840 protein-coding genes, 20 tRNA genes, 1 other RNA gene, 5 pseudogenes, 1 riboswitch and 1 other annotated feature (2 of these 868 cut by a window edge) are annotated in these 922,746 nt (G+C 52.3%); of the genes and pseudogenes, 441 read left to right on the top strand and 425 right to left on the bottom strand.

Annotation, left to right across the window (positions count from 1 at the left end; translation table 11 throughout):
- The 13 genes from proB to HV243_RS19600 form a co-directional block, all read left to right on the top strand.
- A protein-coding gene (proB, locus tag HV243_RS19660; protein ID WP_003031373.1) for a glutamate 5-kinase crosses the window boundary here: on the top strand, window positions 1-772 show its 3' portion. Its footprint begins 332 nt before the window's first position; the window shows 772 of its 1,104 coding nt (coding positions 333-1,104); the start codon falls outside the window, past its left edge; the stop codon is at window positions 770-772.
- Between the two features lie 11 nt (window positions 773-783).
- Window positions 784-2,037, top strand: coding sequence for a glutamate-5-semialdehyde dehydrogenase (gene proA, locus HV243_RS19655; protein WP_016151868.1), 1,254 nt, complete (start codon window positions 784-786; stop codon window positions 2,035-2,037).
- A gap of 280 nt (window positions 2,038-2,317) precedes the next feature.
- A complete protein-coding gene (locus HV243_RS19650; RefSeq protein WP_047498426.1) occupies window positions 2,318-3,037 on the top strand; it encodes a Crp/Fnr family transcriptional regulator in 720 nt (239 codons plus the stop codon).
- 595 nt (window positions 3,038-3,632) lie between these two features.
- The gene (locus HV243_RS19645; RefSeq protein WP_046276283.1) at window positions 3,633-4,220 is read left to right on the top strand and encodes a common pilus major fimbrillin subunit EcpA; all 588 of its coding nucleotides are present in this window, start codon (window positions 3,633-3,635) and stop codon (window positions 4,218-4,220) included.
- A 53-nt stretch (window positions 4,221-4,273) separates the two neighbouring features.
- Window positions 4,274-4,951 (top strand): hypothetical protein, encoded by a 678-nt coding sequence (locus tag HV243_RS19640; protein ID WP_046276284.1) that lies wholly within the window; start codon window positions 4,274-4,276, stop codon window positions 4,949-4,951.
- Between the two features lie 47 nt (window positions 4,952-4,998).
- Window positions 4,999-7,491, top strand: a complete 2,493-nt coding sequence (locus tag HV243_RS19635) for a CS1-pili formation C-terminal domain-containing protein (RefSeq protein ID WP_053389445.1) — start codon at window positions 4,999-5,001, stop codon at window positions 7,489-7,491.
- Window positions 7,492-7,495: 4 nt separating this feature from the next.
- Window positions 7,496-9,112, top strand: a complete 1,617-nt coding sequence (locus HV243_RS19630; protein ID WP_053389439.1) for a hypothetical protein — start codon at window positions 7,496-7,498, stop codon at window positions 9,110-9,112.
- On the top strand, window positions 9,109-9,804 hold the full coding sequence (locus HV243_RS19625; protein WP_047417050.1) for a fimbria/pilus periplasmic chaperone: 696 nt from the start codon (window positions 9,109-9,111) through the stop codon (window positions 9,802-9,804). The genes HV243_RS19630 and HV243_RS19625 overlap by 4 nt, the downstream gene beginning before the upstream one ends.
- A 144-nt stretch (window positions 9,805-9,948) precedes the next feature.
- Window positions 9,949-10,680 carry a winged helix-turn-helix domain-containing protein gene (locus HV243_RS19620; RefSeq protein WP_019076099.1) on the top strand — a complete coding sequence of 244 codons (732 nt, stop codon included), beginning with the start codon at window positions 9,949-9,951 and terminating at the stop codon, window positions 10,678-10,680.
- The gene (locus HV243_RS19615) at window positions 10,655-11,128 is read left to right on the top strand and encodes a hypothetical protein (protein ID WP_046276288.1); all 474 of its coding nucleotides are present in this window, start codon (window positions 10,655-10,657) and stop codon (window positions 11,126-11,128) included. The genes HV243_RS19620 and HV243_RS19615 overlap by 26 nt, the downstream gene beginning before the upstream one ends.
- Before the next feature lie 342 nt (window positions 11,129-11,470).
- Window positions 11,471-12,919: an EAL domain-containing protein gene (locus HV243_RS19610; protein ID WP_046276289.1), complete on the top strand. Its 1,449-nt coding sequence runs from the start codon at window positions 11,471-11,473 to the stop codon at window positions 12,917-12,919.
- A 193-nt stretch (window positions 12,920-13,112) separates the two neighbouring features.
- Window positions 13,113-13,577 (top strand): isoprenylcysteine carboxylmethyltransferase family protein, encoded by a 465-nt coding sequence (locus HV243_RS19605; protein ID WP_047417042.1) that lies wholly within the window; start codon window positions 13,113-13,115, stop codon window positions 13,575-13,577.
- 165 nt (window positions 13,578-13,742) lie between these two features.
- Window positions 13,743-13,818: transfer RNA gene (locus HV243_RS19600), tRNA-Thr, on the top strand.
- Between the two features lie 251 nt (window positions 13,819-14,069).
- On the opposite strand, the gene cbdX is transcribed toward HV243_RS19600, so the two are convergent.
- The 13 genes from cbdX to puuD all read right to left on the bottom strand — a co-directional run bounded on the left by cbdX (window position 14,070) and on the right by puuD (window position 26,931).
- Window positions 14,070-14,159, bottom strand: a complete 90-nt coding sequence (cbdX, locus tag HV243_RS19595; RefSeq protein WP_016151902.1) for a cytochrome bd-II oxidase subunit CbdX — start codon at window positions 14,157-14,159, stop codon at window positions 14,070-14,072.
- A gap of 13 nt (window positions 14,160-14,172) precedes the next feature.
- Window positions 14,173-15,309: a cytochrome d ubiquinol oxidase subunit II gene (gene appB, locus HV243_RS19590; protein ID WP_053389440.1), complete on the bottom strand. Its 1,137-nt coding sequence runs from the start codon at window positions 15,307-15,309 to the stop codon at window positions 14,173-14,175.
- An 11-nt stretch (window positions 15,310-15,320) separates the two neighbouring features.
- Window positions 15,321-16,865: a cytochrome bd-II oxidase subunit 1 gene (gene appC, locus HV243_RS19585; RefSeq protein WP_053389441.1), complete on the bottom strand. Its 1,545-nt coding sequence runs from the start codon at window positions 16,863-16,865 to the stop codon at window positions 15,321-15,323.
- Between the two features lie 89 nt (window positions 16,866-16,954).
- Window positions 16,955-17,812, bottom strand: a complete 858-nt coding sequence (locus HV243_RS19580) for a hydrogenase expression/formation protein (protein ID WP_053389442.1) — start codon at window positions 17,810-17,812, stop codon at window positions 16,955-16,957.
- Window positions 17,805-18,212 carry a hydrogenase-1 operon protein HyaE gene (gene hyaE / locus HV243_RS19575; RefSeq protein ID WP_053389443.1) on the bottom strand — a complete coding sequence of 136 codons (408 nt, stop codon included), beginning with the start codon at window positions 18,210-18,212 and terminating at the stop codon, window positions 17,805-17,807. The genes HV243_RS19580 and hyaE overlap by 8 nt, the downstream gene beginning before the upstream one ends.
- A gap of 5 nt (window positions 18,213-18,217) precedes the next feature.
- The gene (gene hyaD / locus HV243_RS19570) at window positions 18,218-18,799 is read right to left on the bottom strand and encodes a hydrogenase 1 maturation protease (protein ID WP_046276295.1); all 582 of its coding nucleotides are present in this window, start codon (window positions 18,797-18,799) and stop codon (window positions 18,218-18,220) included.
- On the bottom strand, window positions 18,796-19,530 hold the full coding sequence (gene hyaC / locus HV243_RS19565) for a Ni/Fe-hydrogenase b-type cytochrome subunit (RefSeq protein ID WP_049042196.1): 735 nt from the start codon (window positions 19,528-19,530) through the stop codon (window positions 18,796-18,798). Before hyaC ends, hyaD begins: the two co-directional genes overlap by 4 nt.
- An 18-nt stretch (window positions 19,531-19,548) precedes the next feature.
- Window positions 19,549-21,342: a Ni/Fe-hydrogenase large subunit gene (hyaB, locus tag HV243_RS19560; RefSeq protein WP_016155782.1), complete on the bottom strand. Its 1,794-nt coding sequence runs from the start codon at window positions 21,340-21,342 to the stop codon at window positions 19,549-19,551.
- Window positions 21,339-22,466, bottom strand: coding sequence for a hydrogenase 1 small subunit (gene hyaA / locus HV243_RS19555; protein ID WP_046276297.1), 1,128 nt, complete (start codon window positions 22,464-22,466; stop codon window positions 21,339-21,341). Before hyaA ends, hyaB begins: the two co-directional genes overlap by 4 nt.
- Window positions 22,467-22,674: 208 nt before the next feature.
- Entirely contained in the window at window positions 22,675-23,955 is a 1,281-nt protein-coding gene (locus HV243_RS19550; protein ID WP_016155784.1) for an FAD-binding oxidoreductase, read from the bottom strand.
- A 2-nt stretch (window positions 23,956-23,957) separates the two neighbouring features.
- Window positions 23,958-25,445 (bottom strand): aldehyde dehydrogenase PuuC, encoded by a 1,488-nt coding sequence (gene puuC / locus HV243_RS19545; RefSeq protein WP_016151912.1) that lies wholly within the window; start codon window positions 25,443-25,445, stop codon window positions 23,958-23,960.
- 138 nt (window positions 25,446-25,583) lie between these two features.
- Window positions 25,584-26,141 carry an HTH-type transcriptional regulator PuuR gene (puuR, locus tag HV243_RS19540; protein WP_016151913.1) on the bottom strand — a complete coding sequence of 186 codons (558 nt, stop codon included), beginning with the start codon at window positions 26,139-26,141 and terminating at the stop codon, window positions 25,584-25,586.
- A 25-nt stretch (window positions 26,142-26,166) separates the two neighbouring features.
- Complete coding sequence (gene puuD, locus HV243_RS19535) at window positions 26,167-26,931, bottom strand: gamma-glutamyl-gamma-aminobutyrate hydrolase (protein ID WP_016151914.1); 765 nt, start codon at window positions 26,929-26,931, stop codon at window positions 26,167-26,169.
- 211 nt (window positions 26,932-27,142) lie between these two features.
- On the opposite strand from puuD, the gene HV243_RS19530 reads away from it, so the two are divergent.
- The 3 genes from HV243_RS19530 to HV243_RS19520 all read left to right on the top strand — a co-directional run bounded on the left by HV243_RS19530 (window position 27,143) and on the right by HV243_RS19520 (window position 31,066).
- Window positions 27,143-28,561 carry a glutamine synthetase family protein gene (locus HV243_RS19530; RefSeq protein ID WP_046276299.1) on the top strand — a complete coding sequence of 473 codons (1,419 nt, stop codon included), beginning with the start codon at window positions 27,143-27,145 and terminating at the stop codon, window positions 28,559-28,561.
- Between the two features lie 387 nt (window positions 28,562-28,948).
- A complete protein-coding gene (locus HV243_RS19525; RefSeq protein WP_016151916.1) occupies window positions 28,949-30,337 on the top strand; it encodes an APC family permease in 1,389 nt (462 codons plus the stop codon).
- Between the two features lie 165 nt (window positions 30,338-30,502).
- Entirely contained in the window at window positions 30,503-31,066 is a 564-nt protein-coding gene (locus HV243_RS19520) for a DJ-1/PfpI family protein (RefSeq protein ID WP_016151930.1), read from the top strand.
- Between the two features lie 49 nt (window positions 31,067-31,115).
- Here HV243_RS19520 and HV243_RS19515 read toward each other — a convergent pair whose 3' ends face one another.
- Together HV243_RS19515 and HV243_RS19510 are read right to left on the bottom strand one after the other, a co-directional pair.
- Entirely contained in the window at window positions 31,116-31,862 is a 747-nt protein-coding gene (locus HV243_RS19515) for a class I SAM-dependent methyltransferase (RefSeq protein WP_053389444.1), read from the bottom strand.
- 13 nt (window positions 31,863-31,875) lie between these two features.
- Window positions 31,876-32,133: a YjhX family toxin gene (locus tag HV243_RS19510; protein WP_016151932.1), complete on the bottom strand. Its 258-nt coding sequence runs from the start codon at window positions 32,131-32,133 to the stop codon at window positions 31,876-31,878.
- Window positions 32,134-33,450: 1,317 nt separating this feature from the next.
- Between HV243_RS19510 and pepT (HV243_RS19505) the strand changes: the two genes are divergently transcribed.
- From pepT (HV243_RS19505) to foxA, 7 genes are all read left to right on the top strand, one after another.
- Window positions 33,451-34,707 carry a peptidase T gene (gene pepT, locus HV243_RS19505; protein ID WP_016155790.1) on the top strand — a complete coding sequence of 419 codons (1,257 nt, stop codon included), beginning with the start codon at window positions 33,451-33,453 and terminating at the stop codon, window positions 34,705-34,707.
- Complete coding sequence (dcuC, locus tag HV243_RS19500; RefSeq protein WP_016151934.1) at window positions 34,704-36,065, top strand: C4-dicarboxylate transporter DcuC; 1,362 nt, start codon at window positions 34,704-34,706, stop codon at window positions 36,063-36,065. The genes pepT (HV243_RS19505) and dcuC (HV243_RS19500) overlap by 4 nt, the downstream gene beginning before the upstream one ends.
- 527 nt (window positions 36,066-36,592) lie before the next feature.
- Window positions 36,593-37,228, top strand: a complete 636-nt coding sequence (locus tag HV243_RS19495) for a DUF2913 family protein (protein ID WP_046275632.1) — start codon at window positions 36,593-36,595, stop codon at window positions 37,226-37,228.
- A gap of 91 nt (window positions 37,229-37,319) precedes the next feature.
- Window positions 37,320-37,559: a hypothetical protein gene (locus HV243_RS19490; protein ID WP_016151936.1), complete on the top strand. Its 240-nt coding sequence runs from the start codon at window positions 37,320-37,322 to the stop codon at window positions 37,557-37,559.
- A 208-nt stretch (window positions 37,560-37,767) separates the two neighbouring features.
- Window positions 37,768-39,348: a methyl-accepting chemotaxis protein gene (locus tag HV243_RS19485; RefSeq protein ID WP_046275630.1), complete on the top strand. Its 1,581-nt coding sequence runs from the start codon at window positions 37,768-37,770 to the stop codon at window positions 39,346-39,348.
- A 279-nt stretch (window positions 39,349-39,627) separates the two neighbouring features.
- Window positions 39,628-40,611, top strand: a complete 984-nt coding sequence (locus tag HV243_RS19480) for a helix-turn-helix transcriptional regulator (RefSeq protein WP_032931274.1) — start codon at window positions 39,628-39,630, stop codon at window positions 40,609-40,611.
- 121 nt (window positions 40,612-40,732) lie between these two features.
- A complete protein-coding gene (gene foxA, locus HV243_RS19475; protein ID WP_088583119.1) occupies window positions 40,733-42,841 on the top strand; it encodes a ferrioxamine B receptor FoxA in 2,109 nt (702 codons plus the stop codon).
- Window positions 42,842-42,947: 106 nt separating this feature from the next.
- On the opposite strand, the gene HV243_RS19470 is transcribed toward foxA, so the two are convergent.
- From HV243_RS19470 to HV243_RS19455, 4 genes are all read right to left on the bottom strand, one after another.
- Complete coding sequence (locus tag HV243_RS19470; RefSeq protein WP_223307927.1) at window positions 42,948-43,457, bottom strand: hypothetical protein; 510 nt, start codon at window positions 43,455-43,457, stop codon at window positions 42,948-42,950.
- Between the two features lie 183 nt (window positions 43,458-43,640).
- Window positions 43,641-44,735, bottom strand: a complete 1,095-nt coding sequence (locus HV243_RS19465) for a 4Fe-4S binding protein (RefSeq protein WP_101700636.1) — start codon at window positions 44,733-44,735, stop codon at window positions 43,641-43,643.
- A 219-nt stretch (window positions 44,736-44,954) separates the two neighbouring features.
- The gene (locus HV243_RS19460) at window positions 44,955-46,343 is read right to left on the bottom strand and encodes a diguanylate cyclase (protein WP_053390014.1); all 1,389 of its coding nucleotides are present in this window, start codon (window positions 46,341-46,343) and stop codon (window positions 44,955-44,957) included.
- Between the two features lie 79 nt (window positions 46,344-46,422).
- The gene (locus tag HV243_RS19455) at window positions 46,423-47,055 is read right to left on the bottom strand and encodes a LysE family transporter (protein ID WP_053390015.1); all 633 of its coding nucleotides are present in this window, start codon (window positions 47,053-47,055) and stop codon (window positions 46,423-46,425) included.
- 273 nt (window positions 47,056-47,328) lie between these two features.
- Between HV243_RS19455 and yahO the strand changes: the two genes are divergently transcribed.
- The gene (gene yahO, locus HV243_RS19450; protein WP_016151944.1) at window positions 47,329-47,604 is read left to right on the top strand and encodes a DUF1471 family periplasmic protein YahO; all 276 of its coding nucleotides are present in this window, start codon (window positions 47,329-47,331) and stop codon (window positions 47,602-47,604) included.
- Between the two features lie 32 nt (window positions 47,605-47,636).
- On the opposite strand, the gene prpR is transcribed toward yahO, so the two are convergent.
- A complete protein-coding gene (prpR, locus tag HV243_RS19445; RefSeq protein WP_046275626.1) occupies window positions 47,637-49,247 on the bottom strand; it encodes a propionate catabolism operon regulatory protein PrpR in 1,611 nt (536 codons plus the stop codon).
- Window positions 49,248-49,498: 251 nt separating this feature from the next.
- Here prpR and prpB point away from each other — a divergent pair, with 251 nt between their 5' ends.
- The 4 genes from prpB (at window position 49,499) to prpE (ending at window position 55,046) form a co-directional block, all read left to right on the top strand.
- The gene (prpB, locus tag HV243_RS19440) at window positions 49,499-50,380 is read left to right on the top strand and encodes a methylisocitrate lyase (protein ID WP_016151946.1); all 882 of its coding nucleotides are present in this window, start codon (window positions 49,499-49,501) and stop codon (window positions 50,378-50,380) included.
- Between the two features lie 80 nt (window positions 50,381-50,460).
- Complete coding sequence (gene prpC, locus HV243_RS19435) at window positions 50,461-51,630, top strand: 2-methylcitrate synthase (RefSeq protein WP_047497899.1); 1,170 nt, start codon at window positions 50,461-50,463, stop codon at window positions 51,628-51,630.
- A gap of 38 nt (window positions 51,631-51,668) precedes the next feature.
- Window positions 51,669-53,120: a bifunctional 2-methylcitrate dehydratase/aconitate hydratase gene (locus HV243_RS19430; RefSeq protein ID WP_016155798.1), complete on the top strand. Its 1,452-nt coding sequence runs from the start codon at window positions 51,669-51,671 to the stop codon at window positions 53,118-53,120.
- Window positions 53,121-53,159: 39 nt separating this feature from the next.
- Entirely contained in the window at window positions 53,160-55,046 is a 1,887-nt protein-coding gene (gene prpE, locus HV243_RS19425) for a propionate--CoA ligase (protein ID WP_016155799.1), read from the top strand.
- 44 nt (window positions 55,047-55,090) lie between these two features.
- On the opposite strand, the gene HV243_RS19420 is transcribed toward prpE, so the two are convergent.
- From HV243_RS19420 to HV243_RS19405, 4 genes are all read right to left on the bottom strand, one after another.
- Window positions 55,091-55,363, bottom strand: a complete 273-nt coding sequence (locus tag HV243_RS19420; protein ID WP_016151950.1) for a YceK/YidQ family lipoprotein — start codon at window positions 55,361-55,363, stop codon at window positions 55,091-55,093.
- A gap of 155 nt (window positions 55,364-55,518) precedes the next feature.
- A complete protein-coding gene (locus HV243_RS19415) occupies window positions 55,519-56,772 on the bottom strand; it encodes an MFS transporter (protein ID WP_053390016.1) in 1,254 nt (417 codons plus the stop codon).
- A gap of 52 nt (window positions 56,773-56,824) precedes the next feature.
- On the bottom strand, window positions 56,825-59,908 hold the full coding sequence (locus HV243_RS19410; protein WP_053390017.1) for a beta-galactosidase: 3,084 nt from the start codon (window positions 59,906-59,908) through the stop codon (window positions 56,825-56,827).
- A 121-nt stretch (window positions 59,909-60,029) separates the two neighbouring features.
- Window positions 60,030-61,112, bottom strand: a complete 1,083-nt coding sequence (locus HV243_RS19405; RefSeq protein ID WP_016151953.1) for a LacI family DNA-binding transcriptional regulator — start codon at window positions 61,110-61,112, stop codon at window positions 60,030-60,032.
- A gap of 164 nt (window positions 61,113-61,276) precedes the next feature.
- On the opposite strand from HV243_RS19405, the gene HV243_RS19400 reads away from it, so the two are divergent.
- The 3 genes from HV243_RS19400 (at window position 61,277) to HV243_RS19390 (ending at window position 63,125) form a co-directional block, all read left to right on the top strand.
- Window positions 61,277-61,885, top strand: a complete 609-nt coding sequence (locus tag HV243_RS19400; protein WP_053390018.1) for a class I SAM-dependent methyltransferase — start codon at window positions 61,277-61,279, stop codon at window positions 61,883-61,885.
- A 431-nt stretch (window positions 61,886-62,316) separates the two neighbouring features.
- Window positions 62,317-62,562, top strand: coding sequence for a YmjA family protein (locus tag HV243_RS19395; protein WP_053390019.1), 246 nt, complete (start codon window positions 62,317-62,319; stop codon window positions 62,560-62,562).
- Between the two features lie 86 nt (window positions 62,563-62,648).
- Complete coding sequence (locus HV243_RS19390; protein ID WP_016151966.1) at window positions 62,649-63,125, top strand: cold shock domain-containing protein; 477 nt, start codon at window positions 62,649-62,651, stop codon at window positions 63,123-63,125.
- 127 nt (window positions 63,126-63,252) lie between these two features.
- On the opposite strand, the gene HV243_RS19385 is transcribed toward HV243_RS19390, so the two are convergent.
- Both HV243_RS19385 and HV243_RS19380 read right to left on the bottom strand, forming a co-directional pair.
- Window positions 63,253-63,561: a putative quinol monooxygenase gene (locus HV243_RS19385; protein WP_046275619.1), complete on the bottom strand. Its 309-nt coding sequence runs from the start codon at window positions 63,559-63,561 to the stop codon at window positions 63,253-63,255.
- A 135-nt stretch (window positions 63,562-63,696) separates the two neighbouring features.
- Complete coding sequence (locus tag HV243_RS19380; protein ID WP_046275638.1) at window positions 63,697-64,509, bottom strand: DNA-binding transcriptional regulator; 813 nt, start codon at window positions 64,507-64,509, stop codon at window positions 63,697-63,699.
- A gap of 193 nt (window positions 64,510-64,702) precedes the next feature.
- Here HV243_RS19380 and HV243_RS19375 point away from each other — a divergent pair, with 193 nt between their 5' ends.
- The 9 genes from HV243_RS19375 (at window position 64,703) to mmuM (ending at window position 74,870) form a co-directional block, all read left to right on the top strand.
- Complete coding sequence (locus HV243_RS19375; RefSeq protein WP_016151971.1) at window positions 64,703-66,367, top strand: bifunctional 3-(3-hydroxy-phenyl)propionate/3-hydroxycinnamic acid hydroxylase; 1,665 nt, start codon at window positions 64,703-64,705, stop codon at window positions 66,365-66,367.
- Window position 66,368: 1 nt separating this feature from the next.
- Window positions 66,369-67,313 carry a 2,3-dihydroxyphenylpropionate/2,3-dihydroxicinnamic acid 1,2-dioxygenase gene (gene mhpB, locus HV243_RS19370; RefSeq protein WP_046275617.1) on the top strand — a complete coding sequence of 315 codons (945 nt, stop codon included), beginning with the start codon at window positions 66,369-66,371 and terminating at the stop codon, window positions 67,311-67,313.
- Between the two features lie 28 nt (window positions 67,314-67,341).
- Window positions 67,342-68,208 (top strand): 2-hydroxy-6-oxonona-2,4-dienedioate hydrolase, encoded by an 867-nt coding sequence (gene mhpC / locus HV243_RS19365; protein WP_016151973.1) that lies wholly within the window; start codon window positions 67,342-67,344, stop codon window positions 68,206-68,208.
- A 9-nt stretch (window positions 68,209-68,217) separates the two neighbouring features.
- Window positions 68,218-69,027: a 2-keto-4-pentenoate hydratase gene (gene mhpD / locus HV243_RS19360; RefSeq protein WP_016155814.1), complete on the top strand. Its 810-nt coding sequence runs from the start codon at window positions 68,218-68,220 to the stop codon at window positions 69,025-69,027.
- Window positions 69,024-69,974 (top strand): acetaldehyde dehydrogenase, encoded by a 951-nt coding sequence (mhpF, locus tag HV243_RS19355; protein ID WP_016151975.1) that lies wholly within the window; start codon window positions 69,024-69,026, stop codon window positions 69,972-69,974. The genes mhpD and mhpF overlap by 4 nt, the downstream gene beginning before the upstream one ends.
- On the top strand, window positions 69,971-70,984 hold the full coding sequence (gene mhpE / locus HV243_RS19350) for a 4-hydroxy-2-oxovalerate aldolase (protein ID WP_016151976.1): 1,014 nt from the start codon (window positions 69,971-69,973) through the stop codon (window positions 70,982-70,984). Before mhpF ends, mhpE begins: the two co-directional genes overlap by 4 nt.
- Window positions 70,985-71,052: 68 nt before the next feature.
- Window positions 71,053-72,264 (top strand): 3-(3-hydroxy-phenyl)propionate transporter MhpT, encoded by a 1,212-nt coding sequence (gene mhpT / locus HV243_RS19345; RefSeq protein ID WP_181603867.1) that lies wholly within the window; start codon window positions 71,053-71,055, stop codon window positions 72,262-72,264.
- 274 nt (window positions 72,265-72,538) lie between these two features.
- Complete coding sequence (gene mmuP / locus HV243_RS19340; protein WP_053389836.1) at window positions 72,539-73,942, top strand: S-methylmethionine permease; 1,404 nt, start codon at window positions 72,539-72,541, stop codon at window positions 73,940-73,942.
- On the top strand, window positions 73,929-74,870 hold the full coding sequence (gene mmuM, locus HV243_RS19335) for a homocysteine S-methyltransferase (protein WP_053389835.1): 942 nt from the start codon (window positions 73,929-73,931) through the stop codon (window positions 74,868-74,870). Before mmuP ends, mmuM begins: the two co-directional genes overlap by 14 nt.
- Before the next feature lie 70 nt (window positions 74,871-74,940).
- On the opposite strand, the gene fbpC is transcribed toward mmuM, so the two are convergent.
- The 11 genes from fbpC to hemB form a co-directional block, all read right to left on the bottom strand.
- Window positions 74,941-75,987, bottom strand: a complete 1,047-nt coding sequence (gene fbpC / locus HV243_RS19330) for a ferric ABC transporter ATP-binding protein (protein ID WP_053389834.1) — start codon at window positions 75,985-75,987, stop codon at window positions 74,941-74,943.
- Between the two features lie 11 nt (window positions 75,988-75,998).
- Window positions 75,999-78,077: an iron ABC transporter permease gene (locus HV243_RS19325; RefSeq protein WP_053389833.1), complete on the bottom strand. Its 2,079-nt coding sequence runs from the start codon at window positions 78,075-78,077 to the stop codon at window positions 75,999-76,001.
- A 69-nt stretch (window positions 78,078-78,146) separates the two neighbouring features.
- Window positions 78,147-79,178 carry an ABC transporter substrate-binding protein gene (locus tag HV243_RS19320; protein ID WP_016151983.1) on the bottom strand — a complete coding sequence of 344 codons (1,032 nt, stop codon included), beginning with the start codon at window positions 79,176-79,178 and terminating at the stop codon, window positions 78,147-78,149.
- On the bottom strand, window positions 79,175-80,479 hold the full coding sequence (gene uhpC / locus HV243_RS19315) for an MFS transporter family glucose-6-phosphate receptor UhpC (protein ID WP_053389832.1): 1,305 nt from the start codon (window positions 80,477-80,479) through the stop codon (window positions 79,175-79,177). The genes HV243_RS19320 and uhpC overlap by 4 nt, the downstream gene beginning before the upstream one ends.
- A gap of 85 nt (window positions 80,480-80,564) precedes the next feature.
- Window positions 80,565-82,106: an MASE1 domain-containing protein gene (locus HV243_RS19310; RefSeq protein ID WP_053389831.1), complete on the bottom strand. Its 1,542-nt coding sequence runs from the start codon at window positions 82,104-82,106 to the stop codon at window positions 80,565-80,567.
- The gene (locus HV243_RS19305) at window positions 82,106-82,735 is read right to left on the bottom strand and encodes a response regulator transcription factor (RefSeq protein ID WP_029139427.1); all 630 of its coding nucleotides are present in this window, start codon (window positions 82,733-82,735) and stop codon (window positions 82,106-82,108) included. Before HV243_RS19305 ends, HV243_RS19310 begins: the two co-directional genes overlap by 1 nt.
- 229 nt (window positions 82,736-82,964) lie before the next feature.
- Window positions 82,965-83,747 (bottom strand): YaiO family outer membrane beta-barrel protein, encoded by a 783-nt coding sequence (locus HV243_RS19300; protein WP_047357664.1) that lies wholly within the window; start codon window positions 83,745-83,747, stop codon window positions 82,965-82,967.
- Window positions 83,744-84,373 carry an acetyltransferase gene (locus tag HV243_RS19295; RefSeq protein ID WP_047357665.1) on the bottom strand — a complete coding sequence of 210 codons (630 nt, stop codon included), beginning with the start codon at window positions 84,371-84,373 and terminating at the stop codon, window positions 83,744-83,746. Before HV243_RS19295 ends, HV243_RS19300 begins: the two co-directional genes overlap by 4 nt.
- A complete protein-coding gene (locus HV243_RS19290) occupies window positions 84,312-85,508 on the bottom strand; it encodes a glycosyltransferase family 2 protein (RefSeq protein ID WP_047357666.1) in 1,197 nt (398 codons plus the stop codon). Before HV243_RS19290 ends, HV243_RS19295 begins: the two co-directional genes overlap by 62 nt.
- Before the next feature lie 4 nt (window positions 85,509-85,512).
- Complete coding sequence (locus HV243_RS19285; protein WP_047357667.1) at window positions 85,513-86,154, bottom strand: PIG-L deacetylase family protein; 642 nt, start codon at window positions 86,152-86,154, stop codon at window positions 85,513-85,515.
- A gap of 518 nt (window positions 86,155-86,672) precedes the next feature.
- Window positions 86,673-87,647 carry a porphobilinogen synthase gene (gene hemB, locus HV243_RS19280; RefSeq protein ID WP_016151991.1) on the bottom strand — a complete coding sequence of 325 codons (975 nt, stop codon included), beginning with the start codon at window positions 87,645-87,647 and terminating at the stop codon, window positions 86,673-86,675.
- A 510-nt stretch (window positions 87,648-88,157) separates the two neighbouring features.
- Between hemB and ehaB the strand changes: the two genes are divergently transcribed.
- Entirely contained in the window at window positions 88,158-91,082 is a 2,925-nt protein-coding gene (gene ehaB, locus HV243_RS19275) for an autotransporter adhesin EhaB (RefSeq protein ID WP_047357669.1), read from the top strand.
- Window positions 91,083-91,172: 90 nt separating this feature from the next.
- Window positions 91,173-91,796, top strand: coding sequence for a hydrogen peroxide resistance inhibitor IprA (iprA, locus tag HV243_RS19270; RefSeq protein WP_047357670.1), 624 nt, complete (start codon window positions 91,173-91,175; stop codon window positions 91,794-91,796).
- A 1-nt stretch (window position 91,797) separates the two neighbouring features.
- On the opposite strand, the gene ampH is transcribed toward iprA, so the two are convergent.
- The gene (gene ampH, locus HV243_RS19265) at window positions 91,798-92,955 is read right to left on the bottom strand and encodes a D-alanyl-D-alanine-carboxypeptidase/endopeptidase AmpH (RefSeq protein ID WP_047357671.1); all 1,158 of its coding nucleotides are present in this window, start codon (window positions 92,953-92,955) and stop codon (window positions 91,798-91,800) included.
- A 383-nt stretch (window positions 92,956-93,338) separates the two neighbouring features.
- Here ampH and sbmA point away from each other — a divergent pair, with 383 nt between their 5' ends.
- Window positions 93,339-94,559, top strand: a complete 1,221-nt coding sequence (gene sbmA, locus HV243_RS19260) for a peptide antibiotic transporter SbmA (protein ID WP_016155831.1) — start codon at window positions 93,339-93,341, stop codon at window positions 94,557-94,559.
- Between the two features lie 16 nt (window positions 94,560-94,575).
- Window positions 94,576-95,679 carry a DUF1615 domain-containing protein gene (locus tag HV243_RS19255; protein WP_047416936.1) on the top strand — a complete coding sequence of 368 codons (1,104 nt, stop codon included), beginning with the start codon at window positions 94,576-94,578 and terminating at the stop codon, window positions 95,677-95,679.
- Here HV243_RS19255 and HV243_RS19250 read toward each other — a convergent pair.
- Window positions 95,664-95,987, bottom strand: coding sequence for a DUF2755 family protein (locus HV243_RS19250; RefSeq protein WP_016151998.1), 324 nt, complete (start codon window positions 95,985-95,987; stop codon window positions 95,664-95,666). The genes HV243_RS19255 and HV243_RS19250 overlap by 16 nt on opposite strands.
- Window positions 95,988-96,251: 264 nt before the next feature.
- Between HV243_RS19250 and HV243_RS19245 the strand changes: the two genes are divergently transcribed.
- Entirely contained in the window at window positions 96,252-96,473 is a 222-nt protein-coding gene (locus HV243_RS19245; protein WP_016151999.1) for a DUF2754 domain-containing protein, read from the top strand.
- A 25-nt stretch (window positions 96,474-96,498) separates the two neighbouring features.
- Here HV243_RS19245 and ddlA read toward each other — a convergent pair whose 3' ends face one another.
- Complete coding sequence (gene ddlA, locus HV243_RS19240) at window positions 96,499-97,593, bottom strand: D-alanine--D-alanine ligase (RefSeq protein ID WP_047416933.1); 1,095 nt, start codon at window positions 97,591-97,593, stop codon at window positions 96,499-96,501.
- A gap of 302 nt (window positions 97,594-97,895) precedes the next feature.
- Between ddlA and HV243_RS19235 the strand changes: the two genes are divergently transcribed.
- The 5 genes from HV243_RS19235 (at window position 97,896) to adrA (ending at window position 102,728) form a co-directional block, all read left to right on the top strand.
- On the top strand, window positions 97,896-99,092 hold the full coding sequence (locus HV243_RS19235; protein WP_053388999.1) for a multidrug efflux MFS transporter: 1,197 nt from the start codon (window positions 97,896-97,898) through the stop codon (window positions 99,090-99,092).
- A gap of 249 nt (window positions 99,093-99,341) precedes the next feature.
- Window positions 99,342-99,584: a sigma-S stabilization anti-adapter protein IraP gene (locus HV243_RS19230; RefSeq protein WP_016152002.1), complete on the top strand. Its 243-nt coding sequence runs from the start codon at window positions 99,342-99,344 to the stop codon at window positions 99,582-99,584.
- A gap of 104 nt (window positions 99,585-99,688) precedes the next feature.
- The gene (gene phoA / locus HV243_RS19225) at window positions 99,689-101,104 is read left to right on the top strand and encodes an alkaline phosphatase (protein ID WP_047357675.1); all 1,416 of its coding nucleotides are present in this window, start codon (window positions 99,689-99,691) and stop codon (window positions 101,102-101,104) included.
- A gap of 96 nt (window positions 101,105-101,200) precedes the next feature.
- Window positions 101,201-101,521, top strand: coding sequence for a phosphate starvation-inducible protein PsiF (gene psiF, locus HV243_RS19220; RefSeq protein WP_003830956.1), 321 nt, complete (start codon window positions 101,201-101,203; stop codon window positions 101,519-101,521).
- A 91-nt stretch (window positions 101,522-101,612) separates the two neighbouring features.
- Window positions 101,613-102,728 (top strand): diguanylate cyclase AdrA, encoded by a 1,116-nt coding sequence (gene adrA / locus HV243_RS19215; protein WP_100250048.1) that lies wholly within the window; start codon window positions 101,613-101,615, stop codon window positions 102,726-102,728.
- A 17-nt stretch (window positions 102,729-102,745) separates the two neighbouring features.
- Here adrA and proC read toward each other — a convergent pair whose 3' ends face one another.
- Window positions 102,746-103,555 carry a pyrroline-5-carboxylate reductase gene (proC, locus tag HV243_RS19210; RefSeq protein WP_016152005.1) on the bottom strand — a complete coding sequence of 270 codons (810 nt, stop codon included), beginning with the start codon at window positions 103,553-103,555 and terminating at the stop codon, window positions 102,746-102,748.
- A gap of 148 nt (window positions 103,556-103,703) precedes the next feature.
- Between proC and HV243_RS19205 the strand changes: the two genes are divergently transcribed.
- The 5 genes from HV243_RS19205 (at window position 103,704) to ppnP (ending at window position 106,389) form a co-directional block, all read left to right on the top strand.
- Window positions 103,704-104,159, top strand: a complete 456-nt coding sequence (locus HV243_RS19205) for a YaiI/YqxD family protein (RefSeq protein ID WP_181603866.1) — start codon at window positions 103,704-103,706, stop codon at window positions 104,157-104,159.
- Between the two features lie 185 nt (window positions 104,160-104,344).
- Window positions 104,345-104,890 (top strand): shikimate kinase AroL, encoded by a 546-nt coding sequence (gene aroL, locus HV243_RS19200; RefSeq protein WP_016155838.1) that lies wholly within the window; start codon window positions 104,345-104,347, stop codon window positions 104,888-104,890.
- A 26-nt stretch (window positions 104,891-104,916) separates the two neighbouring features.
- On the top strand, window positions 104,917-105,108 hold the full coding sequence (gene yaiA / locus HV243_RS19195; protein WP_016155839.1) for a protein YaiA: 192 nt from the start codon (window positions 104,917-104,919) through the stop codon (window positions 105,106-105,108).
- A 247-nt stretch (window positions 105,109-105,355) separates the two neighbouring features.
- Window positions 105,356-106,033 carry an AroM family protein gene (locus tag HV243_RS19190; RefSeq protein ID WP_016155840.1) on the top strand — a complete coding sequence of 226 codons (678 nt, stop codon included), beginning with the start codon at window positions 105,356-105,358 and terminating at the stop codon, window positions 106,031-106,033.
- Window positions 106,034-106,104: 71 nt separating this feature from the next.
- Window positions 106,105-106,389 carry a pyrimidine/purine nucleoside phosphorylase gene (gene ppnP / locus HV243_RS19185; RefSeq protein WP_016152010.1) on the top strand — a complete coding sequence of 95 codons (285 nt, stop codon included), beginning with the start codon at window positions 106,105-106,107 and terminating at the stop codon, window positions 106,387-106,389.
- Between the two features lie 50 nt (window positions 106,390-106,439).
- On the opposite strand, the gene rdgC is transcribed toward ppnP, so the two are convergent.
- Window positions 106,440-107,351, bottom strand: coding sequence for a recombination-associated protein RdgC (gene rdgC, locus HV243_RS19180; protein WP_003021479.1), 912 nt, complete (start codon window positions 107,349-107,351; stop codon window positions 106,440-106,442).
- A 91-nt stretch (window positions 107,352-107,442) separates the two neighbouring features.
- Here rdgC and mak point away from each other — a divergent pair, with 91 nt between their 5' ends.
- Complete coding sequence (gene mak / locus HV243_RS19175) at window positions 107,443-108,351, top strand: fructokinase (RefSeq protein WP_016155842.1); 909 nt, start codon at window positions 107,443-107,445, stop codon at window positions 108,349-108,351.
- Window positions 108,352-108,378: 27 nt separating this feature from the next.
- On the opposite strand, the gene araJ is transcribed toward mak, so the two are convergent.
- The 3 genes from araJ to sbcD form a co-directional block, all read right to left on the bottom strand.
- A complete protein-coding gene (gene araJ / locus HV243_RS19170) occupies window positions 108,379-109,551 on the bottom strand; it encodes an MFS transporter AraJ (protein ID WP_053388997.1) in 1,173 nt (390 codons plus the stop codon).
- Window positions 109,552-109,738: 187 nt separating this feature from the next.
- Window positions 109,739-112,885 (bottom strand): exonuclease subunit SbcC, encoded by a 3,147-nt coding sequence (gene sbcC / locus HV243_RS19165; protein WP_053388996.1) that lies wholly within the window; start codon window positions 112,883-112,885, stop codon window positions 109,739-109,741.
- A complete protein-coding gene (gene sbcD / locus HV243_RS19160; protein ID WP_053388995.1) occupies window positions 112,882-114,084 on the bottom strand; it encodes an exonuclease subunit SbcD in 1,203 nt (400 codons plus the stop codon). Before sbcD ends, sbcC begins: the two co-directional genes overlap by 4 nt.
- A gap of 190 nt (window positions 114,085-114,274) precedes the next feature.
- Between sbcD and phoB the strand changes: the two genes are divergently transcribed.
- The 5 genes from phoB (at window position 114,275) to malZ (ending at window position 121,445) form a co-directional block, all read left to right on the top strand.
- Complete coding sequence (gene phoB / locus HV243_RS19155) at window positions 114,275-114,964, top strand: phosphate response regulator transcription factor PhoB (RefSeq protein WP_003021496.1); 690 nt, start codon at window positions 114,275-114,277, stop codon at window positions 114,962-114,964.
- A gap of 50 nt (window positions 114,965-115,014) precedes the next feature.
- Window positions 115,015-116,310, top strand: coding sequence for a phosphate regulon sensor histidine kinase PhoR (gene phoR, locus HV243_RS19150; protein ID WP_047357682.1), 1,296 nt, complete (start codon window positions 115,015-115,017; stop codon window positions 116,308-116,310).
- A 405-nt stretch (window positions 116,311-116,715) separates the two neighbouring features.
- Complete coding sequence (gene brnQ, locus HV243_RS19145; RefSeq protein ID WP_016152017.1) at window positions 116,716-118,035, top strand: branched-chain amino acid transporter carrier protein BrnQ; 1,320 nt, start codon at window positions 116,716-116,718, stop codon at window positions 118,033-118,035.
- Window positions 118,036-118,115: 80 nt separating this feature from the next.
- Window positions 118,116-119,489, top strand: a complete 1,374-nt coding sequence (gene proY / locus HV243_RS19140; RefSeq protein ID WP_016152018.1) for a proline-specific permease ProY — start codon at window positions 118,116-118,118, stop codon at window positions 119,487-119,489.
- Between the two features lie 138 nt (window positions 119,490-119,627).
- Window positions 119,628-121,445: a maltodextrin glucosidase gene (malZ, locus tag HV243_RS19135; RefSeq protein WP_053388994.1), complete on the top strand. Its 1,818-nt coding sequence runs from the start codon at window positions 119,628-119,630 to the stop codon at window positions 121,443-121,445.
- On the opposite strand, the gene HV243_RS19130 is transcribed toward malZ, so the two are convergent.
- Window positions 121,439-122,341, bottom strand: coding sequence for a LysR family transcriptional regulator (locus HV243_RS19130; protein ID WP_053388993.1), 903 nt, complete (start codon window positions 122,339-122,341; stop codon window positions 121,439-121,441). The genes malZ and HV243_RS19130 overlap by 7 nt on opposite strands.
- Window positions 122,342-122,614: 273 nt before the next feature.
- Between HV243_RS19130 and HV243_RS19125 the strand changes: the two genes are divergently transcribed.
- The 5 genes from HV243_RS19125 to HV243_RS19105 all read left to right on the top strand — a co-directional run bounded on the left by HV243_RS19125 (window position 122,615) and on the right by HV243_RS19105 (window position 130,036).
- On the top strand, window positions 122,615-123,256 hold the full coding sequence (locus HV243_RS19125) for a hydrolase (RefSeq protein WP_047416914.1): 642 nt from the start codon (window positions 122,615-122,617) through the stop codon (window positions 123,254-123,256).
- A gap of 174 nt (window positions 123,257-123,430) precedes the next feature.
- On the top strand, window positions 123,431-123,976 hold the full coding sequence (locus HV243_RS19120; protein WP_016152022.1) for an antibiotic biosynthesis monooxygenase: 546 nt from the start codon (window positions 123,431-123,433) through the stop codon (window positions 123,974-123,976).
- Between the two features lie 21 nt (window positions 123,977-123,997).
- A complete protein-coding gene (locus tag HV243_RS19115; RefSeq protein ID WP_053388992.1) occupies window positions 123,998-125,866 on the top strand; it encodes an amidohydrolase in 1,869 nt (622 codons plus the stop codon).
- A 136-nt stretch (window positions 125,867-126,002) separates the two neighbouring features.
- Window positions 126,003-128,645, top strand: coding sequence for a DUF2339 domain-containing protein (locus tag HV243_RS19110; protein WP_053388991.1), 2,643 nt, complete (start codon window positions 126,003-126,005; stop codon window positions 128,643-128,645).
- Window positions 128,642-130,036, top strand: coding sequence for a DUF3999 domain-containing protein (locus tag HV243_RS19105; RefSeq protein WP_053388990.1), 1,395 nt, complete (start codon window positions 128,642-128,644; stop codon window positions 130,034-130,036). Before HV243_RS19110 ends, HV243_RS19105 begins: the two co-directional genes overlap by 4 nt.
- Window positions 130,037-130,084: 48 nt before the next feature.
- Here the strand turns inward: HV243_RS19105 and HV243_RS19100 are convergent, their stop codons facing one another.
- Together HV243_RS19100 and acpH are read right to left on the bottom strand one after the other, a co-directional pair.
- Entirely contained in the window at window positions 130,085-130,687 is a 603-nt protein-coding gene (locus tag HV243_RS19100; RefSeq protein WP_003021524.1) for a peroxiredoxin, read from the bottom strand.
- A 168-nt stretch (window positions 130,688-130,855) separates the two neighbouring features.
- Window positions 130,856-131,437: an ACP phosphodiesterase gene (gene acpH, locus HV243_RS19095; RefSeq protein ID WP_181603865.1), complete on the bottom strand. Its 582-nt coding sequence runs from the start codon at window positions 131,435-131,437 to the stop codon at window positions 130,856-130,858.
- A gap of 217 nt (window positions 131,438-131,654) precedes the next feature.
- Here acpH and queA point away from each other — a divergent pair, with 217 nt between their 5' ends.
- From queA to HV243_RS19060, 7 genes are all read left to right on the top strand, one after another.
- Window positions 131,655-132,725 carry a tRNA preQ1(34) S-adenosylmethionine ribosyltransferase-isomerase QueA gene (queA, locus tag HV243_RS19090; protein WP_003021529.1) on the top strand — a complete coding sequence of 357 codons (1,071 nt, stop codon included), beginning with the start codon at window positions 131,655-131,657 and terminating at the stop codon, window positions 132,723-132,725.
- A gap of 55 nt (window positions 132,726-132,780) precedes the next feature.
- Window positions 132,781-133,908, top strand: a complete 1,128-nt coding sequence (gene tgt, locus HV243_RS19085) for a tRNA guanosine(34) transglycosylase Tgt (RefSeq protein WP_003021535.1) — start codon at window positions 132,781-132,783, stop codon at window positions 133,906-133,908.
- A 22-nt stretch (window positions 133,909-133,930) separates the two neighbouring features.
- Window positions 133,931-134,263: a preprotein translocase subunit YajC gene (gene yajC / locus HV243_RS19080; RefSeq protein ID WP_003021544.1), complete on the top strand. Its 333-nt coding sequence runs from the start codon at window positions 133,931-133,933 to the stop codon at window positions 134,261-134,263.
- A gap of 27 nt (window positions 134,264-134,290) precedes the next feature.
- The gene (gene secD / locus HV243_RS19075; RefSeq protein WP_003021547.1) at window positions 134,291-136,138 is read left to right on the top strand and encodes a protein translocase subunit SecD; all 1,848 of its coding nucleotides are present in this window, start codon (window positions 134,291-134,293) and stop codon (window positions 136,136-136,138) included.
- 10 nt (window positions 136,139-136,148) lie between these two features.
- A complete protein-coding gene (gene secF / locus HV243_RS19070) occupies window positions 136,149-137,120 on the top strand; it encodes a protein translocase subunit SecF (protein WP_003021550.1) in 972 nt (323 codons plus the stop codon).
- Between the two features lie 169 nt (window positions 137,121-137,289).
- On the top strand, window positions 137,290-137,655 hold the full coding sequence (locus tag HV243_RS19065) for a VOC family protein (protein WP_016152028.1): 366 nt from the start codon (window positions 137,290-137,292) through the stop codon (window positions 137,653-137,655).
- Window positions 137,656-137,678: 23 nt separating this feature from the next.
- Window positions 137,679-138,371 (top strand): YafY family protein, encoded by a 693-nt coding sequence (locus tag HV243_RS19060; RefSeq protein ID WP_053388989.1) that lies wholly within the window; start codon window positions 137,679-137,681, stop codon window positions 138,369-138,371.
- Between the two features lie 45 nt (window positions 138,372-138,416).
- Here HV243_RS19060 and HV243_RS19055 read toward each other — a convergent pair whose 3' ends face one another.
- Both HV243_RS19055 and HV243_RS19050 read right to left on the bottom strand, forming a co-directional pair.
- Window positions 138,417-139,280, bottom strand: a complete 864-nt coding sequence (locus tag HV243_RS19055) for a nucleoside-specific channel-forming protein Tsx (protein WP_003021561.1) — start codon at window positions 139,278-139,280, stop codon at window positions 138,417-138,419.
- A gap of 298 nt (window positions 139,281-139,578) precedes the next feature.
- On the bottom strand, window positions 139,579-140,118 hold the full coding sequence (locus tag HV243_RS19050) for a DUF3251 domain-containing protein (RefSeq protein WP_046276106.1): 540 nt from the start codon (window positions 140,116-140,118) through the stop codon (window positions 139,579-139,581).
- Window positions 140,119-140,271: 153 nt separating this feature from the next.
- Here HV243_RS19050 and nrdR point away from each other — a divergent pair, with 153 nt between their 5' ends.
- The 6 genes from nrdR (at window position 140,272) to pgpA (ending at window position 144,375) form a co-directional block, all read left to right on the top strand.
- Window positions 140,272-140,721 (top strand): transcriptional regulator NrdR, encoded by a 450-nt coding sequence (nrdR, locus tag HV243_RS19045; protein ID WP_016152032.1) that lies wholly within the window; start codon window positions 140,272-140,274, stop codon window positions 140,719-140,721.
- A 3-nt stretch (window positions 140,722-140,724) separates the two neighbouring features.
- Window positions 140,725-141,828, top strand: a complete 1,104-nt coding sequence (ribD, locus tag HV243_RS19040) for a bifunctional diaminohydroxyphosphoribosylaminopyrimidine deaminase/5-amino-6-(5-phosphoribosylamino)uracil reductase RibD (RefSeq protein WP_016152033.1) — start codon at window positions 140,725-140,727, stop codon at window positions 141,826-141,828.
- Window positions 141,829-141,914: 86 nt separating this feature from the next.
- Entirely contained in the window at window positions 141,915-142,385 is a 471-nt protein-coding gene (gene ribE, locus HV243_RS19035) for a 6,7-dimethyl-8-ribityllumazine synthase (RefSeq protein ID WP_016152034.1), read from the top strand.
- 19 nt (window positions 142,386-142,404) lie between these two features.
- The gene (gene nusB / locus HV243_RS19030) at window positions 142,405-142,824 is read left to right on the top strand and encodes a transcription antitermination factor NusB (RefSeq protein WP_000801129.1); all 420 of its coding nucleotides are present in this window, start codon (window positions 142,405-142,407) and stop codon (window positions 142,822-142,824) included.
- Between the two features lie 77 nt (window positions 142,825-142,901).
- Window positions 142,902-143,879: a thiamine-phosphate kinase gene (gene thiL / locus HV243_RS19025; protein WP_053388988.1), complete on the top strand. Its 978-nt coding sequence runs from the start codon at window positions 142,902-142,904 to the stop codon at window positions 143,877-143,879.
- A complete protein-coding gene (gene pgpA, locus HV243_RS19020) occupies window positions 143,857-144,375 on the top strand; it encodes a phosphatidylglycerophosphatase A (protein ID WP_016152036.1) in 519 nt (172 codons plus the stop codon). Before thiL ends, pgpA begins: the two co-directional genes overlap by 23 nt.
- A gap of 100 nt (window positions 144,376-144,475) precedes the next feature.
- Here the strand turns inward: pgpA and yajO are convergent, their stop codons facing one another.
- Genes yajO through xseB form a run of 4 tightly spaced genes read right to left on the bottom strand, consistent with a single transcriptional unit; the run spans window position 144,476 to window position 148,536 of the window.
- Window positions 144,476-145,450 carry a 1-deoxyxylulose-5-phosphate synthase YajO gene (gene yajO / locus HV243_RS19015; RefSeq protein WP_053388987.1) on the bottom strand — a complete coding sequence of 325 codons (975 nt, stop codon included), beginning with the start codon at window positions 145,448-145,450 and terminating at the stop codon, window positions 144,476-144,478.
- Between the two features lie 56 nt (window positions 145,451-145,506).
- A complete protein-coding gene (dxs, locus tag HV243_RS19010) occupies window positions 145,507-147,369 on the bottom strand; it encodes a 1-deoxy-D-xylulose-5-phosphate synthase (RefSeq protein ID WP_049281998.1) in 1,863 nt (620 codons plus the stop codon).
- Window positions 147,370-147,393: 24 nt separating this feature from the next.
- A complete protein-coding gene (gene ispA, locus HV243_RS19005; RefSeq protein ID WP_016152039.1) occupies window positions 147,394-148,293 on the bottom strand; it encodes a (2E,6E)-farnesyl diphosphate synthase in 900 nt (299 codons plus the stop codon).
- Window positions 148,294-148,536, bottom strand: a complete 243-nt coding sequence (gene xseB / locus HV243_RS19000) for an exodeoxyribonuclease VII small subunit (RefSeq protein ID WP_016152040.1) — start codon at window positions 148,534-148,536, stop codon at window positions 148,294-148,296.
- Window positions 148,537-148,744: 208 nt separating this feature from the next.
- Between xseB and thiI the strand changes: the two genes are divergently transcribed.
- Entirely contained in the window at window positions 148,745-150,193 is a 1,449-nt protein-coding gene (gene thiI / locus HV243_RS18995) for a tRNA uracil 4-sulfurtransferase ThiI (protein ID WP_005125147.1), read from the top strand.
- A 99-nt stretch (window positions 150,194-150,292) separates the two neighbouring features.
- Here the strand turns inward: thiI and HV243_RS18990 are convergent, their stop codons facing one another.
- The 3 genes from HV243_RS18990 to panE are packed head-to-tail and all read right to left on the bottom strand — an operon-like array spanning window position 150,293 to window position 152,868.
- On the bottom strand, window positions 150,293-151,372 hold the full coding sequence (locus HV243_RS18990; RefSeq protein ID WP_053388986.1) for a hypothetical protein: 1,080 nt from the start codon (window positions 151,370-151,372) through the stop codon (window positions 150,293-150,295).
- Between the two features lie 31 nt (window positions 151,373-151,403).
- Window positions 151,404-151,994, bottom strand: a complete 591-nt coding sequence (yajL, locus tag HV243_RS18985; RefSeq protein ID WP_016152043.1) for a protein deglycase YajL — start codon at window positions 151,992-151,994, stop codon at window positions 151,404-151,406.
- Window positions 151,957-152,868 (bottom strand): 2-dehydropantoate 2-reductase, encoded by a 912-nt coding sequence (panE, locus tag HV243_RS18980; protein ID WP_016155860.1) that lies wholly within the window; start codon window positions 152,866-152,868, stop codon window positions 151,957-151,959. The genes yajL and panE overlap by 38 nt, the downstream gene beginning before the upstream one ends.
- Window positions 152,869-153,042: 174 nt before the next feature.
- On the opposite strand from panE, the gene HV243_RS18975 reads away from it, so the two are divergent.
- Complete coding sequence (locus HV243_RS18975) at window positions 153,043-153,534, top strand: YajQ family cyclic di-GMP-binding protein (RefSeq protein WP_003831002.1); 492 nt, start codon at window positions 153,043-153,045, stop codon at window positions 153,532-153,534.
- Between the two features lie 94 nt (window positions 153,535-153,628).
- Here the strand turns inward: HV243_RS18975 and HV243_RS18970 are convergent, their stop codons facing one another.
- Window positions 153,629-154,993, bottom strand: coding sequence for an MFS transporter (locus HV243_RS18970; protein WP_016152045.1), 1,365 nt, complete (start codon window positions 154,991-154,993; stop codon window positions 153,629-153,631).
- A gap of 182 nt (window positions 154,994-155,175) precedes the next feature.
- Here HV243_RS18970 and tssD point away from each other — a divergent pair, with 182 nt between their 5' ends.
- From tssD to HV243_RS18955, 3 genes are read left to right on the top strand one after another with little or no spacing between them, the layout of a single operon-like run.
- On the top strand, window positions 155,176-155,658 hold the full coding sequence (gene tssD / locus HV243_RS18965) for a type VI secretion system tube protein TssD (protein WP_047416886.1): 483 nt from the start codon (window positions 155,176-155,178) through the stop codon (window positions 155,656-155,658).
- A gap of 11 nt (window positions 155,659-155,669) precedes the next feature.
- Window positions 155,670-156,119, top strand: a complete 450-nt coding sequence (locus HV243_RS18960) for an STM2901 family protein (RefSeq protein WP_047357696.1) — start codon at window positions 155,670-155,672, stop codon at window positions 156,117-156,119.
- Complete coding sequence (locus HV243_RS18955; RefSeq protein ID WP_047357697.1) at window positions 156,119-156,448, top strand: DUF1493 family protein; 330 nt, start codon at window positions 156,119-156,121, stop codon at window positions 156,446-156,448. Before HV243_RS18960 ends, HV243_RS18955 begins: the two co-directional genes overlap by 1 nt.
- 59 nt (window positions 156,449-156,507) lie before the next feature.
- On the opposite strand, the gene cyoE is transcribed toward HV243_RS18955, so the two are convergent.
- The 7 genes from cyoE to HV243_RS18920 form a co-directional block, all read right to left on the bottom strand.
- Entirely contained in the window at window positions 156,508-157,398 is an 891-nt protein-coding gene (gene cyoE, locus HV243_RS18950) for a heme o synthase (RefSeq protein WP_003831005.1), read from the bottom strand.
- A gap of 11 nt (window positions 157,399-157,409) precedes the next feature.
- A complete protein-coding gene (locus HV243_RS18945; RefSeq protein WP_003831006.1) occupies window positions 157,410-157,739 on the bottom strand; it encodes a cytochrome o ubiquinol oxidase subunit IV in 330 nt (109 codons plus the stop codon).
- Entirely contained in the window at window positions 157,739-158,353 is a 615-nt protein-coding gene (locus HV243_RS18940) for a cytochrome o ubiquinol oxidase subunit III (RefSeq protein WP_003831007.1), read from the bottom strand. The genes HV243_RS18945 and HV243_RS18940 overlap by 1 nt, the downstream gene beginning before the upstream one ends.
- On the bottom strand, window positions 158,343-160,334 hold the full coding sequence (gene cyoB, locus HV243_RS18935) for a cytochrome o ubiquinol oxidase subunit I (protein WP_003831008.1): 1,992 nt from the start codon (window positions 160,332-160,334) through the stop codon (window positions 158,343-158,345). The genes HV243_RS18940 and cyoB overlap by 11 nt, the downstream gene beginning before the upstream one ends.
- A gap of 19 nt (window positions 160,335-160,353) precedes the next feature.
- Entirely contained in the window at window positions 160,354-161,301 is a 948-nt protein-coding gene (gene cyoA, locus HV243_RS18930) for a cytochrome o ubiquinol oxidase subunit II (protein ID WP_003847580.1), read from the bottom strand.
- Window positions 161,302-161,760: 459 nt separating this feature from the next.
- Window positions 161,761-163,236, bottom strand: coding sequence for a muropeptide MFS transporter AmpG (gene ampG / locus HV243_RS18925; RefSeq protein WP_032946977.1), 1,476 nt, complete (start codon window positions 163,234-163,236; stop codon window positions 161,761-161,763).
- A 44-nt stretch (window positions 163,237-163,280) separates the two neighbouring features.
- Entirely contained in the window at window positions 163,281-163,859 is a 579-nt protein-coding gene (locus HV243_RS18920) for a lipoprotein (protein WP_016152050.1), read from the bottom strand.
- A 306-nt stretch (window positions 163,860-164,165) separates the two neighbouring features.
- Here HV243_RS18920 and bolA point away from each other — a divergent pair, with 306 nt between their 5' ends.
- The 9 genes from bolA to fadM all read left to right on the top strand — a co-directional run bounded on the left by bolA (window position 164,166) and on the right by fadM (window position 174,585).
- Window positions 164,166-164,483 (top strand): transcriptional regulator BolA, encoded by a 318-nt coding sequence (gene bolA / locus HV243_RS18915; RefSeq protein WP_016152051.1) that lies wholly within the window; start codon window positions 164,166-164,168, stop codon window positions 164,481-164,483.
- Between the two features lie 344 nt (window positions 164,484-164,827).
- Window positions 164,828-166,126: a trigger factor gene (gene tig, locus HV243_RS18910; RefSeq protein WP_003021622.1), complete on the top strand. Its 1,299-nt coding sequence runs from the start codon at window positions 164,828-164,830 to the stop codon at window positions 166,124-166,126.
- 247 nt (window positions 166,127-166,373) lie between these two features.
- The gene (gene clpP / locus HV243_RS18905) at window positions 166,374-166,997 is read left to right on the top strand and encodes an ATP-dependent Clp endopeptidase proteolytic subunit ClpP (protein ID WP_003021624.1); all 624 of its coding nucleotides are present in this window, start codon (window positions 166,374-166,376) and stop codon (window positions 166,995-166,997) included.
- A gap of 126 nt (window positions 166,998-167,123) precedes the next feature.
- Entirely contained in the window at window positions 167,124-168,398 is a 1,275-nt protein-coding gene (gene clpX, locus HV243_RS18900) for an ATP-dependent protease ATP-binding subunit ClpX (RefSeq protein WP_003831013.1), read from the top strand.
- Window positions 168,399-168,582: 184 nt separating this feature from the next.
- Window positions 168,583-170,937 carry an endopeptidase La gene (gene lon, locus HV243_RS18895; RefSeq protein ID WP_016152052.1) on the top strand — a complete coding sequence of 785 codons (2,355 nt, stop codon included), beginning with the start codon at window positions 168,583-168,585 and terminating at the stop codon, window positions 170,935-170,937.
- A 208-nt stretch (window positions 170,938-171,145) separates the two neighbouring features.
- Window positions 171,146-171,418, top strand: coding sequence for a nucleoid-associated protein HU-beta (gene hupB, locus HV243_RS18890; RefSeq protein WP_003021629.1), 273 nt, complete (start codon window positions 171,146-171,148; stop codon window positions 171,416-171,418).
- Window positions 171,419-171,685: 267 nt separating this feature from the next.
- Entirely contained in the window at window positions 171,686-173,560 is a 1,875-nt protein-coding gene (gene ppiD, locus HV243_RS18885; protein ID WP_053388985.1) for a peptidylprolyl isomerase, read from the top strand.
- A gap of 146 nt (window positions 173,561-173,706) precedes the next feature.
- Window positions 173,707-174,081, top strand: coding sequence for a helix-hairpin-helix domain-containing protein (locus HV243_RS18880; protein ID WP_053388984.1), 375 nt, complete (start codon window positions 173,707-173,709; stop codon window positions 174,079-174,081).
- Window positions 174,082-174,186: 105 nt separating this feature from the next.
- Window positions 174,187-174,585: a long-chain acyl-CoA thioesterase FadM gene (gene fadM / locus HV243_RS18875; protein WP_016152055.1), complete on the top strand. Its 399-nt coding sequence runs from the start codon at window positions 174,187-174,189 to the stop codon at window positions 174,583-174,585.
- 107 nt (window positions 174,586-174,692) lie between these two features.
- Here the strand turns inward: fadM and queC are convergent, their stop codons facing one another.
- Both queC and HV243_RS18865 read right to left on the bottom strand, forming a co-directional pair.
- Complete coding sequence (queC, locus tag HV243_RS18870) at window positions 174,693-175,388, bottom strand: 7-cyano-7-deazaguanine synthase QueC (RefSeq protein WP_003021638.1); 696 nt, start codon at window positions 175,386-175,388, stop codon at window positions 174,693-174,695.
- A gap of 64 nt (window positions 175,389-175,452) precedes the next feature.
- Window positions 175,453-177,153, bottom strand: a complete 1,701-nt coding sequence (locus tag HV243_RS18865; protein WP_016152056.1) for an SgrR family transcriptional regulator — start codon at window positions 177,151-177,153, stop codon at window positions 175,453-175,455.
- A gap of 217 nt (window positions 177,154-177,370) precedes the next feature.
- Between HV243_RS18865 and cof the strand changes: the two genes are divergently transcribed.
- Window positions 177,371-178,189 carry an HMP-PP phosphatase gene (gene cof, locus HV243_RS18860; RefSeq protein WP_053388983.1) on the top strand — a complete coding sequence of 273 codons (819 nt, stop codon included), beginning with the start codon at window positions 177,371-177,373 and terminating at the stop codon, window positions 178,187-178,189.
- A gap of 49 nt (window positions 178,190-178,238) precedes the next feature.
- Here the strand turns inward: cof and HV243_RS18855 are convergent, their stop codons facing one another.
- Entirely contained in the window at window positions 178,239-179,294 is a 1,056-nt protein-coding gene (locus tag HV243_RS18855) for a PLP-dependent cysteine synthase family protein (RefSeq protein ID WP_094168793.1), read from the bottom strand.
- Window positions 179,295-179,410: 116 nt separating this feature from the next.
- On the opposite strand from HV243_RS18855, the gene decR reads away from it, so the two are divergent.
- From decR to amtB, 5 genes are all read left to right on the top strand, one after another.
- Window positions 179,411-179,869 (top strand): DNA-binding transcriptional regulator DecR, encoded by a 459-nt coding sequence (gene decR, locus HV243_RS18850; protein ID WP_016152059.1) that lies wholly within the window; start codon window positions 179,411-179,413, stop codon window positions 179,867-179,869.
- Window positions 179,870-179,913: 44 nt separating this feature from the next.
- On the top strand, window positions 179,914-181,686 hold the full coding sequence (locus tag HV243_RS18845; RefSeq protein WP_053388982.1) for a SmdA family multidrug ABC transporter permease/ATP-binding protein: 1,773 nt from the start codon (window positions 179,914-179,916) through the stop codon (window positions 181,684-181,686).
- Complete coding sequence (locus HV243_RS18840) at window positions 181,679-183,457, top strand: SmdB family multidrug efflux ABC transporter permease/ATP-binding protein (RefSeq protein WP_053388981.1); 1,779 nt, start codon at window positions 181,679-181,681, stop codon at window positions 183,455-183,457. Before HV243_RS18845 ends, HV243_RS18840 begins: the two co-directional genes overlap by 8 nt.
- Before the next feature lie 256 nt (window positions 183,458-183,713).
- On the top strand, window positions 183,714-184,052 hold the full coding sequence (gene glnK, locus HV243_RS18835) for a P-II family nitrogen regulator (RefSeq protein WP_003021657.1): 339 nt from the start codon (window positions 183,714-183,716) through the stop codon (window positions 184,050-184,052).
- Between the two features lie 31 nt (window positions 184,053-184,083).
- A complete protein-coding gene (amtB, locus tag HV243_RS18830; protein WP_053388980.1) occupies window positions 184,084-185,370 on the top strand; it encodes an ammonium transporter AmtB in 1,287 nt (428 codons plus the stop codon).
- Window positions 185,371-185,419: 49 nt separating this feature from the next.
- Here the strand turns inward: amtB and tesB are convergent, their stop codons facing one another.
- Entirely contained in the window at window positions 185,420-186,280 is an 861-nt protein-coding gene (tesB, locus tag HV243_RS18825) for an acyl-CoA thioesterase II (protein WP_016152062.1), read from the bottom strand.
- Window positions 186,281-186,492: 212 nt separating this feature from the next.
- Here tesB and HV243_RS18820 point away from each other — a divergent pair, with 212 nt between their 5' ends.
- Entirely contained in the window at window positions 186,493-187,062 is a 570-nt protein-coding gene (locus HV243_RS18820) for a YbaY family lipoprotein (protein ID WP_016152063.1), read from the top strand.
- A gap of 31 nt (window positions 187,063-187,093) precedes the next feature.
- On the opposite strand, the pseudogene HV243_RS18815 reads toward HV243_RS18820, so the two are convergent.
- Window positions 187,094-187,417 (bottom strand): annotated as a pseudogene (locus HV243_RS18815) (MGMT family protein); the annotation flags it as partial.
- A gap of 150 nt (window positions 187,418-187,567) precedes the next feature.
- On the opposite strand from HV243_RS18815, the gene ffs reads away from it, so the two are divergent.
- From ffs to HV243_RS18800, 3 genes are all read left to right on the top strand, one after another.
- An RNA gene (gene ffs, locus HV243_RS18810) (signal recognition particle sRNA small type) lies at window positions 187,568-187,664 on the top strand.
- A 197-nt stretch (window positions 187,665-187,861) separates the two neighbouring features.
- Window positions 187,862-188,113, top strand: a complete 252-nt coding sequence (locus HV243_RS18805) for a hypothetical protein (RefSeq protein ID WP_016152065.1) — start codon at window positions 187,862-187,864, stop codon at window positions 188,111-188,113.
- Window positions 188,110-188,328 carry a hypothetical protein gene (locus HV243_RS18800; protein ID WP_016152066.1) on the top strand — a complete coding sequence of 73 codons (219 nt, stop codon included), beginning with the start codon at window positions 188,110-188,112 and terminating at the stop codon, window positions 188,326-188,328. The genes HV243_RS18805 and HV243_RS18800 overlap by 4 nt, the downstream gene beginning before the upstream one ends.
- Window positions 188,329-188,387: 59 nt before the next feature.
- Here the strand turns inward: HV243_RS18800 and HV243_RS18795 are convergent, their stop codons facing one another.
- Window positions 188,388-189,815: a PLP-dependent aminotransferase family protein gene (locus HV243_RS18795; protein ID WP_029139437.1), complete on the bottom strand. Its 1,428-nt coding sequence runs from the start codon at window positions 189,813-189,815 to the stop codon at window positions 188,388-188,390.
- A gap of 87 nt (window positions 189,816-189,902) precedes the next feature.
- On the opposite strand from HV243_RS18795, the gene HV243_RS18790 reads away from it, so the two are divergent.
- Window positions 189,903-190,532 carry a membrane protein gene (locus tag HV243_RS18790; RefSeq protein WP_049270150.1) on the top strand — a complete coding sequence of 210 codons (630 nt, stop codon included), beginning with the start codon at window positions 189,903-189,905 and terminating at the stop codon, window positions 190,530-190,532.
- A 64-nt stretch (window positions 190,533-190,596) separates the two neighbouring features.
- The gene (locus HV243_RS18785) at window positions 190,597-190,950 is read left to right on the top strand and encodes a DUF1428 family protein (RefSeq protein ID WP_003831033.1); all 354 of its coding nucleotides are present in this window, start codon (window positions 190,597-190,599) and stop codon (window positions 190,948-190,950) included.
- Between the two features lie 51 nt (window positions 190,951-191,001).
- On the opposite strand, the gene HV243_RS18780 is transcribed toward HV243_RS18785, so the two are convergent.
- Window positions 191,002-192,555, bottom strand: coding sequence for an EAL domain-containing protein (locus HV243_RS18780; protein WP_053388979.1), 1,554 nt, complete (start codon window positions 192,553-192,555; stop codon window positions 191,002-191,004).
- 188 nt (window positions 192,556-192,743) lie between these two features.
- Here HV243_RS18780 and HV243_RS18775 point away from each other — a divergent pair, with 188 nt between their 5' ends.
- A complete protein-coding gene (locus HV243_RS18775; RefSeq protein ID WP_016152070.1) occupies window positions 192,744-193,004 on the top strand; it encodes a type B 50S ribosomal protein L31 in 261 nt (86 codons plus the stop codon).
- 1 nt (window position 193,005) lies between these two features.
- The gene (ykgO, locus tag HV243_RS18770; RefSeq protein ID WP_005125190.1) at window positions 193,006-193,146 is read left to right on the top strand and encodes a type B 50S ribosomal protein L36; all 141 of its coding nucleotides are present in this window, start codon (window positions 193,006-193,008) and stop codon (window positions 193,144-193,146) included.
- 78 nt (window positions 193,147-193,224) lie between these two features.
- Here ykgO and HV243_RS18765 read toward each other — a convergent pair whose 3' ends face one another.
- From HV243_RS18765 to acrA, 6 genes are all read right to left on the bottom strand, one after another.
- Window positions 193,225-193,695, bottom strand: coding sequence for a YlaC family protein (locus HV243_RS18765; protein ID WP_016152071.1), 471 nt, complete (start codon window positions 193,693-193,695; stop codon window positions 193,225-193,227).
- Between the two features lie 116 nt (window positions 193,696-193,811).
- Window positions 193,812-194,363: a maltose O-acetyltransferase gene (gene maa, locus HV243_RS18760; protein WP_016152072.1), complete on the bottom strand. Its 552-nt coding sequence runs from the start codon at window positions 194,361-194,363 to the stop codon at window positions 193,812-193,814.
- Window positions 194,364-194,543: 180 nt separating this feature from the next.
- The gene (locus tag HV243_RS18755; protein ID WP_002892050.1) at window positions 194,544-194,762 is read right to left on the bottom strand and encodes an HHA domain-containing protein; all 219 of its coding nucleotides are present in this window, start codon (window positions 194,760-194,762) and stop codon (window positions 194,544-194,546) included.
- A gap of 27 nt (window positions 194,763-194,789) precedes the next feature.
- Window positions 194,790-195,164, bottom strand: a complete 375-nt coding sequence (gene tomB, locus HV243_RS18750) for an Hha toxicity modulator TomB (protein WP_019076175.1) — start codon at window positions 195,162-195,164, stop codon at window positions 194,790-194,792.
- Window positions 195,165-195,651: 487 nt separating this feature from the next.
- On the bottom strand, window positions 195,652-198,801 hold the full coding sequence (gene acrB, locus HV243_RS18745) for an efflux RND transporter permease AcrB (RefSeq protein ID WP_016152073.1): 3,150 nt from the start codon (window positions 198,799-198,801) through the stop codon (window positions 195,652-195,654).
- A gap of 22 nt (window positions 198,802-198,823) precedes the next feature.
- Entirely contained in the window at window positions 198,824-200,017 is a 1,194-nt protein-coding gene (gene acrA, locus HV243_RS18740) for a multidrug efflux RND transporter periplasmic adaptor subunit AcrA (protein WP_053389373.1), read from the bottom strand.
- Between the two features lie 141 nt (window positions 200,018-200,158).
- On the opposite strand from acrA, the gene acrR reads away from it, so the two are divergent.
- Complete coding sequence (gene acrR, locus HV243_RS18735; protein ID WP_016152075.1) at window positions 200,159-200,809, top strand: multidrug efflux transporter transcriptional repressor AcrR; 651 nt, start codon at window positions 200,159-200,161, stop codon at window positions 200,807-200,809.
- Window positions 200,810-200,936: 127 nt separating this feature from the next.
- Complete coding sequence (gene mscK, locus HV243_RS18730) at window positions 200,937-204,302, top strand: mechanosensitive channel MscK (RefSeq protein WP_053389374.1); 3,366 nt, start codon at window positions 200,937-200,939, stop codon at window positions 204,300-204,302.
- A 74-nt stretch (window positions 204,303-204,376) separates the two neighbouring features.
- Here the strand turns inward: mscK and rsmS are convergent, their stop codons facing one another.
- Together rsmS and priC are read right to left on the bottom strand one after the other, a co-directional pair.
- Window positions 204,377-204,538 carry a pleiotropic regulatory protein RsmS gene (gene rsmS, locus HV243_RS18725; RefSeq protein WP_019076177.1) on the bottom strand — a complete coding sequence of 54 codons (162 nt, stop codon included), beginning with the start codon at window positions 204,536-204,538 and terminating at the stop codon, window positions 204,377-204,379.
- Window positions 204,539-204,552: 14 nt separating this feature from the next.
- On the bottom strand, window positions 204,553-205,080 hold the full coding sequence (gene priC / locus HV243_RS18720) for a primosomal replication protein N'' (protein ID WP_016152078.1): 528 nt from the start codon (window positions 205,078-205,080) through the stop codon (window positions 204,553-204,555).
- Window positions 205,081-205,149: 69 nt separating this feature from the next.
- On the opposite strand from priC, the gene HV243_RS18715 reads away from it, so the two are divergent.
- The 8 genes from HV243_RS18715 to hemH all read left to right on the top strand — a co-directional run bounded on the left by HV243_RS18715 (window position 205,150) and on the right by hemH (window position 213,317).
- Entirely contained in the window at window positions 205,150-205,527 is a 378-nt protein-coding gene (locus HV243_RS18715) for a DUF454 family protein (protein ID WP_029139439.1), read from the top strand.
- Window positions 205,528-205,720: 193 nt separating this feature from the next.
- Window positions 205,721-206,272: an adenine phosphoribosyltransferase gene (gene apt / locus HV243_RS18710; RefSeq protein WP_006685676.1), complete on the top strand. Its 552-nt coding sequence runs from the start codon at window positions 205,721-205,723 to the stop codon at window positions 206,270-206,272.
- A gap of 118 nt (window positions 206,273-206,390) precedes the next feature.
- On the top strand, window positions 206,391-208,319 hold the full coding sequence (gene dnaX, locus HV243_RS18705) for a DNA polymerase III subunit gamma/tau (protein ID WP_016152081.1): 1,929 nt from the start codon (window positions 206,391-206,393) through the stop codon (window positions 208,317-208,319).
- Window positions 207,652-207,716, top strand: a sequence feature (DnaX frameshifting element). Its footprint overlaps the gene before it by 65 nt.
- Before the next feature lie 58 nt (window positions 208,320-208,377).
- Window positions 208,378-208,707 (top strand): YbaB/EbfC family nucleoid-associated protein, encoded by a 330-nt coding sequence (locus HV243_RS18700; protein WP_003021764.1) that lies wholly within the window; start codon window positions 208,378-208,380, stop codon window positions 208,705-208,707.
- Complete coding sequence (gene recR, locus HV243_RS18695; RefSeq protein WP_016152082.1) at window positions 208,707-209,312, top strand: recombination mediator RecR; 606 nt, start codon at window positions 208,707-208,709, stop codon at window positions 209,310-209,312. Before HV243_RS18700 ends, recR begins: the two co-directional genes overlap by 1 nt.
- A gap of 110 nt (window positions 209,313-209,422) precedes the next feature.
- The gene (gene htpG, locus HV243_RS18690) at window positions 209,423-211,297 is read left to right on the top strand and encodes a molecular chaperone HtpG (protein WP_181603864.1); all 1,875 of its coding nucleotides are present in this window, start codon (window positions 209,423-209,425) and stop codon (window positions 211,295-211,297) included.
- Between the two features lie 232 nt (window positions 211,298-211,529).
- A complete protein-coding gene (adk, locus tag HV243_RS18685; RefSeq protein WP_003021773.1) occupies window positions 211,530-212,174 on the top strand; it encodes an adenylate kinase in 645 nt (214 codons plus the stop codon).
- A gap of 180 nt (window positions 212,175-212,354) precedes the next feature.
- Window positions 212,355-213,317, top strand: coding sequence for a ferrochelatase (gene hemH / locus HV243_RS18680; protein ID WP_016152084.1), 963 nt, complete (start codon window positions 212,355-212,357; stop codon window positions 213,315-213,317).
- Here hemH and aes read toward each other — a convergent pair.
- Window positions 213,314-214,273, bottom strand: coding sequence for an acetyl esterase (aes, locus tag HV243_RS18675; protein ID WP_053389375.1), 960 nt, complete (start codon window positions 214,271-214,273; stop codon window positions 213,314-213,316). The genes hemH and aes overlap by 4 nt on opposite strands.
- 152 nt (window positions 214,274-214,425) lie before the next feature.
- On the opposite strand from aes, the gene gsk reads away from it, so the two are divergent.
- The gene (gene gsk, locus HV243_RS18670) at window positions 214,426-215,730 is read left to right on the top strand and encodes an inosine/guanosine kinase (RefSeq protein WP_016152086.1); all 1,305 of its coding nucleotides are present in this window, start codon (window positions 214,426-214,428) and stop codon (window positions 215,728-215,730) included.
- Window positions 215,731-215,775: 45 nt separating this feature from the next.
- On the opposite strand, the gene ybaL is transcribed toward gsk, so the two are convergent.
- Both ybaL and fsr read right to left on the bottom strand, forming a co-directional pair.
- Window positions 215,776-217,455 (bottom strand): YbaL family putative K(+) efflux transporter, encoded by a 1,680-nt coding sequence (gene ybaL / locus HV243_RS18665; RefSeq protein ID WP_016152087.1) that lies wholly within the window; start codon window positions 217,453-217,455, stop codon window positions 215,776-215,778.
- Window positions 217,456-217,679: 224 nt separating this feature from the next.
- The gene (fsr, locus tag HV243_RS18660; protein ID WP_016155879.1) at window positions 217,680-218,900 is read right to left on the bottom strand and encodes a fosmidomycin MFS transporter; all 1,221 of its coding nucleotides are present in this window, start codon (window positions 218,898-218,900) and stop codon (window positions 217,680-217,682) included.
- Between the two features lie 297 nt (window positions 218,901-219,197).
- Between fsr and ushA the strand changes: the two genes are divergently transcribed.
- A complete protein-coding gene (gene ushA, locus HV243_RS18655; RefSeq protein ID WP_016155880.1) occupies window positions 219,198-220,850 on the top strand; it encodes a bifunctional UDP-sugar hydrolase/5'-nucleotidase UshA in 1,653 nt (550 codons plus the stop codon).
- 181 nt (window positions 220,851-221,031) lie between these two features.
- Here the strand turns inward: ushA and ybaK are convergent, their stop codons facing one another.
- From ybaK to HV243_RS18605, 10 genes are all read right to left on the bottom strand, one after another.
- On the bottom strand, window positions 221,032-221,511 hold the full coding sequence (gene ybaK, locus HV243_RS18650; protein WP_016152092.1) for a Cys-tRNA(Pro)/Cys-tRNA(Cys) deacylase YbaK: 480 nt from the start codon (window positions 221,509-221,511) through the stop codon (window positions 221,032-221,034).
- A gap of 200 nt (window positions 221,512-221,711) precedes the next feature.
- On the bottom strand, window positions 221,712-222,506 hold the full coding sequence (locus HV243_RS18645; protein WP_047358021.1) for a TraB/GumN family protein: 795 nt from the start codon (window positions 222,504-222,506) through the stop codon (window positions 221,712-221,714).
- A 202-nt stretch (window positions 222,507-222,708) separates the two neighbouring features.
- Window positions 222,709-225,210, bottom strand: a complete 2,502-nt coding sequence (gene copA / locus HV243_RS18640; RefSeq protein WP_053389376.1) for a copper-exporting P-type ATPase CopA — start codon at window positions 225,208-225,210, stop codon at window positions 222,709-222,711.
- 146 nt (window positions 225,211-225,356) lie between these two features.
- Window positions 225,357-226,127 carry a heme ABC transporter ATP-binding protein gene (locus HV243_RS18635; RefSeq protein WP_053389377.1) on the bottom strand — a complete coding sequence of 257 codons (771 nt, stop codon included), beginning with the start codon at window positions 226,125-226,127 and terminating at the stop codon, window positions 225,357-225,359.
- Window positions 226,124-227,116, bottom strand: coding sequence for an iron ABC transporter permease (locus HV243_RS18630; protein WP_046276104.1), 993 nt, complete (start codon window positions 227,114-227,116; stop codon window positions 226,124-226,126). Before HV243_RS18630 ends, HV243_RS18635 begins: the two co-directional genes overlap by 4 nt.
- Window positions 227,117-227,167: 51 nt before the next feature.
- A complete protein-coding gene (gene chuY, locus HV243_RS18625) occupies window positions 227,168-227,791 on the bottom strand; it encodes an anaerobilin reductase (protein WP_046276074.1) in 624 nt (207 codons plus the stop codon).
- Window positions 227,791-228,285, bottom strand: coding sequence for a heme utilization cystosolic carrier protein HutX (gene hutX, locus HV243_RS18620; RefSeq protein WP_016155886.1), 495 nt, complete (start codon window positions 228,283-228,285; stop codon window positions 227,791-227,793). The genes chuY and hutX overlap by 1 nt, the downstream gene beginning before the upstream one ends.
- A 3-nt stretch (window positions 228,286-228,288) precedes the next feature.
- Window positions 228,289-229,635, bottom strand: a complete 1,347-nt coding sequence (hutW, locus tag HV243_RS18615) for a heme anaerobic degradation radical SAM methyltransferase ChuW/HutW (RefSeq protein WP_053389378.1) — start codon at window positions 229,633-229,635, stop codon at window positions 228,289-228,291.
- Window positions 229,636-229,653: 18 nt separating this feature from the next.
- On the bottom strand, window positions 229,654-230,478 hold the full coding sequence (locus tag HV243_RS18610) for an ABC transporter substrate-binding protein (protein WP_016152100.1): 825 nt from the start codon (window positions 230,476-230,478) through the stop codon (window positions 229,654-229,656).
- 2 nt (window positions 230,479-230,480) lie between these two features.
- The gene (locus HV243_RS18605; protein ID WP_016152101.1) at window positions 230,481-232,625 is read right to left on the bottom strand and encodes a TonB-dependent receptor; all 2,145 of its coding nucleotides are present in this window, start codon (window positions 232,623-232,625) and stop codon (window positions 230,481-230,483) included.
- A gap of 290 nt (window positions 232,626-232,915) precedes the next feature.
- Here HV243_RS18605 and cueR point away from each other — a divergent pair, with 290 nt between their 5' ends.
- The gene (gene cueR / locus HV243_RS18600; protein WP_029139441.1) at window positions 232,916-233,326 is read left to right on the top strand and encodes a Cu(I)-responsive transcriptional regulator; all 411 of its coding nucleotides are present in this window, start codon (window positions 232,916-232,918) and stop codon (window positions 233,324-233,326) included.
- Here cueR and HV243_RS18595 read toward each other — a convergent pair.
- The 4 genes from HV243_RS18595 to HV243_RS18580 are packed head-to-tail and all read right to left on the bottom strand — an operon-like array spanning window position 233,323 to window position 237,545.
- The gene (locus HV243_RS18595; RefSeq protein WP_053389379.1) at window positions 233,323-234,039 is read right to left on the bottom strand and encodes a DUF3142 domain-containing protein; all 717 of its coding nucleotides are present in this window, start codon (window positions 234,037-234,039) and stop codon (window positions 233,323-233,325) included. The genes cueR and HV243_RS18595 overlap by 4 nt on opposite strands.
- Entirely contained in the window at window positions 234,009-236,153 is a 2,145-nt protein-coding gene (locus tag HV243_RS18590) for a hypothetical protein (protein ID WP_053389380.1), read from the bottom strand. The genes HV243_RS18595 and HV243_RS18590 overlap by 31 nt, the downstream gene beginning before the upstream one ends.
- A 19-nt stretch (window positions 236,154-236,172) precedes the next feature.
- Window positions 236,173-236,631, bottom strand: coding sequence for an NfeD family protein (locus HV243_RS18585; RefSeq protein WP_053389381.1), 459 nt, complete (start codon window positions 236,629-236,631; stop codon window positions 236,173-236,175).
- The gene (locus HV243_RS18580) at window positions 236,628-237,545 is read right to left on the bottom strand and encodes an SPFH domain-containing protein (RefSeq protein WP_016152106.1); all 918 of its coding nucleotides are present in this window, start codon (window positions 237,543-237,545) and stop codon (window positions 236,628-236,630) included. Before HV243_RS18580 ends, HV243_RS18585 begins: the two co-directional genes overlap by 4 nt.
- Window positions 237,546-237,679: 134 nt before the next feature.
- Here HV243_RS18580 and fetA point away from each other — a divergent pair, with 134 nt between their 5' ends.
- Window positions 237,680-238,357, top strand: a complete 678-nt coding sequence (gene fetA / locus HV243_RS18575) for an iron ABC transporter ATP-binding protein FetA (RefSeq protein ID WP_053389382.1) — start codon at window positions 237,680-237,682, stop codon at window positions 238,355-238,357.
- Window positions 238,344-239,123 carry an iron export ABC transporter permease subunit FetB gene (fetB, locus tag HV243_RS18570; protein ID WP_047358028.1) on the top strand — a complete coding sequence of 260 codons (780 nt, stop codon included), beginning with the start codon at window positions 238,344-238,346 and terminating at the stop codon, window positions 239,121-239,123. The genes fetA and fetB overlap by 14 nt, the downstream gene beginning before the upstream one ends.
- A 78-nt stretch (window positions 239,124-239,201) precedes the next feature.
- Here the strand turns inward: fetB and HV243_RS18565 are convergent, their stop codons facing one another.
- The 3 genes from HV243_RS18565 to tesA are packed head-to-tail and all read right to left on the bottom strand — an operon-like array spanning window position 239,202 to window position 241,540.
- Window positions 239,202-240,056 carry a co-chaperone YbbN gene (locus tag HV243_RS18565; RefSeq protein WP_016152110.1) on the bottom strand — a complete coding sequence of 285 codons (855 nt, stop codon included), beginning with the start codon at window positions 240,054-240,056 and terminating at the stop codon, window positions 239,202-239,204.
- Window positions 240,057-240,114: 58 nt separating this feature from the next.
- The gene (locus HV243_RS18560; protein ID WP_019076196.1) at window positions 240,115-240,885 is read right to left on the bottom strand and encodes an SDR family oxidoreductase; all 771 of its coding nucleotides are present in this window, start codon (window positions 240,883-240,885) and stop codon (window positions 240,115-240,117) included.
- A gap of 28 nt (window positions 240,886-240,913) precedes the next feature.
- The gene (gene tesA / locus HV243_RS18555; protein ID WP_085951033.1) at window positions 240,914-241,540 is read right to left on the bottom strand and encodes a multifunctional acyl-CoA thioesterase I/protease I/lysophospholipase L1; all 627 of its coding nucleotides are present in this window, start codon (window positions 241,538-241,540) and stop codon (window positions 240,914-240,916) included.
- On the opposite strand from tesA, the gene ybbA reads away from it, so the two are divergent.
- From ybbA to HV243_RS18525, 6 genes are all read left to right on the top strand, one after another.
- The gene (gene ybbA, locus HV243_RS18550) at window positions 241,508-242,194 is read left to right on the top strand and encodes a putative ABC transporter ATP-binding protein YbbA (RefSeq protein ID WP_016152113.1); all 687 of its coding nucleotides are present in this window, start codon (window positions 241,508-241,510) and stop codon (window positions 242,192-242,194) included. The genes tesA and ybbA overlap by 33 nt on opposite strands.
- Window positions 242,191-244,605: a putative ABC transporter permease subunit YbbP gene (ybbP, locus tag HV243_RS18545; RefSeq protein ID WP_016152114.1), complete on the top strand. Its 2,415-nt coding sequence runs from the start codon at window positions 242,191-242,193 to the stop codon at window positions 244,603-244,605. Before ybbA ends, ybbP begins: the two co-directional genes overlap by 4 nt.
- 186 nt (window positions 244,606-244,791) lie before the next feature.
- Window positions 244,792-245,925, top strand: a complete 1,134-nt coding sequence (locus HV243_RS18540) for a porin (protein ID WP_053389383.1) — start codon at window positions 244,792-244,794, stop codon at window positions 245,923-245,925.
- Between the two features lie 245 nt (window positions 245,926-246,170).
- Window positions 246,171-247,001, top strand: a complete 831-nt coding sequence (locus HV243_RS18535; protein WP_016152116.1) for a MetQ/NlpA family ABC transporter substrate-binding protein — start codon at window positions 246,171-246,173, stop codon at window positions 246,999-247,001.
- A gap of 62 nt (window positions 247,002-247,063) precedes the next feature.
- On the top strand, window positions 247,064-248,080 hold the full coding sequence (gene sfbB, locus HV243_RS18530; RefSeq protein WP_181603863.1) for a virulence-associated ABC transporter ATP-binding protein SfbB: 1,017 nt from the start codon (window positions 247,064-247,066) through the stop codon (window positions 248,078-248,080).
- Entirely contained in the window at window positions 248,073-248,732 is a 660-nt protein-coding gene (locus HV243_RS18525; RefSeq protein ID WP_003831085.1) for a methionine ABC transporter permease, read from the top strand. Before sfbB ends, HV243_RS18525 begins: the two co-directional genes overlap by 8 nt.
- On the opposite strand, the gene mnmH is transcribed toward HV243_RS18525, so the two are convergent.
- From mnmH to ppiB, 5 genes are all read right to left on the bottom strand, one after another.
- Window positions 248,733-249,818, bottom strand: coding sequence for a tRNA 2-selenouridine(34) synthase MnmH (mnmH, locus tag HV243_RS18520; RefSeq protein ID WP_016152118.1), 1,086 nt, complete (start codon window positions 249,816-249,818; stop codon window positions 248,733-248,735).
- A gap of 97 nt (window positions 249,819-249,915) precedes the next feature.
- Window positions 249,916-250,983 (bottom strand): 5-(carboxyamino)imidazole ribonucleotide synthase, encoded by a 1,068-nt coding sequence (gene purK, locus HV243_RS18515; protein ID WP_047358033.1) that lies wholly within the window; start codon window positions 250,981-250,983, stop codon window positions 249,916-249,918.
- A complete protein-coding gene (gene purE, locus HV243_RS18510) occupies window positions 250,980-251,489 on the bottom strand; it encodes a 5-(carboxyamino)imidazole ribonucleotide mutase (protein WP_053389384.1) in 510 nt (169 codons plus the stop codon). The genes purK and purE overlap by 4 nt, the downstream gene beginning before the upstream one ends.
- Before the next feature lie 173 nt (window positions 251,490-251,662).
- Window positions 251,663-252,385, bottom strand: coding sequence for a UDP-2,3-diacylglucosamine diphosphatase (gene lpxH, locus HV243_RS18505; protein ID WP_053389385.1), 723 nt, complete (start codon window positions 252,383-252,385; stop codon window positions 251,663-251,665).
- A gap of 2 nt (window positions 252,386-252,387) precedes the next feature.
- Window positions 252,388-252,882: a peptidylprolyl isomerase B gene (gene ppiB / locus HV243_RS18500; protein WP_003021875.1), complete on the bottom strand. Its 495-nt coding sequence runs from the start codon at window positions 252,880-252,882 to the stop codon at window positions 252,388-252,390.
- 173 nt (window positions 252,883-253,055) lie between these two features.
- Between ppiB and cysS the strand changes: the two genes are divergently transcribed.
- Window positions 253,056-254,441: a cysteine--tRNA ligase gene (gene cysS, locus HV243_RS18495; protein WP_006685638.1), complete on the top strand. Its 1,386-nt coding sequence runs from the start codon at window positions 253,056-253,058 to the stop codon at window positions 254,439-254,441.
- A 90-nt stretch (window positions 254,442-254,531) separates the two neighbouring features.
- Here the strand turns inward: cysS and HV243_RS18490 are convergent, their stop codons facing one another.
- From HV243_RS18490 to folD, 3 genes are all read right to left on the bottom strand, one after another.
- Complete coding sequence (locus HV243_RS18490; protein WP_046276061.1) at window positions 254,532-255,056, bottom strand: metal-dependent hydrolase; 525 nt, start codon at window positions 255,054-255,056, stop codon at window positions 254,532-254,534.
- 123 nt (window positions 255,057-255,179) lie between these two features.
- Complete coding sequence (ybcJ, locus tag HV243_RS18485; protein WP_016152124.1) at window positions 255,180-255,392, bottom strand: ribosome-associated protein YbcJ; 213 nt, start codon at window positions 255,390-255,392, stop codon at window positions 255,180-255,182.
- 1 nt (window position 255,393) lies between these two features.
- Window positions 255,394-256,260, bottom strand: a complete 867-nt coding sequence (gene folD, locus HV243_RS18480) for a bifunctional methylenetetrahydrofolate dehydrogenase/methenyltetrahydrofolate cyclohydrolase FolD (RefSeq protein WP_003021887.1) — start codon at window positions 256,258-256,260, stop codon at window positions 255,394-255,396.
- A 575-nt stretch (window positions 256,261-256,835) separates the two neighbouring features.
- Between folD and fimA the strand changes: the two genes are divergently transcribed.
- The 6 genes from fimA (at window position 256,836) to sfmF (ending at window position 262,905) form a co-directional block, all read left to right on the top strand.
- A complete protein-coding gene (gene fimA, locus HV243_RS18475; RefSeq protein WP_032946983.1) occupies window positions 256,836-257,390 on the top strand; it encodes a type 1 fimbrial major subunit FimA in 555 nt (184 codons plus the stop codon).
- Between the two features lie 77 nt (window positions 257,391-257,467).
- Window positions 257,468-258,001 carry a type 1 fimbrial protein subunit FimI gene (gene fimI / locus HV243_RS18470; protein ID WP_019076203.1) on the top strand — a complete coding sequence of 178 codons (534 nt, stop codon included), beginning with the start codon at window positions 257,468-257,470 and terminating at the stop codon, window positions 257,999-258,001.
- Window positions 258,002-258,042: 41 nt separating this feature from the next.
- Window positions 258,043-258,735: a type 1 fimbria chaperone FimC gene (gene fimC, locus HV243_RS18465; protein ID WP_065554225.1), complete on the top strand. Its 693-nt coding sequence runs from the start codon at window positions 258,043-258,045 to the stop codon at window positions 258,733-258,735.
- Window positions 258,736-258,742: 7 nt separating this feature from the next.
- On the top strand, window positions 258,743-261,364 hold the full coding sequence (locus HV243_RS18460) for a fimbrial biogenesis usher protein (RefSeq protein ID WP_053389937.1): 2,622 nt from the start codon (window positions 258,743-258,745) through the stop codon (window positions 261,362-261,364).
- Window positions 261,365-261,413: 49 nt separating this feature from the next.
- Window positions 261,414-262,376 (top strand): type 1 fimbria D-mannose specific adhesin FimH, encoded by a 963-nt coding sequence (fimH, locus tag HV243_RS18455; RefSeq protein ID WP_230675908.1) that lies wholly within the window; start codon window positions 261,414-261,416, stop codon window positions 262,374-262,376.
- Window positions 262,369-262,905, top strand: a complete 537-nt coding sequence (sfmF, locus tag HV243_RS18450; RefSeq protein ID WP_046276058.1) for a fimbria assembly protein — start codon at window positions 262,369-262,371, stop codon at window positions 262,903-262,905. Before fimH ends, sfmF begins: the two co-directional genes overlap by 8 nt.
- Window positions 262,906-262,954: 49 nt before the next feature.
- Here sfmF and fimZ read toward each other — a convergent pair whose 3' ends face one another.
- The 3 genes from fimZ to fimW form a co-directional block, all read right to left on the bottom strand.
- Window positions 262,955-263,587 (bottom strand): fimbria biosynthesis transcriptional regulator FimZ, encoded by a 633-nt coding sequence (fimZ, locus tag HV243_RS18445; protein ID WP_016152131.1) that lies wholly within the window; start codon window positions 263,585-263,587, stop codon window positions 262,955-262,957.
- A gap of 587 nt (window positions 263,588-264,174) precedes the next feature.
- The gene (locus tag HV243_RS18440; protein WP_053389936.1) at window positions 264,175-264,897 is read right to left on the bottom strand and encodes a hypothetical protein; all 723 of its coding nucleotides are present in this window, start codon (window positions 264,895-264,897) and stop codon (window positions 264,175-264,177) included.
- Window positions 264,898-265,282: 385 nt separating this feature from the next.
- Window positions 265,283-265,876, bottom strand: a complete 594-nt coding sequence (gene fimW / locus HV243_RS18435) for a fimbria biosynthesis transcriptional regulator FimW (RefSeq protein WP_016155913.1) — start codon at window positions 265,874-265,876, stop codon at window positions 265,283-265,285.
- A 36-nt stretch (window positions 265,877-265,912) separates the two neighbouring features.
- On the opposite strand from fimW, the gene HV243_RS18430 reads away from it, so the two are divergent.
- Both HV243_RS18430 and HV243_RS18425 read left to right on the top strand, forming a co-directional pair.
- Window positions 265,913-266,092 (top strand): hypothetical protein, encoded by a 180-nt coding sequence (locus tag HV243_RS18430; protein ID WP_016152134.1) that lies wholly within the window; start codon window positions 265,913-265,915, stop codon window positions 266,090-266,092.
- Window positions 266,093-266,131: 39 nt separating this feature from the next.
- Window positions 266,132-266,208: transfer RNA gene (locus HV243_RS18425), tRNA-Arg, on the top strand.
- Window positions 266,209-266,216: 8 nt separating this feature from the next.
- Here HV243_RS18425 and torS read toward each other — a convergent pair.
- Window positions 266,217-269,003, bottom strand: a complete 2,787-nt coding sequence (gene torS, locus HV243_RS18420; RefSeq protein WP_181603862.1) for a TMAO reductase system sensor histidine kinase/response regulator TorS — start codon at window positions 269,001-269,003, stop codon at window positions 266,217-266,219.
- An 82-nt stretch (window positions 269,004-269,085) separates the two neighbouring features.
- Here torS and torT point away from each other — a divergent pair, with 82 nt between their 5' ends.
- Complete coding sequence (gene torT, locus HV243_RS18415; RefSeq protein ID WP_047501845.1) at window positions 269,086-270,117, top strand: TMAO reductase system periplasmic protein TorT; 1,032 nt, start codon at window positions 269,086-269,088, stop codon at window positions 270,115-270,117.
- Here torT and torR read toward each other — a convergent pair.
- Window positions 270,090-270,782, bottom strand: a complete 693-nt coding sequence (gene torR / locus HV243_RS18410) for a two-component system response regulator TorR (RefSeq protein WP_016152137.1) — start codon at window positions 270,780-270,782, stop codon at window positions 270,090-270,092. The genes torT and torR overlap by 28 nt on opposite strands.
- 131 nt (window positions 270,783-270,913) lie before the next feature.
- On the opposite strand from torR, the gene torC reads away from it, so the two are divergent.
- Genes torC through torD form a run of 3 tightly spaced genes read left to right on the top strand, consistent with a single transcriptional unit; the run spans window position 270,914 to window position 275,233 of the window.
- On the top strand, window positions 270,914-272,092 hold the full coding sequence (torC, locus tag HV243_RS18405; protein WP_053389935.1) for a pentaheme c-type cytochrome TorC: 1,179 nt from the start codon (window positions 270,914-270,916) through the stop codon (window positions 272,090-272,092).
- Window positions 272,082-274,622 carry a trimethylamine-N-oxide reductase TorA gene (gene torA / locus HV243_RS18400; RefSeq protein ID WP_131351901.1) on the top strand — a complete coding sequence of 847 codons (2,541 nt, stop codon included), beginning with the start codon at window positions 272,082-272,084 and terminating at the stop codon, window positions 274,620-274,622. The genes torC and torA overlap by 11 nt, the downstream gene beginning before the upstream one ends.
- The gene (torD, locus tag HV243_RS18395) at window positions 274,619-275,233 is read left to right on the top strand and encodes a molecular chaperone TorD (RefSeq protein ID WP_016152140.1); all 615 of its coding nucleotides are present in this window, start codon (window positions 274,619-274,621) and stop codon (window positions 275,231-275,233) included. Before torA ends, torD begins: the two co-directional genes overlap by 4 nt.
- 240 nt (window positions 275,234-275,473) lie before the next feature.
- Here torD and uspF read toward each other — a convergent pair whose 3' ends face one another.
- Window positions 275,474-275,902, bottom strand: coding sequence for a universal stress protein UspF (gene uspF, locus HV243_RS18390; protein ID WP_003021923.1), 429 nt, complete (start codon window positions 275,900-275,902; stop codon window positions 275,474-275,476).
- A gap of 528 nt (window positions 275,903-276,430) precedes the next feature.
- Here uspF and HV243_RS18385 point away from each other — a divergent pair.
- Window positions 276,431-277,525: a NapC/NirT family cytochrome c gene (locus tag HV243_RS18385; RefSeq protein ID WP_016155916.1), complete on the top strand. Its 1,095-nt coding sequence runs from the start codon at window positions 276,431-276,433 to the stop codon at window positions 277,523-277,525.
- A 20-nt stretch (window positions 277,526-277,545) separates the two neighbouring features.
- Window positions 277,546-279,990 carry a trimethylamine-N-oxide reductase 2 gene (locus tag HV243_RS18380; RefSeq protein WP_047501839.1) on the top strand — a complete coding sequence of 815 codons (2,445 nt, stop codon included), beginning with the start codon at window positions 277,546-277,548 and terminating at the stop codon, window positions 279,988-279,990.
- 69 nt (window positions 279,991-280,059) lie between these two features.
- Here HV243_RS18380 and HV243_RS18375 read toward each other — a convergent pair whose 3' ends face one another.
- The 6 genes from HV243_RS18375 to cusR all read right to left on the bottom strand — a co-directional run bounded on the left by HV243_RS18375 (window position 280,060) and on the right by cusR (window position 284,783).
- Window positions 280,060-280,863, bottom strand: coding sequence for an MBL fold metallo-hydrolase (locus tag HV243_RS18375; RefSeq protein WP_053389932.1), 804 nt, complete (start codon window positions 280,861-280,863; stop codon window positions 280,060-280,062).
- Between the two features lie 80 nt (window positions 280,864-280,943).
- A complete protein-coding gene (locus HV243_RS18370; RefSeq protein WP_016155920.1) occupies window positions 280,944-281,195 on the bottom strand; it encodes a membrane lipoprotein lipid attachment site-containing protein in 252 nt (83 codons plus the stop codon).
- 14 nt (window positions 281,196-281,209) lie between these two features.
- Complete coding sequence (locus HV243_RS18365) at window positions 281,210-281,716, bottom strand: hypothetical protein (protein WP_053389938.1); 507 nt, start codon at window positions 281,714-281,716, stop codon at window positions 281,210-281,212.
- Window positions 281,717-282,085: 369 nt separating this feature from the next.
- The gene (locus HV243_RS18360; RefSeq protein WP_095715167.1) at window positions 282,086-282,412 is read right to left on the bottom strand and encodes a copper-binding protein; all 327 of its coding nucleotides are present in this window, start codon (window positions 282,410-282,412) and stop codon (window positions 282,086-282,088) included.
- A gap of 246 nt (window positions 282,413-282,658) precedes the next feature.
- Window positions 282,659-284,110 carry a Cu(+)/Ag(+) sensor histidine kinase gene (locus tag HV243_RS18355; RefSeq protein ID WP_016155923.1) on the bottom strand — a complete coding sequence of 484 codons (1,452 nt, stop codon included), beginning with the start codon at window positions 284,108-284,110 and terminating at the stop codon, window positions 282,659-282,661.
- Window positions 284,100-284,783 carry a copper response regulator transcription factor CusR gene (gene cusR / locus HV243_RS18350; protein ID WP_016152149.1) on the bottom strand — a complete coding sequence of 228 codons (684 nt, stop codon included), beginning with the start codon at window positions 284,781-284,783 and terminating at the stop codon, window positions 284,100-284,102. The genes HV243_RS18355 and cusR overlap by 11 nt, the downstream gene beginning before the upstream one ends.
- A gap of 195 nt (window positions 284,784-284,978) precedes the next feature.
- Here cusR and HV243_RS18345 point away from each other — a divergent pair, with 195 nt between their 5' ends.
- The 4 genes from HV243_RS18345 to HV243_RS18330 all read left to right on the top strand — a co-directional run bounded on the left by HV243_RS18345 (window position 284,979) and on the right by HV243_RS18330 (window position 291,265).
- Window positions 284,979-286,361: an efflux transporter outer membrane subunit gene (locus tag HV243_RS18345; RefSeq protein ID WP_016155924.1), complete on the top strand. Its 1,383-nt coding sequence runs from the start codon at window positions 284,979-284,981 to the stop codon at window positions 286,359-286,361.
- 32 nt (window positions 286,362-286,393) lie between these two features.
- Entirely contained in the window at window positions 286,394-286,741 is a 348-nt protein-coding gene (gene cusF, locus HV243_RS18340; RefSeq protein ID WP_047415064.1) for a cation efflux system protein CusF, read from the top strand.
- Between the two features lie 76 nt (window positions 286,742-286,817).
- Window positions 286,818-288,110, top strand: a complete 1,293-nt coding sequence (locus HV243_RS18335; protein ID WP_047415066.1) for an efflux RND transporter periplasmic adaptor subunit — start codon at window positions 286,818-286,820, stop codon at window positions 288,108-288,110.
- A gap of 11 nt (window positions 288,111-288,121) precedes the next feature.
- Window positions 288,122-291,265, top strand: coding sequence for a CusA/CzcA family heavy metal efflux RND transporter (locus HV243_RS18330; RefSeq protein WP_016152153.1), 3,144 nt, complete (start codon window positions 288,122-288,124; stop codon window positions 291,263-291,265).
- Between the two features lie 51 nt (window positions 291,266-291,316).
- Here HV243_RS18330 and rclR read toward each other — a convergent pair whose 3' ends face one another.
- Window positions 291,317-292,171, bottom strand: a complete 855-nt coding sequence (rclR, locus tag HV243_RS18325) for a reactive chlorine-specific transcriptional regulator RclR (protein ID WP_049282483.1) — start codon at window positions 292,169-292,171, stop codon at window positions 291,317-291,319.
- A 235-nt stretch (window positions 292,172-292,406) separates the two neighbouring features.
- Between rclR and rclA the strand changes: the two genes are divergently transcribed.
- The 6 genes from rclA (at window position 292,407) to HV243_RS18295 (ending at window position 297,452) form a co-directional block, all read left to right on the top strand.
- Complete coding sequence (rclA, locus tag HV243_RS18320) at window positions 292,407-293,732, top strand: reactive chlorine resistance oxidoreductase RclA (RefSeq protein WP_181603861.1); 1,326 nt, start codon at window positions 292,407-292,409, stop codon at window positions 293,730-293,732.
- 164 nt (window positions 293,733-293,896) lie between these two features.
- Window positions 293,897-294,133 carry a reactive chlorine resistance periplasmic protein RclB gene (gene rclB / locus HV243_RS18315; protein ID WP_029139445.1) on the top strand — a complete coding sequence of 79 codons (237 nt, stop codon included), beginning with the start codon at window positions 293,897-293,899 and terminating at the stop codon, window positions 294,131-294,133.
- A gap of 11 nt (window positions 294,134-294,144) precedes the next feature.
- Window positions 294,145-294,705: a reactive chlorine resistance membrane protein RclC gene (gene rclC / locus HV243_RS18310; RefSeq protein WP_016152157.1), complete on the top strand. Its 561-nt coding sequence runs from the start codon at window positions 294,145-294,147 to the stop codon at window positions 294,703-294,705.
- 579 nt (window positions 294,706-295,284) lie between these two features.
- A complete protein-coding gene (locus HV243_RS18305; RefSeq protein WP_181603860.1) occupies window positions 295,285-295,971 on the top strand; it encodes a pilus assembly protein PilZ in 687 nt (228 codons plus the stop codon).
- A 24-nt stretch (window positions 295,972-295,995) separates the two neighbouring features.
- Window positions 295,996-296,583: a helix-turn-helix transcriptional regulator gene (locus tag HV243_RS18300; RefSeq protein ID WP_046275132.1), complete on the top strand. Its 588-nt coding sequence runs from the start codon at window positions 295,996-295,998 to the stop codon at window positions 296,581-296,583.
- Window positions 296,584-296,684: 101 nt separating this feature from the next.
- Window positions 296,685-297,452 carry an EAL domain-containing protein gene (locus HV243_RS18295; RefSeq protein WP_049271336.1) on the top strand — a complete coding sequence of 256 codons (768 nt, stop codon included), beginning with the start codon at window positions 296,685-296,687 and terminating at the stop codon, window positions 297,450-297,452.
- Between the two features lie 189 nt (window positions 297,453-297,641).
- Here HV243_RS18295 and HV243_RS18290 read toward each other — a convergent pair whose 3' ends face one another.
- The 3 genes from HV243_RS18290 to HV243_RS18280 form a co-directional block, all read right to left on the bottom strand.
- Window positions 297,642-306,974, bottom strand: a complete 9,333-nt coding sequence (locus HV243_RS18290) for an autotransporter outer membrane beta-barrel domain-containing protein (RefSeq protein ID WP_053389447.1) — start codon at window positions 306,972-306,974, stop codon at window positions 297,642-297,644.
- A gap of 196 nt (window positions 306,975-307,170) precedes the next feature.
- Window positions 307,171-307,749 (bottom strand): LuxR C-terminal-related transcriptional regulator, encoded by a 579-nt coding sequence (locus tag HV243_RS18285; RefSeq protein WP_053389448.1) that lies wholly within the window; start codon window positions 307,747-307,749, stop codon window positions 307,171-307,173.
- 618 nt (window positions 307,750-308,367) lie between these two features.
- Window positions 308,368-309,543: a DNA repair protein gene (locus HV243_RS18280; protein ID WP_053389449.1), complete on the bottom strand. Its 1,176-nt coding sequence runs from the start codon at window positions 309,541-309,543 to the stop codon at window positions 308,368-308,370.
- A gap of 246 nt (window positions 309,544-309,789) precedes the next feature.
- Between HV243_RS18280 and pheP the strand changes: the two genes are divergently transcribed.
- The 5 genes from pheP to HV243_RS18255 all read left to right on the top strand — a co-directional run bounded on the left by pheP (window position 309,790) and on the right by HV243_RS18255 (window position 315,841).
- A complete protein-coding gene (gene pheP / locus HV243_RS18275) occupies window positions 309,790-311,184 on the top strand; it encodes a phenylalanine transporter (RefSeq protein ID WP_047415083.1) in 1,395 nt (464 codons plus the stop codon).
- A 165-nt stretch (window positions 311,185-311,349) separates the two neighbouring features.
- Entirely contained in the window at window positions 311,350-312,591 is a 1,242-nt protein-coding gene (locus tag HV243_RS18270; RefSeq protein WP_053389450.1) for an MFS transporter, read from the top strand.
- Window positions 312,592-312,606: 15 nt separating this feature from the next.
- Window positions 312,607-313,635: a sugar phosphate isomerase/epimerase family protein gene (locus HV243_RS18265; protein ID WP_053389451.1), complete on the top strand. Its 1,029-nt coding sequence runs from the start codon at window positions 312,607-312,609 to the stop codon at window positions 313,633-313,635.
- Window positions 313,632-314,783 (top strand): Gfo/Idh/MocA family oxidoreductase, encoded by a 1,152-nt coding sequence (locus HV243_RS18260; RefSeq protein ID WP_053389452.1) that lies wholly within the window; start codon window positions 313,632-313,634, stop codon window positions 314,781-314,783. The genes HV243_RS18265 and HV243_RS18260 overlap by 4 nt, the downstream gene beginning before the upstream one ends.
- Window positions 314,784-314,860: 77 nt before the next feature.
- Window positions 314,861-315,841: a LacI family DNA-binding transcriptional regulator gene (locus tag HV243_RS18255; RefSeq protein ID WP_016152169.1), complete on the top strand. Its 981-nt coding sequence runs from the start codon at window positions 314,861-314,863 to the stop codon at window positions 315,839-315,841.
- Between the two features lie 3 nt (window positions 315,842-315,844).
- Here HV243_RS18255 and HV243_RS18250 read toward each other — a convergent pair whose 3' ends face one another.
- The 4 genes from HV243_RS18250 to HV243_RS18235 all read right to left on the bottom strand — a co-directional run bounded on the left by HV243_RS18250 (window position 315,845) and on the right by HV243_RS18235 (window position 318,876).
- Entirely contained in the window at window positions 315,845-317,089 is a 1,245-nt protein-coding gene (locus HV243_RS18250; RefSeq protein ID WP_016152170.1) for a mechanosensitive ion channel family protein, read from the bottom strand.
- 64 nt (window positions 317,090-317,153) lie between these two features.
- A complete protein-coding gene (gene nfsB, locus HV243_RS18245) occupies window positions 317,154-317,807 on the bottom strand; it encodes an oxygen-insensitive NAD(P)H nitroreductase (RefSeq protein WP_016152171.1) in 654 nt (217 codons plus the stop codon).
- 119 nt (window positions 317,808-317,926) lie between these two features.
- Window positions 317,927-318,295 (bottom strand): MmcQ/YjbR family DNA-binding protein, encoded by a 369-nt coding sequence (locus tag HV243_RS18240; protein ID WP_016152172.1) that lies wholly within the window; start codon window positions 318,293-318,295, stop codon window positions 317,927-317,929.
- Window positions 318,295-318,876, bottom strand: coding sequence for a TetR/AcrR family transcriptional regulator (locus HV243_RS18235; protein ID WP_053389453.1), 582 nt, complete (start codon window positions 318,874-318,876; stop codon window positions 318,295-318,297). Before HV243_RS18235 ends, HV243_RS18240 begins: the two co-directional genes overlap by 1 nt.
- 189 nt (window positions 318,877-319,065) lie before the next feature.
- Here HV243_RS18235 and HV243_RS18230 point away from each other — a divergent pair, with 189 nt between their 5' ends.
- Both HV243_RS18230 and HV243_RS18225 read left to right on the top strand, forming a co-directional pair.
- Window positions 319,066-320,178: an MBL fold metallo-hydrolase gene (locus tag HV243_RS18230; RefSeq protein ID WP_016152174.1), complete on the top strand. Its 1,113-nt coding sequence runs from the start codon at window positions 319,066-319,068 to the stop codon at window positions 320,176-320,178.
- A gap of 17 nt (window positions 320,179-320,195) precedes the next feature.
- Window positions 320,196-320,537 (top strand): RamA family antibiotic efflux transcriptional regulator, encoded by a 342-nt coding sequence (locus tag HV243_RS18225; RefSeq protein ID WP_003021996.1) that lies wholly within the window; start codon window positions 320,196-320,198, stop codon window positions 320,535-320,537.
- Between the two features lie 21 nt (window positions 320,538-320,558).
- Here HV243_RS18225 and HV243_RS18220 read toward each other — a convergent pair whose 3' ends face one another.
- Both HV243_RS18220 and HV243_RS18215 read right to left on the bottom strand, forming a co-directional pair.
- The gene (locus tag HV243_RS18220) at window positions 320,559-320,807 is read right to left on the bottom strand and encodes a DUF1158 domain-containing protein (RefSeq protein WP_016152175.1); all 249 of its coding nucleotides are present in this window, start codon (window positions 320,805-320,807) and stop codon (window positions 320,559-320,561) included.
- A gap of 66 nt (window positions 320,808-320,873) precedes the next feature.
- Complete coding sequence (locus HV243_RS18215) at window positions 320,874-321,992, bottom strand: YbdK family carboxylate-amine ligase (protein ID WP_053389454.1); 1,119 nt, start codon at window positions 321,990-321,992, stop codon at window positions 320,874-320,876.
- Between the two features lie 169 nt (window positions 321,993-322,161).
- Between HV243_RS18215 and HV243_RS18210 the strand changes: the two genes are divergently transcribed.
- A complete protein-coding gene (locus tag HV243_RS18210; RefSeq protein ID WP_016152177.1) occupies window positions 322,162-322,866 on the top strand; it encodes a GNAT family protein in 705 nt (234 codons plus the stop codon).
- A 75-nt stretch (window positions 322,867-322,941) separates the two neighbouring features.
- On the opposite strand, the gene HV243_RS18205 is transcribed toward HV243_RS18210, so the two are convergent.
- The 4 genes from HV243_RS18205 to HV243_RS18190 are packed head-to-tail and all read right to left on the bottom strand — an operon-like array spanning window position 322,942 to window position 327,706.
- On the bottom strand, window positions 322,942-324,450 hold the full coding sequence (locus HV243_RS18205; protein WP_053389455.1) for an FGGY-family carbohydrate kinase: 1,509 nt from the start codon (window positions 324,448-324,450) through the stop codon (window positions 322,942-322,944).
- 32 nt (window positions 324,451-324,482) lie between these two features.
- Window positions 324,483-325,901 (bottom strand): L-fucose/L-arabinose isomerase family protein, encoded by a 1,419-nt coding sequence (locus HV243_RS18200; RefSeq protein ID WP_047358063.1) that lies wholly within the window; start codon window positions 325,899-325,901, stop codon window positions 324,483-324,485.
- A gap of 34 nt (window positions 325,902-325,935) precedes the next feature.
- On the bottom strand, window positions 325,936-326,883 hold the full coding sequence (locus HV243_RS18195) for a transketolase C-terminal domain-containing protein (RefSeq protein WP_053389456.1): 948 nt from the start codon (window positions 326,881-326,883) through the stop codon (window positions 325,936-325,938).
- Window positions 326,876-327,706, bottom strand: a complete 831-nt coding sequence (locus tag HV243_RS18190) for a transketolase (RefSeq protein ID WP_016152181.1) — start codon at window positions 327,704-327,706, stop codon at window positions 326,876-326,878. Before HV243_RS18190 ends, HV243_RS18195 begins: the two co-directional genes overlap by 8 nt.
- A gap of 316 nt (window positions 327,707-328,022) precedes the next feature.
- On the opposite strand from HV243_RS18190, the gene HV243_RS18185 reads away from it, so the two are divergent.
- Window positions 328,023-328,973, top strand: coding sequence for a sugar-binding transcriptional regulator (locus HV243_RS18185; RefSeq protein ID WP_047358065.1), 951 nt, complete (start codon window positions 328,023-328,025; stop codon window positions 328,971-328,973).
- An 82-nt stretch (window positions 328,974-329,055) separates the two neighbouring features.
- On the opposite strand, the gene HV243_RS18180 is transcribed toward HV243_RS18185, so the two are convergent.
- From HV243_RS18180 to HV243_RS18155, 6 genes are all read right to left on the bottom strand, one after another.
- The gene (locus HV243_RS18180; protein ID WP_016152183.1) at window positions 329,056-330,144 is read right to left on the bottom strand and encodes an ABC transporter permease; all 1,089 of its coding nucleotides are present in this window, start codon (window positions 330,142-330,144) and stop codon (window positions 329,056-329,058) included.
- 1 nt (window position 330,145) lies between these two features.
- Entirely contained in the window at window positions 330,146-331,672 is a 1,527-nt protein-coding gene (locus HV243_RS18175; RefSeq protein WP_170973930.1) for a sugar ABC transporter ATP-binding protein, read from the bottom strand.
- Entirely contained in the window at window positions 331,672-332,280 is a 609-nt protein-coding gene (locus HV243_RS18170) for a DUF2291 family protein (protein WP_016152185.1), read from the bottom strand. Before HV243_RS18170 ends, HV243_RS18175 begins: the two co-directional genes overlap by 1 nt.
- 11 nt (window positions 332,281-332,291) lie before the next feature.
- Window positions 332,292-333,233 (bottom strand): D-ribose ABC transporter substrate-binding protein, encoded by a 942-nt coding sequence (locus tag HV243_RS18165; protein WP_016152186.1) that lies wholly within the window; start codon window positions 333,231-333,233, stop codon window positions 332,292-332,294.
- Between the two features lie 117 nt (window positions 333,234-333,350).
- Complete coding sequence (gene entD / locus HV243_RS18160; protein WP_047415103.1) at window positions 333,351-334,013, bottom strand: enterobactin synthase subunit EntD; 663 nt, start codon at window positions 334,011-334,013, stop codon at window positions 333,351-333,353.
- A gap of 50 nt (window positions 334,014-334,063) precedes the next feature.
- Complete coding sequence (locus tag HV243_RS18155; RefSeq protein ID WP_016155941.1) at window positions 334,064-336,337, bottom strand: TonB-dependent siderophore receptor; 2,274 nt, start codon at window positions 336,335-336,337, stop codon at window positions 334,064-334,066.
- Between the two features lie 253 nt (window positions 336,338-336,590).
- On the opposite strand from HV243_RS18155, the gene fes reads away from it, so the two are divergent.
- The 4 genes from fes (at window position 336,591) to wzz(fepE) (ending at window position 343,306) form a co-directional block, all read left to right on the top strand.
- Window positions 336,591-337,808, top strand: a complete 1,218-nt coding sequence (gene fes, locus HV243_RS18150) for an enterochelin esterase (protein WP_016152189.1) — start codon at window positions 336,591-336,593, stop codon at window positions 337,806-337,808.
- A gap of 30 nt (window positions 337,809-337,838) precedes the next feature.
- Window positions 337,839-338,057 (top strand): MbtH family protein, encoded by a 219-nt coding sequence (locus tag HV243_RS18145; RefSeq protein WP_053388568.1) that lies wholly within the window; start codon window positions 337,839-337,841, stop codon window positions 338,055-338,057.
- Window positions 338,054-341,944: an enterobactin non-ribosomal peptide synthetase EntF gene (gene entF, locus HV243_RS18140; protein ID WP_053388569.1), complete on the top strand. Its 3,891-nt coding sequence runs from the start codon at window positions 338,054-338,056 to the stop codon at window positions 341,942-341,944. The genes HV243_RS18145 and entF overlap by 4 nt, the downstream gene beginning before the upstream one ends.
- A gap of 228 nt (window positions 341,945-342,172) precedes the next feature.
- Complete coding sequence (gene wzz(fepE) / locus HV243_RS18135) at window positions 342,173-343,306, top strand: LPS O-antigen length regulator Wzz(fepE) (protein WP_046275117.1); 1,134 nt, start codon at window positions 342,173-342,175, stop codon at window positions 343,304-343,306.
- Window positions 343,307-343,352: 46 nt separating this feature from the next.
- On the opposite strand, the gene fepC is transcribed toward wzz(fepE), so the two are convergent.
- Genes fepC through fepD form a run of 3 tightly spaced genes read right to left on the bottom strand, consistent with a single transcriptional unit; the run spans window position 343,353 to window position 346,143 of the window.
- Window positions 343,353-344,150, bottom strand: coding sequence for an iron-enterobactin ABC transporter ATP-binding protein (gene fepC, locus HV243_RS18130; RefSeq protein ID WP_046275116.1), 798 nt, complete (start codon window positions 344,148-344,150; stop codon window positions 343,353-343,355).
- Complete coding sequence (fepG, locus tag HV243_RS18125; protein ID WP_016152193.1) at window positions 344,147-345,139, bottom strand: iron-enterobactin ABC transporter permease; 993 nt, start codon at window positions 345,137-345,139, stop codon at window positions 344,147-344,149. The genes fepC and fepG overlap by 4 nt, the downstream gene beginning before the upstream one ends.
- On the bottom strand, window positions 345,136-346,143 hold the full coding sequence (gene fepD, locus HV243_RS18120; RefSeq protein WP_016152194.1) for a Fe(3+)-siderophore ABC transporter permease: 1,008 nt from the start codon (window positions 346,141-346,143) through the stop codon (window positions 345,136-345,138). The genes fepG and fepD overlap by 4 nt, the downstream gene beginning before the upstream one ends.
- A gap of 109 nt (window positions 346,144-346,252) precedes the next feature.
- Here fepD and entS point away from each other — a divergent pair, with 109 nt between their 5' ends.
- Window positions 346,253-347,491, top strand: coding sequence for an enterobactin transporter EntS (gene entS / locus HV243_RS18115; protein ID WP_016152195.1), 1,239 nt, complete (start codon window positions 346,253-346,255; stop codon window positions 347,489-347,491).
- A gap of 58 nt (window positions 347,492-347,549) precedes the next feature.
- On the opposite strand, the gene fepB is transcribed toward entS, so the two are convergent.
- Window positions 347,550-348,506 (bottom strand): Fe2+-enterobactin ABC transporter substrate-binding protein, encoded by a 957-nt coding sequence (fepB, locus tag HV243_RS18110; RefSeq protein WP_149330245.1) that lies wholly within the window; start codon window positions 348,504-348,506, stop codon window positions 347,550-347,552.
- A 187-nt stretch (window positions 348,507-348,693) separates the two neighbouring features.
- On the opposite strand from fepB, the gene entC reads away from it, so the two are divergent.
- The 7 genes from entC to HV243_RS18075 all read left to right on the top strand — a co-directional run bounded on the left by entC (window position 348,694) and on the right by HV243_RS18075 (window position 356,106).
- A complete protein-coding gene (gene entC / locus HV243_RS18105) occupies window positions 348,694-349,869 on the top strand; it encodes an isochorismate synthase EntC (protein ID WP_016152197.1) in 1,176 nt (391 codons plus the stop codon).
- Window positions 349,870-349,902: 33 nt separating this feature from the next.
- Window positions 349,903-351,513 (top strand): (2,3-dihydroxybenzoyl)adenylate synthase EntE, encoded by a 1,611-nt coding sequence (gene entE / locus HV243_RS18100; RefSeq protein ID WP_016155946.1) that lies wholly within the window; start codon window positions 349,903-349,905, stop codon window positions 351,511-351,513.
- Between the two features lie 13 nt (window positions 351,514-351,526).
- Window positions 351,527-352,384, top strand: coding sequence for an isochorismatase (locus HV243_RS18095; protein ID WP_016152199.1), 858 nt, complete (start codon window positions 351,527-351,529; stop codon window positions 352,382-352,384).
- Window positions 352,384-353,139 (top strand): 2,3-dihydro-2,3-dihydroxybenzoate dehydrogenase EntA, encoded by a 756-nt coding sequence (entA, locus tag HV243_RS18090; RefSeq protein ID WP_016155947.1) that lies wholly within the window; start codon window positions 352,384-352,386, stop codon window positions 353,137-353,139. Before HV243_RS18095 ends, entA begins: the two co-directional genes overlap by 1 nt.
- A 2-nt stretch (window positions 353,140-353,141) precedes the next feature.
- Window positions 353,142-353,555 (top strand): proofreading thioesterase EntH, encoded by a 414-nt coding sequence (gene entH, locus HV243_RS18085; RefSeq protein ID WP_029139447.1) that lies wholly within the window; start codon window positions 353,142-353,144, stop codon window positions 353,553-353,555.
- Between the two features lie 184 nt (window positions 353,556-353,739).
- Entirely contained in the window at window positions 353,740-355,845 is a 2,106-nt protein-coding gene (gene cstA / locus HV243_RS18080) for a pyruvate/proton symporter CstA (RefSeq protein ID WP_053388571.1), read from the top strand.
- Window positions 355,846-355,908: 63 nt separating this feature from the next.
- Window positions 355,909-356,106, top strand: a complete 198-nt coding sequence (locus HV243_RS18075) for a YbdD/YjiX family protein (protein WP_019076244.1) — start codon at window positions 355,909-355,911, stop codon at window positions 356,104-356,106.
- 103 nt (window positions 356,107-356,209) lie between these two features.
- Here HV243_RS18075 and HV243_RS18070 read toward each other — a convergent pair whose 3' ends face one another.
- Entirely contained in the window at window positions 356,210-357,298 is a 1,089-nt protein-coding gene (locus tag HV243_RS18070; RefSeq protein WP_016155948.1) for an oxidoreductase, read from the bottom strand.
- Between the two features lie 132 nt (window positions 357,299-357,430).
- Here HV243_RS18070 and HV243_RS18065 point away from each other — a divergent pair, with 132 nt between their 5' ends.
- On the top strand, window positions 357,431-358,591 hold the full coding sequence (locus HV243_RS18065) for a pyridoxal phosphate-dependent aminotransferase (RefSeq protein WP_046275110.1): 1,161 nt from the start codon (window positions 357,431-357,433) through the stop codon (window positions 358,589-358,591).
- Here the strand turns inward: HV243_RS18065 and HV243_RS18060 are convergent, their stop codons facing one another.
- From HV243_RS18060 to dsbG, 4 genes are all read right to left on the bottom strand, one after another.
- Window positions 358,592-359,209: a ParB/RepB/Spo0J family partition protein gene (locus HV243_RS18060; RefSeq protein WP_046275109.1), complete on the bottom strand. Its 618-nt coding sequence runs from the start codon at window positions 359,207-359,209 to the stop codon at window positions 358,592-358,594.
- A complete protein-coding gene (locus HV243_RS18055) occupies window positions 359,194-360,417 on the bottom strand; it encodes a phosphoadenosine phosphosulfate reductase (RefSeq protein ID WP_046275108.1) in 1,224 nt (407 codons plus the stop codon). The genes HV243_RS18060 and HV243_RS18055 overlap by 16 nt, the downstream gene beginning before the upstream one ends.
- 149 nt (window positions 360,418-360,566) lie before the next feature.
- Window positions 360,567-361,487 (bottom strand): LysR family transcriptional regulator, encoded by a 921-nt coding sequence (locus HV243_RS18050; protein WP_053388572.1) that lies wholly within the window; start codon window positions 361,485-361,487, stop codon window positions 360,567-360,569.
- A gap of 205 nt (window positions 361,488-361,692) precedes the next feature.
- Window positions 361,693-362,439, bottom strand: a complete 747-nt coding sequence (gene dsbG / locus HV243_RS18045; RefSeq protein ID WP_053388573.1) for a thiol:disulfide interchange protein DsbG — start codon at window positions 362,437-362,439, stop codon at window positions 361,693-361,695.
- A gap of 374 nt (window positions 362,440-362,813) precedes the next feature.
- Between dsbG and ahpC the strand changes: the two genes are divergently transcribed.
- The 6 genes from ahpC to HV243_RS18015 all read left to right on the top strand — a co-directional run bounded on the left by ahpC (window position 362,814) and on the right by HV243_RS18015 (window position 369,470).
- Window positions 362,814-363,377 carry an alkyl hydroperoxide reductase subunit C gene (gene ahpC / locus HV243_RS18040; RefSeq protein WP_004859485.1) on the top strand — a complete coding sequence of 188 codons (564 nt, stop codon included), beginning with the start codon at window positions 362,814-362,816 and terminating at the stop codon, window positions 363,375-363,377.
- A gap of 155 nt (window positions 363,378-363,532) precedes the next feature.
- Window positions 363,533-365,098, top strand: a complete 1,566-nt coding sequence (gene ahpF, locus HV243_RS18035; RefSeq protein WP_016152210.1) for an alkyl hydroperoxide reductase subunit F — start codon at window positions 363,533-363,535, stop codon at window positions 365,096-365,098.
- A 223-nt stretch (window positions 365,099-365,321) separates the two neighbouring features.
- The gene (locus HV243_RS18030) at window positions 365,322-365,876 is read left to right on the top strand and encodes a molecular chaperone TorD family protein (RefSeq protein WP_053388574.1); all 555 of its coding nucleotides are present in this window, start codon (window positions 365,322-365,324) and stop codon (window positions 365,874-365,876) included.
- A complete protein-coding gene (locus HV243_RS18025) occupies window positions 365,873-368,149 on the top strand; it encodes a molybdopterin-dependent oxidoreductase (RefSeq protein WP_053388575.1) in 2,277 nt (758 codons plus the stop codon). Before HV243_RS18030 ends, HV243_RS18025 begins: the two co-directional genes overlap by 4 nt.
- Entirely contained in the window at window positions 368,146-368,703 is a 558-nt protein-coding gene (locus HV243_RS18020) for a 4Fe-4S dicluster domain-containing protein (RefSeq protein WP_049269768.1), read from the top strand. The genes HV243_RS18025 and HV243_RS18020 overlap by 4 nt, the downstream gene beginning before the upstream one ends.
- A complete protein-coding gene (locus tag HV243_RS18015; RefSeq protein ID WP_053388576.1) occupies window positions 368,703-369,470 on the top strand; it encodes a DmsC/YnfH family molybdoenzyme membrane anchor subunit in 768 nt (255 codons plus the stop codon). Before HV243_RS18020 ends, HV243_RS18015 begins: the two co-directional genes overlap by 1 nt.
- 69 nt (window positions 369,471-369,539) lie before the next feature.
- On the opposite strand, the gene uspG is transcribed toward HV243_RS18015, so the two are convergent.
- Both uspG and rnk read right to left on the bottom strand, forming a co-directional pair.
- Window positions 369,540-369,968, bottom strand: a complete 429-nt coding sequence (gene uspG, locus HV243_RS18010) for a universal stress protein UspG (RefSeq protein WP_016152215.1) — start codon at window positions 369,966-369,968, stop codon at window positions 369,540-369,542.
- 187 nt (window positions 369,969-370,155) lie between these two features.
- On the bottom strand, window positions 370,156-370,566 hold the full coding sequence (gene rnk, locus HV243_RS18005; protein WP_005120853.1) for a nucleoside diphosphate kinase regulator: 411 nt from the start codon (window positions 370,564-370,566) through the stop codon (window positions 370,156-370,158).
- A 275-nt stretch (window positions 370,567-370,841) separates the two neighbouring features.
- On the opposite strand from rnk, the gene HV243_RS18000 reads away from it, so the two are divergent.
- A complete protein-coding gene (locus HV243_RS18000) occupies window positions 370,842-371,672 on the top strand; it encodes an alpha/beta hydrolase (protein ID WP_053388577.1) in 831 nt (276 codons plus the stop codon).
- Window positions 371,673-371,768: 96 nt separating this feature from the next.
- On the top strand, window positions 371,769-372,392 hold the full coding sequence (locus tag HV243_RS17995) for a flavin reductase family protein (protein ID WP_047359504.1): 624 nt from the start codon (window positions 371,769-371,771) through the stop codon (window positions 372,390-372,392).
- Window positions 372,393-372,433: 41 nt separating this feature from the next.
- Here HV243_RS17995 and rna read toward each other — a convergent pair whose 3' ends face one another.
- From rna to citC, 8 genes are all read right to left on the bottom strand, one after another.
- Complete coding sequence (gene rna / locus HV243_RS17990) at window positions 372,434-373,240, bottom strand: ribonuclease I (RefSeq protein WP_053388578.1); 807 nt, start codon at window positions 373,238-373,240, stop codon at window positions 372,434-372,436.
- A gap of 110 nt (window positions 373,241-373,350) precedes the next feature.
- On the bottom strand, window positions 373,351-374,814 hold the full coding sequence (gene citT, locus HV243_RS17985) for a citrate/succinate antiporter CitT (RefSeq protein ID WP_016152219.1): 1,464 nt from the start codon (window positions 374,812-374,814) through the stop codon (window positions 373,351-373,353).
- A gap of 25 nt (window positions 374,815-374,839) precedes the next feature.
- Window positions 374,840-375,745, bottom strand: coding sequence for a triphosphoribosyl-dephospho-CoA synthase CitG (citG, locus tag HV243_RS17980; protein WP_047359502.1), 906 nt, complete (start codon window positions 375,743-375,745; stop codon window positions 374,840-374,842).
- Window positions 375,714-376,268, bottom strand: coding sequence for a citrate lyase holo-[acyl-carrier protein] synthase (gene citX / locus HV243_RS17975; RefSeq protein WP_053388579.1), 555 nt, complete (start codon window positions 376,266-376,268; stop codon window positions 375,714-375,716). Before citX ends, citG begins: the two co-directional genes overlap by 32 nt.
- A 3-nt stretch (window positions 376,269-376,271) precedes the next feature.
- Window positions 376,272-377,804 carry a citrate lyase subunit alpha gene (citF, locus tag HV243_RS17970; protein ID WP_053388580.1) on the bottom strand — a complete coding sequence of 511 codons (1,533 nt, stop codon included), beginning with the start codon at window positions 377,802-377,804 and terminating at the stop codon, window positions 376,272-376,274.
- A 9-nt stretch (window positions 377,805-377,813) separates the two neighbouring features.
- Window positions 377,814-378,722, bottom strand: a complete 909-nt coding sequence (locus HV243_RS17965; protein ID WP_053388581.1) for an aldolase/citrate lyase family protein — start codon at window positions 378,720-378,722, stop codon at window positions 377,814-377,816.
- Window positions 378,719-379,015, bottom strand: coding sequence for a citrate lyase acyl carrier protein (gene citD, locus HV243_RS17960; protein WP_003831276.1), 297 nt, complete (start codon window positions 379,013-379,015; stop codon window positions 378,719-378,721). The genes HV243_RS17965 and citD overlap by 4 nt, the downstream gene beginning before the upstream one ends.
- Complete coding sequence (citC, locus tag HV243_RS17955) at window positions 379,012-380,088, bottom strand: [citrate (pro-3S)-lyase] ligase (protein WP_016152224.1); 1,077 nt, start codon at window positions 380,086-380,088, stop codon at window positions 379,012-379,014. The genes citD and citC overlap by 4 nt, the downstream gene beginning before the upstream one ends.
- Window positions 380,089-380,477: 389 nt before the next feature.
- On the opposite strand from citC, the gene dpiB reads away from it, so the two are divergent.
- Complete coding sequence (dpiB, locus tag HV243_RS17950; protein WP_046274583.1) at window positions 380,478-382,139, top strand: sensor histidine kinase DpiB; 1,662 nt, start codon at window positions 380,478-380,480, stop codon at window positions 382,137-382,139.
- On the top strand, window positions 382,108-382,788 hold the full coding sequence (dpiA, locus tag HV243_RS17945) for a two-component response regulator DpiA (RefSeq protein ID WP_016152226.1): 681 nt from the start codon (window positions 382,108-382,110) through the stop codon (window positions 382,786-382,788). Before dpiB ends, dpiA begins: the two co-directional genes overlap by 32 nt.
- Window positions 382,789-382,937: 149 nt before the next feature.
- On the opposite strand, the gene dcuC (HV243_RS17940) is transcribed toward dpiA, so the two are convergent.
- A complete protein-coding gene (dcuC, locus tag HV243_RS17940; RefSeq protein ID WP_016152227.1) occupies window positions 382,938-384,320 on the bottom strand; it encodes an anaerobic C4-dicarboxylate transporter DcuC in 1,383 nt (460 codons plus the stop codon).
- Window positions 384,321-384,771: 451 nt separating this feature from the next.
- On the opposite strand from dcuC (HV243_RS17940), the gene pagP reads away from it, so the two are divergent.
- Window positions 384,772-385,335: a lipid IV(A) palmitoyltransferase PagP gene (pagP, locus tag HV243_RS17935; RefSeq protein ID WP_016155963.1), complete on the top strand. Its 564-nt coding sequence runs from the start codon at window positions 384,772-384,774 to the stop codon at window positions 385,333-385,335.
- Between the two features lie 189 nt (window positions 385,336-385,524).
- Entirely contained in the window at window positions 385,525-385,734 is a 210-nt protein-coding gene (gene cspE, locus HV243_RS17930; protein ID WP_000034825.1) for a transcription antiterminator/RNA stability regulator CspE, read from the top strand.
- 51 nt (window positions 385,735-385,785) lie between these two features.
- Here the strand turns inward: cspE and crcB are convergent, their stop codons facing one another.
- On the bottom strand, window positions 385,786-386,169 hold the full coding sequence (gene crcB / locus HV243_RS17925; protein WP_003831281.1) for a fluoride efflux transporter CrcB: 384 nt from the start codon (window positions 386,167-386,169) through the stop codon (window positions 385,786-385,788).
- A 90-nt stretch (window positions 386,170-386,259) separates the two neighbouring features.
- On the opposite strand from crcB, the gene HV243_RS17920 reads away from it, so the two are divergent.
- Window positions 386,260-387,048, top strand: a complete 789-nt coding sequence (locus HV243_RS17920) for a deaminated glutathione amidase (protein ID WP_053388582.1) — start codon at window positions 386,260-386,262, stop codon at window positions 387,046-387,048.
- Window positions 387,049-387,176: 128 nt separating this feature from the next.
- Entirely contained in the window at window positions 387,177-387,380 is a 204-nt protein-coding gene (gene tatE, locus HV243_RS17915; protein WP_016152230.1) for a twin-arginine translocase subunit TatE, read from the top strand.
- Window positions 387,381-387,457: 77 nt separating this feature from the next.
- Here the strand turns inward: tatE and lipA are convergent, their stop codons facing one another.
- The 10 genes from lipA to HV243_RS17865 form a co-directional block, all read right to left on the bottom strand.
- Entirely contained in the window at window positions 387,458-388,423 is a 966-nt protein-coding gene (gene lipA, locus HV243_RS17910) for a lipoyl synthase (RefSeq protein ID WP_003022702.1), read from the bottom strand.
- Between the two features lie 206 nt (window positions 388,424-388,629).
- The gene (gene lipB, locus HV243_RS17905) at window positions 388,630-389,271 is read right to left on the bottom strand and encodes a lipoyl(octanoyl) transferase LipB (RefSeq protein WP_016155965.1); all 642 of its coding nucleotides are present in this window, start codon (window positions 389,269-389,271) and stop codon (window positions 388,630-388,632) included.
- A 96-nt stretch (window positions 389,272-389,367) separates the two neighbouring features.
- The gene (gene ybeD / locus HV243_RS17900) at window positions 389,368-389,631 is read right to left on the bottom strand and encodes a DUF493 family protein YbeD (protein ID WP_003022706.1); all 264 of its coding nucleotides are present in this window, start codon (window positions 389,629-389,631) and stop codon (window positions 389,368-389,370) included.
- A gap of 106 nt (window positions 389,632-389,737) precedes the next feature.
- On the bottom strand, window positions 389,738-390,949 hold the full coding sequence (gene dacA, locus HV243_RS17895) for a D-alanyl-D-alanine carboxypeptidase DacA (protein WP_003022711.1): 1,212 nt from the start codon (window positions 390,947-390,949) through the stop codon (window positions 389,738-389,740).
- 142 nt (window positions 390,950-391,091) lie between these two features.
- On the bottom strand, window positions 391,092-392,201 hold the full coding sequence (gene rlpA, locus HV243_RS17890) for an endolytic peptidoglycan transglycosylase RlpA (RefSeq protein ID WP_053388584.1): 1,110 nt from the start codon (window positions 392,199-392,201) through the stop codon (window positions 391,092-391,094).
- Between the two features lie 10 nt (window positions 392,202-392,211).
- Complete coding sequence (gene mrdB / locus HV243_RS17885) at window positions 392,212-393,324, bottom strand: peptidoglycan glycosyltransferase MrdB (protein WP_006685529.1); 1,113 nt, start codon at window positions 393,322-393,324, stop codon at window positions 392,212-392,214.
- A 2-nt stretch (window positions 393,325-393,326) separates the two neighbouring features.
- Window positions 393,327-395,228, bottom strand: coding sequence for a peptidoglycan DD-transpeptidase MrdA (mrdA, locus tag HV243_RS17880; RefSeq protein WP_016152233.1), 1,902 nt, complete (start codon window positions 395,226-395,228; stop codon window positions 393,327-393,329).
- Window positions 395,229-395,258: 30 nt separating this feature from the next.
- Window positions 395,259-395,726, bottom strand: a complete 468-nt coding sequence (rlmH, locus tag HV243_RS17875; RefSeq protein WP_003022725.1) for a 23S rRNA (pseudouridine(1915)-N(3))-methyltransferase RlmH — start codon at window positions 395,724-395,726, stop codon at window positions 395,259-395,261.
- Between the two features lie 3 nt (window positions 395,727-395,729).
- Window positions 395,730-396,047, bottom strand: a complete 318-nt coding sequence (gene rsfS / locus HV243_RS17870) for a ribosome silencing factor (protein WP_003022728.1) — start codon at window positions 396,045-396,047, stop codon at window positions 395,730-395,732.
- 254 nt (window positions 396,048-396,301) lie between these two features.
- On the bottom strand, window positions 396,302-396,913 hold the full coding sequence (locus HV243_RS17865) for an adenosylcobalamin/alpha-ribazole phosphatase (RefSeq protein ID WP_053388585.1): 612 nt from the start codon (window positions 396,911-396,913) through the stop codon (window positions 396,302-396,304).
- Window positions 396,914-397,009: 96 nt separating this feature from the next.
- Here HV243_RS17865 and cobD point away from each other — a divergent pair, with 96 nt between their 5' ends.
- Complete coding sequence (cobD, locus tag HV243_RS17860) at window positions 397,010-398,104, top strand: threonine-phosphate decarboxylase CobD (RefSeq protein WP_053388586.1); 1,095 nt, start codon at window positions 397,010-397,012, stop codon at window positions 398,102-398,104.
- Here the strand turns inward: cobD and nadD are convergent.
- From nadD to leuS, 4 genes are read right to left on the bottom strand one after another with little or no spacing between them, the layout of a single operon-like run.
- A complete protein-coding gene (gene nadD / locus HV243_RS17855; protein ID WP_087121840.1) occupies window positions 398,079-398,720 on the bottom strand; it encodes a nicotinate-nucleotide adenylyltransferase in 642 nt (213 codons plus the stop codon). The two genes, cobD and nadD, sit on opposite strands and share 26 nt — an antisense overlap.
- 1 nt (window position 398,721) lies before the next feature.
- Window positions 398,722-399,753, bottom strand: a complete 1,032-nt coding sequence (holA, locus tag HV243_RS17850; RefSeq protein ID WP_046274591.1) for a DNA polymerase III subunit delta — start codon at window positions 399,751-399,753, stop codon at window positions 398,722-398,724.
- A complete protein-coding gene (gene lptE, locus HV243_RS17845; RefSeq protein ID WP_053388587.1) occupies window positions 399,753-400,346 on the bottom strand; it encodes an LPS assembly lipoprotein LptE in 594 nt (197 codons plus the stop codon). The genes holA and lptE overlap by 1 nt, the downstream gene beginning before the upstream one ends.
- Window positions 400,347-400,360: 14 nt before the next feature.
- Window positions 400,361-402,943 carry a leucine--tRNA ligase gene (gene leuS, locus HV243_RS17840; protein ID WP_100250034.1) on the bottom strand — a complete coding sequence of 861 codons (2,583 nt, stop codon included), beginning with the start codon at window positions 402,941-402,943 and terminating at the stop codon, window positions 400,361-400,363.
- Between the two features lie 235 nt (window positions 402,944-403,178).
- Between leuS and HV243_RS17835 the strand changes: the two genes are divergently transcribed.
- Window positions 403,179-403,661, top strand: a complete 483-nt coding sequence (locus HV243_RS17835; RefSeq protein ID WP_003022748.1) for a zinc ribbon-containing protein — start codon at window positions 403,179-403,181, stop codon at window positions 403,659-403,661.
- A gap of 45 nt (window positions 403,662-403,706) precedes the next feature.
- Here the strand turns inward: HV243_RS17835 and rihA are convergent, their stop codons facing one another.
- The 10 genes from rihA to miaB all read right to left on the bottom strand — a co-directional run bounded on the left by rihA (window position 403,707) and on the right by miaB (window position 414,189).
- On the bottom strand, window positions 403,707-404,642 hold the full coding sequence (gene rihA, locus HV243_RS17830) for a pyrimidine-specific ribonucleoside hydrolase RihA (RefSeq protein ID WP_149330246.1): 936 nt from the start codon (window positions 404,640-404,642) through the stop codon (window positions 403,707-403,709).
- Between the two features lie 116 nt (window positions 404,643-404,758).
- Window positions 404,759-405,484 carry a glutamate/aspartate ABC transporter ATP-binding protein GltL gene (gene gltL / locus HV243_RS17825; RefSeq protein ID WP_003022754.1) on the bottom strand — a complete coding sequence of 242 codons (726 nt, stop codon included), beginning with the start codon at window positions 405,482-405,484 and terminating at the stop codon, window positions 404,759-404,761.
- Window positions 405,484-406,158, bottom strand: a complete 675-nt coding sequence (gene gltK / locus HV243_RS17820) for a glutamate/aspartate ABC transporter permease GltK (RefSeq protein ID WP_003022757.1) — start codon at window positions 406,156-406,158, stop codon at window positions 405,484-405,486. The genes gltL and gltK overlap by 1 nt, the downstream gene beginning before the upstream one ends.
- A complete protein-coding gene (gene gltJ, locus HV243_RS17815; RefSeq protein ID WP_053388590.1) occupies window positions 406,158-406,898 on the bottom strand; it encodes a glutamate/aspartate ABC transporter permease GltJ in 741 nt (246 codons plus the stop codon). Before gltJ ends, gltK begins: the two co-directional genes overlap by 1 nt.
- Before the next feature lie 288 nt (window positions 406,899-407,186).
- A complete protein-coding gene (gene gltI, locus HV243_RS17810) occupies window positions 407,187-408,095 on the bottom strand; it encodes a glutamate/aspartate ABC transporter substrate-binding protein GltI (protein ID WP_016152242.1) in 909 nt (302 codons plus the stop codon).
- A 357-nt stretch (window positions 408,096-408,452) separates the two neighbouring features.
- A complete protein-coding gene (gene lnt, locus HV243_RS17805) occupies window positions 408,453-409,991 on the bottom strand; it encodes an apolipoprotein N-acyltransferase (protein WP_053388591.1) in 1,539 nt (512 codons plus the stop codon).
- 24 nt (window positions 409,992-410,015) lie between these two features.
- Entirely contained in the window at window positions 410,016-410,894 is an 879-nt protein-coding gene (corC, locus tag HV243_RS17800; protein WP_005121418.1) for a CNNM family magnesium/cobalt transport protein CorC, read from the bottom strand.
- A gap of 162 nt (window positions 410,895-411,056) precedes the next feature.
- The gene (ybeY, locus tag HV243_RS17795; protein WP_003835559.1) at window positions 411,057-411,524 is read right to left on the bottom strand and encodes an rRNA maturation RNase YbeY; all 468 of its coding nucleotides are present in this window, start codon (window positions 411,522-411,524) and stop codon (window positions 411,057-411,059) included.
- Entirely contained in the window at window positions 411,521-412,567 is a 1,047-nt protein-coding gene (locus HV243_RS17790) for a PhoH family protein (protein ID WP_019076268.1), read from the bottom strand. The genes ybeY and HV243_RS17790 overlap by 4 nt, the downstream gene beginning before the upstream one ends.
- A gap of 191 nt (window positions 412,568-412,758) precedes the next feature.
- Complete coding sequence (miaB, locus tag HV243_RS17785) at window positions 412,759-414,189, bottom strand: tRNA (N6-isopentenyl adenosine(37)-C2)-methylthiotransferase MiaB (protein WP_016152245.1); 1,431 nt, start codon at window positions 414,187-414,189, stop codon at window positions 412,759-412,761.
- 145 nt (window positions 414,190-414,334) lie between these two features.
- Between miaB and ubiF the strand changes: the two genes are divergently transcribed.
- Complete coding sequence (ubiF, locus tag HV243_RS17780) at window positions 414,335-415,510, top strand: 3-demethoxyubiquinol 3-hydroxylase (protein WP_053388592.1); 1,176 nt, start codon at window positions 414,335-414,337, stop codon at window positions 415,508-415,510.
- A gap of 103 nt (window positions 415,511-415,613) precedes the next feature.
- Here the strand turns inward: ubiF and HV243_RS17775 are convergent.
- The 12 genes from HV243_RS17775 to nagB form a co-directional block, all read right to left on the bottom strand.
- Window positions 415,614-415,688 (bottom strand) — tRNA-Gln (locus HV243_RS17775).
- A 36-nt stretch (window positions 415,689-415,724) separates the two neighbouring features.
- Window positions 415,725-415,799 (bottom strand) — tRNA-Gln (locus HV243_RS17770).
- Window positions 415,800-415,842: 43 nt separating this feature from the next.
- Window positions 415,843-415,919: transfer RNA gene (locus HV243_RS17765), tRNA-Met, on the bottom strand.
- A 21-nt stretch (window positions 415,920-415,940) separates the two neighbouring features.
- Window positions 415,941-416,015 (bottom strand) — tRNA-Gln (locus HV243_RS17760).
- 37 nt (window positions 416,016-416,052) lie between these two features.
- Window positions 416,053-416,127 (bottom strand) — tRNA-Gln (locus HV243_RS17755).
- Between the two features lie 23 nt (window positions 416,128-416,150).
- Window positions 416,151-416,235: transfer RNA gene (locus HV243_RS17750), tRNA-Leu, on the bottom strand.
- Between the two features lie 9 nt (window positions 416,236-416,244).
- Window positions 416,245-416,321 (bottom strand) — tRNA-Met (locus HV243_RS17745).
- Between the two features lie 223 nt (window positions 416,322-416,544).
- Window positions 416,545-418,209: an asparagine synthase B gene (gene asnB, locus HV243_RS17740; protein ID WP_053388593.1), complete on the bottom strand. Its 1,665-nt coding sequence runs from the start codon at window positions 418,207-418,209 to the stop codon at window positions 416,545-416,547.
- A 252-nt stretch (window positions 418,210-418,461) separates the two neighbouring features.
- On the bottom strand, window positions 418,462-419,214 hold the full coding sequence (nagD, locus tag HV243_RS17735; RefSeq protein WP_005121413.1) for a ribonucleotide monophosphatase NagD: 753 nt from the start codon (window positions 419,212-419,214) through the stop codon (window positions 418,462-418,464).
- Between the two features lie 155 nt (window positions 419,215-419,369).
- Window positions 419,370-420,590 carry an N-acetylglucosamine repressor gene (locus HV243_RS17730; protein WP_016152247.1) on the bottom strand — a complete coding sequence of 407 codons (1,221 nt, stop codon included), beginning with the start codon at window positions 420,588-420,590 and terminating at the stop codon, window positions 419,370-419,372.
- Window positions 420,591-420,598: 8 nt separating this feature from the next.
- Entirely contained in the window at window positions 420,599-421,747 is a 1,149-nt protein-coding gene (nagA, locus tag HV243_RS17725) for an N-acetylglucosamine-6-phosphate deacetylase (RefSeq protein WP_053388594.1), read from the bottom strand.
- 60 nt (window positions 421,748-421,807) lie between these two features.
- Window positions 421,808-422,608, bottom strand: a complete 801-nt coding sequence (gene nagB / locus HV243_RS17720) for a glucosamine-6-phosphate deaminase (RefSeq protein ID WP_003022803.1) — start codon at window positions 422,606-422,608, stop codon at window positions 421,808-421,810.
- 342 nt (window positions 422,609-422,950) lie between these two features.
- On the opposite strand from nagB, the gene nagE reads away from it, so the two are divergent.
- Window positions 422,951-424,900, top strand: coding sequence for a PTS N-acetyl glucosamine transporter subunit IIABC (gene nagE / locus HV243_RS17715; RefSeq protein ID WP_053388595.1), 1,950 nt, complete (start codon window positions 422,951-422,953; stop codon window positions 424,898-424,900).
- Between the two features lie 187 nt (window positions 424,901-425,087).
- A complete protein-coding gene (gene glnS, locus HV243_RS17710; protein WP_016152250.1) occupies window positions 425,088-426,755 on the top strand; it encodes a glutamine--tRNA ligase in 1,668 nt (555 codons plus the stop codon).
- 58 nt (window positions 426,756-426,813) lie between these two features.
- Here glnS and HV243_RS17705 read toward each other — a convergent pair whose 3' ends face one another.
- The 3 genes from HV243_RS17705 to HV243_RS17695 are packed head-to-tail and all read right to left on the bottom strand — an operon-like array spanning window position 426,814 to window position 431,275.
- Window positions 426,814-428,097, bottom strand: a complete 1,284-nt coding sequence (locus HV243_RS17705; RefSeq protein WP_053388596.1) for an ABC transporter substrate-binding protein — start codon at window positions 428,095-428,097, stop codon at window positions 426,814-426,816.
- A 33-nt stretch (window positions 428,098-428,130) separates the two neighbouring features.
- On the bottom strand, window positions 428,131-430,239 hold the full coding sequence (locus HV243_RS17700) for an ADP-ribosylglycohydrolase family protein (protein WP_053388597.1): 2,109 nt from the start codon (window positions 430,237-430,239) through the stop codon (window positions 428,131-428,133).
- 34 nt (window positions 430,240-430,273) lie between these two features.
- Window positions 430,274-431,275 carry a LacI family DNA-binding transcriptional regulator gene (locus HV243_RS17695; protein WP_053388598.1) on the bottom strand — a complete coding sequence of 334 codons (1,002 nt, stop codon included), beginning with the start codon at window positions 431,273-431,275 and terminating at the stop codon, window positions 430,274-430,276.
- Window positions 431,276-431,911: 636 nt separating this feature from the next.
- On the opposite strand from HV243_RS17695, the gene chiP reads away from it, so the two are divergent.
- Both chiP and chiQ read left to right on the top strand, forming a co-directional pair.
- Entirely contained in the window at window positions 431,912-433,318 is a 1,407-nt protein-coding gene (gene chiP / locus HV243_RS17690; RefSeq protein ID WP_016152254.1) for a chitoporin, read from the top strand.
- A gap of 49 nt (window positions 433,319-433,367) precedes the next feature.
- Window positions 433,368-433,700, top strand: coding sequence for a ChiQ/YbfN family lipoprotein (gene chiQ / locus HV243_RS17685; protein ID WP_016155980.1), 333 nt, complete (start codon window positions 433,368-433,370; stop codon window positions 433,698-433,700).
- Window positions 433,701-433,751: 51 nt separating this feature from the next.
- Here chiQ and HV243_RS17680 read toward each other — a convergent pair whose 3' ends face one another.
- From HV243_RS17680 to ybfF, 9 genes are all read right to left on the bottom strand, one after another.
- Window positions 433,752-435,047: an MFS transporter gene (locus HV243_RS17680; RefSeq protein WP_016152256.1), complete on the bottom strand. Its 1,296-nt coding sequence runs from the start codon at window positions 435,045-435,047 to the stop codon at window positions 433,752-433,754.
- 53 nt (window positions 435,048-435,100) lie between these two features.
- A complete protein-coding gene (gene tcuB, locus HV243_RS17675) occupies window positions 435,101-436,240 on the bottom strand; it encodes a tricarballylate utilization 4Fe-4S protein TcuB (RefSeq protein WP_053388599.1) in 1,140 nt (379 codons plus the stop codon).
- Window positions 436,227-437,630: an FAD-dependent tricarballylate dehydrogenase TcuA gene (gene tcuA / locus HV243_RS17670; protein ID WP_016152258.1), complete on the bottom strand. Its 1,404-nt coding sequence runs from the start codon at window positions 437,628-437,630 to the stop codon at window positions 436,227-436,229. The genes tcuB and tcuA overlap by 14 nt, the downstream gene beginning before the upstream one ends.
- Window positions 437,631-437,727: 97 nt before the next feature.
- Window positions 437,728-438,654, bottom strand: coding sequence for a tricarballylate utilization LysR family transcriptional regulator TcuR (tcuR, locus tag HV243_RS17665; protein WP_016155984.1), 927 nt, complete (start codon window positions 438,652-438,654; stop codon window positions 437,728-437,730).
- A 128-nt stretch (window positions 438,655-438,782) separates the two neighbouring features.
- A complete protein-coding gene (gene fur / locus HV243_RS17660) occupies window positions 438,783-439,229 on the bottom strand; it encodes a ferric iron uptake transcriptional regulator (RefSeq protein WP_003022836.1) in 447 nt (148 codons plus the stop codon).
- Window positions 439,222-439,308, bottom strand: a complete 87-nt coding sequence (locus tag HV243_RS17655; RefSeq protein WP_049259739.1) for a ryhB-regulated fur leader peptide — start codon at window positions 439,306-439,308, stop codon at window positions 439,222-439,224. The genes fur and HV243_RS17655 overlap by 8 nt, the downstream gene beginning before the upstream one ends.
- Before the next feature lie 210 nt (window positions 439,309-439,518).
- Entirely contained in the window at window positions 439,519-440,049 is a 531-nt protein-coding gene (gene fldA, locus HV243_RS17650; RefSeq protein WP_003022839.1) for a flavodoxin FldA, read from the bottom strand.
- A gap of 155 nt (window positions 440,050-440,204) precedes the next feature.
- A complete protein-coding gene (gene ybfE, locus HV243_RS17645) occupies window positions 440,205-440,492 on the bottom strand; it encodes a LexA regulated protein (protein WP_003022842.1) in 288 nt (95 codons plus the stop codon).
- A 128-nt stretch (window positions 440,493-440,620) separates the two neighbouring features.
- On the bottom strand, window positions 440,621-441,394 hold the full coding sequence (gene ybfF, locus HV243_RS17640; protein ID WP_032947058.1) for an esterase: 774 nt from the start codon (window positions 441,392-441,394) through the stop codon (window positions 440,621-440,623).
- Between the two features lie 194 nt (window positions 441,395-441,588).
- Between ybfF and seqA the strand changes: the two genes are divergently transcribed.
- A complete protein-coding gene (gene seqA, locus HV243_RS17635) occupies window positions 441,589-442,131 on the top strand; it encodes a replication initiation negative regulator SeqA (protein WP_016152261.1) in 543 nt (180 codons plus the stop codon).
- 24 nt (window positions 442,132-442,155) lie between these two features.
- The gene (pgm, locus tag HV243_RS17630; RefSeq protein ID WP_053388600.1) at window positions 442,156-443,796 is read left to right on the top strand and encodes a phosphoglucomutase (alpha-D-glucose-1,6-bisphosphate-dependent); all 1,641 of its coding nucleotides are present in this window, start codon (window positions 442,156-442,158) and stop codon (window positions 443,794-443,796) included.
- Window positions 443,797-443,867: 71 nt separating this feature from the next.
- Here the strand turns inward: pgm and potE are convergent, their stop codons facing one another.
- The 9 genes from potE to kdpF all read right to left on the bottom strand — a co-directional run bounded on the left by potE (window position 443,868) and on the right by kdpF (window position 455,803).
- On the bottom strand, window positions 443,868-445,187 hold the full coding sequence (potE, locus tag HV243_RS17625) for a putrescine-ornithine antiporter (protein WP_016155987.1): 1,320 nt from the start codon (window positions 445,185-445,187) through the stop codon (window positions 443,868-443,870).
- Window positions 445,184-447,382 carry an ornithine decarboxylase SpeF gene (speF, locus tag HV243_RS17620; protein WP_053388601.1) on the bottom strand — a complete coding sequence of 733 codons (2,199 nt, stop codon included), beginning with the start codon at window positions 447,380-447,382 and terminating at the stop codon, window positions 445,184-445,186. The genes potE and speF overlap by 4 nt, the downstream gene beginning before the upstream one ends.
- A 256-nt stretch (window positions 447,383-447,638) precedes the next feature.
- Window positions 447,639-447,743 carry a leader peptide SpeFL gene (speFL, locus tag HV243_RS17615; protein WP_114149115.1) on the bottom strand — a complete coding sequence of 35 codons (105 nt, stop codon included), beginning with the start codon at window positions 447,741-447,743 and terminating at the stop codon, window positions 447,639-447,641.
- A 278-nt stretch (window positions 447,744-448,021) separates the two neighbouring features.
- On the bottom strand, window positions 448,022-448,699 hold the full coding sequence (gene kdpE / locus HV243_RS17610; RefSeq protein WP_016152265.1) for a two-component system response regulator KdpE: 678 nt from the start codon (window positions 448,697-448,699) through the stop codon (window positions 448,022-448,024).
- Complete coding sequence (kdpD, locus tag HV243_RS17605) at window positions 448,696-451,380, bottom strand: two-component system sensor histidine kinase KdpD (RefSeq protein ID WP_047359485.1); 2,685 nt, start codon at window positions 451,378-451,380, stop codon at window positions 448,696-448,698. Before kdpD ends, kdpE begins: the two co-directional genes overlap by 4 nt.
- A 10-nt stretch (window positions 451,381-451,390) precedes the next feature.
- Window positions 451,391-451,957: a potassium-transporting ATPase subunit KdpC gene (gene kdpC / locus HV243_RS17600; RefSeq protein ID WP_047359484.1), complete on the bottom strand. Its 567-nt coding sequence runs from the start codon at window positions 451,955-451,957 to the stop codon at window positions 451,391-451,393.
- A gap of 8 nt (window positions 451,958-451,965) precedes the next feature.
- Window positions 451,966-454,014: a potassium-transporting ATPase subunit KdpB gene (gene kdpB / locus HV243_RS17595; protein WP_181603859.1), complete on the bottom strand. Its 2,049-nt coding sequence runs from the start codon at window positions 454,012-454,014 to the stop codon at window positions 451,966-451,968.
- Between the two features lie 20 nt (window positions 454,015-454,034).
- The gene (gene kdpA / locus HV243_RS17590) at window positions 454,035-455,714 is read right to left on the bottom strand and encodes a potassium-transporting ATPase subunit KdpA (RefSeq protein ID WP_046274707.1); all 1,680 of its coding nucleotides are present in this window, start codon (window positions 455,712-455,714) and stop codon (window positions 454,035-454,037) included.
- The gene (gene kdpF / locus HV243_RS17585) at window positions 455,714-455,803 is read right to left on the bottom strand and encodes a K(+)-transporting ATPase subunit F (protein WP_001670793.1); all 90 of its coding nucleotides are present in this window, start codon (window positions 455,801-455,803) and stop codon (window positions 455,714-455,716) included. Before kdpF ends, kdpA begins: the two co-directional genes overlap by 1 nt.
- Window positions 455,804-456,111: 308 nt before the next feature.
- Between kdpF and HV243_RS17580 the strand changes: the two genes are divergently transcribed.
- The 3 genes from HV243_RS17580 to HV243_RS17570 all read left to right on the top strand — a co-directional run bounded on the left by HV243_RS17580 (window position 456,112) and on the right by HV243_RS17570 (window position 458,937).
- Window positions 456,112-456,318, top strand: a complete 207-nt coding sequence (locus HV243_RS17580; protein WP_003022870.1) for a YbfA family protein — start codon at window positions 456,112-456,114, stop codon at window positions 456,316-456,318.
- A 124-nt stretch (window positions 456,319-456,442) separates the two neighbouring features.
- On the top strand, window positions 456,443-457,861 hold the full coding sequence (phrB, locus tag HV243_RS17575) for a deoxyribodipyrimidine photo-lyase (protein ID WP_053388602.1): 1,419 nt from the start codon (window positions 456,443-456,445) through the stop codon (window positions 457,859-457,861).
- A 161-nt stretch (window positions 457,862-458,022) separates the two neighbouring features.
- Window positions 458,023-458,937 carry an Rpn family recombination-promoting nuclease/putative transposase gene (locus tag HV243_RS17570; RefSeq protein ID WP_053388603.1) on the top strand — a complete coding sequence of 305 codons (915 nt, stop codon included), beginning with the start codon at window positions 458,023-458,025 and terminating at the stop codon, window positions 458,935-458,937.
- A 49-nt stretch (window positions 458,938-458,986) separates the two neighbouring features.
- On the opposite strand, the gene dtpD is transcribed toward HV243_RS17570, so the two are convergent.
- Window positions 458,987-460,468, bottom strand: coding sequence for a dipeptide permease DtpD (gene dtpD / locus HV243_RS17565; RefSeq protein WP_016152272.1), 1,482 nt, complete (start codon window positions 460,466-460,468; stop codon window positions 458,987-458,989).
- A 289-nt stretch (window positions 460,469-460,757) separates the two neighbouring features.
- Between dtpD and ybgI the strand changes: the two genes are divergently transcribed.
- The 8 genes from ybgI to nei are packed head-to-tail and all read left to right on the top strand — an operon-like array spanning window position 460,758 to window position 467,053.
- Complete coding sequence (gene ybgI, locus HV243_RS17560; protein ID WP_016152273.1) at window positions 460,758-461,501, top strand: radiation resistance protein YbgI; 744 nt, start codon at window positions 460,758-460,760, stop codon at window positions 461,499-461,501.
- 15 nt (window positions 461,502-461,516) lie between these two features.
- Window positions 461,517-462,173, top strand: coding sequence for a 5-oxoprolinase subunit PxpB (pxpB, locus tag HV243_RS17555; protein ID WP_053388604.1), 657 nt, complete (start codon window positions 461,517-461,519; stop codon window positions 462,171-462,173).
- Entirely contained in the window at window positions 462,167-463,099 is a 933-nt protein-coding gene (gene pxpC / locus HV243_RS17550) for a 5-oxoprolinase subunit PxpC (RefSeq protein WP_047497731.1), read from the top strand. The genes pxpB and pxpC overlap by 7 nt, the downstream gene beginning before the upstream one ends.
- A complete protein-coding gene (gene pxpA, locus HV243_RS17545) occupies window positions 463,089-463,823 on the top strand; it encodes a 5-oxoprolinase subunit PxpA (RefSeq protein WP_053388605.1) in 735 nt (244 codons plus the stop codon). The genes pxpC and pxpA overlap by 11 nt, the downstream gene beginning before the upstream one ends.
- A 55-nt stretch (window positions 463,824-463,878) precedes the next feature.
- On the top strand, window positions 463,879-464,601 hold the full coding sequence (locus tag HV243_RS17540; protein ID WP_003831395.1) for a DUF969 domain-containing protein: 723 nt from the start codon (window positions 463,879-463,881) through the stop codon (window positions 464,599-464,601).
- The gene (locus HV243_RS17535; RefSeq protein WP_016152277.1) at window positions 464,598-465,593 is read left to right on the top strand and encodes a DUF979 domain-containing protein; all 996 of its coding nucleotides are present in this window, start codon (window positions 464,598-464,600) and stop codon (window positions 465,591-465,593) included. Before HV243_RS17540 ends, HV243_RS17535 begins: the two co-directional genes overlap by 4 nt.
- A 9-nt stretch (window positions 465,594-465,602) precedes the next feature.
- The gene (pcp, locus tag HV243_RS17530; protein WP_019076289.1) at window positions 465,603-466,247 is read left to right on the top strand and encodes a pyroglutamyl-peptidase I; all 645 of its coding nucleotides are present in this window, start codon (window positions 465,603-465,605) and stop codon (window positions 466,245-466,247) included.
- Between the two features lie 14 nt (window positions 466,248-466,261).
- Window positions 466,262-467,053: an endonuclease VIII gene (gene nei / locus HV243_RS17525; RefSeq protein ID WP_053388606.1), complete on the top strand. Its 792-nt coding sequence runs from the start codon at window positions 466,262-466,264 to the stop codon at window positions 467,051-467,053.
- On the opposite strand, the gene HV243_RS17520 is transcribed toward nei, so the two are convergent.
- Both HV243_RS17520 and HV243_RS17515 read right to left on the bottom strand, forming a co-directional pair.
- Complete coding sequence (locus tag HV243_RS17520) at window positions 467,050-468,096, bottom strand: AbrB family transcriptional regulator (RefSeq protein ID WP_049042908.1); 1,047 nt, start codon at window positions 468,094-468,096, stop codon at window positions 467,050-467,052. The two genes, nei and HV243_RS17520, sit on opposite strands and share 4 nt — an antisense overlap.
- A 173-nt stretch (window positions 468,097-468,269) precedes the next feature.
- A complete protein-coding gene (locus tag HV243_RS17515; protein WP_053388607.1) occupies window positions 468,270-469,553 on the bottom strand; it encodes a citrate synthase in 1,284 nt (427 codons plus the stop codon).
- A gap of 697 nt (window positions 469,554-470,250) precedes the next feature.
- Here HV243_RS17515 and sdhC point away from each other — a divergent pair.
- The 8 genes from sdhC to sucD all read left to right on the top strand — a co-directional run bounded on the left by sdhC (window position 470,251) and on the right by sucD (window position 479,895).
- Window positions 470,251-470,655, top strand: a complete 405-nt coding sequence (gene sdhC / locus HV243_RS17510; RefSeq protein WP_016152282.1) for a succinate dehydrogenase cytochrome b556 subunit — start codon at window positions 470,251-470,253, stop codon at window positions 470,653-470,655.
- Window positions 470,649-470,996, top strand: coding sequence for a succinate dehydrogenase membrane anchor subunit (sdhD, locus tag HV243_RS17505; protein WP_005122550.1), 348 nt, complete (start codon window positions 470,649-470,651; stop codon window positions 470,994-470,996). Before sdhC ends, sdhD begins: the two co-directional genes overlap by 7 nt.
- Complete coding sequence (gene sdhA / locus HV243_RS17500; protein ID WP_003022919.1) at window positions 470,996-472,762, top strand: succinate dehydrogenase flavoprotein subunit; 1,767 nt, start codon at window positions 470,996-470,998, stop codon at window positions 472,760-472,762. Before sdhD ends, sdhA begins: the two co-directional genes overlap by 1 nt.
- Before the next feature lie 15 nt (window positions 472,763-472,777).
- The gene (gene sdhB / locus HV243_RS17495; protein WP_003022921.1) at window positions 472,778-473,494 is read left to right on the top strand and encodes a succinate dehydrogenase iron-sulfur subunit SdhB; all 717 of its coding nucleotides are present in this window, start codon (window positions 472,778-472,780) and stop codon (window positions 473,492-473,494) included.
- A 235-nt stretch (window positions 473,495-473,729) separates the two neighbouring features.
- Window positions 473,730-476,531 (top strand): 2-oxoglutarate dehydrogenase E1 component, encoded by a 2,802-nt coding sequence (gene sucA / locus HV243_RS17490; protein WP_016152283.1) that lies wholly within the window; start codon window positions 473,730-473,732, stop codon window positions 476,529-476,531.
- Window positions 476,532-476,545: 14 nt separating this feature from the next.
- Window positions 476,546-477,769 carry a 2-oxoglutarate dehydrogenase complex dihydrolipoyllysine-residue succinyltransferase gene (gene odhB, locus HV243_RS17485; protein ID WP_016156001.1) on the top strand — a complete coding sequence of 408 codons (1,224 nt, stop codon included), beginning with the start codon at window positions 476,546-476,548 and terminating at the stop codon, window positions 477,767-477,769.
- A 90-nt stretch (window positions 477,770-477,859) separates the two neighbouring features.
- The gene (gene sucC / locus HV243_RS17480; protein WP_003022927.1) at window positions 477,860-479,026 is read left to right on the top strand and encodes an ADP-forming succinate--CoA ligase subunit beta; all 1,167 of its coding nucleotides are present in this window, start codon (window positions 477,860-477,862) and stop codon (window positions 479,024-479,026) included.
- Window positions 479,026-479,895 (top strand): succinate--CoA ligase subunit alpha, encoded by an 870-nt coding sequence (gene sucD, locus HV243_RS17475; protein WP_003022929.1) that lies wholly within the window; start codon window positions 479,026-479,028, stop codon window positions 479,893-479,895. Before sucC ends, sucD begins: the two co-directional genes overlap by 1 nt.
- Before the next feature lie 94 nt (window positions 479,896-479,989).
- On the opposite strand, the gene HV243_RS17470 is transcribed toward sucD, so the two are convergent.
- Genes HV243_RS17470 through otnK form a run of 8 tightly spaced genes read right to left on the bottom strand, consistent with a single transcriptional unit; the run spans window position 479,990 to window position 486,744 of the window.
- Window positions 479,990-480,643 (bottom strand): aspartate/glutamate racemase family protein, encoded by a 654-nt coding sequence (locus HV243_RS17470; RefSeq protein ID WP_053388608.1) that lies wholly within the window; start codon window positions 480,641-480,643, stop codon window positions 479,990-479,992.
- Window positions 480,640-481,059 carry a heme-binding protein gene (locus HV243_RS17465; RefSeq protein WP_016152289.1) on the bottom strand — a complete coding sequence of 140 codons (420 nt, stop codon included), beginning with the start codon at window positions 481,057-481,059 and terminating at the stop codon, window positions 480,640-480,642. Before HV243_RS17465 ends, HV243_RS17470 begins: the two co-directional genes overlap by 4 nt.
- A 5-nt stretch (window positions 481,060-481,064) precedes the next feature.
- Window positions 481,065-482,411 carry a bile acid:sodium symporter family protein gene (locus tag HV243_RS17460; RefSeq protein ID WP_053388609.1) on the bottom strand — a complete coding sequence of 449 codons (1,347 nt, stop codon included), beginning with the start codon at window positions 482,409-482,411 and terminating at the stop codon, window positions 481,065-481,067.
- A gap of 21 nt (window positions 482,412-482,432) precedes the next feature.
- The gene (locus HV243_RS17455; protein WP_149330249.1) at window positions 482,433-483,245 is read right to left on the bottom strand and encodes a 3-keto-5-aminohexanoate cleavage protein; all 813 of its coding nucleotides are present in this window, start codon (window positions 483,243-483,245) and stop codon (window positions 482,433-482,435) included.
- A gap of 28 nt (window positions 483,246-483,273) precedes the next feature.
- Window positions 483,274-484,050 carry a TIM barrel protein gene (locus tag HV243_RS17450; RefSeq protein WP_053389805.1) on the bottom strand — a complete coding sequence of 259 codons (777 nt, stop codon included), beginning with the start codon at window positions 484,048-484,050 and terminating at the stop codon, window positions 483,274-483,276.
- Window positions 484,031-484,837: a DeoR/GlpR family DNA-binding transcription regulator gene (locus HV243_RS17445; RefSeq protein WP_046274719.1), complete on the bottom strand. Its 807-nt coding sequence runs from the start codon at window positions 484,835-484,837 to the stop codon at window positions 484,031-484,033. Before HV243_RS17445 ends, HV243_RS17450 begins: the two co-directional genes overlap by 20 nt.
- A 9-nt stretch (window positions 484,838-484,846) precedes the next feature.
- A complete protein-coding gene (locus HV243_RS17440) occupies window positions 484,847-485,491 on the bottom strand; it encodes an aldolase (RefSeq protein WP_053389804.1) in 645 nt (214 codons plus the stop codon).
- Window positions 485,488-486,744 (bottom strand): 3-oxo-tetronate kinase, encoded by a 1,257-nt coding sequence (otnK, locus tag HV243_RS17435; protein WP_053389803.1) that lies wholly within the window; start codon window positions 486,742-486,744, stop codon window positions 485,488-485,490. The genes HV243_RS17440 and otnK overlap by 4 nt, the downstream gene beginning before the upstream one ends.
- Window positions 486,745-487,115: 371 nt before the next feature.
- On the opposite strand from otnK, the gene HV243_RS17430 reads away from it, so the two are divergent.
- Window positions 487,116-488,009 carry a PocR ligand-binding domain-containing protein gene (locus HV243_RS17430; protein ID WP_053389806.1) on the top strand — a complete coding sequence of 298 codons (894 nt, stop codon included), beginning with the start codon at window positions 487,116-487,118 and terminating at the stop codon, window positions 488,007-488,009.
- Here HV243_RS17430 and cobA read toward each other — a convergent pair.
- Window positions 487,988-488,776 carry a uroporphyrinogen-III C-methyltransferase gene (cobA, locus tag HV243_RS17425; protein ID WP_053389802.1) on the bottom strand — a complete coding sequence of 263 codons (789 nt, stop codon included), beginning with the start codon at window positions 488,774-488,776 and terminating at the stop codon, window positions 487,988-487,990. The two genes, HV243_RS17430 and cobA, sit on opposite strands and share 22 nt — an antisense overlap.
- Window positions 488,777-489,181: 405 nt before the next feature.
- Between cobA and HV243_RS17420 the strand changes: the two genes are divergently transcribed.
- A complete protein-coding gene (locus tag HV243_RS17420; RefSeq protein ID WP_016152298.1) occupies window positions 489,182-490,084 on the top strand; it encodes a LysR substrate-binding domain-containing protein in 903 nt (300 codons plus the stop codon).
- Window positions 490,085-490,166: 82 nt separating this feature from the next.
- Here the strand turns inward: HV243_RS17420 and cobO are convergent, their stop codons facing one another.
- The 10 genes from cobO to glmS form a co-directional block, all read right to left on the bottom strand.
- A complete protein-coding gene (gene cobO / locus HV243_RS17415) occupies window positions 490,167-490,769 on the bottom strand; it encodes a cob(I)yrinic acid a,c-diamide adenosyltransferase (protein WP_046274722.1) in 603 nt (200 codons plus the stop codon).
- Between the two features lie 9 nt (window positions 490,770-490,778).
- On the bottom strand, window positions 490,779-492,431 hold the full coding sequence (locus tag HV243_RS17410) for a class I fumarate hydratase (RefSeq protein WP_016152300.1): 1,653 nt from the start codon (window positions 492,429-492,431) through the stop codon (window positions 490,779-490,781).
- Between the two features lie 58 nt (window positions 492,432-492,489).
- Entirely contained in the window at window positions 492,490-493,491 is a 1,002-nt protein-coding gene (gene glsA, locus HV243_RS17405) for a glutaminase A (protein ID WP_047359470.1), read from the bottom strand.
- A gap of 125 nt (window positions 493,492-493,616) precedes the next feature.
- On the bottom strand, window positions 493,617-494,921 hold the full coding sequence (locus tag HV243_RS17400; protein ID WP_016152302.1) for a dicarboxylate/amino acid:cation symporter: 1,305 nt from the start codon (window positions 494,919-494,921) through the stop codon (window positions 493,617-493,619).
- Window positions 494,922-495,089: 168 nt separating this feature from the next.
- On the bottom strand, window positions 495,090-495,407 hold the full coding sequence (locus HV243_RS17395) for a DUF4387 domain-containing protein (protein ID WP_016152303.1): 318 nt from the start codon (window positions 495,405-495,407) through the stop codon (window positions 495,090-495,092).
- Complete coding sequence (locus HV243_RS17390) at window positions 495,404-496,774, bottom strand: acyclic terpene utilization AtuA family protein (protein ID WP_016156013.1); 1,371 nt, start codon at window positions 496,772-496,774, stop codon at window positions 495,404-495,406. The genes HV243_RS17395 and HV243_RS17390 overlap by 4 nt, the downstream gene beginning before the upstream one ends.
- A 3-nt stretch (window positions 496,775-496,777) precedes the next feature.
- On the bottom strand, window positions 496,778-498,019 hold the full coding sequence (locus HV243_RS17385; RefSeq protein ID WP_016152305.1) for a methylaspartate ammonia-lyase: 1,242 nt from the start codon (window positions 498,017-498,019) through the stop codon (window positions 496,778-496,780).
- Window positions 498,019-499,464, bottom strand: a complete 1,446-nt coding sequence (locus HV243_RS17380; RefSeq protein ID WP_016156014.1) for a methylaspartate mutase subunit E — start codon at window positions 499,462-499,464, stop codon at window positions 498,019-498,021. Before HV243_RS17380 ends, HV243_RS17385 begins: the two co-directional genes overlap by 1 nt.
- An 18-nt stretch (window positions 499,465-499,482) precedes the next feature.
- Window positions 499,483-500,871, bottom strand: a complete 1,389-nt coding sequence (gene glmL, locus HV243_RS17375; RefSeq protein WP_016156015.1) for a methylaspartate mutase accessory protein GlmL — start codon at window positions 500,869-500,871, stop codon at window positions 499,483-499,485.
- Entirely contained in the window at window positions 500,871-501,320 is a 450-nt protein-coding gene (gene glmS, locus HV243_RS17370; RefSeq protein ID WP_016152308.1) for a methylaspartate mutase subunit S, read from the bottom strand. Before glmS ends, glmL begins: the two co-directional genes overlap by 1 nt.
- 1,216 nt (window positions 501,321-502,536) lie before the next feature.
- Here glmS and cydA point away from each other — a divergent pair.
- The 18 genes from cydA (at window position 502,537) to pnuC (ending at window position 514,342) form a co-directional block, all read left to right on the top strand.
- Window positions 502,537-504,105: a cytochrome ubiquinol oxidase subunit I gene (gene cydA, locus HV243_RS17365; RefSeq protein ID WP_016152309.1), complete on the top strand. Its 1,569-nt coding sequence runs from the start codon at window positions 502,537-502,539 to the stop codon at window positions 504,103-504,105.
- Between the two features lie 15 nt (window positions 504,106-504,120).
- On the top strand, window positions 504,121-505,260 hold the full coding sequence (gene cydB / locus HV243_RS17360) for a cytochrome d ubiquinol oxidase subunit II (RefSeq protein ID WP_047359469.1): 1,140 nt from the start codon (window positions 504,121-504,123) through the stop codon (window positions 505,258-505,260).
- 14 nt (window positions 505,261-505,274) lie between these two features.
- Complete coding sequence (gene cydX / locus HV243_RS17355) at window positions 505,275-505,388, top strand: cytochrome bd-I oxidase subunit CydX (protein ID WP_003022970.1); 114 nt, start codon at window positions 505,275-505,277, stop codon at window positions 505,386-505,388.
- On the top strand, window positions 505,388-505,681 hold the full coding sequence (ybgE, locus tag HV243_RS17350) for a cyd operon protein YbgE (protein WP_016152311.1): 294 nt from the start codon (window positions 505,388-505,390) through the stop codon (window positions 505,679-505,681). Before cydX ends, ybgE begins: the two co-directional genes overlap by 1 nt.
- 330 nt (window positions 505,682-506,011) lie before the next feature.
- The gene (ybgC, locus tag HV243_RS17345; protein WP_003831439.1) at window positions 506,012-506,416 is read left to right on the top strand and encodes a tol-pal system-associated acyl-CoA thioesterase; all 405 of its coding nucleotides are present in this window, start codon (window positions 506,012-506,014) and stop codon (window positions 506,414-506,416) included.
- Window positions 506,413-507,105 carry a Tol-Pal system protein TolQ gene (tolQ, locus tag HV243_RS17340; protein ID WP_016152312.1) on the top strand — a complete coding sequence of 231 codons (693 nt, stop codon included), beginning with the start codon at window positions 506,413-506,415 and terminating at the stop codon, window positions 507,103-507,105. Before ybgC ends, tolQ begins: the two co-directional genes overlap by 4 nt.
- A 3-nt stretch (window positions 507,106-507,108) precedes the next feature.
- On the top strand, window positions 507,109-507,537 hold the full coding sequence (gene tolR / locus HV243_RS17335; RefSeq protein ID WP_003022978.1) for a colicin uptake protein TolR: 429 nt from the start codon (window positions 507,109-507,111) through the stop codon (window positions 507,535-507,537).
- A gap of 64 nt (window positions 507,538-507,601) precedes the next feature.
- Window positions 507,602-508,858 carry a cell envelope integrity protein TolA gene (gene tolA, locus HV243_RS17330; protein WP_016152313.1) on the top strand — a complete coding sequence of 419 codons (1,257 nt, stop codon included), beginning with the start codon at window positions 507,602-507,604 and terminating at the stop codon, window positions 508,856-508,858.
- Between the two features lie 127 nt (window positions 508,859-508,985).
- Window positions 508,986-510,278 (top strand): Tol-Pal system beta propeller repeat protein TolB, encoded by a 1,293-nt coding sequence (gene tolB, locus HV243_RS17325; protein ID WP_003022981.1) that lies wholly within the window; start codon window positions 508,986-508,988, stop codon window positions 510,276-510,278.
- A gap of 34 nt (window positions 510,279-510,312) precedes the next feature.
- Entirely contained in the window at window positions 510,313-510,831 is a 519-nt protein-coding gene (pal, locus tag HV243_RS17320) for a peptidoglycan-associated lipoprotein Pal (RefSeq protein WP_003022983.1), read from the top strand.
- A gap of 9 nt (window positions 510,832-510,840) precedes the next feature.
- Window positions 510,841-511,629 (top strand): cell division protein CpoB, encoded by a 789-nt coding sequence (gene cpoB / locus HV243_RS17315; protein WP_047415200.1) that lies wholly within the window; start codon window positions 510,841-510,843, stop codon window positions 511,627-511,629.
- Between the two features lie 165 nt (window positions 511,630-511,794).
- Window positions 511,795-511,870: transfer RNA gene (locus HV243_RS17310), tRNA-Lys, on the top strand.
- 26 nt (window positions 511,871-511,896) lie between these two features.
- Window positions 511,897-511,972: transfer RNA gene (locus HV243_RS17305), tRNA-Val, on the top strand.
- Window positions 511,973-511,975: 3 nt separating this feature from the next.
- A tRNA-Lys gene (locus HV243_RS17300) sits at window positions 511,976-512,051 on the top strand.
- 47 nt (window positions 512,052-512,098) lie between these two features.
- Window positions 512,099-512,174, top strand: a tRNA-Lys gene (locus tag HV243_RS17295).
- A gap of 32 nt (window positions 512,175-512,206) precedes the next feature.
- Window positions 512,207-512,282, top strand: a tRNA-Lys gene (locus HV243_RS17290).
- A gap of 269 nt (window positions 512,283-512,551) precedes the next feature.
- Complete coding sequence (gene nadA / locus HV243_RS17285) at window positions 512,552-513,595, top strand: quinolinate synthase NadA (RefSeq protein WP_053389683.1); 1,044 nt, start codon at window positions 512,552-512,554, stop codon at window positions 513,593-513,595.
- Window positions 513,596-513,622: 27 nt separating this feature from the next.
- The gene (gene pnuC, locus HV243_RS17280) at window positions 513,623-514,342 is read left to right on the top strand and encodes a nicotinamide riboside transporter PnuC (protein WP_016152316.1); all 720 of its coding nucleotides are present in this window, start codon (window positions 513,623-513,625) and stop codon (window positions 514,340-514,342) included.
- On the opposite strand, the gene zitB is transcribed toward pnuC, so the two are convergent.
- A complete protein-coding gene (zitB, locus tag HV243_RS17275; RefSeq protein ID WP_019076308.1) occupies window positions 514,339-515,280 on the bottom strand; it encodes a CDF family zinc transporter ZitB in 942 nt (313 codons plus the stop codon). The genes pnuC and zitB overlap by 4 nt on opposite strands.
- 113 nt (window positions 515,281-515,393) lie before the next feature.
- Window positions 515,394-515,768, bottom strand: coding sequence for a YbgS-like family protein (locus tag HV243_RS17270; RefSeq protein ID WP_016152318.1), 375 nt, complete (start codon window positions 515,766-515,768; stop codon window positions 515,394-515,396).
- Window positions 515,769-516,085: 317 nt separating this feature from the next.
- Here HV243_RS17270 and aroG point away from each other — a divergent pair, with 317 nt between their 5' ends.
- Complete coding sequence (gene aroG / locus HV243_RS17265; RefSeq protein ID WP_016152319.1) at window positions 516,086-517,138, top strand: 3-deoxy-7-phosphoheptulonate synthase AroG; 1,053 nt, start codon at window positions 516,086-516,088, stop codon at window positions 517,136-517,138.
- Between the two features lie 155 nt (window positions 517,139-517,293).
- Here the strand turns inward: aroG and gpmA are convergent, their stop codons facing one another.
- From gpmA to modE, 7 genes are all read right to left on the bottom strand, one after another.
- Window positions 517,294-518,046, bottom strand: coding sequence for a 2,3-diphosphoglycerate-dependent phosphoglycerate mutase (gene gpmA / locus HV243_RS17260; RefSeq protein WP_003022999.1), 753 nt, complete (start codon window positions 518,044-518,046; stop codon window positions 517,294-517,296).
- Between the two features lie 232 nt (window positions 518,047-518,278).
- Window positions 518,279-519,319 (bottom strand): galactose-1-epimerase, encoded by a 1,041-nt coding sequence (gene galM / locus HV243_RS17255; RefSeq protein ID WP_053389684.1) that lies wholly within the window; start codon window positions 519,317-519,319, stop codon window positions 518,279-518,281.
- Window positions 519,313-520,461 carry a galactokinase gene (galK, locus tag HV243_RS17250; protein ID WP_047359465.1) on the bottom strand — a complete coding sequence of 383 codons (1,149 nt, stop codon included), beginning with the start codon at window positions 520,459-520,461 and terminating at the stop codon, window positions 519,313-519,315. The genes galM and galK overlap by 7 nt, the downstream gene beginning before the upstream one ends.
- Before the next feature lie 3 nt (window positions 520,462-520,464).
- Window positions 520,465-521,511: a galactose-1-phosphate uridylyltransferase gene (gene galT, locus HV243_RS17245; RefSeq protein WP_053389685.1), complete on the bottom strand. Its 1,047-nt coding sequence runs from the start codon at window positions 521,509-521,511 to the stop codon at window positions 520,465-520,467.
- Window positions 521,512-521,520: 9 nt separating this feature from the next.
- Window positions 521,521-522,537: a UDP-glucose 4-epimerase GalE gene (galE, locus tag HV243_RS17240; RefSeq protein ID WP_016152323.1), complete on the bottom strand. Its 1,017-nt coding sequence runs from the start codon at window positions 522,535-522,537 to the stop codon at window positions 521,521-521,523.
- A gap of 217 nt (window positions 522,538-522,754) precedes the next feature.
- Window positions 522,755-524,227: a molybdate ABC transporter ATP-binding protein ModF gene (gene modF, locus HV243_RS17235; protein ID WP_049042046.1), complete on the bottom strand. Its 1,473-nt coding sequence runs from the start codon at window positions 524,225-524,227 to the stop codon at window positions 522,755-522,757.
- Between the two features lie 67 nt (window positions 524,228-524,294).
- On the bottom strand, window positions 524,295-525,083 hold the full coding sequence (gene modE / locus HV243_RS17230; RefSeq protein WP_016152325.1) for a molybdenum-dependent transcriptional regulator: 789 nt from the start codon (window positions 525,081-525,083) through the stop codon (window positions 524,295-524,297).
- Window positions 525,084-525,213: 130 nt separating this feature from the next.
- Here modE and HV243_RS17225 point away from each other — a divergent pair, with 130 nt between their 5' ends.
- From HV243_RS17225 to modC, 4 genes are all read left to right on the top strand, one after another.
- Entirely contained in the window at window positions 525,214-525,363 is a 150-nt protein-coding gene (locus HV243_RS17225) for an AcrZ family multidrug efflux pump-associated protein (protein WP_003023026.1), read from the top strand.
- 201 nt (window positions 525,364-525,564) lie between these two features.
- Window positions 525,565-526,338 (top strand): molybdate ABC transporter substrate-binding protein, encoded by a 774-nt coding sequence (gene modA, locus HV243_RS17220; protein WP_016152326.1) that lies wholly within the window; start codon window positions 525,565-525,567, stop codon window positions 526,336-526,338.
- Window positions 526,338-527,027, top strand: coding sequence for a molybdate ABC transporter permease subunit (modB, locus tag HV243_RS17215; protein WP_016152327.1), 690 nt, complete (start codon window positions 526,338-526,340; stop codon window positions 527,025-527,027). The genes modA and modB overlap by 1 nt, the downstream gene beginning before the upstream one ends.
- Before the next feature lie 2 nt (window positions 527,028-527,029).
- Window positions 527,030-528,088, top strand: coding sequence for a molybdenum ABC transporter ATP-binding protein ModC (gene modC / locus HV243_RS17210; protein ID WP_016152328.1), 1,059 nt, complete (start codon window positions 527,030-527,032; stop codon window positions 528,086-528,088).
- On the opposite strand, the gene HV243_RS17205 is transcribed toward modC, so the two are convergent.
- Window positions 528,089-528,907 (bottom strand): pyridoxal phosphatase, encoded by an 819-nt coding sequence (locus HV243_RS17205; RefSeq protein ID WP_016152329.1) that lies wholly within the window; start codon window positions 528,905-528,907, stop codon window positions 528,089-528,091.
- Between the two features lie 165 nt (window positions 528,908-529,072).
- Here HV243_RS17205 and pgl point away from each other — a divergent pair, with 165 nt between their 5' ends.
- Window positions 529,073-530,068 (top strand): 6-phosphogluconolactonase, encoded by a 996-nt coding sequence (pgl, locus tag HV243_RS17200; RefSeq protein ID WP_049042052.1) that lies wholly within the window; start codon window positions 529,073-529,075, stop codon window positions 530,066-530,068.
- 115 nt (window positions 530,069-530,183) lie between these two features.
- Here the strand turns inward: pgl and HV243_RS17195 are convergent, their stop codons facing one another.
- From HV243_RS17195 to HV243_RS17135, 13 genes are all read right to left on the bottom strand, one after another.
- The gene (locus HV243_RS17195) at window positions 530,184-531,581 is read right to left on the bottom strand and encodes a hypothetical protein (protein ID WP_047359461.1); all 1,398 of its coding nucleotides are present in this window, start codon (window positions 531,579-531,581) and stop codon (window positions 530,184-530,186) included.
- Window positions 531,582-531,595: 14 nt separating this feature from the next.
- Complete coding sequence (locus tag HV243_RS17190) at window positions 531,596-532,372, bottom strand: M23 family metallopeptidase (RefSeq protein WP_242672062.1); 777 nt, start codon at window positions 532,370-532,372, stop codon at window positions 531,596-531,598.
- A gap of 12 nt (window positions 532,373-532,384) precedes the next feature.
- Entirely contained in the window at window positions 532,385-533,182 is a 798-nt protein-coding gene (locus HV243_RS17185) for an A24 family peptidase (RefSeq protein WP_080859027.1), read from the bottom strand.
- 12 nt (window positions 533,183-533,194) lie between these two features.
- The gene (locus tag HV243_RS17180; protein WP_053389686.1) at window positions 533,195-534,232 is read right to left on the bottom strand and encodes a type II secretion system F family protein; all 1,038 of its coding nucleotides are present in this window, start codon (window positions 534,230-534,232) and stop codon (window positions 533,195-533,197) included.
- On the bottom strand, window positions 534,216-535,598 hold the full coding sequence (locus HV243_RS17175) for an ATPase, T2SS/T4P/T4SS family (RefSeq protein ID WP_115191215.1): 1,383 nt from the start codon (window positions 535,596-535,598) through the stop codon (window positions 534,216-534,218). Before HV243_RS17175 ends, HV243_RS17180 begins: the two co-directional genes overlap by 17 nt.
- 143 nt (window positions 535,599-535,741) lie before the next feature.
- A complete protein-coding gene (locus HV243_RS17170; RefSeq protein WP_053389688.1) occupies window positions 535,742-536,278 on the bottom strand; it encodes a hypothetical protein in 537 nt (178 codons plus the stop codon).
- Window positions 536,260-537,117 carry a hypothetical protein gene (locus tag HV243_RS17165; protein ID WP_053389689.1) on the bottom strand — a complete coding sequence of 286 codons (858 nt, stop codon included), beginning with the start codon at window positions 537,115-537,117 and terminating at the stop codon, window positions 536,260-536,262. The genes HV243_RS17170 and HV243_RS17165 overlap by 19 nt, the downstream gene beginning before the upstream one ends.
- Window positions 537,118-537,121: 4 nt before the next feature.
- Window positions 537,122-537,667, bottom strand: a complete 546-nt coding sequence (locus tag HV243_RS17160) for a hypothetical protein (RefSeq protein ID WP_053389690.1) — start codon at window positions 537,665-537,667, stop codon at window positions 537,122-537,124.
- Window positions 537,668-537,674: 7 nt separating this feature from the next.
- A complete protein-coding gene (locus HV243_RS17155; protein ID WP_053389691.1) occupies window positions 537,675-539,117 on the bottom strand; it encodes a type II and III secretion system protein in 1,443 nt (480 codons plus the stop codon).
- Window positions 539,118-539,137: 20 nt separating this feature from the next.
- Entirely contained in the window at window positions 539,138-539,593 is a 456-nt protein-coding gene (locus tag HV243_RS17150; protein ID WP_047359454.1) for a TcpQ domain-containing protein, read from the bottom strand.
- A 16-nt stretch (window positions 539,594-539,609) separates the two neighbouring features.
- Entirely contained in the window at window positions 539,610-541,787 is a 2,178-nt protein-coding gene (locus HV243_RS17145) for a type II secretion system protein (protein WP_131351989.1), read from the bottom strand.
- A gap of 84 nt (window positions 541,788-541,871) precedes the next feature.
- Complete coding sequence (locus tag HV243_RS17140; RefSeq protein ID WP_046274623.1) at window positions 541,872-542,576, bottom strand: type IV pilus major pilin; 705 nt, start codon at window positions 542,574-542,576, stop codon at window positions 541,872-541,874.
- 548 nt (window positions 542,577-543,124) lie between these two features.
- Window positions 543,125-544,408, bottom strand: a complete 1,284-nt coding sequence (locus tag HV243_RS17135) for a putative acyl-CoA thioester hydrolase (RefSeq protein WP_181603858.1) — start codon at window positions 544,406-544,408, stop codon at window positions 543,125-543,127.
- Window positions 544,409-544,630: 222 nt separating this feature from the next.
- On the opposite strand from HV243_RS17135, the gene hutI reads away from it, so the two are divergent.
- The 5 genes from hutI (at window position 544,631) to hutH (ending at window position 550,932) form a co-directional block, all read left to right on the top strand.
- Window positions 544,631-545,854, top strand: a complete 1,224-nt coding sequence (hutI, locus tag HV243_RS17130; RefSeq protein ID WP_049269855.1) for an imidazolonepropionase — start codon at window positions 544,631-544,633, stop codon at window positions 545,852-545,854.
- Window positions 545,851-546,792 (top strand): formimidoylglutamase, encoded by a 942-nt coding sequence (gene hutG, locus HV243_RS17125; RefSeq protein ID WP_053388789.1) that lies wholly within the window; start codon window positions 545,851-545,853, stop codon window positions 546,790-546,792. Before hutI ends, hutG begins: the two co-directional genes overlap by 4 nt.
- 87 nt (window positions 546,793-546,879) lie before the next feature.
- Window positions 546,880-547,599, top strand: a complete 720-nt coding sequence (locus HV243_RS17120) for a histidine utilization repressor (RefSeq protein WP_053388790.1) — start codon at window positions 546,880-546,882, stop codon at window positions 547,597-547,599.
- Between the two features lie 125 nt (window positions 547,600-547,724).
- Window positions 547,725-549,410, top strand: a complete 1,686-nt coding sequence (gene hutU, locus HV243_RS17115; RefSeq protein WP_049043080.1) for a urocanate hydratase — start codon at window positions 547,725-547,727, stop codon at window positions 549,408-549,410.
- Between the two features lies 1 nt (window position 549,411).
- Window positions 549,412-550,932 (top strand): histidine ammonia-lyase, encoded by a 1,521-nt coding sequence (gene hutH, locus HV243_RS17110; protein WP_181603857.1) that lies wholly within the window; start codon window positions 549,412-549,414, stop codon window positions 550,930-550,932.
- Window positions 550,933-550,988: 56 nt separating this feature from the next.
- On the opposite strand, the gene HV243_RS17105 is transcribed toward hutH, so the two are convergent.
- From HV243_RS17105 to bioA, 6 genes and pseudogenes are all read right to left on the bottom strand, one after another.
- Entirely contained in the window at window positions 550,989-551,465 is a 477-nt protein-coding gene (locus HV243_RS17105) for a kinase inhibitor (RefSeq protein ID WP_046274628.1), read from the bottom strand.
- Window positions 551,466-551,564: 99 nt separating this feature from the next.
- Window positions 551,565-551,726 (bottom strand): annotated as a pseudogene (locus tag HV243_RS25610) (phage tail protein); the annotation flags it as partial.
- Window positions 551,686-551,946 carry a hypothetical protein gene (locus tag HV243_RS17100; protein ID WP_047359449.1) on the bottom strand — a complete coding sequence of 87 codons (261 nt, stop codon included), beginning with the start codon at window positions 551,944-551,946 and terminating at the stop codon, window positions 551,686-551,688. The pseudogene HV243_RS25610 and the gene HV243_RS17100, both read right to left, overlap by 41 nt.
- 171 nt (window positions 551,947-552,117) lie before the next feature.
- A complete protein-coding gene (locus HV243_RS17095) occupies window positions 552,118-552,552 on the bottom strand; it encodes a hypothetical protein (RefSeq protein ID WP_053388791.1) in 435 nt (144 codons plus the stop codon).
- Window positions 552,553-552,706: 154 nt separating this feature from the next.
- On the bottom strand, window positions 552,707-552,862 hold the full coding sequence (locus tag HV243_RS17090; protein ID WP_165500027.1) for a hypothetical protein: 156 nt from the start codon (window positions 552,860-552,862) through the stop codon (window positions 552,707-552,709).
- Between the two features lie 48 nt (window positions 552,863-552,910).
- Complete coding sequence (gene bioA / locus HV243_RS17085) at window positions 552,911-554,200, bottom strand: adenosylmethionine--8-amino-7-oxononanoate transaminase (RefSeq protein WP_053388792.1); 1,290 nt, start codon at window positions 554,198-554,200, stop codon at window positions 552,911-552,913.
- Between the two features lie 76 nt (window positions 554,201-554,276).
- Between bioA and bioB the strand changes: the two genes are divergently transcribed.
- The 4 genes from bioB to bioD are packed head-to-tail and all read left to right on the top strand — an operon-like array spanning window position 554,277 to window position 557,901.
- Window positions 554,277-555,317, top strand: a complete 1,041-nt coding sequence (bioB, locus tag HV243_RS17080) for a biotin synthase BioB (protein ID WP_029139462.1) — start codon at window positions 554,277-554,279, stop codon at window positions 555,315-555,317.
- On the top strand, window positions 555,314-556,471 hold the full coding sequence (gene bioF / locus HV243_RS17075) for an 8-amino-7-oxononanoate synthase (protein ID WP_053388793.1): 1,158 nt from the start codon (window positions 555,314-555,316) through the stop codon (window positions 556,469-556,471). Before bioB ends, bioF begins: the two co-directional genes overlap by 4 nt.
- Window positions 556,455-557,210 carry a malonyl-ACP O-methyltransferase BioC gene (gene bioC, locus HV243_RS17070; protein WP_016156049.1) on the top strand — a complete coding sequence of 252 codons (756 nt, stop codon included), beginning with the start codon at window positions 556,455-556,457 and terminating at the stop codon, window positions 557,208-557,210. The genes bioF and bioC overlap by 17 nt, the downstream gene beginning before the upstream one ends.
- Window positions 557,203-557,901, top strand: coding sequence for a dethiobiotin synthase (bioD, locus tag HV243_RS17065; protein WP_047359447.1), 699 nt, complete (start codon window positions 557,203-557,205; stop codon window positions 557,899-557,901). Before bioC ends, bioD begins: the two co-directional genes overlap by 8 nt.
- On the opposite strand, the gene HV243_RS17060 is transcribed toward bioD, so the two are convergent.
- Window positions 557,867-558,589: an ATP-binding cassette domain-containing protein gene (locus HV243_RS17060; protein ID WP_047359446.1), complete on the bottom strand. Its 723-nt coding sequence runs from the start codon at window positions 558,587-558,589 to the stop codon at window positions 557,867-557,869. The two genes, bioD and HV243_RS17060, sit on opposite strands and share 35 nt — an antisense overlap.
- A 770-nt stretch (window positions 558,590-559,359) precedes the next feature.
- Here HV243_RS17060 and uvrB point away from each other — a divergent pair.
- Window positions 559,360-561,381 (top strand): excinuclease ABC subunit UvrB, encoded by a 2,022-nt coding sequence (uvrB, locus tag HV243_RS17055; protein ID WP_016152344.1) that lies wholly within the window; start codon window positions 559,360-559,362, stop codon window positions 561,379-561,381.
- A 94-nt stretch (window positions 561,382-561,475) separates the two neighbouring features.
- Here the strand turns inward: uvrB and yvcK are convergent, their stop codons facing one another.
- Window positions 561,476-562,384, bottom strand: a complete 909-nt coding sequence (yvcK, locus tag HV243_RS17050; protein ID WP_016156054.1) for a uridine diphosphate-N-acetylglucosamine-binding protein YvcK — start codon at window positions 562,382-562,384, stop codon at window positions 561,476-561,478.
- Window positions 562,385-562,776: 392 nt separating this feature from the next.
- Window positions 562,777-562,922: riboswitch (molybdenum cofactor riboswitch) on the top strand.
- Between yvcK and moaA the strand changes: the two genes are divergently transcribed.
- The 6 genes from moaA to HV243_RS17020 all read left to right on the top strand — a co-directional run bounded on the left by moaA (window position 562,910) and on the right by HV243_RS17020 (window position 566,357).
- Entirely contained in the window at window positions 562,910-563,899 is a 990-nt protein-coding gene (gene moaA, locus HV243_RS17045; RefSeq protein WP_016152346.1) for a GTP 3',8-cyclase MoaA, read from the top strand. Its footprint overlaps the riboswitch before it by 13 nt.
- Before the next feature lie 19 nt (window positions 563,900-563,918).
- Window positions 563,919-564,431, top strand: coding sequence for a molybdenum cofactor biosynthesis protein B (gene moaB, locus HV243_RS17040; protein ID WP_016152347.1), 513 nt, complete (start codon window positions 563,919-563,921; stop codon window positions 564,429-564,431).
- 2 nt (window positions 564,432-564,433) lie between these two features.
- Entirely contained in the window at window positions 564,434-564,919 is a 486-nt protein-coding gene (gene moaC / locus HV243_RS17035; RefSeq protein WP_003035188.1) for a cyclic pyranopterin monophosphate synthase MoaC, read from the top strand.
- Window positions 564,912-565,157: a molybdopterin synthase sulfur carrier subunit gene (moaD, locus tag HV243_RS17030; RefSeq protein WP_016152348.1), complete on the top strand. Its 246-nt coding sequence runs from the start codon at window positions 564,912-564,914 to the stop codon at window positions 565,155-565,157. Before moaC ends, moaD begins: the two co-directional genes overlap by 8 nt.
- A 1-nt stretch (window position 565,158) precedes the next feature.
- Window positions 565,159-565,611, top strand: a complete 453-nt coding sequence (gene moaE, locus HV243_RS17025) for a molybdopterin synthase catalytic subunit MoaE (protein ID WP_016152349.1) — start codon at window positions 565,159-565,161, stop codon at window positions 565,609-565,611.
- A gap of 41 nt (window positions 565,612-565,652) precedes the next feature.
- Window positions 565,653-566,357: a Bax inhibitor-1/YccA family protein gene (locus HV243_RS17020; RefSeq protein WP_003831536.1), complete on the top strand. Its 705-nt coding sequence runs from the start codon at window positions 565,653-565,655 to the stop codon at window positions 566,355-566,357.
- A 39-nt stretch (window positions 566,358-566,396) separates the two neighbouring features.
- On the opposite strand, the gene HV243_RS17015 is transcribed toward HV243_RS17020, so the two are convergent.
- The 3 genes from HV243_RS17015 to HV243_RS17005 are packed head-to-tail and all read right to left on the bottom strand — an operon-like array spanning window position 566,397 to window position 569,358.
- On the bottom strand, window positions 566,397-567,359 hold the full coding sequence (locus HV243_RS17015; protein WP_016152350.1) for a YbhN family protein: 963 nt from the start codon (window positions 567,357-567,359) through the stop codon (window positions 566,397-566,399).
- Window positions 567,359-568,600 carry a cardiolipin synthase ClsB gene (gene clsB, locus HV243_RS17010; protein ID WP_053388795.1) on the bottom strand — a complete coding sequence of 414 codons (1,242 nt, stop codon included), beginning with the start codon at window positions 568,598-568,600 and terminating at the stop codon, window positions 567,359-567,361. Before clsB ends, HV243_RS17015 begins: the two co-directional genes overlap by 1 nt.
- Window positions 568,597-569,358, bottom strand: a complete 762-nt coding sequence (locus tag HV243_RS17005) for an endonuclease/exonuclease/phosphatase family protein (protein ID WP_053388796.1) — start codon at window positions 569,356-569,358, stop codon at window positions 568,597-568,599. Before HV243_RS17005 ends, clsB begins: the two co-directional genes overlap by 4 nt.
- Before the next feature lie 131 nt (window positions 569,359-569,489).
- On the opposite strand from HV243_RS17005, the gene HV243_RS17000 reads away from it, so the two are divergent.
- Window positions 569,490-569,900, top strand: coding sequence for a YbhQ family protein (locus HV243_RS17000; RefSeq protein ID WP_016152353.1), 411 nt, complete (start codon window positions 569,490-569,492; stop codon window positions 569,898-569,900).
- Here the strand turns inward: HV243_RS17000 and HV243_RS16995 are convergent.
- The 5 genes from HV243_RS16995 to cecR are packed head-to-tail and all read right to left on the bottom strand — an operon-like array spanning window position 569,862 to window position 575,503.
- On the bottom strand, window positions 569,862-570,968 hold the full coding sequence (locus HV243_RS16995) for an ABC transporter permease (RefSeq protein ID WP_016152354.1): 1,107 nt from the start codon (window positions 570,966-570,968) through the stop codon (window positions 569,862-569,864). The two genes, HV243_RS17000 and HV243_RS16995, sit on opposite strands and share 39 nt — an antisense overlap.
- Before the next feature lie 10 nt (window positions 570,969-570,978).
- Window positions 570,979-572,112, bottom strand: coding sequence for an ABC transporter permease (locus HV243_RS16990; protein WP_016156059.1), 1,134 nt, complete (start codon window positions 572,110-572,112; stop codon window positions 570,979-570,981).
- The gene (locus HV243_RS16985) at window positions 572,105-573,841 is read right to left on the bottom strand and encodes an ATP-binding cassette domain-containing protein (RefSeq protein WP_053388797.1); all 1,737 of its coding nucleotides are present in this window, start codon (window positions 573,839-573,841) and stop codon (window positions 572,105-572,107) included. The genes HV243_RS16990 and HV243_RS16985 overlap by 8 nt, the downstream gene beginning before the upstream one ends.
- Window positions 573,834-574,829 carry a secretion protein HlyD gene (hlyD, locus tag HV243_RS16980; RefSeq protein ID WP_053388798.1) on the bottom strand — a complete coding sequence of 332 codons (996 nt, stop codon included), beginning with the start codon at window positions 574,827-574,829 and terminating at the stop codon, window positions 573,834-573,836. Before hlyD ends, HV243_RS16985 begins: the two co-directional genes overlap by 8 nt.
- Entirely contained in the window at window positions 574,826-575,503 is a 678-nt protein-coding gene (gene cecR, locus HV243_RS16975) for a transcriptional regulator CecR (RefSeq protein ID WP_016152358.1), read from the bottom strand. The genes hlyD and cecR overlap by 4 nt, the downstream gene beginning before the upstream one ends.
- A 221-nt stretch (window positions 575,504-575,724) precedes the next feature.
- Between cecR and rhlE the strand changes: the two genes are divergently transcribed.
- The 4 genes from rhlE to HV243_RS16955 all read left to right on the top strand — a co-directional run bounded on the left by rhlE (window position 575,725) and on the right by HV243_RS16955 (window position 581,560).
- A complete protein-coding gene (gene rhlE, locus HV243_RS16970; protein ID WP_016152359.1) occupies window positions 575,725-577,068 on the top strand; it encodes an ATP-dependent RNA helicase RhlE in 1,344 nt (447 codons plus the stop codon).
- Window positions 577,069-577,164: 96 nt separating this feature from the next.
- Complete coding sequence (dinG, locus tag HV243_RS16965) at window positions 577,165-579,315, top strand: ATP-dependent DNA helicase DinG (protein WP_046274637.1); 2,151 nt, start codon at window positions 577,165-577,167, stop codon at window positions 579,313-579,315.
- Window positions 579,316-579,344: 29 nt separating this feature from the next.
- Window positions 579,345-580,313 (top strand): DNA-binding protein YbiB, encoded by a 969-nt coding sequence (gene ybiB, locus HV243_RS16960; protein ID WP_046274638.1) that lies wholly within the window; start codon window positions 579,345-579,347, stop codon window positions 580,311-580,313.
- Window positions 580,314-580,474: 161 nt separating this feature from the next.
- Window positions 580,475-581,560 carry a malate/lactate/ureidoglycolate dehydrogenase gene (locus HV243_RS16955; RefSeq protein ID WP_046274639.1) on the top strand — a complete coding sequence of 362 codons (1,086 nt, stop codon included), beginning with the start codon at window positions 580,475-580,477 and terminating at the stop codon, window positions 581,558-581,560.
- 97 nt (window positions 581,561-581,657) lie between these two features.
- Here HV243_RS16955 and ybiJ read toward each other — a convergent pair whose 3' ends face one another.
- The 5 genes from ybiJ to mcbA form a co-directional block, all read right to left on the bottom strand.
- The gene (gene ybiJ, locus HV243_RS16950; RefSeq protein WP_016152363.1) at window positions 581,658-581,918 is read right to left on the bottom strand and encodes a DUF1471 family protein YbiJ; all 261 of its coding nucleotides are present in this window, start codon (window positions 581,916-581,918) and stop codon (window positions 581,658-581,660) included.
- 300 nt (window positions 581,919-582,218) lie between these two features.
- Window positions 582,219-582,485 (bottom strand): DksA/TraR family C4-type zinc finger protein, encoded by a 267-nt coding sequence (locus HV243_RS16945; RefSeq protein WP_053388799.1) that lies wholly within the window; start codon window positions 582,483-582,485, stop codon window positions 582,219-582,221.
- A gap of 75 nt (window positions 582,486-582,560) precedes the next feature.
- Entirely contained in the window at window positions 582,561-583,238 is a 678-nt protein-coding gene (gene ybiX, locus HV243_RS16940; protein WP_053388800.1) for a PKHD-type hydroxylase YbiX, read from the bottom strand.
- Window positions 583,239-583,281: 43 nt separating this feature from the next.
- Complete coding sequence (locus HV243_RS16935; RefSeq protein ID WP_046274670.1) at window positions 583,282-585,567, bottom strand: catecholate siderophore receptor Fiu; 2,286 nt, start codon at window positions 585,565-585,567, stop codon at window positions 583,282-583,284.
- Window positions 585,568-585,860: 293 nt separating this feature from the next.
- Window positions 585,861-586,121: a DUF1471 family periplasmic protein McbA gene (gene mcbA, locus HV243_RS16930; protein ID WP_016152367.1), complete on the bottom strand. Its 261-nt coding sequence runs from the start codon at window positions 586,119-586,121 to the stop codon at window positions 585,861-585,863.
- Between the two features lie 210 nt (window positions 586,122-586,331).
- Between mcbA and rlmF the strand changes: the two genes are divergently transcribed.
- Window positions 586,332-587,258 (top strand): 23S rRNA (adenine(1618)-N(6))-methyltransferase RlmF, encoded by a 927-nt coding sequence (gene rlmF / locus HV243_RS16925; RefSeq protein ID WP_016152368.1) that lies wholly within the window; start codon window positions 586,332-586,334, stop codon window positions 587,256-587,258.
- Here rlmF and ybiO read toward each other — a convergent pair.
- The 6 genes from ybiO to rhtA all read right to left on the bottom strand — a co-directional run bounded on the left by ybiO (window position 587,255) and on the right by rhtA (window position 593,903).
- Window positions 587,255-589,492, bottom strand: coding sequence for a mechanosensitive channel protein (gene ybiO, locus HV243_RS16920; protein WP_053388801.1), 2,238 nt, complete (start codon window positions 589,490-589,492; stop codon window positions 587,255-587,257). The genes rlmF and ybiO overlap by 4 nt on opposite strands.
- Window positions 589,493-589,610: 118 nt before the next feature.
- On the bottom strand, window positions 589,611-590,333 hold the full coding sequence (gene glnQ / locus HV243_RS16915; protein ID WP_003035246.1) for a glutamine ABC transporter ATP-binding protein GlnQ: 723 nt from the start codon (window positions 590,331-590,333) through the stop codon (window positions 589,611-589,613).
- Window positions 590,330-590,989 (bottom strand): glutamine ABC transporter permease GlnP, encoded by a 660-nt coding sequence (gene glnP / locus HV243_RS16910; RefSeq protein WP_003035248.1) that lies wholly within the window; start codon window positions 590,987-590,989, stop codon window positions 590,330-590,332. Before glnP ends, glnQ begins: the two co-directional genes overlap by 4 nt.
- Before the next feature lie 107 nt (window positions 590,990-591,096).
- Window positions 591,097-591,843: a glutamine ABC transporter substrate-binding protein GlnH gene (glnH, locus tag HV243_RS16905; protein WP_016152370.1), complete on the bottom strand. Its 747-nt coding sequence runs from the start codon at window positions 591,841-591,843 to the stop codon at window positions 591,097-591,099.
- Window positions 591,844-592,208: 365 nt separating this feature from the next.
- Complete coding sequence (gene dps, locus HV243_RS16900; protein WP_006685362.1) at window positions 592,209-592,712, bottom strand: DNA starvation/stationary phase protection protein Dps; 504 nt, start codon at window positions 592,710-592,712, stop codon at window positions 592,209-592,211.
- A 303-nt stretch (window positions 592,713-593,015) separates the two neighbouring features.
- Window positions 593,016-593,903: a threonine/homoserine exporter RhtA gene (gene rhtA / locus HV243_RS16895; protein WP_016156069.1), complete on the bottom strand. Its 888-nt coding sequence runs from the start codon at window positions 593,901-593,903 to the stop codon at window positions 593,016-593,018.
- A 411-nt stretch (window positions 593,904-594,314) separates the two neighbouring features.
- On the opposite strand from rhtA, the gene ompX reads away from it, so the two are divergent.
- On the top strand, window positions 594,315-594,830 hold the full coding sequence (ompX, locus tag HV243_RS16890) for an outer membrane protein OmpX (protein WP_016152372.1): 516 nt from the start codon (window positions 594,315-594,317) through the stop codon (window positions 594,828-594,830).
- Between the two features lie 63 nt (window positions 594,831-594,893).
- Here the strand turns inward: ompX and HV243_RS16885 are convergent, their stop codons facing one another.
- Entirely contained in the window at window positions 594,894-596,480 is a 1,587-nt protein-coding gene (locus HV243_RS16885) for a phosphoethanolamine transferase (RefSeq protein ID WP_047359432.1), read from the bottom strand.
- 276 nt (window positions 596,481-596,756) lie between these two features.
- On the bottom strand, window positions 596,757-596,885 hold the full coding sequence (gene mntS / locus HV243_RS16880) for a manganase accumulation protein MntS (protein ID WP_016152374.1): 129 nt from the start codon (window positions 596,883-596,885) through the stop codon (window positions 596,757-596,759).
- Window positions 596,886-597,071: 186 nt separating this feature from the next.
- On the opposite strand from mntS, the gene mntR reads away from it, so the two are divergent.
- Window positions 597,072-597,545 (top strand): manganese-binding transcriptional regulator MntR, encoded by a 474-nt coding sequence (mntR, locus tag HV243_RS16875; protein WP_003831586.1) that lies wholly within the window; start codon window positions 597,072-597,074, stop codon window positions 597,543-597,545.
- Window positions 597,542-598,651 carry an anion transporter gene (locus tag HV243_RS16870; protein ID WP_053388802.1) on the top strand — a complete coding sequence of 370 codons (1,110 nt, stop codon included), beginning with the start codon at window positions 597,542-597,544 and terminating at the stop codon, window positions 598,649-598,651. The genes mntR and HV243_RS16870 overlap by 4 nt, the downstream gene beginning before the upstream one ends.
- A gap of 80 nt (window positions 598,652-598,731) precedes the next feature.
- On the opposite strand, the gene ldtB is transcribed toward HV243_RS16870, so the two are convergent.
- Window positions 598,732-599,652: a L,D-transpeptidase gene (gene ldtB, locus HV243_RS16865; RefSeq protein ID WP_003035268.1), complete on the bottom strand. Its 921-nt coding sequence runs from the start codon at window positions 599,650-599,652 to the stop codon at window positions 598,732-598,734.
- 678 nt (window positions 599,653-600,330) lie between these two features.
- On the opposite strand from ldtB, the gene HV243_RS16860 reads away from it, so the two are divergent.
- Both HV243_RS16860 and HV243_RS16855 read left to right on the top strand, forming a co-directional pair.
- The gene (locus HV243_RS16860) at window positions 600,331-601,053 is read left to right on the top strand and encodes an inovirus-type Gp2 protein (protein WP_048214616.1); all 723 of its coding nucleotides are present in this window, start codon (window positions 600,331-600,333) and stop codon (window positions 601,051-601,053) included.
- A gap of 447 nt (window positions 601,054-601,500) precedes the next feature.
- Window positions 601,501-602,052: a hypothetical protein gene (locus HV243_RS16855; RefSeq protein ID WP_053071023.1), complete on the top strand. Its 552-nt coding sequence runs from the start codon at window positions 601,501-601,503 to the stop codon at window positions 602,050-602,052.
- A gap of 227 nt (window positions 602,053-602,279) precedes the next feature.
- On the opposite strand, the gene HV243_RS16850 is transcribed toward HV243_RS16855, so the two are convergent.
- Complete coding sequence (locus HV243_RS16850; RefSeq protein WP_048214615.1) at window positions 602,280-602,894, bottom strand: recombinase family protein; 615 nt, start codon at window positions 602,892-602,894, stop codon at window positions 602,280-602,282.
- A gap of 556 nt (window positions 602,895-603,450) precedes the next feature.
- On the opposite strand from HV243_RS16850, the gene HV243_RS16845 reads away from it, so the two are divergent.
- From HV243_RS16845 to HV243_RS16830, 4 genes are all read left to right on the top strand, one after another.
- Window positions 603,451-604,401, top strand: coding sequence for a cation diffusion facilitator family transporter (locus tag HV243_RS16845; protein ID WP_048214614.1), 951 nt, complete (start codon window positions 603,451-603,453; stop codon window positions 604,399-604,401).
- Between the two features lie 115 nt (window positions 604,402-604,516).
- Window positions 604,517-604,891, top strand: coding sequence for a cytochrome b562 (locus HV243_RS16840; protein ID WP_048214613.1), 375 nt, complete (start codon window positions 604,517-604,519; stop codon window positions 604,889-604,891).
- A gap of 438 nt (window positions 604,892-605,329) precedes the next feature.
- A complete protein-coding gene (locus HV243_RS16835) occupies window positions 605,330-605,911 on the top strand; it encodes a cytochrome b/b6 domain-containing protein (RefSeq protein ID WP_048214612.1) in 582 nt (193 codons plus the stop codon).
- 135 nt (window positions 605,912-606,046) lie between these two features.
- Window positions 606,047-606,736, top strand: a complete 690-nt coding sequence (locus HV243_RS16830; protein ID WP_032936649.1) for a VIT family protein — start codon at window positions 606,047-606,049, stop codon at window positions 606,734-606,736.
- Window positions 606,737-606,880: 144 nt separating this feature from the next.
- Here HV243_RS16830 and HV243_RS16825 read toward each other — a convergent pair whose 3' ends face one another.
- From HV243_RS16825 to HV243_RS16810, 4 genes are all read right to left on the bottom strand, one after another.
- Window positions 606,881-607,477 (bottom strand): hypothetical protein, encoded by a 597-nt coding sequence (locus HV243_RS16825; protein WP_048214611.1) that lies wholly within the window; start codon window positions 607,475-607,477, stop codon window positions 606,881-606,883.
- Complete coding sequence (locus HV243_RS16820; protein ID WP_048214610.1) at window positions 607,461-607,829, bottom strand: hypothetical protein; 369 nt, start codon at window positions 607,827-607,829, stop codon at window positions 607,461-607,463. Before HV243_RS16820 ends, HV243_RS16825 begins: the two co-directional genes overlap by 17 nt.
- Window positions 607,819-608,664 carry a lysozyme inhibitor LprI family protein gene (locus HV243_RS16815; protein ID WP_048214609.1) on the bottom strand — a complete coding sequence of 282 codons (846 nt, stop codon included), beginning with the start codon at window positions 608,662-608,664 and terminating at the stop codon, window positions 607,819-607,821. Before HV243_RS16815 ends, HV243_RS16820 begins: the two co-directional genes overlap by 11 nt.
- Before the next feature lie 513 nt (window positions 608,665-609,177).
- Window positions 609,178-610,665 carry a recombinase family protein gene (locus tag HV243_RS16810; protein WP_048214608.1) on the bottom strand — a complete coding sequence of 496 codons (1,488 nt, stop codon included), beginning with the start codon at window positions 610,663-610,665 and terminating at the stop codon, window positions 609,178-609,180.
- A gap of 34 nt (window positions 610,666-610,699) precedes the next feature.
- Between HV243_RS16810 and HV243_RS16805 the strand changes: the two genes are divergently transcribed.
- Window positions 610,700-612,292 (top strand): ABC-F family ATPase, encoded by a 1,593-nt coding sequence (locus HV243_RS16805; RefSeq protein WP_094168566.1) that lies wholly within the window; start codon window positions 610,700-610,702, stop codon window positions 612,290-612,292.
- 143 nt (window positions 612,293-612,435) lie between these two features.
- Here the strand turns inward: HV243_RS16805 and HV243_RS16800 are convergent, their stop codons facing one another.
- From HV243_RS16800 to HV243_RS16785, 4 genes are all read right to left on the bottom strand, one after another.
- Window positions 612,436-613,698: a DUF1479 domain-containing protein gene (locus tag HV243_RS16800; protein ID WP_053388803.1), complete on the bottom strand. Its 1,263-nt coding sequence runs from the start codon at window positions 613,696-613,698 to the stop codon at window positions 612,436-612,438.
- A 153-nt stretch (window positions 613,699-613,851) separates the two neighbouring features.
- Complete coding sequence (locus tag HV243_RS16795; RefSeq protein ID WP_053388804.1) at window positions 613,852-614,667, bottom strand: Cof-type HAD-IIB family hydrolase; 816 nt, start codon at window positions 614,665-614,667, stop codon at window positions 613,852-613,854.
- Window positions 614,668-614,788: 121 nt separating this feature from the next.
- The gene (locus HV243_RS16790) at window positions 614,789-617,221 is read right to left on the bottom strand and encodes a glycyl radical protein (RefSeq protein WP_053388805.1); all 2,433 of its coding nucleotides are present in this window, start codon (window positions 617,219-617,221) and stop codon (window positions 614,789-614,791) included.
- A 5-nt stretch (window positions 617,222-617,226) separates the two neighbouring features.
- Entirely contained in the window at window positions 617,227-618,126 is a 900-nt protein-coding gene (locus HV243_RS16785) for a glycyl-radical enzyme activating protein (protein WP_131352015.1), read from the bottom strand.
- Window positions 618,127-618,258: 132 nt separating this feature from the next.
- Here HV243_RS16785 and fsa point away from each other — a divergent pair, with 132 nt between their 5' ends.
- Window positions 618,259-618,921 carry a fructose-6-phosphate aldolase gene (gene fsa, locus HV243_RS16780; RefSeq protein WP_019076360.1) on the top strand — a complete coding sequence of 221 codons (663 nt, stop codon included), beginning with the start codon at window positions 618,259-618,261 and terminating at the stop codon, window positions 618,919-618,921.
- Between the two features lie 119 nt (window positions 618,922-619,040).
- Here the strand turns inward: fsa and moeB are convergent, their stop codons facing one another.
- Both moeB and moeA read right to left on the bottom strand, forming a co-directional pair.
- On the bottom strand, window positions 619,041-619,790 hold the full coding sequence (gene moeB, locus HV243_RS16775) for a molybdopterin-synthase adenylyltransferase MoeB (RefSeq protein WP_016156078.1): 750 nt from the start codon (window positions 619,788-619,790) through the stop codon (window positions 619,041-619,043).
- Window positions 619,790-621,025 carry a molybdopterin molybdotransferase MoeA gene (moeA, locus tag HV243_RS16770; protein WP_019076362.1) on the bottom strand — a complete coding sequence of 412 codons (1,236 nt, stop codon included), beginning with the start codon at window positions 621,023-621,025 and terminating at the stop codon, window positions 619,790-619,792. The genes moeB and moeA overlap by 1 nt, the downstream gene beginning before the upstream one ends.
- 176 nt (window positions 621,026-621,201) lie before the next feature.
- Between moeA and HV243_RS16765 the strand changes: the two genes are divergently transcribed.
- From HV243_RS16765 to gsiD, 6 genes are all read left to right on the top strand, one after another.
- Complete coding sequence (locus HV243_RS16765) at window positions 621,202-621,990, top strand: aminoglycoside adenylyltransferase family protein (RefSeq protein ID WP_109017298.1); 789 nt, start codon at window positions 621,202-621,204, stop codon at window positions 621,988-621,990.
- A 192-nt stretch (window positions 621,991-622,182) separates the two neighbouring features.
- Window positions 622,183-623,148, top strand: coding sequence for a beta-aspartyl-peptidase (iaaA, locus tag HV243_RS16760; protein ID WP_016156081.1), 966 nt, complete (start codon window positions 622,183-622,185; stop codon window positions 623,146-623,148).
- A complete protein-coding gene (gene gsiA / locus HV243_RS16755) occupies window positions 623,135-625,006 on the top strand; it encodes a glutathione ABC transporter ATP-binding protein GsiA (protein WP_047415279.1) in 1,872 nt (623 codons plus the stop codon). Before iaaA ends, gsiA begins: the two co-directional genes overlap by 14 nt.
- Window positions 625,007-625,034: 28 nt before the next feature.
- Complete coding sequence (gene gsiB / locus HV243_RS16750) at window positions 625,035-626,573, top strand: glutathione ABC transporter substrate-binding protein GsiB (RefSeq protein ID WP_046274653.1); 1,539 nt, start codon at window positions 625,035-625,037, stop codon at window positions 626,571-626,573.
- Between the two features lie 46 nt (window positions 626,574-626,619).
- Window positions 626,620-627,540 carry a glutathione ABC transporter permease GsiC gene (gsiC, locus tag HV243_RS16745; RefSeq protein WP_016152391.1) on the top strand — a complete coding sequence of 307 codons (921 nt, stop codon included), beginning with the start codon at window positions 626,620-626,622 and terminating at the stop codon, window positions 627,538-627,540.
- 2 nt (window positions 627,541-627,542) lie between these two features.
- Window positions 627,543-628,454 (top strand): glutathione ABC transporter permease GsiD, encoded by a 912-nt coding sequence (gsiD, locus tag HV243_RS16740; protein WP_053388808.1) that lies wholly within the window; start codon window positions 627,543-627,545, stop codon window positions 628,452-628,454.
- 57 nt (window positions 628,455-628,511) lie between these two features.
- Here the strand turns inward: gsiD and rimO are convergent, their stop codons facing one another.
- Complete coding sequence (gene rimO, locus HV243_RS16735) at window positions 628,512-629,837, bottom strand: 30S ribosomal protein S12 methylthiotransferase RimO (protein WP_016152393.1); 1,326 nt, start codon at window positions 629,835-629,837, stop codon at window positions 628,512-628,514.
- Between the two features lie 230 nt (window positions 629,838-630,067).
- Here rimO and bssR point away from each other — a divergent pair, with 230 nt between their 5' ends.
- Both bssR and HV243_RS16725 read left to right on the top strand, forming a co-directional pair.
- Window positions 630,068-630,451 (top strand): biofilm formation regulator BssR, encoded by a 384-nt coding sequence (bssR, locus tag HV243_RS16730; protein ID WP_047359409.1) that lies wholly within the window; start codon window positions 630,068-630,070, stop codon window positions 630,449-630,451.
- A 102-nt stretch (window positions 630,452-630,553) separates the two neighbouring features.
- Entirely contained in the window at window positions 630,554-631,651 is a 1,098-nt protein-coding gene (locus tag HV243_RS16725; protein ID WP_047415284.1) for a PQQ-dependent sugar dehydrogenase, read from the top strand.
- 5 nt (window positions 631,652-631,656) lie between these two features.
- On the opposite strand, the gene HV243_RS16720 is transcribed toward HV243_RS16725, so the two are convergent.
- The gene (locus tag HV243_RS16720) at window positions 631,657-632,283 is read right to left on the bottom strand and encodes a glutathione S-transferase family protein (RefSeq protein WP_016152396.1); all 627 of its coding nucleotides are present in this window, start codon (window positions 632,281-632,283) and stop codon (window positions 631,657-631,659) included.
- 328 nt (window positions 632,284-632,611) lie between these two features.
- Here HV243_RS16720 and dacC point away from each other — a divergent pair, with 328 nt between their 5' ends.
- Window positions 632,612-633,814 carry a serine-type D-Ala-D-Ala carboxypeptidase gene (dacC, locus tag HV243_RS16715; protein WP_016156089.1) on the top strand — a complete coding sequence of 401 codons (1,203 nt, stop codon included), beginning with the start codon at window positions 632,612-632,614 and terminating at the stop codon, window positions 633,812-633,814.
- A 45-nt stretch (window positions 633,815-633,859) separates the two neighbouring features.
- Here the strand turns inward: dacC and deoR are convergent, their stop codons facing one another.
- Window positions 633,860-634,618, bottom strand: a complete 759-nt coding sequence (gene deoR / locus HV243_RS16710) for a DNA-binding transcriptional repressor DeoR (protein WP_053388810.1) — start codon at window positions 634,616-634,618, stop codon at window positions 633,860-633,862.
- A gap of 64 nt (window positions 634,619-634,682) precedes the next feature.
- Entirely contained in the window at window positions 634,683-635,291 is a 609-nt protein-coding gene (gene ybjG, locus HV243_RS16705) for an undecaprenyl-diphosphate phosphatase (RefSeq protein ID WP_016156091.1), read from the bottom strand.
- Window positions 635,292-635,588: 297 nt separating this feature from the next.
- On the opposite strand from ybjG, the gene HV243_RS16700 reads away from it, so the two are divergent.
- Window positions 635,589-636,821: an MFS transporter gene (locus HV243_RS16700; RefSeq protein WP_047501216.1), complete on the top strand. Its 1,233-nt coding sequence runs from the start codon at window positions 635,589-635,591 to the stop codon at window positions 636,819-636,821.
- Between the two features lie 28 nt (window positions 636,822-636,849).
- On the opposite strand, the gene HV243_RS16695 is transcribed toward HV243_RS16700, so the two are convergent.
- From HV243_RS16695 to HV243_RS16685, 3 genes are all read right to left on the bottom strand, one after another.
- Window positions 636,850-637,131, bottom strand: coding sequence for a hypothetical protein (locus tag HV243_RS16695; protein WP_019076373.1), 282 nt, complete (start codon window positions 637,129-637,131; stop codon window positions 636,850-636,852).
- A 106-nt stretch (window positions 637,132-637,237) separates the two neighbouring features.
- A complete protein-coding gene (locus HV243_RS16690; RefSeq protein WP_016156094.1) occupies window positions 637,238-638,053 on the bottom strand; it encodes a Cof-type HAD-IIB family hydrolase in 816 nt (271 codons plus the stop codon).
- Window positions 638,053-639,261: an MFS transporter gene (locus tag HV243_RS16685; RefSeq protein WP_029139467.1), complete on the bottom strand. Its 1,209-nt coding sequence runs from the start codon at window positions 639,259-639,261 to the stop codon at window positions 638,053-638,055. The genes HV243_RS16690 and HV243_RS16685 overlap by 1 nt, the downstream gene beginning before the upstream one ends.
- Window positions 639,262-639,346: 85 nt before the next feature.
- Here HV243_RS16685 and HV243_RS16680 point away from each other — a divergent pair, with 85 nt between their 5' ends.
- Entirely contained in the window at window positions 639,347-639,907 is a 561-nt protein-coding gene (locus HV243_RS16680; RefSeq protein WP_053388811.1) for a TetR/AcrR family transcriptional regulator, read from the top strand.
- On the opposite strand, the gene HV243_RS16675 is transcribed toward HV243_RS16680, so the two are convergent.
- Both HV243_RS16675 and HV243_RS16670 read right to left on the bottom strand, forming a co-directional pair.
- A complete protein-coding gene (locus HV243_RS16675; protein ID WP_053388812.1) occupies window positions 639,894-640,691 on the bottom strand; it encodes an SDR family oxidoreductase in 798 nt (265 codons plus the stop codon). The two genes, HV243_RS16680 and HV243_RS16675, sit on opposite strands and share 14 nt — an antisense overlap.
- A 269-nt stretch (window positions 640,692-640,960) precedes the next feature.
- Window positions 640,961-642,646 carry an aspartate:alanine antiporter gene (locus HV243_RS16670; RefSeq protein WP_016152406.1) on the bottom strand — a complete coding sequence of 562 codons (1,686 nt, stop codon included), beginning with the start codon at window positions 642,644-642,646 and terminating at the stop codon, window positions 640,961-640,963.
- Between the two features lie 269 nt (window positions 642,647-642,915).
- Here HV243_RS16670 and HV243_RS16665 point away from each other — a divergent pair, with 269 nt between their 5' ends.
- The gene (locus tag HV243_RS16665; protein ID WP_016152407.1) at window positions 642,916-643,296 is read left to right on the top strand and encodes an inner membrane protein YbjM; all 381 of its coding nucleotides are present in this window, start codon (window positions 642,916-642,918) and stop codon (window positions 643,294-643,296) included.
- Between the two features lie 34 nt (window positions 643,297-643,330).
- On the opposite strand, the gene HV243_RS16660 is transcribed toward HV243_RS16665, so the two are convergent.
- The gene (locus HV243_RS16660; protein WP_016152408.1) at window positions 643,331-643,594 is read right to left on the bottom strand and encodes a GrxA family glutaredoxin; all 264 of its coding nucleotides are present in this window, start codon (window positions 643,592-643,594) and stop codon (window positions 643,331-643,333) included.
- A gap of 172 nt (window positions 643,595-643,766) precedes the next feature.
- Between HV243_RS16660 and HV243_RS16655 the strand changes: the two genes are divergently transcribed.
- The 10 genes from HV243_RS16655 to rlmC all read left to right on the top strand — a co-directional run bounded on the left by HV243_RS16655 (window position 643,767) and on the right by rlmC (window position 652,632).
- Window positions 643,767-644,057 carry a YbjC family protein gene (locus tag HV243_RS16655; RefSeq protein WP_019076379.1) on the top strand — a complete coding sequence of 97 codons (291 nt, stop codon included), beginning with the start codon at window positions 643,767-643,769 and terminating at the stop codon, window positions 644,055-644,057.
- Window positions 644,041-644,763, top strand: coding sequence for a nitroreductase NfsA (nfsA, locus tag HV243_RS16650; RefSeq protein WP_053388813.1), 723 nt, complete (start codon window positions 644,041-644,043; stop codon window positions 644,761-644,763). Before HV243_RS16655 ends, nfsA begins: the two co-directional genes overlap by 17 nt.
- Window positions 644,764-644,822: 59 nt before the next feature.
- Window positions 644,823-645,725: a 30S ribosomal protein S6--L-glutamate ligase gene (rimK, locus tag HV243_RS16645; RefSeq protein ID WP_016152412.1), complete on the top strand. Its 903-nt coding sequence runs from the start codon at window positions 644,823-644,825 to the stop codon at window positions 645,723-645,725.
- Between the two features lie 90 nt (window positions 645,726-645,815).
- Complete coding sequence (locus tag HV243_RS16640) at window positions 645,816-646,292, top strand: YbjN domain-containing protein (RefSeq protein ID WP_016152413.1); 477 nt, start codon at window positions 645,816-645,818, stop codon at window positions 646,290-646,292.
- A 433-nt stretch (window positions 646,293-646,725) separates the two neighbouring features.
- Window positions 646,726-647,838 (top strand): spermidine/putrescine ABC transporter substrate-binding protein PotF, encoded by a 1,113-nt coding sequence (gene potF, locus HV243_RS16635; protein ID WP_016152414.1) that lies wholly within the window; start codon window positions 646,726-646,728, stop codon window positions 647,836-647,838.
- 138 nt (window positions 647,839-647,976) lie between these two features.
- Window positions 647,977-649,110: a putrescine ABC transporter ATP-binding subunit PotG gene (potG, locus tag HV243_RS16630; protein WP_016152415.1), complete on the top strand. Its 1,134-nt coding sequence runs from the start codon at window positions 647,977-647,979 to the stop codon at window positions 649,108-649,110.
- Window positions 649,111-649,119: 9 nt separating this feature from the next.
- Complete coding sequence (gene potH, locus HV243_RS16625) at window positions 649,120-650,073, top strand: putrescine ABC transporter permease PotH (protein WP_016152416.1); 954 nt, start codon at window positions 649,120-649,122, stop codon at window positions 650,071-650,073.
- The gene (gene potI, locus HV243_RS16620; protein ID WP_016152417.1) at window positions 650,070-650,915 is read left to right on the top strand and encodes a putrescine ABC transporter permease PotI; all 846 of its coding nucleotides are present in this window, start codon (window positions 650,070-650,072) and stop codon (window positions 650,913-650,915) included. Before potH ends, potI begins: the two co-directional genes overlap by 4 nt.
- Before the next feature lie 59 nt (window positions 650,916-650,974).
- Window positions 650,975-651,463 (top strand): YbjO family protein, encoded by a 489-nt coding sequence (locus HV243_RS16615; RefSeq protein ID WP_016152418.1) that lies wholly within the window; start codon window positions 650,975-650,977, stop codon window positions 651,461-651,463.
- 41 nt (window positions 651,464-651,504) lie between these two features.
- Entirely contained in the window at window positions 651,505-652,632 is a 1,128-nt protein-coding gene (gene rlmC, locus HV243_RS16610; RefSeq protein ID WP_016156100.1) for a 23S rRNA (uracil(747)-C(5))-methyltransferase RlmC, read from the top strand.
- 141 nt (window positions 652,633-652,773) lie between these two features.
- Here the strand turns inward: rlmC and HV243_RS16605 are convergent.
- From HV243_RS16605 to HV243_RS16595, 3 genes are all read right to left on the bottom strand, one after another.
- Window positions 652,774-652,861: transfer RNA gene (locus HV243_RS16605), tRNA-Ser, on the bottom strand.
- Window positions 652,862-653,010: 149 nt separating this feature from the next.
- Window positions 653,011-653,688 carry an isochorismatase family protein gene (locus HV243_RS16600; RefSeq protein WP_016156101.1) on the bottom strand — a complete coding sequence of 226 codons (678 nt, stop codon included), beginning with the start codon at window positions 653,686-653,688 and terminating at the stop codon, window positions 653,011-653,013.
- A 16-nt stretch (window positions 653,689-653,704) separates the two neighbouring features.
- A complete protein-coding gene (locus HV243_RS16595; RefSeq protein WP_053388977.1) occupies window positions 653,705-654,565 on the bottom strand; it encodes a pirin family protein in 861 nt (286 codons plus the stop codon).
- Window positions 654,566-654,673: 108 nt separating this feature from the next.
- Between HV243_RS16595 and HV243_RS16590 the strand changes: the two genes are divergently transcribed.
- Window positions 654,674-655,585, top strand: coding sequence for a LysR family transcriptional regulator (locus HV243_RS16590; protein WP_016152423.1), 912 nt, complete (start codon window positions 654,674-654,676; stop codon window positions 655,583-655,585).
- 79 nt (window positions 655,586-655,664) lie between these two features.
- On the opposite strand, the gene infA is transcribed toward HV243_RS16590, so the two are convergent.
- The 6 genes and pseudogenes from infA to trxB form a co-directional block, all read right to left on the bottom strand.
- Window positions 655,665-655,883: a translation initiation factor IF-1 gene (infA, locus tag HV243_RS16585; RefSeq protein ID WP_002211347.1), complete on the bottom strand. Its 219-nt coding sequence runs from the start codon at window positions 655,881-655,883 to the stop codon at window positions 655,665-655,667.
- Window positions 655,811-656,168, bottom strand: a pseudogene (locus HV243_RS16580) (hypothetical protein). Before HV243_RS16580 ends, infA begins: the two are co-directional and overlap by 73 nt.
- Window positions 656,169-656,873 (bottom strand): leucyl/phenylalanyl-tRNA--protein transferase, encoded by a 705-nt coding sequence (gene aat / locus HV243_RS16575; RefSeq protein WP_016152424.1) that lies wholly within the window; start codon window positions 656,871-656,873, stop codon window positions 656,169-656,171. It abuts the pseudogene before it with no gap.
- A gap of 44 nt (window positions 656,874-656,917) precedes the next feature.
- Window positions 656,918-658,639 (bottom strand): cysteine/glutathione ABC transporter ATP-binding protein/permease CydC, encoded by a 1,722-nt coding sequence (gene cydC, locus HV243_RS16570; protein ID WP_053388976.1) that lies wholly within the window; start codon window positions 658,637-658,639, stop codon window positions 656,918-656,920.
- The gene (gene cydD / locus HV243_RS16565) at window positions 658,640-660,406 is read right to left on the bottom strand and encodes a cysteine/glutathione ABC transporter permease/ATP-binding protein CydD (protein ID WP_137381060.1); all 1,767 of its coding nucleotides are present in this window, start codon (window positions 660,404-660,406) and stop codon (window positions 658,640-658,642) included.
- A 114-nt stretch (window positions 660,407-660,520) separates the two neighbouring features.
- Entirely contained in the window at window positions 660,521-661,489 is a 969-nt protein-coding gene (gene trxB, locus HV243_RS16560) for a thioredoxin-disulfide reductase (RefSeq protein ID WP_053388974.1), read from the bottom strand.
- Between the two features lie 547 nt (window positions 661,490-662,036).
- Between trxB and lrp the strand changes: the two genes are divergently transcribed.
- From lrp to HV243_RS16520, 8 genes are all read left to right on the top strand, one after another.
- Window positions 662,037-662,531: a leucine-responsive transcriptional regulator Lrp gene (gene lrp / locus HV243_RS16555; protein ID WP_002439523.1), complete on the top strand. Its 495-nt coding sequence runs from the start codon at window positions 662,037-662,039 to the stop codon at window positions 662,529-662,531.
- Window positions 662,532-662,665: 134 nt separating this feature from the next.
- Window positions 662,666-666,571: a DNA translocase FtsK gene (gene ftsK / locus HV243_RS16550; RefSeq protein ID WP_053388973.1), complete on the top strand. Its 3,906-nt coding sequence runs from the start codon at window positions 662,666-662,668 to the stop codon at window positions 666,569-666,571.
- Window positions 666,572-666,682: 111 nt separating this feature from the next.
- Window positions 666,683-667,294 carry an outer membrane lipoprotein chaperone LolA gene (gene lolA / locus HV243_RS16545; RefSeq protein WP_003831898.1) on the top strand — a complete coding sequence of 204 codons (612 nt, stop codon included), beginning with the start codon at window positions 666,683-666,685 and terminating at the stop codon, window positions 667,292-667,294.
- Between the two features lie 10 nt (window positions 667,295-667,304).
- Window positions 667,305-668,648, top strand: coding sequence for a replication-associated recombination protein RarA (rarA, locus tag HV243_RS16540; protein WP_016152429.1), 1,344 nt, complete (start codon window positions 667,305-667,307; stop codon window positions 668,646-668,648).
- 92 nt (window positions 668,649-668,740) lie between these two features.
- Complete coding sequence (gene serS, locus HV243_RS16535; protein WP_003831902.1) at window positions 668,741-670,033, top strand: serine--tRNA ligase; 1,293 nt, start codon at window positions 668,741-668,743, stop codon at window positions 670,031-670,033.
- A 236-nt stretch (window positions 670,034-670,269) separates the two neighbouring features.
- Complete coding sequence (dmsA, locus tag HV243_RS16530; protein ID WP_053388972.1) at window positions 670,270-672,714, top strand: dimethylsulfoxide reductase subunit A; 2,445 nt, start codon at window positions 670,270-670,272, stop codon at window positions 672,712-672,714.
- 10 nt (window positions 672,715-672,724) lie between these two features.
- Window positions 672,725-673,342: a DMSO/selenate family reductase complex B subunit gene (locus HV243_RS16525; protein WP_003035741.1), complete on the top strand. Its 618-nt coding sequence runs from the start codon at window positions 672,725-672,727 to the stop codon at window positions 673,340-673,342.
- A gap of 1 nt (window position 673,343) precedes the next feature.
- Entirely contained in the window at window positions 673,344-674,207 is an 864-nt protein-coding gene (locus HV243_RS16520; protein WP_046274694.1) for a dimethyl sulfoxide reductase anchor subunit family protein, read from the top strand.
- 30 nt (window positions 674,208-674,237) lie between these two features.
- Here the strand turns inward: HV243_RS16520 and ycaC are convergent, their stop codons facing one another.
- Window positions 674,238-674,864, bottom strand: a complete 627-nt coding sequence (gene ycaC, locus HV243_RS16515; RefSeq protein WP_016152433.1) for an isochorismate family cysteine hydrolase YcaC — start codon at window positions 674,862-674,864, stop codon at window positions 674,238-674,240.
- Window positions 674,865-675,248: 384 nt separating this feature from the next.
- Here ycaC and HV243_RS16510 point away from each other — a divergent pair, with 384 nt between their 5' ends.
- Window positions 675,249-676,397 (top strand): MFS transporter, encoded by a 1,149-nt coding sequence (locus HV243_RS16510; RefSeq protein WP_016152434.1) that lies wholly within the window; start codon window positions 675,249-675,251, stop codon window positions 676,395-676,397.
- A gap of 44 nt (window positions 676,398-676,441) precedes the next feature.
- Here the strand turns inward: HV243_RS16510 and HV243_RS16505 are convergent, their stop codons facing one another.
- Genes HV243_RS16505 through HV243_RS16485 form a run of 5 tightly spaced genes read right to left on the bottom strand, consistent with a single transcriptional unit; the run spans window position 676,442 to window position 680,250 of the window.
- Complete coding sequence (locus HV243_RS16505) at window positions 676,442-676,918, bottom strand: PTS sugar transporter subunit IIA (RefSeq protein ID WP_046274696.1); 477 nt, start codon at window positions 676,916-676,918, stop codon at window positions 676,442-676,444.
- A gap of 53 nt (window positions 676,919-676,971) precedes the next feature.
- Window positions 676,972-677,883 (bottom strand): transketolase C-terminal domain-containing protein, encoded by a 912-nt coding sequence (locus HV243_RS16500; protein WP_181603856.1) that lies wholly within the window; start codon window positions 677,881-677,883, stop codon window positions 676,972-676,974.
- Entirely contained in the window at window positions 677,883-678,680 is a 798-nt protein-coding gene (locus tag HV243_RS16495) for a transketolase (protein ID WP_016156111.1), read from the bottom strand. The genes HV243_RS16500 and HV243_RS16495 overlap by 1 nt, the downstream gene beginning before the upstream one ends.
- A 12-nt stretch (window positions 678,681-678,692) precedes the next feature.
- A complete protein-coding gene (locus HV243_RS16490; protein ID WP_053388971.1) occupies window positions 678,693-679,958 on the bottom strand; it encodes a PTS ascorbate transporter subunit IIC in 1,266 nt (421 codons plus the stop codon).
- Between the two features lie 16 nt (window positions 679,959-679,974).
- Window positions 679,975-680,250 (bottom strand): PTS sugar transporter subunit IIB, encoded by a 276-nt coding sequence (locus tag HV243_RS16485; RefSeq protein ID WP_016152439.1) that lies wholly within the window; start codon window positions 680,248-680,250, stop codon window positions 679,975-679,977.
- Between the two features lie 121 nt (window positions 680,251-680,371).
- Between HV243_RS16485 and HV243_RS16480 the strand changes: the two genes are divergently transcribed.
- Window positions 680,372-681,220, top strand: coding sequence for a MurR/RpiR family transcriptional regulator (locus HV243_RS16480; protein ID WP_016156113.1), 849 nt, complete (start codon window positions 680,372-680,374; stop codon window positions 681,218-681,220).
- A 57-nt stretch (window positions 681,221-681,277) separates the two neighbouring features.
- On the opposite strand, the gene pflA is transcribed toward HV243_RS16480, so the two are convergent.
- The 4 genes from pflA to ycaO form a co-directional block, all read right to left on the bottom strand.
- Window positions 681,278-682,018, bottom strand: coding sequence for a pyruvate formate lyase 1-activating protein (pflA, locus tag HV243_RS16475; protein WP_003035751.1), 741 nt, complete (start codon window positions 682,016-682,018; stop codon window positions 681,278-681,280).
- A 185-nt stretch (window positions 682,019-682,203) separates the two neighbouring features.
- Window positions 682,204-684,486 (bottom strand): formate C-acetyltransferase, encoded by a 2,283-nt coding sequence (gene pflB, locus HV243_RS16470; RefSeq protein ID WP_016152441.1) that lies wholly within the window; start codon window positions 684,484-684,486, stop codon window positions 682,204-682,206.
- Window positions 684,487-684,545: 59 nt separating this feature from the next.
- The gene (gene focA, locus HV243_RS16465) at window positions 684,546-685,403 is read right to left on the bottom strand and encodes a formate transporter FocA (RefSeq protein ID WP_003831909.1); all 858 of its coding nucleotides are present in this window, start codon (window positions 685,401-685,403) and stop codon (window positions 684,546-684,548) included.
- 404 nt (window positions 685,404-685,807) lie between these two features.
- A complete protein-coding gene (ycaO, locus tag HV243_RS16460) occupies window positions 685,808-687,568 on the bottom strand; it encodes a 30S ribosomal protein S12 methylthiotransferase accessory factor YcaO (RefSeq protein WP_047414124.1) in 1,761 nt (586 codons plus the stop codon).
- Window positions 687,569-687,704: 136 nt separating this feature from the next.
- Here ycaO and HV243_RS16455 point away from each other — a divergent pair, with 136 nt between their 5' ends.
- From HV243_RS16455 to HV243_RS16395, 13 genes are all read left to right on the top strand, one after another.
- On the top strand, window positions 687,705-688,397 hold the full coding sequence (locus HV243_RS16455; protein ID WP_016156114.1) for a DUF421 domain-containing protein: 693 nt from the start codon (window positions 687,705-687,707) through the stop codon (window positions 688,395-688,397).
- Between the two features lie 212 nt (window positions 688,398-688,609).
- Complete coding sequence (serC, locus tag HV243_RS16450) at window positions 688,610-689,698, top strand: 3-phosphoserine/phosphohydroxythreonine transaminase (protein WP_053388970.1); 1,089 nt, start codon at window positions 688,610-688,612, stop codon at window positions 689,696-689,698.
- A 68-nt stretch (window positions 689,699-689,766) separates the two neighbouring features.
- Window positions 689,767-691,050 carry a 3-phosphoshikimate 1-carboxyvinyltransferase gene (gene aroA, locus HV243_RS16445; RefSeq protein ID WP_046275667.1) on the top strand — a complete coding sequence of 428 codons (1,284 nt, stop codon included), beginning with the start codon at window positions 689,767-689,769 and terminating at the stop codon, window positions 691,048-691,050.
- 233 nt (window positions 691,051-691,283) lie between these two features.
- The gene (cmk, locus tag HV243_RS16440; protein ID WP_016152447.1) at window positions 691,284-691,967 is read left to right on the top strand and encodes a (d)CMP kinase; all 684 of its coding nucleotides are present in this window, start codon (window positions 691,284-691,286) and stop codon (window positions 691,965-691,967) included.
- Between the two features lie 113 nt (window positions 691,968-692,080).
- Window positions 692,081-693,754 carry a 30S ribosomal protein S1 gene (gene rpsA / locus HV243_RS16435; protein ID WP_003035776.1) on the top strand — a complete coding sequence of 558 codons (1,674 nt, stop codon included), beginning with the start codon at window positions 692,081-692,083 and terminating at the stop codon, window positions 693,752-693,754.
- A gap of 160 nt (window positions 693,755-693,914) precedes the next feature.
- A complete protein-coding gene (gene ihfB / locus HV243_RS16430) occupies window positions 693,915-694,199 on the top strand; it encodes an integration host factor subunit beta (RefSeq protein WP_003035780.1) in 285 nt (94 codons plus the stop codon).
- A gap of 206 nt (window positions 694,200-694,405) precedes the next feature.
- Window positions 694,406-696,670 (top strand): ComEC family protein, encoded by a 2,265-nt coding sequence (locus HV243_RS16425; protein ID WP_053388969.1) that lies wholly within the window; start codon window positions 694,406-694,408, stop codon window positions 696,668-696,670.
- Between the two features lie 36 nt (window positions 696,671-696,706).
- Entirely contained in the window at window positions 696,707-698,455 is a 1,749-nt protein-coding gene (gene msbA / locus HV243_RS16420; RefSeq protein ID WP_046275669.1) for a lipid A ABC transporter ATP-binding protein/permease MsbA, read from the top strand.
- Complete coding sequence (gene lpxK, locus HV243_RS16415; protein WP_016152450.1) at window positions 698,452-699,429, top strand: tetraacyldisaccharide 4'-kinase; 978 nt, start codon at window positions 698,452-698,454, stop codon at window positions 699,427-699,429. The genes msbA and lpxK overlap by 4 nt, the downstream gene beginning before the upstream one ends.
- A gap of 41 nt (window positions 699,430-699,470) precedes the next feature.
- Entirely contained in the window at window positions 699,471-700,703 is a 1,233-nt protein-coding gene (locus tag HV243_RS16410; protein WP_016152451.1) for a winged helix-turn-helix domain-containing protein, read from the top strand.
- Window positions 700,704-700,754: 51 nt separating this feature from the next.
- Window positions 700,755-700,937 carry a protein YcaR gene (gene ycaR / locus HV243_RS16405; RefSeq protein ID WP_003035793.1) on the top strand — a complete coding sequence of 61 codons (183 nt, stop codon included), beginning with the start codon at window positions 700,755-700,757 and terminating at the stop codon, window positions 700,935-700,937.
- Window positions 700,934-701,680, top strand: a complete 747-nt coding sequence (gene kdsB, locus HV243_RS16400; protein WP_016152452.1) for a 3-deoxy-manno-octulosonate cytidylyltransferase — start codon at window positions 700,934-700,936, stop codon at window positions 701,678-701,680. Before ycaR ends, kdsB begins: the two co-directional genes overlap by 4 nt.
- A gap of 162 nt (window positions 701,681-701,842) precedes the next feature.
- On the top strand, window positions 701,843-702,736 hold the full coding sequence (locus HV243_RS16395; RefSeq protein ID WP_016156120.1) for a YcbJ family phosphotransferase: 894 nt from the start codon (window positions 701,843-701,845) through the stop codon (window positions 702,734-702,736).
- A gap of 35 nt (window positions 702,737-702,771) precedes the next feature.
- On the opposite strand, the gene elyC is transcribed toward HV243_RS16395, so the two are convergent.
- Window positions 702,772-703,536 carry an envelope biogenesis factor ElyC gene (gene elyC, locus HV243_RS16390; protein ID WP_019076401.1) on the bottom strand — a complete coding sequence of 255 codons (765 nt, stop codon included), beginning with the start codon at window positions 703,534-703,536 and terminating at the stop codon, window positions 702,772-702,774.
- Between the two features lie 135 nt (window positions 703,537-703,671).
- On the opposite strand from elyC, the gene cmoM reads away from it, so the two are divergent.
- From cmoM to HV243_RS16355, 7 genes are all read left to right on the top strand, one after another.
- A complete protein-coding gene (gene cmoM / locus HV243_RS16385) occupies window positions 703,672-704,475 on the top strand; it encodes a tRNA uridine 5-oxyacetic acid(34) methyltransferase CmoM (protein ID WP_053388968.1) in 804 nt (267 codons plus the stop codon).
- Entirely contained in the window at window positions 704,468-705,790 is a 1,323-nt protein-coding gene (mukF, locus tag HV243_RS16380) for a chromosome partition protein MukF (protein WP_016156123.1), read from the top strand. Before cmoM ends, mukF begins: the two co-directional genes overlap by 8 nt.
- Window positions 705,771-706,475 carry a chromosome partition protein MukE gene (gene mukE, locus HV243_RS16375; RefSeq protein ID WP_016152457.1) on the top strand — a complete coding sequence of 235 codons (705 nt, stop codon included), beginning with the start codon at window positions 705,771-705,773 and terminating at the stop codon, window positions 706,473-706,475. Before mukF ends, mukE begins: the two co-directional genes overlap by 20 nt.
- Entirely contained in the window at window positions 706,475-710,935 is a 4,461-nt protein-coding gene (mukB, locus tag HV243_RS16370) for a chromosome partition protein MukB (protein WP_131352054.1), read from the top strand. The genes mukE and mukB overlap by 1 nt, the downstream gene beginning before the upstream one ends.
- Window positions 710,936-711,191: 256 nt before the next feature.
- A complete protein-coding gene (gene ldtD, locus HV243_RS16365) occupies window positions 711,192-712,943 on the top strand; it encodes a L,D-transpeptidase (RefSeq protein ID WP_046275674.1) in 1,752 nt (583 codons plus the stop codon).
- Window positions 712,944-713,120: 177 nt separating this feature from the next.
- On the top strand, window positions 713,121-713,669 hold the full coding sequence (locus HV243_RS16360) for a YcbK family protein (RefSeq protein ID WP_016152461.1): 549 nt from the start codon (window positions 713,121-713,123) through the stop codon (window positions 713,667-713,669).
- A 28-nt stretch (window positions 713,670-713,697) separates the two neighbouring features.
- Window positions 713,698-714,345: an MBL fold metallo-hydrolase gene (locus HV243_RS16355; protein ID WP_003035823.1), complete on the top strand. Its 648-nt coding sequence runs from the start codon at window positions 713,698-713,700 to the stop codon at window positions 714,343-714,345.
- A 54-nt stretch (window positions 714,346-714,399) separates the two neighbouring features.
- Here the strand turns inward: HV243_RS16355 and aspC are convergent, their stop codons facing one another.
- The 4 genes from aspC to pncB all read right to left on the bottom strand — a co-directional run bounded on the left by aspC (window position 714,400) and on the right by pncB (window position 720,219).
- Entirely contained in the window at window positions 714,400-715,590 is a 1,191-nt protein-coding gene (aspC, locus tag HV243_RS16350) for an aspartate transaminase (RefSeq protein ID WP_053388966.1), read from the bottom strand.
- A gap of 183 nt (window positions 715,591-715,773) precedes the next feature.
- Window positions 715,774-716,850: a porin OmpF gene (gene ompF, locus HV243_RS16345; RefSeq protein WP_019076404.1), complete on the bottom strand. Its 1,077-nt coding sequence runs from the start codon at window positions 716,848-716,850 to the stop codon at window positions 715,774-715,776.
- 600 nt (window positions 716,851-717,450) lie between these two features.
- Window positions 717,451-718,851, bottom strand: coding sequence for an asparagine--tRNA ligase (gene asnS / locus HV243_RS16340; RefSeq protein WP_016152464.1), 1,401 nt, complete (start codon window positions 718,849-718,851; stop codon window positions 717,451-717,453).
- A gap of 165 nt (window positions 718,852-719,016) precedes the next feature.
- Window positions 719,017-720,219 (bottom strand): nicotinate phosphoribosyltransferase, encoded by a 1,203-nt coding sequence (pncB, locus tag HV243_RS16335; RefSeq protein ID WP_053388965.1) that lies wholly within the window; start codon window positions 720,217-720,219, stop codon window positions 719,017-719,019.
- 265 nt (window positions 720,220-720,484) lie between these two features.
- Between pncB and pepN the strand changes: the two genes are divergently transcribed.
- Complete coding sequence (gene pepN, locus HV243_RS16330) at window positions 720,485-723,097, top strand: aminopeptidase N (RefSeq protein WP_019076406.1); 2,613 nt, start codon at window positions 720,485-720,487, stop codon at window positions 723,095-723,097.
- A 103-nt stretch (window positions 723,098-723,200) separates the two neighbouring features.
- Here the strand turns inward: pepN and ssuB are convergent, their stop codons facing one another.
- Genes ssuB through ssuE form a run of 5 tightly spaced genes read right to left on the bottom strand, consistent with a single transcriptional unit; the run spans window position 723,201 to window position 727,452 of the window.
- Window positions 723,201-723,968: an aliphatic sulfonates ABC transporter ATP-binding protein gene (ssuB, locus tag HV243_RS16325; RefSeq protein ID WP_016152467.1), complete on the bottom strand. Its 768-nt coding sequence runs from the start codon at window positions 723,966-723,968 to the stop codon at window positions 723,201-723,203.
- On the bottom strand, window positions 723,965-724,756 hold the full coding sequence (gene ssuC, locus HV243_RS16320; RefSeq protein WP_016156130.1) for an aliphatic sulfonate ABC transporter permease SsuC: 792 nt from the start codon (window positions 724,754-724,756) through the stop codon (window positions 723,965-723,967). Before ssuC ends, ssuB begins: the two co-directional genes overlap by 4 nt.
- An 11-nt stretch (window positions 724,757-724,767) precedes the next feature.
- On the bottom strand, window positions 724,768-725,913 hold the full coding sequence (gene ssuD / locus HV243_RS16315; protein ID WP_053388964.1) for an FMNH2-dependent alkanesulfonate monooxygenase: 1,146 nt from the start codon (window positions 725,911-725,913) through the stop codon (window positions 724,768-724,770).
- Window positions 725,910-726,884, bottom strand: coding sequence for a sulfonate ABC transporter substrate-binding protein (locus HV243_RS16310; protein ID WP_016156132.1), 975 nt, complete (start codon window positions 726,882-726,884; stop codon window positions 725,910-725,912). Before HV243_RS16310 ends, ssuD begins: the two co-directional genes overlap by 4 nt.
- Window positions 726,877-727,452 carry an NADPH-dependent FMN reductase gene (gene ssuE / locus HV243_RS16305; RefSeq protein ID WP_053388963.1) on the bottom strand — a complete coding sequence of 192 codons (576 nt, stop codon included), beginning with the start codon at window positions 727,450-727,452 and terminating at the stop codon, window positions 726,877-726,879. The genes HV243_RS16310 and ssuE overlap by 8 nt, the downstream gene beginning before the upstream one ends.
- A 242-nt stretch (window positions 727,453-727,694) precedes the next feature.
- Here ssuE and pyrD point away from each other — a divergent pair, with 242 nt between their 5' ends.
- Together pyrD and zapC are read left to right on the top strand one after the other, a co-directional pair.
- Window positions 727,695-728,705 carry a quinone-dependent dihydroorotate dehydrogenase gene (gene pyrD / locus HV243_RS16300; protein ID WP_016152472.1) on the top strand — a complete coding sequence of 337 codons (1,011 nt, stop codon included), beginning with the start codon at window positions 727,695-727,697 and terminating at the stop codon, window positions 728,703-728,705.
- Window positions 728,706-728,870: 165 nt separating this feature from the next.
- Window positions 728,871-729,413, top strand: a complete 543-nt coding sequence (zapC, locus tag HV243_RS16295; RefSeq protein WP_016152473.1) for a cell division protein ZapC — start codon at window positions 728,871-728,873, stop codon at window positions 729,411-729,413.
- On the opposite strand, the gene HV243_RS16290 is transcribed toward zapC, so the two are convergent.
- Window positions 729,410-730,516 carry a YcbX family protein gene (locus HV243_RS16290; protein ID WP_047414151.1) on the bottom strand — a complete coding sequence of 369 codons (1,107 nt, stop codon included), beginning with the start codon at window positions 730,514-730,516 and terminating at the stop codon, window positions 729,410-729,412. The two genes, zapC and HV243_RS16290, sit on opposite strands and share 4 nt — an antisense overlap.
- A gap of 98 nt (window positions 730,517-730,614) precedes the next feature.
- Here HV243_RS16290 and rlmKL point away from each other — a divergent pair, with 98 nt between their 5' ends.
- From rlmKL to rmf, 6 genes are all read left to right on the top strand, one after another.
- Window positions 730,615-732,723, top strand: coding sequence for a bifunctional 23S rRNA (guanine(2069)-N(7))-methyltransferase RlmK/23S rRNA (guanine(2445)-N(2))-methyltransferase RlmL (gene rlmKL, locus HV243_RS16285; RefSeq protein WP_016152475.1), 2,109 nt, complete (start codon window positions 730,615-730,617; stop codon window positions 732,721-732,723).
- A gap of 12 nt (window positions 732,724-732,735) precedes the next feature.
- On the top strand, window positions 732,736-734,643 hold the full coding sequence (locus HV243_RS16280; RefSeq protein ID WP_016152476.1) for an ABC transporter ATP-binding protein: 1,908 nt from the start codon (window positions 732,736-732,738) through the stop codon (window positions 734,641-734,643).
- A 15-nt stretch (window positions 734,644-734,658) separates the two neighbouring features.
- On the top strand, window positions 734,659-735,906 hold the full coding sequence (pqiA, locus tag HV243_RS16275) for a membrane integrity-associated transporter subunit PqiA (RefSeq protein ID WP_016152477.1): 1,248 nt from the start codon (window positions 734,659-734,661) through the stop codon (window positions 735,904-735,906).
- Window positions 735,907-735,910: 4 nt separating this feature from the next.
- The gene (gene pqiB / locus HV243_RS16270; RefSeq protein ID WP_003836843.1) at window positions 735,911-737,551 is read left to right on the top strand and encodes an intermembrane transport protein PqiB; all 1,641 of its coding nucleotides are present in this window, start codon (window positions 735,911-735,913) and stop codon (window positions 737,549-737,551) included.
- Window positions 737,548-738,111 (top strand): membrane integrity-associated transporter subunit PqiC, encoded by a 564-nt coding sequence (gene pqiC, locus HV243_RS16265; protein ID WP_016152478.1) that lies wholly within the window; start codon window positions 737,548-737,550, stop codon window positions 738,109-738,111. Before pqiB ends, pqiC begins: the two co-directional genes overlap by 4 nt.
- Before the next feature lie 258 nt (window positions 738,112-738,369).
- On the top strand, window positions 738,370-738,537 hold the full coding sequence (gene rmf / locus HV243_RS16260) for a ribosome modulation factor (RefSeq protein WP_003035871.1): 168 nt from the start codon (window positions 738,370-738,372) through the stop codon (window positions 738,535-738,537).
- Window positions 738,538-738,644: 107 nt separating this feature from the next.
- On the opposite strand, the gene fabA is transcribed toward rmf, so the two are convergent.
- Complete coding sequence (gene fabA / locus HV243_RS16255; RefSeq protein WP_003035875.1) at window positions 738,645-739,163, bottom strand: bifunctional 3-hydroxydecanoyl-ACP dehydratase/trans-2-decenoyl-ACP isomerase; 519 nt, start codon at window positions 739,161-739,163, stop codon at window positions 738,645-738,647.
- A 68-nt stretch (window positions 739,164-739,231) separates the two neighbouring features.
- The gene (locus tag HV243_RS16250; protein WP_016156136.1) at window positions 739,232-740,992 is read right to left on the bottom strand and encodes a Lon protease family protein; all 1,761 of its coding nucleotides are present in this window, start codon (window positions 740,990-740,992) and stop codon (window positions 739,232-739,234) included.
- A gap of 185 nt (window positions 740,993-741,177) precedes the next feature.
- Between HV243_RS16250 and matP the strand changes: the two genes are divergently transcribed.
- The gene (gene matP / locus HV243_RS16245; protein WP_016152480.1) at window positions 741,178-741,630 is read left to right on the top strand and encodes a macrodomain Ter protein MatP; all 453 of its coding nucleotides are present in this window, start codon (window positions 741,178-741,180) and stop codon (window positions 741,628-741,630) included.
- 97 nt (window positions 741,631-741,727) lie between these two features.
- On the opposite strand, the gene ompA is transcribed toward matP, so the two are convergent.
- Together ompA and sulA are read right to left on the bottom strand one after the other, a co-directional pair.
- Window positions 741,728-742,786, bottom strand: a complete 1,059-nt coding sequence (ompA, locus tag HV243_RS16240; RefSeq protein ID WP_046275731.1) for a porin OmpA — start codon at window positions 742,784-742,786, stop codon at window positions 741,728-741,730.
- A 357-nt stretch (window positions 742,787-743,143) separates the two neighbouring features.
- On the bottom strand, window positions 743,144-743,653 hold the full coding sequence (gene sulA / locus HV243_RS16235; protein ID WP_046275730.1) for an SOS-induced cell division inhibitor SulA: 510 nt from the start codon (window positions 743,651-743,653) through the stop codon (window positions 743,144-743,146).
- A gap of 216 nt (window positions 743,654-743,869) precedes the next feature.
- On the opposite strand from sulA, the gene HV243_RS16230 reads away from it, so the two are divergent.
- Complete coding sequence (locus HV243_RS16230; protein WP_181603855.1) at window positions 743,870-744,484, top strand: TfoX/Sxy family DNA transformation protein; 615 nt, start codon at window positions 743,870-743,872, stop codon at window positions 744,482-744,484.
- On the opposite strand, the gene yccS is transcribed toward HV243_RS16230, so the two are convergent.
- Together yccS and HV243_RS16220 are read right to left on the bottom strand one after the other, a co-directional pair.
- A complete protein-coding gene (yccS, locus tag HV243_RS16225; RefSeq protein WP_016152484.1) occupies window positions 744,462-746,615 on the bottom strand; it encodes a YccS family putative transporter in 2,154 nt (717 codons plus the stop codon). The genes HV243_RS16230 and yccS overlap by 23 nt on opposite strands.
- Window positions 746,616-746,633: 18 nt before the next feature.
- Entirely contained in the window at window positions 746,634-747,080 is a 447-nt protein-coding gene (locus tag HV243_RS16220) for a YccF domain-containing protein (protein ID WP_016152485.1), read from the bottom strand.
- Window positions 747,081-747,205: 125 nt separating this feature from the next.
- On the opposite strand from HV243_RS16220, the gene helD reads away from it, so the two are divergent.
- Complete coding sequence (gene helD / locus HV243_RS16215; protein WP_019076416.1) at window positions 747,206-749,260, top strand: DNA helicase IV; 2,055 nt, start codon at window positions 747,206-747,208, stop codon at window positions 749,258-749,260.
- A 32-nt stretch (window positions 749,261-749,292) separates the two neighbouring features.
- Here helD and mgsA read toward each other — a convergent pair whose 3' ends face one another.
- Both mgsA and HV243_RS16205 read right to left on the bottom strand, forming a co-directional pair.
- Complete coding sequence (gene mgsA, locus HV243_RS16210; RefSeq protein WP_016152487.1) at window positions 749,293-749,751, bottom strand: methylglyoxal synthase; 459 nt, start codon at window positions 749,749-749,751, stop codon at window positions 749,293-749,295.
- 93 nt (window positions 749,752-749,844) lie between these two features.
- Window positions 749,845-750,507, bottom strand: a complete 663-nt coding sequence (locus HV243_RS16205) for a DUF2057 family protein (RefSeq protein ID WP_019076417.1) — start codon at window positions 750,505-750,507, stop codon at window positions 749,845-749,847.
- A gap of 171 nt (window positions 750,508-750,678) precedes the next feature.
- Between HV243_RS16205 and HV243_RS16200 the strand changes: the two genes are divergently transcribed.
- On the top strand, window positions 750,679-751,092 hold the full coding sequence (locus tag HV243_RS16200) for a CoA-binding protein (protein WP_016152489.1): 414 nt from the start codon (window positions 750,679-750,681) through the stop codon (window positions 751,090-751,092).
- Window positions 751,093-751,159: 67 nt separating this feature from the next.
- Here the strand turns inward: HV243_RS16200 and hspQ are convergent, their stop codons facing one another.
- A complete protein-coding gene (hspQ, locus tag HV243_RS16195; protein ID WP_016152490.1) occupies window positions 751,160-751,477 on the bottom strand; it encodes a heat shock protein HspQ in 318 nt (105 codons plus the stop codon).
- A 57-nt stretch (window positions 751,478-751,534) separates the two neighbouring features.
- Window positions 751,535-752,746 carry a 23S rRNA (cytosine(1962)-C(5))-methyltransferase RlmI gene (gene rlmI / locus HV243_RS16190; RefSeq protein WP_053388962.1) on the bottom strand — a complete coding sequence of 404 codons (1,212 nt, stop codon included), beginning with the start codon at window positions 752,744-752,746 and terminating at the stop codon, window positions 751,535-751,537.
- Window positions 752,747-752,859: 113 nt separating this feature from the next.
- Between rlmI and HV243_RS25605 the strand changes: the two are divergent.
- Together HV243_RS25605 and yccX are read left to right on the top strand one after the other, a co-directional pair.
- Window positions 752,860-753,042, top strand: a pseudogene (locus tag HV243_RS25605) (hypothetical protein); the annotation flags it as partial.
- Window positions 753,041-753,322, top strand: a complete 282-nt coding sequence (gene yccX, locus HV243_RS16185) for an acylphosphatase (protein ID WP_016152492.1) — start codon at window positions 753,041-753,043, stop codon at window positions 753,320-753,322. The pseudogene HV243_RS25605 and the gene yccX, both read left to right, overlap by 2 nt.
- On the opposite strand, the gene tusE is transcribed toward yccX, so the two are convergent.
- The 6 genes from tusE to HV243_RS16155 all read right to left on the bottom strand — a co-directional run bounded on the left by tusE (window position 753,319) and on the right by HV243_RS16155 (window position 759,553).
- Complete coding sequence (gene tusE / locus HV243_RS16180; RefSeq protein ID WP_016152493.1) at window positions 753,319-753,648, bottom strand: sulfurtransferase TusE; 330 nt, start codon at window positions 753,646-753,648, stop codon at window positions 753,319-753,321. The two genes, yccX and tusE, sit on opposite strands and share 4 nt — an antisense overlap.
- Before the next feature lie 69 nt (window positions 753,649-753,717).
- Window positions 753,718-754,269 (bottom strand): LuxR C-terminal-related transcriptional regulator, encoded by a 552-nt coding sequence (locus HV243_RS16175; protein WP_016156140.1) that lies wholly within the window; start codon window positions 754,267-754,269, stop codon window positions 753,718-753,720.
- 10 nt (window positions 754,270-754,279) lie between these two features.
- A complete protein-coding gene (locus HV243_RS16170) occupies window positions 754,280-755,437 on the bottom strand; it encodes a CfaE/CblD family pilus tip adhesin (protein WP_053388961.1) in 1,158 nt (385 codons plus the stop codon).
- A 1-nt stretch (window position 755,438) separates the two neighbouring features.
- Complete coding sequence (locus HV243_RS16165; protein ID WP_053388960.1) at window positions 755,439-758,156, bottom strand: TcfC E-set like domain-containing protein; 2,718 nt, start codon at window positions 758,154-758,156, stop codon at window positions 755,439-755,441.
- A 72-nt stretch (window positions 758,157-758,228) separates the two neighbouring features.
- Complete coding sequence (locus tag HV243_RS16160) at window positions 758,229-758,735, bottom strand: CS1 type fimbrial major subunit (RefSeq protein ID WP_016152497.1); 507 nt, start codon at window positions 758,733-758,735, stop codon at window positions 758,229-758,231.
- A gap of 74 nt (window positions 758,736-758,809) precedes the next feature.
- Window positions 758,810-759,553, bottom strand: coding sequence for a fimbrial protein (locus HV243_RS16155; RefSeq protein WP_047359363.1), 744 nt, complete (start codon window positions 759,551-759,553; stop codon window positions 758,810-758,812).
- 308 nt (window positions 759,554-759,861) lie between these two features.
- Here HV243_RS16155 and HV243_RS16150 point away from each other — a divergent pair, with 308 nt between their 5' ends.
- Both HV243_RS16150 and HV243_RS16145 read left to right on the top strand, forming a co-directional pair.
- Window positions 759,862-760,617, top strand: coding sequence for a winged helix-turn-helix domain-containing protein (locus tag HV243_RS16150; protein ID WP_049042089.1), 756 nt, complete (start codon window positions 759,862-759,864; stop codon window positions 760,615-760,617).
- Window positions 760,614-761,090 carry a hypothetical protein gene (locus HV243_RS16145; protein ID WP_019076424.1) on the top strand — a complete coding sequence of 159 codons (477 nt, stop codon included), beginning with the start codon at window positions 760,614-760,616 and terminating at the stop codon, window positions 761,088-761,090. Before HV243_RS16150 ends, HV243_RS16145 begins: the two co-directional genes overlap by 4 nt.
- A 56-nt stretch (window positions 761,091-761,146) precedes the next feature.
- On the opposite strand, the gene yccA is transcribed toward HV243_RS16145, so the two are convergent.
- Window positions 761,147-761,806, bottom strand: coding sequence for an FtsH protease modulator YccA (gene yccA / locus HV243_RS16140; RefSeq protein WP_016152501.1), 660 nt, complete (start codon window positions 761,804-761,806; stop codon window positions 761,147-761,149).
- Window positions 761,807-762,076: 270 nt separating this feature from the next.
- On the opposite strand from yccA, the gene HV243_RS16135 reads away from it, so the two are divergent.
- Together HV243_RS16135 and HV243_RS16130 are read left to right on the top strand one after the other, a co-directional pair.
- Entirely contained in the window at window positions 762,077-763,705 is a 1,629-nt protein-coding gene (locus HV243_RS16135; protein WP_053389928.1) for an ABC transporter substrate-binding protein, read from the top strand.
- 142 nt (window positions 763,706-763,847) lie between these two features.
- Window positions 763,848-763,935: transfer RNA gene (locus tag HV243_RS16130), tRNA-Ser, on the top strand.
- A gap of 246 nt (window positions 763,936-764,181) precedes the next feature.
- Here HV243_RS16130 and HV243_RS16125 read toward each other — a convergent pair.
- Genes HV243_RS16125 through HV243_RS16115 form a run of 3 tightly spaced genes read right to left on the bottom strand, consistent with a single transcriptional unit; the run spans window position 764,182 to window position 766,908 of the window.
- A complete protein-coding gene (locus HV243_RS16125) occupies window positions 764,182-765,624 on the bottom strand; it encodes a glucosyltransferase domain-containing protein (RefSeq protein WP_053389927.1) in 1,443 nt (480 codons plus the stop codon).
- Between the two features lies 1 nt (window position 765,625).
- Window positions 765,626-766,549 (bottom strand): glycosyltransferase family 2 protein, encoded by a 924-nt coding sequence (locus tag HV243_RS16120; RefSeq protein WP_046274452.1) that lies wholly within the window; start codon window positions 766,547-766,549, stop codon window positions 765,626-765,628.
- On the bottom strand, window positions 766,546-766,908 hold the full coding sequence (locus tag HV243_RS16115) for a GtrA family protein (RefSeq protein WP_046274453.1): 363 nt from the start codon (window positions 766,906-766,908) through the stop codon (window positions 766,546-766,548). The genes HV243_RS16120 and HV243_RS16115 overlap by 4 nt, the downstream gene beginning before the upstream one ends.
- A 271-nt stretch (window positions 766,909-767,179) precedes the next feature.
- On the opposite strand from HV243_RS16115, the gene deoD reads away from it, so the two are divergent.
- From deoD to HV243_RS16100, 3 genes are all read left to right on the top strand, one after another.
- Window positions 767,180-767,887, top strand: coding sequence for a purine-nucleoside phosphorylase (gene deoD, locus HV243_RS16110; RefSeq protein ID WP_053389926.1), 708 nt, complete (start codon window positions 767,180-767,182; stop codon window positions 767,885-767,887).
- A 38-nt stretch (window positions 767,888-767,925) separates the two neighbouring features.
- Window positions 767,926-769,080 (top strand): MFS transporter TsgA, encoded by a 1,155-nt coding sequence (gene tsgA / locus HV243_RS16105; RefSeq protein WP_016156155.1) that lies wholly within the window; start codon window positions 767,926-767,928, stop codon window positions 769,078-769,080.
- 95 nt (window positions 769,081-769,175) lie between these two features.
- Window positions 769,176-770,012, top strand: a complete 837-nt coding sequence (locus tag HV243_RS16100) for an outer membrane protein OmpK (RefSeq protein WP_081000496.1) — start codon at window positions 769,176-769,178, stop codon at window positions 770,010-770,012.
- A 47-nt stretch (window positions 770,013-770,059) separates the two neighbouring features.
- Here HV243_RS16100 and HV243_RS16095 read toward each other — a convergent pair whose 3' ends face one another.
- The 4 genes from HV243_RS16095 to dsbA all read right to left on the bottom strand — a co-directional run bounded on the left by HV243_RS16095 (window position 770,060) and on the right by dsbA (window position 772,911).
- Window positions 770,060-770,746 (bottom strand): Crp/Fnr family transcriptional regulator, encoded by a 687-nt coding sequence (locus tag HV243_RS16095; protein ID WP_016152569.1) that lies wholly within the window; start codon window positions 770,744-770,746, stop codon window positions 770,060-770,062.
- Between the two features lie 121 nt (window positions 770,747-770,867).
- Window positions 770,868-771,161, bottom strand: a complete 294-nt coding sequence (gene cbpM, locus HV243_RS16090) for a chaperone modulator CbpM (protein WP_047359356.1) — start codon at window positions 771,159-771,161, stop codon at window positions 770,868-770,870.
- A complete protein-coding gene (cbpA, locus tag HV243_RS16085) occupies window positions 771,161-772,081 on the bottom strand; it encodes a curved DNA-binding protein (RefSeq protein WP_016152571.1) in 921 nt (306 codons plus the stop codon). The genes cbpM and cbpA overlap by 1 nt, the downstream gene beginning before the upstream one ends.
- 206 nt (window positions 772,082-772,287) lie before the next feature.
- Window positions 772,288-772,911: a thiol:disulfide interchange protein DsbA gene (gene dsbA / locus HV243_RS16080; RefSeq protein ID WP_053389929.1), complete on the bottom strand. Its 624-nt coding sequence runs from the start codon at window positions 772,909-772,911 to the stop codon at window positions 772,288-772,290.
- A 397-nt stretch (window positions 772,912-773,308) separates the two neighbouring features.
- Between dsbA and HV243_RS16075 the strand changes: the two genes are divergently transcribed.
- From HV243_RS16075 to agp, 8 genes are all read left to right on the top strand, one after another.
- Window positions 773,309-773,713 carry a VOC family protein gene (locus tag HV243_RS16075; protein ID WP_016152573.1) on the top strand — a complete coding sequence of 135 codons (405 nt, stop codon included), beginning with the start codon at window positions 773,309-773,311 and terminating at the stop codon, window positions 773,711-773,713.
- Window positions 773,714-773,783: 70 nt separating this feature from the next.
- Window positions 773,784-774,146, top strand: a complete 363-nt coding sequence (locus tag HV243_RS16070; protein ID WP_016152574.1) for a hypothetical protein — start codon at window positions 773,784-773,786, stop codon at window positions 774,144-774,146.
- 48 nt (window positions 774,147-774,194) lie between these two features.
- Window positions 774,195-776,075 carry a protein-disulfide reductase DsbD domain-containing protein gene (locus HV243_RS16065; RefSeq protein ID WP_053389925.1) on the top strand — a complete coding sequence of 627 codons (1,881 nt, stop codon included), beginning with the start codon at window positions 774,195-774,197 and terminating at the stop codon, window positions 776,073-776,075.
- Complete coding sequence (locus HV243_RS16060) at window positions 776,072-776,695, top strand: DsbA family protein (protein WP_046274457.1); 624 nt, start codon at window positions 776,072-776,074, stop codon at window positions 776,693-776,695. The genes HV243_RS16065 and HV243_RS16060 overlap by 4 nt, the downstream gene beginning before the upstream one ends.
- A complete protein-coding gene (locus HV243_RS16055) occupies window positions 776,685-777,191 on the top strand; it encodes a protein disulfide oxidoreductase (protein WP_016152577.1) in 507 nt (168 codons plus the stop codon). The genes HV243_RS16060 and HV243_RS16055 overlap by 11 nt, the downstream gene beginning before the upstream one ends.
- A gap of 133 nt (window positions 777,192-777,324) precedes the next feature.
- Complete coding sequence (locus tag HV243_RS16050; protein WP_053389924.1) at window positions 777,325-778,080, top strand: sulfite exporter TauE/SafE family protein; 756 nt, start codon at window positions 777,325-777,327, stop codon at window positions 778,078-778,080.
- A 69-nt stretch (window positions 778,081-778,149) separates the two neighbouring features.
- Complete coding sequence (locus HV243_RS16045) at window positions 778,150-778,857, top strand: winged helix-turn-helix domain-containing protein (RefSeq protein WP_016152579.1); 708 nt, start codon at window positions 778,150-778,152, stop codon at window positions 778,855-778,857.
- Window positions 778,858-778,944: 87 nt separating this feature from the next.
- Window positions 778,945-780,186: a bifunctional glucose-1-phosphatase/inositol phosphatase gene (gene agp / locus HV243_RS16040; protein WP_016156163.1), complete on the top strand. Its 1,242-nt coding sequence runs from the start codon at window positions 778,945-778,947 to the stop codon at window positions 780,184-780,186.
- A gap of 38 nt (window positions 780,187-780,224) precedes the next feature.
- Here agp and HV243_RS16035 read toward each other — a convergent pair whose 3' ends face one another.
- Together HV243_RS16035 and wrbA are read right to left on the bottom strand one after the other, a co-directional pair.
- Window positions 780,225-780,452 carry a YccJ family protein gene (locus HV243_RS16035; RefSeq protein WP_016152581.1) on the bottom strand — a complete coding sequence of 76 codons (228 nt, stop codon included), beginning with the start codon at window positions 780,450-780,452 and terminating at the stop codon, window positions 780,225-780,227.
- A gap of 20 nt (window positions 780,453-780,472) precedes the next feature.
- Entirely contained in the window at window positions 780,473-781,069 is a 597-nt protein-coding gene (gene wrbA, locus HV243_RS16030; RefSeq protein WP_003832057.1) for an NAD(P)H:quinone oxidoreductase, read from the bottom strand.
- A gap of 386 nt (window positions 781,070-781,455) precedes the next feature.
- Between wrbA and HV243_RS16025 the strand changes: the two genes are divergently transcribed.
- The 3 genes from HV243_RS16025 to rutR all read left to right on the top strand — a co-directional run bounded on the left by HV243_RS16025 (window position 781,456) and on the right by rutR (window position 783,406).
- The gene (locus tag HV243_RS16025; protein WP_003036022.1) at window positions 781,456-781,629 is read left to right on the top strand and encodes a general stress protein; all 174 of its coding nucleotides are present in this window, start codon (window positions 781,456-781,458) and stop codon (window positions 781,627-781,629) included.
- A gap of 165 nt (window positions 781,630-781,794) precedes the next feature.
- A complete protein-coding gene (locus tag HV243_RS16020; RefSeq protein WP_016156164.1) occupies window positions 781,795-782,709 on the top strand; it encodes a DMT family transporter in 915 nt (304 codons plus the stop codon).
- A 58-nt stretch (window positions 782,710-782,767) separates the two neighbouring features.
- Window positions 782,768-783,406, top strand: coding sequence for an HTH-type transcriptional regulator RutR (rutR, locus tag HV243_RS16015; protein WP_053389923.1), 639 nt, complete (start codon window positions 782,768-782,770; stop codon window positions 783,404-783,406).
- On the opposite strand, the gene HV243_RS16010 is transcribed toward rutR, so the two are convergent.
- Window positions 783,403-783,798 (bottom strand): lysozyme inhibitor LprI family protein, encoded by a 396-nt coding sequence (locus HV243_RS16010; protein WP_053389922.1) that lies wholly within the window; start codon window positions 783,796-783,798, stop codon window positions 783,403-783,405. The genes rutR and HV243_RS16010 overlap by 4 nt on opposite strands.
- Before the next feature lie 775 nt (window positions 783,799-784,573).
- On the bottom strand, window positions 784,574-788,536 hold the full coding sequence (putA, locus tag HV243_RS16005) for a trifunctional transcriptional regulator/proline dehydrogenase/L-glutamate gamma-semialdehyde dehydrogenase (RefSeq protein WP_016152585.1): 3,963 nt from the start codon (window positions 788,534-788,536) through the stop codon (window positions 784,574-784,576).
- 422 nt (window positions 788,537-788,958) lie between these two features.
- Between putA and putP the strand changes: the two genes are divergently transcribed.
- The 6 genes from putP to phoH all read left to right on the top strand — a co-directional run bounded on the left by putP (window position 788,959) and on the right by phoH (window position 795,299).
- Window positions 788,959-790,467, top strand: a complete 1,509-nt coding sequence (gene putP / locus HV243_RS16000) for a sodium/proline symporter PutP (RefSeq protein ID WP_016152586.1) — start codon at window positions 788,959-788,961, stop codon at window positions 790,465-790,467.
- 213 nt (window positions 790,468-790,680) lie between these two features.
- Window positions 790,681-791,514: an iron uptake transporter permease EfeU gene (efeU, locus tag HV243_RS15995; RefSeq protein WP_053390116.1), complete on the top strand. Its 834-nt coding sequence runs from the start codon at window positions 790,681-790,683 to the stop codon at window positions 791,512-791,514.
- A gap of 58 nt (window positions 791,515-791,572) precedes the next feature.
- Complete coding sequence (efeO, locus tag HV243_RS15990; protein ID WP_053390117.1) at window positions 791,573-792,700, top strand: iron uptake system protein EfeO; 1,128 nt, start codon at window positions 791,573-791,575, stop codon at window positions 792,698-792,700.
- 5 nt (window positions 792,701-792,705) lie between these two features.
- The gene (gene efeB / locus HV243_RS15985; protein ID WP_053390118.1) at window positions 792,706-793,989 is read left to right on the top strand and encodes an iron uptake transporter deferrochelatase/peroxidase subunit; all 1,284 of its coding nucleotides are present in this window, start codon (window positions 792,706-792,708) and stop codon (window positions 793,987-793,989) included.
- A gap of 246 nt (window positions 793,990-794,235) precedes the next feature.
- A complete protein-coding gene (locus tag HV243_RS15980; protein ID WP_181541568.1) occupies window positions 794,236-794,532 on the top strand; it encodes a hypothetical protein in 297 nt (98 codons plus the stop codon).
- Window positions 794,511-795,299, top strand: a complete 789-nt coding sequence (gene phoH, locus HV243_RS15975; RefSeq protein ID WP_181603854.1) for a phosphate starvation-inducible protein PhoH — start codon at window positions 794,511-794,513, stop codon at window positions 795,297-795,299. The genes HV243_RS15980 and phoH overlap by 22 nt, the downstream gene beginning before the upstream one ends.
- A gap of 57 nt (window positions 795,300-795,356) precedes the next feature.
- Here the strand turns inward: phoH and HV243_RS15970 are convergent, their stop codons facing one another.
- A complete protein-coding gene (locus tag HV243_RS15970; protein WP_053390119.1) occupies window positions 795,357-795,725 on the bottom strand; it encodes a hypothetical protein in 369 nt (122 codons plus the stop codon).
- A 370-nt stretch (window positions 795,726-796,095) separates the two neighbouring features.
- Window positions 796,096-796,183, bottom strand: a tRNA-Ser gene (locus HV243_RS15965).
- Between the two features lie 235 nt (window positions 796,184-796,418).
- Here HV243_RS15965 and ghrA point away from each other — a divergent pair.
- The 4 genes from ghrA (at window position 796,419) to HV243_RS15945 (ending at window position 799,343) form a co-directional block, all read left to right on the top strand.
- Window positions 796,419-797,357, top strand: a complete 939-nt coding sequence (ghrA, locus tag HV243_RS15960) for a glyoxylate/hydroxypyruvate reductase GhrA (RefSeq protein ID WP_016152594.1) — start codon at window positions 796,419-796,421, stop codon at window positions 797,355-797,357.
- Between the two features lie 86 nt (window positions 797,358-797,443).
- A complete protein-coding gene (locus tag HV243_RS15955) occupies window positions 797,444-798,181 on the top strand; it encodes a phosphatase (protein WP_016156173.1) in 738 nt (245 codons plus the stop codon).
- Window positions 798,182-798,204: 23 nt separating this feature from the next.
- On the top strand, window positions 798,205-798,759 hold the full coding sequence (locus tag HV243_RS15950; protein ID WP_016152596.1) for a molecular chaperone: 555 nt from the start codon (window positions 798,205-798,207) through the stop codon (window positions 798,757-798,759).
- Between the two features lie 101 nt (window positions 798,760-798,860).
- The gene (locus HV243_RS15945) at window positions 798,861-799,343 is read left to right on the top strand and encodes a DUF1097 domain-containing protein (protein WP_016156175.1); all 483 of its coding nucleotides are present in this window, start codon (window positions 798,861-798,863) and stop codon (window positions 799,341-799,343) included.
- A 47-nt stretch (window positions 799,344-799,390) separates the two neighbouring features.
- Here the strand turns inward: HV243_RS15945 and csgG are convergent, their stop codons facing one another.
- The 4 genes from csgG to csgD are packed head-to-tail and all read right to left on the bottom strand — an operon-like array spanning window position 799,391 to window position 801,736.
- Window positions 799,391-800,224, bottom strand: a complete 834-nt coding sequence (gene csgG / locus HV243_RS15940) for a curli production assembly/transport protein CsgG (RefSeq protein WP_016152598.1) — start codon at window positions 800,222-800,224, stop codon at window positions 799,391-799,393.
- 25 nt (window positions 800,225-800,249) lie between these two features.
- Complete coding sequence (gene csgF, locus HV243_RS15935) at window positions 800,250-800,663, bottom strand: curli production assembly/transport protein CsgF (RefSeq protein ID WP_016152599.1); 414 nt, start codon at window positions 800,661-800,663, stop codon at window positions 800,250-800,252.
- 25 nt (window positions 800,664-800,688) lie between these two features.
- Complete coding sequence (gene csgE / locus HV243_RS15930; RefSeq protein WP_016152600.1) at window positions 800,689-801,081, bottom strand: curli production assembly/transport protein CsgE; 393 nt, start codon at window positions 801,079-801,081, stop codon at window positions 800,689-800,691.
- Window positions 801,082-801,085: 4 nt separating this feature from the next.
- A complete protein-coding gene (gene csgD, locus HV243_RS15925; RefSeq protein ID WP_003036091.1) occupies window positions 801,086-801,736 on the bottom strand; it encodes a biofilm master transcriptional regulator CsgD in 651 nt (216 codons plus the stop codon).
- Window positions 801,737-802,495: 759 nt separating this feature from the next.
- Here csgD and csgB point away from each other — a divergent pair.
- The 6 genes from csgB to HV243_RS15895 all read left to right on the top strand — a co-directional run bounded on the left by csgB (window position 802,496) and on the right by HV243_RS15895 (window position 806,374).
- Window positions 802,496-802,951, top strand: coding sequence for a curli minor subunit CsgB (csgB, locus tag HV243_RS15920; protein WP_019076446.1), 456 nt, complete (start codon window positions 802,496-802,498; stop codon window positions 802,949-802,951).
- A 40-nt stretch (window positions 802,952-802,991) separates the two neighbouring features.
- Entirely contained in the window at window positions 802,992-803,441 is a 450-nt protein-coding gene (gene csgA, locus HV243_RS15915; RefSeq protein ID WP_006685125.1) for a curli major subunit CsgA, read from the top strand.
- 62 nt (window positions 803,442-803,503) lie between these two features.
- Window positions 803,504-803,836, top strand: a complete 333-nt coding sequence (csgC, locus tag HV243_RS15910; protein ID WP_046274771.1) for a curli assembly chaperone CsgC — start codon at window positions 803,504-803,506, stop codon at window positions 803,834-803,836.
- Between the two features lie 151 nt (window positions 803,837-803,987).
- Window positions 803,988-804,308 carry a type 1 fimbrial protein gene (locus HV243_RS15905; RefSeq protein WP_016152603.1) on the top strand — a complete coding sequence of 107 codons (321 nt, stop codon included), beginning with the start codon at window positions 803,988-803,990 and terminating at the stop codon, window positions 804,306-804,308.
- A gap of 100 nt (window positions 804,309-804,408) precedes the next feature.
- Complete coding sequence (gene ymdB, locus HV243_RS15900; RefSeq protein ID WP_053388814.1) at window positions 804,409-804,951, top strand: O-acetyl-ADP-ribose deacetylase; 543 nt, start codon at window positions 804,409-804,411, stop codon at window positions 804,949-804,951.
- Window positions 804,935-806,374: a phospholipase D family protein gene (locus HV243_RS15895; protein WP_275943331.1), complete on the top strand. Its 1,440-nt coding sequence runs from the start codon at window positions 804,935-804,937 to the stop codon at window positions 806,372-806,374. Before ymdB ends, HV243_RS15895 begins: the two co-directional genes overlap by 17 nt.
- Before the next feature lie 24 nt (window positions 806,375-806,398).
- Here HV243_RS15895 and mdoC read toward each other — a convergent pair whose 3' ends face one another.
- A complete protein-coding gene (gene mdoC / locus HV243_RS15890) occupies window positions 806,399-807,559 on the bottom strand; it encodes a glucans biosynthesis protein MdoC (protein WP_016152606.1) in 1,161 nt (386 codons plus the stop codon).
- Between the two features lie 271 nt (window positions 807,560-807,830).
- Here mdoC and mdoG point away from each other — a divergent pair, with 271 nt between their 5' ends.
- The 3 genes from mdoG (at window position 807,831) to HV243_RS15875 (ending at window position 812,190) form a co-directional block, all read left to right on the top strand.
- Window positions 807,831-809,366 carry a glucans biosynthesis protein MdoG gene (gene mdoG / locus HV243_RS15885; RefSeq protein WP_085951042.1) on the top strand — a complete coding sequence of 512 codons (1,536 nt, stop codon included), beginning with the start codon at window positions 807,831-807,833 and terminating at the stop codon, window positions 809,364-809,366.
- Window positions 809,359-811,887 (top strand): glucans biosynthesis glucosyltransferase MdoH, encoded by a 2,529-nt coding sequence (gene mdoH, locus HV243_RS15880; protein WP_019076449.1) that lies wholly within the window; start codon window positions 809,359-809,361, stop codon window positions 811,885-811,887. Before mdoG ends, mdoH begins: the two co-directional genes overlap by 8 nt.
- A 75-nt stretch (window positions 811,888-811,962) precedes the next feature.
- Window positions 811,963-812,190: a YceK/YidQ family lipoprotein gene (locus HV243_RS15875; RefSeq protein WP_016152609.1), complete on the top strand. Its 228-nt coding sequence runs from the start codon at window positions 811,963-811,965 to the stop codon at window positions 812,188-812,190.
- A 1-nt stretch (window position 812,191) separates the two neighbouring features.
- Here the strand turns inward: HV243_RS15875 and HV243_RS15870 are convergent, their stop codons facing one another.
- From HV243_RS15870 to HV243_RS15860, 3 genes are all read right to left on the bottom strand, one after another.
- Complete coding sequence (locus tag HV243_RS15870) at window positions 812,192-812,569, bottom strand: MysB family protein (RefSeq protein WP_016152610.1); 378 nt, start codon at window positions 812,567-812,569, stop codon at window positions 812,192-812,194.
- Between the two features lie 81 nt (window positions 812,570-812,650).
- Window positions 812,651-813,871 (bottom strand): multidrug efflux MFS transporter MdtG, encoded by a 1,221-nt coding sequence (gene mdtG, locus HV243_RS15865; protein ID WP_019076457.1) that lies wholly within the window; start codon window positions 813,869-813,871, stop codon window positions 812,651-812,653.
- 155 nt (window positions 813,872-814,026) lie between these two features.
- Window positions 814,027-814,947 carry a Kdo(2)-lipid IV(A) acyltransferase gene (locus tag HV243_RS15860; protein WP_053388816.1) on the bottom strand — a complete coding sequence of 307 codons (921 nt, stop codon included), beginning with the start codon at window positions 814,945-814,947 and terminating at the stop codon, window positions 814,027-814,029.
- Window positions 814,948-815,167: 220 nt separating this feature from the next.
- Between HV243_RS15860 and HV243_RS15855 the strand changes: the two genes are divergently transcribed.
- On the top strand, window positions 815,168-816,220 hold the full coding sequence (locus tag HV243_RS15855) for a rhodanese-related sulfurtransferase (protein ID WP_016152613.1): 1,053 nt from the start codon (window positions 815,168-815,170) through the stop codon (window positions 816,218-816,220).
- Window positions 816,221-816,266: 46 nt separating this feature from the next.
- Here HV243_RS15855 and HV243_RS15850 read toward each other — a convergent pair whose 3' ends face one another.
- The 9 genes from HV243_RS15850 to mdtH form a co-directional block, all read right to left on the bottom strand.
- Complete coding sequence (locus HV243_RS15850; RefSeq protein WP_003832130.1) at window positions 816,267-816,842, bottom strand: YceI family protein; 576 nt, start codon at window positions 816,840-816,842, stop codon at window positions 816,267-816,269.
- 1 nt (window position 816,843) lies between these two features.
- Window positions 816,844-817,410 carry a cytochrome b gene (locus tag HV243_RS15845; protein WP_016152615.1) on the bottom strand — a complete coding sequence of 189 codons (567 nt, stop codon included), beginning with the start codon at window positions 817,408-817,410 and terminating at the stop codon, window positions 816,844-816,846.
- A gap of 262 nt (window positions 817,411-817,672) precedes the next feature.
- Complete coding sequence (locus tag HV243_RS15840) at window positions 817,673-817,786, bottom strand: YceO family protein (protein ID WP_003036148.1); 114 nt, start codon at window positions 817,784-817,786, stop codon at window positions 817,673-817,675.
- A gap of 52 nt (window positions 817,787-817,838) precedes the next feature.
- The gene (solA, locus tag HV243_RS15835; RefSeq protein WP_053388817.1) at window positions 817,839-818,957 is read right to left on the bottom strand and encodes an N-methyl-L-tryptophan oxidase; all 1,119 of its coding nucleotides are present in this window, start codon (window positions 818,955-818,957) and stop codon (window positions 817,839-817,841) included.
- Between the two features lie 114 nt (window positions 818,958-819,071).
- The gene (bssS, locus tag HV243_RS15830; RefSeq protein ID WP_003036154.1) at window positions 819,072-819,326 is read right to left on the bottom strand and encodes a biofilm formation regulator BssS; all 255 of its coding nucleotides are present in this window, start codon (window positions 819,324-819,326) and stop codon (window positions 819,072-819,074) included.
- A gap of 339 nt (window positions 819,327-819,665) precedes the next feature.
- Complete coding sequence (gene dinI / locus HV243_RS15825) at window positions 819,666-819,911, bottom strand: DNA damage-inducible protein I (protein ID WP_003036157.1); 246 nt, start codon at window positions 819,909-819,911, stop codon at window positions 819,666-819,668.
- Between the two features lie 65 nt (window positions 819,912-819,976).
- Window positions 819,977-821,023, bottom strand: a complete 1,047-nt coding sequence (gene pyrC / locus HV243_RS15820) for a dihydroorotase (RefSeq protein ID WP_047359338.1) — start codon at window positions 821,021-821,023, stop codon at window positions 819,977-819,979.
- A 105-nt stretch (window positions 821,024-821,128) separates the two neighbouring features.
- Window positions 821,129-821,689, bottom strand: coding sequence for a lipoprotein (locus HV243_RS15815; protein WP_016152618.1), 561 nt, complete (start codon window positions 821,687-821,689; stop codon window positions 821,129-821,131).
- Window positions 821,690-821,803: 114 nt separating this feature from the next.
- Window positions 821,804-823,012 (bottom strand): multidrug efflux MFS transporter MdtH, encoded by a 1,209-nt coding sequence (gene mdtH, locus HV243_RS15810; RefSeq protein ID WP_016156184.1) that lies wholly within the window; start codon window positions 823,010-823,012, stop codon window positions 821,804-821,806.
- 259 nt (window positions 823,013-823,271) lie between these two features.
- Here mdtH and rimJ point away from each other — a divergent pair, with 259 nt between their 5' ends.
- The 4 genes from rimJ to murJ all read left to right on the top strand — a co-directional run bounded on the left by rimJ (window position 823,272) and on the right by murJ (window position 827,222).
- The gene (gene rimJ, locus HV243_RS15805) at window positions 823,272-823,856 is read left to right on the top strand and encodes a ribosomal protein S5-alanine N-acetyltransferase (RefSeq protein ID WP_006685101.1); all 585 of its coding nucleotides are present in this window, start codon (window positions 823,272-823,274) and stop codon (window positions 823,854-823,856) included.
- 34 nt (window positions 823,857-823,890) lie between these two features.
- Window positions 823,891-824,538 carry a YceH family protein gene (locus HV243_RS15800; protein ID WP_046274762.1) on the top strand — a complete coding sequence of 216 codons (648 nt, stop codon included), beginning with the start codon at window positions 823,891-823,893 and terminating at the stop codon, window positions 824,536-824,538.
- Between the two features lies 1 nt (window position 824,539).
- The gene (locus HV243_RS15795) at window positions 824,540-825,463 is read left to right on the top strand and encodes a Gfo/Idh/MocA family oxidoreductase (protein WP_046274761.1); all 924 of its coding nucleotides are present in this window, start codon (window positions 824,540-824,542) and stop codon (window positions 825,461-825,463) included.
- 223 nt (window positions 825,464-825,686) lie between these two features.
- A complete protein-coding gene (gene murJ, locus HV243_RS15790; RefSeq protein ID WP_016152622.1) occupies window positions 825,687-827,222 on the top strand; it encodes a murein biosynthesis integral membrane protein MurJ in 1,536 nt (511 codons plus the stop codon).
- 85 nt (window positions 827,223-827,307) lie between these two features.
- On the opposite strand, the gene flgN is transcribed toward murJ, so the two are convergent.
- The 3 genes from flgN to flgA all read right to left on the bottom strand — a co-directional run bounded on the left by flgN (window position 827,308) and on the right by flgA (window position 828,780).
- Complete coding sequence (gene flgN, locus HV243_RS15785) at window positions 827,308-827,730, bottom strand: flagella biosynthesis chaperone FlgN (protein WP_016152623.1); 423 nt, start codon at window positions 827,728-827,730, stop codon at window positions 827,308-827,310.
- A gap of 3 nt (window positions 827,731-827,733) precedes the next feature.
- On the bottom strand, window positions 827,734-828,027 hold the full coding sequence (flgM, locus tag HV243_RS15780; protein WP_016152624.1) for a flagellar biosynthesis anti-sigma factor FlgM: 294 nt from the start codon (window positions 828,025-828,027) through the stop codon (window positions 827,734-827,736).
- Between the two features lie 93 nt (window positions 828,028-828,120).
- Window positions 828,121-828,780 carry a flagellar basal body P-ring formation chaperone FlgA gene (flgA, locus tag HV243_RS15775; RefSeq protein ID WP_016156187.1) on the bottom strand — a complete coding sequence of 220 codons (660 nt, stop codon included), beginning with the start codon at window positions 828,778-828,780 and terminating at the stop codon, window positions 828,121-828,123.
- A gap of 157 nt (window positions 828,781-828,937) precedes the next feature.
- Here flgA and flgB point away from each other — a divergent pair, with 157 nt between their 5' ends.
- From flgB to flgL, 11 genes are all read left to right on the top strand, one after another.
- Entirely contained in the window at window positions 828,938-829,354 is a 417-nt protein-coding gene (gene flgB, locus HV243_RS15770; protein ID WP_016152626.1) for a flagellar basal body rod protein FlgB, read from the top strand.
- 3 nt (window positions 829,355-829,357) lie between these two features.
- A complete protein-coding gene (gene flgC / locus HV243_RS15765) occupies window positions 829,358-829,762 on the top strand; it encodes a flagellar basal body rod protein FlgC (protein ID WP_006685091.1) in 405 nt (134 codons plus the stop codon).
- A gap of 12 nt (window positions 829,763-829,774) precedes the next feature.
- Window positions 829,775-830,473, top strand: coding sequence for a flagellar hook assembly protein FlgD (flgD, locus tag HV243_RS15760; RefSeq protein WP_016152627.1), 699 nt, complete (start codon window positions 829,775-829,777; stop codon window positions 830,471-830,473).
- A 26-nt stretch (window positions 830,474-830,499) separates the two neighbouring features.
- Entirely contained in the window at window positions 830,500-831,792 is a 1,293-nt protein-coding gene (gene flgE / locus HV243_RS15755) for a flagellar hook protein FlgE (RefSeq protein ID WP_046274760.1), read from the top strand.
- Window positions 831,793-831,812: 20 nt separating this feature from the next.
- Window positions 831,813-832,568: a flagellar basal body rod protein FlgF gene (locus tag HV243_RS15750; protein ID WP_016156188.1), complete on the top strand. Its 756-nt coding sequence runs from the start codon at window positions 831,813-831,815 to the stop codon at window positions 832,566-832,568.
- A 13-nt stretch (window positions 832,569-832,581) separates the two neighbouring features.
- Window positions 832,582-833,364 carry a flagellar basal-body rod protein FlgG gene (gene flgG / locus HV243_RS15745; protein WP_003036202.1) on the top strand — a complete coding sequence of 261 codons (783 nt, stop codon included), beginning with the start codon at window positions 832,582-832,584 and terminating at the stop codon, window positions 833,362-833,364.
- A gap of 57 nt (window positions 833,365-833,421) precedes the next feature.
- Window positions 833,422-834,120 carry a flagellar basal body L-ring protein FlgH gene (locus tag HV243_RS15740; RefSeq protein ID WP_046274759.1) on the top strand — a complete coding sequence of 233 codons (699 nt, stop codon included), beginning with the start codon at window positions 833,422-833,424 and terminating at the stop codon, window positions 834,118-834,120.
- Window positions 834,121-834,153: 33 nt separating this feature from the next.
- A complete protein-coding gene (locus HV243_RS15735; RefSeq protein ID WP_019076467.1) occupies window positions 834,154-835,230 on the top strand; it encodes a flagellar basal body P-ring protein FlgI in 1,077 nt (358 codons plus the stop codon).
- Window positions 835,230-836,180: a flagellar assembly peptidoglycan hydrolase FlgJ gene (flgJ, locus tag HV243_RS15730; RefSeq protein WP_053388818.1), complete on the top strand. Its 951-nt coding sequence runs from the start codon at window positions 835,230-835,232 to the stop codon at window positions 836,178-836,180. Before HV243_RS15735 ends, flgJ begins: the two co-directional genes overlap by 1 nt.
- Window positions 836,181-836,244: 64 nt before the next feature.
- Window positions 836,245-837,903 carry a flagellar hook-associated protein FlgK gene (flgK, locus tag HV243_RS15725; protein WP_016152633.1) on the top strand — a complete coding sequence of 553 codons (1,659 nt, stop codon included), beginning with the start codon at window positions 836,245-836,247 and terminating at the stop codon, window positions 837,901-837,903.
- Window positions 837,904-837,917: 14 nt separating this feature from the next.
- Window positions 837,918-838,871, top strand: a complete 954-nt coding sequence (gene flgL / locus HV243_RS15720) for a flagellar hook-associated protein FlgL (RefSeq protein ID WP_016152634.1) — start codon at window positions 837,918-837,920, stop codon at window positions 838,869-838,871.
- A 241-nt stretch (window positions 838,872-839,112) separates the two neighbouring features.
- On the opposite strand, the gene rne is transcribed toward flgL, so the two are convergent.
- The gene (gene rne / locus HV243_RS15715) at window positions 839,113-842,361 is read right to left on the bottom strand and encodes a ribonuclease E (RefSeq protein WP_053388819.1); all 3,249 of its coding nucleotides are present in this window, start codon (window positions 842,359-842,361) and stop codon (window positions 839,113-839,115) included.
- Window positions 842,362-843,059: 698 nt separating this feature from the next.
- On the opposite strand from rne, the gene rluC reads away from it, so the two are divergent.
- On the top strand, window positions 843,060-844,013 hold the full coding sequence (rluC, locus tag HV243_RS15710; RefSeq protein WP_049259723.1) for a 23S rRNA pseudouridine(955/2504/2580) synthase RluC: 954 nt from the start codon (window positions 843,060-843,062) through the stop codon (window positions 844,011-844,013).
- A 91-nt stretch (window positions 844,014-844,104) separates the two neighbouring features.
- Here rluC and HV243_RS15705 read toward each other — a convergent pair whose 3' ends face one another.
- Window positions 844,105-844,689, bottom strand: coding sequence for a nucleoside triphosphate pyrophosphatase (locus tag HV243_RS15705; protein ID WP_049269915.1), 585 nt, complete (start codon window positions 844,687-844,689; stop codon window positions 844,105-844,107).
- Between the two features lie 197 nt (window positions 844,690-844,886).
- Here HV243_RS15705 and yceD point away from each other — a divergent pair, with 197 nt between their 5' ends.
- The 8 genes from yceD to fabF all read left to right on the top strand — a co-directional run bounded on the left by yceD (window position 844,887) and on the right by fabF (window position 851,242).
- Window positions 844,887-845,408 carry a 23S rRNA accumulation protein YceD gene (gene yceD / locus HV243_RS15700; protein ID WP_003036239.1) on the top strand — a complete coding sequence of 174 codons (522 nt, stop codon included), beginning with the start codon at window positions 844,887-844,889 and terminating at the stop codon, window positions 845,406-845,408.
- A gap of 16 nt (window positions 845,409-845,424) precedes the next feature.
- Complete coding sequence (gene rpmF, locus HV243_RS15695) at window positions 845,425-845,598, top strand: 50S ribosomal protein L32 (protein ID WP_003036242.1); 174 nt, start codon at window positions 845,425-845,427, stop codon at window positions 845,596-845,598.
- A gap of 122 nt (window positions 845,599-845,720) precedes the next feature.
- Entirely contained in the window at window positions 845,721-846,800 is a 1,080-nt protein-coding gene (gene plsX / locus HV243_RS15690) for a phosphate acyltransferase PlsX (RefSeq protein WP_072161016.1), read from the top strand.
- 77 nt (window positions 846,801-846,877) lie between these two features.
- A complete protein-coding gene (fabH, locus tag HV243_RS15685; RefSeq protein WP_181603853.1) occupies window positions 846,878-847,831 on the top strand; it encodes a beta-ketoacyl-ACP synthase III in 954 nt (317 codons plus the stop codon).
- Between the two features lie 15 nt (window positions 847,832-847,846).
- Window positions 847,847-848,776, top strand: coding sequence for an ACP S-malonyltransferase (gene fabD, locus HV243_RS15680; RefSeq protein ID WP_046274754.1), 930 nt, complete (start codon window positions 847,847-847,849; stop codon window positions 848,774-848,776).
- Window positions 848,777-848,788: 12 nt separating this feature from the next.
- Window positions 848,789-849,523, top strand: coding sequence for a 3-oxoacyl-ACP reductase FabG (gene fabG / locus HV243_RS15675; RefSeq protein WP_016152641.1), 735 nt, complete (start codon window positions 848,789-848,791; stop codon window positions 849,521-849,523).
- Window positions 849,524-849,678: 155 nt separating this feature from the next.
- Entirely contained in the window at window positions 849,679-849,915 is a 237-nt protein-coding gene (gene acpP / locus HV243_RS15670; RefSeq protein ID WP_000103754.1) for an acyl carrier protein, read from the top strand.
- Window positions 849,916-850,000: 85 nt separating this feature from the next.
- On the top strand, window positions 850,001-851,242 hold the full coding sequence (fabF, locus tag HV243_RS15665) for a beta-ketoacyl-ACP synthase II (protein WP_016152642.1): 1,242 nt from the start codon (window positions 850,001-850,003) through the stop codon (window positions 851,240-851,242).
- A 56-nt stretch (window positions 851,243-851,298) separates the two neighbouring features.
- Here the strand turns inward: fabF and HV243_RS15660 are convergent, their stop codons facing one another.
- The 6 genes from HV243_RS15660 to HV243_RS15635 form a co-directional block, all read right to left on the bottom strand.
- Entirely contained in the window at window positions 851,299-851,820 is a 522-nt protein-coding gene (locus tag HV243_RS15660; RefSeq protein WP_047359332.1) for a fimbrial protein, read from the bottom strand.
- A gap of 14 nt (window positions 851,821-851,834) precedes the next feature.
- On the bottom strand, window positions 851,835-852,365 hold the full coding sequence (locus tag HV243_RS15655; RefSeq protein ID WP_047359331.1) for a fimbrial protein: 531 nt from the start codon (window positions 852,363-852,365) through the stop codon (window positions 851,835-851,837).
- Between the two features lie 11 nt (window positions 852,366-852,376).
- On the bottom strand, window positions 852,377-853,384 hold the full coding sequence (locus HV243_RS15650; RefSeq protein ID WP_053388821.1) for a fimbrial protein: 1,008 nt from the start codon (window positions 853,382-853,384) through the stop codon (window positions 852,377-852,379).
- Window positions 853,385-853,397: 13 nt separating this feature from the next.
- A complete protein-coding gene (locus HV243_RS15645) occupies window positions 853,398-855,971 on the bottom strand; it encodes a fimbria/pilus outer membrane usher protein (protein ID WP_115190700.1) in 2,574 nt (857 codons plus the stop codon).
- Window positions 855,972-856,011: 40 nt separating this feature from the next.
- Window positions 856,012-856,683, bottom strand: a complete 672-nt coding sequence (locus HV243_RS15640) for a fimbria/pilus periplasmic chaperone (protein ID WP_046274796.1) — start codon at window positions 856,681-856,683, stop codon at window positions 856,012-856,014.
- 77 nt (window positions 856,684-856,760) lie between these two features.
- Entirely contained in the window at window positions 856,761-857,303 is a 543-nt protein-coding gene (locus HV243_RS15635) for a fimbrial protein (protein WP_046274795.1), read from the bottom strand.
- Window positions 857,304-857,647: 344 nt separating this feature from the next.
- Between HV243_RS15635 and pabC the strand changes: the two genes are divergently transcribed.
- The 6 genes from pabC to ptsG all read left to right on the top strand — a co-directional run bounded on the left by pabC (window position 857,648) and on the right by ptsG (window position 863,648).
- Complete coding sequence (pabC, locus tag HV243_RS15630) at window positions 857,648-858,457, top strand: aminodeoxychorismate lyase (RefSeq protein ID WP_046274794.1); 810 nt, start codon at window positions 857,648-857,650, stop codon at window positions 858,455-858,457.
- 1 nt (window position 858,458) lies between these two features.
- Window positions 858,459-859,481 carry a cell division protein YceG gene (gene yceG, locus HV243_RS15625; protein WP_046274793.1) on the top strand — a complete coding sequence of 341 codons (1,023 nt, stop codon included), beginning with the start codon at window positions 858,459-858,461 and terminating at the stop codon, window positions 859,479-859,481.
- The gene (gene tmk / locus HV243_RS15620; protein ID WP_016156195.1) at window positions 859,471-860,112 is read left to right on the top strand and encodes a dTMP kinase; all 642 of its coding nucleotides are present in this window, start codon (window positions 859,471-859,473) and stop codon (window positions 860,110-860,112) included. The genes yceG and tmk overlap by 11 nt, the downstream gene beginning before the upstream one ends.
- Window positions 860,109-861,113: a DNA polymerase III subunit delta' gene (gene holB, locus HV243_RS15615; protein WP_053389897.1), complete on the top strand. Its 1,005-nt coding sequence runs from the start codon at window positions 860,109-860,111 to the stop codon at window positions 861,111-861,113. Before tmk ends, holB begins: the two co-directional genes overlap by 4 nt.
- Before the next feature lie 10 nt (window positions 861,114-861,123).
- Window positions 861,124-861,921 (top strand): metal-dependent hydrolase, encoded by a 798-nt coding sequence (locus tag HV243_RS15610; RefSeq protein WP_016156196.1) that lies wholly within the window; start codon window positions 861,124-861,126, stop codon window positions 861,919-861,921.
- Window positions 861,922-862,214: 293 nt separating this feature from the next.
- Complete coding sequence (gene ptsG, locus HV243_RS15605; protein ID WP_016152655.1) at window positions 862,215-863,648, top strand: PTS glucose transporter subunit IIBC; 1,434 nt, start codon at window positions 862,215-862,217, stop codon at window positions 863,646-863,648.
- A gap of 55 nt (window positions 863,649-863,703) precedes the next feature.
- On the opposite strand, the gene HV243_RS15600 is transcribed toward ptsG, so the two are convergent.
- The 5 genes from HV243_RS15600 to HV243_RS15580 all read right to left on the bottom strand — a co-directional run bounded on the left by HV243_RS15600 (window position 863,704) and on the right by HV243_RS15580 (window position 868,941).
- Window positions 863,704-865,482, bottom strand: a complete 1,779-nt coding sequence (locus HV243_RS15600) for an aminopeptidase P family protein (protein ID WP_053389898.1) — start codon at window positions 865,480-865,482, stop codon at window positions 863,704-863,706.
- 14 nt (window positions 865,483-865,496) lie between these two features.
- Window positions 865,497-866,951, bottom strand: coding sequence for an AMP nucleosidase (locus HV243_RS15595; protein WP_016152657.1), 1,455 nt, complete (start codon window positions 866,949-866,951; stop codon window positions 865,497-865,499).
- 118 nt (window positions 866,952-867,069) lie between these two features.
- Entirely contained in the window at window positions 867,070-868,386 is a 1,317-nt protein-coding gene (shiA, locus tag HV243_RS15590) for a shikimate transporter (protein ID WP_053389899.1), read from the bottom strand.
- A gap of 213 nt (window positions 868,387-868,599) precedes the next feature.
- Window positions 868,600-868,675, bottom strand: a tRNA-Asn gene (locus HV243_RS15585).
- 113 nt (window positions 868,676-868,788) lie between these two features.
- On the bottom strand, window positions 868,789-868,941 hold the full coding sequence (locus HV243_RS15580) for a hypothetical protein (RefSeq protein ID WP_165500029.1): 153 nt from the start codon (window positions 868,939-868,941) through the stop codon (window positions 868,789-868,791).
- Between the two features lie 60 nt (window positions 868,942-869,001).
- On the opposite strand from HV243_RS15580, the gene nac reads away from it, so the two are divergent.
- Complete coding sequence (gene nac / locus HV243_RS15575; RefSeq protein ID WP_016156200.1) at window positions 869,002-869,919, top strand: nitrogen assimilation transcriptional regulator NAC; 918 nt, start codon at window positions 869,002-869,004, stop codon at window positions 869,917-869,919.
- Window positions 869,920-870,020: 101 nt separating this feature from the next.
- Window positions 870,021-870,971 (top strand): HTH-type transcriptional regulator Cbl, encoded by a 951-nt coding sequence (gene cbl, locus HV243_RS15570; protein ID WP_016152661.1) that lies wholly within the window; start codon window positions 870,021-870,023, stop codon window positions 870,969-870,971.
- A 42-nt stretch (window positions 870,972-871,013) separates the two neighbouring features.
- On the opposite strand, the gene HV243_RS15565 is transcribed toward cbl, so the two are convergent.
- Together HV243_RS15565 and HV243_RS15560 are read right to left on the bottom strand one after the other, a co-directional pair.
- Window positions 871,014-871,089 (bottom strand) — tRNA-Asn (locus HV243_RS15565).
- Between the two features lie 99 nt (window positions 871,090-871,188).
- Entirely contained in the window at window positions 871,189-872,676 is a 1,488-nt protein-coding gene (locus HV243_RS15560; RefSeq protein WP_049040618.1) for an EmmdR/YeeO family multidrug/toxin efflux MATE transporter, read from the bottom strand.
- A 160-nt stretch (window positions 872,677-872,836) separates the two neighbouring features.
- Here HV243_RS15560 and HV243_RS15555 point away from each other — a divergent pair.
- A tRNA-Asn gene (locus HV243_RS15555) sits at window positions 872,837-872,912 on the top strand.
- 97 nt (window positions 872,913-873,009) lie between these two features.
- On the opposite strand, the gene fhuE is transcribed toward HV243_RS15555, so the two are convergent.
- Window positions 873,010-875,196 (bottom strand): ferric-rhodotorulic acid/ferric-coprogen receptor FhuE, encoded by a 2,187-nt coding sequence (gene fhuE, locus HV243_RS15550; protein WP_053390189.1) that lies wholly within the window; start codon window positions 875,194-875,196, stop codon window positions 873,010-873,012.
- A gap of 348 nt (window positions 875,197-875,544) precedes the next feature.
- Between fhuE and hinT the strand changes: the two genes are divergently transcribed.
- The 9 genes from hinT to HV243_RS15505 all read left to right on the top strand — a co-directional run bounded on the left by hinT (window position 875,545) and on the right by HV243_RS15505 (window position 882,301).
- Complete coding sequence (gene hinT / locus HV243_RS15545) at window positions 875,545-875,904, top strand: purine nucleoside phosphoramidase (RefSeq protein WP_016156204.1); 360 nt, start codon at window positions 875,545-875,547, stop codon at window positions 875,902-875,904.
- A 2-nt stretch (window positions 875,905-875,906) separates the two neighbouring features.
- Window positions 875,907-876,281, top strand: a complete 375-nt coding sequence (locus HV243_RS15540) for a YcfL family protein (protein WP_019076489.1) — start codon at window positions 875,907-875,909, stop codon at window positions 876,279-876,281.
- A 13-nt stretch (window positions 876,282-876,294) separates the two neighbouring features.
- Window positions 876,295-876,936 carry a penicillin-binding protein activator LpoB gene (gene lpoB / locus HV243_RS15535; RefSeq protein ID WP_016152673.1) on the top strand — a complete coding sequence of 214 codons (642 nt, stop codon included), beginning with the start codon at window positions 876,295-876,297 and terminating at the stop codon, window positions 876,934-876,936.
- Window positions 876,917-877,741 (top strand): thiamine kinase, encoded by an 825-nt coding sequence (gene thiK / locus HV243_RS15530; protein WP_053390188.1) that lies wholly within the window; start codon window positions 876,917-876,919, stop codon window positions 877,739-877,741. Before lpoB ends, thiK begins: the two co-directional genes overlap by 20 nt.
- Before the next feature lie 10 nt (window positions 877,742-877,751).
- Complete coding sequence (gene nagZ, locus HV243_RS15525; RefSeq protein WP_046274787.1) at window positions 877,752-878,777, top strand: beta-N-acetylhexosaminidase; 1,026 nt, start codon at window positions 877,752-877,754, stop codon at window positions 878,775-878,777.
- Window positions 878,778-878,798: 21 nt separating this feature from the next.
- The gene (ycfP, locus tag HV243_RS15520) at window positions 878,799-879,341 is read left to right on the top strand and encodes an alpha/beta hydrolase YcfP (RefSeq protein ID WP_003030817.1); all 543 of its coding nucleotides are present in this window, start codon (window positions 878,799-878,801) and stop codon (window positions 879,339-879,341) included.
- 191 nt (window positions 879,342-879,532) lie between these two features.
- Window positions 879,533-879,991: an IS200/IS605 family transposase gene (tnpA, locus tag HV243_RS15515; RefSeq protein WP_181603852.1), complete on the top strand. Its 459-nt coding sequence runs from the start codon at window positions 879,533-879,535 to the stop codon at window positions 879,989-879,991.
- 298 nt (window positions 879,992-880,289) lie between these two features.
- Window positions 880,290-881,594, top strand: coding sequence for an NADH-quinone dehydrogenase (gene ndh, locus HV243_RS15510; RefSeq protein WP_046274786.1), 1,305 nt, complete (start codon window positions 880,290-880,292; stop codon window positions 881,592-881,594).
- A gap of 167 nt (window positions 881,595-881,761) precedes the next feature.
- A complete protein-coding gene (locus HV243_RS15505) occupies window positions 881,762-882,301 on the top strand; it encodes a glycine zipper 2TM domain-containing protein (protein WP_053389558.1) in 540 nt (179 codons plus the stop codon).
- A 57-nt stretch (window positions 882,302-882,358) separates the two neighbouring features.
- On the opposite strand, the gene HV243_RS15500 is transcribed toward HV243_RS15505, so the two are convergent.
- Window positions 882,359-884,539 (bottom strand): TonB-dependent siderophore receptor, encoded by a 2,181-nt coding sequence (locus tag HV243_RS15500; RefSeq protein ID WP_019076496.1) that lies wholly within the window; start codon window positions 884,537-884,539, stop codon window positions 882,359-882,361.
- Window positions 884,540-884,794: 255 nt separating this feature from the next.
- Complete coding sequence (comR, locus tag HV243_RS15495; RefSeq protein WP_016156207.1) at window positions 884,795-885,430, bottom strand: TetR family copper-responsive transcriptional repressor ComR; 636 nt, start codon at window positions 885,428-885,430, stop codon at window positions 884,795-884,797.
- 243 nt (window positions 885,431-885,673) lie between these two features.
- On the opposite strand from comR, the gene bhsA reads away from it, so the two are divergent.
- A complete protein-coding gene (gene bhsA / locus HV243_RS15490; RefSeq protein ID WP_053389559.1) occupies window positions 885,674-885,931 on the top strand; it encodes a multiple stress resistance protein BhsA in 258 nt (85 codons plus the stop codon).
- Window positions 885,932-886,014: 83 nt separating this feature from the next.
- Here bhsA and HV243_RS15485 read toward each other — a convergent pair whose 3' ends face one another.
- From HV243_RS15485 to HV243_RS15475, 3 genes are all read right to left on the bottom strand, one after another.
- Complete coding sequence (locus HV243_RS15485; RefSeq protein ID WP_016156209.1) at window positions 886,015-886,980, bottom strand: L,D-transpeptidase family protein; 966 nt, start codon at window positions 886,978-886,980, stop codon at window positions 886,015-886,017.
- A 148-nt stretch (window positions 886,981-887,128) separates the two neighbouring features.
- Entirely contained in the window at window positions 887,129-890,575 is a 3,447-nt protein-coding gene (gene mfd / locus HV243_RS15480; RefSeq protein ID WP_053389560.1) for a transcription-repair coupling factor, read from the bottom strand.
- Between the two features lie 118 nt (window positions 890,576-890,693).
- Window positions 890,694-891,758: an acyltransferase family protein gene (locus HV243_RS15475; protein WP_053389561.1), complete on the bottom strand. Its 1,065-nt coding sequence runs from the start codon at window positions 891,756-891,758 to the stop codon at window positions 890,694-890,696.
- Window positions 891,759-892,019: 261 nt separating this feature from the next.
- On the opposite strand from HV243_RS15475, the gene lolC reads away from it, so the two are divergent.
- The 5 genes from lolC to cobB all read left to right on the top strand — a co-directional run bounded on the left by lolC (window position 892,020) and on the right by cobB (window position 897,047).
- The gene (gene lolC, locus HV243_RS15470) at window positions 892,020-893,219 is read left to right on the top strand and encodes a lipoprotein-releasing ABC transporter permease subunit LolC (protein ID WP_003030806.1); all 1,200 of its coding nucleotides are present in this window, start codon (window positions 892,020-892,022) and stop codon (window positions 893,217-893,219) included.
- Window positions 893,212-893,913 carry a lipoprotein-releasing ABC transporter ATP-binding protein LolD gene (lolD, locus tag HV243_RS15465; protein ID WP_053389562.1) on the top strand — a complete coding sequence of 234 codons (702 nt, stop codon included), beginning with the start codon at window positions 893,212-893,214 and terminating at the stop codon, window positions 893,911-893,913. The genes lolC and lolD overlap by 8 nt, the downstream gene beginning before the upstream one ends.
- Complete coding sequence (lolE, locus tag HV243_RS15460) at window positions 893,913-895,157, top strand: lipoprotein-releasing ABC transporter permease subunit LolE (RefSeq protein ID WP_053389563.1); 1,245 nt, start codon at window positions 893,913-893,915, stop codon at window positions 895,155-895,157. The genes lolD and lolE overlap by 1 nt, the downstream gene beginning before the upstream one ends.
- 141 nt (window positions 895,158-895,298) lie before the next feature.
- Window positions 895,299-896,210 carry an N-acetylglucosamine kinase gene (nagK, locus tag HV243_RS15455; RefSeq protein ID WP_053389564.1) on the top strand — a complete coding sequence of 304 codons (912 nt, stop codon included), beginning with the start codon at window positions 895,299-895,301 and terminating at the stop codon, window positions 896,208-896,210.
- 15 nt (window positions 896,211-896,225) lie between these two features.
- Window positions 896,226-897,047, top strand: coding sequence for a Sir2 family NAD+-dependent deacetylase (cobB, locus tag HV243_RS15450; protein WP_016152685.1), 822 nt, complete (start codon window positions 896,226-896,228; stop codon window positions 897,045-897,047).
- Between the two features lie 51 nt (window positions 897,048-897,098).
- Here cobB and potD read toward each other — a convergent pair whose 3' ends face one another.
- Together potD and potC are read right to left on the bottom strand one after the other, a co-directional pair.
- Window positions 897,099-898,145 carry a spermidine/putrescine ABC transporter substrate-binding protein PotD gene (gene potD / locus HV243_RS15445; RefSeq protein ID WP_046274797.1) on the bottom strand — a complete coding sequence of 349 codons (1,047 nt, stop codon included), beginning with the start codon at window positions 898,143-898,145 and terminating at the stop codon, window positions 897,099-897,101.
- A 27-nt stretch (window positions 898,146-898,172) separates the two neighbouring features.
- On the bottom strand, window positions 898,173-898,952 hold the full coding sequence (gene potC / locus HV243_RS15440) for a spermidine/putrescine ABC transporter permease PotC (RefSeq protein ID WP_003030794.1): 780 nt from the start codon (window positions 898,950-898,952) through the stop codon (window positions 898,173-898,175).
- A 238-nt stretch (window positions 898,953-899,190) separates the two neighbouring features.
- Between potC and HV243_RS15435 the strand changes: the two are divergent.
- Window positions 899,191-899,298, top strand: a pseudogene (locus tag HV243_RS15435) (antitermination protein); the annotation flags it as partial.
- A 139-nt stretch (window positions 899,299-899,437) separates the two neighbouring features.
- Here the strand turns inward: HV243_RS15435 and HV243_RS15430 are convergent.
- Entirely contained in the window at window positions 899,438-899,650 is a 213-nt protein-coding gene (locus HV243_RS15430; protein ID WP_016152687.1) for a KTSC domain-containing protein, read from the bottom strand.
- Window positions 899,651-900,202: 552 nt separating this feature from the next.
- On the opposite strand from HV243_RS15430, the gene HV243_RS15425 reads away from it, so the two are divergent.
- From HV243_RS15425 to HV243_RS15415, 3 genes are all read left to right on the top strand, one after another.
- Entirely contained in the window at window positions 900,203-900,415 is a 213-nt protein-coding gene (locus tag HV243_RS15425; RefSeq protein WP_005127641.1) for a cold-shock protein, read from the top strand.
- Window positions 900,416-900,843: 428 nt separating this feature from the next.
- Window positions 900,844-901,032 carry a cold-shock protein gene (locus HV243_RS15420; RefSeq protein ID WP_071600303.1) on the top strand — a complete coding sequence of 63 codons (189 nt, stop codon included), beginning with the start codon at window positions 900,844-900,846 and terminating at the stop codon, window positions 901,030-901,032.
- 342 nt (window positions 901,033-901,374) lie between these two features.
- A complete protein-coding gene (locus HV243_RS15415) occupies window positions 901,375-901,545 on the top strand; it encodes a hypothetical protein (protein ID WP_223949811.1) in 171 nt (56 codons plus the stop codon).
- Between the two features lie 203 nt (window positions 901,546-901,748).
- On the opposite strand, the gene HV243_RS15410 is transcribed toward HV243_RS15415, so the two are convergent.
- Window positions 901,749-902,834: an FUSC family protein gene (locus HV243_RS15410; protein ID WP_046274781.1), complete on the bottom strand. Its 1,086-nt coding sequence runs from the start codon at window positions 902,832-902,834 to the stop codon at window positions 901,749-901,751.
- Between the two features lie 1,340 nt (window positions 902,835-904,174).
- Here HV243_RS15410 and cspG point away from each other — a divergent pair.
- The 6 genes from cspG to HV243_RS15385 all read left to right on the top strand — a co-directional run bounded on the left by cspG (window position 904,175) and on the right by HV243_RS15385 (window position 914,870).
- A complete protein-coding gene (cspG, locus tag HV243_RS15405) occupies window positions 904,175-904,387 on the top strand; it encodes a cold shock protein CspG (protein ID WP_016152690.1) in 213 nt (70 codons plus the stop codon).
- A 10-nt stretch (window positions 904,388-904,397) separates the two neighbouring features.
- Window positions 904,398-904,586 carry a cold-shock protein gene (locus HV243_RS15400; protein ID WP_100250067.1) on the top strand — a complete coding sequence of 63 codons (189 nt, stop codon included), beginning with the start codon at window positions 904,398-904,400 and terminating at the stop codon, window positions 904,584-904,586.
- A 73-nt stretch (window positions 904,587-904,659) separates the two neighbouring features.
- Window positions 904,660-904,890, top strand: coding sequence for a hypothetical protein (locus HV243_RS15395; protein WP_019076503.1), 231 nt, complete (start codon window positions 904,660-904,662; stop codon window positions 904,888-904,890).
- A 206-nt stretch (window positions 904,891-905,096) separates the two neighbouring features.
- A complete protein-coding gene (locus HV243_RS15390; RefSeq protein WP_016152691.1) occupies window positions 905,097-905,270 on the top strand; it encodes an addiction module toxin, GnsA/GnsB family in 174 nt (57 codons plus the stop codon).
- A gap of 696 nt (window positions 905,271-905,966) precedes the next feature.
- A complete protein-coding gene (locus tag HV243_RS25405) occupies window positions 905,967-906,131 on the top strand; it encodes a YnfU family zinc-binding protein (RefSeq protein WP_175299807.1) in 165 nt (54 codons plus the stop codon).
- A gap of 156 nt (window positions 906,132-906,287) precedes the next feature.
- Window positions 906,288-914,870, top strand: a complete 8,583-nt coding sequence (locus HV243_RS15385) for a glucoamylase family protein (protein WP_053389566.1) — start codon at window positions 906,288-906,290, stop codon at window positions 914,868-914,870.
- Between the two features lie 19 nt (window positions 914,871-914,889).
- Here the strand turns inward: HV243_RS15385 and HV243_RS15380 are convergent, their stop codons facing one another.
- From HV243_RS15380 to potA, 3 genes are all read right to left on the bottom strand, one after another.
- Window positions 914,890-915,123, bottom strand: a complete 234-nt coding sequence (locus HV243_RS15380; RefSeq protein WP_029139493.1) for a hypothetical protein — start codon at window positions 915,121-915,123, stop codon at window positions 914,890-914,892.
- An 832-nt stretch (window positions 915,124-915,955) separates the two neighbouring features.
- Entirely contained in the window at window positions 915,956-916,819 is an 864-nt protein-coding gene (gene potB, locus HV243_RS15375; RefSeq protein ID WP_016150058.1) for a spermidine/putrescine ABC transporter permease PotB, read from the bottom strand.
- Window positions 916,803-917,939, bottom strand: coding sequence for a spermidine/putrescine ABC transporter ATP-binding protein PotA (gene potA, locus HV243_RS15370; protein ID WP_016152695.1), 1,137 nt, complete (start codon window positions 917,937-917,939; stop codon window positions 916,803-916,805). Before potA ends, potB begins: the two co-directional genes overlap by 17 nt.
- A gap of 250 nt (window positions 917,940-918,189) precedes the next feature.
- On the opposite strand from potA, the gene pepT (HV243_RS15365) reads away from it, so the two are divergent.
- Complete coding sequence (pepT, locus tag HV243_RS15365; protein WP_016152696.1) at window positions 918,190-919,416, top strand: peptidase T; 1,227 nt, start codon at window positions 918,190-918,192, stop codon at window positions 919,414-919,416.
- 104 nt (window positions 919,417-919,520) lie between these two features.
- Here the strand turns inward: pepT (HV243_RS15365) and roxA are convergent, their stop codons facing one another.
- From roxA to phoP, 3 genes are all read right to left on the bottom strand, one after another.
- Window positions 919,521-920,642, bottom strand: a complete 1,122-nt coding sequence (gene roxA, locus HV243_RS15360; protein WP_016152697.1) for a [50S ribosomal protein L16]-arginine 3-hydroxylase — start codon at window positions 920,640-920,642, stop codon at window positions 919,521-919,523.
- A 92-nt stretch (window positions 920,643-920,734) separates the two neighbouring features.
- A complete protein-coding gene (gene phoQ, locus HV243_RS15355) occupies window positions 920,735-922,198 on the bottom strand; it encodes a two-component system sensor histidine kinase PhoQ (protein ID WP_047359313.1) in 1,464 nt (487 codons plus the stop codon).
- Window positions 922,195-922,746, bottom strand: partial view of a two-component system response regulator PhoP gene (gene phoP, locus HV243_RS15350; protein WP_047359312.1) — the 3' portion only. 123 nt of this gene lie beyond the right edge of the window; the window shows 552 of its 675 coding nt (coding positions 124-675); its start codon lies off the right edge, out of view; it ends in the stop codon at window positions 922,195-922,197. Before phoP ends, phoQ begins: the two co-directional genes overlap by 4 nt.

Genomic DNA, 922,746 nt, shown 5'->3' with positions numbered 1-922,746 from the left:
AGAGCGCTTCCTTAACGCCCGCGATACGCTACGCGCGCTGCTGGATAACAACATCGTTCCTGTCATTAATGAGAATGACGCCGTAGCGACCGCCGAAATTAAAGTCGGTGATAACGACAACCTTTCAGCGCTGGCGGCGATTCTGGCCGGGGCCGATAAGCTGCTGCTGCTGACCGATCAGCAAGGGCTGTTTACCGCCGATCCGCGCACCAACCCGCAGGCTGAGCTGATCAAAGACGTTCACGGTATTGATGATGCGCTGCGCGCCATTGCCGGTGATAGCGTCTCGGGTCTGGGAACCGGTGGTATGGGGACTAAACTGCAGGCCGCTGATGTTGCATGCCGTGCCGGGATTGACACCATTATTGCTGCAGGCAGCAAGCCGGGCGTAATTGGCGACGTGATGGAAGGCGTTTCCGTTGGGACGCGTTTTCATGCACAGGCCTCTCCGCTGGAGAACCGTAAACGCTGGATCTTCGGCGCACCGCCTGCCGGGGAAATTACCGTTGATGAGGGGGCGACCGCAGCGATTTTGGAGCGTGGCAGTTCATTACTGCCAAAAGGCATTAAAAGCGTGACAGGCAACTTCTCTCGTGGTGAAGTGATCCGCATCTGCAATCTCGAAGGGCGCGATATTGCCCACGGCGTTACCCGCTATAACAGCGATGCGCTGCGCCGTATTGCCGGACATCACTCACAACAGATCGACACCATCCTGGGCTACGAATACGGTCCGGTTGCTGTCCATCGCGACGACATGATTACCCGTTAAGGAACAGGCATATGCTGGAACAAATGGGCATTGCTGCCAAAGCTGCGTCATACAAGCTGGCGCTGCTCTCCAGTCGCGAAAAAAACCGCGTACTGGAAACGATAGCTGATGAGCTGGAAGCGCAAACGGAAAGCATCCTCAGCGCGAACGTACAAGATGTTGAGCAAGCGCGAGCCAACGGCCTGAGCGAAGCAATGCTCGACCGCCTGGCGCTGACTCCGGCGCGTCTGAAAGCGATTGCCGACGATGTGCGTCAGGTATGTAATCTCGCCGACCCGGTCGGGCAGGTGATTGACGGCGGTCTGCTGGATAGCGGCCTGCGTCTCGAACGTCGTCGCGTTCCGCTGGGCGTGATTGGCGTGATTTATGAAGCGCGTCCAAATGTCACCGTTGACGTGGCTTCCCTGTGCCTGAAAACCGGTAATGCGGCGATCCTGCGCGGTGGGAAAGAGACGTACCGAACGAATGCGGCAACCGTGGCGGTTATCCAAAAGGCGCTGGAAGCCTGTGGTTTACCCGCTGCAGCCGTGCAGTCGATAGATAACCCGGACCGAGCGCTGGTCGCTGAAATGCTGCGTATGGATAAGTACATTGATATGCTGATCCCTCGCGGTGGCGCGGGTCTGCATAAGCTGTGCCGTGAGCAGTCGACTATCCCGGTCATCACCGGCGGCATTGGGGTTTGTCATATTTATGTTGATGATAGCGCGGAGATCGACCCGGCGCTGAAGATTATCGTCAACGCCAAAACCCAGCGACCGAGCACCTGTAACACCGTAGAAACCCTGCTGGTGCATCAGGATATCGCTGCGCGTTTTCTGCCTGCGCTGAGCCAGCAGATGGCACAAAGCGGCGTCACGCTGCATGCCGACGACACCGCGCTGGCCACATTGCAGGCAGGGCCCGCTAACGTGGTTGCGGTGAAAGCCGAAGAGTATGACGACGAGTTTCTGTCGTTGGATCTGAACGTGAAAATCGTTACCGATCTGGACGATGCTATCACCCACATTCGCGAGCATGGGACCCAGCATTCCGATGCCATCCTGACGCGCACCCTGCGTAACGCCGATCGTTTCGTGAATGAAGTGGACTCTTCTGCCGTGTACGTTAACGCCTCTACTCGTTTTACCGATGGCGGCCAGTTCGGACTGGGGGCGGAAGTGGCTGTGAGTACGCAAAAACTGCACGCGCGTGGCCCAATGGGTCTGGAAGCACTGACCACCTATAAGTGGGTTGGCTTCGGTGACGACACGATTCGTGCGTAATTGAAAACGGGCGATGCCATAATAGGTCTATGATTTTCAGGTCTGTTAAGGCATTGCCCGGTTAATTCTACCCTTTACCCCGCTACCGTATTTGTTTTCTATCCTGCGTTTTATCATCATCCGCATCAGTCTGGTTTTTAGCCATGCGCTCCCCGGCGTTGAAAGACGACGTATCACAGAATTTTCCCTGCCAGCATGAATTTTCTGGGTCTGCGGCTCATGTATTGTTCCTATGGTCCAATCTATTAGAATCAGTCTCATTTTTATGAGGAGTAGTTGCGTGAAATCGGATATTCACAAACATAGCATTCCTGTTGTGCCACTCGGCAACCCGTTTCCCCCCCGCCATTGTTCACTGTGTCCAAAGGGAGCGGCGATTGATCGTGATAATCAATACCGATTAATAGACAAAAGAAGGAAGTTTAAAGCGGGGGAGATACTCGCCCGGCAGGATGGAGCCGCGGACATGCTTTTTGTTATTCACGAGGGGTACTGCACGTCCAGCGTGGAATGTGGTGATAACGATTTTATCAGTCGCTTTTATGTTCCGGGAGATATCATGGCGCTGGATGCCGTTGAGGGGGGTAAGTATCTGACAACGATCAAGGCTGCAACGGCTGCGGAGGTATGTCATATCGATATTGCGCGGTTGTTCAAGGCAGCAGAAAAGGAGCCGTCGGTTGCAGCGGCAGTCATCAAGTTTCTCTGCAGGGACAATGGATTCATTGTTGAAAAACTACGGCGTTATGCCAATAAACATGCTGAGGCCAGAATCGCTGCTTTCCTCGTGGAGTTTTACGAAATGCATTTACGTATTGGCAGGCCTGAAACGACGCTTCGCTTGCCATTCTCGCGGGAGGAAATTGCCAGTTATCTCGATCTTAAAATTGAAACCGTTAGCCGCTCATTAAAATCCCTCGAACATCAAAAGTTGATTAGCTTACATCGGGTCCGTACGGTAACAATTAATAGTTATTTGGGGTTAAAAGGTTTCAGCTAACCCTATCTTTGCCGTGCGTTATTTATCTCTTGATATTCCAGGAATATTCATTTTATATGGAAAATTCCTGGTTTTATTTATGTGGAATAATTATCAATTCGAATGATAATCCTACAGGTCAGCGCTATTTTTATAAGAATATTCCCTCTTAAATAAATATTTCATGAGAATTTTCTTGTGAAGTTAAAAAATTAGCATAATTGCAACAAATAATAAGCATTACAGAGAGAGTATGTGGATGTTAATTATCTTTATGTTTTTTAAGGGTTTTACTCCTGGGCTATTTGTATGATCTTTTTGATATTTATCAAAAACATAAAAAAGATGAATTGTTTGGTTTTTATTGTTCGCGTGGATAATAATTCTAAAAATGTACGTATTTTAAGTGATTATATCTTAGGAAACTTCTTAGATAATGTTTTTTATAGGAAAATTCTTAGTTTTTTGTAATTTTTACGTTTCAGGGTTTGTTGAGATGTTACTTAATCCAAATGATAATTTTTTGGCGCGGCAATTCTGGCTCGCAATTAATGGAACCGCTGGAGTGACTTAATAATAAGACTCGGTGGTGAGTTTGTTCTTAGGAGAAGATAAAATGAAAAAAATATTATTAGTAACATCTCTGGCTTCTGTATTTGTTGCAGCAAATGCAATGGCAGATGTTACTGCTTCTGCAACAGCCTCGTGGGACGCGACGGCAACGAAAGATACCACCAGCATGTTGGTTGTCACCCCGCTGAACTCTTTAACTTTCCAGTATGCTGAAGGGCTGAATGCCTTCAACTCTCAGGACGGTGCTTTTGATGTGACGATTCAGGGTCAGGAGACGGCAACTGATTTTGAGCTGACTGCTCAGATTATTAGTAACACTCTGATCAACGCCAGTGGTGATGCTTCTACCCTGAACGTAGGGGTGGCATGGAATGGCACTGCGCTGACTAATTCATCAGATACTGTCCTTGTTAACTCCAGCTCCACTTCTGGTCTTGAAAGCTTGATGGCTGATGGCGCTTATAACGGTGCCGATCGTGTCAGCGATCAATCCAACTTCAAATTCACCATCGCGTCAGCGACTTCTGATGGTAGTCAGACAGTAGCAGATTACTCTGCACTGCCAGACGGCTATTGGACTGGCGATGTAAAAGTACAGTTCAATGCAACCTGGACGACTCCGTCTGCCTAAGTAATAAAAAATTCGGGAGAATTTGTTCTCCCGAATTTATCAGGAATGGTGTCATGAAAAAATATTTACCGGCAGCGATGTTGGTAGGGTTAGTAGCATCTTTTCCCGGATGGGCAATTAATGTTGGTGAAATCACATCGATCATGACTTCTGCTGAGAGTTCATTATCGAAAGAAATTATCAATACGACAGATGCGGCGCGTTATGTCAGTGTTTCGGTAAAACAATTGTCATCACCTTTGGCGGGGGGAATCGAAATAAAGCCCGTTAATTCCGGAGAATTACTCTCTACACCTGCCAATCTTATTCTTCCTGGCCAGGCGAAGGATGTATTTCGTTTCTTTTATAAAGGACCTGCAGATGATGTCGAGCGTTATTATCGTCTGCAATGGATAGATGAGCCGGTCACCGAGAGCGCGGAAACCCGGGCGAATAAAATGGCTGTTGCAACAGCGTCGGCTGAAATTGGCACTATCCTGGTAGTCGCGCCGCGCAAGGAGCGTTTTGAATATAGCCGAAATGGCGATGTTATTACTAATACCGGCAATGTATCGTTTCGTGTGATCGCCTATGGGGCTTGTAAAGATAAGGCTCGCGATCGGGGACGAGGCTGTCGCGAACGTTATTACATTATGCCGGGTACAAAAATAAAATTACAGTTTACCGACATTAGTAATAGCCGTTCACGCATCGGTATCTGGCACGGTAAGCAGTTTATTACAGTGAAGTGATGGTCAATAGCAGGGATAAATAAAATTACCGGAATGTAAGGATGCAGATGACAACAACAAATATTGTCGGCGGTAGCATTTGTCTTTTTCTTGCGCTGACACCAGGATTTTCACATGCAGCCCCAGTAAAAGTGGGTAATTATGTTATCCCCAGCGCTTTCGCCCGTTCACTGGAGCAGGGAATGACGGTGCCGGTATATATTCGTTACAACGAGACTGATGAGAAAAGTCAGCAAAAAGTTGCCGATGCGGTGATTTCCCTTGTTGATGGCAATATTACGGTTAAAGCCCTGGCTCTTGCTGAATTGCCCAATAATGCCGTGTTATCTGGAAAAACCCGCGCGTTGGTGGAAAAAATTCGTGATGTGAAGTTTCACGATAACACCAACATCGAGCTATCGAATGATGCACGTCTGCAACTCAACGTCTCTTCATTTCACCTGGAGATGATTGTCAGCAAAGATGCGTTAACTGAAGCGATTGTCGCACGCAGCAGCCTGCTTGGACCTTCCAGCGTGGAGACTCTCTCTAACGTCCTGAACTATAACTTTGGCACCTACTACAACGATTATCATAACGGCAGCAGTACCCGCAGCTATCTGACGATGGACAATACAACATCGCTGCGTGAACACCATGTCAACATTAACGGTTCGTTTTACGGCATAGGCGACAGCAACAGCACCAGTAAACTCTATCGCGCGATGTATGAGCGTGATTATGACGGATATCGACTGGCGCTCGGGATGCTCGACACCTGGAATGTCCAGTCTATTGCCAGCCTGAATGCGCTGAATGGTGGGAAAATTTACGGCGTAAGCTACGGAAACAAAGGAAGTACGGTTGTTGAGAATACCTCGCTTTCGCTCACGCCAATTACCGTATTTTTGCCAGCCGCTGGCGAGGTTCATGTATTTCGTGACGGGCGTTTGCTCAGCGTACAGAACTTTAATATGGGCAGTTATGAAATTGATACCAGTCGTTTCCCGTATGGTGTTTATGATGTCACGGTAGATATCGTGGTCAATGGCCGGACAATTAATAGTCGTATCAGTCGGGTTAATAAAATCTTTGCCCGCCAACAGGCTGCCGGAATTGATCAGCTCTCATGGCAACTGTTTGGTGGCTCACTGGATTATGACCGTGTGAGTTATAAGCGAAACCACTATCAGGATTTAGGCAATGAGCAGACCTGGATTGCCGGCGGTGCCGCATCGGTGACACTGGCGATATTGTCGGGGCTGGGCCTGAAATCTACGCTCTACGGTTTTGGCAACAATACGGTTAATGAAACGGATGTCACACTCAATGTGAATGAATACGTAAGCATTGGCAATCAGACGCTGGTAGCGAACGATTCGTCATGGCGAAACATCAGTAATATCAATCTCAATATCCCCGAGGGATATGGTTCCCTTTGGGCATCTCGTGAAGACAGTAAAATTGGCGACCGTCTGCCCATGCAGGAGCGTGACAATTATTCCATTGGTGGCACTCTTAACCTCGGAAAGTTTATTCCTCATGGCGGCTCGCTTACCGTGAGTCAGACGGAGAATCGCTACTCGGGAAATAAATACCGTAACCTGGACTACAGCACGAACCTTTATTCAGGCAAGTATGCCACGGTTGGGTTGCGCGCAGGTATTCAGCGTTATTACTACAACAACCGGAATGACGATGGGCGACAGGAACGTTATGTCAGCCTGGATTTATCGTTGCCGTTGGCGTCCTGGATGAGCATGGGCGTCTCCCGGGATCGCTATGGCAGCACTCAGGGTAATCTCAGCGCGCGCAAGCAGTATGCTGAAGGCCCCATTAAATCGGTCGGATTGTCGGCTTCGACACGCCTGAGTGGTGAGCAGTATTACGACAATAATTACTCGGTAAACGGCAATCTGAGTTATGACACGAAATATAACGCCGGCACCGTATCGGTAACGCGTTCTGCGGACAACTCCACCAATATGAACTTCTCTTCTCAAGGTTCCCTGGCGTGGGCAGGAAAAGATTTCGGTCTGAGTAAAGAGAGGCAAAGGTCAGGCATTATTGTGAAAACCGATTTGACCGGCGAAGGGAAACTGGCTGCGAAGATTAATAACCGAAATTATCTTCTCAGCGGTAAATCAAATTTCATTGCACTGCCGCCTTATGCTCAGTACAAGCTGGAGATCCTCAATGATAAAAACTCTGAAGACAGCTTTGATATTATTTCAGGGCGCAAACAGGAACTGACGCTATATCCGGGTAACGTGGGTGTTATCAACCCTGAAGTGAAAAGTATGGTCACCGTATTCGGGCGTATTCGTTATCCCGATGGGCAGTTGGCTGCAAACACCGATATTCATAATCACATCGGTAAAACGCGTACGGATGAAAAAGGGGAGTTTGCTATCGATATCGATAAGAAATATCCGGTCATCACGTTAATTTCAGCCAATGGCAGCCTATGCGAAGCCGATCTCGATTTGGAAAAAGCACGCGGCGCAGCGTGGGTTGGTGATGTGAAATGTGCCACGCAAACCACGATGGCGCAGAGGTAATAAAATGAAAGTATTAATTAAAGTAGCTACTGTAATCTGTGCCGTGGGGAGTTTCACGCCTGCGCCTGCTTTGGCTTTGAATGCAGTATCTTCCGGCTCAGTCAGTAATAACTATTTGTTTATTGAAAATGCCATTGATAGTGAATACTTTATCACCCCCTCCGCACTCGACCCTCGTTTCAGCGGTTCAAACACGTGGATAAAATACGGTACCTCTCAGGTAAGTCTCGGGTATTTAGGTTTTGTCATCTGGACTGCGCCAGGAAATTATTATCAGGACATGTGGATTGATAATTCCCCGATTAACGGGCCTTTTCGGGGGATCCGTTGTTATAGCGGCAGCCAGTGTCCATCAACTGGGTTTATTGCCGGGCAAGGCACTGATAAAAACGGTTTTTATCATGCGCAGGTGGGATCTGTCGCAGGTGTTATTGGTGGTGCCTACGGATTCGCTTCCCTGACGGATACTGCCTATGAGTACTTTCGCAATGTGCCTACCGGTAGCAGCGAAACCTATGTGTTCAACCGTTGTTATACTTCCGTGGATTATGATTATTCTTCCGGGCAACGTTGCAAAGATCAATCGAAAGGATTATGGAATTACGTCAATTATACGTTAACCAAACGTGGTCATCTGTCACTGGTATCGACTAATGCATTTCAGGAGCTTTGGGTTGCCAGCGACGGTACGCCGAGCATCACCAAAGACACTGGTTATTGCGAGCTTGGCGTGGTTAACGGCGAAGACGGCGTGATTTGCAAAATGGTAAATTATAACCTGCAACAAACCGCCAATCTGACCGCCTCTCTGACGTTTCGCGCTTATGTCGACACGGCGATGCTTGGTTTTACGCCTGGACCGGCCACCGTGAAATACTCCGGGAATGGTTCAAACTGGTATAACTATGGTACTTCAACTGCTTATTACAACGTTTTCACGACCTCTGGAGAGTACATATATATTTTTCTGTCAAAAGTATTCCTGAAAAAACTCGTCGATTCAGGAATCAGCATTACTAACACTCAACCGTTTACCTTCGGTTTTTATAATGGCTTAACACCTGAGTCAGGGCACTACCAGTTTACGCCTTCGCTACAGATCAATATTGTGCCGAAGGAGTATGGGATCAGTATCGTCTCTTCAGACAACACCGCTTCTGCGAGCGGCAGTGGCACGATTGGCGACGCCGCTCCTATAGAAATAGATTACACCGTGACAGTCTCCGGTCCTCGTCAGGCTGATAGCATTACCGCGCAAGTTATTGGAGAAAGTACGACGATAAACAGTGTGCCTTACTGTCTGTTTACCTCCCCTCAAGGCGGGCTGTCAGTCCCAATCCCCGCCTTTCTGCAGTACAACAGTCAGTCGGGGGGCGTGGTGAAGAAACGAAATAGCTGTAGTGAAGCAGCAATCAATATGAGCGATGCGCAGTGGCAACAGACGCCCTGGGACGCAAATAACAATGATGATGGAAGCTACTATACTACGGATTTAAAATTGCTTTTCCCAATGAATGATTCACGGTCGATGTTAACTGTTTCCGGAACAGATTGGGAAGGTGTCGTCAGTGCCAGTGGAGAGATAATAGTCACGGCGAATTGGGTGGGAGTGACGCCATGAACCGCTGCCGTTTGGTGTTTAGATGGGTATTTATCTTACTTTCCGGGTTGACTATATTCTCCGCACAGGCTGTCTACCTGGAGTCGACCATTTATGAGATGCCATCGGATAAATCATTTATCAGCAAACGGATCTATAACGATAGCCAGAAACAGAATTTGTACAGTATTGGCGCAGTAAAAATTGATAAGCCTGGACCGGGAGGTGAAAACAGAAGTGCCATTGCTGAAGGCGAACTTCTGTTTACGCCGCTGAATTTTTCACTGGCTCCGCAGGCGAGTGAGTTTTTTAAGATTTTCTACCGTGGACCGCAGGATGATAAAGAACGCTATTACCGAATTCTGTTTCGTGAAATGCCGATAACGCTGTTTACCGAGCGTAATCAAGGGAAAGGAGGGCAGGCTCTCCCGGTGATCGCTATGGACACCATATTGGTTGTTCGCCCGAGAAAAATGAATCTGGCCTACACCATTGATGAGGCAAACGGAACACTGAAAAACACCGGGAATACTTTTTTTAAAATCATCGTACACCTGGGGTGCAACTCAACCGATGATGAAGCCACCATGCGTTATGTGTTGCCGGGTGAAACCTGGCGTAGTAGCGAATTGAAATCAAAAAACCGGAAATTTATCGTTGCATTGCAGAAATACATACCAGTAGGTCAGGGGTGCTTCAAACTCAATCAATAGTAAGCATTAAGTCTGATCCGATATGTCATGGTTAGATATCGAACCTATACTGTAACTATCTTTATACAATGCAGTGATCAGCTCGGCACAGATGAAATTTTAGTCATTTGCACTCAACGTCACGGTAATTAAGAGTCAGGTAGTATGAACAGTATAATTAATGAACAGGTTGAGTATGATTCCACCAGAAAAAGCCTGAAACATCGCGATACGACAATAATTCTTTCGGCGTCTACCGCGAGACTACTTGAGCTATTCATTGCCCATAAAAATCAACAAGTCCACCGCGAGTTTATCATTGAAGAAGTCTGGAAAAAGCATGGCATGGCCCCATCGGGTCATAGTCTTAATAAAAGCATCAGTATTTTGCGAAAAGCATTTAGTGAGCTGGGGGCGGGTAATCCCATTGAAACGCTGCCTCGGCAGGGATTTTTGTTCCATGCTTCGATCAGCGATGAATCGTCATCTTCCTCTGAAGATGAAACTGTGCGTTCGGTAACTGAGACGGTGAACTCATCCGTAAGACCAAAACGTAAAAACATTATTCTGTTCATTTTATTATTTGCATTTCTTGGAAGCGCTATTTTTATATTTTTAGCACTTAATTCAAGTTCCAAAAATTTTATCTATATCAGGGCAATAGATGATTGTGAACTTTATACTGCCGATGACAATAATGCTGATAAAACGAAAGCATTTTTATCTTCTGATATGTGGCGAAAAGTAAATGCGGCTTGTCATGATGGCAAGAAAACAATTGTTTTTTATGACGATAATAATTTATCAGCCGGCAATGATCTTAGAGTGAATTTGCTTGGGATTTGTACGTTAGAGAAAGGAGGGGTTGTCCGTGAATGTGAAAATTTTGTTTATTAGTGGGGCAATCTTTCTTGCAGCGATAACAGCATATTTTTTATATCGCCATCAAGAACCTGAGACGCTGACCTGCTCGGCAAAAACTTACCTGCATCTGGAGGCGCAAACTCAGGGGGTAAAAATTGAAGGTGAAGTTCTGCTGGTTTTTCGTATTTCTTCTGCTACCGAAGGGCGGGTATCTCAGATAGGAAGCCTCAATATTCAGGGTAAAAATTATGCTGTAGATCGTAATGTTATCCTGAATTTTATTGGTAAAGATCGTGATGGTTACCTGCAGACCCGTCGTGTAGCTATTGTTAAAAATAAAAATGATAATGTTCCTGATGACGTTACCGAACAACTCATGTCACGACAGGAAATTTTTTATTATAAGATCATCCATATCGCCAAAAATGTCTATGCGATCAGAGATCTGCGACGTACGTTAATGGTTTGTCGGGCAGCATGAGTAACAATAATATGTTATCCTTATGGTTTTAGTAGTTTTATATTTTGTCGTTTTTGGTATTCGTGGTTTTTTGTTTTGTCTTGCAGTGAAAATGAGCAATAGGATTTGTATTGATGAAGAATTAGGATTTTTCCTTTTTCAATAATTAAAATGGCCTTAACATTTAATGGTAATATTCATATGGATAATCGTGATTATAAAATCTGAAACTGCGTGAGATGACTTATGGATAAAGTTAATTCGCGGACTGCATTGTAATTTCTGGAGGCTAAAGGTGTTGTATATTCTCTCGTGTATAAAACGAGGGACCTGCCATGCCATAAATTTAAGTTGGTGGTAACTATGAATACGAAAAAGGTTTTTCTGCTCAGTTATGATATTTTTCTTTTCTCAGGGATAAAAGCGTGGTTGCCAAATCTGGTGTTGGTCGATGCGCGGGCATTTATTTCTGGTTCACAGTCAATTATTCCACGGTATCCATCCTGTTTACTGGTGATCGATAACCGGTTACCATTATTCCAGGTCAGGAAGTGGTTTCAGAGAAATAGCACGCAGTTTATCAATATAAACTGTATTGTTCTTCGGATGAATGAAAATCGTTCTATTAATCGGGGGTATGAGGAGTATGCATTCATTAATGGACGGGAACTATCGGATCAGCTGATTTCTCAGTTGAGAGCCAATCTAATGGCTCCCAATGAGGTTGTGGAAGTCACTAAAGGTTCAGCGATATTTACTTTTCATTTGACTGAGTTTGAAGAGAAAATGCTGTATGCATCTTTCACAAAGGAAAAATTGCACGATTTTTGTCATGCTAACTCGATAACAATTAAGTCAGTGTATCGATATCGGGAACGAATTACCGCTCGTCTGGGATTTTCTCATTTTAATGAAACTATCATTTTTTTAACCAGGAATAATCTATTGCATGAAGGTTCCTCGACGAACAGTTATTCTGGTAAGAATGTAATATACGGCGAAGCATATGATGTCTCAGATTCTAGTCGACTGAGTATGGCAATAAGGAATGAAGAGATCATTCCTTATTTTCAACCCATCGTAAATATCAACGAAGATGTCTGTGGTGTTGAGGTTTTGGCTCGTTGGCCACAGGGGGATAATTATGCTATTTCTCAGCGTGAGTTTATACCGCTGGCTGAAAAAAGTGGTTTAATGAATGAGTTAACGAGCTATTTAATGAACACCGTCGCGCGTAATCTGGTCGACGGAAGCGAGGATTTCAATAAAACTTTATTCGTCTCCTTTAATGTTAGCCCATCAGGTTTAAGTAACCCCGTCTTTTATTGGGAGTGTCTTAATTTTATGGAAATAACGCAAAGGCTACCGATAAAATTGATGATTGAAATAACTGAAAACCAGACTCTCACTATTACTCCTGCAATCAAAGAGCTGATACGATCGTTGCGAAACAGAGGGGTTCTGTTTGCTTTAGATGATTTTGGGACGGGATACGCTAACCTTTGCTATCTCAATGAGTTAGACCTGGATGTTATAAAAATTGATAAAACGTTTATCAAAGCTATTAAAGAAGTTGAGCAACATATCCCTATGCTCGAGTCAATCATTCACCTTTCCGAACTCCTGGGGTTACGCATGGTGGCGGAAGGCGTTGAATATGGCTATCAGCAGCAATGGTTGGGGAAAAATAATGTTGATTACCTGCAGGGTTATCAATTTTTACCGCCAGTGACGTTTGATGATTTTATGCGTTACTACAAGCAGTCTTTAGATTTTTTTGAATCAGCGTCGGATTCTACTTTCTCAACGTAAAGCCTTTCGGGAACATCAGGGGCGGATGCCTCTGATTCTGGTATTTTTGTCGAGGTGAGTACGACAACTTCTGCCTGTCTGGTGAAGGCGATAGCCTGTTGTGAGTGAGGCATCGTTTGTTTATGTATCTAATACGGGGTATTTATAGCGGTATCAGCGTTAATTAAACCGATTCCAAGGTGAGTTCCTGGCCATGCGTCATTTCCTGACAAAATTAAGAGTCTGGTTTCCGCCGCCTCTTATCTTAGTACTTTTTCTCGTTGCGGATGTGCTGACGGCGAGTCCGCGCTTCACATTCGGCGGGGTGAATATCGTGATATGCGCATTGCTGGCCGGCGTCAGTCTGTTGGTGATATTGCATACCGCGTGGCAGATGCGGATGAAACGTACGACCCTGAATCCGCTGCATGCACATAAATCGACCACGCTTGTTACCGACGGATGTTACGCCTGGAGCCGCAACCCGATCTACCTTGGTATGAGTGGACTCCAGTTGGCCTTTGCTCTTTGCATCGGTAGCCTGACTGGAGTACTGGCTGTACCGGTGTTTATGCTGGCGGTTGCCAGATTACATATTGATTTTGAAGAGGAACAACTGCGAAAACATTTCGGGCTGGAATGGGAGCGCTATGAACAACACGTTCGCCGCTGGTTATAGTAATACCCGACCGCGTATAAGCATGCCTGTAACGACACGATTCGTGCGTAATTGAAACCGGATGATGCAAAAATAGGCGTTTGATTCGCAAGGCCATTGACGCATCGTCCGGTTAGTTTTAACCTTCTACCCCGTGCTCACATTCGTGGACATGTCCTTTTCAGGGCCGATATAGCTCAGTTGGTAGAGCAGCGCATTCGTAATGCGAAGGTCGTAGGTTCGACTCCTATTATCGGCACCATTCAATCAAGCAGTTACAACTCCACATCTTCAATGTAATCCCCTTCTTTTTGTCTCGCGCACTGGTTTAGCACTCTATAGCTTCTCATTTCCTTTCCGCTCTTCGAACACGTCCATTGCAGCACCACTCTGCGGTTTATAGAAAAGCTTGGTGCTAACCAGGGGTTGGGTGCAGCCATGCTGCTTTTGTGTGAACGAATAAAGACTCCCCGAATAAACAGGGGAGCCAGGAAGCGTAACGCACGCGCAGGGCTATTTCTGCCGTGACTCAAGCCAGACCAGCGCCAGCGTGGAGAGCGTGCACATCAGCAGAATGCCGACAAACCAAAACAGATACCACATCGTACAGTCCTCCCTAATAAAGTTCGTGGTTGTGGCGGCGGATGGTTTCTACGTTGATTCGTCCCAGCATCTTGTAATAACTCCACAAGGTATAAAGCAAAACTATCGGTAGGAAAATCAACACGATAACCAGCATGATACTGAGCGTCATCTGGCTGGAGGTACTGTCCCACACCGTCAGGCTAGAGAGTGGATATGCGCTGGATGGCATCACAAATGGAAACAGGGTGATTCCAGCGGTGAAGATCACGCAGGTCTGGGTCAATGAAGCAAACAGAAATCCCCACACGGCCCGACGTTGCCCGCAGGCATAGATCGCGAGCATTGGAAAAATCATGCCCAACAGCGGAATAACCAACAGTAGTGGTGAATTTTCAAAGTGCGCCATCCACGCGCCCGGTGCGGTCGTTACTGCCTTTAGTAGCGGGTTGGACGGACCATTAGGATCCTGGCTAAGCAGCACATAGCCGTCGATCCCCGTCCACAGCCAGTACCCGGCTAACAGGAAGCAGAGCACCACTAACATCGCGCTGCGGCGGGTGGCAGACAGCGCGCGCAGGTGAAGAAGGCCGTCGGTTTTCAACTGGAGCCAAACGCCCCCCTGCATAATGACCAACATCAGGCTTAATGCGCCGCACAGTAGGGCAAAAGGAGAGAGCAATTCCCAGAAAGTGCCCAGGTATTGCACATGTAATTGTGGTGTGAACACAAAAGGCACCCCCAGGAACAGATTGCCGAAGGCGACGCCGAAGATAACCGGTGGCACCAGGCTGCCGATAACCAACCCGGTGTCCCACATGGCGCGCCAGCGTGCATTCGCTATTTTACCGCGATAATCAAAGGCCAATGGACGAAAGAAAAGGGCGCACAGCACCAGAATCATCGCCACATAAAACCCCGAAAATGCGGCAGCATAGACGCGCGGCCAGGCTGCGAATAATGCACCGCCCGCCAGAATGAGCCACACCTGGTTACCTTCCCAGTGCGCCCCTACGCTATTGATTAACACCCGACGTTCATCATCGTTGCGCGCGATCAGCGGTAACAGGCAGCCGACCCCCATATCAAATCCGTCAGTGACCATTAAGGCCACCAGAATAATGCCAATCAGCAGCCACCAAATGAGCCGCAACGTTTCATAATCCAACATGATGCTCTCCTTTATTCTTGTTGTTGTGCCGGTTGTTGACGTTGCATCGCATCTGGACCAAGACGCGCGTATTTTTGCATCAGGTAGACTTCGGCAATTAAAAACAGGGTGTAAAGCGTGAGGATTAGCCCCATGGAGAAGGTCAGTTGGCCCGCGCTCAGCGCAGAGTGGGCGTACCAGGTCGGCAAAATATCCTGAATCGCCCACGGCTGGCGGCCAAACTCCGTCATAAACCAGCCTGCTTCAATGGCAATCCACGGTAGTGGCAGGCTCCACAGCGTTATGTGCAGTACCCAGCGATGCTGGTCGATACGCCAGCGTAAGGTCTGTATCAGCGCAATCGCCATCACCAGCAGTAGAAGGGAACCGCATCCGATCATGATGCGAAAGCTCCAGAACACGGGGGCGACTTGCGGAATAGCGCCGCGTTGTGCGGCCTGATATTGCGCTGGCGTGACATGGTTCATGTCAGGGGCGTAGTTTGCTAACAGGATGCCGTAACCCAGATCTTTTTCCACGGCGTGAAAAGCGTGCAGTAGCTGAGGCGTGCGGTTACCTTTGGCGATTTCCTGCATCAGCAACCATGCTTCCCGACCCCGCTGCAGGCGGGGTAGCGCGTCTGCCATCAGGTTCTTCAGCCCCGGAACTGGCGTATCTAAAGAGTGAGTCGCCAGGATACCCAGCAGGGCCGGTATCTTCACGGAAAAGGCGTTACGCTCTTGCTCCTGTTGCGGCCAGGCTATCACATGAAAGGGCGCAGGTGCCGGTTCGGTTTGCCATTCCCCTTCCATTGCCGCCAGTTTTACCGGCTGGCGTTGGGCGACCTCATAGGCTGAGCTATCTCCCAGTTGCAGAGTGCCGAGGATAGCCAGTGTGCCAAAGACGGAACCTACCGCGAAGGAGCGCAGGGCGAACTCGCGAGCGCGACCACGCAGCAGATACCAGGCGCTGATGGACATCACAAACATGGCGCCTGTGACATAACCAGACATCACGGTATGCACAAATTTCACCTGGCTGATGGGGTTAAAAACCAGCTCGCTAAAGCTGCTCATCTCCATGCGCAGGGTATCAATATTAAAGTGAGCGCCTGTTGGATATTGCATCCAGCCGTTGGCGTTGAGGATCCACAGGGCCGAGATATTGGAGCCAAACGCTACCAGCCAGGTCACCAGTAAATGCTGGTACTTGTTTAAGCGCTGCCAGCCGAAGAAGAACAGCCCCACGAATGTGGATTCAAGAAAGAAAGCCATCAAGGCTTCCATCGCCAGCGGAGCACCGAAAATATCGCCCACATAGTTGGAATAGAGCGACCAGTTAGTCCCGAACTGAAACTCCATGGTCAGGCCGGTCGCCACACCGAGCGCAAAGTTAATACCGAATAACTTTCCCCAGAAACGCGTCATGTCGCGGTAGACTGTTTTGCCCGTCACCACGAACAGGGTTTCCATGATGGCCAGCAAAAAAATCAGCCCCAGCGTCAGGGGAACAAACAGAAAATGGTACAGCGCGGTCAGCGCAAACTGCCAGCGCGATAAGTCAATGACGTCCCACATGCGAACTCCATCAGGCATTAGAGAGTGAATAGATAAGGAAGAAAACGCCAGACCCGCAGCAGAAAAGTATGCGGGTCGGGAGAAGGGGATCAGGCCGGCGGGCCGGATGCCAGCCAGCTACAGACTTCATCCAGGCGCTGGAGCGAGTCGAGCAGATCCTCTGGAGCAGCCAGTACCAGTTCCGGTAATGGACAGATCTCATAACTCTCGAGCAGAAGCCCTTTCAGGGTATCCAGACAGCGCACATGCCAGACATGGCGCAGCGCCGTGGCGTCGATTTGGCTCTCGCCGTAGCCGATGGTGCGGATCTGAATGCGCCCTTCGCCACACAGGCGGGAGAGGAACTGGCGATCCGCATCGCTAACCGGGAGTTGGGTGAGGTTAATGCTATGAGGTTGCGTGGCCGGATCGCGCACGTGCGCCAGCAGTTCCTGAGCCAGCGTCAGGCCATTCATCAACCCATCGACGGGCGGAGGCAACAGGCTATCGTCTGGCAGCGTCGTGATTGTTGCTGCCTGCCACAGCGCCCGTGGCGCACTGCCTGCCTCCAGATGCTCCTCCCATTGACCCAAGTCATTCTGGCAACGCACCCGCCAGATTCCGCAGAAAATAGACTCCTGAATCTCACTCGCCCTGCCGTCAGCCTGCTGGATACGCACGGAAACTTCGCCTTCGCCGAGCAGCGTATTCAAAAACGTGAGGTCGTCTGCGTCGAGCGTGGATAAATCCCATCCCAGCACGTTCTGTTTTGCGGGAATTTTCTGGCTAAGCTGGTGGCGCACGTCGGCTAACAATGCCATCACCGCCGGGCTGTGCGGACAGTTTTCCAGCCTCGCCATGCTGGGGCTGCTGTTGACCTGGCAGGTGAGGGGCAAGGGATTCATGCTGAAGCTGTCATCGCCCGGCTGGGTTCCCGGCCCCAGCAGATGAAAAAAGGTATCACTCATCTTGCAGGCTCCGGGGGATGTGTTCTTCAACGAGGGGGTGCATCAGGTTGAGCAGGTCGGCCCACGGATGGATGCCGCTGAGAATGCCGCGCAGCTCGCCGTGGATAAATACCAGCGTGGCCGGGAAGCGGAATACGCCAAAACGATCGCCGATAGCCTCGCTGTGCTCGAGATCCGCCATAGCGATTTGCCAGTCAAACTGGGGAAACTCGCGGAGCAACTCGGCAATCATTACCGGGTTATCGCTGACTTCTGGCGTGCGGCGGGGATCGCTACTGAGCAGCACCACGCCATCACGCACACGCGTTACCCAGTCATCCAGTTCAGATGCGGTCAGCGGTTGCCAGCCGCGCGCCAGCATGCGTTGCCATAGCGCAGAAAATGGTTTGTCATTCAACATGTTGCTTATCTCTCCAGCGTTACACGATACTGGCGAATACGCACGCCTTCATAGTTTTCCAGCGACAGGCATTCATAGTTCAGGCAACGCGTTTCATCGATTGTCTGTGGCGCGATGCCCCACGCGGCCAGTTGCCTTAGCGCGGCTTGTTCTGCCGCTGGGAGCTGAGCGCGCGCGATGTCGGTCAGGCTGCCGCCATAGTCGTCCAGCTGCACCGGCTGTAGTCCTACGAGGGCGATGTGGGCGGGCAGATGACCGCGAATCTCCGCCAGAGCAAGCACTTCGGAGAAGCTGTTCTGATGCAGACTCATTTTTTTGGCGCTGAGGTAACTGGGGACTTGTTCACCGGCGTAGGATTGCAAAGTGCCTGGTGCGAGTCCGTAGTCGATGGCGTCCAGCAGCAACAAATGGCTGGCCTGCTCAACGTAGCCCAGCAGATTCAGCCCTTGCGTGCCGCCGTCGACAATCTCTACCCATTCCGGCCAGTGATAGTGGGCGTACAGGCGTTCGGCAACGCGAATGCCAAATCCTTCATCTGCCCACAGCAGGTTGCCTAAGCCCATCACGATGACGTTAGGTTCGCTCATGACGCCTCCTTATCGTGCTGGCGTTTGGCAAATTTGTGGCTACGATAGCCGTTGATCATGGTTGAGATGACGGTATCGTCAGACATGATGTCCTCGCGGATAGCCATATACACATGACCGATGATGAAGGCGGCGATGAACCACATCCCCAACCGATGCCAGCTGTGGATATCGAGAGAGTTACCGCCGGTCCAGTAGAAGAACTCCGTCACATAGTGGAAGGGGGTAAAAATGGCGTACTGGCTATGCTCGCTGTATAAGGCAAAACCGGTGAGGATCATAAAAACTGATAGCAGGAAATAACCGAACATCGCCGCCTGCGCGACGGGGTTATGGCCGATATCTTCTCCCGGTTTTTTTTCCAGAAACAGATACCAGCGCACCACCGAAAAGGCACCCTGCCACCAACTGCGACGCCAGACAGGCACGATAAACAGCTCGCGTGAATAGCGATTGCCGACGAAGGCCCAGTAAATGCGACCCAGCAGTATCACCGTAAACACCATGGCTGCGGCGAAATGCACTAACCGGATGTCGCCCATGTAGAACAGGTAAGTGGCTTCGCCGTTGACCGACGGCAGTGGTCGGCCAATGAAGTATCCGGTTACCATCAAAACCAACATGCAGCCCACTGTCAGCCAGTGCCACAAGCGTACGGGCGCTTCAAACACATAGTGGCTGACGGCGGTATCACGCGCCTCCCCGACGCGTGGGGATATCTTTCCAGTCATCGTTCCGTTCCTTAACGCTTAGCGAACCTGGACTGCGATAAGTTCGCTGCCGTCGTCGCCGAGGACGTGGGTTGAACATGCCAGGCAGGGGTCGAAGCTGTGCAAGGTGCGCAGGATTTCCAGTGGTTGATCCGGTATCGCCATTTGGGTGCCCATCAACGCCGCCTCGTAGGCGCCAATTTGCCCCTTCGGATCGCGCGGGCTGGCATTCCAGGTGGTCGGCACTACGCACTGATACACATCGATCTTCTGGTCGCGAATCGATGCCCAGTGACCGAGTGCTCCGCGCGGCGCCTCGGTAAAACCGATCCCACGGCACTGCTGCGGCCAGCTTGCAGGCTCCCATTTTTCGGTATTCGCCGTAGCCAGATTGCCGTTTTTCAGATTGGTCATCAGCTTGTCGAAGAAATATTGCAGCTTGCTCACGGCCCACTGCGCCTCGTGCGCGCGGCACAAAATGCGCCCCAGCGTCGACTGCATACCCGACAGCGGCAGTTTGAGTGCGGACATCATGCGATCGACGGATTCAATCGTGGCGGCATCCCCTTTGTGATAGGCAATCAGCGTACGCGCCAACGGTCCAACTTCCATGGCGTGTCCGCGCCAGCGCGGGGCTTTAATCCACGAGTAGCGTTCCTGTTCGTTGAGCTGCTGGATATCGGTATCGCTGCCTTTGACATCGCCGGGGTTGTACCAGGGTTCAGTAATCCCCTCGAACGGGTGGCGACCTAATTGATCGTCCGGATAACGGTACCAGGCATGATCGACAAACTCCTGAATTTGCTGCTGATCGGCCAGATCCACCGGCATGACGTTGTTAAAATCACCGTTAATGACCGCGCCGCCAGGCATCAACAGGCTCTTCGCGCTGAAGTCGTTGGCAATATCCGGGAACGCGCCGTAGCTTAAGACGCACTTATCAGACAGCCCGGTGCCAATCTGGCTCCAGGGTTTGTTGAACTGGCCGATAGCCAGCGCGTCAGGAACCATGACGTTGTTGATGAAGTCGGCGGTGCGGGTGATGATCGACTGTACCAGGTTAAGACGTTCCATATCGACCGCGCCAACCGCGCCGCTCTGATCGATATTGATAGCGCATGGCATGCCGCCGACAATCCAGTTAGGATGCGGATTCTTGCCGCCAAACACCGTATGGATTTTGATAATCTCGCGCTGAAAATCGAGCGCTTCCAGATAATGGGCAAAACCCATCAGGTTAGCTTCAGGCGACAGTTTGTACTGCGGATGTCCCCAATAACCGTTGCGGAAAATCCCCAACTGACCGCCGTCGACAAATTTCTTCAGGCGGTTTTGTACGTCAAAGAAGTAGCCCGGGGAGGACATCGGCCAGGCTGAAAGGCTTTGTGCCAACTGTGATGTTGCGCGCGGGTCGGCTTTAAGGGCATTCAGAACGTCAATCCAGTCCATTCCGGCTAGCTGGTAAAAGTGGACCAGGTGGTCGTGGCACCACAGCGTCGCCAGCATAATATTGCGAATGATGTTGGCGTTGTCGGGCACCTTGATGCCAATGGCATCTTCAATGGCATAGACCGATGCGAGCGCATGTACGCCAGTGCACACCCCGCAAATTCGTTCGACAAACGCCCAGGCATCGCGCGGGTCGCGCCCTTGCAGAATAATTTCCAGTCCACGGAACATGGTGCCGCAGGACACCGCGTTGGTGATGATGTTCTGCTCATCAATGTTCACCTCACAACGCATATGCCCTTCAATGCGCGTAATGGGGTCGACAACCAGGCGCCGGCCGGCATTATTGACCGTATATCCCTGGGTTTGATACGAATTGCTCATGCCTGTTTATCCTCATTGTCTGGCGACTGTTGTCCGGCGTCGGCTAATTGCTGTTTGTGGCGGTTATGTTGATTGACGGCGCTGGCGACTGCGTGGACACCGACGCTGGCGGCCACCACGCCAAGCGCGGTGAGGCCCACGGTATCGGCGGTTGAATGCGTCCCCATCTGCGGGATATCGACCACGCGGCTGTAGAACGAACCGCGATCCCAGAAGCCGTTCTCTGAACATCCCAGACACCCATGACCGGACTGGATGGGGAAAGAAACGCCGCCATTCCAGCGGGTGGTGGAGCAGGCGTTATAAGTGGTAGGCCCTTTGCAGCCCATTTTGTACAGGCAATAGCCTTTTCGGGCAGCGTCATCGTCCCAACTCTCAACGAACTCCCCGGCGTCAAAGTGGGCGCGGCGGTAGCATTTGTCGTGAATACGCTGACCATAGAACATCAGCGGACGCCCCAAACGATCGAGTTCAGGCAGACGATCAAACGTCACCATATAGGTAATGATGGCGCTCATGACATCCGGAATCGGCGGGCAGCCGGGCACTTTCACGATTGGTTTATCGGTGATCACCTTATCGATCGGCGTTGCCTGGGTTGGATTAGGCCGGGCGGCCTGCACGCAGCCCCAGGAGGCACAGGTTCCCCAGGCGATAATCGCGCTGGCGCCTGCCGCGGCTCTTTTTAGCTTTTCAATAAACGGTCGCCCGCCGCTGATGCAGAACATTCCTTGTTCACCCAGCGGAGGATTGCCCTCGACGGCCAGAATGTATCGGCCGTGGTAGCGGCTCAGAATGTCTTCAAATACCTCTTCGGCCTGCGTTCCGGCGGCGGCCATCAGGGTGTCGTCGTAATCAAGAGAAATCAGGGAGAGGATGACGTCTTTGGCGAGTGGGTGAGAGGAGCGGATAAATGATTCAGTGCAACAGGTGCATTCCAGCCCGTGGATCCAGACGACCGGGATCCGGGGTTTGTTTTCCAGCGCCCAGGCTATTCTGGGCGTCATTGCGGCTCCCAGCCCAAGCGATGTTGCTGCGAGGCTGCAATATTTGAGAAAACTGCGTCGACTCACCCCTTTGCGGCGCATCGCCTGATAAAAGGTCTCCTCGTTATTCGTATTCATAACACGCGTTTCTTCCCCCGTTGAGTTCTGGCCACGTCGCCAGCGATAATCTAAAAAAGCCTATCCGATCAGCGGGGAGAAACAATGTAAAGTGTAGGGTTATGTCCTATTGCGATATTTTCGTGCCCGTTACCTGTTTTTCACTGTCCGGGAATAAAAAAACGCACAGGGGAGACCGCCCTGTGCGTCGGGTTTATTGCGGAAGAACTTAAACCCCAAGGCGATCGCGTAAGCTGTAATATGCCGCCCCCATGGCGGTAAACGGAATGCGCAGGCTGCGCCCCCCCGGGAACGGGTAGTGCGGCAGTTTGGCGAAAGCGTCAAAGCGCTCGGCATCCCCGCGCAGCAGTTCAGAAATCAGACGTCCTGCCAGGTGGGTACAGGTCACGCCGTGGCCGCTGTAGCCCTGCATATAGTAAATGTTGGTATCAAGACGGCCGAACTGCGGCATGCGAGATAGCGTTAACAGGAAATTACCGGTCCAGCGGTAATCAATTTTTACCCCCTGCAATTGCGGGAAGGTTTTCAGCAGTTTCGGCATTACCAGACGTTCAATATCGTCTGGATCGCGGGCGCCGTAGACCACGCCGCCGCCGTACAACAGGCGGTTATCGCCGGTCAGACGGTAGTAATCCAGCAAATAGTTACAATCTTCTACACAGTAGTTTTTTGGAATCAGCGAGCGCGCCATCTCTGCAGACAACGGTTCGGTAGTTAACACCTGTGTGCCGCATGGCATGCTGCTTTTTGCCAGCGCAGGCTCCAGTTTGTCGCCGAGGTAGGCGTTGCCCGCGACGATCACAAAGCGGGCCGTAACCTGACCTTTTTCGGTGCTGACCACCGCCGGGCTGGTGTGCTGGATACGGGTGACCGGCGACTGTTCGAAGACGCGCCCGCCGTTCAGACGAATGGCGTTAGCTTCGCCAATCGCCAGGTTCAGCGGATGAATATGACCACCGCTGTGGTCGAGCAGCGCGCCGACATAACGATCGCTGCTGACTTCGCGACGAATTTCGCTGCTGTCTAACAGTTCAAGCTGCGTGTTGCCGTAGCGTTCCCAGTTCGACTTCTGCTCCTCCAGCGTTTCCATCTGCTTGTGGTTCAGCGCCACAAACAGTCCGCCGGGGCGATAGTCGCATTCGATCTGATAACGCTTGATACGTTCGCGGATGATATTACCGCCTTCAAACATCATGCTGCCAAGCATTTTGGCGGCGTCCGGGCCATAGGTGCGCTCGATGACGTCGATATCGCGACTGTAGGAGTTCACCAACTGACCGCCGTTACGTCCGCTGGCCCCGAAGCCGATACGCGCGGATTCCAGTAGCACTACGTCGTAACCCATCTCCGCTAAGTGCAGGGCGGAGGAGAGTCCGGTATATCCACCGCCCACGACGCAAACATCACAGCTAACCGACTCGCTAAGGGTGGGAAACGGTTCGTACTGATTGGCGCTTGCGGCGTAATAACTGCTGGTATGTTCAGTCATGATTAAGGCTCCAGGGAGATCCAAATGGTTTTCAGTTCGCTAAATTTTTCCAGCGCATGCAGGGACTTATCGCGCCCGTTGCCGCTTTGCTTATAACCGCCGAACGGCACAGTCATATCACCATCGTTGTAGTTATTAACGAAGACCGAACCGGCCTTCAGGCGACGACTCATGCGGTGGGCGCGCGACAGATCGCGGGTCCAGACCGCGGCCCCCAGGCCGTAGTCACTGTCGTTGGCCAGCGCCAGGGCTTCGGCTTCGCTGCTAAAACGGGTGACGACCAGCACCGGGCCGAAGATCTCATCGCGGCTGACGTGGGCTTGCGGGGCTGTATCGACAAAAATAGTCGGGCCGATAGCCGCTGGGTGGACGTGGCTGCGACCATCCAGCGCCAGCGTGCCTTGCGCTTCACCGTCGCGAATAAAACCGTGCACGGTGTCGGCATGCGCGTTGTCGATAAGCGTGCCCATCGTGGTTTCCGGATCCAGCGGGTTGCCCGGCTGCCAGTTTTTCGCCTGCTCTTTCAGCAGGGCGATGAACTCGTCGGCAATACTCTCTTCCAGTAACAGACGCGTACCGGCGATACAGACCTGACCCTGGTTATAGAAGATGCCTGCTGCAGCATTGGCGGCGGCTTTCGGCAGATCAGGGCAGTCGGCAAAAACGATGTTGGCACTTTTACCACCGGCCTCCAGCCAGACGCGTTTCATATTGCTGTCGCCAGCGTCTTTGAGCAGTTGCTTGCCGGTGCGGGTCGAGCCGGTAAAGGTGATCACATCAACATCCGGATGCTGCGACAACGCCTGGCCCGCTTCGTGGCCATATCCGCTCACCACGCTGAGAACGCCATCTGGCAAACCTGCTTTTTTTGCCAACGCAGCAAGGCGAATGGCGGTCAGCGGTGATTTTTCTGAAGGTTTGAGGATCACGCTGTTGCCTGCAGCCAGCGCCGGGCCAAGTTTCCAGCAGGCCAGCAGCAGGGGAAAATTCCACGGCACGATGGCCGCAATGACGCCTACCGGCTCGCGCACAATCAGCGCCAGATCGCTCACCGAGGTGGTGGCCACTTCGCCATAGACTTTATCTATTGCTTCGGCGTACCAACGGATGGCGCGTGCCGCGCCTGGAATATCATCACGCAGGCTATGGCGAATCGGTTTACCGGTGTCGAGCGTTTCCAGTAGCGCCAGCTCCTCGTGATGCTGCTCCATTAAATCGGCGAACTTGTGCAGGACTGCCTTGCGCTCTGCGGGTGATGCTTGCGACCAGTCTCCGCGTTCAAACACGGTGCGGGCTGCGGTGACCGCGCGGTCTACATCCGCTTTTTTGCCGCGGGCGACTTTGGCGAGCGGGCGTTGTCCTGCCGGATCCTGCGTAATAAAGGTTTCGTTATCGGCGGCTGCACAATATTCGCCGTTAATAAATAAACGGGTCTCCGGCGAATAATGGCTGGCTTTTTCACGCCAATATTTAAGATTCTGAAAGTTCATAGCTACTCCTTTTATATCAATAAGATAAAGTTCGTTGCTGATCTTTTTCAGGCAAAATCAGGCTGCACGATGCCCCAGGGATGTACCCTGTTAATGCGCGTTATTTAAGAAGGCCTGAGAAACTCAGGCCGCTACTTATTAGAAAGTGGTAGGAGTGTGGGCACTGATGATGCGGCAGATCCCTGCCGAGGTGTTGCTGAAGCTATGTGGTATACCGGTGTTAATGGCATAACTTTGTCCTGCAACAAGATGATACGTTTGACCGTTGATGGTCAGTATCACTTCACCTTCCAGTATTGTCCCAATCTCTTCACCCTGGTGTTTAATTCTCTCCCCGGTTGTCGTACCTGGCTGATAGGTTTCAAACATCATGGCCAGCGTACGATTCGGATTTCCGTTGTGTACCAGCTTCATGGATACTCCCTGACTCCCGATCTCAATCAAATCATCTTGATTGATAACCACCTGCGGTTCGTCAGGCTTTTCCGGTTCCGCGAAGAACTCGGAGAGCGACAGCCCATAAACTTTCAATAGCTTTTGCAGCGTACTGATGGCAGGACTGACTTTATCCTGCTCTATGGTGCTGATGGCGCTATGCGTTAACCCAGACAGTTCGGCGGCACGACGCTGTGAAAGACCCAATTGCTGGCGGATCTCTGACAAACGTTTACCCGGCGCCAGGCCGTCATCGCTCATAATTGCATTTCCTTAACTGTAGTGGTCAGAGTCGCTGTTTTTCAGCGAGGTGGTTCTGACAAGCGGTGATAAAACCTTCAAGTAACAAACGCGACAGGGCGTATTCGCTACTGTTCCATTCCGGGTGCCACTGCACGCCAAGCGCGAAAGGATGGTCGTGAACGCTGGCTGCTTCCACTAATCCATCCTGCGAGCGAGCTTCCACGCGCAGTTGCGGGCCAAGGGTTTTTGCGCCCTGACCATGCAAGGAGTTAACCCAAAACGTGCTGCAACCTGGTATTAGCTGAGATAGCAATCCTCCCTGTTGAACCTGGACTTCATGAGATGGCGCATATTGCTGCTCCACCGGGAGTTCCGCATCTTCACGATGTTCCAGGAACTGTGAGTGATCGCACAGGCGACGATACAGAGTCCCGCCAGTGGCGACAACTAATTCCTGTAAGCCCCGGCAGATGGCGAAAATGGGAATGCGCCTTTCGAGCCCGGCGGTAATTAGCGCCATGCTCAGAAGATCACGCCCGGGATCGGCGTCAGACTCATCGCCATTTTCACCATAAAGGTGCGGCTGCACATTGCTTGGGCTTCCTGGCAGGAAGATACCATCCAGTTTCGGTAACAGCGCGTTCAGTAATTCGGGTTCCGCAAGCGCATGGGGAATCGCTATCGGTAATCCACCGGCGTTCAATACTGCATTCAGGTACTTTTCTTGCAGAGTCTGGGTCTCGTGACCCTTAAGCCTGTTCCTACACATCACTACACCAATAACTGGCTTGTCAAATATATTGCCCATGATCGACCTCACGTTTTGGAATAAATTATTGCCAAACGGTTCCTTGTTATGCCATTCCGTTCATTATTTTCTCAATCTAGCAGTGGAATAACCTTCTAGCAAACTTAATTTAACATTTGACAAACAATTTGTTTGCATCCAGAGTCGAAGAGTGGACATTATATTTAACAGTCAAATCACAGAACAGCTTACAGGCCAACGGCGGTGAATCATGGAAACCAATATCGTAGAAGTTGAGAATTTTGTTCAGCATTCTGAAGAGAGACGAAGTAGCGCGTTTGCGCGTGAAGTTAAGCAGTATCTGGAGCGCTATCCCAACACGCAGTTCGTGGATGTGCTGTTAACCGACCTGAATGGTTGCTTTCGTGGTAAACGCATTCCCGTTGCGGGATTACACAAGTTAGAGAAAGGCTGCTATTTCCCGGCATCCGTTTTCGCGATGGATATTCTTGGCAATGTGGTCGAAGAGGCGGGATTAGGCCAGGAGCTTGGCGAACCGGATCGGACCTGTGTCCCGGTGCCTGGCACGTTAACGCCTTCGGCCGCCGATCCGGAATGTATTGCGCAGATGATGCTGACGATGCTGGATGAAGATGGCGCTCCCTTTGACGTTGAGCCGCGGAACGTACTTAACCGACTCTGGCAGAAACTTCGCCAGCGCGGTCTGTTCCCCGTCGTAGCGGTAGAGCTGGAGTTCTATTTACTCGATCGTAAGCGCGATCCCGAAGGTTATCTGCAGCCGCCGTGCGCGCCGGGAACGGACGATCGGAATACGCAAAGTCAGGTTTACTCGGTTGATAACCTGAACCACTTTGCTGATGTGCTGAACGATATCGATGAACTGGCCCGTTTGCAGCTGATCCCGGCTGACGGCGCGGTGGCTGAAGCCTCCCCTGGGCAGTTTGAAATCAACCTCTACCATACCGATAACGTACTCGACGCCTGCGACGACGCGCTGGCGCTGAAACGCCTGGTACGGCTGGTGGCGGAGAAACATAAGATGCATGCCACGTTTATGGCAAAACCTTATGAGGAGCATGCCGGTAGCGGAATGCATATCCACATCAGCATTATGAATAATAAAGGCGAGAACGTGTTGGCCGATGCGAATGGCGATGATTCCGCGTTACTTAAGCGTGCGCTTGCCGGGATGATTGATCTGATGCCCGCGTCAATGGCGCTGCTGGCGCCGAATGTGAACTCTTATCGCCGCTTCCAGCCGGGGATGTATGTTCCGACCCAGGCTTCCTGGGGGCACAACAACCGTACGGTGGCGCTGCGCATTCCCTGCGGCGATCGTGATAACCATCGGGTTGAATATCGCGTGGCGGGGGCTGACGCCAACCCGTATCTGGTGATGTCGACCATTCTGGCGGGGATCCTGCATGGTCTGGATAACGAGCTGCCGTTGCAGGAAGAGGTGGAAGGCAACGGCCTGGAGCAGGAAGGGCTACCGTTCCCGATCCGCCAGAGCGATGCGCTGTGGGAGTTCATGCAAAATGACAGTCTGCGTGAGTTGCTCGGGGAGCGTTTTAGCCATGTGTATCACGCCTGTAAACACGATGAACTGATCCAGTTTGAACGCCTGATTACCGACACTGAAATTGAGTGGATGCTGAAAAACGCCTGACAGGAAAGTGGCCCGGCGGCGTAATGTTTGTCGGGCCTGTACGCATTGTTTAGTCATTGAAAAAAAGAAGTCGCATCATGCGGTCTGAGCGGAGCCAGCCCGTCAATATTGCAGGATCACCTGCCATTTCCCGGATGTCGCGTAATGGAGCGGCTTGCGACAACGGGTCTTCAGATAACCGACAGAGTTTGTGACGAGGAAATGTGATGATGCCAATGTTTAAAAACCCGCCCCGCGTGAGCATCCATGGCTCCCGCAGTAAGTACGGACCGCATCTGTGCCGTGCAACATTGACGCCTTTCTTTTGGCTTTCCACCCCGACACGACCCAGGTCTGCTGTACCCACGTTTCGAACGCAGATCTGGGCCCGTGGCGGGGAGGAAAGCTATGTCGACTAATTCTTCTGTGGATCTCGCGGCCCAGCCGGGCAAAGCACAGTTGCGTAAATCCCTCAAGCTGTGGCAGGTGGTGGTGATGGGGCTGGCCTATCTCACACCGATGACGGTATTTGACACCTTTGGTATTGTTTCGGGAATCAGCAATGGCCATGTTCCGGCCTCCTATCTGCTGGCCCTGGCGGGCGTGCTGTTTACTGCCATCAGTTACGGAAAGCTGGTACGCCAGTTTCCACAAGCCGGTTCGGCCTACACCTATGCGCAAAAAGCGATCAACCCGCATGTGGGGTTTATGGTCGGCTGGTCGTCACTGCTTGATTACCTGTTCCTGCCGATGATTAACGTCCTGCTGGCGAAAATTTACCTTTCCGCGCTGTTCCCGGGCGTTGCGCCATGGATTTGGGTAGTGATGTTTGTAGCGATCCTCACCGCGGCCAATTTGAAAAGCGTTAATCTGGTGGCGAACTTCAATGCGCTGTTTGTACTGGTGCAGGTCGCGATAATCGTGGTGTTCATTGTTCTCGTGGTGCAGGGGCTGCACAAAGGCGAAGGGGTTGGGACCGTCTGGTCGCTACAACCGTTTATCAGCCAGAATGCGCATTTGATCCCGATTATCACCGGGGCGACCATCGTCTGCTTCTCGTTTCTCGGTTTTGATGCGGTAACCACGCTCTCTGAAGAGACACCGGATGCCGCGCGTACCATTCCAAAAGCTATTTTCCTTACCGCGCTTTACGGCGGACTGATCTTCATTGCTGCCTCGTTCTTTATGCAGCTGTTCTTTCCGGATATTAGCCGATTTAAAGACCCGGACGCGGCGCTGCCGGAGATTGCGCTGTACGTCGGCGGCAAACTGTTCCAGTCTATTTTCTTGTGTACGACCTTTGTGAATACGCTGGCGTCAGGTCTGGCGTCCCATGCCAGCGTTTCGCGTCTGCTGTACGTGATGGGCCGCGATAACGTCTTCCCGGAGAAGTACTTCGGCTATGTCCATCCGAAATGGCGTACACCCGCGCTGAACGTCATTATGGTCGGGATTGTGGCACTCTCGGCCCTGTTTTTTGACCTGGTAACCGCCACGGCGTTGATTAACTTTGGCGCACTGGTGGCCTTTACGTTCGTTAATTTGTCCGTGTTTAACCACTTCTGGCGTCGTGAAGGACGTAAGCATACCTGGCAGGAAAAGTTGCACTACCTGGTATTGCCAATGGTCGGCGCCGCCACCGTTGCCGTACTGTGGGTGAACCTGGAGGTGACATCGCTGACGCTGGGACTGGTATGGGCTGGCGTGGGGTTGGTGTATCTCGCCTACCTGACCGGACGTTTCCGTAAGCCGCCGCCGCAGTTTGACGCCGCGAAATCTGAGCAGGCCTGGGAGTGACAGAAACTTCAGGTATTAACAACAGGGCACGCCGTCAGGGGCAACCACCTTCAGACGTCCGGTGACGGCGTGTCCTGCGGTATTTATTAATGTCGTGAAATGCGTGGGCTATAGTAAAGATGGCCGTTATTTCTCATCATTAATAACCGTGAGCGGGGGATGTGAATGAAGAAGATACTGATGCTGGTCGGCGATTATGTCGAAGATTATGAAACGATGGTGCCTTTTCAGGCATTGCAGATGCTGGGCCATCGTGTTGATGCCGTCTGTCCGGATAAAAGTCAGGGGGACTACGTTCAAACCGCTATTCATGATTTTGATGGGGCGCAGACCTACAGTGAAAAACCGGGCCATCGTTTTACGCTGAATGCAAATTTTGCCGAGGCGCGGGCCACCGATTACGACGCGCTGCTGATCCCCGGCGGACGTGCTCCGGAATATCTCCGGCTGAATCCGGATGTCATTAAGCTGGTGCAAGATTTCAACGCTGCCGGTAAGCCTATCGCCGCGGTCTGTCATGGACCTCAGCTGTTAGCGGCGGCGGGGGTGTTAGAAAACCGGACCTGTAGCGCCTATCCGGCCTGTGCGCCAGAAGTTCGTCTGAGCGGCGGGCATTACGCAGATATCGGCATTGATCAAGCCCACGTGGATGGCAATCTGATTACCGCGCCTGCATGGCCCGCGCATCCGCAATGGCTGGCTAAATTTGTTGAAGTATTAATGAAGTAAGCGATGAAAAAAGTCGGTATAACCTGCCTGGTTATACCGACTGTAGATATTACCTCTGTATGAGTGCGAATACGCCCCAACCAATGTACTCCCGGGTGAAGGCTACGTGGCGTGTTGGTGAACTCCTCAGTTGCTCTCTGACTTCCGGGGCAAATTCATCGTCCGGATTTGCCTCCAGCCAACGGCGCATCGTCAGCCATTTTGCCGCCTCGTATCTGTCCCAACCCTCTTGGTCAGCCAGCACCATTTCAACCACGTCATAACCGAGCAGGTCGAAAGATGAAACGAGCTCTGGCAGAGAAAGAAAATCGGTCACCGAAGTCGCGCCGCAAGCCTGGGCGATGCTCTCCGTTGCAGGCGTCTGACGCCAGTAAGGTTCGCCGATGAGCATAATTCCGCCTGGTTTGAGACTTTGTTCCAGTTGTCTGACCGTTCCAGCGACGCCGCCGGCAATCCAGGTCGCACCAACGCAGGCGGCAATATCGAATTTTTCTTCGGCGATATAACCTGTTGCATCGGCATGAATAAAACGCACGTGCTCATTGACACCCAACTCTTTGGCCCGCAGGGTGGCTTGCTCACTGAACAGCCGGCTCATATCGATACCCACGCCGGAAATACCGTGATCGCGTGCCCAGGTGCACAACATCTCACCCGAACCGCTGCCGAGGTCCAGAATGCGTGTTCCCGGTGCCATCCGTAAAACCTGGCCTAACGTGGCGTATTTCTTTGCGGTGAACGGATTATGAATGCGATGTGCGCTTTCGCTGATGGTAAAAATCTTCGGGATATCCATCTCTCTCTCTCCTTTAGCGATTATCAAGTTGGGCGCGAACGTTGTTCAGGCCGGTCGTATTAATACGGTAGGGCTGACCATTGACGGATTTGATCAGTTTCTTGGTTCTGAGCTTTTTGAACACCTCGAGCGTGCAGTCGCAGAGCAGCAACCCTTCACGGCTATAGCATTCGACGGAAGTGACGCGGCCAGAGGCATCGCGGACGTGAGCAATACGGCCACCTTTGGCGAGAACGTGTAAGGTACGTTGTTCCTGACGGGATAAATTCATACTGGAAAACCTGTTTAATCATCATGTGCAAAACGTGCAAACACACAGCGGTGTCCGCATTCGAATTCGGCGCATTGATAACCAGTCCGGCCTGAAAAGGTCGGGAAGCTGATTATCAGATGATTACATTCTCCAGCATCAAAGCCTCGGGTTGAGTTGAAAGGTATTTACATGCTGAATCATACCTGCAAGAAACAGTAGAGGAACTTCCTTGTAGTGGAAGTGTGATCTGTAACGAAAAATTGTATTTCTTTTATTTAATGACTTTTTAATTCTCGTTATGTAAATCGCATTTATTCATTAAATTAATTTAATGTTTCAGCGTCGCCAGAAACGCTATCGGTAGCCATACAGCATTGCTATTCTTTTTTTATCACCTCATTGATTAGTATGATTTACTCTTTTTACTGGTTAATTTTATTCTTTGATAAATGCTCCTTTATCATAATTGTGGTTTTAAATGAAATTTGCAATTTAATGTTTTTAAGAATTTTCTTAACGTGGCTAAGTGTGTATACTCGGTCCTGCAAGAAGCGCTTCTGTTATCATTAAAACTATAAGTATGTCCTTAACACCCGTATTACCTCTGCCCTGAATCTCTTCTCGGGGGAGAGGTTTTTTTTGCCTGTATATTATTTAGCTTATCGTCATAAATAGAAATTTTAATATTATCGTTATTGATGTTCACATTATTGGTTACGACGATTTAGCTCTACTGACCCCTACGGCAATATTGAAATAGTATCAGCCTGAATCTATTTCATAGTGAATAGTATAATTCTGGCTATGTTTATGTGGGTATTATATAGCTTTCCTTATAACTGCCTTTTTTTCAGCGCGATAGAAGTTTTTTGCTTTTGAGGTAATTGTGATTTTGTTCACGGATTTTAGTGCGCGAAGTGGCTATTTGTAGAGAGGTGCAAACGGTTGCATGTTGCTGATACAGTATTCGTTCATTAAAAAAATATAGCGATGGTATGTCTTATGCCAGTACAGAGTACAGGAATCTAAATGATTTCTATTATCTCATAGGTATAGGGATGCCGTTTATGACTTCTGTTAGCTTAACACCATGGGAAATAGCAGTAAAAACAGACAGGGAATATGATTTTATCAATCAGAAAGGAGTTTTTTAATCGCAGATATAATCACTGGCCTTTTTATCTTCCTTTATATAAATCGTTGTCGTAATGCCCATAAAATCAGCGTTCTGGGATGAGCGCTGATTTTATTTGGTTCTCAGATTATTTACTCCACGCTGCATGCAGAACACCTCTCGCAGTACCTCATAAATGATACATTAAAGGATCTCCTGGAATGGATATTGTTGAACGCTTTATTAACTACACGAAAATCAATACCACGACATCAAGGGAAAACGGCGCTAATGGGATAATGCCTTCTTCTCCTGGTCAAATGGAACTGGCAAAACTGCTTGCAGCAGAACTTGAAGCATTAGGAATGGAAAACATTGAGGTCAGGGATACCGCTATAGTGACGGCAACCTTACCTGCAAATACCGATGACACGATCCCAGTGGTCTCTTTTTTTGGTCATCTGGATACCAGTGCGGAACAGACCGCAGACACCAAAGCACAACGCCTGCATTATCACGGCGGGGATTTATGCCTGAACAAAGAGCTGAATATTTACCTGCGCGAAAGTGAATTTCCGGAACTGAAAAATTATATCGGTGATGACCTACTGGTGACCGACGGGACCAGTCTGTTGGGCGCTGATGATAAAGCAGCCATCGCCGCGATTATGAATGCTCTTGAGTATCTGGTCGCACACCCGGAAATAAAACATGGGCCGGTAAAAGTGGGTTTTGTCCCGGATGAGGAACAGGGCTTGCGTGGCGCAAAAGCCTTTGATGTTGCCGCGTTTGGTGCTGATTTTGGCTATACCCTGGATTGCTGCGGTATCGGTGAGTTTGTTTACGAGAACTGGAATGCGGGCGATGCGGAAATCATCTTTACCGGCCAGTCCGCACACCCGATGTCGGCCAAAGGTAAGTTAAAGAATTCGCTGCTGATGGCGCATAAGTTTATTGCCATGCTCCCAGGGGGAGAAGCGCCTGAATATACGGAAGGGCGCGAAGGGTATTACTGGGTAAAACAGCTACAGGGTAACAGTGCCCGCACGGTACTTAAGCTGGATATCCGCGATTTCAGTGAAGAAGGTTATAAGGCGCGTATGGCGTTTATTCGCCAGCTTGCCGTCAGCACCTGTGCCCTGTGGGGGGAAAACAGCGTGGTCTGTCATTTAGCCGATCGCTACGCGAATGTGTTGAACAGTTTGCAGGGGGATGCTCACTACCCGATTGATATTGCATTCCGCGCGTATCAGAAATGCGGCATAACGCCCGCACCTGTCGCCATGCGTGGCGGGTATGATGGCGCGGTACTGTCGCAGAAAGGATTGCCGTGCCCGAATATTTTTACCGGTGCTCATAACTTCCATTCAATTTATGAGTATCTGCCGGTGCGTTCTCTGCGGGCCGCCAGTGATGTGGTGGTGGCGGTGATTGAGGAAACTTATACTGAGTTCGCGCAGCGGAGAGCTCAGTCATGATTCAGGTGTTAATCGCACTTCTGGTGATCGTGGTGGTCGCGCGTCTGATTCTGAAAGGTTACCGCGCTGAACCGGTGCTCTTCATTGCGGGCTTAGTCTTGATGATTTGCACCGCGTTAACCGGATGGGGGTCCGTATTACCGAAGGGGGTTGCCAGTACGGGAATTTCCTTTCTCGATCCTTTCGAGGTAATGCGCGATCTCTTCAGCACGCGCGCCGCCGATCTCGGCCTGATGATCATGGCGTTAATGGGATTTGCGCATTACATGGATCATATCGGCGCAAATGAGGCGGTCGTGCGGGTAGTAACGAAACCCTTACGGGCGCTGCGTTCACCCTATGTGCTCCTCTTTTTCTCCTACCTGCTCGCCAGCCTCCTGCAGTTGGCCATTCCTTCTGCAACCGGGCTTGCCGTGTTGCTGATGGGGACGATGTTCCCCATTATGCTGGGGTTAGGGCTCTCAGCGGCCTCGGCTGCCGGGGTCATTGCTACTTCGCTTGGCGTGGCTTACACCCCGACGGCAATCGATGCTATCAGGGGCTCTAAAGCAGTGAATATGGATGTAGTGGAATATGTTGTTTACCACCAGGGACCCGCCGCGCTGGCAACGGTTCTGGTTGTCGGCGTGTGCCATTTTTTCTGGCAGCGGCATTGCGACCGTAAAGCAGGGACGTTACCGCGGGAAATCGGTAGCGCAGAAGTGACTGATTCAGGAAAATCCCCGGCTTTTTACGCGCTGCTCCCCATGCTTCCGATACTGATGGCAGTAGGGTCATCCGAAATGTTCGTCAGGGGTATCAACCTGAATATTATCACCATTGTCCTCATTTCAATGACCATCTGTATGCTGATTGAATGGCTGCGGGTGCGTGATTTAAAGTCGGTCTGCGAAGGTTTCAGCCATTTCCTGAAAGGAATGGGCACTGCGTTTACCGGTGTGGTTGGACTGTTGGTTGCGGCAGGGGTTTTTGCTCACGGAATTAAAGTCATCGGTGCGATCGATCAGCTCATTCTGATGGCCGAACACGTGGGATTACCGCCGTTTGCCATGGCGGTTGTATTTGCGCTGGTGACGCTGGCCGCGGCGATCATTATGGGGTCGGGGAATGCGCCATTCCTCGCCTTCGTTGAGCTCATCCCGCAAATTGCCGCCAGTATGGGCGCTAACGCCGTTGCCATGATCCTGCCGATGCAGCAGGCATCGCATATGGGACGGGCCATTTCACCGGTATCCGGTGTCGTGATTGCCGTTTCCAGCGGAGCGAAAATAACCCCATTCGATGTGGTGAAGCGTACCGCCGTACCGCTGATTGTGGGGTTCGTTACTCACACCCTGATCATCGGTATTTTCTATTAACCGTACCAGCGACAAGCCAACCTCCGGTTCATTGAATCCGGATGTTGGCTTTTTGAATTAGGCGAAATTTAAAAGCGTTAATATTACTGATACCTGTATAAAAAGCCTGGCCTGCTGCTGTGAGGCTGTCTGTCGCTCAGCGGAGGATAAAATGCGATTTCATTAGGATGTTTAATGGCTGTTTAGCGTTGAAATGGGTGTTTGTCTGGTGTGCCTGGTCAAAACTATCAGGATATTTCTTCTAATCAGCAATTTTTGAAGTTTTATGATGATCATATTTTTAACAGTAGGTGGAATTGATAACCTGTGAGTATTATTAGTTTTTATCTTTATCGTATAATTCTTATTATTTATCGCTGAGCCATCTGGGCATCAATGATTAATAAGAGTGATGTGTTAAGTTTGCAATTTTATTACATAGGGATTAATTAATCTGGATCATATTTTGATGTTTTTAGTTGTAGTATTTTTTAAAATGAAATAATGCAAGATTTACATGTAATAATGATTTATTTGGGCAGGTTTAAGTGGTAAGGGATTCAGGAAAAGTTAGTACGTTACGACACCATTATCAGGATGACCTGGAAGCGTTTACCTGGAGTGCATTGGTAGCAATTGGTATCGCAATACGGGACCGTAAGATTCATTCTAAAATGTCAGAGCATCTTTTTATTATGCAATGGCTGGCCATCGCTAAAAAAAGAAAACTCTTCTCAAGGAACGTAGTCAATGAACTTCAATGGTTAATTGATGAAGGCAAGAAAAAAAGCCTCAATGCACAACTTAAATTTAAAATAGAATATCTATACTCGACTTCGAGTGGCGATGTATCGATGCAAAACGACTATTTTAAGTTTACTCATACGATTGAGGTGTTGAGAAATAATGGCTGGGAAAGCTTTCTGCTTACGCCAGAGAAATGGCGAGATCTGCATGAAAAGATTAAGGTAAGAGAAGGTAATTTTATTTTTATGGATGACACTCGGCTGCAGGCGTGTTTTGGCGTGCAGGGTGAGATTGTCAAACCCTTCTGTATCCGGGTATATGGCGATGTTGAGTTTGCAAAGTTAACGTTCATTAAACATAACCTTCCGGCTGAATTTGTAAAACACGTTTCAAATGAGTTTTATCACTTCCATTTTCTTCTGGTAAGTAATGCTTAACTGACGATGTGGACAATGTGCTGTTAATGCAAAGAATAGATTGATCAACTTGTAAATTTATCGGATAGAAACCACGCGCCAAGGACAGCGAATGTTTACTCGAAAGTTAGTGATTGCCAACGAATGGATAAGGTTGTCTGATATTCCAGACAGTGTGTCCATTTCTTTTCGGGGCGTTCTCGAGATAACTGAAAGTACAGGTGTGCCAGACGCCAGCACGCCGTTGTTACGTTTAGAAAATGAAATGGCACCGATCACCGTCGATTCGTTGTCCTGGGTGCGGGTGCCTGTCGATAGTCAGAAAGACATTACCGTTTATATCCATAAATAATATTAATGTTGAATAGTTTTGGCCTTATTTTTGCCAATATTACAGGGCTGCTGTTTATCGCAGTATGTCCCCCTGAGTAATTAATTTATTACCTAAGAATGAATGCGGAAACTTTCTAATAATTAACCATTTTACAGGTTAAGGTATTGCGTGATGTGTCGATAACAATTAAGTCGTAGAGGATTTTTATTGTTATGGAGATGTTTAAATGTTAAAGAATATGAGAATTAAAACCAGCCTGTTATTATTGCTGTTGTTATTTACCTTCATGCAGTTCTTTTCCAATGGATTTGAGTTAGTTGATCTCAAAGGAAATCAAAAAAATACGTTATTACTACATAACATCATTAAGGAGCAGGATACCCTGCATAAGGTCGTTGAGGCTGTTTATAAAGTCAGAAGCGTTCGTGATAATATTCAACAACATAATGCGACCGATGCCCGACAGACAGTGAATCAAATGCAAGATCAGATGGCGTATGCCAGAAAACAGTTCGATATTTTCTGGGGTATTCCTGGATTGACGGCTGACGATCCGCAAATCGGTAAAGTCATCAGAACGGCTTTTGAGCAACAAATGAATGCTGAGCAAAAGTCTATTGATACATTAAATCAGACGCTTTCCAGCAACAGTATTATTAATGCGCAAGAAAATGCTAATGCGGAACTGCTCGCGGCTCGCAAAAATTTCGATAACGAAGTGACGAATTATTACAAATCAACAATGCTGATTGGTGAGAAGATCGTTGCACAAACACACGTTCAGTTTAATACCTCGATCCTGAAAGTATCCGTGATCCTGGTCATTACGGTACTTATCTTCTTTATCTGTAATTTCTGGTTGAACCGGACCATCATTCAGCCTTTAAAAATCGTTTCTGAGCATTTTGCGCGGATTGGTAAAGGCGATCTCAGCCATCCTGTTAAGGTGTCGGGTAACAATGAAATCGGCGTACTGTGCTTAAATTTGCATAATATGCAAAAAGGCCTGCGGGAGACTGTCAGCACTATTCGCGATGGCGTTGAGTCTATTAATATCGGTATGCAGGAAATTGCTTCCGGTAATTCCGATTTATCAACCAGAACGGAACAGCAGGCTGCGGCAGTCGTTGAAACGGCGGCCAGTATGGAGCAGATTTCAGTCACAACAAAAAATAATACTGATAAGTCACATCAGGCATCCGTCATGACCAGCGAAAGCACGGAAATGGCATTGCGTGGCGAGCGTTTAATGAGTGATATGGTTGAGAAAATTCACCTGATCAGCCGTAATGCGCAAGGCGTGAACGAAATATCCAATGTTATTGATAGTATTGCTTTTCAAACCAATATCCTGGCATTAAACGCGGCGGTGGAAGCCGCACGCGCTGGTGAGTCCGGGCGTGGGTTTGCCGTTGTGGCGAGTGAAGTCCGAACGCTTGCTCAGCGCAGCGCCTCCTCGGCGAAAGAAATCAGTGAACTGGTTGCCAAAGCGGCAATTAGCGTTAAGGAAGGGGTAGAGATAGCCGAAAACAGTGGCGCCATGATGGCGGATATTGCGAAGGCAATACGCAACATTAATGTCTTAATGGAAGATATCTCTGGAGCCTCAGGGGAACAGAGTCGCGGCATCGAACAGATCCGGGTTGCGGTAACGCAAATGGAGCAAGTGACTCAGCAAAACGCCTCGCTGGTTGAGGAGATTGCCGCCACGACAGGCAGTGTGGAAGAGCAGTCGGCAATGCTATCCCAGGCTGTGGCGGTGTTCCAGGTGGAAGAAAACCAGCCTGAAATTCAGCATAATAAGTAGAGTACAAACTCGGCGGGTATCGTGGTGCGTTTGACGTGCCCGTTTATGACAGTGAGAAAGGTTGAGCTGCACACGGCTCACAGACCGCAGTTCATCAGGTGTCAATGTTGCCTGATGAGCTGCGCGAGAAAAATATCGGGAATGACGTTCTCCAGCGCGATTTGAAATCGCATACGTCATGTTGATAATAATTCTCATTATTATTGTTGTGTTGTACAGGTAATGGTAATGTTGCTTCAGTTATCAACCGTTAATCCCATTTCCTGTGCAGAAGACAGCATGAACAACACCACCGCCCTGAATACGTCCAGACGCGTAGCCCGCACCTTCTCCGTCAGCGAGTTTATGGATTTTGGTGAGCGTTACGGGATCGATTACCGCTTTCCCCTGCTGGCGCAAAAGCCGGATTTGTCGTCTTGCAGCCCCGTTCTGCAGGGGGAGGTTGAGGAGATGACTCTCCCCTGCGGGATGTGTGTCACGCACTCTGATGTGCAGGTGCTACAACCCTACGAAACCACCTCCCGCCACAGCAGTCCTCTGTATATGCTGGTGGTTCTGGAAGGCTGCGTCATCCTGACGCTCAACGGGCAGGAGCATGTGGTGCGTTCCGGGATGGCGTTTAGCTCACGCCTGAGCGAGCATCAGACGATGCGTGCCCGCCATCATGCTGACTGCAAACTGCGCACGTTATCGCTCGGTCTGTATCCCGACGGCGCGTGGCGCACGGGGTTGCTCGAATCGTTGATGCGTGAGTGGGAAAGATGCGAAACGCCGACGCTTATCTGGCAGGTGCCGGGATTTTTACTCAGCGGCCTGCAGTATGCGCAGCGGAGCACGATCGGTCATGTTTCTCGCCAACTGATGCTGGAAGGGCTGATATTACAACTGTTCGGCCATGGCCTCAGCGTGTGTCAGGTTGAGAGTGGCAAGCGGCTTGCGGCAAGCGGTGAACAGCAGCGGCTGGAGGTCGTTCGTCGTCTTCTGGAGCAGAGTCCCGAGAATGACTACACCCTCAATGCCCTGGCCCAACGCGCGGCGATGAGCCCCAGCAGCCTGCGCAGCAAGTTCCGTGCGGCCTATGGCTGTTCCGTCTTTGACTACCTGCGTGATTGCCGTCTGGAACGCGCGCGCGGCTATTTACTGGAAGGATACAGCGTACAGCAGGCGGCCTGGATGTCGGGTTATCAACATGCTACCAACTTCTCCACCGCATTTCGGCGTCGTTACGGCTTTTCGCCTGGCGATGTGCTCAAACTTTGCTAATCCATTTTTACGTTTTGCGCACGTGCCTTCCCGACAATTTGGCACTGCGCATAGGCAACCTGGCATCCTGCATAGCTATCTCCGTTAGCAAAAAGGTAATAATTCTCACTTACAATTAGACATGCCTTTGGAGATATTCATGTTCGCGAAGACTCGGTTGGCGCTATTGGTGGGATGGGTGACCGGTAGCGTGGCTTTTCCTCTGCTGGCGCAGGAAACAACAAAAAACGATACGGTGGTTGTCACCTCGCAAATGCAAAGCGGGGCCACGAAGCTCGCCACGCCGGATCTTGAAACGCCTCAGTCGGTATCGATCATTACCCGTGAACAGTTTGAAGAGCAGGGCGCCACCAGCGTGCGCCAGGCCGTAAGCTATACGCCGGGGGTGTACAGCAATCAGATTGGTGCCTCCAACCGCTTTGACTATATTGTGCTGCGTGGTTTCTCGGATGGTAGCCTGGACAACGTCTATCTCGATGGCCTGAAGATGATGGGGGACACCAACTCACACAGCTCGCTGGTGGTTGATCCGTGGTTCCTCGAAGATATAGAAGTGGTACGCGGCCCGGCTTCCGTACTGTATGGCCGTTCTTCTCCGGGCGGTATTGTCGCGCTGACATCACGTAAGCCGTCGTTTGATGCTGGCGGAGAAGTGAAACTGTTTGCTGGCAACAATAACCAGCGCGGCGCGGCGTTTGACGTCACCGGGGCGCTGGATGATAACGATCGCGTGGCGGCACGACTGAGTGGAATGACGCGTTACGCAGACTCGCAGTTTGGTCCATTGAAGGAAGAACGTTATGCGCTGATGCCCAGCCTGACCTGGCGCATCACCGACCAGACGCGTCTGGATCTGATGGCTTATCTGCACCGTGACCCGGAAGGCGGAAGCCACTCCGGTCTGCCGTATGACGGCACCGTGGTTCCACATTACGGGCAAAAGATCTCCAACACCTTTTACGAAGGCGAGGATGATTACGACAAATACGATCGCCGTGAAAACATGGTGGGCTACAACGTTGAGCACCTGTTTGATAACGGCTGGTCGGTGCGGCAAAAACTGCGCTACCTGCATACCGACGTTGAGCTGAATCAGGTGTATGCGGCGGGCTGGCTGAATGAAACCGAGCTTAACCGCGGCTACTCCGGCTCCGATGAAAAAATGTCAGCGATTACGCTGGATAACCAACTCGACGGCAGCTTTGATACCTGGCAGGTCAACCACCGTGTGCTGGTGGGGATCGACTATCAGGATCGCAGCAACAATACCACCGGTTACTACGGTGCATTCCCGCCGATTGACGCCTTTAACCCGGTATACGGCGCGCAGCCTGATTACATCAACATGTATGCGCGTGAGAAGCACAAGCTGCGCCAGACAGGCTACTATTTGCAGGATCAGATGTCATGGGATCGCTGGCGTATTACGCTCGGCGGTCGCTACGATCAGGTCAGCGTTTCTAACATTGATAAGATCAACGATACCCGTAGCGATCTGGACAAAAACAACTTCAGCACCCGTGCTGCGCTGCTCTATTTGTTCGATAACGGCTTTGCGCCGTATGTGAGTTATTCCACCGCCTTTACGCCAACCAGCTTTGCCGATGAGAACGGCAATCTGCTGGATCCGATGAAAGGCAAGCAGTGGGAAGCCGGGCTGAAATATGAGCCGGAAGGACTCAACAGTCAGTTTAGCGCGTCGGTATTCCGTATCAATCAGACGAATATTGCCACCAAAGAAGAGCCGACCGATCCGTACCGCTCGATTGGGGAAATTGAGTCTGAAGGGGTGGAGCTGGAGGCCATTAGCCAACTGACGGAGAGCTTCCGTCTGCAGGCGGCGTATACCTATACCGACATTCGCTATAAGAAAAGCAGCCCGGAAGAGCAGGGTAAGCGCGCAGTGTACGCACCGCGTAACCAGGCCAGTACCTGGCTGAGCTACGATGTGAAAAGCGGTCCGCTGGATGGCCTGACGCTGGGCTCAGGCGTGCGTTATGTCAACGGTATTGCCAGCGATCGCCTGAATACTCACACTCTGCCGTCCTACACGCTGGTGGATATGGCAATTGGCTACGACTTAACGAATATCGGTATTAAAGGGTTGAGCGCTCAGTTGAACGTCAACAACCTGACTGACAAGCGCTACGTTGCGGCTTGTAATTCGCTCTCATACTGCTACTTCGGCGCCGAGCGCAGCATTGTCGGCAGCGTTTCATGGAAGTTCTGAGTATCGTTTTTTAACCGGATGGCGGCGCTGGCGCCTTATCAAGCCTACAGTTGCGTGCAAATTGTAGGCCTGATAAGCGCAGCGCCATCAGGCTGGGGGATTGCGGTTATTGTGTAAAACCGTTTTGCATACAAATCTGCGCGCTGGTTCTCAGGGTAAAGGCGACTTTGTCTGGGTACTGGCTGTAATAGTTATGCTCTTCTTCCAACCCTTTCGCCTGCGCCAGACGTACCGTTTCCAGCGAGCAGGTACGGTAGATCAGGTCTTTATTCATATTGGTCTGCTTTTCACGCTGTTTATCTGCGGACAGCGCCAGCCAGCTCTCGGACAGCGAGTAATCGTAGACCACCCGATTTCCTTTCGCCTGCACATTTTCAATGGTAATGAATTCGTCGATTTTAAGTCTTGGCTGCCCACGCATTTTTTTCTTATCTTCTGCTGCGGCATATTGGGCCAGCGCATTAATATCCATGCCTGCTATTTTCTGTTTATAGATATCGACATAAGCGGCGGGCTGCTGATAACGCTGAGCGTAAGCGTTTCTTAATTCTCCATCGCTTACCGTACAACCCGCCAGAAACAGAGGTAAAAGCAGCGCCAGTTTTATTTTAGTCATGATGTTATCCCGTTCATTATTGTGGTCCCAGTCGCCCATAACATAATAAAAAAATGATTACGGGTGATATTTAAGGTTGTATAAACGGGGGCACGATGACACAAGTGCAATAGTCTTAAAATGGCGTTACAGGCAGGAAACCCTGCCAGAATTGGCAGGGGTTTTGAACATACTGGTAAAGAATTAATGGCCGATCATTTTTGCTTTCGGGATCAACTGGAAATACAGGTGATCCGGCACCGGCGTATCCCAGACGTTGGCATAAACCGCGTAACCAATGGTGGCAAACAGAATCCCCAGCACCAGTATTGTCATGGCAATACCCGACAGTGCCGTTTGTCGCCATAACGCTTTACCGCTGCCTTTTGCACCCGGCGGTGTCTGCAGGGAAAAGCTCAATGTTGAAGCCACCGGGCAGGATTCAACACAGGTCATGCAGCCAGTGCATTCCACAGTACGCACCTGAATCAGTCTGTCGACCGGGATTTTCGATGGGCAATTTTTCGCGCATTTCCCGCAATCAATGCAACTGTCGGCGTTGCGGCGGATTTTAAACGGCGAGAACAGCGAGAACAGACCAAGCAGTGCGCCGTAAGGACACAGATAACGACACCAGGCATTGCGAATAAACAGGCTCAGGAGGCTGATAACGACCACGGAGATGAGCGTGGCGGAGCCAATATGGCGAAAGAAATCGAGCATCTTCACATCGATGATGATTCCATAGGCTGACGTCAGAAAGTACTGAATCCCCTGGGCGGGCATCGACAGGGCGATATACAAGAAGAAACTCAGCAGCAGATACTTCAGGCTGAGCAGCGGGATATCCAGCCAGCGCGGTAGCGTAAAGTTACGACCGAATAATTTTCTCCCCAGATTACCGAGCAGTTCGGAAAGCGTCCCCACCGGGCATAACCATGAACAGAAGGCTTTTTTTAACAACAGGCTAATCAGGATAAACGCAACTAACAGCAGCATAGAGGCGGCATGGATGGGCGGAAGAAAACCGGTCTCTAGCGTATAGCGGAAATTCATCAAACCCGCTATCGGCAGCCATCCCTCAATACCGCCGGGCCTTGGAATATAAACGCTGGTGCCGGCGGTTTCGAAATAGCGGACCCAATACCAGAACGCCACGCCAATATAAATATTGATAGCCAGCAGGAGAAACTGGGTGGCTTTTCGCCAGCTGCTGGCGTTGCGCCAGTCATTCCACGGCAGTTTACCCCCGGTCGTGCCTGGGCGGCGCTGCCAGCGCGTTCTCATCTTCCCGTTCATGGTTTTATAGTATCCCTCATATTTCCCCTTCTGCATTCAGAAGGCGTCATCACCGGGATATGCTAGCGCTATTCAGATTTGGTGTATTTGATTTGCATCTTATTACGCGGCTGTTATTTTCTTCATGCCAATATGCCTGAAAAATAATAACAGCCCGATATTTATCACAGGTCAGATAAATACCCTGAACGGGGTATTTATTTCTCTGCAGGGCAACGGTTATTCCTGATAAACCTCAACGCGGTCGCGGCCATTACTTTTCGCCAGATAAAGTGCGCGATCGGCTTTATCAACCAACTGTTTATAGTCGGGATGATAGTCATATTCGGCAATACCAATACTGACGGTAATAGAAAACGTTTCTGTCGCTGAGGCTGCCATGCGCATCTCGGCAATTTTCATACGCAGCGTTTCCAGAATAATACTGGCCTGTGTTTCATCTGACTCGACGAGCAGAATCATAAATTCTTCGCCACCGTAGCGGAACACATAATCGCTGCTGCGGATATGATCGTAAATGACCGCCGCGACGTTTTTGAGCGTCAGATCGCCAGTATTATGCCCGAAGTTATCGTTAATTTGCTTGAAGTAGTCGATATCCAGCATCGCCAGGGTAAAAGGCTTACGCGTATGTAACGCCAGCGAGATCTCGCGCCGCATGATGGTCGGAATAAAGCGGCGATTAAGCAACTGGGTCAGCGAATCTTTACCATTTTCCTGCTTAACCAGCGCGTCGAACATTGAGGCGAGCAGGAAATGGATTTTTGCCGATAGCTGGCGTACATCCTGCAATAAGCTCATCCGCTCGGGTTCTGTCGGCTGATGCTGATGCGACAGGGTTGTTGTCAGACGACTGTCGATCTCTGCAATCAGTGATTCCATCTTATTCAGCAGATTGCTGTTGCCGAGGATATGTTTTCCCTTATGTGATAACCACATACCGAAGTCAGAATTCGCCAGAAACACCATCTCACCGAAAGGCATTCCGGTGGCGATGTTATAAATAAACTGGTTTTCCCAGTCGGTAAACGAACGGATTTGCCGCTCGCGCTCGACGTTAACGTCATCGTAAATAGTCTGTAGACGGTACTGCTCCTGCGTGTGCATAGAGTTTTGAAAACTGGGGGAATAGGAGACCGTCATGGCCTCCAGCGCAGTATCCATTGCCAGACTGCTGAAACAGATAGCATCGCTCAGCAAGGCGGGAGTGGAATCCGCCTTTGTTTTTAACACCCTGTACAGCTCATCTTTCAGCTTGCGCGCGCCGCGGTTTACCAGATCGATGGGCAGGCCGATACGGGCATGCACCACACCAATTTTGCGCTGTTTGGCCAGCAGTTGTGAGAGATCTTCGTGGGCGCTGCCAAGTACGCTGAGCAGCCAGTCAAACATGCTGCCGCTGAGGCGGGTACTGACCTGTTCTGTATTGAGGAACAATGCGCTCTCCGCATGGGAGAGCATATAGTCATAAAAAACGGTTACTAAATGGCGGATCTCTTCATCGCTTAACGATGTCAGGAGCGTGTGAACTTCAGGTGATGTTTGACGTAACAGCGCCTGCCATTCTGTAAGGAGTAATGTGTCGTTTACCGGTTCAACCTGTTCCATCTTACTGCCACTCAACGTGCGATTAAAAATTCAGGCGGTATTACGGACAATTACCTCACGATGGTCAAGTTAAACTCTCTTATCGATGGCTAATACCTTCATAAATAAGCCTGAGCGCGAAGACACCAATAATGGCGCCAATCACCCGGCTGGCAACCCGTTGGATTCGGCCATACGCACGGCGCACGGCGGGCAACGAAAACGCCTGGCTGAGAAAAATACGCCAGATAACGGAAGACAACACAATGCCGGCCCAGGCCATCAACCTGGCCCACGTTGGCGTGTCTGCGCTTAAGGTGACCGAGAAGATACTAATAAAAAACAGCACGGTTTGCGGATTAGATAAATCCGTTAATAACCCACGGCGGAAAAACACATACCAGGGGGCGGAAAGCGGCTGCTGTAGCGTTGGCATTTGCGGTGTAGCCTGATGCCGGATGCTGTTCCAGGCGAACCACAGCAGATAGGCGCCGCCGACAATCTTAATCAACGAAAAAATCTGTTCACACTGAGTGATAAGCGTCGCCATGCCAAAGAGCCCGAGGCCGGAGTAGAACGCATCGCCTAAGGCGACGCCCAGACCGGTTATCACGCCCGCGCGTCGCCCTGACGCCAGGCTGGTTTGCACCACCACAAACAGGTTCGCGCCGGGGTTAAAAAAAGTTAAAACAAACAGGCTGACGGTGAGTACGACGGCGTGCAGAGGTTCCATAGACAACAATTCCTCAGATTCTCATAAAGTTAACACTATAATTTCAGTGCGCTGCCTGTTCTGAGGATCAACTCACACTGGCTATTGAAACTTTGAACAGGTTGACGCGCTGCTACCCGGTGACCGGTTTTTTCTGCGCCGCAAAATCTCTATATATTCCTGCTGAATGTGGATTTTTTATCCAGGCTGGACTAGTTATTAATCATCCTTGAATCGCGTTATGTAATGTTCAGGGATCGATGATGGCGTAATAACAAAACCTGGAGCTGGTCTATGAAAACTGGAATTAAAGTACTTATTGGTGCATTAGCTTTTGTCGTGACCAACGCATATGCCGCGGAATTTATGACAAAACTTGAATTTGAAAAGGTTGAGTCGCAGTACACAAAAATCGGTGATATCTCAACGAGTAATGAAGTTTCTGTCTCAGACGCTAAAGAAGAGCTGCTGAAGAAAGCAGAAGAGAAAGGGGCCGATGTGGTGGTATTAACCTCCGGTCAAACGGATAATAAAATCCATGGCACAGCCAATATCTACAAGAAAAAATAATACGCTACTGTAAAAATCGCGATACCCGCCGGTCATTGTATCGGCGGGTTTTCTTTTAATCTGCGCCAGAAGGTGGTTCGACTTACCCCGAGATATCGTGCAGCCGCGGTTTTATCGCCATTGAATTGCGCCAGCACCTGCTGCGGCGTCAGCGATGAGGATACCTGCGGCGCGTCAGCAGCAACGGCCAGTTCCGGTAACAGCTGCTGCAGGAATTGTACGTTCAGCTCCGGCTGCGGCTCGACGCTTAAAAACAGCGCCAGGCGCTCCATCATATTACGCAGTTCACGGATATTCCCAGGCCAGCCATAATTCAGTAACGTCGGTTGACTCAGACCCAGCCCCTTGCGCACAGGTTCAGAAAACGGCACCTCCAGTTCCGCCAGCGACTGTTTTAAAAAGCCTTCCGCCAGCGGCAGGATATCGGGCAATCGCTCGCGTAGCGGCGGTAGCGTGAGGCGCAAAATACTCAGGCGATAAAACAGATCGGTGCGAAATTCTCCCTGTTTTATCTCCTGCTCCAGATGACAGTGGGTGGCGCTAATCACCCGTACATCGACCGGAATCGGCTGATGTCCACCGACACGGGTGACCTCTTTTTCTTCCAGCACGCGCAGCAGTCGGGTTTGTAACGGCAGCGGCATTTCGCCTATCTCATCAAGAAACAGCGTTCCGCCGTGGGCGATTTCAAACAGGCCCGCGCGTCCTCCCCGACGGGAGCCAGTAAAGGCACCATCCTCATAGCCGAACAGTTCCGCTTCCAGTAATGATTCGGTGATTGCCCCGCAGTTGACAGCAACAAACGGCGGCGAAGGTTTACCGCGCCGGTTCTCCTGACGGGTGAAAAACTCACGATGAATTGCCTGCGCCGCCAGCTCTTTGCCCGTGCCGGTTTCGCCCTGAATCAGCACCGGCGCACGTGAACGGGCATAAAGCATAATGGTGTGCCGCACCTGTTCCATCTGTGCCGAGTGACCGCGCATATCCCCCAGCGCATAGCGGGTGCGCAGCGTATCGCCGGAAACGTACGGACCGTTTCTGCGCAGCGTCAGACGAGTCATATCGAGCGCATCGACAAAGGCCTGGCGCACGGTGGCCGCCGAATAGATAAAGATGCCGGTCATGCCTGCTTCTTCAGCCAGGTCGGTAATCAACCCCGCGCCGACGACCGCCTGCGTGCCGCTGGCTTTCAGTTCGTTGATTTGCCCACGGGCATCTTCTTCCGTGATATAGCTGCGTTGTTCAAGCTGCAAATTGAAGGTTTTTTGAAAAGCGAGCAGCGCGGGGAGGGTTTCCTGATAGGTAATGACGCCAATCGACGAGGTGAGCTTTCCCGCTTTGGCCAGCGCCTGTAGCACGTCAAACCCGCTGGGTTTAATCAGGATCACCGGAATCGATAAACGGCTTTTCAGATACGCCCCGTTGGAACCCGCGGCAATGATGGCATCACAACGCTCGGTGGCTAACTTCTTGCGGATATACGTCACCGCTTTTTCAAAACCAAGCTGAATAGGGGTGATGGTTGCCAGGTGGTCGAACTCCAGGCTGATGTCGCGAAACAGTTCGAACAGGCGCGTGACCGAAACGGTCCAGATAACCGGTTTGTCGTCGTTCACCCGCGGCGGAAGATGCGTATCAGCCATAACCATCCTAAAAAGTAAGGCACCGAGTATTAGGGTTTAGTTGTGTTTCATGAATGTTGCAATGAAACGTGAAGGAACGTTTCATGAAACGATAGCTGACACGCTTTTGTGCAACAAAGATACAAAGATTTAATTTAATATATTGTTTTTAAAGGTAAATATATAAATTAATTAAAAATTAAGGTCTTTGGCATATCCCTTGCTTTAAATAAATCAACTAATGATAACAAGTTGATAACAAAGGACGGGATATGTCTCTACACTCCCCAGGGCAGGCGTTTCGCGCCGCGCTCAGCAAAGAAAACCCATTACAAATCGTTGGCACCATCAACGCCAACCACGCTCTGCTGGCCCAACGCGCCGGATATCAGGCGATTTATCTCTCCGGCGGCGGCGTCGCGGCTGGGTCTCTGGGTCTGCCGGATCTCGGTATTTCTACCCTTGATGATGTGCTAACCGATATTCGCCGCATTACTGATGTTTGCCCGCTGCCATTGCTGGTGGATGCGGATATCGGTTTTGGATCGTCAGCTTTCAACGTGGCGCGGACCGTGAAGTCGATTTCCAAAGCCGGTGCCGCCGCGCTGCATATTGAAGATCAGATCGGTGCCAAACGCTGCGGTCATCGCCCGAACAAGGCGATCGTCTCGAAAGAAGAGATGGTCGACAGGATCCGCGCCGCCGTGGATGCGCGTACCGATCCCAACTTTGTGATCATGGCACGGACCGATGCATTGGCGGTGGAAGGGTTAGAGGCCGCCATCGATCGTGCCCAGGCGTACGTCGAAGCAGGCGCGGATATGTTGTTCCCGGAAGCCATTACCGAGCTTGCCATGTACCGTCAGTTTGCCGATGCGGTACAGGTGCCGATCCTCGCCAACATTACCGAATTTGGTGCTACGCCACTGTTCACCACCGATGAACTGCGCAGCGCGAACGTCGCGATGGCGCTGTATCCACTGTCGGCCTTCCGCGCCATGAACCGCGCTGCGGAAAAGGTTTACAACGTGCTGCGCCAGGAAGGAACGCAAAAGAGCGTTATCGACATTATGCAGACGCGCAACGAGCTGTACGAAAGCATCAATTACTACCAGTTCGAAGAGAAACTCGACGCGTTGTATACCAAGAAGTAACCGTCGTAGGCCGGATAAGGCGTAGCCGCCATCCGGCAATAAATTTGTACCCTACATATTATAAAAATGACGAGGACAACATGAGCGACACAACGATCCTGCAAAATAGTACCCATGTCATTAAACCTAAAAAATCGGTTGCGCTGTCAGGCGTTGCCGCCGGAAATACCGCGCTGTGTACCGTTGGCAAAAGTGGTAACGACCTGCACTATCGCGGCTACGATATTCTCGACCTGGCGCAGCAGTGCGAATTTGAAGAAGTCGCGCACCTGCTGATCCACGGGAAATTGCCCACCCGTGATGAGCTCACCGCCTATAAAATCAAATTAAAAGCGCTGCGCGGACTGCCCGCAAACGTGCGTACCGTTCTGGAAGCGCTGCCTGCTGCCTCGCACCCGATGGACGTGATGCGCACCGGCGTCTCCGCGCTGGGCTGTACGTTGCCGGAAAAAGAAGGGCATACCGTCTCCGGCGCACGCGATATTGCCGACAAGCTGCTGGCATCGCTCAGTTCTATTCTCCTGTACTGGTATCACTACAGCCATAACGGCGAGCGTATTCAGCCGGAAACTGACGATGATTCCATTGGCGGCCACTTCCTGCATCTGCTGCATGGCGAAAAGCCGTCGCGAAGCTGGGAAAAAGCGATGCATATTTCGCTGGTGCTGTACGCCGAACACGAATTCAACGCCTCCACCTTCACCAGCCGCGTGATTGCAGGGACCGGATCCGATATGTATTCCGCGATTATTGGCGCGATTGGCGCACTGCGTGGTCCGAAACACGGCGGGGCGAATGAAGTATCGCTGGAGATCCAACAGCGCTACGAAACGCCAGACGAAGCGGAAGCGGATATCCGTAAACGCGTTGAAAACAAAGAAGTGGTGATTGGCTTTGGTCATCCGGTTTACACCATCGCCGACCCGCGCCATCAGGTGATAAAGCGCGTGGCGAAACAGCTTTCTCAGGAAGGCGGTTCGCTGAAAATGTACAACATCGCCGACCGTCTGGAAGACGTGATGTGGGAAACGAAAAAGATGTTCCCCAACCTCGACTGGTTCTCGGCAGTCTCCTACAACATGATGGGCGTCCCGACTGAAATGTTCACACCGCTGTTTGTCATCGCCCGCGTCACCGGCTGGGCGGCGCACATCATTGAACAGCGCCAGGACAACAAAATTATCCGTCCTTCCGCCAATTACACCGGCCCGGAAGATCGTGTCTTTGTCGCGATAGATCAGCGTTGCTAATGCAAAACCTCTAAATATAAAAAACAGGAACCCTTGTTATGTCTGCACATATTTCGAACGTCCGCCCGGAATTTGACCGTGAAATCGTTGATATCGTTGATTACGTCATGAATTACGAGATCACTTCGACGGTAGCGTATGACACCGCGCATTATTGCCTGCTTGATACCTTAGGCTGCGGCCTGGAAGCGCTGGAATATCCGGCTTGTAAAAAACTGCTGGGGCCGGTAGTCCCAGGGACTGTGGTGCCGAACGGCGTGCGCGTTCCGGGCACCCAGTTCCAGCTCGATCCGGTGCAGGCGGCGTTTAACATCGGCGCGATGATCCGCTGGCTGGACTTTAACGACACCTGGCTGGCCGCGGAATGGGGGCATCCTTCCGATAACCTCGGCGGCATTCTGGCCACGGCTGACTGGCTGTCACGCAATGCGGTAGCAGTGGGGAAAGCGCCATTAACCATGAAAAAAGTGCTCACCGGAATGATTAAAGCCCATGAAATTCAGGGCTGCATTGCGCTGGAAAACTCTTTTAACCGCGTCGGTCTCGATCACGTCCTGCTGGTCAAAGTGGCCTCCACGGCGGTGGTCGCCGAGATGCTTGGCCTGAACCGGGATGAAATCCTCAACGCCGTGTCGCTGGCGTGGGTTGACGGGCAGTCGCTGCGTACCTATCGCCATGCGCCAAACACCGGCACGCGTAAATCCTGGGCAGCTGGCGATGCAACTTCGCGCGCGGTACGTCTGGCACTGATGGCGAAAACCGGTGAGATGGGGTATCCGTCTGCGCTGACGGCGAAAACCTGGGGCTTTTATGACGTCTCTTTCAAAGGCGAATCGTTCCGCTTCCAGCGCCCGTACGGCTCTTATGTGATGGAAAACGTGCTGTTTAAAATCTCCTTCCCGGCCGAGTTCCACTCGCAGACTGCGGTAGAGGCGGCGATGACGCTGTACGAGCAGCTACAGGCTGCAGGGAAAACGGCGGCGGATATCGAAAAAGTGACCATTCGTACGCACGAAGCCTGTATCCGCATCATCGATAAAAAAGGCCCGCTGAATAACCCGGCGGATCGCGATCACTGCATCCAGTATATGGTCGCCATTCCGCTGCTGTTCGGGCGCTTAACCGCGGCAGATTATGAAGACGGCGTGGCGCAGGACAAACGCATTGATGCCCTGCGCGAGAAGATCAACTGCTTTGAAGATCCGGCCTTTACAGCCGATTACCACGATCCTGAAAAACGCGCCATCGCGAATGCCATCACCCTGGAATTCACCGACGGCTCACGTTTTGAAGAAGTGGTGGTGGAGTACCCAATCGGCCATGCGCGCCGTCGTAACGACGGGATGCCGAAGCTGGTCGAGAAGTTCAAAATCAACCTGGCGCGTCAGTTCCCGACCCGTCAGCAGCAGCGCATTCTGGATGTCTCCCTGGACAGAACTCGCCTGGAGCAGATGCCGGTCAATGAGTATATGGATTTGTTTGTTATCTGAAACCCGACTCATCAGGCGTAAGTTCAACAGGAGAGCATTATGTCTTATAGCGAGTTTTATCAACGTTCTATTACGCAGCCGGAGTCGTTCTGGGCCGAGCAGGCCCAGCGTATTGACTGGCAGCAGCCGTATACGCAGGTACTGGACCACAGCAATCCGCCGTTTGCCCGCTGGTTTTGCGGCGGGACGACCAATCTGTGCCATAACGCCATCGACCGCTGGCTGGAGAAACAGCCCGAGGCGCTGGCGCTGATTGCTGTGTCATCAGAAACCGAAGAAGAACGCACGTTTACCTTTCGTCAGTTGTATGACGAAGTGAATGTTGTGGCAGCGATGCTGTTGTCGCTCGGCGTACAGCGCGGGGATCGGGTACTGGTTTATATGCCGATGATCGCCGAAGCGCACATTACGCTGCTGGCCTGCGCACGCATTGGGGCGATCCATTCAGTGGTGTTCGGTGGTTTTGCTTCGCACAGCGTGGCGGCGCGCATCGATGACGCCCGACCGGTGGTTATCGTTTCAGCGGATGCCGGGGCGCGCGGCGGCAAGATCCTGCCCTATAAAAAGCTACTCGATGATGCGATCGATCAGGCTCAGCATCAGCCGCGTCATGTGGTGCTGGTCGACCGCGGTCTGGCGAAAATGGCGCGGGTGGAGGGGCGTGACCTCGACTTTGCCGCGCTACGCCAACAGCATCTCGGCGCACGGGTGCCGGTTGTGTGGCTGGAGTCGAACGAAACGTCCTGCATTCTCTACACCTCCGGGACAACCGGTAAACCGAAAGGCGTCCAGCGCGACGTTGGTGGTTACGCGGTCGCGCTGGCGACCTCGATGGACACCATTTTCGGCGGCAAAGCGGGCGGCGTGTTCTTCTGCGCGTCGGATATCGGCTGGGTGGTTGGGCATTCCTATATCGTGTATGCCCCGCTGCTGGCGGGGATGGCGACGGTGGTTTACGAAGGGCTGCCAACGTATCCGGACTGCGGCGTATGGTGGAAAATTGTTGAGAAGTATCAGGTCAGCCGGATGTTCTCGGCCCCGACCGCCATCCGCGTGCTGAAAAAATTCCCAACCGCGCAAATCCGCAATCACGATCTCTCCTCGCTGGAGGTGCTGTATCTGGCGGGTGAGCCGCTGGATGAACCGACCGCCAGTTGGGTAACGGAAACGCTGGGCGTCCCGGTTATCGACAACTACTGGCAGACTGAATCCGGCTGGCCGATTATGGCTATCGCCCGCGGGCTGGACGACCGACCGTCGCGGCTGGGCAGTCCTGGCGTGCCGATGTACGGCTATAACGTGCAGTTGCTCAATGAGGTGACCGGTGAACCTTGTGCGGCGAACGAGAAGGGGATGCTGGTGATTGAAGGGCCGCTGCCGCCGGGCTGTATTCAGACTATCTGGGGGGATGACGCGCGGTTTGTGAATACCTACTGGTCGCTGTTTTCCCGCCAGGTGTACGCCACCTTTGACTGGGGCATTCGCGATGCCGATGGCTATTACTTCATTCTTGGCCGTACGGATGACGTGATCAACGTGGCCGGACACCGGCTGGGGACGCGCGAGATAGAGGAGAGTATTTCCAGCTATCCAAACGTCGCCGAAGTGGCGGTGGTCGGTGTGAAGGATGCGCTGAAAGGTCAGGTGGCGGTCGCGTTTGTTATTCCAAAACAGAGCGACAGTCTGGAAGACAGCGACATTGCCCATTCGGAAGAGAAGGCGATTATGGCGCTGGTGGACAGTCAAATTGGTAATTTTGGTCGTCCGGCGCACGTCTGGTTTGTGTCGCAGCTGCCGAAAACACGCTCCGGCAAAATGCTCAGACGGACGATTCAGGCGATCTGCGAAGGCCGCGATCCTGGCGATCTGACGACCATTGACGATCCCGCATCGTTGCAGCAAATCCGTCAGGCGATCGAGGAGTAACGTCGTGTGATGCCCGGTGGCGCAATGCTTACCGGGCCTACGTGTTAATCAACTTTCTTATACGGCCCGTGATAGTAATCAAACGGCGCATAAACCGTATCGGCCACGAACGATAACGGCACATCAACAAATAACAGCGCTAAATCGAAATAGTTATAATCGTAAGCGCCCGGGTTTTTTAGTTTATCAATATCATGGCGCATACCCACGTAATACGTATCTGAATCCTCGCCTGCCGTGCGCGCATCAATGCTGCCACATCCTGTAAGTAATACGCTGATAAAGAGCGTTGTTACCGCAACCGTCTTTTTGCTCATGCTATGACCTGGCTTCTCGCCCCGTTTTACCATAACGATAAAAAAGCGGCGTGTTGTCCTCGGAACTTAAACCACCAGGTCAGGACTCATCGTGTGAGGATGGCACATCGAAGGCCGGATAAACCACGTGAGTGGTGTATCCGGCAAAGAGGCTTTTACAGCGTGACGCTTTCGCGACGACGCAGCAGAGAAAACGGCCCCGGTCCACTTAGGGTAAATACGGAAATCAACGTGAAGCTCAGCGCAATTATCCCCAGCACCAGATACGCCCCCTGGAAACCAATGCTCTCATACATTTTTCCGGCCAGAACTGACATGAAAATCATTGCTAACTGTTTGAAGAAACAGAAGCACACCAGGTAAATTGTGGCCGAGAAGCGCACTTCAAACTGACTGGTGATGTATTTGAAGCAACCGACGATCAGGAACGGTATTTCAAACATATGCAGCGTTTTGAGAATGACGACCTCCAGCGCAGAGGTGGCGAAGGAGGAGCCGATGATCCGCACCGACATTATCGTACCGGCCAGCAGTAGGGCGTTCTTTCCGCCAATGCGGTTCACAATCAGCGGCGCAAAGAACATGATAGAGGCATTAAGTAATTCCCCCATGGTCGTGACGTAGCCAAACACACGGGTACCCTGTTCGCCGGTGGCAAAGAACGAGGTAAAGAAGTTGGCGAACTGCTGGTCAAACACATCATACGTACAGGAAACGCCGACCACGTACAGGGAGAGGAACCAGAGTTTCGGTTGTTTAAATAACTCCAGCGCCAGCTTCAGACTGAATGCTGAGTTGTTGGCGCCTACCGCATCCGCAACTTTTGCAGAAGAAGGGGCATCTGTTTTTGAAAAGAGCAGCAGCAATGCCAGAATGACCGCACAGCCGGAACCTAACCAGAAGACAAACTGGTTATTGATGGTGAACATAATCCCGGCAATTGAGGCGCACAGCGCCCAGCCCACGCAGCCAAACATGCGCGCGCGACCAAATTCAAAATTGCTTCGGCGGCTGGCTTTTTCAATATAGGCTTCAATCGCCGGAGCGCCGGCATTGTAGATAAAGCCAAGGTAAATCCCGCCGACAATCGAACCCAGTAAAATATTAACCTGTAATAACGGGCCAAAGACGTAAATAAAGAATGGGGCAAACATTACCAGCATTCCGGTAATTACCCACAGCAGGTGTTTACGCAGGCCAAGCTTATCGGAAAGCAGTCCGAAAACAGGCTGGAATAATAATGAAAATAGTGAAATACAGGCGAAAATGATCCCGGTGTCACCTTTACTGATATGGTTTACATCGTGTAACCAGATAGGGAAGAAGGGGAAATAGGCACCCATAATGAAAAAGTAAAAGAAAAAGAAGAAGCCGAACATCCAAAAGTTAGTGTTTTTCAAATAATACATAATGGACTTCCTTACGATGAATGCGGGCAGGGGGGAACCTGCCCGATTATTATTATTTTTGACCCCAGACCAGCTGGTAGTGGTAGCGTCCGGCACTCAGCAGGAACTCTGGTGAAACGGAAGGACTCCAGGAGTCGTCACCGCCCACGCCCATATGGAAGCCATCAATATTGACCCAGGTACCTGCCTCCGGTTGCAGCAGATGGCGGTGGCTGGTTTCCATCAGTTGCTTCTGGCTAAAGCGGCTGATGTTGAACAGGAAGTCCCCTCGCCATTGATGCGCGCCGTAGCGTAGCTCACGCGTGTTGCAGCGCAGACCGTTTTCGCCAGGGAAAACATACGGGGTGTACATCTCATCAAGTGACAAATCCCAACGATCAAAACAGGCGGCGCTCAGGCGATCCGGGTAGTTCTCATGTGGGCCGAGACCTAACCAGTTCACGCGCTCAGCGACCTGCGCCAGCTGGCAGCTCAGGCCGATGCGGGCCGGATGTGGCGTGCCGCTGGCGACGTCGACATCCACCGTTATCTGCATCTCACTATTGCCGTCAATACGGTAGCTTTTTCGGCTGACGAACAGCGTTTGGCCCTGATACTGCCACGCATGTTCGGTGGCGATCAGTACCGCATTGCTTAGCGTGTCGGCAGCACAGTGCAGTAACGTTGCTTCGACCAGATAATGACCGGCAGCTTTCCAGCGTTCGACCCAGGCGTTAGGATCGATGCGGGTTGACTCGCTCACGCCGATGTCGTTGTCCAGCGGCGCGCGGGTGAACTGGTCAGTAAGCGGGGTTAACAGCTGAGCTGCGTCGCCAATCCAGTACTGTGTCAGCAGGCCAGACTGACGGTCGAATTGCCAGCGCTTGTCGTTGATCTCAACAGTAAAGGTGTTTTCGCTCACGTTCAGCTGTGGTGCGGTACGGGCAGTTGGCCGTGGCGCCAGGCTGAGTTTCTCTTCCAGCTTCCATTGCTGCCAGGCGCTAATGTGCCCGGCATCTGACCATGCGGTGGTCTGAGGTTGCTCTACGCGTACCGTTAGCCATAACTGGCCGGCGGTTTCCGGTAGCGGGACATCTGGCAGGGTAATCACCTGGCGACTCTGTGGGGCGATATCCAGCACGATTTCTCCGGCGGCCAGCGGGTTGCCATCCTGGGCAATCGACCAGTGCAGAACTTCGTTATCGCTGTGGCGGAACAGATATTCGCTGGTTACTTCAATCTGGCGTTTGGGTCCCGGCAGCAGCGTAAACTGGAAAAACTGCTGCACATGTTTGGCCTCGTATAATGCCGGATGCGGGGTGCGATCGGCGAACACCAGGCCGTTCATGCAAAACTGACGATCGTTAGGCGTGTCGCCAAAATCACCACCGTAGGCAGACCATGCCTTGCCGTTATCATCATATTTAATCAGCGACTGATCTACCCAGTCCCAGACAAACCCGCCCTGTAGGCGCGGAAATTGACGGAACGCTTGCCAGTATTTGGCGAAGCCGCCAAAACTGTTGCCCATGGCGTGGGCGTATTCGCAGAGGATCAGCGGACGCTGCTCGCCGGGCATCGACAGCCACTTTTTAATCGACCATTTGGGTACCGCGGGGAAGGGCTGATCCTGATCGACGCGGGCGTACATTGGGCAAATAATGTCGGTTGCCGTGGTATTTGCGCCGCCGCCTTCATACTGTACCGGACGGGACGGATCTTCTGATTTTATCCAGCGGTAGATCGCGTCATGGTTGGTGCCATGCCCGGATTCATTGCCCAGTGACCAGATGATGATGCTCGGGTGGTTGCGATCGCGTTGCACCATGCGCGTGACGCGCTGGCTCATGGCTGGCAGCCATGCGGGATCGTCGGTGAGGCGATTCATCGGCACCATGCCGTGGGTTTCAATGTTGGCTTCGTCGACCACATACAGGCCGTAGCGATCGCACAGGGTGTACCACAATGGATGGTTCGGGTAATGGGAGCAGCGCACGGCGTTAAAGTTGTTCTGCTTCATCAGCAGAATATCCTGCACCATCGTCGCCTCGTCCATCACCTGACCGTTGACCGGATGGTGCTCATGACGGTTGGTGCCGCGAATCAACAGCGGCTTACCGTTGAGTAACAGCAGGCCGTTTTCAATACGAACCTGACGAAAGCCGACATCACAGGCTTCCGCTTCAATCAGCGCTCCGTCAGCGGTACGTAACTGGACCACAGCGCGGTACAGATTAGGCGTTTCGGCACTCCACAGCGCCGGGTTTTCGACGTTCAGACGCAGGGTAACCCGATCATGATAAGCGCCGCGTTCATCAATAATTTCGCTGCCGAGCGGGGAAGTCGTTTCGTGAGTGAGCGTTTCACCGTCCCACAATTGCAGAGTGACGCGTAAATCTTCGCACTCGTTGCCCGCCACTCTGACTTCTGTTTCCAGCGTGGCGCGGCTGAAATCGTCGTTAAAACGGGTGTTAATGCGCAGGTCGCGGATTTGCGTAGCGGGCTTATGCAGCAAAGATACATCGCGAAAGATCCCGCTCATGCGCCACATGTCCTGGTCTTCCAGATAACTGCCGTCGCTCCAGCGCAGCACCATCACTGCCAGGCGGTTTTCTCCTGGCAGCAGATAATCGCTAAGATCGAATTCAGACGGCAGGCGGCTGTCCTGACCGTAGCCAACCCAGCGACCATTGCACCACAAATGAAACGCGGAATTCACCCCGTCAAAAATAATGCGCGTCTGACCTTCATCTAACCACGCGTCTTCGATATTAAATGTGAGCGAGTAACATCCTGTCGGATTCTGCGCTGGAACGTACGGGGGGTTAACCGGGATCGGGTAGGTGACGTTGGTATAAATTGGCGCGTCGTAACCATCTATCTGCCAGTTAGAGGGGACGTTGACAGTATCAGCCTGTGGCAGATCGCTTGTCAGCCAGCTTTCCGGCACGGCCTCAGGCGCGGAAAACCAGGCGAACAGCCACTTGCCATTCAGCGAGCGTAACTGAGTTGATCGCTGATTGGTGCGCGCATCATCCGCTGAGCGCCAGCTACAAAACGGCGGGTGCGCCTCCAGGCGGTTGAGCTGCGTGACGCCGGGATTTTCCCAGTCACGGCGGGCCAGTACAGCGGAGAGTGAATCTGTGTTCAGGTTCATAACGGTATCCTGTTTGAATTTGTTATTCGCTCACAATTTCAATCAAAATACGAATAAGCGATCCCAACTGTAAAGGATGGGGCGCTCAATGAGTGAACTGACTCACACAATTGTTATGCGTTCACAATTTGGGTGTGAGCTGCGAAACTTGCCGCGCTAGCTGGATCAGTGAGTCGGCCAGCACCTGGGGTGAGAGGGTTTGCGTATCGGGAGGCAGAACCGTATTGCGCTTAACCAGGGTTACGGGCAGCAGTTGGTTGCCCACGCTTGAGGTCCCACGGGGAAGTTGCAGCAGTCTGTCGACGCTGGTTTCACCCAGTAACGGAAAATCCTGCCTGATGGTGGTCAGTGGTGGGATGTAGCAGGCGCTGTCTTCGGTGTCATCGTAGCCAATCACCGAGATATCAACCGCCACCCGCAGACCGAACTCGCTGATTGCACGCATCGCGCCCAGCGCCATTTGATCGTTAGCGACCAGCATGGCGGTGGGGAGATTACCACCATTAAGCATATGCAGCGTTTGCTGAAAACCTGACATCGCGCTCCAGTCGCCTTCCAGCTCCGCGGTGGGTTGCAGCTGGTAGTGCGCCAGATATTTATGCCACCCCGCATGGCGAAGCCTTGCCGAAACCGAAGTGTGTGGCCCGCTCAGCAGGGCGATACGCTGATGCCCATGCTGCACCAGATGTTCAACGCCGAGACGTGCGCCGTCGTCATGGGAGAAAATCACGCTGTTAATTGGCGTCTGATCAGAGACATCGAGAAACAGTACCGGCACCGTACCGCAGGCGGTAGCCACGGCAATGGCGTCTTCTTCATCCAGCGGGTAGTTGATGATAAGCCCGGTTACGCGTTGAGAAAGCAGGTTGTGGACTGCGGCTTTACATGCCTCAACGCCGCTACGTTCGACCATGGCGATCACCACGCTGGCCCCGGACTGGTCGGCGCGGGATTTTATGGCGGCAACGATTTGCGAGGGGGCGTGCAGGGCAAGGTTCGCCGTCACGACGCCAATCAGCGGCGTCTGTTTGCCCGCCAACTGCTGTGCGACGCGGTTGGGGATGTAATTGAGCTCCGCCATCGCGGCCTCAACTTTCTGTCGGGTTTTTGCGGAAACGTGGCTGGCCTGATTCACGACGCGCGAGACTGTCTGGTAAGAGACTCCTGCATGGTCTGCCACATCGTATAGCGTTACCGGTTTCACGTTTATCACCCCTGTCATGACGTTATCTGCGCGCTATGATGCCACAGCGGGACGGTTTTGGGGTATTTGCGCATTGGTTCTGCGAGGCGCATTCCAGGGTTGCTGATCGTGTGCTGGAGGATTTATCGTCGTGATGCTTAACAACATAAAAAAGTGAGGACATCGTGAGCGACTCTGCGGCAAACAACATTCTGTCCATCTACCAACGTCATGCGGAGGCCTTTGCTAGCCAGCGTTCACGCGCACTGTTCGAGAAAAGCTGGCTGGATAAGTTCATCACCGTGATGGGCGGACAGGGCAGCATTGTGGATATTGGCTGCGGCAACGGTCAGCCGATTGCTGGTTATTTTATTCAGCAAGGCTTTCCGCTTACGGGAATTGATGGTTCTGCGGCGATGCTGGCGCGGGCCCGGCACTCTTTTCCCGCACAGCGCTGGCTGGAGCAGGATATGCGCGAGCTGGGACTTAACGAGACTTTCGATGGTCTGATCGCCTGGGACAGCTTTTTCCATTTAACTCAGCAGGATCAGCAAAAGATGTTCCCGATTTTTGACCGACTCAGCCGTCCCGGCAGCGCGCTGATGTTTACCAGCGGAACGGAAAACGGTATCGCGATGGGGCAATTTGAGGGCGAGCCGCTGTTTCACGCCAGCCTCGCGCCGGATGAATACCGCGCATTGCTGTCAGCGCACGGTTTTGTGGTGGTAGAGATGGTGATGGAAGATCCGCACTGCGCCGGGCATACCATCTGGCTGGCGCAAAAACGTGGCTAATCGCCGCCAAAGGTGATGCGCTGTGTGGCGTTACGGATTTGCGTGATGTTCATGGTGTTTGCTCCACATGTTGGGTCAGTGGTGTCATCGTAGAGTGTTGCCCAGAAGATGAATGTGGGCAAATGGGCGACTAGCGATGAGATTGGGCCAATAGCAGATGGCAGAGATCGATAATGTAATTAGAATTAAAGTAATTGAATATTTCCTTTGCGACTCTTTATTTAATTCGCAGCCATTATCTCGTACTGAAAAAAACGTCATTTAAATAAGAGTAGATTTATTAAATACGAAGCGGCTCCAGAAAATAGTGTTGATATATGCAACGTATTGCAGCCAATAAAACAGATCGCGAACCATGAAATAAGAATGCTATCATTCACACCAGACGCGGCAGGCAACTGCTGGCACACGCATTTACCCCGGAGCACCCGATGAACAACGACATTCCGCTAAAATTTTATGATATCGCCGACGAATACGCGACTGAAGCTGCAAAGCCAGTGAGCGATACAGAACGCGACGCACTGGCACACTACTTCCAGCAGTTGATCACTCGTTTGATGAACAATGAAGAGATCAGCGAAGAAGCGCAGCAGGAGATGGCAACCAAGGCCGGAGTCGACGCACAGCGTATCGATGATATCGCGGAGTTCCTCAATCGTTGGGGTAACGAGTAGCCAAAGACATGGCCTGTGTTTTACACTGCGCGCAAATTGAGTAGGTATACTCTACAAGTAATAGGTTTAATCAGGCGGAAACAGCAATGAACGGAACAATCACAACGTGGTTTAAAGATAAAGGCTTTGGATTTATCAAAGATGAAAACGGCGACAACCGCTATTTTCATGTGATTAAGGTTGCTAATCCTGAGCTGATCAAGAAAGACGCGGCGGTGACCTTTGAGCCCACCACCAACAACAAAGGCTTATCTGCCTACGCGGTAAAAGTCATACCCGACAGCAAATACATCTATATCGCGGGTGAGCGTCTGAAGCTCACGGCGATCAAGTCTTACCTGGTCTACAGCGAAGAAGTCCCTGCTGAGACTCGTATCGACAAAGAAAATGCGGTGCTGTCCGTTGGTGTGCTGATGAACAGCATCCGACCAAAATCAGACGTGAAGCCTGGTGAAATGCGCACGCTGAAAAAGCTGGCCATCACCACCTTCCAGGGCACGACGCTGATCTTCTCGGAAGATGAAATCGATATCGACGAGACGGTGAAACTGCTTAAGGTCTGAAGCCCTTCAGAGTGAATGAAAACCGAAATCCAGCTCTTTTCAGAAGCGGGGTTTCGGTTTTTTTATGCGTATTTTTGTCAGAAGGGAATATCCATTTGAGCCAAATAGCAAATTCCATTCTGTTTTTTTATTTTGATGAGGCACCTGGAATTACCACGTCATCCATCAGTATGTAACGTGCTTCCTGGCGCGTGTATTGATCGATTAACGGCACAAGTCGCCGGAAATGCTCACTGGCACAATGTTCATCGAGAGCCGCGTGGTTTGGCCATTCTTCGATAAAAATAAAATGCCCCGGATCTTTTTCATCAATATAGAGGTCATAAGCAATGCATTGCGGTTCTTTCTTCGTTGCCGATATTAGCTCACGGTACCAAGGGAGAACGGTTTCAATATACTCAGGTTTGATGAAATCTTCGGCAATGACCTTTAACATGCAGCCTCCTGGCAGAAAACGAATGCACACTATGTGATGAAGATATATTTAGGGCAAGACGCCACAGTGTTATATCGGTCGGTGAGTGAGTTATCTCAGCTATTAATCAGATGATCCGCTTAACTGTGATCCATCTCACCTCCCGGCAACCAAAATCTCCTGCGACTCAACGCCGTCCTCTATCTGTTTCGCCACCTTTTGTAAGGCCGGAAGATGTTTTTCCGCGGCCTGTTCGATGGTCATGGCGCTGGCCATATACACCAGATTCAGGCAGCCGATCACCCGCTGTTCACTGCGAATGGGGACGGCGATGGAGGCGATTTTCTCCTCCTGATCCCAACCGCGAAAGTTCTGGCCAAAACCGTCTTTTCGCGCACGGCTCAAAATGGCGTCGAGCTTCAGCGGTTCGCGCGCCAACTGGAACTCATCTCCCGGTCGTGAAGCCAGCATTTCAATCAGTTCCTGACGTTCATTCTCCGGGCTAAATGCCAGCCAGGTCAGGCCGGATGCGGTTTTCAGCAGCGGCAAACGACGCCCGACCATCGCCCGGTGAAACGACAGGCGGCTGAAGCGATGGGTGGTTTCACGCACCACCATCGCGTCCACATCCAGCGTGGAAACGTCGGTCGGCCAGATGACCTCACGCAGCAAATCCCCCAACAGCGGGGCGGCGAGCGCAGAAATCCACTGCTCGTCACGAAATCCCTCACTGAGCTGACGGACCTTAATGGTTAAGCGAAAGCTGTCATCGGACAGACTGCGCCGGACGTAACCCTCATCCTGCAGGGTTTCCAGTAGTCGCCTGACCGTGGTGCGGTGCAGGCCGCTCAGCTCTGCCAGCAGGCCAACGCTGGCCCCGCCGTCGAGACGATTTAACATATTTAATAACATTAGTCCGCGCGTTAACCCGCGCACGGTTTTGTATTCGGTACCGTCGTCACTTTTCATATTTATTGACAAATCTACAGTTAAAACAACGTTGTGCACTTAGTGCACATCCAGGCATGTTTTGATTGTAGCGTAAAAACTCACTTCTATACTGACCGCACAATAAAAAATTATTCACATTCTTTTAACAAAAAAACAATTGCGCCTCACCAGGGTCTGCAATTGCATTTTGTCCGAGTAGTGAGGTTCTGAAATGACAACAATAAATCCAGATATCCAACCCGCTGTGCAGCACACCGTGCAGGTAGCGATTGCCGGAGCCGGTCCGGTAGGGCTGATGATGGCGAACTATCTTGGCCAGATGGGCATTGAGGTGTTGGTGGTGGAGAAGCTCGATACCCTTATCGACTATCCTCGCGCCATCGGCATTGACGATGAAGCGCTGCGCACCATGCAGTCCGTCGGTCTGGTCGAAAATGTTCTGCCGCACACCACGCCGTGGCATGCGATGCGCTTTCTCACCCCGAAAGGGCGCTGTTTTGCTGATATCCAGCCGATGACCGACGAATTTGGCTGGTCGCGCCGCAACGCGTTTATTCAGCCGCAGGTAGACGCGGTGATGCTGGAAGGGCTGTCGCGTTTTCCCAACGTGCGCTGCCTGTTCTCCCGAGAACTGGAAGCCTTCAGCCAGCAAAATGGTGAAGTGACGTTGAACCTGAAAGCGCCGGATGGCCAGCGTGAAACGGTGAAAGCTCAGTGGCTGGTGGCTTGCGACGGTGGGGCCAGCAACGTCAGACGTTCGCTGAATGTGCCATTTGAAGGCAAAACCGCGCCGAATCAGTGGATTGTGGTGGATATCGCTAACGATCCGCTCAGCACGCCGCATGTGTATCTGTGCTGCGATCCGGTGCGCCCGTATGTCTCCGCCGCGCTGCCGCACGCGGTGCGCCGCTTTGAATTTATGGTAATGCCAGGGGAAACCGAAGCGCAGCTCAGCGAACCGCAGAATATGCGCCAGCTTTTGAGCAAAGTGCTGCCGAACCCGGACAACGTCGAGCTGATCCGCCAGCGCGTATATACCCATAACGCACGTCTGGCCGAACGTTTTCGCATTGACCGCGTGCTGCTGGCGGGCGATGCGGCGCACATTATGCCGGTCTGGCAGGGGCAGGGGTACAACAGTGGCATGCGCGATGCTTTCAATCTGGCGTGGAAACTGGCGCTGGTGATTGAGGGCAAAGCCGGTGATGCGCTGTTGGATACCTACCAGCAGGAGCGCCGCGACCACGCCAAAGCGATGATCGATCTCTCGGTGACCGCAGGCAACGTACTTGCGCCGCCGAAACGCTGGCACGGCGCGGTGCGCGACGGGGTTTCCTGGCTGCTGAACTACATTCCGCCGGTCAAACGCTACTTCCTTGAAATGCGCTTTAAGCCGATGCCGCAGTACCACGCCGGGGCGCTGGTGCGTGAAGGCGACGCGAAAACCTCTCCCGTTGGCAAGATGTTTATCCAGCCGAAGGTAACGCTGGAATCAGGTGAAGTGACGCTGCTCGACAACGTCATCGGACCGAATTTCGCGGTGATCGGTTGGGGCTGTAACCCGCTGTGGGGCATGAGCGAGGCGCAGATCCAACAGTGGCAGGCGTTGGGGACGCAGTTTATCCAGGTGGTGCCGGATACACAGATACAAACCGATCAGGATAACCACGACGGCGTTACCCGCATTGGCGATACGCAAAACCGCCTGCGCGCGTGGTTTGCCCAGCACAACGCCGCGCTGGTGGTGATACGCCCGGACCGCTTTGTGGCCGCCATCGCCATTCCGCAAACCCTGGGTAGTACCCTGAATAAACTGGCGTCGGTGATGACGCTCACCCGCGTTAATGCCCACATTCCCGCTGAAAAGGTGGCCTGATATGCACGCTTATCTTCACTGTCTTTCCCACTCGCCGCTGGTGGGTTACGTCGACCCGGCGCAGGCCGTGCTCGACGAGGTTAACGGTGTGATCGCCAGCGCCCGGGCACGTATTGCGGCGTTCGACCCTGAACTGGTGGTGCTGTTTGCCCCCGATCACTACAACGGATTTTTCTACGACGTGATGCCGCCGTTCTGTTTAGGCGTAGGCGCTACGGCGATCGGCGATTTCGGTAGCGCGGCGGGGGAACTGCCGGTGCCGACAGATCTCGCTGAAGCCTGCGCCCACGCGGTAATGAAAAGCGGCATCGATCTCGCCGTGTCCTACAACATGCAGGTCGATCACGGCTTCGCGCAGCCGCTGGAGTTTTTGCTCGGTGGTCTGGATAACGTGCCGGTGCTGCCAGTGTTTATTAACGGCGTCGCCACGCCGCTGCCGGGCTTTCAGCGTACCCGCATGCTCGGTGAAGCGATTGGCCGATTCGCCAGCTCGCTGAATCAGCGTGTGCTGTTTTTAGGCTCCGGTGGCCTGTCACATCAGCCGCCGGTCCCGGAGCTGGCGAAGGCTGATGCCCATATGCGCGACCGCCTGCTCGGCAGCGGCAAACAACTACCTGAAAACGAGCGCGAGCTGCGCCAGCAGCGGGTGATCAGCGCCGCCGAGAAGTTTGTGGCCGATCAACACACGCTGCATCCGCTTAACCCTGTCTGGGATAACCGCTTTATGACGCTGCTTGAACAGGGGCGTTTGCAGGAGCTGGACGCGGTCAGTAACGAAGAACTGTCCGCGATGGCGGGCAAATCAACGCACGAAGTTAAAACCTGGGTTGCTGCCTTCGCCGCTATTTCTGCCTTTGGCAACTGGCGCAGCGAAGGCCGTTATTACCGCCCGATCCCAGAGTGGATCGCTGGATTCGGCTCCCTGAGCGCCACCACACAGAACTGAAACAGAACTGAATATGCAGGAGAACATCATGACTTACCAACCGCAAACCGAAGCCGCAACCAGTCGTTTTCTGCAGGTGCAGGAAGCAGGCGAAACGCTGCGCGTGCATTTCAATGACTGTGGGCAGGGCGAAGAGACCGTCGTGCTGTTGCATGGATCTGGTCCGGGTGCGACGGGCTGGGCGAACTTCAGCCGCAATATCGATCCGCTGGTGGAGGCTGGATACCGGGTGATCCTGCTGGATTGTCCTGGCTGGGGCAAAAGCGATGGCATCGTTAACCGCGGTTCGCGATCCGATCTTAATGCTCGCATCCTGAAAAGCGTGGTCGATCAGTTGGATATTCAGAAAATCCATCTGCTGGGCAACTCGATGGGGGGCCACAGTGCCGTGGCGTTCACCCTGAGCTGGCCGGAGCGTGTGGGCAAGCTGGTGCTGATGGGCGGCGGGACGGGGGGCATGAGCCTGTTTACCCCGATGCCGACCGAAGGCATCAAGCGCCTGAATCAGCTGTACCGCGAACCGACCATTGAGAACCTGAAGCTGATGATGGAGATCTTTGTCTTCGACACCAGCGACCTGACCGAGGCGCTGTTTGAGGCGCGTCTGAATAACATGCTGTCGCGTCGCGATCACCTGGAAAACTTTGTCCACAGCCTTGAAGCCAACCCGAAACAGTTTCCGGATTTCAGCCCGCGCCTGGGCGAAATCAAAGCCCAGACCCTGATTGTCTGGGGACGCAACGACCGCTTCGTGCCGATGGACGCCGGCCTGCGCCTGCTCTCCGGGATTGCCGGGTCTGAGCTGCACATCTACCGCGACTGCGGGCACTGGGCACAGTGGGAACATGCGGATGCTTTTAACCAGCTGGTGCTGAACTTCCTCGCACGCCCTTAAGGAACGGACATGACGAATCTTAATCTTGAGCAGTTAGCCGCCGATTTACGTCAGGCTGAGGAAAAAGGGGACGCTATCGCCCCGTTGCGTGAACTGATCGGCGTGGATAACGCCGAAGCGGCCTACGCCATTCAGCGTATCAATGTGCAGTATGACGTGGCGCGAGGGCGTCGCGTCGTCGGGCGCAAAGTGGGACTGACGCACCCGAAAGTGCAACAGCAGCTGGGCGTCGATCAGCCGGACTTCGGCACGCTGTTCGCCGACATGTGCTATGGCGACAACGACACCATTGCGTTTGCCCGCGTGCTACAACCGCGTATTGAAGCGGAGATTGCGCTGGTGCTGAACCGCGATCTGCCCAATGTCGATACCACCTTTGACGAGCTGTACAACGCCATCGAGTGGGTGCTACCCGCGCTGGAAGTGGTCGGCAGCCGTATTCGCGACTGGTCGATCAAGTTTGTTGATACCGTGGCGGATAACGCCTCCTGTGGCGTGTATGTGGTCGGCGGTCCGGCACAGCGTCCGGCAGGATTAGATCTGAAAAACTGCGCGATGAAAATGACGCGCAATAACGAAGAGGTTTCCAGCGGGCGCGGTAGCGAATGTCTGGGACATCCGATCAACGCCGCCGTGTGGCTGGCGCGCAAAATGGCCAGCCTCGGCGAGCCGCTGCGTGCCGGGGACATTATTCTCACCGGGGCGTTAGGCCCGATGGTGGCAGTGAATGCGGGCGATCGTTTCGAAGCCCATATCGACGGTATTGGTTCAGTTGCCGCCACCTTTTCAGCGGCGGTTACAAAAGGAAGTCAGTCATGAGTAAGCGTAAAGTCGCCATTATCGGCTCTGGCAACATCGGCACCGATTTGATGATTAAAATTCTGCGTCACGGCGTACGTCTGGAGATGGCGGTGATGGTGGGGATTGATCCGCAATCCGACGGTCTGGCACGCGCCCGGCGTATGGGCGTTGCCACCACCCATGAAGGGGTGACGGGGCTTCTTGCGATGCCAGAATTCGCTGACATCGACATCGTGTTTGATGCCACCAGCGCGGGCGCGCACGTGAAAAATGACGCCGCGCTGCGCGCCGTAAAACCGGGGATCCGTCTGATCGACCTGACGCCCGCAGCGATCGGCCCGTACTGCGTTCCGGTGGTGAATCTGGAGGCTAACGTTGACCAACAGAACGTCAATATGGTGACCTGCGGCGGGCAGGCGACCATCCCGATGGTGGCGGCGGTTTCTCGCGTGGCAAAAGTCCATTACGCCGAAATTATCGCCTCGATCGCCAGTAAATCTGCGGGACCGGGCACCCGCGCCAATATCGACGAGTTTACCGAAACCACCTCGAAGGCGATTGAAGTGGTGGGGGGCGCGGCCAAAGGCAAAGCCATTATCGTACTTAACCCGGCTGAGCCGCCGCTGATGATGCGCGACACGGTGTATGTGTTGAGCGAAGCGGCCTCTCAGCTTGAAGTTGAAGCGTCGATTAATGACATGGCGGCGGCGGTGCAGGCGTATGTGCCAGGCTATCGCCTGAAACAGCGCGTCCAGTTTGAAGTCATCCCGGAGGATAAACCGGTGAATCTGCCGGGTATTGGTCAGTTTTCCGGGCTGAAAACCGCGGTGTATCTGGAAGTGGAAGGTGCGGCGCACTATTTACCCGCCTATGCGGGCAACCTCGACATTATGACCTCCAGCGCGCTGGCGACCGCTGAGCAGATGGCGCAGTCACTCACCCGTCAGGCAGGAGAAGCAGCATGAACGGTAAAAAACTCTATATCTCTGACGTGACCCTGCGCGACGGTATGCATGCGATTCGTCACCAGTATTCGCTGGAAAACGTACGCCAGATTGCCAAAGCGCTGGACGACGCGCGGGTTGATTCCATTGAGGTGGCCCACGGCGACGGTTTACAAGGTTCCAGCTTTAACTACGGCTTTGGCGCGCACAGCGATCTCGAGTGGATTGAAGCGGCAGCAGACGTGGTCAAACACGCAAAGATCGCCACGCTGTTGCTGCCGGGCATCGGCACTCTTCATGACCTGAAAAACGCGTATCAGGCCGGCGCTCGAGTGGTGCGCGTGGCGACCCACTGCACCGAAGCGGACGTGTCGGCCCAGCATATTCAGTACGCGCGTGAGCTTGGCATGGATACCGTCGGCTTTCTGATGATGAGCCATATGACCACGCCGGAGAATCTGGCGCAGCAGGCGAAGCTGATGGAAAACTACGGCGCGACTTGTATCTACGTGGTCGATTCCGGCGGGGCGATGAATATGAGCGATATTCGCGCCCGCTTCCGCGCCCTGAAAGCGGTGCTGAAGCCGGAGACAGAAACCGGAATGCATGCGCATCACAACCTGAGTCTCGGCGTGGCGAACTCGATTGCCGCGGTGGAAGAGGGCTGCGACCGTATCGACGCCAGCCTGGCGGGTATGGGCGCTGGCGCGGGCAACGCGCCGCTGGAAGTGTTTATCGCCGCTGCGGATAAGCTCGGTTGGCAGCACGGCACCGATCTGTATGCGCTGATGGACGCCGCCGACGATCTGGTGCGTCCATTGCAGGACCGTCCGGTGCGGGTGGATCGCGAAACGCTGGCACTGGGCTATGCCGGGGTGTACTCCAGCTTCTTGCGTCACTGCGAAGTGGCGGCGGCGCGTTATGGCCTGAGCGCGGTCGATATTCTGGTTGAATTGGGCAAACGCCGAATGGTGGGCGGCCAGGAAGATATGATCGTCGACGTGGCGCTGGATCTGCGCAATAGCAAATAAAAATGATTACGCGGCTGGCAACGTATCAGCCGCGACTCACCTGCATCGTGACCTCAGAGATACATCTTATGACTACCCGTACCCCCACATCTTTCCGCCTGACGTTGACCGTCGGGCTTTGCTTTTTAGTCGCCCTGATGGAAGGGCTGGATCTACAGGCCGCCGGAATCGCTGCCGTCGGTATCGCCCAGGCGTTTGCGCTGGATAAAATGCAGATGGGCTGGATCTTCAGTGCGGGCATTCTCGGACTGCTGCCCGGCGCGCTGGTGGGCGGCATGCTGGCCGATCGCTATGGCCGTAAGCGTATTCTTATTGCCTCGGTGGCGCTGTTCGGCCTGTTCTCGCTGGCGACGGCGATTTCCTGGGATTTCTCGTCGCTGGTGTTTGCCCGTCTGATGACCGGCGTCGGGTTGGGCGCGGCGTTGCCGAATCTGATCGCGCTGACCTCCGAAGCGGCGGGCCCGCGTTTTCGCGGTACGGCGGTGAGCCTGATGTACTGTGGCGTGCCGATTGGCGCGGCGTTAGCGGCGGCGCTCGGGTTTAGCGGTCTGGCCGCCGCCTGGCAAACGGTGTTCTGGGTTGGCGGAGTGATCCCGCTGCTGCTGGTGCCGTTGTTGATGCGCTGGCTGCCAGAATCACAGGTTTATGCCCAGCAAACGAAGGTGGCCGCCGCGCCGTTGCGCGCCCTGTTCGCACCTGCTACCGCGACAGCCACGCTGCTGCTGTGGCTGTGCTATTTCTTCACCCTGCTGGTGGTGTATATGCTGATCAACTGGCTACCGATGCTGCTGGTGGAGCAGGGCTTTCAGCCCTCGCAGGCGGCTGGCGTGATGTTTGCTCTGCAAATCGGTGCGGCCAGCGGCACGTTAATTCTCGGGGCGTTAATGGACAAACTGCGCCCGGTGGTCATGTCGCTTCTGATCTACACCGGGATGTTGGCTTCGCTGCTGGCGCTGGGGACGGTGTCGTCATTGAGCGGTATGCTGATGGCCGGATTTGTGGCGGGGATGTTTGCTACTGGAGGACAAAGCGTGCTGTATGTGTTGGCTCCGCTGTTTTACAGTACGCAGATCCGCGCGACAGGCGTGGGTACCGCCGTCGCCGTTGGGCGTCTGGGGGCGATGAGCGGCCCGCTGCTGGCAGGAAAAATGTTAGCGCTCGGCACTGGAACGGTAGGCGTGATGGCAGCTTCTGCGCCGGGCATTTTACTGGCAGGGCTGGCGGTATTTTTCCTGATGAGCCGTAAATCGCAGATGCCGATCCCGACCAGTGGCTCATAAACAATCGTTCGGTTGTATGAGTGGGGAGATACGGTTCCCACTTCCGGGTGAACGCCAGCCGGCGATGACGTTGCCAGAGTTTATATAAAGCCTGGCAACGGAGGCGTTATGAGCTGGCGGCCCTTTTTATATTTGATAATTAACCCCCACCCGGTATTAAGCGCCCGGCGCGGTCATCTGCGTCTGGTGCAGGGTTGACTTTGCATTGTGTTAACAAACGCGGTATAACACACCTTCTTTGGATGTTTAGGTGTCCATACGTTTAGAAGGTTATATGCAAACAACACAACAAAATGCGCCACTGAAGCGCACGATGAAAACGCGTCACCTGATTATGCTCTCCTTAGGCGGCGTGATTGGCACAGGGTTATTCTTCAATACCGGCTACATCATCTCCACTACCGGGGCCGCGGGAACGCTGCTGGCCTATCTGATTGGCGCGCTGGTGGTCTGGCTGGTTATGCAGTGTCTGGGCGAGCTGTCGGTCGCGATGCCGGAGACCGGGGCGTTTCACGTCTATGCCGCGCGCTATCTCGGCCCGGCGACGGGGTATACCGTGGCCTGGCTCTACTGGCTGACCTGGACCGTGGCGCTTGGTTCGAGTTTTACCGCTGCCGGATTCTGTATGCAGTACTGGTTTCCGCTGGTGCCAGTATGGGTCTGGTGCGTGGTGTTCTGTGTGATTATTTTTGGCCTGAACGTTATCTCCACGCGCTTTTTTGCCGAAGGGGAGTTCTGGTTCTCGCTGGTGAAAGTGGTCACTATCATCGCCTTTATTATCCTCGGCGGGGCGGCGATTTTTGGCTTTATCCCGATGCAGGATGGCTCGCCCGCGCCGGGGCTGAGTAATATCACGGCGGAAGGTTGGTTCCCGCATGGTGGCTTACCGATCCTGATGACTATGGTGGCGGTGAACTTTGCTTTTTCGGGAACTGAGCTTATCGGTATTGCCGCCGGTGAAACGGAAAATCCGCGCAAGGTGATCCCGGTGGCGATTCGTACCACCATCGCGCGACTGATTATTTTCTTTATCGGCACCGTGTTTGTGCTGGCGGCGCTGATCCCGATGCAGCAGGCGGGCGTGGAGAAAAGCCCGTTTGTGCTGGTGTTTGAGAAGGTAGGGATTCCGTACGCCGCCGATATTTTTAACTTCGTGATCCTGACAGCCATTCTTTCTGCGGCGAACTCCGGGCTGTATGCCTCCGGGCGCATGCTCTGGTCGCTGTCGAATGAACGTACGCTGCCAGCCTGTTTTGCGCGAGTAACGAAAAACGGCGTGCCGCTGACGGCGCTGTCGGTCAGTATGCTCGGCGGCGTACTGGCGCTGTTCTCCAGCGTGGTGGCCCCGGACACGGTATTTGTCGCGCTGTCGGCAATCTCCGGGTTTGCGGTGGTGGCGGTGTGGCTGAGCATCTGCGCCTCGCACTTTGTTTTTCGCGGCCGTCATTTGCAACAGGGTAAGGCATTGAGTGCATTACATTATCGTGCGCCGTGGTATCCGCTGGTGCCGGTATTAGGATTTGTGTTGTGCCTGGTGGCCTGTGTGGGGCTGGCATTCGATCCAGCGCAGAGAATTGCGTTGTGGTGCGGGTTACCGTTTGTTGCGTTGTGCTATGGTGCATATTTCCTTACTCAACCCCGTAACGCAAAACAGGAGCCAGAACATGTCGCAGAATAATCCGTTACGCGCTCTCCTTGAGAAACAGGATGTCCTGTTACTGGATGGCGCGATGGCGACGGAGCTGGAAGCGCGAGGGTGTAACTTAGCCGACAGCCTGTGGTCAGCCAAAGTGCTGGTAGAAAACCCGGAGCTTATCCGCGAAGTGCATCTTGATTATTACCGGGCGGGGGCGCAATGCGCGATCACCGCCAGCTATCAGGCGACACCGGCGGGCTTTGCCGCGCGTGGCCTGGATGAAGCGCAGTCGAAAGCGTTGATTGGCAAAAGCGTGGAGCTGGCGCGTAAAGCGCGTGAAGCGTATCTGGCAGAGAACCCGCAAGCGGGCACGCTGTTGGTGGCGGGATCTGTCGGACCTTACGGCGCGTATCTGGCGGACGGCTCTGAATACCGTGGCGATTACCAGCGCAGCGCCGAGGCGTTCCAGGCGTTTCATCGCCCGCGCGTGGAAGCATTGCTGGATGCCGGGGCCGATCTGCTGGCCTGCGAAACTCTGCCGAATTTTGTCGAGATTAGCGCACTGGCTGAGCTGTTGACCGCGTACCCGCGTGCGCGTGCCTGGTTCTCATTTACTCTGCGTGACAGCGAGCACCTGAGCGACGGTACGCCGCTGCGTGACGTGGTCGCGTTGCTGGCGGATTATCCGCAGGTGGTGGCGTTAGGCATTAACTGCATTGCGCTGGAAAACACCACCGCTGCGTTGCTGCATTTACACGGCTTAACGGCGCTGCCGCTGGTGGTGTATCCGAATTCGGGCGAGCAGTACGATGCCGCGAGCAAAACCTGGCATCATCACGGTGAGTCTTGTGCGCAACTGGCGGATTATCTGCCACAGTGGCAGGCCGCTGGCGCACGATTGATTGGCGGGTGCTGTCGCACCACGCCTGCGGATATTGCCGCGTTAAAAGTTCAGGCCCAGGCCCGATAAGACGTAAGCCGCCATCGGGCATTTTTTGCCGGATGGTGATACGGTATGAACCGGAAACATGGGTAACACTTTATGCTGCATCCGCCAGCACAAACATGCCGTACGGATGGATTTCGAGATAATACTGCTCGCCGACGTCCGGCTGCAGACGCGTAGCGTTGACCTGCAATAAAATCTCCTGTCCGTGCCACTCCACCGTGACCTCATATTGGGGTCCCATATACGCGACGTGGCGGATCACGCAGCGTTGGCTCTCTTCGCCGCGGTCGCTGAGCGTGATCGCTTCCGGGCGCACGCCTACCATGCCCTCGCCTTGATCGCTAAAGTGCAGTGGGCGCGGCAGATGATAGCCGTAGATATCAACGTATCTGTCGCTGAAGGTGGCCGGGAACAGGTTGGCGTCGCCCATAAAGCTCGCCATAAAGCGGGAGGCGGGCTGGCGATAGAGATCCTGCGGCGAGCCGATCTGCATGATGTGTCCCTTGTTCATCACCAGTACGGTATCGGAAACCGCAAAGGCTTCGCTTTGATCGTGGGTGACGTACAGCGAGGTGATATCAAACTGCTTTTGCAGCTCGCGGATTTTGTCGCGCATGCTGCGACGCAGGTTGGCGTCCAGGTTACTTAACGGTTCATCAAACAGAAGCACTTTCGGTTTGAGGATCAACGCACGGGCCAGCGCCACGCGCTGCTGCTGACCGCCGGAGATCTGATCGACAAAGCGGTCTTCAAATCCCTCCAGATCCACCATCGCCAGCGCGTCTTTGACGCGGGTTTTCACCTCCGCGCGCGACACGCCGAGCATCTTCAGGCCATAACCGACGTTCTCCCCTAACGACATATGCGGGAACAGGGCATATGACTGAAACACCATACAGATATCGCGCTGCTGAATAGAACGATGGGTAACGTCTTCGCCATCAATGAAAATTTGTCCTTCGCTCGGTTTTTCCAGCCCGGCAACCAGACGCAAGATGGTGGTTTTACCGCAGCCGGACGGGCCGAGCAGCGTTACCATTTGCCCCTGCGGAATGGTGAGATTGATATTGTCGATAACCGTGTTGCTGCCAAATCGTTTAGTGACGTTGCGCAGTTCAACGAAATTTTTCTGAGTCATAGTGCGCTCCATTACGCCTGGTTTTTGGCTTTTGAACGGGAGGTACGTGATTCACCGATCAGCCAGTCAAAGATGAAAATAATCGCCAGCATCACCACGATTAAAATGGAACCGTAGGCAATCGCCACGCCGTATTCGCCGTCCTCTACGCGGTTCAGGATGTAGGCCGTGGCCACGCGGGTATCCGGCGTGACGAGGAACACAATGGCGCTGACGGTGGTAATGGCGCGCACAAAGCTGTAGATCAGCGCTGAGAGGATCGCCGGGCGCAGCAGCGGCAACAGGATGTGCGTAATAGTGCGCAGGGAACCGGCGCGCAGACTGAGCGAGGCTTCATCCAGCGATTTATCGATTTGGCCTAAGCCCGCAATGCCCGCCCGGATACCGACCGGGACGTTACGCATCACCATTGAGATAATCACGATGGCGGCGGTGCCGGTGAGGTATACCGGGGCGCTGTTAAAGGCCAGAATGTACGATACGCCCGCTACGGTGCCCGGAACGGCAAAGCACAGCATAGTGGTGAACTCGATGGTCTTTTTGCCTTTAAACTGCTGACGCACCACAACCCATGCGATCAGCAGGCCAAAGATAGCGGTGATCGGCGCGGCAATCCCGGCGTAGAGCAGGGTGTCGAGCAGTGAAGGCCACGCGCCGTCGCTCATTCCCTGACCGAACAGTTTGGTAAAGTTCGCCAGTGTCAGGGTGTAGTCCACGCCCCAGTTTACGGTGAAACTGCCGTAGAAAATGCTGCCGTAGAGCAGGGCGTTAAAGGCAATCCACACCGCCAGCAGCGCGACCACGCTCCATACCAGCGTTACCGGCAGCGGCTGCACGTCGCCCCGATAGGATTTACCAGAAACGGTGACGTACGAGCGTTTACCAATCCACATGTACTGCACGCAGAACACCAGCAGCGAGAACAGCAACAGGAAGGCACCCAGCGTACTGGCGGCCTGGTAGTCGAGCTGGGAACCGGTGATGTAGAAGTAGATTTGCGTTGCCAGCACGTCGAAGTTACCGCCAAGCACCAGCGGGTTACTGAAGTCGGCCAGCGACTGCACCACCACAATTAAAAAGGCGTTTGCCAGCGCCGGTTTTAGCAGCGGGACAAACACGCCGTTAAAGGTTTGCCAGCGGCTGGCGCGCAGGGTGTATGACGCCTCCTCCAGCGACGGATGAATGGTTTTGATCGCCCCGTCGAGGATCATAAACGCCATCGGAGTGAAGGCCAGCACCTGCGCCAGCCAGATGCCGGTAAAACCGTACAGCCAGTTGGTGTTGGTCAAACCAAACCATTCGACCATAAATTCGGTGATGTAACCGGAGCGTCCCATCATCAGCGTTACGCCTAAACCCACAACAAACGGCGGGGTGACGATCGGCAGAATCGAGAAAATACGTCCGATAATGGCGCTGCGTTTCGCAATACGGGTGGTGTAGATAGCCAGCACCAGGCCAAAGAAGGTACAGCCGACGCCGACGGCAATCGACAGCATAATCGAGTTGAGGATCACCTGAATGATATGCGCCTGCGACAGCACATTCATAAACGCCAGCGGAGCAAATTCTCCGGCGTCGTTGGTGAACATCGGAATGAAAATAGCGATACTTGGCCAGACGATAAAAATACCGATCAGCGCGACAATCGCGGTGAGCGAGCCGATGACGAAACGGTCGCCGCCCAGCCATTCCAGACGGGTGAGCGCCAGGGTCATGATCGCGCCAAGTGCCACAAACAGCACGATGGTGGCATAGCCTATGCCGCGTCCCTCAATAGTCGCGCTGGCGACGATAAACGCCATACAGAAAAACGCCCAGCCCGCGTCAAAATAATGGCGGCTGCGCTGTTCGCGTCTGGCTTCATGGAACGGGCGCACCAGCAGCAGGCTTGGCAGCAGATACCAGAGCCAACTGATATTGAACTGTGACCAGCCGTAGGCGGCGAGAATTTCTTCGCGCGTCGATTCCAGCAGACCGTAGTCCAGGCTCCAGCTCGGCAGCAGGGCAAACGCCAGCCAGCCGAGTAAAATCCAAAGAAATATCGCATCCCGTTTTTTCACGGGATGGAGTGCAAGTGTGTGTGACATAGCGGTTCCGGTATTTCAGGCCGGATATGGCGTTGAGGCCGTATCCGGCAAATGAACGCAAATCTGGGGTTATTTACCCATCTTCACTTCGCTGACCCACTTATTGATCAGGGCTTTACGCACGTCGGTCGAGCCGTACTTATCCATGTCGTAATTGATAAGCTTCAGGTCGTCGAGCTTCAGCGAGTTAGGGGACGTCTCGGCGGTGGTGTTGGTCAGGATCTGATAGGATTTACCTTTCTTCCACGCCAGCTCCTGCGCGTCTTTCGACAGTACCCAGTCAACGAACAGTTTGGCGTTATCGAGGTTACGCGCGCCTTTCAGGATGCTGACACCGCCGATTTCATAACCGGTACCTTCGCACGGTGAGACAAGTTCCAGCGGTGCGCCCTGTTCTTTTTCCAGCGAGTAGTCGTGCAAGAAACCGATGCCGATAGCCGTTTCGCCACGGGCGGCGTTACGCGCCGGGGCAATGCCGGATTTGGTGTACTGGGAGACGTTGGCGTTGAGCTGTTTCAGGTAGTCAAAGGCCTGATCTTCCCCCCACAGTTGGGCAAAGGTCGCCAGTGCGGTATAGGCGGTACCGGAGCTTTGCGGATCAGCAATCTGGATTTCGCCTTTGTATTCCGGTTTGGTCAGATCCTTCCAGCATTTTGGCACCGGTAGGTTTTTCTCTTTCAGGCGCTGGGTATTGACGCCAAAGCCCAGAATACCGACATAAACCGCCGAGGAGAGGTTGCCTTTCACTTTTGCCGGATCGCGGAACTTCTCCATGATTTGTTCGAGGTTTGGTGATTTATACGGCTGCAGCAAGCCCATTTCACCGGCCTGAGACTGTGGATCCAGCGTACCGCCGTACCAGACATCCGCCTGCGGGTTTTTCTTCTCGGCATCCACTTTCGCCAGCGTACTGCCTGAGCCGTTGCGAATGAATGAAGTCTTCACATCATATTTTTCACCGAAGGCTTTGGTTTCGGTTTCGCACATTTCGTTGGTGGCGCTGCAATACACCACCAGACGACCCTGCGCCTGAGCTGCACTGCTGAAGGCTGCCAGCGTCAGAGCGGAGGCAATTAGGGTAGAGGTAAGCGTCAGTTTCATTGTTTTATCCTTTGACTGAGAGAAGGGGGAATGCCCGCAATGAGCAATGGCATCAGCAATAAACCCATAAAGACAGCGGCAACCGAGAGCAAACTGAACATTCCCGACCAGCCGTAGTGTTCTATGACCAGCGACAGCGGCCAACCCGCCAGCGCGGCCCCCAGATAGGCGAACAGCCCGAGAAAACCAGTAATTGAACCTGCCGCCGCTTTATGTCCGCATTCCACGGCCGCGAGGCCAATTAGCATCTGTGGGCCAAACACAAAAAAGCCCACGGTAAAGAAACACACTGCCAGTAGCGCGTAGTGGTGCACCGGTGCCAGCCACAGCGCGGCGACGGAGACCATCAGCCCCAGTGTGAACAGCAAAATCATTGGCGCACGCTGACCGCTGAACAGCAGATCCGATCCCCATCCGGCAAACAGCGCCCCCAGCAAGCCACCGACTTCAAACAGCATTACCGTGGCATTGGCGCTGAGCAGGTTCACACCGTGGCTTTCCGTCAGCCAGATGTTGCCCCAGTCGTTGAGCGCAATGCGGATCAAATAGACCAACACATATGACACGCCGAGTAGCCAGATCATCGGGTTCTTCAGCATGGTGGTGCGTAACATTTGCCACAGTCCCATCGGCGGGCTTTGCTGCTCCTGACGCAACTCCAGCGGGTCTTGCCGCCATTCCCCAACCGTGGGTAAGCCTTCTTCCCGGGGCGTGCCTTTCAGTTGCAGGGTGAGCCAGACGCCTAACGCCATGCTGATTATTCCTGGAGTCAGCATGGCTGCCTGCCAACCCCACCAGTGGGCGGCAAAGGCGCTAATCAGCGGGATGATGGCCCCACCGATGTTGATCGACATATTCCAGCAGCCCCACCAGAAGCCGCGTTCGTTGCGCGAGTACCAGTGAGTCAGTAGTCGGGCGCAGGGCGGCCAGCCCCAGCCCTGAAAAAATCCGTTCAGCGTCCAGACCACCAGGAGCAGCGTTAGCGATTCACCAAAGGCGAACAGCACGTTTAAAACGCCGGTGGCAAACAGGCCAATGCCCATAAACGCGCGCTGTCCGTGGCTGTCGTGCCATAGCCCGGCGGTGAATTTCGACAGGCCATAGGTCAGATAAAACAGCGATCCCAGCAGGCCGATATCGCCTTTATCCAGACCCAGATCCGTTTGCAGCGCCGGGAGGACGTAGTTAACGCTTTTGCGCGTCAGATAAAACGCGGCGTACCCAATCACCATACATATCAGCAGCCGGGGGCGTAGCACCCGGTATTGTTGGTCTGTTTCGCGTGATGCACGTGCATGCATGGCAGCCTCCGTTTGTGCTGACTATAGGAAAGTGAAAGCAAAATGGGATGAGATAAAGTCCGCAGTGACTAAGACTTTTTCCTGGTTAACGGCTGATTTGTTGCAAATTTGTGGGCAGGTTAACAATTACCCGCGTGCCGTTGTTCGATTCGAGCGTCAGTTCGCCGCCAAGGGCGCTGACCCGCTCACGCATCCCCTGGATACCGAACCCGGGGATTTTCTCTGCGAGAATACCTACACCGTTGTCAGCGACGTGCAGAAACACGCGGTGTTCCTGCTGGCGCAGCGTAATCGATACTTCGCTGGCATCGGCATGTTTACAGACGTTATTGAGCAACTCCTGCAGCAGGCGATACAGTGTGAAACGCACCGTTTCATTTTCTGGCGTATTTTCAAGCTGATAGTCAAACCAACAGCGAATGCCGCGTTCGGCAAAGGCAAATTCATTCACCAGATGATGCAGTGCATCTTTAAAGGCCAATTCATCGAGCGCGGGCGGTCGCAGCTGGCGCAGCAGTTGGCGGGTGGAGTGGTGAATGCGCCGGGCAAGGTCGTTGATCTGATTTGCCGCTTCAAGCGTTTGCTCGCGACCCGGCGCGCGCTTGACCAGTTGCGACTGAATTTGAATGGCGGTGATGTTCTGACCAATTTCGTCGTGTAGTTCCCGCGCCAGGCTTTTGCGCGTATTTTCCTCGGTGCGGATCAGTTGTTCGGTCAGCGCGCGTCGCGCTGCCAGTTCGGCTTCCAGACGCTGGCGATAATGGTGCAGGTTTTGCGCCAGATGCTGCTGGCGGCTGATAGCGATCCCGAGCCCTATGCCCAGCAGCGCCTGGGTGGCGAGGAAAATCTCCAGCTCCAGTAAATTGCTGAACCCGACGCCGATTTGCCGGGCGATGGTGATCATCATACTGCCGAGCAGTCCGGACAACACGCCGCCCTGCCAGCCAAATTTCCACGCCATCACCACGTTTGGTAAGAACACCACGATTAGCAGCAGGCGCTCGATCTCCGGTGACAGCACCATCTGGGTACCTATGCCGATAATGAAAAACAGACTACACCAGATGATAAGCGAGGTACGCAGGGGGGGATTGGTGGTATCCAGTCCGAGCAAATGATAGCGGTGCTGCTGGCGCAGAAATTCATAGATCAGATAGACAAACGGCGTCAGCAGCACGCCGCCAGTAAACGATGCCAGGCCAATTAACGTTGCCGGGCTTTGGATAAACGGTGAAAGCAGGAGGGTATTGAGCAATGACGTGATCGTCACCGCGGCCAGCAGCAGCGTTAAGCGCTGCCAGTAAAGGGGGAAGCGGTGCCAGTATGACTGGCCGATACTCGCCGGGATCAGGCTAATCAACGGCGCAACCAGCAGGATATAGCCATTCACTAATTGCTCGCTGTGCAGCCAGAACAGCATCAGCACCGGCGGCAGTACCAGCGCGGGCCAGTAACGGCGAGAAAGCAGGATTAGCAGGGCGAGATAGACGCCGTGCGGCAGGAATAGCGCTGCCTGCTGGCCGTTGTGGGTCAGGTAAAACCCCAGCGTCCACAGCATCAGCCAGCCCGATCCCCAGGCCAGCAGAATAAACAGAGAAATAACCCCATGACGAAGGCTGCGTGACATTAATGCCCCGTCAGCAACTGGTGGTCGAGTGCAAAATGCACCAGATCGATGGTGCTGTGGCATTGCAGTTTGCCCAGCACGTTCGCACGATGAACGTGCACCGTTTTATGGCTGAGGTCGAGCTTGAAGGCGATCTCTTTTACGCTGTCGCCTTTGACCAGCAGATCAAACACTTCGCGCTCGCGTGGGGTCAATACCTCCAGTACCTGCGCGGGCTGTTCGCCGCCGCGTAGCGCCCGTAGCGCGTCGGCGCACAGGTAATGCCCGCCCATACCAACCGATCGTACCGCCTGCACCAGTTCCTCCGGTCCGCAACGTTTGGTCAGATAACCGCTGGCACCGGCATCCAGTGCGCTTTGCACAAACGTGGGTGAGTCATAGATGCTGAGAATAATGGCGCGAAAACCGGGCTTCTGCGCCCGCAGTCGTTTTAACAGGCTCAGGCCATTTTCATCTGGCATGGCGATATCCATCACCGCAACGTTGACGTCATCATGCAGTAATGCAGGCCACGCCTGGGCCGCGCTGCTGTACTGGCCAGCAACGTTGAGATCGTCTTCGAGACTGAGTAATTGCGCAAAGCCGGAACGCACCACCACATGGTCATCCACCAGCACAACATGAATCATGATCTTGCTCTCTTGCCTGACAATGGCATCTATGATGCCTGCCAGCGCCGCGCTGGCAATCCCCGTGGCGCTGATATGTAACGAATGTAACAAAATCGCAATAATTTGCCGGGTGTTGTAGGACGGATAAGCGTTGCGTATCCGGCATTGATTAATGGATGGCGGCGTGAGGGCTGAGAGAATGGCTATTTCATTGGTGGTTGATTCTCCCCTATCGAGGGGGAGAGATTTAAAACTGCCAGGTGAGATCGGCGAGAATTTGCTGGCTGTGATAGCTCTCAACCGGCGTGTCATACCATTGTTTGCCGAGGGCAAGACCGAGAGTTAATTGCTCGGTCAGCGGCTGATTGCGACGCAGGCTGATGCTTTTTAACGTTCCTTTTTTGGTGTCCGGTGACCAGTCATAGGTATAGGCTCCCGTTCCGCGGCTTACCCAGAGCTGCGTATTGCCTTTACCGTTCAGGTCGTTCAGGCGCAGTGAAACGATGTGGCTATAGCTTCCCCCAGCATCTTCAGTATCGTAATGCGTATAACGCCATGAGGTGATAAACGGTCCGGTATACAGAGATATTCCGCCTGAAAAAGCATTGACGTCCGTATCGTCAAAGTAGTTGGCATAGCGATAACCAAAGGTAAATACGGTTTTAGGCAGAACTTTTACGCTGATATCCTGCTGAGCATCGCGTCTGGCAAAAACGGGGGTGTTTTCGGCAATTGCCAGACCCGTTTTTGTTGATAACCACTGATTCCAGTTATACCAAACGGTCGCGCGGCCACGTAACGCGTTCCATGATTCACCGTTGTCGTAATCGCGTCTGCCTTCGGAAATATTGAAAACCGCGGCACCATCGTCAATCTGCGTCTTTAATTCGCTGAACATGACGTTACGGGTGCCATGCCTTGCCGAATAATCAGTAAAGTCGTATCCGGCTGTCAGGTTCAGGTCGGTTGCTTCAGCCGGGAGAGAAGCCGTGCTGAGTATCAACGATACAAATAAAGTCCTTTTCATTATTCTTCACCTACGAGACAGGAGATCTCTTGTTTGAGGATATATTTACCTTTTGGCAGGTTTTGCTCGATGGTTATCCGTGGGCCAATTGTGCTTTCAGCTGCGATATATCGGCCAGGTAAAATAATGACCTGAACACCAAGCCGCGCACCGGGACCGATATAACACCCTAATTTTTCGCAGCCTGTATCAATGTCTTCATCGTCCAGCCTGACATGCACGGTTTTACCATCGAGGCGATGATTGCTGGTTCTTACCTGCGCGCCCAGGTAAGCGCCTTTGCCAATAACCGAGTCAGAAATAAAGCATTGGGGACCGATGGTGGTCGTCGATTCCAATACTGCGTTTTTGATTTCGGTGCCATAGCCAATACGTACTTGATTGCCAATTAAGCAACCCGGTCGAATAAAGGCGTAATTACCAATAATGCAATCGGCCCCAATTACGACAGGCCCCTGAATAACTGCACCATGACAAATTTTACTGCCAGCACCGATCGTCACCGCTCCCGCGCTTTCATCAATAACAACGCCAGGTGCAATGGATACTGACTTATTATTCTGTTCGCTAAGCTTTAGATAGTTCTTCACCACCGCGGGTAGCTGAGGGGGCGTTATTGTTTGGCGCATCCACCACCGCGGTATAGCGTGTGGGTTTGTCACGTAGGGGTTCTCGTCCAGTAAAAAAGGCAATAAGTCCATATACAATCCAAATTAAATAAGCCAGAAGTACGTAAAAAACAGAAAAAGGCGCAAGGAAAATAAGTTTCCAGCATCGGTGATACCAGGCACTAAATGCTCCAATTGAGCAAACCACTCCAACCCAAATAATGGGAAACAAGGAAAGCACAATCGCATGTGGGCCGATAGTGAGCGTGATGTGTTGCCATGTAATGAGATAGATTGCTACGCCATACAACACGACCAGCACCATTGGGAGTATGCTGAAGATGCCGAATCTGCTGAGGATGAGTGATTTATGCAGACGCATGCAAACGGCATAGCCCACGATCCATCGCCGCCATCGTTTCCATTCATCGCCCAAGGTATTGCACTCCTGAGGATAAACAATGCAGCGGTTTGCCTGACGGATACAATAACCATTCGCGACCAGGGTCCAGGTTAAATCGAGATCCTCCACCTTGGTACGATCGGAAAAACCAAATTTGCGTAGCACATCAGTACGAAACATGCCGCAGGCTCCGCTAATAATAAAAGGCGCACCGCCGAGCAACTGCTGTAATGTCCGCTTCATTACGATCATCGGAAGTTTTACCGTTGCACGGATATGTGGCAGCAATCCAGCACCAGGCAGATGTGTTGAGGGGATTCCACCAACGGCATCGGCGCCATTTTCTATTTCTGCTAACATGAATCCCATACCGTCACCATCAGGAGGGACATAGGTGTCAGCATCGCTTAAAAAAACCTGCTCACAGGTAGCATAGTTTAATCCATTCATTAAGGCGCCACCTTTCCCGGTATTCTTTTGCGTCACGGTAATCAGGCGTTCTCCCCATTTTTCTTTCACCTTATGCATAATGATTTCGGTATCATCAGTGGAACCATCGTTTACACATATGACTCGATGAAAATAAGGATTTAATAACAAGTTTTCCAGCGATTGTGCCAGGCAAGGACCTTCGTTATAGGCCGGAATAATGGCGTCAATACTGTCGTTACGTAAACTAGGTTTTCGTTTTAAGGTTGTGAGGAACCAAAGTAATATACATAGGCTCATCATAATAAAAAATATTGTTTTCATATAATTAGAGAATCATTTTGTGAACAACAAAACCTTCAGATAATTCACATCCGGCCTGTTGCCCTCGGAATTGAGCTACGGTACGCAGACGTTCTGTACGCATATAATCACGTTGCTGCTGGCTTTGGTGAAATGAAAGCGCACGAAGTTTTTGAATGAAACAGTTTTCACTGACCTTTTCAAAGACTTGGGGAACAAACGTCAGCCAGGTACTGGGAGTTTCATAACCGAGAACCTGGGGAATATTTCGGCAGGCAACGATAGAAGCCTTATGTACCGCGCGATGATCCTGATGCCGGTCAGAATCATGCATAGTATACGTTCGCACGATGTTGATTTGTGCGGGAATGTGATTTGTGATGACGTCTTCAAGTGATTTGATCATCGTATCAACAAAGTACGGTGTGCGTGTGTCCTCAAAATGAAAATGAAAAATCTGATGGCAGCCTAATGATGTTAATGCCGATTGAGATTCTGCGTGTCGGTCGGCTTTTAAAACGCACCCTTCAGCCCCTGCGGTCATGACGACGGCAGTAACGTGATAGCCTTCTTTTATTAAGCGGGATAACGAGGCACCACATCCGAGTTCAATATCGTCCGGATGGGCACCGATTGCTAATATCCCTTTTTGGTATGATGTAACCATGAGCAAATCCTTCACTTTTCTATGAGAGTGTTATTTGGGTGTTCAATGAATATAAACACAATATCTGTTTTGCAGATATTTAAAGCTCTTGTTGGAAAGACGGGATGGATTAGTGTTTGTCGTAATAAAGATATTACAATGTGTAATTTGATTAGTCAAAAAATAATATTTATTGAAAGTTAGGATGTTTTTTCTTAATCAATAATAAAAATGAATGCATTAATTTTTTTTACTGGTTTTATTTTTCTGAGTGATTGGTTTTTTATAATTAGATGATGAGGTTATTAAATTGTACTGTAACTATACCTTCAAATAGAAGAATAGAATACATATGTCATTTTAGTATTCATTTACGAATAATTGATATTGATTGTAATGATGAATTTCAGAGGGGATATTACTTTCAGAATGAATCATAAACAGCAAGTCGCTGAGCGCTGGTACTCATTAGAATCTTTAGGCTAGCGATAACAGGCCGGATGGTTTACGCCACCCGGCATGGAACAACAAAGTTAAAGTTAGCGCAGGATTTTTTTCTCAGCCAGATCCAGTGCGAAGTAGCTGAAGATCAGATCTGCGCCAGCGCGTTTGATCGAGCCTAAGCTTTCCAGCACCACTTTCTCTTCATCTATGGCACCCGCGAGGGCTGCAAACTTGATCATCGCGTATTCACCGCTGACCTGATAAGCGCCAATCGGCAGCTCGGTGCGCTCGCGGATATCGCGCAGAATATCGAGGTATGCGCCAGCCGGTTTGACCATCAGGCAGTCTGCGCCCTGGGCTTCATCCAGCAGCGATTCGCGGATTGCTTCCCGACGGTTCATCGGGTTCATCTGATAGGTTTTACGATCGCCCTTCAGCGCGGTACCTGCGGCTTCACGGAATGGGCCATAGAAAGAAGAGGCAAATTTGGTGGAGTAGGACATGATCGCAGTATCGGTAAAGCCCGCGGCATCCAGCGCCTGGCGAATCGCCTGCACCTGGCCGTCCATTGCGGCGGAAGGGGCGATGAAATCTGCGCCCGCAGCGGCGGCAACGACCGCCTGTTTGCCGAGATTGGCAAGGGTTAAATCGTTATCAACGCCGTGCTCGCATAATACGCCGCAGTGACCGTGCGAGGTGTATTCACAGAAGCAGGTGTCGGACATGACGATCATCTCCGGTACGGTCTGCTTACAGATACGCGACATGCGCGCCACCAGACCGTCTTCTTTCCAGGCATCGCTGCCGGTGTCATCGGTGTGATGAGAAATGCCGAAGGTCATAACCGAGCGGATGCCTGCATTAGCAATGCGTTCAATTTCGCGCGCCAGATGCTTCTCTGGAATGCGCATCACGCCGGGCATGGCCTCGATAGCTTTGTAATCGTCGAGTTCTTCTTCAACAAAGATCGGCAACACCAGGTCATTTAAGCTGAGTGTTGTCTCTTCAAACATAGCGCGCAGCGCAGGTGATTTGCGCAGGCGGCGAGGGCGTTGGATTAGGTCTGTCATGGTATGCCTGATGTTTGTGGAATCGAAGGCCGTAGTATACCCGAACCTGAGGGTGGGTGGTTTACGAAAGTTGGCGTTATATCTGGATTTTCCATCGTGGAAGGCTGAATCATTAGAGCAATTTATTCACATTTATGGCAAGTTATTTATATTCATTGTTTTGCTTGTTTCTATTTTTATTATTTTAAATATCGATATGTTTATTTGTGTAGGGCTGGTGATAATTCCTCTTTATTTATTGTTTATTTGTTTGGGTGTGTGGTGAGTTATTTGTTAATTATATGATTCAGAGATGTGTTGTACGGTATTTCATTGAAAGAATGAGTTTTTTTGTTTTTTGTGTCAGAGGTGAGGATATTCGTAGTGTTGTCCGGTTTCGGACGACTAGCAAAGAATAATTGAACCTTTACTTTGTGAAACCGCATAATCGTCTCCGCGAAACATAAAATGTTTTCTTTGCATTGATAATTGATGGATCAACTATATTACGTCCCTGAGGAGGGATGACAAATGCACACTTGGAAAAAGAAACTAGTAGTCTCACAATTAGCATTAGCCTGTACTTTGGCAATCACTTCTCAGGCGAATGCTTCTACTGATATTTCTGGAACTACGTACACAACGTTCACCCATTATAATGACGCATCACATGTTGATGACGTTTACTTCGATGGCTATGTCGGTTGGAACAATTACGGCACTGATAGCATTTATAACGGTGATATTTATCCGGTAATCAATAACGCTACTGTCAACGGCGTTATTTCTACTTATTATCTGGATGATGGACTGTCAACTAACGGCAATTATAACAGCCTGACGATTAAAAACAGTACCATTCACGGAATGGTGACATCCGAATGTATGACCACGGATTGTACTAACCGTACGGGTACCGACTATTACTACGACCGTCTGGCGATGAATGTCATCAACTCCACTATCGATGACAACTACGAACATTATACCTACAACGGTACCTATAATGACGTGGCTGATACGCACGTTGTCGACGTTTATAACCTGGGTACGGCTATCACTCTGGATCAAGAAGTTGATCTGTCTATCTCCAACAACTCTCACGTCGCGGGTATTACCCTGACTCAGGGTTATGAGTGGGATGATATTGACGATAATACCGTCATCACCGGCGTAAACAGCGGCGAAGTGTTTAACAACACTATCGCTGTTACCGACTCTACCCTGACCTCAGGTTCCTGGTCTGATGAAGGAAGATCCGGCTGGTTTGGTAACACCAGCAATGCGAGCGACTACAACGGTAACGGTTGGAACGCGAATGATATCGCATTGGCGGTTATTGCTAATCCCAATGCAGATAACGCGATGCAGACCACCGCCACGTTTGATAACGCTACGCTGATGGGCGATGTGCTGTTCTCCAGCAACTTTGATGAGAACTTCTTCCCGAACGGTGCTGATACTTACCGTGATACCGATGCCGATCTGGATACCAACGGCTGGGATGGTACTGACCGTCTGGATCTGACCCTGAACCACGGCAGCAAGTGGGTTGGTGCGGCAATGTCCGTCCATCAGGTTGACGTTGATGGTGATGGCGTTTACGAAAGCTATGCTGAGGGCACTGAAGCCACTCCTACGCTGATTGATATCGCTGCCAACAGCCTGTGGCCTTCTTCAACCTACGGTATCGATAGCAACACATCCTCTTATGACGAAAATGGTCATGTGGTTGGCAATACCGTTTATCAGAGCGGTCTGTTCAACGTGACGCTGAACGGCGCTTCCCAGTGGGATACCACCAAAACTTCTCTGATTGACACCCTGAGCATCAACAGCGGTTCCGTTGTCAACGTGGGCGATTCTGCGCTGGTTTCTGACTCCATCTCTCTGACCGGTGCTTCCGCACTGAACATCAATGAAGATGGTCGTGTTGCGACTAATACGCTGTCTATTGACAACAGTACCGTAACGATTGCTGATGATGTCTCTGCTGGCTGGAATGTGCTTAATGCCGCGCTGTATGCCAATACCATTAACGTCACCAACAACGGCGTTCTGGATGTGGGCAACAGCACCGGTAACGCACTGCAGGTTGATACCCTGAATCTGACCAGCTACACCGACGCTTACAACCATGTTAATGCGGGTGTTTTCGACATCAACAGCGCTAACTATGTGTTGAATGCTGACCTGACCAACGATCGTACTAACGATACGCGCCAGGCTAACTACGGTTATGGCGTGATCGCGATGAACTCTGATGGTCATCTGACTATCAACGGTAACGGTGATTCCGACACCTCAGGCGATCAGTCTGAAGTTGATAACTACGGTGATCACGTAGCAGCGGCAACCGGTAACTATAAAGTTCGCATCGATAACGCCACTGGCGCAGGTTCTGTTACCGATTACAAGGGTAACGAGCTGATCTACGTTAACGACAAGAACAGCACCGCAACCTTCTCTGCAGCCAACAAAGCAGACTTGGGTGCTTACACCTATCAGGCTCAGCAGCAGGGTAACACCGTTGTTCTGCAGCAGATGGAGCTGACCGACTACGCGAACATGGCGCTGAGTATTCCGTCTGCCAACACCAATATCTGGAACCTGGAGCAAGACACCGTTGGTACTCGTCTGACTAACGCGCGTCATGGTCTGGTAGATAACGGTGGTGCATGGGTGAGCTACTTCGGCGGCAGCTTCGATGCGGATAACGGCAACATTAACTATGATCAGGATGTTAACGGCATCATGGTCGGTGTTGATTCCAAAATCGATGGTAACAACGCTAAGTGGATTGTCGGTGCTGCGGCAGGCTTCGCGAAAGGTGACATGAGTGATCGTACCGGTCAGGTAGATCAGGATAGCCAGACTGCCTATTTCTACTCTTCTGCTCGTTTTGCGAACAACATCTTTGTTGACAGTAACTTAAGCTACTCCCACTTCAACAACGATCTGTCTGCCAGCATGAGCAACGGTCAGTATGTTGATGGCAGCACCTCTTCTGATGCCTGGGGCTTCGGCTTGAAACTGGGTTATGACCTGAAGCTGGGTGAAGCAGGTTACGTAACCCCTTACGGTAGCGTATCCGGTCTGTTCCAGTCTGGTGATGACTATAAGCTGAGCAACGACATGAAAGTTGACGGTCAGTCTTATGACAGCATGCGTTATGAACTTGGTGTAGATGCGGGTTATACCTTCGCCTACAGCGATGACCAGGCGCTGACCCCGTACTTCAAACTGGCCTACGTTTACGACGACTCTAACAACGATTCTGATGTAAACGGTGATTCTATCGACAACGGCGTAGAAGGTTCTGCGGTACGCGTTGGGCTGGGTACTCAGTTCAGCTTCACCAAGAACTTCAGCGCGTACACCGATGCTAATTACCTCGGTGGCGGTGATGTCGATCAAGACTGGTCTGCAAACGTTGGTGTTAAATATACCTGGTAAAAACTTTCTTGCAGAGAAATAAAAGGTAATTTTATTTAGAAATAATGCCCGTCACGCATTTGACGGGCATTTCTTGCAAGGAATTCGCACATGCTATCTTCAAATAAACCTCTTCTTGAGTTTGGTAAGCTTGATAAATGTTTAGCGAAATATGGTAAGCACTTTGAGTGTGATAACGACAAAGAAATAATTTTTTCCAGCGATATTAATAGTGACGAAACTTTTGTTATTTTAAGTGGTGTTGTTTCCTTACGTAGAGGGGAAAGCGTGCTGGTCGGGATTGCACAGGCGCCTTTTATTATGGGCCTTTCTGATGGTGTGATGAAAACAGATGTACAATACAGATTAATAACCGAAAATAATTGTACGGGATACCACCTGCCTGCTTCGCAAACGATAAATATAATTGAACAATGCCAGCTTTGGCGTGAAGCCTTTTGCTGGTTAGCATGGCAAAATTCCATGTTTGAGTTGCGCGATCTGCAGCTGATCGGCAATAACTCCTACGATCAGATCCGCGCGACGCTGATATCCATGATGAAATGGGACGACGTACTGCGTTCGCGTATCGGCGTCATGAACTATATTCACCAACGCACGCGAATTTCACGCTCAGTTGTCGCTGAGGTTCTCGCGGCATTGCGTAAAGGTGGTTACATTGAAATGAATAAAGGCAAACTGGTGAGCATTAACCGTTTGCCTTTTGAGTATTAAGTCAGGATGTAGGAATAACCTGCGGTTTATTCCCGCTCAGCTCTGCAACCAGATCGTTGATACCGTCGCTCATATTGGTAAATCGGGTTAGCGGAGAACGGGTTACCACGATAAATGCCCCGACGTTTTGCTGTGGGATCATCGCCATATAGGTAATGAAGCCGCCGCCGCCACCGGTTTTTTGAATAATTCCTGGTCGCCCATTCTTCGGTGCCATATAGACCCAGCCCAAACCCAGCGCATCGGCTCTACCTGGAACATCCATCCCTATTACTTTGGTTAACTGCGTACGCTGATAAATCAGCGTCTGCATACGGTCGGCCTGCTGGCTACGATGGTAAAAATCAGATGAGAGATACTGCTGCATCCAGCGCATCATATCGCCGGGCGTTGAATAAACACCACCGCTGCCCATCGCCGCCAGGGTATTGTTGCAAGGACTGGCACCTTTTTCCGCGACCATCAGGCGTCTGCATTGATCGGGGGATGGGGTAAAGGTGGTGTCTTTCATCCCCAGCGGACGGGTAATTTTTTCTTCAAACAGCTGCGGATAAGGCTTTCCGGATGCGGTTCCTAGCGCATCGGCCAGCAGGTCAAACGCCAGGTTGGAATAAGAAGCCTGCGAACCCGGTGCGGCTTTAAGCGTGGCGGTTGAGAGATAGCTCCAGCGCTGTTCACGGGTTGGCCAGACAAACACCGGGCGCTTCGCCGCACCGCCAGGCTGTTCGCGCGGCAGCGCGCTGGTATGCGTCGCCAGATTCACCAGCGTTATCGGCGTGCCCTGATAAGTTGGCACGCGCGCGCCAGGCGGCGCATATTTGCTCAATGGATCGTTGAGTTTAACCGTACCCTGATCGAGTAATTTCACCAGCATTTCGCTGGTCATTAATTTAGTAATAGAGGCAATTCGAATAACGGAATCCAGCTGCGGATGAACGTTATTGCCAGGGCGTGTTTCGCCGAAGCTGCGAAATACGCGCTGGTTACCATCAATCACCACGAGCGCCATCCCCGTAGCACCGCTGCCGTAAAATATATGGTCGGCATAACGATCGACTATATCAGAGGCGAAGACCGGATCGGTTATAGGCTGTGCCGCCTGGACAGATGTCAATGACGCCGCACACAGCGCGGCAGAAAAAAGCAGACTACGTTTCAACGGTGGTGTCCATGAGTTAGAGAAATTGAAAAAGGATGTCGTGCGTATGCGTATTTATACTACTCATCGGCGTATTGCAAAGCGCTTATCAGCCAATGATAGTGTGAAAAACGTAACGATGAGTAAACGCGAGCGTTTCCCGGATTACGGATGTTCGCTTTTGTGATCTCACGCTGTGATAATCTGCACTTGCTGGAACGTTGTCGAGTGTGAAAATCACAGAAACAATTCTTCATACCCGGGTGCGAACTAAGTGCCGCGGTTTTGGTCACACTTGTCGGTTTCAGCTTGTGTTTTTGGGCGTAAGCCGTCTGGCCGCCGCACTCCACGGTGGCAAATACACAGCAGTCGTCATAACGATAAGAAGTTAGCAGGAGAGCACTATGTTTAAGTCTTTTTTCCCAAAGCCGGGGCCGTTCTTTATTTCGGCATTTATTTGGGCACTGGTCGCCGTTGTATTCTGGCAAGGAGGTGGGGGAGCCTGGGTTGCGCATATTACCGGCGCGTCGGGAGACGTACCGATTAGCGCGGCCCGATTCTGGTCACTGGATTACCTGATTTTTTATGCGTATTACATTCTTTGTGTTGGGGTGTTCGCGCTGTTCTGGTTTATCTACAGCCCGCACCGCTGGCAGTACTGGTCCATACTGGGCACGTCGCTGATTATTTTCGTGACCTGGTTTCTGGTTGAAGTTGGCGTCGCCGTCAACGCCTGGTATGCGCCATTCTATGATCTGATTCAATCCGCGTTGAGTGCGCCGCATAAGGTGAAGATTGAGCAGTTCTATCATGAAGTAGGCATCTTTCTTGGCATTGCGCTGATTGCCGTGGTCATTGGGGTGATGAACAACTTCTTCGTCAGCCACTATGTATTCCGCTGGCGTACCGCAATGAACGAACACTATATGGCGCACTGGCAGCATCTGCGTCATATCGAAGGTGCGGCGCAGCGTGTGCAGGAAGATACCATGCGTTTTGCCTCCACGCTTGAAGATATGGGGGTCAGCTTTATCAATGCGATTATGACGCTGATTGCCTTCTTACCTGTACTGGTCACACTCTCAGCCCATGTGCCGGACCTGCCAATTGTTGGACATGTTCCTTATGGCCTGGTGATTGCCGCGATTGTCTGGTCGTTGATGGGAACCGGCTTGCTGGCGGTAGTCGGCATCAAACTTCCGGGGCTGGAGTTTAAAAACCAGCGCGTGGAAGCGGCCTACCGTAAAGAACTGGTTTACGGTGAAGATGACGCTAATCGTGCGACCCCGCCGACGGTGCGTGAACTGTTCCATGCGGTGCGCCAGAACTACTTCCGCCTCTATTTTCACTATATGTACTTCAATATCGCCCGTATTCTATACCTGCAGGTTGATAACGTTTTCGGCTTGTTCCTGCTGTTCCCGTCGATTGTTGCCGGTACGATTACGCTCGGCCTGATGACGCAAATCACCAACGTGTTTGGCCAGGTGCGAGGCTCGTTCCAGTATTTGATTAACTCCTGGACAACGTTAGTAGAACTGATGTCTATTTATAAGCGTCTGCGCAGCTTTGAACGTGAGCTTGATGGCCAGGATATTCAGGAAGTTACCCATACGCTTAGTTAATAAAAAAGGAGATGTTATGTCGACGGTTTCCCGTCTTTACCCCTTGTCCGGTCTGGCCGCTCTGGTGCTGGTGGGATGTAGTAGCCAACCCGCGCAGCCGCTAAAAAAAGGGGAGAAAGCCGTCGATGTGGCGAGCGTGGTGCGCCAGAAAATGCCCGCCAGCGTGAAAGACCGGGACGCATGGGCGCAGGATTTAGCGAAGACGTTTGAAAGCCAGAAGCTGGCGCCGACGGTTGAAAATATCTGTTCGGTGCTGGCGGTCGCGCAACAGGAGTCAAACTATCAGGCGGATCCGGCCGTTCCAAACTTAAGTAAAATCGCCTGGAAAGAGATCGACCGGCGCGCCGAGCGTATGCATATCCCGCAGTTTGTGGTGCATACCGCACTGAAGATTAACTCGCCAACGGGGAAAAGCTACAGCGAGCGTCTGGATACGGTGAAAACGGAAAAACAGCTTAGCGCCATTTTTGATGATTTTATCAATATGGTACCGATGGGGCAGACGCTGTTTGGTTCGCTTAATCCGGTACATACCGGTGGGCCAATGCAGGTCAGTATCGCGTTTGCCGAGCAGCACGCCGACGGGTATCCGTGGAAAATGGCGGGAACAGTTCGTCAGGAAGTGTTCAGCCGCCGCGGTGGGCTGTGGTTCGGTACGTATCATCTGCTTAACTACCCGGCGAATTACAGCGCGCCAATCTTCCGTTTCGCCGATTTCAATGCGGGATGGTATGCCAGCCGCAATGCGGCTTTCCAGAATGCGGTCAGTAAAGCCAGCGGAGTGAAGCTGGCGATGGATGGTGACTTGATTCTCTATGGCAGCAGCGAGCCGGGCAAAACCGAGCTGGCGGTACGTAAACTGGCCGGGAAGCTGGGGATGAGCGAGAGTGAGATCCACCGTCAACTGCAAAAAGGTGACAGTCTGGCTTTTGAAGATACCACTCTGTACGAGAAGGTCTATAAGCTGGCGGAAGCGAAGACTGGGAAAGCGCTACCCCGTGAAATGCTGCCAGGCATTCAGCTGGAAAGCCCGAAGATTACACGTAATCTGACTACCGCGTGGTTTGCGAAACGCGTGGACGATCGTCGGGCGAAATGTATGGGTCAGTCATCATTATGATGACGGCGGCGCCAGCGCACGAATGCCGCGATGGCGCCAAGAATCAGACTTCCGGCAAGGAAAGGGACCAGCCCAAAAAGGGTACCGACGCCTAAGCCAATTTCAACTCGTGGGCGTCCTGTCTCTTGCATTTGCAACTGCATCAGCTGTTCATAGATGCCGGGAGCGTGGGCCAACAGATTTAAAACCTGCGCGCCTGCCCAAAAGCAAAACAGCACAAATACGGCATACGCAATGTTGCCGGGCAGGGAGGAGGTATCCCGATGCTTGCCCTTAAACAGGGATTTTGAGAGCGTAAAATCAGCCATAAAGACCTCCGGAAATAACCTGCTTTTTTTGACGTGATGCCTGGAACTGACAGTGAGTCTGACAGGTGATCGGCAATGTCAATATCAGAATGATGGTAATTTCAGGTAGAGATTATTCCTGGATCTCGGTTTTTTGCTGGTTGTCACAATTACGTAACCTTAAGTGAAATCAAGTTACATTTCAGAAATTCCGCACAGGCCACAGACGTCTATGAGGAAATGTGCGAGGATGTGCTATCACGTTGTATTTCCACCGGAGCCGTTATGAACCTGCCTGTTAAAATCCGCCGAGACTGGCATTACTATGCCTTCGCTATTGGGCTTATCTTTATTCTGAACGGTGTGGTGGGCTTACTGGGTTTTGAAGCGCAGGGATGGCAGACCTATGCGGTGGGGTTGGTAACGTGGGTGATTAGCTTTTGGCTGTCCGGATTAATTATCCGTCGCCGCGTGGAAGATGAAGAAGAAGCAAAGGATGCCCAATAGCTCTCGATCAGGCATCCAGGCGGGTTTACATACTGGTTTTCAACGCGCTATCCGCCGCATGACGTTCCAGCGCCAGTTCGATCAGGCGAGTGATCAAATCGGTATAGCCTAAGCCGCTCGCCTGCCACAATTTTGGATACATGCTGATGTTGGTAAAGCCCGGCAGCGTGTTGATCTCATTGATCACAACATCGTTCTCTGCGGTTAAGAAAACGTCCACGCGCGCCATACCGGCGCAGCCCAGCGCCTGATAAGCCTGAATAGCAATGTCGCGGATCTTATCGTTAACTTCCGGTGCGATCGCTGCCGGAACAACCACTTTGGCACCGTTATCGTCAATGTATTTGGTGTCGTAAGCGTAAAAATCACTGTTCAGCACGATCTCGCCACAGGTACTGGCCTGCGGTTGATCGTTGCCCAGCACCGCGCATTCGATCTCGCGGCCCTTGATCCCTTGTTCCACCACGACTTTATGGTCGAATTCAAATGCCAGCGCGACGGCCTGATTGTATTGCGCTTCGCTGGTCACTTTACTGACGCCAACGGACGAGCCCTGGTTGGCTGGTTTCACAAACAGCGGCAGGCCAAGGCGGGATTCCACCTCGGCAAAGCTGATGCGGTTGCGATTGGCACGGGTGAGCGTAATAAATGGCGCGATGTTTAATCCGGCATCGCGCAGTAGACGTTTGGTTACGTCTTTATCCATACAGGCCGCAGAACCCAGGACATCAGAACCGACGAACGGCAGATTCGCCACGCGCAGCATACCCTGCAGAGAGCCATCTTCACCCAACGTGCCGTGTACGATCGGGAAAATAACATCGACCGTTGGCAGTGGCTGACCGTTTTGCGCATCGATCAACTGGTGCTCTTGTTTACCCGGGACCTGAGCCAGGCTGGTCGCGGAAGGACGCAGCGCAATATGCGCTGGATCATCTGAATTGAGCAGATAGTTACTGGCATCGCTAATGTGCCATTGTCCTTGCTTATCAATACCTAACAGCACAACGTCAAAGCGAGTCTTGTCGATGGCATCGACAATATTTTTTGCCGATTGCAATGACACTTCATGTTCCGCTGATTTACCACCAAATACGATTCCTACCCGCAACTTTGCCATCTTAAAAAACCCATTCCATGAATGCAAAGCACATACATTACCACGACAAAACGCAGGTTTCCTCGGCTTCTGGCAGATTGTTTTGGTGGGCAACAGAGGAACAGATAAGCGCAAACGCGCAGAACGGACGCGGAGCATAAACCCCTGCTGATATTGTGGGGTTGATGTGAGGTATATCACAAATATGATGAGCGGGAAGATAAAATCCTAAACTGTGATATATCGCACCTGTGGACCCTTATTTGGCTAAGTAATTTGTTAAGCTACTCAAAGTTTTCAGCTACTTATCGTTATGAGTCCCTATGGAATCCTGGAGAGTAAACCTCATTTCCGTATGGTTCGGTTGCTTTTTCACCGGCCTGGCGATCAGCCAAATCCTGCCTTTTTTACCGCTCTATATCTCCCAACTGGGGGTGAGCTCCCATGAAGCACTCTCAATGTGGTCCGGCTTAACGTTTAGCGTCACCTTCCTGATTTCAGCCATCGTCTCTCCGATGTGGGGGAGTTTAGCCGACCGTAAAGGACGCAAGCTAATGTTGCTGCGGGCCTCTTTGGGCATGGCGATTGCGATTTTACTGCAGGCCTTTGCCACTAACGTCTGGCAGCTTTTTCTGCTGCGTGGGATCATGGGGTTAACGTCTGGCTATATTCCCAATGCGATGGCGCTGGTAGCCTCACAGGTTCCGCGCGAACGCAGCGGGTGGGCGCTGAGTACGCTCTCGACGGCGCAAATTAGCGGCGTTATTGGCGGACCGCTGATGGGGGGCTTTATTGCCGACCACGTTGGCTTACGGGCGGTATTCTGTATTACCGCGGCTTTGCTGGTAGTGAGTTTTCTGGTCACGCTGTTCTTTATCAAAGAAGGTGTGCGCCCGACAATCAAAAAAAGCGAACGCCTGAGCGGGAAGGCCGTCTTTGCCTCGCTGCCTTATCCGGCGCTGGTGATCAGCCTGTTTTTTACTACGATGGTGATCCAGTTATGTAACGGCTCAATTGGGCCGATTCTGGCGCTGTTTATTAAATCAATGGTCCCAGACAGTTCTAATATTGCCTTTCTCAGCGGGCTGATTGCTTCGGTTCCGGGCATCTCGGCGCTGATTTCTGCGCCCCGGCTAGGTAAATTAGGCGATCGTATTGGGACCGAGCGGATTTTAATGGCAACGTTAATCTTCGCCGTCGTGTTGTTTTTCGCCATGTCATGGGTCACTACGCCGTTGCAGTTGGGGATCTTACGTTTTCTGCTCGGCTTTGCCGACGGCGCGATGTTGCCCGCGGTGCAGACGTTGCTGGTGAAATACTCCAGCGACCAGATAACCGGGCGCATTTTTGGTTATAACCAGTCATTTATGTACCTCGGCAACGTAGCCGGGCCATTAATGGGAGCAACGGTTTCGGCAATGGCGGGTTTTCGCTGGGTGTTTATTGCCACGGCGTGCATTGTGCTAATCAACATCTGGCAACTGGCTATCGCGTTGCGACGTCGGCGCTGCGCACGCTGAGTACCTGATTAACAACGCTGCCCGCAAGCGTTGTTAATCCATCATTATGCATTTATATATCCAGGTGATTATTAATCCCCTTACCCTTTTATATGGAATAATTCTGCGCTAAGACTCCTTCTCCCTTATTTTGTGTTGTGATTGTTTTCGCAAAACGTTTTATTTCTTATGAAAATACAACTTTCATCCTCTAGGCAGTTGTGAGTCTTAATGATAACGTGGCCTATATTTGGTTAAGGGAATACGTAAATGAAAAATCTCGTTACTGAGTTGTTACTTAAGCTCGCCCAAAAAGAAGAAGAGTCGCAAGAACTGACGGCGCAGGTTGAAACGCTGGAGCAGGTAATCATCGAAATGCTGCGCAATATGACGTGTAACGATCGGCAAATATTTATTCGCCAAATTGAGGGGGCTTTGGCTGGAGAAGGCCGTATGCCTGCGTTTCTGACCAACGTTCATAACGCTGGCGAGAGTGTGCCAAAAGCGTTTTGAGTAATCCGTGGTGCGTCATCCACAAATTATCATAAAAGTGTCACATCAAATACTTATAGTCGCTTTGTTTTAATTTTACCGTATTTATACATGGAGAAAATAAAGTGAAACAAAGCGCACTCGCTATTGCCCTGTTACCTTTGCTGTTTACCCCGGTTATTAATGCAGAAACCTCTGCCATAACGGTTATGGATAATCGTGCCGCTCAGGGTGATATCACCACGCCGGGCGGCGCCCGCCGATTGTCTGCCGATCAAACGGCGGCTCTGCGCGAATCTCTGAGCGATAAACCTGCCAAAAATATTATTTTATTGATTGGCGATGGGATGGGTGACTCAGAAATAACGGCCGCGCGAAATTATGCCGAAGGCGCAGGCGGCTTTTTTAAAGGGATTGATGCTTTACCGTTGACCGGACAATACACGCACTATGCGTTGGATAAGAAAACGGGTAAACCCGATTATGTGACGGATTCTGCGGCATCCGCGACGGCGTGGACCACCGGTGTGAAAACCTATAATGGCGCGCTGGGCGTTGATATTCATGAAAAAGATCACGCCACAATTCTTGAAATGGCAAAAGCGGCGGGGCTGGCAACAGGCAACGTTTCTACCGCTGAATTGCAGGATGCTACCCCGGCGGCGCTGGTTGCCCATGTGACTTCGCGTAAGTGCTATGGCCCTGGCGTGACACGTGAAAAATGCCCAACCAATGCGCTGGAAAAAGGCGGTAAAGGGTCAATCACCGAACAATTACTCAATGCCCGGGCTGACGTTACGCTGGGCGGCGGGGCAAAAACGTTTGCGGAAACCGCTGCGGCAGGCGAGTGGCAGGGTAAAACGTTGCGTGAACAAGCCCTGGCCCGCGGTTATCAGATGGTGAGTGATACCGCGACTCTGGCGGCGATTACCGAAGCTAATCAGGATAAACCTCTGCTGGGCCTGTTCTCTGACGGCAATATGCCCGTGCGCTGGGAAGGTCCGAAAGCGTCTTATCATGGCAATCTGGATAAGCCGGTTGTGACCTGTACGCCAAATCCAAAGCGTGACGACAGCGTGCCAACGCTGGCGCAGATGACGGATAAAGCGATTGAGCTGTTAAGCAAAAATGAGAAAGGTTTCTTCCTGCAAGTGGAAGGGGCGTCAATCGATAAACAGGACCACGCCGCCAACCCGTGCGGACAGATTGGCGAAACGGTCGATCTGGACGAAGCGGTACAGCGCGCGCTTGCCTTTGCGAAGAAAGATGGCAACACCCTGGTGGTGGTAACCGCTGACCACGCACATGCCAGCCAGATTGTCGCGCCGGATACCAAAGCACCAGGCCTGACCCAGGCGCTGAACACCAAAGATGGCGCGGTTATGGTCATCAGCTACGGCAACTCTGAAGAGGAATCTCAGGAGCACACCGGCAGCCAACTGCGAATTGCAGCCTATGGCCCGCATGCGGCGAATGTGGTCGGCCTGACCGATCAAACCGACCTGTTTTACACCATGAAAGCGGCGTTAGGACTGAAATAACCCGACGCCCGGCGGCAATACTTTTGCGCCGGGTGGTATTTTTATCGTTAGCAGCCAAACTTACCTGTGTGTTGTCGTTCAGAAAAGAAGGATGCTATGAAAATTACATTATTAATGACGCTGCTTTTTGGTCTGATTTTTTTAACTACCGTCGGTGCTGCCGAGAAGACTTTAACCCCGCAACAACAGCGTATGACCACCTGCAATCAGCAGGCAACGGCGCAGACCTTAAAAGGGGATGCGCGTAAGACATATATGAGTGATTGCCTGAAAAACAGTAAATCTGCGCCGGAGGAAAAGAGCCTGACGCCGCAGCAGCAAAAAATGCGTGAATGTAACGTTAAGGCGACGGAGCAGTCTCTGAAAGGTGATGATCGTAATAAATTTATGAGCGCTTGCCTGAAGAAATCTGCGTAGCACTTACGGGTGAGCAGGTAAAATCGCTCACCCGAAATATCATACTTCCGCCACCAGACCCCTTCCTATAATTTGGGAAATTTGTTTCAGAATATTCCCAAATACAATGAATGATGAAAACTTTTATCAAAAGAAGGTCGTCCCGAATGAAGCATTTTTATCGCTTCATCAAAATGACCACCAACGTTCCGGTCTGCGATTCGCCCGACGAATCAGGCTGCCGCGAGCGGTGGGATTGGGGGGAATGTTTTTCCCTATCGCGTCGGTATTAGTTGCTCAGCCCATTACCGGGGGCTGGTGGCTATTACTGGTGGGATGGGCGTTTGTCTGGCCGCATTTGGCCTGGCAGTTGGCCAGCAAAGCCGACGATCCTCTGCATAGCGAATTTACCAACTTAAAAGCCGATGCCATTCTTGCCGGTATGTGGATAGGGATTATGGGCGTAAACCTGTTGCCATCCACGGCGCTGCTGATGATTATCTGCATCAACCTGATGGGCGCAGGCGGGATGCGAATATTCATCGCAGGCGCCGTTTTGATGATGGTTTCATGCCTGGTGACGTTACAGTTAACCGATATCTCCGTCGCTTTTAGCAGTACTCAACTTAGCGTGCTATTGACGCTGCCGGTGCTGGTGATTTATCCGCTACTGTTTGCCTGGGTCAGCTACCAGACGGTCATCAAGCTGGCGGAACATAAACGCCGTTTACAGGTGATGAGTACGCGAGATGGCATGACTGGGGTGTACAACCGCCGCCATTGGGAACTGTTACTGCGTAATGAATTTGATAATTGCCGCCGCTACCAGCGTGACGCCACGTTACTGATTATCGATATCGACCATTTTAAGAGCATCAATGATACCTGGGGTCATGACGTTGGGGACCAGGCGATTGTCGCGCTGACCCGCCAGTTGCAGATGACCTTACGCGGTAGCGACGTGATCGGGCGCTTTGGCGGTGATGAGTTTGCGGTGATTATGTGCGGCACGCCGGCAACCAGCGCGATTGCGGCGATGTCTCGTGTTCACGAACGACTTGACCAACTGCGTTTATCCTGCGCGCCGCAGGTTGCTCTGCGGATCAGCGTGGGCGTTGCGCCGCTGACCGCAGAAACCGAGCATTATCGAGAATGGTTAAAGTCGGCGGATATGGCGCTCTACAAAGCAAAGAATTCCGGACGTAACCGCACTGAGGCGGCGGCCTGACGTCCGGCGGTGTTAACTCAGGAGCGGCTGAGTTTTTCCGACTGCTCCATGCACTTAATCATCGCTTCAATCACTGATGAACGAAAACCTCGTTCTTCCAGGACGCGTACCGCTTCAATGGTGGTTCCGCCAGGCGAGCACACCATATCCTTCAGTTCTCCGGGATGTTTACCCGTATCCAGCACCATCTTTGCCGACCCCATTACTGCCTGCGCCGCGAATTTATAAGCTTGCGCGCGAGGCATGCCACCCTGCACGGCGGCGTCCGCCATCGCTTCAATAAACATAAACACATAAGCCGGGGCTGAACCACTGACGCCAACGACCGGATGAATCATTGCCTCCGCAATGACTTCCGCTTCTCCAAAGCAGCGGAAGATATTCAGCACGTCGGCGGTGTCTTCTGGCGTGACTAAGGCGTTCGGTGTGACGGAAGTCATTCCGGCATTCACCAGTGACGGCGTGTTTGGCATCGCGCGAATGATTTTACGGTCATGGCCTAGCGCGCGGGCGAGCTGATCGAGGGTGACGCCAGCGGCAATCGAGACGACCAGGGAGTCTTTGTTCAGGCTGGAGGTAATTTCGCTCAGCACTTTAATCATGATGCCTGGTTTTACGGCCCCAAAAACGATGTCAGCGATTTGCGCGACCTCTTGCGCAGACTGCGCCGCATTAATACCGTACTGGTCGTGCAATGCAGCGACTTTATCGGGGGAAGGGGTGTAGACCCAGATTTGTCCGGGGAGAACCTGGCCGCTGGCGATCATGCCGCCAAGTATCGCTTTGCCCATATTACCGCAGCCGATAAAACCGATTTTCTTGTCCATTTTGTCACTCCCTATGCGTGATATTCATTGTTTTACCTGGGAAAGCTAAGCTTAGCGCGGATTGAATATGTGCAGAAGGATAAACAGCACTTTGCCTGCAAGTAAAAGCACGCGACAATGTGCAACTGCACATCAGTGGGGAGAAATTATGACAATATGGGTGGATGCCGATGCGTGTCCGAATGTGATTAAAGATATTTTGTACCGCGCTTCTGAGCGCATGCAGATGCCGCTTATTTTGGTAGCCAACCAAAGTTTGCGCGTCCCGTCTTCGCGGTTTATCCGCACATTACGTGTTCCCGCCGGGTTTGACGTGGCGGATAACGAGATTGTACGTCAGTGTAGTGCCGGTGATTTAGTGATAACAGCGGATATCCCGCTGGCGGCAGAAGTCATTGAAAAAGGTGCGGCGGCGCTTAATCCGCGCGGTGAACGTTATACCGAAGCTACGATCCGTGAGCGTCTGATGATGCGTGATTTTATGGATACGCTACGCGCCAGCGGTATTCAGACCGGCGGGCCGGACAGCCTTTCACCACGAGACAGGCAGCATTTTGCTGCTGAGTTTGATAAGTGGTGGCTGGAAGTACAGCGCAGAAAATAAAACGTGTAATTTATTATTTACACTTTATTCATGGTGAATTCTTGTTATAGTAGGGGTTGATAGGTATCTCTACCCTGTATGTAATTTTTTCTTTACGTTTTGGTGATGTACTAGTTTGGTGATATGATTATATCTTTAACCGCATCAGATCCCGCTCGCTCGCGGCTCCCTGGGGAATTTCTGTAATGACGCAACCTCTTTATCTTGTCGGCCCCCGGGGGTGTGGTAAGACAACTACCGGTATGGCGCTGGCGAAGGCTATCGATTTCCAGTTTGTCGATACCGATCGCTGGTTGCAATCGCACGTGCAGATGACCGTGGCGGAGATCGTCGAAAGGGAAGGATGGGAAGGGTTTCGTGCCCAGGAGACGAGCGCTCTGCAGGCCGTCACAGCCCCAGCAACGGTTGTTGCGACCGGCGGCGGCATCATTCTTACCGAATTTAATCGTCATTACATGCGCAGCCACGGCGTGGTCATCTATTTAAGCGCACCGGTATCAGTACTGGTTGATCGTCTGGAGGCCACGCCTGAAGAGGGATTGCGCCCAACCTTAACCGGTAAGCCGTTGACTGAAGAGGTGCAGGAAGTGCTCGCCCAGCGCGATGTTCTGTACCGTGAAGCTGCGCACTACATCGTTGATGCCACCCATAAACCTGCGCAGGTGGTGGAAGACATTCTTGAGATACTGGCGCAGGCAGCGCCACGGTTACAGGGCGGTGTCTATACTTAATGTTCATCCAGTGAAAAGGAAGAACTATGCCGACAAAACCACCTTACCCACGTCAAGCGAACATTGTTACGGTTGAAAAGGGGACGCCAGGCCAGACGGTAACCTGGTATCAACTTCGAGCCGATCACCCTAAACCGAATACGCTGATCAGTGAGCATCCTTCTGCGCAGGAAGCCATGGATGCCAAAAAACGCTACGAAGACCCCGATAAAACCTGATATTAAGCACCGTCCTGGCACGAGTCTGAAAAGTGCCACGACGGGCGTTCATCACATTTTCTTAAATTTCGCCGTATACCGTTAAAATTGAAAATTAAGCAATAACAATCCAGTACCGGAATGATTTGGAATCTTTACACAATACATCGCCGCTCAGCTGCTACGCTTTTGAGCATTTGTAGCGCAGGTCAGCGCCCGGCACTTGCCCGGGATTTCACAGCAAAGTAAGAAGATGGTGGAGCAACAAATGAGTGCGTCGTTGGCTATCCTCACGATTGGCGTGGTGCCGATGTGTGAGGTGTTACCGCTCCTGACGGAATATATCGATGAACAGCACATTACTCACCACAGTCTGCTTGGACAGATGCGGCGAGAAGATGTGATGGCTGAGTATGGCGTTTCGCCCGGTGACGAGCCTTTATTAACGCTGCTCAGCGACCACCAACTTGCGCATGTTTCACGCCAGAAGGTTGAGCGCTCGCTGCAAAGTATCGTGGAGGTGCTGGATAACCAGGGCTTTGACGTGATCCTGCTGATGAGTACCGCCTCAATCGCTCGCCTGACCGCCCGCAATAGCATTCTGCTGGAGCCGTTACGTATTATCCCCCCGCTGGTGGCCTCGATTGTCGATGGGCATCAGGTCGGGGTTATTGTCCCCGTCACCGAATTGCTCAAAGCCCAGACGCAAAAATGGCAGGTGTTACAAACTCCACCAGTGTATGCCGTGGCGAATCCGATCGAAGGTACCGAACAACAATTGATTGATGCCGGGAAAGAACTGCTGGAGCAAGGCGCGGATGTGATCATGCTGGATTGTCTGGGGTTCAATCAACGCCATCGTGATTTACTGCAAAAATCGCTGGATGTCCCGGTTCTTCTGTCTAATGTGTTGATTGCCCGACTGGCTTCGGAGCTGTTGGCGTAATTTTGCGTGACAGGTGGAACGTCAGCCCCCTATATTGGTTCTCAACTTAATCACGAGATAGGGCCAGTTGTATGCTTCAAAGTAATGAATACTTTTCCGGCAAAGTAAAATCGATCGGTTTTACCAGCAGCAGTACTGGCCGCGCCAGTGTTGGCGTGATGGCTGAAGGCGAATATACCTTTAGTACTGCGGCGCCTGAAGAGATGACTGTCGTTAGCGGCGCACTGAACGTGCTGCTGCCGGGGGAAACTGAGTGGAAGGTGTATGCCGCAGGGGACGTGTTCAACGTACCGGGCAACAGTGAGTTTCATCTGCAGGTGGCAGAGCCAACATCCTATCTTTGCCGCTATCTGTAAGCATAGAAATGACGAATGGCGACATTATGCCGCCATTCCGTAAGTACGGCTTAACGTTGCGCTTCGCCGCCTAATCCTTCCACCAGACTTTTAATCAGCGCCGCCAGTTCACCCGTCATCAGGATGAAATCGGCATCAAAACGCTGAGCATAATCTTCGCGGTCAATATCTTCGTTCTGATCGCGCAGCTCGTCGCTAAACTTCAAACGCTTAATAGAGCCGTCGTCACACATCACGAACTGAATGCGCTGCTGCCAGTCGAGGGCCAGCTTGGTGACCAGTTTGCCCGCTTCGATATGCACGGCGATTTCGTCGCAGACCAGATCCTGCTTTTTCGCGCGGATCACGCCGCCGTCTTCAAGGATCGCTTTTAGTTCAGCTTCATCCAGTAACTGGAATCCCTGTGCCGTTGTACCGGAACGAACCCATTCGGTCAGCGTCAGCTCAATGGGGTTTTCCATCGTCAGCGGAACGACCGGCAGCGAACCGAGACTCTTACGCAGCAGCGCCAGCGTATCTTCGGCTTTCTTCGCACTCGCGCAATCAACCATGATCAGATCGTTGACGGTATCGATCCACATCATCGTCTGGCTGAAACGGCTAAAGGCGCGCGGCAGCAATGAGTGCAGAACTTCATCTTTCAGCGAGTCTTTTTCGGTCTTCTTGAGTTTGCGACCTTGCTCAGCTTCCAGTTTGAAAATTTTGGCTTCCAGCGCCTGTTTGATAACCGGCGACGGCAGAATTTTTTCTTCTTTGCGGGCGCAGATAATAATTTGGCCATTGGCGGTATGCGTTAATGCATCGCTGTGCGATCCCATCGGCGGAACCCAGCCCATTTTTGCCATATCCTGGCTACCGCAAGGGGTGAACGTCATTGATGCCAGCTGTTTTTCCATCTCTTCGGCACGCAAAGAAACATCGCGGCTAAGACGGTAAACCATTAAATTTTTGAACCACAGCATGATAATTTCCACGGCCTTGTCGTTAAATCCAGCGGGCATGATAGCGAATTGTCGCTATGCTTGCATTGTTAATCGGGAAGAGGAGCAAACAGTGCGTATAGGTATCGATTTAGGCGGTACGAAAACGGAAGTTATCGCGCTTGGCGATGCAGGCGAACAGCTTTTTCGCCATCGCCTGCCCACGCCGCGTGATGATTATCGGCAAACGATAGAAACCATCGCCGCGCTGGTGGAGATGGCGGAAAAGGCCACCGGGCAGTCGGGAACCGTCGGGATGGGCATTCCCGGTTCAATTTCGCCCTACACCGGAGTGGTGAAGAATGCCAACTCGACCTGGCTCAACGGGCAACCTTTTGACAAAGACCTGAGTACGCGTTTGAATCGCGAAGTGCGGCTGGCAAATGATGCCAACTGCCTGGCGGTTTCTGAAGCCGTTGATGGTGCAGCGGCGGGGGCGCAAACCGTGTTTGCGGTGATTATCGGTACAGGATGTGGCGCTGGAGTGGCGCTGAACGGCCGGGCGCACACGGGCGGCAACGGTACTGCGGGCGAGTGGGGGCATAATCCGCTGCCGTGGATGGACGAAGACGAACTGCGTTATCGGCAGGAAGTGCCCTGCTATTGCGGCAAGCAAGGCTGTATTGAAACCTTCATTTCCGGAACCGGTTTTGCCACCGACTACCAGCGTCTGAGCGGTAAGTCGCTCAAGGGCAGTGAAATTATCAGTCTTGTTAATGCCCGGGATGCCCAGGCCGAACAGGCGTTGAGTCGGTACGAACTGCGTCTGGCGAAATCACTGGCACATGTGGTGAATATTCTCGATCCGGACGTAATCGTGCTGGGCGGCGGAATGAGCAATGTCGACCGACTGTATCAAAACGTGCCAACGTTGATTAAACAGTTTGTCTTTGGCGGCGAGTGCGAAACGCCTCTACGCAAGGCGCTGCACGGTGACTCCAGCGGCGTGCGCGGCGCGGCCTGGTTGTGGCCGCAGGAGTAATGTTCGCGTTGCCGGGTAGCGCAGAGGCTATCCGGCAACGGGAGTCATCCGGGATACGCTGCGCTTCAGGCGACCATAGAGCAGCAGCGACGACATTGCAGAAAACGACAGCAGCGCCGCCGGCAACGTCACGTAGTTGTAGGCAAAGCCCAGCGTCAGCATCATACCACCGCACCAGGCGCCAATCGCGCTGCCGAGATTAAAGGCAATTTGCCCCCCAGCCGCACCCAGCAGCTCACCCCCTTTAGCATTTTGCAGCAGCAAAATTTGCAGCGGCGCCGACAGGGCAAACAGGCCCGCGCAGCAAATAAAGGCGAAGATCAGCGACGCGGCTTTGATCCCGCCAAAGGCAAAGAGCAGCAGCAGAGCCAGCACAATTATAAAGTCGGTTATTACCGCAATACGCAGCGGCGTATAGCGGCCAGAAAGGCGACCGCTCAGCAGATTTCCCAACACCATCCCCAATCCTACCAGCATCATGATGAAGGTCATCAGCGCTTCGGAAAAGCCGGAGATGAACATCATGTACGGTTTGACGTAGCTGAACCAGGCGAAAACCCCTGCGTTACCAAACATGGTGGCGGAAAAGATGAGCCACGGGGCGGGGGTTTTCAAAAAGTGAAATTGTTCGCGCAGTTTCCCTTTGGCTTCATCGCTGATGTTGGGTATCCAAAAAGTTATCGAGACCATCACGGCGATATTAAAGACGGCTATCAGCAGAAACGTGTAGCGCCAGCTAAATTCCTGGCTCAGCCAGGTGCCGATGGGAATACCAATCAGATTAGCAACGGTCATACCCGAAACCATGCCCGCGACGGCGGCGGTGACTTTTCCCGGACGGGCCAGCTTCGACAGGATAATCGCGCCAACGCCAAAAAAAGCGCCGTGTGGAAAGCCGGAAACCAGCCTGCCCACCGCCAGCATTAAATATGAGGAGGAGAGGGTGAAGATGGCGTTGCCGATCACGCACAGCGTGACCAGAAACAGCAGAATATGCTTGAGAGAAAAGCGGTTGGAAAAGAGCGCAATAATAGGCGCGCCCAGCACCACGCCAAAAGCGTAAAACGAAATCATATGGCCAGCGGCAGGGATGGAAATTCCCACGTCCCGCGCCAGCTCGGTGAGTACACCCATGATGCCAAACTCGGCCATGCCCAGCCCAAATGTCCCCAGAGCTAAAGAGAAAATGACTTTTTTCATACCACCTGCCAACAAGAAAGACGCACGATGTGCGCCATAGCGGCGAACGTTCGCCGCCAATAGAGATAGCTTGCGGATAAGCGAAGTGGAATGCCATTTCATATCCGTCTTTGTGTATTCACGATCGTGCTATGTGCCGTGCCGGATAGCGCTGGCGCATATCCGGCCTCCAGGTGCTGAGCTGCTATCAGGCATCAACTGCAAACATTTTATCGAGTTTACTGTAGCCCAGTCCGTTGATTTTTTTGACCTTGATCTGCACCGGAATGCGTTCTTTCATCGCTTCAACGTGGCTGATGACACCAATGGTTTTGCCAGTGGCGTTGAGCGCATCGAGCGCATCCAGGGCGGTATCCAGCGTTTCGCTGTCCAACGTGCCGAAACCTTCGTCGAGGAACAGGGAGTCAATTCGCGTTTTGTGGCTGACCAGGTCGGACAACGCCAGCGCCAGCGCCAGACTCACGAGGAAGCTCTCGCCGCCGGAAAGCGTACGCGTGTCACGCACGGCATCGGCCTGCCAGGTATCAACCACTTCCAACTCCAGCGCTTCGCTGGCCTTGCGCTGCAACAGATAGCGACCGTGCAGACGGGTCAACTGGTTGTTGGCAAGCCAGACCAGATTATCCAGCGTCAGCCCCTGGGCAAACTTGCGGAATTTATCTCCCTCTTTCGAGCCGATCAGCGCGTTCAGATAGCCCCAGTCTTCGACCTGCTGTGCGACTTTCGTAATCTCGAGCATCAGCGCCTGCTGCTGCTGGCGGTTTTCACCATCCTGCTTGAGCTGCTGGCGAATTTCGCCCTGACGAGTGGTGTTCTCTCGTAGCTGCTGGGTGAGTTGCGCCAGCGCGTCGTGAAGATGTTGCACGGTGAGCGTGAGATCCACCCCGGTTGGTAGCTGTTGTTGATGAGTCGCCAGCGCCTGCTGCGCCTGATTAAGCAGCGTTTGCGCCTGCTGTCGCTGGCCTTCCAGTGATTGCTTCAATTGTTCAAGGCGGTTAAAGGTCTCTTCATCCAGCAGGGCGGCAACAAAGGCGTCGCGATCGGCAAAGATGCTGGCCTGCAATGCGGTATCAAACTGCGCCTGAATTTCTGCTGCGCGCTGAACCTCCTGCGCCTCCTGCTGCTGTAAGGTTTGCCACTGCCCCTGTAAAGAGAGGCAATCGTCGTGCACCTGCCGCCAGTTTTCCAGCGACAGATTCTCAATGTTTTCACCAAGCGCATCGGTTTCAGGCAGCGTTTCCAGCACCGGCGCAAGCTGGGCGATTCGAGCCTGTAATTCAGTCAGTTCGTTCTGGCGCTGCTGCCACATTTGCGCTTCGTTCGCCCGCTCGCTCAGCCATGAGGCGACTTCACCCTCGGCCGGAAGGGACAGACCATGACGGGCCAGCTCGGCGGTTAACGTTGCCTGACGCTGGTCAATATGCTGCTGGAGCTGAGTAATCTGCTCTGTGTGTGCGGTGATTTGCGCTTGCAGGGTATGACGCAGACTCAGTTGGTGAAGCTGCTGCTCGTGCTCTTCCTGGGCGGCAAGCCACGGGGCGATGTCATCCTGCGGTTGCAGCGTCACGTTGAGGCTGGCGGTGACTGTCTGCCACTCTTGAGTAAGTGCTTGCTCTTCCTGAGAAAGCGTTTGTACTTCGCGTTCATCGCGCTGAAGTTGCTGGGTTATCGCCTCAAGTTGACCGCGTAGCGTTGACCCCTCATCGGCCAGCGTTTTGACCTCTTTTTCCAGCGCTTCACGCCGTGTCTGATTCACACTCAGTTCGAGCGTTTGATAGCGCTCAATCGCCGGGTGCGTGGTGGAGCCGCAAAGTGGGCAAGGCATGCCGGATTGCAATAATGCCCGCTGGCTTTCCAGATCTTTGATGCGGGCTTCCTGCTCGCAAATGATTCTCACATCGGCAAGCTGCTGATTTTTATCTTTATAGCGCTGACGCTTTTCTGTAAGCACCGCATTGCGCTGGGCCAGCTCCTGCTGACGCTGCACAAGCGTGGCGCGTAGCTGCGCCAGTTGCTTTTGCTTCGGGGCGATTTGCCCGTGCAGATTACTCAGCCGCTGGCGTAACGGACGAAGCTGCACATGTTGCGCCAGCGCTTCCGTTACCTGTTGTGCCGAAAGGGTCAGCGTGGGAAGCGCCAGCGCATCGAGCTTGCGCGTGTCGTTCTCCCGCAACTGCTGCCACTGGCGCAGTTGGGCGCTGGCGTCGGACTGTTGGGCCAGCAGCGCTTTCCATCCTGCCAGTTCGCTACTCCACAAGCGGAAGCGGTCATGTTCTTTCAGCCAGTCGGTTAACGTTTGCTGTCCGGCGAGCATAGAGGCTGACTGCGTTTGTGCCTGCTGACGAATACGTCCGCGCAGCGCTAAGCTGCTTTGTAAGCGAGCATTCACTTCCTGAATCTTCTGTCGCGTACGGTCAATCGTAGCCGTTTGTTCCTGGATTCGCTCCCAATGTGGGCGTAACGCTCTGGCTGGGAGTGCCAGACTCAGCGCCGCCAGTTGCGGCTGCGCCTCTTCCTGCGCCTGAAGTGCAGCCTGTAATGCCTGCTGGTGACGGTTTATCTCCGCCTGTAGCTCATTTTGCCGCATGAGCCAGTTGAGGTGCTGCTGCTGGGCTTGTTGGCAGGTAAGATATTGTTTTTCTTCGTCAGTAAGTACCTGCAAACTTTCTGTCAGAGATTGCAGCTGTTCTGGCGCTAACAGCGCAACACCGCTGGCCTGGGCCTGCAGTTTTTCCAGTTCCGTACGCGCTGATTTGTGCTTTTCAAATACCATGGCGGAGATTTGGCCGTAGATCTCAGTGCCGGTCAGCTCTTCCAGCAGCTCGGCGCGTTCTTTCGGTTTGGCATTAAGAAATGCGGCAAACTGCCCCTGAGACAGCAGCATCGAACGGGTAAAACGTCCGTAATCCAGCCCGGTAAGCTCGGCGGTCATCTCCAGCTTATCTTTGACCTTATCGGCGAGGATTTTACCGTCGGAGCAGCGGGCCAGCTCTACGCGAGGGACCTGCAGATTGCCCTCCGGCTGATTGCGCGCCCGGTTCTGGCTCCAGAATGCGCGGTAGGCTTCGCCCCGCACCTCAAACTCGACCTCGGCCAGACACTCCGCGGTGTCGCGGGTCATCAGGTCGTTTTGCGATTGTGACACGGTATTCAGGCGCGGCGTTTCGTGGTACAGCGCAAGGCAAATTGCGTCCAGCAGGGTCGTTTTCCCCGCGCCCGTTGGTCCGGTGATGGCGAACAACCCGTTGCTGGCAAACGGTTCTGCCGTAAAATCGACTTTCCATTCTCCCTTCAGGGAGTTGAGGTTTTTCAGGCGCAGGCTGAGAATTTTCATGCTTCAGCCTCCCCGGCAAGCGTTTGTAAGGTTGCGCTAAACAGCTGGTTAAGCCGCTCACGCTGCGGTTCTTCGAGTTCTTCCAGCGCCAGGCGGCGGTCAAAAACCTCTGCCACGCTCAGCTCGCTTAACGTTTCACGTCGTTCATTGGCCATAATGCGTTCGCGCTGTTCACGACTGCGGCGCACCAGTAGCACTTCTACCGGTAAATCTTCGGTTAAGGCCTGGATCTTACGTTGCATATCATGCAGGTAGTCGCCGGTGGTGATTTCAATATCCAGCCACACCGGTGGCTCTTGCTGCACGCCGCGCCACTGCTCAAGCTGGGTAGTAATGGCGGCTAAATCGCCTTTCAGTACCGCAAGCTGCTGCGTAACCGGCACGGTGAGATTTTCAACGGCGCTGAGTTTCCCCGCGTCAAAGCTCACCAGATGTACACATTTGCTTTTGCCGCACTCGTCAAAACTGAGGGCAATCGGCGAGCCGCAGTAGCGAATATGTTCCGTGCCGCCGATAACCTGCGCCCGGTGAATATGTCCCAGCGCGATGTAGTCTGCCGGTGGGAAGTTTTGCGCCGGGAAGGCGTCCAGCGTACCGATATAAATGTCACGTACGGCGTCGCTTTTACTGGCTCCGACGGTGGTCAAATGCCCGGTCGCAATGATGGGAAGATTGTGGTCGCCGCGCAGCGTGCAGGCATCCTGATACTGCTGCTGATAGTAGTCGGTGATTGCGCCCAGTAAATGCTGCTGTTTTTCTTGTCCTGTCAGCCCGGCCTGGCTGGTGATGATGTCGCGCGGACGTAAAAAAGGCACCGGACACAGGATCGCCCCCGGCGTACCGTCTCGTAGCGGCAGTATCTGCGGCGCATGACCAGCGCTGGCAACCACCGTGGTGTTGAGAAACGCCAGAATATCTCGGGATTCATTGAGTGTGGCGACGGAGTCGTGGTTGCCTGCCAGCACCACCAGATGACAGCCGGTTTGCTGTAGATTGACGACAAAACGGTTATACAGCTCACGGGCATAGCTAGGCGGTGAGCCGGTATCGAAAATATCGCCTGCCACAATAATGGCATCCACCTGCTGGGATTGTGCCGTTTCCAGCAGCCAGTCGAGAAAGGCCTGATGCTCAGCGGCGCGGCTCTTGCTGTAGAAGTTTTGGCCCAGATGCCAGTCAGACGTGTGAAGGATGCGCATAAGAGTTCCATGACGATAAAACAATGGCGGGGATTATAACCCTTCACGAGTGGGAATATCTTGTCTCCGGGCTGTCATAATTCGCCGGGCTGCGTTAAACCTGGACTATCTTTTCATAAATCTGTCATAAAACTGACGCATAATGGCACTGTATTGATGGCAAACGATTTAATTACAAACAGGGCAAATCATGGCGAGACGTATTCTGGTCGTAGAAGATGAAGCTCCAATTCGTGAAATGGTCTGCTTCGTGCTCGAGCAAAACGGATTTCAACCCGTTGAAGCCGAAGACTATGACAGTGCTGTGAACCAACTCAATGAACCCTGGCCGGATCTCGTCCTGCTTGACTGGATGCTTCCAGGCGGCTCGGGTCTACAGTTTATTAAACATCTCAAGCGCGAAGCGATGACGCGGGATATCCCGGTGATGATGCTGACGGCGAGGGGGGAAGAGGAAGATCGCGTCCGGGGGCTGGAAACCGGTGCGGATGATTATATTACCAAGCCCTTTTCTCCCAAGGAGCTGGTGGCGCGTATTAAAGCAGTTCTGCGTCGTATTTCACCGATGGCGGTGGAAGAGGTTATAGAGATGCAGGGGCTAAGCCTTGATCCCACCTCGCATCGCGTGATGACCGGCGAGGATCCGCTGGATATGGGGCCGACCGAATTCAAACTGTTGCACTTCTTTATGACTCATCCCGAGCGTGTCTACAGTCGTGAGCAACTCCTTAATCATGTCTGGGGAACCAATGTGTACGTGGAAGACCGGACAGTGGATGTGCACATCCGCCGCTTACGTAAGGCGCTGGAGCACAGCGGACACGATCGTATGGTGCAGACGGTTCGCGGGACGGGATATCGTTTTTCAACCCGCTTCTGACTGACAAGAATCAAGGCCTGAAGGAATAGGCCGTATAGGGAGTAAGACGTTTGCTAGAACGATTGTCATGGAAAAGGTTGGTACTGGAGCTGATCCTGTGCTGCATACCGGCATTTATCCTTAGCGCTTTTTTCGGTTACCTGCCCTGGTTTTTACTGGCGTCGGTAACGGGCCTGCTTATCTGGCATTTCTGGAATTTATTACGTTTGTCCTGGTGGCTATGGGTCGACAGAAGCATGACGCCGCCGCCGGGGCGAGGCAGTTGGGAGCCGTTGTTGTACGGGCTGCATCAAATGCAACTGCGCAACAAAAAGCGCCGTCGTGAACTGGGTAATCTGATTAAACGTTTTCGCAGCGGGGCGGAATCGCTACCCGACGCGGTGGTGCTGACCACTGAAGAAGGCGGTATCTTCTGGTGTAACGGACTGGCCCAGCAGGTTCTGGGACTGCGCTGGCCGGACGATAGCGGGCAAAATATTCTTAACCTGTTGCGCTACCCGGAATTTACACAATATCTGAAAACGCGCGATTTTAGCCGACCGATCAATCTGGTACTCAATACCGGACGGCATCTGGAAATTCGCGTGATGCCCTATACCGATAAGCAACTGCTGATGGTGGCGCGCGACGTTACCCAGATGCATCAACTGGAAGGTTCACGACGTAACTTTTTCGCCAACGCCAGCCATGAACTGCGTACGCCTCTGACGGTGTTACAAGGGTACCTGGAAATGATGCAGGAGCATCCGCTGGAAGGGACGACGCGTGAAAAAGCGCTGCATACCATGCGTGAACAAACGTATCGCATGGAAGGGCTGGTGAAACAGCTGCTGACGCTGTCAAAAATTGAGGCTGCGCCGACGCTACTGCTCAATGAGAAGGTCGATGTGCCCATGATGCTGCGCGTGCTCGAACACGAAGCGCAAACGCTGAGCCAGCAAAAACATACGTTTACCTTTGATGTTGATAACAGCCTGAATGTGCGGGGTAACGAGGAGCAGTTGCGTAGCGCTATCTCGAATCTCGTCTACAACGCGGTGAACCATACGCCAGCGGGAACGCACATTACCGTACGCTGGCAGCATGTGGCGTCGGGGGCGGAGTTTTGCGTGGAAGACAACGGTCCAGGCATTGCCGCCGAGCATATTCCACGCTTAACCGAACGTTTTTATCGTGTGGATAAGGCGCGATCGCGGCAAACGGGCGGCAGCGGACTTGGTCTGGCCATCGTTAAGCATGCGCTGCATCATCACGACAGTCGCTTGAATATCGAAAGCGAACCAGGCGTTGGGACGCGATTTAGTTTCGTGATCCCGGAACGTTTAATTGCCAAAATTAACGGTTAAGGCGCATTCGTAAGATAATCTTTCCAAAAGCCAGCGCAAGCTGGCTTTTTCTATGCGGTCAATATAACCATCCTGAATTTTACGACGTTTGGTTGTTTTTTGTTCGAACTATTACCCATACCTTTTTCCATGAAATGGTGTTTTGTGCTAACCCCATTTTTCATATCGCTATATTGTTCTGGTTTTGGGATCCCACCTTGCTTTAAAACGTTATAAGCGTTTAAATTGCGCTCCAGGTGCTGTCATACCGACTGCATTTACGCGGTAAATCGAAAAACTATTCTTCGCCGCGCCAGTCTGGGAGTGTTTCCCGCTGGAATTGAGCAAAAATGCCGCTGTATTGTCCCCCAGGGAAAGGCAAAAATTTATTATTTTCAACACCACATCCACAGGCAGTAAGACTTTATGACCCATCAGTTAAAATCGCGCGATATTATCGCTTTGGGATTTATGACATTTGCACTGTTCGTTGGTGCAGGTAACATCATCTTCCCCCCAATGGTTGGTTTGCAGGCAGGTGAACACGTCTGGACTGCGGCTTTTGGCTTTTTGATTACCGCCGTTGGCCTGCCGGTACTTACCGTTGTCGCGTTGGCGAAAGTCGGTGGTGGTGTGGACCGACTGAGCACGCCTATCGGTAAAGTCGCTGGTTTGCTGCTGGCGACCGTGTGCTATCTGGCTGTTGGACCGTTATTTGCTACGCCGCGTACCGCGACGGTCTCTTTCGAAGTCGGGATTGCACCGCTGACCGGTGACTCCGCGCTGCCACTGCTTATCTACAGCGTGGTCTATTTCGCGATTGTGATTCTGGTTTCGCTGTATCCGGGCAAACTGCTGGATACGGTTGGTAATTTCCTGGCCCCGCTGAAAATCCTGGCGCTGGTGGTCCTGTCTGTCGCCGCAATCGTCTGGCCAGCAGGCCCGATCAGCAATGCGATGGAAGCCTATCAAACTGCTGCGTTTTCTAATGGCTTCGTGAACGGGTATCTGACCATGGATACGCTGGGCGCGATGGTATTTGGTATTGTTATCGTCAACGCCGCTCGCTCGCGTGGCGTTACTGAAGCGCGTCTGCTGACCCGTTATACCGTTTGGGCGGGTTTGATGGCGGGTGTGGGCTTAACGCTGCTGTATCTCGCGTTGTTCCGTCTGGGTTCAGATAGCGCAATTCTGGTCGATCAGTCTGCTAACGGCGCGGCAATTCTGCATGCGTATGTTCAGCACACCTTTGGTGGCGCAGGGAGCTTCCTGCTGGCGGCGTTGATTTTCATCGCCTGTCTGGTCACCGCGGTTGGCCTGACCTGCGCGTGCGCAGAGTTCTTTGCCCAGTACGTTCCACTGTCTTATCGTACGCTGGTATTTATCCTCGGCGGCTTCTCGATGGTGGTCTCTAACCTGGGTCTGAGCCATCTGATTCAGATCTCTATTCCGGTGCTGACGGCTATCTATCCGCCATGTATCGCACTGGTTGTATTAAGTTTTACCCGCTCATGGTGGCATAATTCTTCCCGCGTCATTGCACCTGCGATGTTTATCAGCCTGATTTTTGGTATCCTTGATGGCATTAAAGCTTCTGCAATTGGCGACGTGTTACCGGCCTGGACCCAGCGTTTACCGCTGGCGGAGCAGGGGCTGGCGTGGTTGATGCCAACAGTCGTGATGGTGGTCCTGGCAGTTATCTGGGATCGTGCAGCGGGTCGACAAGTGACCTCCAGCGCACACTAATATCACTGACAATAAGTTTTAACCACGGGGCTATTAACATGGCCCCGTGGTTTTTTATTGTGTTAACAGGTTAGGAATCGATGGAAAGTAATAACAAGCTAAAGCGTGGGCTGAGCACCCGGCACATTCGCTTTATGGCATTAGGTTCAGCAATTGGTACCGGGCTGTTCTACGGCTCGGCCGATGCCATCAAAATGGCGGGGCCAAGCGTGTTGCTGGCCTATATTATCGGCGGCGTAGCGGCGTATATCATTATGCGCGCGCTGGGCGAAATGTCCGTTCATAACCCTGCAGCCAGCTCCTTCTCGCGCTATGCGCAGGAAAACCTCGGACCGCTGGCAGGCTACATAACCGGCTGGACCTACTGTTTTGAAATCCTGATTGTCGCTATTGCCGATGTGACTGCCTTTGGTATTTACATGGGCGTCTGGTTCCCGGCCGTACCGCACTGGATTTGGGTACTCAGCGTGGTATTGATTATCTGCGCCATCAACCTGATGAGCGTGAAGGTGTTTGGCGAGCTGGAATTTTGGTTCTCGTTCTTTAAAGTCGCCACCATTATCATCATGATTGTCGCCGGTTTTGGCATCATCATTTGGGGGATTGGTAACGGCGGACAGCCTACCGGTATCCATAATCTGTGGAGCAACGGCGGTTTCTTCAGCAACGGCTGGCTCGGCATGGTGATGTCGCTACAAATGGTGATGTTCGCCTACGGCGGGATTGAGATTATCGGGATTACCGCTGGCGAAGCCAAAGACCCGGAAAAATCTATTCCGCGCGCCATCAATTCCGTACCGATGCGTATCCTCGTGTTTTACGTGGGGACGCTGTTCGTCATCATGTCTATTTACCCGTGGAACCAGGTCGGCACTGACGGTAGCCCGTTCGTTCTGACGTTCCAGCATATGGGGATTACCTTTGCCGCCGGGATCCTCAACTTCGTAGTCCTGACCGCGTCGCTGTCGGCCATCAACTCTGACGTCTTTGGCGTGGGGCGTATGCTGCACGGTATGGCGGAGCAGGGCAGCGCGCCGAAAATGTTCGCCAAGACGTCGCGTCGTGGCGTGCCATGGGTGACGGTGATGGTGATGACCATCGCGCTGCTGTTTGCGGTGTATCTTAACTACATCATGCCGGAAAACGTCTTCCTGGTGATCGCCTCTCTGGCGACCTTCGCAACGGTATGGGTGTGGATTATGATCCTGCTGTCACAAATTGCCTTCCGTCGTCGTCTGCCGCCGGAAGAGGTTAAGGCGCTGAAATTTAAAGTGCCGGGTGGGGTTGTGACGACCGTTATTGGCCTGATTTTCCTGGTCTTTATCATCGCGCTTATCGGCTATCATCCGGATACCCGCATTTCGCTATACGTCGGCTTTGCGTGGATTATCCTGCTGCTTGCCGGCTGGGTTTTCAAGCGCCGTCGCGAGCGCCAACTGGCTGAAGCGCAGTAATATTTTTGCCGGGTAGCTTAATGTTACCCGGCAATTTTCTCCTCCCCCGCACTCCTCCCCCAATAAACGTTAAGATGATGAGTGATCCTGCACTTCGCTATGGCAAGGTGACGTCATTATCATCAAAGGGGATACGTGATGTTGAACGCCTGGCACCTTCCGGTTGCCCCATTTGTTAAGCAAAACAAAGATCAACTGACGATTACATTATGGCTGGCGGGGGAAAATCCACCCCAGCGGGTGACGCTACGCGCAGAAAACGATAACGAAGAGATTTCGCTGGGTATGCACAAGCAACGCAGCCAGCCGCAGCCGGGCGTGACAGCGTGGAGAGCGGCGATCGATCTCTCCAGCGGACAGCCTCGTCGACGCTATAGCTTTAAATTACTTTGGCTCGATCGTCAGCTGTGGTTTACCCCGCAGGGATTCAGCCGTTTTCCGCCTGCGCGTCTGGAGCAGTTTGCTGTTGATGTGCCGGATAACGGCCCGCAGTGGGCCGCCGATCAGATTTTTTACCAAATTTTCCCGGACCGTTTTGCCCGCAGCCAGTCGCGTGAAGCGACTCAGGATAACGTCTATTATCACCACGCTGCCGGACACGATATTGTGCGGCGCGAGTGGGATGAACCGCTTACGGCCCAGGCCGGTGGCTCCACGTTTTATGGCGGCGATTTGGACGGCATCAGCGAAAAGCTGCCGTATCTGAAAACGTTAGGCGTCACGGCGCTGTACCTGAATCCGGTATTTACCGCGCCGAGCGTGCATAAATACGATACCGAAGATTACCGTCATGTTGATCCGCAGTTTGGCGGCGACAGGGCGCTGCTGCGCCTGCGTCACACCACCCAACAGCAGGGGATGCGCCTGATTCTCGACGGTGTTTTTAACCATAGCGGCGATTCACACGCCTGGTTTGACCGACATAATCGGGGAACGGATGGCGCATGCCATAATCCGCAATCCCCATGGCGCGACTGGTATCATTTCTCAGCCGACGGCGTCGCGCTCGACTGGCTGGGGTATTCCAGCCTGCCCAAGCTGGACTTTTCCTCTGAAAGCCTGGTGAATGAAATTTATCGCGGCGAAGACAGTATCGTTCGCCACTGGCTGAAAGCGCCGTGGAGTATGGACGGCTGGCGTCTTGACGTGGTGCATATGCTGGGAGAGGCCGGTGGTGCGCACAACAACCTGCAGCACGTGGCCGGAATTACGCAGGCGGCGAAAGAGACCCAGTCAGAGGCGTATGTGGTGGGCGAGCATTTTGGCGACGCGCGTCAATGGTTGCAGGCCGACGCGGAAGATGCCGCCATGAACTATCGCGGTTTTACCTTCCCGATATGGGGATTTCTCGCCAATACCGATATCTCATACGATCCGCAATTCATTGACGCCCAGACCTGTATGGCGTGGATGGATAACTATCGCGCGGGTTTGTCGCATCAGCAGCAGTTGCGGATGTTCAACCAGCTCGACAGCCACGATACCGCCCGTTTTAAATCTCTGCTCGGTAAGGACGTCGCACGTTTACCGTTGGCGGTGGTGTGGCTGTTTACCTGGCCTGGTGTGCCCTGTATTTACTACGGTGACGAAGTGGGACTGGATGGGAACAACGATCCGTTTTGTCGCAAACCATTCCCGTGGCAGCCTGAAAAACAGGACGCTAACCTGCTGGCGTTGTATCAGCGACTGGCAACATTACGCCACCAGAGCCAGGCGCTGCGCCATGGTGGTTGTCAGGTGATTTACGCCGAGGATAACGTGGTGGTGTTTGTACGCGTGCTAAACCGCCAGCGTGTATTGGTGGCGATTAACCGTGGCCACGCCTGTGAAGTGGTCTTGCCAGCCTCGCCATTACTGAGCGTCAGACAATGGCAGCACCAGGAGGGCAAAGGCGTGCTTGCCGAGGATATCCTGACGCTGCCGGCGATTTCCGCCTCGGTGTGGATGGGTCATTGATATAAGCGCGTAACATCCGGGCTTGCCAGCAGCGTTTCCCGCCACCAGCGCTGCGCCAGTCCATCGCGGTTATTGCGCCAGGCCATATAGGCCACGTCTTTTTGGCGAAATGAGATGACCGTTTTTTCCACCAGCTCGCCCGTGGCAAGCCACGGGTTAGCAATATGGCGGGGGAGAAATCCGCAGCCCAAGCCGGCCCGCAGTAGCATCACCTTACTGTGGAAATCATCAACGCGAATCTGCGCCTGCTCCTCCATCAGATTGGTTTGTAACGGATGACAAAAGCGGGCGCTGTCGCTAATGACAATCGCCCGGTGCAGGCACAGCTGTTCGTTAGTCAGGTCATCCGGTGCTGCGGCCAGCGGATGCTCAGGCGCAACGACAAACACATTGTCCAGCGTGCCAAGCATTTTGTAGGACCAGGCCGCTGACGTAGGCGGTTCATTAATCGCCCCCAAAATAATATCTGCTCCATTATGCGTCAGCTCCTCCCAGGAGCCCGCCAGCGTATGGTGGGTGAAGTTAAGGCGGGTTTGCTTATTCAGCGCGTGAAATTCATCGATAATGGGCAACAGCGAGGCGAAAGGGAAGGAGTCGTCCAGCGCAATCGCCAGCTCTTTTTCCCAGCCTGAACTCAGCTGCACCGCCTGCTTTTCGAGATCTTTTGCCGCACTCAGCAGCAAACGTCCCTTTTCCAGCATCATCTGACCGGTGTCGGTAAATTTTGCCCGGTGACCGGAACGGTCAAGCAACTCGATATTCAAATCACTTTCCAGCTTTTGAATCATATAGCTGAGTGCAGCAGGGGTTTTAAACAGCGATTCCGCCGCCGCGGCAAATGAACCCTGTTTATCGAGTGCGTCGAGAATTAGCAAAACATCCAGATTGATGCGCATAAGCAGAAAATATCCTGAAAATTAAACCCCTCTGTTGTACCGAATGGAGAAAAACAATGCCAGTGAATAAATTAGATGAGTCATGCGCATTTTTTTGATGTTGTTTAGGATATATCGCAACACAAAATTAATAGTTTCACTGGATGGTAAGTTTTCTTTAATAACTCGTTAGAAATTTCCCGCTATACTCAACAAGCTTTCTGATTCAGGATCCTGCTGCTGACGGCAGATACAGACCGTTGCCTTTTAACTTATTGATTAAGAAGGTGTGCTATGTCTATTCGGGAACTGATTGACCCTCAAAACTCAACACTTATTTTTATTGATCATCAGCCGCAAATGTCATTTGGTGTGGCGAATATTGACCGCCAGACTTTGAAAAATAATACCGTGGCATTAGCGAAGGCCGGGAAAATATTTAATGTTCCGGTGATTTATACTTCTGTGGAAACGAAAAGTTTTAGCGGTTATATCTGGCCGGAATTGTTAGCGGTTCATCCTGATGTGAAACCAATTGAACGCACCTCGATGAACTCCTGGGAAGATGCGGCGTTTGTGAAAGCCGTGGCAGCGACCGGGCGTAAAAAATTGATTATCTCCGCGCTATGGACCGAAGTATGCCTGACTTTCCCGGCGCTGATGGCGCTGGAAGCGGGTTACGAAGTTTATGTGGTAACTGACACTTCCGGCGGCACGTCCGTGGATGCCCACGAGCGTTCTATCGACCGCATGGTACAAGCGGGCGCCGTACCAGTGACCTGGCAACAGGTTCTTCTCGAGTACCAGCGCGACTGGTCCCGCAAAGAAACCTACGACGCCGTCATGGATCTGGTACGTGAGCACAGCGGCGCCTACGGTATGGGCGTGGATTACGCCTACACCATGGTGCATGGCGCGCCGGAACGTAAAGCCTAAATACACCTCATCCTTCATGTTGCCTCTTTGTGGGCTTCGTTTGCGAACCCCGGTCACTAACTTTTGTCAGCCTCCGGGGATACACAATCTTGCCGTTTCGATGCGCCATGAATGATTTTGTGTATTGCTTCCGTGGCCTAAGCGGGCCTGTTTCCTCTCCACAAGGAACCCTTTATGGCGCAGAACAAACATGTGACGTTGGTGATTTCCCACACCCTGCTGCCTGAACAAGCGCAGCGGTATGAGCAGTGGCTGGGGAAAATCATGCCGGTGGCGGCCGAGTTTCCCGGTCATCTGGGGGCGAATGTGATTCGTCCTGCAGATGGCAACAACTTGTGGAACATCATTATCCGCTTCGACACGCTGGAGCATCTGTATAACTGGACCCAGTCCGATACGCGCCGCGTGCTGGTCGAAGAGATTGCCCCGCTGCTGGCGGAGGGGGATAAAACCGAAATCCGCACCGAAGCAGCGTTCTGGTTTACGCCGCCCGCGCCCCATGTACGTCAGCCCAGGCGCTGGAAACAGTTTCTGATAACTCTGCTGGTGATTTTTCCCAGCACCAATTTGGTGCCGTGGTTGACCGGCATTGTGCTGCCTGCCATGAAGGGCTCGTTACTCCTGCATCTGATCAATGATGCCTGTGTGGTTGCGCTGGTGGTCTGGTTCTGGATGCCCATCGTAACCCGTCTGTTTGCCGGATGGCTGAAAAAAGCTTGACCGGTTTCTCAGGAGATTGTTATGTCTCAAACTGCCACACTGATTCTGACTCACGGAAAAATTCATACTCTCGAAAGACAAAACCCGCAGGTCGAGGCGGTGGCGATCGCCAATGGTAAGATCCTGGCGACCGGTAGCCACGATCGCATCATGAGTTTTGCCACCGACGGGACGCAGGTTGTCGATCTGCAAGGGCATACGGTGATCCCGGGCCTGAACGATTCGCACCTGCACCTCATTCGCGGCGGTCTGAATTACAACCTGGAATTGCGTTGGGAAGGCGTTCCGTCGCTGGCGGACGCGCTACGCATGCTCAAAGAGCAGGCTGACAGAACGCCATCGCCGCAATGGGTGCGCGTGGTGGGCGGCTGGAGCGAATTCCAGTTTGCCGAACGTCGCATGCCAACCCTCGAAGAACTGAATGAAGCTGCCCCGGATACCCCAGTTTTTGTTCTGCACCTCTACGACAGAGCTTTGCTGAACCGTGCCGCACTGAAAGCAGTCGGCTACACCAAAGCGACGCCGGACCCGGCGGGTGGTGAGATTGTGCGTGATAGCAACGGTAACCCAACCGGGATGCTGATCGCCAAACCCAACGCCATGATCCTTTATTCGACGCTGGCAAAAGGACCAAAACTGCCGCTGGAAATGCAGGTCAACTCGACCCGGCAGTTTATGCGCGAGCTGAACCGTCTCGGGCTGACCAGCGCCATCGATGCAGGCGGTGGTTTTCAGAACTACCCGGAAGATTACGAGATAATTGAGCAGCTATACGCCAACAAACAGATGACGGTGCGCATCGCCTACAACTTGTTTACCCAGCGTCCGCAGCAGGAACTGGAAGACTTTGAGCGCTGGACCGATATGCTCAAACCAGGGCAGGGGACCGACTTCTACCGTGCCAATGGGGCAGGGGAAATGCTGGTCTTCTCGGCCGCGGATTTTGAAGACTTCCTCCAGCCACGCCCGGATCTGCCGGAAGGTATGGAAGATGAGCTGGAGCGCGTGGTGCGCCACCTCGTGGAGCACCGCTGGCCGTTCCGGCTGCACGCCACCTACGATGAATCCATCAGCCGAATGCTCGACGTATTCGAGAAGGTGAATCGCGATATCCCGTTCAATGGCCTGCACTGGTTCTTCGATCACGCTGAAACGATTACCGAACGGAATATCGAGCGCGTAAAAGCGCTGGGGGGCGGGATCGCTGTTCAGCACCGTATGGCGTTCCAGGGCGAATATTTTGTCGATCGCTATGGCAAAGATGCGGTCAAACATACCCCGCCAGTGGCGAAAATGCTGGCGGCTGACGTTCCGGTAGGGCTGGGGACTGATGCCACCCGCGTGGCCAGCTACAACCCGTGGACAGCGCTCTACTGGCTGGTTTCGGGCCGTACTGTGGGAGGGATGGCGATGTACGATGATAACAATCGCCTGCCGCGCGATGTGGCGCTGGAACTGTGGACGGCCGGTAGCGCCTGGTTCTCCAGCGAACAGGGTAAGAAAGGGCGCATCGAGAAAGAGCAACTGGCCGACCTGGTGGTGCTGTCTAAAGATTACTTCAGTGTGCCGGAAGAGGAGATCAAAGGCATAGAGTCGGTGATGACCATTGTCGATGGCAAAGTGGTGTATGCGGCCGGGCATTTCACTCCGCTGGCGCCGCCAGCCATCCCAGTTGTACCTGACTGGTCGCCGGTGGTAAAAGTGCCGGGGCACTATCGCTCAGCGCCGCCTGCTACGGCGAAAATTGGCGCAATGGTGCAGATGCACCAGTGCTGCGGCAGCTGCGGCGTACACGGTCATCAGCATGATATAGCGCGTAAATCGGCAATTCCGGTGTCAGATGACCGGGCTTTCTGGGGCGCGCTTGGCTGCTCCTGTTTCGCGTTTTAATCCCTCATCACAGCCCCTGGCCAAACGCAGGGGCTGATTGTCTATTCTGAAAAGCGATTCATCGTGTTAACCGATATGGCGCAACTGCAACAATTTGTGTCATTCTGGTCTGTCTTTATACAGTGAAGGTGGAAACATGGATGAGCTGCTAACCCTTGGCTGCATTGTATTATTCTTCGCGCTGGTAGTGGTTCCTGGCCTCGCGATCGTGGCATTCAGACGCAGTGCGGCTGTACGTTCTGAGCTGATGGTCTTGCGCCGTCGGGTAGAGGAGCTGGAGCTGCGCGGTGTGGCGCAGACCAGCGCCGTTGAGCCAACGGCAGCAAAAGATATTGTTCCTGCCGATGCGCCAACGGCTGCGATGAGCAGCGTATCGCCGGAGCCTGTAACTGAGCCGCCGCCTGAGCCCGTTAACCCGTGGGCTTCACAGCCGAAGCCGGATAATGCGGCGGTATCTACGCCCGACGTCGAGCGGCCTTCTGCTTTTGGCGGGGTAATGTCATCGCTGGTGCGCTGGTTTATGCAGGGTAACCCGTTGGCAAAGCTCGGTATTTTGCTCCTGTTTTTGGGGCTTTCTTTCCTGCTGCGTTATACGGTCGAACATTCTCTGTTTCCGCTGGAGCTGCGTCTGGTGGCGGCCGCGCTGTTCGCTATTGTGCTGTTGGCGTTGGGCTGGCGGTTGCGGCATAAGCAACCGATTTATGCGCTGATATTACAGGGGGGAGCTACCGGAGCACTCTATCTCACCGTCTTTGGCGCGTTCCGGCTGTGGCAAATGCTGCCAATGACGCTGGCATTTGCGCTGCTGGTGGTGATTTGTGCGGCGAGTGTGGGGCTGGCTATTCTGCAAAAGGCGCTCAGCCTGGCGATGCTGGCAAGTCTTGGCGGTTATCTCGCGCCGCTGTTGCTTTCCACCGGCGGCGGCAGTCATGTCGCGCTTTTCTCTTTCTATCTTCTGCTCTCGGTCGGCATTCTCGCCATCAGCATCTGGCAGCACTGGCGGGAGCTTAATCTGCTCGGCCTGCTGTTCACCTTCGGCGTTGGCGGGGTGTGGGGCCTGGAGGGCTATCGACCAGAGTATTACCTGAGTTGCCAACTGTTCCTGATCGCCAACACGATTATTTTTGGCGTGCTGAGCGTGGCGTTGTCGCTCCGGGCGCAGGAAAAAGGCAAACAGATTATTGACGGCGTACTGCTGTTTGCCCCACCGCTGATCGGTTTTGGAATGCAGTATGCCATTACCCGGCATATGGCTTATGGTCCGGCGCTTAGTGCGCTGGGCTACGGTGGTTTCTATCTGGTGTTAGCAAAGTTTGCGTTGCGGCGTTCCTCTTCTCTGGGGAGACCTCTGGTATTGTCCGCCCTGGCGCTCGGTGGTGCGTTTACCACTCTTGCTATCCCGTTGGCGCTTTCAGCCCGTTGGACGGCGATGGCCTGGTCGCTGGAAGGGCTTGGGATCCTCTGGCTGGGCGTGCAACAACAGCAACGACGCATGAGTTATAGCGGTACGGCGCTGCTCGTGCTGGCCGTGGGCAGCGCGCTATGGGCGCTGGCGAACGGAACAACCGCGCTCTCAGTCATGCTGATTTTTGCCGTGCTCAGCCTCAGTTGGCTGGTTGCTGCATGGCTATGGCGCAACATTTGGATGCCGGGCAGTTGGGCGCTACTCGCTGGTGGTTTGGTTTTCTGGATTGTTGCGCTCGTTGCGGCATCGCAACTCGTTCTGAAACAGGAGCGGTGGGTACTGTCTGGCGTGCTGGCATTAATGGCGGTATCGAGCTGGGGCTGGCGAAGTATCGCGGGTCGCCTGGCGTGGCGGGAGCTGGATGCCAGTAAATGGCTGCTGTGGCCGATGATGCTGGTGATGCTGATGTATCAGATCGCTGTACAGCAGATTTTTGCGGCGGGCTGGCCGAATCTGGCCTGGTGCGCGGCGCTAATTGTTGCGGTAGCGCTGCTCTGGCGTGACGCACAAATATTACCGCCAATGCTTTCCAGACTGGCGCATTTATCGTTCTTCTGGATGATTTTACTGGCGCTCGCGGTTGAGCTGTTCTGGTTCGCGCAGGGGCTGCCGTGGGGAAGGGCCGCGTGGGGTAGCGGCCTGATGATGGCGGCTGGCGGGCTGCTTATTTTCCTGATTTATCAGTCTGTTCATCGACAAATCTGGCCGTTTCGCATCTGGCCTACCCTCTATTCTGTTCAGGCGATGGTTCCCGTTGTGCTGGTGCTGGTCGGTCTGCTCGTGCTGACCAATTTACAAGATGGCGTGGTTTATCGTCAGACTTATCTGCCGTTGCTCAACCCGCTGGAAGAGGGCGCAGCTTTTGCCCTGCTGGGCTTGGTGGTGTTTTATCGCGCGTCTGAACGCTATTTCCCGGCGCAGTTTTCGGTATCTCGCCCATGGCCGGTTGTGGCGCTGATGGCGCTCAGCTTTTGGTGGCTCAATGGCGTGCTGCTGCGTGCATTGTCCTGGTATGGCGAGGTTGCGTGGCGTGTAGACGCACTATGGGATTCACGGCTGATTCAAACCTGTTTTGCTCTGTTCTGGATGCTGGCGGCATTGGTGGTGATGCTATGGGCGACCCGGCGTCGCTCGCGTCGGGAATGGCTGTGTGGCGCGGTATTGTTGGGGATAGTCATTGTGAAACTGATGCTGGTGGACAGCGCAGGAGGCGGCGGCCTGGCGCGCGCGGTTGCGTTTATCGGTGTGGCCATTCTGGTGTTGATTATCGGGTATTTTTCACCATTACCGCCCAAAGCTGGAGAAGAAAAATGAAATGGATGAAAGCGGTGTTATGCAGCGTACTGCTGGGCGTGACAGGCGCGGCGGTAAGCAGCGATGAAGTGAAAGAGTCTCCGGCGGACTACGTAACGGGGGTGACGCTGGAAACTACGGGCACATCGCCGTGGTATCGCCTTTCGCTACCTCCGGCGGTGTATCCGGGTACCGCCTGGGCGGATTTGCGCGATGTCCGGGTCTTTAACCATCTGGGGGAGACGGTGCCGTTTACTCTGGTGGCGCAGAAAACCCAGCCCGTTACGCCAGAGGCAGTGGCGCTGCGTTTTTTCCCGCTTGATATGTCACCGGTTGCGCCGCGTGAGGAGGGGCAACGAGGCGGAGACGCTATTGTTTTACGCTCGAAGAGCGGCATTGAAATTCATTTGCAAAGTGATGATGTCAAAGCGCTCGGCCAGAGCTATTTACTGACGCTCCCGGAAGAGACGAAAGGTGCCTTTTCACTGGCGCAGTTACGCCTGAACTGGGACTCGCAGGCGGGCAACTGGCAGGGGAAAGCCTCGGTTTATGCAAGCAGTGATTTGCGCTACTGGCGACCCGTGCAGGAAGATGCGCCGTTAATGGATCTGACGCGTGATAACGATCGCCTGAAAATGGACACCATCAGCGCCAGCCTCACGCTCTCTGTGGAGGCGACTCGCTACCTGCTGGTGATCCTCGACTCGCAAAGTCCGGCGCTGACGTTAAACAGCGTGAGCGCGATAGCGGCCAGCAGCGAGCCGGAATCCGAGCGTATCGTGATTGAAGCCCAGGGGAATAAGGTTTCGGATGACGAAGCCGTCTGGCGATGGGCGCAGCCCCAGCCGCTGACCTCGCTTCGCATCGATCTGGAAAGTGAAGGTGTTTTACCGGTGGAACTGGCCTGGCGCAGCGCTGAAAAAGAGCCCTGGCAGCCGCTGACAAAAACCATGCTTTACAATCTGGACTGGAGGAGTGCGGAAGATATTCGTCTTTCCGGTCAGTTGGTTGAGGCCGTCCGGATGACGACCATTAACGCCCGGTTGCCAGAGAGGCTGCCTGAGTTGAGCGGCATGCGCGACAGTTATCAACTGGTGTTTAATACGCAGGGCAAAGGGCCTTATATGCTGGCGTGGGGAAACCGGGCGGCGAAAAAGGCTGATGTTGGTCTCGATATGCTGATCCCGGCGTCGCTGCGTAAATCGCAGGAGATAGATTATCTACCGTGGGCGACTCTTCAGGAGAGCGTGGCGCTTGGTGGTGAAGCGCGATTGACGGCAACGTCAGTAGCTGAGCAACAAAGCCAGTGGAAAACGTTGTTGGTGTGGGGGGCGTTAATTCTTGGGGTCGCCGTACTGGCGCTTATGGCGTGGCGAATCTGGCGTGAAGTGAAAAAGGGTAATCCGACATAAACCAATAAAAAAGGCCCGCATTTGCGGGCCTCTTACGATTCATGCCAATTACAGGCTGGAAACGTTCTCGGTCAGGTATTTTGCCACGCCGTCCGGAGACGCGTTCATACCTTCTTTACCTTTTTCCCACTGTGCCGGGCAAACGTCGCCGTGCTCTTCGTGGAACTGCAGCGCGTCAACCATGCGCAGCATTTCGTCGATGTTACGACCCAGCGGCAGATCGTTAACCACCTGGTGGCGAACAACGCCGTTAGCGTCGATCAGGAAAGAACCGCGCAGAGCAACGCCCGCTTCCGGGTGCTCGATGCCGTAGGCTTTCTGGATTTCGCGTTTGATGTCAGCAACCATTGCGTATTTCACTGCACCGATGCCGCCTTTGTCGACAGGGGTGTTACGCCATGCGTTGTGGACAAATTCAGAGTCGAAGGAAACGCCAACAACTTCCACGCCGCGCTTCTGGAATTCTTCGTAACGTTTGTCGAAAGCGATCAGTTCAGACGGGCAAACGAAGGTGAAGTCCATCGGCCAGAAGAACAGAACGGTAGTTTTACCGTTGGTATGCTGTTTGAAGTTGAAGTTTTCAACGATCTCACCGCTACCCAGTACCGCAGCTGCTGTGAAATCCGGAGCCTGACGAGTTACCAGTACCATATAATTCTCCTGCAATGTTAAGGGGTTTTTGGAACGCAACGCGGGCCAGTATAGAGAGTGTTCGCGAATAAGACAAAGAGGCGCTGGCAATCAATGAGACAGGTTTTGTCTATCAATCTTTTGCCGGATGGCGGCTACTGCTTATCCGGCGGCTAATACGGGCTGTAGTCAAAGGGTTTTACGCTGCGCCTGTTCCATCATTTGCGGATAAAACTGCCAGAACCGTTCCTCTAACGCATCGTAATGCGTATCCAGGTCATACCATGAGTCACGCAGGGCATCGAGTCGTGGGCGGCGGCTGGCCATGCCATTCAGGACGTTCTGGATAAAATCCATGTCCCGATAGCGCTCAAGCCATTTCTCTGACCACATATAGTTGTTTAAATTGATAAAGCGCGGTGGCGATTCAGGCAAAATAGTGGTCACCTGGGTGCGAGCATAGCGCACAAAGTCCGCCAGCGGGAAGTCGGGGGATATTTCCGACCAGTGGCGCGACAGAAAATGATCCCACATTACGTCCAGCGTAATCGCCGCGACACGGCGCGTTTCGCTGCGAAACCACTCTTTGGCTTCACGCACCTGCGGCAGGTTATCGGTCATCACGTCGATACGACGGTGCATGAAGATGCCTTCCACCACGTCAGGCGAATAGTGCGTTTCCGGATTGCCCCGGACAAAGTCGGCCAACAAATTGCCGGAAAGCGAGCTGTCGGCGAGGTGAGCCAGATGCAAATGTGCAAGAAAATTCATATCCACTTCATCCTTCAAACTGCCTCTTTGTTGGCTGCCTTCACTCACCCCAGTCACTTACTTGAGTAAGCTCCCGGGGACTCATTCAGTTGCCGCCTCGATGCATCTTGAATGATTTTGTGTATAGATTATGTCTTTTAACTTGAGGGGTAAAGGTTGCAGGGAGGACGCCCCGGCACTAGACTACCCGCCTCTTATTTTAGTCTGAGTCAGTGTCATGCGCGTTACCGATTTCACCTTTGAACTACCCGAATCCCTGATTGCCCACTATCCGCAAGCTGAGCGCAGTAGTTGCCGCTTGCTGTCTTTGGACGGGCCGACGGGCGCGCTGACGCACGGTACTTTCACCGATTTGCTCGATAAGCTCAACCCTGGCGATTTGCTGGTCTTTAACAACACCCGCGTTATTCCGGCGCGTCTGTTTGGCCGTAAAGCCAGCGGCGGCAAGATCGAAGTGCTGGTCGAGCGTATGTTGGATGACAAACGTATTCTGGCGCATATTCGCGCCTCGAAAGCGCCAAAGCCGGGGGCCGAGCTGCTGCTGGGCGACGACGAAAGTATTAAAGCAACGATGGTGGCACGCCATGACGCGCTGTTTGAAGTCGAGTTTAACGACGAGCGCAGCGTGCTGGATATCCTTAACGCCATCGGCCATATGCCGCTGCCACCGTATATTGACCGTCCGGATGAAGATGCCGATCGCGAGCTGTATCAGACCGTGTATAGCGAAAAACCCGGTGCGGTCGCCGCGCCGACTGCGGGTCTGCACTTTGACGATCCGCTGCTGGCTAAGCTGCGCGATAAAGGCATTGAAATGGCGTTCGTCACGCTGCACGTGGGCGCGGGGACTTTCCAGCCGGTGCGCGTAGACACCATCGAAGATCACATCATGCACTCCGAATATGCGGAAGTGCCGCAGGATGTCGTTGATGCTGTGCTGGCGGCGAAAGCGCGCGGCAACCGCGTGATTGCGGTGGGCACCACCTCCGTACGTTCACTGGAAAGCGCGGCACAGGCGGCCAAAAACGACCTTATCGAGCCGTTTTTCGGCGATACGCAAATATTCATTTATCCTGGCTATAAATATCAGGTGATTGATGCCCTGGTAACCAACTTCCACCTACCGGAATCAACGCTGATCATGCTGGTTTCCGCGTTTGCTGGTTATAAAAACACCATGCACGCCTATCATGAAGCGGTAAAAGCGGAATATCGCTTTTTTAGTTACGGTGATGCGATGTTTATCACGTACAATCCGCAGGCTATTTCTGAGCGTGTCGGGGAATAAATCCGCGATATGAGTATTTAAAACGTCGGACTGTTTTTCTGACGCAGGAGTTAAGATGAAATTTGAACTGGATACCACAGACGGTCGCGCTCGCCGCGGCCGCTTGGTTTTTGATCGTGGCGTAGTAGAAACACCTGCTTTTATGCCGGTCGGTACTTACGGCACCGTGAAAGGCATGACGCCGGAAGAAGTTGAAGCAACTGGCGCGCAGATTATCCTCGGTAACACCTTCCACCTGTGGCTGCGCCCGGGGCAGGAAATCATGAAACTGCATGGCGATCTGCACGATTTTATGCAGTGGAAAGGGCCAATCCTCACCGATTCCGGCGGCTTCCAGGTTTTCAGCCTGGGTGATATCCGTAAGATTACCGAGCAGGGCGTGCATTTCCGTAACCCAATCAACGGCGATCCGATTTTCCTCGATCCCGAGAAGTCGATGGAGATTCAATACGATCTCGGTTCCGATATCGTCATGATCTTCGACGAATGTACACCGTATCCGGCCGACTGGGACTATGCTAAACGCTCGATGGAGATGTCTCTGCGTTGGGCGAAGCGCAGTCGGGATCGTTTTGATAGCCTCGGCAACAAAAATGCGCTTTTTGGCATCATTCAGGGCAGTGTTTACGAAGATTTACGTGATATCTCCGTTAAAGGTCTGGTAGACATCGGTTTTGATGGCTACGCTGTCGGCGGTTTGGCTGTCGGTGAGCCGAAGGAAGATATGCACCGCATCCTGGAGCATGTATGCCCACAGATTCCGGCAGATAAACCTCGTTACCTGATGGGCGTCGGCAAACCAGAAGATCTGGTTGAAGGCGTACGTCGCGGTATCGATATGTTTGACTGCGTGATGCCAACGCGAAATGCCCGTAATGGTCATTTGTTTGTGACTGACGGCGTGGTAAAAATTCGTAACGCGAAACATAAAAGCGACACCAGTCCGCTCGATGCTGAGTGTGATTGCTACACCTGTCGCAATTATTCGCGCGCTTACTTGCATCATCTCGACCGTTGCAACGAAATATTGGGCGCGCGACTCAACACGATTCATAACCTTCGCTACTACCAGCGTTTGATGGCGGGTTTACGCAAGGCTATTGAAGAGGGTAAATTAGAGAGCTTCGTGACCGATTTTTACCAACGTCAGGGTAGACCAGTTCCACCTGTGAACGTTGATTAATTTTAATAATGAGGGAATTTGAATGAGCTTTTTTATTTCTGATGCGGTAGCGGCAACAGGTGCTCCGGCGCAGGGCAGCCCGATGTCTCTGATTCTGATGCTGGTGGTGTTTGGTCTGATTTTCTACTTCATGATCCTGCGCCCGCAGCAAAAGCGCACCAAAGAACACAAAAATCTGATGAACTCCATTGCGAAAGGCGATGAAGTGCTGACTAACGGTGGTCTGGTGGGTCGCGTGACCAAAGTAGCAGAATCTGGCTACATCGCTATCGCGCTGAACGACACCACTGAAGTGGTTATTAAACGTGATTTCGTAGCTGCCGTTCTGCCGAAAGGCACCATGAAGGCGCTGTAATTTATTGTTTTCCCAAAGGGAACTGCCGTGTTAAACCGTTATCCTTTGTGGAAGTATGTCATGCTGATCGTCGTTATTGTCGTCGGTCTGCTCTATGCGCTTCCCAACCTGTATGGTGAGGATCCGGCTGTTCAAATCACTGGCGTGCGCGGTGCCGCCGCCAGTGAGCAAACGCTGATCCAGGTCCAGAAAACGTTACAAGAAGATAAAATCACACCTAAGTCTGTGGCTCTGGAAGAGGGTGCTATTCTTGCGCGCTTCGACTCCACTGATACCCAACTGCGCGCTCGTGAAGTGTTAATGGGCGTATTGGGCGATCAATACGTCGTGGCGCTTAACCTTGCACCGGCAACTCCACGCTGGCTGGCAGCCATTCACGCAGAACCGATGAAACTCGGTCTTGACCTGCGTGGCGGCGTTCACTTCCTGATGGAAGTGGATATGGACACCGCGCTGAGTAAGTTGCAGGAACAAAATATCGATAGCCTGCGCAGCGATCTGCGTGAAAAAGGCATTCCTTATACTACCGTTCGCAAAGAAGATAACTACGGTCTGAGCATCACCTTCCGTGATAGCAGCGCCCGTGATGAAGCTATCTCTTACCTGAGCAAGCGTCACCAGGATCTGGTTATTTCCAGCCAGGGCAGCAATGCTCTGCGTGCGGTGATGACCGATGCGCGCCTGAGCGAAGCCCGTGAATACGCGGTACAGCAGAACATCAACATTCTGCGTAATCGTGTTAACCAACTGGGTGTTGCTGAGCCGGTGGTCCAACGTCAGGGTGCTGACCGCATTGTGGTCGAACTGCCAGGCATTCAGGATACCGCGCGTGCGAAAGAAATTCTGGGCGCTACCGCGACGCTGGAATTCCGTCTGGTGAACACCAACGTTGACCAGTCTGCTGCGGCATCCGGGCGTGTACCGGGTGATTCGGAAGTGAAACAGTCTCGTGAAGGTCAGCCGGTTGTGCTGTACAAACGCGTGATCCTGACCGGTGATCATATCACCGACTCCACTTCCAGCCAGGACGAATACAATCAGCCGCAGGTTAACATCTCGCTGGATAGCGCGGGTGGTAACATCATGTCCAACTTCACCAAGGACAACATCGGTAAGCCGATGGCGACCCTGTTCGTGGAGTACAAAGACAGCGGTAAAAAAGATGCCAACGGTCGCGCCGTGCTGGTGAAACAGGAAGAGGTGATTAACATCGCCAATATCCAGTCTCGCCTGGGCAACAGCTTCCGTATCACCGGTATTAACAACCCGAACGAAGCGCGTCAGCTTTCTCTGCTGTTACGTGCCGGTGCGTTGATTGCGCCGATTCAGATTGTTGAAGAACGTACCATCGGTCCTACCCTGGGTATGCAGAACATTAAACAGGGTTTGGAAGCGTGTCTGGCCGGTCTGGTGGTGTCTATTCTGTTCATGATCTTCTTCTATAAGAAGTTCGGTCTGATCGCGACCAGTGCGCTGATTGCTAACCTGGTACTGATTGTCGGTATTATGTCGCTACTGCCGGGCGCTACGCTGAGTATGCCGGGGATTGCGGGGATCGTCTTAACCCTTGCCGTCGCGGTCGATGCGAACGTACTGATTAACGAACGTATCAAAGAAGAGTTGAGTAACGGGCGTTCGGTGCAGCAGGCCATCAATGAAGGTTATGCGGGCGCATTTAGCTCCATCTTTGATGCGAACATTACGACGCTGATTAAGGTCATTATCCTGTACGCAGTTGGCACCGGGGCAATTAAAGGGTTCGCGATTACTACCGGTATTGGTGTGGCGACGTCGATGTTTACCGCGATTGTCGGTACACGTGCCATCGTAAACCTGTTGTATGGCGGCAAGCGCGTCAAAAAGCTGTCAATCTGAGGAGTGCGAAGTGGCACAGGAATATACTGTTGAACAATTGAACCACGGCCGTAAAGTCTGGGACTTTATGCGCTGGGACTACTGGGCTTTCGGCATTTCAGGTTTCCTGCTGATTGCGGCCATCGTGGTGATGGGCGTACGCGGGTTTAACTGGGGTCTCGATTTCACCGGTGGTACGGTAATTGAAATCACGCTGGAAAAACCGGCCGATATGGACGTGATGCGCGATGCGCTGGAGAAAGCGGGCTTTGTTGATCCGCTTCTGCAGAACTTCGGCAGCAGCCACGACATTATGGTGCGTATGCCGCCAACTGAAGGCGCAGACGGCGGTCAGGTACTGGGCAGCAAAGTGTTGAGTGTGATTAACGAATCCACCAACCAAAACGCCGCGGTGAAGCGAATTGAATTCGTGGGTCCGAGCGTGGGTGCAGACCTGGCGCAAACCGGTGCAATGGCGCTGATGGCGGCGTTGATATCTATCCTGGTGTACGTCGGTTTCCGCTTTGAGTGGCGACTGGCGGCAGGGGTAGTTATCGCTCTGGCGCACGACGTGATTATCACACTTGGGATCCTGTCGTTGTTCCATATCGAGATTGATCTGACTATCGTCGCATCGTTGATGTCGGTAATCGGTTACTCGCTGAACGACAGTATCGTCGTATCTGACCGTATTCGTGAAAACTTCCGCAAAATTCGTCGCGGTACGCCTTACGAAATCTTTAACGTGTCATTGACTCAGACGCTGCACCGTACGTTGATTACGTCCGGTACGACGTTGATGGTTATTCTGATGCTGTTCCTGTTCGGTGGTCCGGTACTGGAAGGCTTCTCGCTGACGATGCTGATCGGTGTTTCCATCGGTACTGCATCTTCTATCTACGTAGCATCGGCGCTGGCGCTGAAGCTGGGTATGAAGCGTGAGCACATGCTGCAGCAGAAGGTTGAGAAAGAAGGGGCGGATCAACCGTCAATTCTGCCTTAAACTATTAAGAGTGAAGATACTGGAATCCCGATCGCAAGGTCGGGATTTTTTTTGCCTGCGATTTGCGAGCAGTCCATTATCTTTTCCGGTCGCCATACTACTGACAGTATGCTGTCAGTAGCCCTGTCTTATAGTCCTTCCGAGATTACCCACACAGGCAGGAGGAAGTATGAATAACGTAATTAGCTGGTTTGAAATCCCCGTGGCACAAATGGAGCGCGCCATTGCTTTTTATGAGCCAGTGATGCAGGTTTCTTTGCGTCGTGAGAATATGGACAGCGCGGAGCTGGCCGTATTTCCACATCAGGATCCCGCTCCCGGCGGGGCGCTGGCTAAATTTGACGGTATTACGCCTTCAGCGCAGGGCGCTATTATTTATCTGCATACGGACGATTTGGCTGCAACGCTTAAACGCGTCGCCACCGCTGGCGGTCAGTGCGTGTTTGGTCCGCTCGAACTGGGGCAGGATATTGGCACTATTGCGCTGTTTACTGACAGCGAAGGCAATCGTGTTGGTTTACATCAACCCGCGTAATATTTTCAGGACTGAGGATTAAAATGACCAGACGCGCCGACCGCTTGTTTCAGATTGTACAAATCCTGCGTGGCAGGCGAGTGACAACGGCGGCGCTGCTGGCAGAACGTCTTGAGGTTTCTGAACGGACGATTTATCGCGATATCCGCGATCTCTCTTTATCCGGCGTGCCCATTGAAGGTGAAGTGGGCAGTGGATACCGCTTAATGGCGGGGTTTGATCTGCCGCCGTTGATGTTAACGCATCGCGAATCAGAAGCGTTAATGGTAGCGATTCGGTTGCTGAAAACATGGGGCGGGGATTCACTCTCACAGGCGCTGGAATCCGCGCAGGAAAAAGTGCTGGCGATATTGCCGCCAGAGTGTCGGCGCAGAGCCGAGCAAACGCGGGTTTTCGCGCCAGATTTTGGCAATCAGCCGCATTCACGCAGTGCTTTTGATCTCTTACATCGCGCGGTTTCGGCGCAGCAGGTGCTGGCGCTGCATTATCGCGACGAGTCCGGGAATCTCTCTTGGCGCGACGTTCAGCCGCTGGGGTTATTTTTCTGGGGTGAGCACTGGTTGCTGGTTGCCTGGTGCGAGAAACGTGACGATTATCGCTGCTTTCGCGTTGATCGGTGTCTGAAGATCACGCCGCTCGACAGGCATTTTCGTGAATCTGCAGATCGCTCGCTAAGTGACTTTTTACGTAAAGTACGCTGTGAAGACCAGCCATAAAAAAGCCAGCGGTTAAGCTGGCTTGTCTGCGATAAATTGGCAGGATTAGAAGTTGTAACCTACGACCAGGTAACCACCCCAACCGGTAGATTTCGCGCTGAAGTCGCCTTCGCCCCAGTTCAGAGTATCTCCACCTTTCCACTGGCCGCCGTTATGGAAGTAACGCGCTACTACGGAGTAGTGCCAGTGATCGTAGTTCAGCGCCAGGACGTGGCTGGAAGCGATAGAGTTGCTGGTGCGGTTCGGATCATCACCCAAATCGGAGCCCCAGTCGAAGTTGGTGAAGCCGATGTAGGTCAGTTGGCCGCCCCAAACTTGGGTGATCGGCACAAAGTATTTCACTTTGAAACGGTAGCCATCCCACTCGTTTTCGTTGGATGCGCCATAGTTCTGCCACTGGTATTTAGCATACACGTTCAGGGACAGACCCATCGGCAGACCGGTATCGATATCGGTACCCAGACCCATATACCAGGTGCTCTGGCGGCTGGCTTTGTTATCACCCATATCGTAGATGTAGTTGTTGGCGAAATACCACTCTTTGAACGGACCAAAGCTCAGGTCAGCACCGGTCAGTTTATCGATGGAGAAACGCGGTTCGATTTCCATAAACAGCGGGGAACCGTCAGACCAGATGCCTTTATCGTTGCCGTTACCCCAGTCGAAGGTTTTCGGAATATCGATGTAGCCATAGAAGTCAAACCAGTCTTTTTTGGCAAACGCTTCGTATTCCAGATACACGTCATTGTTCAGTTTCGGAGAGAAACGGGTGTGGTAGCTTCCCACCACGTTGACGCTCTGGTGCCACCAGTCGGACAGATATTGCGGTTTGTCATTTTCTGCAGCGTTGGCAGTAAAAGACGAGGAGAGCGCCAGCACTGCACCGGCTGCAAGTAATGTTTTTTTCATATGTATGCCACTGTTTGAAATCCCTTTCGGGAGTGAAAAAGGCGCAAATTGCGTTTCTAAATATTTCGTGTTTCTTCGGAGCCTATTATAAAAATCATTGTTCACAAAAATATGTGTTGTTTCACAGTTCTATCATTTACGTAATCGATTGCGTTCACGTTTGCTCACTTTAGGCGGCGAATTGTACTGGCTCCCATGAATGTTGCCAAGTTTTACCAGAAATATCGGTTATGTCAGGTGAGTAACAAAACGGGCCGGAGTGATGTTGCGGAACGCACAAAACGTCCCGCAAAAAAGTTTATTGATTAACAGGCTGGATGTCGTGGATACGAACAAATCCTAACTGGTCCGGAGAGAGGCCATTTATCTGCAGCGGAATGTCTACGTCGCTGGGAGCAAGGATACTTGCCGGGGCCGTTACCAATTGGTTCTGAACGTTCGTTTCCTGATAGTTATCCGTGGTGCCCTGAATTTGTCCATACTCTACGGCGGCGCTAAAGGCGGGTAAAGGCGTAGTGGATTCACCCTGAATACGTAATGTGAGCCGCGTGCCGTCGGCGTTCGGCGCAATATTGACAAGTGACATCCGTAACATGCCAATCTGGCTGTCCAGTCGGGCTGGTGTATTGGAACCCGGCAGCAGATAGGCTCCGCTGGTTGATTTGGCATTCAACATATTTTGTTGTGTAATTTTTACCGTTTCCTGATTTAGCTGTGTCATCTCTTTATTCAACGTACTAACGCTTTGATGCATCTGGCGTACTTCGCTTTGCTGTGCGCATGCGCTAAGACTAAAGAGACTTCCCACCAGGAGAATTCTTAGGTAACGTCTTGTCATTGTGATTACTTCCTTCATTGTCGCGATAGCATAATGGTAGTGCGCACCGAGCACGAAGGCATCGATCCTTTGTCTCAAAAGCGCTGCGCCTTTGTTGTCACGCCAGTTCAGGGTAAAATAGATTTCTGTTAACCACTGAGGACAGGACGCCGTATGCATTGCCCATTCTGTTTCGCCGTAGACACTAAGGTAATTGACTCTCGTCTTGTAGGCGAGGGCTCCTCAGTACGCCGCCGTCGGCAGTGTCTGGTCTGTAACGAACGTTTCACCACTTTTGAAGTGGCTGAACTTGTCATGCCACGCGTTGTGAAAAGCAACGATGTGCGTGAACCCTTTAATGAAGATAAGCTGCGCAGCGGCATGCTCAGAGCGCTTGAGAAACGTCCGGTCAGCTCAGATGACGTCGAAATGGCGTTGAACCATATCAAATCACAACTGCGTGCGACTGGCGAGCGTGAGGTGCCGAGCAAGATGATCGGCAACCTGGTGATGGAGCAGTTGAAAAAACTCGATAAAGTCGCCTACATCCGCTTTGCCTCGGTTTACCGGAGTTTCGAAGATATCAAAGAATTTGGCGAAGAGATTGCTCGCCTACAGGACTAAGCCATGCAGGATGAATTGTACATGGCGCGCGCGCTGAAGCTTGCTGCGCGCGGACGTTTTACCACTCACCCCAATCCCAACGTGGGCTGCGTGATTGTCAAAGATGGGGAGATCGTCGGTGAAGGGTATCATCACCGCGCGGGTGAACCGCATGCCGAAGTCCATGCTCTGCGCATGGCTGGAGAAAAAGCGCAAGGGGCGACTGCCTATGTAACGCTTGAACCCTGCAGCCATCATGGTCGTACCCCCCCGTGCTGCGATGCGCTGATTGCCGCAGGCGTGTCACGTGTGGTTGCAGCGATGCAGGATCCCAATCCGCAGGTAGCAGGTCGTGGTCTCTACCGTTTGCAGCAGGCGGGCATTGACGTCAGTCACGGGCTGATGATGAGCGAGGTTGAGCAGCTTAATAAAGGCTTTCTCAAGCGTATGCGTACGGGATTCCCCTACGTGCAGCTTAAACTTGGTGCATCGCTTGATGGGCGTACGGCGATGGCCAGTGGTGAAAGCCAGTGGATAACCTCGCCACAGGCGCGTCGCGATGTGCAACGATTACGGGCGCAAAGCCACGCCATCTTAACCAGCAGCGCTACGGTGTTGGCTGACGACCCTCAGCTTACCGTGCGTTGGTCGGAACTTGGGGAGTCAACCCAGGCGAGTTACCCGCAGGAAAATCTGCGCCAGCCTATCCGCATTGTTGTTGATAGCCAGAATCAGGTCACGCCGGAACACCGTATTGTGCAACAGCCTGGAGAAACCTGGATTGCCCGGACAAAAGATGATCCTCGTAGTTGGCCGGAGACGGTGCGCAGCCTGAAGGTGCCGGAACATAACGGGCATCTGGATCTGGTGGTGCTGATGATGCAACTGGGCAAGCAGCAAATTAACAGCATTTGGGTTGAAGCAGGTCCAACGCTTGCGGGCGCGTTATTACAGGCCGGTCTGGTCGATGAGCTAATTGTGTATGTTGCGCCTAAACTGTTAGGCAGCGATGCACGAGGATTATGTGTGCTTCCAGGCCTTGAGAAACTGGCTGACGCCCCCCATTTCAAATTCAACGAAATACGCCATGTAGGTCCGGACCTTTGCCTGCATTTAGTGGGCGCATGATCTCCCGGTTCGAAAGGGAAGCAGCGCACAGATTATTATGATAAAATCCGCCCCCCTGCGGGGTCTAGTGAATCCGAAGGAAGAATATGAACATTATTGAAGCTAACGTTGCTACCCCGGACGCTCGCGTCGCCATCACCATTGCGCGTTTCAACAACTTTATCAATGACAGCCTGCTGGAAGGTGCGATCGACGCCCTGAAACGTATTGGTCAGGTTAAAGATGAAAACATTACCGTCGTTTGGGTTCCGGGCGCGTATGAGCTGCCGCTGGCAGCCTCAGTACTTGCAAAATCCGGTAAATACGACGCGGTGATTGCGTTAGGTACGGTGATTCGTGGTGGTACCGCGCACTTCGAATATGTGGCTGGCGGTGCAAGCAATGGCCTGGCGCATGTCGCTCAGGACAGTGGCATTCCGGTAGCCTTCGGTGTTCTGACCACCGAAAGTATTGAACAAGCCATCGAACGTGCTGGCACTAAAGCCGGCAACAAAGGCGCAGAAGCTGCACTGACTGCACTTGAAATGATTAATGTATTGAAAGCCATCAAGGCCTGATTTTTGTAAGGGGAAATCCGTGAAACCTGCTGCTCGTCGCCGCGCCCGTGAGTGTGCCGTCCAGGCGCTCTACTCCTGGCAGTTGTCCCAGAACGACATCGCTGATGTTGAATACCAGTTCCTGGCGGAACAGGACGTAAAAGATGTCGACGTTCTGTATTTCCGTGAACTGCTGTCCGGGGTGGCGACTAACAGCGCGTACCTGGATGGATTAATGAAGCCTTATCTGTCTCGTCTGTTGGAAGAGCTGGGTCAGGTAGAAAAAGCCGTGCTGCGTATTGCGCTGTTTGAACTGTCTAAACGTAGTGATGTGCCGTACAAAGTGGCCATCAACGAAGCGATTGAACTGGCGAAAACCTTCGGCGCTGAAGACAGCCATAAATTCGTGAACGGCGTACTGGATAAAGCAGCACCTGTGATTCGCCCCAACAAAAAGTAATCCCGAGGCCGGCTGGATGGTGGAACTTGTTTCCGCTGACCCCGGCTTTTTCTTTTTTTTCTGCTGAGGCATAACGTATGGCATGCGGCGAATTTTCCCTGATTGCCCGTTATTTTGACCGCGTAAGAACGTCTCGTCTTGATGTCGAAACCGGTATTGGTGACGATTGCGCACTTCTGAACATCCCTGAAAAACAAACGCTGGCGATCAGCACTGATACGCTGGTGGCAGGCAATCACTTCCTCCCCGACATTGATCCCACCGATCTCGCCTGGAAAGCGCTGTCAGTGAATTTGAGCGATCTGGCGGCGATGGGAGCCGATCCTGCGTGGCTGACGCTGGCGCTCACACTGCCTGACGTCGATGAAGCCTGGCTTGAAGCCTTCAGCGATGGCCTGTTTGAACTCCTCAATTACTATGATATGCAGCTGATAGGTGGTGACACCACGCGTGGGCCACTGTCGATGACGCTGGGTATCCACGGCTACGTCCCTGTTGGACGGGCCTTAAAACGCTCCGGTGCGAAACCGGGGGACTGGATTTATGTGACCGGTACGCCGGGCGACAGCGCGGCCGGGCTGGCGATTTTGCAGGATCGCTTGCAGGTGGCAGATGCAAAAGACGCAGACTATCTGCTTAAACGTCATCTGCGTCCAACGCCGCGTATTTTGCAGGGACAAGCCCTGCGCGATCTGGCCAGTGCGGCTATCGATATTTCCGACGGCCTGATTTCCGATCTGGGGCATATCGTCAATGCCTGCGGCTGTGGGGCGCGGGTTAACGTCGATGCGTTGCCATACTCCACGGCATTTGCCCAACACGTTGAGCCGGAACAAGCCCTGCGCTGGGCGCTTTCGGGGGGTGAAGATTATGAGTTATGCTTTACCGTACCGGAAATTAACCGTGGCGCACTGGACGTGGCGCTGGGAAATCTCGGCGCATCGTTTACCTGCATTGGGCAGATGAGCGCGGACGTGGAAGGCATTCACTTTACGCGCGACGGAAAACCCGTCACGTTCGACTGGAAAGGATATGACCATTTTGCCGCGCCTTAAAAAAGATGTCGCCAAAAGCCGCCTGAGTATGCGCAATCCGTGGCACCTGTTGGCCACCGGTTTTGGCAGCGGGCTGAGCCCAATTGTTCCAGGCACGATGGGATCGCTGGCGGCGATCCCTTTTTGGTATTTAATGACGTTTCTGCCGTGGCAGCTGTATTCACTGGTGGTCATGTTGTCTATCTGTATCGGCGTTTATCTGTGCCATCAAACGGCGAAAGATATGGGCGTGCACGATCACGGTAGCATTGTTTGGGACGAGTTTGTCGGGATGTGGATAACCCTGATGGCGCTGCCGACCCACGACTGGCAGTGGGTCGCCGCGGGATTTGTGATTTTCCGTATTCTGGATATGTGGAAGCCGTGGCCGATCCGTTGGTTCGATCGCAACGTGCATGGCGGTACGGGGATCATGATTGATGATATTGTGGCCGGAATACTCTCCGCCGGAATTTTGTATTTTATCGGCCATCACTGGCCGGTAGGGATCATTTAAATAGGTTTGCCGGATGGCAGCGTAAACGCCTTATCTGGCCTGGAAACACGATGGCGGTTTCGTAGGCCCGATAAGCGCAGCGCCATCGGGCAATGCCAGATTATTTAAATCCGACCACCGGATGCTGTTTGTACGGCGTTTCCAGCTCGGCAATCTGCTCTGGCTTCAGCGTCAAATCCACCGCATTAAGTAACTCATCCAGCTGTTCCTCGCGCGAAGTGCCGATAATCGGCGCTGCCACCCCCGGTTTGCTCAGCAGCCAGGCCAGCGCAACCTGCGCACGCGTTACGCCTAATTCCTCACTGACACAGGTCAGCCGCGCGGCAATTTGGGCGTCGTTTTCATCGCTGTCACTGTATAAATTTTTACCGACTTCATCAGAAACCAGACGTGCGGTCGTTTCTCCCCAGGGGCGCGTCAGGCGACCACGCGCTAGCGGACTCCAAGGGATCACCGCGACGCCTTCCTGATAGCAAAGCGGCAGCATTTCGCGCTCTTCCTCACGGTAGATCAGGTTGTAGTGATCCTGCATGCTAACGAACTGCGCCCAGCCGTGTTGTTTCTGTAAGGCCAGCGCCTGAGCAAACTGAGATGCGTGCATGGATGAGGCGCCAATATAGCGAGCTTTACCGGCTTTCACTACGTCGTTAAGGGCTTCCAGAGTTTCTTCGATAGGCGTATTGTAATCCCAGCGGTGAATTTGCAGGATGTCCACATAGTCCATACCCAGGCGTCTGAGGCTATCGTCGATTGAGCGCAAGATTTGTGCGCGGGATAATCCTTCCGCTAAATCATCAACCTGGTGAAAAACCTTGGTGGCGACCACGACATCTTCGCGGCGGGCGAAATCACGCAGTGCGCGGCCGACAATCTCTTCGCTGCTGCCAGCGGAGTAGCTGTTGGCGGTATCAAAAAAGTTAATGCCGCCTTCAAGAGCGTGTTTGATTATCGGGCGGCTGCTTTCTTCTGGTAGCGTCCAGGCGTGATTGCCGCGATTGGGCTCGCCAAACGTCATGCAACCCAGGCAAAGGCGGGAGACCCGTAGGTCGGTTTTTCCTAAGGTGTTGTATTTCATTAATCCACTCCTGCTATGCTCGTGATGAGTTAAGCATAGCAGGAGCGGGGAGGGGATTATGCCAGCCAGGCCTTGATTTTGGCCTCAATTCCGGCGGCATTAAGTCCCAGTTCGGCGCGAGCCTCGTCCTGAGTCCCCTGCGGGATGAAGAAGTCAGGCAGGCCAATGTTCAGCACCGGAACAGGCTTGCGATGGGCCATTAGCACTTCGTTTACGCCGCTACCAGCGCCGCCCATAATGGCATTCTCTTCGAGGGTGACCAGCACCTCGTGTTGGGCTGCCATTTCGAGGATCAACGTTTCATCCAGCGGTTTCACAAAGCGCATATCAACCAGCGTGGCGTTCAGTGATTCTGCGACCTGAGCGGCTTCCGGCATTAGGGTGCCGAAGTTGAGAATCGCCACTTTCTCCCCGTGACGCTTCACGATGCCTTTGCCGATTGGCAGATGTTCCAGCGGCGCCAGCTCAACGCCCACCGCGTTACCGCGCGGATAACGTACGACCGTTGGACCGTCGTTGTAGTGATAGCCGGTGAACAGCATCTGGCGACATTCGTTCTCATCGCTTGGGGTCATAATGACCATTTCCGGGATGCAGCGCAGGAAAGAGAGGTCGAACGCCCCTTGGTGGGTTTGTCCATCTGCGCCAACGATACCTGCCCGGTCGACGGCGAACAGGACCGGCAGTTTCTGGATGGCGACATCATGCAGTACCTGATCGTAAGCGCGTTGCAGGAAGGTGGAGTAAATAGCCACGACCGGCTTATAACCGCCAATCGCCAGACCGGCCGCAAACGTCACCGCGTGCTGCTCGGCAATCGCCACATCAAAGTAGCGGTCCGGGAACTTACGTGAGAACTCCACCATACCGGAGCCTTCGCGCATCGCCGGGGTGATCGCCATCAGCTTATTGTCTTTCGCCGCGGTCTCACACAGCCAGTCACCGAAGATTTTTGAATAGCTCGGCAGGCCGCCGCTGCTTTTCGGCAGACATCCGCTGGATGGATCGAATTTGGGTACCGCGTGGAACGTAATCGGATCTTTTTCCGCTGGCTCGTAGCCACGACCTTTTTTGGTCATGATGTGCAGGAACTGTGGACCTTTGAGATCGCGCATGTTCTTAAGCGTGGTGATAAGCCCCAGCACGTCGTGACCGTCCACCGGACCAATATAGTTAAAGCCCAGTTCTTCAAACAGCGTACCCGGCACAACCATGCCTTTGATGTGCTCTTCGGTACGTTTGAGCAGTTCTTTAATCGGTGGTACACCGGAGAACACTTTCTTCCCGCCTTCGCGCAGCGAGGAGTAGAGTTTGCCTGAGAGCAGTTGCGCCAGGTGATTGTTCAGCGCGCCGACGTTCTCTGAAATCGACATTTCGTTGTCGTTGAGGATAACCAGCATGTCGGGCTTAATATCACCCGCGTGGTTCATCGCTTCAAATGCCATGCCTGCGGTGATTGCACCGTCCCCAATCACACAAACGGTACGGCGTTCCTTGCCTTCTTTCTCGGCAGCAACCGCAATACCGATACCTGCGCTGATGGAGGTTGAGGAGTGCCCAACGCTCAGTACGTCATATTCGCTCTCACCGCGCCATGGGAATGGATGCAAACCGCCTTTCTGCCGAATGGTGCCGATTTTATCGCGGCGGCCGGTCAGAATTTTGTGCGGGTAAGCCTGATGTCCCACATCCCAGATTAACTGGTCAAACGGGGTGTTGTAGACGTAGTGCAGCGCTACGGTGAGTTCCACCGTGCCCAGACCAGAGGCGAAGTGCCCGCTGGAACGGCTTACGCTGTCGAGCAAATAGCGGCGCAGTTCGTCGCAAAGCTTTGGCAGGCTCTCTTTTGGCAGCAGGCGTAACTCCTGAGTGGAGTCGACCAGCGCCAGGGTCGGGTATTTGGCTATATCAAAACTCATCGCAAGCTCATGGGATATGTTGGTTTATTTATCACGCTGGATTATGTAGTCCGCTAGCGCTTCCAGTGCCGAGGTATCGAGTGACTGTGCGGCCAGCAAACTTAGCGACTGGCGGGCATCCTCAATTAAATCCCGGGCTTTATTCTGGGCTTGCTCAAGACCCAGAAGTGCAGGATAGGTACTTTTGCCAAGCTGCTGGTCAGCACCCTGACGTTTACCCAATGTTGCAGTATCGCCTACCACATCCAGGATGTCATCCTGAACCTGGAAGGCCAGACCGATGCTTTCTGCGTACTTGTCGAGTATTGCCAGGCATTCTCGCCCTTTATCGCCAGCGCTTAACGCACCCAGACGCACGGCGGCGCGAATCAATGCCCCGGTTTTATGGCGGTGAATACGCTCCAGCGCATCCAATTCTACCTGATGGCCTTCAGCGTCCAGATCCAACGCCTGACCGCCGCACATACCGGCGATACCGCTGGCCTGGGCCAGTTCAGAGATCATCGCGATGCGGTCACGGTCAGAAACTTCCGGCATCGGGGCGTCGCTGATAATGGAGAACGCCAGCGTCTGTAGCGCATCTCCAGCCAGGATCGCATTAGCCTCGCCAAATTTTACGTGGCAGGTCGGCAGACCGCGGCGCAGGTCATCGTCGTCCATCGCGGGTAAGTCATCGTGCATCAGCGAATAGGCATGGATACACTCGACGGCGGCAGCGGGAGCATCAAGCGTACTCAGGCTGACGCCAAACATCTGACCGGTCGCGTACACCAGAAACGGGCGCAGACGTTTACCGCCTAATAATGCGCCATATTGCATGGTTTCGACCACGGGAGTGTTCTGAAAGGGCAATGGCGCGATAAAACGGCTCAGTGCCTGGTTGGCCTGCTCAACGCAAGCCTGTAGCTGCTGCGTAAAATCCATTTACTCATTATCCGGTGTGAAAGGCGTAAGGGCGGCGTCTTCAGTATCTGACAGCAGGATTTGTACGCGCTGTTCAGCCTGTTGCAACTTGACCTGTCCCTGACGTGCTAACTGTACGCCACGTTCAAATTCGTTCAGCGCTTCTTCCAGCGGCAGGTCGCCGCTTTCCAGACGGGTAACAATCTGTTCCAGGTCGCTCAGCGCTGTTTCAAAACTGGCTGGCGCTTCATTTTTCTTCGGCATAATGAATGTCTGACTCTCTGTATTGGCAGCACAAGGCTATGGTAACGGACTCGCACTGATAAGCAAATAACGCACAATGGTAAGGCGATGTGCACAGGATGACCATGATGGTGGTATACTTGCGCGCCTGGATGCAGCCGCAGGGTATGGGCTGCTGTATTTTTTTCCATTACAAGTCATTCAGACTTGCCAAAGAACCATTGCCGCCATGAAGTTTATCATTAAATTGTTCCCAGAAATCACCATCAAAAGCCAATCTGTGCGTTTGCGCTTTATAAAAATTCTGACAGGGAACATTCGTAACGTTTTAAAGCACTATGATGAAGACCTTGCCGTTGTCCGCCACTGGGATCACGTTGAGGTTCGCGCTAAAGATGAAAGCCAGCGCCTGGATATTCGCGACGCGCTGACCCGTATTCCGGGGATCCACCATATTCTCGAAGTTGAAGACGTGCCGTTTACCGATATGCACGATATTTTTGAGAAAGCGCTGGTGCAGTATCGCGATCAACTGGAAGGCAAAACCTTCTGCGTTCGCGTTAAGCGTCGCGGTAAGCATGAGTTTAGCTCTATTGAGGTGGAACGCTATGTTGGCGGTGGACTGAACCAGCATATTGAATCCGCGCGCGTGAAGCTGACGAAGCCGGACGTGACGGTTAATCTTGAAATCGAAAACGACCGTCTGCTGCTGGTTAAAGGCCGCTATGAAGGTATTGGCGGTTTCCCGATCGGGACGCAGGAAGATGTACTATCGCTGATTTCCGGTGGTTTCGACTCCGGCGTGTCCAGCTATATGCTGATGCGTCGCGGTTGCCGCGTGCACTACTGCTTCTTTAATCTCGGCGGCGCAGCGCATGAAATCGGCGTTCGTCAGGTGGCGCATTATCTGTGGAACCGCTTTGGTAGCTCGCATCGCGTGCGTTTTGTCGCGATCAACTTTGAGCCGGTGGTTGGCGAGATCCTGGAGAAAGTCGACGACGGTCAGATGGGCGTGGTCCTTAAACGTATGATGGTTCGTGCAGCGTCGAAAGTCGCTGAGCGCTACGGCGTACAGGCGCTGGTAACCGGTGAAGCGCTGGGCCAGGTGTCCAGCCAGACGCTGACCAACCTGCGCCTGATCGATAACGTTTCTGACACCCTGATCCTGCGCCCGCTTATCTCCCATGATAAGGAGCACATCATTAATCTGGCGCGTGAAATTGGTACTGAGGACTTTGCCCGTACCATGCCGGAATACTGCGGTGTGATTTCAAAAAGCCCGACGGTGAAAGCGATTAAAGCGAAGATTGAGGCCGAAGAAGAAAACTTCGATTTCTCTATCCTCGATAAAGTGGTTGAAGAAGCGAACAATATCGATATTCGTGATATCGCCCAGCAGACGCAGCAGACCGTGGTGGAAGTGGAAACCGTGAGCGGCTTCGGCCCGAACGATGTGATTCTGGATATCCGCTCTGTGGATGAACAGGATGACAAACCGCTGAAGGTTGACGGTGTGGACGTCGTTTCTCTGCCGTTCTACAAACTGAGCACAAAATTCGGCGATCTGGACCAGAGTAAAACCTGGCTGCTGTGGTGTGAACGCGGAGTGATGAGCCGTCTGCAGGCGCTGTATCTGCGCGAGCAGGGCTTTGAAAACGTGAAGGTATATCGCCCGTAGTGACTTTTGCCTGAGGGTGCTGCGCTTATCAGGCCTGCAAGCGGTATGTTTTGTAGGCCTGATAAATTGTTTATGCTGCCATCCGGCAATATAACAATATTATTCAAAACGGATGGGGAGCTTTTTCCCGTTCGACACCCAGACACCCTGATAGACGCCGTCTTTTAACTCCAGCGTTATCTTCTCTTCCGATTGTTCAGCGGCAGAGGTCTTCAGTACATAATGTTGATTGTCGGCTGTGTCGCATTTACCGTTTAATTCAATCGGTGCGCCAAATTTCTGGTAAAAGTAAGCCCCTTCAAAAAAATAACCGTATTTGCAGTCGACCTTCAACACAATACGCATGCTTTTTCCCAACGTGCCGTACATGACCTTGCCGTCAATGCCGGGCGCTGGCGAAACCGGTGTAGATCTCTTTGCGGTAGTCAGATACTGGCCGTAAGGCGTGAGCTGATCATGCAGTTCAACGGTCGGGATTTTCGTGGTGAAATCGCCCAGTTCGTCACCCGCGCGATTGGCGTGGTTGCTACAACGTCCATTCAGGAAAGCCAGATGGTCTTTTTGCAGGGAGAATTTGTCGATGTAGTACAGACCGTCGGTGTAGGTTGCACATGATGCGTAGAATTCGGCAAAGCCAGAATCTCCACCGTCTTCTTTTATTTGCTCCGGCTTTTGTGATTTCTGTGCGGCAACAAAGGTATCAATTTGGCTGCGGATATCTTTTCTGATGCGGGTGTTTAATTCGGTCATCGTGGAGCGGGAAAAGAGGTCGTTAAGGGTAATTGTCGCGCCGTTGGCTAAATCGAAGCTGATCGGTACATTGTACGACTCGCAATACGCCCCGCAGCCTTCGACAAACATGTTGAGGGTCAACACTTTGGCGTCGCGATACTCAACCGTGTAGTCAAGGTTTGCGGTGGGATTCATCTCTGATTTCGCAAACTGATTCACGGTCGCTCGTGGATTATTTCCCGGTAGCTGATTGATAAAGCTTGTGAAAATATAATCGTTAATGCGTTTTGCAACCTGTGGGTTATCCGTTGAGGTAAACCACGGCACGCGATATTGCATCTCAGTGCTTGCGGGATAGCGATACTCAAGGCTCTCAATTTCAAGTTGAGTCGCACTGGCGTAGCCGGAAAGGAGCAGTAAAGCCACTCCGCTCAGATATCCTTTCATCATAATTCCTTGAATGCGAGTGGCCTGAAGATTACTCGTAGTAGTTATAAATACCCGCAGCCATCACCAGTTGTGATGCCACTTCGTAAGCTTTTTCGCGACTCACCAGGAGATCAATGATTTTTAAACCGAAATCGATTGAGGTTCCCGGGCCCTGGCTGGTTAACAGATTGACGCGCGGATCCCATACGACGCGCTTATCCTGCCACTGGTCAGTGGGAATATTGTCTTTCAGCGCCGGAAAACCGGTCATGTTACCGATGGGAAAAATATCGTGTGGGACGAGGACTGTGGCGGCAGCGGCGCAAATTGCCGCGACAATGCGCCCGGAGCGATGAAACTGTTTCACGGTTTCGACAAGCAGAGGGCTGTCGCGAAAACACTCGGCGCCTTTAATACCGCCGGGCAGCACGATAATGTCGAAATCCCCGTCAGCAACTTCCACTAATGGTGCATCCGCCAGTAGTTTTACGCCGCGTGAGCACACGATCGTCAGGCCGCCATCGCTGGCAACGCTTGCGGTCGTGACCTTAATTCCGCCGCGAACCAGCAGATCGATAGTGGTGACCGCTTCGGTCTCTTCACTACCAGGGGCGAGACATACCAGTGCTTGAGCGCTCATACTCACTTTCCTTTCTCTTAACCATTTCAAACAGGCGGGCATTTTCCGGTACGGCGATGCCGTGCGCGCGGGCGCGTTTTAACAAATAACCAGTAATGTAGTCGATCTCAGTATGGCGCAGGGCATGTATGTCTTGCAGCATTGATGAGATATTTTCCGCCGTACTGTCAATCACTTGCTCAACATAATAGCGTAAATCATCTGCTGATGTGTGGTGGCCTTCGCGTTCAATGACCGCCGCCACCTCCTCGCAGATGAGCGCTATTTTTTCAGGATGATGGCGTAACTCTCCATTCGAGCAATCCCATAATGCGGTCAGCGGGTTAATGACGCAGTTGACGGCCAGCTTGCGCCACAACTCAGCGCGAATATTGTTGTGCCAGGCGACGTCCGGCAGCACCTCTTGCAGGACTTCAGCCAGATAACTGAAATCACCGTCTTGTTCACGCGCCGGACCAATCCTTGTTGTTCCCTGAGCGACATGAATGATCACGTTCCCGTCACGGCGTGCCGCGTGGGTTGTGGTGCCCATCAATAGAGGTTGCTTAATGTTATGCAACTCTTCAATCGTCCCCATACCGTTGTGAATCAGCAGAATGGGAGTGGTGTCAGGCAGAATGGCGGCCAGGCCTTTGACCGCATCAGAAACCTGCCAGGCTTTCAGAGTGACAAGCAGCAGGTCGCTTTTCGCCAAAAAATCGGGGTCGTTTGCCGTCAGGGATTCATTGAATACTGACCCATCCGTGTCGATCAGGTTAACGCTGCAATAGGGTTGCGGTACGCGTAGCCACCCCTGAACCTCATGTCCATGTTTGCACAGCGTGGTTAGCCAAAGCTGTCCTAACGCTCCACATCCCAGTACGGTAATTTTCATTCTTCCTCCTCACCTGCAACATCACCAGGTGTTAATCCATATCGGCCGTACCCCATTATTGTTCGCAGGTATCAGTACCACGTACAATTAAAGGATACAGCCTAGTATAGCGCTGTCTGTTGTGTAACTTTGCAGGTATTATGCTTCGCATCAAAAATGAAGGGAGAGGAAAAGATGCCATCTTTCGATATTGTTTCTGAAGTTGATCTTCAGGAAGCCCGTAACGCGGTAGATAACGCCAGCCGCGAAGTGGAGTCACGCTTTGATTTTCGTGGCGTTGAAGCGACTTTTGAGCTGAACGAGTCGAATAAGACGATTAAGGTGCTAAGCGAGTCTGATTTCCAGGTCAATCAGTTGCTGGATATTTTACGTGCCAAGCTGCTGAAACGTGGTATTGAAGGCACTTCGTTGGACGTACCAGAAACCTTCGTGCACAGCGGTAAAACCTGGTTTGTTGAAGCTAAGCTGAAACAGGGTATTGAAAGCGCGGTGCAAAAGAAAATCGTTAAGCTGATCAAAGACAGCAAACTGAAGGTGCAGGCGCAGATTCAGGGCGAAGAAATCCGCGTGACCGGCAAGGCGCGTGACGATCTGCAATCCGTTATGGCGCTGGTTCGCGGCGGCGATCTCGGCCAGCCGTTCCAGTTTAAGAACTTCCGCGATTAAGTCGTAATGCCTGATGGCGCTACGCTTATCCGGCCTACAGGTTTCACACGCTATTTGTAGGCCGGGTCAAACGATAGTCGCCATCTGGCACTCTTCACGCCTGGCTGATGGCCTGTTCAACCTCAAATCGATTCGTCACTTTGCTGTCGATTTTCACGTAAGCCGAATGCTCTTTCGCTACAATTAACACTTCGCTTATCCCTTCTTTAGCCAGCAGACGCTGCTTAAGGGTGTCATCTGCGGCAATCTCAGGTGGGATTTCCACTCGCAGGCTACTGACATATGGCGGCTCTTTCATTGTGCTTGCCACCAACAACCAAACTGCCGCCAGAAGCGCGCCGGCCAGGAATACCGCCTGACCATCAAACATTTCGACCACCCAACCGCCGAGCGAACCGCCAATCGCCACGCCAAGAAACTGGCTGGTGGAGTAAACGCCCATCGCCGTGCCTTTATAGCCAGCCGGAGACTCTTTGCTGATAAGCGAGGGGAGGAGGGCCTCCATCAGGTTGAAGGCGAGGAAGAATATCTGAACGCCCGCAATCAGCCCCCAAAAACGCACGTTAGCGCTCCATAATACAATCTCTGCGATAAGGATCAGTAACACGCAGGCGAGGAATACGCGCTTCATCCGCCGCTTCACTTCTGCGTAGATGATGAACGGCACCACGGAAACAAAAGACAGCAGCATCGTCACCAGATAAATTTTCCAGTGCTCTGCGGCGGGGAAACCGGCTTTCGCCAGTTGGCCCGGTAAGGCGACGAAAGTGGACATCAACAAAATGTGCAAACACATGATGCCAAAGTTGAGCTTGAGCAGTTTGGGCTCCGCCAGCACCTTGCTGAAGCTGCCTTTTACCATGCCAGATTCGCGGTTCAGCACGTGGCTGGTGCTATTGGGAACGACCCAAATGGTTAGCACGATGCCGGTGGTTGCAAGAGCTGCAATCATCCAGAACAGCGCGTGTAGTCCCAGCGCATGGGTAACGATCGGTCCTAGCACCATCGCAATGGCGAAGGTGATACCAAAGCTGACGCCGATAAACGCCATCGCTTTAGTACGGTTTTGCTCACGGGTTAAGTCGGAAAGCAGCGCCATCACGGCGGCGGCAATCGCGCCAGAGCCTTGCAAAGCGCGACCGAGAATAATGCCCCAGATTGAATCGGAGAGGGCGGCAATCACGCTGCCGAGAACGAATACCGCCAGCCCGCCGACGATAAGCGGCTTACGACCGATGCGGTCTGAAAGCAGACCAAAGGGGATCTGGAAAACGGCTTGCGCCAGACCATAAATGCCAATGGCAAGGCCAATCAGCGCTTCACTGGCACCCTGTAGCGCCATACCGTACGTGGTCAGAACCGGCAGAACCATAAACATGCCAAGCATGCGCAACGAGAATACGGTCCCTAAACCCCAGGTGGCGCGCAACTCACCGGGCGTCATTTTGTAATCGTTCATTCCCACCTCTGTATTAATTTCGCGCCTAGTGTAAAGCGGGGAAGGAGTGCGGTAAACCTCTACGATATGTGGAATTGTGTAGTGGGAAAATTGAAATAATTACAACTGCAACTAATTTACTTGCGATAATTACAGGTGTAGTCTTTTTGTGGTTATTTCTAATGGAAAGAGGGAAAAGGAAAATGGCGATTCCGGGCAATATGTGGATTTATGACGATGGTGGTGCGCTGATTAAGGGCGGGTGTGATGTAGAGGGAAGAGAATACAGTATTGAATTTAAAGGCTTTCATCACAATTTGTCTATTCCCACTGATAACGGTACAGGCAAGCCAACTGGCACACGCCAACATTCACCGATGATGATCGTCAAAGAGTTTGACTACTCTAGCCCGTATTTATACAAAGCTGTCGCTTCTGGTCAGAATCTTAAGTCTGCAGAGATTCGTTGGTACAAAATCAATGATGCCGGTCAGGAAGTTGAATACTTCAATATGTTTCTGGAAGGGGTGCGGATTGTCTCCGTTTCTCCCTCGATGGCTGGTCCAGAGGACATGAATAATAACCATCTTGAAACCATAGAATTACGCTACGAAAAAATCACCTGGAAGCATTGCGACGGGAACATTATCTATACCGACGCATGGAATGACCGGCAGACGGCATAATGGGGGATTGAATGGACACAACTGAAGAGGCGAATGGAACCTATTGGTATCATGGTCACAGCAATCTGTCCGCTGGCGAATTGTTCGATCTCATCTTTCTGGAACAGTTTTGTGATGAGTTAGGTATTGGTATTGAATCGGGAGCCGCTATTCTGGCTGGTCAACCCTGGTTGAAGACGAGACAAAAACCTTCCGGGGCTATTGAAGGAACAAGTGTTGTTTCCAAATACGGGAGAATGCTTCTGAAAGATGCGCGGGTACCATTTGGTATTAAAGTCCCCACTCCGGTGGGGTTAAGGATACAAAGCACTAACAAACTCGCTGCTGTGATTGCTCGTTATGTACCCTGGCTTGGGTGGATTGGTCTTGTAAATGCACTTGTGCAAGTATCCAGAAAGACTCAGATAAAATACAACTTAATTGCTCGCTCTAAAGATCGCATTCAGTGGACATCATTCTAATGAGTATTCAAGACGATGTGTTAAAGCTTTTCAGGGAAGAAATACCTGGGTATTTGGATGAAAACTGGAAAGAGGTTCCTTTAGAACTCGACTCAGATTTGTTTGATGCCCCCGGTGATGATCTTCACAGTGCTCTGGATCGATATGAGAAAGAGTTCAAAGTCGATTTATCATGTGTGAACTGGAAACCTTATTATCCATGGCACAATCTGCCACTATTCACTAGATGGTTCAAAGCTAACCGGGAAGAAGTGGAAGCAACACGCATACCGCTAACCGTAAGGATGTTTGCTGAGTCGGCTGAAGCGGGGAAATGGCTTTATGACTGAATAACATCCCTGCCAATAAAAAAGGGTGCCGGAGGCACCCTTTTCGTATCAGCAGATCGTTACCAGACGTAAGTCAGCAGGTTCTGCGAGTTTGGCACCATAAAGTCAACGGACATCATCACGGAAAGCGCGGTAATGGCGATGATGGAGAAACCGAAGAGCTTGCGCGCCCAGACCCTGTCATCTTCCACTTTATAACCGCGCAGCGCCATGCCCAACCACCAGACACTCACCGCCGCAGCAACAATCAGGTATTTATAACCAGCATAGCCGCCCAGGGTTAGCATCAGCGTGGCGATAGCAAACGCCACGATGTACAGCGTGATATGGTTCTTCGCGACCGAAATACCTTTCACCACCGGCAGTACCGGGATGTTGGCTGCCTGATAATCCTTAAAGCGGAAAATCGCAATCGCGTAAGAGTGCGGCATCTGCCACAGACTGAAAATAGCCAGCAGAATCAGCGCACCGCTATCGAACTCACCGGTTACGGCGCAGTAGCCAATCACCGGCGGCGCAGCGCCGGAGAGTGAGCCAATCAGCGTGCCATAAACGGAATGGCGCTTCATGTACAGGCTATAGACGCCCACATAGACCACGAAGCCCATTACCCCCAGCCAGCAGGCCAGAGGGTTCGCGCCAAACCACAGCAGCATAAAGCCAGCAATACCCAGCAGGGTGGCGTATACCAGCGAGACCGCAGGGGAAATCAGACCTTTAACCAGCACGCGGTTTTTGGTCCTCTCCATCTTCCTGTCGATATCCCTGTCGATGTAGTTGTTAAATACACAACCCGACGCCACAACCAGTGACACCCCAACCAACGTGTAGATAAACAGGGGATAATCAATGCTGCCTTTCGAGGCCAGCAGGAATCCCCCAATCACCGAGATCAGGTTGCCAAAGATGATGCCTGGTTTTGTTACTTGCAGGTATTGCTTAAACATCATAATCGCCGCTCTTAGTGCATCATCATGTTGTAGTTAAGGTTCCACATAATCCAGATGGAGCCCACAACCAGGATGGCGATGATTAGCACAGTAAAGACAAAGGCTGTCATGTTCCAACCTTCATCAGATTTGCTATTCATGTGCAGGAAGCACACCAGGTGCACCAGAATCTGTACCACTGCCATTGCCAGAATAGTTCCCAGAATGACGGCAGGAGAGGCAGAACCTGTCATGACCATCCAGAACGGAATAACCGTCAGGATTATCGACAGGATAAAACCTGTCATGTAGGTTTTTACGCTGCCATGGGATGCGCCGCCGCTCTCGTTAGAATGACTCATTACATCGCCCCCATCAGATAAACAACAGTGAACACACAGATCCACACCACATCCAGGAAGTGCCAGAACAGGCTCAGGCACATGATGCGGGTACGGTTAGTACTGGTCAGGCCGCGACGAGCAACTTGCACCATCAGCACCGCCATCCAGATAAGACCGGAGGTGACGTGCAGACCGTGCGTGCCGACCAGCGCGAAGAACGCAGACAGGAAGCCGCTGCGATCCGGGCCCATACCGTTAACAATCAGGTGATGGAATTCATAGAGTTCCATCCCGATGAATCCGGCACCAAACAAGAAGGTCAACGCCAGCCAGGAGATAACCTGGCTCTTGTTGTTCTTGTACATGGCGATCGCCGCCATGCCGTAAGTAATAGAGCTGAATAACAGCAGGAATGTTTCAACCAGAACGAACGGCAGTTCAAAAATGTCCTTACCTGTTGGGCCTCCTGCGGTGCCGTTCACCAGAACGGCATAGGTTGCAAACAGAATAGAGAACAGAATGCAGTCGCTCATCAGGTAGACCCAGAATCCGAAGATCTTGGTCTGGCCTGCATCGTGGTGCCCGTGTTCGTGCGCGTGGGCAGTCGCGTGCGTTAAAGTATCAGTTGCCATTTTTCAGCCCTGCCTTAGTAATCTCATCGAAATGCTGGTTTTCCAGTTTTTCGACTTCCGGGACCGGCACGTAGTAATCCACGTCTTCATCAAAGCTTTTCACAATCCAGCTGATGATCATGCCTGCGAAGCTTGCAATCGCCAGCCACCAGATATGCCAGATCATGGCGAAACCAAACAGTGTTGCGAAGGCGGTAATGACGATACCGGCACCGCTGTTTTTCGGCATATGAATTTCTTCATAGTGCGCAGGCTGCTTGTACGCTTCACCTTTTTCTTTCATTTCCCAGAAGGCATCACGCTCATGAACGTGCGGCACAACAGCAAAGTTGTAGAACGGAGGCGGGGAAGAGGTTGCCCACTCCAGCGTACGACCACCCCATGGGTCACCGGTCAGGTCGCGGTTCTGCTCGCGGTCGCGAATAGAAACGAAAATCTGAATCAGCTGGCACAGGATACCCAATGCAATCAGCGCGGCACCGCAGGCGGCAACGACCAGCATCGGATGGAACTGCGGGTCAATCTGCTGGCTGAGGCGACGGGTCATCCCCATAAAGCCCAGCACATACAGCGGCATAAACGCCACGAAGAAGCCGATGATCCAGAACCAGAATGCGCGTTTACCCCAGGTTTCGTTCAGCGTGAAGCCAAACGCTTTTGGCCACCAGTAGGTCATACCTGCGAAGCATCCAAATACGACGCCGCCGATGATAACGTTATGGAAGTGCGCAATCAGGAACAGACTGTTGTGCAGCACGAAGTCCGCACCCGGAACCGCCAGCAGTACGCCGGTCATGCCGCCGACTGAGAAGGTAACGATAAAGCCAATCGTCCACAGCATCGCTGAGTGGAATACGATACGACCCTGGTACATGGTGAACAGCCAGTTGAAGATCTTCACCCCGGTCGGGATGGCGATAATCATGGTGGTAATACCGAAGAAGGCGTTAACGTTAGCGCCTGCACCCATGGTGAAGAAGTGGTGCAGCCAAACAACGAACGACAGAACGGTGATACAGACGGTTGCCCACACCAGTGAGGTGTAACCAAACAGACGTTTACGTGAGAAGGTTGCAGCGATTTCGGAGAATACACCGAAGACCGGCAGAACCAGAATGTACACTTCCGGATGGCCCCAGGCCCAAATCAGGTTGATGTACATCATCATGTTGCCGCCCATATCGTTGGTAAAGAAATGGGTGCCCAGATAGCGATCCAGGGTCAGCAACGCGACGGTAACCGTCAGGATTGGGAAAGACGCGATAATCAGGATGTTCGCACACAGCGATGCCCAGCTAAATACCGGCATCTTGAACATGGTCATTCCTGGCGCACGCATCTTAATGATGGTCACAAAGAAGTTGATCCCGGTTAGGGTTGTACCAATACCGGACAACTGGACTGCCCATATCCAATAATCGACCCCGACGCTTGGACTGTACTCTATTCCCGAGAGTGGCGGGTACGCCAGCCAACCGGTCTGTGCGAATTCACCCACGCCCAGAGACAGGTTAACCAGGATTACGCCGACAACGGTGAACCAGAAGCTCAGGTTGTTCAGGAACGGGAATGCAACGTCACGTGCGCCGATCTGCAGCGGAACCACCAGGTTCATCAGACCGATAACAAATGGCATTGCCACGAAGAAGATCATAATCACGCCGTGAGCCGTGAAGATCTGGTCGTAGTGGTGAGGTGGCAGGAAGCCCGCTTCACCTGCAGAAGCCAGCGCTTGCTGACTACGCATCATGATGGCGTCGGCAAAGCCACGAATCAACATGACGATTGCGACAATGACATACATGATGCCAAGGCGTTTGTGGTCAACCGAAGTTAGCCACTCTTTCCACAGGTAGGTCCACTTACCGAAGTAAGTGATTAGGCCCAGTAAGGCCGCACCACCGATGATAATGGCAGCGATCGTAACCATGACAATTGGTTCATGGAACGGCACTGCATCCAGCGTCAATTTTCCGAACATCGTATTCTTCCTCGGCCCCTTAGTGAGCGGATTCCGCGTGGCTCATGTCCATGCCTTCCATTCCTTCGTGTGCGCTATGCTCACCTTCGGGTTGGGTCATGTCCATGCTCTTACCGTGAGCCATAAATTTGTTAATAACGTCTTTAAACAAATCTGGTTTCACGTTGGAGAAGTATTCCACCTGGTTGTATTCGCTTGGCACAGCCACTTTTTCGAACGCAGCCATGTCGCTCATGGTGTTCGTGGACTGTTTAGCTTTAGCAACCCATTGGTCGAATTCGGCGCGGTCCTTTGTTGCGATAGCCTTGAACTTCATACCGGAGAAGCCTGGTCCGCTATAGCTTGCGGAGATACCATCATAAGTACCGACTTCGTTGGCGATCAGATGCAGTCGAGTCTGCATACCGGCCATGGCATAAATCTGGCTACCCAGACGCGGGATAAAGAAGGAGTTCATCACGGAGTTGGACGTCACTTTGAACTCAACCGGAGTATTCGCCGGGAAGGCGATTTCATTCACGGTAGCGATACCTTGTTCCGGATAGATGAAGAACCATTTCCAGTCCATGGAAACCACTTCAATGGTAATGGGCTTCTCGTCATGCGCCAGCGGTTTGCTTGGCTCAAGAGCGTGAGTGGTTTTCCAGGTCAGTACGGCAAGGAAAATGATGATTAAGATCGGCACCGTCCAGACCACAGCTTCCACTTTATTGGAGTGTGACCAGTTCGGGCTGTACTTCGCATCTTTATTGCTTGCACGATACTTCCAGGCGAAACCAACAGCCATCAAGATGGCAGGAATAACGACAATCAACATCAGGCCAAATGCCGTCAGTATCAGAGAACGTTGTTCCAGTCCAATCTGTCCTTTAGGGTCAAGCAGCGCAGAATTACAGCCACTGAGTAATGCAGTGCCTGCAATTAATGACAACCATCCCAAACTTTTATTGTATTTCCTGAGTCTCATTTAACGACCTCAATTCCACGGGACCGGGTGGCGTTTAAAGTGTGAGGGCATTTTACGGGAAGGTTACATTACTGTAAACATCCTTGGATCTGTGTTACTGGGTTCTGCCGTGCATGTCACATATGTTGCAATATATGTCGTTTTGACTTTAAGAACCTGTTGCAACATCACGTTATAACGAAAGCGGGCAAGCGGGAGACGTGCTGAGGGCAATTGGTATAACCAATACGAAAATAAAACAATTGTTTAACAATTGATTATCAATAAAAAGACAATTGAAGAACAAAAAATAAATCTGTAGTGGCTGAATCGAGTAAGGGAAATAGTATATATAAAAGGCGTCAATAATTTCCAAATTCTTTGGCGCACAAAATAACAAATAATATTTTTAATAATTGTTGTTTATTTAGCCGTTATAATTACGCAGGGTGATTACAACGGCGATATTAATGTGGATTTTTACGCCAGGCGGGTTTTGCGCAGTGCCAGATAATCCAGCAATCCACCAAAAACGACCCCGCAGACCGCGACCACCACCGAGATTTCCAGCAGTTCCGGCAGGAAGGAGAAGTTGGTGTAATCCAGCGCGTTCATGGTTAACAGCAGCAGCCAAACCACCAGCAGACAGCAGCCCGCAACCAACGTCATTAATGCCAGGCTGTACGCACCACGAAATTCCGTGCGCGGAATGAAGCTCTCATTTTGCCAGCTATGTTCCAGAGTCTGACGACAAACCAGCAGCAGTATGAGGCCGGGGATAGCGGCAAACACAGAGAACAAATAAAACGTTGGCCACCCGTGCGCTTCAACAAACCAACCTGCTACCGGGCCAACGTAAACGCGACCAACGGCGGAAAGCGCGGAGAGCAGAGCGAACTGGGTCGCTGAGAAGGACTTATTGCACAGCGTCATTAATAAGGCGACAAACGCTGCCGTACCCATGCCACCACACAGGTTTTCAAAGAAGACGGCGGCGGCCATACTGAACATGTGTTTGTCAGTGATGGACAATAACCAGTAGCCCGCATTCGACGCCCCCTGCAGGATGCCGAAAATCAGCAATGCGCGAAACAGCGAAAGGCGTTGCATCAGGATCCCGCCGTACAGCGCGCCAACGATGGTTGCCAGCAGTCCGAGCGTTTTATTCACCACGCCAACTTCACCCGCATCAAATCCGACGCCGCGGATTAAAAAGGTTGTAGTCAGGCTCATGGCAAAGGCATCCCCGAGCTTATACAGAACGATAAGCAGCAGAATTAGCCAGGCGTTGTTACGACCAAAGAAATCGCGCAGCGGGGCCACAACCGCTTGCTCCAGCGTTTTGGGCACCGGAATGGCATCAGTCGGTTCGGGCGCTAGCAGGGTAGCGATGATGCAAGGTATCAGCAGCGCCGCCATCAGCCAGTACATTCCTTGCCAGCCCAGCCAGCGGTCGGCCATCCACAGAGCCAGCCCACCGGAAACCAGCATCCCTAAACGATAGCCCAGCACGCTGATAGCCGCGCCGGTGCCGCGTTCTTCGGCGGGTAGCACGTCGGTTTTCCATGCGTCAAAGACGATATCCTGCGATGCCGAGCAAAACGCGATCACCACCGCAAGCGCGGCCATCCAGCGTAGCTGCGTGCCTGGCTCCAGAAAGCCCATCGCGGCGATAGAAATCAGTAACAGCACCTGAGTTGCCAGCAACCAACCACGGCGTCGACCTAAAAACGGCGGCGTGTAGCGGTCCATTAGCGGAGACCAGAGGAACTTAAACACGTAGGCCTGACCGACCAGAGAAAAGAAACCGATGGTTTTAAGATCGATATTCTCGACCGTCATCCATGCCTGAAGCGTACCCGAGGTCAGTGCGAGCGGTAAACCGGAGGCGAATCCCAGTATGAGCAGGATAGCTGAACGTGGCTGCTGAAAAATACGTAAGTAATGACTGGACATGGGCTTCTATAGGCCCGACGAACGCCGGGCCATATGGGCAGAAATTAACGAGCGTTCTGCTTGATGAAATCGTGAACGCTGGTGTCCTGAGACATATCAGCGATGGTATCGGTCAGCACGCTGTTAACGGCGTCAGCGATATTTTTGTTAGAGGCCTGCAGTGCGCCTTCAACAGAATAGCTTGCGCGGTAGTTTTTGGTCATCTTGTTGCCGTTAGCAGCAGTCGCAATGATGGCGATGTCTGCCTTGGTGGCGATGTTATAGCGCACGCTACCCTGGGACACGTCTGCATACAGCTGGCTAACAATGATTTGCAGGTTAACAGCACCGTTTGGCCCAATCATATAACCGCGTGCGGTCATCTGTTTTTCCAGTACTTCTTGCAGCAGGAAGCGCAGATCGCGGGACGCGGTCAGGGTAACAAGCTGGTTGTCACGGGTAACTTTTGCCAGCGCCTGATCCTGACGCTGGTCGGCACCGTTGATGCTAACGGTCACACCCATCAGGCTCGGGTCCTGCTGTGGCAGGGTAATTTTCGGGGAAACTTCAATAGTGGTCGGCGGCGTTGCGCATCCAGCTAACATAAACAGCGCGACAAACGGGACGAGGATTTTTTTAAACATGCCAGGGCTCTCAGCGAATCTAAATTGTATGGTTGGAGAAAATTCCCGCCATCATAACATCGCCAACGATGAGGGGAAGTGGGTAACGCATGTAAATTCATTGTGTTGTCAGTTTTATGTCTTTGTGGAGACCATAAACGGACTTTTTGCAATAAATCGAAGTGAGGATTTAGTGAACTTCATCCATTTGGCTGAGAAAATCAGACAAACGCTAATTTTTTGTTGCTAAGGTGTAATGAAAGCGGTAAAAGCGGCTAGTATTTAAAGGGATGGGTGACATCTCAGCGTTGTCGGAGGAAAAACTTCATGATGATTCGTGAGCAAATAGAAGAAAAATTAAGGGCAGCGTTCCAACCCGTGTTCCTCGAAGTTGTGGATGAAAGCTATCGTCACAATGTCCCGGCAGGTTCTGAAAGCCACTTTAAGGTTGTGCTGGTTAGCGATCGCTTTACAGGTGAGCGTTTTCTGAATCGTCATCGGATGATTTACAGCACCTTAACGGTGGAGCTTTCCACAACCGTTCATGCACTTGCCCTGCATACCTACACCATTAAGGAGTGGGAAGCGTTGCAGGATACGATTTTTGCATCGCCTCCGTGTCGTGGGGCGGGAAGCATCGCGTAAAAACGGATTTGCAACAACCGACGCTTTTCCAGTATGTTGCTACAGATTATGTGAAAACGGCCTGCGGGCCGTTTTGTTTTGTCTGAATTCTGGGGCAGTCGTACAGTATTCAGACAAAAATTAGCCGGGAATTGTGAAAAAAGCCGCAGCAACGCGCGATAACCGTTCTCGACTCATAAAAGTGATGCCGCTATAATGCGCGTCTTATTTTTCGGAATGTCTTCGGGATGATTCTGACGACAGGGAATGTGATTGCTTATGAGAACATCCCAGTTCCGCGAAGCCAACAACCTGTGCTTGCGGAGAAGAGTTGACCGAGCACTGTGATTTTTTGAGGTAACAAGATGCAAGTTTCAGTTGAAACCACTCAAGGCCTTGGCCGCCGTGTAACGATTACTATCGCTGCTGACAGCATCGAGACCGCTGTGAAAAGCGAGCTGGTCAACGTAGCGAAGAAAGTGCGTATTGACGGTTTCCGCAAAGGAAAAGTACCGATGAATGTTGTTGCTCAGCGTTATGGCGCGTCTGTTCGCCAGGACGTTCTGGGCGACCTGATGAGCCGCAACTTCGTTGACGCGATCATCAAAGAAAAAATCAATCCGGCTGGCGCACCGAACTACGTTCCGGGCGAATACAAACTGGGTGAAGATTTTACTTACGCGGTAGAGTTCGAAGTTTACCCGGAAGTTGAGCTGACTGGCCTGGAAGCAATCGAAGTTGAAAAACCGGTTGTTGAAGTCACCGACGCTGACGTTGACGTGATGCTGGACACCCTGCGTAAGCAGCAGGCTACCTGGAAAGACAAAGACGGCGCTGCAGATGCAGAGGACCGTGTAACCATCGACTTCACCGGCTCTGTAGACGGCGAAGAGTTCGAAGGCGGCAAAGCGTCTGACTTCGTACTGGCGATGGGCCAGGGTCGTATGATCCCAGGCTTTGAAGAAGGCGTTAAAGGCCACAAAGCTGGCGAAGAGTTCACTATCGATGTGACCTTCCCGGAAGAGTACCACGCTGAAAACCTGAAAGGTAAAGCCGCTAAGTTCGTTATCAACCTGAAGAAAGTTGAAGAGCGCGAACTGCCGGAACTGACTGAAGAATTCATCAAACGTTTCGGCGTTGAAGATGGTTCCGTAGCGGGTCTGCGCGCTGAAGTTCGTAAAAACATGGAACGCGAACTGAAAGGCGCTGTGCGTAACCGCGTTAAGTCTCAGGCGATCGAAGGTCTGGTAAAAGCTAACGACATCGACGTTCCGGCTGCTCTGATCGACAGCGAAATCGACGTTCTGCGTCGTCAGGCTGCACAGCGTTTTGGCGGCAACGAAAAACAAGCTCTGGAACTGCCGCGTGAACTGTTCGAAGAACAGGCTAAGCGTCGCGTAGTTGTAGGTCTGCTGCTGGGCGAAGTGATTCGTACCAACGAGCTGAAAGCTGACGAAGATCGCGTTAAAGGCCTGATCGAAGAGATGGCTTCTGCTTACGAAGATCCGAAAGAAGTTGTTGAGTTCTACAGCAAAAATAAAGAGCTGATGGACAACATGCGTAACGTCGCTCTGGAAGAGCAGGCTGTTGAAGCCGTTCTGGCGAAAGCGAAAGTGACTGAAAAAGCCACTTCCTTCAACGAGCTGATGAACCAGCAGGCGTAATTCGTCGCTTATTTAGCACGAATTTCGTACGCAAGCCCGTCACCTTTTGGTGGCGGGTTTTTTTTTGTCACGGATTTTGCATGGGAAGAGTGCGAAAACAGCGTTTCAGTGTTAGCGTTACAACAAAAGATTGTTATGCTTGAATTATGGCGATGTCGTACCCATTACAGAGGGACTAGCTGATAATCCGTCCATAAGGTTACAATCAGCACAGCAGGTTTTTTCAAATTTTATCCAGGAGACGGAAATGTCATACAGCGGCGAACGAGATAACTTTGCACCCCATATGGCGCTGGTGCCGATGGTCATTGAACAGACCTCACGTGGTGAGCGCTCTTTTGATATCTATTCTCGTCTACTTAAGGAACGCGTCATTTTTCTGACCGGCCAGGTCGAAGACCATATGGCTAACCTGATCGTGGCGCAGATGCTGTTCCTGGAAGCAGAAAACCCAGAAAAAGATATCTATCTGTACATCAACTCCCCTGGTGGAGTGATCACTGCCGGGATGTCTATCTATGACACCATGCAGTTTATTAAGCCGGACGTCAGCACCATTTGTATGGGCCAGGCGGCCTCAATGGGCGCGTTCCTGCTGACTGCCGGGGCGAAAGGTAAACGTTTTTGCCTGCCTAACTCTCGCGTCATGATCCACCAGCCTCTGGGCGGTTACCAGGGCCAGGCAACGGATATTGAAATTCATGCCCGTGAAATCCTGAAGGTAAAAGGGCGCATGAACGAACTTATGGCGCATCATACGGGTCAATCTCTTGAGCAGATTGAACGTGATACCGAGCGCGATCGCTTCCTCTCCGCTTCTGAAGCGGTAGAGTACGGTCTGGTCGACTCGATTTTGACCCATCGTAATTAATGCCCAGCGCGCAGGTGTACCGCTATAATTACCTGGAGCGGCACAACGCTGACTAGCGTCTTGCGCCTGAGAATGGCATTTGCGTCGTCGTGTGCGGCACAAAGAACAAAGAAGAGGTTTTGACCCATGACAGATAAACGCAAAGATGGCTCGGGCAAATTGTTGTACTGCTCTTTTTGCGGCAAAAGCCAGCATGAAGTGCGTAAGCTGATTGCCGGACCATCCGTGTATATCTGCGACGAATGTGTTGATTTATGTAACGACATCATTCGCGAAGAGATTAAGGAAGTAGCACCGCACCGTGAACGCAGTGCGCTGCCGACGCCACATGAAATTCGCAACCACCTGGACGATTACGTTATCGGTCAGGAGCAGGCGAAGAAAGTGCTGGCGGTCGCGGTATACAACCATTACAAACGTCTGCGCAACGGCGACACCAGCAATGGCGTCGAGTTGGGCAAAAGCAACATCCTGCTGATTGGCCCGACGGGTTCCGGTAAAACGCTGCTGGCTGAAACGCTGGCACGCCTGCTGGACGTTCCGTTCACTATGGCCGATGCCACCACGCTGACCGAAGCTGGTTATGTGGGTGAAGATGTTGAAAATATTATTCAGAAACTACTGCAGAAGTGCGATTACGACGTGCAGAAAGCACAGCGCGGGATCGTCTATATCGATGAAATCGACAAGATTTCTCGTAAGTCTGACAACCCGTCCATTACCCGTGACGTTTCTGGCGAAGGCGTACAGCAGGCGCTGTTGAAATTGATCGAAGGTACGGTTGCTGCCGTTCCACCGCAGGGAGGGCGTAAACATCCTCAGCAGGAATTCCTGCAGGTTGATACCTCCAAGATCCTGTTTATCTGTGGCGGTGCCTTTGCCGGTCTGGATAAAGTCATTGCTAACCGTGTTGAAACGGGCTCCGGCATTGGTTTTGGCGCAACGGTAAAAGCGCAGTCTGATAAAGCCAGTGAAGGTGAACTGCTGTCGCAGGTGGAGCCGGAAGATCTGATCAAATTTGGTCTGATCCCTGAATTCATCGGGCGTCTGCCGGTTGTAGCGACGCTGAGCGAACTGAGCGAAGAAGCGCTGATCCAGATCCTGAAAGAGCCGAAAAACGCCCTGACCAAGCAGTACCAGGCGCTGTTCAATCTTGAAGGTGTTGATCTGGAATTCCGTGAGGAAGCGCTGGATGCTATCGCCAAAAAAGCGATGGCACGTAAAACCGGTGCTCGTGGTCTGCGTTCTATCGTCGAAGCCGCGCTGCTTGACACCATGTACGATCTGCCTTCTATGGAAGACGTAGAAAAAGTGGTGATCGATGAGTCGGTGATTGGCGGCCAGAGCAAGCCATTGCTGATTTACGGTAAGCCGGAAGCGCAGCAGGCATCTGGCGAATAATTCATCAATTCATACAGACATTTAATTAATAAGGGGGGATTTTATCTCCCCTTTTATTTTTCCGTAAACATGGCGTTGAATGTGTGGGAAACATCCCCATATACTGACATACATGTTAAAGGTGGTGTGGAGCACAGTCGTACCACCTGATTACCTGGCGGAAACTAAACTAAGAGAGAGCTCTATGAATCCTGAGCGTTCTGAACGCATTGAAATCCCCGTATTGCCGTTGCGCGATGTGGTGGTTTATCCGCACATGGTCATACCCTTATTTGTAGGGCGGGAAAAATCTATCCGTTGTCTGGAAGCGGCTATGGACCATGATAAAAAAATCATGCTGGTTGCCCAGAAAGAAGCGTCAACGGATGAGCCGGGTGTAAACGATCTTTTCACCGTCGGGACCGTGGCCTCTATTTTGCAGATGCTGAAACTGCCTGACGGCACCGTAAAAGTGCTGGTCGAGGGGTTACAGCGCGCGCGTATTTCAGCGCTGTCTGACAACGGCGAGCACTTCTCTGCGAAAGCGGAGTACCTCGACTCGCCTGCTATTGATGAGCGTGAACAGGAAGTGCTGGTGCGTACCGCTATCAGCCAGTTCGAAGGCTATATCAAGCTGAACAAGAAAATCCCGCCCGAAGTGCTGACGTCGCTGAACAGCATTGACGATCCTGCACGTCTGGCGGACACCATCGCTGCGCACATGCCGCTGAAGCTTGCTGACAAGCAGTCCGTACTGGAGATGTCCGACGTTAACGAACGTCTGGAATATCTGATGGCGATGATGGAGTCTGAAATCGATCTGCTGCAGGTTGAGAAACGCATTCGCAACCGCGTGAAAAAGCAGATGGAAAAATCCCAGCGTGAGTACTATCTGAACGAGCAGATGAAAGCCATTCAGAAAGAGCTCGGCGAGATGGACGATGCGCCGGACGAAAACGAAGCGTTGAAGCGTAAAATCGACGCGGCGAAAATGCCGAAAGAGGCAAAAGAGAAAGCGGAAGCAGAACTGCAGAAGCTGAAAATGATGTCTCCGATGTCAGCGGAAGCGACCGTAGTCCGTGGCTACATCGACTGGATGGTTCAGGTGCCATGGAATGCGCGTAGCAAGGTCAAAAAAGATCTGCGTCAGGCTCAGGAAATCCTCGATACCGACCATTACGGTCTGGAACGTGTCAAAGACCGTATTCTTGAGTATCTCGCGGTTCAAAGCCGTGTGAATAAAATCAAGGGGCCGATCCTGTGCCTGGTTGGGCCGCCGGGGGTAGGTAAAACTTCTCTGGGACAGTCCATCGCTAAAGCAACCGGACGTAAATACATCCGTATGGCGCTGGGTGGCGTGCGTGATGAAGCTGAAATTCGCGGTCACCGCCGGACCTATATTGGTTCGATGCCGGGTAAACTGATCCAGAAAATGGCTAAAGTGGGCGTTAAAAACCCGCTGTTCCTGCTTGATGAGATCGACAAAATGTCTTCCGACATGCGTGGCGATCCGGCTTCCGCACTGCTTGAGGTGCTGGATCCAGAGCAGAACGTGGCGTTCAGCGATCACTACCTGGAAGTGGACTACGATCTCAGCGACGTGATGTTCGTAGCGACCTCTAACTCCATGAATATTCCCGCACCGTTGCTGGATCGTATGGAAGTGATCCGTCTGTCCGGGTATACCGAAGACGAGAAGCTGAACATTGCTAAACGTCACCTGTTGCCGAAACAGATTGAGCGTAACGCGCTGAAAAAAGGCGAGCTGACGGTCGACGATAGCGCCATTGTGGGCATTATTCGTTATTACACCCGTGAAGCTGGCGTGCGTAGTCTGGAGCGTGAAATTTCCAAACTGTGCCGTAAAGCGGTGAAACAGCTGCTGCTCGACAAGTCGCTGAAACATATTGAGATCAATGGTGACAATCTGCACGACTACCTGGGCGTACAGCGCTTTGACTATGGCCGCGCGGACAACGAAAACCGCGTTGGTCAGGTAACCGGTCTGGCATGGACGGAAGTGGGCGGCGATCTGCTGACCATCGAAACCGCTTGCGTACCGGGTAAAGGTAAGCTGACCTACACCGGTTCTCTGGGTGAAGTCATGCAGGAATCCATTCAGGCTGCGCTGACCGTGGTGCGCGCGCGCGCGGAAAAACTGGGCATTAATCCGGACTTTTACGAAAAACGCGACATCCACGTTCACGTACCTGAAGGGGCGACGCCGAAAGACGGTCCAAGTGCGGGTATTGCCATGTGTACCGCGCTGGTTTCTTGTCTGACCGGTAACCCGGTTCGCGCCGACGTGGCGATGACCGGCGAGATCACCCTGCGTGGTCAGGTTCTGCCTATTGGTGGTTTGAAAGAAAAACTGCTGGCGGCACACCGTGGTGGTATTAAAACGGTCTTAATTCCAGACGAAAACAAACGTGACCTGGAAGAGATTCCGGACAACGTAATTGCCGATCTGGACATCCATCCGGTGAAACGCATTGAGGAGGTTCTGACGCTCGCGTTGCAAAATGAGCCCTCCGGAATGCAGGTTGTGACCGCAAAATAGTGACCTCGCGCAAAGAGCACTAATAAAAACAGGGCTGGCAGGCCATTTCGGACTTGCCAGCCTTTTTTTGTATAGCTAATTTAGATGACGGATTGGGCTTGCCATCATTAACGGGTGTTGTAAGGGCATGGCAGGCCTGATATAACTGCTGCGCGTTCGCACTTTGAAGGATTCAGGTGCGATATAAATTATAAAGAGGAAGAGAAGAGTGAATAAATCTCAACTGATCGACAAAATTGCTGCAGGGGCTGATATCTCTAAAGCTGCGGCTGGACGTGCGTTAGATGCAATTATTGCTTCTGTTACCGAATCTTTGAAAGAAGGTGATGACGTAGCGCTGGTAGGTTTTGGTACTTTTGCCGTTAAAGAGCGTGCTGCCCGTACTGGTCGCAACCCGCAAACAGGTAAAGAGATCACCATCGCCGCGGCTAAAGTACCGGGCTTCCGTGCAGGTAAAGCACTGAAAGACGCGGTAAACTAAGTGATTTCCCCTTTGGGGATGTGACGAAGTACAAGGGCGCATCGACTGATGTGCCTTTTTTATTTGTAATTCCGGTACTTTCTACGCGTTGTGGGCTGACAATTGCCCCTGTTTCTTGTCACAATAGGCCTTTGTACGCAGCGTTCAGGAAACGCTATGCTGCGTGAAGCATATATACTCAAAATCCTTGCCGCCGCTGTTGTGACAACGCGCAGGCGGCTTGAGAGATAACGCGTATAGTCATCTACAGCGGAGTGTGGTTACACCATGATGGACAGCTTACGCACGGCTGCTAACAGTCTCGTGCTCAAGATTATTTTCGGTATCATTATCGTGTCGTTCATTTTGACCGGCGTGAGTGGTTACCTGATTGGCGGGGGCAATAACTTCGCCGCCAAAGTGAATGGCCAGGAGATTAGCCGCGGGCAGTTCGAGAATGCGTTCAACAGCGAACGTAACCGCATGCAGCAACAGCTGGGCGATCAATACTCCGAACTGGCTGCGAACGAAGGCTACATGAAAACGCTGCGTCAGCAGGTGCTGAATCGTCTTATTGACGAAGCGCTGCTGGATCAGTACTCCCGCGAGCTTAATCTCAACATCAGCGACGATCAGGTTAAACAGGCTATTTTCGCCACGCCTGCGTTCCAGGTGGACGGTAAATTTGATAACAATCGCTACAACGCGATTGTTAATCAGATGGGAATGACCGCAGACCAGTACGCTCAGGCATTACGTAATCAGCTTACTACCCAGCAACTGATTAACGGCGTTGCCGGTACGGACTTCATGCTGAAAGGCGAAACGGACGAGCTGGCGGCGCTGGTCGCACAGCATCGTATCGTTCGCGAGGCGACAATTGACGTTAACGCACTGGCCGCGAAGCAGTCTGTTACCGAGCAGGAAGTTGCCAGCTACTACGAGCAGAATAAAAACAACTTTATGACGCCGGAACAGTTCCGCGTGAGCTACATCAAGCTGGATGCTTCTGCTATGCAGGAGACGGCCAGCGATGCTGATATTCAGGCTTATTATGACCAGCATCAGGATCAGTTCACTCAGCCGCAGCGTAACCGCTACAGCATCATTCAGACCAAAACGGAAGATGAAGCCAAAGCGGTACTGGACGAGCTGAACAAAGGCGGTGATTTCGCTGCGCTGGCAAAAGAAAAATCTGCTGACATCATCTCTGCCCGTAAAGGCGGTGATATGGGATGGCTGGAAGATTCCACCACCCCGGATGAGCTGAAGAATGCCGGTCTGAAAGAGAAAGGCCAGTTGTCAGGGGTGATTAAGTCTTCCGTTGGTTTCCTCGTTGCGCGTCTTGACGACGTACAGCCTGCGCAGGTTAAACCGCTGAGCGAAGCCCGTGACGACATTGCGGCGAAAGTGAAGCAGGAAAAAGCGCTGGATGCCTACTATGCGCTGCAGCAGAAAGTGAGCGATGCCGCCAGCAACGATAACGAATCCCTGGCGGGCGCGGAGCAGGCGGCGGGTATGAAAGCGGTTGAAACGGGCTGGTTTAGCCGTGACAGCCTGCCGGAAGAGCTGAACTTCAAACCGGTCGCTGACATCATTTTCAATGGTGGTTTGGTTGGTGAGAACGGTACGCCTGGCAGTAACTCCGACATCATCACCGTGGATGGCGATCGCGCGTTTGTATTGCGAATTGCAGAGCACAAAGCTGAAGCCGTTAAACCACTGGCTGAAGTGAAAGATCAGGTAACTGCGCTTGTTAAGCACAATAAAGCAGAGCAGCAGGCGAAGCTTGATGCCGATAAACTGCTGGCGGATCTGAAAGCTGGTAAAGGCGATGAAGCCATGAAAGCGGCGGGTCTGAGCTTTGGCGAGGCGAAAACGCTGAGCCGTACGGGTCAGGATCCGCTGAGTCAGGCGGCCTTTGGCCTGAGCCTGCCGGCGAAAGATAAACCGAGCTACGGCGTGGCGAACGACATGCAGGGTAACGTTGTACTGCTGGCGCTGGACGAGGTGAAAGCCGGTTCTATGCCTGAAGAGCAGAAGAAAGCGATGGTTCAGGGGATTACCCAGAACAATGCGCAGATTGTCTTTGAAGCGCTGATGAGCAACCTGCGTAAAGCCGCAAAAATTAAAGTCGGTGACGCGCTGGAACAGCAGCAATAACCGAGGCTACTCGCAAAAAATTGCAAAAAGTTGTATCAACCAAAGGCCGCTTTCGCGGCCTTTTCCATTTCTGATATTTGCCGTTTGTCTGCCGTTCTGCACCTCGCTATCGTGATTCCACTGTTAACAAACAAGGAGAAAACAGTATGAAACATGGAATCAAAGCCCTGCTTATTACCCTTTCATTGACCTGCACCGGTATGGCTCAAAGCGCACTGGCTGCAGAGCCAGTCGCCAAAAGCCAGGCGACTCAAGCCAAAGCGGATGCTACGGGAGTAGCACAAAGCAAAGCCACGCAACCGGCTAAAGCGAGCGATGATGAAGCCACCAGGGTAAGCATCAACAGCGCTTCTGCGGAGGATTTAGCGCGAGTCATGAATGGCGTAGGTCTGAAGAAAGCACAGGCGATTGTCAGCTATCGTGAGGAGTACGGGCCGTTTAAAACGGTGGAGGACTTAAAGCAGGTGCCGGGCATGGGGAGTTCGCTGGTAGAGCGCAATCTGGCAGTTTTAACACTTTAATAACTTGCAGAGTGCTGAAAGTTTGCCAGACTGTAGAGGTCATACCAGTTATGACCTCTTACCCTGAAGTGTGTTCCTATAAAAACAACGTAAGGCTCCTGCGCTATGCAAACACAAATCAAAGTTCGTGGTTTTCATCTTGATGTCTATCAGCACGTTAACAATGCTCGCTATCTTGAGTTTCTGGAAGAAGCCCGCTGGGATGGCCTGGAAAACAGCGACAGCTTTCAGTGGATGACCGCACACAACATCGCTTTTGTGGTCGTGAATATTAACATTAACTACCGCCGCCCTGCGGTGCTGAGCGACCTGCTGACCATTACCAGTCAGGTGCAACAGTTAAATGGCAAAAGCGGTGTGTTGAACCAGACTATCACCCTGGAGCCGGAAGGACAGGTGGTGGCAGACGCGTTGATTACCTTCGTCTGTATTGATTTGAAAACGCAAAAGGCGCTACCGCTGGAAGGGGAGTTGCGCGAAAAACTGGAGCAGATGGTGAAGTGATGGAAGGAAGCCTGACGGCGCTTCGCTTATCAGGCTTACGGGCGATATTGACCACGGTGAATGTCGAAAGCCGGATAAGGTGCGTGCACCGCCATCCGGCAAAACGATCACTTTAGTCCTGTTTTCTGCTTCATTGCCGCCATCACTGCTGGTTTATCTGCCAGATAATGGTTCAGGCCGTTGGCGCGCAGATTACAGGCCGCGCAGTGACCGCAACCGTCACCTTTGATGCCGTTATAGCAGGTCAGCGTTTCTTCGCGTACCAGGTCCAGCTTGCCCCAGTAATCGGCCAGTGCCCAGGTTTCGGCTTTATCGATCCACATCAGCGGGGTTTCAAAGCGGATATCTTTCGCCATTCCCAGGCTTACGGCATGGTTCAGGGCTTTGACGAACTCATCGCGGCAGTCCGGATATCCAGAGAAATCCGTTTCACAAACGCCGGTAATGACCGCCTCCGCCTGCACCTGATACGCGTAAATCGCCGCCAACGTTAAAAACAGAATATTGCGTCCTGGCACAAAGGTATTGGGAATGCCGTTCGCATCCGGTTCGTAATCGGGTACCGGAATGTTATCGCGGGTCAGGCTACTGACGGCCAGTTCGCTGAGCAGCGTTACATCAAGTACCTTGTGCGCACGCGCGCCAAGTTTTAAGGCCAGGTCACGTGCGACATCAATCTCAGCGCGATGGCGCTGACCATAATCAAAGGTCACGCAGTGCACTTCATCATACTGATGCAGCGCTTGCGCCAGACAGGTTGTGGAGTCCTGACCCCCACTGAATACAACAACGGCACGTTTCATGGTTTTTCCTGACAAATAACGAAACCCTTATGGTAGCGCCTGGGCGTGTCGCCGACCAGCTTCTTCACGCCGACGGGGGCGGTAGCCAGGCTTCGGTAAATTCAAACCAGCCGCGAGGGTTCAGGCGTACGCCGTTCACGCCCGGCGGAGCGCTAATACGATAGTGATAATTGAACAGCGGTGTCAGGGTCGCGTCATGCATCAGCGAGGCGAAAACGTGTTGTAAAGCCGCATGACGATCATCCTCATCGGCCTGGATTTGCAGGGCATCCAGGGTGGTTTGCAGATGAGTATATGCTGGCGAGCTCAATACATGTGACCAGAGTTGATCGCAGCGCAGCCACTGTTCGAGGGTATATTCAGGTGCTTCGCCAATCAGCCTGTCGCCCATCATCAGGTCGGCCTGGGCTAAAGGATGGTCGCCATCCCAGTTTTTAGCATTATGAAAAATAAGCGTTAATTCACAGCCGAGTAGCGCCAGCGCCTGGCGAAGCTGTTCAGCCATGGCGTGCAACTCTACCGGCAGGTGATAGGCCAGCGTAAGTTTTTCCGGTAGCGGCACGTCGTCCAGTTCATCCCATTGGGGGATCGTCCATCCCGGCAGCAGCGCATTGCTTGGCGTGATCAGGTTTTCATCCACGTCAAGCGTTTGTAGCAGGGAAGAGCGGTGGATAATATTGACCAGGCGACGGGCCTGCTGCGTATTCAGCCGCGCGCTTTTTCTGAGCGTGAGATAGCAGAAACCGAGGCTGATCCCGCTGCTTACCTGGCTTAGCATGGGAAGCTCTTCGGGTTTACCAATTGCAATTTGAACCGGATGGCGACAGCTGGTGCCCAAATCCTGGGAGAAAAGCTGCGGGGTTATCCAGTATTCAATGGCTTTTAGTAGCGGATGACTCAGGTGGTAGTGATCGTGACTCTCGATGCGCACTAGGTCTGGGGTAAACAGCGTCAACCGAAACGGACCGGTACCAACAAACGGGAGTTCGGGATGTGCCAGGTGACTGCTGTAGCTTGCCAGACGATGCGCCAGCCAGAAGTCGGGGCGATGCAAAATAAAGGTTAGGCACTGGGGATGCGTCACCTCAATGCGCTTTACGCTGATAAACAGTTTATTTAACGCGGGTAGCTCTAACAGCTTCAGCAACTGTTGATGTAGCTGTGTGCTGCTGACCGCATCGCCGTTATGCCAGTACAGGGTGGAACGAATATAGAAATCCCAGCGCTGGCCGTCGGCGGAGATATTCCAGTGGTGGGCTAAATCTCCGCAGGGGCGTTGCGTAACACTGTCGAACCGGGTCAGGCCCGAGAATATTTGTCCGGCGAGGTGTTGCTCTGCGCGACCGGGGAGAAATCCAGGGTGCAAAGGGTCGAGCTGGCGGTAATAGGGGATGCGCAGGGTTGGCGTGTCGTTTTGCCACTGACCACCCATAAACGGCTGGAGCAGCGTTCTTAATTCTCCCGGCGCCAGCTGAGCCAGCTCCAGTACGCTAAGTTGCTCCCCCTTTTGCAGCGCTTGTTCCATCATAATGCTGCGTAGCGAATCTGGCGTCACCAAAAAGCGCAGCTGCCCGCGTTTCCCACGCCCCGACTGGGCGTGCCACTCCAGCCAGCCAGCATCCTGCGCTTGCTTCAGCAGGGTACGCACGTGGCGCTCGCTGCAAAAACAGCGTTCTGCCAGCTCCCCGACGGTCACCGACTGCGGTTCTCCCGCCGAAGGCTGCCACAGGCGTTGGTACTGATTCAGGCGATTCAACAATCTCATATACACGTCATCCTTCAAGCTGCCTCTTTGTTGGCGGCGTTAATTCCCCCCAGTCACTGTATGCTCCTGGACGTTCATTCACTTGCCGCCTGGATGCAACTTGAATGATTTTGTGTAATAAACCCGGAACAATTCATTTTATCTATTCACTATTACTTCCGTATATCTCAGGTGATACTGAATCACAAGTTAACCGCGTCACAGTGTGGAGAAAGAAATGGCTCGTCTGGCTGCATTTGATATGGATGGCACCCTTTTGATGCCGAATCACCATTTAGGTGACGAAACGCTTTCAACGCTGGCGCGCCTGCGTGAACGCGAGATTACCCTGACATTTGCCACCGGCCGCCATGTGCTTGAGATGTGCCATATTTTGGGTTCTATCTCACTGGACGCCTTTTTGATCACGGGTAACGGCACGCGCATTCACTCTGTTGAGGGCGATGTATTGCACCGTCAGGATCTGGATCCGACTGTGGCGGATATCGTGTTACATCAGAAGTGGGATACTACAGCCAGCATGCATGTCTTTAATGACAACGGTTGGTTCACCGGACAAGAGATCCCATCGCTGCTACAGGCGCATGTGTATAGCGGATTTCGCTACCAGATCGTCGATGTGAAACGTATCCCGGCTCATCAGGTAACGAAAGTCTGTTTCTGTGGGGATCATGACTCCCTGATCCAATTACGCATTCAACTGAATGAGGCGCTGGGCGAACAGGCAAATCTTTGTTTTTCCGCGGTTGATTGCCTTGAGGTGCTGCCGGTGGGCTGTAACAAAGGATCGGCGCTGGCGGTACTAAGCGACCACTTAGGTTATTCAATGGCCGAATGTATGGCATTTGGCGATGCCATGAACGATCGCGAAATGTTAGGCAGCGTTGGACGCGGCCTGATTATGGGAAACGCGATGCCACAACTGATTGCTGAACTGCCGCATTTGTCGGTGATTGGGCATTGCCGCAATCAGGCGGTGTCACACTTTTTGACGCATTGGCTGGACAATCCGCATCTACCTTATTCCCCCGAATGAGAGATCCCTTCCAGCAAGCCAGACTTCGCGTCTGGCTTTTTTTATCCCATTAATGGGTGTTCAGAAGCCGGGTGAGTTCCGCTTTCCACGGCGTTAAATCACCGATGTGCGTGTCGATCCACTGCGGGTTGTAGTAGGTTTCAAGATAGCGTTCGCCGCTGTCGCACAGCAGCGTGACCAGTGAACCGCTTTCTCCGGCATCGCGCATACGGGCGGCAAGTTGCAGTGTTCCCCACATGTTGGTGCCGGTTGAAGCGCCGACTTTGCGGCCCAACTGCGTTTCCAGCCAGTGTGCGGTGGCCACGCTTGCGGCATCCGGCACGCGCAGCATTTCATCGACTACGTCAGGAATGAAGGAGGGTTCGACACGTGGGCGGCCGATGCCTTCGATTTTGCTTCCTACCGGGCTGCGTAACGTTGCATCGCGATCCTGCCAGAAGGGCAGAAAGACTGAGTTTTCCGGATCCACCACCATCAGGCGAGTATCGTAGCCCTGACAGCGAATATAGCGGCCAATGGTTGCAGAGGTGCCGCCGGTTCCGGCGCTCATTACAATATGGCGGGGGACAGGGTTGGGCTCGCACTGCATCTGACGGAAGATGCTGTCAGCAATATTGTTATTGCCACGCCAGTCGGTAGCGCGCTCAGCATAAGTGAACTGGTCCATGTAATGACCGTTCAGCTCACGCGCCAGCTGTTCAGAGGCCGCATAGATTTCACAGGCGCTTTCCACGAAATGACAGCGACCACCGTAAAACTCAATCTGTTCAATTTTACGCTTCGCTGTACAGGAAGGCATGACGGCAATAAACGGCAGCCCTAACAGTCGGGCGAAATAAGCCTCGGAGACCGCCGTTGAACCGGACGATGATTCAATGATGGTGGTGCCTTCTTTAATCCAGCCATTGCACAATCCGTACAGAAACAGTGAACGCGCCAGACGATGCTTCAGGCTCCCGGTGGGATGCGTGCTCTCATCTTTTAAATAGATCTGAATGCCCGGGAACGCCGGTAGCGACAGACGAATGAGATGCGTATCCGCAGAACGCTGATAATCCGCGTTGATTTCATTGATGGCGTTTTTAACCCAGGAGCTATTCATCATTAATAGATATCCATTTGTCATTTTGTGCCAAGAATAGCGAAAAGCACGGAAAAAATTGTTGCCATTTAGCCTTTAAAATAGAATGTAAGGAGAAAATTCTTCTCTGTGGAGTGGATATGTTAGACAAAATTGACCGTAAGCTGCTTAGCTTACTGCAACAGGACTGCACCCTTTCTTTGCAGGCGTTAGCAGATGCCGTTAATCTGACTACCACCCCCTGCTGGAAACGCCTCAAACGGCTTGAAGATGACGGTATCCTGCTGGGTAGAGTCGCCCTGTTAGATCCAGAAAAACTGGGGCTGGGGCTGACCGCGTTTGTGCTGATTAAGACTCAGCATCACAGCAGTGAATGGTATTGCCGCTTTGTCACCGAAGTCACCGGTATGCCGGAGGTTCTGGGGTTCTGGCGTATGGCAGGGGAATATGATTACCTGATGCGAGTGCAGGTCGCCGATATGAAAAGCTACGATGAATTTTATAAGCGCCTGGTGAACAGCGTACCGGGCCTGTCTGACGTCACCTCCAGCTTTGCGATGGAACAGATTAAATACACAACTGCGCTCCCTATTGAATAACTCTCCCGGCGCTTATTGCCGGAAATCTTGTCAGGATATAACGCGTGCGATTATTTGCTCAATTAAGCTGGTACTTCCGCCGGGAGTGGCGTCGCTACCTCGGGGCGGTGGCCCTGCTTATCATCATCGCTATCCTTCAGCTTATTCCGCCGAAAGTGGTCGGGATCATTGTGGATGGCGTGACGACTCAACGCTTCACCACCGAGCGGCTGCTGATGTGGGTGGGAACAATTGCCCTGATTGCAGTGGTGGTTTATTTGCTGCGCTATGTCTGGCGCGTGCTGCTGTTTGGCGCATCCTACCAACTGGCGGTTGAGCTGCGGGAAGATTATTACCGTCAGTTGAGTCGCCAGCATCCAGAATTTTATCTGCGTCACCGCACGGGCGATCTGATGGCGCGTGCGACCAACGATGTCGATCGGGTCGTATTTGCCGCCGGAGAAGGCGTGCTGACGCTGGTAGATTCGCTGGTAATGGGATGTGCGGTGCTGATCGTGATGTCAACGCAGATAAGCTGGCAGTTGACGTTAATTGCGCTGCTGCCGATGCCGGTGATGGCGTTGATGATCAAACGTTACGGCGATCGACTCCATAACCGCTTTAAGCTGGCGCAGGCGGCGTTTTCCAGTCTCAACGACCGTACTCAGGAAAGCCTGACCAGTATTCGCATGATCAAGGCCTTCGGTCTGGAGGATCGGCAATCGGCATTATTTGCCGCCGATGCCGAAGATACCGGTAAGAAAAACCTGCGCGTGGCGCGCATTGACGCCCGCTTTGATCCCACGATTTATATCGCCATTGGCATGGCTAACCTACTGGCGATTGCTGGGGGAAGCTGGATGGTGGTGCACGGCTCGCTGACGCTCGGCCAGCTCACCAGCTTTATGATGTATCTCGGTTTGATGATTTGGCCGATGCTGGCGCTGGCATGGATGTTTAACATCGTCGAACGTGGCAGCGCGGCGTATAGCCGTATTCGCGCCATGCTGTCTGAAGCGCCGGTGGTGGATGACGGCACTGAACCGGTACCGGAAGGGCGTGGGGAGCTGGCGGTGGCGATTCGTGAATTTTGCTACCCGCAAACGGCACACCCGGCGCTGGAAAATGTGAACTTCCAGCTTAAACCTGGGCAGATGTTGGGCATTTGTGGGCCTACCGGCGCGGGGAAAAGTACGGTGCTGTCGCTGATTCAGCGTCATTTTGATATCACCCACGGCGATGTGCGCTTTCATGATATCCCCTTAACGCGATTACAACTGGATAGCTGGCGCAGCCGGCTGGCAGTTGTCAGCCAGACGCCATTCCTGTTTTCGGATACCGTTGGCAATAACATCGCGTTAGGACGCCCTCAGGCCACGCAGGAAGATATCGAGTATGTGGCACGCCTTGCCAGCGTTCATGAGGATATTTTACGTCTTCCGCAGGGCTACGACACCGAAGTGGGCGAACGTGGGGTGATGCTGTCTGGTGGGCAAAAACAGCGTATTTCTATCGCTCGAGCGCTACTCCTGAACGCTGAAATCCTGATTCTGGATGATGCGCTGTCGGCGGTAGATGGTCGTACCGAACATCAGATCCTGCATAACCTGCGCCAGTGGGGCGAAGGCAGAACCGTCATTATTAGCGCCCACCGTTTATCGGCCCTGACGGAAGCCAGCGAGATTATCGTGATGCAGCATGGGCATATTGCCCAGCGCGGTGAGCATGATGCGTTAGTGCAGCAGCCTGGCTGGTATCGCGATATGTACCGCTATCAGCAACTGGAAGCGGCGCTGACTGATGCACCAGAGATAAACGAGGAGGCGGCTAATGCGTAGTTTTGGGCAATTATGGCCGACCCTGAAAAGATTGCTGGCGTATGGCTCTCCATGGCGAAAACAGCTGGCTATTGCGGTAGTCATGCTGTGGGTGGCGGCTGCGGCGGAAGTCAGCGGTCCGCTGCTGATTAGCTATTTTATCGATAACATGGTGGCGAAGAATAATCTGCCGCTGGCGATGGTCGCCGGGCTGGTTGCGGCATATATCGGTCTACAACTGCTGGCGGCTGGCCTGCATTACGCGCAGTCATTGCTGTTTAACCAGGCGGCAGTTGGCGTAGTACAACAGTTGCGCACCGACGTAATGGACGCTGCGCTGCGTCAGCCGCTCAGCGCCTTTGATACTCAACCCGTCGGGCAGCTAATCTCCCGCGTGACCAACGACACTGAAGTTATTCGCGACCTGTACGTGACGGTGGTAGCAACGGTCCTGCGCAGCGCGGCATTAATTGGCGCCATGCTGGTAGCGATGTTCAGCCTTGAGTGGCGTATGGCGGTAGTGGCGATGGCCATTTTCCCGGCCGTGCTGGTGGTGATGGTGATTTATCAACGCTACAGCACCCCGATTGTGCGCCGGGTTCGCGCTTATCTGGCGGATATTAACGATGGCTTTAACGAAGTCATCAACGGCATGAGTGTTATCCAGCAGTTCCGCCAGCAGGCGCGATTTGGCGAGAGAATGGGCGAAGCAAGCCGCTCGCACTATATGGCGCGTATGCAGACCCTGCGACTGGATGGTTTTTTGTTGCGCCCGCTGCTTAGCCTTTTCTCGGCGCTGATCCTCTGCGGATTGCTGATGCTGTTCAGTTTTACCTCTGGCAGCTCGATCGAGGTTGGCGTGCTGTACGCGTTTATCAGCTACCTCGGCCGTTTGAACGAACCGCTGATCGAGTTGACCACTCAGCAATCAATGCTGCAGCAGGCGGTTGTCGCCGGTGAGCGAGTGTTCGAACTGATGGATGGGCCACGTCAGCGCTATGGTGAAGATGAGCGACCGCTAAAGAGCGGGGACATTGAGGTGGATAACGTTTCATTTGCCTATCGCGACGACAATCTGGTGCTGCAAAATATCAGTATGTCCGTGCCTTCGCGCAGCTTTGTGGCTTTGGTCGGACACACCGGCAGTGGTAAAAGCACGCTCGCCAGTCTGTTGATGGGTTACTACCCGCTGACGCAGGGGGAAATCCGCCTTGATGGACGGCCGCTGTCTTCACTGAGCCACGGTGCGTTACGTCAGGGCATCGCCATGGTGCAGCAGGATCCGGTGGTGATGGCAGATACCTTCCTGGCGAACGTCACGCTGGGCCGCGATATCTCAGAAGAGCGGGTATGGCAGGCGCTGGAGACCGTGCAACTGGCAGAACTGGCGCGAGGTCTGAGCGAGGGGATTCATACCCGGCTGGGCGAGCAGGGCAATAACCTCTCCGTTGGTCAAAAACAGCTGCTGGCGTTGGCGCGGGTGTTGGTTGAAACGCCACAGGTGTTGATCCTCGACGAAGCCACGGCCAGTATTGACTCCGGTACTGAACAGGCCATTCAGCAAGCTCTGGCGGCGGTACGTGAACACACCACGCTGGTGGTGATTGCGCATCGGTTATCGACGATTGTCGATGCGGACACCATTCTGGTGCTGCATCGCGGTCAGGCGGTTGAGCGTGGTACGCACCAGCAATTACTCGCGGCGCAAGGCCGTTACTGGCAGATGTATCAGTTGCAGCTGGCGGGTGAAGAGTTAGCCGCCAGTACGCAAGACGATTCTGTTATCGCCTGATGGCGCGGCGCTTATCCGGTCTGGGGCCAGCGCGGTCTCGTAGGCCGGATAAGGCGTTTACGCCGCCATCTGGCAATCAACAATCTGGTGCAAAAATGTAACGCACTATGCACCGTTATAGTGCGTTTTTTCTTTTTCTCTCCCGGAAGTACCCTGAGAACCTGAATCATCCCGCCTTTTTCATTTCTGGCACATCCCTTGCAATATTCCTCTCGTGTATCTGCAGCCACTACTGAATTCTGACTGGAGGGGATCTATGAAGCTGGTTACCGTGGTAATCAAACCGTTCAAACTGGAAGACGTCCGTGAAGCATTGTCGTCTATTGGTATTCAGGGGCTGACCGTCACCGAAGTGAAGGGGTTTGGCCGACAGAAAGGTCATGCTGAGCTGTACCGTGGGGCTGAATATAGCGTCAATTTTCTGCCCAAGGTGAAGATTGATGTGGCGATTGCCGACGACCAACTGGATGGCGTGATTGATGTCATCAGTAAGGCGGCATACACCGGAAAAATTGGCGACGGCAAAATCTTCGTCGCCGAGCTGCAACGTGTGATTCGTATTCGTACCGGCGAAGCCGACGAAGCCGCACTGTAACGTCTGGCACACAGTGATAGGAAACCAAAAAATGAAGATAGCAACGATGAAAACAGGTATTGCTTCACTGGCGCTGCTGCCGGGACTGGCGATGGCGGCACCGGCGGTTGCGGATAAAGCGGATAACGCTTTTATGATGATCTGTACCGCGCTGGTGTTGTTTATGACCATCCCTGGCATTGCGCTGTTCTACGGCGGTTTGATTCGCGGTAAGAACGTGCTGTCGATGCTGACTCAGGTTACGGTGACATTTGCTCTGGTTTGTATTTTATGGGTGGTTTATGGCTACTCACTGGCCTTTGGCGAAGGAAATAATTTCTTCGGCAACTTCAACTGGGTATTGCTGAAGAATATTGCGCTGACGGCGGTAACGGGGAGCTTCTACCAGTACATTCACGTTGCTTTTCAGGGCTCGTTCGCCTGCATCACCGTTGGGCTAATCGTCGGTGCGCTGGCTGAACGTATTCGCTTCTCCGCGGTGCTGATTTTTGTGGTGGTATGGTTAACGCTGTCGTACATCCCCATTGCGCATATGGTCTGGGGCGGCGGCTTGCTGGCTTCCCACGGCGCGCTGGATTTTGCCGGCGGAACGGTTGTGCACATCAACGCGGCGATTGCCGGTCTGGTAGGCGCGTATCTGATTGGCAAACGTGTCGGTTTTGGCAAAGAAGCTTTTAAACCGCATAACCTGCCGATGGTCTTCACCGGTACCGCTATTCTCTACATTGGTTGGTTTGGCTTTAACGCTGGTTCAGCGGGTTCGGCAAATGAAATCGCCGCACTGGCCTTCGTCAATACCGTGGTCGCCACCGCTGCAGCCATCCTCGGATGGATCTTCGGTGAATGGGCGCTGCGTGGTAAACCGTCTCTGCTGGGCGCCTGCTCTGGTGCCATTGCGGGTCTGGTGGGCGTAACACCTGCATGTGGCTACATCGGTGTCGGCGGCGCGCTGATAATCGGTGTCGTTGCGGGTTTGGCAGGCCTGTGGGGCGTGACCATGCTGAAGCGTTTTCTGCGTGTGGACGATCCGTGTGACGTGTTTGGCGTTCACGGCGTGTGCGGCATTGTCGGCTGTATCCTGACCGGAGTTTTCGCTGCCAGCTCTTTGGGAGGCGTGGGCTTTGCCGAGGGCGTGACCATGGGGCATCAGCTGCTGGTGCAACTGGAAAGCGTGGCTATCACCATCGTCTGGTCTGGCGTGGTGGCTTTCATTGGCTATAAGCTGGCGGATATGACGGTTGGTTTGCGCGTACCGGAAGAGCAGGAGCGCGAAGGTCTGGATGTAAACAGTCACGGCGAGAACGCTTACAACGCCTGATTCTCAATTTGCCGGATGGCAACGCTTTTGCGCCACCATCCGGTAATTCTCAATTGCGATTACGCATTACCCCTTCCTGAACGGTAGAAGCGACCAGCACGCCATCCTGGGTATAAAACTCTCCGCGTACAAAGCCCCGGGCACCGGATGCCGAAGTACTCTCGACGTTATACAGCAGCCATTCATTGATATTAAACGGACGGTGGAACCACATGGAATGGTCAATGGTGGCGATCTGAATCCCTTTTTCCAGGAAGCCAATCCCGTACGGTTGCAGCGCAACAGGCAGGAAGTTCAGGTCTGAGGCATAACCCAGCAGATACTGATGGACGCGCAGATCGTCCTGCAGCACGCCGTTAGCTCGGATCCATACCTGGCGCGTCGGAGGTGCGACGTGACCTTTTAGGGGGTTATGAAACTCGACAGGGCGTACTTCCAACGGACGATCGTTGATAAATTTTTCTTTCAACAGCGGCGGCAGCAAATGCGCCACTGAGCGGGCAATTTCCGTTTCTGATTTCAGCTCATCGGGACCCGGCGCATCCGGCATGGTTTTCTGATGTTCAAATCCGTCTTCCGGTGCCTGAAAAGAGGCAGTCATGTAAAAAATGGGCTTACCATTCTGGATCGCGGCAACGCGGCGCGCGCTGAAGCTGTTACCATCACGCAGGACTTCCACATCATAGATGATGGGCTTTTGGCTATCGCCGGGGCGTAAAAAGTAGCTGTGAAAAGAGTGTACCAGACGCTCTTCCGGTACGGTTTCTTTTGCGGCATATAGCGCCTGACCGACAACCTGTCCCCCAAAAACCTGACGTAACCCTAAGTCTTCACTTTGGCCCCGAAAGAGTCCTTCTTCAATTTTTTCCAGATTTAACAATGTCAGCAAATTTTTCAGTGCCAGACTCATACGTGCTCTCCAGGTGATATCGATGTCGCAGCGAGGTAGGCAGAGTATAACGCAATTTTAAAAGTGGTCCGATGGGTGCAATTGTCTGAATTACTGGCCTATTACAGGCAAAAATAGCTGTCCTGTGCCACACTTAGTCACGTTATGTTTTTGTTAACCACTCTTCTGGCGAGGAAAGTTCTCGCTGGTGCATAGATGATAAGGAGAATTTAATGAAACTCGTGCACATGGTAAGTGGTTTAGCGGTTGCAGTCGCTCTGGCGGCCTGTGCCGATAAAAGCGCTGATATTCAGACACCTGCGCCAAGCCCTAATACGTCAATTTCTGACACACAGTCTAAAATTCAGCAGCCAAATGTCTCCGGGACAGTATGGATCCGTCAGAAAGTGGCCTTGCCACCCGATGCGGTGCTAACCGTTACGCTGTCAGATGCTTCACTGGCCGATGCGCCGTCAAAAGTGCTGTCGCAAAAAGCGGTTCGTACTGAAGGTAAACAAGCGCCATTCAGCTTTGTATTACCGTTCAACCCGGCAGATATTCAACCTAACGCCCGTATTCTGTTGAGTGCGGCTATTACGGTAAATGATAAACTGGTCTTTATTACTGATACCGTTCAGACGGTCATCAATCAGGGTGGGACTAAAGCCGACCTGACGCTGGTCCCGGTACAGCAAACAGCAGTACCGGTTCAGGCGAGCGGTGGGGCTACTACCACGGTTCCGTCAACGTCACCAACCCAGGTGAATCCGTCATCTGCGGTTCCTGCTCCCACGCAGTACTAAGGTCGTTGTAACCCTCTCCGCCTGGAGAGGGTTAGTACACCCAGCGATAGCGCTGTAAATCGATCTGTCCGCTTCCTGAAACCACTATTCCTTCAGCCAGCAACGCCTGACGTTGTCGTTGTAGGTCGGGACCCGTCAGCGAAATGGCTCCGTGGCGATTGACCACCCGATGCCAGGGCAGGGTACTGCCTTCGGGGAGACGCTTAAGCACGCCGCCTACCTGACGCGCAGCGCGCGGCGATCCCGCAAGCCGGGCAACATCGCCATACGTGGTGACGAAACCTTCGGGGATTGAAGCGACAATTTGCCAGACGCGTTGGGGGAAAGAGTCTTGTATATCCATCATTTATTCCTGCGCTAATCCTCCAGCATAATGCCGAATGGCGAAGGAGTGAAGCCGCATTGCACAAGAAAACAGCATCCGATGCTGGATGGGTTGCAATTACAGGGTGCAGCAGTGATAATGCGCCTGCGCGTTGGTTAACAACGCTCTCAATGGGGGCTCTGTTGGTTCTCCCGCAACACTACTCTGTTTACCAGGTCAGGTCCGGAAGGAAGCAGCCAAGGCAGATGACGTGTGTGCCGGGATGTAGCTGGCAGGGCCCCCACCCAATTCTGCCGTCCGGCAATTTCTCTTCTGTTTATCTTCTTTTCTTTGTCATCGTATCGTCATTTTATTGTCATCAAATACTGTCACTGTGTTTTGGGGATGTTATTTGAGCTTTTGCCGCCGCCATTGCGCTGTAATGACATGGTCTTACATCCGGTGTGTTGTGGCTGACCACAAGGATTTTCTACGATGTCGACCGCTGTATTGAATGTCAAAGTTGATGAGGCGCTAAAAGAAAAGCTTCGCCATTATGCTGAAGTGCATAATGAAAATTTGAGTATCGCCACGGAAAAACTGCTACTAATCGCGTTTTCCGCCATTGAAGAGGTGGGAGTCTCCGCTGAGGATATCGATAGCCAGCATACGGAAGAATCCGTAGTTGACGCACTGACTCCTAAAGAAATCAAAGCATTGCGAAGATTACTGAAGAAGAAAAAATGAAACAACAATCGCTCTCAACCGCCTGTAATTATGGCGAAGCCTGTGAAATGCTGCGCTCCGGTTATGTGAAACACGTTCGTCTGAGCTGGAATGTCGGCAGCGATGAGTTCTTCCGTATTGCCTCCGACTGGTGTGATGCCGGGGCAAAAATTAAGAAAGACGGTGAGAATTTCGTGATTTCCCTGAAGGGTTTTCCGGTTCCTCCTCAGCGGTAGTATTGCCAGGACCTCCTCGTCCATCACGGCATTCAAGAGCGGGTCCTTTAACTCGTCGTTTAGATTATTTTACGCATTTTCCCACTGCTGGCCTGCAAGCGCAGGCTATCCCAAATGGGTTGCAACACTCTGAAGGCGGCACACGCTGTGTCATCCGGCAACGTGAAGGGCATACGCAAAAAGCGGTCGAATGCGCCATCAAGGCCGAACCGTGTACCGGTTCCCAACTGAATGCCTGCGCTTTCGGCGCGCGTGGCAAAGAGCGTCGCCAGCGTATCAGGCAGTTCAACCCAGAAAGAGAGTCCTCCTTGTGGCTGGGTAAATTGCCATTCCGGGAAATGTGAGTTCATCAGGCGCGAGCACAGGTCTCGCTGTGATGTGAGCCGGCGTCTTCTGTCAGGAAGAAAGTCCTCGGCGTTATCCAGCAGCCAACTGGTGGCAAGTTGTTCAAGCACCGGGGAGCCCAAATCGAAGGTGTCGCGGGTTTGGACCAGCGCGGCAATGGTACGCGCCGACGCCCGAATCCAGCCCAGACGTAATCCGCCCCAAAAGCTTTTCCCTGCTGAACCGAGCAGGATGATTGGGGCATCGCGATTGAATGCGGCAAGCGGCGGTGGCGGTGGGGCGTCATACCACAGGTTCACCATGGTCTCATCGACCACCAACGTCGTGCGGGTTCTTTCAGCAATATCCGCCACGACCTGGCGAGTAGCGGTGTCCATACAGCGCCCGGTCGGGTTGTGAAAATCCGGCATCAGATAGGCCATTCTCGGTGCAGTTTGCGCGATGGTGGCGACCAGACCCGCCGTATCCCAACCGTGCTCGGGCAGCGACACGCCGACGGGGCGACATGACGCCCCTTGTATTGCTGCAATGGCCAGCGGATAAGTGGGGTGATCTACCACTACGCGATCGCCGGGGCCGGTGAGTAAACGCAGGATCAACGCCAGACCGCTGACCGCGCCGTTCACGACCATTATTTCGTCGGGCTGCGTCGGGAGTCCGCGTTCGCAATAATGCCGGGCGATGGATTCACGCAAAACCGACAGTCCCTGCGGTAGATACCCGGAGCTCAGCAGATGCTGCGGCATTGCGAACAGAGCCTGCTGGTAAGCCTGATGAATTTCAGGACCGGCACTCAGCGCTGCCGTGGACAAATCAAGCGCTGTGCCAGTGCTGGTCCGCGTTGGCACATGGCGAATGTGTTCCGGCAGGATCACCCGTGAACCGCTACCATGTCGGCTTTCCAGATATCCCTCCTCACGCAGTTGCGCCATGGCGCTGGCGACGGTGGTTCGGCTGACTTGCAGAACGGCAGCGAGTTCGCGTTCACCGGGCAAGCGGCTATCCAGCGCCAGTCGCCCATCGAGGATCAGCAAACGTAACGCTTCTGCCAACTGTCGCCAGATGGGCGTTCGCGAGGGACTTTCCTGCCAGTGTCCGAGCAGGCGTTGCAAAGACTGGCTTCCGTAACGGCGAGATGACATAGCAGTCCACTTTTTGAAAACTGGACATTAATCATAGTGCCAATTGCGGTGAAGATGAAAGTTATCTGAGAGTAAGAGGGGAAGAACATGCTGCGTCGTTTACTTCAGCTGTTTATCGGGCTGACGCTGTACGGTGTGTCGACGGCGATGTTTGTCCGTGCCGATTTAGGGGCCGATCCGTGGAACGTGTTTCACCTGGGGGTGGCAAATTTACTGTCGATGAATATCGGCGTGGTGATTATTGCCGTGGGTGTGTTGGTGCTTCTGGTGTGGATACCGCTACGCCAGCGCCCAGGTTTTGGCACGTTGAGCAACGTGATTATGATTGGACTGGCGGCAGATGTCGCGCTGCTGGTGATTCCGGGATTTGAATCCCTGCTGGCGCGCAGCGGGCTGCTGGTGTCAGCGGTGATACTGAATGCGTTAGCAACCGCTCTGTACATTGGTGCCGGTTTTGGCGCGGGCCCGCGTGACGGTCTGATGACTGGAATTCACGCGCGTACCGGCTGGCCAGTACGACGAATTCGAACCGCAATCGAAGTGTCCGTGTTGCTTATTGGTTGGCTGCTGGGGGGAACCGTTGGGTTTGGAACGGTGCTGTATGCACTGGCTATTGGGCCGCTGATTCAAATTTGCCTGCCATGGTTTTGCCATCAGCCGCAGGCGCGTATTCGTATCAGGAATGCGCCAGGGGCACGATCGCCTGCTGGCGACTAAACTTAACCTCGACTGACGCGGCCGGAATCGGCTTGCCGCGCAGTACACTTCGGAGGTTTTTCTCATGAAGTATGTTGATGGCTTTGTGGTTGCCGTACCCGCTGAAAACAAGGAGGCGTACATTGCGATGGCGGCAAAAGCAGCTCCGCTTTTCAAGGAGTTCGGTGCATTGCGCGTGGTGGAGTGCTGGGCAGATGATGTCCCCGACGGCAAACTGACCGATTTTCGCATGGCTGTGAAAGCGCAGGATCATGAAGAAGTGGTATTCAGCTGGATTGAATATCCTTCCAAAGAGGTCCGCGATGCGGCGAATCAGAAGATGATGTCCGATCCCCGTATGAAGGAATTCGGTGAATCTATGCCATTTGATGGCAAGCGAATGATCTACGGTGGATTTGCGCCCATTATGGAAGAGTGATGTGACTGGCTGTGCGGCGTGCCGCCAGCCATCTCACCATCAACAGCCATGCTAAAGCCGTTTTTCTGCCCACAGAATAAATTCCGCTTTCGGCAGCGCTTTACTGTAGAGCCAGCCCTGACCGTACTGCACGCCGTGCTGGCGTAGCCAGGCTTCCTGATTCTCGGTTTCAATACCTTCTGCCACCATCTCCAGCTTCAGCGTTTTCGCGATCTCGATGATATGCGGCGTGACGTTGTTGTACTCCAGCGCATCGACGAACGATTTGTCGATCTTCAGGATATCCACATCCAGATCCTGCAAATAGCTAAGACTTGAATAGCCGGTACCAAAGTCATCAATATAGATCGAATGGCCTGCCTGTCGGTATTTAGCAATAAACGGCGCGCTGTTTTTTGGGTCGGCAAATTCGCGTTCGGTCAGTTCCAGCGCGATTTGTGCAGGCTTAAGTTGCCAGTGGTTCACCTTCTGGCTTAACAGAGCAGGAAGCGTTTCGGAGGTCAGATCGGCTGATTCAAGGTTAATGGATATATGCTGGTGGGGATATTGACGCAACCATTTTCCTAAATCGTCAAATACGCTTTCAATAATCAAACGGGTGAGCGGCTCTGAAAGCCCGGTCTCTTGCGCCAGTGCGACGAAAATCTCAGGCGACAGATAGCTCCCGTCGGCCTGTGGCCAGCGAGCCAGCGCCTCTGCCCCGACCACTTTCCCCGTTTTGAGCGAGATAATCGGCTGGTAGTAGACCTTGATATCCCGATGCTGGATAGCGTTCTGCAACTGGTGATGAGGGGACTGTAAACGGCGCAAAATACGCAGAATAAAGGCTGCGGTGAGTAAGCCGAGGAGGATCCCTGCCGGTAACCAGATTAGCGCTTGTCGGTGCCAGCTCTTTTGCAAAGGTACAGTGGATGCCCAGGTTACAACCGTAATGCCCAGTTCGGGGAAGGGGCGGGCGTTATAAATACTGCCGTCTTTCTGCAGATGGGTAATCGAATGCTCTAGTTGCATATGTTGTAAAACATCCGGTGGCAGATCGGTGCTACTGGCTACCACCGTGTTACGCGCGGTACCAAGGATAGCGACTTCAATCGGCCATGAGCCAAACGGGATGACATCAATAAAAGAACCGGGATCGATCATCACGACGTAATGCTTGCTACCTAATGCTGCCATAAAACGCTTGATGCCCAAATCGTTTTGCATGGTCAACCATGCGTGGTAGCCATCGGGCGTGATTTTCATTGCTGGAGGAAACGCGGCTGCCCGGCTTCTTTTTTCCAGGGATGAGCATTGTGGAACGTTATCTTTGAGGTACAGCACTTCCTGAATATAGCGATAGCTATATGACAAACGACGCATTTCAAGCAGATGCTCTTCACTACAAGGTTCACCCTGAAAAGCTTCAATATGGCGCAACGCTTTTTTGGCCTGTTCACCTACGCGTTCCGTACGTAATGCGACTCGGGTTGAGAACATATCGAGTTCATCGATAAATTTCGTTTCGACCTGACGATGCGCCAGCCACAGGCTTAAACCTACGGGCGCGAGGATGGAAAGAAACAGCACCCCAGTCACCAGGCTTATCAGATGTCGTGTTATCACAGTGATATCCTTATTAACACAGCGTAGGGAAAGTATATCCGAAAGCCGAAAAAGCTATTCGATTGGCATCATATATTTACGGCCACTTATCATCCCGTTTAACTCTTAATCGCGTAAACCAGGTTGTGATTTATACAAGAGTGGTGTATTTTGATAGTTATGTTATAACGTAACAAATTGAGGTTACCATGAAGCCGGATATTCATCCTTTTTACCGTACTGTGGTGTTTCACGATACCAGCGCCAATGAATTTTTTAAGGTCGGCTCGACCATTAAAACGGAACGTGAGATTGAGTTTGAGGGGAAAATGTATCCGTACGTGACCCTGGATATCTCTTCCAAATCGCATCCGTACTATACCGGGAAACAAAAAACCTTTGATAACGAAGGCAGTGCAGCACGTTTCCAGAAACGTTTTGGTCATTTTATTGGCACTAAGCGAGGTTAAGATGCAGGTACTCAATTCACTTCGTAGTGCAAAACAGCGTCATCCTGACTGCCAGATAGTGAAACGCAAAGGGCGTTTGTACGTAATCTGTAAAACGAATCCGCGCTTTAAAGCTGTTCAGGGGCGTAAAAAAAGACGTTAGTTTCTTTACCAACATTTCAGGGATTAAAGTGCGTTTCCTTCACCGGGACGCACTTTTTTTATCTGCGTTGAGATGTGGTTACTGGCTGGTCTGGGGACGGGTTAGCGTAAAGACATCGTAGAACGAGAGTTCTCCCTTACGCGATATCATCTTTTGCAGCTGCGCTTTATGTTCGCTATCGACGGAAGGTGAGTGCAGGATGGTATCGATGAGTGAAGGGGGGACAAAGCGCGTGTTATACCATTCCCCGTTATAGCAAACTCTGAAATCCAGTACGTCGATATCTTCAAAGCGGTATCGCGGCGCAACGTCGAAAAAGAAAAACGCGTTGAGTATGACGAACAGAACCACCAGCAGCCATACTGAATCGACTAACGTTTCTGACTGCAGCATCACCGCCAGCGTGGCAAACCACGCAACATACATGCCGATGAACAGGCCGGGATGTTTGCGAATAAAGCTGATGCTAAAGCGCGGTTTGTTGTCGCGCTTTTCGCGAATATTTAAGTCGTCGATGGTTTCGGTAAGCAGGCGCTGTATTTCTGTCATCTCTTGCCTTTGTAGTGTCTGCGATATTCAGATGCGATCGCCCTATTTTAAAAGGGGATACCTTTTGAAGAAAGTAACAGATTAACCACAATTTAGCATAACAGTTACATTTAAGATCACAGCGTTTTGATAATCCTGGCGGGATTGCCCCCAACCACGCAGTTTGCCGGAACGCTTTTCGTGACCACCGCGCCTGAGGCCACAACCACGTTATCACCCAACGTTACGCCAGGGTTTATCACTGCGCGTCCACCTATCCAGACGTTGTTGCCAATAGTCACGGGTTTGCCGAGCTCCATGCCACTGTTTCGCTCGGTGGCATCCAGCGGGTGGGTGGCGGTATAAATATGGACTCCTGGGGCTAACATGCAGTTGTCGCCAATATGGATCGGGCAGACGTCGAGCATAACGCAGTCGAAGTTGGCGTAAAATTCTTTACCGAGATAAATGTTATAGCCGTAATCACAACGAAAAGAGGGTTCAATGTAAGCCCCTTCGCTTTGGCCCAACAGCTCATGCAGGATAGCTTGTCGCGCATTTTTTTCATCGGGAGCGGTGAGATTGTAGCGATGGGTCAACTGACGAGCGCGTAGTCGGTCGTGGCGCAATGTTTCATCCGCCGGGCGATAAAGTTCACCGGCGATCATTTTTTGCTTTTCATTACTCATTACGAATTTCCTGTGTACTGGAGGTCATTTCAACACAGTAAAACGCAATGCAAACAAGGGGAACGTTCCCACTTCTTCGCTGTGATCGTAGTCACGTGATTTGATTTAAATAACCATTGTAAATACGAAAATGGTCAGCCAGACAAATGTACCGCTATACCTGACTTAACCCGTGAGCAATTAGCGAATGAATTTCCAAACAGAAGTTGGAATCTTGTCGTAGAGCTTATTCATAGTCAATTCAGCAAGGCGGTGATCTGCTGCTGAGTAAAATACAGCCAGTTCGTTGTCGGACAATTCATATTTATTTTTTTCAATAACGCGCTCAAGTGTGTCAATTGTCTGACAACGTCGCAGGCGCATCAAATAATCAGTTTTAGTTAATGGTTTATCGGACATAAATCTTACCTATGATTGTAATAATTTTTAACAAGACAAACTAACAGGATTAGCCCTGGTGGCATTGACAAAACAGCGAAACAGTCGATTACCTGACTTCCGCCATTTCTGCAGATCCTGCGTATTAATACCATAACTGCTGAACAACATAAAAGTGTCATCCAGGTATTCATCTATCTGCGCGACCAGCTTATTGTCCTCATTGTACTTAATTTTATAATTAAGTGCGAAGGTTGCAATATGCTCTATCAGTTCATTGAGCTGCAAGCTGGTGGCAGAGGTAGGGTCATTAACCCAGCCATGGTTACTTTGTTCAAGGTTTGCAAGACAGTCATGATACAGGGTTTCGCAGAGAAATTTAAGCTGCGCGATATCATGTCTTTTGGGTGAGTATTCATCCATAACGCATCCCCTTCTTCGTGGCTTAAACTAACCGAACACCTTCGGGATGGATACAACAGACTACCTGGAACTTGCCCGCGACTCCTGATGATTTAACTATAATCTAGTCTAAAAAAGATTTCATCGTCATATCACGAAAAATTACAATTATGCAAACTTATGATGTCAGGTCATTTTTACATTTTAACAGATAAATGCGGTTATTCGGAATCGGACAATTTCTTTATTCTTCGGGCAATCATCGAGTTATCTTGATTAGGTTTAGCAACGAAAGGTAACAATCGACAATGTGAACCGCTTACCAGGAATAATCTTAATATTTATTAAAGTAAATAAGAACTCTCAATGATTTTTAAGAATAGCCTTTAAGGCTACAGGGATTATATCGCTTATTTACCCTGGAGAAAATAAACGAAATAGCAATAAGTGATTTTTATGATTTTTCCAGAAAAAAGGCCGCTTGCGCGGCCTTATCTTTAGAGATCTATCAATGATGGTCTACTGAGTGGCTATGCTCAAGATCTTCACTTTTGCGGCTAAAGCGGCGGCGTACCACCACAAAGAACACCGGAACAAAGAAGATAGCCAACACGGTTGCCGTCACCATCCCGCCCATTACGCCAGTACCAACGGCGTTCTGCGCGCCGGAGCCTGCGCCGGAGCTGATAACCAGCGGCATTACGCCCAGAATAAAGGCCAGCGATGTCATCAGGATCGGACGTAAACGCATGCGGACCGCATCCAGCGTCGCCTCTATCAGACCTTTACCCTCTTTATCCATCAAGTCTTTGGCGAATTCGACGATAAGTATCGCGTTCTTCGCCGACAACCCAATGGTTGTGAGCAGGCCTACCTGGAAGTAAACGTCGTTGGTCAGGCCACGGAACGTTGCCGCCAGCAATGCACCGATAACACCTAACGGTACCACCAGCATGACGGAGAACGGAATTGACCAGCTCTCGTACAATGCCGCCAGACACAGGAATACGACAATCAGTGAAATGGCATACAGAGCAGGGGCCTGGTTGCCGGACAGTCGTTCCTGGTAGGACATACCGGTCCAGTCATAGCCGATACCGGATGGCAGTTTGCTGGCCAGTTCCTCCATCATTGCCATAGCTTCACCGGTACTTTTACCCGGTGCGGCCTGGCCTAAGATTTCCATGGAAGGCAGACCGTTATAGCGTTCCAGACGCGGTGAACCATATTCCCAACGTGAGGTAGAGAAGGCGGAGAACGGTACCATCTGTCCATCGCTGCCGCGGACATACCAGTTTCCAATATCTTCCGGCAACATACGGTATTTCGCTTCAGACATGATGTAAACTTTCTTCACACGACCACGGTCGATGAAGTCATTTACGTAGCTTCCGCCCCATGCTGCACCCAGCGTTGTATTAATATCACTAATGGATACACCCAGAGCCTGCGCTTTTTCCTGATCGATATCGATCTTGAACTGCGGCGTGTCTTCCAGACCGTTAGGACGTACGCCGACTAACAGATCAGGATGTTTCGCAACTTCACCAAACAGCTGGTTACGCGCCTGAGTCAGCTTCTCATGACCTAAACCTGCCTGGTCAATCAGCTGGAAGTCGAAACCGGTCGCGGTCCCTAACTCCACAATCGCTGGCAGGTTAAAAGCGAAGACCATCGCGTCTTTAATCTGCGAGAATGCGCCCATCGCACGTTGAGTAATTGCCTCAACCTTGTTCTCTTCGCCTGGACGTTCACTCCAGTCTTTCAGAGAGACGAACGCGATACCGGTGTTCTGACCACGTCCTGCAAAACCGAAGCCGTTAACGGCAAACACCGATTCAACGTTCGCTTTTTCTTTGGTCAGATAGTAATCCGTCATTTCGTCCAGCACCTTCTGGGTACGCTCTTGCGTTGCACCCGCTGGCAGCTGAGCCATTGACAGGAATACCCCCTGGTCTTCATCCGGCAGGAACGAGCTTGGCAGACGAACAAACAGATAGGCCATACCCACGACGATGATCAGATACAGCGCCAGATAACGACCGGTGCTGCGCAGAATTCCGCCCACGCTGTCGGTGTAATGGTGCGTGCTCTTATCGAACATGCGGTTAAACCAGCCGAAGAAACCTTTTTTGCCTTCTCCGTGATCGCCTTTAGCAACCGGTTTGAGCATGGTCGCACACAGGGCAGGGGTCAGAATCAATGCCACCAGGACTGATAACGCCATCGCCGAAACAATAGTGATGGAGAACTGACGGTAAATTGCACCGGTAGATCCCCCGAAGAAGGCCATCGGAATAAATACCGCTGAAAGCACCATAGCGATACCAACCAGTGCGCCCTGAATCTGGCCCATCGATTTACGCGTTGCTTCCTTCGGTGGTAGCCCTTCCTCAGCCATTACACGTTCAACGTTCTCGACCACAACGATGGCGTCATCCACCAACAGGCCGATGGCGAGCACCATCCCGAACATCGTCAGCGTGTTTATCGAGAAGCCGAAAATCGCAAGGACGGCAAACGTACCCAATAGCACCACCGGCACGGCGATAGTCGGAATCAGCGTCGCGCGGAAGTTCTGCAGGAACAGATACATTACCAGGAACACGAGGATGATGGCTTCCGCCAGCGTTTTCACTACTTCGTGAATAGAGATTTTCACGAACGGCGTGGTGTCATACGGGTAAACGATCTTCAGACCTGACGGGAAGAACGGTTCCATCTTCTTCAGTTCATCGCGGATAGCGTTTGCGGTGTCCAGGGCGTTAGCGCCTGTCGCCAGCTTGATACCCAGACCGGATGCCGGTTTACCGTTGAACTTCGCAATGATGTCGTAGTTCTCACCACCCAGTTCGACTTTCGCTACGTCACGCAGACGCACCTGGGAACCGTCCTGATTCACTTTCAGCAGAATTTTGCTGAACTCATCGGCAGAGGTCAGACGGGTTTGCGCGATGATCGAAGCGTTAAGTTGCTGGCCTTTCACCGGCGGCGTACCGCCTAACTGACCGGCTGCAACCTGGGCGTTCTGCGCTTTGATGGCGCTGATCACATCAACCGGCGTCAGCTGGAAGTTATTCAGTTTGTTCGGATCCATCCAGATGCGCATCGCGTACTGGGAACCGAACAGCTGAACATCACCCACACCTGAAGTACGGCTGATGGCGTCCTTCATGTTGGCGCCCACGTAGTCGGAAATATCCTCCTGCGTCATGGTGCCGTTGGTGTTGATAACGCCGACAACCATCAGGAAGCTACTGGATGATTTCTCAACGCTCACACCCTGTTGTTGTACTTCCTGCGGCAGAAGCGGCATTGCCAGCTGCAGTTTGTTCTGCACCTGTACCTGCGCGATATCCGCATCAGTACCAGACTGAAAGGTAAGCGTGATCTGCACGGTACCCGTGGAGTCACTGTTTGAGGACATGTACATCAGGTTATCGATACCGTTCATATTCTGTTCGATAACCTGCGTAACAGTATCCTGTACTGTTTTGGCATCAGCGCCAGGGTAGGTCGCGGAGATCGTCACTGCTGGCGGTGCAATAGTCGGATATTGCGCTACCGGCAATTTGAGGATCGCGAGCCCCCCTGCCAACATGATGATAATGGCGATCACCCACGCAAATATTGGGCGATCGATAAAGAAATTAGGCATGTCTTAACGGCTCCTGTTTAAGTTAAGACTTGGACTGTTCAGGCTGGCTACCGCTTGCACCTTGCTGGTTGTTATCAGCGGTGATTTCCTGCGCTTTTACCTGCGCGCCAGGACGTACTTTTTGCAGCCCAGTGACAATCACGCGGTCGCCCGGTTTAAGTCCATCAGTGACTAACCATTTGTCGCCAATCGCTTGTGCGGCGACAATTTGACGGGTTTCAACTTTGTTGTCTGCACCGATAACCAATGCACTGGCATCGCCACGCGGTGTGCGGGTAACGCCTTGCTGTGGAACCAGTAATGCAGTTGGGTTAGTCCCTTCTTCCAGACGAGCACGGACGAACATACCCGGCAGTAAGGTGTGATCCGGGTTAGGGAAGATTGCGCGTAACGTAATCGACCCGGTGGTTTGATCTACCGTGACATCAGAAAATTCCAGCGTACCGGACTGCGGGAATTTAATGCCGTCATTGGTCACCAGTTCGACTTTCGCTTTACCGTTTTCTTGCTTCAGCGTGCCGTTGGCCAACTCTTGTTTCAGGCGCAGGAAATCGTTGCTTGACTGCGTCACGTCCACATAGATGGGATCCAACTGCTGAACGGTTGCCAGTGCGGTTGCCTGACCGTTTTGCACCAGAGCGCCTTCAGTAACGGATGATTTACCAATGCGGCCGCTGATCGGCGACGTCACTTTGGTATAAGCCAGATTGATGCGTGCAGTTTCTACCGCGGCTTTCGCGGCGACAACGGAGGCGTTCGCCTGCTGTGCGTCTGCCAGTGCACTATCGTAATCCTGTTGACTGATGTACTTAGTACCCAACAGTTTCTGATAACGTTTGACCGTCAGTTGAGCGATATTTGCTGCGGCTTGTGCTTTTGCCAGATCGCCTTTTGCGCTTTCATAAGCGGCCTGGTAAGTAGCAGGATCAATCTGATAGAGAGATACACCCGCTTCGATGTCACCACCTTCCGTGAAATTACGCTTCAGGATAATACCGCTAACCTGAGGACGAACTTCTGCAATGCGATACGCACTGGTGCGACCCGGGAGTTCGGTTGTTATCTGTAGAGGTTCAGTTTTGAGCGTAACAACTCCAACCTCTGGCATCTGCTGGCCCCCTTGTTGGGCCTGTTTGTCGTCACATCCTGTTAGCGCTAAGCTGCCTGAGAGCATCAGAACGACTGCCAGAGGCGTTAACCCTCTGTTTTTGTTCATATGTAAACCTCGAGTGTCCGATTTCAAATTGATCAATGGCTGAAAGCCCATAAACCCATTGCTGCGTTTATATTATCGTCGTGCTATGGTACATACATTCACAAATGTATGTAAATCTAACGCCTGTAAATTCACTGACCTATGGCACGAAAAACCAAACAACAAGCACAGGAAACTCGACAGCACATTCTCGATGTTGCTCTGCGTTTGTTTTCGCAACAAGGGGTATCATCCACCTCGCTTGCGGAGATCGCAGCAGCCGCTGGTGTCACGCGCGGCGCGATCTATTGGCATTTCAAAAACAAATCGGATTTATTCAGTGAAATCTGGGAGCTAGCAAAACCTAACATTGATGAGTTAGAGACTGAGTATCAGGCAAAATTCCCCGACGATCCACTATCAGTATTAAGAGAAATTTTAATTTACGTTCTTGAAGCTACCGTGACAGAAGAACGCCGACGTTTATTGTTGGAAATTATATTCCACAAATGCGAATTTGTCGGGGAAATGGCCTCAGTTCAGCTAGCTCAACGCAGTCTGTGTATTGAAAATTACGACCGTATCGAACAAACATTGCGGCACTGCATGAACGCCAACATGCTGCCGGAAAATCTGAACACGCGTCGCGTGGCGGTGCTGCTGCGTAGTTATGTTACCGGAATTATCGAGAACTGGTTATTTGCCCCTGAATCTTTTGATCTGAAAAAAGAGGCTCGGGAATACGTCGCCGTGCTGCTTGAGATGTGTCTTCTCTGCCCTACCTTGCGGGTTAACGTAGCGGAAACCTGTTAACTCTCTGGGTCTGTGCCAGGAATTCTCCTGGTCATTTTGCCTCCTGCTATTCTGCCGGTCACAGCCGTGATATTCTTGCCGCTTGACTATTTTCGGTCACTTTTCCGGTTCAGAAACCTTCATTCTCATGACTATGTTGCAGCTCTATAAACGTTCACAGCATCTTATTGCTATTACCATTCTTTTCTTCATTCTATTGCTATCCTGCCAGTCATCTGCATTTGCGCGGGCGCAACAGAGTGGTGAACTGCCGACGAAAGCGGATATTCAGAGCCAGTTAGACACGCTGAATAAACAAAAAGATCTCTCCGCACAGGATAAGCTGGTTCAACAGGATCTCATCGATACCATTGCCACGCTGGATAAAATCGATCGTGTGAAGGATGAAACCGTACAGCTTCGGCAAAAAGTTGCCCAGGCGCCGGAGAAAATGCGTCAGGCGACGGATGCGCTAAATTCGCTTAGCGATGTCGATAATGACGATGAAACGCGAAAAACGCTGAGTACGCTCTCCTTACGACAGCTTGAGTCGCGCGTGTCGCAGGTCCTGGATGACCTGCAAAGCTCGCAAAATGATCTGGCCGCTTACAACAGCCAACTGGTATCGCTGCAGACACAGCCAGAGCGCGTACAAAATGCGATGTACACCGCGTCGCAACAGATGCAGCAAATCCGCAATCGACTCGATGGCACCACTGTGGGAGAGGCGGCTTTACGCCCCAGCCAGCAGGTGCTGCTGCAGGCGCAGCAAGCGTTGCTGAACGCGCAGATCGACCAGCAGCGTAAGAGCCTCGAAGGGAATACCGTTTTGCAGGATACCCTGCAAAAACAACGCGATTATGTGACGGCGCATAGTAACCGCCTTGAACACCAGCTCCAGCTCCTGCAAGAGGCGGTGAACAGCAAACGACTGACGTTAACCGAAAAGACGGCACAGGAAGCGGTAACGCCGGACGAAGCCGAGCGTATTCAGTCCAATCCGTTAGTGAAGCAGGAACTTGATGTTAACCATCAGCTCAGCCAGCGCCTGATTGCCGCGACTGAAAACGGCAACAGCCTGATGCAGCAAAATATCAAGGTCAAAAACTGGCTTGACCGCGCGCTGCAATCCGAACGCAACATTAAAGAGCAGATCGCCGTCCTGAAAGGCAGTCTGCTGCTGTCGCGCATTTTATATCAGCAACAACAAACGCTGCCGTCGGCGGATGAGCTTGCCGATATGACCAACCGGATCGCCGATTTGCGTCTGGAGCAGTTCGAAGTTAACCAGCAGCGCGATACGTTGTTCCAGAATGATGCGTTTGTTGCCAAACTGGAAGAAGGGCACAGCAACGACGTTAATCCTGAAGTCCATGATGCCCTGCTGCAGGTCGTGGATATGCGTCGTGAACTGTTGGATCAGCTAAATAAGCAGCTGGGCAACCAGTTGATGATGGCGATTAATCTGCAAATCAACCAGCAGCAGTTAATGAGCGTGTCGAAAAACCTGAAAGAGATCCTCACGCAGCAAATCTTCTGGGTTAACAGTAACCGTCCGATGGACTGGGACTGGATCAAAGCCTTCCCGCAAACCCTAAAAGACCAGTTTAAGTCGATGAAAATCACGGTGAACTGGGAAAAAGCCTGGCCCGCCGTATTTATTGCGTTCCTGGCAGGGCTGCCGCTGCTGCTTATCGCCGGGTTAATCCGCTGGCGTTTGAAGTGGCTGAAGGATTATCAGGCAAAATTAGCCGCCGCGGTGGGGAACCTGCGCAATGACAGTCAGCTTAATACGCCAAAAGCGATTCTGATCGATCTCATCAGAGCCTTGCCGGCGTGTCTGATTATCCTCGCGGTGGGTCTGATTCTGCTGACTATGCAGCTGAATATTAGCGACCTGCTGTGGGCGTTCAGTAAGAAGATGACCATCTTCTGGCTGGTGTTTGGTCTGTGCTGGAAGGTGCTGGAAAAAGATGGCGTGGCGATACGTCATTTTGGCATGCCAGCGAAGCAGACCAGCCACTGGCGTCGCCAGATTGTGCGTATTAGCCTTGCGCTGTTGCCGCTTAACTTCTGGTCGGTCATTGCTGAGCTGTCGCCGCTTAATTTGATGGACGATGTGCTTGGCCAGGTGGTCATTTTCCTCAACCTGCTGCTGATCGCCTTCCTGGTATGGCCAATGTGCCGCGAAAGCTGGCGTGACAAAGAGTCGCATGGTCTGCGTCTGGTCACTATTACCGTGTTGTCTATTATTCCGATTGCATTAATGGTGCTGACGGCGACAGGGTATTTCTACACCACGCTGCGCCTGGCGGGCCGCTGGATTGAAACGGTTTATCTGGTTATCCTCTGGAATCTGCTGTACCAGACGGTGCTGCGAGGGTTGAGCGTAGCGGCTCGTCGTATCGCCTGGCGTCGTGCGTTAGCGCGTCGTCAAAACCTGGTGAAAGAAGGGGCCGAAGGCGCAGAGCCGCAGGAAGAACCGACTATTGCGCTGGAGCAGGTTAACCAGCAAACGCTGCGTATAACCATGCTGGTGATGGTTGCCCTGTTTGGTGTTCTGTTCTGGGCCATTTGGTCTGATTTGATCACCGTGTTCAGCTATCTCGACAGCATAACGCTCTGGCATTACAACGGCACCGAAGCGGGTGCGACAGTGGTGAAAGACGTCACCATGGGCAGCCTGTTGTTTGCGATTATTGCGTCAATGGTCGCGTGGGCGCTGATCCGCAACTTACCCGGCCTGCTGGAAGTGCTGGTGCTCTCGCGACTGAAGATGCGCCAGGGGGCTTCTTATGCGATCACCACGATCCTGAATTACGCCATCATCGCCATTGGTGCGATGACGGTCTTCGGATCGCTCGGCGTCTCGTGGGATAAACTACAGTGGCTGGCCGCTGCTCTCTCGGTTGGTCTTGGTTTCGGCTTGCAGGAGATTTTCGGTAACTTTGTTTCCGGTCTGATTATTCTGTTTGAACGCCCGGTACGCATCGGCGATACCGTGACCATCGGTACGTTCTCCGGAACGGTCAGCAAGATCCGTATCCGTGCCACCACCATTACTGACTTCGATCGTAAAGAGGTGATCATCCCGAACAAAGCATTCGTGACGGAGCGGTTGATCAACTGGTCGCTCTCCGATACCACCACGCGTCTGGTGATCCGCATTGGCGTGGCCTATGGTTCGGATCTGGACAAAGTGAAGAAGGTGCTGTTGCAGGCGGCGACAGAACACCCGAAAGTGATGCACGATCCGGAGCCTGCAGTGTTCTTTACCGCCTTCGGCGCCAGCACGCTGGATCATGAGCTGCGTTTATACGTGCGTGAATTGCGCGATCGTAGCCACACGGTTGATGAACTTAACCGGGCGGTCGATCGTTTGTGCCGTGAAAATGACATTGATATCGCCTTTAACCAGCTCGAAGTTCATCTGCATAACGCGAAAGGTGACGCCGTGACCGAGGTTAAGCGTGACATCATTAAAGGTGACGATCCGACGCCTTCGGTAGGTTAATAGAAAAAATCATCAGGCCTGCGAGCTTCGATTCATTCGTAGGCCTGATAAGTGCAACGCCATCAGGTTTTCAGTTACCGCTCTTTTTTAGATAAAGAGAGCAGTTTCTTCTCGTAATCCTGCTTCACAATCTCCAGTGCTTTCAGAACTGTTTCAGGCTCCATCTGATTCTCTTCAAGCAGGACAATCAAATCGACGGCCAGTTTGACTTCATCTGGGGCGTTCTCTAATGACATAAATTCTCCGGGGATTAGCGGGTTAAACGCGCCAGCACGTTATCTATTCTTGCCAGTGCATGACGGCAGCGTGCCAGTCGTGCTTCGAATGCCTCTACTTCGCGATGCAGTTTTTGCTGTTCTTCAAAGCCCGTAACCTGTGCCAGGCGTTCTTTACGTTCACGCGTCATTTCAACCAGGCGGCGCTCAAACTCCTGGTGTTGAACTCGCTTACGCTGCCAGCGCGCCAGGCCAGGAGAGGCGCTGTCCCATTCCCGGAGCGACCAACTGGCGGTTTCACGTGAAATCGCCTCTAACTGTGAGGCAAGGTGTTCCGTAAGCCAGGTAATTTGTGGTAGTTGTTGCTGTTCAACTGCGCGACGTAGAGCAGTGAGATTATCATCAGCTTCATCCAGACAGGCCTGTAGCAACGTGCTGCGGGTGTGAAACAGATGCCTGTCAAAGCGGGCGCTAAGCGTGGCATGGTGTGCCAGTGGGGCACAACGCTGCCGCAAGCGGTTAAGCTGGTTTTCGAGCGTCTGAAGCAGCATGACGGTTTTCACGACAACACTCCGATGAAAATGAGAACTGTTATGATAAAGTAGCGATTCTCTGTGTTAAGTATTCATATTATGCAACGCATTATTCTAATCATCATAGGCTGGATAGCGGTAGTGTTAGGAACGCTGGGCGTTGTATTGCCTCTGTTGCCGACAACGCCGTTTATCTTGCTGGCCGCCTGGTGTTTTGCTCGCTCGTCGCCGCGTTTTCACGACTGGTTGCTGTACCGTTCGTGGTTCGGCGGGTATCTGCGCCACTGGCAAAAACACCGCGCGATGCCGCCGGGAGCAAAGCCGCGCGCTATTTTGTTGATCCTGGTAACGTTTAGTATTTCACTGTGGCTGGTCAATATGATGTGGGTACGCGGCCTGCTGCTGGTTATTCTCGCCTGTTTACTGATTTTTATGTGGCGGATCCCGGTGATTGATGAAAAACAACAAAAGCAGTAAAGCGCAATAAACGCTGTTGCAATTGTCTCTCACAGCCAGTAAATTCGACCGTTTTCGAGCACAGGCGCAGGTGGTCAAAGGTTAAGCAAATATAACCTTGGCTCTTATACAGACACAAAATCATTCAAGATACGTCGAGGATGAAGTGTATAGTGCGCCGTGAAGTAATACTGTATTAATCAGGCACAAACTTATGACCGCGACTGCACAGCAGCTTGAGTTTCTCAAAAATAGCATCAAAAGCATCCACGATTACCCAAAACCGGGCATTCTTTTTCGTGATGTCACCAGTTTACTGGAAGACCCGAAAGCCTACGCCCTCAGTATTGAATTGCTGGTTGAACGCTACAAAAATGCGGGTATCACTAAAGTGGTTGGTACCGAAGCGCGTGGCTTCCTGTTTGGCGCGCCGGTAGCGTTGGGTCTGGGCGTTGGTTTTGTTCCGGTACGTAAACCCCGTAAGCTTCCGCGTGAAGTTATTGCTGAGAGCTATGAGCTGGAATACGGCACCGATCAACTGGAAATCCACGTTGATGCCATCAAACCTGGCGATAAAGTCCTGGTTGTGGACGACCTGCTGGCAACCGGCGGCACGATTGAAGCGACCGTGAAACTGATCCGCCGTCTGGGTGGCGAAGTGACCGATGCTGCATTTATCATTAACCTGTTTGATCTGGGTGGCGAGCAGCGTCTGGAAAAGCAGGGACTGACCTGTTATAGCCTGGTTCCATTCCCGGGCCACTAATTTCGGGCTATCTTATCTCGGCAGATTAATACCGAGACACACAACCTCGCCGTCGCTGCGAGGTTGTGTTAGCATTATCCCCCTGTGAATCCACCCTCCAGCCTTTCAGAGCCTGCCAATGAGTTATCAGGTCTTAGCCCGAAAATGGCGCCCACAAACCTTTGCTGACGTCGTCGGCCAGGAACATGTGCTGACGGCACTGGCGAACGGCTTGTCGTTAGGGCGTATTCATCATGCTTATTTGTTTTCCGGCACCCGTGGCGTCGGGAAAACGTCAATCGCCCGTTTGCTGGCGAAGGGATTAAACTGTGAAACCGGCATCACCGCTACGCCGTGCGGCGTGTGTGATAACTGCCGTGAAATCGAGCAGGGGCGCTTTGTCGATTTGATTGAAATCGACGCCGCCTCACGCACCAAAGTCGAAGACACCCGTGACCTGCTGGATAACGTCCAGTACGCGCCAGCGCGCGGTCGCTTTAAGGTCTATTTGATTGACGAAGTGCACATGCTGTCGCGCCACAGTTTTAACGCCTTGCTGAAAACGCTCGAAGAGCCGCCCGCACACGTTAAGTTCCTGCTGGCGACCACCGATCCGCAGAAGCTGCCGGTGACTATCCTGTCGCGCTGTCTGCAATTCCATCTTAAAGCGTTGGATGTCGAACAGATTCGCCATCAGCTTGAGCATATCCTCAAAGAAGAGCATATCGCCCATGAGCCACGTGCGTTGCAACTGCTGGCTCGCGCCGCGGACGGCAGCCTGCGCGATGCGCTGAGCCTGACCGATCAAGCGATCGCCAGCGGCGATGGTCAGGTCTCGACCGACGCGGTCAGCACCATGCTCGGCACGCTGGACGACGACCAGGCGCTTTCGCTGGTTGAAGCGGTTGTGGCTGCGGACGGCGAACGCGTTATGACGCTGGTGAACGATGCCGCCGCGCGCGGTATTGAATGGGAAGCGCTACTGGTTGAGATGTCGGCTCTGCTGCATCGTATTGCCATGGTTCAGCTTTCACCTGCCGCGCTCGGCAGCGATATGGCCGCTATTGAACAGCGTATGCGCGAACTGGCGCGAATCGTCCCGCCAACCGATGTGCAGCTTTACTACCAGACCCTGTTAATCGGGCGCAAAGAACTGCCGTATGCGCCGGACAGGCGAATGGGCGTTGAAATGACGCTGCTACGTGCGCTGGCTTTTCATCCGCGCATGCCGCTCCCGGAACCTGAAGCCCCGCGACAGTCTTTTGCCCCGGTCGCACCCACTGCGGTGATGAACCCGACGCAGGTGCCGCAGCAGCCTGCGGCAGCGCAACAGCAACAGAATGTGCCGCTCTCCGATGCTACCAGCCAGGTGCTGGCGGCACGCAGCCAGCTGCAACGCGCTCAGGGAGCAACCAAACCAAAAAAGAGTGAACCGGCAGCCGCTTCCCGCGCGCGGCCGGTGAATAATGCTGCGCTGGAAAGACTGGCTTCGGTGTCGGAACGTGTTCAGGCGCGCCCAACTGTCTCTGCGCTGGAAAAAGCGCCAGCGAAGAAAGAAGCGTATCGCTGGAAAGCGACCAATCCTGTTGCAGAAGTCAAAGAAGTCGTCGCTACGCCGAAAGCGCTGAAAAAAGCGCTTGAGCATGAAAAAACGCCAGAACTGGCGGCAAAGCTGGCGGCTGAGGCCATCGAACGCGACCCGTGGGCCGCACAGGTAAGCCAGCTCTCGCTGCCTAAACTGGTGGAGCAGGTGGCGCTTAATGCCTGGAAAGAAGAGAATGGCAACGTGGTTTGCCTGCACCTGCGTTCCACGCAGCGACACCTTAACTCCAGCGGCGCGCAGCAAAAACTGGCCGAAGCATTGAGTTCCTTAACAGGGTCAACGGTTGAATTGACCATCGTTGAAGATGATAATCCAGCGGTGCGCACGCCGCTGGAGTGGCGTCAGGCCATTTATGAAGAGAAACTCGCGCAGGCGCGTGAGTCGATTATTGCGGATAATAACATTCAGACGCTGCGTCGTTTTTTCGATGCGGACCTGGACGAAGAGAGTATTCGCCCCATTTGATCGTCAGCCATTACGGTTTGACGGTCGTCATCCCTTAACGTGATTGAGAGAGAAGCCTATGTTTGGTAAAGGCGGTCTGGGTAACCTGATGAAACAGGCCCAGCAGATGCAAGAAAAAATGCAGCAGATGCAGGAAGAAGTCGCCAAGCTGGAAGTGACCGGCGAATCTGGCGCGGGTCTGGTAAAAGTAACCATCAACGGCGCGCATAACTGCCGTCGTGTGGAGATCGATCCAAGCCTGCTGGAAGACGACAAAGAGATGCTGGAAGACTTGGTTGCTGCGGCATTCAACGACGCCGCGCGCCGTATTGAAGAGACGCAGAAAGAGAAGATGGCCTCTGTTTCCTCCGGAATGCAGCTGCCGCCTGGCTTTAAGATGCCGTTCTGATGCAAACCAGCCCGCTGTTAACTCAGCTTATGGAAGCTCTGCGCTGTCTTCCGGGCGTTGGCCCGAAGTCTGCGCAGCGCATGGCGTTCACGCTGCTTCAGCGCGATCGCAGCGGCGGGATGCGTCTGGCGCAGGCGTTAACGAAGGCGATGTCGGAAATCGGCCACTGTGCCGATTGCCGCACATTCACAGAACAAGACGTCTGCAACATCTGTTCGAACCCGCGTCGCCAGGAAAACGGTCAGATTTGCGTGGTGGAGAGTCCGGCGGACATCTACGCCATTGAGCAAACCGGGCAATTTTCCGGACGTTACTTCGTGCTGATGGGACACCTGTCGCCGCTGGACGGTATTGGTCCTGATGATATCGGGCTGGATCGTCTTGAGCAGCGGCTGGCATCTGAGCAAATCAGCGAACTGATCCTGGCGACCAATCCCACGGTCGAAGGAGAGGCGACCGCCAACTATATTGCTGAGCTTTGCATGCAATATGACGTTGAAGCCAGCCGTATCGCCCATGGCGTTCCGGTTGGTGGCGAGCTGGAAATGGTCGATGGCACCACGCTGTCGCACTCTCTGGCAGGACGACACAAGATTAAATTCTGAACAAACGGAGGCCGCGACGGCGGCTTCCGCTTGAAATCCTTCCCGCTTGTCCCCATTTCACCCTCAACCTGTTTTTACCATTGAAAATGGCATTGTTGAGGTAGACCTACATGAAAGGACAAGAAACTCGTGGTTTTCAGTCAGAAGTAAAACAGCTTCTGCACCTGATGATCCATTCTCTGTATTCCAATAAAGAAATCTTCCTGCGTGAGCTTATCTCTAACGCCTCGGATGCGGCAGACAAGCTGCGTTTTCGCGCACTGTCTAACCCGGACCTGTATGAAGGTGACGGTGAGCTGCGTGTGCGTGTTTCCTTCGATAAAGATAAGCGTACGTTGACCATTGCCGATAACGGCGTGGGGATGAACCGTGATGACATTATCGATCATCTAGGGACCATTGCGAAATCCGGCACTAAATCTTTCCTTGAATCCATGGGGTCCGATCAGGCGAAAGACAGCCAGTTGATCGGCCAGTTCGGGGTTGGCTTCTACTCTGCGTTCATCGTGGCGGATAAAGTCACCGTGCGTACCCGCGCAGCGGGCGATAAACCGGAAAATGGTGTGTTCTGGGAATCTGCGGGTGAAGGTGAGTACACCGTTGCCGACATCACCAAAGACGATCGCGGCACCGAAATCACGCTGCATCTGCGCGAAGGCGAAGACGAGTTCCTTGATGACTGGCGCGTACGTTCCATCATCAGCAAATATTCCGACCATATCGCGCTGCCGGTAGAGATCGAGAAATCTGAAGAGAAAGACGGCGAGACCGTGGTTTCCTGGGAAAAGATCAACAAGGCGCAGGCGCTGTGGACCCGTAACAAATCGGAAATCAAAGACGACGAGTACAACGAATTCTACAAACATATCGCGCACGACTTCACTGATCCGCTGACCTGGAGTCATAACCGTGTGGAAGGTAAGCAGGAGTACACCAGCCTGCTGTACATCCCGTCTCAGGCTCCGTGGGATATGTGGAACCGCGATCACAAACATGGTCTGAAACTGTACGTTCAGCGCGTGTTCATTATGGACGACGCCGAGCAGTTTATGCCGAATTACCTGCGCTTTGTGCGTGGCCTGATAGATTCTAACGATCTGCCGCTGAACGTTTCTCGTGAGATCCTGCAGGACAGCACCGTCACCCGTAACCTGCGTAGCGCGCTGACCAAACGCGTACTGCAGATGCTGGAAAAACTGGCGAAAGACGACGCAGAAAAATACCAGACCTTCTGGAAACAGTTCGGCCTGGTGCTGAAAGAAGGCCCGGCGGAAGACAACGCTAACCAGGAAACGATCGCTAAGCTGATGCGCTTCGCGTCCACGCACACTGACTCCTCCGCACAAACCGTGTCGCTGGAAGACTACGTGTCGCGTATGAAAGAAGGGCAGGAGAAAATCTACTACATCACCGCAGACAGCTATGCGGCGGCGAAGAGCAGCCCGCACCTGGAACTGTTGCGTAAGAAAGGCATCGAAGTGCTGCTGCTTTCTGACCGTATCGATGAGTGGATGATGAACTACCTGACCGAGTTCGACGGTAAGGCATTCCAGTCCGTAGCCAAAGCTGACGAGTCCATCGACAAGCTGGCGGATGACGTTGACGAATCGGCAAAAGAAGCGGAAAAAGCGCTGACGCCGTTCGTTGAGCGCGTGAAAACCCTGCTGGGCGATCGCGTAAAAGAAGTGCGTCTGACTCACCGTCTGACCGACACGCCGGCCATCGTTACCACCGATGCGGACGAAATGAGCACCCAGATGGCGAAACTGTTCGCTGCTGCCGGCCAGGCCGTACCGGAAGTGAAATATATCTTTGAACTCAACCCGGATCACGTGCTGGTCAAACGCACGGCGGATACCCAGGACGAAGCGCAGTTCAAAGAGTGGGTTGAACTGCTGCTGGATCAGGCGCTGTTTGCTGAACGCGGCACGCTGGAAGATCCGAACCAGTTCATTCGTCGTATGAACCAGTTGCTGGTGTCCTGATAGCCGTAAGGTAATGCCGGATGATGCTAACGCGTGTCCGGCTTACACCATCTCGTCGATCCCTGGCCGGATACGGTGTTTACACCGCGATCCGGCATTTTCTCTCCTCATTTTTAATTTTCCCACCGTTAACCGTTTCAGCGTCGGGCGTCTTCCTTGAGCCAATTGCGTGATGGTGGTATCGTTTAGCGCTTTTTAAAAAATATCGACAACCTTTAAGGGGATTTTCGTAATGCGTATCATTCTGCTTGGCGCTCCGGGCGCGGGTAAAGGAACTCAGGCTCAGTTCATCATGGAGAAGTATGGTATTCCGCAAATCTCCACCGGTGATATGCTGCGTGCTGCCGTGAAATCTGGCTCCGAGCTGGGCAAACAAGCGAAAGACATCATGGACGCCGGTAAGCTGGTGACTGATGAGCTGGTGATCGCGCTGGTAAAAGAGCGTATTGCTCAGGAAGACTGCCGTAATGGTTTCCTGCTTGATGGCTTCCCGCGTACTATTCCGCAGGCTGATGCCATGAAAGAAGCAGGCATCAACGTGGACTACGTTCTTGAATTCGACGTTCCGGACGAGCTGATCGTTGACCGTATCGTGGGTCGTCGCGTACACGCTGCTTCTGGCCGCGTTTACCACATCAAATTCAACCCGCCTAAGGTTGAAGGAAAAGACGACGTGACCGGCGAAGAGCTGACCACCCGTAAAGACGATCAGGAAGAGACCGTACGTAAGCGCCTGGTGGAATACCATCAGATGACCGCTCCGCTGATCGGCTACTACTCGAAAGAAGCGCAGGCGGGTAACACCAAATACGCGAAAGTTGATGGCACCCAGGCTGTGGCTGACGTTCGCGCAGCGCTGGAAAAAATCCTCGGTTAAGTTTTAGCGCAGTCAATGCCGGATGGCGGTGTAAACACCTTATCCGGCCTACGATTTTATTTAGGCCTGATAAGCGCAGCGCCATCAGGCAAATTCTCGTCTTACCTTTCACAGCAATTAGTTCTTCTTTATCGCTTTTCCGCTACAATTATCAACAATTTGAATCGATAAGAGGCGGTAATGCGTCAGACGAAAACCGGTATCCTGCTGGCAAACCTCGGCACTCCCGATGCCCCAACCCCCGAAGCCGTTAAGCGCTACCTGCGCCAGTTTTTAAGCGATCAACGCGTAGTCGATACGTCACCTGCGCTGTGGTGGCCGCTGCTGCGTGGTGTGATTTTGCCGCTGCGTGCGCCACGCGTGGCAAAGCTGTACCAGTCAATCTGGATGGAAGACGGTTCCCCGCTGATGGTCTACAGCAAGGCGCAGCAGCAGGCGCTGGCACAACGTCTGCCAAATACGCCTGTCGCGCTGGGGATGAGCTACGGTTCACCGTCGCTTGAAAGCGCGGTCGATGAACTGCTGGCAAGCGGAGTTGAACACATGGTGGTGTTACCGCTGTACCCGCAATATTCCTGTTCTACCGTGGCGGCGGTCTGGGACGAACTGGCGCGAATCTTAGCGCGTAAACGCAGTATTCCTGGCATCTCATTTATTCGTGATTACGCCGATGACAGCAGCTACATTGATGCGCTGGCCAAGAGCGCCCGTGATTCATTTGCTCAACATGGTGAACCCGATTTGCTGCTGCTTTCCTACCACGGCATTCCGCAGCGCTACGCCGATGAAGGCGATGACTACCCGCAGCGCTGTCGCGATACGACTCGTGAGCTGGTTTCTGCGCTTGGCTTGCCGCCGGAAAAAGTGATGATGACCTTCCAGTCTCGTTTTGGCCGTGAACCGTGGTTGACGCCATATACCGATGAAACGTTAAAAATGCTGGCGGAGAAAGGGACCCGACATATCCAGGTCATGTGTCCGGGCTTCGCGGCTGATTGTCTCGAAACGCTGGAAGAGATAGCGGTGCAAAACCGGGAGATTTTCCTTGAGGCAGGCGGTAAGCAATATGAGTATATTCCGGCGCTGAATGCCACACCGGAACATATCGAAATGATGGTTAAACTGACCGCAGCCTACCGTTAAAGCTGCGCTCTGAAGTAACGCGCGCCCTCCCGTAACGCATCGTCGGCGGTTTTCATCATCCGCGAATAGTGCAGGAAGGCGTGCAACGTACCGGGGTACATTTTGTACTGGCAGGGCTGCTGATGCGCCTGTAGCGTCTGGAATAATAAGCGGCTATCGTCAATCAGCGGATCAAACTCCGCACCGGCGATAAAACACGGCGGTACGTCGCGCGTCAGGTCGTTATTAAACAGGCAATAGTATGGTGATTCGCGATCGTCGGCGCTACGCAGGTACGCGTTTTCGTACATCTGCAGATCCTCGCGGGTTAAACCATCCCAGGCGCCGCCCATTAGCCGTCGGCTCAGTGAATCCTGCAGGCCGTAAAGCCCATACCACAACAGCACGCCAGCCACCTTGCCGCAGGCAATTTGTTTATCCCGCAACCACAACGCGCTGGCAAGCGCCAGCATGGCCCCGGCGGAATCGCCCGCAAAACCAATATGATTCACATTAAGGGAATAATCGCCAGCGTGCTGATAAAAGTACTGACAGACGGCGACAATCTCTTCGATGGCTTGCGGGTAGCGGGCCTCTGGCGCAAGCGAATAGTCGATGCCAATGATCGTGCACTGCGTATAGCGCGCCAGTAAACGCATAATGCGATCGTGGGTATCCAGATTACCGAGAATAAAACCGCCGCCGTGCAGGTAATATAGCGTCGCCTGGCTATGGGGCAGCGGAGCGTAAATTCGTGTGGCAACGGGGCCGAATGCGGTGGAAATAACGCATTCTCGGGTATTCATCTGTGGGGCATCGGCATTCCACAACTGCCGTTCATGAATGTAGTGTTTACGCTGGGCCACAAAGTCATCGGCAGCGGGCCACGGCGGCAAATCTTCGCGATGAAAATTCACCACACTTTTCATTTCATCCGAAATGTTGTCGAGTACGGGGATCTTGTTTTCCGGCTTCATAAAGCGCTCCTTGTGAAGGTGAGTTATTGTAGAAATTCATCCCGGATAAACTGCGATCTCACCGTCCGATATTGAAACTCAGCGCCGCATCGCATGCGCAGCGGGGAATGTGCTACCATGCATCGCTCAGCTAACCACCCGTAAAATCGACCATGAAATTTCCCGGTAAACGTAAATCCAAACACTATTTCCCCGTCAGCGCGCGCGATCCGTTGCTGCAACAAATTCAGCCAGAAAATGAAACCAGCGCAGCCTGGGTGGTGGGTATTGACCAGACGCTGGTGGATATTGAAGCCAAAGTTGATGATAACTTTGTAAAACGTTATGGATTAAGTGCCGGGCACTCTCTGGTGATTGCAGATGATGTCGCTGAAGCGCTCTACCAGGAACTGGTGCGTGAAAATTTGATCACCCATCAGTTTGCGGGCGGTACTATCGGTAATACGATGCACAACTACTCCGTGCTGGCGGATGACCGCTCGGTGCTGCTGGGTGTGATGTGCAGCAATATCGAGATTGGCAGCTATGCGTACCGCTATTTATGCAATACCTCCAGTCGTACCGATCTGAACTACCTGCAGGGCGTAGATGGACCGATTGGTCGCTGCTTTACGCTGATTGGCGAGTCCGGTGAGCGTACCTTTGCAATCAGCCCAGGGCATATGAACAAGCTACGGGCGGATAGCATCCCTGAATCGGTGATTGCCGGAGCGTCCGCGCTGGTGCTAACGTCCTATCTGGTGCGCTGCGAGCCGGGTGAGCCAATGCCGGAAGCGACCATGAAGGCGATCGAATTTGCTAAAAAACACAATGTACCGGTGGTACTGACGCTGGGCACCAAATTTGTCATTGCCGATAATCCGCAGTGGTGGCAGGCATTCCTGAAAGAGCATGTCTCAATTCTGGCGATGAATGAAGAAGAGGCCGAAGCGCTGACCGGCGAAAACGATCCGCTGCTGGCGTCCGACAAGGCGCTGGATTGGGTGGATCTGGTGCTGTGCACAGCGGGTCCGGCGGGTCTTTATATGGCGGGCTTTACGGAAGAAGAAGTCAAACGTAAAACCCAGCATCCGCTGCTGCCTGGGGCCATTGCCGAATTCAACCAGTACGAGTTTAGCCGCGCCATGCGCCATAAAGATTGTACCAATCCGCTGCGTGTGTATTCGCACATCGCACCGTATATGGGCGGTCCAGAGAAGATCATGAATACCAACGGCGCTGGCGACGGCGCGCTGGCGGCATTGCTGCATGATATTACCGCTAACAGCTATCACCGCAGCAACGTGCCTAACTCCAGCAAGCACAAGTTCACCTGGCTGACCTATTCGTCGTTAGCCCAGGTGTGTAAATATGCGAATCGCGTGAGTTATCAGGTGCTGAACCAGCATTCCCCGCGCCTGACGCGCGGTTTGCCGGAACGCGAAGATAGTCTCGAAGAGTCGTACTGGGATCGTTAAATCATGCACATGCCGGATAAGCGATAGCGTCATCCGGCAACGACATCAGCCTGTAACGACCACCTCACCAGCAGGCGGCGTTTCAATCAGTTCCAGCATGGTACGGGCGATTTCACGCTCACCCATGACGACCTGATTGGCGCCGCGTTCGGTAATGTATTCCACCTCGTCGTCATAATGCGCGCGCGCGATAATTTCAATCGACGGGCACTTCTCGCGTGCTGAAGCGACAATTTCACCTGCTTCATAGCCATTGGGAATGGTCAGCAGTAGCCAGCGTGCGCAATCCAGATGCGCCAGATTCATAATTTCTTCGTTGGCGGCATTTCCCAGCACCGCGCGGATCCCGCGCTCGCGCAGTTCATCCACTCGGGTGCGTGAGGTTTCGATAACTACCAGCGGGATCCCCGCAGCCATCAATTTCTCGCCCAGCAGGCTACCGACGCGCCCAAAGCCAACCAGCAGGGCGTGATTGCAGATATCCACCGGAATTTGCTTCTCTTCTTCAATAGCCTCTTCCAGCGTCTGTTCTTCCAGCGTTTCTGTTTTGGCGAGATATTTTTCTAACACCGCGAACAGCACCGGGTTAAGCATGATAGACAGGATCGCCCCCGCCAGCACCAGATTCTGTCCGGCCTGCGGCAGCAGGTTTAACGCCATGCCCAGACCCGCCAGGATAAAGGCAAATTCACCAATCTGCGCCAGGCTGGTGGCAATGGTGAGCGCTGTGCGTTGGGAGTGACCAAACAGGCGCACCAGGAAATAGGCGGCAAGGGATTTACCAAAGATGATAATCGCCAGCGTGCCCAGCACCGCCAGCGGTTGCTGAATCAGAATCATGGGATCAAAGAGCATCCCGACGGAAACAAAGAACAGTACGGCGAACGCATCGCGCAGCGGTAGGGTGTCATGCGCCGCACGGTGACTCAGTTCAGATTCGTTCAGCACCATGCCGGCGAAGAATGCCCCCAGTGCAAAGGAGACATCGAACAGCTCCACTGCGCCAAATGCGATACCTAATGCGAGGGCGAGGACTGACAGGGTAAACAGTTCGCGTGAGCCGGTTGCGGCGCTACGGGCCATAATCCACGGTACCAGGCGACGACCGACCAGCATCATAATTGCGATAAATGCCACCACCTTACCGATGGTAATGCCCATATCTACGGCCAGCGAGGCAAAGCCGACATCTTCTTTTTCCAGCATTCCAGCGACGGCTGGCAGGAGAACCAGCGTCAGCACCATCATCAGGTCTTCGACAATCAGCCAGCCAATGGCGATTTGCCCGCGCTGACTGTCAATGAGCTGCCTTTCTTCAAGCGCACGCAATAGCACCACGGTACTGGCGGTTGAAAGACACAGACCAAACACGATCCCTACCATCAGCGACCAGCCCATCACCGCTGAAAGCGCCATGCCCAGCAGCGTTGCCACCGCTATCTGGGCAATCGCGCCGGGAATGGCGATAGACTTTACCGCCATCAAATCCTTCAGCGAAAAGTGCAGCCCCACGCCGAACATCAGCAGGATTACGCCAAGCTCGGCCAGTTCAGGCGCTAACTTGGTATCAGCAACAAAACCAGGTGTAAATGGACCGGCCAGAACGCCCGCTAACAGATATCCCACCAGAGGAGAAATACGTAGTTTATTGGCAATCATGCCTAATATAAAAGCGAGCACAAGGCCGCCGACAATGGTGGTGATAAGCGGGGTGGCGTGATGCATTCCGTCTCCTTTGGTTGCTGTGATAATCCTGAAAACTCAAACGACGAGTAATAGTTTATGACAATTTTGATGTTTTTGTTTGTGAATAATTATTGAATTTTGATGAAAATAGGATTTTAGACGTAAAAAAGCACGGATCGGAAAAGTACAGCGGTATGTGAGAGGCAAAGGCTGATGGCTACTGTAAGTCTGACGGCCAAAATTTACTTTTGGCCGTCAGGAAATCACGCTTTATGTCGGTTATCAGGTAAGAATATGGTCAGTATCCCCAGTAGTGGCAGGAAAGCACATATTTTGTAGACCAAATCGATGCTGGTATGGTCGGCAATCAGCCCTAACACCGCGGCTCCCAAGCCGCCCATGCCGAAGGCAAAACCGAAAAATAGCCCAGAAACCATGCCGATACGGCCAGGAAGCAGCTCCTGCGCGTAGACCAGAATGGCAGAAAACGCCGATGCGAGGATAAAACCAATGATCACGGTTAAAATCCCGGTCCATTCCAGCGTTGCGTAGGGTAAAAAGAGGGTAAAGGGTGCTACGCCGAGGATAGAGCCCCAAATAACATATTTTCTGCCAATTTTATCGCCCAATGGTCCACCAATCACCGTCCCGGCTGCGACGGCAAACAGGAAGGCAAACAAGTGAAACTGGGCATTTTGTACCGATAATCCGAATTTTTGCATCAGATAAAAGGTGTAATAGCTGCTGATGCTCGCCATATAGAAGTATTTGGAGAAAATCAGCACCAGCAGGATGCTTACCGCCAGTACCACTTTATTCCGTGGTAACGGATTCACGATGGCGACTTTCGGTTTTCCTTTACTCATCCGGTGCTGCGCAGCATACCAACGGCTGATTTGCGCCAGAACGACAATCGCTAATAACGCAGCCAGCACAAACCAGGCCACATTACCCTTACCATATGGCGCGATGATGACAGCCGCCAGTAACGGTCCCAGAGAGCTACCGAAGTTGCCGCCAACCTGGAAAATTGACTGGGCAAGACCGTGACGACCGCCGGAGGCCATTCGCGCCACGCGGGATGATTCCGGGTGAAATACCGAAGAGCCGGTACCAACCAGCGCCGCGGCGAGCAGGACCATATGGAAACTGCCGGCCATGGCCAGCAAAACAAGCCCACTCAGCGTGAAGCACATCCCAATGGGCAGCGACCACGGCATTGGGTATTTATCCGTCCAGTAACCCACAACCGGTTGCAGCAGTGAGGAAGCAAGCTGGAAGGTCAGGGTAATCATCCCTATCTGCATAAACGTCAGCGAGAACTCTGACTGCAATAGCGGATAAATCGCCAGGATCAGCGACTGGATCATATCGTTTAGCAGATGGGAGAGGCTGATTGCCCCTAAAATGCCAAATGAGGTGCGTGCTTTAGCAACCGACGCTGACGCGCCAGCCACTGGCTGGGTTGGTTCACTTATTGCCATAGAAAGTCACTTCTGTTTGGGTTGCGATTATGAGGGTAATCTAATTTGTTATTATTACCTGACTAACATACCTGCGGAAGGTGTTTGAAGGAAGTCTCATTTCTGAAAACATTTTCGGCTATTATTTTCAGTAGCTGTAATTTTATGCCCGAACTAATTCGACTTACAGGCAGGCGGCAAACGCGAGAGTCCCAGGAGCTTATTGCATAAGCAACAGGGGGAAGTGAGCGCAGCCAACGCACATGTAATTTGAAGGATAACGGGTATGGCGGTTGATATTGAGTCAGGGAGTGAAATATGAAGTTTTTAAAACGGGGCGTGGCGCTGGCGTTATTAGCCGCATTTGCGCTGGCAGGTCAACCTGCACAGGCGTACGAAAAAGATAAAACCTACAAAATTACCATTCTGCATACCAACGATCATCACGGTCACTTCTGGCGCAGCGAATACGGTGAATACGGGCTGGCGGCACAAAAAACGCTGGTGGACGGTATTCGTAAAGAGGTGGCTGAGGAAGGAGGCAGTGTACTGCTGCTTTCCGGTGGCGACATTAATACCGGCGTACCGGAGTCTGATCTGCAGGATGCGGAACCTGATTTTCGCGGAATGAACCTGATTGGCTATGATGCGATGGCGGTCGGAAACCACGAGTTTGATAATCCGCTTAGCGTATTGCGCCAGCAGGAAAAATGGTCCAAATTCCCGTTTCTCTCGGCCAATATCTATCAGAAAAGCACCGGCGAGCGTTTGTTTAAGCCGTGGGCCATCTTTAAGCGCCAGGATTTAAAAATTGCCGTACTCGGTTTAACCACTGACGATACGGCGAAAATTGGCAACCCAGAGTTCTTTACCGATATTGAGTTCCGTAAACCTGCTGATGAAGCCAAACTGGTTATCCAGGAACTGAATATGGGGGAAAAGCCGGACATCATTATTGCGACCACCCATATGGGACATTATGACAATGGCAATCACGGCTCGAACGCACCTGGCGACGTAGAAATGGCGCGCAGCCTGCCGGCGGGATCGCTGGCAATGATTGTGGGTGGTCACTCGCAGGATCCGGTATGTATGGCCGCGGAAAACAAGAAGCAGGTTGATTACGTGCCGGGTACGCCGTGTGCGCCAGACAAGCAAAACGGGATCTGGATTGTGCAGGCGCATGAGTGGGGGAAATACGTGGGGCGGGCGGACTTTGAGTTCCGCAATGGCGAAATGAAAATGGTTAACTACCAGCTCATCCCCGTCAACCTTAAGAAAAAAGTGACCTGGGACAACGGTAAAAGTGAGCGCGTACTCTACACCCCGGAAATTGCAGAAAATCAGCAAATGCTTTCTCTGCTGACGCCGTTCCAGAATAAAGGTAAAGCGCAGCTCGACGTGAAAATTGGTAGCGTCAATGCGCGCCTCGAAGGCGACCGTAGCAAAGTCCGTTTCGTGCAGACCAACATGGGGCATTTACTGCTGGCTGCGCAAATGGCGCGAACCAGCGCTGATTTTGGCGTGATGAGCGGCGGCGGTATCCGTGACTCCATCGAAGGCGGTGATATTACCTATAAGAGCGTGCTGAAGGTGCAGCCGTTCGGTAACATCGTGGTGTACGCCGACATGAGCGGGAAAGAGGTGATTGACTATCTGACCGCCGTGGCGCAAATGAAGCCGGATTCCGGGGCCTATCCGCAGTTTGCCAATGTCAGCTTCGTGGCGAAAGACGGCAAGCTTAACGATTTGAAAATTAAAGGCGAACCCGTTGATCCAGCCAAAACCTATCGCATGGCAACGCTGAGCTTCAATGCCACCGGCGGCGATGGCTATCCGCGAATTGATAACAAGCCTGGCTATGTAAATACCGGGTTTATTGATGCGGAAGTGCTGAAAGAGTACGTGCAGAAGAACTCACCGCTCGATGCTGGTGCGTATGAGCCGAAGGGCGAGGTAAGCTGGCAGTAACAGGGCAATTTGGGGCATCATTTTATCCGCTCCTCCGGGCCGCCCTTCATGGCGGCCCAATAATCCTACTTATTACATCTACGCTCCGGTTCTTGCGCGCTGGCCGAGTCCAAACTGTCTTCACCAATCACGCCCTGTAATCGCAGTAGGCTCAATCGCCGTATCACCGGGCAAAAGACAATTAATCACGGCGTGCGATATCGGCGAATTTCGCATCCAGAATTTTCGCCAAATCGCCCGCTGCCAGTTCAATATCCAGCCCGCGTTTGCCGCCGGACACATAAATGGTGTCAAACGTCTGGGCGGGAGCGTCGATGAGCGTCGGCAATCTTTTTTTCTGCCCCAGCGGGCTGATGCCGCCTACCAGATACCCGGTGGTTCGCTGCGCGATCATCGGATCGGCCATATCGACCTTTTTGGCTCCCAACGCCCTGGCGACTTTTTTGAGATCCAGTTGACCGGCTACCGGCGTAACGGCAACCGCCAGGTGCTTCATATCGCCATTCACGGCAACCAGTAGCGTTTTGTAGACCTGGTCCGCATTCAGACCTAACTTGCGTACCACTTCGTCACCAAAGTTCGTCTCGGACGGATCGTGATCGTAGGTGTGGATCTGGAAAGAAATTTTGTTTTTTTCGAGTAATTTAACGGCGGGTGTCATAGCAATTTTCCTGGCCCAGACAAAATACGACACAAGCATACGCCTGATGTCTGTCTAAAAAATAGTACCATCTTGCGCAATAGTGTTGGCAGGATGATGACTTTGAGCGACAATCGAACTACACCGATGCTTTAAGCGTCGGGATCATAATAATGATGAAATTCCTCTTTGACGGGCCAATAGTAATATTGGCCATTTTTTTACCGTAACATCTCCGGCAAATTTCCTTCTCCATACAAATGCAGCGCGCCAACGGCTACAACATAGTGCCCGGCAGGCATCGCCCTGAGTCGATCGCGCCAGGCCGCATTACGCTGATGCATCAAAACGTCATACAGCGACTGGCTAAAAGTATTGGGTAGAGTGAGTTCGCTATTGCGTGGCGGCGTTTTAAGCCACCAGCCCATCATCTGTTGTAGCAGTCTGGCATTGGTATGCCAGTGCGTCAGGGTATCGTCCAGTAGAGCCAGTCCGTTATCGGGTAACTGACACAACAGCTCGATTTGGCTGGATGCGCCTTCCAGCTCGATTATGGGTTTATGCACCTGTTTTGCCGCATTCAGAAGTTGGTAATCAATGCCGTATTCTGCCCGCAACCCCAACTGCTGCGCCTGCGTTGCCTGCAAGACCATGGCGATTTGCCACAGCGGCTGTGTAGACAGCAGGGAAGGGGAAATACCCAGCTCGTCGGTGACTTTGTGCAGATTATCTAGCAGCTCTGGGCTGATGCGCTCTTCCAGTGCGGCAAAGGTCGGAAGGTTGGCAAACGGCGCGTCGTCGCCGGAAACATCGGCTTCGACAATGAGCGCATCGGCACGCTGGAGCTTTTTGAGTAATTTGGCAGGCAGAGGCGCCATATCGCGGCTGCCCATGTGAATACTGCCAATCAGATGAAAATGGCGGTTTCCGGGCAAGGAGATGTCGATGGCAGGCCAGGTATAGTGGTTGCCGCGTAGCGCGGTGAAAAATGATTTTACCCGGTACAACAGATCCATACGGCCTCCCTAAGTAGACTTCCATGCTAGCGCGTGGTCCTGGAAGGTGCAAATACACTTCATCATTCCCTCCGCCTCTTTATTGGCAGCGAGCAAAAACCCCAGTCACATAGTTGGCTATGCTCCTGGGGTTTTTATACTTGCAGCTTTGAGGCAACGCGAATGATTTGGGGCTCCGTTCAGAGCGGCATCCGGTAAAGGCTTACTCTTTAGGTTTGAAGCGCAGCAGTCGGTTAGCGTTGCTCACCACGGTAATGGAGGAGAGCGCCATCGCCGCCCCGGCAACGACCGGGTTGAGCAGTGTTCCGGTGAACGGCCACAAAATCCCGGCGGCAACGGGGATACCGATGCTGTTATAGATAAACGCGCCGAGCAGGTTCTGCTTCATATTGCGCAGCGTTGCCCGGGAGATAGACAGCGCATCGGCAACGCCCATCAGGCTATGGCGCATCAGCGTAATCGCGGCGGTTTCAATCGCCACATCGCTGCCGCCACCCATGGCAATCCCTACATCAGCCTGAGCCAGCGCAGGCGCATCGTTGATACCGTCACCGACCATGGCAACCTGACGCCCCTGGCTCTGCAGACGTTTAATCGCCTCGGCTTTACCGTCCGGCAGAACGCCAGCAATCACCTCATCAATACCCGCCTCTTTGGCAATGGCGTTGGCGGTCGTTGGGTTGTCGCCGGTGAGCATCACCAGACGATACCCGGCGCGGTGCAGACGCTGGAGTGCTGCCACGCTGTCGCTACGCAGAGGATCACGTACCGCTAACAGCGCTGCCGCTTTACCGTCAATCGCTAACATTACTGGGGTTGAGCCTTGGGAAGCCTGAGCGGTGATTTCAGCCTCCATTTCAGTGGTATCTACCTGCTGTTCATTGAGCAGCGCCTGGTTTCCCAGCAGCAGCGAATGACCTTCCGTTTCGCCACTGACGCCTAAACCGCGCAGCGTACGGAAACCGTTGACCTGCGGCAGCGTGACATCACCTGCTTTGTCCAGAATCGCCCTGGCTAACGGGTGGCTGGAACCCTGTTCAAGGGCCGCTGCCAGACGAATTGCCAGCGCTTCGTCGGTATTGCCAAACGTTTTGATGGCGACAACCTGTGGTTTGCCTTCAGTTAGCGTCCCGGTTTTATCAAACACGATGGTATCGAGCGTGCTGGCGCGCTGCAGCGCATCGGCATCACGTACCAGCACCCCAAATTCAGCGGCACGCCCGACGCCGGAAATAATCGACATCGGCGTTGCCAGACCCAGCGCACAAGGGCAGGCAATAATCAGGACGGTGGTGGCGATTACCAGCGTATAGACAATCTGCGGCGCCGGTCCAAAGAAATACCAGATAGCCGCACTGACCAGCGCAATGGCGACCACGACCGGAACGAACACCGACGAGATGCGGTCGGCCAGTTTGCCAATCTCCGGTTTGCTGCTTTGCGCCTGGCGCACCATACGAATAATGCGCGACAGCGTGGTGTGACTGCCAACAGCGCTGGCGCGGAACAGCACGCTACCGTCCTGTACGACCGTACCGGCGTGGACGCTATCGCCTGCACCTTTTTGCTGTGGAATCGGCTCACCGGTCAGCATGGCCTCATCCAGCCAGGCTTCACCCTGAGTGATTTCGCCATCAACCGGAACGCGGTCACCGGTGGTCAGGCGCAGCAACATTCCAGCCTGCACCTCTGCCAGCGGCACGTTCTTTTCACCTTCGTCAGTGACGACCCGCGCGGTCGGCGGTGTCAGATCGAGCAGTTTTTCCAGTGCTTTAGACGAGCGTTGGCGAGCCCGCGCTTCCAGCATGTGTCCGAGGTTAATCAGACCGATAATCATGGCACTGGCTTCATAATAGAGGTGTCGCGCTTCCATCGGGAACCATTGCGGCCAGAGGTTGACGCTCATGGAATAGAGCCATGCCACCCCCGTACCCAGCGCCACCAGCGTATCCATGGTCGCGGTGCCGTTCATCAGGCTTTTCCACGCATTGCGGTAAAAGTGACCGCCCGCGAAAACCATCACGGCAAGCGTTGCCAGACCAATCATCAGCCACAGGCTGCGGTTGTCGTCGCTCACCATCATGTTGTCGCCAATCATGCCCCATACCATCACCGGGATACCCAGGAGCAGCGCGACGGCTGCCTGCCAGCGAAAACGTTTCATGGTTGCCACGGCGGTTTCTTGCTGACGCTCGCGACGCTTAGCATCATCTTCAATCGCTTCTGCGCCGTAGCCCGCTTTTTCAACCGCCTGTACTAAATCTGCGGCGGAGGCACTGCCCATTACCAGCGCAGTGCGTTCCGCCAGGTTTACCCGTGCCTGCGTGACGCCCGGTACACTTTGCAATGCATTTTGTACGCGGGTCACACAACTGGCGCAGCTCATGCCGTTTAACAGCAACTGCTGGCTGTCATCATCAGCCGTAGCTGCCGGAAGCTCGGAAGGGACCGCTGCCAGTGCTTCCGACGGGATTGATGACTCCGTCAGCGGTTTAGCCTTTGGGTGGCTTAACTCCGCGCCGTAACCGGCTTGTTTAATGGTTTCAATCAGCGCTTCTGCGCTGGCGCTCCCGGTAACATGCGCTTCTGTCACGGTGACATCCGCTTGCTCAACGTCCGGACGTTGTTCCAGACTTTCTTTAACGCGTTTTACGCAGTGACCACAGGACAGGCCGTCCAGGGTTAGATCGATTGTTTGAGACATAACCAACTCCTTTTTTGCAGGATTAACTGACTGTGATAAAGGTTAAACCTTCCAGCAAGGGGAAGGTCAAGGGCGTTTTTAGAAAAGGTGAAAAAAGGGTGTAAAGGGAGAAAAACGGGAACACCACGTCAGGGGTTCCCGGTCTGTTATTGATTGAGGACGATAATCGGCGTTCGATGCTCCGGTTCATTTATGACCGTGAGATCGGCACCGTACAGCGCGTTCAGCGACCGTTGCTTCAGAACATCCTGCGGATATCCGTTATCAACTATCCTGCCGCGTTCCATCAATACCACACGGTCGGCATAGCGCGCCGCGAGGTTGAGATCGTGCAGGACGCAGCAGACGTTAAACTGTCGTTCACGCACCAGACGACGTAGCAGACGAAAAAGGTGCTGCTGGTGGTGAATATCCAGCGCGGAGGTGGGTTCATCAAGAAACAACCATTTCGGCCCAGGCTCGGGCTCCCAAAGCTGAACCAGCAGGCGCGCCAGTTGTACCCGCTGTTGTTCTCCTCCCGAGAGATGCCGGTAATCGCGTGTGGCCAGCGCCTGGCAATCACACAATGCCATGATGTGCTCCGTTTCATCGCCCGTGTTGCGCGTACGATACGGATGTCTGCCCATGCGAATGACCTCCTGAACGCTAAACGGGAAGGCCATATGACTATTCTGGCGCATCACGGCACGGGTTTTTGCCAGCTCGGTGATTGACCACTTGTCAAGCGGCTTACCAAACATGCTACAACGCCCACTGTGGGGCTGCAGATATCCCGTAAGCTGGCGTAGCAGCGTCGATTTCCCGGCTCCGTTCGGGCCAAGAATCGCGATGATCTCTCTATCAGGTAGCGTCAGGGAAACTTCGTCGGTCAGTCGTCTTCCCTGAATATGGTAGACCAGATTTTCAGCGACGATCATGACACCCTCCGGCTACGCAGTATTAACCACAGGAAATACGGTCCACCGATCAGGCTGGTTAACAGGCCAACGGGCATTTCGGCTGGCTGAACAAGTGTGCGGGCCAACGTGTCGGCAATCAGAAGTAAACAGGCACCGGCCAGCGTAGAGCAGGGAATCAACCAGCGATGATCGGCGCCGGTCGTCATTCTGATCAGATGCGGGATCACCAGGCCAATAAAGCCAATTACGCCGCTGACGGAAACCGCAGCGCCAACCAGGAGCGAACTGAGCAACAGTAACTGCTGACGCTTACGTTTGACGTTTACGCCGAGGTAATGCGCCTCTTCATCACCCAACTGCAGTAAATTAAGCGTTCCCGCCATGCAGATGGTTATAACAATGGCTGGAAGAATAAACGTGCTGGCAACCAACAGCGTTGGCCACTGGGCCTGGCCGAGATTTCCCATCATCCACAATGTAAGTTGACGTAGCTGCTGCTCGTCGCCCACATAGCTCAGTACGCCAATAGCCGAACCGCACAGGGCATTGATAGCGATACCGGCTAACAGCAGTTGCATCATTCCACCGTGGTTATGACGCTGGCTTATCAGGAAAATAATCGTGCAGACCACCATGCTGCCTGCGACGGCAAAAATCATCTGCTCATACAGCACCAGCACTACGGGGAACGAAAATGGGATAACTATCGCGATGCCGACCATCAGCGCGGAGCCGCTGCTGACGCCAAGCAGGCCAGGATCGGCCATCGGATTGCGGAAAAGTCCCTGCATGATGACCCCAGCCGTCGCCAGCGCAGCACCGACCAGAACGGCTAGCAGCACGCGAGGCAGGCGGATGTTTAACCAGATATCACGATATTCGTCGTTGAACAGAGCGCTGAAGCTAATGTTCAGCGCCCCCTGGCTGGCACCGAAGAGCATCAGAGCAACCAGCAAAAGAGAAAGACCCGTCAGGATGCTGACGGAAGAAAGCGAGTCCTTAAGCACGTAACGCTCCATAACGTCTTTGCGGCGCGGAGTTCCCGCGCCGTGAGGGGTTTACGCGGGTTTCAGTCCCGGCTCAACCAAACTGTAAATCTGGTTATTGAGTGCCGGCGCAGTGGCCAGTTCGTGAATATGCTTCGCAACATCTGCACGCATTACAAAGCCGTGACACTCCTGAGCCTGTATTCGTTGCGCCTGGCCGGTGGCTGCACCGTTCAGCAAACCGCCGGGGCGGAGAATGGCGTAGTCCAGTCGACTGGTTTGTAGCCAGCTTTCAGCCAGCGATTTTTCCCGTACAGCCTGACCAAATGCGGCCTTTGCGCGTGAAGAAAGAAAAGGCCAACTGTCACCGCAGCCGAGTGAGGTCACCAGAATCATGTGCTTGATCTCCGCTTTTTCTGCTTCATCAATGACGGTTCTGTGCGCCAGATAGTCCTGTGCGCCGCCCATGGAGGAGATCACCGTGGCATGTTGACCCGCTGCGCGACAGGCACAGGCGGTGACCTGACTATCGCAGGCGTCGCCGATGAAAACCTGCACACCTTTTTCCTGCAACCCAGCAGCGACCTGTGCGTTGCGAACGACAGCAATCACCGGACGTTGTTCCGCCAGTGCGAGTTCAAGCGTTTTCGCGCCGACGCCGCTACCACCCGCACCAAAAATGAGCCATGGAGCCATCAGGCATGTTCCTTTAAAGATGAAGACAACGCGTGAAAGGCGCTGACCTGTTCGGCCAGTAGCTGTCGATGTTCATCCCGACCGAGGAAAATTTTGAACATTGCGCTACCCGCCTGGTTAAAGAAGAGAATGGACGCGGTGTCCATTCCCATAAATTTGCGTTCAATCAGGGCAATATGCGTACAGTTTTCTGCCTTGATATGACCGGTCATGCCTTTTTTGCCGCGCAGGTTGAAGTAGCCATGACGGTGGAATCCGGAAGGTAATTCCCCGGTGAATTCCAGAATGACATCAGCAGTATGGACCAGGGTGGTGACTTTGCCCCATTCGCTGACGGTTTCCCAGACAGTATCAAATTGATCGCCGGAAACCAGCGTCGGGGAGGGGAGGTTTTTCACCACCTCCAGCAGCGTGGTGTTGTACTGGGCAGCGATAGCTTCCAGCGTACCGTCCGGTTCAGTTTTCAAAAAATCCTGTAAAGAGACATGGCTCATAATTCACTCCTGGTATGGTTGTTCTACCGCAATGCGCGGCGCGTTAAGTGCCTGAATAAGTTCATCAAGAGACTGCAAAATATTGCTCGCCCAAAAGCGCCCTTCATTGGTCAGGCGCACGCAGGTGCTGGCATCTCGCGTCAGTCCTGCGTCATGCCATTGGGTCAGTAGCGGGGTTAGTTTTTGTGCATGAGGCGTCAGTTCATCCAGCGGAACGCGGGCCGTTTCAATGCCCGCCTGGAGAGTGTGTCGCCACTGGAAACCATGCTCGGCGGTACGCATCATCATCATTAGCGGTTTTTTCCCGGCGGCGATAGATTCATGCCATGTCGTCAGATTGCGCTCGACCATCCAGGAATAGCCATTGACTGATCCCCCGGCGCCTGAGCCGAATGCCAGACAGTCCGCTCCCTGTTTAATCAGCAGGTTGTACAGATTGCGTTCACGCGTGGTACGCGCCCAGTGGCTGTTGCTGATGCAGCGCCAGCCCGCGCTGTCCATGAAATCGCAACCCTGAAGATAGAGATCGCGACGTTCGGCGGGAGAGGGAACGGTTGTGCGCCCGGTTTCAACTGCTTTGCCAAGCGGTGTATTGGGGATCAGGTTCAGCGCATAAAGATCTACGCCGTCGAGGCCGATGTCACGGGCAATCGCCAGATCGTCGCCCCACAGTTTTGCATCTTGTCCTGGCAGACCAAACAACAGATCGCATACCACGGCGGCACGATCCCGTTTTACCAGCCCCTGCATAAAGGCAATTGCGGTCGGGCCGTCTGAGGTGCGCGCCATTTTCTTGCGGATCCGGCTGTTAAAAGATTGAATACCGATCGAAAACCGATTGGCGCCAGCGTCAAGGCAGGCATCAATTCGCGCATCGTCAAAATTGAGCACTCGTCCCTCAATGGTAATTTCGCAGTCCGGTGCCAGCGGTAACTTTTCACGCAGCGCGGTGATGATTCTGCCCAGATCCCGTGCTGACAGCGCGGAAGGCGTACCGCCGCCAAAATAGAGGGCGTGAATTGGGGCTGACTGATGTAATGCGCTATCGGCTTCCATCTCGATTTCGCGCAACAGCGCGTTGGTGTAGCGGGCGCAGTGATCTTCTTCGAACCGGTTTTGATAAAAACCACAGAAAGTACAATGCGTTGCACAAAAAGGGATATGCAAGTACACCAGCCGTTTACGCGGCGGGGTAGGCTGGCTGATAACATCCTGCCAGGTTTGTGACAATAGCTCTTTGGCAATCGGGAGCGCCCCGCGCCATGGCATTGTGGCGCGGCGATCCTTAAAGGGCTGACTTCCCTCAAGCGCAAAATGCGCGGTAAGATTCAGCGAGTGTTCAGTTTTCATTCTTTTTTATAAATCCAGTTAGTGAGGCCAGAATTGCTGGTGCAGGGCTTCAACCGCATCGGCGACGCGAGGCCCCATTCCCAGAATCAGCGCCTGGTCTACCGCCACAATGCGCTGATTTTTCCAGGCCGCAGTGTGGGTAATACCGGCAATCGCGCTCAGACGAGCCAGATCGCCATCCACCATTTGCGACGTCACCACGATCACCTCCGGGTTGGCGGCGATCAGCGACTCCGCGCTGTAACTTTTATACTGCGCGTGGGTGGCGACATTTTGTGCGCCTGCAAGGGTCATAATGGCATCGGCAACGCTGCCCTTGCCGGCGACCTGCGGCGCGCTGCCGCCAGCGGAGAGAATGAACATGGCTTTGACCGGCGCATTTTTCGCCGCCACGCTGTGCTGAACACGATCCAGACGTTGATGCAGGCGATTGACCAGTGCTTCACCTTGTTCAGGAATGCGCAGCGTTTGAGCCAGCTCCCTAATGTTGGCGTACATCTGCTCGACGGTGGCCGGTACGCGCGGCAATGTAACGACGTTAACTTTCTGCGCCCGGAGCTGATCCAAAACGATTTGAGGGCCTGCATCCTGCCAGGTGATAAAGCTGTCCGGGTGCAGCGATAAAATGCCCTCGCTGCTTAACTGCTTCCAGTAGCCGATATGCGGGAGTGCGGCAGTTTCAGGTGGGTACGAGGTGGTTTCATCGACGCCAACCACCCGGTTGCCGACGCCCATGGCGTAAATCAGTTCGCTAAGCGAACCGCCCGCCACCACCAGGCGGTCAGCGGACTGGGCGCTGAAAACACAGGCGAGGCTCAGTAAGCCAATCATGAGTTTTTTCATCGTCAGAAATTCCACGCAAAGCCAACAGCGGCATTGAAACCAGCGTCTGGGATAGATTCATGCGCGGTTCTGTAACGCTTGTCGGTCAGGTTGTTGAGCGCGAGGTTGACCTGATACTGGTCCTGCGGACCAAACTCAGTGTTGAATGCGAGGTTTAGCGTGGCCCAGCCTGGGTAGTTTATTTCCGTGGTGCCGGTATTATCTTTGGCGCGGGACGCCGCGCGAATAAAGACATCGGACGTCACGTTAGCGACATTCATCAACCAGGTATGTTTCAGGCCAACGCGCCCGGTCAGCGTGGGTTCGCCGGTATCCCAGGTTTTTATGGTGTTGCCTTCGTATTGACGGCGAATGAGATTACCGCTCAGGTAGGGGGAAACCGCCCAGCCGTTGTATTCTGCGGTTAATTCCATGCCCCAGGTTTTGGCACGATCGATGTTGTCGTAGTAGTAATAGCCGCCGCGGGAAGAGGTGGTGTTGCCGTTGCAAACGGGTTGGCCTGAACAGGCCAGACTGGCGATATAGTCTTTGGCTTCGGAGTAATAAATGGCGCCGTCAATCAGCCACATATTCCCTTTATACCGCGCGCCTAACTCATAGTTATTTGAGTGTTCCGCCTTCAGGTTTGGGTTGCCGTAGGTAACGCTGCCGCCGGCGGATGTCTGCATGAACAACTGAGTAAGCGTGGGGAAGACATAGCCCTGGGCGTATGCAGCCCGGAGTTCAAGATCTTCAAAGCCGGAATAGCGCAGGCTGGTCGAGGTCACCAGTTCATCATCGTGAACGGAATTTCCCCCGGTGGATTGCCAGGTGGTGCCGCTGCTTTGGATAGTTTGCGTATCGTTGCGATTGAGTTTCGAAGACAGCCAGTACTGGCGTGCGCCCACGGTCCACGTCCAGTCATCGGCAAAGCGCCAGTCGTTTTGCGCGAACAGTGAGGTGTTGCTTTGTTCCGCTTCGTTATATGACAGGGTACGGGTTTGCGTATCAAAGAAGCCGGTAGCCGCGGTCTGGCGCGTACTGCCGTCCGTGTCCTGTTTTATTTTGTCATGCTGATACTGGGTGCCAATCACCAGCGTGTTGTTAGCCGGAAGGGAGATATTGCCCTGCAGCGTTACACCCTGGGTATATTGTTTGTCGTTGGTATTGGTTTGATTGCTTACCGTCAGCGCTTTAATCATCGGGCTGGGGATAATCTGGGTCGTTTTGACCCGGTTTTCAAATTTGCGCTCTATTGTCTGGGTATATGCGTCAAAATGGATATTCTTCAGGTAATCCCCGTCGGCCGCGTAGTCGTAGAAAAGACCGATTTTCTCGCGTTCCAGCTTAGGAATTTTGACGCTAAAGTCGTCGAACTGACCTTCGGGATCGTCAAACCAGGTTTGAGTGGATAGCTTATAACGGTCGAGTGAGAGTCCAATTTTGTGGCGATCGAGGTTGTAACCAAGCCACACTCCCTGGCCGTTATTACGGAAGTTGGTGTCGGGCAATCTTCCGTCAGGTGTATCGCGATCCCCCTGGTCGGAATAGCTGCCATTGATACGGTAGTCAAAGTTACCGATGCTTCCCCAGGCTGCCGCTGACTCTTCCCATCCTGCCGTTGCGGAGTTATAAACAGCCTTAACGCTACCACCCAGAGGCTTATCGCCGCCTTTTTTGGTAATAAAGTTCACGACGCCGCCAATCGCCTGCGAACCGTAGAGGACAGAATAAGGGCCTTTGACCACTTCAATACGTTCCAGCGCGGATTCGTCAATCAGTAAACCGGCTCCGTAGTTTTGTCCGGCTCGTTGGTAGCTGACGACCTGGCCGTCTATCAAAATCAGCACCCGCGAAGAAGCTTCGCCACGGATACGAATTTGTTTCCGACCTGCGAGAGCGTTATCGGTAACTTCGACGCCGGGGATATCTTGTAAATCATCAGCAAGAGAAACGCTGGTGGAATTTTGTAGCGTCTGGCGATCGATAACCTGAATGGTTGCCGGGCTATCCCAGAGACTACTTTCTGTGCGGTTAGCCGTAACGATCACCGTATCTTCGTCGGACGTTGAACCGTGTGTTGGAGAGGTCGCTGCAAAAGTAGCGCCGGACATGCATAATGTCAGGGCTGAAAGAATAAATGGCCTTTGGTTAATCCGTGGCAACATAAGAGAACCTTTATTGAATGTAAATGATCATCATTATCATTCGCGTTTGTATATAAAATTGTTTCCCTTTGTTCAAGATGAAAGGTGCGGAACCAATACATCTTTTGATTTGAGTCAATTTTGCGTGGTCAATAAATGCTGAAATGTGATCTGAATCGGATATAACAATGTGAATTAAAAGGATTTGTGTATCGCTGTGATGGTGGAAAATGCGCGGGGTTCTTGGGTAAAGGATTACGGCAATGTGGGCTATAATGTGGCTCAGTACCAACAAGATCAGCGGGGGAAATGTGAATATTAGCGATGTTGCGAAAAAAACCGGTTTAACCAGCAAAGCGATACGCTTTTACGAAGAAAAGGGGTTAGTGACGCCGCCGCTGCGTAGCGAAAATGGCTATCGCACATACAACCAACAGCATCTGAATGAGCTTACGCTGTTACGACAGGCACGACAGGTTGGTTTTAACCTGGAAGAGTGCGGCGAGTTGGTGAACCTGTTTAACGATCCGGCGCGTCACAGCGCAGATGTGAAAAAGCGTACGTTAGAAAAGGTGGCGGACATTGAGCGCCATATCAGCGAGCTGCAGGCTATGCGCTTGCATTTGTTGGCGCTGGCGGAGAGTTGCCCTGGCGATGACAGCGCCGAATGCCCGATTATTGATAATCTCTCCGGCTGCTGCCACCATAAAGCGAAGGCTTAACGAAGTGGCGGATTAAGCATAAACACCACCGTGCCGCGGTACCACGGTGATTTCTCAAGTTGCGCTTCAGCCTGCGGGTCCCGGCTACCGTTTTGTACCAGCCCCAGCTTAAATGGAATGCGCAGACGACTGAGGGCGGGCAGATACGCCTGATAATTTGGTACCGTGTGACGTCCCTGATAGCTCTGGACCACCAGTTCATCGACCGCCAGCGCGTTCAGCGTGGCGACGTCGCCCGTTTTTGCCCAATCCAGTAGTCCGGTTACGCCAAGTGCAAACTCGGTCGGTAGCCGTTGGCGTAACTGCTGCAGAAAGTGGGCGTAATCGGCAAGCTGATGGGTCGCCGCGTCAAAATCAACCTGCAGGCCGATGACGTGATTCCCGGCCGCTTGCCAGCGTTGCATCAAGCGTATGATGCGCGCCGGAATCTCCTCCGGTACGTCGAGTGTGGTAAAGCGCACGGTCAACCAGATAGAGGGGAAAGTCAGGCGATTAACCGGCAGTCCGAGACGCTGGAACACCACGTTACCTGAACGAACCAAGACTTCGCCCTGATGCAGATAGACTGTTTGTGCGTTTTTCAGCTCGTCACTGGCCTTCACTCCGGACCATAGCCAGAAGGCCGGATGTTCACGGGCGGCGACGATTTCCGCCGCCTGCGCCTGGCCGAGTAGCAGCGCAGTTACCAGTAGTATTTGAGTTTTTGCGCCCACGGACTTCCCGGATACTGCGTTTTCAGTTGGGTGAACCAGCCTTTACGCTGTAGTTTATCTACTTCCTCACCGCCGCACTCGTTAGAGCCTGACGGCGCATAGCACATGATGGCGCGATACAGCGCAAAGCTCTTATCTTCAACCTCTGCTTTTGGCGATGTGATCACCTGCTGGTAGTAGCTTTGTCTGTCGAACTGGCCGAACGGTTTCTTGCGCGAGATTGCTGATTCAAGCACATCGTTGCCGGAACTGTTTTTCCATAAATCAACGTGGGTTTGCGTAGTGCGGAAAAATTCGCCTAAGCAGTTCAGGGCGTGGGCATCATGTGCTTGTTTGCTCAGAACCGTTACCGTTTCATTGAGGCTGCGACAGGTATAACCGCTCTCGGCAGAGTCGCCGTTCCAGTCGAAAATACTCAGATTAACGTCATCAAACGCTTCGCCAATGACCGGCGGCGTAATGGCGCTGGCCAGTTTTCTGTCATTCAGCCAGTCGTCAAAGCGATGCTCAGTGAGATCCCGCACCAGCAGCGTATGCAGGGCGATGGTACGCTCTTCGTTATTAGGACCGTGGACGGCTTGCTGGCGCAGTAGTTCAGGCGTGGCCTGGGTTTTCAGCACCTGCGAGCGAAAGCGCAGGTTGGTTACTGCGCTTTCTGGGGCGAAAATTGCCGCCACGTCGCCGCTATAAACCAGCGTCGCGGCTAGCTTAGCCTGCACATACTGCTGCTGTTCGTTATCCTGGCTGAGCTTCAGCAATGTCTGCCAGAAATCACGTGCCGTGGTCCATTTCTGCTGGCCCATCAGCGCTTCGCCGTACAGCACCTGTTCGCTGAAGGCCAGCGTATCGTGGGCCGGAAGTTTCTGCGCTGGGGTAACTGCCGAAATAATCGCCGCGTAGTTGCCCGTTGCCAGCCACAGATTCAGCTGCAGATCGCGCCATAGCGGCAGTTTTTGGCTCTGCTCAAACACCGGTTTGCTGGCGTCAAGCTGGGCCTGCGTCAGCGTTGGTTTGTTGTTGTTATTCAGGCGCAACGCGCGCAGCAGTTCGATATAGCTGACAAGCGGCGCATCGGGGAAAGCCTCCACCACGGACTGTTCGTAGAACGCCATGCCGTAGACATTATCGTATTCGATGACGATCTCACGCAGTTGCTGTGCGTCAGCCGATTGCTGAAGCGTCTGCTCATACAACCCCGCCAATTGCGGCCACGCCTGTAAATACCAGTTGATACGACGCAGCATACCGTGCGAGGAAGCGGCGTACAGGCCTTGCGGGTAGTGTTGCAGATAGGCTTGCGCCAGCGTCTGAGCCTGAGAAGCGTCCTCGCGGTTAATTTTTGTGATATCAAAATCGCCGTACTCGCCCACGCTGTTCTGGCTGCTTTTGTTCAACGCCGCACGTATCAGCATGTATTGCGCGGTCTCAGCCAGCCACGGACGATCGCTTTTGGCTAGCTGAGCGAAATCCTGTTCGGCGCTGGCATAATCACCGGCATAAAAACTGGCGGCCGCTGCCAGATAGCTTTTGTAGGACTGAGCTGGAGAATCTGCCGGGAGAGTGGCAAGCGATGACTCAATCTGCTCGCGGGTTGCCCCGGATAACAGTCCTGTGCGCGCCTGGGCCAGGGCCTGACGCTGATTTGCCGTTAACGTTGAGTCGGCCAGCAGTGCGGCAAAAAATGCGCTGACGCTCGCGGTATTATTCGAAACATGACGGTTCTCAAGCTCAGCGTCGTTGACGTTTATTTCGTCTGCGCTAATGTTCAGTTCGGCTATCTGTCGGGACAGGGGGCTGTCTTCGGCAGATACCTGCGCTGCGGCTGGCTGCGGGGCAATGTCATCCCACTGCGGATGATACGCAAAATAGAAATCGCGGGAGCGGGTGATGTCTGCCGGCATCGACTGCACCGGCAGAGCAAATGATTTCTCCTGGCTCAGCAGCCGCAGCAGGTTATCGCGGCTGTCGTTTTCCGGGTTGAAGGTGGGCGTGCCTTTCAGCAGGCAGCTGTCGTCGCTCCATTTGCAGTCTTCCATATCGAAAGAGGCGAATACCTGCGGGGCGGCGACCAATAATGAGCAAAGGGCAAAGGCAAGGGGTGTCTTCCTGACCATAGTCTTATTTCCTGTCTTTTTAGTGTGATACCGCTGTAATAATCAGGGTAATTCCCTCAACGGCAATAACTTCAACCTGCGTTCCGGCGCTCAAATCGTCGCGGGCGCTGACGGGCCATGAGCTGTCGCCGACGCGCATGTGTCCGCGGCCATTGACCAGGGCGGTTTCCAGAATAAATCGACGGCCAACCAACTGTTGCCCGCGCTGGTTAAGATGGCTGTCGGCGGGTTTCTGATCTTGTACACGCCTTGCCAGCCACTTCCACCACAGCCAGGCCGCCAGCAGGGTGAGTACGGCGAACATCGCCCCCTGCCACGCCCAGTCAAGCGGGATAAGCCACACCACCAGGCCGGTAATCACCGCCGCCACGCCGCTCCACAGCAGATAGCCGTTACCGCCCAGCATCTCGGCGGCGAGTAGCAGACCGCCGAGGCTGAGCCAGAAGATGTGTGGGTGCACCAGAACCATCGCTATCATGATTTTTTCCGTTCGCTGGCGCTGTCTTTCACCAGTTCGGCGATCCCGGCAATAGACCCCATCAGGCTGCTGGCATCCAGCGGCATCATCACCACTTTGCTGTTATTCGACGAACCGATGTGCTGCAGCGCTTCGGTGTATTTCTGCGCCACGAAGTAGTTCACGGCCTGAATATCCCCGGCGGCAATGGCCTCCGAAACCATCTGCGTCGCGCGGGCCTCGGCTTCTGCGGAACGTTCACGCGCTTCAGCCTGTAAAAATGCCGACTGGCGTTCACCTTCCGCTTTGAGGATTTTCGACTGTTTCTCACCTTCGGCCTTGACGATTTCTGCCTGACGGATCCCTTCCGCTTCAAGAATATAGGCGCGCTTGGTACGTTCGGCTTTCATCTGCGCGTTCATGGCGTCGATAAGTTCTGCTGGGGGACGCACATCGCGGATTTCAATACGGGTGATTTTAATGCCCCAGGGATTCGTGGCCTCGTCAACGATATGCAGCAGGCGCGTGTTGATGTTGTCACGCTGGGAGAGCATTTCATCGAGTTCCATCGAGCCGAGAACGGTACGAATATTGGTCATGGTCAGGTTGATGATCGCCAGTTCCAGGTTGCTGACCTCATAAGCCGCTTTTGGCGCGTCGATCACCTGAATAAAGCAGACGGCATCGATCGCGACGTTGGCGTTGTCTTTGGAGATGACTTCCTGAGAGGGGATATCAAGCACCTGTTCCATCATGTTGATCTTACGACCGATGCGGTCCATGAACGGTACAACAAGGTTTAAACCCGGTTGCAGGGTTTTGGTGTAACGGCCAAAACGCTCGACCGTCCACTGATATCCCTGCGGGACGATTTTGACGCCAGCACCGACGATGACCAGCGCGACAAAAATGAGAATAGGAATAAAAATGAGCATTGATGAAACCTCCTGTTGTGTTGTCCTTTACTGCCTCATTAGTCAAATTATACCCGATTTATCAGGGTGGGCTCCCCTATAATAAATTACAGGGATAGACTGTCTGCACGAAAGAGGTAAAAAAGGGATTGGTAATGGAAGAAAGCAGCATTCTGCTTCAGTTAAAAAATGTCGCATGGCAGGCAGGGGCGACGCAGGTTCTCAATAACATCTGTTTTGATCTCCGGGCCGGAGAATTTAAGCTGATTACCGGCCAGTCTGGTTGCGGTAAAAGTACGTTACTCAAGATTGTGGCGTCATTAATTAGCCCGACTGCCGGTGAAATTCTCTTTGAGGGCAAGGAGATAAACACTCTTAAGCCTGAAACATATCGCCAGCAGGTCTCTTATTGTGCGCAAACGCCCGCGTTGTTTGGTGACACCGTTTACGACAACCTCATTTTCCCCTGGCAAATCCGCGATAAACGTCCGGATCCGGATGTGTTTCTTGCCGATCTGGCCCGTTTTGAGCTACCCGAAACGATCCTCAAAAAAAACATCAATGAGCTGTCTGGCGGCGAAAAGCAACGCGTCTCGTTAATTCGTAATTTACAGTTTCTGCCAAAAATCCTGCTGCTTGATGAAATTACCAGCGCGCTGGATGAAGCCAATAAACGGAATGTGAACGAATTAATTCACCACTATGTTCGCGATAAGAATATTGCTGTGCTGTGGGTGACGCACGACAAAGATGAAATTAATCATGCGGATAATGTCATAACCCTTCAACCGCACGCCGGGGAAATGCAGGAAGTAAGCAATGAACGAGCATAATATTACCAATGAATCACTGGCGTTAGCGATGATGCTGGTGGTGGTCGCGATACTGATCAGCAACAAAGAAAAACTGGCGCTGGAAAAAGATATTCTCTGGAGCGTTTGCCGGGCGGTGGTTCAGCTTATTATCGTTGGCTATGTGCTGAAATATATTTTCGGCGTTAACCACAGCATTCTGACCTTATTGATGGTGCTATTTATCTGTTTCAACGCGGCCTATAACGCGCAAAAGCGCAGTAAATATATTGATAAAGCTTTTCTCTCGTCATTTATCGCCATCACGGCGGGGGCGGGGTTAACGCTGGCGGTGCTGGTTCTGTCAGGCTCTATCGAGTTTACCCCAATGCAGGTGATCCCAATTTCCGGCATGATTGCAGGCAACGCGATGGTTGCGGTAGGGCTGTGTTACAACAATCTGGGGCAGCGGTTTAACAGCGAACAGCAGCAAATTCAGGAAAAACTCAGCCTCGGTGCGACGCCGAAAGTGGCCTCCGCGCCGCTGATTCGCGACAGTATTCGCGCTTCGCTGATCCCGACGATCGATTCAGCGAAGACCGTGGGACTGGTGAGTTTACCGGGGATGATGTCCGGGTTGATCTTTGCAGGTATTGATCCGGTAAAAGCGATTAAGTATCAGATTATGGTGACGTTTATGCTGCTTTCGACCGCCAGTCTGTCAACCATTATCGCCTGCTACCTGACCTATCGGAAGTTCTATAATTCACGTCACCAACTGGTGGTGACGCATTTGAAAAAAACCTAATGGAGTACCGGATGGCGCGGGCCTACGGGGAGATTGTAGGCCCGATTAGCACAAGCGCCATCAGGCAAATGCAGCGGATTAGTACAACAGCGCGTACAGCTGGCGGCGGTATTTCGAGGCCAGCGCATCGCCGGTGCCCAGTGCGGCAAGGATCTCCTGGAAGGTTTTACGCGCCTGACCGTCGGCTGCAGTGAGATCTTTCTTCAGGTGACTGAACAGCAATTCCAGCGATTCCTCGTTACGTCCAACCTGGTGTAACTGAATGGCCAGTTGAGTTGCCAGCGCCGCATCCTGTGGATTGCTGGCGACCTGCTGCTGCAACTGTTGGATTTCAGGCGTATCAGCCGCCTGCTTCAGCAGTTCGATCTGTGCCACCAGGCCCTGATAACGGGTGTCCTGATCCTGCAACGGGATAGTTTTCAGTACCGCTTCGGCTTCGTCAGAACGGTTCAGGGCGATTTGCGTTTCCGCCAGCAGCAGGCCAATTTCGCTGCTCTGATTGGAGATCTGCCAGGCTTCTTTCAGCAGCGGCAGCGCATCAGCGTGATTGCCGGCTTCGATGAACTCGATCGCCTGGCGCGCTTTCAGCTCTTCCTCGCTCGGCAACACTTTCTCCAGCAGCGCGCGAATAACTTCTTCCGGCTGCGGGCCCTGGAATCCATCTACCGGCTGACCGTTCTGGAACAGATAAACCGTGGGGATCGCGCGCAGACCAAACTGGGAGGCGATCATCTGCTCGGCGTCGCAGTCTAACTTGGCGAGAATAAACTGACCGTTGTACTGAGCAACAAGGCTCTCCAGTACCGGCGTTAATTGCAGACAATGCTGGCTGCGCTCAGACCAAAAATAGAACAGGACCGGCGTGGTCATCGACTGTTCAAGGGTCTGCTGGAGGTTCGATTCGTTAATGTTAACAATATTCTGTGTGGACATGGAGTTACTCTCTTTTGTCGATTTCTTGTTACATGGGGGCTGACGCGCGTGCTTCAACTCAACCGTGTAAAATTTTGTCCATTATGCGGCCTGGCAACAGGCGCTTCAGTAGCATAACTGCCCAGGTCACCAGCGTAACCGGATAACGCAGCTTGGGTTTGTCGCTCTCAAACGCATGACGCACTTTGGCGACAACCGCTTGTGGCCCCAGCGTAAAACGCGCGGCAATTCCGGGGTTTTCCACGGGAGCATCGCTCTGGGTCTGGTTGACGTTTTCGGTAAAGCGGGTGCGAATAGGGCCAGGCTCAATCAGGCTGACCTTAATCCCGCTGTGGCGCAGCTCCATACGCAGCGCGTCGGACCAGGCTTCCAGCGCATATTTGCTGGCGGCATAGGCCCCGCGCCCCGGCGTTGAGATCAATCCCATTACCGACGAGGTCATCACAATTCGTCCTTCGCCGTGGGGTAGCATGGCGGGTAACAGGCGCATGGTAAGCTGATGTGCGCCGAAGAAGTTGGCGGAAAACTGCTGTTCCATCTGCTCGCGGCTGATGGTGGGCAGTGGGCCATATACGCCGTATCCGGCGTTGTTAAAGATCCCATACAAACGATTATCGGTCAGGGCGATCACCTCATCAGCCGCGCGATCTACGCTCTCGGGTGAATCCAGATCCAGCAATATGCCGGTGAATCCCATGCTGTTCATACGCGCCACATCGTCAGGTTTGCGACAGCCTGCCAGAATTTGAAAACCCTGGCGCTTTAGCTCAAGCGCGCTTTCCAGACCGATTCCGCTGGAACATCCTGTTATTAAGACCGATTTTTGCATAACTTTACCTGTCAGGATCTCCGTTGTTTTACGAGTCGTGATTTACTAGAGGAGTGAGATGTTGCGCCATCCAGTCGGCAATAAACGGCTGGGCGTCACGGTTAGGATGAATACCATCATCCTGCATCCACTGGGGTTTCAGATAAACCTCTTCCATAAAAAAGGGCAGCAGAGGTATATCAAACTCTTTGGCGAGTTTTGGATAAATCGCGCTAAAGCTTTCATTATAACGGCGACCGTAGTTTGCCGGCAGACGAATTTGCATCAGCAGCGGTTCGGCATTTGCTGCTTTCACATCCTGCAGAATCGTGCGCAGGGTTTGTTCGGTTTGCGCAGGCGCAAATCCGCGCAGACCGTCGTTGCCGCCAAGTTCGACCAGCACCCAGCGCGGCTGGTGCTGCTTCAGTAATGCAGGCAGACGGGCCAGCCCCTGCTGCGAGGTGTCGCCGCTAATACTGGCATTCACCACAGGCGTTTTGGTTTGCCATTTATCATTAAGTAGCGCAGGCCACGCGGCGCTGGCGGACATACGGTATCCGGCGCTCAGGCTGTCACCCAGAATTAATAACGTGTCCGCTGCGGCGGCGCGGAAAGTTAACAGGACCAGGAACAGGAAAGGCCAATGCCAGCGGAAAACATTGTTGAAGTTCATCATCTTAAGAAATCCGTCGGTCAGGGTGATCATGAGCTATCCATCCTTACCGGAGTTGAACTGGTTGTCAAACGCGCCGAGACCATTGCGCTGATTGGCGAGTCGGGTTCAGGAAAATCCACACTGCTGGCGATCCTCGCCGGGCTGGACGATGGCACCAGCGGTGAAGTCAGCCTGGTGGGGCAGGCGCTGCACACCATGGATGAAGAAGCCCGGGCACAGCTGCGGGCGCGACACGTGGGTTTTGTCTTCCAGTCATTCATGTTAATTCCGACCCTAAACGCGCTGGAAAACGTCGAGTTGCCCGCGTTGTTGCGCGGTGAAAACAGCGGAAAAAGTCGCGACGGGGCAAAAACGTTGCTGGAGCAACTGGGGCTGGGAAAACGTCTTGATCATCTTCCGGCCCAGCTTTCCGGTGGGGAGCAGCAGCGCGTGGCGCTGGCGCGGGCGTTTAACGGTCGTCCTGACGTGCTGTTTGCCGATGAACCGACGGGCAATCTGGACCGCCAGACCGGAGACAAAATCGCCGACCTGCTGTTTTCTCTGAACCGGGAACATGGCACCACCCTGATTCTGGTGACCCATGATTCTCAACTGGCGGCGCGTTGCGATCGGCGTTTACGCCTGGTGAACGGACAGTTGCAGGAGGAGGCATGATTGCACGCTGGTTCTGGCGCGAATGGCGCTCGCCTTCATTACTGATTGTCTGGCTGGCGCTGAGCCTGGCCGTGGCCTGCGTGCTGGCGCTGGGCAATATCAGCGATCGTATGGAAAAAGGGTTGAGCCAGCAAAGCCGTGAGTTTATGGCGGGAGATCGGTCGCTACAAAGTTCGCGTACCGTGCCGAAAGCGTGGATTGACGAGGCGCGACAGCGTGGCCTGAAAGTGGGCGAACAGCTGACCTTTGCCACTATGACCTTTGCCCGGGATACGCCGCAGTTGGCGAACGTCAAAGCGGTGGATGATGTGTATCCGATGTATGGCACGTTGCAAACCAATCCGCCGGGACTGAAACCTCAGCCAGGCTCGGTGCTGCTGGCTCCGCGTCTGATGGCGTTGCTGAACTTAAAAATCGGTGATTCCATCGACGTTGGCGATGCCACGCTGCGCATCGCCGGGGAAGTGGTACAGGAGCCGGACGCCGGTTTTAATCCGTTCCAGATAGCGCCGCGCCTGATGATGAACATGGCGGATGTCGAAAAAACGGCGGCGGTCCAGCCGGGAAGCCGGGTGACCTGGCGCTATAAATTTGGCGGGACACCGCAGCAACTGGAAGCCTATGAAAAATGGCTGCTCCCGCAGTTAAAGCCTGAACAGCGCTGGTATGGGCTGGAGCAGGATGAAGGGGCGCTGGGGAAATCACTGGAGCGTTCGCAACAGTTCCTGCTGCTGTCGGCGCTGCTAACCCTGCTGCTGGCGGTCGCTGCGGTTGCCGTGGCGATGAGCCATTACTGCCGCAGTCGTTACGATCTGGTGGCTATTCTGAAAACCCTTGGCGCGGGCAGAGCACAGTTGCGCAGGCTGATTGTTGGTCAATGGCTGATGGTGCTGGTGCTGTCTGGCGTGACCGGAGGGTTATTCGGGCTGTTGTTTGAACGCGTGCTGGTGGTATTACTTAAGCCGGTACTGCCCGGCGAACTGCCGCCTGCCAGTCCCTGGCCGTGGCTATGGGCATTAGGCACCATGACGGTCATTTCTCTGCTGGTGGGGTTACGCCCTTACCGTTTGCTGCTGGCGACTCAGCCACTGCGGGTACTGCGCCGTGACGTGGTGGCAAACGTCTGGCCGCTGAAGTTTTATTTGCCGGTGGTATTGATAGTCGTGATTGCCCTGCTCGCCGGACTGATGGGCGGAAGCCCGCTGCTGTGGGCCGTGCTGGCCGGAGCGGTAGTGCTGGCGCTTTTGTGCGGGGTGCTCGGCTGGATGCTGCTCAACGTGCTGCGTGGCCTGACGCTCACCTCGCTGCCGCTGCGTTTAGCGGTCAGTCGGCTGTTGCGCCAGCCGTGGTCAACGCTCAGTCAGCTGTCGGCATTTTCGCTTTCCTTTATGTTGCTGGCGCTGCTGCTGGTACTGCGTGGCGACCTGCTCGACCGCTGGCAGCAGCAAATGCCGCCGGAAAGCCCGAACTATTTTCTCATCAACATTGCCACCGAACAGGTGGTTCCACTCAAGGCTTTCCTGGCTGAGCATCAGGTGATCCCGGAATCGTTCTATCCGATTGTGCGGGCGCGTCTGACGGCGATCAATGAGAAGCCGACCGAAGGCAATCACGATGAGGCGCTGAACCGTGAGCTTAATCTGACCTGGCAGGATACCCGACCGGATCATAACCCGATCGTTGCCGGAAGCTGGCCGCCAAAAGCGGGCGAAGTCTCGATGGAAGAGGGGCTGGCGAAACGGCTGAACGTCAAGCTTGGCGATCGGGTAACCTTTATGGGCGATACCCAGGATTTCAGCGCCACGGTTAGCAGTCTGCGCAAAGTGGACTGGGAAAGCCTGCGCCCCAACTTCTTCTTTATCTTTCCCTCCGGCGCGCTGGACGCTCAGCCGCAAAGCTGGTTAACCAGCTTTCGCTGGGAGAACGGCAACGGCATGCTGACGCAGCTTAACCGCGAATTCCCGACTATCAGCCTGCTGGATATTGGTGCAATCCTCAAACAGGTGAGCCAGGTTCTGGAGCAGGTGAGCCGGGCACTGGAGGTGATGGTGGTGCTGGTTACCGCTTGCGGTATGTTGCTGCTATTAGCGCAGGTCCAGGTCGGAATGCGTCAGCGTCATCAGGAACTGGTGGTCTGGCGCACGCTGGGCGCGGGTAAGAAGCTGCTGCGTACCACGCTATGGTGCGAGTTCGCCATGCTCGGGATGGTCGCCGGACTGGTGGCTGCCATCGGTGCGGAAACCGCACTGGCGGTGCTGCAAACCCGAGTGTTTGATTTTCCGTGGGAGCCAGACTGGCGACTGTGGGTCGTGTTGCCGCTTTGTGGGGCATTGTTGCTCTCGTTATGCGGCGGATGGCTCGGTTCACGTTTGCTAAAAGGCAAAGCGCTGTTCCGTCAATTCAGTAGTTAATTCATATTCGTGATGATTACGCACCGGTTTTTTAAATCGGTGCGTTTTTTATCTATGTAGCACAAATTGATAACTCATTGATATTTAACAGCACAGAACAATAAAAACCCGACAACACGAGTGTATTAATAAACGTTAATATTTGTATGCTGAATAATTGGCAGGCTATCTATCAAGGTACAAATAATGACTATAAAAAAAACGGCGCTGGCGGTATCGATCGGCGCAGCAGTGGCAATAACGACGTTCGCCTCCCAGGCGGAAATCACGGTCCTGAAACAAGATCCACAGGCGGGCAACCCGCTGAGCCGTCTTAACTTCACCGTTGGCGGGAGTATTCGTCCGCAGTTCCAGAATATGGCCGGTGACGATGGTAAGAATGGCTACAAACGTAATGGCTTCGACGGCGGGACGCGTTTCCGCTTCGCCGCTGATTACTATCTGTTTGATGACATCAGTTGGGTGAGTTATTACGAGCTGGGCGTGAACTTCCCGGCAATGTTCAACTGGGATAATCACTATGCTAACGGCGCCAACGATACCACGCGTCGTATGTTGTACACCGGTCTGAAGAGCGCGACCTGGGGTACGCTGACCTTCGGTCAACAGAACAGCATTTACTATGATGTGGTTGGTGCGAAAACGGATATCTGGGACTACGACATGATCGGTCAGGCACCAGGTAACGGTATCAATGGCGACTATGACGGTTCCTATCGTACGCGTAAATCACTGAAGTATAAGAAAACGGTTGGCGATGTTGATCTCTACGCATCTTATCTGTTCAGCGATGATTACAACCCGAACAACGGTCTGCGCTACAAGCGTAAAGGCGGTGGCTCGCTGGGTGTGGATTATCACATCACTGATGACCTGACCTGGGGTACGGCGTGGAACTACACCCGCGCGGAAATGCGTGGCGACACCAGCAAAACCTACGATCAAAACATCGTCGGTACCGCGCTGAGCTGGAAACCGGACAACTGGACCTTCTCGATGGGCGGCGGTTGGTATCAAAACTTCATGACCACCAAAAAAGTCTCTGTTAACGATTACTTTGCCGGTGATGCCTGGGGTCTGGAATACTTTGCGGGTTACACCTTCCCGGTTGGTCAGTATGCGCTGAAATCCGTTCAACCCTACGTTATGGGCGACCGTATTGAATACGTGAATGGTCGTAACTACCTGCGTACCGACAATGGTGTGGGTATCAGCTTCCAGCTGGACTACGGTTTCCGTGTGGATTACGAACACGTCTTCACCTCCAGCACCGACAATCTGGGTGATATGAACCTGGTTCGTCTGCGTTACGATTTCTAAGTCAATTTCCCTGCCAAAACCGGGTAACCAGAAGGTTATCCGGTTTTTTACTATCCTTTGCTGAAAAACACATTAGTACCTTCAACGTACATTCAACGACATATCCCGCAACATCATGAAATAATTTCAAGGACAGCAGGTTGTGATCTGTGTCATGTTAACAATCAGCCTGTTAACAGGCCAACAAGAACAACGCCGCAAGAACGGCGTGAGACATGACACCACAACGTTAAAATGGAGAAATTATGGGATTGCGTCAGAGTTTACGCGTCGCGACCGGAGCGCTGTTACTGGCCTGTGGATTACAACTTGCTCATGCGAACAGTGACCCGCATACCATCGTGTTTGGCGTCGCACCTGGTCCGTACGGCGATATGGTGAAACAGGCCATTGCCCCTACGCTGAAAGAGAAAGGCTATAAGGTAGTGGTGCGCGAATTCAGCGACTACGTGCAGCCGAACATGGCGCTTTCCAACGGCAGTATTGATGCCAACTTGTTCCAGCACTCGCTCTACTTTGACAAATTCACCGCTGATAAAGGACTGAAGCTGAGCAAGCTGATTGTGGTCCCGACGGCCGGGATGGGTTTTTACTCACATAAAATCAAAAGCCTGGATGAGTTAAAAAAAGGGGATGTGATCACGCTTTCCAATGATCCAACCAATCTGGCTCGCGGTCTGCGTTTCCTGCAGTCTATTGGCCTTATTACCATCAAAGACACTATCGATCCGACTAAAGCCTCTGAGCGCGATATCGCCAGCAACCCGAAAGGGCTGGTGTTTAAACCGCTGGAAGCGGCACAGCTGCCACGTACCCTGGACGGTGTGACCGGCGCGCTGGTCAACGGTAACTTTGCTGTGGCGGCAAAACTGGATCTCGCCAGTGCCATCAAGCAAGAGCATCTGGACGAAAATCTGAAAAATATCATAGCGGTACGCAGTGAAGATGCGGATAAACCGTTCGCGAAAGATATTGTGGCGGCGGTGAAATCTCCGGCGTATCGCGCGGTGATCGACGATCCGCAAAATATCTACAGCGCCTTCCAGAAACCGGAATGGATGTCGGCAGCCCAATAATCGCTGCGCACAAGGTTAACAGGGGCAGCGGCGACTGCCCTTTTCGCATTTCTGAGGTGGCTATGATTGAGATAGAAAAGGTTTGCGTGGATTTTAGCGCAGGCCGTGGACCATCAACCCGGGCGGTTGATGACGTCAGCTTGCGCATAGGCGCAGGCGAGATATTTGGCATTGTCGGGACCAGCGGCGCGGGGAAAAGCACGCTGCTGCGCACCCTGAACGCCTTAACGCGACCAAGCCTGGGAAGCGTAAAGGTTAACGGCGTAGAAATTTCCGCGCTGGAAGGGGCGCAACTACGTAAAGCCCGTCAGCGTATTGGGATGATTTTTCAGCATTTTAATCTGATGCATACCCGTACCGTGGCGCAAAACGTCGCTTTCAGCCTGAAGGCTGCCGGATGGGAGCGCAGTAAAATTGGCCCACGCGTCAGCGAAATCCTGACGCTGGTGGGGCTGTCTGACAAGGCGAACCGCTTTCCTGTGCAGCTCAGCGGCGGGCAAAAGCAGCGCGTTGGTATTGCCCGTGCGATTGCCAATCACCCCGATGTGCTGCTGTGTGATGAACCGACCTCTGCGCTGGATCTGGAAACATCGGCCACTATTCTGGCATTGCTTAAGCAGATCAACCAACAGCTGGAGATCACGATCGTGCTGATCACTCACGAGATGAACGTGATCAAATCGATTTGCGATCGTGTGGCGGTGATGTCCGGCGGCAAGGTGGTGGAGTCCGGTGAGGTGTTTGACGTTTTTGCTCACCCGCAGCACGCTTTCACGCAGCAACTGGTGTCGCATACCCTCAATCTGACGCTACCCGAACGCTTGCGCCAGCATTTGCCTGGCCAGTTGCTGAAAATTCTGTTCATCGGCGATTCGGCGGAACAGCCAGTGTTGTCAGAAGTCGCGGTTAAATTTGGTGTGGCGGTGAACATTCTGCACGGCAAAATTGAATATATCGGCGAGCGTGCGCTGGGGATTCTGGTGGTGCAACTGACCGCGCCGCATAACCCTTCTGCGGTGGATGTCGCCGTGGAACATATTCGTCAACGCACGGCACAGGTGGAGGTGATTCGTGGATGATTTATTGCCTGATTTGACGCTGGCGTTTAATGAAACCTTTCAGATGCTAAGTATCTCTACGGTGCTGGCGATTATTGGCGGTCTGCCGCTCGGTTTTCTTATTTTCGTCACCGACCGGCATTTATTTTGGCAAAACCGTTTTGTGTATCTGCTCAGCTCCGTGCTGGTGAATATCATCCGTTCGGTGCCGTTTGTGATCCTGCTGGTGCTGCTGCTGCCGCTCACTCAGTTTTTACTCGGAAATACCATTGGGCCGATTGCGGCGTCGGTCCCGCTCTCGGTGGCGGCAATCGCTTTTTATGCCCGTCTGGTCGACAGCGCACTGCGTGAAGTCGATAAAGGCATTATTGAAGCGGCGGAAGCCTTTGGCGCCAGCCCGATGCGTATCATCTGCACCGTTCTGTTACCTGAAGCGAGCGCGGGTCTGCTGCGTGGGTTGACGATAACGCTGGTGAGTCTGATCGGTTACTCCGCGATGGCCGGAATCGTTGGTGGCGGTGGGGTAGGCGACCTGGCGATTCGCTTTGGTTATTACCGCTATGAAACCCAGGTCATGATCGTCACCGTGGTGGCGCTGATTATTCTGGTGCAGGTCGTTCAGGTGCTGGGCGACTGGCTGGCGAAACGCGCGGATAAGCGCGACAGACACTGATCACTGTGCGTTAAGCCAGTCGGCAACGTCCTGCCATGTGCCGCGAAAGACGACTTTCGCGGCTTTCTTTTCCAGTTGATAACGATACATCGGGTCGTAATACTCGTTGAGCAACGGTACCAGCCAGCCCATATGGGCGTCGGTACTGCCCGTCGCTTGCTGTTCGCGCAGAGCCACGTCGAGCAGGGCGGTCAGCTCGGCAAAACGTTGTAAACCCAGACGGCGGCGAATAGCAAACAGGCCGTGGTGCAGATACTCGCTATACTCCTGCCAGCCCTGACTCTCGCCATAAGCATGGGTAAAATCGTGGTGCATCCGCACGAAATACTCTTCGCGCAGTCGCTCCAGACGACGCTCAAAAGGATCGTCCACCACTGCAATAGATGCCTGGGTCATGCGTTCACGCAGGCACTCAGGCAGATGATTAGCCCCGATCATGCGGCCTTCATCTTCCAGTACCCACAGACGCAGATCCTGACGGCTGTCGGTTCTGAGCATTTCGACCGCCAGCAGGTTTTCAAAACTCGCCTGACTCAACTGCGGTTCAACGGTGCGACCAAACGAGGAACCGCGATGGTGCGCCAGACCTTCGAGATCCACGCCGTTCGGCTGCTGTTGCACCAGCTGCGTTTTACCGTTCCCGGTACAGCCGCCAATTAAGACGATCGGCTTTTGCACTAATTCTTCCGTCAGCTGAATCGCCGCCTGACGCAGGGCTTTGTAGCCGCCGTGTATCAGCGGGTAGTCAATCCCGGACTCGTGCAGCCACTGCTGCACAATGTGCGAACGCTGACCGCCGCGCGCGCAGCATAAATAACCCGCAGGATTTTGACGACAGGCATCCAGCCAGGCCTTCATACGTTGTTGGCGAGTCTCGCCGCAGACCAGTTGATGGCCGAGCGTGAGGGCTGCCTCGGGTCCCTGACGTTTATAACAGGTACCCACGGCGGCACGTTCGTCATCGTTCATTAGGGGAAGGTTGATTGCGCCCGGCATTGCGCCTTGCAGAAATTCGACGGGGGCGCGTACATCGATTATAGGCGTACCAGCGAGCAAAATTGCGCGATAGTCCGTTCCATCGTTCATGTGTGATCCTGAAAATACAAAAACAGCAATGGAGGGGATTTTACGCGCCAGAGGAGGGGCCGGGGAAGGATAAAATCAAATCCCCGGCATTAATGGCTTATTTCAGCGTTGACTGCGCCCAGATAATACCGCTGGCATATTCCGGCGGCAGCAGGGGGATAAGCGCTTCCAGCGTCGCACTAAGACGCGCGGTATCGCTGTCGCTCAGGTTCAGGTGTCCCACCTTACGCCCTTCACGCACCTCTTTGTCATACCAGTGCAGATGCACCAGCGGCAGTTTCAGCCAGTCATAGTTCAGGTCGCTACCAATCAGATTTACCATCACCGAAGGAGTGTTCACTACCGGCGTGGGTAACGGCAGGTTGGTAATGGCGCGCAGGTGCAGCTCAAACTGGCTGATGCTGGCACCGTTTTGCGTCCAGTGCCCGCTGTTGTGCACGCGTGGAGCCAGTTCGTTAATCAGCAGACCTTCCGGGGTGATGAAACATTCCATCGCCATCACGCCGACATAGCCCAGCTCCTGCATGATGGCAGAGAGCATCGCTTCGGCCTGTTTCTGCTGTTTGGCGTTAGCCTGCGGGAAGACCACGCTGGTGCGCAGAATGCCGTCCTGGTGCAGGTTATGGGTCAGCGGATAGAAGACGGTGCTACCGTCGTGCGCACGAGCGCCAACCAGTGAGACTTCACCAGAGAAGTTGATTCCCCGCTCAACGATGCACTCGCCGTAGCAGTCGTCCGGCAGTTGTTCGGTTTCATTTGCGCGCAAACGCCACTGCCCACGACCGTCGTAACCGCCGACGCGACGTTTCACGATCGCCAGCTCACCGAGTTTGTCGAATACTGCAGGCCATTCGCTTTTATCCGCCAGCAGTTGCCACGGCGCAGTTGCCAGGCCGAGCTTGTCAAAAAGCTGCTTTTGCGTCAGACGGTCGGCAATAATCGGGAAAACGTCGCGGTTGACAAACGCCGGGTGGCGCGCGAGCTCGCGGGTGAGTGCCGTTTCCGGCCAGCGCTCAATCTCAGCGGTGATCACGCTTTGCTGAAAAGGGACCGCTGCTGGTTCGGCATCCAGCCCGACGGGCCAGACCGCAATGCCCAGCGGTTCACCGGCCTGGCGCAGCATGCGCCCTAGCTGACCGTTACCGAGTACGCAGACCTGCTTCATGCCGCACCTCGCGGGTCCGGATTCTCCAGCACCTCGTCGGTTTGCGCTTTGCGCCAGTCGTTCAGACGCTGGTGTAATACTTTGTCGTGTGTTGCCAGAATTTGTGCTGCCAGCAGGGCCGCATTTGCCGCGCCCGCTTTGCCGATAGCCAGCGTTCCGACCGGAATACCGCGCGGCATCTGTACGATGGAGTAAAGGCTATCTACGCCGCTCAGCGCCGCGCTTTGCACCGGGACGCCTAAAACAGGCACCAGCGTTTTCGCCGCAATCATGCCCGGCAGATGTGCAGCGCCACCCGCACCGGCAATGATCACCTGATAGCCGTTCTCTTCTGCGCTTTCGGCGAAGCTAAACAGCTTGTCAGGGGTGCGGTGGGCGGAGACGACTTCAACATGATGCGGCACGTTCAGAATTTCGAAGATTTCGGCGGCGAACTGCATGGTAGCCCAGTCGCTTTTGGACCCCATCACGATGGCGACACGCGCCGGGTTATTGCGGGAAGACATGCGTCTGAAAACTCCTGTGATGCACTACACTCGACTTTTGAGGCCACAGAGAATAGCATAATTCGCCGTCAAGGAAAACGATTGCGCGCTTTACACTTCACCCTTCAGGCAGCCTCTGTAGCTGGCTGCATCTCAACGAGTTTTGTGTAAAGAGGAACTGGATATCTGCGGAATTAAAACGGAAATGCGATCAGTTCAACGTCATCTGGCGTGACTTTGATCATCGACCCTTCGGTGTGCCATGCGCCTAATACCACGCGGAAAGCGTGTTGCTCATTGGCCGTAAGTTCGTGGACTGCCGGGCGGTGGGTGTGGCCGTGAATTAACCACTGGACCTGATGCTTTTCCATCTCGGTGATGACGGCCTGCGGATTCACATCCATGATCGCCAGTGACTTGCTGCTGTTGGCCGCTTTGCTGTTGGCGCGCATTTTCGCGGCGATACGTTGGCGAACGAACAGAGGTAGGGAGAGGAACAGCTTCTGTAGCCAGGGTTGATGTACTTTGGCGCGAAACGCCTGATAGCCTGCATCGTCTGTACACAAAGTGTCGCCATGCATGATCAATACCTTGCGGCCATACAGGTTGAGTACTTTTTTCTCAGGCAGCAAGCTCATGCCGCTTTCACGGGCAAAACGTTTGCCGAGCAGAAAATCTCGGTTGCCGTGAATAAAAAAGCAGGGAACGCCGGAATCAACCAGTGATTTTATCGCCGCGGCTATTTCATGATGCAGTGGGGTTGGGTCGTCGTCGCCAATCCAGGCTTCAAACAGGTCGCCGAGAATGTACAGTGCATCAGCTTTTCGCGCATCACCGGCTAAAAAACGCAGAAAACCGGCGGTGATCGCCGGTTCTTCTGTGCAGAGGTGAAGATCTGCAATAAACAGTGTCGTCACGATTACTCGCTGACGGTCACGTTTTCGATGATGACGTCTTCTTTTGGCACATCCTGGTGCATACCGCTGCGACCAGTGGAAACGCCTTTGATTTTATCAACCACGTCCATGCCTTCAACAACTTCGGCAAACACGCAATAACCCCAACCCTGCATGCTTTCGCCGGAGAAGTTCAGGAAGTCGTTGTCTGCAACGTTGATGAAGAACTGTGCGGTTGCGGAGTGCGGAGCCTGAGTACGCGCCATCGCCAGCGTACCACGGGTGTTTTTCAGACCGTTGTTCGCTTCGTTTTTGATCGCTTCTTTCGTGGCTTTTTGCTTCATGCCCGGTTCGAAACCGCCGCCCTGGATCATGAAACCGTTAATAACACGGTGGAAAATGGTGTTGTTGTAAAAACCTTCGCGGCAGTAGTCCAGGAAGTTTTTAACTGTTTCAGGCGCTTTATCATCAAACGTTTTGATTACGATATCGCCGTGATTAGTGTGGAAAGTAACCATTTTTGCATCCTGTTCCGATAGATTGGTGCTTCGACCCCGTGAAGGGTCAGAGTTAGGGGTGTGTTATAGCATAACCGCAAGCTGCGATCACCTCGCAAAGTGTGCTGCTTCCGGTCTAAATTATGGGTATTATACAGACTTTACTATCCACACACGTCTACACGGAATCTTCGATGTTAAAAATCTTTAATACACTGACGCGCCAAAAAGAGGAATTCAAACCTATTCATGCCGGGGAAGTCGGCATGTACGTGTGTGGTATTACCGTTTACGATCTCTGTCATATTGGCCACGGACGTACCTTCGTTTCTTTCGACGTTGTCGCGCGCTATCTGCGCTTCCTCGGCTATAAGCTGAAATATGTGCGCAACATTACCGATATTGATGACAAAATCATCAAGCGCGCGAATGAAAATGGTGAGAGCTTTGTGGCGTTGGTCGACAGAATGATCGCGGAAATGCATAGCGATTTCGACGCGCTGAATATTCTGCGCCCGGATCTGGAGCCGCGCGCTACGCACCATATCGCTGAGATTATTGAAATCACTGAACAGCTGATTGCCAAAGGTCACGCTTATGTCGCTGATAACGGCGACGTGATGTTCGACGTGCCGACTGACCCGAACTATGGTCAGCTGTCACGCCAGGATCTGGATCAACTGCAGGCGGGCGCACGCGTTGATGTGGTTGATGTGAAGCGCAACCCGATGGACTTCGTGCTGTGGAAAATGTCCAAAGAAGGCGAGCCGAGCTGGCCGTCTCCGTGGGGAGCGGGTCGTCCTGGCTGGCACATCGAATGTTCGGCGATGAACTGCAAACAGTTGGGCAACCATTTTGATATTCATGGCGGTGGTTCGGATCTGATGTTCCCGCACCATGAAAACGAAATCGCTCAGTCCACCTGTGCGCATGACGGTGAATACGTTAATTACTGGATGCACTCCGGGATGGTGATGGTTGACCGGGAGAAAATGTCCAAATCGTTGGGCAACTTCTTTACCGTGCGTGACGTGCTGAAATACTACGACGCCGAAACCATTCGCTATTTCCTGATGTCTGGTCATTACCGTAGCCAGTTAAACTACAGCGAAGAGAACCTGAAGCAGGCGCGTTCTGCGCTGGAGCGTCTGTATACCGCGCTGCGCGGCACCGATAAGTCCGTTGCTCCAGCCGGTGGCGAAGCCTTTGAAGCACGCTTCATTGAAGCGATGGACGATGACTTCAATACGCCGGAAGCCTACTCCGTGCTGTTTGATATGGCGCGTGAGGTTAACCGCCTTAAGGGTGAAGATATGGCGGCGGCTAACGGTATGGCTTCGCATCTGCGTAAGCTTTCCAGCGTGCTGGGCCTGCTGGAACAGGAGCCTGAAGCATTCCTGCAAAGCGGAGCGCAGGCGGATGACGGTGAAGTTGCTGAAATTGAAGCGTTAATCCAGCAGCGTCTGGATGCCCGTAAAGCCAAAGACTGGGCGGCAGCTGACGCCGCGCGTGACCGTCTCAATGAGATGGGTATCGTGCTGGAAGATGGCCCGCAGGGCACTACCTGGCGCCGTAAGTAATGATATTGATTGCCGGATGGCGGCTCGCGCCCTGTCCGGCAATCAATGTACGAATGTCGGTCGGATAAGACGCTTGTTGTATCCGGCAAATTAATATTTCCGATACCACCACAGCACACCCATCATCATAACTCCCGGTAGCCATACCCATATCAACTCCGAAATTATCACCTGGTGCCCGTATGGTGTGGCGTAGCGTGATAGCGCAAACGGGGCGACTTTAATCACCTGCCACGGTGCAAAGAAGCGTTCATCCGACCACGGCCACAGCCAGCCGACGCCTTTGCCGCCAGTAGTGACCGAATCCAACAGGCTGTGCGACAGCAGTGAAACCGTCAGGAATAGCCAGCAGCGAATTAAGCCTGCCTTGAACCATCGTCGACCCATCCATACGCAGAGCAGCGGCACCACGAAGGCGAACAGCAGCGAATGGGTAAAACCGCGGTGACCAAACACGTTGCCGTAGGCGACGCCAAGCTTAAACGACAGTACGTCGGCATCCGGCAACATAGCCAGAATGACGCCAGTAAACAGTAATTGCGGGGGGATGACTTTACGCCCGAGACCTAATCCTAAACAGAGAGGAACGGCAGCGTGGGTAACGATTGTTGGCATGATGATCGCTTCGTGTGGAAAAACAACATGCTAACAGTTCACTGTGAAGTGGTGATGAAGTCATTATCTGAAAAGGAGAGAGGAAGTGGCCGGACAGGGGTTAACCTCATCCGGCACCTGGGATCACGCCACGACGTTAATGCTGTGGCCTTCAAAGCTGACTGTCTGTCCTGCAACGATTTTGCAGCGTTTACGCGTTTCTACCGCACCATCGACCTTCACTAACCCTTCGCCAATAGCAATTTTTGCCTGGGCGCCGCTTTCGCTCCAGCCTTCCAGCTTCAGTAAATCGCAGAGTTCAACGTGTGGGTGTTTACCCAGTGAAAATGTGGCCATCTTAAACGTCCTTTACATCATGATATTCAACACACGCCTGCAGCGTGTTTTCGATAAGTGTGGCGACCGTCATTGGGCCTACGCCGCCGGGTACCGGCGTGATGTATGACGCGCGTGCGGCAGCATCTTCAAAGACCACATCGCCAACAACCTTACCATTCTCCAGACGGTTGATGCCGACATCAATCACAATCGCACCTTCTTTGATCCACTCGCCGGGAATAAAGCCAGGTTTGCCGACGGCAACAATCAGCAGGTCTGCATGCTCTACATGGCGACGCAGATCTTTGGTGAACCGGTGGGTGACGGTGGTGGTGCAGCCAGCCAGCAGCAGCTCCATGCTCATCGGGCGGCCAACAATATTCGACGCGCCAATAACGACCGCATTCAGACCGTAGGTGTCGATATTGTAACGCTCAAGCAGAGTCACAATACCGCGCGGAGTACATGGGCGCAGGCGCGGCGCACGCTGGCACAGGCGACCAACGTTATACGGGTGGAAACCGTCAACGTCTTTATCCGGCGCAATACGCTCGAGAACTTTAACGTTGTCGATACCCGCAGGTAACGGCAGCTGGACCAGAATACCGTCGATGGTGGTATCTGCATTGAGCGTATCGATCAGCTCGAGCAGCTCTGCCTCGCTGGTGGTTTCAGGCAGGTCATAGGAGCGGGAGACAAACCCCACCTCATCACAGGCTTTGCGTTTACTCGCGACATAAATCTGCGAAGCCGGGTTGCTACCTACCAGCACAACAGCCAGGCCTGGGGCGCGTAATCCAGCCGCTAAACGCGCCTGAACTTTTTGAGCAACCTCAGAGCGCACCTGCTGCGCAATCGTTTTACCGTCAATAATCTTTGCTGCCATCAGAGAGAGGATTCCGTCTGTTACGTTAAATCGAAGGGGATGCCGCTATTTTGTCAGAAGCGGGACGTGCTGTCAGTTTTCGTTTGCATTTTTACGTGCGCCAGGGGGCGTCACGATCTGCGAATGGGGTCAGTACAGAGGCTTAAGCCTTACGGATAATTAATGAGCATGCTAATTAAAATTAACGTGAATGAAACAACTCATCACCCTGGTATATTCAGGGGTAATGCGCCACAAACCAGTCTGTTACGGTTAATTATGAGGGATTTTACCTCATTCCCACCCAGATTTTTCCTAGGTCCCATTAAGAATTAGCTAGGGTCATTAAAAGGATTTGCAGGTATTTTTCATTAATTGAAATGTTTAATTTATCGCTGTGACGAATAGTCATATTCGCGAGGAATAATTAGTGAATCAAATACTCAGGAGAATTGGGGTAAAAGGTTAGCTAATTCTCATGCGATATATATCTTTACAGGATGCAGAGATAATTAGCCTGACATTTAATGTCGATAATGATTCAAACGGATCCCGCAGGATGCTGGAGCCGGATGTGTGTAATTCAAGGGAAATCCATGAAACGTAAATTAATGACCTCTTCTGTTATTGCCAGCCTGATGTTAGTCGCCGGTGCAGCGGTTGCAGCCGATCCGGTAAGCGTTAGCGGCGGTACTGTGCATTTTGAAGGTGAACTGGTCAATGCAGCCTGTGCAGTCAGTACTCAGTCATCTGATCAGGTTGTGACGTTAGGCCAGTATCGTACTGCCAGTTTTGCCGCAGTGGGTGACACTACAGCACAAATTCCGTTCTCTATCGTGCTGAACGACTGTGACCCGAACGTTGCCGCAACCGCAGCCGTTGCTTTCTCAGGCCAGTCCGATATTACCAATAACAACCTGCTGGCCGTCACTTCTGCAGACAACGGTACCACTGCAGGCGGTGTTGGGATTGAAATTCTGGACAATACGTCCACCGCGCTGAAGCCGGATGGCGCAACCTTCTCTACCGCTCAGGCGCTGGTAGAAGGGACCAACACCCTGCGTTTCTCTGCGCGTTACAAAGCCACTGCCGCAAGCGCAACGCCGGGTCAGGCAAATGCCGACGCGACGTTCATCATGAAGTACGAATAAGCCGTTTTGATTTGCGCAAGGATGACGTTCGCCTCAATGGATGAGGCAATATCCGGGGATGATGAAGGATGCGGCAGATGATAGGGAAAGGCGTGGCGCTGGCGGGAATGCTGTGCGTAATGCCTGTGCTTTCACATACGGTAATACTGGAAAGTGGCCGCGTCCACTTACGGGGACAGCTCGTCAACGGCGCCTGTACGGTCGCCACTGACAGTCAGGATATGCGGGTGCAAATGGGGCAGTATCGCACCAATGCTTTCTCTGGGACGGGAAGCTTCGCCTCTACCAGCGTACCGTTTTCACTGCGCTTAACGTCGTGCAGCTCCGATGTTTATGACCATGTTGGGATTGCGTTTGCGGGCGTGACGCCAGCGGAAGATCCGCAGGTTTTTCTTGCCAGCGGCGATGCGTCTGCGGCTTCGGGGATTGGCCTGGCGTTATTTGACGAGCGCCAACGGCAAATTATACCGAATGCCCTGCCGCTTCATTATGTGCCGATTATAACGCAAGAGATGACGTTTCATTTCACTGCCCGCTATCGGGCTGTCTCGGAAAATATAACGCCGGGAACGCTTCGCTCAGACGTGTGGTTTACGTTGGTTTATCCCTGATTTATTTCCCAACGATAATCGCATCAAAGGTATTTTTAGCTATGTTTAATTATCTAAAATCAGGTTTTATCCTTTTACTGGCCTTATTTTCTGCTGCCAGTGTTCAGGCTGCCGGAGGCATTGCATTAGGCGCCACTCGCGTTATTTATCCGGCCGATGCCAAACAAACGTCCCTGTCTATTAGCAATAGCGATACCAAAGAACGTTACCTGGTTAATTCATGGATTGAGAATAGCGCAGGTGCTAAAGAAAAATCGTTTGTGGTTACGCCTCCGCTGTTTGTCAGTGAACCCAAAAGCGAAAACACGCTGCGTATCATCTATGCCGGTGAACCGTTGCCCAAAGACCGTGAGTCGCTGTTCTGGATGAACGTAAAAGCCATTCCGTCAGTCAATAAAAACAGCCTTGAGGGCAAAAACGTTCTGCAACTGGCGATTCTGTCACGCATCAAACTTTTCGTTCGTCCGAATAATCTGCCGCAAATCCCGGAAGATGCGCCCGGGATGCTGACGTTTGCTCGCTCCGGCAACCACCTGAAAATCAACAATCCGTCAGCGTACTACGTCACGTTGGTCAATCTCAATGTGGGGAAAACGAAGGTCGATAACGTGATGGTTGCGCCGAAAAGCGATGCGCAGGTCCTGCTACCCACGGGCGTTCAGGGCAACGTTACGTTCCAGACGGTCAATGATTATGGCGCTGTAACCCCGGCCAAAACGGTAAGTGTGCGTTGAGATAACGATGAATAAGACAACGTATTTTCCTGGCCTGTTACCGGGGGTTACGCCACCGCTGGCGGGGGTGGCGTTGTCCACGCTGGCGGCGCTCTTTCCCTCTCTAAGCTATGGGGAAAGCTATTTTAATCCGGCCTTTTTATCTGCGGATACGGCAACCGTGGCGGATTTATCACGTTTTGAAAAAGGCAATCACCAGCCTGAAGGCGTTTATCGCGTGGATATCTGGCGCAACGATGAGTTTGTTGCCACTCAGGATATTCGTTTTACTACCAGTGCGGCAAAAGCCGGGGAGAAGTCCGGTGGGCTGATGCCGTGCTTTGGACTCGACTGGGTGAAGCGCCTTGGCGTCAATATCGCCGCGTTTCCGGCACTCAGTAAGGATCCGAACGATACCTGTATCAATCTACCTGAGGCGATTCCCGGCAGCGAGATTGCGTTTGATTTTTCTACCCTGCGCTTAAACGTCAGCCTGCCACAGGCGTCAATGTTAAACAGCGCGCGCGGCTATATTCCACCGGAAGAGTGGGATGAAGGGATCCCGGCCGCGCTGGTTAACTACAGCTTTACCGGCAGCCGTGGCAGTGATACTGACAGCTATTTCCTCAGTATGCTCAGTGGTCTGAACTATGGCCCCTGGCGGCTGAGAAACAACGGTGCGTGGAGCTACTCCAAGGGCGACGGATACCACTCACAAAGCTGGAAAAACATCGGTACATGGCTTCAGCGCGCAATTATCCCGCTGAAGGGCGAACTGGTGATGGGCGACAGCAACACTGGCAACGACGTTTTTGACAGCGTCGGGTTTCGCGGTGCGCGGCTCTATTCCTCAGACAGTATGTATCCCGACAGCTTACAGGGCTACGCGCCTACCGTTCGCGGCATTGCGCGTACCGCAGCGAAACTGACCATTCGTCAGAATGGCTATGTGATTTATCAAAGCTATGTTTCACCCGGCGCTTTCTCGATAACCGATCTCAACCCAACGTCATCCAGCGGTGATCTTGAGGTCACGGTGGATGAGAAGGACGGCAGCCAGCAACGCTATACGGTGCCGTACTCCACCGTTCCCTTATTACAACGAGAAGGGCGTTTCAAATATGACGTTGTCGCCGGGGATTTTCGCAGCGGCAATAGCCAGCAATCTTCACCGTTCTTTTTCCAGGGAACATTAATTGCCGGGTTACCAGAGGGCTATACCGCATACGGTGGTACGCAGTTGGCCTCACGTTACACCGCGGTGGTTTTAGGCACCGGTCGAAACCTGGGGGACTGGGGGGCGGTTTCTGTCGATCTCACCCATGCGCGCAGCCAACTGGCGGATGACAGTACGCACCAGGGGCAGTCTTTGCGTTTCTTGTATGCGAAATCGCTGAACAATTTTGGCACTAACTTCCAGTTGTTGGGGTATCGCTACTCAACGCGTGGCTTCTATACCCTCGACGATGTGGCGTATCGCAGTATGGAAGGCTATGAGTACGAATACGACAGTGAGGGCAATCGCCACGACGTGCCCAATGTGACGAGTTACCACAACCTGAGCTACAGCAAAAAGGGCCGTTTCCAGATCAACATTTCGCAGAATCTGGGGGATTACGGATCGCTGTATATCTCGGGTAGTCAGCAGACGTACTGGAATACTTCAGACACCAATACCTGGTATCAACTGGGCTATGCCAGCGGCTGGCAGGGGATTAGCTATTCACTCTCCTGGTCGTGGAATGAATCGGTTGGCATCTCCGACACCGATCGTATTCTGGCGTTCAATATGTCTGTACCGTTCAGCCTGCTGAGCGGACGGCGTTACTCGCGTGATAACGCCCTCGATCGCACCTACGCCACCTTTAATGCCAACCGTAATAGCAACGGACAGAACAGCTGGCAGAGCGGGATCGGCGGTACGTTGCTGGATGGGCGCAATCTGAGCTACAGCGTGAATCAGGGGCACAGCAGCACCAATGGCTATAGCGGAAATGCCAGCGCCAACTGGCAGGCGGCCTACGGTACGCTGGGCGTGGGTTACAACTACGACCGTGACCAGCATGACTACAACTGGCAGTTCTCCGGCGGCGTAGTGGGGCATGCGGACGGCATTACGCTCAGTCAGCCTCTGGGCGATACCAACGTGCTGATTAAAGCGCCGGGTGCGCAGGGTGTACGGATAGAGAACCAGACCGGCGTTCAAACCGACTGGCGCGGATACGCGGTGATGCCATATGCCACCGTCTATCGCTATAACCGCGTCGCGTTAGACACCAATTCCATGAACAACAATACCGATGTGGAGAATAACGTCAGTAGCGTAGTGCCAACGCAAGGGGCGCTGGTGCGGGCGGCGTTTGATACACGAATCGGTGTGCGGGCGCTGATTACCGCCAAACATGCCGGTAAACCAGTGCCGTTTGGCTCCGTCGTGCGTGAAAACACCAGCGGCGTGACCAGCATGGTGGGTGAAGACGGGCAAATCTACCTGAGCGGCTTGCCGCTAAAAGGCGAGTTGTTGATCCAATGGGGGGAAGGCGCAAACGCGCGCTGCGTGGCGCGCTATGCCTTGCCAGAGGAGAGCCTGAAACAAGCGGTAACGCTCACGAACGTGACGTGCGAATCTCCGTCAGCACGACAGGAATAATACGATGAAACGACAAACGGGTTTGTTACTGGGAAGCGCTTTACTGCTGATGGCCCATTCGTCCTGGGCGACGGTCTGCCAAAACTCGAATGGCACGCCAACGGATGTTTTTTACGATCTGTCGAATGTCTTCAACAGTAGTAACAACCAGCCGGGACAGGTGGTGACGTTACCGGAAAAATCTGGCTGGATTGGCGTGAATGCCACCTGTCCGGCCGGGACAACGGTAAATTACACCTATCGAAGCTATGTCACTGAACTTCCGGTTCAAAGTACCGAAGGCGGCTTCCAGTATCTGAAGCTCAATGACTACCTGCTGGGGGCCATGAGCATAACCGATAGCTATGCCGGGTTATTTTATCCCCCACGTAATTACATTCGCATGGGGACTCACCCTAACGTACCTAAGCAGCAGCCTTTTGGCGTGATGGATTCAAAGCTGGTGTTTAAGCTCAAAGTAATCCGCCCGTTTATTAACATGGTGCCGATTCCGCGGCAGACGATGTTCAGCGTCTATGTCACGACCAGTACCGGAGATGCACTAAGCGTGCCGGTTTATACCATCAGCTACAGCGGCAAGGTGGAGGTTCCACAAAACTGCGAAGTAAACGCCGGGCAGATTGTCGAGTTTGATTTTGGTGATATTGGCGCATCGCTGTTTAGCAAGGCGGGGGCGGGAAACCGGCCTGAAGGCATCAATCCGCAGACCAAAACGGTGGCGATAAAATGCACCAACGTCGCTGCACAGGCCTACTTAACCATGCGTGTAGAGGCCGAGAAAGCCACCGGGCAAATGATGGTATCTGACAACCCGGATTTAGGTTTTATTGTCGCCGACAGCAGCGGTAAACCGCTAACGCCCAATAATCTGTCCAGCACTATCCCGTTTCAACTGGATGATAACGCCGCGGCGAGCGTGGGGATCCGAACATGGCCGGTCAGCGTAACGGGTAATAAGCCTACCGAAGGACCTTTTACAGCCCGTGGCTATCTGCGAGTGGATTATGACTAACAAGCAAACGCCAGCCGCAGGGAAACGCCTGGCAATGGTGTGCCTGCTGACATTCAGCTCGTTGTGCCATGCCGCTTCGTCGCTGGGGGAAATCAATATTGAACTGCGCGGAAACGTGGTGGACTTTACCTGCGCGGTAATTGCCAGCGACAGCAATAAGTCGGTGGAGCTAGGCACCTGGCCGACCAAGCAGCTTCAGACCAGCGGAGATACTACTCAACCGGTCGCGTTTACGCTGAAGCTAGAAGGCTGCCCGCCGGGTTCCGCTTCGATAACGTTTTCCGGAACTCCGGCCCCGGGCACGACGTTGCTGGCGCTTGATGATGCGGTGATGGCGCAAAAGGTGGCGATCGAACTGCACGACAGCGACCGTACGCGATTGCCGCTCGAACAGGCCAGCCAGACGGTGGGGATTGATGAGAACGGCAATGCCACGCTGACCTTTTTCGCAAACTATATCGCGTTAGCTGCTGGGGTTCAGCCTGGCATTGCCAGGGCTGATGCCACGTTCATGATTAACTATAACTAATCAATGCGCTAACAAAACACTCCCGAACGAAATCTCGCCGGGAGTGTTATTACATTAATTCATGCATTTTTGCGTAATCGATCAGCTCAACGATGGTGTGCAACCCGAGCTTGGAGTAGATATTAGCCTTGTGAGCGCTAATCGTTTTATTGCTGAGTAACAACTGCTCAGCAATTTCCTTATTGGATAGCCCGTTTGCCAGATAACGCAAAACGGTAACTTCACGGTTAGAGAGCGGCATGTCATGTAAGACGCCTTTTTGTGCATTTATATTGTTAATGAAATTAAGGGTATCCGAAGGAAAAAAGGAATATCCTGATAAAATCATTTTTACCGCATTGTAGATATCATTGAGATCCTTTCGTTTACTGACAAACCCATTTGCACCGGCCCGGATAGCACGCCCGGCATAAAACGACTCGGATTTTGAGGACAGAAACAGTACCCGAGTTTTCTCCTGCAATGACTTTATTCTTTTGAGTAATGTAAACCCATCAGAACCAGGCAGTTCAATATCCAGGATGACAAGATCGACCGGGTACGTGCGCAGATGTTCTATTGCCGTACGGCTGTCATCGGTTTTCAACACTACCTGAATATTACTGTTTTTCTCGAGTAGTACTTCTATCGACATTCTGACAATAGGGTGTTCGTCCATAATGATAACGGATGCTGGTTTCATTGTTGTATGCCTCAAACTGTTTGCGTATCTTGCGAATTTGATAAAACATCAGGCGTTATAATATTGTCAAATAGCCAAGAATTGTTCTGAGGGAGAGCCGAATAAATATTATTTCATCCTTGTTTATTCGGTTGTTCTTCTGCAGAACAATGAATTTGTGGAAAATCCATTTCACACCGGGAAAACTAACAATTAATCAGGAAACTGTGGGGATTATACCTGCTCTGCTCATTCGGAAAAGACTTACAACATCCTGGTTGTTAATGTCAGTTAGGATATTCTGAAAGATCCAGATGTGTTAATGACTATTGGTATTATTTATCTGTGGTTCGAATTATGGCAGATTGAAAATTTTTTTTAAACAGTAAAAACGACACAATAAACCAATTGTTTAAGTTTTGTTAAGGCTGCAATAGGACTATTTTTTATTGAAATGCACAGGATCAGTAAGGTTAAGTGTGAGTGTGCCTCCAGGCATAATACCAGGAATAGTTGTAAATATTAAATATTTGTAAAAATTAGATCTTTTTTCTTATTCAATAATAAGTAATTTCCTAAAAAATCTTATAGCACAATGAGTTATGGTGTTAAATTAAATGGGGAGAGGTAACGTTGAGACGGTGTATCAGATGCAAAAAACGCTGCCTGCTGGGTAATCCAAGGCGCGTAATCAACTGGTTCAGGCGATAGATGATGCGGTGGTAGGGTTGTTCCTGTAACAATGCAATCTTTTTTAAGGAGTTACCCTGTAATAGTAAGGTAATCAGCTCCCAGTCGAGCTGATTTATACGCCTGGAATGAATATAGTTAAGAACCGGAGATAATAAGGCATGGCGCATCTCGGGGAGGCGCAAATTGCGTGGCAAGATATAAAATGGACCGGACAGTGAAATAAATGTAGTGAGGTCTTCATCGCGACTGGAAAGCATTATGAAGATTTGGATGTCATTATGCTTCTTAATTAGCTGGCGCAGGCTTTCAAGTATATCGAAATAAGGGGTTGTTAAGCTTTCAATGTCAATCACTAACTGGCTAATTACCGGCTCTTGCATGCTGAGCAAGGTCGATTCAACGCTCTGGAAGATCGCCGTGCGAGTACCTGAGAATAAATGTCGACTCAGCGCATAGGCCAGATAGTAGTCTGTCGTAATTATCGCCTGAGATATAGTGCCGTCCGGTAAGGTGTATTCGAGTTTTTGTGCCAGATACTCGATCCGGTCAAATACCTGTGAGGTACAGTGGGGAAATTGCCAGCTACAGTTAGCGTTTCGTATACGGCGATAGCGGTCCCGGCGTTTTGCACTGTGCATCCTTTTCCATTCCATTTCTGTTGCGGCAGGTCTGGATAAATTGCTGACTACAGGCATCCCTGAACCAAACTTTTGTCAGCGCAAAGGTGAGTTGACTTGTGCCGTTGGGTTTCAGTGCTTCAACAATCATCAGACTGGCAATTGCGTACTCCATCAGAATAATCTGCCGGAAGTTTTCTGATGTCTTACTCAATGCCCAAAAGATCGTTTTATCCAGTTCAACCTCTCTCTGAGATTAGATAAAATATTACCGGGTGTGTCTTTCTGTTACCCCGGAAATAGTATGGCCGGATTATTCTCGCAGCCTGAAGCCAGGTACAGTAGGAGCCGATGCTTAATCCATGATGAGATATTTCTCAATAAAAATTAGGCAAAGATACCCCGTCTAATTTTGCAGAAAGTTCAGATGTGCGCGGATGTATCTTAAGAATTGCTGATCGTTTTTCACATGCAGCTTTTTCATAATGCTGCGGCGGGTCGCTTTGGCCTGGATATCACTGACTGAGAGCAGATGAGCCGTTTCGGCTAACGTATACCCGCTGGCGAGAAACATTAAGAACTGGCGTTCTTCGATAGAAAAGTTGCGGGTGGTGCAGTAATGGCAGATAGTCGCGGGCACGCTAGTGCGCAGTGCGCGTTTTTGCAGGATGAGGACCAGTTTTTTGGTTATCTCGTCGACGTCATCTTCCCGATAAATCAGTGGCAACATGTACAGGCAGGGGCGGAACATCAGCTTATCTTTGTCGTTTTTGCTACAGATGACCACCCGGTGTTGGCGCCTGGTGTGGACAGGAACCATGTAACAATCGGCGCTGAGCCAATCTTCATCCAGTGAGATAAACGCGATTTCAGCGCGATCGATATCTTCGACAGGTAAAAAGCTAATCTCCTGATGCCACTGATTTGCCAGATGGGAGATGATGATTTTCAGTCCATGTTCGAAGTGACTGTTTTCTTCCTTGATGGCGATACTTAACATTAAAGAGTTCCTGACCACTGGAGAGGGGATAAAGGAATGTTAAGCAAAATCATAAATATTCTAAATACATGTATCCCTAAATCTGACGTTTTGCGGGCTGAGTTGTTACCAGGTGATTTCCTGGATACCTTTGAACGAGCAGAAAAAATCAACATTCGTACACTTCGCCAGCAACCGAAACAAAAGGCATTGACTCAGCAAGCGCTGACCGTATAATTCACGCGTTTCATCTGCATGAAGTAATCACTTCGCAATGCGCCCTTAGCTCAGTTGGATAGAGCAACGGCCTTCTAAGCCGTAGGTCGTAGGTTCGAATCCTACAGGGCGTACCATTTCAACGTCACTTCTGATGTTCAGCTTCTGCTAATCGCGACAAATTTTCTTTTGCCAACCACATTTCCACTTCTGTAAGACTTAGTTGTACTTCCTCTCTGAGTGAAAAATCAGCTAGCGGCTGCTGTTCAAGCGCTGCGCACATCCTGCTGGCAGAACGCATCCCCATGCTGGCGCAGCTGCTTTTTAGCTGATGTGCCAGACGTTTTATCTTCTCGTACTCACATGCTGCGCGCGCTGCGTCAATCTCATCTAATACAGGAAGGGTGTGTTGCTTAAAGAGCGCTAACCATTCGTGCACCTTTTGCCATCCCATTAGCTGGATATCCCCGGCTAATTGCTGGGTATCTAACCGTTGGTTGTCATTTTCTAATGCAGCCGGGAGAGGGGCGTTACCGTGCAGATAATGGGTAATGAGCCGACTGAGTTCATCCTGTGGAACCGGTTTTTGAATAACGCCGCGAAACAGGGGGCTGGTTCTTTGGCTTAGCGTTTCGTCGATGATGTGTGCGCTAAAGCCTATTAGCTTTAACGTCGGAAACTCGCGGGTTAACTGTTGCGCCAGCGTGATGCCGTCGATATCCGGAAGATCAAAATCAACCAGCGCGGCATTATACTGGGCGTCTTGCTGCAGTATGGTGAGCGCCGCAGCCGCACTGTCGGCAGCGGTGACCTGGGCGCCATTGAGGGTGAGCATTTCTGTACTGATGCGCTGCGTGAGGGGGTTATCCTCGATTAGCAGTAAGCGTAAACCCTGTAACGATATGGCACGTGGAACGGATTTAGCTACCGGCATCGCGCCAGCCCGTAATGGCAGACGAAGACGAAAGCAGCTTCCGACTCCCGGCGTACTGGTGACGCTCAGTTCTCCCTGCATCGCCTGCGCAAGGCTGGCACTGATAGTGAGTCCAAGCCCGGTCCCCCCACGTTTACCGCTAACCTGAACAAACGGCTGAAAAATATCGCGCTGATGGACAGAGTCAATCCCGCATCCCGTGTCCTCGACCTCAATATACCAGTCCTGATCTTTACATCGGCTACGCAGGGTGATGTGTCCGCGATCGGTAAAGCGCAGCGCGTTGTTTAATAGGTTAGTTATGATTTGCCGAATGCGGCGCGGATCGCCGCGTAGGGAGTCGGGGACATCGTCGGCAAAATCCGTAACCAGCACGACCGGGCGACCCACAACGCGACCGTGCATGAGCTGAAGCGTACTTTCCAGCAAGGGTCTGGGCTCAAAAGGTTCATCGCCGATCGCCACATTTTTTCCGCCCGCTTCGATGGCGGAATAGTCCAGGATATCGTTGAGGATGGTCAGCAGAGACTCGCCAGAGTCGGTGATTGCGCGCAGATTCTCCTGATGCTGCGCCAGAGCGGGATTGTCTGAGAGCAACTGCGCAGTGCCGAGGATCCCATACAGCGGGGTGCGTATCTCATGGCTCATGGCGGCCAGAAACGCCGATTTTGCCTGGTTGGCTTTTTCGGCTTCTGCCCGCGCCTGCCGGTGTTCCGACACCATAGAACGCAGCTCGGCGGTGCGAGCTTTTACCTGAGCGGCCAGATGTTCGCGATGGCTATTAAGGGCGTGAACGCTACCGCGAAAGGCGTCCATTAACCGACCGATGGTATCCAGTTCGCGAACGCCCGCTGTTTCCGGAAATGGGGAGTCAATATCACCTTCAAGCAGACGCTGTAACGCCTGGGTTTGCTGCGCCAACGGGCGCGTGACCGAGCGGTAAACTACGCGCCAAAGAATGAGAATTAACAAGCACAATGACACCGCACCTAACAGCAGCAGCAGCGTTTGCCCGCGCTGGCTGGTCTGTTTGAGATGCGCCAGCCCGGTCTGATTGCGTTGGCCAATGATTTCTACCAACTGACTCACTTCGCTACTGAAACGGGTAAATTGCTCGATATTGTTCTGCGATAAGATCTGTAAGCGGGTGGTGATGTCATTATCCTGACGATACAGGGCCAGCAGATCGACATAACGGCTTATCGAATTTACAGCGCCGGCAACCTGGGTGCGTACCACCGGATCTTCAATGCGTATTTGTCGGCGGTGAAGCACTCTGACGGCGGCATTAAGCTGGGTTTCCAGCGCGGCAAGGTTATTCTGCGCCTGGTTATTCCCCAGATTCATCACCATTTGCTGCACGCGTAGCGCGCTCAGGCGCAGTTCATTCATCTGGTTATAATATTCCAGATCGATATCGATAAGCCTGTCGAGAGCGTGTTCTGCCGCCTGCCCCTGATGGCTCTCAATCAAATCATAAATGCTTGCCTGCGTAGCGCCCGCCGAGGTGGCGGCATTACTGGCCTGACCGCGCGCCATTTCGGCAACGTCGGCGGTAGCCTCAACAATATGTTGGCTGAGCTGTTGCTGCCGATCGCGCAGTTTCAGACGTTCGCCAACCAACTCCCCCTGATGGCTTAACGACTGGGCGATCTCTTTTTCCTGTTGTTCAATGGCCGACGTGTCAAAGCCCTGCTCGCGCAGGGTTTTCAGTAAAGCGGTTATTTTCAGGCTTTGGGCGGTTAACATACGCCCCTGAGCCAGCCACATATTTTCATTATCTGCGGTGGTCAGATTCTGCGCGGAAAACAGTTCCCAGGCGCTGGCTTCGCTGAGCTGGCGCGCCATGTCCATGGTCGGGATCAGCGCCTGGGTATTGGCCTGCTCAACCTGGCTGACAAAACGCAGGTTATACCAGCCAACCAGCGTACTAATGAGGGTCAGTGCCGCCATCAGCCCGAAGCCTATCCACAGTCGTTTGGTCAGAGATAAATTCACTGTCGGGTCGCCACAGATTAAAAAGGTTGAGTCCAAAAGAGGAAAGCAACTAGGATAAAGCCTTATCAATGTTGAGGCTATCATGCGCGTATTGGTTTTCCTGCTTATCACACTTTTTCCCGGCTTAGGTCACGCGACCGGGTCCGCACTGCTGCGCTGGCAGGATACCCAGCAGGCAGTGCCGGAGCCGCTAACGGACGTTACTGCGAACAAAGTCTGGAAACTGTGTGCGCTGTATCCCAGCCTGAAGGATTCCTACTGGCTTTCCGTGAATTACGGCATGCTGGAGGCGGCGAAAAAATACGGCGTAAGCCTGAAGGTGCTCGAGGCGGGAGGGTATCGCCAGTTCGACACGCAAAAATCACAAATCGCTCAATGCCAGCAATGGGGCGCGGATGCCATTTTGTTGGGCAGCAGCACGACGACTTTTCCGGATTTGCAGGCACAGGTTGGCACGCTGCCGGTTATTGAGGTGGTGAATGCTATCCATGACGCAACGGTAAAAGCCCGGGTTGGGGTTCCGTGGTTCCAGATGGGTTATCAGCCTGGCCGCTATTTGGTTAAGTGGAGCGCGGGCAAACCGCTAAAGGTCTTATTATTGCCAGGACCTGATGACGCCGGGGGCAGTCGTGAGATGGTGGCCGGATTCCGTCAGGCGATTGCCGGCAGTCAGGTGCGCATCGTGGATGTGGCGTTGGGCGATAATGATATTGAAATACAGCGTAACCTGCTGCAGGAGATGCTTGAGCGTCACCCGGATGCCGACGTGGTGGCCGGTACGGCAATTGCTGCGGAAGCGGCAATGGGGGAGAAGCGCAATCAGGGCGCGCCGTTAACTGTCGTCTCTTTTTATCTGTCGCATCAGGTGTATCGCGGGCTTAAACGCGAAAGAATCATTATGGCTGCCAGCGATCAAATGGTCTGGCAAGGTGAACTGGCGATTCAGCAGGCTATCAGAGTATTACAAGGGCAGCCGGTGCCGGAAAATATCAGCCCACCGATCCTGGTGCTCACCCCGAAAAATGCCGACAGCCAGCATGTAAAGTGCTCGTTGTCACCCGGCGGATTCCGTCCTGTTTATCTGTATCAGTACACGTCGGCCGCTAAAAAATAGCCTTCCCCGTGCTGCGTTACCAGTAAATCAGCACGCAGCTTGTGGCGTAAACGGCGGATCAGTACGTCCACGGTGCGTAAGTCCGGATTGTCTACCCGTCGCGCCGAAAGCATGCGCAGTAAACGTTCGCGACTGAGAATTTCCCCCGGATTGGTGACAAACGCGACCAGCATTTCATACTCGGCGCGGGTGAGTTTGATTGCCTCGTCGCCCAGTTCCAGAGTATGACGGGAGACGTTCAAACAATACCCGGCAAACTGATAGCAGTTGTCTTTAGCCTCCGGTCGCGCCTCGCGGGCAAGGTCGATACGCCAGAGTAAATTTTTCACTCTCACCACCAGTTCACGTAGCTCTAGCGGCTTGGTGACATAATCATCAGCCCCCATTTCCAGGCCAACGATACGGTCAATTTGGTCACTACGACCCGTGACCAGGATGATCCCCACCGTTGAGCGTTCACGCAGGGCGCGGGTCAGCATTAAGCCATTTTCATCCGGGAGATTGATATCTAACAGAATAAGATCGACAGAGTGTTGTGACATGATTTCACGCAGGCCGGCTCCGCTGGCTGTGACCGAGACGTGATAACCTTCCTGTTCAAAATAAGCCTGTAATCGTGCCTGGGTAACGGGTTCATCCTCAACAATGACAATGTGATGCGACATCCTGGTTGTTGTCTCTTTCTGTTCATATCTGTTCACATTGTGCCGTAAGCCATTCATCCTGACCAGTGTTGCCGTTCACATTTGCGAAATAAGATCCTCTGTAACTAAACCATATATTTACAGGGGCTATTATGCGGAAACTATGGAGGGCGCTGCTCAGACCGAGCGCACGTTGGTCAGTGTTGGCGCTGGTCGTCATCGGGATGGTGGTCGGTATCGCGCTGATCGTCTTACCGCACGTTGGCATTAAATTAACCAGTTCAACCGAATTTTGCGTGAGCTGCCACAGCATGCAGCCGGTTTATGAAGAATATAAACAGTCTGCGCATTTTCAGAATGCCTCCGGGGTACGCGCAGAGTGTCATGATTGCCACATTCCATCCGATATCCCTGGCATGGTGAAACGTAAGCTGGAGGCCAGCAACGATATTTACCAGACCTTTGTTGCCCACTCTATTGATACTCCTGAGAAATTCGAAGCCAAACGTGCCGAGCTGGCGGAGCGCGAATGGGCGCGAATGAAGGAGAATAACTCCGCGACCTGTCGTTCCTGTCATAACTATGATGCGATGGATCACGCGAAACAGCACCCTGAAGCTGCGCGTCAGATGAAGATTGCGGCCAAGGACAATCAATCCTGTATTGACTGCCATAAAGGTATTGCGCATCAGCTTCCCGATATGAGCAGCGGTTTCCGCAAGCAGTTTGACCAGTTACGCGCCAACGCAAACGACGATGGCGAGACGCTCTATTCCCTGGACATCAAACCTATTTATGCCGCCAAAGGGGATAAAGAACCTGCGGGCTCACTGCTGCCTGCTTCTGAAGTAAAAGTGTTAAAGCGTGACGGCGACTGGCTGCAAATTGAAATTGTGGGCTGGACCGAGAGTAACGGGCGTCAGCGCGTGCTGGCGCAATTGCCAGGTAAACGCATTTTTGTGGCCTCCATTCGTGGCGACATTCAGCAGCACGTGAAAACCCTGGAGCAAACGACCGTCGCGGAAACGAACACGCAGTGGAGCAAGCTGCAGGCCACCGCCTGGATGCAGAAGGGCGATATGGTTAACGACATTAAGCCAATCTGGGCTTATGCCGACTCGCTCTATAACGGAACCTGTAACCAGTGCCACGGCGCACCTGAGAAAGAACACTTTGACGCCAACGGCTGGATTGGCACGTTGAACGGCATGATTGGATTTACCAGTCTGGATAAACGTGAAGAACGTACCTTACTGAAATATCTGCAGATGAATGCCTCTGACACCACGGACAAGCCGCATGGCGATAAGGGAGAAAGCAATGAAAAATAACGATCTCTTTCAGGCATCTCGCCGTCGTTTTCTACTGCAGTTGGGCGGCTTGACCGTCGCTGGTATGTTAGGACCTTCGCTGCTCACACCGCGCAGCGCCAACGCCGCAGAGGTGCAGGGAACTGGCGTCAAAGAGGGGATCCTGACCGGATCTCACTGGGGGGCAATCCGCGCCACCGTGGTTGATGGGCGTTTTATTGAAGCCAAACCGTTTGAGCGTGATAAGTACCCGTCAAAAATGATCGCCGGCCTGCCGGATCACGTGCATGGCGGGGCGCGTATTCGCTATCCAATGGTCCGCGTCGACTGGTTGCGTAAACGCCATCAGAGCGATACCACGCAGCGGGGAGATAACCGCTTTGTGCGCGTTTCGTGGGATGAAGCGCTGGACTTCTTCTATCAGGAGCTGGAGCGAATTCAGAAGACCTATGGCCCGAGCGCGCTGCTGACGGCCAGCGGTTGGCAATCAACCGGCATGTTCCATAACGCCTCGGGGATGCTGGCGCGCGCCATTGCGCTGCACGGCAACAGCGTAAGTACCGGGGGCGACTATTCCACTGGTGCAGCCCAGGTGATTCTGCCGCGCGTGGTCGGGTCAATGGAGGTATATGAACAGCAAACCTCATGGCCGCTGGTGCTGAAAAACAGCAAAACGATTGTGCTGTGGGGTTCCGACCTGATTAAAAACCAGCAGGCGAACTGGTGGTGCCCGGATCATGATGTTTATGAATACTACGAACAACTGAAAGAAAAAGTGGCGCGCGGCGAGATCTCGGTTATCAGTGTTGATCCGGTCATCACCTCGACGCACGACTACCTGGGCCGCGACAAGGTTAAACACGTCGCCGTGAATCCGCAGGCCGATGTGCCGCTACAGCTGGCGCTGGCGCACACACTTTATACCGAGAAGCTCTACGATAAGCATTTTCTCGATAACTACTGCGTAGGGTTTGAGCAGTTTCTGCCTTATCTGCTGGGGGAAAGTGACGGACAGCCTAAAGATGCCCAGTGGGCGGAAAAAATATGCGGGATTGATGCCGATACGATTCGTGAACTGGCGCGGCAAATGGCGGGCGGAAGAACGCAGATTATTGCCGGCTGGTGCGTCCAGCGTATGCAGCACGGGGAACAGTGGGCGTGGATGATCGTGGTGCTGGCCTCAATGCTTGGACAAATCGGCTTACCCGGCGGTGGCTTCGGCTTTGGCTGGCACTATAACGGCGCGGGCACGCCAAGCCGCAAAGGGATTATCCTGAGCGGTTTTTCTGGCTCCACCACCGTACCTCCTGTGCATGACAGCACTGATTATAAGGGGTACAGCAGCACCATCCCGATCGCGCGTTTTATCGATGCGATTCTTGAGCCGGGTAAACAAATTAACTGGAACGGCAAAACCGTCAAGTTGCCGCCGTTGAAGATGTGCGTTTTTGCCGGGACCAACCCTTTCCATCGTCACCAGCAGATCAATCGTATTATTGAGGGCTGGCGTAAGCTGGAAACCGTTATCGCCATCGATAATCAGTGGACCTCGACCTGTCGATTCGCTGACATCGTATTGCCCGCGACGACCCAGTTTGAGCGTAACGATCTTGACCAGTATGGCAACCACTCCAACCGCGGCATTATCGCCATGAAACAGTTGGTGCAGCCGCAATTTGAAGCACGTAATGATTTCGATATTTTCCGCGATCTCTGCCGCCGCTTTAATCGTGAAGAAGCCTTTACCGAAGGGCTGGATGAGATGGGTTGGCTGAAACGGATCTGGCAGGAAGGAAGCCAGCAGGGGAAAGGGCGCGGCGTTCATCTCCCCGCTTTTGACGTTTTCTGGAATCAGCAAGAGTACGTTGAGTTCGAACATCCGCAGATGTTTGTACGTCATCAGGCATTCCGCGAAGACCCCGATCTTGAGCCGCTGGGCACGCCGAGCGGTTTGATCGAAATTTTCTCGAAAACCATTGCCGGTATGCAGTATGACGACTGCCAGGGGCATCCGATGTGGTTTGAGAAAATCGAACGCTCACATGGTGGACCCGGGTCGCAGCGTTGGCCACTGCATCTGCAATCTGTTCACCCTGATTTCCGTTTGCACTCGCAGCTTTGTGAATCTGAAGCGCTGCGTAAGCATTATGCGGTAAGTGGTAAAGAGCCGGTGTTTATCAACCCGCAGGATGCCAGCGTCAGGGGGATTCGCAACGGTGATATTGTCCGTGTGTTTAACGCACGTGGACAAGTACTGGCCGGGGCGGTTGTCTCCGATCTCTACTCGCCAGGCGTGGCGCGTATTCATGAAGGTGCCTGGTACAACCCTGATAACGGCGGAGAAACTGGGGCGCTCTGTAAATACGGCAATCCAAACGTATTAACAATCGATATCGGCACGTCTCAACTGGCGCAGGCGACCAGCGCTCATACTACGCTGGTGGAAATTGAGAAATATACCGGCAAGGTGGATAACGTGACGGCGTTTAGCGGCCCGATAAAAATGGTGGCGCAGTGCGAATATGTTCCGGCGGAGAAGGTATCGTCATGATAAAACACTCTTCCCTGACAACAGAACAGATGGCCTGCGTTTACGCCTGGCTGGCGCAGTTGTTTTCCCGGGAACGGGACGATGACAGCCTGGCACTTTTGCAGTCCAGCGAAATGGCTGAGTGGTTCGCGGTGCTAAAAGGTGAACCGTCGCTTGAAGCGGAAGTCCTTCAGCTGGAGGAGAAAATTGCTGCGCTTCAGGTGCGTGAGGACGCAACCCTCGAACTGGCGGCTGATTTTTGTAGCCTGTTTCTGATGTCGGAAAAACACGCGGCGTTACCCTATGCGTCGGCCCATCTTGAAGGAGGGCCGAATTACGGGGTCATTAAACGATTGTTAGCCGATGCTGGCATGCAGGTAAGCGAAACGTTTAGCGAGTCAGCCGATCATCTGGCAATTTTTATCGAACTGCTGAGTCATCTGCATTTTTCTCTGGGAGAGTCCGGGCTTAGCCGCCAGCGTATTGATGCGCTGCGCAGAGAAACGCTGGCGGGGCTGTTACGCTGGTTACCGGAATTCACCGCCAAATGCCGCCGCTATGATGACTTTGGTTTCTACGGTGCGCTGAGTCAGCTGTTGCTGGCACTGGTCAGGCTGGATATTCAGAACTGAGTGATGGCCTAAGCCACAGAACAACGGGAATACATTCGCTCTAATGCTTGCCATTTTAACGAAAATGAATGGGCGTAATGAGTAACTGAGAGTGGGACATCCGGAGGCAATGAATCTGTTGCCTCCGGTATATTGCTACGTTTACCACTGAGGTGAACGGAACCCTGAGCAAGCATCACATGTTCTCAAGAATGCTTAACTTATAAACGTTAGTGCAAATTCGCCCCCATTTTGACCCTATCACCGCACAACCAGCACGGGACATTTTGCATGGCGTACTACGGCAGCCGCCGTTGAACCCAGCAGATAAGTGCTAAAACCAGGCTTATGTGAGGCAATGACGATAAGCTCAGCGTCTACCGCCTCCGCAAGTTTGAGGATCTGATCCTTCGGCGGGCCGTAAACGACGTGAGTCTGACTCCTGCCTGCAGGAATATTGAACTGCTTAATAATCTCTTCGAGTTTTTCGCTGGCCTTGGCCTGCAGACCGCTTCTGTCCGGGAATTCTGTTGAGTAAGCCAGCCCCAGCGAGGCATAGAACGGAACGGTAGGAATAACGGCTAAAAAGTGGACCTTAGCGGTTTTTGCATGCGCCTGGACCTGTGGAACAACATGGCGGGTTAAATCGGTTTCAGAGATATCAATGGGCACCAGAATTGAGCGATACATATTCACTACCTCCTGTTTGTTTACCTCTACCCAGAGTGTAGCGAAAATCGAATCTGTATAATAAGTGACCAGATCAAGGTTGCATGCATAAATGCGCGTCAATGATAGGTGTGTGTCACAACTCTTGTCGTGAATGTATATCTGAGCACAACCACAAGAGGGGTATCTTCATTAATACGTGTTATCACGTAATAGAAAAGGGTTCGTTTTTATGTTTTTTCATTGTATATTTTATTATATAGCGACTATTGCCAAGGGCATAATTTTAATGCCATTCAGCACTCATCAAACTTTTATTCTGACGTTTTCATGATTAATGGTTAATTAAACCTTGGATTTGGTTTAATTCTCTGAATTTAAAAAGGTATTTTATATTTAATTTCGTTCGTGTTAATTATGCGAGCGCCTTCAAACTTACCCACATGCTGATTCTCATTTCCCTCTGCGTTTGATGAATATCAATAAGTAGCCGCGTTAGGGTAATTATTGTCTACCTATTAAAGGGTATTCGTCTTGTGGGAATAAAAGATGAGAAAAATAAATAAAACCATCCTCGGGACGATGCTGCTGTGCATTGTTCTTGGTGCTGTTATCGTTTTGGCAGGGCAATGGACGTTGCACAAAACCTCAAGCACGGAATTCTGTTTATCGTGCCATACGATGCAAGCACCGTATGAGGAATATACCGGTTCGGTTCACTTTCAGAATCAGAAAGGTATTCGTGCAGAGTGTGCTGATTGTCATATCCCCCAGGGCGGCCTGGATTATCTGGTGGCTAAACTGCGGGCCTCAAAAGATGTTTATCATCAGTTCATAACCAAAAAAATCGATACCCCAGAAAAATTTGAAGAACACCGTCTGGAGATGGCGCAAACCGTCTGGGCGCAGCTAAAAGCGAGCGATTCTGCGACCTGCCGTAGCTGTCACAGCATGGACGCGATGGATCTTGCCGCACAAAGCGCGGAGGCCCAGAAAATGCACAAAATGGGCATTGAGGAAAAGCAAACCTGTATTGATTGCCACAAAGGCGTCGCCCATTTCCCACCTGAAATAAAAATGGATGACAGCGCGCTCAAAGGGCTTGAAGCGCAGTCCGCCTCCACCCCTGCTTCGGCAACAGAGCTTTATGCCGTAAGCAACACCGCGCTGGGCGATTTGGGAACCGTTTACCCGGCAACAAAAATGCAGGTTCTGAAAACAACGGACAATACGCGACAGGTCGAGATTCGCGGTAGCCAGATGCAGGGAAATGAACAGGTCATTTACTACGCGGCAGGACAGCGTTTGATTCTTGCCAGCCTGAGTGAAAAAGGTCAGCAATCGCTGAAGATCCTCTCCGACTGGAAAAAAGATGATTACGGCAATGTGTGGCGAGATGTCGTGCTGCAGGGTGAATGGAGCGGTTCCGCTCTCGCCAGCCGTGAACCGATGTGGGATTACGCACGCAAACTCGACAATGTGTACTGCGCGGGCTGCCATGCGCCAATTCCGGCGAATCATTTCACGCTCAACGCCTGGCCTTCAGTAGCAAAAGGGATGGGCGCTCGCACCAATATCAGTGAAAACGAACTGGATATCCTGAGCCGTTACTTCCAGTACAACGCTAAAGACATGAACAAATAAGCGATAAATCAGGAGAAATCATGAAACTCACAAGACGTGACTTTATTAAGACGGCCGGCGCGGCAACCGGGACAATGGCGATTTCTTCGGTGATCCCAATGCCGGCCTGGGCCGAAGGCCAAAATGGCGGAGCGATTCTGACGGCAGCGCGTTGGGGCGCGGTATACGTGGAAGTAAAAGATGGCAAAGTGGTTTCCTCAAAAGGCGCGTTGCCTAAAACGGTGCCGAACTCGTTACAGCAAACCGCGCCGGATCAGGTCCATACCAATATCCGCGTAAAATATCCGATGGTGCGCAAAAGCTATCTGGAAAACCCGGGTAATGCGGATGGTAAACGTGGAAGCGATCCTTTCGTGCGGGTTAGCTGGGAGCAGGCACTGAAACTGATACATGAGCAGCATAGCCGGATCCGTAGCAGCTATGGCCCAGCGTCGATATTTGCTGGTTCTTATGGTTGGCGCTCCAGCGGCGTTCTGCATAAAGCGCAAACCTTACTGCAACGCTATATGAGCATGGCCGGTGGTTACGCAGGTCATACCGGAGATTATTCAACCGGTGCCGCGCAGGTGATCATGCCTTACGTTGTGGGATCGGTTGAAGTCTATGAGCAGCAAACCACCTGGCCGATGGTGCTTGAGCACAGTCAGGTCGTGGTGCTGTGGGGGATGAACCCGCTCAATACCCTCAAGATTGCCTGGAGCAGCACGGATGAACAGGGGATTGAATACTTTAATCTGCTGAAGAAATCAGGGAAAAGCGTCATCGCCATCGATCCGATGCGTTCCGAAACCATTGAGTTCTTTGGTGATAATGCAACCTGGATTGCGCCACATATGGGGACCGATGTGGCGATGATGTTAGGGATCGCCCATACGCTGGTGAAGAAAAATCTCCATGACAAAGCCTTCCTGGAAAAATACACCACTGGATATCCGCAATTTGAAGAGTATTTGCTCGGCAAGAGCGACAAAATAGAGAAAACCGCCGAGTGGGCTTCCGGCGTGTGCGGCGTGCCTGCTGAGCAACTGGAGAAGCTGGCGGAAATTTTCTCCAGCAATCAAACCATGCTCATGGCGGGTTGGGGGATTCAGCGCCAGCAATACGGTGAGCAAAAACACTGGATGCTGGTGACTCTGGCGGCGATGCTGGGGCAAATTGGTACCGAAGGCGGTGGTTTCGGGTTCTCTTATCACTATTCCAACGGCGGTAACCCAACGCGTACCGGGGGAGTATTGCCAGCCATCTCCGCCCAAATTGAGGGTGGGTCATCTGCGGGTAACGACTGGGCGGTTTCCGATGCGGTGATCAGCCTGCCGGTAGCGCGAATTGTCGAAGCGCTGGAAAATCCAGGCGGCAAATATCAGCATAACGGTAAAGAGCAAACCTTCCCGGATATCAAAATGATCTGGTGGGCGGGCGGCGCTAACTTTACCCATCATCAGGATACTAACCGTTTAATCAAAGCCTGGCAGAAGCCTGAACTGGTTGTCATCTCTGAGTGCTACTGGACCGCAGCGGCCAAACATGCCGATATAGTTCTGCCGATAACCACGTCGTTTGAGCGCAACGATCTGACCATGACCGGTGATTACAGTAACCAACATCTGGTACCGATGAAGCAGGTCATTGAGCCGCAGTTTGAAGCACGCAGTGATTTTGACGTATTTGCCGATCTGGCGGAGATGCTCAAGCCTGGCGGTAAGGCGGTCTACACCGAGGGCAAAGATGAAATGGCGTGGCTGAAGCAGTTCTATGATGCCGCACAAAAAGCCGCCCGCGCCCAGCGTATCGCCATGCCTCAGTTCAACGCGTTTTGGCAGCAAAACAAACTGATCGAAATGCGTGAGAATGAAAAGAATAACAAATATGTACGCTACGCGGATTTCCGTAGCGATCCGGTGATGAATGCGCTTGGAACGCCGAGCGGTAAGATAGAAATCTACTCAAAAACGATTGAAGGCTATCAATACAAAGATTGTCCGCCGCATGCGTCATGGATTGAACCCGATGAATGGAAAGGAACTGCGGATAAAGATCAACTGCAGCTACTGACGGCGCACCCGGCACATCGTCTGCATAGTCAGTTGAACTACGCTTCGCTGCGCAAAGAGTACGCGATTGCCAATCGTGAGCCGGTAACGATTCACCCGGATGATGCGAAAGCCAGAGGTATTGCCGAGGGCGATTTGGTACGCGTATGGAATGCGCGTGGACAGGTGCTGGTGGGGGCACACATCAGTGACGGTATCAAACCGGGAATTATCTGTATCCATGAAGGCGCATGGCCAGATATTGAGAACGGTATCTGCAAAAATGGCGGCGCGAACGTGCTGACGGCGGATATCCCAACCTCAAGGCTGGCGAATGGCTGCGCGGGGAATACCAGCCTGGTATACGCAGAAAAATTCACCGGCGAAGCGCCAAAACTCACCGTCTTTGATGAGCCAGCAATCGTCACTCTGTAATGATGGTTGAAAAGCGGGGGCCGTAAGGCTCCCGCTTTTTATTGCTGGTATGGCAATGTCTTACCGCCGTTACTCTGCCAGCACAATCACATCTCCCGTTGCCGGGGCGCCAGTTCCCGGTAGCCACAATCGACCCCACGAACCGGTGCAATGACAGCCGAGTAGTTTTTCTGGTTGTTGTTGCTTAATAAATTGTCGGGTTCGCCATAGCTTAGCGGGGGAGGCAGTGCGTAAATGGAACCCACCGACGAGGGCGTAAATTTGGTTAACGCCGGTGATGTTTTGGCAATGGCGTACGATATTCTCTATTCCCCGATGCCCGCATCCGGTAATGATGACTAACCCGCGATCAGATTTATAGATCAATACGCCTTCGTCGCTGATGTAATCCGGTTGAGGTGTTTTCTCGCTAATAACGCCATAGGCCTGTGGAGTGGCGACACTAATTTCCCCGGACCACAAAAATCGATCGCTGATCGCCAACGGTTCACGGGTGTATTCCATGATTAGTCGAGAGTAGTCGTTATCACGCGAGAGTTTTTTTATTTTTCTTGGCGTTCCCGCCAGGGTTATTGAGGCATACCGTTCGCAGGCTATTTGGGGATGGCAAATGATACGACTGTTATCCGCCAGCCACGGCACGCCGCCACAGTGATCGTAATGGCCGTGCGAAAGAACCACGGCGGTCAATTGCGTCAGGTCTACGCCCATTTGCGCGGCGTTAAGTATGAAGCTGTCGTCCGGGCCGGTATCAAATAGTATGGTGGTGGTTTCATCCTGAACTAACAGACTTAATCCAGGCTTTGCCCGTAATGATTTATCTGCGCTCGCAGCGCGCCTGTTTTCAAGCAATACCGTGAGGGTTAATGCCATGCCTGACTCCAGTATTAAAACGGCATACTGTAATACATGACCGTTGAGAGCGCTGTGATCGCAGCGCTCTTTGTGCTGACTTAGCGGTGATAGTAATGGCCGTCATCATCGGAGTGATGGTGACGATGCCGCCACGCATGCTGGTTCTCCCTTTGCTCGCGCTCCTGGCGTTCATGCTCTTTATCACGGTTGGCTTCACGATTTTTGTGATTAGCGATCGCCGTGGCAACTGCTGCGGCCCCAATACCAGCAGCGGCTGCAGAAAGATAAGGATGTTCGGCACAACCCGACAGACTAGCCATAATAACCAACGTGGAAATCAGTTTTTTCATTGTGGCGGTATCCGTTACTCGCGCACAATTTTGCCATCATTCCCGGCATCGCTGTCATTCCAGCTACCGCGACCATTCGTTTTAATGGTGTAAGTGGCATAGCCGACACGGAAGGTCATCGTATCCTGATAGGTATTTACGTCACGCACTTCATTACCATTGACGTACACGCTGGAACCCTCGACGTGAATATCAACGCTGCGTTGACCATTGGCAAATTTGGCTACGTAATTTCCGCTGAATTTGCCGTAAATATCGGCATTATCGTGGTTATCCCGGTCAGCGGTATTTTGCTGCTCTTCACCATGATGATGATGACGGCTCTGCTGGCTGTTGCCGTTCTCAATAAAACCATGATCGCGGTTCCACTGATAGGATTTATTGATATCGCAGCCATTGAGTTCACTCATTTGTGTACAACCTGAATGTTCATACTTTTTCTGCATTGCCGGGGTAATTGCGCATGCTGTTGTGGCCGTTGTCAGGCCGAGGACAAAGAGGGTCAGCAGACGTTTTTTCATTTTTTTGCTCACTATCATCATTAAGTTTATTTATAGGAATACGAACTGTTCGAATGTCATGTTTACGACGACGGCAGTCTCCCATTAAATATTAATGACGCATACCAGGGGGAATCCTAATTTATATTAATGGTGAGAGCGTGGGGGCTGTAATATGCAACATTACAAGCAGGTGAATTACGTGTTTTATACAAGTGAGATAAAGCGCTTAATTATATTTACTTTTTAATGAAGTGTTTAAAGAAATATTAATATTGACATTAACGGCAGGAACGCAGGCTTGTAAATGTACAGGCCTGCGTGGCGCGTTTTGTCCGCAATATTCATACATAGCGTATTGATGGACATTTTATTCAACACAGGGCAACGTTACCCTTGCGAGGGGATCTGTGCGCGGTGCTGCCTGGCCTGAACCTCATGGGCATATGAATGACCGTTATTCACTGACTGGTGAACGACCATCGCTTTTTCATGTTTATTCATTTGTGAAAAAGGGCGTGCCTGGGATAGTGTTGACGTTGAATTATTCGTCTGCGCAACGTGTTCTTGCGCCATTTGTTGATGTGCAGGGGCACTGCTGTTATTCATCATTTCATGGGCTGCTGCGGCCTGCTGATGCATTTTGGGTGTATCTGCCGCATTAACGCCAGCTGAAATAAAAAACGCGATAGCGAAAATAGAGGATATCTTATTCATCATATTTCTCCTGTTTGGGTTTACGGAAGAAATTATAATTGGTGAGGGCTGTCAGCGGCGTGACAGGACTATGACGGTTATGTCAGAGAATCGGTGATGATATATATCGTTCATACTTCAAGCTGCATATGCGTTGGCTGCGCTCGTTCACCCCAGTCATTTACTTAAGTAAGTGACTGGGGATTCCCTCTCTTGCCGCCTTCCTGCAACTCGAATTGTTTAAGGTATCAACGCCATTACCATAAATTACATCGCATGCTTGGGCAGCGTCAGAATAAAACGGGTGGCAAGCTGATCGGATGTCACCGAGACTTTCCCCTGATGGGCGATAACAATCGATTTCACAATCGCCAGGCCAATACCGCTGCCTTCGCCTTTACGCTGTCGCGAAGGGTCAACCCGATAAAACCGATCAAATAGCCGCGATAGATGCTGTGGGGGAATGGGGGGGCCGGGATTTTCCACGACTATCTGGACCAGGCCATCCGCCTCTTTCACCCGCACGGTTACCGACTCGCCTTTTGGCGTGTAGCGCATGGCATTTGAAAGCAGATTACTCATTGCCCGGCGTAGCATTAACGGATCGCCTGAAACCCAGCATGCGCGTCCTTCAAAACGTAAGCCAACCTCGCGCTCTTCTGCCCAGGCTTCGAAAAAGTCGAACACTTTACCAACCTCATCGGCCAGATTAAGCGCTGTCTTTTCCGGGATAAGCTGATTGTTGTCTGCCTGCGCCAGAAACAGCATGTCGCTTACCATTTTCGACATACGACCAAACTCTTCAAGATTGGAATACAGCACGTCTTCCAGCTCTTTTTGGCTACGGGTTTGGCTGAGCGCAATTTCCGTTTGTGTGACCAGGTTGGTTATTGGCGTGCGGATCTCATGGGCAATATCCGCCGAGAAGTTCGACTGACGTTTAAATACATCCTCGATGCGTTCGATCATGTGATTAAACGAACTTACCAGTTGTTCCAGTTCAATAGGGACCGCTTGCGGATCGAGGCGCACATCAAGATCTTTTGAGGTGATATTTTGGATGCGCCGACTGACATTACGGATCGGTTCATGGCCTTTATACACAGCGAACAGCACGATAAATACAATCATCATGCTAATCAGCGATGCCGTCATAATCAGTTTGTTTTTCAGGTCGTTAATATAGTGCAGATGAAAATCGATCGATAACGCCAGATACAGCGTATACGCCGCTTTTCCATCAGTCAGCTTTCCTACCGGCAGGCGAATCATTCGCCAGTTAGACGACGTTTTTTGTCCGTGAATATGTTTGGCCGTTTGCAGTGTTGGGCCGGATATAATAAAAACATCGCTGGCATGGGCATTTTTATCCGGTCTTGCGCTGGCGATAAATTGCCGGAGATCCGGCGCATTTGGCGAATGAAAAATGGCTTTCTGCTTACTGTCTTCCAGAGAAATAATGACGTTCGAGTAGCCCTCAACCACGTTTTTTAGCGTTTCCAGACGGCGTGATTCCGGCTCGTTGGGTTGGTTAATAATCCGCTCCAGCGTGGCGCTGATCTCTTGTAAATCATTGATGTCCTGCTCGGCGAAATGGACCTTCACGGAGTGGATCATTATCCATGCAAAGGCGAAAAATGAAGCGATCGTCGCCAGACTGATAAAAAAGGTCAGTCGTGTCGCCAGCGAAAAAGGGCGCCGCCATCGTTTACTGGGCATCAGGAACCTCAAGCATATATCCCACGCCGCGTACGGTCTGAATCAGTTTCGGCTCAAAATCGTTATCAATTTTGGCGCGCAGACGCTTAACGGCGACGTCGATGGCATTGGTATCGCTGTCAAAATTCATATCCCAAACCTGGGAGGCGATCAGCGAGCGGGGTAAAACTTCCCCTTGATGACGCAGGAAAAACTCAAGCAGCGTAAACTCTTTGCTGGTCAGGGTAATACGCGTCCCGCTGCGGGTGACTTTTCTGCTGACCAGATCGACCATTAAATCCGCGACCTGAAACTGGCTTTCGACAATCACCGCCGCACCCCGGCGCAGCAGCGTTCTGACCCGCGCCAGCAGTTCGGCGAAGGCGAACGGTTTGACCAGATAATCATCAGCGCCTAATTCCAGACCCTTAACCCGATGTTCAATGGTACCCAGCGCGGTGAGGAGAAGAATGGGCATCCCTTTGTTAGCGGAACGCAGCATCCGTACGATATCCCAGCCGTTTACATCCGGCAGCATGATGTCGAGTATGAGCAGGTCGTAATCGCCGGTCATCGCCAGGTGATACCCGTTCAGGCCGTTATCCGCTAAATCCACGACAAAACCCGCTTCCGTCAGGCCTTTCGTCAGGTATTCACCGGTTTTTTTCTCATCTTCGACTATCAACACCTTCATCGCATTCTCCTTCTCACACGGGTTGTGCGGACTTTCAATTCTAGGGAAGCGGGATCGGATAGCAATCGGTTATTGGGAAAATGACAGTTTTGTCATTTTCCTGTCACCGCTTAAACAGAGTCACTTCGTTAAAGTACAACACTATAAATTCCTACATTTTTTAGGGCCATCAGTCCGGTCAGGACGAGAAGAACTATGAGCAAATTTAAGCTTCTTACCCTCAGCGCTGTATTCGTTCTCGCCGGTTGTTCATTGGCGCCGGACTATCAGCGTCCGACATTGCCTGTGCCGCAGCAATTCTCCTTAAGCCAGAACGCCCTGGTTTCTGCACCGGTGGGATATCAGGACACGGGCTGGCGGAGCTTCTTCGTTGACTCCCAGGTAAAGGCGCTGATTGGCGAGGCGCTGGTCAATAACCGCGATTTACGTATGGCAGTGCTAAAAGTTCAGGAAGCGAGAGCGCAATATGGCGTCACGGATGCTGACCGCTATCCGCAAATCACGGCAGGTTCCAGCGGTACTTACAGCGGCAAATTAAAAGGCGATAGCAGCACCGATCGTGAATTCGAAGCTGGACTCAATCTCAGTTTCGATCTGGACTTCTTTGGTCGGCTAAAGAATATGAGTGAAGCCGAGCGGCAGAACTTCTTTGCCAGCGAAGAGGCGCGTCGGGCGGTGCACATCTCATTAATCTCCAACGTATCGCAAAGTTATTTCAATCAGCGTCTGGCTTATGCACAACTGCAAATTGCCGAAGAAACGCTGCAAAACTATCAGCGTTCTTACGCTTTTGTTGAGAAGCAGTTGCTGACCGGAAGCACCAACGTACTGGCGCTGGAACAGGCGCGGGGCGTGATTGAAAGCACGCGCAGCGAAATCGCGAAGCGTAAAGGTGAACTGGCGCAGGCCAACAACGCGCTGCAACTGTTGCTGGGTACGTACGGGAAATTACCCAACGACCAGATGCGCAGCAGCGGGGATATTAAACCAGTAACGCTGCCGCCATCGCTCTCGTCGCAAATCCTGTTGCAGCGCCCGGATATTTTGGAAGCTGAACACGGATTAATGGCGGCGAATGCCAATATCGGCGCCGCACGAGCAGCGTTTTTCCCGTCGATTACCTTGACCAGTTCGGTTTCCAGCAGCAGCAGCGATCTTTCCAGCTTATTTAATGCGACCAGCGGCATGTGGAATTTTGTCCCCAAAATAGATATTCCCATTTTTAACGCCGGACGTAATCAGTCCAATCTCGACCTCGCTGAAATTCGCCAACAGCAGTCGGTGGTGAATTACGAACAAAAAATTCAGAACGCGTTTAAAGAGGTGGCGGATGCGCTGGTGTTGCGCCAAAGCATTGCCGATCAAATTAGCGGTCAGCAGCGCTACCTGACGTCATTGCAAATCACCTTACAACGCGCCAGAGCGCTTTATCAAAATGGTGCGGTTAGCTACATCGAAGTACTGGACGCCGAACGTTCTTTATTCGCTACGCAGCAATCGCTGCTCGATCTTAATTACGCCCAACAGGTTAATGAAATTAAGCTGTTTGCTGCCTTAGGCGGCGGTTGGGTGGAGTAATCCTTAATATTAACTTTTCAGGAGCATCAAGTATGAATACTACCGCCAAAGCCGTGTTGTTTAGCTTTTTCTCTGTGGTCATGTTTAACGCTCAGGCCAATGAGCATCAGCATGGCGAGATGATGAACATGCAGCCAGCGGCCCAACAGGAAGACGTCATTAGCGCCACCGGGGTGATTGAAGCTATTGATAAAGAAAGTAAAAAAATCACGATCAAGCATGATCCCATTGCCGCGGTGAACTGGCCTGCCATGACGATGCGTTTTACGCGGGTTGCCGACACCAAGGCTGACGATATTAAACCCGGCGATAAGGTTGCGTTTACGTTTGTTCAGCAGGGAAATATCTCTGTGTTACGCGATATTCACATCAGTAAATAACGTTCTCGCTGGTCTCTTTTATTCTTGCCCGGATTCTTCGAAATTCGGGTGAGACTATCGCGCAATGGAAATCACTATGGCGTCTTTAAATATTAAAAATACCGCGCTTATTCTCGCTGGCATGATTGCCGGTGGGGTTATTTCTGTCGGTATTTATACTTATTATTCATCAGCAAACGTAACGGCTGAAACCGGGCAGGCTTCGCAAAAAGAAGCCAGAAAAGTGTTGTTCTGGTATGACCCCATGTACCCGAACACGCGCTTTGATAAGCCGGGTAAATCACCGTTTATGGATATGGATCTGATCCCCAAATATGCCGATGAAGAGACCGCGAGCGCGTCAGCGCCTGGCGTGCGTATCGATCCCACTCAGACCCAAAATTTGGGTCTGAAAACAGAACCTGTGCGCCGTGGCCCGCTGCACTATGCGCAAACTTTCCCGGCTAACGTTAGCTATAACGAATACCAGTTTGTTATTGTCCAGGCTCGCTCAGCAGGCTTTATCGAGAAGGTTTACCCGCTAACCGTGGGCGACAAAATTAAGCAAGGTGCGCCGCTTATCGATCTGACGATTCCCGACTGGGTTGAGGCGCAGAGCGAATATTTGTTACTGCGGGAGACCGGCGGCAGTGCGACGCAGGTGGAAGGGATTCTGGAGAGATTACGTCTGGCCGGTATGCCGGAAGCGGATATTCAGCGCTTAAAATCGACGCGTAAAATTCAGACCCGCTTTACCCTGAAAGCCCCTATTGATGGGGTGATTACCGCATTCGATTTGCGTACCGGCATGAACATTTCCAAAGACAATGTGGTTGCGAAAATTCAGGGGATGGACCCGGTATGGGTCAGCGCGTCGGTCCCGGAATCTATCGCCTGGCTGATCAAAGACGCCTCGCAATTTACCATCACCGTGCCCGCCTGGCCGGATAAGCCTTTCACCATTAGCAAGTGGAATATCTTACCTAGTGTCGATGCCACCACGCGTACGCTGCAGATCCGTTTGCAGGTCAATAACCCTGATGAGGCGCTCAAGCCGGGGATGAATGCTTACCTGCAACTGAAAACGCAAAGTGAACCGATGCTGCTGATCCCCTCAAAGGCGTTGATTGATACAGGCACCGAGCAACGGGTGATCACCGTCGATAACGAAGGTCGATTTGTACCGAAGCAGGTTGCGGTATTCCATGAATCTCAAGGGCTGACGGCTATCCGCTCAGGCCTGACTGAAGGTGAAAAAGTGGTGTCCAGTGGTCTGTTCCTGATTGATTCCGAGGCGAATATCTCTGGCGCACTGGATCGTATGCGCGCGCAGAACAGTGGTGCGCAAGACGCATCCGCAAAGCCAGCCCAGGCGACCCATTCACACTGAGGACATGATAAATGATTGAATGGATTATCCGCCGTTCGGTGGCAAACCGTTTTCTGGTGATGATGGGGGCGCTGTTTCTCAGTATCTGGGGAACCTGGACCATCATTAATACCCCGGTTGATGCGTTGCCCGATCTCTCTGATGTTCAGGTGATCGTCAAAACCAGCTATCCAGGGCAGGCACCGCAAATCGTTGAAAATCAGGTGACTTACCCGCTGACCACCACCATGCTGTCGGTACCGGGCGCGAAGACCGTGCGTGGTTTCTCGCAGTTTGGTGATTCCTATGTGTACGTCATTTTCGAAGATGGCACCGATCCTTACTGGGCGCGCTCGCGCGTACTGGAGTATCTCAACCAGGTTCAGGGAAAATTACCGGCAGGGGTCAGCGCGGAGATGGGACCGGACGCCACGGGCGTCGGCTGGATCTTTGAATATGCGCTGGTCGATCGCAGCGGTAAACACGATCTGGCAGAGTTACGTACTCTTCAGGACTGGTTTTTAAAGTATGAGTTAAAAACGATTCCGAACGTGGCAGAGGTGGCCTCGGTAGGCGGCGTGGTTAAACAGTACCAGGTTGTTATCGACCCGATGAAGCTGACGCAATATGGCATCAGCCTGGCGGAGGTGAAATCTGCACTGGATACGTCGAATCAGGAGGCGGGCGGCTCGTCTGTTGAGATGGCTGAAGCGGAATATATGGTCCGTGCCAGTGGGTATCTACAAACGCTTGATGACTTCAATAATATCGTCCTGAAAACAGGGGCCGACGGTGTACCTGTTTACCTGCGCGATGTCGCGCGTGTGCAAATTGGGCCGGAAATGCGCCGTGGGATCGCCGAACTGAATGGTGAAGGCGAAGTGGCGGGCGGGGTGGTAATTCTGCGTTCCGGTAAAAATGCGCGTGAAGTGATCTCCGCCGTTAAAGCCAAACTCGACACGCTGAAAAGCAGCCTGCCGGAAGGCGTTGAGGTAGTTACAACATACGATCGCAGTCAGCTCATCGATCGCGCTATTGATAACCTGAGCTATAAGCTGCTGGAAGAGTTTATCGTTGTTGCGCTGGTGTGTGCGCTGTTCCTGTGGCATCTGCGTTCGGCGCTGGTAGCGATTATTTCCCTGCCGCTGGGACTGTGTATCGCGTTTATCGTGATGCATTTCCAGGGGCTGAACGCCAATATCATGTCGCTTGGGGGCATTGCCATTGCCGTCGGGGCGATGGTCGATGCCGCGATCGTGATGATTGAAAACGCCCATAAGCGGCTCGAAGAGTGGGGACATCAGCATCCGGATGAAAAACTGGATAACGCAACGCGCTGGAAGGTTATTACCGATGCCTCGGTAGAGGTCGGTCCGGCATTGTTCATCAGCTTGCTGATTATCACCCTGTCGTTTATCCCTATTTTCACGCTCGAGGGGCAAGAGGGGCGACTGTTCGGCCCGCTGGCGTTCACCAAAACGTATGCCATGGCAGGCGCGGCGTTTCTGGCTATTGTCGTCATTCCGATCCTGATGGGATTCTGGATCCGTGGCAAAATTCCGGCGGAAAGCAGTAACCCGCTTAACCGTTTCCTGATCCGTATTTATCATCCGCTGTTGTTGAAGGTGCTGCATTGGCCTAAAACCACCCTGCTGGTGGCGGTGCTTTCAATACTGACGGTTATCTACCCGCTGAATAAAGTCGGTGGTGAATTCCTGCCGCAGATTAACGAAGGCGATCTACTGTATATGCCGTCAACCCTACCGGGGATTTCGGCGGCGCAGGCGGCGGATATGCTGCAAAAAACCGACAAGCTGATCATGACCGTTCCGGAAGTGGCGCGTGTGTTTGGTAAAACCGGTAAGGCGGAAACCGCAACGGATTCCGCGCCGCTGGAAATGGTCGAAACAACGATCCAATTGAAGCCGCAGGATCAGTGGCGTCCGGGGATGACGATGGACAAAATCATCGCCGAACTCGACAAAACCGTGCGCTTGCCAGGGCTGGCGAACCTGTGGGTTCCGCCTATTCGTAACCGTATCGACATGCTTTCTACCGGCATCAAAAGCCCGATTGGGATAAAGGTGTCAGGTAACGTTCTGGCTGATATCGACGCCACGGCGGAACAAATCGAAGAGGTAGCCAGAACCGTGCCGGGCGTCGCTTCGGCGCTGGCTGAGCGGCTGGTGGGCGGGCGCTATATTAATGTGGACATTAATCGGGAGAAAGCAGCCCGCTACGGTATGACCGTCGGCGCGGTACAGTTGTTTGTCACCTCCGCGGTCGGAGGCGCGATGGTGGGCGAAACGGTGGAAGGGATTGCACGTTATCCGATTAACCTTCGCTATGCGCAGAGCTATCGTGATAGCCCGGAAGCGCTGCGTAATCTGCCCATTCTGACGCCCATGAAGCAGCAAATCACGCTGGCTGATGTTGCAGATGTGACAGTGGTTTCTGGTCCGTCGATGTTGAAAACCGAAGATGCGCGACCCACCAGCTGGATTTATATCGACGCCCGCGACCGTGACATGGTTTCGGTGGTGAACGATCTGAAAAAAGCGATCGCTGAAAACGTACAGTTAAAGCCGGGGACCAGCGTGGCGTTTTCCGGGCAGTTCGAGCTGCTTGAACGCGCCAGCCATAAGCTCAAACTGATGGTGCCGATGACGCTGATGATTATCTTCGTCCTGCTTTATCTGGCTTTCCGTCGCTTTGGTGAAGCGCTGCTGATTATTACCAGCGTGCCCTTTGCGCTGGTAGGGGGGATCTGGTTTCTCTACTGGATGGGGTTCCATATGTCGGTTGCGACCGGAACCGGGTTTATCGCCCTGGCCGGTGTTGCCGCGGAGTTTGGCGTAGTGATGCTGATGTACTTGCGCCATGCTATTGAAGCCGAGCCTGCGCTGGAAAATCCGCAAACCTTTACGGCGGATAAGCTGGATGAAGCGTTGTATCACGGCGCGGTGCTGCGTGTGCGTCCGAAAGCGATGACCGTGGCGGTGATTATCGCGGGCCTGTTGCCAATCTTGTGGGGGACAGGGGCGGGCTCAGAAGTGATGAGCCGCATTGCCGCGCCAATGATTGGCGGCATGATTACCGCGCCATTGCTGTCGCTGTTTATTATTCCGGCAGCTTATAAGCTGATGTGGCTGCACAGGCATCGCAGCCAAAAGTAGTGCCTTGAAGCGCTCGCCTGCGTCGGTTTTGTTGCCGAAGCAGGCGGTGCGTTATGCCGCCAGCGCTTTCACGCGTTTTCGGTACTCGCCCGGCGTGCAGCCAAATCCCCGTAAAAAGACTTTGTGAAACGATGATTCGCTGGCGTAACCCACCGACTCGGCAATAACGATCAACGGCTGCGATCCGCGTGACAGCATCTGGGCGGCGAATTGCAGGCGTAGCTCGGTTAACACCGCCAGCGGCGTGGAGTTTGATACTTCACGGAATAGCTGCGCAAAGCTGGCCCGCGACATATGGGCACGCTTTGCCAGTTCTTCGACAGTCCAGGGAAAAGCCGGTGACTCCAGCATCATGAAGACAACGGCACCCAGCCTTGGGTGCAGCAGTAAATTCAGCACATTTTTAGCGGGTGTCGGCTGGGCTAGCCACTCGCGAACGGCTAACGCGAACAGCGTAGCGCATTGCTGGCTGCAAACGATGTTGGAGCCAGGCAGATCGTTGATGTATTCCTGCTGCATCAGCGCAATCATGGCCTTCAGCCAGTGGCTAATGGGACTGTTATCTTCTGGTGCCAGTATTAATACTTCCGGAAGGGCGGTTAAAAAATAGCGTGAAGAAGCCTGCAATCGCAGGCTTCCGCAGACAATATGCGTTTGTTCTTCCCCTGTCTGGCACAGCCGATGCGCGGAGTTTTGAGGCAGAATGACTATTGTTCCTGGGCGTAACGTAGAAGATGTTCCGTCTGGCATATCCAGTTGAGCAAATCCCTGGGTTACCGTATGCCAGCGGATAACGGACAGCTCGCCCGCCGCGTGCGGCAGTTGCCAGTCCCTGCTCAGCAGGCAGTTTTGATCAATCGAGCCCTGCGGGTCGTTAAGCATAAGTAATCGGCTAAGTGCATCCATAAAGACTCCTGAGCAGTTCTTGTTGATGCTTGTCGAGATAAAGTAACGCTGTTACTCATTATTTATTAAATAAATTTATGGTCTTAGTTTATTGTCTCGATGGATTGAGTGGAAGAGAGATAGTAGTTGTTTAGACGATTTGACAGTAATTTGCGCGATATGGATACATTGTTCATGCATCGTTAAACCTATACTTCAGTTCAACAAACGAACAGTGACATGGTGGAGAGACAGCATGAATCAGTATCAGGCGATTATTATCGGATTTGGCAAAGCGGGTAAAACGCTGGCGGCTACCCTGGCGAAAACGGGCTGGCGAGTGGCGATTATTGAACAGTCAAACACCATGTATGGCGGGACATGTATCAATATCGGCTGCATTCCCACCAAAACCCTGGTACACGATGCTGAACTTCAGCATGACTTTGCTGCGGCGATGCAGCGCAAGGCCTCCGTTGTCAGCTTTCTGCGTGATAAAAACTTCCATAATCTTGCCGATCTGGAAAATGTAGATGTGATTGAAGGTCGTGCTGAATTCATTGATAACCATACGGTGCGGGTCGTGCAGCCAACAGGCGCGATTGAACTAAGCGGCGAAAAGATCTTTATTAATACCGGCGCACAGGCAACGATGCCAAACGTGGCAGGGTTAATGACTACACCGGGCGTGTTTGACAGCACCGGGTTGTTAAATTTGATGCAACGTACGGAACGTTTGGGGATTTTGGGCGGCGGTTATATTGGTGTTGAATTCGCATCAATGTTTGCCAACTTTGGCAGTAAGGTCACCATTTATGAAGCCGCGCCACTGTTTTTAGCCCGCGAAGATCGGGATATTGCCGACGCTATCGCCAACATTTTACGCGACAAAGGGGTTGAGATTATCCTCAATGCCAGGGTGCAGGCGGTTTCGTCCCATGACGGCGCGGTGCAGGTGCAAATGCCGGAAGGCGTCCAGACTGTGGATGCGCTACTGGTGGCATCAGGTCGCAAACCGGCAACTGAAAATCTGCAGTTGCAGAAAGCGGGTGTGGATGTCAACGAGCGCGGTGCCATTGTGGTGAATAAATATCTGCGTACTTCGGCAGACAATATCTGGGCCATGGGCGATGTGACGGGGGGGGTACAATTTACCTATATCTCGCTGGATGACTTCCGTATTGTGCGCGACAACCTGTCAGGCGAGGGATTACGTAACACCGGCGATCGCCAAAACGTACCGTATTCTGTTTTTATGACGCCGCCGCTTTCCCGCGTGGGGATGACAGAAGAACAAGCTCGCGCCAGCGGCGCGGCGGTCCAGGTTGTCACCCTGCCTGTCGCGGCTATCCCGCGTGCACGGGTGATGAATGACACGCGTGGCGTACTTAAAGCGGTGGTAAATCGCGAAACGAAACAGATATTAGGCGTATCGCTGCTGTGCGTGGATTCTCATGAGATGATTAATATCATTAAAACCGTTATGGATGCTGGTTTACCTTACACGACATTGCGCGATCAAATATTTACTCATCCGAGCATGAGCGAATCACTGAACGATCTCTTCTCTCTAATAAAATAATAATATAGTTTGCATGATTGCCCCACCTGTCTGGGGCTTTTTTTTATCATATATAAAGAAATACTCATGAACAGTTATTCTGGTGTTATGGAGGAAATAAGATAAGCAATAATGTTTTATTCTATTACGAGTGAAATCACTTGTTAATGGAAATAGAAATGAACATGCTTAAAACTTCATTATTGTTGACTGCTTTACTGACCGCGCCGGTGACATTTTCTGCACTGGCACAGCAGCCAGTCGAAGTAGCCCGCGTCAGCGTGTCGGCAATTGCCGCTGCACCTTCTGTTGTTGAACATGCAATCGCCAGGCTGGCGCAGGAAAAGAAGGCAACTTCCTGGAAAATCACCTCAATGCGCATTGATAGCAGCACTCACGCAACCGCAATTTTGTACAAGTGAGGAGAGTCTGAATGGAAAAGTATCTGCGTTTACTCAGCAAGGGCGATAGAATTGGATTAACATTGATTCGCCTGAGTATTGCCATTGTTTTTATCTGGATTGGCTTATTGAAATTTGTACCTTACGAAGCCGATAGTATTACGCCATTTGTTGCCAATAGTCCGGTAATGTCATTTTTTTATGAACATCCAGAAGAATATAAGCAGCATTTAACCCACGAAGGTGAGTTTAAACCGCAGGAGCGGGAATGGCAGAAGGCGAATAACACCTATACGTTCTCCAATGGTCTGGGCGTAGTCGAAGTGCTGATCGCATTGCTGGTGCTGGCTAATCCTGTTAGCCGTTGGTTGGGATTAATTGGTGGCGTACTGGCATTTGCTACTCCGATTGTGACGTTATCATTTTTAATTACCACACCGGAAGCATGGGTGATGCCACTGGGCGATTTGCACCACGGTTTTCCGTACTTGTCCGGAGCCGGGCGTCTGGTGTTGAAAGACACATTAATGCTGGCGGGAGCGGTGATGATCATCGCAGATTCATCGCGATCAATTATTAAGCAAAAGTATTGAATTTTTAACGTTGTACCCTCTGTAAGACAGTAAGCCTCTATAGTTCGATTCGGTAATTACCGGGCCAGCAGGATGCTGGCCTTTTTTCTGCCCTAAGGTAAATTTATTTTACAGGTGAAATATAATTATTCACTTTTTCACAATAACTAGTCGGAGCTATATTCCTGGTTAATGATATAGTGCCGTAAGCATTTTCTCTTCTTCTTGCGATAGCGCGCCAGTCCGCATACTGCGTGGTCCTTCCATCAAAACCCATTCATTTCCCTCTATTTTTTTTCTGTGTAGTTCTTGCTATTTGTTATCTCAAAATGACATCTCAAAAAATTTTATTATTCTCTTTTGTTATAGTTAGCCAACAACTTCATGTGGTTTTAGGCATGGCTTCAGCTAGAATTAACTTTGATTAAATGTTTTTACGTATCAATAAATGGCTAAAGATAGTTAAAAACTTAATTTTTAACCAACTGTTCGACATGGAATCCACTATGGTAATTAAGCACCAGGGGTGGATGCTGATCTCGCGTTTTGTGAGTAACCACAAGCGAGACATATCTTAAATATGGAAATAAGGGTTTTAGAATGAGCTTTGGATTAGCAAAGGACAACAAGTTTGAAATCATCGCTACCCTTCGTGAAGAGTTGCACAAGAAAACGAAACTGGAAGTGTTATGTGAAAACCATAGTGTTATCACGCAGTTAGAGAAGATTGATTTCGAGCGGTTTGTCATCTCCGGACACGAAGACATTGTTCCTGAAAAGGTCCAGTACTTTATCCTGCACAGTGAAAGTGGGATTGTAAAATTTAGTGCCAGATTCGAACAAACCTTATCAGCAGGTGCACAAGCAGGATTATCCTACTTCATCCCGGATATGATTTTCTTTGACCAGCAGCGACAAAATCAGCGTTTTTCCTTCCTGAAGGGTTACGACTTTTTCTGTTTTGGTCGTTACAAAAACGGAGAAAACTACTCTCTGAAGATTAAAAACATCTCGCAGGGCGGTTGTGCATTAATTGTTAAAGATGTGAACTCCCGTTTTCTCTATAAAGATGCGGTGATTAAAAATGCCGCGCTGGATTTTGATACGTTTGGCAGTTTACAGCTGGATTTGAAAGTGATCGATGTCGTCATGATCAATGAATTTGATGAGGATAATCAATTGTATGCCTGTCATCAGATCTCATGTGAGTTCGATTTTAAAAATCGTCGTGAAGAGGCAGAGGTCGAGAAGATTATTATTAAATTTTTAATGAGTAACAAGATTTGATGCTGATAAGGAGCGATGAACAGGATGTTGATGTGTGGCAGTGATAATTTTGTGGGCAACGGTTTGTTCGCCTACCTGACAAGCAAACATGTACCGATACAAACATTCCAGTTTGAGGATATGTTGCATCAGTCATCATTATGCCAGCATCAAACCATGGTTTTTAATATCATTGATAACGAACAACCATGTTCAGCTATCGTGCAGTTTTTGAATAAAAACCGCTTCAAGTTTTATAATAATGTCGTGGTAATTATTGCTGATAGTTTGGTGGCGAAATTATGTGTAGAGTTATTATATGTTGAAAAAACGATAGTTTTGACGGAGAAATCTTCACTGCGCGATTTCGGTCAACTGGCGTCGTTAACGGCCGGGAAATGGAATCCCCGGCTGTATCGCTCACAGAAAAGATTAACCGAGAGAGAGCAGCAGATTCTGAATTTATTGGTAAACGGATATACCGCCAGAGAAATTTCAGAGTTAGTCAGCCTGAATTATAAAACTATCCAGGCGCATAAAATGAGGGTCGTCACCAAGCTGGGACTGACCAATACCTCGGAATTAAATAAATTAATTGTCAGATTTACCCATCGTATGTCTTTTTTACCCTAACCTGGCCATTCTATTCTGATGTAACACACCTAATAGTAGATACAATTCGGGAGTGATATTGACTGGTTTTTAATTTTTATGATTTGTTGAGGGAGAGAGGAATGTTTAATTCTAGTGAGGTGTTAACCGCGCTTGAAAAGGCATTGAATACCAGTCAGCTTTATATGGTTTATCAACCAATTTTTAATTTGCGTAATCAGCGTATTAGCGGGTTTGAAGCATTAATGCGTTGGAATAGCCCCCAGATGGGGATGATCTCTCCCGATGTTTTTATTACCTTGCTGGAAGACAGCGGCAATATCATGTCAATTGAAGATATGGTTACCCACACTCCCTGGGATGTGGCAACCCGTTGGCCAGAGCCCCTTGTATTGTCCGTCAATATTTCCGCGCTTGAGTTCTGCGATCCGCTGTTACCCCAACGCGTCAGAAAAAATCTTACTGTATGTGGTCTCCCGCCCCATCGATGCCAGATAGAGGTCACGGAAACGTCGCCGCTGTGCGACAGTCAGGTCGCGGCTAAAAATATGACGGAGCTGAAGGCGATAGGGGTCAAAATTGCCCTTGATGATTTTGGAACCGGCCACGCCAATCTTAACTATCTGTTGAAATATCCTTTTGATACCTTAAAAATTGATAAGGAATTTATCGCCGGCATTGAACCCGATACCCGCTCAACAAAGATTGTTGAGGGTATAATTTCACTGGCGCACAATTTTGGTATTGAAGTTCTTGCTGAAGGGGTGGAAACCCAGTCCGAACTGGACCGGCTGATGCAGATTGGTTGTGACAAAATTCAAGGCTTTTTCATTTCTCCCCCAGTGTTAGCAGAAGATATCCCGTTACTCCTGACGCAGTATAATCCTTAATCTTCTCCCTCTCTGTTGTTCCCCTGAACCTCGTTTGTTTCGCGTTGCCAGAGGGCCGCTCCCGCGCTTTTCCTGCCTATAAAATAAGTCCGTAGGCCTGATACGTTAAGCGCATCAGGTTGCTTTGTATCCGTGACAGGCAAAAAAAAAGCCCCCTGTTAAACAGAGGGCTAGCGAGTTTATGTCAGCTTAGAACGATTTCTTAAAGCCAATTGATGCATTAACCGGCGCTTCAACCTGCGACTTACTGCCACCGTTGCTAAATTGCGTACCCAACTCTCCGTAGACCTGCAGGTTTCTGTCGATAGACCATGACAGACCGGCTGCAACTTCAGTGCTGGAGTACTGTTGTGAAGACTCAAGCGTGGTGGTGGCTACCGCATTGCTAAAGTGCGTTTTGTCTTTTGAACCCAGACCCTGCCAGACGTTGACCCTGCCGTAAGGCTGGAATTTGCCATGGTTGGAGTCATAGTCAGCGACCAGACGCACGCCCAGACGGGCGGTAAAGGAATCCGCGGTATCCATTTTCACTTTCGTTTGGGTCACACCATCAAGCCGCCCGTTATCAAAGTCGCTGTATTGATAGATCAACTGAGCCTGAGGTTCCAGACTCCATGCGCTGGCGCCTAAACGGAACGATTTACCCACTTCTGTTGACGCCGTCAGCGTGTTGCCTCTGACGGTATACGAGCCGTTGTTACCGGTCGCCGCCAGGCGGGATTTATGGTTACCGTATTGCAGGACGTTATCAACATACATCCCGTCGCCCGAGAACCAGGTGGCGTAGCCGCCGACATAAAACGCGTTGTCGTCGATGTTGCCGCCTTTGCCGTCGCTGCCTGTCTTCGTGCCTTTCACGTTGCTGTCGATATCAAGAATGCTGGTATACATCCCGGCTTTCCAGCTTTCGTTGGCATACATATCGACGCCAACCTGAATCCCCATGGTGTGAGAGCTGGTTTGCGTTCCAGCCGCATCATCCAGTTTGGTTTTACCGGAGTAGCCAATCATTCTTGCCCAGGCGCGATTGTCTTCATCAATACCCGGTTTAACCTCGTCCCCCATACGCTGGTGCATGTTGCCTAACAGGCTGATGTCGCCCTGACGAACGACGCTGGCGAGACCAGAATACAGCATAGTTTCTGGACGATATTCGCTTCTCAGATACCAGTTTTCACCCTGACCCTGAGCGTTGCCCGCATGCAGTTGATACTCAAATGCGCCTGCTGCCATACGATCGGCGGCAAGATGGAAGGCGTCTCGTGACGTTTGTGCCGTAGTGGTTGCGCCATTGAGCGCGGTTACCACTTCGATACCATCACCAATAGTTGGTGCGCCGAGACCAGAACCATCGACATCCAATAGCGTACTACCGCTGGCTTTACCGCCATCGATAATCAGACGGTCGGCAATGCCTGCGCCGCTGCCATTTTGTGTGGCCGCCATGTTGATAGTCCCTTTTTCGCCGGTGTAATCCCCTTTGACGGTTAACGTTGTGCCAGTTTGCTGGCCGATGAGTGAAACATCGCCACCGTTGCTCAGTCCCGCTACCGTCTGGTTGTAACCTTGCGTGTTGAGGGTAGTGTCAGCGACAACGTAGTGGTGTGATGCGCTACTCAGAGTGTTGGTATTACCCGCCTGCAGTACACCGTTGGCAATCAGCGTTGCGCCGCTGTAGCTGTTTTCACCATGCAACTCCGTAACACCGCTGCCGGTTTGATACAGTTGGCCTTCGCCGCTGATATTACCGGTCAGCGCCAGGGTATCGCCACGATTGACGTTGAGTACGCCGTTATCAACGATATCCCCCTGAATGCTGCCGATATCACCGCCGTTACCCAGCTGTAAAACGCCTTGCTCGATGGTGGTGCCACCGGTGTAGGTGTTATCCAGCGTCAGGGTGAGGGAGCCTTTACCGGTTTTGGTCAACTGACCGTTACCTTCGACTTCCGTCAGCAGAGAAACGTTATGTCCGTTGGTGTCGAATGTCCCGCCGCCGGATTCCAGAGTCACCTGACGAGCGGTATCAAACGCTTCACCATATTTCAGCGTACCACCATTAAAGATAATTCCCGTCTCTGGTGCGCCAAGGTTGGTATCACCCGCCACCTGCAGCGTACCTGAGGTGATGGTGGTTCCACCGCTGTAGGTGTTGTCACCAGTGAGGATGAGCGTACCGAGGTCGCCTTTATTCAAGCCGCCGGTGCCGCGAATCACGCTGTCGATAGTCGCGGTGTAGTTAGCGCCGTCTACTGTGCCATCGCCGACGCGAATCAGCGTATTAGCCGTATCGGTGGTAATGGCTTCACCGCCCACGCGATAACCATCGGTAGCGAACTGTGCGCCACTGATGATGACGTCGCCTTTGCTGTTATCGACGGTTACGTTGCCCGCTTCCCCCTGGAAGACGGCGAACGCAGCATCGGTAAACGGTGCATTCAGCGCGCCTTCTGGCGTTGATTCATCCGTTGTCCAGTTGTCATTACCCTGGCTGGATTGCCAGATACCGTCGCCGCCGTTGATGACGCCGTTGTTTTTCAGCTCGCCATTCTCACCGCCGGTGCCGTCCCAGAAGCGCAGCGTCAGCCCGGCATGGTTGACCAGGTTAACCTGGTTTTTAACCGAGGTTTGTACGTACAGGCTGTCCGCAGCTTCCGGCGCGTCGGCAATGTCCATCACATTGTTGGTTAGTGTGCCGGTGTAGTTGATGACGCGGTAAACACCAACGTCAAAGCTTCCGCCTGGAGAGGTCTGGATATTGAGCTTACCATCGAGCGTCAGATCGCCATTCACATCTATCAGGTCATTGAAGGCTCCGCCTGGGGTATAGGCTTGACCAAACTGGTAATCAAGCTGTGCGTTATCGCTGAGCGTCAGTGAACCGGTAGTCAGTTTACCCACGCTGTTGATGGCCGCACCCGCGGTAATATGGCCGTCATCCAGTACATCAACCGCGCCGCCGATAATACCGTTCCCGCCGAGCGTTGCCCCAGATTTCACCGTCACCTGACCGGTCGCGGCAGACTGATTACCGTTGACCAGCAGTACGCCTTCATTGACGTCCGTGGTGCCGGTCCAGGTGTTATCGCCGGTCAGCGTTAACGTGCCGTCACCGATTTTCACCAGGCTGCCGTCGTTGCCGCTGATAATGCCGCTGATGGTGTCATCAAGGTGCAGATTACCCAGTGACAATTCTTTATTGCCCAGTTCGACATTCCCCGCGCCGGACAACGAGCCGATAGATGTTGCGCTGTCGACTGCGCTGATATCGACCTTGCCGCCCGCCAGGTTTTTAACGACGGTATTCTCTGCTAACGCCTGGTCCGCAAAGGTCATCAGTCCGCTGTTATTCACGCTAGCAGTACCACCGCTGGCGTTTTCTTCCAGCGCCAACGTACTGTCTTTTGACACGTTAACCGTCGCCTCGCCCGCGGTGGCGTTATCGGTTAACAGCGCTTTCGCTGTGCCCGTCAGGTTCAGTTTTGCGCTCGCGGCGGTGACGTTATCCGCCAGCGTTAACAGACTGTCGGCAATGTTCATGGTCAGGGATTTCAGGCTGGTCTCTGTTCCGCTGACATTGAGCGTTGCCCCGTTATTGACGTTAACGGTGCTGCTTTCATTGCTACCAAAGGCCCCGGTTTTGCTGACGTTGACCGTCACATTGTTGGCATTTCCGGTACCGGCAATTTCTGTGTCGCCTTTATAGCTGTTCGCGCGATTGAGCGACAGGGTACTGCCCGCATCGCTTGAGCGGCTGGTGACTTTCAGTTTACCTTCGCCGGTAATCTCACCGGTTGGCGTGAAGTTATGTGAATTGAGGTCAAACACCGCCGCGTTATCATTCGCGCCCAGCGCAATGGTGCGATTGCTGGTCAGGTCCGCGCCCATCTGCAGCGTGGAGCCATTGTTGATAGCCAGGTCGGTTCCGCTCTGACCGAGGTTGCTGTCGGCGGAAATCTGCAACGTACCGCCATCAATGCGTGTGCCGCCGCGATACGCGTTATCACCGCTGAGGATCAGACGACCAAGGTCGGTTTTCACCAGCGTCAGCTTGTCAGTCGTGCTGGCTTCGCGGATGACGGACTCAATGGTCGCGGTATAGTTTTGCCCCGCGCCACCCGCGCCAACGCGCAGCAGCAGTTCACCGGTTCCCGGCGTCTGGCCTGCGTGAGCCGCGTTTTCCGTGGTGGCATAAGCGTTAAGTGCGTCGCCTTTAACGACATAGCCATCGGCGTCAAACTGTGCCCCGGAGAAGTTAACTTCTCCTGCGGCGTTATCCACGGTAACGGTGCCACCTTTGGTGGTGAAGACGGCAAAGGACTTCTGCGCCCAAGGTGCGTTACCTTCGCCCGTTGCCGTGGTCCAGTTGTTATCACCCTGACTGCCGATCGCCATCCATTTGCCATCGCCACCATCAATTTTGCTGTCGCCCTCAATGCCCGACGCGCCGTGGCTTTGACTTACCGTCGCTCCGTCCCAGAATTGCAGGGTAACGCCGTTGGCGTTCACCAGGTTGACCTGTTTGTCGATAGAGGTCTGGACAAAAATATTGCTCTTATCCTGACTGTCCGGTATTGCGCCCAGCTCCAGCGTCTGGTTATCCAGCGTACCGCCGTAATTATAGATACGGTACACGCCCGGTCCGAAGTTACCGCCTTGCGACGTGGTAACATCCAGGGTCCCGTCCAGTTGCAGATCGCCTGCCACGTTCACCAGATCGTTTAGCGCACCGCCTGGCGTAAAGGCCTGGCCCAGTTCGAAAGCGGAGGTCGTTTTGCTGCCAAGCTGCAGATTACCGTTAACAGATAGCGTACCCGCACCGCCGTCACCGGCGCTGATGGTTGTGGCATCGTTCATCAGCACGTTACCGCCGATAATGCCCTTACCGCCAAGTGTGGACGTGCCGCTGACGGTGGTGACGCCGCGCGCCGCGCTTTGATCGCCATTCACCAGCAGTGTGCCGTTAGTAACGGTGGTGTTACCGGTATAGGTATTGTTGCCGTTCAGACGGGTAATGCCGCCGCCGATTTGCTGTAGCGCGCCGATACCGGAGATCACACCGTTGAGCAGCACGTTGTTGGCGCGATTAATCGCCAATACGCCGTTGTCGATGATGTCAGAGACGGCGCTCACTTCGCCTTCATTTCCACCGTCACCTAACTGCAGCGTACCGGTTTGATCAATGGTGGTAGAGCCGGTGTAGCTGTTGTTAGCGGTAAACACCGTGGTGCCGCCCGCCGCACGTTCAAATTTCCCGTCGCCGCTGATGATGCCGCGATAGATCTGTGCTGTTGAGGTATCTCCCTGAGTATCGAAGATAACCTTGCTGTCTGCGCCCTGGGTGGTGACATTGTAATCGCCAATGCTTGCGGCAGTGCTGGTTGGCTCGACGTGGTCGCCGGTACGCAGCGTGGCGCCATTGTTTACAGCAAGGGTTTCGCTCGCCAGATTCAGGTTTTCAACGATGCGTACATCTGCATTTGACCCGCTGATGGTCAGTGAATCCCAGCCGGCGCCAATGTTGGTACCGGTATTCAGGTTGTCGCTAGCCAGCGTACCAATCTTCGCATCTTTTGTATCAGTGAAGGTGAGGGCGTTGCCCGTACCCGCTGCGGTAAGGATGTGGCGCGTTTTATCCAGCGTCACATTGCCGATATTGGCTTTATTGTTACCGCCAGTACCCGCGAAATTCACTTCGCCAGCATAAGAGCCGCTACGCCAGTTGAAGGTATCCGTACCTTCGCCGGTGTTGATTACGCCGCTGGTCACACCGCCGCTGATATCGATGGTGTCATTGCCTTTACCAGACTGAACTGCCACGGCCGAGTCGTTGATGGCCTGCAGGGTTCCCGTGTTGGTGATGGCTTTACTGCTGTCGCCGCTGGCGTCTATTACCGGTGAGGTGGTACTGGCAGAGATAATCTTGCCGCTGTTGGTCAATGCGCTAACGTTTTTCGCGATGATTGCTGAACCACCTGCGCTGTCATGCACGTTGATGTCGGCATTGGTGGTGATACGACCGTCCGTATTGGCGCGGATACCGCTGCCTTCGCTGTTGAGTACCTCAATGGTATAGCCTTTGCCGATGGTTAGATTGCCCGTCACCGCGTCGCCATTACGTTGTTCAAAGGCGAAGCCGGTACCTTTACCGTTGACGTTGAGGATATTGTCCAGCCCATCGTTCATGGTCAGCGCCACGCTGGTGCGGATCCCTGGGCCATCGTTGGAGTCGATGGTGACATCACGCAGCGTGATATTGGTGTTGTTGGCATCGTTTTGAATACCGGCACCGGTACCATCAGCGCGGATCATCACGCTTTGCGCGGCCAGAGCGCCAGCGCCTTCGGCCAGGCGAATACCGTCAGCGGAGCCATCGGTGGTAATGCTGTCGCCAGTCATACCGTTAATCAGCAGGCTTGCCCCTTGGGTTAACAGAACGCCAGCGGTGCCATCATCAACCTGAATTTTGCCCAGCTTATTAATCTGCGCGCTGGAGCCTGAGGCGCGTACGCCGATGCCGTTGCTGACATGCAGGGCGAGGGAGGAGTTATTGGTTAAGCTACCGCCTTTTTGAACATCGACACCGATGCTGTCGACGCTGGCCAGATCGATAATCGATTTGGTATCGAGGATCAGGTTGCCCAGATTCCTCGCCACATAGGCGATTACCTTGTTGCCGCTGGCTTCAGAGGTGATCTTCGCGTTTGAGGTCAGGGTCGTGCTCGTGGCATTGCCCTGCGTATTACCATTCAACTGATGCGCCTGACCATCCACAACCCCGGCAACGGTTCTTTCACCGGTTAAATTGATGGTGGTTTTATCGCTGATGGTCCCTTTCGCGCCGCCTTCGATAACCAGCGCCGCAGAGTCAGTACCCTTAACGGTGAACGTTGCTTCACCGGTATCTACGTTACTGCCTGCGCCGGTGGCGAGTACGCCCACGGAATTGTTACCGCTGAGAGTCAAATCCAGGTTGGAGGTGGACTGATCTTTCGGGTTAGTGGTATTACCGGCCAGCAATGCGCCATTGGCGATACGGAAAATGGTGGTGCGATCCTGACCGTTGTCATTCATCACCGCCTGACCAATATTGGCGGTAGCGCCCTTACCATACAGGTAATAACCAATCTGATCGGTGCTGTTAAATGAGGGGCTACTTAAGCTGTCAACGTTAGCGATGGCGTTATCACGCACGTGGACGCCGATGTTACCGGCTTTATCCAGCGTAATATTGGAATAGACGTTAACCACTGCCTGACCGTTGGCGTCACCTTCCGCCCAGATGGCGTAGTTACGGTTACCGACGCCGCCTTCACCGTCCACCACGATAGAGCCTGCAGCGCTGGTGGTGACTTCGGCATTTTTGTTATTGGCGCTAACGTGGATCCCTACGTTGTTGGTGCCATTCACGTTAATCTTGCCGTCGTTACGGATTTCCTGATTATTTTCTGCGCCGCTGTCGTGTACGGAGATGCCGTAGTTTTTACTGCTGCCCCCTTTAGAACCGCCATTGATCACGATATTGCCGGTATTGAGGACGTTGCCCGTGGCATTTCCGACCAAAATCCCCGCGGCGTTACGGACGCCGGTTCCCAGCGTGATAAGGCCGTTGTTAATCACCTCTTTGGTGCTCTTGATCATAATACCGGCGCTCAGGCTGGAACCGCCTGCCATGGTGACATCTTTAGACGGATCGCTTGCGTCGCGACCAAGATAAATAGAGGCATTCTGAGCGTTGGTAAAGGTGGCATTCCCGGCGACTTCTACGCCATAAGCGGTGCCGCTGGCAAAGGATGTACCGCTTTTACGTCCGTCTACGACGTTAATATCGCCGTTGTTGACCCCTTGTGCATCGTCAGACAATTGCATACCAATCGCCAGCGTCAGCGAAGAAGCGGGGACGTTTTTGCTCCAGGGATCGGCTGCCGAAGCGGTACCAAAGTTATCGGTGGTGATCGCCTGGTTGATGATGCCGTTGTTAGCGATCTGGCTGGTGCCTTGACCTTGCATACCAAATGCGCCATAGCTGTTGACGTTTTGGTTGCCGTCTTTATCGATAAACAGCCCGGAGTTGATCATCCCGTTGTTGGTTGCCGTCGCGTCTTTTGCCAGCATGCCAATCGCCAGGCTCTGCCCGGTAGACGTTCGTAATGCGTTCAGTTCGCCAAAGTTTGTGATAACCCCGCTATCAACGGCTTTCATGACGCCATTAATACTGCCGTCAACGGCAAGAATCGCATCTTTGTTCAGGGTGCCGGAGGTGCCTGCGCCGTTGGCGTAAATAGCATGCAGCTCACCGCGGTCAGCGGTCGCGTTATTGGCATGCGATAAGCCGTCTGTCCAGACGTCGTAATCCCAACTGAGCACGTCTGAGGGCTTGCTGGAATTGATCAGACCATCAATCAGCTCGGCATACTTCGTTTGTGCTGCGGTGACGGTAGTGACTTCATTCGCTTCCAGCCACAGCTGGATTTGGCTGACTTTTTCGCCTTCCGGGTTTTCCGCCGCGTCGCTGCTATTGCCCAACAGCCAGTCGTTAAATTCGGCCAACTCCTGCGTGTTGGTGATGTTAAATGTGCGCTCACCCGTTTCGACGACTTTGCCGTCCGTATCATAGCCGTAGGTCATGAGCGTGACATCATCGCCAAACACGGAGGTTTGCGCTGAGCCGGCGAAGGTTTTTTCAGGAATAACCGGGGCGGCGTTAAATTTTATAAAGTTATCGGATTGCCAGTAAACCTGGCTACCCGCGTCCTGAGCCTCCAGTAAGGAGGAGTCTTTGGCCAGTAATTCGATGGTATTGGCTTTGGCGCGTACATTGAGCGTGTCGTCGCCAATATTCAGATTGGCCGTGGAGCCGTTTGTCGCCAGCGCGATGCCAAATTGTTTGTAGATTTTAGACTGCGTCGGATCGTAAGTGTTTAATGCCGAATCGCCAATCTGTGATTCGGTAAGAAAGTTACTTAACGCATTGGTATCAAAGACTTTAATGGTTGTTTTTTCGCCGGGGAACGCCGGGTCGTTAATCTCAAATTCTGTGCTCTGCGAAGGCGTTGATGATTGGTTATAAGTCAGGTATTCCGCCAGTTCCTCGGCAGTAGTAATCGTTTTTACGCCCTGGGCAGGGCTGGTGGCCTGCAGGGTGATTTTGCCGGTTTGCAGTAGCTCTCTGATGGTCGTTGATTCAACAACGCCACTTTGACCCGGACTGATGGTTGGGATCGCGCCGCTGATATTGAGCGCCTCACCAGCAGTGATATCTTCATATAAGAATCCGTAGTCGTGGACACCCTCATAATCCCCAACAGAAATACCTGTCTGGTAGTCGGCGAAGATATTATGCCCACCGATATCGATAATCGGAGTTGCTGAAGCTTGCATTGAAGCGGCGCTTAATGCGCCGGCCGCGAGTACGGCGACAGTTTTACGCGAGCTGCTTTTTTTCTTTCCTTTGGTTAATTCGGAAACGACCACCCAGATACCGAGCGCCGCGTTCCAAATAATGCTGTAAACTTTGTTCATATATAACCCTCGGCTACATTCCTGTTATGTGTATTGTTAATACATTGAGTTGTTGGCTATGGTTGGCACGCGGATGTGCTACCCGGTAATAGATTTTTGGAAATAGGATTCCCTTCCGTGCGATGCGGAATTAAAAAGTGAGCCGAAAGAAAATCTTTTAAATAATAACCGTGATAATTGTCCTTAAATAAGTCAGTTACGGCTGGCTATAGTGAGAAATGGTGTACTTGAGCCGGGTGTTATTTTTCCCGAGTTTTCTGGCAATGTTGCTTTTGTACGCCCCGATGGTTTTTTCACTTTTTTGTGATGCTCCAGCGATTTGAGTCAATGACCAACCCCGGGCAAGCATCATCATTACGTTAAATTCGTTTGCTGTGATTTTGTTATTTATTTCTTTGATACTACGTGGTTTTTTGTTTTGTGATATGCGCGTCACGGCAAGCAGTAACCGATCAAGGCTGGCGTCTTGATCGAGGAACAGCATGTTTTTCCCGCAAACGGTTTGAAAAATAGAAAAAGTAGCTTCATCTGCCAAAACAATAATTTTTGTGGCAGGGCGTAAAGCCATGTTGCGGATAATCCTGGCATATTTTAAAACATCTGAGTTGTCAGGATTAATAATGATGCAATCCGTTTCATAAGGGATTATGTTGACGGCAGAAAGCGTCTGAGAGGAGTAGTACGCGATATCAATATATAATGATGAACCACGTAGGATTTCACGCATGCCTAGCCAGGGATAAATTGATTCACCCAAAAAAATAGCCTTAGACATAACGATCTCCTTGAAATTTTGGTGCAGGCGGTCGCCTCTTTTTTTAGTCTAAAAAAAGAGTTTCTTGCGACGCATGAAATGTTAATTAAATCTCGTATGACGTTCTTTGGTGTGAACGCATCCTTATTTATTGCAGATTCAACAGATATTTTCTGTATTAATTTGAATCATTAACTATTCTTAAAGTAGATATTACACTTTGTTAAAATTTAAGATAAATCGTTTATTTCAGCTCTGAGTAAATGATTGATAGATTTCGCTTATGGATCACGCGAATAATGTTTCAGCCATTTCTATAAAGACAGGGTATTCCTATTTATACTGGAGGGGATTTATATGAAAAATCTTATATTTCAAACAGATAACCATTCTTCTTAATGGGACTATTGGCAGGTAGGAGAATTCTTAATCAAGGCCAGGATAAAGAGAGAGGGAGAGCGGTGGGAGAGAGAAATATTGTCTTATTTGCAGTTATCGACCTAAAATTCGAGCATTTAAGGTGATAACTCTGACCTATCTTAATAACTAAGCATTTTGTGCTATTTTTGTCATTTGGTGCTTAATCTTCAAATCTCGCTTGAAGATGTTATATTTTCTGCTTGCTATCGCTGATAGCGCTTAGCCCGCCAACAGCTCCTGCTCAACCTGTTGCACCTGTTGTTCCAGCGTATTGCGGATTTCCGTAAGCGCCCGTTGTTGATCGGAGAAGTAAGCCTCTTTATCCGTCACGGAGGTGGCAAGGCGCCAGGCGTTCTCAGCTTCCAGTTCGGTAATCTCTTTGAGCAGTGCGTTAATTTGTTCTCTGAGCTGCTGTATTTTGCTGCGTAAATGCTGCAGATCGTTCAATCGGTCACTCGCCATCATCGGTTCGAGGCCGCTTTGCAATTGAGTCAGTAGCGCCCGAACGGCAGCAAGGTCGGCATTCTGGCGCGCCTGGTTAAGCTGCACCATCATCTGATGCGCTTTCTCTTTCAGATCGTCCGCCACCACGTCCGGATGACAAAGACGGCTGGCCTGACGCCACAGGCGTTTTAACTCATTACGCTCTTCAGAAGAAAGTCGTTGGTCACGGCTAAAACGATGTTGCGCATCCTGCTGCTGCTCCTGATATTCATCATATTCATGGCTGGCTTCTTCCTGTGCCTGACGGGCTGCGCTGTCGTCCTGGCGAGAAAAGTCGTTTTCCAGCTCACGAATCTCCGCCAGCAGGGCGGTAATAAGCTCCGTTTGTTGCTGAATTCGTTGACGTGTTTCCACCGATTCGCGCGAATCTGAATTCTGGTTCATCCAGAGCTGCTTAAGCCTGGCCAGTTGATCAACGGCCAGGGAAATATAGTGCTGGCAGGATTGATAGTCTTGTTCCCGGCGTTTTCGCTCCGCTTCCTGTTTGCGCTGGGCGCTGGCGGCGAGCTGTTTACGCAACTCGAGGATCCGGCTCATCAGCGGCCCAAGGCGAAGATGATACAGATCGTTGAAATCATCGAGGATTTGAATGCGCGTGTTGCGCTTATCGATCAGGTCACGCAACTGTGTTTCGAGCGCCTTTAGTTCCAGTTTACTGGCGGCAATGGCAGGATCCTGCCACGTTGAGACTGCCCGTTGAGATTGCAGCCAGGCCGTGATTTCACGTAGGGCATCACTAAAGCGCCGTGCTTCGAGCGCCTGAACGATGGCGCCAGGCAAGACTGACATAGGCTCATTTTTCAGATGATCTACCTGCTGGAAAATAATCTCCTCATCTTCCAGTTCAATAGCGCTTTTGACGATTTCCAGTCGTTTGATGATCTTATTCATGACAGTCGTTGCCTGGCCTGGCTCAAAAACGAGTGGCTGAAACACAGCGGGTTCACCCGTTTGAAAATGTTAGAAAAACAGTAAAGCGCATTCTGTGGCCTGCGATGCCTTTTCGTCCAGAATAATTCACTGTAATTATGAACAAACGCAATGCCACGGGCACAGCGGGTCCTTATTGCGCCTTGCGACAACCAGGTTGAAATGTTAAAAGAAGCCCCTTCAATAAAAACGACACAGGGGAAGGGCGTGAAAAACGCGTCAACTGCATCTGACACCAGCGTGTCTGATGCCGCGTCAACGAATGAGCCGACGCTTCAGCGGGGGTTGCAAAACCGCCATATTCAATTAATTGCGCTGGGCGGCGCAATTGGTACCGGCCTGTTTTTGGGCATTGGCCCGGCTATTCAGATGGCGGGACCTGCGGTGTTACTGGGTTACGGCGTTGCCGGGATCATCGCTTTTTTGATTATGCGTCAACTGGGCGAAATGGTGGTGGAAGAACCCGTTTCCGGATCGTTTGCCCATTTTGCCTATAAATACTGGGGACCGTTCGCGGGTTTTCTGTCCGGCTGGAACTACTGGGTGATGTTTGTGCTGGTTGGCATGGCGGAACTGACCGCGGCTGGGATCTACATGCAGTACTGGCTGCCCGATGTCCCGACCTGGATTTGGGCCGCGGCATTCTTCGTGATCATCAACGCGGTTAACCTGGTCAACGTACGTCTGTATGGCGAAACGGAATTCTGGTTTGCGCTGATTAAAGTGCTGGCCATTATCGGCATGATTGGTTTTGGCGTGTGGATGCTGTTTTCCGGTCACGGCGGGGAACATGCCAGCATTGATAACCTGTGGCGTTACAACGGCTTTTTTGCCACCGGCTGGAACGGGTTGATCCTGTCGCTGGCGGTGATTATGTTCTCCTTTGGCGGACTTGAGCTTATCGGGATTACTGCCGCAGAAGCGCAGGATCCGCAGAAAAGCATTCCAAAGGCGGTAAACCAGGTGGTGTACCGTATTCTGCTGTTTTACATCGGTTCTCTGGTGGTGCTGCTGGCGCTGTACCCGTGGGTGGAAGTGAAATCCAACAGCAGCCCGTTTGTGATGATCTTCCATAATCTTGATAGCAACGTGGTGGCTTCAGCGCTGAACTTTGTCATTCTGGTGGCTTCGCTGTCGGTATATAACAGTGGCGTCTACTCTAACAGCCGTATGCTGTTTGGTCTCTCTGTCCAGGGGAACGCGCCGAAGTTCTTAACCCGCGTCAGCCGTCGCGGCGTACCGGTGAATTCACTGATCCTCTCCGGTGCTATTACGTCTCTGGTCGTACTGATCAACTATGTCCTGCCACAAAAGGCCTTTAGCCTGCTGATGGCGCTGGTTGTGGCGACGCTGCTGTTGAACTGGATTATGATCTGCCTGGCCCATCTGCGATTCCGGGCGGCGATGCGTCGTAAGGGACGTGAGACGCAGTTCAAAGCGCTGCTGTACCCGGCAGGGAACTACCTGTGTATTGCTTTCCTTGGCATGATTCTGGTGCTGATGTGTACGATGGACGATATGCGCCTGTCAGCTATTCTCCTGCCGGTGTGGATCCTGTTCCTGTTCGTTGCCTTCAAACTGCTGTGTCGTAAGTCCCGCTAAGTTTCTACCGATCCCATCGTCAGGATGGGATCGGATCTTCTCTCAATGTTTATCGTGACCGCTCTCGCAATTTTGCCTTTGCTTGCAGGATCTTTATTTTGTAATCGATTACTTTTCTATTGAATCTATTTTGTAATCGATTACTTTTTAAAGGTGAGGCAAAAAATGGTGTCAACAACCGAAAGTAGTGGAAAACAGAGCGTACAGTACCGGCTGCTGGTACCCCGGCTGTCGCTAATGATGTTCTTACAGTTCTTTATCTGGGGAAGTTGGTCTGTCACGCTGGGGCTGGTGATGAGCCAGCACAACATGTCGCTGCTGATTGGCGATGCGTTTTCAGCCGGGCCCATTGCCTCTATTCTGTCGCCGTTCGTCTTAGGGATGCTGGTAGACCGCTTCTTTGCCTCGCAAAAGGTGATGGCGGTGATGCACCTTGCAGGCGCGGCGATCCTCTGGTTTGTTCCGCAGGCATTGGTGGCGCAAAACGGTGCGCTGTTGATTGGTCTGCTGTTTGGCTACACGTTGTGCTACATGCCAACGCTGGCGCTTACCAACAACATTGCTTTTCATAGCCTGTCGGATAAAGGCAAAACTTTCCCGGTGGTGCGGGTGTTTGGCACCATTGGCTGGATTGTCGCGGGGATTTTTATCGGCGTAACCGGAATCTCGGATACTACCGGCATCTTTACGCTGGCGGCGGTTATTTCTGTGATTCTGGCGCTCTACAGCCTGACGTTGCCCAACACGCCCGCACCGGCGAAAGGACTGCCGGTAAAAGTGCGCGATCTGTTTTGTGCGGATGCTTTCGCCTTACTCAAGGTTCGTCACTTTTTTGTCTTCTCGCTCTGCGCGACGCTTATTTCTGTACCGTTGGGAACCTATTACGCATATACCGCGTCGTTTCTGGCTGATGCGGGCGTTGGCGATGTCAGTACGGCGATGTCGTTTGGTCAGATGTCTGAAATTTTCTTCATGCTGGTGATCCCGTTCCTGTTCAGGCGTCTGGGCGTGAAATACATGTTGTTAATCGGGATGTGCGCCTGGTTTGTGCGCTACGCATTCTTTGCCCTCGGCATCAGCGAAGAGGGCCGATTCCTGCTGTATCTCGGCATTCTGCTGCACGGCGTGTGCTACGACTTCTTCTTCGTGGTCGGCTTTATTTACACCGATCGTATTGCCGGGGAGAAAGTAAAAGGCCAGGCGCAAAGCATGATCGTTATGTTTACCTATGGGATCGGTATGCTGCTTGGTTCGCAAATTTCAGGCGCACTTTACAACCGTCTGGTGGCGGGGCAAACGGTGCCTCAGGCGTGGACCACATTCTGGTGGATCCCGGCAGTGGCTGCCGCAGTGATTGCCGTGATTTTCCTTTTCTCTTTCAAGTATGACGACAAAGAGCAGGCGTAATTTTCAGGAGGGGTTATGAAAACCATCAAGGGGCCTGGCATTTTTCTGGCGCAATTTATCGGGGATCGTCCCCCATTTAACACCCTGGAAGGCGTGGCAAAGTGGGCGGCGGAGCTGGGCTATAAGGCATTACAAATCCCGTGTAATCACAAGTCTTTGTTTGATGTCGAACAAGCAGCCAGAAGTCAGGCCTATTGTGATGATATTCGTGGGATGCTGGCCGGGCATGGGCTGGTGATTAGCGAACTATCTACCCATCTTGAAGGCCAACTGGTTGCCGTCCATCCGGCTTACGATGACGCTTTTGACGGATTTGCTCCGCCATCTGTACGCGCTAATCCGCAGGCCAGGCAGGCGTGGGCCATCGAAACCCTCCACCAGGCCGCTGCGGCTTCGCAAAGGCTGGGGCTGACGGCGCATGCTACGTTTTCAGGTTCGCTCGCCTGGCCCTTCTTTTATCCGTGGCCACCGCATAACCGTCAGCGCTTTGAAGAGGCTTTTCTGGAGCTGGCACGCCGCTGGAGGCCCATTCTCGATCGCTTTGATCATCATGGGGTGGATGTTTGCTTTGAAATCCATCCCGGTGAAGATCTGCACGATGGCGTAACGTTTGAGCGCTTTCTGGCGCTGGTTAATCATCATCCTCGCTGCAACATTCTCTATGACCCGAGCCATCTGTTATTGCAGCAGATGGATTACCTTGGGTTTATCGATGTTTACCACTCGCGCATTAAAGCGTTTCACGTCAAGGACGCTGAGTACCACGCCAGTAGCCGCAGTGGTGTCTATGGCGGTTATCAGCCGTGGCTCGATCGCGCTGGGCGTTTCCGTTCCCTGGGGGACGGTCAGGTCGATTTCAAAACCATCTTCAGCAAGCTCACACAATATGATTTCTCTGGCTGGGCGGTACTGGAATGGGAGTGTTGCCTGAAAGACGCGCAAACCGGGGCGCGTGAGGGGAGTGATTTTATACGCCGCCACATTATTCCGGTTTCTTCACGCGCATTTGATGATTTCGCCGCTGGCGATGAGGTACGCAAATGATACAGGTTGGCATTATTGGCAGCGGTTTTATTGGGCCTGCACATATCGAGGCGTTGCGTCGACTCGGCGGTGTGAACGTGGTGGCGCTCTGTGATAGCTCGCTGGCGGTTGCTCAGGAACGTGCAGATGCTCTTCATATTCCTCACGCGTACGGCAGCGTTGAGGCGCTGCTGGCGCATCCCGGGCTGCAGGTGGTGCATAACTGTACGCCGAATCATCTGCATGCCGACATCAATCGGCAGATTCTACGCGCGGGTCTGCATGTGTTTTCAGAAAAGCCGCTGTGTATGACGCCTGATGAGGCTCGTGAACTGGAAACGCTGGCGGAGCAGGGAGGAGTGGTGCACGGCGTGAGCTTTGTCTATCGTCAGTTTGCGATGGTACAACAGGCTGCCAGCATGGTCAGGCGCGGTAGCGTGGGGCGTCTGTTTGCCGTCCAGGGGAGCTATTTGCAGGACTGGATGCTGCTGGAAACTGACTACAACTGGCGGGTCGATGCCAAACAGGGCGGCAACTCACGGGCGGTAGCGGATATCGGTTCCCACTGGTGTGACACGGTGCAATTCGTCACTGGAAAACGTATTGTCGAGGTGATGGCCGATCTGGCTATCGTCTGGCCGGTACGAAAAGCCAGCATCGCCAGTAACGCTACGTTTGGCCAGCAAACGGCTGACCTGCAATTTGAGGATAAAGCGGTGACGACGGAAGATTGTGGATCGGTGCTGGTACGTTTTGACGATGGTAGCAAAGGCTGCTTTAGCGTTTCACAGGTGAGTGCCGGGCGCAAGAATCACCTGAGCTTTGAAATTAACGGTAGCCAGAGTTCACTGCACTGGGATCAGGAAACGCCGCAACAGCTTTGGATCGGGCACCGTCAGCAGGCGAACCAGATCCTGACGGATGACCCAGGATTGATGGATGCGGATGTTGCTGCCAGTGCGCACTTTCCGGGTGGGCATATTGAGGGCTGGCCGGATGCGTTCAAGAATATGATGCAACAGTTCTATCAGGCGGTGCAGGCTGGCAAAATGCCCGCGACGGCGGAGCGTCGATTTGCGTCATTTTCTGATGGTGCGGATGTGATGTATATCATTGATGCGATTATAAAAAGCCATCAGCAGCAGCGCTGGGTATCAGTGCAGCGCTAAACACGCACCCGGTTCGCCGGGCAGTGATTTTATGGTAGCCTCAACGTAAAGCCTAAACCGCAGGACTTGTCGTCGTTATGTCTATTCAAAAAATCGCCCAGCTTGCCGGTGTGTCGGTGGCGACGGTATCGCGTGTGCTGAATCACAGTGATACCGTCAAAGCCAAAAATCGCGAGCGCGTGCTTCAGGCTATTAAAGAAAGTAATTATCAGCCCAACCTGCTGGCTCGTCAGCTGCGTACGGCACGCAGTTCGATGATTCTGGTGATGGTTTCCAACATTGCCAACCCTTTTTGTGCAGAGGTTGTTAAAGGCATTGAAGAAGAGGCGGAAAAGAATGGCTATCGCATTTTGCTGTGTAATTCCGGCTCGGATACCGCCCGCTCAAAATCGGCGCTAAAGCTGCTGTCGGGGAAAATCGTTGATGGCATTATCACCATGGATGCATTCTCAAAATTACCGGAACTGACCACGCTGATTGGCGACGCTCCCTGGGTTCAGTGTGCGGAATATGCTGATAAAGGCGCGGTTTCCTGCGTAGGGATTAACGATGTTGACGCTGCGCAGTCGGTAATATCTCACCTGGTGGAAAAGGGCTATCGACGCATTGCGCTAATCAATCATGATCTGAGTTATAAATACGCCCGGTTGCGCGAACGTGGCTATAAAGCGGCGCTGCATGCGCTGTCGCTTGAGTATCAGGCCGTAGAATACGCCAGCGAATTAAGTTCCAGCGCAGGAATTGCGGCGATGAAAACATTGCTTGCCGCAGAGGTGAAACCCGACGCGGTGTTTGCGGTATCGGACACGCTGGCCGCTGGCGCGATGCGTGCTATTCTCAATGCCGGATTACAGATCCCGCAGGATATCGCCGTCGTGGGATTCGACGGTACGGAACTGGCAGAAATGGTTTCCCCACAGCTTTCGACCATTGAGCAGCCCTCGCGGGATATAGGCCGCAAAGCGGTAGGATTGCTGCTGAATAAAATAGAAAATCCTGACGCGCAGACGGAAAGGGTGATGATGGACTGGCGCTATATTTCACGCGCCAGTACCTGAGCGTTAGCGTTGAAATGCGCCTGACAGTGCGCGAATATCATTTCCGGTGGGTGATTGATGAATGCGCAAGCCAAATTCTTCGATCACGGCGAATATATGGTCGAAAATATCAGCCTGAATACTTTCATATTCCAGCCAGACCACCGTATTAGTAAAGGCATAAATTTCGATCGGTAAACCGTGATCGTCTGGCGCAAGCTGGCGCACCATTAACGTCATATCTTTGCGAATCCGCGGATGATGACGCAAATATTCGTTCAGATAGGCGCGGAAGGTGCCAATATTCGTCATCCGACGGTGGTTTAATACCGATTCAGGCGCATCTAACTGCTGATTCCACTCGTCAATTTCCTGATGGCGCGTGGTCAAATACGGTTTCAGCAGGTGCGCTTTATGCAGCCGCTGACGCTCATCCTCATCAAGAAAATGAATGCTGGTAGCATCAATGCTGATGCTGCGTTTAATGCGTCGCCCACCGGAAGCCGACATCCCACTCCAGTTTTTAAAAGAGTCCGATACCAGTGACCAGGTTGGGATAGTGGTGATGGTGTTATCCCAGTTGCGCACTTTTACGGTGGTTAAGCCAATATCAATCACCGCGCCATCTGCGCCGTATTTAGGCATTTCCAGCCAGTCACCCAATTTCAACATATCGTTGGCTGAAAGCTGTATTCCGGCCACCAGCCCGAGGATCGGATCTTTAAACACCAGCATTAACACGGCGGCCATGGCACCCAGACCGCTTATCAATATTGCCGGTGACTGACCAATCAGCAGGGAAATCATCAATATTCCGACGACAATAGCGCTGATGAGCTTGATGCCCTGAAATATGCCTTTTAGCGGCAATTGCGATGCGGCAGGGAATTTTTGCGACAGATTGAGAATGACGTCCAGCAGGGAAAACAAGGACAACAGGGCGTACATCATGATCCACAGCTGTGCGCAGGTTACTAATATTTCTGCTGCTTCACTGCCTTTCTGTAACCAGAGTGCGGCCTGTATATTGACAATGATACCCTGCAGGGTGAATGCCAGCCGATGAAATAACTTGTTCTGCGTGATGATTTGTAGCCACAGGCGGGAGCTGGCGTTGGCGCGCTTTTCAAATGCGCGTAATACCACCCAATGCAAAATAACGTGAACAATAATGGCGGTGATAAAAATAATGCCAAAAATCATCACCAGTGAGGTGGTGTGATTTATTTCAATGCCGAGTTCTTCTACCTGAGATATCAATTCCTGCATAACGTCTCCTTAATAAACAGCGGTCTATGATGACCGCTGTGTAGAGCTTATGCAAATGCGGGGATTAAACTTCCGTCAGTGTTGTTTCCAGCGGCAGACGAGATTTTGGCAGCGCGGCGTTGAAATCTTCTACGCTGTGATGACCCACCGGGACCACAACTACGCTGGTGAAACCTTTTTCTTTCAGGCCAAATTCTGCATCCATGACCGCCGCATCGAAACCTTCGATCGGCACCGCATCCAGACCCATCGCCGCCACGCCCAGCAGGAAGTTACCGACGTTCAGGTACACCTGTTTTGCCATCCAGTGGTTGTCATCTTTCAGCTCTTTGCGATGCATGTCGGCAAAGAAGGTGCGGCCTTTGTGGTTTGCGGCTTTGGCTTCAGGGGTGGCGAAACGGCCATCGCGCTCTTCTTGATCCACCACGCGCTCCAGCCAGGCATCGTCCATCGCCGTTTTGGCGCAGAACACCACGACGTGGGAAGCATCCAGCATTTTACGTTCGTTGAATACAAAACCGCCGGCTGCGGATTTCGCCACGCGCGCTTTACCTTCGTCAGTGCTGGCAACGATAAAGTGCCACGGCTGAGAGTTGGTGCTGGACGGACTAAACTGCAGCAGCGTTTTTAATTTTTCGGCCTGCTCAGCGGTCAGTTTTTTATTCGGATCGAATGCCTTAGTGGAGTAACGTTTTAAGGCGACAGAAACAATATCCATAACTACTCCTGGTGATTTTTCATACCCTGCGGGTGCGTTTTGTTTCAGCAGGGTACAGGGTTAGCAAGAAAAAGATAAGACAGGAAAATGCAAAAACACTTATCGGAGTTAACGATAAATCAACCTGGACGCAGGCGTTTTTGATCCCGCTTCGCCAGGCCGTCTACGACGCGATGCCATGAATCATTTACCAACTCCGTCAGTAATGACTCGGTAATGTCGTCGCCTGGGTAGACCGATATCCAGTGCTTTTTATTCATGTGATAGCCGGGTTCAATGCTGGGGTAGATCTGCTGGTTTAACAGTGACTTTTGCGGATCGGCTTTCAGGTTAACCAGCGGGCGTCCGCGAAGCTCTGAGACCAGCATAAAAATTTTGCCGCCGACTTTGAAGACATCGTATTCCGGGCCGAATGGCCAGCAGTGCTCGGTAAAAGGCAGTTCGAGCGCAAGGCGCTTTGCACAGGCATGTAAGGTCTGGCCGTCCATTATTTTTCCTCACGGGTGAGTGCGCGCCACATCGCCTCAAATCCCATCGAAATATATTCTTTTGCGCGAGCCGCGTCGCGGGCGGCGAACTCCATGGTGGTCTCTGCCAGAGAAAGAAACAGCGCGTCGCCAAAGGCGCGATACTCGTCAGACATAAACTCAGGTCGTACGGAGCGATGACAAAGATCGCGCAGTTCCGGGAACATATCGTCAGCCTTCTGTTCCGTTTCTTTGCTGATTTTCTCGCTGACGGCCAACTGGCGAATCGTGCGATGCCCGCAGGTATGGTTCAGGCCCCAGCTAATGTAGCTGTTCCAGATGTAGTGAGTCATGGTTTTGGCATCGGTCACCGATCGATCCAAATTTGCCATCATCGACTGACAAAGGTCTTGCTTCAAAAAGAGGTAAAGCTCGTTGATCAAATCATCTTTGGTCGCGAAATAGCGAAACAACGTCCCCTCCGCAACCCCTGCATTGCGGGCTATCACGGCGGTAGATGCCGCAATGCCTGATTGTGCAAATGCTGTGGTTGCAGCTTCCAGTAATGCCAGTTTTTTGTCTTCACTCTTCGGACGAGCCACTACACTTTACCCTTAAGTCTGTAAAAAACATGATTGAATCACGGCCTTTGCAGCACCGCAACGGCGAATGTCAAAGATTGAAAATCATCTTGACGGCGAACTTTCGATTTCTATAATGAGTGCTTACTCACTCATAATCAAGGGTCAGTCGCGCAAACCAGCGGAAAGGGGCGCGTTTAAGGTCAGGATATGAAGCGTCTCACAGTTTGTGTGGTTGTTATTATGCTTATTGCCGCAGCTGCAAGTTTACCGTTTGTACTCAATGCCGGGTTTGGTCAGGCCCCTCAAGGGGCACAACTGAGTTTGGTTGAACAGTCACCTCACTATCGTGATGGACAGTTTCATAACCAGGTGCCGACACCGGGCTATACCGGCAACAAAGGCATGCTGGCGGCCTGGTGGGAGTTTCTGGTCGCTAAGCGTGATAATGCGCGCCCGGCGCAGCCGTTACCGCTGGTGGCAACCGATCTCGCCGGACTTTCGCCACAGCAGGATACTCTGGTCTGGCTGGGCCACTCCTCATGGTATTTGCAGCTGGCGGGTCAACGTATCCTGATTGATCCGGTATTTAGCAATTATGCCGCACCGTTTTCATTCCTGAACAAAGCCTTTGCCGGGGATTATCCGTGGACTGCGCAGACGATGCCGGAGATCGATCTGCTCATTATCTCGCACGATCACTATGACCATCTGGATCTCGCCACTATCAAGGCGTTAATGCCGAAAATTAAGCGGGTGATTACGCCGCTCGGCGTAGGGTCGCATCTGCGTTACTGGGGGATGCGCAGCGAGATAATCGAAGAGCGGGACTGGAATCAGTCCGTCAGAGTGACGGATTCACTGATCGTTCATGTGCTGCCTGCTCGTCATTTTTCGGGGCGCGGTATCAAGCGCAACCAGACGCTATGGGCGAGCTTCATGTTCGAAACGCCGGAGCAGAACGTTTATTACAGCGGAGATTCCGGCTATGGACCGCATTTTAAAGCCATCGGTGAGCAGTTTGGCTCGGTTGATTTGGCGATTATGGAGAACGGTCAATATGACCAGGACTGGAAGTTTATTCACATGATGCCAGAAGAGACGGCGCAGGCTGCGGCCGATCTGCATGCGAAAGCCGTGTTGCCAGGGCATGCCGGCCGTTTCGTTCTGGCGAAACATACTTGGGATGATCCTTACAAACGACTGGCGCTTGCCAGCCGTCGTCAGGATTACCGACTACTGACGCCAATGCTGGGTGAACCGGTAATACTGTCCGAACCGGACCAACCGTTTACGGCCTGGTGGCAACAGGCGACTCAATGAATACAGGGGAGAGCATGATGACGATTTCTGCTCAGGTCATTGATACGATTGTTGAATGGATTGATGATAATTTGAATCAGCCATTGCGCATTGATGATATTGCACGCCATGCGGGATATTCCAAATGGCACCTGCAGCGTCTTTTTATGCAGTACAAAGGTGAAAGCCTCGGGCGCTACATCCGCGAGCGTAAGCTGCTACTGGCGGCGCGCGATCTACGCGATACCGACCAGAAAGTGTATGACATCTGTTTGAAATACGGATTCGATTCGCAGCAGACCTTTACGCGAATTTTCACCCGTACGTTCAGCCAGCCGCCGGGCGCGTATCGCAAAGAAAATCATAGCCGAACGCATTAACGGCAAAGGGTTCTCGCGGGTCTAATCCGCCAGCGAGAACCAGCGCCGCCAGATAAAACGCAGTACAAAATATTCAATCACCCCCAGCAGTAAAAACCACAGACAAAACAGCAAAGTATAAAATTGGTTGAGATCCATTAGATGAAAGGTGGCGACGAGTTTTTGCGCCAGCACAATGCCCAGTGAGGGGGCGGGCAGCAGCAGGCAAGACAAAAAAGCCAGCAGCAGGATCCCTGCGGCGGTCATCAGTGATTCAAGCGGGTGTTTCATTGTATTGTTAAACTTGAGTTAAAAAGCCATTGTCCGGGATCTCTGTGGGCAACGCAAACGCCACGCTTACAGCCCGGCCCAAATCTCACAATGTTTTTTCACCAGACCACTCAGAGATCCGCCATCGGCGACAAAATCACGCATGCTCTGCGCTTCATCATGACCATTTTTAACCTGCAGGCGTAAGGATTCAATCGCGCTGGTCGCGCCTACTTTGTCCGCAGAAGCGGCGACATTCTCCAGTAGCCGTAGCGTGTCATCTGACAGGCGGTGCCCATCGCCGGTATTGACGTCGGTGATGATTCCCGCCATGCCAAAGCGGCAGGCCTGAAAACGGTTAAATTTATACAGCAGGTAATCACGCTCCTGGTGCTTGAATGGCCGTTTAGTGAGCAACCAGTGGGCGGTAGCCTGAATAAGTCCCGCCATATTGACTGCGTGTTCAAGGGTTAGCGGAGTGTCCATGACGCGAACCTCTACGGTACCAAAGTGCGGGCTGGGGCGGATATCCCAGTGTAAATCTTTAATGCTATCAATCATGCTGGTGTAAGCCAGTCGACGAAATAACCCCTCGAATTCCTGCCAGTTATTCACCCACGGCATCGGGCCATTATCGGGAAATCCGGAGAAAATATTCAGCCGCGCACAGGCAAACCGCGTGTCGGACGTCTGCATATAAGGTGAGGCGGCAGAGAGTGCAATAAAATGGGGAACAAATCGCGACAGGCCGTGCAGGAGGTAAATAGCATCATCGCCGTTTGCGCAGCCGATATGCACATGTTGGCCGAATACCGTCGCCTGCTGAATAAGATAGCCAAAATTTTCCAGGTTGCGCCGATAGCGTTCGTCATCGCAGATTTCCTGACGTTGCCATTTTTGAAACGGATGCGTACCGCCGCCACAGATGGCGAGGTGATGCTCGGCAGCAACCCGCGAGATTATCTGCTGCATGGCGGATAATTCAGCACTCGCCTGGTCGATATTGCGACAAACCCCGGTCGCCATCTCCAGCATACTTTCAGTGATATCGTGCTTTACTTCTCCGGCGGTGAGCTGCGGCTTTACGGCGTCAATCAGTCGGGAAGAGTCCTGGCTCAGGTCGTAGCCCGGAGGATTGACCACTTGCATTTCCAGTTCAATGCCTAACGTAAAAGGGTCAGAAACATGAAAATCGGGTAGGGACATAGTGTTCTCTTCAGCGTTGATTTTTAATCAGTATAGACGCGTCATCTTGCAAGCTGCATATAGAAGGGCCGCTGATTTTCTGTTCGTTGTCAGAAATCCCCCCGCGATGCTTTGAAGGCGAAATGGCCGGTGTTATAACTATTTTTTACTTCGCAACAGGGGTTGAATCGTGCCGGAAATTAATCTTTATGGACAGACCGTCGGCGATATTGTGCCTGACTGGAATGGTGCTGCCGTGCTGCCGCGGGAAGAACTTGCAGGGCAATATTGTCGACTGGTTCCCCTGGATGCCGACAGCCATGCCGCCGATCTGTTTGATGCTTACGCGCAGGCGCCAGACGATCGCGACTGGACCTGGCTTGCAAGTTCTCGCCCCACGAGCGTTGAGGCCACAGCTTGCTGGGTAGAGGGCAAATCTACGGATGCATCTCTGGTTCCCTATGCTGTCATTGAACAGCGTTCCGGTCGTGCGGTGGGACTGGTGTGCTTTATGGCGATCGAACGGGAGCATGGTTCGGTTGAAATTGGTCATGTAACCTGGTCACCGCGCATGAAAAATACGGTACTCGGCACCGAAAGCATCTGGCTGTTGCTGCGCCAGGCGTTTGCGTTGGGCTATCGTCGCGTGGAGTGGAAATGTGACTCTCTGAACACGGCTTCCCGTCGGGCGGCGGAGCGCCTTGGGTTTATCTTCGAAGGACGTTTTCGCCAGAAGATTGTGCGCAAGGGGCGTAATCGCGACAGCGACTGGTTATCGATGATTGATAGTGAATGGCCCCAGTGCGACGCTGTTTTGCAGCGCTGGCTGGCTGCCGATAACTTCGATGAAAAAGGACAGCAACGCCGATCGCTGGCGGCGTGTCAGCCGCAGTAGCTCGCTTTTGAAGAATTAACAGTGCGCCCACAGTCAGTTATGGCTGCGGGCGCATTTATCATTAGCGTTGATTTATTAACGGGTTTGCCAACGGGTGCGTTCGACGGCTCCTTGCCATTCATGCCAGCGTTTTTGCAATCTCCCATGGCGCGCCATGTTTGGCTGGAACGCTACGTGTTCGGGCAGGTAATCTCGCAACTGGCTGGTAGATGCACCTTGCAGCTTCTTGCGTGCCAGCAATCCGGCACCGATAGCGGAAAGTTCAGGGATATCGCTGCGCATCACCGGACAGCCCAATAAATCGGCTTGATACTGCATTAGCCAGTCATTTTTTGTTGGCCCGCCATCAACCATTAACGCGCTGAGTCGAAAACCGTTGTGCTGGCGCATCGCTAAAACAACATCGGCAATCTGATAGGTAATCGACTCCAGTGCCGCACGTACCAGATGTGCGCGTTTCACTCCGCGGCTGAGACCGTGAATCAACCCCCGGGCATCTTCATCCCACCATGGCGCGCCCAGCCCGGTAAGTGCCGGAACAAAATAGACGCCCAGCGTGGAGTCAACCGTGGCGGGCAGCGTATTGAGCTCATGAAGCAGTTGCTCTTCCGGTAATTCGCTAAGACCTGTGCTATCGGCCATCCATGCGACGGCATCTCCCGTATGCGGAATATTACCTTCCAGCCCGTAGACCAGGGTGTCACCGTCATGCCAGGCTATGGTCGTTGCCAGCGCGCTCACCTCGGACTGCGCCGAGAATACGGGTGCCATAACGGAAGATCCGGTGCCATAGGTCGCTTTGACGCAGCCTTCCATACCCAGCCCATGGGCAAAAAGCGCAGCATGTGAGTCGCCAATCATCGCCAGAATAGGGATTCCATCAGGTATCCTCTCCAGACCTTTTGTTACGCCAAAATGGTGGCTGGAAGGGCAAACTTCGGGCAACGCCTGCTGCGGGATACCGAATAGAGCCAACATCTCGTTATCCCATTGTCCGCTGTTGAGATTGAGCAACTGCGTGCGTGAAGCGTTGGAGATATCGCAACGAAATTCCTCGCCGTGCGTTAAGTTCCACAGTAACCAGCTATCGATGGTCCCGAGACATATTTCCCCTTGCTGTGCGAGCGTCATACCGTTGGGAACTGACTCCAGCAGCCAGCGCATTTTAGAGGCGGAAAAGAGTGGGGCAACGGGTAATCCGGTGATGGATTTTATGTACGCCTCGTGCCCCTGTTCACGTAATGCACGGCAAAAATCGGCCGTGCGCGAACATTGCCAGGTGATAGCAGGGCCGAGAGGGCGACCGCTGGCACGATACCAGCCTATCGCCGTTTCACGTTGATTGCTGATCGCCAGCGCTGCGACGCGTTGTGCGCCGACGCAGGCAATGGCTTGTGCCACAACATCCAGCGATGCGTCCAGAAGTGCATCACCTGACTGTTCAACCCAGCCTTCACGGGGCGTGTGGATCGCCAGCGCGCGGGAGAACTTCGCGACCACGTTTCCCTGACCATCCAGCGCTACGGCTTTGGCATTGGTGGTGCCTTCATCAAGCGCAATAATAATGTCTTTTTGTGCTGACATTGTTTTCTCCAGCCCTTCGGTTTCCCTGAGTATTAGCGATGGAAAAAGGTATCCACCCCGAGATAGCGGGTGAAAGCTTCATGCAGTACCTCTGCGCTGGCGGAATGGTTCATTGCCACGTGATGCTCAAAGCCATTACGACAAATCCATGCCAGTAGGTTCTCCAGATGAGGTACCTGGATTACCGCTCGGCAGCCGACAGTGTCCAGCGGATCGTCAACCGATAGTCCTTCGCCGACGTAGGCTTTGATTTCGCCGGTTAAATCGTCGGTACTCAGGCGGAAGTAGGTCAAGGCACCGCTTTTCATACGACCGTGAACTGCACCGCAGGTGTTCTCTTTACCGACGGTGGTACCGATGATATCCGCCGTCCCCATCTTCGGGCTGTCCAGACTGGCTGATGCGAAATTACCGCAGTGAAAAAGAACGCATTTATCACGATCGTCGCCGAAATTATTGTTCCAGTCGGCAATGGATGCTGGACTTAAGTTGCTGCTGGCGAGGGCGTACATTGACAACGCGCCCATCACATCCACTTCGCAGGCACTGGGCATTAACTGCCCGGACATCACGCTCATGATTGAGCACACGTTGATGCCTAAATTTTCCTGCAGCGAGGTCCAGCACTGGATGGCAGTCGTATCAATATCATTAGCGATGACCCATTCGCTGATAACGACAAACAGTTTTGCCATGGTGACCAGTTTGTCGGCTGGAATGGCGCTGGCGTCGGCGTTATCCATCAACAGGCGGCGTTTTTCATCCACCCGGATATCGTCGTCGCGCAGTCGTTTGATGCGGGTAAAGACTTCAGACAGATCCAGTGTTTCGACGGCAATACCCAGTCTTTCGAGCAATTTTTCGCTGTAACGGACGGTATTAAACCCGGCTGGACGTGCGCCGATAGCGCCGACGCGAACTCCGCGCATGCTGGCGACCACGCGACAGATTTGTTCGAAACGTTTCAGGTCTTGTGCAAACACCTCGCCTGACAGGTCGCAGACATGCTGGGTGGTTAGCGTAAACGGTATACCGTACTGGCGCATGTTATTGCACAGGGAGATCTTGCCGCAGAAGCTGTCACGGCGAGTGGCAAGCCCCATTTTATCCAGGTTGTCTTCCTGCGCCTGGATCAGAACCGGGACATCTAAACCGGAAAGTCGCAGCGTTTCCGCTATCGCTTTTTCATCGCCAAAGTTCGGCAGTAGTACCACCACACCGTGAATCTTGTCGCGGTGAGCGCGGAAAAGTTCAGCACAAACTTTCGCATCCTGACGGGTTTCAACACCGCCGAGTTCTGTCTGCGTTTCGTTGAGCATTATGGTGTTAATGCCCAGCCGCTCAAAGAGCACGCTGGCTTGTTCGCGGGCTTCAGCAACCAGATAGCTCGGGAAAAATCCCCGATTGCCAATAATCACCGCCATGGTCAACTGATGAGGAATTCGTGACATCGCTTTCTCCAGTAAGTGTTCTGTTGTTATTGTTTTATCGTGTTGCCAGCAACAGTGCGGTGGCGTTTTTCACGACACCCGCCGCGTCAATTTCATGGTGCGCGCGCGTTGCTGCACGATCGGCTGCGATTGCATATTGGCCATCGGCAATCCCCAATCTACGCAGTGGAATAGCACAGCCAGCTTCTGCCAGCACTTCAGCCACCAGACTTCCCACGCCGCCATTAATGTTATGTTCTTCCACGCTAACCACTGCCTTGCAGTGGGTTAAAGTTGCCAGTAACTGTTGGGTATTGCAGGGACGAATTGACGGTACACTGATTACGCTGGCGTCAATACCCGCCTGTTCCAGCACTGTGGCAGCCTCGACAATTTCATGCACAGTTGAGCCCATTGCCACCAGTGCGACATCTTTTCCTTTGCGCAAAATATCGATATTACCCGGCGCGAACTGGTAGTTTTCGTCGTGTAATTCGGGTAAGGCTTTGCCATCCAGGCGAATATAAACCGGACCTATGTGGCTTAAGGCGTAATCGAGAATCTGTCGGCATTCCACCGGACAGGACGGGGCGTAAATCTCAATATTGCCAAAACCGCGTAGCACGGAAATATCATCAATGCTGTGGTGCGTACTGGCGAGCGGTCCGTAGCTGGCCCCTGCGTTCAGGCCAATCAACTTCACGTTGGTATTGTTGTAGCAAATGTCGACTTTAATTTGCTCATTGGCCCGTGAAATCAAGAAGGGCGCAGCGTTACAGGTGACGGCGATTTTACCGCCCAGCGCCAGTCCGGCAGCAGCACCGACCAACGTCTGTTCGGCAATACCCACGTTGACCAGACGACCGGGAAATTCCTTCATAAATGGGGCGATTTTTGCTGTTGATGTTGAGTCAGCCACCACCGGCACAACATCCATTCCACGTTTGACCGCGGCAATTAACGTGTTCACCATGACGGTGGCGAGGTGTTCGCTATTACGCATCTTTCAGTTCCTCCAGCGCCAGTTCAACTTCTTCTCCTTTTGGCACGCGGTGGTGCCATTCCGGGCGGCCCTGGATAAAAGAGATCCCGGCTCCTTTGGTGGTGTGTGCAATGACGACATATGGCTTGCCTTCAGGGGTTAATCCTTCCAGCGTGCGCACCACATCGCTCATATCGTTCCCGCGACACTCTGTGACTTGCATACCGAAGGCTCGCCATTTTTCATCCAGCGGATCGGTGTTCATGATCTCTTTGGTTGAGCCGGCAAGCTGGAGGTTATTTTTGTCGTTGATGATAATCAGGTTATCCAGTTTATAGTGGGCAGCGACCAGTGCCGCTTCCCAGTTGCTGCCTTCGGCCAGTTCACCATCACCGGTGACGACAAACACCCGGCGTTTGCTGTTGCTGCGTTTAGCCGCCAGCGCAATCCCTACTGCAACCGGCAGACCGTGACCAAGAGCTCCGGTATTCAATTCAATTCCTGGCGTTTTATGTTTTACCGGATGTCCCGGCAGATGCGAATCAGCGTGTTGATAGGTCGCCAGCCAGTCCACAGGAATAAAACCGGCTTCTGCCAAGACACAGTAGTAACCGCCCACAGCGTGACCTTTTGACTGAATGTAGATATCGCGCTCGTCGCTCTCTTTAATCTCCGGGGAGCAATTCAGGATACGAAAATAGAGTGCTGTCAGCAGTTCAACCTGCGACAGGTCTGCGCCAGTGTGCCCGCCAGCCGGGCTTTCAGCATTCAACACGATAATGCGGCGACGCACGGCACGTGCTTTCTTTTCTAGCTCTGGTATTGAGAGCGAAAACGGATTCATAAGACACCTCTTGAATGTTTAATCTTGAATGAATAAATATTCCATGTGAGTGCAGTAGTGCAACTGTCTCTCTACCCACCACGTAATCTGCAGATAAAACAGTCAGTCGTTATTGGTTAGAATAAATATTCACTACTGATTTATTATTCATGATTAAAGATATGCCTTGTCTGGCGGTTTGTCTACGGCTTGTGCCACCAAATTTTGGAGAAAAGAGAAAAGGATCACACTAACGTGATAACTGGAAAGGTACTGATGACTTGTTATCTATTCAGGTATGAATAAAAATAACAGGCAGTTTATCAGGGGGAATGCCATGTCAAAGCAGGATGAACAGCGGTTGCTGGTTAAGATTGCCACGCTTTACTACGCCGAAAATAAAAAACAGTCTGAAATCGCCACGCTGCTGCATTTGTCGCAGTCCTTTGTCTCCCGTGCTTTAACGCGTTGTCAGAAAGAAGGGCTGGTGAAAATCACCGTCGTACAGCCGACCAATATCTTTGTGGCGCTGGAAAAAGCCATTGAAGAGCAGTTTGGTATTCGTCAGGCGATTGTCGTGGATGTCGGTGACAACCCCAGCAATACGCAAATTAAGCATGCTATTGGCAGTGCGGCGGCGCATTACGTTGAAACCCGCTTGCGAGCCGAGGACCTGGTTGGAATTTCCTCCTGGAGTAGCACCATTCGCTGTATGGTCGATGAGATGCACCCGCAAAATATCCGTGCGGCGGGGGTGATCCAACTGCTGGGCGGCGTAGGGCCGAATGGTAACGTGCAGGCCACGATTCTTACGCAACAGTTGGCAGCGCACCTTGGCTGTCCGGCCTGGCTTCTGCCTTCACAAAGTATTGAGCATTCGGTTGAAGAGCGTACACGGTTGGTTAACAGCCCTGACGTTGCCGCGGTGGTTGAAAAGTTTGCTGAAGTGGATGTGGCAATTGTCGGTATTGGCGAACTGGAGCCTTCTCAATTGCTGAAAAACTCAGGCAACTACTACAACGAAGAAATGTTGCGACTGCTCGCCGAGCGCGGCGCAGTAGGCGATATCTGTCTGCATTATTACGATGCAGCAGGTAACCCGGTACTCAGCCATGAGGAAGACCCGGTCATCGGAATGGAGCTTTCGCAGATCCGGGAGTGTAACCACGTGATTGCTTTGGCTGGTGGTGTGGAAAAACAGAATGCGATACGCGGGGCATTGCAGGGGAATTATATTGACGTATTGATCACCGACTACCCGACAGCCCGCAGTCTGGTGAAAGGGTGATGTCACGGTGAGTTAAACAATTGACAGCCCCAGGAGGTTCCTGGAGCTGTCTGGTTGTGCATATCAGACTTTTCAGAGGCGATTACTGACTTTCCATCGCCGCCTTTTGTGCTACCACCGCGGCTTTTTGCTGCATCCGGTTTTGCATCTGGTCGATGATGACCGCGACGATAATCACGATACCTTTAATCACCATTTGCCAGAACTCGCTGACGCCCATCATCACCAGACCATCGGCCAGAAAACCGATAACGAAAGCGCCAATCAGCGTGCCTAAAATCGTGCCCCGTCCACCGGCCAGTGACGTACCGCCGAGAACCACTGCGGCAATGGCGTTCATCTCAAATGCCGTACCGTTGGCCGGATGGCTGGCGGAAAGCTGTGCCGAGACCACAATTCCAGCAATCGCGGCACACAGTCCGGATAGGGTATACACCCAGATTTTCACCTGTTTTACTTTTACCCCTGACAGCTCAGCAGCGCGTTCGTTATCCCCGATGGCGTAAACGTGGCGACCAAAGGGTAGACGACGAGCGACGTAAGCAATGACCAGTGCCAGCACAATCATCATCCAGATGGCCCACGGAATCCCAAACAGTGTACCGGCACCAATCTCATCAAAACCGGTATTGCCGAGCTGCGGATTGCCGGAAAGCCCGGGAAAGGTTTGCCCATCGGAGGTCAGCATCGCCGCCCCGCGCAAAACGTACATGGTTCCGAGCGTACAAATAAACGGTGCGACGTTATAGTGGGTGATGATCCAACCATTTGCCGCGCCAATCAGCCCACCAATCAACAAGACGACAGGCACAATCACCCAGACGCTGGGGAAAATTGCGATGCCGAACATTGGCAATACAATGCCTTTAGTGATTAGCCATCCCGCGACCATGCCGCACAGCCCAAGCGTAGCGCCAATTGAGAGATCAATCCCGGCGGTAATAATGACAAACGTGATCCCCAGAGCCAGAAAGGCGTTAATGGCGATATGCTTGATCATAATGACCATGCTGCCGCCAGAGAGAAATCCCGGTACGGTGAAGGCAAAGAACCCGACGATTAAAAACAGTGCAATAAAAGTGCGCAGTTTTAGGATTAGTAGCAGGATATTTTCCCGAGAGAAGGCGACTGTGGAGCGAGGCGCGATGGCGGCAGATTGTAGTGTTTTCATATCAGAACCCCTGAGCACTTGCGGTTACCAGCGCCGATTCTTCGGCACGATCGCGGGCGATATCGGCAGTTAGCTTGCCGCCGGACATCACCAGAATGCGGTCAGAAACCGCCATAATTTCTTTTAAATCTGAGGTGGAGAAGACCACAGCAATACCCTGCTGGGAAAGCTGGACCATCATGCGGAACACATCGGCTTTCGCCCCGACATCGATGCCGCGTGTGGGTTCGTCAAGAAATAGAATTTTGGGATTGGTGAGCAGAGAGCGACCAATCACCACTTTTTGCTGGTTCCCTCCGCTCAGCGCCTGAATTTCAACCTCTGGCGAGGAGACTTTTATCGACAGATTGCCAATTGTGCTGGCGACCACGGCCTCTTCATCTTTGCGGGCAATGGCAAAGCCACGTTGCAGACGCCGCCAAAGGCTGGCAATGGTCAGATTGGTGGCGACGGATGAAATGGGGAAAATCCCTGTGCGCTTGCGATCCTCCGGCACCAGACTCATTCCCATACGGATGCGATCGGCGGTGGTTAAGCGTTGCGGGACCGGTTTGCTGTCGAGCCACAGTTTTCCGAGGTAGTTGCGCTCAGTACCTAACAAGCACTCGAACAATTCGGTTCGCCCAGCCCCCATAAGTCCATAGATACCGACAATTTCACCGGCGTGAACGTTAAAGGTGACGTCATTGACGACTGCGCTGCCAGCGGTATTCACGCAGGTGATATGTTCAGCTTCCAGAACCGGAGCTCCAAACGTGCGGCCGGGTTCGAGAAAGTTGCTTACCGGATCACTGCCCAACATCTCGCGCACAATCCACGGGACATCGATGTCGCTAACCTTGGCTTCGGCTTGAAATTTACCATCGCGTAAAATAGTGATCACATCGCCAATTGCCATCAATTCTTCGAGACGATGGGAGATATAGATTATCGACACGCCCTGGCGAGTAAGTTCACGGATCACGCGAAACAGAATCTCGACTTCAGTTTTACTGAGCGCCGAGGTGGGTTCATCAAGAATCAGGATATCTGCATCTTCAGCCAGTGCTTTGGCGATTTCGACCAGCTGTTGCTGCCCTACTTTGAGATTGCCAACCAGGTCGCGCGGTGATATCGGCTGATCGAGCCGGGTTAATAATTCCGCGGTGCGTTTCTCTTGCTCGGCCTCATTAATGGGGGCCATGCCTTTTTGAATCTCCCGACCGAGGAAAATGTTTTCCGCGACGGTGAGGTTCTCAAACAGGTTTAACTCCTGATGCACCATACCAATTCCATGTGCCGCAGCATCCCGGGTGCTGGCAAAGCGCACGGGATTTCCATTGAGCGACATCTCACCGCTACTGGGTTGCTGAACGCCAGCGAGGATCTTCATCAACGTCGATTTCCCCGCACCATTCTCACCAATAATCACATTCACCTTGCCACGCCAGACCTGGTAATCGACGCTGTCCAGCGCAATTGTGCCGGGAAACAGCATTGAAATGGCATGCGTGCGCAGGATGATGTCATCAGCTGAGGTATTGCGCATTAGTGAGCCTCCTGTTCCAGCGTCAGTGCTGCTGCGTTTTCCGCTTTTCCAGCATTCAACGTCACGGCAAACAGCACCGTGGCAGTTTTCCCTTGCCAGCTAGTGTCAACGGCGGGTAACTGTTTCGCCGCTTCACGGTTATAAGCCCGTGACAGTTGGGCAAACTGAACCTGGTTAGTAAAATCTTCAAACTTGAAACCACTGGCATCGCGAATAGCATTGCCACGCATTACCGGGCCAATCTGAATCGTGACGGGCATATCATTGACCCTCACCACGATGGTGTGCTCTCGCCCATTGGTGGTGTCGACGCTATCAATCTGGCTGGTCAGGCGTACAAACACGCTTTCAGGAGCGGGTGAGGGGGCCTTCAGGCGAGTGGTCAGCGCTGAAGCATCCAGAACATGTTGCTGTGCCGCTTCCAGGACGCGGGATTGCCAGGTTTGTTGCGCGATCTGATCGGGAGTCTGGTTGTCGAAACTGGCTTTGGCCTGAGGATCGGCCGGGATAATTGGTTTGCCGTTTTCGTCGAGGTCAACTACCGTACAGGCCGTCAGCAACAGGGTGGCGCATCCAACCAGCGCGGCACCCCATTGTGTTAACGACATAGTGCCTCCGCTTAGTGGCTCAGGTTGAACTTGTTCAGCTTGCTGGCATTGGTTTCGTCAATCAGCACGCAATCCATGAGCTGTTTTTCTTCTTTCTGGGCTTTGCCGTTTTTCAGATAGTAATCCGCCTGCTCAACAGCCATTTGTGCCTGTTGCCAGCCGGGCTGCAGTACTGTCGCTTTAATATTGCTTTTATTAATGATTGAATCGCGGGTGTAGTCGCTGCCATCAAAACCGACCACGATGACATTATTTTTCCCCGCCGCTTTTAGTGCGGCTTCTGCACCCAGCGCCATAGTGTCGTTACCTGAGATCACGCCTACGATATCTGGGTTGGTTTGTAGAATGGCTTCCATTCGGGTAAAGGCTTCGGTTTGGCTCCAGTTTGCCGTCTGCTGGGCTACCATTTTCATGTCCGGATAGTCATCGAGTACATCGTGATACCCCTGCGAGCGTACATGGGCGTTGGTGTCGGATTGACGTCCCAGCAGTTCAACGTACTTCCCTTTTCCGTCCAGTAACCTGGCGAACTTCTCTGCGCCGAGCTGTGCGCCTTGATAGTTATTCGACACGATTTGCGCCACCGCGATACCGGTTTTATTGATTTCGCGATCGATCAGAAAAGCAGCTACACCCGCTGCTTTGGCTTTTTCCAGCGGCCCTACGGTGGCATCTGCACCCGCATTATCGAGAATGATCGCTTTTGCTTTACGAGCAATAGCAGTCTCAATCAGTTGGTTTTGTTTATTGACGTCATCATCATGAGAGGCAACCAGCGTGGCGTATCCCAGCTCTTTTGCTTTGGCGACTGCACCGTCGGCTTCGGCTTTAAAAAACGGGTTATCGTGAGAAGGGGTAATAATCGCAATCAGTCCGTTGTCGGCTGCATACAGCGAACCCGATGTGGTAAGGATCGAGGCCAGTAATACGGATTTAATCAAGGTCTTGTTCATCTCTTTCTCCACTTTGAATATTTATTCAAATATGATTTATTATTCAAGTTAACGATAAGTCGAGATAATCGAACTGTCTACGATTTGCGCAGCTAATTTCTTAAAAAGAGAAAAGGATCACGATCCTGATGGTGAGAATGGAAATAGCGTCACGATATTTTTATCGCGCTGAAACCAATGAACGTTAACTTCTTGATTGCCGAGGTTTGCCGAAAATGACGGCATGATTTGTAATGTTAATTGCTGAGTCGTGAGTGCGGTGATTTTTGCGCTGGTGAAACCTGGTAGCCCCGATGCCTGATTGGAAAACGCCTTATACAGGCTCTCCTTTGCGCTGAATACCAGGGTTAAGGCGAGCGGAAAGGGCAGGCAGGCATGCTGCAAAATCTGATGTTCGTGGTTATCAATAATGCCATCAGCCAGCTCAACTGCGGTTTGTGGTGTAAAAATAGCTTCTATATCCAGCCCAATGGGATGCGTTGATACGACCGCCAGCGCCGTTGTTGCGCTATGGCTGATGCTGCCAAACAGATCCTGCGGCCACAATGGTTGGCGTTGCACACCGATGCCGGGCACGGTTTTGTGGCCAAATTCACGCAGTGCGTGGACTGCGGCAATACGCCCCGCTAAATGCTCAGCTTTACGCTTACGCCCACTGGAGTGGAGCTGAGTGTGGTGGGGAAGCCAGAGCAGGTCGTGCTCATGGAAAGTGTCGGGATCAAATTCGACAATGTGCAGCGTATGATCTGCGAAAGGGAGCGGGATGTGCGTTGTGTGCATGATTTCTTACGGTTTCCCTCTCCCCGCAGCGAGGAGAGGGAAAAACGTTATCAGAAGTGTGTGTTAACGCTCATGAACCACGTCCGGCCCGGTTCGTTATAGGTGTGCGCGCCTGCGCCCGCCATATAGTTCCCGGTCACGATATCGCCCGTGGTCTGGGCATTCCCTTCACGCCACAGACGTTTGTCAAAGACGTTATCCACGCCGCCGGTCAGGCTGACGTTTTTCGTCACATCCCAGGTCGCACTCAGGCCTACGATGCTGTATGGGCTGACTTCACTGGCCGAGCTACCGGTAACGGGTTTACCCTGGTAATCGTATTTTTTCGGCTGCTGTTTGCCGTACCAGGTGAAGGTGGATTGCAATGACAGATCTTCACGTGCCTGCCAGCTCAGGGTCGAGTTCAGCGTGTATTCAGGAATAATCGACAGACGCTCGCCGGTCTCTTTATTCTTACTTTGCAGCATGTAGGTGATGTTGTTAGTCCAGTTAACGGTTTCGCTAACCGGCACGTTCAACGTCCCTTCCAGACCTTCAACTACCGCTTTAGGAATGTTTTCCCACTGATAGATATCGGTATAAGTCGTTTTCCCTTTGTTGGTGATAGACGTTCTGTCGAACGGGACCGTACCTGCTTCAATCTTGTTACGGTAATCGTTGCGGAACCAGGTTACCCCAGCCAGCCAGCCGTCGCGTTTGAACTCCAGACCAATCTCTTTGTTGATACTGGTTTCGGCCTTCAGATCATCGTTGCCCATCATATAGCAACCAATACCGGTCGCGGAGCCGGTGGCGTAGCAACCCTGACCTTTACTGTACAGAATGTAGTTCGGGTTGAGCTGATACAGGCTTGGCGCTTTATAGGCGCGCGCAATCCCCATCTTCAGGGTGAAGTCATCGCCCAGACCTTGGGAAAGGTTCAGGGACGGACTCCAGTTATCGCCCACAATGCTGTGATGATCGAAACGCAAACCTGGCGTCAGCATGGTGCTGTCGGTCAGTTCCATGTTGTTTTCAGCAAACAGAGAGAAAATCTCTGCGTCTGAGTACGGGCTGCGGTTGGTGCTGCTGGACCCTGGAATATCACCGCCCATAAAGGTCTGCGAATTGGACAACATGTCCTTCATGCGCTGCTGGTTCCATTCGGTACCGAGCGTCAGATTTTGGTTAACCAGCAGATCTAACGGAATGCTGATTTCACTGTGCAGCATGACGTCACTCAGGTCGGCGTCGAGGTATTTTTGTGACGCATTCGGGTCGAAAATCCCTTCGGTACCCCCCGCCAGGCCCTCCGGCGTACGGGAGTTGCGCGTATGTTCATACTGCACCCAGTTACTGGTAGTGACGCCGTTATCCCAGCCGCCGTTCCAGGTCAGAGAGTAGTTCTGGCGGTAAAGACGGTTGGTCTCTTTCCCGTAGTTATCTTTCACCAGTTGGTTGGTGTTGGTGTTTTGGGTGTCGCCCGCATACAGGTTGCCCTGACGGCTATAGCCAGCTTCCAGTTCCAGTGACTGGAGCGGGGCGAAATCCCAGCGAACCACGCCGTTAATGTCTTTGTTGATCACCCCTTCACGACCGGCCGGTAAAGTATTTGAATACGTGCCGGTACGTTCTGACTGATGACCCTGGTTGATATCCCACGCGTCGGCCTGGGTTTTATCGAGATTACCGTACAAACGGAAGCTGAAATCCCCGCCCAGCGGACCGTTCAGGCTAAAGTTGGTGCGTTTGGTTGAACCTTCGTCTTTATGTTCCGGGGCGTTGAAATAGGTATCCCAGGAGCCGTGCCATTCGTTGCTGCCTTTTTTGGTGATGATATTCACCACGCCGCCCGCCGCACCGTTGCCATAGCGTGCCGCGGCAGGACCGCGCAGCACTTCAATACGTTCGATCATTTCTGGTGGCACCCAGGCGGTATCGCCGCGGGTATCACGCTCGCCGCGCCAGCCCTGACGCACAGAGTTACGGCTGGTTACCGGTTTGCCGTCGATCAGAATCAGGGTGTTTTCCGGCCCCATGCCGCGAATATCGATCTGGCGGTTGTTACCGCGTTGACCGCTGGTTGAGTTACCGGTCAGGTTGACGCCTGGCATGGTACGGATGATTTCCGACACATCGCGAGCGGGAGGATTCTTACGAATTTCATCAGCGGTAATGGTTGAAACGCCCGGTGCCTGCAGGTTCTGCTGGGCGGCGGTAACCACGATGGTGTCTTCATGAGAGACAGCGGCGCTATCGGTTTGATCTTCTGCCATCGCTGGCAGGGCTACCCCGTAAATCCCTAAATTGACCAATAAGGCCAGTGAATGAATCTTGTTGTTCATTGTATGTCCTGCTGTTCTTTTAGCCACGAGTACCAATGTGCCGTGGTGCGGCATTTGGTCTGATGTCGCCCGCATCCGCGTAAACCCTCCCTTCCAGAAAAAGTACGCAGCGCCAGGCCGGTTTATAAGTGGTGAAAAACTGTGCGCGCTTCCCACAGCGCGACAATACGCTATTGCAAATGCAAATAGTTATCAATAATATTATCAATATATTTCACGCTAGATCATAAAATTTGACAATAAACATGGGGTTATGGCGGTGACGACGTTAAAGATGGGAAGCGAGGCGTGGTGGCAGTCAAAAAAAGGCCCGGAGTGGGAGCGTGAAGACAACGGAAATTATCGGGTAACCTTCTGGTGGCGCGACCCGCAGGGAACGGAAAAAGAGTCAGCCATTCATCGCGTATGGGTCTATATCACCGGCGTCACCGACCACCATCAAAATGCCACCCCGCAGTCGATGCAACGCATTGACGGAACAAATGTTTGGTGCTGGAGTGTTTCCCTCAGCGCCAACTGGCGCGGCAGTTACTGTTTTATCCCAACAGAACGAAATGATATTTTTGCCGCGCAGACGCCGGGCGAAGCGCCTGACCGAACCGTGCTGCGTGAAGGCTGGCGGCAATTGTTGCCGCAGGCTATTGCCGATCCCCTCAATCCGCAGAGCTGGCAGGGCGGTCGTGGTCATGCAGTGTCTGCGCTGGAAATGCCTGATGCACCCGTACAACCGGGATGGGATCGACCTGAAAACCCCGACTCGCCCGCAGTTTGCCTGCAATGGCGTAGCGCCAGACTCGGCAATACACGCCGCGTGTGGGTGTTTACCACTGGTGAAGCCCAGCCGGAAGCGCGTCCGCTGGCCATCCTGCTGGACGGACAGTTTTGGGCACAGAGTATGCCGGTCTGGCCTGCGCTGACTTCACTCACCCATCGCGGACACCTCCCGCCCGCCGTTTATCTCCTGATTGATACCATCGACACGGCTCACCGCAGCCGCGAATTGCCGTGTAATGCGGATTTTTGGTTGGCGGTACAGCAGGAGTTATTGCCGCTGGTGAAGACCACGACCGCGTTCAGTGACGACCCGCAGCGTACCGTCGTCGCTGGGCAAAGTTTTGGCGGGCTGTCATCGCTATATGCCGGGCTGAACTGGCCTGCGCGCTTTGGCTGCGTGCTCAGCCAGTCGGGCTCTTATTGGTGGCCGCATCGTGGTGGTCATCAGGATGGGGCGATCGTTGAGCAACTGAAGAGCGGAAAGATAAGCGCTCAGGGGCTGCGTATTGTCCTGGAAGCCGGGATCCGCGAACCCATTATTTATCGCGCAAATCAGGCGCTATATGCCCAGTTACCCTCTGCACCACAGTCTATTTTCTGGCGTCAGGTTGATGGTGGACACGATGCGCTTTGCTGGCGCGGCGGACTGATGCAAGGGCTGATCACGCTCTGGCAACCGCTTACCGACACGATTTAACCGGACGATGTTCCACGACAGGAGTTGAGTATGGAATTCAGTAACCCCTTCGATAATCCGCAGGGCCAGTTTTACATTCTGCAAAATCCCCAACGTCAGTTTAGCCTTTGGCCGCAGCAATGCTCACTTCCTGTTGGCTGGACGGTCGCGTGCGAACCCCAATCACAGGAAGCCTGCCAGCAATGGCTGGATGCAAACTGGACCACGCTGACGCCAGCGAACTACGTCGATGTGCAGGAGGCTCCATGACTCAACGTTTACCGTTAGTTGCGGCTCAGCCGGGGATCTGGATGGCAGAAAAACTCTCCACATTGCCCTCAGCGTGGAGCGTGGCGCACTACGTAGAATTAACCGGCGAACTGGACGCACCGTTGCTGGCGAAAGCGGTAGTGGCGGGTCTGGAGCAGGCCGATACTCTAAGGATGCGGTTTAGCGAAGATAACGGCGAGGTCTGGCAATGGGTAGACTCTGCGCTTGCCTTTGCGCCACCAGAAATTATCGATCTGCGCGAAAAATCCGATCCGCATGCGGCAGCGCGCGCCTTGATGCAGGCTGACCTGCAGCAGGACATCCGTGCTGATGGCACTAAGCCGCTGGTTTTTCACCTGCTCATTCAGGTGGGAGAAAAGCGTTGGTATTGGTATCAGCGTTACCATCATCTGCTGGTTGATGGCTTCAGTTTCCCGGCCATTACCCGCCAGATAGCCGCGATTTACCGCGCATGGCTGCATGGCGAGCCCACGCCGGAATCACCTTTTACGCCATTTTCTGAGGTGGTGGAAGAGTATCAACAGTATCGGCAAAGCGATGCCTGGCAACGCGACGGCGCCTTCTGGACCGAGCAGCGAAAGCAACTCCCACCTCCGGCTTCGCTGTCTAACAAACCCCTGCCAGGGCGGTCGGCCAGCGCGGATATTATTCGTCTGAAGTTAACCGCGCCTGAAGGGGAGTTTCGCCGGCTTGCGGCACGTATGCCAGACGTTCAGCGTGCGGATCTGGCCCTTGCGCTGGTGGCGCTGTGGCTCGGACGTTTATGCAGCCGAATGGAATATGCCGCCGGGTTTATCTTTATGCGGCGTATGGGGTCGGCGGCGCTCACGTCCACCGGACCGGTTTTAAACGTCCTGCCATTTGGCGTGCAGTTGAATGCGGCAGAAAGCTTGCCTGCACTTGCCCAACGACTGGCCGCACAGTTGAAGAAAATGCGCCGACATCAGCGATATGATGCTGAGCAAATTGTTCGCGACAGCGGGCGCGCAGCCGGTGCGGAACCGCTGTTTGGCCCGGTACTGAACGTGAAAATATTCGACTATCAGCTGAATATTCCTGGCGTTCAGGCGCAAACCCATACGTTGGCGACAGGCCCGGTGAACGATCTGGAGCTGGCGCTGTTCCCGGATGAAAACGGCGGGCTGAGTATTGAAATCCTGGCCAATAAACAGCGCTACGATGCCGCGACGCTGGCGCAACATGCATCACGTTTAACCGCGCTTATCGCGCAGTTTGCCGACAATCCGTCGCTATGCTGCGGCGATGCCGGGATGCTGTTGCCGACAGAACATGAGCGGCTGGCGAAGATTAACGACACGACCGTGGCGATCCCGTCCACCACGCTGAGTGCGCTGGTGGCACAGCAGGCCGATAAAACGCCGGATGCCCCGGCGCTGGCTGATGCCCGCTATCAGTTTAGCTATCGTGAAATGCGCCAACAGGTTGTGGCGCTGGCGCGCCGCCTGCGCGAGCGTGGCGTACAGCCTGGTGACAGCGTTGCCGTGGCATTACCGCGTTCCGTGTTCCTCACGCTGGCGCTGCACGGTATTGTTGAGGCGGGAGCCGCCTGGCTGCCATTGGATACCGGATACCCGGACGATCGCCTGCGGATGATGCTCGAAGACGCGAAGCCAAAATTGTTAATCGCGACCGAAGAGCAACTGGCGCGCTTTAGCGATATTCCGGAGCTGGAAAGTCTGTGCTACAACGCGCCGCTGCCAGAAGAGGATGTTGCACCGCTGGCGCTATCTCAACCTAATCATACGGCCTATATTATTTTTACTTCCGGTTCTACCGGCAGACCAAAAGGGGTGATGGTTGGGCAAACCGCCATCGTTAACCGTTTGCTGTGGATGCAAAATCACTATCCTCTGACCGCGGATGATGTGGTGGCGCAAAAAACGCCGTGCAGTTTTGACGTCTCGGTATGGGAGTTTTTCTGGCCGTTTATTGCCGGGGCAAAACTGGTCATGGCAGAACCTGAAGCGCACCGCGATCCGCTGGCGATGCAGCAGTTCTTTGCGCAGTCTGGGGTGACGACCACGCACTTTGTTCCCTCTATGCTGGCCGCTTTTGTTGCTTCACTGACGCCGGAAACCGCACGGGAGAGCTGTGCCTCACTGAAACGGGTATTCTGCAGCGGCGAAGCCTTACCTGCAGATTTATGCCGCGAATGGGAACAGTTGACTCATGCGCCACTGCACAATTTATACGGGCCAACGGAAGCGGCAGTCGATGTGAGCTGGTATCCGGCCTGGGGGGACGATCTCGCTGCCGTAACGGGCAATAGCGTGCCGATTGGCTATCCGGTATGGAATACCGGTTTACGGATCCTGGACGCCATGATGCGCCCGGTGCCCTTTGGCGTGGCAGGTGATCTCTATCTGACGGGGATCCAACTGGCGCAAGGATACCTGGGGCGAGCGGATCTAACTGCGAGCCGCTTTATCGCCGATCCGTTTAACCCTGGTGAACGCATGTACCGTACTGGGGATGTGGCGCGCTGGCTGGAGAATGGCGCAGTGGAATACCTCGGGCGCAGCGATGACCAGCTTAAAATTCGCGGACAGCGCATTGAGCTCGGTGAGATTGATCGGGTGATGCAGCAACTGCCAGATGTCGAACATGCCGTAGCCCACGCCTGCGTATTCAACCAGGCGGCGGCGACAGGCGGCGATGCGCGACAGTTGGTGGGGTATCTGGTGTCGCAATCGGGGTTACCGCTGGATACGTCTGCATTGCGAGAAACTCTGCGTGAAAAACTGCCTGCGCATATGGTGCCGACGGTATTGTTGCAACTGGCGGAGCTGCCGCTGAGTGCAAACGGTAAACTGGATCGTAAAGCGCTGCCGATGCCGCAGTTGACGTCGCGTACGTCAGGACGTGCGCCGCGAGCAGGGACTGAAACCGCCATCGCGCAGTCTTTTGCGGCTTTGCTGGATTGCGAGGTTAATGACGTAGAGGCTGACTTCTTTGCGCTTGGCGGACATTCGCTGCTGGCGATGAAGCTGGCAGCGCAGTTGAGCCAGATTTTTGAGCGTCAGGTAACGCCTGGGCAGATAATGGTGGCTTCTACTGTTGAACAACTGAGTGCACTGCTGGAGAGCAATGATGATGAACAGTCGCAGCGTCTGGGATTCGAAACGCTGCTGCCGCTGCGTGAAAGTCATGGCCCAACGCTGTTTTGTTTCCATCCGGCGTCGGGTTTCGCCTGGCAGTTTAGCGTGCTGTCGCGTTACCTCAGTCCGCAGTGGTCGATTATTGGCATTCAGTCGCCGCGACCGGATGGCCCTATGCAGACGGCGGAAAACCTTGATGCGGTATGCGAACATCACCTGGCAACGCTGCTCAGCCAGCAGCCTCATGGTCCCTATTATTTATTAGGCTACTCGCTGGGGGGGACGTTGGCGCAGGGAATCGCCGCACGCTTACATGCCAGAGGAGAGACAGTTGCATTCCTGGGGCTGCTGGATACCTGGCCGCCGGAAACGCAAAACTGGCAGGAAAAGGAGGCCAATGGGTTGGATCCCGCGGTACTGGCCGAGATCGAGCGTGAACGTGAAGCGTTTCTGGCAGCGCAGCAGGGGAATGCGTCAGAGGCCTTATTTAATGCTATCGAAGGCAACTACGCCGATGCGGTTCGCCTGCTCACCACGGCACACAGCGCGCCGTTTGCTGGTCACGCCACGCTGTTCGTTGCTGAGCGCACCTTAGTGCCGGGGGTCAGTCCTGAACGCAGTTGGTCACCGTGGATATCCAGTCTGGGTGTATATCGTCAGGATTGCGCGCATGTCGATATTATCTCTCCCAGCTCGTTTGAGGCGATAGGGCCAATAATAAACACCCTGATCAATAAATCGGTGTAACAAAGCGAATCTAGCTATCGCGACAATCAAATAACCCCATAATGTAATAATTATGTTATGGGGTTGATCTTTTTTGGTGTGATGAGGGCGATTAAAGGGGTGAATAAATTCCGAATATAATTTTTGGTAGGGCTTCGAGCACAAAGAGTGTTTCGGATAAATCTTACTAACTGGTAAACTTCTCTTTCGGAAATGTTCTTCTTTGGGTACGGATCTCAGGTCACACACATGTCATCATTAAATATTAAGCAAGATAACGTTTCGGATTTTACTGCATATCCTCAGCCAGCGGTAAATGCTAATGAAATCGATTTAGTTAATCTAATCGAAATCTTATGGCGCGCCAGGACGAAAATTATGGCGACCGTTTTCGCCTTTGCCTGTGTGGGTATTCTGGTCTCTTTTCTACTACCGCAAAAATGGACCAGTCAGGCCATCGTGACGCCGGCCGAGCCCGTCCAGTGGCAGAACCTCGAAAATACGTTGACCAAATTGCGCGTGCTGGATATGGATATTAACGTTAGCCGTGGTGAAGTATTTAATCTGTTTATCAAAAAATTTCAGTCGCCCTCATTGTTGGAAGAGTATCTGCGTTCTTCACCTTACGTGATGGAACAACTGAAAGGCGCTGATATCGATGAAATGGACCTGCATCGGGCAATTGTCAGGCTCAGTGAAAAAATGAACGCCGTTGACAGCAATGTGGGAAAAAAGAATGAGACTTCGCTGTATACCGCATGGACGCTAAGCTTTACCGCGCCCCAGGCTGAAGAAGCCCAGTCTGTGCTGAAGGGCTATATCCAGTATATTTCTGATGCTGTGGTGAAAGAAACGCTGGAAGATATTCGCAATAAACTGTCCATCAAAACCAGCTTTGAGAAAGAAAGACTGGAGATGGATCGCATCAGGCTTAAGAATCAACTGGACGCCAAAATCCAGCGACTGCATTATTCACTGGAAATTGCGAATGCCGCTGGGATTAAAAAACCAGTCTACAGTAATGGCCAGGCGGTGAAAGATGACCCTGATTTCTCTATTTCACTGGGCGCTGACGGCATTGCACGTAAATTAGAAATAGAAAAGTCGGTAACGGATGTTGCTGAAATTAACGGTGAATTACGTAACCGCCAATATCACGTTGAACAGCTGTTAGCTATGAATGTGAATGATGTAAAATTTACGCCATTTAAATATCAACTTTCACCTTCGCTGCCAGTGCATAAAGATGGTCCGGCAAAATCGATGATCGTTATTTTGGCAGCTTTGCTGGGTGGCATGGTGGCGTGTGGTGGTGTTCTGCTGAATTACGCCATGGTGGCGCGTAAGCAAAAAATGACGTTTATTGATCAACAACTGGTGTGATGACATTTCGTCTGGCGGCGAGCAGTCCGCCAGACGGTAAATCTTGCTATTTATTGCGCCCAAGCGGCACCACTAACGGCGTTCCGGCAACCGGATCGTCGATAATCATACAGCGCAGACCATAGATTTTTTCAATAAGCTGCGCGGTGACGATCTCTTTCGGCGCACCCTCGGCAACAATTTTTCCGTCACGCAGCGCAATCAGATGCGTTGCATAGCGACATGCCTGATTAAGATCGTGCAGAACGGCGGCCAGCGTATACCCTTTCTCCCGGTTTAGCTCACTCAGCAGCTCCAGCAGATCGATCTGATGGCTGATATCCAGCCAGGTGGTAGGTTCATCGAGCAGCATAATCGACGTTTCCTGCGCCAGCACCATCGCAATCCATGCGCGCTGGCGTTGTCCACCGGAAAGGGTATCCACACTTTGTGACGCAAGATGAGTGATTCCCGTCGCCTGCATTGCGTTTGAGACCGCGATTTCATCCTCATTTCGCCAGCGGGTAAACAATGGCTGGTGCGGGTAGCGCCCGCGGGCAACCAGCTCCTGTACCGTGATATCACCCGGCGTGGTGGCGTTCTGCGCCAACAAACCTATTCTGCGAGCAACCTCTTTGCTGGCATAGTGCTGGATATGCTCGCCGTCGAGCCAGACCTTACCGTGCGCGGGCGTCATCAGACGACTAAGCGTGCGCAGTAGCGTTGATTTTCCGCAGCCGTTTGGCCCGATAATTGCGGTGAAGTGACCGTCTGGAATCGACACATTGAGGTTTTCCGCTACGGTAAATTTGCCATAACCCAGCGTTAACTGGTCGCCACGCAAACGGGCTACTGATTCGATCATTTTTTGCGGGACTCCTGAATTAACAAGACGATAAGATAAATACCGCCGAGGCTTACGGTGACAACGCCCACCGGAAGCTGATAAGGCATAAACAGCTGTTGGGCGCATAAATCCGCCATCAACAGCAGCAACGCGCCACACAGCGCCGACAGGGTTAATCCCCAGCGCGATGTGCCGCTAATCCGCCGCGCGATATGTGGGGCGACAAGGGCAATAAACGAGATAGGGCCAGCCAGCGCGGTGGCGGCAGCGGTCAGTACAACCGCAACCAGCATCATCATCAGACGTGAGCGCTCTACGCTGACGCCAAGCGCACAGGCGCTGTCATCACCCATTTCCAGTAAACGCATCCGGCGCACCAGCAGCGTGGCGCACACCAGCATAAGGATAATCAGCGGGGCAGAAGGCCAGGTTTTGGCCCAGGTCAGGCCATTGAGCGATCCGGCGTTCCACAGTCCGGCGGTCAGCGCGGTTTCTAATGATGCCTTCAGCAGTAGCCAGGTGTTGAACGCAACCAGCATGGCACGTATGCCGATCCCAATAATAATCAGCCGAAAGGTGTCGATACCATTGCGCCAGGCGAGCGCCCAGACCACCAGAGACGTCAGGACCCCGCCAACCATGGCCGCAAGCGCGATAGCGGTGAGATGCTGTCCGAACAGCACCATTGCCACCAGCACACCGCTCCAGGCACCGGTATTGAAACCCATCACATCCGGGCTGCCCAGCGGGTTGCGCATCAGCGACTGGAATATTGCACCGCTCACGCCGAGCGCCGCGCCAATCAATAGCGCCATGAGCACGCGTGGCAAACGCCATTCGGTCACCACCAGCGTAATACTGCGCGGCGCATCGCCAAGCAGAGCGGCAATAATTTGCTGGGTTTCCAGCGTCACGACGCCGCTACGCAGGCTCCATAAGCCAACGGCGAGACAACCTACAACCAGCAGCAGGCTGCTGACTATCAGGCGGCGGGAGAGGTGCATCATGCGCCACCCCCGCGCGGTTTCCGGCGTACCAGAAAGATAAGCACCGGCGCGCCGATAAATGCGCTGACCACTGAAACGCGCAGTTCGCCGGGGACAATCAGGCGACCGATGATATCGGCAATTAACAACAGAGAGGGGGTAGCCAGCAGGGTAACGGGCAGCGACCAACGGTGATCTGCCCCCACCAGCCAGCGCGCCATATGCGGCATCATCAGGCCGATAAAGGCGATAGGGCCGACAATCGCGGTCGCACTGCCGCACAGTACGGTAATCACCAACAGGCCAATAAACTGCGTGCGAGCGACTTTGCTGCCAAGCGCGGTGGCGGTGTCGCTCCCGAGGCTCAGGCTATTCAGAGCACGGCTAAGGAATAACGCGACAGCCGCGGCAATCAGTACCGGCACCAGGACGACCTTCAGCGTTTGCAGGCTGCGGATATCCAATGAACCGGCCTGCCAGAAACGCAACTGATCGTAGACATCCGGGTTGAGCAGGGCGATTCCGGTGGATAATCCTTCCAGCACCGCGCCCAGCGCAACGCCCGCCAGCGTCAGGCGTACCGGGCTTAACTGCCCGCCGCCCTGGCTGCCGGTAAAGGCCACTATAAGCGACGCGGCCAGCGCCCCGGAAAAGGCCATCAGCAGTTGCTCTTGCGCAGAGGAAAAACCGAACAGCGCGGCTCCCAGCACAATAGCGAAGCTGGCACCGGAGTTAACGCCCAGAATGCCGGGATCGGCGAGAGGGTTACGCGTGAGCGTTTGCATTAATGCACCAGCCAGACCCAGCGCCCCACCGGCGAGCAGCCCCGCCAGCGTGCGCGGCAGTCGCGCGTCCAGCACGATGGTGCAATCAGCGCTTTGACAACTGCCGGTAAGTGCATCCAGCACCACGGAGGCAGGTAGCGACTTGGCGCCAATAACCAGACTTAATACCGTGGTGAGAACAAGTAATAACAATAGTCCGGGCACGGCGAAGGCACGTGTCGCGGAAACAGAGCATGACATATCAACTTCCCTGATAATGATAGTAATTATCGTTATCGATCTTATTTGGATATGTTAGCATGTGCAGCCATCGAATGGATATTGAAAAAGTACCTGGTAAGGCTCTGTAATGAATCGACAATCCTGGCTGCTCAATCTCAGTCTGTTAAAGACCCACCCTGCATTTCGCGCCGTCTTCCTCGCCCGTTTTATTTCCATTGTCTCTCTGGGGCTACTCGGCGTGGCGGTTCCGGTACAAATCCAGATGATGACGCAGTCGACCTGGCAGGTAGGTTTGTCAGTGACGTTGACCGGCAGCGCAATGTTTATTGGTCTGATGGTGGGCGGGGTGCTGGCCGACCGCTATGAGCGTAAAAAAGTGATCCTGTTGGCTCGTGGAACCTGCGGAATCGGCTTTATTGGTCTGTGTCTGAATGCGCTGCTGCCCGAACCGTCGTTACTGGCGATTTATTTGCTTGGCTTATGGGACGGTTTCTTTGCCTCGCTGGGCGTGACCGCGTTGCTGGCGGCAACACCGGCGCTGGTTGGCCGGGAGAATTTGATGCAGGCCGGGGCGATTACCATGTTGACGGTACGTCTGGGTTCGGTTATTTCGCCGATGCTTGGCGGGGTATTGCTTGCGACCGGTGGCGTGGCGTGGAACTACGGTCTGGCGGCGGCGGGCACTTTCATTACCTTGCTGCCGTTGCTGAGCCTTCCCGCGCTGCCACCTCCGCCGCAGCCGCGCGAGCATCCGCTAAAATCGCTGCTGGCAGCATTTCGCTTTCTGCTTGCCAGCCCGCTGATTGGCGGCATTGCGCTGCTTGGCGGTCTGTTGACTATGGCGAGCGCCGTGCGCGTGTTGTATCCCGCGTTGGCGATTAACTGGCAAATGTCGAGTGCGCAAATAGGTCTGCTGTATGCGGCCATTCCTCTTGGCGCGGCGGTGGGCGCGTTGACCAGCGGACAACTGGCGCACAGCGTTCGTCCGGGACTGATCATGCTGGTATCGACCGTGGCTTCGTTCCTGGCTATCGGTCTGTTTGGGTTGATGCCGGTCTGGGAGCTTGGCGTTGTCTGCCTGGCGCTGTTCGGCTGGCTGAGTGCGGTCAGCTCTTTGTTGCAGTACACCCTGTTACAGACGCAGACGCCAGAAGCGATGCTCGGGCGAATTAACGGTTTGTGGACTGCGCAGAACGTTACAGGAGATGCGATCGGCGCGGCGCTGTTAGGGGGGTTGGGGGCGATGATGACACCGGTTGCTTCGGCAAGCGTAAGTGGGTTTGGGCTGGTGATTGTCGGTCTGCTACTGCTGCTGTTGCTGGGAGAAGTGCGCCGATTCCGACAAATGCCCGTGAATGCCGGATAGCGTTGTCTTCTACGGTTTGTAGGCCGGATAAGGCGTTAGCCGTATCCGGCGCTGGCGATTAAAAGAGAGCTGACAGACGTTGCAGCAGCAGGGTCGCGCTGTAGTAGTCGAGACGGAAGGTTTCCGTACCCAGGGCGTAAACACGTTTATTCTGCACGGCAGGCAGATGCGCCAGCAGCGGATTAGCATAAATGGCGTCGGCATCTTTGTTGTCGCCAGCGAACAGGAACAGCGCTTCGCCGTTCAGGCCAGCCGCCAGGTTCTCACCGCCAAGCTGGATGATATCGTGGCGTTTGCCCTGACTCTGGCTGGTGTGCAATCCGGCAGGCAGCGGTGCCAGGGTGAAACCTAACTGCTCCATCAGCTTGCCCTGCGCCGACTCAGGCGTCCACAGGTTGGCGCTGTGCGCTGCAGCGGTGTATACCAGCGCGCTGACCGGTTGCGGCGGCAGGGTAATACGCTGCTTTACCGCCTGCAGTTGCTTATCAAACTCGGCAATACGCGCAGCCGCCTGTTGCTCCTGACCGGTAATTTCACCTAACTGCTTCAGCAGCGCCTGCCAGCTTTTGTCGTCGTAATTAATGATTAGCGTTGGCGCAATGGTGGACAACTGATCGTATAGCGCGAGGGCTGAATCTCCCCCGGTGGCGCTGATCAGAATCAGATCCGGCATTTGCGCTGCCACGGCCTCAGCGCTCGGTTCGCCGATATACAGGCGGCTCAGTTTGCGCGCTTTTGCCACTTCGCTCCACTGGCGTAAAAAGCCCTGTGCATCGCCGATGCGATTGTTCGGTGTAGTGGCGCCACTGGCGATGACCGGGGCATCAATTGCCAGCAGCGAGCCGGTGAGGGTGACGCTGGTGGAGACAATTCGCTGCGGCTTATGTTCCAGCGTATGCGTACCACGACTGTCGGTAACCTGACGCGGCCAGTCGGCGGCATAACCTGAAGAAATTCCTGAAATAGACAAACCTGCCAGTAAGAGCACGGTGCGACAAAAAGAGGGGAGACTCACGAATCAGCATCCTGTTATCAGTATAAGTAATGCTTCTCATTTTCATTGTTAGTGGACAAGGATGCAAGCCAAAGTCGCACATTGTGCTGCCACAAGAGTTGACATACCGCCGCTTTGCTTTTAGGTTAGCGACCGAAAATATAAATGATAATCATTATTAGAGCTTTTATCATTTTTGGAGGATGATATGGAAACGTCACTGGCCGAGGAAAAAACGCAGACTATGCCGACGCTCGCTCCCGACAGTTTTTTCTTTATGTCGCCGTACCGTAGTTTTACGACGTCAGGATGCTTCGCCCGCTATGCGGAACCGGCAATTGATGGCGATTCGCCAGACAGCCCTTTCCAACAAAAAATGCATGCACTGTTTGCTGATGCCAAAGCGCAGGGTATCGCTAACCCCATCATGGTCGGGGCGATTCCTTTTGACACCCGCCAGCCGTCATCGCTGTTTATTCCCCAGTCATGGCAGACGTTCTCCCGAACGGCGAAGCAGCAATCATCTCGTTACTTTAACGCGCATCAGTCGCTGAACGTTGTTGAACGTAAATCGATCCCGGAACAGAACTTCTTTGAAGATATGGTCGCTCGCGCGGCTGCGCTGACGGCAACCCCTGAAGTCGACAAAGTGGTGTTGTCACGCCTGATCGATATCACCGCTGATGCCAATATTGACAGCGGGGCGCTGCTGGAGCGCCTGGTGGCGCAAAATCCGGCGAGCTACAACTTTCACGTTCCCCTTGAAGACGGTGGCGTATTGATTGGCGCCAGTCCGGAACTGCTGTTACGCAAAGAAGGCGATCGTTTCAGCTCATTACCGCTGGCAGGCTCGGCACGACGTCAACCGGACGATGTGCTGGACCGTGAGGCGGGCATCCGCCTGCTGGCGTCCGAAAAGGATCGCCATGAGCACGAACTGGTGACGCAGGCCATGAAAAATGTCCTGCGCGATCGCAGCCGTGAACTGCAACTCCCTTCTTCTCCGCAACTGGTCACCACGCCTACGCTCTGGCACCTCGGCACGCCGTTTGAGGGTAAAGCCAACGCGCAAGAAAACGCCCTGACGCTCGCGTGCCTGCTGCATCCGACGCCTGCGCTGAGCGGCTTCCCGCATCAGGTTGCGCGCAAACTTATCGCCGAGCTGGAGCCGTTCGATCGCGAACTGTTCGGTGGCATTGTCGGCTGGTGTGATGCCCAAGGCAACGGCGAATGGGTGGTGACGATCCGTTGTGCGAAGCTGCTGCGTAATCAGGTACGTTTCTTTGCCGGTGCCGGGATTGTTCCGGCTTCGTCCCCGGTTGCGGAATGGCGTGAAACGGGAGCCAAACTCTCCACGATGTTGAATGTTTTTGGACTGCATTAAGAGCCTTATTGACCAGGCCTCTAAGGAGCGATAATGAGTATTCCTTTCACCCGTTGGCCGGAGGAGTTTGCCCGCCGCTATCGTGAAAAAGGTTACTGGCAGGATTTGCCGCTGACCGACATTCTGACCCGTCACGCCGACAGCGACCATACGGCGGTGATCGATGGCGAACGCCACCTGAGCTATCGCCAACTGAATCAGGCCACTGACAATCTCGCCTGCAGCCTGCGCCGTCAGGGGATCAAACCCGGCGAAACCGCGCTGGTGCAACTGGGCAACGTGGCTGAGTTGTATATCACTTTCTTTGCGCTGCTCAAGCTGGGCGTAGCTCCGGTGCTGGCATTATTCAGCCATCAGCGTAACGAACTTAACGCCTATGCCAAACAGATTGAACCGGCGCTGCTGATTGCCGATCGTCAGCATGCGCTGTTTAGCGGGGACGATTTTCTTAACGCTTTTGTGGCTGAACACAATTCAGTGCGCGTGGTGCAACTGCGCAATGATGAAGGTGAACACAATCTGCAAACGGCGATAAGCCAGCCTGCGACTGATTTTTCCGCCACGCCATCGCCTGCTGATGAGGTGGCCTATTTCCAGCTTTCTGGTGGGACTACCGGGACGCCAAAGCTGATTCCTCGTACCCATAACGATTACTACTACAGCGTGCGTCGCAGCAATGAGATTTGCCGCTTCACCGGGGAAACGCGTTATTTATGCGCGATCCCGGCGGCGCATAACTACGCGATGAGTTCACCTGGCGCGTTGGGGGTATTCCTGGCTGGCGGCACCGTCGTGCTGGCGGCTGACCCGAGCGCCACCCTGTGCTTCCCTCTGATTGAACAGCATCAGGTTAACGTCACGGCGCTGGTGCCGCCAGCGGTGAGCCTGTGGCTGCAAGCAATTGCGGAGTGGGGGAGCAATGCGCAATTGGCTTCGCTGACGCTGCTACAGGTCGGTGGGGCACGGCTTTCCGCCTCGCTTGCGGCGCGTATTCCGGCGGAGATTGGCTGCCAGCTGCAGCAGGTCTTCGGCATGGCGGAAGGGCTGGTGAACTACACCCGTCTGGACGACAGCCCTGAACGCATCATCAATACCCAGGGCCGCCCGATGTGTCCCGATGATGAAGTCTGGGTAGCAGACGCTGACGGCAACCCTTTAGCCCAGGGAGAAACCGGGCGCCTGATGACGCGTGGCCCATACACCTTCCGCGGTTACTTCAAAAGTCCTGAGCACAATGCCAGCGCCTTTGACGCCAACGGTTTTTACTGCTCTGGCGATCTGATCGCCATCGATCGAGATGGCTACATCACCGTCCAGGGACGTGAGAAGGATCAGATCAACCGCGGTGGAGAGAAGATCGCTGCAGAAGAGATTGAAAACCTGCTGCTGCGCCACCCGATGGTGATCCATGCCGCGCTGGTCAGTATGGATGACGAACTGATGGGCGAGAAAAGCTGTGCCTGGTTGGTGGTAAAAGAGCCGCTGCGAGCGGTGCAGGTGCGTCGTTTTCTACGCGAACAGGGCGTAGCGGAATTTAAATTACCTGACCGCGTTGAGTGCGTTGAGTCGTTACCGCTGACTCCGGTTGGGAAAGTAGATAAAAAACAATTACGTCAGTGGCTGGCATCACGTTCACTGGCCTGAAGGAGAATAAGAGATGGCAATTCCTAAACTGCAGGCTTATGCGCTACCCACGGCGCTTGATGTTCCGGTGAACAAAGTGGACTGGGCGTTTGACCCCGAACGCGCCGCACTGCTGATCCACGACATGCAGGACTATTTTATCGGTTTTTGGGGCGATAACTGCCCGATGATGGAGCAGGTCGTCGCTAACATCGCCGCACTGCGTCAGTACTGCAAAGAGCATAACATTCCGGTGTATTACACCGCTCAGCCGAAAGAACAGAGTGATGAAGACCGCGCTCTGCTCAATGATATGTGGGGACCGGGACTGACGCGTTCGCCGGAACAGCAGAAAATCGTAGAGGCGCTGGCGCCGGATGAAGCGGATACCATTCTGGTGAAATGGCGTTACAGCGCATTTCATCGCTCTCCGCTGGAACAGATGCTTAAGGAGACCGGACGTAATCAACTGATCATTACCGGCGTGTATGCGCATATTGGCTGTATGACCACCGCAACAGACGCCTTTATGCGCGACATCAAGCCGTTTATGGTTGCCGATGCGTTGGCAGACTTTAGCCGTGACGAACATCTGATGTCGCTGAAATACGTGGCGGGACGCTCCGGGCGTGTGGTGATGACTCAGGAATTATTACCGACGCCGGTACCGGCCAGCAAAGATGCGTTACGCAGCATTATTCTGCCGCTGCTCGATGAGTCCGAAGAACCGATGGATGACGAAAACCTGATCGACTACGGACTGGATTCCGTGCGCATGATGGCGCTGGCGGCGCGCTGGCGTAAGGTTCATGGCGATATTGACTTCGTGATGCTGGCGAAAAACCCGACCATTGACGCCTGGTGGACGCTGCTCTCTCGCGAGGTGAAGTAATGTCTGGATTTGACTTCGCAGGGAAAACCGTCTGGGTAACCGGCGCGGGAAAAGGGATTGGCTACACCACGGCGCTGGCGTTTGTGAAAGCGGGTGCTGAGGTGACAGGATTCGATCGTGAATTTTCTCAGAATAACTACCCGTTTGCCACCGAAGTGCTGGATGTGGCAAATGCTGAACAGGTGGCTGAGGTGTGTCAGCGCGTCCTGCAAACGCGCGAGCGGTTGGATGTGTTGGTCAATGCGGCGGGTATTTTGCGTATGGGGGCCACCGATGCGCTGAGCATTGAGGAGTGGCAGCAGACGTTTGCGGTTAACGTTGGTGGGGCGTTCAATCTGTTTCAGCAGACGATGGCGCAGTTTCGTCGCCAGCAGGGCGGGGCAATCGTGACCGTCGCGTCGGATGCGGCGCACACGCCGCGTATCGGTATGAGCGCATACGGTGCGTCAAAAGCCGCGCTGAAAAACCTGGCACTGACTGTCGGACTTGAACTGGCAGGCAGCGGTGTGCGTTGCAATGTGGTTTCGCCAGGCTCGACCGACACCGACATGCAGCGTACGTTGTGGGTCAGCGATGACGCGGAGCAACAGCGCATTCGTGGGTTTGGCGAGCAGTTTAAGCTCGGCATTCCACTGGGAAAAATCGCTCGTCCACAGGAAATCGCTAACACGATTTTATTCCTCGCTTCCGATCTGGCGAGCCACATTACGCTTCAGGATATCGTGGTGGACGGCGGCTCCACGCTGGGGGCATGACGATGATCTGGAAACGTCATTTAACGCTGGATGAACTGAATGCCACCAGTCAGAACACGATGGTGGCGCATTTAGGCATGGTCTATACCCGACTGGGGGATGATGTGCTGGAAGCCGAAATGCCGGTGGATAGCCGGACGCATCAGCCGTTTGGTCTGCTGCACGGCGGCGCGTCGGCGGCCCTGGCGGAAACATTGGGTTCGATGGCGGGTTATCTGATGACTCGCGACGGGCAGTGTGTGGTGGGTACGGAACTGAACGCCACGCACCATCGGGCGGTTGCGCAGGGGAAAGTGCGCGGCGTTTGCCAGCCGCTGCACCTCGGGCGTCAGAGTCAAAGCTGGGAAATCGTCATCTTTGATGAGCAGGGACGACGCTGTTGCACCTGTCGTTTAGGCACTGCGGTGATGGGGTGAGTCGCCCGACAAAGTAAAATGAAATTGCAGGGTTAACGGCTAAATGAAGTGATCCAGTTAACAATGCAATGTAAATACTCAGTGATACTTCGGGTTTACATGGTTGTCAGGTTGTTAAATTCAGAAAAGATGTTATAGAAACAAAATGTAACATCTCTCTGACCAGGACAACGGAAAACCAAGTATGAATAAATCAGGGAAGTACCTCGTCTGGACAGTGCTCTCCGTTATGGGAGCATTTGCCCTCGGCTATATCGCATTAAATCGTGGCGAACAGATCAACGCGTTGTGGATAGTCGTGGCGTCGGTCTGTGTCTACCTTATCGCTTACCGTTTCTACGGCCTGTACATCGCGAAAAATGTACTGGCGCTGGACCCGACGCGTATGACGCCAGCTGTGCGTCATAACGATGGTCTGGACTATGTTCCTACCGATAAAAAAGTGCTGTTTGGCCACCATTTCGCGGCGATTGCTGGAGCGGGTCCATTAGTTGGACCGGTGCTGGCGGCGCAAATGGGCTATCTGCCGGGTATGATCTGGCTGCTTGCCGGGGTGGTACTGGCGGGGGCGGTGCAGGACTTTATGGTGCTGTTTGTTTCTACCCGTCGCGATGGTCGTTCCCTTGGCGAACTGGTGAAAGAAGAAATGGGCCCAACGGCGGGCGTCATTGCTCTGGTGGCCTGTTTTATGATCATGGTGATTATCCTCGCTGTACTGGCGATGATCGTCGTGAAAGCGCTGACCCACAGCCCGTGGGGAACCTACACCGTCGCCTTTACTATCCCGCTGGCGATCTTCATGGGGATTTATCTGCGTTATCTGCGCCCGGGCCGTATTGGTGAAGTGTCGGTCATCGGTCTGGTATTCCTGGTGTTTGCTATTATTTCCGGCGGCTGGGTGGCTGAAAGCCCGGCCTGGGCACCGTACTTTGACTTTACCGGCGTACAGTTGACCTGGATGCTGGTGGGATACGGCTTTGTCGCCGCCGTACTGCCGGTGTGGTTGCTGCTGGCGCCGCGTGATTATCTCTCTACCTTCCTGAAAATCGGTACCATTGTTGGTCTGGCGGTAGGGATTCTGATCATGCGTCCGACGCTGACCATGCCTGCGCTGACCAAGTTTGTTGACGGTACAGGCCCGGTCTGGAGCGGTAACCTGTTCCCGTTCCTGTTTATTACCATCGCCTGCGGTGCGGTCTCTGGTTTCCACGCGCTGATTGCCTCCGGCACCACGCCGAAGATGCTGGCGAATGAAGGTCAGGCCTGTTTTATTGGCTACGGCGGGATGCTGATGGAATCCTTTGTCGCCATTATGGCGCTGGTGGCGGCCTGCGTTATCGACCCGGGCGTCTACTTTGCGATGAACAGCCCGATGGCTGTACTGGCACCTGCCGGAACCACCGATGTGGTTGCGTCAGCGGCACAGGTTGTGAGCAGTTGGGGCTTTGTTATCACGCCTGATACGCTGCATCAGATTGCGAACGATGTCGGCGAACAATCCATTATCTCCCGCGCAGGCGGTGCGCCGACGCTGGCGGTGGGCATGGCGTATATTCTGCATGGTGCGCTGGGCGGCATGATGGATGTGGCGTTCTGGTATCACTTCGCCATTCTGTTTGAAGCCCTGTTTATTCTGACGGCGGTAGACGCCGGTACGCGCGCCGCACGCTTTATGCTGCAGGATCTGCTGGGCGTGGTGTCACCGGGTCTGAAACGTACTGATTCGCTGCCTGCGAACCTGCTGGCAACGGCGCTGTGCGTGCTGGCCTGGGGTTACTTCTTGCACCAGGGCGTGGTGGATCCATTGGGTGGTATTAATACCCTGTGGCCACTGTTTGGTATCGCCAACCAGATGCTGGCCGGTATGGCGTTGATGCTTTGCGCGGTGGTGCTGTTCAAGATGAAACGTCAACGCTACGCGTGGGTGGCGCTGGTGCCAACGGCCTGGCTGCTGATTTGTACCCTGACCGCCGGCTGGCAGAAAGCGTTTAGCCCGGATGCGAAAATTGGCTTCCTCGCCATCGCTAACAAGTTCCAGGCGATGATCGACAGCGGTAATATTCCGGCGCAGTACACTCAGTCGCAGCTGACGCAGTTGGTGTTTAACAACCGCCTGGATGCGGGTCTCACTATCTTCTTCATGGTAGTCGTTGTGGTGCTGGGTCTGTTCTCCATCAAAACTGCACTGGCAGCACTGAAAGAGGACAAACCTACTTCGAAAGAAACGCCATACGAACCGATGCCTGAGAATGTCGAAGAGATCGTGGCGCAGGCGAAAGGCGCGCACTAATATTCTCTTAACCAACGAGCCCTCTCCTGAATGGGGAGGGCGTTTGTTCGACAGGGAACCACTATGTTTGAAACGCTCTCTAAAGCCGGGAAGTATTTAGGTCAAACCGCCCGATTAATGATAGGTGTGCCGGATTACGACAACTATGTTGAGCATATGCGCGTCACGCATCCGGACCTGACACCAATGACCTACGAAGAATTTTTCCGCGAACGCCAGGATGCGCGCTACGGGGGGAAAGGCGGCGCGCGCTGCTGTTAATGCTCTTCATCATTCAAGCTGCAGGCGTGTTCACCCTGGTCACTTACTCTAGTAAGCACCAGGGGGGCGCTGCGTTGCCGCCATCAGGCATCCCACACCATAATCACACCGTAAACGATTCTACTTTTTCGAACGCTGCGCGCAGCGTCTGTGGCGTTAACGTTACCGGCAGCGCATGAATGGACTCCACCGGGCGCAGGGTGTGCGCAATCACGTTGTCGATTTCGGCGCGGTTGTTGATGTCCACGTCCAGTTGAGCCAACCGGGTTGGCAGGTTGAAGCGCTGATAGGCGGTAATTAACTGCGCCAGCACATCATCTTGTCCCAGCAGCGCGCTTTGCACCAGTATGCCGTACGCCACTTTGGTGCCATGTAAAAACTTCTCCGTTTGCGGGAGCACGGTCAGGCCATTATGTACCGAATGCGCCGCCGCCACGCGGGTGTAGCGCTCACCCAGACCGCCGACCATGCCGCCTCCGGCAATAATTGCATCCACTACATCGCAAAATGTGCGGCTTAACGTGCCTTGTTGCTTATCGACCAGCGCCTGCTCGCTGCTTTCCAACAGGACGTCGCGGATCGTCTGCGCAGCATGGATACCCAGACGTACGGTCAGAGGCAGGTTTTCCGGCTCAGGTGCGAGCACGACTGCCTCGTACCATTTCGCCAGCGTGTCGCCGATCCCCGCCAGTAAGTATTCTTCAGGCGCATTGAGAACGATCTCTGGCTCGACCAGCACGAGGAAATTGGCGTCAGCGAAAATTTCGAAATGCAGCGCCTGGCCTGCATCGTTGTACCAGACGGAGAGCGGTGTCCATGCGGCGCAGGTCGCTGCGATAGTAGGAATACCGACAAAAGGCAGACCCAGACGACGAGCCAGCGCTTTGGCCGTGTCGAGCAATGTCCCGCCGCCCACACCAATCACCACGCTGCGATTCTCTCCTGACTCTTTTGCCAGTTGAGTAACATCGGTTTCGCTGCAATGTCCCGTAAACAGCAGGTGCCTTGCATCGGCAAGATGAAATGCCTCAGGCAGATAAGGGCGGGCCGCGTCGATGGCGCGTTCACCGTAAACCCAGACGGCGCGTGAGAGTTGCTCAGCGGTGAAAAAATCGTTGAGTCTTGACAGGCTGCCGGGATGGGAAAAATAGTTGGCCGGGCCGGTGACGACGCGAATCTCGGTATTACTCATGTTGTGTTGTCCTTTTGGCTGTCCTGTCAATGCAGGTTATTTTTATATAGACGTCTGAACGTCTTGATTGCCAAATACTAGCATCGTGCTATAGTGGCTTCAACCACAACATCACACGCTGGGATAACAATAATGAGTAATAACCCGCTGATTCCGCAAAGCAAACTGCCTAATCTTGGCACCACTATCTTCACGCAAATGAGCGCGCTGGCGCAGCAGCATCAGGCCATTAACCTCTCGCAGGGATTTCCTGATTTTGACGGCCCACTTTTTTTGCAGGAACGCCTGGCGTATCACGTCGCGCATGGCGCAAACCAGTATGCGCCGATGACGGGCGTACAGCCGCTGCGTGAAGCCATTGCGGATAAAACCGCGCAGTTGTACGGCTATAAACCTGATGCGAATAGTGAAGTGACCGTGACGGCGGGGGCCACAGAAGCGCTGTTCGCCGCAATTACGGCGCTGGTGCGTCCTGGCGATGAGGTGATTTGTTTTGACCCGAGCTACGACAGCTATGCGCCCGCGGTCGAATTATCCGGCGGCGTAGTTAAACGTATCGCGCTGCAACCGCCGTCTTTTCGCGTCAACTGGCAGGAATTTAGCGCTGTACTCAGCGAACGTACCCGACTGGTGATCCTTAACACGCCGCACAACCCTTCCGCCACCGTATGGCATCACGCCGATTTTGATGCCCTGTGGCAGGCAATTAAAGAACGTGAGATCTTTGTCATTAGCGACGAAGTTTATGAGCACATTTGCTTCGCCGGACAGGGACATGCCAGCGTGCTGGCGCATTCACACCTGCGCGAACGCGCCGTTGCCGTTTCATCGTTTGGGAAGACCTACCATATGACCGGCTGGAAAGTCGGCTACTGCGTTGCGCCTGCCGCCATTAGCGCTGAATTACGCAAGGTACACCAGTATCTGACGTTCTCAGTTAATACGCCGGCTCAGCTGGCGCTGGCGGATATGCTGCGGGAGGATCCAACACACTATCGTGAGTTGCCAGCCTTTTATCAGAAAAAACGCGATGTGTTGGTGAACGCGCTGCGTGACAGCCGACTGGAAATTTTGCCGTGTGAAGGCACCTATTTTCTGCTGGTCGATTACAGTGCCGTCTCCACACTTAACGACGTTGAGTTTTGCCAGTGGCTGACCAAAGAAGTGGGCGTTGCCGCGATCCCGTTGTCGGTTTTCTGCGCCGATCCTTTCCCGCATAAGCTGATTCGCCTATGTTTTGCCAAGCAAGAATCGACGCTGCTGGCGGCAGCCGAACGTCTGGTTGCGCTGTAGTTATTTTACTGTCCAGGCTTTGGAGAAGCGACGGTCGGCAAATAACTCTTGCAGACCGTTAATTTGTTTCAGACGTAAAACCTCATCGTCGTCCATACCTAACTCTTTACTGATTTTCTCTGCGCTCCATCCCAGTAGTGATAATTCACGAACGATTTCCGACATGGCATGAATTTTATGCCGCCCACGGGCACGGTTATGACGAATTGTCGCTGCCATGCGTTCATGGCGTTCACGCTGTAAACAGGTGACCGGCAGGTAGCCATGCAGGCGTGATTTCAGCGACGGTTTGCTTTTACCTAGCTCATGACGGTGGAAACCATCGACAATTTCGTATTCTTCCGCCGTGGAGTGAACTACCACGATGGGCTGCGTGAATCCGTCTGCTTCGAGGGATTTCTGCAGCAGTTTTTTCTCCGGAGGCGCAACGTTATTGGGGTTATAGTCATTGGGTGAGATATGCTCGTTTTTAATCCATAGTACACAGTCTACTGGCTCTTCACGAAAAGGGCTGACGCTGTGGATAGCCATTCTGAATTGGTTGATTGCTTCAATTCGCTCTTCTTCTGACAGCCCAGAAAGAAAACCAGTGAGTTCTTGAGTTAGTCGGTGTTGCATAAGATTCCCCATTGCTGGCGTTTTATTTTCATGCGTTCATTATAACGTTGGTAGTTTTTGGGTTTTGTGGGGCTGAATGACAGCGCCCGGCACCAGTAGTCGTTATTCAGCAGGACTTTACAGATACGCCGCCACGACGGAATATCCGCTGAGCCAATATCTTTTTCCTGAGTTTGCGGGATATTGTCCATGCCCTTTTTCTTATACCACTGCAAATAGATGGCGATTTTATTGCGATAATGCTCAGCGGTCGTTTCCGGCATACTGTTGAGTAGCAGCATGGCGTATTCCTGCCAGTTTAAATGTTCGGGTTTCAATATTTTGCGGTGCCCGTAAAAATGGTTGTCGTGACCGGCATAAATTCCGCCACTTTTTACACCGCTGACACGGGCGCACATGGCTGCCCAGCGCTCGGGTTCAATGACGTGATATAGCCATAATCCCTGACGCTGTTCCGGGCCAAAGGGCTCACAAATACGCATGTAACGTGTTGGGACACCGGCCTGATACATGAGATTGTATAAGGGATTGCACGACATTCTGGTTTTTGCGAACCAGGTCCAGATATCGGCAGTTTTCCAGTCATAAATCGGGTAAATATACCAGGTATGCCCGCCGGGGGCGCTGGTGGTCCAGGGTTTATCATCGGCAAAGCGCTGCTTTTGCGAATTGGCAATGGCGACAAAACGATTATATGACTCATCGGCGCGGATCCCGACCATCATGCCGGCTGGACGTTTCTCTGAATACCAGTCAGCGAACTCGCGAACAAATTGTTCAAAGGTCATGCCGGGTTGATAGAAGGAGAAATACTCTGGATCGGTTATGGCATCCGTGGGAGGCTGGCGAACCCACGGAGTACCTGGTTCCCAACACTGCCATTCTGGCTGAAATTGAGAGAGGGAATTCTGGGTGGTGAGTGGTAAAGCCACCCAATAAAAGCGCTCGATGATATCGGAATAACGTGCACGAAGCGCCTCAACATAATCAATAGTGCAGGAAAACTGGGCTTCCCAGTCGATAAATAGTACGTCAATTTTTTTATGCAGTTGGCGTGCAAGCATAGCTGTCAGATGTAGCATCAGTCCTGAATCTTTCCCGCCGGAGAAAGAGACACAAACTCGAGGCAGAGTTTCCAGCGCCCAGGTTATGCGCTCCAGAGCGGCGTCCAGCACGTTTTGATCAAGCGGGATTTTATAAATAGACATATTAAACTCATATCAAAATTATTATTTAAAACAATAACAAATGCTGACAATAAGATATGCTAATTTTTTCCAGGTGCAACGTTTTAATACATTCATGGTTATTTTGAATTATGCTCATTCATAAATATTTAAAATGAATAGGTAAAGTTCTACTTGGTAGTTCTTTGATCATGTTTATCATTTATTTTATTAATTAAATTAACGAAGCCAGTATTGTTGAGTGATGCTCTGTTATACATCAAAAATAAATTTATTTTTGGTAAGGGAATATCGATACAGATCTCTTTTAAATTAAATGATCCGGTATATTGTTCGTAAATATCTCTTGGTAGCAGACCTATGATGTCCGTATTTGAAATAATGTTAATGATCGTTATTAATGAGTCGCTGCGGAAGCCAACATCTCGATTAGCCAGCAATGTGCTGGTTTGTTGCCAGTATTCCTTAACACCTGTATCTTCAGAAATAAGTTGCGTGAACTGTTCTTTTAATATTGTTTCAAGCGTACTTTCTCCATTAATTCTCGGATGATTTTTGTTGCAAACTAATATTGTTTCGACAGTTTTAAATGGCGAGCATATTATCGAGCGATTACTCACTGGAGCGGTAGCAATGACTAAATCTGCTTTTCTGTAAGCCAACAGATTTTCCGTACTTTCAGCAGTGATGAGTATGTTATGGTGCTCAATTTCGACATGCGATTCTTCTCTGACAAAATGAATAATTTCCTCGATGTTGATAATTGTTGGTAGTTGTGGACAGTAAATAATGAATTTTTTCTTCAGACTGGAGTTATTCATGATGTTTATTGTCTGCTCCAGACTGTTGAGATTTTTCTCAAGATGATGATGAAGGTTAATCCCCATAATCGTTGGTGTTATGCCTTTTCCGGAGCGGATAAACAGTGGGTCATTAAATTGTGTGCGTAGCCGTTGCAGTGACTGGCTAACGGCAGAGGGGGTGATATACAAAGTTTCGGCAGCTTTAGTGATACTCAAATGTTGATAAATACACTCAAAGATAACCAATAGATTGAGATCGAACTTTTTAAGGTCATAGAGGTTAGCCATACATACCTTCCTGTGATGGTCATGTTTTGAAAAATTTAATTCTGAAATATTTTAAGTTGTGAATATTCTTGTGGTTTATGTTTGTGTGCTTAATGAATTATTAATTTAAACTAAAAATAGCACATGTTGCGTAATTTTGACCAAAAAAGTTAATCTAAATGAGTGATTGACATGGGAATGATAACAACCACTCATTTTTTCACATTTATTTATTACCCATGATAATGTTTAATTTCTCCTTATCCGGTAAGCCGATTTCCTGTTGTAACGTATCGTCTTTACTCATGTAATAGATAGCCGGCGTGACGTTGGCGCCTAAATCATCCATCAACTTTTGATTGATATTCAATACCTTCATCTGCTCCGGTGAGACGGAGGTCGGGATTTGTAGCTTCATTTTCCCACCGGATGCCTCATAGTCATGCCAGGTCTTGGCCGGATCTTTTGCGGCCAGAATCGCTGCGGCGGTAGCCGGGCTTTCGGGTTTAATTACGCCAACCAGTAATGTGCGCAACTGAACTTTACCTGAGTCCACCCACGGGCGAGCCTGCTGCCAGAACTGTTTGCAATAGGGACAGAAGGGATCGGCAAACACATAGACAATGACTGGAGCCTCTTTTTTCCCGTCCAGAATCCAGGATGCTTTTTCCATTCGCTGCCACATTTCGCGCCCGGCAGGGGCGTAGATCTCTTTTTCTATCAGCGTATTACTAAGGTTTTCGCCTTTTTCGTTATACATATAACCGGAAATGGCGTGTTTGCCGTCAGGCGTAACATAGATAGTAACGCCCATATCCTGGTATTTTCCCAGGTAGCCCTTCATTCCACCCGGCGCGTCGAAGGGTTTCAGAATAGTAATGCCCTGTTTCTCAATAGCTTTAACGGGGGCAGGAAGTTCTTCGGCGTGCACTACGGCAGGAAGCAGGGTTAAGAGTAAGGTACGTTTAAACATTGATTTTCCTTATAAAATCAGAAGGAAAGGGGGCTAAGTTGCAAAACCTATCGCAGCCATAGGTAAGATCGACCGTCTGTCGATTGCCCTTTCTTGAGTGGGGTGATGTAATCCCAATCGCTGTTACGACCTTTGTTAAGGTAATGTAGAGCGCAACACATAGCCAGCCCTGCTGGCACTGACGTTACCTGCGGGTAGCTCGGGTAATGAGGCTCCCTGCAAAGGGGGCCTTTTTTACTTTTATCTTTAGGTTCACAACATGAGTTTGAGTGGGTTGTTAGTTAACGCTTATTGATTTGATAAAGGAAACGCATTAGCCCTGCGAAGAGATTTTCGTTAACTTATCTCTCAACGAAAACACGGAGGAAGTACAGATGTCTTTGATTAATACCAAAATTAAACCTTTCAAAAACCAGGCGTTCAAAAACGGTGAGTTCATCGAAGTAACCGAGAAAGATACCGAAGGTCGCTGGAGCGTCTTCTTCTTCTACCCGGCTGACTTTACTTTCGTTTGCCCGACCGAGCTGGGTGATGTGGCTGACCACTACGAAGAACTGCAGAAACTGGGCGTAGATGTCTATTCCGTATCTACTGACACCCACTTCACCCACAAAGCATGGCACAGCAGCTCTGACACCATCGCGAAAATCAAATACGCGATGATCGGTGACCCGACTGGCGCCCTGACCCGTAACTTCGACAACATGCGTGAAGATGAAGGTCTGGCTGACCGCGCAACCTTCGTTGTAGACCCGCAGGGTATCATCCAGGCAATCGAAGTTACCGCTGAAGGTATCGGCCGTGATGCGTCTGACCTGCTGCGTAAAATTAAAGCCGCACAGTACGTTGCCTCTCACCCAGGTGAAGTTTGCCCGGCGAAATGGAAAGAAGGCGAAGCGACTCTGGCTCCATCCTTAGATCTGGTCGGTAAGATTTAAGTCGCATAATTTGTAGGCCGGATAAACGCAGTGCATCCGGCCATTCCACAGGCGCAAGTTTGCGCCTGTTTCATTCCAGCACCATGACGCAAGTTGCATTAATGCAGTCCCGCAAAGTCGGCTTGCATGATGATGTTTTCAGAGAGGGAAGAAGAATGCTCGACACAAATATGAAAACCCAGCTCAAGGCTTATCTTGAGAAACTGACCAAACCTGTTGAGCTGATTGCTACGCTGGATGACAGCGCTAAATCGGCAGAAATCAAGGAACTGCTGACTGAAATTGCTGAACTGTCAGAAAAAGTCACCTTTAAAGAAGACAATACTCTGGCGGTACGCAAGCCATCGTTCCTGATTACCAATCCAGGTTCTCACCAGGGGCCGCGCTTTGCCGGTTCTCCGCTGGGCCATGAGTTTACCTCCCTGGTGCTGGCGCTGCTGTGGACCGGTGGTCATCCGTCAAAAGAGGCGCAGGCGTTGCTGGAGCAGATCCGCGATCTCGACGGTGATTTTGAGTTTGAAACCTATTATTCGCTTTCCTGTCATAACTGTCCGGACGTGGTACAGGCGCTGAACTTGATGTCGGTACTGAATCCACGCATCAAGCATACGGCGATTGACGGCGGTACATTCCAGAACGAAATTACCGATCGCAACGTGATGGGCGTTCCGGCGGTGTATATGAACGGCAAAGAGTTCGGTCAGGGGCGTATGACGCTGACTGAGATCGTGGCGAAAGTAGATAGCGGCGCAGAAAAACGTGCGGCACAAGAGCTGAACAAACGTGATGCTTATGACGTGCTGATTGTCGGTTCCGGTCCTGCGGGGGCGGCAGCGGCAGTGTACTCTGCACGTAAAGGTATTCGCACCGGTCTGATGGGCGAACGTTTTGGCGGTCAGGTTCTTGATACCGTTGATATTGAAAACTACATCTCGGTACCGAAAACCGAAGGCCAGAAACTGGCGGGCGCGCTGAAAGCACACGTTGATGACTATGATGTTGATGTGATCGACAGCCAGAGCGCAAGTAAACTGGTTCCGGCGGCGCAGGAAGGCGGTTTGCATCAGATTGAAACGGCATCCGGCGCGGTGCTCAAAGCACGCAGCATTATCATTGCCACCGGTGCGAAATGGCGCAACATGAACGTTCCGGGCGAAGATCAGTATCGCACCAAAGGCGTAACCTATTGCCCGCACTGCGATGGCCCGCTGTTCAAAGGCAAGCGCGTTGCGGTGATTGGTGGCGGCAACTCCGGTGTTGAAGCTGCTATTGACCTGGCAGGCATTGTTGAACATGTGACGCTGCTGGAGTTCGCACCTGAAATGAAAGCTGATCAGGTGCTGCAGAATAAGCTTCGCAGTCTGAAAAACGTCGATATTATTCTGAATGCGCAAACGACAGAAGTGAAAGGCGATGGCAGCAAAGTCACCGGCCTGGAGTATCGTGACCGCGTGAGTGGCGACGTTCACAGTGTGGAACTGGCGGGTATCTTTGTACAGATAGGTCTGCTGCCAAACACCAACTGGCTGGAAGGTGCCGTCGAGCGTAATCGCATGGGTGAAATCATCATCGATGCCAAGTGCGAAACCAGCGTGAAGGGGGTTTTCGCCGCTGGTGACTGCACCACCGTACCGTATAAGCAGATCATCATCGCGACCGGTGAAGGCGCGAAGGCCTCATTGAGTTCGTTTGATTATCTGATTCGCACGACAGTAGCATAAAAAAAGTAAGACACACCTGCAATGCCAAAACCGTCAGCCATCCGCTGGCGGTTTTTTATTTCCACGCTTTCAGATTGTCAATTCTTGAAACAATAAACCGCGTAACACATTTATTTAATGAGTCTGACCATTAGTTTCATCAAAGAAAGATGAGGCGTTTTCTTTATTATATCAACCTGTGTTACGTTTTCATTTGTTTTATGAATAAATGGTTGGTTAATTCATGGGTGAAATATATGAAACCCTGACGATCTTTGAATCGACAGGGTTATTGTTGCGTGATTTTTTTATTTCTCACGATAGTCACACGCTGAAAGCGGCTTATTCAGCTCTGGAAACACATGCCTCGACGCTTACAGAACAGGAGTGGTTGGACGCGGAGTACGACTTCAATGCGCTATTTGTTGGGCCACAGACGTTAAAGGCTGCGCCGTTCGCTTCGGTTTATCTCGAAGAAGATGCCCTCGTAATGGGTAAATCAACTTTGAGCATTCGGGAATTCATGGCAAATATAGGTTTATCTATAAACCACAAAAATAATATACCGGATGATCATATTTCATATGTATTGGAATTGGCGGTTTTATTATCGGCTAATGCCAGAACATCAGCTAAATACCAGGTCGCCTTCACTCGATATGTAAGTGAGTATATAGCGATGTGGGTGCCCGAGTATATCGAAAAAATAAATATAAATGCACAAACCGCCACGCTGAAAACCGTAGCGGGAAGGTTGTCTTCTTGGCTTAATGAATTAAACACGAGAGTATCAATATGAGTAATGAACCGGGAGTTCTGAACAGACGTTCATTTTTGAAAGGGTTAGTTGCCCTTGGAACCGTGGCTGCCCTGCCTGGGGGGTTGCTGACTTCACGCTGCGCATTGGCGCAACCGCCAATTCCGTTTAACCCTAAAACTTACAAAATTTCTCGCAACGCCTGTCCGCGTAACTGCTATGACACCTGTAGCCTGAAAACCTGGGTGAAGGATGACGTCATTACCTTTGTGGAAGGCGCGCCTGAGTCAACGTTTACGCATGGAACACCCTGTGTAAAAGGTCTGACTTATCCTCGCCGGGTGTATAGCCCGGATCGCATTAAATATCCGATGGTTCAGGATGTTCGCGGCAGCGGTAACTGGCGTCGTATCTCCTGGGACGAAGCAATGCAGCGCATTGCGACCAAGATGCTGGAGATTAAAAAGAAAGACGGCTCAATGCTGGGGCTGGCGCTGTCAAAATACTCAGGCAACCTTGGGGTGATGGGTTATGCCGTTGAAGGGATGATGTCTTCGCTGGGTTACACCACCCGTTTTGCCGGGACACCTTGCTGGCCAGCCGGTATCGACGCCCAGAACTATGATATGGGGGATATGTGGTGTAACGACCCGGAAGATTTTGTAAAAGCAAAATATATCATCATCTGGGGCGCGAATCCGGCCTGGTGCTCTATGCACACTATGAAATACATCTATCAGGCGCGGGAGAAAGGCGCAAAAGTTGTCGTTATCGATCCGCTGTTAACGCAGACCGCCGCGAAAGCCGATCTTTATTTACGTGTTCGCCCAGGCTCAGATGGCGCTCTGGCGCTGGGCATGGCGCGTCACCTGGTGGATAAAGGTTTAGTTGATCAGGATTTCGTCAATAACTATTCCCACGGATACCCGGAATTCGAAGCTTATCTGCGCAGCAGTGTGACCGTCGAGTGGGCCGCTGAAATTTGCGGTCTGTCGGCGGATGCCATTCGCCAGTTAGCGGAAGAGTTTACGGCGGTTAATCCTGCCACCGTGTGGATTGGCTACGGCATGCAGCGCCATGTTAACGGCGGCGCTAACGTACGGGCGATCGATGCCTTTGTGGCAATGACCGGCAATATTGGTATTGAGGGCGGCGGTGCCCGCTACGGTCATCTGCAGACATGGGGTTATAACTACCATGGAATGATGCAGAAGCCTCCTGCAGGTTCTGTCGGAATAAAAGGCGCAGGTGGTCCGGTGGGTGAGTTTGTCAGCGATAGCGGTGAGAAGAGCGAATACTCCGATCGTGCGCTGAATATCAACCAGACGGCGCAAGGGATTCTGGACGCCAGTGAACCACCGGTACGGATGCTGTGGGTGGCCTCTAAAAACCCGTTTGCTCAGGATTTCGACCGCAACAAGATGATCAAAGCGTTTGATAAACTGGAAATGGTGGTTTGTGTCGACCAGTTCTTCAACGAAACCGTCCAACATGCGGATATCGTGCTGCCTGTCACTACCACCTTTGAACAATGGGATGTCTCTTCGTCTTATTGGCACTACTGGTTATCCGTCAACGAGCCGGCTATCAAACCGCTGTATGAGTGCAAGAGCGATCCGGAAATCGCGGCGCTGCTGTCCAAAACCATCAATAAACTGGAACCCGGTTCATGTACCTTCCCGCAGGCGTTTGATGCTAAACGCTGGTTGGATCAGGAATTTAATGAGGGGATGGGGAAACAGTTTGGCATTGCGGGCTGGGATGACCTGCTGGAAGGACCACGCAAAGCAAAAATGGTCAGCACCGCGGCCTGGTACGATCGCAAGTTCAAAACGCCGTCAGGCAAGTACGAGTTCAAATCAGAACGTTGTGCGGAAAATGGTCACACGGCTTTGCCGGAATATAAAGCGGGTGCACACGGTGCGCTGCCGTTCCACCTGTTTACACCTCATCTTCAGTACGGTCTGCACTCGCAGTTTGTCAATCTGGACTGGATGCAGGTTTTCTGGCCAGAACCCTTTGTTTATATCCACCCGCTTGCTGCACAGAAAAAGGGCATCACTGAGGGCGCTCACGTCAAAGTCTTCAACGAGGTGGGCCATGTTGAGTTGCGAGCCAAAATTACCACTAATGTGCCGGAAGATTTTCTTGTGATGTACGAATCCTGGTTCAACAAGCTTAGTTACAACGTACAGAATGTGGTCAAAGATACGCCCGCCGATATGGGAAAAATGGCGACAGGCGCGCCCGGTGCGGCCATACACAGTCAATTTGTAGATATTACTCTGTCAGGAAATGAAGGAGCTGCGGCATGAGACGCGCGTTTTTAGTCAATAGCGATAAGTGCATCGGCTGCCGTGGCTGTGCGATGGCGTGTAAGAGTTTTAATCAGCTGGAGCCTGAACGTTTCTGGCGCTATGTCTACCCGCTGGATAAAGAAATTTACCCGCATGAGGAGCGAGCGTTCTACTCGCTGGCCTGTAACCATTGCGAAAATCCGGCCTGCCTGGCGGCTTGTCCGGTAGAGGCGTACACCAAACGCGAGGATGGTGTTGTGGTGCATAATCCGGAACGTTGTATCGGATGCAAAAACTGTATCCGCAATTGCCCATACGGTGCGCCGCGCTTTAATGAAGAGATGAAAAAAGCGGAAAAATGCAGCATGTGCTACGAGCGTCTCGATGTCGGTATGCAGCCGGCGTGCGTGAGTGCCTGCCCGGTAGGCGCCCTGACGCTTATCGATCTGGATGCCGATCCGATCCCCAACAATGCCGTACAGTATCCGCCGGGATTCCCACGTATGCCGCAGCTTAACCCTGGCACGCGTTTTATCCTCGCGCGTCAACCGAAGCAACCGGAGGGCAAGTAATGGAAAAGTATGAATTCCCTCTGGTTATTTTTACCGTATTGAGCCAGATGTCGGTTGGTATAACGCTCATTCTGACGTTGCGCACGCTGCAAGGGAAACTGGAAAGCAAGCGCCTGTACTGGCTGGTAAGCGGGCTGGTTCTGGCGGCTGCTTCCGTGGCGGCGGTATTGCACCTGGCGCATCCGGATCGCGCCTACAATGCCCTGATTAACCTCCAGCATGCCTGGCTGAGCCGTGAGATTCTCGGCGCAACTTTATACGGCGTGGCGGTGGGCGTGACGTTTTTGGCAAAAGGGCACAAAGCGCCGGCCGTTCTGGCCTCTGTTCTCGGGATCGCGCTGGTGGCGGTACAGGGGATGACCTATGCCGCCCCGGCGATGGTGGCGATCGCCAACGGTCTGACGATGCTGCTGTTCTTCATCACGGTGTGGGTTATGGGTTGTGCGGCGATTCCGCTGCTTAACCTCACGCCTGCCGTTGCCGCATTGCGTCAGGGGATTGTCGTTTGTATGGCGGTCATGATTGCCGCGCCCATTATCTGGCTAAGTGGTGGCACCATCATGCAGATGACGGCACATGCCTGGCTGACGTCGCCGCTTTATCTGGCAAGTCTGGTGTGTCTGGCGGTGGCCTTTGTCCTCAGCCGCCAGGGCGAGCGTCGTGCAAAAGCGCTCTTTGTCCTGCTGTTTGTTGGCGTATTCCTGGGTCGTCTGACGTTCTTTGGCGATACGGTTAGTACTATCGTGAATATCGGTCATTTGTACTGATCGTCAGGCAATAAAAACCCCTGTCAGGCATTAACCTGGCAGGGGTTTTCTTTAGCAAATTAGAGGCTATTAACGTACAACCAGCACTGGCAGAGTAGCGTGGCGAACAACGCTGGAAGCGTTTGAGCCGAGCAGATGAGTGCTGATTGATGGGTTGCGCGATCCAATGACGACCACATCCGCATTCAACTCTTCACCCAACTCGTTGACGACGTCACGTACGCTGCCAAAGCGGACGTGTTGTTTAATACGGGAAGGATCGATGCTGAAGTGACCGACCATCGTTTGCAGACGGGTTTCCGCTTCGTGTTGGAGATGCTCTTCAAAACGACGGACATCGGCTGCAAAGCGGTGCAGGCTTAAGCTTGCTGAGCCTGGCAGCACATGCAGCAGATGGATAACCCCGTTTTCCTGTGCCAGAAATTCTGCATGGCGAATAGCCTTGTCGCTCAGTTCCATTTCGAATACATCAACAGGCATTATGATTGTGTTGTACATAAACATTCTCCTTGTCATTACATGAACACATATCAGCATAGTATTAAAAATGATTCTGTCAGTCACGACACAGATTTATGTTTTGCGAACAGGAGATAAGGTGAGAGTCAGGAGCAGAGGACTAACCGGAAAGAGGATGCGGATGCATCCCCTGTAAGATAAAGCGAGTGGCTTTGATAAGACAGAGTTAGCGCAGGTAGTCGCCCGCAGCTTCAGGTTGGTACTCAAGCTCTATGACTTCGAGGTGTGTTGAGGTCCCGCCTGGTAGTTCCCAGTGAATGGTGTCGCCAACGCGCAGGCCCAGAAGTGCAGCGCCAACAGGTGCCATTACCGAAAGCTGTGTGCTGCTGTCAGTCATATTGGCCGGATACACCAGGGTACGCACACGGACTTCGCCATCACTCAGATTGCGGAATTTCACGCGGCTGTTCATGGTCACGACATCGTGCGGCATGGTTTCTGGTGAACACATTTGGGCACGATCCAGCTCGGCGTTCAGGGCGTCGGCAATCGGTAAACCAGCAAACGCAGGTTGCTCCAACAGGCGGTCAATGCGTTCCGCATCGAGGTCGTTAATGATGATAGTTGGTCTGGACATTTGTTACTCCATGTCGTCGATACTGCGGGTGCGCAGGTAAATAATCCCAAAAGAAAACCCTCACCGTCAGGCGGCAAGGGTTTAGCTTTTATGATGATACTGAGACTTACCCCTGGTTTGAAGTGATTTAGTTCACATTCAGGCAAATCATCAATATTGTTGCGTATGGTGTGATTTTAGCCGAAAAACGCGATCGTTCTCCAATTTGCATTATGCTTTTTAAGCGCTCGCTGCGGGCGCGTCAAACAACTCAGTGTTCCGCGACAGGAGATCTCATGAGCCAGTACGACAAACTTACCTTGAAAGACGGCAGCTATTTGCATTTTAAAGATTGGGGAAGTGGGCAGCCTATTGTCTTTAGCCATGGCTGGCCGCTGACGGCAGATGCGTTTGAAGATCAGATGCTGTTCCTTGGGTCGAAAGGATTTCGGGTGATCGCCCATGACAGGCGCGGGCATGGGCGTTCAGCCCAACCCTGGGATGGTCACAATATGGATCAGTATGCTGACGATCTGGCTGAACTTACCGCGCATCTCAATCTTAAAGATGCCGTACATGTCGGACACTCTACCGGGGGCGGGGAAGTGGCGAGGTACATTGGTCGCCATGGAACGCAGCGGGTAGCCAAAGCGGTGTTAATCGGCGCGGTGACGCCCATAATGATCAAGACCGACTTTAACCCAAATGGTGTGCCGAAAGAGGTGTTTGATGGCATCCGTGAGGGAGTGATAAACGATCGCGCTGCTTTCTTCTATGAACTGACCGCTGCATTTTATGGCTACAACCGCCCGGGCGTAAATGCGTCGAAAGCCGTTCGTGAAAGCTTTGTTGAACAGGGCTTACAAGGTTCCATCAAAGCGTTGTACGACTGTATTCACGCGTTTTCAGAAACTGACCTGCGTGAGGATCTCAAAAGGATGACTATCCCGACGCTGGTGATCCATGGTGATGACGATCAGATTGTCCCGTTTGAAACCTGCGGAAAGGTTGCGGCGGAAATACTGCCTGACGCGCAGTTGAAGGTGTATGTTGGCGGTTCGCATGGCATTTGCACTACCCATAAACAACAGATCAACGGCGATCTGCTCAACTTTATTCAATCGTAATCTTTAGCGGATTGTTCTACGCTGATCTTCTTTTTCCAGGGAGATGAGCGAAGCATAATTTGTGCTGCGCTGATGTTAACTTCAACAGAGAACGCTATGTATTTCTATCAACCATCACAAGGACACGGCTTACCGCATGACCCGCTGAATGCCATCATTGGACCGCGCCCTATTGGCTGGATTGCCTCCCGCGACAGCGATGGTCGGCATAACCTTGCACCGTACAGTTTCTTTAACTGCTTTAATTATCATCCGCCGATTATCGGTTTCGCCAGCAGCGGCTGGAAAGATAGCGTGCAGAATATTATCGACACCGGTGAGTTTGTCTGGAATCTGACGACTCTTGAGCTGGCCAGCGCGATGAACGAAACGTCAGCCAGCTTGCCTCACGGCGAGGATGAGTTTTTTGCCGCCGGGCTTAGCAAAGCAGATAGTCGGATAGTCAGCGTGCCGCGCGTGGCGCAAAGCCCGGTCAATTTTGAGTGTCGCTTATCGCAAAGTCTGCAACTGACCACCGCTGATGGTTCGCCTGTTGAAACCTGGCTGGTGCTGGGAGAAGTGGTGGGTATTCATATTGATGAAACGCTACTGGAAGGCGGCATCTACCAGACGGCGAAAGCAAAACCGGTACTGCGTGCGGGCGGGCCAACGGCGTATTATTCGATCAGTGAAACACACCGCTTTGATTTAATTCGCCCGGATGCCCGTTCAAAACGCTAACCATATGGACCGACGCCAGCTTGCCGCGCCGGTCGTTATTTTCAGTATCCCACTTTGTCGATAATAAACTGTTTACCGCAGTTACCCGGATGCGGTTGCGGTAAGAATGACTGTGCGGATAACGTCTGGTTAATGGTGTCGGCTTTCAGGGTCAATTGGATTTCTGTGAGATAGGCCGGATTGCCGTGGCAGCTTAGCTTCACGGCTTTGACGTTCTCTCTGCCCCAGCTTTTAGCGACGGCGGCGTCAAATGCGCTGCGGCTGACGGTTTTGCCGTAGTTTTCCGCGAGGAATTTGCCAGCCTCGCTGTTCTTAACCTCATTATTCATCCGTACCATCGTGCCGAAGTATGCGTCGGGATCAAAACCGAAACAGGCGCCATGTTTGGCATATTCGTAACGTTCCAGACAGGATCTCCCGCCGGCACCGGGCATTACGGCACTGAGTTTTGCCGCGCTTTCCAGCGACAGGCCTGTTTCGGGAGCCGCGCATTTACGGCTGGCGCGCGCTTCAGGCAGGTTGGGGATAGGGCGAGTCGCGCAGCCAAAGCGCATCCAGCGGCGGTTGTCTACTCCACGGGCGGCGATGGATTTTGGCAGGCTGGGCCATAAACCGTGAACGGTCAGGAAATCTGCTTTGTCCGCGCTCTCTTTTTGCAGACGACATTCGTCGGGCTCTTGACGATTTCTCTCGTGTTGGCTCTGACAAAATCCGGTTTGCCAGGAGAGGGCCAGCACGTAGCTGTCAAAATCAGCGTACTGTTTTGCCTGAAGTTCGTCGGCCTGAGCTACAGAAACTGGGAGCAGAAGTGCTGCCAGCAGCGAAGAATAACGCCATCTTGATGTCATGATGATTTCGGATACTTATATAAATTCTGAATATCATCTATTTAATCATAAAAAATGCCAGTCAGGTTTAGCTGACTGGCATCATTTTCATCAGGCGGGAACCCGAATGATTAGCTCCACATTGCCAGAATCGGCCAGCCGACCAGCAAAAGCATAGAGATGTAGATAACGCCGAAGATTGCACCCAGACGCCAGTAGTCTTTGGACTTCACATAACCGCAGCCGTAGATAATAACGCCAGGGCCAGTTGCATACGGAGTCAGACAGCCCATGATACCGATGGACAGTACCAGCAGGATACACAGGTGTTCCATCGGAACGCCCGGGATGCCTTTGCCGACGGCCAGAATAACCGGCAGCATGGTGGCGGTGTGTGCGGAAAGGCTGGCAAACAGGTAGTGAGCAAAATAGAACACCAGCACCAGAACGATCACGGTCGCGTTAGGCGAGAAGCCTTCCAGGTGCGAGCTCATCGTGTTGGCGAACCAGTCGATGAAGCCTGAACGGGTTAAACCATTCGCCATAACGACCAGCGTGGCGAGGTTAACCAGGGTGTTCCATGCGCTGTTATAACGGGTGATGTCTTTCCACGGGACAACGTGCAGCGCCAGCATCAGCGAGACTGCCAGCAGACCCACAGCGGTCGCATCAATCAGTTTACCGCCAAAGACCCACAGACCCAGGCTGAGCAGAACCAGACCGATCAGGGTCAGCTCTTTACGCGTCAGTTTACCCATGGTTTTCAGTTCATCACCAGCCCACGCGGCAACTTCAGCACTGTGAGTAACTTCTGGCTTGTAAAGAACATAGGACAGCCACGGAGCAACGATCAGCAAAATAATACCAACCGGCAGGAAGCTGAGGAACCATTGCAACCAGCTGATTTGAATACCGGCAATTTTATTGACGAATTCCAGACCCAGCACGTTAGGTGCAGCACCGGTAACGAACATAGAGGAGCTCAGGCTGGTACTGATTACCATCATCCACATCAGATATCCGCCGATACGGCGCGCGGACGGATCGTTCGGGAATGATTTAAACAGCGGCGGCAGGTTTTTGATAACCGGGAATACGGTACCACCGGTACGCGCGGTGTTGGATGGTGTAAACGGCGCCAACAGAATGTCGATGATGACAATCGCGTAGCCCAGCGTCAGGGTGCGCTTACCCATGAATTTTACCAGGAACAGCGCGATACGACGACCCAGACCGGTGACTTCATAGCCCAGCGCGAAGATAAACGCGCCAAACACCAACCACACGGTAGTGCTGGAGAAGCCTGCCAGACCCCATTTCAGCGCTTGCTTACCCGCTTTAAACGCCGGGTCGGCCAGCTCTGAAGCATCAAACAGCAGATAGTTGCTGCCGATGACGCAGATCGTTACGGCGATAAAGCTTATCGCTGTTGCCGGGATTGGCTCCAGGATCATCCCAACAATCATTGCCACGAAAACGGCAAAATAGTGCCAGGCCTGCGGGGGCATTCCATCAGGGACAGGGATAAGAAACATGACGCCCATTACGACCAATGGGGCCAGTAATTTCCATATTTTATCTTTTGCTAAAGACATGTGTGTGATTCTCCGGAAAGGATCTTTAATTGTGATAATGATGAACTTGTGAAATCTGAGCTAAGAACCAGGTGACGATCAGCAGATCGGCGCAGCCTCCTGGGCTGAGGTTGCGTTCAATACACTGTTGGTCGAACTGGCGCAGGTATTCGAGATCGGCAGGGGTGCGAATCCCCCCTTGCTGCAATAGAGCGGTGGCCTGCTGCTGTAGCCAGCGCAGACCTTCTGCGCCGCCACGTGAAGCCACGTTGGTGTCGCCATTGATAGACATCAGCAGCAATAACGTGTCGAGTAGCGCCAGTTCAGGATCGCGGCCCTGAGTCAGCAGTGCGCGGTAGTGCGGCAGGGCATGCTGGATGACTAGCGGGTATCCCGCTTCGGCTTCGCCCCGTGCGCCGGTTAATCCCAGTTGCTGATAAAGACGTTGGCCAGCCGTGAGTTGTTGATTGTTCTGGCGCAGTTCGCGCTCGGTCAGGCCACGGCAAAATGTTGCTGCCGTTGAGCAAAGGGTTTCAGCGGTAACAGTCAGTTGGAGCTGGTGCAGGCGGCCAATGGCGGCACACAGCAGCCCCAGTGAAAAGATGCTCCCTTTATGGGTGTTTACCCCCTCGGTGGCGCGAAACATATCGGCTTCGCAGGCCATGCCCAGTGGGCGCAGTCCTTTCAACACATCTTCAGGCGACAGCTGTGCGCTAAACGCCCCATATTCAATAAAACGCGGCAGCCAGGCCTGAATTGCCTCAGCGCTGCGATGAAAATCTTCCAGCGCCATATCTTTATGTGCGCCGTTGTTAATACGATCCACCAGACCCGGTTTGGGCGACAGGTTGACTTCAGTCAACATGGCCCGCCACGCAAGCGTTGCGTAAGCGTCAGGCAGATCCAGAGGAAGGACTGCGTTATTGGTTGATGTTGCGGGAATCGGCATCATGCAGCAGTGCCTCCATCTGAGAGAGTAAGTCGGAAAGCGCGTGGGTTTTACCTCGCGCGCATTCGGCAGCGCTTTGCTCGCACAGCAGACAGCGGCGGGCAGGGAGTGCGAAATGACGCCGGGACAGAATTTCCCCTTCAGGGGTCAGGACATCGATGTCCCATAACCGTCCCAGCGGATGTGAATGCTCAAGTTCAATCGTGGCGAGCTTGAGAGCGTGGGCCGGGGCCTCAATAGACAAAAGACCTTCCGGACCGCTGGCAGAAACCAGCGCCGTTTGCTCCCTGATAATCCAGGTGGATTTTTCCGCCAGCGCGAGCAGGGCGGTGACGCCGTGATTAAAGATGCGACGGGTTAATGCGCTGTCTTTAATCGGACCCGGTGCGACCACGGTAAACGAGACCAGTGGCGCGTGATGACGCGTCAGCCAGGCATGTTGCCTTGCTTGTCTCTCATCCCGGCTGGCGAGCAGCTCGGGAATCGAAACCGCATGTTGGGTGGCGTGTTCAGGGAGCAGGCGCATGGCTTATTCCTTCACCTGATGCACAACGTCAATCACCGAGCCATCGCGGTAACGCACAACGGCAATCACGCGGTCGGTGAATTCGATAGCGCGTGGCTGACCGGTGAGCTGCTGTGCACGTTCGCGCAGCCATTCAATGGACACCACTTTCATACCGGCTTCTTTCAGACGTTCAGCCAGTTCCAGACGCGCAGGGTTAACGGCGATACCGTGGTCAGTGACCAGGATGTCTACGCTGGAGCCTGGGGTTACGCAGGTCAGGACGTTATCAACCAGCGTCGGGATGCGTCCGCGAACCAGCGGAGCGACAATGATGGAAAGCGCAGCGGCAACCGCAGTATCGCAGTGACCGCCGGATGCGCCGCGCAGTACGCCGTCAGAACCGGTCAGTACGTTAACGTTGAAGCTGGTATCAACTTCCAGCGCACTCAGCACCACGACGTCCAGACGATCGACGGAGGCGCCTTTTGAGCCCCAGTTGGCATACTGGTTGGCACTGATCTCAATGTGGTTTGGATTGCGAGCCAGCGACTCAGCCGCGTTACGGTCAAAGCTCTGTACGTCCAGCAGTTTGCGAATCAGGCCTTTTTCGTGCAGGTCAACGATGGTAGCGGTGATGCCGCCCAGCGCGAAGTCAGCACGGATATCGCGGCTGCGCATCTTGTCTTCCAGGAAACGAGTAACGGCCAGAGAAGCGCCGCCGGTTCCTGTCTGCAGTGAGAAGCCTTCATTGAAGTAACCGGAGTTAGCAATGACGTCTGCCGCGCTACGGGCGATTAACAGTTCACGCGGGTTGGTGGTCATGCGTGTCGCATCAGCACCGATTTTGTCCGCATCGCCGACCTGATCGATCTGTACAATCAGATCCACTTGATCCTGCGTAATGCTGGCCGGGTTATGCGGATAGGTCAGCAGCTGTTCAGTCAGCAGGACAACCTGTTTTGCATTTTCGGCATCGACGCGGGCATAGCCCAGTGAACCACAGCATGCTTTACCTGTATAGCCGTTAGCATTACCAAACTGGTCACAGGACGGTACGCCGAGGAACGCCACATCAATGCTGAGTTCGCCACTTTGCACCAGGTGTACACGGCCGCCATGGGAGTGGACCTGCACAGGCTCGGCCAGCAGGCCACGGGAGATCTCTTCCGCCAGCGGGCCACGCAGCCCGGAGGTGTAAATACGGCTGACCACGCCCTGACGGATGTGTTCAACCAGCGGAGCATGGCAGTCGCTCAGGGAGCTGGAGGCCAGCGTCAGATTTTTAAAGCCCATTCTGGCGATGGCGTCCATCACCAGGTTAATCGTCAGATCGCCACCGCGAAAAGCGTGGTGGAAAGAGATGGTCATGCCATCCTGTAAACCTGAACGACGAATGGCGTCTTCCAGGTTAGCGCACAGCTTCTTGTCGCGCGGTTTTTGCGCCTGTAATTCTACTTTTGCGGTGCTCTGATAAGCGGAAAGCTCACTTTCTGCATGACGGCTCCAGGTCGCCACGCGATCCTGGCGTTGAGACTGTTCGATTTTCTGCGTCATTTTTTTGCCTTATTCTTCGCGAATGCCGGAAAGTTCTGCACGGGAGATAACCAGAAGGGCGCGCTCGATAACCGGGCTGTCGACCATTTTGCCGTTCAGGGAAACTACGCCACGGCCTTCGCGAGCGGCGGCTTCAGCGGCTTCCACGACCAGGCGCGCGTGAGCCAGCTCTTTGCGTGTCGGCGCGTACAGGTTGTGCAGGAGCTCGATCTGGCGCGGGTTGATGAGCGACTTACCGTCAAAACCCAGTTGCTTGATGTGTGCGGCTTCATGCAGGAAACCCGCTTCGTTGTTGGCATCGGAATAAACGGTGTCGAACGCCTGAATGCCGGCAGAGCGTGCCGCCTGCAAAATAGAGCAGCGGGCAAACAGCAGTTCAGTCCCTTCCGGAGAGCGCTCAGTGCGCAGGTTACGCACATAATCTTCCGCACCCAGTGCAATACCGATCAGGCGCTCGGAAGCGTGGGCAATTTCTACCGCACGGGTAATGCCTAACGGCGATTCGATGGCGGCTAACAGACCGGTACTGCCTGGCTCACGGCCACAGGCTTTCTCGATACGCAGGATTTCGCTTTCGATGTCGATGACATCCTGCGCGGTATCGGTCTTCGGTAAACGCACGATGTCAGCGCCGCCGCGTACCACGGCTTCGAGATCGTTAATGCCCCATTCGGAGTCGAGGGCGTTTACGCGCACGATAGTTTCAACGTCGTGATACAGAGGATGCTGCAGCGCGTGGTACACCATACGGCGAGCAGTATCTTTCTCGCGCAGCGCGACGGAGTCTTCCAGGTCGAACATCAGCGCATCTGCCGGATAGATGAACGAGTTGCTGACCATGGCGGCATTGGCGCCCGGTACGAACAGCATGCTGCGGCGGGTACGGGTTTTACGTTGCTGCAAAGATTCACTAATCACTGGCAATCCTCCCATGGCAGTGCAGGAATACCGCCAGCGCGGGCCAGTAGTGCTTCCAGTCGCGCACGTAAAATGCAGTCCAGTGCGCCTTTATCATCAACATTTAATTGCACGCCGCGTACGTTGTAGCGGGACAGAACGTCCAGAATGGTGGCCCGGATGGCATCACCGAACTGCTTTTCGACGCTACTGTTAACCTGCAGGTCAATATCCTGCGAATCGAGTGGGGCGATGCGAATCATCACATCACCGGACTCGAGTGTGCCTGCGACGGCTGCCTGGTTTATTTTCATTTTTCACCTGTTGCTAATGCGGGGGTATTTTGGCGGACTGCCGCACCCGATGAGGCCCGCTCAACCATGCTTTGCAGATAGTGCAGCGTGGCGTCAGGGACCAGGGATGCGATAGCCGTGAGATCTTTTTTAACCAGCAGCTTGCGCACCCAGGAGGCAGAAATCGGCATCTCCTGGAAGCACAGCCGCTCAATTTCCACCAGTTCAATCGGTGGGGCGGGAAGCGTTGGGGTCTCCAGCCAGTAGCGCATATCGTTGTTGTACTGGGAGGTGACGGTGCAATACGGCTCGGTACCGACGAAGCGGTGCGTGACGCCAAGAGCCGGGGCCAGATACTGGCGGAAGATTTTCAGGTCTATTTCGGTATAGCAGTGGTTAATAACGCTCTGCTCTTTGATGAAGTAGCACGGGAACGTGGCGCGGGAAATGATGTATTCCGAACCGCGATGAACGGTTAAACGTGGAATGTCTTTTGTCCCTTTAAGCACCAGATCCAGTCGGTCTTCATACGGAAAACGCGAGGTATCTTCTTTCACCAAAAACAGATGCAGCCAGTCACATTGCGCGGCTGCTTGTTGGATCAGAAAACGATGTCCGTTGGTGAAGGGGTTGGCGTTCATGACGATACAGCCAATTTTTTTCCCTTCATGGCGCTGTTTCGCCAGTGATTCAGCGTAGCGTTTCAGACGTGTGGTGCTGTTTTCCATCAGCACCATAATGCCGGGAACGCTGGTCAGCGTAGAAAAACCGCACTGCTTAAACAGCGACTCGTACTCGGTTTTGGTATAGATGAAGAGGTGCGTACAGTGGCGCTCATAGGCGAGGTTGATTAACTCGGTCGCCAGCGTCAGCGCTAAGCCTTCACCCCTTACGGATTCGCAGATGGCGACGCACTTTATGATATTGCCGGCAATGCCGCCGCAGGCAATCAGGCGGTCATCACGGGTGACGGTGATAAATACTTCGACAGTTGTATCAACGCTCAAATCATTCTCTTTCAGAAATTGCGCGATAGCCGCCATCTTTTTATTTTCTGAGCGTTTAACTTGCGTGAATATATTATTACCGAACATAGTGAATAGAGCCCCGATGCTATATTTGTTACTGGGTTTCTGTTTTTGTTGCTCTGTTTAGCAACCTGATAACTTCTTGTTTGCAATTGAAGGGAATGTTTTTTTATTACGGAGTATTTCTTTTTTTCCCTGCTGCATACATCGTAAGGAGTATTTTGGAGGTAATTTTTGATTTATTTCACAATAAGTTAGAAGGTTTTAATGTGTTTTATGGTTTTAAGTTTTTTAATTAATTTAACTCCGAAATAGCGGGTGGTTTTAATTTGTTTAATTGATTTAAGGTGGGGAATCTGCAACGATCCTGTTTTATACCGCGACTTGCAAATAAAACATTTTTATTACAACTACAATGAGAAATAAGTTTCGGGTAACGTCGCTGAGGAAGAAATATGGCAGAGCAAAAAAATAAAACACGGTTTCCTTTTTTTCGCAGTCTGGCGTTTCCATTGCGTATCTTTCTGCTTATTTTGGTCGTTTCTGTTTTTATTATCGCCGCGTTAGCACAATACTTTACCGCCAGTTTTGAAGATTATCTGGCAACGCATGTCCGCGATATGGCGATGAACCAGGCCAAAATCATCGCCTCTAACGACAGTATCATCGCGGCGGTGAAGCATCGTGATTACAAGCGTCTGGCGACCATTGCCGACAAACTGCAGAGCGGGACTGACTTCGACTATGTGGTGATCGGGGATACCAACTCTGTCCGCCTTTACCACCCAAATCCGGAAAAAATTGGCTACCCGATGCAGTTCACCAAACCCGGCGCACTGGAAAGAGGGGAAAGTTACTTTATTACCGGCAAAGGGTCCATTGGGATGGCGATGCGCGCCAAAACGCCCATCTTTGATGACGATGGCAAAATCATTGGCGTGGTCTCAATTGGCTATCTGATCAGTAAAATCGATAGCTGGCGATCGGACTTTTTACTCCCAATGGCAGGGGTGTTTATCCTGCTGTTGCTGGTACTTATGCTGCTCTCCTGGTTATTTGCCGCCCATATTCGCCGGCAGATGTTGGGGATGGAGCCTAAGCAAATCGCGCGGGTAGTGCGTCAGCAGGAAGCGCTATTCAGCTCGGTATATGAAGGTTTGATCGCCGTGGACCCTGATGGGTATATCACCGCAATAAACCGCAGCGCGAGGAAAATGCTGGGGCTGTCTTCGCCAGGGCGAAAGTGGCTTGGAAAACCGGTTAGTGAAGTGGTTCAGCCGACTGACTTTTTCACCCAGCAGATTGCGGAAAAACGACAGGACGCGATGGTGAACTTTAATGGCCTGAGCGTTATCGCTAACCGTGAGGCGATTCGCTCCGGCGATGAACTGCTTGGGGCAATCATCAGTTTTCGTAGTAAAGATGAAATTGCTACTCTTAATGCGCAATTAACGCAGATCAAACAGTATGTAGAGAGCCTGAGAACGCTGCGTCATGAACACCTTAACTGGATGTCGACCATTAATGGCCTGCTGCAAATGAAAGAGTATGACCGGGTGCTGGCAATGGTGCAGGGGGAGTCGCAGGCGCAACAGCAACTGATTGACAGCCTGCGCGGCGCGTTTGCCGATCGTCAGGTAGCCGGTCTGTTGTTTGGCAAGGTGCAGCGTGCGCGTGAACTGGGCCTCACTATGACTATCGTTCCTGGCAGTCAACTGCATCAACTCCCTGAGGGGCTGGATAGCACAGAGTTTGCAGCAATTGTTGGCAATCTGCTTGATAATGCATTTGAAGCGAGCTTGCGCACCCAGCAAGGCAACAAGATCGTCGAACTCTATTTGAGCGATGAAGGGGATGACGTGATCATCGAAGTTGCCGATCAGGGATGCGGTGTACCGGAAGCATTGCGTGAAAAAATATTTGAACAGGGTGTGAGCACCCGTACCGATGAACCAGGTGAACATGGCATTGGTTTGTATCTGATTGCAAGTTATGTGAGGCGCTGTAACGGGGTGATTACACTCGAAGATAACTCCCCCTGCGGCACCTTATTTTCTTTATTTCTTCCGAAAGTGAAAAAAAATAATGACGGAACCATTAACGCTATTGATCGTTGAGGATGAAACGCTACTGGCGGAAATGCATGCTGAATATATCCGCCATATACCCGGCTTCAGCCAGATTTGGCTGGCGGGTAATCTTGCGCAAGCGAGGATGATGATTGAGCGTTTTAAGCCCGGTTTGATTCTGCTCGATAACTACTTGCCGGACGGCAAGGGAATTACGTTGTTGCATGAGCTAACCCAGACGCGTTATCCGGGGGGCGTGGTGTTTACCACGGCGGCCAGCGACATGGAAACGGTCTCCGAGGCCGTGCGCAGCGGCGCGTTTGATTATCTGGTCAAACCCATTGCCTACGAGCGCCTGGGACAGACGCTGACGCGTTATCAACAGCGCAGACGCATGTTGGCCGGTAATGACAGCGCCAGTCAAAAGCAGATTGATGAAATGTTTAATGCTTATGCGCGCGGCGAACCGAAAGGCGATTTGCCGACCGGAATTGATGCGTTAACGCTGAATGCGGTGTTGAAATTATTTGCCGATCCGACGGTACATCATACTGCGGAAACGATCGCCCAGGCACTCACTATCAGCCGTACCACCTCCAGGCGCTACCTGGAGTACTGTGCCAGCCGTCATTTGATTATTGCGGAGATTATTCACGGTAAGGTGGGGAGGCCGCAGCGTATTTATCACGGCGGCTAATTCACGTCATCCTTGAAGCTGCCTCTTTGTGGGCGGCGTGAAGAAACCCCAGTCACATAATTATCTATGGTACTGGGGATGTCTTCACTTGCCGCCTTGATGCAGCTTAAATGATTTTGCGTATCAAGGTTAGATGCTGACAGTTATCGTTAACCGCCAATCAGGGCGGACGTCGCCGGCACCATCACTTCAGTTGCGATAATCACAACCAGCAGTCCAACCAGAACCGGAACCGAGGTACGTTTCACTACTTCGAACGGAGAGATCTTTGCCATCCCTGCGACAGCGACAACCACACCGGAGACCGGAGAGATTGTGCGTCCAAGGTTTGATGCCTGCAGCATCGGAATAGCAAGGTAAGCCGGGTTAATGCCAGAAGAGTGCGCCAGTTTCGGGATCATCTCAACGAAGGCATAGAACGGTGCGTTACCGGACCCCGTGGTCATTGCCGCCAGCATAGTCAGGATCACCAGTACCAGCATCAGAATAATGCTCGCGGAGCCAAACGAGGTGGCGATAGAAATCAGACTCTGAATAAAGCCGATTGTGCTCAGACCCTGGGCAAAAACGCCCGCCGCGACTAACAGCATCACCACGTTAGCAAAGGCATCTGCCATACCACGGTAGGCGACTTCCAGACCCGAGAAAACCTTCTGGGTGTTGAATCCTCGTACGAACTCCAGTACAGCAGCGATGAGCATGCACAGCACCAGAATCGTAATGATATGCAGCTGTGGGCCCCATTTTCCATCGAAAATCAGGACGCCAACGATCGGGGTAAATGGCAAGATGGCGTAAAACGACGGGGCGGTAGTGGTAATTTCAGCCACATCTAACATTTCATGAGAAATGTTCTCTTTTTTATCCAGGTAACGCTGCCAGAAAAAGTGGGCAATCGCCATAGCAATGATGGCGGCAATGGAAATTGGCAGCGTGGTTTTAAACGCGAAATCGATCAGCGGCATTTCCGCGGCTTTTGCAGCCAGCACTACATCACCGGATGTTGGCGAAAGAATAATAGCGGCTGGGGAGGCGCAAATGGCTGCTGCGGCGCCACGGCTAATCCCAACGTTAACCATGACCGGGAACAATGTCGCCATCAGCAATACGCCCAGACCGGTTGCTGAAGAGACCGCCAGGGACATCAGGCAGGCGACAAAATAGGCGGCAATCATAAGCAGATAAGGTGAATTGATATACTGCAGCGGCTTAGAGGCCAGCTTAACCACCATATCATTCGCGCCAATATGCGTCATGTAGGCGGCAAAACCACACAGCATCATAATCATCATGCCGAGATCGCCGCCACGGCTCATCAGCAAAATTTTAATATATTCAACAATGTCTGTTGCCGTATAGCCCGTTGTTGCTGCGCTAGACGGCAAAACTTTATGGCCCATCAACGCACTGATAATCAGCAAAACCAGACCGCCGACAAACAGTACGCCTGTCGCGGAATAACCTTTAATGATGTAGCGCGCTACACCCACAATAACCACAACCCCAATAAGGAGTTCAATAAATGTCAACATTGTTTCCCCTGTCGCATTGCTGCCCAGAAAGTTAAAAAACTAAAAAAAGTAAAAAGTGGTGACAGAATGTGCCTAATAAACCGATAACTCTTGCTGATTGAAATCAATAAAAATACGGATTCAAGCGATGGCTAAGCCGTTTTTTCAGCATCGCGATTAAAAAAAGAATATCACAATAAAAAACTGTGAAGCGCAGCGTTGGTGTGTGTGTTTTGTGGTGATATTGATGCTTTATTGTTAATTTATTGTGATGTTATTTAACTCTCGCCGCAGGAAAGCACAATTTATTGGCAATAAAGAGAAAATAGTTCCTATGAAATGGCTCAGTAAATAAAGGGGTAGGTTATAGGCTGAGGAATATTCTGATTTTTTATTTGCGCATTTTTGTTAAGCTGACATTAAGATTGGGTTTGCTAAAATTAATAATAAATCCCAGGATGGTAATTAAGTTGTGATTTTCGCTAAACGATATTTTCTCATTTTTTCATTTATTTTTATTCAGTTAGCTTTCACTTCCCAGGCTGCTGCTGAAGATAAAGGCTGGTTTGCTACTTTTAAAGATAATGTCAGTGAAACCTGGCAGCAGCCGGAACATTATGATCTGTATGTACCTGCTATTACCTGGCATGCGCGTTTTGCCTACGATAAAGAAAAAACGGATCGCTACAATGAACGGCCGTGGGGTGCAGGATTTGGTCAATCCCGTTGGGATGATAAAGGTAACTGGCACGGACTTTATATCATGGCGTTTAAGGATTCCTACAATAAATGGGAACCCATTGGCGGCTATGGCTGGGAAAAAACCTGGCGACCGCTGGCTGATGAAAACTTCCATACAGGTCTCGGCTTTACCGCCGGTTTCACCGCGCGTGATAACTGGAACTACATTCCGGTACCGGTGCTGTTACCGCTGGCATCAATTGGTTATGGTCCGGCAACGTTTCAGATGACCTACATTCCTGGAACGTATAATAACGGCAACGTCTACTTTGCGTGGATGCGGTTCCAGTTTTGATGGACTATCTGTATTGTCAGGTGGTTTATTAGAAAGCCCTTTAAAAACATAGCGATAGGAAGTTTAACTGAAAAATAACGCGACATTTATCACTTTTTGATAAAGTTCGACTGGACAAAGTGCACCACAATTGTTGTACTGATACCCGACACAGCATTTGTGTCTATTTTTCATGTAAAGGTAATTTTGATGTCTAAGATTAAAGGTAACGTTAAGTGGTTTAATGAGTCCAAAGGATTCGGTTTCATTACTCCGGAAGATGGCAGCAAAGACGTGTTCGTACACTTCTCTGCAATCCAGACCAATGGTTTTAAAACTCTGGCTGAAGGTCAGCGTGTAGAGTTCGAAATCACTAACGGTGCCAAAGGCCCTTCTGCTGCAAACGTAATCGCTCTGTAAGCATACGACAGCAAGCATTCAAAACCCGCTTAATTGCGGGTTTTTTTCGCTTCAATGTGCGGGAGAGGCAGATACCAACCAGAATGCCAGGGCGGTCATCGCGAATGATCCCAAGAGATTAACCAGTACATTCACCATAGCCCAACCAAAGCGTCCTTCCTGCAGTAAAAACACTACCTCAGCAGAGAAAGTGGAAAACGTTGTCAGTCCCCCGCAAAAGCCTGTAGTAATCAGCACCTTCCACATTGGGTCAATATTTGTCATGCGATTAAACCATGCCAGACCCATACCAATGATAAATGCGCCAAGTAAGTTTGCAGCCAGCGTACCGAATGGAATGGCCTGATGCAGCGGGTTAAACCGCATACTCAACATCCATCTTGCTACGCTACCTGTGCCACCACCGATAAAAACCGCTAAAAGGAGTTGTAACACTGCGTAATCCTGCTATTTGATTGTATAGAGGGTGAGTGTAACGCTGAATAATTGTTGTTGGCGAGCCTAACAAAGTTTTCTGGAGGGAATATGTTCGTTGCAGCAGGGCAATTTGCCGTGGGACCTTCATGGGAAAAAAATGCAGAAACCTGCGCCTTACTGATGTCTCAGGCTGCAGGAGAGGGGGCGTCGCTACTGGTATTACCGGAGGCATTGTTGGCGCGTGACGATTTAGACCCTGACCTGTCAGTGAAATCAGCTCAGCTTTTGGAAGGCGGGTTTCTGACGTATTTGTTGCGAGAAAGCGCACAAAATGAGATGACGACAATCCTGACGATTCATGTTCCCTCTGTGCCAGGCCGGGCATTTAACATGCTGGTTGCGCTACGGGCTGGTCGGGTAGTGGCCCATTACGCTAAATTACATCTCTATGACGCCTTTTCGATTCAGGAGTCACGTAATGTCGATGCAGGGGACGCCATAGCGCCGCTGCTGGACGTAGGCGGATTAAAAGTAGGGCTAATGACCTGCTATGACCTGCGCTTCCCTGAGCTGGCGCTGGCGCACGCGTTGCAGGGGGCTGAGATTCTCGTTCTACCTGCGGCTTGGGTGCGGGGATCGTTAAAAGAGCATCATTGGGCCACGCTTTTGGCGGCAAGAGCGCTGGATGCCACGTGTTATCTGGTTGCGGCTGGAGAATGCGGTAACAAGAATATCGGCCAAAGCCGGGTCATCGATCCCTTTGGCGTGACTATTGCGGCGGCGGCTGAAACGCCCGCGCTCATTATGGCCGAGGTTTCCGCCGAGCGGGTCAGGCAGGTCAGGGCACAACTTCCGGTGTTAAGTAACCGACGCTTTGCGCCACCGCAATTATTATGACGTTTTTTTAAACAAGGCTTGATTCACCTTGTTACAGATTGCTATTGTGTGCGCGCGTCGAAAGGCCGTTAATATTCTCAGGTTAATATGGCGCTTTATGTAGCCTGGTTTAAGTCAAGAAGGTATCTATGGGTGAGATTAGTATTACCAAACTGCTGGTGGTTGCCGCACTGGTTGTTCTGCTGTTTGGTACCAAGAAGTTACGTACTCTGGGTGGAGACCTGGGGACGGCAATCAAGGGCTTCAAGAAAGCAATGAACGACGATAATGCCGATGCCAAGAAAGAGGCTGATGGTAGCGTTCAGGCTGAGAAGCTTTCTCATAAAGAGTAATACTGCAAACTCTGCATGAAAAAAAACCGGCGATTTGCCGGTTTTTTATTGCTGATATGTAAGTGAGTATTACACGATTACTTCACTTCCAGCCCTTTGGCCTGCATGTCAGCATGGTATGAAGAGCGCACGAATGGACCGCAAGCAGCGTGGGTAAAGCCCATAGCCATGGCTTCTGCTTTCATCTCATCGAACTCATCCGGGCTTACATAGCGTTGAACCGGGAGGTGATGGCGGCTTGGCTGTAAATACTGCCCCAGCGTCAGCATGGTCACGCCATGGCTACGCAGGTCGCGCATAACCTCAATGATTTCAGCATTAGTTTCACCCAGACCCACCATCAGACCCGATTTTGTCGGAATCTCCGGGTGCGCTTCCTTGAAGCGTTCCAGAAGCTTCAGCGACCAGTTGTAGTCAGCCCCAGGGCGTACATTACGATAAATACGCGGTACGTTTTCGAGGTTGTGGTTAAACACGTCCGGCGGCGTGGCTGTGAGGATATCCAGCGCGCGATCCATACGACCACGGAAGTCAGGCACCAGCGTTTCGATTTTAATCGACGGGCTTTTCTCACGAATCGCGGTGATGCAGTCAGCAAAGTGCTGAGCGCCGCCGTCACGCAGATCGTCACGGTCAACGGAGGTAATCACGACATAGCGCAGCGCCATGTCCGCAATCGTCTGAGCCAGTTTTAACGGCTCGTTGGCGTCAGGAGCAACCGGACGGCCATGGGCAACGTCGCAGAATGGGCAACGGCGAGTACAGATTGCGCCGAGGATCATAAAGGTTGCTGTTCCGTGATTGAAACATTCAGCCAGGTTAGGGCAGGAAGCTTCTTCGCAGACAGAGTGCAGGCCATTTTTGCGCATTGCCGCTTTGATGCCCTGGATGCGAGTGGAGTCCGCTGGCAGTTTTATTTTCATCCATTCCGGTTTACGCAGCAGGGCTTCACGCTCTGTTGCCACATTTTTTACCGGGATAAGAGCCATCTTATCGGCATCGCGGTATTTAACACCGCGTTCCATCACAATGGGTTTACTCATAGCTTGCGTGTTCCAGTTGCGAATTACGAAGGAAAGCGTTTCAATTCAAGGGAATGTTGCATTTATCAACTATTTTTGAATTAGTGATACGCAGTATATCATTGAAACGGGCCAGAAAGCAGCCTGACAGGCTGGCAAAATGTAAAATAGTTGTTGTTTTGTGCCATTTGCCACAACATATGCCGTGGCAAAGTATGACCGTATTTTCAGCCCGCAATGTACTCGTGCGGTGGGTTACCCAACAGCGCGAAGATGTTGGCCAGCAGGCGGGGGCGAATGCTCTCGGTCGTGGCCGTGCTATCCCACTGCGATACTTTCGCCATCTCCATCCCGGCATAACCACAAGGATTGATACGCAGGAAAGGCGACAAGTCCATATCCACGTTGAGCGCTAAGCCGTGAAATGAACATCCTTTACGGATACGTAATCCCAAAGAACAGATTTTCTTCTCACCCACATATACGCCAGGCGCATCGGCTCGCGGGTGGGCGTCAATGCCGATTTCCGCAAGGGTATTCACGACGGTTTGCTCCAGCAGCGTAACCAGTTCGCGCACGCCAAGTTTACGACGCTTCAGGTTCAACAGCACATACATAACCTGTTGGCCTGGCCCGTGGTAGGTCACCTGACCGCCACGATCGCTCTGGATCACCGGAATATCTCCCGGCATCAATACGTGCTCAGCTTTACCTGCCTGACCCTGGGTGAAGACAGGATAATGCTCTACCAGCCAGATTTCATCATGACTGTTTTCATCACGGGTATCGGTAAATTCATGCATGGCCAGAGAGACTGGCTCGTAAGGTTGAAGACCGAGCTGGCGGACCAGAATTTTATCCTGATACAAAACGGCATCTCCGTAGAGAATGTTAAAGAGGGGAAAAGTATATCACAGGGGGGAGGGGTTACCCGAGCGGGGATGCAGCGGGTAACCGACAGGTTTTTACAGCACCATGCGTACGATATCGATATTGCCTAATTCTTCGTACAGCGTTTCAACCTGCTCAATGTGTGTAGCAGTGATGGTGATTGAGACCGAGTGGTAGTTGCCTTTGCTGCTCGGTTTTACCGTCGGAGAGTAATCACCTGGCGCATGGCGCTGTACCACTTCAACCACCTGATCAACCAGCTCAGGCAACGCCTGCCCCATTACTTTGTAAGTAAATGGAGTAGGGAATTCAAGCAGTTCGTTAAGTTTGGTTTTCATGTCAGCTCCGGCGTTACATCAAAAAATAATAACTCCCACTGCGCGTGGGAGTTATCTGGATACCTAGTATATGGGGACGTAAATCACACTTTCAAGTGTTCGATTTTTAGCCAAACCAGTGATGGAACATTAATTTAATGTAATCAATGATTTTCCCAAAGAAGTTGCCTTCAGGGATTTCCTGCAGCACCACCAGCGGACGCTGTTCAATGGTTTTGCCATCTAACTGGAAGTTGATAGTGCCGACAACCTGGTTTTTCTGCAGCGGGGCGTGCAGTTCAGTGGTGTTCAACACATAGCTGGCTTTCAGGTCTTTCATGCGGCCGCGCGGAATGGTCAGGTAGACGTCTTTATCAACGCCTAACGACGCACGATCGGTGTTACCAAACCAGGCAGGTTCTGAGGCAAATTCTTTACCCACTTTCAACGGGTTCACGGTTTCGAAGAAACGGAAGCCCCAGGTCAGCAGTTTTTTACTTTCGGTTTCTCGGCCTTTATAGGTGCGACCACCCATAACGGCGGAGATCAGACGCATCTGGCCTTCGGTTGCGGATGCAACGAGGTTATAGCCAGCCTTATCGGTGTGACCGGTTTTGATACCGTCGACATTCAGGCTGTTATCCCACAGCAGGCCGTTGCGGTTTAACTGACGAATGCCGTTAAAGGTGAACTCTTTTTCTTTATAGATAGAGTATTCGTTAGGCACGTCGCGAATCAGAGCCTGACCAATCATCGCCATGTCGCGAGCCGAGCTGTACTGACCGTCAGCATCGAGACCATGAACGGTCTGGAAGTGGGTGTTTTTCAGGCCCAGCGCATTCACATAGCTGTTCATCAGGCCGACGAAAGCATCCTGGCTACCAGCTGCGAAGTCTGCCATCGCCACGCACGCGTCGTTTCCGGATTGCAGGTTAATACCACGGATCAGCTGAGAAACAGGAACCTGCATGCCTGGCTTGAGGAACATCAGCGATGAACCTTTGAAGACCGGGTTGCCCGTAGCCCATGCGTCATTGCCGACGGTGACCAGATCGGTTTCTTTGAATTTCCCGGCTTTCATCGCCTGGCCGATGACGTAGCTGGTCATCATTTTGGTCAGACTGGCGGGGTCGCGGCGAGTGTCTGCGTTCTGTTCTGCCAGAACTTTACCTGAATTGTAATCAATCAGGATATACGACTCCGCATCGATCTGCGGAACACCCGGGATCATGGTTTTAATATTCAGGTCATCGGCATGGGCAGCAGAGAGAGAGGCTGCGCAGAGAGCCGCGGTGAGCGCCATACGCTGCACGAAACGAGCGGAAAAAGTGGTCTTCATGGTCTGAACTACGACGTCCGTGATGAAATTAAAAAAAGTGCCCTACTATAGCAAATGCAAAACTGGCAGGCATCTGACTTTCCGCGTGACTTTGTTAATGTCATTTACAGAAACTGACAGTTCAGATACCTGATTTACGTTATTACACGCCGGTGATGAAGGACTGTAATTGCGCCTCGGATTGAAGACGCTGCTGCAATGTGGAGGCTTCAGCTTTGCTGGCAAACGGCCCCATCTGGATACGCCAGACTGCGCCGTTTTGTACCACCCGGCCAGGAACGCCAAACTGCTGGCTTAAACGCTTTTGATACTGCTGCGCGCGCGACTGCTCGCTGACTGCGCCAACCTGAACCACATAGCGTCCGTTGGCAGTTGCCGCAGGCGCAGGGGCTGTGACGGCTGCTGGGGTTGCTGCCGGCGCGGTTGACGTGATCGGTGCGGTGGTTGTCGATTGCGGCACCAGAGTCGGCTCGCTGCTTTCCAGCACGCCTGATGCGAGCGTGGTTGGCGCACCGAGGAATCCACTGCTGTTTACTGGCGCACCGGTTGGATCATCGCTTTTCAGCGTGGAATTGCTGATCGGACGAATATCGCCTTGCGGCTGACCTGCATCCGATGGCGAAGGCATGCTTCCCATATTGCCGCCACCGCTTAAATCAGGACGCGCAGGCAAGGCATAAGTTTGTTTCGCGACCGTGGTACAAGCCATACCCGGTCCGGACAATGAACCATCCTGGGCGACGATGATTGGGTCGATACGCACTTTAGTGTTGTTGGAGGTGTTCAGACGATCGGCTGCGGCGCGCGAAAGTGAAATCACGCGATCGTTGCCATAAGGCCCGCGATCGTTAATGCGCACGACGATCATCCTGCCGTTCGCCAGATTGGTAATTCTGGCATAGCTGGGGACAGGCAGCGTCGGATGCGCAGCGGTCAGCTGCATCGGGTCGAACGCTTCGCCAGACGCGGTTAAGTTGCTTCCTGGTTCCGCATCATAGATAGCGGCAAGTCCGGCCTGGCTAAAGCGGGAGGGATCCTGCACGATTTTGTAGCTTTTACCATCACGCTGGTAGTCCTGATTCGCCGTTGGGTTCAGGGGTTCAAAGCGCGGATCGGCCCCGCTGATTTCAACAATCGGACCATTACACACCGCAGGCTGCGGCGCGACAGCAACCTGTTGCTGACCATCATCACTCGAACACGCCGCGAGCATTCCTGCTGCGATGCAGATACCAAGCCACTGCTTACGCATTGCGTACCCCTTACACGCTTTTCGACAACATTTTTCTATGGGTGTGGATCGACATAACAATCCCGAACCCGGCCATCAGCACGATAAGTGCCGAGCCTCCGTAACTGACCAGTGGGAGTGGAACCCCAACCACGGGCAGAATACCGCTCACCATACCAATATTTACGAAGACATAAACGAATAATATCAACATTAAGCCACCCGCCATGACGCGACCAAAGGTGGTTTGCGCGCGGGCAGCGATCCATAATCCGCGCATAATCAGCAAAATGTAGAGCGTCAACAGAATCAAGATCCCCACCAGACCCAGCTCTTCCGCTAAGACAGCAAAGATAAAGTCGGTGTGGCGTTCGGGTAAAAACTCAAGCTGCGATTGTGTACCATGCAGCCAGCCTTTGCCGCGTAACCCGCCGGAGCCAATGGCTATTTTAGACTGAATTATGTGATAACCCGCGCCCAGCGGATCGGTTTCCGGGTCGAGCAGCATCATGACGCGCTGACGCTGGTAATCATGCATCAGGAAGAACCACAGTATCGGGATAAACGCCGCGACCAGAACCACCGCAACGCCGATTAAGCGCCAGCTCAAACCAGAAAGGAACAAGACAAACAGACCGGAAAGGGCGACCAGAATTGAAGTGCCGAGGTCAGGTTGGGCGGCGACCAGCAGCGTGGGCATAAAAATCAGCACCAGCGCAATGGCGGTATTTTTTAGCGATGGTGGGCAAACGTCACGGTTAATAAAGCGCGCAACCATCAGCGGCACGGCGATTTTGGCAATTTCAGAAGGCTGAAAACGCACGATACCCAAATCCAGCCAGCGCTGCGCACCTTTGGAAATGGCGCCGAAGGCGTCTACCGCCACCAACAGAATGATGCAAAAGATATAGAGATAGGGCGCCCAGCCCTCATACACCCGGGGGGGAATTTGCGCCATCACTACCATGATGACCAGGCCCATTGCGATCTGGCCGACTTTGCGCTCCATCATGCCAATATCCTGGCCGCTGGCGCTCCAGATGACCAGTGAGCTGTAAACCAGCAGAGCCAGCAAAATAAGCAACATTGTGGGATCGATGTGGATTTTGTCCCAGAATGTTTTTTTGTTCGGATTATCCGTCACGATTATTGGTCCTCCGCTGCTGCAACCGCTGGGTTTTCCGCAGGCAGATTGGTGTTGTTGTCACCCAACATAATATGGTCAAGGATCTGGCGCATAATGGTACCCACTGCCGGACCCGCACCGCCGTTTTCAAGGATCATGGCGACAGCGACCTGGGGTTTATCATAGGGGGCGAAGGCCGTCATCAGCTTGTGGTCACGTAAACGCTCGGCGATCTTATGCGCGTTATAGGTTTCATTAGCTTTCAGGCCAAAGACCTGCGCGGTACCGGATTTCGCCGCAATTTTGTAAGGCGCGCCAGCAAAATACTTATGCGCAGTTCCGTTAGGGCGGTTCGCGACACCGTACATACCGTCTTTTGCGATTTCCCAGTAACCAGAATGAATATCGCCAACGGGTGGTTCGTGTGGCTGTACCCACGGCACCTGCTTGCCGTTTTCTGCCGTGCTCATCAGCAGATGCGGGACTTTTATCAAACCGTCGTTGATAAGGATCATCAGCGCTTTACTCATCTGGATTGGGGTTGCTGTCCAATAACCCTGGCCGATGCCGACGGGAATGGTATCACCCTGATACCATGGCTTTTTAAACCGTTTTTGCTTCCACTCGCGGGTTGGCATATTGCCGGAGCGCTCTTCGGCAAGATCGATGCCCGTATATTTGCCGTAGCCAAATTTGCTCATCCACTCGGAAAGCCGGTCAATCCCCATATCATAGGCGATTTGATAGAAAAACGTATCCGCGGACTCTTCCAGAGAGCGGGTGATGTTCAGATGGCCGTGCCCCCACTTTTTCCAGTCGCGGTAACGTTTTTCAGAGCCCGGTAGCTGCCACCAGCCCGGATCGAACAGGCCGGTATTGCGGGTGATAACGCCTGCGCTTAACGCAGAAACCGCAACGTAAGGTTTAACCGTCGAAGCAGGGGGGTAAACACCCTGTGTGGCGCGGTTAACCAAGGGGGTGTTCGGGTCATTGAGCAACCCGGAGTAATCTTTACTGGAGATACCATCCACGAACAGATTCGGGTCATAGCTCGGCATAGATACCAGCGCCAGAACACCACCGGTACGCGGGTCGGTAACCACCACGGCGGCACGACTGCCCGCCAGCAGCGTTTCAATATACTGCTGGAGTTTCAAATCAAGGGTGAGATAGATATCGTGCCCGGCCTGCGGCGCCACTTCTTTCAACTGGCGAATGACGCGGCCGCGGTTGTTCACTTCTACTTCTTCATACCCGGTTTGGCCGTGAAGCACGTCCTCATAATAGCGTTCAATACCCAGCTTGCCGATGTCATGCGTTGCCGCGTAGTTAGCCAGTTTGCCGTCTTTGTCCAGGCGATCTACGTCTTTATCGTTGATCTTCGATACGTAGCCAATTACGTGGGTCAGCGCAGAGCCGTATGGGTAATAGCGGCGTTTATAGCCTTTAACTTCGACGCCAGGAAAGCGATATTGATTCACGGCAAAGCGTGCGACCTGAACTTCAGTCAGGTTGGTTTTTACCGGAATTGAGGTGAAACGGTGTGAACGGGCGCGCTCTTTTTTAAAGGCAGCAATATCGTCGTCCGTCAGGTCTACGACGTTACGCAGCGCGTCGAGGGTATCCTGAATGTTGTCTACCTTTTCCGGCATCATTTCTATCTGGTAAATGGTGCGGTTAAGGGCGAGAGGAATTCCGTTGCGGTCATAAATGATGCCGCGACTCGGCGCGATAGGCACCAGTTTGATGCGGTTTTCGTTCGAACGGGTCTGATAATCAGTAAAGCGAACGATTTGCAGATTATAAAGGTTGGCGATCAGCACGCCAGTTAGCAGCAAAATCCCCAAAAAAGCGACCAGCGCCCGGCGCACAAACAGCGCGGACTCAGCCGAATAGTCGCGAAAAGAATTCTGTAGTTTCATCCGCTGCTTAATCTACTCAAGAATCAATGATCACTCACGGTGATAAGGATGGTTGGTGGTAATGCTCCACGCCCTGTACAGACTCTCCGCAACCAGAACCCGAACAAGAGGGTGTGGAAGGGTTAATGCAGAGAGTGACCAGCTTTGTTCCGCTGCCGCTTTACAGGCAGGAGAGAGACCTTCCGGCCCGCCAATTAACAGGCTGACGTCACGACCGTCCAGTTTCCAGCGCTCAAGTTCGGTCGCCAGTTGCGGCGTGTCCCAGGGTTTACCCGGGATATCAAGGGTGACGATGCGGTTTTTGCCTGCGGCAGCCAGCATCTGCTCACCCTCTTTGTCGAGAATGCGTTTAATGTCCGCGTTCTTGCCGCGCTTTCCTGCCGGGATTTCGATCAGCTCAAAGGGCATATCTTTCGGAAACCGACGGAGATACTCGGTAAATCCGGTTTGTACCCAGTCAGGCATTTTCGTACCCACAGCGACAAGTTGCAGCTTCACGCATTAACTCCAGAGTTTTTCCAGTTCATACAGGCGACGACTCTCTTCCTGCATCACGTGGACAATCACATCGCCGAGGTCAACGACGATCCAGTCAGCGACATTCTCGCCTTCCACGCCGAGCGGCAGCAGGCCAGCAGTGCGGGACTCCTGAACCACGTGGTCTGCAATAGACATAACGTGACGGCTGGATGTACCGGTGCAGATAATCATGCAATCAGTGATGCTGGATTTGCCCTGAACGTCTAAGGCGATGATGTCTTGACCTTTCAGGTCATCAATTTTGTCGATTACAAAATCCTGGAGTGCTTTACCCTGCAAGTGTTCCCCCTGGGTGAAAAGAGTTAAAAACGTCTGTTAGTATACCTGAACCAGAGGCGATATCGGGACAAATGTCTCCGAATGCGCTTGTGAAGTGCGCTATCATCCCACCCCACGCCACAGAATGCATCGCCATTTTTGTAAAACAATTTCTGCAAAGCTCTGAAGGGCGGGAAAAGTCAGGCTGCGGAGAATAACAGCCTGTCATGGGGTGTCAATGGGAGAGAGGCCCTTCGGCATAAAAAACAGCGCTTTCACTCCCCGTCGCGCCATACGGCCCGGCTGTTAAGCACTTTCAGAACCGCAAAATCGTCACAAAAATCAATTGCGCTCCAGCAGCCTTGTTCGACGCGGAAATGCCACATTGCCGCAGCGGGCATGGACAGCAGACGGGCGATCAACACGCTCAGCACGCCTTGATGACTCACCACCAGCAGATTTTGGCTCGCTTTATAATCAGCAAGCTGGGCAATGAAACGTTCCACTCGCTGAGAAAACGTCTGAAAACCTTCGCCATTGGTGGGCGTCGCATTCTGCCAGTCGTTACACCACACGGCGTAATTTTCGGCGTCTTCGCGCGCCAGATCGCGATGGTGACGCATTTCCCAGTCACCAAAAAACATCTCATTAAGCTCAGGCATGTTGCGCACAGGAACTTCACGTTCCGCCAGAATCAACTGCGTTGTATGGCGGGCGCGTTCCAGTTCGCTGCACAGAACGTTGTCGACAGGGACATTGCGTAACAGCGTACCCAGCGTTTGCGCCTGAGCGATCCCCCGTTCCGTTAGCGGTGTGGGGGCGTGGCCGCTATATAAACCAGCGACATTGGCTTCGGTTTCGCCATGACGTACTAACCAGAGTCTCATGTTTTCCTCGTGAGGCTATTCGCACAAAATATGATGTTTGCCCTGATTGCGCAGTGATTTTTCACTAAAATACCCTTTTTTACGTGGAGCGGCACGATGTCTTTATTGAAGAGCGCACATGGCGGTAACACCCGAGAAGCCGCCGAATTGTTGGGCATCTTGCCTGAGCAGTTGCTGGATTTTAGCGCGAATATTAACCCGCTGGGTATGCCAGTAAGTTTAAAACGGGCGATTATCGACAATCTGGACTGCACGGAGCGTTACCCGGATGTCGATTACGCGCAACTGCATGCCGCGCTGGCGGAGCATCATCAAATTCCGTCCTCGTGGATCCTGGCCGGGAACGGTGAAACCGAATCCATTTTTACCCTGGTGCATGGCCTGAAGCCACGCCACGCGATGATTGTGACGCCCGGGTTTGCGGAATATCGTCGGGCGCTGCAATGGGGAGAGTGTACGATCCATGAGTTTGCGCTGTGCGAAGACGATGGCTGGCAGCTTACCGATGCGATCCTCGATGCGTTAACGCTTGAGCTGGACTGCCTGTTTCTCTGTACGCCCAATAATCCCACCGGGTTGTTGCCCGAAACCCGCCTGCTGCGTGAAATTGCCACGCGTTGTGAGTCGCTGGGGATCGCCCTGATCCTTGATGAAGCGTTTATCGATTTTATTGCCAAGGAGTCGGGGTTTATCCCGTTACTGCAAGAGAACCCGCATATTTGGGTGCTGCGTTCGCTCACCAAGTTCTATGCGATCCCGGGACTGCGCCTGGGGTATCTGGTCAACAGTAACGAACAGGCCGTTGCACAGATGCGCAGCCAACAAATGCCGTGGTCAATTAATGCGTTTGCTGCCCTGGCTGGCGAGATTATCTTACGCGATAGCGCATATCAGCGGGCGACGTGGAAATGGCTGGAACAAGAGGGGGAGCGGTTTGATCAACAACTGCAAGATCTGCCCGGCCTGACGGCGTATCCCGGCCGGGCAAATTATCGTTTATTACGCTGCGATCGTGCGGATATTGATCTGCAACTTGCGTTGCTGAAACAGCATGTCTTGATTCGCAGTTGCGCCAATTATCCGGGGCTGGATGCGCGCTATTATCGGGTAGCCGTTCGCAGCCAGGAAGAGAATAACCGCCTGCTGACGGCCTTACGCAAGGCGCTTAGCGGTACAGTCCCTGTTGATTGATATAGTCAAGCACCGCGTCTGGCATCAGGTCGTCGCACGGCTCGCCCTTTTCCAGGCGCTCACGGATGAGCGTGGCAGAGATGTTAAACCACGGCGTTTCGGCCAGGTAAATCTTCCCGCAAGGCAGGTTGTGCAGGTCATCTGCTGAATGGGTCAGATGATCCTCCAGCCATTGCTGGTGTTTTTCCTGCGCCATTTCGAGTGGATAGCCCGGACGTCGGCACACGATGAGGTGGGTATTACCCAGAATCGTGTGGTAGTCATGCCAGGAAGGGAAGGTAAGCAGCGAATCCTGACCAATGATAAACGCTAACGGCACGTTCGGGCCTTGCTCCTCGCGCCACTCTTTTAGCGTTTGCGCGGTGTAGGAGGCGGTATCGCGTTTCAGCTCGCGTTCATCCAGGGAAAACAGCGGTTTATCAGCAATGGCCAGTTCAACCATACGCTTACGTTGCTCACCGGACGCTTCGGGCTGCGCACGATGTGGCGGCACGTTATTGGGCATGATGATGACCCGGGAAAGGCCAATCAGATTCGCCAGAATTTCAACCGGTTTAAGATGACCGTAATGCACCGGATCAAAGGTGCCACCGAACAGAGCCTGCAATGATTTCATATCAACCATCAATAAAAACATCGGCCAGCGATTTATGACAGAGCAAAAGGGAAAGCCCCTCTAGTTCCGCCCACACTGACTGACCATAGTCTTGTTTAAGCGTAATTTCCGTACGCGTTAAAAGCGTAACAGCCTGACGCAGTTGCGCCGGGTTCAGCCGGTTTAACGCATCTCCCATCATGCCCCGGCGATTTTGCCACACCCGGTGTTTATCAAACAACGTGCGCAAAGGCGTATGGGCCGACTGCCGTTTTAAGTTAACCAGCAACAGCAACTCACGCTGGATCGTACGCAGCAAAATAACCGGCTCGCTACCTTCCAGGCGTAGCTGCTGCAGAATGTGCAGCGCGCGTTTGCTTTTGCCCATTAGCAGCGCATCTACCCAGTGGAATGGGGTAAAGTGCGCGGCATCGTTAACCGCTTTCTCCACGCGAGGCAGCGTTAGTTTGCCGTCAGGCCAAAGCAACGCTAATCGTTCCAGCGCTTGCGCCAGTGCTAACAAATTACCTTCATAGCAATAGCACAAAAGCTGATTGGCTGCGTCATCCAGTTGCAGGTTGTTAAGTTTCGCCCTGGCGGCAACCCAGCGAGGAAGCTGTGCTTGTTCCGGCGTCTGGCAGCTTACCTGAACCGCGTTATTTGCAAGCCCCGTATACCATGCGGCGTTTTCCTGTGCCCTGGTGAGTTTGTTGCCGCGAACCATCAGCAGCAGATCGTCATGTAACAGAGTGACGAGTGACGCGAGCTGTTCATTAATGGCGGCATTAGGGCCATTTTCAGGCAACTGCAGAAGCAGGGTTTGACGGCTGGCAAACAGGCTCATCGCCTGGCAGAGTGAAAAAATCTCTCCCCAGTCGGTGCTGTTGTCCAGAGTGAAGGCGTGGTGTTCTTCGAATCCTTGTGTTGCGGCAGCCTGACGGATGGCATCCTGGCTTTCCTGCAATAAGAGGGGATCGTTGCCCAAGAGTAAATACGCCGCGCGCAGCCCTTCATTGAGCTGTGCGCGGAGTTGTTCAGGGTACAACTTGAGCATCAGTTACCCAGCGTGGTGGAGACACGCGCCGGAGATGACGCAGGCGCTGCGGTTTTATTCACCGCAGGCTCAGCATCAGCCTTGGATGACTGAGTATCGGCCAGATGTACGCTTGGCAGCTTACGAATTAACTGTTCAGCCGCTTTGTCATACATCTCTTTGATGATCATGTCCTGCTCGTTATCTTTCGCCAGTGCTGCTTGAGAGTTATCAAAGAACGAACGATAAACTTTGGCGCTGATAGGGTAAATATCATGACCTGGAATTAGCACAGTAGCTCTTACAGACATTACCATTTGGTATTCAGCCGTTTGACCGTTCTGGAATACCGAAGCCGTATCCTTTGAGAGACTCACAGCGCCAAGTCGTAAGGACGTCACATCTTTACGCATGGTACCGTCCTCAAGCAGCGTAACACCGTTCAGACGCAGCTGATTACGCACCGCGCGGCTTAACGGGCCGTTCGGATCGCCAGAGTTCAGGATCATGGTTTTCATTGAGGGTGGAACCTGCGTAGTACTACGCAGATGCCAGCCACACCCGGCGGTGACAAGCACCGCCAGCGATAACAACAATGTTGTCAGAAGTCGCACGCTTCCTCCCGCGCTTAGCCAACGACCAGATTGAGGAGTTTACCCGGTACATAAATCACTTTACGTACGGTAACGCCATCAAGATATTTTGCCACCAGATGCTCCTGGCCAGCACGTTCACGAACCTGCTCTTCAGTGGCGTTTACCGGAACGGTGATTTTGCCACGTACTTTGCCGTTTACCTGAACTACAACCAGCGTTGAGTCTTCAACCATTGCTGCTTCGTCCGCCACCGGCCACGGCGCGTTGTCGATATCGCCTTCGCCATTCAGCGCCTGCCACAGGGTGAAGCAAACGTGTGGGGTGAACGGGTTAAGCATGCGTACAACAGCCAGCAATGCTTCCTGCATCAGGGCTCTGTCCTGCTCGTCTGCCTGCGGTGCTTTCGCCAGCTTGTTCATCAGCTCCATAATCGCCGCAATCGCGGTGTTAAAGGTCTGACGACGACCGATATCATCGGTGACTTTAGCAATGGTTTTATGCACGTCGCGACGCAGCGCTTTTTGATCTTCGCTCAACACATCAACGTTCAGGGCAGCAACATCTCCCTGGGACGTATGTTCGTAAACCAGTTTCCAGACACGTTTCAGGAAGCGGTTCGCCCCTTCAACGCCGGATTCCTGCCATTCCAGCGTCATATCAGCCGGAGAAGCGAACATCATGAACAGACGTACGGTGTCGGCGCCGTAGCGTTCAACCATGACCTGCGGGTCGATACCGTTATTTTTCGACTTGGACATCTTGCTCATGCCGGTATACACCAGTTCATGGCCTTCTGCGTCCTTAGCCTTAACGATGCGACCTTTTTCGTCACGCTCAACGATGGCATCAACCGGAGAAACCCAGTTACGTTCGCCGTTGGCGCCAACGTAGTAGAACGCATCGGCCAGAACCATCCCCTGACACAGCAGCTGTTTAGCTGGTTCATCAGAGTTGACCATGCCTGCGTCGCGCATCAGTTTGTGGAAGAAGCGGAAGTAGAGCAGGTGCATGATGGCGTGTTCAATACCGCCAATGTAGATATCAACCGGCAGCCAGTAGTTCGCCGCGTCGGAATCCAGCATACCTTCCTGATACTGCGGGCAGGTGTAGCGCGCGTAGTACCAGGACGACTCCATAAAGGTATCGAAGGTGTCAGTTTCACGCAGCGCAGGCATACCGTTAACGGTGGTTTTCGCCCACTCCGGATCGGCTTTGATTGGGCTGGTAATGCCGTCCATGACTACGTCTTCCGGCAAAATAACCGGCAGTTGGTCTTCTGGCGTTGGCAGGACGGTACCGTCTTCCAGCGTCACCATCGGAATCGGCGCGCCCCAGTAACGCTGACGGGAAACACCCCAGTCACGCAGACGATAGTTAACTTTACGCTCACCCACGCCTTTAGCTACCAGCTTGTCAGCAATAGCGTTGAAGGCCGCTTCGAAGTCGAGGCCGTCAAACTCACCGGAGTTAAACAGCACGCCTTTTTCGGTCAGCGCTTGTTCAGACAGATCCGGCTCTGCGCCTTCAGCGGTCAGAATTACCGGCTTGATGGTCAGGCCATATTTGGTCGCAAATTCGTAATCGCGCTGATCGTGACCCGGAACGGCCATAACTGCGCCTGTACCGTATTCCATCAGCACGAAGTTTGCCGCCCAAACCGGGATCTCTTCGCCAGTCAGCGGGTGAACGGCTTTGAAACCAGTGTCGACGCCTTTCTTCTCCATGGTCGCCATTTCGGCTTCAGCAACCTTGGTGTTGCGGCATTCGTCAATGAAGGCAGCCAATTCTGGGTTATTTTCAGCGGCTTTCTGCGCCAGCGGATGACCTGCAGCAACCGCCAGGTAGGTCGCACCCATAAAGGTGTCCGGGCGTGTGGTGTAGACGGTCAGCGTGTTGTCGTAATTGTTCACATCGAAGGTGATTTCCACGCCTTCAGAGCGGCCAATCCAGTTGCGCTGCATCGTTTTCACGGTGTCAGGCCAGTGATCCAGATTATCCAGGTCGCGCAGCAGTTCGTCAGCGTAAGCGGTGATTTTGATGAACCACTGCGGGATCTCTTTACGCTCAACTTTGGTATCGCAACGCCAGCAGCAGCCGTCGATAACCTGTTCGTTCGCCAGTACGGTCTGGTCGTTCGGGCACCAGTTAACGGCAGACGTTTTCTTGTACACCAGCCCTTTTTTGTACAGCTCGGTGAAGAACTTCTGTTCCCAGCGGTAGTATTCCGGGGTGCAGGTTGCCAGCTCACGGCTCCAGTCGTAACCGAAACCCAGCATTTTGAGCTGGTTTTTCATGTAAGCGATGTTGTCGTACGTCCAAGGCGCGGGGGCGGTATTGTTTTTGACCGCTGCACCTTCCGCCGGCAGACCGAACGCATCCCAGCCGATTGGCTGTAATACGTTTTTGCCCAGCATGCGCTGATAGCGGGCAATCACGTCGCCGATGGTGTAGTTACGGACGTGGCCCATGTGTAGTCGACCAGAAGGATAGGGAAGCATAGACAGGCAGTAATACTTCTCTTTGCTCTCGTCTTCGGTAACTTCAAATGTGCGCTTCTCATCCCAGTGAAGCTGTACTTTGGATTCTATCTCTTCCGGGCGGTATTGCTCTTGCATGGCAGCCAGTGGTCCTGTTTTCAATACAGCTACAAACGTAGCTCTAGATGTGGTGTTTTAGATCCGCATAGCATAGCCCAAACGCCCGCGCCAAAACAGCCTTTCGCGCATTCAACGTTGAATTCCCGTAAGGATAATTCTTGCACGAATTTACACACTCTGTGGACAGTCTTGCAAAGCGTAGCGTAAATAACGTCTATTATTATAGACAGTTAACGACCCAGGAGGCGAAGCGATGAACAAGGTTGCTCAATATTACCGTGAACTGGTGGCTTCACTGAGTGAACGCCTGCGTAATGGCGAACGCGATATTGATGCGTTGGTGGAACAGGCGCGTCAGCGCGTTATGCAGACCGGGGAGTTAACGCGCACCGAGGTGGAAGAGCTCACCCGGGCCGTCAGACGCGATCTGGAAGAGTTTGCTCTGAGCTATGAAGAAAGCCTCGATGAGGAGACCGACAGCGTCTTTATGCGGGTTATCAAAGAGAGTATCTGGCAGGAACTGGCCGATATTACCGATAAAACGCAGCTCGAATGGCGCGAAGTGTTCCAGGACCTCAGCCATCACGGGGTTTATCACAGCGGCGAGGTGGTCGGGTTGGGCAATCTGGTCTGCGAGAAGTGCCACTTCCATTTAGCGGTGTACACTCCTGACGTGCTGCCGCTATGCCCGAAATGCGGACACGATCAGTTCCAGCGTCGACCGTTTGAGCCGTGATAATGTTGCCGGATGCGACGCGCTGCGTCTTATCCGGCCTACGCATTAGGCGTAAAACTTCAACCGTTCTGCCAGCAGATCGACAAAACCTTCGCGATCCACGTCCACCATTACGGTGGCGTTTGGCTTATTGCCGCTCAGGAAGTAGTAGTCAACCACGGTCATTCCCTGGGTGTATTTGCCCTGAGTTTCCACACCAACCCAGCGTTCAACGGTGGTAAACAGTTCAGGTTTCAGCAGCCAGGCAATGGTGCATGGATCGTGCAGCGGCGCGCCAATGAATCCCCATTTTTCATCTTTGTGATATTCAAAGAAGAAGTCGAGTAGTTCAGCAACGATTGTCGAAATGGGATTGCCGATAGCGCGGAACCGTTCGGTATCTTCACGATGTATTTGCGCTTTATGCGTGACATCCAGTCCAGCCATCACCACCGGAATGCCCGACTGGAACACGATCTCAGCGGCTTCTGGATCCACGAAGATGTTGAACTCGGCGGCGGGCGTCCAGTTTCCGAGGCCCATTGCACCACCCATGATCACGATACGGGCAATTTTGGTGTGCAGTTCAGGATGGCTATTCAGTAGCAATGCCACGTTAGTTTGCGGCCCGGTGGAGACAATCGTCACCGGTTCCTGACTGTTACGCAGGGTTTTCGCCATCAATTCCACGGCGGTACAGTCCTGTGGAGCAAAAGCGGGTTCAGGCAGCGCTGGGCCATCAAGCCCGCTCTCACCGTGGACGTTATCGGCAATTATCAGGTCGCGCATCAGCGGTTTGACTGCGCCACCGGCCACTGGGATATCCGTGCGGTTGAGCAACGTTAACATACGCAATACGTTACGCAGCGTTTTGTCGGGGGTCTGGTTACCGGCAGAGGAGGTTATCGCTTTCACATCCAGTTCAGGTGAAGCGAGGGCGAGAACAATTGCGATAGCGTCGTCATGACCTGGATCGCAATCAAACAGGATAGGAAGTGCCATTGTTGCTCCTTGTAAGTGGGACTTTGTGACAAGGTTAACGCTGGGCTGTGCCTGTTTCGAGAAGTGAAGAGATAAATCGTGAGGTGGCGCGCACATGGAGGTGCGCGCCAGCAAAATTAGTGCAGGATTTTCGCGAGGAAGTCTTTGGCACGGTCTGATTTTGGATTAGCGAAGAACTCTTCTTTCGGTGAGTCTTCAACAATCTTCCCTTCATCCATGAAGATCACCCGGTTCGCCACTTTACGCGCAAAGCCCATTTCGTGGGTAACCACCATCATGGTCATCCCTTCATTGGCCAGTTCAACCATGACGTCCAGTACTTCGTTGATCATTTCTGGGTCGAGCGCTGACGTCGGTTCGTCAAATAGCATGGCGATAGGATCCATGCACAGCGCCCGGGCGATGGCGACACGCTGTTGCTGGCCCCCGGAGAGCTGAGCTGGAAACTTCTCGGCATGCGCTGACAGACCAACGCGTTCCAGTAACTTTTGCGCTTTGTCGCGGGCCGGCTTTTTATCGCGTTTAAGCACTTTTACCTGCGCCAGAGTCAGGTTCTCAATAATCGACAGATGCGGGAACAGTTCAAAGTGCTGGAACACCATGCCAACGCGAGAGCGCAGTTTGGCCAGATCGGTCTTTTTATCATTCACCACGGTACCATCAACGGTGATGACGCCCTGTTGTACCGGCTCCAGCCCGTTCACCGTTTTGATAAGCGTTGATTTACCTGAACCTGACGGGCCGCAGACCACCACCACTTCACCTTTTTTCACTTCCGTGGAGCAGTCGGTCAGCACCTGAAAGTGACCATACCATTTAGAAACATTTTTCAGGGTAATCATTAAACTGTCCTTTTCTTCAAATAGCTGACCAACAACGATGCGCTCAGACTGAATACAAAATAAACGGCGCCAGCAAACAGGATCATTTCAACCTGCGTGCCGTCACGCTCGCCAATGGTGGAGGCGGTACGGAAGAAGTCTGCCAGACTCAATACATAGACCAGCGAGGTATCCTGGAAGAGCACGATGCCCTGGGTAAGCAGCAGCGGCACCATCGCGCGAAATGCCTGCGGCAGAATGATGAGCTTCATCGACTGCCAATGGGTCATCCCCAGCGCCAGCGCGGCACTGGACTGCCCGCGAGAAATACTCTGGATACCGGCGCGGATAATCTCGGAATAGTACGCGGCTTCAAACATCGAAAATGCGACCATCGCTGAGATCAGGCGAATATCGGTTTTTGGCGACAGACCCAGCACGTTTTGCAGGAAGCCGGGCACAATCAGGTAGAACCACAGCAGCACCATCACCAGCGGAATGGAGCGGAATACGTTGACGTAGCCCTTCGCAAACCAGGCAATTGGCGCGAAGCTGGACAGACGCATTACCGCAAGGATGGTCCCCCAGACGATACCAATGACGACTGCCGTGACGGTGATTTTCAGCGTGATGATCAGCCCATCCAGCAGATACGGCAGGGAAGGGACGATAGAACTCCAGTCAAATTCGTACATTATTTGCCTCCCAAATTGCCAGGCAGGCGGATTTTGCGTTCGACGAGATTCATCACCAGCATGATGATGGCGTTAATCAGTACGTAGGCCAGAGTGATGGCCGTAAACGATTCCCATGCGTGGGCGGAGTAATCCAGTAGTTTTCCCGCTTGCGCAGCCATATCGACCAGGCCGATAGTGGAGGCGATCGCGGAGTTCTTTACCAGGTTCATCATCTCCGAGGTCATTGGCGGAACAATCACGCGGTAAGCGTTTGGCAGCAGAACATAGCGGTAGGCCTGCGGCAACGTCAGCCCCATCGCCAGCGCGGCATTTTTCTGCCCGCGAGGCAGAGACTGAATAGCGGCACGAACCTGTTCGCAGACGCGCGCAGCGGTAAACAGCCCCAGACAAAGCATGGATGAGAGGAAGAACTGAATGTTGGGATCCAGTTCTGACTTAAACCACATCCCGATGTTTTCCGGCAGCAGTTCAGGAATGACCAGATACCAGGTAAAAAACTGGACAATGAGCGGAACGTTACGAAACAGCTCGACGTACAGCGTTCCGATCCCGGAAAGGAAACGATTTGGTACGGTACGTAAGATGCCGAATAAAGAGCCGATGAGGAAAGCGATAACCCAGGCGGTGATAGATAACGCGACAGTGACCTGGAAACCACTCCAGAGCCAGCCGAGATAGGTGGTGTTGCCGAACGGGGCTTGTTGTAAAAAAATACCCCAGTTCCAGTCTATAGACATAAATCTACTCCAGAAAAAAAAGGGTAGCAGCGCTACCCCCGAAGATTGTTATTCAGCGTTTTGCGGTTTTCAGGCCTGATGGGGAACGACCATCAGGCTTATAGTCTGTCCGTGCTGAGTAGCAATCGAGAGGGAGGGGAAGCCTCCCTGATTACACTTCATCCTTCAAGATATCTCGTTGTTGGCTGCCTTTATTCATCCCGGTTACTTACTCATGTAAGCGCCCGGGAATTCGCTCAGTTGCCGCCTCGATATAACTTGAAAGGTTTTGTGTACTCTTCTAATTAATTAGTTAAGCGCTTTATCATTCGGTTCTTTGAACAGGGCTTTCATCTCGTCTGACAGTTCGAAATTCATGTTCAGGTTCTTCGGTGGAATTGGATTTTTAAACCACTTATCAAACCATTTCTCAGCTTCGCCTGAGGTCTGCGCCTTGGCGATAGTGTCATCCATCAGCTTTTTGAACTGAGGGTCATCTTTACGCAGCATGCAGCCGTAAGCTTCCTGAGACTGTGGCTTGCCGACGATCTCCCAGTTGTCTGGTTTCTTCGCCTTCGCGCGCTCGCCAGCCAGCAGGGCGTCATCCATCATAAAGGCAACGGCGCGGCCGCTTTCCAGAGTACGGAAAGAGTCACCGTGGTCTTTCGCGCTGATGATGCGCATATCCATTTTTTGTTCTTCATTCAGCTTGTGCAGCAGCACCTCTGAGGTGGTACCCGAAGTCACGACTACGGCTTTACCTTTCAGATCGGCGAAATCTTTGACGTCGCCGCCTTTTTTCGCCAGCAGACGAGTACCAACAACGAAAATGGTGTCAGAGAAAGCCGCTTGTTTTTGGCGCTCGACGTTGTTGGTGGTGGAGCCACATTCAAAGTCGAAGGTGCCGTTTTGCAGCAGCGGGATACGGTTTTGTGAAGTAATCGGGATCAGTTTCACCTGCAGGTCAGGCTTGTTCAGCTTTTTCTTCACGGCTTCAACGATCGCGTTGGAGTAATCCTGTGAATAACCGACCACTTTTTGCTGGTTATCGTAGTAAGAAAACGGTACCGATGATTCACGGTGGCCGACCACAATCACGCCGTTTTTGGCGATCTTGTCCAGCGTGCTGCCTGCCGCTGGTGCTGCGTCTTCTGCGTGCGCCAGACCGGCGGACATTCCCATGACCAGCATGGCAGTGGCGAGCTTACGTAATTGCATATCCAACTCCTTTATCGTCTGCGCCAGGGACGCATTGATACCCATTGTGATGTTGTTATTGTTTGCTACTAAAACGTGCAGTCTTGTATATGTTTGTTAACATTTAGTTTGGATGAATGTAAAGAATTTGCTGTTTTATTGTTTATTTTTGCGAGGTGCGCCGCACCATTTGGGGGCAAAAATATCTTGTTGCACTTTTCAGGTGCTACCGGCGCTCAACGTTGGTGCGACCAGGTTGCACATTCAGCCAAAACTGCATTTGTCTTGTAGAACAAAGCAATAGACGTGCCAGAATGGGGAGCGGGAAATGTTTTGTGGGCCGGATAAGCGAAACGTTATCCGGCCAGGAAAGGAAGGTTACTTACGACGTTGGCGCAGGTTCATTACCACTGCACCAAAGCCAAACAGCGCGGTCAGCAGCCAGAGCGGCCAGTTACCGGTACGGGCATAAGGGGTTAAGCCCGTTGTTGGCGTCACGCTGGTGGTCAGGACCTGGCGGGTAAACTGCGGGATCATCGCCTGAATCTCACCCTGTGGACCAATCACCGCCGTAATACCGTTGTTGGTGCTACGCAGCAGAGGGCGCGCCAGCTCGAGGGAACGCATACGCGCCATCTGGAAGTGCTGCCACGGGCCGATGGATTTACCAAACCATGCATCGTTGGAAATCGTCAGCAGGTAGTCCGTATCCGGGCGGAAATTATCCCGTACCTGTTCGCCAAGAATGATTTCATAGCAGATGGCAGCCGTCAGCTTAAAGCCGTGCGCATGCAGTTGTGGCTGCACATAAGGCCCACGGCTGAAAGACGACATTGGCAGATCAAAGAACGGCGCTAACGGGCGCAGGATCGATTCCAGCGGGACGAACTCGCCAAACGGTACCAGATGGTTTTTGTTGTAGCGGTTGCTGGAGTCGTAACTGTACGGGCTGTCTTTACCCAGCGTGATGATGGTGTTGTAGGTGTCGTAACGATTCTGCTTGTTCAGACGTGCGTCAACGATACCGGTAATCAGCGTGCTGTTTTTCGATCTCAGCAGGTCATCCATCATGCCCAGAAAACGCTGCTGATTAATTTCCAGGTCCGGAATAGCGGATTCTGGCCAGATGATCAGCTGTGATTTGCCCATCTCAGGCTGGGTGGCGTCGAGATAAATCTTCAGGGTGTTGAGTAACTGACCTTCATCCCATTTGAGCGACTGCGGAATGTCACCCTGCACCATCGAAACCTGAGTGGTTTTTTCCGGCTCAAGCGCGTACCACTGGATATAGCGCAGCGGAAAGGGCAGAGCAAAGAGCACTAGCGCGGCAATCAGCGGCTTCCAGTTACGCGTCACCAGCGCCAGCGCCAGCAGGCCACTAACCACCATCAGCAGGAAGTTAATCGCCTCAACGCCCATCACCGGAGCCAGCCCTTTTAACGGACCGTCGATCTGACTGTAGCCGAACTGTAGCCACGGGAAGCCGGTCAGTACCCAGCCGCGCAGGAATTCGGTTATTTGCCAGACGACCGGCGCGGCAATCGCCACGCGTACCCAGGTGGTTTTCGGCCACAGACGCGCCAACACGCCGGCAAACAGGCCGGTGTAGAGGGAAAGGTATGCGGCAAGCAGAACCACGAGGAACACATTAATGGGGCCCGGCATACCGCCAAACTGCGCGATGCTGACGTAAACCCAGTTGATGCCGGAGCCAAACAGCCCCAATCCCCAGAAGTAGCCGATTGCGGCAGACTGGAGCGGGCGGCGATTGAAGGTAAGAGCCTGCAAGCCCATCAGTGAAACGATCGCAGCGGGCCAGATGTCATACGGAGAGAAAGCCAGCGTCCCGCAGGCACCGAATAATAACGCCAGCAGCAGGCGAATGCGCTGGCGTTCAATTAATGGGGCAAATGCCATGTAGTCTTAGATCCAGTTTCGGGTTTATTCGTCCAGTTTGGGCTGGGGTGAGTCGTCCGGAATTCTGACATGAACCTGAATAATACGACGGCTGTCGGCCATTGCCACTTTGAACTGGTAACCATCAATGTCGATAGTCTCCCCGCGCGCGGGCAGATGACCAAAGGCCTGCATGACCAGCCCGCCGATGGTATCTACTTCTTCGTCGCTAAAATGGGTACCGAAAGCGTCGTTGAAGTCTTCGATCGGCGCCAGAGCGCGAATGGTCCAGGTGTGGCGACTAAGCTGACGGAAATCGATATCGTCTTCTTCGTCGTACTCATCTTCAATTTCACCCACGATCAGTTCAAGGATGTCCTCAATGGTCACCAGACCTGAGACACCGCCGAATTCGTCGATGACGATAGCCATATGATAACGCTGGGAGCGGAACTCTTTCAGCATGCGGTCAACTCGCTTGCTTTCAGGTACGACAACCGCCTGGCGTAACACTTTCTCCATGCTGAAGGCTTCGGCATCGCTGCGCATAAACGGCAGCAGATCTTTGGCCATCAGAATCCCTTCAATGTGATCTTTGTCTTCGCTGATCACCGGGAAACGCGAGTGGGCAGACTCGATAATGACATCGAGACATTCGTCCAGGGTCTGGTTGCGTTTCAGGGTAATCATCTGAGAGCGAGGGATCATGATGTCGCGCACGCGTTGGTCCGCAATATCCATCACCCCTTCGAGCATATCGCGCGTATCTTCATCGATAAGGTCGTTTTGCCCGGAATCACGGATCAGCTCCAACAGTTCGTCGCGGTTTTTTGGTTCACCGTGGAAAAGTTGGCTCAGTAACAGGGAGAAAAATCCCTTTTTGCTGTTTAAGGTGTCACTACTGTGTGAATTGTCGTCGCTCATGGCGTCGTATGGGTTCTCTTGTTAGTTAATACAAAGCTCGTCATGCGTATATTCAGCTGTTGACGGCATGTCTCTTCATCGTACTTCAAACCAGGTAAGCCGGATAAGGCGCAATACCTGATGGCGGCTGCGCCTTATCAGGCTTACAAGATTTCGAAATGCTTATTCTTTCTCGGCAATGTACGGATCCTCATAGCCCAGAGCAAGCATAATCTCTGTTTCGAGGGATTCCATCTCTTCCGCTTCATCGTCTTCGATATGGTCGTAACCGAGTAAATGCAGGCTACCGTGCACCACCATATGCGCCCAGTGGGCCTCAAGCGGTTTGCCTTGTTCCTGCGCTTCTTTCTCGACTACCTGACGGCAGATGATCAAATCGCCCAGCAGCGGCATTTCAATGCCCGGCGGGGCTTCAAACGGGAAAGAGAGTACGTTGGTTGATTTATCTTTCCCGCGATAGGTCAGGTTCAGCTCGTGGCTTTCCGCGTCATCGACCAGACGAATGGTAACTTCAGACTCTTCCTGAAACTGTGGGATCACCGCATCCAGCCAACCCTGAAACTGACTTTCTGTTGGTAAACCGGATTCGTCTTCGCATGCCAGCTGTAAATCGAGAATAACCTGACTCATTTTTGTTCCTGCTCCTGAGCTTCGCGCTTGCGTTCTGCAGCCAGCTCGGCTTTGCGTTTCTGTTCTGCTTCTTCCCAGGCTTCATACGCCGTGACGATACGAGCGACCACCGGGTGGCGAACCACGTCTTCGCTATGGAAGAAATTAAAACTAATTTCGTCGACTTCAGCCAGCACTTCAATGGCATGACGCAGACCGGATTTGGTGCTTCGCGGCAGGTCAATCTGGGTGATATCGCCGGTGATAACCGCTTTGGAGTTAAAGCCGATACGGGTCAGGAACATTTTCATCTGTTCGATGGTGGTGTTCTGGCTCTCATCAAGAATGATGAACGCATCGTTTAACGTACGACCGCGCATGTAGGCCAGCGGCGCAACTTCAATGACGTTACGCTCAATCAGCTTTTCGACCTTCTCAAACCCGAGCATTTCGAACAGTGCGTCATACAGCGGTCGTAAGTAGGGATCGACTTTCTGGCTGAGGTCACCCGGCAGGAAGCCGAGTTTTTCGCCCGCTTCCACTGCCGGGCGGGTCAGCAGAATTCGACGGATCTCCTGACGCTCAAGCGCATCGACCGCAGCGGCAACCGCAAGATACGTTTTACCTGTACCCGCAGGGCCAACGCCAAAGGTGATGTCGTGGTCGAGGATATTCGCAATGTATTGTGCCTGGTTCGGCGTACGCGGCTTAATTACCCCGCGCTTGGTTTTGATGTTCACCGCTTTGCCAAATTCCGGCACGCTGTCTGCGCTTTGCTCAAGCACTCGCGCTTCTTTAATTGCCAGATGAATTTGTTCAGGCTCAATGTCCTGCGTCTGACCACGCATTGGGGCAGTATCGACGTACAGGCTACGTAAAATATCTGCCGCCGCGGTGACGCAAATTGGGCGACCGGTCAGCTTAAAGTGGTTATCACGGCGGTTAATTTCGATGCCGAGGCGACGTTCCAGCTGCTTGATGTTGTCATCAAATGGGCCGCAAAGGCTCAACAGGCGGGCATTGTCTGCGGGTTCAAGGGTGATTTCACGAGTGTCTATGTTCAAACTGTTCCTCTTTTGCATGTCTTGCCGGACGCTGAACATTTACCGGCATCTAAGGAAATTATTCACGCCATGGGGGAAAGGCGCAAGCATTGCGATAAATATGGGGATGATGAGGTAGATTACAAGGCCCGCCGGGGCAGCGAGCCCAGAAGAGTAAGCCCGATAAGCGTAGCGCCATCGGGCATTGAAGATTAAGGCTGATAAATACCGACGCCCAGATCGTTTTCTTTGCGGGTACGCGCAATAACCGACTCAGGGGATTCAGCGATGCGCAGACCCATTTCGTCTTCGGTGCGCACCACTTTACCGCGCAGGGAGTTCGTCCAGACATCGGTAATTTCTACATCCACGAACTTACCGACCATCTCCGGGTTGCCTTCAAAGTTCACCACTCGGTTATTTTCGGTACGGCCAGACAGTTCCATGATGCTTTTACGCGATGTGCCTTCAACCAGAATGCGCTGGGTCGTGCCGACCATGCGACGGCTCCAGGCCATAGCTTGCTGGTTAATACGCTCTTGCAGAATATACAGGCGCTGTTTTTTCTCTTCTTCCGGCACGTCGTCAACCATATCGGCGGCAGGGGTGCCTGGACGCGCAGAGAAGATAAAGCTGTAGCTCATGTCAAAATTGACGTCTGCAATCAACTTCATGGTCTGCTCGAAATCCTGCGTGGTTTCGCCTGGGAAGCCAACGATGAAGTCGGAGCTAATCTGGATATCCGGACGCGCTGCGCGCAGTTTGCGGATGATCGCTTTATATTCCAGCGCGGTATGGGTGCGTCCCATCAGGTTCAGTACGCGATCTGAACCGCTCTGTACCGGCAGGTGCAGGAAGCTCACCAGTTCTGGCGTGTCACGATACACTTCAATGATATCATCGGTGAATTCGATCGGATGGCTGGTGGTGAAGCGGATACGGTCAATGCCATCGATCGCCGCGACCAGCCGCAGCAGATCGGCAAAAGATCCGATCGTGCCGTCGTAGTTCTCACCGCGCCAGGCGTTCACGTTTTGTCCCAGCAGGTTCACTTCACGCACGCCTTGCGCCGCAAGCTGGGCGATTTCAAACAGGATATCGTCCGCCGGACGGCTTACTTCCTCACCGCGGGTGTATGGCACCACGCAGTAAGTACAATATTTATTACAACCTTCCATGATTGACACGAAAGCGCTTGGACCTTCAGCACGCGGTTCCGGTAGGCGGTCGAATTTTTCGATCTCCGGGAAACTGATATCAACCACCGGGCTACGGGTGGTACTTCCACGCACTTTGTTAATCATTTCCGGCAGACGATGCAGGGTTTGCGGCCCAAAAATAATATCGACATAGTGCGCGCGTTGGCGAATATGGTCGCCTTCCTGAGACGCAACACAGCCACCGACACCGATGATCAGCTTGGGGTTTTTCTCTTTTAACAGCTTCCAGCGGCCCAACTGATGGAAGACTTTTTCCTGAGCCTTCTCACGGATAGAGCAGGTATTCAGCAGCAGCACATCCGCTTCTTCGGCCACGTCGGTCAGTTGATACCCATGGGTGGCATCCAGCAGATCGGCCATCTTCGATGAATCGTATTCGTTCATCTGACAGCCCCAGGTTTTAATATGGAGTTTTTTGGTCATCGACTTGCTCTTGCGAAATTGTGGCTGAAATGCAGGGCGCATAGTGTACTGCTTTGGCGCGGTTGTGACCAGTATGACGGATGTCAGCCTCAAGGGGTAAAAAATCCTGTAAACTTACACAATACATGTAACAGGATAATTGACCATGACAAATCAACCAACGGAAATTGCCATTGTCGGTGGGGGGATGGTCGGCGGCGCGCTGGCGCTAGGACTGGCGCAGCATGGATTTACGGTAACGGTCATTGAACATGCCGTTCCCGCGCCGTTTGTGGCTGACGGACAGCCAGATGTCAGAATTTCGGCCATCAGCTCCGCCTCCGTGTCGTTGCTAAAAGGGCTGGGCGTCTGGGATACGGTTCAGGGGATGCGCAGCCACCCTTACCGTCGTCTGGAAACGTGGGAATGGGAAAATGCCCATGTGATGTTTGATGCCGCCGAGCTTAAGCTGCCCTTGCTGGGCTATATGGTGGAAAACACGGTCCTGCAACAGGCGCTCTGGCAGGCTCTGGACGTTCACCCCAAAGTCACGCTGCGCGTGCCTGCGTCGCTGATCTCTCTGCATCAACATAACGATCGGCATGAGCTTGAGCTGGCTGGTGGCGAAAAAATCAGCGCGAAGCTGGTCATCGGCGCCGATGGCGCAAATTCTCAGGTGCGGAAAATGGCCGGGATTGGTATCCATGCCTGGCAATATGCGCAGTCCTGTATGTTGATAACCGTACAATGCGAGAATTCGCCGGGAGACAGCACCTGGCAGCAATTCACCCCTGACGGTCCGCGCGCATTTTTACCGCTGTTTGATAACTGGGCCTCGCTGGTGTGGTACGACTCACCGGCGCGTATCCGTCAGTTGCAAGGTTTGAATATGTCGCAACTGCAGGCGGAGATCGCCAAACATTTCCCATCGCGACTCGGTAAGGTTACGCCTGTGGCAGCGGGGGCATTCCCGCTAACGCGCCGTCACGCGCTGCAATATGTGCAGCCAGGACTGGCGCTGGTGGGTGACGCCGCGCATACCATTCATCCGCTGGCGGGGCAGGGCGTTAATTTGGGGTTCCGTGATGTGGATGCGCTGATTGACGTGTTGGTGAATGCGCGCAGCTACGGTGAGTCCTGGGCAAGTCAGCCGGTGCTGAAGCGCTATCAGAACCGTCGCATGGCTGACAATTTCATCATGCAAAGCGGCATGGATCTTTTCTACGCAGGATTTAGCAACAACCTGCAGCCGCTGCGTATCATGCGTAATCTTGGGCTAATGGCCGCAGAGCGCGCCGGTATGTTGAAACGCCAGGCACTCAAGTACGCGTTAGGATTGTAATTCAGACAGGCCTACAGAGAACGTTGTAGGCCTGGTAAGCATAGCGTCATCAGGTAATAAATGCAGAAAAGCAAAAAGCTCGCCGAAGCGAGCTTTTTTAATATGGCTGGGGTACGAGGATTCGAACCTCGGAATGCTGGTATCAGAAACCAGAGCCTTACCGCTTGGCGATACCCCAACGGGTGCATCCACAGAATGGACGGCTTTTTGAAATTGGCTGGGGTACGAGGATTCGAACCTCGGAATGCTGGTATCAGAAACCAGAGCCTTACCGCTTGGCGATACCCCAACAATTTTTTGGATTTACCGAACGAGTCGATACGTCCTTAATATGGTGGCTACGACGGGATTCGAACCTGTGACCCCATCATTATGAGTGATGTGCTCTAACCAGCTGAGCTACGTAGCCAGATATTATCATATTCTTCGATGGCTGGGGTACCTGGATTCGAACCAGGGAATGCCGGTATCAAAAACCGGTGCCTTACCGCTTGGCGATACCCCAATGACCGTTGCGGTGAACCGCTACATCGAAGAAAAAATGGCTGGGGTACCTGGATTCGAACCAGGGAATGCCGGTATCAAAAACCGGTGCCTTACCGCTTGGCGATACCCCATCCGTGCAACGCTTACGGGTGAATGGTGCGGGAGGCGAGACTTGAACTCGCACACCTTGCGGCGCCAGAACCTAAATCTGGTGCGTCTACCAATTTCGCCACTCCCGCAAAAAAAGATGGTGGCTACGACGGGATTCGAACCTGTGACCCCATCATTATGAGTGATGTGCTCTAACCAGCTGAGCTACGTAGCCATCTTTTTTTTCGCGTAACCTTATCGGCGTTGCGGGGCGCATTATGCGTATTGAGCCTTGAAGCGTCAACCCCTTTTTCATTGAAAATAGCTGGAATGTGACTGTTTGGTTAGGTTGCGAACAGCATGACGCAATATTCGGCAATTATTAGTTATTAATTGTTTTTTTGCACAGAAAATAGACATAAAAAAGAGCCCTGCAGGGCCCTTTTCTAAGGATTAACTTATTTATAAGCGGACTGATGTACGCCAACCGCACGACCAGAAGGATCGTTCATGGTTTTAAACGCCTCATCCCATTCGATTGCTTTGGCAGAAGAACAGGCAACAGACGGCCCGCCAGGCACGCATTCCGCAGCGCTCGCAACCGGGAACAGCTCTTCGAAAATCTCACGGTACAAATACGCTTCTTTAGATGATGGCGTGTTGTAAGGGAAACGGAAGCTGGCGGTTTCCAGTTGTTGGTCAGAAACTTGCTCAGCGGCCACCTCTTTCAGGGTATCAATCCAGCTGTAACCGACACCATCGGAGAACTGCTCTTTCTGACGCCATGCAACGCTTGCTGGCAGGTAGGATTCAAAACATTCACGCAGAACATGTTTTTCCATTTTGCCGTTGCCGCACATTTTGTCCTGCGGGTTGATGCGCATCGCCACATCAAGGAATTTCTTATCCAGGAAGGGCACGCGAGCTTCCACTCCCCAGGCCGACATAGCTTTGTTGGCACGGGCACAGTCGAACATATGCAGCGCCTGCAGCTTACGCACGGTCTCTTCGTGCAGCTCTTTTGCATCTGGTGCTTTGTGGAAATAGAGATAGCCGCCAAATACTTCGTCAGAACCTTCGCCCGACAGCACCATTTTAATGCCCATCGCTTTAATTTTACGCGACATTAAGTACATCGGGGTCGAGGCGCGAATCGTCGTAACATCGTAAGTTTCGATGTGATAAATCACGTCGCGGATAGCATCCAAACCTTCCTGCACGGTGAAGTGGATCTCATGGTGTACAGTACCCAGATGGTTCGCCACCTCTTGCGCGGCTTTCAGGTCCGGAGCGCCTTCCAGGCCTACGGCGAAGGAGTGCAACTGCGGCCACCAGGCTTCGCTACGCTCCTGATCTTCAACACGACGCGCGGCGTATTTTTTGGTGATTGCGGAAATGACGGATGAATCCAGACCGCCGGACAGCAATACACCATAAGGAACATCTGACATCAGGTGGCTTTTCACTGCATCTTCCAGTGCCTGACGCAACTCGTTTTTATCGGTAACGTTGTCTTTTACCGCATCGTATTCAAACCAGTCGCGCTGGTAGTACTGACGAATTTCGCCGTCTTTACTCCATAAATAGCTACCGGCTGGGAATTCTTTGATCGTGCGACACACGGGAACCAGAGCTTTCATTTCAGACGCAACGTAGAAGTTACCGTGCTCGTCGTAACCCATATACAGCGGGATGATCCCGATATGATCGCGACCGATCAGATAAGCGTCCTGCTCGCTGTCGTACAGAGCAAAAGCAAACATGCCTTGCAGGTCATCCAGAAACTCTGGGCCTTTTTCCTGATACAGCGCAAGGATAACTTCGCAGTCGGAACCGGTCTGGAACTTATAGCGATCGCCGTATTCAGCGCGCAACGCCTGATGGTTATAAATTTCACCGTTAACCGCCAGGATATGCGTTTTCTTCACGTTGTACAGCGGCTGAGCACCGGCGTTGACGTCGACGATGGACAGACGTTCGTGCGCCAGAATGGCGTTATCACTGGCGTAAATACCCGACCAGTCCGGGCCGCGATGGCGTATCAGACGAGACAATTCCAGGGCTTTTTTACGCAGTTCAACTGCGTCAGTTTTAATATCGAATACGCCAAAAATAGAACACATAACCTTCTCCGTTAACCTGTTGTGTGATGCTTTTTATGTTTGCTTGATAAAGAAAATGCCGCAAAGCTGGAGAGGGCGCAAGTGAATTACGGGTCAGAAAATAAAAAACGCAATGGTCATTGTGGATTGGTGAAAAAAGATTACAGAATAGACGGGTTTATTAATGAATCGATAATTTTATGGCGGTTTTATTAAATGGAAGAACTTCTTCTGGCCGGATATGACGCGGGGGCGTCTTATCCGGCTTACGCATCAAATCACATCAATTTCTGCAACGGACGGGTAAATCCAGCTTGGTCTAAACGGCATGCTGTCAATGTCGTCGAGCGTCGAAACGCCAGACAATACCAGGATGGTTTCGAGACCCGCCTGGAAGCCCGCCAGAATATCGGTACGCAGGTTGTCGCCCACAATAACGGTCTCTTCCGAATGCGCCTGCATTTTGTTGAGCGCCGCGCGAATAATCCACGGGCTGGGTTTGCCCACATAAAATGGCTTGCGGCCAGAGATTTTTTCGATACCGGCGCACAGCGCACCGCAGGCGGGATAAAAACCGCGTCCGTGAGTATCTGGGTTTGTGGCGATGAAACGCGCACCGTTGGCCACAAAATATGCTGCTTTATGCATCATGTCCCAGTTATAGGATCGCGTCTCGCCAACAATCACAAAATCGGGGTTCACGTCAGTAATAGTAAACCCGGCTTTATACAACTCGTGAATTAACGCACCTTCACCTACCACGTAGGCCTTTTTCCCTTCCTGGCGGCGAAGAAAATCAGCGGTAGCCATGGCGGAAGTATAAAAGACGCTATCAGGGACATTCACACCCGCGGTGGCGAAGCGGTTTGCCAAATCCTGCCCGGTCTGTGAAGGATAGTTAGTCAGCAAAACTAACGGCAGGCCTTTTTCCAGGATCCCAGTCAGAAATTCTGCCGCACCCGGTACGGCAACATTGTCGTGCATCAGCACGCCGTCGATATCACAAATTACATTCTTAATGGCCATGGACAATCCGACATCAAAAAAAGAAGGCATTACTATACACAAAATACACTAAATCATTCGAGTTGCATCAAGGCGGCAAGTCTGAGAACCCCGGGAGCTTACTGAAGTAAGTGACTAGGGTGAACAGATGCAGCTAACGCAGAGGCTGCTTGGTATTAGCTTTCCAGCAAACGTTGCAGCAATGTACCGTTGAGCATCGCACGCTTCACCAGCGCAAAGGCGCCAATAGCTGAACGGTGATCCAGCGTGGAACGAACCACCGGCAAATTGTGGCGAAACGCTTTCAACGCCTGCGTGTTGATACAGCTTTCTATAGCAGGCAGCAGCACTTTATCAGCCTCGGTAATTTCGCCCGCAATGACGATTTTTTGTGGGTTAAACAGGTTGATGGCGATGGCGATGGTTTTACCCAGGTGACGACCAACGTGCTCAATGACTTCTGATGCCAGGTTATCGCCTTTATTAGCCGCCTTACAGATGGCTTTAATGCCGCAATCATCCAGCGTGAGTCGGCTTGGATAACCCTGTTTCAATAAGTTCTGCACGCGGTGTTCAATAGAGGCATTAGCGGCAATTGTTTCCAGACAGCCGAAATTACCGCAGTGACAGCGCTCACCCAGCGGCTCTACCTGAATATGGCCAATCTCACCCACGTTGCCATTGCGACCAATAAAAATTCGGCCATTGGAGATGATTCCCGCCCCGGTTCCGCGGTGAACACGCACCAAAATGGAGTCCTCGCAATCCTGGCTTGCCCCGAAATAGTGCTCGGCCAGCGCCAGACTGCGAATATCGTGACCGACAAAGCAGGTGACCTTAAAGCGTTTTTCGAGTGCTTCGACCAGCCCCCAGTTTTCGACCTGAATGTGCGGCATATAGCGGATGACGCCGCTTTCAGGATCAACCAGGCCTGGCAGAATGACGGAAATCGCAACCAGCTCGCGGATTTTCCGCTGGCAGTTCTCAATAAAGGTGGCAATGGTGTTGAGCAGCGCATACTCGAGCGTTTCCTGGGTGCGCTCCGGGAGGGGATAATGCTCTTCAGCGACCACTTTACTGCTCATATCATAGAGCGTGAGCGTAGTATCGTGGCGGCCCAGGCGTACGCCAATCGCGTGGAAATTGCGGGTTTCGGTGACGATAGAGATAGCGCGGCGGCCCCCGGTGGAGGCCTGCTGATCGACTTCTTTGATTAGCCCGCGTTCAATCAATTGACGCGTAATTTTCGTTACGCTGGCGGGGGCAAGCTGGCTTTGCTCGGCAATTTGAATTCGCGAGATTGGCCCATGCTGGTCAATCAGGCGATAAACCGCCGCGCTGTTAAGCTGTTTTACGAGATCAACATTACCTATTTGAGCTTGTCCGCCTGGTGTCATTCTTTCTCTTACTCAGTAACGACCTCGTTGCCATTAACGATGGTCTTGATAATTTTATAATCGTGCGTGAACGCAGTCAGGTTGGCTACTTTGCCTGGCGCGATGCTGCCGAGTTGTTTGTCGACGCCAATGGCGCGAGCAGGGTAGAGCGTTGCCATACGTAAGACCTCGTCGAGAGCGATATTCGCATGTTCGACCAGATTGCGTACGCCTTCAATCATGGTTAATGATGAGCCGCTCAGTGTACCGTTCTCATCAACGCACAATCCATTACGGTAGTATATTGTTTTACCAGCGAAAATGAACTGTTCAATGTTTGCACCTGCTGGTGCGGTTGCGTCGGTGACCAGGCACAGCTTGTCGCCTTTCAGGCGTTTGGCATTACGAATGTTAACGTAATCAACGTGGAGGCCATCGGCGATGATACCGCAGTAGATATCGGCTTCATCAAGAATAGCGCCCGCCAGACCAGGTTCGCGACCGGTAATGTACGGCATCGCGTTGAACAGATGTGTCGCAAAGGTGATGCCTGCGCGGAACCCGATTTTTGCTTCTTTTACCGTTGCATTTGAGTGACCCGCAGAAACCACAATACCCGCATTCACCAGTTTGGTAATGACCTCTACCGGGACCATTTCTGGCGCCAGCGTTACTTTGGTGATCACATCGGCATTATTGCACAGGAAATCAACCAGCGCAGCGTCCGGTTGACGGACAAATCCCGGATTATGGGTGCCTTTTTTCACCAGATTCAGCCACGGGCCTTCCAGATGAAGTCCTAGTGCCTGATTCGGGTGTTTCGCCAGGTATTCACGCATGACGCGAACGCCTTGTTTCATCAGGTCATCGCTGGTGGTGATAAGCGTTGGCAGGTAGCTGGTGCAGCCAGATTTTTCATTGGCTTTCTGCATGATTTCCAGCGTTTCAACGGTCACGGCTTCTGCCGTATCGTTAAACTGTACGCCGCCGCAGCCGTTTAGCTGTACATCGATAAAACCGGGGGAAACAATGGCCCCATTCAGTGAGCGCTGTTCAATTCCTGACGGTAACTCAGCCAGTGGGCAAACGCTGTCAATCAGGCCATTGGCGACAACAATCGCATGGTCATCAAGAATTTCGTGACCGGTAAAAATCCGGCCCTGGGTTAAAGCATACATTCCGACCCCCGATTTCAAAAAATGCCGCCCTGCAACTTATCGACAGGGCGGAGACATCAATTACAGACCTTTAATATTTTCCGCTTCTAACTCGTTAAAGTATTTCAGCGTCTTCACTTTCAGTTCCATGGTGGAAGGCTCATCGCAGACCACAACGGCTTTCGGATGCAGCTGCAGACAGCTGATGGTCCACATATGGTTAACGTTGCCTTCAACGGCGGCTTGCAGCGCCTGCGCTTTCTGGTGGCCCAGTACCAGGATCATCACTTCTTCGGCATCCAGCAGGGTGCCCACGCCAACGGTCAGCGCATATTTAGGCACCTGGCTGACGTCGCCGTCAAAGAAGCGTGAGTTCGCAACACGCGTGTCGTGAGTCAGCGTTTTGATGCGGGTACGGGAAGCCAAAGAAGAGGCTGGTTCGTTGAACGCGATGTGACCATCGTTGCCTACGCCGCCCATAAACAGGTGGATTTTACCGTAAGAACGGATTTTTTCTTCATACTGACGGCATTCTGCATCAATATCCGGTGCGTTACCATTGAGGAGGTTGATGTTTTCTGCTGGAATATCAACGTGATCAAAGAAGTTGCGATGCATGAAGCTATGGTAGCTTTCCGGATGCTCTTTCGGCAGGCCAACATATTCGTCCATATTGAACGTCACAACATGCTTGAAGCTTACCTGGCCCGCTTTGTGCATTTCAACCAATGCTTTGTAGGCTGTCAGCGGAGTACCGCCAGTCGGCAGGCCCAAAACGAACGGACGATCAGCCGTTGGTTTGAACGCGTTAATACGGTTAACGATATGGCGAGCAGCCCATTTGCCGACTTGTTCAGCGGTATTCAGGGGGATCAGTCTCATTCTTCACCTCAAAAGTAAATGTAAGCAATTGGCGGATTGAGTCTCTGTGCAGTATTAAGCGTAACCTGGTTTTGCATCGGTAAGGATCAATCCGTTTCGATTTTTTGAATGATAAAATAAGTTTTCGTAGTTAGCCAGTGGAAGGGAGGGTTAATAACGATATTTGGTGATTGGAATCACAAAAAACACGCATTTAATTTGCGATACGAATTAAATTTTCACACACTCTGAATGTAGATGAATGGTTAATATTGTTGTTCCAGAATCTTGCTGTCAGGAATGGTCGCACAATAAAAATATGGCTTCAAAGAAGCCTAATCGGGGTCTCGTAGGGGGAATAAAATGAATATTTTAGGTTTTTTCCAGCGGCTGGGTAGGGCGTTACAGCTCCCCATCGCTGTGCTGCCAGTCGCGGCACTGCTGCTGCGATTCGGCCAACCAGATTTACTTAACGTACCCTTCATCGCGCAAGCGGGTGGGGCCATCTTTGATAACCTGGCGTTAATTTTCGCTATCGGTGTGGCTTCCAGCTGGTCAAAAGACAGCGCGGGTGCTGCAGCGCTGGCGGGTGCGGTCGGTTATTTCATATTGACCAAAGCAATGGTTACCATTAACCCGGCCATCAACATGGGCGTGCTGGCAGGTATCATCACTGGTCTGGTCGGCGGTGCGGTATATAACCGTTGGTCTGGTATCAAACTACCTGACTTCCTGAGCTTCTTTGGCGGCAAACGCTTCGTGCCGATCGCCACTGGCTTCTTCTGTCTGGTGCTGGCTGCTATCTTCGGCTACGTGTGGCCGCCGGTGCAGAACGCCATCCATGCGGGAGGTGAGTGGATCGTGGGCGCTGGCGCGCTGGGTTCCGGTATCTTTGGTTTCATCAACCGTCTGCTGATCCCAACCGGTCTGCATCAGGTGCTGAACACCATCGCCTGGTTCCAGATTGGTGAATTCACTAACGCTGTAGGTACCGTATTCCACGGTGACATCAACCGCTTCTACGCGGGTGACGGCACTGCGGGTATGTTCATGTCTGGCTTCTTCCCGATCATGATGTTTGGTCTGCCGGGTGCGGCGCTGGCAATGTACTTCGCCGCTCCGAAAGCACGTCGTCCGATGGTTGGCGGTATGCTGTTGTCCGTTGCGATCACCGCGTTCCTGACCGGTGTTACCGAGCCGCTGGAATTCCTGTTCATGTTCCTGGCGCCATTGCTGTACCTCCTGCACGCACTGTTAACGGGTATCAGCCTGTTCGTTGCAACACTGCTGGGGATCCACGCGGGCTTCTCCTTCTCCGCAGGTGCTATCGACTACGTGTTGATGTACAACCTGCCGGCGGCGAGTCAGAACGTCTGGATGCTGGTCGTGATGGGCCTGGTGTTCTTCGTCATTTACTTTGTGTTGTTCAGCGCGGTTATTCGTATGTTTAACCTGAAAACGCCGGGCCGTGAAGATAAAGAAGACGATATCGTTACTGAAGAAGCGAACAGCAACACTGAAGAAGGTCTGGCTCAACTGGCAACCAACTACATTGCAGCAGTTGGCGGTACCGATAACCTGAAAGCGATTGATGCCTGTATCACTCGTCTGCGTCTGACCGTTGCCGACTCCGGTCGCGTAAATGATGCGATGTGTAAACGTTTAGGCGCATCTGGAGTGGTTAAGCTGAACAAGCAAACTATCCAGGTCATCGTGGGTGCGAAGGCCGAATCTATCGGCGACGAAATGAAGAAAGTTGTCGCGCGTGGCCCGGTGGCTGCAGCGTCTGGTGAAAGTGCGCCAGCAGCAGCGGCTCCGGTTGCTAAACCGCAAGCTGTAGCGAACGCTGTAACCGTTGAAACTTTAGTTTCTCCGATTACCGGTGACGTGGTTGCGCTGGAGCAGGTACCTGATGAAGCCTTCGCCAGCAAAGCTGTAGGCGACGGTGTGGCGGTGAAGCCAACGGATAAAATCGTGGTTGCTCCGGCTGCCGGTACCATCGTGAAAATCTTCAACACTAACCATGCGTTCTGTCTGGAAACCGTTAAAGGCGCGGAAATCGTGGTCCACATGGGTATCGATACAGTAGCGCTGGAAGGTAAAGGCTTTAAGCGTCTGGTTGAAGAAGGTGCGGAAGTGACTGCAGGTCAACCGATTCTGGAAATGGATCTGGAGTTCCTGAACGCCAACGCACGTTCCATGATTAGCCCGGTTGTGTGCAGCAACAGCGATGATTTCGGTGCTCTGGTCATTAAAGCCGAAGGTCATGTGGTTGCTGGTCAAACACCACTGTATGAGATTAAAGGTAAATAACTGCTCCTGAGTAAAGTGAGTTAAGTGCCTTAAGCGGCGGGGGATATTCCTCCGCCGCTTTTTTTTGCAGCAAATATCCACATATATCCTGTTGAAACACCTTTTTTGTGCAACAAATAGTTGTCTCCTGACGTCGCTTATAAGATCATGTTCCGTTATACGTTGTTTACGCTTTGAGGAATCCACGATGAGTGAGGCTGAAGCCCGCCCGAGTAACTTTATTCGTCAGATCATCGATGAAGATCTGGCCAGTGGTAAGCACACCACTATCCATACACGTTTTCCGCCGGAGCCAAATGGCTATCTGCACATTGGCCACGCGAAATCCATTTGTCTGAACTTTGGCATTGCGCAAGATTACCAGGGCCAGTGCAACCTGCGTTTTGATGATACGAACCCGGTTAAAGAAGATATCGAGTACGTTGAGTCGATTAAAAACGACGTTGAATGGTTAGGTTTCCACTGGACTGGCGATATTCGCTACTCTTCGGATTACTTCGATCAGCTTCACGCCTATGCGGTAGAGCTTATTAATAAAGGCCTGGCGTACGTTGATGAACTGTCAGCGGAGGAGATCCGCGAATACCGCGGCACTCTGACGCAGCCAGGTAAAAACAGCCCGTTCCGCGATCGTAGCGTCGAAGAGAACCTGGCACTGTTCGAAAAAATGCGTACCGGTGGTTTTGAAGAAGGTAAAGCCTGCCTGCGCGCGAAAATCGATATGGCTTCGCCGTTTATCGTGATGCGCGATCCGGTGCTGTACCGTATTAAGTTCGCCGAACACCACCAGACCGGCAACAAGTGGTGCATCTACCCGATGTACGATTTTACCCACTGCATCAGCGATGCGCTGGAAGGCATTACGCATTCACTGTGTACGCTGGAGTTCCAGGATAACCGTCGTTTGTACGACTGGGTGCTGGACAACATCACCATTCCGGTTCACCCGCGTCAGTACGAATTCTCGCGCCTGAATCTGGAATACACCGTGATGTCCAAACGCAAGCTGAACCTGCTGGTGACCGACAAGCACGTTGAAGGCTGGGACGATCCGCGTATGCCGACGATTTCTGGCCTGCGTCGTCGTGGTTATACTGCTGCCGCTATTCGTGAGTTCTGCAAACGCATTGGCGTGACCAAGCAGGATAACACCATTGAGATTGCTTCTCTGGAGTCCTGCATTCGCGAAGATCTGAACGAAAACGCCCCGCGCGCGATGGCAGTTATCGATCCGGTGAAACTGGTTATCGAAAACTACCCGCAGGGCGAAAGCGAGTTGGTTACCATGCCTAACCATCCGAATAAACCGGAAATGGGCAGCCGTGAAGTGCCGTTTAGCGGTGAAATTTGGATCGATCGCGCAGACTTCCGCGAAGAAGCGAACAAGCAGTACAAGCGTCTGGTGATGGGCAAAGAAGTACGTCTGCGTAATGCTTACGTGATCAAGGCTGAACGTGTAGAGAAAGATGCAGAAGGGAATATCACCACCATTTTCTGCACCTACGATGCCGACACCCTGAGCAAAGATCCGGCTGATGGTCGTAAAGTAAAAGGTGTTATTCACTGGGTGAGCGCGTCCCATGCGCTGCCGATTGAAATCCGTTTGTACGATCGTCTGTTTAGCGTGCCAAACCCAGGTGCGGCGGAAGACTTCCTGTCCGTTATCAACCCGGAATCGCTGGTCATTAAGCAGGGCTACGGTGAGCCGTCACTGCAGGCTGCGATTGCAGGTAAAGCGTTCCAGTTTGAGCGTGAAGGGTATTTCTGCCTCGACAGCCGCTATGCAACGGCTGACAAGCTGGTATTTAACCGCACTGTAGGTCTGCGTGATACGTGGGCTAAAGTCGGCGAGTAATTCCTGCCACACTGCCTCAAACGCCGCCAATGCGACGTTTGAGGCGGATTTTTCTGTTTTACTTATGCTGCATTAACGCCTGAACCCGCTGCTGGCTGCTTTCCAGCACCACCGATGTCTCCTGCTTACCCACCGTCGCCTGATTGACCATTTCACTGAGGATCATCGAGCCGGTAATATCCCCCATCCGCGTAAAGTTCTTCTCGCCGACCGATCCAAAGACCTGCATATTCGGGTACTGGGCAATCAGCTGTTCAGGGAGAGTTCCAAAGACTTTGACGGCAGGGTTGTCCTTCCAGCTGACGTTTTGCGCGGCGGCCTTCGTCACCGGCAGCATCGCCCCCGGCGACATCAATACCCAGTCAGCCGCGTTCTGCGCCTGTCCCATAAAGCTGACAAATTTTTCGGCGGCTTTCGTCTCTGCCTCAGTCTGACCGGTCGTGAGCGTTAATGATGTGATAACGCCAAATACGGCAGGTGATTTTTCGCTCGGCACGACAAAGCCTAAATCCGCCAGTGAACCATCCTGATAAATCGCTGGCAGGATGTAGGTCGAATAGACCGCCATCGGCGCGGTGCCGTTCATAAAGGCGTCTTTGATCTCTGTTACGTTGTTCGAGCCAGGCATGGTATAGCGGGCCAGTTCGCGATAATAGTTCAGCGAGGCCTGCATTTCCGCTGAGTTAACCGTGATGTCGCCGTTTGCGTTGAACACATTGGCACCGTTTGAAAGTGCGAACTGGGAGAAGGTTTGTTCGCTCATGACGCTTTCAGCCGTCGGCAGCGCGATGCCATATTTTTTACTGGCGCTGTCGGTCAGCCTGCGTGCCGCTTCCAGCAGCTGCGTCCAGTTTTTGGGTTCGTCGATTCCCGCTTTAGCCAGTACCGATTTACGATACCAGACTCCCTGCAGCCAGGCGCTGATCGGCACGCCGGTATAGGCCGTTCCGTCTTCGGTGCGAACAATGCGCAGCACACCGTCGTAGAAGGCGCTTTCACCTTGCCTGTCGATCAGCGTTTTCACCGCTTTGTGGTCGATAAGCTGCTCTTTATCCATGACTTTGGCATAGTCATGGCTGACCTCGACGACCTCCGGCAGTGATCCTGAGCGGGCAAGGGTAATGATTTTGGTATTATAGGCATCCTCTTCGACGGGAACCTGCTTCACAATAATATCCGGATTCTCTTGCTGAAAGCGGTTGATGATCCCGGCAATGACGGTCTGGCGCTCCTGCTCAACGGCGGAGTGCATAAATTCGATGGCCACCTGCTGCGGTTTATCCTCACAGCCTGAAAGCAAAACGGCGGTTACCAGCGCCAGCATTGTTTTTGATATGTTCATTTTTAATCCTTTGTTGTCGTCCATTTCCGTTAATTAACAACTGGCGCTGATATGGATAGCGTCCGTCGACAGCGCACCCGCACAAATCAGTAAACCGATCCCGCCATCCATCAAGGCTTCGTGTTCAGCGTCCTCCACGTGCAGCGTTTTACCGTCAACGGTCGCGGAGATAATCTGCCCGTTGACGCTGATATCGAACGACACAGGGCGCTCGTACACGTCGGAAAACGCCGCTTCTGCCAGAACTTTGGTGCTGGTGTCGCGCACGCGGACGATCTGTAATTTCCCGTCGCGCAGGATGCGCGCGGCGTAATAGCGCCTCATCCCCTGCACCCGAAAAGCCAGACCGCCGTACTCCCCTGAATGCAGCGTAATGTCACTCTGAACGCGGTAGTTATCCCACTGCCGCGTTCCGTGAATAATTAATCCCTCGTCGTACTCTTTGGAGATGCGAAAGCTGGTGGGATAGTGGCGTGAAAAGAGATCCACGCCGTTTACCCAGGCTCGCCACCAGAAATTAGTTTCCCCTGTGGGTTTACGCAGGGTCAGCTCAGGTGCGCCGTCCCAGCGCATACTGTCGATGAGCAGGCGACCGCGGGCAACGCGGGCATCGGTGCTGATTGTTACGCCAATCTCGCCGATTGGTTGGCCCTGGCAGTCCGGGAGATCCAACGCCAGCGTTAGCGATTCACCCGGGGCTATACTCTGCGCGTCGCCGTACTGGGGCGTCAGCTGATTGTTGTCATCATAAACCCGGTAGCAGAGCCGCACGTTTAACGCGGATGTGTTATCCGGTGGCGCAATCAGGGTGGCCTGAAGACGCTGGCCTGGGTAGATAAGTGGGGTAGCCATTAAATCGTAGCTGCGCATTTCCACGATTTCAGGCGGGGTAAAGGTTTGCGTGGTCACGCTGGCGTGAAGCCCGGGCGCAAGATGGCGATAGTGCAGACTCAACATCTGCCGCCCCAGGTGCACCTCATTCTTAACCTCAACCGCGGCCGCATTTTCTTCATTAAGCCAGCGGAAACCCTGCACGCTGCCCGGTAGTGAGAAATGGTACTGCGCGCCGGATTTTTTGGCTTCAGGACGCGGCAGACCGGCAATCTGGTGTCCCAGCCCGACCAGATAATCGGTGATCCGCACGGCGTTGTTTATGGAGAACCCCCCGTCGGCTGAGGAGATCAGCATTCTGTCCGCCAGCGGCCCACGCCAGTCCGGGCCTGCGTCAATACCTTGGAGTCCCAGCATAATGCCGGACAGACAGCCGACATTCCCCGCATTGCAGTCGGTGTCCCATCCTGACGTATTGACAATGCACTGGGCCTGCTGGAAGTCGTCCGGCGCGTAAAGGATCGCCATAATCATCAGCGCATGATTAGGAATGATGTGGCAATTGCTGGGATATTTGTGATAGCCATAGTTGTCGTCGATTCGCTGGCGGGTCGTCTGCCAGTCGTTATCTTCCCGTCGCCAGCGACGGATATCGCCAACCAGCTGGGCTATTTGCGACTCTGCCGGGATCACGGATAGTCCAACGTCAATAAGCTGTTCGATCTCCTGGCAAATAAAGGCCTGTGATTCCATCGCCGCCCAGAGCATAGCGGCATACACCGCTTCACCGTCATGGCTCACGCTGGCGGCATTTTTGGCAAGTCCTGCCGCCAGACGGGGTTGTCCCGGTGCGACAAGCGCCCAGCTATCAATAAAGATTTGTGCGCCAATCTGTTCGGCAATCGTTTTCCCGTTGGTCGCAATGGCTCCGCTTAGCGGAGCCGGAATGCCTTTTTTGAGATTCAGCCAGGCGGTGTGTTCCGTCGAATTACCGTTGCCGCCCCACCAGAGAATGGTGCGCTTATCAATGATGTAATTAAGCCAGCAGTGCCCCATCTGTTCCGCGCTCAGATCCGGCGGCAGGGCATAATCTTCCAGTGCGCGGATAAAGGTAAAGGTTCCGGCGACATCATCGTCGGTGACAACCAGCGGACGGTTAAATTTTTCGTGGACGTAATACTGGATCGGCCCCAGCTCCTGCATAATTTTTTCGTAGGTCCACCCTTCGAAAGGGCGGCCAAGGTAGACGCCGATTAATTTCCCTAACACCCCTGCATAAACGCGCGACTCATAATCTGAAGGCAAATCCATCTGTTTGATCCTTGTGTGGTGTTTTATCAGCCGTTCAGGCGGATTCTCTTTTTACCAGGCCCCAGGGCATTTCTGTGGTGCTGCCATGGAGCGGTGTGGTGATATCAGTTTGCGCCAGGAGGAGGGCGGCCGCTTTTTGCCCAAGCTGCTCCGGGTACTGGGCGATAGTGGTCAGGGGAGGGGTCACCAGCCCGGCGGCGGGAATATCATCGAAACCCATCACCGCAAGCTGCTCCGGGATAGTGATGCCTTTCTCCCTTGCGGCACGCATCACGCCGATAGCCATTAAATCGTTGGCGGCGAAAATCGCATCCGGGAGCGTGCCGTCATTAATCAGCTGCATCGCGATCTGATAGCCGCTCTGTTCGTTAAAACCTGGCAGAATTTTGATGCGCGGAAGGCGGCCGGCCTGGGTCATCGCCTGGCGATATCCTTCCACTCTGGCAGGCTCAGGACCGCCAGCGCTGGCGATCATCGTGATATTTCGGTGCCCCTGTGCCAGCAGATATTCGACGGCACTGCGCGCGGCAGCGGCGTTGTCGATATAAACATTATGCAGCGGTAGCGGGCCGTTTTTTTTCATTCTGGCTTCAATTCGTGCAATCGGGATCCCTGCCTGAAGATACGGGGCAAAATCTTTCATCCCGACGTTAAAAAATGTCCCTACCACGGCGTCGACCCGCCCCTGCGCTGACCAGCGCAAAAAATGCAGCTCTCTTTCCCGTAATCCATCGGTGCTGGCCACGATCGCATCGTAGTGATACCTATCCGTCACCGACTGAACGCCACGGACGAGTGAGGCATAAAAAGGGTTGGCGATATCCGGCACGATGCAGGCGATCGACATGGTTTTATTGGTTTTCAGCGCTTGTGCAAAACGGTTCGGTATATATCCCAGCTGATTAGCCGCTTGCTCAACCCGGCTCACTGTCTCCTGTGGATAGGTGTGATTTCCTTTGGTGAGTACCACGGATACCACTGCCTGTGAAACGCCAGCCAGGGCCGCGACGTCTTTCTGCGTGATGCGTTTTGTCATTTATTTATCAACTTATACGTATAACCTGCATCTTTGAATAATGGGACACCCGGTAGCTGTCAATAAAAACCTTATAAAGTGAGTGTATTTGTGTGGAAAATCCGAGGACGATCACATCAACGACGGAGAGTGAATTCAGAAGTTCAAACGTTCTGTTTGCAGAGCGAATTAATGACGCTCGAGAATTAATTTGTTTTGCGAATGCAAAGACAATTATTAGGGGTGGAATTATATATATAATAATAAAATTGGAGATATCTATATGTATATAAAGTGTTTTTTATTGTTTTTGTGAATTTTTTTACTCCCAAAGCAAAATGTAACAGAAAACAAGAAAATATGTGCGGTTGCTCATACTATTACATACTCGTTACAGAAAGAGATTGATAATTCGCGTCGCGAAAAATAGTCTATTCATTGTAGTCACTGAGGTTTTCTCAGCGCTACTTTTTTAATTTTTGTTTTTTCGCTGTCCGCTTTTGTCGGCAGCATTTTATACCCAATGGATTTCGAGTTGCATCAAGGCGGAGACGCAGCGCGTGCGCTGTCCCCGAAGGGGCGAGGCCAAAGGCCGAGTAAAGCCAACACCGATGCAGCTTGAAAAACGAAGGGTTATACGTCAAAGAGGATTAACATATGCGTACGTTTAGTGGCAAACGTAGTACGCTGGCGCTGGCTATCGCCGGTATCACAGCAATGTCGGGTTTCGTTGTCGCTCCCCAGGTACACGCCGAAGGATTTATTGATGACTCAACCTTAACCGGCGGCATCTATTACTGGCAGCGTGAGCGTGACCGTAAAGATGTGACCGATCACGACAAATATAAAACCAACCTTTCTCACTCCACCTGGAACGCTAACCTCGACTTCCAGTCCGGTTATGCGGCTGATATGTTTGGTATTGATATCGCAGCGTTTACCGCTATTGAAATGAACGAAAGTAGCGAAAGCGGCCATCCAAACGAAATTGCATTCTCGTCAAAAAATAAAGGCTATGATGAAGATTACTCCGGCGATAAGAGCGGAATTAGCCTTTATAAAGCAGCAGCCAAATTTAAATTCGGCCCAACCTGGGCGCGCGCTGGTTACATTCAACCAACCGGACAGACTCTGTTGGCTCCGCACTGGAGCTTTATGCCAGGTACCTATCAGGGTGCTGAAGCCGGAGCCAACTTCGACTATGGTGATGCTGGTGCACTGAGCTTCTCCTATATGTGGGCCAACGAATATAAAGCACCATGGCACACTGAAGTCGATAAATTCTATCAGGCTGATAAAAAGACCAGCGTAGATTATCTGCACTCAATCGGCGCGAAATATGACTTCAAAAATAACCTGTTGCTGGAAGCCGCATTTGGTCAGTCTGAAGGCTACGTCGATCAGTACTTCGCAAAAGCCAGCTATAAATTCGATTTAGGCGGTAACCCGTTTACCACCAGCTACCAATTCTACGGCGCGCGCGACAAAGTTGATGATCGCACCGTGAACGATATTTATGACGGTACGGCCTGGCTCCAGGCGCTGACCTTTGGCTACAAAGTGGCGGAAGTGGTTGACCTGCGTCTGGAAGGGACCTGGGTTAAAGCGGACGGGCAGCAGGGGTACTTCCTGCAGCGTATGACCCCGACCTACGCCTCATCAAACGGTCGCCTGGATATCTGGTGGGATAACCGTTCCGACTTCAACGCCAACGGCGAAAAGGCTGTCTTCTTCGGCGCGATGTATGACCTGAAGAACTGGAATTTGCCGGGCTGGGCAGTTGGCGCGTCCTACGTTTACGCATGGGATGCCAAGCCATCAACCTGGCAGATCAATCCGGATGCGTACTACGACAAAAACCGGACTATCGAAGAATCTTCTTACAGCCTGGATGCGGTCTATACCCTGCAAGAGGGGCGTGCGAAGGGCACCATGTTTAAACTGCACTTCACCCAGTACGACAACCATTCAGACATTCCGAGCTGGGGCGGTGGTTACGGCAACATCTTCCAGGATGAGCGCGACGTGAAATTCATCGTTATTGCTCCGTTCACCATCTTCTAATGCCAACAGCGGCAGGCCGGGCGCCTGCCGCATCGTTGAGGAAAGTGCTATGAAAAAACTGATACTCATCGCTGTTATGGCATCCGGGCTGGTGGCTTGCGCGCAATCCCCGGCACCAAAAGAAGACAGTCGTCTGAAAGAAGCCTACAGCGCGTGCATTACTACCGCGCAAGGATCGCCGGAGAAAATCGAAGCCTGCCAAAGCGTGTTGAATGTGCTGAAGAAAGAAAAGCAGCATCAGCAGTTTGCCAATGAAGAAAGCGTACGCGTACTGGATTATCAGCAATGCATCCAGGCTACGCGCACGGGTAATGGTCAGTCCGTTAATGCTGATTGTGACAAGGTCTGGCAGGAAATTCGTAGCAAGAATACTGCGCAGTAAATTGAAAAATGAAACAGACAACGGGCGGAGAGTTTTCCGCCCGTTTGCATTTCAGGGTTTATATTCCACCGGTTGATAACTCCGACTCAGCCGGACAAACAGCATTGCCGTGGCGGCGAGCCCGCAAAGTGCCGCACACATCAGCCACCACCCCGGTGAGCTTTTATCCCCGGTTAGCTGGACCAGCGCTGTGGAGATGACTGGAGTAAGGCCGCCAAAAATCGCCGTGGCAAGACTGAATGCCAGTGAAAAGCCCACCGTACGCACATAGACAGGCATCACCTCGGTGAGTGCGGCGACCATTGCCCCGTTGTACATACCAAAAAAGAACGAGAACCAAAGCAGAACCAGCGTCATGCGCGTGAAATCTGGCGCGGCGGTGAGCCAGTGCATAACCGGCCAGGTGGTGATCAGTGCAAGGATGGTAATCCCCATCAACACCGGACGACGACCAATTCGGTCAGAAATCGCCCCGCCAATCGGCAGCCAGATAAAATTAGAAATACCGACCAGCATGGTGACGATCAGGCTGTCGCGAGCGCTCAGGTGAAGTACAGCCCTACCGTAGGTCGGTGTGTAGACGGTAATAAAGTAGAACGTCGTTGTGGTCATCGCCACCAGCAGCGTACCTGCAGCGATGAGACGCCAGTTTTTGATGATGGTAGTAAAAATTTCCCTGGTGTCGGGACGGTGTGTGCGTTGTAAAAAGGCGTCTGTTTCCTGAAGCGAGCGGCGGAGCACAAAGATCAAAGGAATAATCATGCAACCAATAAAGAATGGAATACGCCAGCCCCATTCAGAGATCTCATCGTGTCCCAGGGTGGCGTTCAGGCCGTAACCAATCAGAGCCGCCACCACAATGGCGACCTGTTGACTGGCGGACTGCCAGCTGGTGTAGAAGCCTTTATTGCCAGGGGTGGCGATTTCAGAAAGATAAACCGAGACGCCGCCCAGTTCCACCCCTGCAGAAAAGCCCTGTAATAATCGGCCGAGTAATACCAGGACAGGGGCCAGCAGACCAATACTGTGATAACCGGGTACCAGGGCAATCAGCAGGGTACCGCAGCCCATAATCGCTAGCGTCACCATCAGTCCTTTACGGCGACCAATTCTGTCGATATAAGCACCCAGCACAATTGCGCCAACAGGCCGCATTAAGAAACCTGAACCAAACACGGCGAAAGTTAACATTAGCCCGGCAAATTCACTCTCTGCAGGAAAGAAGGTCTTTGCGATATAGGTGGCGTAAAAACCGAACAGAAAAAAGTCAAACTGTTCGAGGAAATTACCGCTGGTTACCCGCAGTATTGCGCCGAAAGTTCCGGCGCGCGATGGTTGTTGTGTCATTGGGTTTGCTCCACTGTCTTATCATAATATTTATAGAGGTAAGAGTTTGCGGGTTAGTCGCCTGCGACCCCCGCCTGTTTGCCGCGCCGTTTCTCAATCGCCCACTTGAGTAAGGCTGCGCAGCGGTAAAATCCGTGGGCAAATTTTCCATAAGGAATGGTCAGAAAGAGCGCCATGACCACGCCGAGGTGAATGGCGAGCAAAATAGCCATCCAGGACGTGTCTCTTCCCGCCAGCAGCGCTAAACCGGTCAGACTGGTCAGGAGCAGCAGCAAAATAAAACCGCGATCCATCGGTTTTTGCCGTGCGTCGCCATGCAGCGGTGAGCGCTTAAAATTGAGCCATAGCAAGCCAGCCGGGCCGACAACCAGGCAAATGCCGCCCAACGTGCCCAGCATTACCGGAACGCTGAAGAACGGATAGGGCGCTTCTATACCTGCAAAGTAGTGATAGCCCGTTGCCACCACGGTGGCGGCAAAGCAGAGCATAAAACCGTAGAAGGTGAAGTGATGGAAACGGCGGCGCATCAGGGTGAAGGCATCATCTGCTTCGTTACAACCTTTGCCATGCCCACCATCGAGATACTTCAGCGTCAGCGCATTGTGTGAGGCTTCAGCAATTTCGGCGGAACGCGGCACACCCGGAGAGATTTCGCGCCAGAAGCGCAGAACGCCCGCCATCAGCAGACCTATCGCCAGAATAAATACCGAACCAAACATCCATGCGAGCAGGTTATGCGGGAAAATCTGATAAAAATCCCCGGCCAGCGGAGGATGGAATAACGAGCCCTTTAAACTCATGGCGAGGAGTAAAAACAGGATCAGACCGAAAACCAGCGCCAGCGTCACAGTGATGCCTGCGCGACGATAAAGCGCGCCAAAGGCGGCGGGTTGCGCGTAGTGCTGATAGGTTTCGAGCCGCACTTCCGCCATCGCCTTCGGTACGTTGATGGCAAATTCATGAGGTGGGGCATACTGACACGCGTGCAGGCAGGCGCCGCAGTTATGGCACAAGTTAGCCAGATAATTGATATCCGCTTTACCGAATTCCAGGCGCTGAGTCATTGCCGGGAACACGGCGCAAAAACCTTCACAATAGCGGCAGGCGTTACAGACCTGCATCACACGTTCAACTTCTGCTTCCGGCTCGGTGATAATTTGTGCTTCGATGATCAGTTTCTCAAGCTGCTTCATGACGTGCCTCCTTTCGTGCTGCCAGCGCGGCTTCTTTTCCGGCAATGCGGCCAAAGGTTGTCCCGATCGACATGCCCACGCCAGCGGTGTAACCCTTGCCCAACACGTTGCCCGCCATCATCTCTCCGGCGACGAACAGGTTGCGGCTTGGTTGCCCGGCAAAGTGTACGGCAGCGCGTTCGTTCACTTTTAACCCAAGATAGGTGAAGGTGATCCCTGGCCGCAGGGCATAGCCGTAGTAAGGTGGCTGGTCCAGCGGTCGCGCCCAGTGTGTTTTCGCGGGGGTTAACTTCTTCGTCGTGCAGTTGTCCAGGACGGTATGGTCGAACTGACCTGGCTGGCAGGCGTTGTTGTACGCCGTCACGGTGTGGGTAAAGCGTTCGGCATCCAGCCCCAACTGATGCGCCAACTCCGCCAGCGTATTCGCCTGTGCGCCGGGGAATACCGGTGGCATAAAGTGGCCGATGGCTTTACTGTCGATAATGGAATAGCCAATCTGTCCTGGCTGTTGGGCGACCAGGCGTCCCCAGATGGCGTAGCGTTTGGGCCAGAAATCTTCGCCTTCATCATAAAAACGTTCTGCGTCACGGTTGACTACTATGCCGAGTGAAACGCAGTCCACGCGGGTGCAAATCCCGCCGTCATATAATGGCGCTCTGGCATCAATGGCGACGCAGTGTGACTGGGAGGGTTCGCCGATGATGTCCGCCCCGGCATCCATCATAAATTTAAGCAGTACGCCCTGATTAAAGCGCGTGCCGCGAATCAGGAAGTTATCCGCAGGCCACTCGCCGCGGGCGTTCTCTCCCCAGGCTTCGCGCAGCCATTCGCGGTTTGACTCAAATCCGCCAGCGGCAAGCACGCAGGACTTAGCGGTTATGCGCTCTTCGCCTGCCAGCGCTGCCACAAACTCACCGTTATGCAGTTCAAGCGCCTGCACCGGTGTGTTATAGCGGATTTGCACGCCTAACTTTTCTGCGCTGCGATAATAGGCATTCACGAGGGCTTTCCCGCCCCCCATAAAAAAGGCGTTGGTTCGCGCTACGTGTAAAGCACCGGAGAGAGGAGGTTGAAAATTAACGCCGTGTTGGCGCATCCAGTCGCGGCATTGTGAAGAGGTGCGGATCACCAGACGCGCCAGGGCTTCGTTAGTATTTCCCTCGGTGACGCGCCGCAGATCCTGCCAGAACTCCTCTTCAGGATAGCTTTCCACCAGTACATCCTGCGGCGCGTCATGCATACAGCGCAGATTACGCGTGTGTTGAGAATTTCCCCCGCGCCATTCCCGCGGAGCCGCTTCGAGCAGGAGTACCGAAGCTCCTTGCTCCCGGGCGGTTAGGGCAGCACATAACGCGGCATTGCCACCGCCGATCACCAGAACATCAACCATCGTATACTCCATTACCATTTAACTAATTGTTAAATTTGTAATTGAAATGTATACGCACAGCTTGTGCGGGCGCTATGACGAAGTGCTAAAGAGGGCTTTAGTTATTGTAAAGGATGGCGCCTGGCCAGCTTCCTGCTTCCACCAGTTGATGCATCACTTTCGTTAGTACGACGCGGGCGGCGAGGCCCGCGGGGGTGAGCTCATCATCAGAAAGGCTGACCAGAAAGTTGGGGCGACTCAGTATTGGATTATGGACGCCGATCACTCTTAACGTCTCTTTATCGAGATGGGAAATCGCCGCGCCGGGCTGGAGAGTAGCGCCGATTCCACTGCGAACGGCGCGCATTAGCAGCGCCAGACCATCAATTTCTGTGGCGATCTCAATGCGCAGCGCGTGTTCCTGACAAATTGCTTCCAGCCTGCCGCGCAGACCGTGGCCTGGGCTGGGCATTATCAATGGGATACTTGCCAACTGGGCTGGCGCAATATTGTCATCGGCAATATCAGCCAGTAAGGCATGAGTCCCAATCAAAAACAGGCGCTCTTCGAGAATCGGTCTGGCGCTCCAGCGCACGATCTTTTCTTTCTGAAATACCACGGCCAGATCAATCTGGCGGGTATTAATCATCCGTTCCAGGTTGCCAGAGAGGCTTTCCACCACATGCAGGCGGACATCACTATAGCTTTCCCGCATGGCGTTAATAAAAGGCATGCCGAGAACGGAAGCGGTACTGGGGGCCATACCGACGCTGACGTGCCCGGAAAGCCGGGACTCTCGCGCGGCGAGGATTGCATCGTCTGCGTGGCGGAGCGCCAGCTGCGCCTGGGAGTAAAAAGCCAGTCCGGCGCTGGTGGGCGTCACGCCACGCGAGGTGCGCTGCAGCAGGCGAATAGCGAGTTCGTTTTCCAGGCGGGACATTTGCTGGCTGAGTGCCGAAACCCCAATATTGAGATCGAGCGCCGCGCTACCCATGCTGCCGGTTTCTACAATGCGAACAAAATAGCGTAGCTGGCGAAGTTCCATTTCGACTCTCCGGGAAGGGACTATTGATTTTACATTAAAGCAACACAGGAGTGGAGGGAAGGGGAAAAGGGGTGATAACGCCCATAAAAAAAGCCAACCGAATGGTTGGCTTTTCAGAAAGCATCACATTATTTACCGTCGTGAGCATGCTCATCTTCGCGGCAATCGCCTTCGGCGCAGTGACCGTAAAGATAGAGGCTATGGTTGGTTAAACGAATACCATGTTTAGCCGCAATCTCACGCTGGCGCGCCTCGATGGAATCATCGCTGAACTCGACCACTTTGCCGCAGTCGAGGCAGATGAGGTGATCGTGATGATGCTGTTGAGTCAGTTCGAAGACGGATTTACCACCTTCAAAATTATGGCGGGTCACGATACCGGCATCATCAAACTGGTTCAGCACGCGATACACGGTCGCCAGACCAATTTCTTCACCCATATCGATCAGACGTTTGTATAAGTCTTCCGCACTGACGTGATGGTTATCCGGTTCCTGAAGAACTTCCAGAATTTTTAAACGAGGAAGCGTTACTTTCAGGCCAGCCTTCTTTAATGCGGTATTGTTGTCAGTCATGCGGAATCTGTCCTGTAGCTAAACGATTCACTTCATTAACAGAAGTGACAGAAATTGCACTTGAGATAATGCGATTCATTATAGAACTGCCATGGCTAAATGAAAACTGCAAGTCTCTGGCATATATTGTTAATCAAAACGTGGTATCGCCGACAAACACACTGTGCAATACCCGATTGGCATCCGGCCATTGTACAGGGTCAGACGAAAAAGTTACAAATTTGTAGCAATTATTTTGATTGGTTTTATCTATTGATGTGGCGCAGATGGAAATCTGCGCCACACAAAATCAGGCATTGATGATTTCGTCGAGGTGCAGCTCCTCAGAGATCTGCTTAACCCATTTTTCTACGCGTTCGGCGGTCAATTCAGGCTGGCGATCTTCATCAATGGCCAGACCCACAAAGTGGTCGTCGTCAGCCAGGCCTTTGGATGCTTCAAAGTGATAACCCGCCGTTGGCCAGTGACCGACGATGGTTGCGCCGCGCGGTTCGATGATGTCGCGAATTGTACCCAACGCATCGCAGAAATATTCTGCGTAATCTTCCTGGTCGCCGCAGCCGAACAATGCAACCAGTTTGCCGTTAAAATCAATGTCTTCGAGGGTAGGGAAGAAATCGTCCCAGTCACACTGCGCTTCACCGTAGTACCAGGTTGGAATGCCGAGCAGCAAAATGTCATACCCTTCGAGGTCTTCTTTGCTGCTTTTTGCAATGTCATGTACATCGGCAACGTCTTTACCAAGCTGTTTTTGAATCATTTTTGCGATGTTTTCGGTGTTACCGGTGTCGCTGCCGAAAAAGATGCCAGTGATTGCCATGAGTAAAATAACCTCTTGAAACTTATTGAAATGGTGGTGGCGCATTGCCCACGGATAAGGGCAATCATAGCAGAACAGTCAGGCATGCGGAAACAGCAAACACGCAGGACTGCACTCTGTGCTACACGATTTATGATTTAGAGCAGAAATTCAGACTAAGCCTGACCGCGCAATGCGCTGAGTTGGTTCATCAGCATCTCTTCGATGAGTTCACTGCGACTCATGTTGCGCGCCTCGGCCAGCTCGTTCAGAGCGTCAACAGCATCAGCGTTCAGTTTCAGTTCGACACGCTTAAGCCCGCGAACTTTATCGCGTTTAAGCTGATTACGTTTGTTAATACGTAACTGTTCATCACGCGAGAGCGGATTAGTTTTGGGTCGTCCCGGGCGACGCTCCTGCGCGAACAGATCTAATGTCGTACGGTCCGTTTGTTCTTTGGCCATGATCTTGGTGACTTCGGGGAAACAATCAGCCAGGCGTCTGCCCGGATGGATAGCCCGCCATAATACATCAGCAGGGGAGACACGCCAACGCCCACGCGCGTAATCACGCGCAGACGCTGAGTTTTTAATCAGTTAGCCTGTTCGCTCAGATAACGACGGATGGCGCGCAGTACCGCCTCCGGTTTTTCCGCATGCACCCAATGGCCCGCGCCTGCAATAACGTGCGCCCGAGCCTGCGGGAATTGCGCCAGCAGCTGTTCGCGATACGCTTCGGTTACATAAGGTGAGTTGCCTCCGGGGATAAACAGCGCCGGGTGTTCCCACGCCGGGATGGTCTCCCAGCCGACAATATGAGGATATTGCTCCCACAGCACGGGAACATTAAAGCGCCATTCGCCGTCCACGAAGGATTTGAGCAGAAACTGGATCACGCCTTCCTCTTGCAGATGCTGGCGCATGACGCTCGCCGCCTGCTGACGCGAAGAGGACTGCGCGTCAGTTACTGCGTTAATGGCAGCAAAAATCTCATCGTGACGGCGAACATGATAGTCAACGGGAGCAATGTCGATGGCTACCAACCGTTCGACACGTTCCGGGGCCAACGCGGTTAACGCCATGACGGCTTTGCCCCCCATCGAGTGACCAATAAAGATCGCTTTTTCGATCTGTTGATCGTCCAGCGTATCCAGCAGATCTTGCGCCATGGCCGGATAATTCATCACAGGTGAACGCGGGGAGAGGCCATGATTTCGCATATCAACCTGGATGATATCGTGATCGGCCACCAGATCGCGCGCCAGGATCCCCAGGTTATCCAGACTGCCAAACAGGCCGTGCACCAGGACGATGGGAGAATTATTGTGCAGGTTTTGCGCAGATTGCGCTCGGATATTCAATTTCATGGCAAAGTTCTTTTTTTCACACTCACGGGTTAGGGTATCATGTTGACCATTCTGCCACATGGCTGCAACAACTACGGTTACTCTGAGTTTTGCCAGCCACCAGGCTTGACGCTATCCGCTGTTGGGATTTGCCTTTACACTAAGCGTGTTGACCCCAACAACTTGTATTCAGCTAAACACTGCACTGGATTAAGATGAAAACGATTGAAGTTGATGATGAACTCTATAGCTATATTGCCAGCCACACCAAGCATATCGGCGAGAGCGCATCCGACATTTTACGGCGTATGTTGAAGTTTTCCGCCGCATCACAGCCTGTCACTCCGGTAGTAAAAGAAGTCCGCGCTGTGCAAGCTGTCGTGGAAGCGAAGCCGGTTAACCCCGTAAAAGATAAAGTGCGCGCGATGCGTGAACTGCTGCTGTCCGACGAATATGCGGAGCAGAAGAAAGCAGTAAATCGCTTTATGCTGGTGCTGTCTACACTCTATTCACTGGATCAAAACGCGTTCGCCGAAGCAACGGAATCGTTGCATGGTCGTACGCGTGTTTATTTTGCAGCAGATGAACAGACGCTGCTGAAAAATGGTAATCAAACCAAACCGAAACACGTGCCAGGCACGCCGTACTGGGTGATCACCAATACCAATACCGGCCGTAAATGCAGCATGGTTGAGCACATCATGCAGTCAATGCAATTCCCTGCGGAATTGATTGAAAAGGTTTGCGGAACAATTTAATCCTTGCATTAGAAGGACCAGGCAATGGCAATCCACAACCGTGCAGGTCAACCTGCGCAACAGAGTGATTTGATTAACGTCGCCCAACTGACGGCACAGTACTATGTACTGAAACCAACGGCAGGGAACGCTGAGCACGCCGTCAAGTTCGGTACGTCCGGACATCGCGGCAGCGCAGGTCGTCATAGTTTTAACGAGCCGCATATTCTGGCTATCGCTCAGGCGATTGCTGAAGAACGTGCGAAAAACGGGATCACTGGCCCGTGCTACGTGGGCAAGGATACCCACGCGCTGTCTGAACCGGCTTTTATCTCTGTACTGGAAGTGCTGGCAGCGAACGGCGTGGACGTCATCGTGCAGGAAAATAACGGCTTTACGCCAACCCCTGCCGTGTCGAATGCTATCCTGGTCCACAACAAAAAAGGCGGCCCGCTGGCTGACGGCATTGTGATCACGCCATCCCACAACCCGCCGGAAGATGGTGGTATTAAATACAACCCGCCAAACGGTGGTCCGGCAGATACTAACGTCACCAAAATGGTGGAAGACAGGGCTAACGCTCTGCTGGCTGATGGTCTGCAAGGCGTGAAGCGTATGTCGCTGGACGCTGCGCTGGCATCTGGTCATGTAAAAGAGCAGGACCTGGTTCAGCCGTTTGTTGAAGGACTGGCCGACATCGTCGACATGGCGGCGATCCAGAAAGCGGGCCTGACGCTGGGCGTCGATCCGCTTGGCGGTTCCGGTATCGAATACTGGAAGCGTATTGCCAAGCACTACAACCTGAACCTGACTATCGTTAACGATCACGTTGATCAGACTTTCCGCTTTATGCATCTCGACAAAGATGGCGCAATCCGTATGGACTGCTCCTCCGAGTGCGCGATGGCGGGACTGTTGGCGCTGCGTGACAAGTTCGATCTGGCCTTTGCCAACGATCCGGACTACGACCGTCACGGTATCGTCACCCCGGCGGGCCTGATGAATCCGAACCACTACCTGGCAGTGGCGATCAACTACCTGTTCCAGCATCGTCCGCAGTGGGGCAAAGACGTTGCCGTTGGTAAGACGCTGGTCTCTTCGGCGATGATTGACCGCGTAGTGAATGATTTAGGGCGTAAACTGGTCGAAGTTCCGGTTGGCTTTAAGTGGTTCGTTGACGGTCTGTTTGACGGCAGCTTTGGCTTTGGTGGTGAAGAGAGCGCGGGCGCTTCTTTCCTGCGTTTTGACGGTACACCGTGGTCAACCGACAAAGACGGCATCATCATGTGCCTGCTGGCGGCAGAAATTACCGCAGTGACTGGTAAGAATCCGCAAGAGCACTACAACGAACTGGCAGCCCGCTTCGGCGCGCCAAGCTACAACCGCCTGCAGGCAAGCGCGACCTCCGCGCAGAAAGCGGCGCTGTCTAAGCTGTCTCCGGAAATGGTGAGTGCCAGCACGCTGGCGGGCGACCCGATCACGGCACGTCTGACGGCGGCACCGGGTAACGGTGCTTCTATCGGCGGTCTGAAGGTGATGACTGACAACGGCTGGTTTGCTGCGCGTCCGTCAGGTACTGAAGACGCCTATAAAATCTACTGCGAGAGCTTCCTTGGTGAAGAACATCGCAAGCAGATCGAAAAAGAAGCCGTTGAGATTGTCAGCGAAGTGCTGAAAAACGCGTAAGTCTTGTTTGTACTGACGCGTTTTGTAGGCCCGGTAAGCGTTAGCGCTACCGGGCTTTTTTATGCCAGGATTTAACTATGCTTATTTTTCAGTTCAAAACGCGGTGATACCAGGCCATACAGCGTCCAGCCGAGGAAGGTCACGATCGAACCATAAAGCATTGCTTCTTCGCCAGAGGAGTAGAGCGCATAGAAGCTGTACAATGCGCCAACAAACGCCACGAAGTTTGCCGGTTTCGCTTTTGACGACGGAACATTCGCCATTTTTTGAATAATTACCAGCGCGGCCATCGACAGAATATACGGAATGATGTTCGTTACCACCGCCAGGTTGACCAGCACGTTGAACTGACTGTTCAGTGACGGGCTGATAGTCATCAGCGATAAACCACTCTGGATGATCACGATAGCCAGCATCCCCTGAACCGGCGCGTCTACTTTAGTCACGCGGGAGAAGATTTTAGGGAAGTAACCCCCATCAGCCGACGATTTGAATACCTGAGCGATAGTGAACTGCCAGCCCAGCAGTGAACCGCAGCAGGACATCACCATCAGCGCCATGATCACCTTACCGACTTCCGGGGTGAACATTTGTGCGAAGGCTAAACCGAACGGTGCTGTAGAGTTAGCCAGATCCATATTCGGCACAATCCCGGCTATCACGTTGGTGGAGATGATGTAAATCACCGCCGCGCCCAGCGTACCGCCCAATACGGCGATGGGCACGTTGCGTTCCGGATTGTCTACCACTTCAGCGTTGGCGCAGGCCGATTCCAGACCCAGAAAAGCCCACAAGGTCATCGCAATGGAAGAGCCGACAGCCGTGAAGAACGGGACGTGGTGTGGATTCCAGGAGTTAGCGTACAGCGTCGGACTGAACCAGAACCAGCCGATGATACACAGACCGACAACCGGAATAATGACGCCCCAAACGGTGATGCTGCTGATCTGCCCGGTAATGCGCGCCCCGCCAAAGTTAGCCACGGTACAGATCCACAGTACACCAATGGTTGCCAGGCCAATCTGCACCGGTGTCAGTGTGGCACCAAACAGCTCGGTACCGTAGCCAACGGCGGAGATGGCGATAGCCACGTTGGCGATTAACAGCGAAACGCCATAAGTGTAGTTCGCCATAAAGTTACCGGATTTGCCAAAGGCGTATTCAGCGTAACCACCCATACCACCGGATTTACGGCTGAACATACCGCATTTTGCGAAGGCCCAGGCCAGCGCCATTGAACCGACAGCAGTCACCAGCCACGAGATGATCGAGATAGTACCGACTTCCGCAAGCTTGGTGGGCAACATGATGATTCCGGATCCCATCATATTAACCATGGTCAGGATAGTGAGCTGGACGACGCCCATTTTGTTGGATTTGGCTTTGCTCATAACATTTCCCCTTTCAACAGAGCGTGTTGCGCGCTTTGTTGCTTAATCACGTAGCACCACACCTGTTTACGACCGTCGTGTTCTTCGATGTAGACACCCTGGAGTTCAGGCGCAAAACCCGGTAGCAAATTGATTCCTTCTTCCAGTGCGCTGAAGTAACGTAATACTGAACCGCCCCAGATTTCACCCGGAACCACACACAGCACGCCCGGAGGATAAGGCAGCGCGCCTTCTGCCGCGATGCGACCTTCAGCGTCCGGCAGACGCACCAGTTCAACTTCACCACGCAGATATGCATAGTTGGCATCCTGGGGATTCATGCTGACGCGCGGGAAATGTGCCTTACGGAACATCTCTTTCTGTAGCAGCTTCACGTTGTGACGCGCATACAAATCGTGCATCTCCTGGCACAGCTGGCGCAGGGTGTAACCGGCGTAACGGGCTTCATGCTGCTTGTAGATCGAGGGCAGAACCTCGGCTAGCGGGGCATCGGCTTCCAGCAGTTTTTCGAAACGTACCAGCAGGGCGACAAGCTGCTGCAACTTCGCCATATCTTCTGCGGGGGTCAGCAGGAACAGGATGGAGTTGAGGTCGCATTTTTCGGGCACCACACCATTTTCGCGCAGGAAGTTAGCCAGAATGGTAGCCGGAACGCCGAAGGTATCGTATTCGCCGTTACGTGCATTAATACCCGGAGTGGTGAGCAGCAATTTGCATGGATCCACAAAGTACTGGTGTTCGGCATACCCTTCAAAAGCATGCCAGTGTTCACCGGGGACAAAATGGAAGAAACGCAGGTCGCTGGCGATTTCAGCGGTGGGATAAGCCTGCCACGGTTTACCTTCTACTATCTCCGGCACGAACGGGCGGATATGGTGGCAGTTTTCCAGGATCAACTTACGAGTATCAATTCCGTTGACGACGCAGTCCATCCACATGTTGCGCCCGCTGACGCCTTCATGCATTTTGGCGTTGATGTCCAGTGCGGCAAAGAGCGGATAGAACGGGCTGGTGGAGGCGTGCATCATGAACGCGTTATTCATTCGTTTATGAGGCACGTAGCGAGACTGGCCTTTAATATGGCTGTCTTTTTTGTGGATCTGCGAAGTCTGAGAGAAGCCTGCCTGTTGTTTGTGCACTGACTGGGTGACCAGAATGCCGGGGTCATTTTCGTTAAGATCCAGCAACAGCGGAGAGCAATCGGCCATCATCGGAATAAACTGCTCATAGCCAACCCACGCGGAGTCAAACAGGATGTAGTCGCACAGATGACCGATCTTATCCACCACCTGACGGGCGTTATAGATTGTGCCGTCGTAGGTACCTAACTGAATCACGGCCAGACGGAACGGACGCTCATCTTTCGAACGTTGTGGCGCAACTTCACTCACCTGTTCACGTAGATAGCCTTCTTCAAAGCAGTGCGCGTCGATCCCGCCGATAAAGCCGTACGGGTTACGCGCGGTTTCCAGATATACCGGCGTTGCCCCGGCCTGCAATAACGCGCCGTGGTGGTTTGACTTGTGGTTGTTGCGGTCGAATAACACCAGATCGCCTGGGGTGAGCAATGCGTTAAGCACCACTTTGTTCGATGAGGAGGTCCCGTTCAGTACAAAGTAGGTCTTATCCGCGTTGAAAACTTTAGCTGCGTGCTGCTGTGCGATGCAGGGAGCGCCTTCGTGAATCAGCAGATCACCCATTGCGACATCGGCATTACACAAATCGGAGCGGAAAAGTGTTTCGCCGAAATATTCGACAAACTGATTACCCGCAGGATGGCGACGGAAAAACTCGCCCCCCTGATGACCAGGACAATCAAAGGCGCTGTTACCCTGATTGACATAGTCGACAAGCGCACGGAAGAACGGCGGACGTAACTGCGTTTCATAATGGCTGGCGGCGGTTTCTAACTGCCGGCCATAAAAGGCGGTACGGGCTTCATTACATTCGAATACACCTGAGATCCGCGGCAGATGTTCAGATGGAACACGTTCTTCATTTTCGGTGGCGATAAAAACAGGAATTCCATAGCCGGTGGCGTCAATTTCATCGAGTTTTCCACGTTCAATATCATTGATGGATAACACGATAGCAGCAACATCAATAAAATTACTTTCATCGATATTTACGCAAGAACGCTGCGTAGAAAAACAATCAGGACAGGAACGGCTTACGGCAATTTTTAATTCTGACATTTTCATCTCTTTATTTTTAGGTAATAGCAGGTCCTCAATTTCTCAAATGAGAAATTGATAACTCCGGAAAAAAAAGCAAAGTCATACCGCTGATAAATAAATCAGTAAATTGCTTTTTTGAAGATGCAATAAACCCTAACCGGTCCGGTCACAGGTAATACAGGGTTATGCAGGGAGAGCACTGCGGATACAGGCGTTAGCCTGCGATACAGAGAGTCAGGAAGACCTGTATACTTGAGTGCCCTTAGTCGGAAGACTAACGGGCATTAAAGAAATGAAAGTCGAAACTGTTGCGGTGGGCAAACATCATAATATGCGTTGTTCGCCTTATATGTGGCATTGTACGGCTATTATTTTCCATTTTAGTTACCTTTACTGGATAAGTGGAAGGTGCGGGTATTTTATCCAGGAAATGGCTATGAACTGTGAAGAAGATCAATAAAAAACGATCGTTTATAAAATATTTAGTCGCCATTTATGCATAGTGCGAGACAAGATGCTGTTTTGTTGTTTATATGTTATTTGTTTGTATTTTATTATTTTTTTACAATATTCTACTGGCTGCATAATAAGTATTATGCAGTGGAATGAGTAATGAAAAATATATTTATTAATTAATCAGAAAAAATGAATAAGAATTCACGGCATAAACCGATAGCCAATTCCGGTTTCGGTCAGAAAATGACGCGGACGGGCCGGGTCCAGTTCCAGCTTCTGGCGCAGGTGTCCCATATAAATACGTAGATAGTGACTATGTTCGACGGCGTTTGGTCCCCAAACCTGATTTAACAACTGGCGTTGCGTCAGTACCTTCCCGGCATTATTTAGCAGAACCGCTAACAGACGAAACTCAATCGGCGTCAAATGAATTTCCTCGTCACCACGGTGAACGAGGCGCGCGGCAATATCCACTTTGACGTTGGAAAAATGTACCACCGGTTCGGGAGACGCACCGCTGGCGTGGCGACGCAATGCCACGCGCAATCTCGCCTGTAGCTCGCCAATACCAAAGGGTTTACTGAGATAGTCATCGGCACCGGCATCCAGCGCAGCAATTTTATCGCTTTCCTCACTGCGGGCTGAAAGCACAATCACCGGAATCGCGCTCCATTGTCGCAGGTCGCGAATAAAATCAATGCCGTCGCCGTCCGGCAGGCCGAGATCGAGAATGATGAGATCGGGTTTTCGCGTGGCGGCTTCCAACAGACCACGTTGCAGCGTTTCCGCTTCATATACACGCAGGCCATCGGCTTCCAGCGCGGTGCGCAGAAAGCGGCGAATGGCATGTTCATCTTCAACAATCAGTACGTTCGTCACATATCCTCATGAAAATCTTCAAGTTCAGGGGGGATTTCCTGGGGCAGTGTAACACGAAAACAGGCTCCTCCTTGCGCGCGATTGTGGACCGAAATAGTACCGCCGTGCACGTCCACAATAGCCTGACAAATTGCCAGCCCCAGCCCAACGCCGGGCACCGATGACTCTTTATTTCCCCGGGAAAATTTGTCAAAAACGCGCTGTTCCATACCCGACGGAATACCCGGCCCATTATCCCAGACGTCCAGTTGCAGATGTGCGCCATCGACGCTGGCATCAATACCGATTTGCGCCTGTGGCCCCGCGTATTTGACGGCGTTTTCCAACAGGTTAATCAGCACCCGTTCAAAGAGCGGACCATCGACGTGAATCAGTGTTAACGGTTCAGGTAACGACAGATTTATCGGGGCAGAGAGACCGGGCTCCAGCATCTGCAGGGCGCTGCCGACCACCTCTTCCAGCGTTAACCACTCCTTCTTAAGATTAAAGCCGCCAGACTGAATTCGCGCCATATCCAGCAGGTTATTAACCAGTCGGGTAGTATTCAGAACGTGCTGGCGAATCTCACTGGCCTGGCGCGCGTGCGGCGATCCCTCGCTGGCCAGATCCAGCGTTAAGATTTCCGCCTGACCGAACAACACCGTCAACGGCGTGCGCAAATCGTGGGACAGAGCAGCGAGCAGGGCGTTGCGAATGCTTTCGCGCTCGCTGGCAAACCGGGCCTGCTCTTCGCTGGCGGTCAGCGTCAGGCGCTCCAGCGCACTGGCTACCAGTAGAGTGAAGGTTTCCAGCAGACGTTGCTGTTCGGGGATCATAAGCTGGCGTAAATTTCCCGGTTCGACTACCAGCAGCCCATGCGTTTTATCGGCGCTTTTTAACGGTAAAATCTGATACGGCACGCCCGGTAACGTGTCGGTGCCTGCACCGGCCGGTTGCCCTTTGTCAAAGCTCCATTGGGCAATGGCGTCATCCCACGGCGTCATGCCCTGTTGATGGGTGAGCGGGGCCAGCTTGCCGTTCTCACCGGGCAGTAAAACCTGGCTGCGGGCCTGAAACGTTGAAGCGATAAACTGTTCACTGGTGGCGGCGATATCCGTCTGACTCCGACCGACGGCCAGCGCTTTCGACATCTCATACAAATGACGCGTACGCTGTTCACGATAACGCGCAACCCGCGCCTGATAACGCACCCCGGCGGTCAGATTACCAATAACCAGCCCTACCGTTAGCATTACGGCAAAGGTGAGTAGGTACTGAACGTCTGAAACGGCCAGCGTCCCGCGTGGGGCAATAAAGAAGAGATCGAAGCTGGCGACGTTAATAAAGGTTGCCAGCACTGATGGCCAGCGTCCGTAAAAGAGTGCGATAACCACCACACCCAATAAATAGATCATCACCAGGTTGGCGGCGTCAAAGGCCATTAGCCACTGCATGGCGATTAGCGTAATAATGGCGCACAGCGCAACGGCAACCACACAACCCTGAATTTGTACCCGCCATTTATCCTTAAAGGTGCGACTATCAGCCGTTTGCAGCACAGGGCGTGAAGGGGGCTCATCGAGCGCAACAATCATCAGGTCGAGATCCGGTGCGCGATGGGCGAGTTTGTCGGCAAAGGAATCGCTACGCCACCAGCGACGCGTAGTCGGACGCCCGAGCACAATTTTTCCCAGATTATGCTCACGGGCATAGTGGATGACCGCTTTGTCTTCGGCGGGGTCGGAAAGGGTGGCTGTTTCTGCGCCTAACTCCTGAGCCAGCCGCAGAGCGCTTAAAATTGCGCGGCGTTGTTTTTCGGGCAGTCGGTGCAGCGCTGGCGTTTCGACATACACCGCATGCCAGACGCTGCCGAGACGCGCCGCCAGACGTGCGGCGGCGCGTACCAGTTTTTCGCTGCCGGTATTGTGCCCAATGCACAGTAAAATAGCGTCGCGGGTATGCCAGACTTTCTCCTCTCCCGGACGTCCTCGCCAGGCGCGCATCTGATCGTCTACCCGATCAGCCGTGCGGCGCAGGGCAAGTTCACGTAGCGCGATCAGATTACCTTTGCGAAAGAAATGCTCGATTGCTCTTTCTGCCTGACCGGCGATATAGACCTTGCCTTCGTTCAGGCGCTGGCGCAAATCGTCGGGGGGGAGATCGACCAGCACCACATCGTCGGCGGCATCGAAAAAAGGGTCGGGTACGGTTTCACGAACCTGAATGCCGGTAACGCCGCTGACCACGTCATTGAGACTTTCCAGGTGCTGCACGTTAACGGTAGTAAAAACATCAATCCCGGCTTCCAGCAGCTCTTCAATGTCCTGCCAGCGCTTAGGATGCCGTGAGCCTGGCGCATTACTGTGCGCCAGTTCATCCATCAAAATGAGCGCCGGACGGCGGGCCAGCGCCGCGTCGAGATCGAACTCATTGATGTGGCGGCCGTGACGCGCTTGTCGCTTTAGCGGCAAGATGCTGAGGCCGTCCAACAGCGCGGCGGTCTCTTTGCGTCCATGGGTTTCCACCACGCCAATCAGCACATCTAACCCTTGCGCCCGCAGTCGCTGGGCCTCTGCCAGCATGGCCCAGGTTTTGCCGACGCCAGCACAGGCACCGAAGAAAATTTTCAGTTTTCCCCGGTGCGGGGCCGTGGTCTGCTCCAGCAGGCGATCGGGGTCGGGGCGTAAGGGTTCGTTATGCATGTCCTTTTTCTCAGTGCTTATCCAGCGCTAAATTAAGTTCCACCAGGTTCACCACCGGCTGACCGATAAAACTGACCAACGGCTTTTGCGTATATTGTGCAACCAACCGCGTAACCTCTTCAACGCTGAGGTTGCGAGCCTGCGCCACGCGGGGAATTTGCCAGGCCACCGCGGCTGGCGTCAGGTTGTTATCCAGCCCGCTGGAAGAAGCCGTTACCAGCTCTACCGGGACGGCAGGACTTGCCTGCGGGTTGGCGGCACGCAGCGCGGCAATCCGGCTTTGCAACTGTTTATCCAGTTCCGGATTGCTGGCTGCCAGATTACTGCCGCCTGAAGCCATTGGATTATAGGGCATTTCAGCTGTGGCAGACGGACGCCCCTGAAAATAACCGGCAGCGGTAAAATGTTGCCCGATAAGCTCAGAGCCGCGAACAACCTGACCTTCGCTAAGAAGCGAACCGTTAGCCTGGTGGGGAAACCACCACTGCCCCAGCGCAGTAGTTAGCAACGGGTAAGCCCCGCCGGTGATAAGCATCAGGAAAATCAATGTTGATAATGCAGGACGTAATCCACTCATCTGAAACCTCACACCAGACCCAGCAGGGTCAGTAGTAAATCAATCGCTTTGATACCGATAAACGGCACAACCAAACCGCCCAGACCATAGATCCACAAATTGCGGCGCAACATCGCGGATGCGGACAAAGGTTTGTAGCTCACGCCTTTTAGCGCCAGCGGGATCAGAAAGACGATAACCAGCGCGTTAAAGATAACCGCGCTGAGGATCGCCGAGTCTGGCGAATGCAGTCCCATCACGTTCAGCGCATTGAGCTGCGGATAGGTGGCGGCGAATGCGGCCGGGATAATAGCGAAATACTTCGCGACGTCGTTGGCAATACTGAAAGTGGTCAGCGAACCGCGCGTCATCAGCATTTGTTTACCAATGTGCACTACTTCAATCAGCTTGGTGGGGTTGGAGTCGAGATCCACCATGTTACCTGCTTCTTTCGCTGCCTGGGTTCCAGAGTTCATGGCGACCGCAACGTCCGCCTGCGCCAGGGCAGGAGCGTCATTGGTTCCGTCGCCGGTCATTGCCACCAGACGACCTTCCGCTTGAGACTGACGAATCAGCGCCAGCTTGGCTTCCGGTGTGGCTTCAGCTAAGAAGTCATCCACTCCGGCCTCAGCGGCGATCGCGGCAGCGGTCAGGCGGTTATCGCCAGTGATCATCACCGTTTTAATCCCCATTTTGCGCAGTTGAGCAAAACGTTCTTTGATCCCGCCTTTCACAATATCTTTCAGCGCAATCACGCCCAGTACGTGGGAGCCTTCGGCAACCACCAGCGGCGTTGCGCCAAGGCGAGCGACGCTTTCGACCTTCTGCTCCACATCGGCGGGAAAGTGGCCGCCGTTGGCTTCAACGTGCCGACGAATGGCATCGACCGACCCTTTGCGGATCATTCGGTTGTCGATGTTGATGCCGCTCATCCGGCTTTGGGCGGTAAACGGCACAAAGGTAGCGTGCAGCGATTGCACGTCGCGAATACGCAGATTAAAGCGCTGTTTTGCCAGGATCACGATGCTGCGGCCTTCCGGCGTTTCATCGGCCAGCGATGAAAGCTGTGCGGCGTCGGCCAACGTTTTTTCGTCCACGCCGTGGGCGGGCAGAAAATCTGAAGCCTGACGGTTACCCAGCGTAATGGTGCCTGTTTTATCCAGCAGCAGTACGTCTACGTCACCTGCCGCCTCTACTGCACGTCCGCTGGTAGCGATGACATTCGCGCCCAGCATGCGGCTCATCCCGGCGACGCCAATCGCTGAGAGCAGTCCGCCTATCGTTGTAGGGATCAAGCACACAAGCAAGGCAACCAGCACCGTGATGCTGACCGCACTACCACCCCAGGCGGAAAACGGCCATAGCGTGGCGGTCGCCAGCAAAAAGATAATGGTCAGGGCAATCAGCAGGATCGTCAGGGCGATTTCATTGGGCGTTTTACGCCGCTGCGCGCCTTCAACCATGGCGATCATCCGGTCGAGGAACGTTTCACCGGGGTTTACGCTGCATTCGATAACCAGCCAGTCGGAGAGGATGCGGGTCCCGCCGGTGACGGAGGCGAAATCGCCACCGGATTCACGAATCACAGGCGCGGATTCACCGGTAATGGCACTTTCATCTACTGATGCGCCACCTTCAATGACCTCGCCGTCACACGGGATAATATCGCCAGCTTCCACCAGCACGATATCCCCTTTCCGTAAATCATCGGCAGGAACGTGATCCATTGCCGCGCCGTATTTGGGTTCGCGAAGTTTACGGGCAAAGGCGGTTTTTTTGACTCCCTTTAGGCTGTTAGCCTGAGCTTTACTGCGACCTTCTGCCAGCGCCTCAGCGAAGTTGGCGAACAGAACGGTAATCCACAGCCACAGACTTATCGCGCCGGTAAACCACGGGCTGCCCTGCATATGACCTGTTGCCATCGCCACCGTTAACAGGGTTGTTAACAAACTGCCCAGCCAGACGATAAACATCACCGGGTTACGCCACTGGGTATGTGGGCTTAATTTTTTCACGGCGTCCATCAGCGCCTGTGCGACCAGAGAGGGTTCGAACAGCGCCAGTTGCTTGCGACTCATAGTAATGTGCTCCGCATCACTCAGTGTAATGACAGGTATTCTGCGACCGGGCCAAGCGCCAGGGCAGGAACAAAGGTGAGAGCGCCAACCAGTAACACCGTACCGATTAACAACCCGACAAACAGCGCGCCGTGGGTAGGTAGCGTGCCTGGGCTTGCTGGCTGGATCTTTTTACTGACCAGCGACCCGGCAATAGCCATCACGGGGATGATCACGCCGAAGCGACCGAAGAACATGCACAGGGCCAGCAGGCAGTTCCAGAACGGGCTATTGGCGCTTAATCCGGCAAAGGCGCTACCGTTGTTGTTCGAGGCAGACGACACGGCATACAGGACTTCACTAAAGCCGTGAGGACCTGGATTAAGCATGGCGCTGCGCCCGGCATCGCTCATCATGGCGATCGCTGTCCCGAGAAGGACCAGCGTAGGGGTGACCAGAATCGCCAGCGCGGTCATTTTCATTTCGCGCACGTCGATTTTCTTACCCAGATACTCCGGCGTACGGCCAATCATTAACCCGGCGATAAATACCGCCAGCAGCACGAACAGCAGCATGCCGTACAGACCTGAACCCACACCGCCGAAGACCACTTCACCAATCTGCATCAGCCACATAGGTACCATGCCGCCCAGTGCGGTAAAGGAGTCATGCATCGCATCGACAGCCCCGCAGGATGCTGCTGTGGTGACGACGGAAAAGAGACTCGTGGCCAGCACGCCAAAGCGGCTCTCCTTGCCCTCCATGTTGATATTGCTGTCGGCACCGAATGCCATCAGGTGCGGGTTGCCCTGAACTTCGGCCCACATCACGACGGCAACGCAGACTGCAAAAATCAGTGACATGGCCCACAGTAAGGTCCGCCCCTGACGACGATCGCCCACTACATCACCAAAGGCAAAACACAGCGCGGTGGGAATTAAGAAAATAGCCAGCATCTGTACCAGATTGGTTAGTGCGGTTGGGTTTTCAAACGGATGCGATGAGTTAGCGTTAAAGAATCCCCCTCCGTTAGTGCCGAGCATCTTAATCGCTTCCTGTGAGGCGACTGGCCCCATTGGCAGCAGCTGTTTCACCCCTTCAAGGGTGGTGATGGGCTGATAAGGCAATATGTTTTGCAACGTACCTTGCTGAATGAAGAACAGGGCAATGAGCAACGCAATAGGGACGAGGATCCACAGCGTAATGCGAACCAGATCGACCCAAGCGTTGCCCAGCGTGTTCATACTCTGGCGTGTGAAAGCGCGGGTCAGGGCAAAAATCACCGCAATTCCGGTCGCCGCAGACAGGAAATTCTGCACAGTCAATCCAGCCATCTGGCTGAAATAGCTTAAGGTGGTTTCGCCAGCATAGGATTGCCAGTTGGTATTAGTGACAAAACTCACCGCCGTGTTGAGCGCCAGATCCCACGAAAGCCCTGGCAGTTGCTGGGGATTTAGCGGCAGCAAGTTTTGCGCCATTAGCATCGAAAACAGGACCAGCAGGCCCAGCGCATTGAGAGCAAGGATAGCCAGCAGATACTGCCGCCAGTTCATCTCCTGCTGCGAGATGCCCAGACCGCGCCAGAGTAAATGCTCCGCGCCAACCAGACCCGGCAGGGGCGTATTGTTGATCAGTCGAGCCAGCCCAAATCCCAACGGTCTGGCGATGACAAATAGCACCAGCAAGAAACTGGCAATGAGTAAAAATCCTTGGGCTGCCATCAGAACGCCTCCGCATTGATCAGGGCATAGACCAGGTAACCTAATAATAAAAAGACCAGCACAATGCCGGTTATCACGCCTGCACTCACAGTGCACCTCCAGTGGCATAAATGTGATAACCAGAGCGTAGGTTTTTGCTTGCAAAGATTTCGCAAAAATCAGCGGGTGGGGTGTAAAAAAAGTATAAAAATGGCAAAAACCATTATTTAACTAATGGTTAGTATTAATTTAACCTTTATGTAACTTAATTACGGTTTTATGCTAAACGGAGCATCAATAGATAAAAATAAGTGGTCGGATGAGTAGCAAAATTACACACAAGGCGGTATTATTTTCATCAGTTAACCAAATTTATTTTTCCGGTGCTATTCACCGAACAGATATATGGGAGAGGATTATGGACTTTTATAAAGAATATCCAGCACACATTGTTTTCTTGCGCCGTACCTTTGCCGTAGTGGCGGGCGTGCTGGCGCTACCGGTCATGCTGTTCTGGAAAGACCGCGCTCGTTTTTACAGCTACCTGCACCGCGTCTGGTCTAAAACCAGTGATAAACCGGTGTGGATGGAGCAGGCTGAAAAAGCCACCTGCGATTTCTACTAAGTTATCGTTCTTGCTCAAGAAAACCGCTCACAGTAATGTGGCGGTTTTTTTTATGCGCCGACGTCTACACTTGTCGGTGTAATAGATAACGAGTGGCAATGATTAATTTATATCCGGGAGTATTATGACCACCCATCTGGTCTGGTTTCGACGTGATTTACGTCTGCATGACAACCTCGCGCTGGCGGCGGCTTGTCGGGATCGTACTGCGCAGGTCATCGCGCTATATATCTCTACTCCTGAGCAGTGGAAGGCGCACGAAATGGCCCCACGTCAGGCGGCATTTGTGAGTGCGCAGTTGAATGCGTTGCAGACGGCGCTGGCGGAAAAAGGCATCCCGCTTCTGTTTGATGAAGTTGCAGATTTTGCGACCAGCGTGGAAACCGTCAAAAACGTCTGCGCACAGCATAGCGTCAGCCGATTGTTTTATAACTATCAATACGAAATAAACGAACGTCAGCGTGATGTCGCCGTTGAGAAGGTACTACCCCATGTGGTGTGTGAAGGGTTTGACGACAGCGTGATCCTGCCTCCAGGGGCGGTCATGACCGGCAATCACGAGATGTATAAAGTCTTTACACCGTTTAAAAATGCCTGGCTGAAGCGGATTAAAGAGGGTGTTCCAGAATGCGTTAGTGCGCCGAAGGTGAGAGAAAGCGGCGCTCTTGACGCTCTGTTAACATCAATAACGCTGAGCTATCCGCAGCAAGATTTTGATACGCAGCGGTTTGTGGCAGAAGAAAAACTGGCTATCGCGCAATTACGCCAGTTTTGCCAGCAGGCCGCGAGAGAATATGAGCAACAGCGTGATTTCCCTGCGGTTGACGGTACCAGTCGATTATCCGCGAGCCTGGCGACAGGGGGATTGTCGCCGCGCCAGTGCCTGAATCGACTGCTCGCGGAGCAGCCGCAGGCGCTTGAAGGAGGGGAAGGCAGCGTCTGGCTGAACGAACTTATCTGGCGTGAATTTTATCGTCATCTGATGACTTACCATCCGGCGCTGTGTCGGCATCAACCGTTTATCCGTTGGACCGATCGCGTGCAATGGCAGAATAATCCGGCACATTTGCATGCCTGGCAAACAGGGAACACGGGATACCCGATTGTGGATGCGGCGATGCGTCAGCTCAACGCCACGGGCTGGATGCATAATCGATTACGCATGATTACGGCCAGTTTTTTAGTGAAAGATCTGCTGATCGACTGGCGTAAAGGCGAGCAATATTTTATGTCGCAACTGATCGATGGCGATCTGGCGGCCAATAACGGCGGCTGGCAGTGGGCGGCCTCAACCGGGACCGACGCCGCACCGTATTTCCGTATCTTTAACCCCACGACTCAGGGCGAAAAATTTGATCGCGACGGCGAGTTTATCCGCCAGTGGCTGCCGGAACTGCGCGATGTGCCGGGTAAAGCCATTCATGATCCGTGGACGTGGGCTGAAAAAGCGCAGGTTACGCTTAACTATCCTCGTCCGATTGTCGATCATAAACAAGCAAGACTGGCGACGCTGGCGGCCTATGAGGCGGCGCGCAAGGGATAAGTATGTGACGGATTTCTGCGTAATGCCTTCCAGCAGAATGAACATGTTGCAGTCGGGAGCTATTAGCGCTGAAACGTGCTCTCAGTACCGTGAATACCCTGCTGCATAAGTTTTCCCTCAGCAGTAAATTTCCGTCATCTTCATTCAGATGACGGAAATTAATGACAACGCCAACGACATCCACACCGCACGATGCGGTGTTTAAAACGTTTTTACATCATCCCGAAACTGCGCGGGATTTTCTCGACATTCACCTGCCAGCTGAACTGCGGACACTTTGCGATTTGAATTCGCTGAAGCTGGAGTCAGAAAGCTTTATTGAAGCGGATTTACGTTCGCGCTACTCCGACGTGCTCTGGTCTTTGCACACACGCGACGGCGACGGTTATATCTATGTGGTTTTAGAGCATCAAAGTTCAGCCGAGCCGCATATGGCTTTTCGTCTGTTGCGTTATGCGATGGCGGCGATGCAGCGCCATCTGGACGCAGGGCATAAGGTGCTGCCGCTGGTGATACCGATGCTGTTTTATCATGGCTGCCGAAGCCCCTATCCGTACTCGTTGTGCTGGCTGGATGCCTTTGCCGACTCCGTGGCGGCAAGACAACTTTATTCCAGCGCATTTCCGTTGGTGGACATAACGGTGGTACCCGATGATGAGATCATGGCTCACAGGCGAATGGCGCTGCTGGAATTAATGCAAAAACATATCCGTCGGCGGGATTTGATGGGGCTGGTAGAGCAACTGACCACGCTGCTACTTACTGGATGCGCTAATGACACGCAATTACAAGCGATGTTTAATTACATTCTACAATCTGGCGATGAATCTCGCTTTAATGAGTTTATGCAAGAGATGACACAACGGATCCCCCAACACAAGGAGAGGCTGATGACTATTGCAGAGCGGTTACGGTTAGATGGATTACAGGAAGGACTACAACAAGGACTACAACAAGGAAAACAAGAAGCGGCATTGCGTATAGCGCAAACCATGTTGGAGCAGGGAATAGAACGCGAAATGGTAAAACTGGTGACCGGTGTTTCAGAAGCGGATTTGGCTGTAAACCATGCATAATCTCCAGAAAAACAGGCCCGAATCTTATTACATCATCGGGCCTGTAAACTCAGGACTCTACCGCCAGCGGACGATTTCTGAACTTTAACGACTGGTACAGCCAAATCAGCAGTACCAGCACCACACAGGCCAGCGCGCCCCAGGTTATTTCGCTAAAGACATCAATATATGCATTGATGGAATAGTTGATAGCGCCCGCCGAGTCAAACGAACCTTGTGAGGTCTGATCGGCGATAACGCCGGCCAGGTAGTTGGCGATGGCTCCGGAAAGCAGCATGTAAATACCCGTTAATACGCCGGTCACTCCTGGGATCTCGATACGTGTAATCTGAGACATAGCCACCGGATCGATAAACAGCTCGGCAAAGCCCATGACCGCCAGCCCCAATACCATCAGCGGCATGGAAGAGTGACCGTAAGCCGCAGACCAGCGGGCGCTCAAGGTTAGAATACAGAATCCGGCGCTCATTAAACCGAGGCCAAGGGCAAATTTACCCCAGATACGGACGGTACGATTACCGCTAACGCTTTCTTTGACCACCCAGGCCAGCACGATACCGCACAGCATAACGGCAAAGGCGTTAACCGATTGGAACATCGCGGTAGGGACGGAATATCCCAGAATATCTCGGTTAACGAAGCGGTCGATATACAGGCTAATCGAACTGCCGCCCTGTTGAGCAAAGGCCCAGAACAACAGACTGAAGAAGGTCAGCGTAACGATAAGCCCCAGTTCTTTACGCTGTTTCTGGGTCTGCGCCTGGCGGTAAATCTTCGCCAGAACCGCCAGACCAATAACAGTAGCAACGATCAGTGCGTAAACGGACCACTCTTTCCAGAACAGAACGGTAATCAGCAGCGGTGCTGCAACCAGCAGAACTAATAACCAGGCCCAGTTTGGCAGCATATATTTTTTCGCACACAAGACGGCCTTGTTGACGCCGGTGGTATGGGCGAAATGGCGATTACCGCATACGAAAATCACCAGCCCCGCCAGCATGCCAATCGCCGCCAGCGCAAAGCCCATCGCCCAGCTGTACTCTTCCTGCACGTAGCCGCAGGCAATGGGCGCGATGATTGAACCAATATTACCGGCAGCGTAGAGCAGAGAGAATCCACCGTCACGGCGAGGGTCTTCAGGCTGATACAACTCGCCCAACAGGCAACTGATGTTGGATTTAAACAGACCGTAGCCACAGACAATAATCGCCAGCGACAAATAAAGGAACGCCGGGGCCATTTCGCTGGCGCCCAATACCAGATGCCCCACTGCCATTAAAAATGCGCCGATCATCACCGCCATTCGATTGCCGAGCACTTTATCGGCCAGGTATCCCCCAAGAATGGGCGTGACGTAGACCAGCGAGCAGTAGGCGCTGAACAGTTCATATGCGTGATTATCGTCGTACTTAAGCTGGTTAGTGAGATACAGGATCAGCAATGCACGCATGCCGTAAAAACTGAAGTATTCCCAAATTTGTAGCGCAACGACGTAATAAATCGCCCGTGGTTGAGATGCTTGTTTATTCATTCTTTTCTCGAAGTAAATGCCTCGCAACAGGCTGAACGTGCTGCGCGAGTGTGTTTCCTTAAAGTTTTAACTTTGATACAGATCTGATTATTTTTGCAATATGCTGTCTGATTGCATAAATATACATGAATTAGATTGCGTGGGGGTAAGCAAATTGCGTTCAAATCGGGTGTGATTGTTTCTTGATGTGTCAGTGAAATGTCTATCGACGAACGCAAGCGGGAACGCTATTTTAACCTAAGCTGTGTTGCTGATTGGGCAGGCAGAATTTATGACTACGAGGACGATGATGAAAAACACCGAACTGGAACAACTGATCAACGACAAACTGAACAGCGCCGCCATTAGCGACTATGCGCCGAATGGTTTGCAGGTTGAGGGCAAAGAGACGGTGCATAAGATCGTGACCGGCGTGACCGCAAGTCAGGCGTTACTGGACGAGGCGGTACGTCTGCAGGCGGATGCGGTCATCGTTCATCACGGTTATTTCTGGAAAGGCGAATCTCCGGTTATTCGCGGTATGAAGCGCCATCGTCTGAAAACGCTGTTGGAAAATGATATCAACCTGTATGGCTGGCACCTGCCGCTGGATGCTCACCCGGAACTGGGTAATAACGCGCAGCTGGCAGCGCTGTTGGGGATCACCGTCATGGGTGAAATCGAGCCGCTGGTGCCATGGGGAGAACTCTCCATGCCGGTTCCGGGGCTGGAGCTGGCATCGTGGATTGAAGCGCGTTTAGGCCGTAAACCGTTATGGTGCGGTGATACCGGGCCGGAAAAAGTTCAGCGCGTCGCCTGGTGTACAGGGGGCGGTCAGAGTTTCATTGATAGCGCAGCCCGGTTTGGTGTCGATGCCTTTATCACCGGTGAAGTTTCAGAGCAAACCATTCACTCAGCCCGCGAGCAAGGGTTGCATTTTTATGCTGCTGGTCACCATGCGACCGAACGCGGCGGCATTCGCGCATTAAGCGAATGGCTGAATGAAAATACCGATCTGGACGTAACCTTTATCGATATTCCTAATCCAGCGTAATAAAGAGGGACGAAAGTGCAGCGAGCGCGTTGTTATCTGTTAGGTGAAAGTGCGGTGGTTCTTGAGCTGGAACCTCCCATTACGCTGGCGACTCAGAAACGCATCTGGCGTCTGGCCCAGCGTCTGGTTGATGCCCCGAATGTGCTGGAAGCTATTCCGGGAATGAACAATATCACGGTTACCCTGCGCGACCCGAAAACGCTGGCGCTGGATGCGATTGAACGCCTGCAGCGCTGGTGGGAAGAGAGTGAGGCGCTGGAGCCGGACTCGCGCTTTATTGAAATTCCCGTGACCTATGGCGGTGAGTTCGGCCCCGATCTGGCTGAGGTCGCCCGGCACAGTGGATTAAGCGACAAGCAGGTCGTCGAACTTCATGCGTCGGTTGATTATGTGGTGTGGTTTATCGGTTTTCAGCCGGGATTTCCCTATCTCGGGAGCTTACCTGAATCGCTCCATACTCCGAGGCGTGCGGAACCGCGTCTGCTTGTTCCGGCAGGTTCTGTGGGTATTGGCGGATCCCAAACGGGGGTCTATCCGCTTTCCACGCCAGGTGGATGGCAATTGATTGGCCGTACCTCCGTTGCGTTATTTGATCCAAAACGGCAGGAGCCGATTCTGTTACGGGCTGGCGATACCGTGCGTTTTGTCCCGCAGAAGGAGGGGATATGTTAAACATCATTCGCGCTGGCATGTACACCTCAGTACAGGACGGGGGACGCCATAGTTTTCGTCAATCCGGAATCAGTCACTGTGGCGCGCTGGATAAACCGGCGCTGAACGTTGCTAATCTGCTGGTGGGTAATGATGCGAATGCCGCTGCGCTGGAAATCACACTGGGGCAACTGGTGGTGGAATTTGAAACCGATGGCTGGTTTGCCCTGACCGGAGCGGGATGTGAAGCGCACCTGGATCGTACTCCCGTATGGAGCGGATGGCGGCTGCCGGTGAAAGCCGGGCAGCGTCTGACGCTAAAACGTCCACATCACGGCATGCGCAGCTATCTGGCGGTAGCGGGCGGTTTTGATGTGCCCGAAGTAATGGGGTCGCGCAGTACCGATCTCAAAGTCGGAATTGGCGGGCTGGAAGGGCGTCTGCTGCGCGATGGCGATCGGCTGCCAATTGGCGCATCGACCCGGCAATTCAGCGGGCCGCAGGGCGTAAAACAGCTGATGTGGGGCAACCATATTCGTGCGCTCCCTGGGCCTGAATACCAGGAGTTTGACGAAGTATCGCAGGCTTCTTTCTGGCGCTCCCCGTGGCAACTGAGTCCGCAAAGCAACCGTATGGGGTATCGCTTGCAGGGGCAGTCGCTGACGCGCACGACCGATCGCGAGCTATTGTCGCATGGTTTGCTCCCTGGCGTAGTGCAGGTTCCGCATAATGGTCAGCCCATCGTGCTGATGAACGATGCTCAGACGACGGGCGGCTATCCGCGTATCGCCTGTATCATCGAAGCAGATATGTATCATCTGGCGCAGATCCCGCTCGGCCAGCCGATTCATTTTGTGCAGTGTTCGCTGGAGGAAGCGCTTAAGGCGCGCCAGGATCGGCAGCGTTATCTGGAACAGTTAACATGGCGACTTAACAATGAAAATTGATCTCAACGCAGACCTCGGTGAGGGATGCCCTAACGATGCAGCGCTGCTGCAACTGGTGTCATCAGCCAACATCGCCTGTGGGTTTCACGCCGGTGATGCGCAGACGATGCTTTTAAGCGTGCGCGAAGCGCTAAAAAATGGCGTAGCGATAGGCGCGCATCCGAGTTTTCCGGATCGGGAAAATTTTGGCCGTAGCGCCATGACCCTGCCTGTGGAAACGGTGTATGCGCAGACGCTGTATCAAATTGGTGCGCTGGCTGCCATCACGCGTGCGCAGGGCGGCGTAATGCGTCATGTTAAACCGCACGGTATGCTTTATAACCAGGCGGCGAAAGATCCTCAGTTGGCGGATGCTATTGCTCAAGCGGTGTATGCCTGCGATCCGTCGCTGGTTCTGGTAGGGCTGGCGGGAAGCGAACTGATTCGTGCCGGAGAACGCTATGGTCTGGTAACACGTCAGGAGGTTTTTGCCGATCGGGGTTATCAGGCGGATGGCAGTCTGGTGCCGCGCAGCCAGCCGGGCGCATTGATTGAGGATGAAGAGCAGGCGCTGGCGCAAACGCTAGAAATGGTGCAATCCGGCAGAGTAAAAAGCCAGAGTGGAACGTGGGCGAGCGTGACAGCCCAGACGGTATGCATTCACGGGGATGGTGAGCACGCACTCGCTTTTGCCCGTCGCTTGCGAGCCGCATTCAATGCATGCAATATTCAAATTAGCGCATAAATTTATTCATACAAAACAATAATATATTACACAACAACATATACAGGACTGAATTATGGGAGAGGTAATTTCTCTCTGGCCATTGACGGGGATCGCCGTCATCGTGGTCGGATTTCTTTTACGTTTTAACCCGGTATTGGTGGTCATTATTGCCGGGATCGTCACGGGGCTGGCGGCGCATATGCCGATCGCCACTATCCTTGAGAAGCTGGGTGAAGGTTTTCTTAACACCCGCAACCTGCCATTTATCCTGCTGATCCCGCTGGCGGTTATTGGCCTGCTGGAACGCCACGGACTCAAAGAGCGTGCTCAGGCGTGGATTGCAAAAATCCGCAGCGCCACCAGTGGCCGTCTGCTTATTGTCTATCTGTTCATTCGCGAAGCGACCGCTGCGTTAGGGTTGACCAGTCTGGGGGGACATCCGCAGATGGTGCGTCCGCTGCTGGCGCCGATGGCGGAAGGAGCCGCAGAGAAAAATCACGGCGAGATACCTGGGGCGGTACGCTATCGTCTGCGCGCCATGTCAGCTGCGACCGATAACGTCGGACTGTTCTTCGGTGAAGATATCTTTGTTGCCTTCGGCGCCATCATTTTTATGCACAACTTTATGCTGGAGTCTGGTGGGATCCAGACCGAACCGCTGCATATTGCCTTGTGGGGGATCCCTACGGCAATTTGTGCATTCCTGATCCACGGTACGCGTCTGTGGCGTCTGGATAGCTATTTGCAACGTGAGGTGGCGAAAGCGAATGCCGCAGCGAAAGGGGAAGCGAAATGAATTTTCAACAAAGCTATCTCTACTGGCTGGCGGGAGCGGTATTACTGATTGTGGCGCTGATGTCCTGGCAGGACAAAGCGAACCCGCGTCGCTTTACCACCGGCCTGTTTTGGGGCATATACGGCGTACTGTTTCTGCTTGGCGACTGGACATACTCGCTGTTTGGCGACAAACGCACGGTGCATATTGCCGTTGGCGTTGCGGTGGTCGTGCTGGCCCTGATCGCCGGTTTTGGCGGCGTGAAGCTGGGAAGCTACCATCAACGAACGCAGCAACAGCGCGAAGAAAGCGCCAGTCGTCTGGGTAACCGCCTGTTTTTCCCGGCGCTGGCAATTCCGGTGGTAACGGTTATTGGCGTGCTGATGTTCAACCATATTCCGGGCTTACAGGATGCGCTGTTTGGGCCGGGTAATCACGCCACGCTGGTGACGCTCTTTTCCATGACCGCAGGCTCGTTGATTGGTCTGGCGATGGCGATAAAAATGACCCATGAGCGGGTTCATCAACCGATTCAGGAGGCGCGCCGTCTGCTGGACTCCATCGGCTGGGCGTTTATCCTGCCGCAGATTTTGGCCACGCTCGGGCTGTTGTTTACGGCAGCGGGCGTAGGCAGCGGTATTTCCTGGCTGACGCAAGAATACCTGGCGGTGGATAGCCGCTTTATCGCAGTGGCGGTGTACACCCTCGGCATGGCATTGCTGACGATGGTCATGGGCAATGCGTTTGCCGCTTTCCCGATCGTGACCGCCGGAATTGGGATTCCGATCCTCGTGCTGCAGCACGGCGGCAATCCGGCAGTAATGGCGGCAATTGGTATGTTCTCTGGCTATTGCGGGACGTTAATGACGCCGATGGCGGCAAACTTTAACATTGTTCCTGCAGCGCTGCTGGAGCTGCCGGATAAAAACGCGGTGATTAAAGCGCAGGTGCCAACCGGCATACTGCTGTTGCTGGTCAACGTGTTCCTGATGTATTTCCTGATGTTCTTGTAAGGTGACAGGATGAAAACAGTACTCATCACGGGATTTGAACCCTTTGGCGGCGAGTCAGTTAACCCTTCCTGGGAAGTGGTCTCGGGCCTCGACAATGCTATCATCGGCGGATGCCGCGTCGTTGCCCGCCAACTGCCGTGCGTCTTTGGCGAGTCTCTTGCCGTACTCAATGGTGCGATTGACGCGCTGTCGCCATCACTGGTGCTGGCGGTGGGGCAGGCGGGTGGGCGTGCGGATGTCACCGTGGAGCGCGTGGCGATCAACGTTGACGATGCGCGTATTGCGGATAATCAGGGTCAACAGCCGGTAGATGTGCCGATTGTGGCCGATGGTCCGGCGGCGTGGTTTAGTTCGTTGCCGATCAAAGCGATGGTTGTTGCCATGCGCAACGCGGGAATTCCGGCTTCGGTTTCCCAGACCGCGGGCACTTTCGTGTGTAACCACGTGATGTATGGCCTGCTGCATAAACTACGTGACGTTCCGGCGGTAAAGGGAGGATTTATTCATATCCCTTATTTGCCGCAACAGGCTGCACAGCACCCCGGGGCGCCAAGTATGGCAGCGGACACAGTGCGCCGGGCGCTGGAAGTTGCGATTGCCACCGCGTTGCAGGTGGAGAGTGATATCGCAGTGACGGGCGGTGCAACACATTAAAAAAGGACAGTATTATGCCTGAAGGCCCGGAGATCCGCCGCGCGGCGGATAACCTGGAGGCGGCAGTCAAAGGCAAACCCCTGACCGATGTCTGGTTTGCCTTTGAGCAGCTAAAACCGTATCAATCTCAACTGATTGGGCAGAGTGTTACCCAGCTTGAAACGCGGGGTAAAGCATTGCTGACCCATTTTTCTAATGGATTGACGCTGTACAGCCACAATCAGCTCTATGGCGTGTGGCGAGTGGTGGATACCGGCAAAATACCGCAGACTTCGCGGGTACTGCGTGTCAGGTTGCAAACACACGACAAAACTATTCTGCTCTATAGCGCCTCTGATATCGACATGCTGACGCCGGAACAGCTCGCTACCCATCCGTTCCTGCAACGGGTTGGGCCGGACGTTCTGGATTTACGTTTAACGCCCGATGACGTGAAAGCGCGTCTGTTATCCCCGCGTTTTCGCAATCGCCAGTTTTCTGGCCTGCTGTTGGACCAGACGTTTCTGGCGGGATTAGGTAACTACCTGCGAGTAGAGATTCTCTGGCAGGTAGGGCTGACCGGGCAGCATAAAGCGTCGATGCTCGGAGATGAGCCGTTGGATGCGCTGGCGCATGCGCTGCTTGATATTCCTCGTTTGTCCTATAACACCCGCGGGCTGGTGGATGAGAATAAACATCACGGCGCGCTGTTTCGCTTTAAGGTCTTTCACCGGGATGGTGAAGCCTGTGAGCGCTGTGGCGGAATCATCGAAAAAACGACGCTCTCTTCACGACCCTTTTACTGGTGTCCAGGATGTCAGCACTAAGCGGGATGCTTTGGCGCGTGTAGCGAAATAAACCGCGCCACCGCCGGGCCAGTCAATAAAATACTGAATAGCCGCAGGGTTTGCATCGCCATGATCAGCGCCATATCGGCGTGACTCCCCGCGGCAATCACCGCAACAGAATCCACGCCGCCTGGACTGGTCGCCAGATAGGCGGTAAGAAAATCTATCTGCATGTAATGCGCCAGTCCCCAGGCCATAGCGGCACAGATCGCCATCAGTGAAAAAATGGACAAGAGGATTTGCGGTAAGGGGCGCAACGCCATTAAAAAGATCTGCTTGTCAAAACCCAGGCCGATTTGCCAGCCGATGGCCATATAGGCAATCGCCAGCAACCATTCCGGCAGTTCGATCACCATCACGCCACCGGCATTCAGCAATGCGCCTGCCAACATCGGTAGCAACATGACGCCAGAGGGGATACGCAATAGACGCCCGGCCGTACCGGCAACGGCGGCCAGCGCCAGGGTACTGAACAGATTGCTGCTCAGCGGCGGAAACCAGACGATTTGCTCACTGACCGTTTGGGCCTGGTCGCCCATCATCACTCGGGTGACCAGTGCCGCCGCACCAACCACCAACAGTACGCGCAGATACTGCATAAACGCCACCAGCCGGATGTCGGCACCATATTCCTGCGCCATCGCCACCATTGCCGCCGCACCGCCAGGTGACGAGCCCCATGCACCGGTGTTTCCCGGTAGGTTACTGTAGCGAACCAGCAGCCAGCCGATTACCGCGCTGCTCATAAGGGTCGCCAGCAGGATGATAATCACCATCGGCCAGTGGGCCGTAAGGGTCGTTAAGATTGAGCCAGTCAGGTTTTGGGCAATCATGCAGCCGAGAATCGCCTGCGCGCCAAGAAATGTGCAGCGGGGAGGGTGCAGTGAGATGCCGCGCATACTGAATATGATGCCGACGATCATCGAACCGAGCAGCAGCGGTCCTGGAAGGTGTATAAACAAAAAGAACAGGGAAAGAAGGAGCGATAGCAGAAACAACAGGCTCCACTGCAAAACAGGCATCCCATGCTCCTGAGTGAAATGACGGAAATCTCAGTAAATCATAGAGAAAGCATGATGAGAATAAAATAATATGCATCAAAAAAACAGGTCGGATTCTGGCTTCAATGCCTTGTCCGACCCGGGAGAATTAATGGCTGTAAGCCGGACAGGCGCTGGCGCCATCCGGCAGACAATTAACGCTTAATATCAGACTTAAAATTGCGCTTATCGTAGCCGGTGTACAGCTGACGCGGACGAGCGATTTTCATGCCGTCGGTGTGCATTTCGTTCCAGTGTGCAATCCAGCCCACGGTACGCGCCATGGCGAAGATAACGGTGAACATGGAGGACGGAATACCCATCGCCTTCAGGATGATGCCGGAGTAGAAATCTACGTTCGGGTAGAGTTTCTTCTCGATGAAGTACGGGTCGTTGAGCGCAATGTGTTCAAGTTCCATCGCCACTTCCAGCAGATCATCTTTGGTGCCCAGTTCTTTCAGTACTTCATGGCAGGTTTCACGCATGACGGTGGCGCGCGGGTCATAGTTTTTATAAACACGGTGACCAAAGCCCATCAGGCGGAAGGAATCATTCTTGTCTTTCGCGCGGCGAACAAATTCCGGAATGTGTTTAACAGAGCTGATTTCTTCCAGCATTTTCAGCGCAGCTTCGTTTGCGCCGCCGTGTGCCGGTCCCCACAGGGAAGCAATACCGGCCGCGATGCAGGCAAACGGGTTAGCGCCAGAAGAACCGGCGGTACGAACGGTAGAGGTTGAGGCGTTCTGTTCGTGGTCAGCGTGCAGGATCAAGATACGGTCCATTGCGCGTTCCAGAATCGGATTCACTTCGTATTTTTCGCACGGCGTGGAGAACATCATGTTCAGGAAGTTACCGGCGTAGGAGAGGTCATTACGCGGGTACACGAACGGCTGTCCGATGGAATATTTGTAGCACATCGCTGCCATGGTCGGCATCTTGGACAGCAGACGGAAGGCGGCGATTTCACGGTGACGCGGATTATTCACATCCAGCGAGTCGTGGTAGAACGCAGCCAGCGCCCCGGTAACACCACACATAACGGCCATCGGGTGAGAGTCGCGGCGGAAACCGTGGAACAGGCGGGTGATCTGCTCGTGGATCATGGTATGGCGAGTGACTGTGGTTTTGAACTCGTCGTACTCTTCCTGCGTCGGTTTTTCGCCGTACAGCAGGATATAACACACTTCCAGATAGTTCGACTCGGTCGCCAACTGATCAATCGGGAAGCCGCGATGCAGCAAAATACCTTCGTCACCGTCGATGAAAGTAATTTTGGATTCGCAGGATGCGGTAGAGGTGAAACCTGGGTCAAAAGTAAACATCCCTTTTGAGCCAAGACTACGAATATCAATAACATCTTGACCGAGCGTACCTTTCAGCACATCCAGTTCAATAGCAGAGTCACCATTTAGAGTGATTTTTGCTTTAGTATCAGCCATTTACGGTCTCCTTAGCGCCTTATTGCTTAAGACTGCTGGAACTCACATTTGCCTTCGTACATCAATGAACCGTTACCAGTTTGTTATTTGGCTCGCCGCTCTGCGAAAGAGGGGATAACCTGGGTACAGAGCTATGGGCGCTTGCAGGTAAAACGGTCTTTTCATGGCGAATAAACTGCAAATCAAGAACTTAGCAATCCGAATTATTAAACCTGTCTATCACTAATAACTGTCCTGACTGTATTGGTCAATACTTCCACACTGTTACATAACTAAATGTCCGGTGAAAGAGTGACCCCATAACTTTTACGCATTATATGCTTTTTCTGGTGTCGTTTGTAACAACTTTGTTTAATGATTGTCAAATTAGATGGTTAAAAATTAAAATAATGTTGTTATCGTGACCTATGTCACTGTTCGGGATAAAACCCGACAAACTATATGTAGGTTAATTGTAATGATTTTGTGAACGTCCTATACTGCCGCCAGGTCTCCGGAATACCCTGCAATCCCGAGCCAACCAGCGTTGTAACGTGTCGTTTTAGCATCTGGAAGCAGTGTTTTATATGACGCGTAGTTATAGTAAGGACGCTGTCTGACCCGCACGCAGACCGGAGGAAGGAAATCCCGTCGTCTTTCAGGCTACAGGTGTCTTCATCTTCTGTACCCGAAGTCCAAAGGGAATAATAAGAACAGCATGTGGGCGTTATTCATGATAAGAAATGTGAAAAAACAAAGACCTGTCAATCTGGATCTACAAACGATCCGGTTCCCAATCACGGCGATAGCGTCCATTCTCCATCGCGTATCCGGAGTGATCACCTTCGTGGCGGTCGGGATTCTGTTGTGGTTATTGGGTACCAGCCTTTCCTCCCCTGAAGGTTTCCTCGCGGCGTCATCCATTATGAATAACTTCTTTGTGGAGTTAATTCTGTGGGGGATCCTGATTGCGCTGGCATATCACGCCGTAATGGGCATTCGCCATCTGTTGATGGATTTTGGCTATATCGAAGAAACCCTCGAAGCAGGGACACGTTCCGCCAAAATTTGTTTCGTTATCATTGTCGTGCTTTCACTTCTCGCAGGAGTCCTCGTATGGTAAGCAACGCCTCCGCATTAGGACGCAACGGCGTACATGACTTCATTCTGGTCCGTGCTACCGCTATCGTTCTGACGTTATACATCATCTATATGGTCGGCTTCTTCGCCACCAGCGGCGAACTGACGTTTGAAGTCTGGACCGGTTTCTTCTCATCGGCATTCACCAAAGTCTTCACCCTGCTGGCTCTTTTCTCCATCTTGATTCATGCCTGGATCGGCATGTGGCAGGTGTTGACCGACTACGTTAAACCGCTGGCCGTGCGCCTGATTCTGCAACTGGCTATCGTCGTTGCGCTGGTGGTTTACGTCATTTATGGATTTGTTGTGGTGTGGGGTGTGTAATGAAACTGCCAGTCAGAGAATTTGATGCTGTTGTGATTGGTGCCGGCGGCGCAGGTATGCGCGCGGCGCTGCAAATTTCCCAGAGCGGTCAGACCTGTGCGCTGCTCTCCAAAGTGTTCCCAACCCGTTCCCATACCGTATCTGCGCAAGGTGGCATCACCGTTGCGCTCGGTAATACCCATGAAGATAACTGGGAATGGCACATGTACGACACCGTGAAAGGGTCGGACTACATTGGTGACCAGGACGCTATTGAATATATGTGTAAAACCGGTCCGGAAGCGATTCTGGAGCTGGACCACATGGGGCTGCCGTTCTCTCGCCTCGATAATGGCACAATTTATCAACGTCCGTTTGGCGGCCAGTCGAAGAATTTCGGCGGCGAGCAGGCGGCACGTACCGCGGCAGCGGCAGACCGTACCGGCCATGCGCTGTTGCACACGCTGTATCAGCAGAACCTGAAAAACCACACCACTATCTTCTCCGAGTGGTACGCGCTGGATCTGGTGAAAAATGCCGATGGCGCGATTGTTGGTTGTACCGCGCTGTGTATCGAAACCGGTGAAGTAGTTTACTTCAAAGCCCGCGCAACCGTGCTGGCAACCGGCGGTGCTGGCCGTATTTATCAGTCCACCACCAACGCCCACATCAACACCGGTGACGGCGTCGGTATGGCTATCCGCGCTGGCGTGCCGGTGCAGGATATGGAGATGTGGCAGTTCCACCCAACCGGTATCGCTGGCGCGGGTGTTCTGGTAACAGAAGGCTGTCGTGGTGAAGGTGGCTACCTGCTGAACAAACACGGTGAGCGCTTCATGGAGCGTTATGCCCCGAATGCGAAAGACCTGGCGGGTCGTGACGTGGTGGCGCGTTCCATCATGATCGAAATCCGCGAAGGTCGCGGTTGCGACGGTCCGTGGGGGCCGCACGCCAAACTGAAACTCGACCACCTGGGTAAAGAAGTGCTGGAGTCCCGTCTGCCGGGTATTCTCGAACTGTCCCGTACCTTTGCTCACGTTGACCCGGTGAAAGAGCCGATCCCGGTTATCCCAACCTGCCACTATATGATGGGCGGTATTCCGACCAAAGTCACCGGCCAGGCGCTGACCGTGAATGAGCAGGGCGAAGATGTGGTGATCCCAGGGCTGTTTGCCGTCGGTGAAATTGCCTGCGTATCGGTTCACGGTGCTAACCGTTTGGGCGGCAACTCACTGCTTGACCTGGTGGTATTTGGTCGTGCTGTGGGTCTGCATCTGCAGGAATCTATCGCAGAGCAGGGTGACCTGCTGGATGCAACCGAAGATGAAATCGACGCTTCTCTGGCGCGTCTGAATCGCTGGAACGGTAACCGTAACGGTGAAGACCCGGTGGCAATTCGTAAAGCGCTGCAAGAATGTATGCAGCATAACTTCTCGGTATTCCGCGAAGGCGATGCGATGGCGAAGGGCCTGGAAGAGCTGAAAGCGATTCGCGAACGCCTGAAAAATGCCCGTCTGGACGATACCTCCAGCGAGTTCAACACCCAGCGCGTTGAGTGTCTGGAGCTGGATAACCTGATGGAGACCGCGTACGCCACTGCAGTATCTGCAAACTTCCGTACCGAAAGCCGTGGCGCGCATAGCCGCTTCGACTTCCCGGAACGTGATGACGAAAACTGGCTGTGCCATTCCCTGTACCTGCCAGAGTCGGAATCCATGACGCGACGTCAAGTCAATATGGAACCGAAGCTGCGCCCGGCATTCCCGCCGAAGATTCGTACTTATTAATGCGGAGACAGGACAATGAAACTCGAGTTTTCAGTTTATCGCTATAACCCGGATGTTGACGACGCTCCGCGCATGCAGGATTACACCCTGGAGGCGGAAGAAGGGCGCGACATGATGCTGCTGGATGCGTTGATGCAGCTGAAAGAAAAGGATCCGTCGCTGTCGTTTCGTCGCTCATGCCGTGAAGGGGTTTGCGGCTCCGACGGTCTGAACATGAACGGCAAAAATGGACTGGCCTGTATCACACCTATTTCTGCGCTGAATCAGCCGGGCAAGAAAATTGTCATTCGCCCGCTGCCAGGTTTACCGGTTGTGCGCGATTTGGTGGTAGACATGGGGCAATTCTACGCACAGTATGAGAAGATTAAGCCTTACTTGTTGAATAATGGGAAAAATCCTCCGGCTCGTGAGCATTTACAAATGCCAGAGCAGCGTGAGAAGCTCGATGGGCTGTATGAATGTATTTTGTGTGCATGCTGCTCAACGTCCTGCCCATCATTCTGGTGGAACCCGGACAAGTTTATTGGCCCGGCAGGCCTGTTGGCCGCGTATCGCTTCTTAATTGATAGCCGCGATACCGAGACCGACAGCCGTCTGGAAGGTTTAAGTGACGCTTTCAGCGTATTCCGCTGTCATAGCATCATGAACTGCGTCAGCGTATGTCCTAAAGGGCTGAACCCGACGCGCGCCATCGGTCATATTAAGTCGATGCTGCTCAAACGTAGTGCATAAGTAGTTGTAGTTGCCGGGGAAGAGATTCCCCGGCCGTGCAGGGAAACCTCTAAAAACTGCCACATTGATAGCAATAATCGCAGCCTGAACGATGACGATTATTAGACAGTTTTTAAAGGTTCCTTAGCGGACGCAGATGACACGACAGTCCGCAACAAGTGAACCCCGGCACGCACATCGGTGTGCGTGGTAGTATCCACGGCGAAATAAGCATACAAATGCTTAAGGGATCACGATGCAGAACAGCGCTTTGAAAGCCTGGTTGGACTCTTCTTACCTCTCTGGTTCTAACCAGAGCTGGATAGAACAGCTCTATGAAGACTTCTTAACCGACCCTGACTCGGTAGATGCTAACTGGCGTTCGACGTTCCAGCAGTTACCTGGTACCGGAGTCAAACCGGATCAACTCCACTCAAAAACACGTGATTATTTCCGTCGACAGGCGTTGATTACCCCACGTTACTCTTCTTCTATTTCCGACCCTGATGCCAATGTGAAGCAGGTTAAAGTCCTGCAGCTCATTAACGCCTATCGTTTCCGCGGTCATCAGCATGCGAATCTCGATCCGCTGGGACTGTGGCAGCAAGAAAATGTGGCCGATCTGGATCCCTCCTTCCACGATCTGACCGATGCGGATTTCCAGGAAAGCTTTAACGTGGGTTCTTTTGCCGGTGGCAAAGACACGATGAAGCTGAGCGACCTGGTTGTCGCGCTGAAACAAACCTACTGCGGCCCGATTGGCGCCGAGTATATGCACATCACCAGCACCGAAGAAAAACGCTGGCTTCAGCAGCGTATCGAGTCTGGCCGTACTGCGTTCAGTAGTGAAGAGAAGAAACGCTTCCTCAGCGAACTGACCGCAGCGGAAGGTCTGGAACGCTACCTGGGTGCAAAATTCCCGGGCGCGAAACGCTTCTCGCTGGAAGGCGGTGATGCGTTAATCCCAATGCTCAAAGAGATGATCCGCCACGCCGGTAACAGCGGTACCCGTGAAGTGGTACTGGGTATGGCGCACCGTGGTCGTCTGAACGTCCTGGTTAACGTGCTGGGTAAAAAGCCGCAGGATCTGTTCGACGAGTTTGCGGGCAAACATAAAGAGCACCTCGGCACCGGCGACGTGAAGTACCACATGGGCTTCTCGTCGGATATCGAAACCGAAGGCGGCCTGGTTCACCTGGCGCTGGCGTTTAACCCGTCGCACCTGGAAATCGTTAGCCCGGTGGTTATCGGTTCCGTACGTGCACGCTTGGATCGTCTGGACGAGCCGAGCAGCAATAAAGTGCTGCCAATCACTATTCATGGTGATGCGGCAGTAACCGGGCAAGGCGTGGTTCAGGAAACCCTGAACATGTCGAAAGCGCGTGGTTACGAAGTGGGCGGTACCGTTCGCATCGTTATCAACAACCAGGTGGGCTTCACCACCTCTAACCCGCTAGATGCACGTTCTACACCGTACTGCACCGACATCGGTAAGATGGTTCAGGCGCCGATTTTCCACGTGAACGCGGATGACCCGGAAGCGGTCGCTTTCGTAACGCGTCTGGCACTGGATTTCCGTAATACCTTTAAACGCGATGTCTTCATCGATCTGGTGTGCTACCGCCGTCACGGCCACAACGAAGCCGACGAGCCAAGCGCAACCCAGCCGCTGATGTATCAGAAAATCAAAAAGCATCCGACTCCGCGCAAAATCTACGCTGACAAGCTGGAAGCGGACAACGTCGCTACGCTGGAAGATGCGACCGAAATGGTCAATCTGTATCGTGACGCGCTGGACGCAGGCGAATGCGTGGTGAAAGAGTGGCGTCCAATGAATATGCACTCCTTCACCTGGTCTCCGTACCTCAACCACGAATGGGATGAAAACTACCCGAACAAAGTTGAGATGAAGCGTCTGCAGGAGCTGGCAAAACGCATCAGCACCGTGCCTGAAGCGGTGGAAATGCAGTCGCGTGTTGCCAAAATTTACGGCGACCGTCAGGCCATGGCCGCAGGCGAGAAGCTGTTCGACTGGGGTGGCGCAGAGAATTTGGCTTACGCCACGCTGGTTGATGAAGGCATTCCGGTACGTCTGTCGGGTGAAGACTCTGGCCGCGGAACCTTCTTCCACCGTCATGCGGTTATTCATAACCAGGCGAATGGTTCAACGTACACTCCGCTGCAGCATGTGCATAACGGCCAGGGCACGTTCCGCGTATGGGACTCCGTGCTGTCTGAAGAAGCGGTGCTGGCATTCGAGTACGGTTATGCCACGGCAGAACCGCGCACCCTGACTATCTGGGAAGCGCAGTTCGGTGACTTCGCCAACGGTGCGCAGGTGGTTATCGACCAGTTCATCTCTTCCGGCGAGCAGAAGTGGGGCCGTATGTGCGGTCTGGTTATGCTGCTGCCACACGGCTATGAAGGTCAGGGCCCGGAGCACTCCTCCGCGCGTCTGGAACGTTATCTGCAACTTTGCGCTGAGCAAAACATGCAGGTTTGCGTCCCGTCTACCCCGGCACAGGTTTACCACATGCTGCGTCGTCAGGCGCTGCGCGGAATGCGTCGTCCGCTGGTAGTGATGTCACCGAAGTCGCTGCTGCGTCATCCGCTGGCGGTGTCCACGCTGGACGAACTGGCAAATGGCACCTTCCTGCCAGCCATTGGCGAAGTAGATGAACTTGATCCTAAAGGCGTGAAGCGTGTCGTGATGTGTTCTGGTAAGGTTTATTACGACCTGCTGGAGCAACGCCGCAAGAACGACCAAAAAGATGTCGCCATTGTGCGTATCGAACAGCTCTATCCGTTCCCGCATAAAGCGGTGCAGGAAGCGCTGAAACCGTTTGCTCATGTACATGATTTTGTCTGGTGCCAGGAAGAGCCGCTCAACCAGGGCGCATGGTACTGCAGCCAGCATCATTTCCGTGAAGTAATTCCATTTGGGTCAGCTCTGCGTTATGCAGGTCGCCCGGCCTCTGCCTCTCCGGCAGTAGGATATATGTCCGTTCACCAGAAGCAGCAACAAGATCTGGTTAATGACGCGCTGAACGTCGATTAAATAAAGGATAAATAATGAGTAGCGTAGATATTCTTGTTCCCGACCTGCCTGAATCCGTAGCGGATGCAACGGTTGCAACCTGGCACAAAAAACCGGGCGATGCAGTACGTCGTGATGAAGTACTGGTAGAAATCGAAACTGACAAAGTGGTACTGGAAGTACCGGCATCAGCGGACGGTATTCTTGATGCGGTTCTGGAAGATGAAGGGACAACCGTCACTTCTCGCCAGATCCTCGGTCGCCTGCGTGAAGGCAACAGCTCTGGCAAAGAGACCAGCGCCAAGTCTGAAGAGAAAGATTCTACTCCGGCACAACGCCAGCAGGCGTCTCTTGCTGAACAGAACAACGATGCCCTGAGCCCGGCGATCCGTCGCCTGCTGGGTGAGCATAATCTCGAAGCCAGCGCCATCAATGGCACCGGCGTCGGTGGTCGTATCACGCGTGAAGATGTTGAAAAGCATCTGGCCAAAGCACCGGCTGCGAAAGCAGAAGCCAAAGCGCCGGCCGCCGCGCCTGCACCACAGGCTCAACTGGGCGCTCGTGGCGAAAAACGTGTTCCGATGACCCGTCTACGCAAACGCGTAGCTGAGCGTCTGCTGGAAGCGAAAAACTCCACCGCCATGCTGACCACGTTCAACGAAGTCAACATGAAGCCAATCATGGATCTGCGTAAGCAGTACGGTGATGCGTTCGAGAAACGTCACGGTATCCGTCTGGGCTTTATGTCTTTCTACGTGAAAGCGGTTGTTGAAGCGCTGAAACGCTATCCGGAAGTGAACGCGTCCATCGACGGTGATGACGTGGTGTACCACAACTACTTTGATGTCAGCATGGCGGTCTCCACGCCGCGTGGCCTGGTCACGCCGGTCCTGCGTGATGTGGATCTGCTGGGTATGGCTGACATCGAGAAAAATATTAAAGAGCTGGCAGTTAAAGGTCGCGACGGCAAGCTGACGGTCGACGATCTGACGGGCGGTAACTTCACCATCACTAACGGTGGCGTGTTCGGTTCCCTGATGTCTACCCCGATCATCAACCCACCGCAGAGCGCCATCCTGGGTATGCATGCCATCAAAGATCGTCCGATGGCCGTAGACGGCAAGGTTGAAATCCTGCCGATGATGTATCTGGCGCTGTCTTATGACCACCGTTTGATCGATGGTCGTGAGTCAGTAGGCTTCCTGGTAACCATTAAAGAGTTGCTGGAAGATCCGACGCGTCTGCTGCTGGACGTGTAGTAAATAAGAGTATCACCTGCCCCGTAGGTCTGGAGGCTTATCAGGCCTACGGGTAAAAGATAACGATTACCTGAAGGATGGACAGAACACATGAACTTACATGAATATCAGGCAAAACAACTTTTTGCCCGCTATGGCTTACCGGCACCGGTGGGTTATGCCTGTACTACTCCGCGTGAAGCTGAAGAAGCTGCATCTAAAATCGGCGCAGGCCCGTGGGTAGTGAAATGTCAGGTTCACGCTGGTGGCCGTGGTAAAGCGGGCGGTGTGAAGGTTGTGAACAGCAAAGAAGACATTCGCGCTTTTGCTGAACACTGGCTGGGTAAACGTCTGGTCACTTACCAGACAGACGCCCATGGTCAACCGGTAAATCAGATTCTGGTTGAAGCAGCGACCGACATTGGTAAAGAACTTTACCTCGGCGCAGTTGTTGACCGTAGTTCCCGTCGCGTGGTCTTCATGGCCTCTACCGAAGGCGGCGTGGAAATTGAAAAAGTGGCGGAAGAAACGCCGCACCTGATCCATAAAGTAGCGCTCGATCCGCTGGCCGGTCCGATGCCTTATCAGGGTCGTGAACTGGCGTTCAAACTGGGTCTGGAAGGTAAACAGGTTCAGCAGTTCACCAAGATCTTCATGGGTCTGGCGACTATCTTCCTTGAGCGCGATCTGGCGCTGATCGAAATCAACCCGCTGGTGGTGACCAAGCAGGGTGATCTGATCTGCCTCGACGGCAAACTGGGCGCTGACGGCAACGCGCTGTTCCGCCAGGCTGACCTGCGTGAAATGCGCGACCAGTCTCAGGAAGATCCGCGTGAAGCACAGGCTGCACAGTGGGAACTGAACTACGTCGCTCTGGACGGCAACATCGGTTGTATGGTTAACGGCGCGGGCCTGGCAATGGGCACCATGGACATCGTTAAACTGCACGGCGGCGAACCGGCTAACTTCCTCGACGTTGGCGGCGGTGCGACCAAAGAACGTGTAACCGAAGCGTTCAAAATTATCCTCTCTGACGACAATGTTAAAGCCGTACTGGTTAACATCTTCGGCGGTATCGTACGCTGCGACCTGATCGCGGACGGTATCATCGGCGCGGTAGCAGAAGTGGGCGTTAACGTTCCGGTCGTGGTACGTCTTGAAGGTAACAACGCTGAACTCGGCGCGAAAAAATTGGCTGATAGCGGCCTGAATATTATTGCAGCGAAAAGTCTGACGGATGCAGCTCAGCAGGTTGTTGCCGCAGTGGAGGGGAAATAATGTCAGTTTTAATTAATAAAGATACCAAGGTTATCTGCCAGGGCTTCACCGGTAGCCAGGGGACATTCCACTCTGAACAAGCGATTGCTTACGGTACGCAAATGGTCGGCGGCGTTACGCCGGGCAAAGGCGGCACCACGCATCTGGGTCTGCCGGTGTTCAACACCGTACGTGAAGCAGTAGAAGCGACCGGCGCAACCGCCACCGTTATCTACGTTCCGGCTCCGTTCTGCAAAGACTCCATCCTGGAAGCTATCGATGCAGGCATCAAGCTTATCATCACCATCACCGAAGGTATCCCAACGCTGGATATGCTGACTGTGAAAGTGAAGCTGGATGAAGCTGGCGTGCGCATGATTGGCCCGAACTGCCCAGGTGTTATCACCCCTGGTGAATGTAAAATCGGCATCATGCCGGGCCATATTCACAAGCCTGGTAAAGTCGGTATCGTTTCTCGTTCCGGTACGCTGACCTATGAAGCGGTTAAGCAGACCACCGACTATGGTTTTGGTCAGTCTACCTGTGTGGGTATCGGCGGCGACCCGATCCCTGGCTCTAACTTCATCGATATCCTGAAGCTGTTCCAGGAAGATCCGCAGACTGAAGCGATCGTCATGATCGGTGAGATCGGCGGTAGCGCGGAAGAAGAAGCAGCGGCGTACATTAAAGATCATGTGACCAAGCCGGTTGTGGGTTACATCGCGGGTGTGACGGCGCCGAAAGGTAAACGTATGGGTCATGCTGGTGCGATCATCGCAGGTGGTAAAGGTACGGCGGATGAGAAGTTCGCTGCGCTGGAAGCCGCTGGCGTGAAAACCGTTCGTAGCCTGGCCGATATCGGCGAAGCGTTGAAAACAGTGATTAAGTAAGAAAAAAAACAGCCCTGACTCTCTGCATAGTCAAGGGCTGGTCCCGTTTCGACATGGTTGGCCATCTGATGATGGCCTTTTTTTGGCCTGTAATTCAGCTTTCAGCCAGTGTTTTCAACCAGCGAATTCCGCTTTCCGGCGAGGTCATTACCGGCACCGGCGGGGAAGGGAGCTGCTGTAAAACGCGCGCCATCGAGGCCTGCGCCAGCATCACAACATCTGCCTGGGTAAAGGCGCTCTGTAACCCTTCACTGACGATACGGTCATGAGTATCCATGTCTCCCGCCAGCAGCGCGTGGAATGCCTCCTCCATTAATATAGGCGTGATGGTTCGCGATTTACCGCTCTGCTGCACTTTGCGCTGTACGTAATCCAGCGTTAGCTTCAGCGTGGTTGCCACGGTCGCCAGTACGGCGATCCGCTCACCTTTTTCAATCGCCTCTTCCACCATTGCGCAATCAATGCGTGCGAGCTGAAGTGGGGTCATAAACTGGCATTGCTCCACCGCAGTACCAATTGAGGAACAGGCGGTAATAAAGATATCGCAGTCCGCCTTTTCGGCAATATGCACATAGTCGGCGATGCGGGCGGCAATATTGGGCGTCACGCCCTGGGCCTTCATTACCTGCTTGATCATGGATTCTTCCACCAGGTGCATGACTTCAACATCCGGCATGATGTCGGCAATCAGCTGTTGCATCATCGTAAGCGTGGCGGCACTGGTATGCAGCATGGCGACCTTTTTCATTGGGCAATCTCCTTAAGTAACGTTTCCGCGACGGCCAGCGCCGCATCATGATCTTCCTGCGCGGATAAACCGCCTACCGCGACGGCCCCAAGGCATTTTCCTTGGTGCAGAATCGGGATCCCGCCCGGCAGCGCCGTAAACAGCGGGTCGGCAAAATAACCAATATCCAGTTGCTCTTTCTGCAGTCGCTGTAAAAATGCCTGCGTGGTACAGCCCAGGCGGCTACTGGTGCGTGCTTTGCGCTGGGTTAACTCGATGGTTAACAGTTTGGCGTTATCCATCCGCGCAAAGCTGAGTAGTTCGCCATTGGCATCGCATACGGCCACGCTTAACGGGCGTTTTGCGTAACATGTTTCGGCAAGGTCGAGCGCAGAGGCCACGGCGCGCAGGGCATGCCCCAGAGTGAGAGTTGTCATCGTGATTATCCTTTTGACAGATTTTCGCAAGCGGGTTGAACGGGATCTTTGGCTGCGGCGGCCTGCGCCTGTTTGGCGTCTTTCTTGCGCCAGTAGTTCGCGAGCAGCGAGCCGCTGACGTTGCCAAGCGGAGTCATCACCGCCGAGGCCAGGCCAACCGTTGCCAGTTTGCCCATCGCTGCGGCAAGCCCGGACGCCATGCCGCCGTTTTGCAGGCCGACTTCAAAGGCTACGGTGCGGGCAGACTGTACGTCCATGCGGAAGATCCAGCGGCTCATCAGATAGCCAATCAGGAAGCCGCCGAGGTTATGCATCAACATGGCGAAGCAGAGCAGGAAGCCGACCTGCACCAGGTTCTCGCGCCCGGCTGCGGCTGCGGTGGTCGTAAAGAAAATGATCCCCATCATTGAGATGGTCGGCATGATTTTCTTCACGCCCGCCACGCGGCCATACAGCCAGTTGTAGAACAATGCCCAGACGAGACCGCCTGCCACGAAGTTGAGCACCACCGCGTACATTTGCGCGTCGGCGCTGGCGTGACCAAACAGCGCGTCCCAGCCGCCAGCAATCATATACAGCAGCCAAAGAGCGCCGATCCCGGCCAGCATCTGGACGACACGGCGTCCGCGCACGCCCGCATAGGTTTTCAGATAGTCATGCAGAATTGCCGCGCCGATGGGGATCAATACGATTTTCACCACATCCATTACCATCGCGGTGAGCTGGATATCGATCATCGACCCCGCCAGCAGATTAACCCACAGCGGCGTCATCACCGTCGCCGCCAGCGTTGAGACTGCGGCGATCGAGACCGCCAGCGCCAGGTTGGCGTTCGCGATATAGACCATGACGGTAGAGGAGAGTCCGCTTGGGCAGGCGCCAATCAGCAGAATCCCGACCGCCACCTCAGGCGGAAAGTTAAAGATAAGCGTAATGCTCAGGCCGAGCAGAGGCATGATGACGAAGTGGCAGAAGGTGCCAATAAACACCGCCCACGGCATTTTGGCGACGTCAATAAAATCCTGGATCGTTAGCTTAGTGCCCATGCTAAACATGGTGGCCTGAATGACGAGAAACACGATCCATTTATGGGTGATATTGAAACCGCCCCAGACGATCAGATCCGTAGACCAGGTCATGGCGGCGACAAACCCGGCGATGATCCATAGCGTAAACTGATAGCTGCGTAGACCCGGCCAGTAGCCTGCACCGGCGGCGAATCCGGCGGTGAACATCACCAGCCCGGGCTGCCAGAGCGCCGCGGACTGGATTAGCGCACCGATAATCGCCAGCGCCGCGCCCGCAACGCTGATACCGAGTCCGGTTTTGTGAATAACAGTGGTCATAGTCATGTTGAAATGTCCTTGCTGTTGTTATTGCTGCCGGGATGGAATAGATAACATGTGCCGCGCAATTTCTGGCGTGGCGACTTTTTTATCCATGCTGCGAATGAGCGTGGCGAGTTTGGCAACCTGCTGGTAATTATGCTGTGATTTTTCTTCAGCGCTTAAATAATAGCTATCCTCAAAGCCGATGCGTACTTCACTGGCCCCCATGCCGACGGCGGCGGCAATAATATCGAAGTTCTTTCTGCCAAAATGAGTAATACCCCATAAGGCATCGCGCGGGATCATGCTACGCAGAGCAATTAAAGCGTCAATGGTTGCTGGCGTACTGCCGCGATGGCCGAGGACGATATTAAAGAGCATGGGTTTTTGGAATTTTATTTTATCTTCAAGGTTCAGGATGTTATTAATCATGCCAATTTCAAAAACTTCAAACTCGGGAATGATATTGCGCTCGACTATTTGCCGGGAGCAATATTCCACGTCCGGACCGGGATTAAAGTACACCGCATCTCCGAGGTTGACGGAACCGACATTCAGCGAAGCCATCTCTACGCCGGGGCAGGAGAGTGGCGCGCAGCGTTCGGCGATGGACATTGAAGAGACGCCGCCGGTAGACGCCTGAATAATCAGGTCTGAATGGCGCATGACGTTATCAATGGTCGCCTGAAAATCGGTGGTATCCGGCGTCAGGCGACCCTGTTTATCGCGAACGTGTAAATGCACGATGGACGCGCCATGCTCTACGCTGGCGAGTATTTCCTGCGCCAGTTCTGCGGGTATAACTCTGGGGCAATCCGCGGCAACGGGTGCCAGCGAAATAATAACAGTATCCGACATATTTTCCTCCGGTACAGAGATATTTAAATTATAGGTAAGGCGTTATCCAGTTTAATGAGTCGGGCCCTGACGTTGACGGTTGATATTCACAGCCAATCCAGTCCTGGTAATTCATTTTTCTAATAAAATCGAATAGCCATGCTTCATTTAATTCACCTGTTCCCGGTTCATGGCGATAGGGGACAGAAGCAATTTGAAAATGTTTAATTAAGGTGAAGTAGCGTTCAATATTTTTTGCCACATTGCCATGAATTTTCTGACAGTGGTAAATATCAAACTGTAAACCGATATTTTTCTTGCCAACCTCTTGAATGATAGATTCGGCCAACGGAAAGCTGTCAATAAAATAACCGGGCATATCCTGCGAATTTAACGGTTCAATCAGCACATCGATTTCCGCTTCAGCCATCATATCGCAGGCGATACGCAGCCGGTTGGTCAGGAGAGTGCGCTGAGCGTGAAGCGTCAGATCGCCGCAGCGCGAACCGGCCATAACGTGAACCCGACGACAGCCCAGCGCCGTGGCGTAATCACGCGCCACGTTGAGGCTATGGTGAAATTCCTGGTCTCGACCGGGCTGCGCGGCCAGTCCCCGCTCACCTTGTGCCCAGTTACCCGCCGGTGCGTTCATCAGCACCACCGGCAGGGATGTTTCCCGCTGTGCAGCGTGCAAATGCGCCAGCGGGTGCTGCCAGAGAAATAGCCCTTCAACGCCGCGAAAACCAGCCACCTGCGCCGCCGCAAATCGCGCTGCTATCGGTAAATCTGTAAACAACCAGTCGAGGTTAGCCGCTAACTTCAGCATGGCGCGCACCCTCCCGGTTATCAACCAGATGCAGCTTAACGCCCTGGCTGGCAAGAGTTTGCTGGGCGTTTTCCGGTAACCGGTTATCAGAAATAATGTCGGTTAACTGTTCCAGCCCACAGATATGGAACATGCCGTATTTGCCAAACTTACTGCTGTCGCAGACCAGCACCCGACGCCGGGAAACGGTGAGTACCGCTTCTTTAACCGAGGCTTTCCCTTCGCTCGGCGTCGACATGCCGCGTTCGGTATCCCACGATGAGGAGCTCAGAAACGCCACGTCAATATTAATGGTGCGCAGAAAACTGGCGGCGCTTTTTCCAAGGCATGAGCGGTTACGCTGATCCACCAGACCACCGGTGTGATAGAGCGTGATGTGCGGCATATCCATCAGATAGTGGCTGATGGAAAAATCGTTGGTTACTACCGTCAGATTGAAACAGTGGCTGGCGGCGACCGCTTTCGCCACTTCAAACAACGACGTTCCGGCATCCAGATACAGCGTTTGTCCGGGCTCAATGAGCATGGCGGCGAGCTGGCCCATTTTACGTTTCACGTCATGATTCAACTCGGCTTTTTCCCGCCATGGCAGCTCGGATTTCAGCAGGTTATTCAGCTTCACTCCGCCGTTAATGGCGATAACTTTGCCTTCTTCTTCCAGCAACTGGATGTCGCGACGCACGGTCATATGCGACACGCTCATCAAATCTGCCAGTTCATTAAATGAGGCGGCATTTTTTTCGTGCACGTAGCGGTAGATAAAATCACGTCGTTGCTCGGGGATCATTATGTCACCTCACGCTTGCCGGGAATGTTCAAGTTCGGCCACCGCTTCTTCTGAGAGCGGAACATAGCCAAGCGGTTTTAACGTCAGCCAGATGCGGGCGCTGTCTTCCAGTTCTTCGGCGTTAAACACCGCCTCACGCAGCGAGCGACCGCTTACTACCGGCCCGTGATTGGCCAGCAGCGCGGCCGTATGGTCTGCCGCGATTTCACTCAGTGCGCTGGCAATGCCTTCATGACCAGGCTTGAAATAGGGCAGCAGCGGTAACTGCCCGACGCGCATCACATAGTACGGCGTTAACGGCGGCAGGCAGTTTTTCGGCGTGGCGCACGGCAGGCAGGAGAGCGCGGTCAGCCATGGAGAATGCAGGTGCACGACCGCGCCGCAGGATGGCCGATGTCGATACCACGCCAGATGCATGGGCACCTCTTTTGAGGGTTTGTCGCCGCTAAGATGAACGCCGTTGGCATCCAGCCGACTTAGCGTGGCAGGATCAAGCTCGCCCAGACAAGAGTTGGTCGGGGTCACCAGATAGCCGCCATCCGGCATTTTGACGCTAAGATTGCCGGAACCGCCGCTGCTGTAACCGCGCATAAACAGGGAACGGCCATAGTGGACGAGTAGTTCGCGCAGTTGGTGTTCACTCACCGAATTCATAATGCGTACTCCTGGGCAGTAAAAAAGAAATCGTCGTCACCAAAGTTGCCTGACTTCAGCGCCAGCGCCAGACCGGAGGAAAATACCCACGGTACGCCTGGCGCAATGGCTTTGCCGACGGACAGACGCTTCACCTGCAAGGCTTCCACAACGGTGCCGGAGGTTTCTCCGCCCGCGACGATAAAGGTGTTTACACCCGCAGTTCGTAGCTTTGAACTCAGCCGGGCAAAAGCGTGTTCGATTGCCTGGCTGGCGACCTGTTCGCCGTGCTCCTGTTGAATACGTTTGAGTACGTCTGGCGGCTGGGTGGCGTATATCAGTGGCGCTAATGGGTCGCTGATATGCGTCATCGCCCAGGCGCTCAGTTCATCGGTGTAGCGTTCGGCATCAGACAGGCAGCGGGACACATCAAGCAAACGAGACGCTGCCGCGGCCTTGTAGCGATTAACCTGACGATTGCTCATTGCCGAACAGCTACCGGAGAACACCACCGTTTTGGCAGGCAGTGGAAAAGAGTCCGGCGGCATGGATTGCTGGCCTCCGTTGCAGGCGGCCAGCGCGCCGCCGAGTCCGGAGCCCCCGGCTAACAGAGGGCTGGCATGGAGAGCTTGCGCCAGCGTGTTGAGATCTGCTTCATCCAGCGTATCGACGATAACGTGACGCGTACCTTCAGCCTGAAGTTGGGCCAGGGCGTAAGTGACCGCTTCCACACCTTGACGCAGGGTCGTGAGGTTGATGCAACCAACCGCGCCTGGCGTTTGCGCGCTCAGCAGGCGCGGCAGGCTGGCATCGTTCATTGGATTGAGCGGATGCTTTTCCATCCCGGATTCGTTAAGCAGTACACCGTGTACAAAAAGATGACCATGCACCACCGTGCGTCCGTTTTGCGGCAGAGCGGGGCAGTGGACGATCAGCGGAACCTGCAGGTCGTTCATCAATGCATCGCTGACCGGGCCAATATTGCCTGTTGGCGTGGAGTCAAACGTCGAACAATATTTAAAATAAATCTGGCGGACACCTGCATTTTGTTTCAGCCAGCGGGCACAGGACAGGGATTGGGTGACGGCCTGTTCTGCGGGTAATGAGCGGCTTTTCAGCGAGATGACGATAGCGTCAACCTCTTCATTCCAGCATTGCGCGGTATCGGGCATACCGGGCAGAAGCGCGACGCGCCACCCCTGCTGCGCCATAAAGCTTGCAATGTCCGTTGCGCCGGTAAAATCGTCGGCGATAACGCCTGTGGTGACGGCCATGGATCAACTCCGTTCAGATTGTTTGCTAATTGAACATATTATTCAGGAGGGCCTTTCACATTCACATGATGATTATCACAAATAAGCACATCATCGATTCAAATTAAAAACGGGTAATTTATTGAAAATAATGAAGTTAGGTGTTGGGTGTTGCGAAAAGAGTCTCACAAGAGAGTGTGAAGATTCGTTAATCTTTGAGAAAGCGAAGTCGCGGTGTGCTGCAGAGTATTATCGTGGTCGCTATAATTTTCTTGCCAATTGATCATAATCATCTGCACAAATGAGATTATTTTTTGCGGTGAGCATCATTCTTTCCTGAGGCTAATTTTTGCATATTAGCGGCCTTAATATTATTAATGCCGGAGGATAACGTGCCGCTGAAAATCCAGGATGACTATTTACACCGTTTTTTCTCTATCGCAGAACTCTTCTCCCGAGCCACTGGGTTAGCCACAGTCGTCGTTGATATTAACGGTATAGCCTTGTCTAAATGTCATAATTTTAATTCGTTTTGCACATTAATGCGTGCGGATGAGCGCTATCGAGCAGGTTGCCAAAAGTGCGACAAGTACTGTGCTTTTGAGGCATTAAAACAGCTTAAACCCAGAATACTCACCTGTCATGCAGGGCTAAGTCTGTTCTCGATGCCATTAATCCATGAGGGACACCTTTACGGTTTTATTATCTGCGGGCAGGTGCGGGTAAAATATCAGGAATATGAAACTATCGCTATTGATAACAAAAGCTCATGGATTAATAACCCCGAAATTAAAGCTGAGTGGGGCCAGTCTGCGGTGGTGGATAATAATGTGCTGGTGGCGTCGGCAAATTTGTTAAGTTTTATTGTTGATAATTTTGAGAAAGAACAATTGATCTCTGAGAAGATTGAGGTTCCGGAAGCCCGATACGCTCATCATTATTTCACTGAGCCTTCACGTCACGAGAAAAAACTTATGGCGGCGCTGCGTTATATTGACGAGAATTTGTATGGTGAATTGTCTTTGGAATCTGTCGCGGCTCATGTGTGCTTAAGCGCGAACTATTTCAGCCGGTTTTTCAAGAAACGCCAGGGTGTTAATTTTAAAACCTGGGTGAGTCAGAAAAAAATGCAAAAAGCAGGGGAGTTATTACACGATCCGGTTCATTCCATAGACAGTATTGCCAGGAAACTGCAATACGCGCAAACCAGTTACTTTTGCCGCGTTTTCCGGGCGGCGCATCAAACGTCGCCCCAGTCTTTTCGTCACGCCAGACTTTCGCAGTAAAGATTGTCTGGCAGCGTGATGGCTTCAGGTATAAAAGAGAGCCGATCGCTCAGGGTCACCACATCTCCGATTACAATCAACGCCGGTGGAACAATATTAGCTTCCTGCGCCTTGCTCAATAATGAACCGAGCGTGCAGGTCAGGCGACGTTGATTTTCTCGGGTCGCGGACATAATTAGCGCGGCGGGCGTGTCTGCTGATTTCCCGCCCATCAACAGCTCTTCACAGATAAACGCCAGATTGGCGATACCCATGACGATGACCAACGTGCCATTAAGTTTCGCCAGTTGACGCCAGTCCTGCTGCTGATTGCCTTCCCGCGTGTGGCCAGTCACCACGTGAAAGCTGGAGGCAAAATCGCGATGCGTCACCGGGATACCGGCATAGGTCAGGCCGCCAATCGTAGAACTAATACCCGGTACAACTTCAAAAGGGATGCCCATTTCAACCAGATCCTCAACTTCTTCAGCCCCACGGCCAAATACATACGGATCGCCACCTTTGAGGCGCACAATGTTGTGGTGTGTTTGGGCATACTGGACCAGCAGTGCGTTGATTTCATCCTGGGGAACGCAATGGAAGCCTGGATTTTTGCCGACATTGATAAGCAGGCAGTCAGGTAATGCCCATTCCAAAATTTTAGGATTGACCAGCCGATCGTAAATAATGACGTCGGCCTGTTTAATGCACATCATTGCTTTGAGGGTCAGTAATGAAATATCACCAGGACCTGCTCCAACGAGCCAGACCTTTCCGAAAGTTTTCACAATGTGTCCTTTATCACGTCTGTCAAAAAATGGCACAAACGACATCAATGAATGATTAAAAGCAGTCGTTTGCCCGTAAGTTATAACGTGAAATTATCCAGGATTAGCGCATGGATAATATTGATTAATCTCGCAAAGTTTTTTCTGCAATAAACAAGAAGACTTGAAAAATTATTAAGAACTTATTGGCACTATTTACTTAGGTTTAACCTTATTTAAATTGTGTTTATTGTTGTGCTTGAGTATTATTGGTTAATATTTATCCGCCATCAGTGTGAGCAAATCATGGATTGGATCAATGACATCAATGGAGAAAATAAAATATAACTCTCGGTGCTTATCTGGGTGCCTTGAATTATTTTTTATAAATTAAACTATTTTTGTACGCTGCATATGGAAGAGGTTATGAGAGGAAAAATACCCAAGACGGAGTTGCTGGTAACTTTTGAAGTGGTTGCGCGTCACGAAAGTTATACCCGGGCAGCTGAAGAGTTGGCGTTAACACAAAGTGCTGTTTTCCGCCAGGTGAATGCACTGGAGGATTTTCTTAATACCGCGCTATTTAATCATGCCAAAAAACGTATTTTTTTAAATGCGGCCGGCAAACACTATTTAAGTATCGTTAAAGAAACGTTAAATAAACTCGAGCGCGATACGACCACAATAATGACCTGGCAACCGACCGTACAGGTTATTGAGCTGGCGGTAAATCCGACGTTCAGTACGCATTGGTTGATCCCCAACCTGCGCGAGTTTAACAAACTCAATCCTGATATTATTGTGAACATCCATTCGCTGGCGAATATCGGTGATTTTCTTAATCGTGAGTATGATGCGGCAATTATGCGCGAAGATTTCTACTCACCGTGGTCAGAGGTTGAGTACCTGTTTGAAGAGGAAATTCTGCCAGTATGCAGCCGCTGTCTGCTGGCTGAACCGGAACGGAAACTGTCAGTCCACGAACTGCTGAACGAATACCCGCTGTTGCACCAGAGTACGCGAATCAAAGGCTGGCAGGAATGGTTTGCGCTGTCCAACGTCAGCAGCCCGCTGGTAAATAAAGGCCCGAGATTTGATCTGTTGTCGATGTTGATTGCGGCGGTCCGTTCTAATCTGGGGGTTGCGCTGCTTCCTCGTTTTGCCATTCAGCACGATCTGGACAATGGAGATATGGTCATTCCTTGCGATGTTCCGATGCGCACCGGGAACCGTTTCATTATGACGTGGCGTGAAGAGAAATCGGAGTCTGCGCATTTACAGACATTTCGTAACTGGTTGCTCAGTAAGTCCGTGGTGTCGGCTACCTGATGGTGGTTTGCGCTTTATCAGGCCTACAACGATTGGTAGGCCGGATAAGACGCGTTAGCATCGTTATCCGGCAAAAGAACGGCTACCAGTCGATTCCAATCTGTGCCTGAATCCCGCGGTCAAACGCGTGCTTGACCGGGCGAATTTCACTGACCGTATCGGCCAGTTCCAGTAACAGCGCATGGCATCCGCGCCCGGTAACGATGACGCTTTGCTCCGCAGGGCGATTTTCGATGGTGCTGATAACCTCCTGGGTGTCCAGATAGTGGTAAGCCAGCATGTAGGTGAGCTCATCCAACACCACCAGATCGTACTGCGGATCAGCCAGCATGCGCTTACTTTCCTGCCAGACTACCGTTGCCGCCTCGATATCCGCTTGCCGATTTTGGGTTTCCCAGGTAAATCCGGTGCCCATAATATGAAATTCGACACCGAGCGGTTGCAGCGTGTTGTACTCGCCATTATCCCACTGACCTTTAATAAACTGCGCGATGCCAACGGTTTTTCCGTGACCAACCGCGCGCGTTGCCGTACCAAAGGCTGCGGTGGATTTTCCTTTACCGTTGCCGGTGAAGACAATCAGGATCCCTTTCTTCTCCGTTGCCGCCGCCACGCGGGTATCAACCTGTTCTTTCAGTTTCTGCTGACGCTGGCGGTGTCTGTCATTATTGGCTCGCGCTTCCATGGTGACTCCTTAATGTCCTGCCGGACAGGTTGCGCAGCGATGCTGCTGCTCAAACTGGCTAAAGAAGTTATTGCCTTTATCATCCACTAATACGAAGGCCGGCATATTTTTAACTTCCATCATCCACACCGCTTCCATTCCCAGCTCGGGATATTCAAGGCAGTGCAGGCTCTTCACGTACTGCTGCGCCAACAAGGCTGCGGCGCCGCCAATGCTGCCAAGGTTAAAACCACCATGTTTGCGACACGCATCCGTGACTTGCGCGCTGCGGTTGCCTTTCGACAACATGATCAGACTGCCGCCCGCGGCCTGGAAAGCATCGACGTAACCGTCCATGCGCCCGCCGGTTGTGGGACCTAGCGAACCGCAGGCCAGATTACTGGGGGTTTTAGCCGGGCCCGCGTAATAGACGATATGGTTTTTCATGTAATCTGGCATCGGTTCGCCGTTATCCAGGCGCTCTTTGATTTTGGCATGCGCGATATCGCGAGCCACAACAATCGGGCCGTTTAACGATAAACGCGTCCCAATTGGCAGAGTGGTGAGATCCTGCAGGATCTCGCGCAGCGGACGATTCAGATCCAGTTGTACGGTCTGGGCGCCATTTTCCACCCGCTGTGAATCGGGAATAAATTTGCCCGGATTATGCTCGAGTTTTTCCAGCCAGATTCCGTGTTTGTTGATTTTGGCCTTGATGTTGCGGTCGGCTGAGCAGGAGAGAGCCATGGCGATAGGGCAGGAGCCGCCATGGCGTGGCAGGCGGATCACCCGGATATCGTGGGCAAAGTATTTGCCGCCAAACTGCGCGCCGATGCCAAACTCGCGGCTGGCGTTGAGCAGCTCGGCTTCCAGCGCCGTATCGCGGAATGCCTGACCCAGTTCATTCCCGCTGGTGGGCAGGTTATCGTAATATTTAGTTGAAGCCAGTTTAGCAACTTTCAGCGTCTGGTCGGCGGACAAGCCTCCAACGACGAACGCGATGTGATACGGCGGGCAGGCGGCTGTACCCAGTGATTTCATTTTTTCGATCAGAAACGCGGTGAGCTTTTCCGGCTGCAGAATAGATTTAGTTTCCTGGAACAGCGCCGCTTTGTTAGCAGATCCGCCGCCTTTGTTGACGAACAGGAAACGGTATTCGTTACCCGGCGTGGCGCTGATGTCGATTTGCGCCGGCAGGTTAGTCTGGGTATTGACCTCGGTATACATGTCCAGCGGGGCATTTTGCGAGTAACGCAGGTTGTTTTCGGTGAAGGTGGTGTACACGCCTTTGCTTAATGCTTCTGCGTCATCGCCGCCGGTCCAGACATGCTGTCCTTTGCAGGCCACAATGGTTGCCGTCCCGGTATCCTGGCAGTTGGGCAGGACGCCTTTGGCCGAAACCTCAGCATTGCGTAGCAGTTGCAATGCGACGTACTTATCGTTACTGCTGGCCTGCGGATCGTGCAGAATGCTGGCTATCTGTTTTAAATGTCCGGCGCGCAGGAAAAATGAAGCCTCATAAAATGCCTGCTGGGCTAATAAGGTTAGCGCTTCTGGCGCAACCTTAATCACTTCCTCTCCGTCTAACTCCGTTACCGCAACGTGCTGGTTACTCAGTAATTCATATTCGGTATTATCTTTACTCTGAACAAAGAGTTCCTGCCAGACAAATGGTTTAGACATGTTTACATCTCACCTTTTAGTTAATATGTCGGATGGCGCTCACGCCATCCGTAATTGCTTAATGCGCTAAAAAGACATTGGCTTTTGTCGCTTCGGCGACATATTCGATCGTTTTCTGGGCGCGAACGCTGTTACCGGCTTCATCCAGCGGCGGAGAATAGACGGCAATTGCATATTTGCCCGGGACAACGGCGACCATGCCGCCGCCGACGCCGCTTTTTGCTGGGATGCCCACGGTGTAGAGCCATTTACCGCTGCCGTCGTATAGTCCGGCAATCGCCATTTCTGCCAGCACCTGCGGAACATATTTTTCATTCAGCAACTGCTTGCCGTTGAATGGAGATTTGCCTTTGTTCGCCAGTACCGCCCCCATTTTGGCCAGTTGCTCAACGGTGATATCCACCGAGCACTGACGGGTATAAATTTCGACGGCTTCGTCGGTATTGCCATAGAAGCTGTTATAGGATTCCATCAGCTTCGCCAGCGCCTGATTGTGCTGGTTGGTTTCCATCTCGGATTTAAATACCGGCTCATTAACCGTAAGCGTGGCGTCGGCCCAGACGTTCAGGTTGTCGAGGATTTTGTTCCAGCGATCGGTTTTGTCTTTGGCTTCAATCAGGCTAACGGTGCTCATCGCCCCGGCGTTTACCAGCGGGTTCTCAGGCGCGCCTTTGGTCAGCTCAACCGCTAAACCGGAGTTGAAGGGCATGCCAGTGGCATTGGCCCCGAGTTTGTCCAGCACCACCTGAGGGCCGTGCTGTTCCATGGCGAGCGCCATGGTGAAGACTTTGCTCAGGGATTCCATGGGGAAGGGTTTGTTAACATCGCCAACCTGGTAGATCTTGCCGTCCACCGTGGCAATGGTGATGGCAAAGTTATTCGGGCTGTAGGTCGCCAGGGCAGGGATGTAGTCGGCGACTTTTCCATCGTGGTTACTTTTATATTTTTGATGTGCCTGGTCGATAAGCTTTGCGTAATCCGGCGTGGTTTGCGCGAGAGTCGTTGCGCTAAACAAAACGCTGAAGGAAAAAATACTCACGCCGAGAAGAGTTTTAGTCATGGTGCAATCCTGTTGGTGTGCTCATCATGGTGCCGGATGGCGGCTTACCGCCTTATCCGGCCAACGGATAGTTAAACGTTATGCAGGCCGGATAAGCGCAAGCGTCATCCGGCAATAACGTCGTATCAGGACAACGCGACTTCTGTTTCGGTAACCGGACGTTCTTGTTCCGGGGTCTTCACTGGTGCAGTGCCACGACAACCCTGGCCGAAGTGTTCACCTTCCCAGCGACCTACAATGGCAGCACCCATTGCGTTACTCATGACGTTGGTAGCAGAACGACCCATATCGAGGAACGGATCGACGCCCATCAACAGGATCAGACCGGCTTCAGGAATGTTGAACTGGTTCAGGGTTGCGGCGATAACCACCATTGATGCACGCGGTACGCCCGCCATCCCTTTAGAGGTCAGCATCAGGATTAACAGCATGGTAATTTGCTCGCCCATGCTCAGCTCAATGTTGCACGCCTGAGCAATAAAGACGGTGGCAAATGAGCAGTACGCCATGGAGCCGACCAGGTTAAAGGAGTAACCGATAGGCAGAACGAAGCTGGCGATTTTTGAAGAAACGCCGAATTTTTCCAGCTTGTCCAGGGTGCCAGGGAAGGCGGCTTCTGAGCTGGAGGTAGTAAAGGCCAGCAGTGCAGGCTCGAGGATTGATTTGGTCAAACGCGCGATGCAAGGCCCGACTATCATGGTTGACAGGCCAATCAGGATTGCCCACAGCATACCCAGGGTCAGATAGAATTCACCCATGAAGATCCCGGCGCTGACCATTACACCCAGACCACGTTCGGCAATCAGACCAGAAATAGCGGCAAAAACGGTCAATGGTGCAAACAGCATGACGTAGCCCGTCAGCTTCAGCATCACGTGTACCAGTGAATCCAGAACCTTCACGATAGGCTCGGCTTTTTCACCAATCGCGGCCAGGCTGCAACCGAGGAAAATTGAGAACACCACGATCTGCAGAATTTCGTTACGCGCCATCGCATCGACAATACTGGTCGGTACCGCGTGCGAGATAAACACTTTCAGCGTGAATGGCTCTGACTTAACGGCGGCAACAGCCCCGACGTCATGTGGCACGAAGTTGATCCCCGCGCCTGGCTGGAAGATGTTAACGATAACCAGACCCAGTGCAATTGACACCAGAGAGGCGCAAATAAACAGGAAGAAGGTTTTCGAAAATATACGTCCCAGCGTTTTGGCATCGCCCATTTTGGCAATACCAACAACCAGAGTTGAAATAACCAATGGCGCGATAATCATTTTTACCATGCGTAAGAATATAGTGGTAAAAATAGAAATATCTGCTGCATAGGATTTTGCGGTTTCAGCCGCGGCCATATTATTTATGGCCACCCCGGCAATCATGCCGAGTATCAGGCCTAATATGATCATCTTCGTTAAACTTATTTTCTTCATGAGTACTCCATCGGATAAAGGCTGGTAATTGGAATTGTGTAGGGTGGCGTGCGCCTGAGCCTGGACAGCAGCTCAGACGCACGCCTGTTGTGACCAACCGCATGAATAATTCGAAGCACTGTGATACCGCTGAATTCTGTGCTCCAATGGTTGTTATTGTGTTTTTTGTTACAAGTCGAACTCAATACTTAATAATGGAGCGTGTTGCTGAGCACCATAAACATCATTATCACCGACGTTGCCGGAAATAATATCGCGCGGCATGACGATTTTTACGGCATTCGCCGGATCGAACCACACGATATTGTGAATGAAGTCAGGTTCAACATTATATAAACTGGCAATGAGCTGCGGTGTTAATTGCTCGCAGGCTTTTACCCGCTGATAGTCTTCCCTGGTTTTAAATAAAATATCTAAAACCAGTTCGTACGGTCCGGCGTTTTTGGAGCGAATAACCTGCGCCAGTGAACAAATTGAGTGTTTCATGCCTGAACTCCTTCTGGCGTCACCTGTTCAATGTGGAAATCAAATCGCAGCGCATCGCTCGCTTCAATCAGGTGATAGATCGAGAACTCATACACCGGTCCACTTTGAATATCAGATGGCGAGAACGGGAAGGCGAGGTTGCCCGCAGTCGCAATGCGATTTTCATAGCCGTAGTGCAGCAGGGTAGAGCGTACCAGCGAGCAAACGCTGTTGGCGATATCCTGCGTCGGCGCAACGACATCCAGTAAAATCCCCAGCTCATGACCGGCGGTTTTCATCGGTTCATGGTTGCCCATCACACCGTTCTTACCATACAGGTGGAACGTCATGCGGATACTGTCGTCATTCAGTGAGAGGTTACGCGCCACGCTTGCCTGTACCTCTTCGAGAATGGTGTCAATCCCGGCAATCATAATTGGGTCGCGCGTTCCGGCGATGGTCAGGCAACGGAAGCCAACCTGACGCGCGCCTTCCAGTTTCAACGCATACGGTGTTTCTTCATGACGTGAACCACTGACATACACTTCGCCCTCGTTAACCTGGGTAAAGGTGCACGCTTTCAGGTTCAGCACGCCGCCTGGTCCTGGCAGGAAGTACGGATCGGACTTCTCATACAGGGTGTGCGCCGCAGCGGAAGTTTCAGTGAACTTACGCTTGGGATTGAACGCCTTCAGCGTAAAGCCGTTGTCATCAATGATCCCCATCGCACAATCTGAGCCGGAGCCAGGGGTGGCGGCAATGGCAGCACACTCAAGGATCTTCCCGCAATGAAGTGCCAGACCTTCATCAAAGCCCTGCATTATTGGCAGCGCGGCGAAGCAGGCCGGATCGTAGGCTCGTCCGCCCAGCACCACCTGCGCGCCAGCTTCGAGTGCACGCTGAAAAGGCTCGACGCCCATCTGCGCGACAATGTAGGTGCTCTCTTCAATTGCATCGTGAGTCAGTTCAGGCACAAAATCGAGCGCGGTGATTTTGCCGTTATCCAGCGCCTGATGAACGATTTCTTTGTCGACATCAGACGGGATTAACGCCATTGAGAAGGACAGTTTTTCTTCCTGTGCGATCTCATGGATTATCTGGCGACACCACTCCAGATGCGGAGCTGCGCCAGAACCACCGGCCGTGCCGATCACTACCGGGATGTTGTTCTTCACGCCTGCCACGATCATATAGCGCAGATCGCGTTTCACACCGGCCCGGTCGGTAAAGGGTTTACCCGCCCCCAGATAGTGGGGGCCTGGATCGGAGGAACCTGCGTCAACAGCAATAAGATCCGGTGACTCTTCCATGGCTTTACGAAAACTTTCTTCCGGGAAGCCATAACCCAGGATAGCCGTAGGCGATAAGATCTTAAATGTGCGTGCCATCTCTTAATCCTTAGTTTGCAACAGCGCGATGGTGCGGTTCATTTCGTTAAACACGATGTTGAGACCTTCATCGAAACCCATACCCGGCTTGATCAGCATGCGCATTGGACGCGCAGCCAGCGCGACGTGTACGCAGGTACGCGCACTGATTTCCGTTTCGTTACAGGTACCGCCCTGATAGGCTTCCATTCCGTGTTTGTTGCAATACAGCACCGCATCGACGATGTTGTGAATACCGCCCAGATCCGGGGTCTTGATCTGCACCATGTGGCAACTGCCCGCGTCGGTGAAGTCCACGATATCCTGATAGGTGTTACACCATTCATCCGCAACAATTTTCACGCCGGAACCCAGACGGGTAAGCTCCTGAGTGATCTCGGTGAGCATGCGGATCTGATCCGGCTTGTTACCGGCATCTACCGGGCCTTCAATGTACAGCGGCAGGCCTTGAGCTTCGGCTTCCAGGCTGGCGATGTATTCGGCGCAACGCACCGGATCCATATCGAAGATCAGACCGATGGTGCCGTAGACATCAATATGCAGCGTCGGGTGATAGGTTTCGTTGGTGCGCAGGCTCAGGATGCGGTTAGACAACCAGCGGACGTACTCACGCAGTTTTTCGCCTTTGAAGCCCAGCTTCTCTTCTACGTTATTGATCAGCGCATGCGGCAGGACGTCCACACCTTTGAGGATCATCTTGTCGACGGCGATATAACGGTCGTCGCCGCTCTGGCCAAATAATGGAATGGCTTCCGGGACGCACGGCAGTTGCCATTCATCACAAACCACTTCTGCTTTCAGACGACCGGTAGCCAGTGCCGCCGCGTCGAGCAGCGCCTGAGACAGACCATAACGTACGGCGGTATGCAGCAGATGGCCGTCAATACGCAGTTCGTCAAAGAAACGGGCGTTGGTCAGGAACGAATCAACGTCGCGGCCTTCCAGCAGCGGTTTGATGTGATCGTTAAGGAACGGAATGAAGTTTTCAGCCAGGAACAGCGGATCGCGTCCACCTGCACCTGAATATTGCACCGCTGCACAATCGCCCACCGCTACCGCGCCGTTTTCCAGAATCAGCTGTACGGATACGCATTCACCCGCCTGACGAACAGATGTAAATCCAGGCGTTACCGGAGCGCCGGTATAGATAAACCCGTCATGACCGGCGCCGTTTTTGATGGCCTGCTGATCGTCAAAATAAAATGAGGAGTAGCCAGCTGTGAAAAGGGCCTGTTTAATTTTCATTATGGTCTTCCTATTAATTTACTGTGGGATACGGCGTTGATGTCATCAATGACCATCTGGAAAGAAGGCTTGCGGCCTTCGAAATGCGCGCGCTCTGCGACGTAGTCGTGGTGCAGGGCAAGAATGTCTTTCGGCAGCGGAACGGCACCGGCTTCGAGAATACGGATGGCGCCTGTGTTATCGCGAACAGGCAGGATCTTACCGGCGTTACAGGCGGCAGGCGCGAAAGGTACATCCAGTACGCCTGCTTCAAAGGCCAGCACCGTACCGCGCGCAATGTCGCCATTGCCCAGTTCGAAGACTTTCTTCAGCACCGCGCGGACTTCGCTCTTAATCAGATCAACTTCCTGCTCCACGGCAGCGCACTGCGGGAATTTCTGGTCGCTGACCATGTTGAGCATCTGGCGTGAAGCTTTCAGACCCTGGGCGTTCGCTGCCGCCGTTGGGATACCGAACGCTTCGTGCGGGCTTTTGGTGATCACTTTGGTGGCACCTGACATACCGGCAACCGCTGCGCCCCAGGCGATAACGGAGAAGGCTTTTGCTTCATCTTCCGGGAATCCGCCCATCCACTGGTGGAAAACGGTACTCAGTTCGTAATCGTCAAAGCCGTGGTTATGGAAATATTCGTGGGAAAGTTCGCGCAGCGCCTGAATCGCTGCAATATCCTGCGTTAGGCTACCGACCTGGCCGTAGCCAACGGTAATTGACTTGACGCCTTGTTCCAGAGCCAACAGACCTTCGATAATCGCCACCGAGTGGGACATAAACGGCGGGATCAGGGTGCCGGTCAGTGGGCCAAACGGTTCACGGTTGATACGAATACCGTTCTCTTCGTACAGGCCCATCAGGCGGTCGCAGTACTGCCAGTCGCGGATGGATTTTTCCAGAGTGACACGTTTAGCGTAAGGAATGTTGTAGGAGATGCCGCCGCCTTCGTAGCTGGTAAAGCCACTGGCCATGGCGATTTCTGCCAGCAGGCGCGCATCCGGCGTGCCGTGACGAACCTGGATCGGTTTTTCCAGTGCTTCAGTCATACGACGGCAGGCAGCAACCCCGTGATTGACGACCGGTAAACCATTCAGCTTGGAAGTACCTGCTTCGATAGATTTCTGGATCCCGACAGCGGCTTCTTCATAGCGGTTCAGACGGGTATAGGCATCGATAGTACTCGGCAGGAGGTCGCACTCTTCCTGCAATGTTTTGAGCAGTGCAATATGCTCATCCATTAATGCTACGCCTGCGCGCGGCTGGCTCAGGGTTTTCCCTTCCTGATCGGCCTTCAGCAGAGCAAGGGAGAAGCGCTTTTTATCCGGAATTGATTGCTGGTACTTCACGCCATCTTCGAAGTTCTCAACGTCTTTGCCGGTTTCCCAGGTTTGTAATACCTGATGCCTTTCGGTCATGAATTCGTCATGGGTCAATTTTTTATTTCGAAGTTCCATTCGTAGCTGCCTTAAGTTTTATAGGGTTAAACACTGAATGCTGGTGCGAGCAGCGGCTTGCGGGTACAGCCTGGCGACGTTTGCCAGTAGCGGGAGCAGGCCATTTGAATCGCGGTAATACTCAAACTGATTCGGTAACAAAATTCTTTTACCCTGGTCGTCCAGCTCCCGGTATTTGAGCCAGTTATGGATATCGAACTGGCTGGCGCGAGAGAGCCATCCCCCTGAACCGACGACTTTGCGTACGGTGGTGAGATCGCGACCCATCTGTAAATCCACGTTACCCACGCAGGTGCAAACCTGCTTTTTAGTGCCCGCGTGGCGCTCAGCGGCATAGCCCACGCACAAACCTGCCAGCAGGGTGTCGAAATATTTCTCCTCCTCGCTGAGCGGCAGGTAATCCGGTTGCCCAACCAGATGACGCAGGTAGCGGTAAAACGCTTCCTCGCGCTGCGGTTGTTGGGCGAAGATGACTTTCACCATATCCTGCGTGCTTTCTCCCACCACGACGGCGGAAACGCGCATTCCCAGGTCGCCTTCAACGGTACGTTTGACGAACGGTTCAGGAACACCATGCAGGACGGTATCGGGGGAGAGGGTATTCGCGCTGGCCGAATAGACATCCGTGGTGGCTCCGCCCATATCAATCAGCATGAATTCCTTCCATGCGCTGTCGTAATCGCTAATGGCTTTGACTAACTCATATACCGTCCATGGCGTCGGCATTGGCTCTTCGCCGGTTTCGCCGACGATGACGTCCAGACCTTTACCTTTGACAATGCGTGACAAGAACACATCGCAAATCGCCTGGCGCGCGGCAAACGGATTCGGGTGATCGAGGTCAGGCAGAATGTTGTCTACCGTGGTCAGATCTTTATGTCCCAGAATCGTTTGTATTTCGTCCTGAATGTCCCGGTTTCCGGCGTAGATAATGGCGCAATCAAGCGTTGAGCCTGCCAGCGCATGCGCATTCGCCAGGCCGTAGCTTTCTTCGCCACCGTCTGTACCGCCGGTAAACAACAGAATATCTGGCGGTGATGATTCCAGTTCCTGGATGTCATGCCGGTTCAGTTTGTACGAATAATATTGCGCGATTTTCGCTCCTGCCGAATGGGCGGTAACTTTTGCTGATTCCAGCGTAATGGAAGGCACCAGCCCCATTGCTGCAACAGCGAGCCCACCCTTGGCCGAGGAGGAGTATTTCAACTGCACTTCACCACTTTTCAGTAACGGGCGAGCATCGGCAACGTTCAGCACCTGATTCAGGCTGGCAAAAAAACCGTCTGCCAGATGATGTGTGGTGGTTGGGGTCAGGACATGGTTTACTAGGGTTAATTCCTCGCCTTCATGGGCGAAGAGGGCAGCCTTGGTCCATGTCGAGCCGATATCGACAGAAACTGTTTGCATCAGATAGCCTCTTCCAGGCAACGCTGCTCGAGGCCATTGTGTTGGCGAATATCATTGGTGATAAGCGCGCAGACATCTTCCAGGTCGTGGCTCGGTGCGAAGACGCGGTTAAAACCCATCTCCTTAAACTTCACTTCCACATCGCCGAAGTCATGTTTACCAACTACCAGGTTGCCACCGACGTACAGCAGAATGTCGCCGAGGCCGCGTTCGATGCAGCGCTCACGTAACCCGAGGCAGTCAATGTCGCCATGACCGTAGATAGAGGACACCACGATGGCATCGGCGCCTGTTTCAATCGCGGCATCAATATATTCATCCTGGCTCACCATCACCCCGAGGTTGATTACGTGAAAATCATGAGCAGTAAAAACGCGATCCAGAACTTTATTACCTACTGCATGGCAGTCAGCACCGATGACGCCAATAACAAGTGTAGATTTCTTCATGGGTAATCCTCTGTAGGGCTGATGGTCAATAAGTGAAAATTATTTTCTAATATTTAGAACATGGTTTGTGACAACCTCTTAATAGGGTCGGAGTTTCTGTGTAAGCGGAAAAGGAAGCAATTGATCTATTTTCAAAATATCCTGCGCAAAATGATTGTTATATTTTTTATTAATAAAAACCCTTGTTTATCAGGTGGTTGAATGTTGTTTTTGCGGATTTTTTTAATTTACCAGGAAAATGATGAATAAATGACTTGCCATGTTTGTGATCGAAATCTTATTTTGTTGTGCGCCTCATTTATGCGTCATTTTTTATAATTTAAAAAATTACCTTTACTAAATAACTTGTGAACGGGATAACGGTTTTTTATTGTTTAATCTTATATGACATAATTATATTTTGTTAAATTTAAGATAAAAATGATAATGAATTGTTTGTGGCATATTTAAACGTTGCCACATAAGAGAAAAAGAGAAGTGAGTGATAACTTTCAGTGATGCTTTAAGCGAAACGCCTGCGCTGTGCTGAGGACGTCAAACCCAATGCGTCTGTCAATGAGGTACGCTTTCGCTTCCATTTGAGATAGTTACATCTTGGTGTTAATTATAAGTAAAATTTAAATGAATAATTTGTGTGAAAAACAATTCCATGACTTGCTAAACAAAAAACTGTGAGCTACCCGGCAATAGTGACTCTTTATCTGCTGGCAATTTTGTCAGTCGGGCGGGTTAAAAGATCGTGTAGATTTAAATAAATATCCTATCATTTGTAGTAACGGCAATTACTCATTGAAAAACATACCGTTAACATGGCGTTCACTAGTCGCCTGACTGTTAAACACTATTAACATTAAATTTGAAAATTGATTTAAATCAATGTTTAAAACTTGGTAAACAGCCTCAAAAGAGGTTAAATTGCTGCAGATCAAATTGGTCTGAAAGTGATAAATTAGCTATAAATTGATCACTATCGAAAAATGCAAATTTACCTCGATAAAAACCTGTTTATTGTAAGGATTTTACGGCGTAATATAATTGCGGGATCAATTTGAGTGTTTTATTAACATGTTTGTAACCTTTCATCATTGTCCTTTCTTCAAATGAGAAGAAAGAGCAGCGGCGGAGGGAAGCAGATAAATTTGTATTGGGGCATGCGTGTGACCCTTTCTAACGGGGTTCACTCTCGGAGTCTTCATGCGATGAGCAAGGAGTCATGATGTTAGATATAGTCGAACTGTCGCGCTTACAGTTTGCCTTGACCGCGATGTACCACTTCCTGTTTGTGCCACTGACGCTAGGTATGGCGTTCTTGCTGGCCATCATGGAAACGGTCTACGTCCTTTCCGGCAAACAGATTTATAAAGATATGACCAAGTTCTGGGGCAAGTTGTTTGGTATCAACTTCGCTCTGGGTGTGGCAACCGGTCTGACCATGGAGTTCCAGTTCGGGACTAACTGGTCTTACTACTCCCACTATGTAGGGGATATTTTCGGTGCGCCGCTGGCGATCGAAGGTTTGATGGCCTTCTTCCTCGAATCCACCTTTGTAGGTCTGTTCTTCTTCGGCTGGGACCGTTTGGGTAAAGTCCAGCATATGTGCGTCACCTGGCTGGTGGCTCTGGGTTCTAACCTGTCCGCACTGTGGATTCTGGTTGCGAACGGCTGGATGCAAAACCCAATCGCCGCGGATTTCAACTTTGAAACCATGCGCATGGAGATGCTGAGCTTCTCTGAACTGGTGCTCAACCCGGTAGCACAGGTGAAATTTGTTCACACTGTGGCATCTGGTTATGTTTGTGGCGCGATGTTCGTTCTGGGGATCAGCTCCTACTATATGCTGCGCGGTCGTGACTTCGCGTTTGCTAAACGTTCTTTTGCAATCGCCGCCAGCTTTGGTATGGCTGCTATTCTGTCTGTTATCGTTCTGGGTGATGAATCCGGTTACGAAATGGGCGACGTGCAGAAAACCAAACTTGCTGCTATTGAAGCAGAATGGGAAACGCAACCTGCACCGGCTTCCTTTACCCTGTTCGGTATTCCGGACCAGGATGCGCAGGAAAACCATTTTGCGATTCAAATTCCTTATGCGCTGGGCATCATTGCCACCCGCTCTGTTGATACACCGGTCATTGGTCTGAAAGACCTGATGGTGCAGCACGAAGAGCGCATCCGTAACGGGATGAAAGCGTATCAACTGCTGGAAGAACTGCGTGCAGGAACTACCGATCAGGCCGTTCGCGACCAGTTCAACAGCATGAAGAAAGACCTGGGTTATGGTCTGCTGCTGAAACGCTATACGGATAACGTCACCGACGCGACCGAAGCGCAAATTCAGCAGGCAACGAAAGATTCTATTCCTCGCGTTGCGCCGCTGTACTTCGCTTTCCGTATTATGGTGGCGTGCGGCATTCTGATGCTGGCAATCATCGCAGTGTCCTTCTGGACCGTGATTCGTAACCGTATCGGTGAGAAAAAATGGCTGCTGCGCACCGCGCTGTATGCGATTCCTCTGCCGTGGATTGCCATTGAATCCGGTTGGTTTGTTGCAGAGTACGGCCGCCAACCGTGGGCGATTGGTGAAGTGTTACCAACAGCCGTAGCGAACTCTTCGCTGACCGCTGGCGACCTCATCTTCTCGATGCTGTTGATTTGCGGCCTGTATACCCTGTTCCTGGTGGCTGAACTGTATCTGATGTTCAAGTTCGCACGCCTTGGGCCGAGTAGCCTGAAAACCGGTCGTTATCACTACGAGCAGTCCACTGTGACTTCTCAGCCGGCACGCTAAGACAGGAGTCGTCAAATGATCGATTATGAAGTATTGCGTTTTATCTGGTGGCTGCTGGTTGGCATTCTGCTGATTGGTTTCGCGGTCACTGATGGCTTCGACATGGGGGTGGGCATGCTCACCCGTTTCCTCGGTCGTAATGATACCGAGCGTCGAATTATGATTAACTCCATCGCCCCGCACTGGGACGGTAACCAGGTTTGGCTCATCACCGCGGGTGGCGCACTGTTCGCTGCCTGGCCGATGGTGTATGCCGCTGCGTTCTCCGGTTTCTATGTGGCGATGATCCTGGTACTGGCGTCTTTGTTCTTCCGTCCGGTCGGTTTTGATTACCGCTCCAAGATTGAAGACATGCGCTGGCGCAACATGTGGGACTGGGGCATCTTCATTGGTAGCTTCGTTCCACCGCTGGTTATTGGCGTGGCGTTCGGCAACCTGCTGCAAGGGGTTCCGTTCCACGTAGACGACTACATGCGTTTGTACTACACCGGTAACTTCTTCCAGTTGCTGAATCCGTTTGGTCTGCTGGCGGGTGTCGTGAGTGTTGGGATGATCATCACCCAGGGCGCGACCTATCTGCAGATGCGTACGGTAGGTGAACTGCATCTGCGTGCGCGTACAACGTCGCAGGTTGCGGCACTGGTCACTATGGTCTGCTTCGCGCTGGCTGGTGTGTGGGTGATTTACGGTATTGACGGTTATGTTGTGACCTCAGCACTGGATCATCATGCCGCCTCTAACCCGCTGACCAAAGAAGTGGCTCGCGTGGCTGGCGCATGGATGGTGAACTTTAACAATGCACCTATCCTGTGGCTGGTTCCTGCACTGGGCGTAGTTCTGCCGCTGTTGACCATCCTGACTTCTCGTATGGAGAAAGGGGCATGGGCGTTCGTCTTCTCTTCACTGACGTTAGCCTGCATCATCCTGACGGCTGGTATCGCAATGTTCCCGTTTGTGATGCCATCCAGCACCATGATGAACGCAAGTCTGACCATGTGGGATGCAACGTCCAGCCAGCTGACGCTGAATCTGATGACGTATGTAGCTTGTGTGTTCGTACCGATCATTCTGCTGTACACCGGCTGGTGTTACTGGAAGATGTTCGGTCGCATCACCAAAGAAGATATTGAAAGCAACACCCACTCTCTGTACTAAGTAAGGAGCTTAAAATGTGGTATTTCGCATGGATTTTGGGAACGCTTCTTGCCTGTGCATTTGGGATAATCACAGCGCTGGCGCTTGAGCACGTTGAATCAGGCAAAGCCGGACAAGAAGATAGCTGATGACCAACATTATCGCGATGCAGTATAACGCGATGGACAAGCGCCCCTTGCGGGCGCTTTCCTTTGTGCTGGCAATCGTGTTGGCTGGCTGCATATTCTGGGATCCGTCACGTTTCGCGGCCAAAACCAGTGAGCTGGAAATCTGGCATGGTCTCCTGCTGATGTGGGCGGTCTGCGCAGGCATCATTCACGGCGTTGGTTTTCGTCCTCGCGCCGTACACTGGCAGGGCATTTTCTGCCCGCTAATCGCAGATATCGTCCTGGTTGTTGGTCTGATTTTCTTCTTCTTTTGAATAAGAAACATCCTTAAATATTTATGGGCTTGCATAAGCCCATAAATTTTTACTCTCCGTTTACTTTCCCCCATTCCAAACCACCATTCCCGCGCGTATAGTAGCGAAGTTTGAAAGCATTAACCTAAGGTTGTGCCCTGGAGTTGTGTGCGGTGGCGACACTGGACCATCAGGACGCAACTTAATTGCATTACCGGGATGTAAAGTGAATACAGCGCGATATACAACGACATTCTTGAAGCATCGCGGCGGCAAGAACGCGAGTCACCAGGCGTTTACAAAGTTAAGCGACCGGTGTGAGTGGGCGAAGCCAACAAAGAGGCAGTAAGAATGAACAAGTATATGTTTCGATGGCCGGTTCGTGTCTACTATGAAGACACCGATGCCGGTGGAGTGGTTTACCACGCCAGCTACGTCGCTTTTTACGAAAGAGCACGCACAGAAATGCTGCGTCATCATCACTTCAGTCAGCAGGTCCTGTTGGCCGAACGTGTAGCCTTTGTGGTGCGCAAGATGACGCTGGAGTATTTTGCGCCTGCCCGGCTCGACGATATGCTCGAAGTCCAAACCGAAATTACGTCAATGCGTGGCACCTCATTGGTTTTCACGCAACGCATTGTCAACGCAGAGAACACCGTGCTGAATGAAGCCGAAGTTCTGATTGTTTGCGTTGATCCACTCAAAATGAAGCCTCGTGCGCTTCCCAAGTCTATTGTCGCGGAGTTTAAGCAGTGACTGACATGAATATCCTTGATTTGTTCCTGAAGGCAAGCCTTCTGGTTAAACTTATCATGTTGATTTTGATTGGTTTCTCAATCGCATCCTGGGCCATTATTATCCAGCGGACCCGTATTCTTAATGCGGCTTCACGTGAAGCCGAAGCATTTGAAGACAAGTTCTGGTCCGGCATTGAATTGTCGCGCCTGTATCAGGAAAGCCAGGGGCGTCGTGATAATCTGGTGGGTTCGGAACAAATTTTCTACAGCGGATTCAAAGAGTTTGCGCGTCTGCATCGGGCGAATAGTCATGCGCCGGAAGCGGTCGTTGAGGGGGCATCCCGTGCGATGCGTATCTCGATGAACCGTGAGCTGGAAACGCTGGAAACGCATATTCCATTCCTCGGCACCGTCGGCTCCATCAGCCCATATATCGGTCTGTTCGGTACCGTTTGGGGGATCATGCACGCATTTATCGCGTTAGGCGCGGTAAAACAGGCAACGCTGCAAATGGTCGCACCGGGTATCGCGGAGGCGTTGATTGCAACGGCTATCGGTCTGTTTGCGGCAATCCCGGCGGTTATGGCTTACAACCGACTGAATCAGCGCGTGAACAAGCTGGAACTGAATTACGACAACTTTATGGAAGAGTTCACCGCGATTCTGCACCGCCAGGCGTTTACCGTTAGCGAGAGCAACAAGGGGTAAGCCATGGCCAGAACGCGTGGACGAGGTCGTCGCGAACTCAAGTCCGAAATCAATATTGTACCGCTGCTCGACGTACTACTGGTGCTGTTGCTGATCTTTATGGCAACCGCGCCGATTATTACGCAGAGTGTGGAAGTCGACCTGCCGGATGCGACCGAATCGCAAGCTGTCAGTAGTAACGACGAACCGCCGGTCATTATTGAAGTTTCCGGGATAGGGCAATACAGCGTGGTCGTTGAGAAAGATCGTATGGATCAACTGCCGCCGGAGCAGGTTATCGCGGAAGCGAAAAGTCGCCTGCAGACCAATCCGAAAACGGTCTTTTTAATCGGTGGTGCGAAAGACGTGCCTTATGATGAAATAATTAAAGCGCTGAACTTGTTACACAGTGCAGGCGTAAAATCGGTTGGCTTGATGACGCAGCCAATCTGATGACTGCGTTTTGCTGGCTTGAAAGATAGCGCGTAACAGGCGAACAGTTTTTTGGGAACCGAGAGTGTCAAAGGCAACCGAACAAAACGACAAGCTCAAAAGGGCGATAATTATTTCAGCGGTGCTGCATGTCATTTTATTTGCAGCGCTGATCTGGAGTTCGTTCGATGAGCACATTGATGCTTCAGCCGGCGGCGGTGGCGGTTCGTCCATCGACGCCGTTATGGTCGATCCTGGCGCCGTTGTGCAACAGTACGACAGGCAGCAGCAACAGCAGGCAAGTGCTAAACGTGCAGAAGAGCAGCGTGAAAAACAGGCGCAGCAGCAAGCTGAGGAACTTCGCGAGAAGCAGGCGGCCGAGCAAGAGCGACTGAAGCAACTTGAAAAAGAACGTTTAGCCGCGCAAGAAAAAGTGCGCGAACAGGCGGAACAGCAGAAACAGGCCGAAGCCGCCGCCGCGAAAGCGCAAGAGCAACAGAAACAGGCTGAAGAAGCTGCGGCGAAGGCTGCTGCAGACGCGAAGGCCAAAGCTGATGCTCAGGCGAAACAAGCGGCAGATGCCGCGAAGAAAGCCGCTGCGGACGCACAGAAAAAAGCAGAGGCTGAAGCCGCTAAAGCCGCCGCTGATGCGAAGAAAATTGCCGAAGCACAAGCTGCTAAGGCTGCCGCAGACGCTGCGAAGAAAGCTCAGGCTGAAGCCGCTAAGCAAGCAGCAGCCGAGAAAGCTGCTGCGGAGAAAGCAGAAAAAGCCGCTGCCGCGAAAGCTGCCGCTGCTGAAAAGGCTGCGGCTGATAAGAAAGCCGCAGCGGAAAAAGCAGCAGCAGATAAAAAAGCTGCAGCCGAGAAAGCCGCTGCCGATAAGAAAGCTGCGGCAGATAAAGCGGCGGCTGCGAAAAAGGCTGCGGCCGAAAAAGCAGCTGCAGCCTCTGGCGTTGACGACTTGTTGGGCGACTTAAGCTCCGGTAAGAATGCACCGAAATCAGGTGGTGGAGCGAAAGGAAACGGTCAACCGGCGAAAGATAGTGGTACAAGTGGTGCAAATGGCGGTGCATCTGGCGCTGATATCAGTGCTTACGCATCTCAAATTCGTAATGCGATCCAGAGCCGTCTGTATGGTGCCGATTTGTATGCGGGTAAATCTTGCGTATTACATATCAAGTTAGCACCCGATGGTCTGTTACTGGATGTGACCGAAGAGGGCGGAGATCCGGCATTGTGTCAGGCTGCGCTGACGGCTGCGAAAACAGCCAGAATTCCTAAACCGCCTAGCCAGGCTGTTTATGAAAAAGTAAAAGATGCCAAGCTGGACTTTAAACTGTAATAACGTCCCTGAGAATTCAGGGGAAACGGTCTAAGGTTGAGACAGCGTTCTGGTAGTTTTGTGTATTTGAGTTTGTTAACATTCTGCTAAATTATCGTGGGCTTTCCGTCCAGATAAGGGAGATATGATGAAGCAGGCATTACGAGTAGCATTTGGTTTTCTGATGCTGTGGGCAGCGGTGCTGCACGCAGAAGTACGTATCGAGATCACCCAGGGGGTGGACTCGGCACGCCCGATTGGTGTTGTCCCCTTCCAGTGGGCAGGGCCGGGTGCTGCACCTGAAGATATCGGTGGTATCGTAGGCGCTGACCTGCGTAACAGCGGTAAATTTAATCCGTTAGACCGTTCTCGTCTGCCGCAGCAGCCGGGTACCGCACAGGAAGTTCAACCTGCCGCATGGTCTGCGCTGGGTATTGATGCCGTGGTAGTAGGTCAGGTTACGCCAAATCCGGATGGTTCCTACAGCGTTGCTTATCAACTGGTAGATACCGGTGGCGCACCGGGTACCGTACTGGCACAGAACACCTATAAAGTGAACAAGCAGTGGTTGCGTTACGCGGGCCATACTGCAAGTGACGAAGTGTTTGAAAAACTGACCGGTATTAAAGGTGCATTCCGTACCCGTATCGCTTATGTTGTTCAGACGAACGGCGGCCAGTTCCCGTACGAATTACGTGTATCCGACTACGATGGCTACAACCAGTTCGTGGTACACCGTTCTCCGCAGCCGCTGATGTCTCCGGCATGGTCTCCGGACGGTTCGAAACTGGCATACGTCACTTTCGAAAGCGGTCGTTCTGCGCTGGTTATTCAGACGTTGTCTAATGGCGCGGTTCGTCAGGTAGCGTCGTTCCCACGTCACAACGGTGCACCTGCGTTTTCTCCGGATGGCAGCAAACTGGCGTTTGCCCTGTCTAAAACCGGTAGCCTGAACCTGTATGTCATGGACATTGGTTCCGGTCAGATCCGTCAGGTGACGGATGGTCGCAGCAACAACACGGAACCTACCTGGTTCCCGGACAGCCAAAACCTGGCCTTTACCTCTGACCAGGCCGGTCGTCCGCAGGTATATAAAGTTAACGTCAACGGCGGTGCTCCGCAGCGTATTACCTGGGAAGGTTCGCAAAACCAGGATGCGGATGTGAGCAGCGACGGTAAGTTTATGGTAATGGTAAGCTCAGCCAATGGTCAGCAGCACATTGCCAAACAAGATCTGGTAGCGGGTGGCGTACAAGTCCTGTCGTCAACGTTCCTGGATGAAACGCCAAGTCTGGCACCTAACGGCACTATGGTAATCTACAGCTCTTCTCAGGGGATGGGATCCGTGCTGAATTTGGTTTCTACAGATGGGCGTTTCAAAGCGCGTCTTCCGGCAACTGATGGTCAGGTTAAATTCCCTGCCTGGTCGCCGTATCTGTGATAATAAATAATTGATTAATAAAGGAATCATTGAAATGCAACTGAACAAAGTGCTGAAAGGGCTGATGATTGCTCTGCCTGTTATGGCTATTGCAGCGTGTTCTTCTAACAAGAACGCCAGCAATGACGGCAGCGAAGGCATGCTGGGTGCCGGCACTGGTATGGATGCAAACGGCAGCGGCAACATGTCTTCTGAAGAGCAAGCGCGTCTTCAGATGCAACAGCTGCAGCAGAACAACATCGTTTACTTCGATCTGGACAAGTACGATATCCGTTCTGACTTCGCTGCAATGCTGGATGCTCACGCTAACTTCCTGCGTAGCAACCCGTCTTACAAAGTCACCGTAGAAGGTCATGCGGACGAACGTGGTACTCCTGAGTACAACATCTCCCTGGGTGAGCGTCGTGCGAACGCCGTTAAGATGTACCTGCAGGGTAAAGGCGTTTCTGCTGACCAGATCTCCATCGTTTCTTACGGTAAAGAAAAACCTGCAGTACTGGGTCATGACGAAGCGGCTTACGCCAAAAACCGTCGCGCCGTACTGGTTTACTAAGAGAATTGCATGAGCAGTAACTTCAGACATCACCTGTTGAGTCTGTCGTTACTGGTTGGCATAGCGGCCCCCTGGGCCGCTTTTGCACAGGCGCCAATCAGTAGTGTCGGCTCAGGCTCGGTCGAAGACCGTGTCACTCAACTCGAGCGTATTTCTAACGCTCACAGTCAGCTTTTAACCCAACTCCAGCAACAACTCTCCGATAATCAGTCCGATATCGATTCCCTGCGTGGTCAAATTCAGGAAAATCAATATCAACTGAATCAGGTTGTTGAGCGACAGAAGCAGATATTGCTGCAGATGAATAATCTTGGCAGCGGTAGTGCGCCTGCGGCACAGTCTACAGGGGGCGATCAGAGTGGGGCGGCAACCCCTGCACCTGATACGGGAGCTGCAGCAACGTCAGGGGCTCCCGTGCAAACTGGCGATGCGAATACCGATTACAATGCAGCGATTGCTCTAGTGCAGGATAAATCCCGCCAGGATGATGCAATTGAAGCATTCCAGAACTTCATCAAAAAGTACCCGGACTCTACTTACCTGCCCAATGCGAATTACTGGCTGGGTCAGTTGAATTACAACAAGGGTAAAAAAGATGATGCTGCGTTCTATTTTGCTTCGGTAGTTAAAAACTTCCCAAAATCACCTAAGGCTGCAGACGCGATGTATAAAGTCGGCGTCATCATGCAGGACAAAGGTGACACAGCAAAAGCTAAAGCGGTTTATCAGCAGGTTATCACTAAATATCCTGGCACTGATGGCGCGAAACAAGCGCAAAAACGCCTTGGCGCGATGTAATGACCACCATGCGACCAGAAATCGTGTTATTTCTGGTCGTGTCGTGTGATTCCTAAGCAGTTGAGTTATTTACATCGAAATTTTTGTTGCGCTAAAATCTGAAATCAGTAATATATGCCGCCGTTGCCAAGGGATATCAAACAGCCCGAAAGCGGCGAAAAAAGTGGGGCGTTAGCTCAGTTGGTAGAGCAGTTGACTTTTAATCAATTGGTCGCAGGTTCGAATCCTGCACGCCCCACCACTTAATGCAGTATCCAGCGTAGTATCGGGTGATTAGCTCAGCTGGGAGAGCACCTCCCTTACAAGGAGGGGGTCGGCGGTTCGATCCCGTCATCACCCACCACTCGGGGCGTTAGCTCAGTTGGTAGAGCAGTTGACTTTTAATCAATTGGTCGCAGGTTCGAATCCTGCACGCCCCACCAATTCTTATATTGGTGTCGAGTAAAGAATTTTCAGGTGACATCCGAGCGGGTCGTTAGCTCAGTTGGTAGAGCAGTTGACTTTTAATCAATTGGTCGCAGGTTCGAATCCTGCACGACCCACCATCCTGAATAATTGAAGCAGTAAACCCCATACGGGGGCGTTAGCTCAGTTGGTAGAGCAGTTGACTTTTAATCAATTGGTCGCAGGTTCGAATCCTGCACGCCCCACCAGTGTAAAAAGGCGCCCTAAAGGCGCCTTTTTGCTATCTGCGATTTATAAGATTTCCTGATGTCCTTTGCTTATCAGCCTACAGACGACACTACTCGTGTAGGCCGGATAAGACGTCAGACGCCATCTGGCATTCATCACACGCAATTATTGTGACTTTTCTGCGCCAATCCGCTATCTTGTTTAGCATACAAAACAAATCAAACCGAATATGGCGTGCGTCACGCTTTTAATCGGTTATTTCGTTAAGCCAGTGAAACGAGAAAGCAAGATGAGCGTGATGTTTGATCCAGAAGCAGCAATTTATCCGTTTCCGCCGAAGCCAGTACCGCTAAGTGTGGATGAAAAGCAATTTTATCGTGAAAAAATTAAGCGCCTGCTGAAAGAGCGTGATGCCGTTATGGTCGCGCATTATTACACCGATCCTGAAATTCAGCAGTTAGCGGAAGAAACCGGGGGCTGTATTTCTGATTCTCTGGAGATGGCGCGGTTCGGTGCAAAGCATACTGCCTCTACGCTGCTGGTTGCGGGCGTGAGGTTTATGGGAGAAACTGCCAAAATTCTCAGCCCGGAAAAGACCATCCTGATGCCGACCTTACAGGCGGAATGTTCATTAGATCTGGGCTGTCCGATTGACGCGTTCAGCGCATTTTGCGACGCGCATCCGGATCGTACCGTGGTGGTTTACGCCAATACCTCTGCAGCCGTTAAAGCACGTGCGGACTGGGTCGTGACTTCCAGTATTGCGGTTGAACTTATTGAGCATCTTGATAGTTTGGGTGAAAAAATCATCTGGGCTCCGGACAGACATCTGGGTAACTACGTGCAAAAACAGACCGGCGCAGACGTGCTCTGTTGGCAGGGGGCCTGTATCGTCCACGACGAGTTTAAAACCCAGGCCTTAACACGCATGAAAGGGCTTTACCCTGATGCCGCGGTGCTGGTGCACCCGGAGTCCCCTCAGTCTATCGTTGATATGGCAGATGCGGTTGGCTCAACCAGCCAGCTCATCAACGCGGCTAAATCGTTACCGCATAAGCAGTTGATTGTGGCGACTGACCGGGGCATTTTTTACAAAATGCAGCAGGCCGTTCCGGATAAAGAGCTGCTTGAAGCTCCGACGGCTGGCGAGGGGGCAACCTGTCGCAGCTGTGCGCATTGTCCGTGGATGGCGATGAATGGCCTGAAGGCGATTGCTGAGGGCCTGGAACATGGCGGCGCGGCTCATGAGATACATGTTGAGGACTCGCTGAGAGAAGGGGCGCTGTTGCCGTTAAACCGTATGTTGGAATTTGCGGCTACACTTCGAGCGTAATTATTTATTTTTGCTCTGGGGGAAAAGATGGACTTTTTTAGCACGCAGAACATTCTGGTACATATTCCGATTGGCGCGGGTGGTTACGATTTGTCGTGGATCGAAGCCGTGGGAACGATCGCCGGGTTGCTGTGTATTGGCCTGGCGAGCCTTGAGAAAATCAGCAATTACTTCTTCGGTCTGATAAACGTCACGCTGTTTGCAATTATCTTCTTTCAGATCCAGCTCTATGCAAGCTTGTTGCTGCAAGTTTTCTTCTTTGCCGCAAATATCTACGGCTGGTATGCCTGGTCCCGGCAAACCAACCAGCATGAAGCGGAACTGAAAATTCGCTGGCTACCGCTTCCAAAAGCGATCGGCTGGCTGGCGGCTTGCGTGGTGGCGATCGGCCTGATGTCGATCTATATCGATCCGGTCTTTGCGTTCCTGACAGGCATTGCAGTGAATATTATGCAGGCATTGGGATTACAGGTTGTTGTGCCTGAACTACAACCCGATGCATTCCCGTTCTGGGACTCCTGCATGATGGTGCTGTCGATTGCGGCGATGATCCTGATGACGCGCAAATACGTTGAAAACTGGCTGCTGTGGGTGATCATTAACGTCATTAGCGTTGTGATCTTTGCCCTGCAAGGCGTATATGCCATGTCGCTGGAATATATGATCCTGACGGTTATCGCCCTGAACGGTAGCAGGATGTGGATTAACAGTGCGCGTGAGCGGGGTTCCCACGCGCTTTCTCATTAATGGTGATGATGTGAATGGCCGGACACGCCCTGATACAGGTGACAGTCCGGCCCATTGCACGGCTGATACTCCATCTGGATTGTGGCGTGTTCAATCTGGTAGTGATGGATAAGGAAATGCTGAATACGCTCCAGCAACGCATCGTGATCGTGTGGCGGGATCACCTGAACATGCAGCGTCATTACCGGTTTTTCGCCCACCATCCAGACATGGACATGGTGAACGTTGCGGACTTCAGGGATATCCCGGCTGAGATGGCGCTGCAGTGCAGCGATATCCAGCGTCAGCGGGGCACCTTCAAGTAATTCATTAACGCTATCTTTTAGCAATCGCCAGGCGCTACGCAGCACCAGCACGGAAACCAGAATCGAGAGAATTGGGTCCGCGGGTGTCCAGCCCGTCCAGATAATAATCAGCGCAGCGATGATTGCCCCGACCGAGCCAAGTAAATCGCCCATCACATGCAGCGCCGCGGCGCGGACGTTCAGATTTTTCTCTTCACTGCCGCGATGTAAAACCCAAAAAGCGAGCACGTTGGCTAGTAGACCCGCGACAGCAATAACCATCATCATGCCGCCAGCCACGGGGCGAGGTGTCTGGAAGCGCTCAATCGCCTCCCAGACGATTAAAATGGTGATAACGACCAATGCGATGGCATTAACAAATGCGGCCAGCGTCGTGAGCCTCAGCCAGCCGAAGGTGTGTCGTATTGTGGGCGGGCGACGGGAAAACCGGACGGCCAGCAGCGCGAAAAGCAGCGCCGCAGCATCCGTGAGCATATGCCCGGCGTCGGCCAGCAAGGCCAGTGAACCAGAAAGTATGCCACCCACCACTTCAACCAACATAAATCCGGCTGTAATGCAGAATGCGAACATCAGTCGGCGGGCATTATTGTCCTTGGGTTGTTCAGAGGAAGTATGAGTATGTGCGTGCGCCATTATGCCATCCCTTTGTTATTCTCATCTTTACTGTATGCCATCATACCGTTTTTGGGATGATAAAATTAAAAAGGAGAGCTATTGCTCTCCCGTTATTAGCTTTAATTTCAGCGTTACTGCGTGGTGCCATCAGTTTTTGTATCAACATCATTGTTGATGCCGTTTCCGGTCTCAACCTTCTTATTCACATCAGGGCAGCGACCGTCCTTACACATAGTGTTTTTGTGCATCTCATCTTTGGTCATCCCTTCATGGTTCATTGATGAACCGTCCGGGTGCAGCATTGTGCCACCTGAATTCACGTTACTGTTGTCGACATTATTTGGTGCCACGTTTTCGCGGGCGTCTGGGGCGACTTGTCCTGCATCAGCCGAGGAATTTGCCTGACCGTTATTGGACTGCGCGTTGCTTTCAGCAGCCAGTGCCGCGCCGCTGGCGAGGCTGAGTGTAGCGGTAAGGAAGAGTGAAGCCAGCTTTGTCATATGCATAATATGCTCCTGTTAAGGTCGATATGTCGGATAACGTCTTCCAACAGTGCATGTGCCAGTTACATCATCAATATGTGGTTAATCGTTTTGCTATGGAAATTAAAACCAGCATAGAATCTTGAAATCTATGAAAATTAAAGCTGTTACAGTTAGAAATTGTAGTTTGGATCTCGTTTTTCGCTACTTTATTGCGTTTTTTTGGCCAATTCCAGGATTAATCCGTCCAAAGTGTAAAACCCCGTTTACACTTTATGACTGAAGATATAGATTGGAGGGATTGCATTCATTTATATAAGTATGGCAACGCTGGAATAATCATGAATTATCAGAACGACGATTTACGCATTAAAGAGATCAACGAGTTATTACCACCAGTCGCACTGCTGGAAAAATTCCCCGCTACTGAAAATGCCGCCAATACGGTGGCTCATGCCCGTAAGGCGATTCATAAAATTCTGAAAGGGAGCGACGATCGCCTTCTGGTGGTGATTGGGCCGTGCTCTATTCATGATCCGGCAGCTGCCAAAGAGTATGCCACTCGTCTGCTGGCGCTGCGCGAAGCGTTAAAAGGTGAGCTTGAAATCGTCATGCGCGTCTATTTTGAAAAACCGCGTACCACCGTTGGCTGGAAAGGGCTTATCAACGACCCGCACATGGACAACAGCTTCCAGATCAATGATGGGCTACGCATTGCGCGTAAACTGCTGCTGGATATCAACGACAGCGGATTGCCGACTGCGGGTGAATTCCTCGATATGATCACCCCACAATATCTCGCCGATCTGATGAGCTGGGGCGCGATTGGGGCACGTACAACAGAATCTCAGGTGCACCGCGAGCTGGCATCGGGTCTGTCCTGCCCGGTTGGTTTTAAAAACGGTACCGATGGCACCATCAAAGTGGCGATTGATGCAATCAACGCTGCTGGGGCACCGCACTGCTTCCTGTCTGTCACCAAATGGGGTCATTCAGCGATCGTGAATACCAGTGGTAATGGCGATTGCCATATCATTCTGCGCGGTGGCAAAGAGCCGAACTACAGCGCTCAGCACGTTGCGGACGTGAAAGAAGGTCTGGTCAAAGCAGGACTCTCTGCGCAAGTGATGATCGACTTCAGCCATGCCAACTCCAGCAAGCAGTTCAAAAAGCAGATGGATGTTGCTAAGGATGTTTGCGGACAAGTCGCCGGTGGCGAAAAAGCAATTATTGGCGTGATGATCGAAAGCCATTTGGTGGAAGGTAATCAGAATCCGGATAGCGGTGAGCCGCTGACCTACGGTAAGAGCATCACCGACGCCTGCATTGGTTGGGAAGATACCGATGCGGTGTTGCGTCAACTGGCGGATGCGGTAAAAGCGCGTCGCGGTTAACCAAGTCCTCTGGGCCTGAGAAGCGTAGCGCCATCAGGCATTCCGGTGCAGACTGCCGGATGGCGGCGATGCCTTATCCGGCCTACATTTTCTTGTAGGGCCGAAATAAAAAAGCGTGGAGAAATCCACGCTTTGTCTTCAACTTACCGCGAAAATTACTTCGCTTTACCCTGGTTCGCAACGGCCGCCGCTTTTGCTGCGATCTCGTCAGCGTTACCCAGATAGTAGTGTTTGATCGGCTTGAAGTTTTCGTCGAACTCATACACCAGCGGTACGCCGGTCGGGATGTTCAGTTCAAGGATCTCATCTTCGCCCATGTTATCCAGGTATTTAACCAGCGCACGCAGAGAGTTACCGTGAGCGGCGATAATTACGCGCTCACCGCTTTTCATGCGCGGCAGAATGGTTTCATTCCAGTAAGGGATAACGCGATCGATGGTCAGCGCCAGGCTTTCGGTAACCGGTAACTCTTTGTCGGTCAGCTTCGCATAACGCGGATCGTGACCCGGGTAACGCTCGTCGTCTTTGGTCAGTTCCGGCGGGGTAACCGCAAAGCCGCGACGCCACTGCTTAACCTGCTCATCACCGTATTTTTCAGCGGTTTCCGCTTTGTTCAAACCCTGCAGCGCACCGTAATGGCGTTCGTTCAGTTTCCAGGATTTCTCAACCGGCAGCCAGGCCTGATCCAGTTCGTCCAGTACGTTCCACAGGGTGTGGATGGCACGTTTCAGCACAGAGGTATAAGCAAAATCAAAGCTGTAGCCTTCCTCTTTCAGCAGTTTTCCTGCCGCTTTTGCTTCGCCCACGCCTTTCTCGGACAGATCAACATCATACCAACCGGTAAAACGGTTTTCGTTGTTCCACTGACTTTCACCGTGACGTACCAGAACCAGCTTAGTTACAGCCATACATTCACTCCTATAAATCATATCGAATGATAATAATTCTCATTATATTGCCGTAATGTGTAAGCGGCAATGCTTACGCATAACCATAGCGAAAATAGCGCTACAGTGTAAGGTTCTTGTGAACTCAAGGTTGCGATTTTGTCTTTGAGTGGTTGGGATTTGAGCGGTTCTACTGTGATTAACAAGCACCAGGCCCGAAAAGATACGTCATCGGGCCTGGGAGGGGAAACGATCAAGCTGGAATAAACTGATATTCCGTCACGCTGGCATACTCTTCACCCGGACGCAGGAAGCAATCCGCCTGTGGCCACTCGGGGTGGTTCGGGCTGTCCGGCAGAAATTCACTTTCCAGCGCCAGGCCTTGCCAGTCTTCGTAGGCCTCTGGCCCGCGGGAAGGCGTACCACCGAGGAAATTACCGGAGTAAAACTGCAATGCCGGGGCCGAGGTGTAGACCACCATCTGCAGTTTTTCATCCTGCGACCACAACTGAGCGACCGGCGTACGCGCGTTGCCCTGTGCCTGAAGCAGGAAGGCGTGATCGTAACCTTTCACCTTGCGCTGATCGTCATCGGCCAGAAATTCACTACTGATGATTTTAGGGGTGCGGAAATCGAACGTGCTACCGGCGACGGATTTCAGTCCATCATACGGGATACCCATTTCGTCAACCGGTAAGTACTCGTCCGCCAGAATTTGCAGCTTATGCTGGCGCACATCCGTTTTATCGCCGTCGAGGTTAAAATAGACGTGATTCGTCAGATTCACCGGGCAGGGTTTATCGACCGTGGCACGATAAGTTATCGAAATACGATTATCATCAGTCAGGCGATACTGCGCGGTGGCGCAAAGATGGCCTGGGAAGCCCTGATCGCCATCGTCAGACGTTAAGGCGAACAGCACCTGACGGTCATTCTGATTGACTATCTGCCAGCGACGTTTGTCGAAACCGTCTGGTCCGCCGTGCAGTTGGTTATTGCCCTGACTTGGCAGTAATTCAACGGTTTCGCCAGCAAAGGTATAGCGGCTGTTGGCGATACGGTTCGCGTAGCGGCCAATCGAAGCCCCCAGAAATGCAGCCTGTTCCGGGTATTGTTCCGGGCTGGCGCAGCCGAGTAATGCTTCGCGCACGCTACCATCGCTAAGCGGTATACGCGCAGAGAGCAGGGTAGCCCCCCAGTCCATGAGCGTGACTACCATCCCTGCGTCATTGCGCAGGGTGAGCAGGCGAAACGGTTGACCGTCCGGAGCCTGCACGGGGATTTCGTTTAACATTGTCCGGCTCCTTGTGAAGGTTTGCAGACGTAGAATGTTTCTTTAATACCGGTTTTTGCCTCGTACTGTGCGGCGACAGCCTGCTGAACGGCAGGAACCAAATCTTGCGGGATCAGCGCCACGATGCAACCGCCGAAGCCGCCGCCGGTCATCCGCACACCGCCTTTATCACCGATGGTCGCTTTGACAATCTCTACCAGCGTATCAATTTGCGGCACCGTGATTTCAAAGTCATCGCGCATTGAGGCGTGAGATTCCGCCATCAGCTGGCCCATGCGCAGCAGGTCGCCTTTTTCCAGTGCCTGTGCGGCTTCAACGGTACGCGCATTTTCCGTGATGACGTGGCGCACGCGTTTGGCAACAATCGGATCCAGCTCGTGGGCGACAGCGTTAAACGCTTCGAGGCTGACATCACGCAGCGCTGGCTGCTGGAAGAAACGCGCGCCAGTTTCACACTGTTCGCGACGGGTGTTGTATTCGCTGCCGACCAGCGTGCGTTTAAAGTTGCTGTTGATGATCACCACCGCTACGCCCTCAGGCATAGAAACGGCTTTGGTGCCCAGCGTACGGCAGTCGATCAGCAGCGCATGATCTTTCTTGCCAAGAGCGGAGATCAGCTGATCCATGATGCCGCAGTTACAACCGACAAACTGGTTTTCAGCTTCCTGGCCATTCAGGGCAATCTGCGCGCCGTCGAGCGGCAGATGATAGAGCTGCTGGAATACCGTACCAACAGCGACTTCCAGTGAGGCAGAAGAGCTTAAGCCCGCACCCTGCGGGACGTTACCGCTGATCACCAGATCCGCGCCGCCAAAGGCGTTATTGCGCTTTTGCAGATGTTTTACCACGCCACGCACGTAGTTTGACCACTGCTGGCTATCGTGGGCGATAATCGGCGCATCGAGAGAGAACTCATCAACCTGATTGTCGTAATCAGCGGCGATGACGCGTACTTTTCGATCGTCGCGCGCCGCGCAACTGATGACGGTTTGATAGTCGATGGCGCAGGGCAAAACGAAGCCGTCGTTATAATCGGTATGTTCGCCGATCAGGTTTACACGACCCGGTGCCTGAATAGTATGGGTGGCAGGGTAGCCAAACGTTTCTGTAAACAGAGATTGTGTTTTTTCTTTCAGACTCATTATTTACACTCCGGATTCGCGAAAATGAATGTCGCTGACCGCACGCAGTCGCTCAGCCGCTTGTTCTGCGGTCAGATCTCGCTGGGTTTCTGCCAGCATTTCATAACCGACCATAAATTTACGCACGGTCGCGGAACGCAGCAGCGGCGGGTAAAAGTGCGCGTGCAACTGCCAGTGTTCGTTTTCTTCACCGTTAAACGGCGCGCCGTGCCAGCCCATGGAGTAGGGGAATGAGCACTGGAACAGGTTGTCGTAACGACTGGTCAGTTTTTTCAACACCAGCGCCAGGTCAGCACGCTGCTCGTTGGTCAAATCGGTAATACGCAGCACATGCGCTTTCGGCAGCAGCAGCGTTTCGAACGGCCACGCGGCCCAGTAAGGGACAACCGCCAGCCAGTGTTCAGTTTCAACGACCGTACGGCTGCCGTCTGCCAGTTCACGCTGGACGTAATCAACGAGCATCGGCGCGCCCTGTTCGGCGAAGTATGCTTTCTGTAGGCGATTTTCACGTTCAGCTTCGTTGGGCAAAAAGCTGTTGGCCCAAATTTGACCGTGCGGGTGCGGGTTCGAGCACCCCATCGCCGCGCCTTTATTCTCAAATACCTGCACCCAGGGATAGGTTTTCCCTAAGTCTTCGGTCTGCTCCTGCCACGTTTTTACGATTTCTGTCAGCGCAGGGACGCTGAGTTCTGGCAGCGTTTTGCTGTGATCGGGCGAGAAGCAAATTACGCGGCTGGTACCGCGCGCGCTCTGGCAACGCATCAACGGATCGTGACTGTCCGGCGCGTCCGGGGTATCGGACATCAGCGCCGCAAAATCATTGGTAAAAACATAGGTCCCGGTGTAATCCGGATTTACATCACCGGTAACGCGCGTATTGCCAGCACACAGGAAACAGTCAGGGTCATGTGCAGGCAGTACCTGCTTAGACGGGGTTTCCTGCGCCCCTTGCCACGGGCGTTTGGCGCGATGCGGTGATACGAGGATCCACTGCCCGGTAAGCGGGTTAAAACGGCGATGTGGATGATCGACAGGATTGAATTGCGTCATGATTGGTCCTTAATCCGAATATCCTTGCGGGTGGCGTGACTGCCAGTGCCAGGTGTCTTGTGCCATTTCATCCAGTGTACGGGTCACGCGCCAGTTGAGCTCGCGATCGGCTTTGCTGGCATCTGCCCAGTAAGCTGGAAGATCGCCATCACGGCGCGGGGCGAAATGGTAATTAATGGGTTTACCGCAGGCTTTGCTGAAGGCGTTGACCACGTCCAGTACGCTGCTGCCGATGCCTGCTCCGAGGTTGTAAATATGCACACCCTGTTTGCCCGCCAGTTTTTCCATCGCGACGACGTGGCCGTCGGCGAGATCCATCACGTGGATGTAGTCGCGAACGCCGGTGCCATCTTCAGTTGGGTAGTCGTTGCCAAATATGGCAAGGGACTCGCGGCGGCCTACGGCAACTTGTGCGATGTAAGGCATCAGGTTGTTGGGAATACCTTGCGGATCTTCCCCCATATCGCCCGACGGATGAGCACCAACTGGGTTAAAGTAGCGCAGTAAGGCGATACTCCAGTCGGGGTGTGCTTTTTGCAGGTCGGTCAGGATTTGTTCTACCATCAGCTTGCTTTTGCCGTACGGACTTTGCGGCGTGCCGGTGGGGAAGCTTTCAACGTAAGGAATTTGCGGCTGATCGCCATAGACGGTCGCGGAGGAGCTGAAAATGAAGTTTTTCACGTTGGCGGCGCGCATTGCATTCACCAGACGCAGGGTGCCATTGACGTTGTTGTCATAGTACTCCAACGGCTTGGCAACCGATTCTCCAACGGCTTTTAAACCCGCAAAATGAATGACCGTGTCAATGGCATGATCGTGTAGAATTTCGGTTATCAGCGCTTCGTTACGGATATCCCCTTCCACGAAGGTCGGCTGCTTGCCACCTAAACGTTCAATGACGGGCAAAACGCTGCGTTTGCTGTTGCAGAGATTGTCCAGGATCACCACCTCGTGACCGTTTTTCAACAACTGCACGCAAGTGTGGCTTCCAATGTAACCGCTACCACCTGTAACCAATACTCTCATAATTCGCTCCGTTAAGCCTATGGTATGCAATAACCATAGCATAACAAAGATACGAAAAGTGTGACATGGAATAAATTAGTGGAATCGTTTACACTCCATGAGTTTCACGCATTTTTAATGGTTATTTTATTTTAAATCATTATGTTAGGTTGTTATTTCAGCGTTTGTCTGAAAAAAAGCAGAAAAAAAGGGCGTGATAAACGCCCTGCAATGAAAACTAACGCAGAGACGTTAGTCGATAGGCGTAGATGTCGTTCTCGGGCACAAACTCCAGTCGATGGGTAATGCAGGCTGGGGCATCTTCGGCGTGGTGAGAGACGAACAGCAGTTGAGTTTCACCTTCACCGATTAGCACATCCACAAAACGGCGAATCAGTTGGCGATTGAGCGGATCTAACCCTTGCAAAGGCTCGTCAAGGATCAACAACGTCGGGTGTTTAACCAGCGCGCGAACAATTAGTGCCAGCCGCTGCTGTCCCCAGGAAAGACTATGAAATGGCGCATCCGCGGTACGTTTATCGAAGCCAAGGATATCCAGCCACTGTTGCACCAGCTTGTGCTGCCTGTCGGAAACGGCCTGATAGATGCCGATTGAATCAAAATAACCAGAGAGAATAACGTTGCGAACTGTGGTACTCACCCGGTAATCCAGATGCAGACTGCTGCTGACGTAGCCGATGTGTTTTTTGATATCCCAGATAGTTTCACCGCTGCCACGGCGACGGCCAAACAGGGTCAGGTCGTTGCTGTAGCCCTGGGGGTGATCGCCGGTGATTAAACTGAGCAGAGTTGATTTTCCCGCTCCGTTGGGGCCGACGATTTGCCAGTGTTCCCCCGGATTTACCTGCCAGCTCAAATGGTGAAGGATAGGGCGATCGTTATACGAGACCGTGCCATCGTTAAGCACAATTCGCGGCTCGTTATCTGACAACGTACGGCGCACCGAAGGCTCGTCCGGTTCAGGTAACTGAATTCCTTCCAGCCGCTCGCTATGGGCAAGCTGAGCGATTAATGCCTGTTGCAGAAGGTCGGTTTTTGCGCCGGTTTCTGTCAGCGTGCAATCGGCAAGTACGCCAGCAAACTGCACGAATTCGGGAATTTCATCAAAGCGGTTAAGTACCAGCACCAGCGTAAAGCCGGCCTGATGCAACTCCGCGAGCAGTTCTGCTAACTGACGGCGTGACGCCACGTCCAGCCCGTCAAAGGGCTCATCAAGGATCAGTAAATCTGGCGCGGACATTAACGCCTGACAGAGCAGGGTTTTGCGTGTTTCACCGGTGGAAAGGTATTTGAAACGCCTGTTGAGCAGGGAAGAAATGCCAAACTGCTGCGCCAACGCAGCGCAGCGGGCGGGATCGTTGACCTCATCCTGGATGATTTCGGCGGTGGTGCGCCCGGTGTCGTCTTCACCGGGACTAAGAAGATCGGTGTTGTTTCGCTGCCACTCGTCGCTGACTAGCTTTTGTAGCTGCTCAAAGGAGAGTCGGGTAATACGCGTGAACTGACAGTGGCGCTCGCCTTTCAGAAGCGGCAGCTCACCCGCCAGTGCGCGGGCCAGCGCGGATTTCCCGCTCCCGTTAGCGCCAACAAACGCCCAGCTATCACCCGCGTTTAACGTCAACGCATCTAACTGGAGCGTTTTTGTGTCGCTAAGACGAAACGTGCCTTGCGAAATTTGCAACGATGACATTTTGTATCCCATTATTTGCAGCGATTAATAACAGGGATACGTGTTCTTCAGGCTGATGTCAATCTACTCAGCACAGGGTGGCGATAATCACTCTGTCTGCATTAAACCAGGCGGTGACGTTAGCGCCTTCTTGCAGCGTTGCGGCGTCTTGGGCCGGAACGGTGGCGCACAGCGTCTGGCCGTCTGGCAACGTCATCAGCACTTCACACTGTTCCGCTCCACGTTCAATATGGCTAATCGTGCCCTGCAACTGGTTATCGGCGGCCTGAGCGATGGCGTCGTCCTGAGTGATTCCCACCCACGGCGCTTTCAGCAGAATCAGTACTTCTTTGCCTTCCTCAAGACCCAGACGCTCGCCGCTTTGCGCAGTGATCGCCACTTTCAGGCGCGTTTCGCCATCGGCCAGCAGGACGTCGACATGCTGCTGGACCTGATCGTGGTCGCGGGCGGTGATTGTGCCAAACCATTGGTTACGGGCGCTGGTTTGCAGTGAAAATCGAGAGATAGCCGCCAGCAGGCTATTGAGCGGTAGCGCATCGTCATCGCTCAAAACATCAAAGGCTTTTTGTTGGATCTGCGCCAGCAAATCATACAACTGGATTAAGCGTTGGCCGTAGCGCGTTAATACCGCGCCGCCGCCGCCTTTGCCGCCTGTGGCGCGCTCAACCAGCGTCTGCTCGCTGAGTTGGTTCATTTCGTTAATCGCATCCCAGGCGCTTTTGTAGCTAATACCTGCATCCTTCGCGCCCTGACTGATAGAGCCGGAAAGCGCAATATGCTTAAGCAGAGAAATGCGACGGGGATCGGCAAACAGTTTTTGCTGAAGTTTCAGCGTAAGAAGGATTTCGGCCTGCATCACAAGCTCCTGGCAAAAAAGGGTATTGTGACGGAAAACCGTGCCTGAGCAAAGCCGACCGCACAAAAGGGGAGTGCTTTTCTGCGTTATGTGGTTAGAATACAGCTAAGGACTACATCTGGAGTTGACCATGTTAGAGTTATTGAAAAGTCTGGTATTCGCCGTAATCATGGTACCTGTGGTAATGGCCATCATTCTGGGTCTGATTTACGGACTGGGTGAAGTGTTCAACATTTTCTCCGGTATCGGTCAAAAAGACCAGTCCAGACAGAATCATTGATTCCCCAAACGCCCGCTCAGTCGGGCGTTTATATTTTTTATGCCTTCCAACCCATTTTCTCAGTCTACCGTTTCTCAAGATCCTGCTTTCCCTGCCGATATTTTCTTCGTGTAACCTCAAATTGGTATCAATAACCACTGGGAAAATCCTGGTTTACTCGTTATATTTGCGAATACATAACGAAACGCAAAGGAGTTACAGATGGCACGTACATGGTTACGCTTGTTTGCCGGGGCAACACTTTCTCTTACTGTTGCCGGGCATGCGCTGGCGGATGAAGGAAAGATTACTGTTTTCGCAGCGGCTTCACTGACTAACGCGATGCAGGATATTGCGACGCAATACAAAAAAGAGAAGAACGTTGATGTTGTCTCCTCTTTTGCGTCTTCTTCCACGCTGGCGCGCCAGATTGAAGCAGGCGCTCCGGCCGATCTGTTTATCTCTGCCGATCAGAAATGGATGGATTACGCGGTAGACAAAAAGTCGATTGATACCGCAACGCGTGAAACGCTGTTGGGTAACAGCCTGGTGGTTGTCGCACCGAAAGACAGTGCGCAGAAAGACTTCACCATCGACAGCAAAACCAACTGGACCCGTTTGTTAAATGGTGGGCGTCTGGCCGTTGGCGATCCGGAACATGTTCCGGCGGGCATTTATGCTAAAGAAGCGCTGCAAAAATTGGGGGCATGGGATACCCTGGCCCCGAAACTGGCACCTGCCGAAGATGTGCGCGGTGCGCTGGCGCTGGTAGAGCGTAACGAAGCGCCGCTGGGGATCGTTTATGGTTCCGATGCTGTCGCCAGCAAGGGCGTAAAAGTTGTTGCGACTTTCCCGGAAGATTCACACAAAAAAGTGGAATACCCTATCGCAATTGTTGATGGGCACAAAAACGCAACGGTCAGCGCGTTCTATGATTACCTGAAAGGACCGCAGGCTGCTGAAATCTTTAAACGTTATGGATTTACGACCAAGTAATGATACTGACCGATCCTGAATGGCAGGCCGTTATACTGAGCCTGAAAGTTTCTTCCCTGGCTGTGTTGTTTAGTCTGCCGTTTGGGATCTTCTTTGCCTGGCTGCTTGTGCGATGCAAGTTCCCGGGCAAAGCGCTGCTCGACAGCGTTCTGCATTTGCCGCTGGTACTGCCGCCGGTCGTGGTGGGCTATCTGCTGTTGGTTGCCATGGGACGCCGCGGATTCATTGGCGAATGGCTGTACGACTGGTTTGGCATTACCTTTGCCTTTAGCTGGCGCGGTGCGGTACTGGCTGCGGCGGTGATGTCTTTCCCGCTTATGGTTCGGGCTATTCGTCTGGCGCTGGAAGGTGTCGATGTCAAGCTGGAGCAGGCGGCCCGCACGCTGGGCGCTGGACGCTGGCGCGTATTTGTCACGATTACTTTACCGCTGATGCTTCCCGGCATTATTGTCGGTACGGTGCTGGCGTTCGCGCGTTCCCTCGGGGAATTTGGCGCAACGATTACCTTTGTCTCCAATATTCCTGGCGAAACCCGCACTATCCCGTCGGCGATGTATACCCTGATCCAGACCCCTGGCGGCGAAAGTGCGGCGGCAAGGTTATGTATCATTTCTATTGTGTTAGCGCTGATTTCACTGCTGATTTCTGAATGGCTGGCGCGTATTAGCCGTGAACGGACGGGGCGGTAATCATGCTGGAACTTAATTTCTCCCAGACGCTGGGGACGCATTGCCTGACGCTCAACGAAACGCTGCCAGCCAGTGGGATCACCGCTATTTTTGGCGTTTCCGGTGCGGGTAAAACCTCGCTGATTAACGCCATCAGCGGCCTGACGCAGCCGCAGTCCGGGCGCATCGTGCTTAACGGACGGGTTTTGAACGACGTCGAGAACGGTATCTGTTTAACGCCCGAAAAACGCCGGGTGGGCTATGTTTTCCAGGATGCGCGCCTGTTTCCACATTATAAAGTGCGCGGCAACCTGCGTTACGGTATGGCGAAAAGTATGGCCGGACAGTTTGATAAGCTGGTGGCCCTGTTGGGCATTGAATCGCTGCTTGACCGTCTGCCCGGCGGGCTTTCTGGCGGTGAAAAACAGCGCGTAGCCATCGGTCGGGCGCTGCTTACCGCGCCGGAACTGTTGTTGCTTGATGAGCCGTTAGCCTCGCTGGATATCCCGCGTAAGCGCGAACTGTTGCCTTACCTGCAACGCCTGGCGCGTGAAATTAATATTCCGATGCTGTACGTCAGCCACTCGCTCGATGAAATCTTGCACCTGGCAGACAAAGTGATGGTGCTGGAAAACGGGCAGGTCAAAGCGTTCGGTTCGCTGGAAGATGTCTGGGGCAGCAGCGTGATGCATCCGTGGCTACCAAAGGAACAGCAAAGCAGCATTCTGAAAGTCAGCGTGCTGGAACATCATCCACATTACGCAATGACTGCACTGGCGCTTGGCGATCAGCATCTATGGGTCAATAAGCTGGATCAACCGCTGCAAACTGCGCTGCGTATTCGTATTCAGGCATCTGATGTTTCGCTGGTGCTTCAACCGCCGCAGCAGACCAGTATTCGTAACGTGCTGCGGGCGAAAGTCGCGCAGTGCTATGACGATAATGGTCAGGTGGAGGTTCAGCTTGAAGTGGGCGGTAAAACGCTGTGGGCGAGGATCAGCCCGTGGGCCAGGGATGAACTGGGTATCAAACCTGGCCTGTGGCTGTACGCGCAAATTAAGAGCGTATCGATTACCGCGTGATTACAGCAGGTGGGAGTAGATAAATTTCGCGATGCTGTCGGTGGTATTGTCACCAATTACGATGTTGGCGCGGGCTTTGACCGCGTCGTCCGCATTACCCATCGCCACGCCGGTACCTGCGGCTTCCAGCATGCTGATATCGTTAAAGTTGTCACCAAAGGCAATGACGTTTTCCATTGACCCGCCCTGTGCTTCAATCCACTGGGTAAGGCGTCGTCCTTTGCTGTTGCCTTTACGGGCAATGTCGACCTGATCGTGCCAGGACCATTCACACTCCAGCCCCAACTGTTGTTCAACATGCTTACCAAACTGCTGCAGTTTCGGAATATCTTCGTCGGTGAGGGCAAATTTCCAGACGGCGTTAACGTCATGTGCGGCCTGCGCCAGCGAAGGCACCTGGGTGAAGGTAGGGCGCTGTTCCGGCGGCAGGGTTTGCGCCCAGTTAGCGGTACGCACCACATGCCCGGTTGGGCGCTCATACAGCATGGCCTCATCCACATACATCAGCCCGTGGATCTGATGTTCATCCAGCATTTCGATCAGCTGTAATGCCTGGTTTACCGGAAGGGGATCGGATTCCAGTACCGTTTTTGCCTGATAATCATACAAGTAGGTGCCGTTGCAGCAAATTGCAGGTGTATCCAGCGCCAGTGCCTGATAAAAAGGATGAATAGCAACGTGATGGCGACCTGTGACAATGATAAGTTGGTATCCTGCTTCTCTGGCGCGCGCGAGCGCTTCAAGAGAGGATGGCAGCAAGGTTTTTTTCGGGGTCAACAGGGTACCGTCTAAATCCAGGGCAATCACGCGTGCGGTCATAGTTATTTCCAGATTAAGGTTGAGAATTTTGTCTGCTGGAATGGTACACCGAGACGGGAGCCGGACAAAATTCTGCGCCTTAATTAAGCATTCACCGTTAAAAGCGTCTACCTTAGGCGTGTGTCAGGCAATTGCAGCCACCTGCCAAAAAGCAAAGGAGTATTCATGAAGCAAACCGTTTATACCGCCAGCCCTGAAAGTCAGCAAATCCACGTCTGGAGCCTGAATCATGATGGTTCTTTGACGCTGACGCAGGTGGTTGATGTGCCGGGTCAGGTACAGCCGATGGTCGTCAGCCCGGATAAGCGCTACCTCTATGTTGGCGTGCGCCCGGAATTTCGCGTGTTGGCTTACCGCATTGCGCCTGATGACGGTGCGCTGACCTTCGCGGCGGAGTCTGCGCTGCCGGGTAGCCCGACGCATATTTCTACCGATCATCAGGGACGTTTCGTGTTTGTCGGCTCTTATAACGCCGGGAGCGTGAGCGTCACGCGTCTGGAAGATGGCCTGCCGGTGGAACAGGTTGACGTGGTTGAAGGTCTGGACGGCTGCCACTCGGCCAACATCTCACCGGATAACCGTATCCTGTGGGTTCCGGCGTTGAAACAGGATCGTATCTGTCTGTTTGAGGTAAGCGATGATGGACATCTGGTGGCGCAGGAACCGGCGGAAGTGACCACCGTTGAAGGTGCTGGCCCGCGTCATATGACGTTCCATCCGAATAAGCAATTTGCCTACTGTGTGAATGAGCTGAACAGCTCCGTTGACGTCTGGGCGCTGAAAGATCCGTACGGCAAGATTGAGTGTGTGCAGACGCTGGATATGATGCCGGCTGATTTCACTGATACCCGTTGGGCAGCGGATATTCACATTACACCGGATGGTCGTCATCTGTACGCCTGTGACCGCACCGCAAGCCTGATTACGATCTTTAGCGTGTCTGAAGATGGCAGCGTGCTGACCAAAGAGGGTTTCCAGCCTACTGAAACTCAGCCGCGCGGTTTTAATATCGATCACAGCGGTAAGTACCTGATTGCCGCCGGGCAAAAATCGCACCATATCGCGGTGTATGAGATTGCTGGCGAGCAGGGGCTGCTGGCAGAGAAGGGGCGTTATGCGGTGGGTCAGGGACCGATGTGGGTCGTGGTGAACGCCTACTAACGCCATCAGTTAGAGCAGGAAAAGCCTGTCCAAAGATAAAAAGCGAGGTTTACATCCGTGTGAACCTCGCGGGGAAAAAATTAACTCATACGGCGCAGACGCCGCCGGTCAGCTATTAATACCGCGTCTTGTAGGCACAATTAGCCTTAAGGTATTCCTCTTCTGTTGCCCCATTAAGTTCTGCCCCGTCAGGGACTACTTCAGGGCCTTCTGAACATTTCCAGTCATATTTGCGAAGACTAACCCCCACTCCACCTCGTGTACCGTCCACGGACACGTTATTCTTTGCCATACGGGAGGGACCATTTAACACCATATGATCGAGAGATTTAAGGTTCACCTCCAGATAGTCAATATTTTTGAAATCCAGAAGAGGCCCATAGTTGCCGTAACCGACATATTTGTCGTCGTGTCCGTCGTTGCTTATATCTCCATTCCAGTGAAAGTCGGACGCAAACAGATTTATATTTCTGTAAGAGCTAAAACCTTTATTATAAAATGGTACCATATAGCTGATAGGTTCACCTAAATTAACCCCCGTCTTGTCCTGCGACGAGACAAATTCCATCTTATAGCTGTCAGGATCGTCAGGAGCAATGTTGGTATATTTAAACGCTATAATGGGAAAAGTATGAAGATCGTGACTTTGAGCTTCAAACCCCATTACCTCAATAACCATATACTTCAGATTATTACTGGGGATATAGATATAGCCGCTGGGGGTATTGCCAGAGCCACCGCAATATAATGGACCTGCATCATTACAGATACTTGAATCTTGCGAATTGAACATAGCAGAAAGGTGGACATCGTTATCTGGATTAGTAACTTTAGCATCATAGGTTCCATCAGGTCGAAGTGTGCGCGTGGTGCCTGGGATGTTCTCTATGCCATTTCCACAGTATTCAAATCCATCATAAAAACCCCGAAAAAATCGCGTTCTCCTGCCATTAAAAGCATGATTTAAATCTTGATTTCTCACTAGATCGGGACAAACTCCATCGTCAAGGTATTTGGGGGAGCCTACCGTATCACCGTTGAATAGATGGTTAGAATAAACCCATACTAACCCTTCCAGATGCTCTGTTGATCCAAGTTGATACAGTTTTCCACCAGAGCTACGGTCCTCATTTCCATCTTCAGCATTAGCCAAAGTAACGTTACACGGGGCTTCGTTCCCAAATGAACAATTTGGCAGATTTGGCCCAACAAGAGAAGCATGCGAACGCCCCCGCTCCTGATCGATTCCCTTAGTTTTCCAGTAAACATTCACGCCTGTGATCTGATAGTTAATACCCGCTGTCTGTCCCAGGCGGCTAAAATCACTCGAAACCTTAACGAGAAAATAATGTGATCCCGGCAGTTTCAGCGGTGGCTGCGGAGGCAGAAAGCCAAAATGCCCTTTGCTGTTCTCTGGCTCCTGAGTGTCGTCACTTGCCAACACTCCTGGGTTAAAAAGCAGCGCTGCCGCCAGCAACCCCGCCGATAAAGCGATCCTTTTCTTTTTTTCCATTATGTAGCTCCTTGTTATACAGCGGAAATAATCTGATATTTACCACTGCGCAACAGCACGACCTGATAGTTGCCAAACACCATACTACCTGGTGCCACGGTGCGCGTTTTGTTGTTAAACCGGACGGTGATCCGGGTTCCGCCCGGTCCCTGAGAAACCAGCACCACCCGAGGCTGAGCGTCGGATTTTTCTTCCGCAGACGCACGCCCGGCGCGCGCCAGCATCGGGGTGTTGTTCAGCAAGGGCTGCGGGTCGAGCGCCACGCCCCGCCAGGCAATTTCCAGATGCAGGTGCGGACCGGTGCTAAAACCGCTGCTGCCGGATGCGGCGATCTCTTCGCCCGCCGTCAGCTTTTCGCCCTTACGCACCCGCGCAGAGGCGAGATGAAAATAGCGACTCAGCCAGCCGTCTGCATGACGGAGAGTGATAAAGTATCCGGTGCCGCGACCGTAGCCGCTCTCCACCACTTCGCCGTCGGCAATTGCATGCACGCTGCTGCCGAATGGCACAGGAATATCCATCCCTTTATGCTGCATCATGCGCCCCAGCACAGGGTGCAGGCGTTGTCCAAATCCTGAGCTGATCTGGCGCTTTGCCACGGGCCAGATAAAGCGTACCGGCGCGTTATCATCAACCACCGCTGCAGCGCTGGACGATATCTGCAGGTTCTCTTCTGACCACACTTGCGCCGCCTGTAATGACGGAACGAAAGCTTGCTGCCAGGCTTGCTCGCAGCTGGTCGTCGCCAGCGGCGCTATTGTCAGCCATACGCTCCATATCAGACACGACACGATCGACCTCCGTCAGAGCAGCAGTAAAAACGCGACCAGCGCGATAGCCGGACCGAACGGAATATAAAAGCGATGTTTGTCATCCTCTTGCGTATAAAAGCACCGCACGCAGGCGTAAAACAGCAGCCCGGTCAGCGCCGAAAAGCAGAGTAATTCCGGCAGGCGCTGCCAGCCAAGCCATGCCCCGCAGGCGGCGTAGAGCTTGACGTCGCCGTAGCCCAGACCGTCGCGTTTGCACAACGTCTCCCACAGCTTCATCACGCCCCACAGCAATAGCCAGGCGGCGGCGACGCCATAAACCGCGTCCTTCACCCGCACCATGGAGTAGCCCGATGCGGCAAGCAGTAGCCCGCCCCAGAGCACGGTGAAGACCAGCGCGTCCGGCAGAATCAGATGTTTAAAATCGATAACCGCCGCGCTGTAGAGCACCATAAACAACAGTGCATACGCCAGCGCGAGCTGAGGAGACCATTGCGGCAGGTAAAACCAGGCCAGCGCCCCCCATACCAGCCCCATCGCCAGTTCAGAAACCGGATAAATAACCGGGATCGCAATGCCGCACTGGCGGCATTTGCCCTTCAGTAACAGCCAACTGAGAACCGGAATATTATCCCAGGGCTTAATATCCGATTTACAGGCAGGGCAGTGCGACGGCGGCCACCACAAATTAACAGCCGCTCCTTCTGAATCATCCTCATCTATTACGCCAAGCATCAGCGGCAGACGATAAATAATCACGTTGGCTAAGCTGCCAAACAGCAATCCAAGTGGGATAAAAATAGCCACCATCCATGGCATTAACAGTTCCATGATTTAATTTTCCTAAAAAGAACCGCTGGCGCCCATCGCCGCCAACTTGTCGCTGAGCGAAAACAACGCGGCAAAAACCCATATTACGCAACCGCCTAATATCAGCGTGGAGAGCGCTTTTAATAACCCGGAAAGTTTAGTGATATATTCCCGAATGTGTTCACGTGATTTATTCGATACCGCCAGCAGCACCTCATTAAACGAGGGTAGCGCGGCGTAAAGGCTGATATTGAGCAGCGTTTCCGTGTTCAGTAAACCCGAATTGAGCGCCTCCCCATAGCTGACGCCTGCCGCCATTTTCTTCTGCATCCCGGCCAGGTGCCAGCGCAGCCAGCGGCTGGAGTTCAGGCTAATAATGCTGAGCGCATCGTTGAGCGGAATGCCGTTTTTTAACATCAGCGCCAGGTTGTTGAGAAAAATAGAGGCGGTCAACTGCTTATACGTTGAGAACGGCATAATTCGGTCAAGAAACTGATTACGAATATTCCCGGTCATTTTGCCCATCGCTATTTTGATCACGGTAACCAGCGCAATAAAACCAATGAGGATATATATCCACAGCCCATTACACAGCGCCATCCCAAAAATATAGAGCGCGCTGGTGACGCCAGGCCATTTTTCAACCGGTACAACGCCTTCAAAAGCCGGGAACACTTTATAAGCATAACCGCCTATCACCACCAGCGACAGGACCAGCATAATGAGCGGGAAGGTGATGGCGCCGACGATTTTCTTGCGCAGCTCGTCGTTATAATTAATTACGTTTACCAGGGTGATAAAACCGTCGGCCAGGCTGCCGCTGCGTTCCGCCGCGTTAATCACGCTCAGTTCAGATTCAGGGACCAGTCCCTCGAAAACCATCGCAATGGAAGTGGTTTTCGCCATTTTCGCGGTCAGATCTTCCAGACGTTTAGCAAATCCTTTGCCGAGCAGTTTTTCCCCTTCCGCGCGTAATTTTTGCAGCGCATCATACAGCGGAAGCTCAGCGTTAATCATATCCGCGCAAAACTGATAAAGATAAATACGCTGTTTCTTACCGAATTTTTTCAACTATTACCTCCAGTTCTTCCTGAACGACTTGTCCAAACTCCATTTGAAACCAGGTCGCGCACACGCGTCCCTGAAGTACCGCCGCCATCGTTTTTTCTTTAATTTCGAATCCTTCGCTCAGGCCGGTCTGTTTTAATCGCTTCGCGCGCCAGACGGTATAAACTTTAAGCCACCTCTGTTCAGCAATGGCCTCCAGCTCGTCATACACCGGCAGCAAATACTCCATCACCAGCTGGCGTCCGCCAATACCGGTATGTTTGCAGGCCGGACAGCCTTCAGCGTTTTTTTCATAAAGCTGGAATTCGCGTCCCTTAATGGCGGTGGTCCGTAAGGACGTTTTACACTGCGGGCACAGTACCGGTATTAGCTTCTGGCACTGTAAGCCCGCAATAAAGCCCGGCGTTGAAAGCTTATCGCTGGTAATACCGAGCGCGGATAAGCGTTGCAATAACGAAACGATGTTGCCTGCGTGCACGGTGGTAAAGCAGTAGTGACCACTTTCCACCGCCCCAGCCAGCGCGTTAGAAGAGATATTGTCGCGAATTTCCCCCACCATCAGCACGTCCGGATCGCGACGCAGCGAGGATTTGATCGCCGAATGGAATCCTCCGGATTCGCCGCTTAATACCGAACTTTGCGTCGCGCCATAGATCTGATATTCGACCGGATCTTCTACGGTCAGAAAACAGCCGCGATTGTCATAGCGGTTGATTTGCATCCATTCCATCAAATTCTTCAGGGTAGTGGATTTCCCCGAACCGGTTGTTCCGGCAATAATATAAGCGCCGTAGGGGTTACTCAGGATCCTTTTGAGGTCGCTAATTTCCTCATCGGAAACGCCAAGCTTATCCAGGCTCGCGACGCTGGCTCTGTCCAGACCCGATGGAATAATACGCAATACCGCGTGATAGCAATCGCTGGTCTCGCCAAATATCGGATAGTGCGCATAGCGGAAGCGGTAGCTTTTCCCCGCCAGCGAATAGAGGATATTGGCGTTTTGCGCAATATTGCGGTTCCAGGTGGTGTCGCGGGTGCTTGCCTCAACGTTGTAGAGCACGAACACCAGCTCATCGCAGCGTGACGCCTTCATTTGTATAAACGGACAAAGCACGCCGTTAATGCGCAGCTCAATATTTGCCACCATATCATTACGGGTGATATGCAGGTCGCTGGCCTTCAATGCCACGGCCTTTTTCAGCATCTCTTCCAGCGCAAGCTGTGTGTTACTGCTTTCCTGCTCAAGCAGCTTACTTCCTGCCGACAGCAGCTGTTCAACGATCAGGTAATAATTTTTCTCAGTAACCTGCGCTATTCCCTTAACCTGAATATTATGGGAAACCTGCAGGCGGTGGCACACCGCCTGCATTGGTGCCAGATTATCAATCAAAGGCGTGGATACCAGTAACCAGGCTTCATCCGCATGTTCAGCAACCAGAATATCGCCGTCATACTCCTGGAATTGCCACTCCTGAGAATGAATGTTCTCCTCGTTAAACTGGATATAATCGATCACTTACCCACTACCTCGACCGTCACGTCATTTGCCTGGTTATGACGCGCAATATAGTCATAACCGCCGTAGCTAAAACGCTGATTCAGCGGCACCATCTTCACGCCGCCGTCGGCGCCGGCAATCGCCACGCGTTTTTGACCCGCGATTTCGGAAATCAGCAGCGGCCGCAGCCCAGGCGCAGATTCTGACGTTGCTCCAGGGGAAGCGCTAATATCATCCATTGTGCTGGCGGTGCTCACCGGCATAACCGCTGCGCTATCCGCCTTTTTCTCACCGCGCAGCTTGCGCAGCTCGCTACGGACTTTTTCCAGCGCAAGCTGATTCGCCAGCTCGCGGTACTGGCTCTCGAAGTTGAAATCTTTTTCTATCATCTCAACAACGTGATCCTGCATCGGCGATACGTCGCTTAACGGCGGCGTGCCTTCCGCTTGCACAACCTGCTGCGCGGGGATGATTTCTGCCGTATCTGCGGCGTAAAGAGCAGGTGAAAGCGTCAACACTATTCCCGCAATGATTAATTTCCCTTTTTGCATGCCAGTCCTCCGGTAACGAGCGTTGAGTTTTCATTGAATACGATTGATTTGATAATAAACGCGTCGGCAAAGGGTTGTTTATTCAACACCAACGACACGCCTGAGAAATCCATTTTAGTCGGTGAGGTGATCGTCCAACCGGCGAACAGCATGCCGAATGACGTTACCGCACTTTTCAGCGCGCTTTCATTTTGCCCAACGGCAGAGGAGGGCATTCCTGTTAATACCAGTTCGGTATTTCGTCCGCCTAATGAGTTCCAGGTGCTGATATAACTTAATACATCGGTACAGACCGGCAGATTAACCGTATTTTTACTCTGCCACGCGCTGAGCCATGGGTGTTTATTCATCCCGGACTCAACGCCCGTATAGTCCAGCGTGTTTTTTGAAAAACTGGGCGACCAGGTTTTGCCCCAGAGATTAATATCGGCCACGCTAAATATCCGCCCTGGATTCAGCGCATAGCTGAGTGAACAGCCCGTACTGGTACATTCAATACTTTTTGGCGCAAAGCCTACCTGCGACAGTTTTTTATTCGCCAGCAAGAGCTGCTCCAGCAGCAGGCTGGCATCAGAAATGCTGCCGCCCGTAAGCGAGTTGCGATAAAAATCTTCGATAGCTTTGATTTTTTGCTGGCGGGCAGCCTGTTCAGCCTGGACTCTGGCCAATCGTTCCTGCTCCGGTTTCCAGATAAAATAGTAATAGCCCGCCCCGCCGCCGCCAGCTAATAAAATCAGTAGCGTAACGACCCAGACGATAATATTACCTCCTCGCCCGGTAGAACCGCCCCCTATAATATTACGACGTTTCCAGAAATAGATATTTTCAGAGACCGCCACGTTCTCATCCTTTTATAAATAATTTCAGCAGTGTCATAAACACCAGTAAAAATACGATGCCGCCTGCTAACAGAGCGCCGATCATCATCTGTCGCCGTTTTTTCTGCCGCCGCTGATGTTCAGTACAGCCTTCAATCACCGCCTCAAAGTGCTGTTCCGTTAACTGAATTAACGGTAGCTCCGCATACTGTGGCGATTCTTTCAGCTGCTCTTTCAGCTTCATCCAGAAGCGTCTGGAGACCAGACGATCGCTGCCCGAAACGGGAGCACCGCGCGAGATAATCAGGAAATAGTAGCTTTCCGCCTGCTCATAGTAATAAATACCGTCACCGTACAGGGCTTTCATCCACAGGGCGAAAGGCTCATATAAGGTGGAGTGTTTAGTACAGAAACCCGTAACCATTTCCCCTTCATCCGACAGGACCGTTAACTGGCGATGGGTTCGCCGTAAATGCGCCAGCCAGTCAAGATAATAAGGTTCGTGAGAGGCAGGCTCGTAGCTCCAGACCAGATCAATTAATACCCGATTTTCTGATAAGTGCTTAAGCATGATGCCCTCATCGGGTCTGCGTTGGGGCACGGTAATTATCAATACCGACTACCATAACCACGGTTTCGACATGATCGCTGTTGGTGACCGAACCTGCCAGCACCGACCATCCCTGACCGTCAGCATCCTCTTTCGCTTCGTATTTGCTGACCAGCAGCAGGCTACCCGGCGTAATAGTGGAAATGTTAAACATTTCCGTCGTGCTTACCGACGGCAACTGAACTTCATCAAAGGTATCGATTGAGTTGAGGTAGCGCTTGGTAAAGCCGCTGGCCACTTCAATTCGCCCGTCGGTTAAGATACGTGGGGTAAGAATAAAGCTGGTGCCGGTGACCAGTTCCGTGGTTTCCACCTCCGTACTGACGTCTCCTGAATTGGAGTCTTCTTCCCTGGTGCGACTTGAAACATAATATTGCGACGTGGTCATGTTGAGCGGAATAGGGATGTTATTACGGGTAATAAACGAACCGCTCTGGATCACCTTACTGCCGGTGAGTTCGTACAGGGCATCCAGTTGAGAGCTGATATTCATATGCTGATTGGTCCAGCCTGCGGTTAAGCCTCCGGAGAGCTTCATCAGCATTTCTGAACTGTCGATACCAAAAGAGGAGGTCCCGTCGTTGAAGGTCATATTGACCCCACCGCCCAGCTCTTTCGTTTTGCGCTTATCAAGGGTAAATATTTTGTAAGTCACGACAAACTGACGGGTATTATCCGCCTGGAATTTCTTCAGCGACTCATTCAGCGCGTGATACTCCGAAGGACGCGCGGTGATCGTCAGAATCGAGGCGTCTTTGAAAATACTGTAAACGCCGCTGGAGACAAATTTTTCAGCCATATCCTCAACGTCGTCCCAGAAGCTGGATTCAAACTTGGTTTCGGCTTTGCCTTTCAGACCGCCGCCGGAAGTGGCTTCATTACCGGACAGGTCGAGACTGGTCTCAAACTTGTTGTCTTCGCCGTAAAAATCGAGCTTCAGCACATAGTTCTGGAAATAAGAGACGACCAGTACGCCGTTGTTATCCAGCAGCGGATTCACGTCATACAGCGCGGAAATATAGCGGGTAAATTCCTCAAACGTTCCGTTGAACTTAACGCTGCGGAACTCCGGTTCCCCCGCATCCGATTTTCCACCGGGAACGGAAGTATTAATACGGTAGCTAATACCGGTTTGCGCGGTTACCGCCTCAAGGATTGTCGCCAGATCGGTAGGCTCGTAAGACTGAATACTCACCTGCTTACGCAGCAGCGCCTGTTTACGGGAGTTATATTCAACCTTTTTGCCCAGATAAGGCTCGTTATATTTCATATAACCGGTCGTTTTCATTTCATCCGCAGTGGTCGGGTTGCCGGTTTCCTGCTGGACAATACTTTTATCGTACTTGGTATCAATAGACGTACAACCCTGAAGAGCCAGCGTCAACGCCAGAAGCGAAACTTTAATTTTCATAGCATTATTCCCTTGCGTAATTACTGCTCATCAATGATCAGTACGTTATTCGCCTGGTAGTCTTTAATCACCAGCCCGTAGTTTTCTGACGTAAATACTTGTCCAAGTTTAACCAGTACATCCTGTGTTGATTTACCCTGCAAATGAATTGCCTTGTAAATAACAAAATCAGTTGAGCTGTTCCAGAGCAGCTTATAGCCATTTTGCTGCGCCCATTTTGTGAGCTGCTGGCTTAATAACTCTTCTTCCAGTAAATCAATTTTTATTTCCACTACTGGCGCACTGACAGGCGTGACGTTTTTCACCGTATCATCCCCGGAAAAGGGATTTCGCGGTGTGGTTGTACTTTCTTTCACTGGCGTGGTGGTTAACATCCCTGCGTCAATTTTTTGCCCGGCTGGTGCGCTGGCGGCAAAACTTCCCTGGCTGCCTAATAATGCGGACACGGCAGCCCCAATTATCCATGTTTTTTTCATCTTACTCTTCCAATGATTAATAGGTGATTCTTTCATGGTCCGGAATATCAAGTTCATTACCGTTTTCTTTATAAAACTTAAGATCGTTATCTTCCGCAACAAGAGAATGGAGCACATACTTATTCGGCTCCGCCTCAGTCCAGGCGTGACCTTCGGATGAAATCATTCCCCCCTGCGGGATTGTGCTGCACCACTGGTTAATTACCACTGAGAGAGACTGTGGGTTTATTTTATTCACATTTTTTTTGCCATCAGGGGTAATCGTTGCCGACGCGGCGCTGATTAACCAGAAGGGCTCGTCCAGATTATTACTTGTGCCTTTAAACCATTTCTCCGCGATCCAGTCCTCAAAGATTCCGTTTACGTTCGCTTTATCCGGGACGTTGGCAGAGACAATATCTTTGTTCACCACAATGTTGGCCTGGATCGCCACAGCTGCTACCGCGCCCACAGGTTTCGGATCGTTCTTACTCTTGTAGCTATTCGTCCGGGTTGCCCCCTGCTGGGTATAGTCGAAATAGCCACCGGTTTTGTTTGCCCCATCATCCTCATCTGCCGCGACAGATGATATGGCGACCGACAGGCGGGGATAGAGGCTACGCAGCTTGGTTTTACGATCTTTATCGATACCGGTTACTTTAGGACACGTTTGCAACGGTAAACGAATCACGCCTGGTTCAGTGAAGAGATTTTTGTAATTATCCTCACTATTCCAGTTTATATAGTCAGCATCAGCAACATCCGGTTTTTTACCCTGCGGATAATTGTTTTTAAATGATTGATAAAAGGTGGTGGTGGGCGTCACCAGCTCATACTGACCATGGAAAGCATCTGCAAATTGATTAGGGAATCTAAGGGTGTCATCATCATCCTGGATACCGTTTTTAAGCCTGTCAGCATCAGTTTCATTGTAAGCCACATACCATTTTTCCGGATGCCTGCGCGAGGTATTTTCCATCACGATATTGGCGTACAGCGTGCCGGTGGTGCCTTTGAGCGAGCTCGGCGAAGCAGGATCCACTTCGCTACCGTCTGTTTTATCCGCGCTGGTACGCAGATGCAGAATGCGATCGTCTGGATTATACGGCGTGCCGTCTGGATTAAGCCTGCCATCCGGATTGACGCCGTTGCTGTTCATTGCCGCCAGGCACAGCGTGCTCTTGTTTTGCTCTCTGCTCCAGCACATCGCCGGTTCGTTTTTATCTTTGTCCGTTGCATCGCTGCTGGTAATCAGCAGGCGGTCTTCATCAATCGCCGTAATACACGGTCCGGCCTCGCCTTTGGCATCGTTCCAGCACAGCTTGGCAGCCGGAACAGAACCATCGGCAGTAATATCTTCACTGTTTTTGTCTAAGCTTAAGCGAATGCCGTAACGTTTATTTGCATCGAGCCTGTCCAGATTATTGGGAACGTCCCCCATCTGCAGCGGTTGGTCTGCGGCCGTTGTTACCAGGTTAAAATTACCGCTATTGTTGACTTCAAACACCACCGCCTGCAGATAACCGAGATCGACGCTTTTCAGCGCTTTTTCCAGCGGCTTAATAAATCCGGCAAAATGGAGGCCTTCGTTCTCGACCTCGTTCTGGTAGACGAGATAGAAGTCGACACGTTCAATGCCCAACCCGCTGGTGCGATTGTTGTTGACGAAGTCCACGCGTTCCAGCACCAGACCCAGCGATTCGGCGCCAGGGCGCAGTTCACACGGCAGCATAGACTCCGTCAGCTTGAAGGGCAGCTTCCCTTTCTCAATATTGCCATTTCTACATTCGCTACCCAGAAACAGATAGCGAGAACCCCGGGTGGGCGATACATCGGTTTGTGTTGACACAGCAGCAGACCAACCGGAATAAAAATTATTATCATCCCTGTCGGGTGAATCCTGTAATGTCCTGTTAGTGACGCGGTTATCATAATTCGCGATATTGACGTGAGTATTTTTTCCGTATAGTGGGTTGGCTTGTTGTGCGCTATTCGTGGTAGCCAGTTTGTCTTGTGCCACAAAGCGCATCACGCCGGAAATATCACGGGCGATCATATCAGCGACAATCAGTTGGTGACTTTGCTGGGCTTCTTTTCGTTTATAATTGGCATAAGTCATCAGGCACATGCCGATAATGGCAAGCACAACAATCATTTCAAGAAGGGTGACGCCTGCCTGACGGCCGTGAGCATTCGTGCTGTGCTTACTTATCATTTATAAAGTCCATTTAGAAGGACTGCCCTCTAATAAAGAGGGCAGAATAAGTACAACAAATTAAAAAAATATTGCCAGTATTTATTAACGGCTACCTAAAACGATAGCGTTAGTTGGACCAGTTGGATCAGTGTCACAGACACCAGTTAAGACGATATTGGCAGGCGTTAACTTATCATCAGTCGTTGTTTTCAAAATACCAGTAGCAGGGTTCGCTTCAACACTGATATCAATTGCTGCAGCATTACCAGACATTGCACCTGCAGCCGCTGTAGTGGTCGCCACATAATCCCATTGAGAACCAATCTGTGACACAATGTTACGGCAATCTTCCTTCTCCAGTCCGTTGATTACCATAAAGAAAGCTTTATTCTTCGCGGCAGTAGCGGAAAGTTTTGCAGGTCCAATTTCAAAAGCATCGTTAGAGAATCCATTGAACGCTTCGCTAGGACCGATTTTACCCATCTTGACCAGACCAACGATTGCGGATGTTCCAGGTGATGTCTCGATCCCAGCTTTTGTTTCTGAATTTGAATCAGCGCGAGCCGGATATTCAGCGGAGTCTTTATACGCCTCTGTCATCGCAACACGGACAGAGTTCGTATTATCGGTCAGGTCTGAAATATCCTGAGATGTAAACGCACGCTGTGCCAGAATAACCACACCGGCGGCAATAATACCGATAATGCCCAGTACAATGATAATTTCAAGCAGCGTCACGCCTTTCTGCTTTTTCAGCTCACGATACTGCGCTGATTTCCTTTTCCATGAATGAATCATGTTTTTCATATCCATAAATCCTTAGATATTAGTTGCTGTAAAAAATTAACCCTGCACTCACTGTGCCGAAATATTATATGCGGCATTTTTCGTAAATCACCAGAAGTCAAAAGCTGTGATGGGATAATTAGGAATAAAGGTTACTGGTCAGATGAGTTGTTTTTGAATAAAATTTCACAATATATATATTATATATTGGAAATATCGTAACGGGTTTTTTGATTTATTTTTAGAAAAATTTACGGTAATTTTCCTTTTCCGGAAAGTGATATATATTGACAATGCTCATACATTAAAATTAATATGGCTTGGCTTTTTATCTATTTTAGGTTAAAAAGTGAGTTTAGCGGCAAAACAATATTTGTCCAATTAAACGTTACTGTAACTTACTTACGTAAGCGCCTGGGCTTGCCTTCATACAACTCGAATTATTTTGGCTATAAATAGATCGATTTCAAACCTGCATTGGTGAAAATATGACCTGTGTGAAGAAAAGACGTTGAAAGCGGTGAAGGGGGCTGGCGGGAGTGTTCCCGCCAGCGGTTTGATGGCTGTGATTACTGCTTCGGTTCGGCAACCACTTTGCTACCGATACCGCGGTTGTTGTATTCCCACATGCGGTTAAAGTTGGTGTCGTTCAGGTTGCGCTGGATTTCACCTTTGTCATCTTGTGCACCGGTATTACCGGCAAAAGGACGCTTCGAGATAACGCTGTCAGCCCATGGTTTTGCCATGTTAAAGCCTTCGTTGATCACGCTGTCGCGGATAACGACCTGACCGTTAGTGTTCGAATCGACATCCAGCGAGCGGCCCAACTGTGCCACGCCATCACCACTCGCCGTGAAGCGGCTATTTGTGGCGAGGAAGCCGTAGTAGATGTTTGACAGCGTCGCTGGTGCAAACACATAGGCTTCCTGCTGCGTACGGGAGTTCACAACACGGAAATCGGTGTTATCGAACACCACGGCGCCGCGACCGGAAACAATATCCACATCCCCTTCAATGTAGCTGTTGGTTACCAAAGTACGCGGTTGACGATCGTTTTCCAGACGGTTTTGTACGCCGCTGTTAGTCACGAAAAACGTATTCTGGCGACCGAGGATGTTGACCTTATTGATCTGCACTTTATCGCCATCGGTACGTAGCGCAACGGCCGGGTGATTACCCGCATCAACGCTGTCACCCAGATTGTTTTCGATGGTTAGGTTCTGCAATTGCAGACCGTTATTTTGCGACCAGACGACGGCAGAACACATCACGCCAATATTTGTGCCGCGCTTGTTCTGGCAATTATCAAACATATACCACGCCGGTTTACCCGGCATGTATTTACCGCCCGGGTTCACCGTACGACGCCAGTCTGCGGTGCTCATGTCACCATCAATAGCCTGGCCAATTTTTACATCCAGCGGTTTTTCGCCCATGCCGTACAGCGTCAGACTTCCCGTTGCTGCCGGGATATATACCGTGCCCTGATACTCGCCCGGCATAATCGCGATGTACTGACGTTTGTTAGTACGCTTGATGATTGCCGCATCAACCGCAGCCTGAATGCTGGTATGGGTGTCGCCCTGAGTCCCAGCCGGGCCAACCACGAAGTCAGGCTGTGCAGGCAGAGAAATAGCAGAAGGGCTCCACGGCGCGGTGTTTGGCGTCAGCGCGGAAAAATAGTGCGCAGCAACGAAGTTATTCGCTTCATTGGCCGACAAGATCGGGCGCGAAGAGGTACCTGGCGCGGTCTGATCGGAAGGAATTTGATCGGGCGGCGTAGAGCTACAGGCGGTCAGCGTCACGCCAAAAGCCATTGCCAGCGCCAGACGGGAAACTGATGATATGTTCACAGGTTGCTCCGGGCTTTGAAAGTTATCCATTGAAGCCTGCTTTTTTATACTAAGTTGAGCGAAACGGGAAGGTTAAAAGGTAAAAAGTTGTTTTTATCGCCGTAATGCCCGGCGCGGAGAGTCCGTATATCACAAATACATAACAATTACGGTCTTCAGGTTGACAACATCCGTATAATCAAAAATAAATGTCTATACAACCTATGACAAGTGGTGAGTCGAATGCAGCAATTCTTCCCTGATGATGTTATCTGGCGCAATGTTCGTCTGGCGACCATGGATCCCGAACGTAACACCCCGTATGGGCTGGTGGAGGGTCATGCGCTGATCGTCCGCCAGGGGAAGATTCGCGATATCGTCCCGGAGTCATCGCTCTATCTCACACATGACAATACCTTTGATATGCAGGGCAGGCTAATTACACCAGGCCTGATTGACTGTCATACGCATCTGGTCTTTGGTGGAAACCGTGCAGGTGAATGGGAGCAGCGGCTAAACGGTGTCTCCTACCAGCAGATAAGCGCCCAGGGCGGGGGTATCAATGCCACCGTATCAGCAACCCGCAGCGCCAGTGATGAGCAACTCTTACATCTAGCGCATCAGCGTATGGAACAGCTGATCAAAGAAGGCGTTACCTTGCTGGAAATAAAATCCGGTTACGGCCTGGATTTGCAGACAGAAGAGAAAATATTGCGTGTGGCAGCGGCGCTGGCGGCGGAGAATATCATTGAAATAAGCCCCACGCTGTTGGCTGCCCATGCGACTCCAGCAGAATACCGGGATGATCCTGACGGCTATATTACGCTGGTGTGCGAGACCATTTTGCCGCAGCTGTGGGAACAAGGGCTGTTTGAGACCGTCGATCTGTTTTGTGAAAGCGTGGGTTTTTCGTTGGCACAGAGCGAGCGGGTGTTTCAGGCCGCGCAGGCGTTGGGCATCCCGATTAAAGGCCATGTTGAACAGCTGTCATTGCTGGGTGGCGCACAGCTGGTAAGCCGCTACCACGGGTTATCCGCCGATCATATTGAATATCTCGATGAAGCGGGCGTAGCGGCGATGAGCCAAAGCGGTACGGTCGGCGTACTGCTGCCCGGCGCATTCTATTTCCTTAAAGAGCAACAGCGTCCGCCGGTGGCATTGCTGCGTCAGTATCAGGTACCGATGGCGGTGGCGACAGATTTTAACCCGGGTACCAGCCCGTTTATCAGCCTGCACTGGGCGATGAATATGGCCTGCGTTCAGTTTGGCTTAACGCCGGAAGAAGCATGGGCGGGCGTCACCCGTCATGCGGCCCGGGCGCTGGGACGTCATGCCACTCATGGTCAATTGAAGGCCGGGTTTGTGGCCGATTTTGTGGTGTGGGATGCAACTCTCCCGGTCGAGATCCTGTATGAACCGGGGCGTAACCCGCTCTACCAACGCGTATTCAAAGGACAAATAGTATGACTCACTGGCAACCTGTTTCACCTGCGCTGTGGCAGGGACGTGATGACCGCGCCGAATCGCCGAATGCGCTGCGCCTGTTTCAGACTATCACGCTGAGCCCGACATTTAGCCCAGAAATGTATCGCGAGAAGATAGCGCTGCTTGGGTTTGCCTGCGACGAAGGCGTGAAACGTAATCAGGGCCGGACGGGAGCCGCCGGAGCGCCCGATGTGCTGCGCAAGGCGCTGGCGAATTTAGCCAGCCACGATGGGCATCATCGGCTGGTAGATCTGGGAAATATTGTGGCCCAGGCCCCCGACCTTGAGGGCGCGCAGCAGGCGCTACGCAATGCGGTGCAGCGCTGTCAGCAGGAGAATATACGTACCTTTGTTCTGGGGGGAGGACACGAAACCGCATTTGCGCACGGCGCAGGCGTGTTGGATGCGTTCCCGCAGGCGAAAGTGGGGATCGTCAACTTCGATGCGCACCTCGATTTGCGCCATGCCGATCAGGCTACTTCCGGTACACCGTTTCGCCAACTGGCGCAGCTTTGCGATGAACAGCAGCGTGAATTTCACTATGCCTGTATCGGCGTCAGTCGGGCGGCAAACACCCAGGCGCTATGGGATGAGGCGCAACGGCTCGGTGTGACCGTGGTGGAGGATCTGTTCTGTGCAACGGCGCAGGCGCAGTTAGCGCAGTTTGTCGCCAACCTGGATGTTATCTATCTGACTATCGATCTCGACGTGCTGCCGGTGTGGGAAATGCCCGGCGTGTCGGCACCCGCTGCGCTGGGCGTACCGTTGGCGACGCTGCTGAATCTGATTGAACCCCTGTGTCGTAGCGGTAAACTGCAGGCGGTGGATATGGTTGAATTTAATCCACGCTTTGACGATGATGCCAGAGCGGCGCGCGTTGCGGCGCGATTAGGTTGGCAAATCGCGCACTGGTGGCACTGATATACCTGATGGCGTTGCGCTTATCAGGTTCGGGTAATGTCTGTAAACTGTACCCACTCACATTCTCAGCTTAAGGAAGGCTTACGCATGCTCCCATCCCGTTCTGCTCCGGCACCTTTTTACGAAAAGGTCAAACAGGAGATCAGCGAAAAGATTGCCAGCGGTATCTGGCAACCTCACGATCGCATTCCCTCTGAGGCGGAGCTGGTGGCGCAGTATGGTTTCAGCCGCATGACCATCAACCGGGCGCTGCGTGAGTTAACGGATGAAGGGTTACTGGTTCGTTTGCAGGGCGTAGGGACGTTTGTCGCCGAGCCGAAGGGCCAGTCTGCGCTATTTGAAATTCGCAGCATCGCGGATGAAATCAACGCCCGTCAGCATCAGCACCGCTGCGAGGTGATCACGCTGGAACGAACCCAGGCAAGCGCGCAGCAGGCTTTGGTGTTAAACGTCAAAGAAGGTACCTCCATTTTTCACTCTGTCATGGTGCACTACGAGAACGAACTGCCGGTGCAGATTGAAGATCGCTGCGTGAATGCCGAAATTGTGCCAGCGTATCTGGCGCAGGATTACAGCCAGACTACGCCGCACGCTTATCTGTCGCTGATAGCCCCTTTAACGGAAGGCGAGCATATTGTTGAAGCGGTCCGCGCCAGTGCCGAAGAGTGCGTGCTGCTGAATATCAAAGAACACGATCCCTGCTTGCTGATCCGCCGTAAAACCTGGTCTGCGTCATCCATTGTCTCTCATGCCCGTTTGCTCTTCCCGGGTTCCCGCTATCGCCTGCAAGGGCGGTTTATGTCCTGAAAAGCGTGATTGCTGCCGCAGTATAATAAAATTGTATCTTTTTTGTTAAAAGCACGCTTGCGACAACTTGTATAGACAAGTATATGTTGCTTATCTGTCCGATCGTTCGCGAGGAGTGCTCTACCATGTCTCATAGCAAGTACCGTCAGCAGGATATTCGTGCCCCACGCGGCACCACGTTAACGGCCAAAAGCTGGCTGACCGAAGCGCCGCTGCGCATGTTAATGAACAACCTGGATCCCGATGTGGCGGAAAATCCGCATGAGCTGGTGGTATACGGCGGGATTGGTCGCGCCGCGCGGGACTGGGAATGTTATGACGCCATCGTCAACGCGCTGACCAAACTGGAGACCGATGAGACCCTGCTGGTCCAGTCCGGTAAACCGGTTGGCGTTTTCAAAACCCATGATAATGCGCCGCGCGTGCTGATTGCCAACTCCAACCTGGTGCCACATTGGGCTACATGGGAACACTTCAACGAGCTGGACGCCAAAGGGCTGGCGATGTATGGCCAGATGACCGCCGGGAGCTGGATCTACATCGGCAGCCAGGGCATCGTGCAGGGGACTTATGAAACCTTCGTTGAGGCTGGGCGTCAGCATTATCAGGGTAACCTGAGCGGACGCTGGGTGCTGACCGCCGGGCTGGGCGGCATGGGAGGGGCGCAACCGTTAGCCGCAACGCTGGCAGGTGCTTGCTCGCTGAATATTGAGTGCCAGCAAAGCCGGATCGATTTCCGTCTGCGTACCCGCTACGTGGATGAGCAGGCGACATCGCTTGACGACGCGCTGGCGCGTATCGAAAAGTACACCCGCGAGGGTAAAGCGGTCTCCATTGCGCTATGCGCTAACGCCGCCGACGTTGTGCCGGAACTGGTGAAGCGTGGTGTGCGCCCGGATATGGTCACTGACCAGACCAGCGCCCACGATCCGCTGCATGGTTATCTGCCGTCCGGCTGGAGCTGGGAAGCGTATCAGGCGAAAGCGGTGTCCGATCCGCAGGGCACGGTACAGGCGGCGAAACGCTCAATGGCAACACACGTTGAGGCAATGCTGGCGTTCAGCAAAATGGGCGTGCCGACGTTTGATTACGGCAATAACATTCGCCAGATGGCCAAAGAGATGGGCGTGGAAAACGCCTTTGATTTCCCTGGTTTCGTCCCTGCTTATATTCGCCCCCTGTTCTGCCGCGGCATTGGCCCGTTCCGTTGGGTGGCGCTTTCCGGCGATCCGCAGGATATTTATAAAACGGATGCCAAAGTGAAAGAGATCGTGGCTGACGATAAACATCTGCACCACTGGCTCGATATGGCGCGTGAGCGGATTAACTTCCAGGGATTACCGGCGCGTATCTGCTGGGTCGGTCTGGAATGGCGTCAAAAACTGGGGCTGGCGTTTAATGAAATGGTGCGCAGCGGCGAAGTGTCTGCGCCGATTGTTATTGGCCGTGATCATCTGGATTCCGGCTCCGTCGCCAGCCCGAACCGCGAAACCGAAGCCATGCGCGACGGTTCTGATGCAGTATCCGACTGGCCGCTGCTGAACGCGCTGCTTAACACCGCCAGCGGTGCAACCTGGGTGTCACTGCATCACGGTGGCGGGGTAGGAATGGGCTTCTCCCAGCATGCCGGGATGGTGATTGTTTGCGATGGCACTGATGAAGCCGCAGCGCGTATCGCCCGGGTATTACATAACGATCCGGCTACCGGGGTGATGCGCCACGCCGACGCCGGGTATGACATTGCGGTGGAATGCGCCGTCGAAGAAGGGCTGAATTTGCCGATGGTCGCGGCGACGCAGGAGAAACGTTGATATGAACACCATGACATTAACGCCGGGTCATCTGAGCTTTGCGCAACTGCGCGACATCTGGCAGCAGCCGGTCAAACTGAGCCTGGATGCCGGGGCGATTGATGCGATCAACGCAAGCGTCGCCTGCGTCAATAATATTGTCGCTGAAGGCCGTACGGCGTATGGCATTAATACCGGCTTTGGCCTGCTGGCTCAGACCCGTATCGCCACGGAAGATTTGCAGAATTTACAGCGTTCTCTGGTGCTTTCCCATGCGGCAGGCGTTGGTGAGGCGCTCGATGACGCGATGGTTCGCCTGATTATGGTGCTGAAAATCAACAGCCTGGCGCGGGGTTTTTCGGGTATTCGTCTCAGCGTGATTGAAGCGCTGATTGCGCTGGTGAATGCCGGGGTGTATCCGCTGATCCCGGCGAAAGGGTCAGTGGGCGCATCGGGCGATCTGGCACCGCTGGCGCATATGTCTCTGACGCTGCTGGGCGAAGGTAAAGCGCGCTGGCAGGGGGAATGGCTTCCGGCGACTGAAGCGCTGAAAAAGGCCGGACTGGAGCCGATTACGCTGGAGGCGAAAGAAGGGCTGGCGCTGCTCAACGGTACCCAGGCTTCCACAGCCTTTGCGCTGCGTGGGTTAATTGAAGCCCAGGAGCTGTTCGCGTCTGCGACGGTGTGTGGGGCGCTGACCACCGAAGCGGTATTGGGCTCTCGTCGTCCGTTTGATGCCCGTATTCATGCCGCACGAGGACAGCGTGGGCAGATTGATGCCGCAGCGCTGTACCGCCATGTGTTGACCGACACCAGCGCACTTTCTCAGTCGCATCATAACTGTGAAAAAGTGCAGGATCCGTATTCTTTGCGCTGTCAGCCGCAGGTGATGGGGGCGTGCCTGACGCAAATGCGTCAGGTAATGGAGGTCTTACTGGTAGAAGCCAACGCGGTTTCCGACAACCCGCTGGTGTTTGCCGAAGAGGGCGATGTCATTTCCGGCGGCAACTTCCATGCTGAACCGGTGGCGATGGCGGCAGATAATCTGGCGCTGGCGATTGCGGAAATCGGGGCGTTATCAGAGCGACGCATTGCGCTGATGATGGACAAACATATGTCGCAGTTGCCGCCGTTCCTGGTGAAAAACGGCGGGGTGAACTCCGGCTTTATGATTGCTCAGGTAACCGCGGCCGCGCTGGCGAGCGAGAACAAAGCGCTGGCGCATCCGCACAGCGTGGACAGCCTGCCGACCTCCGCCAACCAGGAAGATCATGTGTCTATGGCACCGGCAGCGGGCCGCATGTTGTGGGAGATGGCAGCGAATACGCGCGGCGTGATTGCCGTGGAGTGGCTGGCGGCGTGTCAGGGGATTGACCTGCGTGAAGGGTTAACCTCAAGCCCGCTGCTGGAGCAGGCGCGCCAGGCTCTGCGCGAGCAGGTTGCCCACTATACGCAGGATCGCTTTTTTGCTCCGGATATTGAGTGCGCAACCGAACTGTTAGCCCAGGGGGCATTGTTGAAATTGTTGCCTGAATTTCTGTAGATAAGCCTTGTTTAGTAGGCCGGATGCGGCGAAGCCGACATCCGGCACAACACAGCTTAACTGAACAGCGCCGTAATCGAGGCGCTGGCGAGCGAGTGGAAGTGAACGTTAAAGCCAACCATCGCGCCGCTGGCGTCCTCATCGACATCAATACGCTCCACATCTAGCGCGTGAACCGTAAAGATATAGCGATGGGTTTCCCCCTTCGGCGGCGCAGCACCGCCATAACCTGCTTTACCAAAATCCGTACGGGTCTGAATCACCCCATCCGGCAGCGCAACCAGCCCGGAGCCGAAGCCTTGCGTGAGTACGCGGGTATCTGCTGGCAGATTTACCACCACCCAGTGCCACCAGCCGGAGCCGGTTGGCGCATCAGGATCGTAGCAGGTCACGACAAAGCTTTTAGTCCCTGCGGGCACGTCATCCCACGCCAGATGCGGGGAAATATTATCCCCGTCATATCCCATGCCGTTAAAGACGTGGCGATGCGCAAGCTTTTCGCCATCGCGCAGATCGTTACTGATTAGTTTCATGCTGACTCCTCTCGTTAGCCAAAAAGTGTAGCCAGGAACCGTATGTAGCGTGGCGAAATATTCTGGACTGTTTTGCGTTCAATCAAGGGTGGCAAATCCGGTTTCGTGCAAATCAAGGTATGTGAGAATGTCGGCAATAGTGTTCTTGCTGATAATGTCACGACCAACAGAAGTTAAATCAGCCAGCGCTGCCTTATCCTCTCCGGTGAAGTAGGGTACTTTATTCGCACTGGTGACCAGTCCAGCCAGTGCGGCATCGAGTAAACTCCAGATACTCCTTCTCGGCGGTGTCAGGGAAAATCTGGCGAATAATCCAGCCCTGATAGGCGTAGAGATCGTCCGCCACGCCTGATACAGCATTAGCCCGGACGGCGTAGTCGCTGTCGCTGCTGGTGTCGACGTTCTCATCGGGTAGCGCGTTCTGAATATCGCGTAACTGGCGGTCGGTACTTTCCGCAACGGTCGGGACGGGAAATGTCATTAAATAATCCTTACTGGGTGCCGGAACGTGTGCGGGGTGCCGGTGCTGTCGGTTAAACCCACTGCATGAGCGGTTATTGTGTGGTGTTGAGTATTCAGGGAGCGGCTGCGGCACGAAAAATCAAAGGGAAGCGGAGGAAAGGACCCGGCCATATTGACCGGGTTAATTATCTTACTTAACCTGACGGGCTTTGTCTGCTTTCCATTCCTCATATGTTGCTTCGAGGAACCACAAGCAGCGAGCGCCCTTATCAGTGCTTAACAACGCAGGACGTGTCCGCTGATAAAAATCCTCAACGGTTGCTGGAGCTTCAACAGGCACTCCGCAGACAATATCAGTCCCGATCATGTGCGGCCATTTTCCCGCGTCAATGACGCTGAGCGCATCAAGAGCGCCGGTTGTATTTGCTGTTAGGGCAGCAGATAAAGCATCTTCCAGTTTAATGGCCTGCTTAACATCTGCCGCAGCCGCGAGTTCTGGCGTTTTATTCAGCCACGCTTGAACGCCCGTAGCCACGCCTTTCAGCGCATCGGGCCAGTTCACTTCGCCAGCTGCTGAAGTGGCCACAATAAACGGAAGTAGTAGCAATAATGCGAGCCGTTTCATCGTACAACCTCAAGCGGGCCGCCTTCACGTCCATGAACATCGACGGAACCTTTGATATCAGCGCCGCCGTCATCTTTGAGCCATAAATAAGCTGGAATAGCCATTTCCTTAAAACTCCATTTAAGGAAAATCTCATAAAATCCTTTCACTTTAATCACTTACGTGAAAAATTCACGCTATCGCTTACTAAAACACCCGTCAATTTTTGCTCAGCATCGATATAAAACGATTTACAATTTCTTTGATGCAAATAAAAAAAGGCCGGAATAATCCGGCCTTCATGTCTAAATATTGTTACTTCATCAGTCATCGAATAATCCGGGCTGTTTCACTTTTCCACGTCCGGACCGGGCGCTGATTAATCGCTAAAAAATGTTGCACTGCGCACAGCCTCGTTTACGGCCTGGGTCAGACGACGCAACTGATCGGGCTGAATAATGTACGGCGGCATCAGATAGATCAGTTTGCCAAACGGTCGTACCCACACACCCTGTTCAACAAAGAACTTCTGTAACGCCGCCATATTCACCGGATGCGTGGTTTCGATCACACCGATGGCGCCGAGTACACGCACGTCGGCTACCCAACTCGAGTCTGCCGCCGGGGCGAGTTCTGTCCGCAGTTGCGCTTCAATAGCCGCTACCTGTGAGCGCCACTCACCGGTTTCGAGTAACGACAGGCTGGCGGAGGCGACGGAGCAGGCCAGCGGATTACCCATAAAGGTTGGACCGTGCATGAAGCATCCGGCTTCACCGTTGCTGATGGTTTCGGCGACCTGACGCGTGGTCAGGGTGGCGGAAAGGGTCATCGTTCCGCCGGTTAACGCTTTGCCGAGGCACAAAATGTCCGGAGTTATGTTGGCGTGTTCACAGGCAAAAAGCTTGCCTGTACGACCAAATCCGGTGGCGATTTCATCGGCAATCAGCAGGATCCCTTCACGGTCGCACATCTTACGGATGCGTTTTAACCATTCGGGATGATACATGCGCATGCCGCCAGCGCCCTGCACAATCGGCTCAAGGATCACCGCCGCAATCTCGTGGCGATGCGCGGCCATCAGGCGGGCAAAAGGCACCATATCCAGTTCGTCCCACTCGCCGTCCATGCGGCTTTGCGGGGCGGGCGCAAACAGGTTCTCCGGCAGATAACCCTTCCACAGACTGTGCATCGAGTTGTCGGGATCGCAGACCGACATCGCGCCGAAGGTATCGCCGTGATAACCGTTTCGAAATGTCAGGAAACGCTGACGGGATTCGCCTTTGGCCTGCCAGTATTGCAGCGCCATTTTCATTGCTACTTCTACGGCGACCGAACCTGAATCCGCGAGAAAAACGCACTCCAGCGCCTCTGGCGTCATCGCCACCAACTGGCGGCACAGCGCAATGGCCGGGGCATGGGTAATGCCGCCAAACATCACATGTGACATGGCATCAATCTGCGTTTTCATCGCGGCGTTCAGCTGTGGGTGATTGTAACCGTGGATCGCCGCCCACCAGGACGACATGCCGTCTATCAGCCTCTCACCGCGGGCTAAAATCAGTTCGCAACCTTCGGCACGCGCCACCGGATAAACCGGTAACGGGGAGGTCATGGAGGTGTAAGGGTGCCAGATATGGCGTTGGTCAAACGCAAGATCGTCCGTTGTCATAATCGACTTGTAAACCAAATTAAAAAGATTTAGGTTTACGAGTCTACACCAAACTCATAACGAAACGTATACCAATATGGCTCATTCTTCTCGCTGGACAATGTCGCAAGTCACCGAATTATTTGAAAAACCGCTGTTGGATCTGCTGTTTGAAGCGCAGCAGGTTCACCGTCAGCACTTTGATCCGCGGCAGGTTCAGGTCAGTACGCTGCTGTCGATTAAGACCGGTGCCTGCCCGGAAGACTGCAAATACTGCCCGCAAAGCTCCCGCTATAAAACCGGTCTGGAAACGGAACGTTTGATGGAGGTTGAACAGGTACTGGACTCTGCGCGTAAAGCGAAACAGGCCGGTTCAACGCGGTTTTGCATGGGCGCGGCGTGGAAGAATCCACACGAACGCGACATGCCCTACCTGGAACAGATGGTTCAGGGCGTAAAAGAACTGGGGCTGGAAGCGTGTATGACGCTGGGTACGCTGAACGAAAATCAGGCCCAGCGGCTGGCCAATGCGGGTCTGGACTACTACAACCATAACCTCGATACCTCGCCGGAATTCTACGGCAATATCATCACAACCCGTTCGTACCAGGAGCGCCTGGATACGCTGGATAAAGTGCGTGAGGCGGGCATTAAAGTTTGCTCCGGCGGGATTGTGGGACTGGGGGAAACGGTGACCGACCGCGCGGGTCTGTTGCTGCAATTAGCGAATCTGCCAACGCCGCCAGAAAGCGTGCCGATCAACATGCTGGTGAAAGTGAAAGGCACGCCGCTTGCCGATAACGACGATGTGGATGCCTTTGATTTTATTCGTACTATCGCCGTTGCGCGGATCATGATGCCGACTTCATATGTCCGTCTTTCAGCCGGACGCGAGCAAATGAACGAACAAACCCAGGCGATGTGCTTTATGGCCGGAGCTAACTCGATTTTCTACGGCTGCAAACTGCTGACCACGCCGAACCCGAACGAAGATAAGGATTTGCTGTTGTTTCGCAAGCTGGGTCTCAATCCGCAGCAAACGGCGGTGCTGGCAGGCGATAACGAACAGCAGCAACGCCTGGAACAGGCGCTGCGTACCCCGGATACCGACGAATACTACAACGCGGCAACCGTATGACCTGGCAGCAAAAAATAGACGATGCGTTAACGGCGCGTCGTCGTGCTGATGCGTTGCGTCGGCGCTATGCGGTGACGCAGGGCGCCGGTCGCTGGCTGCAGGCCGACGGTCGCCAGTATCTGAACTTTTCCAGCAACGACTACCTTGGCTTAAGCCACCATCCGCATATTATCTGCGCGTGGCAGCAAGGCGCTGAGCGTTTTGGCGTCGGCAGCGGCGGCTCGGGTCATGTGAGCGGTTATTCCGTTGCTCATCAGGCGCTGGAAGATGAGCTGGCGCAATGGCTCGGCTATTCACGGGCGCTGTTGTTTATCTCCGGTTTTGCCGCTAATCAGGCGGTCATTGCCGCGCTGATGGGCAAAGAGGACCGGATTGTTGCTGACCGGCTCAGCCATGCCTCACTGCTGGAAGCTGCCAGCCTTAGCCCTGCCGTGCTACGTCGCTTTACCCATAACGATCCGCAACATCTGGAACGTCTGCTGACCAACCCCTGTCCGGGGCAACAACTCGTGGTTACTGAAGGTGTGTTCAGCATGGATGGCGATAGCGCACCGCTGGCGGAAATTCACGCGGTAGCAGAGCGGCAGGGCGCGTGGTTGCTGGTGGATGATGCGCACGGGATTGGCGTCAGCGGTGAGGAAGGGCGCGGCTCGTGCTCCCGACAGCAGGTGAAACCCGAGCTGTTAGTGGTGACGTTTGGCAAAGGGTTTGGCGTCAGCGGCGCGGCAATCTTGTGCTCAGACAGCGTGGCCGATTATCTGCTGCAGTTTGCCCGTCATCTGATCTACAGCACCAGTATGCCTCCGGCGCAGGCCCAGGCCTTGCGCGCCGCGCTGGAGGTGATCCGCAGCCGCGAAGGCGATGAGCGCAGAGAAAAACTGGCGATGCTGATCCAGCGTTTTCGCGCTGGGGTGAATACGCCGGACTTAACGCTGGCGCAGTCAGACAGCGCCATTCAGCCACTGATCGTGGGCGACAATCATAAAGCCTTGCAACTGGCGGAGGCATTACGTCAACAGGGATGCTGGGTGACGGCTATTCGCCCACCGACGGTGCCGGTTGGTACGGCCAGGCTGCGGCTTACGCTGACCCAGGCGCATGAAGTCCAGGATATCGATCGCTTACTGGAGGTGCTGCATGGCGCAGGTCAATAAGCAGGCGATTGCTGCCGCGTTTGGCCGCGCGGCTACTCACTATGAGCAACACGCGGAACTCCAGCGTCAGAGCGCCGATGCGTTACTGGCACGACTCGATGGTCGGGCATTCTCTCAGGTTTTAGATGCGGGCTGCGGACCCGGGCGTATGAGCCGTTACTGGCGGGAGCAGGGGAGCGAGGTCTGCGCGCTGGATCTGTCGGCGCAAATGCTGACTGAAGCACAGCGTCACGATGTCGCCCACCGCTATTTGCTGGCGGATATTGAAGCCATTCCGCAGGCTGCTGCTACTTTCGACCTGGCCTGGAGCAATCTGGCCGTACAGTGGTGCAGTGACCTGCGCGGCGCGTTACGCGAGCTTTACCGGGTGGTGCGTCCTGGCGGGACGGTGGCGTTTAGTACCCTGGCGCAGGGGTCAATGCCGGAACTTCGTCAGGCGTGGCGAGCGGTTGATGAGCGGGAGCACGCCAATCGTTTTTTGCCCGTGGAGCAACTGGAAAACGCCCTGCATGGGTGGGACGTTGAATACCAGTCTCATGCCGTCACGCTGTGGTTTGACGATGCGCTGAGCGCCATGCGCTCGCTGAAGGGCATTGGCGCGACGCATTTGCATGATGGCCGCGAGCCGCGCGTACTGACCCGCTCACAGCTGCGCCAGCTACAGCTAGCCTGGCCCTGCCAGCAGGGGAAATATCCGCTGACCTATCATCTATTTTTGGGAGTGATTCAACGTGATTAACACTTTTTTTGTCACCGGGACGGATACCGAAGTGGGGAAAACTATCGCCAGCTGTGCGTTGCTACAGGCGGCGGGGCAGAGGGGATTGCGAACCGTCGGCTATAAGCCAGTGGCGTCGGGCAGTGAAATGACGGTTGAAGGTCTGCGCAATAGCGATGCCCTGGCATTACAGCGCAACAGCGTTGTGACGGTGGACTATGCGGCTATCAACCCCTATACCTTCGCGGAACCTACCTCACCGCATATCATCAGCGCGGACGAAGGTCGCCCCATTCAGGCCTCTGTAATGTCTGCGGGTTTACGCGCGCTGGAACAACAGGCTGACTGGGTGCTGGTGGAAGGTGCTGGCGGGTGGTTTACGCCGCTTTCGCCAACGCTGAGTTTTGCTGATTGGGTAAAAACAGAGCAGTTGCCGGTTATTCTGGTGGTTGGCGTTAAGCTCGGCTGCATCAACCACGCTGTGCTGACCGCCCAGGCGGTGCAGCAGGCCGGACTGACGCTTGCCGGATGGGTCGCCAATGATGTGACGCCACCTGGCAAGCGTCATGCTGAATATATGGCAACGCTCAGGCGTGTGCTTGCGGCTCCGCTGCTGGGGGAAATTCCCTGGCTGGCAGAAGAGCCGGAGCGGGCATCGACAGGACGTTATATCGATCTTAGCGTTTTGTCTGTAGCGCCCCCCAGTCGGTGATTAGCGGGTTGCTGAGCTGTGTGATTTGCCCCTGAGCCACGTTGCGCCCACGGTGTAACAGGCAGTAGCAGTCAGCGACCCGACGAATAAACGGCAGGCTCTGCTCCGCGAGCATTATGGCGATGCCGAGCTCCTGGCTTAACCTTACCACCAGGTTCCCCAGTTTGTGGATATATGCCTGGCCACTTCCCCGCGTGGGCTCATCGAGGATCAGCAGGCGCGGGCGTGTGACCAGCGCGCTGGCGAGCGCAAGCTGGTGCTGATCATCTTCCGATAATGCCGCCCCTTTGGCCTGACGCAGTACGAACAACTGTGGAAACAGGCGGTAAATATCACTGCTGTTCATCGTTTCGCTTTCCTCAACCGCCTGGCGCGCAATATGCAGATTTTCCTCTACCGTCAATTGCGAAAAAATCCGTCTCTCTTGTGAAACGTAGTTAATGCCCAGCGCGATGCGATTTGCCGCCGGAATGGGACTCAGGTCGCGCGGCGGCGCGCCAGCCTGATGCCAGAACATGGTGCCGCTTTCGATCGGTAAATTGCCGATAATGCAATTGGTCAGCGTAGTCTTTCCCATCCCTGGAAGCCCCAGCACACCGGTACATTTACCGGGCAGCAGGTCGAGATCCACATCCCATAGGGAGTGTTGATTACCGTAATAATGATTCACTGCGCGAAGACTCAACATAGATTCCTCCAGCATGATGCTATCCGCCCCACGTACAGGTCGTCGGAAGAAAATTGCAATTCTCTTGCCAGAAGAGGGATTGGGGTCAAAAAACAGCAGGAGAGTGTGCCGCGCAGGCGGTAACGTCTGGCTAGCCGGAGGGCTGGCGTTGTTTTGTGCACATTGCCAGTGCCTGGCGGTGTCGTAATGGTGCAGGCAAGAAAATGATGAAAATGCGAGCAAGATCCCGGCCATTCCAGGCCGCTTCGTTAGCTGATAAATATCAAAAAATAGCGATAAATTTTTTTTATCCCTCCGGAAAAGGAAGTGAGGGCGTTTTTGCCAGGCTACAGTCCATACGGGCTGGAGGCAGTTATCCACTATTCCTGTGGATAACCTTGTGTATTAGAGTTAGAAAACACAATGTAAGCGAGAGAAGACGCGGCCTGCGACTAAATTGATGCGAAAGACGGCTCGGGATAATAGTCATTAAATTACAGAATGTTAGATAAAATCAATGGCTGTCGCAGAAGTGTCATGCGTTGCCACAAAACTTTCATCGGGCAGCTTGACAAATGTTAAAAAAGTCATTGCTTTGGGGATAACACGTTTTTGCTGGTGTTTTATCTTGTCTGAGGCCAAATTTTAGCCTGCGGTCACGGTCATTCTGATGGCGTATCAGAAATATTCTGGTGCGTTACTGTTTTTTCATCCAGTATATTTTACTGGCAAAATATACGACTGCGAGTAAAATTACACACCTGCCCGCCCATTGCTTCAGGTAGCTGCTCATGAGTAAACCGTTCAAACTAAATTCCGCTTTTAAACCCTCTGGCGATCAGCCTGAGGCTATTCGCCGTCTGGAAGAAGGGCTGGAGGATGGTCTGGCGCATCAGACGCTGCTGGGGGTGACGGGCTCGGGGAAGACATTCACCATCGCTAACGTAATTGCGGACTTGCAGCGGCCTACCATGGTGCTGGCTCCCAATAAGACGCTGGCCGCGCAGCTGTACGGTGAGATGAAAGAGTTCTTCCCGGATAACGCGGTGGAGTATTTCGTCTCCTACTACGACTATTATCAACCGGAAGCCTACGTTCCAAGTTCTGACACCTTCATCGAGAAGGATGCCTCGGTTAACGAACATATTGAGCAGATGCGTCTGTCGGCGACCAAAGCGCTGCTGGAACGTCGGGATGTCGTCGTCGTCGCGTCAGTTTCCGCTATCTATGGTTTGGGCGATCCGGATCTGTATCTGAAAATGATGCTGCACCTGACGGTGGGGATGATTATCGACCAGCGTGCGATCCTGCGCCGCCTGGCGGAACTGCAATATACCCGCAACGATCAGGCATTTCAGCGCGGAACCTTCCGCGTGCGTGGTGAAGTGATCGACATTTTCCCGGCTGAATCCGACGATATCGCGCTGCGCGTGGAACTGTTTGATGAAGAGGTCGAACGTTTATCGCTGTTTGACCCGCTTACCGGGCAGGTTGAATCCACGATTTCGCGCTACACCATCTATCCTAAAACGCACTACGTGACGCCGCGCGAACGTATCGTGCAGGCGATGGAAGAAATCAAAGTTGAGCTGGCAGAGCGGCGCAAGGTCCTGCTGGCAAATAACAAACTGCTGGAAGAACAGCGGCTAAGTCAGCGTACGCAGTTCGATCTGGAAATGATGAACGAGCTGGGTTACTGCTCGGGGATTGAAAACTACTCCCGCTATCTGTCCGGGCGTGGCCCCGGCGAGCCGCCGCCGACGCTGTTTGATTACCTGCCTGCCGACGGCCTGCTGGTGGTGGATGAATCCCACGTCACTATCCCGCAAATTGGCGGTATGTATCGTGGTGACCGGGCGCGTAAAGAGACTCTGGTCGAATACGGATTCCGTCTGCCGTCGGCGCTGGATAACCGTCCGCTTAAATTTGAAGAGTTTGAAGCGCTGGCCCCGCAGACCATCTACGTCTCAGCGACGCCGGGCAACTATGAACTGGAGAAATCCGGTGATGACGTCGTCGATCAGGTAGTACGACCGACCGGCCTGCTGGATCCTATCATTGAGGTACGCCCGGTGGCGACGCAGGTTGACGATCTGCTGTCTGAGATCCGCATCCGTGCGGCGATTAACGAACGTGTGCTGGTCACTACGCTCACGAAACGGATGGCAGAGGATCTCACCGAATACCTCGAAGAGCACGGTGAGCGGGTGCGCTATCTGCACTCAGACATCGATACCGTGGAACGTATGGAAATCATTCGTGACCTGCGTCTGGGCGAGTTTGACGTGCTGGTGGGTATCAACCTGTTACGTGAGGGGCTGGATATGCCTGAGGTCTCACTGGTGGCGATTCTGGACGCAGACAAAGAAGGGTTCCTGCGTTCGGAACGTTCGCTTATTCAGACCATCGGTCGTGCGGCGCGTAATATCAACGGGAAGGCTATTCTCTACGGCGATAAAATTACCGCCTCAATGGCTAAGGCGATAGGTGAAACTGAACGCCGTCGTGAGAAACAGCAGCTCTACAACGAAGAACACGGTATTACGCCGCAGGGGCTGAACAAGAAAGTGGTCGATATTCTGGCGCTGGGTCAGAATATTGCGAAGACTAAGGCGAAAGGCAAAGGGAAGTCACGCGCAGGCGCGAAGTCTGAAATTGTCGAACTGGATATGACGCCAAAAGCGCTGCAGCAGAAGATTCATGAGCTGGAAGGGCAGATGATGCAGCATGCGCAGAATCTTGAATTTGAAGAGGCTGCAACGATCCGCGACCAGTTGCATCAGCTGCGCGAGTTGTTTATCGCGGCATCGTAAGATTGTGCCGGAGGCGGGGGAACCCCCTCATCCGGCCTGTGGGAGTAGATCGCGTTTGTAGGACTGATAAGCGCAGCCCATCAGGTAATTCCACTTACCCCAGCGCCTGTACCGCTTTCTCCAGCGCGTAATGCAATAGCTGGCGGTCATGGCGGTAGGGAATGTCGCTGGCTTCCAGCACTTCCTGAATAACAACGCGGTCGGTAACGGTGGATACATCCACTTTCGGGCCCACAACCACCGCATCAATTACTTTCCTGCCAACGTACTGTTCAATGATTGCCAGCTTATCGTTAAGCGTCAGGCTGGCTGCTGGCAGGCTTAATTCACGACCCAGATTGCCGATGTAGACCATCGGGGCAGGTGTGCGACGTAATGCCTGCGCCAATTCGTCGAGTAGCAGGAGCGGCATCAGGCTGGTGTAAAAACTGCCGGGTCCGATCAAAATCAAATCCGCTTCGGCGATAGCTTCAACTGCCTCCCGCGTGGTGGGGACTTTTGGCGACAGCATCAGTTCCTGAGGCGGGATGGTGAGCTGATCGATATTCACTTCGCCATAGACTTCATGTCCCTGATCGTCGATAGCCATCAGATCCACCGGCAGCTCCGACATCGGAATTAAATGCGCGTCAACTTTCAGCAGATTACGAATTAAATTGATGGCTTCCAGAGGCCGCACACTGAGGTGATCGAGCGCCTTTAACATCAGATTTCCGAGGTTATGCCCGGAAAGCTCACCATTACCGCCAAAACGATACTCAAACATGGCGGATGCAACGCTGGGTTGAGTAATTAACTGGTTCAGACAGTTACGCATGTCTCCCCAGGCAATTCCTCCTTCAGAGCGACGAATACGACCTGTCGACCCGCCGTTATCGGTCGTGGTGACGATCCCCGTCAGGCGTGAGCCTAAAGGGGAAAGAGAGGAGAGAACGCGTCCCAGTCCATGCCCTCCGCCGAGAGCGACAACGCGGTCCAGATCTGCCAGCGTGCGAGTGCGCATATATTTTCCTGATATCAATTTATCGGCGCTACAGTAACGTAAATAATGTGTTTTCAGCAATTATCCAGGCGGAATCTGGCGTAATTTTTTTCTGCGATCTACTCCTTTCTGACGAGATGCACCGGCCGGCAAGATGATGTATATCAATGCAAAACTGTGGTTTTTGCTTATTCTGTAGCGAAATTGCACGATCATGTCGCTATGTATGTGTTTATACAGCGAAAGTGTACATGGCAAAAGCGTCATTTACACGCTAGTATCGGCATAACCACAATGTACTCTGAATAATTTGAGTTGCAGGAAGGCAGTGAGGGAGAGAATCCCCCGTAAGCGGACATAAGTACGTGACTGGGGTGAACGAATAAAGCCCACGCTTCTGCAATTTGAAGTATGACGAGAATAAACACTCTAGCCTCTGCACCTGGGTCAAATGATACGGTGCTTTGGCCGTGACAATACTTGAATAAGTTTGTCACCAGGGCGTAGGAAGAAATGACTACGTCTCCCGTATTTGGAAAGGTGTACATGGGCTCTCAACTTACCGATGCTTTCGCACGTAAGTTTTACTACTTACGTTTGTCGATTACCGATGTGTGTAACTTTCGTTGCACCTACTGCCTGCCGGATGGCTATAAGCCCGGCGGTGTCACCAATAACGGCTTTTTGACCGTTGATGAAATTCGCCGCGTTACGCGCGCGTTCGCCAGTCTGGGAACGGAAAAAGTGCGTCTGACAGGGGGCGAACCTTCATTGCGTCGCGACTTTACCGACATTATCGCCGCCGTGCGCGAAAACCACGCCATCCGTCAGATTGCGGTGACCACTAATGGTTATCGTCTGGCGCGTGATGCTGCTGCCTGGCGCGATGCCGGACTGACCGCACTTAACGTCAGCGTCGACAGCCTCGATGCCCGTCAGTTTCACGCCATTACCGGGCAGGACAAATTTCAGCAGGTGATGGCAGGCATTGACGCCGCTTTTGATGCGGGTTTTGAAAAAGTGAAAGTCAATACCGTGCTGATGCGCGATGTAAACCATCATCAACTGGACACCTTCCTGGCGTGGGTTCAGCCCCGTCCTATCCAACTACGCTTTATTGAACTGATGGAAACGGGTGAGGGCAGCTCTCTCTTCCGTAAACACCATATCTCAGGCCAGGTCCTGCGTGATGAGCTGTTGCGTCGCGGCTGGATCCACCAGATCCGACAGCGCAGCGACGGCCCGGCTCAGGTTTTCTGTCATCCTGACTATGCTGGTGAAATTGGTCTGATCATGCCTTATGAGAAAGACTTCTGCGCCACCTGCAACCGTCTGCGCGTTTCCTCTGTCGGCAAACTGCATCTGTGTTTATTTGGTGAAGGCGGCGTAAGCCTGCGTGATTTGCTGGAAGATGACGCTCAGCAGTCGGCGCTGGAAGAACGCATTTCAGCCGCGCTGCTGGAGAAAAAGCAGACTCATTTCCTGCATCAGAACAATACCGGTATTACGCAAAACTTATCTTACATTGGCGGCTGATCGCTAAAAGGAGTTTTTCATGAGTCAGGTAAGCGCTGAATTTATCCCGACACGCATTGCTATTCTTACTGTTTCCAACCGTCGCGGCGAAGAAGATGACACCTCCGGCCATTATCTGCGTGACTCGGCGCAAGAGGCGGGTCATCAGATTGTCGACAAGGCTATTGTCAAAGAGAACCGCTACGCCATTCGCGCCCAGGTTTCTGCATGGATTGCCAGTGAGGATGTGCAGGTCGTGCTCATTACAGGCGGCACGGGCTTAACCGAAGGGGACCAGGCGCCAGAAGCGCTGCAACCGCTGTTCGACAGAGAAGTCGAAGGGTTTGGTGAAGTATTCCGTATGCTGTCGTTTGAAGAGATTGGCACCGCGACGCTGCAATCCCGGGCGATTGCCGGAGTGGCCAACAAAACGCTGATTTTCGCCATGCCGGGGTCGACTAAAGCGTGTCGTACCGCATGGGAAAATATCATTGCGCCGCAGCTCGATGCCCGTACGCGTCCGTGTAATTTCCACCCACATTTGAAGAAATAAGTATGTCGCAACTGACTCATATTAACGCCGCTGGCGAAGCGCATATGGTGGATGTCTCCGCCAAAGCGGAAACCGTACGCGAGGCGCGTGCAGAAGCATTCGTGACCATGCGTAGCGAAACGCTGGCGATGATTATCGACGGCAGCCACCATAAGGGTGACGTTTTCGCCACGGCGCGTATTGCCGGTATTCAGGCCGCCAAACGGACCTGGGATCTTATCCCGCTGTGCCATCCGCTGATGTTGAGCAAGGTTGAAGTTAATCTGCACGCCGAGCCGGAACACAACCGCGTACGCATTGAAACGCTGTGTCGCCTGACCGGGAAAACCGGCGTCGAAATGGAAGCGTTAACGGCGGCCTCCGTGGCAGCGTTGACCATCTACGATATGTGCAAAGCGGTGCAAAAGGATATGGTAATTGGTCCGGTGCGTCTGCTGGCTAAAAGCGGCGGTAAATCGGGAGATTTTAAGGTGGATGCGCATGATTAAGGTTCTTTTCTTTGCTCAGGTACGGGAATTGGTGAACACGGATGCGATAGAAGTCGCCGCTGAGTTTGCAACGGTAGAAGCGCTGCGCCGGAGTCTTGCGGCAAAAAGCGATCGCTGGGCGTTGGCGCTGGAAGACGGCAAGCTGCTGGCCGCGGTAAACCAGACGCTGGTCAGTTTTGACCATCCCCTTAATGCGGGTGACGAAGTGGCTTTCTTCCCACCGGTAACCGGAGGCTAAGATGGCTGAAACGCGAATTGTTGTTGGTCATGCGCCGTTCAGCGTCGGGGAAGAGTATCCCTGGCTGGCCGAACGCGATGAAGATGGCGCGGTGGTCACTTTCACCGGTAAAGTCCGCAATCACAATCTCGGCGATAGCGTGCAGGCGTTAACGCTGGAACACTATCCGGGAATGACCGAAAAAGCGCTGGCGGAGATTGTCGACGAAGCGCGTGCGCGCTGGCCGCTGGGACGAGTAACGGTCATTCATCGCATTGGCGAACTGTGGCCGGGTGACGAAATCGTTTTTGTTGGCGTGACCAGTGCGCATCGCAGCAGCGCGTTTGATGCCGGGCAGTTCATTATGGATTATCTGAAAACCCGCGCACCGTTCTGGAAGCGCGAGGCCACGCCAGAAGGTGAGCGCTGGGTTGATGCCCGCGACAGCGATAAGCTAGCAGCAAAACGCTGGTAGAGTACAATTGGTGTAGGCTCATACTGATTCAGGAGATTGTCATGGACCGATTCCCACGATCCGATTCTATTGTACAGGCCCGTTCCGGCCTGCAAACGTATATGGCGCAGGTGTACGGCTGGATGACCTGCGGACTGTTGCTGACGGCGTTTATCGCCTGGTATGCGGCAAATACGCCCGCGGTGATGATGTTTGTCTTCTCCAGCAAAATCACCTTCTTTGGACTGATCATCGCCCAGCTAGCGCTGGTGTTCGTCCTGTCCGGCATGGTGCAAAGGCTCAGCGCGGGAATGGCGACCACGCTGTTTATGCTCTATTCGGCATTAACCGGGCTGACGCTATCAAGCATTTTTATCGTCTATACCTACTCGTCTATCGCCAGCACCTTCGTGGTCACCGGCGGGATGTTCGGGATCATGAGTTTGTACGGCTACACCACCAAACGCGATCTCAGCGGTTTCGGCAATATGCTGTTTATGGCGCTGATCGGTATTGTGCTGGCCTCGCTGGTTAACTTCTGGCTGAAGAGCGAAGCGCTGATGTGGGCGGTGACCTATATTGGGGTGATTGTGTTTGTCGGCCTGACCGCTTATGACACGCAGAAGCTGAAAAATATCGGTGAGCAGATCGACCTGCGTGACAGCTCAAATCTGCGTAAATACGCAATTCTTGGGGCCTTAACGCTGTATCTGGACTTCATCAACCTGTTCCTGATGCTGCTGCGTATCTTCGGCAATCGTCGTTAACTCTCTGTTGCCGGATGGCGTAAGCCGCCATCCGGTGAATCATTTCGCCATCGCCTTCTCGTTTTTTACCCGCAACTTTTTCGCCCGACTCTCCAGCAGCAAATAGCACATCAGCGCCAGCAGCAGCGGAATAAAATAGTACAGCACGCGATATGCGAGCAGGGCGGCAATGATTGTCCCCTGAGAGGTGTTCTCTCCTGCCAGCAGCGCCATAAAGACCGCCTCCAGCACGCCAATCCCCGCCGGAATATGCACGATAACACCGGCGATACTGCTCACCAGCAGCACGCCCAGCACGAAGAAATAGTTGATATTCTGACCCAGCAACAGCCAGATAATCGCCCCCATTACCATCCAGTTAGTACCGGATATCGCCATTTGCGCGAGGGCAAATTTCCAGGAGGGCAGTACCAGTTTTTGGCCCTTGATGGTGATGTGGCGATGTTTAGCGAAAGCGCAAAACCACAGATAAACAACAATCATCAGCAGCAGCGCAATGCCTAAGAGGCGTAGCGTACCTTCATCGATATACCAGTGCGCGGGCAGTTCAACGACGCCGAAGGTGAAAATAAAACCGCCCAGCAGAATATAGCCCAGCCAGTTGGTGGTAATGCTCAGTGAAAAAATTCGCGTAATTGTGCTCCCCGGTAACCCGAGACGCGAGTAGAGACGATAACGCATCCCAATACCGCCCACCCATGTGCTTAACGTCAGGTTGAAGGCGTAACAGATAAACGACACCAGCATGACCTGGCGTTTTGCCAGCTTGTGCCCGCAGTAGTAGCGCCCGAGCAAGTCATAGCAGCCGTAAAGTAAATAACTGACGATCACCAGCCCTACGGCGCTGAGCAGGGCGATCCGATTGTAATCGCGAATTACCGTCCATACTTCCTGCCAGTTGACCTTACTGGCATAAACGACCAGCAATACGATGACTGCAATAAAAAATAGCCATGTGAGGATCTTTTTCGCTAAGCGCCAGCGTCGGTGGTTTTTTGGCATCAGGTTTCCCCTCCTGCATCCTCAGTTGGAATACGATCCTGGGTTTCCAGAGTTGGCTGTGCGGGTGGTTCTACCTCGGCCAGATGCGGGGTATGCGCCGGTAGCCAGCCGACCAGCGCCGGGAAGTGGCGTAAAAAGTGGAAGGCCAGCACGCTTTTGGTCAGGTTCCACCAGGTGCGTTTTGGCAGCATTGATTCATCAACTCGCTTGCAGTCCTGCGCAATAATGGGGTTCAGGTTGTCACGCAGGGTCTGGTTAAACGTGCGATCATGAATAATAAGATTTGCCTCCAGATTGAGCGACAGACTAAGCGGGTCGAGATTGCTGGAACCTACCGTCGCCCAATGATCGTCCATCAGCGCGACTTTACCATGCAGGGGCTTACGCCGGTATTCATAGACATGGACGCCGCCTTTAACCAGATAGTTATACAGCAGGCGGGCACCCACTTTCACAATCGGCATATCCGGTTCACCCTGGACGATGAGTTTTACCCTAACACCGCGTCGCGCAGCTTTTCGTAGGGCATGCAGCAGGCGATAACCCGGAAAGAAATAGGCATTGGCAATGATCACTTCTCGCCGGGCCTGGGTCAGCATTTTCAAATAGTGGCGTTCAATATCATCGCGATGCTCTTCGTTATCGCGCCAGACAAACAGCGCCTGCGCTTCGCCAGGCCGATGATTCTCAATTACCCGGTGATGACGTCGCCACCAGCGTCGTACGGCGCTCTGTCCCGGTAAGTTATCCAGCACGAATTTCAGGATGTCGGCCACGACAGGACCTTCCACGCGAACGGCATAATCCTGCTTGGCCTCGGGACCGTAATCAGACATGTGTTCAGCGGAATAATTAATACCGCCGACAAAGGCAACACGGTCATCAATGACCACAATTTTGCGATGCATACGGCGAAAGAGATTGGTGCGCATACCGAACAGACGCGGGCGCGGATCGTAGTAGCGGAAAACAACGCCAGCTACGGTCAACTCTTCGACAAAACTGTCGCTAAGATCCGGCGAACCGTAACCGTCCAGCAGCACCTCTGCTTTGATTCCGCGCTGGGCGGCTCCGAGCAAGGCGGCATGCAGCTGTTTTCCGACCGCATCTTCAAACCAGATAAAGGTCTCAAGGATAATTTTTTGCTGTGCCTGTTCAATGGCGTCAAAGACGGCGGGATAGTATTGATCGCCGTTTTCCAGCAGTTGAATTTGATTGCCTTCACGCCAGCCATTTTTCATAAATGAATCTCCGCACTCAGGGGGGCATGATCGGACAAATGTCGCCAGTGACGCAGCGCCAGCGTCGTTGGGGTACTGGCATTCGCGTTTTTCACGTAGATCCTGTCCAGACGCAGCAGGGGAAACTGCACCGGAAACGTCCGCGCCGGGCGACCGTGGGCGCGGGTAAAAATCTCGTCAAGGCCGGCCCTGGCTTTCAGCGGGTGATTGGCCGTTTGCCGCCAGTCGTTAAAATCTCCGGCGATCACCACGGGCTCCGCGTCGGGCAGGGCATTGACCCAGTCAGCCAGCATAGCGAGCTGGGCCTGACGGTGTGCTTCACGCAAACCGAGATGCACGCACATGACATGGATTGGGTGCGAGAGCATTGGCGGCGCGATGCGGCAGTAGAGGACCCCGCGCTTTTCACTCGCGCCGACGGACACATCGCGATTTTCATAATGTTCAATGGGATAACGCGACAGCACCGCGTTACCGTGATGCCCTTGCGGGTACACGGCGTTACGCCCGTAGGCGAAGTCGCTCCACATGGTGTCCGCCAGAAATTCGTAGTGGGTGGTATCCGGCCAGTTCTCAATTTGCAGCGAGTGAGCATCGTGCGCGCCCATAACTTCCTGCAGGCAGACAATATCTGCACCGACCGTTCTGACAGCCTCCCGTAGCTCAGGCAAAATAAAACGCCGGTTGAAGGCGGTGAACCCTTTGTGAGTATTAATGGTGAGCACATTGAATGAAAATTGAACTCCCGATCCGCTCATGAGCCTCCCGTTGGCGTCACTTCCTAAATAAAATAGTGTAGTCGTCGTCACAAAAAGATGCGGTGTTGCGGAATTTTCCGTAAAGTCCGGTACTCTGAATAATTAGTTGAAAATCCTTCAGGAGAAAAGCCATGAGGTGGCAACAACGTGTTCGTGTCGCAACGGGTCTAAGTTGCTGGCAGATTGTGTTGCATTTACTGGTAGTGGCGTTGCTGGTAATGGGCTGGATGAGCGGTACGCTGGTGCGCGTCGGCCTGGGATTATGCGTCGTTTACGGCGTAACGGTTTTATTAATGCTGGCCTTGCAACGTCACCATGAGCAGCGCTGGCGCGACGTAGCTGATGTGCTGGAAGAACTGACTACCACGTGGTATTTCGGTGCCGCGATGATCGTACTGTGGTTGCTGTCGCGCGTGCTGCAAAACAACGTCTTGCTGGCCCTGGCGGGGCTGGTGATCCTTGCCGGACCCGCCGTGGTCTCGCTGTTGGCGAAAGACAAAAAGCTACATCACCTTGCGTCTAAACATCGCATACGCCGCTGAGCCGGTCGTGGCCGCTATCACCAACAGCGGCCACAAACTTCCCCACACAATCTGCAGACTCGCATCCTTCAGGTAAATCTGTTTCGTGATGTCCGTAAAATGGCGGATTGGGTTTATCCACGTCAGATTCTGTAGCCAGACCGGCATATTTTCGACCGGCGAGACGTAGCCTGAAAGTAAAATCGCCGGCATCATAAACACAAACACGCCGATAAACGCCTGCTGCTGGGTGGCACACAGTGATGAAATCAGCAGACCAAAGCCGACCAGCGACAGCCCGTAAATCACCATCGTGAAATAGAACAGCGCCAATGAACCGGCAAACGGAATGTGATAAGCCCAGATGCCGATCGCCAGCACAATGGTGGCCTGAAACGTTGCCACAATTAACGCGGGCACCGCTTTACCGATGAATATCTGCCAGGTGGTAAGCGGGGAGACCAGCAACTGATCCAGCGTGCCTTGCTCGCGCTCGCGGGCAACCGAGAGCGAAGTGACGATCATGACGCCGATGGTGGTGATCATGGCGATCAGCGACGGAACCACAAACCATTTGTAATCCAGATTCGGGTTATACCAGTTACGCACCACCAGCTCGCTGTTGTTCGGTTTCGGCTTGCCGTCCATCAGCTCCTGCTGATACTCCTTAACGATCTGCTGCAGATAATTCGCGGCAATTTGCGCACTGTTAGAGTTACGCCCGTCGAGAATAATCTGCATGGGAGCCTGCTGGAAGGTATCCAGATTACGCGAAAAGTTGGCCGGGAAGCGCACCAGCAACAGGGCTTTTTGCGTGTCGATGGTGGGCTGGATCTCCTGCGGGCTTTTCAGCAGCAGAACGTGCGTAAAGGCGCTGGCGCGAGCGAAGCGCTGGGTTAGCTCCACCGAATGTTTACCGTTGTCTTCGTTATAGATAGCGATAGTGGCGTTGGTGACTTCCAGCGTGGCCGCGAATGGGAACAGAATAACCTGAATCAGCACCGGTAAAATCAGAATGGCTCGCGTCTGCGGTTCACGTAACAGCGATTGCAGCTCTTTACGAATTAATGTCCATAAGCGATGAAACATGCCCGTCCCCTTAATCCAGCCGACGTTTGGTTTTAAGCCACGTCAGGCCAATAAACATCACCGCCGAAGCGATTAAAAACAGCACATTGATAATCAGCACCACCGGAATATTTCCCGCCAGAAACAGGCTTTGTAGGGTGCTGACGAAATAACGAGCCGGAATAATATAGGTTACTGCCCGGATAATCGCCGGCATGCTGTCTATCTGGAAGATAAAACCCGACAGCATAATCGAGGGCAGGAAGGCGGCGTTTAGCGCGACCTGCGCGGCGTTAAACTGGTTGCGGGTGATGGTGGAGATAAGCAACCCCATGCCGAGCGTGCTGAGCAGAAACAGGCTAGTAATGAAAAACAGGATCAGCAACGAACCTCGATAAGGCACGCCGAGAATAAACACCGACACCAGCATACACAGCAGCATCGCCAGCATGCCCAGAAAGTAATAGGGGATCAGTTTGCACAGCAGCAGTTCGACGCGGGTGACTTCGGTAGACAACAGCGCTTCCATGGTTCCGCGTTCCCATTCGCGCGCCACCACTAATGAGGTGAGGATAGCGCCAATAACCGTCATGATGATGGTTACTGCCCCGGGAATAATAAAATGTTGGCTGATGGCCGCCGGGTTAAACCAGTAGCGGGTCTGCACGTCGATCAAAGGTTCAAATGATTCTCCGCGATCTTCCGCCCGCTGTTGTTGCCAAATCTGCCAGATGCCTTCGACATAACCCTGCACAAAGTTAGCGGTATTCGGTTCACTGCCGTCGGTGATCACCTGGATCGGCGCCACGTCGTTGGGGCGCGCCATCTGCTGGGCGAAATCCACCGGGATCACCACCAGCCCGCGAATGCGCCCGGCCTGCATTTTCTCAATCAATTCCTGACGGTTATCGCTGATGGTGGCGTCAATATACGGTGAACCGGTCATGGTATGGGTAAAATCCAGCGCCTCTTCGCTTTGCTGTTCGAGCAAAATCCCTACCCGCAGCTTGCTGGAGTCGAGGTTGATCCCGTAGCCGAAGATAAACAGCAGCAGCAGCGGGATCACCACCGCAATCAGCCAACTGCTGGGATCGCGGACGATCTGGCGCGTCTCTTTCACGCACAGCGCGCGTACGCGACGCCAGGAGAGAACGGAGTTACTCATGCGTATGCTCCTTATCCCAGTCATTGATTAGCGTGATAAAGGCCTGTTCCATGGTCGGGTCTGGCGTCTCACTGTCAGCAGCCTGAGCTTTCAGGTCGTCCGGTGTACCGCTGGCAATCAGTTTGCCGCGATACACCAGCCCGATGCGATCGCAGTATTCTGCCTCATCCATAAAGTGGGTGGTCACCATCACCGTGACGCCTTTTTCCACCATGCTGTTGATATGTAACCAGAACTCCCGACGGGTGAGGGGATCGACCCCGGAAGTGGGTTCATCGAGGAACAGAATGTCGGGTTCATGCATCAGCGAACAGGCCAGCGCCAGACGCTGTTTAAAGCCCAGCGGCAGTTCGTCGGTGGCGTGGGAGGCGATACTCTTCAGGCCGAATGCCTCGCTCATCCGCTCGATTTTCTCCTTCTGCGCCCGACCGCGCAGGCCGTAGACGCCGGAGAAAAAGCGCAGATTCTGTTCAACCGTCAGGTTGCCATACAGGGAGAATTTCTGTGCCATATAACCCAGATGCTGGCGCGCTTTACCGGAGCTGACCTTCAGGTCCATGTCCAGCACCAGCGCTTTACCCGAAGTGGGGACCAGCAGGCCGCACATCATTTTAAAGGTAGTGGATTTGCCCGCGCCGTTGGGTCCTAACAAACCAAAAATCTCGCCGCGCTGCACGGCAAAGTCTACGTGGTCGGTAGCGGCAAAATCGCCAAATTTTTTGGTCAGCGCTTTGGCTTCGATCACCGTTTCACCTGGCGTGCCTTCCACGGTATGCAGGATAGCGCCCAGCGGGGACTCCGATGTTCCGGCCCCGCCGAGTAAATCGATAAAGGCATCCTCGAAGCGGGGGGCGGTTTCGTTGATGGTTATCTCCGGCATGCCGTCAGCGTTTTGAATCTGCTGGGCCGTCGCTTCTTTTTTCAGGATTAAGCGGACGGATTTCCCCTGAATCATCCCGTCGCTAACCTGCGGCAGTTTTAACGTGCGTTGCAGCAGTCGGCGGTTATTTTCCTGCGAACTGCTCATCAGGAAGCTGCGACCCGACATGGTTTGCGTAAGCTGAGTGGGATCGCCCTGATACAGCAATTCACCTTCGTTCATCAGCAGCACATCACGGCATTGTTCAGCTTCATCCAGATACGACGTGCTCCAGAGGATCAGCATGCCGTCCCCGGCCAGTTCATGAACCATTTGCCACAGTTCGCGACGGGAAATAGGGTCGACGCCTACGCCAGGCTCATCCAGCAGTAACACGCTGGGTTCACCGACCAGCGTACAGGCAAGTCCGAGCTTCTGTTTCATGCCGCCGGAAAGCTTGCCGGCCAGGCGTCTGGTAAACGGCCCCAGCGAGGTAAATTCCAGTAACCGGGCAAAGGTTTTTTCTCGCGCTTCACCGGTAACGCTACGTAAATCTGCATAGAGATTGAGGTTCTCCATGACGGTCAAATCTTCATACAGACCAAATTTCTGCGGCATGTAACCCAGTACCGCATGCAGCGCGCTGTCGTCTTTGATGGGATCAAAACCAATTACCGTTGCGCTACCGGCGTCGGGTTTCAACAGCCCTGCCAGCATTCGCATCAGCGTGGTTTTGCCAGCGCCATCCGGCCCGACCAGCCCGGTCACGTAGCCCGCATGAACGGTACAGTCGAGCGGGGCGACGGCCGGTTTATCCATTCCGGCAAAGTTTTTCGTCAGTCCATTCAGCGTAATGACGGCGTCATTCATGCCGTGCCTCATCGCTGAACTTTATCGTTACCGGCATTCCCTGGCGCAGCGCATCGTCCGCGTCGGTCACCACAATACGCAGGCGATAAACCAGGTCGGTGCGCAGGTCAGGGGTCTCGACTGTTTTTGGGGTAAACTCGGCGGTGGGCGACACGAAGCCGATTTTACCGTGATACGGTTTGTCCGGACGGCCATCGGTGTAAAGCAGGATTTCGCGTCCTGGCTGCGCCTGGCTCAGATTTCGTTCGTCAACGTAGGCGCGAATCCATACCGGACGCGTGAGTGACAGCGTCAGTACCGTGCCCCCTTCGTTCAACATGCTGCCGGGTTCGACCGCACGGGTGAGTAACGTGCCGTCAGACGGCGAGGTCAGCGTGGTGTCATGCAAATTAAGCTCTGCCTGGGCCAGCTCGGCCTGAGCTTGTTCGAGCGTGGCTTTCGCCTGCTCAATGTCCTGCACACGATTACCGCTGCGGTATTGGGTGAGTTTATCCTGTGCGGATTTCAGAGAGGCCAGCGCCTGATCGCGTGATGAACGGGCGTTTTCCAGATCGTTGGCGGAGATAGTGCGGCTTTTCCACAATCCCACCTGCCGATTGTAAAAATTTTGCGCGTAATCATAGGCTGCCTGCGCCTGTTTGACTGCCGCTGCGGTTTGCGCGATCTCCTCTTCACGATATCCTGCCAGCATCAGATCGTATTGCGCCTGCGCGGCGGCAACATTCGCTTTTGCCTGCATTAATGCGTTTTCGTACGGCGCACGGTCCAGTTCGCCCAGCACCTGACCGGCGGTAATGGCATCGCCTTCGTCAACCGCCAGCGAGGCCAGCCTGCCGCCGACGCGAAAACTCAGGTTGACGCTACGGATATCGACATTGCCGTACAGCGTCAGACCGTTATCTTGCCGACTTTGATACCACCACGTTCCACCGGCAATCACGGCAACGAGGGCCGCGATGACCAGCCCGAGAACGACAGGTTTTTTCATGACTCCAGACTCCTTTGCGTTAAACCTTGCAGAATAAGATCGATGTGACAGGTGATCGTTTGGTCAATCAGCGCGGTTTTATCCTCATCAAATTGTGACCAGCCCGTACGCAACAGAATGGTTTCTTTCCCCAGACGAAAGGCCAGTACCTCGCCGAGTAGGGCGTGGGTGTGCAGGATCATTTGGGTATCGTTGGCATCGCCGCCGGTATAGGCAGCAATCAGGCGCGTCAGGTGAGTATGTAGCGGATTGATAACCTGGTCGTGCACCAGTTGATAAGCCGCGGTGGGGGAAAGCTGTTCGCGCGAAATAAATTTGCTCAGGTTAACGGTATCGTCCTGGGTTAACAGCATGATCATATTTTTGCAGGCGCGGAGGATCAGTTCGCGCATCGCGCCACGATCCGGTTCCGGCTGAGCAAACAGACGCTCGGCTTCTTCAGCATGCGGGCGAAACTGTGAGCCGATAAAATCCGCAATCCACTGGGCGCAGGCGAGATATAAATCCTCTTTTGAGCCAAAATAGTAGGTGATGGCAGCAATATTTTGCCCGGCCTGCGCGGCGATATCGCGCGTTGTGGCGTGCAGACCATACTCGCCAAACTGCGCCAGCGCGGCGGCAATGAGCTGATTTTTCGCCTGTTCACCTTTGGTTGTCATGGTGGGTGTATTCATAGCACGACTCAGATCTTAATCAATCGATTGATTAAGATTATGACTGATGTGTAACCTTGTCCAGTCCGGACCATTATTTTTCAGCGCAGGGATAATTTATGCGGCACATCACAAAAACTGCTACACTCCGCCCCTTCATGACATTGTGGTTTTTGTCATCTTTATTATATGTATCTCCCTGAAAACGACACCGGTAACGGTCAGGGTGGTTCGGAGTTGTTATGTCTTTTGATTCCCTTGGTTTAAACCCTGATATTTTACGTGCCGTTGCCGAGCAGGGTTACCGTGAACCTACCCCTATTCAGCAGCAGGCGATCCCTGCCGTGCTGGAAGGCCGCGATCTGATGGCCAGCGCCCAGACCGGTACGGGGAAAACGGCAGGTTTTACCCTGCCGCTGTTGCAGCACCTGATTACCCATCAGCCGCATGGCAAAAGCCGTCGTCCGGTGCGTGCGCTGATCCTTACGCCAACTCGCGAACTGGCGGCCCAGATTGGCGAAAACGTACGTGATTACAGTAAGTATCTGAATATTCGCTCGCTGGTGGTCTTCGGCGGCGTGAGCATTAACCCGCAGATGATGAAGCTGCGCGGCGGTGTGGATGTGCTGATCGCCACGCCTGGTCGTTTGCTCGATCTGGAACACCAGAATGCGGTGAAACTGGATCAGGTTGAGATTCTGGTACTGGATGAAGCTGACCGCATGCTGGATATGGGTTTTATTCATGATATCCGTCGCGTTCTGGCGAAACTGCCGGCAAAACGCCAGAACCTGCTGTTCTCAGCAACGTTCTCTGATGATATTAAGTCGCTGGCCGAAAAGCTGCTGCACAATCCGCTGGAAATCGAAGTGGCGCGCCGTAATACCGCGTCAGAGCAGGTGACTCAGCACGTTCATTTCGTTGATAAAAAGCGTAAACGTGAACTGTTGTCGCAGATGATCGGTCAGGGTAACTGGCAGCAGGTGCTGGTGTTTACCCGTACCAAACATGGTGCGAACCATCTGGCGGAACAGCTGAATAAAGACGGCATTCGCAGCGCGGCGATCCACGGTAATAAATCTCAGGGGGCGCGTACGCGTGCGCTGGCTGATTTTAAATCCGGTGATATTCGTGTGCTGGTGGCGACCGATATTGCCGCGCGCGGTCTGGATATTGAAGAGCTGCCGCACGTGGTGAACTACGAGCTGCCAAATGTCCCGGAAGATTACGTGCACCGTATTGGTCGTACCGGTCGTGCGGCCGCTACCGGCGAAGCGTTGTCTCTGGTGTGCGTCGATGAACACAAGCTGCTGCGTGACATCGAGAAGCTGCTGAAAAAAGAGATCCCGCGAATTGCGATGCCAGGCTACGAGCCAGACCCGTCCATCAAAGCCGAGCCGATCCAGAATGGTCGCCAGCAGCGTGGCGGCGGTGGTCGCGGCCAGGGTGGAGCAGGGCGTGGCCAGCAGCCGCGTCGTCAGGATGGCGGTGCGCCAAAAGCGAAACCGCGTAGCGGCGAAGGCAAACCGGCGGGCGATAAGCCTCGTCCACCGCGCCGTCCGCGCAAACCGTCTTCAGCGCAGTAATTGCGAGCCCGGCCGAAAGGTCGGGCTTTTCTTTTTGCGACACGTATCAGAACGTGCCACAATAGTGGCTGTTTATACAGTATTTCAGGTTTTCTCATGGCACTAACGGCTGCGCTAAAAGCGCAAATTGCCGCCTGGTATAAGGCGCTTCAGGAACAGATCCCCGACTTTATTCCCCGTGCGCCGCAGCGGCAGATGATTGCTGACGTCGCGAAAACGCTCACTGGGGAAGAAGGGCGGCATCTGGCGATTGAAGCGCCGACCGGGGTGGGGAAAACGCTGTCGTACCTGATTCCCGGTATTGCCATAGCGCGTGAAGAACAAAAAACGCTGGTGGTCAGTACCGCCAACGTTGCTTTACAGGATCAGATCTACAGCAAAGATTTACCGCTGCTGCGCAAAATTATCCCCGATCTGCGTTTTACCGCCGCGTTTGGTCGCGGGCGTTATGTCTGCCCGCGTAATTTAGCGGCGCTGGCCAGTAGCGAACCCAATCAGCAGGATCTGTTGGCCTTTCTCGACGATGACCTGACGCCCAACAACCAGGAAGAACAAAAGCGCTGCGCCAGGCTAAAAGGCGATCTCGATAGCTACAAGTGGGACGGGCTGCGCGATCACACGGATATCGCTATCGACGACGGACTCTGGCAGCGCTTGAGCACTGATAAAGCCAGCTGTTTGAATCGTAACTGTCACTACTATCGTGAATGCCCCTTTTTTGTCGCCCGCCGTGAGATTCAGGAAGCCGAAGTGGTGGTGGCTAACCACGCGCTGGTGATGGCGGCCATGGAAAGCGAAGCTGTTTTGCCGGAGCCGAAGAACCTGCTGCTGGTCCTTGATGAAGGTCACCATTTGCCGGACGTCGCGCGTGATGCGCTGGAGATGAGCGCAGAAATCAGCGCCCCCTGGTATCGGCTGCAGTTGGATCTGTTTTGCAAATTAGTAGCCACCTGCCTGGAACAGTTTCGCCCAAAAACCACGCCGCCGCTGGCGAATGCCGAGCGTCTGAACGGTCACTGTGAGGAACTGTATGAGCTGATTTCATCGCTCAATAACATTCTTAATCTGTATATGCCTGCGACCCAGGAGGCGGAACACCGTTTCGCGATGGGCGAACTGCCTGCGGAAGTGATGGAGATTTGTCAGCGTCTGGCGAAGCTAACAGAAATGCTGCGCGGTCTGGCGGAACTGTTCCTCAACGATCTCAGCGAAAAAACCGGCACCCACGATATTGTGCGTCTGCATCGGGTTATTTTGCAGATGAATCGGGCTTTGGGCATGTTTGAGGCGCAAAGCAAACTGTGGCGGCTGGCTTCGCTCGCGCAGTCGTCAGGCGCGCCGGTGAGTAAATGGGCGACGCGCGAAGTGCGTGACGGGCAGATCCACGTCTGGTTCCACTGTGTGGGGATCCGTGTGAGCGATCAGCTTGAACGACTGCTGTGGCGCAGCGTACCGCATATTATCGTGACCTCCGCCACGCTGCGTTCGCTCAACAGCTTCTCGCGTTTGCAGGAGATGAGCGGGCTGAAAGAAAAAGCAGGGGACCGCTTTATCGCGCTGGATTCACCGTTTAATCACGTTGAGCAAGGCAAAATCGTCATTCCACAGATGCGCTACGAACCGTCAATTGATAACGAAGAGCAGCATATCGCGGAAATGGCCGCCTATTTCCGCGAACAGCTGGAAAGTAAAAAGCATCAGGGCATGCTGGTACTCTTTGCCAGCGGTCGGGCAATGCAGCGTTTTCTTGAGCACGTTACCGATCTGCGTCTGCTGTTGCTGGTACAGGGCGACCAGCCGCGCTATCGACTGGTGGAGCTGCACCGCAAGCGGGTGACCAACGGCGAGCGTAGCGTACTGATTGGGCTGCAATCTTTTGCCGAAGGTCTGGATTTGAAAGGCGACTTGCTGACCCAGGTGCATATTCACAAAATTGCTTTTCCGCCTATCGACAGCCCGGTGGTGATCACCGAGGGCGAGTGGCTGAAAAGCCTGAACCGCTACCCCTTTGAGGTGCAGAGCTTGCCCGCGGCGTCGTTCAATCTGATCCAGCAGGTTGGGCGACTCATTCGTAGCCACGGCTGCTGGGGAGAAGTGGTTATTTATGACAAGCGTTTATTGACCAAAAGCTATGGCAAGCGTTTACTGAACGCATTACCCATATTTCCGATAGAGCAACCTGCTGTGCCAGACGTTATAGTAAAACCAAAAGAAAAAGCGAAACCCACGCGTCGCCGTCGGCGTTAACGATGCGAGCAACAGGCAAGGAGTTATCGATGGATTACCGCAAAATCATCAAAGAGATTGGGCGAGGAAAAAATCACGCGCGTGACCTGGATAAGGATACCGCTCGCGGACTGTATACCCATATGATGAACGGCGAAGTGCCCGATCTTGAGATGGGCGGTGTACTGATTGCGCTGCGTATTAAAGGCGAAGGCGAAGCGGAGATGCTGGGCTTTTACGAAGCGATGCAGAACCACACCATTCGCCTGACTCCGCCAGTGGCCAAACCCATGCCGATTGTCATTCCCAGCTACAATGGCGCGCGCAAGCAGGCAAATTTGACTCCGCTGCTGGCGATTTTACTGCATAAGCTGGGCTTCCCGGTGGTGGTGCACGGTGTCAGCGAGGATCCAACCCGCGTGCTGACTGAAACCATTTTCGAACTGATGGGGATTGCGCCGACGCTGCATGCCGGGCAGGCGCAGGCAAAGCTGGATGGTCATGAGCCGGTGTTTATCCCGGTGAGTGCGCTGTGTCCTCCGCTGGAAAAACAGCTGGCGATGCGCTGGCGAATGGGCGTGCGTAACAGTGCGCATACGCTGGCTAAATTAGCCACGCCGTTTGCCGAAGATGCCGCGCTGCGTCTTTCCAGCGTTTCCCACCCGGAATACGTATCGCGCGTGGCGAAATTTTTCGGCGATATCGGTGGGCGTGCCCTGTTGATGCACGGTACCGAGGGTGAAGTGTACGCCAACCCGCAGCGCTGCCCGCAGATAAGCCTGATAGATTCGTCCGGCGTGCGAGTGCTACAGGACCGGCAGAGCGAGATGCCCGATGAGCCGGTCCCACTGCCGGTGGCTAAAGACCCGGAAACTACCGCGCGCTGGATTGAGCGTTGTCTGGCGGGCAGTGAGCCGGTTCCGGCATCGCTGAAAATCCAGATGGCCTGCTGCCTGGTAGCAACCGGTGAATCCGCGACGCTGGCTGAAGGACTTGACCGCGTCGAGCAAAGCTTCTGATTTTTCTTTCTCCCGACGGGTCATTTGCCTGGCCCGTCGCTTCACGCCTTCCGGCAACGTGAAATTTCTGCACGTTTATTGATCTCCTGAGCGCTGTGGCGCAGCATAGTTTGTTGAAAAATAAGAACCACAATCAACACGCGACACAACAGGAGATAACAATGAACAGTGGACATCGCTTCCATGTGCCAACGCTGCACGCCTTTATCCAGGCCGTTTTTCACCAGATGGGAAGCAATGAACTGGAGGCGCGGCTGGTGGCCGATCATCTGATAGCCTCTAACCTCGCCGGCCACGACTCCCACGGTATCGGCATGATCCCAAGCTATATTCGCTCATTTTCGCAGGGACACCTGCAGATCAACCGCCATGCCAAAGTGGTCAACGATGCGGGAGCGGTGATTACGCTTGACGGCGACTGCGCATTTGGTCAGGTGGCGGCCCACGAGGCAATTACGCTTGGGATCGAAAAAGCGCGCCAGTACGGTATCGCTGCCGTGGCATTACATAATTCGCACCATATTGGACGCATTGGCTACTGGGCGGAGCAATGTGCGGCGGCGGGTTTTGTTTCGGTGCACTTTGTGAATGTGGTAGGGATCCCGATGGTCGCACCGTTTCATGGCCGCGATAGTCGATTTGGCACCAACCCCTTCTGTGTGGTGTTCCCACGTAAAAATACGTTCCCGTTGTTGCTGGACTATGCAACCAGCGCCATCGCGTTTGGCAAAACCCGCGTTGCATGGCACAAGGGTGAGCCGGTGGCTCCGGGATGCCTGATTGATGCTAATGGGGTACCCACAACCGATCCTGCCGTAATGCAGGTCTCTCCGCTGGGGTCGTTGCTGACCTTCGCCCAACACAAGGGTTATGCGCTGGCGGCAATGTGCGAAATTATGGGGGGAGCGCTTTCTGGTGGTAAAACCACACATGAAGAGAGTCTGCAGACCAGCGCGGACGCCATCATTAACTGTATGACGACCATCATTATGAATCCGGAACTGTTTGGCGCGCCGGACTGCGACAACCAGGTCGCGGCATTTGCTAAGTGGGTGAAAGCGTCCCCCCATGCTGAAGATGCCCCGATCCTGTTGCCAGGGGAGTGGGAGGTGAATACTCGTGAAGAACGGCTGGAGCAAGGTATTCCGCTGGATGCCGGAAGCTGGCAGGCGATTTGCGAGGCGGCGTTGCAAATAGGGATGCCAGACGCCGTGTTGCAGGAATTCCGTCAACGACTGGAACACTAAGCAAAAAAAAGCCCGTCCAGTGGCGGACGGGCAAACAAAGGGTAACAAACAGGGTCAATGAGGGTTGGAGCATTGGGTCGTACAGGTAATCTTTCGGTTATTTATAGATAACCGCGGTGCCGCTCATTTTGTCTTTGCCGATAGCGGAAGTGATGCTGTAACCCGTTGCGCCAGCAGCAGTCGCTTTTTCAGCCAGTTTTGCTTCCAGGCCGTCCAGCGTGGTGGCGCCGTCAGCAGATACCACACCAATTTTGTTCATGTTTTGCGCCTGAGTAGAGGAAACTGGCTCGGCAGCGAAAACGCCAAATGACAGGGTAGACAGAGCGATGGCGGCAACAGCAAATTTGATATTTTTCATGATTAATTTCTCGCAGGTTTGTTCTGTTAGTCAGTGTTCTTTAAGAAGACGTTGTTTCGTCGATGTGAGAAGTATCACGTTTTTTTATGCGAGATAAAATCGAATAGAATTGACGACATTAATCAAAAAAATTGAATGACAAATAACTTATTGAATATTAATAAATTCGAAAGAGGGATTTACAGTTCTTGTCATTGCGCCTTACAGAGAAACCGACAACGGCACATTTTGCTACACAGAGTGCAAAAAAGCGTGCTCGTAAAGGAAATCGTATGCGCTGAAACTTTCGGTAAAGATAAGTCAACGTAGCTGGCTGTCTTTCGAACCTCTGCGATTATATCCTGAGAATGCTGCGTTATTTGAATCTTTATCCTGCTGGCATGTGATGCACAAGCGTACGCCGGGCACGGCCTCCCGTCTGGCCTGAGGGATTGGATTACCACATTCTTCGCATTCATACAGACTTTCCCCCGTCGGTAACTCACCGCGGGCGCGGGCAACAGCATCTTCAATAGTATTGTTGATCTGTTCGTTAACAGCGTCGTCATTTGCCCATCCGGATGCCATATCTACCTCCTGCTGATGTCTACAGAATAAGTATAGCGAATGTGATGGCTGAAAAACGACCACGCGTCAGCGGTATCAGATTTCAGACCATTCGCGCAGCAGGTTATGGTAGAGATTGAGAAGCGACAGGATCTCGCTACTCTCCCCATGACGTGTCTTCAGGGACTGGATGTTTTTATCCAGCTCAAAAAGCATGGCGCGATTTTTATCGTCCCGGATCATCGACTGGATCCACATAAAGGACGCCACCCGAACACCATGGGTCACCGGCGTAACGCAGTGCAGACTGCTGGAAGGGTAAAGTACCAGATCGCCTGCCGGAAGTTTTACCGCATGCTGGCCGTAGGTGTCATTGACCAGCAGCTCTCCTCCCTCATAATCGTCAGGATTACTCAGGAATAAGGTGGCGGAAAGATCTGTGCGCATCCAGCCGTTTTGCGGATGACTACGCACCGCGCCGTCAACGTGAAAACCGTAGGTCTCGTTGTCCTGGTAGCGATTGAACAGCGGTGTGGAGAGCGTTTTCGGTAATGCAGCGGCGAAGAATAACGCGCTGTTGTTCACCGCGTTTTGTACCGCCTGTTGTAAAACGCCGTAACGTTCACTTTGCGTATTCACCTGCTGGTTGTTTTTAACCTGCGCGCCCTGAGCGCCCGTGGTTGCGCGGCCATCAACCCAGTCGGCAGCGTCCAGCTGTTCGCGAAACCAGGCGACATCCTGCGCCGACAGAATGCCGGGAATGTGATACATCATCAGTGTTTCTCCTGAAAGTGGGGCTTACGCCCCACGTAAAAGATCAGAAATGCATATTTGCCGTGAGCAGGAAGGTTCTTGGCTCACCCGGATGGTAACGGTATCCACTCTTATTAATGGAGGATACATAATCGGTGTCGAACAGGTTATAGACGTTCAACTGGAAATCGAGATTGCGATTCACGCGATAACCCAGTTTCGCGTCGGCGACCCAGTAACCTTCGGTGTAGGATGGCGTACCCACGGCCCCGTCGGAACCGCGATGCATACTGCCCACGTAGCGAGCGCCCGCGCCAACAGAGATATCATCGGTAGCCTGATACTGGTTCCACAGCGTGAACGCATGTTCTGGCGTATACGGCAGAGATGAAGAACCATCCTGAGCAACGTTTTTGCCGCTGTGGATCGTCGCGCGCTGCTGGGTGTAACCCCCAATAACCTGCCATGCGGGAGTGATGTTCCCTGCTACCGAGAGTTCGTAACCTTCAACGCGCTTCTCCCCGTACTGGGAATATGTGCCGTCGTCGTTCTGCTCAACTTCGTTCTCAATATCCGTACGGAAAATCGCGGCAGTTAACAGCAGGCGCTTATCCAGCACCTCCCATTTGGTGCCGATCTCGCTGGTTTTCGCTTTCTGCGGTTTGAAATCGGTACGGTTCGCACTGTTACCGCTTCCGCCCTGAGCGAGGGCAAAGTTGCTGCCGCCCGGCGGTTGCTGAGAAACGGCGTAGTTAATGTAAACGTTACCGTTATCGGTCAGGTGATACAGCGCGCCCGCTTTCCAGTTCACCAGATTGCCTGATTTGGCAGTATCCACGGTGGTGACCGGAGAACCTTTCGCCACGCCTGTCGGACACGCGACCGCGCCGCGACCAGAAGCGCCGCAAGCGGTGGCGCTGTCATATTCCGTGCGGTAATTGTCGAGGCGAATACCACCGTTTAGTTCAAACTCACGGGTAATCTGTAGCGTATCAAAGGCGTATACACCGAAGGTATCGGTTTGCCCGTTAGCATTAGCGCCGTTACGAGACAATCCGCCGATATTCACATTGCTGTCGGGATGATAGATATTTACCGGCGGCGGGGTGATCGGGTTTACACCATAGTTGGTTTGCGTTTCACGCGTTAGCTCCACGCCGGTGCTGATGTCGTGACCGATGGAGCCCGTGTAAAATTTTGAGGTCAGGTTGGTCTGGTTGGTCAGGATCTTATTGCTGACATCTTTGGTATTTGCCAGGCGTGACCAGGTCCAGGTGTCGACGCTGCTGGTGGGTTGGGTGATGTTAGTCGCGCTGCCCATCACCGCCGTCATCAGATAATCCTGCTTAATGCGTGACCAGCGGGTGGTGTTGCGAATAGTGGTGCTGTCGTTCAGGTCATGTTCAAAACGCATCGTTGCGGTATCGGTCGTCGAATCGTCGTAATCAGAGTTGGTACCGTAGAAGTTATGCGTATCCACTTTTCCTGACTGATTCAGTGCAGCAGTCCCCGCGGAAGGCGCGGAATATCCCGGCAGACCGATGGTCGGGACACCTCCATCCGGGGTGTTGTGCTGGGTGACATGCAGATAGTTCAGATACAGTCGGTTCTCAGTGCCTAAGCCAAAGGCGAGAGAGGGGGCCACACCATAACGTTCATTCTTAACGTTATCGCGACCGGCATCATGCGTTTTTTCACCCATCAGGTTTAACCGTGCAGCGGTGGTCTCGCCGATGACCTGGTTAATGTCCAGCGTACCACGGCGGAACCAGGCGCTACCGACGCTGGCCGAGGCATCGATCCCTGAGTCAGTGCGCGGCTGTTTGCTGATCATATTGATGGAGCCCGTTGGTGCGCTACGGCCATAGTCGGTGCCGGAGGGGCCTTTGATCACTTCAACCTGTTCGGTATTGAAAGTGTCGCGCGTAACGCTGCCAATATCACGGATACCGTCGATATAAATACTGTTCGAGGTATCCGCACCACGCATGTAAACCGCGTCGCCGGTAGTGGAGTTGCCGTTCTCACCGGCGAAAAACGCGCCAACGCCCGGTACGTTTTTCAGCGCATCGGTCAGATTGGTTGCACCTTGATCCTTAATCACCTGCTCAGAAATCACTGTCATGGTGCGGGTTGTATCCGCTACCGGGCGGGAGAACTTAGGGTCGGCAGACTGCGTTGGGGCGTATAACGAAGGTTTGGCCGCTTCAACAACCAACGTATCTTCTTGTTTTTTATCTTGATCGCCCGCGGCGACAGCCTGAGCTACCGGAGACAGGCCAATACACAGACCGGCAAAAAAAGTCAGTGAATGAAAACTACTGGCAGGCAAATTGCGATTTTTATCCATGTTAGTGAGTGACTTATTATTTTTTGAGTAGACGGTTTCACTCGCGCGAAGGGACATCTCTGTGGATGTTATACCCTGCAGGCCTCGCGGGAGTGAATGTGTAATTGATAATGATTTTGATAAGCATTACTAATCAGTGCGACGTTTTAGCATTCATTAATTCAAAAATAAATACATTTATTTACATTGGATTCAAAATTGCTACACGATGATTACAATTTGAGCGGTGAACGACGTGAACAGTAGGTAGCAAACTGCATTCGGGGTGAATGCAGTTGGGCTAAGGTGAGGGACTACTTATAGATAGTTGCGCTGCCGTACATCTGGTTTTTACCGCCCGCAGAATTGACGACAAAGCCTTTTGCGCCTTGCTCTTTCGCTTTCTCTGCCAGCTTGTCTTCGAGATCGCTCAGGTTAGAAGCTCCGGTAGCGAAAACAGTGCCGGAAGCTTGTAGCTGGCCGGTTTGGGGGCTGGTGTAGGGCTGTGCAGCAAAGGACGCAAATGTCATGCCGGTCAGTACGGTAGCGGCAAGGAATGTGAGGCATTTCTTCATGGTGATATCCTCTGAGAAACAACAGGTCGTGCCTGATAAGTTTAGGCCGTCAGTGGATAACATTTACCGCAAAAAACTGGTGATGAGATGTCTGTTTTTTGAACAATCAGCAAGCCATCAAATAGGTATAAAAAAAGCAAATTTCCTTGCTGTGTGTTTACCGCGTGGCGTTATGCGGGTATCTTACGCCGCTGTTAAAAGGAGAATGCTATGTCCCCCCAGAAACCGGGATTACACCCACGCAACCGCCACAATGGCCGTTATGATCTTGCGACTTTATGCCAGGTTACACCCGAGTTGACGCAATTTCTCACCCTCACGCCGGGCGGCGAGCAGAGTGTTGATTTTGCGAATCCGCAGGCAGTGAAGGCGCTCAATAAAGCACTGCTGGCGCATTTTTATGCGGTGAAAAACTGGGATATTCCAGACGGTTTTCTGTGCCCGCCGGTTCCTGGTCGCGCTGACTACATTCACCATCTGGCCGACCTGTTAGGTGAAACCAGCGGAACCATTCCGGCAAATGCGAGCGTGCTGGACGTGGGAGTTGGGGCAAACTGTATTTATCCGCTGATCGGCGTGCATGAATATGGCTGGCGATTCACCGGTAGTGAGACCAGTAGCGAAGCGTTTAACAGCGCTCAGGCGATCGTAAATGCCAATCCGGGGTTAACTCGTGCTATTCGTCTGCGTCGCCAGAAAGATGCTACGGCAATCTTCAACGGTATCATTCACAAGAATGAGCAATATGAAGCCACATTGTGTAACCCGCCGTTCCATGATTCTGCGGCTTCAGCCCGCGCCGGAAGCGAGCGCAAACGTCGTAATCTGGGGCAGGATAAAGATGATGCGCTGAACTTTGGCGGGCAGCAGCAGGAGCTGTGGTGTGAAGGCGGTGAAGTGGCATTCATCAAAAAAATGATCGCCGAAAGCCAGGCCTTTGGCCGTCAGGTGATGTGGTTCACCACGCTGGTTTCGCGCGGTGAGAATTTGCCACCGCTGTACCACGCGTTAACGGATGCGGGCGCGGTGAAAGTGGTTAAGAAAGAGATGGCCCAGGGGCAAAAGCAGAGTCGCTTTATTGCCTGGACCTTTATGGATAACGATCAGCGTCGCCGTTTTATGGCGCGTAAACGCTAAAGCGTTGGCTCGGTTGGCGGCAGCGGTTCGCTTGCTGCCGACGCAGGGCCATTCACCGGCGCAGGCAAAACCTGATACGTCTGTACCGGCGCGCGTACGTTGGCCAGATCGAAGTATTTCTTCACCTGGCTGTCGAGCGCGAAACGTACCGTCCACTGTTTCAGCGGTAATGTGGTAAATGAGACCCGTAGCGTGAAGGCCGTATTGGTTAAGCCCACAATCCCGGCAAACGACGGTTCGCCAATAATCAGCCCGCGAATATCGTCCTGTTCCATCACCGCAGCCACAGCGTCTTTCAACGCCTGATTCGCTTTATCTGCATCCTCATGGCGGTCTACGTCGTAATTGGCGACGACCGATCCAATCCCGCGCACAAAGTTGGCGAAGGTCGTTATCGATGACCAGGGAATGATATGGTACGCCCCGGTGTCCTGACGGACGCCCACAGAGCGGATGGACATCCGTTCAACCGTACCGGTGAGTGGACCGATGGTCACCAGGTCGCCGGTGTTCATGCCATTTTCGAACTGAATAAAGATCCCGGTAATAATATCTTTTACCAGCGTTTGCGAGCCGAAAGAGATAGCCAGCCCCAGCGCCCCGGCCCCGGCCAGTAAGGGCGCGATATTGACGCCAATTTCGGATAGCACAATCATGATGGTGATCGTGCTGATGATCACCGCCAGCGCGTTGCGAAACAGCGTCAGCAGGGTGCGGGTACGGGCGCTGGGGAGCGGGCGGCCGTGAATATCGGAAGCCAGACGATTTTCAATCAGGCTGGCAAGGATCGTCCAGCCGATGGCGGAGAAGAATAAAATCAGTGCGATACGGATCAGGATATCCACCGTTTTTTCTCCTGCGCCGTAATGCAGCCAGTTCCAGAAGTCGAACAATCCCCAGGCATTCAGTAGCAGCATTACCGCGACGCACACCGTCAGGATCCTGGCCACGCTTAACGCCGTCGACAGCCAGCCATTCAACCGTTTTTGTAGTTCCGGATAGCTGCGCTGGGTGTGTGGCGAAAGGGTAATAGTTTTGGCTATCCAGCGGGAAAACATGCCGGAAACAAAGGCGGCAATTCCAATGATTACCAGACTGCGCAGCGTAGCGCCCATCATGAATTTCAGGCTGTTGCCAGGATCAAACAGCGAGAAGAAAAACAGCACAATGAAGTAGGCGCTGGCCAGCCAATGCCATACCAGCGCAAAGGCGCGGATAAACAGGCTGAAAAACGCTAACGATCTTTCCGCCAGATTCAGCAAATGCTGCGTTATCTCTTTCTTGTTTCTGAAAATCAGGTACAGCGCCCATAGCGTGATACACAGCATGATGATGACGTTGGCCATCGCGCCGACCTGCACGTTGACCTGATTCGAGATAATGGGCACGGCAACGATAAGTCCGTATCCAATCAGGCTGCTCAATGAACTTAAACGGCGATTCCAGTAGCGCGCACCGGCATCCTGAATGTTAAACGGGCGCAGTTCGGCCACCGTTGGGCAAAATATCAGGCGCAGAATGGCTTTGAAGAACTCAATCAGCGCAAAGGCATTGAGAAACAGACTTTGCTGAAAGGCGATAGTGCGGCTACCGGCGTTCATTCTGTCGCTCAGTATCTGCCCGACAAACAAAGTCAGCGCCAGCAGAAGCAAATCGATAATGAATGCGCCGATGATCATCGCCGGAAGCTGGAGCCAGTTGCTGCGTTCGCGGTTTTTCCGTCGTGCCCATTGCCCCATTTTGCGATACAGCGGCAGCGCGCACAGGCGAAGCAGCCAGAAAAAACCGAACACTGACGCCGCCAGCATTAAAAAATGGGTCAGGGCATTGGTGAACGTTTGCGGGTTGAAGGTTTTGTGTGGTGCATCGGTAATATTGCGGTAAAGCTGAGCAAAGCGGCTGGAGAGCGCCTCACCGTAGTGGCGGGTGACATCCGTGACGTTTTCCAGCACCGTTTTTTCTTCCGTTAACGTGGGCGGAACAATGGTTGGCACCGGCTCGGCAGGGGGCGCTGTCGCCACTTTGCGTAACTGACCGATCAGTTCCTGGCGCGAGGCGTCATTTTCCAGCACATCAGCCAGTGCGCCGTAGGCCGCTTTCTTCTGTTCAACATCCGGCTCTTTCGTCGGCGCGGTTTGCGCGTTGGTTGACGTTGTCGTAGTGACGCCAGGTATCGTCACCGCCTGAGTCGGGAGACTCACCAGACAAACAAAGATGAACAGGATCCAGCGCATGACTCCTCCCATGAGAAAATAAATTCAAAAGGATAAGTATAGATGCCAGGGCGGGGGAGAAATGAAATGAGAGGATTCTGGTGAAAAACCTCCCTTCAGGCGAAGGGAGGGAGAGCTATCAGGAAACGTGCTGCAAGAATTCCTGTAAACGTTGGCTGGGCGGATTTTCAATCAGGGCCTGCGGATTACCGTCTTCGGCAATACGTCCTTTATCGATGAAAATCAGGCGTGAAGCCACTTTTTCGGCAAAGCCGATTTCGTGGGTCACAATGACCATGGTCATCCCTTCCTCCGCCAGATCCTGCATAACTTTTAGAACTTCGTGGCGCAGTTCCGGGTCCAGCGCTGAGGTTGGCTCATCAAACAGCATCATTTTCGGCTTCACCGCCAGCGCACGGGCGATCGCCACACGCTGCTGTTGACCGCCAGACAGCTCAGAAGGGTAGTGATGCGCACGCTCGGCCAGACCTACTTTCGCCAGCAGCTCTTTAGCCAGTTTCTCGGCCTGTTCTTTATTCGCTCCGCGTACGCGCTGCGGTCCGAACATGACGTTTTCCAGCGCCGTCAGATGCGGGAACAGGTAGAACTGCTGAAACACCATCCCGGCTTCCTGGCGGATTAACCGCTCGTCTACCTTTGGATCGTTTACCTTCAGACCGTCGACGATCAGATCGCCAGAGGTTATCTCTTCCAGTTTGTTAATGCAGCGCAGCAGGGTTGATTTGCCGGACCCGGATGGCCCGATAATTACCACCACTTCGCCCTGCTGAATGTTCAGGTCAATATTGTGCAGCACCTGGGTTGGGCCAAAGTGCTTAGAAACGTTTTTAAATTCAATCACAGGATTTTCATCCTTCTTTCCAGACGACGCAGAATGAAGCTCAGCACCAGCGTAATGATCAGATAGAACACCGCAACGGCGCTCCAGATTTCCAGTGCGCGGAAGTTACCGGCAATGATTTCCTGGCCCTGACGGGTCAGTTCAGCGACGCCAATGACAATAAACAGCGAGGTATCTTTAATGCTGATGATCCACTGGTTGCCCAGCGGTGGCAGCATACGACGCAGCGCGAGAGGTAAAATAACGTGGCGGATAGTCTCTGTACGTGAAAGCCCAAGCGCCAGTCCGGCTTCGCTGAATCCTTTATGGATTGAGAGCACCGCGCCGCGGGTGATTTCCGCAATATAGGCGCCGGAGTTGATCATGATGGTGACAACGGCGGCGCTAAAGGGATCAATGCGTAAATCGTTAAATGCCATTGGCAGGGCAAAGTAAATAAACATCACCTGCACAACGATTGGCGTACCGCGAATGACTTCGATAAACACCAGCGCTACGTGGTTGGCTATCCAACCGCCGAAAGTACGCGCAAACCCTGCTGCAAGCCCGATTATCAGACCGCCTGCCAGACCGAGGACCGAGATCCACAGGGTCATTTTGGCGCCTTCAATCAAAAGCGGGATGGCGGGCCAGATGGCACTCCAGTCAAACTGCATATTTCGTTCCTGTTACCGTGGTGAGAAAAGTAATGAGCCATAACGCGATGACTCAAAATTGCAGGCCCGGCGGCGCTGGCGCTACCGGGCGTTACAGAACGTTCTTGTTATTTAGGTTCGGTACCGAACCATTTTTTGTAGATTTCGTTGTATGTGCCGTTCTCTTTCAGCGTTTTCAGCGCGCCGTTCACTTTCTCACGCAGTTCATCGCTGCCTTTCGGGAAGGCGATACCGTACTGCTGGGCTTCCAGGGATTCGCCTACAGCTTTGAACTGACCGTTGCCAGCGGTTTTGATGAAGTAAAGAATGTTTGGCGTGTCGTGCAGCACGGCGTCTGCGCGGTTGGTGCCCAGTTCCATATATGCGTTATCGATATTCGGGAACTGACGCAGATCTTTGGTTTTGATGTTAGCTTTCGCGTAATCAACGGAACCCGTGCCGCTCTTCACCGCGACGACTTTACCATCCAGATCTTTCACGCTTTTCACGTCGTTATTATTCGCTTTGACCATCACTAACAGACCGCTTTTGTAGTAGCCGTCAGAGAAGTCGATCGCTTTTTTACGCTCATCAGTGATGGTGATACCCGCCAGCGCCAGGTCGATATTCTTGGTTTGCAGAGCCGGGATGATGCCGCTGAAATCCATTGGTTTCAGTTCATAATCCAGCTTCAGTTCTTTGGCCACGGCAGCCCACAGATCCACATCAAAACCAACGTATTTGTCACCCTGTTTGAATTCGAACGGTACAAACGCGGTGTCGGTTGCGACAACCAGTTTTTTATCTGCGGCATGGGAGGACACCGCAAAAGCCAGGGTAAGTGCAGCCAGTGAGACTTTTAATACAGACTTCATAGGATTTCCTTTTATATCCACGGGGCGATCCCCTGCGAGAACATATGGCTTAATGAAAAAATCGTGCCAGTTTTGCAACTCATTGTTTTAACAAGAGGGTGTCTCGTTTCTCTGCACAATAAGTAGGGCAAAGTGGGCGATCTGCACTATTTTGGGGCACTCATTTGGTGCGTACCTGACACAGTGCAAACGGTATGACTATTTAGCGTAAAAATTGTTGATAAAACAATCTTTCGTTAACGATTGTGTGAAGTGATTATTACAAATAATTTACTTTGGAGTGACGAACGATCAATGTCATGCACCATAGATGTGCAAAACCCCCGCCAGGGCGAGGGTTATATAGGTAATTCTTATGTCTGCTGTTATTCAATGTTGGCTTCGATAAACCACAGGAATTTGTCGAGGTCGCGTGAAGCGGCGGTGAAGATATCTGCTGTATCTTCGTCTTTTGCTTCGCTAATGGCTTTACGGACGCTGTTAGCGACGACGGCATAACGATCGGCCAGCTCTTTTAAGTGGTCCTGTACGCTATGGATATCCAGCGGATAGCTTTTCAGAGGCGTTTTGCTGTTAATAACCTGGGTGGTACCCAATGCCACACCGCCTAACTGTACGGCGCGCTCAGCCATGGTATCGAGGTGGTCGGTCAGGGCAGTACGGAAGCCATCGAGCATTTCATGCACAGCAATGAAGTTCGCGCCGCGCATGTTCCAGTGAGCCTGTTTGGTGATCAAAGACAGGTCGATGAACTGGATCACTTGCTGATTCAGCAGCTCTACGGTCGCTTTCTTTTCGCTATCTGTTACATCGTTGCGGGTATAAAGGAGGGCAGATGCTTTTGTTTTTACCAGTTTTGCGGTACTCATATTTTCATATCCTCTTGATAATTATGTCCCAGCTCTTCAACGGGAATAAGTATAGCGTGAATTTTGGATTTATTTTTCCGGTGTTACCTATCACTTTAATAGCGAAGAGAGAGGTGGATGTGAAATAACTAATAAAATCATATATATATGATGGTTGTTAATGGAGGTGTGTTATTTTTATGTTAATGTAAAAATTTCAAGAAATATGCAGATGAGAAAATTATATTTATTAGAATAATTATCACGCAGATTTACAATTGAATATTCTGCATGATTATGCAAACCATGCAGAATATTAAGTGGTTAATTCACGTCAACTTGCTTAATTTGTGGTTCTTTGCGAATAGTGAGCGTCGAACCCATTGATGCGACAATAATGGCGCCCAGAGCGAGCGTCTGGACAAGCGTCAGCGTTTCACCGAGGAAGATCATTCCTGAAACCGCAGCCAGTGCGGGTTCCATACTCATCAGAGTACCAAAAGTGCGAGTTGGCAGCCGCGTCAACGCAATCATCTCCAGCGAGTAGGGAAGCGCAGTGGAGAGGACCGCAATGGCCAGGCCTAACGGTAGAATGGACCAGTGCCACAAGGCATCCCCGGCCTGGAGCGCGCCGATGGGTACAAAAATCAGCGCCGCAATTAATGACCCTACCGCAACGGTCGCCGGACCATGTTCCGCGCCGGCACGTTGCCCGGTAAGAATATAGATTGCCCAGCAGGCGCCAGCGCCCAGCGCCAGCGCAGCACCGGTTAAATCCACGTGAGAAACGTCCTGACCTAACGGCAGCAGGAACCAAAGCCCGAGTACAGCCAGTGCAACCCAAATGAAATCCACCGGACGTCGGGATGAAAACAGCGCTACCGCGAGCGGGCCGGTGAACTCCAGCGCTACGGCAATTCCCAGCGGGACGGTCTGGATTGACAGGTAGAAGAGATAGTTCATCCCGCCCAGAGACAGACCATAAAACAGCAGCGGCAGGCGTTGTTCTTTGGCGAATCGCAAACGCCAGGGTTTAAAGAAGGCAATAAGGATGAGGGTGCCCAGCGCAAGGCGCAATGCGGTAACGCCCGGCGCACCGACGAGTGGGAATAGCGATTTTGCCAGAGATGCTCCGCTTTGAATGGAGGACATAGCAATAAGCAAAACCAAAATAGGCAACCAGACTGGCGCTTTACGTGACGACCCCGGCATCCTTTCTCCTGTCAAATGATAATTACACGCCTTCATCTGCGTGACGTTGCAAATTTGCTACGACACGGATGACGTGATGTATAGAAAAGTAAAACAGCGAGTGTAATGGAAATACGCACCGCTGGTTGAGTATTCGTTGAAAAAAAAATTGCTCAGTTCCGTACAATGGCATGAAAGTGATGGATTAATAATCTGTGTGATTAGGAATATTCTGGATGAATGTGCCATATTGTGCGCGCAATAATGGCATTTTAGGTTAGAAAAGTGATGTTAATTGAAAGAGATAGCGGGTTTCTGAAACGTTCTGTTACATGAAAGACCCCGTTAGACATCGCGAATCGCAAAGAGTTTCCCATCAATTTTTGGTATATTTAAAACTTAGGATTTACTTGAAGCACATTTGAGGTGGTTATGAAAAAAATTGCATGTCTTTCAGCACTGGCCGCTGTTCTGGCTTTCTCCGCAGGTACTGCTGTAGCTGCGACTTCTACCGTTACCGGTGGTTACGCTCAGAGCGATGCTCAGGGCGCAGCGAACAAAATGAACGGTTTTAACCTGAAGTATCGCTACGAGCAGGACAGCAACCCGCTGGGTGTTATCGGTTCCTTCACTTACACTGAAAAAGATCGTACCGATGCGTCTGGCGACTACAACAAAACCCAGTACTACGGCATCACTGCTGGTCCGGCTTACCGTCTGAACGACTGGGCAAGCATCTACGGTGTAGTGGGTGTTGGCTACGGTAAATTCCAGAACGCAGCATCCCCGGCTGATAACCACACCACCAGTGACTACGGTTTCTCTTACGGTGCTGGTCTGCAGTTCAACCCGATCGAAAACGTTGCTCTGGACTTCTCCTACGAGCAGAGCCGTATTCGTAGCGTTGACGTTGGCACCTGGATCGCTGGCGTGGGTTACCGCTTCTAATCACTTCGGTGATACAAAAAATCCGCCTCTCGGGGCGGATTTTTTTTGTGTGCAATTCAGAGATTAACGAGATTTGGTCTCAAAGATGTCGGTACCCAGATGGTTGTAGTCCACCTTCTGCAATTTGAAGTTGGTGATGTACACCGGGCCAGCCTTTTTCTCTGAAATAAAGCGATAGCTGTTGGTGATTTCCTTCGCGCTTATCCCCGTCCACTGCGAGAAAAAGCTGAGGAAATCATTGGCGGAGCGACGGGCTTTAATCACCCGGTGTGCTTTATCATCGCTCGACAGCACCATAAATGGTACCTGGAAATTCTGCTGGAACTGATCGTCATGCGCCAGGTACTGCACCTCTTTCCCCCGCTCTTTAAACGCGAGGCCATGATCGGAGAAATAGACCATTGAGAAGCTGTTACCGCTGTTACGTAACTGATCGTAAAGCTGGCGCAGCAGGTCATCCGTCTGCGTCATGGTGTACAGATAGCAAGATGTCTCTTTTGACTGGACGAAAGTCTCGTATTTACCCTGCGTCCGGTCGCAGGCCTGCGGATGCGAGCCCATTAAATGCAGCACGATAAGCTGTGGCTGAGTGCGCTCGGTTGCCAGCACCTGGGCGGTCATCTTCAACAACGCTTCGTCACGGGTATTTTTATCCGCTTCGAAATCACCGCTTTTGAGGAACTGAACTTCATCAGCTCGCTTCGCAATGCTGGCGATGGCCGTATCGTATTCACCAATCTGTCCCTGATTGGAGAACCACCACGTCTGGAATCCCGCGCGGTTGGCCAGAGTGACAAAGTTATCCTGGAACTGGGGTTTATTGTCGACCACCCGATTTAGCGTCAGGCCGAGTGATTTTTGTGTCGAACCGCTTGCCGCGATGTAATCCGCGAAGATGTAGCCGTTAACGGAACTGGCAAACGGGGTGTTATCCCAGTGGCCGCCAAAAGCGCCTAACGCATCGCGGCGGGCGCTTTCGCCGATGACCACCACGTAGGTATGATACTTCGGCTTCACCGCAGTTACCGTCCAACTGTCTTTCACGCTCGCCAGCTTCGCCATACGCTCTTGTTCGTCGAGCACTTCGTTGTTATTAACGATAACGTCCTTGGCAAAGCGGAAAACCGGATAGCCAGTGTCTTTCAGCTTGAACACGCCGCCCCAGGCCAGGTTTTGCACCGGGGTCACAAAGAACGCGACAACGCTGAACAGCAAACAAATGCTGTCGAACTTATTCCAGCTACGCTGCTGCACCTCTTTTTTACGGCGTACGGCGATAACACCGAGGGCGAAAATAAACACCCCAACCAGATAACTGTACCAGGGGAAGATGGTCAGAATTTCAGTAGACTCTTCCATATTGGTTGAGTGCAGCGCCAGCAAGGTATTGAAGTTCGGCGAACCGTAAGCCTGGCCAAACGGGAAGTACATTGCCGCTATCAGCGAGCAAATGCCAATCAGCACTTTCTGCGCACGCGGCGCGCTGCGCCACAGCAGCATCAATATACAGGTGAAAGCAACGCTATAGAGCAGGCTAAGCGGATAGCCCAGCGCAAGGTTGATCAGCAGAGACTGTAAGAAATAGAGGCCAGTCCACGGACTAATCGCCCGGCTACGAGCAATGATTGAATCTTTGAGGGTTAAATTCATATGCCACTGTTACAAAAACGCCATGTGCTTACCCTGGCGCTAAGGGTCATTGCCTGCCTGAGAGAGCGAGAAGGGGGATAGGGTCCGCATCCGCGAGCCGCAATATATGCAGGGCTGCGAAAAGATAGAGTGTGTGCAAGAGAAGGTCAACTACTACTAAGAAATTGTTTTGCGAGGGGCGTGGCAAAACTGACAAAAAGAAGGGTTATTGGCACGAAAACGATCACCGTATCCGAGTTACGGCAGGAAAATGAAGCGGCGTGCCGCGACGCCGCATTATTTATCTGCAGGTTTATCCTGCTCTGGTTTGCTGTTAATCATGTCGCACAGCATAGAGATCAGCATTAACCGTACTTTAAAGGGAGAGTGGCTAAACACGCGTATACACCTCTTAAATTCATTCATATAAACCTCCTGACTTCACGATCCCATCAGTCCTTGAGGGATGTCTTTATTATATACAGATATAGCACAGGCTATATTATATAGCTATTGCTAAAACGTTAATTTTTTGTACCCACGCAACTCTGGTTTACAATGAGCGTTCTCTAATCAGATGCCGTTAACGCGTCACAGTAACGAGGAAGCAGAATGAGTCGTCGCGCAGGTATGCCAACAACAAAAAAAGTGACGCAATTGGTGAATGTCGAAGAACACGTTGAAGGATTTCGTCAGGTCCGGGAGGCACATCGCCGTGAGCTGATTGATGACTACGTAGAGCTGATTTCCGATCTCATTATTGAGGTGGGTGAAGCGCGCCAGGTAGATATGGCCGCACGGCTTGGGGTTTCCCAGCCGACGGTTGCTAAAATGCTTAAGCGTCTTGCTTCAGTTGGGTTGATTGAAATGATCCCCTGGCGGGGCGTGTTTTTAACCGCAGAAGGTGAACGACTGGCTCAGGAGAGTCGGGAGCGTCACCAGATTGTGGAGAATTTCCTGCTGATGTTAGGTATCAGCCCGGAAATTGCCCGTCGCGACGCGGAGGGAATGGAGCATCACGTCAGTAAGGAAACGCTGGAGGCTTTTAGCCGGTTTACGCAACAGCAAGGCACAGGCTCTGAATGAGTTTTCCTTTACTACGCGCCTTACAGCGCGATCGCTTTTTTCAGCTGTTAATCATCGTCGGGGTTGTACTGAGCCTGTTCGTGCCGTTTACGCCACGGTCGTGGCCGGGGGCGATAGACTGGCACACGATCATTACACTTAGCGGCCTGATGTTACTGACCAAAGGCGTGGAGCTAAGCGGTTACTTCGATGTGTTAGGGCGCAAGATGACCCGGCGCTTTAACACCGAACGTCAATTGGCGATATTTATGGTGCTGGCGGCAGCGCTGCTGTCGACGTTTCTGACCAACGATGTTGCGCTGTTTATTGTTGTTCCGCTGACGATCACCCTGAAAAAATTGTGCGCCATTCCTGTAAATCGCCTGATTATCTTTGAGGCGCTGGCGGTAAACGCCGGTTCGTTGCTCACGCCAATAGGTAATCCGCAAAACATTCTGATGTGGGGACGCTCCGGCTTATCGTTTACCGCGTTTACCTGGCAGATGGCGCCGCTTGCGGGGGCCATGATGCTGACATTGGTGGCGCTGTGCTGGTTCAGTTTCCCGTATAAAGATTTGCATTATCATACCGGTACGCGCGCGCCTGACTGGCAACCACGCCTGGTGTGGAGCTGTCTGGGGCTGTATATCATTTTCCTGGCGGCACTGGAGTTAAAACAAGAGCTGTGGGGCCTGGCGATCGTTGCGGCAGGATTCATGGTGCTGGCTCGCCGCGTGATCCTCAGCGTGGATTGGACGCTGCTGTTGGTGTTTATGGCGATGTTCATTGATGTGCACTTGCTGACGCAACTCCCGGCCTTGCAGGAGATTACCCACCAGATTGGCACGCTTTCAGCGCCGGGGCTTTGGTTGACGGCCATTGGCCTGTCGCAGTTTATCAGTAATGTTCCCAGCACGATTTTGCTGCTGAACTACGTCCCACCAACGCTGCTGCTGGCCTGGGCGGTCAATGTGGGCGGTTTTGGGTTGTTGCCGGGATCGCTGGCGAATCTTATTGCTTTACGGATGGCAAACGATCGACGGATCTGGTGGCGTTTTCATTGGTATTCGGTGCCGATGCTGATATGGGCGGCGCTGGTAGGGTATGGTTTATTGCAGGTGATGTGAGGATTGTGCCCGATAGGGCTGGCGCTTATCGGGCCTACAGGTTAAGTAGGCCCGATAAGGCGAAATGACAGTTTTGATGCTTAGTTCAGACGAACCGGCATACCTGAACGGTTCTGTACCGCCTGCTCAACGACGGCCTGATCGACGTCAGACTGACCGGTGATGCTGGTAATGCTCTTGTTCAGCGTAATCGGTACGATTTCCCCGCCTTCGAACTGTGCTTCAGTGGTAGACAGTGGATTGTGTACCTCGATGTAACGGCTGCCGTCTGGTTCAGTCGTGGCTTTTACCGGCTCATCGATAAACTGTACGCGGGTGCCGACCGGCACATTTTCAAACAGGAATTTGATGTCGTCGTTACGCAGACGCACGCAACCGTGGCTGACGCGTAAGCCGACGCCGAAGTTAGCATTGGTGCCGTGGATGGCGTACAGGCGACCGATATACAGCGCGTACAGGCCCATCGGGTTATCCGGACCTGCCGGAACAACAGCTGGCAGCGGTTCGCCCGCAGCGCGGTATTCCGCATGCATTTTTGCCGTTGGCGTCCAGGTTGGGCCCGCTTTTTTACGTTCTACTTTGGTGGTCCAGTTGATTGGCGTGTCTTTGCCCAACTGGCCAATACCGATCGGCAGAACAATAACGGTGTTGGTGCCTTTCGGGTAGTAGTACAGACGCATTTCAGCGCTGTTAATAACAATACCTTCATGCACGGTATCCGGCAGGATCAATTGCTGAGGTATGTTCAGTACGGTGCCGCCCTTCGGCAGGAAGGTATCCACGCCCGGGTTGGCTTCCAGCATATTAGACAGACCCATCTGATACTCCGCCGCAAAATACTCCAGCGGTTGGGTGTTGCCTTCAGGAATAGTGATGACCTGGTTTTGGCCGATCAAACGGCTGCCATCGGTAGGCAGCGGGTACGTGACGGCAGAAGCGGTGTTACAAAAACCAACTATTGCGAGTGCCGCCGCGAAAAGCGTTGTTAATTTCATATTCATGTTCATGTATGCGAGATTCAGTGCCAGGCAGGCTAGTGGGTTGAGATTTATGTAGTGTTGGGCACGCATTATATGTGCAATCTGAGCAACAAGGAATTCGGATGTGTACTAAATCACATTTTTTTCCTTTTGCTTTCACTTTATCCCTTCAGCATCAAGGCGCGATCTTATTGCAGACTTATGGCATAATAAGCGGTTCGTCACATATTTCTTTCTCTTTCAGGATACGCCAGTGTTAGTTTCCAGCAACGTCACAATATAGTTTCAAAGGGGGAAATTAAGTAATGGAGAGAGGTTTCTGTCTTCCTGAGAGCATTGGTTAGTCTTCGTTGTTCAAACATTCTGGTTTCATTGGGCCAATAACCTCATACTGGTCCGGTGGTTTTAGCCATCCCCACCCCAAGAATTCGGAAGGACAACGAGCAAAGTCTGATACGCTGCCTGGTCCAAATAAAAATTTGTATTGCGCAATTTGTTCTCATTCTGATAAAATTAAAGGTTGGATAAATATTTTTGTAAACTTTGTTCCGTAGTATTTCCCCCCTCGAAAACATCCCCAACGTCAGATACAAGGCGGCTTTGCGGTATCGCAAATGCTCTCGTTTTACCGTGGTTTTTGGTAATAACTGTTTAGGAGGTGTGATCTCTTTCTGAGTACAAAAAAAGGTTGATTTAACAATGATGCAACAATCTCAAACCCTGTTCCAATCGTCGATTTTTTCGACAACTTGCTTTCGTACTGTCTACCATGAACACGGTCGTTACAAAGCAATTGATGGCAAGTCTTTTGTTCATGATGATCACCAATATCCGATTAACACAAGAACCGGATCTGGTGTTCGCCAAGATATACTTATGGCGATGATCACCGAATTAAAAGCAATGCAGAGGCGATACAGTCGAGTGTTTCTTACCCGCTTTGATCTTCATCTGCCAGAATTCACTTCTGCTGACGTTGGTAACGAATACATACGTCAACTGTTCAAACGGTTACGTTCATGTCTGGCATCCAATAACAACGGCTTATCGGAACCTATCATCGATTTTGCTTACGGTTGGGTTTGCGAACAGGAAAAGGCTTCACAGCCACATTACCATTGCTGGATTGCACTTCCACATCGTTCGGTAAGGTGGTTTGGAACGCCAGAAAGAGGGATCGCAGGTATTATTACGGAAATCTGGATGAAACTGACAGGTGGTAATGCAACGCTGGTAAACTTGTCTAAGTCCACTAAAGCTTATCCGGATCACTACGTCATTCATCGAGATGCTCCTGAATCACTTAATGACCCGGTATTCTGGCTTTCTTACCTAGCCAAAGAACGCGGGAAGTCGCAAACAGGGAAGGGAACGCGCTTGTACTCAACATCAAAATTGAATAGTAAAGCACTGAACTCGTAAATATCGCACAGGAAGCCCGTAGAGCGGTTTTCTTTGCAAGGTATATCATCGCATTACCCATATTATGGAAATCGCTTACAGCAGCGCTCAGGGCGTTTTAAGGCATGAATAAGACCTGATTAACTTTATGCTTCGGTCAGTTGCATGATAGTTCAACGATAATAGCATTGTTTTTAGATTCATACATTACTTCAAAATTCCGAGCGAAGCGAGGGACACGAACGAAGTGAGTGTCTAACCTACATAACTACACTTTTAAATTTTTATATTTTATATATAGAGAAAAATGTAGTTTTTTGACTGTTTCTTAACCAATGTTAACTGTCCGTCTTCGCTTCGCTTGACGGAACTCGCTTCGCTCGTAATTCAGAATCTCGCTAACGATGACATTTTCTGTAAGTCGTTTTACTATAAATGTTCCATCTGTTTCTAATATAAGGAAATACTATGCGCCACCCAATACCCGCACAGCTAGATGCGCCTGAAACCCTGAATTTTTGTCTGCAAGTTGTTCCTGATGCTCACGCTGTATTGATTAACAATGAACCTTTCCCGGGAGCTGAAGTGATGGACTGCTTTCCGAATGTTGAAATGGTGATCGAAAAGAATGGGGGTAAGGCTGTTTACGGTTGGGCTATCTGGTGGGTTCCTGGAGTTTATATTGAAGCTGAGTTCCACTGTATTTGGGAGAATGATGCTGGAGAAATGCTGGATATCACCCCATATCCTTATCATACGGACAACATTCTGTTTCTCCCAGATAGCAAGCGGATTTATAAGGGTCAACAGGTAGATAATATCCGTCAGGCTCTGGTAAATGATCCTGATGTGATCAGATGGTTGTACCTTGCTAGAAAACGTTTTGAAATCTTAAATACCGGTGATCTAGCGAACCAACATGGGCGTATTGAATTGCCACCGAAATTAGCCAAAGAGTACATCAAAGTCATGGATGAAACAGAAAGGCTGGACTCCCGACTAAAACGCCGGTATTCATGACGAGAGACAATGCTATTAACAGTGACCATCGGAAAATAACGCATATGGCGGGCTGTACGAGTTAGATGGGTTATGGCGACATATGCCGCCTGAACTGCTACCCGTTGATTAACACGTTGTGATGCCAGCAATGCCCGCTTGGCACACATCAGACATTCACCAAGATAAAAAGCAAATGGGTAGTCAAATCTGGTTCAATTACACAGTCTGGTCAGAATCGAATGAAATTAGTTTATTAATTCCTTCTTGATTCGGTAAAATGTGGCACGGCTGATATCTGCTGCTTTCATTATGTGGGCTGGTTTAACGTTCTGTTCCAGCATTTCGCGAACAGTCTCACGGGCTTCCATATCTTTTTCTTTCCCCGTGTACAAACCTGCCTGTTTTGCTCTCTCAATCCCCTGTGCCTGGCGTTTACGGCGGGTTTCATAATCTTGTCGTGCCATTGTCGCAAGGATATCGATCAGCATAGCATTGACTGCCCGAAGAATGCCGCTGGTTAGGTCATTACCGGACATTTCAACCATCTGCCAGCTTGTTGGCAAATCCATTGATACAATAACCAGTCCTTTACTGTTCAGCGTGGCTTTGAGTTCAGCCCATTCTTCATGCTGAAGACGACTGAGACGGTCAATTGCTTCAATAAGAAGCAGATCGCCGGGTTGTGCTTCTTCGAGGAGAAGCATTAGTTCCACACGCTCCAGCTTCGCACCACTTGCATTCTCAATGTATTCTCCGGCAACCGACCAGTTTTTGCTTTGCGCAAATTCGCGCAAGCTAGCTAATGCACGATCAGCATGTTGGCCTTCAGTAGATGCACGGCAGTAGATACGGACATTCATTATGTATTCTCTTTTAAATATCAATTCAACACCCATATGATACATTACGTCGTTTTGCTGTCAATAGAATTAAATATAACCCTATTGAGACTTTGTGTCATGGTCTTTATCAGGTATACCTAAAAGAGATGTTGTACTGAATGTTCTCAGATCTTGCTTGGGTTATACGATGTAGTCAGTTCCTGTAACTGAACCACTCAGTTTGCATTTCAGTAGGTCTTTATCAATTACAGCGAGCCACTACTGGGGACCTGAATAGTCTAGCATCTACATAACCAGTTTTTATCATCTGCCATAATAACCTGTAAAATAATTTTAGTTTGCCGAATACGTATACACTGAACGTAAGCGTATAGTTGTGGTAACTGTCAATTTTTTCATATTCTGTTAAGAATAAATTAATGTTTAAAAATTATGATAAATGAATGTCATCGCAAACATGGCACGTCCTTTACAGGAATAAATCTCACCAATTATTATATTTTCACCACAGAACCTGTCCGGGAAGGATAGTCTGTTTAGTATTAACTGTTGATGCTGTTATAAGGAGTTTCTGGTGCAGGTAAACAAATTTACGGATGATATTGATATTAGTTCTCATGAGCGTTTCATCGCGGCCCGTAAAAGTACTTGGGTTAGTGTGCTTGTTAATTGTTTTCTGACATCCGGGCAAGTGATTACTGGTGTATTTTCCGGATCTCAGGGGCTTATCGCGGATGGTATCCATTCTCTGTCTGATTTAGTTTCAGACTTTGTGGTGCTTATTGCTAATCATAAAAGTAAAAAAAATCCCGATGATGACCATCACTACGGACATCATCGTTATGAAAATGGTGCATCATTAATTCTGGGGACAATTTTATTCATTGTTGGCATCGGGATGTTATGGTCAGCAGCAAATAAAATGCAACAGCCAGATGATATTCCTCAGGTACATATTGTTGCTCTGTGGGTAGCCTTAGCTGCACTGGTTATCAAAGAGCTTCTTTTTCGCTATATGCTGGCAGTAGCAACCCGAGTAAAATCCACTATGCTGGTTGCAAATGCCTGGCATGCCCGCTCTGATGCTGCCTCATCTTTGGTGGTGGCTATTGGTATTATTGGTAGTTTATCAGGTTTTAAATTGCTTGATCCGGTAGCTGCACTGGTTGTGGGACTTATTGTGACCAGAATGGGATATTCATTTATGTCAGATTCGCTTCATGACTTGATGGACAGGGCCGTAGATATTGAAACTGAAAATAGTATAAAAACAACATTACTATCCACTCCTGGGGTCGAAGGCATCCATGACCTCAAGACCAGAAAAATGGGGGACCTTGTTGTTGTTGATGTTCATCTGGAAATTGATGGTAATTTATCAGTGAAAGTAGGGCATGACATTGCTGTTTTGGCCAGGAAATCAGTTTTAGATAATCATCATGTATTAAATGTTATGACACATGTTGACCCTTATTTTAAGGAGGGAAGTGACCTTGATTACGGAAGTGTAAATAATCATAAATAATAATTTTAATGCTTATTTTCTTCGGGGAAATTGGCAAGTAATTATTTTCTTTGTTCAATGTTGCAACTTCGGGTTGTGATGTTTTTTAAATGATAGTAAACAATATGGAGTTATTATGAGAAAAATTATGCATACTGTTATAATAGGAACAGCCCTTCTTTTATCTACCAGTGTAATGGCTGGTTCTGACGGTGTTGAACATGCCATGAAGATGATGAATAAAAGCTACCGTGCAGCACTTAAGGAGGAGGATGTTACATCTTTCAGGAAAGATATGCAGGATCTGAAATCAACAGCAGAGTCCATCTTGAACGGCCCGATAGAGGGGTATGACAGGGAAACGTATGTTGCAGGTATGTCTCTTCTGATTGATGAGGTAACTGCTGTTGAAAGTACCGCTGAAAAGGAAGGTCTTGACGCTGGGAAAATTGCAGCACAGAAACTGGGCAGTATGATGAGAAAATACCATAATAAACTTGGCGTTGACTGAACTGGGAACTATCAGGAGAAAGTAGATATGCTGGAAAGATATCCCGGAACTACCATGATATACCTGCTTGTATTAAAATGGATAGTTATGCCCTGGTGAAGAAATTCTAATACGTTATCTTATCTGCTCAGTACATATAAAAATGTAGGGGTCGCAAACATGCTTACCGATGCTACATATTGCCTCAACATAAGCTAAGTCCTATTGATGTTGCACGGGGCAGATATACCCGCTTCGTGCTTCACGGAAGCATACTGATGATCTCTTGGCTGGAAAAACACTTCTTCATGGTAATGTCTTCATATTACAGATGTGATGTACTATAGGTTTAGATACCATTTTCTGATTAAAGAGTATTGTTTAGTTCCGATAAGTTAAGGTTTCGTTAATAAAAAGCATATTGATTTGGTCAACCACCCCTAACAAAGTGGCTAAATTATGAATGAAAATTTACGTAATGCTCTCCCTCACAAAGACACACCATTTCTACGTGTGCTTCATATCATCGTAGCTGTATTGATTTTATTGCAGATTGTTAGTTCAAATCTTACCGAAAGCGATGCTCTCAGTGACTATACTCTCACAGGGTTCGTTACATGGTTCCATGTTATCACTGGATTATCACTGATTGTTCTTGGGTTAATCATGCTTGCATGGATGCTGACACAACGAGGATTTCATTACTATTTTGCTTGGCTGACCCTTGATTTTCGAGGTGTGGTTGAAGATATCAAAATGCTGATGTCATTCCGTCTCCCTGAAGCTCATGCTGGTGGGATTGCTGCCTTGATCCAGGGGCTTGGTGTACTTGCGCTATTGGGCGTTGCATCATGTGGTGGTTTCTGGTTTGCACTCAATACAATTCCTGGAATGTCGCCAGTGCTGACAGAAAGTGTCCTGAATTTGCATAAGTTTCTGACTGTATTTATTGAAACCTATTTCTGGGCGCATGGTTCGATGGGGTTGCTGCATATATTTCTCACCATCCGTAGCCAAAGGAAAAATTCCGTTACGGAATAGTGTGATAGATTGATGATTAATAAAGTGTGCTGTAATGGCTGGATAACATTGACTACAATAGTTTAATTATCTGTCAAGGCATTCTTATATGTCCGTAATTCCGATTAGTGTGCGTAGTTGAAGGAAAGCAAAGATATGCATCTTGAACGACACAGCATCGAAAAAGTGGGATGGCTTAGGGCGGCTGTATTGGGGGCAAATGACGGAATTGTTTCGACAGCAAGCCTTGTCCTTGGTGTTGCGTCAGCAAACACCAGTTCTTCGGGAGTTTTACTTGCTGGTGTTGCCGGACTGGTTTCTGGTGCTATGTCGATGGCAACGGGAGAATATGTTTCAGTCTCATCTCAGGCTGATACCGAAAACGCTGCACTTGCTCAGGAAAAAAGGGAGTTGGAAACCGATTATGAAGGTGAAATGCAGGAACTGACTTCACTTTATATACAACGTGGACTGGATCCTGTGCTTGCCTATAAGGTTGCAGAGCAGCTCATGGCGAGAGATGCTCTGGATGCTCATGCCCGTGAAGAACTTGGGCTGACGGATACAAACTCTGCACAGCCCCTTCAGGCTGCTGTCTTTTCTGCTCTGAGTTTTTCTGCTGGTGCTGTGTTACCTTTAATAGTTGCATGGTTATCTCCTCCAAAGCAGGTTTTTTTGTTTATTATCCTTTCCACCCTTTTTTCACTGGTGGTCCTTGGTTATATATCCTCTGTTGTAGGTAAAGCACCTCCTGTCAGGGCGATCATAAGAATTATGTTCTGGAGTACACTGGCTATGTTTTTGTCGATGGGGATTGGCCATTTCGCAGGGCAGGTCCTGCTTTAATGTTCTGTCGCGATATTTCGAGTCGTATGTCATCAAAAAAAATCGCCAATGTAGCTCCTTACAGGTTTTATTCCGCTTGGTACAGTGTCCATTGATGAAAGATGCAGGGGGCTTGGCCCCTGCATTTGAAGAGTATAAATAATGTTACTTATGACAAATCTCCCTATCATAGACTCCACCATTCACAGCCAACATTTGCCTTTTCTTTTTTGAAATCATACCAGTCATGATTTGCGAATTATCTAAAAAAATACCTTCAAATGTACCCGGTCGTGCATTCAATCCGGCAATAATTATTGTATCTCCCACGTTTAACGCTGCTACCTTATCGTTATCATAATCTGTATTTTCAAAAATAAACTTTAGTCCTTCATTCGAACCAGAAATATCCAATGTAACTAATGGTTTTTTACTGAATGTAACAGTACTGATGTTTTCTATTTTACCAGTAACCATCAATCGGCATTTTTTGAAATCGTTCGTTGCCCGGAACTCATGTTCTTTAAATCGCGCATAAACCTCTTCAGTCGTATACAGTCTCGGTAGGATATCAATCACAGAAGGTCTGGGGGATTTTGTTGCTTGTTGTAAAGACACTGCATCCGCATCTGATGTGGGTATTATTTGAGGGGTTTTAGCCTGGCATGGTGTGATTGCTATCCCATTCAACATGAAAAATCCGAAGGAGATAGCAGCCGTTAAGACTGATTTTTTAATATAACGTTCATAAGATGATTTCATTTCGTTCTTCCATGATTTCTATTTTGGTAACATGTTCGCCAGTACGGTATATTTTTACGTTGTCAGGTGGAGACTTCACGGAACTACGGATTTCATTCATAATATGTTTCGATAAAATGTCGCAGCCTTCCATATACATAACCTTACGGGTATCGGTATCTGATATGTTTGTGAAGCAGCTACTGATCCATGAGTCAGGTATTTCGATTCCATGTATCAGCTTCATATATCCAACGATGAACGAATCTGTCAGATGAAATCGCCCTACTGTGTATTTTCCTTGGTAGGTATTGCCCGGTGATTGTGCTAAATGGTCATGGACCAATACTACGGTTAAATCATTAATTAGCATTTTCAGCCTCCAGTTCAGTGATGCGCTTATTGGTCATGTCAATTAAGCATTGAACATCCTGATTGCAGGTAGCCTGTTGTTTGATCCATTTTCGTTGCGATGGTAGCAAAGATTTACGTGTTTCAGTTGGTAGTTCTTTCCATGTATCGTTAAGCTTTTTATCCGCAATACGATAATCTTCTTCCGGGGAATGCGGTGTTGTTAGCTTGTCATGAGCGGTTGTGATGTTCTTTGCTTTATTCTGAAAATATGATTTATCAGCACACGCTTTTTCCCAACTTTTTGAGATCTTCGTAGCTATATCCTCAATAAACATTTCACGAAGTGTATACCCATTTAATTTCGCACCTTCTTCCAATATGAGGCGATATTCATAAGGAATGGCTTGCAATTGTTTATCAATATTCAATTCAGGGTCGTCCGACTCGTTAATGAATACTTTAGCTTCTTCTATCGTCGGCGCTCCACGTTTGCACACATCGTCTCCGTTCTTAAACATTCCTTTCGTTAACTTACGCACGGGCTTATCTGGATTTGAGCACTTTTCTTTGATTCTGGTTTTAATGTTTGCGGATTGTTCATTAATGACCATCCGTGCTGCCGTAGGGTCATTTTGATACATAGAACGTGCCAAGGGGCCATTTAGCAATATGAGTTCTATGTCATCTGACGTAGGTCCACCATTCAGGCAAAGTTCACTTGCTGGGAGCGCCATAAGGTCATCCACGGTATCAATATTCTGGAAACTGATGCGGTTATCTGAGGCTGCTGTAGCGCTGCTTGAAATCAAAAAAGCATTCAACGTGATGATTATAAAGAGTTTTCTTGGCTTCATGCGTATGTCTTTCCTTGTGCTATCGAAAAACTGCGACTCTTCAGTAAACGTAAATTGGTTGATTTCGAACCGAAATCAGTCTGAGAGACTTGATTTTACATTGATCTGTAAAATCTATCAATAATTGTATATTGATCTATAAAATCGATCGATTGATGTGGGTAGAAGAGGTGGCATGGCTACGAAGATTATTGTATTTAATGGTTTTTCAAGGAATGATATGCGTAATGTTAAGGTGGGGAGGGGCGGGTTAGTATCGAGTATTCCCAAAGAAGGGGATTACATTCAACTTACCTGGGGAGTTACAGCAACTATAGAGGTGTTTCGATAAGAAGCGGAACAATGGGATCAGTATGTAGACGTAATGGATAATGTAATTTAGCCCCTTGCTCTAAAACGCACTGTATCGAGTTTTACGGGGTTTTTGTATTAAATAATGCCCACGCCTGCTTTAATCGCTCTGACAAGATACAGAGCGATTCATGGCGTTATAGCGATGGATAGACATTCATTTTAGACCCAAGAATTAACGAGATCTAATATTTCTTTAGTATCAGTAATAAAACTAATTTTTTCACCATCCCAAAGGAAGCTCTGAACGTGTTTGTTTCTGTACAGAACTTTTATTCTCCATTTTTTACCTATATTATAAACGGTTATCTGTTCGATAACTCGCTTAAGCATCATGTTCAGTTCTTGTGGGTCTTTAATCTCCTGCAATAGATTCAAATCAAATGCCCGTTCTGAGATAATCATACTATTCTGTTTCTTGATTTTTTCTTCAAGTTCGTGCAATTTATCCTCAAGGTTATTTATCGTTTGGATTACACTTGTCGGGATCTTGGATTCAGTGAGAAGCATATTATTTAGCTCCTGAATCTTTAATTTTATTGTGTCTCGCTCTATCAATAATGCCCCATCAAGATTGGTACTTTTCTCAAGTTTCAGTTTTCTCATTATCCGATAAAGTGCTATTTCTATATTTTTAAAATTTTTCGTTATGTTACACTTTCCATCTCTTGCATTAGCACAAACATGGTATTGATATGTTTTTCCAGAAGCAACGTGGAATTTTCTGACAAGAGAACCCCCGCATTCGTGTTTTAATATTCCAGCGAAGGCATTGTGTTCCGACTTATATCCAGGCTTGTTTTGTTTCTGATCAGACTGTAAAAGCATGAATTCTTCTTTGCTGATAACTGCAGGATAATAATTCTCTATGATATCAAGCAGAATGACTTTCCGATCTTTAGTCGTCTCAGATGTTTGATATGCACCGTAAAGTGCAACCGAGTTTATTGTTTTTCCAACCGTTGTATGATTCCAGCCAGTAGAACGTAATGGTCGATGACCTTCGTCGTTTAGCGCTTTAGCGATTTTATTTGTTCCAAATCCTTCTCGTCGTAACTGAATGATTCTTATGACCGAATCCACTCTGTCACTAAAATAAAATTTATCTTCTTTCCGTTCTAACCAGAAAGGCAGAATTTTGTTGATAACTTCACCGTTTAGTGCTCGTTGTCGTTGTTGTCTTTTCGTTTCACGTAGGCGCTGCGATTTTTTCTCGGACTCTTTATAGGCAAGGTCCGCTGCCAAGGCTATCCTGATGACACTTACGAGGTCGTTGACAGATTCTTGGTTCAATAATAGACCATCAACCAGTGAAGCGATAAAGATGTTGTGTTGCAGGATCGACTTAATTATCTGTTGAGTCACGTCGATGCCTCGGCGACTCAGGCGGTCTAACGATTCAATGATGATAGTCGAACCCTGTTCAATCTGACCTTTCTCGATTGCTTCAAGCATGTCACCGAGTGAAGGTCTGTTTCCCTCTTTGAATGCTGAGATTCCGAGGTCTTGAAAGTTCTTATCTGATAGAATCAAACTATTCGCATGTGCGTACTGTTCAGCAAGCTCAGTTTGACGTCTTACGGAGTCGCCTTGTTCTTGCTTCTTTGATGAGAATCTTATGTAAGAGTATGCTTGCCCGTTTTGTTTCATAACCACCTCAGTAACCTACGAGAGAGTATCAATTTTGCTTCTTTGCAACAATATCACCATGCAGTTCGGCAGTAAGCCGCTGTTTGAAAATATTTCCGTCAAATTTGGCGGCGGCAACCGTTACGGCCTGATTGGCGCGAACGGTAGCGGTAAATCCACTTTTATGAAAATTCTCGGCGGCGACCTCGAACCGACGCTGGGCAACGTTTCCCTCGATCCGAACGAGCGTATTGGTAAGCTGCGTCAGGATCAGTTCGCCTTTGAAGAGTTCACCGTGCTTGACACCGTGATCATGGGTCACGGTGAACTGTGGGAAGTAAAGCAGGAGCGCGATCGCATTTACGCCCTGGCCGAAATGAGCGAAGAAGACGGCTATAAAGTTGCTGACCTTGAAGTTCAGTATGGCGAAATGGACGGCTACTCTGCGGAAGCGCGTGCGGGTGAATTGCTGCTGGGCGTAGGTATTCCGGTAGAACAGCATTATGGCCCGATGAGCGAAGTCGCCCCCGGCTGGAAGCTGCGTGTGCTTCTGGCACAGGCGCTGTTCTCTAACCCGGACATTCTGCTGCTCGACGAACCAACGAACAACCTGGATATCGACACCATCCGCTGGCTGGAGCAGACGCTAAACGAGCGTGATAGCACCATGATCATCATTTCGCACGACCGTCACTTCCTGAACATGGTCTGTACGCACATGGCTGATCTGGACTACGGCGAACTGCGTGTTTATCCGGGTAACTACGACGAATATATGACGGCGGCAACTCAGGCGCGTGAACGTCTGCTGGCCGATAACGCCAAGAAGAAAGCGCAGATTGCCGATCTGCAATCCTTCGTCAGCCGCTTTAGCGCCAACGCATCTAAATCTCGTCAGGCGACTTCTCGTGCGCGTCAGATTGATAAGATCAAGCTTGACGAAGTGAAGGCGTCCAGCCGTCAGAACCCGTTCATCCGCTTCGAACAGGATAAGAAACTGTTCCGTAACGCGCTTGAAGTGGAAGCGCTGACGAAAGGTTTTGATGAAGGTCCGTTGTTTAAAAACTTTAACCTGCTGCTGGAAGTTGGTGAGAAAATTGCCATTCTGGGTGCCAACGGCGTGGGTAAATCAACCATGCTGAAAACGCTGGTCGGCGAATTACAGCCGGATAACGGTACTGTGAAATGGTCTGAAAACGCCCAGGTTGGTTACTACGCGCAGGATCACGAGTACGAATTCGAAAACGATCTGACGGTCTTCGAGTGGATGAGTCAGTGGAAACAGGAAGGCGACGATGAGCAGGTAGTACGTAGCTTCCTTGGTCGCTTGCTGTTCAGCCAGGACGATATCAAGAAACCTGCTAAAGTGCTGTCCGGTGGTGAAAAAGGACGCATGCTGTTCGGTAAGCTGATGATGCAGAAGCCGAATATCCTGGTAATGGATGAACCGACCAACCACCTGGATATGGAATCTATCGAATCGCTGAACATGGCGCTGGAAATGTACCAGGGCACGCTGATCTTCGTTTCTCACGACCGTGAGTTCGTCAGTTCGTTGGCAACCCGCGTGATTGAAATTACGCCGGAACGCGTAATCGACTTCACCGGTAACTACGAAGATTACCTGCGTAGCAAGGGCGTCGAATAATTTTCCCGTCGTCTTTCGTGTTACAGGTGTGTTGGCTGCACCTGTACACCCCGGTCACTTACTTGTGTAAGCTTGCGGGGATTTACAGGCTGGCCGCCTTCCTGTAACGCGAAATACTTAGGGAAACTTGTGTAAGTTACAAATTAAATAATCCCCAGCGCACGCTTGCCGTGGATATTCAAATCATCCAGCGTGAAGCGTCCTTCCCAGTGAGTTTCATAATCCTCGCGTGGGAAATCACCCGGCGATACGCCTTTTTCCAGCGCGGCCTTCACTTTATGGGCGTAGGCCAGATTCTTTTCGCACATCGGTGCGGCAGGGATGTACATCACGTTGCCCCAACCCTGTTGATTTTCTACCGGCGCGACGGAGTGGATCACATCACAATGCCACCAGACGGAGTCTCCGGCGTCCAGTTGCGGAATGCTGGTTAACGCTTCAATCAGCAGCGGATGCCATTGCGCAGAAATCGGCAGAACTCTGCCGGGTGCTACGCCGCAAAGTTCATCTTCCGGCACATCGTCAAGCAATGGACGTAACAGTACCCAGGCCATCGCTTCAGGGATAGGGACCACGTGCAACAACCCCTGACCTGGCAGCATATCAGAGAGAGCAGTCCAGCCCTGGAAGGTACGGAATACTGAACATTTGGTGGTGTTATCCACCGTGTACTCTTCTACTTCAGTGCGATGCGCGGCCTGCCACGGGTCGTAATCTTCCAGCTTACCATTGAAAACATTAGCAAAGACCTGCTGATATGCCGGCAGAAGCCAGCGTTCCAGCGCACCGGAATCCGTATGCGCGCCCAGCCCTTTGGACGTCGTTCCCGGTGGACGACGGCGTATGCGGTCGGGGTAGATAACGCTGACATCCGGGTTAAACCATTGCTTACCTTCGCCTGCAAATGTCCAAAGACGGTTGAGAAATGACTGCGCATTTGCCATTTCTTCACTCTGACGGGCCTGCATCTGCGCCTGGGACCAGTAGATGGGGTAGATTTCAGGCCGCGATGCGCTCAGGGTACCAAAGAAATTATCGCCCGGTCCTTGGTAAACGTCGTCAAAATGGTTGCGGTCCAGATAGTCCAGCATTGACCTATCCCAATCGAGGGCTTGTTCGCGAGAGAAATGGCCTTTAATGACCGCGCATCCGCGACGCTTAATTTCTTCACGCTGCTCAGTACTCACGCGACCCGCCTTGATATCCGCATAGGACAACACAGGCCATACCGGAGAGCCTTGCGCTTTGAGGGCGTTGATTTCCGCCACGCGATTGGCAATGGCCTCGCTCAACTGATTGAAAATCAACTGAACATCTCCAAGCTGTTCACGCAATTGCTTTTTCATCTGCCGGATTGCCGCTTTGTGATCGGTGGGCAACGTGTCGCTGGTAAAAGTAAAAGCCATATCCACCTCGCATTAACTTTCATTCGAAACTAATTTAACTTACAGGTGATAATATAAGTTAAAATTTAGTTAACGCAAGTTTAAAATTTGATGGTGTGAGAAACATGAAAAAGCGTGGAAACCGGGGCAAGGGGATACCCCGGTTGGGCAGGATTAGCAATTAAAAGGGGAAGTGTTATCCAGCACCGCCTGAATCACGTTCAGCACGCCCTGATGGTTATTGTCGTCGGTCTGATAGCGGGCAATCGATTTGATACTCTCTGCCGCATTGGCCATGGCGAAAGAGTAGCGCGCCATTTTCAGCATTTCTGCGTCGTTGCCGCTATCGCCAATGGCGACCACGTTTTGCGGGGACAGGTTCCAGCGCTTTAGCAGACGGCTGATTCCGTTGGCTTTATGCAAACCTGGAATGATCAGGTCGATAAACCCAAAGCCGCTGGTGACGGGCTTCATTATACCGTCAAGGGCAGAATGAAGGTGATCGATCACTAATGGGATTTGTTGGTCCGGTAAATTCAGCGAGAACTTGAACAGCACATCATCGATGTCCTGATAATCCTTCACGGGTTTCAGGCGATGGTAGTGTTTTGACATCAATGCGACAAAGGACTCGGGGGCATTTTCGCTAACGTAGGCGCTTTGCAGGCCACAAGCCACAAAGTTGAGATGCGTATCTTTGAGCAGTTCGCCAATGACAATGCGGGATTCGTGGCGGGTCAGCTCACCGTGAAACAGCTGTTTGCCATGTTCAAAGACTAACGCCCCGTTCTCGGCAACAAAAGAGATCTCATTTTTGAGTTCCGGGAAAAAGGAGATCAGTTGGTAATACTGATTGCCGCTGGCTACGACAAATTCAATATCTCGTTTTTTCAGTTCCTGATACTGCGCCATAAAACGTGCATGATCGTATTTTTTGGCGTCGTCGAGAAAAGTTCCGTCCATATCGCTGACGATAACTTTGATGGTCATACTTGCTCCTGGCTCATAACTGCGACCAGAAACATTTTAATAACAATGTGAGCTAAAGCACAAATTTATTTCATTCGAAAGAAGAATACCCGGCAAGCGAAATGCCGCCGGGTAAGGGGGATTACAGCATATGTTCAGTACGTGCGATGATATCGTCCTGCGCATCTGGAGACAGCGCGGTGAAGAAGGCCGAATAACCTGCTACACGGACCACCAGGTCACGATACTGATCCGGGTGCTTTTTGGCTTCCAGCAGCGTTTCACGGGAGACAATGTTGTACTGAATATGCCAGCCTTTGTGCTCTTCAAAGAAGGTACGCAGCAGGATCATCAGCTTTTGCTTATCGGATTCATTCTCCAGCGTGGCCGGGTTCAGCTTCTGGTTTAACAACACGCCGCCGAGGATTGAACCGGTCGGCAGTTTACCCACCGAGCCAATTACCGCTGTTGGGCCGAGATGGTCCGTTCCGGAAGCCGGGCTTGCGCCTTCTGCCAGTGGAGTATGCGCCTTACGACCATCCGGTGTGGCCATCGTTGCCGCGCCAAACGGTACGTTTGCGGAGATCGATGAGGTACCCGCGTAGTAATTGCCGCCAACCGGGCCACGTCCGTAACGTGGATTATGATACTGTTTCAACTCATTGATATAGGTCTGATAAGCGCGGGCCAGCAGCGTATCAACGCTATCGTCATCGTTGCCGTATTTCGGTGCGCCGTTGATCAGCCGCTGGCGTAATTGTTCGTGGCTCAGACCGTCAAAATCGTCGGCCAGCGCGGCGGCCAGCTGTTGCTGACCGATAGCGCCTTGTTCAAAGACCAGTTTCTTCACCGCAGCCAGGCTGTTGCCGAGGTTGGCAATACCCACCTGCAAACCCGATACCCAGTCGTATTTCGCGCCGCCTTGCTTAATGCTTTTCGCGCGTTCAATACAGTCATCTACCAGCGCAGAGCACAGAATATCGTGTACGTTCTCTTCCAGCATGGTGTCGACGACATACTCAATTTCGATAGATTTACGCGTGTAGTAGCGAATCTGCGCATCCCAGGCATCCATCACTTCGTCGAAATTGTTGAAGTTACCAGCCGAGAGCGCTTTTTCCTGTGGCAGAAATACTTTACCGCTGGTGGCATCGCGACCACCTTCCAGCGCTGCCAGCATCACGCGGGCAAAGTTAATAAAGCTCATACCGGTACAGCGGTAGCCCCATTTGCCGCCAACAGCGGTTTCGATGCAACCAATGGCCGCATAGTCATAGGCGTCCTGCGGTTCAATGCCAAGCTTAATGAATTCAGGTATGACGATTTCGTCGTTATTAAAGGCAGGCATCCCGAAGCCGCAGCGGATCACCTGTACACAGGCATCCAGGAAATCATTACTCATCCCTGCATGATAACGCACGCTCAGGTTTGGCTGAGTAGAACGCAGGCGACCGCAGGATTCCAGAATAGCGTAGGAGAGCGGATTGACGGCATCCATTGCCTGACCGTTAACCAGGTTTTGGCCACCAATGGTCACGTTCTGATACAGCGGGCTACCCGCCGAGGCTTTCGAATGGGAGCCGGAGCGGATTTTGTTCACTTCCAGCAGTTTCAGCCAGCAGCTGTGCAGCAGCTCAATGGCGTGCTCACGATCGAGGCTTTGGTTCAGTTCTACGTCACGACGGTAGAACGGATAGAGGTACTGATCCATGCGACCAAACGACACCGAGTGACCATTTGATTCAATTTGCAGGATCAACTGGATGAAATAGCACAACTGTAGCGCTTGCCAGAACGTTTTTGGCGGCTCATGGGCGATAACATCGCAGTTGTCCGCCATGGTCAGCAGTTCATCACGACGACTGGCGCGAGTTTCCGTGGCCGCCATTTTACGTGCCAGCGCGGCAAAGCGCTCAATGTGCAGACTGACGGCCTCCAGCACGATATCAATCGCTTTCAGAAACTGATCGCCATGGAGGTCTTCCAGACATGTCAGATTGATGCGGGAACGACGTTCATCAACTTTGTGGCGCAGGCCGTCGAGACCTTTTTCCAGCAGCAGCGGGAAGTTTACCGCCAGGTGTGCGTCACCGGAGGTCATGTTACCTTCGGCTTTGATAATGCCGGTTTCCAGCAGCCCTTTCTGCTCGTCAGTAAACATCCCGTAGCAGCGATCCTGCACGGTCTGACCACGCCACCATGGACACACCTCGTGCAATACGCGTTTGTTCTCTTCGCTTACCGCAAAGCCCGCGCCCGGCCTGTCGGCGAGGTCATCGATCTCTTTTTCAATCCACGACACGGTGTATTCCGGGAAGATTGGCGCGGCACGCACTTCGCTTGCCTGGTTACCAATGATCAGTTCGTCATGCTTGATCCAGATGGTGCGTTCCGCCAGATGATGGGCCAGCGCCAGCGCGCGGCGAACCGGAATAGGTTTATCCAGATGCTGTTGGTACATCTCGGTATAGTGCTGGGCGCGCTCGGTACAAACCGGCGGCTTCACGATGTGGATCAGGGCCGTTTTATGCGCTTTGATACGGTCGCTGAGTGTGTCCAGTTTCAGAGTGGTCATGGCGATTATCCTCGTAGGGTCGCGGTTAAACCTTTCAGGCTGGCGTACTGCTGGGCAAATTCGAGCAGCGCAGGCGCATCAAGCGGTTTATCCGGTGCGTTGTAGGGTTGACTGAGTAAGTGGTATTTGTTGATGCCCAACGTGTGGTAGGGCAATAAATGGATCTCATCGACGTGAAGCTCGTCGGCAGCAAAATCGGTAATGGCCTGAATAGCGGCTTCGTCAGCGTTGAACCCCTGAATCAGGGGGACGCGGATAACCATTTTTTTACCGGCGGCGGCCAGTTTTTTCAGATTTTCCAGTACGCGAGAGGCGCTGCCATCGGTCCACTGTTTAAACGGCGCGTCGGCGACATGTTTTAAATCGGCCAGGAACAGGTCGACGTCAGGTAATGACGGTTCAATATACTTCCACGGGACATGCAGACAGGTTTCAACCGCTGTATGAATACCTGCATCGTGGCTGGCTTTGAGCAGCGCTGCCGCCAGTTCTGGCTGCATAAAGGGTTCACCGCCAGACAGGGTGAGACCCCCGCCGCTGCGATCGTAAAACGGTTTATCACGCACTACGGTCGCCATGATGTCGTCCACGCTTTTTTCCTCTCCGCAGACGGTCAGCGCCTGGGTTGGACAGCAGTGGGTCAGCGCCGTGAGCGCATCATCGGTCAGTTTTTCGCGATGAATCAGCAATCCGCTCAGCGCGCGTTCAATCACCTTCGGTGCGGCCTGAGCACAGAGATCGCAACCGTCGAGGCACAAACGTGCGTCATAGAGCAGATCCTGCGTGCGGGCGCGGCTTTCCGGATTCTGGCACCACCGACAGCCCAGTGAGCATCCCTTAAGGAACACCACAGTACGGATACCGGGACCATCATGTGTGGAATAGCGCTGGATATTGAAAATCATAAGCGGCCTCTCGTCTTTCGTATAAAGATTAAATTACTTTCGAATGAAAGTTATATTGACGTACGTCAACTAACCGTGAGGTTTCGCCGTGCTACCTTTTATTCATGCTAATTATTCGTTTGAGGAAAGGTTATGGAACTCTATTTAGATACGTCTGACGTTGACGCGGTAAAAGCTCTGGCGCGGGTTTTTCCGCTGGCAGGGGTGACCACTAACCCAAGCATTGTGGCGGCAGGTAAGCAGACGCTGGACGTGTTACTGCCGCAACTGCAGGAAGCGATGGGAGGGCAAGGACGCCTGTTTGCTCAGGTAATGGCGACCACCGCCGAAGGCATGGTCAGCGATGCGCGTAAGCTGCGGGCAATCATTGCGGATATCGTGGTCAAAGTGCCGGTCACGGCAGAAGGTCTGACGGCCATTAAATTGCTGAAAGAAGAAGGGATCCCGACGTTGGGTACCGCGGTATACGGCGCTGCTCAAGGGCTATTAGCTGCGCTTGCGGGGGCCGAATACGTTGCGCCATACGTTAACCGTGTGGATGCGCAGGGGGGGGACGGCATTCAGACGGTGACCGATCTGCAGACCTTACTGAAAATGCATGCCCCGCACGCCAAAGTACTGGCCGCCAGTTTTAAAACGCCGCGTCAGGCGCTGGATTGCCTGCTGGCAGGCTGCGAGTCCATCACGCTGCCGCTGGATGTCGCTCAGCAGATGATTAGCTCTCCGGCCGTTGATGCTGCCGTAGCGAAGTTCGAACACGACTGGCAGAGCGCATTTGGACGCACTTCTCTGTAAGTCTGTTTTGCCGGATGGCGGTTGACACCTTATCCGGCCTACACAATGCGCTGTTGTAGGCCTGATTGGAGGCATTAGCATCGCCCTCTGGCAATAGTGCGGTGCCGACGATTTCTCTGCTAACTCCCGCAGACCTCACAGGTGGGATTGCGCATCAGCTTCATTTCGCGAAACTGGCAGGTCATGGCGTCGTACATGACGATTTTTCCTGACGCCGGTTTACCGTAGTTAGCCAGCAGCTTAATGGCTTCCATCGCCTGTAACGAGCCGATCACGCCGATCAGCGGGGCCATCACTCCGGCCTCTACGCAGGTCAGGGCGTTTTCACCGAACAGACGGCTCAGGCAACGGTAGCAGGGCTCTCCTTCCTGGTAGGTAAATACGGTAATTTGTCCTTCCATGCGAATTGCCGCACCGGAAACCAGCGGAATCCTGGCGGCGAAGCATCCGGCATTCAACTGATTGCGGATGCTGACATTATCCGTACAGTCCAGCACCAAATCGTGTTCGGTAATAAGCGTGTGAATCTCGCTCTCGTCCAGCAGCGCATTCACCGGCGTAATGGCGATATAAGGGTTAATCCGCGCCAGTGCGTCGCGGGCGGATAGCACTTTTGGCTGTCCAACGGTCGCATCGCTGTGCAGCGTCTGGCGCTGGAGGTTCGACACGGAGACCGTGTCAAAGTCGAGCAAGGTTAAATGCCCGACGCCAGCGCCTGCAAGGTACTGAGTTGCTGCGCATCCCAGTCCCCCCACACCAACGACCAGTACCCGCGCGTCCTTGAGCGCTTCCTGACCTTCGAAATCGAAGCCGCGCAGAATGATTTGCCGGTTATAGCGCATCATCTCCTGGTCGCTGAGTTCTGCCATTACAGGCCTCCAAACAGTGCGTTAAACGGCTCGACCTCAACCCATTCGCCGGCTTCGACGTTACCGCGATCGCGCTCCAGCACGATAAAACAGTTACCCTGGCTAAAAGAGCTAAAAATATGCGAGCCCTGGTGCCCGGTCGTGGTGACTTCCAGTTCGCCTTCAGCGGTACGCTGCAATACGCCGCGCTGAAAATCCAGACGGCCAGGTGTTTTCTTCAGGCGTGAGGCGGTGCGCACGCGCTGGCGAGGCGGCAGTCCACAGGCGGTGTTGCCGCTGAGTTTCGCCAGGAGCGGTTGTACCAGTTGATAAAAGGTGAGGGCCGCAGACACTGGATTACCCGGCAGACCGCAAAACCAGCTGTTGCTCAGTTTGCCAAACGCGAACGGTTTGCCCGGTTTGATGGCCAGCTTCCAGAAGGCAATTTCTCCCAGCTCTTCCAGAATAGTTTTAGTGTAATCCGCTTCGCCTACTGAAACGCCGCCGGAGCTGATGACGACATCGGCCTGGCTGTCGGCTTCGATAAACGCGGCACGCAGCGCGTTGGGATCGTCGCGAATAATCCCCAGGTTGATCACTTCGCAGCCTAACTGTTGCAGCATCAGGTGAACGGTCAGACGGTTAGTGTCATAAATCTGCCCGTCTCCCAGCGGCTGACCAGGCAACTGCAGTTCATCACCGGTGGAGAACAGCGCCACGCGGACTTTGCGCACTACGGGAGCATCGGCAACACCGAGCGAAGCCAAAACGGGAAGCTCGGCGGTTGTCAGCCGAGTCCCGGCGGGAAACACCACCGCGCCGTTTGCAATATCTTCACCGCGCAGACGAATATTTTGCCCGCGGCGGACTTCGGCGGTAAAACGCACCCCGTCGTCAGTTTGTTCCGTTTGCTCCTGCATCACCACCGCTTCACAACCAGCAGGTACCGGGGCGCCGGTCATAATACGGATGCAGGTTCCCGCAGGCCACTCGCCATGGAAAGGCTGACCGGCAAAGGCTTTACCCGCCACCGCAAGCGGCTGATCAGATTGTAAATCGGCTAATCGTACCGCATAGCCATCCATTGCTGAGTTATCGAATCCCGGTACATCAATGGGGGAGACAACGTCGGTGGCCAGAATGCGGCCAAAGCATTGAACCAGCGGCAGCGTTTCGACGGCGGTGAGCGGGGTAATACGCGAAAGCATCTGAGAGAGAGCCGTTTCAAGCGGCATCAGTCCGGCGGTAAATTCCATGAGAAGACTCCTGCGGGGCAAAATCGAATCTGCTCATTATGTCAGAAAATGGACGCGGGCAGTATGCTACCTCAGACTTAGAATCAGATCTGGTAAAGGTTTTGTGCCAGGGATAGCGCTGCAGGAAGAATGCAGTATAGACTCAATATTTCCGCTCTTTTTTCCCAGGGGGCTAAATGGCCAATATTATTCCAGACGCAATTCGACGACAGGTGGAGGCCGCCAGTGCGTGCATCCGTCAGATTTTCGAGGGGAATCTCATTGCCCTTCATTTGTATGGCTCTGCGGTTGAAGGCGGCTTAAAACCCCAAAGCGACATTGATTTATTGGTCACCCTGCGTGAACCCATAAATGCCCGACAAAGAAAAAAACTGATGCAGGATTTGCTGACCATTTCAGCGCCTCCCGGCACCTCCGGGCCATATCGTGCGTTGGAAGTGACCGTTGTTCTGCACTCGCAGATCGTGCCGTGGCGATTTCCACCGGCGAGAGAAATGCAGTTTGGCGAATGGCTGCGTGATGATATTCGCGCTGGCGTGTTTGAACCGGCAATGGTGGATGCTGATCTTTCTATTCTGCTGACCCAGGCCCGGCGCGCCAGCGTACCGCTGTTCGGTGAACCGGCTGAGACGTTATTTAACGTCATTCCGTTTAGCGATGTATTGCAAACATTTCGGCATATCCTTGAGATGTGGCAGAAACCGGCTGATTTAGAGGGGGACGAGCGTAATATCATCCTTGCTCTGGCACGTATCTGGTATAGCGTGGTTACGGGTAATATTGTCGCTAAAGATGAGGCCGCATCCTGGCTTCTGCCGCAATTACCCGCTGAGCATGCTGATTTGCTGCAAGCGGCGCGTGCCGAATATCTGGGGTTAACCAAACATAACTGGGCAGCGTGTATGCCGTCTGTAGAACGCTTTGTGTTTTATGCAAAAAAACAGATTACCGATCGGCTTGAATAATTTAGCACCAACGTCGGGAGATCTCCTTTCCGTTAAACACATCTGAATGACCTGATGAGACGGGGTGTGAGGTGCAGGCCTTTACCTTTACATGACGTCTGCATCTTTCTATATTCAAAAATCGAATCAATAAGTCACCGAAATTCTGATATTTATAACCCCCCGGTACCCGCCACCTAATGGACGAATAAAATGGGTAAAGCAGTCATTGCAATTCACGGCGGCGCAGGGGCTATCACCCGCGCGTTACTGAGCCAGGAGCAAGAATTGCGTTATATACAAGCGCTGTCGGATATCGTTGAAACCGGCCAACGGATGCTTGAAGACGGTCGTAGCGCACTGGATGTGGTCACCGAAGCCGTGCGTTTGTTGGAGGAGTGTCCGTTGTTTAATGCCGGAATTGGCGCGGTGTATACCCGTGATGAAACCCATGAACTGGACGCCTGTGTGATGGACGGTAATACGCTAAACGCGGGAGCCGTCGCCGGGGTTAGCCATCTGCGCAATCCAATTCTCGCGGCTCGCCTGGTGATGGAGCACAGCCCCCACGTCATGATGATAGGTGAAGGGGCTGAAAACTTTGCCATTGCGCAGGGTATGGAGCGCGTTTCGGCGGATATTTTCTCGACGCCAGAACGCTACGCTCAACTGCTGGCAGCGCAATCGGCGGGTGAAACGGTGCTGGATCATAGCGCGACCCCGCTGGATGAAAACAACAAAATGGGTACTGTGGGTGCGGTCGCGCTGGATATGTTTGGCAATCTGGCGGCGGCAACATCGACCGGCGGGATGACCAACAAATTACCGGGTCGGGTAGGTGACAGTCCGCTGGTCGGCGCTGGCTGTTATGCCAATAACGCAAGTGTGGCCGTTTCCTGCACCGGAACCGGTGAAGTCTTTATTCGTGCGCTGGCGGCCTATGACATTGCGGCGTTGATGGACTATGGCGGCCTGAGTTTATCGGAGGCGTGCGAACGCGTAGTAATGGAAAAATTACCGGCGCTCGGCGGTAGCGGCGGTTTAATTGCCGTCGATCACGAGGGCAACGTCGCCTTGCCGTTTAACAGCGAAGGCATGTACCGTGCCTGGGGATATGCAGGCGATACGCCAACCACCGGTATTTATCGGGAAAAAGGAGATACCGTTGCCACACAGTGATGAGCTTGACGCCTGCGACGTGCTGGCAGTCAGCAACCTGAACATTGCCTTTGAACAGGAGCAACAGCGCATCAGTGCGGTGCGTAATCTGTCATTTCGCCTGAAGCGTGGTGAAACGCTGGCGATAGTGGGTGAATCCGGTTCAGGAAAGTCGGTAACAGCCTTGTCGCTGATGCGTTTGATTGAACAGTCAGGCGGCGAGGTGAGCTGCGATGAAATGCTCCTTCGACGCCGTAACCGACAGGTTATTGAGCTGGGTGAACAGAGCGCGTCGCGGATGCGTCACGTGCGTGGCGCAGATATCGCCATGATCTTCCAGGAGCCCATGACATCGCTTAATCCGGTATTTACCGTGGGTGAGCAGATTGCTGAGTCAATCCGTTTGCATCAGGGGGCCAGCCACGAAGAGGCGATGGTGGAAGCGAAACGGATGCTCGACCAGGTGCGTATTCCTGAGGCGAAGGCTATTTTATCGCGCTATCCGCACCAGCTTTCTGGCGGCATGCGCCAGCGGGTAATGATCGCCATGGCGCTATCGTGTCGCCCTGCGGTTTTAATTGCCGATGAACCGACTACCGCGCTGGATGTCACTATTCAGGCACAGATCCTGCAACTGATAAAAGTGCTGCAGCAGGATATGTCGATGGGAGTGATCTTTATTACCCACGATATGGGCGTCGTAGCGGATATTGCCGATCGCGTGCTGGTGATGTATCAGGGCGAGGCGGTAGAAACCGGCAGCGTTGAGCAGATTTTTCACGCTCCCCAGCATCCTTACACCAAAGCGCTGCTGGCAGCCGTGCCGCAGCTTGGGGCGATGACTGGACAAGCGTACCCGCGCCGGTTTCCACTCATTTCGTTACACGATCCCAGCCATGTAGAACCACAGACTGAACAGGATACCGTGGTTGAAGGCGAGCCTATTTTGCAGGTACGTAATCTGGTGACGCGTTTTCCGCTGCGCAGCGGCATTCTTAATCGGGTGACCCGCGAGGTGCATGCGGTGGAAAACGTTAGCTTTGACCTGTGGCCCGGAGAGACGCTCTCGCTGGTGGGGGAGTCAGGCTGCGGGAAATCTACCACCGGTCGGGCGCTGCTACGTCTGGTCGAGTCTCAACGCGGGGAGATTGTTTTCAACGGACAGCGTATCGATACCCTGGCCGCCAGTAAGCTACAGCCGCTGCGTCGGGATATTCAATTTATCTTTCAGGACCCCTATGCTTCGCTCGATCCGCGTCAGACCGTGGGATATTCCATTTTAGAACCGCTGCGGGTGCATGGGCTACTGCAAGGCGATGCGGCGGCAAAACGGGTTGCATGGCTGCTGGAACGCGTAGGATTGCTCCCTGAGCATGCCTGGCGCTATCCGCATGAGTTTTCCGGTGGGCAGCGTCAGCGGATCTGTATTGCCCGGGCGCTGGCGCTCAATCCCAAGGTGATTATTGCCGATGAGTCAGTTTCGGCGCTGGATGTCTCAATTCGCGGGCAAATTATCAACCTGTTGCTCGACCTCCAACGAGAAATGGGGATTGCGTACCTGTTTATTTCCCACGATATGGCGGTGGTGGAGCGGATCAGTCATCGGGTGGCGGTGATGTACCTTGGGCAAATCGTCGAGATCGGCACCCGACGCGCGGTGTTTGAAAATCCGCAGCATCCGTACACCCGCAAACTGATGGCGGCAGTCCCGGTCGCCGATCCCTCACATCACCGGCCCCAGCGCGTGCTGCTGTCGGATGATATCCCCAGTAATATCCGCAAACGCGGTGAAGAGATTTCCCCCGTTTCACTCCAGCAAGTTGGCCCGGGGCATTATGTTGCGCGTCCGCAACCAGAAAATGCGCTTTCGCGTTTATAACAGGCAGGCAGGGTTTAAGGAGAATAACATGACAAAAATTGTTGCTCGAAAATGGCTGGTTGCTGTGGGAGTGGCCTCTGCGCTGGCCGCCACACCTGGCTGGGCCGCCAAAGATGTAGTAGTGGCGGTAGGATCCAATTTCACCACCCTCGATCCCTACGACGCAAACGACACGTTGTCGCAGGCGGTAGCGAAGTCGTTTTACCAGGGGCTGTTTGGCCTTGATAAAGAGATGAAGCTGAAAAATGTGCTGGCGGAGAGTTATACGGTTTCTGATGATGGCCTGACTTATACCCTTAAGCTGCGACAGGGTGTGAAGTTTCAGGACGGCACCGACTTCAACGCCGATGCGGTTAAAGCTAACCTCGACCGGGCCAGCAACCCGGAAAACCATCTGAAACGCTACAACCTGTATAAGAATATCGATAAAACCGAGGTCGTGGATCCGTCGACGGTGAAGATAACGCTGAAGCAGCCGTTCTCTGCATTTATCAATATTCTGGCGCACCCGGCTACGGCGATGATCTCTCCCGCCGCGCTGGAGAAATACGGCAAGGAGATCGGTTTTCATCCCGTGGGGACCGGGCCGTATCAGCTTGAGACCTGGAATCAGACGGATTTTGTAAAGGTTAAGAAGTTCGCGGGTTACTGGCAGCAAGGGCTGCCAAAGCTGGATACGATTACCTGGCGTCCGGTGACCGACAACAACACGCGTGCGGCAATGCTGCAGACCGGGGAAGCGCAGTTTGCCTTCCCGATCCCTTACGAGCAGGCGGCGCTACTGGCGAAGAATAAAAACCTGGAACTGGTGGCCAGTCCGTCTATTATGCAGCGTTACATCAGCATGAACGTCACGCAAAAACCGTTCGATAACCCGAAGGTGCGTGAAGCGCTGAATTATGCCATCAACCGTCAGGCGCTGGTGAAAGTGGCGTTTGCCGGTTACGCGACGCCAGCAACCGGCGTTCTCCCACCGTCGATCGCCTATGCGCAAAGCTATACGCCATGGCCATACGACCCGGCAAAAGCGCGCGAACTGCTGAAAGAAGCGGGTTATCCGAACGGTTTTACCACCACGCTATGGTCTTCTCATAACCATAGTACTGCGCAAAAAGTGCTGCAATTTACCCAGCAGCAACTGGCGCAGGTGGGCGTTAAGGCTCAGGTGACGGCGATGGATGCCGGTCAGCGCGCGGCGCAAGTCGAAGGTAAAGCGCAGAAAGAGAGCGGGGTACGCATGTTCTACACCGGCTGGTCTGCCTCTACGGGTGAAGCAGACTGGGCGCTGTCACCGCTGTTTGCATCTCAAAACTGGCCGCCAACGCTGTTTAATACGGCGTTCTACAGCAATAAGCAGGTGGACAGTGATTTAGCAGCAGCGTTGCAAACCAACGATCCGGCCCAGAAAGCGAAGCTGTACAAGGATGCGCAGGATATTATCTGGAAAGAGTCGCCGTGGATCCCACTGGTAGTGGAACAACTGATTTCGGCGCACAACACCAGATTGACCGGGTTCTGGATCATGCCGGATACCGGATTTAGCTTTGATGATGCGGATTTAAAATAAGCTATTCATCCGGCCCCGCCACGCAGGGGCCGGCGAAGGGAGTGTGATGCTTAACTATGTTTTCAAGCGCCTGCTGGGGTTGATTCCAACTCTGTTGATTGTAGCGGTGCTGGTATTTTTATTTGTTCACCTGCTACCCGGCGATCCGGCCCGGCTGATTGCCGGACCGGAGGCTGACGCTGAGGTTATCGAACTGGTGCGTCAGCAGTTGGGTCTGGACCAGCCGCTGCATATTCAGTTCTGGCATTACATTACTAACGTGTTGCAAGGCGATTTTGGAACCTCAATGGTTTCTCGTCGCCCGGTTTCCGAAGAGATAGCCAGTCGTTTTATGCCATCGCTCTGGCTGACCATTGCCAGCATGGCGTGGGCGGTGTTATTCGGCATGACGGCAGGGATTATTGCTGCTGTATGGCGTAATCGTTGGCCGGACAGATTGAGTATGACGCTCGCCGTCACCGGGATCTCTTTCCCGGCGTTTGCGCTCGGCATGCTGCTCATGCAGATATTCTCCGTTGAGCTTGGCTGGTTGCCCACCGTTGGCGCTGATACCTGGCGGCACTATATCCTCCCGTCTATTACCCTGGGTGCGGCGGTGGCTGCGGTGTTAGCTCGGTTTACCCGCGCTTCGTTTGTCGATGTGCTCAGTGAAGACTATATGCGTACCGCGCGGGCCAAAGGGGTGAGTGAAACCTGGGTGGTGTTAAAACATGGTTTGCGTAATGCGATGATCCCGGTGGTCACCATGATGGGGCTACAGTTTGGCTTTTTGCTTGGCGGCTCAATTGTGGTTGAGAAGGTGTTTAACTGGCCAGGGCTTGGGCGGCTGTTGGTGGACTCAGTCGAAATGCGCGACTATCCGGTGATTCAGGCCGAGGTGCTGTTGTTTTCTCTGGAGTTTATTCTTATTAACTTAGTGGTGGATGTGCTCTATGCCGCCATTAATCCGGCTATCAGGTACAAGTAAGGATGCGATTTTTTAACTGGCGCCGACAGGCGATTTTAAATGCGATGCCCCTTGTTAAGCCTGAGCAGATACGCACGCCGTGGCATGAATTCTGGCGTCGTTTCCGTCGCCAGCGCATGGCGATGTTAGCGGGGTTATTTGTCGTGCTGCTGATAATGTTGGCGATTTTTGCTCGCTGGTTAACGCCATTTGATGCCGAGAATTACTTCGATTATGACCGTCTGAATGACGGACCATCGATGCTGCACTGGTTCGGCGTTGACTCGCTGGGGCGGGATATTTTTAGCCGCGTGCTGGTGGGGGCGCAAATCTCGCTGGCGGCGGGGGTCTTTGCCGTATTTATTGGCGCAGCGATTGGCACCGTGCTGGGTCTGCTGGCGGGATACTACGAAGGCTGGTGGGATCGACTGATTATGCGTATCTGCGATGTGCTGTTTGCCTTTCCGGGTATTTTGCTGGCGATAGCCGTGGTCGCCGTTCTGGGCAGCGGCATTGCAAACGTGATTATTGCCGTGGCCATTTTCTCCATTCCGGCCTTCGCGCGGCTGGTGCGCGCAAATACGCTGGTGCTAAAGCAGCAGACCTTTATTGAATCCGCGCGCAGTATCGGCGCCAGCGATGCGACCATCATCTTCAACCATATCCTGCCGGGTACGGTTTCATCGATCGTGGTCTTTTTTACCATGCGAATTGGCACGTCGATTATCTCTGCCGCGAGCCTGTCATTTCTGGGATTGGGTGCGCAGCCGCCAACCCCGGAGTGGGGGGCAATGCTCAATGAAGCCCGCGCTGATATGGTGATCGCGCCGCACGTGGCGATTTTCCCGGCGGTGGCGATATTCCTGACGGTGCTGGCGTTTAACTTACTCGGAGATGGTCTGCGCGACGCGCTGGACCCGAAAATTAAAGGATAAATCACAGGGCCGGATAAGACGTAACGCTTATCCGGCCTACAGTTGGGTTGCGCTTATTTAAACGCGGGTGCCCCACAGATCGTATTCATCAGCGTTTTCGACCTTCACGCGGATGATATCGCCAGGTTTCACCTTGGTTTCGCCATTCAGGTATACCGCGCCGTCGATTTCCGGGGCGTCAGCCATGCTGCGTCCAATCGCGCCTTCTTCGTCAACTTCATCAACGATAACCAGAATTTCGCGGCCCACTTTCTCCTGCAAACGTTCAGCGGAGATTTGCTGTTGCAATTGCATAAAGCGGTTCCAGCGTTCCTCTTTCACCTCTTCCGGGATTTGGTCCGGCAGGTCATTGGCGCCAGCGCCTTCTACCGGGCTGTATTTAAAGCAGCCCACGCGGTCCAGACGCGCTTCCTTCAGGAAGTCGAGCAGCATCTGGAAGTCTTCTTCCGTTTCACCCGGGAAACCGACAATGAAGGTTGAGCGCAGCGTCAGTTCAGGGCAGATTTCACGCCACTGCTTGATGCGTGCCAGTTGTCTGTCCACGGAGCCTGGGCGTTTCATCAGCTTAAGAATACGCGGGCTGGCATGTTGTAGCGGGATGTCCAGATACGGCAGGATTTTCCCTTCCGCCATCAGTGGGATCACGTCATCAACGTGCGGATAGGGATAGACGTAATGCAGACGAGTCCAGATCCCCAGTTTTGATAACTGCTCGCACAGATCAACCATGCTGGTTTTGACCGGCTCGCCGTTATGGAAACCGGTGCGATGCTTCACATCCACGCCGTACGCGGAGGTATCCTGAGAAATGACCAGTATCTCTTTCACGCCCGCATCCACCAGACGTTTGGCTTCGCTGAGGACATCGCCAATCGGACGGCTCACCAGATCGCCACGCATTGACGGAATAATGCAGAACGTGCAGCGGTGGTTGCAGCCTTCAGAAATTTTCAGATAGGCGTAATGACGCGGAGTGAGCTTGACGCCCTGTTCAGGAACCAGGCTCAGGAACGGGTTGTGCTTTGGTTTGGGCACATAGTGGTGAACGTGCTCCAGAACCTGTTCGTAGCTATGCGGCCCGGTGATTTCCAGCACCTTCGGGTGGACTTCACGGATCTGATCGACTTTCGCGCCCAGACAGCCGGTGACGATCACCTTGCCGTTTTCGTTCAGCGCTTCGCCGATTGCTTCCAGCGACTCCTGAACCGCGCTGTCGATAAAGCCACAGGTGTTAACGATAACCATATCCGCGTCGTCGTAGCTTGGCACAACATCATAGCCTTCGGTACGAAGTTCGGTCAGGATGCGTTCAGAATCGACGAGGTTTTTCGGGCAGCCGAGGGAGACAAAGCCGATTTTCGGCTGGTGGGTTACATTGCTCATAGCGTAAAAATTGTTCAGTTATTGGAATATTCAGGGCACGGATTCTACAGAGTTCTGAATAAAAATTGTATCGCAATCTCATACCATCAGTCGCCACGCCCGGCGTGGAATTAAAGATTATTTGTAAATTGTGTTAATTTTCGGTGATGGATTGATCCTGGACACGACTTTGTTCAAAAAATGACCATACTATTAAGTTGCACCATAGTTGGAAAGAGGAGGAACAAAGTATGGTTGTTGACAGACTGAGAACCGATCTTCTCAACAAATTGATAAACGCCCGTGTCGAACTTGCCGCTTATCTGCTGTTGAGAAAAGCGAAAGGCTACATGTCAGTCAGCGAGAGCGATCGTCTGCGTGATAATTTTTTTGCACTGAATCGCGAATTGCACGAGCAATCACAGCTTCACGGTATGCATCTTGATCAGGAAGAGTGGAATGCCCTTCATCGTGCTGAAGGGGCGTTAGCCGCCGCCGCTGTTTGTCTTATGAGTGGACATCACGATTGTCCAACTTTTATCGCCGTTAACGCAGAGAAACTGGAAAACTGCCTGACAACGCTGACGCTAAGTATCCAGTGTTTGCAATCTTATCCAACGCTGGAACACGTCTGAATCAGGGGGAGGGCGCTCCCCCTTTTCGTTAAGATTATGTAAATGTGGCGGGATAATTCCCCTTGCTGGCTACGCTTTATGCAGAGCCATTAAGGAGGTGTTATGCGTCGACTCTTTCTCTGTGCTGTCCCACTCGCGCTATTTTCCTCTTATGCCGTCGCGGTAGAGGTGGAAGTGCTGCAAACGAAACTCGATCATCCGTGGTCGCTGGCGTTTTTACCCGACAATCGCGGTATGCTCATTACGCTTAAAGGCGGCCAGCTTCGACTTTGGCAGTCAGGGAAGGGGCTTTCCGACCCGCTGACCGGCGTACCCAAAGTCTGGGCGAATGGTCAGGGGGGATTGCTTGATGTGGCATTAGCACCGGATTTTAAACAATCCCGCCGGGTGTGGCTTAGCTTTGCTGAAGCTGACGGTGAAGGTAACGCCGGGACAGCGGTTGGTTACGGACGACTGAGCGACGATCTCAAACATCTGCAAGGGTTCCAGACCATTTTTCGCCAACAGCCGAAGCTCTCCAGCGGAAACCATTTTGGCGGACGTATGGTTTTTGATGGCAACGGTTATCTGTTTATTGGCCTTGGTGAAAACAATCAACGTTCTACCGCACAGGATCTGGATAAGCTGCAGGGCAAGGTCGTACGACTGACCGATGAGGGAAAAATTCCGCCGGATAATCCGTTTGTGAAGAGGGCAGGAGCGCGGGCAGAGATTTGGTCATATGGTATCCGCAACCCGCAGGGGATGGCGATGAATCCCTGGAGCGATACGCTGTGGCTCAATGAGCATGGTCCACGCGGGGGCGATGAAATCAATATCCCGGAGAAAGGGAAAAACTACGGCTGGCCGCTTGCGACCTGGGGCGTTAACTACAGTGGTCTTAAAATTCCCGAAGCAAAAGGCCCAATTGTTGCTGGAACAGAGCAACCCATCTTTTACTGGGAAAAGTCACCGGCGGTCAGCGGAATGGCTTTTTATAATAGCGATACCTTCCCACAGTGGCGGCAGAAGTTATTCATTGGCGCGTTGAAAGATAAAGAAGTGATCGTGCTGAGCGTCAAAGGGAATGCCGTCACCGAAGAGGGTCGTCTGTTGCAGGAAAGGGGACAGCGGATCCGTGATGTGCGCGTCGGACCAGACGGGTACTTATATGTACTAACCGACGAGTCCGACGGGGAATTACTGAAAGTGAGTCCCTGATTGAGTTAGCTGACCGGGATCATCACGACTTTTTGAAACGCCGGACGTTCGGTCAGTTGTTGATACCAGTGTTCCAGATGTGGGCGCGGGGTCCAGCTCAGACCAACGTTGAACAGGTTATAGATGAACGGCGCAACGGCGATATCGGCAGTGCCAAATTCAGCCCCGGAGAACCATGGCTGGTCCGCCAGCGCGTTATCCAGAATGGCAAACAGGTTATCGCACACCTGACTACCCGCCTCGATTGCCGCCATGTCGCGTTTCTCGGCAGGGGTTCTGACCAGGCCAAACAAGATAACCCGATGCGCAGGACTTAGCGTCTGGTTTGCCCAGTCCATCCATTTTTCACCGACGGCGCGCGCGGCCGGGGCGTCAATCCACAAACGCTTTTGTCCGTACTGAGCTGCCAGATAGCGGACAATGGTATTGGATTCCCACAGAACAACGTCCGTTTCATCATCGCGTAGTAGCGGGACCAGTCCGTTCGGGTTGAGTGCCAGATAGTCGGCATCGCGGTTACCGCCATGCTGTCCGCCCGCCAGAATTTGGTTATACGGCAGTTCCAGTTCCTCGAGCGTCCACAATACTTTTTTTACGTTGGTCGAGTTATTGCGACCCCACAGTGTAATCATAGTAACCCCGCAAATTAATTGAGCAGCTTTATGGCTGCAGATGCCATCTGACTAGCCCACATGGTGGGGGAAACCTAATATTTACGCAACAAAGTCTAAAAAAATCGTGCCGGGAGCAGCGCAGCGCGGTGTTATTGCATAAACTTTAAAAACTTTACCAACTTACGGTTTCTTTAAGCTCGTTAGTGCGTTATTACTCACCGCACTTATTTTACACGTCATCCATCAGACCTTTTCTGCATGGGTTGGTCAGGGTCGCCTGGCTGGTTTTGTGTAAACACGGTGTGGTATGACGTGGTTTTTTGGAATGGATACTCGGGTGGCATTTATGACGCAATACTTCTCTTCACTTCGCAGCTTTGCTGCAGGTTCTGCACTCTTAATCCTTTTGGCGCCGAGCGTACAGGCGGCGGAGCAACCAACGGCCCCACCGAGCGTCGACGCGCGCGCGTGGATCCTAATGGATTACGCCAGCGGTAAGGTTCTGGCGGAAGGTAATGCTGATGAGAAACTGGATCCTGCTAGTCTGACCAAGATCATGACCAGCTATGTGGTCGGTCAGGCGCTGAAGGCCGGGAAAATTAACCTCAACGACATGGTCACCGTGGGCAAAGACGCCTGGGCGACCGGTAATCCGGCCCTGCGCGGTTCGTCGGTTATGTTCCTCAAGCCCGGCGATCAGGTTGCAGTGTCCGATCTGAACAAAGGCGTTATTATCCAGTCTGGTAACGATGCCTGTATCGCACTGGCTGATTACGTTGCGGGCAGCCAGGAATCCTTCATTGGTCTGATGAACGGCTACGCGAAAAAACTGGGGCTGACCAATACCACTTTCCAGACCGTGCATGGCCTGGATGCGGCAGGACAGTTCAGTACCGCACGTGATATGGCCCTGCTCGGGAAGGCGCTAATCCACGATGTACCGGAAGAGTACGCTATCCACAAAGAGAAAGAATTTACCTTTAATAAAATCCGCCAGCCGAACCGCAACCGTTTGTTGTGGAGCACCAACCTGAACGTGGACGGTATGAAAACCGGTACTACGGCTGGGGCGGGATACAACCTGGTCGCTTCCGCGACCCAGGGGGATATGCGGCTGATCTCCGTGGTGTTGGGGGCGAAAACCGACCGCATTCGTTTTAATGAGTCAGAAAAGCTGCTGACCTGGGGCTTCCGCTTCTTTGAAACCGTTACGCCGATTAAACCGGATGCCACTTTCGTGACGCAGCGCGTCTGGTTTGGTGATAAGAGTGAAGTTAATTTGGGCGCCGGAGAAGCGGGCTCGGTGACTATCCCGCGTGGTCAGCTCAAAAACCTGAAGGCCAGCTTTACCCTGACCGAACCACAGTTAACCGCGCCGCTGAAGAAAGGCCAGGTTGTGGGGACTATCGACTTCCAGTTGAACGGGAAATCCATCGAGCAGCGTCCACTGATGGTGATGGAGGCCGTGGAAGAGGGGGGATTCTTTAGTCGCATGTGGGACTTTGTGATGATGAAATTCCACCAGTGGTTTGGCGGCTGGTTCTCTTAAGCTTAGCGTTTGCCGGATGACGCTATTGCCATCCGGCAGTATCGCTTAATACATCAGTTTGATACGTTGCGCTTTCGCGTACTCAACAAACGCCTCGTCAGGACGGCTATCGCTGACGATGGTATTAAAGTGTTTTACTTCACCCATCCGCGCAGTACGCACCTTACCAAATTTGCTGTGATCGACCACCAGCACGTGATGCTGCGCCATCGACATCGCCCAGTGTTTCACCGGTAGCTCTTCCAGGTTAAAACAGGTCGCGCCTTTCTCAATATGAACGCCAGCTGCGGAATAAAAAGCGATATCCGGGCACAGGTTGTTCAGCGTTTCCTGGAAATCAAGCGGTTTGAAAATTGCGTTGCTGGCATGGAATTCGCCACCACACAGAATGACGCGGCACTGCGGTTTTTCCTGCAGCACCAGAAACGTATTCAGCGAGTAGCAGATTGCGGTGAAAGGCAATTCATTGTCGATAGCCTCAATGATCCACGGCGTGGTGGTACCACAGTCGAAAAAGATAGTCTGATGTGCCTGCACGAGGCTTGCCGCCATCTGGGCGGCACGGCGCTTTTCATCAACCAGTCGGGATTTTTGATCGCTGATTAAATAGTGATTGGCGCTGCGGGGTTCCAGAACAATATAGCCCCCGAGCAAGACGACGGGAGCATCGTGATTATTCAGGTCGCGACGAATGGTCATCTCAGATACGCCCAGCAGCGTCGCGGCTTCTTTGAGGTGTAATTTATCGCTGCGTTTCAGCGCCTGCAGTAATTGACCAATACGCTCGTCGCGTCGAGTTTCCATAGTTCCCCTGGAGAGTAGAATAAGTGCTCAGTATCGCGCTTAATACTACTCTTTTTACCGTGGGTTAGTCACGCACCCAGCCTTTACGGATGGGCAGAGCGAAGCAGGCGCGATAGCCATTTTGCAAACCGAGGTACAGGGGCGTGCCAAACCGCTGCCAGATCATCTGAGCGCTCAGGCAGCCAATCAGCCCGGCGAGTAATCCTCCCAGCATATCCAGCGGCCAGTGTACGCCAAGGTAGACCCGCGACCAGGCAATCGCCACAGCAACGACCATCAGCAGAGCGCCCGTCCACAGGCGATGCCAGAACAAGAAAGCCAGTGCAAAGGTAAAGATAACCGTACCGTGATCGCTCGGGAAAGAGTCATCCGCCGCATGATGCAGGAAGTTGTAACCTATGTGGTTAACAAACGGACGATCGTGAGGGAACAGATGCCCCATCAGCCATGAAATCGTCAGACCGACGATCAGCGCAATCGCCATTTTTATAACTAACTGGCGCTGGAGAGTAACCTGGGCCCGCGGCCCCCAAAGCCAAAGCACAACGGCTAACAGCGGTACGATGTTAATCAGGTCTTTGGCAATAAAAATGGCAAGCGATATCATCCATTGCGCAGAGTCCGGCGTGGCATTGATGAGATAAAAAAGTGAGTTGTTCAGATTTTCCAGCATAACGTCCAGACTCAGTGTAATCGTTAAAAAGGCCCAAGAGGGGAGAGCATAAAATTGCTTTCACGGGATAAAAAGCGGTCTTGTCTTATTTGTCTGTTAAATGACTATTTTTCAGACAATTAATGAGACTTATTGAACATGATAGCGGTCTCAACTTAAATTAACCTTAACGCAAAATGTTCCTGAGCAAATGAGTGTAAAAATGTGCGCAATTTGCTTTCAAATCACATAATTCACTATCACCAGTACGGCGCATTTATTACACTTTGCGCGATTTTTCTATAGTTAAGAGACTGCATGCAGAACCGTTTATCTTCAGGCGCCCGTTTGGGGCGTCAGGCATTACTTTTCCCTCTCTGTCTGGTGCTTTACGAATTCTCTACTTATATCGGCAACGATATGATCCAGCCCGGAATGTTGGCGGTGGTGGAGCAATATAATGCCGGATTAGATTGGGTGCCCACATCCATGACCGCCTATCTGGCTGGCGGCATGTTTTTGCAGTGGTTATTAGGACCGCTGTCGGATCGAATTGGACGTCGCCCGGTGATGTTAACCGGCGTGCTCTGGTTCATTGTGACCTGCCTTGCAACCCTGCTTGCGCAGAATATTGAGCAATTTACCTTCCTGCGTTTTTTACAAGGGATAAGCCTGTGCTTTATTGGCGCGGTGGGTTACGCCGCAATTCAGGAATCCTTTGAAGAAGCGGTGTGCATAAAAATTACCGCGCTGATGGCAAACGTAGCGTTGATTGCGCCCCTGCTGGGGCCGTTGGTCGGCGCAGCCTGGGTACATGTTCTGCCGTGGGAAGGGATGTTTATCCTGTTTGCCGCCCTGGCCGCCATCTCTTTTTTTGGTCTGCAACGCGCGATGCCGGAAACGGCAACCCGGCTTGGTGAAAAGCTGTCGATTAAAGAGCTGGGCAAAGATTATAAGCTGGTGCTGAGGAACGTGCGCTTTGTTGCAGGCGCGCTGGCATTGGGTTTTGTCAGCCTGCCGTTACTGGCGTGGATTGCGCAGTCCCCGATTATTATCATCAGCGGTGAACATCTCAGCAGTTACGAATATGGCCTGTTGCAGGTGCCGATTTTTGGCGCGTTGATTGCCGGTAACCTGGTACTGGCGCGCCTGACCTCGCGAAAAACCGTACGTTCGCTGATTATCATGGGCGGCTGGCCAATCGCCGTCGGGCTGGTGATTGCCGCAGCGGCCACGGTGGTGTCATCCCATGCGTATCTATGGATGACGGCGGGTTTAAGCATCTATGCGTTTGGTATTGGCGTGGCGAATGCGGGATTGGTACGTCTGACGCTGTTTGCCAGTGAAATGAGTAAGGGCACGGTTTCTGCCGCCATGGGTATGTTGCAGATGCTGATTTTTACCGTCGGTATTGAGCTGAGTAAACACGCTTATCTGCTCGGAGGAAACGGCTTGTTCAGCCTGTTCAATCTGGCAAGCGGCGTACTGTGGGTGATTCTGATGGTTATCTTCCTGAAAGATAAACGGGTAGGGGATTCACGGGAAGGTTAAAGCCCGGTTGCCCGGGCCAGGCAAAAACTTAGTGGTGATCGTCAATCTGGTGTTCGATGATCATTCCTTCACCGACGCTTGCAACATGTCGCGCATAAGGATGTGCGCGATAGACAGGGGCCGGGGCAGGCGCCGGAGCAACATACACCGTTTGTGGCGCGGTGGTAACGCTGACCGCCTGCGGAACGCTGACGGAAGAGGGCACTACCACCACCTTATAACCGCTTGGTACATCAACGGTAACGCTTTGCGCAAATGTTGTCCCCGCAAAACCCAGCAACAATGTCGCTATCAGTACACTTTTCTTCATAATCCGCTCGTCTGAATATTCACTGGAGGTAATAATCCAGCGGGTTAATTTGAGGCGGATTATGAATAGATCATGCCATCATTTTGTTGCCGTCTGTGCTGAGGCGTTATTGCGTAAACGGTGCTTCATTCTTTAACACGCGGTCGATAATATCCAGCACGCCCTCTTCGTTGTTCGACCCTGCGCGATATTTTGCCGCCTGGATAACCGGCTCATGGGCGTTCGCCATTGCAAAACTAAATCCTGCCTGACGCAGCATCTCAATATCATTGCCGCCATCGCCAAACACAACAACCTCATCGTCGGTAATATTCCAGCGTTGTTGCAGCAGACGCAGACCGTTTGCCTTATGCACACCGGGTATAATTAAATCGATACTGCCGTAGCCGGTATGTACCGGCACCATAATGTCGCCAATCGCCTCATGGAGGTCAGCCTGCACCTGGGGGATACGATCGTCTGAAATATTTAGCCCGAACTTGAAGAAAATGTCGTTGAGGTTGTCAAAATTATCCACAAATTCAAGACGATGATAATACATGGCGGAGACAGTCTTATGCTCATCGCTGTACCGCTTCAGGGTATAGGCGCTATTTTTACCGCAGGCGATAATGTCGATGTCCGTACGGGTCAGCAGATGTTCCACGATGGCCTGGAAATCGTCTTTTGCCAGCTCGCCGTTAAAGACATCTTCCCCTTCACTGACCACCCATCCGCCGTTTTCGGCAACAAATGAGATTTCACTGGCCAGTTCAGGGAAAAAGGAGATGAGCTGGTAATACTGGTTGCCGCTGGCGACCACAAAGCGGATCCCTTGTTCTTTCATCTGGCGGTATTGCGCCATAAAGCGCTCACGATTATAGGTTTTTTGGTCGCTTAAAAATGTGCCGTCCATGTCGACTGCAATCAGTTTGATACGCATTAGCTGTTCTCCATCACAGTGGTGTTTTTGAGATCCGGTTTTGCCACCGCTTTCGCGACGATGGCGGCGACAAGCACCAGCGCCAGCACCACCAGCATAGCGCTACGCAGGCCGTAGTGTTCACCCAGGTAGCCCAGCAGCGGTGGTCCAACCAGGAATGCCAGATAGCCGGTAGTGGCGACAACGCTGACGCGGGTTGGCGCATCGGGACCGGTGTCGCTGGCAGCCGAAATGGTCAGTGGGAAGCCCAGTGATGCGCCGAGTCCCCACAAAATAACGGAAACGCCCGCCACCCAAGTGCTGTCGACAAAAATAATCAGGCTAATCCCAAGAGCACCCATTAGCGCACTGGCGCGTACTACCGCGACGCGGCTGTAGCGGTCGATGAACCAGCCGCCGGTAAATCGTCCAACGGTCATACCCAGCGTAAATCCGGCATAAATCAGCGAGCCTGAGGTTGGGCTAAATCCATGTCCGTCCACCATCAGCAGCGGAAGCCAGTCGTTGGCGGAACCTTCAGCAAATGCCATTGCGAGCACCACGACGCCAATCAGCAATAGCTGAATATCGCGATAAAAAGGCAGTCCTTTTTCGCCGGAGTGAGACCCGTCAGCGGCATTTTTACCCGTGCCGTCAGGAATGGCTTTGATGGCGATGAAGATAGGGGTGATAGCCACCATCGCTGCCAGCAAGATATGCGCGGTCGCCGGTACGCTGAAGGCGGTAAGCATCATCCCGACTCCGGCACCCGCCAGCGTTCCCAGGCTGTAAAAACCGTGCATCATCGGCAGTACGGTTTTATTCATTTCGCGCTCAACAGCCGCACCTTCGACGTTGATGGCAACTTCTGCTGCGCCAAAGCTGGCGCCGAACACGCCCAGACCAAATGCGAAAAGCCATGCGGAATGCAGCCAGAGCGCCACGCTGAGGATTGCCATTCCGAGGACTGCGCAAGACATGGTGGTGCGGATCACTTTACGCGTGCCAAATCGTTTCACCAGCCAGGCCGAACAAAGAATGCCACTCATCGAACCAATTGATAGTCCAAACAGCACCGCGCCCATTTCGGCGGTTGAGATGGAGAGGATATCTCTGATGGCAGGGGTACGCGTTGCCCAGGAGGCCATTAATAATCCTGGTAAAAAGAAGAACGTGAACAGTGCCCAGGTGCGACGTCTTAAGGCTTTGCGTGATGAGATGCCAGTCATGAATTCGAGCCGAAGAAAAGAGGAAAGAAGACAACCTTAGCAAGGTTGTGTACATTTGTACACAAATGCAAGAAGAGGTAATGCAGTGCGACGTGCGAACGATCCGCAGCGGCGGGAAAAAATAGTTCAGGCGACTCTGGATGCGGTAATAGCCCATGGTATTCATGCGGTTACACATCGGAAGATTGCGACAATTGCTCAGGTACCCTTGGGTTCTATGACCTATTACTTTTCGGGAATTGATGAGCTTTTAATGGAGGCGTTTGACCGTTTTACTGACAGGATGATGCTGCAGTATCAGGCTTTTTTTGCCGACGTTGCGGATGCGTCGCAGGCTTGCCATGCGATTACCGATATGATTTACAGCTCCCAGGTCACGACACCCGATAACATGGAACTCATGTATCAGCTGTATGCATTCGCCAGCCGTAAACCGGCATTAAAAACGGTGATGCAAAACTGGATGTTACGCAGCCAACAAACGCTGGAGCAGTGGTTTGCTCCGGTTACGGCGCGGGCGCTGGATGCGTTTATTGAAGGGATGACGCTGCATTTTGTCACGGACAAAAAACCGCTGCGGCGAGAAGATATCTTGCTGATGGTGGAGCGTATTGCGGGGTTGCCCGCGACGGTCAGCCGTGCGTAGCGCCGCCGGTAATATTCACCACCGTTGCGGTGATTGCTCCGGCATGGTCTGAAGCCAGAAAGGTCATTACCTCAGCGATTTGTGCAAGCGTAGGCAGGCGCCCAAGCATGGTACTTTGCGCCGCACCTCCTAACCATTGTGCAACGGTTATACCCATTGACTGCGCTTTAGCGGTAAAAATCTCCCCGGTATAGGAACCGGCCTGAACGGCATCCACAATCGCATGCGAGCGCACGCCGACGACCCGAATATTCGCCGGCCCCAGTTCGCTGGCGAGCGCTTTAAGAAAGGCCTCTGTTCCCGCACAGCCGACGATGTGTCCCAGATGTCCAGGCATCGCCATCGGGGCCGCTGGCGCAACAACGGTGAGAATGACGCCCGCACGATTGCCGCCCATGTGTGGTGTTATGGCTTTTGCGATATTGAACTGCGCCGAGAGGAAAGGGGTGATACCGCTCATAAACTCAGAAAGGGATAACGCCTCGATGCGTTTGCCCTGTTCATGCATAAAGCCGGTTGCGTTAACCACCACATCTATTCCACCGGTTTGCTGCGCAAGGTGAGTAACTTGTTTTGAGGTGCCGTATTCGTCGAGTACATCGGTGACAAAGGTTTCGACGGCACCGCCCGCGGTTCGAATACTACTGGCCACCCAATCCAGCTTTTCCTGACTGCGCGCGCCCAGATACACATGAGCGCCTTCACGCGCCATAGCATGCGCAACTGCACTGCCTATAGCGCCGCTGCCTCCGAAGATTACCGCGACTTTGCCTGCGAGTAACATAGCACCCCTCATTACCATTTAGCTCTGACTAAAAGTATGTGTCATAACCGGGATGCTGCAAATGTGAGAGAGAGTTTTGGGGGAGGGAGTCAGCGATCGCAAAATTCAGGCAACAAAAAACCCATCAACCTTGAACCAAAACGGCGGGGTTGATGGGCTCCACAAATTGGGGACATCAAAGAAAAGCAGTGGCAATAGTTATGACTGACGTCTTGAAGAAAAGTTCTGCTTACCTGCAAAAAATTTTCGTTTAAGAGTAAATTTCAGCGCTAACCAAGCCCAGGCCAGACAATGACGATGAGTGTCCCCGCTAATGTCAGCAGTACGTTGGCAATTGCGTAGGTCCCGGCATAGCCTAATGCGGGGATGTTGCTGCGTGCCGTATCGCTGATGATTTCCATTGCCGGAGCGCAGGTACGCGCGCCCATCATGGCGCCAAAAAGCAGGGCGCGGTTCATGCGCAATACGTAAGCACCGAATAAGAAACAGATGACAACCGGCACCAGGCTGACAACCAGGCCGGCAATCAGCATTTGCCCACCCACGGCGCCAAGGCCATTGCCAATGCCGCTGCCCGCGCTTAAACCGACGCCTGCCATAAATACCATCAGGCCAAACTCTTTGACCATGTTCAGCGCCCCCTGTGGGATATAGCCAAACGTTGGATGGTTGGCACGCAGGAAGCCCAGCATGATCCCAGCGAACAGCAGTCCAGCCGCATTCCCGATGCCGAAGCTGAAATTACTGAACTGGAAGGTGATCATCCCGATCATCAGACCGATGATAAAGAAGGCGCAGAAGGCCAGCAGATCGGTCACCTGACTGTGAATGGAAATGAAGCCGATACGATCGGCAATGGTTTTGACGCGGCGAGCATCCCCACTGACCTGCAGCACGTCGCCTTTATTAAGCACGACGTTGTCATCGATAGGCATTTCAATCTGGCTACGGATCACGCGGTTGAGAAAACAGCCGTGATCGGTCAGCTTCAACTGGGCCAGGCGGCGGCCAACGGCATTGTGATTTTTCACCACAATCTCTTCAGTGACGATGCGCATATCGAGCAGATCGCGATCGAACACCTCTTTACCATTACGGAAGCTGGGATCGAGGCGGGCATGCGCATCCGGATAACCCACCAGGGCTATCTCATCGCCCATTTGCAGTACCGCGTCGCCATCCGGGTTGGCCAGGATGCCGTTGCGACGGATGCGTTCAATGTAACAACCGGTCTGGCGATAGATACCCAGCTCGCGCAGATTTTTGCCATCGGCCCATGCCACCAGTTCCGGGCCAACGCGATAGGCACGAATTACCGGCAGATAAACCTTACGGTTGGCATCAGTGTCCAAACCTCGTTCACGTGCGATTTGTTGGGCGCTGGTTTGCAGATCCTGATGCTGAAGTTTCGGCAGGTAGCGCGCGCCAACAATCAGACTGACCAAACCAATCAAATAGGTGAGCGCATAACCGAGGCTCAGGTTATCGAGGGCGGTTGAAAGCGATGTCCCCGACATTCCGGAATGGCGCAAGGTGTCACCCGCGCCGACCAGCACCGGCGTTGAGGTCATCGAGCCGGCCAGCATACCTGCCGTCAGGCCGATGTCCCAGCCAAATAGCTTACCCAGCCCCAGGGCGATCAGCATGGCGCTGCCGACCATCACCAGAGCAAGCATTAGATAATTTTTCCCATCGCGAAAAAAAATCGAAAAAAAGTTGGGACCGGCTTCGACGCCGACACAAAAAATAAACAGCATAAAGCCGAGATTTAATGCATCGGTGTTAATACTAAAGTGCTGTTGACCTAATAATAGGGACACCACTAAAACGCCAATGGAATTACCGAGTTGGACTGAACCCAGACGTAATTTACCCAGACACAGGCCCAGTGCCAGGACCACAAATAATAACAGGATGTAATTCCCATTTAACAAATCTGCGACGTTTATATTCACGGAGACTAACTTCTTGTTTACTAGTAAGCTATTGAAAGAAATGGCAATTTACGCTAATGTTTTTGCCAGAAATTAAGGGGCGACAGCTTCGTACACAGCCCCAAATAATGCAGCATAACAATATATGCGGTTAGTTTAATCTCATTACGTATCAACGGCTATAAGAATCGTGTGAGTGTGTTTTTGGCATGGAATGCCTGGTTACTTTATCTGACTGGACGCCTGCGGGCGAAAAGAGTGTTCGATAGAGAATGTGTCAGGAGGAACAATTGAAACATAAGCAAAGTTGGGCGGGTGCGGTCTGCTGCTTTGTGCTCTTTATTGTGGTGTGTCTTTCATTAACGCTGAACGTGAAAGGGGCATTCAGAGCGGCAGGGCATCCTGAGGTCGGATTGTTGTTTTTTATCCTGCCTGGTGCTGCAGCAAGCTTTTTCTCCCATCGTCGGGAGGTGCTCAAACCCCTTCTTGGTGCCATGTTGGCAGCGCCGTGCTGTCTGTTACTGATGCGGTTCGTTTTTATGCCGACGCGTTCATTGTGGCAAGAGCTGGCGTGGTTGTTTAGTGCGGTGTTTTGGTGCGCGCTTGGCGCATTGTGTTTTTTGTTTATCAGCAACTTGTTCAATCAGCATCATCGACGGAAAAAGAACTGAAGACGCCCTCCAGCGGAGGGCGTAGAAACGGCTTTCAGGCGAACAGATTCATGTTCTCTTTTGCCCACGCTTCAAAATCCGTGCAGCCGCCGATGTGTTTTTGATCAACAAAAATCTGCGGAACGGTTTCAACTGGCTTACCTACCGTCTTTTCCAGATCGGCTTTCGTAATACCTTCGGCATGGATATCAATGTAGCGGAAGTTAAAATCGTCATGCTCATTGCTTAATTTTTCTGCTAATTCTTTTGCGCGCACGCAATACGGGCACCCTGGACGACCAAAAATAACGGCAAACATCTCTCTCTCCTCGAACTTATCAGGCCGGATGGCAATACTTGTTATGATGCCGCGATTTGTGACGGATGAAAAGCAGGTTCAGCCTGTTGCTTTGATATCCTCAAGCTATAACTGTTAAACACGACAAGCCGGAACGTTTTATAATGAAAGCCATTTCGCCGGGAGGCCGCTTATGCGCGCAATTGGTGCATTACCCAAAAGCGTATTGATGCTGGAAATAATCGGGATGGTTTTGTTATCGCTGGCGCTGCTATCGCTTAACGATTACCTCACTTTACCCGCACCGCTTGGCAGTCCGTTAGCCTGCGTGGTGATGATATTTCTGGGCGTGCTGCTGATGCTTCCCGCCGCGGTGGTATTAACGTGGCGTATTGCTCAACTGGTTGCGCCGCAGCTGATGTCACGAACCCCCGGTGATTCTTCACGTTCAGACAGAGAAAAAAGAGATGACGCCAACCATTGATTTACTTCGTAGCCACCGTTCCATTCGCCATTTCACCGATGATGCCATTTCGGATGCGCAGCGGGAGGCGATTATTGCCGCCGCTCAGGGGACCTCAAGCTCCAGTTTTTTACAATGCACAACCATCGTTCGCATAACGGATAACGCCCTGCGCGAATCACTGGCTACTTTATCCGGCGGACAAAAACATGTGGCGCAGGCCGCCGAGTTCTGGGTGTTTTGCGCTGACTTTAATCGCCATTTGCAGATTTGCCCTGACGCGCAACTCGGGCTGGCGGAACAACTGCTACTGGGCGTTGTTGATACCGCGATGATGGCGCAAAATGCGCTGACGGCGGCAGAGTCTTTGGGGCTTGGCGGCGTGTTTATTGGCGGTCTGCGAAATAACATTGAGCCGGTCACTGAACTGCTGAAGCTTCCGCAACATGTTCTGCCGTTATTTGGGCTATGCCTCGGCTGGCCTGCTGATAACCCGGATATCAAGCCGCGACTGCCAGCGCCGCTTGTGGTGCACGAAAATCAGTATCAGCCACTCAACAAAGACGTTTTGTCGCAATATGATGAGCAGCTCGCGCAGTACTATCTGACCCGCGGGAGCAATACGCGCCGTGACACCTGGAGCGACCATATTCGCCGCACCATCATTAAAGAAAGTCGTCCCTTTATCCTGGAATATTTGCATAAACAGGGATGGGCTACGCGCTAAAGATTTTAACGCAGTGTATGATACGCCAGCTTTTACCAGGTCATTCAGAGAGGTGCAGGGTGAAAATTGCCATTTTGTCCCGGGACGGAACGCTCTATTCTTGTAAGCGCCTGCGTGAAGCGGCGATGCAGCGTGGTCACCTGGTTGAAATTATCGATCCCCTTTCTTGCTATATGAACATCAGCCCGGCGGCGTCCTCTATTCATTACAAGGGCCGCCAGCTTCCTCATTTCGATGCAGTGATCCCAAGGATTGGTTCAGCGATTACCTTTTACGGTACCGCGGCGTTGCGCCAGTTTGAGATGCTGGGTAGCTATCCGCTGAATGAGTCGGTAGCGATTACGCGTGCGCGCGATAAGCTGCGTTCGCTGCAGCTGCTGGCGCGTCAGGGAATCGATTTACCCATCACCGGGATTGCTCACTCTCCGGACGATACCAGCGACATGATTGACATGGTTGGCGGCGCGCCACTGGTGGTGAAACTGGTTGAAGGTACGCAGGGGATCGGCGTGGTACTGGCGGAAACGCGCCAGGCCGCAGAAAGCGTGGTGGATGCCTTTCGTGGGTTGAATGCTCATATTCTGGTTCAGGAATATATCAAAGAAGCGAAAGGGCGAGATATTCGCTGTTTCGTGGTGGGTGACGAGGTGGTGGCCGCCATTGAGCGCCGGGCCAAAGAAGGTGATTTTCGTTCTAATCTCCATCGCGGTGGGGTTGCCACTATTGCGAATATCACGCCGCGCGAAAGGGAAATTGCGCTCAAAGCCGCTCAGACAATGGGTCTGGACGTTGCTGGCGTTGATATTCTGCGTGCTGAACGTGGGCCGCTGGTCATGGAGGTCAACGCTTCTCCTGGCCTGGAAGGGGTGGAGAAAACTACCGGAATAGACATTGCCGGCAAGATGATCCAGTGGATTGAGCGTCACGCTACGCCTGAATTTTGCCTTAAAATCGGCGGCTAAGCACAATATCGATTGCGATCGTAGTATGACACGCTCTTTTTGCGTAAGCTGTGCCGGTATTTTTTTCATCAATAGAGGTCGCACATTATTATGACATCACTGGTCGTTCCCACTCTGGATACGTTGCGTCAATGGCTCGACGACCTGGGCATGAGTTTTTTTGAATGCGATACCTGTCAGGCGCTGCATTTACCGCACATGCAGAATTTTGACGGCATCTTTGATGCAAAAGTTGATTTGGTCGATAACGTCATTCTGTTTTCCGCGATGGCAGAAGTCAGACCTTCTGCACTACTGCCGCTGGCCGCCGATCTGTCTGCGATTAACGCCAGTTCACTGACGGTGAAAGCCTTTCTGGATATGCAGGATGATAATCTGCCAAAGCTGGTGGTCTGCCAGTCTTTATCCGTTATCCCGGGCGTGACGTTTGAGCAGTTCGAATATTTTGTTCGCCAGAGTGAAGAGCAAATATCGATGGTGATCCTCGAGGCCGGTGCGCATCAGCTGTTATTTAACGCTGAAGAAGATGCGCAAAACAGCAACGCCGAAGTTCATTTCCTCCATTAATTCTTCCTGAATCTGGACATATATTGCGCAGCCGCTGCCAAAGCGGTTGCGTATTGCCTGTTTTTATTCTGCATTTAACCGTTCATTAAAGAATTATTCACCTCCATTCAGCGCCTTCCGCTGTATGTCATAGACAATTCATGCATAAAAAATTGATAAAAGACGTTTTTTAATCTGGGCTATATCCACAAATCCTGGCTAAAGTTATTCTTGCGAAGCTTATCAACGTCATCATTCAAACAGCCCCTTGTGGCCTGACCTGTGGCCACAATGCATATTGAATGCATGGGCGGATAACAGCGCGCAATAGCGGCGTGAGGAGAGGCCTCTCTTTTCATAGGTGCCGCTTGAAAGAATATGCACGTTTCTTGCATATCATTAGAGTGTGACATTTTTGTTCGTTTGTTAACGAACTTTCAGAAGGAAAGAGATTATGACCGCCTTAAATAAACGATGGTTACCAGGCCTGGTTGCGGGTGCTCTGATGGCCATCTCTGCTGGCACGCTCGCTGCTGAACAAAAAACGCTGCATATTTATAACTGGTCTGATTATATTGCCCCAGATACGGTGGCTAATTTTGAAAAAGAGACCGGAATTAAAGTTATTTATGACGTATTTGATTCCAATGAAGTGCTGGAAGGTAAGCTCATGGCTGGCAGTACCGGCTTTGACCTTGTCGTTCCATCCGCCAGTTTCCTTGAGCGTCAACTGACCGCGGGCGTCTTCCAGCCGCTGGATAAGAGCAAATTGCCTGGCTGGAAAAACCTCGATCCTGAATTGCTGAAGCTGGTGGGTAAACACGATCCGGACAACAAGTTTGCGATGCCGTATATGTGGGCAACAACCGGTATTGGCTATAACGTGGATAAAGTGAAAGCGGTACTGGGGCCAGATGCGCCGGTTAATAGCTGGGATTTGATCCTCAAGCCAGAAAATTTGGAAAAACTCAAAAGCTGCGGCGTCTCTTTCCTCGACGCGCCCGAAGAAGTGTTTGCCACCGTGCTGAATTATTTGGGTAAAGATCCAAACAGTACCAAAGCGGATGATTACACCGGACCGGCAACCGATCTGCTGTTGAAACTGCGCCCAAATATTCGCTACTTCCACTCCTCGCAGTACATTAACGACCTGGCAAACGGTGATACCTGCGTGGCGATTGGCTGGGCCGGGGATGTATGGCAGGCGGCAAACCGGGCGAAAGAAGCGAAAAATGGCGTCAATATTTCCTTCTCAATTCCTAAGGAAGGTGCGATGGCCTTCTTTGATGTGTTCGCGATGCCAGCCGATGCGAAAAACAAAGACGAAGCCTATCAGTTCCTCAACTACCTGCTGCGCCCTGATGTAATTGCGCATATTTCTGACCACGTGTTCTATGCCAATGCCAACAAAGAAGCGACAGCACTGGTCAGCCAGGACGTTCGCGACAACCCGGGCATTTACCCGCCAGCGGATGTTCGCGCCAAGCTGTTCACGCTGAAAGTACAGGATCCGAAGATCGACCGTGTACGTACTCGCGCCTGGACGAAGGTAAAAAGCGGGAAATAACCCGATGTACGGGACGTGACCCGGCAGGATTTACGCCTGCCGGGCAGTGTTGATCCCGGACACATATAACCCGGCAATACGCACCACCGTGGTGCGTTATTTGCACCGTTTCTTTGTTTTATGCCGGAGAGCGCCTAATTGAATGATGCAACCCCACGCCCACAAGCGAAAATCCGCAAGGCGCTGACCCCGCTGCTTGAAATTCGCAACCTGACCAAGTCCTTTGACGGTCAGCACGCCGTTGATGACGTCAATCTTACTATCTACAAAGGTGAAATATTTGCTCTGCTCGGTGCGTCCGGCTGCGGTAAATCGACCCTGTTGCGGATGCTGGCGGGATTTGAACAGCCAACAACCGGGCAAATTATGCTTGATGGCGTCGATTTAGCGCATGTCCCGCCTTATCTGCGTCCGATTAATATGATGTTTCAGTCCTATGCACTGTTTCCGCACATGACGGTAGAGCAGAACATTGCCTTTGGCCTCAAGCAGGACAAGCTGCCAAAGGCTGAAATCGCCAGCCGGGTGAGTGAGATGCTAGGACTCGTGCATATGCAGGAGTTCGCCAAACGTAAGCCGCATCAGCTTTCTGGCGGTCAGCGTCAGCGCGTGGCGTTGGCGCGTAGCCTGGCGAAACGCCCGAAGCTGCTGCTGCTGGATGAACCGATGGGGGCGCTGGATAAAAAGCTCCGTGACCGCATGCAACTGGAAGTGGTGGATATCCTTGAACGTGTCGGCGTGACCTGCGTGATGGTGACGCACGATCAGGAAGAAGCCATGACGATGGCGGGCCGCATTGCGATCATGAACCGTGGCAAATTTGTCCAGATCGGCGAGCCTGAAGAGATCTACGAGCATCCGACTACGCGTTACAGTGCAGAATTTATCGGTTCGGTTAACGTCTTTGAGGGGCTGCTGAAAGAACGTCAGGAAGATGGTCTGGTTATTGAGTCTCCAGGACTGGTACATCCGCTGAAAGTGGACGCAGACGCTTCCGTTGTCGATAACGTCCCGGTGTATGTTGCGCTGCGCCCGGAAAAAATCATGCTCTGCGAAGCCCCTCCACCAGAGGGATATAACTTCGCGGTAGGCGAAGTGGTGCACATTGCCTATCTGGGTGATTTGTCGGTGTACCACGTACGTTTGAAAAGCGGCCAGATGCTGAGCGCTCAGCTACAAAATGAACATCGTTATCGCAAGGGATTACCCACCTGGGGTGACGAAGTCCGTTTATGTTGGGATGCGGACAGCTGTGTGGTGTTGACGGTTTAAGGAGCGAAGATGAGTACACTTGAACCTCCGGCGCGCGTGGATAACGTGGGGCGTTTCACGCTGTTTATGTCGCGGCTGCAAATGAAGCACGGGCGCAAGCTGGTCATCGCGCTGCCGTATGTGTGGCTGATGCTCCTGTTTCTGCTGCCGTTTCTGATCGTCTTCAAAATCAGTTTGGCTGAAATGGCGCGGGCTATTCCGCCGTATACCGACCTCATTTCATGGGCTGACGATCAGTTATCTATCACCCTCAATTTAGGCAATTTCCTGCAACTGACGGACGATCCGCTCTATTTTGATGCGTATCTGCAATCTTTGCAGGTAGCGGGGATTTCGACTGTCTGTTGCCTGCTGTTGGGATATCCGCTGGCATGGGCGGTCGCGCACAGCAAACCCTCGACACGCAATATTCTGTTGCTGCTGGTGATCCTGCCGTCCTGGACGTCATTTTTGATTCGTGTATACGCCTGGATGGGGATCCTGAAAAATAACGGTGTCCTGAACAACGTTCTGATGTGGCTGGGCGTTATCGACCAACCGTTGACGATTCTGCACACCAATCTGGCGGTCTATATCGGTATTGTTTACGCCTATTTGCCCTTTATGGTGCTGCCGATTTATACCGCGCTGACGCGTATTGATTACTCGCTGGTGGAAGCTGCACTGGATTTAGGCGCCCGACCGTTGAAAACCTTCTTTAGCGTGATCGTGCCGTTGACCAAGGGCGGGATTATCGCCGGGTCAATGCTGGTGTTTATCCCGGCGGTTGGGGAGTTTGTGATCCCGGAACTGCTGGGCGGCCCGGACAGCATCATGATTGGGCGTGTGCTTTGGCAGGAGTTTTTCAATAACCGTGACTGGCCGGTGGCTTCTGCCGTCGCCATTATTATGCTGCTGTTACTGATTGTGCCGATCATGTGGTTTCATAAATATCAGCAAAAAAGCGTGGGGGAACACGGATGAATAACTTACCGGTCGTTCGCTCGCCGTGGCGTATTTTTATCCTGGTACTGGGTTTTACCTTCCTGTACGCGCCGATGCTGATGTTGGTTATCTATTCGTTTAACAGCTCCAAGCTGGTGACGGTCTGGGCGGGGTGGTCAACGCGTTGGTATGGTGAGCTTTTCCACGATAGCGCGATGATAAGCGCCGTGGGCATGAGCTTAACGATTGCCGCCTGTGCTGCGACGATGGCGGCAATTCTCGGTACCATCGCCGCCGTGGTGATGGTGCGCTTTGGTCGTTTTCGTGGATCAAATGGTTTCGCCTTTATGATCACCGCACCGCTGGTGATGCCGGATGTCATTACCGGTTTGTCGCTGCTGCTGCTGTTTGTGGCTTTGGCGCACGCCATCGGCTGGCCAGCGGATCGCGGTATGTTGACCATCTGGCTGGCGCACGTCACATTCTGTACAGCGTACGTGGCGGTAGTGATTTCCTCGCGTTTACGCGAACTGGATCACTCCATTGAGGAAGCGGCGATGGATCTAGGCGCCACGCCGCTGAAGGTCTTTTTCGTCATCACGCTGCCGATGATTATGCCGGCGGTGATCTCAGGGTGGTTACTGGCCTTTACGCTGTCGCTTGATGACCTGGTCATTGCCAGTTTTGTCTCTGGTCCTGGCGCCACAACGTTACCCATGCTGGTGTTCTCCAGCGTACGTATGGGGGTCAATCCGGAGATCAACGCGCTGGCGACGTTGATACTTGGCGTGGTAGGAATTATCGGATTTATCGCGTGGTATCTGATGGCGCGAACAGAAAAACAACGGATTCGCGATATCCAACGTGCAAGACGCGGCTGAAAAAACTAAAATCTGCCAACCTGTCTATACGGCGCAGCTGCGGTGGCTGCGCCGTTTTCATGGAAGACGACGCGTTGGGATTTTTTAAGAAATCATCCACATCACATGCCCGTTTAAACGTCCCTACTTTAGTGCAGGTGGCGGCGCTGGCTATTATCATGATCCGCTGTCTCGATCTGTTGATGATTTTTAATACGCTTGGGTTTCGCGGAACCAGCGAGTTTATTCATCGCAGCGTCCAGACCTGGAATTTGACGCTGGTGTTTCTGGGTAGCCTGGTGCTGCTGTTTATCGAAATTTACTGCGCATTTTCGCTGGTTAAAGGTCGGAACTGGGCACGCTGGGTCTATCTACTGACCCAGATTATCGCCAGCGTCTATCTGTGGGCGGCCTCATTGGGCTATGGATATCCGGAACTGTTCAGTATTGCGGGAGAGTCCAGACGTGAAATCCTGCATACGCTGGTAATGCAAAAATTACCGGATATGCTGGTGTTGCTACTGCTGTTTGTTCCTGCGTCCAGCAGGCGGTTCTTCCGCTTGCAATAACGTGTATAATCTTCGCCCCCTGTTAATTTTTAGGTTTTTGTATGCAGTGCGCACTTTATGACGCCGAACGCTGCCGCTCTTGTCAGTGGATAACGCAGCCTGTCGCCGATCAACTCTTCGCCAAAACAGCCGATCTGCAGAATCTGCTGGCCGCTTATCCGGTCGGAGAATGGTGCGCGCCGGTCAGCGGCCCGGAGAGCGCTTTTCGTAATAAAGCCAAAATGGTGGTCAGCGGCAGCGTGGAAAAACCGCTGCTGGGGATGTTGCATCGTGACGGTACGCCGGAGGATTTGTGCGAGTGTCCGCTCTATCCTGAGTCTTTTGCGCCGGTGTTTGCCGCACTTAAACCGTTTATCGCCCGTGCGGGGTTGACACCCTATAACGTGGCGCGCAAACGCGGGGAGCTGAAATATCTGCTGTTAACGGAAAGCCGGTTTGATGGCGGTATGATGCTGCGTTTTGTTCTGCGCTCCGATGCGAAACTGGCACAACTGCGTACGGCGCTGCCATGGTTACAGGCGCAGCTTCCGCAGTTAAAAGTGATCACCGCCAATATTCAACCTGTGCATATGGCGATTATGGAAGGGGAGAGCGAAATCTTCCTGACGGAACAACAGGCGCTGGCTGAACGCTTTAACGATGTGCCATTGTGGATACGCCCACAGAGCTTCTTCCAGACCAACCCAGTCGTGGCTGGGCATTTATATGCCACGGCGCGCGACTGGGTTCGTCAGCTTCCGGTTAATCACATGTGGGATCTGTTTTGCGGCGTCGGGGGTTTTGGTTTGCACTGCGCCACGCCGCAGATGAAACTGACGGGTATTGAAATTGCGCCAGAGGCCATTACCTGCGCGAAACAGTCGGCGCAGGAGCTTGGGTTGCAGAATCTGCATTTTCAGGCGCTGGATTCGACCCAGTTTGCTACCGCGCAGGGAGAAGTGCCGGACCTGGTGCTGGTGAATCCGCCTCGTCGGGGGATTGGGAAGCCGCTGTGCGATTTTCTCTCCCGCATGGCGCCGCGTTTTATCGTTTACTCCAGCTGTAATGCACAAACCATGGCGAAGGATATCCGCGAGTTGCCTGGATATCGCATTGAACGCGTCCAACTTTTTGATATGTTCCCACATACCGCGCATTACGAAGTGTTAACACTGCTCAGCCGACAATAACCGACATGCCTGATGGCGCTACGCTTATCAGGCTACGCAGAGATGTTGAAATGTAGGCCGGATAAGGCGCATGCGCTGCATCCGGCAAATGCAACATGCGAAAAAAAAGCCCGTACTTGCGTACGAGCTCTTTCTCGAATATGGCGGTGAGGGGGGGATTCGAACCCCCGATACGTTGCCGTATACACACTTTCCAGGCGTGCTCCTTCAGCCACTCGGACACCTCACCATATTGTATTGCTGCCTGACCGCTTGGGGGGCAACGGGGCGCTACTATAGGGAGTTGCGCTAAAACGGTCAAGCAGAATTTACGTGTTAACTCTCGTTTGGTTACGCAATGTACATATTCCTCCGCCCGGACAGGCGCGGAGAATATGATTAGCGCTGCGAGTCCAGTTTTTCGCCGTTGGTCACGACTTCCTGGGCCTTGCTATAGCTCTCGATCAGCAACTGATAAGCCGGGAAGATTTTGGTATACACTTCCGCCCATTCAGCGGCATCTTCACGGTTCCATGTCCCCTGAATTTCAGAAGCGACGGCGGCGGTATCCATCGGTATCACGCCAGCCTGAACAACACGTGCCAGGGTGATTTCCTGCGCCATTTTGCTGTAAGTACCGGAAGCGTCGATCACTGCGAAGACCTTGTAGCCCTCTGCAACCGCGCTGATGGCCGGGAAAGCCATGCACACGCTGGTGATCGTACCGGCGATAATCAGCGTCTTACGACCCGTTGCTTTGACCGCTTTCACGAAGTCTTCGTTATCCCAGGCGTTGATTTCGCCTTTACGTGCTACGTATTGAGCATGTGGCGCATTGGCATGGATCTCTGGGATCAACGGGCCGTTAGGCCCCTGCGGTACCGATGCCGTGGTAATTACCGGCATCTTCGCCAGGGTTGCGATTTTAGCCAGCGCGGCGGCACGCGCACGCAGTTCCGGCATTGGCATATCGCCGACGGTCTGGAACAGCCCACTCTGATGATCGATAAGCAGCATGACGGAATCATTCACATCGATGACCGGACGTGAACCATTAAAGTTTGCAGGACTGGACATATTCTTCTCCTTCGATTCAGATTTGGCCAAAGCGGCCGGAGTTAAAATCGCGGACGGCTTCAGCGATTTCTTGTTTCGTATTCATCACAAACGGACCGTAACCTACAATCGGCTCGTTCAACGGTTCGCCAGACAGCAGCAGCACGCTGGCGTCGCTGGTGGCTTCAATGTGTAGCGTTTTTCCCTGCTGGCTTAGCACTACCAGTTGTGCTTCGCTGGCAGGTGTGGTGCCGTTTACGGTGATATTCCCTTTTAATACCACCAGAGCGGTGCTCCACCCTTCAGACTGGGACAACGTCAGCGGATGATTACGTTGCAGGCGCATATCCCAGACGTTCAGCGGTGAAAAGGTGTGTGCCGGGCCTTTCGTATCCTGATAGCTGCCCGCGATCACGCGAACGCTGCCTGCATCATCGGGCAAGGCGACGGTGGGAATAACATCGCTGCTGATGCCCTGATAACCCGGTACGGCCATTTTGTCTTTTGCCGGCAGATTGACCCACAGTTGCACCATTTCCAGTTCACCGCCCTGACGGGTAAATTCCGGGGAGTGGAACTCTTCGTGTAATATTCCTGCACCAGCGGTCATCCACTGCACATCGCCAGGGCCGATAATGCCGCCGCGACCGGTTGAATCACGGTGTTCAACTTCGCCGCTGTAAATGATAGTCACCGTCTCAAAACCGCGGTGAGGGTGTTCACCTACGCCGCGTTTTTCGTTACCCGGCGTGAACGTATGCGGACCCGCGTAATCAAGCAGCAGGAACGGGCTTAATTGCTCAGCATGAGACTGGTAAGAGAACATCGAGCGAACCGGAAATCCATCGCCAACCCAGTGTGGGCGAGGTGCGGTGTAGACGCCTGTTACTTGTTTCATATGTGTCTCCTCAGTGGCGTTGTTTTGATGTGAATAAGCTTATATTCATGACAGCGAGCTGGGTAGTAGCTAAAATAGCTCTCACTGTCTCAAAAATAGGACAATGAAATGACAAGGCCGGATCTCAATGATTTTGCATGGTTTGTGCATGTTGTAGAGGAAGGGGGATTCGCGGCGGCGGGTCGGGCGCTTGATGAACCAAAATCAAAACTGAGCCGACGGATAGCGCAACTTGAAGAGAGGCTGGGGGTACGGCTGATTCAGCGAACCACCCGGCAATTTAACGTGACTGAAGTCGGGCAAACCTTTTACGAACACTGTAAGGCGATGCTGGTGGAGGCGCAGGCGGCGCAGGATGCCATTGCCGCGTTACAGGTTGAACCGCGTGGCGTTGTGAAGCTGACTTGTCCTGTTACGTTGCTGCATGTGCATATCGGGCCAATGCTTGCCCGTTTTATGGCACGTTATCCTGACGTATCAGTACAACTGGAGGCCACTAACCGTCGTGTTGACGTCGTTGGAGAAGGTCTGGATGTGGCGATTCGCGTCAGACCTCGGCCATTTGAGGATAGCGACCTGGTGATGCGCGTCCTGGCGGACAGAGGACATCGCTTGTATGCCAGCCCACAGTTAATTGAGCAGATGGGGGCGCTACACTCTCCGGCAGAGCTGACCCGTTGGCCAGGTTTGAGTCTGGCCTCTGGTAAACATGTGCATCGTTGGGAGTTATTCGGCCCGCAGGGCGCGCGGGCGGAGGTGCATTTCACGCCGCGTATGATCACCACCGATATGCTGGCGTTACGCGAAGCCGCAGTCGCCGGCGTAGGTGTTGTTCAACTTCCGCAGTTGATGGTAAAAGATCAATTAGCTGCGGGTGAGTTGGTGGCGTTGCTCGATGGTTGGGAACCTAAGCGAGAAATTATTCACGCAGTCTTTCCATCACGCAGGGGATTATTACCGTCAGTGCGCGCATTAGTGGATTTCTTAACGGAAGAATATGCGCGGATGATTGAGGATTAAATACCAGGCTTCAGCCCACAAAAAAGGCCGGTTAAACCGACCTTTTATTATCTGGACGCCATTCGGGCGTTAAAAACAATCAGCGACTACGGAAGACAATGCGGCCTTTGCTCAGGTCGTACGGGGTCAGCTCAACAGTCACTTTGTCGCCCGTCAGGATGCGGATATAGTTTTTACGCATTTTACCGGAGATGTGTGCAGTAACCACGTGACCGTTTTCTAACTCTACGCGGAACATGGTATTAGGTAACGTATCGAGAACGGTACCCTGCATTTCAATATTGTCTTCTTTGGCCATCTAATCCTCTGGGGTATCACTACCGTAATTTGAACCGGCAAGATAATGCCGAAGTTCTTTTAATAAGTAAAGATTTGTGCGTTTAAAACACAGCAAATCGGGTTTGGCGCATTACTCTATCCACACACGGCAAAGCCGCACTTAAAGCGCAACGTGTAAGGGAACGAGGAGATAAACGATAGGCGTTGCCTGACGCGAACTGTTCCTTAACGGCGGCGGGGTAATGGGCTAAACCAACTCTGCGCGACAATTATAACACCCCGACAAAAAATGTGCCGAAAACATTCACTCCTGAGGTGAAAATAACGTCCTGGGAATCCAGAAATGGCTCGGTAGCCGCTGCTGGCGCAGTCTGCTCAGGTGCTCAAGGTACTCCCGACGCGGTGTTTCGACGGCGCCCAGCGAGGCTGTGTGGCTATTTAATACCTGGCAGTCGATTAATTTTCCGCCCTGACGGATAAATTCAGCGCAAAAAACAAGCAGTGCGGTTTTGGACGCATTTTCCTGACGGCTGAACATCGATTCGCCACAAAACAGCGTACCTTGCGCCACGCCATACATACCGCCCACTAATTCATTTTGTCGCCACACCTCAATTGAGTGGGCATGCCCCAGTTCGTGCAGGCGATGGTAAGCATCCACCACATCATGCGTTATCCAGGTGCCTTCTTCCCGGTCATTCGCGCAGCCTTCAATCACCTGACCAAACGCGTAATTGAGCGTCACGCGATAAGGCGAATTTTTATGAAAGCGTTTCATGCTGCGGCTGAGGTGAAATTTCTCGGGCCAAAGAATGGCGCGCGGATCGGGCGACCACCAAAGGATGGGGTCGCCAGGTGAAAACCATGGGAAAATACCGCGCTGATAGGCCATCAGCAGGCGGGCAGGGCTGAGATCGCCGCCAAGCGCCAACAAACCGTTAGGCTCGCGTAAAGCGCCTTCCGGTGACGGGAAGGCTATGGAATGGCGGGACAGTTGCACCAGGCGCATGACAGCGAAACTCCACTACGCGAGTTTGATCGTTCAATAATAGCTTACAGACGTTGCTTAAACTGGTAATAACGCCCCTGCCTGGCTAACAGATCTGCGTGATTACCTTGCTCAATAATTTGTCCGTTGTCCATTACTATTATTTGATCAAAACGTGACAGCCCACGCAGACGATGTGTAACCATTAATACGGTTTTGTTGCGCATGACATCGCTAATTAATTCAAGCATTTGACTTTCCGTTGTGGCATCCAACCCTTCGGTGGGTTCATCCAGCAGCATCAGCGGAGCATCGTGCAATAAGGCGCGGGCGATAGCCAGACGACGGAGCTCGCCGCCAGAAAGCTGACGACCGCCTTCGCCCAGCCAGGCGTTGAGTCCATCATCCTCAAGCAGTTTGTCCAGACCGACGCGGCACAACATCGCGGCTAATGCGTCATCGCCGGCGTGCGGTGCCGCCAGCAACAGGTTATCGCGAAGCGTAGCGCTGAACAGATGCACGCGCTGTGGCACGACGCTGATACTCTGGCGCAGCGTGGCTTCACTAAGGGTCGCAATTTGCTGTTCGTTAATCAGAATCTCGCCACTCTGCGGATCCCATGCGCGGGTTAGCAATTGCAATAACGTTGACTTACCACAGCCGGTGCGACCGAGAATCGCAATGTGTTCACCGGGGTTGGTCTGCAGGGAAAGTGTATCGAGCGCCTTTTGCGCCTGTCCTGGATAGCTGAACGACACATCGCGTAGCGTAAGGGTTACCTGCTCTGAAACCGAGGAACCCGCATCCGGGAAGGTCACTTCTGGCTGCTGTTCGGTCAGTTCGGTGATGCGCAGCGCAGAGGCAATAACCTGGCCGAGATGCTGAAACGCGCCGGTGACAGGCGCTAGCGCTTCGAACGCGGCTAGCGCACAGAAGACAAACAGCGCGATCAGTGCGCCTGGCTGGGTGTTACCGCCCACGCCGCCTGAGGCCATCCATAGCATCATAATCACTGCCAGCGCGCCGACTAACAGCATGACCGCCTGCGACAACGCCGTTAATTCAGACTGGCGTCTCTGGGCTTCGTGCCACTGCAGCTCGGTGGCTTCCATTTGAGCGCGGTAACGTTCACTGGCGCCAAAAATGGTCAATTCAGCCTGGCCCTGTAGCCAGGAGGTTAACTGCTGACGATATTGCCCACGCAGATGCGTCAGACTTTGTCCGGTGCTTTTGCCTGCCTGATAAAAGAGTGGGGGCAGAATAAATAAGGTCAGCAGCATAATACCGCCGAGGGTGATAGCCAGCGTGAAATCGAGAACGCTTAGCCCCAGCGTGACCACCATGATGACGACAAAAGCCCCTACCAGCGGGGAGATCACGCGCAAGTACAGATGATCGAGCGTGTCGACATCAGCCACCACGCGGTTAAGTAATTCACCCTGTCCATAACGGGACAGGCCCGCAGGGGAGAGCGGCAGCAGTTTGCTGAAGGTATAAATACGCAAATGCTGCAGCACACGGAATGTTGCGTCATGGCTGACCAGTCGTTCGAAATAACGCCCCGCGGTGCGGGTGATCGCTGCGCCGCGTACGCCTGCGGCAGGGAGCATATAGTTAAAGCTGTAAATCCCGGTGACGCCAACCACTGCAGAAGCCGACAGGAACCACCCTGAAAGCGTCAGCAAACCAATACTTGCCAGCAGCGTGACGATCGCCAGAACGATCCCCAGCGTTAACATCCATTTGTGACGTTTATACAGCGTCAGATAAGGTAGCAAAGCGCGCATTTAGATGTCCTCCTGACGATGAGCCAGTAATGTCGCAAAAGCCCCGTTGGCTGAGCTAAGTTCGGTCCAGGTACCTTGTTCAACGATCTGTCCGTCCTGCATCACCCAGATAGCGTCCCAGTCGGCAAGATCTTCCAACTGGTGCGTCACCATCAACGTGGTCTGGCGGCGAGATGCCGCGTTCAACGCCTGCATCACGCGTTGTTCGCTGTGCGCATCAAGGCTGGCGGCGGGTTCGTCCAGCAGCAGTAACTGACAAGGATTGAGTAAGGCGCGAGCGACGGCAACGCGCTGCGCTTGCCCGACGGAAAGTCGGGCCGCCTGATCGCCGACTGGCGTATCCACGCCCTGCGGCAGAAGCGGTAAAAACTCGCTGACCCAGGCGCTGTCGAGTGCGGCTTGTAGCTGTTCTTCGCTGGCATCGGGGCGAGCCAGCAGAACGTTTTCGCGTAACGTGGCGGCAGGAAGCTGCGGATTTTGCCCGACCCATGACAGCTGTTTACGCCAGGAATCAGGTGACAGGTCGCGAAGTTCAAAGCCGTTAATTCGCAGCGATCCCCGATAAGAGAGGAAACCGGACAGGACATTAAGCAGCGAACTTTTACCGGAACCGCTGCGTCCAACCAGCACCGCACGTTGCCCGGCAGCCAGGGTAAAGTTGAGCGGGCCGGCCAGCACTTTACCTTCCGGCGAAGTGATAATCAGATCGTGTGCCTCAAGTGAAACGGCGTCTTTCGTCGCCAGCTCAATGTCGCCACGCTCTGGATGAGCCAGCGGGGTTTCCATGAAGGTTTTCAGACTATCAGCTGCACCAACGGCTTGCGCTTTGGCGTGATAAAACGTGCCCAGATCGCGCAGGGGCTGGAAAAACTCCGGTGCCAGAATGAGCGCGAGGAAGCCTGCCGCCAGCGTGACGCCCGTCCCGTAGTGGCCGAAATCGAGTTCTCCGAGGTAGGAAAAACCGAAGTAAACCGCCACCAGCGCAATAGACAGAGAGGTAAAGAACTCAAGGACACCAGATGACAGGAAGGCCAGGCGCAGGACTTCCATGGTGCGCTGGCGGAAATCTTGCGACGCAGCGCGGATGCTTTCCGTTTCGGCTTCACCGCGACCAAATATTCTTAGCGTTTCCATGCCCCGCAGACGATCGAGGAAATGACCGCTGAGGCGGGCAAGAGCCTGAAAATTGCGGCGGTTAGCATCGGCAGCGCCCATACCGACCATTGCCATAAATAACGGGATCAGCGGGGCTGTTCCGAGCAGAATAAGGGCGGCTACCCAGTTTGACGGGAACACCGCCGCCACAATCAATAATGGGACGCATACGGCCAGCGCCATTTGCGGCAGATAACGTGCATAGTAATCATGCATATCGTCAATCTGCTCCAGGATCAGCGTGGCCCAGCTCCCGGCCGGTTTGCCCTGTATCCAGGCCGGACCAGCCTGTTGCAGACGGTCAAGCACCTGGCGGCGAATTTCAAAACGAATATGTTGCCCTGCGTGAAACCCGACCCGTTCGCGTAACCAGACGACCCATGCCCGCAGGATGAAAATCAATACCAGCACGATGAACGGAAGCAGCAGCGCCTCTCGGGGAATATTGGCCATGATCATATGGTCCAGAATGCGGGCCATGAGCCAGGCCTGAGCGACGATTAACAGACCACTCACGAACCCCAACAGGCGTGAAATGTTCAGCCATCGTTGGGAAATTACACTTTGCTGTTTTAACCAGCGGGTCAGCTCTTTTTGACGGGTTTTATTCATTGCACGCTTAGCAGGTGAGTTATTGGAATTTTTGGGCAGGGCAATGTTACAACGAGGCAAAAATAAAGGCGACTTATAGTCGCCTTTTTTACTTTTGTTACTGATTTGTAAAACTTATTTGCAAGCGTCCGCCAGACCGTCGAGATAACGTTCTGCATCAAGCGCGGCCATACAGCCCGTGCCCGCAGAGGTGATCGCCTGGCGATAAATATGATCCATCACGTCACCGGCTGCGAAGACCCCCGGAATGCTGGTTTGTGTGGCATTACCGTGAATACCGGACTGAACTTTGATGTAGCCGTTTTCCAGTTCAAGCTGACCGTCGAAAATGGCAGTATTCGGGCTGTGACCGATAGCGACAAACAATCCGGCAACGTCAAGTGACTCCACATTGTCAGTGTTTTGCGTATCGCGCAGGCGCAGCCCAGTTACGCCCATTTGATCACCGGTTACTTCTTCCAGCGTGCGGTGGGTGTGCAGCACGATGTTGCCGTTTTCAACTTTATCCATTAAACGCTTGATGAGGATTTTCTCAGCGCGGAAACTGTCGCGACGGTGAATCAAATGCACTTCAGATGCGATATTCGCCAGATACAGTGCTTCTTCAACCGCAGTGTTGCCACCGCCAATCACCGCAACTTTTTGGTTACGGTAGAAGAAACCGTCGCAGGTTGCGCAGGCGGAAACGCCGCGGCCTTTGAATGCTTCTTCTGAAGGCAGGCCCAGGTAACGTGCTGAAGCGCCGGTAGCGATGATCAGTGCGTCACAGGTGTACTCTCCGCTATCGCCGGTCAGACGGAAAGGGCGTTTTTGCAGATCAACTTTGCTGATGTGATCAAAAATGATTTCTGTATCAAATTTGGTCGCATGTTCGTGCATACGCTCCATCAGCAGCGGGCCAGTGAGATCGTGCGGATCGCCAGGCCAGTTTTCCACTTCTGTTGTTGTGGTCAGTTGACCACCTTTTTCCATACCGGTAATCAGTACCGGTTGCAGGTTAGCGCGTGCAGCGTAGACCGCAGCGGTATATCCCGCAGGGCCTGAGCCCAGAATAAGAAGTTTACTGTGTTTGGTTACGCCCATGAGATCCCCATAGTTGTTGGCAGGCAATGAGCAGGATTGTAGGGAATTTACAGGCGTAAAAAAAGAGTATGGCGATTTTGTTAACAATTTGTGTAATAGCAGAAACCGATGAGCGGGGGAATAAGTCGTAATACTATAACGATTTCTACTAAAAATCGGTCAGTTATAAGGTGATAAAATGACGATTTTCCATCGCTGCGAATGAATAACTGGCATGTTGTACTAAAAATTGATGTTTTGCTTTGACAATCACCTGCTGTTTTGCGAAAACAGTCAAGGAAGAAAAAAAATGTGTCATGTATGTGCTGCATAATCATGCATGTAGTTACCATGTTTACCGTGTTAGCGAAATCTACGCATGGTGTGGACAGATGCCATTCGTGATGTCGATAGCCGCCGACAGGCAACGGTCTTCTCACCATAAGCCCAGGCATTACAAACCGAAAATCCCTCTGGGTTGCGGTTTATTTTGATGGGTAGCGACTCTGAACAGTGATGTTGGTAGAGTCAGGCAGGAGTAGGGAAGGAATACAGAGAGACAATAATAATGGTAGATAGTAAGAAGCGCCCTGGCAAAGATCTCGACCGTATCGATCGTAACATTCTTAATGAGCTGCAAAAGGATGGGCGTATTTCTAACGTCGAGCTTTCTAAACGTGTGGGACTTTCACCAACGCCCTGCCTTGAGCGTGTGCGTCGGTTGGAAAGACAGGGTTTTATTCAGGGCTATACAGCGCTGTTAAACCCGCATTATCTGGATGCATCACTTCTGGTTTTTGTTGAGATTACTCTGAATCGTGGCGCCCCGGATGTGTTTGAGCAATTTAACTCTGCAGTACAAAAACTTGAAGAAATTCAAGAGTGTCATTTGGTTTCCGGTGATTTCGACTATTTGTTGAAAACACGCGTACCGGATATGTCGGCGTACCGTAAGCTGTTGGGGGAAACCCTGCTGCGTCTGCCTGGCGTGAATGACACACGTACTTATGTCGTAATGGAAGAAGTCAAACAGAGCAATCGTCTGGTAATTAAGACGCGCTAACACGGAACAGGTGCAAAATCGACGCAGTTTGATTACACTCCTGTTAATCCATACAGCAACAGTGCCGGGGCAACCCGGTGCTGTTGTCCGTTTTAGCATCGGGCAGGAAAAGCCTGAAACCTGGAGAGCCGTTTTTGAGCCAGGAATACACTGAAGACAAAGACGTCACATTGACGAAGTTAAGCAGCGGGCGCCGACTCCTGGAAGCGCTACTGATCCTTATTGCCCTTTTTGCCGTCTGGTTGATGGCTGCCTTACTCAGCTTTAACCCTTCGGATCCCAGTTGGTCGCAAACCGCGTGGCACGAACCTATCCATAATCTGGGGGGAATACCCGGAGCATGGCTGGCAGACACACTGTTCTTTATTTTTGGCGTCATGGCCTACACCATTCCCGTCATCATTGTCGGCGGCTGCTGGTTTGCATGGCGACACCAGGCCAGCGACGAATACGTCGATTATTTTGCCGTTTCGCTGCGTATTATTGGCGTTTTGGCGCTGATCCTTACCTCCTGCGGGCTTGCCGCAATCAATGCCGATGACATCTGGTATTTCGCCTCTGGCGGCGTGATCGGCAGCCTGCTCAGCACCACGTTGCAACCATTACTGCACAGTAGCGGCGGTACGCTGACGCTATTGTGCATTTGGGCTGCGGGATTAACGCTATTTACCGGCTGGTCATGGGTGAGCATTGCGGAAAAACTGGGCGGCTGGTTACTCAATATCCTGACGTTTGCCAGCAACCGTACCCGTCGCGACGATACCTGGGTCGATGACGAAGAATATGAAGATGAAGATGAGTCTTTCGACGCCGCTGATGGCAAACCTCATGAATCGCGTCGGGCGCGTATTCTGCGCGGTGCGTTAGCGCGCCGTAAGCGTCTGGCGGAGAAATTTACCAACCCGCTTGGCCGTCATACTGATGCCGCGCTGTTTTCCGGCAAACGCATGGATGATGAAGACGAAATTGAATACAGCGCTCGTGGCGTGGTTGCAGATCCTAACGATGTGCTGTTCTCCGGTAATCGTGCGACGTTGCCTGAATATGACGAACTTGACCCACTGCTGAATGGTCATTCGGTGACAGAGCCAGTTGCCGCCGCAGCGGCAGCGACAACGGCAGCTCAGGCCTGGAGCGCACCAGTTGATCCGCTGCTGCAAACATCGCCAGTGACCAATACGGTTATGGAACAACCGGCCCCAGCCGTAGCCTGGCAAGCCGTGCCTGGCCCGCAAACCGGTGATGCGGTGATTGCGCCAGCGCCTGAGGGTTATCCTCAGCCAGCCCACTACGCGCAGCCACCGGTGCAGCAGCAGTATGAACCATGGCAGCAGCCGGTTGTGGAGGAGAGTCCGCAGCCGCAGGGATTTACCGCGGAGCACAACTGGCAGCCGGAACCTGCATATCAGCCGGAGCCCGTGCAGCAGCCTGTTTATCAGCCGGAATCAACCTTTCAACAAAACGCCGCGTTCCAGCAGCCTGCGGTTGAACAACCGCCTGTAGTGGAACCTGAGCCGGTAGTTGAAGAGGTTAAACCGACTCGTCCGCCACTCTACTATTTTGAAGAAGTTGAAGAGAAACGTGCACGTGAGCGCGAGCAACTGGCCGCCTGGTATCAGCCGATTCCAGAGCCTGCTCAAGAGCCTGAACGTGTTAAGCCGTCTATGCCGACGGCAGCATCCATACCGCCCGTTGAGTCAGTTGCTGCCGCTGCGCCGCTGGCCGCTGGGGTGAAAAACGCCGCTTTAGGGGCGGGTGCGGCTGCCGCAGCTCCTGTCTTTAGTCTTGCGGGTAGCGGTGCGCCGCGTCCACAGGTGAAAGAGGGGATTGGTCCGCAGTTACCGCGTCCGAATCGTGTGCGCGTACCTACTCGTCGGGAGCTGGCGTCGTATGGCATAAAACTGCCGTCACAACGTATGGCTGAAGAGAAAGCGCGCGAAGAGCATCTTGATACAGATGCGTACAGTGACGAAGAAATTGACGCCATGCAGCAAGATGAGCTGGCGCGTCAGTTCGCCCAGTCTCAGCAGCACCGCTATGGCGACGAGTATCAGGATGATGCCAGTCAGACTGATGATGATTCAGCCGCAGAAGCAGAACTGGCTCGCCAGTTTGCCTCTTCCCAGCAGCAGCGCTATTCCGGTGAACAGCCTGCCGGAGCGAATCCGTTCTCGCTTGATGACTTTGAATTTTCGCCAATGAAAACGCTGGTGGATGATGGTCCGCATGAGCCGCTATTTACTCCAGGCGTAATGCCGGAGCCTGCGCCGCAGTACCAGCAGCCTGTCACACCGCAGCAGCATTATCAGCAGCCGGCGCAGCCTGTCGCACCACAGCAGCATTTTCAGCAACCAGCGCAGCCTGTCGCAGCGCAGCAGCATTACCAGCAGCCAGCGCAGCCTGTCGCACCACAACAGCATTACCAGCAACCGGCGCAGCCAGTCGCACCGCAGCAGCATTATCAGCAACCGGCGCAGCCTGTTACAGCGCCGCCGCAGGATAGTCTGATCCATCCGCTCCTGATGCGTAATGGCGACAGTCGTCCGGCGCACCGTCCAAGTACGCCGCTGCCATCGTTGGATCTGCTCACGCCGCCGCCGAGTGAGGTTGAGCCGATAGATACTTTCGCTCTGGAGCAAATGGCTCGTCTGGTGGAGGCTCGTCTGGCGGACTTCCGCATTAAAGCCGATGTGGTGAACTACTCACCTGGTCCGGTTATTACCCGCTTTGAGCTTAATCTTGCTCCTGGAGTTAAAGCGGCGCGTATTTCCAACCTGTCGCGAGATCTGGCGCGTTCATTGTCGACCGCAGCGGTACGCGTGGTCGAGGTAATTCCGGGCAAACCGTATGTCGGGCTGGAGTTACCCAACAAAAAACGTCAAACCGTTTATCTGCGCGAAGTGTTGGATAACGCCAAATTCCGTGATAACTCATCTCCGCTGACCGTGGTACTGGGTAAAGATATTGCGGGCGAACCGGTGGTTGCCGATCTGGCGAAAATGCCGCACCTGCTGGTGGCAGGGACAACTGGTTCCGGTAAGTCGGTTGGGGTGAACGCCATGATCCTCAGCATGTTGTACAAGGCGCAGCCGGAAGACGTTCGCTTTATCATGATTGACCCGAAAATGCTGGAACTGTCGGTTTATGAAGGCATTCCGCATTTGCTGACTGAAGTTGTGACCGACATGAAAGATGCCGCCAACGCCCTGCGCTGGAGCGTCAATGAAATGGAACGTCGCTACAAGCTGATGTCGGCGCTTGGCGTGCGTAACCTTGCTGGTTATAACGAAAAAATTGCTGAAGCCGCCCGTATGGGGCGTCCGATTCCGGACCCGTACTGGAAGCCGGGCGACAGTATGGATGTTCAGCATCCGGTGCTGGAAAAACTGCCGTATATCGTTGTGCTGGTGGATGAATTCGCCGACCTGATGATGACCGTGGGTAAAAAGGTGGAAGAACTGATTGCTCGTCTGGCGCAAAAAGCGCGTGCGGCGGGGATCCACCTGGTGCTGGCGACCCAGCGACCGTCGGTTGACGTTATCACTGGTCTGATTAAAGCGAACATCCCAACGCGTATCGCCTTTACTGTGTCCAGTAAAATTGACTCGCGTACCATCCTTGACCAGGGCGGCGCGGAATCGCTGTTGGGTATGGGTGACATGCTGTATTCCGCACCAAACTCAACGATCCCAGTGCGTGTACACGGCGCCTTTGTACGTGATGAAGAAGTTCACGCTGTGGTTCAGGACTGGAAAGCGCGCGGTCGTCCACAATACGTTGACGGCATTACGTCTGACAGCGAAAGCGAAGGCGGCGGTGGCGGTTTTGATGGTGGCGAAGAGTTGGATCCGCTGTTCGATCAGGCGGTAAACTTTGTTACCCAGAAACGCAAAGCCTCAATCTCCGGCGTCCAGCGTCAGTTCCGTATCGGTTACAACCGAGCGGCGCGCATCATCGAACAGATGGAAGCGCAGGGAATTGTCAGCGAGCAAGGGCATAATGGTAATCGTGAAGTGCTGGCTCCGCCGCCCTTCGAATGATTGCAAAGTTAAGTAATTCAGTATTTTCTACTTTCCTCATGCTGATTTTTGGCCTGAAATGGATAGCAGAGGGATCTCCCCGTTGGGAGTGACGTATTTTGAGGAATAACAATGAAAAGAATCGCAATCACCTGTGCATTATTGTCGAGCTTTGTGGTGAGCAGCGTCTGGGCAGATGCTGCCAGCGACCTGAAAAGCCGCCTGGATAAAGTCAGTAGCTTCCATGCCAGCTTTACTCAGAAGGTCACGGACGGTAGCGGTGCGGCGGTGCAGGAAGGTCAGGGTGACTTATGGGTTAAACGTCCTAATCTGTTTAACTGGCATATGACGCAGCCTGACGAGAGCATCCTGGTTTCCGATGGTAAAACGCTGTGGTTCTTTAACCCGTTTGTTGAGCAGGCGACTGCGACATGGCTGAAAGACGCCACGGGCAACACGCCGTTCATGCTGATTGCGCGTAACCAGGCCAGCGACTGGCAGCAGTACAATATTAAGCAAAATGGCGATGATTTCGTGCTGACGCCAAAAACCAGCAGCGGTAACCTTAAGCAGTTTACTATCAATGTTGGGCGTGACGGGACGATCCACCAGTTCAGCGCCGTTGAACAAGACGATCAGCGCAGCAGCTATCAGCTGAAATCTCAGCAGAATGGTGCGATTGAACCCTCTAAATTCACCTTTACCCCGCCGCAAGGTGTAACGGTTGACGATCAACGTAAGTAGAGGCGTGTGAGTGAGCAATCTGTCGCTCGACTTTTCTGATAATACTTTTCAGCCGCTGGCCGCGCGTATGCGGCCAGAAAATTTAGCGCAGTATATCGGCCAGCAGCACCTGCTGGCTGCTGGCAAACCCTTGCCGCGCGCTATCGAGGCCGGGCATCTGCACTCCATGATTTTATGGGGACCGCCGGGGACCGGGAAAACGACGCTTGCCGAAGTTATTGCCCGTTACGCCAACGCCGATGTCGAACGAATTTCGGCAGTTACGTCTGGCGTTAAAGAAATTCGTGAAGCGATTGAGCGTGCGCGTCAGAACCGTAACGCGGGTCGACGCACGATCCTGTTCGTGGACGAAGTTCACCGTTTTAATAAAAGCCAACAGGATGCGTTTTTACCGCATATTGAAGACGGTACCATTACGTTTATTGGCGCCACCACTGAAAACCCCTCGTTTGAGCTCAACTCGGCGCTGTTGTCGCGTGCACGCGTTTATCTACTGAAATCGTTAACTTCCGACGACATTGAACAGGTGCTGGACCAGGCGATGTCAGACAAAGCGCGTGGTTATGGCGGCCAGGATATTGTTCTGCCGCCAGAAACGCGTCGGGCTATTGCCGAACTGGTTAATGGTGACGCGCGGCGGGCGCTGAATACGCTGGAAATGATGGCCGATATGGCCGAAGTTGATGATTCCGGCAAGCGCGTATTGAAACCAGAATTGCTCACCGAAATTGCCGGTGAACGTAGTGCGCGTTTCGATAATAAAGGCGATCGTTTTTACGATCTCATCTCCGCATTACACAAGTCGGTACGTGGAAGCGCCCCAGATGCGGCGCTTTATTGGTATGCGCGAATTATTACCGCTGGTGGCGATCCGCTGTACGTTGCCCGTCGCTGTCTGGCGATTGCCTCAGAAGATGTCGGCAATGCCGATCCCCGCGCCATGCAGGTTGCGATTTCCGCATGGGACTGTTTTACCCGCGTGGGACCCGCGGAAGGCGAACGCGCGATTGCTCAGGCGATTGTTTATCTGGCCTGTGCGCCGAAGAGTAATGCGGTTTACACCGCCTTCAAAGCCGCGCTGTCTGATGCCCGCGAACGTCCGGATTACGACGTGCCGGTTCACCTGCGCAATGCGCCGACTAAGCTGATGAAAGAGATGGGCTACGGTCAGGAGTATCGTTATGCCCACGATGAGCCTAATGCCTATGCCGCCGGAGAAGAGTACTTCCCGCAGGAAATGGCACAAACGCGCTATTATCGCCCCACAAACAGAGGTCTTGAAGGCAAGATTGGCGAAAAGCTCGCCTGGCTCGCCGGACAGGATCAAAATAGCCCTATAAAACGCTACCGTTAGTGTTATCGTTGCGGTAATGTTGTCTCTGTATCCCTGTGACCGCAGGCTGTGGTCACTTTCTCCCATTTTAATTCGATAAGCACAGGATAAGCATGCTCGATCCCAATCTGCTGCGTAATGAGCCAGACGCAGTCGCAGAAAAACTGGCAAGCCGGGGCTTTAAGCTGGATGTAGATAAGCTGCGCGCTCTTGAAGAGCGTCGTAAAGTTCTGCAGGTACAAACTGAAAACCTGCAGGCAGAGCGTAACTCGCGATCGAAATCCATCGGCCAGGCAAAAGCGCGCGGGGAAGATATCGAGTCTTTACGTCTGGAAGTGAACAAACTGGGCGAAGAGCTGGATGCCGCGAAAGCTGAACTTGATACCTTACAGGCCGAGATCCGCGACATTGCGCTGACTATTCCTAACCTGCCAGCGGACGACGTTCCGGTGGGTAAAGATGAAAATGACAACGTCGAAGTCAGCCGCTGGGGTACTCCGCGTGAGTTTGATTTCGAAGTGCGCGATCACGTTACCCTGGGTGAAATGCACACGGGTCTAGATTTCGCCGCGGCGGTTAAGCTGACCGGCTCTCGTTTTGTTGTTATGAAAGGGCAGATTGCGCGTATGCACCGTGCGCTGTCTCAGTTCATGCTGGATCTGCATACCGAACAGCATGGCTATAGCGAAAACTACGTCCCGTATCTGGTTAACCATGACACGCTGTACGGTACAGGCCAACTGCCGAAATTCGCTGGCGATCTGTTCCATACCCGTCCGCTGGATGAAGAAGCTGATAGCAGCAACTATGCGCTGATCCCAACAGCAGAAGTTCCGCTGACCAACCTGGTGCGCGACGAAATCATCGATGAAGATGCGCTGCCGATCAAAATGACTGCGCATACGCCGTGCTTCCGTTCTGAAGCAGGTTCTTACGGTCGTGACACGCGTGGTCTGATCCGTATGCACCAGTTCGATAAAGTTGAGATGGTGCAGATTGTTCGCCCGGAAGATTCGATGGACGCGCTGGAAGAGATGACCGGCCATGCCGAGAAGGTCCTGCAACTACTGGGGCTGCCGTATCGCAAAATTATCCTGTGCACTGGCGACATGGGCTTCGGCGCATGCAAAACTTACGATCTGGAAGTGTGGATCCCGGCGCAGAACACCTATCGCGAAATCTCCTCTTGCTCCAACGTGTGGGATTTCCAGGCTCGTCGTATGCAGGCGCGTTGCCGCAGCAAATCCGACAAAAAGACTCGTTTAGTGCATACTCTGAACGGTTCCGGTCTGGCGGTTGGGCGTACGCTGGTTGCGGTGATGGAAAACTATCAGCAGGCTGATGGCCGCATTCAGGTTCCGGAAGTATTACGTCCGTACATGAATGGCCTGGAATTCATCGGTTAAGCTACCTTTCTCTGCTAAAAAAGCGCCTCAGGGCGCTTTTTTTATGCCCGCTTGACGTCGGACAATAACGACTACTCCCATAGGGGTAATACTGACTTCGAATGAAAGTCAGTATTTTTCTCTGTCTTTTAGCAAATTCAGTTTCTACCAGCCTGTATATCGATATTAACGTTATATAAAAAACTATACATCGAATATTTGTATTTTGTTTATTGTGAGCAGCAGAGTGAGCCACTATGAAAACTAAGATCCCCGATGCCGTGCTGGCAGCTGAGGTTAGTCGCCGCGGTTTGGTGAAAACGACGGCGATAGGCGGACTGGCGGTGGCCAGTAGCGCGTTTACCCTGCCATTTACCCGTATTGCAAATGCTGCAGAAGCCCTTAATCCGACACCGATTAATGAGAAAGTGATCTGGAGCGCGTGTACGGTGAACTGCGGCAGTCGCTGCCCGCTGCGTATGCATGTGGTCGACGGTGAAATAAAGTATGTCGAAACCGACAACACCGGCGATGACAACTATGACGGTCTGCACCAGGTACGCGCCTGTCTGCGTGGTCGATCCATGCGTCGCCGAGTCTATAATCCCGATCGTCTGAAATACCCGATGAAACGCGTTGGTAAGCGTGGCGAAGGACAATTTGAGCGCATCAGTTGGGATGAAGCCTACGACATCATTGCCAGCAATATGCAGCGTCTTATCAAAGACTACGGCAATGAGTCTATCTACCTGAACTACGGTACCGGTACGCTGGGTGGCACTATGACGCGCTCGTGGCCGCCGGGTAAAACGTTGGTGGCACGGTTGATGAACTGCTGCGGCGGCTACCTTAACCACTACGGTGACTACTCTTCAGCGCAAATCGCTGCCGGGTTGAACTATACCTACGGCGGCTGGGCTGACGGTAACAGCCCGTCCGACATTGAAAACAGCAAGCTGGTGGTTCTGTTCGGTAATAACCCTGGTGAAACCCGTATGAGCGGGGGTGGGGTAACCTATTACCTTGAACAGGCGCGACAGAAATCCAATGCCCGCATGATCATTATCGATCCCCGTTATACGGATACCGGGGCGGGGCGTGAAGATGAATGGATCCCGATCCGTCCTGGTACTGATGCGGCGCTGGTCAATGGTCTGGCGTATGTCCTGATCACCGAAAACATGGTTGACCAACCGTTCCTCGACAAATACTGCGTGGGTTACGACGAGAAAACCTTACCGGCCGACGCGCCGAAGAACGGTCACTATAAGGCGTATATTCTTGGGCAGGGTAAGGATGGCATTGCCAAGACCCCGGAGTGGGCGGCGCAGATTACCGGTATTCCCGCTGAACGTATCGTCAAACTGGCGCGTGAAATAGGTAGCGCTAAACCGGCATACATCAGCCAGGGGTGGGGGCCGCAGCGTCATGCTAACGGTGAAATAGCGACCCGCGCCATTTCTATGCTCGCTATCCTGACCGGTAACGTTGGGATCAACGGCGGCAACAGCGGGGCGCGTGAGGGCTCATACAGTTTGCCGTTTGAGCGTATGCCAACGCTGGAAAACCCTGTTGAAACCAGCATCTCGATGTTCATGTGGACGGACGCGATTGAGCGAGGCCCGGAGATGACGGCCCTGCGTGACGGCGTACGCGGCAAAGACAAGCTCGATGTTCCTATTAAGATGATCTGGAACTATGCCGGTAACTGTCTGATTAACCAACACTCTGATATTAACCGCACGCATGAAATCCTCCAGGACGAGAAGAAGTGCGAGATGATCGTCGTCATCGACTGTCATATGACTTCCTCGGCGAAATACGCGGACATTTTGCTGCCGGACTGCACCGCCTCTGAGCAGATGGATTTCGCGTTGGATGCCTCATGCGGGAACATGTCCTATGTGATTTTCACCGATCAGGCGATCAAACCACGCTTCGAATGCAAGACTATCTACCAGATGACCAGCGAGCTGGCGAAGCGCCTTGGCGTTGAGCAGCAGTTTACAGAAGGTCGTACTCAGGAAGAGTGGATGCGCCATCTGTATGAGCAGTCGCGCAAAGCGATTCCTGAACTGCCTACGTTTGAAGAATTCCGTCAGCAAGGGATCTTTAAACAGCGCGATCCGCAAGGACATCATGTGGCGTATAAGGCGTTCCGAGAAGATCCTAAAGCCAATCCGCTGACCACGCCGTCAGGTAAGATCGAAATTTATTCGCAGCAGCTTGCCGAGATCGCGGCAACCTGGGAACTGCCGGAAGGTGATGTAATCGATCCGCTACCGATTTATACCCCAGGATTTGAAAGCTTAAACGATCCGCTGGTGGAGAAATTCCCTTTGCAGCTGACCGGCTTCCACTATAAGTCTCGCGTTCACTCGACCTATGGCAACGTCGATGTCCTGAAAGCATCCTGCCGCCAGGAAATGTGGATCAACCCGATGGATGCGCAGCGACGCGGTATTAACAACGGCGACAAGGTACGTATCTTTAACGATCGTGGTGAAGTGCATATCGAGGCGAAAGTGACGCCACGTATGATGCCCGGCGTGGTGGCATTGGGCGAAGGGGCCTGGTATGACCCGGATGCAAAACGCGTGGATCAGGGCGGTTGCATTAACGTCCTGACGACCCAGCGTCCGTCTCCTCTCGCAAAGGGGAATCCGTCACACACGAACCTTGTACAGGTTGAAAAGGCGTAAGGAGTAACCGATGACAACCCAGTATGGATTTTTTATTGATTCCAGCCGTTGCACCGGTTGCAAAACCTGCGAACTGGCCTGCAAAGATTTCAAAAATTTAACCCCGGAAGTCAGCTTCCGCCGCATTTATGAATACGCAGGCGGCGACTGGCAGGAGGACAACGGCGTCTGGCATCAGAACGTCTTTGCTTATTACCTCTCCATTGCGTGTAACCACTGTGAAGATCCAGCCTGTACCAAGGTTTGTCCGAGCGGCGCGATGCACAAACGTGAAGATGGTTTTGTCGTTGTCGACGAAGATGTTTGCATTGGCTGCCGGTATTGCCACATGGCCTGTCCTTACGGCGCGCCACAGTACAATGCTGAAAAAGGTCATATGACTAAATGTGATGGCTGCCATGAGCGCGTCGCTGAAGGCAAGAAACCTATCTGCGTGGAGTCCTGCCCACTGCGTGCGCTGGATTTTGGTCCGATTGAAGAGCTGCGCAAAAAACACGGTACTTTGGCTGCGGTAGCGCCACTGCCGGGCGCGCACTTTACCAAACCAAGTATTGTCATCAAACCTAACGCCAATAGCCGCCCGACCGGGGATACTACAGGTTATCTGGCCAATCCGAAGGAGGTGTAAGATGGGAAGTGGATGGCATGAATGGCCGCTGATGATCTTCACTGTCTTCGGACAGTGTGTAGTTGGTGGCTTTATCGTTCTGGCGCTGGCATTGATGAAAGGGGACTTACGCCCTGAATCGCAGCAGCGCGTGATTGCCTGCATGTTCGGGCTGTGGGTATTAATGGGCATTGGCTTTATTGCTTCTATGCTCCACCTGGGCTCACCGATGCGCGCCTTTAACTCACTCAATCGTGTAGGGTCTTCTGCGTTGAGTAATGAAATTGCCAGCGGCTCAATCTTCTTTGCCGTTGGCGGCATCGGCTGGCTGCTGGCAACGTTGAAAAAAATGTCGCCCGTATTACGCAATCTGTGGTTAGTTGTCACCATGGTACTGGGCGTGATTTTTGTCTGGATGATGGTGCGCGTGTATAACACCATCGATACCGTGCCGACCTGGTACAGCATCTGGACGCCGCTGGGCTTCTTCCTGACGATGTTTATGGGCGGTCCGCTGCTGGGATATCTGTTGCTGAGAATTGCTGGCGTGGACGGTTGGGCGATGCGCCTGTTGCCGGCTATTTCAGTGCTTGCTCTGGTCGTGAGCGCCATCATGTCTGTAATGCAGGGGGCTGAACTGGCGACGATCCACAGTTCCATTCAACAGGCGTCTGCGCTGGTTCCAGATTACGGCTCGCTGATGGCGTGGCGGATTGTCGCTCTGGCATTAGCGCTGTGCTGTTGGATTGTACCGCAAGTGAAAGGCTACCAGCCTGCAGTTCCGCTGCTTTCCGTCGCGTTTATTCTGCTGTTAGTCGGCGAGTTGATTGGTCGTGGCGTGTTCTACGGGCTGCATATGACCGTCGGTATGGCGGTTGCCAGCTAAATGACAAACCGGGGCATAGCCCCGGTTTTTTTACTTCTGTTTAGTTAACGTGTCGTAGCTGGTCATCAGATTGCGATAATCAGGAATGTGATTAGAGAACAGCGTCGCCAGACCTTCGATATCGTTGCGCCAGTCGCGATGCAACTCACATGCGACACCAAACCACGTCATCAGTTGAGCACCGGCCTGGGACATCCGATCCCATGCTGAATGGCGAGTAATTTCATTAAACGTACCCGACGCATCGGTTACGACAAAGACATCAAAACCTTCTTCAATAGCCGAGAGCGCAGGGAAAGCAACGCAAACTTCCGTCACGACACCGGCAATAATCAGCTGTTTTTTACCGGTCGCTTTCACTGCTTTCACGAAATCTTCGTTATCCCACGCGTTAATGTTTCCGGGGCGAGCAATATAAGGCGCATCGGGAAATTGAGCTTTCAGTTCCGGTACCAGTGGCCCGTTTGGTCCTGTCTCGAAACTGGTTGTCAGAATGGTTGGGAGTTTGAAGTATTTTGCTAAGTCGCCGAGGGCAAGCACGTTGTTTTTAAATTTATCGGGATCGATATCCCGAACCAGAGAGAGCAGACCAGCCTGATGGTCGACCAGCAGTACTGCCGCATTATCTTTATCAAGTCTTACGTAAGGTTTAGTCATGATATTTCTCCTGTTCAGCATCAGTGGGGAAATTTGATGAGTTTAAGTCTACAGAAAGAACGATATATGGATTAGATACCTAAATAAGAACTCACTGTTCTATTTTGAAGACAATGCAGATCTGCATCCCGCATAGAGTTTAGTAAGAAATAAAAGTAAGGGGAGTCCATGAAATTTTTCGACTGAACGCAACGCGAGATTTTTGTTTTAGATCAATAAAAACAAGCAGATGTGTTTTTGTGTTTTTTATCTATTCACATTAAGAATCAGTAATGCAAATCGATCGTCCGGAAAGCGCCTCAGCCCTTTGATTGCGCCGATTGACAATGTTTTTGGCAGTGGCATGATGCGCATGAAATTTGAACTTCCTCACGGTTTTTATTCATGTCCATCTATACCCGTCCCGTCATGCTGTTGCTGTGCGGGCTGCTTCTGCTGACCCTGGCGATCGCCGTGTTAAACACGCTCGTCCCGCTTTGGCTCGCCCATGAAAATCTGCCCACCTGGCAGGTAGGTGTGGTGAGTTCTTCCTACTTTACCGGCAATCTGGTAGGGACGTTGCTGACCGGGTATTTAATAAAACACCTTGGTTTTAATCGCAGCTATTACATTGCCTCGCTTATTTTTGCCGCGGGCTGTATCGGCCTGGGGGTTATGGTGGGGTTCTGGAGCTGGATGACCTGGCGTTTTATCGCCGGTGTTGGCTGCGCCATGATTTGGGTGGTAGTGGAAAGTGCGCTGATGTGTAGCGGGACTTCGCGTAATCGCGGACGCTTGCTTGCCGCCTATATGATGATCTATTACGTGGGGACGTTTTTAGGCCAGCTACTGGTTAGTAAAGTATCAACAGAATTGATGAACGTCCTGCCGTGGGTGACGGGTACGATCCTGGCTGGTGTTTTGCCATTGCTCTTTACGCGCATTGCCAATCAGCAGGGTGATGAACAGCAGTCTACTCCTATTACCTCCATGCTGAAGCTGCGTCAGGCGCGTCTGGGCGTTAACGGCTGTATTATTTCCGGGATTGTGCTGGGGTCTTTGTATGGCCTGATGCCGCTGTATCTCAACCATCAAGGGGTGAGCAACGCCAGCATTGGTTTCTGGATGGCGGTTCTGGTTAGCGCCGGTATTCTGGGGCAATGGCCGATTGGCCGCCTGGCAGACAAGCTGGGACGCCTGCTGGTTTTACGCGTCCAGGTCTTCGTGGTTATCGTCGGAAGTATCGCCATGCTGAATCAGGCGGCGATGGCGCCTGCGTTGTTTATGTTGGGTGCGGCAGGTTTTACCCTCTATCCGGTGGCGATGGCCTGGGCCTGTGAAAAGGTTGAACATCATCAGCTGGTCGCCATGAATCAGGCATTGTTATTAAGCTATACCGTTGGCAGCCTGCTTGGTCCTTCATTCACCGCAATGCTGATGCAGAATTATTCCGATAATCTGTTATTCATTATGATCGCCAGCGTATCGTTTATTTATCTGCTGATGTTGTTGCGTAGCGCCAGACATACGCCGACTCCGGTGGCTCACGTATAAAGCGCGCCAGACGGTATGCAGGCAAAATGTTTGCATACCGTGACTCATTTTCCCATTGCGGGTATGCCGGAAGTTGCGAGGTATTCGCATGCTTTCAGCGTGCAGTGAAGTTGCGCCTGACTGGTCATACTCGTCAACTGTTGTAAATGCTCCCCTTCATCCAGCCAGCAAACCAGTTTTTGAATCATTTCAATATGTCGGGTGCTGCTGGCAGCCGCCAGGACAATAATTAACCGCACATCTGGATGCCCTGGAAAAGGCACCGCCTCTTTCAGACACAAGAGCGACAAATGTGTCTCACTGCTTATCACTCCTTCTTCCGGACGAGCGTGCGGCAGGGCAAACTCAGGGCTTAAGATGTACCACGGACCCAGTTGTTCTGTTTCACGGATGATTGCCTGTGCGTAGGCGGACGTAATCGCGCCCAGTTCTTCCAGAGGCTGGCAAGCCAGCGTCACGGCCTCCTGCCAGGAGCGGCATTGTTCACGAAACTGACAGGCAGAAAATAGCGCAGATGTCATTGTGTTCTCCTTATTTCAGAGCAGCAGACCGCATTGCGGTCTGCCAACCCGAACTATCTCAGGGCTTCAAAGAGTGCGGTCGCCGAAATACCGTATTTCTCTTTCAACTGGCGGCTATTGCCTGATTCCGTAAACGTATCTTGTGTCCCCAGTCGGATTAATCTCGTGGTTAATCCTTCCTCCGCCAATACTTCAGCAACCTGCCCGCCAAGCCCACCGGTGATCGTGTGATTTTCAATCGTTGCGATCTGCGGGCAGTTGGCAATCAGTTGCAGAAAGCGCTGGCGGTTAAACGGTTTTAGCATGGCGACGTGAATCAGCTTGCCACGTTTTCCCTGGGCGCACAGCTGCACATAACCTGTGCTTGCTTGCTCCAGAACGGTCCCTTCATAGAGAATGGCGAAGTCATTGCCTGAGTCCTCCACGGCGGCGATATCGGTCACTCGCGGAACGGCAGATTTATCGCGCACGGGCATCGGTTCTCGGGCTACGCGAATATAGACCGGACCGGGAATGTTTACTGCCTGTTCAAATGCGGCCTCAACTTCTTCAGCGTCGGCAGGCGTTAGAATTGTGAGCCCCGGCAGTACGCGCGTCAGGGCCAGATCTTCCAGCGCATGATGCGATGCGCCGTCAGGTCCATCATCCATTCCTGGGTGGCTACCAACTAATTTAATGTTAGCTTTGGCGTAGCACGCCTGGCGCAGTTGAGTCCAGGCGGTGCCTGTCACAAACATCGCAAAGTTAACGTAGAACGGAATATTTCCTTCCAACGCCTGGCCAGTGGCAAAGCTCATTGCCGATCCTTCCGCAATACCCATTTCAAAGAAAGCGTCTGGATAGACGGCCTGGAACTGGTCAGTGCGGGTGGAGCTGGCTAAATCACTATCAATGGCGACAATGGGATAGCCCTTTTTTTTCAGGGCAATGAGTGCGTTACCAATTTCATCACGTGGGGCTTTCATCACTGCAACTCCTCCATAGCCTGCTGATATTGTTCGGTGGTTGGGGTTTTTGAATGCCAGTCACCGTTATTTTCCATATAGCTAACGCCACTGCCTTTGGTGGTATGCGCAATAATGGCGACAGGTTTTCCTTTCAGATGGCGTGAAAGCATCAGCGTGTCGGCAACCTGATGCATATCGTTACCGTTATGGAGTTCGAGTACGTGCCAGCCGAAAAGACGCACTTTGTCGGCCAGAGGTTCCAGATTCACCACCTGATTAACGGGGTCGTGGGAGGAAAAACCGTTGTAGTCAATAATCGCCACCAGGTTATCCATCTTCATATGGCCTGCCTGTTGTAGCGTTTCCCAGATTTGCCCTTCATGCATTTCGCCATCGCCAATGATGGCGAAAACGCGCTGTGATTCCCCCCGCTGTTTTTTGGCCGCCGCCATACCAAAAGCAATGGATAATCCCTGGCCCAGCAGGCCGGTTGTTGCATCGACTTCGGGCAGAGATTTGATGCTAGGGTGCCCCTGTAAACGTGAGTTAATTTGTCGAAAAGTATTAAATTCGCTGCGCTCAATTTTGCCTTTTTGATGCAGCATGGCGTACTGAGCAGCAACCGCATGACCTTTGCTCATGACCACGCGAGCGCGAGGGGCGCAGGAGAAGTCCACCTCTTGATCGTAAATCCAGGTCAGAATGTCGATGATGGACAATGCACCGCCAGGATGGCCAATGCCTGATTCATAAATCATGGTGACAATATCCCGGCGAGCAGCCAGCGCATGGGATTTCAATTCGTCAATATTCATGTTCATTCCTTATCAGGGCAACATTTTGCCGATGTAATAAACCACTAAGCCGAGGGCGACAAAATCTGTCTCCGGGAAGCTAGTACCGGACAAACCCACCGATTCCATGATGGGATAGATGAGTGCCGGGCCAATACCAATTAATATGCCAGTGATAAAGCTACCGGCGATGGCCCCTTTCCAGCCTCCTGACGCGTTACCGAAGACGGCGGCGGTTGCGCCAATGAAGAAGTAGGGGATGGCGACGGGGATAATGACCGTTTGCCCAATTAATGCGAGTACCCCCATAACCACCAATCCACCCACAAAGGAAGAGATGAAACCTAAAACGGTGGCGGTTGGGGCATACGGAAAGACGACTGGGCAATCCAGTGCGGGTTTGGCGTTCGGGATAAATTTTTCAGAGATGCCCAGAAATGCCGGGACTATTTCTGACAACAGCAAGCGAACGCCGGTGATGATGATATAAAGCGATGCGGTAAACGTGAGTGACTGGAATAGCGGATAAACCAGCCAATGCATTCCACCGGCGGCGGCCGTTACCGCTTCTTCGCCTGCGGCAAGCGCCGCGATGTAATAGAAAATACTGACAGAGATGGACACGGAGACGATGTAGTCTTTAAAAATCCCCAACCATCCGGGAAGATTTAGCTTTTCTGTTGACTGCTTAGGATCGCCCACTTTCGAACCGATCCATCCCGATAGCGCGTAGGCCAGAGTAACGTAATGACCCATCGCGATTTCATCATTACCGGTAATCTTACGCATCCACGGCTGAGCGATAGCTGGATAGACACAGGCCGCAAGCCCCAGCAGTATGGAGCCGACGATAATTGTTGTTACATCGCTGTAGCCAAGCGCCTTAAGCGTAACGGTTAAGAGGGCAGACAGATACAGATTATGTTGGCCCGTCAGGAAGATGTATTTGAACGGTGTTACGCGGGCAAAAAACAAGTTCCAGCCGAAACCAACGACCATGATGAGTGAAACGCACATGGCAAACTTGGTTTGTGCCAGCCCAGTTAACGCTTCGGCTAACGGCATCACACCTTTCAGACCGAATCCATCGCTGAATAAGGTCTGAAAATTACCTAAGGATGTCACCGCAATCCCTGCTCCGCCGGCAAATACCAGAAATCCGACGATGGTTTTAAAGGTACCTGAAAGCACTTTTTCGATGGGTTTACGCTGGATAAGCAAACCAATTAGCGCAATAAAGCCAACTAAAAGTGGGGTTACACCCAAAATGTCGAATACAATGAACTTTAGGAGATCCATATTTCCCCCGGAGAGGTTAGTTGTTTTGAACAACGCTGGTGAGCGCAGATTCCATTTCTTCGCTGTTCATCAGATCGGTGATACCGATTGCTCTGAACCCGGCGGCTTCTACCTCATCGGTCAGGTCGCTCATGGTGATCACGAAGTCGATGTTTTGCCAGGTTCGTAGCCCTGACAGGACATCGTGTTCAAGATCGATATCCCAGCCATGTTTATCGATGACTTTTTGGGCTTTGATTTTCAGCATTAGCGAACTGCCCATACCGGTACGACAGACGATCAGACCTTTCATTAGACGTTCTCCTGTTTGTAAAAATAATTATTTTTAATTATCATTGGTGTGATAAAAATTATTATCGCAAAGCCGGGCAAAGTATGTGACAGCATTTGCATTTTGTGCAAAAAGGCGAAAAATGAGTCAGATAGATACTAATTTATTGATTAACATAAGAAATGGGGCTTCAGAGCTGAGTCCGATCCTGGAAAAGGTAGGGCGTTTTATCACTGAAAATCCTGATTTTGTGATGCGGCATACGATAACCGAGCTGGCCGATTCTATTGATACCAGTGAGGGGAGCATCACTCGTTTTTGCCGTGCCTTTGGTTTTAAGGGGTTTTCTGATTTCAGAACGGCTCTTGCACTCGAGCAAGGAGCTGCACGGCCGAATGATGGAGGAAGTGAGGAGACGGCGGCGGTACTGGCAAGCGTTTGTGACAGCAATGCCATCATCGACAGCAAAGAGTTGCAGGCGGTTGCGACCTGGTTAAATCAGCTCAGTAATATTGCAATTTATGCGGTAGGTACTGCGGTGCCGGTGGCGTTATTCCTGCAAATCAATCTGGTGCAGATGGGGAAAATAGCCAGTTATATCGACCGATTTTATCCGGCGGCTATCTCTCCGTTGGCGGACAGCCAAAAAACAGGGATTATCGTTATTCATACAGAACAAGTCTCTACCGATATGATGCAGTCGCTGACGCTAGCGAAGGAACAAGGCATAAAAATTCTCTCGTTAACTCGCGGATCGTTTGCGCCATTAAATCGGCTTTCTGACTGGAATTTGCAGGCGGCGGTTGCATTACAGGGGGAAGGTGAGTCTGGTTTTGCTGAAATTGCTGGTGCGATGATGGTGGCGGATCGCATACTCAGTGCTCTGGAAGAGCAGGATGAGCGTTACGTACAGTGTCGTAAAGCACACCAGAAACGTATTTTCTCTATTGAAAGCGTGACCAATAAACTTTCAGAATATTTTATGTCGTAGGCATCGAACGTTGGCGTCGCGCTACTCAAGCAGAGCGCTGCGACGCCGTGGTCGTCATTAGTACATCACTTTATGACCATACTGCTCAAGAATGCCTTTCACGCGCTCCATGGTCTCTTTCTTCGGTGGCTTAACACCGTCAAGTTTGTACTCTTCACCCATTGCCACCCATTTGTGTTTGCCCAGCTCATGGTATGGCAGCAGTTCGATTTTCTCTACGTTGCCCATATCGCGGGTAAACTCGCCCAGGCGGTGCGCGGAGTCGTCATCGTCAGACCAGCCAGGCACAACGACGTAGCGGATCCACACCTTGATGTCTTTATTGGACAGGTAACGTGCGAACTCAAGCGTACGATGGTTAGATACGCCCACCAGATTCTGATGGATTTCATCATTCATCTGTTTGAGATCGAGCATCACCAGGTCAGTGACTTCCAGCAATTCATCAATCACCGGATCGTAGCGGCGAACAAAACCGTTGGTATCCAGACAGGTATGAATACCTTCTTTTTTACAGGCACGAAACCAGTCGCGTACAAATTCAGCTTGCAGGATAGCTTCGCCACCGGACGCTGTTACACCGCCACCGGAGGCGTTCATAAAGTGGCGGTAGGTCACGACCTCTTTCATTAACTCGTCGACGGTGACTTCTTTGCCGCCGTGCGTATCCCATGTGTCACGGTTATGACAATACAGGCAGCGCATCAGGCAGCCCTGGAAGAAGGTAATAAAACGGATGCCCGGGCCATCAACAGTGCCACAGGATTCAAAGGAGTGAATGCGACCAATAACTGACATTGCGGTGTTTCTCCAGGTGTGGCCCATCCGGGGCCAGTGTTAGTGCACAGTTATTAACTGTGTCGAGTCTGTTTTGGCTGCTATCCATAAGTATAGATAGCTGACAAAGCAGGCTATTAAAAAGGCCCCACTTACGTGGAGCCTTTATTGTACGCTTTTTAAAGTACGATTTCAGTCAAAACCAATTACATGGTCTGAGTGAAGGTACGAGTAATAACGTCCTGCTGCTGTTCTTTAGTCAGGGAGTTAAAACGTACTGCGTAGCCAGAAACACGGATGGTCAGCTGCGGATATTTTTCCGGATGTTCCATCGCATCCAGCAGCATTTCACGGTTCATGACGTTCACGTTCAGGTGCTGACCACCTTCGATGGACGCTTCGTGGTGGAAGTAACCATCCATCAGACCAGCCAGGTTGGTCTTACGAACTTCGTCGTCTTTACCCAGCGCGTTCGGAACGATAGAGAAGGTGTAAGAGATACCATCTTTAGCGTAAGCAAACGGCAGTTTAGCAACGGAGGTCAGAGAGGCAACAGCACCTTTCTGGTCACGACCGTGCATTGGGTTAGCACCCGGTCCGAACGGCGCGCCAGCACGACGACCATCTGGGGTGTTACCGGTTTTCTTACCATAAACCACGTTAGAGGTGATGGTCAGAACAGACTGAGTCGGGATAGCGTTACGATAAGTAGTCAGTTTCTGAATTTTCTTCATGAAACGTTCTACCAGGTCAACCGCCATGTCATCAACGCGAGAGTCGTTGTTACCAAACTGCGGGTATTCGCCTTCGATTTCGAAGTCGACAGCCAGACCGTCTTCGTCACGAATCGGTTTAACTTTCGCATATTTGATTGCAGACAGGGAGTCAGCAGCAACGGACAGACCAGCGATACCACACGCCATGGTGCGGATAACGTCACGGTCGTGCAGCGCCATCAGAGAGGCTTCGTAGCTGTACTTGTCGTGCATGTAGTGGATAACGTTCAGTGCAGTGACGTACTGTTTAGCCAGCCAGTCCATGAAGTGATCCATGCGCTCCATAACTTCGTCGAAGTTCAGAACGTCGCCTTTGATCGGTTCAGATTTAGGACCAACCTGCATTTTCAGTTTTTCATCAACGCCGCCGTTGATTGCGTACAGCATGGTTTTCGCCAGGTTTGCACGCGCACCGAAGAACTGCATTTGTTTACCAACAACCATCGGGCTTACGCAGCAAGCGATAGCGTAGTCGTCGTTGTTGAAGTCCGGACGCATCAGGTCATCGTTCTCGTACTGCAGAGAAGAGGTGTCGATGGACACTTTAGCGGCGAATTTCTTGAAGTTCAGAGGCAGTTTTTCAGACCACAGAACGGTGATGTTCGGCTCCGGAGAAGGACCCATGGTGTACAGGGTGTTCAGGAAGCGGAAGCTGTTTTTGGTAACCAGAGTACGGCCATCAACGCCCATACCACCGATAGATTCAGTTGCCCAAATCGGGTCACCGGAGAACAGTTCATCATATTCAGGGGTACGCAGGAAACGAACCATACGCAGTTTCATGACCAGGTGGTCAATCATTTCCTGAGCGTCTTGCTCGGTGATTTTGCCTGCTTTGATATCACGTTCGATGTAGGCATCCAGGAAGGTGGATACGCGACCGAAGGACATTGCTGCGCCGTTCTGAGATTTAACCGCGGCCAGGTAGCCGAAGTAAGTCCACTGGATAGCTTCCTGAGCGTTGGTTGCCGGACCAGAGATATCGCAGCCATATTTAGCAGCCATTTCTTTGATTTGACCCAGTGCGCGGTGCTGTTCAGCAATTTCTTCACGCAGACGGATAGTGGCTTCCAGGTTTACGCCGTTTTCCAGATCGGACTGCAGAGAGACGAACTGAGCGTATTTGTCTTTCATCAGGTAGTCGATACCGTACAGCGCAACGCGACGGTAGTCACCGATGATACGGCCACGGCCATAGGCATCTGGCAGACCAGTCAGAACACCGGATTTACGGCAGTTCAGAATGTCTTTGGTGTAAACATCGAATACGCCCTGGTTGTGGGTTTTGCGGTATTCGGTGAAGATTTTTTTCAGCATCGGGTCCAGTTCGCGATTGTACGCTTTGCAGGAACCTTCAACCATTTTGATGCCGCCAAACGGAATGATCGCACGTTTCAGCGGAGCTTCAGTCTGCAGACCAACAATTTTCTCGAGCGCTTTGTTGATGTAGCCAGCGTCGTGAGAAGTGATGGTAGAAGCAACGGAGGTGTCAAAGTCAACAGGCGCGTGAGTGCGGTTTTCCTGTTTAACGCCTTCCATCACGCTGTCCCACAGTGCAGTGGTCGCATCAGTTGCGCCAGCCAGGAAGGACTCGTCACCCTCATACGGAGTGTAGTTTTTCTGAATGAAGTCACGGACGTTTACTTCATTCTGCCAATCACCTTTGGTAAAACCTTCCCAGGCTGTGGCTAACTTTTCATTAAGCTCGGACATGTAACACCTACCTTCTTAAGTGGATTTTTTATTTACTGCGTGTAATGGGCATCATCAGATTAATGATGATCGTTACCACGCAGATAAATGACCCAGTATGTCAACCCGACCAACAAACCGCCGCCGATAATGTTGCCGATCGTAACCGGAATCAGGTTATCGGTGATGAAATTCATCACGGTCAGGTGAGAAAAATTCTCCGGAGAAGACCCAACAGCGGTCCAGAATTCCGGGGTGGCGAAATCGCGAATTACAATACCCATAGGGATCATAAACATGTTTGCGATACTGTGCTCAAAACCGCTGGCAACAAACATTGCGACCGGTAATACCATGATAAACGCTTTGTCCATCAGGCTGCGACCCGAATAGCTCATCCATACTGCCAGACACACCATCAGGTTCGCCAGGATGCCAAGACTTACCGCCTCAACAAAAGTATGGTGCACTTTGTGGTCGGCTGTTTGCAGGACGTTGAGACCCCACGCGCCGTTAGCGGTCATATACTCGCCAGAAAGCCACATGAGTAACACGAAGATCAGGGCGCCAATCAGGTTGCCGACATAAACGTTAAGCCAGTTTTTAGCCAATTGGCCCCAGGTGATGCGACCACTGGCTTTCGCTACGACAATCAGTACGGTTGAGGTGAAGAGGTCTGCACCGCAGACAACGCAGAGAATCAGCCCCAGGGAAAAGCAGATACCACCTACTAGCTTCGCCATGCCGAAAGGCATTGTGCCGGTACCGGTTGTGGCGGTGATATAGAAAACAAAGGCAATTGAAATGAATACACCGGCAGTAATTGCCAGATAGAACGTCTTAAGCGGATGTTTCGTTGCTTTATAGACGCCTGCTTCTTCGGCAACTTTGGCCATTGCAGCAGGAAGAATAAGATCAAAAGGGTTGTCAGCTTTCACACTAACTCTCTCTTTATTAAGTCGGCGACGAGATACTAACAAAGCATTATAGATGAGAATTTGATATAGATCATATCTCGCCTGGCTTATAGGCCCGTAAGGCGCATGGTTTTTATGCGATTACGGTGTAACTTGTTGATTATCCAAATAAAAATAAATTTTAAAAATTATAAAGTGAGTTGAATTTTTTCTTTCTGTCTCCTCTGGAGCGGTTAATTAAAATGGAGTAATTGAGATAAAAAACCACATTAATAAGCTAATTTTCTTAATATCAACTACTAATATTTAACCTTGTTTTTACATTTATTTTTTGATTTGACCAAAATAAAAAACAGGGCGCATTAAGCGCCCCGTAATATAGCCCAGACAATACCTTTAGCCTACTCAGCGCAGGCTGATTGTCACTATTTTGACCAATGTGCTGCTTTCGCGCGCTGCAGTTTTTCGTAGGCTTTCAGCAGAGACTGATGCGCCGGGAAAGCCTGCAGATCGCTATCAACAGTTTGAAGTCCGTAGAACGGCGCTTCGCCACTTAATGCTGCACTTGCGGCTTCAACCGCCTCGGCACCGTACATGCGAACAAACGCGTTCAGATATTGTAGCGGCTGACGATCTTCTTCCTGAGATAGCAGCAGCAGCGTTTGCAGACAGCGGTAGTAGTTGGCACGTTCAGCGCTAAAGACAGAGGCGTTGAATTCCATCGTCCATTCTGTCCAGACCAGCGCCTGCTCCAGATCGCCGCCGGCCAGCGCCAGCATCACTTTAAGCTCGCCAATGCGCAGGGTGTACCAACCGTTATCCGCACCGGTTGCCAGACCGAGCAGCTCGCGTACGCGGGTGAAGTCGTCAAAGCCTTCCTCATCCAGTTGTTCGATCAGATTGAGATAGTCTTCTTTATCCCATTCACTGCCCGGGAGCGAGAGAATAGTGTCACGCAGATGGGCGCCCATGGCGTTGTTGGCTAACCACAGATCTTCAGCCGGATAGATGTCAGACATTCCCGGAACAATAATGCGGCACGCGTAAACGCTCAGGTGCTCGTAGTCGGCGATATACACTTCTTTATCTTCAGCATTGAAGATGGCCATCAGGGTGGCGAACTCTTCTTCGGTGGTACCGGAGAAATTCCAGTCAACGAACGGATAGTCAGCATCCTGCTTGAACAGATCCCAGGAGATCAGGCCGCTGGAATCGATGAAGTGGGTTTCAAGGTTAGTGTGTTCAGCCACTTCTTCGTCGTCAAAGGTCGGTGGGGTGAAGACATCAAGATCTTTCAGACCACGACCCTGCAGCAGTTCAGTGACAGTACGCTCCAGCGCAACGCCGAAATCCGGGTGCGCACCGAAGGAGGCAAAGCAGGTACCATTGGCCGGGTTGAACAGGACAACGCAAATCACCGGATACTTGCCGCCCAGCGAGCCATCGTAGGCGAAAATTGGGAAACCTTCCGCTTCCAGTTTGGCGATGGACTCCACCACTGCCGGGTAGCGCGCCATGACTTCGGCCGGGATTTCCGGCAGGCTGATGCTTTCCGCAATAATACGGTTCTTCACATGGCGCTCAAAGACTTCAGACAGGCCCTGAACGCGCGCTTCGTTACGGGTGTTACCCGCAGACATGCCGTTAGAAACGTACAGGTTGCCAATAATGTTCATCGGAATATAGACGGTCTGGTTATCCGACTGACGGGTAAACGGCAGGCCGCAGACCCCACGTTCTTCATTACCGGATTGCAGATCGATAAGCATGCTGCCAGTCAGTTCGTTGTCTGGATCGTAAAACGCACGCAGACGAGCATCCAGTAGACCTTCAGGTACGTCGTCTTCTTCAGTCAACGGGAACCATTTTTCGTTCGGATAATGCACGAATGGGCCGTTGGCGATGGTTTCACCCAGCCAGAAATCCGCAAAGAAATAGTTAGTCGACAGACGCTCAAAATATTCGCCCAGCGCGGAAGCCAGCGCCGCTTTTTTCGTCGCGCCTTTACCGTTGGTGAAGCACAGCGCGCATTCTTTGTCGCGAATATGTACAGACCAGACGTTAGGGACGGGATTCAACCACGAGGCTTCTTCAATTTGAAAACCAAGGTCGAGCAATTTTTGCTGGAAGCGAGCGATGGAGTCTTCCAGAGCGGCATCTTTGCCGGGGATAAATGTTTGCGTCATGAAAATCACTTTTGTCGTACGGAAAGCGCGCAATGATACGGGTTTTAAATGAATGGCGCTATCGTCGCCGGAGTTCAGACGTAAATAAAAGTATTAGCTATGCTTTCCTACAGCCAACCACGTTTAGAGCATAATAATGAAAGCTTTCGATTTACACCGAATGGTACTGGATAAGGTGCCCATGGATTTTCTGGGAGAAGTTGCTCTGCGCAGCCTCTATACCTTTATATTGGTTTTTCTGTTTTTAAAAATCACCGGACGTCGCGGCGTACGCCAGATGTCGCTTTTTGAAGTGCTGATTATCCTTACGCTGGGGTCCGCGGCGGGAGACGTGGCATTTTATGATGATGTCCCGATGCTGCCGGTGCTGGTGGTCTTTATTACGCTTGCCGTGCTGTATCGGCTGGTTATGTGGCTGATGGCGCATAGCGAGAAAATGGAGGATTTGCTGGAGGGCAAGCCCGTTGTGATCATTGAGGACGGCGAGCTGGCATGGTCGAAGCTCAATAGCGCCAATATGACGGAATTCGAATTCTTTATGGAATTGCGTTTGAACGGCGTGGAGCAATTGGGACAGGTGAGACTGGCCATCCTGGAGACTAATGGGCAAATCAGCGTCTATTTCTTTGCTGATGAAGACGTAAAGCCGGGGCTCAGTATTTTGCCTAAACGCTGTACACAGCGATTTAAAGTGATACCGGAAGCTGGGGACTATGCCTGTATACGGTGTAGTGAAGTGGTGCAAATGAACGCCGGAGATCATCAATTATGTCCACGCTGTGCAAATCCAGAATGGTCGAAGGCCAGTCGGGCAAAACGGGTCACCTGACAGCGAAAATCTCGGTTTTTACCCGTCAATCCGATAGATTCTGTTGTGTGACCAATGACACATTTTTACCCCGGCCAGTTTTACCCATTGCGGCGCGTGTCACTGAATGATAAAACCGATATCCACAGGAATAACTTATACCAATGTCTGTCACCGGATTATCGCCAATGACAGGATGTTGATTGGACAACAACACAACGTGGTGAGGGGAAATGGCTCAGGTCTTCAATTTTAGTTCAGGTCCGGCAATGTTACCGGCAGAAGTACTTAAACTGGCTCAACAGGATCTTCGCGACTGGAACGGTCTTGGCACGTCGGTGATGGAAATTAGCCACCGTGGCAAAGAATTCATCCAGGTCGCAGAGGAAGCGGAGCAGGATTTTCGCGATCTTCTCAGCATCCCCTCCAACTATAAAGTGTTGTTCTGCCATGGCGGTGGGCGCGGGCAGTTTGCGGGTATCCCGTTAAATATTCTGGGTGACAAAACCACGGCGGATTACGTTGATGCCGGTTATTGGGCCGCCAGCGCAATTAAAGAAGCGAAAAAATACTGTACGCCAAACGTTATTGACGCCAAAGTCACCGTTGACGGACTGCGCGCTGTTAAGCCAATGAGCGAATGGCAGCTTTCTGACAACGCGGCGTATTTGCACTATTGCCCGAATGAAACCATTGATGGCATTGCGATCGATGAAACGCCGAATTTTGCCAGTAATGTGGTGGTTACGGCGGATCTGTCCTCTACCATTCTTTCTGCACCGCTTGACGTGAGCCGTTATGGCGTAATTTATGCCGGGGCGCAGAAAAACATCGGCCCGGCCGGGCTGACCATTGTCATCGTACGTGAAGATTTGCTGGGTAAGGCTCATGTGTCATGCCCGTCAATCCTCGACTATACCGTGCTGAATGACAACGACTCCATGTTCAACACGCCGCCAACCTTTGCCTGGTATCTGTCTGGCCTGGTCTTTAAATGGCTGAAAGAGCAGGGCGGTGTTAACGCGATGGATAAAATTAACCAGCAAAAAGCGGAACTGCTGTACGGCGTAATCGATAACAGCGATTTCTACCGTAACGACGTGGCAAAATCGAACCGTTCACGCATGAACGTACCGTTCCAGCTTACTGACAGCGCACTGGATAAACTCTTCCTGGAAGAGTCTTTCGCTGCGGGTCTGCACGCGTTGAAAGGGCACCGTGTGGTCGGTGGTATGCGCGCGTCCATCTACAATGCAATGCCGCTAGAAGGTGTAAAAGCGCTGACCGATTTCATGGTCGATTTCGAGCGCCGCCGCGGTTAATCTGCTGTATTTTCATCCCCACAGCCAGTCTGTGGGGTTTTTATGTCTGTTTTTGAGAGTCGAGTTTCATGGAATCCCTGACGTTACAACCCATTGCGCGGGTGGATGGCACCATCAATCTGCCTGGATCCAAAAGTGTTTCTAACCGCGCTTTGCTGCTGGCTGCATTAGCAAATGGCACCACTGTCCTGACCAACCTGCTGGACAGCGATGATGTCCGCCATATGCTTAATGCTCTGAATGCGTTAGGAATTAGCTATACCCTTTCTGCCGACCGTACGCGTTGCGAGATTATCGGCAATGGCGGCGCGCTGCATGCCGAAGGCGCAGTAGAACTGTTCCTTGGCAATGCCGGAACCGCAATGCGCCCACTGGCCGCTGCGCTGTGTCTGGGCAGTAATGACATCGTGTTGACAGGCGAGCCGCGCATGAAAGAGCGCCCGATTGGCCATCTGGTTGATGCGTTACGCCAGGGCGGAGCCAACATTGAATACCTGGAGCAGGAAAACTATCCGCCTTTACGTCTGCGCGGTGGCTTTACCGGGGGACAGGTTGAGGTAGACGGCAGCGTATCCAGCCAGTTCCTGACTGCGCTGCTGATGACTGCGCCACTGGCGCCGCAGGATACGACGATCGCCATTAAAGGCGAGCTGGTATCCAAACCTTACATTGATATCACACTGAACCTGATGAAAACGTTTGGTGTTGAAATTGAGAATCAGAACTACCAGCGCTTTGTTGTGCAGGGTCAGCAGCAGTATCAGTCACCGGGTGCATATCTGGTTGAAGGCGATGCTTCTTCCGCTTCCTATTTTCTCGCAGCGGGAGCCATTAAAGGCGGTACGGTAAAAGTCACCGGGATTGGCCGCAACAGTATGCAGGGTGATATCCGCTTCGCTGATGTGCTGGAAAAAATGGGCGCGGCCATTACCTGGGGCGATGACTTTATTGCCTGTACTCACGGTGAGCTGAACGCGGTAGACATGGATATGAACCATATTCCCGATGCGGCGATGACCATAGCCACGGCAGCGCTGTTCGCTAAAGGCACCACGACTTTACGTAACATCTATAACTGGCGCGTCAAAGAGACCGACCGCCTGTTCGCGATGGCGACCGAGTTGCGTAAAGTGGGCGCGATCGTTGAAGAGGGCGAAGACTATATTCGTGTCACACCACCGGCGACGTTACAGTTTGCGGAGATCGCGACCTACAACGATCACCGCATGGCGATGTGTTTCTCGCTGGTGGCGTTGTCTGACACGCCGGTGACCATTCTGGACCCTAAATGTACCGCCAAAACCTTCCCGGATTATTTCGAACAGTTGGCGCGTATTAGTACACCTGCCTGATCCTCACATCTGACGATCGCGCTCCGCATATTCGTGAGCGCATCGCTGCAGATAAAAAGTAAATCAGTGTCATCTTCCGGGCTGGTTTCTCGCCAGCCCGCTATAATTGCGCAATTCTTCCTCACATCGTTACAGACTAATCGGGTTTTTACACTCTGTGTTAACGATTATTAGCGTTGGCGCGTATAATGCGCGGCGTTCACGTTAACGTATGCCCGTTTAAGGAGAAAAAGATGACGGCAATTGCCCCGGTTATTACCATTGATGGCCCAAGTGGTGCAGGAAAAGGCACCTTGTGCAAGGCAATGGCGGAAGCATTGCAATGGCATCTGTTAGATTCAGGCGCGATCTACCGCGTACTGGCGCTCGCAGCGTTACATCACCATGTTGATGTCACATCTGAAGATGCTCTGGTACCGCTTGCCTCACACCTGGATGTGCGTTTTATCTCAACGGACGGCAACCTGGAAGTCATTCTGGAAGGTGAAGATGTCAGCGGCGAAATCCGCACCCAGGAAGTAGCGAATGCCGCATCTCAGGTCGCTGCGTTTCCTCGCGTACGCGAAGCGCTGTTACGCCGCCAACGCGCGTTTCGTGAAGCGCCCGGCCTGATTGCCGACGGACGAGACATGGGGACCGTGGTGTTCCCGGATGCACCAGTGAAAATTTTCCTGGACGCCTCCTCGCAAGAACGTGCGCATAGACGTATGCTACAGTTGCAGGAAAAGGGCTTTAGTGTTAACTTTGAACGCCTTTTGGCCGAGATCGAAGAACGCGATTTCCGCGATCGTAACCGTGCTGTAGCGCCGCTGGTTCCCGCTGCTGATGCTTTAGTTTTGGATTCAACCCGATTAAGCATTGAGCAAGTGATTGAAAAAGCGTTACAATACGCGCGCCAAAAACTGGCACTCGCTTAAGTGCGACCGAATTTGCAGTACCCCCGTTGCAATGGATTGACAGCGGGTATGTTAAACAACCCCATCCGGCATGGAGCCAGGTGGACGTTAAATATGAAACCTGAAGATTAAACATGACTGAATCTTTTGCTCAACTGTTTGAAGAATCCTTAAAAGAAATCGAAACCCGTCCGGGTTCCATCGTTCGTGGTGTTGTTGTTGCTATCGACAAAGACGTAGTACTGGTTGACGCTGGTCTGAAATCTGAGTCCGCCATTCCGGCAGAGCAGTTCAAAAACGCCCAGGGCGAGTTGGAAATCCAGGTTGGTGACGAAGTTGACGTTGCTCTGGATGCAGTAGAAGACGGCTTCGGTGAAACCCTGCTGTCCCGTGAAAAAGCTAAACGTCACGAAGCTTGGATCACGCTGGAAAAAGCTTACGAAGAAGCTGCAACCGTTACTGGTGTTATCAATGGCAAAGTCAAGGGTGGCTTCACTGTTGAGCTGAATGGTATTCGCGCGTTCCTGCCGGGTTCCCTGGTAGACGTTCGTCCGGTCCGCGACACGCTGCACCTGGAAGGCAAAGAGCTTGAATTCAAAGTAATCAAGCTGGATCAGAAGCGTAACAACGTTGTTGTTTCCCGTCGTGCCGTTATCGAATCCGAAAACAGCGCAGAACGCGATCAGCTGCTGGAAAACCTGCAGGAAGGCATGGAAGTTAAAGGTATCGTTAAGAACCTCACTGACTACGGTGCATTCGTTGATCTGGGTGGCGTTGACGGCCTGCTGCACATCACCGACATGGCATGGAAACGCGTTAAGCATCCGAGCGAAATCGTAAACGTTGGCGACGAAATCACTGTTAAAGTGCTGAAGTTCGACCGCGAGCGTACTCGTGTATCTCTGGGCCTGAAACAGCTGGGCGAAGATCCATGGGTAGCTATCGCTAAGCGTTATCCGGAAGGTACCAAACTGACTGGTCGCGTGACCAACCTGACCGACTACGGCTGCTTCGTTGAAATCGAAGAAGGCGTTGAAGGCCTGGTTCACGTTTCCGAAATGGATTGGACCAACAAAAACATCCACCCGTCCAAAGTTGTTAACGTTGGCGATGTAGTGGAAGTTATGGTTCTGGATATCGACGAAGAACGTCGTCGTATCTCCCTGGGTCTGAAGCAGTGCAAAAACAACCCATGGCAGCAGTTCGCGGAAACCCACAACAAGGGCGACCGTGTTGAAGGTAAAATCAAGTCTATCACTGACTTCGGTATCTTCATCGGCCTGGACGGCGGCATCGACGGCCTGGTTCACCTGTCTGACATCTCCTGGAACGTTGCAGGCGAAGAAGCAGTTCGTGAATACAAAAAAGGCGACGAAATCGCAGCTGTTGTTCTGCAGGTTGACGCAGAGCGTGAGCGTATCTCTCTGGGCGTTAAACAGCTCGCAGAAGATCCGTTCAACAACTGGGTTGCACTGAACAAGAAAGGCGCAATCGTAAACGGTAAAGTCACTGCAGTTGATGCTAAAGGCGCAACCGTAGAACTGGCTGACGGCGTTGAAGGTTACCTGCGCGCTTCTGAAGCTTCCCGCGACCGCGTTGAAGATGCAACTCTGGTTCTGAGCGTAGGCGACGACGTTGAAGCTAAATTCACCGGCGTTGATCGTAAGAACCGCGCAATCAGCCTGTCTGTTCGTGCTAAAGACGAAGCTGATGAGAAAGATGCAATCGCAACTGTTAACAAACAGGAAGATGCTAACTTCTCTAACAACGCAATGGCTGAAGCTTTCAAAGCAGCTAAAGGCGAGTAATATCGAGTGCTCCTAAATCCTTTGTGCTGTTAACAGCACAAAGGGTGACGAGTAGCTTGACAGATTACAGGATTCGTCCTGTAATCAATGACAAAGGGCGGCTAAGGCCGCCCTTAATCAATGCAGCAGCTAATTATGCCTTTAAGGAACCGGAGGAATCATGACCAAGTCAGAATTGATTGAAAGACTTGCAACCCAGCAACCTCATATTCCCGCGAAAGCGGTTGAAGATGCAGTTAAAGAGATGCTGGAACATATGGCCTCGACTCTTGCGCAGGGCGAGCGTATTGAAATCCGCGGTTTCGGCAGTTTCTCTTTGCATTACCGCGCACCGCGCACCGGACGTAATCCGAAGACCGGCGATAAAGTGGACCTGGAAGGAAAATACGTTCCGCACTTTAAACCAGGTAAAGAACTGCGCGATCGCGCCAATATTTACGGTTAAGTTTTTAGCGAGACTTAACGCCGAGAAAAGCACCCGCATGGGTGCTTTTTTCATTTCTGCCAGCCCATCCTGGAATCCCCGTCCCAGTTAATTTGCACGTTACAAGCGCCGCTAAATGTTAGCGGAATGCATACTGTATAACGCTAAATTGGCACCAGACAACCGTCGAGCATTACTGCACACTTCCTGCTACAGGGAGGTGACTGATGAAAATAACAACGGTTAGTACGAGTGCATTATTCGGCATTCTCCCGCTTATGCTATTACCTGCGTTACCTGACATGCTGTGCATCGGCGTTATATTTGGTCTGGCAATTCTGCTCTGTCTTATTTCTCACAGCCCTGTACGTTTCGTCGGATTAACCCTGCTATTTTTTCTTTGGGGAGTTCTGGCTGCGAAAGATGCGCTGTGGGCCGGTAATACGCTGCCTGCAAAAAGTCAGCAGGCCATCGTGCGGATAACCGGAACCGATAATATGACAACGCACTACGGCCAGATCACGCATCTGCAGGGAAAGCGGGTATTTCCTGCCATCGGAATTACTCTGTATGGGCAGTACTTACCCGGCAACGTTTGTGCGGGCCAGACATGGGCGATGACGTTGAAGGTTCGTGCTATACACGGTCAATTGAACGAGGGCGGGTTTGATAGCCAGCGTTACGCATTGGCGCAGCACCAGCTGCTGACGGGAAGATTTTTGCAGGCTTCGGTTATCACACAACAATGCAGTTTGCGTTCGCGGTATCTCTCCTCGTTGAAAAGCGCGCTCGCCGACTATCCCTGGCAGCAGGTTATACTGGGCCTGGGAATGGGGGAGCGCTTGTCCGTATCACAAGCGGTGAAAACCATTATGCGTGATACCGGTACGGCCCATTTGATGGCTATCTCCGGGCTGCATATTGCATTTGCCGCACTTCTGGCAGCAGGATTAATTCGCGCGGGGCAATTTTTTATGCCAACCAGATGGATTTGCTGGCAGGTTCCGTTAGTTGGCGGGATCGTCTGCGCAACATTCTATGCCTGGTTAACGGGGCTACAGCCCCCGGCATTACGTACGGTTGTTGCGCTACTGGTCTGGGGAGGGCTAAAACTCAGCGGCAGGCAGTGGAGTGGATGGTCGGTGTGGATCTGCTGTCTGGCAGCCATTCTGGTGGTGGATCCTGTCGCCGTTCTTTCACAAAGTCTGTGGTTGTCTGCTTTTGCCGTTGCGGCGCTGCTGTTCTGGTATCAATGGGTTCCGATGCCGGATTGGCCGCTGTCGCGCGTTGGACGCCAATTTCTGGCGCTTGCTCATTTGCAATTGGGAATTATGCTCCTGCTTCTGCCTGTGCAAATCGCGATGTTTCACGGTTTTAGCCTGACCTCATTTCTGGCGAATTTGTTTGCTGTACCGCTGGTTACGTTTATTTCCGTACCGTTGATATTAGCAGGCATGATCGTGCATTTAACCGGGCTGGCGATGATTGAGTCGAATCTATGGTATTTAGCGGATCGCTCCCTCGCGCTACTATTTTGGGGGCTCAGGAGCCTGCCTGAAGGGTGGATCAATATTGATGCACGTTGGCAATGGCTTGCATTTTTACCCGGACTCCTGTTCATCGCATATCGGCTGAACGCGTGGCGAACTATACCGGTAGTTTGCGTCACTGTGCTCCTTTTACTGAGCGCCCCGTTCTGGCGAACGTCACGTACTGATGTCTGGCAAGTGCATATGCTGGACGTCGGGCAGGGGCTGGCGATGGTAATTGCGCGCAATGGGAAAGCGATTCTTTACGATACCGGTCTGGCATGGCCTGAAGGCGATAGCGCGCAACAGCTGATTATTCCCTGGTTACGCTGGCACAACCTGGAGCCAGAAGGCGTTATTTTAAGCCACGAGCATATGGATCACCGGGGCGGGTTGCGCTCGCTGCAGCAAACCTGGCCGTCGCTATGGATAAGAAGCCCATTAGGTTGGGAAGGGCATCTCCCGTGTTTACGCGGGGAGCGCTGGCAATGGCAAGGGTTAACCTTTAGTGCGCATTGGCCCGTGCGTGGAAATAAAGATCTGGGAAATAACCACTCCTGCGTGGTTAAGGTCGATGACGGGCATCAGAGTATTCTGCTGACCGGAGATATTGAGTCTCCCGCTGAACAAAAAATGCTAAGTCACTACTGGCAGCATCTGCAGTCTACGGTGATACAGGTTCCACATCATGGTAGCAATACCTCATCATCGCAGGCGCTGATTCAGCGGGTCGGCGGGCAGGCCGCGCTAGCCTCCGCATCCCGTTACAATGCCTGGCGTCTCCCGTCCAGGAAAGTGAAGCAACGTTATCGGCAACAAAATTATCAATGGCTGGATACACCACACCAGGGGCAGATTACGCTGGATTTCTATCAAAAAAACTGGCGAATAAACAGCTTGCGGGATCAGATTTTACCTCGTTGGTATCATCAGTGGTTTGGCGTGTCGGAGGATAACGGGTAGAATATGCGGCTATTCTAACAAATGCTGGTTTTTTGAATGCATAACGATAAAGATCTCTCTACGTGGCAGACGTTTCGCCGACTATGGCCAACCATAGCGCCTTTTAAATCGGGTCTGATCGTGGCGGGTATAGCGTTAGTCCTTAACGCGGCCAGCGATACCTTCATGTTATCGCTCCTTAAGCCATTACTGGATGATGGTTTTGGTAAAACGGATCGCTCGGTGCTGCTGTGGATGCCGCTGGTGGTCATTGGACTGATGATAGTTCGTGGCTTAACCAGCTATGTCTCCAGCTACTGCATCTCATGGGTATCAGGCAAAGTGGTCATGACCATGCGTCGCCGCCTGTTTGGCCATATGATGGGCATGCCGGTCTCCTTTTTTGATAAACAGTCTACAGGTACGCTATTGTCACGTATTACCTATGATTCAGAGCAGGTCGCGTCATCGTCCTCCGGCGCGCTGATCACGGTGGTACGTGAAGGGGCCTCAATTATTGGCCTGTTTATCATGATGTTTTATTACAGCTGGCAGCTGTCATTGATCCTGATTGTGCTGGCACCGATTGTATCAGTGGCAATCCGTGTGGTTTCCAAGCGCTTTCGTAGCATCAGTAAAAATATGCAAAACACCATGGGTCAGGTTACGACCAGTGCCGAGCAGATGCTGAAGGGCCACAAAGAAGTTCTGATTTTTGGTGGTCAGGAAGTCGAAACTAAGCGCTTTGATAAAGTCAGCAATAAGATGCGTTTGCAGGGCATGAAGATGGTTTCCGCCTCTTCTATCTCCGATCCTATCATCCAGCTGATTGCGTCTCTGGCTCTGGCCTTCGTGTTGTATGCAGCCAGCTTCCCAAGCGTAATGGAAAACCTGACTGCAGGGACAATTACGGTTGTCTTCTCGTCAATGATCGCGTTGATGCGTCCGTTGAAATCGCTGACCAACGTCAACGCGCAGTTCCAGCGCGGTATGGCGGCCTGCCAGACCTTATTTACGATTCTGGATAGCGAGCAGGAAAAAGATGAAGGTACACGCGAAATCGAACGCGCTACCGGCAATCTCGAGTTCCGCAACGTGACATTTACCTATCCGGGACGTGAAGTACCTGCGCTGCGCAACATCAACCTGAATATTCCAGCGGGGAAAACCGTTGCCCTGGTTGGCCGTTCGGGTTCAGGGAAATCCACCATCGCCAGCTTGATCACGCGCTTCTATGATATTGATGAAGGGCAGATTCTAATGGACGGACACGATCTACGTGAATATACCCTGGCATCCTTGCGCGATCAGGTCGCGTTGGTTTCGCAGAATGTGCACCTGTTTAACGATACGGTTGCCAACAACATCGCCTACGCGCGTACCGATTTGTACAGCCGTGAGCAGATCGAAAAAGCGGCGAAAATGGCTTACGCCATGGATTTCATCAATAAGATGGACAATGGCCTGGATACGGTGATTGGCGAAAACGGCGTCCTGCTTTCTGGTGGTCAGCGCCAGCGTATCGCTATTGCCCGCGCCTTGTTGCGTGACAGTCCGATTCTGATCCTTGATGAAGCAACGTCGGCACTCGATACCGAGTCTGAACGCGCAATTCAGGCTGCTCTGGATGAGCTTCAGAAAAACCGTACCTCCCTGGTGATTGCTCACCGCCTTTCTACCATTGAACAGGCGGATGAAATCATCGTGGTGGAAGACGGTATTATTGTTGAGCGCGGAACCCATAGCGAGCTGATTGAGCAGCGTGGGGTGTATGCACAATTACATAAAATGCAATTCGGTCAATGATCGCTCGAATCTGGTCTGGTGAGTCGCCGCTGTGGCGACTGTTACTCCCGCTCTCCTGGCTGTATGGCCTCGTGAGCGGGGGGATCCGCTTATGTTACAAGCTTGGGATTAAACGCGCGTGGCGTGCACCAGTCCCGGTTGTGGTGGTCGGAAACCTGACCGCGGGCGGCAATGGCAAAACACCAGTGGTGATTTGGCTGGTTGAACAACTGCGTCAACGTGGGATTCGCGTGGGCGTGGTGTCGCGTGGTTATGGCGGGAAAGCGGCTGCTTACCCGCTGTTACTGACCGCAGATACCACTACGGCAGAAGCGGGTGATGAACCTGTGCTGATCGCCCAACGTACCGGCGTGCCCGTAGCGGTATCCCCGGTAAGATCGGATGCGGTCAAAGCCATTTTGGCCCAACACGATGTGCAGATGATTGTGACGGACGATGGGCTACAGCACTACCGTCTGGCGCGAGATGTTGAAATCGTGGTTATTGACGGAGAACGTCGGTTTGGCAATGGCTGGTGGCTTCCCGCGGGTCCCATGCGGGAACGCGCAGGCCGGCTTAAATCGGTGGATGCGACTATCGTTAACGGTGGCGTTGCGCAGCCAGGGGAAATCCCTATGCGACTTGAACCGGGGCTGGCCGTTAATTTACGTACGGGTGAACGCCGCGATGTGTCGCAGCTGTCCAATATTGTCGCCATGGCGGGCATTGGCCATCCACCGCGTTTTTTTGCCACGCTGGAAGCATGCGGTGCCAGCGTGCAAAAAAGTATTGCGCTGGCAGACCATCAGTCTCTGACCTACAGTGACGTCAGTGCGTTTGCAGACGCCGGGCAAACGCTGGTGATGACGGAAAAAGATGCGGTTAAGTGCCGTGCATTTGCCGATGAAAACTGGTGGTATTTACCTGTTGACGCTCATTTGTCAGGCGATCGGCCTGATATGTTGCTGGATAGCTTAATCTCGCTGACTCGCTAACTGATTCACGCTGCGGCAGCGAATCATTTATGAGGCCATAAATGTCGTTGCCGCGTCTTTCTTTGACGGATGCCCGTCATCTTCACCTTGCCGCTCAAGGGCTGCTGAAAAAAACACGCCGTCGGGCAACCCCAGCAGATATTCTTGCTACCATTTCGCGCATGTCGTTATTGCAAATCGATACCATCAATATTGTGTCGCGCAGCCCTTACCTGGTGCTGTTTAGTCGGTTGGGTGATTATTCGCCCCAGTGGCTGGATGACGCATTGCAGCGGGGCGAACTGATGGAATACTGGGCGCACGAGGCCTGCTTTTTGCCGCGTAGCGACTTTATGCTGATACGTCACCGCATGCTGGCCCCGGAGAAAATGGGCTGGAAGTATAAAGCGGAGTGGATGAAAGAACATGCGCATGAGATTGAGCAACTGCTCCAGCACATCCAGCATAACGGACCAGTACGCTCTGCCGATTTTGAGCATCTGCGCAAGGGGGCCAGCGGCTGGTGGGCATGGAAACCGCATAAGCGTCATCTTGAAGGCCTGTTCACCGCCGGGAAAGTGATGGTGGTGGAACGGCGTAATTTCCAGCGAGTGTATGATTTAACCCATCGCGTCATGCCGCACTGGGATGATGAACGCGACCGGCTTTCACAGGAAGAAGCTGAAAGCCTCATGCTGGATAACAGCGCCCGCAGTCTGGGGATTTTTCGCGAACAATGGCTGGCAGACTACTATCGCCTGAAGCGTCCGGCGCTAAAAAACTGGTGCAACGTACGTGCACAGCAGCAACAGATTATTCCTGTCGATGTCGAAGGGTTAGGAACCCTGTGGCTGCATAGCCACCTTCAGCCGCTGCTGGAGCAGGCATTGACGGGTAAATTAACGGCGACGCATAGCGCAGTATTATCACCCTTTGATCCGGTGGTCTGGGATCGTAAACGGGCAGAGCAGCTATTCGATTTTAGCTATCGGCTCGAATGTTACACGCCAGCACCGAAACGTCAGTATGGTTATTTCGTCCTGCCGCTACTGCATCGCGGACAGTTAGTTGGGCGGATGGATGCCAAAATGCACCGCAAAACGGGCGTACTGGAAGTGATTTCGCTCTGGTTACAGGATGGCGTCAAACCTGGGGTTACTCTGCAAAAAGGATTGTTTCAGGCGATTGATGATTTTGCCCGCTGGCAGCAGGCAACACGTGTGACGCTGGGACGCTATCCTGAAGGTTTATTTGCTGATGCACGCCATGGTTGGGAAATAGACCCAGCACGGTAAGCGATTATGTTAATATTTACGGATTCACAATCCGGTCCATCTGGAGGAACTATGGATCATCGTCTGCTTGAAATCATTGCCTGCCCGGTATGCAATGGCAAACTCTGGTTTAACCAGGAAAAACAGGAACTGATTTGTAAACTGGATAACCTTGCTTTCCCACTGCGTGATGGCATTCCCGTGTTACTGGAAACCGAAGCTCGCGTTCTGACTGCTGATGAGAGTAAATCATGAGTTTTGTGGTCATTATTCCTGCGCGTTATGCGTCCACACGTTTGCCGGGCAAGCCGCTGCTGGATATCAATGGCAAGCCGATGATCGTGCATGTGCTGGAGCGTGCGCGTGAATCTGGCGCTGAACGTATTATTGTTGCGACCGATCACGAAGATGTCGCTCGCGCGGTAGAAGCGGTGGGTGGTGAAGTATGCATGACCCGCGCCGATCACCAGTCCGGTACGGAGCGTCTGGCGGAAGTCGTCGAGAAATGTGGCTTTAGCGATGATACCGTTATTGTGAACGTACAGGGTGATGAGCCGATGATCCCGGCGGTCATTATTCGCCAGGTCGCTGAGAATCTGGCGCAGCGCCAGGTCGGTATGGCGACCCTTGCTGCCCCGATTCACAGTGCGGAAGAGGCATTTAATCCGAATGCGGTGAAAGTCGTTCTGGACGCCGAAGGTTATGCACTCTATTTTTCACGCGCGACCATTCCGTGGGATCGCGACCGTTTCGCTAAAAGCCTGGAAACGGTGGGTGACACCTTCTTGCGACATCTGGGTATTTACGGCTATCGCGCCGGTTTTATCCGCCGTTATGTTAACTGGCAGCCCAGCCCGCTTGAGCATATTGAAATGCTGGAGCAACTACGTGTGCTGTGGTACGGCGAAAAAATTCATGTTGCCGTCGCAAAAGAAGTACCCGGTACCGGCGTAGACACTGCCGAAGATCTTGAGCGCGTTCGCGCCGAAATGCGTTAGTTTTTCTCACGACACTCCCCTGAGGACGCCAATTTTTGGGAGGAGTGTCATATCGTTACGCTTTCCCGCCATTTTTCTTTTCATCAATTGATCTCATCCGGGTGACATCTGTCTGCACGACGCTCATTATGAAAGCAGTAGCATTTATGAGGGCAATCCGAAATGGAACAGTTGCGTGCCGAACTCAGTCATCTGTTGGGTGAAAAACTCAGTCGTATAGAATGCGTGAATGAAAAAGTGGATACGGCCCTGTGGTCACTGTACGACAGCCAGGGAAATCCGATGCCACTGATGGCGAGAAGTTTCACCACGCCGGGTATGGCGCAGCAGTTGGCATGGAAAACCTCCATGCTGGCGCGCAGTGGTACGGTGCGTATGCCCGTCATTTATGGGGTCTTAACCCACGAGGAACATCCCGGTCCTGATGTGCTACTGCTTGAGCGTTTACGTGGAGTGCCGGTGGAAGCGCCTGCCCGAACGCCCGAACGCTGGGAACATTTAAAAGATCAGATCGTAGAAGGTCTGCTGTCATGGCATCGGCAGGATAGTGCTGGCTGCGTGGGAATGGTGGATAACACGCAAGAGAATATCTGGCCATCCTGGTATCGTCAGCGGGTTGAGGTGCTGTGGACCACGTTAAATCAGTTCAACAATACCGGGCTAACGATGCAGGACAAGCGGATCCTGTTTCGCACCCGTGAGTGTTTGCCTGCCTTATTTGAAGGATTCAATGATAACTGCGTGCTGATCCACGGTAATTTCAGTTTACGTAGCATGCTCAAAGACGCCCGTAGCGATCAGCTTCTGGCTATGGTGGGACCGGGGTTGATGCTGTGGGCGCCAAGGGAATATGAACTGTTCCGTTTGATGGATAATGCGCTGGCGGAAAGCCTGCTTTGGCAATACCTGCAGCGCGCGCCAGTGGCGGAGTCATTCATCTGGCGGCGCTGGTTGTATGTGTTATGGGATGAAGTGACGCAATTGGTCAACACCGGACGCTTTAATCGTTCCAACTTTGACCTGGCAACGAAATCATTGCTGCCGTGGCTCGCATGATAAACATGTGAACACCTTATCAGGCAACATTCCTGTCAATGTTCCGATCCTTTCAGCCACTGCCAGATGCGTCCCAGGGTTTCGTAACCAACGCGATCGCTGTGCATCAACCAGACGGGGGAGGGTATAGCACGCTCCCACGGATTAAGCGGTGAATCAATTGCTAACTGATTGGCTGGCGCTGGCAGCGGATGCAAGCCGGCCTGCTGGAAGAAGATCATCGCCCGCGGTAAGTGGGAGGCAGAGGTTACCAGCAGGAACGGCGCATTGCCGATGGCCTTCTTTACCGCTGCGGCTTCTTCTTCGGTATCTTTGGGGTGATCCAGGGTGATGATTTCATTGGCTGGCACCCCCAGCGACTGCGCTACGCGGGCACCAGCTTCTGCGGTACTGACGTTATTTGTCTTTGCGGCAGCGCCGGTAAAGATGAGCTTCGATCCCGGGTTTGCGCGCCATAGGCGAATACCTTCATTCAGACGTGGAAGGCTGTTGCTGATCAGATTTGAACTCGGCGCCCACTGCGGATTCCAGGTATACCCTCCGCCCAGCACCACAATATATTCCACTTTTTGCGAACCTTGCCACGTTGGATAACTGTCCTCAATCGGTTTCAACAGGCTGTCGGCGACGGGCTGTAAACTAAGGAGTAACAGTGCCAGCCAACTCAGGCTAATACACACTTTCCCTGTTTTTTGAAAGCGACTGAACCAGACCAGCGCCAGGCCAATACCCATCATAATTAGCATCAGTGGCAGCGGCAGCATCATACCGCCAATCACTTTCTTCAGCGTAAAAAGCATCCTTTTTGGTTCCTTTTTTAACCATACAGCAGGGGATCTGCAGGGATATTACACCAGGAAGGTTCATTCTCGGCGTGGGTGTGACAAAATAGCGGTTTTACTTAGTCACCCTAAAGCCAGTATGTGGAGAGCCCGATGCGGGACCGCAATTTTGATGACATTGCAGAGAAGTTTTCCCGTAACATTTACGGCACCACCAAAGGTCAATTAAGACAGGCTATCCTTTGGCAGGATCTGGATCGATTACTGGAAACGTTCGGTGAGCAAAAACTGCACATTCTGGATGCCGGTGGTGGTGAAGGGCAAACGGCCATCAAAATGGCGGAACGAGGACATTTCGTCACATTATGCGATCTGTCTGGCGAGATGATCGCCCGAGCGCAACAGGCGGCAGAGGCAAAAGGTGTGAGCGGGAACATGCATTTTATACAATGCGCCGCTCAGGATGTTGCTTCGCATTTGGAAAGCCCGGTTGATCTGATATTGTTTCATGCTGTGCTGGAGTGGGTGACAGATCCGGTCAGCGTGTTGCAGACTCTGTGGTCAGTATCGCGTCCTGGCGGCGCGCTGTCGTTAATGTTCTACAATGCTAACGGTCTGTTGATGCATAACATGGTCGCAGGGAACTTTGACTATGTGCAGGTGGGGATGCCGAAACGTAAAAAACGCACGCTTTCACCGGACTACCCACGCGATCCGGGGCAGGTCTACCAGTGGCTGGACGAGATCGGTTGGCAGATAACCGGTAAAACGGGCGTACGTGTGTTTCATGATTATCTGCGAGATAAACATAAACAGCATGACGACTTTGAAATGTTACTTGAGTTAGAAACGCGTTATTGCCGCCAGGAACCGTATATCAGCCTTGGGCGCTATATTCATGTCACCGCGATTAAAAGTTCGGCCCGAGCCGCAGATGCAAGGATAATTTATGAGTGAATTTTCCCAGACAGTCCCCGAACTGGTTGCCTGGGCCAGAAAAAATGACTTCTCCATCTCTCTGCCTGTAGACAGACTTTCGTTCCTGCTGGCGGTCGCGACCCTGAACGGTGAGCGACTTGACGGCGAGATGAGTGAAGGTGAGCTGGTGGATGCGTTCCGCCATGTGAGTGATGCGTTTGAGCAAACCAGCGAAACCATCGGCGTACGCGCCAACAACGCGATCAACGATATGGTGCGTCAACGTCTGCTGAACCGCTTTACCAGCGAGCAGGCGGAAGGCAACGCTATATATCGTTTAACGCCATTGGGAATTGGCATCACGGATTACTACATTCGTCAGCGCGAATTCTCTACGCTGCGTCTTTCAATGCAGCTGTCGATTGTTGCAGGTGAACTAAAGCGCGCGGCGGATGCGGCAGCGGAAGGTGGCGATGAGTTCCACTGGCATCGCAACGTCTACGCGCCATTGAAATACTCGGTGGCGGAGATTTTCGACAGTATCGATCTGACCCAGCGCATCATGGATGAACAGCAGCAGCAGGTAAAAGACGACATCGCACAGTTGCTTAATAAAGACTGGCGGGCGGCGATCTCCAGCTGTGAACTGCTGCTCTCTGAAACGTCTGGTACGCTGCGTGAACTGCAGGATACGCTGGAAGCAGCGGGGGATAAGCTACAGGCTCACCTGTTACACATCCAGGACGCCACGATGACGCATGACGATTTGCATTTCGTCGATCGGCTGGTGTTTGACTTACAAAGTAAGCTCGACCGCATTATCAGTTGGGGTCAGCAGTCCATTGATTTATGGATCGGCTACGATCGTCACGTGCATAAGTTTATCCGTACCGCAATCGATATGGATAAAAACCGCGTCTTTGCCCAGCGTTTGCGCCAGTCCGTGCAGACATACTTTGACGATCCGTGGGCGCTAACCTATGCCAACGCCGATCGTCTGCTGGATATGCGTGACGAAGAGATGGTGCTGCGTGACGAAGAGGTCACCGGCGAGCTTCCGGAAGATCTGGAATATGAAGAATTTAACGAGATCCGTGAACAGTTGGCGGCGATCATCGAAGAACAGCTGGCTATCTACAAATCCAGACAAACACCACTGGATCTCGGTTTGGTCGTGCGCGAGTATCTGGCGCAATACCCACGTGCGCGTCATTTCGACGTCGCGCGTATTGTTATCGATCAGGCGGTACGCCTTGGCGTAGCGCAAGCAGATTTCACCGGACTGCCAGCCAAATGGCAGCCGATTAATGATTACGGAGCCAAGGTACAGGCGCATGTCATTGACAAATATTGAACAAGTGATGCCGGTAAAGCTGGCGCAGGCGCTGGCGAATCCGTTATTTCCGGCGCTGGACAGCGCCTTACGTTCGGGCCGCCATATCGGTCTGGATGAACTGGATAATCATGCCTTCCTGATGGATTTTCAGGAATATTTTGAAGAGTTTTACAGCCGCTATAACGTGGAATTGATCCGTGCGCCGGAAGGGTTCTTCTACCTTCGCCCGCGTTCAACGACGCTCATTCCCCGTTCGGTCCTGTCTGAACTGGACATGATGGTCGGTAAAATTCTTTGCTATCTCTATCTCAGCCCGGAACGCCTGGCGAACGAAGGGATTTTTACCCAGCAAGAGTTGTACGACGAGCTGCTAACGCTGGCTGATGAAGCGAAGCTGCTGAAACTGGTGAACAACCGTTCAACCGGTTCGGATGTTGATCGCCAGAAGCTACAGGAAAAAGTTCGTTCTTCGCTAAACCGTCTGCGCCGTTTAGGCATGGTGTGGTTTATGGGTCACGACAGCAGCAAATTCCGTATTACGGAATCAGTCTTCCGCTTTGGCGCGGACGTGCGCAGCGGTGACGATCCGCGCGAAGCGCAGCGTCGCTTAATTCGTGATGGCGAAGCGATGCCGGTCGAGAACCGCCTGCAGCTCAACGATGAGCCCGAAGAGAATCAGCCGGACAGTGGAGAAGAAGAATAATGATTGAACGCGGTAAATTTCGCTCACTTACGCTGATTAACTGGAATGGTTTTTTTGCCCGTACGTTCGACCTTGATGAACTGGTTACCACGCTGTCCGGCGGTAACGGTGCGGGTAAGTCCACCACCATGGCGGCATTTGTAACAGCGCTCATCCCGGACTTAACCCTGCTGCATTTCCGTAACACCACCGAAGCCGGTGCAACCAGTGGTTCACGTGATAAGGGCCTGCACGGTAAGTTGAAAGCGGGCGTCTGTTACTCAATGCTCGACGTCCTCAACTCGCGCCATCAGCGCGTGGTCGTGGGGGTGCGTCTGCAACAGGTTGCCGGTCGCGATCGTAAAGTGGATATCAAACCGTTTGCCATTCAGGGACTGCCGATGTCGGTGCAGCCAACCCAACTGGTGACGGAAACGCTGAATGAACGCCAGGCGCGCGTGCTGTCCCTCTCTGAGCTGAAAGAGAAGCTTGATGAGATGGAAGGTGTGCAGTTTAAACAGTTCAACTCAATCACTGATTATCACTCACTGATGTTCGATCTGGGCATCATCGCCCGTCGTCTGCGTTCCGCGTCTGACCGTAGTAAATTCTATCGTCTGATTGAAGCCTCGCTGTACGGCGGGATCTCCAGTGCCATTACGCGTTCACTGCGTGACTACCTGCTGCCGGAAAACAGCGGCGTACGTAAAGCCTTCCAGGATATGGAAGCTGCGCTGCGTGAAAACCGCATGACGCTGGAAGCGATTCGCGTAACTCAGTCTGACCGCGATCTGTTTAAGCATTTGATCAGCGAAGCGACCAACTATGTGGCCGCGGATTATATGCGTCACGCCAACGAACGTCGTATCCATCTTGATAAAGCGCTGGAATATCGTCGTGAGCTGCATACTTCACGTAAGCAGCTGGCCGCGGAGCAGTATAAGCACGTGGATATGGCGCGCGAACTGGGCGAGCATAACGGCGCGGAAGGCGATCTGGAAGCTGATTACCAGGCCGCGAGCGATCACCTGAATCTGGTGCAAACCGCGCTGCGTCAGCAGGAAAAAATTGAACGCTACGAAGCGGATCTCGAAGAACTGCAGGTCCGTCTCGAAGAACAAAATGAGGTGGTCGCGGAAGCCGTTGACCGCCAGGATGAAAACGAAGCCCGCGCAGAAGCCGCGGAACTGGAAGTGGATGAGCTGAAAAGCCAGCTTGCCGATTATCAGCAAGCGCTGGACGTCCAGCAAACGCGAGCCATCCAATATACCCAGGCGATCCAGGCGCTGAATCGGGCGAAAGAGCTCTGCCACTTACCGGATCTGACCGCCGACAGCGCTGCTGAATGGCTGGAAACCTTCCAGGCTAAAGAGCAGGAAGCCACTGAAAAACTGCTGACGCTGGAACAAAAAATGAGCGTGGCGCAAACCGCGCACAGCCAGTTCGAACAGGCTTATCAACTGGTGGCGGCTATCAATGGCCCGCTGGCGCGTGGTGAAGCCTGGAGCGTGGCGCGTGAACTGCTGCGGGAAGGCGTTGAACAGCGCCACCTGGCGGAACAGGTTCAGCCGTTGCGTATGCGACTCAGCGAACTGGAGCAGCGTCTGCGCGAACAGCAAGACGCCGAACGTCTGCTGGCTGAATTCTGCAAGCGTCAGGGTAAACAGTTCGATATCGATGAGCTGGAATCGCTGCACCAGGAGCTGGAAGCACGCATCGCCGCCTTGTCGGACAGCGTCTCTTCTGCCAGCGAACAGCGTATGACGTTGCGTCAGGAGCAGGAACAGCTGCAGTCTCGTATCCAGCATCTGATGAAACGTGCGCCTGTCTGGCTGGCCGCGCAGAATAGCCTGAATCAGCTTAGCGAGCAGTGTGGCGAAGAGTTTACCTCAAGCCAGGATGTGACCGAGTATCTGCAACAACTGCTGGAGCGCGAGCGTGAAGCCATTGTTGAGCGTGATGAAGTCGGTGCGCGCAAAAATGCAGTTGATGAAGAAATTGAACGTTTAAGTCAGCCGGGCGGGGCGGAAGATCAGCGTCTGAACGCGCTGGCGGAGCGCTTCGGTGGCGTTCTGCTGTCAGAAATCTATGACGACGTTAGCCTTGAAGATGCGCCGTACTTCTCTGCGCTGTACGGTCCTTCGCGTCATGCCATCGTGGTGCCGGATCTGTCGCTGATTACCGAGCAGCTTGAAGGGCTGACGGATTGTCCGGAAGATCTCTATTTCATCGAAGGGGATCCGCAGTCGTTTGATGACAGCGTTTTCAGCGTTGATGAGCTGGAAAAAGCGGTAGTGGTGAAAACCGCCGAGCGTCAGTGGCGTTATTCCCGCTTCCCGACGGTGCCGATTTTTGGCCGTGCAGCGCGCGAAAGCCGTATCGAAACCCTGCATGCCGAGCGTGAAGGGCTGTCTGAACGTTTCGCAACGCTCTCCTTTGACGTCCAGAAAACCCAGCGTCTGCATCAGGCGTTCAGTCGTTTCATTGGCAGTCATTTGTCGGTGGCGTTTGAAGCCGATCCGGAAGCGGAAATTCGCCAACTGAATGGCCGTCGCGTTGAACTGGAACGTGCGCTGAGCAATCATGAAAATGATAATCAGCAAAGCCGTATGCAGTTTGAGCAGGCGAAAGAGGGGGTCTCCGCTCTTAACCGCCTTCTCCCGCGTTTGAATCTGCTGGCGGATGACACGCTGGCCGATCGCGTGGACGAAATTCGTGAGCGCCTGGATGAAGCCCAGGAAGCGGCGCGTTTTGTACAGCAACATGGCAACCAGTTAGCCAAACTGGAACCGATTGTTTCGGTCCTGCAAAATGACCCTGAGCAGTTTGAACAACTAAAGGAAGACTACGCGTATTCCCAACAGATGCAGCGCGATGCACGTCAGCAAGCTTTTGCTCTGACCGAAGTGGTGCAGCGCCGGGCGCACTTTAGCTATTCCGACTCTGCTGAAATGCTTAGCGGCAACAGCGATCTGAACGAGAAACTGCGTGAGCGCCTGGAACAGGCGGAAGCTGAACGTACCCGCGCCCGTGAAGCGTTACGCAGTCACGCCGCACAGTTAAGCCAGTACAACCAGGTCATGGCGTCGCTGAAAAGCTCCTATGACACCAAAAAAGAGCTGCTTAACGATTTACAACGTGAACTGCAGGATATTGGCGTTCGTGCGGACAGCGGTGCAGAAGAGCGCGCGCGTATTCGTCGTGATGAACTGCATGCGCAGCTCAGCAACAACCGTGCGCGCCGTAACCAACTGGAAAAAGCGCTGACCTTCTGCGAAGCGGAGATGGAAAACCTGACCCGCAGGCTGCGCAAGCTGGAACGTGATTATTTTGAGATGCGCGAGCAGGTGGTTACCGCGAAAGCCGGATGGTGTGCGGTGATGCGGATGGTGAAAGATAACGGCGTTGAACGCCGCCTGCACCGTCGGGAGCTGGCGTATCTTTCCGGTGATGAACTGCGCTCGATGTCGGATAAGGCGCTTGGTGCGCTGCGCCTGGCGGTTGCGGATAACGAACACCTGCGCGATGTACTGCGCATGTCTGAAGATCCAAAACGCCCAGAGCGTAAAATTCAGTTCTTTGTCGCGGTTTATCAGCATCTGCGTGAACGTATTCGTCAGGATATCATCCGTACCGACGATCCGGTTGAAGCGATCGAACAGATGGAGATTGAGCTGAGCCGTCTGACGGAAGAATTAACGTCCCGCGAACAGAAACTGGCGATCAGCTCTCGCAGCGTGGCGAATATCATTCGTAAGACCATTCAGCGCGAACAGAACCGTATTCGCATGCTGAATCAGGGGCTGCAAAGCGTGTCGTTTGGCCAGGTAAACAGCGTTCGTCTGAACGTCAACGTACGCGAGACGCATGCTACCTTGCTGGACGTACTTTCCGAACAGCATGAGCAGCACCAGGATCTGTTTAACAGCAATCGTCTGACCTTCTCTGAAGCGCTGGCGAAGTTGTATCAGCGTCTGAATCCGCAGATTGATATGGGGCAACGTACGCCGCAAACCATTGGTGAAGAGCTGCTGGATTACCGTAACTATCTGGAAATGGAAGTTGAGGTTAACCGTGGCTCTGACGGCTGGCTGCGTGCTGAATCTGGCGCGCTGTCAACCGGTGAAGCGATCGGGACCGGGATGTCTATTCTGGTGATGGTTGTGCAAAGCTGGGAAGACGAAGGGCGTAGACTGCGCGGGAAAGATATTTCTCCTTGCCGTCTGCTGTTCCTTGATGAAGCTGCGCGACTTGATGCACGCTCTATCGCGACTCTGTTTGAACTGTGCGAGCGTCTGCAAATGCAGCTGATTATCGCAGCCCCAGAAAACATTAGCCCGGAGAAAGGCACCACCTACAAACTGGTGCGTAAAGTCTTCCAGAACACCGAACACGTTCACGTGGTAGGTCTGCGCGGGTTTGCGCCTCAGTTACCTGAGCCGCTGCCTGGCACCGAAGATGCCTCCTCGCAGGCAAGCTAAATAAAAGGCGGCTAAATGGCCGCCTTCTTTTTTTCCGGAAATTCTCAATAACTGGTGTAATTTCTTTAAACTTCTTTACATTAGGTTAGGCAAAAATTTTTTCATGTTTATATACTAAAGGTAAGCCTAACGCGTCACAGGCTTGCTCGTCATACTTCAGCTTGTATTGGCGTTTTACAGGTTCGGCCCCGCCAAAATAAGGGGAAGACATACGGCCTGGCTACTCAAAGTATGATAAAAAAACAGGGGGCAAGGGATGTTGCTTAATAAAATGTGTGGTCGTCGGCTGTCGGCAATTAGTTTGTGCCTGGCCGTAACATTCGCTCCACTGTTCAATGCGCAGGCCGATGAGCCTGAAATGATCCCTGGCGATAGCTCAGCGACCGTCAGTGAACAGCCAACAGCGTTATCACAGCCGCAGGCTCAATCTTCCGCGACGGCTATCATGGCAGGTATCCAACCGCTGCCCGAGGGCGTGTCAGTTGATAAAGCCCGCGCCGAATTACAATCTCAACTTCCAGCGGGCTTCACACCGGTTTATATGAGCCAACTGGAACTGCTGTATGCCGCACGCGAAATGAAACCGATGTGGGAAAATCGTGATGCGGTAAAAGCCTTTCAGCAACAGTTAGCTGAAGTGGCGATTGCCGGCTTTCAGCCGCAGTTCACCACCTGGGTCGCTTTACTGACTGACCCAGCAGTAACCGGTCAGGCGCGAGATATCGTGCTCTCAGATGCGATGATGGGGTATCTGCACTTTATTGCCAACATCCCCGTCAAAGGCAATCGCTGGCTCTATAGCGATAAGCCCTATGCGCTGACGACGCCGCCGATTTCCGTGATCAACCAATGGCAAGTCGCGCTGGATAACGGTCAACTGACTTCGTTTGTCGCCAGCCTGGCACCGCAACATCCGCAGTACGCAGCAATGCATGATTCGCTGCTCAAGCTGGTGGGCGATACGCGGCCCTGGCCGCAACTGACCAGTACCGCGACGCTGCGTCCGGGGGAGTGGAGTAAGGATATCCCTGCGCTGCGTGAAATTTTGCGCCGCACCGGGATGCTGGAGTCTGTTGTCAGTACGGCTGCCAAAGAAGGCCGTAGCGCTTACGATCGTGAACTTGTTGACGCGGTTAAGCGTTTTCAGACGTGGCAGGGGCTTGGGGCCGATGGCGCGATTGGCCCAGCCACGCGTGACTGGCTGAACGTGACGCCCGCTCAACGTGCGGGCGTGCTGGCGTTAAATATTCAGCGCTTGCGCCTGCTGCCGGGTACGCTGTCTACCGGTATCATGGTGAATATTCCTGCCTACTCGCTGGTGTATTATCAAAACGGCAATCAGGTGCTGGCCTCGCGCGTTATCGTCGGACGTCCCGATCGTAAAACGCCGATGATGAGCAGTGCGCTGAATAACGTGGTCGTTAACCCGCCGTGGAACGTGCCTCCGACGCTGGCCCGGAAGGATATTCTGCCTAAGGTTTGGAATGACCCAGGGTATCTTGAGCGTCACGGCTATACCGTAATGCGCGGCTGGAACAGCAAAGAGACCATAGATCCGTGGCAGGTTGACTGGGCCACCATCACCGCCTCCAATCTGCCGTTCCGCTTCCAGCAGGCTCCGGGAGCGCGTAACTCGCTCGGACGCTATAAATTCAATATGCCGAGTTCGGATGCTATTTATCTGCACGATACGCCGAACCACACTCTGTTCCAGAAGGATTCGCGGGCGTTAAGCTCCGGCTGCGTGCGCGTGAACAAGGCATCTGAGCTGGCGAATATGCTGCTACAGGATGCGGGGTGGAATGATACGCGCATCTCGGATGCCCTGAAGCAAGGGGATACAAGGTACGTGAATATTCGCCAGAATATCCCCGTCAACCTCTACTATCTGACCGCATTTGTTGGCCCGGATGGTCGAACGCAGTATCGTACAGATATTTACAATTACGATCAGACAGCGCGATCCAGTGCACAAATTGTGTCAAAAGCTGAACAATTAATCAGATAAATGAAGCAGTTCGAGGAAAATAATTGTCGTAAGTTATGCTGGAAACGGGGCGAAATGGCTGCAAGCCCCGTATTTCCTGGGGTTGGGAGCCTTGACGTGGACTACTTAGCCAGATAAGGTTTCCCGCGTGCGCTAGAGCATACATACGATAACATTGACCTTGTAGACCTTAAAACCATGGACAAATTTGACGCTAATCGCCGCAAACTGCTGGCGCTTGGTGGCATTGCCCTCGGCGCTGCCATCCTGCCTACGCCTGCGTTTGCTACACTCTCTACCCCACGTCCGCGCATTTTGACTCTGAATAACCTGCATACCGGTGAGTCAATAAAAGCAGAGTTTTTTGATGGCAGGGGCTATATTCAGGACGAATTAGCTAAACTTAATCACTTTTTCCGTGATTTTCGTGCGAATAAAGTGAAATCCATCGATCCGGGATTGTTCGATCAACTCTTCCGTCTGCAGGGCCTGCTGGGCACGCGTAAACCCGTACAGCTTATTTCTGGTTACCGCTCTATTGATACCAATAATGAATTACGTGCGCACAGCCGCGGTGTGGCAAAGAAAAGCTACCACACGAAAGGGCAGGCCATGGATTTCCATATTGAAGGCATCGCATTAAGTAATATTCGCAAAGCTGCGTTATCTATGCGCGCAGGTGGTGTAGGATACTACCCACGCAGTAACTTTGTGCATATTGACACCGGACCGGCGCGTCATTGGTGATCCATAAGCTTAATGAAACAGGAGCCGTATGAACTATCGTATTATTCCGGTCACTGCATTCGCCCAGAACTGCTCGTTAATCTGGTGTGAGCAAACCCGTCTGGCTGCGCTGGTCGATCCCGGCGGCGATGCTGAGAAAATCAAACAGGAAGTCGATGCCAGTGGCCTGACGCTAATGCAGATCCTGCTCACCCATGGTCATCTTGATCACGTAGGTGCGGCGGCTGAACTGGCACAGCATTATGGTGTACCGGTTATTGGTCCGGAAAAAGAAGATGAGTTCTGGTTACAAGGACTTCCTGCTCAGAGTCGCATGTTTGGCCTGGGCGATTGTGAGCCGCTGACGCCCGATCGCTGGTTGAATGAAGGCGACCGGGTAAGCGTGGGTAACGTGACGTTGCAGGTACTGCATTGCCCGGGTCACACGCCGGGACATGTGGTCTTCTTTGATGAACAATCAAAGCTACTGATTTCTGGTGACGTGATTTTCAAAGGCGGCGTAGGGCGCAGCGATTTTCCTCGCGGAGATCATAGTCAATTGATTGATTCGATTAAACGTAAACTGTTGCCGTTGGGTGATGACGTGACGTTTATTCCGGGTCACGGCCCACTTTCGACGTTGGGCAACGAACGGCTACATAATCCGTTCCTGCAGGATGAAATGCCAGTCTGGTAACACCGCAGATAAATGAAAAAGGCCGCTATTGCGGCCTTTTTAGTACGCGATAGATTACAGTACTGCGACAATCGCTTCGCACAGCGGTGCCATGTTATCTGGCGTCATTCCTGCTACGTTCACACGTCCGGAAGCGACGGCATAGACACCAAACTCTTCACGCAGACGCAGAACCTGCTCTTTGGTCAGGCCGCTGAATGAGAACATGCCGTTCTGTTTGATGATAAAGCTGAAGTCGCGGTTCGCACCTTTCTCCTGCAGCGTATTCACAAACAGCAAACGCATGCGTTGGATGCGTTGACGCATATCAGTCAGTTCCTGCTCCCAGATAGCGCGCAGGGCATCGTTGCTCAGGATGGTTGCCACAACCGACGCACCGTGTGCTGGTGGGTTGGAATAGTTGGCACGAATGACGGATTTCATCTGGCTAAACGCGCGGTCGACGGTTTCAGCATCGGCTGCAACCAGCGTACAGGCGCCTACGCGCTCATTGTACAGACCAAAGTTCTTGGAGTAGGAGCTGGCGACGATCAGCTCTTTGTGCAGCGCAGCGAATGCGCGCAGACCTTCTGCATCTTCTTCCAGACCGCGGGCAAAGCCCTGGTATGCGAAGTCAAACAGTGGCAACCAACCTTTTTCGACAGAAAGCTGAGCCAGCGTTTGCCACTGCTCCAGCGTAGGATCGATACCGGTTGGGTTATGGCAGCAGCCGTGGAATAACACCACGTCGCCAGCCTGCGTTTCGCTGAGGCTTGCCAGCAGCGCATCAAAGTCTAATGAGTGGTTCGCGGCATCGTAATAGTTGTATTCACGAACTTCCAGACCGGCAGAGTTAAAGACGCTCTTATGGTTTGGCCAGCTTGGATTGCTCACCCATACGCGTTTAGCTGAGGTGTTTTTTGCCAGGAAATCAGCGGCCACACGCAGTGCGCCAGTGCCGCCAGGGGTCTGTGCTGTACGCGCACGTTTGTCGTTGATAAGCGAACTTTCTTTACCAAACAGTAATTCCTGAGTGCAGCGACCAAACTCTGGAATACCGTCGATGCCAAGGTAATTTTTAGTGGTTTCATTTTCCAGAATATATTGCTCGGCTTTTTTAACGCTGGTCAGTACCGGCGTTTTGCCTGTCTCATCTTTATATACACCGATCCCAAGGTTTATTTTTCCTGGGCGGTCATCGGCACGAAACAAATCAGCCAGACCCAAAATGGGGTCGGCAGGAGCGGCAGTAATGTTCTCAAACATGACGAGGTTCCATAGTGATTACAGAAGGGAAGTCCGCTATCAGGTTAACGGTAGATTTACAAAATGCCAACCGTTACTGACGAAAAGCCGAGGTGTTTTTTTAAGACGCAAGAATCCGCTAGCAGAGATAAAAAAACAGGACCGAAGTCCTGTTTTTTAGGCATTTAACAAAGAGGTCTGCTATTAGAACTGGTAAACGATACCCACTGCAACGGTGTCGTCAGAGCCTACGCCCAGTTTGTTGTCAGAATCGATCTGGTTGATGATGTAATCAACATAGGTGGACATGTTTTTGTTGAAGTAGTAAGTCGCACCCACTTCGAAGTAGTTCACCAGATCTACGTCGCCGATTCCTTCGATGTCCTTACCTTTAGATTTGGTATAGGCGAGGGACGGACGCAGGCCGAAGTCGAACTGGTACTGAGCAACCAACAGGACGTCTTCAGTTTTGTTAGCATAACCGTTAGCGATACGGGTTGCGTTACGGGTTTCGCTGTAGTTCGCCGCCAGGTAGATGTTGTTAGCATCGTATTTCAAGCCGGTCGCCCACTGCTCAGCTTTGTCGCCGTGGCCGCGCAGAACTGGGTTTTGCTGGGCATCGGTACGATCAGCTGCACCATACGCACCTACGATACCAAAACCTTCGAATTCGTAGCTAACAGAGCCGCCAACGCCATCACCGTTAGAGCGACGAACGTCATCACGCTCGTTTTTGCCCAGGTACTGAACAGCGAAGTTCAGGCCTTCAACCAAACCGAAGAAGTTAGAGTTACGGTAAGTTGCGAGACCGCCGTTACGCTGAGAGAAGAACTGGTCGGAAGCAGCAGTGTCACCACCGAATTCTGGCAGCATATCGGTGTAACCCAGTGCATCGTAAACGACGCCGTAGTTACGACCGTAATCGAAGGAGCCTGCGTCACCGAATTTCAGACCGGCAAACGCCAGACGGGTTTTGTTGCCATTCTGAGCATCATCACCGCCTTCAGAGTTATTGCCGCTGAACTGGTATTCCCACTGGCCGTAACCGGTCAGTTGGTCGTTAATCTGAGTTTCCCCTTTGAAACCAAGACGGGCGTAAGTCTGATCGCCATTAGGTGCGTAGGCATTGTCACCGTTGTGCTTGGAAAAATAGTGCAGACCTACTGCTTTACCGTACAGGTCTACTTTGTTGCCATCTTTGTTATAGATTTCTGCAGCGTTAGCTGCCCCGGCTACCAGCAGAGCAGGGATAACCACTGCCAGAATATTGCGCTTCATCATTATTTATTACCCTCATCGGTTTTTATATGACACCTGCCACTGCCGCCAATAATTTCCGTCAATAAAAATTTACGGAACTATTGATGAGAGTTTGGTGTCTTTATGTGTCTGACAGGCATCTTTCCATTCAAACTATCGTTTCGCTACCGTCAAAGTGCTACAAATATAAAGATTTGGTTTCAAAAAGAAAAAGTGTGTAACAAAATGTTGTTTTTGTGCAACTTTGTGAACAACTTCAAATTTCAGATGTCCGTGCGCTAAAAATCACCACTTCTATTTCTATTTATATGATTTTCTTATATTTAATTTAGATAAACTCCTTTTTTCTCTGTTCTGCCATAAAGTTCATGGTTTACAGATGGCTATTTCTGGACGTCTGGAATGCCGTGCAAGTGGTCAGAAAATGTACTATTTAATCAGAAAATGCTAATCCACAATAAAAATGCTGATTATTTTTTGTTCAAATATGTTGCGGTGAAATATTACGTAACAGGAAGGGGGAAGGCGAAGGGTTGTGTTAAACGCGGGAGGGGGATCCCAAAACGTGAAGCGGTGACAAAAAAAGCCAGCAATGCTGGCTTTTTTATCAAAAATGCAGGGTTAGAACGTAGCGTTGCGCGGAGTACGCGGGAACGGAATAACGTCACGGACGTTCTGCACGCCGGTAACGTAAGCGATCAAACGCTCAAAGCCCAAACCGAAGCCGGAATGTGGAACGGTACCGTAGCGACGCAGGTCGCGATACCACCAGTAATCTTCTTTGTTCAGACCCATTTCCAGCATACGGGCATCCAGGACGTCCAGACGCTCTTCACGCTGAGAACCACCGATGATTTCACCGATTCCTGGAGCCAGGACGTCCATTGCTGCAACGGTTTTACCGTCTTCGTTAAGGCGCATATAAAACGCTTTGATATCTTTCGGGTAGTTTTTAACGACGACCGGCGCTTTAAAGTGCTCTTCAGCAAGGTAACGTTCGTGCTCAGAAGAGAGATCCACACCCCAGTAAACCGGGTTTTCGAACTGTTTGCCGCATTTTTCCAGAATGCTTACCGCGTCGGTGTAATCCACCTGCGCGAAGTCAGCCTCAATGAAACGTTCCAGGCGTGAAATCGCGTCTTTGTCGACACGTTCGGCGAAGAATTTCATATCATCCGCACGCTCAGCCAGTACGGCTTTGAACGCGTACTTCAGCATCGCTTCAGCCAGGCCTGCAACATCGTTCAGGTCGGCGAAAGCCACTTCCGGTTCCAGCATCCAGAACTCTGCCAGGTGACGACTGGTATTAGAGTTTTCTGCACGGAACGTCGGGCCAAAGGTATAAATTTTGGACAGAGCACAGGCGTAGGTTTCGCCGTTCAGCTGACCGGAAACGGTCAGGAAGGCTTCTTTACCAAAGAAGTCTTTGTCGAAATCGACTTTGCCCTGATCGTTACGCGGCAGGTTTTCCAGATCCAGCGTAGACACGCGGAACATTTCACCGGCACCTTCCGTATCTGAAGCGGTGATCAGCGGAGTCGATACCCAAAAGAAACCCTGCTCGTGGAAGAAGCGATGCAGCGCTTGCGCCAGCGTATGACGTACACGCGCGACGGCACCAATCATGTTGGTACGTGGGCGCATGTGCGCCACTTCACGCAGATACTCAATGCTGTGACGCTTAGCCGCCATTGGATAGGTATCAGGATCTTCAACCCAGCCGGCTACTTCAACCTCAGTGGCCTGAATTTCAAAGCTCTGTCCTTGTCCAGGAGATGCAACGACTTTACCCGTTACGATAACTGAACAACCCGTCGTCAGGCGCAGTACGTCCTGATTGTAATTGGGCAGAGAATTATTGATGACGGCCTGTACAGGATCAAAGCAGGAACCGTCATAAACGGCGAGGAAGGAGATGCCAGCTTTTGAATCTCGGCGGGTACGCACCCATCCGCGCACGGTGACTTCGCTGTCAACGGCTACGCGGCCCTGGAGTACGTCGGCTACAGGCACAACGCTCATAATATTCTCTCTGTTAATAGTCGGATATATAAACACATGTCCACCCGTAATGGGGGGATACCTATGTTACCTGGCATCTGCAATCAGACAAGCAGAATTCGTAGCTGGAGTGAAAGATTTCGGAAATTAGCGTGAAAAGGGAGCCAAACTGGCTCCCTGGAAGGTTTAACTGGCTTTTTTAATATGCGGCAAATCGAAGGCTTTGCGTAGCGCGCGCACGAACGCTTTATCGTGGCAGATGGTTTTACCCGGGCTATCAGATAACTTCGCCACAGGTTTGCCGTTACATTCCACCAGCTTGATCACAATATTGAGCGGCTTAACCTGGGGAATATCACAGGTTAAACGTGTGCCAATACCAAAACTCAACTGCACACGAGAAGAGAAGTGGCGGTAGAGCTCAATCGCTTTTTTCAAATCGAGGTTATCTGAAAACACCAGCGTTTTGCTCAGCGGATCAATGCCCAGTTTTTCATAATGGGCGATGGCTTTTTCACCCCATTCCACCGGGTCGCCTGAGTCATGGCGTAAACCCTGATAGCGGGTTGCAAACTCGACGCCAAAGTCGCGTAAAAACGCATCCATGGTGATGCAATCGGTCAGCGCAATGCCGAGTTGGTCAGGATATTCATTTAACCAGGCGGCCAGGGCAACGCGCTGGCTGGTGGCAAGTTCAGGGCTGATTTGCTGATGAGCCTGGAACCACTCATGCGCCTGCGTGCCCATTGGGGTTAATGACAGGCGGCGGGCCAGATCGTAGTTACTGGTGCCGACAAACCAGGGCTCTCGCTGCAGGCGTTTAACAATAGCCTGCTGTACTTCACGTGAAAAACGACGACGCGTACCGAAATCCATCAGATGGAAGCGGGACATATCGACATCTTTCGTTAAAGCAGAGAATTCTACTAGTTTGCTTTCCAGCTCATCGAGTGCCTGCGGGACGCCTGATTCGGGCGAACGGTAACGGTGTACCATCTCGCTGATAACCGCTAGCAGCGGGACTTCCCACATGATCACTTCACGCCACGGCCCGGTTAAGCGGATGTTCAGCTTACCGTTATCATTGGTGACGCAAACCTGTTCCGGGTTATAGCGGAAATCACGTAACCAGGTGAGGTAATCAGCTTTAAAGAAAGGCAGGCCGGAGAGCCACTGGTACTCGTCCTCCTGCAGTCGCAGGCGTTGCATAGCATTCACCTGCTCACGAATAGAATCGGCATAAATACCGAGCAGGTCATCGCCACGGCAACGAAATTCAGCCGCTACTTGTACATCATAGTAGTGGTGAAAAACGGCTTGCTGCATATGCAACTTATAAGCGTCAGTATCCAGCAGCGAGTGCAGAACAGGAGAAGCGAATTGTGTCATAGGTGCGCAGTAGCATCCTCTCACGGGAGCGTTTAGTACAATAAACAACTAAGAAAACCGCTGGAGTATACCTTGTTTAGCGATTTATTGAACCCCGATCACACCATAAGCTGTCTTTCTGGTCGAGGGCAATTCGTGCCGCGTGTTATAAAAATGTAGCAAAAAGGGTGTTTGTGCCTGAAAAGATGAACATTCTGCGTAGCGCGATTTACGCAACAGGAATAGACTGAAGCCGAGACTCTACCAAAGATGCTAAAGGTTTTTTATGACACAACAGCCACAAGCCAAATACCGTCACGACTATCGTGCGCCGGATTACCAGATTACTGATATTGACTTGACCTTTGACCTGGATGCTGAAAAAACCGTGGTCACCGCCGTGAGCCAGGCTGTCCGTCATGGCGCGTCCGATGCGCCCCTGCGCCTGAATGGTGAAGATCTGACCCTGGTGTCGATCCACGTGAACGACGAGCCGTGGGCAGAGTATAAAGAAGAAGAGGGCGCTCTGGTCATCAGTCAACTGCCGGAACGTTTTACGCTGCGTATCGTGAATGAAATTAGCCCGGCGGCCAATACCGCGCTGGAAGGACTGTACAAGTCCGGCGACGCGCTGTGCACCCAGTGTGAAGCGGAAGGGTTCCGCCATATTACCTGGTATCTCGACAGGCCGGACGTCCTGGCGCGTTTTACCACCAAAATTATCGCCGATAAAACCCAATATCCGTTCCTGCTCTCCAACGGTAACCGTGTGGCGCAGGGGGAACTGGAAAATGGTCGTCACTGGGTACAGTGGCAGGATCCGTTCCCGAAACCGTGTTATCTGTTTGCGCTGGTAGCTGGTGATTTCGACGTCCTGCGCGACACCTTTACCACTCGTTCCGGGCGTGAAGTGGCGCTGGAACTGTACGTCGATCGCGGCAACCTGGACCGCGCGCCGTGGGCGATGACCTCGCTGAAAAACTCCATGAAATGGGATGAAGAGCGCTTTGGCCTCGAATATGACCTCGACATTTATATGATTGTCGCGGTCGATTTCTTCAACATGGGGGCGATGGAGAATAAAGGTCTGAACATCTTTAACTCCAAATATGTGCTGGCACGTACCGATACCGCCACCGACAAAGATTACCTCGATATTGAGCGCGTCATCGGTCACGAATATTTCCACAACTGGACCGGCAACCGCGTGACCTGTCGCGACTGGTTCCAGTTGAGCCTGAAAGAGGGATTAACCGTGTTCCGCGATCAGGAGTTCAGTTCCGATCTCGGCTCACGCGCGGTAAACCGGATCAGCAATGTGCGCACCATGCGCGGCCTGCAGTTTGCCGAAGATGCCAGCCCAATGGCGCATCCTATCCGTCCGGATATGGTCATTGAAATGAACAACTTCTATACCCTGACCGTGTACGAAAAGGGCGCTGAAGTTATTCGTATGATCCACACCCTGCTCGGTGAGGCTAACTTCCAGAAAGGGATGCAGTTGTACTTTGAGCGTCATGACGGCAGCGCTGCAACCTGTGATGATTTCGTGCAGGCGATGGAAGATGCGTCCAACGTCGATCTTTCGCATTTCCGTCGCTGGTACAGTCAGTCCGGTACGCCGATTCTGACCGTGCGTGATGACTACAATCCATCCACTGAGCAGTACACGCTGACTATCAGCCAGCGCACGCCGGCCACGCCGGATCAGGCCGAAAAACAGCCGCTGCATATTCCTTTCGCCCTCGAGTTGTATGACAACCAAGGGAAAGTGATCCCGCTGCAAAAAGGCGGGCACCCGGTGAATTCCGTACTCAATGTCACCCAGGCTGAGCAGACGTTTGTCTTTGATAATGTCTACTTCCAGCCGGTTCCGGCACTGCTGTGCGAATTTTCCGCACCGGTAAAACTGGAATACAAATGGAGCGATCAGCAGCTGACTTTCTTGATGCGTCATGCGCGTAACGATTTCTCTCGTTGGGACGCGGCGCAAAGCTTGCTGGCGACCTATATTAAGCTCAACGTAGCCCGCCATCAGCAGGGACAGCCGCTGTCGCTGCCGGTACACGTGGCCGATGCATTCCGGGCGATTTTGCTGGATGAGAAAATCGATCCGGCGCTGGCGGCAGAGATTCTGACGCTGCCTTCGGTGAATGAAATTGCTGAACTGTTCGACATCATCGATCCGGTGGCGATAACGGAAGTACGTGAAGCGTTAACTCGCACGCTGGCGGCCGAACTGGCGGATGAATTCCTCGCCATCTATAACGCTAATCATCTTGATGAGTACCGCGTTGAGCATGCCGATATTGGCAAGCGTACGCTACGTAATGCCTGCCTGCGTTTCCTGGCCTTTGGTGAAACCCATCTGGCCGACACGCTGGTCAGCAAGCAGTACCGTGAAGCAAACAATATGACCGATGCGCTGGCGGCGCTGTCCGCGGCAGTCGCGGCGCAACTGCCTTGCCGCGACACGCTAATGCAGGAGTATGACGATAAGTGGCATCATGACGGTCTGGTGATGGACAAATGGTTTATCCTGCAATCCACCAGCCCGGCGAGAAACGTGCTGGAAACGGTACGTGGCTTACTGAAGCACCGTTCCTTCAGTATGAGTAACCCGAACCGAATCCGATCTCTGATTGGCGCCTTTGCGGGCAGCAACCCGGCGGCATTCCATGCGGAAGATGGCAGCGGCTATCAGTTCCTGGTCGACATGCTGACTGAACTCAATAGCCGTAACCCGCAGGTGGCGTCACGTCTGATTGAGCCGCTGATTCGCTTAAAACGGTATGATGCAAAACGTCAGACGCAGATGCGCGCGGCGCTGGAACAACTGAAAGGTCTGGAGAATCTCTCCGGCGATCTGTTCGAGAAGGTAACCAAAGCGTTAGCCTGAAACGTTGACCTGTCGTTTTGTAAGCCGGATTAGGCGGTAACGCCGCTATCCGGCAAAAGGCCCGGTGGCGCTTGCGCTTACTGGGCCTGATTTTTCTGAATGCTTATCCATGCCGGCGGATCGGCTGTTCCGTTTCGCTACGCTGCATTACCCGGTTCAACACTTCTGCTTCCAGCTCTGCCAGACGCACCGAACCAATCCGGCGTGGTCGCGCAATATCCACCGTTAAATCCAGTCCGATTTTTCCATCTTCAATAAGCAACACGCGATCGGCCATTGCCACCGCTTCACTGACGTCATGGGTGACCAGCAGTACGGTAAAGCCGTGCTCTTGCCATAAAGAGACAATCAGCTCCTGCATTTCAAGGCGGGTTAAGGCATCCAGCGCACCGAGAGGTTCATCCAGCAGCAGCAGACCGGGACGATGAATTAATGCCCGCGCCAGGGCCACGCGCTGTTTTTGTCCACCGGACAGGGCGGCAGGCCATTCCTGAGCACGATTCTCCAGCCCAACTGCGGCCAGCGCGTCCCGGGCCGCATCGCGCCAGTGACCTTTCAGACCCAGACCCACATTATCGATAACCGTCTTCCAGGGCAGCAGACGCGCATCCTGAAACATCATTCGCGTATCCTCCTGAATTTCTGCCAGCGGGGTGGTTCCGGCAAGTAATGCACCTGAGGTGGGAGACTCCAGCCCAGCCAGCAGACGCAGCAACGTGCTTTTTCCTCCCCCGCTGCGGCCAACCACGGCAACAAACTGTCCGGCCTGAATGTGTAAATCTAACTGATTGAGCACCGTATTGGCGGCGTATTGTTTCGTCACGGCACTTAGTAAAAGCGGCGTGCCTTGGTTTAGGCGAGCGGTATTCATACGGTAGCCTCCTTCACATGGTAAGCCGGGTTCCAGCGCAGCCAGATCCGCTCTAGCCATTGGGCGCTGACGTCGGCAAGTTTGCCGAGCAGGGCGTAGAGAATAATGGCCACCACGACCACATCGGTTTGCAGAAATTCGCGGGCGTTCATTGCCAGGTAACCAATGCCGGCATTGGCTGAAATGGTTTCCGCGACAATAAGCGTTAACCACATCAGCCCGAGAGCAAAACGCACGCCAACCATAATCGAGGGCAGGGCGCCGGGGAGGATCACATGAATAAATAGTGAAAAACCAGACAGCCCATAGCTGCGAGCCATCTCTACCAGACCGCGATCGATATTGCGGATCCCATGCCAGGTGTTGATGTAAATCGGAAAAAGCGTGCCCAGCGCGACGAGAAAGATCTTGGCGGATTCATCAATGCCGAACCACAAAATCACCAGTGGGATCAGCGCCAGATGCGGCACGTTACGCAGCATCTGCACCGAAGTATCCAGCAGGCGTTCTCCCCACCGCGAAAGACCGCTAATCAGTCCCAGCGTCAGGCCAATCGATCCGCCGATGGAGAAGCCTACCAGCGCGCGCCAGGAGCTGATCGCCAGATGCTGCCAAAGCTCGCCGCTGGCGGAAAGCGTCCAGAAGGCTTCGACAACGCCCTCCGGAGAGGGCAGGATGCGGGTGGACAACCAGCCCATTGATGATGCGAGCTGCCAGAGCGCGACCAACCCAACCGGTAAAAACCAGGGCGCGAGGCGCAGTAACCACCTGTTTTTCGGCGTTGCCATCAGCAGGCTCCTTAGCTTTGCGCGATTTTGCGTGGGATAAATTCGTTTGCCACCGCTTCACCTTGTTGATGCTGGCGCTGCGGCTGTGGAATTTCTGGTATAGCGACATCCAGATGTGGGAACAGCAGCTCGCCAACCTTGTATGCCTCTTCCAGATGTGGATACCCGGACAACACAAAACTGTCGATTCCCAGTGCGGCATACTCGTTGATACGCGCCGCGACCGTCGGACCATCTCCGACCAGCGCGGTACCCGCGCCACCGCGCACCAGTCCTACTCCTGCCCACAGGTTCGGGCTGATTTCCAGTTTGTCGCGTTTACCGTTGTGCAGTGCAGCCATTCGCTGCTGACCAACCGAATCCGTTCTTGAGAAGGCGGCCTGGGCTTTGGCAATGGTGTCGTCATCCAGATGGGCTATCAGACGATCCGCTGCCTGCCACGCCTCTTGCGTTGTCTCCCGGACGATCACATGCAGACGAATACCAAAGCGGATCTTGCGCCCGAGCGCCGCCGCTTTGGCCCGCACCTGTTCAATCTTCTCTTTCACCTGTTCAGGCGGCTCGCCCCAGGTCAGATAGAGATCAACCTGCTCGGCAGCAAGATCTTGGGCGACATCAGACGAACCGCCGAAATAAAGCGGTGGCCGGGGTTGTTGTACAGGAGGGAAAAACAGTTTCGCGCCGCGGACATGAATGTGTTTGCCGTTGAAATCCACGGTTTCACCTTGCAGCAAACGCCGCCAGACCTGAGTGAATTCAGCAGAGGCTTCATAGCGCTCGGTGTGATCAAGGAACACGCCGTCACCCGCCAGCTCTTGTGGATCGCTGCCGGTTACCAGGTTGAATAACGCCCGGCCGTTAGAGAGTCTGTCGAGCGTCGCGGCCTGGCGGGCGGCGACCGTCGGCGAGGTTACGTTTGGACGAAGCGCGACCAGAAACTTTAATCGCTGGGTGACTGGGATCATCGACGCTGCGACCAGCCAGGCATCTTCACAGGAGCGACCGGTTGGGATCAGAACGCCAGTAAATCCCAGACGATCGGCTGTTTGCGCAATTTGTTGCAAATAACCGTGATCGACCGGGCGCGAACCTTCTTCCGTTCCCAGATAATGACCGTCACCGTGGGTGGGTAAAAACCAGAACATGTTCAGACTCATAATTTTTCTCCTGCCTGCTGAGTGGGTTGCCAGATACGCTGGCGAATATCGATTTTTTTCGGCACCAGACGGTTGTCATAAAACAGATCGGCGGTTTGTTGTTGTAGGGCGGCAACAGAGGCGCTGACGGGCGTAATGGTGGTTGGCGGACGGTGATCCAGATAAGACGCAATTACCGGCTCGGGCAGGCCCATGGTTTTAGCCAGCAGAGTAATGCTTTGCTGGCGTTGGCTGAGAGTTAACGCATCCGCCTGGCTAAAGGTATCCAGTACGCCAAGAACAAAAGCGCTATTTTTTTCGGCATAAGGACGTGCAGCGAGATAAAACGAACCGGTCTGCTTGAGGTCTGAGCCGTCTTTCAGCACGCGCACATCACCTTGCAGTAATGCGGCCGAATAGTAGGGATCCCAGATAGCCCACGCATCGACGTTTCCTTGCTGGAAGGCCGCTCGCGCATCGGCGGGGGTCAGATAAGTCGGTTGAATATCGGTAAATTTCAACCCTGCCTGTTGCAGCGCCCGGAGCAGTAAATTGTGGGCGCTGGAACCTTTCTGGAAGGCGACTTTATGCCCTTTGAGCTGCGCAACGCTCTGGATCGGGCTATTTTTCGGCACCAGAATCACTTCGGCTTTCGGTTTGGGCGGTTCGACGCCCACATAAACCAGATCGGCTCCGGCGGCCTGGGCGAAAATTGGCGGAATGTCACCGGTACTGCCGAGATCGATACTGCCGATATTGAGTGCTTCCAACATTTGCGGTCCAGCCGGGAACTCAATCCACGAGATTTTGGTCTGTGGGTAACGTTTCTCCAGTAGCTGATGACTTTTTGCCAGCACCATGCTGACGCTTCCTTTCTGGTAGCCAATGCGCAGGGCATCCGGAGCCGATTCTGCGGCATGCGCCAAGGATGACAGGGACAGCAGCCCGGTTAATGCCAGCCATGGGGTGTGACGCTTGAGCAGATTAAGCATGGGCGGCACCTCGCAGGGCGTTCAGTTGCGGGAGTTGGAGATCGCGACGATGCAACGCCAGCCAGAAAGTGTCGAGCGCACTGTCCAGGCGCTGCTGCAGGTTGGGCGTAAACTGCGGTTTATGCTGATAATCGATGACCTGTGAATCATCGGCAAACACGCCGTGCAGGATCTCCTGAGCCTTTAACGCGCTCAGCACCGGTTTCAGCGCGTAATCGACGGCCAGTAAATGCGCCACGCTGCCGCCGGTCGCCAGCGGCAAAACCACTTTTCCTTCCAGCGCCCGCTCGGGGAGTAGATCGAGCAGCGTTTTCAGTGTGCCAGAGTAAGCGGCTTTGTAGACCGGCGTTGCGACAATCAGCCCGTCTGCATCCTGTAGTTGTTCGATAAATGTCTTCAGCGCCGGACTGTCAAAACGGGCATAGATCAGGTCTTCCGGGGCAAAGTTGTGCAGGTTCCAGTGAAAGACTTCGACATCCTGGCCGTTCAATTTTTCTCGGGCATATTCCAGCAACGCGCTGGAGCGAGAGGGAAAGCGTGGGCTTCCCGCCAGAGTGATGACGCGCATAATTTTATTCTCCCCTTATAACCAATTGTTTGCTTTTGATTAACATTGATAACAATTTGTGCAGTCTGGCAGAGAGACTTTCTTTTTCGAAATGATTTATACGGGATAGAAAAGTTGAAAAATGAATAAAAAGGAGGAAGCAGGAAAACGATTGCTATTTATTGCCGCAGGTCAATTCCCTTTTTGCTCGCGATCGCACATAATACGCCCCCGGTTTGCACACCGGGAATCCAGGAGAGTTCATGTACTACCCCTTCGTTCGTAAAGCCCTTTTCCAGCTCGATCCAGAGCGCGCTCATGAATTGACATTCCAGCAATTACGTCGCATTACCGGCACGCCGCTCGAAGCGCTTGTCCGCCAGAAAGTACCCGCAAAACCGGTTACCTGTATGGGGCTGACGTTTAAAAATCCACTCGGGCTTGCTGCCGGACTGGATAAAGACGGGGAGTGCATTGATGCGCTCGGCGCGATGGGATTTGGTTCCATTGAGATTGGTACCGTGACGCCGCGTCCTCAGCCGGGTAATGATAAACCACGTCTGTTTCGTCTGGTCGATGCAGAAGGTTTGATCAACCGCATGGGGTTTAATAACCTGGGGGTTGATAACCTGGTTGAGAACGTCAAAAAATCGCATTTTGACGGTATTCTGGGGATTAATATTGGTAAGAATAAAGATACTCCGGTAGAGAACGGCAAAGATGACTATCTGATTTGTATGGAAAAAGTCTATGCTTATGCTGGTTATATCGCGATTAATATCTCTTCACCGAATACGCCGGGATTACGTACGCTGCAATATGGTGAGGCGCTGGATGATCTTCTGACGGCAATTAAAAATAAGCAAAATGATCTGCAAGCGATCCACCATAAATATGTTCCAGTGGCGGTTAAGATCGCACCGGATCTTTCTGTGGAAGAACTGATCCAGGTTGCTGACAGTTTAGTTCGTCATAATATTGATGGCGTAATTGCGACTAACACCACTCTCGATCGTTCTCTCGTTCAGGGAATGAAAAATTGCGATCAAATGGGCGGCCTCAGCGGTCGACCGTTACAATTAAAAAGTACAGAAATTATTCGCCAGTTGTCTCAGGAATTAAAAGGTCAGCTGCCGATTATTGGGGTTGGTGGTATCGACTCAGTAATCGCCGCGCGTGAGAAAATAGCTGCTGGTGCTTCCCTGGTACAGATTTATTCGGGCTTTATTTTTAAAGGCCCACCGTTGATTAAAGAAATCGTCACCAATATCTGAATGCTACCTTAATCACAATCCAGGGCTTTATTTCTGGCCCTGGTTGTTTTATATTCCTTTACTGTTGCTTATTTAAACATTCTGAGCTTTTATTATTAAGGCAATAAACGAAGCGGCAAAAGGATACTGTCGTAATGGTGATGATTAAGGAAAGGAGAGAAACTGATGCGAATTAAACCCGACGATAACTGGCGCTGGTATTATGATGAAGAGCACGATCGTATGATGCTCGATTTGGCCAATGGCATGTTATTCCGTTCGCGTTTTGCTCGTAAAATGCTCACTCCAGATGCATTTTCTCCGTCGGGTTTTTGTGTTGATGACGCCGCGCTTTATTTTTCGTTTGAAGAAAAATGTCGCTACCTGGATTTAGCCAAAGAGCAAAAGGCGGAACTGGTGCTTAATGCGCTGGTGGCGATTCGTTACCTTAAACCGCAAATGCCAAAAAGCTGGCACTTTGTCGCACACGGTATTAACTGGTCGCCAGTCGTGGGGGATGCTGCTTGTGTGGATTTAAGCGATACGGATGAACAGGTAAACCTGTTAGTGGTTGAACCGGGTGAAAATGCCGCGCTTTGTCTGCTTGCACAACCTGGTGTGGTTATTGCCGGGCGAACAATGCAACTTGGCGACGCGATTAAAATAATGAATGACCGACTGAAACCGCAGGTTATTGCCGACAGTTTCAGCCTTGAACAGGCGGTTTAACTCTCCAGCCTGATTGTCGTTTTGGGAACGCAACTGCAGCACAGAATCGTCCCGTCATCCCCAATCGCTGATTTTTTCAGCGGACTAACTTCGCCTTCCAACAGTCGAATTCGACAGCATCCGCAAATTCCTGCCCGGCATGAATAGGGCACCCTGATACCCTGGTTTTCCAGCTGTTCAAGCAATACCTGCTGATTATTTCCGCGAAAGGTTTGTCCCTGCCAGTCAATAAGTACCGTGGCATCGGGTTGTTGTTCCTGTGCGGTATCGTCTGGCTCCGCCGTACCGTAAGCTCTGGCGGGACCGGTTGCCAAAATCTCTACCTCATCGCCGACGCGAATAACGCCACTGTTGCGTGCGATAAGATTCTGGCCGAAATCAACGTCGCCGTTATCCACCGCTGTCCGGAAGGTTTGCAGCGTGGCGAGCGGCTCGCCAGACGGATGTTTCTGGCCTTTTTCTGGGCTAACGGTAGTGAAAATGCAGCGGCTACAGGGTTTTGCCACATCAAAAATGACGTCGCCAATGCGAATCACTTTCCAGGTGTCTTCTGCCCATGCGTCAGCCCCCGAAACCACCAGATTGGGGCGAAACTGTTCCATTTTGACGCTTGCCGGACAGCGCTGTTGCACATCGCGCAGAGATGCTTCGTTGGCCAGCAGGTAGGGATAACCATCGGCGAAGGACAAAGGAACATCAGCGTGGCGCTTCACCCGGCGTGTCAGTTGCGGACCCACCCAGCGCAACTGCACGTCACGGGAGAAAAAGCCGCTCAGCCACAGGTTGATAGCCGCTGGTGCAATACGCGCGGTAAAATGGTTTCCCCACACTTCTGTCGGCGCATCCTGGGTGGCGAAGTCTGCGAATCGCACGAGCGCGCTGCTGCCGTCTGGAGCCGTGAGATGAAGTCCATCGTGGAAAGGGGAAGGGGTAAAGCGGACCATTTGCGGGAACTGTCGGGCGGTAATGAACGTCCCGTCGGGTTCGGTAATCATAAATATACGATCCAGGGCGAGACCGCTCACGTCTGCCAGGGCGTGCGTGAGTCCAATTCCACGCATTGATTTAACCGGATGAATAAAAAGTCGGGTCAACGTTACCACTGCACAGCCCCTTGAACGAAAATAAGCCTTCAACTTTATGACATACAGCCCATATTAGCTATAATGCGCAGCAATTTTCTAGGAGTAAAAGTGACATTATGAATTCTCTGTTTGCCAGTACGGCCCGTGGGCTGGAAGAGCTGTTAAAAACTGAACTGGAAAACCTCGGCGCGCTGGAGTGTCAGGTCGTTCAGGGTGGGGTCCATTTTAAGGGCGACACGCGGCTTGTTTACCAGAGCCTGATGTGGAGCCGCCTGGCCTCGCGCATTATCCTGCCGATGGGAGAGTGCAAGGTCTACAGCGATCTTGATCTGTACCTCGGCGTTCAGGCAATCGACTGGACAGAGATATTTAATCCTGGTGCTACGTTTGCCGTCCATTTTAGCGGCCTGAACGAGACCATTCGTAACAGCCAGTACGGCGCGTTGAAGGTCAAGGATGCGATTGTCGATGCCTTTACCCGCAAAAATCTGCCGCGTCCGAATGTGGATCGTGAATCTCCGGATCTGCGAATCAACGTCTGGTTGAATAAAGATACCGCCAGCATTGCGCTCGATCTGAGCGGTGACGGTTTGCATCAGCGCGGTTATCGCGATCGCGCGGGTCAGGCGCCGATTAAAGAGACGCTGGCCGCCGCTATTGTTATGCGTTCTGGCTGGCAGCCGGGCACACCGTTACTCGATCCGATGTGCGGCTCCGGCACGCTGCTGATTGAAGCGGCGATGTGGGCAACCGATCGCGCGCCGGGCCTGCACCGCGGGTACTGGGGCTTTAGCGGTTGGGCACAGCACGATGAAGCCGTCTGGCAAGAGGTTAAAGCCGAAGCTCAGGTGCGTGCGCGTAAGGGGCTTGCTGACTATACTTCGCACTTCTATGGCTCCGACAGCGATGCGCGCGTGATTGAAAAAGCGCGTAGTAACGCCCGCCGCGCAGGTATTGCCGATCTGATGACATTTGACGTTAAAGATGTCGCCAAACTGAGTAATCCACTGCCGAAGGGACCGTATGGTACGGTGATCAGTAACCCGCCCTACGGCGAACGTCTGGATAGCGAACCGGCGCTGATTGCCCTGCATAGCTTGCTGGGCCGTACGATGAAAAACCAGTTTGGCGGCTGGAATTTGTCGCTGTTCAGCGCCTCTCCGGATTTGCTCAGCAGCCTGCAATTGCGTGCTGATAAGCAGTTCAAAGCGAAAAACGGTCCGCTGGATTGCGTACAGAAAAACTATCACGTTGCAGAGACCACTGCGGACAGCAAGCCAGCCACGGTCGCGGAAGATTATGCCAACCGCCTGCGCAAGAATATCAAGAAGCTGGAAAAATGGGCGCGTCAGGAAGGAATTGAATGCTATCGCCTGTATGATGCTGACCTGCCGGAATACAACGTTGCAGTGGACCGTTACGGTGAGTGGGTCGTGGTTCAGGAATACGCTCCGCCGAAGACGGTCGATGCACAAAAAGCACGTCAACGTCTGTTCGACATCATTGCCGCAACGTTGTCGGTCCTGGAAATCGCGCCAAATAAACTGGTGCTGAAAACTCGTGAGCGGCAGAAAGGGAAGAACCAGTATCAGAAGATGAATGAGAAGGGTGAATTCATTGAGGTAAGCGAGTACAACGCGCGCCTGTGGGTCAACCTGACAGACTATCTTGATACCGGTTTGTTCCTCGATCACCGTATTGCGCGCCGTATGCTGGGCCAGATGAGTAAAGGTAAGGATTTCCTTAACCTGTTCTCCTACACCGGCAGTGCCAGCGTTCATGCCGGACTGGGCGGTGCGCGTAGTACCACGACAGTTGATATGTCGCGTACCTACCTGGAGTGGGCTGAGCGTAACCTGCGCCTGAACGGCCTGAGTGGTCGCGCTCACCGTTTAATTCAGGCCGATTGCCTGGGCTGGCTGCGCGATGCCAATGAACAGTTTGATCTGATTTTCATCGATCCGCCGACGTTCTCTAACTCAAAACGTATGGAAGACTCGTTTGATGTACAGCGCGATCATCTGGCGCTGATGAAAGATCTGAAACGTCTGCTGCGTAAAGACGGCACGATCATGTTCTCCAACAACAAGCGTGGGTTCCGTATGGATCTCGACGGTCTGGCTGAACTGGGATTAAAAGCACAAGAAATCACCCAAAAAACGCTTTCCCAGGATTTTGCCCGTAACCGTCAGATCCACAATTGCTGGCTGATTACCGCAGCCTGAAAGGATAAATAAATGTCATTGATCAGTATGCATGGTGCATGGCTGTCGTTCAGCGATGCGCCGCTTCTTGATAATGCAGAACTGCATATCGAAGATAACGAACGCGTCTGTCTGGTTGGCCGCAATGGCGCAGGTAAGTCGACGCTGATGAAGATCCTCAACCGTGAACAGGGTCTTGACGACGGGCGTATTATTTATGAGCAGGACCTGGTTGTGGCGCGTCTGCAGCAGGATCCGCCGCGTAATGTTGAGGGCAGCGTCTATGACTTCGTTGCCGAAGGTATTGAGGAACAGGCTGAATATCTGAAGCGTTATCACGATATTTCGCGCCTGGTGATGACCGATCCCAGCGACAGAAACCTGAATGAAATGGCGCGGGTTCAGGAAATGCTCGATCACCATAATCTGTGGCAGCTCGAAAGCCGCATTAATGAAGTGCTGGCACAACTGGGACTGGATCCTAACGCCGCGCTTTCTTCGCTTTCGGGCGGCTGGCTGCGTAAGGCGGCGCTGGGCCGCGCGTTAGTGAGCAACCCGCGCGTACTGCTGCTGGATGAACCAACTAACCACCTGGATATTGAAACTATCGACTGGCTGGAAGGGTTCCTGAAATCCTTCAATGGGACAATTATTTTCATTTCCCACGACCGTTCATTTATTCGCAATATGGCGACGCGTATTGTCGATCTCGACCGCGGCAAGCTGGTGACCTATCCGGGGAACTACGATCAGTATCTGCTGGATAAAGAAGAAGCGCTGCGGGTGGAAGATCTCCAAAACGCGGAATTTGATCGCAAGCTGGCGCAGGAAGAAGTCTGGATCCGTCAGGGCATCAAAGCGCGTCGTACCCGTAATGAAGGCCGCGTGCGGGCGCTGAAAGCCATGCGTCGCGAGCGTGGAGAACGTCGCGAAGTGATGGGCACGGCGAAGATGCAGGTCGAAGAGGCGAGCCGTTCTGGCAAGATTGTCTTCGAAATGGAGAATGTTGATTACCAGGTTGATGGAAAGCAACTGGTAAAAGATTTCTCCGCGCAGGTGCAACGTAGCGACAAGATTGCGCTAATTGGACCTAACGGCTGCGGTAAAACAACGCTGCTGAAGCTGATGTTAGGTCAGCTTCAGGCTGACAGCGGACGCATTCACGTCGGCACGAAGCTGGAAGTGGCGTATTTCGATCAGCACCGCGCCGAACTGGATCCGGATAAAACCGTGATGGACAACCTTGCTGAGGGTAAGCAAGAGGTGCTGGTTAACGGTAAACCTCGCCATGTGCTGGGCTACCTCCAGGATTTCCTGTTCCATCCGAAACGGGCGATGACGCCAGTACGTGCGCTCTCTGGTGGGGAACGCAATCGCCTACTGCTGGCGCGTCTTTTTCTCAAACCCAGTAATCTTTTGATTCTCGATGAACCAACGAACGATCTGGACGTCGAAACGCTGGAACTGCTTGAAGAGCTGATTGATAGCTACCAGGGCACCGTGCTGCTGGTGAGCCACGACCGTCAGTTTGTGGATAATACCGTCACCGAATGCTGGATCTTCGAAGGCGGCGGTAAAATTGGTCGTTATGTCGGCGGTTATCATGATGCCCGCAGCCAGCAATCGCAGTATGTGGCGTTTAAACAGCCAGTTGCGAAAAAAACAGAGGAAACCGTTGCTCCTAAAGCAGAAATTGTCAAACGCAGCACGAGCAAACTAAGCTATAAACTGCAGCGCGAACTGGAGCTGCTCCCCGCGCTGCTTGAAGAACTGGAAGCTAAACTGGAAGCATTACAAGCTCAGGTAGCTGACGCCGCTTTTTTCAGTCAGCCGCATGAGCAAACGCAACAGGTATTAGCTAATCTGAACGAAGCTGAACAAGAACTTGAGCAAGCCTTTGAGCGCTGGGAGTATCTTGAGTCTTTGAAGAACGGCGCATAATTTAAAGGAGCACATATGTGCGAACATCACCATGCCGCGAAGCATATTCTGTGCTCGCAGTGTGACATGCTGGTGGCGTTACCTCGCCTTGAGCATGGTCAGAAAGCGGCATGTCCACGATGTGGCACTACGTTAACGGTTGAGTGGGACGCGCCACGGCAGCGTCCTACCGCCTATGTGTTAGCAGCATTATTTATGCTGCTTTTGTCAAACCTCTTTCCCTTTGTGAATATGAATGTTGCGGGGGTGAGCAGCGAAGTGACGCTGCTGCAAATCCCCAGCGTTCTCTTTTCGGAAGATTACGCCAGCCTCGGTACCTTCTTTATCTTATTCGTTCAGTTGGTTCCCGCTTTTTGCTTGTTGACCATTTTGCTGTTGGTGAATCGGGTTCATATGCCTGAGCGGCTTAAAACATGGCTGGCGCGTATTTTGTTTCAGTTAAAAAGCTGGGGAATGGCAGAAATTTTCCTCGCGGGCGTGCTGGTGAGCTTTGTTAAGCTGATGGCCTACGGCGATATCGGTGTGGGCAGCAGCTTCATCCCGTGGTGCATGTTTTGTATGCTCCAGTTGCGGGCTTTTCAGTGTGTGGATCGCCGTTGGCTGTGGGATGATATTGCCCCTATGCCAGCCATTAAGCAGGAATTAAAGCCTGGTGTGCCCGGCATCCGACAAGGGTTGCGTTCCTGTTCCTGCTGCACCGCTATTCTTCCGGCAGACGAGCTGGTATGCCCACGCTGTCAGACGAAAGGTTATGTGCGACGTAAAAACAGTCTGCAATGGACATTGGCATTACTGTTTACGTCGATCATGCTTTATCTTCCTGCCAATATTCTGCCGATCATGATCACCGATCTGCTCGGGTCAAAGCTGCCTTCAACGATACTCGAGGGCGTGGTTTTAATCTGGAGCGAAGGTTCTTACCCGGTGGCTGCGGTTATCTTTATCGCCAGTATTATGGTGCCGACGTTGAAGATGATCGCCATTGCCTGGCTGTGTTGGGATGCCAAAGGGCACGGCAAACGCGACAGTGAACGAATGCATTTAATTTACGAGGTTGTAGAATTTGTCGGTCGCTGGTCAATGATCGACGTTTTTGTAATTGCCGTACTCTCCGCGCTGGTGCGCATGGGAGGGTTAATGAACATTTATCCTGCAATGGGTGCTTTGATGTTTGCTTTAGTCGTCATTATGACAATGTTTTCTGCGATGACATTTGATCCCCGTCTGTCGTGGGACCGTGAACCAGATCATGAGGAGTCCTGACAGCATGGAATCTAAAAGTGGGGAAGCCAAAGTGCAAAAGGTAAAAAACTGGTCGCCCGTGTGGATATTCCCTATAGTCACTGCCCTCATTGGCGCGTGGGTCCTGTTTTATCACTACAGTCATCAGGGGCCACAAGTCACGCTGATTACCACCAATGCCGAAGGTATTGAAGGGGGCAAAACGACGATTAAGAGCCGCAGCGTGGATGTCGGTATCGTCGAGAGCGCAACCCTGACTGATGATTTGACCCATGTGGAAATTAAAGCTCGTCTTAACTCCGGAATGGAAAAGCTGCTGCATAAAGATTCTGTCTTTTGGGTGGTGAAGCCGCAGGTTGGACGTGAAGGTATCAGTGGGCTCGGCACGCTATTGTCCGGGGCTTATATTGAACTGCAGCCTGGCAATAAAGGCAGCAAGCTGGAAAATTACCAACTGCTGGATTCACCGCCGCTGGCGCCGCCAGATGCGAAAGGGATCCGTGTGATTCTGGACAGCAAAAAAGCCGGTCAGCTGAGCCCGGGCGACCCGGTTCTGTTCCGTGGTTATCGTGTAGGTTCGGTTGAAACCAGCACATTTGATGCGCAAAAGCGTACGATTAGCTATCAGCTATTTATCAATGCGCCTAACGATCGTCTGGTGACCAGCAATGTGCGTTTCTGGAAGGACAGTGGGATCGCCGTGGATCTTACTTCGGCAGGTATGCGCGTGGAAATGGGATCTCTCTCCACGCTGTTTGGCGGTGGCGTAAGTTTTGATGTGCCAGAAGGGCTGGAACAAGGCGAACCGGTCGCACAGCAGTCTGCGTTTAATCTCTATGACGACCAAAAAAGTATTCAGGATTCACTGTATACCGATCATATTGATTACCTGATGTTCTTTAAAGATTCAATTCGTGGCCTGCAGCCCGGTGCGCCACTGGAATTCCGTGGCATCCGTTTGGGTACGGTAAGCAAAGTACCTTTCTTCTCGCCGAATATGCGTCAGGTCTTCAACAATGATTACCGCATTCCGGTGCTGGTACGTATCGAACCAGAACGTCTGAAGGCACAGCTGGGAGAAGATACTGATGTTGGCGCTCATCTGGCAGAATTGCTTAAACGAGGATTACGGGCATCGCTGAAAACCGGGAACCTGGTGACTGGCGCTCTGTATGTCGATCTCGACTTCTACCCGAAAGAACCGCCGATTACCGGTGTGCGCGAATTTAACGGTTATCAAATTATTCCGACCGTGAGCGGTGGTCTGGCGCAGATCCAGCAGCGACTGATGGAAGCGCTGGATAAGATTAACAATCTGCCGTTGAACCCGATGATTGAGCAGGCGACCAATACGTTGTCGGAAAGCCAGCGTACGATGAAGCATCTGCAAACCACGCTGGACAACATGAATAAGATCACGTCCAGTCAGTCGATGCAGGATCTTCCGGCGGATATGCAGAACACGCTGCGCGAACTGAACCGTAGTATGCAGGGCTTCCAGCCGGGGTCCGCCGCCTACAACAAGATGGTGGCGGATATGCAGCGTCTTGATCAGGTACTGCGAGAACTGCAACCGGTACTGAAAACGTTGAACGATAAGAGCAATGCGCTGGTATTTGAAGCGAAGGACAAAAAAGATCCAGAGCCGAAGAGGGCGAAACAATGAAAAAGTGGCTAGTGGCGATGATGGCGGTCTGGCTGACGTCATGCAGCTCCAGCGGAGAAAATAAAAGCTATTACCAGCTCCCTATCGCGCAAGGGGGCGTACAGAGCTCAGCTAACCAGGGTAACCGTCTGCTGTGGGTTGAACAGATTGCGGTCCCGGACTATCTGGCGGGTAATGGGGTGGTTTACCAGACCAGCGATGTGCAATATGTGATAGCGAATAATAATCTCTGGGCCAGCCCATTAGATCAGCAATTGCGCAATACCCTGGTTACGAACCTCAGTATGCAGTTGCCTGGCTGGGTTGTCGCTTCGCAGCCGCTGGGAAGCACTCAGGACACGTTGAACGTTACCGTGACCGGCTTCCACGGTCGGTACGATGGTAAGGTCATCGTGAGCGGTGAATGGCTGCTGAATCACCAGGGGCAGTTGATCAAGCGTCCATTCCACATCGAAGCTGTACAGACTAAAGACGGCTACGATGAGATGGTGAAGGTTCTGGCCAACGCCTGGAGCCAGGAAGCGACGGCAATGGCTCAGGAGCTGAAACGCATCCCTTAAGCTTAAATAATTGTAAATTATGCCGCCCCTGGTTCATTGCCCGGGGCGGTTTTTTTTATTTTTTTAGCCGTGGAGATAGCTGTTCTGACAGACTATTTTTGTACAAATGATTTTGCGGGTAGCTCACAAATATGACACTGGCGTGAATTTTGCGCATTGACGAGCCTGATGTTTAGGGGTATTCGTTTTAGTGTGATTGCACACTTAGTAATCACTGTTTTCTTTTCCACCAGACCCAAAAGATGAGGGAAACGAGGCATGAAGAGACAAAAACGAGATCGCCTGGAACGGGCACATCAACGTGGATATCAGGCCGGCATTGCCGGACGCTCAAAAGAAATGTGTCCCTATCAGACGCTGAATCAGAGGTCATACTGGCTGGGAGGCTGGCGAGAAGCCATGGGGGATAGGGTTTTAATGGCCTGATTCTGTCTCTTTAGATAAAAGAAACCTCCGCAGAGCGGAGGTTTCGCCTTTTTGCCCTCCAGACAAGACGAATAAACGTTAATGTCTGGCTGCTAAGCTGACCTTGATTAGAACGCGGAAGTGTCCTGGAACAGACCCACTTTCAGATCGTTTGCGGTATAGATCAGACGACCATCAACCAGCACTTCACCATCAGCCAGGCCCATGATCAGGCGACGATTAACGATGCGTTTGAAGTGAATGCGGTAAGTCACTTTCTTCGCAGTCGGCAGAACCTGGCCGGTGAATTTAACTTCGCCTACGCCCAGCGCGCGGCCTTTACCTTCGCCGCCCAGCCAGCCGAGATAGAATCCAACCAGCTGCCACATGGCATCCAGACCCAGGCAGCCCGGCATCACCGGATCGCCGATAAAGTGGCATCCGAAGAACCACAGGTCCGGGTTGATATCCAGTTCAGCTTCAACATAACCTTTGTCAAAGTTGCCGCCGGTTTCGGTCATCTTGATGACACGGTCCATCATCAGCATGCTTGGTGCAGGCAGTTGTGGCCCTTTTGCGCCAAACAGCTCACCGCGACCAGAGGCAAGAAGGTCTTCTTTTGTATAGGATTCGCGTTTATCTACCATGTTCTCTGTAAGCCTTATTTTATTGAAGCACGCAGGATAGCTAACACGTGTACGCTGAACAAGTCCGATCAGTTCGGAATAATCCAGTTCAGCCAACGTAGCGGCCAGGGAAAACGATGACGACCTTCCTGCTGCGTTGCCGTAGCAATACGCTCCTGGATAGTTTGCATCAGCGTTGTCTGGCCTTCACCATCCCACACCAGATTTAATAACAGTGGCAGCGCATCGGTCACGTCGTCCACCGCCCAGATAGTGAATTTTTCTTCTTCTACGGCCTGTAGCAGAGCGGGCTGCAGGCTCAGGTGTCTGACATTCGCTGAAGGAATGATAACGCCCTGTGTGCCTGTCAGCTCACGCTGCTGACAGATGGCGAAGAAGCCTTCAATTTTCTCGTTCAGACCACCAACAGGTTGTGCCCGACCAAACTGATCGACAGAACCGGTAATGGCGATGCTTTGATTAACAGGAACGTCGGCGAGGGCGCTAATCAATGCGCAAAGTTCTGCCATGGACGCGCTGTCGCCGTCCACTTCACTGTAGGATTGCTCAAAGGTCAGCGAGGCAGAGAAGGGGATTTGCTGTTCAAGCTGGAGTTCCGACATCAGGAACGCCTGCATAATCATCATACCCTTCGCATGAATATTTCCGCCAAGCTCGGCTTTGCGCTCAATATCCGTAAATTCGCCGTCGCCAATATGAACCACACAGCTGATACGAGAAGGCTCACCAAACGCGCGGGGGTGACCAGGAAATTCAATCACCGACAGGGCGTTGATTTGGCCAATACGCTCGCCTTCCGTCTCGATCAGGATCTGTTCCTGCAGGATCTCATCCTGCATTCGTTCGGCGAGGAAACCTTCCCGCCATTCACGCTGGGTTAGCATCAGGCTGAACTGCTCAGCGTTGCAGGTTTCGCCCTCGCATAACGGGGCCACTTCTTTGAACTGACGGGTGATCCACAGCGGGTTAAGCGGCAATGTATCCTGTTCGCCGGTATAACGAACGGCTTCACGGATCAGCACTTGCCAGGCATCAGGGGCCGGGTAGGGCAAATTGTTGCGCGTAGCGGTATGTGTTACCCACTGACACCACTGCGTCATGGTTTCGGCATCCACTATCTGCAGATTATCTTCAAACTCGCTATAAATAGCCTGCTCAGCCAGCTCCGGCTCCATGTCCTGGAAGTCTGCCAGTGATTCACGTTCACCGACTAATACCACTTTGAGTTTAAGCGGCATAGGTGGAACGGAGACGGGCAGCGGGCGAGACTCATCAAAAGCTACCCAGTCAAAACGCTCGTGGCTGACAATGGCTTTCAGGCGCATCCACAGCAGCGGTTGGGCCAGTAGCGTGCGCAACGAAATAACCAGCACACCACCGTTGGCCTGATGCACAAGGCCTGGCTGTAGGGTAATTTCGCCGTTGAACTGACGCAGACAGCCAAACAGTTGTTCGGCTTCAACCCAGTCAGCGCAGACTACCTGGGTTAATGTCGCAAAATTGTCTTCTGCTGTCTCAGCTGTACGATAGCGGATAGTGTGACCGGAGATATCATAATGACCTCCGGTGAGACTTCCGGCATCCGAGTGCAGAGGCCGCGCGGCCTGTGCAATAAGGTTGATGTACTCAAGCTCCTCCGGCGCTTTTACCAGCATGAACGAAGACGTCGTCCAGTGCTGAAGAAGCTGCTCTAGCGCAAATTGTAAACGTGGCTGAGTATCACTAAGTAAGGTATCGGTGTCGTCAGTGACGTGCGGCTGTGCAAATACTTCCTGATAACTATCGGTGTCAGGAACCAGATCACGCCATGCAAGTTTCGTAATGGTCAAAGTTGATGTTTTTTAGTCTGTTGTAAAAAACGAGATTATACCGTAACCATCATCACTGCACACGTGGAAAGCGCTGTGAAACGAATGCGATGACGCGCGACAGTTCACAGGCTGGATATTCTTTTCTTCAGATGCCGAAAAAGCTGATATTCTGATAAGAGTTACACGGTAACATTGAGATCGCAATGAAATATCAACAACTTGAAAACCTTGAAAGCGGCTGGAAATGGAAGTATCTGGTGAAGAAGCATCGTGAGGGGGAATTAATCACCCGTTACGTAGAGGCCAGCGCTGCCGAAGAAGCCGTTGATTTGTTGCTAACCCTCGAAAATGAACCGGTTCGGGTCAATACCTGGATTGAAGAACACATGAACTCTGCGTTGCTAAATCGTATGAAACAAACCATACGGGCGAGGCGTAAGCGGCACTTTAACGCGGAGCATCAGCATACGCGAAAGAAATCTATCGATCTGGAATTTATGGTCTGGCAGCGCTTAGCGGGGCTTGCGCAGCGGCGCGGTAAAACGCTTTCTGAAACCATTGTGCAACTGATTGAAGACGCAGAGCATAAAGAGAAGTACGCGAATAAAATGTCGACATTGAAGCAGGATTTACAGGCGCTGCTGGGAAAAGAATAACCACAGAATGGCTAAATGTGTTGTGTACAGGCGTGCTTTGATTGATAAAAAGTGAAAAAAAAACCCCGCCAAGCGGGGTTTTTCATAAGACGATAACTTAAGCCTGAGGCTGAGTTACAACGTCTTTGATACCTTTAACTTCGATCTCAACACGACGATCCGGAGCCAGGCAGTCGATCAGTGCAGCGCGAGCTTTCACGTTGTCACAGGTGTTGCCAGTAACCGGGTTGGATTCGCCCATGCCACGTGCAGAGATTTTGTCAGAAGGAATACCTTTAGAGATCAGGTAATCAACAACGGACTGAGCACGTTTCTCGGACAGACCCTGGTTGTAAGCGTCAGAACCGATGCGGTCAGTGAAGCCCAGAACCACTACGGAACCGTCTTTCGGGTCCAGGTTGCTCAGCTGGCTGTACATCTGATCCAGAGCCTGCTGGCCTTCTGGTTTCAGAGTTGCTTTGTTGAAGTTGAACAGAACGTCAGACTTCAGAGTGAAGTGTTTGGTCTGTACTTCTGGAGCCGGAGCCGGAGCAGCAACTACTGGAGCTGCTTCTTCCTGCTGACCGAAACGGTAGGAAACACCAACGCTCAACAGACCGTTATCCGGACGACCGCCAACGGTGTTCGCGTCACCGATGTTGTTGGTCCACTGGTATTCCAGACGGGTAGCGATTTCAGGAGTAATTGCATACTCTACGCCACCAGCGAATACTGGGGAAACACCAGTGTCGTGGTCTTTGAAGCCTTCGTTGTTTTTAGCGTCTGCACGCCAAACCATACCACCCAGACGGGTATAAACGTCCAGATCGTCAGTGATTGGGTAACCCAGTTTAGCGGTCAGCTGAACGCCCTGAGCTTTGAAAGCGCCGTTTTGATGGGTAGCGTCGGTGTAGCCTTTGTACGGCATACGACCTAACCAGTCGTAACCCATTTCAAAACCAACGTACGGGTTAACCTGATAACCACCGAACGCACCAGCACCCAGTTGGCTTTCGTGGGTAGGACCAGCGTTGTTGATCTGGTTGTTACCAATATCATGGTACTGAGACCAGCCCAGTTTAGCACCAGTGTACCAGGTGTTATCTTTCGGAGCGGCCTGCGCCACGGTAGCGAAACCAGCCAGTGCCACTGCAATTGCGATAGCTGTCTTTTTCATTTTTTGCGCCTCGTTATCATCCAAAATTCGCCATGAATATCTCCGAAGAGAGATAACACGGTTAAATCCTTCACCCGGGGACCAGTTCAATAGTTACTCTACCGATATCTGCGGCTTATGCCGAGCACCCCTGGCGATGTAAAGTCTACAACGTAGTTGAAAACTTACAAGTGTGAAGTCCGTCAGGCATATGAAAAAAAAAGGCTTGTGTACACAATATTTAACATTTATAGATGAATAAATGTACTGAAGATTTCCTGAAAACCGCTTCAGACAGGCCTTCAGCCGGAAAACGCGTTACAGCTCAATGGCAAATTAAAACATGAAAAAAAATTCCAGGATAAATCCTAATTTTACTCAATGATACAAATTCGAGTGAATTTTTAGCCCGGAATGCTGTCTCCCCGCAAGTGACTGAGCGCGAACAGGACGCATGATAAACCCCATCGCATTACCTTCATCTGCCGCTTTTACCAGTTCGGCATGTTCATCTTCGGTTAATTCTTCCGTCAACCAGCCGATGACGACGCTGTAGTTACCTGTGCGCAGCGCACGAATCATCGATTCCAGCGTATTGCAGGGGGAGAGCTGGCTGATTTGCATGACTTTGGTCAATGGAAGCCCGGCCGACTGCACCCACTCACGGCTTAATTTTTGCTGAGGCGTCAGCCACAGCTGCCAGCGTGATTGTTGCCCTAATTGTTGCAGCAGGGGAAGCAGCAGGAGCTGCGTCATCATGGGCTGGTCCTCGCGATAGACCACTTCACTGATAAGCCCAGCGGTAGCGTTCTCTGCTGAAACGCGCGCAATGCTGCTCGATGCGGAAGAGAACGACGAAGAACGATTTGCATAACCTGAAGTGTACATAATCAATCCAGCCCTGTGAGTTACTGTATGGATATACAGTAACCCTGCCATCAATAAAGATCAACCTTATTTTCGGAAACAGGTTCGCAATTTTTAGTCATCATCACGGGAAAAATAAAATTCATCTTGCCCCATACGCATAAGTTGCCTATTTTCGTCATTAACGGATCTGCTACTGCAAATTATTTGCTTACGTTATGATTTAAAAGGATTTTTATGAAAGAAAAGTCTTATGCAAGAATCTATAAATCACAAGAATATCTGGCTTCTCTGGGAACAATTCACTACCGCTCACTGTTTGGCGGCTATAGTCTGACGGTTGGTGATACGGTCTTTGCCATGGTAGCCAGCGGTGAGTTATATCTTCGCGCCTGTGAGCAGAGCGCCCAGTTCTGTGTAAAAAATTCTCCTGTCTGGCTAACATTTATCAAGCGCGGGCGACCAGTTGTACTCAATTATTACCAGGTGAACGATACCCTGTGGCAGAACCAGCAGCAGTTAGTATCGCTATCACAATTTTCACTCGATGCAGCCGTTAAGGAAAAACAGAGTCGCTTTGCACAACATCGCCTGCGGGAATTACCGAATATGACGTTTCATTTGGAGACCTTGCTAAATGAAGCAGGAATTAAGGATGAGGGGACATTGCGATCGCTGGGAGCTCAGATGTGCTGGTTGAAACTTCGGCAAAATAACCCTGCCTTAACGGTAAAAATACTCTATGCCCTTGAAGGAGCGGTTGACGGGGTGCATGAAGCCGCGCTCCCGGCGACGCGTCGCCAGGAGCTGGTGGAGTGGGTGAGTTCTCTTACGCCGGAACCGGGGTATTAGATGGCAGCACAGCAATTTGTTGCTGTAATCGCCGAATCTCCGGGAGCAGGGCAATCAGTAACCCAACTTGCTGTACGACCAGCGGCTCTTTACTGTCCGGACGTGGCTCGAGATGCTGAATTCGCTGCTTCAGATCTTCCAGCGCCTGGTATACGCGCTGCTCATCAGCAGGTTGATGGTGAAGCGCATCATCTACATAGCAGACGGCATCATCCAGCAATGCCAGAACGTCAGGATTGGTTAACTGCTCGCGATGTGCGCCGAGGGCGGAAATATAGCTGGTAAACGTATGGTTAAGACACAGCAAGCGGAACGCCGTTTCGCGTGTTTGGGCCGTGACATCCGGTTCACTCGACATGTTCGACACCACCGAAGCAAGTTCCGCATCACGATTGTGCGCGTCACGGCGGGCGATACGGTATGCCAGACGATTATCACGCCCCTGATGATATTGTTCGAGAATAGCATCAAGATAACGACAGTTAGCGTCAGTGGCCCGTTCAATCACTCGCGGCAGATTCCGAAAACGCCAGTCTGGCCAGATAAAGCTGACAGCAGCCCAGGCGATGGCACAGCCGATCAACGTATCGATGACGCGCGGAAGTGCAACTTCAAAACCTTCACCGAGCAGGTTAAAGCACAACAGCACCAGCAGAGTGATAAACATGGTGGCATGCGCGTACTGGACGTTACGAAAGGCAAAAAACAACACGCCGGTGATCACCAGAAGGATCAATTGCCCTTCGAGAGAAGGTACAAACCACAGGATCGGTAACCCAATGGCGATCCCGACTAATGTGCCGATAATCCTTAGTGCCAGACGATGTCGGGTGGCGTTGTAGTTTGGCTGGCAGACAAACAGACTGGTCAACAGGATCCAGTACCCGTGGTTCATTCCGGTTATCTGGATAATGGCATAGCCGACGCATAGCACCAGCGACATGCGAACAGCATGACGAAACAGGGCGGACTCAGGCGTGAAGTTACGGCTCAGACGCAACCAGATATCACTGAACCCATGCGGGCTGTCATCGGCAAGCTGATTTTCAGACTCATTGCGCGAAAGTACCTGAGCCTGTTCAGACTCAATGGTAGCCAACTGGGCATCAATGGCCCGCAGGTTTGACAGCAAAAATCCCAACGTGTTGAGCAGGTCGGCAGGCTCACCACTCGCGCGCATGCGCTCAAGTGCAGCATCAATATGGGTGAAGACGCGCTCAAAGTGCGGATCGTGCTGATAAGGCGTGCGTAATAAAATACAGCGAGACAGTTGCGAACACGCTTGCCCCTGCATCGACATCAGGCGCTGGAAGCGGAACATCACGTCGCTGTGGCGGAAATGGTCGCGAAGCGTTTGGTACTGAATATGCGAGGAGCTTGCGCGTTCGTGAATATCCTGCGCCACAAAATAGTAATGTAGCGTGCGACGTGTTCCTCGCTGTCCGCGGTCGCCGCGCAGGCGGGTCAGCAGTGACACCTTTGTCTGGTTTAGGGTCGCCATCAGTTGCCCATTCGCAAGAGCCAAATCATACAACGGCGCCTGGCTTTCATCTTCTATGTCGGGATCAAAAAGACGCGATTTCAGTTCCAGATAGTGCGCTAACTGTTCATAGCTACGCGCCAGATTGTCCTGCAACGGGCGAATAGGGAACAGAAGATGTCCGGTCAGGGTTAACAGGTTGTACCAAATGGCGCCCGCGAGCAGCAGGATCGGTTGCTGATACCACTGATCGTAAAGCGAGGTGCCGAGCATCGTGTAAATGGCGATCAGCAACGCGCCAAAGGCGATGGTTGCATAGCGCTGCCCTAATCCCCCCAGCAGTATAAAGCCGCTGGTGGAAAGCGTTAACCCAAGGGCAAACAGCCATGGCCATGGGAAGAGCAGTTCGACCGAGGCCGAGGCAATGAAAAAGCACACCAGCGTGATGATCAAATTGCGCAGGCGGCCTGCAAGACGATCGTCCAGGTCAGTAAGCGCGGCAGCGACCATACCCAGCGTGAGCGGGATGGTCAGCTTAACGTCACCCAGCCACCAGGGCAGCGCTGTTGTGCCGCAAAGCGCGATAAAAATCCGCACGTAGTACAGCCAGGTGCTGTTCCAGGTATAGCGTTTGAGCAGAGGACTTAACATAAAGGCCATCGGTCCTGATTATTCGAAGCGACGACGCGCGTTGGCTTCACGCGCTGCGCGAGCAACTTCAACTGACACTACCCGGCGACCCACCGGCCACAGTGCAATCGCCGCGATTTTGAAATTCGCAATGCCAACCGGGATACCAATAATCGTAATGCACTGGGCAATACCGGAGACAATGTGCATCAGGCACAACCACCAGCCGAAGAAAATCAGCCAGAAAATATTGAGCACGGTGCCTCCGGTATTCAACAGGACGTTTTTGCCCGCTGGATTAAGCTCATCGACATGAATCGCTTCGTTACCGTAGGGAAACAGCGAGAGTCGGGTAATTTCCCAGCATGAGCGGGTCAGGGGGAGAGTAAAAATCAGCACAATACTGACCAGCGTAGCCAGTAACCAGGCTAAGGTGGTGGCGAATCCCCCGAGCACAAAATTTAAAATATTCAGAACAGTACGCATAAACCCTCGGTTAACTCTGGTTTTCTGTGAATTCGGCAATTGTAACGTTTTTTTGGGCTGGAGCACGTTTTCTCTGGCGGTTACACTGATAAGCAAACCTCTTCGTGTGGATCCGCTTGAGTCTTATGGAACTGAAAGCAACTTCTCTTGGAAAACGTCTGGCACAACACCCTTACGATCGGGCCGTTATTCTCAATGCCGGGATTAAGGTTTCCGGCGATCGTCACGAGTATCTTATTCCCTTCAATCAGTTACTGGCTATTCATTGTAAACGCGGCCTGGTATGGGGTGAGCTGGAGTTTGTGCTCCCGGATGATAAGGTGGTTCGTCTTCACGGCACAGAATGGGCTGAAACCCAGCGCTTCCATCACCATTTGAATTCGCTCTGGCAGCAGTGGAGTCAGGAAATGAGCGACGTCGCTGCGGGAGTTTTACAGCAGCAGTTGGAGGCGATCGCCACCCGCACCAGTGAGAATAAATGGCTGACGCGCGAGCAGACGTCAGGGCTACAGCAGCAGATCCGCCGCGCCTTTGCCGCATTGCCGCTCCCGATCAACCGGCTGGAAGAATTTGAAAATTGCCGTGAGGCGTTACGTCAATGCCAGGCATGGTTGAAGGACATTGAAGCTTGTCGCTTGCAGCACAACCAAGCGTATACCGATGCCATGCTGGAAGAACATGCCGATTTTTTCCAGCAAATTGAGTCCTCGCCGCTGAATCCGGCCCAGGCGCGGGCGGTGGTGAACGGCGAACAATCATTACTGGTTCTTGCGGGGGCCGGAAGCGGCAAAACATCCGTATTGGTCGCCCGTGCGGGCTGGCTACTTGCGCGAGGGGAAGCGGCGGCGGAACAAATCCTGCTGCTGGCGTTTGGACGCAAAGCGGCCCAGGAGATGGACGATCGCATCCGTGAACGTCTGCATACGGAAGAGATCACTGCGAGGACGTTTCATTCACTGGCGTTGCACATTATTTCGCAGGGGAGCAAAAAAGTCCCGACGGTTAGCAAGCTGGAAAATGATGTTGCCGCGCGTAGCAAACTTTTTATCACGACCTGGCGTCAACAGTGCAGTGAGAAAAAGGCACAGGCCAAAGGCTGGCGGCAATGGTTAGAAGAAGAGATGCAGTGGTCTGTACCCGAAGGTAACTTCTGGGATGACGAAAAATTACAGCGCCGGCTGGCTTCCCGGCTGGATCGTTGGGTTAGCCTGATGCGTATGCATGGCGGAGCGCAGGCGGAGATGATCGCCAATGCTCCGGAGGAGATTCGCGATCTGTTCAGTAAACGCATTAAGCTGATGTCTCCCCTGCTCAAGGCCTGGAAGGGCGCCCTGAAGGATGAGAATGCCGTCGATTTTTCCGGGTTGATTCATCAGGCCATTGTCATTCTGGAAAAAGGCCGGTTTATCAGTCCGTGGAAACACATTCTGGTCGACGAATTTCAGGACATTTCTCCTCAGCGTGCCGCCCTGTTAGCCGCACTGCGCAAGCAAAACTCACACACTACGCTGTTCGCCGTAGGGGATGACTGGCAGGCAATTTACCGGTTCAGCGGAGCACAGCTTTCGTTGACCACCGCATTCCAGCAAAACTTCGGCGAGGGCGACCGTTGTAATCTGGATACGACTTACCGTTTTAATAGCCGCATTGGTGAAGTCGCAAACCAGTTTATCCAGCAAAACCCTCATCAGCTTACGAAACCGCTCAACAGTCTGATGGCAGGCGATAAAAAAGCCGTCACGTTGCTCGATGAAAGCCAGTTGGATCTGCTACTGGATAAGCTGTCGGGATTTGTGAAGGCAGAAGAGAGAATTCTGGTGCTGGCGCGATACCATCACCTGAAACCAGCCAGTCTGGAGAAAGCAGCTACCCGTTGGCCTAAGCTACAGCTGGATTTCATGACTATCCATGCCAGTAAGGGACAGCAGGCAGATTACGTTATTGTTGTGGGGCTTCATGATGGGAATGACGGTTTTCCCGCCCCGGCCCGCGAGTCGATTATGGAAGAGGCGTTGCTTCCGGCGGTGGAGGATTTCCCGGATGCTGAAGAGAGACGCTTGCTGTATGTGGCTCTAACGCGTGCACGGCATCGGGTATGGCTGCTGTTTAATAAAGAAACACCGTCGTGCTTTGTGGATGAGCTTAAACAACTGGATGTTCCGGTAGCAAGAAAACCCTGAATAGCAGGCGGCAATTGCCGCCTGCCCTGCGTTTATTTGAGGCGCTCTGCCAGATAGCGGGCGTAATCTGGGATCAAGATGTCCGTTGCATCGTTGAAGTTTGGCGACTGGATAATAAAATCGGCGGTCGACACGTTGGTGGCAACCGGAATGTTCCATACCGTCGCCAGACGCAGCAGGGCTTTGACATCAGGATCGTGAGGTACGGCGTTCAGCGGATCCCAGAAGAAAATCAGCACATCAATTTTCCCTTCTGAAATCAGCGCACCCACCTGCTGGTCACCCCCCATCGGACCGCTCAGCATGGCGTTGACGTCCATTCCCGTTGCGCGTTGGATTAAGTTTCCCGTTGTTCCTGTGGCGTACAGAACGTGCTTTTCCAGCAACGGCTGGTGGCGTTCCACCCAGCTCATCAACATCTTTTTACAGTGATCGTGTGCAACCAGCGCAATATGCTTACGCGCTGGCAATGTGCGAGTTGTTAATTCCATAGTACAGCTCCCAAGTTAACCTGGTTACAGAGTACTGGAAGCTCTTGACGCTGCAAGAGAAAGACAAAAAAAATGCGTATGCGAACATAAATGTCATGAAGGAGGCTGTTTCTGAGCCCATTGCAAAAAGTTACTTCGCGTTTGTGCGTCGGCCTGCTGGTACCAATATTTTAAGCGCTGTTCGGTCAGCGTTTGCGACTGAGGCGGCACGCGATCCAGTTCAGATACCCCGGAAAGCAGCGAGCTGTCATCGGCCATCATCGTAGCAAACTGCGGTAATGACGCATGTTTAGCCGCTTTGTTATAGCGTTCAGTTTCCATTTCATAATTCACTATTTTCGCTGTGGATGTGATTGACAGAATATCCAGCTTGACGGGGATAGGCATGGAGTCCCCATCCAGCAATTCCACACGTGGAACGTCATCAAAATGCGCTGTATCCCGCTCATTGTTCAGACGCGGGAGGTGGAAATTAACCTGGCTGACGAGTTGCGTATCAAAGCTGATGACCAGCGGAGGCGAAATATACAGACGTTCTTCGTGGCTGGACAAGCGAATGGTTTTTTCTACGCGAAATACGAGCTGGTGGCGACCATTTTCCAGCTCGATACTGTCGGCGCCACGCAGTAATGAGCTGGAAACTTTTTTTCCGTCCAGCACCAAAAGGTCAATATCATTAGACAGGCGTAATGAGGTAGCAAAAACGGTTACCGGCAAACACAGGGCAATTAAGGCTGTCACAATGCCGGCTTTCATAGGTTTCTCCTGTCCAGAAAATAGCTGCAAACATGTATCTAAATTTTTCGATAATCACGTTTACTAACATATAGACATATTTTTGAGTTTAGCTCTCATACGCCAGTATGGGATGAATGGTTGCGGGGGCAGGTTTGTCGTACACTTTGTTAAACAGCCTGGAGGAAAACGATGAAAGAGACCGATATTGCTGGCATTTTGACATCTACCCGCACGATTGCACTGGTTGGCGCAAGCGATAAACCCGATCGCCCAAGCTATCGCGTGATGAAGTATTTACTCGACCAGGGCTATCACGTTATTCCCGTTTCACCGAAGGTTGCCGGGAAAATGCTGCTGGGGCAGCAGGGCTATGCAACGCTGGCGGATGTGCCAGAGAAAGTGGATATGGTCGATGTCTTCCGTAATTCTGAAGCGGCGTGGGGCGTCGCTCAGGAGGCTATCGCCATTGGCGCGAAGACGCTATGGATGCAGCTTGGCGTAATTAACGAGCAGGCGGCCGTGCTGGCGCGTGATGCGGGGCTGACGGTGGTGATGGATCGTTGCCCGGCGATTGAGATCCCGCGACTGGGACTGGCGAAGTAAAGTTTGACTGTCGCCGGATGAAACGCACAGGCCCGATAAGCGAAGCGCCATCGGGCCTGTGTTAGTATCAATTACGCAGGCGCGGAGCCTGAAGCTGTTTACGGATTGTGCGCGCCAGTTCATCCATTGACGGTTGCTCCGGATGTTCTTCCTGTAGCTCGCTACTCAGTTGCGCTTCGGCCAGATACGTATGCACTGGCAGACCATTATCGTCTTCCATCACCACGTGATACCAAGGAGCGGCGCGAAGTTCGCTGTTAACCGCCAACTCATCGGCTGACGGCTCATCAAGCGAATATTCCGGGTCGATATCCACGACCACTCCGAGGTAACCTAACAGGGAATGGCGGACCTGCTGGCCGATACCGAATTTGCTGGCAATCATAGTCACCTCCCGGGAAATAGATACCCTCTATGTAAGGGTAATATTCCACTTTTCAAGTTACATGATGCGACAGGCAAACCCTTTCAGATACAGCCCTTCCGGGTAGGTAGCGATCACCGGATGATCGGCGGCCTGACGGAACTGCTCTATAAATTGTACATCACGACCAGCATCTATTGCGGCATCAGCGATGATTTTCTGAAATAAATCGGTCGTCATCAGCCCGGAGCAGGAAAATGTCAGCAGTACGCCGCCTGGGTTCAGCAACTGAATAGCCAGCATATTGATGTCCTTATAACCGCGGCAGGCGCCCATCAACTGGCTTTTATTTTCGACAAATTTCGGCGGATCCATCACGATGACATCAAATTTCTCACCGCGATCGCGATAGGCGCGCAGCAGTTTGAACACATCATCTCGCACGAACTCGGCTTTACTCAGATCCAGCTTGTTCAGTTCCACGTTCTGGCGGGCAATATCGAGTGCTTCCTGAGAGGTGTCGACGCTGACCACCTGACGGCATCCGCCCATTAATGCTGAGACCGCAAAGCCGCCGGTATAGGAGAAACAGTTCAGGACACGCTGGTTTTCCACATAACGACGCGTCGCCAGGCGGCTATCGCGTTGATCGAGGTAATAGCCGGTTTTGTGACCGTGCTGAATATCAACCAGCAGCTTCATACCGTGCTCTTCGATAGGCAGCAGAGCAGGCGGCAGTTCGCCCGTGACGGGCCCTTGGGTCAGCGCCATACCTTCTTTTTTACGCACGGCTACATCGCTACGGTCATAAATAGCGCAGTCCGGGAAAACAATTTGCAGAGCATTAATCAGCGCGGCGCGTTGGTATTCAGCACCCGCGCTGAGCAACTGCAATACCAGGAAGTTGCCGAAGCGGTCAATAGTGACACCCGGCAGGCCGTCGGATTCTCCGGCGATCAGACGGTAGCTGTCCAGACCGTCCTTTTTCGCCAGCCAGTCACGCCATGTCTGCGCCTTCTGCAGACGACGGGTAAAGAAATCAATGTCGATGGATTCAGACTTATCGAAGGTCCAGACGCGCGCACGGATCTGCGACGCAGGAGAAAACGCACCGCGCGCTAACCATTTCCCTTGGTGGTCAACAATATCAACGGTTTCACCGAGGTTGGCTTTACCTTCCATACGTGCGACAGCACCGGAAAATACCCATGGATGGCGGCGAAGTAATGATTTTTCGCGCCCCTTGGCTAACACTAAACGAGGATAATGTGGAATTGTAGATTCAGTCATGCGGAGCAACCTCTCACAAACAGTGACGCGGGTTGGATGAAAGTACCAACCTGAAACCATTAAAATAAAATGGCGCGTAGAGTAGCACAGATGGTGAGGTCAATCATCAGCGTCTGGCGCTACTGCATGATGGTATGGCGGGACCTCTGCTTATCGAGCGACGGTTTAATCTCACTGAACAGGTGCGACAACTTATTCAGTTATCCCCTGCTAATCTATGGACAGCTCAGGAGATTGCCGGTCATCTGTCCATCGGTACCTGTTCTTTCATTTATGTTGATAAGGAGAACCGCAATGTCGAAAGTCTGCATCATCGCCTGGGTCTATGGCCGGGTTCAGGGGGTAGGATTTCGCTACACCACCCAGCATGAAGCGCAACGGCTGGGGTTGACCGGCTATGCGAAGAATATGGATGACGGCAGCGTAGAAGTTGTCGCCTGTGGTGAAAGCGAGCGGGTGGAACAACTGATGAAGTGGTTGAAAGCCGGGGGACCACGCAGCGCCAGGGTTGATCGGGTTCTCAGCGAACCGCACCGCCCTGGCGACGAGCTAAAGGGATTTAGTATCCGCTATTAAATACATTTCACCGGTTTCGGCAGGCCGGCAATTTTAGTTGCCTGCTTAGCTGGGCCTTTCGGAAACAGGCGATAGAGATAACGGCTGTTGCCTTTTTCTTCGCCAAACTTGTTGGCCATCGCTTTTACCAGCATGCGGATAGCGGGGGAGGTATTAAACTCCAGATAAAACTCGCGAACGAAACGCACCACTTCCCAGTGTTCGGGGGAGAGAACGATACCTTCGTTTTCGGCGATTTTCTCCGCCAGCGGCTCGCTCCATTGCGTGGTGTCTTTCAGATAGCCTTCGCTATCGGTCTCAATTTCATGGCCTGCAAAAATGAACATAGTGCTCTGTCGATAAAGTAAAAACCGCCCTTAGTTTAGCAAATAAGGGGCGGCGTGAGAAACCTCGACCTACAGAAGTAGCTGTAGCAGATTGTTGGCATTAAGCTTCTTCAGCGCGTTGCATTTATACGTCGAAACCTGTTTTTCGCTAATCTGCGTCATTTGCGCAACATGTTTTACCGATTGACCGTTAACCAGCCTGTCGAGAACATTGAACTCCATGCCAGTCAGGCAGCAATTCAGACTGCGTACCCGACGGGGCTCTTTAGCAAGCAGATACGCCGCATCCACGACGGCAATTCTGTCATCAATGATATGTAAGGTCAGCGTGGCAAAACGCTTTCGTAAATGCGTGGCCAGTGCCCAGCCTTTTTCATTGCACACCAGATAAACCGTTCCCTCCCAGCGCCTGGCCTCCAGTTGAAGCAGAATGTCGACCAGTGCCAGATGCGTCCTCGCGACGGAAAAGCGGCAACGCACAACGAGGGTGTCGCAGGCCAACAGCGAACGGTGCCACTGTAACGCGCCGCTCTCAACTTGAGTGTGAGCGTTACGGCGCAGAAGGGCGTAGCGCAACCCTTCGGCATAAAAACGATTATTATCAAGAATGACGTAATTCACGGCGGCCTCTTTATAACGTACTGGGTGTGTAGATGATGCGTAGCGTGCCGGTGTAATCCCCGGCGTTTTTACTGCTGGCTGCAAACGCAGGGGTTTTCAAAACAATAGGGGCTGGTACGCACAGTACGCTCTCACGTCCGCCGGGCAGGACGACCTGACGCAGATGCTGCGGATCGTTGGTGCCTTGCCAGACTAGGGTTTTACCGTTGGCGACGGTTTCGGTTGCGCCCGTGACAGAATTAGTGACGAAGACCTGATAGTCGAGACGATCCCGCGCATCGGTCTGACTTCCGCCGCGTCGCCGGATTGAAAATGCCTCTTCAGCACGGTCCATTGAGGGGAGTCCGTCGTCCTCAAACCGAAGATAAGTGCGGGTGCTGGTACTGTTTTTGCCGTCGTACAGGCACATATCCAGCGTGTTTTCACCCTGGATTTCACTGCCACCCGGCCGCCCCGGGAAGTTGGTCAGGTTGAGGTTAACGACAGGCGTTGAGTGCGGAAATGCCGGCAGATAAATCTGCTGATTACCCGGATCGACAACCTCAATGCGTATCGTGGCCTGCCAGCTAGCAATGGCGCGATAGCCTGGACATCCGGTATTGACGTCGTTGAAGTTCCCGCCGCAGTTGGCAGTATCCCATTCACGCAGGTTCTGCTTCAGCGTTGCGGTCCAGATACCCGGCAGAGCGAGCTTTTCCAGCTCGCTTTTCACGATATAGAAATCGAAGTAAGGTTCTCTGTTCCAGTTTGCAACAATATTTGTCCCTCCCGTGACAAAACTGGCATAGGTAAAAACTTTATTATTGATAAACATGTAGTGGTCGCCATAAATCTTAAGATCCACCGTTTTGCTGGTAAGGGCATGCGTAAAACGTAAATTGATGGCATAAGGTGTCCCTGGGTTCGCCGTGAACCAGACCGGGGCGGTCATGCAGGCGCCCACTGCGGAGTCGGTACGGGACAGACACGTCAGGGTATTACGTCCCCATTTTTGCGGATCGGCGACATCATAGCCGCTCGGTTCATGAACCCAGATATCAAAGCGCGCGGGGGGGGCCATGCGATCGAAGCTGATATCGACGCTGGTGTTTCTTCCGGCAGGGGCCGCTGCCTGGGTCTGGCCCGCCCACAGACTTAAAAAAAGTAAAATAATTAAGTGCTTGTTCACATCATTTCCCTTTTGTGACGTTGTTTGCATTCATGGCAGTTGGACCCGTTGGTACCGATCGTCCGGCGAGCATCAGCTGAGCCTGTTGCTGGACAGTATCCGGCAGGGCAGAGAAGGTTAATTCCCGGCAAGGGATCGACCCGACGTAACGCACGACGTCGCGCATACTCTTTACGTTCAGCTCGCACTGATAAAACTGCTGCTGACGCACCAGGTAGAGGTTATGCAGCAGAGCGTCGCTTTGAGCGCTAAACCCGCCGTTGCCAAGGTCGCTCCAGCCGTTAACGTTCAGTGGCACGCCGCCGATAAACGGCGAATGTTGCTCGTCAGTTAACTGGCCGAGCCAGGTGTAGCTTGTCGTGGTTTGCACGTCCCGGCGGAGCAGTTTGCCTGGCACCATAAACAACGTTCTGCTGCCTGAACCTTGTGTGATTTCACTGCTGGCACCCCGCGAGACATCCAGCGATTCGTTAATCGTCAACGTAGTCTGCTGATAGCCCGGCACGGCGAAGAGGGCGCGGCTATTGCCTGGAATGTCTGCACTGCCGCCGTTATCCAGCGACACGGCAATGCTCGGATCCTGGGAATCTTCCGGTGTGGCAACGTTAACCGCGATGGCTGAAGCAGGACGTCCGTCGCTCCAGCGGCCCAGCCACAGACCAGAGCGCGACAGCGCAAGCGTGGAGTTGTAATTGCCGCTGCTGCTCAGGGTATGGCGCCGATCCTGACGATCCCAGGTATCGCTGACTGTCAGGCTCCCGTTGCCATATCGTCCGCCCTGACGCGTGTAGGCAGAGGTATTGAGTGAATCGCTGTTAATACCTGATGCGCTCAGTCCATACTCATTTTCACCACGTGCGTCGGCATACCAGTTGTGCGCCACGTTATAGCTCAGCTGGTTTTTATCATGCTGCTGGTGCTGCCATGTCGCGCCCAGAGAGGTATAGCTTGTCGCATTGCCCTGACGGTTATGCGCCATTGACAGGCTCACGCTCAGGTAGCCGCCTTTATCCCTGCCTTCGCGTGAGTCATCGTTACGCATGAAAAGGTTAATGCTGCTGTTGATGTTCAGACCACGCGTGCTGAAAGCCGTACTCAAGCCACCCTGCCAGGCCCGCGTGCGTGAACGGGTCATATAAACCGACTCCCAGGGCAAGCCTGCATCGTGGCGATCGTCACTGTCCGGGAGTTCCCGACGAGAAACGTACCGTCCTTCGTTGCGGTTATCCGAATATCCCAGGCTGGCGTACCAGGTGCCGACCGGGACGGAGAACATCACCGACAGGCTTCGGTAACAGCCATTTACGGCGTCATATCCCGCGCTTCGGGTATTGCAGTTTTCCGCTGATAACGCGTTGCGATAGAAGCTCAGTGAAAAGCCGTCGTTATAGCTGATTTGCTGAATATTACCGCGTTGTCCTTCGCTGCCGTAAAGGTAGCTAAACCGGGTCGAGAGTACGCCATCGATCGGACCCGCATTGAAACCACGACTCCAGTCGAGTGCATTTTCCAGAAAACGTTGGTTTTTCTTTATCGCTGCGCCACTGGTGAGTGCCAGCGTTGGAGTGACAGGCAGGCGGACACCCGCCTGCGCGACCGCGCTACGTTCATCGTTTTGATTGTTATTGTCGGTTTCGCCCGCCTGCAGGAACCACTCGACGCGGTCAAACGGCGTAATACCGGTGCGGGTAAACGGTATCTGCTCGGTACGTGTCAGCCGGTTATTTTCATAGACGGACAGCGTCACGGTATAGCTCCCATCGGGGAACGATCGCGTGTCCAGGGTCTGAGCCCCGGCATTGAGATAAAAACTGGCCAGCAGCTGATTGCCCCGGCGGGCGTCAATACGCGCATCATGGGAAAGCAGCACGGTGATGGGGGTACCCTTTGAATGCTGAACCGGATTGATCCATGCCCTTGTCGAGCCTGTGCGCAGGCCGCGAATTTTGCCCAGCGGCAGTTGGCTGAGGTTGATATTCCCACCAGCATTACTGAACAGATCGCGGGTATCCATCTCGCCTAACTGAATATAGTACTGACGCCAGATATCCTGGCGAAACCAGGCATTGTTGACGGTTATTTCTTGTTGCTGCTGGTGCCTTGAACGCTGCCCCAGCCAGGTCCAGTCGAGATTAAAGTAGCCGTCCTGCGTCATGGCCAGCGCGCCATTGCCCTGAACGGTGGCTGACTGGTAATCCCTGTCGGCAACAAAATTGATATTCTGTTGATGGATCAACGCATTCTCAGTGCCCTGCGTAGGCTGATACCACTGGTTTTCTGTGGTCTGTTTAGGCAGAAATTTCTTGTCCAAAAACAGGCTAATGCGCGCGTTATTCTCATCATAGATAATGGCCGCACGATGGGTATCAATGTAATCACATCCCGTTGCGGAGCCATTGCTGCTGCACGCCAGGTTGCCGTTACGGGCAAGTGGAACGGCGAGAGCTGCGGACACGGTGGCAACGAGGGCAGGAGCGTCATTAAACTGACGTTTGATAGCCGCGACCACGGTTTCGGGTGCGACAAAACTTACCGATTCAAGTGTGATATCCGTTTCAAAAAGGCCAAGCGATTCGCCATAGAGGTTAACCTCTATCCACAGGCGCTGCGTTTTCGCCAGATCTTCGAAACCTGCCGGGACGGCCATCTCGGCGCAGGCGAGTTGGATGGATGCGGGTAATAAAGCAACTAAGAGGAGAGTATTTCTGTGAAACGCCATGACCAAGCCTCGACATCATCCTGACGTCAGAGGGTGGGCACCCTCTGACGTTATCCCTTATGTACTGTGGTGTTACGCACCGCCTTCCGTGGTCGTCGCCTGCGTCAGCATCAGGCTGACAACGCCGCTGTACTGACCGGTTTTCAGAATGCCTTTGGTGGTCTGAGAAATGGTCAGTGGCAGTACCGCTGAACCGTTTTCAATGCTGCCTGGGAACAGTTCAGTTCCGGTAAATTCGGCATCGGTGGTAGACAGTGTTTTATCACCCAGAATCACCGTCATCGGTACAGTTTCGTCGCCATCCATATTGGTGAGCTTAGCTGCGCTAACGAGGCGCACTTTGACATTGCTGGTGGCAGAGTTAGACCACACCTTGGTGTTCAGGCGGTAGCTTTCCAGCCCACGACCTGGCAGGTACTGCATGTCGATGCTGGCCGGCAGTGGCGTGTTATCGGCCTGAGTCATATCCAACTGTGAGTCAACGCTGGCGTTGACGGTAATATCTTTTTGAATCGCCAGCGCGCTAAAGGACGAGGCCATCGCGGCAACAATCATCAGAGGTTTAATATAGTTACGCATTGATATCTCCATATTTACAAATGAGCACCTTGGCTCTTTAAACAAACTACGTGGGTTTTTACTGTGCCGTCGTGTTATTGCACGACGGGTAAATCAGCTTCTTCAGCGGTTTTATTCACCCAGTTGAAGTAGCGGAACTTATATTTCTGACCCTGTTTCATAGTGAGCGTTTTTAATTTCCGTTCAGTGTCCGGATAAATCGTCGCGTCTTCTTTTATCCATTTACACGATGAAACAGCATCACAAATACCAATCTCTCTGAGCGGCACACGCAATGTGCCGTTGTTTTTTAACGTTCCCCGGCGAGGGTCAATCGACAGTGAAATTACGTTTTCTTCTGGAGCAATGTGGACCAGTGCACCCCAGATCACATTGACACCTAATGTCGCCATTGCTGCAGGGGTTTCTGCCTTGCCTGGAATAATGCTGTCAGGTTGTTTTACCCCTTCAAAATAGACACGCCAGGTGGTCTCTTTTTTCGGAGGTATAAGCGATACCAGACGAACAACGCGCATCGCTCCTGCAGCCAGAGCAAATTTCTCGGGCGTAACCACCACGCCACCTTCTTTCCACGAAGCGACGTCAATTTCTTTTTCCTGGGCCGTTCCGGGATTAAGAATTTTCTTTTGCCTCACCCGAATGAACTGAATATCATCCGTTTTTGAAGCCACCTTTATTTGCGCCGCACCGGATCTGTCTACATTCAGCTCCATGGGATACACGCTCATATTGGCCATTGTCATTTCTGAGAAAAATGGCAATGACAGCGCGGCGACATAAAAGGCGGTTGTCATGCTCACTCTTTTTTTCTGTTTCACAATCAGTCTGCCTGCTCTGAGTTTAAAGGCGGCGCGTTAACACCAGGACACCGTCTGCTTTCGTATCGCTTCAGGGCAGGGAAACTTTAACCAGAACAGCGATTTGTGAAAATTTGTATTAGTTAACTCGTTATATACAGTTTTTTATCCTGCTTTTCTGGCTTTAAGGTTGTATAGTTAAGCGAAAATACCGCGGCCAAGGATGGGAGGAAAATTCCTTCTGATGAAAAAATAAGCAGGTCAGGGGGCGGTTTTCATATCGACGTACCAGGGAATAAAAAGCATGCGGTAACAGCCGAGAATAAAAGATGTTTTTTATATGCAATAATTCGTTGTTATTTGATCCTGAAGCACATGCAATAAGTCTTGTTGGACAACCCGAGTCTGTATTAACACTTTCGGCGCCAGCCGTTCGTCTTTTACAGGAATTCATTAAACACCGAGGACGCGACTTAAGCCGGGAGGAATTGATCGCTCGCGTGTGGGAAGAATTTGGCTTTACGCCATCAGGAAATAATCTCAATAAAGCGGTAAGCGAACTGCGTAAAAGCTTCCAGTCTCTGGGAGAGGGGCACGAATTGATCGTCACTGTCCCGCGCTATGGTTTCCGTTTTGATGCTGATGTGATTTTTCAGCCTGGAGAGAAAATTCAAGCCGTTGATCCGCACCCCCCCTCAGCGCAACAAGACGTTCTGCCCCGGCGAGTATCCCTGAAAAAGTGGTTCAGAATAGGGGCATTGATTGCCGTGCCGTTGGGAGCGATCTTTTACGTTAGCCGCCCGCAGGAGATAACTGTTCCGGCGAAATTAAAGCCGGTCCAGGAAAAAATCGCGCGTTGTAGTATCTGGGTTATCGAAGATCATGGACGGCCGTTAGTGCTATCAAAATTAGCAGAGCGACTGGAGGCCAATGACGTGGCTTGCGAGCGCGAGGAGTATGCTATTTATTTTTTCAGCGCCCGTTTTTCGCTTGCAACTGCTGATGAACTGTTTATCGGGGCCTGCCCGGTCAATAAAACACGTCTGTGCAAGACCATTCGCTATAAAAACGGGGCTGGAAAATGAAAATAAGGCTTCTTTTTGGACTGGGCGGAGCCCTGGTCGGCGGCGCGCTGGCGCTATTTTACTATTGCGGCGCGACGGGAAAAAGCGATGTGCTGGCCTGCAGCACTGAATTTAACTTTACGCGCAATGAAGGGAAAGCAAGTGAGGTGAAGGTAAATGCCCTTGCTCAGTTCTATTTTCATCGGGACGGTACAGGGTTGACCACCTATAAAGGTGCGGCAAGAGCTGGCGGGCAAAATTTTATCGTTGACAGGGATGTAGACTTTACGTGGGAGCAGCGGGACGATGACAACGTCATTGTATTGACCTACACCAAAACCTGGCTTCGCCACAATGACAATACGCCGAATGCCCAATGGGGGAGTTTCGCCTATCCGACCTCACGCTACTACCTGACGATCTCTGAACTTTCACCTGCTGTGTGGCTTATTCAGGACCGGCGCTATCCTACCTATATCTGCCGGGGTCAATAAGGTATAAAAAAAGAGAATGCCAATGGCATTCTCTTTTTTCGTATCAGTGATGCTGATTAATCGCGGCTGGCGAAGCCCAGAATGCTCAGCAGGCTGACGAAGATGTTGTACAGCGAAACGTACAGGCTGACGGTGGCACGGATGTAGTTGGTTTCACCGCCACGGATGATATTACTGGTTTCAAACAGGATTGCGCCTGAAGAAATCAGAATAAACACCGCGCTGATCGCCAGATGTAAAGCCGGCAACTGCAGGAAGATATTCGCAACCATACCAATCAGCACCACCACGATCCCTGCCATCAGCATACCGCCGAGGAAGGACATGTCTTTCCGCGTGGTCAGCACGTAGGCTGAGCAGCTGAAGAAGACCAGCGCCGTACCGCCCAAAGCCATGGCGATAACATCACCCATGCCCGCAGACAGGTATGTGTTCAGGATCGGTCCCAGAATGTAGCCCAGGAAGCCGGTAAAAGCGAAAGCTGACAGAATACCAACCGGTTTATCCGCCGTTTTATAGGTCAAGAACATCAGACCATACATACCCACGAGCGTCAGGATAAGCCCCGGAGAAGGCAGCATCAGTACGGTACTGGCAGTCGCAGTGAGCGCCGAAAACGCCAGCGTCAGGCTGAGCAGGAAATAGGTATTGCGCAGCACCTTATGCGTGCTGAGTAGCGATGTACGATCGCGTGAAGAACTAATAATACGATCCATGAGTCACTCTCTTATGACAGATGTAATTAATGATGGAGGATAATGAAATCAAGGGGAATGACACAGCGGTTTTACCCATCTTTACGCATTTTAACCCGCCAGGCTTAAGCATATTATTTCAACAAAAGCTCCCGAATCAGATGTTAGCACTATATGTGTAAAAATGCCTGTTAGATATCTGCCAGGTAACTGAAAAATATTGCGTTATTCCTGTTTCTCTCTGACAGTGACAGCGGTGTCTACATACAACAGAGCAATAAGGTAAAGGGAATGATTCAACATAAATCGAAGATATTGACGTTTACGCTGTTGACTGTCTGTTTGATGTCTATCAACGGCGCGGCGATGGCGGCAAATGTTCCCGCAGGAACAATTCTTGCAGAAAAACAGGAACTGGTCAGAAACAATGGCAGTGAGCCAGCGTCGCTGGATCCGCATAAAGTCGAAAGCAACGTTGAATTTAATTTAATCAGCGATATGTTCGACGGACTGGTGGCGGTTAAGTCGGATGGGTCTATCGAACCCCGGCTGGCCGCGTCCTGGGAGAACAAAGACAACACCGTCTGGACCTTTCATTTACGTCCGGGCATAACCTGGTCAGATGGGTCTGCCATTACCGCACAGGATGTCGTCTGGAGCTGGCAGCGTCTGGTCTCACCGCAAACAGCTTCACCTTATTCCTCGTATCTGGGCAATATGCACGTAGCAAACGCCCTCGATATTGCCCAAGGGAAAAAAGATCCTGCCGATATCGGGGTCAAAGCCCTGGATGATAGCACGCTGGAAATTACCCTGACGCAGCCAACGGCGGCGTTTCTGGCGATGCTGGCGCACCCGTCACTGGTTCCGCTGGATAAAGTGCTGATCGGCCGCTTTGGTGATAAGTGGACCCGGCCAGAACATTTTGTCTGCAGCGGGGCGTACAAGTTATCGCAGTGGGTCGTCAATGAGCGCATCGTTGCCGTGCGTAACCCGCATTATTGGGACGATCGGCACACCGTCATTGATAAGGTCACTTATTTGCCCATCAGTTCAGAGTCCGCAGACGTTAACCGCTATAAGGCCGGCGAAATCGACATTGTGTATAGCGTCCCGGTCAATCAGTTCGCGCAGTTGAAAAAGACGATGGGCGATGAACTCCATGTCTCACCTCAGCTTTCAACCTATTACTATCAGTTCAATACGACGCGAGCGCCGTTTAATGACCCGCGCGTGCGCCGGGCGCTGAATATGGCGTTAGATAAAGACATCATCGCACAAAAGGTGATGGGGCAGGGACAACGCGCGGCGTGGGTTATCAGCCAGCCGGAAATAGGGGGAGTGCAACTGCATGCGCCGGAATATGCGGCGTGGCCGCTCGAAAAACGCATTACCGAGGCTAAGAAACTGCTGGCTGAAGCCGGTTATGGCCCTGAGCATCCGCTTAGCTTAAATCTGCTCTATAACACCTTCGAAACGCACCAGCGTATTGCCATTGCCGCATCGTCAATGTGGAAGAAAAACCTCGGCGTAGAGGCGAAGCTGCAAAATCAGGAATGGAAAACCATGCTGGATACCATGCACACCGGTAATTTTGACGTCGTGCGCTACGCATGGATCGCCGATTATGATGATGCCTCAAGTTTCCTCAATATTTTCCGTACCGGCGATAGCGAGAATACCACCAGGTACAGCAATCCCGCTTTTGATGACGCGATGCGCAATGCGGCGAAAGCAACTTCGCTGGAGGAACGAGGCAAATACTACCAGCAGGCTGAAGACCTTTTAGGAGAGGATGTGCCAGCGATTCCGGTTTACCACTATGTCCGCACGCATCTTGTGAAGCCGTGGGTGGGAGGATTTGCGCCAGATAACCGGGGAAATTACTACACCAAAGATATGTTCATCAAAAAACATTAAGCGCTGTAGCCAGTATTTGTGCTGAATAAACGGTCAATCTGTTGTTATTTCAGTCGATTAACAATATTTTGGCTGTTTTTCAGGCAAACGAACGCATTGGTGCTTTACAGGTCCGTTCGGGATGTTTATAGTGCGCCTCATTGGAAGCGTGGCCGAGCGGTTGAAGGCACCGGTCTTGAAAACCGGCGACCCGAAAGGGTTCTAGAGTTCGAATCTCTACGCTTCCGCCAAACATGAAAAAGGGGTTACCGAAAGGTAACCCCTTTTTGCTTATAAGGAAAATTTGAAACCTGTTGCTGTGAGAGTTAGTTCTGTTACGTTGCCTGAAATTGGCAAGGGAATGGAATTACCGGCAACTATCAGACTCACCACTTCAGCCCTGGCGAGCTCTGGGTAACTTCTTTTTCGCTGGATATGATTGGTGCTGACTCTTCGAAAATAAAGCCCTCAGCATTAAGTGCGAGGGCTGGAAATAATTAATTGCTATATTTCCCTAAAAACACGATGGCGTTATTGTCCGAAATGAATAATGTATAATATTCATTTGACGAGACCGGTTTAATACCTTTTTTTATGATATCAGATAGTTTGTTTTTATTTTCTTGCTCATCCCCATAACCATGAAGGGTTTGCGTGAACCCTTTGTTGACCAATTGATATGACGCTAAAAACTCAGTAGCTGGAAAAACGAAATGGCCTATAAGTGGTTTGTTATCTATTAATAACCTTGCTCTTTCATTTTTATTCAACTGGCCTACAGTACCAATGGATACAATGTCTTTATGAGTGGCAATGTCTTGCGCAATCATGCTAAAAACAAAATTTTCATATTCTTGTTGTGACTTCATAGCGTTGCTTAGTTGAGCACTAAAAGCAAGCGAAGCAATGACTGGGATCAGTGCAGCGTATTTAAAACGAGGAGCGAAACGCATAATCGGGATAGCAATTATAACCAATATAACTGAAAATGAGACTAAAGTACGGGGAAGTACTGGTGCGTCCTGAAGTAATAATGTTGGCCCCATAAGTGAAATAATGAATATTAAAAAGGAGACAGCTCCGTACAAAATAAATGATGCTATTTGTTTTATATTAGTACGGTAAGCAATGAGCATAAACACGCAACCTATAAGTATTGGGATTGCGAAGTAAATGTAAACCGGGTGATATAGATAAGAAAGAACCATTTCTTTTAAGGCAATTAATGTTTTGGCCAGATGCTCTAATCCCCCTTGGTCTAGATGTATTAATTCTGCTCGAGAGTTATTTTTAGGCGAAAAGAAAAGCATATAGATAAGAAAAAATGATACGAATAAAATTGTTTTTTTGAATAAGAAAATTATTGATTCCTTGACCTTTACATCTTTTTTTGTTGCGATGATGATTACATCAATTGCAAGCAAACCAATAAAAATATTGGCACATGGTTGATATAAAGTTAAAGATAATACACCAGCGATTAATTTTGTCGCAACATCTATCGTCAGATTTTTATTTTCATAAGTATATGCAACCACCGCAAGGAAAAAGGCAATCGACATTCCGAGACTATCATATCTGTACGCAATATTTTGCAAAATGAATGGGTTGAATATTAAAAGTGCGGCAACCATGTTTGCGTTCGGAATATCTGATTTAATCAGGTGTTTACTGAGCGCAAGCGCAGATGCGCCTAAGAAAATACATGATGCGAGCATGGTATAAGGAAATAGGTCCAGGTTATAGTGCCCACTGGCAGAAAAAAATCTTGTTAAAATATCTGCAAAAGGTCGACCTAAACCACGCCAGCCGTAATATCCAGTTATAGACCTGTCTAAATCATCTCTGTAATATATGCCTGCCTGGATTAACGGGTAAATAAACAACAGGGCTAATCCTGAGTAAATAAACAATGCTTTTTTATCGTATCTGGAGAACATTTTAAATCCCGTCTTGTTTTTTAACTATATAACGTGGCCGTTGTTTGGTTTCGATGTAGATTCTACCTATGTACTCACCAAGCACACCGATACCAATTAACTGAATCCCACCAAGGAAAAGGATTGAAACAATAATAGATGGATATCCCGCGACCGGATTTCCCCAAAAAATCTTGTCTATAATCATCCATGCACCGAACAAAAAGGATACAGCGGCTACAAAAAAACCAATGTAGGTCCATATTCGCAATGGGAACGTTGAAAAACTGGTAATACCCTCCAGAGCAAGATTCCACAATTTCCAGCCATTAAATTTTGATTTACCAGCAATGCGTCCTGCGCGTGTGTACTCAACAACATCAGTATTGCCACCTACCCAGCTAAGCACACCTTTCATAAAGAGATTACGTTCCGGCATGAGTTTGATGTTATCAACTACATCGCGGGACATAAGTCTAAAGTCACCAACATTTTCTTCGATCTTTGGATCGCTTATTTTATTGTGTAATTTATAGAACCATTCAGCGGTTTTGCGCTTCAGTTTTCCATCCGTGGAGCGGTCTGCGCGCTTTGCCAGCACAATATCTGCACCCGCAAGCCACTTATCGACCATCAATGGAATTATTTCGATTGGATCCTGTAGGTCAACATCGATCGGAATAACTGCTTCACCAGAGGAACGCTCAAGGCCGGCAAAGATTGCTGGTTCTTTTCCAAAGTTGCGCGTAAATGATATGGGGACGACGAGCTTATCAGATACGGCGAGAGCATTAATGATTGATTCTGTAGCGTCTTTGCTACCGTCGTTGATAAACACAATTTCAACATCATATTTTTTTAGTTCTTCATGTCCACGCACCGTGTTGTAGAAAATAGGTATTGTATCTTCTTCATTGAACACCGGCACAATCAGAGAAATTTTCATTTCGGATCCCTAAAAACAATGAACCTGGAGTATAAGAAGCCGCATACCAAGCTGATGGAGGAGAACTCTATCAACGTTATGAGAGGGGAAATGTTGTAGTGATCAGATACCTGACCAGAGATAAAGCTTAGTAGCCCCATAAATCCAACAAATAGCACATACCCTCGGCCGGTGGCTTTTGCGCTAAATGTAAATTTTGCGTTTGCAAAAAATGAAAATGTCACAGCTATCAAAAACGCCACCACGTTGCTCACGGCCTGGTCATTTTTCATGATGTATACCATGATGCCGAACACCGCCCAATGTAATGCCGTGTTTACAATCCCTACGGAAATGTAGCGTGAAAGTAGCTTTATCATAATTAAGAAAGGTTTAATAGAAAGTGTGCGAGTTTAACATTGATACAAAACGAGATCGACACTTCGACTTTTACCTTTCGCAGAGACTTGTTTTGCGATACCTCCGAGCGACTCTGCCGGGAGCGCAGTTTTCCGCTGGGCCACAAGCCCGCAACACTAACTCTCAGAAATGAGAGGCCGATCCTCTGAGCAGGACTTTTGTCCTCAATCCTCTGCAAACCGCTGGTTACAATCCCTGCATATCTTCAATACCCATAATTCAGGAATTGTTATGACTGCACATATTAATGCCAAAGCGGGTGATTTTGCGCCAACCGTTATTATGCCGGGCGATCCGCTTCGCGCTAAGTTTATTGCTGAAAATTATCTAATGGATTGCCGCGAAGTCACCAATGTACGCAATATGCTGGGCTATACCGGTCTTTATTTTGGGCAACCTGTTTCGGTGATGGGACATGGCATGGGTATTCCGTCAATGACGCTTTATGCTCATGAACTGGTACATGATTTCGGTGTACAGAGAATTATTCGTGTCGGCAGTCTGGGGGCAACACAACATCATGTCAAAATGCGAGATATTATTCTTGCCGTCGCCGCCGGAACGGATTCCGTCACAAATTTAAAACGTAGCGCGGGCTACACGATGGCGACATCTGCCCATTTCCCATTATTGCAGCAGGCGTGGGCATTGGCGCAGAAGGCCGGTATTGACGTTAAAGTCGGCAATGTCTTCAGTGGCGATCTTTATTACGATCCTGACGAAAATTTAATACCTGCACTGGAAAAGTTTGGTGTGCTGGGTGTGGATATGGAAGTGGCAGGGTTATACGCTTTAGCGCATCAGTTTAATATTGAAGCGTTGGCTATATTAACCGTATCCGATCATTGCCTGACAGGAGAAGAAACAACGGCGGAAGAACGGCAGTTAACCTTTAAAAATATGATAGAGCTGGCGCTAAATACAGCTGTTACGGCTTAGCATCAGCATTTAAATGAACCAATCAGAGATGGCATTATATGAAGAATAAAATAGCACTTACGCTGATTAGTTTTCTGGCAAATTTTATTATGGCAGGATTTGCCAGTCAGTTTGGCATGCTGATTGAACCGATTGCAGTACGCTACAGTGCCGATGTGAATACCGTCGCCTCGATATTTTCGTTGCTTAACGGTGGGGCGTTAGCCGGGACCATCGCCGCCTTTTTCCTGATTGAGAAAATCGGCGTTAAGCGTATGACGCTCATTATCTATTCGATAGTGTTCCTCTGCGCTCTGGCAATGCACTTAAGCCCTGGCTTATGGCCGGTGATGGTCGCCATGACCCTGGTGGGTTTCTGCGGCGGGATTGGTCTGTGCGTGGCGGGAACGATCGTGGTTTCGGTTTGGCAGGATCGCATTCAAAGTACGATGCTGGTGGTGCAGGACGCCACCTTTAACGTCGCGGGCGTAGTTTTCCCGCTGATTACCACCTTCGCCCTGACGCACAATATGTCGTGGAGTTACAGCTATCTGAGCGTAGGCATAGTGGCCTTACTCACGCTGGGCGTTGTGGCTCTCACCCGCTTTACCGCCTGTGAAACGGCCCCTGCAGCGGATAGCGCAGACCCGGTGAAATCCGAGTGGAATCCAGGGATTATCAGCGGAGGCATTGGCCTGTTCTTAGGTATGTTGGCGCTGTATACCTTCCTGACCTGGGCACCATTATTTGTGAAGAACAAATTTGGTATTCCCTTCGAAGAAGCAGGTAATATTATTACGCAATACTGGGGGGCTGCGCTGGTCGGCGCGTTAGTCTCAACCGTTATTGTTTCCCGCGTAAAGATACATTATTTTCTGCTTAGCATTATTTTGTTAGCTTGCGTTATTACTACCATCATTGTCACGAAGGAAAATATCTCCGGGCTTGATTATCTGGCCTATAGTTACGGGTTTGTCTGCGCAGCGCTGTATAACTCCTTTATTGCCTACGGGGTTTCTTTCGTGAAGCGCGCGAGTAGCCAGAACGTTTCTTATATTTTAATTAGCGGTAGTGCTGGCGCCATGTTTAGTCCGGCGATCAGTGCGCTAATGGAAAAAACTATGGGGTTGCAGAAAATTATGTATGCAATACCGGTGTTGTATTTAATTATCTTTATTATGTTGATGGGTACATTAAAACTCAAACGTAATTAAACACAGTAATAACGCTTGCCTCTTTAATTAGATAGCCCGCCGTCACGCCATTTATCTGGTGGGGCGACACTCAACCTTGCTCAAAGGAATTGAAAATGCTGAAGAAAAATAAATTAATGATGAAAAAAACAGTTCTGGGTGCGGTAATTGCGATGTGCTGTACGCAAGCGCTTGCGGCTGATTATGCTGATGGCAACATCCGCAAAAATGATTTTAACTGGATGCAGATAAACTTAATGCAAAGTGTGGATGCGAAAGTGCCTTATGGTATTCGTAATGACACCTATCTTGAGCTGGAATTTGGCGCACGATCCGGGATTATCGATCTGTATGGTTATGTGGATTTCTTTGATATTTTGGATCGCGAGCAGGACGATCGTCACGGGGGAGATAACTTCTTTGCCAAGATATCTCCACGTTTTTCCCTCGACGCCATTTTTAATAAAGATTTATCCGTAGGGCCATTTAACGAATTCTATATCGCAACGGTAAATAACATTGGTGACCGGGAATTATTTGAGCATTACGTTGGTCTCGGCACGGATGTTAAAGTGCCGTGGTTTGGTCTGGTGGGAATGAACATTTATGCGCACTATGTACGTGAAAATTACGGTGCGGATAACGAAGGCAAGTGGGATGGTTACATGTTCTCGACCAACTGGTCGACGCCGTTCTATACGTTCGCCAACGGCAGTTATTTGAACTATCAGGGTTACTTTGACTACCAGTTCGCCGCGAACAAGATTGCTAACCAGCCGTTATATAGCAATAACGCGATTGAATGGTATAACGGCATCTACTGGCATTCAGAGCATTATGCAGTAGGTTATGGCTTAAAATATTTCCGCAACATGGCATTGATGGAAAACCACGGTGGAGCAGGGCGTACCACCGGGCTGGGTCACTATTTCAACCTCACCTATAAGTTCTGATTGCGCTGAAATGACACACCAATGCTCCGTTTGCCAGGGTTGGTGTGTCAGTCAATGATGTCATTGCCGAGAAATTTACGCAGCCCATCCAGATCCTTAATCTCCAGTCCTTGCTTCGTGCGCGTTACCAGCCCGGCATCCGTCAGCGCTTTCACCGCCCGCCGATAGACCCGGTCGGTGGTGCCGAATCGCTCAGCTTCCTGGTATTTTTTATGAAAACCATCCATTGGCTGCTTGTCCTGATGCTGGCGATACAGGTCATACGCTACGTTATGTACGATAGGGTAGAGCATCCGGTGCAGGAAGATTTCCAGCATATCCTGATAATCAACGGCCATTGCGCTGGCGAAAAATATCGCCAGTCTGGGGTGCTGGTTCAGCGCTTCCTCCAGACGGTCACAGTTGCATACCGCCACGGTCAGCGGTTCTTCGGCTACGATATCAAGCTGGCAACGATACCCGGTAAAAAACTCCATTTCGCCAAACAGTTGCTCATCACATTCCATTGCACCCAGTTGGAAACGGCGACCATTCTCCGCGCTATAACGCAGAGAAATTCTCCCTGACTGCACCATGATTAGTCGATCGACTACCTGTCCCTGGCGGTAAAGATAGTCATCTTCCTGGATAATCTGTGTTTCAGAGAGCAACTCCTGGAATATCTTCTCAATTAAGGCATCATCTTGCTGCCAGATATTGTGAAAACGACCTTTTGTGAGGGGCTTAAGCTGCATGGCTCAACGTCTTATTGTTTGAGATAATTCTTATCGCTGACTGTATGCCATCTGCTGCGCAATGTCATTAAGAGCGGGTTGCGGATAATAAAAGGGCCAGCATCATGCTGGCCTTGACACATTAAGGATGGCTGATAAAGCGAGACAATCGCTGGCGCAGCAGGCGGTTTTCCTGCCGCAGTTGAGCGTTATCTTCCAGCAATGTCAGCGCAACGGCAATTCCCGGCCAGTCAAGTTCCAGCTCCTGACGCAGGCGTATCGCGCGACGCATGACGGTCAGCGCATGATCGTCAAAAGTCTCGTCTTCATGAGGTTCTATCACCCCTAAGCCGACAATCTCATGTAGCTCTTCTTCTGACACACCGGTGTACAGACAAAACTCGGTAATGGTAAAGGTGACGGTGACGTTAGCCATTATGCTTTCCCCCACTCTTTGCGCGGATCAAAGGTCTTTTGTGCATCCGCCAACTGCTGCCACAGGGCGGCGCTGGCGTCGTCAGGTTTCGGCGGCATGACGATTTTGATCACCGCATACAAATCGCCGGTATGTTTTTTACTTACCAGACCTTTGCCCTTAATGCGTAACCGCTGCCCGGCCTGGCTGCCTGCAGGAATGGTCAGCAGAATGCTCTCTTTTAACGTCGGAACGGTTACTTTCGCGCCCAGCGCGGCTTCCCACGGCGCCAGGGGAACGACCACTTCCAGATCCTGGTTAACAATATCGAACAGCGGATGTGGCGCGATATGAATCACCAGCCACAAATCACCGTTTGGCCCGCCGTTTTCACCGGGGGTGCCCTGGCCTTTCAGACGAATACGCTGACCGTTACCGACGCCAGCCGGAATTTTCACATTCAAGGTTTTAGGAATTTCACGTTCGACCATGCCGAACGCATTGTAAACCGGCAGGGTGTAACTGATCGTGCGGCTATGCTCAGTAAGCGTTTCTTCGAGGAATACGGCGACTTCAATTTCAATATCGTGCCCGCGGCTGGCATGACGCTGGCGAGACTGTTGCGCATGCTGACCAAAAATGGAGGAGAAGATATCGTCGAAATCTTCGGCGTTATAGCGTTGATTCTCTCCTTGTTGGAATTGACGGTTGAACTGTGGGTCGTTGCGGTGCTGCCACAACTGGTCGTACTCGGCGCGTCGCTGTTCATCACTCAGGACTTCCCAGGCTTCAGCAACCTCTTTAAACCGGGCCTCCGCGTCAGTCTCTTTGCTGACATCAGGATGATATTTACGGGCGAGTCGACGATAGGCGGTCTTGATTGTCTTGAGATCGTCTGTCGGTTTCACGCCCATAATGGCGTAATAATCCTTTAATTCCATAGCGTTCTCTCGTGTAAATCAACACTTGCAGAAGGTGAACCCTGACAATAGGTATCACCGCTAAGTTTAGGGTAATCCTGATAACGGAGAATGCCAACCGGGAAGGGAGGATATTGCTATAAACGAAGCGGGCATTGCACCACCAACAGCGCTTTTTGACGTTATGGCGTCTGTTGTGTGGTGCGAATAGTGAGATTAGCTAAACATCAGGATTTAGTGATCAGGAAGCGGACCGTATCAGCATAGTTTTGTACGAACGCGTTAAGGTCATCAGATTTCAGTCCTTTCGGATTGATCATATATTTACCGTTGATAAAAAAGGCGGGCACACCGGTTAAATCTACAGCTTTAGCCATTTCTTGCTGTTTGGCGGTTAGTGATTTCACGGCAAAACTATTCCATGCGGCATCATAATCACTGGCACTGACGCCCGCGCTGATAAATACGTTACGAATATCGTCCGCCGATTTAATGGTTTGTTTTTTCTGCACGGCATCAAAAAGCAACGGTTTAACTTTATCTTGCACGTTCAACAGCATGGCGACGGACCAGGCGTGCGTCATGTCCTGCCCCAGAGGGCCTAAAAAGTCGACGTGGTATTCGGTGAGTTTGACGTCAGCAGGCAAAACTTTTTTCACGTTATCAGTGATTTCAAAAACTTCATCGTACTGATAGCAGGAAGGACAATAGAATGAGAAAAACTTCAGCGCTGCCGGGGCTGAAGCGACGGGTTTTTCCAGTGAGATAAACTCTTTGCCGTCGGTAAATGCTGCTGCCTGAGCGCTAACGGTAAAAAGTAACCCAATCAGGGGTAATAAATATTTTTTCATTTCCATATACTCTAAATAACATTCAATAAACAAATTTTCTGCGAATGAATACGCTCTTCATTGCGTCGGACTATAATACGATAATCACCTAAAAATGCGCTGGCCCTTACTTTCATTTACGCATCAATACGTAGCGGGACAGTATTTATGTACTGTTCTGCGAATATCCTTTGGTACTCTTCGTAAATAGTGAATGATCACTTCCGTGATATTTTCGTAATTACTTTGGCAATGTTATATTGTAATAAATAAAAACGGAAATATGATTAATAATCATTTGATTTATAAAACGTGAGCCGCAACGCCTTGCGCTATGTTCTGTCAACGCAGCCGTAAGATTCTCTTTTTCTTGTAGCGTGTGAATGAATAGGGTAAGTGTCTGAGATGAGCAACCAAAATGGATATCGCTATGATTGACCACCTGGATCATCTGGTATTGACCTCCAATAATGAAGAGGCATGCGTTCGTTTTTATGTCGAACTTTTAGGGATGAGGCTGGAAACCTTCGCGCAAGGGCGGAAAGCCTTCGTCTTTGGCAATCAGAAAATTAACCTCCACATTCGGGGAAAAGAGTTTGAACCCAAAGCTCACGCGCCAACGCCGGGGGCGCTGGATTTGTGTTTTATCACCACGCGTGCGCTGGAAGAGGTGATTGCCACGTTTCAAACGCACGGGGTCGATATTGTTGAGGGACCGGTTGCACGAACCGGTGCGATGGGACCGATTCGCTCGGTTTATGTCAGAGATCCCGATCTCAATCTGATTGAAATCGCGGTATATCCTGCTGATGACAGGACATAACTTTACAGCGCAAAGGTTGCCAAAACCTGGTGAGTGGTTAAGATAACTCGCATCAATCAGTGAGGGTATAATGGCGAAACGTCAACGGATGGGATGGTGGTTCCTCTGTCTGGCATGTGTTGTGGTGATGGTTTGCACCGCACAACGCATGGCGGGCCTGCACGCGTTGCAGATGGACACCGTTGCCACAAGCGTTGTCGTAAGCGCACAAGCGCAGACCGATGAGGCCTCGTCCGTTACCCCTTGTGAACTGAGCGCGAAGTCATTACTGGCGGCGCCCCCGGTACTGTTCGAAGGCGCTATTCTGGTGCTGTGTCTGCTACTGTCGCTGCTGGCGCCAGTGCGGGCGTTTCGTCTGCCTTTTTTCCCACCGCGAGCCATCTCGCCGCCCACGCTAAGGGTACATCTGCGATTTTGCGTCTTCCGTGAATGACAGAACAGCCGTTGCTGACTGTTAGATAATTATTCACGGAGAAAATATATGATGACTGTTTTCAGGCAGGCGCTGCTCTGTCTGTTATTGCTATGGCTGCCCGTATCCTGGGCGGCTGAACCCGGCTGGCTGCGTTCACCCGATAACGATCACGCCAGCGTGCGGTTACGCGCTGATACGTCCTCAGGCGGCGAAACTCGTCTGTTGCTGGATGTTAAACTGCAGGACGGCTGGAAAACCTACTGGCGTTCGCCGGGCGAGGGAGGCGTCGCGCCATCTATCGCCTGGCAAGGGGAAATGCCTGCGGTCGACTGGTTCTGGCCAACCCCCGCACGCTTTGAGGTCGCTAATATCACGACCCAGGGCTATCACGATAATGTGACATTCCCGATGGTTGTGCGCGGCAGATCGCCCGCCACGCTTAGCGGTGTTTTGACGCTATCCACCTGTAGCAACGTTTGCCTGTTGACGGATTTTCCTTTTTCCGTGACCTCCACGACCCAGGACCCGACTTTTGCGCATGACTATGCGCAGGCAATGGGGCAGATCCCGCTTGCCAGCGGCCTGACCGATACTCTGCGCGCTGGCGCACGGGCCGGCGAGCTGGTTGTCGAGGCTCACCGCGCGGGAGGCTGGACTGCGCCTGGGCTGTATCTGGACGCCGTTGATGATGCTGATTTTGGCATGCCGCAAATTCACGTCGCAGGTGAGACGTTACGCGCCACGGTACCCGTTCATGACGGTTGGGGGGAAGGCGCGCCGGATTTACGCGGTAAGTCGGTCACGCTGGTGCTGGCAGATAACGGTGTTGCCCAGGAAAGTCGTCTTGCGATTGGCGAAGCCCCGGTTATTGAGAACGCCTCACTCCCATTGTGGCAGGTGGTGCTAATGGCGCTGCTGGGCGGTTTAATCCTCAACCTGATGCCCTGTGTGTTACCGGTTCTCGGCATGAAACTGGGCTCTATTTTGCTGGTTGAGGAAAAAAGCCGTCGCCAGATCCGCCGTCAGTTCCTCGCATCGGTAGCCGGGATCCTGGTCTCCTTTATGGCCCTGGCACTATTGATGACAGTGCTACGTTTAACCAATCAGGCGCTGGGCTGGGGGATCCAGTTTCAGAACCCGTGGTTCATTGGCGTCATGGTCGTGGTGATGCTGACGTTCAGCGCCAGCCTGTTCGGGTGGTTTGAATTCCGCCTGCCTTCGGCGATGACCACCACGCTGGCGACTCACGGTGGCAACGGCTTGTCGGGACATTTCTGGCAAGGCGCGTTTGCGACCCTGCTCGCCACGCCGTGCAGCGCCCCGTTTCTCGGAACGGCGGTAGCGGTGGCATTGACCGCTTCGCTGCCAACGTTGTGGGGACTGTTTATCGCACTCGGCCTGGGGATGAGCTTGCCGTGGCTGCTGGTGGCTCTGCGTCCCGGTCTGGCGCTGCGTTTGCCGCGTCCGGGACGCTGGATGAATATTTTGCGGCGTCTTCTCGGTGTCATGATGCTGGGTTCGGCTATCTGGCTTGCGACGTTGCTGCTCCCACATTTAGGGCTGGCCGGACACGCTAGCGCTAAAGAAAGCGTGAACTGGCAACCGCTTAGCGAGCAGGCGATTGAGGATGCGCTGGCGCAACATAAGCGAGTGTTCATTGACGTCACTGCCGACTGGTGCATCACTTGTAAGGTCAACAAATACAACGTGTTGCATAAAGATGACGTACAGGCCGCTTTGCAACAGCCGGATGTAGTGGCGCTGCGCGGCGACTGGACGCTCCCTTCTGAAGCCATCACCGAATTTCTGAAAAAACGCGGCCAGGTTGCTGTGCCGTATAACCAAATTTATGGCCCCGGTCTGCCGGAAGGCCAGGCGTTACCAACGTTGTTAACCCGCGATGCGGTATTGCAAACGTTGACCGATGCCAAAGGAGTAACCCCATGAAAATAATGATTGTTCTGCTGTTAACCCTGTTTTCTGCCGTCAGCGTAGCGAAAGAGCCTGCACCGTTTACACCGGAACAGGAAAAGCAAATTGAAGCATTAATCCAGGAGGCCCTGTTTAACGATCCCAACAGCCCGCGGATTGGCGCTAAGCAGGCGAAACTGACCCTGATAAACTTCACCGATTACAACTGCCCGTACTGCAAGCAACTGGATCCCATGCTGGAAAAAATTGTGCAGAAATATCCTGACGTGGCGGTAGTGATTAAACCGCTGCCGTTTAAAGGGGAAAGTTCGGAACTGGCGGCGCGGACCGTGCTGACTACCTGGCTTGAGCATCCGCAGCAGTTTCTGGCGCTACATGAAAAACTGATGCAGAAAAAGGGTTACCATACCGATGTCAGTATCAAACAGGCGCAGGAAAAATCGGGAGCCAGTCCGGTGACGTTGGATGCCCAAAGTGCTGAAACGCTAAGCACTAACCTGCAATTGGCGCGACTGGTGGGCGTGCAGGGCACCCCCGCAACGATTATTGGTGATGAGCTTATTCCCGGTGCGGTGCCGTGGGAAACCCTTGAGGAAGTGGTCAAAGAAAAGCTGGCGGCGGCCAATGCTCAGTAAACTGCGCCGCTGGCTGCGCGAAGGGCTGATCTTACTGGCGCTGTTGGCAGGGGCGATGCTGCTGATGGATGTCTGGCGCGCGCCGCAGCTCCCTGGCTCTTTTGACAGCACGCCTTTGCAAACGCTGGATGGTGAAACCGTCACGCTGGCGGCGCTCAGCAAAGACGAGCCGGTGCTGCTTTATTTCTGGGCGAGCTGGTGCGGCGTTTGCCGCTTCACAACGCCGGAAGTCGCCAGGCTGCGTTCGGAAGGGGAAAACGTGATGACCATTGCGTTACGCTCCGGCAGTGAAGCTGAGGTGTCTCGTTGGCTGTCGCGTAAAGGCGTGGACTTTCCGGTCATCAATGATGCGAACGGGGCAATCTCCCGCAGTTGGGCGATTAGCGTCACGCCCACGCTGGTGGTAGTGTCACAAGGTCGGGTGGTGTCAACAACCAGCGGCTGGACCAGCTACTGGGGCATGAAGCTTCGGCTGTGGTGGGCAAAAACGTTCTGATAATGTGCCGGGGAAACCCGGCATTTTTATATTATGACCCGTAAGCGGGAAGACATATTTCGTTGCCTGGCGAAGCGAGCATTGCGATTAACGTCCAGAATGGGTCATCTTCTCTTTTTCAGGAAAGTGCAGCATGACGAGTTCGTTAGCGTTTGGGCCCGCTCTGGTGATGATGATTGCCGCCACGTTTGTCCTCGCCGGGATGGTAAAAGGCGTCACTGGTATGGGATTGCCCACCGTGGCTATGGGGATCCTCGGATCGCTTATTTCGCCGGTTGCGGCGGCGGCCATGCTGTTGTTGCCTTCGCTGATTAGCAATCTGTTTCAGTTTGGCGGTGGCGGAAATACGCGTCAATTAGTCAAACGACTGTGGCCAATGTTATTGACGGTGGTGGTGGCGACACTGCTTGCCAGCGCCTGGATTACCGGCGGCGATACCACCCGTACCCAGTTTGCGCTCGGCGTGGCGCTGGTGGCTTACGCTATCTGGACGCTGGCCGGAAAGAAAATTGCAGTGGCTCCGCAGCATGAAAAACCGTACTCCCTCATCATAGGATTTGTTACTGGCTTATTGACTGGCGGAACCGGTGTATTTGTGATGCCCGCCGTGCCCTGGATCCAGTCATTGGGTTTTGAGAAAGATGAACTGGTTCAGGCGCTCGGGATCTCTTTTACGTTTTCGACATTGGCTTTGGCGCTTGGTCTGTGGTGGCACAACGCGCTGCCCGTACAGTCGTTGAGCTTATCGGCTTTGGCCATTGTTCCTGCGCTGATTGGTCAGTGGTTAGGAACCCGTGTACGACGGGTTATTTCTCCGCTCGTGTTTAAACGCTGTTTTCTGTTTTTTTTGGTCGGGTTGGGTATTGAGATGATGCTGCGTGCGGTGTGACCTGTGCGGTGACTTTAGAACGCATTCATGGCATCGTTAATTCAGACATTCAGTGTCAAAGAGGTCGCTATGGCATCAGTGATGTTAAGTGAGGAAGAGGGCGCTCTGGAGTCACGAATGGCGCTCACCGCGGCGGCGATGGCCGATAAATCGCGCTCGCGAATGTTGTGCGCCCTGATGGATGGCCGCGCCTGGACCGCGACCGAACTCAGCGCAGTGGCGGATGTGTCAGCGTCGACCGCCAGTGCGCATCTGGCGCGTCTGTGCGAACAACGTTTTGTTGTGGCGCTCGCGCAGGGCAGGCATCGTTATTTTCGCCTTGCAGGCTCCGATATCGCTGAACTGCTGGAGCGCCTGATGGGCGTGGCGTGGGCTACATCTACGCCACGAAAAATCACGACGCCGCCAGGCTTACGACATGCCCGAACCTGCTACGATCATCTCGCTGGCGAGGTGGCGGTGAGGCTGTTCGATACGCTGGTTTCCCGTCAGTGGTTAACGCCGGATGGTGAAACGCTGACCTCTCTTGGGCAGGAAAAACTGGCACAAATGGGGATTGTCCTGGCTGCGAGCGCATCGCGGCGGAAATTAACCTGCGGTTGTCTGGACTGGAGTGAACGACGTTACCATCCCGGCGGCGTGCTTGGCGCATCGCTGCTACGCTGGCTGATTGAAAAACGATGGATAAAAACGGAGCTGAGTGGTCGCCGCGTCACCTTCACCCCGCTTGGCATTCGCAAATTAGAAACCGAGTTCGGTATTAAAACGACACCGTAGATGGTGCGTTTTGCGAAAGCGTTCCGGGAAATATGTCATATTTCTGTCACACTCTGTTGTGATTGATAACAACAAGAGGTCGTAGGGATGAATAAATCGTTAATCGCCGCAGCCGTGGCAGGGGCTGTATTAATGTCAACCGCCGCGCAGGCGCAGACCGCGCCGGAAGGCTATCAGCTTCAGCAAGTATTGATGATGAGTCGGCATAACTTACGTGCACCTTTAGCCAATAATGGCAGTGTTCTTGAGCAGTCCACCCCCAAACAATGGCCAGAATGGGATGTCCCCGGCGGACAACTCACCACCAAAGGCGGCGTGCTGGAAATCTATATGGGCCACTATATGCGAGAGTGGCTGGCAGAGCAGGGGATGGTGAAATCGGGCGAATGTCCGGCGCCGGGTACGGTCTATACCTACGCTAACAGCCTGCAGCGTACGGTCGCGACGGCGCAGTTCTTTGTCACCGGTGCTTTCCCGGGTTGCGACGTCCCGGTCCATCATCAGGAAAAAATGGGCACCATGGATCCCACCTTTAACCCGGTGATCACCGATGATTCCGCCGCCTTCAGCCAGCAGGCGGTTCAGGCAATGGAGAAAGAGCGTAGCCAAATGCAGCTCAACGACAGCTATCAGTTGCTTGAGCAAATGACCGACTACAAAGACTCTCCGTCCTGCAAAGAAAAACAGCAGTGTTCCCTGACCGATGCCAAAGATACGTTTAGCGCGAAATATCAGCAGGAGCCTGGGGTTTCGGGGCCGCTGAAGGTCGGAAATTCGCTGGTTGATGCCTTCACGCTGCAATATTACGAAGGCTTCCCGATGGATAAGGTTGCCTGGGGCGAGATTAAATCCGATCAACAGTGGAAGGTTCTGTCGAAGCTGAAAAATGGCTATCAGGACAGCCTGTTCACCTCCCCGGAAGTGGCGCAGAACGTCGCCAAACCGCTGGTGAAGTATATTGATAATGCGCTGGTTACTGAACGGGTAAAAGCGCCAAAAATAACCGTGCTGGTGGGGCATGACTCAAACATCGCATCGCTGCTCACCGCGCTGGATTTCAAACCGTACCAGCTTCACGATCAGAACGAGCGTACGCCGATTGGCGGGAAGATTGTCTTCCAGCGCTGGCATGACAGCAACGCGAATCGTGATCTGATGAAAATCGAGTACGTGTATCAGAGCTCGCAGCAGTTGCGTAATGCAGACGTTCTGACCCTGAAATCCCCGGCGCAGCGTGTAACGCTGGAGCTGAAAGGGTGTCCGATAGATGCGGATGGCTTTTGCCCGATAGATAAGTTCGACAGCGTGTTGAATGAGGCGGCTAAGTAAAAGAAAAACTCCCCCGTGTTCGCGGGGGAGTCTGAGCGCTAGACGTTTTTGCGTTCGATAGTCTGTTCACCCCAAAAGAGCGAATCTTTGTCTGTTTTCTTAAAGGCTTTGATGAGCACCTCGTCGCTACCTTCTTCCCAAATTTTTTCCGCCAGTTTCTCGTCATAATGCGCGACTTCAAAAATGGCTTCGGCTATTTCCGGCGATGTATTGCGCAGACTTGCCCATTCGCCGACGCGATGGGCTTTCGCTTCTTGAGTTGGCATTCGAATCCTCCTGTTGAAGATTAGCCGTTGAGTTTTACTGCCAGACCTGCGACATATTCACCCTGATAGCGGGCGATAGATAATTCTTCCTGACTTGGCTGGCGAGAGCCGTCGCCTCCGGCGATGGTGGTTGCGCCGTAAGGGGTACCGCCGCGAACTTGAGAAACATCAAACAGCTCTTGCGCCGCGTAACCGATAGGCACAATCACCATCCCATGGTGAGCAAGCGTAGTCCAGGTTGATGTAATGGTTTGTTCCTGACCACCGCCGGTTCCTGTCGAGCTGAATACGCTGGCGAGTTTGCCGTACAGGCCGCCTGAAGCCCACAGCCCGCCAGTCTGGTCGAGGAAGGTGCGCATCTGACCGGACATATTGCCAAAGCGTGTGGGGGTACCAAAAATAATGGCATCGTAATCTGCCAGTTCTTGCGGGGTTGCGACTGGTGCGTTTTGTGTTTTGCCACCAGCTTTGAGGAAAATCTCCGGCTGCATGGTCTCTGGTACACGCTTAATAATTACTTCCGCGCCATCTACCTTATTTGCGCCTTCTGCGACTGCATGGGCCATAGTTTCAATGTGTCCGTACATGGAATAATAAAGCACCAGAACTTTTGCCATTTTACACTACTCCTCGAGTTAACCGTGTCCGTAGCGACTCGCTACCTACCTTTAAAGATATGACGTACTGTCAGGAGTGCAAATTTCACAATCACTTCTTTGATTTATAACAATTTTTATAACAACTTCTCTTGTTGCAAAATGATACATATTTAACCGGGTGGAATTTGGTAGTCATAAGAAAGACTTATTGATTTCTCGCTGTGATTATTTCTCTATCACCACCAATCCTGTTGCAGGATATTACAGTTAGCGGCTGCTCAGGCCACGCTTCACTATGCTTAATCCCACGCAGTTATTTTCAGGGTATCGCCCGTAACGCTGCGTGAGGTATCACTACTCAGTACCTATGCAATATGATGTCTAATCAATGACGGAGGTCAGTAATGGCAAACCATCGAGGCGGTTCCGGCAACTTTGCGGAAGATCGCGAAAGAGCATCAGAAGCAGGTCGAAAAGGTGGCCAGCACAGCGGGGGCAACTTTAAGAATGACCCGCAACGCGCTTCAGAGGCAGGCAAAAAAGGGGGCAAAAATAGCCACGGCAACAACAAATCGTAATTGCCGGGCTAGCTGTCAGATATGCCGTGACGGCTGAGGATCAGAGTCAGACGTTACGTAGCCACCCACCGCCGCCGGTTTCTTCCGGCGGTTTTTTTTGTCTGCAAGGTTGAACTGTAACAAAACGCAACGCAGACTAACGACATTCAGTTAATCGGGTGTCTCATGTCATTACTTTCTCGTTATTCCTTCTCTGTTAAACCTCAGGAAGCGATCCTCATTGTGATCACTATGTTCTGGGGTGGCACGTTTTTGGCAGTGCAATATGCCGTTACCCTGAGCGGACCTTTTTTCTTTGTCGGCGTGCGTTTTGCCACCGCTGCGCTGGCGGTCGCGCTTTTGTCACTACGCACATTGCATAAACTGACGTGGCTGGAAGTCAAAGCAGGCGTTGCGATCGGTATCGCAATTGCGTTGGGCTATAGTCTGCAAACCTGGGGGCTACAGTTTATTCCCAGCAGTAAATCGGCGTTTATTACCGCGATGTATGTGCCGTTGGTCCCGCTTTTACAATGGCTGTGTCTGGGGCGTATGCCCGGCCTGATGCCGTGTGTCGGCATTGTGCTGGCCTTTATCGGGTTGATTTTTCTCGCCGGACCAGGAGGCAATTTGCTGGCTTTAGGTGAAGGAGAGTGGATCACACTCGCCGGCGCGGTGGCGATTGCGGCAGAAATTATCCTGATTAGCGCGTGGGCGGGAAAAGTGGATGTGCGGCGGGTAACGGTGGTACAACTGGCAACCGCTTCGATAGTGGCGTTTATTGCCATGGCTCCGGCCGGAGAGTCCGTACCACCGATGTCTACGGGATTGCTGGTGGTGGCGCTGGGATTGGGGATTTTCAGTGCGATTATTCAGGTCACCATGAACTGGGCACAGCGCAGCGTTTCGCCGACGCGCGCGACGGTCATTTATACCGGTGAGCCGGTGTGGGCGGGGATCTTTGGTCGCCTGGCGGGGGAACGCTTACCGCTACTGGCTTTGCTCGGCGCAGCATTCATTATTGTTGGCGTGCTGGTCAGCGAACTGAAGTTCAAAAAGAAAAAAGGGGGAGTGCAAGAGGCACCGCCGGAGTCGCTTTAATTTAACCATTCACCGCGTGATTTGGTATGCTGACGCCCTCACAAGAAGGAGAGGGCGCATGGTCCAACGCGCAGAGAAAAAAACAGGTAAGCGCTCGCAGGCCGTCAGTGCAAAACGCCAGGCCATATTAACCGCGGCATTAAATATCTTCTCCCAATATGGGATCCACGGCACGCGTCTCGAACAGGTCGCTGAGCAGGCGGGTGTGTCAAAAACGAATCTGCTTTATTACTACCCGTCAAAAGAGGTGCTCTATATTGCTGTTTTGCGGCAAATCCTCGACGTCTGGCTGGCTCCGTTGAAGGCTTTTCGCGAAGACTTTGCGCCGCTAGCGGCCATTAAAGAATACATTCGCCTTAAGCTGGAAGTGTCGCGCGATTACCCTCAGGCTTCACGACTGTTTTGTATGGAGATGCTGGCAGGTGCGCCTTTATTGATGGCTGAATTAACGGGCGATCTCAAAACGCTAATTGATGAGAAATCGGCGCTGATTGCCGGTTGGATCAAAAGTGGGAAACTGGCTCCGGTCGATCCGCATCATCTGATTTTTATGATTTGGGCTTCAACCCAGCACTACGCCGACTTTGCCCCACAGGTTGAGGCGGTAACGGGCGCAACGCTGCGTGATGAAGCCTTTTTTAACCAAACGGTGGAGAGCGTGCAGCGGATGATTATTGAAGGGATCCGCGTGCGTTAACTGGCTGGCGGTAACGGACAGCTTAAATCGCCCTCTTCGCACTGTAAGAGCGAGGCGAGAAACGCTTCACGCTCGTTGGTTTTATCCGTCAGACACTGGCTGGAAATCATCGCCTGGACGCTACCGCCTTCGGTGCCGGAACTGATTAACGCGCAGTCCGCATCGCGCAGGGTTATCCATGAGATTTGCGCTTTTTTCAGTAAATCGCGCTGGGTTGGGGCGGCGCGCTTAAGCGCATTCTGATAAGTGTCATTAAGTTTGGTATCGGCCGCCTTAAACTGCTCTGCCGCACAGGTGTTCATCTCAATCTGAGTGTTCGCGTTGGCGCAGTCATCCGCCAGCGCCTGGCCGCTCAACAGCAGCGTTGCACATGTCAGTACGATTCGTTTCATGCTTCCCTCTGGCTCCATAAAAAAGGCCCCGTTACCGGAGTCATGCTTGTCAGTTAACGAGGATGAGTGGCACATACGGAGGTAATGAATCTGTTGCCTCCGGTATATTGCTACGTTCACCTTACGTTTGTCACTTCTCTGAAACGATCCTCCCTGTGAACGTGTTAAGGGTACTATCGCCGTACCCTTAACAATCCCGGCTCCCGGCGGGAAAATTGCCGCTCCGCGGTCCCCTCCGTTTATTCCTCCAGGCTACCGGGCCGGGCGCGAGGAAGCGTCCCTGCAAAACGCGCCCTGAACCCGCATCCCTGCGGGTTCTCCCGGCCTTACGGAAACACGTCGGCAATTTTCAGCCGGACCAGCCCACACCTGACCCCTGCGTTTTTTTATCTGAACAGCAAAACAGAGTTAACTGGAAGTCAGTGCGTTGCAGCGATGACCCCGTTCCGGCTGAAAATCGATGAGGCGTTGACGGCTGACCGGGTCTGCCCGCAGGGATGCGGGCAGAGGGGACGGCCTGCAGGGACGCAGGCCCGGCCCCGACCCGAAGGCAGACGGCATAAGACGAATGAATCGCGCAGCGACGATTTTCCCGCCGGGAGCCAGGGATGCAAGGGAGGCGGCGGTGAGCCTCTCTTGCACGTTCACGGGTGTCTGAGCCTCAGAAAAGTGATACCACTGAGGTGAACGGAACCCTGAGCCGAAATCACATGTTCGCCGTAATGCTTAATTGACAGGCATTACCCCCTAACCGGAGCCTTAATTAACCACAACCTTAGCCGATTGTCATCAGGCTGGCGTTCCCCCCGGCAGCGGCGGTATTGACGCTCAGGGAGCGTTCAATGTACAGCCTCTCCAGCAGAATATTGCTTTCGCCACGGGCAAAGCCCTGGACTGATACAATCGCCCCTTCGCGGGCAGCTACCGCTTCGCACAGTGAACGCAGTTGGTCGGAATCGCCGTGGAAAATAACGGCATCAAACGGCTGCGTGGTGATGTTGTCCGCTTTGGCAAACTGGATGCGCCCGGAGACGGCGGCTGGCAGACGTTTTGCCAGTTCACGATGGAACGCATCATCTGGCCACAGGATTAAGCTACCAACGGAAGCCACGGCGGCAACCTGTACCAGCGCGTCCTGTTCATCATCGGCGATACACAGTACGCGTTCACGCGGCAACAGCGTCCAGGTATTGCGCTCGCCAGTGGGTCCTGGCAGCAGACGCTGAGTACCGGCCTGCGCCAGTTCGCCAAACTGCTGGCAGAGCGCCTGCAGCGAGGGTCGATCGGTTGCCCATTCGCTGAGCGCTTCCAGCGGCTGAACGAGTGCAGCTTTAAGCTGTGCATCGACCGGGTAGTCGGCATCCTGACGGGCCAGCGTAATGCCTAACGCATTTTCTGGGCGGTTAGCCAGCAGGCGATACAGATACAGCGGTCCACCTGCTTTTGGCCCGGTACCAGACAAGCCTTCGCCACCGAATGGCTGAACGCCGACAACGGCACCGACCATATTGCGGTTAACGTACAGGTTCCCCACGTGTGCCGATCCTGTGACCTGGGCGATGGTTTCATCGATACGGGTGTGTACGCCCAGCGTCAGGCCGTAGCCGGAGGCATTAATTTGCTCAATCAGGTTGCCCAGATTGTTACGGGTGTAGCGCACGACGTGCAGTACCGGACCAAACACCTCTTTTTGTAATTCGTCGAAGCTTTCCAGCTCGATCAGCGTCGGAGCAATAAAGGTACCGGTTTGCCATTCACGCGCATCGTCGCTGTTTTCGCGCACGGCCTGAAACACCGGGCGTCCTTTGGCGCGCATGGCCTGAATATGGCGCTCAATATTGGTTTTGGCTTCTTCATCAATTACCGGCCCAATATCGGTGGTCAGGCGACCTGGATTACCCATGCGACATTCCGCCATCGCGCCGCGCAGCATTTTCAGCGTATGGTCGGCTACATCATCCTGCAGACACAGGACGCGCAGCGCGGAGCAGCGCTGTCCGGCGCTGTCAAACGCTGAAGCCAGAACGTCGACCACGACCTGTTCCGTCAACGCGGAGGAGTCGACAATCATTGCGTTCATCCCACCGGTTTCGGCGATAAGCGGGATTGGACGCCCCTGAGCATCAAGGCGGGTGGCAATATTGCGTTGCAACAGCGTGGCGACTTCCGTTGAGCCGGTAAACATGACGCCGCGTACGCGCTCATCGGAAGTGAGCTGCGCCCCGACGGTTTCACCCTGACCAGGCAACAGTTGCACCACGCCCGGCGGTACACCCGCTTCGAGCAAAATAGCGATGCCCTGGGCGGCAATTAACGGGGTTTGTTCCGCCGGTTTCGCCAGCACGCTGTTACCCGCCGCCAGCGCGGCGGCAATCTGCCCGGTGAAAATGGCCAGCGGGAAGTTCCATGGGCTGATACAAACCACGGGTCCTAACGGTCGATGGGTTTCATTATCGAAATCATCGCGAACCTGACCGGCATAATAATGCAGGAAGTCTACCGCTTCGCGCACTTCCGCAATGGCGTTGCTGAAGGTTTTACCCGCTTCGCGTACCAGGATGCCAATCAGCTGCTGCATCTGACCTTCCATCAGAACGGCGGCACGATGCAAAATGGCGGCGCGCTCTTGTGGCGGTGTGGCGAACCAGATCGGCGCGTTATTCGCTGCGTTCTGTAACGCCTGTTCCACTTCAGCGTGAGTCGCCTCACGCACGTAACCGACAATGTCTTTCGGCTCGGCTGGGTTAACGACTGGCGTCATTTCGCCGTCAGCAACCGGGTGCTCGAGAATGGGTTTAGCGTGCCATTTTTGTAGCGCGCTGTTGAGCAGGGCAGAGGACAGCGAGGCCAGACGATGTTCGTTAGCTAAATCCAGCCCGCCTGAGTTTTCGCGGCCTTTACCGTACAGGTCACGCGGCAGGGCAATCTTCGGATGCGGCAGACCGGCCTGACCTTCTTGCTGCGCGAGTTTTTCAACAGCTTCGACCGGATCGGCAACCAGTTCATCCAGCGGCAGGGTCGTGTCGGCAATGCGGTTGACGAACGAGGTGTTGGCGCCGTTTTCCAGCAGACGACGCACCAGGTAAGCCAGCAGCGTTTCGTGCGTGCCGACCGGTGCATAAATGCGGCATGGACGATTCAGTTTGCCATCCGCAACTTTGCCGGTGACCTGCTCATACAGCGGTTCGCCCATGCCGTGCAGGCACTGGAACTCGTACTGACCCGGATAGTAGTTTTGACCGGCTAACTGATAAATCGCCGCCAGCGTATGGGCGTTGTGGGTGGCGAACTGCGGGTAGATCAGATTCGGTACGGCAAGCAGTTTTTTCGCACAGGCCAGGTAGGAAACGTCGGTGTACACCTTACGGGTGTAGACCGGATAACCTTCCAGACCGTCCATCTGGGCACGTTTAATTTCGCTATCCCAGTAGGCGCCCTTAACCAGACGGATCATCAGGCGGCGGCGGCTGCGCGTGGCGAGGTCAATCAGATAGTCGATAACATACGGGCAGCGCTTCTGGTAGGCCTGGATAACAAAACCGATCCCGTTCCAGCCTGCCAGTTCGGGTTCAAAGCACAGTTTTTCCAGCAGATCGAGGGAGATCTCCAGTCGGTCAGCCTCTTCGGCGTCGATATTAATGCCGATGTCGTACTGACGTGCCAGCAGAGTAAGCGATTTCAGACGAGGATAGAGTTCATCCATTACGCGATCATACTGCGCACGGCTGTAACGCGGATGCAGTGCCGACAGCTTGATAGAAATGCCTGGCCCTTCGTAGATACCGCGCCCGTTAGAGGCCTTACCAATGGCGTGGATCGCCTGCTGGTATGAAACCATATAAGCCTGTGCATCGGCGGCGGTCAGGGCCGCTTCGCCCAGCATGTCATAGGAGTAACGGAAGCCTTTTTCTTCCAGTTTACGCGCGTTAGCCAGCGCTTCAGCGATGGTCTCCCCGGTGACAAACTGCTCGCCCATCAAGCGCATGGCCATGTCGACGCCTTTACGCACCAGCGGCTCACCGCTCTTGCCGATAATACGGTTGAGTGAGCGTGAGAGGCTGGCTTCGTTATGCGTTGAAACCAGACGACCGGTAAACAACAACCCCCAGGTCGCCGCGTTGACGAACAGAGACGGGCTGCGGCCAATGTGCGACTGCCAGTTACCGTTGCTGATCTTGTCGCGGATTAACGCATCGCGGGTCGCTTTATCTGGAATACGCAGCAAGGCTTCGGCCAGACACATCAGCGCGACGCCTTCCTGTGAAGAAAGGGAGAATTCCTGCAATAAACCTTGTACCATCCCGGCGCGGCCGCTGGCGGTCTTCTGGTTACGCAGTTTGTCTGCCAGATCGTATGCCAGCTTATGCGCCTGCTCGGCGATAGGCTGCGGCAGACGAGCCTGCTCCATCAGCATAGGTACGGCGTCAGTTTCGGCGCGGCGGTAAGCAGCGGTGATTGCCGCGCGGGAAACTGACTGCGGCAGGATCTGTTCAGCAAATTCCAGGAAAGGCTGATGCGCTTCATTTTGCAGCGTGGTCGACTCATCGCCCTCATTCGCAGCACCCGCCAGCAGGGCCGGTAGTTCAGGAAGCGCGTCGTCATTTTCCAGTCTTTCGAGATAATTAAAAATGGCTTGTTTGATCAGCCAATGTGGCGTGCGATCGATTCGTGATGCTGCTGTTTTAATACGCTCGCGAGTGGCGTCATCCAGCTTAACCCCCATCGTGGTGGTTCCCATGCCGTTTACTCCTGTTGTACTGAAATACGGGTCTGATAGTTACCGAGAAATATCCACTATGTTGCAACTTTGTGCAACCGTGTTAAATGTGACTTGGTTTGCAAGCTTGGAAATGAATGAAATGTTAATAAACATGAGTGTTTTGACGGGGGCTATAAAAGTTGCCGAATCTTTTTCTCTGCGGTAGTTAACACTTTTAAAAGGTGCAACCGAAAAAAGTGTGAGAGAGTGCAACCTACAGAAAAATGCTATCTACTCTGGATTAAATTTGATGTAAATGGTGTGTTAAATCGATTGTGAATGACCATCGCTTCCGGCAGGATACGGTCGCCCTGGTAAACATAGATATCTTTGCCACGTTCCGGCAGGGTAATAAAACGGCAAGCCACGGCATTGCTGATACATAATTTTGGAGAGTTTTGATGGCTATTAGCACACCGATGTTAGTGACATTCTGTGTCTATATTTTCGGCATGATATTGATAGGGTTTATTGCATGGCGTTCAACCAAAAACTTTGACGATTACATTCTGGGTGGACGCAGTCTGGGTCCATTCGTGACCGCGTTATCTGCCGGGGCATCTGACATGAGCGGCTGGTTGCTGATGGGCCTGCCTGGCGCGATTTTCCTGTCGGGGATTTCAGAAAGCTGGATCGCTATTGGCCTTATTTTGGGCGCGTGGATCAACTGGAAACTGGTGGCCGGACGTTTACGCGTGCATACCGAATACAATAACAATGCGCTGACGTTACCGGATTACTTTACCGGTCGCTTTGAAGATAAAAGCCGAATTCTGCGTATTATCTCCGCGCTGGTTATTCTGCTGTTTTTCACCATCTACTGTGCTTCCGGTATTGTGGCAGGGGCGCGTCTGTTTGAAAGCACCTTTGGCATGAGTTACGAAACAGCGCTGTGGGCAGGGGCGGCCGCGACGATTATTTATACCTTTATCGGTGGTTTCCTGGCGGTAAGCTGGACCGATACCGTCCAGGCCAGCCTGATGATCTTCGCCCTGATCCTGACGCCGGTAATGGTAGTCATTGGCGTGGGTGGGTTTGACGATTCGCTGGAAGTGATTAAACAAAAGAGCATTGAGAACGTGGACATGTTCAAAGGGCTGAATTTTGTTGCCATTATTTCCCTGATGGGCTGGGGTCTGGGCTATTTCGGTCAGCCGCATATTCTGGCGCGCTTTATGGCGGCTGATTCTCACCATAGCATTGTTCATGCCCGCCGCATCAGTATGACCTGGATGATCCTGTGTCTGGCAGGTGCAGTTGCCGTTGGCTTCTTTGGTATCGCTTACTTTAACAACAACCCACAGCTTGCCGGTGCCGTTAACCAGAACGCCGAACGCGTGTTTATTGAACTGGCGCAAATCCTGTTCAACCCGTGGATTGCCGGTATTCTGCTGTCTGCTATCCTCGCAGCGGTGATGTCGACCCTGAGCTGCCAGCTGCTGGTGTGCTCCAGTGCAATCACCGAAGACTTGTATAAAGCGTTCCTGCGTAAAAATGCCAGCCAGAAAGAGCTGGTATGGATTGGTCGCATCATGGTGCTGGTTGTGGCGCTGGTGTCTATCGCGCTGGCGGCGAACCCGGAGAACCGTGTGCTTGGTCTGGTAAGCTACGCCTGGGCCGGCTTTGGCGCGGCGTTTGGTCCGGTGGTTCTGTTCTCCGTAATGTGGTCGCGTATGACGCGTAACGGCGCGCTGGCCGGGATGCTCATCGGTGCGGTGACGGTAATCGTCTGGAAGCAGTTTGCCTGGTTGGGTCTGTATGAAATCATCCCAGGCTTTATTTTCGGCAGCATCGGTATTGTGGTCTTCAGCCTGTTGGGTAAAGCGCCTTCAGCCGCTATGCAGCAACGTTTTGCCGAGGCTGATGCGCATTATCACACAGCTCCGCCATCACGTTTACAGGCAGAGTAATCCGCCTCGATCTTTAAGCCCGCCGCGTGCGGGCTTTTTTATTTGTCCCCGCTGCAAACCGCCCTAATCGTTACCCGCCTAACTGTTTACATTAAGTCATCATTCTCAAAACATTCTGCTTGAGTTTTTCTTTACTGTAATGATAATCACTATCACTGTAATTTACTTTTCTTTTCATCAATTGACTGAGAATAACGTTTAAGGGTTCTTCGCATGTTTGTTCCATTTCTTATTATGTTGCGCGAAGGGTTAGAGGCCGCGCTGATAGTCAGCCTGATTGCCAGCTACCTGAAACGGACTCAGCGTGGTCGATGGATTGGTGTGATGTGGATTGGTGTTCTGCTGGCGGCGGCGTTATGTCTGGCGTTAGGCGTTTTCATCAATGAAACCACCGGTGAATTTCCGCAAAAAGAACAGGAGCTGTTTGAAGGCATCGTGGCGGTCATTGCCGTGGTGATCCTCACCTGGATGGTGTTCTGGATGCGTAAAGTTTCGCGCAACGTCAAAGTCCAGCTTGAACAGGCTGTCGATAACGCGTTGCAACGCGGCAATCATCACGGCTGGGCGCTGGTGATGATGGTCTTTTTTGCCGTTGCCCGTGAAGGCCTGGAATCGGTGTTCTTCCTGCTGGCGGCATTCCAGCAGGATGTAGGCATGTGGCCACCGTTAGGTGCGATGCTGGGGCTGGCCACCGCAGTGGTGCTGGGTTACCTGATTTACCTCGGCGGCATTCGCCTCAACCTCGGGGCATTCTTCAAATGGACCAGCCTGTTCATTTTGCTGGTGGCCGCTGGTCTTGCCGCTGGGGCCATCCGCGCGTTCCACGAAGCCGGGTTATGGAATCATTTTCAGGATGTGGCGTTTGACATGAGCAGCGTGCTTTCAACGCATTCGCTGTTTGGCACATTGATGGAAGGTATTTTCGGCTATCAGGAAGCGCCGAGCGTCAGTGAAGTCGCCATTTGGTTTATCTACCTGATTCCGGCATTGATTATGTTTGCACTGCCGCCGCGTTCAGGCACTACGGCATCGCGTACCGCACCCTGATAAAAACGCGATGCAGAACACTCCTTAGTTACAACATACTTATTTATAGGGATAGGTTATGACGTTTAATTTTCGCCGTAGTGCGCTGCAGTTGGGTATTGCCGCGCTGTTTGCCTCCGCTTTTTCTGCACAAGCCGCCGATATCCCGCAGGTGAAAGTCACGGTTAACGACAAACAGTGTGAGCCGATGACGATCACGGTTAACGCTGGGAAAACGCAGTTCATCATCCAGAACCACAGCCAGAAAGCGCTGGAGTGGGAGATCCTTAAAGGGGTTATGGTGGTTGAAGAACGTGAAAACATTGCGCCGGGCTTTAGCCAGAAAATGACAGCTAACCTGCAGCCAGGTGAATATGATATGACCTGCGGTCTGTTGACCAACCCGAAAGGCAAACTCATTGTAAAAGGTAGCGCAACGGCGGATGCCGCGCAGGGCGATGCTCTGCTGAGCCTAAGTGGCGCAATTACCGAATACAAAGCCTATGTGACAGCCGAAACTGCACAACTGGTTGCGGGCACCAAAGCATTCACCGATGCGATTAAAGCCGGCGATCTGGAAAAAGCGAAATCGCTGTATGCGCCAACCCGTCAGCATTATGAGCGTATTGAACCGATTGCTGAACTGTTCTCCGATCTCGACGGCAGCATCGATGCGCGTGAAGATGATTATGAGCAAAAAGCCGCCGATCCTAAATTCACCGGCTTCCACCGCCTGGAGAAAGCGTTGTTCGGCGACAACACCACCAAAGGCATGGACAAGTATGCCGACCAATTAAACCGCGATGTTCTTGACCTGCAAACGCGTATTAGCGAGCTGGCCTTCCCACCGTCAAAAGTGGTTGGCGGGGCAGCAGGACTGATTGAAGAAGTCGCTGCCAGCAAAATCAGCGGAGAAGAGGATCGCTACAGCCATACCGATCTGTGGGATTTCCAGGCCAATATCGATGGCGCGCAGAAAATCGTCGATCTCCTGCGCCCTCAGTTACAAAAATCCAATGCTGGGCTGTTGGCGAAGGTGGATGCGAACTTCAAAAAAGTCGATACCATTCTGAGCAAGTACCGTACCAAAGACGGTTTTGAAACCTATGACAAACTGACCGACGCCGATCGCAATGCGCTGAAAGGGCCAATCACGACGCTGGCGGAAGACTTGTCGCAATTACGCGGTGTTCTGGGTCTGGATTAAGCAAAATGCAGCAAGATAATGAAAACGGCGTGAGCGAACCTTCACGCCGACGTTTACTGAAAGGGATGGGCGCCCTGGGTGGGGCGCTGGCGCTGGCGGGTGGATGTCCGGTTGCCCACGCGCAAAAACCACAAAGCGCGCCGGGAACGCTGTCCCCTGATGCGCGTAGTGAAGTGCAGCCGTTTTATGGTCAGCATCAGGCAGGGATCCTGACGCCACAGCAGGCATCGATGATGCTGGTGGCGTTCGATGTTCTCGCCAGCGATAAGGCTGATCTGGAACGCTTGTTCCGCTTGCTGACCACCCGATTTGCGTTTCTGACCACGGGCGGGCCGGCGCCGGATACGCCGAACCCGCGTTTACCCCCTATGGATTCCGGTATCCTCGGCGCATACATTGCGCCAGACAACCTGACGATGACGTTGTCAGTCGGCGCCTCGCTATTTGATGAACGTTATGGCCTGATATCGCAGATGCCGAAAAAGCTGCAAAAAATGACCCGCTTCCCGAATGATTCGCTGGATGCGGCGCTGTGCCATGGTGATTTGCTGCTGCAGATTTGTGCCAACACGCAGGACACCGTTATCCATGCGCTGCGCGATATCATTAAACATACGCCCGATCTCCTTAGCGTGCGCTGGAAACGTGAAGGGTTTATTTCCGACCATGCCGCGCGCAGCAAAGGCAAAGAGACCCCGGTCAACTTGCTTGGCTTTAAGGACGGCACTGCGAATCCGGACGCGACGGATACGAAGTTGATGCAGGATGTGGTGTGGGTTACGGACGGACAGGGCGAACCTGTCTGGGCGCAAGGTGGTAGTTATCAGGCCGTCAGGCTCATTCAGTTTCGCGTCGAGTTCTGGGATCGTACGCCGCTGAAAGAGCAGCAAACGATATTTGGTCGAGATAAACACACCGGCGCGCCGCTGGGTATGCAGAACGAGCATGATGTGCCTGACTATGCCAGCGATCCCGAAGGTGAGGTGATTGCGCTCGACAGTCATATCCGCCTGGCGAATCCGCGCACGAAAGAGACCGAGTCCAGCCTGATGATGCGCCGTGGCTACAGCTATTCGCTCGGTGTGACCCCATCCGGTCAACTGGATATGGGACTGTTGTTTGTCTGCTATCAACACGATCTGGAAAAAGGCTTTTTGACTGTGCAGAAACGCCTCAACGGTGAAGCGCTGGAAGAGTATGTCAAACCAATTGGTGGGGGCTACTTCTTTGCTTTGCCGGGTGTCAAAACCGCAGATCAATATCTGGGACAGTCTCTACTCGAAGCCTGATGATCACGCCCCGTTGTACAGCGGGGCTTTTCCTGACATCTGTATGAATGAACAAATTATTTTTTATGATCGGTACGAGACTGAAATAATTTTGTCATCTCTCTGCAAGAGACTGTCTCTGGTGATTAGATAGAATTTAAGTTAACGACAAGTAAAAATATTGTTGCATTAACGAAAGATTATGATGTAATTATAAGAAACAGCGGTAGTTCCCGGCGGTGATAGTCGTTCACTATGGAGATCGCGATGGAAAAGTCCTGTATTGGACACATTTTTCACAGTAGCTGCAGTACGTTACGCGGACGTTTCTCTTCCGGTAGCCACCTCGTCACCGCTAAATCTCTCACCCTTTCACTTCTTATCTTCGTAACTGACACCTTGTACGGTGCGCGTAGCCGTGTGTGGCGTCTTATCCGAAAGCAAGCAATGGCTTACAAGGAAGCCAACCCTCAGATGTTCGTGCGCATAATCGTGCCGCCAACGGCGCGTGTGATGTATACCTACAACTCAAGGTGCTATCCATGGGAAGACAAAAAGCAGTGATCAAAGCTCGTCGTGAAGCAAAACGTGTGCTGAGGCGGGATTCGCGTAGTCATAAACAACGTGAAGATGAATCGGTCACCTCGCTTGTGCAGATGGGCGGCGTAGAAGCGATTGGTATGGCGCGTGATAGTCGCGACGCCACGCCAATCACGGCGCGGAATGAAGCTCAGGCCCAGTACCTGAATGCTATCGAGAGTAAACAGCTGATCTTCGCTACCGGTGAAGCCGGGTGTGGTAAAACCTGGATCAGCGCGGCAAAAGCAGCAGAGGCCCTGATCCACAAAGACGTGGACAGGATCATTGTAACCCGTCCAGTTCTGCAAGCTGATGAAGACCTCGGCTTCTTACCTGGAGATGTTTCCGAGAAGTTTGCGCCTTATTTTCGTCCAGTGTATGACGTGCTGGTGAAACGTCTGGGCGCCTCCTTCATGCAATATTGCCTGCGGCCTGAGATTGGTAAGGTGGAAATCGCGCCATTCACCTATATGCGTGGACGCACATTTGAAAATGCAGTGGTCATTCTTGACGAGGCTCAGAATGTTACTGCAGCACAGATGAAGATGTTTTTGACTCGCCTCGGAGAGAATGTGACGGTGATTGTGAACGGGGATGTGACCCAGTGCGATCTACCCGCCCACGTTCGCTCAGGGCTAAGCGATGCACTGGCCCGTTTCGAAGAAGATGATATGGTTGGGATTGTTCGTTTCAATAAAGACGATTGCGTCCGTTCGGCACTCTGTCAGCGGACGCTCAATGCTTACAACTGATAAGTACTCCGTCTTCAAGGCCCGGGAAACCGGGCTTTGTTATTTGACGTCAGCAGATTACTTTCTTTTGCTGCTCCAGTAGTTGGCGTAGACCTGGTCAAACAACTGGTTATTTTCGTCTATTTTCTTTAGCGCTTGTGCCAGAAAGGTCAGCAGGTCATCCTTATAAATCCCACCTAACGTAGTTTCTTTTCGTAAGATCCCATTGCTGGTGTAGGTTTTTTTAATGGTGACGTTATGCCTGACGTTGCAAATAACCGTTCGCTGATACTCTTCGTAGAATCGGCTGTCAGGATCGAAAAACGTATTTATTTCATTCGGTGTACGTTTGAGGATTTTTCGCGAGAAAACCTTCAACGGAATAAATCCTGCTTCGTCTGCCTGCGACATGATCTCATCAAGCAAAGTTCCTTCTATGTTTAACATGCCGTTATTTTCCTGATTGCTTGAGAAAGCGGTAGTTACAGCATAAGAGTGGTTTAGATAATGTGCAACGGGGCGGGGGATGATGCTTGATAGCGCGATGCTTATCAGACCTACAGGTTAACGCTATTCAGGACGGCTCACATGCGAAAAAAAAAAGCCCGTACTTGCGTACGAGCTCTTTCTCGAATATGGCGGTGAGGGGGGGATTGACTCGCTTCGCTCGCCCTTCGGGCAGCCTGTTCGCTGCGCTCTCAGTCTGTCCAACTGGCTGCGCCAGTTGTCGACCCCCGGTCGGGGCTTCTCATCCCCCCGCAGGCGTGCAACATGCGAAAAAAAAGCCCGTACTTGCGTACGAGCTCTTTCTCGAATATGGCGGTGAGGGGGGGATTCGAACCCCCGATACGTTGCCGTATACACACTTTCCAGGCGTGCTCCTTCAGCCACTCGGACACCTCACCATATTGTTGTTCCTGTGCTACCGGAACGGGCGCTAATTTAGGGAAATACCGCTCCGGCGTCAATCAACTTTTTGAAAAAAACGTGCATTTACACAAACTTCAATCAATATGCAGCTTAAATAAGCGGGAATTGTTTTTTTTGCCAGCACCCTAAAATTTGCTACTCTGATGTTCCCTCGAAAAATGATGATTATAAGTGCGAGTACGTTCCGCATAACAATGTTCAGGAGACGTTATGGATATAATTTTCTATCACCCAACATTCGATACGACCTGGTGGCTTAATGCGCTGACAAAGGCCATACCTGGCGCGCGGGTCCGTGAGTGGAAGGCAGGTGATAATGCGCATGCTGACTACGCGCTGGTCTGGCATCCTCCGGTTGAAATGCTCGCCGGACGAAAATTAAAAGCCGTATTTGCGCTGGGTGCGGGCGTCGATTCTATTCTCAGTAAACTAAACGCTCATCCGGAAATGTTGGATGCGTCGATCCCGCTTTTCCGTCTGGAAGATACGGGGATGGGCCTGCAAATGCAGGAATATGCGGTTAGTCAGGTATTGCACTGGTTCCGTCGCTTTGATGACTACCAGGCATTAAAAAACCAGGCGAAATGGCAACCGTTGCCAGAATATACCCGCGATGAGTTTAGCGTCGGGATCATGGGCGCTGGTGTTTTAGGTGCAAAAGTTGCAGAAAGTCTGCAAGCATGGGGGTTCCCGCTACGCTGCTGGAGTCGTACGCGTAAATCCTGGTCTGGTGTGGAAAGCTTCGCCGGTACCGAGGAACTGGGCGCGTTTTTGAGTCAAACTCGCGTGCTGATCAACCTCCTGCCTAATACGGCAGAAACCGTAGGCATTATTAACGCTGATTTACTCAGCCAATTGCAGGATGGCGCTTACGTGCTCAACCTGGCGCGCGGCGTTCATCTCAATGAAGACGATCTTCTGGCATCGCTGGACAGCGGCAAAGTGAAAGGTGCCATGCTGGATGTCTATAGCCGTGAACCGCTGCCGGAAACCAGCCCGCTATGGAAACATCCGCGTGTGGCAATGACGCCGCATATCGCCGCGGTAACACGCCCGGCAGAGGCGGTGGACTACATCTCCCGTACGATTTTGGACCTGGAAAGTGGGAAATCCGTAACGGGTCAGGTCGATCGCGTTCGGGGATATTGATGGTAACCCGGCAAGTGCCGGGTTTGAGCTAATAAATGGCGACGATACCTGCTATCCTTGACGGAAAATGACTACAGGAGAGAGTTATGTATCCCGTTGACCTGCATATGCATACCGTCGCCAGTACCCACGCCTACAGCACCTTAAGTGATTACATCGCTGAAGCCCATCGCAAAGGCATCAAGCTGTTTGCCATAACCGATCATGGACCGGACATGGCGGATGCGCCTCATCACTGGCACTTTATTAATATGCGCATTTGGCCTCGTATCGTCGATGGCGTAGGGATCCTGCGCGGTATCGAGGCGAATATTAAGAATATTGAAGGCGAAATCGACTGTTCAGGTCCGATGTTTACTTCTCTGGATCTCATCATTGCGGGCTTCCATGAGCCGGTTTTTGCACCTCATGATAAAGACACCAATACCCAGGCAATGATAGCCACGATGGCCAGCGGTCACGTGCACATCATCAGCCATCCGGGGAATCCCAAATATCCCGTGGATATCACAGCGATTGCGCAGGCGGCAGCAAAATACCAGGTCGCGCTGGAAATCAATAACTCCTCGTTTTTGCATTCGCGTAAGGGGAGTGAGGACAATTGTCGCGCGGTCGCTGCGGCGGTGCGTGATGCCGGAGGCTGGGTGGCGTTAGGGTCGGATTCACATACCGCTTTCACACTGGGTGAATTTGGTGAATGCCGTAAAATTCTGGATGATGTAAATTTCCCGGAAGACAGAATTTTAAACGTCACCCCTAAACGCCTGCTGGCGTTTCTGGAATCGCGAGGCATGGAGCCGATCGCGGAATTTGCTGAACTGTAATTGTTACTAACTGGAATATATCAATGAACGAGTTTTCTATCCTGTGTCGTGTACTGGGCTCGCTGTTTTACCGCCAACCGCAGGACCCTTTACTGGTTCCTCTGTTTACCCTGATTAGTGAAGGTAAACTGTCTGCCAACTGGCCGCTGGAACAGGACGAACTGCTCACTCGTCTGCAGAAAAGCTGCGATATGCCTCAGTTAGCTGCGGATTACAACGCGCTGTTTGTCGGCGACGAGTGTGCGGTGCCGCCTTATCGTAGCGCCTGGGTAGAAGGGGCGAAAGAATCCGATGTTCGTGCTTTTCTTTCTGCCCGCGGAATGCCGCTGGCAGATACGCCTGCAGATCATATTGGCACGCTGTTGCTGGCGGCTTCATGGCTTGAAGACCAGTCTGCGGAAGATGAAAGTGAAGCACTCGAAACCTTGTTTGTGGAATACCTGTTGCCCTGGTGCGGCACGTTCCTTGGCAAAGTTGAAGCACACGCAAACACACAGTTCTGGCGTACCATGGCACCGTTAACGCGTGATGCCATTGGCGCGATGTGGGACGAATTGCAGGAAGATACTGAAGAGTAAATGTGATTTAGATCACATTAAACTGCAACTCAAATTACATCATTGCATGAATTGTGTGCACGATCTCATTCCCATGCCGTTTTTCTGCTAAGATACGCGGCATGAACATACTTCTCTCAATTGCAATCACAACGGGCATTCTCTCTGGGATTTGGGGATGGGTGGCCGTATCTCTTGGTTTACTCAGTTGGGCTGGCTTTCTGGGCTGCACGGCCTATTTTGCCTGTCCGCAGGGTGGGCTGAAAGGGCTGTGGATCTCGGCGTGTACGCTGCTAAGCGGTGTGGTGTGGGCGTTGGTGATTATTAACGGTAGCGCGCTTGCCCCGCATATGGACATTATTGGTTATGTCATGACGGGAATTGTCGCGTTTCTCATGTGTATTCAGGCAAAGCAATGGTTGCTTTCATTTGTGCCGGGTACCTTTATTGGCGCATGCGCAACGTTTGCAGGGCAGGGTGACTGGCAGTTGGTCGTGCCTTCTCTGGCGCTGGGGCTGGTATTCGGCTATGCGATGAAAAACAGCGGATTGTGGCTGGCATCTCGTCGTGAGAATCGGCTATCGTCGACGCTGACCAGTAAATAAAAAAAGCGTGAGGGTTTTCCTCACGCTTTTTATGCTGTATCGAGCACTCAGGATTCCGGAGGTACCGACAAATGGCGGTATTTAACCAGGATGTCATTATCAACTTGTTTCTTATCCTGCAAATCCCACAATCCGCGATCAATCCCGTCATTAATCAGGAAGATAACGCCGGTTTCAATTGCTGACATCAGACAAAGCATAACCGGTTCGTTAGAGGTGTAGCCAATTTCACCTTCCAACAGTCGCTGGTAGTCAATGAAGCGGAATACCCCAGCCTGCACTTCATAAGACAAGATAGTTTTGCTGGTATTCACCGATGAGAGGATTTCACCGGTACTAACGTTAACCACACGCAGGTTGACCGCTATCTGGTCGAGCTGGTACTGCGTATCGGCGCCAATACCGAAATAGCGCGCACCAACGCCACCCGATTTAACGTTGCTTTCATAACCAATAATTGACCCTTCTACCATGATGTTTGCCGCGGTCAGAGACTGCAGAGGGATCCGGTTATTAATGGCAACTGTGCCGTTTTCCTGAGCCGCACGAATGATTTTTCGTTCGTTAAGCAAGTTCTGCAATCCCTGACGTTCCAGCGGAACGAACCAACGAGAATCCTTCAATGCGGTGACAAGCATCGCCGTGGCGCTTTGCGGGACGGCGGTTGAGAAGTTACTTGCCGGATAAGGTTTAAACTGGCCAGTCTCATCCTGAATATTGTATACCGAGACAAAAATCTTACCTGTAGGCATGGGCAGGTGCGTCAAGTCTTTATAGCTTTGGGCTCGGGGCATTAATGTCGGCTTAGCGGCTTCTTGCGGCGGGGCTGTTAAACATCCGCTGAGTAAAATTACTGCCACCATGATAAGTAAGCGCTGCATGATTTTTTCCTTTCGTGGCTATAATTTAGAAATCGGTCGACTGATTTTGTAAACCCGACACTTCAATAGTCGACGTTCTCCCCGTTTTCCTGTCCGTGACATTCAGTTGCAGTTGTCCATCCCGGTTGGCGATATCAACGATAAAATCGCTGGTTACCATCCTTCCCGGCTTACCGGTATTGATATTGGTAAGTAAGCCACCGAGTATTTGTGACTGGATCGCCTGGGTAAAGTTATCCAGCGCTGTTGGGGTTTCAATCCCGTAGTCGCCGGCACTCGGATCTTTATACGAGTTTTGCGCCTGGGCGCTGTTCAGTAAAAAAGAGCCGTTATTTGGGTTACCACCAAAGTTAGGGTTGCGGAACTGGAACGTCATATTTCCGGCCCAACTTAATGGTGAAATCAGCATGAGCAAAACCACTGCATGTTTGACACGCATGAAAGCCTCCGGACAAAATCATGTTTTAGAATTCATCGCGCGCTAAATCGCTCGTGCTTAATAGTGTTTGATCTATTTGCCGACGATTTAATGCTTCCTCTGTTTCTGCCAATGCAAAGACCACAATTTTGTCGAAGTCTCTTTTCGTCGGGAATAAAAAAGTCTGGAAGATAACGTCCTGATTGACCGTTATGGTGATCCAACTTCCCCAACGTGCACTGGGTCTTTCATTAATGGTTAAGTTTCCTGTGTACTTACTTTCCCACTTGTCACTAAAGGCCCGGTAAAAATCATGGCCAATGGAAGAGACAGTGTGGTCAGTTAACAGTCCGGGAACCTCCACCTCTACAGCCGCGTGTAGATTCCCGGCAGCAAGGAACAAATTTGCTGCCACAATCCAGGTCAAATAGCGTTTCATGGCTTTATCGCCTGAGGTTATCATTGGCCCACGAGACCGCCTGCGTACGATTTTTGACAGCTATCTTTTTGAAAAGATTATAAAGATGTGTTTTCACCGTATTTTCACTAATAAATAGTGAACGCGCGATTTCAATATTTGAGGCGCCGATACGCAGTTTATTAAGGATCTCTTTTTCACGGTGCGTAAGTAATGCCGACTCCGTGCTGTTATAGCGGTAGTTCCCGGAATGCGTGATCAGGTAGCTGGCGAGCTTTTGCGAAAAGTAGCATTCGCCCCGCAACACACCCTGCAAACCGCTGACTACACGCTGCTCATCTTCAGTTGCGTAAAATACGCCATTGATATGCGGCCAGTTTTCAATATCCCGGTAAGGATAATCATCTGGGGTATTCAACAATAAAGTTTTTATATTGTTGTTTTTTCTGCTCAAATTATCTTGCCAGTAATGGATCAGTTTTTTATCTGCCTCCATCATATCCAGTAAAACAATGCAGCTGGAGGATATATCATCCAGAGAACGTTGAATATTATGTAGTTTTCCGGTTAACGCCAGCGATTGCTTTAAATGCTGTAATAACGCAGTTGCCTGCAGGGATGGTTTAGTGATCAACAATAATGTATGACCATGAATACTATGGACTTCATTAAACATGATGAAACTCCACTTTTTTAGTCGCACACCTGACAGTTGCCTCTACTAAAATAGAGGCACCAGAAGTACTGACAGATGTTGCACTGCTGTGTAGAAATAAAACTTCGACCCAACGGGGTGAAAATATTAAAACAAATGGACTTCAACTGATTTCAATCTAGCTATTACAAATCTTAAAGCAAGTGTTAAACATGTTACATAATGTAAATTTATATATTAAAATGTGATTTTTGCGTTTTTGTGGAGTTTAGATTTGATAGTAAAGTTGTACATTTTATCGTTATTGCATAGATTTAAAAAATCATACAAATTATAATATCTTATTGAATTTTAAGAAATAAAATTATAATTAGATGGTTTTAGATTTCTAATGAATTTTGATTTTTTTGTCTCACTTTAAGTTGAACAATTTTAGATAGAAAAAAATGACACTTGTCACGACTTGTACCGAGGACAATCCCACTACCGTCTGCAAGGCCCAGAAAACGCGGGAAACGCGTTTTTTTGTTACTGCATAGAAATTCACTCATCGGGTTACAAAATAAATAAAATCCAGAGCTATAACGGTGTTAATTGCGGTTAATTAGTACTTTGGGGTGAATCTGGATATAAAAATACAACTGGTGGGTGAGTTATTTAAAATGTTTCAACGGACATACTCTTCATCGTAACGTGGCGTTAACAAATGTAAGTCACGTTAACAATAATTTGAGTGGTAAATAATTTAACCTTATGTACGACCAGGTCCAGGGTGACAACATGAAAAACAAGTTGTTATTTATGATGTTTACAATGCTGGGTGTGCCTGGGATTGCATCCGCTACAAGTTATGATTTAGCTAACTCAGAATATAACTTTGCGGTAAATGAATTAAGTAAGTCTTCATTTAATCAGGCAGCCATTATTGGTCAGGTTGGCACTGCGAACAGTGCAAATACTCGACAGGGGGGCTCGAAGTTATTGTCGGTTATTTCGCAAGAAGGTTCTGGTAACCGAGCGAAAACAGACCAGACGGGGTCATATAACTTTGCATATATTGATCAAACGGGTAGTTCCAATGACGCGAGTATTAAACAAGGTTCATACGGTAATACGGCGGTAATTATCCAGAAAGGTTCTGGTAATAAAGCCAATATTACTCAGTACGGTACACAAAAAACAGCAGTTGTGGTGCAGAGACAGTCGCAAATGGCAATTCGCGTTACTCAACGCTAATCCATTAACGACGATTAAATCAATCCGATGGGGGTTTACCATGAAACTTTTAAAAGTGGCAGCATTCGCAGCAATCGTAGTTTCTGGCAGTGCTCTGGCTGGTGTTGTTCCGCAATGGGGCGGCAATCATCATGGTGGCGGTAGTAATTATGGCCCAGACTCTTCACTGAGTATCTACCAATATGGGTCAAACAACGCTGCGAATGCTCTGCAAAGTGATGCGCGTAAATCAGATGTCACTATCACACAACATGGGCGTGGTAACGGGGCTGTAGTTGGTCAAGGCGCTGATGACAGTACCATTAGCCTGAAACAGACTGGCTTCCAGAACAATGCCACTATCGATCAGTGGAATGCTAAAAATGCTGATATTAGTGTAACCCAGTTCGGTGGCCGTAACGGTGCGTTGGTTAATCAGACCGCGTCTGACTCCAATGTGCTGATTCAGCAAGTTGGCTTTGGCAACAACGCTACAGCTAACCAACACTAATTCAGTTTTCTGACTGATAATAAACAGGGCGTGAGCCCTGTTTTTTTTTTCGGGAGAATATGATGCATACGCTATTACTCATTGCCGCGCTGGCAAATCAAATAACATTCAATACTACTCAGCAAGGTGATATGTACACCATTATTCCTCAGGTGACGTTAACCCAACCGTGCGTATGTGAGGTACAAGTCCTTGCCATACGTCAAGGGCAGGGGGGACAAAGCCAGTCGCAGCAGAAAATAAGCCTTTCGGTCCCTGCTAATCGACCGATTGAATTAACCAAACTGAGCTTTAATATTTCATCTGAGGATTCGGTCAAAATTATCGTTACCGTTTCAGATGGGCAGTCTCTGCATCTGTCGCAACAATGGCCTGACTCAAACAGTCACCCATAATTTTTTGCTGTATTTGCATTAAGGGTGTGGCTGGGAATGCGCTGCTGTTCTATGAATATAGAAGCGTGTGAGCGTTTGTATTTGATCGTTAATCGTAGCGGTGAAGGATCATTTCGATCCCTCAAAGATGGCTAATCATTGAGGAACCCTTATGTGTACATTATTAAAGCGTATTTTAAGTACCAGTTTATGTGCTTTTTCTCTTTTAACCCTCCCTGCAATTGCGCAGCAAATCACAACCGGCGGGGTTATTCATTTTCGCGGAGCGATAGTTGAATCACCTTGCGACGTTAACAGACAGCAGCAGCAAATTGAATTGTCATGTATCCGCAACGGCACCAACCAGAATAGTCTTTACAACCCGCAACAGCTCGCGACAGCCCCTCAGAATGTGCAGGAAATTGCCACAGTCAAAATGCACTACCTCAATGAACAGAAAAACATGGCGATTCTTAATATTGAATATAAATGACTCGCTGTGGCGTAGATATGCACACTTACGGTTAAAAAGAGAGATTTAAGGGAAAACCCTGCTGTACACTTAACGAATGGTGTTTTGTCAGGGGGAACTTATGCAATCACGTGTTCATGTGTTACATGGCGATATTACGACTGTCGCTGTTGATGTGATTGTCAATGCGGCGAATTCATCGCTACTGGGAGGCGGTGGCGTCGATGGCGCAATCCATCGCGCTGCCGGACCAGCATTGCTGGAGGCCTGCAAAAAGGTTATCCAGCAACAAGGAGAATGCCCGACAGGGCATGCGGTGATCACTCTGGCGGGGGCGCTTGCGGCAAAAGCGGTCATTCATACCGTAGGACCCGTCTGGCAAGGGGGAGGTCATCATGAGGCCGAACGCCTCGAAGAAGCTTACTTAAACACCCTGCAACTGGCCCTGGCCAATGGTTATCACTCCATTGCTTTTCCGGCGATTAGCACCGGGGCTTATGGCTATCCACGCGCCGCAGCGGCAGAAATAGCGGTGAAAACGGTGCTGAAGTTTATTACCCGCCGCGCACTTCCTGATCAGATATACTTCGTGTGCTTTGATGACGAAAACGCTCAACTTTATAAGAGATTGCTAACACAACAAGGTGATGATCACACGGACTGATATGACGCGACTTGAGCGTGCCATCACGCCCCTTTGCGAAGACCACCCGGGAGAATGCGGCATTCTTGCGTTGGATGACAGCCTGGATGCGTTTGCTGCTCGCTATCGGTTAACGGAAATGGCGGAACGTACCCTGGATGTGCAGTATTACATCTGGGAAAACGACATGTCCGGGCTATTGTTATTTTCCGTTCTGCTGGCCGCAGCGAAGCGAGGCGTACGGGTGCGTTTGCTGCTGGATGATAACAACACGCCGGGTCTGGACGACACGCTGCGTCTGCTGGATAAGCACCCCAATATAGAAGTTCGCCTCTTCAATCCGTTTTCCTTTCGCATCCTGCGCGCGCTGGGCTATTTAACCGATTTTGCCCGGCTTAATCGGCGCATGCACAATAAAAGTTATACCGCTGACGGCGTGGTGACCCTCGTTGGTGGGCGTAATATTGGCGATGCCTATTTTGGCGCGGGTGAGCAACCGCTGTTTTCCGACCTGGACGTCATGGCTATCGGGCCGGTTGTCAAAGATGTGGCAGATGATTTTGAGTGTTACTGGCACTGTCGCTCGGTTTCAACGTTACAAAATGTGCTTGAGATGTCTGAGCCAGATTCTGTGCAGCGTATTGAGCTACCCGAATCCTGGTATAACGATGATATTACCCGCCGCTATCTGCATAAGCTGGAAACCAGCCAGTTTATGTCGAGTCTCGATCAAAGGTCGCTGCCGCTGATTTGGGCCAAAACGCGTTTGCTGAGCGATGATCCTGCAAAAGGGGAAGGGAAAGCGCCGCGCCACTCGCTATTACCGCAGCGTTTGTTTGATGTAATGGGCTCGCCGACCGAACGTATTGATATTATTTCTGCCTACTTTGTGCCGACGCGTGCCGGTGTGGCGCAGCTCCTGAGACTGGTAAGAAAAGGCGTCAAGATTGCCATTTTAACCAATTCACTGGCGGCGAATGATGTGGCGATCGTCCATGCGGGCTATGCGCGATGGCGAAAAAAACTACTGCGCTACGGTGTAGAATTATACGAACTTAAACCGACCCGCGATCGCGTCTCGGTCGTTCACGATCGTGGATTAACCGGGAATTCAGGGTCCAGCCTGCATGCGAAAACGTTCAGTATTGATGATCGCAAAGTGTTTATCGGCTCGCTTAATTTTGATCCTCGTTCGACGCTGCTCAATACAGAAATGGGATTTGTGATTGAGAGTGAAGTGCTGGCCGAATTGATTCATAAACGGTTTATGCAAAGCCAGCGTGATATGGCCTGGCAGCTACGCCTTGACCGTTGGGGGAGAATTAATTGGGTCGACCGACTTTCTGGCAGTGAACAGGTCCTGAAAAAAGAACCCGCCACAGGATTCTGGAAGCGGATTCTGGTAAAGCTGGCGTCCGTGTTACCCATTGAATGGCTGCTTTGAACCACACAATGATTGAGGGAAAAACTAGCCGGCTACGGCCTTGTTTTTATCCTGCTTAACGGGCGGTTTACCCGAAAAGAGAAACTTCAGCACCGGTATGCGTAAATGGATTTCGTACAGTATTACCGCAATCCCAACCACAAACAGCAGACCGCAGAGAAAACCCAGCAGATTCGACGTGATATGCGGTGTGATGTAAGCGCCAAAAAACAGCGTTAACGGGTGGTGCACCAGATAGATAAACAGCGACGCGTTGACAAAATAGGTCACGCGGGCAGACTGGAAATTAAGCAAACGGTGACCCAACGAAAAGACGACGTTCACCATCCACAGTCCCATGACCATGGTAATGACATATTCGGTTTCATACATCCAGGCATCGCCGTTGCCATAACGCTGATTGAGCAGGTATGCCACAAATGCGAATGCAGCACCGAGCGTGCAACCGCGTGACGGTGTGGTAAACAGCGCTTTCAGATTCGGGTTGATAAACGCCAGTGCGCCGAGGATAAAGAACGGCGCATAGAACAGCGTTTGCATAACGATAAAATTGAACATGCCATCGCTGAGAATCGAAGGGTAGAGGATGAAAATTGTCCTTCTGACGGCAGCGTAACCGACACCTAACAAGATGAAGATCAGCGATAATTTAGTCATCGACACCGCCGGGGCGCTGGCGGCGTCACTACGCGTCAGTCTGTTTTTCATCTGGGTGAACACCCACATGCTCACGGTCGTTAATACGACCAGAACCAGTAAAAACCACAGATGGGAAATCAGCTCCCAGGCCAGCGCATTGTATTTATCGTAGCCGCTGAGAGTATGCCAACTGTCTGCTTTTCCCTTTACGTATTGCAGCATGATAAATTGCGGCAGCGTAAGTAATGGAATCGCGGTCAGCATCGGGATCCCCACGCGTTCTACACGCACCTTCCACCAGCGCTTTAGTGGATAGCGCAAAAATAGCATGTAGGAAAAATAACCCGAAATGACAAAGAAGACTTGCATGCGAAAAGCATGGATAAAGTCGTTAAACAGGGTCAACCACCACGACGGTTCAGCGCTGTTCACGTGCCAGGTGTGGGTCGAGTAAATCAATGAAATATGGAATGGGATCCCTAACAACATTAGCCAGGCACGGATGGAGTCAAGAAAATATTCGCGTGGTGGTGATACAGAGCTCATAGACAGTTATGTATTCTCAGACTTTTCGTCTTATCCCTAAGACGAATAATGGTTACATTCGAGGGCAACCCTACACGAAGTCCAACAACCTGTCTCCAGGATAAGCACGCAAAGTGAAAACAGGTCGTTGAACCTGATTAAACCATGAGCCAGCGCGCGAACAATACAGGGATTCAGTTGTCGGAATACCCGATTATCCATTAAAATGGATCGGATCAATATAAGCACACAAAGGGGGAAGTGCTTACTAATTATGAAACATAAACTACAAATGATGAAAATGCGTTGGTTGGGTGCAGCAGTTATGTTAACGCTGTACACATCATCGAGCTGGGCGTTCAGCATCGATGATGTTGCAAAACAAGCTCAATCCTTAGCCGGTAAAGGCTATGAGGCGCCAAAAAGTAACTTGCCCTCCGTTTTCCGCGACATGAAATATGCGGATTATCAGCAGATCCAGTTTAACCGCGATAAAGCCTACTGGAGCAATCTCAAGACCCCATTTAAGCTCGAGTTCTACCACCAGGGTATGTACTTCGACACGCCGGTCAAAATCAACGAAGTTACCGCTACAGCGGTGAAAAGAATCAAATACAGCCCGGATTATTTTAATTTTGGCGATGTTCAGCATGATAAAGACACGGTAAAAGATCTCGGTTTCGCCGGGTTCAAAGTGCTGTATCCGATCAACAGCAAAGATAAAAACGACGAAATCGTCAGCATGCTCGGTGCCAGCTATTTCCGTGTTCTGGGGGCAGGGCAGGTCTACGGTCTGTCTGCGCGCGGTCTCGCGATTGATACCGCTCTGCCTTCTGGCGAAGAATTTCCCCGCTTCCGTGAGTTTTGGATCGAGCGTCCGAAACCGACTGACAAACGTTTGACCATTTATGCCTTGCTGGATTCTCCGCGCGCAACCGGAGCGTATCGCTTTGTCATCATTCCTGGTCGTGACACGGTCGTCGATGTTCAATCCAAAGTTTATCTGCGCGACAAAGTGGGCAAGCTGGGCGTGGCACCGTTAACCAGTATGTTCCTGTACGGACCAAACCAGCCTTCTCCGGCGACCAACTATCGTCCGGAACTGCATGACTCTAACGGTTTGTCGATCCACGCTGGCAACGGCGAGTGGATTTGGCGTCCGCTGAATAACCCGAAACATCTGGCGGTGAGCAGCTTTGCGATGGAAAATCCGCAAGGTTTCGGCCTGCTGCAGCGTGGCCGTCAGTTCTCGCGTTTTGAAGATATCGACGATCGTTACGATCTGCGCCCAAGCGCCTGGATCACGCCAAAAGGTGATTGGGGTAAAGGTAAGATTGAGTTAGTTGAAATCCCAACTAACGATGAAACGAACGATAACATCGTTGCGTACTGGACGCCGGATCAACTGCCTGAAGCCGGCAAAGAGATGAACTTCAAGTACACCCTGACGTTCACGCGTGACGAAGACAAGCTTCATGCCCCTGATAGCGCCTGGGTCCAGCAGACTCGTCGTTCTACCGGTGATGTAAAACAGTCTAACCTCATTCGTCAGCCTGATGGCACTATCGCGTTTGTGGTGGACTTTACCGGCACGGATATGAAAAAGCTGCCGCAGGATACCCCGGTTACCGCACAAACCAGTATTGGCGACAACGGCGAGATCGTTGAAAGTACTGTGCGCTACAACCCGGTAACTAAAGGTTGGCGTTTGGTATTGCGCGTGAAAGTGAAAGATGTGAAGAAAACCACTGAAATGCGTGCTGCCTTGGTCAATGCCGATCAGACGCTGAGTGAAACCTGGAGCTACCAGTTACCTGCCAATGAATAAGACAACTGAGTATATTGACGCAATGCCGCTTTCGGATATCGAAAAAGCGGCACTGCCGAAAACTGACATCCGCGCCGTTCATCAGGCGCTGGATGCCGAGCATCGTACGTACTCGCGCGAAGATGATTCACCGCAGGGTTCGGTGAAAGCTCGCCTGGAGCAGGCGTGGCCTGATTCTCTGGCCAAAGAGCAGTTGGTTAAGGACGATGAGGGGCGCGATCAGCTGCAGGCGATGCCAAAAGCAACGCGTACCTCTATGTTCCCCGATCCCTGGCGTACCAACCCGGTTGGCCGCTTTTGGGATCGCCTGCGCGGGCGCGATGTGACTCCGCGTTATCTTTCGCGTTTGACGAAAGAAGAACAGGAGAGCGAGCAAAAATGGCGTACGGTTGGCACCATCCGCCGCTATACGTTGTTGATCTTAACGCTGGCGCAAACGGTCGTCGCAACCTGGTATATGAAGACGATCCTTCCGTATCAGGGTTGGGCATTCATTAATCCTGTTGACATGATGGGGCAGGATTTATGGGTTTCCTTTATGCAACTGCTGCCCTACATGCTCCAGACCGGCATTCTCATTTTGTTTGCCGTGCTTTTCTGTTGGGTTTCAGCAGGATTCTGGACCGCGCTGATGGGCTTCCTGCAACTGTTGATTGGGCGAGATAAGTACAGTATCTCCGCCTCAACGGTTGGGGACGAACCGTTAAATCCCGAACACCGGACCGCGTTGATTATGCCGATCTGTAACGAGGACGTTGACCGCGTATTCGCGGGACTTCGCGCCACGTGGGAGTCGGTCAAAGCGACGGGCAACGCCGAGCATTTTGATGTTTACATCCTGAGCGACAGCTACAACCCCGATATCTGCGTAGCAGAACAAAAAGCGTGGATGGAGCTGATTGCCGAAGTGCAAGGCGAAGGGCAGATTTTCTACCGTCGTCGTCGTCGTCGCGTGAAGCGTAAAAGCGGCAACATTGATGACTTCTGCCGTCGCTGGGGAAATCAGTACAGCTACATGGTGGTGCTGGACGCTGACTCCGTGATGAGCGGTGACTGTCTGAGCGGACTGGTGCGCCTGATGGAAGCGAATCCAAATGCCGGGATTATCCAGTCTTCACCGAAGGCTTCCGGTATGGATACGCTGTATGCGCGCTGTCAGCAGTTTGCGACCCGTGTTTATGGTCCGTTGTTTACCGCTGGACTTCACTTCTGGCAATTGGGGGAATCGCACTACTGGGGCCATAACGCGATTATTCGCGTGAAGCCGTTTATCGAACACTGTGCGCTTGCGCCGTTACCGGGCGAAGGCTCGTTTGCGGGTTCGATTCTCTCCCATGACTTCGTCGAAGCGGCGTTGATGCGTCGTGCCGGCTGGGGCGTGTGGATTGCTTACGATCTGCCGGGCTCTTATGAAGAGCTACCGCCGAACCTGCTGGATGAACTCAAGCGTGACCGTCGCTGGTGTCATGGCAACCTGATGAACTTCCGTCTGTTCCTGGTGAAGGGGATGCACCCGGTTCACCGTGCGGTGTTCCTGACCGGCGTTATGTCCTATCTGTCCGCGCCGCTGTGGTTTATGTTCCTCGCGTTATCGACCGCATTGCAGGTGGTGCATGCGTTGACGGAACCACAATACTTCCTGCAACCGCGCCAGCTGTTCCCGGTATGGCCGCAGTGGCGTCCTGAACTGGCGATCGCGCTGTTTGCTTCTACGATGGTGCTGCTGTTCCTGCCGAAGCTGCTGAGTATTTTGCTCATCTGGTGTAAAGGGACGAAAGAGTACGGCGGGTTTATCCGCGTCACGCTGTCGCTGCTGCTGGAGGTTCTGTTCTCCGTGCTGCTGGCGCCGGTGCGTATGCTGTTCCATACCGTCTTTGTCGTGAGCGCCTTCCTCGGTTGGGAAGTGGTGTGGAATTCACCGCAGCGTGATGACGATTCCACCCCGTGGGGTGAAGCATTTATGCGTCACGGTTCTCAGTTACTGCTGGGGCTGGTGTGGGCGGTAGGTATGGCCTGGCTGGATCTGCGTTTCCTGTTCTGGCTGGCGCCGATTGTCTTCTCGCTGATCCTGTCGCCGTTTGTTTCCGTGATTTCCAGCCGTTCCACGGTTGGGTTACGTACCAAGCGCTGGAAGCTGTTCCTGATCCCGGAAGAGTATTCTCCGCCGCAGGTGCTGGTGGATACGGATACCTATCTGGTGATGAACCGCAATCGTACGCTGGACGACGGCTTTATGCATGCGGTGTTTAACCCGTCATTTAACGCACTGGCAACGGCAATGGCGACTGCACGTCACCGCGCGAGTAACGTGCTTGAGATTGCCCGTGACCGCCATGTGGAGCAGGCGCTGAACGAAACGCCGGAGAAACTAAACCGTGACCGCCGTCTGGTGCTGTTGAGCGATCCGGTGACGATGGCGCGTTTGCACTATCGCGTCTGGAATTCACCTGATAAGTATTCTTCGTGGGTGAATTACTACCAGGGACTGACCCTGAATCCGCTGGCGCTCAGGAAAAAGTAAGCGTTATGTAACGTGAAAATACCGGCCTGGTGCCGGTATTTTTTTATACTAAATAAAAGAGCCGTGAGGTATCAGGTGCGAATATTGGCAGTGGCAATCATGGTGTGCTTGCTGAGCGGATGCGGCAGTATTATTAGCCGAACTATCCCAGGGCAAGGGCACGGAAACCAATACTATCCTGGCGTGCAATGGGATGTCCGGGACTCCGCGTGGCGCTACGTCACCATCCTCGACCTGCCATTTTCGCTGGTGTTTGATACCTTGCTGCTCCCGCTCGACATTCACCACGGACCTTACGAGTAAGCTATCGCTCATCCCATTCATCGGCCGCGGTCTGACCCTCTTCGGTATCCAGGGGAGGTTCCAACTGGAATTCACCTTCATCCCATTCGTGAAGCGTGTTTTCTTCCTGCCACTCCTGACGGATCTCAATTTCATCATAGTCGCCATCAAAAACGCTTTGGGCCGCTTCACCACTCAGCATTGGCAGGCATTCACCCTCGCCCTCATCCTCATCAGCAAAGAATTCCGCCTGCCACATAATGTCACCATCCTGTAGCACGTATTTTTGTACGCTTAGCTGTTGAACGCTGGCTTCGTCGGGCTCAAGGTCAGGGTTATCAGCCAGAAATTCTTCACGAGCGGCATCAATGGCTTCTTCCAGCGTGGCATACATGGTCATCAGAGTCTCCCTTTGATTTAATGAAGTATTCAGGGAAATAATAGTTGATTCTCCGATATTGCAAGTATGAATGCACAAAAATCATCCCGTAGCCTCAGTGCTCCGGCGACGGCGCAGACTATTCCACGAGTAGAAAGCGTTAAACAGTACGACGCCCGCGGTCACGCAGAAGACGGCGCGAAAACCGTAGTTGGCGGAAATTGCCGCCCCCATTAACGGTCCCGTTACGTTACCGATATCGCGAAATGACTGGTTATAACTGAAAATACGCCCGGCGATCTGATTGGTTGAGTTATAGACCAGCAGCGTTTGTACTGCCGGGAGCAGAGCCCCATCAGCGGCCCCCAATAAAAAGCGCAGAACGGCAAGTTGCCAGGGCGATTGTACAAACGACATTGGAATAAGCAGCAGCACGGAGATGACCAGAGCAACAATCAGGATCTTCTCCGGGCCAATTCGGTCACCTAATTTGCCAAGTCGCGGGGCGCTAATTAACGCAGCCACGCCCGGTACGGAAGCAATCATCCCGCTGATAAAGGCGATGTTACTGACGTTGCCAGCCAACTCTCTAACGTACAGCGTCAGAATTGGCGCGATGGACCCGGTTGCCACCTGGATTATCAGCGTTGTGACAAACAGGCTCAGCACCAGTTTGGGATTTTTTAACGAGGCCACGACTTCGCGAATGTGCAGCATCTCTTTCTTGCTCACCGGTTGGAAACGTTCGCGAATAAAAAATAGCGTCAGGATAAAACAGAGCAGCAGTACGCTGGCGGTGATGAAAAATACCGGGCGTAGTCCGTACTGATCCGCGAGCAGCCCGCCTGCCAACGGTCCGAGCAGTGCGCCGCTGACGCCGCCGGTGGAAAGCGTTCCCAGCGCCCAGCCGCTTTTATTGCGCGGAACCTGGGTGGCGATCAGCGCATTGGCGTTGGGAATGAAACCGCCGAGCAGACCCAACAGGGCGCGCAGGACCAGGAACTGCCAGATATTTTGCGCCAGCCCCATCAGCAGCATCACAATCGCCATACCCAATGCGGAACGCAGCAGCATGATTTTTCGCCCTTTGCGATCGGCAAGGCCACCCCAGAAAGGAGAGGCGATGGCGGAAAAGAGAAAAGTGATGCTGAAGACCAGACCTGACCACATATTCAGGGCGCTATGACCCGTGACGCCGAGGCTCTCGACATAGAGGGGCAAAAAGGGCATAACCAGGCTAAATGCTGCACCGGTTAAAAAACAACCCAACCAGGCAACGGTGAGGTTACGTTTCCAGTTTATGGGAGCATCTGAGGGTGACATAGCGTTCCGCAGTGTGGCGCGCTGTTTGCGCTATCGATTGAATATAAGCAAGCAGGCTAATTATGCGCCTGGTAGATAGTTGCTGCAATGCGGATAGCAGTTAAACCTAAAGCGGGCAGGGAAGGTGTTGCAGTCCGCAGGACTGCAACCGTGCTTTAGTACAGGGAAGGTGAACCTTCAGGACGCGTCTTGAAACGACGGTGTAGCCACATGTACTGCTCCGGGGCCATCATGATGCATTGCTCAACAATCTTATTCATCCACGCTGCCGTAGTCTCCGCGTTGTCTAACGGCGGTGAACACTCCGGAGGCAGCATAATCAATTGATAACCTTTACCGTCAGGTTTGCGGCGGGGAACAAACGGTACCAGGCAGGCATTCGACATGCGTGAAAGCATCCAGGTCCCGGAGGTTGTTGCGGCCTGTTCAACAGCAAAAAGCGGGACAAATACGCTGGCGCGGGGACCGTAGTCATGATCCGGCGCATACCAGACCACTTCGCCTTTTTTCAACGCTTTAATCATTCCTTTCAGGTCTTTACGATCGAGCATGGATTTATTAGAGCGCATACGGCCCCAGGTTTGTAGCCAGTCGAGCAGTGGGTTGTCGTTAGGGCGATATACGCCTATCCCCGGCTCCTGCAAACCAAACTGACGCGCACCCAGTTCAAGGGTCAGAAAGTGCAGACCCACTAACAAAATTCCCCGCTTTTGCGCCTGAACGTCGCGGATATGTTCCATCCCGATAACTTCCGTCCAGCGTGAAATGCGCTTGTCAGACCAAAACCAGGCCATTCCGGTTTCCATCATGCCCATGCCCACGGACTCGAAGTTCTTGATGATCATCTGCTGGCGTTCCTGCTCGCTCATTTGCGGGAAGCACAGTTCCAGATTACGGGAAACAATTTTTGCCCGACGTTTCATCAAACGTAATGCCAGACGACCTAATGCGCAGCCCAACTTGTAAAGAATCGGGTAGGGTAACTGCACGATTAACCAAAGGATGCCAATGCCCAGCCAGGTTAACCAATAACGTGGATGCAGTAACGCAGCCGAAAACTTGGGTAAATTCGTCATGTCTATCCTGTCTTCAAACGACCAATTGCCTGTATTGTCGCATTTTTTCGCGCATATCAAAAATTTGTGACGGGAGAACGGTGATTAAACCAGCAATTGTTGTTGCACTTTTATATTGGAGTAAGAAATGTAGCGTAAAATGTGTGGATGTAAATTGGCGGTGTTTGCTTTATTATGCCGCCGATTTTCATTTTCTCCCTATTTGCAGGATACGTACACCATGCCAGTGTTACACAACCGCATTTCGAACGATGCGCTCAAAGCCAAAATGTTGGCTGAGACCGAGCCGCGCACGACGATCTCATTCTATAAATATTTCACCATCGCCAATCCTCAGCACACGCGTGATGCGCTGTACCAGATGTTCACTGCATTGAACGTCTTCGGGCGCGTTTATCTTGCCCATGAAGGAATCAATGCGCAAATCAGCGTACCGCAAAGCAACGTCGAGGCATTCCGCCAGCAGCTTTATGCGTTTGATCCCGCATTCGCCGGGTTACGTCTGAATATCGCGCTGGATGATGATGGTAAATCGTTCTGGGTGCTGCGTATGAAAGTGCGTGAACGCATCGTGGCGGATGGTATTGACGATCCGCAATTTGACGCCAGCAACGTAGGTGATTACCTGAAGGCGGCGGAAGTAAACGCCATGCTGGACGATCCTGACGCGGTATTCATTGATATGCGCAACCACTATGAATATGAAGTGGGCCATTTCGAGAATGCGCTAGAAATCCCGGCAGACACGTTCCGCGACCAGTTACCGAAAGCCGTTGAAATGATGCAGGCGCATAAAGATAAAAAAATCGTTATGTATTGCACGGGCGGGATCCGTTGTGAGAAAGCCAGCGCCTGGATGAAACACAACGGATTTAGCAAAGTCTGGCACATTGAGGGCGGTATTATTGAATATGCCCGCAAGGCACGTGAACAGGGGCTTCCTGTGCGTTTTGTCGGTAAAAACTTCGTTTTTGATGAGCGTATGGGCGAAAGGATTTCTGAAGATGTTATTGCGCATTGCCATCAGTGCGGAACGGCGTGCGACAGCCATACTAATTGCAAAAATGATGGCTGCCATCTGTTGTTTATCCAGTGTCCGGCCTGCGCGCAGAAGTATAACGGCTGCTGTAGCGAGTTGTGTAGCGAAGAGAGTAAGTTGCCGGAAGAAGAGCAACGTCGTCTTCGAGCAGGACGTGAAAATGGCAACAAAATATTTAATAAGTCACGCGGTCGTCTGAATACCAAACTGGGTATTCCGGACCCTGCGCAATAGTCATCATGCCGGATGGCGGCTTTAGCCCCATCCGGCAACTCATACGTTACTTCTGTTGGACACCTTCCACTGAGATGATCAGATCGACTTCCTGAGACGCCGGGCCGAGATCGGTGGTGATGTTGAAGTCCTTCAGCTTAATTTTACCTTGTGCTTCAAAACCCGCACGCGTGCCACCCCACGGATCGCCGCCCTGACCGATCAGCTTCGCATCCAGCGTAACCGGTTTAGTGACGCCGTTCAGGGTGAGATTACCGGTGATATCCAGGTCGTTCCCCTCTTTCTTCACGCTGGTAGAGCTAAAGGTCGCCTGCGGGAATTTGGCCACGTTAAGGAAATCTGCGCTGCGCAGGTGCTTGTCGCGTTCGGCGTGATTGGTGTCAACGCTGTTGGTGTTGATGGTGACGTTAACCTTATCGGCTGCGGGATTTTTCTCATCAAAGGTAAAAGTCCCGTCGAAATCTTTAAATGTGCCGTATAGCCAACTGTAACCCAGGTGCTGAATACGGAAATTAACAAAGGCATGCTGTCCTTCTTTGTCAATTTTGTAATCTGCCGCCACGGCTGACCCGGTGGTGAATAACAGAGAGGCGAGTGTAAGTCCCAGCAGGTTTTTTTTCATTTTAAGCTCCATAGTCAGATGACGATTTTCCCAACATGCGATTCAGGGTATCGTCGTTATCGATAAAGTGATGTTTCAGGGCCATCAGTCCGTGCAGAAGCGATAAAACCACCACGGTCCACGCAAGCCACAGGTGCAGACTACCGGCGAGGTCGGCCTGAGCGCCCGCATTGGCAAGGGTGGCAGGAATGTCGAACCAACCAAATACGCTTATCGCTTTGCCATCAGCGGTGGAAATCAAATACCCGCTGATGACAATTGAAAAGAGCAATGTGTATAGCGCGAGGTGACCCAGTGCCGCCGCGATGCGGGTGAAACGGGAATAACTTGCCAGCGCAGGAGGAGGAGGGGAGATCAACCGCCAGACGACGCGGATAACCAGCCCCATCATGAGCACAACGCCGATGCTTTTATGCAGTTCAGGGGCCTGGTGATACCAGCCGTCGTAATAGCTGAGCGTGACCATCCACAATCCCAGCGCAAACATGCCATATACAGCAATCGCAATCAGCCAGTGTAAAGCGGCAGACACCACGCCATAGCGTTGTGGAGTATTATTGAATTGCATAAGTGCACCGTTAGATATTTCAGAAGTGAATGAAAATGGCGCGTAAAAGACATTAATGCAACTAATAAATAACAATAATGGTGATATTTGTTTTTGATTCAATAAAATTGATTGAATTGTGAAGTAATCATCAAGGAATTAGTAGGGGTGGATGACATTAAGGCTTGGTTTCTGGGTGTTTAAGGTATTTTTCTTGTTCAGTTAATTGCAATGAAAATTAAGTTAATATCAGTTTATGTCAATTAGTGTCAGCGTTGTGGGTTCAGAAAAACATAATATATATCACATCCATAATTGCCAGCAGCGACCATAAAATAATGTAGAGCATAAGATGCTCGCGAATATTATTAACCAGATAGTGAAAGATGCGGCGCATCAACGTTATTCCTGTCATTAAAAATGGCCTCACCAACGAGGCCATTCATTTATTATCGCTTAAAACGACTTAGCCTGAAGGGCGTCAGGTCAAAGTCAGACGGTTTGTCCTGGGCGAAGTCTGCCGCAATCTCTCCGAGGACGGAGGCAAACTTAAAGCCATGTCCGCTCAGCCCGGTGATGATCAGCGTGTTGTCATGCTCCGGTAGAGTATCAATAATAAAGTCTTCATCTGGTGAGTTATCATAGGTGCAGGACGCACCGTGCAGACAGCAGCCTACGCCTGGCAGAATTGTGCGCAGGAATGGGAAGGCTTCAGAACCATCGCTGGCTACAGCGGCAAACGGCTTGCGCTCTTCTGCCGAATGAATTACCTGTCCGCCATTGTGTTTACCAATTTTTAGCTCGTCGTTTTCTGCCGGGAAACCGTAGAATTGATCGCCATTTGGTAGCTCTCCGGTGAAGGCAGGGAAGTTATTCTTAACGCTGTAACGCCCATCGGCTTGATACCAGGCGAACACTTTGCGTACCGGTTGTATCGGTAGTTCTGGGACTAATGCCTGTACCCAGGTTCCGGCGCTGATCACCGCTTTTTGCGCGTGATAGTCACCATCGGCGGTTTCTACCGTGACGCCATCATCACTATGACGAATTGCGCTGACCGGGCATTTAAATAGCTGCGCACAGCCTGCTTCTTCCGCCAGACGGATCCAGGTTTTAATCGCTAACTCACTACGTAAAAAACCAGATTCCGCTTCAAACAGACCGATATAGTTTTCAGGTACGCGAATCTCTGGCCAGCGCGCCATAATGGCTGCTGCATCCAGTTGTTCAACATTGAGTTGCCACTGTTTTGCGCTTTGCGCCGCGGTCGCTAAGAAGGTTGAATCTGCCGGACCAAGGTTGATGACACCAGAGCGCACAAAAATCGGCTCTTCATTTTGGGTGGATAATTCATCCCATAATGTTTGCGCACGCAGCACCAGCGGAACATATTTTTCACCTTCGCCATAGGCATGACGAATTAATCGAGTGTCGCCGTGGTGGCTGCCCTGCTGATGCGGTGGCATATGCGCATCGATCATCAGAACCTTCAGACCGGCGCGAGTGGCATAGTATCCGGCTGCGGCACCCACGGAACCGCTGCCAATTATGATTAAGTCGTATTTCATCCGCTTCTCTCTGCAATCGCGATAGTAGCAGGGTAAATAAGTGACCCGGAATATTCAACCTGGAAATAAGAAAGGCACCGGAAAGGTGCCTTTTGATGGTTGGATGTATCAGATTTAATGTCGCTGATACTCATTTACCTGGTAATCGCCGGATTCAATTTTAGCGATTCCTGCTTCTAATATCGAAATAAATTGCCTGGCAACATCAGTGGTTAACCAGAGCGTTTGACCAACTTCAGTCCCATCCGGGTCTGGACGATTCGGGGTCTGGTAGTGCAAACGCAGCATCAGCGCATCGTAGCTATCAACAGTGCTGATGTCCCATCCTACTAACGGATGAGTCTGAATGACTTCATTATTCTTTTCCATCATGCCCCCTAATTCGTGTTACTAGACAACGGTTTTCGAGGTTCAATGCGTTTTTTCTGAAGCAACTTCAGTATATCAATAAATAAGGGTGTTCATTGAAAATTTAAAGAGGTAAGCACATAAAATTTTCGTTTTCAGCGTTATCTGACTAACAAACCGACATGTTATTCATTTTTTTTAAGCATGTTGCACAATTATTTTGGTGTTGTGGTTAAAAGATAGACAGGAATTTATTATTAAAATATCAGTTTGCCAGAAGGAATGAACTATTGATTAAAAGATGGTGTGTATAAAAAAGCCGGGGCGACCCGGCAAACAAACATCATTGCATATCATTATTTATTCATTGATGAACCAGTCATCCGCGCTTTCCCAGGTCTCCTGGAGGATCTCGCTGATGCGTTCTTTATCCTCTTTGGTGGCACCAATAACCGACAGATTGTTTGCGCCGGCATAACGGACGGTAACGTTACCTTCGTTATCCGGAAAATGGTGCTGAATACGGCGGGAGAGTTCACCTGCCAGCGCGTCAATTGCACCAGCAGGTAAAGGTGAAGTTTTGGCAATAGTGACTTCAATACGCATAGTAGCCCCCTGTGGAATATACTGTTTATTTATACAGTTATTCTCGCCAGTTGGCTACACTTTTTTTAGCTTTTCACGGACCAGTGTACCGTTTCGCCACCCAGGAAAGGCACCAGCGTATCATCTTGCAGCGCAATGCTCTCCGGGACTTTGTGCTCCACGCGTTCCAGCTCAATAAAGGTTTCATTTACCGGCAAACCGTAGAACTGTGGGCCATTGAGTGAGCAGAAGGCTTCAAAATGGTCCAGTGCATTCATCTCTTCAAACACGGTGGCATAACTGCCCAGTGCGGTCGGCGCATTAAAGCAGCCCGCACAGCCACAGCTTGACTCTTTGCGATGACGCGCATGCGGCGCTGAGTCGGTACCGAGGAAGGCGCGGTTAAACCCGCTGGCGACCAGCTCACGCAGCGCCTGTTGATGGACGTTACGTTTGAGGATCGGCAGGCAGTACAGATGAGGGCGAATCCCGCCGACCAGCATGTGGTTGCGGTTAAACATCAGGTGCTGCGGCGTAATGGTCGCCGCCAGAAGGTCATTGCCGTCGCGCACGTATTCGGCAGCATCTTTAGTCGTGATATGTTCGAACACCACTTTCAGCGCAGTTAAACGCTGACGCAGTGGTTCCATTACCGTCTCAATAAAGCGCGCCTCGCGATCGAAAATATCGATATCCGCATGCGTCACTTCGCCGTGCACCAGCAGAGGCATACCCAATTTTTCCATCCGTTCCAGCACTGGCATGATGGCATCAATAGAGGTTACGCCATGCGTCGAGTTGGTGGTGGCATTGGCCGGATAGAGTTTTGCGGCGGTGAACACGCCTTCGTTGAATCCACGTTCCAGCTCATTGGGATCCAGCGTATCCGTTAAGTAGCAGGTCATTAATGGCGTGAAGTCGTGTCCGGCAGGTACCGCGTCAAGAATTCGCTGGCGGTAAGCGATAGCCGCGTCCACCGTGGTGACGGGCGGAGCCAGGTTCGGCATGACAATGGCGCGGCCATAAACTTCGCTGGTATAGGGCACGACAGTTTTTAACATGTCGCCATCGCGAAAGTGAAGATGCCAGTCGTCTGGGCGGCGGATCTTTAAAACCTGGGATGGTGCAGTCATCAATATGCTCCGGCTGAGGATAGTCTTTTTTGCCGGAAACAAAGGATAAGCGGAAACGTTTTCGTTTGCACGAAAAAAAAGGGCGCATCGGCGCCCTCTGTCATATTAGTCGGTGAACGGGATAATGATTTCTCCCGGTTTCACCTCAATGCCTTTCGCCAGTTTTTTCGCCAGCGCTTCCCCCTGGCTGCTGTCATCCCGCAGAATGTACGCCGGCTGTTGGTTGAAATAGTTGCGCAGCGACTGATTTAAATAAGGCATCAGCGTTTGCAGTACCGACTGCATTTTTTCCGGCGTGACGGTAGCGTCCACGACTTCCATTTCTTGCAGATAAATCGCGCCTTTTTCTTTATTGAAAACCGGTAAGGCTTTTAGCTTCAACTTCATGGTTGCTTTCTGACTGCCAAACAGGGAGTTCATGTCCAGATTGGCGTCTCCGGTCAGCGTCACTTTATTGGGTTCTTCACGGCCTATCTGGCTGGCGAGATTGTTCAGTACGATATGTGCTTCAGCGACGCCAGGCAAACCGATATCTTTTGAAAAGTTATTATTCTTCGCCAGGGCCTGATTAATCTCTTGCTCGCTAACCGTGTATTGCGTGAGTTGATTACAACCAACCAACAGGCCGCTGACAATTAGTGCAGCGGCAAAAAAAAACTTTTTCATGGGGTTCCTCAACATGATGCTTGTGGTGTAATCGTGACACAAAGCATCATCGAGCACCAGCGCTGCGGGTAACAGCAGAAAAAACTGAAAAATGCGCGTACACCAGATTGGCTATCAGGCGTCAGGCTCCAGCATACCACGCGTTGGGCGTTTGAGACTGAATTGCCACCCCAGCGCCAGGAAAGTGATGAAGCCGATAATGCCGAGCATCATCCAGGGCAGCTCCGGTTGTGCCAGGGCTTTACCCATGTCAAACAGCCAGCCGCCGCCGATATAACCAATGGCGCCGCCGATGGCGAGTCCCAGTCGACTGAAACCCATATAGCTTCCCCGGGCACGTGCATTCGCCAGCGAGGCGCTCAGGGTTTCACGCGCCGGTTCGGCGATGATTGAGCCAATATAGAACGTGCAAATCAGGGTGAACAACTGCTGCAAATTCCCGACCAGGCCGATGGGCATCATGCTTAAAGACATCACCAGCAGACCGGCCATCAGGCGATGCTCAAGGCGAAAGCGTTTTTCACTCCAGCGGGCAATCGGGTAGAGCAACGTTAAAGAGAGGCACGCCTCGATGGCATACATCCATTTCACAGCGGCCGGTGAGCCAGCGATGTCGTTTACCATTATTGGCAGCATCAGCATCACTTGCACCGCCAGCATGTAATAGCCCGCCAGCGTCAGCACATAAGTGACAAACCGCTTGTCATGCATCACATGGCTCATTCCTTCGCGCACCGGAATTTTCACCGTCGACAGCTTCCATGCCGGAAGTAGCCAGGCGTTAAACGCCGCGCACAGAACGAACAAAATTGCGCCAGTGGCACACACCAGACGGAAATCGTATTGCAATAACCAACTGCCGAGCAACGCGCCAACCACGGCCCCGGCGCTATCCTGCATCATCAGAATAGAGAAAAAACGCCCGCGCTTTTCCGGACGGATCAGTTTGACCACCAGCGCCGAGCGGGGAGGGTCGAACAACGTGCCGCCCAGCCCGGAAAGAAAGCAGGAAAACCATAGCAGCCACGGTTCATGGGCAATGCCCATGGTGGCGAATCCGGCAGCGCGCATCAGCATGCCGGTGACGATCATCGGTTTTGCCCCGAAACGGTCAGCAATAGCACCGCCGAAGATACCTAAACCTTGCTGGATAAATTGACGTAATCCAAGCGCGATACCGACCATCACGGCGGCCCAGCCCATTTGATCGACGAAACGAATTGAGATCAGCGGGAAAACGACGAAGAAACCCAGCACGACCAGCATGTTATCGATAAGAAGGAAGTATTTACCCAGGTTCCTTGCCTGCGAGACTTGCGACATTTCCCCTCCAGGGAAAAACTCGTCACTCTGGATAGAGTTTAAAAGATAAGCACCTCCTATTCTGCGGTGTCGTCATCGCTTTTCCCACCCTTCGCGGGACAATATTTTTTTATCAAAAGTCCGTCTTGATAGAGAGTTTTCATCAAAATGTGTGAATAATTCAAAAAATGGCATTTTGCTCTTTTCACAGGGCGTATTTGCGCAGGTATAGTAATGCGAATAGCGTATTGAAGACGTTACGGGAAGGAGTAGGTATAGAATGTTTGGCTATCGCAGTAACGTGCCAAAAGTGCGCTTAACCACGGACCGCCTGGTCGTGCGTTTAGTGCATGAGCGTGATGCCTGGCGTCTGGCAGATTATTACGCAGAAAATCGTCATTTCTTAAAACCCTGGGAGCCTATTCGCGATGAAAGCCACTGTTATCCGTCAGGCTGGCAGGCGCGTCTGAGCATGATCTCTGAGTTTCATAAACAGGGCACCGCTTATTACTTTGCGCTGCTCGATCCGGAAGAAAAAGAGATTATTGGCGTCGCGAACTTCTCGAACGTCGTGCGGGGATCTTTCCACGCCTGTTATCTCGGTTACTCCATTGCGCAGAAGTGGCAGGGGCAGGGGCTGATGTATGAAGCCTTAACCTCGGCCATCCGCTATATGCAGCGCACGCAGCATATTCACCGCATTATGGCTAACTACATGCCACATAATAAACGCAGCGGTGACCTGCTGGCGCGACTGGGTTTTGAAAAAGAAGGGTATGCCAAAGACTACCTGCTGATTGACGGGCAGTGGCGCGATCACGTGCTGACGGCGTTGACCACATCAGAATGGACCCCCGGCCGCTAAGTTTCAGATGCAGCCATGATTAATGGAGAAGACGATGAAATACGAATTAACCGCCACTGAAGCACGGGTGATTGGCTGTTTATTAGAAAAACAAGTGACTACACCTGAACAGTATCCGCTCTCCGTTAACGGAGTCGTAACCGCCTGCAATCAAAAAACGAATCGTGAACCCGTGATGAACCTGTCGGAATCCGACGTGCAGGATCAGCTTGATAACCTGGTGAAACGGCATTTCTTGCGTACGGTGAGTGGCTTTGGTAATCGCGTCACGAAATATGAGCAGCGTTTCTGCAACTCTGAGTTTGGTAATCTTAAGCTCAGCGCGGGGGAAGTCGCGCTCATTACCACGCTGTTGCTGCGCGGCGCTCAAACACCTGGTGAACTGCGTAGCCGCGCCTCCCGGATGTACGAATTCAGCGACATGGCCGAAGTAGAGTCGACACTGGAGAAACTGGCAACCCGGGAAGATGGTCCTTATGTCGTTCGCCTGGCGCGTGAGCCGGGCAAACGTGAAAGCCGTTATATGCACCTGTTTTGCGGTGACGTTGATGAAGCGATGGCCACCACAGATGAACTTCCGGCAGCTTCGGGCGATCTACAGGCGCGCGTTGAAGCGCTGGAAACAGACGTCGCGGAGCTTAAGCAGCGGCTTGATTCCTTGCTGGCGCACCTGGGAGACTAATGTGAATAAATTACGTATCGGCGTTGTCGGGCTCGGCGGGATTGCGCAAAAGGCCTGGCTGCCCGTGCTGGGCGCTAGTGCTGACTGGACGCTGGAAGGGGCATTTTCCCCTTCGCGTGAAAAAGCGCAGCGTATCTGTGATGCCTGGCGGATACCTTACGTTGATTCACTGGTTAATCTGGCGCAAACCTGCGATGCGGTTTTCGTCCATTCCAGTACCGCAACGCACTATGCGGTGGTCAGCGAACTGCTGAATGCCGGGGTTCACGTGTGCGTGGATAAACCGCTGGCGGAAAACCTGCGCGAGGCTGAACAATTGGTGGAGCTGGCCGAGAGGAAAAAGCTGACGCTGATGGTGGGGTTTAACCGTCGATTTGCGCCGCTGTATCAGGATCTCAAATCCCAGTTGGGCAATGCGGCGTCCGTACGCATGGATAAGCACCGGACGGACAGCGTCGGGCCGCACGATCTGCGCTTCACTCTGCTGGACGACTACCTGCACGTTGTCGATACCGCATTGTGGCTGGCGGGAGAGAAAGCGCAGTTAAATAACGGTACGCTGTTAACCAATGACTCCGGCGCGATGCTCTATGCGGAGCACCATTTTTCTGCCGGGCAAATGCAGATAACGACCAGTATGCACCGCCGCGCCGGTAGCCAGCGCGAGAGCGTGCAGGCGGTGACGGATGGTGGCCTGATTGACGTCACGGATATGCGGGAATGGCGGGAAGAGCGCGGGCAAGGTGTGGTGCACAAGCCGGTAGCAGGCTGGCAAACTACCCTGGAACAGCGTGGTTTTGCCGGATGCGCACGTCATTTCATTGAGTGCGTGCAAAATCAGACGGTTCCCCAGACGGCAGGTGAGCAGGCGCTCCTGGCCCAGCGCGTTGTCGAAAAGCTGTGGCGGGAGGCGATGGCTGAATAACCCCCTGTAACATCTGGCGGTAGTAATTCATTGTAATCCAGGTACTATATGCCAACTCAAAAATAACACCTCTTTTCAACCATAGGCTGGTTTGTCGGCCTGATAAGACGCTACGGCGTCGCCATCAGGCACAGCAAAAGTGCCGGATGGCGGCGATCATGCCTTATCCGACCTACGGGCAGGTTTGTCGGGGTTTTGCCTCAGAGTCTGGAATACAACATAGATGAATTTATTAAAGTCGCTGGCAGCCGTCAGCTCGATGACGATGTTTTCACGTGTGCTGGGTTTTGCGCGTGATGCGATTGTCGCCAGAATCTTTGGCGCAGGGATGGCGACTGATGCCTTTTTTGTGGCATTCAAACTTCCTAACCTGCTGCGCCGAATCTTTGCTGAGGGCGCTTTTTCGCAGGCGTTTGTGCCTATTCTTGCCGAATATAAAAGTAAGCAGGGTGAGGATGCGACCCGCGTCTTTGTCTCTTACGTTTCCGGGCTGTTGACTCTGGCGCTGGCCGTGGTGACGGTCGCCGGGATGCTGGCTGCCCCGTGGGTGATTTTAGTCACCGCGCCTGGGTTTGCCGACACAGCGGACAAATTTGCGCTGACCACTCAACTGCTACGGATCACCTTTCCGTATATTCTGCTGATCTCACTGGCTTCGCTGGTGGGTGCGATCCTGAATACCTGGAATCGCTTTTCCATTCCGGCGTTTGCGCCGACCTTTCTGAATATCAGCATGATCGGTTTCGCGCTGTTTGCTGCGCCTTATTTTCACCCTCCGGTGCTGGCGCTGGCGTGGGCCGTTACCGTTGGCGGCGTGCTGCAGCTGATTTACCAGCTTCCGCACCTGAAGAAAATTGGCATGCTGGTGCTGCCGCGCGTGAACTTCCGTGATGCGGGGGCGATGCGCGTCGTCAAGCAAATGGGCCCGGCGATCCTTGGGGTATCTGTCAGCCAGATTTCATTGATCATCAATACGATTTTCGCTTCGTTTCTGGCCTCTGGCTCAGTGTCATGGATGTATTATGCTGACCGTCTGATGGAGTTTCCGTCTGGCGTACTTGGCGTCGCGTTGGGGACTATCCTGCTGCCCTCGCTGTCCAAAAGTTTTTCCAGCGGTAATCATGATGAGTATTGCCGTCTGATGGACTGGGGCCTGCGTTTGTGTTTTCTGTTGGCATTACCGAGCGCCGTGGCGTTGGGGATTCTGGCCAAACCGCTGACGGTTTCTCTGTTCCAGTACGGTAAATTTACCGCCTTTGACGCAGCGATGACGCAGCGCGCGCTGGTGGCATACTCGGTAGGTTTGATTGGCTTGATCGTGGTGAAAGTGTTGGCCCCAGGTTTTTATTCGCGCCAGGATATTAAAACGCCAGTCAAGATTGCCATTGTCACGCTGATTATGACCCAGGTAATGAACCTGGCATTTATTGGGCCGCTGAAACATGCCGGGCTGTCGCTGTCGATTGGTCTGGCGGCGTGTCTGAACGCTTCACTGCTGTACTGGCAACTGCGGAAACAGAAAATTTTCACCCCACAACCGGGTTGGGCCTGGTTCCTGGCGCGACTGGTGATTTCTGTGCTGGTGATGTCGGCGGCGCTGGTTGGGATGCTCTACATCATGCCGGACTGGTCGCAGGGAACGATGTTATGGCGTCTGCTGCGTCTGATGGCCGTTGTGGTGGCCGGTATTGCTGCTTACTTCGCTGCGCTCGCGGTGCTGGGCTTTAAAGTGAAAGAGTTTGTGCGCCGGACGGCGTAACAGATTAATGCCGGATGGCGGCATGACGCCGTATCCGGCCTACAAAACGCGTAGGCCTGATAAGCAAAACGTTATCAGGCTAGCATCAGATAGAGAATTTTTTCCCGCCGCGGTGCGCAGCAGAGGTTTGACCGTTTGCGCCATACAGCGCCGGTTCCTGGTGCGGTTTCAGCACTTGAATCGCTTGTTGATTGCGCTCGATCTGCCCTTCCAGCAGCCAACCGTTGTGCTGGTTGAGTTCGCGTAGGTCCTGTGTTTTTCGGGTAATGGTCTGCCAACGCTCGGCAATTTCATCATTGGCGCTGCGCGTGGCGTCATGCTCCAGACGGCGCTGCTGCTCCAGATAATCAAGGGTTGCCAGCAAAGAGCTTTTTTCTTCTGTAATACGCTGTAGCTGGCTGCCGTTAATATATCCTGCGGAAAGCTGCTGCTGTTCAGCATCCATTACCGTTTTCAGGTCATTGAGGACGGTCGTCATCTGGTCAAGTATTTCTGACAAACGAGTCATACTTTATTTACTCTGTAGGTAGCTCTGCGCCTCGCGGATCAGCGAGTCGGCAATTTTTCCGGTGTCCATTTTCAGCTCGCCATTACGGATTGCGGTTTTGAGTGCTTCCACGCGTTCCATATTGATGTCATTGGTGCCGGGCTGCATCAGTTTGGCCTGGGCGTCGCTCAGCATGACGCTGGTGCTGGTGGTGGCGGTGGTTTTTTCCTTCCGCGTTTTTTGTACCGGCGCATCGCTGGTTTCACGTGGCTGAACGGTACTTACTGGCTTCAATGGTGAGGTACGATCAATGCTCATTTTGTTTATCCTCATCGAGGGGTTACGCTATAGCGGCCCGCTGTAATCATTGGTTGTTTATCTATCGGCACACGCTAAAAAATCTTTAACCTATTATAGGTTAATAAGAATATTCCCATCAGAATCGACGACACCGCTCACCACCTGGCCTGAAATCATCCGTACTCGGGCATTCTGGGCGACGGCGGCATTGTTCAGCGCTTTACCTTCGGCATTCACCCGAAAGCCATCTCCGTTGGCAATAACCAGGACGCGCTGACCGGCCTTGATTCGCCATGCCTGGCGCAACATGGAAAGCTGTATCGGCTGACCTGGCACCAGATCGCGCAAGCTTACGGCATCCTGCACCTGATTCATATCCAGCACGGCGCGCGGAGGGAGTTGGTCCAGTCGACCTCGTTTTAGCGTTACGCTGGCCGAAGTCAGGGCGCTACCCCGAGCGACGGGCGCGGCGGCAACAACGTAGTTTCCCGTGGCCTGCACGTTCACCTGCAGATAACGTTTCTCGTTGGCGCAGCGCGCCAGCACGTTCACATTACCCCACAATTTTGCACTCCCGGACACGCTTAATGCTGGTTGTTCGCAGCTCGGCAATAAGTTTGGCGACGTTCGGATAGTAACGACGACCTCATCGCTAAATCCGGCCAGACGCTGTGAAAACCATGCCGTCAGCTGTGAATTCAGGTCTTGCGCCAGCGTCATAGGACTGAACAGCAGTGCTGCCACGACGACTCCACGTTTAAACGTTTGCATCAAAACCTCGCGCTTTTTCAGGTAGTGACAGGATTCTACCTGTGTGACGCAGTCATCAACGCAACAAATAGCGACGCATTTTGCGTTTATTCCGGCGATAACGCGCGCGTAATGGGATTTAAGCTGTCGGCTGAATTTTGTCATTTGCGGAGGAGATATGCTCGATAAGCTCGACGCCGCCTTACGTTTTCAACAGGAAGCGCTGAATTTGCGCGCCCAACGCCAGGAAGTATTGGCGGCCAACATAGCCAATGCCGACACGCCGGGGTATCAGGCGCGCGACCTGGATTTCGCCAGTGAATTAAAAAAAGTCATGGTGCGGGGACGGGAAGAAACCGGCGGTGTCTCGTTGACGCTGACCTCTGCACAACACATTCCGGCCCAGACCGTTTCCGCTCCCTCTACGGAACTGCTCTACCGCATTCCTGATCAGCCGTCTCTCGATGGCAACACGGTAGATATGGACCGGGAGCGTACGCAATTTGCAGACAACAGCCTCAAGTATCAAATGGGGCTGACCGCGTTGGGTGGACAAATCAAAGGCATGATGAACGTGCTGCAAGGAGGGAACTAATTCGTGGCGCTGTTAAATATTTTTGATATCGCAGGCTCTGCGCTGACGGCTCAGTCTAAGCGCCTGAACGTGGCGGCCAGCAACATGGCGAATGCGGATAGCGTCACCGGACCTGACGGTCAGCCCTATCGCGCGAAGCAGGTTGTTTTTCAGGTAGATGCCGCGCCAGGTGCGGCAACCGGTGGCGTAAAAGTCGCTGACGTCATTGAAAGCCAGGCGCCAGATAAGCTGGTTTATGAACCCGGTAATCCGCTGGCCGATGCGAACGGTTACGTAAAAATGCCGAATGTGGACGTCGTCGGCGAAATGGTCAACACCATGTCAGCCTCGCGTAGCTACCAGGCAAACGTTGAAGTGCTCAATACGGTGAAAAGCTTGATGCTCAAAACGCTGACGCTAGGCCAGTAAAAGGAGGCGCACATGTCTATTGCTGTAAAAATGAATGACCCGAGCACGACGGGTGTGAATGACGCAACGGGGAAGAGTTCGCTGACGGGCAGCAACGCCGCGGACCTGCAAAGCAGCTTCCTTACGCTGCTGGTTGCACAGCTGAAAAACCAGGATCCAACCAACCCGCTGCAAAACAACGAACTGACCACCCAGTTGGCGCAAATCAGTACCGTGAGCGGAATTGAGAAACTGAACACCACGCTGGGATCGATCTCCGGGCAGATCGACAACAGTCAGTCGCTGCAGGCCAGTACGCTGATTGGCCACGGTGTCATGATCCCAGGCACCACCATCCTGACCGGTAAAGGTACGGAAGAGGGCGCAAAAACCACTACCACGCCGTTTGGCGTTGAACTGCAGCAACCGGCAGATAAGGTTACCGCAACCATTACCGATAAAGACGGCAAGGTGGTACGCACCATTGATATTGGTGGGTTGAAAGCGGGCGTTCATACCTTTACCTGGGACGGCACCATGACCGATGGCACGGATGCGCCAAGCGGTTCTTACAACGTGTCAATTGCTGCCAGTAATGGCGGAACACAACTGGTGGCTCAGCCGCTTCAGTTTGCGCTGGTGCAGGGCGTTATTCGCAGTAACGGCGGTAATACGCTGGATCTGGGCACCTATGGAACCACCACCCTCGACGAAGTACGGCAGATCATTTAAGCCTTCACACTTATCAGGAGTAAGTCATGGCCTTTTCACAAGCGGTCAGCGGTCTGAACGCTGCAGCGACCAACCTCGATGTCATTGGTAACAACATCGCCAACTCCGCCACCTATGGTTTTAAATCCGGTACGGCCTCTTTTGCCGATATGTTCGCCGGTTCTAAAGTGGGTCTGGGCGTTAAAGTTGCGGGCATTACCCAGGACTTTACCGACGGTACCACGACCAACACTGGTCGCGGGCTGGATGTCGCTATCAGCCAGAACGGTTTTTTCCGCATGGTAGACAGCAACGGTTCCGTTTTCTACAGCCGTAACGGTCAGTTCAAGCTCGATGAAAACCGCAATATCGTCAACATGCAGGGGCTACAACTGACGGGCTATCCGGCTACCGGTACACCGCCAACGATACAGCAAGGTGCTAACCCGGCGCCGATCACTATCCCGAATACGCTGATGGCGGCTAAAACCACCACGACTGCGTCAATGCAGATCAACCTGAACTCCACTGACAAGGTGCCAACGAAGACCCCGTTTAATCCCAGCGATGCGGATTCCTACAACAAAAAAGGCTCAGTTACCGTTTTCGATAGCCAGGGTAACGCCCACGACATGAATATTTTTTATGTCAAAACAGGCCCGAACAAATGGGATGTCTACACCCAGGACTCCAGCGTTGCGGGTTCAGTTGCCAACAAGAATGCGGTGATGAACTTTAGTGCTAACGGTACGCTGACCTCAGTGAACAATTATGTTCCAGGGACTGTGCCAGTAGATCCAGCAGATCCGACTGGACCAAAAATCCCCGTTGAAGGCCCAGCTAATGCCCAACCGCAAATTCAGATAACGACCGGTACGATCAATGGCGCAGTTCCGGCGAACTTCTCCCTGAGCTTCCTCAATTCCATGCAGCAGAACACTGGCGCCAACAACATCGTTGCCACGAATCAGAATGGCTACAAGCCGGGCGACCTGGTGAGCTACCAGATTAACAATGACGGTACTGTGGTCGGTAACTACTCCAACGAACAGCAACAGGTTCTGGGGCAGATCGTGCTGGCAAACTTTGCCAACAACGAAGGTCTGGCTTCTCAGGGTGACAACGTCTGGGCAGCCACTCAGTCTTCCGGCGTGGCGCTGCTGGGTACTGCAGGCGAGGGTAACTTCGGCAAGCTGACCAACGGCGCGCTGGAAGCATCAAACGTGGATTTGAGTAAAGAACTGGTGAATATGATCGTCGCCCAGCGTAACTATCAGTCGAACGCGCAGACCATCAAAACCCAGGACCAGATCCTCAACACGCTGGTCAACCTGCGCTAAGCGCCTGACGGGATGGCTTAATGGATCACGCAATTTATACCGCCATGGGCGCGGCCAGTCAGACGCTGAATCAACAAGCGGTGACGGCCAGCAACCTGGCAAACGCCTCAACGCCGGGTTTTCGTGCGCAACTCAATGCGCTGCGCGCGGTTCCCGTTGAAGGATTGTCTTTACCGACGCGTACGCTGGTGGTGGCCTCCACGCCGGGGGCCGATATGACGCCGGGTCAGATGGACTATACCTCACGTCCGCTGGACGTGGCGCTGCAACAAGATGGCTGGTTGGCCGTGCAGACCGCGGACGGTAGCGAAGGATATACCCGAAATGGCGCCATTCAGGTAAGCCCTACGGGGGAACTGACCATTCAGGGACACCCGGTGATTGGCGAAGCCGGACCAATAGCCGTACCGGAAGGTTCAGAAGTCACCATTGCGGCAGACGGCACGATCTCGGCGCTCAACCCTGGCGATCCGGCTAACACCGTTGCGCCAGTTGGGCGACTGAAACTGGTGAAGGCCACGGGGAGTGAAGTGCAACGTGGCGATGACGGTATGTTCCGTCTGACCCAGGCCGCGCAGGCTACCCGTGGCGCTACGTTACAGGCCGACCCCAGCATTCGCGTTATGTCGGGTGTGCTGGAAGGCAGTAACGTTAAGCCGGTAGCCGCGATGAGTGACATGATCGCCAACGCCCGTCGTTTCGAAATGCAAATGAAGATTATCAGTAGCGTGGATGATAACGCGGGTCGCGCCAACCAACTGCTGTCGATGAGTTAATACAGGACATTTTATGATCAGTTCATTGTGGATCGCCAAAACCGGCCTGGATGCGCAGCAAACCAACATGGATGTGATTGCCAACAACCTGGCAAACGTCAGCACCAACGGATTTAAGCGTCAACGTGCCGTTTTTGAAGATCTGTTGTACCAGACGATTCGCCAGCCTGGCGCACAGTCTTCTGAACAAACCACACTGCCGTCTGGTTTGCAGATTGGTACCGGTGTGCGCCCGGTCGCGACCGAGCGTTTACACAGCCAGGGGAACCTGTCGCAGACCAACAACAGTAAAGATGTGGCGATTAAAGGGCAGGGCTTTTTCCAGGTCATGCTGCCTGATGGCACGTCCGCCTACACCCGTGACGGTTCTTTCCAGGTGGATCAGAACGGTCAACTGGTGACTGCGGGTGGTTTTCAGGTTCAGCCGGCTATCACCATCCCGGCTAACTCGCTTAGTATCACCATTGGACGCGACGGTATCGTCAGCGTAACCCAGCAGGGCCAGGCAGCACCGGTTCAGGTTGGGCAGCTTAACCTGACTACTTTTATGAACGATACCGGTCTGGAAAGCATTGGTGAGAATCTGTACACCGAAACGCAGTCATCCGGTGCGCCGAATGAGAGCACTCCGGGGCTGAACGGCGCGGGTCTGCTGTACCAGGGTTATGTTGAAACCTCTAACGTCAACGTGGCGGAAGAGCTGGTTAACATGATCCAGGTTCAGCGCGCTTACGAAATCAACAGTAAAGCGGTATCGACCACCGATCAGATGCTGCAAAAACTGACGCAACTCTAAAGTGTGGCCCGGTGGGGTGAAAGCCTCACCGGCACACTGATTTTGAAGATGACCGCAATGCGAAAATACGCGCTTCACCCATACCCAATTTTAGCCCTGTTGGTAGTTTCACTGACAGGATGCGCCTGGATCCCGGCCACGCCCCTCGTGCAGGGCGCAACGTCTGCCCAGCCTGTTCCTGGCCCGACGCCAGTGGCGAATGGATCAATCTTCCAGTCGGCCCAACCGATTAACTACGGTTATCAGCCGCTATTCGAAGACCGCCGTCCGCGCAATATTGGCGATACGTTGACCATCGTATTGCAGGAAAACGTCAGCGCGAGCAAAAGTTCTTCGGCTAATGCAAGCCGTGACGGCAAGACCAACTTTGGTTTTGATACCGTACCGCGTTATTTGCAAGGACTGTTTGGCAATGAGCGTGCTGACGTAGAAGCTTCAGGCGGTAACTCCTTTAACGGTAAAGGCGGCGCGAACGCCAGAAATACCTTCAGCGGTACCCTGACCGTAACGGTCGATCAGGTACTGGTGAATGGCAACTTACATGTTGTGGGTGAAAAACAGATCGCCATTAATCAGGGCACTGAATTCATTCGCTTCTCCGGGGTCGTTAACCCGCGCACCATCAGTGGCAGCAACTCCGTACCGTCAACTCAGGTTGCGGACGCACGTATTGAGTATGTCGGCAACGGCTACATCAATGAAGCGCAGAATATGGGCTGGTTGCAGCGTTTCTTCCTTAACTTGTCGCCGATGTAAGCGAGGTAGCCAGTGTTTAAATCTTTAGTTGGAATGGTACTGGTGCTGATAACCACCTTTGCGCATGCCGACCGTATTCGTGACCTGACCAGCGTTCAGGGCGTGCGGGAAAACTCGTTGATCGGTTATGGGCTGGTGGTCGGTTTGGATGGCACGGGTGACCAGACTACCCAGACGCCGTTTACTACGCAAACGCTCAACAACATGCTTTCGCAGTTGGGAATTACCGTGCCAACCGGCACCAATATGCAACTGAAAAACGTGGCGGCGGTGATGGTGACCGCGCAATTCCCGGCCTTTGGTCGTCAGGGGCAAACCATTGACGTGGTGGTCTCTTCCATGGGGAACGCCAAAAGCCTGCGCGGCGGAACGTTGCTGATGACCCCGCTGAAAGGGGTCGATAGCCAGGTATATGCGCTGGCGCAGGGGAATATTCTGGTAGGCGGTGCAGGCGCGGCTGCGGGTGGCAGCAGCGTGCAGGTAAACCAGCTCAATGGCGGACGTATTACCAACGGCGCGACCATCGAACGTGAATTACCCAGCCAGTTCGGCGGCGGTAACACCATTAATCTGCAGCTCAATAATGAAGATTTCACTATGGCGCAGCAGATAACCGACACCATTAACCGTTCGCGCGGCTTTGGTAGCGCCACTGCGCTGGACGCCCGGACGATTCAGGTACGCGTGCCAAGCGGCAACAGTTCGCAGGTGCGTTTCCTTGCTGACATCCAGAATATGGAGGTGAATGTCACGCCGCAGGATGCGAAAGTGATTATCAACTCGCGCACCGGATCCGTTGTCATGAACCGTGAAGTCACGCTGGATAGCTGTGCCGTCGCGCAAGGCAACTTGTCGATAACGGTAAACCGCCAGGCGAACGTCAGCCAGCCGGATACACCGTTTGGCGGTGGACAGACCGTGGTGACACCTCAAACCCAGATCGATCTGCGCCAGAGCGGCGGTTCGCTGCAAAGCGTGCGTTCCAGCGCCAACCTGAACAATGTTGTGCGTGCGCTTAATGCGCTAGGGGCAACGCCGATGGATCTGATGTCCATTCTGCAATCGATGCAGAGCGCGGGATGCTTACGCGCCAAACTGGAAATCATCTAATGATTGGTGACAGCAAACTGCTGACCAGTGCCGCCTGGGATGCGCAATCACTGAACGAACTGAAAGCGAAAGCGGGTCAGGACCCGGCGGCGAATATCCGCCCGGTTGCCCGTCAGGTTGAAGGGATGTTCGTACAAATGATGCTGAAAAGTATGCGTGAAGCACTGCCGAAAGATGGTGTTTTTAGCAGTGATTCAACACGTTTGTATACCAGCATGTATGACCAACAAATTGCGCAGCAGATGACCGCAGGCAAAGGTCTGGGACTGGCTGAAATGATGGTTAAGCAGATGACCGAAGGTCAGGCGCAACCCGCAGACGATGCGCCGCAGGTGCCAATGAAGTTCTCTCTGGAAACGGTGACCAGCTATCAAAACCAGGCGCTGACGCAACTGGTCCGTAAAGCCATTCCCCGCGCGACGGAAAGCAATGATGAGCCGCCGTCAGGTGACAGCAAAGACTTCCTCGCCCAGCTATCGCTGCCGGCTAAGCTGGCAAGTCAGCAAAGCGGGGTTCCGCATCATCTGATTCTGGCGCAGGCGGCGCTGGAGTCCGGATGGGGGCAGCGACAAATCCGCCGTGAGAACGGTGAACCGAGCTTTAACATTTTTGGCGTGAAGGCTTCGGGAAGCTGGAAAGGCCCAACCACCGAAATCACCACCACCGAATATGAAAACGGCGAGGCGAAAAAGGTGAAAGCCCGATTCCGCGTCTATAGCTCTTACCTTGAGGCACTGTCGGATTATGTCGGTCTGATATCGCGTAACCCGCGCTATGCGGCGGTAACCGCCGCTGCTACCGCCGAGCAGGGGGCACAGGCTTTGCAGAATGCCGGTTACGCGACTGACCCTAACTATGCGCGTAAATTAACCAGCATGATCCAGCAGTTGAAATCGATGAGCGAAAAAGTGAGCAAAACCTACAGTACGAATATCGATAATCTCTTTTAAATAGCTCAAGTCTACCAACCTGCTGCCGATAATAACGAGTATTGAAGGATTACAAGGAACCTCCATGTCCAGCTTGATTAATAACGCGATGAGTGGACTCGCCGCAGCGCAGGCTGCGTTGAATTCTGCCAGTAATAACATCTCCAGCTATAACGTTGCCGGATACACCCGTCAAACGACAATTATGGCGCAAGCGAACAGCACGCTGGGTGCGGGGGGCTGGGTTGGCAATGGCGTCTATGTTTCTGGCGTACAGCGCGAGTATGACTCCTTTATCACGAATCAGTTACGTGCCGCGCAGAACCAAAGCAGCGGCCTGACAACGCGCTATGAACAAATGTCGAAAATCGACAATCTGCTCTCCAGCAAAACCAGTTCCATTTCGACCTCAATGCAGGACTTTTTTACCAGCCTGCAAACGCTTGTCAGTAACGCGGAAGACCCGGCGGCGCGCCAGGCGCTGATCGGTAAAGCTGATGGTTTAGTCAACCAGTTCAGAACAACCGACCAGTATCTGCGTGATCAAGACAAGCAGGTTAATACTGCGATCAAGGCCAGCGTTGACCAGATCAACAACTATTCAAAACAGATTGCCAGCCTCAACGATCAGATTTCCCGTCTGACCGGCGTCGGCGCGGGCGCATCGCCTAACGATTTACTCGACCAGCGCGACCAACTGGTCAGTGAACTGAACCAGATTGTCGGTGTTGAAGTCAGCGTTCAGGACGGCGGGACTTACAACATAACCATGGCGAACGGTTATTCACTGGTGCAGGGCAGCAATGCACGCCAGCTGGCGGCTGTGCCCTCCAGTGATGATCCCAATCGAACCACAGTAGCCTACGTCGACGGGGTTGCCGGCGAGGTTGAAATTCCCGAAAAACTGTTGAATACCGGTTCACTGGGCGGGCTGTTGACCTTCCGTTCTCAAGAGCTTGACCAGACGCGTAACACGCTGGGCCAACTGGCGTTGGCGTTTGCCGATGCGTTTAACACCCAGCATAAAGAGGGTTTTGACGCGAACGGCGATCAGGGTAAGGATTTCTTTGCTATCGGTAGCCCGGCAGTATTCAACAACGCTAAAAATACAGGAACAGGATCGTTAAGCGCGAAGATTACCGACAGCTCTGCTGTACAGGCGACCGATTATAAAATCGTTTATGACGGGACGGACTGGCAGGTTACTCGCCTGGCGGATAATACCAGCTTCAAAGCTACCGTTACCGGTGGGAAGATGTCCTTTGACGGGATGGAAATCACCGTAAATACTGGCGCAAAAGCAAATGACAGCTTCACAGTGAAACCTGTCAGTAACGCCGTTGTTGATATGAAAGTCATGGTGACCGATGAGTCGAAAATCGCCATGGCCCAGGTCTCAAAAAATGATCCGGACCCGGATATTGATAAGGGAAAAAGCGATAACCGTAACGGTCAGAAACTGCTGGATCTGCAGACCAAAGCTACCGTGGGTAATAAGACCTTCAACGATGCCTATGCCACGCTGGTAAGCGATGTCGGGAACAAAACCGCGACGCTGAAAACCAGCGCCATTACCCAGAACAACGTGGTAACGCAGCTTTATAAGCAGCAGCAGTCTATTTCCGGCGTCAACCTCGACGAAGAATACGGTAACTTACAGCGCTACCAACAGTATTACCTGGCTAACGCGCAAGTGCTGCAAACTGCAAATGCGCTGTTTGATGCACTGATTAATATTCGCTAAGGGAGAGGGACACAATGCGTATCAGCACCCAGATGATGTACCAGCAGAATATGCGTGGCATCACTAACTCTCAGGCTGAATGGATGAAGTTCGGCGAGCAGATGTCAACGGGCAAACGTGTGATCAACCCATCTGACGATCCGATCGCCGCCTCGCAGGCCGTGGTGCTTTCTCAAGCACAGGCGCAGAACAGCCAATATACGCTGGCGCGTTCATTTGCGACGCAAAAAGTGTCGCTGGAAGAGAACGTACTGAGTCAGGTAACGACGGCAATTCAGACCGCGCAGGAAAAAATTGTCTATGCCGCGAACGGCACGTTAAGCGATGACGACCGTGCATCGCTGGCCACCGACCTGCAGGGGATCCGCGATCAACTGATGAACCTGGCGAACAGCACCGACGGTAATGGGCGCTATATTTTTGGTGGATACAAAACAGAATCTGCACCGTTTGCTCAGGCAGATGGCGCTTACAGCGGCGGTACAACAAATGTGACCCAGCAGGTCGATGCCTCCCGTACCATGGTTATTGGTCATACTGGCGATAAAGTATTTGTTAATCTGACCAGCAATGCCGTACCGGAACCAGGCGGCGGTACTCAGGAAAAGAACCTGTTCAAAATGCTGGATACCGCTATTGATGCGCTCAAAACCCCGATTGAGGGCAATGACGCGGCAAAAGCTACCGCCTCTGCAGCCATTGATAAAACCAGTCGTGGCCTGAAAAATTCACTGAATAACGTGCTTTCTGTTCGTGCAGAATTAGGGACTCAGCTCAGCGAGTTAAGTTCACTGGATTCACTGGGCGCCGATCGCGCATTGGGCCAGACTCAGCAGATGAGCAATCTGGTGGATGTTGACTGGAACGCAGCGATTTCGTCCTACGTGATGCAGCAGGCCGCACTGCAGGCATCGTACAAAACGTTTACCGATATGCAGGGAATGTCGCTATTTCAGCTGAACCGGTAACACACTTTGAACATATCTTGAAACTGGATATGTTTGTCTGCCCGCTCCTTTAACACCCCGGAGCGGGCATTTTTTTAGGCCACTGTTATTTTCTCAGCGACAGATTCCCCGTTAATCTTATTACCCGCGCAATAGCACCGCTAAAGATTGCCAGCGTAACCACGCCTTCTCAGTTTGTCAGTGTGTAGAGCAGAGATAAAAAAAAGCCGACCCGAAGGTCGGCTTTGATGTTGATTATTACTTACTCAACGGGCTGCGGGCGCGTTGCTGGCGCAGTCGCCTGGTGCGTGGCGCTGTGTCCACCTGCGGCACCTTTACCTTCAAAGGTGAATTCCGGGCGTTGCCAGTCACTATGACGCGGCGCTTCAGGCACATACTCTGGTGCCGGAGCACGGGTCATCGGGGCGGCCGCGTGGCTGTGAAGATGTTCTGCGTCAACGCGGGTTGCGACAACTTCAGCCTTAGCGACTGCGTCTTCGACGACAGGTGCTGCAACAACCTCTTGCGGCGCGGCAACTTCTTCAACCACTGGCGCTGTTTCCACAACCTCGGCAATCTCTTCAGCCACTTCAGGCTGAGAAATAACAACCTCCGCAGATTCTTCGACAACCGGCGCAGCCACTATTTCAGCGACAGGTTCGGCTTTCGCCGCGGTATCCTCAGCAACAGACGCGTCAGATTCAGCGATAATTTGCGGTTGTTCCTCGACCGGAGTAGCGATGACTTCCGGATGGGTGGTTTCAACGACGGTAGCCTGAGGTTCAGCAATGACCACCTCTGGCTGTACGGTTTCAACCGACGCAGGGGCGTTCACAATATGCTCAACGGCAGCTGCAGCAACCTGAGGCTCTACGGCGACAGGTGCAGTTTGCCCCTGAACCGTTTCCTGCTCGCGCTGCTCTGCAACCTGCTGATCCTGAGGACGAGCAACAGGGTAGCGGATCCAGACTTTACCGGACGCTAATTCTGGAGATGCGCAGGCAACCGTTAACGGCATAGGCGACTGAACCGGGTAACGCTCGTCACGATAGCGACGACGACGCTGTCCACTGACGCGCAGATGGCGAGGTGAGCGACGGGAACGACGCGGCATACCATTAGAGTCACGCGCTTCGCTGTTGTCTTCCTGCTCAGTCGCAACGACGGCAGGGAGATCAACTTTCGCCAGTTCAGTACGCTGTGCCGGTACGGGCTGTTCAGTTGGTTGAGCGACAGCCGTTTCAGCGACCACCTCGGCAGTAGCGACTTCGGCTTCAACAGCCGGGCTGTCTGTGTAACGAACTTTCTGAGTCAGCTGACGCTGTTTACGGCGAGTCTGAGGCTGACGAACGCGCTCTTCCTGCTCGTTATCCTGCGCAGGTTGTTCTGCCAGGTTCAGCTCTTTAACTTCCTGCTGCGCCTGACGCTTATCATCGTTGCGACGGCGGTTGCGCTCGCGACGCGGAGCCTGCTGGTCATCACCGGATTTCGCTTTGTCGGCGACCTCAGTAGACTGCTGGCGGTTATCGCGCGCTTCCGCATTTTGCTGCTGCGACTGACGGCGGTTACGGCGGTTATCTTCACGGTTTTCGCCGCTTTCTGAACGCTCGTTACGGTTATCACGCTCGCCACGGTTGTCGCGATTATCACGACGATCGTTACGGTCGCGACGATTGTTCTGACGCGGTTTACGACGATCCTGCTGGCGATCGGTTTTCTCTTCAGCTTTCGGCGCAGGTTGTTCAACCGGTTTCACTTCTTCGCTACCGCTGAAGATGGACTTCAGTGCGCTGAAGAAACGGCTAATCAAACCTGGCTGTGCGGCGACGGCCGCGGTCGCTGCTGCGGCTTTAGGCGCGGCGGCCTTCGCAGTAGGTTCCTGCAAAGCAGGGGCTGGCGGCACCTCTGGCATAGCAAAGGTGGCCAATGCCGGCTGCTCTGGCTGTTTACGCTCGACGAACTCTTCTTCCGTCGGCAATGCCATCGCTTCTTCATGCAGTTTCGGCAGCAGATAGCTCAGGGTTGGTGTTTCTTCCCCTTTGCGTACGCGCAGCACGGAGTAATGCGGGGTTTCCATCTGATCGTTTGGCACAATCACACAGCGCACGCCATTCTGACGCGTCTCGATGGCATTTACCGCGGTACGTTTTTCGTTGAGCAGGTAGGATGCGATCGGCACAGGAACAATAGCGTGAACTTCCTGCGTATTTTCTTTCAGCGCTTCTTCTTCGATCAGACGCAGAATAGACAGCGACAGTGATTCGTTATCACGTACGGTACCCGTGCCGGAGCAGCGTGGGCATACGTGATGGCTGGATTCACCCAGCGACGGGCTCAGACGCTGGCGGGACATCTCCAGCAGGCCGAAGCGAGAAATATGGCTGATCTGAATACGCGCTCTGTCCTGGCGCACGGCTTCACGCAGACGGTTTTCAACCGCACGCTGGTGACGAACCGGCGTCATATCAATGAAGTCGATTACAATCAGGCCGCCGAGGTCGCGCAGACGCAGCTGACGAGCAATTTCATCGGCTGCTTCAAGGTTGGTGTTGAACGCAGTTTCTTCGATGTCGCCGCCGCGGGTCGCGCGTGCGGAGTTGATATCGATAGCGGTCAGCGCTTCTGTGCTGTCGATAACGATTGAGCCGCCGGACGGCAGACGCACTTCGCGCTGGAACGCGGACTCAATTTGAGATTCGATTTGATAGTGGCTGAACAGCGGAATTTCACCGGTGTACAGTTTGATTTTGCTGCTGAAATCCGGACGACCCAGCGCGGCGATGTGCTGACGCGCCATCTCCATAACTTTCGGGTTGTCGATGAGGATTTCGCCGATGTCCTGACGTAAATAGTCACGGAATGCGCGAACGATAACGTTGCTTTCCTGATGGATCAGGAACGGAGCAGGGCGGCTGTCAGCGGCTTTTTGAATCGCTTCCCAGTGCTTCAGGCGGAAACTCAGGTCCCACTGCAGCGCTTCGGCAGATTTGCCGACACCTGCGGTACGCACGATAAGCCCCATGCCATCAGGCAGTTCCAGGCTTGCCAGCGCTTCTTTTAATTCGGTACGGTCGTCGCCTTCAATGCGACGGGAGATGCCGCCCGCGCGCGGGTTGTTCGGCATCAGAACCAGATAACTACCTGCCAGGCTGATAAAAGTGGTCAGCGCAGCACCTTTATTGCCGCGTTCTTCTTTATCGATCTGAACAATGACTTCCTGACCTTCGCGCAACACGTCTTTAATGTTGGGACGACCATGGGAGTTGTAGCTAGCGGGGAAGTATTCGCGGGCAATTTCTTTTAACGGGAGGAAACCGTGACGTTCAGCGCCGTAATCAACAAAAGCAGCTTCCAGACTCGGTTCAATACGGGTAATTTTGCCTTTATAGATGTTGGCTTTTTTCTGTTCGTGTCCAGGACTTTCGATATCCAGATCGTACAGACGCTGCCCATCTACAAGGGCGACACGCAACTCTTCCTGCTGAGTCGCGTTAATTAACATTCTTTTCATCGTAACTTACTCATTATTCTTACATTGACGACTAAGCTGCGGGCAGAGTAATGCCTTTCCGGGTGTGAACCGATGGCCTCGTGTCTATTCGCGTCGCCAACCTCACGGTTATCGTCAGCTCAAAGAGGCGCAGAGTGTCGGTTGCCTGTATTTCATACGGAAACACAGCGCAATTATCAGGGGAACAGTCTGGGTGTTACTCTCCAGAGAAGCTTCCATCGTGCTTATCGTCTTTCACGCTGTGGGTGCGTTGGCTTCATCTTCTTACCCCAACCACTTACAGGAGTAAGCACCTGGGGTTCCCAGACTTGCCGCCTTCCTACAACGCGAAATCTATAGAGCACTTACCGGTAAGGACTGCAACCCGCAGCCCGCTAACTGCCTGAAAGATCAATACGTCTTACGCCATTGCTGCGTTGATGATCGGTCGGGCAAAATTGGGTCATTCCGGAAAAGGTCTTGTTTTAACAAGATTCAACACGGAAACAACCTCATTATTCCACTGCTAACCTTGTTATAGCAAGATGACTTTTGCCATTTATCACCCGGTTACTCACAGTTTTTTCACTTCCGCGTAGTGATTGCTTTAATAACCACCAAATCGGCTATGTCAAACTTAAGTAATAAGGTATAGCAGTTAATATAAGCATAGAAAAATGTGTGGCGCGAATCTTGATGGCTATTTAAAATCGGCCCCCATGAAAACAGAGACTCCAGCCGTAAAAACAGTTGCCATTACTGCCGACGAAGCAGGGCAACGCATCGACAACTTTTTGCGCACCCAGCTCAAGGGCGTGCCGAAAAGTATGATTTATCGCATTTTGCGTAAAGGCGAAGTGCGGGTGAACAAAAAACGCATTAAACCCGAGTACAAACTCGAAGACGGGGACATTGTGCGTATTCCACCTGTACGTGTCGCTGAACGTGAAGAAGAGGCCATTTCACCAAATTTGCAGAAGGTCGCGGCGCTGACCGATGTCATTTTATATGAAGATGACCACATTCTGGTGCTTAACAAGCCTTCAGGTACGGCCGTGCATGGTGGAAGCGGGTTAAGCTTTGGCGTCATTGAAGGCTTACGAGCGCTGCGCCCGGAAGCGCGTTTCCTTGAGCTGGTGCATCGCCTCGACCGGGATACCTCCGGCGTGCTGCTGGTGGCCAAAAAACGATCTGCCTTGCGTTCGTTGCATGAACAACTGCGTGAAAAAGGCATGCAGAAAGACTACCTCGCGTTGGTACGCGGCCAGTGGCAGTCGCATGTCAAAACCGTGCAGGCCCCGCTGTTAAAGAATATTCTGCAAAGCGGCGAGCGTATCGTGCGGGTGAATCAGGAAGGCAAACCATCGGAAACACGCTTTAAAGTGGAAGAGCGTTACGCGTTTGCTACGCTTGTGCGCTGCAGTCCCGTGACCGGACGCACGCACCAGATTCGCGTGCATACACAATATGCCGGACATCCGATTGCCTTTGACGACCGCTATGGCGATCGTGAGTTCGATAAGCAACTGGCGGATACCGGGCTGAGCAGGCTCTTTTTGCACGCCGCAGCGTTGAAATTTACTCATCCTGGGACGGGTGAAGTAATGCGTATTGAAGCGCCAATGGATAAGCAGTTGAAGCGCTGCCTCGAGGTGTTACGCAGTAAAGGCTGATGCGCATTGATATTATCGCGCATTACCTGTAGGCCTGAAGGCGCTGTGCCTATCAGGCCTACAGGATTAGGCCTGTACAACCGTTAACCCGTCAGGCTTTTAACGGGTTCATATCTTCTCGTCGCAGCATTTGACACAGTGCGATTAGCGGCAAACCGATTAAGGTATTTGGGTCGCGGCCTTCCAGGCGCTCAAAAAGTGCAATGCCCAATCCTTCGCTTTTAAAACTACCGGCACAATGCAGCGGGCGCTCTTTGCGCACGTAATCTTCAATTTCCGTTTCGCTTAAATGACGAAAATGCACGTCGAACGGTTCAACTTCAGTTTGTAAATGTCCGGTCGCAGAATTATACAGCGCCAGTCCGGTATAAAACGTCACAATATTGCCACGGGCTTTGAGTAACTGCTGGCGTGCATTTTCTTCTGTTAACGGTTTGCCGGTTATTTCACCATCGAGAACACAAATTTGATCGGAACCAATAATAAGGTGCGATGGATAACGGAGGGCGAGAGATTGCGCTTTTTTCTGCGCCAGTCGCAAGACTAAGTGGCGGGGGGCTTCGCCCGGTAACGGCGTTTCATCAACCTCTGGTGCTGCGCATTCGAACGGGATTGCCAGTTTTTCTAGTAAAGCGCGACGCCAGGGAGAGGTAGAAGCAAGAATAAGTTGAGGCATATTTTTTCCCTCGCATATAGCGTATTGATGAGAGCCATTTTAAACTATGGACTTCGTCCTACAAGCTGGCTGTAATGGCTTGTGTTGAGCGATTTTAAGTCGATGACCCGCAATGTGTGCGAATTATTGGCAAAAGGCAACCACAGGCTGCCTTTTTCTTTGACTATATGACGTTACAAAGTTAATATGCGCGCCCTATGCAAAAGGTAAAATTACCCCTGACTCTTGATCCGGTTCGTACGGCTCAGAAACGCCTCGATTATGAAGGTATCTATACTTCTGATCTGGTTGAGCGTGTCGCCGATTCTGTAGTCAGTGTGGACAGTGATGTGGAATGCTCCATGTCGTTCGCTATCGATAACCAGCGCCTTGCCGTTATAACCGGTGATGCAAAAGTGTCGGTTACGCTCGAATGTCAGCGTTGCGGGAAACCGTTCCCACTTCATGTTCACACAACATATTGTTTTAGTCCTGTCCGTTCTGACGAGCAGGCTGAAGCACTCCCGGAAGCGTATGAGCCGATTGAGGTTAACGAATTCGGTGAAATCGATCTGCTTGCAATGGTTGAAGATGAGATTATCCTCTCCTTGCCGGTAGTTCCGGTGCATGATTCTGAACACTGTGAAGTGTCCGAGGCGGACATGGTCTTTGGCGAATTGCCTGATGAAGCGCAAAAACCAAACCCATTTGCCGTATTAGCCAGCTTAAAGCGTAAGTAATTGAGGAGTAAGGTCCATGGCCGTACAACAGAATAAACCAACCCGTTCCAAACGTGGCATGCGTCGTTCTCATGACGCTCTGACCGCAGTCACCAGCCTGTCTGTAGACAAAACTTCTGGTGAACAACACCTGCGTCACCACATCACTGCCGACGGTTTTTACCGTGGCCGTAAGGTAATCGCTAAGTAATCACGCATGACTCAATGACTTTCCTGCTACGGTGAGAAAGACAAAGAGTACACGCGTGATGAAGCTTAGTGAGGCTTTCCCCGGGTAACTGGGGAAACACCTAACCGGGCAGCGACGATACCTTGACACGTCTAACCCTGGCGTTAGATGTCATGGGGGGAGACTTTGGCCCTACCGTGACAGTGCCTGCAGCATTGCAGGCACTGAATTCTAATTCGCAACTCACACTTCTTTTAGTCGGGGATCCCGATACAATCACGCCATTACTTGCCAAAGCTGACTTCGAACAACGTTCACGTCTGCAGATTATCCCTGCTCAGTCAGTTATTGCCAGTGATGCCCGGCCCTCGCAAGCTATTCGCGCCAGTCGTGGAAGCTCAATGCGCGTTGCCCTGGAGCTCGTGAAAGAAGGTCGAGCGGAAGCCTGTGTGAGCGCCGGCAATACAGGCGCGCTAATGGGACTTGCGAAGTTATTGCTCAAACCCCTTGAGGGGATTGAGCGTCCTGCGCTGGTGACGGTTTTACCCCATCAGCAAAAGGGCAAAACGGTGGTGCTGGATTTGGGTGCCAACGTGGATTGTGATAGCACGATGTTGGTGCAATTTGCCGTCATGGGTTCCGTGCTGGCAGAAGAGGTGGTTGGAATTGCCAATCCCCGTGTTGCGTTGCTCAATATCGGTGAAGAAGAAACCAAGGGTCTCGACAGTATTCGGGATGCTTCTGCAGTGCTAAAAACAATCCCTTCTATCAATTATATCGGCTATCTTGAAGCCAATGAGTTACTGACTGGCAAAACTGATGTGTTGGTCTGTGACGGCTTTACAGGTAATGTCACATTAAAGACGATGGAAGGTGTTGTCAGAATGTTCCTTTCACTGCTGAAGTTTCAGGGTGAGGGCAAAAAACGGTCGTGGTGGCTGCTGTTATTAAAACGTTGGTTACAAAAAAGCCTGACAAGGCGATTTAGTCACCTCAACCCCGACCAGTATAATGGCGCCTGTCTGTTAGGATTGCGCGGCACGGTGATTAAGAGTCATGGTGCGGCCAATCAGCGAGCATTTGAAGTCGCGATTGAACAGGCAGTGCAGGCGGTGCAGCGACAAGTTCCTCAGCGAATTGCCGCTCGCCTGGAATCTGTATACCCAGCTGGATTCGAACTGCTGGACGGTGGCGAAAACGCAAACTCGCGAGCACACAGATAACGGTGCGTTTGTGAATGCTGCCAACGTATCAGCGATTTGCTCGTGGCGGTATATAACCAAAAAGTGACTGAGCGTACATGTATACGAAGATTATTGGTACTGGCAGCTATCTGCCTGAACAAGTGCGTACTAACGCCGATTTGGAAAAAATGGTTGAGACATCTGATGAGTGGATCGTCACTCGCACAGGTATCCGTGAACGCCATATTGCAGCGCCAAATGAAACAGTTGCGACGATGGGCTTTGCCGCCGCAAACCGTGCAATTGAAATGGCGGGCATCGACAAAGAACAAATTGGTCTGATTGTGGTTGCCACCACATCATCCACACACGCATTTCCAAGTGCGGCATGCCAGATCCAAAGTATGCTGGGGATCAAAGGCTGTCCGGCGTTTGACGTTGCAGCCGCTTGTGCCGGTTTCACCTACGCCCTGAGCGTTGCCGACCAGTACGTTAAGTCTGGCGCAGTGAAGCATGCTCTGGTGATTGGCTCAGATGTACTCGCTCGTACCTGTGATCCAACCGATCGCGGGACGATCATTATTTTCGGCGATGGCGCAGGTGCGGTTGTACTGAGCGCATCAGAAGAGCCCGGCATTCTCTCTACGCATCTGCACGCTGATGGTCGCTATGGCGAACTGTTGACGCTGCCTAATGCCGATCGCGTGAACCCGGAAAACCCGATCCACCTGACGATGGCGGGTAACGAAGTATTTAAAGTCGCGGTGACCGAGCTTGCACACATCGTTGATGAAACGCTGGAAGCAAATAATCTCGATCGTTCTGCACTGGACTGGCTGGTGCCGCATCAGGCAAACCTCCGCATTATTAGCGCAACCGCGAAAAAGCTGGGTATGTCGATGGATAATGTTGTCGTGACGCTCGACAGACATGGCAATACCTCCGCGGCCTCCGTACCGTGCGCGCTGGACGAAGCCGTCCGCGACGGGCGTATTAAAGCTGGGCAGTTGATATTGCTTGAAGCCTTTGGTGGTGGATTCACCTGGGGCTCTGCGCTGATTCGTTTCTAGTATAAGGATTTAAACATGACGCAATTTGCATTTGTGTTCCCGGGGCAGGGTTCCCAGACCGTTGGGATGTTGTCTGAAATGGCAGCAAACTACCCAATTGTTGAAGAAACTTTTGCTGAAGCATCAGCTGCGCTGGGCTATGATCTGTGGGCGTTGACTCAGCAGGGACCGGCCGAAGAGCTGAATAAAACCTGGCAGACGCAGCCAGCACTGTTGACTGCCTCTGTTGCGCTTTATCGCGTATGGCAGCAGCAGGGTGGTAAAACACCTGCGCTGATGGCTGGTCACAGCCTGGGCGAATACTCTGCGCTGGTGTGTGCGGGTGTTATCGGTTTTGCCGATGCCGTACGTCTGGTTGAACTGCGTGGCAAATTCATGCAGGAAGCGGTACCGGAAGGCACTGGCGGCATGTCTGCTATTATCGGTCTGGACGACGCTGCTATCGCTAAAGCGTGTGAAGAGTCTGCCGAAGGTCAGGTGGTTTCACCGGTAAACTTTAACTCACCGGGTCAGGTGGTTATTGCCGGGCATAAAGAAGCCGTAGAACGTGCCGGTGCAGCCTGTAAAGCGGCTGGCGCTAAGCGTGCTCTGCCACTGCCGGTCAGCGTTCCTTCTCACTGCGCGCTGATGAAGCCTGCTGCTGAGAAACTGGCTGTTGAACTGCAAAAAATCACTTTTAACGCGCCGACTGTTCCGGTTGTGAACAACGTCGACGTGAAGTGCGAAACAGATGCAGACGCTATTCGCGATGCGCTGGTTCGCCAGCTGTACAGCCCGGTTCAATGGACTAAAACCGTTGAATTCATGGCGTCCCAGGGCGTAGAGCACCTGTATGAAGTTGGTCCGGGCAAAGTTCTGACCGGTTTGACGAAACGTATTGTTGACACCCTGACTGCTTCGGCAATGAATGAGCCGGCGGCATTATCTGCGGCGCTAGAGCAATAAAAGAGGAAGACCATGAGTTTTGAAGGAAAAGTCGCGCTGGTTACCGGTGCAAGCCGTGGCATTGGCCGCGCAATTGCTGAAACACTCGTTGCCCGTGGCGCGAAAGTTATCGGTACTGCAACCAGCGAAAGCGGTGCGCAGGCCATTAGCGATTACTTAGGTGCAAATGGTAAAGGTCTGATGTTGAATGTGACCGATCCGGCATCTATCGAATCTGTTCTGGGAAATATTCGCGCAGAATTTGGTGAAGTCGATATCCTGGTCAATAATGCCGGGATTACTCGTGATAACCTGTTAATGCGCATGAAAGATGACGAGTGGAACGATATCATCGAAACCAACTTGTCATCTGTTTTCCGTCTGTCAAAAGCGGTAATGCGAGCTATGATGAAAAAGCGTCATGGGCGTATTATCACTATTGGTTCTGTGGTTGGTACCATGGGAAATGCGGGTCAGGCTAACTACGCTGCGGCGAAAGCGGGTCTGATCGGCTTCAGTAAATCACTGGCGCGCGAAGTTGCGTCTCGTGGCATTACTGTAAACGTTGTTGCTCCGGGCTTTATTGAAACGGACATGACGCGTGCGCTGTCTGATGATCAGCGTGCGGGTATTCTGGCGCAGGTTCCTGCGGGTCGCCTTGGCGGCGCTCAGGAAATCGCCAGTGCGGTTGCATTTTTAGCTTCTGACGAAGCAAGTTACATCACAGGTGAGACTTTGCACGTCAACGGCGGGATGTACATGGTTTAACCACGAGATAAAAAAATTTGCGTTATTAGGGTGAATGCCCTCAAAATAACGTAAAATCGTGGTAAGACCTGCCGGGATTTAGTTGCAAATTTTTCAACATTTTATACACTACGAAAACCATCGCGAAAGCGAGTTTTGATAGGAAATTTAAGAGTATGAGCACTATCGAAGAACGCGTTAAGAAAATTATCGGCGAACAGCTGGGCGTTAAGCAGGAAGAAGTAACCAACAATGCTTCCTTCGTTGAAGACCTGGGCGCAGATTCTCTTGACACCGTTGAGCTGGTAATGGCTCTGGAAGAAGAGTTTGATACTGAGATTCCGGACGAAGAAGCTGAGAAAATCACTACCGTTCAGGCTGCCATTGATTACATCAACGGCCACCAGGCGTAAGTGAACATCTCCAGGCGGTCATTCGACCGCCTGAGTTTTATCTTTTTATCCCACTTGAATTATTTTCCCTCCCTGGAGGACAACCGTGTCTAAGCGTCGTGTAGTTGTGACCGGACTGGGCATGTTGTCTCCTGTCGGCAATACCGTAGAGTCTACCTGGAAAGCTCTCCTTGCCGGTCAGAGTGGCATCAGCCTGATCGACCATTTCGATACTAGCGCCTATGCAACGAAATTTGCTGGCTTAGTAAAGGATTTTAACTGTGAAGACATTATCTCGCGCAAAGAACAGCGCAAGATGGATGCTTTCATTCAATATGGAATTGTCGCTGGCGTTCAGGCCATGCAGGATTCTGGTCTCGAAATTACGGAAGAGAACGCTCACCGTATTGGCGCCGCTATCGGCTCTGGTATTGGCGGTCTCGGATTGATCGAAGAAAACCACACCTCTTTGGTGAATGGCGGTCCACGTAAGATCAGCCCGTTCTTCGTTCCGTCAACGATTGTTAACATGGTGGCAGGTCACCTGACCATCATGTACGGCCTGCAAGGGCCAAGCATCTCCATTGCGACCGCCTGTACTTCAGGTGTGCATAACATTGGTCATGCAGCACGTATCATTGCATACGGCGATGCAGACGCGATGGTTGCGGGTGGTGCAGAAAAAGCCAGTACCCCGCTGGGTGTGGGTGGTTTTGGCGCGGCACGTGCGCTGTCTACACGTAATGATAACCCGCAAGCGGCAAGCCGTCCGTGGGATAAAGAACGTGATGGCTTTGTGCTGGGCGACGGCGCAGGCATGGTGGTACTGGAAGAGTACGAGCATGCGAAAGCGCGTGGTGCAAAAATCTATGCTGAAGTCGTTGGTTTTGGCATGAGCAGCGATGCTTACCACATGACGTCACCACCTGAAAACGGTGCGGGCGCTGCGCTGGCAATGGTCAACGCACTACGCGATGCGGCTATCGAAGCGGGTCAGATCGGCTATGTCAACGCGCATGGCACGTCTACTCCTGCTGGCGATAAAGCCGAAACCCAGGCAGTGAAATCTGTCTTTGGCGATGCGGCAAGCCGTGTGATGGTAAGCTCCACTAAATCCATGACCGGACACCTGTTGGGTGCGGCGGGCGCGGTAGAGTCTATTTTCTCTATCCTGGCGCTGCGCGATCAGGCTATTCCGCCAACCATCAACCTGGATAACCCGGATGAAGGTTGTGACCTGGACTTCGTACCTCACGAAGCGCGTCAGGTTAGTGGTCTGGAGTACGCACTGTGTAACTCCTTCGGCTTTGGCGGGACTAACGGTTCGTTGATCTTTAAACGCGTTTAGTTATTTACACTGCAAAAAAGCGGAGCGCCCAGGCGCTCCGCTTTTTTTTCTTGTGTTTACTGATAGGTGAAGGTGAGCTGTACGGTAGTACGAAACTCACCCGCTGTTACCTGGCCGGTTGGCGTGTACATTCTTGCTGAAAGTGGAAACACGACGTTATGGCTGCTATCAATGCTAACCTGATAAACAGCTCCTGGTGAGATCTCGGTGAGATGATCTCGCGTCATTATTTGCAATGCCATTCCGCTTGCATCACCCTGAGTATTCGCAAACTTGGTGGCATCGTCATTGTCTACTTCGCCACTGAAAAGGGCGGTTACTTTTGTTGTTGATGCAGGGCAGGCAGAAAGCGTTAGCTCAAAGTCCTGCCATTCACTGGTATCACCGATATTAGGGTAATCAACGGCGCGCGCCTGTTCGAAATTAACCGTCTGATCGACCGTGTTAGTATCCACTGTACAGGCGGAAGCGACGACAGTACCACTCAGATTGATGTCCGTAGCTTGTACGGATTGTATGCCGCTTACTGCCCACAAACAGGCCAAAACAGGCAGCACTTTGTTTATCTGTTGCACCATTTTCCCATCCTGAATTACTGGTAGGTAAAGGTAGCTTGTACTTGGCCGACGATAGTACCTGGCATCACGTTACCTTTGGATACTGCACGGGCGCGCATTTCCAGGTCATAGGCGTGGGTAGCACTGGGAATCGTGACGTTGGCAAGAGAAGCACCATTTTTGTATACAGCGTTACCGACATTATCGGTGAGTTCAAGTTTGAGGTTGGTCGCTGTGCCCGTGTTTTGGTAGAAATCCGGGTCTGTGTCTGCGGTTCCAGCAAACGACACAGTGAAAGAGCTGGTTGATGCCGGGCAGTTGGTTAATTTTAAGATAACGTCTTTCCATGCTGTTGCACTGCCGGCGGTCGCGAGGTCGTTAGCTTGAATGGACGTACCTAAATCGACGGCAAGAGAAGTATTACTACTGTTAACCACGCACGGTGATGCGATAACCTGCCCGGTAATGTCAATATTCACAGCCTGGCCCGCCTGGCTGGTGGCAGAAAATAATCCACTGCAGGCCAGAATAAATATTGTCGCTGTTTTTCCATTGATAATTTTCATACGCAGTCCTTTTAATTATAGGTTACTTGAAGCTCAATAGCTGTTTTTACAATACCGGCAGTGACAGTTTCGGTATTATCAATAAAATATCCCACTTTAAAATCAGGGATGTCATAATTACCGGAACCGTCATAATTATTGATTGCAATAGCGCTATTCGCCGGATGCGGTGTTCCATCCGTATTTTGCAGTTGTATATAAACATTGCTTGCATAGCCTTGCCCAGTCATGGTGTTTAACACACCATTTGCTGCATTATGGGTTCCATAAACAGCAGTGAAACGATAAGAAATACCATCAACAGCGCCAGGGCAAGAATTTAAAGAAATTTTTGGTGCTTGAATAACGTTTTGTGCACCATTTTGCAATTGATTGCCATATAAGTTCGGAAGCTTAATTTCGCTTGGCGCATCAATAATACATGCATCAATCGGAATGTTTGAATATATACCTGACAGAATAAGTCCGGAGCTTTTCGGGAGTGACGCTTTTTCAGTCGCAGACTCATTATGAATGTTTAGCGTTACATCAGGCAGAGTGGTTACTTTTCCCGCCGGTACTTTTTCAAGTAATCTGACCAAGCGATACTTGAGGTGGTAGTAACCGCCGACACTGTATGTTCCCGAACCGCTAGTCTTCGTTAGATACAGGGGATAGTTAGGTGCGGTTATGCTTTCCAAAGAATTTAAGACAATCCCTAATGTGCTGGGAGCAGCAACAAGATATTGCACCCCGATACCAGGATTATTCGTAGCCCAGGTAACGCCATCACCTAGCAGAGTGCCATTAACTGTCAGGTCTATATAGGCATCCCGATTACTATAAGGGAGGGTATACATTAAAATTGAGCCTCTGTCAGTCCAGCCGCTTACACCACCAACCGCAGCAGGGATATGCAAAGGAGCAAGCGCATAATTCATGGTACCCCAGCTGACGCTGGAGACATAATCTGCCAATGCCGGTGTAATATTCAATAAGCAACTCGCAGTCAGGGTCACAATGGTTAATAGCTTCTTCATATATTATTTCCTGTTATCGGCAGTTTGCTTTGACTACAATGATATTACTAGTCGGTGCACTGTTCGGTAATTGCCATTGCGCCTGGCACTGCTCATTCGTTCCACGTCCCCATTTTGCTGTGACTGTACCCGCGTCTTTCATCCCCGTGAGGTAGACAATACCGCCATCACCCACAATGGAACCAGATGTATTTGGTGTACTGCTGTCCGTAACCATTGCACCGAATGGAACGTTCTCTCCGTTGCTACGAACTAAAGTCATCAGCACGCGTTTGCCTATTCGAGTATCAAAATGCGCTCGAACTATTGCACCACGGGTAGGGGTGATTGTTTGGGTCGTCAGTTCAATATCTGCGTCTTCGGGGAGTGTTTCAGTGTTCAACGAGATTGTGCTTTCGCGGTAAGGCGAAACATACGGAACGACGGTATAACCCCGAAAATCGGTTTTAACACCGTTCTGATTGTTTATCGCTACCCCTTCCGTTCCCGGCGCTTCTACCAGTACAGCGGTTTCACCGAGCGCCTGACTCAGTGTGATACCGTGGGCATGGGCCACCATTCCGCCTTCAATACCGTAGCTCACGCGTTTTTGGTCATGATCGTAGCTGTAGGCAGAGTTAAGGCGTGCGTAGGTTCCCTGATAATCCAGGCTAGCGTAACCACCGCTGCCTTCACCATGATTAGTTTCGCTTTCCTGCACATTCCAGTTCAGGTTACGTTCTTCCAGCGCTGAGCCGCTCAAGCCGACCGTATGGCTGGTATCGCCTTTTTTGCTGGTATTGAAACCATAGTTTGCGTAGCTGTTGCTTAACCAACGATCAAGAGGGATATTCATGCTGAGCGAGAACACCTGATCTTCGTTGTATATCTTTTCATGCTCATAGTTACGACTGCTACTACTGTTATCGGTGGTATTACGGTTATAGCTATAGTTGAGGTTCCAGGAGATGCCAGCCCAGTTGTTGCTGTAACCCACGCCAATGGATTGCATCTGACGATCGCTGTTCCAGTAATCTTCACTTATCGCATTCAACGACAGCGAACCCAGGCTTTCACCTATATTCTGGTTGAGCTGAAATTCGGCCCGATTACGGCGGCGATGATTATTGGTTCGCCATTCATCATCACGCCAGGTGTCGAGAACTTCCTGTAGGGTGTAGTAGCCTGAGGTCGAATAGCGATAGCCTGAAATGGAAATATTCGTACCGGTTGCGAGGATGTTTTTGCTGTAACGAATACGCCAGGACTGACCTCCTTCTTTATCCTGATCTTTCTGTGTTGACCAAGCCTGGGTTCCATCAAGGGAAACTGCACCTAACGTACCGAAGTTCTTACCAAACCCGGAGAGCAGTGACTGGTAGTGTTGCGAGAACTGCCCACCACCATAGACCGTAAATCCATCCGGAAGGCCATAAATGACCGATGCCTGAGTAAACATCTCTTTATCAATATCGCTGTCATACGGGCGATATTGTCCGCTGGTCAGGTTGTATTTCAGACGACCTTCACGCTGTAGAACGGGGAGGGAGGCGAATGCCACAGTCTGATGCTGTTCGCTGCCGTCAGCTTCTTTGATGGTGACATCAAGGTCACCGCTGCTGCCGGTTGGGTACATGTCGGTAATTTCAAATGCACCGGGGGAGACATAACTCTGGTAAATGGTGTAGCCATTCTGTTTGATAACGACCTGGGCATTTGTTCGCGCAATGCCTCTTACCACGGGCGCATATCCGCGAAGACTGTCGGGTAACATGTCATCATCTGAAGCTAACTGTATACCGCGAAATGGCACACTGTCGAACATATCTGAAGGCGCGGTGCTGTCGCCCAGAGTTAACTGGCCTTTAAGCGAAATAACGTCGTGCTGGGCATAGGTATAGAGTGAATCCCAGCTTTCCTGAGCGTTGCCGTCATTGACGTCACGATTCCAGGTACTGTAGTTGCGAATGCGCCAGGAACCGATATTTAACCCAGGCTGGAGACTCAAATAATAACTTTCGTAATCGCTCATGTCGTTAGTGCGCGCTTGGGTATCCGCACCGGTAAAGTTGTAGTTGAGCAGTAGAGCATTAATCCCTGCGTCGAGCCGCTCTGGGGCGATGTAGCCTCGTGCGAGGTTATCGATGGCGGCTTGAGGAATAGAAAACAGCAATTGCTGGCGCTCAAATGCAAATTCTGCGCTGGCCTGGGGAATTGCAGAGAGGTTAGCGCAGTCGCCGTTGGCGGCTAATCGTGGGAATGCCTCAGTACGGATACCAAACTCGCGCAGCATATCGATACTCAAACAAGGCTGCAAGGTGGATTCACCCTGTGCATTTTTGTGTGTCACAAAGTCAATATTACGCACACCTACTGAGGTTTTGTTGACTATCACGTCAACACGATAAGTACCGGGTAACTGACCGATGCCTTCTTCAAAGGCTGAGAGGTCCGTTAACTCTTTTCCTGGCCCATCAATCCCTAACAGTGCAGGGTTAAAATAATCGCGAGCCATCGCGGAGTGAGAAATTGGCAGCATACACTGTAGCGCAATAAACCACGCTAATCGGCTAAATTTCATATTTTTTTTAATACTATTTGCATTCATTCCGATGTCCTTTCGGCGGAGTAATCACCTTGCGCCAGAATTAACGCGAGCGGTGTTCCGCTCCTGCGGAACCGAAGTCATTGATAATGACCCAACTGATATCACCACTGGCACCTGCTGGAAGGGTAAAAGTGGCGCGACTCATTGGTGCGACATAGCTGGCGTCTTTCACCGTGCTGCCACCCACTTTGACGGAGCTAAAGTTCATGTAGTACGGTGTTGGGTTGGTAACGGTGACTGAATTGCCGCTGCGCTGCCAGGTCAGTTTGTCGGTGAATTTTTCAGGCTGTTCAGTCAGCGATTGCGGCCGATAGATCAATTTAATGCGTGTTTTTACGGCAATTTGCAGCGTGTTCGCGCTGTCATTTTTTTCGGTCGCTGGGATGGATTTGATATTCATCCAGTACAATGATTCTCTATCTTCAGGAAGGTTGCCACCAGCGCGAATAATACGCAGCGTGTTTTCCTGCTCCGGGCCTAAGCGAAAAAGTGGTGGGGTAATCATAAACTGCGTTTTATCACCGTTTTTTTCCCCCGTGTCGCTCCAGGACTGGATTAAATAAGAGGTTTTATCCGGGTTTTTAACGCTAATCGAGGTCTCCTTTTTATCGCCTTTGTAAATAATTCGTGTTCCACCGACAATAATCCCGGCCTGCGCGGAACTCATTACTAGTAGCAGCGCCGCGACAGTAAAAGGAATAGATTTCTTCATGTGTTCTACCTCGAAGAATAAAGCCGGAGCAACCCGGCTTAGTTAATTACTAATGATGGGGATTAATTTCAGCGCAATTAGTTGTAAGTCAGAGTAAAGTTGACCGTACCGTTTGCATCACCAGCGGTGACAGCTGATTTTGTTGAAATATAACGGGCAAAGAAGTCGAGTTCAGTTTCTGCTGCTGCATCAGCATTGATAGTGACTGCATTAGAAGCAGTCCCCAGCGCTAATGGGGTGCCATCAGTGTTCAGTAACTGGATAGCTACGCCATCCGCTACGCCTGTGTTACCATAGTTGGTCAACTGAAGATAATCGTTATCGGTTATATCAGGAGTACCGTCATATTTTACAGCGACGGGTTTACCTAGCAGAGCTGCCGGACAGGCGGACAGTACCATAGAGAATTTAGTGGTCGCAGCCGTATCGCCGGCGTTGGTAAATGCAGTTTTAGCTACTTCGCCCAGTTTAACGTTCTGGGTGCTGGTAACGGAGCCGTTAATCTGGCAACCTGCTTCAATAATTTTACCGGTGAAGTTTACTTGACCATCCTGGGCCATTGCAGAAGATGCGACACCCATAAAACCCAAAAACGCGACAGCAGCCAATTTTCCTTTCATTATAAAAATCCCTTTGAATTGATGTAAAAATTAATTGATATATATTTACCTTAACGTAAATATACGCTGGAAGTATGCCGTAATGTAATAGGTATTAACACAAATAATATCTTAAGATTGATTTCATTTTTTCTAAATACATTAAAATTTAGTATTGTATTTGTTTTTTGTATTTAACCTGTTTACGTATGTCTTTTTTTTATTGGGGTATTTCGTCTCGATGACGTTGATATGATATAGATTGTTCTGTTGGTGTTCGTTCCGGAAAACATAAATGATGCCGATAAAATGCTTGCGAACCCTGCCTTCACCTGACAATCTGAGATATAAAATTCGGAGGGTGAATGTATCTTATCAATGGTGAGCCGATTGAGCGCGTGGCGGTAAACGATCGTGGACTGCTCTTTGGGGATGGTTGTTTTACAACGGCACGTATTATTCATGGAAATATTACGTTGTTTTTTTCCCATTTAGCTCGTCTCGAAAAAGCCTGTGCGCGGCTCGCGATCCCATTTCTCGACTGGGCTACGTTAGCGGAGGAAATGCGTCTTGTTGCGCGCACACAGCAAGACGGCGTGCTTAAAGTCATTATTACTCGTGGGGTCGGTACGCGTGGCTATAGCACAGTAGGTTGCGTGCAGCCCACGCGAATAATCAGCACCTCCTCATACCCCACGCATTACGCCCGCTGGAAAGCCGAGGGCGCAACCCTTGCGCTTAGCCCGGTTCCGCTGGGACGTAATCCTTATCTCGCGGGTCTCAAACATTTGAATCGCCTTGAACAGGTGCTGATCCGCGCTCATCTTGAGCAGACAAACGCCGATGAGGCGCTGGTCCTTGACAGCGAAGGGTGGCTTACGGAATGCTGTGCCGCGAATTTATTCTGGCGCCGGGGAATGGATGTGTTTACCCCGTGTCTTGATCAGGCGGGCGTTAACGGTATTATGCGCCAGCACATTATCAGGCAGCTCGCCGCTTCGCCATATCGGGTGGCTGAAGTTGCCGCTCGCCTTGAGACGCTGGTCGATGCGGACGAAGTTTTTATCTGCAATGCACTGATGCCGATTGTTCCGGTGCAAAAATTTGAGGGCCAACGCTGGCCGTCGCGCGAACTTTACCAATATTTAGCCCCACTGTGTGAGTTGTCTGATTAGCATGAAGAAATTGTTAGGCGTTTTATTATTGTTGCTGGTAGTGATGGGTATCGCTGCCGGGTTCGGCGCGTGGAAAGTTCGCCAACTGGCGAACAGTACGCTACTCATCAAAGAAGAGGCTATTTTTTCCCTGAAGGCAGGCACCGGGCGTCTGGTGCTGGGCGAGCAACTTTATCGCGAAAAAATCATCAATCGTCCGCGTGTGTTCCAGTGGCTGCTGCGTGTGGAACCCGAACTGTCGCATTTTAAAGCCGGAACCTACCGTTTTACGCCCGACATGACAGTCCGGGATATGTTGCAACTGCTGGAAAGCGGTAAAGAGGCGCAGTTCCCGTTACGTCTGGTTGAAGGGATGCGTTTGAGCGACTACCTCAAACAGCTTCGTGACGCCCCGTACATCAAACATACGCTGAGCGATGATAATTACGAGACCGTTGCTCAGGCGCTGAAGCTGGAGAACCCGCAATGGGTAGAAGGCTGGTTCTGGCCAGATACCTGGATGTATACCGCCAATACAACCGACGTGGCGTTGCTAAAACGCGCGCATCAGAAAATGGTTAAAGCGGTAGACTCGGTCTGGGAAGGGCGCGCTGAAGGCCTGCCTTATCAGGACAAAAATCAGCTGGTAACCATGGCCTCTATTATCGAAAAAGAGACTGCGGTTGCCAGCGAGCGTGACCAGGTGGCTTCCGTCTTTATTAACCGCTTACGGATTGGCATGCGTTTACAGACCGATCCGACGGTGATTTACGGGATGGGGTCACGGTATAATGGCAAGTTGTCGCGTGTGGATTTAGATACCCCGACCGCCTATAACACTTATACCATTACGGGGCTGCCGCCTGGCCCGATTGCCATGCCGGGAGAGGCCTCATTGCAGGCCGCGGCGCATCCGGCAAAAACGCCGTACCTCTATTTCGTGGCTGACGGTAAAGGCGGTCACACGTTTAACACCAATCTTGCCAGCCACAACCGGTCCGTGCAGGATTACCTGAAAGTGCTTAAGGAAAAAAATGGGCAGTAACTATATCGTCATCGAGGGCCTGGAAGGCGCCGGAAAAACCACTGCGCGTAACGTGGTGGTAGAGACACTTGAGCAACTCGGTATTCGTGACATGGTTTTTACCCGCGAACCGGGGGGAACTCAGCTCGCGGAGAAACTAAGAAGTCTGGTGCTGGACATTAAGTCGGTGGGTGACGAGGTCATCACTGACAAAGCTGAAGTTCTGATGTTTTACGCCGCGCGCGTACAGCTGGTCGAAACCGTTATTAAACCTGCGCTGGCAAAAGGCGCATGGGTAATTGGCGACCGTCACGATTTGTCGACCCAGGCGTATCAGGGGGGCGGACGCGGCATCGATCAAAACATGCTGGCAACCCTGCGCGATGCTGTGCTCGGTGATTTTCGCCCGGACCTGACGCTCTATCTGGACGTGACTCCAGAAGTCGGATTGAAGCGTGCCCGTGCGCGCGGCGAGCTGGATCGTATTGAGCAGGAATCTTTCGATTTCTTTAATCGCACCCGCGCGCGCTATCTTGAACTGGCTGCCAAAGATGCCAGCATTCGTACCATCGACGCTACGCAGCCGCTGGAAGCTGTGATGGCTGATATCCGCAATACCATCACCCAGTGGGTGCAGGAGCAGGGCGCATGAAATGGTACCCATGGTTACGGCCAGATTTTGAAAAACTGGTAGCCAGCTACCAGGCGGGTCGTGGTCACCATGCGTTACTGATTCAGGCGTTACCCGGAATGGGTGACGACGCGCTGATTTACGCGCTCAGTCGCTATTTAATGTGCCAGCAGCCGGAAGGGCATAAAAGCTGCGGACACTGCCGGGGCTGTCAATTGATGCAGGCGGGGACGCATCCTGATTACTATTCGCTGCTGCCGGAAAAAGGCAAAAGCACGCTGGGGGTTGATGCGGTACGTGAAGTGAGTGAAAAGCTGTACGAGCATTCACGCCTTGGCGGTGCGAAAGTGGTGTGGATCCCTGATGCTGCCCAGTTAACTGATGCTGCTGCCAATGCTCTGCTAAAAACGCTGGAAGAACCGCCGGCACAAACCTGGTTTTTCCTCGCCAGCACAGAGCCTGCGCGATTGCTGGCGACATTGCGCAGCCGCTGCCGGTTACACCATCTTGCGCCGCCGGCTGAGTCGTACGCTATCTCCTGGCTCGCCCGCGAAGTGACCGCATCTCCAGAAGCTCTGTTGAGCGCATTACGCCTGAGCGCGGGTTCGCCTGGTGCGGCACTCTCGTTGTTACAGGCTGAAAGCTGGGCGCATCGCACAGATTTTTGTGCGGCACTGGCAAACACATTAAACGCAGGTGACTGGTATATCCTGCTCGCGACGTTAAACCACGATCAGGCTGCCGCCCGTTTACACTGGCTGGCAACGTTGTTGACGGATGCCTTGAAGCGTCCGTATGGGGTTTCCCATTTAACCAATCCTGATGCGCTGGACCTGATATCTTCTATCGCAGAACGGTTATCCGTCGCCCGGATACAGGCGATACTCGGTGACGTTTGTCATTGTCGTCAGCAGTTGCTGAACGTAACAGGCGTAAACCGTGAGCTGGTGTTAACCGATCTTATCCTGCGTATTGAGCATTACCTGCAACCAGGCACCGTATTGCCTGTTCCCCATCTTTGAGAGAGACATTATGTTTTTAGTCGACTCACACTGCCATCTTGATGGCCTGGATTATCAATCTCTGCATAAGGACGTGGATGACGTGCTGGCGAAAGCAGCCGCACGCGATGTGAAATTCTGTCTTGCCGTCGCGACCACTCTGCCAGGATACCGCAGTATGCGCGAACTGGTCGGTGAACGTGACAATGTGGTGTTCTCCTGCGGCGTGCATCCGTTAAATCAGGATGAAGCCTATGATGTTGAAGACCTGCGCCGTTTTGCCGCCGAAGAGGGCGTTGTGGCGATGGGGGAAACCGGGCTGGACTATTTCTATACGCCGGAAACAAAGGTGCGCCAGCAGGAATCTTTTATCCATCATATTCAGATTGGCCGTGAGTTACAAAAGCCAGTTATCGTGCATACCCGCGATGCGCGGGCCGATACGCTGTCTATTCTGCGCGAAGAAAAAGTGACGGATTGTGGTGGCGTACTACACTGTTTTACAGAAGACAGAGAAACGGCGGGCAAATTGCTGGACCTCGGATTTTATATCTCGTTTTCCGGCATCGTCACGTTCCGTAACGCAGATCAGCTCCGTGATGCCGCCCGCTATGTTCCTCTGGATAGGTTGCTGGTTGAGACGGATTCTCCCTACCTTGCGCCTGTACCGCATCGTGGAAAAGAGAACCAGCCTGCCATGACCCGTGACGTTGCGGAGTATATGGCCGTAGTGAAAGGTGTTGCCGTTGAAGAACTGGCGCAGGCAACCACTGATAACTTTGCCCGCCTGTTTCACATCGACGCTTCTCGCCTGCAATCCGTTCGTTAACTGACTTTTTTTAAAGCTCGTAATTAATAAGCAAAGCGAGTAAAGTTCACCGCCTCAAAATGGGCGGTGAATAACCGGTTTGACACATTCAGAAACGCATTTTATCGGAATGTGCGGATTTTACGGCCATCCACGACTGAATTGTGATAGCCGTCAAACAAAAACAAACTGAATTATTTTACTCTGTGTAATAAATAAAGGGTACTTAGATGCCCTGTACACGGCGAGGTTCTCCCCCCTCGCTAATGCGTGAGAACGTAGAAAAGCACAAATACTCAGGAGCACTCTCAATTATGTTTAAGAATGCATTTGCTAACCTGCAAAAGGTCGGTAAATCGCTGATGCTGCCGGTATCCGTACTCCCGATTGCAGGTATCCTGCTGGGTGTCGGTTCCGCTAACTTCAGCTGGCTGCCAGCCGTTGTATCGCACGTAATGGCAGAAGCAGGCGGTTCTGTTTTTGCAAACATGCCGCTGATTTTTGCCATCGGTGTCGCGTTAGGCTTCACCAATAACGACGGCGTATCTGCACTGGCATCCGTTGTTGCCTACGGCATTATGGTTAAGACCATGGCTGTTGTTGCGCCGCTGGTTCTGCATTTACCTGCTGAAGAGATCGCAGCTAAACACCTTGCTGATACGGGTGTTCTCGGGGGGATTATCTCCGGTGCGATTGCAGCGTATATGTTCAACCGTTTCTACCGTATCAAATTGCCTGAGTATCTTGGCTTCTTTGCGGGTAAGCGCTTCGTTCCTATCATTTCTGGTCTGGCCGCTATCTTCACCGGTGTGGTTCTGTCCTTCATTTGGCCGCCGATCGGGACTGCTATTCAGACGTTTTCCCAGTGGGCTGCATACCAGAACCCGGTCGTAGCGTTCGGTATCTATGGCTTCATTGAACGCTGCCTGGTGCCGTTTGGTCTGCACCATATCTGGAACGTTCCATTCCAGATGCAGATCGGTGAATACACCAATGCTGCGGGCCAGGTATTCCACGGCGATATCCCTCGCTATATGGCGGGTGACCCGACTGCGGGCAAACTGTCTGGTGGCTTCCTGTTCAAAATGTACGGTCTGCCGGCTGCCGCTATCGCTATCTGGCACTCTGCTAAACCAGAAAACCGCGCGAAAGTGGGCGGTATCATGATCTCCGCGGCGCTGACCTCGTTCCTGACCGGTATTACCGAACCGATCGAGTTCTCGTTCATGTTCGTGGCACCGATCCTGTACATCATCCACGCAATTCTGGCTGGTCTGGCATTCCCGATCTGTATCCTGCTGGGTATGCGTGACGGTACGTCGTTCTCCCACGGTCTGATCGACTTTATCGTTCTGTCCGGTAACAGCAGCAAACTGTGGCTGTTCCCGATTGTCGGTATCGGTTATGCGATTGTTTACTACACCATCTTCCGTGTGCTGATCAAAGCGCTGGACCTGAAAACTCCGGGCCGTGAAGATGCTACCGAAGACACCAAAGCGGGTGCGTCCGGCGAAATGGCTCCGGCCCTGGTTGCGGCATTCGGCGGTAAAGAAAACATCACTAACCTCGATGCGTGCATCACTCGTCTGCGTGTCAGCGTCGCTGACGTTGCCAAAGTGGATCAGGCTGGCCTGAAGAAACTGGGTGCGGCGGGCGTTGTAGTGGCGGGTTCCGGTGTTCAGGCTATCTTCGGTACTAAGTCCGATAACCTGAAAACTGAAATGGATGAGTACATCCGTCACAGCTAAGCAGTAAAAAGTTGGGGAGAATTAAGGCAGCCTGTGGGCTGCCTTTTTTAATGCATTAATTGGCCTGAACGCGAATCGGCGCAGTGGCGGCGAACAACCACGGACGAGCCTCTGCGTTCACGCGTGGGGATAACGTCTCTCTGACCTGCTGGTGATAATCATCAATCCACTGCTTTTCAGCCTCACTTAGCAGGTGCAGTTCAACCAGACTTAAATCAATCGGCACCAGCGTCAGCGTTGAGAAGCGACAGAAGCCAGGACGACTGTTGATAATCTCCACCTGATTCTCAATACGGATCCCATATTCTCCGGCCAGATAATAACCCGGCTCGATGGTAATGATATTGCCCGCAACCAGGGGCCAGGGGTTTACTTTTTTGGCAATGCGATGGGGCTGCTCATGGATCAGGAGCTGATGGCCTACGCCGTGTCCCGTACCGTGATCAAAATCCAGACCCAGATCCCACAGCGCCCGACGGCTAAAGGCATCCAGCTGATGACCCTGAGTGCCGCTGGGAAATTGCAGTGAGATAAGCGACAAAAAGCCTTTCAACACAGCGGTGTAATGCAGACGACGCTGCGGATCCTGTGGACCAAACGCGAGGGTGCGCGTTGTATCCGTCGTACCATTACGGTACTGGCCGCCGGAATCATTCAGATACATGGCCTGAGAGGTAATGGGCGTATTGGTTTTTTCGCTGGAATGGTAATGGCACATTGCGGCATTGCTGGCTGAGGCCGAAATCGTGTTGAAGCTTTGCTCGATAAATCCCGACTGCTGCTGGCGAAATTCCAGTTGCCTGGCCTGCGCTTCCAGCTCAGTGACCGGATTGCCTACCGCTTCGCGCAAGGGAACTTCATGCGTAAGCCATGCCAGAAAGTTAACCCAGGCCGCGCCATCTTGTTCATGGCATTCCCGATAGCCCGCCAGTTCAACGTCATTCTTGTGCGCTTTCATCAAGGTGATGGGATCGGGTGCCCATAAGACTTCGCCACCGTGTTCTACAATGGCAAAACGCAGCGCGACCGGGGCGTAGTCTTTATCGACCAAAAAGCGTTTCCCTTTGGCCAACTGCTGGCAGCGGGCAAGAAAACTCTCTTGTGGGGCCAGCGTGAGCGTATTCAGCAGTGCAGCAGGGAGCTGCTGGGTTTTGTTGCTATCAACAAACCATTCCAGCTCGCCGCTGCGATGGAGCAGGGCGAACGAAAACGGCACTGGCACCATTGGCAGATCGGAACCGCGCACATTCAGCAGCCAGGCAATGTTATCCGGCAGCGTGATCGCCAGAACGTCGGCCTGTTGTTGCGTGAGCAGATCCACGACGCGGGCACGTTTTTGTGTGCTGCTTTCCCCGCTGATTTCAATGGGCATTTCATGAATGATGCCGCAGGGTGCTGCCGGGCGGTCAAGCCATACCTGGTCGAAAGGATCTTGCTCAAGAGATACCAGCTCGCAATGGGTCGCCGACAGTGCTTCAAACTGGCTGTTGACCATCAGCAACGGTTCAAAGCCGATACGCGCGCCGGCAGCAACGTGAGACTGCAAATAGTCGGCCAGCGGTTCGTCATGTAAATGGTGAATTTCAAAATCATCCAGCGAGACTTCATTGCGCACCTGGACCTGATAGCGTCCATCGACAAACATTAATGCGCGGTCGCGCAGGACCAACGCGAGACCAGCGGAGCCGCTAAAACCGGTCAGCCAGGCCAGCTTATTGTCATGCGGTGTACAATCTTCGCTTTGGTGAGCGTCGGCGCGCGGAACAATCATGCCATCCAGCCCTTGCGCTAACAGCAGGTTGCGCAGAGCGGAAAGAGGAGTTGAGTTGTGCATAGTTACCTTCAGGCCTAACGGAACGGCGGTTCGTTGAACGTACGTAATTTACGGGAGTGCAGTCGATCGCCTTCAGCACGCAGACGATCGATTGCCCGGATACCTATTTGCAGGTGCTCGGAAATGGCACCTTCATAAAAACGGTTGGCCTGACCAGGTAGTTTGATCTCGCCGTGTAGCGGTTTATCGGAAACGCACAGCAGCGTGCCGTAAGGGACGCGGAAGCGGTAGCCCTGGGCGGCAATGGTGGCGCTTTCCATATCAATAGCCACCGCGCGACTGAGGTTAAAACGCAGCGCAGAAGCGGAATAGCGTAACTCCCAGTTGCGATCGTCGGTGGTGACGACGGTACCGGTACGCAGGCGCTGTTTCACCTCCTCGCCGGGCATGCCGCTGACTTCTTTGGTGGCGTCGTACAGTGCGCGTTGTACTTCCGCAATGCTCGGAATCGGAATATCCGGCGGTAGTACGGCATCCAGCACATGGTCGTCACGCAGATAAGCGTGGGCCAGAACATAGTCGCCAATCGCCTGACTTTCACGCAGGCCGCCACAGTGTCCAATCATCAGCCAGACGTCAGGGCGCAGGACGGCCAGATGATCGCAAATGGTTTTGGCGTTAGACGGGCCAACGCCGATATTGACCAGCGTGATCCCCTGACCGTCGGCGGTGATTAAATGCCAGGCGGGCATCTGATGTTTCTTCCAGGCGAGGTCGGAGATGGCCTCTTCCGGAGCTTCCGTTTCAGCGGTGATCCAGATCCCGCCCGCGCATGACAGCGCGATATAGGGGCTGTTCGGATCGAGGATCTGGCTGCAGCCCCAGCGCACGAACTCATCGACATAGCGGGTGTAGTTGGTGAACAGCACAAATGGCTGGAAATGTTCAACCGGCGTTCCCGTGTAGTGACGCAGTCGTGCGAGCGAAAAATCAACTCGTCGGGCGTCGAAGTGCGACAGCGGGGAGAATTCCGCCGGATGATAGGTACCATCGGCTGTTTCGTCGCCGATCTGTGACAACTCGGTAGTGGGGAAATGGCGCGTTAATCCGGCGCTCATTGAGCGGTCGAGCGTCAGTTCAGAACCGTCGATCACATAGGGATAAGGGATTTCATGCTGCGACGGTTCGACGGAGATATGCGCATCATAATCCTGATACAGCAGCGTGAGTTGTTCCTCAAGATAGGGACGAAAAAGCGACGGACGGGTGATCGTAGTGGTATAGCTGCCCGCATGGGTAAAACGGCCATAGGCACGGGTTTTCGGGGGATTGGTGGCGCTGCCATCCCAGGTGACACAAAGCGATGGGTAAACAAAAAGACCATTATGGCGGGCGATTATGTCAGGGAGCGTCCCTGTTTCAATGTATTTACCAATGGCGCTACGCAGTGCTTTAACCGACTGCTCGTACAGCGCGTCCAGTTTATCCAGTGCCTGAGTTGGGGTCAGGCTGGAGCCCTTATTGTTCATGTCTGTCTCCTTGTTCCACAGATGTACTGCTCTCCCGATAGTATGTCACAGGAATATGAAACAAAAGTCAGACGTAGAGGAAGATTGTGCGAAGGTCGAATGACCTTCGCATCAGGGCTTAACTGTGCTGCTTATCCCGCATCAGCAATGCAGTGGCGGCGGAAATAAGACACCCGGCCATCAGATAAATGGCCACGCTGTGCCAGTCTCCGCCCGAGAATGTTACCAGTGCTGCAGCAATGAAGGGGGTAAAACCACCGCCAACCACGCTTGCCACCTGATAGCCAACGCCTGCGCCGCTATAGCGATAACTCGCGCCAAACAAACCGGTAAACATAGGCTGCTGTACGCAGACCACCATATCGTGCGCAATATTGGCCAACATAATCGCGAAGAACACGATCCAGAAAATAGACTGTGCTTCCAGCGCCATAAAGAACGGGAAGGCGCTCAGCGTACCGACCAGTGCACCGGTAATGTACACGCGCCGTCGACCAAACCGGTCGGCAAGCCAGGCAAAGCAGGGGATGGTCAGACAGCTCAGTCCCCCCACTAACAAACCGATATTCAGAAACAGCTCGCGGGGTAGGCTCAGGTTCTGCGTAGAGTAATTAAGGGCAAACGCGGTGACGATATACATCGTCAGCAGTTCACATAAGCGCAAGCCGATAATTTTTAAGAATGCGCCCGGATGGCGGATTAACGCCTCGACCACCGGTAACCGCTTTTTCTCGGGTTGCGGTTCCTGCTGTTGCTGTTCGAATTCGGCTGATTCATCCATTCTGTTACGCATCCACAACGCGCCCAAAACCAGTACGATGCTGAACAGGAACGGAATACGCCAGCCCCAGCTCAGGAACTGCTCATCGGTAGTTTGCGAGCTAATCAGTGATACCAGACCGGTAGAAAGCAGCAGTCCGACGCCGTAACCGACCTGAACGCCACTGCTGTAGAAGGCTTTTTTATTTTTTGGCGCGCTTTCGACCGAGAGCAACGCCGCGCCGCCCCATTCACCACCAACGGCGAATCCCTGAATGGCGCGCAGCGTCACCAGCAGCACAGGGGCCCACCAGCCAATAGTGTCAAAAGACGGAATAATCCCTATCAGCGCAGTGGCAATCCCCATCATCCAGACGGTGAGCATCAGCATGCGTTTACGGCCAAGGCGATCGCCAAAGTGGCCGAAGATAACCCCGCCTAACGGACGGAACAAAAATCCGACGCCAAAGGTGGCAAATGCGGCAAGTGTTCCCATTGCCGGGCTAACCTGCGGGAAGAACTCGCGATTAAAGACCAGTGCGGCGGTGATGCCATAAAGCAGAAAATCATACCAGTCGACCACGGCGCCAGCGAAGCTACCAAGCGCAGCGCGTCGGGCACGATGAAGCGAAGAGACGTCCTCTTGGGGACCCGTGGAGGTGAGAGTGGAATCCATAGTTATCCTGTCTGTACTGTCTTTTAGTTATTAGTATTTGAATTGGGCTACACACATTGCAGTCGATATATTAACGACCGTTATGAGATTACCGCGACAGACGGGAAGAGAAAACGATTATCTCCCTCACCAGAGGGCTACATGAAAAATAAGACGAATGAAAAACAGAAAAGCAAAAAGCCTGCTTAGTTTCCTAAGCAGGCTTCTTAAATTTGGCTCCTCTGACTGGACTCGAACCAGTGACATACGGATTAACAGTCCGCCGTTCTACCGACTGAACTACAGAGGAATCGTTTGAACGAGGCGCATATTAGCGAGGGCGATGAGGCTTGTCAAAGGGGGAAATACATTTGTGCGTTCGTTTGCTGACAAAATCAGCAAAGCGGCGATCTTTCCGTCTTTTTATGCTTTTGCCCCATTCTGGTGCGCGTCTACCTCTTCCAGGGCAGCCAGAATGAGAGGTTCAGGTGTGCAAAAAGTCCATTCTTCACCTTTGAGCCTGACTTTACGCGGTTTTAACCGTAAAACACGGCTGCTGACTAAACTGGCAAGCATCTTGCAATCCTGAAATTAATGACTGCCAGCACGGGTTCTGGTATTCCGACAGGAGGCAAAATGAACTTCAGACGACTGAAATATTTCGTGAAAATCGTCGATATAGGTAGCCTGACCCAGGCAGCGGAAGTGTTGCATATCGCGCAACCCGCGCTGAGCCAGCAGGTTGCTACGCTGGAAGGCGAACTGGATCAGCAACTGCTGATTCGCACCAAGCGCGGCGTCACACCGACGGAAGCGGGGAAAGTGTTGTATGCCCATGCGCGGACGATTTTACGCCAGTGCGAGCAGGCGCAACTTGCGGTCAATAACGTAGGTCAGACCCTGGGGGGACAGGTCTCTATTGGCCTGGCGCCGGGGACGGCGGCGTCAGCCATCACTATGCCGTTATTACAGACAGTACGAGCAGAGCTGCCCGATGTGCTGGTCTATTTGCATGAAAACAGTGGGGCGGTGCTGAATGACAAGCTGCTCAGCGGGCATTTAGACATGGCGGTGCTCTACGAGCGCTCACCCGTGGCGGGTATCAGCAGTCAACCGTTGCTTAAAGAGGATCTGTACCTGGTCGGGACGCGTGATTGCCCGGGGCAAAGCGTCGATTTAGCCGCGGTGGCGCAGATGAATCTGTTTTTGCCACGGGATTACAGCGCAGTTCGCCTGCGTGTAGATGAAGCTTTTTCGCTTCGTCGCCTGACGGCCAAAGTGATTGGCGAAATTGAATCTATCGCCACCTTAACAGCTGCCATCGCCAGTGGGATGGGCGTCACAGTGTTGCCTGAGTCGGCGGCCCGTTCATTATGTAATGCCGCTAACGGCTGGATGGCGCGGATAACAACCCCATCGATGAATCTGCCATTATCGCTGAACGTCTCAGCCAGAGGGAGCTTATCGCCGCAGGCACAGGCCGTGAAGGAGATCCTGTTGTCGCTGGTAAGCCGTCCGGCACTGGAAAACCGCGAGCTACAGCTGGTCAGCTAAACCTTATTCCCTTCAGGAATAAGATGCGGGTTTTTATTATTTGTTATGCCGGGCATCAGACTTTAACAATAGCGTAATGTCTGATGTGCCCGGAGCAAAAAGTGAATTTCCAGCAACTTAAAATAATCCGCGAGGCGGCCCGTCAGGATTACAACCTGACGGAAGTCGCGAATATACTGTACACCTCGCAGTCGGGAGTCAGCCGACATATTCGTGAACTTGAAGATGAACTTGGCATTGAGATTTTTATCCGTCGCGGTAAACGCCTGCTGGGCATGACCGAACCGGGCAAAGCCTTACTGGTTATTGCCGAGCGTATTCTGAATGAGGCCAGCAACGTTCGCAGACTGGCGGATCTGTTTACCAATGACACGTCCGGTGTACTGACGATTGCCACCACGCATACACAGGCACGCTATAGCCTGCCCGCGGTGATTAAAGCCTTTCGTGAGCTCTTCCCTGAGGTGCGTCTGGAACTGATCCAGGGTACACCGCAGGAGATTGACGTACTGTTGCAAAACGGTGGGGCAGACATCGGGATTGCCAGCGAGCGACTTAGCAGCGATCCGCTGTTGGTAGCTTTTCCCTGGTTTCGTTGGCACCACAGCCTGCTTGTTCCTCACGACCATCCCTTGGTGAAAACGTCTCCTCTCACACTGGAATCTATCGCCCACTGGCCATTAATTACGTATCGTCAGGGGATTACGGGGCGTTCCCGTATCGATGAGGCATTTGCCCGTAAAGGGTTAGTGCCGGATATTATCCTCAGCGCCCAGGACTCGGATGTGATTAAAACTTATGTGTCGCTGGGGCTGGGAATCGGGCTGGTGGCAGAACAATCCAGTGGAGAGCAGGAGGAGGGGAGCTTAACCCGTCTGGATACCCGGCACTTATTTGATGCAAATACCGTCTGGCTGGGCCTGAAACGCGGGCAACTGCAGCGCAACTATGTCTGGCGATTTATTGAGCTATGCAACGCAGGGTTATCCGTCGATGAAATCAAGCGCCAGGCGATGGAGCCAGATGAAGCCGTGATTGATTATCAGATATAATGCAAAAAGCCTGCTTAGTTTCCTAAGCAGGCTTCTTAAATATGGCTCCTCTGACTGGACTCGAACCAGTGACATACGGATTAACAGTCCGCCGTTCTACCGACTGAACTACAGAGGAATCGTGTGAACGAGGCGAATATTAGCGATGCCACTCAGCGTTGTCAAAGCCTGAATAGATAAATGCGATCGTTTGCTGAAATATTCCCCATTTCGCCGCTTATTCAGACGCAACCGGTTGTTTTATGCACTTTTCACGCTCGGGACGAGGGTATTTCCATAACCAGCGGCCTGTAACCATACGCCAGTAAAATAACGCGGCGCGCACGGCCCAGTCGAAGAACATCCCTAACCAAACGCCGACTACACCCCATCCTAATACGATTCCCAAGGTGTAACCCGCCACAACGCGACAGCCCCACATGCCCAACATCGATACCCACATCGCAAAACGCACATCACGTGCGCCCTTAAACCCTGATGGTAGCACCCAGGATGCCGCCCATATCGGCATAAACGCTGCGTTGAGCCAAATTAGGATGACTATGACCTCTTTTACATCCTGATCGTGGGTATAAAATGAGGCCATAACGCCGGCAAAAGGGGCGGTTAGCCAGGCGATGGCGGTTAAGCCGATTGTTGAGAGCCAGAATATATGGCGTAACTGGATTTCCGCTTGGGCAATCTGACCATTTCCCAGACGCCTGCCGGTAATGATTGTCGACGCGGAGCCTAAAGCATTCCCCGGCAGGTTGATGAGCGCGGCGATAGAAAAGGCAATGAAGTTTCCGGCAATTACGCTGGTTCCCATGCCGGAGACAAACATCTGCGTTAACAGTTTACCGCCATTAAATAGCACTGACTCAATACTTGCCGGAATACCGATCCCCATAACTTCCCAGATAATGGCGAGATTGAGCGGTTTAAAATAGCTTTTGAAAGGAATACGCAGCGCCGGATTAAAACCAATCATCAGCACCCAGATAATGGCGAACGCACCGATGTAGCGTGAAATGGTCAGCCCGAGTCCTGCCCCCACAAATCCCAGCCCTTGCCAGGAAAAGACCCCGTAGATCAGGATGCTACTGATGATGATATTTAGGATATTCATACCGCCATTAATCAACAGCGGAATTTTGGTATTACCGGCTCCGCGGAGTGCGCCGCTACCGATCAAAGCAATAGCTGCCGCCGGGTAGCTGAGCACCGTTAGCTCCAGATAGGTGAGTGCCAAAGCCTTAACATCGGGGGTTGCTTCACCGGCGACAACGTCAATAATCTGTTCACCAAAATAGTGAATGACCGCTGCCAGCACGGTAGCAAAAATCGTCATGATCACCAGCGATTGTCTGGCTGCTGCCCTTGCCCGTCGACGATCTCGTTTTCCCAGGCTAAATGCTACCACCACCGTGGTTCCCAGATCGATGGCGGCAAAAAACGCCATGATGACCATATTGAAACTGTCGGCGAGACCAACGCCAGCCATTGCTTCTTTTCCCAACCAGCTAACAAGGAAGGTACTCAGTACGCCCATCAACAGCACACAGGTGTTTTCCAGAAAAATGGGGACAGCAAGCGGAGTGATTTCGCGCCAAAAGAGAACCTTATAACTCTTGCGTTTTGCATACCAGGGCGTGCGGGAAGCGACCTGGCGTAAGGCAGCGGAGACGTTCAAAGTGGACCTTAAAGAAGAAAGTTGAAACCTCATTTCAAATGATGAGGGAGAAACCAAAAAGCTGCAAAGTTTTTTCCATTTAAAATGTCTGGAAATGCATCAAACTGTCGAGAGAAGCATCAATTGAAACTTATTCGGGGAAATGGGGTTTGACAAAATTTTTTTCGCCGCTAAGATAAGCCACCACAACGATTCCTCTGTAGTTCAGTCGGTAGAACGGCGGACTGTTAATCCGTATGTCACTGGTTCGAGTCCAGTCAGAGGAGCCATATTTAAGAAGCCCGCTTAAGGAAACTTAAGCGGGCTTTTTTTTTCTCAGTCCAGTGCATCCACCTGACGAGCAGGTGGAGCGTGATGTGTTTCGAATCAGAACTGATAGCTGGCGGTGACGCTGACGTTGCGCGGCTCGCCATAGACGATAGATCCGTCGACATTGGTGTCGTAGGTTTTATCGAACAGGTTATTGAGGTTACCCTGCACAGAGACGTTTTTCGTCACCTGATAGCGAGTGAATAAATCGACCAGGGCGTAGCTTCCCTGTTCCGCGCGGAATGTGCCATACGGCGTGACCGTATCGCTATAAACACGATTCTGCCAGTTAACCCCACCGCCCACGGTCAGTTCCGGCATGGCTGGCAGGCGATAACGGGTAAACAGTTTTACTGTGGTACGCGGTAGGTTCGGGTTTACCGCATTGCCTTCGTTGTCTTCAGCAACATAGCGTGTCGCGCCGAACGTCATCTGCCAGTTATCGGTGATCGCACCGTTAACTTCGAATTCGACCCCTTTGCTGACCGTTCCATCCATCGCTCTATAGGCCGTGTCGCCATTGCTACCGGCAATTGGTACGCCGGTTGATTGGCCCACGTTATCCTGTTCAATGCGGAACACCGCGAGGGTGGTGGTTAAACGGCTGTTCATCCAGTCGGACTTCAGGCCAAGTTCATAGTTATTGCCGGTAATTGGGGAAAGATATTTACCGGAACTGTCGCGCTTGTTCTGCGGCTGAAAGATTGAGGTATAGCTGGCGTACGTAGACCAGTTATCGTCAATGTCATACACCAGGCCCGCATACGGCGTGGTGTGGTTTTGTTCCATGCTGTAGGCGAGGGTGTCGATACGCCAGTTGGTATAACGCGCGCCGACAATCAAATGCAGTGGGTCGGCCAGCGAAATACGTGTTGCGGCGTAGAGCGATTTCATGTGCGTGGTATCGTCCTGGGCCAATGACTGCGGGTTCCAGTTGGTTTCCGGGAAGTTACCATCGAAGGTATAGAAACTGCCGATTTCGTTGGGGAATACGTTCGCCCACGCGCTTTCGTAACGGTTATTCTGTTTGCTGTAGCTGCCGCCCAGCATCAGATTATGCTGACGACCAAACAGGTCGTAACCGCCGTCGGCGAACAGATCGACGGCATCTACCTTACGCTTGCCGCTGTTCCAGCCGGTACCTCCGACGTAGTCATAGCCCGGACCATAGCTGCCATACGGGCCAATCAGCGTGCCATCGGCTTTATTGACATAGGCATCGACGTACATCATTTTACTGTCGAACTTGACCTCGGAGTGGGTGGCATTCATGGTCGCCTGCCAGGTATCCGCAAAACGTTGCTTGATGGTGACAAACACTTTGTTGAAGTCTTTATCGTTGTACGCCCAGTCCGGCGCAGTGCTGCGCGAGCGGTCATAGCTGTTTTTGCTGCCGTCGGTATTCCAGCGCGGCAATCCACCCCAGGTTGGGCTGTTGATATCAATGCGCTGGTATTCATAACCCGCAGACAGGCTGGTGGTGTCGCCCAGATCGGCATCGACAATCCCGGAGAAGAACATTTTTTCGCTATTGTAGCGATCAAGCCAGGCGTCGTTATTCTGGTAACCCGCCACGATGCGCCCGCGCACGTTGCCGTCTGCCGTGAGCGGGCTTTGCAGATCGGTCACATATCGTTGTTTATTCCAACTGCCATATTCCGCAGAAACATTACCGGTGAACTCGCGGCTGGTGGCATGCTTACGGATCATATTAATCGACGCTGAGGGGTTACCCGTCCCGGTCATTAGCCCGTTTGCGCCACGGACAACTTCGACACGCTCAAAAAGGGCCGTGTCGGAAAGGGCATCACCGAGATTCCAGCGGGATTCAAAATAGGTCGGAATCCCATCGACCATATAGTTATCAATCTGAAATCCGCGAGAGTAATAGCTACTGCGATCTGAATCCGCCTGACTTCTGCTTATCCCCAACGTGTTGTCCATCACATCGCCCAGCGTTTGCAGTTGCTGATCTTCCATGCGCTGCTGACTGATAATACTGACTGATTGCGGAATATCGCGCTGCGTCATCTGCATTTTGGTGCCAGCAGTCGTTGATTTAACGCTGTAATCCTGCTCCTCGCTGGATGTAGCTGGAGCAGAGCCTTCAACGATAACCGTCTCTTCAGCAGGGGCTGCGAGGCTGGTGGAAGGTAATAGTGCTAACGTGATGCAGGCTGCCAGTACAGAAGGGGCAAGCCCCGGTTGGCGTTGGTCATCCCCGTTGTGTGTTGTGAAAGACATCGAAAAGTCCTTGATAATTATTAATATTAAGTTCGAATCACTGAGGTTGTGATGAACCCTTTGGTTGTAAATTATTAAGTTCGCACGCGAATACAAATGCGAAATATACGCATTCACATTCAATGTGTAAACAGATGCTACGGCATAAGTGAAATGTTGTTTCAGTACTATGCTTAAGCAATAGCGACGGGAAATGGTTATAAGAACAGCAGTGGCAGGGCTTTTTGCTTAAAAAATCGAGGGTTAAAGTTGAAAGAGCGTGAGTAACTCGCTCATACTCTATACTCGCAGAGTGACCCGGCGTAGCATGGCATAACGCTTGGGCTGTTAATGAAAAAGGAAAACGTCGTGGCAGAAGAAACTATATTCAGCAAAATTATCCGTCGTGAAATTCCGTCAGATATCGTGTACCAGGATGAACTGGTCACTGCGTTTCGTGATATTTCCCCTCAGGCACCTACGCACATTCTGATCATTCCTAACGTCCTGATCCCGACCGTCAACGATGTGACAGCGGAACACGAGCAGGCGCTGGGTCGCATGATCACCGTAGCGGCGAAAATCGCCGAGCAGGAAGGCATTGCTGCGGATGGGTATCGTTTAATTATGAATACCAATCGTCACGGCGGTCAGGAGGTGTATCACATTCATATGCACCTGCTGGGTGGACGTGCGCTGGGTCCAATGCTTGCGCATAAAGGTCTCTAAGCATGACCAGAGGATGCATTGCACTTTCACTGAGCTTGCTGCTACTGGCTGGCTGTCGGGCACATCCTGAAATTCCGGTAAGTGATGAACAGTCGCTGGTGATGGAATCAACGATTCTGGCGTCGGGCATTACAGCAGAACAGCCGACGTTAACCACGTCTGATATTCAGGCCTCAGCATCCTCGCGACTTTATAACGAAAGACAAGAACCCGTTACCGTTCATTATCGGTTTTACTGGTATGACGCCAGAGGACTGGAAATGCATCCTCTGGAAGCGCCACGCAGTGTGACTATCCCGGCTCATTCGTCGGTGACGCTGTATGGCAGCGCCAATTTTTTGGGGGCGCACAAGGTTAGACTTTATCTTTATTTGTAAGGGGTGAATCTTGATGATCAAAATGAATCGCTACGCACTGATTGCCGCGCTGGCGATGTTTCTCTCTGGCTGTGTGGCGCAACGTGAGCCCGCCCCCGTAGAGGAAGTGAAGCCGGTGCCGGAACAGCCCGCGCAGCCGCAACAGCCGGTGCCGGTTGTACCAACGGTGCCAAGCATACCGCAGCAGCCGGGTCCGATTGAGCACGAGGACCAAACGGCGCAGCCGACGCCACGTCAACGTCACTATGACTGGAACGGGGCTATGCAGCCGATGGTCGGTAAAATGCTGCAGGCTGACGGCGTCAAAGCGGGAGGCGTTCTGCTGGTTGATAGCGTGAATAACCGGACCAACGGCTCGTTGAACGCCGGTGAAGCCACCGAGACCTTGAGGAACGCGCTGGCGAATAACGGCAAGTTTACCCTGGTTTCCGCCCAGCAGTTGGCTGTCGCCAAACAGCAGTTAGGTTTGTCGCCGAACGACAGTCTGGGAACGCGCAGCAAAGCGATTGGTATCGCCCGTAACGTTGGCGCACAGTATGTGCTCTATTCCAGCGCCTCCGGCAACGTCAATTCGCCGGCCCTGCAAATGCAATTAATGCTGGTACAAACTGGCGAGATAATCTGGTCAGGTAAAGGTGCCGTACAGCAACAATAACCGGCTAACGCGCGACGAGGTGTTGTCGCGCTATTTCCCGCAGTATCATCCCGTCGTAGCCAACCAGAGCGGCCTGAGCGGCGGGAGCTGCATCATCGAACACGATACCCACCGCTTAGTGTTGCGCTGTCATCACGACCCTGACGCGCCGGAATCGCATTTCTTACGCCACTATCACGCGTTAAAGCATCTGCCTGAAAGCCTTGCGCCGCGCCCCCGCTTTTATATACGTGGGTGGATGGCGGTCGACTTTTTTCACGGTAAGGTAGAATCCAGATTGCCGGACGCCGACGAACTCGCTGGCTTATTGTATCATCTGCACCAACAACCCCAATTGGGCTGGCGAATCAGTCTGCTGCCGCTACTCGAACAGTACTGGCAGTGTGGCGATCCGGCGCGTCGCACGCCATGCTGGTTGCGAGCGTTGAAGCGGCTCAGGAAAAGCGGTGAGCCTCGACCTTTGCGTCTGGGGCCTCTGCATATGGATGTCCACGGTGACAACATCGTACGTACAGCATCAGGGCTGCGGCTGATTGACTGGGAATATGCCGGAGACGGTGATATCGCTCTGGAGCTGGCGGCGGTTTGGGTCAACGACGAATCTCAGCACCAACGGCTGGTTAGCGCCTACGCCCAACGAGCGCACATTGAACAAAACGCGCTGTGGCGGCAGGTCAGACGATGGCGGCCCTGGGTCATAATGCTGAAAGCGGGGTGGTTTGAGTATCGCTGGCGACAAACTGGCGATCGACAATTTATCAGGCTGGCCGATGAAACCTGGCGGCAGCTAATAATGAAAGGATAAGGAGAGCAGTGTGGGCCCAGTAATGTTGGATGTCGAAGGGTATGAGCTGGACGCTGAAGAGCGTGAGATTCTGGCGCATCCGCTGGTAGGTGGGTTGATCCTCTTTACCCGAAATTATCATGACCCGGAACAGTTGCGTGAATTAGTGCGCCAGATTCGCGCGGCATCACGCAATCATCTGGTGGTGGCGGTAGATCAGGAAGGCGGCAGGGTACAGCGTTTTCGCGAAGGATTTACGCGTCTGCCCGCGGCCCAATCCTTTGCTGCGCTGCACGGTCTGGAAGACGGCGGCAATCTGGCTCAGGACGCCGGATGGCTAATGGCCAGCGAAATGATCGCAATGGATATAGATATCAGTTTTGCGCCGGTGCTGGATGTGGGGCATATCAGCGCGGCGATTGGCGAACGCTCTTACCATGCCGATCCGCGGAAAGCGCTGGCTATGGCGACTCGCTTCATTGACGGTATGCATGCTGCTGGCATGAAAACTACCGGTAAACATTTCCCCGGGCATGGGGCAGTGACGGCGGATTCGCATAAAGAAACCCCAACCGATCCACGTTCAGAAGCCGAAATTCGTGCAAAAGATATGTCCGTGTTCCAGACATTGATTACGGAAAACAAACTCGATGCCATTATGCCTGCGCATGTCATCTACAGTGACGTGGACCCGCGTCCGGCGAGCGGTTCGCCACACTGGCTGAAAACGGTGCTGCGTCAGGAGCTTGGTTTCGATGGCGTCATTTTCTCCGATGATTTGTCGATGGAAGGGGCGGCGATTATGGGAAGCTATGCGGAGCGTGGTCAGGCATCGCTGGATGCGGGTTGCGATATGATCCTGGTCTGCAATAATCGTAAAGGCGCGGTCAGTGTGTTAGATAATCTGTCGCCGATCAATGCAGAACGTGTTACACGTTTGTATCATAAAGGTTCATTTTCACGTCAGGAACTGATGGACTCGGCACGCTGGAAGACGGTAAGCACCCAGCTCAACCAGCTTCATGAGCGCTGGCAGGAAGAGAAAGCAGGTCATTAACGCAAGTTTGGCGAGGATGCGATGATTATCTATTTACACGGTTTTGACTCTAACAGCCCGGGCAACCACGAAAAGGTGTTGCAGCTACAGTTCATCGACCCGGATGTCAGGCTGATTAGCTACAGTACGCGGCATCCTAAACATGACATGCAGCATCTACTGAAAGAAGTGGACAAAATGCTGCAGCTTAATGTGGACGACCGTCCGCTGATTTGTGGCGTGGGGCTCGGGGGATATTGGGCTGAACGGATTGGTTTTCTGTGTGATATTCGTCAGGTAGTGTTTAATCCCAACCTGTTCCCGTATGAGAACATGGAAGGAAAAATCGACAGGCCTGAAGAGTATGCCGATATCGCGACAAAATGCGTGACCAATTTCCGCGAAAAGAATCGCGATCGCTGCCTGGTGATCCTGTCACGTCATGATGAAGCGCTCAATAGTCAGCGTTCGTCAGAAGAGCTGCATCACTTTTACGAGATAGTCTGGGACGAAGAGCAGACGCACAAGTTTAAGAATATCTCCCCGCATTTGCAGCGCATCAAAGCGTTCAAGACGTTAGGTTAATCCTCAATGAACGTTTAAAAAACCAGCCTTCGGGCTGGTTTTTTTGTTGTGCACAGAAAACCCCCAGCTAGGCTGGGGGTTCCGGAAAGCTTTCAGCTTTGGGCCAGTTATTAAAACCCCTTTTGATTTGTTAAAACACATTGCGGTCTGGCAACTGCAAATGTTTAACAAGAAATCAAAAGGGGGTCCCAATGGAGGACGAAAAGAGCTTAGCGCACACCCGATGGAACTGTAAATATCACATAGTTTTTGCGCCCAAATACCGAAGACAAGCATTCTACGGTGAGAAACGCAGGGCGATAGGCAGCATCTTAAGAAAGCAGTGTGAGTGGAAAAACGTGCGGATCCTGGAAGCGGAATGCTGTGTAGATCATATTCATATGCTTGTGGAAATCCCACCCAAAATGAGCGTATCCGGCTTTATGGGGTATCTGAAAGGGAAAAGCAGTCTGATGCTGTATGAACAGTTTGGGGATATGAAATTCAAGTACAGGAATAGAGAGTTCTGGTGCCGGGGATACTACGTAGATACGGTGGGTAAGAACACGGTGAAGATACAGGAATACATAAAGCACCAGCTTGCAGAAGATAAAATGGGTGAGCAGTTATCGATCCCTTATGCGGGTAGCCCGTTTACGGGCCGTAAGTAACGAAGTCTGATGCAAATGTCAGATCGTATGCGCCTGTTAGGGCGCGGCTGGTAACAGAGCCTTATAGGCGCATCCGAAAAACCTCCGGCTATGCCGGAGGATATTTATTTCTTAAAGTTCGTGTTGTCTATCTTTTCAGCATCAAAACTTGATACACATCAATTTTGGTATGACCAATGCACCGTTCGTGTTATTCTCACTCTCGAAGAACATTTTCATTATCGTAACTTGTTGTTAATTAAAGGCTATGCCTATAACTTTTAGTTAACAATTGGTTAATAAATTTAAGGGGGTCACGTTGACTACACCATTAAAAAGAATCGTGATTGTCGGCGGCGGTGCTGGCGGACTGGAAATGGCGACTCAGCTGGGTAAAAAGCTGGGGCGCAAGAAAAAGGCCAAAATCACGCTGGTGGACAGAAACCACAGCCATTTATGGAAACCGTTACTGCATGAAGTCGCGACGGGTTCCCTGGACGAAGGCGTGGATGCGCTGAGCTATCTGGCGCATGCCCGTAACCACGGTTTCCAGTTTCAGTTAGGTTCGGTGGTGGATATCGATCGCGAAGCGAAAACCATTACTCTTGCCGAGCTGCGCGATGAGAAGGGCGAGCTGCTGGTTCCTGAGCGTAAAGTCCCGTATGACACTCTGGTGATGGCGTTGGGCAGTACCTCCAACGATTTCAATACGCCGGGCGTCAAAGAAAACTGCATTTTCCTGGATAACCCGCATCAGGCGCGTCGTTTCCACCAGGAGATGCTGAATCTGTTCCTGAAGTATTCCGCGAATCTGGGCGCTAACGGCAAAGTAAATATCGCCATTGTCGGCGGCGGTGCGACGGGGGTTGAACTCTCAGCCGAGCTGCACAATGCGGTAAAACAGCTGCACAGCTATGGTTACAAAGGGCTGACCAACGAAGCGCTGAACGTTACGCTGGTAGAAGCCGGTGAGCGTATTCTGCCTGCGTTGCCGCCGCGTATTTCCAGTGCTGCGCATAATGAGTTAACCAAACTGGGCGTACGCGTACTGACCCAGACGATGGTAACCAGCGCTGATGAAGGCGGACTGCATACCAAGGATGGCGAGTACATTGAAGCCGATCTGATGGTGTGGGCTGCGGGGATCAAAGCGCCAGACTTTATGAAAGACATTGGCGGTCTGGAAACCAATCGTATTAACCAACTGGTGGTTGAGCCGACTCTGCAGACCACGTGCGATCCCGACGTGTACGCGATTGGCGACTGCGCTTCCTGCGCTCGCCCGGAAGGTGGTTTTGTGCCGCCGCGCGCTCAGGCTGCGCACCAGATGGCAAGCTGCGCAATGAACAACATTTTGGCGCAGATGAACGGCAAGCCGCTGAAAGCCTATCAGTACAAAGACCACGGCTCTCTGGTTTCACTTTCTAACTTCTCTACCGTGGGTAGCCTGATGGGTAACTTGACCCGTGGTTCGATGATGGTAGAAGGGCGTATTGCGCGCTTTGTGTACATCTCACTGTACCGCATGCACCAGATTGCTCTGCACGGTTACTTTAAAACCGGTCTGATGATGCTGGTTGGCAGCATTAACCGGGTGATCCGCCCGCGTCTGAAACTGCATTAATACGGCTTATGGCGTCGGATGTTTGTACTTATCCGGCGCCTTCCTTCAGAGTTCTCCGAATCATCCTGCCTTCGCTCCTCCTCGTGCTATTTTCATCCGTAATCTGATTGGCATTCCTTACCTTCTGTTGCAAAGTTGTTGCTAATAGCAAAAAAGGAGGAAGTCCCGTGAATAAATCTATGTTGGCGGGTATAGGGATTGGCGTAGCTGCTGCGCTGGGTGTTGCAGCGGTGGCCAGTCTTAACGTTTTCGAGCGTGGCCCACAGTATGCACAAGTTGTCTCTGCAACACCGATTAAAGAGTCGGTAAAAACACCGCGCCAGGAGTGTCGGAACGTGACGGTCACGCACCGTAAGCCGGTACAAGATGAAAACCGTATCGCGGGTTCCGTGCTGGGTGCGGTTGCTGGTGGCGTTATCGGCCATCAGTTTGGCGGCGGACGCGGTAAAGATATTGCTACCGTGGCAGGTGCTTTAGGCGGCGGTTATGCAGGTAACCAGATCCAGGGTTCGATGCAAGAAAATGATATGTACACTACTACGCAGCAGCGTTGTAAAACGGTGTATGACAAATCTGAAAAAATGCTGGGCTACGACGTGACGTACAAAATTGGCGATCAGCAGGGGAAAATCCGTATGGATAAGGACCCCGGCGCGCAAATTCCGTTGGATAACAACGGACAGTTGGTACTAAATAACAAAGCGTAAAATAGCATTATCCTGAACATTAGCCCCCCATTCGCTCAGGCTGGGGGGCTTTTTTTATCAGAAGGTTAAGGCGTAGTTCAGACCAAACGTGCGGCCCCGGCCCTTGTATTCATACAGTGACGGGCTACCGTAGGTGGGGCTGTACAGCAGTGGCGCACGTTGTCCCCACAGCGTGGTGTACTCTTCATTCAGCAGGTTTTCCACGCTAAAGGTCAGTTTACCCAACGGGAGCTGATAGCTGCCGATAAAGTCCATCGTGTTATAGCCGTCCAGCTTATTGCCGCTGGCGTCCGTCAGATCAAATGTTTGCTGGCTCTGTACACGCAATGTCCACGGTTCAGGTGCCCAGCCGACCCACGCGGTGGCTTTGGACGGGGAAGCCAGGGTGACATCCCATTTCTGCCACTTACCGTTTTGCTTCACTTCCGATTTAATGACGTTGAAGTTGCCGCCCAGACTCCAGTCCGTATCCGCAATGAAATAATCCACCGCACCTTCAAGGCCATAAATACGGCGATCATCAGGCTGGACGTTAATGGTCATATCGCTACGGTTGATAACGATCGATTTATCCGAAGTAGAGTAGTAAGCGGCCAGCTGCGTGCGCAGACTGTCGCCAGTGTAGCGCCATCCCAGTTCGTAGGAGTTAACTTTAATCCCCTCCAGGCGTGAGTCCGCCACGTTGACGCTGCGCTGGAGCTGGTAATGATCGCCAACCAGGGAATAGGTGCCGTTACCGTAATATTTCCCCGGGTCCGGAAGCTCCACGCCCTGAGAGAAGTTAAACCATGTCTGCTGACGGTCGGTCAGGTGGGCGAGAATACCGGCGTTAAACAGGAAATTATCGTAATCGGTTTTACCGCCAGGAATGGTATCGGCGGAGTTTGCCAGACCGGTGGCAATTCCCTGTTGTTGGGCATAGCCCACGAAATCATCCACCCTGTTTTCGGTCCATTGATAGCGCACACCGCCGCTGAGGGTAAAGATGTCGTTAATGTCATAGCTGTTCTGCAGGAAAGGCGCGAAGTTGGTGATGCTGTAACCGGGGTAACGCCCGGTGGTATAAGCGGTTCGGTTGTCCATACCGCCGGAGGGCAGGGACCAGGCCAGATCGAAGAATTTCTGATTGGAATCGAAGGTTTCGTGATCGGCATCGACACCCCACGTCAGCTCCCAGTTGTCCATCAGCTGGCTGTTGAGGGTGATTTTGGCACCAAACTGGTCTGTGTCCTGCTGCGATGCGGAGAAACTGGTGACCTTGCCTTTGCTTAGCGTAGGGAAGGGGTAGAATTTTAGCGATTCGTCACGGTAATAGATTTGGCTGACCAGGTTCTGGCCGAAGAAATCCGCGTCTGAATACTGCAGGCTGATCAGATGACGCTCGGTGCCGGGAATACGATCGGAATTCAGTCCGCTGCTGGTATAAGCCTTACCGTTTCCCGTCACGGCGGACATGTTCTCGCCAAGATCCAGTCCGTAATCGTCATCCCCCTGGCTCTTATAATACTGCGTAACCAGTTGTAACTGACGGTTGTCGTCAAGCTCAATCGTTCCGGTGCCCATCACGTCCAGACGATCGGAGTGCTGCAGGCCGGTTTGGGTGTTATCCAGCAGCAGGGCATCGTGATTGCCGTCATACCAGCCGCCAAACCGTTGATACGCGACGGACATACGCCCGGAAGCGCGATCGGTTCCTCCGCTCACCGCCGCGGCAACGCGTTCATCATGATCGTTACTGTTATTGAAGCCGCTTTTACTCCCCAGTTCGAGTTCTACTTCACGCTCCGGCTGGCCTTTTTTGGTGACAATGTTGATTAACCCACCGGTACTGCCGCCGCCATACAGTGAGGTTGCACCTGAGATGACTTCAATGTGTGCGATGTTAAACGGGTCAATAGAATCCAGTTGGCGACTGTCAGTACGCGAGGAGTTCAGACGGACACCGTCTATCAGTACTACGATGGCACGACCGCGCATATTCATGCCGTAGTTTGTGCGCCCCTGGCTGCTGACATCGATTCCTGGGATTAACTGAGCAAGAACATCTTTGAACTCTTTCCCCCCCTGAACCTGCTGTTCAATCTCGCTTCCTTCAATAACCCAGGTCGTTTGTGCCATTTCTGCCACGGTGCGTTGACTACGGTTGGCACTGACGATGAGGTTATCTTCCTCAGCCGCGATGGCTGGGAGAGTTAAAGACAACAGGAGAGGATTGAGCACCCAGAGACGCTTATGCATTTGTATTCCTTTTAAAAAAGAGTCGATCTGTTTTTGTTATGGCGGTAGAGAAACCGATGGTTACATTGTGAAACCGGCGTTAAAACAAATGCGAATATTGCTGATAATAATTGTTGTTATCAATACATTTTACAAAAAATGATCGGATAAGATGCTGAAAACACTGAATAATGTAGGGGTAATCCGCGGGAATCTAACCGGGGGCTTAATCAGCTCCCGGTGGTGTCAGTGCTGCGGGGAAATAGCGGGAAAGGGTTAAACTTTGATAAGTTCAGGCCACAGTCGCAGAGTCGTGTGTGCGATCTGCATCAGTTTTTCAAACGTCGCGCCTTCACGGGCGCTGATCGACATACCCTGTAAAATACAGTTCAGGTATTCGGCCAGTTTTTGCACGTCGCAATGGGCCGGAATTTCGCCTCGTTGCTGGCGCTGGTGAAGGAACTGGGTAAGCGTCTGTTCCTGCATGGCATGGCGGGATTTCACCGTGTGCGCAATATCCCGGGAAGAGGCCGCCAGTGTCGCGGATGTGTTAATCATGAAACATCCCGCCGGGGTGTCTTTACTGGTAAAGCAGGTCGCTATTGCGGTGAAATAGTCTTCCAGCGCGCACTCAAGACTTTTTTCTTCACAAAATAACTGGGCTTCATGTTTCGCCGCGAAGCGGGTGATGTAGCGGTCCAGTACGGCACGAAACAACCCCTCTTTATTGGTGAACTCCGCATACAGCGTGGGCGCTTTTGCGCCGGTTGCTTCTACGAGATCGGCGAGCGATGTCGCTTCATACCCGTGCTGCCAGAAGAGTGTCATGGCCTTATCAAGCGCGGCTTCCCTGTCGAACACTTTTGGTCGGCCACGGCTTTTTTTAGCACAACCTGTCATTTCAGTTGTCATGGCGCCGATGTACCTTTGTTGGGTTTATTGAATAACCATTATAAAAATATTCGACTGCACACTCCAGCGGATTAACGATAAAAATAATTTAACGCTATTGATATGAAAAATAAGGTCTTTGTATTTTATATAACGATCATTATAAAAAAATGTTGACGTGTGACCTGGATCACATCTATTATTTACCTATCGATCGTTAAGTTAATCTTTGCGACACACATTCATCTGCTAAAGGTCACTATCATGAAAAACGTAAAAACTCTGTTTGCTGCTGCTGTTCTTAGCTCACTCTCATTTGCAAGCTTTGCTGCCGTTGAAGTTCAGGCCACACCAGCGGGCCAACAGAAAGTCGGTACTATTTCTGCGAATGCGGGGACTAACTTAGGTTCTCTGGAAGATCAACTGGCGCAGAAAGCGGATGAGATGGGGGCGAAGTCTTTCCGTATTACTTCTGTTACCGGTCCTAACACCCTCCATGGGACTGCAGTTATCTACAAATAAGATTTAACCCATCGCAATGCCACTGCGAGTTAAATAAAAACCCCCGCGGAATAAAATCCAGCGGGGGTTTTTTATGCGCTGAATTACAGCGGTTGTTGAGCAACGTCGTGATGACGGGTGACATCGACCGGCATGCCTGAGCGAATCTCCATCGCATGTTCCATGACGGCAGAGTCCGTTTGCGCCGCATTCTTAAACGTCTGCATGGATGCGTTCAGCACGATCGGCAGCAATTGCGGGTCGTCATTGATTTTTTCGGACAACGGCTGGTGTACTTCAACCAGGCGCACGCCGTTAGGTTCAACAGATGCTTTGATTGGCGTATTGATAATATTGACCTTGGTTCCTGGCTTCACCTGACGGAACAGGGTTTCGATATCACCGTCGCGTAGACGAATACAGCCGGAACTGACGCGCATTCCGATGCCAAAGTCAGCATTAGTTCCGTGCAGCAGATACACGCCGCCGTATGCCGCTAAGCGAATGGCATGATGGCCCATCGGGTTATCCGGCCCGGCAGGCACTACGGCAGGAAGGTCGATCCCGTTCGCTTTGTATCGCGCGCGGATATTTGCCGTAGGCGTCCAGGTTGGGTTGGCACGTTTATCAGAGATGGTGGTTACCATTGTGGGCGTCAGCGTGTCACCGCCTAACTGACCAATACCAATAGGATACACGGTCACCGAATTTGTCCCCGGCTGGTAATAATAAAGACGCAGTTCGGCGAGGTTGATAACAATGCCTTCGCGTGGCGCATCCGGCAGCAGGGTTTGTAACGGAATAGTCAGCACGCTGCCCGGACGTGGTACGTAAGGGTCAACGCCGGGGTTGGCCTGTAGCAGCGCCAGAAAGCCGACATTGTATTTTTTCGCAATCGCTTCCAGAGAACCGCCATTGTCTTCGACAACGTGAACGGCATTCTGACCCACCACGCGGCTTCCCGGTGGCGGTAGCGGCCAGGTGTTTGCCTGGGCCGGAAGTGCTAACGCGAAGGTCGCGGCAAGCGTAAAAAATGCTAACCAACGAGAGAGTCGTTTATTGTTTAACATCACCATAAATCCATTGTTTTTACGTGGTTTTTATTATGTAAAAGTAAACAAGAATTATGGCGGTTTGCAGTGTCGGGAAGTGCAGGGAAGTGCAAAGAGTTTGTAAATTCATCAGGCCGGGTGAGTGGAGGACTCACCCGGCTTGACGCTAGGCTACGGCGTTCTCTTCAAGCTGGCGCATAAACTGGCGAACCCAGTCGATCCGTGCTTTACGCTCGCCCAACTCCTGCATGAATTTCAGGCGTGTTGGACCATCCAGACGGAAGTGTTGCGGTTGTTTTTGCAGTAAACCAATTAGCCAGACCGGGTTAACGTGGTTTTTCTCGGCAAACTCAATAGTACCGCCTTTTTCATTGCCTTCGAGCTTTCTGATCCCCAGTTTCTGCGCCTGCTGGCGTAAACGGGCAATATCCAGCAACGTCCGGGCCGGGTCGGGCAGCAGGCCAAAACGGTCTATCAGCTCGACCTTAATTTCTTCCAGCTCGGTTTCGCCTTTCGCACTGGCAATGCGCTTGTAGAACGACAGTCGCGTGTTGACATCCGGGATATAGTTATCCGGCAGAAGCGATGGCATGCGCAGTTCGACTTCGGTTTGCTGGCTGGTGAGATCTTCCAGCGACGGTTCACGCCCTTCTTTGAGCGCATCGACAGCGTTTTCCAGCAGCTCCATATACAGTGAGAAACCGATACTTTCCATGGAGCCACTTTGATCTTCGCCCAGCAGTTCCCCAGCGCCACGAATTTCGAGGTCGTGGGTCGCCAACGCAAAACCTGCACCTAAATCTTCCAGCGAGGCGATGGCTTCCAGGCGTTTTTGTGCGTCGGTGGTCATCGCTTTTGGGTGCGGCGTTAGCAGCCAGGCGTATGCCTGATGATGTGAGCGTCCCACACGACCCCGTAGCTGATGCAATTGCGCTAAACCGAAGTGGTCAGCTCGTTCAATGATGATGGTGTTGGCAGTGGGAATGTCGATCCCGGTTTCGATAATGGTGGTACACACCAGCACGTTAAAACGCTGGTGGTGGAAATCGTTCATCACGCGTTCCAGCTCGCGCTCGCGCATTTGCCCGTGGCCGATACCAATGCGCGCTTCCGGCACCAGTTCCGCTAATCTGTCAGCGGTTTTCTGGATATTTTCGACGTCGTTAAAGAGATAATAAACTTGTCCCCCGCGCATAACTTCACGCAGGATAGCCTCGCGTACCACCAGGTTGTCATATTCGCGCACGAAGGTTTTGACCGCCAGACGACGAGCGGGTGGTGTGGCGATGATCGACAGATCGCGCATGCCGCTCATCGCCATGTTGAGCGTGCGTGGAATTGGCGTTGCTGTCAGAGTCAGAATATCCACATCCGCGCGCATTGCCTTGATACGCTCTTTGTGGCGAACGCCGAAACGGTGCTCTTCATCGACAATCAGCAGCCCCAGATCTTTTAGCTTCACATCCGCTTGCAGCAGTTTGTGAGTGCCGATGAGAATATCGATTTTACCTTCGGCAACCTGCTCCAGAATCTGCGCTTGCTCTTTGGCGCTACGGAAACGGGACAGCATCTCAATGCGTACCGGCCAGTTGGCAAAGCGGTCGCGGAAGTTGTCGAAGTGCTGCTGAGCGAGCAGGGTGGTCGGTACCAACACGGCAACCTGCTTGTGATTCTCTACGGCGAGAAAGGCGGCACGCATCGCGACTTCGGTTTTACCAAAGCCGACATCGCCACACACCAGGCGGTCCATGGCCAGCGGTTGACACATATCGCTGAGTACCGCGTTGATCGCCTGCGCCTGGTCGGGCGTGGTTTCAAACGGGAAGCTGTCGCAAAACAGCTGGTACTGTTCACGGTCATGCTTAAAGGCAAAGCCTTCTTTCGCTGCGCGCTGGGCATAAATATCCAGCAGCTCTGCCGCGACATCGCGGACTTTCTCAGCGGCTTTCTGTCGGGCGCGTGACCAGGCATCACCGCCCAGTTTATGCAGCGGCGCATTCTCTTCCGCGCCGCCGGCGTAGCGGCTGATCAGATGCAGCGACGACACCGGCACATACAGTTTGGCGTCGTTGGCATAGGTGAGCATCAGGTATTCACCGGTAATGCCGCCCGCTTCCAGCGTGGTCATACCGGCATAGCGACCCACGCCGTGCTCCAGATGCACCACTGGCTGACCGGGATGCAGCTCCGCGAGGTTACGAATTAACGTATCCGGGTTGATGGTGCGACGAGAATCCTGGCGGCGACGCGCCACGCGTTCACCGAGCAGATCGCTTTCACAAATCAGCGCCAGATTGCGTTTGCTATCGATGAAGCCGTGCTCGGCTGAGCCAATCATCAGATAACGACCGTTGTCTACGGCTTCGTCGAGTCGCAATATCCGCTTCGGCGCGACTTTGATGCGGGCGAGCAGTTCGCCTAGCGCTTCCCGGCGTCCTTCACTTTCCACCGAGAAAATTACCGGACCGGTAAAGCCTTCAAGGAATTTACGTAATGCATCTAACGGTGCTTTTTGCTGTGCCTGAACGGCGATATCCGGCAGCTTCTGGAACCCGAGGTTGGTATTCGCCGCTTTCTTCGGCAGACTCTCGGTTTTCAGCTGAACACGCGGCCAGCGTTTAAGTTCAGAAAACAGCTCATCAACCCGCAGCCACAGCGATTCCGGTGGCAGAAGCGGGCGCATCGGATCAACACCGCGATTCTCAAAGCGTGACAGGGTATCGGCCTGGAAGCGTGCTGCGCTGGTCTCGATATCGCCGGTATTTACCAACAACGTATTGGCGGGGAAGTAGCTGAACAGCGGCGGCAGCGGCTCGCTGAAAAACAGCGGCTGCCAGTATTCAATCCCCGTAGGTAACGTGCCTTTGCTGACCTGTTGATAAATATGCTCGGCGTCGCGTTTTACCTCAAACGTATCACGCCACTGACTACGGAACAGCTCAATGGCCGTTTTGTCAGTCGGGAATTCGTGTGCGGGCAGCAAATTAATGGCATCGACTTCTTCCAGCGTGCGCTGAGTGTCAGTATCAAACAGACGCAGGCTGTCGATTTCGTCATCAAAGAAATCCAGACGATAAGGCAATTCGCTGCCCATCGGGAACAGATCTAACAATGCGCCACGCGTGGCGTATTCGCCGTGTTCCATGACCTGATCAACATGGCGATAGCCAGCACTGTCCAGTTGTTCGCGCAAGGCGTCGCGCGAAAGCCGCTGGCCTTTTTTCATGACCAGCGCATGACCGTGCAGATAGCTGTGCGGACAGACACGCTGCATCAACGTATTTACCGGAACGATCAGTACGCCGCGCTGCATGGCGGGCAGTTGATACAGCGTGGAGAGCCGTGAGGAGATAATCTCCTGATGGGGAGAAAAGCTGTCATAGGGAAGCGTTTCCCAGTCGGGCAGGTTCATCACCATCTGGTCAGTAAACTGACGAATTTCATCATGCAGACGCAAAGCATTTTGCATGTCCGGCGCGATCAGCACCACTGGACCCGCGTGACGTTCGGCGATTTCGGCGACCAGCGTTGCGCAGGCGGCACTCGTAAGCTCACCCAACTGGCGCTGATCGGAAGCGCCCGTTGGGAGCGTGTAACGATGTTGTTCAGGCATTCGGTTGTCAGGATCTCGTTTAGATATACATCTGATAAGCAATGTTCTTTATTATCCGTGATCGTTTCTCATAAGCAAATTGATTCGCCCCCGAATGGGGGCAAAAAGCGCGTAGGGGTTAGCGCGAGGCGAGCGATAAAGAGGGCGGGGAAAAGAGCAGATCGGCCACGGTTTTTTGTGAAATCTTACGCACCAGCAGGCCAAACAGGGTGCACAGCAGCAGACAGGCGAACGGATACACCAGTAGCAGGGCCAGCTCCGCGTATGCAGGCCAGGCGGCATGATTGATTTTGGGGATAAGCGTTAAGCTGAACAGCTCAACCAGAATACGGTGTGTGGTGTAGATGGCGATGGTATTGGCGCCAATCACGCTTAACGGACTGGACGCGCGCATGCCAAAGTGGAGCTCGAACTGATAAAACAGCTTCATGATCAACACAATGGAAAGGAGAGAAAGCAATAGCGAGACATTTGCCAGCCACGCGACGACGGCGACGATTGTGCAACCCAGAACAATGACCGCATGACGGCGCAGGGGCACCTCCTTGATCCACGCCATCAACATTGCGCCAAACCATGCGCCGAGGCTATACCAGGGCAAATTGCGAATCACGCTGTTCATTCCCCACCACGGGGTCGGGAAAAAATTGATCGCCACGCTCAGCGCCACAAATAACGCTAACAGCGGCATCGCCCAACGGCTGAAAATTTTACACAGAACAAAATAGACAATCAGTGCGTACAGATACCACAGGCTGGTGCTGGCGGTCAGCATCCCGTGGGTAAAACCCGCAATCGAATCCGCATAAGCGGCGTTGGCGGCATGGGTCAGATCGCGCTGCGGGGCGAGCCAGTTATTGAGCGCCACCAACGCCAGCCATTGCACCACTCCCCAAAGCACCAGCACCCAGGCGATACTCCAGATCCGTTTATCCACGCAGGTTGTCCACGGGACGTTATCGATGTAGCGGCGGATCAGATACCCCGAAATAAAGAAAAACACCGGCATGCGAAACGGTGCCAGGTACAAATTGAGGTAAATCCAGCATTTGCTCAGCACCTCTGACAGTGGATGCTGAAAAGTGGTGAGGTGCGGGTAAAATGTGATCACCGAGTGGTAAATCACCACCAGGCAAATGCATAACCCCTTGATTTGATTAATCCATAGTTCTTTTTTATTCATTGAGACGGCGCATCCATATTGATTGCAATAGCCTGCCATCCTGCGCAACCTGCTGTGCGCTGTAATGCGTAACTGTCTGCATTTTGTTTTTTTAGGATAAAGGTCAGGGATCAGGGTTGCAGGGGAGAGGGACAACTTTAGCGGTTTGATTTATTTATACTTTTAAGAATAGTGCTGACGAACACTTACGGTTCAGTCATTTACCCATTCCGCTTTCGCTTATATACTCGTGACTTTGCTAACAGCAACCAGACGGATTTCATGTACCAACCTGTCGCTCTATTCATCGGCCTGCGTTATATGCGTGGGCGTGCAGCAGATCGCTTCGGTCGCTTCGTTTCCTGGCTCTCCACCATTGGCATTACTCTCGGGGTAATGGCGCTGGTTACGGTGTTGTCGGTGATGAACGGTTTCGAGCGCGAGCTGCAAAACAATATTCTTGGCCTGATGCCTCAGGCCGTCCTCTCGTCTGAACAGGGTTCCCTAAACCCGCAACAGCTGCCGGAAAAAGCGGTGGTGTTGAACGGCGTCAACCGCGTCGCACCGATAACCACGGGGGATGTGGTACTGCAAAGTGCGCGTAGCGTGGCAGTCGGCGTGATGCTGGGTATTGACCCGGCGCAAAAAGATCCATTAACGCCATATCTGGTCAATGTGAAGCAAACAGATCTGCAGCCGGGTAAGTATAATGTCATCCTCGGAGAGCAGCTTGCCGGGCAACTGGGTGTTAATCGTGGCGATCAAATTCGCGTGATGGTGCCCTCAGCCAGCCAGTTTACCCCCATGGGGCGTCTGCCGAGCCAGCGTCTGTTTACGGTAATTGGCACCTTCGCCGCCAACAGCGAAGTCGACGGCTACCAGATGCTGACCAACATCCAGGATGCGTCACGTCTGATGCGTTACCCGGTGGGCAATATTACCGGCTGGCGTCTGTGGCTCAACGAACCGTTAAAGGTTGATACGCTGAGCCAGCAAACGCTGCCACAAGGCACCAAATGGCAGGACTGGCGCGAGCGCAAAGGGGAATTGTTCCAGGCCGTGCGTATGGAGAAAAACATGATGGGGCTGCTGCTTAGCCTGATCGTGGCGGTAGCGGCATTTAATATTATTACCTCGCTGGGTCTGATGGTAATGGAGAAGCAAGGGGAAGTGGCGATTCTACAAACGCAGGGGCTGACGCCGCGGCAGATAATGATGGTGTTTATGGTGCAGGGGGCCAGTGCCGGGATTATCGGCGCGCTGCTGGGCGCGGTGCTGGGCGCATTACTCGCCAGTCAACTGAACAACCTGATGCCAATTATCGGTGTGCTTCTGGATGGGGCTGCGCTGCCGGTCGCCATTGAGCCGCTGCAGGTTATCGTCATTGCGCTGGTGGCGATGGCCATCGCGCTGCTGTCTACGCTTTATCCTTCCTGGCGCGCTGCCGCCACTCAACCCGCTGAGGCTTTACGTTATGAATAAGATCCTGTTGCAATGCGACAACCTGTGCAAACGCTATCAGGAAGGCACAGTGCAGACCGATGTACTGCACGATGTCAGTTTTTGCGTCGGTGAAGGTGAGATGATGGCGATTGTCGGCAGCTCCGGTTCCGGTAAGAGTACGTTGCTGCATCTGTTAGGCGGGCTGGATACGCCAACTTCCGGCGATGTCATTTTTAGCGGTCAGCCGATGAGCAAACTCTCGTCGGCGGCGAAAGCGGAACTGCGCAATCAGAAGCTGGGCTTCATTTATCAGTTCCACCATCTGCTGCCGGACTTTACCGCGCTGGAAAACGTGGCGATGCCGTTGCTGATCGGCAAGAAAAAACCGGCTGAAATCACCGAGCGCGCACGGGATATGCTGAAAGCAGTAGGGCTGGACCATCGTGCCAGCCATCGTCCGTCTGAACTGTCAGGCGGTGAACGCCAGCGCGTGGCCATTGCTCGTGCGCTGGTGAATAACCCGCGCCTGGTACTGGCGGATGAGCCAACGGGTAACCTTGATGCGCGTAACGCGGACAGCATTTTCGAGCTTCTGGGTGAGCTGAACCGCTCTCAGAGCACGGCATTTTTGGTGGTGACACACGATCTGCAACTGGCGAAGCGCATGAGCCGCCAGCTTGAAATGCGCGATGGTCGCCTGACGGCTGAACTGAGCCTGATGGGAGCTGAGTAATGGCTTCGCCTTTATCGTTATTGATTGGTTTGCGTTTTAGCCGTGGTCGGCGGCGCGGCGGCATGGTCTCGCTGATTTCCGTGATTTCCACCGTTGGCATTGCGTTGGGCGTCGCGGTGTTGATCGTCGGCTTAAGCGCCATGAACGGATTTGAGCGTGAGCTTAACAACCGTATTCTGGCCGTGGTGCCGCACGGTGAGATTGAAGCCGTGAATCAGCCGTGGAACAACTGGCAGGAAGCGCTCGACAAGGTACAGAAGGTACCAGGCATTGCTGCTGCGGCGCCTTATATTAACTTTACCGGGCTGGTGGAGAGTGGGGCGAACCTACGCGCAGTGCAGGTGAAGGGCGTTGATCCGCAGCAGGAGCAGCGTTTAAGCGCGCTACCCTCGTTTGTGCAAAACCACGCATGGGATAATTTCAAAGCGGGTGAGCAACAAATCATTATTGGTAAGGGAATTGCCGATGCGCTGAAGGTGAAGCAGGGCGACTGGGTATCGATTATGATCCCTAACGCCAGTGCGGATCATAAGTTACAGCAGCCTAAACGCGTGCGTTTGCACGTCACGGGGATACTGCAACTGAGCGGTCAGCTCGATCACAGCTTTGCCATGATCCCAATGGAAGACGCGCAGCAATACCTGGATATGGGATCCAGCGTTTCCGGGATCGCGCTGAAAGTGAACGACGTGTTTAACGCTAATAAGCTGGTGCGAGACGCGGGTGAAGTCACCAATAACTATGTGTACATTAAGAGCTGGATCGGTACTTACGGTTATATGTATCGCGATATCCAGATGATCCGCGCCATTATGTATCTGGCGATGGTGCTGGTGATTGGCGTGGCCTGTTTTAATATCGTTTCCACGTTAGTGATGGCGGTAAAAGACAAAAGCGGCGATATTGCGATATTAAGAACCCTGGGGGCTAAAGATGGCCTTATACGTGCCATTTTTGTTTGGTACGGCCTGCTGGCGGGGCTGTTCGGTAGCCTGATAGGCGTCGTCATTGGGGTGGTTGTCTCGCTGCAACTGACGCCGATCATTAACGGGATTGAAGCTCTTATCGGCCATCAGTTCCTGTCCGGCGATATCTATTTCATTGACTTCCTGCCATCGGAATTACACTGGCTGGATGTGATTTACGTGCTGGTGACAGCACTCGTGCTGAGTCTTTTGGCAAGTTGGTATCCGGCGCGTCGCGCCAGCAATATTGATCCTGCGAGAGTACTTAGCGGCCAATAACAATATATACACGAAAGCATTCATGCGGCGGTAAGGCGGCAAACCGAAATCTCCATGAGCATAGATAACGATGTGACTGGAGGGTGAGTGCGCAGCCAACCCCAAGGCATCTTGAAGGATGACGTGTATCAAGGAGCGGTGATGTATTACGGATTTGACATCGGCGGAACCAAAATTGCGCTGGGCGTATTTGATAAGCAACGTCGTTTGCAATGGGAAACACGCGTCCCTACGCCTCGCGACAGCTATGACGCTTTCCTTGATGCGGTCTGCAATCTGGTGACGGAAGCGGACCAGCGGTTCGGCGTTAAAGGTTCGGTAGGCATCGGCATTCCTGGCATGCCGGAGACGGAAGACGGCACGCTGTATGCGGCCAACGTTCCTGCTGCCAGTGGTAAGCCGCTCCGCGCCGATCTCAGCGCTCGCCTTGACCGCGATGTGCGTCTGGATAACGATGCTAACTGTTTTGCTCTTTCCGAAGCCTGGGATGACGAGTTCACCCAATATCCACTCGTGATGGGGTTGATCCTCGGCACCGGTGTTGGCGGCGGTCTGGTGCTTAAAGGGAAATCTATCACCGGGCGCAGCTATATCACCGGCGAGTTTGGTCATATCCGTTTGCCAGTCGATGCGCTGACGTTGATGGGCTTTGATTTCCCATTGCGCCGCTGCGGGTGCGGTCAACTGGGATGCATCGAAAGCTATCTTTCCGGCGGTGGATTTGCGTGGTTGTATCAGCATTACTACCATCAATCGCTGGATGCCCGTGAAATTATCGCGCTGTGGGAGCAGGGTGATGAACAAGCACGTGCCCATGTTGAACGCTATCTGGATTTGCTGGCGGTGTGCCTTGGGAATATCCTGACTATCGTCGATCCTGATTTGGTGGTGATTGGCGGAGGCTTGTCGAATTTTACCGCTATTACGACGCAACTGGCGGACCGACTGCCACGTCATCTGCTGCCGGTTGCCCGGGTGCCGCGTATTGAGCAGGCGCGGCACGGTGATGCGGGCGGGATGCGCGGAGCCGCTTTCCTACATCTTACCGATTAATACAAAGAGGTTGTTATGCTGTCGCGCCGGGGTCATCGGTTAAGCCGCTTTCGTAAAAATAAACGCCATATGCGCGATCGCCTGCGTCAACGAATCTTTTTCAGAGACAGAGTGGTGCCTGAATTGATGGAAAAACCAAGAGTGCTGGTACTGACGGGAGCGGGAATCTCCGCTGAGTCAGGAATTCGAACCTTTCGCGCGGCGGATGGTCTCTGGGAAGAACATCGGGTAGAGGACGTTGCGACTCCGGAAGGATTTAGTCGTAATCCGCAACTGGTCCAGTCGTTTTATAACGCCCGTCGTCATCAGTTGCAACAATCAGAAATCCAGCCTAACGCGGCGCATATCGCGCTGGCAAAACTCGAAGCCGAGCTGGGCGACCGTTTTTTACTGGTGACGCAGAATATTGATAACCTGCATGAACGTGCGGGCAGCCAGAACGTAATCCATATGCACGGCGAACTGCTCAAGGTTCGCTGTTCGCAAAGCGGGCAGATTCTGGAGTGGACTGGCGATGTGACTGCGGAAGATAAATGCCATTGTTGCCAGTTTCCGGCGCCGCTGCGCCCGCACGTGGTGTGGTTTGGTGAAATGCCGCTGGGCATGGATGAAATTTATATGGCACTGGCAATGGCCGATGTGTTCATTGCGATTGGTACATCGGGCCATGTATACCCGGCAGCGGGGTTTGTGCATGAAGCTCGACTACATGGGGCGCATACGGTAGAGCTAAATCTCGAACCGAGCCAGGTAGGAAGCGAGTTTGAAGAGAAGTATTACGGTCCGGCAAGCCAGGTGGTGCCTGAGTTTGTTGAGAAGTTATTGAAAGGACTGTGATTTTTTTGCCCGATACGCGCAGCGCCATCGGGCATTCCTTACAACGCTGAATTAACGTCCTGCTTTCAGCTTCTGATAATACTCTTCATAGATAGCGCTGGCGGAACCGACATCGTTCTGCCATTCCCCTTTGTTGATGGTTTCTGCATCAGGGTAGAGGGTTTTATCGTTCGCGACTTCAGGGCTTAACAGCTTACGTGCTGCCAGGTTTGGCGTCGGATAACCGATGGTTTCCGCGACTTCTTTCGCCACGTCCGGGCGTAGCAGGAAGTTAATCAGCTTCAGCGCAGCTTCTTTATTTTTTGCGTTCGCTGGAATAGACAGGCTGTCCATCCAGAAAATCCCACCTTCTTTCGGCCATACCACTTCCAGCGGAGTACCTGCCTGACGCGCAACATACGCGGAGCCGTTCCACACCATCCCCAGATTGACTTCGCCTTCCATATACGGGTTGGCCGGGTTGTCAGAGTTAAATGCCGCGACGTTAGGCATCAGCTTCTTCAACTCGTTATAGGCGGCTTCAATCTCTTTAGGATCGGTGGTATTGCCGGAGTATCCCAGCTTGCGCAGCGCCATCTGGAACACTTCACGCGCATCATCCGTTAACAGCAGGCTACCTTTGTACTCCGGTTTCCACAGATCGGCCCAGCTGGTTACTGTTTTCGGGTCGATGGCATCGCTATTGATGCCAATGGCCGTCGCACCCCAGATATACGGGATAGAGTAGTCATTGTTGGGGTCGAATGGCTTGTTGAGCATTTCCGGATCGAGGTTGTGGAAGTTGGTCAACGTCGACTTGTCGATCTTCTGGATCATGCCTTCTTTGCGCATTTTATCGACGTAATAGGTGGACGGAACCACCAGATCGTATGCGCCGTCTTTATAGGTTTTGAGCTTGGCGTACATGGTTTCGTTCGACTCGTAGGTCGAATAGATAACCTTAATGCCAGTCTCTTTGGTGAACTGCTCCAGCAGTCCAGGCGGGACATACTCGGTCCAGTTATAGAAATAGAGCGTGTTGTTGTCATTAGCGTGAGCGGCGCTCATGCCCAGTGCCAGAGCACCCGCCGCGAGCAGGTGGCGTGACCATTTTTTCATCATTTAACGTCCCCTGAATTAAGGGCCTTAGCGGCCCTTGGTTTTATCACGTGCAATAAGCTGGCTGGCAATCACCATAACCAGCGACAGAACCAACAAAATGGTCGCCAGCGCGTTCACCTCTGGTGATACGCCGACTTTTACCATTGAGTAGATTTTTAACGGCAAAATTTCATAACCAGGCCCGGTAACGAAGGACGACACGACGACATCATCCATCGACAACGTAAAGCTCAACAACCAGCCGGCAGCCACTGCAGGCATTGCCAGAGGCAGTATAATCTTGCGCAGAATAGTCACTTCACTGGCGCCGAGATCTTTGGCGGCTTCAAGCATTCGTACATCAAAACCTTTCAGACGTGAGTAAACCGTCACCACCACAAAAGGTAGACAAAAAGTGATATGCGAGAACAGCAGTGACCAGAAACCCAGTTGAATGCCGATCAGCATAAACAGCACCAGCAAAGAAATCGCCATTACGATATCCGGCGACATCATCACCACGAACAGCATGCCGCTGACAAACGGTTTACCGCGAAAACGGTAGCGGTACAGTGCAACCGCTGTGAGTGAGCCGATCAGCGTGGCAAACGTGGCGGATAGCACCGCCATCGTCAGCGAGTGTTGCGCTGCCTGTAGCAGGCTGTCGTTGTTCATCAGCAGGCCGTACCATTTGGTGGTAAAACCCTGCCAGTTGATGCCAAAGCGCGAGCTGTTAAAGGAGTTCACAATCAAAATAATGATTGGAATATACAGATACGCGTAGATGGCGGTCATAAAACCGCCTCTGAGCAGCCGACCGATCATTCGCGTTTCACCTTCTTGTTCAGAAGGCGCGATGTTTTCAGAGTATTGAAAATAATCAACTTTTTCTCTTCTCCAAAATCTCTCCAAAACTTCCCGCCAAAACAGATAGCCAAAAAGAAGCAGCTATCACTAAGGCCGCGAATTTTACAACAATTTTTAGGATGATCGGGAAAAAAAGGCCATTTAAATGACCAGCTTTACTCATTGCTGACTGCGAGTGGCGGTATAGCAATCGGTTCAGGGAACAATTAGCGCACGCTGCCGCTGTGGTGGTAAAGAGGAGGTACTTGACTGCAAAGCCACGAAAGAGCATGGCGTCCCAGTGTTTGAAACCTGTGAACGCTGCAGGGAGCATGCTTAACGAAGGGTAACGAAATTGACGGGAATAGTGGTTTTTTGGATATCAATTTCCTGGCCCGGTGGTAACAAAAAACAGAAAACACCAGAACGGCGTTTTACGCTATCTACAGCGTAAATTTCTTGAATCACCCTGTTTTACGACACAAGAATTTACCTTTAATGACACCGTCAAAGAAACGGCCTTTAGATTGCACCGTGAGAAAAGAGTTATAGATGCTTTCTGGAACGCCCACATACTGGAAAGTTGAAGAATTTACGAACCCTATCTCCAGAATCTTTTCTAATGGGTAGTAACCAATAAATTTTATTTTTGATGAAATCATTGCCTGTCGTTGCATTTTTTCTCCTTCAAATTTTTTAATTTTCCTTCTCTGATAATACACTGATATGAAACAAAAGGAGCATAGTTTTGTAAATGTTATGGTTGTTTCAGAGTTTACTGGTTGGATGAAATGATTTTCTTTGTTGCTTTAATTTCCTGAACTGCGAAAAATAGCACGAAAATTCGTTGCTGGATTTTTAGGGATTGAAACGGGCTTTCCTTTAAGTAACTGATAAATATATTCTATTTTATTTTTCGTTATCCAGGGGACGACCGGCTGTATGTTATTGCTGGTGAACAGAACTCATTGATTATGCTGTCTCAGTTTCCATTTCTAAGATTTTGCGAAAAATTAAATGAAAAAATAACTTGCTATTGTTTGTGGGGTGTGTGATTAATGAGGGGTTGGTTAGGTACACAGACCCATTAAAGCGGTTTAGTAAAGCAGTTCTCATCTCAAGCGTTATCCACAGATAATCCTTTCTTTTGAGCCTTCTTATCGTTACTAATTAGATTGTGTGCGAAGCCCTTTTCGCCGTAAGGCTACATAGAATTTAAGGAATTACCTGTGTCTAATAAAATGACTGGTTTAGTAAAATGGTTTAACGAGTCTAAAGGTTTTGGTTTTATTACCCCTGACAATGGTAGTAAAGATGTGTTTGTACACTTCTCTGCTATTCAGAGTGGTGGCTTTAAAACGCTGAATGAAGGCCAAAAAGTTGAGTTCAGCATTACTGCTGGTGCAAAAGGGCCGTCAGCTGAAAACGTTGTAGCTGCCTGATATTTTTCCTGATGTAAACTAATATACGATAGCGAAGACGGTGAATGCCTGAGTAGATATATTAGTTTTTCAGAAACTCAACATCTGTCGACATAAAGCTGAACAGATGTCTGAGTCTAATCATTGGGTAGAACAGTTGAAATGATTATTTTATGAATGTCATTTGTTGTTTTACCTCTGTAGTTTTTCTTGCACGCTTAAATGCATTCGTAAAAGCTAACAACAACCCAAAAATCGCTGGTGCTATAATATAAAGAAAATTATATTATTTTAGATTCCTCATGTGAACTGATAAGAAATATTTATTTTTTATTGCTTTTAATAGTGAGTTGTAACCTGATACTGAAAACCAAGAGAAACTATTAGTTAAATAGATCTTTTGGATATCACTGCGGTAGTGAGTGTTGTAGCAAATAAAGGCTAACATCATGACCGACCATATTTATTTTAAGTGCCCTTGTTGTCATGGGTCACAGTACAGAACTTCCCATTTTGATGTGACTGAGAAAAATCCCTTTGGTGCAAAGTGTATTTTTTGTAAATCATCAATGATCACACCAGATAACTATGCGCCATATACTTCCAGTAAATCAAATGAACAGGTGTTGCGAAAGTAACATTTGGCTCTGACCTTCCAGTTAAGGCGGCAAGATTCATTATCATTGCCAGGCACTGGTTTAAGTCCAACAAGGGTAGTCAGTCTGCTACTATCTCATCGAATTGAGCGGGCGACTTTTGAATTTGCAGGAGACGAGGGTTTGATCCTCTATGGTTACACCATGAATAAAAACCTCGTTCTAACGGGGTTTTGTCATTTCAGGGTTATCCGTGCAACATACAAGTAAGTTGGGCAAAGAATTGTATTTTTTGTTTTGCTATTAACATCATGTCTGATGTGTAACGGTATTACTAATAACCATATAAAGGGCAACGCATTGAGAATCATACAAAACCATATTATGGCCCAGGAAATTGGTGAAACAGTTATCCAGCTACTTGAAAATGGCAAAAGGGTTACGACAGGGAATATCATTGATTTGCTCGAACGGAAAAGTCATGCCTTGCACGGTCAAGAGGCCGATGAGATAAGAGAAATATTGATATTTATCAGGAAAAAATCTGTTCTGTAAACGTGTTGTAAATCACCTACGGTGCTCACGGATTATGGTTTCTCAATCAAAGACCTACTGAGAGGCATCCAGCCTGGTAGTGCAAAACTCTTCTTTTCTGGCCCACACAATAGAATGGGCCTTTTTCATTACTAAAAGATAGGTTGTGATATCTGGACGGTGTGAGGCAATAATGATTACATATTTGTCGGTTGACATTGAAATCAATTATTTTCTGTAAGCGCTTTTGTGATTAGGGTTGATAGTGCTTCAAGTTGGATAGCAAGCTGAATGCTCAACCAGACATATCCGTGAACGGCGCTTTCAATGATTTCCTCGCCCTCATTGGCGAGTAAAAGACAATGCAACTCTTTAGTAATTTCGAGAAGATGCTCGCTATTTGATGCTATCGGCGTTGGGTTTCCTTCATGCAAGGCATGTGCGAGGGTGTTGAGGGTGCTACGGGTCATTTGTTCCATATCTGACAGCGTGTGAGTATTCAATATGAGAAATCGACTTCCACGGGATGCCCAGTGGGCATTTATCTGAAATTTTTGCGCCGCTATCATATCGCGGGTTATCGATTGAATATCTTCAAGTAGACTCTTCGCAATCTTTGTTTCTTTATTTACTGGTGTAATAAGGCTGCGCATTTTTACTACATTATTCAGCGCTCGCGTTTGAAGTTTGGCCATTCTCGGGGGCGCAAGAACGTTTCGGGAGACTCCCGCAGTTGTTATTTTTAGATAATCAGAAAGAAAGTCAGCAAGTTGTATACGCCAGTTAATGAATGCTCTTTGGGGAAAAATGCTGGTAAACAACATCGCCAGAATGCATCCTATAATAATGTTGGTGCTTCGCCACAATGCTGTTTGTAAGTCTCCTGCAGGAGCGCTGCTGACAACCGCCAGCGTGATACCAATCAATAATGCGGCATAGGGACGTTTACTCATGGCCAGAAAACCACAAAGGAAAGCTGCGCATCCACACCACAGCATCATCATAGTGAGAGAGTACATTTCAATGTGTAATGCGATGATCCCCAAAATCGCACCCCCTACAGTTCCCGCCATACGTTCAAGTGCCCTGGGTATCACATTGCCCATGTAACTAATTGGTCCCATGACCACAACCAGTGTAATCAGGGGCCAGGAGTGGTCTGGTAAATTCAACATTCTTATCAGTAAGAAAGTTATAACAAATGCTAAAGCAATACGGATCCCATGAACTACACGATAGTTGCGGTAAATCTTAAGTTCTAAAGGACTTATCGGTTTATTCCGTTCAATGGGAAAAATATTGTTTTTCATTGGTTAAAATCTTTAACATAGACAGAATTATAAAGAATGTTCAGATATACACTGAAAAAATAATCTCGTCTTACTTTTTTAACTTATAAAAAAGGAGGGCGATGCCTGACATAGGTTATTGTTAATCAATTGCTAATGCAGTAGCGAAAGAAGACGTAATTTTTGATGCCCACATTATCTGTGGATTTACCATTATGGTGGTAAGCGGTTCTACACATATTGAGTGGCCTCTGACTTAAATTCAACATGTTGACTTTGACAGATGTTAAAAAGTTGTGGGCTTCCAAAATACTGGTTAGCATGTTTAAAACGTTTTCTTTTACAGGTTGTTATAAGGCTAAGCAAAACAGGTCAGATGGTGTCTGTGCACGGCTTTATATCAGCAACGGTATCATTATATTTATAACATATGCACTTTGATGAGCTAAGGCCCGGACCAAAGCTCATGAGATATAAGTTCTGGCTACATTAGATGGAAGCAGTACACAACCTATTCATGTGTTATCGAAAAGCAACTACGTAAACAGAAAGTGCAAGTGCGAGAAATATCCAGTATTGAGAATGGTAATGGAAAAGTTTGAGCATAAATATCCTCCACAGATTCGGTTCCTAATTAATGGCAGATTTAAATGTCAACAACAAACAAAAAAGCATGGGCATTGATTGTTTGATTGTTTCATATTGTTTCAGTGATGCGCTATGACGGTGCGTTTGCACTAACAATAGGATTTTTGCATTGTTATGGTGAGCTTAGTGTCAGCCGGGTATTAAGACGCGATCAATCCACTGATAAATATAACCCAGGTAGCCATATGCGGCTTTTTCTATCCTGTCTGTTACTCTTTGCCAGCCGCACACCGATACCACAAATCTTGCCCGCCGCCTGAATGCCGCAAAGCACACCGGAAATCTTGCCGTTCCCGCCAAAAGCAAAACAGCCGGAGCTGACGTTGTAATCCTCTCTGACATGCTCGGAAATTTCGTGGTAGACGCTAAATATTATGCTGAGATGGAGGAAATACGACTCTTCCGTGAGTCAAAATCCCTGAAAACTTAGGGTGATAGATAAAGGTCTTAAGCAGCATGACATAATTTTCGATTTAAGCTATTTAAATTCATTTTTTTGATAAGAATCATGTGCGATTTCCCTATAAAACTAAATCTTGCTATGTTTGGTTAATCATGCGTTAATGAATTCTTGGTTTGTAACGAATTTATCTAAAGCAGTCGCTGTAATAATTTTATTTCTTGTTCCTGTTGAGACTTCCTTGCTGGCTTTTCTCTCTGATGATTTTTTCGGACCATTCTGCCCAAGGGCTTACTCAAGAAAGGTAATAATTATGTCTAATAAAATGACTGGCTTAGTTAAATGGTTCAATCCTGAAAAAGGTTTTGGGTTTATCACCCCTAAAGATGGCAGTAAAGATGTGTTTGTACACTTTTCTGCTATCCAGAGTAATGATTTCAAGACGCTGAATGAGAATCAGGAAGTTGAGTTTAGTGTTGAACAGGGACCTAAAGGCCCCTCAGCAGTTAATGTCGTGGTTGTATAAGGTAACTGTTATTACACATCATATTCACTTCAGATGCCCGTGTTGCCACGGATCTCAGTACAGAACGTCGAGCTTTGATGTTACTGAAAAAAATCCTTTCGGAGCAAAATGTATTTTTTGCAAATCGATAATGATTACATTTGACAATGTTGCGCTATACATTCGTTCTGGTCAGACTTCGTTAGATTTTAGAAAATAAAGTTCAGGTTCCTTATGGAGCCTTTTTTGTATGCTAAACCGTTCATCTTTGTACGAACCATCACGGTATCATTATGAAAAAAGTAATCGTTTTTTTTAACTCAGAACCGGCAGTTGTTGTATCCGTAATGAAGGGAATTACTTCGATAATGCGTGAGTTTCCCAATGGGGAAAAAGCACACCTGTCCGTGATGTCAGCAGGATTTCCATCTCTGACAGGAGACCATAAAATAGTTTATGTTGCCTCTGATCGCGATGTCAGTTCCGAAGAGATTCTCGAGGCAGCATCGAAGCTTTTGAAGTGACATCTGATTGTTTCTTTACCGACCGAGATAGTAGTCCAGTGGTTTGCAGATGTTTTGCGCTTTTCTTGTATGAAGATTGTACTGCAACCTCTTGATTATTGAGTCTTTCCATTCTATCTTTTAAACATGTCAGCGCTGTTATAAGTGCTCCACGGGGAATGTTACATACTTGGCGTTGATACGTTAGAGATCAAGAGAGGTAAATAATGAACGTCGAAGAGTTAAAAACAAAAACTGAAGCGGATATTTCTGAATTCATTACAAAAAAAATTGTTGAACTCAAAAAAAAGACAGGAAAAGAAGTTTCCGACATCCAGTTTACTGCTCGTGAAAAAATGACTGGGCTTGAAAGCTATGATATTAAAATTACATTGATCTAATCGTTAAAAACCCAGCTTGAATGAAAAGCATTATCTTAAAAGGTAATGCTTTTTTATTGCTGTCAAAAAATTTGGATGTTGTCAAAACCTTCATTTTTAATCATAGAGACAAGTCCTGACTTTTTAATGGGGCCTGTCCGATGCCAGCCCGCGCTATCGGGCTACTGCTGGCTCAGGGCAGGGAATGCACTTGTCGGAAATTTCGTGGTCAGTGTGTATCACATTGAGGGGAGTGGGATGACGTAGTAGCCTGCGAATGGGTTAATTATCATTTCGGTCGGGATTGTTAGATAACCCAACTCCTACTTTTACCGCAGCAAACAACATAATGCACAGAGCGGTAATGACGGTAAATACCAATGAAAGGCTGGTAATCATAAATTTTCTTCATTTCAGATGGATTTGATTATTAGACTAAGGCATAAAGGAAAAGTTCAAGGTAAATATCATAGTATTTCCCGGAAAAAATATCGAAGCGGGTGATTGTATACCAGAGCGGGCTGCAGGGAGCCATATCCAAGAGTGGCGGATCAACGGTCTCAACGGCCCCTGTGGCTGCAAATATCTATCTTGGCAAACGTCGTCATCTACCCTGTGATATCCCCCTTTTGGATAAAAAATAGGAAGATAAATTAAATGGTTAAATTTTATCCAAACGTGGTACAGTGAATCTCATTCATCGAAAGGGTAATCATCATGTCTCTCATCGATTACGCAATGAAGTACCTCGGCGGCGTATCGACGACTACTGTCATCTGCCCGGCCTGCGGCTTACGTTCATCCCAATCTATTTCTAAAATTCGCCTTAAGCAGACAATGCTGTGCCCTGGCTGTAAAACACTGTTTGTTTCACCACGATAACCCTGACACTTAGTTGCACCTAAACCCGGTGTTCTATACTTAAGTCAAATCCCGGCAGCTGTTAAATCCCTGATGCCTTACGCCCATCCTGAGAGAACGTTTCTGAACTGATTTCGCAACTGCTCCTGCATGCTAACTCTGCATCAGAGCAATGCTATGAAAATGAACCCCAGGGCGTGGTTTAACCGCTCCCATATTTCGATGAATGCTACCGAAAGCGTAACGTTTTCGGCGAACGATCCTGCCGGTGAAAGCACGCTGCAGTCAGAACTCTTTTCGACCGCCCAGATGGAACGCTACGGTCAGAAGCTCGCACGGACCCATAAATTATCGCCGGATAAACATCCTTATTATCTTCTAAAAAGACTCGGCGAGAATGAGGCCATCATTACCCAAAGCTGTTATGAGCTTAACGCGGGTAAAAAGACCAGCATCATGCCTGCCGGGGAGTGGTTGCTGGACAATTATTATCTGATTGAGGAACAAATCCGCACTGTCCGCCAGCACTTGCCGAAAAGCTTTGGTAAAGGTCTCCCGTCGCTGATGTCGCCGCTGAATTGCCCACGAATTTACAATATTGCATCAGAGGCCATTGCTCACGGTGACGGGCGCTGGGATGCTGCCAGCCTGACCAGCTATCTCACCGCCTATCAACAGGTGACCCCGCTGACATTAGGTGAAGTCTGGGCGTTACCGGGAATGCTGCGCCTGGCGCTGATTGAAAATCTTCGTCGTATCAGTATCGAAGTGATCAAAGCGCAGCAGGACAGAACGCTGGCTGATATGTGGATAACAAAGATTTTCGGATGTGCAGAGAATGCCCCTGGCGATTTAATCATGGTGGTTGCCGATATGGCACGCTCCCGACCTACGTTAACCAGTGCGTTTGTCGCAGAGCTGGTGCGGCGCCTGCAGGGGCATGGCAATGCGCTGTCGTTACCTCTGACCTGGGTTGATCAGTGCCTTCGGGAACAGGGGATCACCACCGACGTTCTCATACATAATTTCAACCAACAGCTTGCCGCCAGCCAGCTATCTGTCAGTAACAGCATCGCGGGTCTGCGATTACTGAGTGAAACGGATTGGGCTGATTTCGCCGAAACGATAAGTGTCGTCGAACAGGCATTACGCAATGATCCTGCCGGTATCTATCCTCGGATGCACTTCAATACCCGGGATCATTACCGGCACGTTGTTGAGGTCCTGGCCAGAGACAGTGGTCTCAGCGAGCCTGAAGTTGCTGACAGGGTGCTGACGCTTTCAGGAAACAGTGCTCCCGATACACTGGAACATCATATTGGTTATTATCTCGCAGGCGAAGGTCGGCAGGCGCTGGAAATTCATCTGTTAGCAGACACCTCAAGGCTCATGCGCTTGCGGCACAGTTTCAACAGAATAACCCTGCTGTCATGGCTTGGAAGCCTGGCGTTGTTGACAACCGCAATGACCGCGGCAATTTTGCACGAAACAGCCATGCAGGGCGCAGACTGGCTGTTAATCGCGGTGATATTCCCTCTGATTATCGCTGTAACTCAGTTGATGAGCGATTTACTCAGTGACGCCACCACCCGTTTTCGCGTTCCTCGCCCCTTGCCGCGGATGGATTTCTCAACCGGCATTCCCCCTGACAGCGCCACCCTGTTAGTCATCCCCTGCATGCTGACCAGCCACGCAAGTTTCAGCCAACTCCTCACCAGTCTTGAAGTCTGCTGGCTGGGGAATGAAAACGAAAATCTCAGGTTTGCGCTGCTCACTGATTTCGCTGATTCTGCAAATGAACCCTCGCCGGAAAGCCAGATGCTGCTCAGACAGGCGATCGCCGATACGCAGGCGCTGAATCGCCGCTATCCCTCCAGCCGCCCACGTTTTTACCTGCTACACCGCCAGCCTGAATGGAACCCCGCGGAAGGAACGTGGATGGGCTATGAACGCAAGCGGGGAAAACTGGCGTTACTGAACAGCTGGTTGCGCCATCCGGGGACACAATTCGTCAGCGTTGCAGACATGCCTGCTAACCTTTTACCGGGCCAAATTAAATACGTCATTACCCTGGACAGTGATACGGCGCTGCCGCGCGATACGGCGCACAAACTGGTCGCGACGATGGCGCATCCGCTGAATACGCCAGAGTATGATCCGGTACGCCAGAGGGTTATCAAAGGATTTGGCATTTTACAACCCGGCCTTGCGGAGGAGATACCACGCAACGGTCAGGGACGTTACGCCGCCATGCGCAGCAGCATACCGGGCAATAATCCCTATTCGATGATGTCTTCGGATATCTATCAGGATCTTTTTGGGGAAGGATCGTTCGTGGGCAAAGGGATTTACGATGTTGACATTTTTATGCAGGCCACGGCCAACACCTGCCCGGAAAACCTGGTTCTCAGCCATGATCTACTCGAAGGATGCTATGCACGTTCGGGTCTGCTGAGTGAGGTGTTACTCTATGAACAGTACCCGAATAATTATCTGTCGGATGTTGCACGTCGTTCACGCTGGATCCGGGGTGACTGGCAACTGCTTAACTGGCTGAAACCACGTGTCAGAAGAGCCGATGGAACCCGGACCAGGAATCCGCTGACCGCGCTTTCTTACTGGAAATTACTCGATAATCTGCGTCGCAGTCTGGTCGCCCCCTCATTACTGGTATTGCTGTTCTTCACCCTGCTAGGGGTACCTAATCCGGTTTACTGGCTGGGCGTACTGTCGCTGATATGGCTGTTGCCAACCATCCTCTGCATCACCCATGACCTGCTGCATAAACCTCTGCGTCGCCGCCTGAAGCCGCATCTGTTACTGGTAGGGGCGGGCGCGCTGAAGCGTTTGTCAGGTATCGGCCTTAATTTTGCGATACTGCCGCATGAAGCCGGATATTCGCTAAAAGCGATCGCCGTGACGTTATGGCGATTGGGGTTCAGCAGGCGTCACCTCAGCCAGTGGGTCAGCCACAGCCAGGACAGCAATCAGGCCGGACCCACTGTCGCGCGTTTTTATCAGGCGATGTGGCTGAATGTTGCATGTGGTGTGATGCTGATAATACTGACCGGACAATTTGCTCCACAACTGCTGGGGATTGCGTTGCCGATCGGTTTGTTATGGTGTGCGGCACCGCTGCTGATGAGCTGGCTGAGTCGTCAGCCTGCGCGTAAGGTGTTTTCGCCCAATCCGGAACAAAAACAGCTGTTGCGCCAGACAAGCCGTGAAATCTGGGCGTTTTTTGAAACCTTTGCCACAGAAAAAGAGAACTGGCTTCCGCCTGATAACTACCAGGAAATACCGCAGCCGACGGTGGCCCATCGAACTTCTCCTACCAATATTGGCCTTTCCCTCATGGCTAACCTGACGGCATGGGACTTTGGCTACCTGCCCGGCGGGGAAGTGCTCCGGCGCGTGTCGCTCACGCTCGACACAATGGATAAAATGGAGCACTACCGGGGCCATCTCTACAACTGGTATGACACTCGTACGCTGGCCCCCCTCAGCCCACGCTATATCTCAAGCGTTGACAGCGGCAACATGGCAGGGCATTTGTTGACTCTGCGTGCAGGGCTGTCCGCCATGCGTCATCAGCCAGTTTTAAACCGCCAACAGATACTGGCAGGGCTGAACGATACGCTGGATATTCTGGAAAAACAGTGGGGTCAGAACCCGCCTGACAGCTTGCGGTTGCTGCGAAAACACTGTCTGAGCGCGGTGACGCTCTCTCCGCAGACATTCTTCAGCGAGCTGAAAAATATGCGCACCCAGTGCAATCACCTGAACACGCTATGCCATCAGGGATCTCCTCTTCAGATGCGTTGGGCAGGACATCTGGAGCATCAACTGGTTCAGCTTTGCCATGAGTGGACGCTGCTGCTTGGTTGGTTACCTGCCTCCTGGAACGAACAGACGCTGCCGACTTTATGCGAGCTTGCCCGCGCAACATTTACAGGTGTAGGAACCCCCCCGGCGTCAGCGACGGAGCAGGCCCGGATGCGACTCAATATTATCACTGAACTTGAACAACGGCTGGATGAGCATGCCCGGATGGATTTCGCCTTTCTGTACAGCGAAGCAACCAGTCTGCTCAGTGTTGGCTATAACTGTGACACGAATATGCCTGACAAGAGCCACTACGATCTTCTGCCGTCTGAAATCCGCCTGACCAGCTTTCTTGCCATTGCCACTAATCAGCTACCTCTTAAAAGCTGGTACGCGTTGGGACGACTGTTCACCACCATTGACAATGAAACCGCCCTGATGTCATGGAGCGGGTCAATGTTTGAATACCTGATGCCGAATCTGGTAATGCCCACCTGGCCTGGCAGCCTGCTCGATGAAATGAGTCAGTCGGCGGTTATGCGCCAGATTCATTGGGGGAAAGAACGCGGAGTACCGTGGGGCGTTTCAGAGTCTGGTTATCATGCTTTTGATGTTCAGCATAATTATCAATATCAGGCATTTGGTGTGCCGGGTCTCGGCCTGCGCAGGGGGCTTGCTGATGACATGGTTGTCGCCCCTTACGCCACACTGCTGGCGTTGATGGTCTCCCCACAGAAAGCCTGTGAGAACCTGATCAGGCTGCAAAAAAATGGCGCACATGGTGAATACGGTTTTTATGAAGCGCTGGACTATACTCCCTCACGCCTCGCAACCGGTCAGCTCTATGCGGTGGTTCAGTCCTGGATGGCGCATCACCAGGGCATGGCGTTTCAGGCGCTGGCTCATGTGCTACTTGACGCCCCGATGACTGAACGCTTCATGTCCAGTACGGTCTTCCGCTCAGCGAGCCTGCTGTTACAGGAACGCGTGCCGGATGCAGTTGATCTGTACAGTCCGCGCCGTCATTTTGAATCTCATGAGGGCAGGGTCAAACCCGTTCGCTATGAACCCCGTATTTTCTATGGCGTGGACACGCCGGCCCCGGATATTCAACTGCTGTCCAACAACCATTATCATCTGATGTTGACCACGGGCGGCGGCGGCTACAGTCGCTGGAATAATATTGCGCTCACGCGCTGGCGCAGTGATACCACCCGTGATAACTGGGGAGCATTTTGCTATATCCGCGATATACAGACGGGGAATGTGTCGAGCAATACCTGGCAACCGACAGCCCACACCAGCGGGCATGACGAGGAAGTGATATTCACCGATGCGAGTGCTGAATTCAGACGCACTTTCGATGGGCTCAGCGTCAAAACTCAGGTTGTGATCTCCCCGGAGGATGATATTGAGTTGCGACGGCTCACACTGATTCATCGTGGTCGCCAGCCTCGCTCTCTGGAACTGACAACCTATGCCGAAGTAGTACTGGCGCCTGAAGCCAGCGATCTGGCACACCCGGCATTTAGCAATCTGTTTATTCAGACGGAACTGGATCCTGAGCGTGACGCTATTCTTTGCCACCGGCGCCCGCGTTCACCGGGTGAAGCGAGTCCCTGCCTGTTTCACATGATGGTGGTGCATGGCGATAACCGTCATAACGTTTCGTTTGAAACAGACAGGGCAAAATTTCTTGGCCGTGGCAGAAACCCTGCGGATGCCCAGGCAATAAAGGCAGGCGGGGCGCTCAGCAACACGTCGGGGTCAGTGCTGGATCCGATCCTGGCAATACGCCACGCCATCACTCTGCAGCCGGGGCAGCCGGTCACGATTGATATCATTTATGGCATCAGCGAGACCCGCCAGCAGAGCCTGGCGTTGCTGGAAAAATACCGCGATTACCCTATCGCTGATCGCGTCTTTGAACTGGCCTGGTCTCACAGTCTGGTGGTATTACGCCAGATGAACGCCAGTGAAGATGATGCCACTTTGTTTAATCGTCTTGCCAGCGCGGTGCTTTACCCTGTCCAGGAGCTGCGTGCCGAAGGCCAGGCGATCAGCCGCAACCGGCGTGGTCAGTCCGGTCTGTGGGGCTGGGCAATTTCAGGCGATCTGCCGATAGTGCTTCTCAGTATTACCAGCGAGGAAAGTATTGCCTCAGTGACCACACTGATTCAGGCACACCGTTACTGGAGACAGAAAGGGCTGGATGTTGATTTGGTTATCCTGAATAACAGCCCCGGCGGCTACCAGCAGGGCTTACAAAATCAGATTATGGACTTAATTTATGCCGGATCTGAAGCCAGCCTGCTGGACAAAACGGGCGGTATTTTTGTTCGTAATGGCGAGCATCTCTCTGCTGAGGATAAGTTGCTTTTGATGAGCGTGGCCTGTCTTTATCTTGATGACCGCACAGGCAGTATCAATGAGCAGCTTAATCAGCGTACTCACACCCTTAAACCTCAGGCCAGAGCACTCATTCCACGAGCTGTGCGCGAGCGTAATCAACATACGGACTGGAGCCCCGATATCAGTCAGTTATGCCATTTCAATGGGTACGGTGGATTTTCTCAGGATGGTCGGGAATATCAGATTGTCCTGCGGGAAGATGCGCAGACACCGGCTCCCTGGTCAAACGTATTGGCAAATGCCCGTTTTGGCACTGTGATTTCAGAGGCGGGACAGGCCTACTCCTGGTACGAGAATGCACATGAATACCGCTTGACACCGTGGGAGAACGATCCGGTGAGCGATCGCAGCGGCGAGGCGTTTTATCTGCGCGATGAAGAGAGTGGTGAGTGTTGGTCACCGACGGCTTTACCTGTTCGCGGACATGGTGATTACCTGACCCGCCATGGTTTTGGTTACAGCGTGTTTGCCCATCGAGAGAGTGGTATAGACAGCGAGCTGACGGTTCTGGTTGCCGAAGAGGCGCCGGTTAAATTGGCGCTCCTGACGCTCAGTAACTCTTCGGGTCGGACACGCAAACTTTCCGTCACCGGCTATGTGGAGTGGACGCTCGGAGGAACACGAACTCGCTCAGCCCCTCACATTGTGACTCATGCGACCAGACCGCCTGGCGGCTGCGGAGTGCTGGCGAACAATTTTTATGGTGATAACGGTAGCGGTCGTACTGCCTTTTTTGCCGTCAGCGGTAATGACTGTTCGTTGACCGGGGACCGCCGGGAATTTATCGGTCGTAATGGTTCTCTGCACGCCCCGTCGGTCATGAAGCTACGCAGGCTTTCAGGTAAAACGGGCGCCGGTCTGGATCCCTGCGGGGCAGTACAATCGGCGGTAACATTAATTGATGGCGATCAGAGGACGTTTATTTTTATCCTCGGCGCAGAGGAGAATCATATTCGAGCTCAGGAGACGCTTGCCCGTTATATGAATGAGGAGACGGTCCGCGAGGAGCTGAACCGGGTTCACAACCACTGGCACAATGTGCTTGATAAAATTGTGGTTAACACCCCCGACACATCGGTAAATTTACTGGTGAATGGCTGGCTATTGTACCAGACGGTAGCCTGTCGCCTGATGGCTCGCAGCGGTTACTACCAGTCCGGCGGCGCATTTGGTTTTCGCGATCAACTGCAGGATACGCTGGCGCTGAGTCATGCTGATCCGAACCGGATGAGAGAACAGATAATCCTGTGTGCATCACGGCAATTTATTGAGGGTGATGTACAGCACTGGTGGCACCCGCCACACGGCAACGGGGTGCGCACGCGCTGTTCCGATGACTATCTGTGGCTTCCGCTTGCCGTTTGCCACTATGTTGAAACGACGGGGGATATGGATGTACTGGAAACACGTATTCCTTATCTGGAGGGACGTCCGCTTCAGCCTGGTGAAGAGTCTGCCTATGATACGCCGGTGATCAGCGGTACCGAAGAGACTCTCTGGTTACACTGCGTCAAAGCCATTAAGTATGGACAACAGTTCGGGGAGCATGGTCTGCCGCTGATGGGGGCGGGTGACTGGAATGACGGCATGAACCGGGTGGGGATCGAAGGCAAGGGTGAAAGCGTCTGGCTGGGCTTCTTTCTGTTCGACATTTTGCAGCGGTTTGCGGCGCTGGCTGATCGCAGGCTGGATGAAAGTGTCGCCTCAATGTGCCGTTCGCAGGCTGTGCGCCTGCAAAACAATCTCGAAGCCCACGCCTGGGATGGTGAATGGTACCGGCGTGGATATTTTGACGATGGTACTCCCCTCGGGTCGAAAGCCTCACAGGACTGCCGGATTGATGCGATTGCCCAGAGCTGGTCAGTATTGTCCGGGGCCGCTAGCCCGGGACGGTGCGCAAAGGCCATGCAGGCGCTGGATAAGCATCTTGTGGATAGCGAGGGGGGACTGATAAAACTATTAACACCGCCTTTCGATGGGCACGGTCCAAATCCGGGTTACATACAGGGCTACCTGCCTGGTGTGCGGGAAAACGGAGGGCAGTATACACATGGCGCTATCTGGGCTGTGATGGCATTTGCCCGAATGGGGAATGCCGAACGTGCCTGGCAACTCTGGTCCATGCTCAGCCCGATAAATCATACTCTGAATGCGAACTCAGTCGGGATTTATAAAGCCGAGCCTTATGTCATGAGCGCTGATGTCTACAGCGTCGCTCCCCATATCGGACGTGCCGGATGGAGCTGGTATACCGGTTCATCAGGCTGGGCCTGGCGTTTACTTACCGAAGAATTACTGGGGATAAAACGTTCCGGTGCTGATTTAACGGTTCATGCCCGGTTGCCGGATGGCTGGCCGTCTTTTTCTATGGCTTATCAATATGGCGAAAGCCATTATCAGATTAGTGTCTCACGCGGCGATGCAGAATATCGCGTTACACTGGATGGTGCTCTCCTCCCTGATGACAGAATACCGCTGCGGGATGATGGACAAAACCATACGGTTGAGATTATTCAGAATTGACACTGAGTCCGGACGCGCATTAACGTCTGCCGTTAATGCGCTGATTATCCCTGAGAACCTCAATCGCTGTCTGCATGGCGATTTTGTCATCTCGTTTTTTTTGCTTGTCCTGCATGACCTGAAGGTATTCCAGCAAAGTTCGGGTATTAATAGGTCGGCCCTGTTTACCCACTGCCAGCACGGCTTCGCCAAGAATAATTTTCACTGGTGGCAATTGGGCCGGGTACCAGTCAAGGGTGTCTTCTGATTTCATGATAAATTTCTCACGGAAGGGTATTATATCATAAATCAGACGTTTAATTTTCAATATCTGATATCCTGATTTAATCATAAATTAACATAACTTAAGCCAGTTATTTTTATATTAAGGCGTATAATAATTACTGTGTTCCTCAGAGAATTATTTATGTCTTATACAAAAGGACTCAGGCACTTTAAAGAAAGACCGGTGCATGTTGCCTGCCCGGTATGCGCATACAGAGCCGATCAGAAAGCAGGTAAACTAAGAAAAGATGCGGTTCTGGAGTGCCCTGCCTGCGGGCTGTTGTTCAGACCATCAGAATGCTGGTGTATCGGCGGCTGATCGGCTTCTGCCACCTAACGTGAGTGATGTTGGGAAATGACAATATTGCTCCTGTACTGCAGTTTGAGAGGATATGATGATGAAATCTAAAAAATCTATTTTTATTGAAGGACATATCCTTTCGAACAGCTGTCATGGGCAGGTTGGTCAATCTTTCTGTATCCACAGGGCCAGGTTTAATAATGGTAAATATGCGATTATCCGGGAAGCATCAGGAATATGTTTCAAGCCTGGCGAAATTATTCAACGAAACGATTGCGAGTGGTTTTATAACCTTACCAAAATTCGCCTTCTCTCATTTGAGTACCTTGAAGATGATGAATCCAGAAGACAATTTCTTGAATATCGATAATAAATTCATGCTTATCATGACGGCATATTTTTGCGGGTTTACAATTCCTTTCTGATTTTACAAATCTTATCCCCGTTCGTGACCTGGCATGCAGTTTACTTGAGGGTAAACTGCATGCCATGATCATTTTAACTTTATAGGTAATATCGGTTAACTATCAATGTCGCTAACCTTCTTGTTCAGCAAGCGGGAGGCGCGCCAGTAGATCAGCAGCATCAGACCCATGACGATGGTCAGCGTAATGCTGGTGGCAGCACCGAACGGCCAATCGCGGATGTTCAGGAACTGAACTTTAATCACGTTGCCAATCAGCAGGTTTTTCGCCCCGCCCATTAAATCGGAAACGTAAAACAGCCCCATTGCGGGCAGCATAACCAGCAGGCATCCGGCGATAATTCCCGGCATCGTTAACGGAATAATGATGCGGGTGAAGGTCTGAAGTTTACTGGCGCCCAAATCGCGCGCGGCTTCCAGCAGCGGTTTATCGAGCTTTTCAATGCTGGAATAGAGCGGCATCACCATAAACGGCAGCAGGATGTACACCAGGCCGATAATCACCGCGCTGGGGGTAAACATGATGCGAATGGGGGTATCGATCACGCCGAGCCACAACAGAAATTCGTTGAGGTAGCCCTTGGTGCTGAGGAATATTTTGAGTCCGTAGATGCGAATAAGCGAGTTGGTCCAGAACGGAACAATCAGCAGGAACAGCAGCAATGGACGCACTTTTTCCGGCAGTTTCACCAAAAACCAGGCAAACGGATAGCCGAGCACCAGACAGGCGAGCGTGGCAATCAGCGCCATATTGAGGGAGTGAACCAGTACCTCAAAATAGAGCGGATCGAGCAGGCGTGTATAGTTTTCCAGCGTAAAGACCATTTTGACGAAATTGGCGTCGTCGCGGGTCAAAAAGCTGGTGCCGATGATCATCAGGTTGGGCAGAAAGACAAATAACACAAGCCAACCGACAATGGTGACGATCACCACACTCTGGAATTTACTTGTGTTCTTCATCAGCCAGTACGACCTCCCAGCTTTCTACCCAGTTAATCGCCATTTTCTGGTCGAGAGAGTGGTCAAAGTCAGGATCGTCTTCGTTGAAGAATTCACTGACCATCACCATCTTGCCATTTTCCAGTTCCACAACCGACTCCAGCGTCATGCCCTTGTAGTTGCGTTCACGCACGTAGCCGATCAGGCCTTCGATATGATTGTCGTCGTTGATTTCATCAACGCGCAGATCTTCAGGGCGTAACAGGACGTGCAGCTTCTGCCCGGGAATCACCGCGAAGTTGACATAAATATTGCACTCGCGACCTTCAACGTTAGCACGAACGCGCTGTTCGTCCAGACGTTCTATCACCGTCGCGTTAAACATATTGATCTCACCGATAAACCCGGCGACGAACAGATTTTTCGGCTCTTCGTAGATTTCGCGCGGCGTACCGTCCTGCTCAATCTTGCCATCGCGCATCACCACGATACGGTCTGACATGGTCAGCGCCTCTTCCTGATCGTGAGTGACAAAGACAAAGGTGATACCAAGCTTACGTTGCAGCGCTTTCAGTTCGTTCTGCATCTGCTTGCGCAGTTTGTAGTCCAGCGCAGAGAGAGATTCGTCTAACAGGAGTAAACGGGGTTTATTGACCACCGCTCGGGCAATCGCTACGCGCTGCTGCTGTCCACCGGAGAGTTGATGCGGTTTTCGCTGGGCGAACTCTTCCAGCTGCACCATGCGCAGAGCTTCGGTAACGCGGGGAGGAATGTCGGCTGCGGGCGTTTTTTGCATGCGTAAGCCAAAGGCCACATTCTCAAAAACGGTCATGTGGGGAAATAACGCATAGCTTTGGAAGACGGTGTTCACGTAGCGGTTTTCCGCAGGAACGTGAGTGATGTCCTGGTTGTCCAACATGATATGACCGGAATCAACCGTTTCCAGACCGGCAATCAGGCGAAGAACGGTTGTTTTACCGCAGCCAGAGGGGCCAAGCAGCGTGAGAAACTCGCCATTATTGATGGTCAAATCCAGGCTGGAAATCACCTCTTTGCCATCGAAACTTTTGCGAATTCCCGCTAATTGCACCAGTGGAGAAAGCGAACGCGGTTGTTTATTCAATTTTTTACTCTGTCCCATGTAAACGCAACGGATGGCTGACCGCTGCGGGGTTCGTGGTTAACCACCTTGATGACTCTTAATGAGGGCCGTTATTCTACGGCAAACCATGGTAATCGCCAATCCTTGTTGCGAATTACTGACTTAGCCCTATAGTCAGAGGGGATGTCAGGGCGAAATATTCTCACTTGCGGGGATAAAAGTGACCTGACGCAATATTTGTCTTTTGTTGCTTATTGATAATGTTGTCACAAAAAGTGAGGGTGACTGCATGGATAAACTACTTGAGCGTTTTTTACACTACGTGTCGCTGGACACCCAATCAAAATCGGGCGTGCGGCAGGTACCCAGCACCGAAGGACAGTGGAAGTTATTACAACTGCTCAAACAACAGCTCGAAGAGATGGGGCTGGTTAACATTTCACTGAGCGAAAAGGGGACGCTGATGGCCACGTTGCCCGCTAACGTTGCTGGCAATATTCCCGCGATCGGCTTTATTTCCCATGTGGATACCTCACCGGATTTCAGCGGTAAAAACGTTAATCCGCAAATCGTTGAAAACTATCGCGGCGGCGATATTGCGTTAGGCATTGGTGATGAAGTTCTGTCGCCGGTGATGTTCCCGGTGCTGCATCAACTTCTGGGTCAGACGCTGATCACCACAGACGGTAAAACGCTGCTGGGCGCGGATGATAAAGCAGGCGTGGCGGAAATCATGACCGCGCTGGCGGTGCTCATCCAAAAAGATATTCCGCACGGTGATATCCGCGTGGCCTTTACGCCGGACGAAGAGGTTGGTAAAGGGGCGAAGCATTTTGACGTTGCGGCATTTGATGCGCAGTGGGCCTATACCGTTGACGGCGGTGGCGTGGGAGAGCTGGAATTTGAAAACTTCAACGCCGCGTCGGTTAATATCAAAATTGTCGGCAACAATGTCCATCCCGGTACCGCAAAAGGGGTGATGGTGAATGCGCTGTCGCTGGCTGCTCGTATTCATGCTGAGGTTCCGGCAGACGAAAGCCCGGAAACGACGGAAGGCTACGAAGGCTTTTATCATCTGGCGAGCATGAAAGGGACGGTCGATCGGGCGGATATGCACTACATCATCCGTGATTTTGACCGCAAGCAGTTTGAAGCGCGCAAACGCAAGATCATGGAGATCGCCAAAAAGGTCGGCAAAGGGTTACACCCGGATTGCTATATCGAACTGGTGATTGAAGACAGCTACTACAATATGCGCGAAAAAGTGATTGAGCATCCGCACGTGCTGGATATCGCTCAGAAGGCGATGCGCGATTGCGATATTGAGCCGGTGCTGAAACCTATTCGTGGCGGCACCGACGGCGCGCAGCTGTCGTTTATGGGGTTACCGTGTCCGAATCTGTTCACCGGAGGCTACAACTATCATGGTAAACATGAGTTTGTAACTTTGGAAGGAATGGAAAAAGCGGTGCGGGTGATTGTACGTATTGCGGAGTTAACCGCAAAGCAGCAGTAAATTTATCGATAGATGCCGGATAGCGCGTTGCTTATCCGGCCTACAGTATTTCACTCCAAAAGGCCTGATAGGACGCGCTAGCGTCGCATCAGGCACCGTTCGTATTATCCTTCGAAGAACCAGTATCCGCTGTTAACCAGTGCGGCAAGCATGGCAAGGAAAGACGGATCTTCCAGCGCATCCTCAAAGTTCTCGGCCGTAAGAACAATATGGCTGGCAAGCGCTTCCAGGGCAGGGCGATGCGGGGAATCAATTTTCTCACCGTTGGCGTAGACGTCATCGCCGATGCGCAATACGCGCAATCCGCCCAGACGCACTAACACATCCCCTTGCTTCAGGGCATCGTAAATTTCGTCTGGCTGATACGGCGGCTCCGGTGGAGCAATATCCAGCTCATGACGAGACTGAGATATAAACTCGCCAAACCACTGCTGGAAATGTTCCGGCTGATTAATCAGTCCAAGCATCATTTCACGCAGCTTGTCCATTTCCTGCGGCAGAACGTCAGCCGGATGATCGCGCGGCGGCAGGTCAGGATCGCTGTAATACGTGCTGCCCAGCTCACGTTGCAAAACGTAATCGGCGAAGCCACTGATCAGTTCGCGAGTATTCGGCGCGCGGAAACCGACCGAATAGTTCATGGCGTTTTCCAGCGCATAGCCTTCGTGCGGGAATCCTGGTGGGATGTACAGGATATCGCCGGGTTCCAGCTCTTCATCGATGATGGCTTCAAACGGGGCGACCTGCAGCAGGTCCGGGTGAGGGCAGTGCTGCTTCAACTGCAGTTTTTCGCCCACGCGCCAGCGACGTCGCCCGGTTCCCTGAATGATAAACACATCGTACTGATCAAGATGTGGGCCAACGCCGCCGCCGGGGACAGAGAAGGAGATCATCAGATCGTCAATCCGCCAGTCCGGCAGTTCGCGAAACGGGCGCATCAGCGCGGCGGTTGGCTCATGCCAGTGATTGACCGCCTGTACCAGCAGCGACCAGTTGTTCTCGCCGAGATGATCATAGCTTTCGAACGGACCGTGGCTAACCTGCCATTTACCGTCCTGGTGGCTGACGAGTCGGCTGTCGACTTCGCTTTCCATTGCCAGTCCAGCCAGTTCGTCAGGAGAGAGTGGATCAATAAAGTTGTTAAACCCGCGTTTTAAGACCACCGGGCGTTTCTGCCAGTGGCGTTCAAGAAAATCGGGCCAGTTAAGTGTGAGTTGGTATTCCATAATGAGCATCCCGCAGGCTGGTATCTGCAACCGATTATAACGGATACTTAACCGCAAGCGGGAAATCAGTACATATTTATTACATGCGGCGATTACTCGTCTTTTTGCCCCGGCTGCTGGCGGCCAAAAATAACTTCCATGCGCGCGCCACCCAGCAGGCTATCGCCTGCAATAATCTGCCCGTCATACTGTTCGGTGATTTCTCGCGCCACCGCCAGTCCAACGCCTTGCCCTGGTCGTAACGTATCGACACGTTGTCCACGGTCAAACACCACTTCCCGTTTGCTTTGCGGAATACCTGGACCATCATCTTCAACCAGAATGTGTAGCTGATCTTCGGACAGATGCGCTGAAATCTCGACAAACTCCAGACAATATTTACATGCGTTATCCAGCACGTTGCCCATCACTTCAACAAAATCGTTCTGTTCGCCCACAAAACTGATTTCGGGTGAGATATCGAGATTTATGTTCACGCCTTTACGCTGATACACCTTATTTAGCGCCGAGGTGAGTTTATCCAGCAACGGCGCGACCGGATGCAGTTCGCGGCTAAGCAGCACGCTGCTGCCACGCATGCTGGCGCGATGCAGGTAATAGCCAATCTGCTGGGAAATACGGCTGATTTGTTCCAGCATGATGGGTTCCGCGTCGCTTACGTTCATTTTTTCATTACGCATCGAGCGGAGCGTACTCTGTAATACCGCCAGCGGTGTTTTCAGGCTATGGGTGAGGTCTGTTAACGTCGTACGGTATTTGTCGTAGCGCTCGCGTTCGCTTTTTAAAAGTCGATTAAGATTGCGGACCAGGCTGGTCAGTTCGCGCGTGGTGGCGGGGTTTAACATCTCTCGATGATGTTCCTCAAGCTCACGGACTTCACGCGCCAGCGATTCGATGGGCCGCAGACTCCACCAGGCGGCTACCCATAACAGCGGAATGACCAGCAACAGATTGGCGACCAGCACATAAATAAACCAACTCCATACCATATACGAGCGCTTTAGCTCAATAGGAATGGTATCGACAACCACTATGGTCAACTGTGGCATTCTGGCAGTGGCGGGGTAGACGTTCACGGCGACCGAGTGGGTCATTTCGGCATCGTCATCATCTTCTCTGACTTCTTTTAGCTGCTGCTGAGCGGAATGATCTTCGCCCAGTAAGGTGCTGGTGGCATCTACATTGGCTTCAATCTCATGAAAACCGTTCGCTTTTAGCCATTCCGGTTGGATACTGTGCGTCAGCCAGGGAACATTGCGCTGCGCCCACAACAACTCACCGTCTTCGTTATAGATCAGCGACATTGTTGGGCTTTGCATATCGAGATTCTCGGGCAGCTCGACGTTTATCTTACCGTTCTCCCATTTTGCCAGGGTATAGAACAGGTTACTTTCACCCCGCAGCAGGCGGAACGTTGTTTTATCAAAGCTGACGCTGTAACCCACCAGGGCAACCATGCCGTAGGCCAGCGAAAGCACCAATACCACGCCCGCGGTTGCCAGTAAAAAGCGCAACCGCAGTGATAACGGGAATAAATGACGCAATAATTTATTCATTCGCGCAGTTCAAACAGATATCCCTGACCACGCACGGTGGTGATGACATCATCCGGGTATTGCGCCTGTATTTTTTTACGCAGACGCCCCATCAGAACATCAATGGTGTGGCTTTCACGCAGCTCGGCATCCGGGTAAAGCTGTAACATGAGCGAATCTTTACTGACCACTTTGCCGTTATTACGGATAAGTGTTTCCATAATGGTGTATTCGAACGCCGTGAGCTTGATAACTTCATCATTGACGGATAACTCGCGTCGAGAGAGGTCCACCTGGAAAGGAGGAAGAGAGATAATCTGCGATGCCAGACCGCTGTTGCGACGCATAAGTGCCTGCATGCGCGCTGCCACCTCTTCGATATGAAACGGTTTTGTGACGTAATCGTCGGCTCCGGCGCTGAGTACTTCCACCTTGTCCTGCCAGCCTTCACGCGCGGTTAACACCAGAATCGGCAACGAAACCTCATTGCTACGCCAACGGCGGATCAATGACAAACCGTCTTCATCGGGGAGTCCTAAATCAACGATCGCGATATCCGGCAGATGTTC

Source organism: Citrobacter sp. RHBSTW-00599 (assembly GCF_013784065.1).
Lineage (GTDB): Bacteria > Pseudomonadota > Gammaproteobacteria > Enterobacterales > Enterobacteriaceae > Citrobacter > Citrobacter braakii.
Note: the sequence above shows the minus strand (reverse complement) of the source record. Positions and strands in the feature narration are given on the sequence as shown.

Bases quoted from the DNA above. Each gene is read 5' to 3' on its own strand.
- proA (WP_016151868.1), top strand. From the start codon at position 784: ATGCTGGAACAAATGGGCATTGCTGCCAAAGCTGCGTCATACAAGCTG.
- HV243_RS19645 (WP_046276283.1), top strand. From the start codon at position 3,633: ATGAAAAAAATATTATTAGTAACATCTCTGGCTTCTGTATTTGTTGCA.
- HV243_RS19640 (WP_046276284.1), top strand. From the start codon at position 4,274: ATGAAAAAATATTTACCGGCAGCGATGTTGGTAGGGTTAGTAGCATCT.
- HV243_RS19635 (WP_053389445.1), top strand. From the start codon at position 4,999: ATGACAACAACAAATATTGTCGGCGGTAGCATTTGTCTTTTTCTTGCG.
- HV243_RS19630 (WP_053389439.1), top strand. From the start codon at position 7,496: ATGAAAGTATTAATTAAAGTAGCTACTGTAATCTGTGCCGTGGGGAGT.
- HV243_RS19625 (WP_047417050.1), top strand. From the start codon at position 9,109: ATGAACCGCTGCCGTTTGGTGTTTAGATGGGTATTTATCTTACTTTCC.
- HV243_RS19620 (WP_019076099.1), top strand. From the start codon at position 9,949: ATGAACAGTATAATTAATGAACAGGTTGAGTATGATTCCACCAGAAAA.
- HV243_RS19610 (WP_046276289.1), top strand. From the start codon at position 11,471: ATGAATACGAAAAAGGTTTTTCTGCTCAGTTATGATATTTTTCTTTTC.
- HV243_RS19605 (WP_047417042.1), top strand. From the start codon at position 13,113: ATGCGTCATTTCCTGACAAAATTAAGAGTCTGGTTTCCGCCGCCTCTT.
- cbdX (WP_016151902.1), bottom strand. From the start codon at position 14,159: ATGTGGTATCTGTTTTGGTTTGTCGGCATTCTGCTGATGTGCACGCTC.
- appB (WP_053389440.1), bottom strand. From the start codon at position 15,309: ATGTTGGATTATGAAACGTTGCGGCTCATTTGGTGGCTGCTGATTGGC.
- appC (WP_053389441.1), bottom strand. From the start codon at position 16,865: ATGTGGGACGTCATTGACTTATCGCGCTGGCAGTTTGCGCTGACCGCG.
- HV243_RS19580 (WP_053389442.1), bottom strand. From the start codon at position 17,812: ATGAGTGATACCTTTTTTCATCTGCTGGGGCCGGGAACCCAGCCGGGC.
- hyaE (WP_053389443.1), bottom strand. From the start codon at position 18,212: ATGTTGAATGACAAACCATTTTCTGCGCTATGGCAACGCATGCTGGCG.
- hyaD (WP_046276295.1), bottom strand. From the start codon at position 18,799: ATGAGCGAACCTAACGTCATCGTGATGGGCTTAGGCAACCTGCTGTGG.
- hyaC (WP_049042196.1), bottom strand. From the start codon at position 19,530: ATGACTGGAAAGATATCCCCACGCGTCGGGGAGGCGCGTGATACCGCC.
- hyaB (WP_016155782.1), bottom strand. From the start codon at position 21,342: ATGAGCAATTCGTATCAAACCCAGGGATATACGGTCAATAATGCCGGC.
- hyaA (WP_046276297.1), bottom strand. From the start codon at position 22,466: ATGAATACGAATAACGAGGAGACCTTTTATCAGGCGATGCGCCGCAAA.
- HV243_RS19550 (WP_016155784.1), bottom strand. From the start codon at position 23,955: ATGACTGAACATACCAGCAGTTATTACGCCGCAAGCGCCAATCAGTAC.
- puuC (WP_016151912.1), bottom strand. From the start codon at position 25,445: ATGAACTTTCAGAATCTTAAATATTGGCGTGAAAAAGCCAGCCATTAT.
- puuR (WP_016151913.1), bottom strand. From the start codon at position 26,141: ATGAGCGATGACGGCCTGGCGCCGGGTAAACGTTTGTCAGAGATCCGC.
- puuD (WP_016151914.1), bottom strand. From the start codon at position 26,931: ATGGGCAATATATTTGACAAGCCAGTTATTGGTGTAGTGATGTGTAGG.
- HV243_RS19530 (WP_046276299.1), top strand. From the start codon at position 27,143: ATGGAAACCAATATCGTAGAAGTTGAGAATTTTGTTCAGCATTCTGAA.
- HV243_RS19525 (WP_016151916.1), top strand. From the start codon at position 28,949: ATGTCGACTAATTCTTCTGTGGATCTCGCGGCCCAGCCGGGCAAAGCA.
- HV243_RS19520 (WP_016151930.1), top strand. From the start codon at position 30,503: ATGAAGAAGATACTGATGCTGGTCGGCGATTATGTCGAAGATTATGAA.
- HV243_RS19515 (WP_053389444.1), bottom strand. From the start codon at position 31,862: ATGGATATCCCGAAGATTTTTACCATCAGCGAAAGCGCACATCGCATT.
- HV243_RS19510 (WP_016151932.1), bottom strand. From the start codon at position 32,133: ATGAATTTATCCCGTCAGGAACAACGTACCTTACACGTTCTCGCCAAA.
- pepT (WP_016155790.1), top strand. From the start codon at position 33,451: ATGGATATTGTTGAACGCTTTATTAACTACACGAAAATCAATACCACG.
- dcuC (WP_016151934.1), top strand. From the start codon at position 34,704: ATGATTCAGGTGTTAATCGCACTTCTGGTGATCGTGGTGGTCGCGCGT.
- HV243_RS19490 (WP_016151936.1), top strand. From the start codon at position 37,320: ATGTTTACTCGAAAGTTAGTGATTGCCAACGAATGGATAAGGTTGTCT.
- HV243_RS19485 (WP_046275630.1), top strand. From the start codon at position 37,768: ATGTTAAAGAATATGAGAATTAAAACCAGCCTGTTATTATTGCTGTTG.
- HV243_RS19480 (WP_032931274.1), top strand. From the start codon at position 39,628: ATGAACAACACCACCGCCCTGAATACGTCCAGACGCGTAGCCCGCACC.
- foxA (WP_088583119.1), top strand. From the start codon at position 40,733: ATGCCTTTGGAGATATTCATGTTCGCGAAGACTCGGTTGGCGCTATTG.
- HV243_RS19470 (WP_223307927.1), bottom strand. From the start codon at position 43,457: ATGACTAAAATAAAACTGGCGCTGCTTTTACCTCTGTTTCTGGCGGGT.
- HV243_RS19465 (WP_101700636.1), bottom strand. From the start codon at position 44,735: ATGAACGGGAAGATGAGAACGCGCTGGCAGCGCCGCCCAGGCACGACC.
- HV243_RS19460 (WP_053390014.1), bottom strand. From the start codon at position 46,343: ATGGAACAGGTTGAACCGGTAAACGACACATTACTCCTTACAGAATGG.
- HV243_RS19455 (WP_053390015.1), bottom strand. From the start codon at position 47,055: ATGGAACCTCTGCACGCCGTCGTACTCACCGTCAGCCTGTTTGTTTTA.
- yahO (WP_016151944.1), top strand. From the start codon at position 47,329: ATGAAAACTGGAATTAAAGTACTTATTGGTGCATTAGCTTTTGTCGTG.
- prpR (WP_046275626.1), bottom strand. From the start codon at position 49,247: ATGGCTGATACGCATCTTCCGCCGCGGGTGAACGACGACAAACCGGTT.
- prpB (WP_016151946.1), top strand. From the start codon at position 49,499: ATGTCTCTACACTCCCCAGGGCAGGCGTTTCGCGCCGCGCTCAGCAAA.
- prpC (WP_047497899.1), top strand. From the start codon at position 50,461: ATGAGCGACACAACGATCCTGCAAAATAGTACCCATGTCATTAAACCT.
- HV243_RS19430 (WP_016155798.1), top strand. From the start codon at position 51,669: ATGTCTGCACATATTTCGAACGTCCGCCCGGAATTTGACCGTGAAATC.
- prpE (WP_016155799.1), top strand. From the start codon at position 53,160: ATGTCTTATAGCGAGTTTTATCAACGTTCTATTACGCAGCCGGAGTCG.
- HV243_RS19420 (WP_016151950.1), bottom strand. From the start codon at position 55,363: ATGAGCAAAAAGACGGTTGCGGTAACAACGCTCTTTATCAGCGTATTA.
- HV243_RS19415 (WP_053390016.1), bottom strand. From the start codon at position 56,772: ATGTATTATTTGAAAAACACTAACTTTTGGATGTTCGGCTTCTTCTTT.
- HV243_RS19410 (WP_053390017.1), bottom strand. From the start codon at position 59,908: ATGAACCTGAACACAGATTCACTCTCCGCTGTACTGGCCCGCCGTGAC.
- HV243_RS19395 (WP_053390019.1), top strand. From the start codon at position 62,317: ATGAACAACGACATTCCGCTAAAATTTTATGATATCGCCGACGAATAC.
- HV243_RS19390 (WP_016151966.1), top strand. From the start codon at position 62,649: ATGAACGGAACAATCACAACGTGGTTTAAAGATAAAGGCTTTGGATTT.
- HV243_RS19385 (WP_046275619.1), bottom strand. From the start codon at position 63,561: ATGTTAAAGGTCATTGCCGAAGATTTCATCAAACCTGAGTATATTGAA.
- HV243_RS19380 (WP_046275638.1), bottom strand. From the start codon at position 64,509: ATGAAAAGTGACGACGGTACCGAATACAAAACCGTGCGCGGGTTAACG.
- HV243_RS19375 (WP_016151971.1), top strand. From the start codon at position 64,703: ATGACAACAATAAATCCAGATATCCAACCCGCTGTGCAGCACACCGTG.
- mhpB (WP_046275617.1), top strand. From the start codon at position 66,369: ATGCACGCTTATCTTCACTGTCTTTCCCACTCGCCGCTGGTGGGTTAC.
- mhpC (WP_016151973.1), top strand. From the start codon at position 67,342: ATGACTTACCAACCGCAAACCGAAGCCGCAACCAGTCGTTTTCTGCAG.
- mhpD (WP_016155814.1), top strand. From the start codon at position 68,218: ATGACGAATCTTAATCTTGAGCAGTTAGCCGCCGATTTACGTCAGGCT.
- mhpF (WP_016151975.1), top strand. From the start codon at position 69,024: ATGAGTAAGCGTAAAGTCGCCATTATCGGCTCTGGCAACATCGGCACC.
- mhpE (WP_016151976.1), top strand. From the start codon at position 69,971: ATGAACGGTAAAAAACTCTATATCTCTGACGTGACCCTGCGCGACGGT.
- mhpT (WP_181603867.1), top strand. From the start codon at position 71,053: ATGACTACCCGTACCCCCACATCTTTCCGCCTGACGTTGACCGTCGGG.
- mmuP (WP_053389836.1), top strand. From the start codon at position 72,539: ATGCAAACAACACAACAAAATGCGCCACTGAAGCGCACGATGAAAACG.
- mmuM (WP_053389835.1), top strand. From the start codon at position 73,929: ATGTCGCAGAATAATCCGTTACGCGCTCTCCTTGAGAAACAGGATGTC.
- fbpC (WP_053389834.1), bottom strand. From the start codon at position 75,987: ATGACTCAGAAAAATTTCGTTGAACTGCGCAACGTCACTAAACGATTT.
- HV243_RS19325 (WP_053389833.1), bottom strand. From the start codon at position 78,077: ATGTCACACACACTTGCACTCCATCCCGTGAAAAAACGGGATGCGATA.
- HV243_RS19320 (WP_016151983.1), bottom strand. From the start codon at position 79,178: ATGAAACTGACGCTTACCTCTACCCTAATTGCCTCCGCTCTGACGCTG.
- uhpC (WP_053389832.1), bottom strand. From the start codon at position 80,479: ATGCATGCACGTGCATCACGCGAAACAGACCAACAATACCGGGTGCTA.
- HV243_RS19310 (WP_053389831.1), bottom strand. From the start codon at position 82,106: ATGTCACGCAGCCTTCGTCATGGGGTTATTTCTCTGTTTATTCTGCTG.
- HV243_RS19305 (WP_029139427.1), bottom strand. From the start codon at position 82,735: ATGATTCATGTTGTGCTGGTGGATGACCATGTGGTGGTGCGTTCCGGC.
- HV243_RS19295 (WP_047357665.1), bottom strand. From the start codon at position 84,373: ATGCGCCAAACAATAACGCCCCCTCAGCTACCCGCGGTGGTGAAGAAC.
- HV243_RS19290 (WP_047357666.1), bottom strand. From the start codon at position 85,508: ATGAAAACAATATTTTTTATTATGATGAGCCTATGTATATTACTTTGG.
- HV243_RS19285 (WP_047357667.1), bottom strand. From the start codon at position 86,154: ATGGTTACATCATACCAAAAAGGGATATTAGCAATCGGTGCCCATCCG.
- hemB (WP_016151991.1), bottom strand. From the start codon at position 87,647: ATGACAGACCTAATCCAACGCCCTCGCCGCCTGCGCAAATCACCTGCG.
- ehaB (WP_047357669.1), top strand. From the start codon at position 88,158: ATGCACACTTGGAAAAAGAAACTAGTAGTCTCACAATTAGCATTAGCC.
- iprA (WP_047357670.1), top strand. From the start codon at position 91,173: ATGCTATCTTCAAATAAACCTCTTCTTGAGTTTGGTAAGCTTGATAAA.
- sbmA (WP_016155831.1), top strand. From the start codon at position 93,339: ATGTTTAAGTCTTTTTTCCCAAAGCCGGGGCCGTTCTTTATTTCGGCA.
- HV243_RS19255 (WP_047416936.1), top strand. From the start codon at position 94,576: ATGTCGACGGTTTCCCGTCTTTACCCCTTGTCCGGTCTGGCCGCTCTG.
- HV243_RS19250 (WP_016151998.1), bottom strand. From the start codon at position 95,987: ATGGCTGATTTTACGCTCTCAAAATCCCTGTTTAAGGGCAAGCATCGG.
- HV243_RS19245 (WP_016151999.1), top strand. From the start codon at position 96,252: ATGAACCTGCCTGTTAAAATCCGCCGAGACTGGCATTACTATGCCTTC.
- ddlA (WP_047416933.1), bottom strand. From the start codon at position 97,593: ATGGCAAAGTTGCGGGTAGGAATCGTATTTGGTGGTAAATCAGCGGAA.
- HV243_RS19235 (WP_053388999.1), top strand. From the start codon at position 97,896: ATGGAATCCTGGAGAGTAAACCTCATTTCCGTATGGTTCGGTTGCTTT.
- HV243_RS19230 (WP_016152002.1), top strand. From the start codon at position 99,342: ATGAAAAATCTCGTTACTGAGTTGTTACTTAAGCTCGCCCAAAAAGAA.
- psiF (WP_003830956.1), top strand. From the start codon at position 101,201: ATGAAAATTACATTATTAATGACGCTGCTTTTTGGTCTGATTTTTTTA.
- proC (WP_016152005.1), bottom strand. From the start codon at position 103,555: ATGGACAAGAAAATCGGTTTTATCGGCTGCGGTAATATGGGCAAAGCG.
- HV243_RS19205 (WP_181603866.1), top strand. From the start codon at position 103,704: ATGACAATATGGGTGGATGCCGATGCGTGTCCGAATGTGATTAAAGAT.
- aroL (WP_016155838.1), top strand. From the start codon at position 104,345: ATGACGCAACCTCTTTATCTTGTCGGCCCCCGGGGGTGTGGTAAGACA.
- yaiA (WP_016155839.1), top strand. From the start codon at position 104,917: ATGCCGACAAAACCACCTTACCCACGTCAAGCGAACATTGTTACGGTT.
- HV243_RS19190 (WP_016155840.1), top strand. From the start codon at position 105,356: ATGAGTGCGTCGTTGGCTATCCTCACGATTGGCGTGGTGCCGATGTGT.
- ppnP (WP_016152010.1), top strand. From the start codon at position 106,105: ATGCTTCAAAGTAATGAATACTTTTCCGGCAAAGTAAAATCGATCGGT.
- rdgC (WP_003021479.1), bottom strand. From the start codon at position 107,351: ATGCTGTGGTTCAAAAATTTAATGGTTTACCGTCTTAGCCGCGATGTT.
- araJ (WP_053388997.1), bottom strand. From the start codon at position 109,551: ATGAAAAAAGTCATTTTCTCTTTAGCTCTGGGGACATTTGGGCTGGGC.
- sbcC (WP_053388996.1), bottom strand. From the start codon at position 112,885: ATGAAAATTCTCAGCCTGCGCCTGAAAAACCTCAACTCCCTGAAGGGA.
- sbcD (WP_053388995.1), bottom strand. From the start codon at position 114,084: ATGCGCATCCTTCACACGTCTGACTGGCATCTGGGCCAAAACTTCTAC.
- phoB (WP_003021496.1), top strand. From the start codon at position 114,275: ATGGCGAGACGTATTCTGGTCGTAGAAGATGAAGCTCCAATTCGTGAA.
- brnQ (WP_016152017.1), top strand. From the start codon at position 116,716: ATGACCCATCAGTTAAAATCGCGCGATATTATCGCTTTGGGATTTATG.
- proY (WP_016152018.1), top strand. From the start codon at position 118,116: ATGGAAAGTAATAACAAGCTAAAGCGTGGGCTGAGCACCCGGCACATT.
- malZ (WP_053388994.1), top strand. From the start codon at position 119,628: ATGTTGAACGCCTGGCACCTTCCGGTTGCCCCATTTGTTAAGCAAAAC.
- HV243_RS19130 (WP_053388993.1), bottom strand. From the start codon at position 122,341: ATGCGCATCAATCTGGATGTTTTGCTAATTCTCGACGCACTCGATAAA.
- HV243_RS19125 (WP_047416914.1), top strand. From the start codon at position 122,615: ATGTCTATTCGGGAACTGATTGACCCTCAAAACTCAACACTTATTTTT.
- HV243_RS19120 (WP_016152022.1), top strand. From the start codon at position 123,431: ATGGCGCAGAACAAACATGTGACGTTGGTGATTTCCCACACCCTGCTG.
- HV243_RS19115 (WP_053388992.1), top strand. From the start codon at position 123,998: ATGTCTCAAACTGCCACACTGATTCTGACTCACGGAAAAATTCATACT.
- HV243_RS19110 (WP_053388991.1), top strand. From the start codon at position 126,003: ATGGATGAGCTGCTAACCCTTGGCTGCATTGTATTATTCTTCGCGCTG.
- HV243_RS19105 (WP_053388990.1), top strand. From the start codon at position 128,642: ATGAAATGGATGAAAGCGGTGTTATGCAGCGTACTGCTGGGCGTGACA.
- HV243_RS19100 (WP_003021524.1), bottom strand. From the start codon at position 130,687: ATGGTACTGGTAACTCGTCAGGCTCCGGATTTCACAGCAGCTGCGGTA.
- acpH (WP_181603865.1), bottom strand. From the start codon at position 131,437: ATGAATTTTCTTGCACATTTGCATCTGGCTCACCTCGCCGACAGCTCG.
- queA (WP_003021529.1), top strand. From the start codon at position 131,655: ATGCGCGTTACCGATTTCACCTTTGAACTACCCGAATCCCTGATTGCC.
- tgt (WP_003021535.1), top strand. From the start codon at position 132,781: ATGAAATTTGAACTGGATACCACAGACGGTCGCGCTCGCCGCGGCCGC.
- yajC (WP_003021544.1), top strand. From the start codon at position 133,931: ATGAGCTTTTTTATTTCTGATGCGGTAGCGGCAACAGGTGCTCCGGCG.
- HV243_RS19065 (WP_016152028.1), top strand. From the start codon at position 137,290: ATGAATAACGTAATTAGCTGGTTTGAAATCCCCGTGGCACAAATGGAG.
- HV243_RS19060 (WP_053388989.1), top strand. From the start codon at position 137,679: ATGACCAGACGCGCCGACCGCTTGTTTCAGATTGTACAAATCCTGCGT.
- HV243_RS19055 (WP_003021561.1), bottom strand. From the start codon at position 139,280: ATGAAAAAAACATTACTTGCAGCCGGTGCAGTGCTGGCGCTCTCCTCG.
- HV243_RS19050 (WP_046276106.1), bottom strand. From the start codon at position 140,118: ATGACAAGACGTTACCTAAGAATTCTCCTGGTGGGAAGTCTCTTTAGT.
- nrdR (WP_016152032.1), top strand. From the start codon at position 140,272: ATGCATTGCCCATTCTGTTTCGCCGTAGACACTAAGGTAATTGACTCT.
- ribD (WP_016152033.1), top strand. From the start codon at position 140,725: ATGCAGGATGAATTGTACATGGCGCGCGCGCTGAAGCTTGCTGCGCGC.
- ribE (WP_016152034.1), top strand. From the start codon at position 141,915: ATGAACATTATTGAAGCTAACGTTGCTACCCCGGACGCTCGCGTCGCC.
- thiL (WP_053388988.1), top strand. From the start codon at position 142,902: ATGGCATGCGGCGAATTTTCCCTGATTGCCCGTTATTTTGACCGCGTA.
- pgpA (WP_016152036.1), top strand. From the start codon at position 143,857: ATGACCATTTTGCCGCGCCTTAAAAAAGATGTCGCCAAAAGCCGCCTG.
- yajO (WP_053388987.1), bottom strand. From the start codon at position 145,450: ATGAAATACAACACCTTAGGAAAAACCGACCTACGGGTCTCCCGCCTT.
- dxs (WP_049281998.1), bottom strand. From the start codon at position 147,369: ATGAGTTTTGATATAGCCAAATACCCGACCCTGGCGCTGGTCGACTCC.
- ispA (WP_016152039.1), bottom strand. From the start codon at position 148,293: ATGGATTTTACGCAGCAGCTACAGGCTTGCGTTGAGCAGGCCAACCAG.
- xseB (WP_016152040.1), bottom strand. From the start codon at position 148,536: ATGCCGAAGAAAAATGAAGCGCCAGCCAGTTTTGAAACAGCGCTGAGC.
- thiI (WP_005125147.1), top strand. From the start codon at position 148,745: ATGAAGTTTATCATTAAATTGTTCCCAGAAATCACCATCAAAAGCCAA.
- HV243_RS18990 (WP_053388986.1), bottom strand. From the start codon at position 151,372: ATGAAAGGATATCTGAGCGGAGTGGCTTTACTGCTCCTTTCCGGCTAC.
- yajL (WP_016152043.1), bottom strand. From the start codon at position 151,994: ATGAGCGCTCAAGCACTGGTATGTCTCGCCCCTGGTAGTGAAGAGACC.
- panE (WP_016155860.1), bottom strand. From the start codon at position 152,868: ATGAAAATTACCGTACTGGGATGTGGAGCGTTAGGACAGCTTTGGCTA.
- HV243_RS18975 (WP_003831002.1), top strand. From the start codon at position 153,043: ATGCCATCTTTCGATATTGTTTCTGAAGTTGATCTTCAGGAAGCCCGT.
- HV243_RS18970 (WP_016152045.1), bottom strand. From the start codon at position 154,993: ATGAACGATTACAAAATGACGCCCGGTGAGTTGCGCGCCACCTGGGGT.
- tssD (WP_047416886.1), top strand. From the start codon at position 155,176: ATGGCGATTCCGGGCAATATGTGGATTTATGACGATGGTGGTGCGCTG.
- HV243_RS18960 (WP_047357696.1), top strand. From the start codon at position 155,670: ATGGACACAACTGAAGAGGCGAATGGAACCTATTGGTATCATGGTCAC.
- HV243_RS18955 (WP_047357697.1), top strand. From the start codon at position 156,119: ATGAGTATTCAAGACGATGTGTTAAAGCTTTTCAGGGAAGAAATACCT.
- cyoE (WP_003831005.1), bottom strand. From the start codon at position 157,398: ATGATGTTTAAGCAATACCTGCAAGTAACAAAACCAGGCATCATCTTT.
- HV243_RS18945 (WP_003831006.1), bottom strand. From the start codon at position 157,739: ATGAGTCATTCTAACGAGAGCGGCGGCGCATCCCATGGCAGCGTAAAA.
- HV243_RS18940 (WP_003831007.1), bottom strand. From the start codon at position 158,353: ATGGCAACTGATACTTTAACGCACGCGACTGCCCACGCGCACGAACAC.
- cyoB (WP_003831008.1), bottom strand. From the start codon at position 160,334: ATGTTCGGAAAATTGACGCTGGATGCAGTGCCGTTCCATGAACCAATT.
- cyoA (WP_003847580.1), bottom strand. From the start codon at position 161,301: ATGAGACTCAGGAAATACAATAAAAGTTTGGGATGGTTGTCATTAATT.
- ampG (WP_032946977.1), bottom strand. From the start codon at position 163,236: ATGTCCAGTCATTACTTACGTATTTTTCAGCAGCCACGTTCAGCTATC.
- HV243_RS18920 (WP_016152050.1), bottom strand. From the start codon at position 163,859: ATGTTTAAAAAAATCCTCGTCCCGTTTGTCGCGCTGTTTATGTTAGCT.
- bolA (WP_016152051.1), top strand. From the start codon at position 164,166: ATGATGATTCGTGAGCAAATAGAAGAAAAATTAAGGGCAGCGTTCCAA.
- tig (WP_003021622.1), top strand. From the start codon at position 164,828: ATGCAAGTTTCAGTTGAAACCACTCAAGGCCTTGGCCGCCGTGTAACG.
- clpP (WP_003021624.1), top strand. From the start codon at position 166,374: ATGTCATACAGCGGCGAACGAGATAACTTTGCACCCCATATGGCGCTG.
- clpX (WP_003831013.1), top strand. From the start codon at position 167,124: ATGACAGATAAACGCAAAGATGGCTCGGGCAAATTGTTGTACTGCTCT.
- lon (WP_016152052.1), top strand. From the start codon at position 168,583: ATGAATCCTGAGCGTTCTGAACGCATTGAAATCCCCGTATTGCCGTTG.
- ppiD (WP_053388985.1), top strand. From the start codon at position 171,686: ATGATGGACAGCTTACGCACGGCTGCTAACAGTCTCGTGCTCAAGATT.
- HV243_RS18880 (WP_053388984.1), top strand. From the start codon at position 173,707: ATGAAACATGGAATCAAAGCCCTGCTTATTACCCTTTCATTGACCTGC.
- fadM (WP_016152055.1), top strand. From the start codon at position 174,187: ATGCAAACACAAATCAAAGTTCGTGGTTTTCATCTTGATGTCTATCAG.
- queC (WP_003021638.1), bottom strand. From the start codon at position 175,388: ATGAAACGTGCCGTTGTTGTATTCAGTGGGGGTCAGGACTCCACAACC.
- HV243_RS18865 (WP_016152056.1), bottom strand. From the start codon at position 177,153: ATGAGATTGTTGAATCGCCTGAATCAGTACCAACGCCTGTGGCAGCCT.
- cof (WP_053388983.1), top strand. From the start codon at position 177,371: ATGGCTCGTCTGGCTGCATTTGATATGGATGGCACCCTTTTGATGCCG.
- HV243_RS18855 (WP_094168793.1), bottom strand. From the start codon at position 179,294: ATGATGAATAGCTCCTGGGTTAAAAACGCCATCAATGAAATCAACGCG.
- decR (WP_016152059.1), top strand. From the start codon at position 179,411: ATGTTAGACAAAATTGACCGTAAGCTGCTTAGCTTACTGCAACAGGAC.
- HV243_RS18840 (WP_053388981.1), top strand. From the start codon at position 181,679: ATGCGTAGTTTTGGGCAATTATGGCCGACCCTGAAAAGATTGCTGGCG.
- glnK (WP_003021657.1), top strand. From the start codon at position 183,714: ATGAAGCTGGTTACCGTGGTAATCAAACCGTTCAAACTGGAAGACGTC.
- amtB (WP_053388980.1), top strand. From the start codon at position 184,084: ATGAAGATAGCAACGATGAAAACAGGTATTGCTTCACTGGCGCTGCTG.
- tesB (WP_016152062.1), bottom strand. From the start codon at position 186,280: ATGAGTCTGGCACTGAAAAATTTGCTGACATTGTTAAATCTGGAAAAA.
- HV243_RS18820 (WP_016152063.1), top strand. From the start codon at position 186,493: ATGAAACTCGTGCACATGGTAAGTGGTTTAGCGGTTGCAGTCGCTCTG.
- HV243_RS18805 (WP_016152065.1), top strand. From the start codon at position 187,862: ATGTCGACCGCTGTATTGAATGTCAAAGTTGATGAGGCGCTAAAAGAA.
- HV243_RS18800 (WP_016152066.1), top strand. From the start codon at position 188,110: ATGAAACAACAATCGCTCTCAACCGCCTGTAATTATGGCGAAGCCTGT.
- HV243_RS18795 (WP_029139437.1), bottom strand. From the start codon at position 189,815: ATGTCATCTCGCCGTTACGGAAGCCAGTCTTTGCAACGCCTGCTCGGA.
- HV243_RS18790 (WP_049270150.1), top strand. From the start codon at position 189,903: ATGCTGCGTCGTTTACTTCAGCTGTTTATCGGGCTGACGCTGTACGGT.
- HV243_RS18785 (WP_003831033.1), top strand. From the start codon at position 190,597: ATGAAGTATGTTGATGGCTTTGTGGTTGCCGTACCCGCTGAAAACAAG.
- HV243_RS18775 (WP_016152070.1), top strand. From the start codon at position 192,744: ATGAAGCCGGATATTCATCCTTTTTACCGTACTGTGGTGTTTCACGAT.
- ykgO (WP_005125190.1), top strand. From the start codon at position 193,006: ATGCAGGTACTCAATTCACTTCGTAGTGCAAAACAGCGTCATCCTGAC.
- HV243_RS18765 (WP_016152071.1), bottom strand. From the start codon at position 193,695: ATGACAGAAATACAGCGCCTGCTTACCGAAACCATCGACGACTTAAAT.
- maa (WP_016152072.1), bottom strand. From the start codon at position 194,363: ATGAGTAATGAAAAGCAAAAAATGATCGCCGGTGAACTTTATCGCCCG.
- HV243_RS18755 (WP_002892050.1), bottom strand. From the start codon at position 194,762: ATGTCCGATAAACCATTAACTAAAACTGATTATTTGATGCGCCTGCGA.
- tomB (WP_019076175.1), bottom strand. From the start codon at position 195,164: ATGGATGAATACTCACCCAAAAGACATGATATCGCGCAGCTTAAATTT.
- acrB (WP_016152073.1), bottom strand. From the start codon at position 198,801: ATGCCTAATTTCTTTATCGATCGCCCAATATTTGCGTGGGTGATCGCC.
- acrA (WP_053389373.1), bottom strand. From the start codon at position 200,017: ATGAACAAAAACAGAGGGTTAACGCCTCTGGCAGTCGTTCTGATGCTC.
- acrR (WP_016152075.1), top strand. From the start codon at position 200,159: ATGGCACGAAAAACCAAACAACAAGCACAGGAAACTCGACAGCACATT.
- mscK (WP_053389374.1), top strand. From the start codon at position 200,937: ATGACTATGTTGCAGCTCTATAAACGTTCACAGCATCTTATTGCTATT.
- rsmS (WP_019076177.1), bottom strand. From the start codon at position 204,538: ATGTCATTAGAGAACGCCCCAGATGAAGTCAAACTGGCCGTCGATTTG.
- HV243_RS18715 (WP_029139439.1), top strand. From the start codon at position 205,150: ATGCAACGCATTATTCTAATCATCATAGGCTGGATAGCGGTAGTGTTA.
- apt (WP_006685676.1), top strand. From the start codon at position 205,721: ATGACCGCGACTGCACAGCAGCTTGAGTTTCTCAAAAATAGCATCAAA.
- dnaX (WP_016152081.1), top strand. From the start codon at position 206,391: ATGAGTTATCAGGTCTTAGCCCGAAAATGGCGCCCACAAACCTTTGCT.
- HV243_RS18700 (WP_003021764.1), top strand. From the start codon at position 208,378: ATGTTTGGTAAAGGCGGTCTGGGTAACCTGATGAAACAGGCCCAGCAG.
- recR (WP_016152082.1), top strand. From the start codon at position 208,707: ATGCAAACCAGCCCGCTGTTAACTCAGCTTATGGAAGCTCTGCGCTGT.
- htpG (WP_181603864.1), top strand. From the start codon at position 209,423: ATGAAAGGACAAGAAACTCGTGGTTTTCAGTCAGAAGTAAAACAGCTT.
- adk (WP_003021773.1), top strand. From the start codon at position 211,530: ATGCGTATCATTCTGCTTGGCGCTCCGGGCGCGGGTAAAGGAACTCAG.
- hemH (WP_016152084.1), top strand. From the start codon at position 212,355: ATGCGTCAGACGAAAACCGGTATCCTGCTGGCAAACCTCGGCACTCCC.
- aes (WP_053389375.1), bottom strand. From the start codon at position 214,273: ATGAAGCCGGAAAACAAGATCCCCGTACTCGACAACATTTCGGATGAA.
- gsk (WP_016152086.1), top strand. From the start codon at position 214,426: ATGAAATTTCCCGGTAAACGTAAATCCAAACACTATTTCCCCGTCAGC.
- ybaL (WP_016152087.1), bottom strand. From the start codon at position 217,455: ATGCATCACGCCACCCCGCTTATCACCACCATTGTCGGCGGCCTTGTG.
- fsr (WP_016155879.1), bottom strand. From the start codon at position 218,900: ATGGCAATAAGTGAACCAACCCAGCCAGTGGCTGGCGCGTCAGCGTCG.
- ushA (WP_016155880.1), top strand. From the start codon at position 219,198: ATGAAGTTTTTAAAACGGGGCGTGGCGCTGGCGTTATTAGCCGCATTT.
- ybaK (WP_016152092.1), bottom strand. From the start codon at position 221,511: ATGACACCCGCCGTTAAATTACTCGAAAAAAACAAAATTTCTTTCCAG.
- HV243_RS18645 (WP_047358021.1), bottom strand. From the start codon at position 222,506: ATGGATCTGTTGTACCGGGTAAAATCATTTTTCACCGCGCTACGCGGC.
- copA (WP_053389376.1), bottom strand. From the start codon at position 225,210: ATGTCTCAAACAATCGATCTAACCCTGGACGGCCTGTCCTGTGGTCAC.
- HV243_RS18635 (WP_053389377.1), bottom strand. From the start codon at position 226,127: ATGATCGTCGCTGAAAATCTGGTCTACCATATTCAGGGAAGACGACTG.
- chuY (WP_046276074.1), bottom strand. From the start codon at position 227,791: ATGGCTCCATGGCTCATTTTTGGTGCGGGTGGTAGCGGCGTCGGCGCG.
- hutX (WP_016155886.1), bottom strand. From the start codon at position 228,285: ATGAGCCATGTCTCTTTACAGGATTTTTTGAAAACTGAACCGGACGGT.
- hutW (WP_053389378.1), bottom strand. From the start codon at position 229,635: ATGAAAACTGAACACTCGCTGAATCTTACCGCGCATTTTGCGCTTGAG.
- HV243_RS18610 (WP_016152100.1), bottom strand. From the start codon at position 230,478: ATGAAAAAACTCATGATTGGCTTACTGAGCCTCGCCTGTGTTTTCAGC.
- HV243_RS18605 (WP_016152101.1), bottom strand. From the start codon at position 232,625: ATGTTGCCACGGATTAACCAAAGGCCATTTATTCTTTCAGCCCTGACA.
- HV243_RS18590 (WP_053389380.1), bottom strand. From the start codon at position 236,153: ATGGTCAGGAAGACACCCCTTGCCTTTGCCCTTTGCTCATTATTGGTC.
- HV243_RS18585 (WP_053389381.1), bottom strand. From the start codon at position 236,631: ATGATAGCGATGGTTCTGGTGCACCCACACATCTTCTGGCTCAGCCTC.
- HV243_RS18580 (WP_016152106.1), bottom strand. From the start codon at position 237,545: ATGCTCATTTTTATTCCTATTCTCATTTTTGTCGCGCTGGTCATCGTC.
- fetA (WP_053389382.1), top strand. From the start codon at position 237,680: ATGGAAGAAAGCAGCATTCTGCTTCAGTTAAAAAATGTCGCATGGCAG.
- fetB (WP_047358028.1), top strand. From the start codon at position 238,344: ATGAACGAGCATAATATTACCAATGAATCACTGGCGTTAGCGATGATG.
- HV243_RS18565 (WP_016152110.1), bottom strand. From the start codon at position 240,056: ATGTCCACACAGAATATTGTTAACATTAACGAATCGAACCTCCAGCAG.
- HV243_RS18560 (WP_019076196.1), bottom strand. From the start codon at position 240,885: ATGCAAAAATCGGTCTTAATAACAGGATGTTCCAGCGGAATCGGTCTG.
- ybbA (WP_016152113.1), top strand. From the start codon at position 241,508: ATGCCAGCGGAAAACATTGTTGAAGTTCATCATCTTAAGAAATCCGTC.
- tesA (WP_085951033.1), bottom strand. From the start codon at position 241,540: ATGATGAACTTCAACAATGTTTTCCGCTGGCATTGGCCTTTCCTGTTC.
- ybbP (WP_016152114.1), top strand. From the start codon at position 242,191: ATGATTGCACGCTGGTTCTGGCGCGAATGGCGCTCGCCTTCATTACTG.
- HV243_RS18540 (WP_053389383.1), top strand. From the start codon at position 244,792: ATGACTATAAAAAAAACGGCGCTGGCGGTATCGATCGGCGCAGCAGTG.
- HV243_RS18535 (WP_016152116.1), top strand. From the start codon at position 246,171: ATGGGATTGCGTCAGAGTTTACGCGTCGCGACCGGAGCGCTGTTACTG.
- sfbB (WP_181603863.1), top strand. From the start codon at position 247,064: ATGATTGAGATAGAAAAGGTTTGCGTGGATTTTAGCGCAGGCCGTGGA.
- mnmH (WP_016152118.1), bottom strand. From the start codon at position 249,818: ATGAACGATGGAACGGACTATCGCGCAATTTTGCTCGCTGGTACGCCT.
- purK (WP_047358033.1), bottom strand. From the start codon at position 250,983: ATGAAGCAGGTCTGCGTACTCGGTAACGGTCAGCTAGGGCGCATGCTG.
- purE (WP_053389384.1), bottom strand. From the start codon at position 251,489: ATGTCTTCCCGCAATAACCCGGCGCGTGTCGCCATCGTGATGGGGTCC.
- ppiB (WP_003021875.1), bottom strand. From the start codon at position 252,882: ATGGTTACTTTCCACACTAATCACGGCGATATCGTAATCAAAACGTTT.
- cysS (WP_006685638.1), top strand. From the start codon at position 253,056: ATGTTAAAAATCTTTAATACACTGACGCGCCAAAAAGAGGAATTCAAA.
- HV243_RS18490 (WP_046276061.1), bottom strand. From the start codon at position 255,056: ATGCCAACAATCGTTACCCACGCTGCCGTTCCTCTCTGTTTAGGATTA.
- ybcJ (WP_016152124.1), bottom strand. From the start codon at position 255,392: ATGGCCACATTTTCACTGGGTAAACACCCACACGTTGAACTCTGCGAT.
- folD (WP_003021887.1), bottom strand. From the start codon at position 256,260: ATGGCAGCAAAGATTATTGACGGTAAAACGATTGCGCAGCAGGTGCGC.
- fimA (WP_032946983.1), top strand. From the start codon at position 256,836: ATGAAACGTAAATTAATGACCTCTTCTGTTATTGCCAGCCTGATGTTA.
- fimI (WP_019076203.1), top strand. From the start codon at position 257,468: ATGATAGGGAAAGGCGTGGCGCTGGCGGGAATGCTGTGCGTAATGCCT.
- fimC (WP_065554225.1), top strand. From the start codon at position 258,043: ATGTTTAATTATCTAAAATCAGGTTTTATCCTTTTACTGGCCTTATTT.
- HV243_RS18460 (WP_053389937.1), top strand. From the start codon at position 258,743: ATGAATAAGACAACGTATTTTCCTGGCCTGTTACCGGGGGTTACGCCA.
- fimH (WP_230675908.1), top strand. From the start codon at position 261,414: ATGGCCCATTCGTCCTGGGCGACGGTCTGCCAAAACTCGAATGGCACG.
- sfmF (WP_046276058.1), top strand. From the start codon at position 262,369: ATGACTAACAAGCAAACGCCAGCCGCAGGGAAACGCCTGGCAATGGTG.
- fimZ (WP_016152131.1), bottom strand. From the start codon at position 263,587: ATGAAACCAGCATCCGTTATCATTATGGACGAACACCCTATTGTCAGA.
- HV243_RS18440 (WP_053389936.1), bottom strand. From the start codon at position 264,897: ATGCACAGTGCAAAACGCCGGGACCGCTATCGCCGTATACGAAACGCT.
- fimW (WP_016155913.1), bottom strand. From the start codon at position 265,876: ATGTTAAGTATCGCCATCAAGGAAGAAAACAGTCACTTCGAACATGGA.
- HV243_RS18430 (WP_016152134.1), top strand. From the start codon at position 265,913: ATGTTAAGCAAAATCATAAATATTCTAAATACATGTATCCCTAAATCT.
- torT (WP_047501845.1), top strand. From the start codon at position 269,086: ATGCGCGTATTGGTTTTCCTGCTTATCACACTTTTTCCCGGCTTAGGT.
- torR (WP_016152137.1), bottom strand. From the start codon at position 270,782: ATGTCGCATCACATTGTCATTGTTGAGGATGAACCCGTTACCCAGGCA.
- torC (WP_053389935.1), top strand. From the start codon at position 270,914: ATGCGGAAACTATGGAGGGCGCTGCTCAGACCGAGCGCACGTTGGTCA.
- torA (WP_131351901.1), top strand. From the start codon at position 272,082: ATGAAAAATAACGATCTCTTTCAGGCATCTCGCCGTCGTTTTCTACTG.
- torD (WP_016152140.1), top strand. From the start codon at position 274,619: ATGATAAAACACTCTTCCCTGACAACAGAACAGATGGCCTGCGTTTAC.
- uspF (WP_003021923.1), bottom strand. From the start codon at position 275,902: ATGTATCGCTCAATTCTGGTGCCCATTGATATCTCTGAAACCGATTTA.
- HV243_RS18385 (WP_016155916.1), top strand. From the start codon at position 276,431: ATGAGAAAAATAAATAAAACCATCCTCGGGACGATGCTGCTGTGCATT.
- HV243_RS18380 (WP_047501839.1), top strand. From the start codon at position 277,546: ATGAAACTCACAAGACGTGACTTTATTAAGACGGCCGGCGCGGCAACC.
- HV243_RS18375 (WP_053389932.1), bottom strand. From the start codon at position 280,863: ATGGCATTAACCCTCACGGTATTGCTTGAAAACAGGCGCGCTGCGAGC.
- HV243_RS18370 (WP_016155920.1), bottom strand. From the start codon at position 281,195: ATGAAAAAACTGATTTCCACGTTGGTTATTATGGCTAGTCTGTCGGGT.
- HV243_RS18365 (WP_053389938.1), bottom strand. From the start codon at position 281,716: ATGAAAAAACGTCTGCTGACCCTCTTTGTCCTCGGCCTGACAACGGCC.
- HV243_RS18360 (WP_095715167.1), bottom strand. From the start codon at position 282,412: ATGAATAAGATATCCTCTATTTTCGCTATCGCGTTTTTTATTTCAGCT.
- HV243_RS18355 (WP_016155923.1), bottom strand. From the start codon at position 284,110: ATGCCCAGTAAACGATGGCGGCGCCCTTTTTCGCTGGCGACACGACTG.
- cusR (WP_016152149.1), bottom strand. From the start codon at position 284,783: ATGAAGGTGTTGATAGTCGAAGATGAGAAAAAAACCGGTGAATACCTG.
- HV243_RS18345 (WP_016155924.1), top strand. From the start codon at position 284,979: ATGAGCAAATTTAAGCTTCTTACCCTCAGCGCTGTATTCGTTCTCGCC.
- cusF (WP_047415064.1), top strand. From the start codon at position 286,394: ATGAATACTACCGCCAAAGCCGTGTTGTTTAGCTTTTTCTCTGTGGTC.
- HV243_RS18335 (WP_047415066.1), top strand. From the start codon at position 286,818: ATGGCGTCTTTAAATATTAAAAATACCGCGCTTATTCTCGCTGGCATG.
- HV243_RS18330 (WP_016152153.1), top strand. From the start codon at position 288,122: ATGATTGAATGGATTATCCGCCGTTCGGTGGCAAACCGTTTTCTGGTG.
- rclR (WP_049282483.1), bottom strand. From the start codon at position 292,171: ATGGATGCACTTAGCCGATTACTTATGCTTAACGACCCGCAGGGCTCG.
- rclA (WP_181603861.1), top strand. From the start codon at position 292,407: ATGAATCAGTATCAGGCGATTATTATCGGATTTGGCAAAGCGGGTAAA.
- rclB (WP_029139445.1), top strand. From the start codon at position 293,897: ATGCTTAAAACTTCATTATTGTTGACTGCTTTACTGACCGCGCCGGTG.
- rclC (WP_016152157.1), top strand. From the start codon at position 294,145: ATGGAAAAGTATCTGCGTTTACTCAGCAAGGGCGATAGAATTGGATTA.
- HV243_RS18305 (WP_181603860.1), top strand. From the start codon at position 295,285: ATGAGCTTTGGATTAGCAAAGGACAACAAGTTTGAAATCATCGCTACC.
- HV243_RS18300 (WP_046275132.1), top strand. From the start codon at position 295,996: ATGTTGATGTGTGGCAGTGATAATTTTGTGGGCAACGGTTTGTTCGCC.
- HV243_RS18295 (WP_049271336.1), top strand. From the start codon at position 296,685: ATGTTTAATTCTAGTGAGGTGTTAACCGCGCTTGAAAAGGCATTGAAT.
- HV243_RS18290 (WP_053389447.1), bottom strand. From the start codon at position 306,974: ATGAACAAAGTTTACAGCATTATTTGGAACGCGGCGCTCGGTATCTGG.
- HV243_RS18285 (WP_053389448.1), bottom strand. From the start codon at position 307,749: ATGTCTAAGGCTATTTTTTTGGGTGAATCAATTTATCCCTGGCTAGGC.
- HV243_RS18280 (WP_053389449.1), bottom strand. From the start codon at position 309,543: ATGAATAAGATCATCAAACGACTGGAAATCGTCAAAAGCGCTATTGAA.
- HV243_RS18270 (WP_053389450.1), top strand. From the start codon at position 311,350: ATGGTGTCAACAACCGAAAGTAGTGGAAAACAGAGCGTACAGTACCGG.
- HV243_RS18265 (WP_053389451.1), top strand. From the start codon at position 312,607: ATGAAAACCATCAAGGGGCCTGGCATTTTTCTGGCGCAATTTATCGGG.
- HV243_RS18260 (WP_053389452.1), top strand. From the start codon at position 313,632: ATGATACAGGTTGGCATTATTGGCAGCGGTTTTATTGGGCCTGCACAT.
- HV243_RS18255 (WP_016152169.1), top strand. From the start codon at position 314,861: ATGTCTATTCAAAAAATCGCCCAGCTTGCCGGTGTGTCGGTGGCGACG.
- HV243_RS18250 (WP_016152170.1), bottom strand. From the start codon at position 317,089: ATGCAGGAATTGATATCTCAGGTAGAAGAACTCGGCATTGAAATAAAT.
- nfsB (WP_016152171.1), bottom strand. From the start codon at position 317,807: ATGGATATTGTTTCTGTCGCCTTAAAACGTTACTCCACTAAGGCATTC.
- HV243_RS18240 (WP_016152172.1), bottom strand. From the start codon at position 318,295: ATGGACGGCCAGACCTTACATGCCTGTGCAAAGCGCCTTGCGCTCGAA.
- HV243_RS18230 (WP_016152174.1), top strand. From the start codon at position 319,066: ATGAAGCGTCTCACAGTTTGTGTGGTTGTTATTATGCTTATTGCCGCA.
- HV243_RS18225 (WP_003021996.1), top strand. From the start codon at position 320,196: ATGACGATTTCTGCTCAGGTCATTGATACGATTGTTGAATGGATTGAT.
- HV243_RS18220 (WP_016152175.1), bottom strand. From the start codon at position 320,807: ATGAAACACCCGCTTGAATCACTGATGACCGCCGCAGGGATCCTGCTG.
- HV243_RS18215 (WP_053389454.1), bottom strand. From the start codon at position 321,992: ATGTCCCTACCCGATTTTCATGTTTCTGACCCTTTTACGTTAGGCATT.
- HV243_RS18205 (WP_053389455.1), bottom strand. From the start codon at position 324,450: ATGTCAGCACAAAAAGACATTATTATTGCGCTTGATGAAGGCACCACC.
- HV243_RS18200 (WP_047358063.1), bottom strand. From the start codon at position 325,901: ATGTCACGAATTCCTCATCAGTTGACCATGGCGGTGATTATTGGCAAT.
- HV243_RS18195 (WP_053389456.1), bottom strand. From the start codon at position 326,883: ATGCGTAATAGCGAACACCTCGCCACCGTCATGGTGAACACGTTAATT.
- HV243_RS18190 (WP_016152181.1), bottom strand. From the start codon at position 327,706: ATGAATCCGTTTTCGCTCTCAATACCAGAGCTAGAAAAGAAAGCACGT.
- HV243_RS18185 (WP_047358065.1), top strand. From the start codon at position 328,023: ATGTCAAAGCAGGATGAACAGCGGTTGCTGGTTAAGATTGCCACGCTT.
- HV243_RS18180 (WP_016152183.1), bottom strand. From the start codon at position 330,144: ATGAAAACACTACAATCTGCCGCCATCGCGCCTCGCTCCACAGTCGCC.
- HV243_RS18175 (WP_170973930.1), bottom strand. From the start codon at position 331,672: ATGCGCAATACCTCAGCTGATGACATCATCCTGCGCACGCATGCCATT.
- HV243_RS18170 (WP_016152185.1), bottom strand. From the start codon at position 332,280: ATGTCGTTAACACAATGGGGTGCCGCGCTGGTTGGATGCGCCACCCTG.
- HV243_RS18165 (WP_016152186.1), bottom strand. From the start codon at position 333,233: ATGAACAAGACCTTGATTAAATCCGTATTACTGGCCTCGATCCTTACC.
- entD (WP_047415103.1), bottom strand. From the start codon at position 334,013: ATGCACACAACGCACATCCCGCTCCCTTTCGCAGATCATACGCTGCAC.
- HV243_RS18155 (WP_016155941.1), bottom strand. From the start codon at position 336,337: ATGAACAACAAGATTCATTCACTGGCCTTATTGGTCAATTTAGGGATT.
- fes (WP_016152189.1), top strand. From the start codon at position 336,591: ATGGCGGTGACGACGTTAAAGATGGGAAGCGAGGCGTGGTGGCAGTCA.
- HV243_RS18145 (WP_053388568.1), top strand. From the start codon at position 337,839: ATGGAATTCAGTAACCCCTTCGATAATCCGCAGGGCCAGTTTTACATT.
- entF (WP_053388569.1), top strand. From the start codon at position 338,054: ATGACTCAACGTTTACCGTTAGTTGCGGCTCAGCCGGGGATCTGGATG.
- fepC (WP_046275116.1), bottom strand. From the start codon at position 344,150: ATGATCGAATCAGTAGCCCGTTTGCGTGGCGACCAGTTAACGCTGGGT.
- fepG (WP_016152193.1), bottom strand. From the start codon at position 345,139: ATGATGCACCTCTCCCGCCGCCTGATAGTCAGCAGCCTGCTGCTGGTT.
- fepD (WP_016152194.1), bottom strand. From the start codon at position 346,143: ATGTCATGCTCTGTTTCCGCGACACGTGCCTTCGCCGTGCCCGGACTA.
- entS (WP_016152195.1), top strand. From the start codon at position 346,253: ATGAATCGACAATCCTGGCTGCTCAATCTCAGTCTGTTAAAGACCCAC.
- entC (WP_016152197.1), top strand. From the start codon at position 348,694: ATGGAAACGTCACTGGCCGAGGAAAAAACGCAGACTATGCCGACGCTC.
- entE (WP_016155946.1), top strand. From the start codon at position 349,903: ATGAGTATTCCTTTCACCCGTTGGCCGGAGGAGTTTGCCCGCCGCTAT.
- HV243_RS18095 (WP_016152199.1), top strand. From the start codon at position 351,527: ATGGCAATTCCTAAACTGCAGGCTTATGCGCTACCCACGGCGCTTGAT.
- entA (WP_016155947.1), top strand. From the start codon at position 352,384: ATGTCTGGATTTGACTTCGCAGGGAAAACCGTCTGGGTAACCGGCGCG.
- entH (WP_029139447.1), top strand. From the start codon at position 353,142: ATGATCTGGAAACGTCATTTAACGCTGGATGAACTGAATGCCACCAGT.
- cstA (WP_053388571.1), top strand. From the start codon at position 353,740: ATGAATAAATCAGGGAAGTACCTCGTCTGGACAGTGCTCTCCGTTATG.
- HV243_RS18075 (WP_019076244.1), top strand. From the start codon at position 355,909: ATGTTTGAAACGCTCTCTAAAGCCGGGAAGTATTTAGGTCAAACCGCC.
- HV243_RS18070 (WP_016155948.1), bottom strand. From the start codon at position 357,298: ATGAGTAATACCGAGATTCGCGTCGTCACCGGCCCGGCCAACTATTTT.
- HV243_RS18065 (WP_046275110.1), top strand. From the start codon at position 357,431: ATGAGTAATAACCCGCTGATTCCGCAAAGCAAACTGCCTAATCTTGGC.
- HV243_RS18060 (WP_046275109.1), bottom strand. From the start codon at position 359,209: ATGCAACACCGACTAACTCAAGAACTCACTGGTTTTCTTTCTGGGCTG.
- HV243_RS18055 (WP_046275108.1), bottom strand. From the start codon at position 360,417: ATGTCTATTTATAAAATCCCGCTTGATCAAAACGTGCTGGACGCCGCT.
- HV243_RS18050 (WP_053388572.1), bottom strand. From the start codon at position 361,487: ATGGCTAACCTCTATGACCTTAAAAAGTTCGATCTCAATCTATTGGTT.
- dsbG (WP_053388573.1), bottom strand. From the start codon at position 362,439: ATGTTTAAACGTACCTTACTCTTAACCCTGCTTCCTGCCGTAGTGCAC.
- ahpC (WP_004859485.1), top strand. From the start codon at position 362,814: ATGTCTTTGATTAATACCAAAATTAAACCTTTCAAAAACCAGGCGTTC.
- ahpF (WP_016152210.1), top strand. From the start codon at position 363,533: ATGCTCGACACAAATATGAAAACCCAGCTCAAGGCTTATCTTGAGAAA.
- HV243_RS18030 (WP_053388574.1), top strand. From the start codon at position 365,322: ATGGGTGAAATATATGAAACCCTGACGATCTTTGAATCGACAGGGTTA.
- HV243_RS18025 (WP_053388575.1), top strand. From the start codon at position 365,873: ATGAGTAATGAACCGGGAGTTCTGAACAGACGTTCATTTTTGAAAGGG.
- HV243_RS18020 (WP_049269768.1), top strand. From the start codon at position 368,146: ATGAGACGCGCGTTTTTAGTCAATAGCGATAAGTGCATCGGCTGCCGT.
- HV243_RS18015 (WP_053388576.1), top strand. From the start codon at position 368,703: ATGGAAAAGTATGAATTCCCTCTGGTTATTTTTACCGTATTGAGCCAG.
- uspG (WP_016152215.1), bottom strand. From the start codon at position 369,968: ATGTACAACACAATCATAATGCCTGTTGATGTATTCGAAATGGAACTG.
- rnk (WP_005120853.1), bottom strand. From the start codon at position 370,566: ATGTCCAGACCAACTATCATCATTAACGACCTCGATGCGGAACGCATT.
- HV243_RS18000 (WP_053388577.1), top strand. From the start codon at position 370,842: ATGAGCCAGTACGACAAACTTACCTTGAAAGACGGCAGCTATTTGCAT.
- HV243_RS17995 (WP_047359504.1), top strand. From the start codon at position 371,769: ATGTATTTCTATCAACCATCACAAGGACACGGCTTACCGCATGACCCG.
- rna (WP_053388578.1), bottom strand. From the start codon at position 373,240: ATGACATCAAGATGGCGTTATTCTTCGCTGCTGGCAGCACTTCTGCTC.
- citT (WP_016152219.1), bottom strand. From the start codon at position 374,814: ATGTCTTTAGCAAAAGATAAAATATGGAAATTACTGGCCCCATTGGTC.
- citG (WP_047359502.1), bottom strand. From the start codon at position 375,745: ATGATGCCGATTCCCGCAACATCAACCAATAACGCAGTCCTTCCTCTG.
- citX (WP_053388579.1), bottom strand. From the start codon at position 376,268: ATGCGCCTGCTCCCTGAACACGCCACCCAACATGCGGTTTCGATTCCC.
- citF (WP_053388580.1), bottom strand. From the start codon at position 377,804: ATGACGCAGAAAATCGAACAGTCTCAACGCCAGGATCGCGTGGCGACC.
- citD (WP_003831276.1), bottom strand. From the start codon at position 379,015: ATGAAAATAAACCAGGCAGCCGTCGCAGGCACACTCGAGTCCGGTGAT.
- citC (WP_016152224.1), bottom strand. From the start codon at position 380,088: ATGTTCGGTAATAATATATTCACGCAAGTTAAACGCTCAGAAAATAAA.
- dpiB (WP_046274583.1), top strand. From the start codon at position 380,478: ATGGCAGAGCAAAAAAATAAAACACGGTTTCCTTTTTTTCGCAGTCTG.
- dpiA (WP_016152226.1), top strand. From the start codon at position 382,108: ATGACGGAACCATTAACGCTATTGATCGTTGAGGATGAAACGCTACTG.
- dcuC (WP_016152227.1), bottom strand. From the start codon at position 384,320: ATGTTGACATTTATTGAACTCCTTATTGGGGTTGTGGTTATTGTGGGT.
- cspE (WP_000034825.1), top strand. From the start codon at position 385,525: ATGTCTAAGATTAAAGGTAACGTTAAGTGGTTTAATGAGTCCAAAGGA.
- HV243_RS17920 (WP_053388582.1), top strand. From the start codon at position 386,260: ATGTTCGTTGCAGCAGGGCAATTTGCCGTGGGACCTTCATGGGAAAAA.
- tatE (WP_016152230.1), top strand. From the start codon at position 387,177: ATGGGTGAGATTAGTATTACCAAACTGCTGGTGGTTGCCGCACTGGTT.
- lipA (WP_003022702.1), bottom strand. From the start codon at position 388,423: ATGAGTAAACCCATTGTGATGGAACGCGGTGTTAAATACCGCGATGCC.
- ybeD (WP_003022706.1), bottom strand. From the start codon at position 389,631: ATGAAAACCAAACTTAACGAACTGCTTGAATTCCCTACTCCATTTACT.
- dacA (WP_003022711.1), bottom strand. From the start codon at position 390,949: ATGAAGACCACTTTTTCCGCTCGTTTCGTGCAGCGTATGGCGCTCACC.
- rlpA (WP_053388584.1), bottom strand. From the start codon at position 392,201: ATGCGTAAGCAGTGGCTTGGTATCTGCATCGCAGCAGGAATGCTCGCG.
- mrdA (WP_016152233.1), bottom strand. From the start codon at position 395,228: ATGAAACTACAGAATTCTTTTCGCGACTATTCGGCTGAGTCCGCGCTG.
- HV243_RS17865 (WP_053388585.1), bottom strand. From the start codon at position 396,913: ATGAGACTCTGGTTAGTACGTCATGGCGAAACCGAAGCCAATGTCGCT.
- cobD (WP_053388586.1), top strand. From the start codon at position 397,010: ATGTCTTTATTGAAGAGCGCACATGGCGGTAACACCCGAGAAGCCGCC.
- nadD (WP_087121840.1), bottom strand. From the start codon at position 398,720: ATGAAATCATTGCAGGCTCTGTTCGGTGGCACCTTTGATCCGGTGCAT.
- holA (WP_046274591.1), bottom strand. From the start codon at position 399,753: ATGCTCAAGTTGTACCCTGAACAACTCCGCGCACAGCTCAATGAAGGG.
- leuS (WP_100250034.1), bottom strand. From the start codon at position 402,943: ATGCAAGAGCAATACCGCCCGGAAGAGATAGAATCCAAAGTACAGCTT.
- HV243_RS17835 (WP_003022748.1), top strand. From the start codon at position 403,179: ATGAACAAGGTTGCTCAATATTACCGTGAACTGGTGGCTTCACTGAGT.
- rihA (WP_149330246.1), bottom strand. From the start codon at position 404,642: ATGGCACTTCCTATCCTGTTTGATTGCGATCCAGGTCATGACGACGCT.
- gltL (WP_003022754.1), bottom strand. From the start codon at position 405,484: ATGATTACCCTGAAAAATGTTTCTAAATGGTATGGTCACTTTCAGGTG.
- gltK (WP_003022757.1), bottom strand. From the start codon at position 406,158: ATGTACGAATTTGACTGGAGTTCTATCGTCCCTTCCCTGCCGTATCTG.
- gltJ (WP_053388590.1), bottom strand. From the start codon at position 406,898: ATGTCTATAGACTGGAACTGGGGTATTTTTTTACAACAAGCCCCGTTC.
- gltI (WP_016152242.1), bottom strand. From the start codon at position 408,095: ATGCAATTACGTAAGCTCGCCACTGCCATGCTGGTCATGGGAATGTCC.
- lnt (WP_053388591.1), bottom strand. From the start codon at position 409,991: ATGGCATTTGCCCCATTAATTGAACGCCAGCGCATTCGCCTGCTGCTG.
- corC (WP_005121418.1), bottom strand. From the start codon at position 410,894: ATGAGCGACGACAATTCACACAGTAGTGACACCTTAAACAGCAAAAAG.
- ybeY (WP_003835559.1), bottom strand. From the start codon at position 411,524: ATGAGTCAGGTTATTCTCGATTTACAGCTGGCATGCGAAGACGAATCC.
- miaB (WP_016152245.1), bottom strand. From the start codon at position 414,189: ATGACCAAAAAACTCCATATTAAAACCTGGGGCTGTCAGATGAACGAA.
- ubiF (WP_053388592.1), top strand. From the start codon at position 414,335: ATGACAAATCAACCAACGGAAATTGCCATTGTCGGTGGGGGGATGGTC.
- asnB (WP_053388593.1), bottom strand. From the start codon at position 418,209: ATGTGTTCTATTTTTGGCGTATTCGATATTAAAACTGACGCAGTTGAA.
- nagD (WP_005121413.1), bottom strand. From the start codon at position 419,214: ATGGCCATTAAGAATGTAATTTGTGATATCGACGGCGTGCTGATGCAC.
- HV243_RS17730 (WP_016152247.1), bottom strand. From the start codon at position 420,590: ATGACACCAGGCGGACAAGCTCAAATAGGTAATGTTGATCTCGTAAAA.
- nagA (WP_053388594.1), bottom strand. From the start codon at position 421,747: ATGTATGCTTTAACCCAGGGCCGGATTTTTACCGGTCACGAAATTCTT.
- nagB (WP_003022803.1), bottom strand. From the start codon at position 422,608: ATGAGACTGATCCCCCTGAATACCGCTGAACAAGTCGGCAAATGGGCT.
- nagE (WP_053388595.1), top strand. From the start codon at position 422,951: ATGAATATTTTAGGTTTTTTCCAGCGGCTGGGTAGGGCGTTACAGCTC.
- glnS (WP_016152250.1), top strand. From the start codon at position 425,088: ATGAGTGAGGCTGAAGCCCGCCCGAGTAACTTTATTCGTCAGATCATC.
- HV243_RS17705 (WP_053388596.1), bottom strand. From the start codon at position 428,097: ATGAACATATCAAAAACAATGCTGGCGCTGGTAACCGCCGTTTTGCTT.
- HV243_RS17700 (WP_053388597.1), bottom strand. From the start codon at position 430,239: ATGGATTTGCCTTCAGATTATGAGTCGCGCGTTTATGCAGGGGTGTTA.
- HV243_RS17695 (WP_053388598.1), bottom strand. From the start codon at position 431,275: ATGACAAAACGCATCACGCAGAAAGACGTCGCGGCCCTGGCTGGCGTT.
- chiP (WP_016152254.1), top strand. From the start codon at position 431,912: ATGCGTACGTTTAGTGGCAAACGTAGTACGCTGGCGCTGGCTATCGCC.
- chiQ (WP_016155980.1), top strand. From the start codon at position 433,368: ATGAAAAAACTGATACTCATCGCTGTTATGGCATCCGGGCTGGTGGCT.
- HV243_RS17680 (WP_016152256.1), bottom strand. From the start codon at position 435,047: ATGACACAACAACCATCGCGCGCCGGAACTTTCGGCGCAATACTGCGG.
- tcuB (WP_053388599.1), bottom strand. From the start codon at position 436,240: ATGAAGCAGCTTGAGAAACTGATCATCGAAGCACAAATTATCACCGAG.
- tcuA (WP_016152258.1), bottom strand. From the start codon at position 437,630: ATGGTTGATGTTCTGGTGATCGGCGGTGGCAATGCCGCGTTATGTGCT.
- tcuR (WP_016155984.1), bottom strand. From the start codon at position 438,654: ATGGAACTTCGCCAGCTACGCTATTTTGTTCGCATTGTAGAAACCGGC.
- fur (WP_003022836.1), bottom strand. From the start codon at position 439,229: ATGACTGACAACAATACCGCATTAAAGAAGGCTGGCCTGAAAGTAACG.
- HV243_RS17655 (WP_049259739.1), bottom strand. From the start codon at position 439,308: ATGAATCGCATTATCTCAAGTGCAATTTCTGTCACTTCTGTTAATGAA.
- fldA (WP_003022839.1), bottom strand. From the start codon at position 440,049: ATGGCAATCACTGGCATCTTTTTCGGCAGCGACACCGGTAACACCGAA.
- ybfE (WP_003022842.1), bottom strand. From the start codon at position 440,492: ATGGCCAAAGAACAAACGGACCGTACGACATTAGATCTGTTCGCGCAG.
- ybfF (WP_032947058.1), bottom strand. From the start codon at position 441,394: ATGAAATTGAATATCCGAGCGCAATCTGCGCAAAACCTGCACAATAAT.
- seqA (WP_016152261.1), top strand. From the start codon at position 441,589: ATGAAAACGATTGAAGTTGATGATGAACTCTATAGCTATATTGCCAGC.
- pgm (WP_053388600.1), top strand. From the start codon at position 442,156: ATGGCAATCCACAACCGTGCAGGTCAACCTGCGCAACAGAGTGATTTG.
- potE (WP_016155987.1), bottom strand. From the start codon at position 445,187: ATGAGCAAAGCCAAATCCAACAAAATGGGCGTCGTCCAGCTCACTATC.
- speF (WP_053388601.1), bottom strand. From the start codon at position 447,382: ATGTCAGAATTAAAAATTGCCGTAAGCCGTTCCTGTCCTGATTGTTTT.
- speFL (WP_114149115.1), bottom strand. From the start codon at position 447,743: ATGGAAAATAATAGCCGTACAATGCCACATATAAGGCGAACAACGCAT.
- kdpD (WP_047359485.1), bottom strand. From the start codon at position 451,380: ATGCATAACGAACCCTTACGCCCCGACCCCGATCGCCTGCTGGAGCAG.
- kdpC (WP_047359484.1), bottom strand. From the start codon at position 451,957: ATGAGTGGATTACGTCCTGCATTATCAACATTGATTTTCCTGATGCTT.
- kdpB (WP_181603859.1), bottom strand. From the start codon at position 454,014: ATGAGTCGCAAGCAACTGGCGCTGTTCGAACCCTCTCTGGTCGCACAG.
- kdpA (WP_046274707.1), bottom strand. From the start codon at position 455,714: ATGGCAGCCCAAGGATTTTTACTCATTGCCAGTTTCTTGCTGGTGCTA.
- HV243_RS17580 (WP_003022870.1), top strand. From the start codon at position 456,112: ATGGACTTTTATAAAGAATATCCAGCACACATTGTTTTCTTGCGCCGT.
- phrB (WP_053388602.1), top strand. From the start codon at position 456,443: ATGACCACCCATCTGGTCTGGTTTCGACGTGATTTACGTCTGCATGAC.
- HV243_RS17570 (WP_053388603.1), top strand. From the start codon at position 458,023: ATGACAACGCCAACGACATCCACACCGCACGATGCGGTGTTTAAAACG.
- dtpD (WP_016152272.1), bottom strand. From the start codon at position 460,468: ATGAATAAACAAGCATCTCAACCACGGGCGATTTATTACGTCGTTGCG.
- ybgI (WP_016152273.1), top strand. From the start codon at position 460,758: ATGAAAAACACCGAACTGGAACAACTGATCAACGACAAACTGAACAGC.
- pxpC (WP_047497731.1), top strand. From the start codon at position 462,167: ATGTTAAACATCATTCGCGCTGGCATGTACACCTCAGTACAGGACGGG.
- pxpA (WP_053388605.1), top strand. From the start codon at position 463,089: ATGAAAATTGATCTCAACGCAGACCTCGGTGAGGGATGCCCTAACGAT.
- HV243_RS17540 (WP_003831395.1), top strand. From the start codon at position 463,879: ATGGGAGAGGTAATTTCTCTCTGGCCATTGACGGGGATCGCCGTCATC.
- HV243_RS17535 (WP_016152277.1), top strand. From the start codon at position 464,598: ATGAATTTTCAACAAAGCTATCTCTACTGGCTGGCGGGAGCGGTATTA.
- pcp (WP_019076289.1), top strand. From the start codon at position 465,603: ATGAAAACAGTACTCATCACGGGATTTGAACCCTTTGGCGGCGAGTCA.
- nei (WP_053388606.1), top strand. From the start codon at position 466,262: ATGCCTGAAGGCCCGGAGATCCGCCGCGCGGCGGATAACCTGGAGGCG.
- HV243_RS17520 (WP_049042908.1), bottom strand. From the start codon at position 468,096: ATGCCTGTTTTGCAGTGGAGCCTGTTGTTTCTGCTATCGCTCCTTCTT.
- HV243_RS17515 (WP_053388607.1), bottom strand. From the start codon at position 469,553: ATGGCTGATACTAAAGCAAAAATCACTCTAAATGGTGACTCTGCTATT.
- sdhC (WP_016152282.1), top strand. From the start codon at position 470,251: ATGTGGGCGTTATTCATGATAAGAAATGTGAAAAAACAAAGACCTGTC.
- sdhD (WP_005122550.1), top strand. From the start codon at position 470,649: ATGGTAAGCAACGCCTCCGCATTAGGACGCAACGGCGTACATGACTTC.
- sdhA (WP_003022919.1), top strand. From the start codon at position 470,996: ATGAAACTGCCAGTCAGAGAATTTGATGCTGTTGTGATTGGTGCCGGC.
- sdhB (WP_003022921.1), top strand. From the start codon at position 472,778: ATGAAACTCGAGTTTTCAGTTTATCGCTATAACCCGGATGTTGACGAC.
- sucA (WP_016152283.1), top strand. From the start codon at position 473,730: ATGCAGAACAGCGCTTTGAAAGCCTGGTTGGACTCTTCTTACCTCTCT.
- odhB (WP_016156001.1), top strand. From the start codon at position 476,546: ATGAGTAGCGTAGATATTCTTGTTCCCGACCTGCCTGAATCCGTAGCG.
- sucC (WP_003022927.1), top strand. From the start codon at position 477,860: ATGAACTTACATGAATATCAGGCAAAACAACTTTTTGCCCGCTATGGC.
- sucD (WP_003022929.1), top strand. From the start codon at position 479,026: ATGTCAGTTTTAATTAATAAAGATACCAAGGTTATCTGCCAGGGCTTC.
- HV243_RS17470 (WP_053388608.1), bottom strand. From the start codon at position 480,643: ATGAAAAAGGTCGCCATGCTGCATACCAGTGCCGCCACGCTTACGATG.
- HV243_RS17465 (WP_016152289.1), bottom strand. From the start codon at position 481,059: ATGACAACTCTCACTCTGGGGCATGCCCTGCGCGCCGTGGCCTCTGCG.
- HV243_RS17460 (WP_053388609.1), bottom strand. From the start codon at position 482,411: ATGACTATGACCACTGTTATTCACAAAACCGGACTCGGTATCAGCGTT.
- HV243_RS17455 (WP_149330249.1), bottom strand. From the start codon at position 483,245: ATGTCGGATACTGTTATTATTTCGCTGGCACCCGTTGCCGCGGATTGC.
- HV243_RS17450 (WP_053389805.1), bottom strand. From the start codon at position 484,050: ATGCTGAAGTTAGCGGCTAACCTCGACTGGTTGTTTACAGATTTACCG.
- HV243_RS17445 (WP_046274719.1), bottom strand. From the start codon at position 484,837: ATGATCCCCGAGCAACGACGTGATTTTATCTACCGCTACGTGCACGAA.
- HV243_RS17440 (WP_053389804.1), bottom strand. From the start codon at position 485,491: ATGAATTCGGTGAGTGAACACCAACTGCGCGAACTACTCGTCCACTAT.
- otnK (WP_053389803.1), bottom strand. From the start codon at position 486,744: ATGGCCGTCACCACAGGCGTTATCGCCGACGATTTTACCGGCGCAACG.
- HV243_RS17420 (WP_016152298.1), top strand. From the start codon at position 489,182: ATGAGAGGAAAAATACCCAAGACGGAGTTGCTGGTAACTTTTGAAGTG.
- cobO (WP_046274722.1), bottom strand. From the start codon at position 490,769: ATGGAAGCGCGAGCCAATAATGACAGACACCGCCAGCGTCAGCAGAAA.
- HV243_RS17410 (WP_016152300.1), bottom strand. From the start codon at position 492,431: ATGTCTAAACCATTTGTCTGGCAGGAACTCTTTGTTCAGAGTAAAGAT.
- glsA (WP_047359470.1), bottom strand. From the start codon at position 493,491: ATGACTAAAACTCTTCTCGGCGTGAGTATTTTTTCCTTCAGCGTTTTG.
- HV243_RS17400 (WP_016152302.1), bottom strand. From the start codon at position 494,921: ATGAAGAAAATAAGTTTAACGAAGATGATCATATTAGGCCTGATACTC.
- HV243_RS17395 (WP_016152303.1), bottom strand. From the start codon at position 495,407: ATGAAACACTCAATTTGTTCACTGGCGCAGGTTATTCGCTCCAAAAAC.
- HV243_RS17390 (WP_016156013.1), bottom strand. From the start codon at position 496,774: ATGGCACGCACATTTAAGATCTTATCGCCTACGGCTATCCTGGGTTAT.
- HV243_RS17385 (WP_016152305.1), bottom strand. From the start codon at position 498,019: ATGAAAATTAAACAGGCCCTTTTCACAGCTGGCTACTCCTCATTTTAT.
- HV243_RS17380 (WP_016156014.1), bottom strand. From the start codon at position 499,464: ATGGAACTTCGAAATAAAAAATTGACCCATGACGAATTCATGACCGAA.
- glmL (WP_016156015.1), bottom strand. From the start codon at position 500,871: ATGCAAACAGTTTCTGTCGATATCGGCTCGACATGGACCAAGGCTGCC.
- glmS (WP_016152308.1), bottom strand. From the start codon at position 501,320: ATGAAGAAATCTACACTTGTTATTGGCGTCATCGGTGCTGACTGCCAT.
- cydA (WP_016152309.1), top strand. From the start codon at position 502,537: ATGTTAGATATAGTCGAACTGTCGCGCTTACAGTTTGCCTTGACCGCG.
- cydB (WP_047359469.1), top strand. From the start codon at position 504,121: ATGATCGATTATGAAGTATTGCGTTTTATCTGGTGGCTGCTGGTTGGC.
- cydX (WP_003022970.1), top strand. From the start codon at position 505,275: ATGTGGTATTTCGCATGGATTTTGGGAACGCTTCTTGCCTGTGCATTT.
- ybgE (WP_016152311.1), top strand. From the start codon at position 505,388: ATGACCAACATTATCGCGATGCAGTATAACGCGATGGACAAGCGCCCC.
- ybgC (WP_003831439.1), top strand. From the start codon at position 506,012: ATGAACAAGTATATGTTTCGATGGCCGGTTCGTGTCTACTATGAAGAC.
- tolR (WP_003022978.1), top strand. From the start codon at position 507,109: ATGGCCAGAACGCGTGGACGAGGTCGTCGCGAACTCAAGTCCGAAATC.
- tolB (WP_003022981.1), top strand. From the start codon at position 508,986: ATGAAGCAGGCATTACGAGTAGCATTTGGTTTTCTGATGCTGTGGGCA.
- pal (WP_003022983.1), top strand. From the start codon at position 510,313: ATGCAACTGAACAAAGTGCTGAAAGGGCTGATGATTGCTCTGCCTGTT.
- cpoB (WP_047415200.1), top strand. From the start codon at position 510,841: ATGAGCAGTAACTTCAGACATCACCTGTTGAGTCTGTCGTTACTGGTT.
- nadA (WP_053389683.1), top strand. From the start codon at position 512,552: ATGAGCGTGATGTTTGATCCAGAAGCAGCAATTTATCCGTTTCCGCCG.
- pnuC (WP_016152316.1), top strand. From the start codon at position 513,623: ATGGACTTTTTTAGCACGCAGAACATTCTGGTACATATTCCGATTGGC.
- zitB (WP_019076308.1), bottom strand. From the start codon at position 515,280: ATGGCGCACGCACATACTCATACTTCCTCTGAACAACCCAAGGACAAT.
- HV243_RS17270 (WP_016152318.1), bottom strand. From the start codon at position 515,768: ATGCATATGACAAAGCTGGCTTCACTCTTCCTTACCGCTACACTCAGC.
- aroG (WP_016152319.1), top strand. From the start codon at position 516,086: ATGAATTATCAGAACGACGATTTACGCATTAAAGAGATCAACGAGTTA.
- gpmA (WP_003022999.1), bottom strand. From the start codon at position 518,046: ATGGCTGTAACTAAGCTGGTTCTGGTACGTCACGGTGAAAGTCAGTGG.
- galM (WP_053389684.1), bottom strand. From the start codon at position 519,319: ATGTTAAACGAAATCCCCGTGCAGGCTCCGGACGGTCAACCGTTTCGC.
- galK (WP_047359465.1), bottom strand. From the start codon at position 520,461: ATGAGTCTGAAAGAAAAAACACAATCTCTGTTTACAGAAACGTTTGGC.
- galT (WP_053389685.1), bottom strand. From the start codon at position 521,511: ATGACGCAATTCAATCCTGTCGATCATCCACATCGCCGTTTTAACCCG.
- galE (WP_016152323.1), bottom strand. From the start codon at position 522,537: ATGAGAGTATTGGTTACAGGTGGTAGCGGTTACATTGGAAGCCACACT.
- modF (WP_049042046.1), bottom strand. From the start codon at position 524,227: ATGTCATCGTTGCAAATTTCGCAAGGCACGTTTCGTCTTAGCGACACA.
- modE (WP_016152325.1), bottom strand. From the start codon at position 525,083: ATGCAGGCCGAAATCCTTCTTACGCTGAAACTTCAGCAAAAACTGTTT.
- HV243_RS17225 (WP_003023026.1), top strand. From the start codon at position 525,214: ATGTTAGAGTTATTGAAAAGTCTGGTATTCGCCGTAATCATGGTACCT.
- modA (WP_016152326.1), top strand. From the start codon at position 525,565: ATGGCACGTACATGGTTACGCTTGTTTGCCGGGGCAACACTTTCTCTT.
- modB (WP_016152327.1), top strand. From the start codon at position 526,338: ATGATACTGACCGATCCTGAATGGCAGGCCGTTATACTGAGCCTGAAA.
- modC (WP_016152328.1), top strand. From the start codon at position 527,030: ATGCTGGAACTTAATTTCTCCCAGACGCTGGGGACGCATTGCCTGACG.
- HV243_RS17205 (WP_016152329.1), bottom strand. From the start codon at position 528,907: ATGACCGCACGCGTGATTGCCCTGGATTTAGACGGTACCCTGTTGACC.
- pgl (WP_049042052.1), top strand. From the start codon at position 529,073: ATGAAGCAAACCGTTTATACCGCCAGCCCTGAAAGTCAGCAAATCCAC.
- HV243_RS17195 (WP_047359461.1), bottom strand. From the start codon at position 531,581: ATGGAAAAAAAGAAAAGGATCGCTTTATCGGCGGGGTTGCTGGCGGCA.
- HV243_RS17185 (WP_080859027.1), bottom strand. From the start codon at position 533,182: ATGGAACTGTTAATGCCATGGATGGTGGCTATTTTTATCCCACTTGGA.
- HV243_RS17175 (WP_115191215.1), bottom strand. From the start codon at position 535,598: ATGCAGGCGGTGTGCCACCGCCTGCAGGTTTCCCATAATATTCAGGTT.
- HV243_RS17170 (WP_053389688.1), bottom strand. From the start codon at position 536,278: ATGCAAAAAGGGAAATTAATCATTGCGGGAATAGTGTTGACGCTTTCA.
- HV243_RS17160 (WP_053389690.1), bottom strand. From the start codon at position 537,667: ATGCTTAAGCACTTATCAGAAAATCGGGTATTAATTGATCTGGTCTGG.
- HV243_RS17155 (WP_053389691.1), bottom strand. From the start codon at position 539,117: ATGAAAATTAAAGTTTCGCTTCTGGCGTTGACGCTGGCTCTTCAGGGT.
- HV243_RS17150 (WP_047359454.1), bottom strand. From the start codon at position 539,593: ATGAAAAAAACATGGATAATTGGGGCTGCCGTGTCCGCATTATTAGGC.
- HV243_RS17145 (WP_131351989.1), bottom strand. From the start codon at position 541,787: ATGATAAGTAAGCACAGCACGAATGCTCACGGCCGTCAGGCAGGCGTC.
- HV243_RS17140 (WP_046274623.1), bottom strand. From the start codon at position 542,576: ATGAAAAACATGATTCATTCATGGAAAAGGAAATCAGCGCAGTATCGT.
- hutI (WP_049269855.1), top strand. From the start codon at position 544,631: ATGCAGCAATTCTTCCCTGATGATGTTATCTGGCGCAATGTTCGTCTG.
- hutG (WP_053388789.1), top strand. From the start codon at position 545,851: ATGACTCACTGGCAACCTGTTTCACCTGCGCTGTGGCAGGGACGTGAT.
- HV243_RS17120 (WP_053388790.1), top strand. From the start codon at position 546,880: ATGCTCCCATCCCGTTCTGCTCCGGCACCTTTTTACGAAAAGGTCAAA.
- hutU (WP_049043080.1), top strand. From the start codon at position 547,725: ATGTCTCATAGCAAGTACCGTCAGCAGGATATTCGTGCCCCACGCGGC.
- hutH (WP_181603857.1), top strand. From the start codon at position 549,412: ATGAACACCATGACATTAACGCCGGGTCATCTGAGCTTTGCGCAACTG.
- HV243_RS17105 (WP_046274628.1), bottom strand. From the start codon at position 551,465: ATGAAACTAATCAGTAACGATCTGCGCGATGGCGAAAAGCTTGCGCAT.
- HV243_RS17100 (WP_047359449.1), bottom strand. From the start codon at position 551,946: ATGACATTTCCCGTCCCGACCGTTGCGGAAAGTACCGACCGCCAGTTA.
- HV243_RS17095 (WP_053388791.1), bottom strand. From the start codon at position 552,552: ATGAAACGGCTCGCATTATTGCTACTACTTCCGTTTATTGTGGCCACT.
- HV243_RS17090 (WP_165500027.1), bottom strand. From the start codon at position 552,862: ATGACTGATGAAGTAACAATATTTAGACATGAAGGCCGGATTATTCCG.
- bioA (WP_053388792.1), bottom strand. From the start codon at position 554,200: ATGACAACGGACGATCTTGCGTTTGACCAACGCCATATCTGGCACCCT.
- bioB (WP_029139462.1), top strand. From the start codon at position 554,277: ATGGCTCATTCTTCTCGCTGGACAATGTCGCAAGTCACCGAATTATTT.
- bioF (WP_053388793.1), top strand. From the start codon at position 555,314: ATGACCTGGCAGCAAAAAATAGACGATGCGTTAACGGCGCGTCGTCGT.
- bioC (WP_016156049.1), top strand. From the start codon at position 556,455: ATGGCGCAGGTCAATAAGCAGGCGATTGCTGCCGCGTTTGGCCGCGCG.
- HV243_RS17060 (WP_047359446.1), bottom strand. From the start codon at position 558,589: ATGTTGAGTCTTCGCGCAGTGAATCATTATTACGGTAATCAACACTCC.
- uvrB (WP_016152344.1), top strand. From the start codon at position 559,360: ATGAGTAAACCGTTCAAACTAAATTCCGCTTTTAAACCCTCTGGCGAT.
- yvcK (WP_016156054.1), bottom strand. From the start codon at position 562,384: ATGCGCACTCGCACGCTGGCAGATCTGGACCGCGTTGTCGCTCTCGGC.
- moaA (WP_016152346.1), top strand. From the start codon at position 562,910: ATGGGCTCTCAACTTACCGATGCTTTCGCACGTAAGTTTTACTACTTA.
- moaB (WP_016152347.1), top strand. From the start codon at position 563,919: ATGAGTCAGGTAAGCGCTGAATTTATCCCGACACGCATTGCTATTCTT.
- moaC (WP_003035188.1), top strand. From the start codon at position 564,434: ATGTCGCAACTGACTCATATTAACGCCGCTGGCGAAGCGCATATGGTG.
- moaD (WP_016152348.1), top strand. From the start codon at position 564,912: ATGATTAAGGTTCTTTTCTTTGCTCAGGTACGGGAATTGGTGAACACG.
- moaE (WP_016152349.1), top strand. From the start codon at position 565,159: ATGGCTGAAACGCGAATTGTTGTTGGTCATGCGCCGTTCAGCGTCGGG.
- HV243_RS17020 (WP_003831536.1), top strand. From the start codon at position 565,653: ATGGACCGATTCCCACGATCCGATTCTATTGTACAGGCCCGTTCCGGC.
- HV243_RS17015 (WP_016152350.1), bottom strand. From the start codon at position 567,359: ATGCCAAAAAACCACCGACGCTGGCGCTTAGCGAAAAAGATCCTCACA.
- clsB (WP_053388795.1), bottom strand. From the start codon at position 568,600: ATGAAAAATGGCTGGCGTGAAGGCAATCAAATTCAACTGCTGGAAAAC.
- HV243_RS17005 (WP_053388796.1), bottom strand. From the start codon at position 569,358: ATGAGCGGATCGGGAGTTCAATTTTCATTCAATGTGCTCACCATTAAT.
- HV243_RS17000 (WP_016152353.1), top strand. From the start codon at position 569,490: ATGAGGTGGCAACAACGTGTTCGTGTCGCAACGGGTCTAAGTTGCTGG.
- HV243_RS16995 (WP_016152354.1), bottom strand. From the start codon at position 570,968: ATGTTTCATCGCTTATGGACATTAATTCGTAAAGAGCTGCAATCGCTG.
- HV243_RS16990 (WP_016156059.1), bottom strand. From the start codon at position 572,112: ATGAGTAACTCCGTTCTCTCCTGGCGTCGCGTACGCGCGCTGTGCGTG.
- HV243_RS16985 (WP_053388797.1), bottom strand. From the start codon at position 573,841: ATGAATGACGCCGTCATTACGCTGAATGGACTGACGAAAAACTTTGCC.
- hlyD (WP_053388798.1), bottom strand. From the start codon at position 574,829: ATGAAAAAACCTGTCGTTCTCGGGCTGGTCATCGCGGCCCTCGTTGCC.
- cecR (WP_016152358.1), bottom strand. From the start codon at position 575,503: ATGAATACACCCACCATGACAACCAAAGGTGAACAGGCGAAAAATCAG.
- rhlE (WP_016152359.1), top strand. From the start codon at position 575,725: ATGTCTTTTGATTCCCTTGGTTTAAACCCTGATATTTTACGTGCCGTT.
- dinG (WP_046274637.1), top strand. From the start codon at position 577,165: ATGGCACTAACGGCTGCGCTAAAAGCGCAAATTGCCGCCTGGTATAAG.
- ybiB (WP_046274638.1), top strand. From the start codon at position 579,345: ATGGATTACCGCAAAATCATCAAAGAGATTGGGCGAGGAAAAAATCAC.
- HV243_RS16955 (WP_046274639.1), top strand. From the start codon at position 580,475: ATGAACAGTGGACATCGCTTCCATGTGCCAACGCTGCACGCCTTTATC.
- ybiJ (WP_016152363.1), bottom strand. From the start codon at position 581,918: ATGAAAAATATCAAATTTGCTGTTGCCGCCATCGCTCTGTCTACCCTG.
- HV243_RS16945 (WP_053388799.1), bottom strand. From the start codon at position 582,485: ATGGCATCCGGATGGGCAAATGACGACGCTGTTAACGAACAGATCAAC.
- ybiX (WP_053388800.1), bottom strand. From the start codon at position 583,238: ATGATGTATCACATTCCCGGCATTCTGTCGGCGCAGGATGTCGCCTGG.
- HV243_RS16935 (WP_046274670.1), bottom strand. From the start codon at position 585,567: ATGGATAAAAATCGCAATTTGCCTGCCAGTAGTTTTCATTCACTGACT.
- mcbA (WP_016152367.1), bottom strand. From the start codon at position 586,121: ATGAAGAAATGCCTCACATTCCTTGCCGCTACCGTACTGACCGGCATG.
- rlmF (WP_016152368.1), top strand. From the start codon at position 586,332: ATGTCCCCCCAGAAACCGGGATTACACCCACGCAACCGCCACAATGGC.
- ybiO (WP_053388801.1), bottom strand. From the start codon at position 589,492: ATGCGCTGGATCCTGTTCATCTTTGTTTGTCTGGTGAGTCTCCCGACT.
- glnP (WP_003035248.1), bottom strand. From the start codon at position 590,989: ATGCAGTTTGACTGGAGTGCCATCTGGCCCGCCATCCCGCTTTTGATT.
- glnH (WP_016152370.1), bottom strand. From the start codon at position 591,843: ATGAAGTCTGTATTAAAAGTCTCACTGGCTGCACTTACCCTGGCTTTT.
- dps (WP_006685362.1), bottom strand. From the start codon at position 592,712: ATGAGTACCGCAAAACTGGTAAAAACAAAAGCATCTGCCCTCCTTTAT.
- rhtA (WP_016156069.1), bottom strand. From the start codon at position 593,903: ATGCCGGGGTCGTCACGTAAAGCGCCAGTCTGGTTGCCTATTTTGGTT.
- ompX (WP_016152372.1), top strand. From the start codon at position 594,315: ATGAAAAAAATTGCATGTCTTTCAGCACTGGCCGCTGTTCTGGCTTTC.
- HV243_RS16885 (WP_047359432.1), bottom strand. From the start codon at position 596,480: ATGAATTTAACCCTCAAAGATTCAATCATTGCTCGTAGCCGGGCGATT.
- mntS (WP_016152374.1), bottom strand. From the start codon at position 596,885: ATGAATGAATTTAAGAGGTGTATACGCGTGTTTAGCCACTCTCCCTTT.
- mntR (WP_003831586.1), top strand. From the start codon at position 597,072: ATGAGTCGTCGCGCAGGTATGCCAACAACAAAAAAAGTGACGCAATTG.
- HV243_RS16870 (WP_053388802.1), top strand. From the start codon at position 597,542: ATGAGTTTTCCTTTACTACGCGCCTTACAGCGCGATCGCTTTTTTCAG.
- ldtB (WP_003035268.1), bottom strand. From the start codon at position 599,652: ATGAATATGAAATTAACAACGCTTTTCGCGGCGGCACTCGCAATAGTT.
- HV243_RS16860 (WP_048214616.1), top strand. From the start codon at position 600,331: ATGATGCAACAATCTCAAACCCTGTTCCAATCGTCGATTTTTTCGACA.
- HV243_RS16855 (WP_053071023.1), top strand. From the start codon at position 601,501: ATGCGCCACCCAATACCCGCACAGCTAGATGCGCCTGAAACCCTGAAT.
- HV243_RS16850 (WP_048214615.1), bottom strand. From the start codon at position 602,894: ATGAATGTCCGTATCTACTGCCGTGCATCTACTGAAGGCCAACATGCT.
- HV243_RS16840 (WP_048214613.1), top strand. From the start codon at position 604,517: ATGAGAAAAATTATGCATACTGTTATAATAGGAACAGCCCTTCTTTTA.
- HV243_RS16835 (WP_048214612.1), top strand. From the start codon at position 605,330: ATGAATGAAAATTTACGTAATGCTCTCCCTCACAAAGACACACCATTT.
- HV243_RS16830 (WP_032936649.1), top strand. From the start codon at position 606,047: ATGCATCTTGAACGACACAGCATCGAAAAAGTGGGATGGCTTAGGGCG.
- HV243_RS16825 (WP_048214611.1), bottom strand. From the start codon at position 607,477: ATGAAATCATCTTATGAACGTTATATTAAAAAATCAGTCTTAACGGCT.
- HV243_RS16820 (WP_048214610.1), bottom strand. From the start codon at position 607,829: ATGCTAATTAATGATTTAACCGTAGTATTGGTCCATGACCATTTAGCA.
- HV243_RS16815 (WP_048214609.1), bottom strand. From the start codon at position 608,664: ATGAAGCCAAGAAAACTCTTTATAATCATCACGTTGAATGCTTTTTTG.
- HV243_RS16810 (WP_048214608.1), bottom strand. From the start codon at position 610,665: ATGAAACAAAACGGGCAAGCATACTCTTACATAAGATTCTCATCAAAG.
- HV243_RS16800 (WP_053388803.1), bottom strand. From the start codon at position 613,698: ATGGCTTTTACTTTTACCAGCGACACGTTGCCCACCGATCACAAAGCG.
- HV243_RS16795 (WP_053388804.1), bottom strand. From the start codon at position 614,667: ATGACCATCAAAGTTATCGTCAGCGATATGGACGGAACTTTTCTCGAC.
- HV243_RS16790 (WP_053388805.1), bottom strand. From the start codon at position 617,221: ATGACCACTCTGAAACTGGACACACTCAGCGACCGTATCAAAGCGCAT.
- HV243_RS16785 (WP_131352015.1), bottom strand. From the start codon at position 618,126: ATGATTTTCAATATCCAGCGCTATTCCACACATGATGGTCCCGGTATC.
- fsa (WP_019076360.1), top strand. From the start codon at position 618,259: ATGGAACTCTATTTAGATACGTCTGACGTTGACGCGGTAAAAGCTCTG.
- moeB (WP_016156078.1), bottom strand. From the start codon at position 619,790: ATGGCAGAACTCAGCGACCAGGAGATGATGCGCTATAACCGGCAAATC.
- moeA (WP_019076362.1), bottom strand. From the start codon at position 621,025: ATGGAATTTACCGCCGGACTGATGCCGCTTGAAACGGCTCTCTCTCAG.
- HV243_RS16765 (WP_109017298.1), top strand. From the start codon at position 621,202: ATGGCCAATATTATTCCAGACGCAATTCGACGACAGGTGGAGGCCGCC.
- iaaA (WP_016156081.1), top strand. From the start codon at position 622,183: ATGGGTAAAGCAGTCATTGCAATTCACGGCGGCGCAGGGGCTATCACC.
- gsiB (WP_046274653.1), top strand. From the start codon at position 625,035: ATGACAAAAATTGTTGCTCGAAAATGGCTGGTTGCTGTGGGAGTGGCC.
- gsiC (WP_016152391.1), top strand. From the start codon at position 626,620: ATGCTTAACTATGTTTTCAAGCGCCTGCTGGGGTTGATTCCAACTCTG.
- gsiD (WP_053388808.1), top strand. From the start codon at position 627,543: ATGCGATTTTTTAACTGGCGCCGACAGGCGATTTTAAATGCGATGCCC.
- rimO (WP_016152393.1), bottom strand. From the start codon at position 629,837: ATGAGCAATGTAACCCACCAGCCGAAAATCGGCTTTGTCTCCCTCGGC.
- bssR (WP_047359409.1), top strand. From the start codon at position 630,068: ATGGTTGTTGACAGACTGAGAACCGATCTTCTCAACAAATTGATAAAC.
- HV243_RS16725 (WP_047415284.1), top strand. From the start codon at position 630,554: ATGCGTCGACTCTTTCTCTGTGCTGTCCCACTCGCGCTATTTTCCTCT.
- HV243_RS16720 (WP_016152396.1), bottom strand. From the start codon at position 632,283: ATGATTACACTGTGGGGTCGCAATAACTCGACCAACGTAAAAAAAGTA.
- dacC (WP_016156089.1), top strand. From the start codon at position 632,612: ATGACGCAATACTTCTCTTCACTTCGCAGCTTTGCTGCAGGTTCTGCA.
- deoR (WP_053388810.1), bottom strand. From the start codon at position 634,618: ATGGAAACTCGACGCGACGAGCGTATTGGTCAATTACTGCAGGCGCTG.
- ybjG (WP_016156091.1), bottom strand. From the start codon at position 635,291: ATGCTGGAAAATCTGAACAACTCACTTTTTTATCTCATCAATGCCACG.
- HV243_RS16700 (WP_047501216.1), top strand. From the start codon at position 635,589: ATGCAGAACCGTTTATCTTCAGGCGCCCGTTTGGGGCGTCAGGCATTA.
- HV243_RS16695 (WP_019076373.1), bottom strand. From the start codon at position 637,131: ATGAAGAAAAGTGTACTGATAGCGACATTGTTGCTGGGTTTTGCGGGG.
- HV243_RS16690 (WP_016156094.1), bottom strand. From the start codon at position 638,053: ATGCGTATCAAACTGATTGCAGTCGACATGGACGGCACATTTTTAAGC.
- HV243_RS16685 (WP_029139467.1), bottom strand. From the start codon at position 639,261: ATGACTGGCATCTCATCACGCAAAGCCTTAAGACGTCGCACCTGGGCA.
- HV243_RS16675 (WP_053388812.1), bottom strand. From the start codon at position 640,691: ATGTTACTCGCAGGCAAAGTCGCGGTAATCTTCGGAGGCAGCGGCGCT.
- HV243_RS16660 (WP_016152408.1), bottom strand. From the start codon at position 643,594: ATGTTTGCCGTTATTTTTGGTCGTCCAGGGTGCCCGTATTGCGTGCGC.
- HV243_RS16655 (WP_019076379.1), top strand. From the start codon at position 643,767: ATGCGCGCAATTGGTGCATTACCCAAAAGCGTATTGATGCTGGAAATA.
- nfsA (WP_053388813.1), top strand. From the start codon at position 644,041: ATGACGCCAACCATTGATTTACTTCGTAGCCACCGTTCCATTCGCCAT.
- HV243_RS16640 (WP_016152413.1), top strand. From the start codon at position 645,816: ATGACATCACTGGTCGTTCCCACTCTGGATACGTTGCGTCAATGGCTC.
- potF (WP_016152414.1), top strand. From the start codon at position 646,726: ATGACCGCCTTAAATAAACGATGGTTACCAGGCCTGGTTGCGGGTGCT.
- potH (WP_016152416.1), top strand. From the start codon at position 649,120: ATGAGTACACTTGAACCTCCGGCGCGCGTGGATAACGTGGGGCGTTTC.
- potI (WP_016152417.1), top strand. From the start codon at position 650,070: ATGAATAACTTACCGGTCGTTCGCTCGCCGTGGCGTATTTTTATCCTG.
- HV243_RS16615 (WP_016152418.1), top strand. From the start codon at position 650,975: ATGGAAGACGACGCGTTGGGATTTTTTAAGAAATCATCCACATCACAT.
- rlmC (WP_016156100.1), top strand. From the start codon at position 651,505: ATGCAGTGCGCACTTTATGACGCCGAACGCTGCCGCTCTTGTCAGTGG.
- HV243_RS16600 (WP_016156101.1), bottom strand. From the start codon at position 653,688: ATGTCCAGTCCTGCAAACTTTAATGGTTCACGTCCGGTCATCGATGTG.
- HV243_RS16595 (WP_053388977.1), bottom strand. From the start codon at position 654,565: ATGAAACAAGTAACAGGCGTCTACACCGCACCTCGCCCACACTGGGTT.
- HV243_RS16590 (WP_016152423.1), top strand. From the start codon at position 654,674: ATGACAAGGCCGGATCTCAATGATTTTGCATGGTTTGTGCATGTTGTA.
- infA (WP_002211347.1), bottom strand. From the start codon at position 655,883: ATGGCCAAAGAAGACAATATTGAAATGCAGGGTACCGTTCTCGATACG.
- aat (WP_016152424.1), bottom strand. From the start codon at position 656,873: ATGCGCCTGGTGCAACTGTCCCGCCATTCCATAGCCTTCCCGTCACCG.
- cydC (WP_053388976.1), bottom strand. From the start codon at position 658,639: ATGCGCGCTTTGCTACCTTATCTGACGCTGTATAAACGTCACAAATGG.
- cydD (WP_137381060.1), bottom strand. From the start codon at position 660,406: ATGAATAAAACCCGTCAAAAAGAGCTGACCCGCTGGTTAAAACAGCAA.
- trxB (WP_053388974.1), bottom strand. From the start codon at position 661,489: ATGGGCGTAACCAAACACAGTAAACTTCTTATTCTGGGCTCAGGCCCT.
- lrp (WP_002439523.1), top strand. From the start codon at position 662,037: ATGGTAGATAGTAAGAAGCGCCCTGGCAAAGATCTCGACCGTATCGAT.
- lolA (WP_003831898.1), top strand. From the start codon at position 666,683: ATGAAAAGAATCGCAATCACCTGTGCATTATTGTCGAGCTTTGTGGTG.
- serS (WP_003831902.1), top strand. From the start codon at position 668,741: ATGCTCGATCCCAATCTGCTGCGTAATGAGCCAGACGCAGTCGCAGAA.
- dmsA (WP_053388972.1), top strand. From the start codon at position 670,270: ATGAAAACTAAGATCCCCGATGCCGTGCTGGCAGCTGAGGTTAGTCGC.
- HV243_RS16525 (WP_003035741.1), top strand. From the start codon at position 672,725: ATGACAACCCAGTATGGATTTTTTATTGATTCCAGCCGTTGCACCGGT.
- HV243_RS16520 (WP_046274694.1), top strand. From the start codon at position 673,344: ATGGGAAGTGGATGGCATGAATGGCCGCTGATGATCTTCACTGTCTTC.
- ycaC (WP_016152433.1), bottom strand. From the start codon at position 674,864: ATGACTAAACCTTACGTAAGACTTGATAAAGATAATGCGGCAGTACTG.
- HV243_RS16510 (WP_016152434.1), top strand. From the start codon at position 675,249: ATGTCCATCTATACCCGTCCCGTCATGCTGTTGCTGTGCGGGCTGCTT.
- HV243_RS16505 (WP_046274696.1), bottom strand. From the start codon at position 676,918: ATGACATCTGCGCTATTTTCTGCCTGTCAGTTTCGTGAACAATGCCGC.
- HV243_RS16500 (WP_181603856.1), bottom strand. From the start codon at position 677,883: ATGAAAGCCCCACGTGATGAAATTGGTAACGCACTCATTGCCCTGAAA.
- HV243_RS16495 (WP_016156111.1), bottom strand. From the start codon at position 678,680: ATGAATATTGACGAATTGAAATCCCATGCGCTGGCTGCTCGCCGGGAT.
- HV243_RS16490 (WP_053388971.1), bottom strand. From the start codon at position 679,958: ATGGATCTCCTAAAGTTCATTGTATTCGACATTTTGGGTGTAACCCCA.
- HV243_RS16485 (WP_016152439.1), bottom strand. From the start codon at position 680,250: ATGAAAGGTCTGATCGTCTGTCGTACCGGTATGGGCAGTTCGCTAATG.
- HV243_RS16480 (WP_016156113.1), top strand. From the start codon at position 680,372: ATGAGTCAGATAGATACTAATTTATTGATTAACATAAGAAATGGGGCT.
- pflA (WP_003035751.1), bottom strand. From the start codon at position 682,018: ATGTCAGTTATTGGTCGCATTCACTCCTTTGAATCCTGTGGCACTGTT.
- pflB (WP_016152441.1), bottom strand. From the start codon at position 684,486: ATGTCCGAGCTTAATGAAAAGTTAGCCACAGCCTGGGAAGGTTTTACC.
- ycaO (WP_047414124.1), bottom strand. From the start codon at position 687,568: ATGACGCAAACATTTATCCCCGGCAAAGATGCCGCTCTGGAAGACTCC.
- HV243_RS16455 (WP_016156114.1), top strand. From the start codon at position 687,705: ATGAAAGCTTTCGATTTACACCGAATGGTACTGGATAAGGTGCCCATG.
- serC (WP_053388970.1), top strand. From the start codon at position 688,610: ATGGCTCAGGTCTTCAATTTTAGTTCAGGTCCGGCAATGTTACCGGCA.
- aroA (WP_046275667.1), top strand. From the start codon at position 689,767: ATGGAATCCCTGACGTTACAACCCATTGCGCGGGTGGATGGCACCATC.
- cmk (WP_016152447.1), top strand. From the start codon at position 691,284: ATGACGGCAATTGCCCCGGTTATTACCATTGATGGCCCAAGTGGTGCA.
- rpsA (WP_003035776.1), top strand. From the start codon at position 692,081: ATGACTGAATCTTTTGCTCAACTGTTTGAAGAATCCTTAAAAGAAATC.
- ihfB (WP_003035780.1), top strand. From the start codon at position 693,915: ATGACCAAGTCAGAATTGATTGAAAGACTTGCAACCCAGCAACCTCAT.
- HV243_RS16425 (WP_053388969.1), top strand. From the start codon at position 694,406: ATGAAAATAACAACGGTTAGTACGAGTGCATTATTCGGCATTCTCCCG.
- msbA (WP_046275669.1), top strand. From the start codon at position 696,707: ATGCATAACGATAAAGATCTCTCTACGTGGCAGACGTTTCGCCGACTA.
- lpxK (WP_016152450.1), top strand. From the start codon at position 698,452: ATGATCGCTCGAATCTGGTCTGGTGAGTCGCCGCTGTGGCGACTGTTA.
- HV243_RS16410 (WP_016152451.1), top strand. From the start codon at position 699,471: ATGTCGTTGCCGCGTCTTTCTTTGACGGATGCCCGTCATCTTCACCTT.
- ycaR (WP_003035793.1), top strand. From the start codon at position 700,755: ATGGATCATCGTCTGCTTGAAATCATTGCCTGCCCGGTATGCAATGGC.
- kdsB (WP_016152452.1), top strand. From the start codon at position 700,934: ATGAGTTTTGTGGTCATTATTCCTGCGCGTTATGCGTCCACACGTTTG.
- HV243_RS16395 (WP_016156120.1), top strand. From the start codon at position 701,843: ATGGAACAGTTGCGTGCCGAACTCAGTCATCTGTTGGGTGAAAAACTC.
- elyC (WP_019076401.1), bottom strand. From the start codon at position 703,536: ATGCTTTTTACGCTGAAGAAAGTGATTGGCGGTATGATGCTGCCGCTG.
- cmoM (WP_053388968.1), top strand. From the start codon at position 703,672: ATGCGGGACCGCAATTTTGATGACATTGCAGAGAAGTTTTCCCGTAAC.
- mukF (WP_016156123.1), top strand. From the start codon at position 704,468: ATGAGTGAATTTTCCCAGACAGTCCCCGAACTGGTTGCCTGGGCCAGA.
- mukE (WP_016152457.1), top strand. From the start codon at position 705,771: ATGTCATTGACAAATATTGAACAAGTGATGCCGGTAAAGCTGGCGCAG.
- mukB (WP_131352054.1), top strand. From the start codon at position 706,475: ATGATTGAACGCGGTAAATTTCGCTCACTTACGCTGATTAACTGGAAT.
- ldtD (WP_046275674.1), top strand. From the start codon at position 711,192: ATGTTGCTTAATAAAATGTGTGGTCGTCGGCTGTCGGCAATTAGTTTG.
- HV243_RS16360 (WP_016152461.1), top strand. From the start codon at position 713,121: ATGGACAAATTTGACGCTAATCGCCGCAAACTGCTGGCGCTTGGTGGC.
- HV243_RS16355 (WP_003035823.1), top strand. From the start codon at position 713,698: ATGAACTATCGTATTATTCCGGTCACTGCATTCGCCCAGAACTGCTCG.
- aspC (WP_053388966.1), bottom strand. From the start codon at position 715,590: ATGTTTGAGAACATTACTGCCGCTCCTGCCGACCCCATTTTGGGTCTG.
- ompF (WP_019076404.1), bottom strand. From the start codon at position 716,850: ATGATGAAGCGCAATATTCTGGCAGTGGTTATCCCTGCTCTGCTGGTA.
- asnS (WP_016152464.1), bottom strand. From the start codon at position 718,851: ATGAGCGTTGTGCCTGTAGCCGACGTACTCCAGGGCCGCGTAGCCGTT.
- pncB (WP_053388965.1), bottom strand. From the start codon at position 720,219: ATGACACAATTCGCTTCTCCTGTTCTGCACTCGCTGCTGGATACTGAC.
- pepN (WP_019076406.1), top strand. From the start codon at position 720,485: ATGACACAACAGCCACAAGCCAAATACCGTCACGACTATCGTGCGCCG.
- ssuB (WP_016152467.1), bottom strand. From the start codon at position 723,968: ATGAATACCGCTCGCCTAAACCAAGGCACGCCGCTTTTACTAAGTGCC.
- ssuC (WP_016156130.1), bottom strand. From the start codon at position 724,756: ATGGCAACGCCGAAAAACAGGTGGTTACTGCGCCTCGCGCCCTGGTTT.
- ssuD (WP_053388964.1), bottom strand. From the start codon at position 725,913: ATGAGTCTGAACATGTTCTGGTTTTTACCCACCCACGGTGACGGTCAT.
- HV243_RS16310 (WP_016156132.1), bottom strand. From the start codon at position 726,884: ATGCTTAATCTGCTCAAGCGTCACACCCCATGGCTGGCATTAACCGGG.
- ssuE (WP_053388963.1), bottom strand. From the start codon at position 727,452: ATGCGCGTCATCACTCTGGCGGGAAGCCCACGCTTTCCCTCTCGCTCC.
- pyrD (WP_016152472.1), top strand. From the start codon at position 727,695: ATGTACTACCCCTTCGTTCGTAAAGCCCTTTTCCAGCTCGATCCAGAG.
- zapC (WP_016152473.1), top strand. From the start codon at position 728,871: ATGCGAATTAAACCCGACGATAACTGGCGCTGGTATTATGATGAAGAG.
- rlmKL (WP_016152475.1), top strand. From the start codon at position 730,615: ATGAATTCTCTGTTTGCCAGTACGGCCCGTGGGCTGGAAGAGCTGTTA.
- HV243_RS16280 (WP_016152476.1), top strand. From the start codon at position 732,736: ATGTCATTGATCAGTATGCATGGTGCATGGCTGTCGTTCAGCGATGCG.
- pqiA (WP_016152477.1), top strand. From the start codon at position 734,659: ATGTGCGAACATCACCATGCCGCGAAGCATATTCTGTGCTCGCAGTGT.
- pqiB (WP_003836843.1), top strand. From the start codon at position 735,911: ATGGAATCTAAAAGTGGGGAAGCCAAAGTGCAAAAGGTAAAAAACTGG.
- pqiC (WP_016152478.1), top strand. From the start codon at position 737,548: ATGAAAAAGTGGCTAGTGGCGATGATGGCGGTCTGGCTGACGTCATGC.
- rmf (WP_003035871.1), top strand. From the start codon at position 738,370: ATGAAGAGACAAAAACGAGATCGCCTGGAACGGGCACATCAACGTGGA.
- fabA (WP_003035875.1), bottom strand. From the start codon at position 739,163: ATGGTAGATAAACGCGAATCCTATACAAAAGAAGACCTTCTTGCCTCT.
- matP (WP_016152480.1), top strand. From the start codon at position 741,178: ATGAAATATCAACAACTTGAAAACCTTGAAAGCGGCTGGAAATGGAAG.
- ompA (WP_046275731.1), bottom strand. From the start codon at position 742,786: ATGAAAAAGACAGCTATCGCAATTGCAGTGGCACTGGCTGGTTTCGCT.
- sulA (WP_046275730.1), bottom strand. From the start codon at position 743,653: ATGTACACTTCAGGTTATGCAAATCGTTCTTCGTCGTTCTCTTCCGCA.
- HV243_RS16230 (WP_181603855.1), top strand. From the start codon at position 743,870: ATGAAAGAAAAGTCTTATGCAAGAATCTATAAATCACAAGAATATCTG.
- yccS (WP_016152484.1), bottom strand. From the start codon at position 746,615: ATGTTAAGTCCTCTGCTCAAACGCTATACCTGGAACAGCACCTGGCTG.
- HV243_RS16220 (WP_016152485.1), bottom strand. From the start codon at position 747,080: ATGCGTACTGTTCTGAATATTTTAAATTTTGTGCTCGGGGGATTCGCC.
- helD (WP_019076416.1), top strand. From the start codon at position 747,206: ATGGAACTGAAAGCAACTTCTCTTGGAAAACGTCTGGCACAACACCCT.
- mgsA (WP_016152487.1), bottom strand. From the start codon at position 749,751: ATGGAATTAACAACTCGCACATTGCCAGCGCGTAAGCATATTGCGCTG.
- HV243_RS16205 (WP_019076417.1), bottom strand. From the start codon at position 750,507: ATGAAAGCCGGCATTGTGACAGCCTTAATTGCCCTGTGTTTGCCGGTA.
- HV243_RS16200 (WP_016152489.1), top strand. From the start codon at position 750,679: ATGAAAGAGACCGATATTGCTGGCATTTTGACATCTACCCGCACGATT.
- hspQ (WP_016152490.1), bottom strand. From the start codon at position 751,477: ATGATTGCCAGCAAATTCGGTATCGGCCAGCAGGTCCGCCATTCCCTG.
- rlmI (WP_053388962.1), bottom strand. From the start codon at position 752,746: ATGACTGAATCTACAATTCCACATTATCCTCGTTTAGTGTTAGCCAAG.
- yccX (WP_016152492.1), top strand. From the start codon at position 753,041: ATGTCGAAAGTCTGCATCATCGCCTGGGTCTATGGCCGGGTTCAGGGG.
- tusE (WP_016152493.1), bottom strand. From the start codon at position 753,648: ATGTTCATTTTTGCAGGCCATGAAATTGAGACCGATAGCGAAGGCTAT.
- HV243_RS16165 (WP_053388960.1), bottom strand. From the start codon at position 758,156: ATGGCGTTTCACAGAAATACTCTCCTCTTAGTTGCTTTATTACCCGCA.
- HV243_RS16160 (WP_016152497.1), bottom strand. From the start codon at position 758,735: ATGCGTAACTATATTAAACCTCTGATGATTGTTGCCGCGATGGCCTCG.
- HV243_RS16150 (WP_049042089.1), top strand. From the start codon at position 759,862: ATGTTTTTTATATGCAATAATTCGTTGTTATTTGATCCTGAAGCACAT.
- HV243_RS16145 (WP_019076424.1), top strand. From the start codon at position 760,614: ATGAAAATAAGGCTTCTTTTTGGACTGGGCGGAGCCCTGGTCGGCGGC.
- yccA (WP_016152501.1), bottom strand. From the start codon at position 761,806: ATGGATCGTATTATTAGTTCTTCACGCGATCGTACATCGCTACTCAGC.
- HV243_RS16135 (WP_053389928.1), top strand. From the start codon at position 762,077: ATGATTCAACATAAATCGAAGATATTGACGTTTACGCTGTTGACTGTC.
- HV243_RS16125 (WP_053389927.1), bottom strand. From the start codon at position 765,624: ATGTTCTCCAGATACGATAAAAAAGCATTGTTTATTTACTCAGGATTA.
- HV243_RS16120 (WP_046274452.1), bottom strand. From the start codon at position 766,549: ATGAAAATTTCTCTGATTGTGCCGGTGTTCAATGAAGAAGATACAATA.
- HV243_RS16115 (WP_046274453.1), bottom strand. From the start codon at position 766,908: ATGATAAAGCTACTTTCACGCTACATTTCCGTAGGGATTGTAAACACG.
- deoD (WP_053389926.1), top strand. From the start codon at position 767,180: ATGACTGCACATATTAATGCCAAAGCGGGTGATTTTGCGCCAACCGTT.
- tsgA (WP_016156155.1), top strand. From the start codon at position 767,926: ATGAAGAATAAAATAGCACTTACGCTGATTAGTTTTCTGGCAAATTTT.
- HV243_RS16100 (WP_081000496.1), top strand. From the start codon at position 769,176: ATGCTGAAGAAAAATAAATTAATGATGAAAAAAACAGTTCTGGGTGCG.
- HV243_RS16095 (WP_016152569.1), bottom strand. From the start codon at position 770,746: ATGCAGCTTAAGCCCCTCACAAAAGGTCGTTTTCACAATATCTGGCAG.
- cbpM (WP_047359356.1), bottom strand. From the start codon at position 771,161: ATGGCTAACGTCACCGTCACCTTTACCATTACCGAGTTTTGTCTGTAC.
- cbpA (WP_016152571.1), bottom strand. From the start codon at position 772,081: ATGGAATTAAAGGATTATTACGCCATTATGGGCGTGAAACCGACAGAC.
- dsbA (WP_053389929.1), bottom strand. From the start codon at position 772,911: ATGAAAAAATATTTATTACCCCTGATTGGGTTACTTTTTACCGTTAGC.
- HV243_RS16075 (WP_016152573.1), top strand. From the start codon at position 773,309: ATGGATATCGCTATGATTGACCACCTGGATCATCTGGTATTGACCTCC.
- HV243_RS16070 (WP_016152574.1), top strand. From the start codon at position 773,784: ATGGCGAAACGTCAACGGATGGGATGGTGGTTCCTCTGTCTGGCATGT.
- HV243_RS16065 (WP_053389925.1), top strand. From the start codon at position 774,195: ATGATGACTGTTTTCAGGCAGGCGCTGCTCTGTCTGTTATTGCTATGG.
- HV243_RS16060 (WP_046274457.1), top strand. From the start codon at position 776,072: ATGAAAATAATGATTGTTCTGCTGTTAACCCTGTTTTCTGCCGTCAGC.
- HV243_RS16055 (WP_016152577.1), top strand. From the start codon at position 776,685: ATGCTCAGTAAACTGCGCCGCTGGCTGCGCGAAGGGCTGATCTTACTG.
- HV243_RS16050 (WP_053389924.1), top strand. From the start codon at position 777,325: ATGACGAGTTCGTTAGCGTTTGGGCCCGCTCTGGTGATGATGATTGCC.
- HV243_RS16045 (WP_016152579.1), top strand. From the start codon at position 778,150: ATGGCATCAGTGATGTTAAGTGAGGAAGAGGGCGCTCTGGAGTCACGA.
- agp (WP_016156163.1), top strand. From the start codon at position 778,945: ATGAATAAATCGTTAATCGCCGCAGCCGTGGCAGGGGCTGTATTAATG.
- HV243_RS16035 (WP_016152581.1), bottom strand. From the start codon at position 780,452: ATGCCAACTCAAGAAGCGAAAGCCCATCGCGTCGGCGAATGGGCAAGT.
- wrbA (WP_003832057.1), bottom strand. From the start codon at position 781,069: ATGGCAAAAGTTCTGGTGCTTTATTATTCCATGTACGGACACATTGAA.
- HV243_RS16025 (WP_003036022.1), top strand. From the start codon at position 781,456: ATGGCAAACCATCGAGGCGGTTCCGGCAACTTTGCGGAAGATCGCGAA.
- HV243_RS16020 (WP_016156164.1), top strand. From the start codon at position 781,795: ATGTCATTACTTTCTCGTTATTCCTTCTCTGTTAAACCTCAGGAAGCG.
- rutR (WP_053389923.1), top strand. From the start codon at position 782,768: ATGGTCCAACGCGCAGAGAAAAAAACAGGTAAGCGCTCGCAGGCCGTC.
- HV243_RS16010 (WP_053389922.1), bottom strand. From the start codon at position 783,798: ATGAAACGAATCGTACTGACATGTGCAACGCTGCTGTTGAGCGGCCAG.
- putA (WP_016152585.1), bottom strand. From the start codon at position 788,536: ATGGGAACCACCACGATGGGGGTTAAGCTGGATGACGCCACTCGCGAG.
- putP (WP_016152586.1), top strand. From the start codon at position 788,959: ATGGCTATTAGCACACCGATGTTAGTGACATTCTGTGTCTATATTTTC.
- efeU (WP_053390116.1), top strand. From the start codon at position 790,681: ATGTTTGTTCCATTTCTTATTATGTTGCGCGAAGGGTTAGAGGCCGCG.
- efeO (WP_053390117.1), top strand. From the start codon at position 791,573: ATGACGTTTAATTTTCGCCGTAGTGCGCTGCAGTTGGGTATTGCCGCG.
- efeB (WP_053390118.1), top strand. From the start codon at position 792,706: ATGCAGCAAGATAATGAAAACGGCGTGAGCGAACCTTCACGCCGACGT.
- HV243_RS15980 (WP_181541568.1), top strand. From the start codon at position 794,236: ATGGAAAAGTCCTGTATTGGACACATTTTTCACAGTAGCTGCAGTACG.
- phoH (WP_181603854.1), top strand. From the start codon at position 794,511: ATGGGAAGACAAAAAGCAGTGATCAAAGCTCGTCGTGAAGCAAAACGT.
- HV243_RS15970 (WP_053390119.1), bottom strand. From the start codon at position 795,725: ATGTTAAACATAGAAGGAACTTTGCTTGATGAGATCATGTCGCAGGCA.
- ghrA (WP_016152594.1), top strand. From the start codon at position 796,419: ATGGATATAATTTTCTATCACCCAACATTCGATACGACCTGGTGGCTT.
- HV243_RS15955 (WP_016156173.1), top strand. From the start codon at position 797,444: ATGTATCCCGTTGACCTGCATATGCATACCGTCGCCAGTACCCACGCC.
- HV243_RS15950 (WP_016152596.1), top strand. From the start codon at position 798,205: ATGAACGAGTTTTCTATCCTGTGTCGTGTACTGGGCTCGCTGTTTTAC.
- HV243_RS15945 (WP_016156175.1), top strand. From the start codon at position 798,861: ATGAACATACTTCTCTCAATTGCAATCACAACGGGCATTCTCTCTGGG.
- csgG (WP_016152598.1), bottom strand. From the start codon at position 800,224: ATGCAGCGCTTACTTATCATGGTGGCAGTAATTTTACTCAGCGGATGT.
- csgF (WP_016152599.1), bottom strand. From the start codon at position 800,663: ATGCGTGTCAAACATGCAGTGGTTTTGCTCATGCTGATTTCACCATTA.
- csgE (WP_016152600.1), bottom strand. From the start codon at position 801,081: ATGAAACGCTATTTGACCTGGATTGTGGCAGCAAATTTGTTCCTTGCT.
- csgD (WP_003036091.1), bottom strand. From the start codon at position 801,736: ATGTTTAATGAAGTCCATAGTATTCATGGTCATACATTATTGTTGATC.
- csgB (WP_019076446.1), top strand. From the start codon at position 802,496: ATGAAAAACAAGTTGTTATTTATGATGTTTACAATGCTGGGTGTGCCT.
- csgA (WP_006685125.1), top strand. From the start codon at position 802,992: ATGAAACTTTTAAAAGTGGCAGCATTCGCAGCAATCGTAGTTTCTGGC.
- csgC (WP_046274771.1), top strand. From the start codon at position 803,504: ATGCATACGCTATTACTCATTGCCGCGCTGGCAAATCAAATAACATTC.
- HV243_RS15905 (WP_016152603.1), top strand. From the start codon at position 803,988: ATGTGTACATTATTAAAGCGTATTTTAAGTACCAGTTTATGTGCTTTT.
- ymdB (WP_053388814.1), top strand. From the start codon at position 804,409: ATGCAATCACGTGTTCATGTGTTACATGGCGATATTACGACTGTCGCT.
- HV243_RS15895 (WP_275943331.1), top strand. From the start codon at position 804,935: ATGATCACACGGACTGATATGACGCGACTTGAGCGTGCCATCACGCCC.
- mdoC (WP_016152606.1), bottom strand. From the start codon at position 807,559: ATGAGCTCTGTATCACCACCACGCGAATATTTTCTTGACTCCATCCGT.
- mdoG (WP_085951042.1), top strand. From the start codon at position 807,831: ATGATGAAAATGCGTTGGTTGGGTGCAGCAGTTATGTTAACGCTGTAC.
- mdoH (WP_019076449.1), top strand. From the start codon at position 809,359: ATGAATAAGACAACTGAGTATATTGACGCAATGCCGCTTTCGGATATC.
- HV243_RS15870 (WP_016152610.1), bottom strand. From the start codon at position 812,569: ATGACCATGTATGCCACGCTGGAAGAAGCCATTGATGCCGCTCGTGAA.
- mdtG (WP_019076457.1), bottom strand. From the start codon at position 813,871: ATGTCACCCTCAGATGCTCCCATAAACTGGAAACGTAACCTCACCGTT.
- HV243_RS15860 (WP_053388816.1), bottom strand. From the start codon at position 814,947: ATGACGAATTTACCCAAGTTTTCGGCTGCGTTACTGCATCCACGTTAT.
- HV243_RS15855 (WP_016152613.1), top strand. From the start codon at position 815,168: ATGCCAGTGTTACACAACCGCATTTCGAACGATGCGCTCAAAGCCAAA.
- HV243_RS15850 (WP_003832130.1), bottom strand. From the start codon at position 816,842: ATGAAAAAAAACCTGCTGGGACTTACACTCGCCTCTCTGTTATTCACC.
- HV243_RS15845 (WP_016152615.1), bottom strand. From the start codon at position 817,410: ATGCAATTCAATAATACTCCACAACGCTATGGCGTGGTGTCTGCCGCT.
- HV243_RS15840 (WP_003036148.1), bottom strand. From the start codon at position 817,786: ATGCGCCGCATCTTTCACTATCTGGTTAATAATATTCGCGAGCATCTT.
- solA (WP_053388817.1), bottom strand. From the start codon at position 818,957: ATGAAATACGACTTAATCATAATTGGCAGCGGTTCCGTGGGTGCCGCA.
- bssS (WP_003036154.1), bottom strand. From the start codon at position 819,326: ATGGAAAAGAATAATGAAGTCATTCAGACTCATCCGTTAGTAGGATGG.
- dinI (WP_003036157.1), bottom strand. From the start codon at position 819,911: ATGCGTATTGAAGTCACTATTGCCAAAACTTCACCTTTACCTGCTGGT.
- pyrC (WP_047359338.1), bottom strand. From the start codon at position 821,023: ATGACTGCACCATCCCAGGTTTTAAAGATCCGCCGCCCAGACGACTGG.
- HV243_RS15815 (WP_016152618.1), bottom strand. From the start codon at position 821,689: ATGAAAAAGTTTTTTTTTGCCGCTGCACTAATTGTCAGCGGCCTGTTG.
- mdtH (WP_016156184.1), bottom strand. From the start codon at position 823,012: ATGTCGCAAGTCTCGCAGGCAAGGAACCTGGGTAAATACTTCCTTCTT.
- rimJ (WP_006685101.1), top strand. From the start codon at position 823,272: ATGTTTGGCTATCGCAGTAACGTGCCAAAAGTGCGCTTAACCACGGAC.
- HV243_RS15800 (WP_046274762.1), top strand. From the start codon at position 823,891: ATGAAATACGAATTAACCGCCACTGAAGCACGGGTGATTGGCTGTTTA.
- murJ (WP_016152622.1), top strand. From the start codon at position 825,687: ATGAATTTATTAAAGTCGCTGGCAGCCGTCAGCTCGATGACGATGTTT.
- flgN (WP_016152623.1), bottom strand. From the start codon at position 827,730: ATGACTCGTTTGTCAGAAATACTTGACCAGATGACGACCGTCCTCAAT.
- flgM (WP_016152624.1), bottom strand. From the start codon at position 828,027: ATGAGCATTGATCGTACCTCACCATTGAAGCCAGTAAGTACCGTTCAG.
- flgA (WP_016156187.1), bottom strand. From the start codon at position 828,780: ATGCAAACGTTTAAACGTGGAGTCGTCGTGGCAGCACTGCTGTTCAGT.
- flgB (WP_016152626.1), top strand. From the start codon at position 828,938: ATGCTCGATAAGCTCGACGCCGCCTTACGTTTTCAACAGGAAGCGCTG.
- flgD (WP_016152627.1), top strand. From the start codon at position 829,775: ATGTCTATTGCTGTAAAAATGAATGACCCGAGCACGACGGGTGTGAAT.
- flgE (WP_046274760.1), top strand. From the start codon at position 830,500: ATGGCCTTTTCACAAGCGGTCAGCGGTCTGAACGCTGCAGCGACCAAC.
- HV243_RS15750 (WP_016156188.1), top strand. From the start codon at position 831,813: ATGGATCACGCAATTTATACCGCCATGGGCGCGGCCAGTCAGACGCTG.
- flgG (WP_003036202.1), top strand. From the start codon at position 832,582: ATGATCAGTTCATTGTGGATCGCCAAAACCGGCCTGGATGCGCAGCAA.
- HV243_RS15740 (WP_046274759.1), top strand. From the start codon at position 833,422: ATGCGAAAATACGCGCTTCACCCATACCCAATTTTAGCCCTGTTGGTA.
- HV243_RS15735 (WP_019076467.1), top strand. From the start codon at position 834,154: ATGGTACTGGTGCTGATAACCACCTTTGCGCATGCCGACCGTATTCGT.
- flgJ (WP_053388818.1), top strand. From the start codon at position 835,230: ATGATTGGTGACAGCAAACTGCTGACCAGTGCCGCCTGGGATGCGCAA.
- flgK (WP_016152633.1), top strand. From the start codon at position 836,245: ATGTCCAGCTTGATTAATAACGCGATGAGTGGACTCGCCGCAGCGCAG.
- flgL (WP_016152634.1), top strand. From the start codon at position 837,918: ATGCGTATCAGCACCCAGATGATGTACCAGCAGAATATGCGTGGCATC.
- rne (WP_053388819.1), bottom strand. From the start codon at position 842,361: ATGAAAAGAATGTTAATTAACGCGACTCAGCAGGAAGAGTTGCGTGTC.
- rluC (WP_049259723.1), top strand. From the start codon at position 843,060: ATGAAAACAGAGACTCCAGCCGTAAAAACAGTTGCCATTACTGCCGAC.
- HV243_RS15705 (WP_049269915.1), bottom strand. From the start codon at position 844,689: ATGCCTCAACTTATTCTTGCTTCTACCTCTCCCTGGCGTCGCGCTTTA.
- yceD (WP_003036239.1), top strand. From the start codon at position 844,887: ATGCAAAAGGTAAAATTACCCCTGACTCTTGATCCGGTTCGTACGGCT.
- rpmF (WP_003036242.1), top strand. From the start codon at position 845,425: ATGGCCGTACAACAGAATAAACCAACCCGTTCCAAACGTGGCATGCGT.
- fabH (WP_181603853.1), top strand. From the start codon at position 846,878: ATGTATACGAAGATTATTGGTACTGGCAGCTATCTGCCTGAACAAGTG.
- fabD (WP_046274754.1), top strand. From the start codon at position 847,847: ATGACGCAATTTGCATTTGTGTTCCCGGGGCAGGGTTCCCAGACCGTT.
- fabG (WP_016152641.1), top strand. From the start codon at position 848,789: ATGAGTTTTGAAGGAAAAGTCGCGCTGGTTACCGGTGCAAGCCGTGGC.
- acpP (WP_000103754.1), top strand. From the start codon at position 849,679: ATGAGCACTATCGAAGAACGCGTTAAGAAAATTATCGGCGAACAGCTG.
- HV243_RS15660 (WP_047359332.1), bottom strand. From the start codon at position 851,820: ATGGTGCAACAGATAAACAAAGTGCTGCCTGTTTTGGCCTGTTTGTGG.
- HV243_RS15655 (WP_047359331.1), bottom strand. From the start codon at position 852,365: ATGAAAATTATCAATGGAAAAACAGCGACAATATTTATTCTGGCCTGC.
- HV243_RS15650 (WP_053388821.1), bottom strand. From the start codon at position 853,384: ATGAAGAAGCTATTAACCATTGTGACCCTGACTGCGAGTTGCTTATTG.
- HV243_RS15645 (WP_115190700.1), bottom strand. From the start codon at position 855,971: ATGAATGCAAATAGTATTAAAAAAAATATGAAATTTAGCCGATTAGCG.
- HV243_RS15640 (WP_046274796.1), bottom strand. From the start codon at position 856,683: ATGAAGAAATCTATTCCTTTTACTGTCGCGGCGCTGCTACTAGTAATG.
- HV243_RS15635 (WP_046274795.1), bottom strand. From the start codon at position 857,303: ATGAAAGGAAAATTGGCTGCTGTCGCGTTTTTGGGTTTTATGGGTGTC.
- pabC (WP_046274794.1), top strand. From the start codon at position 857,648: ATGTATCTTATCAATGGTGAGCCGATTGAGCGCGTGGCGGTAAACGAT.
- yceG (WP_046274793.1), top strand. From the start codon at position 858,459: ATGAAGAAATTGTTAGGCGTTTTATTATTGTTGCTGGTAGTGATGGGT.
- tmk (WP_016156195.1), top strand. From the start codon at position 859,471: ATGGGCAGTAACTATATCGTCATCGAGGGCCTGGAAGGCGCCGGAAAA.
- holB (WP_053389897.1), top strand. From the start codon at position 860,109: ATGAAATGGTACCCATGGTTACGGCCAGATTTTGAAAAACTGGTAGCC.
- HV243_RS15610 (WP_016156196.1), top strand. From the start codon at position 861,124: ATGTTTTTAGTCGACTCACACTGCCATCTTGATGGCCTGGATTATCAA.
- ptsG (WP_016152655.1), top strand. From the start codon at position 862,215: ATGTTTAAGAATGCATTTGCTAACCTGCAAAAGGTCGGTAAATCGCTG.
- HV243_RS15600 (WP_053389898.1), bottom strand. From the start codon at position 865,482: ATGCACAACTCAACTCCTCTTTCCGCTCTGCGCAACCTGCTGTTAGCG.
- HV243_RS15595 (WP_016152657.1), bottom strand. From the start codon at position 866,951: ATGAACAATAAGGGCTCCAGCCTGACCCCAACTCAGGCACTGGATAAA.
- shiA (WP_053389899.1), bottom strand. From the start codon at position 868,386: ATGGATTCCACTCTCACCTCCACGGGTCCCCAAGAGGACGTCTCTTCG.
- HV243_RS15580 (WP_165500029.1), bottom strand. From the start codon at position 868,941: ATGCTTGCCAGTTTAGTCAGCAGCCGTGTTTTACGGTTAAAACCGCGT.
- nac (WP_016156200.1), top strand. From the start codon at position 869,002: ATGAACTTCAGACGACTGAAATATTTCGTGAAAATCGTCGATATAGGT.
- HV243_RS15560 (WP_049040618.1), bottom strand. From the start codon at position 872,676: ATGAGGTTTCAACTTTCTTCTTTAAGGTCCACTTTGAACGTCTCCGCT.
- fhuE (WP_053390189.1), bottom strand. From the start codon at position 875,196: ATGTCTTTCACAACACACAACGGGGATGACCAACGCCAACCGGGGCTT.
- HV243_RS15540 (WP_019076489.1), top strand. From the start codon at position 875,907: ATGACCAGAGGATGCATTGCACTTTCACTGAGCTTGCTGCTACTGGCT.
- lpoB (WP_016152673.1), top strand. From the start codon at position 876,295: ATGATCAAAATGAATCGCTACGCACTGATTGCCGCGCTGGCGATGTTT.
- ycfP (WP_003030817.1), top strand. From the start codon at position 878,799: ATGATTATCTATTTACACGGTTTTGACTCTAACAGCCCGGGCAACCAC.
- tnpA (WP_181603852.1), top strand. From the start codon at position 879,533: ATGGAGGACGAAAAGAGCTTAGCGCACACCCGATGGAACTGTAAATAT.
- HV243_RS15500 (WP_019076496.1), bottom strand. From the start codon at position 884,539: ATGCATAAGCGTCTCTGGGTGCTCAATCCTCTCCTGTTGTCTTTAACT.
- comR (WP_016156207.1), bottom strand. From the start codon at position 885,430: ATGACAACTGAAATGACAGGTTGTGCTAAAAAAAGCCGTGGCCGACCA.
- bhsA (WP_053389559.1), top strand. From the start codon at position 885,674: ATGAAAAACGTAAAAACTCTGTTTGCTGCTGCTGTTCTTAGCTCACTC.
- HV243_RS15485 (WP_016156209.1), bottom strand. From the start codon at position 886,980: ATGTTAAACAATAAACGACTCTCTCGTTGGTTAGCATTTTTTACGCTT.
- mfd (WP_053389560.1), bottom strand. From the start codon at position 890,575: ATGCCTGAACAACATCGTTACACGCTCCCAACGGGCGCTTCCGATCAG.
- HV243_RS15475 (WP_053389561.1), bottom strand. From the start codon at position 891,758: ATGAATAAAAAAGAACTATGGATTAATCAAATCAAGGGGTTATGCATT.
- lolC (WP_003030806.1), top strand. From the start codon at position 892,020: ATGTACCAACCTGTCGCTCTATTCATCGGCCTGCGTTATATGCGTGGG.
- lolD (WP_053389562.1), top strand. From the start codon at position 893,212: ATGAATAAGATCCTGTTGCAATGCGACAACCTGTGCAAACGCTATCAG.
- lolE (WP_053389563.1), top strand. From the start codon at position 893,913: ATGGCTTCGCCTTTATCGTTATTGATTGGTTTGCGTTTTAGCCGTGGT.
- nagK (WP_053389564.1), top strand. From the start codon at position 895,299: ATGTATTACGGATTTGACATCGGCGGAACCAAAATTGCGCTGGGCGTA.
- cobB (WP_016152685.1), top strand. From the start codon at position 896,226: ATGCTGTCGCGCCGGGGTCATCGGTTAAGCCGCTTTCGTAAAAATAAA.
- potD (WP_046274797.1), bottom strand. From the start codon at position 898,145: ATGAAAAAATGGTCACGCCACCTGCTCGCGGCGGGTGCTCTGGCACTG.
- potC (WP_003030794.1), bottom strand. From the start codon at position 898,952: ATGATCGGTCGGCTGCTCAGAGGCGGTTTTATGACCGCCATCTACGCG.
- HV243_RS15430 (WP_016152687.1), bottom strand. From the start codon at position 899,650: ATGCAACGACAGGCAATGATTTCATCAAAAATAAAATTTATTGGTTAC.
- HV243_RS15420 (WP_071600303.1), top strand. From the start codon at position 900,844: ATGACCGACCATATTTATTTTAAGTGCCCTTGTTGTCATGGGTCACAG.
- HV243_RS15415 (WP_223949811.1), top strand. From the start codon at position 901,375: ATGGCCCAGGAAATTGGTGAAACAGTTATCCAGCTACTTGAAAATGGC.
- HV243_RS15410 (WP_046274781.1), bottom strand. From the start codon at position 902,834: ATGAAAAACAATATTTTTCCCATTGAACGGAATAAACCGATAAGTCCT.
- cspG (WP_016152690.1), top strand. From the start codon at position 904,175: ATGTCTAATAAAATGACTGGCTTAGTTAAATGGTTCAATCCTGAAAAA.
- HV243_RS15395 (WP_019076503.1), top strand. From the start codon at position 904,660: ATGAAAAAAGTAATCGTTTTTTTTAACTCAGAACCGGCAGTTGTTGTA.
- HV243_RS15390 (WP_016152691.1), top strand. From the start codon at position 905,097: ATGAACGTCGAAGAGTTAAAAACAAAAACTGAAGCGGATATTTCTGAA.
- HV243_RS25405 (WP_175299807.1), top strand. From the start codon at position 905,967: ATGTCTCTCATCGATTACGCAATGAAGTACCTCGGCGGCGTATCGACG.
- HV243_RS15385 (WP_053389566.1), top strand. From the start codon at position 906,288: ATGAAAATGAACCCCAGGGCGTGGTTTAACCGCTCCCATATTTCGATG.
- HV243_RS15380 (WP_029139493.1), bottom strand. From the start codon at position 915,123: ATGAAATCAGAAGACACCCTTGACTGGTACCCGGCCCAATTGCCACCA.
- potB (WP_016150058.1), bottom strand. From the start codon at position 916,819: ATGAAGAACACAAGTAAATTCCAGAGTGTGGTGATCGTCACCATTGTC.
- potA (WP_016152695.1), bottom strand. From the start codon at position 917,939: ATGGGACAGAGTAAAAAATTGAATAAACAACCGCGTTCGCTTTCTCCA.
- pepT (WP_016152696.1), top strand. From the start codon at position 918,190: ATGGATAAACTACTTGAGCGTTTTTTACACTACGTGTCGCTGGACACC.
- roxA (WP_016152697.1), bottom strand. From the start codon at position 920,642: ATGGAATACCAACTCACACTTAACTGGCCCGATTTTCTTGAACGCCAC.
- phoQ (WP_047359313.1), bottom strand. From the start codon at position 922,198: ATGAATAAATTATTGCGTCATTTATTCCCGTTATCACTGCGGTTGCGC.